This window comes from Bernardetia sp. MNP-M8 (assembly GCF_037126285.1).
In the GTDB taxonomy this organism is placed as follows: Bacteria; Bacteroidota; Bacteroidia; order Cytophagales; family Bernardetiaceae; genus Bernardetia.
On record NZ_CP147012.1, the window covers coordinates 3,280,515 to 4,203,260 of the forward strand.

Annotated in this window: 740 protein-coding genes, 6 tRNA genes, 1 other RNA gene, 1 pseudogene and 1 CRISPR repeat array (2 of these 749 running past the window's edge); of the genes and pseudogenes, 428 read left to right on the forward strand and 320 right to left on the reverse strand. The window is 31.3% G+C overall.

What is annotated here, in order from left to right; genetic code table 11:
* The 4 genes from V9L04_RS13415 to V9L04_RS13430 form a co-directional block, all read right to left on the reverse strand.
* Positions 1-936 carry the 5' portion of a sodium:solute symporter family protein gene (locus tag V9L04_RS13415; RefSeq protein WP_338790322.1) on the reverse strand. The gene continues 825 nt to the left of window position 1, outside the view, so 936 of the gene's 1,761 nt are visible here — the first part of the coding sequence; it begins with the start codon at positions 934-936; the stop codon falls past the left edge of the window.
* A gap of 117 nt (positions 937-1,053) precedes the next feature.
* Positions 1,054-1,953 (reverse strand): glycosyltransferase family A protein, encoded by a 900-nt coding sequence (locus V9L04_RS13420; RefSeq protein WP_338790323.1) that lies wholly within the window; start codon positions 1,951-1,953, stop codon positions 1,054-1,056.
* 100 nt (positions 1,954-2,053) lie between these two features.
* Positions 2,054-2,470: a hypothetical protein gene (locus V9L04_RS13425; RefSeq protein ID WP_338790324.1), complete on the reverse strand. Its 417-nt coding sequence runs from the start codon at positions 2,468-2,470 to the stop codon at positions 2,054-2,056.
* Between the two features lie 91 nt (positions 2,471-2,561).
* Positions 2,562-3,413 (reverse strand): prolyl oligopeptidase family serine peptidase, encoded by an 852-nt coding sequence (locus V9L04_RS13430; RefSeq protein WP_338790325.1) that lies wholly within the window; start codon positions 3,411-3,413, stop codon positions 2,562-2,564.
* 78 nt (positions 3,414-3,491) lie between these two features.
* On the opposite strand from V9L04_RS13430, the gene V9L04_RS13435 reads away from it, so the two are divergent.
* From V9L04_RS13435 to rpsA, 8 genes are all read left to right on the forward strand, one after another.
* On the forward strand, positions 3,492-4,982 hold the full coding sequence (locus tag V9L04_RS13435) for an aldehyde dehydrogenase family protein (RefSeq protein ID WP_338790326.1): 1,491 nt from the start codon (positions 3,492-3,494) through the stop codon (positions 4,980-4,982).
* A 128-nt stretch (positions 4,983-5,110) separates the two neighbouring features.
* Positions 5,111-5,332, forward strand: coding sequence for a hypothetical protein (locus V9L04_RS13440; protein WP_338790327.1), 222 nt, complete (start codon positions 5,111-5,113; stop codon positions 5,330-5,332).
* 28 nt (positions 5,333-5,360) lie between these two features.
* Positions 5,361-5,579 carry a hypothetical protein gene (locus V9L04_RS13445; protein ID WP_338790328.1) on the forward strand — a complete coding sequence of 73 codons (219 nt, stop codon included), beginning with the start codon at positions 5,361-5,363 and terminating at the stop codon, positions 5,577-5,579.
* Between the two features lie 2 nt (positions 5,580-5,581).
* Positions 5,582-7,363: an AAA family ATPase gene (locus V9L04_RS13450; RefSeq protein ID WP_338790329.1), complete on the forward strand. Its 1,782-nt coding sequence runs from the start codon at positions 5,582-5,584 to the stop codon at positions 7,361-7,363.
* On the forward strand, positions 7,350-7,772 hold the full coding sequence (locus V9L04_RS13455) for a hypothetical protein (RefSeq protein ID WP_338790330.1): 423 nt from the start codon (positions 7,350-7,352) through the stop codon (positions 7,770-7,772). The genes V9L04_RS13450 and V9L04_RS13455 overlap by 14 nt, the downstream gene beginning before the upstream one ends.
* Positions 7,773-7,880: 108 nt before the next feature.
* Entirely contained in the window at positions 7,881-9,155 is a 1,275-nt protein-coding gene (locus V9L04_RS13460) for a serine hydrolase (RefSeq protein ID WP_338790331.1), read from the forward strand.
* Between the two features lie 75 nt (positions 9,156-9,230).
* A complete protein-coding gene (locus tag V9L04_RS13465) occupies positions 9,231-9,752 on the forward strand; it encodes a gamma carbonic anhydrase family protein (protein WP_338790332.1) in 522 nt (173 codons plus the stop codon).
* Between the two features lie 275 nt (positions 9,753-10,027).
* Positions 10,028-11,860 carry a 30S ribosomal protein S1 gene (rpsA, locus tag V9L04_RS13470; protein ID WP_338790333.1) on the forward strand — a complete coding sequence of 611 codons (1,833 nt, stop codon included), beginning with the start codon at positions 10,028-10,030 and terminating at the stop codon, positions 11,858-11,860.
* A gap of 148 nt (positions 11,861-12,008) precedes the next feature.
* Here the strand turns inward: rpsA and V9L04_RS13475 are convergent, their stop codons facing one another.
* The gene (locus V9L04_RS13475) at positions 12,009-12,509 is read right to left on the reverse strand and encodes a hypothetical protein (RefSeq protein ID WP_338790334.1); all 501 of its coding nucleotides are present in this window, start codon (positions 12,507-12,509) and stop codon (positions 12,009-12,011) included.
* 521 nt (positions 12,510-13,030) lie between these two features.
* Between V9L04_RS13475 and V9L04_RS13480 the strand changes: the two genes are divergently transcribed.
* The 4 genes from V9L04_RS13480 to V9L04_RS13495 all read left to right on the forward strand — a co-directional run bounded on the left by V9L04_RS13480 (position 13,031) and on the right by V9L04_RS13495 (position 17,211).
* Positions 13,031-14,197 (forward strand): AMP-binding protein, encoded by a 1,167-nt coding sequence (locus V9L04_RS13480; protein ID WP_338790335.1) that lies wholly within the window; start codon positions 13,031-13,033, stop codon positions 14,195-14,197.
* An 86-nt stretch (positions 14,198-14,283) separates the two neighbouring features.
* The gene (locus V9L04_RS13485; RefSeq protein WP_338790336.1) at positions 14,284-15,279 is read left to right on the forward strand and encodes a peptidoglycan DD-metalloendopeptidase family protein; all 996 of its coding nucleotides are present in this window, start codon (positions 14,284-14,286) and stop codon (positions 15,277-15,279) included.
* 49 nt (positions 15,280-15,328) lie between these two features.
* Positions 15,329-16,627 carry a carboxypeptidase-like regulatory domain-containing protein gene (locus tag V9L04_RS13490; RefSeq protein WP_338790337.1) on the forward strand — a complete coding sequence of 433 codons (1,299 nt, stop codon included), beginning with the start codon at positions 15,329-15,331 and terminating at the stop codon, positions 16,625-16,627.
* Positions 16,628-16,695: 68 nt separating this feature from the next.
* Positions 16,696-17,211, forward strand: coding sequence for a hypothetical protein (locus V9L04_RS13495; protein ID WP_338790338.1), 516 nt, complete (start codon positions 16,696-16,698; stop codon positions 17,209-17,211).
* A gap of 68 nt (positions 17,212-17,279) precedes the next feature.
* Here V9L04_RS13495 and V9L04_RS13500 read toward each other — a convergent pair whose 3' ends face one another.
* From V9L04_RS13500 to V9L04_RS13510, 3 genes are all read right to left on the reverse strand, one after another.
* Positions 17,280-18,101: an SDR family oxidoreductase gene (locus V9L04_RS13500; RefSeq protein ID WP_338790339.1), complete on the reverse strand. Its 822-nt coding sequence runs from the start codon at positions 18,099-18,101 to the stop codon at positions 17,280-17,282.
* Between the two features lie 124 nt (positions 18,102-18,225).
* Entirely contained in the window at positions 18,226-18,798 is a 573-nt protein-coding gene (locus V9L04_RS13505; protein ID WP_338790340.1) for a TetR/AcrR family transcriptional regulator, read from the reverse strand.
* 137 nt (positions 18,799-18,935) lie between these two features.
* Positions 18,936-21,704 carry a DUF5686 and carboxypeptidase regulatory-like domain-containing protein gene (locus tag V9L04_RS13510; protein WP_338790341.1) on the reverse strand — a complete coding sequence of 923 codons (2,769 nt, stop codon included), beginning with the start codon at positions 21,702-21,704 and terminating at the stop codon, positions 18,936-18,938.
* A 248-nt stretch (positions 21,705-21,952) separates the two neighbouring features.
* On the opposite strand from V9L04_RS13510, the gene V9L04_RS13515 reads away from it, so the two are divergent.
* Positions 21,953-22,354: a hypothetical protein gene (locus tag V9L04_RS13515; RefSeq protein WP_338790342.1), complete on the forward strand. Its 402-nt coding sequence runs from the start codon at positions 21,953-21,955 to the stop codon at positions 22,352-22,354.
* A 337-nt stretch (positions 22,355-22,691) separates the two neighbouring features.
* Here V9L04_RS13515 and V9L04_RS13520 read toward each other — a convergent pair whose 3' ends face one another.
* From V9L04_RS13520 to gatB, 3 genes are all read right to left on the reverse strand, one after another.
* The gene (locus V9L04_RS13520; RefSeq protein WP_338790343.1) at positions 22,692-23,204 is read right to left on the reverse strand and encodes an alpha-ketoglutarate-dependent dioxygenase AlkB; all 513 of its coding nucleotides are present in this window, start codon (positions 23,202-23,204) and stop codon (positions 22,692-22,694) included.
* A 100-nt stretch (positions 23,205-23,304) separates the two neighbouring features.
* Positions 23,305-23,643: a hypothetical protein gene (locus tag V9L04_RS13525; RefSeq protein ID WP_338790344.1), complete on the reverse strand. Its 339-nt coding sequence runs from the start codon at positions 23,641-23,643 to the stop codon at positions 23,305-23,307.
* A gap of 19 nt (positions 23,644-23,662) precedes the next feature.
* Positions 23,663-25,165, reverse strand: a complete 1,503-nt coding sequence (gene gatB, locus V9L04_RS13530; protein WP_338790345.1) for an Asp-tRNA(Asn)/Glu-tRNA(Gln) amidotransferase subunit GatB — start codon at positions 25,163-25,165, stop codon at positions 23,663-23,665.
* A 232-nt stretch (positions 25,166-25,397) separates the two neighbouring features.
* On the opposite strand from gatB, the gene V9L04_RS13535 reads away from it, so the two are divergent.
* Together V9L04_RS13535 and hisG are read left to right on the forward strand one after the other, a co-directional pair.
* The gene (locus V9L04_RS13535) at positions 25,398-25,760 is read left to right on the forward strand and encodes a hypothetical protein (RefSeq protein ID WP_338790346.1); all 363 of its coding nucleotides are present in this window, start codon (positions 25,398-25,400) and stop codon (positions 25,758-25,760) included.
* Between the two features lie 148 nt (positions 25,761-25,908).
* Complete coding sequence (gene hisG / locus V9L04_RS13540) at positions 25,909-26,790, forward strand: ATP phosphoribosyltransferase (protein WP_338790347.1); 882 nt, start codon at positions 25,909-25,911, stop codon at positions 26,788-26,790.
* 15 nt (positions 26,791-26,805) lie between these two features.
* Here hisG and V9L04_RS13545 read toward each other — a convergent pair whose 3' ends face one another.
* From V9L04_RS13545 to V9L04_RS13555, 3 genes are all read right to left on the reverse strand, one after another.
* Positions 26,806-28,296: a SpoIIE family protein phosphatase gene (locus V9L04_RS13545; protein ID WP_338790348.1), complete on the reverse strand. Its 1,491-nt coding sequence runs from the start codon at positions 28,294-28,296 to the stop codon at positions 26,806-26,808.
* A gap of 238 nt (positions 28,297-28,534) precedes the next feature.
* Positions 28,535-29,197 carry a porin family protein gene (locus tag V9L04_RS13550; protein WP_338790349.1) on the reverse strand — a complete coding sequence of 221 codons (663 nt, stop codon included), beginning with the start codon at positions 29,195-29,197 and terminating at the stop codon, positions 28,535-28,537.
* A gap of 49 nt (positions 29,198-29,246) precedes the next feature.
* Positions 29,247-29,933: a hypothetical protein gene (locus V9L04_RS13555; RefSeq protein ID WP_338790350.1), complete on the reverse strand. Its 687-nt coding sequence runs from the start codon at positions 29,931-29,933 to the stop codon at positions 29,247-29,249.
* Positions 29,934-30,333: 400 nt separating this feature from the next.
* Here V9L04_RS13555 and V9L04_RS13560 point away from each other — a divergent pair, with 400 nt between their 5' ends.
* The 16 genes from V9L04_RS13560 (at position 30,334) to ftcD (ending at position 52,924) form a co-directional block, all read left to right on the forward strand.
* The gene (locus V9L04_RS13560) at positions 30,334-35,187 is read left to right on the forward strand and encodes a gliding motility-associated C-terminal domain-containing protein (protein ID WP_338790351.1); all 4,854 of its coding nucleotides are present in this window, start codon (positions 30,334-30,336) and stop codon (positions 35,185-35,187) included.
* Between the two features lie 104 nt (positions 35,188-35,291).
* Positions 35,292-36,401, forward strand: a complete 1,110-nt coding sequence (locus tag V9L04_RS13565) for a PorP/SprF family type IX secretion system membrane protein (protein ID WP_338790352.1) — start codon at positions 35,292-35,294, stop codon at positions 36,399-36,401.
* 444 nt (positions 36,402-36,845) lie between these two features.
* On the forward strand, positions 36,846-37,877 hold the full coding sequence (locus tag V9L04_RS13570; protein WP_338790353.1) for an ion transporter: 1,032 nt from the start codon (positions 36,846-36,848) through the stop codon (positions 37,875-37,877).
* A gap of 307 nt (positions 37,878-38,184) precedes the next feature.
* Positions 38,185-38,943: a phenylalanine 4-monooxygenase gene (gene phhA, locus V9L04_RS13575; RefSeq protein ID WP_338790354.1), complete on the forward strand. Its 759-nt coding sequence runs from the start codon at positions 38,185-38,187 to the stop codon at positions 38,941-38,943.
* A gap of 120 nt (positions 38,944-39,063) precedes the next feature.
* Positions 39,064-40,158: a 4-hydroxyphenylpyruvate dioxygenase gene (gene hppD / locus V9L04_RS13580; protein ID WP_338794202.1), complete on the forward strand. Its 1,095-nt coding sequence runs from the start codon at positions 39,064-39,066 to the stop codon at positions 40,156-40,158.
* 283 nt (positions 40,159-40,441) lie between these two features.
* Complete coding sequence (locus V9L04_RS13585) at positions 40,442-40,585, forward strand: hypothetical protein (protein WP_338790355.1); 144 nt, start codon at positions 40,442-40,444, stop codon at positions 40,583-40,585.
* 488 nt (positions 40,586-41,073) lie between these two features.
* A complete protein-coding gene (locus tag V9L04_RS13590) occupies positions 41,074-42,108 on the forward strand; it encodes a lanthionine synthetase LanC family protein (protein WP_338790356.1) in 1,035 nt (344 codons plus the stop codon).
* A gap of 453 nt (positions 42,109-42,561) precedes the next feature.
* Positions 42,562-42,789: a hypothetical protein gene (locus V9L04_RS13595; RefSeq protein ID WP_338790357.1), complete on the forward strand. Its 228-nt coding sequence runs from the start codon at positions 42,562-42,564 to the stop codon at positions 42,787-42,789.
* 187 nt (positions 42,790-42,976) lie between these two features.
* On the forward strand, positions 42,977-46,132 hold the full coding sequence (locus V9L04_RS13600; RefSeq protein ID WP_338790358.1) for a lantibiotic dehydratase: 3,156 nt from the start codon (positions 42,977-42,979) through the stop codon (positions 46,130-46,132).
* A gap of 164 nt (positions 46,133-46,296) precedes the next feature.
* Complete coding sequence (locus tag V9L04_RS13605; RefSeq protein ID WP_338790359.1) at positions 46,297-47,070, forward strand: ATP-binding cassette domain-containing protein; 774 nt, start codon at positions 46,297-46,299, stop codon at positions 47,068-47,070.
* Positions 47,071-47,274: 204 nt separating this feature from the next.
* A complete protein-coding gene (locus V9L04_RS13610) occupies positions 47,275-47,856 on the forward strand; it encodes a hypothetical protein (protein ID WP_338790360.1) in 582 nt (193 codons plus the stop codon).
* A gap of 237 nt (positions 47,857-48,093) precedes the next feature.
* Positions 48,094-48,477 (forward strand): DUF1987 domain-containing protein, encoded by a 384-nt coding sequence (locus V9L04_RS13615; protein WP_338790361.1) that lies wholly within the window; start codon positions 48,094-48,096, stop codon positions 48,475-48,477.
* A gap of 47 nt (positions 48,478-48,524) precedes the next feature.
* A complete protein-coding gene (locus V9L04_RS13620) occupies positions 48,525-48,740 on the forward strand; it encodes a hypothetical protein (RefSeq protein ID WP_338790362.1) in 216 nt (71 codons plus the stop codon).
* A gap of 243 nt (positions 48,741-48,983) precedes the next feature.
* Entirely contained in the window at positions 48,984-49,907 is a 924-nt protein-coding gene (locus V9L04_RS13625; protein ID WP_338790363.1) for a hypothetical protein, read from the forward strand.
* On the forward strand, positions 49,907-51,133 hold the full coding sequence (locus V9L04_RS13630; protein WP_338790364.1) for a hypothetical protein: 1,227 nt from the start codon (positions 49,907-49,909) through the stop codon (positions 51,131-51,133). The genes V9L04_RS13625 and V9L04_RS13630 overlap by 1 nt, the downstream gene beginning before the upstream one ends.
* 105 nt (positions 51,134-51,238) lie before the next feature.
* The gene (gene ftcD / locus V9L04_RS13635) at positions 51,239-52,924 is read left to right on the forward strand and encodes a glutamate formimidoyltransferase (protein ID WP_338790365.1); all 1,686 of its coding nucleotides are present in this window, start codon (positions 51,239-51,241) and stop codon (positions 52,922-52,924) included.
* 100 nt (positions 52,925-53,024) lie between these two features.
* On the opposite strand, the gene metF is transcribed toward ftcD, so the two are convergent.
* On the reverse strand, positions 53,025-53,981 hold the full coding sequence (gene metF, locus V9L04_RS13640) for a methylenetetrahydrofolate reductase [NAD(P)H] (protein WP_338790366.1): 957 nt from the start codon (positions 53,979-53,981) through the stop codon (positions 53,025-53,027).
* A 359-nt stretch (positions 53,982-54,340) separates the two neighbouring features.
* Between metF and cysC the strand changes: the two genes are divergently transcribed.
* Positions 54,341-54,910: an adenylyl-sulfate kinase gene (gene cysC / locus V9L04_RS13645; protein ID WP_338790367.1), complete on the forward strand. Its 570-nt coding sequence runs from the start codon at positions 54,341-54,343 to the stop codon at positions 54,908-54,910.
* A gap of 148 nt (positions 54,911-55,058) precedes the next feature.
* The gene (locus tag V9L04_RS13650) at positions 55,059-55,727 is read left to right on the forward strand and encodes a hypothetical protein (RefSeq protein ID WP_338790368.1); all 669 of its coding nucleotides are present in this window, start codon (positions 55,059-55,061) and stop codon (positions 55,725-55,727) included.
* A 113-nt stretch (positions 55,728-55,840) separates the two neighbouring features.
* Here the strand turns inward: V9L04_RS13650 and V9L04_RS13655 are convergent, their stop codons facing one another.
* Positions 55,841-56,248 carry a hypothetical protein gene (locus V9L04_RS13655; RefSeq protein ID WP_338790369.1) on the reverse strand — a complete coding sequence of 136 codons (408 nt, stop codon included), beginning with the start codon at positions 56,246-56,248 and terminating at the stop codon, positions 55,841-55,843.
* A gap of 445 nt (positions 56,249-56,693) precedes the next feature.
* On the opposite strand from V9L04_RS13655, the gene V9L04_RS13660 reads away from it, so the two are divergent.
* Together V9L04_RS13660 and V9L04_RS13665 are read left to right on the forward strand one after the other, a co-directional pair.
* Positions 56,694-58,205, forward strand: a complete 1,512-nt coding sequence (locus V9L04_RS13660) for an ATP-binding protein (protein WP_338790370.1) — start codon at positions 56,694-56,696, stop codon at positions 58,203-58,205.
* Positions 58,206-58,444: 239 nt separating this feature from the next.
* Positions 58,445-58,858 (forward strand): response regulator, encoded by a 414-nt coding sequence (locus V9L04_RS13665; RefSeq protein WP_338790371.1) that lies wholly within the window; start codon positions 58,445-58,447, stop codon positions 58,856-58,858.
* 80 nt (positions 58,859-58,938) lie between these two features.
* Here the strand turns inward: V9L04_RS13665 and V9L04_RS13670 are convergent, their stop codons facing one another.
* Positions 58,939-59,337 (reverse strand): hypothetical protein, encoded by a 399-nt coding sequence (locus V9L04_RS13670; RefSeq protein WP_338790372.1) that lies wholly within the window; start codon positions 59,335-59,337, stop codon positions 58,939-58,941.
* Between the two features lie 161 nt (positions 59,338-59,498).
* Between V9L04_RS13670 and dnaG the strand changes: the two genes are divergently transcribed.
* Both dnaG and V9L04_RS13680 read left to right on the forward strand, forming a co-directional pair.
* Complete coding sequence (dnaG, locus tag V9L04_RS13675; RefSeq protein WP_338790373.1) at positions 59,499-61,601, forward strand: DNA primase; 2,103 nt, start codon at positions 59,499-59,501, stop codon at positions 61,599-61,601.
* Positions 61,602-61,868: 267 nt separating this feature from the next.
* Entirely contained in the window at positions 61,869-62,246 is a 378-nt protein-coding gene (locus V9L04_RS13680) for a response regulator (RefSeq protein WP_338790374.1), read from the forward strand.
* Positions 62,247-62,476: 230 nt separating this feature from the next.
* On the opposite strand, the gene V9L04_RS13685 is transcribed toward V9L04_RS13680, so the two are convergent.
* Complete coding sequence (locus V9L04_RS13685) at positions 62,477-63,205, reverse strand: outer membrane beta-barrel protein (RefSeq protein ID WP_338790375.1); 729 nt, start codon at positions 63,203-63,205, stop codon at positions 62,477-62,479.
* On the reverse strand, positions 63,142-63,858 hold the full coding sequence (locus V9L04_RS13690) for an SAM-dependent methyltransferase (RefSeq protein WP_338790376.1): 717 nt from the start codon (positions 63,856-63,858) through the stop codon (positions 63,142-63,144). The genes V9L04_RS13685 and V9L04_RS13690 overlap by 64 nt, the downstream gene beginning before the upstream one ends.
* A gap of 197 nt (positions 63,859-64,055) precedes the next feature.
* Between V9L04_RS13690 and V9L04_RS13695 the strand changes: the two genes are divergently transcribed.
* Both V9L04_RS13695 and V9L04_RS13700 read left to right on the forward strand, forming a co-directional pair.
* Positions 64,056-65,264, forward strand: coding sequence for a Na/Pi symporter (locus V9L04_RS13695; protein ID WP_338790377.1), 1,209 nt, complete (start codon positions 64,056-64,058; stop codon positions 65,262-65,264).
* Positions 65,265-65,331: 67 nt separating this feature from the next.
* On the forward strand, positions 65,332-66,432 hold the full coding sequence (locus tag V9L04_RS13700) for a hypothetical protein (protein ID WP_338790378.1): 1,101 nt from the start codon (positions 65,332-65,334) through the stop codon (positions 66,430-66,432).
* Positions 66,433-66,680: 248 nt separating this feature from the next.
* Here the strand turns inward: V9L04_RS13700 and V9L04_RS13705 are convergent, their stop codons facing one another.
* Positions 66,681-68,030, reverse strand: coding sequence for a D-alanyl-D-alanine carboxypeptidase (locus V9L04_RS13705; protein WP_338790379.1), 1,350 nt, complete (start codon positions 68,028-68,030; stop codon positions 66,681-66,683).
* A 440-nt stretch (positions 68,031-68,470) separates the two neighbouring features.
* On the opposite strand from V9L04_RS13705, the gene V9L04_RS13710 reads away from it, so the two are divergent.
* The gene (locus tag V9L04_RS13710; protein ID WP_338790380.1) at positions 68,471-70,774 is read left to right on the forward strand and encodes a M1 family metallopeptidase; all 2,304 of its coding nucleotides are present in this window, start codon (positions 68,471-68,473) and stop codon (positions 70,772-70,774) included.
* A 374-nt stretch (positions 70,775-71,148) separates the two neighbouring features.
* Here the strand turns inward: V9L04_RS13710 and V9L04_RS13715 are convergent, their stop codons facing one another.
* Entirely contained in the window at positions 71,149-72,363 is a 1,215-nt protein-coding gene (locus V9L04_RS13715) for a saccharopine dehydrogenase family protein (RefSeq protein ID WP_338790381.1), read from the reverse strand.
* 331 nt (positions 72,364-72,694) lie between these two features.
* Here V9L04_RS13715 and V9L04_RS13720 point away from each other — a divergent pair, with 331 nt between their 5' ends.
* Positions 72,695-73,444 (forward strand): RDD family protein, encoded by a 750-nt coding sequence (locus V9L04_RS13720; protein WP_338790382.1) that lies wholly within the window; start codon positions 72,695-72,697, stop codon positions 73,442-73,444.
* A 74-nt stretch (positions 73,445-73,518) separates the two neighbouring features.
* Here V9L04_RS13720 and V9L04_RS13725 read toward each other — a convergent pair whose 3' ends face one another.
* From V9L04_RS13725 to V9L04_RS13765, 9 genes are all read right to left on the reverse strand, one after another.
* Positions 73,519-75,555, reverse strand: a complete 2,037-nt coding sequence (locus V9L04_RS13725) for a serine hydrolase domain-containing protein (protein ID WP_338790383.1) — start codon at positions 75,553-75,555, stop codon at positions 73,519-73,521.
* A gap of 169 nt (positions 75,556-75,724) precedes the next feature.
* Positions 75,725-76,978: an AraC family transcriptional regulator gene (locus V9L04_RS13730; protein ID WP_338790384.1), complete on the reverse strand. Its 1,254-nt coding sequence runs from the start codon at positions 76,976-76,978 to the stop codon at positions 75,725-75,727.
* 137 nt (positions 76,979-77,115) lie between these two features.
* Positions 77,116-80,979, reverse strand: coding sequence for a DNA-directed RNA polymerase subunit beta (gene rpoB, locus V9L04_RS13735; RefSeq protein ID WP_338790385.1), 3,864 nt, complete (start codon positions 80,977-80,979; stop codon positions 77,116-77,118).
* Between the two features lie 496 nt (positions 80,980-81,475).
* Positions 81,476-81,985 carry an FKBP-type peptidyl-prolyl cis-trans isomerase gene (locus V9L04_RS13740; RefSeq protein ID WP_338790386.1) on the reverse strand — a complete coding sequence of 170 codons (510 nt, stop codon included), beginning with the start codon at positions 81,983-81,985 and terminating at the stop codon, positions 81,476-81,478.
* A gap of 69 nt (positions 81,986-82,054) precedes the next feature.
* Complete coding sequence (locus V9L04_RS13745) at positions 82,055-82,546, reverse strand: FKBP-type peptidyl-prolyl cis-trans isomerase (protein WP_338790387.1); 492 nt, start codon at positions 82,544-82,546, stop codon at positions 82,055-82,057.
* 41 nt (positions 82,547-82,587) lie between these two features.
* Positions 82,588-83,982 carry an FKBP-type peptidyl-prolyl cis-trans isomerase gene (locus V9L04_RS13750; protein WP_338790388.1) on the reverse strand — a complete coding sequence of 465 codons (1,395 nt, stop codon included), beginning with the start codon at positions 83,980-83,982 and terminating at the stop codon, positions 82,588-82,590.
* A 96-nt stretch (positions 83,983-84,078) separates the two neighbouring features.
* Positions 84,079-85,023 (reverse strand): FKBP-type peptidyl-prolyl cis-trans isomerase, encoded by a 945-nt coding sequence (locus tag V9L04_RS13755; RefSeq protein WP_338790389.1) that lies wholly within the window; start codon positions 85,021-85,023, stop codon positions 84,079-84,081.
* Between the two features lie 127 nt (positions 85,024-85,150).
* Positions 85,151-86,095, reverse strand: coding sequence for an FKBP-type peptidyl-prolyl cis-trans isomerase (locus V9L04_RS13760; RefSeq protein ID WP_338790390.1), 945 nt, complete (start codon positions 86,093-86,095; stop codon positions 85,151-85,153).
* A 136-nt stretch (positions 86,096-86,231) separates the two neighbouring features.
* Complete coding sequence (locus V9L04_RS13765) at positions 86,232-87,251, reverse strand: DHH family phosphoesterase (RefSeq protein ID WP_338790391.1); 1,020 nt, start codon at positions 87,249-87,251, stop codon at positions 86,232-86,234.
* Positions 87,252-87,553: 302 nt separating this feature from the next.
* Between V9L04_RS13765 and V9L04_RS13770 the strand changes: the two genes are divergently transcribed.
* The 13 genes from V9L04_RS13770 to V9L04_RS13830 all read left to right on the forward strand — a co-directional run bounded on the left by V9L04_RS13770 (position 87,554) and on the right by V9L04_RS13830 (position 103,841).
* On the forward strand, positions 87,554-89,146 hold the full coding sequence (locus V9L04_RS13770; protein WP_338790392.1) for a GMC oxidoreductase: 1,593 nt from the start codon (positions 87,554-87,556) through the stop codon (positions 89,144-89,146).
* 435 nt (positions 89,147-89,581) lie between these two features.
* Positions 89,582-90,274, forward strand: coding sequence for a type VI secretion system tube protein TssD (gene tssD / locus V9L04_RS13775; RefSeq protein ID WP_338790393.1), 693 nt, complete (start codon positions 89,582-89,584; stop codon positions 90,272-90,274).
* 36 nt (positions 90,275-90,310) lie between these two features.
* Complete coding sequence (locus V9L04_RS13780) at positions 90,311-92,425, forward strand: hypothetical protein (protein ID WP_338790394.1); 2,115 nt, start codon at positions 90,311-90,313, stop codon at positions 92,423-92,425.
* A gap of 4 nt (positions 92,426-92,429) precedes the next feature.
* Positions 92,430-93,014 carry a hypothetical protein gene (locus tag V9L04_RS13785; RefSeq protein WP_338790395.1) on the forward strand — a complete coding sequence of 195 codons (585 nt, stop codon included), beginning with the start codon at positions 92,430-92,432 and terminating at the stop codon, positions 93,012-93,014.
* A gap of 92 nt (positions 93,015-93,106) precedes the next feature.
* Positions 93,107-93,742: a winged helix-turn-helix domain-containing protein gene (locus V9L04_RS13790; RefSeq protein WP_338790396.1), complete on the forward strand. Its 636-nt coding sequence runs from the start codon at positions 93,107-93,109 to the stop codon at positions 93,740-93,742.
* Between the two features lie 242 nt (positions 93,743-93,984).
* Positions 93,985-94,518 (forward strand): transposase, encoded by a 534-nt coding sequence (locus V9L04_RS13795; protein WP_338790397.1) that lies wholly within the window; start codon positions 93,985-93,987, stop codon positions 94,516-94,518.
* Between the two features lie 230 nt (positions 94,519-94,748).
* Positions 94,749-95,684, forward strand: coding sequence for an oxygen-dependent coproporphyrinogen oxidase (gene hemF, locus V9L04_RS13800; RefSeq protein ID WP_338790398.1), 936 nt, complete (start codon positions 94,749-94,751; stop codon positions 95,682-95,684).
* A gap of 42 nt (positions 95,685-95,726) precedes the next feature.
* A complete protein-coding gene (locus tag V9L04_RS13805; protein ID WP_338790399.1) occupies positions 95,727-96,524 on the forward strand; it encodes a M15 family metallopeptidase in 798 nt (265 codons plus the stop codon).
* A gap of 146 nt (positions 96,525-96,670) precedes the next feature.
* Positions 96,671-97,645: an SPOR domain-containing protein gene (locus tag V9L04_RS13810; protein WP_338790400.1), complete on the forward strand. Its 975-nt coding sequence runs from the start codon at positions 96,671-96,673 to the stop codon at positions 97,643-97,645.
* A 117-nt stretch (positions 97,646-97,762) separates the two neighbouring features.
* Positions 97,763-98,527 (forward strand): hypothetical protein, encoded by a 765-nt coding sequence (locus tag V9L04_RS13815; RefSeq protein ID WP_338790401.1) that lies wholly within the window; start codon positions 97,763-97,765, stop codon positions 98,525-98,527.
* Positions 98,528-98,691: 164 nt separating this feature from the next.
* The gene (locus V9L04_RS13820) at positions 98,692-101,538 is read left to right on the forward strand and encodes an outer membrane beta-barrel protein (RefSeq protein ID WP_338790402.1); all 2,847 of its coding nucleotides are present in this window, start codon (positions 98,692-98,694) and stop codon (positions 101,536-101,538) included.
* 312 nt (positions 101,539-101,850) lie between these two features.
* Complete coding sequence (locus V9L04_RS13825; RefSeq protein WP_338790403.1) at positions 101,851-103,089, forward strand: hypothetical protein; 1,239 nt, start codon at positions 101,851-101,853, stop codon at positions 103,087-103,089.
* A 269-nt stretch (positions 103,090-103,358) separates the two neighbouring features.
* A complete protein-coding gene (locus tag V9L04_RS13830) occupies positions 103,359-103,841 on the forward strand; it encodes a hypothetical protein (RefSeq protein ID WP_338790404.1) in 483 nt (160 codons plus the stop codon).
* A gap of 108 nt (positions 103,842-103,949) precedes the next feature.
* On the opposite strand, the gene V9L04_RS13835 is transcribed toward V9L04_RS13830, so the two are convergent.
* Together V9L04_RS13835 and V9L04_RS13840 are read right to left on the reverse strand one after the other, a co-directional pair.
* The gene (locus tag V9L04_RS13835; RefSeq protein ID WP_338790405.1) at positions 103,950-104,576 is read right to left on the reverse strand and encodes a thioredoxin family protein; all 627 of its coding nucleotides are present in this window, start codon (positions 104,574-104,576) and stop codon (positions 103,950-103,952) included.
* A gap of 81 nt (positions 104,577-104,657) precedes the next feature.
* The gene (locus tag V9L04_RS13840) at positions 104,658-105,203 is read right to left on the reverse strand and encodes a TlpA family protein disulfide reductase (RefSeq protein WP_338790406.1); all 546 of its coding nucleotides are present in this window, start codon (positions 105,201-105,203) and stop codon (positions 104,658-104,660) included.
* Positions 105,204-105,454: 251 nt separating this feature from the next.
* Here V9L04_RS13840 and V9L04_RS13845 point away from each other — a divergent pair, with 251 nt between their 5' ends.
* The 3 genes from V9L04_RS13845 to V9L04_RS13855 all read left to right on the forward strand — a co-directional run bounded on the left by V9L04_RS13845 (position 105,455) and on the right by V9L04_RS13855 (position 109,023).
* Entirely contained in the window at positions 105,455-106,531 is a 1,077-nt protein-coding gene (locus V9L04_RS13845; protein ID WP_338790407.1) for an OmpA family protein, read from the forward strand.
* A gap of 254 nt (positions 106,532-106,785) precedes the next feature.
* Positions 106,786-108,123, forward strand: coding sequence for a signal recognition particle protein (ffh, locus tag V9L04_RS13850; RefSeq protein ID WP_338790408.1), 1,338 nt, complete (start codon positions 106,786-106,788; stop codon positions 108,121-108,123).
* 102 nt (positions 108,124-108,225) lie between these two features.
* Entirely contained in the window at positions 108,226-109,023 is a 798-nt protein-coding gene (locus V9L04_RS13855) for a hypothetical protein (RefSeq protein WP_338790409.1), read from the forward strand.
* Between the two features lie 83 nt (positions 109,024-109,106).
* On the opposite strand, the gene V9L04_RS13860 is transcribed toward V9L04_RS13855, so the two are convergent.
* Complete coding sequence (locus V9L04_RS13860; RefSeq protein ID WP_338790410.1) at positions 109,107-109,832, reverse strand: hypothetical protein; 726 nt, start codon at positions 109,830-109,832, stop codon at positions 109,107-109,109.
* Between the two features lie 305 nt (positions 109,833-110,137).
* Here V9L04_RS13860 and V9L04_RS13865 point away from each other — a divergent pair, with 305 nt between their 5' ends.
* Positions 110,138-110,905: a TIGR00266 family protein gene (locus V9L04_RS13865; RefSeq protein WP_338790411.1), complete on the forward strand. Its 768-nt coding sequence runs from the start codon at positions 110,138-110,140 to the stop codon at positions 110,903-110,905.
* An 8-nt stretch (positions 110,906-110,913) separates the two neighbouring features.
* On the opposite strand, the gene V9L04_RS13870 is transcribed toward V9L04_RS13865, so the two are convergent.
* Entirely contained in the window at positions 110,914-111,492 is a 579-nt protein-coding gene (locus V9L04_RS13870) for a hypothetical protein (protein ID WP_338790412.1), read from the reverse strand.
* A 143-nt stretch (positions 111,493-111,635) separates the two neighbouring features.
* On the opposite strand from V9L04_RS13870, the gene V9L04_RS13875 reads away from it, so the two are divergent.
* The 3 genes from V9L04_RS13875 (at position 111,636) to V9L04_RS13885 (ending at position 113,723) form a co-directional block, all read left to right on the forward strand.
* A complete protein-coding gene (locus V9L04_RS13875; RefSeq protein ID WP_338790413.1) occupies positions 111,636-112,202 on the forward strand; it encodes a Crp/Fnr family transcriptional regulator in 567 nt (188 codons plus the stop codon).
* An 87-nt stretch (positions 112,203-112,289) separates the two neighbouring features.
* The gene (locus tag V9L04_RS13880) at positions 112,290-112,871 is read left to right on the forward strand and encodes an NAD(P)H-dependent oxidoreductase (RefSeq protein ID WP_338790414.1); all 582 of its coding nucleotides are present in this window, start codon (positions 112,290-112,292) and stop codon (positions 112,869-112,871) included.
* A gap of 258 nt (positions 112,872-113,129) precedes the next feature.
* A complete protein-coding gene (locus tag V9L04_RS13885) occupies positions 113,130-113,723 on the forward strand; it encodes a pseudouridine synthase (protein WP_338790415.1) in 594 nt (197 codons plus the stop codon).
* A gap of 53 nt (positions 113,724-113,776) precedes the next feature.
* Here V9L04_RS13885 and V9L04_RS13890 read toward each other — a convergent pair whose 3' ends face one another.
* Positions 113,777-114,463, reverse strand: coding sequence for a 4'-phosphopantetheinyl transferase superfamily protein (locus tag V9L04_RS13890; RefSeq protein ID WP_338790416.1), 687 nt, complete (start codon positions 114,461-114,463; stop codon positions 113,777-113,779).
* Positions 114,464-114,576: 113 nt separating this feature from the next.
* On the opposite strand from V9L04_RS13890, the gene V9L04_RS13895 reads away from it, so the two are divergent.
* Positions 114,577-116,379 carry a M1 family metallopeptidase gene (locus V9L04_RS13895; RefSeq protein ID WP_338790417.1) on the forward strand — a complete coding sequence of 601 codons (1,803 nt, stop codon included), beginning with the start codon at positions 114,577-114,579 and terminating at the stop codon, positions 116,377-116,379.
* A gap of 56 nt (positions 116,380-116,435) precedes the next feature.
* On the opposite strand, the gene gcvH is transcribed toward V9L04_RS13895, so the two are convergent.
* Positions 116,436-116,813 (reverse strand): glycine cleavage system protein GcvH, encoded by a 378-nt coding sequence (gene gcvH, locus V9L04_RS13900; RefSeq protein ID WP_338790418.1) that lies wholly within the window; start codon positions 116,811-116,813, stop codon positions 116,436-116,438.
* A gap of 247 nt (positions 116,814-117,060) precedes the next feature.
* The gene (locus V9L04_RS13905; protein ID WP_338790419.1) at positions 117,061-117,903 is read right to left on the reverse strand and encodes a hypothetical protein; all 843 of its coding nucleotides are present in this window, start codon (positions 117,901-117,903) and stop codon (positions 117,061-117,063) included.
* 141 nt (positions 117,904-118,044) lie between these two features.
* Between V9L04_RS13905 and prfB the strand changes: the two genes are divergently transcribed.
* Positions 118,045-119,122 (forward strand): peptide chain release factor 2 gene (gene prfB, locus V9L04_RS13910; RefSeq protein WP_338790420.1). Its coding sequence is split into 2 segments (ribosomal slippage): positions 118,045-118,098 and positions 118,100-119,122, totalling 1,077 coding nucleotides; the frame shifts between segments, so codons are not numbered across the junction.
* A 500-nt stretch (positions 119,123-119,622) separates the two neighbouring features.
* Positions 119,623-119,820, forward strand: a complete 198-nt coding sequence (locus tag V9L04_RS13915) for a hypothetical protein (protein WP_338790421.1) — start codon at positions 119,623-119,625, stop codon at positions 119,818-119,820.
* Between the two features lie 172 nt (positions 119,821-119,992).
* On the opposite strand, the gene queG is transcribed toward V9L04_RS13915, so the two are convergent.
* Positions 119,993-120,940 (reverse strand): tRNA epoxyqueuosine(34) reductase QueG, encoded by a 948-nt coding sequence (queG, locus tag V9L04_RS13920; protein WP_338790422.1) that lies wholly within the window; start codon positions 120,938-120,940, stop codon positions 119,993-119,995.
* A gap of 415 nt (positions 120,941-121,355) precedes the next feature.
* Here queG and V9L04_RS13925 point away from each other — a divergent pair, with 415 nt between their 5' ends.
* The 6 genes from V9L04_RS13925 to accC all read left to right on the forward strand — a co-directional run bounded on the left by V9L04_RS13925 (position 121,356) and on the right by accC (position 134,468).
* Entirely contained in the window at positions 121,356-121,772 is a 417-nt protein-coding gene (locus V9L04_RS13925; RefSeq protein ID WP_338790423.1) for a hypothetical protein, read from the forward strand.
* A gap of 12 nt (positions 121,773-121,784) precedes the next feature.
* Positions 121,785-130,058, forward strand: coding sequence for a gliding motility-associated C-terminal domain-containing protein (locus V9L04_RS13930; RefSeq protein WP_338790424.1), 8,274 nt, complete (start codon positions 121,785-121,787; stop codon positions 130,056-130,058).
* Between the two features lie 164 nt (positions 130,059-130,222).
* Positions 130,223-131,062, forward strand: a complete 840-nt coding sequence (gene dndC / locus V9L04_RS13935; protein ID WP_338790425.1) for a DNA phosphorothioation system sulfurtransferase DndC — start codon at positions 130,223-130,225, stop codon at positions 131,060-131,062.
* A gap of 549 nt (positions 131,063-131,611) precedes the next feature.
* Positions 131,612-132,181 carry an elongation factor P gene (gene efp, locus V9L04_RS13940; protein ID WP_338790426.1) on the forward strand — a complete coding sequence of 190 codons (570 nt, stop codon included), beginning with the start codon at positions 131,612-131,614 and terminating at the stop codon, positions 132,179-132,181.
* A 168-nt stretch (positions 132,182-132,349) separates the two neighbouring features.
* Positions 132,350-132,844 (forward strand): acetyl-CoA carboxylase biotin carboxyl carrier protein, encoded by a 495-nt coding sequence (gene accB, locus V9L04_RS13945; RefSeq protein ID WP_338794203.1) that lies wholly within the window; start codon positions 132,350-132,352, stop codon positions 132,842-132,844.
* Between the two features lie 268 nt (positions 132,845-133,112).
* Positions 133,113-134,468, forward strand: coding sequence for an acetyl-CoA carboxylase biotin carboxylase subunit (accC, locus tag V9L04_RS13950; RefSeq protein ID WP_338790427.1), 1,356 nt, complete (start codon positions 133,113-133,115; stop codon positions 134,466-134,468).
* Between the two features lie 223 nt (positions 134,469-134,691).
* Here accC and V9L04_RS13955 read toward each other — a convergent pair.
* The 4 genes and pseudogenes from V9L04_RS13955 to V9L04_RS13970 all read right to left on the reverse strand — a co-directional run.
* A pseudogene (locus V9L04_RS13955) lies at positions 134,692-134,757 on the reverse strand (hypothetical protein); the annotation flags it as partial.
* 15 nt (positions 134,758-134,772) lie between these two features.
* The gene (locus V9L04_RS13960; RefSeq protein WP_338790429.1) at positions 134,773-135,681 is read right to left on the reverse strand and encodes an IS982 family transposase; all 909 of its coding nucleotides are present in this window, start codon (positions 135,679-135,681) and stop codon (positions 134,773-134,775) included.
* Positions 135,682-135,807: 126 nt separating this feature from the next.
* Positions 135,808-136,035, reverse strand: coding sequence for a hypothetical protein (locus V9L04_RS13965; RefSeq protein ID WP_338790430.1), 228 nt, complete (start codon positions 136,033-136,035; stop codon positions 135,808-135,810).
* Between the two features lie 93 nt (positions 136,036-136,128).
* Positions 136,129-137,505: an NAD(P)/FAD-dependent oxidoreductase gene (locus V9L04_RS13970; RefSeq protein ID WP_338790431.1), complete on the reverse strand. Its 1,377-nt coding sequence runs from the start codon at positions 137,503-137,505 to the stop codon at positions 136,129-136,131.
* A 178-nt stretch (positions 137,506-137,683) separates the two neighbouring features.
* Between V9L04_RS13970 and V9L04_RS13975 the strand changes: the two genes are divergently transcribed.
* The 4 genes from V9L04_RS13975 to gatC all read left to right on the forward strand — a co-directional run bounded on the left by V9L04_RS13975 (position 137,684) and on the right by gatC (position 140,884).
* Entirely contained in the window at positions 137,684-138,298 is a 615-nt protein-coding gene (locus V9L04_RS13975) for an alpha-ketoglutarate-dependent dioxygenase AlkB (protein ID WP_338790432.1), read from the forward strand.
* Between the two features lie 53 nt (positions 138,299-138,351).
* Complete coding sequence (locus V9L04_RS13980) at positions 138,352-138,453, forward strand: hypothetical protein (protein WP_338790433.1); 102 nt, start codon at positions 138,352-138,354, stop codon at positions 138,451-138,453.
* Between the two features lie 150 nt (positions 138,454-138,603).
* Positions 138,604-140,448, forward strand: a complete 1,845-nt coding sequence (locus V9L04_RS13985; RefSeq protein WP_338790434.1) for an ATP-binding protein — start codon at positions 138,604-138,606, stop codon at positions 140,446-140,448.
* Positions 140,449-140,590: 142 nt separating this feature from the next.
* A complete protein-coding gene (gene gatC, locus V9L04_RS13990) occupies positions 140,591-140,884 on the forward strand; it encodes an Asp-tRNA(Asn)/Glu-tRNA(Gln) amidotransferase subunit GatC (RefSeq protein ID WP_338790436.1) in 294 nt (97 codons plus the stop codon).
* A gap of 85 nt (positions 140,885-140,969) precedes the next feature.
* Here the strand turns inward: gatC and V9L04_RS13995 are convergent, their stop codons facing one another.
* From V9L04_RS13995 to V9L04_RS14010, 4 genes are all read right to left on the reverse strand, one after another.
* Complete coding sequence (locus tag V9L04_RS13995) at positions 140,970-145,679, reverse strand: choice-of-anchor D domain-containing protein (RefSeq protein ID WP_338790437.1); 4,710 nt, start codon at positions 145,677-145,679, stop codon at positions 140,970-140,972.
* Between the two features lie 69 nt (positions 145,680-145,748).
* Positions 145,749-146,915, reverse strand: coding sequence for a tail fiber domain-containing protein (locus tag V9L04_RS14000; protein ID WP_338790438.1), 1,167 nt, complete (start codon positions 146,913-146,915; stop codon positions 145,749-145,751).
* A gap of 344 nt (positions 146,916-147,259) precedes the next feature.
* On the reverse strand, positions 147,260-147,478 hold the full coding sequence (locus tag V9L04_RS14005) for a hypothetical protein (RefSeq protein ID WP_338790439.1): 219 nt from the start codon (positions 147,476-147,478) through the stop codon (positions 147,260-147,262).
* A 90-nt stretch (positions 147,479-147,568) separates the two neighbouring features.
* Positions 147,569-152,191 carry a choice-of-anchor D domain-containing protein gene (locus V9L04_RS14010; protein WP_338790441.1) on the reverse strand — a complete coding sequence of 1,541 codons (4,623 nt, stop codon included), beginning with the start codon at positions 152,189-152,191 and terminating at the stop codon, positions 147,569-147,571.
* A 400-nt stretch (positions 152,192-152,591) separates the two neighbouring features.
* Here V9L04_RS14010 and V9L04_RS14015 point away from each other — a divergent pair, with 400 nt between their 5' ends.
* The 4 genes from V9L04_RS14015 (at position 152,592) to V9L04_RS14030 (ending at position 155,387) form a co-directional block, all read left to right on the forward strand.
* Entirely contained in the window at positions 152,592-153,047 is a 456-nt protein-coding gene (locus V9L04_RS14015) for a GNAT family N-acetyltransferase (RefSeq protein ID WP_338790442.1), read from the forward strand.
* Between the two features lie 140 nt (positions 153,048-153,187).
* A complete protein-coding gene (locus tag V9L04_RS14020) occupies positions 153,188-154,363 on the forward strand; it encodes an amidohydrolase (RefSeq protein WP_338790443.1) in 1,176 nt (391 codons plus the stop codon).
* A gap of 92 nt (positions 154,364-154,455) precedes the next feature.
* The gene (gene xrtF, locus V9L04_RS14025) at positions 154,456-154,971 is read left to right on the forward strand and encodes an exosortase family protein XrtF (protein ID WP_338790445.1); all 516 of its coding nucleotides are present in this window, start codon (positions 154,456-154,458) and stop codon (positions 154,969-154,971) included.
* A 5-nt stretch (positions 154,972-154,976) separates the two neighbouring features.
* Positions 154,977-155,387: a hypothetical protein gene (locus tag V9L04_RS14030; protein ID WP_338790446.1), complete on the forward strand. Its 411-nt coding sequence runs from the start codon at positions 154,977-154,979 to the stop codon at positions 155,385-155,387.
* A gap of 160 nt (positions 155,388-155,547) precedes the next feature.
* On the opposite strand, the gene V9L04_RS14035 is transcribed toward V9L04_RS14030, so the two are convergent.
* Together V9L04_RS14035 and V9L04_RS14040 are read right to left on the reverse strand one after the other, a co-directional pair.
* Positions 155,548-157,023 (reverse strand): BatD family protein, encoded by a 1,476-nt coding sequence (locus tag V9L04_RS14035; protein ID WP_338790447.1) that lies wholly within the window; start codon positions 157,021-157,023, stop codon positions 155,548-155,550.
* A 431-nt stretch (positions 157,024-157,454) separates the two neighbouring features.
* The gene (locus tag V9L04_RS14040; protein ID WP_338790448.1) at positions 157,455-159,617 is read right to left on the reverse strand and encodes a hypothetical protein; all 2,163 of its coding nucleotides are present in this window, start codon (positions 159,615-159,617) and stop codon (positions 157,455-157,457) included.
* A gap of 351 nt (positions 159,618-159,968) precedes the next feature.
* On the opposite strand from V9L04_RS14040, the gene V9L04_RS14045 reads away from it, so the two are divergent.
* Both V9L04_RS14045 and V9L04_RS14050 read left to right on the forward strand, forming a co-directional pair.
* Positions 159,969-160,469, forward strand: coding sequence for a thioredoxin family protein (locus tag V9L04_RS14045; protein WP_338790449.1), 501 nt, complete (start codon positions 159,969-159,971; stop codon positions 160,467-160,469).
* A 157-nt stretch (positions 160,470-160,626) separates the two neighbouring features.
* Positions 160,627-161,451: a hypothetical protein gene (locus V9L04_RS14050; RefSeq protein ID WP_338790450.1), complete on the forward strand. Its 825-nt coding sequence runs from the start codon at positions 160,627-160,629 to the stop codon at positions 161,449-161,451.
* Positions 161,452-161,459: 8 nt separating this feature from the next.
* Here V9L04_RS14050 and V9L04_RS14055 read toward each other — a convergent pair whose 3' ends face one another.
* Together V9L04_RS14055 and V9L04_RS14060 are read right to left on the reverse strand one after the other, a co-directional pair.
* Positions 161,460-162,035, reverse strand: coding sequence for a TetR/AcrR family transcriptional regulator (locus V9L04_RS14055; RefSeq protein WP_338790451.1), 576 nt, complete (start codon positions 162,033-162,035; stop codon positions 161,460-161,462).
* A gap of 142 nt (positions 162,036-162,177) precedes the next feature.
* Entirely contained in the window at positions 162,178-163,455 is a 1,278-nt protein-coding gene (locus V9L04_RS14060; protein ID WP_338790452.1) for a hypothetical protein, read from the reverse strand.
* A gap of 320 nt (positions 163,456-163,775) precedes the next feature.
* Between V9L04_RS14060 and V9L04_RS14065 the strand changes: the two genes are divergently transcribed.
* Entirely contained in the window at positions 163,776-164,528 is a 753-nt protein-coding gene (locus V9L04_RS14065; protein ID WP_338790453.1) for a glucose 1-dehydrogenase, read from the forward strand.
* A gap of 55 nt (positions 164,529-164,583) precedes the next feature.
* Here the strand turns inward: V9L04_RS14065 and V9L04_RS14070 are convergent, their stop codons facing one another.
* Positions 164,584-165,744 (reverse strand): metallophosphoesterase, encoded by a 1,161-nt coding sequence (locus tag V9L04_RS14070; protein ID WP_338790454.1) that lies wholly within the window; start codon positions 165,742-165,744, stop codon positions 164,584-164,586.
* A gap of 231 nt (positions 165,745-165,975) precedes the next feature.
* Here V9L04_RS14070 and V9L04_RS14075 point away from each other — a divergent pair, with 231 nt between their 5' ends.
* Both V9L04_RS14075 and V9L04_RS14080 read left to right on the forward strand, forming a co-directional pair.
* Positions 165,976-167,664 (forward strand): AMP-binding protein, encoded by a 1,689-nt coding sequence (locus V9L04_RS14075; RefSeq protein WP_338790455.1) that lies wholly within the window; start codon positions 165,976-165,978, stop codon positions 167,662-167,664.
* 152 nt (positions 167,665-167,816) lie between these two features.
* Positions 167,817-168,614: an energy transducer TonB gene (locus V9L04_RS14080; RefSeq protein ID WP_338790456.1), complete on the forward strand. Its 798-nt coding sequence runs from the start codon at positions 167,817-167,819 to the stop codon at positions 168,612-168,614.
* Positions 168,615-168,672: 58 nt separating this feature from the next.
* Here the strand turns inward: V9L04_RS14080 and V9L04_RS14085 are convergent, their stop codons facing one another.
* On the reverse strand, positions 168,673-169,416 hold the full coding sequence (locus V9L04_RS14085) for a DUF4184 family protein (RefSeq protein ID WP_338790457.1): 744 nt from the start codon (positions 169,414-169,416) through the stop codon (positions 168,673-168,675).
* A gap of 126 nt (positions 169,417-169,542) precedes the next feature.
* On the opposite strand from V9L04_RS14085, the gene V9L04_RS14090 reads away from it, so the two are divergent.
* The 3 genes from V9L04_RS14090 to V9L04_RS14100 are packed head-to-tail and all read left to right on the forward strand — an operon-like array spanning position 169,543 to position 173,748.
* Positions 169,543-170,586 carry a DUF1186 domain-containing protein gene (locus tag V9L04_RS14090; protein ID WP_338790458.1) on the forward strand — a complete coding sequence of 348 codons (1,044 nt, stop codon included), beginning with the start codon at positions 169,543-169,545 and terminating at the stop codon, positions 170,584-170,586.
* A gap of 51 nt (positions 170,587-170,637) precedes the next feature.
* Positions 170,638-172,419, forward strand: coding sequence for a hypothetical protein (locus V9L04_RS14095; protein ID WP_338790459.1), 1,782 nt, complete (start codon positions 170,638-170,640; stop codon positions 172,417-172,419).
* 36 nt (positions 172,420-172,455) lie between these two features.
* Entirely contained in the window at positions 172,456-173,748 is a 1,293-nt protein-coding gene (locus V9L04_RS14100; protein ID WP_338790460.1) for a TRAP transporter large permease subunit, read from the forward strand.
* Positions 173,749-174,049: 301 nt separating this feature from the next.
* Here V9L04_RS14100 and V9L04_RS14105 read toward each other — a convergent pair whose 3' ends face one another.
* Positions 174,050-174,661, reverse strand: a complete 612-nt coding sequence (locus V9L04_RS14105) for a 50S ribosomal protein L25 (protein ID WP_338790461.1) — start codon at positions 174,659-174,661, stop codon at positions 174,050-174,052.
* 194 nt (positions 174,662-174,855) lie between these two features.
* On the opposite strand from V9L04_RS14105, the gene V9L04_RS14110 reads away from it, so the two are divergent.
* Both V9L04_RS14110 and V9L04_RS14115 read left to right on the forward strand, forming a co-directional pair.
* Positions 174,856-175,719 carry a metallophosphoesterase gene (locus V9L04_RS14110; protein ID WP_338790462.1) on the forward strand — a complete coding sequence of 288 codons (864 nt, stop codon included), beginning with the start codon at positions 174,856-174,858 and terminating at the stop codon, positions 175,717-175,719.
* A 138-nt stretch (positions 175,720-175,857) separates the two neighbouring features.
* A complete protein-coding gene (locus tag V9L04_RS14115) occupies positions 175,858-177,945 on the forward strand; it encodes a peptidylprolyl isomerase (protein ID WP_338790463.1) in 2,088 nt (695 codons plus the stop codon).
* 282 nt (positions 177,946-178,227) lie between these two features.
* Here V9L04_RS14115 and V9L04_RS14120 read toward each other — a convergent pair whose 3' ends face one another.
* Together V9L04_RS14120 and V9L04_RS14125 are read right to left on the reverse strand one after the other, a co-directional pair.
* Positions 178,228-180,291, reverse strand: coding sequence for a M48 family metallopeptidase (locus V9L04_RS14120; protein WP_338790464.1), 2,064 nt, complete (start codon positions 180,289-180,291; stop codon positions 178,228-178,230).
* A gap of 473 nt (positions 180,292-180,764) precedes the next feature.
* Positions 180,765-182,003 (reverse strand): Glu/Leu/Phe/Val dehydrogenase dimerization domain-containing protein, encoded by a 1,239-nt coding sequence (locus V9L04_RS14125; protein ID WP_338790465.1) that lies wholly within the window; start codon positions 182,001-182,003, stop codon positions 180,765-180,767.
* A 255-nt stretch (positions 182,004-182,258) separates the two neighbouring features.
* Between V9L04_RS14125 and V9L04_RS14130 the strand changes: the two genes are divergently transcribed.
* The 4 genes from V9L04_RS14130 to V9L04_RS14145 all read left to right on the forward strand — a co-directional run bounded on the left by V9L04_RS14130 (position 182,259) and on the right by V9L04_RS14145 (position 186,356).
* Positions 182,259-183,170 (forward strand): FkbM family methyltransferase, encoded by a 912-nt coding sequence (locus V9L04_RS14130; protein ID WP_338790466.1) that lies wholly within the window; start codon positions 182,259-182,261, stop codon positions 183,168-183,170.
* A 342-nt stretch (positions 183,171-183,512) separates the two neighbouring features.
* The gene (sufC, locus tag V9L04_RS14135) at positions 183,513-184,289 is read left to right on the forward strand and encodes a Fe-S cluster assembly ATPase SufC (protein ID WP_338790467.1); all 777 of its coding nucleotides are present in this window, start codon (positions 183,513-183,515) and stop codon (positions 184,287-184,289) included.
* A gap of 143 nt (positions 184,290-184,432) precedes the next feature.
* The gene (gene sufD / locus V9L04_RS14140) at positions 184,433-185,779 is read left to right on the forward strand and encodes a Fe-S cluster assembly protein SufD (RefSeq protein ID WP_338790468.1); all 1,347 of its coding nucleotides are present in this window, start codon (positions 184,433-184,435) and stop codon (positions 185,777-185,779) included.
* Positions 185,780-185,879: 100 nt separating this feature from the next.
* A complete protein-coding gene (locus tag V9L04_RS14145) occupies positions 185,880-186,356 on the forward strand; it encodes a hypothetical protein (protein WP_338790469.1) in 477 nt (158 codons plus the stop codon).
* Between the two features lie 133 nt (positions 186,357-186,489).
* Here V9L04_RS14145 and V9L04_RS14150 read toward each other — a convergent pair whose 3' ends face one another.
* Positions 186,490-187,911 (reverse strand): metallophosphoesterase, encoded by a 1,422-nt coding sequence (locus V9L04_RS14150; RefSeq protein WP_338790470.1) that lies wholly within the window; start codon positions 187,909-187,911, stop codon positions 186,490-186,492.
* 199 nt (positions 187,912-188,110) lie between these two features.
* Here V9L04_RS14150 and V9L04_RS14155 point away from each other — a divergent pair, with 199 nt between their 5' ends.
* The 8 genes from V9L04_RS14155 (at position 188,111) to V9L04_RS14190 (ending at position 195,454) form a co-directional block, all read left to right on the forward strand.
* Positions 188,111-188,785, forward strand: a complete 675-nt coding sequence (locus V9L04_RS14155) for a YceD family protein (protein ID WP_338790471.1) — start codon at positions 188,111-188,113, stop codon at positions 188,783-188,785.
* Positions 188,786-188,962: 177 nt separating this feature from the next.
* Entirely contained in the window at positions 188,963-189,175 is a 213-nt protein-coding gene (gene rpmF / locus V9L04_RS14160; RefSeq protein ID WP_338790473.1) for a 50S ribosomal protein L32, read from the forward strand.
* Between the two features lie 126 nt (positions 189,176-189,301).
* A complete protein-coding gene (locus V9L04_RS14165) occupies positions 189,302-190,204 on the forward strand; it encodes a histone deacetylase (RefSeq protein ID WP_338790474.1) in 903 nt (300 codons plus the stop codon).
* 364 nt (positions 190,205-190,568) lie between these two features.
* Entirely contained in the window at positions 190,569-191,264 is a 696-nt protein-coding gene (locus tag V9L04_RS14170) for a CoA transferase subunit A (protein WP_338790475.1), read from the forward strand.
* Positions 191,265-191,358: 94 nt separating this feature from the next.
* Complete coding sequence (locus tag V9L04_RS14175) at positions 191,359-192,015, forward strand: 3-oxoacid CoA-transferase subunit B (protein ID WP_338794204.1); 657 nt, start codon at positions 191,359-191,361, stop codon at positions 192,013-192,015.
* 66 nt (positions 192,016-192,081) lie between these two features.
* Entirely contained in the window at positions 192,082-193,314 is a 1,233-nt protein-coding gene (locus V9L04_RS14180) for a leucine-rich repeat domain-containing protein (protein ID WP_338790476.1), read from the forward strand.
* A 77-nt stretch (positions 193,315-193,391) separates the two neighbouring features.
* The gene (locus V9L04_RS14185; RefSeq protein ID WP_338790477.1) at positions 193,392-194,903 is read left to right on the forward strand and encodes a GDSL-type esterase/lipase family protein; all 1,512 of its coding nucleotides are present in this window, start codon (positions 193,392-193,394) and stop codon (positions 194,901-194,903) included.
* A 173-nt stretch (positions 194,904-195,076) separates the two neighbouring features.
* The gene (locus tag V9L04_RS14190; protein ID WP_338790478.1) at positions 195,077-195,454 is read left to right on the forward strand and encodes a transposase; all 378 of its coding nucleotides are present in this window, start codon (positions 195,077-195,079) and stop codon (positions 195,452-195,454) included.
* Between the two features lie 25 nt (positions 195,455-195,479).
* On the opposite strand, the gene V9L04_RS14195 is transcribed toward V9L04_RS14190, so the two are convergent.
* Complete coding sequence (locus tag V9L04_RS14195; RefSeq protein WP_338790480.1) at positions 195,480-195,953, reverse strand: hypothetical protein; 474 nt, start codon at positions 195,951-195,953, stop codon at positions 195,480-195,482.
* A 557-nt stretch (positions 195,954-196,510) separates the two neighbouring features.
* Positions 196,511-196,966, reverse strand: coding sequence for a GNAT family N-acetyltransferase (locus V9L04_RS14200; RefSeq protein WP_338790483.1), 456 nt, complete (start codon positions 196,964-196,966; stop codon positions 196,511-196,513).
* 114 nt (positions 196,967-197,080) lie between these two features.
* Here V9L04_RS14200 and V9L04_RS14205 point away from each other — a divergent pair, with 114 nt between their 5' ends.
* Entirely contained in the window at positions 197,081-199,036 is a 1,956-nt protein-coding gene (locus tag V9L04_RS14205) for a PDZ domain-containing protein (RefSeq protein WP_338790485.1), read from the forward strand.
* Between the two features lie 161 nt (positions 199,037-199,197).
* A complete protein-coding gene (locus V9L04_RS14210; protein WP_338790487.1) occupies positions 199,198-199,698 on the forward strand; it encodes a pyridoxamine 5'-phosphate oxidase family protein in 501 nt (166 codons plus the stop codon).
* A gap of 277 nt (positions 199,699-199,975) precedes the next feature.
* Here the strand turns inward: V9L04_RS14210 and V9L04_RS14215 are convergent, their stop codons facing one another.
* The gene (locus V9L04_RS14215) at positions 199,976-202,150 is read right to left on the reverse strand and encodes a tetratricopeptide repeat-containing sensor histidine kinase (protein WP_338790489.1); all 2,175 of its coding nucleotides are present in this window, start codon (positions 202,148-202,150) and stop codon (positions 199,976-199,978) included.
* A gap of 652 nt (positions 202,151-202,802) precedes the next feature.
* Here V9L04_RS14215 and sprA point away from each other — a divergent pair.
* Positions 202,803-210,203, forward strand: coding sequence for a cell surface protein SprA (gene sprA, locus V9L04_RS14220; protein ID WP_338790491.1), 7,401 nt, complete (start codon positions 202,803-202,805; stop codon positions 210,201-210,203).
* Positions 210,204-210,285: 82 nt separating this feature from the next.
* On the opposite strand, the gene V9L04_RS14225 is transcribed toward sprA, so the two are convergent.
* The 10 genes from V9L04_RS14225 to nadC form a co-directional block, all read right to left on the reverse strand.
* Positions 210,286-211,194 (reverse strand): IS982 family transposase, encoded by a 909-nt coding sequence (locus V9L04_RS14225; protein WP_338790494.1) that lies wholly within the window; start codon positions 211,192-211,194, stop codon positions 210,286-210,288.
* 480 nt (positions 211,195-211,674) lie between these two features.
* A complete protein-coding gene (locus V9L04_RS14230; RefSeq protein ID WP_338790496.1) occupies positions 211,675-211,992 on the reverse strand; it encodes a hypothetical protein in 318 nt (105 codons plus the stop codon).
* Positions 211,993-212,126: 134 nt separating this feature from the next.
* On the reverse strand, positions 212,127-216,329 hold the full coding sequence (locus tag V9L04_RS14235; RefSeq protein WP_338790498.1) for a DUF445 family protein: 4,203 nt from the start codon (positions 216,327-216,329) through the stop codon (positions 212,127-212,129).
* Positions 216,330-216,519: 190 nt separating this feature from the next.
* The gene (locus tag V9L04_RS14240; protein ID WP_338790500.1) at positions 216,520-216,909 is read right to left on the reverse strand and encodes a hypothetical protein; all 390 of its coding nucleotides are present in this window, start codon (positions 216,907-216,909) and stop codon (positions 216,520-216,522) included.
* Positions 216,910-217,024: 115 nt separating this feature from the next.
* Positions 217,025-217,627, reverse strand: coding sequence for a hypothetical protein (locus tag V9L04_RS14245; RefSeq protein WP_338790502.1), 603 nt, complete (start codon positions 217,625-217,627; stop codon positions 217,025-217,027).
* 114 nt (positions 217,628-217,741) lie between these two features.
* Positions 217,742-219,001, reverse strand: coding sequence for a tryptophan synthase subunit beta (gene trpB, locus V9L04_RS14250; protein ID WP_338790505.1), 1,260 nt, complete (start codon positions 218,999-219,001; stop codon positions 217,742-217,744).
* A 220-nt stretch (positions 219,002-219,221) separates the two neighbouring features.
* Positions 219,222-219,830, reverse strand: a complete 609-nt coding sequence (locus V9L04_RS14255; RefSeq protein ID WP_338790507.1) for a phosphoribosylglycinamide formyltransferase — start codon at positions 219,828-219,830, stop codon at positions 219,222-219,224.
* A 308-nt stretch (positions 219,831-220,138) separates the two neighbouring features.
* Positions 220,139-220,215, reverse strand: a tRNA-Asp gene (locus tag V9L04_RS14260).
* Positions 220,216-220,290: 75 nt separating this feature from the next.
* A tRNA-Asp gene (locus V9L04_RS14265) sits at positions 220,291-220,364 on the reverse strand.
* Between the two features lie 336 nt (positions 220,365-220,700).
* Complete coding sequence (nadC, locus tag V9L04_RS14270; protein ID WP_338790509.1) at positions 220,701-221,588, reverse strand: carboxylating nicotinate-nucleotide diphosphorylase; 888 nt, start codon at positions 221,586-221,588, stop codon at positions 220,701-220,703.
* 340 nt (positions 221,589-221,928) lie between these two features.
* Here nadC and V9L04_RS14275 point away from each other — a divergent pair, with 340 nt between their 5' ends.
* Both V9L04_RS14275 and V9L04_RS14280 read left to right on the forward strand, forming a co-directional pair.
* Positions 221,929-222,744, forward strand: coding sequence for a hypothetical protein (locus tag V9L04_RS14275; protein WP_338790512.1), 816 nt, complete (start codon positions 221,929-221,931; stop codon positions 222,742-222,744).
* Between the two features lie 353 nt (positions 222,745-223,097).
* Positions 223,098-223,727, forward strand: coding sequence for a hypothetical protein (locus tag V9L04_RS14280; RefSeq protein ID WP_338790514.1), 630 nt, complete (start codon positions 223,098-223,100; stop codon positions 223,725-223,727).
* Between the two features lie 259 nt (positions 223,728-223,986).
* Here the strand turns inward: V9L04_RS14280 and bioA are convergent, their stop codons facing one another.
* On the reverse strand, positions 223,987-225,252 hold the full coding sequence (gene bioA / locus V9L04_RS14285) for an adenosylmethionine--8-amino-7-oxononanoate transaminase (RefSeq protein ID WP_338790516.1): 1,266 nt from the start codon (positions 225,250-225,252) through the stop codon (positions 223,987-223,989).
* Between the two features lie 142 nt (positions 225,253-225,394).
* On the opposite strand from bioA, the gene V9L04_RS14290 reads away from it, so the two are divergent.
* Together V9L04_RS14290 and V9L04_RS14295 are read left to right on the forward strand one after the other, a co-directional pair.
* On the forward strand, positions 225,395-226,105 hold the full coding sequence (locus V9L04_RS14290) for a leucine-rich repeat domain-containing protein (RefSeq protein WP_338790518.1): 711 nt from the start codon (positions 225,395-225,397) through the stop codon (positions 226,103-226,105).
* An 83-nt stretch (positions 226,106-226,188) separates the two neighbouring features.
* On the forward strand, positions 226,189-226,590 hold the full coding sequence (locus V9L04_RS14295; RefSeq protein ID WP_338790519.1) for a hypothetical protein: 402 nt from the start codon (positions 226,189-226,191) through the stop codon (positions 226,588-226,590).
* Here the strand turns inward: V9L04_RS14295 and V9L04_RS14300 are convergent.
* Positions 226,573-226,797, reverse strand: coding sequence for a hypothetical protein (locus tag V9L04_RS14300; RefSeq protein WP_338790520.1), 225 nt, complete (start codon positions 226,795-226,797; stop codon positions 226,573-226,575). The genes V9L04_RS14295 and V9L04_RS14300 overlap by 18 nt on opposite strands.
* A gap of 128 nt (positions 226,798-226,925) precedes the next feature.
* Between V9L04_RS14300 and rpsL the strand changes: the two genes are divergently transcribed.
* From rpsL to ppk2, 7 genes are all read left to right on the forward strand, one after another.
* Complete coding sequence (gene rpsL / locus V9L04_RS14305; RefSeq protein WP_338790521.1) at positions 226,926-227,333, forward strand: 30S ribosomal protein S12; 408 nt, start codon at positions 226,926-226,928, stop codon at positions 227,331-227,333.
* A gap of 147 nt (positions 227,334-227,480) precedes the next feature.
* Positions 227,481-227,963, forward strand: coding sequence for a 30S ribosomal protein S7 (rpsG, locus tag V9L04_RS14310; RefSeq protein ID WP_338790522.1), 483 nt, complete (start codon positions 227,481-227,483; stop codon positions 227,961-227,963).
* Between the two features lie 404 nt (positions 227,964-228,367).
* The gene (gene fusA / locus V9L04_RS14315; RefSeq protein ID WP_338790524.1) at positions 228,368-230,518 is read left to right on the forward strand and encodes an elongation factor G; all 2,151 of its coding nucleotides are present in this window, start codon (positions 228,368-228,370) and stop codon (positions 230,516-230,518) included.
* A gap of 332 nt (positions 230,519-230,850) precedes the next feature.
* Complete coding sequence (gene rpsJ, locus V9L04_RS14320; RefSeq protein ID WP_338790525.1) at positions 230,851-231,156, forward strand: 30S ribosomal protein S10; 306 nt, start codon at positions 230,851-230,853, stop codon at positions 231,154-231,156.
* A 141-nt stretch (positions 231,157-231,297) separates the two neighbouring features.
* The gene (locus tag V9L04_RS14325; RefSeq protein ID WP_338790526.1) at positions 231,298-231,987 is read left to right on the forward strand and encodes a hypothetical protein; all 690 of its coding nucleotides are present in this window, start codon (positions 231,298-231,300) and stop codon (positions 231,985-231,987) included.
* 51 nt (positions 231,988-232,038) lie between these two features.
* Positions 232,039-232,944, forward strand: a complete 906-nt coding sequence (locus V9L04_RS14330) for an ADP-ribosylglycohydrolase family protein (protein WP_338790527.1) — start codon at positions 232,039-232,041, stop codon at positions 232,942-232,944.
* Between the two features lie 98 nt (positions 232,945-233,042).
* Positions 233,043-233,840 carry a polyphosphate kinase 2 gene (ppk2, locus tag V9L04_RS14335; RefSeq protein WP_338790528.1) on the forward strand — a complete coding sequence of 266 codons (798 nt, stop codon included), beginning with the start codon at positions 233,043-233,045 and terminating at the stop codon, positions 233,838-233,840.
* 98 nt (positions 233,841-233,938) lie between these two features.
* Here the strand turns inward: ppk2 and V9L04_RS14340 are convergent, their stop codons facing one another.
* A complete protein-coding gene (locus tag V9L04_RS14340) occupies positions 233,939-235,228 on the reverse strand; it encodes a hypothetical protein (protein WP_338790529.1) in 1,290 nt (429 codons plus the stop codon).
* A gap of 136 nt (positions 235,229-235,364) precedes the next feature.
* Here V9L04_RS14340 and V9L04_RS14345 point away from each other — a divergent pair, with 136 nt between their 5' ends.
* Both V9L04_RS14345 and V9L04_RS14350 read left to right on the forward strand, forming a co-directional pair.
* Positions 235,365-237,287, forward strand: coding sequence for an ATP-dependent DNA helicase RecQ (locus tag V9L04_RS14345; RefSeq protein ID WP_338790530.1), 1,923 nt, complete (start codon positions 235,365-235,367; stop codon positions 237,285-237,287).
* A 23-nt stretch (positions 237,288-237,310) separates the two neighbouring features.
* Positions 237,311-237,928, forward strand: a complete 618-nt coding sequence (locus tag V9L04_RS14350; protein ID WP_338790531.1) for a hypothetical protein — start codon at positions 237,311-237,313, stop codon at positions 237,926-237,928.
* A gap of 71 nt (positions 237,929-237,999) precedes the next feature.
* On the opposite strand, the gene V9L04_RS14355 is transcribed toward V9L04_RS14350, so the two are convergent.
* Positions 238,000-239,532 (reverse strand): hypothetical protein, encoded by a 1,533-nt coding sequence (locus V9L04_RS14355; protein ID WP_338790532.1) that lies wholly within the window; start codon positions 239,530-239,532, stop codon positions 238,000-238,002.
* A gap of 560 nt (positions 239,533-240,092) precedes the next feature.
* On the opposite strand from V9L04_RS14355, the gene V9L04_RS14360 reads away from it, so the two are divergent.
* The 5 genes from V9L04_RS14360 (at position 240,093) to mnmE (ending at position 247,630) form a co-directional block, all read left to right on the forward strand.
* On the forward strand, positions 240,093-242,183 hold the full coding sequence (locus V9L04_RS14360) for an endonuclease (RefSeq protein WP_338790533.1): 2,091 nt from the start codon (positions 240,093-240,095) through the stop codon (positions 242,181-242,183).
* 185 nt (positions 242,184-242,368) lie between these two features.
* Positions 242,369-242,911: a hypothetical protein gene (locus tag V9L04_RS14365; RefSeq protein WP_338790534.1), complete on the forward strand. Its 543-nt coding sequence runs from the start codon at positions 242,369-242,371 to the stop codon at positions 242,909-242,911.
* Between the two features lie 55 nt (positions 242,912-242,966).
* Entirely contained in the window at positions 242,967-244,193 is a 1,227-nt protein-coding gene (locus tag V9L04_RS14370) for a hypothetical protein (protein WP_338790535.1), read from the forward strand.
* A 217-nt stretch (positions 244,194-244,410) separates the two neighbouring features.
* Positions 244,411-245,646 carry an AAA family ATPase gene (locus V9L04_RS14375; protein ID WP_338790536.1) on the forward strand — a complete coding sequence of 412 codons (1,236 nt, stop codon included), beginning with the start codon at positions 244,411-244,413 and terminating at the stop codon, positions 245,644-245,646.
* 550 nt (positions 245,647-246,196) lie between these two features.
* The gene (mnmE, locus tag V9L04_RS14380) at positions 246,197-247,630 is read left to right on the forward strand and encodes a tRNA uridine-5-carboxymethylaminomethyl(34) synthesis GTPase MnmE (protein WP_338790537.1); all 1,434 of its coding nucleotides are present in this window, start codon (positions 246,197-246,199) and stop codon (positions 247,628-247,630) included.
* Between the two features lie 77 nt (positions 247,631-247,707).
* On the opposite strand, the gene V9L04_RS14385 is transcribed toward mnmE, so the two are convergent.
* The 4 genes from V9L04_RS14385 to V9L04_RS14400 all read right to left on the reverse strand — a co-directional run bounded on the left by V9L04_RS14385 (position 247,708) and on the right by V9L04_RS14400 (position 257,217).
* Entirely contained in the window at positions 247,708-248,748 is a 1,041-nt protein-coding gene (locus V9L04_RS14385; protein WP_338790538.1) for an endonuclease/exonuclease/phosphatase family protein, read from the reverse strand.
* A gap of 251 nt (positions 248,749-248,999) precedes the next feature.
* A complete protein-coding gene (locus tag V9L04_RS14390) occupies positions 249,000-249,878 on the reverse strand; it encodes a hypothetical protein (RefSeq protein ID WP_338790539.1) in 879 nt (292 codons plus the stop codon).
* A 12-nt stretch (positions 249,879-249,890) separates the two neighbouring features.
* Complete coding sequence (locus tag V9L04_RS14395; protein WP_338790540.1) at positions 249,891-250,823, reverse strand: tetratricopeptide repeat protein; 933 nt, start codon at positions 250,821-250,823, stop codon at positions 249,891-249,893.
* Positions 250,824-251,193: 370 nt separating this feature from the next.
* The gene (locus V9L04_RS14400; RefSeq protein ID WP_338790541.1) at positions 251,194-257,217 is read right to left on the reverse strand and encodes an FG-GAP-like repeat-containing protein; all 6,024 of its coding nucleotides are present in this window, start codon (positions 257,215-257,217) and stop codon (positions 251,194-251,196) included.
* A gap of 582 nt (positions 257,218-257,799) precedes the next feature.
* Between V9L04_RS14400 and V9L04_RS14405 the strand changes: the two genes are divergently transcribed.
* Positions 257,800-259,503, forward strand: coding sequence for a DUF4139 domain-containing protein (locus tag V9L04_RS14405; protein ID WP_338790542.1), 1,704 nt, complete (start codon positions 257,800-257,802; stop codon positions 259,501-259,503).
* A 101-nt stretch (positions 259,504-259,604) separates the two neighbouring features.
* Here V9L04_RS14405 and V9L04_RS14410 read toward each other — a convergent pair whose 3' ends face one another.
* Positions 259,605-262,826, reverse strand: coding sequence for an S-layer homology domain-containing protein (locus V9L04_RS14410; protein WP_338790543.1), 3,222 nt, complete (start codon positions 262,824-262,826; stop codon positions 259,605-259,607).
* Positions 262,827-263,301: 475 nt separating this feature from the next.
* On the opposite strand from V9L04_RS14410, the gene V9L04_RS14415 reads away from it, so the two are divergent.
* The 3 genes from V9L04_RS14415 (at position 263,302) to atpC (ending at position 267,172) form a co-directional block, all read left to right on the forward strand.
* A complete protein-coding gene (locus V9L04_RS14415) occupies positions 263,302-265,014 on the forward strand; it encodes a DUF4139 domain-containing protein (RefSeq protein ID WP_338790544.1) in 1,713 nt (570 codons plus the stop codon).
* 292 nt (positions 265,015-265,306) lie between these two features.
* Positions 265,307-266,809 carry a F0F1 ATP synthase subunit beta gene (atpD, locus tag V9L04_RS14420; protein WP_338790545.1) on the forward strand — a complete coding sequence of 501 codons (1,503 nt, stop codon included), beginning with the start codon at positions 265,307-265,309 and terminating at the stop codon, positions 266,807-266,809.
* A 93-nt stretch (positions 266,810-266,902) separates the two neighbouring features.
* Positions 266,903-267,172 (forward strand): ATP synthase F1 subunit epsilon, encoded by a 270-nt coding sequence (gene atpC / locus V9L04_RS14425; protein ID WP_338790546.1) that lies wholly within the window; start codon positions 266,903-266,905, stop codon positions 267,170-267,172.
* A gap of 114 nt (positions 267,173-267,286) precedes the next feature.
* Here the strand turns inward: atpC and V9L04_RS14430 are convergent, their stop codons facing one another.
* The 7 genes from V9L04_RS14430 to scpA form a co-directional block, all read right to left on the reverse strand.
* Complete coding sequence (locus V9L04_RS14430; RefSeq protein ID WP_338790547.1) at positions 267,287-268,051, reverse strand: DUF1835 domain-containing protein; 765 nt, start codon at positions 268,049-268,051, stop codon at positions 267,287-267,289.
* A gap of 18 nt (positions 268,052-268,069) precedes the next feature.
* A complete protein-coding gene (locus V9L04_RS14435) occupies positions 268,070-269,458 on the reverse strand; it encodes a hypothetical protein (RefSeq protein ID WP_338790548.1) in 1,389 nt (462 codons plus the stop codon).
* Entirely contained in the window at positions 269,459-269,650 is a 192-nt protein-coding gene (locus V9L04_RS14440) for a hypothetical protein (RefSeq protein WP_338790549.1), read from the reverse strand. It lies immediately after the preceding gene.
* A gap of 56 nt (positions 269,651-269,706) precedes the next feature.
* Positions 269,707-270,096, reverse strand: a complete 390-nt coding sequence (locus V9L04_RS14445) for a hypothetical protein (RefSeq protein ID WP_338790550.1) — start codon at positions 270,094-270,096, stop codon at positions 269,707-269,709.
* Between the two features lie 133 nt (positions 270,097-270,229).
* A complete protein-coding gene (locus V9L04_RS14450; RefSeq protein WP_338790551.1) occupies positions 270,230-270,691 on the reverse strand; it encodes a hypothetical protein in 462 nt (153 codons plus the stop codon).
* Between the two features lie 6 nt (positions 270,692-270,697).
* Entirely contained in the window at positions 270,698-270,829 is a 132-nt protein-coding gene (locus V9L04_RS14455) for a hypothetical protein (protein ID WP_338790552.1), read from the reverse strand.
* The gene (scpA, locus tag V9L04_RS14460; RefSeq protein ID WP_338790553.1) at positions 270,826-273,006 is read right to left on the reverse strand and encodes a methylmalonyl-CoA mutase; all 2,181 of its coding nucleotides are present in this window, start codon (positions 273,004-273,006) and stop codon (positions 270,826-270,828) included. The genes V9L04_RS14455 and scpA overlap by 4 nt, the downstream gene beginning before the upstream one ends.
* Positions 273,007-273,388: 382 nt before the next feature.
* Between scpA and V9L04_RS14465 the strand changes: the two genes are divergently transcribed.
* From V9L04_RS14465 to V9L04_RS14480, 4 genes are all read left to right on the forward strand, one after another.
* Positions 273,389-273,820, forward strand: a complete 432-nt coding sequence (locus V9L04_RS14465) for a response regulator (RefSeq protein WP_338790554.1) — start codon at positions 273,389-273,391, stop codon at positions 273,818-273,820.
* Positions 273,821-273,950: 130 nt separating this feature from the next.
* Positions 273,951-274,514, forward strand: a complete 564-nt coding sequence (locus V9L04_RS14470; protein WP_338790555.1) for a MerC domain-containing protein — start codon at positions 273,951-273,953, stop codon at positions 274,512-274,514.
* Between the two features lie 256 nt (positions 274,515-274,770).
* Positions 274,771-274,843 (forward strand) — tRNA-Gly (locus V9L04_RS14475).
* Between the two features lie 209 nt (positions 274,844-275,052).
* Positions 275,053-275,505 carry an HNH endonuclease signature motif containing protein gene (locus V9L04_RS14480; protein ID WP_338790556.1) on the forward strand — a complete coding sequence of 151 codons (453 nt, stop codon included), beginning with the start codon at positions 275,053-275,055 and terminating at the stop codon, positions 275,503-275,505.
* A 443-nt stretch (positions 275,506-275,948) separates the two neighbouring features.
* Here the strand turns inward: V9L04_RS14480 and V9L04_RS14485 are convergent, their stop codons facing one another.
* Both V9L04_RS14485 and V9L04_RS14490 read right to left on the reverse strand, forming a co-directional pair.
* Complete coding sequence (locus V9L04_RS14485; RefSeq protein WP_338790557.1) at positions 275,949-276,839, reverse strand: carboxypeptidase-like regulatory domain-containing protein; 891 nt, start codon at positions 276,837-276,839, stop codon at positions 275,949-275,951.
* A gap of 18 nt (positions 276,840-276,857) precedes the next feature.
* Positions 276,858-277,769, reverse strand: a complete 912-nt coding sequence (locus tag V9L04_RS14490) for a hypothetical protein (RefSeq protein ID WP_338790558.1) — start codon at positions 277,767-277,769, stop codon at positions 276,858-276,860.
* A 257-nt stretch (positions 277,770-278,026) separates the two neighbouring features.
* Between V9L04_RS14490 and cysS the strand changes: the two genes are divergently transcribed.
* Positions 278,027-279,550, forward strand: coding sequence for a cysteine--tRNA ligase (cysS, locus tag V9L04_RS14495; RefSeq protein WP_338790559.1), 1,524 nt, complete (start codon positions 278,027-278,029; stop codon positions 279,548-279,550).
* 230 nt (positions 279,551-279,780) lie between these two features.
* Here cysS and V9L04_RS14500 read toward each other — a convergent pair whose 3' ends face one another.
* On the reverse strand, positions 279,781-281,904 hold the full coding sequence (locus V9L04_RS14500) for an OmpA family protein (protein WP_338790560.1): 2,124 nt from the start codon (positions 281,902-281,904) through the stop codon (positions 279,781-279,783).
* A 120-nt stretch (positions 281,905-282,024) separates the two neighbouring features.
* Between V9L04_RS14500 and V9L04_RS14505 the strand changes: the two genes are divergently transcribed.
* Positions 282,025-282,651 carry a class I SAM-dependent methyltransferase gene (locus V9L04_RS14505; protein ID WP_338790561.1) on the forward strand — a complete coding sequence of 209 codons (627 nt, stop codon included), beginning with the start codon at positions 282,025-282,027 and terminating at the stop codon, positions 282,649-282,651.
* A 41-nt stretch (positions 282,652-282,692) separates the two neighbouring features.
* Here V9L04_RS14505 and V9L04_RS14510 read toward each other — a convergent pair whose 3' ends face one another.
* Positions 282,693-283,886: a hypothetical protein gene (locus tag V9L04_RS14510; RefSeq protein ID WP_338790562.1), complete on the reverse strand. Its 1,194-nt coding sequence runs from the start codon at positions 283,884-283,886 to the stop codon at positions 282,693-282,695.
* A gap of 150 nt (positions 283,887-284,036) precedes the next feature.
* Here V9L04_RS14510 and V9L04_RS14515 point away from each other — a divergent pair, with 150 nt between their 5' ends.
* A complete protein-coding gene (locus tag V9L04_RS14515; protein WP_338790563.1) occupies positions 284,037-284,714 on the forward strand; it encodes a hypothetical protein in 678 nt (225 codons plus the stop codon).
* A 254-nt stretch (positions 284,715-284,968) separates the two neighbouring features.
* Here the strand turns inward: V9L04_RS14515 and V9L04_RS14520 are convergent, their stop codons facing one another.
* Positions 284,969-292,150: a choice-of-anchor D domain-containing protein gene (locus V9L04_RS14520; protein ID WP_338790564.1), complete on the reverse strand. Its 7,182-nt coding sequence runs from the start codon at positions 292,148-292,150 to the stop codon at positions 284,969-284,971.
* Between the two features lie 395 nt (positions 292,151-292,545).
* Entirely contained in the window at positions 292,546-298,158 is a 5,613-nt protein-coding gene (locus tag V9L04_RS14525; protein WP_338790565.1) for a choice-of-anchor D domain-containing protein, read from the reverse strand.
* A 373-nt stretch (positions 298,159-298,531) separates the two neighbouring features.
* Here V9L04_RS14525 and alr point away from each other — a divergent pair, with 373 nt between their 5' ends.
* From alr to V9L04_RS14540, 3 genes are all read left to right on the forward strand, one after another.
* Positions 298,532-299,692 (forward strand): alanine racemase, encoded by a 1,161-nt coding sequence (gene alr / locus V9L04_RS14530; protein WP_338790566.1) that lies wholly within the window; start codon positions 298,532-298,534, stop codon positions 299,690-299,692.
* A gap of 104 nt (positions 299,693-299,796) precedes the next feature.
* Positions 299,797-302,169 carry a TonB-dependent receptor gene (locus tag V9L04_RS14535; protein ID WP_338790567.1) on the forward strand — a complete coding sequence of 791 codons (2,373 nt, stop codon included), beginning with the start codon at positions 299,797-299,799 and terminating at the stop codon, positions 302,167-302,169.
* Between the two features lie 85 nt (positions 302,170-302,254).
* Positions 302,255-303,862 carry a SpoIIE family protein phosphatase gene (locus V9L04_RS14540; RefSeq protein ID WP_338790568.1) on the forward strand — a complete coding sequence of 536 codons (1,608 nt, stop codon included), beginning with the start codon at positions 302,255-302,257 and terminating at the stop codon, positions 303,860-303,862.
* A 19-nt stretch (positions 303,863-303,881) separates the two neighbouring features.
* Here V9L04_RS14540 and V9L04_RS14545 read toward each other — a convergent pair whose 3' ends face one another.
* The gene (locus V9L04_RS14545; protein WP_338790569.1) at positions 303,882-305,714 is read right to left on the reverse strand and encodes a tetratricopeptide repeat protein; all 1,833 of its coding nucleotides are present in this window, start codon (positions 305,712-305,714) and stop codon (positions 303,882-303,884) included.
* A gap of 222 nt (positions 305,715-305,936) precedes the next feature.
* On the opposite strand from V9L04_RS14545, the gene thrA reads away from it, so the two are divergent.
* The 13 genes from thrA (at position 305,937) to V9L04_RS14610 (ending at position 319,916) form a co-directional block, all read left to right on the forward strand.
* Positions 305,937-308,477 carry a bifunctional aspartate kinase/homoserine dehydrogenase I gene (gene thrA, locus V9L04_RS14550; RefSeq protein ID WP_338790570.1) on the forward strand — a complete coding sequence of 847 codons (2,541 nt, stop codon included), beginning with the start codon at positions 305,937-305,939 and terminating at the stop codon, positions 308,475-308,477.
* Positions 308,478-308,576: 99 nt separating this feature from the next.
* A complete protein-coding gene (locus V9L04_RS14555; protein ID WP_338790571.1) occupies positions 308,577-308,834 on the forward strand; it encodes a hypothetical protein in 258 nt (85 codons plus the stop codon).
* 22 nt (positions 308,835-308,856) lie between these two features.
* Positions 308,857-309,273, forward strand: a complete 417-nt coding sequence (locus V9L04_RS14560) for a type II toxin-antitoxin system VapC family toxin (RefSeq protein ID WP_338790572.1) — start codon at positions 308,857-308,859, stop codon at positions 309,271-309,273.
* 36 nt (positions 309,274-309,309) lie between these two features.
* Entirely contained in the window at positions 309,310-310,239 is a 930-nt protein-coding gene (locus V9L04_RS14565) for a homoserine kinase (RefSeq protein WP_338790573.1), read from the forward strand.
* 242 nt (positions 310,240-310,481) lie between these two features.
* Positions 310,482-311,321 (forward strand): hypothetical protein, encoded by an 840-nt coding sequence (locus V9L04_RS14570; RefSeq protein ID WP_338790574.1) that lies wholly within the window; start codon positions 310,482-310,484, stop codon positions 311,319-311,321.
* 6 nt (positions 311,322-311,327) lie between these two features.
* Positions 311,328-312,125 (forward strand): hypothetical protein, encoded by a 798-nt coding sequence (locus tag V9L04_RS14575; protein WP_338790575.1) that lies wholly within the window; start codon positions 311,328-311,330, stop codon positions 312,123-312,125.
* Between the two features lie 259 nt (positions 312,126-312,384).
* Positions 312,385-313,317 (forward strand): gliding motility protein GldN, encoded by a 933-nt coding sequence (gene gldN, locus V9L04_RS14580; RefSeq protein ID WP_338790576.1) that lies wholly within the window; start codon positions 312,385-312,387, stop codon positions 313,315-313,317.
* 213 nt (positions 313,318-313,530) lie between these two features.
* Positions 313,531-314,037: a hypothetical protein gene (locus V9L04_RS14585; RefSeq protein ID WP_338790577.1), complete on the forward strand. Its 507-nt coding sequence runs from the start codon at positions 313,531-313,533 to the stop codon at positions 314,035-314,037.
* Between the two features lie 398 nt (positions 314,038-314,435).
* On the forward strand, positions 314,436-314,852 hold the full coding sequence (locus V9L04_RS14590) for a hypothetical protein (RefSeq protein WP_338790578.1): 417 nt from the start codon (positions 314,436-314,438) through the stop codon (positions 314,850-314,852).
* 122 nt (positions 314,853-314,974) lie between these two features.
* Complete coding sequence (locus V9L04_RS14595; protein WP_338790579.1) at positions 314,975-315,511, forward strand: DinB family protein; 537 nt, start codon at positions 314,975-314,977, stop codon at positions 315,509-315,511.
* A gap of 131 nt (positions 315,512-315,642) precedes the next feature.
* Positions 315,643-316,773, forward strand: a complete 1,131-nt coding sequence (locus V9L04_RS14600) for a TlpA disulfide reductase family protein (protein WP_338790580.1) — start codon at positions 315,643-315,645, stop codon at positions 316,771-316,773.
* A gap of 150 nt (positions 316,774-316,923) precedes the next feature.
* On the forward strand, positions 316,924-318,036 hold the full coding sequence (locus V9L04_RS14605; RefSeq protein ID WP_338790581.1) for an FAD-dependent oxidoreductase: 1,113 nt from the start codon (positions 316,924-316,926) through the stop codon (positions 318,034-318,036).
* Between the two features lie 308 nt (positions 318,037-318,344).
* On the forward strand, positions 318,345-319,916 hold the full coding sequence (locus V9L04_RS14610) for an OmpA family protein (protein WP_338790582.1): 1,572 nt from the start codon (positions 318,345-318,347) through the stop codon (positions 319,914-319,916).
* 107 nt (positions 319,917-320,023) lie between these two features.
* On the opposite strand, the gene V9L04_RS14615 is transcribed toward V9L04_RS14610, so the two are convergent.
* Positions 320,024-320,683: a porin family protein gene (locus tag V9L04_RS14615; protein ID WP_338790583.1), complete on the reverse strand. Its 660-nt coding sequence runs from the start codon at positions 320,681-320,683 to the stop codon at positions 320,024-320,026.
* Positions 320,684-320,856: 173 nt separating this feature from the next.
* On the reverse strand, positions 320,857-323,808 hold the full coding sequence (locus V9L04_RS14620; RefSeq protein WP_338790584.1) for a S8/S53 family peptidase: 2,952 nt from the start codon (positions 323,806-323,808) through the stop codon (positions 320,857-320,859).
* 429 nt (positions 323,809-324,237) lie between these two features.
* Here V9L04_RS14620 and V9L04_RS14625 point away from each other — a divergent pair, with 429 nt between their 5' ends.
* From V9L04_RS14625 to V9L04_RS14635, 3 genes are all read left to right on the forward strand, one after another.
* On the forward strand, positions 324,238-325,857 hold the full coding sequence (locus V9L04_RS14625) for a polyamine aminopropyltransferase (RefSeq protein WP_338790585.1): 1,620 nt from the start codon (positions 324,238-324,240) through the stop codon (positions 325,855-325,857).
* Positions 325,858-326,002: 145 nt separating this feature from the next.
* Complete coding sequence (locus tag V9L04_RS14630) at positions 326,003-327,343, forward strand: MATE family efflux transporter (RefSeq protein ID WP_338790586.1); 1,341 nt, start codon at positions 326,003-326,005, stop codon at positions 327,341-327,343.
* 161 nt (positions 327,344-327,504) lie between these two features.
* The gene (locus V9L04_RS14635) at positions 327,505-329,739 is read left to right on the forward strand and encodes a cation:proton antiporter (RefSeq protein ID WP_338790587.1); all 2,235 of its coding nucleotides are present in this window, start codon (positions 327,505-327,507) and stop codon (positions 329,737-329,739) included.
* Between the two features lie 17 nt (positions 329,740-329,756).
* On the opposite strand, the gene V9L04_RS14640 is transcribed toward V9L04_RS14635, so the two are convergent.
* Positions 329,757-330,533, reverse strand: coding sequence for a CPBP family intramembrane glutamic endopeptidase (locus V9L04_RS14640; RefSeq protein WP_338790588.1), 777 nt, complete (start codon positions 330,531-330,533; stop codon positions 329,757-329,759).
* Between the two features lie 428 nt (positions 330,534-330,961).
* Between V9L04_RS14640 and V9L04_RS14645 the strand changes: the two genes are divergently transcribed.
* The 6 genes from V9L04_RS14645 (at position 330,962) to V9L04_RS14670 (ending at position 336,823) form a co-directional block, all read left to right on the forward strand.
* Positions 330,962-331,339, forward strand: coding sequence for a BlaI/MecI/CopY family transcriptional regulator (locus V9L04_RS14645; protein ID WP_338790589.1), 378 nt, complete (start codon positions 330,962-330,964; stop codon positions 331,337-331,339).
* 129 nt (positions 331,340-331,468) lie between these two features.
* Positions 331,469-333,091, forward strand: coding sequence for a M56 family metallopeptidase (locus tag V9L04_RS14650; protein ID WP_338790590.1), 1,623 nt, complete (start codon positions 331,469-331,471; stop codon positions 333,089-333,091).
* 321 nt (positions 333,092-333,412) lie between these two features.
* Positions 333,413-334,063 (forward strand): ABC transporter ATP-binding protein, encoded by a 651-nt coding sequence (locus V9L04_RS14655; RefSeq protein ID WP_338790591.1) that lies wholly within the window; start codon positions 333,413-333,415, stop codon positions 334,061-334,063.
* 143 nt (positions 334,064-334,206) lie between these two features.
* Entirely contained in the window at positions 334,207-335,232 is a 1,026-nt protein-coding gene (locus V9L04_RS14660) for a rhodanese-related sulfurtransferase (protein WP_338790592.1), read from the forward strand.
* Positions 335,233-335,583: 351 nt separating this feature from the next.
* Positions 335,584-336,312, forward strand: a complete 729-nt coding sequence (locus V9L04_RS14665; protein ID WP_338790593.1) for an ABC transporter permease — start codon at positions 335,584-335,586, stop codon at positions 336,310-336,312.
* 64 nt (positions 336,313-336,376) lie between these two features.
* Complete coding sequence (locus tag V9L04_RS14670) at positions 336,377-336,823, forward strand: hypothetical protein (protein ID WP_338790594.1); 447 nt, start codon at positions 336,377-336,379, stop codon at positions 336,821-336,823.
* A 105-nt stretch (positions 336,824-336,928) separates the two neighbouring features.
* Here V9L04_RS14670 and V9L04_RS14675 read toward each other — a convergent pair whose 3' ends face one another.
* A complete protein-coding gene (locus V9L04_RS14675; RefSeq protein ID WP_338790595.1) occupies positions 336,929-337,813 on the reverse strand; it encodes a methyltransferase domain-containing protein in 885 nt (294 codons plus the stop codon).
* A 428-nt stretch (positions 337,814-338,241) separates the two neighbouring features.
* Here V9L04_RS14675 and V9L04_RS14680 point away from each other — a divergent pair, with 428 nt between their 5' ends.
* The 3 genes from V9L04_RS14680 to typA all read left to right on the forward strand — a co-directional run bounded on the left by V9L04_RS14680 (position 338,242) and on the right by typA (position 342,613).
* A complete protein-coding gene (locus V9L04_RS14680; RefSeq protein WP_338790597.1) occupies positions 338,242-339,408 on the forward strand; it encodes an aminotransferase class I/II-fold pyridoxal phosphate-dependent enzyme in 1,167 nt (388 codons plus the stop codon).
* A 102-nt stretch (positions 339,409-339,510) separates the two neighbouring features.
* On the forward strand, positions 339,511-340,344 hold the full coding sequence (locus tag V9L04_RS14685) for a hypothetical protein (protein WP_338790598.1): 834 nt from the start codon (positions 339,511-339,513) through the stop codon (positions 340,342-340,344).
* A 451-nt stretch (positions 340,345-340,795) separates the two neighbouring features.
* Positions 340,796-342,613: a translational GTPase TypA gene (gene typA / locus V9L04_RS14690; protein WP_338794205.1), complete on the forward strand. Its 1,818-nt coding sequence runs from the start codon at positions 340,796-340,798 to the stop codon at positions 342,611-342,613.
* 330 nt (positions 342,614-342,943) lie between these two features.
* Here typA and V9L04_RS14695 read toward each other — a convergent pair whose 3' ends face one another.
* Positions 342,944-345,982 carry a hypothetical protein gene (locus tag V9L04_RS14695; protein ID WP_338790599.1) on the reverse strand — a complete coding sequence of 1,013 codons (3,039 nt, stop codon included), beginning with the start codon at positions 345,980-345,982 and terminating at the stop codon, positions 342,944-342,946.
* Positions 345,983-346,480: 498 nt separating this feature from the next.
* Here V9L04_RS14695 and V9L04_RS14700 point away from each other — a divergent pair, with 498 nt between their 5' ends.
* Complete coding sequence (locus tag V9L04_RS14700; RefSeq protein WP_338790600.1) at positions 346,481-349,156, forward strand: DNA gyrase/topoisomerase IV subunit A; 2,676 nt, start codon at positions 346,481-346,483, stop codon at positions 349,154-349,156.
* Between the two features lie 145 nt (positions 349,157-349,301).
* Here V9L04_RS14700 and V9L04_RS14705 read toward each other — a convergent pair whose 3' ends face one another.
* From V9L04_RS14705 to V9L04_RS14715, 3 genes are all read right to left on the reverse strand, one after another.
* Positions 349,302-351,224 (reverse strand): T9SS type A sorting domain-containing protein, encoded by a 1,923-nt coding sequence (locus V9L04_RS14705; RefSeq protein WP_338790601.1) that lies wholly within the window; start codon positions 351,222-351,224, stop codon positions 349,302-349,304.
* A gap of 777 nt (positions 351,225-352,001) precedes the next feature.
* A complete protein-coding gene (locus V9L04_RS14710; protein ID WP_338790602.1) occupies positions 352,002-353,918 on the reverse strand; it encodes a T9SS type A sorting domain-containing protein in 1,917 nt (638 codons plus the stop codon).
* A gap of 601 nt (positions 353,919-354,519) precedes the next feature.
* Entirely contained in the window at positions 354,520-355,299 is a 780-nt protein-coding gene (locus V9L04_RS14715) for a lipocalin family protein (RefSeq protein WP_338790603.1), read from the reverse strand.
* A gap of 270 nt (positions 355,300-355,569) precedes the next feature.
* Between V9L04_RS14715 and V9L04_RS14720 the strand changes: the two genes are divergently transcribed.
* On the forward strand, positions 355,570-356,109 hold the full coding sequence (locus V9L04_RS14720; RefSeq protein WP_338790604.1) for a hypothetical protein: 540 nt from the start codon (positions 355,570-355,572) through the stop codon (positions 356,107-356,109).
* Between the two features lie 33 nt (positions 356,110-356,142).
* Here V9L04_RS14720 and V9L04_RS14725 read toward each other — a convergent pair whose 3' ends face one another.
* Together V9L04_RS14725 and V9L04_RS14730 are read right to left on the reverse strand one after the other, a co-directional pair.
* Positions 356,143-356,835: a CPBP family intramembrane glutamic endopeptidase gene (locus tag V9L04_RS14725; protein WP_338790605.1), complete on the reverse strand. Its 693-nt coding sequence runs from the start codon at positions 356,833-356,835 to the stop codon at positions 356,143-356,145.
* Positions 356,836-357,027: 192 nt separating this feature from the next.
* Positions 357,028-358,209, reverse strand: coding sequence for a metallophosphoesterase (locus tag V9L04_RS14730; RefSeq protein WP_338790606.1), 1,182 nt, complete (start codon positions 358,207-358,209; stop codon positions 357,028-357,030).
* Between the two features lie 222 nt (positions 358,210-358,431).
* Here V9L04_RS14730 and V9L04_RS14735 point away from each other — a divergent pair, with 222 nt between their 5' ends.
* The 6 genes from V9L04_RS14735 (at position 358,432) to V9L04_RS14760 (ending at position 362,517) form a co-directional block, all read left to right on the forward strand.
* On the forward strand, positions 358,432-359,256 hold the full coding sequence (locus tag V9L04_RS14735; RefSeq protein ID WP_338790607.1) for a histidine kinase: 825 nt from the start codon (positions 358,432-358,434) through the stop codon (positions 359,254-359,256).
* A 53-nt stretch (positions 359,257-359,309) separates the two neighbouring features.
* Complete coding sequence (locus V9L04_RS14740) at positions 359,310-360,002, forward strand: LytTR family DNA-binding domain-containing protein (RefSeq protein ID WP_338790608.1); 693 nt, start codon at positions 359,310-359,312, stop codon at positions 360,000-360,002.
* A gap of 370 nt (positions 360,003-360,372) precedes the next feature.
* Positions 360,373-360,444: transfer RNA gene (locus tag V9L04_RS14745), tRNA-Glu, on the forward strand.
* Between the two features lie 80 nt (positions 360,445-360,524).
* Positions 360,525-360,596 (forward strand) — tRNA-Glu (locus tag V9L04_RS14750).
* Between the two features lie 145 nt (positions 360,597-360,741).
* On the forward strand, positions 360,742-361,572 hold the full coding sequence (locus V9L04_RS14755) for a carboxypeptidase-like regulatory domain-containing protein (protein WP_338790609.1): 831 nt from the start codon (positions 360,742-360,744) through the stop codon (positions 361,570-361,572).
* A gap of 399 nt (positions 361,573-361,971) precedes the next feature.
* Entirely contained in the window at positions 361,972-362,517 is a 546-nt protein-coding gene (locus V9L04_RS14760) for an RNA 2'-phosphotransferase (RefSeq protein WP_338790610.1), read from the forward strand.
* Between the two features lie 16 nt (positions 362,518-362,533).
* On the opposite strand, the gene V9L04_RS14765 is transcribed toward V9L04_RS14760, so the two are convergent.
* The gene (locus V9L04_RS14765) at positions 362,534-363,253 is read right to left on the reverse strand and encodes a hypothetical protein (RefSeq protein ID WP_338790612.1); all 720 of its coding nucleotides are present in this window, start codon (positions 363,251-363,253) and stop codon (positions 362,534-362,536) included.
* 167 nt (positions 363,254-363,420) lie between these two features.
* On the opposite strand from V9L04_RS14765, the gene V9L04_RS14770 reads away from it, so the two are divergent.
* From V9L04_RS14770 to V9L04_RS14785, 4 genes are all read left to right on the forward strand, one after another.
* On the forward strand, positions 363,421-363,888 hold the full coding sequence (locus V9L04_RS14770; RefSeq protein WP_338790614.1) for a hypothetical protein: 468 nt from the start codon (positions 363,421-363,423) through the stop codon (positions 363,886-363,888).
* A gap of 145 nt (positions 363,889-364,033) precedes the next feature.
* On the forward strand, positions 364,034-365,215 hold the full coding sequence (locus V9L04_RS14775; protein ID WP_338790615.1) for an FtsW/RodA/SpoVE family cell cycle protein: 1,182 nt from the start codon (positions 364,034-364,036) through the stop codon (positions 365,213-365,215).
* Positions 365,216-365,238: 23 nt separating this feature from the next.
* Positions 365,239-365,973: a diphthine--ammonia ligase gene (locus V9L04_RS14780; RefSeq protein ID WP_338790616.1), complete on the forward strand. Its 735-nt coding sequence runs from the start codon at positions 365,239-365,241 to the stop codon at positions 365,971-365,973.
* A gap of 163 nt (positions 365,974-366,136) precedes the next feature.
* Positions 366,137-366,628 (forward strand): SRPBCC family protein, encoded by a 492-nt coding sequence (locus V9L04_RS14785; protein WP_338790617.1) that lies wholly within the window; start codon positions 366,137-366,139, stop codon positions 366,626-366,628.
* A 121-nt stretch (positions 366,629-366,749) separates the two neighbouring features.
* Here V9L04_RS14785 and V9L04_RS14790 read toward each other — a convergent pair whose 3' ends face one another.
* The 3 genes from V9L04_RS14790 to V9L04_RS14800 all read right to left on the reverse strand — a co-directional run bounded on the left by V9L04_RS14790 (position 366,750) and on the right by V9L04_RS14800 (position 369,086).
* Complete coding sequence (locus V9L04_RS14790; protein ID WP_338790619.1) at positions 366,750-368,051, reverse strand: adenylosuccinate synthase; 1,302 nt, start codon at positions 368,049-368,051, stop codon at positions 366,750-366,752.
* A 114-nt stretch (positions 368,052-368,165) separates the two neighbouring features.
* Entirely contained in the window at positions 368,166-368,504 is a 339-nt protein-coding gene (locus tag V9L04_RS14795) for an STAS domain-containing protein (RefSeq protein ID WP_338790620.1), read from the reverse strand.
* Between the two features lie 54 nt (positions 368,505-368,558).
* The gene (locus V9L04_RS14800; protein ID WP_338790621.1) at positions 368,559-369,086 is read right to left on the reverse strand and encodes a transcriptional repressor; all 528 of its coding nucleotides are present in this window, start codon (positions 369,084-369,086) and stop codon (positions 368,559-368,561) included.
* 356 nt (positions 369,087-369,442) lie between these two features.
* Between V9L04_RS14800 and gldA the strand changes: the two genes are divergently transcribed.
* The 3 genes from gldA to V9L04_RS14815 are packed head-to-tail and all read left to right on the forward strand — an operon-like array spanning position 369,443 to position 375,059.
* Positions 369,443-370,378 carry a gliding motility-associated ABC transporter ATP-binding subunit GldA gene (gene gldA, locus V9L04_RS14805; RefSeq protein WP_338790622.1) on the forward strand — a complete coding sequence of 312 codons (936 nt, stop codon included), beginning with the start codon at positions 369,443-369,445 and terminating at the stop codon, positions 370,376-370,378.
* 34 nt (positions 370,379-370,412) lie between these two features.
* Positions 370,413-370,664 (forward strand): MafI family immunity protein, encoded by a 252-nt coding sequence (locus V9L04_RS14810; RefSeq protein ID WP_338790623.1) that lies wholly within the window; start codon positions 370,413-370,415, stop codon positions 370,662-370,664.
* A 54-nt stretch (positions 370,665-370,718) separates the two neighbouring features.
* The gene (locus V9L04_RS14815; protein WP_338790624.1) at positions 370,719-375,059 is read left to right on the forward strand and encodes an AAA domain-containing protein; all 4,341 of its coding nucleotides are present in this window, start codon (positions 370,719-370,721) and stop codon (positions 375,057-375,059) included.
* Positions 375,060-375,071: 12 nt separating this feature from the next.
* Here V9L04_RS14815 and V9L04_RS14820 read toward each other — a convergent pair whose 3' ends face one another.
* Positions 375,072-375,383 (reverse strand): hypothetical protein, encoded by a 312-nt coding sequence (locus V9L04_RS14820; protein WP_338790625.1) that lies wholly within the window; start codon positions 375,381-375,383, stop codon positions 375,072-375,074.
* A 59-nt stretch (positions 375,384-375,442) separates the two neighbouring features.
* Positions 375,443-375,790, reverse strand: coding sequence for a hypothetical protein (locus V9L04_RS14825; protein WP_338790626.1), 348 nt, complete (start codon positions 375,788-375,790; stop codon positions 375,443-375,445).
* A gap of 240 nt (positions 375,791-376,030) precedes the next feature.
* Here V9L04_RS14825 and rnpA point away from each other — a divergent pair, with 240 nt between their 5' ends.
* The 3 genes from rnpA (at position 376,031) to V9L04_RS14840 (ending at position 379,316) form a co-directional block, all read left to right on the forward strand.
* On the forward strand, positions 376,031-376,390 hold the full coding sequence (gene rnpA, locus V9L04_RS14830; protein WP_338794206.1) for a ribonuclease P protein component: 360 nt from the start codon (positions 376,031-376,033) through the stop codon (positions 376,388-376,390).
* Between the two features lie 146 nt (positions 376,391-376,536).
* Complete coding sequence (locus tag V9L04_RS14835) at positions 376,537-378,819, forward strand: amino acid permease (protein WP_338790627.1); 2,283 nt, start codon at positions 376,537-376,539, stop codon at positions 378,817-378,819.
* A gap of 2 nt (positions 378,820-378,821) precedes the next feature.
* Positions 378,822-379,316, forward strand: coding sequence for a TRAP transporter small permease subunit (locus V9L04_RS14840; RefSeq protein WP_338790628.1), 495 nt, complete (start codon positions 378,822-378,824; stop codon positions 379,314-379,316).
* A 97-nt stretch (positions 379,317-379,413) separates the two neighbouring features.
* Here V9L04_RS14840 and V9L04_RS14845 read toward each other — a convergent pair whose 3' ends face one another.
* Positions 379,414-379,872, reverse strand: a complete 459-nt coding sequence (locus tag V9L04_RS14845) for a GatB/YqeY domain-containing protein (protein WP_338790630.1) — start codon at positions 379,870-379,872, stop codon at positions 379,414-379,416.
* Positions 379,873-380,159: 287 nt separating this feature from the next.
* Between V9L04_RS14845 and V9L04_RS14850 the strand changes: the two genes are divergently transcribed.
* Entirely contained in the window at positions 380,160-380,567 is a 408-nt protein-coding gene (locus V9L04_RS14850; protein WP_338790631.1) for a hypothetical protein, read from the forward strand.
* A 118-nt stretch (positions 380,568-380,685) separates the two neighbouring features.
* Positions 380,686-382,794 (forward strand): DUF3352 domain-containing protein, encoded by a 2,109-nt coding sequence (locus V9L04_RS14855; protein ID WP_338790632.1) that lies wholly within the window; start codon positions 380,686-380,688, stop codon positions 382,792-382,794.
* 43 nt (positions 382,795-382,837) lie between these two features.
* Here V9L04_RS14855 and V9L04_RS14860 read toward each other — a convergent pair whose 3' ends face one another.
* On the reverse strand, positions 382,838-384,244 hold the full coding sequence (locus tag V9L04_RS14860; RefSeq protein ID WP_338790633.1) for a hypothetical protein: 1,407 nt from the start codon (positions 384,242-384,244) through the stop codon (positions 382,838-382,840).
* A gap of 221 nt (positions 384,245-384,465) precedes the next feature.
* Here V9L04_RS14860 and V9L04_RS14865 point away from each other — a divergent pair, with 221 nt between their 5' ends.
* Positions 384,466-384,846 carry a thioredoxin family protein gene (locus V9L04_RS14865; RefSeq protein WP_338790634.1) on the forward strand — a complete coding sequence of 127 codons (381 nt, stop codon included), beginning with the start codon at positions 384,466-384,468 and terminating at the stop codon, positions 384,844-384,846.
* A gap of 804 nt (positions 384,847-385,650) precedes the next feature.
* On the opposite strand, the gene V9L04_RS14870 is transcribed toward V9L04_RS14865, so the two are convergent.
* Together V9L04_RS14870 and V9L04_RS14875 are read right to left on the reverse strand one after the other, a co-directional pair.
* A complete protein-coding gene (locus tag V9L04_RS14870) occupies positions 385,651-386,694 on the reverse strand; it encodes an IS630 family transposase (RefSeq protein WP_338790635.1) in 1,044 nt (347 codons plus the stop codon).
* Between the two features lie 486 nt (positions 386,695-387,180).
* The gene (locus V9L04_RS14875; protein WP_338790636.1) at positions 387,181-387,342 is read right to left on the reverse strand and encodes a hypothetical protein; all 162 of its coding nucleotides are present in this window, start codon (positions 387,340-387,342) and stop codon (positions 387,181-387,183) included.
* 1,233 nt (positions 387,343-388,575) lie between these two features.
* Here V9L04_RS14875 and miaB point away from each other — a divergent pair.
* Positions 388,576-390,069, forward strand: a complete 1,494-nt coding sequence (miaB, locus tag V9L04_RS14880; RefSeq protein ID WP_338790637.1) for a tRNA (N6-isopentenyl adenosine(37)-C2)-methylthiotransferase MiaB — start codon at positions 388,576-388,578, stop codon at positions 390,067-390,069.
* A gap of 293 nt (positions 390,070-390,362) precedes the next feature.
* Here the strand turns inward: miaB and V9L04_RS14885 are convergent, their stop codons facing one another.
* On the reverse strand, positions 390,363-391,688 hold the full coding sequence (locus V9L04_RS14885; protein WP_338790638.1) for a hypothetical protein: 1,326 nt from the start codon (positions 391,686-391,688) through the stop codon (positions 390,363-390,365).
* A gap of 356 nt (positions 391,689-392,044) precedes the next feature.
* Here V9L04_RS14885 and V9L04_RS14890 point away from each other — a divergent pair, with 356 nt between their 5' ends.
* Positions 392,045-392,821 (forward strand): lipoprotein signal peptidase, encoded by a 777-nt coding sequence (locus V9L04_RS14890; protein ID WP_338790639.1) that lies wholly within the window; start codon positions 392,045-392,047, stop codon positions 392,819-392,821.
* Between the two features lie 174 nt (positions 392,822-392,995).
* On the opposite strand, the gene V9L04_RS14895 is transcribed toward V9L04_RS14890, so the two are convergent.
* Positions 392,996-394,372 (reverse strand): alkaline phosphatase D family protein, encoded by a 1,377-nt coding sequence (locus tag V9L04_RS14895; protein ID WP_338790640.1) that lies wholly within the window; start codon positions 394,370-394,372, stop codon positions 392,996-392,998.
* Positions 394,373-394,521: 149 nt separating this feature from the next.
* Positions 394,522-395,964 carry a PAS domain-containing protein gene (locus V9L04_RS14900; RefSeq protein ID WP_338790641.1) on the reverse strand — a complete coding sequence of 481 codons (1,443 nt, stop codon included), beginning with the start codon at positions 395,962-395,964 and terminating at the stop codon, positions 394,522-394,524.
* A 475-nt stretch (positions 395,965-396,439) separates the two neighbouring features.
* On the opposite strand from V9L04_RS14900, the gene secA reads away from it, so the two are divergent.
* Both secA and V9L04_RS14910 read left to right on the forward strand, forming a co-directional pair.
* Complete coding sequence (gene secA, locus V9L04_RS14905; RefSeq protein WP_338790642.1) at positions 396,440-399,856, forward strand: preprotein translocase subunit SecA; 3,417 nt, start codon at positions 396,440-396,442, stop codon at positions 399,854-399,856.
* A 118-nt stretch (positions 399,857-399,974) separates the two neighbouring features.
* Complete coding sequence (locus V9L04_RS14910) at positions 399,975-400,583, forward strand: macro domain-containing protein (RefSeq protein WP_338790643.1); 609 nt, start codon at positions 399,975-399,977, stop codon at positions 400,581-400,583.
* A 1,059-nt stretch (positions 400,584-401,642) separates the two neighbouring features.
* On the opposite strand, the gene V9L04_RS14915 is transcribed toward V9L04_RS14910, so the two are convergent.
* The 7 genes from V9L04_RS14915 to V9L04_RS14945 all read right to left on the reverse strand — a co-directional run bounded on the left by V9L04_RS14915 (position 401,643) and on the right by V9L04_RS14945 (position 411,715).
* Complete coding sequence (locus V9L04_RS14915) at positions 401,643-402,746, reverse strand: SMP-30/gluconolactonase/LRE family protein (RefSeq protein WP_338790644.1); 1,104 nt, start codon at positions 402,744-402,746, stop codon at positions 401,643-401,645.
* A gap of 83 nt (positions 402,747-402,829) precedes the next feature.
* Positions 402,830-403,405, reverse strand: a complete 576-nt coding sequence (locus tag V9L04_RS14920) for a Crp/Fnr family transcriptional regulator (protein WP_338790645.1) — start codon at positions 403,403-403,405, stop codon at positions 402,830-402,832.
* A 142-nt stretch (positions 403,406-403,547) separates the two neighbouring features.
* A complete protein-coding gene (locus V9L04_RS14925; protein WP_338790646.1) occupies positions 403,548-407,108 on the reverse strand; it encodes an efflux RND transporter permease subunit in 3,561 nt (1,186 codons plus the stop codon).
* A gap of 91 nt (positions 407,109-407,199) precedes the next feature.
* Complete coding sequence (locus V9L04_RS14930; protein WP_338790647.1) at positions 407,200-408,363, reverse strand: efflux RND transporter periplasmic adaptor subunit; 1,164 nt, start codon at positions 408,361-408,363, stop codon at positions 407,200-407,202.
* Between the two features lie 160 nt (positions 408,364-408,523).
* Positions 408,524-409,924 (reverse strand): TolC family protein, encoded by a 1,401-nt coding sequence (locus tag V9L04_RS14935; RefSeq protein ID WP_338790648.1) that lies wholly within the window; start codon positions 409,922-409,924, stop codon positions 408,524-408,526.
* A gap of 69 nt (positions 409,925-409,993) precedes the next feature.
* Complete coding sequence (locus V9L04_RS14940) at positions 409,994-410,677, reverse strand: TetR/AcrR family transcriptional regulator (RefSeq protein ID WP_338790649.1); 684 nt, start codon at positions 410,675-410,677, stop codon at positions 409,994-409,996.
* A 294-nt stretch (positions 410,678-410,971) separates the two neighbouring features.
* Complete coding sequence (locus tag V9L04_RS14945) at positions 410,972-411,715, reverse strand: hypothetical protein (protein WP_338790650.1); 744 nt, start codon at positions 411,713-411,715, stop codon at positions 410,972-410,974.
* Positions 411,716-411,953: 238 nt separating this feature from the next.
* Here V9L04_RS14945 and V9L04_RS14950 point away from each other — a divergent pair, with 238 nt between their 5' ends.
* The gene (locus V9L04_RS14950; RefSeq protein WP_338790163.1) at positions 411,954-413,045 is read left to right on the forward strand and encodes a transposase; all 1,092 of its coding nucleotides are present in this window, start codon (positions 411,954-411,956) and stop codon (positions 413,043-413,045) included.
* Positions 413,046-413,078: 33 nt separating this feature from the next.
* On the opposite strand, the gene V9L04_RS14955 is transcribed toward V9L04_RS14950, so the two are convergent.
* From V9L04_RS14955 to V9L04_RS14970, 4 genes are all read right to left on the reverse strand, one after another.
* Positions 413,079-414,944: an AAA family ATPase gene (locus V9L04_RS14955; RefSeq protein ID WP_338790651.1), complete on the reverse strand. Its 1,866-nt coding sequence runs from the start codon at positions 414,942-414,944 to the stop codon at positions 413,079-413,081.
* Positions 414,945-415,139: 195 nt separating this feature from the next.
* Positions 415,140-415,784 (reverse strand): HmuY family protein, encoded by a 645-nt coding sequence (locus V9L04_RS14960; protein WP_338790652.1) that lies wholly within the window; start codon positions 415,782-415,784, stop codon positions 415,140-415,142.
* Positions 415,785-415,898: 114 nt separating this feature from the next.
* Positions 415,899-416,360 (reverse strand): DoxX family protein, encoded by a 462-nt coding sequence (locus tag V9L04_RS14965; protein ID WP_338790653.1) that lies wholly within the window; start codon positions 416,358-416,360, stop codon positions 415,899-415,901.
* Positions 416,361-416,423: 63 nt separating this feature from the next.
* A complete protein-coding gene (locus tag V9L04_RS14970) occupies positions 416,424-418,604 on the reverse strand; it encodes a TonB-dependent receptor (protein WP_338790654.1) in 2,181 nt (726 codons plus the stop codon).
* A gap of 317 nt (positions 418,605-418,921) precedes the next feature.
* On the opposite strand from V9L04_RS14970, the gene V9L04_RS14975 reads away from it, so the two are divergent.
* From V9L04_RS14975 to V9L04_RS14985, 3 genes are all read left to right on the forward strand, one after another.
* A complete protein-coding gene (locus V9L04_RS14975; RefSeq protein ID WP_338790655.1) occupies positions 418,922-419,845 on the forward strand; it encodes a DUF6607 family protein in 924 nt (307 codons plus the stop codon).
* Between the two features lie 486 nt (positions 419,846-420,331).
* Positions 420,332-420,889 carry a SiaB family protein kinase gene (locus V9L04_RS14980; protein ID WP_338790656.1) on the forward strand — a complete coding sequence of 186 codons (558 nt, stop codon included), beginning with the start codon at positions 420,332-420,334 and terminating at the stop codon, positions 420,887-420,889.
* A 24-nt stretch (positions 420,890-420,913) separates the two neighbouring features.
* Positions 420,914-421,291: a DUF1987 domain-containing protein gene (locus V9L04_RS14985; RefSeq protein ID WP_338790657.1), complete on the forward strand. Its 378-nt coding sequence runs from the start codon at positions 420,914-420,916 to the stop codon at positions 421,289-421,291.
* Between the two features lie 440 nt (positions 421,292-421,731).
* Here V9L04_RS14985 and V9L04_RS14990 read toward each other — a convergent pair whose 3' ends face one another.
* From V9L04_RS14990 to V9L04_RS15010, 5 genes are all read right to left on the reverse strand, one after another.
* Positions 421,732-423,063, reverse strand: coding sequence for a hypothetical protein (locus V9L04_RS14990; protein ID WP_338790658.1), 1,332 nt, complete (start codon positions 423,061-423,063; stop codon positions 421,732-421,734).
* 227 nt (positions 423,064-423,290) lie between these two features.
* Entirely contained in the window at positions 423,291-424,562 is a 1,272-nt protein-coding gene (locus tag V9L04_RS14995; protein WP_338790659.1) for a hypothetical protein, read from the reverse strand.
* Positions 424,563-424,931: 369 nt separating this feature from the next.
* A complete protein-coding gene (locus tag V9L04_RS15000) occupies positions 424,932-425,624 on the reverse strand; it encodes an ABC transporter ATP-binding protein (protein ID WP_338790660.1) in 693 nt (230 codons plus the stop codon).
* Positions 425,625-425,756: 132 nt separating this feature from the next.
* Complete coding sequence (locus V9L04_RS15005) at positions 425,757-426,614, reverse strand: glycerophosphodiester phosphodiesterase family protein (RefSeq protein WP_338790661.1); 858 nt, start codon at positions 426,612-426,614, stop codon at positions 425,757-425,759.
* Positions 426,615-426,654: 40 nt separating this feature from the next.
* Positions 426,655-427,212: a hypothetical protein gene (locus V9L04_RS15010; RefSeq protein WP_338790662.1), complete on the reverse strand. Its 558-nt coding sequence runs from the start codon at positions 427,210-427,212 to the stop codon at positions 426,655-426,657.
* 594 nt (positions 427,213-427,806) lie between these two features.
* Between V9L04_RS15010 and V9L04_RS15015 the strand changes: the two genes are divergently transcribed.
* Positions 427,807-429,225: an NADP-dependent isocitrate dehydrogenase gene (locus V9L04_RS15015; RefSeq protein ID WP_338794207.1), complete on the forward strand. Its 1,419-nt coding sequence runs from the start codon at positions 427,807-427,809 to the stop codon at positions 429,223-429,225.
* Between the two features lie 145 nt (positions 429,226-429,370).
* On the opposite strand, the gene V9L04_RS15020 is transcribed toward V9L04_RS15015, so the two are convergent.
* The 3 genes from V9L04_RS15020 to V9L04_RS15030 form a co-directional block, all read right to left on the reverse strand.
* Positions 429,371-429,805: a hypothetical protein gene (locus tag V9L04_RS15020; protein WP_338790664.1), complete on the reverse strand. Its 435-nt coding sequence runs from the start codon at positions 429,803-429,805 to the stop codon at positions 429,371-429,373.
* A gap of 48 nt (positions 429,806-429,853) precedes the next feature.
* Entirely contained in the window at positions 429,854-430,930 is a 1,077-nt protein-coding gene (prfA, locus tag V9L04_RS15025) for a peptide chain release factor 1 (RefSeq protein WP_338790665.1), read from the reverse strand.
* A gap of 172 nt (positions 430,931-431,102) precedes the next feature.
* Positions 431,103-431,450 carry a hypothetical protein gene (locus tag V9L04_RS15030; protein ID WP_338790666.1) on the reverse strand — a complete coding sequence of 116 codons (348 nt, stop codon included), beginning with the start codon at positions 431,448-431,450 and terminating at the stop codon, positions 431,103-431,105.
* Positions 431,451-431,536: 86 nt separating this feature from the next.
* Here V9L04_RS15030 and V9L04_RS15035 point away from each other — a divergent pair, with 86 nt between their 5' ends.
* From V9L04_RS15035 to V9L04_RS15080, 10 genes are all read left to right on the forward strand, one after another.
* Positions 431,537-431,953, forward strand: a complete 417-nt coding sequence (locus tag V9L04_RS15035) for a hypothetical protein (RefSeq protein WP_338790667.1) — start codon at positions 431,537-431,539, stop codon at positions 431,951-431,953.
* 124 nt (positions 431,954-432,077) lie between these two features.
* Positions 432,078-433,850 carry an aspartate--tRNA ligase gene (gene aspS / locus V9L04_RS15040; RefSeq protein ID WP_338790668.1) on the forward strand — a complete coding sequence of 591 codons (1,773 nt, stop codon included), beginning with the start codon at positions 432,078-432,080 and terminating at the stop codon, positions 433,848-433,850.
* Between the two features lie 137 nt (positions 433,851-433,987).
* Positions 433,988-434,557: a Uma2 family endonuclease gene (locus V9L04_RS15045; RefSeq protein ID WP_338790669.1), complete on the forward strand. Its 570-nt coding sequence runs from the start codon at positions 433,988-433,990 to the stop codon at positions 434,555-434,557.
* Between the two features lie 154 nt (positions 434,558-434,711).
* Positions 434,712-435,602, forward strand: coding sequence for a neutral zinc metallopeptidase (locus V9L04_RS15050; RefSeq protein ID WP_338790670.1), 891 nt, complete (start codon positions 434,712-434,714; stop codon positions 435,600-435,602).
* Positions 435,603-435,764: 162 nt separating this feature from the next.
* Positions 435,765-436,694, forward strand: coding sequence for a PfkB family carbohydrate kinase (locus V9L04_RS15055; RefSeq protein WP_338790671.1), 930 nt, complete (start codon positions 435,765-435,767; stop codon positions 436,692-436,694).
* A gap of 148 nt (positions 436,695-436,842) precedes the next feature.
* Complete coding sequence (locus V9L04_RS15060; RefSeq protein ID WP_338790672.1) at positions 436,843-437,406, forward strand: hypothetical protein; 564 nt, start codon at positions 436,843-436,845, stop codon at positions 437,404-437,406.
* A 220-nt stretch (positions 437,407-437,626) separates the two neighbouring features.
* The gene (locus V9L04_RS15065; protein ID WP_338790673.1) at positions 437,627-439,066 is read left to right on the forward strand and encodes a hypothetical protein; all 1,440 of its coding nucleotides are present in this window, start codon (positions 437,627-437,629) and stop codon (positions 439,064-439,066) included.
* A 130-nt stretch (positions 439,067-439,196) separates the two neighbouring features.
* Positions 439,197-439,595 carry a hypothetical protein gene (locus V9L04_RS15070; RefSeq protein ID WP_338790674.1) on the forward strand — a complete coding sequence of 133 codons (399 nt, stop codon included), beginning with the start codon at positions 439,197-439,199 and terminating at the stop codon, positions 439,593-439,595.
* A gap of 140 nt (positions 439,596-439,735) precedes the next feature.
* Positions 439,736-441,028: an FtsX-like permease family protein gene (locus V9L04_RS15075; protein WP_338790675.1), complete on the forward strand. Its 1,293-nt coding sequence runs from the start codon at positions 439,736-439,738 to the stop codon at positions 441,026-441,028.
* Positions 441,029-441,049: 21 nt separating this feature from the next.
* The gene (locus tag V9L04_RS15080) at positions 441,050-441,517 is read left to right on the forward strand and encodes an HAD domain-containing protein (RefSeq protein ID WP_338790676.1); all 468 of its coding nucleotides are present in this window, start codon (positions 441,050-441,052) and stop codon (positions 441,515-441,517) included.
* A gap of 7 nt (positions 441,518-441,524) precedes the next feature.
* Here V9L04_RS15080 and V9L04_RS15085 read toward each other — a convergent pair whose 3' ends face one another.
* The 4 genes from V9L04_RS15085 to V9L04_RS15100 are packed head-to-tail and all read right to left on the reverse strand — an operon-like array spanning position 441,525 to position 444,308.
* Complete coding sequence (locus tag V9L04_RS15085) at positions 441,525-442,169, reverse strand: hypothetical protein (protein ID WP_338790677.1); 645 nt, start codon at positions 442,167-442,169, stop codon at positions 441,525-441,527.
* 12 nt (positions 442,170-442,181) lie between these two features.
* Positions 442,182-443,618, reverse strand: coding sequence for a pyridoxal-dependent decarboxylase (locus V9L04_RS15090; RefSeq protein WP_338790678.1), 1,437 nt, complete (start codon positions 443,616-443,618; stop codon positions 442,182-442,184).
* Positions 443,581-443,988, reverse strand: coding sequence for a hypothetical protein (locus V9L04_RS15095; RefSeq protein WP_338790679.1), 408 nt, complete (start codon positions 443,986-443,988; stop codon positions 443,581-443,583). The genes V9L04_RS15090 and V9L04_RS15095 overlap by 38 nt, the downstream gene beginning before the upstream one ends.
* A 44-nt stretch (positions 443,989-444,032) precedes the next feature.
* Complete coding sequence (locus tag V9L04_RS15100) at positions 444,033-444,308, reverse strand: hypothetical protein (RefSeq protein ID WP_338790680.1); 276 nt, start codon at positions 444,306-444,308, stop codon at positions 444,033-444,035.
* A 330-nt stretch (positions 444,309-444,638) separates the two neighbouring features.
* Between V9L04_RS15100 and V9L04_RS15105 the strand changes: the two genes are divergently transcribed.
* Positions 444,639-445,445 (forward strand): hypothetical protein, encoded by an 807-nt coding sequence (locus V9L04_RS15105; RefSeq protein WP_338790681.1) that lies wholly within the window; start codon positions 444,639-444,641, stop codon positions 445,443-445,445.
* 125 nt (positions 445,446-445,570) lie between these two features.
* Here V9L04_RS15105 and V9L04_RS15110 read toward each other — a convergent pair whose 3' ends face one another.
* Complete coding sequence (locus V9L04_RS15110; protein WP_338790682.1) at positions 445,571-447,742, reverse strand: S9 family peptidase; 2,172 nt, start codon at positions 447,740-447,742, stop codon at positions 445,571-445,573.
* A 433-nt stretch (positions 447,743-448,175) separates the two neighbouring features.
* Positions 448,176-448,616, reverse strand: a complete 441-nt coding sequence (locus V9L04_RS15115) for a GNAT family N-acetyltransferase (protein WP_338790683.1) — start codon at positions 448,614-448,616, stop codon at positions 448,176-448,178.
* Between the two features lie 287 nt (positions 448,617-448,903).
* Here V9L04_RS15115 and frr point away from each other — a divergent pair, with 287 nt between their 5' ends.
* Complete coding sequence (frr, locus tag V9L04_RS15120; RefSeq protein WP_338790684.1) at positions 448,904-449,461, forward strand: ribosome recycling factor; 558 nt, start codon at positions 448,904-448,906, stop codon at positions 449,459-449,461.
* A gap of 193 nt (positions 449,462-449,654) precedes the next feature.
* The gene (locus V9L04_RS15125; protein WP_338790685.1) at positions 449,655-450,080 is read left to right on the forward strand and encodes a DUF1801 domain-containing protein; all 426 of its coding nucleotides are present in this window, start codon (positions 449,655-449,657) and stop codon (positions 450,078-450,080) included.
* Here the strand turns inward: V9L04_RS15125 and folB are convergent.
* Positions 450,077-450,451, reverse strand: coding sequence for a dihydroneopterin aldolase (gene folB / locus V9L04_RS15130; protein ID WP_338790686.1), 375 nt, complete (start codon positions 450,449-450,451; stop codon positions 450,077-450,079). The genes V9L04_RS15125 and folB overlap by 4 nt on opposite strands.
* Before the next feature lie 399 nt (positions 450,452-450,850).
* Between folB and V9L04_RS15135 the strand changes: the two genes are divergently transcribed.
* The 3 genes from V9L04_RS15135 to V9L04_RS15145 all read left to right on the forward strand — a co-directional run bounded on the left by V9L04_RS15135 (position 450,851) and on the right by V9L04_RS15145 (position 455,307).
* Positions 450,851-454,108 carry a WG repeat-containing protein gene (locus tag V9L04_RS15135; protein ID WP_338790687.1) on the forward strand — a complete coding sequence of 1,086 codons (3,258 nt, stop codon included), beginning with the start codon at positions 450,851-450,853 and terminating at the stop codon, positions 454,106-454,108.
* Positions 454,109-454,225: 117 nt separating this feature from the next.
* Entirely contained in the window at positions 454,226-454,798 is a 573-nt protein-coding gene (locus V9L04_RS15140; RefSeq protein WP_338790688.1) for a TetR/AcrR family transcriptional regulator, read from the forward strand.
* Between the two features lie 62 nt (positions 454,799-454,860).
* Positions 454,861-455,307 (forward strand): hypothetical protein, encoded by a 447-nt coding sequence (locus tag V9L04_RS15145; protein ID WP_338790689.1) that lies wholly within the window; start codon positions 454,861-454,863, stop codon positions 455,305-455,307.
* Positions 455,308-455,409: 102 nt separating this feature from the next.
* Here the strand turns inward: V9L04_RS15145 and V9L04_RS15150 are convergent, their stop codons facing one another.
* From V9L04_RS15150 to V9L04_RS15165, 4 genes are all read right to left on the reverse strand, one after another.
* The gene (locus V9L04_RS15150) at positions 455,410-455,943 is read right to left on the reverse strand and encodes a lipocalin family protein (RefSeq protein WP_338790691.1); all 534 of its coding nucleotides are present in this window, start codon (positions 455,941-455,943) and stop codon (positions 455,410-455,412) included.
* A 157-nt stretch (positions 455,944-456,100) separates the two neighbouring features.
* Positions 456,101-458,596, reverse strand: a complete 2,496-nt coding sequence (gene topA, locus V9L04_RS15155; protein WP_338790692.1) for a type I DNA topoisomerase — start codon at positions 458,594-458,596, stop codon at positions 456,101-456,103.
* A gap of 637 nt (positions 458,597-459,233) precedes the next feature.
* Positions 459,234-459,815 carry a hypothetical protein gene (locus tag V9L04_RS15160; protein WP_338790693.1) on the reverse strand — a complete coding sequence of 194 codons (582 nt, stop codon included), beginning with the start codon at positions 459,813-459,815 and terminating at the stop codon, positions 459,234-459,236.
* Between the two features lie 325 nt (positions 459,816-460,140).
* Complete coding sequence (locus V9L04_RS15165) at positions 460,141-460,467, reverse strand: protein-tyrosine-phosphatase (protein WP_338790694.1); 327 nt, start codon at positions 460,465-460,467, stop codon at positions 460,141-460,143.
* A 62-nt stretch (positions 460,468-460,529) separates the two neighbouring features.
* Here V9L04_RS15165 and V9L04_RS15170 point away from each other — a divergent pair, with 62 nt between their 5' ends.
* Together V9L04_RS15170 and V9L04_RS15175 are read left to right on the forward strand one after the other, a co-directional pair.
* Complete coding sequence (locus V9L04_RS15170; RefSeq protein WP_338790695.1) at positions 460,530-460,763, forward strand: hypothetical protein; 234 nt, start codon at positions 460,530-460,532, stop codon at positions 460,761-460,763.
* A 325-nt stretch (positions 460,764-461,088) separates the two neighbouring features.
* A complete protein-coding gene (locus V9L04_RS15175; protein WP_338790696.1) occupies positions 461,089-462,492 on the forward strand; it encodes a response regulator in 1,404 nt (467 codons plus the stop codon).
* Between the two features lie 88 nt (positions 462,493-462,580).
* Here V9L04_RS15175 and V9L04_RS15180 read toward each other — a convergent pair whose 3' ends face one another.
* From V9L04_RS15180 to V9L04_RS15195, 4 genes are all read right to left on the reverse strand, one after another.
* A complete protein-coding gene (locus V9L04_RS15180) occupies positions 462,581-463,075 on the reverse strand; it encodes a hypothetical protein (RefSeq protein WP_338790697.1) in 495 nt (164 codons plus the stop codon).
* A gap of 153 nt (positions 463,076-463,228) precedes the next feature.
* Positions 463,229-463,474, reverse strand: a complete 246-nt coding sequence (locus tag V9L04_RS15185; protein WP_338790698.1) for a KTSC domain-containing protein — start codon at positions 463,472-463,474, stop codon at positions 463,229-463,231.
* Positions 463,475-463,543: 69 nt separating this feature from the next.
* Positions 463,544-464,500 (reverse strand): NARF domain-containing protein, encoded by a 957-nt coding sequence (locus V9L04_RS15190; RefSeq protein WP_338790699.1) that lies wholly within the window; start codon positions 464,498-464,500, stop codon positions 463,544-463,546.
* Between the two features lie 58 nt (positions 464,501-464,558).
* Complete coding sequence (locus V9L04_RS15195; protein ID WP_338790700.1) at positions 464,559-465,302, reverse strand: CRISPR-associated endonuclease Cas6; 744 nt, start codon at positions 465,300-465,302, stop codon at positions 464,559-464,561.
* A 180-nt stretch (positions 465,303-465,482) separates the two neighbouring features.
* Positions 465,483-466,297: direct repeats of the CRISPR family, unit length 24 nt; unit sequence TTCTATTTTTAGTTAGGACTGCGA.
* A gap of 191 nt (positions 466,298-466,488) precedes the next feature.
* Here V9L04_RS15195 and V9L04_RS15200 point away from each other — a divergent pair.
* From V9L04_RS15200 to csm5, 5 genes are read left to right on the forward strand one after another with little or no spacing between them, the layout of a single operon-like run.
* Positions 466,489-468,237 (forward strand): hypothetical protein, encoded by a 1,749-nt coding sequence (locus V9L04_RS15200; protein ID WP_338790701.1) that lies wholly within the window; start codon positions 466,489-466,491, stop codon positions 468,235-468,237.
* Between the two features lie 6 nt (positions 468,238-468,243).
* Entirely contained in the window at positions 468,244-468,687 is a 444-nt protein-coding gene (gene csm2, locus V9L04_RS15205) for a type III-A CRISPR-associated protein Csm2 (RefSeq protein WP_338790702.1), read from the forward strand.
* On the forward strand, positions 468,687-469,541 hold the full coding sequence (gene csm3, locus V9L04_RS15210) for a type III-A CRISPR-associated RAMP protein Csm3 (protein WP_338790703.1): 855 nt from the start codon (positions 468,687-468,689) through the stop codon (positions 469,539-469,541). Before csm2 ends, csm3 begins: the two co-directional genes overlap by 1 nt.
* A gap of 45 nt (positions 469,542-469,586) precedes the next feature.
* On the forward strand, positions 469,587-470,654 hold the full coding sequence (csm4, locus tag V9L04_RS15215) for a type III-A CRISPR-associated RAMP protein Csm4 (protein WP_338790704.1): 1,068 nt from the start codon (positions 469,587-469,589) through the stop codon (positions 470,652-470,654).
* 3 nt (positions 470,655-470,657) lie between these two features.
* Entirely contained in the window at positions 470,658-471,836 is a 1,179-nt protein-coding gene (gene csm5 / locus V9L04_RS15220; protein ID WP_338790705.1) for a type III-A CRISPR-associated RAMP protein Csm5, read from the forward strand.
* Between the two features lie 49 nt (positions 471,837-471,885).
* Here the strand turns inward: csm5 and V9L04_RS15225 are convergent, their stop codons facing one another.
* Together V9L04_RS15225 and V9L04_RS15230 are read right to left on the reverse strand one after the other, a co-directional pair.
* The gene (locus V9L04_RS15225; protein ID WP_338790706.1) at positions 471,886-475,281 is read right to left on the reverse strand and encodes a SpoIIE family protein phosphatase; all 3,396 of its coding nucleotides are present in this window, start codon (positions 475,279-475,281) and stop codon (positions 471,886-471,888) included.
* Positions 475,282-475,485: 204 nt separating this feature from the next.
* Positions 475,486-478,863, reverse strand: coding sequence for a SpoIIE family protein phosphatase (locus tag V9L04_RS15230; RefSeq protein ID WP_338790707.1), 3,378 nt, complete (start codon positions 478,861-478,863; stop codon positions 475,486-475,488).
* Positions 478,864-479,260: 397 nt separating this feature from the next.
* Here V9L04_RS15230 and V9L04_RS15235 point away from each other — a divergent pair, with 397 nt between their 5' ends.
* The 13 genes from V9L04_RS15235 to V9L04_RS15295 all read left to right on the forward strand — a co-directional run bounded on the left by V9L04_RS15235 (position 479,261) and on the right by V9L04_RS15295 (position 491,348).
* On the forward strand, positions 479,261-481,732 hold the full coding sequence (locus tag V9L04_RS15235) for a TonB-dependent receptor (RefSeq protein WP_338790708.1): 2,472 nt from the start codon (positions 479,261-479,263) through the stop codon (positions 481,730-481,732).
* 22 nt (positions 481,733-481,754) lie between these two features.
* Positions 481,755-482,630: a DUF4249 domain-containing protein gene (locus V9L04_RS15240; protein ID WP_338790709.1), complete on the forward strand. Its 876-nt coding sequence runs from the start codon at positions 481,755-481,757 to the stop codon at positions 482,628-482,630.
* A 200-nt stretch (positions 482,631-482,830) separates the two neighbouring features.
* Positions 482,831-483,274 carry a hypothetical protein gene (locus tag V9L04_RS15245; protein WP_338790710.1) on the forward strand — a complete coding sequence of 148 codons (444 nt, stop codon included), beginning with the start codon at positions 482,831-482,833 and terminating at the stop codon, positions 483,272-483,274.
* A gap of 50 nt (positions 483,275-483,324) precedes the next feature.
* A complete protein-coding gene (locus V9L04_RS15250) occupies positions 483,325-483,525 on the forward strand; it encodes a helix-turn-helix transcriptional regulator (RefSeq protein WP_338794208.1) in 201 nt (66 codons plus the stop codon).
* Between the two features lie 121 nt (positions 483,526-483,646).
* Positions 483,647-484,036, forward strand: coding sequence for a hypothetical protein (locus V9L04_RS15255; RefSeq protein ID WP_338790711.1), 390 nt, complete (start codon positions 483,647-483,649; stop codon positions 484,034-484,036).
* Positions 484,037-484,053: 17 nt separating this feature from the next.
* Positions 484,054-484,950 (forward strand): TIGR01777 family oxidoreductase, encoded by an 897-nt coding sequence (locus tag V9L04_RS15260; RefSeq protein ID WP_338790712.1) that lies wholly within the window; start codon positions 484,054-484,056, stop codon positions 484,948-484,950.
* Between the two features lie 99 nt (positions 484,951-485,049).
* A complete protein-coding gene (locus tag V9L04_RS15265; protein ID WP_338790713.1) occupies positions 485,050-485,502 on the forward strand; it encodes a pyridoxamine 5'-phosphate oxidase family protein in 453 nt (150 codons plus the stop codon).
* Between the two features lie 4 nt (positions 485,503-485,506).
* The gene (locus tag V9L04_RS15270) at positions 485,507-486,352 is read left to right on the forward strand and encodes an alpha/beta fold hydrolase (protein ID WP_338790714.1); all 846 of its coding nucleotides are present in this window, start codon (positions 485,507-485,509) and stop codon (positions 486,350-486,352) included.
* Between the two features lie 338 nt (positions 486,353-486,690).
* Positions 486,691-486,999, forward strand: coding sequence for a divalent-cation tolerance protein CutA (cutA, locus tag V9L04_RS15275; protein ID WP_338790715.1), 309 nt, complete (start codon positions 486,691-486,693; stop codon positions 486,997-486,999).
* Between the two features lie 212 nt (positions 487,000-487,211).
* Positions 487,212-488,300, forward strand: a complete 1,089-nt coding sequence (gene porQ / locus V9L04_RS15280; RefSeq protein ID WP_338790716.1) for a type IX secretion system protein PorQ — start codon at positions 487,212-487,214, stop codon at positions 488,298-488,300.
* Positions 488,301-488,444: 144 nt separating this feature from the next.
* A complete protein-coding gene (locus tag V9L04_RS15285) occupies positions 488,445-489,320 on the forward strand; it encodes a DUF58 domain-containing protein (RefSeq protein ID WP_338790717.1) in 876 nt (291 codons plus the stop codon).
* A 322-nt stretch (positions 489,321-489,642) separates the two neighbouring features.
* A tRNA-Thr gene (locus V9L04_RS15290) sits at positions 489,643-489,715 on the forward strand.
* Between the two features lie 220 nt (positions 489,716-489,935).
* Positions 489,936-491,348: a choice-of-anchor Q domain-containing protein gene (locus tag V9L04_RS15295; RefSeq protein ID WP_338790718.1), complete on the forward strand. Its 1,413-nt coding sequence runs from the start codon at positions 489,936-489,938 to the stop codon at positions 491,346-491,348.
* Between the two features lie 92 nt (positions 491,349-491,440).
* Here the strand turns inward: V9L04_RS15295 and def are convergent, their stop codons facing one another.
* From def to V9L04_RS15310, 3 genes are all read right to left on the reverse strand, one after another.
* Positions 491,441-491,992, reverse strand: coding sequence for a peptide deformylase (gene def / locus V9L04_RS15300; protein WP_338790719.1), 552 nt, complete (start codon positions 491,990-491,992; stop codon positions 491,441-491,443).
* Between the two features lie 75 nt (positions 491,993-492,067).
* Complete coding sequence (locus V9L04_RS15305) at positions 492,068-492,916, reverse strand: hypothetical protein (protein ID WP_338790720.1); 849 nt, start codon at positions 492,914-492,916, stop codon at positions 492,068-492,070.
* A 34-nt stretch (positions 492,917-492,950) separates the two neighbouring features.
* Positions 492,951-493,076 carry a hypothetical protein gene (locus V9L04_RS15310; RefSeq protein WP_338790721.1) on the reverse strand — a complete coding sequence of 42 codons (126 nt, stop codon included), beginning with the start codon at positions 493,074-493,076 and terminating at the stop codon, positions 492,951-492,953.
* Positions 493,077-493,258: 182 nt separating this feature from the next.
* On the opposite strand from V9L04_RS15310, the gene uvrA reads away from it, so the two are divergent.
* From uvrA to V9L04_RS15345, 7 genes are all read left to right on the forward strand, one after another.
* Positions 493,259-496,186 carry an excinuclease ABC subunit UvrA gene (gene uvrA, locus V9L04_RS15315; protein ID WP_338790723.1) on the forward strand — a complete coding sequence of 976 codons (2,928 nt, stop codon included), beginning with the start codon at positions 493,259-493,261 and terminating at the stop codon, positions 496,184-496,186.
* 19 nt (positions 496,187-496,205) lie between these two features.
* Positions 496,206-496,838 carry a hypothetical protein gene (locus V9L04_RS15320; protein ID WP_338790725.1) on the forward strand — a complete coding sequence of 211 codons (633 nt, stop codon included), beginning with the start codon at positions 496,206-496,208 and terminating at the stop codon, positions 496,836-496,838.
* 28 nt (positions 496,839-496,866) lie between these two features.
* A complete protein-coding gene (locus tag V9L04_RS15325) occupies positions 496,867-497,658 on the forward strand; it encodes an SH3 domain-containing protein (protein ID WP_338790727.1) in 792 nt (263 codons plus the stop codon).
* Between the two features lie 113 nt (positions 497,659-497,771).
* Positions 497,772-498,779 (forward strand): Smr/MutS family protein, encoded by a 1,008-nt coding sequence (locus tag V9L04_RS15330; RefSeq protein ID WP_338790729.1) that lies wholly within the window; start codon positions 497,772-497,774, stop codon positions 498,777-498,779.
* A 132-nt stretch (positions 498,780-498,911) separates the two neighbouring features.
* Positions 498,912-499,334, forward strand: a complete 423-nt coding sequence (rbfA, locus tag V9L04_RS15335) for a 30S ribosome-binding factor RbfA (protein ID WP_338790731.1) — start codon at positions 498,912-498,914, stop codon at positions 499,332-499,334.
* A 290-nt stretch (positions 499,335-499,624) separates the two neighbouring features.
* Positions 499,625-501,454 carry a GNAT family N-acyltransferase gene (locus tag V9L04_RS15340; protein WP_338790732.1) on the forward strand — a complete coding sequence of 610 codons (1,830 nt, stop codon included), beginning with the start codon at positions 499,625-499,627 and terminating at the stop codon, positions 501,452-501,454.
* Between the two features lie 191 nt (positions 501,455-501,645).
* The gene (locus tag V9L04_RS15345) at positions 501,646-501,984 is read left to right on the forward strand and encodes a hypothetical protein (protein WP_338790733.1); all 339 of its coding nucleotides are present in this window, start codon (positions 501,646-501,648) and stop codon (positions 501,982-501,984) included.
* A 45-nt stretch (positions 501,985-502,029) separates the two neighbouring features.
* Here the strand turns inward: V9L04_RS15345 and V9L04_RS15350 are convergent, their stop codons facing one another.
* The 6 genes from V9L04_RS15350 to V9L04_RS15375 all read right to left on the reverse strand — a co-directional run bounded on the left by V9L04_RS15350 (position 502,030) and on the right by V9L04_RS15375 (position 506,624).
* Positions 502,030-503,016: a DUF302 domain-containing protein gene (locus V9L04_RS15350; protein ID WP_338790734.1), complete on the reverse strand. Its 987-nt coding sequence runs from the start codon at positions 503,014-503,016 to the stop codon at positions 502,030-502,032.
* A 141-nt stretch (positions 503,017-503,157) separates the two neighbouring features.
* Complete coding sequence (locus V9L04_RS15355) at positions 503,158-503,883, reverse strand: beta-ketoacyl-ACP reductase (RefSeq protein ID WP_338790735.1); 726 nt, start codon at positions 503,881-503,883, stop codon at positions 503,158-503,160.
* A 92-nt stretch (positions 503,884-503,975) separates the two neighbouring features.
* Positions 503,976-504,299 (reverse strand): hypothetical protein, encoded by a 324-nt coding sequence (locus V9L04_RS15360; RefSeq protein ID WP_338790737.1) that lies wholly within the window; start codon positions 504,297-504,299, stop codon positions 503,976-503,978.
* Between the two features lie 14 nt (positions 504,300-504,313).
* Positions 504,314-505,453: an N-acetyl-alpha-D-glucosaminyl L-malate synthase BshA gene (bshA, locus tag V9L04_RS15365; protein ID WP_338790739.1), complete on the reverse strand. Its 1,140-nt coding sequence runs from the start codon at positions 505,451-505,453 to the stop codon at positions 504,314-504,316.
* 78 nt (positions 505,454-505,531) lie between these two features.
* Positions 505,532-505,921, reverse strand: a complete 390-nt coding sequence (ytxJ, locus tag V9L04_RS15370) for a bacillithiol system redox-active protein YtxJ (RefSeq protein ID WP_338790740.1) — start codon at positions 505,919-505,921, stop codon at positions 505,532-505,534.
* Between the two features lie 202 nt (positions 505,922-506,123).
* Positions 506,124-506,624 (reverse strand): hypothetical protein, encoded by a 501-nt coding sequence (locus tag V9L04_RS15375; RefSeq protein WP_338790741.1) that lies wholly within the window; start codon positions 506,622-506,624, stop codon positions 506,124-506,126.
* Between the two features lie 213 nt (positions 506,625-506,837).
* On the opposite strand from V9L04_RS15375, the gene V9L04_RS15380 reads away from it, so the two are divergent.
* Positions 506,838-508,277 (forward strand): hypothetical protein, encoded by a 1,440-nt coding sequence (locus tag V9L04_RS15380; RefSeq protein ID WP_338790742.1) that lies wholly within the window; start codon positions 506,838-506,840, stop codon positions 508,275-508,277.
* A gap of 68 nt (positions 508,278-508,345) precedes the next feature.
* Here the strand turns inward: V9L04_RS15380 and V9L04_RS15385 are convergent, their stop codons facing one another.
* On the reverse strand, positions 508,346-509,308 hold the full coding sequence (locus tag V9L04_RS15385) for an MBL fold metallo-hydrolase (protein ID WP_338790743.1): 963 nt from the start codon (positions 509,306-509,308) through the stop codon (positions 508,346-508,348).
* Positions 509,309-509,430: 122 nt separating this feature from the next.
* On the opposite strand from V9L04_RS15385, the gene V9L04_RS15390 reads away from it, so the two are divergent.
* Complete coding sequence (locus V9L04_RS15390; protein ID WP_338790744.1) at positions 509,431-509,757, forward strand: hypothetical protein; 327 nt, start codon at positions 509,431-509,433, stop codon at positions 509,755-509,757.
* Positions 509,758-509,848: 91 nt separating this feature from the next.
* The gene (locus V9L04_RS15395) at positions 509,849-510,628 is read left to right on the forward strand and encodes a hypothetical protein (protein WP_338790745.1); all 780 of its coding nucleotides are present in this window, start codon (positions 509,849-509,851) and stop codon (positions 510,626-510,628) included.
* A gap of 184 nt (positions 510,629-510,812) precedes the next feature.
* Here V9L04_RS15395 and V9L04_RS15400 read toward each other — a convergent pair whose 3' ends face one another.
* From V9L04_RS15400 to V9L04_RS15410, 3 genes are all read right to left on the reverse strand, one after another.
* Positions 510,813-512,909, reverse strand: coding sequence for an OmpA family protein (locus V9L04_RS15400; protein ID WP_338790746.1), 2,097 nt, complete (start codon positions 512,907-512,909; stop codon positions 510,813-510,815).
* A gap of 126 nt (positions 512,910-513,035) precedes the next feature.
* A complete protein-coding gene (dapF, locus tag V9L04_RS15405; protein ID WP_338790747.1) occupies positions 513,036-513,920 on the reverse strand; it encodes a diaminopimelate epimerase in 885 nt (294 codons plus the stop codon).
* Between the two features lie 211 nt (positions 513,921-514,131).
* Positions 514,132-515,397, reverse strand: coding sequence for a pitrilysin family protein (locus tag V9L04_RS15410; protein WP_338790748.1), 1,266 nt, complete (start codon positions 515,395-515,397; stop codon positions 514,132-514,134).
* Positions 515,398-515,763: 366 nt separating this feature from the next.
* On the opposite strand from V9L04_RS15410, the gene V9L04_RS15415 reads away from it, so the two are divergent.
* Positions 515,764-517,278, forward strand: coding sequence for a toxin-antitoxin system YwqK family antitoxin (locus V9L04_RS15415; RefSeq protein ID WP_338790749.1), 1,515 nt, complete (start codon positions 515,764-515,766; stop codon positions 517,276-517,278).
* Positions 517,279-517,362: 84 nt separating this feature from the next.
* Here V9L04_RS15415 and msrB read toward each other — a convergent pair whose 3' ends face one another.
* Entirely contained in the window at positions 517,363-517,932 is a 570-nt protein-coding gene (gene msrB / locus V9L04_RS15420) for a peptide-methionine (R)-S-oxide reductase MsrB (RefSeq protein WP_338790750.1), read from the reverse strand.
* Positions 517,933-518,091: 159 nt separating this feature from the next.
* On the opposite strand from msrB, the gene V9L04_RS15425 reads away from it, so the two are divergent.
* The gene (locus tag V9L04_RS15425; protein WP_338790751.1) at positions 518,092-518,808 is read left to right on the forward strand and encodes a DUF4349 domain-containing protein; all 717 of its coding nucleotides are present in this window, start codon (positions 518,092-518,094) and stop codon (positions 518,806-518,808) included.
* A 152-nt stretch (positions 518,809-518,960) separates the two neighbouring features.
* Here the strand turns inward: V9L04_RS15425 and V9L04_RS15430 are convergent, their stop codons facing one another.
* Both V9L04_RS15430 and V9L04_RS15435 read right to left on the reverse strand, forming a co-directional pair.
* On the reverse strand, positions 518,961-519,737 hold the full coding sequence (locus V9L04_RS15430; protein ID WP_338790752.1) for an MBL fold metallo-hydrolase: 777 nt from the start codon (positions 519,735-519,737) through the stop codon (positions 518,961-518,963).
* Between the two features lie 55 nt (positions 519,738-519,792).
* Entirely contained in the window at positions 519,793-522,225 is a 2,433-nt protein-coding gene (locus V9L04_RS15435; protein WP_338790753.1) for a prolyl oligopeptidase family serine peptidase, read from the reverse strand.
* A gap of 117 nt (positions 522,226-522,342) precedes the next feature.
* Between V9L04_RS15435 and V9L04_RS15440 the strand changes: the two genes are divergently transcribed.
* The 3 genes from V9L04_RS15440 to V9L04_RS15450 all read left to right on the forward strand — a co-directional run bounded on the left by V9L04_RS15440 (position 522,343) and on the right by V9L04_RS15450 (position 525,468).
* Positions 522,343-523,185 carry a hypothetical protein gene (locus V9L04_RS15440; RefSeq protein ID WP_338790754.1) on the forward strand — a complete coding sequence of 281 codons (843 nt, stop codon included), beginning with the start codon at positions 522,343-522,345 and terminating at the stop codon, positions 523,183-523,185.
* A 300-nt stretch (positions 523,186-523,485) separates the two neighbouring features.
* Entirely contained in the window at positions 523,486-523,986 is a 501-nt protein-coding gene (gene tnpA / locus V9L04_RS15445) for an IS200/IS605 family transposase (protein WP_338790755.1), read from the forward strand.
* A gap of 60 nt (positions 523,987-524,046) precedes the next feature.
* Complete coding sequence (locus V9L04_RS15450) at positions 524,047-525,468, forward strand: serine hydrolase (protein ID WP_338790756.1); 1,422 nt, start codon at positions 524,047-524,049, stop codon at positions 525,466-525,468.
* 104 nt (positions 525,469-525,572) lie between these two features.
* On the opposite strand, the gene V9L04_RS15455 is transcribed toward V9L04_RS15450, so the two are convergent.
* Positions 525,573-526,133, reverse strand: a complete 561-nt coding sequence (locus tag V9L04_RS15455; protein WP_338790757.1) for a hypothetical protein — start codon at positions 526,131-526,133, stop codon at positions 525,573-525,575.
* A gap of 40 nt (positions 526,134-526,173) precedes the next feature.
* Positions 526,174-527,508, reverse strand: coding sequence for a DEAD/DEAH box helicase (locus V9L04_RS15460; protein ID WP_338790758.1), 1,335 nt, complete (start codon positions 527,506-527,508; stop codon positions 526,174-526,176).
* Positions 527,509-527,602: 94 nt separating this feature from the next.
* Here V9L04_RS15460 and V9L04_RS15465 point away from each other — a divergent pair, with 94 nt between their 5' ends.
* The gene (locus V9L04_RS15465) at positions 527,603-528,184 is read left to right on the forward strand and encodes a pyridoxal 5'-phosphate synthase (protein ID WP_338790759.1); all 582 of its coding nucleotides are present in this window, start codon (positions 527,603-527,605) and stop codon (positions 528,182-528,184) included.
* Positions 528,185-528,195: 11 nt separating this feature from the next.
* On the forward strand, positions 528,196-529,587 hold the full coding sequence (locus tag V9L04_RS15470) for a tetratricopeptide repeat protein (protein WP_338790760.1): 1,392 nt from the start codon (positions 528,196-528,198) through the stop codon (positions 529,585-529,587).
* 23 nt (positions 529,588-529,610) lie between these two features.
* Here the strand turns inward: V9L04_RS15470 and V9L04_RS15475 are convergent, their stop codons facing one another.
* From V9L04_RS15475 to V9L04_RS15515, 9 genes are all read right to left on the reverse strand, one after another.
* The gene (locus V9L04_RS15475; protein WP_338790761.1) at positions 529,611-530,003 is read right to left on the reverse strand and encodes a hypothetical protein; all 393 of its coding nucleotides are present in this window, start codon (positions 530,001-530,003) and stop codon (positions 529,611-529,613) included.
* A 79-nt stretch (positions 530,004-530,082) separates the two neighbouring features.
* Entirely contained in the window at positions 530,083-531,045 is a 963-nt protein-coding gene (locus tag V9L04_RS15480; RefSeq protein ID WP_338790762.1) for a hypothetical protein, read from the reverse strand.
* Positions 531,046-531,062: 17 nt separating this feature from the next.
* A complete protein-coding gene (locus tag V9L04_RS15485) occupies positions 531,063-531,935 on the reverse strand; it encodes a hypothetical protein (protein WP_338790763.1) in 873 nt (290 codons plus the stop codon).
* Between the two features lie 13 nt (positions 531,936-531,948).
* The gene (radA, locus tag V9L04_RS15490) at positions 531,949-533,334 is read right to left on the reverse strand and encodes a DNA repair protein RadA (RefSeq protein ID WP_338790764.1); all 1,386 of its coding nucleotides are present in this window, start codon (positions 533,332-533,334) and stop codon (positions 531,949-531,951) included.
* 237 nt (positions 533,335-533,571) lie between these two features.
* Positions 533,572-534,465: a geranylgeranylglycerol-phosphate geranylgeranyltransferase gene (locus V9L04_RS15495; RefSeq protein ID WP_338790765.1), complete on the reverse strand. Its 894-nt coding sequence runs from the start codon at positions 534,463-534,465 to the stop codon at positions 533,572-533,574.
* 298 nt (positions 534,466-534,763) lie between these two features.
* On the reverse strand, positions 534,764-535,039 hold the full coding sequence (locus tag V9L04_RS15500) for a NifU family protein (RefSeq protein WP_338790766.1): 276 nt from the start codon (positions 535,037-535,039) through the stop codon (positions 534,764-534,766).
* Positions 535,040-535,166: 127 nt separating this feature from the next.
* Complete coding sequence (locus V9L04_RS15505) at positions 535,167-536,285, reverse strand: Mrp/NBP35 family ATP-binding protein (protein WP_338794209.1); 1,119 nt, start codon at positions 536,283-536,285, stop codon at positions 535,167-535,169.
* A gap of 113 nt (positions 536,286-536,398) precedes the next feature.
* Positions 536,399-537,079 carry a hypothetical protein gene (locus V9L04_RS15510; RefSeq protein WP_338790767.1) on the reverse strand — a complete coding sequence of 227 codons (681 nt, stop codon included), beginning with the start codon at positions 537,077-537,079 and terminating at the stop codon, positions 536,399-536,401.
* A 75-nt stretch (positions 537,080-537,154) separates the two neighbouring features.
* Complete coding sequence (locus tag V9L04_RS15515) at positions 537,155-537,742, reverse strand: sigma-70 family RNA polymerase sigma factor (RefSeq protein ID WP_338790768.1); 588 nt, start codon at positions 537,740-537,742, stop codon at positions 537,155-537,157.
* Positions 537,743-538,010: 268 nt separating this feature from the next.
* Here V9L04_RS15515 and V9L04_RS15520 point away from each other — a divergent pair, with 268 nt between their 5' ends.
* Both V9L04_RS15520 and V9L04_RS15525 read left to right on the forward strand, forming a co-directional pair.
* Positions 538,011-540,425 carry a TonB-dependent receptor gene (locus tag V9L04_RS15520; protein WP_338790769.1) on the forward strand — a complete coding sequence of 805 codons (2,415 nt, stop codon included), beginning with the start codon at positions 538,011-538,013 and terminating at the stop codon, positions 540,423-540,425.
* 41 nt (positions 540,426-540,466) lie between these two features.
* Entirely contained in the window at positions 540,467-540,916 is a 450-nt protein-coding gene (locus tag V9L04_RS15525) for a hypothetical protein (RefSeq protein ID WP_338790770.1), read from the forward strand.
* Here the strand turns inward: V9L04_RS15525 and V9L04_RS15530 are convergent, their stop codons facing one another.
* Positions 540,917-541,861, reverse strand: coding sequence for a hydrogen peroxide-inducible genes activator (locus V9L04_RS15530; RefSeq protein ID WP_338790771.1), 945 nt, complete (start codon positions 541,859-541,861; stop codon positions 540,917-540,919).
* A gap of 38 nt (positions 541,862-541,899) precedes the next feature.
* A complete protein-coding gene (gene pbpC, locus V9L04_RS15535) occupies positions 541,900-544,368 on the reverse strand; it encodes a penicillin-binding protein 1C (protein ID WP_338790772.1) in 2,469 nt (822 codons plus the stop codon).
* A 133-nt stretch (positions 544,369-544,501) separates the two neighbouring features.
* Here pbpC and V9L04_RS15540 point away from each other — a divergent pair, with 133 nt between their 5' ends.
* The 5 genes from V9L04_RS15540 (at position 544,502) to V9L04_RS15560 (ending at position 550,123) form a co-directional block, all read left to right on the forward strand.
* Positions 544,502-545,638, forward strand: a complete 1,137-nt coding sequence (locus V9L04_RS15540) for a methylated-DNA--[protein]-cysteine S-methyltransferase (protein ID WP_338790773.1) — start codon at positions 544,502-544,504, stop codon at positions 545,636-545,638.
* A 105-nt stretch (positions 545,639-545,743) separates the two neighbouring features.
* A complete protein-coding gene (locus tag V9L04_RS15545; RefSeq protein WP_338790774.1) occupies positions 545,744-546,892 on the forward strand; it encodes a serine hydrolase domain-containing protein in 1,149 nt (382 codons plus the stop codon).
* A gap of 102 nt (positions 546,893-546,994) precedes the next feature.
* The gene (locus V9L04_RS15550) at positions 546,995-547,609 is read left to right on the forward strand and encodes a 3'-5' exonuclease (RefSeq protein ID WP_338790775.1); all 615 of its coding nucleotides are present in this window, start codon (positions 546,995-546,997) and stop codon (positions 547,607-547,609) included.
* Between the two features lie 238 nt (positions 547,610-547,847).
* A complete protein-coding gene (locus V9L04_RS15555; RefSeq protein WP_338790776.1) occupies positions 547,848-548,711 on the forward strand; it encodes a hydroxymethylglutaryl-CoA lyase in 864 nt (287 codons plus the stop codon).
* Between the two features lie 155 nt (positions 548,712-548,866).
* A complete protein-coding gene (locus tag V9L04_RS15560; RefSeq protein WP_338790777.1) occupies positions 548,867-550,123 on the forward strand; it encodes an NAD(P)/FAD-dependent oxidoreductase in 1,257 nt (418 codons plus the stop codon).
* Between the two features lie 51 nt (positions 550,124-550,174).
* Here V9L04_RS15560 and V9L04_RS15565 read toward each other — a convergent pair whose 3' ends face one another.
* Complete coding sequence (locus V9L04_RS15565; RefSeq protein ID WP_338790778.1) at positions 550,175-552,046, reverse strand: D-alanine--D-alanine ligase; 1,872 nt, start codon at positions 552,044-552,046, stop codon at positions 550,175-550,177.
* A 293-nt stretch (positions 552,047-552,339) separates the two neighbouring features.
* Positions 552,340-554,043 carry a GAF domain-containing protein gene (locus V9L04_RS15570; RefSeq protein ID WP_338790779.1) on the reverse strand — a complete coding sequence of 568 codons (1,704 nt, stop codon included), beginning with the start codon at positions 554,041-554,043 and terminating at the stop codon, positions 552,340-552,342.
* Positions 554,044-554,243: 200 nt separating this feature from the next.
* Between V9L04_RS15570 and V9L04_RS15575 the strand changes: the two genes are divergently transcribed.
* Positions 554,244-555,746 (forward strand): PAS domain S-box protein, encoded by a 1,503-nt coding sequence (locus V9L04_RS15575; RefSeq protein ID WP_338790780.1) that lies wholly within the window; start codon positions 554,244-554,246, stop codon positions 555,744-555,746.
* Positions 555,733-556,143, forward strand: coding sequence for a response regulator (locus tag V9L04_RS15580; RefSeq protein ID WP_338790781.1), 411 nt, complete (start codon positions 555,733-555,735; stop codon positions 556,141-556,143). Before V9L04_RS15575 ends, V9L04_RS15580 begins: the two co-directional genes overlap by 14 nt.
* 11 nt (positions 556,144-556,154) lie before the next feature.
* Here the strand turns inward: V9L04_RS15580 and V9L04_RS15585 are convergent, their stop codons facing one another.
* From V9L04_RS15585 to V9L04_RS15605, 5 genes are all read right to left on the reverse strand, one after another.
* Positions 556,155-557,132: a radical SAM protein gene (locus tag V9L04_RS15585; RefSeq protein WP_338790782.1), complete on the reverse strand. Its 978-nt coding sequence runs from the start codon at positions 557,130-557,132 to the stop codon at positions 556,155-556,157.
* 76 nt (positions 557,133-557,208) lie between these two features.
* The gene (locus V9L04_RS15590; RefSeq protein ID WP_338790783.1) at positions 557,209-557,754 is read right to left on the reverse strand and encodes a hypothetical protein; all 546 of its coding nucleotides are present in this window, start codon (positions 557,752-557,754) and stop codon (positions 557,209-557,211) included.
* A gap of 51 nt (positions 557,755-557,805) precedes the next feature.
* The gene (locus V9L04_RS15595) at positions 557,806-558,855 is read right to left on the reverse strand and encodes a hypothetical protein (protein ID WP_338790784.1); all 1,050 of its coding nucleotides are present in this window, start codon (positions 558,853-558,855) and stop codon (positions 557,806-557,808) included.
* Positions 558,856-559,142: 287 nt separating this feature from the next.
* Complete coding sequence (gene recF, locus V9L04_RS15600; protein ID WP_338790785.1) at positions 559,143-560,354, reverse strand: DNA replication and repair protein RecF; 1,212 nt, start codon at positions 560,352-560,354, stop codon at positions 559,143-559,145.
* 48 nt (positions 560,355-560,402) lie between these two features.
* A complete protein-coding gene (locus tag V9L04_RS15605; RefSeq protein WP_338790786.1) occupies positions 560,403-560,759 on the reverse strand; it encodes a four helix bundle protein in 357 nt (118 codons plus the stop codon).
* Between the two features lie 74 nt (positions 560,760-560,833).
* Between V9L04_RS15605 and V9L04_RS15610 the strand changes: the two genes are divergently transcribed.
* Both V9L04_RS15610 and V9L04_RS15615 read left to right on the forward strand, forming a co-directional pair.
* Positions 560,834-561,505: an O-methyltransferase gene (locus V9L04_RS15610; protein ID WP_338790787.1), complete on the forward strand. Its 672-nt coding sequence runs from the start codon at positions 560,834-560,836 to the stop codon at positions 561,503-561,505.
* A 126-nt stretch (positions 561,506-561,631) separates the two neighbouring features.
* The gene (locus tag V9L04_RS15615) at positions 561,632-563,542 is read left to right on the forward strand and encodes a hypothetical protein (RefSeq protein WP_338790788.1); all 1,911 of its coding nucleotides are present in this window, start codon (positions 561,632-561,634) and stop codon (positions 563,540-563,542) included.
* Between the two features lie 58 nt (positions 563,543-563,600).
* On the opposite strand, the gene V9L04_RS15620 is transcribed toward V9L04_RS15615, so the two are convergent.
* The 4 genes from V9L04_RS15620 to V9L04_RS15635 form a co-directional block, all read right to left on the reverse strand.
* The gene (locus V9L04_RS15620) at positions 563,601-564,125 is read right to left on the reverse strand and encodes a hypothetical protein (RefSeq protein ID WP_338790789.1); all 525 of its coding nucleotides are present in this window, start codon (positions 564,123-564,125) and stop codon (positions 563,601-563,603) included.
* Positions 564,126-564,144: 19 nt separating this feature from the next.
* Positions 564,145-565,290 (reverse strand): methionine aminotransferase, encoded by a 1,146-nt coding sequence (locus V9L04_RS15625; RefSeq protein WP_338790790.1) that lies wholly within the window; start codon positions 565,288-565,290, stop codon positions 564,145-564,147.
* A 188-nt stretch (positions 565,291-565,478) separates the two neighbouring features.
* Entirely contained in the window at positions 565,479-565,823 is a 345-nt protein-coding gene (locus tag V9L04_RS15630) for a hypothetical protein (protein WP_338790791.1), read from the reverse strand.
* 133 nt (positions 565,824-565,956) lie between these two features.
* Positions 565,957-566,802, reverse strand: coding sequence for a M28 family peptidase (locus tag V9L04_RS15635; RefSeq protein WP_338790792.1), 846 nt, complete (start codon positions 566,800-566,802; stop codon positions 565,957-565,959).
* 99 nt (positions 566,803-566,901) lie between these two features.
* Here V9L04_RS15635 and V9L04_RS15640 point away from each other — a divergent pair, with 99 nt between their 5' ends.
* Entirely contained in the window at positions 566,902-567,387 is a 486-nt protein-coding gene (locus V9L04_RS15640) for a hypothetical protein (protein WP_338790793.1), read from the forward strand.
* Here the strand turns inward: V9L04_RS15640 and V9L04_RS15645 are convergent.
* Positions 567,384-568,475 carry a transposase gene (locus tag V9L04_RS15645; RefSeq protein ID WP_338790163.1) on the reverse strand — a complete coding sequence of 364 codons (1,092 nt, stop codon included), beginning with the start codon at positions 568,473-568,475 and terminating at the stop codon, positions 567,384-567,386. The genes V9L04_RS15640 and V9L04_RS15645 overlap by 4 nt on opposite strands.
* 78 nt (positions 568,476-568,553) lie before the next feature.
* Between V9L04_RS15645 and V9L04_RS15650 the strand changes: the two genes are divergently transcribed.
* The 11 genes from V9L04_RS15650 (at position 568,554) to V9L04_RS15700 (ending at position 578,124) form a co-directional block, all read left to right on the forward strand.
* Positions 568,554-568,796 (forward strand): hypothetical protein, encoded by a 243-nt coding sequence (locus tag V9L04_RS15650; protein WP_338790794.1) that lies wholly within the window; start codon positions 568,554-568,556, stop codon positions 568,794-568,796.
* A gap of 169 nt (positions 568,797-568,965) precedes the next feature.
* A complete protein-coding gene (locus V9L04_RS15655; protein ID WP_338790795.1) occupies positions 568,966-569,235 on the forward strand; it encodes a hypothetical protein in 270 nt (89 codons plus the stop codon).
* Between the two features lie 305 nt (positions 569,236-569,540).
* Complete coding sequence (ccoS, locus tag V9L04_RS15660; RefSeq protein ID WP_338790796.1) at positions 569,541-569,720, forward strand: cbb3-type cytochrome oxidase assembly protein CcoS; 180 nt, start codon at positions 569,541-569,543, stop codon at positions 569,718-569,720.
* Between the two features lie 117 nt (positions 569,721-569,837).
* On the forward strand, positions 569,838-572,033 hold the full coding sequence (ccoN, locus tag V9L04_RS15665) for a cytochrome-c oxidase, cbb3-type subunit I (protein WP_338790797.1): 2,196 nt from the start codon (positions 569,838-569,840) through the stop codon (positions 572,031-572,033).
* A 110-nt stretch (positions 572,034-572,143) separates the two neighbouring features.
* Complete coding sequence (locus V9L04_RS15670; RefSeq protein ID WP_338790798.1) at positions 572,144-572,368, forward strand: cbb3-type cytochrome c oxidase subunit 3; 225 nt, start codon at positions 572,144-572,146, stop codon at positions 572,366-572,368.
* The gene (locus V9L04_RS15675; RefSeq protein ID WP_338790799.1) at positions 572,349-573,251 is read left to right on the forward strand and encodes a cbb3-type cytochrome c oxidase N-terminal domain-containing protein; all 903 of its coding nucleotides are present in this window, start codon (positions 572,349-572,351) and stop codon (positions 573,249-573,251) included. The genes V9L04_RS15670 and V9L04_RS15675 overlap by 20 nt, the downstream gene beginning before the upstream one ends.
* A 68-nt stretch (positions 573,252-573,319) precedes the next feature.
* On the forward strand, positions 573,320-574,777 hold the full coding sequence (gene ccoG, locus V9L04_RS15680) for a cytochrome c oxidase accessory protein CcoG (protein WP_338790800.1): 1,458 nt from the start codon (positions 573,320-573,322) through the stop codon (positions 574,775-574,777).
* 13 nt (positions 574,778-574,790) lie between these two features.
* Positions 574,791-575,279: a FixH family protein gene (locus tag V9L04_RS15685; RefSeq protein WP_338790801.1), complete on the forward strand. Its 489-nt coding sequence runs from the start codon at positions 574,791-574,793 to the stop codon at positions 575,277-575,279.
* A gap of 41 nt (positions 575,280-575,320) precedes the next feature.
* Entirely contained in the window at positions 575,321-576,586 is a 1,266-nt protein-coding gene (gene hemA, locus V9L04_RS15690; protein WP_338790802.1) for a glutamyl-tRNA reductase, read from the forward strand.
* 74 nt (positions 576,587-576,660) lie between these two features.
* Positions 576,661-577,332 carry a sulfite exporter TauE/SafE family protein gene (locus tag V9L04_RS15695; protein ID WP_338790803.1) on the forward strand — a complete coding sequence of 224 codons (672 nt, stop codon included), beginning with the start codon at positions 576,661-576,663 and terminating at the stop codon, positions 577,330-577,332.
* Between the two features lie 75 nt (positions 577,333-577,407).
* Complete coding sequence (locus V9L04_RS15700; protein ID WP_338790804.1) at positions 577,408-578,124, forward strand: Crp/Fnr family transcriptional regulator; 717 nt, start codon at positions 577,408-577,410, stop codon at positions 578,122-578,124.
* A gap of 18 nt (positions 578,125-578,142) precedes the next feature.
* Here the strand turns inward: V9L04_RS15700 and V9L04_RS15705 are convergent, their stop codons facing one another.
* Positions 578,143-579,633 (reverse strand): redoxin domain-containing protein, encoded by a 1,491-nt coding sequence (locus V9L04_RS15705; protein WP_338790805.1) that lies wholly within the window; start codon positions 579,631-579,633, stop codon positions 578,143-578,145.
* A 166-nt stretch (positions 579,634-579,799) separates the two neighbouring features.
* Between V9L04_RS15705 and V9L04_RS15710 the strand changes: the two genes are divergently transcribed.
* A complete protein-coding gene (locus V9L04_RS15710) occupies positions 579,800-580,759 on the forward strand; it encodes a cation diffusion facilitator family transporter (RefSeq protein ID WP_338790806.1) in 960 nt (319 codons plus the stop codon).
* Between the two features lie 357 nt (positions 580,760-581,116).
* Here the strand turns inward: V9L04_RS15710 and V9L04_RS15715 are convergent, their stop codons facing one another.
* The 7 genes from V9L04_RS15715 to V9L04_RS15745 all read right to left on the reverse strand — a co-directional run bounded on the left by V9L04_RS15715 (position 581,117) and on the right by V9L04_RS15745 (position 587,859).
* Positions 581,117-581,311 carry a histone H1 gene (locus V9L04_RS15715; protein WP_338790807.1) on the reverse strand — a complete coding sequence of 65 codons (195 nt, stop codon included), beginning with the start codon at positions 581,309-581,311 and terminating at the stop codon, positions 581,117-581,119.
* Between the two features lie 327 nt (positions 581,312-581,638).
* Positions 581,639-582,883 (reverse strand): pyridoxal phosphate-dependent aminotransferase family protein, encoded by a 1,245-nt coding sequence (locus V9L04_RS15720; protein ID WP_338790808.1) that lies wholly within the window; start codon positions 582,881-582,883, stop codon positions 581,639-581,641.
* 551 nt (positions 582,884-583,434) lie between these two features.
* The gene (locus tag V9L04_RS15725; RefSeq protein ID WP_338790809.1) at positions 583,435-583,563 is read right to left on the reverse strand and encodes a hypothetical protein; all 129 of its coding nucleotides are present in this window, start codon (positions 583,561-583,563) and stop codon (positions 583,435-583,437) included.
* A gap of 437 nt (positions 583,564-584,000) precedes the next feature.
* On the reverse strand, positions 584,001-584,765 hold the full coding sequence (locus V9L04_RS15730) for a CPBP family intramembrane glutamic endopeptidase (RefSeq protein ID WP_338790810.1): 765 nt from the start codon (positions 584,763-584,765) through the stop codon (positions 584,001-584,003).
* A 140-nt stretch (positions 584,766-584,905) separates the two neighbouring features.
* Entirely contained in the window at positions 584,906-585,919 is a 1,014-nt protein-coding gene (locus tag V9L04_RS15735) for an IS110 family transposase (RefSeq protein ID WP_338790811.1), read from the reverse strand.
* Between the two features lie 396 nt (positions 585,920-586,315).
* Complete coding sequence (trpS, locus tag V9L04_RS15740) at positions 586,316-587,287, reverse strand: tryptophan--tRNA ligase (RefSeq protein WP_338790812.1); 972 nt, start codon at positions 587,285-587,287, stop codon at positions 586,316-586,318.
* Between the two features lie 185 nt (positions 587,288-587,472).
* Positions 587,473-587,859: a DUF2306 domain-containing protein gene (locus V9L04_RS15745; RefSeq protein WP_338790813.1), complete on the reverse strand. Its 387-nt coding sequence runs from the start codon at positions 587,857-587,859 to the stop codon at positions 587,473-587,475.
* Between the two features lie 191 nt (positions 587,860-588,050).
* Between V9L04_RS15745 and V9L04_RS15750 the strand changes: the two genes are divergently transcribed.
* Positions 588,051-589,277 carry an ABC transporter substrate-binding protein gene (locus tag V9L04_RS15750; RefSeq protein ID WP_338790814.1) on the forward strand — a complete coding sequence of 409 codons (1,227 nt, stop codon included), beginning with the start codon at positions 588,051-588,053 and terminating at the stop codon, positions 589,275-589,277.
* A gap of 273 nt (positions 589,278-589,550) precedes the next feature.
* Positions 589,551-590,543 (forward strand): acyl-ACP desaturase, encoded by a 993-nt coding sequence (locus V9L04_RS15755; RefSeq protein ID WP_338790815.1) that lies wholly within the window; start codon positions 589,551-589,553, stop codon positions 590,541-590,543.
* A 72-nt stretch (positions 590,544-590,615) separates the two neighbouring features.
* Here V9L04_RS15755 and V9L04_RS15760 read toward each other — a convergent pair whose 3' ends face one another.
* On the reverse strand, positions 590,616-591,380 hold the full coding sequence (locus V9L04_RS15760) for a toxin-antitoxin system YwqK family antitoxin (RefSeq protein ID WP_338790816.1): 765 nt from the start codon (positions 591,378-591,380) through the stop codon (positions 590,616-590,618).
* A 289-nt stretch (positions 591,381-591,669) separates the two neighbouring features.
* On the opposite strand from V9L04_RS15760, the gene V9L04_RS15765 reads away from it, so the two are divergent.
* The 3 genes from V9L04_RS15765 to miaA all read left to right on the forward strand — a co-directional run bounded on the left by V9L04_RS15765 (position 591,670) and on the right by miaA (position 599,807).
* Complete coding sequence (locus V9L04_RS15765; protein ID WP_338790817.1) at positions 591,670-595,005, forward strand: two-component regulator propeller domain-containing protein; 3,336 nt, start codon at positions 591,670-591,672, stop codon at positions 595,003-595,005.
* Positions 595,006-595,302: 297 nt separating this feature from the next.
* Positions 595,303-598,761 carry a PAS domain S-box protein gene (locus V9L04_RS15770; RefSeq protein ID WP_338790818.1) on the forward strand — a complete coding sequence of 1,153 codons (3,459 nt, stop codon included), beginning with the start codon at positions 595,303-595,305 and terminating at the stop codon, positions 598,759-598,761.
* 38 nt (positions 598,762-598,799) lie between these two features.
* On the forward strand, positions 598,800-599,807 hold the full coding sequence (miaA, locus tag V9L04_RS15775) for a tRNA (adenosine(37)-N6)-dimethylallyltransferase MiaA (RefSeq protein WP_338790819.1): 1,008 nt from the start codon (positions 598,800-598,802) through the stop codon (positions 599,805-599,807).
* A gap of 74 nt (positions 599,808-599,881) precedes the next feature.
* Here miaA and rnpB read toward each other — a convergent pair.
* Positions 599,882-600,385, reverse strand: an RNA gene (rnpB, locus tag V9L04_RS15780) — RNase P RNA component class A.
* 342 nt (positions 600,386-600,727) lie between these two features.
* Between rnpB and V9L04_RS15785 the strand changes: the two genes are divergently transcribed.
* Positions 600,728-601,279 carry a hypothetical protein gene (locus V9L04_RS15785; protein WP_338790820.1) on the forward strand — a complete coding sequence of 184 codons (552 nt, stop codon included), beginning with the start codon at positions 600,728-600,730 and terminating at the stop codon, positions 601,277-601,279.
* A 71-nt stretch (positions 601,280-601,350) separates the two neighbouring features.
* Here the strand turns inward: V9L04_RS15785 and V9L04_RS15790 are convergent, their stop codons facing one another.
* Positions 601,351-601,548, reverse strand: coding sequence for a hypothetical protein (locus tag V9L04_RS15790; protein WP_338790821.1), 198 nt, complete (start codon positions 601,546-601,548; stop codon positions 601,351-601,353).
* Between the two features lie 238 nt (positions 601,549-601,786).
* Between V9L04_RS15790 and V9L04_RS15795 the strand changes: the two genes are divergently transcribed.
* The 8 genes from V9L04_RS15795 (at position 601,787) to V9L04_RS15830 (ending at position 611,953) form a co-directional block, all read left to right on the forward strand.
* Positions 601,787-602,698 carry a hypothetical protein gene (locus V9L04_RS15795; protein ID WP_338790822.1) on the forward strand — a complete coding sequence of 304 codons (912 nt, stop codon included), beginning with the start codon at positions 601,787-601,789 and terminating at the stop codon, positions 602,696-602,698.
* 187 nt (positions 602,699-602,885) lie between these two features.
* Positions 602,886-606,221, forward strand: a complete 3,336-nt coding sequence (gyrB, locus tag V9L04_RS15800) for a DNA topoisomerase (ATP-hydrolyzing) subunit B (RefSeq protein ID WP_338790823.1) — start codon at positions 602,886-602,888, stop codon at positions 606,219-606,221.
* 463 nt (positions 606,222-606,684) lie between these two features.
* A complete protein-coding gene (locus tag V9L04_RS15805; RefSeq protein ID WP_338790824.1) occupies positions 606,685-606,876 on the forward strand; it encodes a hypothetical protein in 192 nt (63 codons plus the stop codon).
* A 138-nt stretch (positions 606,877-607,014) separates the two neighbouring features.
* A complete protein-coding gene (locus V9L04_RS15810; protein WP_338790825.1) occupies positions 607,015-607,200 on the forward strand; it encodes a CsbD family protein in 186 nt (61 codons plus the stop codon).
* A 192-nt stretch (positions 607,201-607,392) separates the two neighbouring features.
* Positions 607,393-607,551, forward strand: a complete 159-nt coding sequence (locus V9L04_RS15815; RefSeq protein ID WP_338790826.1) for a lmo0937 family membrane protein — start codon at positions 607,393-607,395, stop codon at positions 607,549-607,551.
* Between the two features lie 331 nt (positions 607,552-607,882).
* On the forward strand, positions 607,883-609,310 hold the full coding sequence (locus tag V9L04_RS15820; protein WP_338790827.1) for an HTTM domain-containing protein: 1,428 nt from the start codon (positions 607,883-607,885) through the stop codon (positions 609,308-609,310).
* A gap of 167 nt (positions 609,311-609,477) precedes the next feature.
* The gene (gene dapA / locus V9L04_RS15825) at positions 609,478-610,368 is read left to right on the forward strand and encodes a 4-hydroxy-tetrahydrodipicolinate synthase (protein ID WP_338790828.1); all 891 of its coding nucleotides are present in this window, start codon (positions 609,478-609,480) and stop codon (positions 610,366-610,368) included.
* 721 nt (positions 610,369-611,089) lie between these two features.
* Entirely contained in the window at positions 611,090-611,953 is an 864-nt protein-coding gene (locus tag V9L04_RS15830; RefSeq protein ID WP_338790829.1) for a murein L,D-transpeptidase catalytic domain family protein, read from the forward strand.
* Between the two features lie 153 nt (positions 611,954-612,106).
* On the opposite strand, the gene V9L04_RS15835 is transcribed toward V9L04_RS15830, so the two are convergent.
* From V9L04_RS15835 to V9L04_RS15850, 4 genes are all read right to left on the reverse strand, one after another.
* On the reverse strand, positions 612,107-612,988 hold the full coding sequence (locus V9L04_RS15835; protein WP_338790830.1) for a UDP-2,3-diacylglucosamine diphosphatase: 882 nt from the start codon (positions 612,986-612,988) through the stop codon (positions 612,107-612,109).
* A 139-nt stretch (positions 612,989-613,127) separates the two neighbouring features.
* Positions 613,128-613,508 carry a 50S ribosomal protein L19 gene (gene rplS, locus V9L04_RS15840; protein WP_338790831.1) on the reverse strand — a complete coding sequence of 127 codons (381 nt, stop codon included), beginning with the start codon at positions 613,506-613,508 and terminating at the stop codon, positions 613,128-613,130.
* A gap of 349 nt (positions 613,509-613,857) precedes the next feature.
* The gene (locus tag V9L04_RS15845; RefSeq protein ID WP_338790832.1) at positions 613,858-614,388 is read right to left on the reverse strand and encodes a DUF2452 domain-containing protein; all 531 of its coding nucleotides are present in this window, start codon (positions 614,386-614,388) and stop codon (positions 613,858-613,860) included.
* 135 nt (positions 614,389-614,523) lie between these two features.
* Positions 614,524-614,937, reverse strand: a complete 414-nt coding sequence (locus V9L04_RS15850; RefSeq protein ID WP_338790833.1) for a hypothetical protein — start codon at positions 614,935-614,937, stop codon at positions 614,524-614,526.
* A 208-nt stretch (positions 614,938-615,145) separates the two neighbouring features.
* On the opposite strand from V9L04_RS15850, the gene V9L04_RS15855 reads away from it, so the two are divergent.
* Together V9L04_RS15855 and V9L04_RS15860 are read left to right on the forward strand one after the other, a co-directional pair.
* A complete protein-coding gene (locus V9L04_RS15855; RefSeq protein WP_338790834.1) occupies positions 615,146-616,324 on the forward strand; it encodes a 5-(carboxyamino)imidazole ribonucleotide synthase in 1,179 nt (392 codons plus the stop codon).
* A gap of 216 nt (positions 616,325-616,540) precedes the next feature.
* Entirely contained in the window at positions 616,541-617,167 is a 627-nt protein-coding gene (locus V9L04_RS15860) for a C40 family peptidase (protein ID WP_338790835.1), read from the forward strand.
* A gap of 113 nt (positions 617,168-617,280) precedes the next feature.
* Here V9L04_RS15860 and V9L04_RS15865 read toward each other — a convergent pair whose 3' ends face one another.
* From V9L04_RS15865 to V9L04_RS15890, 6 genes are all read right to left on the reverse strand, one after another.
* The gene (locus tag V9L04_RS15865) at positions 617,281-617,673 is read right to left on the reverse strand and encodes an HIT family protein (RefSeq protein ID WP_338790836.1); all 393 of its coding nucleotides are present in this window, start codon (positions 617,671-617,673) and stop codon (positions 617,281-617,283) included.
* An 88-nt stretch (positions 617,674-617,761) separates the two neighbouring features.
* Positions 617,762-618,238: a transcription elongation factor GreA gene (gene greA, locus V9L04_RS15870; RefSeq protein ID WP_338790837.1), complete on the reverse strand. Its 477-nt coding sequence runs from the start codon at positions 618,236-618,238 to the stop codon at positions 617,762-617,764.
* Positions 618,239-618,460: 222 nt separating this feature from the next.
* Positions 618,461-619,288, reverse strand: coding sequence for a hypothetical protein (locus V9L04_RS15875; RefSeq protein ID WP_338790838.1), 828 nt, complete (start codon positions 619,286-619,288; stop codon positions 618,461-618,463).
* Positions 619,289-619,657: 369 nt separating this feature from the next.
* On the reverse strand, positions 619,658-620,914 hold the full coding sequence (locus tag V9L04_RS15880; RefSeq protein WP_338790839.1) for an ABC transporter permease: 1,257 nt from the start codon (positions 620,912-620,914) through the stop codon (positions 619,658-619,660).
* Between the two features lie 128 nt (positions 620,915-621,042).
* Positions 621,043-621,762, reverse strand: a complete 720-nt coding sequence (locus V9L04_RS15885; protein ID WP_338790840.1) for a glycosyltransferase family 2 protein — start codon at positions 621,760-621,762, stop codon at positions 621,043-621,045.
* 249 nt (positions 621,763-622,011) lie between these two features.
* Complete coding sequence (locus tag V9L04_RS15890; RefSeq protein WP_338790841.1) at positions 622,012-622,770, reverse strand: RDD family protein; 759 nt, start codon at positions 622,768-622,770, stop codon at positions 622,012-622,014.
* Between the two features lie 166 nt (positions 622,771-622,936).
* Between V9L04_RS15890 and V9L04_RS15895 the strand changes: the two genes are divergently transcribed.
* Positions 622,937-624,790 carry a stage II sporulation protein M gene (locus V9L04_RS15895; protein WP_338790842.1) on the forward strand — a complete coding sequence of 618 codons (1,854 nt, stop codon included), beginning with the start codon at positions 622,937-622,939 and terminating at the stop codon, positions 624,788-624,790.
* 113 nt (positions 624,791-624,903) lie between these two features.
* Here the strand turns inward: V9L04_RS15895 and V9L04_RS15900 are convergent, their stop codons facing one another.
* The gene (locus V9L04_RS15900) at positions 624,904-625,608 is read right to left on the reverse strand and encodes an SDR family oxidoreductase (RefSeq protein ID WP_338790843.1); all 705 of its coding nucleotides are present in this window, start codon (positions 625,606-625,608) and stop codon (positions 624,904-624,906) included.
* Between the two features lie 158 nt (positions 625,609-625,766).
* Complete coding sequence (locus V9L04_RS15905; protein ID WP_338790844.1) at positions 625,767-627,812, reverse strand: OstA-like protein; 2,046 nt, start codon at positions 627,810-627,812, stop codon at positions 625,767-625,769.
* 272 nt (positions 627,813-628,084) lie between these two features.
* Here V9L04_RS15905 and V9L04_RS15910 point away from each other — a divergent pair, with 272 nt between their 5' ends.
* From V9L04_RS15910 to V9L04_RS15930, 5 genes are all read left to right on the forward strand, one after another.
* On the forward strand, positions 628,085-628,363 hold the full coding sequence (locus V9L04_RS15910) for a hypothetical protein (RefSeq protein WP_338790845.1): 279 nt from the start codon (positions 628,085-628,087) through the stop codon (positions 628,361-628,363).
* Between the two features lie 518 nt (positions 628,364-628,881).
* Positions 628,882-629,919 carry a PorP/SprF family type IX secretion system membrane protein gene (locus V9L04_RS15915; RefSeq protein ID WP_338790846.1) on the forward strand — a complete coding sequence of 346 codons (1,038 nt, stop codon included), beginning with the start codon at positions 628,882-628,884 and terminating at the stop codon, positions 629,917-629,919.
* Positions 629,920-630,066: 147 nt separating this feature from the next.
* Positions 630,067-631,038: a hypothetical protein gene (locus V9L04_RS15920; protein WP_338790847.1), complete on the forward strand. Its 972-nt coding sequence runs from the start codon at positions 630,067-630,069 to the stop codon at positions 631,036-631,038.
* Positions 631,039-631,154: 116 nt separating this feature from the next.
* Positions 631,155-631,424 carry a hypothetical protein gene (locus V9L04_RS15925; protein ID WP_338790848.1) on the forward strand — a complete coding sequence of 90 codons (270 nt, stop codon included), beginning with the start codon at positions 631,155-631,157 and terminating at the stop codon, positions 631,422-631,424.
* Positions 631,425-631,458: 34 nt separating this feature from the next.
* Complete coding sequence (locus tag V9L04_RS15930; RefSeq protein ID WP_338790849.1) at positions 631,459-632,403, forward strand: mechanosensitive ion channel; 945 nt, start codon at positions 631,459-631,461, stop codon at positions 632,401-632,403.
* Between the two features lie 123 nt (positions 632,404-632,526).
* Here the strand turns inward: V9L04_RS15930 and hisB are convergent, their stop codons facing one another.
* Positions 632,527-633,672 (reverse strand): bifunctional histidinol-phosphatase/imidazoleglycerol-phosphate dehydratase HisB, encoded by a 1,146-nt coding sequence (gene hisB / locus V9L04_RS15935; protein WP_338790850.1) that lies wholly within the window; start codon positions 633,670-633,672, stop codon positions 632,527-632,529.
* A gap of 271 nt (positions 633,673-633,943) precedes the next feature.
* On the opposite strand from hisB, the gene V9L04_RS15940 reads away from it, so the two are divergent.
* Together V9L04_RS15940 and V9L04_RS15945 are read left to right on the forward strand one after the other, a co-directional pair.
* Entirely contained in the window at positions 633,944-635,140 is a 1,197-nt protein-coding gene (locus tag V9L04_RS15940; protein WP_338790851.1) for an imelysin family protein, read from the forward strand.
* Positions 635,141-635,416: 276 nt separating this feature from the next.
* Positions 635,417-636,805: a di-heme oxidoredictase family protein gene (locus tag V9L04_RS15945; RefSeq protein ID WP_338790852.1), complete on the forward strand. Its 1,389-nt coding sequence runs from the start codon at positions 635,417-635,419 to the stop codon at positions 636,803-636,805.
* Positions 636,806-636,898: 93 nt separating this feature from the next.
* Here V9L04_RS15945 and V9L04_RS15950 read toward each other — a convergent pair whose 3' ends face one another.
* Complete coding sequence (locus V9L04_RS15950; RefSeq protein ID WP_338790853.1) at positions 636,899-638,764, reverse strand: von Willebrand factor type A domain-containing protein; 1,866 nt, start codon at positions 638,762-638,764, stop codon at positions 636,899-636,901.
* A 286-nt stretch (positions 638,765-639,050) separates the two neighbouring features.
* On the opposite strand from V9L04_RS15950, the gene fbp reads away from it, so the two are divergent.
* Complete coding sequence (gene fbp, locus V9L04_RS15955; RefSeq protein WP_338790855.1) at positions 639,051-640,034, forward strand: class 1 fructose-bisphosphatase; 984 nt, start codon at positions 639,051-639,053, stop codon at positions 640,032-640,034.
* Positions 640,035-640,358: 324 nt separating this feature from the next.
* A complete protein-coding gene (locus V9L04_RS15960; RefSeq protein WP_338790856.1) occupies positions 640,359-642,770 on the forward strand; it encodes a DUF2339 domain-containing protein in 2,412 nt (803 codons plus the stop codon).
* A 96-nt stretch (positions 642,771-642,866) separates the two neighbouring features.
* On the opposite strand, the gene V9L04_RS15965 is transcribed toward V9L04_RS15960, so the two are convergent.
* Positions 642,867-643,298, reverse strand: a complete 432-nt coding sequence (locus V9L04_RS15965; protein ID WP_338790857.1) for a hypothetical protein — start codon at positions 643,296-643,298, stop codon at positions 642,867-642,869.
* A gap of 212 nt (positions 643,299-643,510) precedes the next feature.
* Here V9L04_RS15965 and V9L04_RS15970 point away from each other — a divergent pair, with 212 nt between their 5' ends.
* Both V9L04_RS15970 and V9L04_RS15975 read left to right on the forward strand, forming a co-directional pair.
* Entirely contained in the window at positions 643,511-643,711 is a 201-nt protein-coding gene (locus V9L04_RS15970; protein WP_338790858.1) for a hypothetical protein, read from the forward strand.
* A gap of 10 nt (positions 643,712-643,721) precedes the next feature.
* On the forward strand, positions 643,722-644,132 hold the full coding sequence (locus tag V9L04_RS15975) for a type II toxin-antitoxin system death-on-curing family toxin (protein ID WP_338790859.1): 411 nt from the start codon (positions 643,722-643,724) through the stop codon (positions 644,130-644,132).
* 63 nt (positions 644,133-644,195) lie between these two features.
* Here V9L04_RS15975 and V9L04_RS15980 read toward each other — a convergent pair whose 3' ends face one another.
* Positions 644,196-645,575: a dipeptidase gene (locus tag V9L04_RS15980; protein WP_338790860.1), complete on the reverse strand. Its 1,380-nt coding sequence runs from the start codon at positions 645,573-645,575 to the stop codon at positions 644,196-644,198.
* Between the two features lie 296 nt (positions 645,576-645,871).
* Here V9L04_RS15980 and V9L04_RS15985 point away from each other — a divergent pair, with 296 nt between their 5' ends.
* The gene (locus tag V9L04_RS15985) at positions 645,872-646,849 is read left to right on the forward strand and encodes a calcium/sodium antiporter (protein ID WP_338790861.1); all 978 of its coding nucleotides are present in this window, start codon (positions 645,872-645,874) and stop codon (positions 646,847-646,849) included.
* A gap of 114 nt (positions 646,850-646,963) precedes the next feature.
* Here the strand turns inward: V9L04_RS15985 and rfbC are convergent, their stop codons facing one another.
* Entirely contained in the window at positions 646,964-647,506 is a 543-nt protein-coding gene (gene rfbC, locus V9L04_RS15990) for a dTDP-4-dehydrorhamnose 3,5-epimerase (RefSeq protein WP_338790862.1), read from the reverse strand.
* A 97-nt stretch (positions 647,507-647,603) separates the two neighbouring features.
* Between rfbC and V9L04_RS15995 the strand changes: the two genes are divergently transcribed.
* From V9L04_RS15995 to V9L04_RS16005, 3 genes are all read left to right on the forward strand, one after another.
* On the forward strand, positions 647,604-648,656 hold the full coding sequence (locus V9L04_RS15995) for a M48 family metallopeptidase (RefSeq protein WP_338790863.1): 1,053 nt from the start codon (positions 647,604-647,606) through the stop codon (positions 648,654-648,656).
* Between the two features lie 370 nt (positions 648,657-649,026).
* On the forward strand, positions 649,027-650,370 hold the full coding sequence (locus V9L04_RS16000) for an efflux RND transporter periplasmic adaptor subunit (protein WP_338790864.1): 1,344 nt from the start codon (positions 649,027-649,029) through the stop codon (positions 650,368-650,370).
* Positions 650,371-650,487: 117 nt separating this feature from the next.
* Positions 650,488-651,129 (forward strand): class I SAM-dependent methyltransferase, encoded by a 642-nt coding sequence (locus V9L04_RS16005; RefSeq protein WP_338790866.1) that lies wholly within the window; start codon positions 650,488-650,490, stop codon positions 651,127-651,129.
* Between the two features lie 405 nt (positions 651,130-651,534).
* Here V9L04_RS16005 and V9L04_RS16010 read toward each other — a convergent pair whose 3' ends face one another.
* Positions 651,535-652,608 (reverse strand): ferredoxin--NADP reductase, encoded by a 1,074-nt coding sequence (locus tag V9L04_RS16010; RefSeq protein WP_338790867.1) that lies wholly within the window; start codon positions 652,606-652,608, stop codon positions 651,535-651,537.
* Positions 652,609-652,820: 212 nt separating this feature from the next.
* On the opposite strand from V9L04_RS16010, the gene V9L04_RS16015 reads away from it, so the two are divergent.
* The 3 genes from V9L04_RS16015 to V9L04_RS16025 all read left to right on the forward strand — a co-directional run bounded on the left by V9L04_RS16015 (position 652,821) and on the right by V9L04_RS16025 (position 658,666).
* Entirely contained in the window at positions 652,821-655,346 is a 2,526-nt protein-coding gene (locus V9L04_RS16015; protein ID WP_338790868.1) for a response regulator, read from the forward strand.
* A 259-nt stretch (positions 655,347-655,605) separates the two neighbouring features.
* Complete coding sequence (ettA, locus tag V9L04_RS16020; protein ID WP_338790869.1) at positions 655,606-657,291, forward strand: energy-dependent translational throttle protein EttA; 1,686 nt, start codon at positions 655,606-655,608, stop codon at positions 657,289-657,291.
* A 145-nt stretch (positions 657,292-657,436) separates the two neighbouring features.
* Positions 657,437-658,666, forward strand: a complete 1,230-nt coding sequence (locus tag V9L04_RS16025) for a DUF3667 domain-containing protein (protein WP_338790870.1) — start codon at positions 657,437-657,439, stop codon at positions 658,664-658,666.
* 7 nt (positions 658,667-658,673) lie between these two features.
* Here the strand turns inward: V9L04_RS16025 and V9L04_RS16030 are convergent, their stop codons facing one another.
* The gene (locus V9L04_RS16030; protein WP_338790871.1) at positions 658,674-659,039 is read right to left on the reverse strand and encodes a tetratricopeptide repeat protein; all 366 of its coding nucleotides are present in this window, start codon (positions 659,037-659,039) and stop codon (positions 658,674-658,676) included.
* Positions 659,040-659,131: 92 nt separating this feature from the next.
* Between V9L04_RS16030 and V9L04_RS16035 the strand changes: the two genes are divergently transcribed.
* The 10 genes from V9L04_RS16035 to V9L04_RS16080 all read left to right on the forward strand — a co-directional run bounded on the left by V9L04_RS16035 (position 659,132) and on the right by V9L04_RS16080 (position 668,071).
* Complete coding sequence (locus tag V9L04_RS16035; RefSeq protein ID WP_338790872.1) at positions 659,132-659,536, forward strand: hypothetical protein; 405 nt, start codon at positions 659,132-659,134, stop codon at positions 659,534-659,536.
* Between the two features lie 29 nt (positions 659,537-659,565).
* Positions 659,566-660,159, forward strand: a complete 594-nt coding sequence (locus V9L04_RS16040; RefSeq protein ID WP_338790873.1) for a DUF1415 domain-containing protein — start codon at positions 659,566-659,568, stop codon at positions 660,157-660,159.
* A gap of 69 nt (positions 660,160-660,228) precedes the next feature.
* A complete protein-coding gene (gene rodA, locus V9L04_RS16045) occupies positions 660,229-661,761 on the forward strand; it encodes a rod shape-determining protein RodA (protein WP_338790874.1) in 1,533 nt (510 codons plus the stop codon).
* A 202-nt stretch (positions 661,762-661,963) separates the two neighbouring features.
* Complete coding sequence (locus V9L04_RS16050; RefSeq protein WP_338790875.1) at positions 661,964-662,743, forward strand: glycosyltransferase family 2 protein; 780 nt, start codon at positions 661,964-661,966, stop codon at positions 662,741-662,743.
* 12 nt (positions 662,744-662,755) lie between these two features.
* The gene (locus V9L04_RS16055; protein ID WP_338790876.1) at positions 662,756-663,454 is read left to right on the forward strand and encodes a hypothetical protein; all 699 of its coding nucleotides are present in this window, start codon (positions 662,756-662,758) and stop codon (positions 663,452-663,454) included.
* 3 nt (positions 663,455-663,457) lie between these two features.
* Positions 663,458-664,213, forward strand: coding sequence for a hypothetical protein (locus V9L04_RS16060; RefSeq protein ID WP_338790877.1), 756 nt, complete (start codon positions 663,458-663,460; stop codon positions 664,211-664,213).
* A 6-nt stretch (positions 664,214-664,219) separates the two neighbouring features.
* Positions 664,220-664,882 carry a hypothetical protein gene (locus V9L04_RS16065; protein ID WP_338790878.1) on the forward strand — a complete coding sequence of 221 codons (663 nt, stop codon included), beginning with the start codon at positions 664,220-664,222 and terminating at the stop codon, positions 664,880-664,882.
* Positions 664,883-664,909: 27 nt separating this feature from the next.
* Positions 664,910-665,611 carry a hypothetical protein gene (locus V9L04_RS16070; protein WP_338790879.1) on the forward strand — a complete coding sequence of 234 codons (702 nt, stop codon included), beginning with the start codon at positions 664,910-664,912 and terminating at the stop codon, positions 665,609-665,611.
* Positions 665,612-665,620: 9 nt separating this feature from the next.
* Positions 665,621-666,250, forward strand: a complete 630-nt coding sequence (locus V9L04_RS16075; protein ID WP_338790880.1) for a hypothetical protein — start codon at positions 665,621-665,623, stop codon at positions 666,248-666,250.
* Between the two features lie 114 nt (positions 666,251-666,364).
* Complete coding sequence (locus tag V9L04_RS16080) at positions 666,365-668,071, forward strand: carboxyl transferase domain-containing protein (RefSeq protein WP_338790881.1); 1,707 nt, start codon at positions 666,365-666,367, stop codon at positions 668,069-668,071.
* Between the two features lie 367 nt (positions 668,072-668,438).
* On the opposite strand, the gene V9L04_RS16085 is transcribed toward V9L04_RS16080, so the two are convergent.
* On the reverse strand, positions 668,439-670,685 hold the full coding sequence (locus tag V9L04_RS16085; protein ID WP_338790882.1) for a DUF5916 domain-containing protein: 2,247 nt from the start codon (positions 670,683-670,685) through the stop codon (positions 668,439-668,441).
* A 480-nt stretch (positions 670,686-671,165) separates the two neighbouring features.
* On the opposite strand from V9L04_RS16085, the gene V9L04_RS16090 reads away from it, so the two are divergent.
* From V9L04_RS16090 to V9L04_RS16100, 3 genes are all read left to right on the forward strand, one after another.
* Positions 671,166-671,630, forward strand: coding sequence for a hypothetical protein (locus V9L04_RS16090; protein WP_338790883.1), 465 nt, complete (start codon positions 671,166-671,168; stop codon positions 671,628-671,630).
* Between the two features lie 101 nt (positions 671,631-671,731).
* A complete protein-coding gene (locus tag V9L04_RS16095; protein ID WP_338790884.1) occupies positions 671,732-672,187 on the forward strand; it encodes a hypothetical protein in 456 nt (151 codons plus the stop codon).
* A 209-nt stretch (positions 672,188-672,396) separates the two neighbouring features.
* A complete protein-coding gene (locus tag V9L04_RS16100; RefSeq protein WP_338790885.1) occupies positions 672,397-672,846 on the forward strand; it encodes a hypothetical protein in 450 nt (149 codons plus the stop codon).
* A gap of 75 nt (positions 672,847-672,921) precedes the next feature.
* On the opposite strand, the gene V9L04_RS16105 is transcribed toward V9L04_RS16100, so the two are convergent.
* The 7 genes from V9L04_RS16105 to V9L04_RS16135 form a co-directional block, all read right to left on the reverse strand.
* Positions 672,922-674,139, reverse strand: coding sequence for an NAD(P)/FAD-dependent oxidoreductase (locus V9L04_RS16105; protein WP_338790886.1), 1,218 nt, complete (start codon positions 674,137-674,139; stop codon positions 672,922-672,924).
* 16 nt (positions 674,140-674,155) lie between these two features.
* Entirely contained in the window at positions 674,156-674,941 is a 786-nt protein-coding gene (locus V9L04_RS16110; RefSeq protein ID WP_338790887.1) for a hypothetical protein, read from the reverse strand.
* A gap of 18 nt (positions 674,942-674,959) precedes the next feature.
* On the reverse strand, positions 674,960-675,724 hold the full coding sequence (locus tag V9L04_RS16115) for a hypothetical protein (protein ID WP_338790888.1): 765 nt from the start codon (positions 675,722-675,724) through the stop codon (positions 674,960-674,962).
* An 18-nt stretch (positions 675,725-675,742) separates the two neighbouring features.
* Positions 675,743-676,504 carry a hypothetical protein gene (locus tag V9L04_RS16120; protein ID WP_338790889.1) on the reverse strand — a complete coding sequence of 254 codons (762 nt, stop codon included), beginning with the start codon at positions 676,502-676,504 and terminating at the stop codon, positions 675,743-675,745.
* Positions 676,505-676,562: 58 nt separating this feature from the next.
* On the reverse strand, positions 676,563-677,747 hold the full coding sequence (locus tag V9L04_RS16125; RefSeq protein ID WP_338790890.1) for a hypothetical protein: 1,185 nt from the start codon (positions 677,745-677,747) through the stop codon (positions 676,563-676,565).
* Positions 677,748-677,795: 48 nt separating this feature from the next.
* Entirely contained in the window at positions 677,796-679,010 is a 1,215-nt protein-coding gene (gene lhgO / locus V9L04_RS16130; protein ID WP_338790891.1) for an L-2-hydroxyglutarate oxidase, read from the reverse strand.
* 106 nt (positions 679,011-679,116) lie between these two features.
* Positions 679,117-679,323 (reverse strand): hypothetical protein, encoded by a 207-nt coding sequence (locus tag V9L04_RS16135; protein ID WP_338790892.1) that lies wholly within the window; start codon positions 679,321-679,323, stop codon positions 679,117-679,119.
* Positions 679,324-679,494: 171 nt separating this feature from the next.
* Here V9L04_RS16135 and V9L04_RS16140 point away from each other — a divergent pair, with 171 nt between their 5' ends.
* From V9L04_RS16140 to V9L04_RS16160, 5 genes are all read left to right on the forward strand, one after another.
* Positions 679,495-679,956 carry a thiol-disulfide oxidoreductase DCC family protein gene (locus V9L04_RS16140; protein ID WP_338790893.1) on the forward strand — a complete coding sequence of 154 codons (462 nt, stop codon included), beginning with the start codon at positions 679,495-679,497 and terminating at the stop codon, positions 679,954-679,956.
* A 165-nt stretch (positions 679,957-680,121) separates the two neighbouring features.
* Positions 680,122-681,498: a UDP-N-acetylmuramoyl-L-alanine--D-glutamate ligase gene (gene murD, locus V9L04_RS16145; protein WP_338790894.1), complete on the forward strand. Its 1,377-nt coding sequence runs from the start codon at positions 680,122-680,124 to the stop codon at positions 681,496-681,498.
* Between the two features lie 208 nt (positions 681,499-681,706).
* Entirely contained in the window at positions 681,707-682,540 is an 834-nt protein-coding gene (locus V9L04_RS16150; RefSeq protein ID WP_338790895.1) for a hypothetical protein, read from the forward strand.
* 101 nt (positions 682,541-682,641) lie between these two features.
* A complete protein-coding gene (locus V9L04_RS16155) occupies positions 682,642-683,520 on the forward strand; it encodes a hypothetical protein (RefSeq protein WP_338790896.1) in 879 nt (292 codons plus the stop codon).
* Positions 683,521-683,531: 11 nt separating this feature from the next.
* Entirely contained in the window at positions 683,532-684,317 is a 786-nt protein-coding gene (locus V9L04_RS16160) for a TIGR02757 family protein (protein WP_338790897.1), read from the forward strand.
* A 67-nt stretch (positions 684,318-684,384) separates the two neighbouring features.
* Here the strand turns inward: V9L04_RS16160 and V9L04_RS16165 are convergent, their stop codons facing one another.
* Entirely contained in the window at positions 684,385-685,155 is a 771-nt protein-coding gene (locus V9L04_RS16165; protein WP_338790898.1) for a porin family protein, read from the reverse strand.
* Between the two features lie 37 nt (positions 685,156-685,192).
* Positions 685,193-685,918 (reverse strand): bifunctional demethylmenaquinone methyltransferase/2-methoxy-6-polyprenyl-1,4-benzoquinol methylase UbiE, encoded by a 726-nt coding sequence (ubiE, locus tag V9L04_RS16170; protein ID WP_338790899.1) that lies wholly within the window; start codon positions 685,916-685,918, stop codon positions 685,193-685,195.
* A 396-nt stretch (positions 685,919-686,314) separates the two neighbouring features.
* Here ubiE and V9L04_RS16175 point away from each other — a divergent pair, with 396 nt between their 5' ends.
* Both V9L04_RS16175 and V9L04_RS16180 read left to right on the forward strand, forming a co-directional pair.
* Complete coding sequence (locus tag V9L04_RS16175; RefSeq protein WP_338790900.1) at positions 686,315-690,262, forward strand: two-component regulator propeller domain-containing protein; 3,948 nt, start codon at positions 686,315-686,317, stop codon at positions 690,260-690,262.
* 503 nt (positions 690,263-690,765) lie between these two features.
* Positions 690,766-694,275: a GMC oxidoreductase gene (locus V9L04_RS16180; protein WP_338790901.1), complete on the forward strand. Its 3,510-nt coding sequence runs from the start codon at positions 690,766-690,768 to the stop codon at positions 694,273-694,275.
* 277 nt (positions 694,276-694,552) lie between these two features.
* On the opposite strand, the gene V9L04_RS16185 is transcribed toward V9L04_RS16180, so the two are convergent.
* The 7 genes from V9L04_RS16185 to V9L04_RS16215 all read right to left on the reverse strand — a co-directional run bounded on the left by V9L04_RS16185 (position 694,553) and on the right by V9L04_RS16215 (position 701,240).
* Entirely contained in the window at positions 694,553-695,623 is a 1,071-nt protein-coding gene (locus V9L04_RS16185) for an aminopeptidase (protein ID WP_338790902.1), read from the reverse strand.
* Entirely contained in the window at positions 695,610-696,245 is a 636-nt protein-coding gene (locus V9L04_RS16190) for a hypothetical protein (protein ID WP_338790903.1), read from the reverse strand. Before V9L04_RS16190 ends, V9L04_RS16185 begins: the two co-directional genes overlap by 14 nt.
* Complete coding sequence (locus V9L04_RS16195; RefSeq protein ID WP_338790904.1) at positions 696,242-697,711, reverse strand: AAA family ATPase; 1,470 nt, start codon at positions 697,709-697,711, stop codon at positions 696,242-696,244. The genes V9L04_RS16190 and V9L04_RS16195 overlap by 4 nt, the downstream gene beginning before the upstream one ends.
* A gap of 344 nt (positions 697,712-698,055) precedes the next feature.
* A complete protein-coding gene (locus V9L04_RS16200; protein ID WP_338790905.1) occupies positions 698,056-698,466 on the reverse strand; it encodes an STAS/SEC14 domain-containing protein in 411 nt (136 codons plus the stop codon).
* Between the two features lie 125 nt (positions 698,467-698,591).
* Positions 698,592-699,413 carry a 3-methyl-2-oxobutanoate hydroxymethyltransferase gene (gene panB, locus V9L04_RS16205; RefSeq protein ID WP_338790906.1) on the reverse strand — a complete coding sequence of 274 codons (822 nt, stop codon included), beginning with the start codon at positions 699,411-699,413 and terminating at the stop codon, positions 698,592-698,594.
* Positions 699,414-699,575: 162 nt separating this feature from the next.
* Positions 699,576-700,601 (reverse strand): thiamine-phosphate kinase, encoded by a 1,026-nt coding sequence (thiL, locus tag V9L04_RS16210; RefSeq protein WP_338790907.1) that lies wholly within the window; start codon positions 700,599-700,601, stop codon positions 699,576-699,578.
* Positions 700,602-700,733: 132 nt separating this feature from the next.
* The gene (locus V9L04_RS16215; RefSeq protein WP_338790908.1) at positions 700,734-701,240 is read right to left on the reverse strand and encodes a GNAT family N-acetyltransferase; all 507 of its coding nucleotides are present in this window, start codon (positions 701,238-701,240) and stop codon (positions 700,734-700,736) included.
* A gap of 554 nt (positions 701,241-701,794) precedes the next feature.
* Between V9L04_RS16215 and V9L04_RS16220 the strand changes: the two genes are divergently transcribed.
* The gene (locus V9L04_RS16220; protein ID WP_338790909.1) at positions 701,795-702,412 is read left to right on the forward strand and encodes a transposase; all 618 of its coding nucleotides are present in this window, start codon (positions 701,795-701,797) and stop codon (positions 702,410-702,412) included.
* A 180-nt stretch (positions 702,413-702,592) separates the two neighbouring features.
* Here the strand turns inward: V9L04_RS16220 and thrS are convergent, their stop codons facing one another.
* The 4 genes from thrS to V9L04_RS16240 form a co-directional block, all read right to left on the reverse strand.
* Positions 702,593-704,536 (reverse strand): threonine--tRNA ligase, encoded by a 1,944-nt coding sequence (gene thrS, locus V9L04_RS16225; protein ID WP_338790910.1) that lies wholly within the window; start codon positions 704,534-704,536, stop codon positions 702,593-702,595.
* Between the two features lie 260 nt (positions 704,537-704,796).
* A complete protein-coding gene (locus V9L04_RS16230) occupies positions 704,797-705,711 on the reverse strand; it encodes a class I SAM-dependent methyltransferase (protein WP_338790911.1) in 915 nt (304 codons plus the stop codon).
* A 540-nt stretch (positions 705,712-706,251) separates the two neighbouring features.
* Positions 706,252-707,280 (reverse strand): hypothetical protein, encoded by a 1,029-nt coding sequence (locus V9L04_RS16235; protein WP_338790912.1) that lies wholly within the window; start codon positions 707,278-707,280, stop codon positions 706,252-706,254.
* Between the two features lie 42 nt (positions 707,281-707,322).
* Entirely contained in the window at positions 707,323-708,903 is a 1,581-nt protein-coding gene (locus V9L04_RS16240; protein ID WP_338790913.1) for a DUF4173 domain-containing protein, read from the reverse strand.
* A 253-nt stretch (positions 708,904-709,156) separates the two neighbouring features.
* Between V9L04_RS16240 and V9L04_RS16245 the strand changes: the two genes are divergently transcribed.
* From V9L04_RS16245 to V9L04_RS16285, 9 genes are all read left to right on the forward strand, one after another.
* A complete protein-coding gene (locus V9L04_RS16245; protein ID WP_338790914.1) occupies positions 709,157-710,608 on the forward strand; it encodes an amidase in 1,452 nt (483 codons plus the stop codon).
* Between the two features lie 46 nt (positions 710,609-710,654).
* The gene (locus V9L04_RS16250; RefSeq protein ID WP_338790915.1) at positions 710,655-710,969 is read left to right on the forward strand and encodes a hypothetical protein; all 315 of its coding nucleotides are present in this window, start codon (positions 710,655-710,657) and stop codon (positions 710,967-710,969) included.
* Between the two features lie 6 nt (positions 710,970-710,975).
* Entirely contained in the window at positions 710,976-711,455 is a 480-nt protein-coding gene (locus tag V9L04_RS16255) for a CYTH domain-containing protein (RefSeq protein WP_338790916.1), read from the forward strand.
* 364 nt (positions 711,456-711,819) lie between these two features.
* A complete protein-coding gene (locus tag V9L04_RS16260; protein ID WP_338794210.1) occupies positions 711,820-712,398 on the forward strand; it encodes a sigma-70 family RNA polymerase sigma factor in 579 nt (192 codons plus the stop codon).
* A complete protein-coding gene (locus V9L04_RS16265) occupies positions 712,379-713,806 on the forward strand; it encodes an outer membrane beta-barrel protein (RefSeq protein ID WP_338790917.1) in 1,428 nt (475 codons plus the stop codon). Before V9L04_RS16260 ends, V9L04_RS16265 begins: the two co-directional genes overlap by 20 nt.
* Before the next feature lie 175 nt (positions 713,807-713,981).
* A complete protein-coding gene (locus tag V9L04_RS16270; protein WP_338790918.1) occupies positions 713,982-714,701 on the forward strand; it encodes a lysophospholipid acyltransferase family protein in 720 nt (239 codons plus the stop codon).
* Between the two features lie 150 nt (positions 714,702-714,851).
* On the forward strand, positions 714,852-715,493 hold the full coding sequence (locus V9L04_RS16275; RefSeq protein WP_338790919.1) for a hypothetical protein: 642 nt from the start codon (positions 714,852-714,854) through the stop codon (positions 715,491-715,493).
* Between the two features lie 131 nt (positions 715,494-715,624).
* Positions 715,625-716,392 (forward strand): 3-hydroxybutyrate dehydrogenase, encoded by a 768-nt coding sequence (locus V9L04_RS16280; RefSeq protein WP_338790920.1) that lies wholly within the window; start codon positions 715,625-715,627, stop codon positions 716,390-716,392.
* Positions 716,393-716,467: 75 nt separating this feature from the next.
* Positions 716,468-717,295, forward strand: coding sequence for a hypothetical protein (locus tag V9L04_RS16285; protein ID WP_338790921.1), 828 nt, complete (start codon positions 716,468-716,470; stop codon positions 717,293-717,295).
* Between the two features lies 1 nt (position 717,296).
* Here V9L04_RS16285 and V9L04_RS16290 read toward each other — a convergent pair whose 3' ends face one another.
* Positions 717,297-718,604: a glycosyltransferase family 4 protein gene (locus tag V9L04_RS16290; protein ID WP_338790922.1), complete on the reverse strand. Its 1,308-nt coding sequence runs from the start codon at positions 718,602-718,604 to the stop codon at positions 717,297-717,299.
* A gap of 1,116 nt (positions 718,605-719,720) precedes the next feature.
* On the opposite strand from V9L04_RS16290, the gene gcvP reads away from it, so the two are divergent.
* The 4 genes from gcvP (at position 719,721) to V9L04_RS16310 (ending at position 727,161) form a co-directional block, all read left to right on the forward strand.
* A complete protein-coding gene (gene gcvP / locus V9L04_RS16295; RefSeq protein ID WP_338790923.1) occupies positions 719,721-722,645 on the forward strand; it encodes an aminomethyl-transferring glycine dehydrogenase in 2,925 nt (974 codons plus the stop codon).
* A gap of 121 nt (positions 722,646-722,766) precedes the next feature.
* Positions 722,767-724,347: a hypothetical protein gene (locus V9L04_RS16300; RefSeq protein WP_338790924.1), complete on the forward strand. Its 1,581-nt coding sequence runs from the start codon at positions 722,767-722,769 to the stop codon at positions 724,345-724,347.
* Positions 724,340-726,025: a hypothetical protein gene (locus V9L04_RS16305; RefSeq protein ID WP_338790925.1), complete on the forward strand. Its 1,686-nt coding sequence runs from the start codon at positions 724,340-724,342 to the stop codon at positions 726,023-726,025. Before V9L04_RS16300 ends, V9L04_RS16305 begins: the two co-directional genes overlap by 8 nt.
* 266 nt (positions 726,026-726,291) lie before the next feature.
* On the forward strand, positions 726,292-727,161 hold the full coding sequence (locus V9L04_RS16310) for a cation diffusion facilitator family transporter (protein ID WP_338790926.1): 870 nt from the start codon (positions 726,292-726,294) through the stop codon (positions 727,159-727,161).
* 495 nt (positions 727,162-727,656) lie between these two features.
* On the opposite strand, the gene V9L04_RS16315 is transcribed toward V9L04_RS16310, so the two are convergent.
* Together V9L04_RS16315 and V9L04_RS16320 are read right to left on the reverse strand one after the other, a co-directional pair.
* Positions 727,657-728,136: a protease complex subunit PrcB family protein gene (locus V9L04_RS16315; RefSeq protein ID WP_338790927.1), complete on the reverse strand. Its 480-nt coding sequence runs from the start codon at positions 728,134-728,136 to the stop codon at positions 727,657-727,659.
* A 69-nt stretch (positions 728,137-728,205) separates the two neighbouring features.
* The gene (locus tag V9L04_RS16320) at positions 728,206-729,210 is read right to left on the reverse strand and encodes a bifunctional ADP-heptose synthase (RefSeq protein WP_338790928.1); all 1,005 of its coding nucleotides are present in this window, start codon (positions 729,208-729,210) and stop codon (positions 728,206-728,208) included.
* A gap of 252 nt (positions 729,211-729,462) precedes the next feature.
* Between V9L04_RS16320 and V9L04_RS16325 the strand changes: the two genes are divergently transcribed.
* Positions 729,463-731,250, forward strand: a complete 1,788-nt coding sequence (locus tag V9L04_RS16325) for an ATP-binding protein (protein ID WP_338790929.1) — start codon at positions 729,463-729,465, stop codon at positions 731,248-731,250.
* Positions 731,251-731,402: 152 nt separating this feature from the next.
* Here V9L04_RS16325 and V9L04_RS16330 read toward each other — a convergent pair whose 3' ends face one another.
* Entirely contained in the window at positions 731,403-733,985 is a 2,583-nt protein-coding gene (locus tag V9L04_RS16330) for a tetratricopeptide repeat protein (protein WP_338790930.1), read from the reverse strand.
* A gap of 354 nt (positions 733,986-734,339) precedes the next feature.
* On the opposite strand from V9L04_RS16330, the gene lepA reads away from it, so the two are divergent.
* Positions 734,340-736,136: a translation elongation factor 4 gene (gene lepA / locus V9L04_RS16335; RefSeq protein ID WP_338790931.1), complete on the forward strand. Its 1,797-nt coding sequence runs from the start codon at positions 734,340-734,342 to the stop codon at positions 736,134-736,136.
* A gap of 97 nt (positions 736,137-736,233) precedes the next feature.
* Here lepA and V9L04_RS16340 read toward each other — a convergent pair whose 3' ends face one another.
* Positions 736,234-736,974 (reverse strand): hypothetical protein, encoded by a 741-nt coding sequence (locus V9L04_RS16340; protein WP_338790932.1) that lies wholly within the window; start codon positions 736,972-736,974, stop codon positions 736,234-736,236.
* Between the two features lie 137 nt (positions 736,975-737,111).
* Between V9L04_RS16340 and V9L04_RS16345 the strand changes: the two genes are divergently transcribed.
* Positions 737,112-738,707, forward strand: coding sequence for a S8 family serine peptidase (locus V9L04_RS16345; RefSeq protein WP_338790933.1), 1,596 nt, complete (start codon positions 737,112-737,114; stop codon positions 738,705-738,707).
* A 34-nt stretch (positions 738,708-738,741) separates the two neighbouring features.
* On the opposite strand, the gene V9L04_RS16350 is transcribed toward V9L04_RS16345, so the two are convergent.
* The 3 genes from V9L04_RS16350 to V9L04_RS16360 form a co-directional block, all read right to left on the reverse strand.
* The gene (locus tag V9L04_RS16350) at positions 738,742-739,746 is read right to left on the reverse strand and encodes an archaemetzincin (protein WP_338790934.1); all 1,005 of its coding nucleotides are present in this window, start codon (positions 739,744-739,746) and stop codon (positions 738,742-738,744) included.
* Positions 739,747-739,851: 105 nt separating this feature from the next.
* The gene (locus V9L04_RS16355) at positions 739,852-741,048 is read right to left on the reverse strand and encodes a glucosaminidase domain-containing protein (protein ID WP_338790935.1); all 1,197 of its coding nucleotides are present in this window, start codon (positions 741,046-741,048) and stop codon (positions 739,852-739,854) included.
* 397 nt (positions 741,049-741,445) lie between these two features.
* Positions 741,446-742,549, reverse strand: a complete 1,104-nt coding sequence (locus V9L04_RS16360) for a tetratricopeptide repeat protein (protein WP_338790936.1) — start codon at positions 742,547-742,549, stop codon at positions 741,446-741,448.
* Between the two features lie 113 nt (positions 742,550-742,662).
* On the opposite strand from V9L04_RS16360, the gene V9L04_RS16365 reads away from it, so the two are divergent.
* From V9L04_RS16365 to V9L04_RS16415, 11 genes are all read left to right on the forward strand, one after another.
* Positions 742,663-743,148 (forward strand): hypothetical protein, encoded by a 486-nt coding sequence (locus V9L04_RS16365; protein ID WP_338790937.1) that lies wholly within the window; start codon positions 742,663-742,665, stop codon positions 743,146-743,148.
* 236 nt (positions 743,149-743,384) lie between these two features.
* Complete coding sequence (locus tag V9L04_RS16370; RefSeq protein ID WP_338790938.1) at positions 743,385-745,205, forward strand: ABC transporter ATP-binding protein; 1,821 nt, start codon at positions 743,385-743,387, stop codon at positions 745,203-745,205.
* Between the two features lie 129 nt (positions 745,206-745,334).
* Positions 745,335-746,036 (forward strand): type VI secretion system tube protein TssD, encoded by a 702-nt coding sequence (gene tssD, locus V9L04_RS16375; RefSeq protein WP_338790939.1) that lies wholly within the window; start codon positions 745,335-745,337, stop codon positions 746,034-746,036.
* Positions 746,037-746,081: 45 nt separating this feature from the next.
* On the forward strand, positions 746,082-748,199 hold the full coding sequence (locus tag V9L04_RS16380; RefSeq protein WP_338790940.1) for a hypothetical protein: 2,118 nt from the start codon (positions 746,082-746,084) through the stop codon (positions 748,197-748,199).
* 11 nt (positions 748,200-748,210) lie between these two features.
* Entirely contained in the window at positions 748,211-749,044 is an 834-nt protein-coding gene (locus tag V9L04_RS16385) for a hypothetical protein (protein WP_338790941.1), read from the forward strand.
* Positions 749,045-749,168: 124 nt separating this feature from the next.
* A complete protein-coding gene (locus V9L04_RS16390) occupies positions 749,169-749,870 on the forward strand; it encodes a hypothetical protein (protein WP_338790942.1) in 702 nt (233 codons plus the stop codon).
* A gap of 7 nt (positions 749,871-749,877) precedes the next feature.
* The gene (locus V9L04_RS16395; protein WP_338790943.1) at positions 749,878-750,576 is read left to right on the forward strand and encodes a hypothetical protein; all 699 of its coding nucleotides are present in this window, start codon (positions 749,878-749,880) and stop codon (positions 750,574-750,576) included.
* Positions 750,577-750,608: 32 nt separating this feature from the next.
* The gene (locus V9L04_RS16400; protein ID WP_338790944.1) at positions 750,609-750,734 is read left to right on the forward strand and encodes a hypothetical protein; all 126 of its coding nucleotides are present in this window, start codon (positions 750,609-750,611) and stop codon (positions 750,732-750,734) included.
* 7 nt (positions 750,735-750,741) lie between these two features.
* Positions 750,742-751,407, forward strand: a complete 666-nt coding sequence (locus V9L04_RS16405; protein ID WP_338790945.1) for a hypothetical protein — start codon at positions 750,742-750,744, stop codon at positions 751,405-751,407.
* Positions 751,408-751,430: 23 nt separating this feature from the next.
* Positions 751,431-751,556, forward strand: a complete 126-nt coding sequence (locus V9L04_RS16410) for a hypothetical protein (RefSeq protein WP_338790946.1) — start codon at positions 751,431-751,433, stop codon at positions 751,554-751,556.
* Between the two features lie 3 nt (positions 751,557-751,559).
* Positions 751,560-751,862 carry a hypothetical protein gene (locus tag V9L04_RS16415; RefSeq protein ID WP_338790947.1) on the forward strand — a complete coding sequence of 101 codons (303 nt, stop codon included), beginning with the start codon at positions 751,560-751,562 and terminating at the stop codon, positions 751,860-751,862.
* A 15-nt stretch (positions 751,863-751,877) separates the two neighbouring features.
* Here V9L04_RS16415 and V9L04_RS16420 read toward each other — a convergent pair whose 3' ends face one another.
* Positions 751,878-753,251: a hypothetical protein gene (locus tag V9L04_RS16420; protein WP_338790948.1), complete on the reverse strand. Its 1,374-nt coding sequence runs from the start codon at positions 753,249-753,251 to the stop codon at positions 751,878-751,880.
* Between the two features lie 138 nt (positions 753,252-753,389).
* Between V9L04_RS16420 and V9L04_RS16425 the strand changes: the two genes are divergently transcribed.
* The 4 genes from V9L04_RS16425 (at position 753,390) to V9L04_RS16440 (ending at position 758,319) form a co-directional block, all read left to right on the forward strand.
* Positions 753,390-753,755, forward strand: coding sequence for a hypothetical protein (locus V9L04_RS16425; RefSeq protein ID WP_338790949.1), 366 nt, complete (start codon positions 753,390-753,392; stop codon positions 753,753-753,755).
* Between the two features lie 152 nt (positions 753,756-753,907).
* Positions 753,908-754,477, forward strand: a complete 570-nt coding sequence (locus tag V9L04_RS16430) for a hypothetical protein (protein WP_338790950.1) — start codon at positions 753,908-753,910, stop codon at positions 754,475-754,477.
* A gap of 192 nt (positions 754,478-754,669) precedes the next feature.
* On the forward strand, positions 754,670-755,923 hold the full coding sequence (locus V9L04_RS16435) for an ABC transporter permease (protein WP_338790951.1): 1,254 nt from the start codon (positions 754,670-754,672) through the stop codon (positions 755,921-755,923).
* Positions 755,924-756,114: 191 nt separating this feature from the next.
* Positions 756,115-758,319 (forward strand): S46 family peptidase, encoded by a 2,205-nt coding sequence (locus V9L04_RS16440; RefSeq protein WP_338790952.1) that lies wholly within the window; start codon positions 756,115-756,117, stop codon positions 758,317-758,319.
* Positions 758,320-758,464: 145 nt separating this feature from the next.
* On the opposite strand, the gene V9L04_RS16445 is transcribed toward V9L04_RS16440, so the two are convergent.
* Positions 758,465-760,063 (reverse strand): DUF5723 family protein, encoded by a 1,599-nt coding sequence (locus V9L04_RS16445; protein WP_338790953.1) that lies wholly within the window; start codon positions 760,061-760,063, stop codon positions 758,465-758,467.
* A gap of 235 nt (positions 760,064-760,298) precedes the next feature.
* On the opposite strand from V9L04_RS16445, the gene V9L04_RS16450 reads away from it, so the two are divergent.
* Positions 760,299-761,522: an anhydro-N-acetylmuramic acid kinase gene (locus tag V9L04_RS16450; protein WP_338790954.1), complete on the forward strand. Its 1,224-nt coding sequence runs from the start codon at positions 760,299-760,301 to the stop codon at positions 761,520-761,522.
* Here the strand turns inward: V9L04_RS16450 and V9L04_RS16455 are convergent.
* Complete coding sequence (locus tag V9L04_RS16455) at positions 761,480-761,725, reverse strand: hypothetical protein (RefSeq protein ID WP_338790955.1); 246 nt, start codon at positions 761,723-761,725, stop codon at positions 761,480-761,482. The genes V9L04_RS16450 and V9L04_RS16455 overlap by 43 nt on opposite strands.
* A 716-nt stretch (positions 761,726-762,441) precedes the next feature.
* On the opposite strand from V9L04_RS16455, the gene V9L04_RS16460 reads away from it, so the two are divergent.
* Together V9L04_RS16460 and V9L04_RS16465 are read left to right on the forward strand one after the other, a co-directional pair.
* The gene (locus V9L04_RS16460; RefSeq protein WP_338790956.1) at positions 762,442-764,373 is read left to right on the forward strand and encodes a DNA topoisomerase IV subunit B; all 1,932 of its coding nucleotides are present in this window, start codon (positions 762,442-762,444) and stop codon (positions 764,371-764,373) included.
* Between the two features lie 140 nt (positions 764,374-764,513).
* Entirely contained in the window at positions 764,514-765,284 is a 771-nt protein-coding gene (locus tag V9L04_RS16465) for an enoyl-CoA hydratase-related protein (RefSeq protein ID WP_338790957.1), read from the forward strand.
* Between the two features lie 97 nt (positions 765,285-765,381).
* On the opposite strand, the gene V9L04_RS16470 is transcribed toward V9L04_RS16465, so the two are convergent.
* The 6 genes from V9L04_RS16470 to V9L04_RS16495 all read right to left on the reverse strand — a co-directional run bounded on the left by V9L04_RS16470 (position 765,382) and on the right by V9L04_RS16495 (position 773,898).
* Complete coding sequence (locus V9L04_RS16470; RefSeq protein ID WP_338790958.1) at positions 765,382-767,589, reverse strand: carotenoid oxygenase family protein; 2,208 nt, start codon at positions 767,587-767,589, stop codon at positions 765,382-765,384.
* 174 nt (positions 767,590-767,763) lie between these two features.
* Positions 767,764-769,947 carry a glutamine synthetase III gene (locus V9L04_RS16475; RefSeq protein WP_338790959.1) on the reverse strand — a complete coding sequence of 728 codons (2,184 nt, stop codon included), beginning with the start codon at positions 769,945-769,947 and terminating at the stop codon, positions 767,764-767,766.
* Between the two features lie 196 nt (positions 769,948-770,143).
* Positions 770,144-770,911, reverse strand: coding sequence for a hypothetical protein (locus V9L04_RS16480; protein ID WP_338790960.1), 768 nt, complete (start codon positions 770,909-770,911; stop codon positions 770,144-770,146).
* A gap of 17 nt (positions 770,912-770,928) precedes the next feature.
* Entirely contained in the window at positions 770,929-771,672 is a 744-nt protein-coding gene (locus V9L04_RS16485) for a hypothetical protein (protein WP_338790961.1), read from the reverse strand.
* A gap of 156 nt (positions 771,673-771,828) precedes the next feature.
* Positions 771,829-773,229: a class II fumarate hydratase gene (gene fumC, locus V9L04_RS16490; protein WP_338790962.1), complete on the reverse strand. Its 1,401-nt coding sequence runs from the start codon at positions 773,227-773,229 to the stop codon at positions 771,829-771,831.
* A 129-nt stretch (positions 773,230-773,358) separates the two neighbouring features.
* A complete protein-coding gene (locus V9L04_RS16495) occupies positions 773,359-773,898 on the reverse strand; it encodes a hypothetical protein (RefSeq protein ID WP_338790963.1) in 540 nt (179 codons plus the stop codon).
* A 210-nt stretch (positions 773,899-774,108) separates the two neighbouring features.
* Between V9L04_RS16495 and V9L04_RS16500 the strand changes: the two genes are divergently transcribed.
* Positions 774,109-774,957 carry a M23 family metallopeptidase gene (locus V9L04_RS16500; RefSeq protein ID WP_338790964.1) on the forward strand — a complete coding sequence of 283 codons (849 nt, stop codon included), beginning with the start codon at positions 774,109-774,111 and terminating at the stop codon, positions 774,955-774,957.
* Between the two features lie 245 nt (positions 774,958-775,202).
* Here the strand turns inward: V9L04_RS16500 and V9L04_RS16505 are convergent, their stop codons facing one another.
* The 3 genes from V9L04_RS16505 to V9L04_RS16515 all read right to left on the reverse strand — a co-directional run bounded on the left by V9L04_RS16505 (position 775,203) and on the right by V9L04_RS16515 (position 789,481).
* Complete coding sequence (locus tag V9L04_RS16505) at positions 775,203-785,894, reverse strand: T9SS type A sorting domain-containing protein (RefSeq protein WP_338790965.1); 10,692 nt, start codon at positions 785,892-785,894, stop codon at positions 775,203-775,205.
* Between the two features lie 359 nt (positions 785,895-786,253).
* The gene (locus tag V9L04_RS16510; RefSeq protein WP_338790966.1) at positions 786,254-787,264 is read right to left on the reverse strand and encodes a hypothetical protein; all 1,011 of its coding nucleotides are present in this window, start codon (positions 787,262-787,264) and stop codon (positions 786,254-786,256) included.
* A gap of 45 nt (positions 787,265-787,309) precedes the next feature.
* Positions 787,310-789,481 (reverse strand): hypothetical protein, encoded by a 2,172-nt coding sequence (locus V9L04_RS16515; protein WP_338790967.1) that lies wholly within the window; start codon positions 789,479-789,481, stop codon positions 787,310-787,312.
* Between the two features lie 423 nt (positions 789,482-789,904).
* Between V9L04_RS16515 and V9L04_RS16520 the strand changes: the two genes are divergently transcribed.
* The 6 genes from V9L04_RS16520 to V9L04_RS16545 all read left to right on the forward strand — a co-directional run bounded on the left by V9L04_RS16520 (position 789,905) and on the right by V9L04_RS16545 (position 796,511).
* Positions 789,905-790,864 carry an AEC family transporter gene (locus tag V9L04_RS16520; RefSeq protein ID WP_338790968.1) on the forward strand — a complete coding sequence of 320 codons (960 nt, stop codon included), beginning with the start codon at positions 789,905-789,907 and terminating at the stop codon, positions 790,862-790,864.
* A gap of 375 nt (positions 790,865-791,239) precedes the next feature.
* The gene (locus V9L04_RS16525) at positions 791,240-792,640 is read left to right on the forward strand and encodes a tetratricopeptide repeat protein (protein WP_338790969.1); all 1,401 of its coding nucleotides are present in this window, start codon (positions 791,240-791,242) and stop codon (positions 792,638-792,640) included.
* Between the two features lie 390 nt (positions 792,641-793,030).
* On the forward strand, positions 793,031-793,726 hold the full coding sequence (gene purQ / locus V9L04_RS16530; protein WP_338790970.1) for a phosphoribosylformylglycinamidine synthase subunit PurQ: 696 nt from the start codon (positions 793,031-793,033) through the stop codon (positions 793,724-793,726).
* A gap of 10 nt (positions 793,727-793,736) precedes the next feature.
* Entirely contained in the window at positions 793,737-794,183 is a 447-nt protein-coding gene (locus V9L04_RS16535) for an SRPBCC domain-containing protein (protein ID WP_338790971.1), read from the forward strand.
* Between the two features lie 59 nt (positions 794,184-794,242).
* Complete coding sequence (locus V9L04_RS16540) at positions 794,243-795,433, forward strand: methylmalonyl-CoA mutase family protein (RefSeq protein ID WP_338790972.1); 1,191 nt, start codon at positions 794,243-794,245, stop codon at positions 795,431-795,433.
* 265 nt (positions 795,434-795,698) lie between these two features.
* Positions 795,699-796,511 carry a CRISPR-associated endoribonuclease Cas6 gene (locus tag V9L04_RS16545; protein WP_338790973.1) on the forward strand — a complete coding sequence of 271 codons (813 nt, stop codon included), beginning with the start codon at positions 795,699-795,701 and terminating at the stop codon, positions 796,509-796,511.
* Positions 796,512-796,627: 116 nt separating this feature from the next.
* Here V9L04_RS16545 and V9L04_RS16550 read toward each other — a convergent pair whose 3' ends face one another.
* The 5 genes from V9L04_RS16550 to V9L04_RS16570 all read right to left on the reverse strand — a co-directional run bounded on the left by V9L04_RS16550 (position 796,628) and on the right by V9L04_RS16570 (position 800,565).
* Positions 796,628-797,230, reverse strand: a complete 603-nt coding sequence (locus V9L04_RS16550; RefSeq protein ID WP_338790974.1) for an NAD(P)H-dependent oxidoreductase — start codon at positions 797,228-797,230, stop codon at positions 796,628-796,630.
* Positions 797,231-797,257: 27 nt separating this feature from the next.
* Entirely contained in the window at positions 797,258-798,034 is a 777-nt protein-coding gene (locus tag V9L04_RS16555) for a nuclear transport factor 2 family protein (RefSeq protein WP_338790975.1), read from the reverse strand.
* 209 nt (positions 798,035-798,243) lie between these two features.
* Positions 798,244-799,113, reverse strand: coding sequence for a helix-turn-helix domain-containing protein (locus V9L04_RS16560; protein ID WP_338790976.1), 870 nt, complete (start codon positions 799,111-799,113; stop codon positions 798,244-798,246).
* Positions 799,114-799,199: 86 nt separating this feature from the next.
* Positions 799,200-799,586: an ester cyclase gene (locus V9L04_RS16565; protein WP_338790977.1), complete on the reverse strand. Its 387-nt coding sequence runs from the start codon at positions 799,584-799,586 to the stop codon at positions 799,200-799,202.
* A 145-nt stretch (positions 799,587-799,731) separates the two neighbouring features.
* Positions 799,732-800,565, reverse strand: a complete 834-nt coding sequence (locus V9L04_RS16570; RefSeq protein WP_338790978.1) for a hypothetical protein — start codon at positions 800,563-800,565, stop codon at positions 799,732-799,734.
* Positions 800,566-800,857: 292 nt separating this feature from the next.
* Here V9L04_RS16570 and V9L04_RS16575 point away from each other — a divergent pair, with 292 nt between their 5' ends.
* The gene (locus tag V9L04_RS16575) at positions 800,858-802,474 is read left to right on the forward strand and encodes a hypothetical protein (protein WP_338790979.1); all 1,617 of its coding nucleotides are present in this window, start codon (positions 800,858-800,860) and stop codon (positions 802,472-802,474) included.
* Between the two features lie 13 nt (positions 802,475-802,487).
* On the opposite strand, the gene V9L04_RS16580 is transcribed toward V9L04_RS16575, so the two are convergent.
* The 7 genes from V9L04_RS16580 to V9L04_RS16610 form a co-directional block, all read right to left on the reverse strand.
* Positions 802,488-803,696 carry an esterase-like activity of phytase family protein gene (locus V9L04_RS16580; protein WP_338790980.1) on the reverse strand — a complete coding sequence of 403 codons (1,209 nt, stop codon included), beginning with the start codon at positions 803,694-803,696 and terminating at the stop codon, positions 802,488-802,490.
* 80 nt (positions 803,697-803,776) lie between these two features.
* A complete protein-coding gene (gene rimM / locus V9L04_RS16585; RefSeq protein WP_338790981.1) occupies positions 803,777-804,334 on the reverse strand; it encodes a ribosome maturation factor RimM in 558 nt (185 codons plus the stop codon).
* A gap of 171 nt (positions 804,335-804,505) precedes the next feature.
* Positions 804,506-804,979 carry a MarR family transcriptional regulator gene (locus tag V9L04_RS16590; RefSeq protein WP_338790982.1) on the reverse strand — a complete coding sequence of 158 codons (474 nt, stop codon included), beginning with the start codon at positions 804,977-804,979 and terminating at the stop codon, positions 804,506-804,508.
* A gap of 112 nt (positions 804,980-805,091) precedes the next feature.
* Positions 805,092-805,673, reverse strand: coding sequence for a hypothetical protein (locus V9L04_RS16595; protein ID WP_338790983.1), 582 nt, complete (start codon positions 805,671-805,673; stop codon positions 805,092-805,094).
* Positions 805,674-805,778: 105 nt separating this feature from the next.
* Positions 805,779-807,317, reverse strand: a complete 1,539-nt coding sequence (locus V9L04_RS16600) for an AAA family ATPase (protein WP_338790984.1) — start codon at positions 807,315-807,317, stop codon at positions 805,779-805,781.
* Positions 807,318-807,437: 120 nt separating this feature from the next.
* The gene (locus V9L04_RS16605; RefSeq protein ID WP_338790985.1) at positions 807,438-808,166 is read right to left on the reverse strand and encodes an SDR family NAD(P)-dependent oxidoreductase; all 729 of its coding nucleotides are present in this window, start codon (positions 808,164-808,166) and stop codon (positions 807,438-807,440) included.
* A 114-nt stretch (positions 808,167-808,280) separates the two neighbouring features.
* Positions 808,281-808,859: a Crp/Fnr family transcriptional regulator gene (locus V9L04_RS16610; RefSeq protein ID WP_338790986.1), complete on the reverse strand. Its 579-nt coding sequence runs from the start codon at positions 808,857-808,859 to the stop codon at positions 808,281-808,283.
* Between the two features lie 137 nt (positions 808,860-808,996).
* On the opposite strand from V9L04_RS16610, the gene V9L04_RS16615 reads away from it, so the two are divergent.
* The 4 genes from V9L04_RS16615 to V9L04_RS16630 all read left to right on the forward strand — a co-directional run bounded on the left by V9L04_RS16615 (position 808,997) and on the right by V9L04_RS16630 (position 812,660).
* Positions 808,997-809,269, forward strand: a complete 273-nt coding sequence (locus V9L04_RS16615) for a hypothetical protein (protein ID WP_338790987.1) — start codon at positions 808,997-808,999, stop codon at positions 809,267-809,269.
* A 2-nt stretch (positions 809,270-809,271) separates the two neighbouring features.
* Positions 809,272-809,721 carry a type II toxin-antitoxin system VapC family toxin gene (locus tag V9L04_RS16620; protein ID WP_338790988.1) on the forward strand — a complete coding sequence of 150 codons (450 nt, stop codon included), beginning with the start codon at positions 809,272-809,274 and terminating at the stop codon, positions 809,719-809,721.
* A 25-nt stretch (positions 809,722-809,746) separates the two neighbouring features.
* Positions 809,747-810,973 carry an NAD(P)/FAD-dependent oxidoreductase gene (locus V9L04_RS16625; protein ID WP_338790989.1) on the forward strand — a complete coding sequence of 409 codons (1,227 nt, stop codon included), beginning with the start codon at positions 809,747-809,749 and terminating at the stop codon, positions 810,971-810,973.
* A gap of 154 nt (positions 810,974-811,127) precedes the next feature.
* Positions 811,128-812,660 carry a GH3 auxin-responsive promoter family protein gene (locus V9L04_RS16630; protein ID WP_338790990.1) on the forward strand — a complete coding sequence of 511 codons (1,533 nt, stop codon included), beginning with the start codon at positions 811,128-811,130 and terminating at the stop codon, positions 812,658-812,660.
* Positions 812,661-812,982: 322 nt separating this feature from the next.
* Here the strand turns inward: V9L04_RS16630 and V9L04_RS16635 are convergent, their stop codons facing one another.
* The 4 genes from V9L04_RS16635 to ade all read right to left on the reverse strand — a co-directional run bounded on the left by V9L04_RS16635 (position 812,983) and on the right by ade (position 817,443).
* The gene (locus tag V9L04_RS16635; protein ID WP_338790991.1) at positions 812,983-813,924 is read right to left on the reverse strand and encodes a hypothetical protein; all 942 of its coding nucleotides are present in this window, start codon (positions 813,922-813,924) and stop codon (positions 812,983-812,985) included.
* Positions 813,925-814,171: 247 nt separating this feature from the next.
* A complete protein-coding gene (locus V9L04_RS16640; RefSeq protein WP_338790992.1) occupies positions 814,172-815,251 on the reverse strand; it encodes a mannose-1-phosphate guanylyltransferase in 1,080 nt (359 codons plus the stop codon).
* Between the two features lie 55 nt (positions 815,252-815,306).
* Positions 815,307-815,681 carry a GxxExxY protein gene (locus V9L04_RS16645; protein ID WP_338790993.1) on the reverse strand — a complete coding sequence of 125 codons (375 nt, stop codon included), beginning with the start codon at positions 815,679-815,681 and terminating at the stop codon, positions 815,307-815,309.
* Between the two features lie 58 nt (positions 815,682-815,739).
* Positions 815,740-817,443 carry an adenine deaminase gene (gene ade, locus V9L04_RS16650; RefSeq protein WP_338790994.1) on the reverse strand — a complete coding sequence of 568 codons (1,704 nt, stop codon included), beginning with the start codon at positions 817,441-817,443 and terminating at the stop codon, positions 815,740-815,742.
* Positions 817,444-817,641: 198 nt separating this feature from the next.
* Between ade and V9L04_RS16655 the strand changes: the two genes are divergently transcribed.
* From V9L04_RS16655 to V9L04_RS16665, 3 genes are all read left to right on the forward strand, one after another.
* On the forward strand, positions 817,642-817,836 hold the full coding sequence (locus tag V9L04_RS16655; RefSeq protein ID WP_338790995.1) for a hypothetical protein: 195 nt from the start codon (positions 817,642-817,644) through the stop codon (positions 817,834-817,836).
* A 38-nt stretch (positions 817,837-817,874) separates the two neighbouring features.
* Positions 817,875-818,033 (forward strand): hypothetical protein, encoded by a 159-nt coding sequence (locus V9L04_RS16660; RefSeq protein WP_338790996.1) that lies wholly within the window; start codon positions 817,875-817,877, stop codon positions 818,031-818,033.
* A 466-nt stretch (positions 818,034-818,499) separates the two neighbouring features.
* Positions 818,500-819,846 carry a hypothetical protein gene (locus tag V9L04_RS16665; protein WP_338790997.1) on the forward strand — a complete coding sequence of 449 codons (1,347 nt, stop codon included), beginning with the start codon at positions 818,500-818,502 and terminating at the stop codon, positions 819,844-819,846.
* 125 nt (positions 819,847-819,971) lie between these two features.
* Here V9L04_RS16665 and V9L04_RS16670 read toward each other — a convergent pair whose 3' ends face one another.
* Entirely contained in the window at positions 819,972-820,649 is a 678-nt protein-coding gene (locus tag V9L04_RS16670; protein ID WP_338790998.1) for a hypothetical protein, read from the reverse strand.
* Positions 820,650-821,001: 352 nt separating this feature from the next.
* Here V9L04_RS16670 and V9L04_RS16675 point away from each other — a divergent pair, with 352 nt between their 5' ends.
* From V9L04_RS16675 to V9L04_RS16695, 5 genes are all read left to right on the forward strand, one after another.
* Positions 821,002-821,559 carry a cob(I)yrinic acid a,c-diamide adenosyltransferase gene (locus V9L04_RS16675; RefSeq protein ID WP_338790999.1) on the forward strand — a complete coding sequence of 186 codons (558 nt, stop codon included), beginning with the start codon at positions 821,002-821,004 and terminating at the stop codon, positions 821,557-821,559.
* A gap of 259 nt (positions 821,560-821,818) precedes the next feature.
* Entirely contained in the window at positions 821,819-821,947 is a 129-nt protein-coding gene (locus V9L04_RS16680) for a hypothetical protein (RefSeq protein WP_338791000.1), read from the forward strand.
* A gap of 140 nt (positions 821,948-822,087) precedes the next feature.
* The gene (locus tag V9L04_RS16685; protein WP_338791001.1) at positions 822,088-822,513 is read left to right on the forward strand and encodes a hypothetical protein; all 426 of its coding nucleotides are present in this window, start codon (positions 822,088-822,090) and stop codon (positions 822,511-822,513) included.
* An 84-nt stretch (positions 822,514-822,597) separates the two neighbouring features.
* Positions 822,598-823,122, forward strand: a complete 525-nt coding sequence (locus V9L04_RS16690) for a shikimate kinase (protein WP_338791002.1) — start codon at positions 822,598-822,600, stop codon at positions 823,120-823,122.
* A complete protein-coding gene (locus V9L04_RS16695) occupies positions 823,123-823,851 on the forward strand; it encodes a phytanoyl-CoA dioxygenase family protein (protein ID WP_338791003.1) in 729 nt (242 codons plus the stop codon). It begins immediately after the preceding gene.
* 4 nt (positions 823,852-823,855) lie between these two features.
* Here V9L04_RS16695 and V9L04_RS16700 read toward each other — a convergent pair whose 3' ends face one another.
* Positions 823,856-824,878, reverse strand: coding sequence for a hypothetical protein (locus V9L04_RS16700; RefSeq protein WP_338791004.1), 1,023 nt, complete (start codon positions 824,876-824,878; stop codon positions 823,856-823,858).
* Between the two features lie 96 nt (positions 824,879-824,974).
* Here V9L04_RS16700 and ruvC point away from each other — a divergent pair, with 96 nt between their 5' ends.
* Positions 824,975-825,529, forward strand: a complete 555-nt coding sequence (gene ruvC / locus V9L04_RS16705; protein WP_338791005.1) for a crossover junction endodeoxyribonuclease RuvC — start codon at positions 824,975-824,977, stop codon at positions 825,527-825,529.
* A 151-nt stretch (positions 825,530-825,680) separates the two neighbouring features.
* Here ruvC and V9L04_RS16710 read toward each other — a convergent pair whose 3' ends face one another.
* Complete coding sequence (locus tag V9L04_RS16710) at positions 825,681-827,054, reverse strand: NAD-dependent succinate-semialdehyde dehydrogenase (RefSeq protein ID WP_338791006.1); 1,374 nt, start codon at positions 827,052-827,054, stop codon at positions 825,681-825,683.
* A gap of 283 nt (positions 827,055-827,337) precedes the next feature.
* On the opposite strand from V9L04_RS16710, the gene V9L04_RS16715 reads away from it, so the two are divergent.
* From V9L04_RS16715 to V9L04_RS16725, 3 genes are all read left to right on the forward strand, one after another.
* Positions 827,338-827,925 (forward strand): HAD family hydrolase, encoded by a 588-nt coding sequence (locus V9L04_RS16715; RefSeq protein ID WP_338791007.1) that lies wholly within the window; start codon positions 827,338-827,340, stop codon positions 827,923-827,925.
* A gap of 277 nt (positions 827,926-828,202) precedes the next feature.
* On the forward strand, positions 828,203-831,586 hold the full coding sequence (locus V9L04_RS16720) for a SpoIIE family protein phosphatase (protein ID WP_338791008.1): 3,384 nt from the start codon (positions 828,203-828,205) through the stop codon (positions 831,584-831,586).
* Positions 831,587-831,970: 384 nt separating this feature from the next.
* Entirely contained in the window at positions 831,971-832,603 is a 633-nt protein-coding gene (locus V9L04_RS16725; RefSeq protein ID WP_338791009.1) for a cytochrome C oxidase subunit III, read from the forward strand.
* Positions 832,604-832,685: 82 nt separating this feature from the next.
* Here the strand turns inward: V9L04_RS16725 and V9L04_RS16730 are convergent, their stop codons facing one another.
* A complete protein-coding gene (locus tag V9L04_RS16730) occupies positions 832,686-833,216 on the reverse strand; it encodes a DUF1569 domain-containing protein (RefSeq protein ID WP_338791010.1) in 531 nt (176 codons plus the stop codon).
* A gap of 248 nt (positions 833,217-833,464) precedes the next feature.
* Here V9L04_RS16730 and V9L04_RS16735 point away from each other — a divergent pair, with 248 nt between their 5' ends.
* Positions 833,465-834,871 (forward strand): arginine decarboxylase, encoded by a 1,407-nt coding sequence (locus V9L04_RS16735; RefSeq protein WP_338791011.1) that lies wholly within the window; start codon positions 833,465-833,467, stop codon positions 834,869-834,871.
* A gap of 264 nt (positions 834,872-835,135) precedes the next feature.
* On the forward strand, positions 835,136-836,290 hold the full coding sequence (locus V9L04_RS16740; protein ID WP_338791012.1) for an MBL fold metallo-hydrolase: 1,155 nt from the start codon (positions 835,136-835,138) through the stop codon (positions 836,288-836,290).
* Between the two features lie 197 nt (positions 836,291-836,487).
* Here the strand turns inward: V9L04_RS16740 and V9L04_RS16745 are convergent, their stop codons facing one another.
* Positions 836,488-837,096: a nucleoside 2-deoxyribosyltransferase domain-containing protein gene (locus V9L04_RS16745; protein ID WP_338791013.1), complete on the reverse strand. Its 609-nt coding sequence runs from the start codon at positions 837,094-837,096 to the stop codon at positions 836,488-836,490.
* A 195-nt stretch (positions 837,097-837,291) separates the two neighbouring features.
* On the opposite strand from V9L04_RS16745, the gene V9L04_RS16750 reads away from it, so the two are divergent.
* The 3 genes from V9L04_RS16750 (at position 837,292) to V9L04_RS16760 (ending at position 839,352) form a co-directional block, all read left to right on the forward strand.
* Positions 837,292-838,020 carry a DUF4129 domain-containing protein gene (locus V9L04_RS16750; RefSeq protein ID WP_338791014.1) on the forward strand — a complete coding sequence of 243 codons (729 nt, stop codon included), beginning with the start codon at positions 837,292-837,294 and terminating at the stop codon, positions 838,018-838,020.
* 20 nt (positions 838,021-838,040) lie between these two features.
* Positions 838,041-838,631: a Crp/Fnr family transcriptional regulator gene (locus V9L04_RS16755; protein WP_338791015.1), complete on the forward strand. Its 591-nt coding sequence runs from the start codon at positions 838,041-838,043 to the stop codon at positions 838,629-838,631.
* Positions 838,632-838,728: 97 nt separating this feature from the next.
* Positions 838,729-839,352 (forward strand): hypothetical protein, encoded by a 624-nt coding sequence (locus V9L04_RS16760; RefSeq protein WP_338791016.1) that lies wholly within the window; start codon positions 838,729-838,731, stop codon positions 839,350-839,352.
* 84 nt (positions 839,353-839,436) lie between these two features.
* Here the strand turns inward: V9L04_RS16760 and V9L04_RS16765 are convergent, their stop codons facing one another.
* Both V9L04_RS16765 and V9L04_RS16770 read right to left on the reverse strand, forming a co-directional pair.
* Complete coding sequence (locus tag V9L04_RS16765) at positions 839,437-840,360, reverse strand: DUF2911 domain-containing protein (protein ID WP_338791017.1); 924 nt, start codon at positions 840,358-840,360, stop codon at positions 839,437-839,439.
* A gap of 178 nt (positions 840,361-840,538) precedes the next feature.
* Positions 840,539-841,045: a DCC1-like thiol-disulfide oxidoreductase family protein gene (locus tag V9L04_RS16770; protein WP_338791018.1), complete on the reverse strand. Its 507-nt coding sequence runs from the start codon at positions 841,043-841,045 to the stop codon at positions 840,539-840,541.
* A 149-nt stretch (positions 841,046-841,194) separates the two neighbouring features.
* Here V9L04_RS16770 and V9L04_RS16775 point away from each other — a divergent pair, with 149 nt between their 5' ends.
* The gene (locus V9L04_RS16775; RefSeq protein ID WP_338791019.1) at positions 841,195-842,253 is read left to right on the forward strand and encodes an NAD(P)-dependent alcohol dehydrogenase; all 1,059 of its coding nucleotides are present in this window, start codon (positions 841,195-841,197) and stop codon (positions 842,251-842,253) included.
* A 69-nt stretch (positions 842,254-842,322) separates the two neighbouring features.
* Here V9L04_RS16775 and meaB read toward each other — a convergent pair whose 3' ends face one another.
* Positions 842,323-843,339, reverse strand: a complete 1,017-nt coding sequence (gene meaB / locus V9L04_RS16780) for a methylmalonyl Co-A mutase-associated GTPase MeaB (RefSeq protein WP_338791020.1) — start codon at positions 843,337-843,339, stop codon at positions 842,323-842,325.
* A gap of 320 nt (positions 843,340-843,659) precedes the next feature.
* Here meaB and V9L04_RS16785 point away from each other — a divergent pair, with 320 nt between their 5' ends.
* On the forward strand, positions 843,660-844,877 hold the full coding sequence (locus V9L04_RS16785; protein ID WP_338791021.1) for a CHASE2 domain-containing protein: 1,218 nt from the start codon (positions 843,660-843,662) through the stop codon (positions 844,875-844,877).
* Between the two features lie 364 nt (positions 844,878-845,241).
* Positions 845,242-846,207 (forward strand): hypothetical protein, encoded by a 966-nt coding sequence (locus V9L04_RS16790; RefSeq protein WP_338791022.1) that lies wholly within the window; start codon positions 845,242-845,244, stop codon positions 846,205-846,207.
* A gap of 93 nt (positions 846,208-846,300) precedes the next feature.
* On the opposite strand, the gene V9L04_RS16795 is transcribed toward V9L04_RS16790, so the two are convergent.
* Both V9L04_RS16795 and V9L04_RS16800 read right to left on the reverse strand, forming a co-directional pair.
* A complete protein-coding gene (locus V9L04_RS16795) occupies positions 846,301-848,229 on the reverse strand; it encodes a peptidase M61 (protein ID WP_338791023.1) in 1,929 nt (642 codons plus the stop codon).
* Positions 848,230-848,343: 114 nt separating this feature from the next.
* A complete protein-coding gene (locus V9L04_RS16800) occupies positions 848,344-848,727 on the reverse strand; it encodes a DUF2809 domain-containing protein (protein ID WP_338791024.1) in 384 nt (127 codons plus the stop codon).
* Positions 848,728-848,845: 118 nt separating this feature from the next.
* Here V9L04_RS16800 and V9L04_RS16805 point away from each other — a divergent pair, with 118 nt between their 5' ends.
* From V9L04_RS16805 to V9L04_RS16820, 4 genes are all read left to right on the forward strand, one after another.
* The gene (locus tag V9L04_RS16805) at positions 848,846-849,271 is read left to right on the forward strand and encodes a hotdog fold thioesterase (protein ID WP_338791025.1); all 426 of its coding nucleotides are present in this window, start codon (positions 848,846-848,848) and stop codon (positions 849,269-849,271) included.
* Between the two features lie 108 nt (positions 849,272-849,379).
* Entirely contained in the window at positions 849,380-851,353 is a 1,974-nt protein-coding gene (locus tag V9L04_RS16810; protein WP_338791026.1) for an amidophosphoribosyltransferase, read from the forward strand.
* Between the two features lie 63 nt (positions 851,354-851,416).
* Positions 851,417-852,049 (forward strand): hypothetical protein, encoded by a 633-nt coding sequence (locus V9L04_RS16815; RefSeq protein ID WP_338791027.1) that lies wholly within the window; start codon positions 851,417-851,419, stop codon positions 852,047-852,049.
* Between the two features lie 22 nt (positions 852,050-852,071).
* Positions 852,072-853,013 carry a ChaN family lipoprotein gene (locus tag V9L04_RS16820; RefSeq protein WP_338791028.1) on the forward strand — a complete coding sequence of 314 codons (942 nt, stop codon included), beginning with the start codon at positions 852,072-852,074 and terminating at the stop codon, positions 853,011-853,013.
* A 105-nt stretch (positions 853,014-853,118) separates the two neighbouring features.
* On the opposite strand, the gene V9L04_RS16825 is transcribed toward V9L04_RS16820, so the two are convergent.
* The gene (locus V9L04_RS16825) at positions 853,119-854,198 is read right to left on the reverse strand and encodes a trypsin-like peptidase domain-containing protein (RefSeq protein ID WP_338791029.1); all 1,080 of its coding nucleotides are present in this window, start codon (positions 854,196-854,198) and stop codon (positions 853,119-853,121) included.
* Positions 854,199-854,361: 163 nt separating this feature from the next.
* Between V9L04_RS16825 and rlmF the strand changes: the two genes are divergently transcribed.
* Positions 854,362-855,246, forward strand: a complete 885-nt coding sequence (gene rlmF / locus V9L04_RS16830) for a 23S rRNA (adenine(1618)-N(6))-methyltransferase RlmF (RefSeq protein ID WP_338791030.1) — start codon at positions 854,362-854,364, stop codon at positions 855,244-855,246.
* 130 nt (positions 855,247-855,376) lie between these two features.
* Positions 855,377-855,565 (forward strand): hypothetical protein, encoded by a 189-nt coding sequence (locus tag V9L04_RS16835; RefSeq protein ID WP_338791031.1) that lies wholly within the window; start codon positions 855,377-855,379, stop codon positions 855,563-855,565.
* A gap of 45 nt (positions 855,566-855,610) precedes the next feature.
* On the opposite strand, the gene V9L04_RS16840 is transcribed toward V9L04_RS16835, so the two are convergent.
* Positions 855,611-856,432, reverse strand: a complete 822-nt coding sequence (locus V9L04_RS16840; protein ID WP_338791032.1) for a UbiA family prenyltransferase — start codon at positions 856,430-856,432, stop codon at positions 855,611-855,613.
* A gap of 92 nt (positions 856,433-856,524) precedes the next feature.
* Positions 856,525-857,145, reverse strand: a complete 621-nt coding sequence (locus V9L04_RS16845; protein ID WP_338791033.1) for an energy transducer TonB — start codon at positions 857,143-857,145, stop codon at positions 856,525-856,527.
* A gap of 281 nt (positions 857,146-857,426) precedes the next feature.
* Here V9L04_RS16845 and V9L04_RS16850 point away from each other — a divergent pair, with 281 nt between their 5' ends.
* The 5 genes from V9L04_RS16850 (at position 857,427) to V9L04_RS16870 (ending at position 862,000) form a co-directional block, all read left to right on the forward strand.
* Entirely contained in the window at positions 857,427-858,026 is a 600-nt protein-coding gene (locus V9L04_RS16850) for a hypothetical protein (protein ID WP_338791034.1), read from the forward strand.
* A 240-nt stretch (positions 858,027-858,266) separates the two neighbouring features.
* A complete protein-coding gene (locus V9L04_RS16855) occupies positions 858,267-859,586 on the forward strand; it encodes an SPOR domain-containing protein (protein ID WP_338791035.1) in 1,320 nt (439 codons plus the stop codon).
* Positions 859,587-859,719: 133 nt separating this feature from the next.
* Positions 859,720-860,397: a MotA/TolQ/ExbB proton channel family protein gene (locus V9L04_RS16860; RefSeq protein WP_338791036.1), complete on the forward strand. Its 678-nt coding sequence runs from the start codon at positions 859,720-859,722 to the stop codon at positions 860,395-860,397.
* Positions 860,398-860,454: 57 nt separating this feature from the next.
* A complete protein-coding gene (locus V9L04_RS16865; protein ID WP_338791037.1) occupies positions 860,455-860,844 on the forward strand; it encodes a biopolymer transporter ExbD in 390 nt (129 codons plus the stop codon).
* A gap of 94 nt (positions 860,845-860,938) precedes the next feature.
* Positions 860,939-862,000 carry a DUF952 domain-containing protein gene (locus tag V9L04_RS16870; RefSeq protein ID WP_338791038.1) on the forward strand — a complete coding sequence of 354 codons (1,062 nt, stop codon included), beginning with the start codon at positions 860,939-860,941 and terminating at the stop codon, positions 861,998-862,000.
* A gap of 80 nt (positions 862,001-862,080) precedes the next feature.
* On the opposite strand, the gene V9L04_RS16875 is transcribed toward V9L04_RS16870, so the two are convergent.
* From V9L04_RS16875 to V9L04_RS16905, 7 genes are all read right to left on the reverse strand, one after another.
* The gene (locus V9L04_RS16875) at positions 862,081-863,157 is read right to left on the reverse strand and encodes a PhoH family protein (RefSeq protein WP_338791039.1); all 1,077 of its coding nucleotides are present in this window, start codon (positions 863,155-863,157) and stop codon (positions 862,081-862,083) included.
* A gap of 160 nt (positions 863,158-863,317) precedes the next feature.
* The gene (locus tag V9L04_RS16880) at positions 863,318-863,896 is read right to left on the reverse strand and encodes a hypothetical protein (protein ID WP_338791040.1); all 579 of its coding nucleotides are present in this window, start codon (positions 863,894-863,896) and stop codon (positions 863,318-863,320) included.
* A gap of 141 nt (positions 863,897-864,037) precedes the next feature.
* Positions 864,038-865,003 carry a UDP-glucuronic acid decarboxylase family protein gene (locus V9L04_RS16885; protein ID WP_338791041.1) on the reverse strand — a complete coding sequence of 322 codons (966 nt, stop codon included), beginning with the start codon at positions 865,001-865,003 and terminating at the stop codon, positions 864,038-864,040.
* A gap of 350 nt (positions 865,004-865,353) precedes the next feature.
* Positions 865,354-866,736, reverse strand: a complete 1,383-nt coding sequence (locus V9L04_RS16890; RefSeq protein WP_338791042.1) for a hypothetical protein — start codon at positions 866,734-866,736, stop codon at positions 865,354-865,356.
* Between the two features lie 262 nt (positions 866,737-866,998).
* Complete coding sequence (locus V9L04_RS16895; protein WP_338791043.1) at positions 866,999-867,964, reverse strand: mevalonate kinase; 966 nt, start codon at positions 867,962-867,964, stop codon at positions 866,999-867,001.
* Between the two features lie 127 nt (positions 867,965-868,091).
* The gene (locus tag V9L04_RS16900) at positions 868,092-869,201 is read right to left on the reverse strand and encodes a diphosphomevalonate decarboxylase (protein WP_338791044.1); all 1,110 of its coding nucleotides are present in this window, start codon (positions 869,199-869,201) and stop codon (positions 868,092-868,094) included.
* A 143-nt stretch (positions 869,202-869,344) separates the two neighbouring features.
* Positions 869,345-871,207, reverse strand: a complete 1,863-nt coding sequence (locus tag V9L04_RS16905) for an ABC transporter ATP-binding protein (protein WP_338791045.1) — start codon at positions 871,205-871,207, stop codon at positions 869,345-869,347.
* A gap of 229 nt (positions 871,208-871,436) precedes the next feature.
* On the opposite strand from V9L04_RS16905, the gene V9L04_RS16910 reads away from it, so the two are divergent.
* The 23 genes from V9L04_RS16910 to V9L04_RS17020 all read left to right on the forward strand — a co-directional run bounded on the left by V9L04_RS16910 (position 871,437) and on the right by V9L04_RS17020 (position 896,232).
* Complete coding sequence (locus V9L04_RS16910; RefSeq protein ID WP_338791046.1) at positions 871,437-872,717, forward strand: ABC transporter ATP-binding protein; 1,281 nt, start codon at positions 871,437-871,439, stop codon at positions 872,715-872,717.
* A gap of 1 nt (position 872,718) precedes the next feature.
* Positions 872,719-873,777 carry an Ldh family oxidoreductase gene (locus V9L04_RS16915; RefSeq protein ID WP_338791047.1) on the forward strand — a complete coding sequence of 353 codons (1,059 nt, stop codon included), beginning with the start codon at positions 872,719-872,721 and terminating at the stop codon, positions 873,775-873,777.
* Entirely contained in the window at positions 873,774-874,481 is a 708-nt protein-coding gene (locus V9L04_RS16920; RefSeq protein ID WP_338791048.1) for an acylneuraminate cytidylyltransferase family protein, read from the forward strand. Before V9L04_RS16915 ends, V9L04_RS16920 begins: the two co-directional genes overlap by 4 nt.
* A gap of 22 nt (positions 874,482-874,503) precedes the next feature.
* Positions 874,504-875,379 (forward strand): hypothetical protein, encoded by an 876-nt coding sequence (locus V9L04_RS16925; RefSeq protein WP_338791049.1) that lies wholly within the window; start codon positions 874,504-874,506, stop codon positions 875,377-875,379.
* Between the two features lie 6 nt (positions 875,380-875,385).
* Positions 875,386-876,909 (forward strand): MBOAT family O-acyltransferase, encoded by a 1,524-nt coding sequence (locus tag V9L04_RS16930; RefSeq protein WP_338791050.1) that lies wholly within the window; start codon positions 875,386-875,388, stop codon positions 876,907-876,909.
* 14 nt (positions 876,910-876,923) lie between these two features.
* On the forward strand, positions 876,924-877,991 hold the full coding sequence (locus tag V9L04_RS16935) for a hypothetical protein (RefSeq protein WP_338791051.1): 1,068 nt from the start codon (positions 876,924-876,926) through the stop codon (positions 877,989-877,991).
* A gap of 59 nt (positions 877,992-878,050) precedes the next feature.
* A complete protein-coding gene (locus tag V9L04_RS16940) occupies positions 878,051-879,277 on the forward strand; it encodes an alcohol dehydrogenase catalytic domain-containing protein (protein WP_338791052.1) in 1,227 nt (408 codons plus the stop codon).
* Positions 879,278-879,281: 4 nt separating this feature from the next.
* Positions 879,282-881,126, forward strand: coding sequence for a methyltransferase, TIGR04325 family (locus V9L04_RS16945; RefSeq protein ID WP_338791053.1), 1,845 nt, complete (start codon positions 879,282-879,284; stop codon positions 881,124-881,126).
* A 4-nt stretch (positions 881,127-881,130) separates the two neighbouring features.
* On the forward strand, positions 881,131-882,156 hold the full coding sequence (locus tag V9L04_RS16950) for a hypothetical protein (protein WP_338791054.1): 1,026 nt from the start codon (positions 881,131-881,133) through the stop codon (positions 882,154-882,156).
* A 41-nt stretch (positions 882,157-882,197) separates the two neighbouring features.
* Positions 882,198-882,575 carry an FdtA/QdtA family cupin domain-containing protein gene (locus V9L04_RS16955; RefSeq protein ID WP_338791055.1) on the forward strand — a complete coding sequence of 126 codons (378 nt, stop codon included), beginning with the start codon at positions 882,198-882,200 and terminating at the stop codon, positions 882,573-882,575.
* Between the two features lie 86 nt (positions 882,576-882,661).
* Positions 882,662-883,768 carry a DegT/DnrJ/EryC1/StrS family aminotransferase gene (locus tag V9L04_RS16960; protein ID WP_338791056.1) on the forward strand — a complete coding sequence of 369 codons (1,107 nt, stop codon included), beginning with the start codon at positions 882,662-882,664 and terminating at the stop codon, positions 883,766-883,768.
* A 38-nt stretch (positions 883,769-883,806) separates the two neighbouring features.
* Complete coding sequence (locus V9L04_RS16965; protein ID WP_338791057.1) at positions 883,807-884,652, forward strand: glycosyltransferase family 2 protein; 846 nt, start codon at positions 883,807-883,809, stop codon at positions 884,650-884,652.
* Between the two features lie 72 nt (positions 884,653-884,724).
* Entirely contained in the window at positions 884,725-885,864 is a 1,140-nt protein-coding gene (locus tag V9L04_RS16970) for a glycosyltransferase (RefSeq protein WP_338791058.1), read from the forward strand.
* Between the two features lie 7 nt (positions 885,865-885,871).
* A complete protein-coding gene (locus V9L04_RS16975) occupies positions 885,872-886,741 on the forward strand; it encodes an NAD-dependent epimerase/dehydratase family protein (protein WP_338791059.1) in 870 nt (289 codons plus the stop codon).
* Between the two features lie 82 nt (positions 886,742-886,823).
* A complete protein-coding gene (locus V9L04_RS16980) occupies positions 886,824-887,597 on the forward strand; it encodes a methyltransferase domain-containing protein (protein ID WP_338791060.1) in 774 nt (257 codons plus the stop codon).
* Positions 887,597-888,655 (forward strand): glycosyltransferase family 2 protein, encoded by a 1,059-nt coding sequence (locus V9L04_RS16985; RefSeq protein WP_338791061.1) that lies wholly within the window; start codon positions 887,597-887,599, stop codon positions 888,653-888,655. Before V9L04_RS16980 ends, V9L04_RS16985 begins: the two co-directional genes overlap by 1 nt.
* Positions 888,656-888,662: 7 nt before the next feature.
* The gene (locus V9L04_RS16990) at positions 888,663-889,781 is read left to right on the forward strand and encodes a DegT/DnrJ/EryC1/StrS family aminotransferase (RefSeq protein WP_338791062.1); all 1,119 of its coding nucleotides are present in this window, start codon (positions 888,663-888,665) and stop codon (positions 889,779-889,781) included.
* A gap of 100 nt (positions 889,782-889,881) precedes the next feature.
* Positions 889,882-890,952, forward strand: coding sequence for a glycosyltransferase family 9 protein (locus V9L04_RS16995; protein WP_338791063.1), 1,071 nt, complete (start codon positions 889,882-889,884; stop codon positions 890,950-890,952).
* A 174-nt stretch (positions 890,953-891,126) separates the two neighbouring features.
* Complete coding sequence (locus V9L04_RS17000; RefSeq protein WP_338791064.1) at positions 891,127-892,131, forward strand: bifunctional phosphoglucose/phosphomannose isomerase; 1,005 nt, start codon at positions 891,127-891,129, stop codon at positions 892,129-892,131.
* A gap of 87 nt (positions 892,132-892,218) precedes the next feature.
* Positions 892,219-892,914, forward strand: coding sequence for a lipoyl(octanoyl) transferase LipB (lipB, locus tag V9L04_RS17005; protein WP_338791065.1), 696 nt, complete (start codon positions 892,219-892,221; stop codon positions 892,912-892,914).
* Between the two features lie 104 nt (positions 892,915-893,018).
* On the forward strand, positions 893,019-893,633 hold the full coding sequence (locus tag V9L04_RS17010; protein ID WP_338791066.1) for an aminodeoxychorismate/anthranilate synthase component II: 615 nt from the start codon (positions 893,019-893,021) through the stop codon (positions 893,631-893,633).
* A gap of 500 nt (positions 893,634-894,133) precedes the next feature.
* A complete protein-coding gene (gene ychF / locus V9L04_RS17015; RefSeq protein WP_338791068.1) occupies positions 894,134-895,231 on the forward strand; it encodes a redox-regulated ATPase YchF in 1,098 nt (365 codons plus the stop codon).
* 170 nt (positions 895,232-895,401) lie between these two features.
* Positions 895,402-896,232 (forward strand): tetratricopeptide repeat protein, encoded by an 831-nt coding sequence (locus V9L04_RS17020; RefSeq protein WP_338791070.1) that lies wholly within the window; start codon positions 895,402-895,404, stop codon positions 896,230-896,232.
* On the opposite strand, the gene V9L04_RS17025 is transcribed toward V9L04_RS17020, so the two are convergent.
* The 9 genes from V9L04_RS17025 to V9L04_RS17065 all read right to left on the reverse strand — a co-directional run bounded on the left by V9L04_RS17025 (position 896,233) and on the right by V9L04_RS17065 (position 905,757).
* On the reverse strand, positions 896,233-896,703 hold the full coding sequence (locus V9L04_RS17025; protein ID WP_338791072.1) for an N-acetyltransferase: 471 nt from the start codon (positions 896,701-896,703) through the stop codon (positions 896,233-896,235). It lies immediately after the preceding gene.
* A gap of 10 nt (positions 896,704-896,713) precedes the next feature.
* Positions 896,714-897,661, reverse strand: coding sequence for an MBL fold metallo-hydrolase (locus tag V9L04_RS17030; protein WP_338791074.1), 948 nt, complete (start codon positions 897,659-897,661; stop codon positions 896,714-896,716).
* Between the two features lie 159 nt (positions 897,662-897,820).
* Positions 897,821-899,194 (reverse strand): hypothetical protein, encoded by a 1,374-nt coding sequence (locus V9L04_RS17035; protein WP_338791076.1) that lies wholly within the window; start codon positions 899,192-899,194, stop codon positions 897,821-897,823.
* 113 nt (positions 899,195-899,307) lie between these two features.
* Positions 899,308-900,180, reverse strand: coding sequence for a nucleoside phosphorylase (locus V9L04_RS17040; RefSeq protein ID WP_338791078.1), 873 nt, complete (start codon positions 900,178-900,180; stop codon positions 899,308-899,310).
* Positions 900,181-900,303: 123 nt separating this feature from the next.
* Positions 900,304-900,831, reverse strand: coding sequence for a hypothetical protein (locus tag V9L04_RS17045; RefSeq protein ID WP_338791080.1), 528 nt, complete (start codon positions 900,829-900,831; stop codon positions 900,304-900,306).
* Between the two features lie 26 nt (positions 900,832-900,857).
* Positions 900,858-902,243, reverse strand: coding sequence for a caspase family protein (locus tag V9L04_RS17050; RefSeq protein ID WP_338791082.1), 1,386 nt, complete (start codon positions 902,241-902,243; stop codon positions 900,858-900,860).
* A gap of 235 nt (positions 902,244-902,478) precedes the next feature.
* Positions 902,479-903,471 carry a CPBP family intramembrane glutamic endopeptidase gene (locus V9L04_RS17055; RefSeq protein ID WP_338791084.1) on the reverse strand — a complete coding sequence of 331 codons (993 nt, stop codon included), beginning with the start codon at positions 903,469-903,471 and terminating at the stop codon, positions 902,479-902,481.
* 95 nt (positions 903,472-903,566) lie between these two features.
* Complete coding sequence (locus tag V9L04_RS17060) at positions 903,567-904,478, reverse strand: succinylglutamate desuccinylase/aspartoacylase family protein (RefSeq protein ID WP_338791085.1); 912 nt, start codon at positions 904,476-904,478, stop codon at positions 903,567-903,569.
* Between the two features lie 157 nt (positions 904,479-904,635).
* Positions 904,636-905,757, reverse strand: a complete 1,122-nt coding sequence (locus V9L04_RS17065) for a phosphodiester glycosidase family protein (protein WP_338791086.1) — start codon at positions 905,755-905,757, stop codon at positions 904,636-904,638.
* Between the two features lie 133 nt (positions 905,758-905,890).
* Here V9L04_RS17065 and rsmH point away from each other — a divergent pair, with 133 nt between their 5' ends.
* The 3 genes from rsmH to V9L04_RS17080 all read left to right on the forward strand — a co-directional run bounded on the left by rsmH (position 905,891) and on the right by V9L04_RS17080 (position 909,118).
* Positions 905,891-906,823, forward strand: coding sequence for a 16S rRNA (cytosine(1402)-N(4))-methyltransferase RsmH (rsmH, locus tag V9L04_RS17070; protein WP_338791087.1), 933 nt, complete (start codon positions 905,891-905,893; stop codon positions 906,821-906,823).
* Positions 906,824-906,889: 66 nt separating this feature from the next.
* The gene (hutH, locus tag V9L04_RS17075; RefSeq protein WP_338791088.1) at positions 906,890-908,389 is read left to right on the forward strand and encodes a histidine ammonia-lyase; all 1,500 of its coding nucleotides are present in this window, start codon (positions 906,890-906,892) and stop codon (positions 908,387-908,389) included.
* Positions 908,390-908,398: 9 nt separating this feature from the next.
* Complete coding sequence (locus V9L04_RS17080) at positions 908,399-909,118, forward strand: hypothetical protein (protein WP_338791090.1); 720 nt, start codon at positions 908,399-908,401, stop codon at positions 909,116-909,118.
* A 90-nt stretch (positions 909,119-909,208) separates the two neighbouring features.
* Here V9L04_RS17080 and V9L04_RS17085 read toward each other — a convergent pair whose 3' ends face one another.
* From V9L04_RS17085 to V9L04_RS17130, 10 genes are all read right to left on the reverse strand, one after another.
* Positions 909,209-909,502, reverse strand: coding sequence for a hypothetical protein (locus tag V9L04_RS17085; protein WP_338791091.1), 294 nt, complete (start codon positions 909,500-909,502; stop codon positions 909,209-909,211).
* A 402-nt stretch (positions 909,503-909,904) separates the two neighbouring features.
* Positions 909,905-911,185, reverse strand: coding sequence for an argininosuccinate lyase (argH, locus tag V9L04_RS17090; protein WP_338791093.1), 1,281 nt, complete (start codon positions 911,183-911,185; stop codon positions 909,905-909,907).
* A 135-nt stretch (positions 911,186-911,320) separates the two neighbouring features.
* Positions 911,321-912,403: a M20 family metallo-hydrolase gene (locus V9L04_RS17095; protein WP_338791095.1), complete on the reverse strand. Its 1,083-nt coding sequence runs from the start codon at positions 912,401-912,403 to the stop codon at positions 911,321-911,323.
* A gap of 85 nt (positions 912,404-912,488) precedes the next feature.
* On the reverse strand, positions 912,489-913,268 hold the full coding sequence (argB, locus tag V9L04_RS17100; RefSeq protein WP_338791096.1) for an acetylglutamate kinase: 780 nt from the start codon (positions 913,266-913,268) through the stop codon (positions 912,489-912,491).
* A 148-nt stretch (positions 913,269-913,416) separates the two neighbouring features.
* The gene (locus V9L04_RS17105) at positions 913,417-914,427 is read right to left on the reverse strand and encodes an N-acetylornithine carbamoyltransferase (protein ID WP_338791097.1); all 1,011 of its coding nucleotides are present in this window, start codon (positions 914,425-914,427) and stop codon (positions 913,417-913,419) included.
* 95 nt (positions 914,428-914,522) lie between these two features.
* Complete coding sequence (locus V9L04_RS17110) at positions 914,523-915,653, reverse strand: aminotransferase class III-fold pyridoxal phosphate-dependent enzyme (protein ID WP_338791098.1); 1,131 nt, start codon at positions 915,651-915,653, stop codon at positions 914,523-914,525.
* Between the two features lie 113 nt (positions 915,654-915,766).
* On the reverse strand, positions 915,767-916,819 hold the full coding sequence (argC, locus tag V9L04_RS17115; RefSeq protein WP_338791099.1) for an N-acetyl-gamma-glutamyl-phosphate reductase: 1,053 nt from the start codon (positions 916,817-916,819) through the stop codon (positions 915,767-915,769).
* Positions 916,809-918,071, reverse strand: coding sequence for an argininosuccinate synthase domain-containing protein (locus V9L04_RS17120; protein WP_338794212.1), 1,263 nt, complete (start codon positions 918,069-918,071; stop codon positions 916,809-916,811). The genes argC and V9L04_RS17120 overlap by 11 nt, the downstream gene beginning before the upstream one ends.
* Before the next feature lie 19 nt (positions 918,072-918,090).
* A complete protein-coding gene (locus tag V9L04_RS17125) occupies positions 918,091-918,786 on the reverse strand; it encodes a GNAT family N-acetyltransferase (RefSeq protein ID WP_338791101.1) in 696 nt (231 codons plus the stop codon).
* Positions 918,787-919,206: 420 nt separating this feature from the next.
* A complete protein-coding gene (locus V9L04_RS17130) occupies positions 919,207-919,830 on the reverse strand; it encodes a hypothetical protein (RefSeq protein WP_338791103.1) in 624 nt (207 codons plus the stop codon).
* 151 nt (positions 919,831-919,981) lie between these two features.
* Between V9L04_RS17130 and V9L04_RS17135 the strand changes: the two genes are divergently transcribed.
* Positions 919,982-920,812 (forward strand): Sir2 family NAD-dependent protein deacetylase, encoded by an 831-nt coding sequence (locus V9L04_RS17135; RefSeq protein ID WP_338791105.1) that lies wholly within the window; start codon positions 919,982-919,984, stop codon positions 920,810-920,812.
* 353 nt (positions 920,813-921,165) lie between these two features.
* On the opposite strand, the gene V9L04_RS17140 is transcribed toward V9L04_RS17135, so the two are convergent.
* Positions 921,166-921,708: a nucleoside 2-deoxyribosyltransferase domain-containing protein gene (locus V9L04_RS17140; protein ID WP_338791107.1), complete on the reverse strand. Its 543-nt coding sequence runs from the start codon at positions 921,706-921,708 to the stop codon at positions 921,166-921,168.
* Complete coding sequence (locus V9L04_RS17145) at positions 921,692-922,090, reverse strand: group III truncated hemoglobin (RefSeq protein WP_338791108.1); 399 nt, start codon at positions 922,088-922,090, stop codon at positions 921,692-921,694. Before V9L04_RS17145 ends, V9L04_RS17140 begins: the two co-directional genes overlap by 17 nt.
* 178 nt (positions 922,091-922,268) lie before the next feature.
* On the opposite strand from V9L04_RS17145, the gene V9L04_RS17150 reads away from it, so the two are divergent.
* A protein-coding gene (locus V9L04_RS17150) for an acyltransferase (RefSeq protein ID WP_338791109.1) crosses the window boundary here: on the forward strand, positions 922,269-922,746 show its beginning. The gene runs 602 nt beyond the window's last position; the window shows 478 of its 1,080 coding nt (coding positions 1-478); it begins with the start codon at positions 922,269-922,271; its stop codon lies beyond the right edge, outside the window.

Here is a 922,746-nt window from a genome sequence, read left to right on the forward strand (position 1 = left end):
CCACACCCAAGGGCGCAGACCATAATGTGCAAGCTGAAAAAACAAGGTTGCTTTAAAAGCGTGTTCTTCATCTTTAGCAGACATCATACGTTGAGCCACATATCCACCTCCCCCTGGTTCTGCCCCTGGATACCAACTTGCCCACCATTGAATGCCTATATAAGCAAAAAAAGTAGCCAAACTAATACTAAGCATTTGAAATCCATTTTTTACTAATTCTGTATTACTAGAATCTTCAATTTGAGGGAAAAAATTAAGTGTATTTGCTGGTAACTTTTCTATCAAACCAGATACTCCCCCAATTTTTGGACTATCCAACACTAAATAAGTAAGAACAACACAACCTGTCATTGCCAAAACAAACTGCAAAACATCAGTAATAGCAACACCCAAAAGTCCCGAAAGACTGGAATAAATAACTACAATAACCATTGCAGCAGCTACATAATAAATAGTCTGATTTGCAGGAATATCAAAAAACACTTGCAAAAGAGCTGCAAGTGCCACATTTACCCAAGCAATAATGACAGCATTAAAAAAAAGCCCTAAATAAACAGCACGAAAACCACGTAAAAATTTAGCAGCTTTTCCAGAGTAACGCAATTCTATTAGCTCCAAATCTGTAATTACCTTTGCTTTTCTCCACAAACGAGCAAAAAGAAAAGTAGTAAGCATTCCTCCAATTAGTCCGTTCCACCAAAGCCAGTTTCCACTAATTCCATTTTTTACTACTAATTCTGTAACCAAAAGAGGCGTATCGGCTGCAAACGTAGTAGCTACCATAGAAGTACCTGCCACCCACCAAGGAAGATTGCGACCACCTAGAAAAAAGTCTTCGGTTGAGCCACTTGCTTTTTTGGTGTAATAAATTCCGATTCCTAAAGTAAGAAGTAGAAAAGAAAAGATGATGAGCCAGTCGGCAAGTTCAAGTATCATGACAAATTGAGAATGGATAATTTAGAAGGAAAATCTTTTTTATAAAAATAATCTGAAAGATACGGATTTTAAACAAACCAAACCTATAAGGTTTTGAAAACCTTATAGGTTTAAAGATTACTTCAATTTCTCAATAAAACTTTTCCCTACCAAAATCTTCATTCCTAAAATTAGTGTATTTTTATTATAACCTAAATAAGACACCATTTTTTTCCAAAAATAAAAGGCTTGTTTTCTGTTTTTATCGATATAGGAATGAACAGCACAAAACTGATAGGAATGACCTTTTAAAATAATCAGTTCAGCATCTGAAAGGGATACTTCATTTTCTAAAAAAGTAGTGGCTTCTAATCTTGCTGAAATAACTTTTTGATTATCTGCCATCGAACGATTGGGGTGGTCGTTTACCGTAATTGTTGTTTTATCAATTACATAAATCGGAATGTTGTGAGCAAATAGATTTCTAAACAAAAAAATCCAATCTTCACAAATATTAAATTCAGTTGGAAATGGTTTTAAGCCTTCCTTAGTTTCAATCAATTTTCTATCAAAACAAACTAAAGTACCAAAATAAGAACCTTCTAAAATCAATTTATAATCATAAAAACCTTCCTTTAAGTGTGAAATGTGAGAAGGAAATATTTTACCTTCATTCTCAAACTCAAATTTTGTTGCCAAAAACTGTGCTTTTGGATTTGCTTTTATTGCTTCATAAAGCGTCTGCAAATGATGAGGCTGCATAAAATCATCCGAATCAAAGAAGAGAATATAATTTCCTTTAGCTTTTGAGATACCAAAATTTCGTGCTGCCGAACGCTCTTCATTTTCTTTTTGAAAGTATCTCAAACGGCTTTCAAATTTAGTAGAATTTTCCTCTAAGAAAGTTTTTTCAATGATTTCTTTTGTATTGTCTGTACTTCCATCATCTACTACAATAACTTCATAAGAAACAGTTTTGTTTTCTACTTCCGAGTCAAAAACCTGATTAAAAATAGAATCTAAAGTAGCTACAATCAAATTTACACGATTGTAGGTGGGAATTATGACGGAGAAAAAAGGAGTTTTGATAAAATTGAAAATTAGAATTGAAAATAATAGCTTAACATATCACAACTTGCTAAAGTGAGAGTAAAATTAAAACTAAAATCAGAGGAACAAAAATTAAACCTCCTACAAGTAATAAAACACCAAGTAAAATTTCTCCAAATGCAAGAGCAATAATTCCTCCTATAAGTCCTCCCAAAATAAGTAAAACTGAAATTAAAATGGTAGCAAAGAAACCATCTCCATCAGATTTTATTTTTTTTGCCTGTTTTTTCTGTGCTTTTTTGATTTTCTTCTTGACAAGTTTTAAAGCTAATCTCTCTTTGAAATTGAGCTTTTTCTGTTTTTTTATACTAGTTTTTTCTGATTTTTTTACAATTTGATTTATAGTAATTTCTTTTTGAGTTGAAGTTTTAGAATCGCTTTCACTTGCAAAAGTAGAAAGCGAGAAAAAGAAAAATAGAAGAGTAATAAAGTAGGTGGTTTTCATAATTTTGTGGTTTTTGAATAACATCATAATCTGTATTTGACCTTTTAGATGTTGCTTTTTATGAAAACGTTGCTTCGTACAATTATAATGATTACTCTCCGTTGTTGGTATTCTCACCAACGACACAATTAAAAAGCCATTTCCACATGCTTTCATCTTCATAAGCAGATTTCCAACTTCCGTGTCTTACTTTTTCGTATTCTGTATAATAAATGTCTTTGTTTCCTGTTTTCTTCACTGCTTCTACCATGTTTCGGCTGCGTTGTGGTTTTACGGTTTGGTCTAATGCTCCATGAAAAACCCAAATAGGCATATATTTTAAAGAATCTGCTGTTTTTTCGTCTGCACCTCCACAAATAGGTACAATAGCTGCAAACTTTTGAGGGAAACGTGCAGCCAAATCCCACGTTCCATATCCTCCCATCGAAAGTCCTGTAAGGTAAATTCTATTCGAATCTATTGGTAGTTCTTTCTCTAACTCTTCCAAAAGCTCAACTGTCAAGTTCATATACTTACTCATTTCTTTTGGTTGATTGTGTGAATCTGCCGACCAATCTACTTCTACCCATTTATTCTTCTTTTCACATTGAGGAACAAGCACAAAACATTCATAATCTTTTCTATTTTTTTCTTGCAATGCCCAAGCTCCTATATGTTTGACAGTAAGCGAACTATCGCCACGTTCTCCTGCACCATGAAGGAATAAAACTAAAGGATATTTCTTTGTAGAATCATAATTTTTGGGAAAAAGCAAACGATAAGCCATCGAATCTGTTTCATTTGTAGAATTATTATGCATGACGAACAACTTATGTTCAAAAAGTTCGTATCTTAGTAGTTGAGGCTCTGTTTGTTGTCCAAAAACTGGAACTGACAAACTAAGCACAAACACACACAATAACAGACACAAAGAAGCACTAAAAGAATACATTTTATTTTTCATAAAGGAAATTATTATAAACCCTAAGGGTTTTGAGAAACCATTAGTTTTTAGAAACTACTTAGACAACCAAAATTAATTATGAGCGAAATTCAAGCCGATTCCGTTTCTTTTGCAGGTCAAGACTCAAATTCAGGCGCAAAAGATAATTCAAAAGAAGATTTTAAAAAACAAATAGACGAAATTTTTGAAGCACAACAAAATAATCGTTGGGCAGTTTCAAAAACAACATCAAAAGAGCGTATTGAAAAACTAAAACGTTTGCAAGATGCACTCTTCAATTATCGTTCAGCTTTTCATCATTCTCTTCGTCAAGATTTTGGAAAGCCAGAAGCAGAAACCGATTTATCAGAAATTTATCCTACATCAAACGAAATAAAACACGCTATTTCGAATCTTGAAAAATGGATGAAAGACGAATCTGTAAGCACGCCTGTGGCTCTTTTAGGTTCAAAATCCTATATTCGTTACGAAGCAAAAGGTGTTTGTTTGATTATTGCACCTTGGAATTACCCAGTAAATTTAATCTTAATTCCTCTTATTTCTGCCATTGCAGCAGGAAACTGTGTAATTTTGAAACCTTCTGAATATACGCCAAATACGAATGCGATTATGGCACAACTTATCAAAGAAGTTTTTGCAGAAAATGAAGTAGCCTTTATAGAAGGTGAAGTAGAAGTATCAAAATATTTGACTCAACAGCCATTTGACCATATTTTCTTTACAGGAAGTACAGCCGTAGGAAAAACAATTATGAAGGCTGCAGCAGAAAATTTGACTTCTGTAACCCTTGAACTTGGTGGAAAATCACCCGTTATTGTTGATGAAACAGCAAATATTAAAGAGGCAGCCAAAAAAATTGTTTGGGGTAAATTCTTAAATGCAGGTCAGACTTGTATTGCTCCTGATTATGTGTTGGTTCATGAAGACATCGAACACGAACTTATCCAACAAATGCTCAAATATTTAAGTGAATTTTACGGACAATCTTCTGGCGAACGTTTGGATTCTCCAGATTATGCACGCATTATCAATGAAAAACAATATAAAACACTTGTTGAGCTTATCGGAAAAGCAAAAGGGCAGGGTGCAGTTATTCATACAGGAGGAACGGTTGTAGAAGAGCAGCGTTATATTGCTCCAACAATTATGTCAGAAGTTCCTTTGGATTCGGAAGTAATGCAACAGGAAATTTTTGGTCCTATTATGCCAGTTATTCGATATAAATATCTGAATGACGCACTAGATTTAATCAATAAAAAAGATAAGCCATTAGCGTTGTATCTTTTCTCACAAGAGCGCAAAACGATTGATAATGTGCTTGCTTCTACTTCTTCGGGTGGAGTTTGTATTAATGATACTGTTATTCATTATTTCCAACATAATTTACCTTTTGGTGGTGTCAATCATAGTGGAATTGGAAAAGCGCATGGTATTTTTGGATTTAGATCTTTCTCTAATGAACGTGCTGTTTTGGAACAACCAACTCGTTTTAGCGCACCTCAACTGATGTACCCTCCTTACAAATCAGAAGTTCAATCACTTATTGATTTTACTGTAAAGTGGATTTAATATAGTTTTAAGGTCGTTGGTGAAAATACCAACAATGGCAAAATATTTTTATAAAAACCTATTCTTTCTTTTTTGAGAGAATAGGTTTTTTTGTATATTTAAAAAAAATAAATTTTAAAAGACTTTTAATGGAAAATTTACAAAAAACAGTTTACTTTTCTACAAGAGAAGGACTTCAAGCAATAACTCATATAGATTATGCAATAGATGCAGTAACTAAAAAGCGTGATATTTTCATAGAAGAAAATACAGATAAAATAGCAAAGGTAATAGAAGAAAATATTACTACAGAAATTTACAATAATACTATACTAATTATTATCCTTAAGTTATCTTATTATCCTAAATAATTATACATTTAAAATAAAAAACATCTACATGGAAAAATTATTAAAAACTGTCTATTTTACTGGAATAGGAGCTATTTCGCAAATAGATGAGGTAATAAAGAAAGCTACTGATAAACGTGATGAATTTATAGAACTGAATTCAGATGAAATTGCTAAAGTAATACAAGAAGATATTATACCTGTAACATACCATCAAAATCAATCACATACTTATATAACGATAAAGTTATCTTATTACCCTAAATAATTATGCGTTTAAAAAAAATTGAAATTATAGATTTTAAATCTGTAAAAAGGGAAACCATTGATGTTAATTCAAATCAACTTTGTTTTGTAGGAAAAAATGAAAGTGGTAAGTCAAGTTTAATTCTTGCAACGAGTTATTTGAATATTTTAGATACGGAATTTACTACAAATCTATTAAATAAAAGTTCTGAAAGATACCCTGAAGGTTTTCCTATGGTAATCGGTTTGTTTGAACTATCAAAAACAGATTTTACTACTTTAAAGAATATACTTAAAAGCCATTTTTCTGAAAAAGAACTCAAATTTCCTGCTGGAAGTTCAGATAATTGTTTGTTGCAATTAAAAAGATGGGGAAATGGATTGAATAATATATCTATCAAAATTATTCAGAAAGATTCATTTGGTCTAGAATTATCAAAGATGATAACTGATAAAGCTAAGTTTTACGATGAATTTTTTACCAAATTATATCCTACAATTACTTATTTTGAAAAAGAAGATTTACTGATTGAACCTTCAACAGTAGAAGATTTAATAGGAGAAGATAGGCAATTTGAAACTTTTAGAAGACTATTAATAATTGGAGGTTGTAAAGATTTTGAGTACTTGAATAGTTCTGATACTTCTTTCGTTACTACATATATTTCTAAAATAGAAACGAAGCTCAATGCAATTTTCAAAAAACATTATAAACAAGACGGTAGTATTATTATAAAAATAGTTACTACATTTAATAATAAGTTAGATTTAATTATACAAGATAGTTCTAAAAATAGTTATTCGATAAAAGAAAGAAGTCCTGGATTTCAATACTATTTTGCATTTTTAATCAATAAATTATATAATAAGCATATAAGCAAAAGTAAAAACTCAATTTTACTACTAGACGAACCTGGAAATAGTTTACACCCAAAAGGAGCTAAAGATTTATTAAAGTCTTTTGATGAAATAGCAGAAAATTCTCAAATATTTTATACTACACATAATCCATTTTTAGTAATTAGAAACTGCTTAGATTCTTTAATTTTCGTAGATAAATCTGAAACACTTGGTAGTCAAATAAAGAAAAAACCATTTCTTAATAAATATCAAGTTCTACGAAAAGAACTAGGTATTATGCTCAATGATAGTTTTCTAATTGGAGATATTAATTTAGTTGTAGAAGGAAATACAGAAAAATTAGCTTTTCATCGCCTTTTTCAAGACACAAAGTTTAGAGATTTAGAATGGATGAATATTTATAATGCTGATGGAGTGACAAATATTCCACAAGCTATAAACTATCTTGGAAAAAATAATCTCAAACTTTCTGGTATTGTTATTTTAGATAGCGATGCAGAAGCAGAGAACATAAAAAAGAACAAATCCTACAAGAAAAATATCGCAGAGGCTGATTGGGAAGAAATAGAAATAAATAGTGTTTTTAGTGATAAAAAGGATAGAACGTTTGAGGATTTATTTCCTCAAGAAATATATATCCAAGCATTTAATAAATATTGTCATTCTTTAAGTGGGTTAGAAGTTTTTGAGAAAAAATATCAAGATTTCAAATCTATTGAGCCTTTGGAAACTCCTATTGTCAATCATGTTAATCAACACTATAAGACATTTTTATCTTCCTCTAGTAAATCAACAATTACTAAACAAGATGTAATTAGACATTTGCTAGACATAGTAGATACTCTTTCTGAAAACGAACAAAAAAAAGTGTTAGAAAATGCTTTTAAACTATGCGAAAAAATAAAAACAGCTTTCATTAAAATAGAAAAACATGTCAATAACTAAACATAAGATTTTTGAAATAGAAATTGAAGAGGTGGATAACCTTTCTTTATCAGAAAATGCAATAAATGCTATAAATGATTTCTTAAGTGAACCCAATTACATTTATGTAAATCATTCTATAACTGTTTTAACTAAAGATGAAGAACATTATGAGCAAATTAAAACTAAATGTAAATATTTGGTTTTAAGTCTTATATATAAAGACTTGAATGCAACATCACTTGATATAAAAAAATCTTCTACAAAAGTAAAAAATGTGGTACGTAAACAAATTGAAGTTGGAGAAGACATGGAAGAGCCAAATATTGAAACAGAAATAGATAGAGAGATAAGAGTAATGAATGTTAATACTGGAGCAGATACAGATAATTTTGAAGAAGAAGGCTTTATAGAAGGACAACCAATGTAAACTAAAAACCTATTCCTTCCTCTTGAGAGAATAGGTTTTTTGCTTTTAAAGCAATTTATCTAAATTTGCTTTCAAGTATTCAAATAAAATCCAAACTTATCTACTCTAATGTTGCAAAAAACAGTATATCTTATCTTCGTTATTGTATTTTTATTTTCCTGTAAATCAAATACAGAAAAAAAAGAAATTGTATCCAGTCCAAGTGAAGAAACTACAAATTATGATAAAATCGATAGTTTGGCAAGTCGTTATCTTGATTTAGGGCGTTTTAGTGGTACACTATTGATTGCTCAAAATGACTCTATCATCTTTAATAAAAGCTATGGTTTGGCAGATTATGTCACTATAAAAGAATTTACAGACAGTACAGCTTTCAAAATTGGGCATCTTTCTGAGCTTTTTACAGAGGCTATTATTAGAGATATGATAAATCAAAATTTGATACAATCAAATGAAAAAATAGCTACATATATTCCTCAAATAAAACAGAATTTTACAGTCGAAGAGTTATTAAATCATAAATCAAACCTTCAAACAATTGCTCAAATACAAGAAGTAAATCCGAATAAAACCTATTCGTTAATTGATTATGTAAATCTATCAAATAATGAAAATGATAAAGCAGCAGAAATTCAATCTGAACTAGATTATAATATTTTAGGATTGGTTATTGAAAAAGTCACGAACAAAACATTTTCAGAGGTTTTGGAACAGTATGCTCAAAAATGGAATTTGGAAAGCACTTATTTTCATAAAACAGATACAACTCATCTTGCAATCGGTTATTTATTTTATAATTATCGAAACCAAGGGTTAAAAATAACCCCATCACCAAAGTATCAAGATAGTATGGCTTTTAGTAGTAGAGGAATAAAAGCAACAGTAAAAGATGTTTTTAAGTTTGTAAATAATTTTGAAAATCAAAGTTTGGATAAAGAAGGGTATTTAATGAATGATGGCTTTAGTTATTCACTCAAAAAAGATAATGATAAAAAACGAACAGTTCTTATTTTGAGTAATCGTAAGCATCCAGTTGCTAGAGAAATGTCTGAAAGTATAGAAAAAATATTGAATAATGAAGAATATGAGCTTCCTTTACTTCGTCAAGAAATAGCTATTAACCCAGATTTATTGAAAGAATATGAAGGCGTGTATGCAATGAATTCAACTATGAACTTGACTTTTGTAGCTGAAAATGATAGTTTGTTTGTACTGATGGGAGAAAATAAAGTGGAGCTAAAACCACAATCTGAAAATCAGTTTTTTATGTTTGAAAGTGATGCTTCTATTCGCTTTGAGAGAGATGAGAATAATAAAGTTGCAAAAGCTGTTTTACTAGATGGCTTTTTGGAAGGAAATACAATTTTGAAAGTTAAGGGATAGTTTGCTAATTTGAAATTAAATGTATTCTTAAAACAACCTTCTAAGTAAATTCAAATCTTTAAAACTCTAAAAAATATGGCTTTAATTCTTCCTGTTCGTGGTTTTTCTCCAAAATTTGGCAAAGATTGTTTTCTTGCTCCCAATGCAACTATTGTAGGAGAAGTAGAAATGGGTGATAATTGTAGTGTTTGGTTTAGTGCTGTTATTCGTGGCGATGTAAATTATATCAAAATTGGTCATCATACCAATATTCAAGACAATGCCACTATTCATGGAACTTATCAAACTGCTCCGACAACTATCGGAAATTATGTAAGTATTGGACATAATGCTATCGTTCATGGCTGTACTATTGAAGATAATGTTTTGATAGGAATGGGTGCAAGATTGATGGATGGTGTAATTGTCAGAACGGGAAGTATCGTAGCAGCAGGTGCAGTCGTTTTGGAAGGAACAGAAATTGAAAGTGGATTTATTTATGCTGGAGTGCCTGCAAAAAAAGTAAAACCAATTGGCGAAAGAGGAGAAATGTTAGAACGAATTGCTACCAATTATATAAAATATTCTAGCTGGTTTATGGAAAATAAAGAAGAATAAAACAAACAAAATTTCCTTTTCCTATCAAAAGTTCTTATCTTTGTAACTCATTTTCAAACAGATATGTAAAATTCTGTAAATCAATAACTTACTTTGTTTTATTCTGAGTTTTATTTCTTTTTTAAATGAATTTTATTCAAATTATTTTATCACAGTTAATTAAACACCTTATAAGCATAATTTCTTTTAATTGATTTTATTACCAGTTAAAAAAAATGCTATAAAGGCAGGCACTACGACAAGCCTGAAAGTAATTGTCTTTTTTATTTTATTATATGAGTAATTCAAACACTTCAGCAGGCGAAATCAATTGGGAAGAATTAGAGTCTAACAAAACAGGCTTTGGTGCTGGCTATAAAGATTCACGTCAACAAGAACTTGCAGACCTTTACGAAGAAACACTTACTGAGTTTTCAGAAAATGAACTTGTTACAGGTACAATTGTAGGCGTTACAGATCGTGAAGCTATCGTAAATATCGGTCATAAATCAGACGGACTTGTATCTCTTTCAGAATTTAGAGATTTACCAGAACTTAAAGCTGGTGACCAAGTAACTGTTTATGTAGAGAAACAAGAAGACGCAAACGGACAAATTTTACTTTCTCGTCGTAAAGCAATGGCTCTTCAGGCGTGGAAAAAAATTGAGCAATCGCATCAAGGAGATGAAGTTATCGAAGGAATTATCAAACGCCGTACAAAAGGTGGTTTGATTGCAGATATTTTTGGTATTGAAGCATTTTTACCAGGTTCACAAATTGACGTTAAGCCAATTCGTGATTTTGATGTATATGTGGATAAGAAAATGGAATTGAAAGTTGTCAAAATCAATTATGCAAATGACAACGTAGTAGTTTCTCATAAAGTTCTTATTGAGAAAGATCTTGAAAAACAACGTTTACAAATTCTTGACAACCTTGAAAGAGGACAAGTATTGGAAGGTGTGGTTAAAAATATCACTAACTTCGGTGCTTTTGTTGATTTGGGTGGCGTAGATGGATTACTTCACATTACTGATATTTCTTGGGGACGTATTTCTCATCCAAATGAAGTATTAGAACTTGACCAAAAACTTAATGTTGTTGTTCTTGATTTTGATGAAGACAAAAAACGTATTTCATTAGGTATGAAACAACTTCAAGAGCATCCTTGGGATTCGCTTGAAGCTACTTTAGAAGTAGGTACAAAAGTAAACGGACGTATTGTGAATGTTGCTGATTATGGTGCATTCTTAGAAATCAAACCAGGTGTAGAAGGTTTGATTCACGTTTCAGAAATGTCTTGGTCGCAACACTTGCGTAATCCACAAGAATTCTTGAGTATCAATGATACAGTAGATGCAGTTATCTTGACTATTGACCGTGAAGAGCGCAAAATGTCATTAGGTATCAAACAACTTACTGAAGATCCTTGGACGAAAGAAGAAGTTAAAACTAAATATGCTTCTGGTGAGCGTCATACAGGTACAGTTCGTAACCTTACTAACTACGGTTTATTCTTAGAGTTAGAAGAAGGAATTGATGGACTTGTTCATATTTCTGACCTTTCTTGGACTCGTAAATTCAAACACCCATCTGAATTTATCAAAGTAAACGAAAAATTAGAAGTTCAAGTATTAGAACTTGATACAGAACAACGTCGTTTGGCTCTTAGTCATAAACACATGGAAGAAAATCCTTGGGATACTTTCGAAACTATCTTTACACCAAACAGTGTACATAAAGGTACTTTAGTGAACAAAAATGACAAAGGTGCAAATATCGAACTTCCTTACGGTGTACAAGGATTTGCTTCTACAAAACACCTTACTTTGGAAGAAACAGGTAAAACTGCTGAGGTTGGAAACAACATCGACTTCAAAGTAGTAGAGTTTTCTAAAGACGAGCAACGTATTATTCTTTCTCACGTAGCTACATACCGTAGTGGAAAAGAAGAAACTGCAGCTCCTGCAAAGAAAGCAAAAGCTCCAAAAGGAGAAGCTAGTAAAGAAACAGCTTCAAAATCTAAAGACATGAAAAACTCTAAAGATTTGGAAACTACTAGTTCATTAGGAGACAATTCTGCACTTTCTCAATTGAAAGATGACATGAAAAATGACGAAGGTAAATAATCTATTCTTATTTGAATAGAATTGTTTCTTCAACTATAAAAACCCTTATTTCAATAAAGAAATAAGGGTTTTTGTGTTTTAGGATTTGTTGAATTTATGACAATCAATTCTGAGAAGCCCTTGTCGGTGTCTCACGATGATACAAAGCCTATGAAAGCACATTCTGAAAATAACGTTTAAGCCACGTATTAGAAGCCTTATTTTGCCATTGAGACTCTAACTGTTCTTTTATTTGAACCAAATTATCAAAAATAATTGTATCAGAAGTGATTTTTTGATCAATAACTAGTTCTTTAAGTTTAGAAAGAGAGGTAATGCTTATTTTATCTTCTTTATCAAAATAAGCTACTTTGGTTCTATCAAAAAGTGAAATTTTAAACTCGTCTTCAATAGCTTTCATAAGTGCTACAGATTTGTCAATAGAACATCCTGTTGCTTTTGTAAGTTCTTCGTTTACTGCCAAAATTAAAAAACGCTTATGACGAATTTCGAAAGACGAAACTAAAGAGTTACCATGGGCTTGCCAATTTTCAATAAAATTTGTTAAAACATTCGTAATTGCCACAACTTCACTATCTGTAAGTTCTCTATCAGACTGATAAATCCAAATACGAGAATAAGAAGGCATTTTTTCAAAAGAAAGAAACATAATAATATTATTTTATCACTATTTTATTATAAAAAAATAGTTTGAATTAATTTAAAAGATTAAAGTTTTTATAATGTAGATAATCCTATTTTAGTAAAAAATTATAGAAGCAATATAGAAATAAAATAAAAAAAATGTTTCAAATTAATTATAAATAGAAAATAGCCATTAAAATAGTTGATTTATTAGAATAATAACACAACTCTACAAAGTTATGTATTTTATTAGAAAGTTGCAAGATTAAAGAGGCTGCTTTTGTTTTATGTTTATAACATATTGATTTCAAGTAAGTTCAAATATTCACTATTTTTCTATTACCAATTACTATAATAATTTAATCAATATTACCTACATAGCAAGGTTTATGTATATACTGTTAAACTATGTTTATTTGTACTTCCTTTAACAAACTACGCTCATTTAAAGTTATATAATTGAGTTCATTTTTTTAACTTACTAAATTCAGACCTTAATAAAACAATTTAGGCAAAACAATTCTATCACTATTTTTATAACTCATTATGTCAGAATCTCTATTAAAAAATACTACTATTACTCATTCTCAATCTAGTCTATATTTTCCCCTTGAAGTTTGTAAAGGAGAAATAGGCAAAAAAGTTTCAATTTCAGAGCTTTCTCAAACAGTTTTGTGTAGTTCTTATAACCAACTTGTAATTAGCTTTTGTATGGAATGGCAGAGCAATAAAAATGAATTTATAGTTCATACATCAGGCTCAACAGGCATTCCAAAACCAATTACTCTTACTAGAAAACAAATGCAAAATAGTGTTTTGGCAACAGCTAAAGCATTGAATTTGAAGCAAGATGAGCGTTTTCTGATATGCTTAAACACAGAATATATTGCAGGAAAAATGATGCTAGTTCGGGGAATGGAATTAGATGCAGAAATGATAATAGTTCCTCCCAAACGTAACCCTTTAGAAGATTTTGATGAAAAAATGTGGTTTGATTTTGCTGCTTTTGTTCCCATGCAATTACAAACTATTTTAGACGAAACACCTGAGAAAATTGCGATTTTGCGTCAGATGAAGGCAATTATTATTGGTGGTGCGCCTGTTTCATATTCTCTTCTCAAAAAAATTCGTTCTATAAAAGCTCTCAACCGAGTTCCAATTTATTCTACTTATGGAATGAGCGAAACTGTTACTCATATTGCATTGAAAAGGCTTAATGGAAAAGGAAAAAAGGAAATTTCGGATACCTACAAAACACTTCCAAATGTAAATATAAAAACGGATCAGCGTGGTTGTTTAGTTATTTCTGCGCCTCACACTTTGGGAAAAGAAATCACAACAAACGATTTGGTAGATATAAAAAATGACAATGAGTTTGAGTGGCTTGGGCGTGCAGATTTTGCTATCAATACAGGAGGTGTAAAAGTTTTTCCAGAAAAAATAGAAGGTTTTATTGAAAGAGCTTTTTATGAATTAGATTTACAAAAACGCTTCTTTATTTCTTCTATACCTGATGAAACATTAGGCGAAAAAGTGATTTTGATTATTGAAGGGTTACCATTTGATAAAAATTTTGAAAATGACCTTTTACAGCATCTCAAAACAAATCTGCCTGCTTATCATACTCCCAAACAATGTTTTTATATTTCTAATTTTGCTATGACACAGACAAGTAAAATAGATAGAAAAGAATGTCTGAATTTAATTTTTTAATAAAACTTAAAATAGAAATATAACTAAACTACTTTTATTTTTTTGTAATTTTCGTTTCAAAATTATAATACCTAAATTTTATCTGTATGAAGTTACTTTCGTTTTTTGCGCTCTGTTTTGTGTATCTTTTTACACTTTCAAATTCATTTGCTCAAACCAATAACGACTTTAAAGAAACAGAGAGTTATGAAAAAGTAGCACAAAATTTTGATAATTATTTCAATAATTTTGATTATGATAGCATTTTTGAGATGTTTTCTTATGGAATGAAAAAAGCAATGCCTTTGGAAGAAACTAGATTATTTTTGAAAAATTCATACCAACAAACAGGAAAAATAATAAAAAGAGAGTTCTCTAGGTATGAAAAAGGGAGTTATGCTGTCTATAAAACGAAATTTGAAAAAGGAACAGCAGCATTAAATATTTCGGTAGATAATCAATGCAAAATAAATGGATTGTTTATTAAACCCTATGAAGAAATTACTGAAATACCTACACCTGAACGTAATCAGACTAAACTCATCTTGCCTTTTGAGGGAAAATGGACAGTTACTTGGGGAGGAGATACAGAAAAGCAAAACTATCATGTAGAAAGCCAATCACAGAAGAATGCGTTTGATTTTTTGATTATGAAAAATGGAAAAACCTATACAACAAATGCAGAAAAGAATGAAGATTATTATGCTTTTGGACAAGAAATTTTTGCACCTTGTGATGGAGAAATTGTTTTGTCAGTAGATGGAATAAAAGATAATAAGGTAGGAGAAGTCAATAATCAGTTTATTACAGGAAATACAGTGATTCTGAAAACAGAAAACAATGAATATTTATTTTTTGCTCATCTCAAACAGAATTCTATAAAAGTAAAGGAAGGACAAAAAGTAAAACAAGGTGATGGGTTAGCACTTTGTGGAAATTCTGGTCATTCTACTGAACCTCATTTACATTTTCACATTCAAAATACGGAAAACTCAAATCAAGCAACAGGAATAAAATGTTATTTCGATAAAATTATTGTTGATGGAAAAGAAAAAACAGATTATTCTCCAATTCAAAATGAAGTAATCGAATACTCTAAATAGAAATAATTATTTTTGTATTTATCTCAAAAAAATACAGACTCATTATAAAATGAAAAGAGCAAAAATCGTATTATTATTTACTTCATTTCTTTTAGTTTTATTATTTGGATTTGAAGTTTTAGGGCAAACAAATTTTCTTATAAAAGGAAAAGTTATCGATTCAGAAACCAAAGAACTCTTACCTTTTGCTTCCATTGGAATTGAAGGAACAAGTGTAGGAACGGCAAGTAATTCGGCTGGAATCTTTGAATTTCGCCTCAATCCTACTTGGAAGGATAAGTTTATTGTTTGTTCTTTTGTAGGTTATCAGCCTTTAAAGATAAAAGTTTCAGAAGCATATCAGTATTCTAAAAGTAATCAATTAGTTTTAGAATTAAAATCTAGTGAATCTCTCAAAACAGTTACGATTAGTTCAAAAAGAATTCCTAAGGTAGAAAAAATAATGAAACAGGTCATAAAAAATCTACCTGAAAATTATCCACAAACTCCTTATAATGTAGATTTTTTTTATAGAGAATATCTAAAAGATTCGACAGCTTATGTTCGTTTGGTAGAAGCTGCACTTCATGTATATGACAAACGAGCGTATGTTCCTATTATCTATAACTACAAAAGTGCTCCTACTATTTTGAACCTAGAAGAAGATTATTTTGCACAAGTAAAAGAGAGAAGAGCATCTTATGATTATTCAAAATCAAAGATAAATAATTTTTTTATTGATGTAGAATACGGCACAAAATATAATTGGATAAGAAAAAATCAATTCATTTTTGATAAAATGATGTACGAAAAATTTGACTATGAACTAGTAAATCTAACTTCAATAGGCAAAAAAACAGTTTATGAAATCTCTTTTTCTTATAATGGAACAATTGACCGATTTAGAAAACTTAAAGGAAAACTCTTTGTAAATGACGAAGATTATGCTGTTCTCCAACTTCATTTTTCCTATCTTCCTGTTGGTGCAATGGGGGGCTATAATGCAAAAGAACGTTATGGATATAATATTTATTTAGAGAACGAAGAGCATTTTTATTTCAAGAAATACGATGAAAAATATTTGGTAAGTTATCAATCGTTGCGCTCCATCGAAAAATATTATGAGAGTCAAGAAGCCTTTGAAGAATCTGTTTCTGAATATTTTGTCGAACAACTTACAGTAAATGTAAATCAAAAAAATCCGACTCCACAAGATTTGCAAGACGATTCGAAGCTAAAAGAAATTGATTATAATACTGCTTTTTGGGAAAGTTATAATGTGTTAGCAGATTCTCCTCTAAATATAAAAATCAAAGCTGATTTGGAAAAAAGACAGTCTTTAGAAAAGCAATTTGAATTGAAAAAATAATTATTTTTTGGATAAAGTTTTGTATTTTGTATAACAAAAAATTATTGAGTCCAAAAATTATTACTTGTATGAATATTCTACCCTACGAAAATCTGACTTATAAAACTCATTTATCTAAAGATGAAATTCTAAAAAGAGTGAGAAATGAAACAGAGCCTAAACAATGGATTCGAATGACAGGTATTTTTTCAAGTGGAAATCATAAGGCTTATGAGGGAGTTGTAAATGAAAATTCTTTCAAAATAAGTCGTATTATTAGTTACCGAAATTCATTTTTGCCACGAATAGAAGGGAAAATTGAAGAAAATAAAGAAAGTACACTTATTCATATCAAAATGAGATTACACACTTTTGTAATTGTTTTTCTTGCTATCTGGCTTTCTTTCATGTTTGTAGCTACTCTATTTTTGATTCCTATTTTTAGGCAAGAAATGGAAAACCAATCTATATTTAATTTGGCTTCTTTCACTCCTTTTCTGATGATACTAATTATTTCTGTAGTGACAGTTTTGGCATTTCATTATGAAGGAAATAAGTCTAAAATATTTTTTGAGAATATTTTTGAAGTAGAAAAAGAAGATTAGAAATGAAAAAAACCATTATAAAGTTTTCAGCTTCATAATGGCATTTCTAAACTAATTTTTATAAAAAATTATCCTAACATATTTGTACGAATCATTTCTCTAAAATCTTCATACGGTTGATTTTGTCTCGCACCCCAAAGCTGTTGAGCATCATTTCCTAAGACATAACGAAGTTGTTTTTTGCCGTCTGTTGCTGCATCAAAAATTCCTTCTGCCATTTGTTCGGCTGTCGAATAGGTATCTGAACGTTCTGTTCCTTCAAAATTTTTCATCATTCTAGTAATTGTTTTTTGATAAGCTGCGTCATTTTCACTCTCAAACATATCCAAAGAACGCCCTGCAAAATCAGTTTTTACTCCACCCGGTTCAATGATTTTTAATTCAATTCCTAAAGGATTGAGTTCATATTGTAAACCTTCTGTCAAGCCTTCAACTGCCCATTTTGTAGCATGATAAATTGAAAACATTGGCAAAGTAATAAGCCCACCAATAGAAGAAACATTCATAAAAAGACCATTTTTGTTTTCTCTAAAGTGAGGCAAAAAAGCACGAATTACATCAATCAAACCAAATAAATTGACATCAAATTGTCTTTTAATTTGCTCATCTGAAGCACTTTCCAAAACACCAGCCGTTCCATATCCTGCATTGTTCAAGACTACATCTATTTTTCCGAAAGTTGCAATAGAATCTTTAACTGCTTTTTCTATACTATTTTTGTCCTGAACATCTAAAGCAAATTTTTTGAGATTGGCGGTTTCTGTAAGTGCGTCAGATGTATTACGCATTGTAGCTGCTACATTCCAGCCTTTGTTTGCAAAATATTCGGCTGTTGCTTTTCCAATTCCTGAAGATGCACCTGTAATGAAAATTGTTTTTTGAGTTGCCATAATTGTATTGAATTTGAATTGAAATTAATTTATAAGTGAAAAAAAAGTCATTTTTGGTTTTAAAAATAGACTATTTATTGAAATAGCCTAATTTATGTTTTTCTATATTTTTTATATCTTTTTCTTATTTTCTGATTCCGTGCCAATAGATTTCAAAGCTTTCTTCTATTAGTTTTGGTGTGTAATCCAGCTTTTTTTGAGTAATTTGAAGACCAATGTGATTAGCCATTCCTTGAAATACACTTATCAATAATTCAATATCTAAATCTTTGATGTCTGATGAATCAATTCCTTTTTGAAAAAATGATTTTGTCTTTTTCATAAATGAATCTGAAATACTTTTATTCGAATCATCTAAGATATTAGAACTTGCACATTGACTCATAAAATGTATTTCTATCTGATTATGAACCAAATAATGTAAATAATTTTGCCAAACAAGCTGCATTCCGTCCTTGATAGAATACTCTTCAATATTCTCTGGAAGAAGTTCTGCACTTACTCTACTTTTGATTTTTTTATAGAGTTGATTAATAAGTTCTTTCTTGTTTTTGAAATAAATATAAAGCGTTCCGTGTGCTAAATCTGCTTCTTTTGCAATATCGGAAATACGCAAACCTGCTAACCCTACTTTTTGAGTAAGTTGCAAAACAACTTCATAAATACGCTCTTCTTTTTCTATGGATTTTATTTTCATAACTTGATTGTGTTACAAATATAAATGACTTTTTTGTCATTTTAAAATTTAACCTAAAATTTTTATACTCTTTTTTAGTTTTTAACCTTTACTAAGACTAAGACAAATCTAGTAAAATCAATTTTCTAAATCTTAAATCAGATGCCTATACTAAAACGAATACCAATTTTTTTAATAGAATTAGGTCTACTTTCTAGTGTTCTGTCTTGTTTTAGAGAAGAATTCAGAGCAAACACAAAATCAGTTCGGACAACTTTAAAAATATTTTCAAAACCAATGCTTAATTCTGTATAATGTTTTGCAGCAGGTGTATAAAGGTAATTCGAACTAGCTACCAATTGCCAACCTAATTTTTTCATAAATCCTATTCGGTGCAATAAATAACCATTAAAATGCTGTTCGGCATGAACTTCTACAAATGGCTTAGTTGTGCTATATTCATAAAAAGGCAACAATAAAAACTGACGCAAATTGTTTTTTGCTACAAAAATAGGCGAAGTAGAAAAATGAAAATTATCTACAAAAGAAGTATAGTTATTCCACAAAAATGCTCCAGTTTGAATATCATAATTGATTGTACCTAAAATTCCTAAATTCATTCCATCACTAATATTCAAGACTAATTTTCCAAAATCTGCTTTACTTTGTGCTATGTTTTTTATGGCTTGTGTGTAAGTAAGTGCCAGCAAAGGATATTTACTAGATAAACTAATTCGTTCTTTAGGACGTAAAATATACTTTTCACCAATCAGATATTCAAAACGAGCTTTTATCAAAACGGCATTATGAAGTTCGAAAAAAACCGATTCACCTTTATAATCAATAGGCAAATTAGATGTGAAAGTTATATCTTTTCGGTCTACAAGTGAAGATGCTTTTGTATTATTTTCTAAAGGAATGCGCCTTTCAAAACTTCCTTGCAAGCGAAAAAATGCACCTTGAAAAATACGTTGTCCTGCTCCGATTTGAAAATAATTTTTCTGATAAATCTTCATTAAATTTTGTTCTCTGAGCTGTGTATAAACTCCATTTACAAAATATGGAATAGCATTTGGTTCAAATTGTTCTACAAAAGCTCCCCCTTCTATAAAAATATATCTATCGTTTATTCGATTAAAAAGATGAGAAATTTCTCCTTTGGCTAAAAATTTCTTGCTTCCAAAACCATATCTAGCATCTGCACCTAGTTTGGTCTGACTCAAATCTTTTTCTCTATTTTTTATTCTATCTACTCCAAAATTAAGTGCCAGTCCTTCTACTGTATTAGATTGAATGACATTCAAAACAGAAGGAAATTTATAAGTCAATTCTTTTTTACGAATTTTGTAAGAATAGCCTACTAACAAATCTTTAAACTTAAATTTATTGCTTTGTCTGTCCATTGAATCTAAATAAGAAGGTTGGTTGTGTGCTTCTTCTATGCTATCACTTCTATGATAATGGTTTGCTTCTTTCGTTGTAAGGGGAACAGGACGCACTTTTTTCCAATATGATGTAGTTTTTTGAGTAGAACTATCTAACAAAATAGATAATTCGTTGCTAAAAAAATCCTCCTCAGCTTTAACCTGTTTTGTTGATAATTCTTTATTTTTTATTTTTTCTTCTAGTTTATCTAATGATACAGTATCGATAATGGAAATTTGTTGTTCATTCTGCTTTTGGTTCTGTTTTGTCCCCTGTTTTTCAGTAATTCTATTTTTATAAAATGAATCTTTGTCTAACTCATCTATATCTTTTTCTAATTGTGCAGAAGTAAAGTTTGGATTTAGATGGTAATTAAAAAAACTGCCTGTATAATTTCCCTTTCCTATCGCTTCAACACTAAACAAATTAATCTTATAATTAAACAAAAAAGATTGAGAAGAACACATCCATAATTTATCTGTTATAGGTAAAAAAAGTTGTTTTATCGCAAGTGTGTCAATAATTTCTATTCCTGCTTGACGACTAATTTTCAAATCCACACTATGGATTCTCCAAGTGCTATCTTGAATGTAAATATCTCCAAAAAATAGAGGTTGTCCTGTGTGTTTGGGTACGACTTTTATCTTATGAACTTTGACTTTTTTATCAGTTGTTATATTTTCTGTAAACTCTGCTTCATATACATAATCGTAATAATTAAAGGCATTTTTTGCAATAGGAGAAATAAATTTTCTGTCTCCAATAGGAAGTGATAGAGAATTTTGATACAAATCAAAAATCAGAAAAAACGAACTATTCCAAGCAAAACCTCTGCTATCGCCATTTGCACGAGAAGAAATAATTATTTCTTTTTGATAATTGGGAGCTAAGAAATAATATTTGGACACTAATTCTGAAAAGTAAATTACTTTATCTGTTTGCCATTCTTGTTTTAGTTGCTTTACTTGTCTAGTAGAAAATAATTTAGGAATATGAAAAGTATCTAATTGCTGTACATTTTTTATGTAAATATCACAAGAAAAAGCCTGTGCTTGATTTCTATAAAATTCTCTTTTTTGCTGTGCTGCTTGAATGATAGAATAAGCTTTATTTATTCCTTTTTTGTTGTCTTTATTTGAATCAATCACTATAGTTTCTAAAAGCATTGTCAAATGCTTCATTTGTATATTCAGCTCTATTTTTTCATCTTTTTGTACATTTTCTTTTGTAACAATTACTTCCTTAATTTGGGTTTGGTAACTGATAGAACGAAATACAATTTGATAAGTACCTTCATTTAGATGTAGAAAATAATTTCCTTCTTGGTTAGTGATAGTTCCATAGGATGTTCCTTCTTGATAAATGGTTATAAAAGGTAAATTTTTGCCTTCTGTACTAGTTACTTTTCCGAAAATTTGCACAGCTTTGGTATCAGGAGAAAGTAAAAAACAGGTAAAAAAAAGAAATAAAGCAAAGAAAAAATGTGCTTTTTGAGAATTCATCTTAGAAAGAAATTAGAAAAAAATAAACAGAGTTAGTTAAAAAACTAATAGATATATCATAAAGAAGAATTGGAGGAGAATTGTTTTTTAATCAGAAATACTTAAAGACCAGTAATACCATACAATCAATCATATTTTATTTTTTTTTCCAAAAAACAATAACAAATCAAATCTGTTAGTTACTGTAATTTAAACCGATTAATAATTTTTAACATTTTTTTATTTAATAACTATTAAAAGCTAAAAACATGATAGTAAAACAAACGCAATTTTTTGTCCTTAGTTATTTTCCTGAAACAGAACTTTTAGAATTAGAGTGGTTGGCAGCAACTGCTAATATGACCGTTGAAGAGTTTCAAGAACATGTTCGTTTAGAAAATGAAGTCCTATTAAAACACAGACCAAAGAAAATATTAGCAAAAACGCTTGACATGCAACACACAATATCTCCTGATGAGCAAGAAAAGCACAATGATATAATACTACCTACCTTTAAAGCGATTGAACTTGAAAAACTAGCTATAATAATAAGCAAAGATTTATTTACTCAGGTTTCCATTAGTCAGATAATAGATGACGATACTACTGCTGGTTACCAATCAAATTATTTTGAAGATACTGCTTCTGCAATGGAGTGGCTTAATAAGTAATTTTTATAGAAATAAAAACAAATTGGAGTTGTTAGGGAAATATAAAACAATTTTTTGCTCTTTAAAAGCATTTAAACTAAGAAAACACCTAAAAAAAGTATTCGTGATTTTTATTACAAATACTTTTTGGTTCTTCCGACTTTTTAGCGAAACATTGTGTGTTCAGTTCCTCAGAACTGAAAAAAACGCTTCCTCAGAAGCGTGATATTGCTTAAATCACGCTTCTGAGGAAGCGTTTCGTTCGTTTTTGAGAAGGGTGTAACCCTCAGCGAAGCTAAAACGAACGCACACCCTTTTATAATTTCGCTAAATTTTCTGAAGAGCCTACTTTTTTTAGTTACCTTAATTTTCTAAAAGTCAGACTCATACGAGGATTTTCTGTATTTGACTTTGGAATGGAATGCTGCCAATTATTTTGAGTTTCTTGATTCATATAAAAAAGACTTCCAGAAGGCAGTTCAAATTCCTTGAAAATAGTTTTGTTTTCTATGTTTCTAAACTTCAAAATTCTAGTTTCTCCTAAAGAAATAATTGCAATCCCTGTATTTTCGGCTAAAATATCAATTTGGTCAGAATGATAACCCATTTTTGACAGTCCATTTTCATAATAATTTATCAAACAATTATTTGTCTCAAAATTCAATTCTATTTTTATATTCTGACGAATTTTTTCCAAAAAACTAGGAAATTCTTGAAAAGGATAGCTCATCTGAGAATAATTATAAGCCTTTCCAAAACTTGCTGTTTTGCGTGCTTTCATTCGGTTATCCCAAATTATAGAAATATTAATCAATTCAAATAGACTTTGTGGATTTTGTATGAAGTTTGGTTTTAGGAGGATGTCATTCATTAGAGTTTAATTTTTATAAAAAAAAGGTTCAGAAATTACTTCAAAATAAAGTAGTTTCTGAACCATTAAGTTCATTTTCTAAAAGATATAAAAGTAAATCTTATAGATTTGCATCTAAAATAGTATCGTCTTTGATATAGGTTTCATCATCATTTGTTTTCCAATTTTTCTCTAAGATTCTATAAAATCCCCAACATGCTAAAACTCCAAAGGGAATAGCAATTAAGCCAATTAGATTTTCATCTACACTTTCAATATTGTAGTAAGATGATAAGAAAAGATCAGAAACTACAAAAATAATAAATGCTCCTACCACAGTGCCTACATAATAGGAAAGTACGCCCAAGACAGCAAAAAGCCATTTGTTCTTTTCTCTTTCTTTAGCAAGTTTGAAAAAAGCTCTTCCTATAGACCATATTAGGAATAAACCAATTATCATAGTATTATAAATTAAAGTTTTACTTCATCTTTTCTAATTCCTGTTCTATCAAAGCACTTGCAACTTTTGGGTCGGCTTTTCCTTTCGATTTTTTCATTACTTGTCCCATAAACATTCCTAGCAAACCAACTTTTCCACCGTTATATTCAGCTACTTTATCAGGAAATTGAGCCAAAACTTCTTTCACGATAGGCAAAATAGAATCTTCATCACTACTCTGAATCATATCCAATTCTTTCGCTTTTTCTTCTGGCGATTTGGTAGTGTCTTCTATTAGTGCAGGAAAAAGTTTTTGAGCAGCTAAGGCAAAACTTACTTTGTTCGAATCTACAAGTTCGATAAGCTGTGCCATTTTATCTGTATTTATTTTTGAAGCAAAATCAGAAAAAGAGATTTTATTTTCATTCAAATACGATTTTACAATATTGGTAATCCAGTTGGAAGCAGCTTTGTAATTTTTTGTTTTTTGACATAATTCATCAAAATATAAAGCTGTTTCTTTATCATCAATCAAAATATTTGTGTCATATTCTGAAAGTTCATAGTCTTTCATAAAACGTGCTTTTAGTTCACGAGGAAGTGCAGGAAGTGAGGCTTTCACTGTCTGTAAATATTCCTCTGTAACTACTAATGGCTGCAAATCTGGCTCTGGAAAATAACGATAGTCATTCAACGTCTCTTTTGCACGAAGGCTGTATGTATTTCCTGTATTGGCATCAAACATACGTGTTTCTCCATAAATTTCGCCTGTTGTAGCTGGGTCTTCATAAAACTCTACTTGACGAATTACTTCAAAATCAATTGCTCTTTGTACGTTTCTAAACGAGTTCATGTTTTTTACTTCTACTCGTGTACGATAGGCTTCTTCTCCTTTAAGTCGTACCGAAATATTGGCATCACAACGCATCGAACCCTCTTCCATGTTTCCATCACAAATTTCTAAGTAACGCAAAAGACGACGCACTTCTTGCAAATAATAATAGGCTTCTTCACTAGAACGCAAACAAGGCTCAGAAACAATCTCAATCAAAGGAACTCCTGCACGGTTCAAATCGACAAGCGTGTCGACTTCGGCAGCCAAGTGCATTGATTTTCCTGCATCTTCTTCCATGTGAATGCGTGTCAGTTCTAGGCTTTTTTCTTCGCCACTTGGAAGTGTAATCGGAATAAAACCACCTCTACAAATTGGCGTTTTGTCTTGTGTAATCTGATAGCCTTTTGGCAAATCGGGATAAAAATAATTTTTTCTATCAAAAATATTGTATTCTGTAATATCACAACCACAAGCAACGCCCATTTTGATAGCGTATTCCAATACTTTTTTGTTGCATTTTGGAAGCGTACCGGGGTGAGCGAGCGTAATTACACTTACATTTGTGTTTGGCAAGCTGCCATATTCATTGGGGTCAGAAGAATAGGCTTTTGTTTGGGTAAGAAGTTGAGCATGGACTTCAAGACCAATTACAATTTCGTATTTTTCTAATGCTTTATCTAGCTTTTCTTGTAATTCTTGTGCTGTCATTTGTAGAGAACGTATATTTTCAGTTATTTTTATAGCAAAAGTAAGATGCAAAGATAGTTTTTTTCTTTGTAAAAGTTTTGAGTTTTGGAAAAACTACTTTTTAGTAATTTATTACAGTTAAGGATTTGTAGCTAAACTTATTGCCAGCGTTCTTTTGGATTTCCGAAAAGCTATTTACAAATGTTGATAATATATCTTTATTTCCAAATCAAAAATAAATTAATCAAAAATAATGAAATACCTACTTATTTTACCTCTAGCAATTTTACTTTTTGTAAGTTGTGTAGATAATTCGAAAACATCAAATCAAACGGACTCTGAAACAGCAGAAAATGATACTGAAAATTTTCCCACTTTTCAAATTTATGGAGAACTATTACCAGTAGATTGTTTGAATGGTGAAAATTCAATTACAGAAAAATATGGATTTCGAATGGAGAGAATTTCGGGTTGTAACGTAGGAGTTTTTCAGGCTATAATAGCCAACATAAATAATAAAGTAGTATTAGAAAAAATGAACATAAAATATGGCAAGAATTGGCAAGCTAAGTTTGAGAAAGAGACAGGATATAAATTATGGATTCCTCTTGATTAATCTTTTTTAAAAAGGCATTATTTTACTTCTGACTTTATTTTTTTGTAAGTTTGCTTTTTTTTAAGATAGAAAAATAAGTAAAATTTCAAGGAAAACCACCAATAATTAAAATAGAATTACTCACTAGAACACAGAAAAATAAATATCTATGTCGCCTAATAATACAGAAAACTCAAATCGTTTGAAAATAGCGATACAAAAATCGGGTCGTTTGAGTGAAAAATCACTTGCTCTACTTAAAGAATGTGGAATTCAAATCACAACAAGCCCGAATGCGTTGCGTGCAGAAGCATCTAATTTTCCCTTAGAAATTCTTTTCTTAAGAGATGATGATATTCCAGAATATGTACAAGATGGCGTTGCTGATGTTGGAATCATTGGCGAAAATGTAATGCTTGAAAAAGGTAAAAAATTGGAGATTGTGGACCGATTAGGTTTTGCAAAATGTCGTTTGTCTTTGGCTGTGCCTAGAGGAACAACTTATGATGATGTTTCTTTTTTTGATGGAAAACGTATTGCTACTTCGTATCCAAAAATCTTGGGTGATTATTTTAAAGAAAAAAATGTAAATGCTGAAATCCACATGATTAGTGGTTCGGTAGAAATTGCGCCTAGTATTGGTCTTTCAGAAGGAGTTTGTGATATTGTAAGCTCTGGAAGTACACTTTTGAGCAATGGACTAAAAGAAGTAGAAACGGTTTTGAAGTCAGAAGCTGTTTTGGTAGCAAATCCAGATTTTAATGGCGAAAAACGCAAGAATTTTGAGAAACTTTTATTTAGAATGCAATCTGTAAGACGTTCACACAAAAATAAATATATTCTTTTAAATGCGCCAAAATCAAAATTGGATGCCATTATTTCAGTTTTACCTGGTTTAAAAAGTCCTACTATTATGCCTTTGGCTGATGATAATTGGGTTTCTGTTCATACTGTTATTAATGAAGATGACTTTTGGGAAAAAATTGATGCACTACAAGGAGCAGGTGCAGAAGGAATATTAGTTATTCCTATCGAAAAAATGATTGTGTAAAAACTAAATTCTAGTTCAAGCTTCGACGTTTGAACTAGAATCTATTTTTATTCCTACAATGGTAACATCATCAGTTTGTTTGGTAAAGTCGCACCATTCCATAAATGTCATTTTCAAGCGTGTTCGTTGTTTTGACATGGGAAGTTGGTGTATTTTTAAAAATAATTCTCTCAAATTTTTACTATAAAATTTTCTATTTTCATTTCCTCCAAACTGGTCTTGAAAACCATCTGTGTACATATAAACTATTGTAGGTACAGAAATATCTATTTGGTGATCAGTAAATCTATTACCTATTTTGGACTTGAAATTTGAGTTACCAATACTCATTTTGTCGCCTTGAATGGTTTTCATTTCTCCGTTCTGAATATATGTAATTGGATTTCTAGCTCCTGCAAAATGTAATTTCTTTGTTTCATAATTAATTGTTGAAATAGAAATATCCATTCCATCTTTTATATTATGGACACTTCCACTAAAAAGAGTAGAAAAATAAACTTGTAAGGCATCTAAAATCAAAGCAGGTTCTGTAATTCCTTTTTCTAACACAATATTATTCAAAAGACTTTCTCCTATCATTGTTAGCATTGCCCCTGGAACGCCATGACCTGTACAGTCTGCTACTACGATTATTTTATTTTTGGCTTTTCCTTTTGCCCAATAAAAATCTCCTGAAACAATATCTTTAGGGCTATAAAAAACCATTACATTTTTTTCTCCAAACAGATTATCTAAATCAGAAAAAGAAGGTAAAACAGCTTCTTGAATTCGAAGAGCATATCTGATGCTATCAGTAGTATGTTTATTAGCATTTTCTAATTGCTCTGACTGTATTTGTAATTCTTCTGTTTGTTGAGCAAGTTCATTATTAAAAGACATAACCTTTTGACTTTGCTCTTTTAATTTACTATTTAACTGAATTAAATCCTTTGAAGATTCATTAGATACATAACTATAATACATCGTAACAATGATTACTATTACAGAAACACTACTAATATTCAAAATTTCAAAAACAAATACTTCTATTTCATTAAGGGGAGCTATTGGGTTTTCATAGTTAGTATAAGTCGCCAAAGCGATATAAAAAACTACACAAGTTACATTGATAATATGAGCAGCAATAGCATTGCTTTTGGAAATAACCAAAGCTGACAGAATAGGAATAAAGAAGTAAATATGAAAGTTAGGTGTCCATCCTAATAAAAAAATAGCAAAAGTAGCATGAACAAGTATCTCTAAACTCGCTAAAATAAGTAGAAGAGTAGGGTTTCTTGATGAGCTACGATTAAAGTAAAAAATGCAGGCAAAAGTTAGAATACTTCCTATATTTAGATACATCATAAAATGAGAATCAAATAGGAAAAAAAGAATAAAAAATACAATATGAGCTAAAAAACCTAATACGCCTGCCGTAGAGACAACAGCAAAGTCTTTGTGTTCTTCGATAGTTAAATCTAAATGATGAGGAACGTCAAATAAAACAGAAAGAGGATTTAATGACATAGACAATAATAAGTATAAAAAGAAGTCAAATAAAAAGGGAATTGACTATTTTATCAGTTGAAATAGTGAAAGTATAAGGTATTGTAAGTGAGTGTTTTAATAAAGATAGTGAAAAAAAAATCAAATAAAATGTTCTTTTTGAGATTTTATGTGAAGCTAAAATAGCCATCTTGAATTTATACAATAAAAAAAGAGTTTGATTTCTCAAACTCTTTCGGAATGCAAAAAATAATATCTTTTAGAAAAAGAAACCAATATCTAAAGAGAAATAATGTAATAAAGCTCTAGGTTGAATTTGAGCATCTTCATCCTTTTTATTAAAACGAGTAAGTCCATTATGATAACTTAGTCCGAAATCTAGTGTTCCGACAGATTCAATATCATATTCTACACCTGCACCTACCAAAAAATCTACACTTAATGGCTGATAAAAATCACTTGTTTTACGGCTTTCATCAGAAACGCTACCAAGTTTTGTAGTAGTTTTTGAAGAAACATTTAACCCAAGTTGTCCTCCAAAAAGCCCACGAATACGTAATCCCTCAGCAATATCTCCAGAACGCATTTTAAGAGCTAAAGGAACTTCTACAGCTGTGACTTTTGAAGTAGTGGTAATATCAAATCCTTTAACTTTAGTTTCATATCCTTTTGATACGATAAGTACTCCAGTATGAAAGGCTGCACGTTCAGAAAAATTAAAATCTAACATCAAACCACCCGAAAAACCAAGTTTTGAGCTTTTTTCAAGTCCATCAATAGATTTTTTGTCTTCGTCAGTTATTCGTGCATACGAAATAATAGGATTAAATTTTAAACCCAAACGAACAGGAGATTGAGCTAATGCTTTAGAAGAAAAGCCAATAAGAATAAAAAATAGGGCTAAAAAAGTTAGTTTTCTCATAAAAATTAAAGAGTAAATATGATAAAAATTGGATATTAAAAGTTCAAAATTACATAAAAAAACGTTTCACATCTTGTTTTATCAATTCAAAAGTAGAAATTGTCTTTTCAGAAAGTGTTATTATTTCAGAAGAAGAAACAGATGGTAAAGATAAACTTGGCAAAGCTAAGGTAGCTGAATTATTCAAAAATTTATCTTTCTGCTTTTCTATACGATGACGAATGTCTATAAGTTGTTCGTTGAGAGTTTCTAAAAGGAGTTCTGTTTGTGCTAAAGTTTGTTTTTGTTTTTCTTCAAAAGATTCTTTTAGAGCTTTTGTTTCAAAATTTTGCGACGTTTGGGCTACTTGCTTACGTACTTTATCACGTAAAGAGGATACAGAAAGTGTAGTAAATAAAGCAAATTGTGTTTCTAGCTTTTGCATAAAATCTTCCATAAAAATCAAGAAATCTTCTATAAAAAATGGATTTTCTTCTATAATTGGAAGCATCAAATCATCTAAGAAACTAGCAATTTCTACAATCAAGACTTGTAACTGTTGTTTTTGAGCTTCAAATTTATCTAATGTGATTTCTTTTTTGTCTTGTAATTGAGATTGAAAAGATTGAAGTGTTTGTAATTTTGATTGAAGTGAATATTGAAAATTATTTAACATAGACTTGGAAATAGAACTAACAAATGAAGAATTAGTATTTACTTGTTCATCACTTTGAAAATTATTTTGAGAATCATACATAAAACGGAGTATTTTTAAATAAATGAATTTCTTTTTTTGTGTCTGTGTTCTTTTTTATTTCTATTACTTACAGCAAATTTACTGACCTTTTATCAATTTTGAAGCATTTTAAGTTCTATTGACCTATCAAATAAGCAGAAAATATATACCAAAATCAAAATAAAGAGCAAATAAATTGTACTACTTTTCTGTTTTACAACTAGAAAACTGTAATTTTGTAGCTACAATTTCCGTTATACACATGTTACAAAGCTAATTTAAAATCAAGTAGCCATTTTGAGTGATGTAGAATCATTCTGTTTTACATCAAAAATTATCTTGCTTTTCAATTTTAGAAATTCTACGAAAAAATAACGTTCTATTTTTTATTTCTATAAATAAGACGTTTCTATCATACATTATGAATTCAATACAAATACTAAAACATCATTTCCCTAAAAGTTTACTCCTTAAAAATAAATTTTCTAATCTGCATACAGTTTGGCAATTTCTGTTCTTAGGTCTTTTTATAGTAGGAATAACAGCTTTTACATCTCCTTTGCTAGATAAAAAAGCCAAAAACTTTATTTTTGCTTCAAAAGTAGAAAACTCTTTTGCTCAAAATAAGGCTGTTCAGAATTATTTTCCCACTTCTTTTTCAAATTCTTTTCTTACCCCACTTTCTAAGGCAGAAATATATCGTTTGATGTGTTTGCCTGATGATTCTTTAGCATTAGTAGAGCTTTATAATGCTACTGATGGTGCAAACTGGACAAATCCGTGGACACTTACAGACCCTTGGACTACTTGGGCTGGTGTAGTATTGAACGCAAATGATAGTTGTGTCTTAGAACTAAATTTGAGTAATCGAAATATAATAGGACAGATTCCTGCATCTATGTTTGGAGGAGATAAATTGAATCAAATCAACCGAATTGATTTATCGAATAATCAATTAACAGGTTCTATTCAAACAGGGTTTGGTACTTTGCTTACTTTACAAGAATTAAATTTAGGAAATAATGATTTTACAGGAGAAATTCCTGCTTCATTAAGTGATTTGTTATTATTACAACGATTAGACTTGAGTTTCAACTCCTTGACTGGTAATTTCCCGACAGGATTGACTGATATTGGAACACTTTCAGCACTTACTTTTATTAGTATTGATTCTAACTCTATTGAAAATGTGCCTACTTTTTCAGCAATTCGACCTATTACACTCAATTTTTCGAATAATAGATTAAAACTAAATAGTCTTGTTCCGAATAATAAACCTCAATATACTTTTACTTATTCTCCACAAGATAGTATAGGAAGTTTTAAAATTATTAATGTTCCACAAGGAGGTACTTTTAAAGATACAGTTTCAGTCAATCAAATAAATGGAACAACTACTTACCGTTGGTTTCGTGCAACAAATTTAATAAATCAACAAAGCGATGATAGTGTTTTGGTCGTAACTAATGCAAATGTAGCCGACCATGAAGGAATTTATACAGCCGAAGTAAAACATACAACAGACGCAACAAATGTAACTCTTAATGTAACACTTAATAGAAAACGTTTTTTTGTAAATGTAATTGAATGCCCTTCTAATAATACGATTATTACGCCAGATACAACTATTTGTGAAGGTCAGAGTTTGCCTACTTTGGTAGGTTCGGATGCAGAGCAAGGAGAAGTTTCGTTTTTCTCTTATCAATGGCAACAGGCTTTAAACGGAGATACAACAAACTGGACAAATGCAAATAATGGCAACGTTCCAAATTATGCCCTCAATAATGCAGGTATTACTATCGCAGACACAGCTTATTTTAGAAGAATTGTTATTCCTGCTGCTAATCAAGGGTGTAGTAATGATACAAGCGCAAAAGTAAGAGTAGTTACTTTACCTAATATTACTACAAATACACTTTTTCCATCGATTCAAAATGTTTGTTTGGGAGTTGTTCCGACTGATATTTATGGAACTACATCAGATTCTTCAGCTACAAGTCTGCTTCGTTATCGTTATCAAGTTTCTTTAGATTCAGGATTGACTTGGATTGATAGCCTTCAAACTCAAAATTTTGCTTTTGCAGATACATTACAAAGTGCCGATACAGTTCAGTTTAGAAGAATTGTTACAGGAGCATGTGCGCCTGATACAAGTAATGTAATTACACTTAATTCGATTCCTAGGGTAGTTGCAGATTCTATTTTTGAAAGTCAGACAATTTGTATAGGTACTCGTCCTGATACAATTAGAGGAGATACTCCAACAGGAGGAGATAGAACTTATAAATATATATGGCAAATAGCGACACGATTAGATACAGCCGATTGGTTGGGTGTAGATTCGACAAGAAATCGTTTTGTTCCACCTATTGCCAATGATACTTTTTATGTTCGAAGGATAGTTCGAAGTGCCTGTTTTGCTGATACTAGTAATATTGTCGATATTTTTATTTCTCCAGATTTAGGAAATGATACTTCTGCTATTACAGCTACACGAACACGTATTTGTGTAGGAGATGCAATTCCTGTCATAAATGGAACTGCTCCAGTAGCACCAACAGGGTTTAGATATTTGTGGGAAGTTTCTTTAGATTCTACTGTTTGGACGAGTGTAGATTCAGTTCAAAATTATATACCAAGAGATTCACTGCTTTTTGATACTATTTTTATGCAAATACCTGATAGCTTTTTAGTAAGGCGTTCGGTAGTTGATAGTTGTAGAGCTTATCCAAGTAATGTTGTAAAATTATTTATGATAAAGCCTATAGATAGTGCTACTAATTTAATTTCTTATGACAGTACAGGTTTTTGTCAAACCGATACTACTTTTAATTGGGTAATTGATGTAACAGAACCAACAGGAGGAACAGGTAATTATAAATATCAATGGCAAGTTTCTTTTGATAGTATAAGATGGGCAGATAGAGATGATTCTATTCGTATTTCTGCTTTTGATTTGACAGAGTCTACTTACTTTAGACGTTTGGTAATTGATAGTTGTAGTACAGACACAAGTAATGTAGCCTTTATTCCTGTAGTTAATTCTTTTGGATTGAATGAAATTAGCGTTCCATTTACAGATATTTGTACAGCAGATTCTGCTACCATTACTATTTCAGGTACAGACCCAGAAAGTACAGGTGAGTACAGTTATTTTTATCAACAATCTAGGGATACAATAGCGTGGTTTAGTAGTTCTACTTTTACATTCAGTACAGGTAGTTTTACTCAAACACATACATTTGTGCCTGACACACTTTTTGGAGGTTCAAACTATTTTAGAAGGGTTGTTTTAGGAGGTTGTAAAGTGGATACCAGTAACCGAGTTTTTGTTAATGTAGTTTCTGCAATTCGAAATAACTCTATTTCAGAAAGCTTTAGTGGGCAATCACTTTGTGAAGGAGATACAGCTTGGATAATTAGTGCTACTCAGCCAAGAGGAGGAACTGGCAGATATAGTTATCAATGGCAAGTCTCTTTTGATAGTTTGGCATGGGCAAATAGAGATGATTCTCTGAATATTTCTAACTTTCCTTTAACAGAACCTACTTATTTCAGGCGTTTGGTAATCGATAGTTGTAATACAGATACTAGTAATGTTGTCTTTATTCCCGTACGAAAACCATTTGGAATTAATCAAATTACAGATACTTTTCGAGAAATTTGTGTTGGAGATTCTACCAAGATAACAATTACAGGAACAAATCCTGAAAATACAGGTAATTATAGCTATTTTTATGAGCAATCAAGAGATACTATTGCTTGGTTTAGTAGTGGAACTTTTACATTTAGTACAGGTACATTTACTCAATCTCAAACTTTTGTGCCTGATACATTATATGGGGGAGCAAATTACTTCCGAAGAGTTGTCTTAGGAGGTTGTCAGCCAGATACGAGTAATAGACTTTTTATAAACATAGTTTTGAATGCAAGAAATAATTTTCTTTTCGGAAATCAAACTATCTGTCAGGGAGATACAGCTGCAATCATTACAGCAACAAATCCCATTGCAGGAGAAGCAGGAAATATAGAGATATCTTGGCAGATTTCTACAGATAGTGCCAGTTGGATTCCTGTCGATACAGATACTATAACAGCCTATCAACCTGATATATTACAACAAACTACTTATGTTCGAAGGAGTGTTCGTTCAGGAAGATGTCCACCTAGTTTTAGTAATGTTATTACTATAAAAGTAATTCAATTCATAGAAAATAATAGAATATCATCACCTCAAACTACAGTCTGTGAAGGATTTGCAGCCGATACGTTACGAGGAACTTTTCCAACTCAAGGAGGAAATGATAGTACAGCTTATAGATTCTTTTGGCAATCAAGAAAACTAAATGATTCGACAGCTCTTTGGCGAACTGTTGGAGGTGACCAAAATTATTTTACAGGCAGAATCAATTTTGATACAGAATATCGTCGTATTGCTCGTGTTTCTTGTTTTGCAGATACTTCAAATGTTATTTCTCTCAGAATTAATCCTACCATTAAAAATAATGTTATTGATGCTGGTTTTGTAGATTGTAGTTTGGATACTTTGGGTAGGCTTACTGGAACGGTTCTCTTGGATACACTTAATGATATTGGACAGTTTCGTTATCAATGGCAAAACTCAAGAAATAGAATTAATTGGACAGATATTGCTAATACAAATACAGCTAGTTATCTGCCTACCCCAATTGATACCACTACATTTTATAGAAGGTTAGTAATTAATAATTGTTTTACAGATAGTAGTAATATTGCTGAAATTACAATCCGTCCAGCTCCGATTTTGGAAATTACTCCAGATACAACTATTAATATTGGTTATGATGTGCAGTTATTTGTTAATGGTGCAATAAATTATGTTTGGACACCAGACCCAACGCTAACAGGTGATTCTACTTCTACACCAACCGTAAACCCAACTATCAGTACGATGTACACAGTAAGGGCAGAAAATATCTATGGTTGCTTTACGTATGATAGTGTTTTTGTAACAGTAATAGGAACACCAAAAGTCAGAACAGTGGATGTAATTACACCAGATGGAAATGGACTCAACGATCAACTTTATATAGAAGAGATTGAACGTTATCCAGGTAACGAACTGGTAATTATCAATCGTTGGGGACAAGAAGTATTCCGTAAAAAAGGATACAGAAATGATTGGGAAGGAACAAATGAAACAGGAGGAGTACTCCCAGCAGGAACATATTTTTATATTATAAAATTTGACTCTGTCAAAACCATTTTAAAAGGTTCTTTTGAAATTATTAGATAATGAATGATAAACCTAGTTTATATATCAACATTTAAACTAGGTTTTAAAACAAAAAAAAGCCGTTGTTTGCGAACACTCAAACAATATAATTCGACTCTTATTTTATGAAACAGATAGTACAAACATCTTCAAAATCTATTTTACATCTCTTATTAAATTTCTTTTTGAGTATTTCATTAGGAATTATGATTTTAGGAATAAATAGTTTTTCAAGTCAATCTTTAGCTCAACAAGTACCAGTGTATAGTCAGTATTTTTCACATCCTTTTGTGCAAAATCCAGCTTGGACAGGACGATCTGATTATAGTTCAGTTTTCTTGACCTATCGCTCTCAATGGGCAGGTTTTGAAGATGCTCCCAAAACAGTTCTATTAACAATAGATTTACCTTTTTATGAATATCGTTCTGGCTTAGGTTTTTTTATTCAACAAGATGAGATAAAGAGTACAAGTCGTACAAAAGCAATGGTTTCGTATGGTTATCACGTTTTAGGGCAATATGAAAACAGTTCGAAGTTATCTTTTGGTTTGATGGGAGGACTTGTTTATAATCAAATTAATTTTGATGATTGGTATATTAGACATCCAACAGACCCTGTTTTACTTAACAATACAGGTAATTATGTAGGTTTTGAGGTTGGTTTTGGTGCAAGCTATACATTTAAAAAATATTTAGAAATTGGACTTTCTGTTCCTCAATTATTAAATCCTGCTTTTAGTCCTGAAGATGAAACAGATGATAATATTCGACTTCAAAATCATTTTATGTTATCTCTTCGTGGAATGATTCCTGCTGGGGCTGGAGAGTTTCGTCCAATGGCTGTTGTTAGGCAAGTGCCTAATGTTCCTATTCAATATGAAGGTGGCTTACAATATATGTATGATAATACTTTTTGGGTAAGTGGTGCATACCGTAGCAATTATGCAATTAATGTTGGAGCAGGCGTAAATTATGGGCGTTTTAGCTTTGGTTATGTTAGAGATTTTCCAATTGGAGATATAGTAGGAGCATTTGGAAGTACAAATGAACTGATGTTAGGATATAAATTTAATGAGCTTCCAACGGCAGATTATGAAGGAAAACGAGGCTATGGACGGGGACTTATTCGGAAGAAAAAATACCATCCTTCTCGTCCAGGACCTTTGATGAAAAAATATCCTAAGCAACCTAAAAAGAAAAAGCCAAAAGCAAAAGGAAAATATCGTAGGTTCTAATAATCTAAAAAACTTTATGAATGAGAGTAAAATTATAATCTTATTTATAAAGTTTTTTTTATGAAATCAAGTATTCCATCACAACAATAAATCTATTTTCAATTTTCTACTAAAAATACTTTGTATTACCAAAATGAAAGTGTAAATTAGGTTAGCTTTTCGACAAAAGCTGAAATTAATAGATATAAAAAACCTAATGTTATTTTTGTTGTTAGTATAAAACTACTTCAGTTTGTTTTTAATCAAAAACTGTTTAAATAACTTGATCAACCATTTATTATAAAAAATAAATTATCGAAACAATTCTATCCTATCCGTATAAATCTAGTGTTTTTATTCGTTATCTCTTTTGAGACTAGTAAAGTAAGTTGAGCAAAATGACCTACACAAACTAAGAAATAAAGAAAAAATAGTATGAGATTTATATAAAATATATACGTATTTATGGAGTCTTCGACACTCAAAGAAAAAAAAGTTATCCAAACTAAACCACCACTAACAAAAATAAAAAAGAAAACCTCAAGTAGGTTTTCAAGAGGAAGGCGATTTGCCAAAAGTAAATGGCGTATGCGTCTTGACCGTCTGTTTTTTAAATCAAATACTATAGAAGGAAAAGTATTCGACACAGCTCTTTTGGCTCTTATCGTACTCAGTTTGATTGTTGTGATGATGCAAAGTGTATCTGAAATAGACCAACAATACGGAACTTATCTCTTAGCTATTGAAATGAGTGTTACGACACTTTTTGCTATTGAATATTTACTTCGGGTAGCTACTTCGCACCGTCCTATGCGTTATATTCTTAGTTTTTATGGAATTATTGATTTATTAGCCTTTGTGCCTGCTGTTTTTTCTTGGACATTTGCAGGAAGTAATTTTTTCCTTCTTCTTCGTGTAACTCGTATTATTAGTATTTTTAAAGTATTGGATATGAACCAGTACACAGGAGAAGCACAAATTCTTAGTCAGGCTCTGCGTGCTAGTCGTCATAAAATAACCGTTTTTGTAATTTTTGTAGCTACTAATGTTGTATTGTTAGGCTTTATTATGTTTTTAGTAGAGGGAAGAGATAATCCAGGTTTTTCAAGTATTCCCAAAAGTATTTACTGGGCAATTGTAACCCTTACCACGGTAGGTTATGGAGATATTGCCCCCCAAAGCGCACTAGGAAGAGCAATTGCAGCCGTTGTCATGGTACTTGGTTATGGTGTACTTGCTGTTCCAACAGGAATTGTATCAGCCGAAATTGCTACCCAAGTAACTCACAAATCTGATGAAGATGAATTTGGAGAAGAAGAAAGAGAGTTAAAAGAAGAACTAGAAAATGAAAAGCGAAAAACGCATTTAGCTCAAACTCAAAAAGAAAATGCTAAACAGGCATCTGAAAGTATAATTGAAGAATGTTCTCATTGTGGCGCAGAACATCATACAGAGTTGGCTAGTTTTTGTTATAAATGTGGAAACGAATTAATTTAAGTTTCTATATTCATAAAAAATAAATTTTACAAGGCATTTTTCTATTTTGAAGAATGCTTTTTTGTTTGAAATGGATGGCATTTAAAATATGTTTTTGCTGTTTTTTTAGTAGATTGTAAACAGATAATTTATTTTTGACTACTCTTAATATAAGTTGGTTAGTATTCTATTTTAAGATTTTTTCAGTATCTATTATTTAAAGTAGTAAAATAAAAATCTAAAAATTCCGTATTTTTGAAATATTAGCGTAATAAAACAATAACACACACACTAATTAAATAACACAAACCTATTAACCACCAAAACAATGACACAACAAGAACGTAGAGATAAACAACTTTCTCATCAACATTACGATAAATATACAGAAGAGAATCATCAAGTATGGCAAATTTTGTATGAAAGACAAATAAAAGTATTACCCAATCGTGCTGATGAAGCTTATTTTGAAGGAATGGAAGCCATAGGTTTTGAGCCTAATAAAATTCCTAATTTTGAAGAAGTAAATGAACATTTGAAAGCTATCACTGGGTGGAGTTTAGTGGTTGTTCCAGGTCTTATTGACAATGAGCCATTTTTTAACTACCTCAAAAACAAACAATTTCCTGCTACTACTTGGCTTCGTACAATGGAAGAATTGGATTATTTGGAAGAACCAGACATGTTTCATGATGTTTTTGCTCATGTTCCTATTCTAACAAATAAAAACTTTTGTCGTTTCTTAGAAGAACTTAGTCGAATGGCTCTCAAACATCTAGGAAATGCAGATTCTATTGAATTTATTTCACGTATTTATTGGTACACCGTAGAGTTTGGACTCATAAACAATAATGGTAGTTTAAAGATTTATGGAGCAGGTATTCTATCTTCGGCAGGAGAGTCTGTTTATTCTTTAGAAAGTGATATTCCAAAGAGAGTTCCATATAATGTAAATGAAATTTTGCATACTCCTTATATCAAAGATCGTTTTCAAGAAAAATATTTTGTTATTAATTCTTATAAAGAACTTTTTGATTCTCTTCCAGAAATTGAAGAAACATTAGATAATATGCTCGTTTCTAAATAACTATAAATTATTAATGTTGAATTATAAATGAATAAAAATTTTTATTAATTTGCCATTAAACCACTAAATCAATACAGGTGTCGGTGTTGCTATCGATGACTTTTAACACAAAAAATTATGATACAAGAAGATATTTTGCCATTAAAAGGCACAGACCATATAGAATTTTATGTAGGAAATGCAAAACAAGCAGCCTATTATTATCAAGCAGCTTTTGGCTTTGAAGTAGTTGCCTATGCAGGACAAGAAACAGGCGTTCGTGACCGTTCATCTTATGTTTTGCAGCAAGGAAAAATCCGTTTTGTTCTTACTTCGCCAATGACTAGCGACTCACCTATTGCAGAACACATCAGAAAACATGGCGATGGTGTAAAAGTATTAGCTCTTTGGGTAGATGATGCTGAAAAATCATATTATGATACAATGAGTAGAGGTGCAAAATCAGCCTTAGAGCCTACTCGTTTATCAGACGAACATGGAGAAGTTGTTGTTTCAGGAATTCATACCTACGGAGAAACAATTCATAAATTTGTAGAAAGAGGAAATTACAAAGGCGCATTTATGCCAGGTTACAAGCCTAAAAAATCATTTTTTAAGGTAAAATCAACAGGATTGAAATTTATTGATCATTGTGTTGGAAATGTAGAGCTTGGAAAAATGAATGAATGGGTAGAGTTTTACGAGAAAGTAATGGGATTCAATCTACTCGTAACTTTCGATGATAAAGATATTTCTACTGAATATACAGCTTTGATGTCAAAGGTAGTTTCAAATGGAAATGGCTATGTCAAATTTCCAATCAATGAGCCTGCTGATGGACGTAAAAAGTCACAAATAGAAGAATATATTGAGTTTTATGAAGGTGCAGGAGTTCAGCATATTGCCATTGCAACAGACGATATTTTGGAAACTATTGAGGATTTGCGTAGCCGTGGAGTAGATTTCCTTTATGTTCCAGATAATTATTATGAAGACCTTGCAGAAAGAGTCGGTGATATTAAGGAAGATATGGAAGAACTCAAAAAACTAAATATTTTAGTAGATAGAGATGATGAAGGTTATTTATTGCAAATCTTTACTAAACCAACAGGCGACCGTCCAACTGTTTTCTTTGAAATTATTCAACGCCAAGGAGCAAAATCATTTGGAAAAGGAAATTTTAAAGCTCTTTTTGAAGCTATAGAAAGAGAACAAGAATTGAGAGGTAACTTGTAACTATATGATGATTTTAACATTTTAATTGAAAAAGCCTATAATTCAAAATTATAGGCTTTTTTTGTACCATTTAAGTGTTTTTTTTGCTAAAAATTAAACTTTGATGTTAGTATAGAGTAATGTTTTTTTGTATAAAGATAAAAAAAATTTGCATTAACAAATAAAGATACTATATTTGTGTATTGATTATATGGTACAATACTGATGTAAGCATATACAGGGAAATTCCGAAAATCCTTATTAATAAAGTAGGAAAACAACATCAATTTTATTTTTCAAAAATATGAAAACGAACAAAAAATTAAAACTTAGCACTAAAAAAATCACTATTTTGAGTAGTGAGCAGCAAACTCTGATAAAAGGAGGAAATATTGTAGAACAACCAACTGGAGGACACTCTCGTAAAGATTGTATCTTAACAAGATAAGTTTTTAAAGCATCTGATAAATAAAGGAGTATTCCGAAAATCCTTATAAATAGAGTAGGAAAACAACATCAATTTTATTTCTTCATAAATTATGAAAACGAACAAAAAATTAAAACTTAACACTAAAAAAGTAGTGATTTTGTCTAATGAGCAGCAAGATTCTGTACAAGGTGGAACAAAAACAGATGTCTCAAAATTAGGATGTGGTAATGAAACTGCAGTTACTTGTATACAAACTAGAGACTGCCCATCTTTCGTATGCCCAACAGTACTATGCTACTCACAAGTTCCACCTCCACCTCCTTATTCGTGTGTATAATATTAGTTTAACTATTTTATCTTTTTAGCATTATAAAACGGAACTTCAATAAAGTTCCGTTTTCTTTTACCTAACTATTTTACCTGTGTTATACTTATTTTCAGACTTGCAAGTTGACTTTTATAAACAGTTTAGTTACCTGACAAATTTAGGTAGTCTAAGCCTGATAGTGAATTTTGATAGTACAAAAACTGAAGAGCTATTAGCTAAGTTTTATGAACAAATAGAAGAAGTTCCTTATATCCAACCTAATATTTATGGCTTATCTAGTTTAGGAATTTTGCTTAATTATCTAGCTAAAGTAGACGAAAATCGTTTCATAGAATACGAAGAAGAGTTTGTCGCAGATTTTTCTGATGTAATTTTAGAAGCTAGTCAAGCTATGGCTGACAGATTGGAATATGATACCTTTACAGGTTTAGTATGTACACTTAATTTTTTCGTACTTACTAAGCAAACAGAAAATGTTTTGAAAGTAATGGATATGCTTCAAAAAGTTGCTCAGGAACTTTATGAAAAAAATGAATTAAATAATTTAGGCATTTCTCATGGAGTATCTGGAATTATTGCTGTAATGGCTAAAGCTCTGATTTTTTTAGAACAAAGAAAAATCTCAGAGGATAAGATTAAAAAATATAAAAATACTCTACAACTCATTACAAATCATGTCATAAATCAAAAGGAAGCCATTGGAAAATTTTGTTTTGCTTCTATGATTGGAGGAACTAGTAGCCGTTTGGCTTGGTGTTATGGTGACCTTTCTGTTTGTGTTGCGCTTACTTGGGCTGCATTAATCTTACCAAATAAGTCAGAAATTGATGAAGTAATCAAACAGACAATAAATAATGCTATTACTATAAAAGATGACGATAGACTTTTTAATAAGAATGAAGAAACAAATGAATATGACTTAGCATTATGTCACGGAGTTTCTGGAGTATATTTAGTTTTTAAAAGGTTGTACGAATTTTATCCTAGTGAAGAGTTGGCAGAAGAGATTAAAAGGCTAAAAAAAGAATTAGATAAAGAAATGGAAAAAGGTGTGAAGAATATTACATTTCCTGTATTAATAAATTTAGAGCCTCTAACTTTTAAGTGGAATAATCACTTGTTCTTTTTAGAAGGTTTATCTGGATTTTTAGCTGCTTATCATGATGACGAGCTTGTAAAAGGCTGGGATGCTCCTCTTTTAACTGATTTTTAAATTATATTTTGCTTGTTTATATGAAGTTGTTTTAAAATGAAAAAGTATTTTGGATACCCTAGAATATAAAAAGTCATTTTGAGTAATTTCATTATAAATCGATTTTAAAGCTATTCAAAAAAAGAAAGCCAAATTATTTGTAAAAGAAAGTTTTAAAGCTCTTTTAGAAGTAATAGAAATAGAGTAAGAATTAAAAGTAAATCTATAATTATTTTGATAATTAAATTAAAAGAAACATAATATCATTATGAGTTTTTTATGCTTTTAGAATAAAATTTATGTGTTTTTACAGGTTTTGTTATGATTATGTCGTGATTTTTTTATGAAAAAATGAATAAAAAATTTGCATTGGTGGACAAAGCTACTATATTTGTGTTTCAAGTGTATGGTACAATACTAATACAAGAAAGCACAGGAGTATTCCGAAAATCCTTAAAATAGAGTAGGAACACAATGTCAATTTTACTTTTAAAAAACATGAAAGCAAACAAAAAATTAAAACTCAATACTAAAAAAGTAGTCATTTTATCTAATGATCAGCAAAATGCTGTTCAAGGTGGAGGAGGTACTATGCCATCAATCCAAAATATATGTGTTTATACTGAATTGTGTGGTGCTTCAGTTAAAAATCCATGTATTCCTGCGACTGAATATAATTCATGCCGTTGTCCAGAGATGTAATTCTTTGTGTTATTTTTTTTAAAACGGAACTTCATGGAAGTTCCGTTTTCTTTTTTATAATTATTCTATTTATTTTTATTACACTTATTGTCAGATTTACGCATTCATTTTTATCAAAAATTTAGCTTAGGGTCGTATTCTTTTAACTGATTTTTAAATTATACTTTACTTATTACTTATATAGCAAATGGATTATTTTTTCTTACGTAGCCCTTTATCTCCTCTTTTTTCAGAAAACCCAGCAGATGAGTTGGCTATTTTTTTATCTTCTCCTGACTTTCAAGATACAGTTCAGCAATATGAAGAAGGAAAACTAAAAGACAAAAAAGTAGAAAAGTTTTTACTTTCTAAAGCAAAATATGACTTGCGTTCTCGTTTTAGATGTACTCCTTTTGGAACTTTTGCAGGGATTTTAGCAGGCAAGCTTTCTTCAAATAATCAAGGTTTCGTTCACCAAGGAATAAAAAAATATCATTTGTCTTTAGATATGTCTGTTTTGGGAGCATGGATAGATAAACTGCATCAGATAACGGAATTTTTAGAAGTCCTTACTTTTTACCCAAACAATACACTTTATCAGTTTGGAGAAGATAAACGCTATATAGAATCTTATTTTGAAGGAGAAAAAGCTAGAAAGTATGCCATTTCAAATATAGAATGGAATGAGTATTTGGAGAAAATTATAGCATTTGCAAAAGAAGGTAAAAAAATAACAGAAATAGCAGAACAGTTAGTAGACGAAGATATTTCCTTAGAAGAAGCAAAAGAATTTATCTTAGAAATTATAGAAGCTCAAATTCTTGTTTCAGATATAGCTTTAAAAATTACTGGTGAACCTTTTGAAGATATTTTGAGAAGCAAGTTAGGGTTTTATTTAGAAAATAATCCTCAATTAGAAAATATAGAAAAATATAGTTTCATAAAAGAATCATTTCATCTTCTGTCAGAACTAAAAGAATATTATCAGAAAAACCATCCCAAAAGTGCTGAGCTATTTGATTTTTCAGAAAAAATCAAAAGTCTTGAAATTCCTTTCAAATTAAGTTCTTTATTTCAGATGGATACTGTTTTGAAGTTTGAAAATCCATCTCTTCATCATTCTATTAAAGAAGAAGTAGAAAAAGCAATTGATTTGCTAAAATATATTTATTCTTATCAAGAAATTTCTACACTAACCTCTTTTAAAGAAGCATTTTCTACTCGTTATGAATCAGCAGAAGTTCCTTTAATGCAAGTACTTGACCCAGAAATTGGTTTAGGTTTTCCCTTAAGAAGTCAAGCAAATAATGATAATGCACCTTTATTGAAAGGAATGCCATTAAATGGAGGTAGAAATAGCCAAAACCCTTCTCTTCAACAAACAAGATGGACACAGTTTTTACAGAAAAAATTTATAGAAGCTCTTCAAAATAAGTCTTCTGTAATTGAGCTTACTAATAAAGAATTAAAAGATGAAATAGGCTATATTCCTGAAAAGTATAGAAAATCCAAAAAGAATAAAAATGATACTACCAAAAGTAAAGAAGATAATAATATACCCTTCTCATACTCTTCTATGATTACTGTTTTAGCTTCCTCCTCTGAGGCAATTGAGGAAGAAAATTATAAAATAATTCATAAGGGAACAAATGGTTCTTCTGCTGTTACTCTACTAGGGCGTTTTTGTCATGCAGACGCTCAAACAAATGAGTATGTATTGGATTGTATCCAACAAGAAGAAGAATTATCAGACAAGATTTTTGCCGAAATTGTACATCTTCCAGAAGCTAGAGTAGGAAATGTTATCGCTCGTCCACAACTAAGAAAATATGAAATTCCGATTGGGGTAAGAACAGCCGAAAATGCAAATTCTGTTACCTTAGATGATATTAGAGTTTCGGTAAGTGAGGGAAAAATAAAATTGCGTTCTCTCAAATATGATAAAGAAATTATTCCTAGAATGAGTAATGCTCATAATTATAGCATGACAGAAATTCCAGCGTATCATTTTTTATCTACATTACAAAACCAAAATGTCATAAGTGGACTTCAATTTAGTTGGCAACACTTAAATAATGAACCGTATTTGCCTAGAGTAGAATATGAGAAAGTTATTTTGAGTCCTCAAAAATGGGTTGTTTCTCTCAAAGAAACTAAAATAGATAAAAAAATAAATACAGAACAGGCTTTAGAAAAGTTGAGAAATTACTTCCAAGATAGAGATATTCCTAAACGTCTTACATTTGGACAAGGAGATAATATTTTACCTTTATTTACTGATGATGATATTAATCTAACTCTATTTTGGCAAGAATTAAAAAAGATGCAACGTATATCTGTTCAGGAAATGCTTTATAATGAAGATAATTTATTTATTAAAGATGAAGAAGGAAATGGTTACACCAATGAATTTATTATTCCTCATTTATCTCCTTTGGTAAAATCTGAACAAGAAAGTCAAAGTAATACTGCTACAAATTTAGATTCTACGTTACAAAGGGAATATACTATCGGTTCTGAATGGATTTATTTCAAAATTTACTGTGGTGTCAGTATAGCTGATGAATTATTAATACAAAAATTATTTCCTTTAGCCTCGCAGCTATTACAAGATAATACAATTACAGAATGGTTTTTTATTCGTTATGCTGATCCAGACCACCATTTGCGTATTCGTTTTAAAGGAACAAATGATTTTTATAAAACTGTTATTGAAAAGCTACACGAAAATCTCAATGAACTTGTAGACAATAAATCTGTGTGGAAAATTCAAATAGATACTTATCAAAGAGAAATAGAGAGATATGGTTCGAAGAATATGGCAAACAGTGAATTGCTGTTTCATAAAGAAAGTCAGCTAATTTGCTCTATTTTACAGAATATAAATGAAGATGATGACTTGCGTTGGAAATTGGCATTTTTGGGAGTAGACAATTTACTTACCAATTTTGATTTAGAAATAGGACAGAAAAAACACTTGATGGAAATATTATCAGAAAGTTTTCATAAAGAATTTGGCTTAGAAAACATCAATGACACTAAGATTCTTTCTAAAAGTTACAGAGAAAAACGCCAAACTATTGAAGAAATTATAGAAAACCCTGCTATCTATTCAGAATACAAAGAATTACTGACTCATTATTCTTTATCTATAAAAGAAAATGTAGATAAGGTACTTCAACTCGCTAAAAATAATGAACTAGAAATGAGTTTACCTAATTTGGTAGCCAGTTATATACACATGTTTTTGAACAGATATTTTAGAGCCAATCAAAGAAAACACGAATGTATAATCTATTATATGTTATTTCAACATTATCGTTCTGCTGAAGCAAAAAATAAAGCTAGTGTTTTAGCTGATTAAAAGTAGATTGAGATGAATAAAGAAATAAAAATTGGTTTAGTTTTGTATAGAATTAAACAAATCTAATTCATTGGCTGTTTTCCGATTAGTTTGTTATCTAGTAAGATTCTAAAATAAATAGGTTTAAAAAACACCAATTCATCTTCATTTAATCAATATAAACAGTGATTACAGTAAAAAACATAAAAAAAGCCTTTAACGGAAAAGAAATTTTGAAAGGAATTAGTGCTGAATTCAAACAAGGCGTTACTAACTTAATAATTGGCTCAAGTGGAACAGGAAAAAGTGTACTCTTAAAGTGTACAGTAGGACTAATAAAACCAGATGAAGGTTCAATTTTTTATGACGGAAAAAATTTATATGAATCTGACCGAGAAGAGCAAAGAGCTATACGAGAACAAATAGGAATGCTTTTTCAAGGCAGTGCCCTTTTTGATTCCATGACAGTAGAACAAAATGTGCGCTTTCCTTTAGATATGCGTAGTAAAGGAATGAGTGATGCTGACAAATTAGAACGTGTAAATTTCTGTCTGAAAAGAGTTGGCTTAGAAGGCTCAAACGATAAAAAACCTGCTGAAATTAGTGGAGGAATGATGAAGCGTGTAGGAATTGCACGAGCAATTGTTATGAATCCAAAATACCTTTTTTGTGACGAACCTAACTCAGGACTAGATCCACAAACTTCTATCATGATTGATAATTTGATTTTAGAAATCACAGAAGAATATAATATGACAACCATTGTAGTAACTCACGATATGAATTCAGTTATGGAAATTGGTAAAAACATTGTCTTTTTGAGTGAAGGGCATAAAGAATGGGAAGGAACAAAAGAACAAATTGTACACTCAGATGTAAAATCTTTAAATGATTTTGTATTCTCAAACTCGTTAATGGTAGCCTACAAAAAAAGTGAAGAAGAGAGAGCAAATCGATAAAAATAGAAACTCTAAAAAATGACTTGATAAGAGTAAAATCTGCCTCTAAAATAATAAACTACTTTAAAATTAGTTTTCTTAGTAACTTTTCAAAACTTTTAGCTCAAATTTTGTATTTTAGAAGATAGAAAGCCATAGTTAGTATAAAACGTAATAGTTGGACTAAAAAAAACTTTTATAATTTAAAGTAATAGAAATATGTTAATGAAAATCTTACTCATTTGGGCAGTAATTACTGGAGCAACTTACCTTGTAAGTGCCATTGCTTCAGAAGTAAAGCAGTGGGCGACTCGTCGTGCATTGCGTCATGTGAGTCCAAAGGAAATTGCTCAGCTCATCAAAGAAAATGAGGGGAAAATTACAGCACAAGAATTACATCAACGTACTGCAATTCCTTATTGGGTGGCACAGCTCGTCCTGACAGAACTCACAGAACAAAAACTTTTAGAAGAAAAGTACGAAAAAAACAGGTTTGGAAGACGTGTCAAACAATTTGCACTTTCCGTATTTCCTACCGAACAAAATCTACGTTTTCAGTTACAAGGATTGAGTTCTACAACACAATTAAAAGCAAATGATCCTTTGTCAGATGCTGATGTGATTCGTCATGCTGTAGATGCAAAGGGAGATATTACAGCTACACGCCTTTGTTTGAAAGCAAGTGTAACCATAGAAGAAGCTGCAAAAAAACTTGATCAGTTGCACACAAAAGGTGTTTTTGATATACAAACAAGTGATGAAGGAGGATTTTTTTATAGCCTTAATGATAAAAGTTTATTAAGTTAAATTAGTAGAAGAAAACCAAAATAAACAATCAAATAGATTGATTTTGATTATTTGATTTTAATTATTTTTTTTCTAAATTTAGAATTGTATTTTACAAAACAATTTTGTGTTATGTTCTATTACATAATTATTTTTTGTAAATTGGTTCTATCAACTAGTTAATTAGATTATTTCTTATAACTTGTTTCTATGAAATACTAGACATTTTATCACACTTGCTAACTTATCATAAAGTACATGAATCCACCTATTTTTTATATAGAAGGAAAAAAATATATTCCAGAAGTTCGTTTTGATTCTACAAAGGGACTTTTAGAGTTTTCGGGGCAATGTTATCACGAATATACAGAAGAATTTTTTGCTCCTATTTATAAATGGGCGAGTGAGTATTTAGAAGAACCTGCTCGTACGATTACACTAGAGTTCAAGATGAATTATTATAATACAGTTTGTTCTCGTTGTTTTTTAGAGTTTTTAGAGATGTTTGAAGACTATGCACTCAATCAAGGTGGACAAGTTACAGTAAACTGGTATTATAAATCAAATGACTATGATATGATGGAAAGTGGAGAAGATTATCAAGATGATTTAGAGCTAGATATCAATCTTATTTCCCATTAATTTAGTATATATATTTTTTAATCTTTATTTTTTTAATTTATTATTTTATGAAAAAATCCGTCGGAATTATAGTATTAGTTATTGGTATTTTACTTGCAGCTTTTGGTTTTTATCAAAGTGAAGCCTCTTCAAAAACACTCTTAAAAATTGCAAATACAGAAATCAAGACTGAAAAAAATGCGCCAAGTACAAATCCTCTTATTATTGGAGGTGCAGTTGTAGGTCTTATTGGGGTTGTAGTAATTATTGTTGCTAAAAAGTAATTTTTATACATTCACATTTCAGAGTCTGATTTTTTATAGAAAAAATCAGACTTTTTTTATTTAATTTATAGTATTTTTTTATAAAATGCTATAATTATTCTAATCCTATTTATGATTTTTATAGTTAAAATTTATATAATTGAGAGTGAATAGGTGTAATTTTTGTAAATTTACGGATATAGATAGTATCAAAGCTTCTTTTAGAAAAATAAAGTAAAAAATAAAGCATATATAAAAAACACTATGAAGTTCAACATAACTTATATTATTTTTGTGGGAATATTTCTGTCTATATTCTCTCAAATTTCATTTGCCCAAACCGATTCTCTTTCCGAAAATCTTCCAAATCAATTAACAACAGATACAAAACCTATTATTTTACTCAATGGAGATAAAAAAAATAGAGACGTAGCCACTCAATCAACTTCAGATGGTGAGGCCATGCTATTTTTAGATTTGAAAAAAAATGGTTCTACTTCTAAAAAAAGAAACAAGAAAAATAAAGAGCCAAAAGGCTATTACTACGGATTAGAAACAAAACGTATTTTTAGAAAGTATGAACAAGGACGCAAGACTATTGTAGAAACATTTTATTATCTTAAAGATTTTAGAAACCCTGATCCTTTGGTAGATATTTATTATGTCTTTGATATAAAATCTGAAAAAATAAAAACACTTCCTCGTATAAATGCTGAAAATCATCTCGTTTTACACGGTCCTTATGAGCGAAAAGAAAATGGAAAAATGGTCGAAAGTGGAATTTATTATGCAGGTACAAAACACGGACGTTGGGAAAACTATCATTCTAGTGGTGTCCTGACAAATAAAGAGATTTATTATAAAGGTTTTCCAAAAAATACAAAGTTTGTCTATTATGACAAGCAGAAAACAAAAATAAAAGAAATAATTCCGATGGAAAGTAATTACATTGACGGACACTATATTGCTTTTTATGAAAGTGGAGCAATTAAAGAAGAGGGTAATTATCAATATGGAAGACGTGTGAAACGTTGGATGAGTTATTATGATGGAAAAGCAAAGAATGCAAAAGGACAACGTCATATAGAAACGCAATATACAGAAGACCCTTTTGATAAAACTACAAAACCTTATACACTTAGAGAGTGGGACGAAAAAGGAAAATACATACAAGACAATAGAAATTAATGAAAATCATCTATTCTAAACTATTCTTTAGTAGTTTATTGCTATCAATTTTATTTCCTTTTTTTGGTTTTGCACAATTAGATAACAGTTCTTTTTACCCTAAAAAAGAACTGTATTCTTTTTCAGATTCTGCTTCAAAAGTAAATAAAAACTCAAATCAAAGACAGCTAAATCTTGAAATAGATTATTTTGGTTTTTTTCGTAATAGAGAGTTTTTTGAAACTATTGCAGACGGCTATACACTTTTTGGCTCACACTTTTTGAGTAAATTATCTTATTCTGCTGATACAACCCTCAAAATTTCGGGAGGTATATTTTTACGAAAAGATTTTGGAAGTGCAGCTAATAATAGCCGTTTTAATCAAATACAACCTTATTTTCAGTTCTTATATAAAAAAAATAAACATCAATTTGTTTTTGGAAACTTAGAAGGAAATCTACAACATAATTTAATAGAGCCATTATTCAATTTTGAGAATATAATAAACAGAAGACTTGAAAATGGAGTGCAATATAAATATGTATCCAAAAATACGTTGTTAGCTACATGGATAGATTGGGTAACAATGATTTATCCTTACTCAGATTTTGATGAAGAATTACATTTTGGATTGAATATAGAACGAAATATAATTACTTCTAAAAATAAAAAAAAGTGGAAAAGTACAATTCCAATTCAGCTTACAGCTATTCATAAAGGAGGACAAATCAATACAACAGATAATCCTTTGGTAACTATTTTTAATGCTGCAATTGGCAACAAAACAACTTATTATTTTCAAGATAGTAATGGAAACAATAGTTCTTATTTGAAATATATAAGAACCCATCTTTATAGTGTATTTTTTATAGATAACTCCTCTGTTCCTAATTTTGCTTTTAAAAATGGGATGGGTATGTATGCTAATTTAGAGTTGGCTACACAAAAACATCAACTTATGTTGTCTTACTGGCGAGGACAGGATTTTACATCTCCCTTAGGTGGAGATATTTATAGCTCTGTAAGTCGGATTTATGCGCCAAATACAGAAAATGAACCCTTGAGAAATTTGTTAATTTTACGTGTTCTGACAAACTTTTCTCTTCCAAATATTGCAAAAGATGATGCAAAGATAGTTTTTCGTGCCACTCCATTTTATAATTTAGGGACGAATGAACTGAATTTTAGCACAGGTTTATATGCTATCTTTAACACTAATTTTTTATTGAAGAGCTTTAAGAAATAGAGATATTTATTTTTTTAGAAAAAGGATTTATTAACCTTCAAATATTTTTATACCTTTAAAATTTAAAATCGTATTTGTCATTTTATCATCAAGAAAACCAAACACATGAAACAATTAATTGAATGCGTTCCTAACTTTTCAGAAGGGCGTAATATGGATATTATCAATCAGATTACTAAAGAAATTGAAAGTGTAGAAGGCGTTTCACTTTTAGATGTCGACCCAGGAAAGGCAACCAACAGAACCGTTGTAACTTTTGTAGGCGAGCCAGAACCTGTTTTGGAAGCTGCTTTTTTAGCTATGAAAAAGGCGAAAGAACTCATAGATATGAGCAAACACACAGGCGAACACCCTCGTTTTGGTGCAACAGATGTTTGTCCACTTATTCCGATTGCTAATATTTCGATGGAAGAAACAGCAAAATTAGCACACAAATTAGCTGAGAGAGTAGGAAAAGAGCTAGATTATCCTGTTTATTTGTATGAAAATGCAGCTACAAAAAAAGAGCGTAAAAACTTAGCTTTTGTAAGACAAGGAGAATATGAAGGACTAAAAGAACGAATCAAAACAGAAACTCCAGACTTTGGAAAAGCTGAATTTAGACCAAAAACAGGTGCAACAGCAATAAGCGCAAGAGACTTTTTAATTGCTGTTAATTTTAATTTAAATACTACTTCTTCAAGACGTGCAAACTCTGTAGCCTTTGATGTACGTGAAGCTGGAAGAGTATTGAGAGAAGGAAATCCAATTACAGGAAAGATAAAAGAAGACAAAAAAGGCGAACCACTACGACAAGAAGGAACATGTAAAGGAACAAAAGGAATTGGTTGGTTTATCGAAGAATATGGAATTGCACAAGTTTCTATGAATATTACTGATGTAAAAGCAACTCCTTTACATATTGCTTTTGAAGAAACACGAAAAAGTGCAGAATCTCGTGGAATGCGTGTAACAGGAACAGAAATAGTAGGTTTAGTTCCATTAAAAATGATGACTTCGGCAGGTAGATATTTCTTAGAACAGCAAGAGCGTTCGACAGGAGTTTCGGAAGAAGAATTGATAAAAATTGCTATCAAATCAATGGGTTTAGATGATTTGAAGCCATTTTATCCACAAGAAAAAATTATTGAATACAAAATTGCTGATGCTACAAAAACGCCTTTACTTCAAAAAAACTTAACAGAGTTTGCAGAAGAAACAGCTTCTGAATCGCCAGCACCAGGGGGAGGTTCTATTTCAGCTTATGTAGGAAGTTTGGGAGCAGCTTTAGGAACGATGGTAGCCAATCTTTCTTCACATAAAAGAGGTTGGGACAGTCGTTGGAAAGAGTTTTCAGATTTAGCAGAACAAGGACAAATTTATAAAAATCAACTTTTGGCTTTAGTGGATGAAGATACTCATGCTTTTAATGGAATTATGAATGCTTTTGGTTTACCAAAAGAAACTGAAACGGATATTGCTGCAAGAAAAAAAGCTATTTCGGATGCTACAAAAAATGCGATTGAAGTTCCGTTGAGAATGATGGAAATTTGCGCTTCTATGTTTGACTGGTTAGAAAAATTAGCCAAAACAGGAAACCCAAATTCGGCTTCTGATACAGGTGTAGGTGCAATTTGTGTACGTGCTGCATTGCGTGGAGCTTACTTGAATGTAAAGATTAATACTGCTTCCTTTGATGATGCAACCTTTATTGAAGAAACTTTAGAAAAAGCAAAAACCTACCACAAAACAGCAAAAAAAGGTGAAAAAGAAGTTTTGAAATTGGTTAAGAATGCAATTAAGGAAATGTAAATTTTATAGAAATTCTTTTAAAGGAATTTTTTATTAATCAAAAGACCATTTCAAATTTGTTTTTGAAATGGTCTTTTTTGTATTTCTTATCTAAATCAATTTAAAATAATTGTGCTGCAATTTTTTCAGTTGCTCCCGAACGCCCCATTGTATAATAATGCAGACATGGTACACCTTTTTCCATAAGTTCTTTTGATTGCTGAACAGCCCATTCTATCCCTACTTCTACAACAGCTTTGTTATCTTTACAAGCAGAAATAGCAGCTACTAAATCATCTGGAATATCAATATGAAAAATACGAGGCAAAACACTAAGTTGTTTTTGTGTGGTAAAAGGCTTCAAACCTGGAATAATTGGAACATTAATACCTGCCTCTTTACATTTTTCTACAAATGCAAAATATTTTGCATTATCAAAAAACATTTGAGTAACAATATATTCTGCTCCTGCATCTACCTTAGCTTTCAAATATGCCATGTCACTATTTAAGTTTGGCGATTCAAAGTGTTTTTCAGGATAACCAGCTACACCAATACAAAAATTTGTTGGAATTGGGTGATGCAAATCATCATCGATATAATTTCCTTCATTCATATTTACAATCTGCCCAATTAAATCAACAGCATAATTATGTCCATCTTTTTCTGGAATGAAAGAACCTTCTGATTTGACAGCGTCTCCACGAAGAGCAAGTACATTTTCAATTCCTAAAAAAGACAAGTCTATAAGAGCATTTTCAGTTTCTTCTTTTGAAAAGCCTCCACAAATAATATGAGGAACAGCATCTACTTGATAACGATTCATAATAGCTGCACAAATACCAACTGTCCCAGGACGTTTACGAGTTACTTTTTTCTCCAAAAGTCCTTCACCACGTGTTTTATATACATATTCTTCTCTATGATAAGTAACATCAACGAATGGAGGGTTAAATTCCATTAAAGGGTTCATAGCATCAAAAATAGATTGAATGCTTTCTCCTTTTAGAGGTGGAATAAGTTCGAATGAAAAAAGGGTTTTACCTTTATTTGCGTTTAAATGTTCTATGACTTTCAATGCTATTCTGTTTTAGAGTAAGACGATAAAGAAAATAAACCAAATAATAGTAATTTTTATGGCTTAATTTTATTTTAAATACTGTGTAAAATGCGTTTGTTTTGTATCTAATGGATTACAAATATACAACTTACAACTTATTTAATTAAATTTGATTTGGTAGAATTGTTAAATTTGCGTTTTGAAGAGAGTGTTAAAACAAAAAGTTTTAAAAGATGGGTTTTAATTAAATTTTTACTCTTTAGAAAAAACATATTGATGATATTCTTAGGTCTTTTAATCGAAGTGATACCAACAATATCATAATTTGTATGTATTTCTTTTAATTTTGATTTCTAAAATCTTACTTTTTAATTTCTATGAAGCCTTGTGTTATTTGGTTTATTGGTCTTTCAGGTTCTGGCAAAACAACACTTTCAGATGCTCTTTTTGAAGAATTACATACTAGGTATCCTTCTACTTTACTCAAAAAACTAGATGGTGATTTGCTCAGAAATGGACTCAACAGTAACTTAGGTTTTTCTTTAGTAGATAGAAATGAAAATATTCGTCGTTCGGCAGAGGTAGCCAAACTTTTCTATGAGAGTGGTTTTGTTGTATTGGCTTCTTTTATTACTCCGACTCATCAAAATCAAAAATTGCTTACTGATATTTTTCAAAAAAGTAAAGTTTTTCAAGATTCTCAGAGTACTATTAATTTGTTCAAAGTTTTTATTGATTGTCCTTTGGAAACTTGTGAACAAAGAGATGTAAAAGGACTTTACAAAAAAGCACGCACAGGAGAAATAAAGGAGTTTACAGGAATTAGTAGTCCTTTTGAAAAACCATTACCAAATCAAGTAGATATAATCATCGATAGTAGTAAATTTACGATAAAAGAAAGTATAGGATTTATTTTGGATAAATTAGAAGAAAAAAGTTATTTGTAAAAACTGTTGCCTACAATGTCAATAAAAAGCCATATAATGCTAGAAATTTTAAAAAAAAATGTTACTTTGTGAAAGCATTCAATAAAATCTTTAGAAAAGTTTTTTATTGAGTTTTTACTTTCAATTTTTGTATAAAAATACTGTGATTATGAGTTTGCTTAAAAACCTTATTAATAAATTTCAACAGCTTTTTAGTGGTTCGGCTGCTCCAAGTCCAGATTCAAGTAGAGCTATCCAAGCAAGACAACAACTTTTTGTGGCTATTTTAGAAGCCTGTGAGGATGGTGTCATTACAAATGATGAAATGTCTGATGTTAGAGCCTTACAATCTAAACTAGGAATGTCTGACTCAGAACTTAATAGCATTAAAATTCAAGTTTTACAAAATCTTATAGATAGAGTAATGGAAGATAATATTGTTACTGAAGAGGAGATGGATTTTATAGAACAAATAGAAATTGACCTTCAACTGGGTGTTGCTGATTCTTTAAAAATAAAAGGAGATATTGAAAGAGTAAGGAGAATGTATAAGCGTTCAAACTCTGTGGGTGGAGATGAATTTGATGATGAAGATTTTTTTGATGATGATTATGAAGACGACTATGAAGACGATTATGATGATACAGAATATGACGAAGATGCAATTGATATTGGCGATGCTGCTGCAATAGCTACTGCTGTGGGTGCAGGAGCAATTTTGGCTAATCAACTTAATGAAGATAGCGAATTAGAAGATGATCCGATTGACGAACAAGAAATAGAAGAAGAAAATGAAGAAAATACAGATGAGGTAGAAACATTTTCTGATGAATCTTAAAAAAATATAGTCAAAAAAATAAACACAGTTTTTTAATAGAAAGTAGAAAAGAATTATTATGAATTTTAAGCAATAATTTTCTACTTTCTTTTTCTACTTTCTATTGTGTATTCTTATTTTCTCTCTGATGCAACTTCATCAAGATAAAATTCAGCTTCGTCTCTAGTAGCAAATTTTATAATTGGATGTTTAGCTCTCTGTGTCGAACGGTGGATTTGATAATCAGCAAGATCATCAGCAGAAGCAAGTTGGGCTGTTACTAAAAGCCCTTGTTCAACAAGATAAACCTGTATTTCTTGATGTAGATTTTCTACTTCCTTAGACATACTTCCCATCAAACGAATATCTGCAAAAATAGTGAAATGAGGTTTCATAAAACTAGCAGCCTTCTTCCAATCAGGAAAGAAATCTTTTACTTTATCTCTATTCATCCATCTGCCAATTACTTTAATGTATGCTCTATTTTTGTCAGTATCTACATAAATTTCGTAGTTTTCATTTCTTGCTATTTCTGTTTTCATTTTCTGATTGTTGAGTAAATATCTAAATAAATAATTTAAAAGGAGAAGCTAATCTAAAACCTAAAATATAAACTTGTCTTGATAATCAGATAATTCTTTAGTAAACTCAACAAAAGTAGTGAATATTTAGATTAAAATGCTATTTTGTTATGTTTTTGTTTGTTTTTTTTAAACAAAAACAAAGGGTTGTGTAATGTTTGCGAAGTTGTGTTTTTTTTTTATTTAGATATTTTTTCTTTCAAAGAATAACTATTTGTACTAATTTTTGGTTTCAAGAAAAATACTTTTTAATTCATATTTTAAGCTGTTTTTTGATAGAGAATCAAATTTAATTCGGCTTATTTTTTGTAATCACAATTTTGTAAATTTATTTAGAAGTTTACTACTTCATAAATTATACTTCCCTCCCTTCAACTTCCTCTTTACCCTTACTTTTTTGTAACTTATGATTTCAGCACCTTTACCTACTAATGAGAATGAACGTTTAGAAGCTCTTTTACGCTATGAGGTAATGGACACTGAATCTGAAAAGGAGTTTGACGATTTGGTAAAATTAGCCTCACAAATCTGTGAATCAGAAATTTCTTTAGTTTCCTTGATAGATTCAGAACGTCAATGGTTCAAAGCAAAGGTAGGATTAGATGCTCTAGAAACACATAGAGATATGGCTTTTTGTGCTCATGCTATCTTACAAGACGATATTTTTGAAGTAGAAAATGCACTTGAAGACGAACGCTTTCATGACAATCCACTTGTAGCTGATAAGGATGGATTAAATATTCGCTTTTATGCAGGAATGCCCCTCAAAAATCCAGAAGGACTAAATCTAGGAACGCTCTGTGTTATTGATAATAAACCTAAAAAACTAACAGAAGCTCAAAAATTTGCCTTAACAACATTAGGACGCCAAGTTGTTACACAATTAGAATTACGCCTAAAATTTAGAGATTTACAAGAAGAAATGAAAAAGGTGCAAGCTGCACAAAGACAACTTATCGAAACGGAAAAAATGGCTACTTTAGGACAGCTTGCTGCCAATGTAGCGCATGAAATAAATACACCTCTAGGAGCAATTCGTTCTTCAGCTGATAATTCAGTTGTTACAATGGATGGACTTTTACCTCGTCTTACTGGGTTTTTACAAGGATTATCTCCTGAGAAATCGCTTATTTTTAATAATTTGATCAAGTATTCAGCAAATGCCAAAAATAATTTTTCTTCTAGAGAAAAACGAGCAATAAAATATAGATTGATAGAAGAGTTTGAAAAATTACAAATTGATGAGGCAGATACAATAGCTAATTTTATAGTAGAATTAGAAGTATATAATAATCCAGAACTTTATAAACCTTTATTAGAAACAGAAGATCCTTGTTATACTTTTAAAGTAGCACACCAATTATCAAGAATTGCCAAGAATAACAAGACAATAAAACTAGCTACTGATAAGGCTTCTAAAATTATTTTTGCTCTTAAAAACTTTTCTCGTCAAGACAAAACAGGAGAGAAAGCAATAATAAATATTAATCGTGGTATTGAAGATACAATCGTTCTTTATGAAAATCAATTCAAGCGTGGAATAGACTTACAGCTTCGTTTAGAAGAAATTCCTGAATTTATGGGATACCCAGACGAGCTAGTACAAGTTTGGACAAATCTTATTTATAATGCCATTCAAGTAATGGAAAGCAAAGGAGAACTAAATATTACTACAAAGTTAGTCACAGATTCATATAACAAAAAGGTAGTTGTCTCCGTAACAGATACAGGAGCTGGTATACCAATAGATATACAAGATAAAATATTTGATGCTTTCTTTACAACCAAACGAGAAGGTGAAGGAAGTGGATTGGGGCTAGATATTACCAAAAAAATTGTAGAAAAACACAGTGGTAAGATTTGGTTCGAAACTCAAATAGGTAAGGGAACTACTTTTTTTGTAGAATTACCTCTATAAGTAAAACTTAACAGTTTCTATTTTTATTGAAGAACTGTTTATTTCAAAACAAATTAATTCGATAAAATATTAATCAATTGACAAATAGTCAAGAAGTTGTATTTTCTGAATTTTATGAAGAAAGTGTCATTTATATCATTTTACTACGATGTAATTTACTTTTGGTAAGAAATAAAGATAATTTAACTAACTTTGAAAACCACTATTATAATTATAAACGTATTCAAAATTTTTATCTTATGGCGAAAGCAAAAAAAACAAAAGCAATTTTATGTGTAGATGATGACCATATTATTCTAGGAAGTCTCAAAATTCAATTAATGCAAGAGTTTAATGATGATTTTATCATTGAAACAGCAGAGAGTGGAGATGAAGCATTAGAAATTCTAGATTTTCTCACAGAAAGAAACATCAATACATTAGTTGTAATTACCGACTGGCTGATGCCTGAAATGAAAGGAGATGAACTGTTGGTTGAAATAAACAAACAGTTTCCAAATGTAGCTAAAATCATGCTTTCTGGTCAAGCTGAGGATGAAGCTATTCAAAATGCTTTTAAAGAAGGAAATATGCACTTTTTCTTATCCAAACCTTGGGATAAAAAAGAACTTATTGATAAGATTTATCAATCTGTTGAAGTGATTAGTAAATAATTTTTTTTCTTTTATAGAAGAAAAGACAGTTTGATAAAACAATTTTATAAAGTTGGTTTATCAAACTTTTTATATTGTTATTAATTTTGATTCTGTATCCATTCAAAAGCTTCTTCTTTTGAATTGAAAATCATAGGAAATAAGCCTTCATTTTCCTGTAATTTTTTTTGTATAGCTTGAGCAGATAATTTTCCAAAAATAGAAGTTGGGAAAATAGCAATAGGATTAGTAATACCCATAGGAATGATTTTCTGTATAAATTCTGAAATAATCCATTCTTGGTCTTCTTGTGCTATTACTCCAGCATCAGTCAGATCACTAATGAAGATATTTGCTTTCTTTGCTTGTATGGCTTCATTTACCTTTTCCATATTTTGCCTAAAAAGTTTACTTGGAGTAAAGCCTTTTGATTTGTAATATATACAGTTGTATTGCTCATAATATTCTAAAAGAAAATAGTTGTCTTCTAAAAGTACCATAAAGAGATTATAGATTAAAATAATAGTTGAAAAAATACAATTTCTAACCTAGCTAATCTGTAAAATGTTTTGTTAATTTTAGTTAGTTAATAACTATTTCTGCACTTCACAGCAATTTTAGATTTTTAGTTATACTAATTACTTTTTCGTAATTTTGTAGTATGTCTATTCCCTCTCACATCATCGACCAAATAAGAGAAAATGCCCACATTGAAGAAGTAGTGGGTGATTTTGTTACGCTCAAAAAACAAGGTTCTAGTTTTAAAGCATGTTGTCCTTTTCACCAAGAAAAAACACCTTCGTTTGTTGTTACACCAAGTAAAGGTATTTTTAAATGTTTTGGCTGTGGAAAAGGTGGTGATAGTATTACCTTTGTGATGGAGCATGAAAACCTGAGTTATCCTGAGGCTTTAAAGTTTCTTGCAGGAAAATATAGTATCGAAATTCCTGAAGAAAGCGAACGTAGTGACGAAGCCAAACAAGAACAACAACACCGAGAAAGTCTTTTAATTGTTCTTGCTTTTGCACAAAAATTCTATACTGAAAATCTTAAAAATACTGACGAAGGCAAATCTGTTGGAGGAAGTTATTTCAAAGAACGTGGATTTATCCAAAAAACACAAGAAAAATTTGAGTTAGGATATGCTTTTGATCAATGGGATTCTATCCTAAAAGCTGCTACTGAAAAAGGATATAGTAGCCAGTTTTTAGAAGATACAGGACTAGTAATAAAGAAAGAGGATAGACATTATGACCGTTTTCGTGGGCGTGTAATGTTTCCAATTCATAATGTTTCGGGTAGAACAATCGGTTTTGGAGCAAGAGCCTTAAAAAAAGACCAACAACCCAAGTATCTGAATAGTCCAGAAACAGAAATTTATCAAAAAAGCCATGTTCTTTATGGAATTTTTCAAGCAAAAAATTCTATTCGTAGAGAAGAAAATTGTTATTTGGTAGAAGGTTATACTGATGTAATTGGATTGCATCAAGCAGGAATTGAGAATGTAGTGGCAAGTTCGGGAACATCACTTACAGATGGACAGATAAACCTTCTAAAACGTTTTACAGACCGTGTAACACTGCTTTTTGATGGAGATAAAGCTGGTTTAAAGGCTGCTATTCGTGGAATTGATATTATTTTAGAACAAGGATTAGATGTTCAAGCTGTCGTTTTGCCAGAAGGACACGACCCTGATACATTTGTTACAGAACAAGGAGGAGAAAAAACTAAAAATTATTTGGAATCCAAAGCGCAGAATTTTTTGCGTTTTAAATATCAAGTTTTAGTACCTGATAAGGATGACCCAATGGCAAGGGCGAGTGCATTAAAAGAGCTTTGCCAAACGATTGCTGTAGTTCCTGATGTTTTCAAGCGTTCGTTATTGACAAAAGAATTGGCACATTGGATGGAAATAAGTGAGCAAGACGTAATCTTGGAAACCAATAAATTCATTCATAAAAGAGCAGCGCAAAAACTAAAGGAACAAGAAAGAGATAAAAACAGACAACACAGAGAAAGACATCAGAATAGAACTAGTCAGACCAATACCCAAAATAATTCTTCTGATGAGTTTGGCTATTTTCCACCTTCTGAATATGGACAAGCAGAGCACGAACAAGGTTTTCAAAATGAATCAAATTATTATGAAGAGTTTGGAGGACAAGCCATTGATTTATCCGAATTAGAAGCTGCATTAAATCCTCAACAAAAAAAAGAACAGCAAAATACAGCTTTTTTTCGTCAGTATGAAGACGAAATCACACGCCTGATGATTCGTTATGGACATCAAACTATTGCAGGAGGAGAGTATATTTGTGACTATATTTTGGAAGAGATAAGTGAAATTCCATCACTAAATCCTTCTTATGCACAGCTTCGTATTATTTATGAAAATGCACGAATTAATGACATCAAAATTTCGTATCAAGAATTATTAACCGATTTTATTCAGAATGATGAAAAATTAATACAAATTGTTACAGGATTTTTGACTGATTCTTCTCAGATTAGTCCAAATTGGGAAAAACGCATGCAACTTGTTATTCCAAATGAAGAAAAACAACTAGCTACTATTATCCCTCAAACTATTTTACATCTGAAAAGAGTTTTTCTAAAAGGAATTTTGAATGAAAACTTACGAAAAATAAAAAAAGCAAATAATCAAAGTCAGGAAGAAATAGAAAAATTACTACTTATTTATCAAGAACTTAAAACACAAGAAATACAAATTTCGAATGAATTAGGTATTGTAATTCATAAATAAGCAAATTTTCAAAAAAAACACTTTATTATGCTCATTTAATGAGAATAATAGAATAAAAAATTTTGCATTTTGCTAAAAGTAGTGTAGATTTGAGAACAAACAAATCAATTATTGATTTTGAGTTAAAAAAAAACATAAAAAAATACAATTATATAAAAAATGAGAAAATAATTAGTAGCCAGTTAGTATGGTATTTGAATGCCTATAATTAATTATTATTATTTTCTAATTTTCATTTACCATTTTTATCATTCGAATATATTTATTATGGGTTCTAAAAAAATACTTATTGCAGAAGACAGTTCTGTAATTCAAAACATTACTCGCAAAGTATTGCAATTTCAAAATTATGAAATTGAAACAGCAAAAGACGGTTTACAAGTGTTGGAAGCAATGGCAATGGGAGATTTTGATGCGATATTAATGGACATCAATATGCCAAAAATGGACGGAATGGAATGTGCTAAAAAAATTCGTGCTATGAGTGACCCTAAAAAAGCTAAAATTCCAATTATTGCAATTACTGGAAATGCTCGTAATTATACTGCAAAAGATTTTAGTGCAGTAGGAATCAATGATTATATGCAAAAACCTGTAAATTTCGATGATTTGGTTGAAAAACTTTCTTCTTATTTAGAAAAATAAGCTAGAAAATAAATTAAAAGAAATTCTATTCCAAAATCCAATTTTATTTCGGTAAAATTAAAAACCTTTATTATTCTATTTTTGTAGAACGATGAAGGTTTTTGCGCTTATGAATAATCTTATTACAGTGTAACATAAGTTTATTTGAGTTTTACTATCGTTGTTGGCAACACCGAAAATGGCAGAATTATAAATTGAACATGGTTTAACCCTGTTTTATCTTAGTAGTATTATTTCATCTTTACAGGAAAACTATATGCCAAACGAAGTGAAAAAACAGAATTTCTGACAGGAAATCCAAATCTATCTAAAAAGACACTATTTCTTCCCCAGTAATGTCGGAATTCTGTAGAAAACCAACGCCAACTCCCAGTTTCATATCTAAAACCAAAACCAACTAGCCAGCCTACATCAAAGTCATGTGTTGCCCAACGCAAATCATAACTAGGATTTTTGTCATACTGAGCTTTCCAAAGATATGCTCCTGAAAGTGCTGCCGAAACTTGATAATTCCAGTAATTTCCTTCGAAAATATAAGAAAATGAATATTGATTTTCTATATAATGAAGCCTCAAAGAAGTTGTATTTGCTCGTACTTCCCCTACATCTCCTCCTATTTGGCTGTATAAAAGTTGAGGACGAATACGCCAATTATCTTTCAATTGTATTTCTAAAAACCCTCCTGCACCGTATGCCAACCGACGAAAATTTTCGATATTGCGTATTCTTGAATAATTTCCCTGTGTAAGAAAACCTGCTGAAATTAATTGGGCTTGAGCAGAGTTTGAAACTAGAGAGAATAACAAAGAAAAAATAATCAAAAACGTACTTCTCCACAGAAAAAAAATGGGTTTGGATTCTTCTGTTTCTCTCTTAAATCTGTGGTTCAAATCATTCAGACAGCATACAAAACAAAAATTGTCGGTATTTTGTGTAAATCGGGTATTTCTTTTTTCCATTCTGCAACCGTTTTTGTTTTGATAAATTGATTTTCAGAAGTAATATTTGAAGCAACACAAATTTTTGTTTTCGGATTCAAGACCTTCAAAATATCTGTCAGTAAAGAATTATTTCTATAAGGCGTTTCCATAAAAATCTGTGAACGCTTTAGTTTCTGACTTTCAGACTCTAAACTCTTAATTTCATTTTTGCGTTTGGTTGCATCAATAGAAAGATAACCATGGAAAGCAAAATTTTGTCCATTAAAGCCTGAAGCCATTAGTGCAAGCAAAATTGATGATGCGCCCACAAGAGGAACAACTTCAATATTATTTTTATGTGCATACTCAACAGCCAATGCACCTGGGTCTGCAATTCCAGGGCAACCTGCTTCTGACATAATTCCTACTTTTGTAGGTTCGTTATTTTTATCATTCTTAGGGATTTGTTTGAAGTAATTTTCTAATTCAGTTTTTGTTGTTTTTTTATCTAACTGAAAAAAGATTAAATCATCTATTACAACTCCTAATTTGAGCGCAGAAATAAAACGTCTTGCTGTTCGTAAATTTTCTACTAAAAAATATTTTGTTTGCCCAATAATCATTGGTATTTCTTGTGAAAGACTTTCTTTATTTCCTTCTTCTAACCAAATTGGAATTAAATATATTTTCATTTTATATGCTAATTGCTATTGAAAAATAATAAAATAACACAAAGATAAACTAAACTTAACAAATCGTTCACTTACTAAATATCAAGAGTGGCTAAATGAAACACTAACTTTGCAGTCAATTAGAGAATACCTATTTATACATTTAATTAGGGTAATCAAAAAGTAAATTCAATAAAACGAACAATACTCAATTCATCTTGAACCTACCTCTGCAAAATCCTCTTCCTGTAAGAAACGAAAATAAAACAAATCTTTCAAAGATACTACTTCGCATTTTATATGCAGTATTGATTGTTTGTTTGTTTTTGGTTTCGATTGATATGTTGATGAGTGCTTTTCGTTTGTTTGGAAAAGAGGTAGCAAATACTATTTTTTCAGTTTCGGCGCATCCTTTTGTTGGAATTTTTATAGGACTCCTAATCACTGCCATTCTGCAAAGTAGTTCTACTGTTACAGCAATGGTGGTAGCAGCCGTAGCAGCAGGCGCACTGACTATCGAAACAGCTACTCCTATCATTATGGGAGCAAATGTAGGAACAACTATTACGAGTGCTATTGTTGCTTTGGGACATATTTCAAAAAAGAAAGAACTCAGAAAAGCGTTTGCAGCAGCTAGTTTACATGATTTTTTTAATGTCTTGACTGCTCTGATTCTTTTTCCATTAGAATATTATACTCATTTTTTATCTGATTTGGCTAAGTATGTAACTGAACTACTTCCTTTTTCAGCTAATTCTGGAAATTTTATTCCTCCTATCATTTCTATTCCTTCCAATTTTGTGGTTAGTCAATTACACGATTATCCAATCTTAATTTTGATTTTTGCTATTCTGTGTTTGTTTTTGGCTATTCGATTATTTATTAATCTTTTAAAAGAACAAATGATAGGAAAACAAAGACAACAAATGCACGAACTTTTTTTTGGAAGCACTTGGAAATCTTTTGTATGGGGATTTATCACTACAGCAGCTATTCAGTCTAGTTCTGTAACAACTTCATTGGTTGTTCCTCTGGTAGCTACTCGTAAAGTAAATATTCAAAAAGCATTTCCTTTTATTGTAGGAGCAAACATCGGAACAACACTCACAACACTTTTAGCAGCCCTTTTTAAGTCAGAAGCAGCCGTTACGATTGCGTTAGTTCATATTTTATTTAATCTTATTGGTGCTATTATTTTTTTAGTGATTCCTTTTATGCGTAGAATTCCAATTTTTCTTTCACAACGTCTAGGAATGGCTGCTATGAATAATCGAAGTAGTGCTTTGGCTTATTTGTTAGTTGTGTTTTTTGTTCTTCCTTTTGGCATGATTTATAGTTCTTTCCAACAGAATGACTTAGATTTGCAGAAAGTAAGCACAACAGAGACAAAACAAGACTCTTCCTTGATTCAAGAAAAAAAAAAGTGAGCTTAAGAGAACAAATTTTGATAAATTAATATACTATACTAGTCTATAAAAATAACTAAGTACAAAAATGGATTTTCATATCATATTTATGATTTTGGGTTTTAGTTTTGCAGCCTATTCGGTGGTGGGTAATGATGTAATTCAAACATTAGGAACATTTATAAGCTCCAATGGAAAAACGCCTTGGTATCTGCTGTGGGCTTATACAGGATTTATTTTGATAAGTGTGCTTTTTTATGGTTGGTACTCTGGACAGGGAGTAGCCTATGGAAGACTTAATAAAATTCCTTTTCCTGAAGTATTGCAATGGTGGCATGTCTTGCCTCCTTTAGTTTTACTAATTATTACTCGTTTTGGTATTCCTGTCAGTACGACTTTTTTAGTGCTGAGTGTTTTTGCGACTAAAAATATTGGAAGCATGGTTACCAAATCTGCTTTGGGTTACTTAGTTGCTTTTGGAGCAGCTATTTTTGTTTACTTCTTGATAAGTCGTTTTTTTGAAGAGAATTTTATTAGAAAGGAAATAAAGAAGAATGAAAAGAGAATCTGGACTGTTTTACAATGGATTTCGACTGGGTTTTTGTGGTCGCAATGGTTGATTCAAGATTTAGCCAATATTTATGTTTATCTCCCTCGTGGAAATGACCTTTCTACTACTGCTTTTGTCTTGTCAATGCTTATGTTATTGGCTCTATTGGGTTATATTTTTTATAGTCGTGGTGGCAAAATTCAGAAAATTGTGACAACCAAAACTAATACTACCGATATTCGTTCGGCTACTATTATTGACCTTATTTATGGAATTGTTTTGTTTGTTTTCAAAGAAATGAGCGATATTCCAATGAGTACAACATGGGTTTTTGTTGGTCTTTTGGCTGGACGTGAACTAATGCTCAATCTTCGTATAAATATGCAAGCTGCTTTTGAAGCTCGCCTAAAACAAGAAAAGAAAAAAGCTAGAAAGAAAGGCTTCAAAGAGAGTTCTGAAGGTATATTAGATACAGGTGTTTTTACTGATGATAATCAAGATATTTTGAACCATCCTCTTTATCCACGTTATTCAGATACACTAGCAATTTTGAGAATGATAGGTTCTGATTTATTGAAAGTATTTGCAGGTTTACTTGTCAGTTTGATTTTGGTTTGGCTCATCAGTTTTGTTAGATAGATAAACTGATAAGCTATATTTCCATAAATTAGAATTCAGAACTTCTAATTTATGGAAAATCCTTTTTTGATGTTTTAAAGTTACTTTAGCAAAAAACACTTTAGGTTTAATGAACATTATCACGGTTAATTTATTAATGTTCATTTTTCCATAGCGACAGGTTTGCAAATCTGTCGCTATGGAAAAATAAGAGTGTTTTGATTTCCCCTAACTAATTTATTATTAGACCTTTAGATAAGTGATGACGTTTAATACAACTTATGGATAGTTGTCAAAATTTCTTCCATTTTATTTCCTATAGTTCTTGAAGATTCTCTATGATGATTATTTTGAAATGAAAAACAGAATTTGCGACCACTTTTAGTAATCAAAAAGCCACTCAAACAATGGTTATTACTTATTGTACCTGTTTTTCCATATAAAAATGGTTTTGCATTTCTTGAAAATTCGTATCTACGTCTTAATGTTCCTGCTTCTCCTCCAATAGCAAGTGTTTCAAATAATTTTTCTTCTCCCATATCCTTACGAATAGATTTAAGCATTTCTACAAAATTACGAGGTGTAAAAAGGTTATAACGAGAAAGACCAGAACCATCAACCCAACGAGGACGATTATAAAATTTATTAAAATAATTTTCATCCAAATATTCAATCACTTTTTGTGTAGAAAGTGTTCCAAAAAGCTCTGCCGAACACATAAGAAGAGTCTGTTCTGCCAAAAAATTGTCGCTTTGTTGCATCATTCGTTTATACATTTCATCACTTTTTGCTGTATAAAATGTAGATGTATTTTCAGGCATTGGATAATCCAAATGGGTAATCTCTAAACCTAATTTATCTTTTAGAAGCAGTGTCATAAGTTCTGGTGTAGCATGAAAAGGGATAGATTTTCCATTCTTATAATACAAATCTCCAATATTATATTCAAAAGAATTGATACCCAAATCTCTTTCTACCCTAAAATTGTTAGTGTTTATATCACTATTTTCTTTTATCAAATTCTTAAAAATAGATGGATAGACTTCAATTTCACATGAAGGGTCAGCCTCAAAATAGACTGCATTTCCATACATAGGCAAAACCGATTTTTCTACGCCATACGTCGTTCGATAATCTTCCCATGCCCAACCATCGCCAAAAGGTTCATCTTTATAGTTAGTAGTAGAAAAGTAGAGTTTTTTTGTTTTAGATTTTAATAATAGAAAATCAATTACAGCAGAATTTCCAAAAATGGGATGCAAAAAAGTAGGATCGCCTGTTCCCCAAAATATAAGAGAATCTCCTTTTTCAAAATAACTTAACGAAGGCAAACGTTCGCTCAAAATTTTGGTTGCTGCAAAAAGAGAAGCTATTTTTACGTTAGATGCTGGTGTAAAATACTTATCAGCATTATATTCAAAAATGTATTTCGAACTATCTAAGTCATATAAAACAAAACCATGAAAACTGTCTTTAAAACAATCTTCACCAAATACTTCGATTAAATTACCTATATAATCAGTGTTTTTCTTTTGAGCAGTAGCTGAAAAATTAATAAAACAACAACTAGCAACTAAAAAAAAGAGTAATTTTCTTGAAAAAATAAACGTAATTGTCATAAATAATTTTTAAAAAGTGTAGATAAAATTTGGTTGTAGTAGTAATCTTGAAATAAAAAAAGAGAGTAAAATGTATCCTTATCTAATTCCAAACGCAGAATCAAAAAGTATTGTTCAAACGTTGTTCCTACTTTATTAGTTTAACAAAGTTTTAAAACTAGGAACTAGGTTTTTTATATTAAAAAATAAGTTCTTATAGCATAATCTCACTTTTCCTCTTAACAATAAAGTGATATTTATTCAAAAAAACGAATTGACAACTCAAGCAAATTAAAATATTATAACATATCAAAATACCTTTAATTACTATAAAATAGTTATGAATTACTTAAATTTGAAAAAATCTCTTTTCTATATATCTTTTTTAGCATTTATAGACTTAATCAAACTATTTCATTTACCAATTTTTCTCAATGAATATTAAATACAATTATTCAAATATGCTACTTTTTATAGTAGGCATGTTTATTTGTTTTGCTTCTCAAAATGCCTTTGCACAGCGAGATAAAAATATAAATCGTTCTTATTTCAAACAACTTGATCAAGAACTTCCTACACCAAATGTTTATCGTGCAGGTTCTGGCGCACCAGGGCATGAGTATTGGCAACAAAAAGTAGATTACAAAATTCAACTTACTTTAGACGACGAAAAACAGCGCATTACAGGTCAAGAAACAATTACGTATCATAACAATTCGCCAAACGAACTTTCTTATTTTTGGGTACAGTTAGACCAAAACATGAGAGCAAAAGATTCTGATACCTACAAAACTTCTACAGGAACGCTAAACGAAAAGACAACTTTACAAGGAATCGCTTACGTAACAGGAAATTCTGATTTTGAAGGTGGTTTCAATATTGAAGGCGTGATGACAACAGATGGTACAAAACTCCCTTTCACTATCAATAGAACAATGATGAGAGTTGATTTGCCAACGCCATTGAAGGCAAATGAGAAATATTCTTTTCAAATAAAATGGAATTATAATATTCAAGATCAATTAAAATATGGTGGCAGAAGTGGATATGAGTATTTTGAAGGTGATAAAAACTATTTGTATGAGATTGCTCAATTTTTCCCAAGAATGGCTGTTTATGACGATGTAAATGGTTGGTTACACAAACAATTTTTAGGACGTGGAGAGTTTGCGCTAGAGTTTGGAGATTATGAAGTAGAAATGACTGTTCCTGCTGACCACATTTTGGGAGCAACAGGCGTTTTACAGAATCCTGATGAAGTTTTGACACCTGCACAAAAAGAACGTTGGGCAAAAGCTCAAACTTCTGATATTCCTGTCGTAATTGTTACACAAGATGAAGCAACCAAAGCAGAAAAAAACAAAGCAAAAGAAACAAAGACTTGGAAATTCAAAGCTGAAAATGTACGTGATTTTGCCTTTGCAAGCTCTAGAAAATTTATTTGGGATGCTATGGCAGTAAAAATGCCAAATGGTAAGACAGTTATGGCAATGTCATATTATCCAAAAGAAGGAAATCCACTTTGGGGACAATATTCAACAGAAGTAGTAGCCCACACATTAGAAGTGTATTCAAAACATACAATTGATTATCCTTATCCTGTTGCTATTTCGGTTCATGGACCTGTTTGGGGAATGGAATATCCAATGATTTGTTTTAATGGTGGAAGACCAGAAACAGATGGAACATATTCTGAACGTATCAAATATTCAATGATTTCGGTAATTATTCATGAAGTAGGACATAACTTTTTCCCTATGATTATCAATTCTGATGAGCGTCATTGGACTTGGATGGATGAAGGATTAAATACATTTATGCAATTTATTACGGAAGAAGAATGGCAACGTGATTACCCTTCAAGACGTGGAAATGCAAAAGATATTGTAGATTATATGAAAGGGGAAAAAGCTGGCATTATGCCAATCATGACAGATTCGGAAGAGATTTTACAGTTTGGAAACAACGCTTATGGAAAACCAGCAACAGCTCTTAATATTTTGAGAGAAACGGTTATGGGAAGAGAGCTTTTTGATTATGCTTTTAAAGAATATGCACAACGTTGGGCGTTTAAACATCCAAAACCTGCTGATTTTTTCCGTACTATGGAAGATGCTTCTGGAACTGATTTAGATTGGTTTTGGTGGGGTTGGTTCTATACGACTGATAATGTAGATATTTCTATTGAAAATGTAATGTTCTTTGAGCCAAATTCTGCAAATGCTGAAATAGCAAAAGCAACTAAGAAAGAACAAGAAAGCATTACATCACAACGCAACAAAACAGCTCTAAAAACAACTCGTTTGGAGCGTCGTCCACAGCTTAAAGATTTCTACAATTCTTATAATGGGGGAGTAACAGAAGCTGAAGCAAAGAAAAACTATGAAAGTTATATGAGTAGCTTAACAGATGAAGAGCGTACTTTTATCAAAGACAACCCTTATTTTTATCAAATAGATTTTAAAAATATAGGTGGACTTGTAATGCCTGTAATTATTGAATTTACTTATGCTGATGGAAGCAAAGAAATGCAAAAAATTCCTGCTGAAGTTTGGAGAAAAGATAATGCTATGTTTAGCAAAGTCTTTATGACTAAGAAAAAAGTAGTTTCTTTCCGTTTAGATCCAAATTTGGAAACAGCTGATACAGATGTTTATAATAATTCATATCCTCGTCAGGAAGTTCCTACTCGTTTTGAACTTTATAGAAGAGATAACAATTATTCTTCTCCAAATCCGATGCAAATGCAAAAGAAGAAAAAATAATAGTATCTGATAAATTAAATTTTTAGAAATAAAAAAACTCATTCTATATTTTTTATAGAATGAGTTTTTTTAAGCATCTAAATTTAATATTAATACAGAATGTAAACAGGGTTAAAATCCTGTTTAATTGATAATTATGTTATTGTTGGTGTCCCCACTGACAATATTAAAAACACAAACAAATTTTTGTTACACGGTATTAATACAGTTAATAAGTTACCTTATATTGTGCATTCAGTTCCTCAGAACTGAATGTTTCGCTTCCTCAGAAGCGTGATTTATTTGCTTGAATCACGCTTCTAAGGAAGCGTTTCGTCCAACTCTGAGGAGTTGAACACACAAAATAAACATTAAATTACTTTTGTTACATGGTATTAATCATTAAACTCTACAAAGTCACTTGATTTCTCATGCCATTGTAAGCCATATTTGTTCAAATCTTCCATAAATGGATCTGGATTAAACTCTTCTACATTCCAAACACCAGCTTTCATCCATTTTCCTTCCAACATCATTTTTGCACCTATCATTGCAGGTACACCAGTTGTATAAGAAACAGCTTGCGCTCCCACTTCTTTATATGTTTTGGCATGGTCACAGTTATTATAAATGAAGAAATAAGCAGGCTTTCCGTCTTTAGTTCCTCTGATATGACATCCAATAGAAGTTTGTCCTTCATAATTTTCTCCCAAAGAAGAAGGCTCTGGCAAAACTGCTTTCAAAAACTGAAGAGGAACAATTTTTTGTCCTTGATATTCTACTTCATCAATTCTTGTCATGCCTACATTTTCCAAAACTCTCAAATGAGTAATATATTCATCTGAAAAAGTCATCCAAAATCTAGCTCTTTTTAAAGAAGGGAAGTTTTTAGTAAGTGATTCTAATTCTTCGTGATATAATAAAAATGATTTTTTTGGTCCTACCTCTGGATAATTAATCATTCTATTGATTTCTAACGGCTCAGTTTCTGTCCAGTCACCATTTTCCCAATATTTTCCTCGTTGAGTAATTTCACGAATATTAATTTCAGGATTAAAATTGGTTGCAAATGCTTTTCCATGACTTCCTGCATTACAATCTACAATATCCAAATATTCCATTCCATCTTTATCAAAATGATACTTTGCTGCGTGTGCTGTAAAAACGCCAGTTACCCCTGGGTCAAAGCCACAGCCTAAAAGAGCCATAATTCCAGCTTCTTCAAAGCGTTTTTTGTATGCCCATTGCCAACTATATTCAAATTTTGCTTCATCTATTGGTTCATAGTTAGCAGTATCTAAATAATGTGTTTTTGTTTCCAAACAAGCATCCATAATTGGTAAGTCTTGATAAGGAAGAGCTACATTAATAACTAATTTTGGTTCAAATTTTTTGATAAGTGTAACCAGTTCTTCAACATTATCGGCATTTACTTTTGCTGTCTGAATATCTCTTCCTGTTAGTTCTTTTACTTCTTTTGCAGCAGCCTCTACTTTTGGAAGCGTACGACTTGCAAGCATAATTTCTGAAAAAACATCAGGTAACATTGCACATTTTTTGACAACAACATTACCAACTCCACCAGCACCAATAATCAATACTTTACTCATAATAATTTCTTTTTTTAGATGTGAATTTGTGTTTTGAATTTCTTTTGAGAATAATGATTCAAAGATATTAAATAAATTTTGAAGTCAGAAGTCAGATTTTAGAAGTAAATCCAAAATGTATTATGTCTAGGTCAAAAAATAAAGTTAAATTTTTCAGTATTTAGTTTTTATAAGAATCTGAAAAGAACTTTTTAAGGATAATTTTAGTATTTTAGAATAAGAAATCAAAGTTAAAGTAAAATACGAGTAATCTTTACAACACAAAGCGAAACTCTAACGTATTACTTATATAAGCCCTACAAACTAGCACTTCCTAAAAGATTTATAAATCATGCATATTCATCAATTACACCCTGAAAAACACGAGAAATTCTTAACTCAAGCACGTATTGATCCAATTACGGGCGATACTTTGGAAGCTGGCGACAAAATTGTGCTTTGTGCTGAGTGTAAATCTGCTTTTCATTCGGATAGTTGGACATATTTAGGCAATCGCCATTGTAATCAAACACGCACACTTCCTGCTATTCCTCAAAGCACTTCACTAGGACATTTCAAAAAACGTTCGGCTGAATATTATAGCCGAGTAAATTCAAACTTTAAAATTCATGAAAATTTACAAAGTGTAGTGAGTGCAGGACACCGTTTAGGAAGTGTTTTGATAGATTTAGCTTTAGTTTGGCTTGTTCAATATATGCTTTCTTACACACTTTCTCCTTTGCTTTGGACTTACTTTTTATTAAGAGATTTTTCATATAAAGGACGTTCTTTAAGTTTAGGAAAAAACTTAATGAATATTGAAGTAGTAGAAGAAAGAAATGAAAACAGACTAAGTTGGTGGCAATCTGTGCTTCGAAATGCACCTATCGGAATTCCTCAATTAGCAGGTGTTTTTGGTGCGTACGCTTATAATTTAAGTTATAGTTTTGGAAATTCTTTCAGAGTAGCTGATAATTTAGTTTCTGCTATTTTTACCATTATTTTGATTATTGATGTAATTCTTCTCTTTGGAAATAATAAACGAATTATGGATAGAGCAATGGATTTGAAAAGTATTTTTAGAACTAGAGAAAATAACTAGAAAAGTATAAACATATAGGACTTTATCAAAATAAAACTCAGCACTAGTTTTATTTTGATAAAGTCTTACTTTAATTAATCTTCCTTTTTAAATAAAATAGTTGCTCTTGCGCTATATACTTTACAGGCAATAATTTCTAATTTTTCATTTCTGATAAATTCTACTTTACGAAAAAACCACTGATTACTTGTAAATATATTCTGTTGAAAAGGCATTAATTCTATATCTTTATTTCTATTATGGGTAGCTACAAGTTTATTGTCTTTTACTCTAAAAATATAACTTGTTCCTAATTCTTCACTATAATATCTGCCAGTATATTCTTCTACATCTACATTTGATTTATCAAATGACTTCAAAAATACTTTTTTTCCATTATACTCAAAGTCAGAAATAGTCAGTTTTAAGTAAAAATCTTTTTCAGTTTCTTTTTTGTGAAATGAGAGCTTATAATTTCCCATCATAAACTCATTTTTAGATATAGGATATAATTCTGTTTTTTGATTGTTATCAGATGTTTCTACAAATAATGTATCTGAGTTAGAAGTAATTGTAAAAAATAATCCTGCAATAATTTCATAATTACCTTGATATGATTTTAAAATTTCATTTTTGATATTTATTGTTTCTTTTACTTCTGTTATTTTGGGAGCAGTTAACTCATTTTTTAAATAATAGTCTACAATTTTATAGGCTATACTTAGTGGATTAAATGTTTCTGAGTTACCTGCAATAGCTAAAGTGAAATTTTGGCTAGGAATACGAAGTAAATAAGAACGATAACCTGCATCACCTCCACCGTGAAAAATTACTTCTAACCCTTTGTAATTTTTGATTTCTTGTCCAAGTGCATACGATATTTCTTCCCCATTGTTGAGTTTACTTTTTGTCTGCATTTTATCAAAAATAGCTGTATTTCCTACAATTCCTTTTTCAAAATTTAATGCCCACAAACTCAAATCTTCTACAGTTGTGCAAAGTCCAGTCGAACCAACAATAGAATAATTGAGCAGACTTTTTTGATAACCACTTCCGAAAGGAGAATATGAGTACACTCTATTTTTTATTATTCTTTCTGCATCATCTAAGAAAAAAGAATTTTTCATATTCAAAGGTGTAAATATCTTTTCTTTTGTAAATGCTGAAAAAGATTTTCCTGAAACTCTTTCTACTACTTTTGCTAGTAACATAAATGCAGAGTTACAATATTCATACTGAGAACCTACTTCAAAGTTGATTTCCTTTTGACGAGTAACTATTTTAAAAGCATCCTCATTTGTAACTACATCTACAAAACCCACACCTGCTAGGTAAAGTAAGTCGCTTTGTTCTCTTATTCCACTGGTATGATTGGCAAGGTTTCTCAGCGTTATTGTTTTGCCAAAAGTGTTGAGATGTTCAAGTTCTGGAATGTATTTTTTTATATCGTCGTCTAAAGATAGTTTTCCTTCTGCTTCTAAAAGTAAAATTGAAAATGCTGTAAATTGCTTAGAAACCGAAGCCACCGAAAATATAGAAGTTGGACTAATTGGAATATTATACTCTAAATTTGCCATTCCAAACCCTTTTTGATACATCGTTTTGCCATCTTTTGTAACCGAAACTGCAACTCCTGGAGTATCAGAATTATCATAAATAGATAAAAGCTCATCTATTTTTTCGTTTGGAGTTATTGCTTTGGGTTTTATTGTTTTTACAAAAAGTTCGTATTTTCCAGCCTCAGCATTTTTTTCTAACATTTCTACTTCTAAGGTATAGTGTCCTGCTTTTGTAGAAGTAAGTAGAATAATTTCAGTTCCAAATTTTCCATTCGGACTATCAAAACTTTCTATTTTATTATTTTCAGAATCATAAGTTGTAATAATTACGTCTGCATTTTGCTGTTCTAATTTGAGAATAAGAAATTGATTTTCTTTCAATTGTATTTTACAATGATGCTTCTGATTTGCTGAAATATCGTTTTTTAGTGTTGACTTTTCTGTGAAAATATAGTTTTTAATGTCTTTTTTTTGCTGTGCTTTTGCTTGTGAAAGTGATAGTAAAAAGAAGCTACAAAAGACAATTAAAAGAAGAAGTGTTCTTTTGATAAAAGATAATTTTTGTGAGTTCATAATTTTTTAAAATTTTATTTGGGTGTGATAAAAAAGTTATGAGACAAAATTGAGGATAAAATCAAATGGGTGCGACCGACTAAAAAAAGTCGTACTCTTTTTATAAAAAAATGAGTACGACTTTTTGCATTTTATAAAGTACAACTTTTTTAAAGCTACCTTTAGATGCTTAAAAAGGAGTTTTTCGATATAATGAAGGAGTTGTCTTTGTGTATTTTTTAAAAGCTGTATTGAACGAAGATTTTGAATTAAATCCGACTTGATAGAGAATTTCTAAGATAGTTACTTGTTTTTTGGTTGGGTCTTTTAGAATGGATTTTGCTTTTGCGATTCGATATTCATTGATAAAATCAAAAAAATGTTGGTTGATATGATGATTAATTAAAACTGATAAATCACGAACAGGAATGTGAGTTTGTTCTGCCAATTCTTGAATAGTTAAGGAAGGTTCAAGATAAGGTTCGTGTTCAGTCATATATTCTCTTAGCTTCTGAATTTGGTTATTTATTTCAAGGTTATTTTGTTTTGAGTTTTCAGTAATTGAAGTTGAGTTATTTTTTACTTCATTCTCATTTTTACGTCCTATTTTATCTTGAATTTGATTTTGTTCTTCTAAAGCAATAATTTCATTTTCTTCTAATTTGTCTACTTGTTCTATTTTTTTTTCTTGAATTAATTGCCTTGTAGATTTTAAATTCAAATCAATTTTTCTGAAAAGCGTAGGATAATAAAGAGCTTTAAAAACAAAACTACAAAGCACTATAAGTGCGATAATACTTACAAGAATATTAATCCAAAGAAAAAACTTGCTATATTCTGTATAACTCAAAATATCTTTTATTACCACAAAAAAATGAGCTAAACTAAAAGTTAGAAGTAATTGAAAAAGCCATCTATAAGTCAGATTATCAGATTGTGTGTAATTTTCAAGGTAGATTTTTTTAAATTTCATTAAAAGAAAGAACATCAAAATAATATAAAATAGCCATTGAATTTCGCCAAAGACAGAGAAAAAATAGCTTATTGAAGAGTTATTATTTTGTAAAAAAAATATCTTTTGTTCTGTTGCTTTTAGATAAAAGGTAGGAATAGAAATAAGATGAATAAACAGAAAAGGAATACTATGAACTAAATATTTGGGTCGCCATTTAAAATTACTATCTAAAGCAGAACAGAAATAGAGGTAAAATAAAGGCATTTCTAATAAGAATAATGTTCTACGTAAAAACTCTATTTTAGGGTAGGCTTGCAAATAGTTATAAATCACAAAGCCACTAATATTGATGGCTGTCAGTATTGTAAAAAGACCAAAAAAGAAATTACCTAATTTGTTTTCCGTCTTGACCGTAAATAAAAATATAGCCAAAAGCAGAGAAACAAATATAAAAAGTGTAGCAGAAGTATGTATTATCTTTAATTCCATAAGAGGTTAGTAGCATTTCTTTAAAAGTAATTCAAAGAAAGCAAAAATTCCCTTCTACTCCGAAAAGTAAAAGGGAATTTTTTATTTATATAGAAATTTGCCGTCGTTGGTATTTCCACCAATGACAAATTAAATTATTAGTCTAATGTAATTTCAAGAGCAAGACCACGAAGTTCGTGAATCAATACGTTGAAAGACTCTGGGATGTTTGGCTCTGGCATGTTATCACCTTTTACGATACATTCGTACGCTTTAGCACGTCCAAGAACATCATCTGACTTAATTGTCAAGATTTCTCTCAAGATGTGTGAAGCTCCAAATGCCTCTAATGCCCAAACTTCCATCTCTCCAAAACGCTGACCACCAAACTGAGCTTTACCACCCAAAGGCTGTTGCGTAATGAGTGAGTAAGGTCCGATAGAACGAGCATGCATCTTATCATCAACTAAGTGACCTAGTTTAAGCATGTACATAATTCCTACCGTAACAGTTTGCTCAAATTTTTCTCCAGTACGTCCATCAAAAACTTCCATCTTACACCATTCGGGTAAGCCTGCTTCTTTGATTTCTGCTGCTACTTCTTCTTCAGTTGCTCCGTCAAAGATTGGTGTAGCATATTTTTTACCCATTTTAAGACCTGCATGTCCCAAGATAGTTTCATAAATCTGTCCCAAGTTCATACGAGAAGGTACACCTAGAGGATTCAAGACAATATCAACAGGAACACCATTAGCAAGGAAAGGCATATCTTCTTCACGAACGATACGAGCCACAACTCCTTTATTACCATGACGACCTGCCATCTTATCACCTACTTTGAGTTTACGTTTCTTAGCAACATATACTTTTGCAAGTTTAACAATTCCTGCAGGAAGTTCATCTCCAACTTCTAGCGCAAAACGCTGACGTTTGAACTCTGCTGTAATTTCATTACGTTTTTGGTTATAATTTTTTACAAGTTCTGCCAAAAGTTCATTAGTTTCTTCATCTTCTGTAAAATCTTTCAAGATTACATCAGCAATAAAGTTTACTTCTTCTGGAACGTTATAGTTACTCTCATCACGGTATGCGTTTTTGCTTGGGAAGAATGCTTGCTCAATATTTTGTGGATTGAAACCTGAATCTTTTGCCAAAACTACATCACCGTATTTATGAACAATTCCTTGAGAAGTTTTATTTTCTAAAAGATCTGCCATTTTGCTTATCATCTGCGAACGCATTCCAACAAGGTCACGACTATATTCTTTCTTCAAAACATCCACCTGTTTACGTACTTTTGCACGCATATCTTTATCCTTTTTAGGACGAGAGAAAAGCTGTGTATTGATTACAACACCTTGAAGCGAAGCAGAAGCACGCATAGAAGCATCTTTTACATCACCTGCTTTGTCTCCAAAGATAGCACGAAGAAGTTTTTCTTCTGGTGTAGGGTCTGTTTCTCCCTTAGGAGTAATTTTACCTACCAAAATATCTTGTTCTTTTACTTTTGCACCAATACGGATAATACCGTTTTCGTCCAAATCTTTAACTGCATCTTCGCTTACATTCGGAATTTCAGAAGTTAATTCTTCTTCTCCTCGTTTTGTGTCACGAACTTCAAGCTCAAACTGATCAATGTGGATTGAAGTATAAATATCATCTCTTACTACTTTTTCAGAAATAACAATTGCATCCTCAAAGTTATAACCCTGCCAAGGCATGAAAGCAACCATAAGGTTACGACCAAGTGCAAGTTCTCCTTTTTCAGTTGCATATCCTTCACAAAGAACATCTCCTTTTTTTACTTTTTCGCCTTTCAATACAATAGGACGTAAGTTGATACAAGTATCTTGGTTAGTTCTACGGAATTTAGTAAGGGTATAAGTTGTAAACTCGTTATCAAAGTTTACTAATTTTTGTTCTTTTGTCCAATTATATTTTACTACAATTTTCTTAGCATCTACATAGTCAATTACTCCATCATCTTCTGCTACAACTAATGCTCTAGAGTCCATTGCAACACGTCTTTCAAGACCTGTACCTACAATTGGTGCTTGCGGACGCAAAAGAGGAACGGCTTGACGCTGCATATTCGAACCCATCAAGGCACGGTTGGCATCATCATGTTCTAAGAATGGAATAAGAGAGGCTGCAACCGAAACGATTTGATTTGGTGCAACATCCATGTATGTTATATTTTCTGGAGATTCCAAAGGAAAATCTCCCTCTAAACGACATTTTACAAGGTCAGATGTAAATTTGTTTTTACTATCTAATGTTGCATTTGCCTGTGCAATAATTTGCTCATCTTCTTCTTCTGCTGTTAAGAATTTAACTTCGTTAGTTGCTTTCTGATTCTTAACAATACGATAAGGAGTTTCGATAAAGCCCATACCGTTTACAGTTGCGTGAACACAAAGTGAAGAGATAAGACCAATATTTGGACCCTCTGGAGTTTCGATAGTACACAAACGACCATAGTGCGTATAGTGAACGTCACGAACCTCAAAACCTGCACGTTCACGAGAAAGACCACCAGGTCCTAAGGCAGACATTCTACGTTTGTGCGTAATCTCTGCTAATGGATTGGTTTGATCCATAAACTGTGAAAGCTGATTTGTTCCAAAGAATGAATTAATAACCGACGATAAAGTACGGGCATTAATCAAATCAACTGGCTTAAAGTCTTCATTATCACGAACGTTCATACGTTCTTTGATAGTACGAGCCATACGAGCCAAACCAACACCAAACTGGCTATAAAGTTGCTCTCCTACAGTACGTACACGACGATTTGAAAGGTGGTCAATATCATCCACAACTGCTCTTGAGTTAATAAGAGTAATAAGGTGTCTAATGATACGGATGATGTCTTCTTTTGTCAAGACACGAACACTCATTTCTAAATCTAGACCTAGTTTTCTATTGATTCTATAACGACCAACTTCTCCTAAGTCATAACGCTTTTCACTAAAGAAAAGACTTTGAATTACATCACGAGCTGTTTGTTCGTCTGGTGCTTCTGTGTTACGAAGCTGACGGTAAATTTGCTCAACTGCTTCTTTTTCTGAGTTTGAATTATCTTTTTGTAATGTATTATAGACAATTGCAAAATCATTAATATTAATATCTTCTCTATGAAGAATAATTGCTTCTGTATTTGAATCGATGATAGTTTGGATATGCTCCTCTTCAATTTCAGAATCACGCTCCAAAAGTACCTCGTTACGAGTAATACTTACAACTTCTCCTGTATCTTCATCTACAAAGTCTTCTGTCCAAGTACGAAGAACACGAGCAGCTAATTTTCTACCTACCACTTTCTGAATATTTGCTTTAGTAGCTTTTACTTCTTCAGAAAGACCGAAAAGTTCCAAAATTTCTCTATCTGTCCCATATCCGATAGCACGTAAAAGAGTAGTAACAGGAAACTTTTTCTTACGGTCAATGTAAGCATACATGATATTGTTTACATCTGTCGCAAATTCAATCCAAGAACCTTTGAATGGAATAATACGTGCTGAATATAATTTTGTACCATTAGTATGTTTACTTTGAGCAAAGAAAACGCCTGGTGAACGGTGAAGCTGAGAAACGATAACACGTTCTGCACCATTAATAACAAAAGAGCCACGCTCAGTCATTACAGGCACATTTCCTAAAAATACTTCTTGTTCGATTGTTTCGAAATCTTCGTTGTCTTCGTCGTTACAAAGTAAACGTAGCTTTGCTTTTAAAGGCACTGCATAAGTAAGACCTCTATCAACACATTCTTGTACAGAATATTTTGGTGGGTCTATGATATAGTCGACAAATTCCAAAACAAAGTTATCTCTTGAATCAGAAATTGGGAAGTTCTCCATAAATACTTTATAGAGTCCGTCTGCTGTTCTTTTTTCAGGAGGAGTACCTAGTTGGAAGAAATCTTGAAACGACTTTACCTGTACATCTAGGAAGTGTGGGTATTCTAAAATGGAGGTCGTTTTGCGAAAGTTTATTCTGCCGTGTTTTAATGTAGCCAAGGCTCGTATAGGTTTGAGTGAACGAAATGGAATGCTTTATTCTTTATCAATTACAAATTAGAAATTTACGTCTTATAAGTAGATGTAAATTAGTTAATGCTAATTTGTTGGTATAATGCTTTATAGCTATTTATTACTGCTTCTAAATAATCGTTTTTTATCTTTTCTTATTTGTCTAAACTTATTAAAGTCAGAAAAATCCCTAAAATTAGGTAAAGAGTTATTTTAAAATTAGCTCTCTATTAAATTTTACGGTTTTATTCTTAATTAAAAAATTGTGAATTGAAGTAATTTCAAATAATTTGGAATACTTTTTATAATTCTAAATAAAATGCAGATAAAAACAAGAAAAATGCTATATTTTGGATATGTAATTATAATTTTGTTTTGATTTAGAACCAAAACTATACATTTGTAGCCAAAATATCCTGCAAATATAAGAATTATTTTATCATTTTCAAAAATAATTTTGTATTTATTCTTACAAAACAACAACTTAAAGTTGTTCTAACTCAATATCAAAAATTAGAGTGGAAAGCGTTGGAATTATTTCTCTTCCTTCCTGAGTTGTTCTTCCAGCCTCTCCATAAGCATAGCGAGATGGAATAAAAAAACGTGTTTTTTCCTTTAATTTCATTTGCTTGACTGCCTCTTCAAATCCTATTACTACCGAACTAGCACCAATAGTAAACTCTAAAGGGTTATTGGTTTCATAAGAGCTATCAAACTGTCTTCCATAAAGAACTTTTCCTACGTAATTTACTACTACTGATGCTCCATTATTTGGCGTAGCTGTGCCTTCTCCTTCTTCCAAGACAATATAATAAATCCCTAAATCTGTTTTTTCGGCTGTAAGGTTGTTTTCAGTTAAATATTGCTGAATAATTTGGTCTTCTCGCTCTGCCTGTACAGTTGCGTCTATTAGAGGTTCTATTTTATCTTTATTACAAGATGAAAATAGAAATGAAATAGATAAAAGCAGGAAAATATATTTTGATGATTTCATTTTTTAGCTGATTTTTTACTAAAATGGATAATTATTATTATTGCTGTTCGAAGAAGGATTTTTTTATTATTAATTGAATACTTCGATTCTAAAAACTAATATAGCATAGGGTGGAATATCTGAACCTGCTCCTCTAGCTCCATATCCTAAATGGGAAGGAAGGTATAATGTTCCCTTTCCTCCTTTTCCAATGAGAGGTACACCTTCATTCCAACCATCTATAACACCACCTCCAACGGTAAAAGTAAATGGTTGTCTACCAAAAGAAGAATCAAATATAGCTCCTGATAATAGTTTTCCTTCATAGTTTACTGTAACTCTTTCTCCGTTTTGAATAGGTGTTCCCTGTTCATCAAGAACATAATACAAACCTGATTGTGTTTTTTGAGGAGTAATATTATTTTCAGTAAAATAAACTTGAAGAATACTATCTTGTACTAATGGATTTGATGGATTATTAGTTAGTGTTTCATTATTTTCATCTTTTTTACAAGAAGAAAATAAAGCACCTCCAATGAAAAGCAATAAAAGGCTTATTGTAATATACTTTGATAATTTCATTTTGGTAATAATTAGTTTTTAATGATTTTGTTTTTTAGTTTTTAATTTTCTAGGATTTCTATTTTATAGATAAGCATTGCATCAGGTTCTAATTGTTCGCCTACTTCTTCTTTTCCGTAAGCTAGTTTGGAAGGAATATACAAATAACCTATTCCCCCTTTCCCAATAATAGGAATTCCTTCTTCCCAACCTTTTATAAAATTTCCTTTTCCAATAGTAATTTCATATATTTTTTCTGAATCATGAGAAGAATCAAGATTTTCATCTGTCATAAGAAAAGTTTCTTCATAACGAATTTTCACTTTTTCTCCTTTTTTTATTGGTGTTCCTTGCTTTTCAATTCTATAAAAAAGTCCAGATACTGTTTTTTTATAATCGGTAATGTCGTTGAGTTTTAGATATACATTTTCGATATAATCTTCTTGATTATCATCGATATAATAAGTGTTTGGTTTTTTTTGAGAAGTAGTTTCTTCTTCTTGTTCATTTTCATAATCTTGATTATTATCCAAATCTTCATCTAGCACTTCTACTTCAAAAATGAGCATTGTATTTGGTGGAATTGCTCCTTGAGAACCTTGTACACCATATCCCAAATTAGAAGGAATATATAAAGTCCCTTTTCCACCTTTTCCAATAAGTGGGATTCCTTCATCCCAACCTTGTATTACTTGTCCTATTCCAATAGCTACTTCAATAGGCTCACCTCTGTCGTATGAAGAATCAAATTTTTCTCCTGTTTTTAGTAGTGTTCCTTTATAATGAGCTTTTATTTTATCTCCTGTTTCGATGTCTGTTCTGCCTTGTTTATCTATTGTATATAAAAGTCCAGATTCTGTTTTTTTATAATTTGTAATTCCTTTTTCTACAAAATACGTTTTTTCAATGTATTCAACTTGTATTTTGGAAATACTGTCTAATTTATATTCATTTTCTTTTACTTTTCTTGAAAAATCTTTCTCCCTCTTTTCCTGTATTTTTATTTTAGTGTCCTCATATTCTTGAGTAGTATAGTCTTTGATAATACGAATTTCTTGACGAATCCAACTCCCCTCTTTTATAAAGTCAGGGTGTGGTTGTTCTTCTGAAAAAATAGAATCAGCATGTACAAAAACGGTCAGACTATCACCTATTTTCCCTTTTCTGATAACTTCTACCATAGACATTTCTCTAATTGCCTTATCATTCAAATCTATAAAAAGAGGAGTATCTTCTGTATATGAATCTCTTAAAAGAGAGTCTGTAGAATTAAATATTTTCATCTGTATTTGAAAAATACTAGAATCTGTAAGAATTTTTCCTTTTCCTACTTTTCTAATTCTATAACGCATTCCTTTATGCTCTTGCATTCCTGTTTCAAATTGAGCTGAAACAGAAAATGTAATAAGCAAAAAAAGACAATTAAATATAGATGTATAAAAGAGAGATAATTTCATTATGACATTTGGTTTTAGGAAATTAGGATTGGAAATTAGAGAATGAGAAGTTTTTTTGTTACTCTAATTTCCAACCTCTATTACCTAATTTTTTTATTAATCTAATACTTCAACTCTAAAAACAAGTGTAGCATTTGGTGGAATATCACTTCCTGCACCACGCTCACCATAAGCCAAATGAGAAGGAATATATAGAGTGCCTTTTCCACCTGTTCCGATAAGAGGAATGCCTTCATCCCAACCTTGAATAACTCGTCCTACACCAATAGGAAACTCAATTGGATCATTTCTATCAAAGGAAGAATCAAATTTTTGACCTGATAATAGAGTTCCTTCATAATGAACTTTTATAGTTTTTCCTTTTTGGATAGGTGTTCCTTGCTGATTGATTACATAATAAAGACCTGATTCAGTCTTTTGAAAATTTGTAATTCCTTTTTCTACAAAATAGGTATTTTCTAAATAGTCCATTTGATTTTGCACTTTTGATTTTTCGTCCATTTTTTGTTGTTTTTGTAGTTCTTCTTGTTTTTTAGCCATTTCTTCCATGTATTTTTGTTGCATGGCTTCTAATTTTGCAGCATATTGTTGAGCTGTATAATTTGTCAGAATTTTTATTTCGTGTCTTAAAGAACTTCCTTTAGGAATAAAAATAGGGCGTATCTGACCATTTTGAAATACAGAATCAGAATGAATAAACAAAGTCAGGCTATCTCCAATTTTGCCTTCATTCATCATAATTTCTACAATAGGAATTTGTCTAGTCGTGCTGTCACGTAAATCTAAAATAAGAGGAAAGTCTTCGTTTTTTGTACTTCTAAGCAATGAGTCAGTACTATTATAAATACTCATACTTAACTCTACAATACTAGAATCTGTAATTGAAAGAGCTTTTTTACGCTCTTTTTTGGTAGTCTGTAATTGATAACGAATACCTTTAAATTCTTTTTCGTGTTTATTTTTGTCTTTATTATTTTGTGCATTTATAGAAAAAGAAATGCAACTTATTAAAATAATTAGAATAAAACGATATAAAAACATAAAATTTATTGTCAAGTAATAAAAGATTGATTTTTTATAAAGAAGTTGTGCTAAAAAGATATACATCTTCTTAACACAACTTTAAAGAGTATCTGATAAATAGCTTTTTGAAATTAGAGAGTTGGAATTATTTTCCAGCTTTAGTTACTTCTTCTAGCACTTCTACTCTGAAAACAAGCATTTCGTTTGGTCCAATTGCACCACCAGCACCTCTTGGTCCATAAGCCAAGTTTGAAGGAATATATAAATATCCTTTTCCACCACGACCAATAAGAGGAATACCTTCATCCCACGCTTGGATTACTTGTCCTTGTCCGATAGGAAACTCAAATGCTTCTCCTCTATCAAAAGAAGAGTCAAATTTTTCGCCAGTCATAAGCAGTGTTCCTTCATAATTTACTTTTACTTTATCACCTGCTTCAATATCTGTTTTGCCTTGTTTATCTACTTTATAGAAAAGACCTGATTCTGTTTTCTTGAAATCAGTAATGCCTTTTTCAGGTAAATATGTATTTTCGATATATTCTACTTGTTCTACTGAAATTTTTGCTGATTCTGCTTGTGCTTCAGCTTGCTTTTTCATTTGTTCTTCCATGTATTTTTGCTGCATTTCTTTTTGTTCTGCAACATATTCTGTTTGTGTAAGATGCTTTACTAATTTGATTTCTTGACGAATAGAACTTCCTTCTGCTATAAAAGGAGGACGAGGTTGTCCTTGTACAAAAATAGAATCTGAATGGATAAACATAGTAACACTATCTCCAACTCTACCTTTTTCCATTAATATTTTTACAATACCCATTTTTGTATTGTTTGAATCACTCAAATCTATCATTAAAGGAAAATCTTCTGTGTATGTATCACGAAGTAAAGAATCTGTACTATTATAGATTTTCATAGAGATTTGAACTACGCTAGAGTCACTAAGTTCCTGTCCTTCTCCACGCTGACGAAGCATATAACGAATTCCGTCAAGTTCTTTTTCTTTATTAAGTGAGTCTGAATTACAAGACCACATTGTAGCACCAATAAGAGTAAATAGTATAGAACGATATAAAAAAAGAGATTTCATTTTTTGTTTGTTAGATAAAATAACTAGAATAAATAATAATATTGAAATAGAGTACATTGAAACTAGCCTACAAAGGTCTAATATAAAAGCCAAAGTAGAAAAGATTTATGGAAAATTAATTTTAAATATAGGATAATTAATGTGTAGTTGTAAGTTCTGAACGATGCTCTTCGATAAGTTTCTCAAAATAAGTTACTACTTTATCGACAGGTTCTGTACTTCTTCCTCCTGCTGCATTGTGATGACCACCACCTCCAAAATAAGTACGAGCAAAATCGGCTACTGAAAATGTTCCGACAGAACGAAAAGACATTCTGACTTCATTGCCATAATCAATCAAAATTGCAGCAAATTCAATTCCTTCAATAGAAAGAGCATAGTTTACAATGCCTTCTGTATCACCCGACTGAGGATTGTATTTGCGAGTGTCTTTTTGTTTTAAGACAAAGTAAGCTGTTTTCAAATCCTGTCTGACAGTCAAACAACTGGAAAGCGCATGTCCTAAAAGACGAATTCTATTCTCGGTATTGCTATCATAAATCATACGTTGAACATACGAAGAATCTAAACCCATATCTATCAAATCAGCTGCAATACGGTGTATTTTTCCTGTTGTATTAGGGTGTTTGAAAGAAGCTGTATCCGTCATAATACCTGCATACAAACATTGAGCTATCGGAATATCGATCAAATGTCTATCATTCATCAATAGAATAAGGTCATAAACTAATTCTGCCGTTGCTGCTGCTGTAATATCCCACAATTCAAAATGAGCAAAATCAGATTTACCTCTATGATGATCGACCATCAAAATAGGTGTATCAGGATTTTTTTCTATAAAAGAATCTAAAGGAGCTGTTCGATTAGGACTAGAAAAATCCAAACAACAAATCAAAGTAGATTCATCAATTAATGTCTCAATTTTTTGATGTGTTGCTTCTGAATAGACAACTACTTTATCATTGTCAGACATCCAATTCAGAAAATCAGGATATTCAGTAGGCGAAATAACTGTAGCTTGATGATTTTTCTTTTGTAAATAAAGAGATAAAGCCAAACAAGAACCTAAAGCATCAGCATCAGGGCGTTGATGTGGAAAGATGACCACTTTTTGAGGAGTGCTTAAAAGTTCTGCTAGACCTGCTAAATTTTGCATTCAAATACGCTTAGTTAATAAATTTTGAAAATCAAGATAGTCTTTAATTTCTTACAAACTATGTTATGTTAAAATTAAAGGAATCTAATTTTCATTAGAAAAACGTTACAAAGATACCAAAACTTTTGAGTTATTGATTTTTGTTTAGATAGAAATTAGAATAAATTATTTTTCAAATCACAAATGTACCCTATTAATCCTTTTCTACAAATAATGCTATTTTATGATTTTTGAGAACAAGATAAGGTTTTAAAAGTTAGGTCTGCATACTATATCTTATTACAAAGATAATTTTTTAAACTATGAAATCCAGTAAATCTAACCGAAGAGAGTTTCTTAAACTCTTAACCTATTCTACACTCGGAGTAGCCACAACACCTATGTTGGCAAGTTGTGCTACTCTTTTTTCTACAAAAATGAAAAATAACGGATTCAAAAAAGCCATTGTTATTGGTAGTGGTTATGGTGGTGCAGTAGCTGCATTGCGCCTAACTCAAAAAAATATTCCTACTTTACTTATAGAAATGGGGCAAGAATGGAAACTAACACCCAAACACGATACATTTTGTAAAATGATTACGGCAGACAAACGCTCAAGCTGGAGAAGTTCTACACCTCATGCACCTATTACTATTCCTTTTTTTATCAAAAAATATGCAGGCGTTTTAGATAAAGAAAAGCATCCTAATATGGATGTTTTCTTAGGACGTGGATTAGGAGGAGGTTCTTTGGTAAATGGAGGAATTGCTATTACACCAGATAAAAATTACTTTGAAAAAATACTTCCTTCTGTAAATAGCGAAGAAATGTTTGATAAATATTTTCCTTTAGCTAATAAGGCTTTGCGTGTCAATACTATCGAAGCTGATTTTTTTGAAGAAACTCCTTATTATCAGTTTTCAAGAATAGCTAGAGAAGATGCAAAAAAGGCAGGTTATCAAACCAAATTTTTTCCTAATGTATATGATTTTGAATACATGAAAAAAGAAGCCAAAGGAGAAGTTTATAAATCAGCTCTAAACGGAGAAGTTATCTATGGAAATAATGCAGGAAAATGGACATTAGACAGAACCTATATTGCTCAAGCACAAGAAACAAAAAACTTGGAAATCCGAACTTTATGCCAAGTAACCAACATAGAACAGCTTGAAAATGGACATTATAAAATTCTGATTACCAAACTCAACACTAAAGGAGAGCCTATTGCTCAGGAAACTTATACCTGTCAGTATTTATTTTTGGGTGCAGGAAGCATGGGAACTTCCAAACTCCTTATGAAATCGAAACATGAAGGAGGATTATCAAAGCTCAATGAAAAAGTAGGGCAAGAATGGGGAAGTAATGGAAATATAATGACAGGAAGAAATTTTGTAAATGCAACAGGAAGAAAACAATCTACTATTCCTGTTTTGGGAATAGATGGTTGGAACGATCCTGAAAACCCTATTTTTGCCGAAATTGCTCCTTTGCCTATGAATCTTGAAACTTGGACAACGCTTTATCTTGCCATTACTCAAAATCCAGAAAGAGGCTATTTTGCATATAATGAAATTACAAAAGAAGTTCAATTAATTTGGAATAAAAATCAAAATGATCCAGCAAAACAGGCAGCTAAAAAATTTATTGATAGAATGAACAAAGCGAATGGAGGCATAAGGTCTCATTTATTGTTTAATAATGGTTATGGAGATGATTTTTGTTATCATCCTTTAGGTGGTTGTGTATTGGGAAAGGCAACTGATAATTATGGCAGAATAGAAAACTATAAAAATTTGTATGCCATAGATGGTTCTCTTATTCCTGGAAGTGTGGGTGTGAATCCGTTTGTAACCATAACAGCATTGGCAGAACGAAATATGGACTATATTTTGAAAGAAGATTTTTTAAATGAATAAATTAATTTTATTTGTCATAGATTTACTAGTCTGTGTAAATGGTAAAATAAGCTGTTTCGTTCAATTCAAAAATACTATCCATTTGTACTAGAGAGCATGAAATACTTAAATAATGCATAATTTGAGTTACTTATAAGCGAGAGTACAAGACTTTAAAAGCCTTCAAAGCTATAAATTTGAAGGCTTTTTTTAGGTTTCTATTTGTTTTTTGTCTGCACATATCTTTTCTTATCTGTGATCAATGTGTGTCTTACTCTAATAAATATTAATATAGTATTTTTTCTAGGTCTTACTCTTAATTTATTCTCTGAGCCAATAAAAAATGTTTCTAATATTAAAAAATAGCATTAATGTAATTTTTTATTGCTTTAGTAAATTATTAACTCTACTTTTACAGAAAAATACAACTTTTAGTTTTCTTAATACCATTGAAAAATGAGCTTAATAGCCAAGTTATACGTAGAAGATAAAGAAATCAATATCTTAGATTTTAAATTTCGTTTTACTCGTTCGACCGACGAACACGGCAAACCCATGGGAAAGCCTAGAGGAACAATTTTTGAAATTATCTTCGAAACTACATCAGAGCAAAGTTTCATGGAGTGGTCAGTTTCTAGTGACATGATGAAAAACGTCAAAATAGTAGTTTCTCCTGTTACAGCAGCAAGTAAAAGTCGTATCATAGAACTCTATGATGTGTGTTGTGTGTTTTTCAAAAATAACTTCAATGCTCAAAATGGAGAACCGATGACTACGCTTATTCATCTCACACCTGCGATTATGATAGACGATGGGTATAAGATTTTAGACCATTATTGGAAGAAAACAGATTTGAGTGCGAATAACGTAACTCCTACTGTTATCAAACAGGAGCAGGAAATGGAAATCATAGACATGTACTATGAAGACAAAGATGGAAATAAACTTCAAAGTTTATTTTATGGAGATGTTACTCTAATAATTCAAACCAAAAATGGTGCAGGTAAAAAAATTACTCTCAACTTGAATGATAAGAATCATGATTTCATTCACGATGGTAAAGAACTAGAGAATGACCTTTTGGAAAATATTTCTATTACAAGTGACATTACAAGAATTAAAGTAAAAGTCACTCCCCCACGTTCTTAATTACTTAACCTAATCATTACTTAAAACTATAAATTTATGTTTCAAATCTTTGAAGTCGGCAATGAGAGCAACTCATTTATAAATAATCCACTACAACTATCTAAATCTCCTCATATTGTTTCTTTTTATCGCTCACAAATTCAAGCTGAAAAGAAGAGCAGTAGTTATGGTAGTAATGATACTTCCTACAATGGTGAGTTTGGCTTTGACCGTTTTGATGACTCGGTGGTAGCTGATGGAATGATGAAACATTACGAAATACTAAAAGAAGTAGAGAGTGATGAGAAAACCTATAAAAAAGACCACTCTTATCTCTGTCCTTATCTTTCTCTTTGGCCCCCCAATGTAGAGGGAAACAAAAAAAATACTAAAAACAAAGCAAAAATATATGTTGCTTTAGAGAAGAGTACCGAATTCAAAAAAGAAAATGCCACACAGGTAACAATAGACTTTGAAAGTGAGGACGATAAAAGTGTTGTTATCAATGGTAAAAAAACTGCTTCTCTTTCGCTCAAATTAGACGACAAACATACTAACCTACCCTACATAGAAGTAGAATGTATTGCTGAGTTTGATAAGGAAATCGCTGTACTAGCAAAAGTATCGAATGTAGTGATAGGAAAGATGATACTTTATCCTAACAAAGAACGCTATAAAGCTCTTATTCAGCCTGTCTATGTAAGTTTGGGTACTACTACAAGCACCTCAAAGCTAGAAGTACCTACTTCTTCTATCAGTGACATAGACGAAGTAGCATTACTAGATTGTGCTAATAATCATTCACTCAACCAAGCCTATATCTACGCTGAAATAGCTTCAAAAACACATAAAATAGAGCTAAAAAAATCAGAACTGACAGATTTCCTAGAAACACGAGCCGATAACTCCAAAACTTATCTCTATAAAGATGGAAAAAAGAGAAGTGACTTTAACAAAAAGGTAAAAGAACTCTATACAGCTATTTTGGCAGGAGGAAATATAGCCAAAGAGCGAGTGAGAAAAGACGAGGTATATCAATCTAGTGGAGTACAACAAGCCATACTAAATTTTAGAGTAGAACTAAAGAGTCATTTTAATCATAATTTTACAGATGCGAATAGAGTAAAGAAAGCACAAAAACTTTCTGAAAAAACAGAGTTAAATAACTTTTGGATGCGTTCTGATGTAAATGATAGTGTGACTGGAAGTGGAGCGTATGATATGTTTTTAGCAAAAGAAAAATCTATGTTAGCTACACTAAAGAAAGAGGGAATTTCAGATCTTGACAAACCACATCAAACCATAGCTATTCCTACAGACCGAGTACATGTTTTCTATTTTGGAGGCATAGAAGCTTCTTATGCTGAACCTATAGGTGCTGTTAATAAATTAGTACCAGGGTACACAGGAGTAGGAGGAGGTATATCGTATATTTTTGAAATGGGTTTTAAGATGCCTGATGCTATTCTTCATGAAATAGCTCACGGACTAGGGCTTGGTCATACCTTTGAGGAAAAAATAGAGTACAACGATAAAAAAGGGGTGCGTACTGACTTTTTTGTAAATATAGACCTTGACATAACGGAGCAACAACAAAAGAGTTATGAAGGTTTTAAAGAAAATGATAAAAAGATGTTTGAAGCCATAGAAGACTGGCGCAAAGAGTATAAGCAAGAAAATGGAATTGATCTTCCTATAGAAGATGCATATCTCTCTTATGCTAAATATAAAACTCTAAGCTTTTCCTACCAGAGTATAGTAAAAGAAGGCGAAAAAATAGATGCAACACCTTCTTATGATGATTACCTGCTTTTCAAAGACTTTATTGCTAACCTTCAACTTACGATACTTAGTGAAGCAGACATTTCTAACCTAACACTTGATTCATCTTTTCTATCTTATTCCAAAAAGTTAGCACTAATACAAGACATGGATAAAAGACTTTCGGAACATCCACAAGAGATTAAAGATTTGAAGAAAGAACTTAAAAAAGCACCAGAACGAGAAGTAAATGTTATTGTTCATCCTCAAAGCGATACAATGGAAAATTATATGGATTATGATTTTGATGATACGGGCAACAAGCAGAATTTTGAACGGAAGAGTTTCTATAAAGAACAATGGGAAATAATGCGTAAAATAGGTTCAAAATTTTTTACTCTATTAAAATAATATTATGAGAAATATAATTTATATAGTTGTTTTCTTGCTGATTAATAGTTGTAAAAGTATTTACATTTCTCCTTCTAATTATGATTATTATGATTATTATGATGATTTTTATTCTAATTATTATATGTTAATGGTAGATAAGAAGAACGATAAAGTAAACTTTCTGTTTGCAAACACAAAACATCACCATAACCAATATAGTGTTATATGGTTTGATGGAATAAATAGAAACTATCGTATTGATGGAAGTGTAGATATCAAAGTCAATAATATTACTACTGTCATAGGAAACTCTTTTGATTGGTGTGAAATTTCTGAAGAAGAAGTTACTGAGCTCCTTTTCTTCTCTAGAGATGAAAAATACATGAGATTTTTGAAGGCATTAGAAGATATTATCTATTTTCCTTGTGATATACATCATTTTAAAGACGACATTCCTGTCGTACCGTATATCATGAAAAGAACGAAAAAAATAAATTACAAGAGAATTGATAAGGACTATCATGGTTTTGTTGAGCTATTAGCACAAGGAAAAATTAGAGAAGCACAAGAGCTTTCTAAAACTATAGATGTATATAAAGATGAATAAAAATATAATTTATGTCTTTGTGTTCTTACTTATTGTTATACTCATCCGTAATTAGATTTCAAAAATATCTAAATTTTGATTATTTTTAGCTTATGAATTTTCAACTTAGTATTTCTGAACGAGATATTTTAAAAGATTATCGTAAAAGTTCTTCAGGAAATAAGGACTATATTCGTTGTACTGTTCTTTTAGGTCTTGACCAAGGTAAGTCAGCAAAGGATTTGTCAGAGCTTTTAGGTGTTGATTTAAGTAGTGTTTATAATTATGTAAAAAGTTATAATTCCTGTGGTCTTTCTAGTTTTATTTCTTCTAATTATTTAGGTTTTTGGGGTAAGTTGGATAGTTTTGATTTGGCAGATTTAGATAAAGAACTTCGTTCTCACTTGCATAAAAACTGCCAGTCTATTGCTTATTGGATAAAAGAAAATTTAGGTATTGATTACGCTACTAAAAGTCTTCCTAGTTTGATGAAACGTCTAGGTTTTTCTTATAAAAAGACAAAAACAGTTCCTGCTAAAGCTGATAAAGAACTTCAAACTCACTTTATAGAAGATATAGAGGCTTTGATAGAGCGTTTAGATTCAGAAAATGCTGTTCTACTCTACGCAGATGCTGTTCATCCTCAATGGAATACCCGAAGTAATTATGCTTGGATTCCAACAGGAGAGGAAAGAGAAATTAAAAGTAGTAGTGGTAGAAAGCCCCCGTTCAACGTAGTATTCCAATAGCCAAACAAAAAAAATGAATGTTGGGCGTAGTCTGCGACTACGACCTATCAGTTTGGCAAATCTTCAGATTTGCGAGGGTAAGGTATTTTTGTAATTACTTGACAACATAAATCTGAAGTTTTATATAACTGATAGGTCTTAGTTACAAACTAAGCCCAATAACTAAGTAAATATTTTGTATTTGCTTTACAGTTTATGGTTTACTTTTTCTACAAAAAACGGTATCTTTCCAATAAAAAAATATGAGCGAAAGAGCATACAGTATCAATAATCCTGATGGTATTTATTTTGTTACTTTTTCTGTTGTAAACTGGATAGATATTTTTGTTCGGCAACGATACAAGGATATTATTGTGGAAAGTTTGAAATATTGCCAAGCCAATAAAGGGTTAGAGGTTTTTGGTTGGTGCTTAATGAGTAGCCATATTCATTTGATTATACGAGCAAAAGAGGGATATAATTTGTCTGATATTTTGCGTGATTTTAAAAAATTTACTTCTTCTCGTCTTATAAAATCTATTTCAGATAGAGATGAGCCAGAGAGCAGACGAGAATGGATGTTGTGGATGTTCGAACGAGCAGCCAAGAAAAATAGTAGAAATACAAACTATCAACTTTGGCAACAAAACAATCACGCAGAAGAGCTTTTTAGTGATAAGTTTTTGCATCAAAAGCTAAATTATATCCATAATAATCCTGTTGTTGAGGGTATTATAGAAGAAGCAGACCAGTATTTATACAGTAGTGCCAAAAACTACCAAGATCAAAAGGGTTGATAGAAGTGATTTTTATTTGATTGTAATTACTTGACAACGCAAGTCATAGACTAAGCTGAACTTCATACCTCAACTTCATACACCCAAAAAAATAGAGTTTCAAAAATGAAGCTCTATTTTTTTTGTCTAGGTATTTTATTTTTCACCCTGCTGCTGCTTTTAAGATGATATTAAAATTAATTCTTATTTTTGCATAAAATAAAATTGATACATTTCAAAAGACAAATAACTTGAATAGCTTAGATACAACTACACAACTCTCAAACGATTTTACGCAGCATAAAACTCAAATCTCTACTTGGTTTCAAGGTTTGCAAAGCAGAATCTGTCAAGCACTAGAAGAAACTGATGGAAAATCAAGTTTTCAAATTGATACTTGGGAGCGAAAAGGTGGTGGAGGTGGAAAATCTCGTGTTATCGAAAATGGAAATTTAATTGAAAAAGGAGGTGTTAATTTTTCGGCAGTCTTTGGTGAATCTCCAGCCCAAATGCTAAAACTTATGAAATTAGAACCTGCTGATTTTTTTGCAACAGGTGTTTCTATTGTTTTGCATCCAAAAAATCCACTTGTTCCGATTATTCATATGAATGTTCGTTATTTTGAAATGAGCAATGGAATCTATTGGTTTGGTGGTGGCATTGACCTTACTCCTCATTATGTTTTTGATGAAGATGCAAAATTCTTTCATCATTCTTTAAAGACAGCTTGCGACAAACATCATAAAAGTTATTACCCAGAATTTAAGAAAAAAGCAGATGATTATTTTTATATTCCTCACCGTAAAGAAACACGAGGTATTGGAGGAATATTTTTTGACCATTTGAAAGAACAAGAGGATATTACAAAACAAGACCGTTGGGATTTTGTACGAGAAATAGGAGAAGCATTTGCACCAATTTATACTCAAATAGCCAATAAAAATAAAACTCTTCCTTTCACAAAAGAACAAACAGAATGGCAGCGCATACGACGAGGACGTTATGTAGAATTTAATTTAGTCTATGACAGAGGAACAAAATTTGGCTTAGAAACCGATGGAAGAACCGAGTCAATTTTGATGAGTTTGCCACCAGAAGCAAATTGGCAATATGCACATGAACCACAAAAAGGAAGCGAAGAAGAGCGAACGTTATCACTTTTGAAAAAGGGAATTGATTGGGTTTAATAATCAGTAATTATCATTTTTCTTCATCATAAAAAAAATCAAATGAAAAATATATCCTATCTAATTCTGTCAATTTTACTAATTTCACTATTTTTTAGTTGTACAAATCAAGAGTCTAAAAAATTGCAAGCCAGTGAAGAAATAGAAAAAGTACGTCAGGATTCTATCAGAAAAATAGAAGCACAAAGAGCCGAATTTGTAGAAGATTCTTTAAAAAGAATAGAACTTCAAAAGGAGCTTCAAGCAAGAGCAGAAGCTGAAAAGCAAGCCTATTTTGAAAAATTAGAAGATTCTGCAATGGTCGAACTTATCAACTATGATTCTAGCTTAGTTTTAGATATTCGATATGCGACAGAAAATAATTTCATGAAACAAAAAGTCTATCCTTGTCCGAAAGCACTTTTGAGAAAAGTAGCAGCCGAAGCACTTTTTGAGGCACATCAAAAATTTAAAGAACAAGGTTATAGAATCAAAATTTATGATGGATACCGTCCTTTGTCTGTGCAATGGATTTTGTGGAATACCACAACAAATAAAAATTATGTTGCCAATCCTAAAAAAGGTTCAAATCATAATAAAGGCTGTGCTGTCGATATGACGTTGATAGATGCAGATGGAAACGAGCTGAATATGGGAACAGGATATGATTTTTTTGGAAAAGAAGCACATCATACTTTTACTGATTTTCCTGCTGAAACAAAAAATGAAATTTTGAAAAATAGAATGATATTAAAAACGATTATGGAAAGTGTAGGTTTTAAATCTATTTCGAATGAGTGGTGGCATTATGATTTTAAGATAAAATATCCTGTTTCAGATACGCCTTTGCCGTGTGAATAATAGGTCAATGCTATTTATTCATAAGCCTTTTTTTGCTACTTTGTCGAAACAATGGATATTCTTAAAAGAAAAAGCACACTTTTTGAATTATAGGAATTATTAATTTACCAAAATCCAAATCTAAAAAACTTTTTATTTTTATAATTATGATAAAAAAATATTGTTATACAAAAACAGTTTTTCTTCTCAGCTTACTCTGTTTTGTATTTTCCCTCTCAGCTTCAGCACAACAAGTCACTATTCCAGAAGAAGTTTGTATGAATGGTTTTGAGCAGCAACTTTATGCGCTCATTGATACGTATCGTGGCGAGAACGAAGCTCATAAAATAGAAGTTTCTAAAAAACTTACTTTTGTAGCCAAACTGCATGCAAGAGATTTGTATCACAACCGAATAGATAAAGATTCATGTAGTATGCAAAGTTGGTCTGATAAAGGCTTTTGGAATGCGTGTTGTTTTAGTGAAAGAGATAACTCAAAACAATCGTGTATGTGGGACAAACCAAAAGAAATCACAGGATATGGAGGAAAAGCGTATGAAGTAATTTATAATGGAGGAAGTGAACCCAAACGAATTATGGAACTTTGGAAAGGAAGTTCTTTTTATTCGGATATTCTAAAAAACTCAGGTCGTTATGCTGATAAAGATTGGGCTGCTGTAGGCATTGGACAGTATAAAAATGTAACTGTAGTTTGGTTTGGAGAAGTAGAAGACGAAGATAAAGATGTGCAAAATTGTACTGGTGCAGAGCCTGAATATGATTTGAAAAATGGAACATTATCAACTTCTACTCAAGTTGCTGATAATGGAAGCAATGAGGTAACTACACTTACAGGAGATAACGAAAATACAGATGCTGATGCAGGAAGTACAAGCTCAAATACGGGATTAGAAAGTGGGAAATTTTATCTGATTTATGGAAGTTATTCTACACAAGAATATGCTGATGCTGCTGTCAGACAATTGAGTGGACAGTTTCCACAAGCAAGAGTTATCACTACAAATGATAGCGACCGTTACAGAATTGCGCTTTATGAATACACTACCAAAGAAGAAGCACGAGATGCTCAAAACAAATTAGATTATACGTATGTAGGTGCTTGGGTACTTGCAGCAGAATAATTTTAGAAATTTCTTTTTTCAGAAAAGCCTATTTGATTTTTATTAAATCAGATAGGCTTTTTTTATGCTTTTCAAAATAATAAAAACCACAACTAAACAAATAGCGTAAATACAAAAATGAAAAATATCTTAACACTTACTGAAAAACAAACTCATTTCTTAGACGAAAATCGTCAAGATCCAATTACAGGAGATGGTTTTGAAATAGGCGATGAAATAGTTTTTTGTGCTGAATGTAAATCTGCTTTCTTAAGAGAGAGTTGGGAATATATGGGAAATAAGCATTGTAATCAAATACAAACACTTAATCAAATTCCTAAAGCTAAAAAGCTAGAAATTAGAAAAATAGTAGAAAGTACATGTCATGTTCCTAAAATGACAGAAATTGCTTTTTCTTGGATGATAGATACACTTGTTTGGTTAATAATCAATGTTTTGGTTTGGCAATTCTCAAAAGACTATTTCGAAAATACATCAGTATTTTATAAAATAGTTGCCATACTTACACTCTTACTAAAAGATAATAATTTGATAGTTACAAGTTTGGGTAAATTTTCTAGAGGAATAAGTATTGTATATCTCAAAAATCATAAAAAAGTAAGCCCACTTTTATTTCCTTTGCACCATGTTATTTCTTCCATTTCACTTGCTTTAGTATTATTTGTCAATCATGTAGAACTTGTTGTGAGCCTTGCTCCAGTTCTTTTTTGTATTTGTTTGTCGGATATACTATTTCAATTTGATAAAACTAGAAGAATAATAGACTATATTTTGGGAACTGCTACAAGACAAGACAATGATACAGAAGAAATTGGTGTTTTTTTTCAAGAAGGAGGAACTTCTGTATGGAATGGCTATCAAGATCCTACTTCACTTGAATAATTTCAAAATTATTATTTATGTTTTTTAATAGAAAATGTAAATAAATTGAATTGTATTAACATTTTTAAACAATTAATAATTAAACCTTTTTTTCTAAAAAGTGTCTAATTAAATATTTCAAATTATTCTCTGTTGTTTAAACTTTTATTTTAATACTCTTTCTGATGAAATCTATTTTTTCCTTTCCCATTTTTATTCTTTCTTGTTTTTTTATTCTTTCGTTTTCTAATTTTGCTTTTGCTCAAAATTATAATTTACAGGGAATTGTTTTAGAAAAAGAAACCTCTGAGCCTCTTATTTCTGCAAATATTGTAATGCGTTTTGCCAGTGATACTTCAAAATTTGTTTTTGCAACAACAGATTTTGAAGGAAAATTTTCATTCAAAAATCTTACTCAGCAAAATTATATTCTTCAGATTAGTTATGTAGGCTATCAAAATTATTCTCAAAATATTATTTTATCAAAGCCAAGTACAGTTTTAGAGCCTATTTTGATAGAAGAAAGTACACTTTTAGCCGTAACTGTTGAGGGAAGGCAAACCATTTCGGAGCAAATAGGTGATACAACACAATATAATGCTTCTGCTTTCAAGACTGAAAAAAATGCAGATGCTGAAACTCTTTTGAAAAAAATGCCTACTATCACTACCGAAAATGGACAAATACAAGCACAAGGAGAAGCAGTAGGGAAAGTTTTGGTAGATGGAAAAGAGTTTTTTGGTAATGATGCTAATTTGGCTTTAAAAAGTTTGCCAGCCGAAATTATAGAAAAAATACAAGTTTTTGACCAAGAAAGCGACCAAGCACGATTTTCTGGAGTAAGTGATGGAAATACTGTAAAAACTATAAATATTGTTACCAAAAAAGATAGCCGAAATGGGCAATTTGGAAAAATTTATGCAGGTTATGGAACAGATGAACGTTATTTTGCAGGAGGAAATATTAATTTTTTTAATGGAAAACAACGTATTTCTGTTATCGGAATTACAAATAATGTAAGTCAGCAAAATTTTTCTACACAAGATTTATTGGGAGTTGTGGGTTCAACAGGTAATACAAGAGGTAGAGGACGCAGAAATAGAGGAAATCCTAGTGATGTAAATAATTTTTTGGTAGGTGGACAAAATGGAATTACAAAAACTAGCAGTATAGGAATTAATTATTCTGATGAATGGGGAAAGAAAATTCAACTTTCAGGGAGCTATTTTTTCAACTGGAGCGACAATAGTGCAACAACAAACCTAACGAGAGATTTTTTCTTACAAGATGATGCAAATGGAGCAGCTCAAAATCAATTTTATAACGAAAATCAAATTAGTGGTAGTGATAATCAAAATCATCGTTTTGCGCTTCGTTTTGAATACAAAATTGATTCAGTAAATGAACTTATTCTGACACCAAGATTAAATATTCAAAATTACAAAAGCAATAGCCTTACTGATGCTCAAACACTTTTAGATGATGACTTTCTTTTAAACAGAACTGTAAATAATTTTAATAATAATTCAACAGCCTTTAATTTTGAAAATGATGCTCTCTTTCGTCATCGTTTCAAAAAACGTGGTCGTACTCTTTCTGTAAAATTAAATACACAAGCTAATTTACAAGACGGACAAAATAGCCTTTTAGCAAATGTAGAAACATTGAAAAGTTCTGATACACTCAATCAAGAAACTTTTAATACTAAAAATGATATTCTTTGGGCAACTGAAGTAGAATACACAGAGTCTCTTTCAGAAAAATCTAGTTTACAAATTGAGTATGAATACTCAAATAATCAAATAGAAAACGAAACAGAAACCTTTGATATTTTTTCAGAATTAAATCAGGGCAGAATATTGAATAATCAACTTTCTTCTACTATTGAGAGTGATTATCTGTATCATAAAGCAGGTTTAGGTTATAGTTACCGTACCAAAAAACTCAATATTAATACTAGTTTTAATTATCAAAATGCAACTCTAAATGGAGGGCAGACTTTTCCTTTCGAAACTAACTTTAAAAGAAATTTTCAAAATATTTTACCTAGAGTAGTCATTCGTTATGAAATTTCGGATAACAGTAACTTGCGTTTGATTTATCGTTCTTCTACTCGTAATCCTCAAATTACACAGCTTCAAGAAGTGCTTGATAATAGCAATCCTTTACAACTTTCTATTGGTAATGAAGACCTAAATCAACAAGTAGAAAATCGTTATATTGCTCGTTATTCGTATAATAACCCTGATAAACGTATTAACTTCTTTACTTTTGCATATCTAAGACAAACAAATGACTATATCACAAACTCTACTTGGATAGCACAACAGGATTCAGTAACTGTAGAAGGAGTTTTATTGAATGAAGGTGTTCAGCTTACTCGCCCAGTCAATGTAGATGGTTATTTGACAGGACGTTTGAATGCAATGATTGGCATTCCATTTTGGAAACTTAATTTTAATCTCAATAATCAGTTTGGTTACAATAGAATTCCTACTGTCATTAATGGAGAAAAAAATATTGCGAATAATTATAGCTTTACAGAAGGACTGACAATTAGCAGCAATATTAATGAAAAAATAGACTTCGGAATTACTTATAATTTAGGTTATAATATCGTAGAAAATACAATTCAACCACAAGCAGACAATAATTATCTGACACATACTTTAGAGTTTAGAAATTTATTTCTATTCAAAAAAGGATTTTTATGGCAAAATGATTTAACTTATCAGAGTTATAATGGTCTTTCAGATAGTTTCAATCAAGATTATTTATTGTGGAGTATGAGTGTAGGAAAACGTTTTATGAAAGATGAAAGAGCAGAATTAAAACTAACTGTTTTCGATTTGTTAAATCAAAATAATAGTATTTCTAGAAATGTTACCGAAACTTATGTTGAAGATATACAAACGCAGGTTTTAAATCGTTATTTTATGGTAAGCTTTACCTATATGATTCGTAATTTCAAGACTGCCAAAGCAAAAGAAATGGAACAGGAAAAACGTGGAAGAGGCAAAGGAAGAAATTAACTTGATTATTACCCTAAGAGCCTTTTTAAGATTCTTAGGATTGAATAAAGGTTTCACCGTTATTTTTATATAACAGTCTTCCAAACCGTTGAATTTCATAAAATACTGTTTTTGATGTTCAGACTAGAAGTCTAAACTACCTTAATACAAACCGTGATAAGGTTTAATAAACTACTCTTTATCCTTTTATTTTTAGTAATTTTGGCATACTTTTAGGGAATTTATAACTAAATCTTATAATAAAAATATCCTATAAAAATAGCTTTCTATAAAACTCATTATTTATATGAGATTATTACCTAATTTAATAAAATGATAAATAGCACTACATTTCTTCGTCCTACTTTTTTCTATAAAATAATATTAAGTAGCATTTTTTTACTTTCTTCTTTGTTTCTTTCCACAAATGTACACGCTCAATTCAATTTCAAAAAAGATTCTACTAATAGAATTACAATAAACAAAGGGAGTCATTATACCAAAACGCCATTTGTTACTCTTCAAATAGCAGCTTTTGATGTTACACAAATGCAAATCAGTAATCGTCAAGATTTTATTGATGCTCATTGGATTCCTTATCAACCAACAGTTTATGGTTGGAAACTTATTCCAGAAGATGGCGATCAAAAAGTATATGTTCGTTTCAAAGATGCTAAAGCAAACATGATGGCAATTGTAACAGCAGATATTCATTTGGATATGACAGCACCAAAAAATCCTAAAATCAAAATTGATGTAGAAGGAGAGGCTATTAAAGATTCGACTCAACTAGTAAAGCTCTTTGTAAGCGCAGAAGAACCAGACAAACGTTATTATGTAATGGTTTCGAATCATCGTTCTTTTTATCGTCAGCGTTGGCAGCTTATTACACCAGAAATTGAAGATTGGCAGTTAGGAAGTAAATTAGATGGTGTAAAAATTGTTTTTGCTAAATTTAGAGACCGTTCAGGTAATATTTCGGATGTAGTTTCTGATAAAGTAGTTTTAGATACACAAGGTCCTGTTCGTCCATCAATTACTATAAATAATGGCGAACCTGCACTTACCAAGCAAGCTGCTGAAGTTCAACTTACTCTGACAGCAGGAGGAGCTACTGAAATGATGGTTTCTGATAATGAATCTTTTGAAGGACAAGAATGGCAGCCCATCAAAAAGTATTTAAAATGGAAACTCTCAGAAGGTGATGGTGAGAAAAAACTCTATGCAAGATTTAGAGACAATGCAAAAAATGAAACAGAAGTGGTTTCTGCAACTATAGATGTAGATTCTACACCTCCTTCTGATATGACAATTATTATAAATGGAGGAGACCAAACCTCAAGACATATTGACGGAGTGGTTGAGCTTGCTATAAAAGCAACAGATGCAAAGTATATGATGATTTCGAATAGTGATAATTTTAGAGCAGGACGTTGGTTGCCTTATGAAGAATTAGTCAGTGATTGGCGTTTGATTGGTGAAAATGGAAAGAAGTCTGTCTATATAAAATTTAAAGATGATGCTGGAAATGAGTCCGAAGTAATTAGTGATGAAATTGTTTTGATTCGATAATCGTCTTGCTAAAGTATTTTAAAGTCCTTGTATAATTGATTTATACAAGGATTTTTTTATAAAAGTATTTTACAAGGATGATTAATTTGTTTATAGTTTTTTGTGTATATGCTAAACAAATAGTATATTTGTGAAATGAAAAGGGTGTAATATAATCATATAAACTCATAAAATTAAACAAAAATAATTTGTATCTAATTCATTGTATGTTTTAGATATCTTAGAAGGCTTGACTACTAGAAATAAACCATTTACTTAAATCTTTTAAGATGAAAATTACTATCGAAGAAAATCAGCATTATAAATTATATATAAGCTCTACAAAGAATAGAATCTATTTTAGTATGGTAGGAAAGTTACAAGACGAAAATCAAATTCCTTGTTTTATTGAAGATTGGAAAAGAGCTATTGCTCAAGTAACAACTAACTTTACTGTTCTTTCTGATATTAGGCTAATAGATTTACAAGGCAAGAAAATAGAAAAATTGCATGAAAAAGTACAATCTTTTCTTACTGAAAACGGACTTTTAGAAACAGCTGAAGTAATGCCTATGAATGATATAGCAGATTTACAAGCCAACCAAATGGTAGAACGTTCTGGAATGCCAACTACAAAATTTAGAAGTATAGAAGAAGCAGAAAATTATTTGGATACAATAGTAGCCTCATTTAATAAATCAAAATCAGAAGAAAAAAGAAATGATGCTTGTCAAACTAAAAATAAAGATAACCGAAAATCTGATTTTAGATAACAAACTTTAAATTATTAATCATTAAAAAATCCTTGTATAAGATAAATTACACAAGGATTTTACTTTTTATTGAATAAAAAATTTAGCTATTAGTATCTCAATAAAAAATTATTTTTTCCATTTGATTGAACAACCAACAGCTTTAGCTTCTTTTTTAGTTACTTTTTTACCAGCTAAAAGTGCATCTACTGCATCTACTACGTATGTTTCTGTAACTTCGTCAGCACTTTTTGCATTGTCATCAATAGCACCAATATATTCTACTTTTAATTTTCCGTCGTTTTTGCTCAATACATAAACATGAGGTGTTTTTGTTGCTCCGTATGCTTTTGCAATACTTTGGTCTTCATCAGAAAGATAAACAAATGGAAACTCTTTTTCTGCTGCACGCTCTATCATCATCTCAAAGTTGTCATCTGGTTGTGTCAATACATTTGGATTAATAGCAACTACAGGATAGCCTTTTTCTGCAAACTGATTGTGCAAAGAAATCAAACGGTCTTCATATAATTTTGCATACGGACAATGATTGCATGTAAAAGTAACAATATAGCCTTTGGCATCTTCCATTCCAGCAAGAGAAATCATTTCGCCATCGATATTTTTGAGATTAAAGTCAGTTGCTTCATCGCCAACAGTATAACCATTTTCGTCAGTTGCAGCAGTAAATAAAAATGCAATAGCAAACACTGCCACTAGCATAGAAAGAGAAGTAAAAATTTTGTTGTAGTTCATAATTTTGAGAGTTTTAAGGATTTTTGAAAAGAACAGATTAATAAAAATAAATTGAAGTAATATAGGTAATAATTAATTTTCTTATAACGCCAAAAGTGAATCAATCGTATGATATAGTTCTTCTTGATTGTAATCACCTTCGTGAAAATGATAAATATTTTTTGTTTTGTTGTAAAAAAGAGTGGCAGGAATAGAACCAGACCAATCTTTATCTATTTCAGGCATCCAGTTATCATAATCCATAGATGTAATTAAATACTTATCCATAGCATAATCTGAAAAGTTTTTTCGTTCAAAAAATGGAAGTACTCGTTTTTCCAATTGGTCATCAAAATCCATGCTGATAAGTTTCATTGAAATTTTATCATTCGAATTATTATATTTTTTGTGTGCAGCATTAAAATAAGGAAGTTCACGCACACAAGGAGCGCACCAAGTAGCCCAAAAATTGATTACAAAGAGCGAATCATCATCTTTTTGTGTAAGTTCAATAAGCTCATTTTTGTCTATTGGAGTAACTATTTGAGTGTTTTTGATAAAATCTTTATCTGATTTTATGATAAATGAAAAACAAATTAGACTTACTAAAATAGCTGAAAATGAATATATAAAATTTCGTTTTTTCATAGTTTAGTTTTTAATAATAGCTGTGATAACACTTTGATTATAACAAAGATACACCTTTATATAAGTAAAAAAAGTTTGTACAATTTAAAAATTAGTTATAAAATCCTATCGTTTTATAATTATTATTAAATTTATTGAACCAAAATTGACCCAAAAATTGCTTAAAAATTGTGTATTAAGAATAATCGTTTCTAAAACTTCGATTGTAATTCTTTTTCAAGTTCGTTCTATTACTATTACATTTATTTTTTATGAAAAATCTAAGAAAAGAACTTTCTATCAAAAACTTATTTATTGCTTTAATCTGTATTTCTTTTTCTTCTTGTAAGAATGAAAATATAGCCTCTCAAAATTCAGAAAAAATACTTCAGGCTAGTGAATCAAATCCTGTCTCAGATAATGTAAAGTCAAGTAAGGTCAATTCTTTTTCTCCTTCTGAATTGCCTAAAAATTTGCTTTTGGGAGAAGGAGAAGGACTTTCTAGTGTGATTGAGTACAGCTATGAAAATCATCAGGGTGCTTGGTCGCCAGAAACATTGGTACTTCGTAATCAAGAAGACTTTAAAAACTATCTTACAGATAACAAAGGACAGTCAAGTTGTTGGTATTTTGGAGATAGTTATAATCCAAACAAAACTGTTCCTCAATGGGCAATTATCGAAATCAAAAAAACTATTTCTATCAATTATTTAGGAGTCTTGAGTAGTGAATATTATTCTTCAGAAAGCTACTCAGATAGACATGTAAAGGATAGTGAAATTTGGGTTTCCAGTACAGATAAAAACCAAGATAGTTTTAAAAAAATTCTTCCAATTACTCTTCATAAAGATAAATTCTATGAAGTTTTCAGAATTGAGCCACAAGAAAATGTCAAATACATAAAGTATAAGATAAATTCTAATTATGGACATAAAACAGAGACAGCTATTGCTCCTTTGGCTGCTTTTTATGATGAAACTCCAAACAAAACAACTCAAGAAAAAATAACAAGTGGAAAAGCTGATTTTTATTCGATTTTCTTTGGATTGAATAGTGATTTTGTTCGTTCAGAAAGTAACCCTGTTCTAGCTCAAATCAAAGATTATTTGACAACTAATCCGACTAAAAACATAGAAATATTGGTTCATAATGATAAGTTAGAAAACGAAAAAGCAAATCAAGAGCTTACTCAAAAACGTGCTGATGCTTTAAAAGCAAAACTAAAAGATTTAGGAATTGATGAAAAACGAATCACAGCAAAAGGAATGGCTGCCACAAAGCCAGTTGCCTCAAATGAAAATGAATACGACCGTTCGAAAAATAGACGTGTAGAAATAATTTTTAAATAGATTCTTGATTTAAGAAATGAAAAAATATTTTAATTTACCATACAGCTAAAAATCAATTTTTTTAGCTGTATAGATTTCTGTAAAGCACCTTCTACAACTTTTCTCTAATATCTTGTTTATTCCTTGTTTTTATTTACCTTTGTGTGTTTAATACTTTTTTGCGATAACTATCTAGTTCAAGCGTCGACGTTTGAACTAGATAAGAAAAATAAGAAATTCCATTTTCATAGAAAAAATACAACCGATTTTCATATATGTTAGATAATTTAACAGCCCGATTAGATAAAGCCATGAAATCGCTGAAAGGCGAAGGAAAAATTACAGAAGTAAACGTAGCAACGACCATCAAAGAAATTCGTCGTGCTTTAGTTGATGCCGATGTAGATTATAAAGTAGCCAAAACAGTTACAGACGAAATCAAAGATGAAGCTTATGGACGTGAAGTTCTTATTGCTGTAAAACCAGGGGAACTTTTTACTAAAATTGTCTATGATAAACTGACAGCTTTGATGGGTGGAGAAAAGAAAGAAATGAATCTTTCTGGTAATCCTTCTATTATTTTGGTGGCTGGTCTGAATGGTGCTGGTAAAACGACATTTACTGCAAAATTAGCTAATCATCTTAAAAAACAAGGTCGTCAAGTTCTTTTGGCAGCTTGTGATATTTACCGTCCTGCTGCCATTGAGCAGTTGAAAACTTTAGCTGAGCAAATCGATGTTGAGGTTTATGCAGAACCTGAAAATAAAAATCCTGTTGAGATAGCTCAAAATGCTATCAAACACGGTAAAAGCATAGGAAAGAAAATTATTATTGTCGATACGGCTGGTCGTTTGGCAATTGATGAAGCATTGATGAGTGAGATTTCAGAAATGAAAAATGTTCTGAATCCTACCGAAACTTTGTTTGTTGTTGATGCAATGACAGGTCAGGATGCTGTTACGACTGCAAAAATATTCAACGACCGTATCAATTATGATGGTGTAGTTCTTACAAAATTAGATGGTGACTCTCGTGGTGGTGCTGCCCTTTCTATTCGTAGAGTAGTTGATAAACCAATTAAGTTTATCGGTACGAGTGAAAAAATGGACGGAATAGATGCTTTCTATCCTGACCGTATGGCACAACGTATTTTGGGAATGGGTGACGTTCTTTCACTTGTTGATCGTATGCAACAAGCGTATGATGAAGATGAAGCACGTCGTATCAACAAAAAAATCCGTAAAAACCAATTTGATTTCAACGATTTTATTTCTCAAATCGAACAAATCAAGAAGATGGGTAATATCAAAGACTTGGTAGGAATGTTACCAGGTATTGGGTCAAAACTTAAAGATTTTGAAATTGATGATGATGCCTTCCGTCCTATCGAAGCAATCATTAATTCAATGACTGTACACGAACGCTCAAACCCAGATGTTTTAGATGGAAGTCGTCGTCGTCGTTTGGCTGCTGGTAGTGGACGTACTATTCAAGAAGTAAACAACCTTATCAAACAGTTTGGTGAAATGCGTAAAATGATGCGTAAAATGAACCAATTCCAAGGCGCAGGTGGAAGTAAAAAATTAGCCAAAATGATGAAAGGCAAAAGATAATTATTAATGATTAATTAGTTGCTAATTATTAATTTTAAAAAGCGTTTTAGATTTATTTCTAAGACGCTTTTTTATTAAAAAACATCCAAAAATCAAATTCTTATGAAATTTATTTATAGTATTATGTCACTTTTTATTTTGATATCTTATGATTCATTTGGTCAAAATATTACAAGGATAGAAGGTTATACCTATCAAGTAGAACAAAATCAAGTAACTAGCGACACTACTTTATGTGCTGTAAAATGGTATGATGGTAAAAAAGTACTAAAAGAAGAACGTTATTGGATAGGAGAAGAAGGAAGAAATATTGAAAGAATAACATACACAAAAAACGAGGATATTCAGAAAAAAGAATACATCCTCAATGATAGCACTCATTTTCAAAGCAGTGAGTTTGAAAGAGATGAAAAAGGAGAACTATCAAGGCAAATACTCTCTTACAATGGTAATACTCAAATAATTAATCAAGAAAATAAATATAACAAAGAAGAAAAACTTATAGAATCAATTGGTAGATTTGAAAATGCTCCAAAAAAAGTAGCTGATGAATTTACGACCTACAGTAAATATAAATATGATGAAAAAGGAAACTTGATCGAACTTAATCAATCTACAAAAAATGAAAAAATAACACTCATAACATATAAATATGATAACAATAATAACTTAGTAGAGGAAATATCTCTAAATTACAAGAATAATGAAAAGTTCAAAACTACTTATCTTTATGATAAAGATAATCAAGTCATAAAAAAGGATGTTTATCAAAATGATGAATGGGATTTTACTACAGAAACAATTTGGGAACATGGTATTATTAGATCTCAAACAACTTATTACGCTCCTTATCTAAAAGAAGAATACAATGAAGTCACTTTTTTTAAGAATAGTAATTAATAAAAAAAACTACTCAATTTCATATTTATACAAAATTGAGTAGTTTTTCTATTAAAACAATTTAGAGATTTCTAAATTACTTCTTAGTAAGTTGTAACATTTTTACCTTGATAATTATTCCATTTCTCATGGATATGGTTATAATCATCTTCATCACGTGGTTTTGCTCCGATGACAACACCACCATTTTTGATACCTTCCTTATAAACTTCTGCGTGTTCTTCAGGAATTCCCGAGCCTACTAATGCTCCCAAAAGTCCTCCAGTAAGACCACCAGCACCAGCACCAGCCAAAGAAGCCAAAACAGGACCAGCAGCTACCAAGCCAAGACCGATTCCGGGAAGAGCAACAGCAGTTACTAATCCTACTACTGCGCCTAACACACCACCAATGGCTGAGCCAGTTCCTGCTCCTTCCATAGCTTTATTTCCAAGTTCAGTATCTGTATTTTTGAAATGTCTATCACGAGTTTTGTCTGACATCAATACATTAATGTCTTTGTCTTCATAGCCACGTTCACGTAATGTATGATAAGCTCTTTCAGCATGTTCAGGTTCATTGAAAAGTCCTGTCATCATTCCTCCTTCACGGTATTTGCGAGTGCTATACGTGTTTGTAGTGTCAAGAGGATCGGTGTTTCTGTAATTGTCCATAGGAATAAATTGATAAAGTTTAAAAAATAAATTAAAAATGATAACTAAGTTATCAAAAAATAAAGAGTAAAAAATAACATAAAATATGAATGACTCTTCGCTTAAAAGAACACCCATTTTGAAATAATGTTTTGATAAAGAATTATTATTTATCATTTTGTTTAATGTAAATTGATTTTTTGACAAATAAATAGCTGATTTTAATAAACAATATCATAATTTAATATTATGGAATTAGAATTTATTTTAAATTAAAAAGTATATAAATAGATGTAAAATTTGTATGATATTTTTTAATTAAAAAATCTGTTTTTAGGAATCATATTCTATAAATTTTTACTTATTTTTTATTGAGGAACAAGTATTTATTTTTTATAATTTGTAATTCATTTACAAAATCCGTATTTTTTGATATAAATTAATCTTTAGTATTTTTCCAAACTAAAAACATTCCCTGTCTTATGAAATCACACGAAATAGATTATAAAATTATCGGAAACGATATTCAGATTGTAGAAGTTGAGCTAGACCCAAATGAAACAGTTATTGCAGAAGCTGGCGCAATGCTTTATATGGAAGAAAATATAAGTTTCGAAACTAAAATGGGTGATGGTTCAGAACCTGAGCAAGGAATTTTTGGAAAACTTATGTCAGCAGGTGCAAGAATGATAACTGGTGAGTCTCTTTTTATGACACACTTTACACAACGAGGAAGTGGAAAAGGAAAAGTTGCTTTTGCTGCGCCTTACCCAGGGACGGTTACACCTGTTCAGCTTGCTTCTTGTAATAATCGTACGCTGATTGTTCAGAAAGATAGTTTTCTTTGTGCTGCCTTAGGTGCAAAAATTTCAGTTCATCTCAATCGTCGTTTTGGTTCTGGCTTTTTTGGTGGCGAAGGATTTATTATGCAAAAATTGCAAGGCGACGGAATGGTATTTTTTCACGCTGGAGGAACAGTTATCGAAAAAGAACTTAAAGGAAATACATTGAAAGTCGATACAGGTTGTATTGTAGCTTTTGAAGAGGGGATTACAATGGACATCAAAAAAGCAGGAGATTTAAAATCTATGTTTTTTGGTGGCGAAGGTCTGTTTTTGGCTACACTTAGTGGAACTGGTAAAGTTTGGTTACAATCGATGCCACTTTCAAAACTCGTTCAGGCACTTTCACCAATGAGTAAAGCTGTTTCGAAAACAACTTCTTTAGGTGGAATGTTGGGAGGTGATTAATATAAGAATTATATTTTTTGATACAATCTAGTCAAGTAATCCTTGTTTTTAATTAATTCAGTAATCTTTCCTTCAAAAGTATTTATGTTTTTTAAGTTGGGAAAGCTAAGTTTGGCTCTTGCAATCGAAATTGAGCAAATTAAATTTGGATAGTTATAAATAAGGATTAATTGTTTTATTGTATCAGTTTCTATCTTTTTTAATCCAAATTTTTCTGCTGTTCTTTCATTGATAATATAAGTAGTTCCTTTTATTACTACATCTTCTAAAAATTGAGCATCTTTAGTTTCATATTCTGAAATTAGATTGAGAAGTCCTTCTAAATAGTGTTTTAGAATAAAATTTGAACGTTCTCTGCCTGTTAGTTTTCTATCGATGACAAAAAAATAATCGAATAAGCTACCTCCGTGTACAAGAATGATTTTCTTTTTCTCTCGTTCTGCAACAAATAATGAAGAATAATAAATAAGTTGATTATTTTCTTTCAAAGAGGGAATATCGAAAAAAGGAGCTATAATAGAAAATGTAATTGCTATTGGAAAAAAAATAAAAAGAATTAGATTCAAATAGAGTAATATACAACCCATAGTTAGGTTTACAAGTAAAGACAATACTATTATTTTTGCTGTTATGCTATTTTTTTCTTTCTGAGATTTTGAATAATAAGGATGCTTCAAAACAGGATTATTTAATAAGTAAAGTTTGATAGTTTAAATTTACAACATGTATCATGATAAAAAAATATCTTCAAATATTTGAAGTTCTTTCAGAAACAGAAATTGATGATTTTGTAAAAAATACCACTCCAAAAAAACTCAATAAATCAGATTTTTTTATTCGTGAAGGAGAAATTTGTAAGGAGATAGCCTTTATTAAGTCTGGAACTTTTCGGTCTTTCTACACTTCAAACAAAGGAGAAGAATTTACATATTGTATTATGTTTCCTAATAATTTAATGGCTGCTTATTCTTCTTTAATCACAGGAGAAACAACCTCTGAAAATATGCAAGCAATTACAGAAGCTGAATTATTAACTATTCCTAAAACTAAAGTAGATGATTTAACTCAAAAAAGTACCAACTGGCTCAAAGTCTTCAAAATTATAGCTGAACAACAGTATATTGAATTAGAAAAAAGAGTTTTCCAACTTCAAAAAGACAATGCAGTTCAGCGTTATAGAGATTTAATTGAAAAACAGCCTCAATATATTCAACAAATTCCATTGCAATATTTGGCTTCTTATTTAGGAATAACACAAAGACATTTGAGCCGAATTCGTAAGGAAATTGTTTTTTAGACATTTGTCCTATATCCTCATAAACCTCTTTTTTACCTTTGTTTAATCGCAAAAACTAATATAAATATCACTAAAAAGATTAAACAAATGAAAAAGAAAATTCTAATTATCAATGGACATCCAAATAAAGATTCCTTTAATTTTGGAATTGCTCAAGCCTACAAAGAAGGAGCAGAAAGCTCTCAGGCAGAAATAAAAGAAATTGTTGTTTCAGAGTTAAATTTTAATCCAAATCTAAAATATGGATACCAAAAAAGAACAGAATTAGAACCTGATTTAGTAGAATCTTGGGAGAAAATAAAATGGGCAGACCATTTAGTTTGGATTCATCCTGTTTGGTGGGGAGGTTTACCTGCTATTTTGAAAGGATTTATTGACAGGCTTTTTTTACCTACTTTTGCTTTTCAATATAGAGACAATTCTGTCTTTTGGGACAAACTTTTAAAAGGAAAAACAGCACATATTATTACTACATTAGACCAACCAAGTTGGTACTACAAATTCATAAATGGACAGCCAAGTACAAAACAACTCAAAAAGAACACCTTAGAATTTTGTGGTATCAAGCCTGTAAAAGTAACCTATATCGGAGTTGTACGAAACTCTACCCAAGCGCAAAGAGAAAAATGGCTAACTAAAGTAAAAATATTAGGTAACAAACAAAAATAATACAACTCATATCGTTAAGACTTTCGCAAATTCAAACCATTACTAAATTTTATTTTGTGCAAATGCTATTTTTTCCATAGCGTTGGGTTTGCAAACCCAACGCTATGGAAAAAACAAAATACTATTTTGTTTAGAAATGAATTTGCGAAAGTCCTAATCGTTAAAAACACTTTTATTTTAGAAAAATAGAAGTGTTTTTTGTTTCTGAAAATGCGTACTTTGTAAAAAAACAATTCAAAAATTATATACAAGAAAAATATGCGTTATTTCATTATTTACAAACCTTACGGAATGATTTGTCAGTTTTCAAAAGAAGGTGATAAAGCAACTTTGGCAGATTTAGCTTTTGATTTTCCAAAAGATGTTTATCCACTTGGAAGGCTAGATACAGACAGCGAAGGATTATTAATTCTGACCAATGATAAAAAACTAAATCATAAATTGTTAAATCCTGATTTTGCTCATGAGCGCACTTATTATGTACAAGTAGATGGACAAATTCATAAAGAGGCATTGAAGCAGTTAGAAGAAGGTGTTGTTATTCGCATCAAGAAAAAGGATTATTTTACGAGTCCTGCAAAGGCAAAATCTATTGAAGAACCAACTCTTCCACCACGTAATCCTCCAGTTCGTTATCGTGCTTCGATTCCTACATCTTGGATTTCACTTACACTTACAGAAGGAAAAAATAGACAAGTAAGACACATGACAGCAGCCGTAAAATTCCCCACTTTGCGTTTGGTGCGTTATGCCATTGAAAATATTGAATTAGGAGAAATGCAGTCTGGCGATATTGTAGAGCTTTCTGGAACAGAACTTTATACAAAATTGGGAATGAAGGTTAGGGAATAATTGTAAATGATAAGTTGTAAATTGAAATTCAGTACAACAAAATTTTGTTTAATTTATAGCCAAACGACTACAAATTCTTTTTCTTTATTGGTAAAATTATGATGAAATAAAGGCAGCCATTTATTTGAAATTAAATCATTTTTAATTCTTCCAAGAAGCTGACTTTTATTATTATTTATCAAATAATCATTTTCTAATTTTACGTTTAAGTCTTCTTTAAAAAAAAGTCCTTCAATATCTGCATATTTATAAAGTGCTTCTTTTGAAGACCAAAAAAGAGTTTGTTCTTTCAATGTTTGTGCTTTTTCCTGTTCTGTTTTACTCATAACACGATGAAAAACTCGGCTAATTTTTGGTGTAAGCGATTGAATATCAATTCCTACTTCATTATTTTGGTCGATAATGGCAGCGCAAAAAGGAAAATCATGAGAAATGGAAAGTTTTAATTTTGTGTTACCTTTCAAAAAAGGCTTTCCTGTTTGTGTTTTTTCTAAAAAAGTGTATTCAAAATCCATTTGTTCTACTAGATTTTTTAGCAAAAGTCGAACAGCTAAACGCTCAAGTTTTTTCTCATTCTGTTTCGTTTGTAATCTCTCATTTGAGCTTTTATCTGAATATTTACTATTGATATATTCTAAATCTTCTTTTGGTAATTGATTTTCAAAAAACAGACTATTTTCTGTAATTTGCCAAAGTGCAACCAAACGATTTTCGGATTTTTCTAAAACTTGTAAAGGCATTTTTAAAAATTATAAGTGATAAATTGCAAACGATAAGTTATGCTCCTTTTTATAAAAAATTCACCGTTGTTGGTGTCTGACCAGCGACAAAATAACCACTAATTAATCAAAAAATGAAAAAAATAATTTACGTGTTATATTTACTATTTTTTGCAGTATTATTTGTTTTACAAAGTAAGTGTAGTTTTGTTTTTGCTCAACATGCAAAGATGACTTTTTCTCATCAAGATTCCTTGCGAGGAGCTTTGAGAAAAGAGCGAGCTTATGATGTAAAATATTACGATTTGAATGTAAAAGTTGATATTAAAAATCAATCTATTTCAGGATTTAATAAAATAACATTCCAAAACCTTGATTTAGATTCAGTCTTACAATTAGACTTATTCGAAAATTTTGAAATTGATTCTATTGTCTATTATAATCAACATACGACTCAAAGTTTTATTAATCCTACTCAAACTCTACGAAATAAAAGAGAAGGAAAAGTTATTTGGGTAGAACTTCCTACCGAAATTAGAAATAGCCTAAATACTTCAAAAAAGAACAAAACTAATGAAACTATAAGTGTTTATTATCATGGAAAACCTCAGAATGCTGTTAATCCTCCTTGGGATGGTGGTTTTACATGGAATAAAAAAGCAAATGAAAAACCTTGGGTAACAGTTAGTTGTCAAGGATTGGGAGCTAGTAGTTGGTTTCCTTTGAAAGATCATTTGAGCGATGAGCCTGATAGCGTTCGTATTTATACAGAAGTTCCAAACGATTTATTTTGTGTTTCGAATGGTGATTTAATTTCTATTAATAAAGAAACAACAGACAAAAATTACATTGGTTACGAATGGAAAACTTCTTATCCAATTGCTTCTTACAATATGACTTTGAATATTGGCGATTATGTTCATTTTGAAGATACATATATCTCTAAAACAAAGCTAACAAATCCTATAAATAACCAAGATTCTTTAAAACCTATACAACTAGACTATTATGTTATTAAGGGAAATGAGAAAAAGGCAAAGCCTTATTTTGAGAGTCAGGTAAAGCCAATGTTAGAAGCCTTTGAATATTTTTTTGGAGAATATCCTTTCGAAAAAGATGGTTATGCGCTTGTAGAAACGCCTTACTGGGGAATGGAACATCAATCTTGTGTAGCTTATGGAAATAATTACAAACTTAATCCGTATGGTTTCGATTTTATAATTATTCACGAATCAGGACATGAATTTTTTGGAAATAGTGTCAGTGCAAACGATAATGCAGAACTTTGGATACACGAATCATTTACAACTTATTCGGAAGCTCTTTTTGTAGAATATTTTCAAGGAAAAGAAAAGGCAATTGATTATTTATTGACTCAAAAACCTAAAATTTTGAATCAAGATGTCATTCTTGCGCCTTTGGATGTAAACTATAACGACTGGCTAGGTGCAGATATGTATTACAAAGGAAGTTGGATGCTGCATTCTTTGCGTTCTGTGATTGATAATGATGGATTATGGTTTGCTACAGTTAAAGAATTTTATCAGACCTACAAACATTCACACATAAATACACAGCAAGTTATCAATTTTTTCAATCAAAAAACAGGTAGAAATTTAACTCCTATTTTTAATTATTATCTAACTAATAAAGAGATTCCTGTTTTGGAATATGAGATTTTGGAAGAAGATGATAACATCTTTTTATCTTATAAATGGAAAGGAAATCAATCAGAAAATACTGAAAACACAGATTTTAATATGCCTGTTGAAGTATTTTTGAATGGAGAAAAAGAGGCAATTAAATTAAATGCTATAACACGCATTCAAAAACTAGATATTTCGGACAAAATCAATAAAAAAGATAGAAAGAAAATAGAGGACATTGAAATGACAATTAATGTAAGGAAATATTTAGCTTCTGCTATTAAAAAATAATTAGATAAAAATTAGACAGGGTTAAAACCCTGTCCAATTCAAAAAATACAATTTGATTAACTAACTAAAGTTGTATAATCAGCAGCTGACATAAGCTGAGCTACATCATCAACATTATTGACTTTAATTTTTATCATCCAACCACCAGCATAAGGATCTGAGTTTACTGTTTCTGGAGAATCTTCTAATTCAGCATTTACTTCTGTTACTGTTCCTGTAATTGGCATGTATAAATCAGAAACCGTTTTTACAGCTTCAACAGAACCAAAAACTTCGCCTGCTTCTACTTCATCGCCTTCTGTTGTGATGTCTACATAAACGATATCACCAAGTTCCGATTGTGCAAATTCTGTAATTCCAACAGTTGCAATATCGCCTTCTAAGCGAATCCATTCGTGTTCTTTAGTGTATTTTAATTCTTCTGGAAAAGTCATAATGATTGATTTGTGTTGTTGGTCTAAATTTCAAATAAAGCGTACAACAACGGCAAGAAAAAATATAAAAATAAGTTACAATCCATTACTAAGATTTAGCTAGATTGTTTATGAGTCAAATATACAAAAATAGAATAGGCAAAAATAAAATTTACGAATCTTTTGTTAAAATAAATTTGATTTGCAAAGTGAAATTATTAATCTAAATTTTTTCTTTTGAATCTTACAAAATATAACTCTTTGCTAATCAGGATAATCTCAGCAAAGGATTTTCCCTCAACTGCCAAAAAAAGTTTGTGTTTGTATATGTTTCAGGGAATGAAAGTAATTCAATTAGAGTTTCTTTATTTCTGTCTGAAATAGAAGTCAAAAACTTTTTAATGAGTGTAGTTTGTAATTCTGTTTTTATTTTGAGTCCATTTTTATCCTTTATTTCAATTATTGATTTGTCATCTGATTTGTAAGTCACAACTACTTTTTCTATGTGTTTATAACTAATAAAACTTTTCTGTTTTTTTTCTGAAAAATAGATAATCAGCTCATTTTCTCCTACACCTAGCATCGCTTTATCTGTATTAGAAGAATATACCAAATTGATATAATAACGAGCCAAAAGCAATAAAATAGGCGAACTCACAAGTCCAACAAGTCCTACCGAAACACCAAAATAAAACATAAAGACAACATACATAATCATTGCTAAAAAAAGAATAAAACCAGTACCTTCTCTTTCATTATAGACTATAATATTATTTTTTATAGATTCATATTCACTTGTCCAATATCCATTTTTTGTTTGTTTAATAAACTTTTTGAATGATTTTGCACCTTCTAATGGAATAAAAACGGTTTCTTGTTTTGCTTTTGCAAGAACAAGACTTTGCCCAAAAGTTGGTTTTTTGATGGTTCTATTTTGATCACAATGTTTTTTGTCTAAATAAAGCCACGTATCTTTTAAAAAAGCTGATTTGCAGCTTGCACAAAAAACTACTTCATCACCTTCTTCTATCAAATCTCCTGTAATCGGGTCTTGACGGTTTTCTTTTAAAAAATCGGAATGTAAAACGGCATCTATTTTATGAATGTGCATAAATTTATCTTTTATATTTCTTTTTTCATAAAAACTGTTTTTGACTCAATATAGTTTTATAGTTGTCAAACTCTCTGTTAGTCTTTACCTTTGTAAAAATAAAAACAATTTATTCATTTTTTCAGTCGTTTTAATTTATTTATGACTCCAGACCAATTACGTGCCTTGCAAAATCGAACAGAAGATTTGCGAGGCTATCTTTGACTACGAAACCAAAAAAGCCGAAATCGAAGAAGAACAAGCCCAAACTTTCAAGTCCGATTTTTGGAATGACCCAGAAGAAGCCGAAAAGCTGCTAAAAAATATTAAAGCTAAAAAAATATGGACAGATAGATTTGAAAAACTTTATACTCAACTTGGAGATTTAGAGGTTTTATATGAATTCTATCAAGCCGAAGAAGCTACAGAAACTGAAGTTAATAAGGAAGCTAAAAAAGTAACAAAAACTTTAGAAGACTTAGAATTTCAGAAAATGTTAAGTGGCGAAGAAGACAAACTAGATGCTATATTGGAAATAAATTCGGGTGCAGGAGGAACAGAAAGCCAAGACTGGTCTGAAATGCTGCTTAGAATGTACAGAATGTGGGCAGAAAAAAACGATTACAAATACCAACTTCTTGACCTTGTGAATGGAGATGTTGCAGGAATAAAATCAGTTACTATTCGTATTAGTGGCGATTTTGCGTATGGCTATCTCAAGTCTGAAAATGGTGTTCACCGTTTGGTGCGTATTTCTCCATTTAATTCAGCTGGAAAACGTCAGACTTCTTTTGCTTCTGTTTATGTGTATCCGTTGGTAGATGATTCTATCGAAATTGAAATCAATCCTGCTGATATCGAAAGGCAAACTTTCCGTTCGGGTGGCGCAGGTGGACAGAATGTAAATAAAGTAGAAACTGCTGTTCGTTTGAAGCACATTCCGACAGGAATTGTAGCCGAATGTCAGCAAGAGCGTTCTCAGCTTCAAAATGGAGAATTAGCTATGGAAATGCTTAAAGCAAAACTCTATCAAATAGAAATAGAAAAACGTAATGCAGCCAGAGATGAAATAGAAAGTTCTAAAAAGAAAATTGATTTTGGGTCACAGATTCGCAATTATGTTTTGCATCCTTATAAACTTATTAAAGATGTTCGCACAGGTTATGAAAGAACAGACATACAAGCTGTTTTAGATGGTGATTTGACCGAATATATGAAAGCATTTTTGATGGAGAATTAATATATCTTTCAATTTGATTTCAAAAGCCTATTATTTATTATGAAAATAATGGGCTTTTTTATTGTCTAATTTTAAATAGAGGTTTAAAAATCGCCACAATTTTTGAAATTTTTGCAAATGGCTTATTATGTGGAGTTTAGATTTGCTTTTTCATTAAAAAAAACGTATTTTGGGTACATATCAAAAGTTACAGGAAAAAATAGGTTTAACATAATTTATTCAATTTTTAACTTGAATTATCACTATTTCACTAAACCTAAACTACTGGTTTTACGTTCTTAATTGCGATTACATTAGTTATCAAGTTAAGAGTCAAGAGTTTTCTGAAAAAATAATTTGAGTTAATGTGAGTTCATAAGGTTTTGTAAACAAACCTCAAAATAAACTTATTTAATTTTTCACTCAAATTTTTACTTAAAACTTACTAAGATAAGAATAAAGCAACTTTTGATAGCTACACACACAAATAATAAACACTCACTATTAAATTTTTTTCGCTTATGTTAGAGTATCAAAAAATGATTATTCAGAAAGTTAGTTTTTCTAAAATACTTTTTGAAAAAGAATTACGCAAAACAATAGCTCTTCTTACTTCAAATGAGGTTTTTGAACTTCGTAACTGGGCTATTTCTCAATTCGGACAGCTGTATTATGATATTTTACTACGTTGTTTTGCCAGTTCAAGAGTAGTAGCTTAAAAAGCTATTTCTATCATTTTAGTCAAATTTTTTAATACATATACTTAGCCAAAAACTATTTGCTACATTTTAATCTATAAAACTTGATAAACCAAGTTCATATATAAGTTTAACCGACAAAAATTATTTTTATAACTTTTCTATATAAAATAGGAAAGTTATTTTTTTGTAACTACTTTTTTACAAATTCTATATTTCGTTTTAAGCCTTCAAATTTGGTTCTTTTTATAGCACTACCTATAAATAATTCGTCAAAAAGCTCGTTTGTAAGTTCGTGCCAATCTTTTTTTGTCATTTCTTGTAACAATTCAGGGGGCAAAAAATCATTTTCGTTATGAGGAATTTGAGCTGATTTTCGCTTATTCCACGGACAGACATCTTGACAAATATCACAACCAAAAATCCAATCTTCAAATTTTCCTTGCATCTCTGATGGAATTTTGTCTTTTAGTTCTATTGTAAAATATGAAATACATTTACTTCCATCAATTTGATAGGGATTTTCTATTGAAAGTGCATCAGTCGGACAAGCATCTAAACAGAGGGTACAATTTCCACAGCGATCTTTTGTAGGATTGTCGTATTCTAATTCTATATCTAAAACTAAGGTTGCCAAAAAAAAGAAACTACCCGTTTTGGGATGAATAGCGTTTGTATGTTTTCCTTGCCACGTAATTCCACTTTTTTTTGCCCAAACTTTTTCCATAATAGGAGCAGAATCTACAAAAGCACGTCCATTAAAATCTCCAAATTCATCTTTTAAATGATTGATAAGATGTTTTAATTTCTTTTTAATGACTTTATGATAATCTCTCCCATACGCATATTTTGAAATTTTGTAATTATTTTCTTGCTCTAATAACACGGGTGGATAATAGTTGTAAGCAAATGTAAGAACCGATTTTGCATTATCAACCAAAAGACGAGGATCAAGACGAATATCAAAGTAATTTTCTATCCATTGCATCTGTCCGTTTTTACCTTGTGTAAGCCATTTTTCCAAATCTTTTGCTTCTTTTTCTAAAAATGTAGCTTTACTGATTCCACAATGCAAAAAACCAGCTTCAAAAGCTAAATTTTTAAAATTTTCTGTTTTTTGATGTAATGATATTGGATTCATAAAAGGAAGAAAAAAAATAAAATAAGAATAATAAAAAAATTAAAAATAGTTATTCCAAAAAAAGCAAAGGTAGAAAAGGTAGCTAGAAACACAAATAAATAATTTGTATTAATTTGAGTAAAATTTTTTCAAAGCTCCTTTCGATAAAAAACAGATAATTAGATTAATTACATTTAAAACTGTATATTTTCAAGTATTTAGAAGTTTATTTTGAAAAAAATATTCTTTGCAGTGATTCATATTGTATTAATCTTTTGTTAAAGAATACTATTATACGTAAATTTAGACCAAAATAATTTTCAACCATCTAACAAAAGACTTGTTTTTGAGTCTTTAGGTTTTCTGAAAGGAGAATTTTCTTCTTATTTAGAATGTATCTAATATCAACTCAAAATATGGTTTTAATTAAAAATCAATGAAAAGTACCTCCTCTTTCTACAAGATAATTTTTCTTTTTATTATCTTTTTATTACCCCTTAATTCTTTATTAGCACAAAATGCAGATTCAAAAGAATTGCCAAAGGCGTATATTACAAATGAACTTTATGTTATGCTAGATGGAGATTCTCCTCTAGATGCAAAAGTATTTGAAGCTGATATTTTAAAGTTACATCTAACTACAATAGAACAAGCTAATCGTTTTTTTAGTTTTTTTAATGATTCTAGTGTAACTTTTCAAACTAATATTATTACTCAAAAAGTAATTGTTACTCTCATTTCTGATAGCGAAAAGCAAAATTGGAACTTGGAAAACTGGGGAGAGTATCTCAAAAAGAAAATATATAATCAACGAAAACAACTTGGCTACTTTATAGACTTTACCAAAAAATAACCAGCTAAAACAATGAAAAAGTATTTTTACCTACTTTACGCTGCCTTAATGACAGCATTTTTTTATACTACCTCCTCTTGGAATTCTATATATGCACAAGGGACAGAATGTGGAACAGCAACTCCTTTCTGTAGTAACTCAGGAATAAGCTATCCTGCTGGTCTTACTCCTGGTGCAGGTCCTGGTGGAGGAACACAAGCTCCTTTGGGTCCAGACTATGATTGTTTGTCAGATACGCCCAGTCCTGCCTGGCTTTATCTACAAATAGGAAGTGTCGGAGCTATTGATTTGCAAATAGGAAGAACTCCTGCTAGAGATATAGATTTTATAATTTGGGGGCCATTTGCTCCAGGTACTACTCCTGCTCAAGCTTGTGATCAAATATTTGCACGTACTGCTTCCATTGCAGATTGCAGTTATGCTGGAACTACAGTTATAGAAACTCCCAGTATTGTTTCTACTGCTGTAGGACAAATATTTATATTGATGGTTACTAATTATAGTAATCAACCTACTGAGCTTACTATTACTCAAACAGGTGGATCAGGTACAACAGATTGTTCTATTATTTTAGATGACTGTGAAGTAAATCTAGGAGAAGATATTAATCTTTGTGAATCAGAACCTCTTCCTACACTTGATGCTGTTCGTCCTTCTCATGATGCAGATACACGCTACGAATGGTTTATAGATGGAGTTTCTCAAGGAGCAGCTACTTCTACTTCTACTTTCACAGTACAAGCACTTACTCCTTCACTTACTCCTCATGTATATAAAGTAGTTGTAACAAGTGTAGCGACTGGTGAAACGGGATGTGATGAAAATGAAGATGAGATAAATGTAACTATTAAACCTGAGCCTATAACTGACTTAACAGTCTTCCCAAATGATAGTATACTTTGCTCAAGCGCAGGAGCTTTTGTTAGAATAGTAGGTTCTCAATTAGATATTGATTATCAAATTCTTAGAAATGGAACTCCTTTTGGAGGACTAATGACAGGTACAGGAGGCACAATACAACTTCCTCTTACAGGACTTCCTGTAGGAATTTCTACGATTCAAGTTCAGGCAGGTTATATAGATGAGCCTTTTTGTACTGTTTTGCTAGACGAACAAGCTGAGTTAGAAGTATTAGGTGATATTCAAATTGATTTGGGAGATGATAGAATAATATGTGAAAATACTTCTGTAGATTTAGATGGAACAGATGCTTCTCACCCAGCTAATGCAACCTACCAGTGGAAACGAAGTACAGATGGAGGAATAACTTATATAGATATTCCATTAGCTACCAATGTAACTTATACAGCATCTGAGACACTGCCTATTCCACAGACTCCTTTTGAAGTTTTTTATAAATTAGAATTACGTGTTCCTGCAAGTAGTTGTGTGTATGAAGACGAAATAAAAGTAACCTTTGAACCTTTACCTATTACAAATCTTATTGTAGAAACAGATTCAATTTGTAATACAGGAGAGGGAACAGTGACAATAGTAAACCCAGAAGTAGGAACAAGATATACCTATCAACTTTATGAAAATAATGCAGGTATAATAGGCGCACCTATTGGAACAGCAGAGTCTTCATTAACAGGAAACCCTATTGTTTTTACTACTCCTACCATAAGCACCACTACAATGTATTTTATTGTAGTACAAAATACAGTATCAGAAGGAGAATGTAAAGTAGTTTTAGATATAGCACCTGAAATCATTGTGCATCCACTTCCAACAGCCGAATTTAGTGGAGGAACAAATCTTTGTCAAGGAGAGGATGTTGAACTTACCATAACAATGACAGGAACACAGCCTTTTACGATTGTTTACCAAAGAGATAGCGAACCAGATGTTACAGTTACTGGGATTAATGCAGATACCTATTCTTTTATTACAAATGAAGCAGGAGTTTATACTGTAAATCTTGTACAAGATGCTTTTTGTGAGAATTTGGATAATCCAATAACAACAACAGTAAATATAAATCCTAATCCTATTTTTACATTAGGAAACGATACTACACTTTGTGATACAGAAGCTCCTTTAGTTTTGGAAGCACACAACACAGCTGATTTTGATAACCCAAGTTATCAATGGTTCAGAGATGGCTTAGAATTAATAGGACAAACCTCAAGTACACTCACAACTACTGTTAGTTCGGTTGGTTTAGTGCCTACTACGTATGAATATACATTGAAGGTAACTAATAATGAAACCCCAAACACAACAAATTGTGATAGCTCTGATGTTATGCTGGTTACATTTTTTCCAGTTCCAGAAGCAGAAATTAGTTTTGCAGGTTCTACATTTACCAATACATTACAGTTTTGTGATTCAGAAGGACAGCAAGTATTAAGTGGCATTACACCTGACCATACAAGTTTTCCAAATATTACCTATGAATGGATAGATTTAGGAACAGGGATAGTAGTAGGTACAGCTCCAACACTTACAGTTGATAACTTTAGTGCAACTACAAATTATCAACTTACAGTATCAAATGGAGAAACCACTTCATGTGCAAGAGTAGCAACAGCCACAGTTCAATTTATAGAAAATCCTATTGCAGAGATTTCTCATAATGGAACAGCCGTTTCAAGTGGTGGAAGTTTAGACTTCTGTTTTGATGATGGAGCACAGGTTTTAGATGGTGTTCATCCAAGTCATGCAGGTTTGAATATTACTTATGAATGGACAGATATTACAAACGGCATTTCACTAGGAAATACTCCTCAAATATCTATTTCTAACCCAACCAATACTTTTGCTTCTATTGATTACCAATTAATAGTAAATGACGAATCAAATGCAGTCTTTTGTGAAAATACAGCTACTATAACAGTTAATTTTTATCCAAATCCAGAAGCTGAAATTAGTTTTAATGGAAATATTGAAACAGGAAATACCTTGCAGTTTTGTAATGTGGAAGGAGTTCAAACCCTTAGTGGAGTAACTCCAGACCATGCAGGTTTTGCAAATATTACTTATGAATGGAAAGATGTTGCTACCAATACCGTTGTTGGAACAGCTTCAACCTTAGATGTTTCTAATTTTGGAACAACTACCACGTATGAACTTTTAGTAACAAATGGCTTAACGCTTTCTTGTGAACGAACAGCACAGATAACAATTCAATTTATAGAAAATCCTATTGCAGAGATTTCTCACAATGGAACAGCCGTTTCAAGTGGTGGAAGTTTAGATTTTTGTTTTGATGATGGATCGCAGGTTTTAGATGGTGTTCATCCAAGTCATGCAGGTCTAGGCACAGTTACTTATGAATGGACAGATATTACAAATGGTATTTCACTAGGAAATACTCCTCAAATATCTATTTCCAACCCAACCAATACTTTTGCTTCTATTGATTATCAATTAATAGTCAAAAATGAATCAAATGCAGTCTTTTGTGAAAATACAGCTACCATAACAGTTAATTTTTATCCAAATCCAGAAGCTGAAATTAGTTTTAATGGAAATATTGAGACAGGAAATACCTTGCAGTTTTGTAATGTAGAAGGAGTTCAAACCCTTAGTGGAGTAACGCCAGACCATGCAGGTTTTGCAGATATTACTTATGAATGGAAAGATGTAGGAACAGGTGCAATTGTAGGAACAAGTTCAACCTTAGATGTTTCTAATTTTGGAACAACTACCACGTATGAACTTTTAGTAACAAATGGCTTAACACTTTCTTGTGAACGAACAGCACAGATAACGATTCAATTTATAGAAAATCCTATTGCAGAGATTTCTCACAATGGAACAGCCGTTTCAAGTGGTGGAAGTTTAGACTTCTGTTTTGATGAGGGAGTGCAGATTTTGAGTGGTGTTCATCCAAGTCATGCAGGTTTGAATATTACTTATGAATGGACAAACCTGACTACAGGAGCATTTGCAGGAAATACAGCACAAATATCAGTTACTAGTCCAAGCAATACAACTCAATCTGTTGAGTATCAATTAATAGTAAATGATGAGTCAAATACGTTATTTTGTGAGAGTACAACTACCATAACTATCAATTTCTTAGCAAATCCTATTGCAGAAATACAGTTTGGAGGAACAACTGCTCCTGATAACTTAGCTTTTTGTGATTCGGAAGGCGCAAGAACACTAGAAGGTGCTTTGCCTTCTCATGCCGATTTTGGTTCTGTTTCGTATGTATGGACACAAGTAGGTGTTGGTGTGGTAAGCACTACAAGCACACTTGTTACACCTGCATCAAACTTCTCTAGTTCAGCTACCTATGTCTTAGAAGTTATCAGTAATGATAATCCAAATCTGTGTAGTAGAACTGATGAAATTACAATAGAGTTTTTCCCTTCTCCAGATACAGAAATTAAATTTGAAGGCAGTGTAGTTACTGATTTAGGTTTTTGTACAAGTGAAGGAGCACAAACTCTTTTTGCTCCTGCATCTCCTTTCTATACGTATGAATGGTTTGTGAGTAGTGCTTCTGCTCCTACCTTGATTCCTCTGGGAACAGGGCAAAGTCAAGTTGTAAATAATTTTGCTCTTCAAGGAGGAGATACAAATGAAGCAATTTATACGCTTATTGTTACAGATACGAGGGCAACTTGTCCAGCACAAAGCTCTGTAAATGTTAGCTTTTATGCTGAACCTGAAGTGGATGAATCTACATTGATTGTTTCTGCTTCTCCAGTTACACATTGTGCAACAGGAACTTCTACCATTTCGGTTATTAATGCAGAAAGAGATGTAGAATATCAATTATTTAGAGAAGGGGTAGCTGTAACAGGAGCAATCCAAACTCCAACTGTTGATTTGGCTACAATTACCTTTACGGGATTACCTGAAAGCACTACACTTACAACAGGAGAAGACAAGTTTATTTACTCTGTACAAGCTACACGAATAGGAGATTTTGGAAGACGTTGTACACAAATGTTAGCTGATACGGCAACAGTTACTGTCTATCCAGAACCAACAGCTACTGTAAGTGGAACAGCAACTGTTTGTGCTGATAGCCCTACTGATGTTACTTTTACAATTACAGGAAATTTCCCTGCAACACTTACTTATCAAGTAACTGATACATTTGGTATTGTACGAGTAGAGACTGAAATTATAGGAGCAGTAGGAAGTCCAAGTCCTCAAACATTTGTAATAAATACGAATACAAATACTTATCAAGTTCTTTCAATTACAGATAAAAATTGTAGTGGAACAGTTACAACAGATGAAGTAGTAATTACAACAGTACATCCTCCAAAAGTAAATTGGGTTGCTTCAACTACAGCTTTTTGTATTGATGAAGCTGCAACTTTTGAAGTAGTGGGAGGAATTAATCACCAATATTTTATCAATGGTTTGCCTGTTTCTACTTCAAATCCATATATTATTCAACCTAATACACTTGACGCAGGAACATATCAAATCTATGCTAAAGGCTTTGCCACTGCAAATGGTTGTTCTTCTAATAGTGATACCGTTACTTTTGTTGTTCATCCTCTTCCTGTTGTTGATTTGGGAGTAGATAGAATAAAATGTGTTGATGATGTTGTGCCTTTAGTAGCAACTCAAGATGGTTCGTTTATCTATGATTGGAGACGTATAAAGGGTGATGGTGATATTATTACAGTAGGAAATGGAAATGATTCTCTATATGTTTCTCTTCAAGGAACATATTTTGTGATTGTTACTAATCTTGAGACAGGTTGTAGTGACTCTAGTAATATTGTTTCTGTTACCAATTATGATACGCTTGATGTAGATTTAGGAGCAGATGTATTTGTTTGTAACCCTTCAAGTTTGCCATATCGTTTGGTAGGTTCTGATATTTCTCATCAAAATGGAACGACCTATGAATGGTACAAAGAAAATGACCCTACAATTATAGGAACAGATTCTGTATATGATGCAACAGAAGAAGGTATTTATACAGTAACTGCCATTGATCCAAGAGGATGTGAAGCAAGAGATACAATTCGTGTAAACTTTACAGCCGACCCAGATTTTCAAATTTTAGGACACGATAATTATTTCTGTGGTGTGCAAGATACATTGCGAATAGAAGCTACAAACCTTCGTAACATGCTTATCGATTGGCAGGGAGCTGGAATTGTAAGTTTAAGTGATTCTAACCGAAGAGCTATCGTTAATGTAAGTGGAATTTATACAGTAACAGTAACAGACACCAGTACAATAGCTAATTGTTCTGTAACCAAATCTGTAGAAGTATTTGTTCGTCCTAAAATTGAGTTGCCTTTATCAAATACATCTAATGGAACGGATACGACAACTATTTGTCAAGGAGATTCGCTTATTTTAGATGCTTTTGACCCAACTCATGATGATGATTATCAATATGTTTGGACATGGTTAGAAAGCAATCAAGTAATTGCTACAACTTCAAAAATCAAAGTTACGTATCAAACAACTGAAAGTTTTGCTTCACAGCGTTTTGAGATAAAAGTAACTGATCCAAATGGAGGTTGTTTTTCTACTGATACTGTAAATGTTCGTTTTAGAAGAAAACCAATTGCACAAATAAATACAAGTGATTCGGTTATTTGTATAGGAGAAAGTGTAGTTTTAGAAGGAGGAGAAAGTTTTGGAAATCGTTTTGAATGGATAAAACTTCCTGAAACAACTTCTTTTGCAACAACTACAAACGTAACTGTAACACCTCAAGAAGTAGGCGAACATATCTATATTTTGAAAACGTATTTCAACTCTTCTACTGAGTGTGGTGGCGTAAGTGATACAATCAAAATTCGTGTAAATCGTAAAGCTGTGGCAAATATAGAAGAAGAAGAAATTCGTTTGTGTGAAAACGAGCAACTTGAAATCAATGGTTTCTTGCCTGATAATCCTGCTCTGACAAGATATATTTGGACACACGAAGAAAGTAATGTGCTTCTTTCAAGAGATTCTGTCTTGAACATTTCTTTTGAAGACATTCAACCAGCTTCTTACGAGCCTTTCCATGTTGTTTTGACAGTTTATGATTCACTTACAGGTTGTGATTCTACAGATAGAGTTTTGGTTAAGTTTAATCGTGCATCTGATATTACGATTGATTCTACTTACAAAACGGAAGTTTGTATGGGAGATTTTGTTACACTTAAAGCAAGAGGCGCAACTTCTTATCTTTGGAGTACAGGAGAAACCACTCAAACTATTACTGTACAATTAGATTCAATTGGTTTCCATACTTTCACAGTAACAGGTGGATATTTGAATGAATGTCAAAATACAGGAGATACAGCAATCATTTTTGTAAATCCATTACCAACTATTAGAGCGCATAGTGTAGATACAGTCAGTATTTGTGCTGATGATTCAATCACACTTTATCCTTCTGGTGGTAAGAGTTATGTTTGGCTCAACGACCCAACTGCTTTTGATACAATCACAGTTAGTCCGAAAGTTCCGACAGATTATATTGTAATGGGAACAGACTCAAATGGCTGTCAGAATATTGATACAGTTCACGTTTATGTAAGTCCGACTTTTGAGTTGCCAGAATTATTACAAGTTTGTGAAAGCGAAAGTGTAATGATTGGAGATACACTCAACTTTTTAGATTCTGCTACTGAGGCTCGTGCTACTTATTTCTGGACTCCAACAGGAGATACAACACCATTTATAAATGTAGCCAAATCAGGAATATACAGCGTAGAAGTAAAAATAGATGATTGTGTGTTTACAAGAACAACAGAAGTACAGGTCAAAGAGAAACCAATTTTAGAATTAGTTTCTGATACAACGCTTTGTTTTGAGTTGGGAGAAGAAGACCGTTTTGAAAGAGGACAAACGCATATTCTACGTTCTAAACTTCTAAATAGGGATTCTACAACTACCTATTTATATGTTTGGACAGATTCAACAGGACAGTTTTTAGGAAACAAAGATTCTTTAGAAATTGAAGCAGGTGGAAATTATCGTTTGCGTGTCATTGCTCGTTATTCAACAGAGTGTGAAACAAATGATAGCACTTTTGTAACTGAACTTTGTCAGCCACGCATTTTCATTCCTGAAGCATTTACACCAAATAGCGATAACTTGAATGATAATTTTGAGATTTTTGGTAAGCATATCAAAAACTTCGAAATGCAAATCTTCAATCGTTGGAGTGAGGTAATTTATGAAGTACGTGCCGATGATATTTCAGACCTAGAACCTCAAGATTTTTGGGATGGAACTCACAAAGGTAAAGATGTACCAACAGGAGCATACGTTTGGATTATTCGTTATACAGATCCTTTTAGTGGTTCTACCAAACAAATCCAGAAAACAGGTTCATTTATGATTGTTAGATAATAATTATATAAACCTATAAAGCAAAAAGCCTATTCAGTCCTGAGGATTGAATAGGCTTTTTTGTATTGTTTAAAATGTGGCTTTAATACTATATATTTACACCCTAAAAAAAAATTCCAAAGTAATACAGAAAAATACCTTACAGTTTTAAATTTATATATATTATGTTTTTTGATATTTATTATTTAGAGAATGAGATTATAGATCAGTATCTATACGATGAAAATTTGGATAGACCTTGGATAATAGGTTTTAGTGGTGGAAAAGATAGCACAATGTTGTTACAGGTAGTTTGGAATGCTTTGAAGAAGTTAGATCCTATTTTACTTACTCGTCAAATTCATGTTGTTTGTAACGATACTTTAGTAGAAAACCCAAGAATAGTAAAATTTGTCAATAAGACATTAAACAAAATACAAAAAGCTACTAACGAACAGTCTTTACCAATTTCTGTTCATCAAACTATTCCAAAACTAGAAGATACTTTTTGGATAAAATTAATAGGGTTAGGTTATCCTGCACCAAACCGATTTTATCGTTGGTGTACAGAACGGTTGAAAATAGACCCCACAACTCGTTTTATTTTAGATAAAGTTGGAGAAAAGGGAGAAGCAATCATTTTACTAGGAACTAGAAGTGCTGAGAGTTCAAATCGTGCATCATCAATGAAGAAGCATGAAGTTAAAGGACAACGTTTACGTAAGCATCAACTGCCAAATACACATGTTTATGCACCTATAAAAGATGTAAAAACTATAGAACTTTGGCAATACCTAAATCAAGTACCACCACCATGGGGAGGTGTTCATAAAGAGTTAGTTACTTTGTACAGAAATGCAAATGCTGGAGATTGTCCTTTAGTCATAGATAAAACTACCCCTAGGCTGCTGAAAGCAATAAAACATTTACATTTTTTTTACCCACCTTCCAATTGGTACGGTCAAGACATAAAACAATATCCTTCCACTTATCAATACCTTGTAAAGAAACAATTAAACGAGTAATTGCCTTAAAATCAAGGTTATAGCCATTTAAAAAGCGTTCAATACGACGTAAGGAGGAGCTGCATTCTACATTCCGTTCAAAAGCCGTAGCAATTTGAATCAATCCTCCTAAGCCTACTTTTATAACAGCTATTACAAAAAGACCTATAAATTGAACTCGTGCAAGATGAAACTCTGTCAAATGAGAAGATAAAACAGTAACTAATTTTGTAACTTTGCCACTAGAAGCATACTTTGCTTTTGCCATAATTGAGAAAATTTTGTGAGAAAAATTTTGTAAGAAACTCAATTATGGTTTTTTTTTATCTTTTTGCAAAATCTTTTGTCAGAGGACTGAGAAAAATTTCATACCTTTTACTATTTTAACCATGTTCTTATTTCATTTTATCTACACCTATATTTAAAATAGTTTTCAAAACTCATTTTTTTATCTCATAATTACCAAACTCTCAACTACTTTTCTTAATTTTGCACTTTATAAATTTTTAGTTTGTCTTTACTATCTTCTTTTACTAAAAATGTAGCTAAAGAAGATTTATTAAAAAAATTATGGCAAGTACTTCAGATATTAGAAATGGTCTTTGTATTGAATTCAATAATGGACTTTATATTATAACAGAATTTTTACACGTAAAACCAGGTAAAGGTCCTGCATTTGTGCGTACCAAAATGAGAAATGTAGTTACAGGACGTGTACTTGATAATACTTTTTCGGCAGGACACAAAATAACTACTGTACGTGTTGAGCGTCGTCCTTATCAGTATTTGTATCAAGATGAAAATAGTTTTCACTTTATGCACAAAGATACCTATGAGCAAACATTTGTTGCTGCTGATATGATAGAACGTTCAGAATTTTTGAAAGAAGGAATGATTGTAGAAATGATGGTACATGCCGAAACAGAAGAAATTTTGACGTGTGAAGTACCAGGTTATGTTGAGCTTTTGGTTACTTACAGCGAACCAGGGGTAAAAGGCGACACAGCTACCAATGCTACAAAACCAGCTACTTTAGAAACAGGAGCAGAAATTCAAGTTCCTTTGTTTATTGGCGAAGGCGACTTAATAAAGATAAACACAGCAGAGCGTTCTTATATGGAACGTATTCGTAATAAATAAGCCTAGCAAACGAATCAATAAATGGTTTTTGAAAGTATTTTGTCAAGATACTTCTCAAAAACCGTTTTTTATTTCTATTTTTAGGACATTAAACCAAGAATGAATAAAAAAGTAATCATTCTGACCTAACACGATTTTACTCACACTAAAAAGCCATATTTTATGAGCATGAAACCAAAAGAACTTCAAGAACTTATCGAATTTATCAATCAAACTGGTCTTGAAGAAGTAAATATTGAAACTGATAAATTTAAAGTTAGTGTAAAAAGAAGTGCAGCTCATACTATTTCTGCACAACCTGTTCAACAATATACACAGCAAGTTGCGCCACCTGTTCAACAAGCTGTTGCACAACAAACTCCTACAACTACACCACAAGTAGAAGCAAAAAAAGAAGAAACTAAACCAGCAGATACAGGAAATTATATCACTGTAAAATCACCAATGATAGGTACTTTCTATCGCTCTGCTAATCCTGAAACACCTGCTTTTGTAAATGTAGGTGATTCTATTAAAGAAGGTGGAACAATTTGTATTATTGAAGCAATGAAATTATTTAATGAAATTGAATCTGATGTTTCAGGTAAAATTGTAAAAGTTTTGGTAGAAAATGCTACTCCAGTAGAGTATGACCAACCTTTATTCTTAATTGAACCAAACTAATTTTTAGTGATAAGTTATAAGTTGTTAGTGATAAATGAATGCAAATACATTTTTTATCATCAAATTATTAGTTTATAATTAAATATTCACAATTTATAAGTATCACAGAAAATCATTTTAATTTTTTCATTCATAAAAAGTATTCAGTAAGTTGTGAGTTATCGTACTATCATTTTATCAAAAAACCTTAAAGTAAATTTAACTGAAACTGATAACTGATAACTGGTAACTGGTAACTGGTAACTGTTTACTGGTAACTGATTAAAGCGTGAAACTTTTTAACAAAATATTAATTGCCAATAGAGGAGAAATTGCACTTCGCATTATCCGAACTTGTAAAGAATTAGGAATCAAAACGGTTGCCGTTTATTCGCTTGCTGATAAAGAAAGTTTGCACGTTCGTTTTGCTGATGAAGCTGTTTGTATTGGGGCTGCTCCAAGTAGAGATTCTTATCTCAAAATTCCTCATATCATTGCTGCTGCTGAAATCACAAATGCAGATGCTATTCATCCTGGCTATGGATTTTTATCTGAAAATGCTGAATTTTCAGCTATCTGTGCCGAACACGATATAAAATTTATCGGAGCAAGTGCAGACATGATAAACCGAATGGGCGACAAAGCAACTGCTAAAGCAACTGTAAAAGCTGCTGGTGTTCCTACTGTTCCAGGTTCTGAAGGACTTCTAAAATCCATCGAACAAGGGGTTAAAGAAGCAAAAGAAGTAGGCTATCCTGTCATCATCAAGGCTACTGCTGGTGGTGGAGGAAAAGGAATGCGTATCATCAATGACGAATCTGAGTTTCAGAAAGCATGGGATTCTGCTACACAAGAAGCCGAAGCTGCATTTGGAAATGGGGCTATGTATTTAGAAAAATTTGTAGTAGAACCAAAACACGTAGAAATACAAATTTTTGGAGATGGAAAAGGTGATGCTTGTCATTTATCAGAAAGAGATTGTTCTATCCAACGTCGTCATCAAAAACTGGTAGAAGAAACTCCTTCACCTATTATGACACAGGAATTGCGTGATGCAATGGGAGATGCTGCCATTGCCATTGCAAAAGCTATCAACTATGAAGGTGCAGGAACAGTAGAGTTTTTAGTAGATAAATACAAAAATTTCTATTTTATGGAGATGAACACTCGTATTCAGGTAGAACATCCTATTACAGAAGAAGTTACAGGATTTGATTTGGTAAAAGAACAAATTAAAATAGCTGCAGGAATGCCTCTTTCAGGTAGAAATTATTATCCAAAATTATTCAGTATCGAATGTAGAATTAATGCAGAAGACCCAACAAAAGGCTTCCGTCCTTCACCAGGTAAAATTACACATTTGCATATTCCAGGTGGTCATGGTATTCGTGTAGATTCTCATGTCTATGCAGGTTATACAATTCCTCCTCACTACGATTCTATGATTGCAAAACTTATTTCTGTCGGACAGACAAGAGAAGAAGCTATCGTAAGAATGAAACGAGCTTTACAAGAATTTGTAATCGAAGGAATAAAAACAACAATTCCATTTCATTTGAAATTGATGGATGATCCAAAATTCAAAGAAGGAGATTTTACAACCAAATTCTTAGAAAGTTTTGACTTCACTTCAATAGCAGAGTAATCATAATGTCACTGTTGGAAAAAGCAATAATGGCAAGAAAATAGTATTTTACAAAAAAGACTTTAACTGATTAATTCGGTTAAAGTCTTTTTTTATATAATATGTTGAACTAGTTAAGTTATTCTACTTTTTTATTGATCAGAACGCCTCCTTCTTTTCTTTTCCAAATACGAACAAAATAATATACAGCCGTACTGATAAAAGAACCAAAAAAGAGAGCCAAAACCCAAATTATTTTTTCAGTTTCATCTACATTTTCATCTCTTACTATATCAATGATGTAATAAATAACGTGAACTCGGTATTATTTAGGTACAAATATTCTAGGTTTTTCTGGGTAGAAATGATAAGCTACTATTGTAGCTGCCATATGCGTAAATGCGTTTATAGGCTTCCTATGTCTAGAATGTTCTACGTCAAAAACGGAAATTAAAATATCATTTACAGATTCAATAATGGCTCTTTTTCTAAGTGTGTATTTTTCTTTCAATGTGATGAGTTGATTCTTCATATTTTTTTTTGTTTTAGTTATCATTTTAAGTCCCTTTTCATAGAGTTGTTCCCAAAGTTTTGTCAAATATCCTTTATCACCAAAGCAATTTCCTTTCAAATTTTTCAATAAATTTTTGAGTAGATTGTGGTTATTATCAGCCTTATTTGCTGCTGTAATTTCAAAAGCCATTACCTCTCCTAAATGATTGATGACTAAGTGAAGTTTAAATCCAAAAAACCACCCCATTGACCCTTTTCCTCGTTTTGCAATGTCTTTGAACACTTTATGAGAGTGAATACGACGATTATCAGAAACAACTATTTTCTTAGAATCAATGAAGTAAGTACCTGTTTCTTCACTTTTAGCACACAGGAGTTTGGCGAGTACATACATAGGTAAACTTACCCTTTCTATTAATTCTAAAAATCGGTTATAGGAGCAAAGTTTAGGAAAATAAGGGACTAAATCGTTACACACAAAACGTTGATAATAGTATTGAAAATTCTTATAACCTGAGTAATTATAATATACTAAAATAGTCATTATTTCACTAGCTGATAACTGGGGAACACGAGTAGGAGAAGGGGTGAAAGTGGAACTGCTTTTTGTTCCCACCCATTTACTAGATACATAAGATTGAGCTTGTAAACAGAACTCATCTACTAAATAAAAAATACCGATTAGGTGGTCTTCGTCGAATTTTATAGTTTTGTCAAACATAAGGCTAAAGAGGTTAAAGTTGAGTAGAGCTATTCAAAAATAACCTTTTTTAGCCTTTTTTGACAAAAATAACTGAAATAAGTAAACAAAACACTGAAAGTCAATTAGTTAAAAACCGAGTTCACATTAAATAGTGATTCCCAAATCAGCTAAGGAAGCTAATAAAATCAAGATAAAAAATGTAAAAAATCCTCCTATAAATAACTCAGGAAAACCATCAGGTGGATTTTGCTGGCTAGAAGCTGTCGCAATAACAGTAATGAAAGTTCCCATAAAAGCAATTATAGCCAAAATAGTTACTATCAGAGGAGAAAATGTAAAAATGCCTAACCAAATCTTTTTGCTTTTGCTCATTAAAGTTTTTTGTTAAAATAAAGTAGTAAGACAAACGAACTGTTTGTTTTTAGGATATTATACGCAGAATTTTAATAAAAAGTTAGAGTATAATCATTTATGCAGTTTATCTACAATCTGCTCCCAATCCAAATTTTCCCAGTTTGTTTCAATGCCTTCTTTTTTCATAATTTCATTCATAATTTGCTCTTGTTTTTTACCAGTAGCAAGTGCATACGAATACGGTAAATGACTAAAAGTAACCATTGTATATTGTGGAATCCAACGACTAGGAAACTTTTCATGTAACTTAGCTTCAATCTTTTTTCTCAACAAAAATTCTGGATCAGCCACTCTATCACGCATTTCTATAAAATTCTGAATCGCCAAATCTGCAATAGCATTTGCATTTGGAATACGTTCATCTTGAAAATCTGAAAATAAATCTTTCCAGTTGATAGAATCGTTCTCTTCAAGCTGTTTTTCCATAAACTCATTGAAATAAAAACAGTCTTCAAAACCCGAATTCATTCCTTGTCCATAAAAAGGAACAATTGCATGAGAAGCGTCACCAATCAAACAAACATTTCCTTCATACGCCCAAGGCGAACAACGAATTGTAACCAAAGAAGACGTAGGATTTTGCTTAAAATCATCTAGTAAAGTTGGCATAAGCGGGATTGTATCAGCAAAATGAGTTTCAAAAAACGCCATTATTTCTTTATCTGTATTGAGCTTTTCGAAGGCTTCTTTATTTCCTTTATCACTTTCAAAAGGCAAGAAAAGTGTACAAGTAAAACTTCCATCCGTATTAGGCAGTGCAATCAACATAAAACTATGGCGAGGCCAAATATGTAATGCGTCAGGTGCTAATTTATGACTTCCATCTTCATTGGCAGGAATATGAAGTTCTTTATAACCGTGAGGAAGATAGTATTGTGTATAATTGAAAAGAGGCATTCTTTGCATGTGTCCACGTACAGATGAAAAAGCACCATCTGCACCAATAATAACATCAGATTTTATGGTTTGTCTTTCATTATTTTTTCCATCTTCTTCATTTTCAAAAGTTGCTTTTGCTTCTTTTATATCTACATCTTCACAACGCTGATTAAAATTGAATTTTACACCATGTTCTTTTTCAGCTACATCCATCAAAACTTCATTCAAGATTGCTCTTGAAACTGAATAAATAGCTTGATTTTCTTTTCCATACGGCTGAAAAGTTAGTTCTCCATCTGTCGCATGCATCATTCGCCCACGCATAGGAAGTGCAACATCTTTGATTCTTTTTTCGATTCCTGCTTCTTTTAAAGCTCTCCAACCTCTATCACTTAAAGCCAAATTGATAGAACGCCCACCAACAGCACCAATTTTACGATAATCTGGACGACGCTCAAAAACTTCTACTTGCAGTCCTTTTTTTGCTAAAAAAATAGAAAGCAAAGAACCTACTAAACCAGCACCTACTAAAGTCACTTTTGAAGACATGTATTTTATGTGTTTTTTAGTTTTAGAAAATAATTCACAATTTAAGGAAAGATTAGTTGAAAAGTTAGTCTATGATTTAGTTTCTACTATTATTTTAACGCACTTGTTTTGTTTTTAAGAAACAATTTCATTTTCTAAAAAGATATACAATATCAAAAATGAACTAAAAAATTAAATTATGGACTTATTCAATCAATCTTTATTTCAAAACAAATTACCTTTCATTTTACCTCAAAAAAAAGGCTATTCGTATTTTTTTGATGAAAATAAAAAAACATTTATCATCACTATTCCGAATGGAAAATTGATTTTTGTGCCGAATTTTTTTGATGAGAATTTGAATAATGAATTGATGGATTATTTTTTAGAAAATGACTATAATCTAAACTGGAATAAGATAGATTGGAGAGAGTTTGAGAAAGAAAAACTACAAGAAATACATTTTAAGAATATAAATTGGACACACGACCAAATTAAAATTTTTGGAAAGTTACTTTTTGAACCTCGTTTTTCGGCTTGGTATGGAGATGAAGAGGCTGCTTATTCTTATTCTGGTCTAAAATTAAAACCTAATCCTTGGAATGAAAAATTACTATTTATAAAATCAAAAATTGAAAAGTTGATAACTTTAGAAGAAACTAAAAAAATAAAATTCAATAGTGTTTTGTTAAATTGGTATAGAGATGGACAAGATTCAATGGGTTGGCACAGTGATAATGAAAAAGAATTAGGTCAAAATCCTGTTATCGCTTCGGTTAATTTTGGTGTTCCTCGTCGCTTTTTATTGCGATAAATAACAAGTCTCATAAATTAGAGTTTTATTTAACTAATGGTTCGCTCTTGATTATGGCAGGACAAATTCAGCATTTTTGGCAACATGCTGTTCCTAAAGAATCTAAAATCAATGAGCATAGAATTAATTTGACTTTTAGAAAAATCAAGATGTAATTAAACTCAAAAAAGTTCTATAAATTATAACTTAAATTATAAAAATTTTCCAAACAGTTTTGCATATTTGTTACTAAAGTCCTATATTTAATAAATAGTTATTTATCTTACAATCGACTATTTGATTTATTATACCTTTTTGTCTATTTAATGAGAAATTATTTAACTCTTTCAATTTCTTTCTCGTTTGTTATCTCCTTTATTTTCATAATTCAATTTCTGTTTTTTATCCAAAACTATTCTTTTGCACAAGATGAATATACCAAAGATGGAAAAAAAGTGAGTGTTGAAGAGTATCTTTCTATGTCTAAAGAAAGAGAAAGTCAAGAAGACTATAGAGGAGCAAGTGATTATCTCAATAAAGCTGCACTCATAAAATGGGAGGCAAAAGAGCTACGTCCTGCCATTAATTATTTTCATCAGTCATTAGATTTTAATAGAAAGGTAAATAATAAAAGTGGAATGTATGGAATTTATAGCAATTTGGCTATGATTTATGCTGACTTGTCAAAATATGATTCTTCACTTTATTTCTTTCAAAAAACATTAGAAGGAAGGCGTAAAAACTCTGAAAATATAACTATTATTTCTTCACTCATTAATATTTCTGTTGTCTTAAATAACCTACAAAGATATGATGATTCAGCTAAGTTTTTGAAAGAAGCCCTAGAAATAGCACAAGAAGCAAATGATATAGCTCAGATGAGAAGTTGTTATGGAATGCTTGCAGAAACTTATGAAAAGGCAGGTAATGATGAACAAAAGACCTATTATTTTAATCTCTATAAAAGTTTTAATGAACTTTTACAAAAACGAAAAATAGAGAAAGTCGAAACTGATTTGGATAAAGAAAAATTAAAAGCAGAAGTTTTAGCCCTCCAAAAGGAAAAATTAGATTTAGAATTGATTAATCAAGGTTTAGAACTACGCCAAAAAACGGAGATAGTTGAAAGTCAGCAAGATAGTTTAGGTATACTTACCAATAAATACACAAAACAAGAGCTTGCTATTGAGCTTACAAGAGAAAAAGTGAATGCTGAACGTGCTGAAACAATACAACGTATTCAGGAACAAAAAGCAATTACACGAATAGCTGTTTTGATAGCCTTTTTTATTTTGATAGTTAGTGGTCTTTTGTTTTACTTTTATATTCGTACACGCCAAAAAAATAAATATTTGGCAGAGCAGAGGAATCAATTACAAGAACAAGCTATTTTGTTGGAAGAACAACAAGAACGACTAGAAAGTCAAAAGTCAATTTTGGAAAAACAAAGAGATAAATTGAAGGCAAGTAACGGAGTGAAGGATAAATTATTTTCTATTATTTCTCATGACCTACGAACGCCTTTTACATCTGTGAATGGGTATTTGACACTCATTAAGTATGGAGCTTTAAATTTAGAAGAAGTAACAACACTGGCAACAGAAGTCAAGATTTCTGTCGACCACCATTTAGAAACACTTAATAATGTTTTGGAATGGTCAAAGGCACAAATGCAAGGTTTGAGACCAACACCAGAAAAAATTAATTTGAATAAAATAGCTCAAAATCAGAAAAAATTCTTTAAATCTCTTGCAGAAAGTAAAGAAATAGAGATTATAAATGAAGTAGACACAAAAGCTAAAGTATTTGCTGACCCCAATCAGCTTGATATTATTTTGAGAAATCTAGTAGGAAATGCACTCAAATTTACTTCTAAACAAGGAAAAGTTAGTATTTCATCTATGATAAAAAATGATCTAGTAATTGTTTCTGTAACTGATACAGGAATAGGAATGAGCAAAGAAAATCTAAATAAACTCTTTAAGAAAGACAAACATTTTACCACACAAGGCACTAATAATGAAGCTGGAACAGGTTTAGGACTACTTTTATGTAAAGACTTTATAGAAGCCAATGGAGGACAAATAATTGTAGAAAGCGAAGAAGGAAAAGGAACAAGTTTTATATTTGACTTACCTCTTGCCGAACAATTACAAGAAATAAAAAGCTAACAATTGGAAAATGCGAGCATTAAAAGATAGGAATTTCAAATACAGTAACTTTATTTAGAAAAAACTATGAAAAATTCGTAATTTTGTTTGATAATTAAGTGGTTCATTATTCACTACAATATCAACTAATTCGCTAGAAAAAATGAAAGTAACTGTAGATAAAAAATTAATTGAGGATATTTCACATCTCTCTCGTTTAGAATTTTCAGAAGATGACAAAACTGCTATGGCAGATGATTTAAACGAAATTTTGGGTTGGGTTGAACAGCTTAATGAAATTGATACTGAAAATACATTGCCACTTACACATATTTCAGAAGAAGTAAACGTAATGAGAAATGATGAAATAGCAAATGTTCTTTCACATGATAAAGCACTCAAAAATGCTCCTAAAAAAGATTCAGATTATTTCAGAACACCAAAAGTTATAGAATAAGAACATTTTTGTCTTCTTGATTCAAATTTCATAAAAAAGGCTGTCTGGTTTAGACAGCCTTTTTTTATATTAAATTGAATAGTGCTTATTCTTTAACAATACGTACAGTAGTTGTTTTTTCAGAATCCGAAACTTGAAGTAAATACAAACCAGAAGCCTGTTTTTCTAAATCAATTGTGCCTTCTAAAAATGCTCCTTCTTTTGTTTTGCTCTCCTCAAAGATGATTCTGCCTGTGGCATCAAACAAACGAATGGTGTAATTTCCTTCTCTGTTTGTCCTCAAGCTATATGAAAAACGATTTGGAGTTGGATTTGGATACACCATTAGCTTTTCATTCTCAAAGAAATCTTGACTTGCTTCTGTTTTGAATAAAAGCACAAAACGTTTTACTTCATTTCCTTTTGTTGCTTCAAACTTATAATCGCCTTCTGCTTTTAAGTTATGTAACGAATCCGTCAATGAATCATACAAATAAAGCTCGTGTTTTGAATGGAAATATTTCATACTGCGAAGCGTAATTTCATACTCTCCATCTGTCAGAATATTCATCGCTAAAGGTAAACTTTGGTCGGAATCAAAACGTCCTAATCCATTGATAGCAAAATATTCCGTTTCTGCTGTTTCTGTATTTTCATTGTATGAATAAAGCGTAGGGCTTGCACTATTCATTTTGTGAAGTTTGGCTGCATCATATTTGCCATCAAAGTTAGGAGTTGCCCCTGATTCAAAATAAATTGTGGTTTCATCCAAAGAATTTCCTTTCTTGAGAGCAATTCTAATCAATCCTTCTTTCAGATTTTCAGTTTCTGTCGTCTTATAGAAACGAGTATCCGTACTCAAACGAACCCCATTATTCATATTGACAGTTCCTCCACCTAGAGTTCTGACAAAGAAACCTTGCATAGAAGCAATTTCTTTTTTACCTCCATTGTTCGAAACGCCATTGACATATTCTGCAAAAATCCCTTGATACTGATTAACTGGAATATCAATATAAACAGCATCTTCAACTCCTGTAGAAGCTAGCAAAACTAACTCCCAATCAATAGGAGATGGATATGGATTTCCAACCAAATTATAACCTTCTTGGCTAAATCCTCCTCCACTATTTGTAACAGAAATAGATTGACTTCCATTATTCAATGTTCCATTCAAATCTACCGTTACACCTGTTGAAATATTGGCTTGATAACCTCTAGTTACAGTCAAATTAGCTGTGGTAGGAACTTTGTAATTAGAAATAAATGGATTGAAATAAGCACTTGATGTTGCACCTGCATTACTTTCTTCATACTGGAAGAAAGTAGGGAAAGGACGAACAAAGGCAGGTTCGGGAGCTGTATTGTAAGCTGTCGTCAGAACTAGACTCATATCATCGCCAAACTGGGAAACAGTTGCATCAGAAAAAGGAGAACTAAATAAATGATACCCTCTTCCATCTGTGCCTCCTAAATCTGAAACAGCAGGTAAGTAGCGTTCCATAATGACAGTTCCTACAACTGTATTTGTAGGAGAATCATTGATTACTAAAGCCGTTTGAGTTGCAGAAGAAAGCAAGGCAAAATCAGTTGTTGAACCTGTAACTTCCATTTCGCCAGTAGATTCTAAATGTAAAACCTCTACAATACTCATATCGCCTGTAATAGTCAGTTTATTTCCATTTTCTACTAAAATCTGATTGATGTTTACATTTTTATAATCTGTAAAATCAGAAGTAAAAGTGAGGTTTTTATCTACGATTACATTTTCAGGATAATTTCTATTTCCTGTCGGTTTTATGGTATCATTTGCTATCGCTGCATCAACTGCTTGTTGGATAGTAGGGTAAAAAATACCTGTACGTACCAAAAGCACATCACCTCCAGAAGTATTACTTCCTTCTACTGCAAAATCATAAGCAGCTTCATCACAATCATTGTTATTTATTGTAATGGTTGCTGTTCTTGTTCCTGTTCCAGAAGGCGTAAAAGTAACATCAAAAGTAGCTGTTCCCCCTGCACTAACGGTTGCTGGAATACTACTTACTACAAAATCAGCTGTATTTGTTCCACTGGAGACAATAGAAGTAATAGTCAAAGTCTCTGTTCCAGTATTTTCAATCGTATAAGTAATAGTTCTTGATGTGACTGTGTTTCCAAAATCTGTATCATCAGAAACATTGGGGGTTACATCGCCATCTACAATAGAAACTGCATTTCCTTGCACATCGATTTCTCTAGTGCTGTTTACAGTAACTGTTTGTGTTGCTGTTTGAGTATTTCCATTACCATCATCTGCTGTCCAAGTTACGGTTGTGTTTCCAATAGGGAAAGTAGCAGGAGCATCATTTGTGAAGGTAGGTGTTCCACAATTATCACTTCCTGTTGGTGTGCCTAAAGCAACTCCAGAAGCTGTACAAAGTCCTGTATCTGTGTTTACAGTCACATTTATTGGTGCTGTAATCGTTGGATTTGTAACATCATCAAGAATTACATTTTGGTCTGCTGTCGATGTATTTCCATTCCCATCATCAAATGTCCAAGTTACAACTGTTGTTCCTTGTGCTGTGATTGGAAATGTTGTTCCTGTTGTTCCTATTACTGTTCCAACACAGTTATCTGTAGTTGTGGGTGCAGTTGGAGTAGACGAACATTCAGCAGTAATATCTGCTAATGTCGGCACTACTGGTGCTGTAACATCATCAAGAATTACATTTTGGTCTGCTGTCGATGTATTTCCATTCCCATCATCAAATGTCCAAGTTACAACTGTTGTTCCTTGGGCTGTAATTGGAAATACTGTTCCTGTTGTTCCTGTTACTGTTCCTGCACAATTATCTGTTGTTGTTGGTGCAGTTGGAGTAGACGAACATTCAGCAGTAACATCTGCTAATGTCGGCACTACTGGTGCTGTAACATCATCAAGAATTATATTTTGGTCTGCTGTCGATGTATTTCCATTACCATCATCAAATGTCCAAGTTACAACCGTTGTTCCTTGGGCAGTAATTGGAAATACTGTTCCTGTTGTTCCTGTAATTGTTCCTGCACAATTATCTGTTGTTGTTGGTGCAGTTGGGGTTACACTACATTCGGCTGTAACATCTGCTAATGTCGGCACTACTGGTGCTGTAACATCATCAAGAATTACATTTTGATCAGCAGTTACTGAATTGCCATTACCATCGTTAAATGTCCAAGTTACAACCGTTGTTCCTTGGGCAGTAATTGGAAATACTGTTCCTGTTGTTCCTATTACTGTTCCTACACAATTATCTGTTGTTGTTGGTGCAGTTGGGGTTACACTACATTCGGCTGTAACATCTGCTAATGTCGGCACTACTGGTGCTGTAACATCATCAAGAATTACATTTTGATCAGCAGTTACTGAATTGCCATTACCATCGTTAAATGTCCAAGTTACAACCGTTGTTCCTTGTGCCGTGATTGGAAATACTGTTCCTGTTGTTCCTGTAACTGTTCCTGCACAATTATCTGTTGTTGTTGGTGCAGTTGGGGTTACACTACATTCAGCAGTAACATCTGCTAAAGTTGGAATGACTGGATTTGTACCATCTGCTGTTCCTGTTCCACGAATAGAAAAATTATATGGATTTTCGTCTGTATCATTATTATCAATACTAATAGTTGCATTTCGAACGCCTATTGCAGAAGGGTCAAAAGTAACCGTAAAGGTTTCACTTCCACCTACTGCTACAGTTGTTGGAAGAGTCCCCAATGTAAAATTACCTGCATTTGCTCCTCCAATAGTAATTCCTGTAATATTCAAAACGGATGTCCCTGTATTTTGAATGGTAAAGGTTTTGACAATCGTATTTGTGCCACACTCTAAAACACTTCCAAAATTAGTGTCATCAGTTAGACTTGGCGTTACATCATCATCTACAATATCAGTTCCATTACCTTGTAGATTGATTTCTGGATTTAATGAGTTTAATGGGTTTAACACGTCTGAAAATGTCCAATAACGCTGTAAATCGTTACTTAGATATCCAAAAGAACGTGTTGGCATTGCAACTGGTATTGTATTTACGGTCTGCCAGTTTGCTGGAAGTATTCCTGTAGTAGATCGCCAAAGTTGCATTTGAGTTAAGTCTTTTCCGTTATCTAAACCTGAAAGCCAGTTGAAAGTAATCGTACGAGACACATTGTTATCACTACTCAATAACCAATGCACAGCAATACCTTCATTTGTTCCATTAAAAATAATTCCTTGTGTGTTGCCAGTATAACGTGTAAGCGAAACATTACCTAGATTAGCTCCTGCATCCAGCGATACACCTAAAAACTCTGTCAAAGTTCCTGTTCCAATAAGGCGAGGACTCATAATGGCAGTACCTATTATTCGATTTGCATTAGTTTCAATAGGATTAAGGGCAGTTGTTGTAAAAGTTACAGGAGCAACTTCACTGATAAGTTGTCCATTTGTCAAGGTCAAACTATTACTTAGTGTTACTCCATTTTGGAGTACGACGTTGTTTGCCGAGTTATTAACTACTAGCTCAAATAATTGTAAGGCAGTAGTTCCAAGAACATTTTGTGTTACTCCCCCTTCAAAGGACACAAGGGAATTGTTATTTCCTGTAAATGTTCCATTATTTAAGAGGTCATTCCGTAGTGTAAGCGTTCCATCAAGTGTTACCGAAGAGGTAGGTGTTAGGTTAGCAAAGTTTCCTCCTCTAATAAACGTACCTGCTCTCACTCTAACTTGGGCATCATTGTTCCGTGTATTTTGTCCTAAAACCACTTGAGAAGATAGCCCTAAAAGAAGCAATAAAATATATTTTTTTATCATAACATTGTTATTTTACGTAGTTCCAAAAAGAATTTTAACTAGCTAAAGGGATGATATATAAAAATCCTATCATTCCTTTTCTGCAAGTTGTTTCTTTATCTTATTGATTTCTTCTTGAAGTGTTTTGAGTGCTTTGACTTCTGATTCTAATGCTTCTATCTTAGTAGCTTGCTGCTCAATGATTGCTTGTTGTTCTTTTACTGCATTGATAAGCATGTAGTTCAATGCCGAAGCATCATAAGACAAGATATTTTCTCCAGTTAGACCACTGTTGTCATTAGAAGTCGTACTACCTTCTTTGTAATCAGCATCATTAGGGTTTTTCTTATCAGACTTGTAAACAACTTCCTCTACCATATAAGGAGCAATTTGTTGAATATCTTGGGCAATAACGCCAACAAATTCTTTTTCAAGATCATCTTTTATTGCAAACTCTTTTATATACTTAAATTTTACTGGGTTGATTGCCAAAATCTTAGAAAGACCATCTGTATAAGGAATAATGTCTTTTTTAAGTCTTCTGTCAGAAAAAGCAGCCCAAGTTCCACCACCCGTTTTATCTGCAGTACCATTAACAGAAAGAGTGGCTGTAGGATCTTCTGTGCCAATACCTACATCTCCATTTCTTTCAAAGGTCATAATAGTAGATGGAGCAACACAAGCTGTACGTAGGTAAAGGTTGTTAATAAGACCCTCATGTTCAAAAGCAAAACCACAGTAGCTAGTAGGATTGGTAGTATAAAGTGGTACGTTTTCTTCAAAAACAAGTCTTCCAGACTCTACGTTATTAAAACTTCCTAAATTACTTCCTATTTTAAAGGTGGGTTCTGCTCCTGTTACTACTAAGTCCATAGTACTACTTAAATTATCTCCCACTACCATATTTCCTCTTGTGTATATATTATCAGTAATTGAGCTAGGGTTGTTTGTACTTCCTTGAACAAAAAAATCAGCATCAGCTCCACCTGCACCAAGTTGTGTCCATGTTCCACTAAAAAACCAAAATGAATCTGTTGTAGTATCATATACCAAAAGACCTTCTGCAGGTGTAGCAATGGCATTTCGCTGTGCCGTAGTCATTCGGGGGATTAAAACTCCCTTGTTAGTTGATTTTACATCTAACATAGACGACGCATCTGCATCTGTGTTATCAGTATTGATGGCTACACCTTGAGAAAATGACTGCGTACTAAGTAGAGTAAGCAGCAAAACGAATAATAGATTATATTTTATCATAGAGTTTAAAAATTTGAGTGTGTTTTAATTATTCAGATGGAAAAACACAGGTATTGAGAAAAAATAAAGAGTTAATTATTGAATTGAATTGGTCAAAAAAGTATTTAATTTTTGATTGTAGAAAAAAATAATGAATTGTTTAAAGCAGCACTTGCGATTTATTAACTTAACAATGAAAGTACGAAGAATGATAAAAATTGTACTAAAACGAGATGTTGATTTTTTGTTGATTGCTTATAAAACAATAAATTAATTATATAAATTCTTTAAAAAAACATATAAAAAATCTCTATTTAGTAATTATTACAACTAAATAGAGATTTAAAGAGACAATGTGAAATAGTTTACTTCATTTCATTTTCTTCCTCTTGATTGTCTTTATTTCTAAAATCATAGACTTTTTTAGCTCCATAAGCTGCGCCTGCTGCCAAAAGTAGTGAAAGACCTCCATCTATAGGTGCGCCTAATGCATTAGGTGGATCAATAGGAAAACCTCCACCTTGAGCAAACAAATAGTCTACAATAAAAAATCCAATAAGGAGTAATACAATTTTTTTGAACATAATAAATAGTATTTTAATAGATGATGTTTTAGGTAAGATAAATAGCCGTAATAATACAATTAATACGGCTATTAATATCAATAATAGTGCTTATTCTTTAACAATACGTACAGTAGTTGTTTTTTCAGAATCCGAAACTTGAAGTAAATACAAGCCAGAAGCCTGTTTTTCTAAATCAATTGTGCCTTCTAAAAATGCTCCTTCTTTTGTTTTTCTTTCTTCCAAGATGATTCTGCCTGTGGCATCAAACAAACGAATGGTGTAATTTCCTTCTTTATTTGTTCTCAAGCTATATGAAAAACGATTTGGGGTGGGATTTGGATACACCATTAGCTTTTCATTCTCAAAGAAATCTTGACTTGCTTCTGTTTTGAATAAAAGCACAAAACGTTTTACTTCATTTCCTTTTGTTGCTAAAAACTTATAATCGCCTTCTGCTTTTAAGTTATGTAACGAATCTGTCAAGGAATCATACAAATAAAGCTCGTGTTTTGAATGGAAATATTTCATACTGCGAAGCGTAATTTCATACTCTCCATCTGTCAGAATATTCATGGCTAAAGGTAAACTTTGGTCGGAATCAAAACGTCCTAATCCATTGATAGCAAAATATTCCGTTTCTGCTGTTTCTGTATTTTCATTGTATGAATAAAGTGTAGGACTTGCACTATTCATTTTGTGAAGTTTGGCTGCATCATATTTGCCATCAAAGTTAGGAGTTGCCCCTGATTCAAAATAAATTGTGGTTTCATCCAAAGAATTTCCTTTCTTGAGAGCAATTCTAATCAATCCTTCTTTCAGATTTTCTGTTTCAGTCGTCTTATAGAAACGAGTATCCGTACTCAAACGAACACCATTATTCATATTGACAGTTCCTCCACCTAGAGTTCTGACAAAGAAACCTTGCATAGGAGCAATTTCTTTTTTACCTCCATTGTTCGAAACGCCATTGACATATTCTGCAAAAATTCCTTCGTATTGATTGACTGGAATATCAATATAAACAGCATCTTCAACTCCTGTAGAAGCTAGCAAAACTAACTCCCAATCAATTGGAGAGGGATACGGATTTCCAACCAAATTATAACCTTCTTGGCTAAATCCTCCTCCACTATTTGTAACAGAAATAGATTGACTTCCATTATTCAATGTTCCATTCAAATCTACGGTTACACCTGTTGAAATATTGGCTTGATAACCTCTAGTTACAGTCAAATTAGCTGTGGTAGGAACTTTGTAATTGGAAATAAATGGATTGAAATAAGCACTTGATGTTGCACCTGCATTACTTTCTTCATACTGGAAGAAAGTAGGGAAAGGACGAACAAAGGCAGGCTCTGGAGCTGTATTGTAAGCTGTCGTCAGAACTAGACTCATATCATCGCCAAACTGGGAAACAGTTGCATCAGAAAAAGGAGAACTAAATAAATGATATCCTCTTCCATCTGTGCCTCCTAAATCTGAAACAGCAGGTAAGTAGCGTTCCATAATGACAGTTCCTACAACTGTATTTGTAGGAGAATCATTGATTACTAAAGCCGTTTGAGTTGCAGAAGAAAGCAAGGCAAAATCAGTTGTTGAACCTGTAACTTCCATTTCGCCAGTAGATTCTAAATGTAAAACCTCTACAATACTCATATCACCTGTAATAGTCAGTTTATTTCCATTTTCTACAAGAATCTGATTGATGTTTACATTTTTATAATCTGTAAAATCAGAAGTAAAAGTGAGATTTTTATCTACGATTACATTTTCAGGATAATTTCTATTTCCTGTCGGTTTTATGGTATCATTTGCTATCGCTGCATCAACTGCCCATTGAATGGTTGAATAATAAATGCCTGTACGAACTAAAAGTACATCACCAGATGAATTATTAGCTCCTTCTACTACAAAATCATAAGCAGCTTCATCACAATCGTTATTATTTATAGTAATAGTTGCTGTATTTGTTCCTGTTGAAATGGCGGTAAAAGTAACATCAAAAGTAGCACTTCCACCTGCTGAAACAGAAGTAGGAATAGAACTGACTGTAAAATCAGTTGTATTACTTGAAGTGATTGAAGAAATCGTAATTGCTTCTGTTCCAGTATTCTCAATCGTATAAGTAATAGTTCTTGAGATAGCTGTATTGCCAAAATCTGTATCATCAGAAACATTGGGGGTTACATCGCCATCTACAATAGAAACTGCATTTCCTAAAACATTGATTTCTCTTGTGCTAATTACAGTAACGGTTTGTGTTGCTGTTTGAGTATTTCCATTACCATCATCTGCTGTCCAAGTGACTGTGGTTACTCCAATAGGGAAAGTAGCAGGAGCATCATTTGTGAAGGTAGGTGTTCCACAATTATCACTTCCTGTTGGTGTGCCTAAAGCAACTCCAGAAGCTGTACAAAGTCCTGTATCTGTGTTTACAGTCACATTTATTGGTGCTGTAATTGTTGGATTTGTAACATCATCAAGAATTACATTTTGGTCTGCTGTCGATGTATTTCCATTACCATCATCAAATGTCCAAGTTACAACCGTTGTTCCTTGGGCAGTAATTGGAAATACTGTTCCTGTTGTTCCTGTTACTGTTCCTGCACAATTATCTGTTGTTGTTGGTGCAGTTGGGGTTACACTACATTCAGCAGTAACATCTGCTAATGTCGGCACTACTGGTGCTGTAACATCATCAAGAATTACATTTTGGTCTGCTGTCGATGTATTTCCATTCCCATCATCAAATGTCCAAGTTACAACTGTTGTTCCTTGGGCTGTAATTGGAAATACTGTTCCTGTTGTTCCTGTTACTGTTCCTGCACAATTATCTGTTGTTGTTGGTGCAGTTGGAGTAGACGAACATTCAGCAGTAACATCTGCTAATGTCGGCACTACTGGTGCTGTAACATCATCAAGAATTACATTTTGATCAGCAGTTACTGAATTGCCATTACCATCGTTAAATGTCCAAGTTACAACCGTTGTTCCTTGTGCCGTGATTGGAAATACTGTTCCTGTTGTTCCTGTAATTGTTCCAACACAGTTATCTGTAGTTGTGGGTGCAATTGGAGTAGACGAACATTCAGCAGTAACATCTGCTAATGTCGGCACTACTGGTGCTGTAACATCATCAAGAATTACATTTTGATCAGCTGTGACACTATTGCCATTACCATCGTTAAATGTCCAAGTTACAACCGTTGTTCCTTGGGCTGTAATTGGAAATACTGTTCCTGTTGTTCCTGTAACTGTTCCTGCACAATTATCAGTTGTGGTTGGTGCTGTTGGAGTTGAAGTACACTCTTCATTGATATCAGCTAAAACTGGAATTACTGGATCAGTAGTATCATCAATAATTACATTTTGGTCGGCTGTAACAGAATTGCCATTTCCATCATTAAATGTCCAAGTTACTACTGTTGTGCCTTGTGCTGTGATGGGAAATGTTGTCCCTGTCGTTCCTGTGATTGTTCCTGCACAATTATCTGTTGTGGTTGGTGCTGTTGGAGTTGAAGTACACTCTTCATTGATATCAGCTAAAACTGGAATTACTGGATCAGTAGTATCATCAATAATTACATTTTGGTCGGCTGTAACAGAATTGCCATTTCCATCATCAAATGTCCAAGTTACTACTGTTGTGCCTTGTGCTGTGATGGGAAATGTTGTCCCTGTCGTTCCTGTGATTGTTCCTGCACAATTATCAGTTGTGGTTGGTGCTGTTGGAGTTGAAGTACATTCTTCATTGATATCAGCCAAAACTGGAATTACTGGGTCAATATTATCTGCTGTACCATTTCCATTAATAGCAAAGGTATAAGCATTTTCATCTGAATCGTCGTTAGTTACTGTAACTAAAGCTACTCTATTTCCTATTGCAGAAGGATTGAAAGTAACTGTAAAAGTTTGTGTTCCTGTTGTAGCTGCTACCGTTGCAGGGAAAGCAGGAAGCCCACTTAAAGTAAAATCAGCAGCATTTGTGCCTGTAACAGTAATATTACTTACTGTTAAGGCTGCTCCACCTGTATTTTGAATAGTGTATGTCTTAGCAAGACTATTCGTTCCACATTCAGCTACATCTCCAAAATCTGTATCATTGGTTAGACTTGTAGTTCCTGCACCACTTACAATATTATTTCCATTTCCTTGTAGATTGATTTCTGGGGATGTACTTACTAAATCATAAAATACAGTAGCATTGATATTCCTCACAGTAAGAGTAAGACCAAAGGGATAAGATTTCCCCACTCCTTCATAAATAGTCATATCTGCATTACTAGCTAACACATTTCCTACTGCTGTTCCATCTGTATATGATGTTCCTCCTCCAAAAGTATTTGTTATGTAAAAACTATAACGTTGCCCTGCAGGTATAGTAATATTGATAGGTATAGGTAATTGAGTAGGAATGTTATTTCCTGCTGATGTTATCCCTGTTGCACTTCCTAGAAGAGTCCATGCTGCTGCATTAGTTTCAAAACCAACATGAGTACCGACTTTATAATAAATTTCATAATCGGCTGTAGTTCCTGGGTATAAATTTGCAGCAAAACAACGAATGGTAATTGCATTGGTTGCTTCCACATCAAACATAGCCCCTCTCTGACCATTGTTGGTATTATATGGTGTGGCAAAATTATTTGAAGATGGACATTGTGCATAAGATAAAGAAGGTAATCCTATTAATAAGGATATAAATAGTAAAAGGTAATTTAGATTCTTCATAGATTTTGTATTTAAAAGTTAGATTAGACAGATATGTCTTACAATTAATTAACAATGAAAATACAAAGAGCAGTAGAAATTGTACTAAAACGAGATGTTGATTTTTTGTTGATTGCTTATAAAACAACAAATTAATTATACATATTCTTTAAAATATGACACAAAAATCATCTACTATCATCCAAACAACTTTTCAAAATCTGATTTTCAATAAAAATTACATAGCTTTGAAATGTAGATATTTTTGTAGTTCTATTTCAGTTTGATTATCAATTTTTCTAAAGTGTTAAGGGATTGGATACATAATTTTACTTGAAAAAAAGCCTTTTTTTGCCTACCTTTATGTTTTTCGAAATGATTTAGAAATCTAGATCAACTTTTTAAACCAAAACCCTACTCAATGTCTATTTCAATAAAAAAGCTCACTCCAAGTTCTACTTTTGATACTTCTCTTTTAGAAGAAATAAATGAATTTCTTTTTAAACATTTAGAACAATATGGCGATCCAAAAGCTGATATCAGAAAGGCTATGGATTATTCACTATCAAAAGAAACTGGAAAAGGAGGATATATTTTTTATGCAGTTGAAAATGAAGAAGGCAAAGAAAAAATTGTTGGTGCAACTGTCATCAATGAAACAGGCATGAAAGATTATATTCCAGAAAATATCTTAGTTTATATTGCTGTTGATGGTTCGCAGCGTGGAAAGGGAATTGGTAAAAAAATAATGCAAGAAGCAATGAACAGTGTAAATGGCTCAGTTGCTCTTCATGTAGAACCTGATAATCCAGCCAAAAAACTCTATGAAAAACTAGGATTTACAAATAAGTATTTAGAGATGCGTTGGCAACAATAAATTTAGAAGTTAGATTGCTGAAGTTAGAAGTGAAGACAGAATAAAAATCAAATCTTGTATTTTCATTCTCTTGATTTTCCTCTTCTTCTCTGTGGTTAAAATGTATTTCAATTCTCACTTCTAAACTCTAAATTCTAATTTTGTTACCTACTCGCCAACAACTTCATAAAATAGCCGAACTTTCCAATCAAGAATACAAAACAGCTAAGTTTGTAGTTGATTTTCTTACAACTTGTAATCCGACCTCTATCCATCAAAATATAGGAAATACAGGAATTATAGCAATTTGGGAAAGTGAAAATTTTGATACAACTAAACACAAAACGATTGCTTTTCGTGCCGAATTGGATGCTTTACCTATTCCAGAACCAAATAATTTTGATTATAAATCAGAACATCAAGGAGTTTCGCATAAATGTGGACACGATGGACACATGACTATTTTGCTAGGAGTTGCTCAGTATCTGAAAGAAAATTTTGATACACTAATTCAGCAAAAAAATAAAAGAATAATCTTACTTTTTCAGCCCGCCGAAGAAACAGGAGAAGGAGCTTTACAAATGCTTGAAGATAAGCAACTACAAAAACTACATTTCAAAATTGATTATTTCTTTGCTCTTCACAATATTCCTTCTTACGAAAAAAAACTAATTGTTTGTAGAGAAAAAACCTTTGCAGCAGCTTCTACAGGAATAATTGTAGAATTTGAAGGCTTGATTTCACATGCAGCCGAACCTCAGAATGGAAAAAACCCTGCTTTAGCATTAAGCGAACTAACTACTTTTCTTTATTTTTTATCAGAGAATATTATCAAAGAAAAAGAAAATAAAGATTTTGTGTTGGTAACTGTTGTAGATGCTATTTTAGGAGAAACCTCAAGAAAATCATTGGATGATATTGCCTTTGGTGTTTCGCCTGCAAAGGCTCGTGTTTGTGCTACTCTTCGCAGTTATTTAGATGAAGACTTACAGCTTCTTTCTCAGAAAACAGAACAAAAAGCCCAAGAATTAGCTAATAAGCATGATTTAAAACTCAAAATCAGTTATTCAGAGAAATTTGCAGCTACTACCAATACACCAAAAAGCGTAGAGCTTATTAAAAAAGCAGCTAAAAAACTAGATTTAAAGTATCAAAACAAAGAAAAACCATTTAGTTGGTCTGAAGATTTCGGACAATTTACGCAGCATTTTGAAGGAGCTATGTTTGGATTAGGTTCTGGAACGAATACACCAGAACTTCATCATTCAAATTATGATTTTCCTGATGATATTACTCAAACTGGAATAGATATGTTTGTAGAATTAATCCAAAGTTAGAGGTATAAAATGTAATAGCCTATTTTTTGTCTTCTGAATTTAATTTAATTTCGTACATTTCAATTTCAAAATTATATACTTTAAAAATTGACATGAAAAATCCTGTTGTTCGATTTGTGATTTTATTTGTAGCTATTTATGGAAGTTGGTATTTATTGTATGAACTTTGGCTGGCAGAAAACACTCCAATTGATACAATTTTGATAGAATGGGTAGGACAAAGCAGCACAAAACTATTAACATGGTTGGGATTTGAAGCCTCTTATCAGTCAATGGCTCACACGGTTTATCTCAATTCTTTGGCTTGTGTTTCAGTAGGTGCGCCCTGCAATGGACTGGCTCTTTTTGCTCTTTTTGCTTCTTTTATTTTGGCTACTCCTGTTTCTGTGAAGCCCAAACTTTTATTTATTCCTTTGGGAATTGTCGTTATTTTTCTTCTCAATGTAATTCGTATTTCTGCTCTTACTCTCAACTTCAAATATTATCCTGAAAGTGTAGATTTTAATCATCATTATGTATTTACGTTTATTGTGTATGGTATTACTTTTTGGATTTGGATGATTTGGGTAAATAAATTTATGATTCCAAGTTTGAAAACAAAATCTTAATTCCATTGCAAAAAAAACTGTTTTACCTTTTACGTATTTTTGGAATAATTCTGCTTTTTTTAGGATGGTTTTTTTTAGGAATGAGCCGTATGAAATTAGCAAGTTTTATTTCTGATACTTTCTCTTATCTTCCTTATATTTCTGTTTTGGATACAGGAATAGTAAGTTTATTGTTTGTTCTTCTCAATGGATGGATTATTTGGTTGGCTTTTCTTTCTGTTCCAATTGTCAAAAAAACCATGATTATTCATTGTTTGATTTATATACTTGTTGTCACCCTAACGCTAATTTATAAATTCTTTGAGACAAAATTTTTATTTAATCTATCTGAAAATTTACTTCGGTTTTATTTTTCTCCTCTTATTCCTCTCTTTTGTACTCTAGTTTTTTATATTTCAAAGAAATTAGAGTCTTAAAAAAAAAGTTCTCTGACAATTTTTGTACTATGTCGTTGGTGTACTCACCGACGATCATCAATATTCTGCAAAAATTGTCAAACAACCAAAAGAAATCATTCACAGAAAAATACTAACTTTTTCCTGTGAATGAATCTTGTTTCTTTGTCGTTTCCGTTTTCTATTCCTCTTTATCTAAGTCTCTTTGACGTATTTTTTTACCTACCAAAATGCTTAATCCTAATACTAAGACGAGTAAAATAGCTATTCCATTGATTCCATATTTTTCCCATGTTATTTCATTTTTACTTCTCAAACTATTACTCTCTTCATTAATTCTATCATAAAAAGAACCTAAATCAGCATTTCCAATAGAAGCATTTTTTCTACTTTCTCCTGTTACACTCAATGTTATATTTGACGAAAGTGTGTCATAATTGCCCTTTTTGGTATTGAAGAATATATAACTAAAATAATCCTTCATTGGATAAAGCCCTGGTTCATTTGGAATGATATAATAATTAAAATCCTTCGTGCCATAAACAGCATTATTATTTCTTCGTAGCATTTCAGAAATAGTAGGTTCATAAAAATCAAAATTTGCTGTCTTTGGAAGCTGTGGTTTTTCGATAACAGACAAATTACCTTCTCCTTCAATTCTAAATTGATACTGTACACTTTGTCCTGTTTTCAAGTCTTTACTTCCTACTTGTTCCTTTAAGATATAATTTCCTACTGGCACTTGGTCTTTGAGTGGGTGTGGAGGTAATTCTTTAACAGTAATGGAAATAGGTTCACTATAATAGGTTTTGATATTCTCTTTCATCTGATTAAAAATACTTTGGGAATTGACAGCAACATCATATTTTACCATTTTGAAAGGAATAGCAGGAATAGATATTTTTTGAGGACTTAAAGAATAAAAAACAGCTTGATACACTTTATACTGGCGATAATCTTTACCTCTTATTTTGACCATTTCTGGGACAGGCTGAATAATATTAAAATTCTCTTCAAGGGCATTCTTTGGTCTTATTTGTTTTAATATTTCGGCTTTCTGTTCTCCTAATTCATAAAAATTAAGCGTTGCACGATTTGAAACGGCTACATAAAAAGACATAGTAATTGTAAATCCTTCTCCTGTATATGGGTTTTGTTTGTTTGTTGTGATAGCAAAAAAAGCATCATCTTTTACTGAAATATATTCTGTATTTTCAGTTTTGCCCCAAAAGCTATCAAATGGATTTGTAGTGGTAGACTTGCCTTTTACATCAATGCTTGCACCTGCATGGCGTACTTTTTCACCATTAACAGTCATATCAAAAGGACGTAAAAAATACGTTCCCTGCCTAGAAGCTCGGTAGCGTTGTGTAACAGCTTGGGTTTTGGAAACCTGACCATTTACAAAGTTTATTGACTGTGAAGTATATATTTCAGCTTTATCCATTCCATTTATTTTAGGAAATTCAGAGTATTTTTTTAATTCTCCATCTTTTACTGTGACTGTAACTTCAAAATCTTCATTCAAACCAATGGTTGTAGTTCCTACTTGAAGGGTTATTTCTTGGCAAAAAGCTGTTTGGGGAGCTATAATTACCACAAAAATTACAAACCAAAATATTTTCCAATTCAATCTGTTGATAATCAATTTATTCATAGTTACTTTATTAATTATTTTATTTATACTGCTCTTCTAATAATAGAAAAATTATATCTCCTTTACTAAAACAAGCATTTTCTTATTTTTCAAATGTAAAACAGGGTTGAAACCCTGTTTTACATTTATAATTCTGCCATTGTCAGTGTCCTCACCGACGATAGTAAAACACAAGCAAACTTTTCTGAACACTTACAAATTTTACTAAAATAGTATGTTTTTATTTTATACAGATTAGAACATCTTTTATTCTATGCAATTTGAGTTAAGTAATTACAAATAACTCTTTTTTTTATGGAAAAAGAAAGTTTGTAGATTTAGAATTTAGAAATATTATAATCTATAAAAAAACACCTATTAGAAGAAAAAATCTAACAGGTGTTTTCTTAATTGTTTTCTTCTATATTCTAGTAATGATACTAAAGATATTTTTAGCGAATTCCCAAATTTTGGTGCATTTCTAAAATAAAGTAACGCACAACAGCACGAATAGCATCTTTTTGAGAATCAGAAGAAACATTATGTTTTCTTAAAAAATCATCTGAAAAAGATTTATCTCTATTAACAGTCATATAACCCGTACAGACGGCATTCTCTAACTTGTTAGTGCTTGGTTTACATATTACTCTAAAAAAGTCTGTTTTGCTTTGTTTCCAGCCGTAAGTCTGATATTTTGCTCCAAAAATAGTAACATTATATCCTTCTACATCTCCAGACTCACTTCCTCCTTTTACCATTTTTTCTACTTCAAGATTTGTACTATATGCGTTATTGGACTTATTATTTTTAATAGATTTTATTTCCATCAAAAAACGATCTGAATCTCCAAAACGCTTTACTTCATAAAAATACTGAGTGCGAGTTTTGCTCACATCAACAATTCCTGTAAACCAACTTTCACTATTACCTTTCAAGCCGACTGCCCATTCTCTTCCCTCAGGTGCAAGCCAAGAATATCTAGGAACAGTTTTATTGAGTTCTTCAATCTGTTTGATGGTAGGAGAGTTTCCATAAATATCTTCTAAAACTTTTACTTTAGCACGCTTCAAAAGAGCATTTTTGCGTATTTCTTGTTTGACAGGTTTTCTTGACCAACGATTTTTTGGAGCAGCAGGTTCTGGGTCTAAATCATCTCTCTTAGACAAGTTTTCTATAAATTTTCTACCTTCTTCTAAATTATAAAAAGTTACGTTTTCTAAACGTTCTTTTTCATATTCATAAACTAAGTCTTCTTGTACAAGACCTTTTAAGTCTAATCGTTGTTGAATAAGACTATCCAAATAAGGCTTTGCTAATGGTTCAAAAAATTTATCCTTTTCTAAAGCATTCTTAAAACTATAAAGTTCAGAAGGAGTATCTGCTTTATCAAAAATATCATCTACTTGCTCCAAAAGAGTTTGTTTGTACTTTTCTACATTTGCAGGTGTCAAAAACTCTATATTTTCAGGTGTAGTAATAGCATTTTTTATTGCAACTAAAGGACGAATATCACCTTGATAATGCTGATAATATTGAGGCATTTCTAAAGGAATATCAATAAACATTGGACGTTCGGTAGTAAGTTTTCCAAGTCCTGTAAGAGTTTCTAACTGTGTTGAAATTTCTTTATATTCATCGATAGCATTATCCATATAAGGAAACTGTTCTTCACTAAAATTTTGATTTTTAAGGGCGTATAGTTTACGAAAAGCAATGACATGCTCTTTTCCTTCTTGCACAAGGGCTAATAAATAAGTAGCCTTTAACTGATGTTCTTTATTGGCAAATTTAGGAACTACGAAGTTACGGAGTAGTCTTTCAGTTTCTTCTTTTACCTCTTGAGGCTTTTCTGCTTGATGAACAAGGTAATTAGCATACTCTAATTTGGCAAGTTCACTCTCATCCTCTGCAAAACGCTTCATTACTTGATGTGCTTTATTTTTCTGATAAGCAAAAGGCATCTCATTTATAAAATCACTACGACGATTTCTGAAAAATTGCCATTTTGCTTTCATGTAATTTACATTTTGGCTGTATCTTGCGCTATCTGTACTAGCAGCTTTATCTAAAAACTGCATACCTGTTGTATAGTCAATCTCAAACTCTAAGAAGTAACGTCCTAACAAAAACTGACTTTCTGCACTTGCTTCTGTTTTGGTAGCTTCTTTATACGTATCAAAAATATCCATCAGATAAAGATCTGTATTGTCTTGGTAATACATGTGCAAATCCATACTATCAGCTACTACATCTAACCATTTTCTAGCTGCATCTAAATTTCTAGGAATATCTTCATTTCCAGTCATATAAATTTCAAAAAGCTCTCTAGCAGCAGGAACTTTCTGTGTCGAACTTGTAGCCATAGCTTGAGAATACCATTTTACAGCATTTTTGTAGTCTCTATACTCTCCACTTGTAAACATATCGCCCTTAAAAGCATTTGCAATTTTGAGCATAGCAGTAGAGTTTCCTGCTTTTGCTTGTTTTTTATAGACCTTATAAGTCTCTTTAGAAATAGTTTGGGGAGCAGAACCACAACTTGTCATCAAAAAAGATACTAGAAAAACTGAGAAAAAGAGCAGTAAAAGAGTTATATTTTTTTTTATATTTTTCATGAGAACTGACATAATAATATTTAGGGATAGGAAAAAATGAGCTAAAAAGAGCAGCTAAATTTGATTAAAAAATTAGGTAAAATTAATTTTAGAGTGCTAATTTAAGGCTTTTAGTGTAAAAAAAGACATATTTTCTTAAATTTATTCCAAATCAACTTATTGAGAGGTTAAAAAATAAAATTTGGCTTCGCATTTGTTTTAAATGAAGAAAAGTAGGTTTTATATTTCTATAACTTTTCAAATACAGTTTTGTTATTTTGAATATTAAGCTACTTGATGTGTACTTAAACAAACTGCTCATATTCTCATAATTATCCCTACATTATTTCATTTTTATCTAACAATAATCTCATGAAAAAAATAACTTTATTTGCTGCTCTTATTTTTTGTTTTTTTGCCGTAAGTGGCTTTGTCTTTTTTTCTAAAAATGAAGTAAAAGAGGAAATAACAACACTAGAAACAACTAAAAAATCTAAGATTGAATGGCTTACTTTTGAAGAAGCTATGGAAAAATCAGCGCAAGACAAAAAACCTGTTTTTATAGATGTTTATACAGACTGGTGTGGTTGGTGTAAAAAAATGGACAAAAACACATTCCAAACTGATGAAGTAGTAGAATATGTAGCCAATAATTATCATGCTGTCAAATTAGATGCTGAAAGTGAAGATGCAACTTCATTTGACGGACAAAAACTAACTTATAGACAACTTTCTGGTGGAGTTTTCAAAATCACAGGTTATCCTTCTATTGTTTTGATAAATAATAAAAAAGAAGTTGCTGTTGCCCCTGGTTATAGAGAAAAAGACAACTTCATAGAAATGCTTGAGAAATTTAAGGCAGAAACAAAATAGTATTTATACTAAAATAAAATCTAAACAGTTTTCTATTAAATTTTATTCATAAATCAAGTAATTATGAGCATAATTTAGAAAACTGTTTTTTTTTGATTAATTTGGCATACACATTTGTTAATTCCTCTTGTCATTTAATTTTTATTTATACAGATGTATGAAAAAAACAATATTTTTCTGTTTGTCTAGCTTCTTAGCTATTTTACTTTCTTTTTTATCTATTAATTTTATTCTTGCCCAAGATAATACCAAGGACAACACCAAGAAAGAATTAGTAATAAAAGGAGTTTATCATGGAACAAATCTATATATCCAAAATTCTTCTACTTCGGATACTGAATATTGTGTAAAAGAAATCTTTGTTAATAATAAAGCCGTAAAGTTTCCTGCAACAACAGCCTTTGATATTAATATGTCCTTTCTAAAAATTAATGATGAGGTAGTAGTCAGGATAATTCATACAGCAAGTTGTACTCCAAAAGTTCTCAATCCACAAGCCATTAAAGATAGGCTTCCATTTCGCTTTTCTTCCATACATGTAGATATGAATACAATGGTTTGGGTAACAAAAGGAGAGAAAAAATTTGGACAGTTTTTTATTCAGATAAAAAATAATCGTACTTGGATAGTCGAAAAGGTAATTAGCTGTAAAGGAAGCGCACAACAAAATGTATATACATTGCCTCTTACACATCGTGGAGGAGAAAATATTTATAGGATAAAATACTTAGATGTAACAGGTAAGTATTATTATTCACCTGAAATTAAATTTGTGTCTGAAGGAGAACAACAAATTAGCTTTTATCCCAAAAGTGTAACAAGCCGTATTACTTTTTCTCGTTCTACTAATTATCAAATATTAGATAATAATGGAAAATTGGTTTTGGAAGGAGACGGACTTACAGTAGATTGTTCCAATTTAACTTTGGGTGCTTATTATTTGCTTTTTGAAGGACAAGAAGAGCGTTTTTTTAAGAAGTAATTACAATTTTATAGAACCGATAATCCTACTTTAATAGTTTCTCTTAATTCTTCTTTGTTTGGGTTTGTCTTTCCTACTACTTTCAAACCACTATAAAACATAAATAAAAAAGAAGCAATAGATTGTACATTTTTTTGAGGCTCTATTTCTCCATTTGCTATTCCTTTATTGAGATACTCTACAAAAAAACCTTCAAACTCTTTTTTATTCTGTATAGCAATTTCTAATATATTATCATTATTGGGAATAAGTTCGCTCATGCAATTAATAACAAAACAGCCTTTCTCCTGAACATTTTTTTCTCCTAGAATGGCTAGTAAAAATAAGTTTTTTAACCCTTCTTTTACTGACGATTGATTATTTAAAAAAGATTGTATAGCTTCTTTGTTCTGATTTCTATAACTCTCCAATGCCTTATTAAATAATTCTTCTTTTCCTCCAAATGTATCATAAAGACTGGCTCTATTTATTTTTAAATGATTAACTAAATCTTGAATAGAAGTAGCATGAAAACCTTGTTTCCAAAACAAATTGGTTGCCTTAGTTAGTATTTCTTGTTCTTCAAATTGTTTTTTTCGTGCCATAATATATACTTAATTAATCTCTATCCTTTATTTAATTCTTTCTATTCTATACAAAAACGTTCCTATAGTAGTAGTATATAGGAACGTTAAATCAATTCAAAAGTTTTTCATTTACTAGAAAGTAGATATATACTTCAATTTTTTATTTTGTTTTGATGCTACTCAAGAGTTTTAAACTTTGTGGGCTTTGATAATCATATTGATACAATCCATCTTTTCCTATCAGCATTAAAATATTTTGATGAGCAATTACATCATATCCATTGATTGATTCATCAGAAGCTATTTGTTCTACATTTGATGGATTGGTGACATCAAAAACTTTCAAGCCAGCATCTCCATCACACACAAAAAGCATTTTGTTTGTATAATTTGAATTTACACCTAAACCATATGGATTTGTCATGGCTTCTGTATTTATTAAAGAAGGATGTGATAAATCAGAAATGTCTATTAGATGAAGTTCGTTTACACCATTTCTGCAATTTGTGCCATCTCTAAGTGTTACATAGGCTGTATTTCCCGAAACTACAACAGGGTCACAACTTGTAATATGCTCATACGTAGAGATAAATTTAGGCTGACTAGGCTCATATAAGTCATAAATGTGCATTCCTCGTTGTGAACCAATAAATAAGTTAGCTCCATACGGAAAAAGTGTTTCTATTCCCCATCCTAATTTTATCTCACTTTTCATTTCTGGAGAAACAGGATTCAGAATAGAATATGACTTTAGATTATCTCCATTGAGTGTATAAAGATGATTTTGAGTAATAGCAAAACGAGCCATCGAACCTGCAATGCCCGAGTTTAAACCTTCACGATGTTGATCATATTCTAAATACTCATTATTATCATTACAGTTGTAATTGGCAACAACTTCTGTTTCTTTCCAATCTACTACAATTCCATAATTAGGGTCTGCATAACCATTATTTCCAAAAATTTGATTTGAAAATGTATTTTCTATTCTTTTGATAAGTTGAGGACTTGTAACTGTATTAATATTGATAACCAATAAATCTGTATAACTATCAGCATACAAAGTATTACCAGCAATAGCAATATCTACATTTCCAATAATATTTAAGAAACCAACCTGAATAGGTAAAGAAGGATTAGAATTATCAATAACATGAATACCTTTATTTATTTCATTGACAAATAAATAATCATTATAAAAATATATTTTGCCTACTTTATCTAAAGAACGGGGACTTTGAAGTTCCACAGGAACACTTCTAAACTCATCATAACTCATAAAAATAGGTTCGTAAGCAGTATAAGAATAGCTACAGTCGTCTCGCTCACAACTAGATAAGAAAAAAACAGAAAAAATAGCAATAAAAAAATAAAGACTAGAGAGACTGTATTTAGGAATGTAAGAGGGTATTCTATATAAAGTAAATTTGTGATACATAGCTTTAGAGGGAAATTATTAGATATAGATTAATGGTAGTATTAATGTGTGTTTAATCAGAATTTTGGGGAAATTCACAAGGGTAAAAAGAAATTTTTTTAAAATATTCTTTCTATTTGTCTTTACGCAAACTTTTACTAAAATGCTGCATCAATAAAGTAGATTAACTAAGAAAATAGAAACTAAAATTAAAATTTTCTATGTTAAGAAAGTCTAAAAATACAGAAAACAAAAACCTTATTTTGGAACGAACGTTCTGAAATTATATCTCACATTAAAATTGTTTTTATTTTTTATTTAATTTTCAAATCAAAAAAGTTATGAGTAACTCATTGTCAGGAAAAATAGCAGTTGTTACAGGTGGAAATAGTGGAATTGGTTATGCCACAGCAGAAGAATTCTTGAAACAAGGTGCAAAAGTAGTCATCACAGGTAGAAATGCTGAAAAAGTAGAAAAAGCTGCAAAGGAGTTAGGTGTAGAGGGAATTGTAGCTGACCAAGCCAACCTTTCTCATCTTGATTCTTTGGTAGAAAAGGTAAAAGAATTACATGGCAAAGTAGATATTTTATTTGTCAATGCAGGCGTTTTTATTCCTTCTTATCTAGGACAAATTACAGAAGAAGTATATGATAATCAAATGGACATCAACTTCAAAGGAGCTGTTTTTACACTTCAAAAATTTTTACCTATTTTGAGTGAAGGTGCATCTGTTATTAATCTTTCTTCTGTAAATGCATATACAGGAATGCCGTCTACTATCATCTATGCAGCTACAAAAGCTGCTCTCAATTCTTTCACAAGAACAGCAGCAGCAGAATTAGCTTCTAAGAATATTCGTGTCAATGCTATAAATCCTGGTGTTACTGAAACTCCTATTTTCAATAAAACAGGAATGAATGACGAACAGGTAGCTGGTTTTAAGGCTTCAGTAGTAGATGGGATTCCACTCAAAAGAATTGGTACTTCAGAAGGAGTTGCCAAATTAGTTACCTTTTTAGCTTCTGATGATGCTTCTTATATTACAGGTTCTGAATATAATATTGATGGTGGAATGACTCTTATCGGTGCGTAAAAGTTTGAAGGTATTTGTTTAGGCAGATTAGACAAATACCTTCTATTTTTAGAAATTACCATTTATCAGAATACAAAACTTCTCCATTCTGATTGTAATAATAAACGATTACACTTCCATTTTTCAGATAATCTAAGCGAGCAAAGCCATAGTTAGAATAAGCAAAAAAAGCATTCTTGTCTTTTTTATAGTTTCTACTTACAAATGTCTTCTTCGAACCTGCACCACTATTGATTTGTCGCCAATTTTTTTTCGGACTTTTTTCATTGAATCTATGATATTGAAGCGTGTGTTCGTGTCCACAAACATAAACTAAATTCGGATGTTCCTCAAAAATTGAAGATAGTTTTTTTTTCATATCTTGATATCTAGGATTCGAAATATCTTGTTCTGAAAAACCTGCTTTTCGCATCAAAACATAAGCTGTACCCAAAATAGGTAAAGGAATATACAGATTTTTCTTCAAATCTACCAAAGGAAAAAGATGAGGACGCAAAGGAAATTTACCCCCATGCGAACTCTCACTTTCTAACAAATGATGTGCTGCAACAATTACTTTTTTATTCTTATTTTGAGAAATAATACTATCCAAACGAGTATAAATCTCTTCATTTGTTTCTAATTCACAGTCAGATAATTTATTTTTCTGAATTAAATACTGTGTATCTAAACAAATCAAAACTACACTGTCTGACAATTCAAGAACTGATGGCGTACTACAACCATTTTTTGGTAAATAATTATATCCTTTTTGAGTGATATAATTTTGCTCTTCTATTACAAAGGCTTGTTTTTTATTTATTCCCCAATCGTGATTTCCTGATACAAAAATGATATTTTTTTTGTTGTGATTTTCTATAATTTTGAGTTGAGAATCAATATGTTTTTCAGCTTCTTTTCTTTCTTCAAGTAATTTTGGATTTCCTTTTATTTCATTCTTAGGAATTAATCCATAAGGATAAATATTATCTCCCAAAAAAATCAAGGCAGAAGAAGGATTTTGAGCTAATTCTTTTTTTAGAGATAAAAAAATAGGCGTAAGTGAATCGCTATTTCCTGCATCTCCTAACAAAAAAACAGTTTTATCAATTTCATTTTTAGTATAATCAATAGAAAAATCAGAAATAGGTAAAAGGTTAGAAGCACTTTTACAAGAAAAAAGAAAACTACACAGAAAGTAGAAAAAGTAAAGACGAAAGTTGGGTTTTAAAAACAAGAAGATTTTATTAGTTTAGTAAATTGAAAAATTGAAAACAGTTAAATCTATATATTTCAATTTTGTTTTAAATATTTTTTGAATAAAAAAGCCTGATTTTAAATTTTCATTAAGAATTTAATCGAAAAGCGTACTATTCATTTGCTTTTTGTCAAAAAAATAAGAATATTGTTTGTATAATCGTAACCACGACTTAAAATAACCCACAACAAAAAAATAAATTATCGCATTATGGAAGCAATTTGGAAACAGCATTATCCAAAAGGAGTCAGAAAAGATATTAATCCAGACCAGTATAATTCATTGATAGAATTAATTGAAGAAAGTATAGAAAAATATGGAGATAAAATAGCCTATATTCACATGGGTGTAGAAATGACTTTTAAACAAATTGGTAATTATTCAGCTAATTTTGCAGCTTTTTTGCAAAATGAAACTAATCTAAAAAAAGGAGATAGAATTGCGATACAGATGCCAAATGTAATGCAATATCCAATTGCGCTTTTTGGTGCTATTCGTGCAGGTTTGGTTGTTGTCAATACAAATCCACTTTATACAGTTCGTGAAATGGAACATCAATTTACGGATGCTGATGTAAAGGCTGTGGTTGTTTTGGCAAATTTTGCTGATAGCATTGAAAAAGTATTACCTCATACAAATATCGAAACAGTTATTGTAACAGAAGTAGGTGATATGATGGGCATTTTTAAGCGTTCGCTTACTAACTTTGTAGTAAAACGTGTCAAAAAAATGGTTCCTTCTTATAGCCTTCCTCGTGCAATTCCTTTCCGTTATGCACTTGCAAAAGGTAGAAAATATCCATTTACACCTATAAAAGTAAAGAGTTCGGACAACGCATTTATTCAATACACGGGAGGAACAACAGGCGTAGCAAAAGGTGCAGAACTGACACACAGAAATGTAATTGCAAATGCTGAGCAGATAAAAGAATGGATGAAACCACTTGCTAGAGAAGGGCAAGAGGTAGTTTTGACTCCTCTTCCAATGTATCATATTTTTTCTCTGACTGTAAACACATTTATTTTCTTTGCATATGGTTGTAGCAATGTTTTGATTACAAATCCTAGAGATTTGCCTGCCTTGATTAAAGAAATGGCTACTCATAAGATTACAATTATGACAGGTGTAAATACACTTTTCAATGGACTTGCAAACCACCCAGATATTAATACTGTTGATTTTACACGACTTAAAGTAGCTGTTGCTGGTGCAACTGCTGTACAGAGTGCAGTAGCCAAAAAATGGAAAGAAGTTACAGGAAACTCTTTGGTAGAAGGTTTTGGTCTTACAGAATGTTCGCCTGTTGTGAGTTGTAATCCTGTTATTGGAGGAGTACAAATTGGAACAATCGGAATGCCTCTTCCAAGTACAGAAATAAAACTTATTGATGATGAGGGTAATGATGTAGAAGGATTTAACAACCCAGGGGAGCTTTGTGTAAAAGGACCTCAAGTAATGAAAGGATATTGGCAAAAACCTGACGAAACTTCTAATTGTTTGAGTGCAGATGGTTGGCTCAAAACGGGAGATGTAGCAGTTTTACAAGAAGATGGTTTCCTCAAAATTGTGGATAGAAAGAAAGATATGATTTTGGTTTCTGGTTTCAATGTTTATCCAAATGAAGTTGAAGATACGATTGCAATGTATCCTAAAGTGATGGAAGTAGCTGCAATCGGAATTGAAAATGAGAAATCTGGAGAAGCTGTAAAAGTATTTATTGTCAAGAAAGATGATTCGCTTACAGAAGATGAAATCAAAAAATACTGCAAAGAAAATATGACAGGTTATAAAGTTCCTAAATATTATGAATTTAGAGAAGAGTTGCCAAAATCAAATGTAGGAAAAATATTGCGTCGTGTTTTGAAAGATGCAGAAAAAGAAAAAGCAGCAAATGTCTAATCTTAACAGTATCATATTATAATTTTGAAGAGCGATGCAAATCTATTTTGTGTCGCTTTTTTTATAAAAATAATTATTAATTCAAGTAAGAAAATATTAATTATTTTTTTTATTTTTGTCAAAATAACTCATATATATTTATACTTACAACAATGAAATTATTAATTATAACATTTTTAAGTATCTTGTTTTTGTTTACAAATACTAATTTAGCATTTTCTCAATGGAATGATACCTCTGTGGACACTATTTTTTATTCTTATGAAGCAGGAGAAATTACACTTCGTTCAGAAGCTGATTATTATAGAGTAATAGAAAAAATCCAAAAAGATTGGGAATATAGAGAATATTATATGAATGATGTTTTGAAGTATAAAGGCACCTATTCTGATAAAAAGCTTTCAAAACCAAAAGGTTCTGTTTACAAATACGATGAAAAGGGAGTTTTAAGAGAAGAATACAAATTAAATAAAGATAATACTAAAGAGTATGTACAAATTTATTCGAAAGAAGGAAAGCCTCTTTTGGAAAATGGAAGTGCTTTTGTTACAAGTGATGATGGAAAAGAAGGAACATTATATAAAGATTACAAAGTTGTGGAAAACTATACAGTCAATGAAGAGGGTAAAAAAATATATCTTAGAACAGCAGGAGAATCAGCCATGAATAAAACTGAAATAGAAAAATTTTACATACACATTTCTAATACAATGAATTATCCTTTAGAAGCTAGAAGAAAAGGAATACAAGGACGAGTATTTGTACAATTGATTATTGATGAAACAGGGAAGGTACAAGACACAAAAGTTTTAAAAGGAATTGGAGGAGGCTGTGATGAAGAAGCATTAAAAGCTGTAGAAAATTATACCGAATGGAAGGCTGCTACAAATCATACAGGAGAAAAAGTAGCTGTTAAAATTAATATTCCAATTGTTTTTCGCTTAGATTAAATAATTTAATACTCCATAAAAATAAGCACTGTCTCAAATAACGAAGGTTTTTAACTAGTTATTTGAGATTTTTTGTAGTGTAAAACTCTTCAAAAGTTCCCACCAAAATCAAAGAAAGTAGCATTAAAGAAATTCCACTCACAATAAAATTACCTACATGAAAACTCTCTTGAAAGTAATACAGAAAAATAAGTCGAATAGAAAACAGAAACACAAAACAACACAAAACAGAAAGCCAATAGTTGAAGGAAATAGGATAAATATTTTTTGTGTTTTGAGGTAATTTATAAATCCATAAAGCAATACAAATCCCACCTAAGAGCGTACTCAAATGCTGTAAAATCTTAAAAACAGGAATAGAATAGAAAATAGTTTTTGTTTGTAAAACAGAAAAAAGTTCTACAAAAAATCCATAATGATGGGTAAATCCATCCCAAAAAAGATGAGAAAAAGCTCCCAAAAGCAAAGAGGAAATCACAACTAGAAAATGCTTTTTGAAATAATCTATAAAGTCAAAACCTAAGCAATCATTAAAACGAGTTTGCAGAAAAAAAGGAAGGTTTTTGAAAAGTGATTTTTTTACAAGCAAATGAAATACAAAACAGAGAGCAATCCCCAAAGGTAAATCAAACCAAAAAACACCAAAAAGAGTATGCGAAAAATCACTACGCACCCTCAAACGCAAAAAATATTCAAAATCAGGTGTTGTACTTCCAATAATAAGAGCCGTCAGAGAAAAATAACGTTTCCCAACAAAACCGAAAGGTAAAATGATTGCAGGGTGTGAAAATGTGAAGGGCATTTATAAATTTATTTTTCGTAATTAATTTTGAAATTTATAAATTTACTTGCTTTATGCAAATAACTATTGGTTAGAAATCAATATATTTATCTACGATTAATGAAATTTAAAGAAAGTATCTCAATTATGCCATACCCTACCTACAATCACCCTTTTACATCTGAACTTATAAACCATAAAGATGAACTTCCAAAAGAAAAAATAGATGAGGGATTAGCTCTTCCTCGTCAAACTTTTATTGAAGATTTAGAAAATTTTATAACTGATTTACAAACTAGAAGAAATGACTACTATCAAGATAATGATTATAATTTGAATTTTCTCATTTATGCGTTGGGCTTTTTATATGTTTTGGAAGCAAAGCAAAGTTTTCCTAAAATTATTGAAGTTTTGGAAGAAGATGAGCAATTTATAGACTACTGGTTCGGACAATTTGTAGAGCCAAGTTATGTGACATTTCTAGCTTATCCTATATTTAAAGATGATTTTGAGACACTATTAGAAATTATAGAACACAACAATCATAATTATTTAGTAAAAAGTGGATTAATAAATATTCCTGCTCAAGTAGCTATTAATGAAACCAAAAGAAGAAAAGAAGCTATTGGTTTTTATGAAAAATTGATAGATTTTGTTTTAAAACAAGACAGGGAAAACCCATTTTTAGAAGGATTTGAAGTAGATGCCTTAATACATTCAGTTTTCTTAATAGAAGGAACAGAGTTAAGAGAAAAAGTTTTGAAACTTCACAATGAAAAATTGACTGATGAAGAAATATGGGATAAAAAATCAACGTTTAAAGAATTTCAGAATTTTGATTATTCTATAAGAAGCGACAAAAAAATAAATCTAGATCTTACTCCCTACGAAATATTTGACAGGTTACTAATAGGCTTTTTTACTTATCCATTGAATGAAGAAGAGCAAGAAAAAGTGAAGAAAGATTTTAGAGAGTCAGCAGCAAATAATGGATTTGTACTAGATGAAGATGATCAAATAATAGAAACAGATCAGCCTCGTAGTAGTTACGACCCAAAAACCAATAAACCTTTATACGGACGCAACGACAAAGTAACAGTCAAATATGAAGACGGAAAAGTAGTAGAAAATGTAAAATACAAAAAAGTAGAAAAAGATATAAAAGAAGGTAAGTGTGAAATAGTAGATTAAATTTACTTTAGAAAAAAAATCAAATTCAAAAAAAACTAATCAATATATAAAATGAAATTTTCATCAAAAGCAAAATCTTCTTTAACCGAAAAAAGAGCTAAAGAAGTAGAAGAACTAAATATTACAGAAGAACCAATTTATACATTCTCTGTAACCCCTCAAATAAAAAGAGATTTAGTAAAAGCACGTATGTATGTGGAGAAAAATAATAAAAAAGGTATATTTGAAATAAAACAATACATAAAAAAATACCCTCATGTAAATACTTTTTATAACTATCTATCAAATATGTATCGTTTGCAAGACAGAAAAGAAGAGGAATACGAAATCTTAAAACTAACCATTAAGAAATTTCCTACTTATGTTTTTGCGAATTTGAGTTTGATGAATTATTATCTCTCTGAAGAAAATATAGAAAAATTGGATGATATGTTTAATGGAATAGATAATATTCAAGATTTTTTTCCAAACAAAACAGTATTTCATGATTCAGAAATAACAGCTTTTTATTCTACTTATCTACATTATTTAGCCTATAAACAAGAAGAAGAAAAAATAAAAGAAGTATGGAATATGTTAGAAATACTAGCTACTGAGTATGATGGTATTGAATACAAATTACCTACAATCAAATCCATATATTCTTATACTCTTATGAATACAAAAATGTTAGGAATTACTAAAAGAGTAGATAGTATGATAAGTATAAAACCTACAAATACAAGCTCTGTAAAAGAAAATGATAACGCATCTCAACCTACATTCAATCACGAAGAAATAAATCAACTTTACATAGTTGATATTGAAGAACTCACAAAAGAGAAAATTGATATGTTTTTAAGTCTTCCTAAAAAGACATTTATTGAAGATTTGGAGATGGTTTTGGAGGATATTCAGACAAGAAAAAAATATTTTTATAAAGGCGATGTAAATTATTCTTTGCCTTATTATGTACTCACTTTATTATCTGTCTTAGAAGCAAAAGAGAGCGTAAATAAAATGCTTAATATTTTTAGACAGGATAAACGCTTTATTGAGTTTTGGTTTGGCTTTTATTTAGAACCTTCTTATATAGGACTTATTTTTTATAAATTTTTTAGAGATGATTTTGAAGGTATTTTTGAGTTTGTAAGAGAAAAAAATAATGAATATGGAGCTAGAGCAGGCTTAATTAATATTCCTGCACAAGTTGCACTTGATCAACCCACTAGAAGAAAAGAAGTAGTAGATTTTTATGAAACTCTAGCTGATTTTTTTATTGATAACAAAAACGATAAAGAAATAATAGACCACAACGCAATAGAATATTTAACACATGGAATAAAAACTATTGAAGGAAAAGAACTACGTGAAAAAGTTCTTGAATTGGATAAAGCAGGGTTGGTAAATGATTTTTTAGATGGAATAGATGATATTTTAGAAGAAATTGATGCACCTTTTTATTCTACTATGCAAAGTGAAAAAATAGACATTACTATGTCTGTTTATGAGATATTTGAAAAGCTAAAACAACAAAAAGAGTTCTTTCTACCAAATACAGAAGAGGAAGAAGAAAGAGCAAAAGAGCATCGTAAGAAAATAATGGAAAAAATAGAACCAAATAGTAGGGGGATTGAAGGGTTGAAAGAACTATTATCAGGCGTAGGTAAAAATGAAGACAATGATAGCCGTGAAGTAAAATCTGCTTCTTCTAATCCTTATCTAAACAAACCAACTATCTACCAAAGAAATGACAAAGTAACAGTCAAATATCAAAATGGAAAAGTAATAGAAAATACCAAATATAAAAAAGTAGAAAAAGATGTAAAAGCTGGTAAGTGTGTTATTGTCTAATTTAGATTTCAGAAAAAATAAATTCCAAATTTTAATATGCTCGTCTTACTTCTTTTTGCTTGTCTTTTTATTTTGCTTCTAAAAGGCTATCCTGTTTCATTTACTTTGGGAGGAGTGGCTGTTTTGTTTGGAGTTTATCTTTTTGGCTGGGATTTTTTCAATCTACTTCCTCTTCGCATCTATGGAACAATGACAAATTTTGTCTTGATTTCTGTGCCTTTATTTGTTTATATGGGCGTGATGCTTGAAAAATCAGGAATTGCAGAACGGCTTTTAGAAACAATGGCTTTGCTTTTGGGGCGTTTGCGTGGTGGACTTGCTATTGCTGTTGTGATTGTGGGTGCGCTGTTGGCTGCTTCTACTGGCGTTGTCGGTGCAACTGTCGTAACAATGGGACTTTTAAGCCTTCCCACAATGCTAAAACGAGGCTATAAACCCGAACTTGCAACAGGAACGATAGCTAGTGCAGGAACTTTAGGGCAAATTATTCCTCCAAGTGTTGTGCTTGTTTTGCTGGGAAGTGTAATGAATGTTTCGGTGGGTGATTTATTTATTGGTGCAATTGTACCAAGTGTTTTGTTGGTGGCTTTGTACATTTTATATATCTTTTTTACTGCGTGGAAAAACCCAAAATCTGCTCCTGCTATTTCGAAAGAAGAACTAAAAGAATTTAATGACAAACTCACTTTTGGGTTACTTTTTAAGGCTTTTGTGTTGCCAATGGTATTGATTTTATCGGTTTTGGGTTCTATTTTTTCTGGAATTGCCTCGCCTACCGAAGCTGCTGGTGTGGGCGCACTCGTTGCAACTATTTTGACGGCTTTTGAAGGGAAATTAAATCTCAGAATCATTAAAGAAGTCAATAAAGAAACGATGTATCTTACCTGTATGGTTTTTATTATTTTGGTGGGAGCAACTGCTTTTGGACTTGTTTTTCGTGGAATGGGAGGCGATAAAATTCTGATAGATTTGATTGAAAGTTCGAATCTTAGTCCGTATGGATTCTTAGTATTAGTAATGATTTTGGTTTTTATAGCAGGATTTTTTATTGATTTTATAGAAATTGTCTTTATTTTTATGCCTGTCGTAACACCTATTTTTGCAGCCTACGGAATGGATTTGGTTTGGATTGCCATTTTGGTTTCGATGAACCTTCAAACTTCTTTTCTTACTCCCCCTTTTGGTTTTTCATTGTTTTACCTCAAAGGTGTTGCGCCACCAGAAATCAAAACAGGACATTTGTATCGTGGAATTATTCCCTTTATTATCATTCAACTTTTTTTGATGACTTTAATTATTTTATTTCCTCAATTAGTGAGGTTGTTTTGAAAATGTGGAAACATAAAAAAACGAAAATAAGAGTCTGTTCAAATAGATATAATGAATACTCTTTTTTCCGATATGGATTACTAGAAATCAAAAAAATACTCAATAATCCAATGAGTAAAGAAACTAAATTCAATCAGAAAATTAAAGTTTTGTCAATGGAGTGAGGAAATTTTTGTAAGGTCATTTTTAGTAAATTTCATTTTATAGAAAAGATGAAGATAAAAAAAATCCATTAGAAAATAATTTTTCTAATGGATTTCTATATAAACAAATTTCTTTTGCATTTAAGCAAGTAAAGTAATTATGCTTCTTCTTCCGTTTCTTCTTCTGCACTAGTGTCCATACCACCACCTGTACGAAGTGTACGAGGAATAGTAACAGTTGCAATAGAAACTAAAGGACTATTCATAATTTCATACGGACGTTCTCCGATTTCAGAAAGTTTGATAGATTTTCCTAAGTCTAATTTTGCTACATTTACTTCAATAGTATCTGGAAGGTTAGCTGGCAATGCTTTAACTTTAAGTTTACGCATTTTCAAAACCATACGACCACCTTTTTGCTCACCTACAGAACGACCAATAAGTTTTACAGGAACGTCGATTTTTACAGGCTTATCTTCTTTCATTGCAAGAAAATCAACGTGCATCATTACATCACTTACTGGGTGAGTTTGATAATCTTGAACGATAGCATTATAAATGTCACCTTCGATATTCAACTCAACTGTATGTACTTTTGATGTATAAATCAAGTCACGGAATAAGATATTTGGCACATAAAAGTGTTTGTTATCTCCTCCTGTTCCGTACAATACACAAGGAACATAGCCTTCTAAACGCAATAAATGAGCAGCTTTTGCTCCCATTTGATTTTCTTTTCGGTAATAACCGATGATTTCTAAAGATTTCATTTTTTGTATAAATTAAATTGCCTAAAGACGATTGCCGACCGTCTCATAAAAATAAAGATGCAAAGTTCCTCTTTTTTTGTCAGATAACCAAACTTTAACAAGCGAGAATTTTAGAATAAAAAACGAAATTTGAACTTTTATCAAATCATAATTGTAAAATTTTCTACTAACTTATCATTCAAATCAATACAATTATGAAAATTGCTTTATTTGCAGACCTTCATGGAAGAATTTTGCTTTCCTTTAAACTCATAAAAAGACTAGAAAGAGAACGAAATATAAAAATAGACCTAATTCTTCAATGTGGAGATTTAGGAGCTTTTCCCAATCCGTCCAAATTAGACAAAGCTACATTACGACACGCAAGAAGAGAACCTTCTGAACTCGGTTTTTATCATCATTTTACCAAAAAAAATAAAAAGGTAGAACAAGTTTTAGATAAGGTAGAAGCTACCATGTATGCTGTAAGGGGAAATCATGAAGATCATGAGTTTTTAAATAACTTAGAGGAAAAATCTGTTGAGTCATCTTTTCCTATCGATATTTATGAAAAAATTAGAGTCTGTAAAACAGGTCATTTACAAACCTTTCAAAAAGATACTACAGAATTAAATTGGATAGGAATTGGAAGAGTTGGGAGCAGAAAAATATCACAAAAACAGCAAGAAAAATATATTCAACCCTATGAGATGGATGCTCTGAATAAATTACATTCTCAAAAATCCAAAAAACAAATTGATTTGCTCATTTCTCATGATAGTGCTTTGCATTTTACAACAAAAGATTTTGGAATGCAACAAATAAGAGATTTTCTGACAAGACATAAACCTTTATATCATTTTTTTGGACACACAGGTCAGCCTTTTTCACTTGTAGAAGATGAAAATAATTTTACACAGTCTTGTAAAATAAAAGAGTTAGAGTTTGAAAATGATGGTTCGCTTGCCAAAAACTCATTTGTAGTGTTGGATTGGAAAACAAACACAGATTTTGATTTAGAAGTAATTTCAGATAAATGGATTAAAGAATATACTAATCATAGTTGGGAGTATTTGTAATTTGATTAGATTCTGAATCATTCTGACAAACAAAATTTATTAAATGAGGAAATAATTAGTAAATTAGGCAAAGATAATTTTTTGCTTGTTGTAGCTATTTTGAATTTCTCCTATTTTTTATTTCCTATTTCTAGTTGTATGAAATTTCTGTCTTCCTTTATTTTTTCAAATTCATTTTTCTTTATATTACTTTTTAGCTTTTTATTAGGTACAGCCTGTACGCCTGATAAAATGGAAGAACCTCCAAAAGATTTGGAAAAGTTTATTAAACGTAATGTTTTTCATTCTGATACACTACTTCAAAAAATATATGATGCTGCTAACCGAAGAGATGCCGAAACGGTAGCTACATTTTTATCTCATCCACAAGAAAAATATAGAAAACATGCTGCTCTTACTTTTGCTTCTCTGCAAGATAGTAGCTTTCTGATGCCTTTATTGGAATTATTAAATGATGAAAAATCGTCTGTTCGCCAAGCTGCTGCCACATCAATTGGACAGTTTTGGGCAACAAGTAGTGAAACCTTATTGCTAGAAAAGACCACTCAACTACAAGCGAGTGGAAACTATGATGTAAATGTTCAGCAGCGACTTTTGGAAGCTATTGGAAAAAGTGCAACCCAAAAAGGATTGCAGTTTTTAGCTCTTAAAAATTATGAAAATGATACTCTTAGAGTAGGACAAGCTATCGGAATTTATCGTGCAGCAACCAAACCAAAAGTAAACGAGCGAGTAATTTCAGATTCAGCTACACTTTTAATGCTTGATTTCCTAACTCCTCCTAAGCAAAATTATACAGTTCGTTTGATGGCTTCTGCTTATTTTGCTCGCCTTGGCGATAAAATAATTCCTAAAACAGAAGCTGATTCTATTCAAGAAAAAAAACAAAGTGATTTCTTTGAAATACTAAAAAATAAGGCTGATAATGATTCTCAACTTTTTGTGCGTTCGAATGCTACTCAAGCTCTAGGAGCAATAAAAACAAAAGAAAATGAAGATTTCTTAATTAAAATCTTAAATAAAACAGCTGAAAATTATCTAGTTAAAATATCAGCTATTCGTGCACTTGGGCAGTTTGATGATTCTCCAAAAATCAAAAAAGCAATTGGAAATTATATCAATGCTAAAAATCCAAATCTTCAAATTGTAGCTTCCGAAACCCTCAAAAACTTGGCTCGTCTGACAGACTATAAACTATATTTGGAATGGATAGAAAAAACAAATAATTATAGAACTCGTGCAAACCTTTTTGCAGGAGCAATCAAAACTGAAAGAAAGGAAAATATAGCTTCTCAAAAAGCAATTTCTGTGTTGGACTCTTCTCAAAATGTCTATGAAAAAATGGTTTTGTTGCAAGCTCTTTCTGAAAATCTTCAAAATATGGATTTGATTTTGGACACACTTCAAACCACACAAAATCACCTCTTAAGAACAGCAGCAACTGAAGCTATTTTTAATGTTTCTACAAAGTTTTTGTCAAATTCTGCTCAAAATATTTCTTCAAAACAAAAAGAACAATTAAGCAAAGGTTTTGAATTTGCTATCAAGTCAGGCGATGTAGGAGCAATGGCATTGGCCGCTAATGCATTAATGAATGAAGATTTTAAGAAAATATACAAGTACAAAACGAGTTCTCTAACCAAACTGCTTACAGAAGCAAGAAAAAAATTAGAACTACCCAAAGAAATTGAAACCTATCAAGAAATCAGTAAAACAATAGAGTTCTATACAGGTAAAACAGCTCAAAGTCCACCACCTCCACCTACCAAAGAAATTGATTGGAAACTCATAAATACTTTGAATGCTAGAAATTCGATTATTTTGAATACAAATAAAGGAGAAATAATAGTTTCTCTTTTTACAGAAGAAGCCCCTGCAACAGTAGCCAGTTTTGTAACTCTAGCAGGAACAGGATTTTTTAATCAAAAGAAATTTCATAGAGTTGTTCCTAATTTTGTAGTACAGGGTGCAGACCCAAGAGGTGACGGTTGGGGAGGTATAGATTATACTATTCGCTCTGAATTTTCAACTTTCTATTATGATGATGAAGGATATTTGGGAATGGCTTCGGCAGGAAAAGATACAGAAAGTTGTCAGTTTTTTATTACACATTCACCTACTCCACATTTAGATGGACGTTATACCATTTTTGGAAAAGTAATAAACGGAATGGATGTAGTACATCAACTAGAAGTAGGAGATTATATTGAAATGGTTAGTTTTTGAGTTGAATCCAAGAAAATCAAAAAAAGCAAAACAAAAAAAGCAATTATAAAGGCTGTAATTGCTTTTTTTGAGAATTTGTTCTAGAAAATTGTTTAAGAATGGGGATTATAGGTGTATTTGTTGGTGTCGCTACGCTAAAACACCAACAAAGGCTGTGTTATTTTTCCATAGAACTGGGTTTGCAAACCCAGTTCTATGGAAAAATGAAATTCTGTCCCTGTTCTGTCGCACACAGAACATATTTTTTCTATTCTTAAACAACTTCTAATTTTTATTTGAAAACTAAGCTGCTAATGACAATTGTCTTTCCAATAGATTTTTCTTATTTAAGAATAAAGACTGATTGAAAAGTTCATAATAAAAACTGTAGGCAGCAAAAAGAAGTCCTAGAGGAGTTTCATAATAATGATTATGGTCAAAATAAATCCATTCTTGAGACAGATAATCTTCTAATTGTTTTTTGTTTTGAGCTGTGTAAACATCTAAAAGGTGAGGTTCTTTTTCTACAATTTCTTTCAAACGAGAACGCATTTTTCGCTCTTCAAAACGAAGTTGTGCCATGTGTTCTTCAATTTCATGAATTTCTAATTGCTGACCAATAAATTGTGATTTTTCTAAAAGAGCTTTATGAAGTAATTCATCAGCTTTCTTTATTTCATTTCTTTCAAAATAATTTTCATACAATTCTTTCAAAACTGTATCATTATTATTTGCTTGAGCTTTTTTATAGAAATAAATAAAAGCATTTTCTTCATTTTGTTGAATTAGCTTTTTGTTGGCTTGCGCTTCATCTTGCAATTCTTGTAAAATAAGTGGTGCATGTTTGACTGGATATTTTATTCCTTCAAAATCAAAAGTTTTGAGCTTGATTTGCTTATCAATAATAGCTTCCAAAATCAGGCAATCATTTTCTAATCCTTGTTGTTTTCGGATAAGCTCTGTATTTTTTTCATTGAAAATATCTTCTAACTCTGTATTTTCAGTAATCAGGACTTTTGAAGAATTCGAATTGATTCGATCAATAATTCTTTCCATATTAAATTCTGAAATATCTTTTGAGTTATAAAAATCGTTGTAACGCTCATCAAAAGAATACTTTTGTTTGTAGGCAGAATATTCTTCTTTGAAATTTTCTAAAGAAAGTAGTTTTGGTGTCTGAGAAAATTTTACATCTGCAAAAATATCTTTTGTAAACTTATCTTGCCATTTCTGAGCATTCTCAAAAATACTCCATGCTGTATCTAAAGAAGGTTCTGCATCAAAACCCAAATCTTCTAAATGCTGTACTCTATCGACTGTACTTGGATGCGATTCCCATTGATTTTCAATAACTACCTTACTTCTATCAAATTTATTCAAACTCTCCTTCGTAACAACAGGCAAATTATTTTCTATATCAAGATGACTTTCTTTAGCCAAATAATTCATTAAATAATGATGTTGAGGATAAATATTTTCAGCTATTTCTTCTTTGGCGATTTGTTCTTGATAAAAATTGATTAAAGATTGAAGTGCGTCACTAGCCAATTGAAGACGTAAAAGTGAATCTATCAAAGGTTTTGAACCGACCACAGATGCAGCAATTTGATCAGCTTCAAACTCCATTTCTCTAGAAAGTTCCATATAACGAACATTGACAATGCCGTACATTTTTTGAAGAATCCATTGAATTCCTGTAATAATTGTGATTCCTATCCAAGCACAAATCGCAAAACCCCACCAAAAATTTGCCCAGCGTTGTACTAAATTGCTATACGAAGTATTGTCATAAAGCATATTATAAATTACTTTATTTACATTATAAACATAACTTCCTACTTTTAATGTTTTCTGACTAAAATGTCCGAATTCGTGAGCCAAAACAGCTTTAAGTTCAGTTTCAGTTACTGCATTGATTAATCCTAGACCAATTTGTAGATTCTTTTTGGTAGGAAAAAACATACTCCAAAAGCTAGAATCGTAAAAAACAGCAGCATTTACATCTCTAGTCAGATAAACTTTTTTAGGAAAATCGGTGCCTACTTCTCTAGTCAGTTCTCTAATTAAAGCAAAAAGACGAGGTTCTTCATTTTCTTTAATTTCTATCATATCCGAACGATCAACTTTGACACGTTTGAAAATAAATTTTATTAAGAAAAAGAAAACCAAACCTCCAATACTAGCCAATCCTATTCCTAGAAATAACGTAAAAAAAGAAGGCCGCATAGCAACAACTCCTATTCCTGCAAATCCAAAACCTATAGTAAGGGCAAAAGAAAGGGAAATAAGTAACAAATAAATAAATAAAAAGAAACCAATTGCCAAAAGTGTTTGCTTGGCTTTGTGTTCGACCTCTATAGTTTTCATAATGTATAAATAGACTGTAAAATAAGAAGAGTGGAAGTGATGATGATAAATGTAAGTGCGTATATTTTTACAAATATAATTATCTATTTCAGATAAACTTACTTACATCAAATAATAGTTCGAAAAATTAGATAAAAAAAGCCTTAGTAATTTCAAAATTACTAAGGCTTTAATTCAACTTTTTCATTTTTGCACAGACTGGGGGAAGTCTGTGATACGTAACTTGCTATTGTTGGTGTTCCAACCATAGCCGTAAGGTTAAAATTCTTATTTTAACTCTGTTCCGATAGGAACTTCATATTGGTAGAATTTATGATATTTAAAGATGAAATGCTACCATTATGAAATTCCTACGGAGTAAATGAGGATGTAGCTTTCTCTTTTTTCTACCAATATACAACTCCTAAAGGAGTAAATAATTCTACTTCATTTATAGACTTACGGCTATAGTGTTCCAACCAATAACATAATATTTAAACTAATTGCTCTAAGGCAATCTCAAAAGAAGTTTCTACTAATCCTGTCTTATTTTTGTTTCTTGAATGTGTTTTTTCAAGTGCATTTTTGATGATAGTTGAAGTATCTTCAAAGATTCCTTCATCAGACATATCTACATCATCGTTGCTCATAAGGTAAGCAAAAACACGAGCCATTCCACAGTTTGCGATAAAATCTGGAATAATTGCTACATTTTTATCAGCATATTCTAATGTTTTACCTAAGAAAATTTCTTTGTCAGCAAAAGGAACATTTGCACCACAAGAAACTACTTCCAAACCACCTTTTATCATTCTTTCAATTTGAGATTGTTGAACCAATCTTGATGCAGCAGCAGGAATAAATATTTCTACACCAAAATCCCAAATTTTTTGTTCTGCTTCTTCGAAAGAAAGCATATTTGTTGCGTTGAGCTGATTTCCGTTTTTATCTAAGAATAATTGCTTGATTTCTTCAAAAGAAAAACCTTCTTCTTTCAGAAGTGCGCCTTCTTTATCCAAAATACCAACAATTTTTACTCCTTTTTGAGCTAAATAAAAAGCTGCTGCACTTGCTACATTTCCCCAACCTTGAATGATTGCTCGTTTTCCTTTATAATCTGCTTCTCCTTTGCCCCAAATATCATAAAAATGAAAAACTCCACAAGCTACACCATAACCTGTTATCATATCAGCAACAGTGTATTTTCTTTGCAGAGAAGGTGTGTAATCTTCGTTTTCCAAAACTTTGACTACACCATAACGAAGTTGTCCGATACGGTTAATTTTTTGTGGTTCTGTTGGCTGAAAGTGTCCTGTAAAAACCCCTTCTTGTGGATGCCAAATACCACAATCTTCTGTAATCGGAATTACTTCATGGATTTCATCGACATTCATATCACCACCTGTTCCATAATAATTTTTCAAAAGTGGTGCTACTGCTTTGTACCAACGATTCAACACTTCTTGCTTACGTGGGTCTTTTGGATCAAAATTGATTCCTGATTTTGCGCCACCAATAGCAGGTCCTGAAACACTAAATTTGATTTCCATGGTTTTGGCAAGTGACTCTACTTCACGCTTGTCTAATCCGACACGCATACGTGTTCCTCCACCTGCTGCACCTCCACGAAGTGAGTTAATGACTACCCAACCCACAGCTTCAGTGTGTTGATCGTGCCATTCAAAAACGATTTCTGGATTTTTGTTCTCAAATTTCTCTAGTAATTCTCTCATAAAATTTTGTGTGTTGTAAATTTAAAAAGGTCTTTTCTACTCTTTAGTAGTAAATAGATTTTCAAAAATACGAATTTTAGTGGGAAAGAAAATATTAAAAAATATTTTGAGTTTAGCCACAATAATCTAAAAAAATAATAAGAAAGACCTATATTTGAAAAAATTAAGTATTAAAATTATTCTAATTACTTGTTCTGTTTGTTTATGTCTATAAAACAACTACTTCTTAAATATTTACCTTTTAAGATGCAAATCATGAAGCATTTTGCAACTTCTTATGATTTAAAAAACAATCATTTTCTAAGTCAGTTTTTGTCCAAACTTCATTATTATTACCCTCCTAAGATGCCTATAACTACTAATTTTGGTATCTCTCCTAACTTAAAATTAGTAGTTGAACCCTCATCTACAGTTAGTTCTGTATATTTATTTGGGACTCCAATGCAATATGATGGAGAAAGAGGTCCTCTTTATCTGTCTTTGTTATTAATGAACAATAAAAAATACTATTTAGATATAGGTTCTCACTATGGTTATTTTAGCTTCTTTTTGAGAACACATTTATCTGAAGATAAAATAATTCATTACTTTGAACCTAATGAATTGCTTTACTCATTCACAGAAAATGCCATTCAAAGTAATAATTTGAAAAATATTTATGGTCATAAGTTTGGAGTAGGAAAAGAATCTGGAGAAACCATATTTTATATCAATCACACTGATAGTTCTTGTTCTAGTTTAAATGATAATTACTCTGATAAACACCAGTTAGAACAGGTTAAGATAAACGTAATTTCACTAAATAATTTTGTTGAGCAAAGTGATATTAATGCATTTGACTGTGTCATCAAAATTGATGTGGAAAATGCTGAATACTTGATTGAAAAAGGAGCAACAAACGTATTCAAAAAAGTAGATTATCTAATTATGGAGGTATTAGGTCCTGCAATAAATGATAAGTTTATTTCACACATGGTAAATGAATATGGTTTTTATGCTTATTATATAAATGATTTTCAGTTAGAATACTGTCCTGATAAAGAGGAAAGTTATATCTATAGTTCTCCTCAATATAATTGGTTATTTACTAGGAGAAAACCAAATGAACTAAAACAAATCGTCAAAAATAGTCATTTTAGAATAAAGGATGATTATAATCAAAAATAACTTAAATATGAGTAATCATTTACTCTTGCAAATCTAGTGAGTATAGAATATTTTTCAATTCTTAATGCTACACAAGATCTTGTTATGATAAGTAAATTTGCAGATAATATTTTTATAAAAATGATATTTTGAAGAATTTTTTAAATTATGAATAACCATTAAACAATTTATTCACGCAAATTAAATCACAAAAATTGCTTTTGCTTCAATTCTTTACGAACTTTGCACCCAAATTCTAGTTAGTTTGTAATTAGTCTAAATAATTAATTTCTATTTAGAAAATACTTTAGACTTCCTTACTTGATAAATTAACGTTTTTCATAAAAAAGAAAATACTCAAAAATGCTCAATATAAACGACTTACAAGCTAGTATAGATACAGGAACTGGCGACAAAGAAATTCTTAAAGGACTTAATCTTGAAGTAAAAGCTGGCGAAGTTCATGCTATTATGGGACCAAACGGTTCAGGAAAAAGTACACTTGCTTCTGTTTTGGCAGGAAGAGAAGAATACGAAGTAACAGGGGGAAGTATCACATTTGAAGGAAAAGACCTTTTAGATCTTGCGCCAGAAGAGCGTGCAGGAGAGGGAATATTTTTAGCTTTTCAATATCCTATCGAAATCCCAGGAGTAAGCAATGCTACTTTTATGAAAACGGCTGTAAACGAAATTCGTAAATACAAAGGAAAAGAAGAATTAGACGCAGTTTCATTTTTGAAATTGATGAAATCAAAAGCTGCTGAAATGGAATTAGATTCTTCACTTTTGACAAGAGCTTTGAATGAAGGTTTTTCGGGTGGAGAGAAGAAAAAGAATGAGATTTTCCAAATGGCAATGTTAGAGCCAAAATTAGCTATCTTGGATGAAACAGATTCAGGACTTGATATTGATGCGCTTAAGATTGTTGCAAATGGCGTTAATCGTTTCAAAAATAAAGATAATGCAGTTATTGTAGTAACTCACTATCAACGACTTTTAGATTATATCGTTCCAGATTTTGTTCACGTTTTATATCAAGGTCGTATCGTAAAATCGGGTACAAAAGAACTCGCTTTGGAGTTGGAAGCAAAAGGCTATGATTGGATAAAGGAAGAAGTTAATTCAGTTACCAGTAAGTAGTAATCAATTACCAGTATTCAGAATTTTACCTCGTTGACGGTTTCATTTGAACCTCAACAACGGTTGATTTAACAAACTTCAAATTTTCCTGCCGTTGTTGGTGTTTTAGCGAAGCAATACCAACAACAAAAAAACCACCATTTATGACAACTACTTTAGACGATATAAAATCTACTTTTTTAGCTCCTTTTGAAGAGTTGGCTGAAAAAGTAAGTGAAAGTAATGAGACAGATAAATTTTCTGTAACCAAAAAGTCAGCTTTAGAAGCTATCGAAAACAATGCTTTTCCGACAACAAGAAACGAAGAATGGAAATTTACAGATATAAAATCCATTCTTTCTAATAAATTTGAATTACAAAGTGAAAATAGTTCTTTAAATTCTGATTTAGATTTGAATGAATTAAACTATTATTTGAATGGTAATAAAGATTTAGACTCTCATGTTCTTGTTTTTATTAATGGACATTTTTCTGAGAAACATTCTAATATAAAAGAAACTAAAGATAAAATTTCTATAAAATCGCTTTCAAATACTGAAACTTCTAGTTCTGCTTTTGAGAAATTTCTTGATAAGTTTCCAAGTACATCTGATAAGGATTCGGTTAGTATTTTTTCTGATATCAATGCAGCTTTTGCTACTGATGGTTACGTTATTGAAATTGCTAACAATCAAGAATTAGAGCTTCCTGTTTTTGTTTATTTTGTAAATGATGCAAGTCAGAAAAATACACTTTCACAGGTCAGAAATTATATTTCTGTGGGAGAAAATAGCCGTTGTACAGTTGTAGAAAACTATATTACAAAAGGCGAAAATCCAAATTTGACAAATGTTTTGACTTCTGTAAATGTAGAGAAATATGGAAATGTAAAGCATTACAAAATACAAGCAGACGCAAAAAGTCAGTTTCAAATAGGCAGCACACATGCTAAGCAAGCTGATAATAGTAGTTTTACAAATACTACAATTTCTTTGGCAGGAAAATTAATCCGTAATGATTTGAGAATTGTTTCTGGAGAACATTGTGAGTCGTTTATGAACGGACTTTATTTGTTGAATGAAAAAACACACGTTGATAATCATACTGTTATTGACCACACAAGACCAAATTCGTACAGTAACGAAACTTACAAAGGCGTTTTGGATGGCAAATCAAGAGCTGTTTTTAACGGAAAAATATTTGTTCGTCAGGCTGCACAAAAAACAAATGCTTTTCAGTCAAATAAAAATGTTTTGCTTTCTGATGATGCTATTTTGAATACAAAACCACAACTTGAAATCTGGGCAGATGATGTAAAATGTTCGCATGGCGCAACAACTGGAAAACTAGATCAAGAAGCGTTATTTTATTTGCAAGCTAGAGGCATTCCGAAACAAAAAGCAAAATCATTATTATTACAAGCCTTTGCTGAAGAGGTTTTGGATAGTATCGAAATTGATGTGTTGAAAGAATTTTTGACAAATGAAATTGAGAATCGTTTGAGTGTATAGATATTTCAAATTTTGATTAAAACTTAAGAATTTTAAATAAATTCTTAGGTTTTTTTGCGATTAAATTTTAAATTATACTTCAATTTTATAAAACAAAATTATGAAGTCAAAAATTTCTAAAAGAAAAATATTTTTAATTTCTATATTCTCAATAGATACATTTCTTTTCTGTATAATCAGTATTATTCTGTTAGCTCTTATTTATTTTACAGATGCAGATGGAAATACAAAAAATATTCTTCCTTTATCTTTACTGCTTTTTATAATGGCTGTTGGTTGGGTTATAGTATTACATTTTTATACTTTATCACTACTAAAAAAAATATTTAATATAATTGAAAGTCAAGGATTTACTATTTATGAGCTTGATTTTAACTCTCCTCCAAAAATAATGATTAAGAAAAATGAAGAAGAGTTTTTCTTAGCCTTAACTTCCATAAGCATTAGAGGAACTTATATTATTGTAGACCAAAAATATGATAAGGATTCATCTTCTATCATAGAAAAGAAAACACTCCACACTCGTTATGATTCTATCAAAAAACTAAATACTATTTTGAAAGAGATGACAGAATAGACAAATACTTTTTGTGCAAAAAGATAGTTTACAAAACAGAAATGGAGTGATTTTATAAAATACTTTTCAAAAAAGCCTAAGAATTTGTAAATTAATTCTTAGGCTTTTTTTGTAAACTAAAATTTTGTGTTTTCTAACTTCTCACACTAGAACGCAAGTAAGCATGACGAATCGCTACTTCTTTTTCAATTACTTGGCAAAAACTAGCAAAAGGTTCGTGTTCATTGTCTATGAGCTTAGAAACTGTATTGAAAAACTCTGAATGTTCTTCATTTTCATATTTAGCTTCTGCTACCGAAACTTCATATTTGCCTTCATTATACATACGAAGCGAAAGACAATCCAAATTATCATCTACTAGTACGACTGCACCACCATGAAAGGCTTGCTGCTCAACTGTATCGACAACCCAACCTCCATCATTGTATACTTTTACAGCTTGTGGAAATCCTCCAAATGTCATCATTTTTTCAAAAGGTTTGTGAGTATGTCCAAAAATAAAGCTCAAATAAGGAGGGATTTGTCCCATTTCATCTTTCATTTGTGATAACACAGGCTTTTCAATAAAATCGGTTAATCCTGCTTTTGTTTTGTCGTCTAATACTTTATGAGGCACTCCACGTTCAGAGTTTGCAATTTTTTCAAAGACTTCTCCCAAAATCCATTTTAATGCTCCTTCTGTTGCTATTTCTTTGATTTTGTTTTTCTGCCAACGTTCTGCAATACTTTCAGATAGATTATCAGTTAGCTTTCGGACTTCTTTTGGGTCTTGCATTTTGTTATAAATTGCTTCAATATCTTTTCCTACTTCTCCAGAACGACCCATTGTCGACCAAAAAAAATCTATCCAAGCAAAATTTTCAGCTTCGATATCCCACATATCTTGAGGACGCAAACGGTCAGGAAAAATCATTGTTTTTAGGTCTGACATAAGCGTATAAAGCGATTCTATATAATGCCCGTGTGAAAAAATTACGCCTTTACTTTTATTTTCATTGGTTACAATATAACTTGGATAGATAGTCGAAACACAAACACATGCCTCTTTCAAATGTGGTTGTCTGTGCATAATTCCATTCATAAAATAATCAGGAATGGGATTTGGGTTATACATTTTGGTAGTGTGCCAAGGAATAGGCAAATAACTATCTGGTGCTAACGTTTCAATATAATTAATATATTGGGTTTCTCTAGCTTTTTCCCACAAATGATGGTCATGATTTCCAGGTAGAAAATGCAATTCTGTATCAAAAACCCACTCTTCTTGAGCTTTATCAGCAGGAAAAATTAGTTTGATAAACTGTTCGAAAGCCATTGCTGTTTCATTTGTATTGGAAAGAGCAAGTTCCATTATATCTCCATTCAAAATGAGTTTTGGCTTTTTTGTACCTTTTGGATTGGTTTCAGAAATAATTTTATCCATACATTTTACCCATTCTGCAAGCGTTGGACTGGGTTTTTGTGGGTCAATTCGAAAGCTATTTGGATTGACATAAGTCATCAAACTTGAAGCAGCACCTAAATGTAGGTCAGAAACACAAACATAATTTATCATTGTAATAAGGTAGTTAAGTAATTGAATGCTAATTTTATTTTCCTTGTAAAATCCAAAAATAAAATGAGTTTTGCAAGATTTTGAGTGAAGTCATTTCTTATAGATTTTTTTCGATAAAAATTAGATTTTTAATGAAAAAATACTTGTTTTTTGATAGAAAGCCGTATCTTTGTGGTCTTAATCAAAAAGTTAAAATCAAGTGAAAGACTTACGCACTTTCGAAATTGACATTATTGCGCTCAAATTAGGTTCGCATTCTTTTACATTCAAATTAGACAATGAATTCTTTGCTTATGTCAAGGAGCATCTAAATGGATTTATTGAAAAAGGAGATTGTAATGCAGAAGTCATTCTCGAAAAAAACGAACAACTTATTCGTGCTACTTTAATTATTGACGGTACTGTAGAGCTGGTCTGTGACCGTTCTTTAGACGAGTTTGATTATGAAGTAGATGTCGAAGATACAATTCTCTATAAATATAGTGAGGAAGAGCGAGAACTTACTGAAGAGATTGTTTTGATAACTCGTAGAACACCAAGCATTAATGTAGGTGAGCTTTTGTATGAGTTTTTGATGTTGGATATTCCAATGAAGAAGTTGCACCCTCGTTTTTGGGAGGAAGAAGATGGATATTCGGATGATGATTCAGATGAATATACAGAAAGTGGAGATTTGGATAATTTGGATGACGAAGAGTCAGACAAAAAAGCAAAAAAAATCAATTTCATTTACTCTTCTGAAACAGATAAAAAATCAGAGGACAAATCAGGAGATAAAAAGGATAGTAAGAATAAAACTACACCTTCTTCTGAAGACGAAAAAATAGACCCACGTTGGAGTATTTTGAAAAACTTAAAGAATAATCAAAATTAGATTTTTGATGTTTTTCAAGATATAGAAACAGGTCTTTAAAAATATTGTTGAACCTTAAATAGAAAGATATAGATGAGAAAAAAAGTGAAAATAGAGAGAAAACTAGCTTTTAATTCTGTTTTTACACAAAAAATTTTCATCTTTGCAGTCTTTCTTTAAAAATTTAGTAAAAATCTTATGGCACATCCTAAAAGTCGAATTTCTACAACACGCCGTGATAAGCGTCGTACGCACCACAAATGTGAGGCTAAATCAATCTCTATTTGTCCAACTACAGGCGAGGCGCATTTGATGCACCGTGCTTATTATCACGAAGGTAATCTTTATCTTAAAGGTAAAATGATTGCAGAATTTGCAAAAGAAGTAGTAGTAGATGAAGACGAAGATTAATATCTAGTCCTTATTTTATTATCTCAAGAAGCTAACCTTATTTTTTATTGAAACAAAACAATAGAAAATAAGGTTTTTTTGTGGATTCTAGTTTTTTAAAATTACTTACCATTTCTTTAAATTAAAATGCTCAAAATTGCTTTTGCTCCTATTTATGCACATCCATTACCTCAAAGTCATCGTTTTCCAATGGAAAAGTATAATTTGTTACCCAAACTACTTCTTGAGGAAGGAACTATAATCCAAGAAAATTTTTTTGAAGCAATCCCTATTTCAGAAGAAAAAATTCTCAGAGCACATACTTTAGAGTATTGGAACAAATTAAAAAATGTTTCTATAACACGAAAAGAAGAACGATTGATTGGTTTTCCAATCTCTAAAAGGCTAATCAGGAGAGAAATTACAATTGCAGGAGGAACAATCCAAAATACAGAATTTGCCTTGAAATATGGTATTAGTATGAACATTGCAGGAGGAACACATCATTCTTTTACCGAACATGGAGAAGGTTTTTGTCTTCTAAATGATATTGCCTTAGGGGCATATCATTTGATGGACGAGCATAATTTTGATAAAATTTTGGTGGTAGATTTGGATGTGCATCAAGGAAATGGAACAGCAGAAATTTTTGAGAATGAAAAAAGAGTTTTTACTTTTAGTATGCATGGGGCAAAAAATTATCCTTACAAAAAAGAAAAATCAGACTTAGACATTGAGCTAGAAGATGGGACAGATGATAAAACCTATTTAAAAATTTTAAAAGAAACTTTACCCAAACTTATCGAAGAACAAGAACCTCAATTTATATTTTTTCAATCAGGTGTAGATATACTTGAAACTGATAAATTAGGGCGTTTGGGAATGACTTTACAAGGCTGCCGAGAACGAGATTTGTTTGTTTTTGAGCAGTGTAAAAAGAACACTATTCCTGTGTGTGTCAGTATGGGAGGAGGATATTCACCAAATATTACTGATATTGTAGAAGCTCATGCAAATACATATAGATTGGCTCAAGAAATTTATTTTTAACAAAGTAGAGCTTTCAAAAAGCTATTCGCTTAGGAACAATTACGAATTAAAAATTACGAATTACGAATTTAATGCATTGATTTTCAGTAAGTTATTTGTTGTAAAATAGTTGTTTATTTAATTTCTATTAGTTATCAAATTTTATGTCGTTATTTCTTTGGTATACTATATCTGACCGATTTATCAATTCTAAATCTCAATAAGTTTGAATACAGGATTTAGTTTTGTGCTAATTTTCTACTAAAACAAAATGAAACAATTTTATTTTGAAAACTGCTCTTATTTTTCAAACTTTGGATAAAATATAATCTTTTTACTCAGATTATAAAAAAGTTACAAACAAACACGTAAATAAACATTAAAAATGAATAAAGTCTATCCCAACGCAGAGGCTGCCCTTGAAGGCATTGAAGACAACATGACACTTATGTTAGGTGGTTTTGGTCTTTGTGGAATTCCTGAAAATTCTATTACTGCCCTTGTTAAAAGTGGCGTAAAAGGTCTTACTTGTATCTCAAATAATGCAGGTGTAGATGATTTTGGTATTGGACTTATGCTCCAAAAACGCCAAGTAAAGAAAATGATTTCTTCGTATGTAGGAGAAAATGCCGAATTTGAAAGACAACTTCTATCAGGCGAATTAGAAGTAGATTTAATCCCACAAGGAACTCTAGCCGAAAGATGCCGAGCTGGTGGCGCAGGAATTCCTGCATTTTTTACGCCAGCAGGATTTGGAACAGAAGTAGCCGAAGGCAAAGAAACTAGAGAATACAATGGTAAAATGTATGTTTTGGAGGAAGCTCTTTATGCAGATTTTGCTTTTGTAAAAGCGTGGAAAGGTGACAAGCAAGGAAACCTTATTTTCAAAGGAACAGCCAGAAATTTTAATCCAATGATGGCAATGGCTGGAAAAATTACGGTTGTAGAAGTAGAAGAATTGGTAGAAAATGGAGAATTAGACCCTAATTTTATCCATACCCCAGGAATTTTTGTACAACGCATTTTTGAAGGAAAGAATTATGAAAAACGTATTGAAAAGCGTACAGTTAATGAAAAATGATGAATTGAGAATGGTAAATTATGAAAGAATTACTATTCTAGTATCATTTATAAATTAGTTTCTCAATTATCAATTTTCAACTATCAATTAAAATATTATGTTAGATAAATTTGGAATCGCAAAACGCATTGCACAAGAGTTGCAAGATGGTTTTTATGTCAATTTAGGAATCGGAATTCCTACTCTAGTTTCTAATTATGTACCAAAAGGAATTGATGTAGTTCTTCAATCTGAAAATGGGCTTTTAGGAATGGGACCTTATCCAACCGAAGAAAATGTTGATGCAGACCTTATCAATGCAGGAAAAGAAACGGTTACAACACTTGCAGGTTCTTCAATTTTTGATTCTTCTATGAGCTTTGCCATGATTCGTGGTGGACATGTCGATTTGACTGTTTTGGGAGCTATGGAAGTTTCTGAAAATGGAGATATTGCCAACTGGAAAATTCCTAAAGTAATGGTAAAAGGAATGGGGGGGGCAATGGATTTGGTAGCTTCTGCTCAAAATATCATTGTTGCTATGATGCACACCAACAAAAAAGGAGAATCAAAAATCTTGAAAAAATGTAGCTTGCCTATTACAGGATTAAATTGTGTCAAAAAAATTGTTACTAATTTGGCTGTTTTGGATGTTACAGAGGAAGGGTTTGTTTTGCGTGAACGTGCGCCAAATGTAAGTGTAGAAGAAATTAAGGCTGCAACAGAAGGGAAATTGATTATTCCTGATAATGTGCCTGAAATGAAGATATAATTAGTATTAAACCTATAAGGTTTTCAGAACCTTATAGGTTTATTTAATAAACTACTCAAAAAATCCATGAAAAATATTCTTATACTAATTTTTGTTGCTTTATTCTTATTGCAAGGTTGTTATATACCAAACTCTAATAATAGTGAAAGTCAATTAGTAGATAAAAATTACGAAGAAAATATAAATGAAGAACGTGAAAATAAAGGTAGTACAAAAGTAAAAATTTCAAGTACAGAAAAAACAATACAAGAAAAATATAACTCTATACAGGATAGACTTATTCTCCCTTCTTTTAAAAGTCAATTATCTTGGCACACAGATGGAGACAAAACAGGTAGACACCATTATATGAAACCATCTTCTTATGATATGATGCCTAATGAAAATATTGCTCATAAAAGTATTGAAGAAGCATTGAAAAATCCTTTGGAAGTTGTTTACTTATTTTTAAGTAATCAAAAAATGAGAAAGTTACCAAAGGAGATTGTTCAGCTCCAAAATGTGGAACGTATTGAGTTCATGGAGGAAAGTTTTCAAGACCTAAGTAATGATTTTGAACTTTTAGCTCAGTTGCCTAAACTAAAATATTTAGGGTTTAATGGGTGTGATTTGAGGTCTTTCCCTTCTACAATTTCTAAACTTAGAAACTTAGAAGTCCTCACTTTCCATAGGAGTAATCTACCTTCTTTACCAAATGAGATTTGTAATTTAGAAAACTTACTTGATCTATACTTATATAATAATCGCACTTTCTCAAAACTTCCTGATAGCATAGGCAAACTCAAAAATTTAGAAGTTTTAGGAGTAGCAGGGACAAGTTTAAAAACATTTCCAGAATCTATCGGTGATTGTGATAGGCTTCTTCATATCACTGCCAATGCTTGTAAACTAGAAAAATTACCAAACTCTTTTGGAAATTTAAAAAATCTATTCTTTATCAATTTTGGATATAATAAAATAAAAGAATTACCCGAAACTTTTGGTAATTTGAAAAGACTTAGAATAGCTTGGTTAGGGCATAATAAATTAAAATCTTTACCTGAAAATTTTAGTAAACTAGATAATTTGATTACCTGCAGTTTGACAGGGAATAAGTTTACAGAGTTTCCTATGCAGCTTTTAGAGCTTAAAAATCTCTTGGGAATCACTCTTAATGAAAATCAATTTAACTACATTCCTTTGGAAGTTGCAGAGATGAAATACGTCGACCAAATTCTTTTTGATTCTGTCGATATTCGTCAAAGTAATTTAGACAGTATTGCTGTTTTGAATCCAAACATAAGATTGTGGAAACAATAGTATATTTTAATGAGCTAAATTACTACATTTGCTATACGAACATATACCTCTGATAAGTTTAAAAGAAAGAAAATTCAATGAAAGAAAAATCAGTCGAACCATTACGCCCTCTTGTGCTTCTTTTTTATATTACTTGTATTTCGCTCGTAATAATGGTGCTTTCGCCTGTCGAAATTCCTATGAGTGAGAGTTTTACAATGAATGTTTTTACGCTTGATGATTTAAGTCCACTTCCTGATACAACCAAAAAGGAACTTGATTTTATTGCAGATATTCAGAGTAAAGTAGAAAATGCAGAAACTGTTCTTGTCGATACATTAGATTTTTCAGATGAAGACTCATTAAATTATGTCCAAGTAGAAGATACTGTTTTGCAAGAAGAGCGTTATGAGCCAGTTGTTCCTGCTCGTCAGGCAATAGAATTTCCACCCAACAATCCTGATGCGCTCAATGCTTTTTTTGCTTCTTTGCAATCTCTTTCTAAAAAGCCTAATCTGATTCGAATTCTTCATTATGGAGATTCACAGATTGAAGGCGACCGTATTAGTTCCTATTTAAGAGAACGTTTTCAACATCGTTTTGGAGGTTGTGGTGTGGGACTTGTTCCTGTGTATGTACGTGGAAATGTACGTGCTACACTTTTTACTAGTTATTCTCCCAATTGGACAAAATATGCTTATATAGACCAAAAGAAAAATCCTCGTCATAATAAATTAGGACTTCTGACAGAATACGATCGTTTTACAAATCCTACTGCTCATGACGATTCTCTGCATTCAGAAATGAAACACGCTTGGGTTCGTTTTACTGATCCAAAACTAGGACACAAAAAAGCGACAACTATTGAAAATGTAAAATTTATTTATCGTTCTCCATCTGCACCTTTGGCTTTTCAACTCAACTTGAATGGAGATGAAGTAATTGATAAATTAGACCTTCCAACAAATGAAAATTTGGCTATTCATAAAGTTCCTTTAAAAACTAATTTTAATAAAATACAGGTTCATTTGGGAAGTAAAGGAAATCCTGAAATTTTGGGAGTTGCTTTTGATTGTAATACAGGGGTTGCTTTGGATAATGTTTCTATTCGTGGAAGTTCGGGTTTTGAGATTCCTCGCATGAATCGTGATTTTATGAAGCAACAAGTAGAAGCTCTTCAAGTAAAGTTGATTGTTGTACAGTTTGGTGTCAACATTAGTGGAGAAGGGAATTATAGTCTTTCATATTATGAAAGAATGTTTTATCGTCAGTATAATTATTTAAAATCTTTGCATCCTGATGCTTGTGTTTTGGTGGTAAGTGTTTCGGATAGAGCCAGAAAAAAAGGAACTCATTTTGAATCATATCCAAGTGTAGAAGTAATCAGACAAGCTCAAAAGAATGCAGCTATGAAAGCAGGATGTGCATTTTGGGATTTGCGTGATGCTATGGGAGGTCAAAATTCGATGAGTTCTTGGGTAAATAATAAACCTTCATTAGCTCAAAGTGATTATACACATTTTAATGCAAGAGGCGCAAAACTAGTAGGCGAAATGCTTTACAATGCTCTCAATAATGCCTATGATGATTATAAAAAGCAAGTTCAGTAAAAAGTAGGAACAAATCGTATTGCGAAACAAAAAACATTTATACATTCCTATTTTTTGAGTTTGATAATTGACTGAACCTACTTTCCAGTAGCCTTTTGCTCCTCTAAAAGTAGGATTTCTAATTTCATATTTTAACCGTAAACGAGGCTTGAAGCCGTCGTTTAGGAGAGGTAATGGCTTTTGAAATTACAGCAGCAAATAAGGCTGATAATAACCACAATCTACTCAAAAATTTATTAAAAAATTTGAAAGGAAATTGCTTTGGTGATAAAGGGTATTTGACAAAACTTTGGGAACAACTCTATGAAAAGGGACTTAAAATGATAACTAAAACAAAAAAAAATATGAAGAATCAACTCATCACATTGAAAGAAAAATACACACTTAGAAAAAGAGCCATTATTGAATCTGTAAATGATATTTTAATTTCCGTTTTTGACGTAGAACATTCTAGACATAGGAAGCCTATAAACGCATTTACGCATATGGCAGCTACAATAGTAGCTTATCATTTCTACCCAGAAAAACCTAGAATATTTGTACCTAAATAATACCGAGTTCACGTTAAATAATAAATCACTCTCTATCCTTCAAATATTTAAGCAAATCCACCAAATGCTGTTCAGCATGACTACGCATAAATAATTCAAAATACCATAAAGCTTCCTCTACATTTGTATTTTCAAAATACCATTTTACTTTCAACATATCTATAATTATATCTGTCAAATCATCAATGGCATCTCCTATTGCTAGATTACTTTCTTTCCATGTTTCATTTATTTCTATCGTAGTGCTATACCAACCCAAATTTGGAAAGTTACTCTCTACAATTTTTCTTGTTTCTTTGTAATCAAAATTAGGTGGTTCAATTTCATTATCATCTTTATCATCTTCTTCCAGTTGAGAAGAATTACTATTTAGATAATGAGCATAAATTTCTACCAATAATTTTTTGAGTTCAAGAATTTTATCTTCACATTCTACTTTTGGATTTGTTCCAAATTCTGTAAGTCTATTGATTAAATTTGTAAGGTTATTTAGATTCATTTTTGTAAAAACTAAATTGGTAGAAAAAAAATAAATAAAGGAAAATGGAAAGGCTTCAAATCACAATACGAACAAGCGCATTATTTGTATTTGGCTGACTACCTTTCAGGAATAAAGGGATAACTAAATATACCTATTTTCGTATCTAATAATTTTACAGTTGTGCCAAAATTCAATAAAACAAGTCAAGAAAATGAAAGAGTTATTTAGATATATATACAAGAATAAAGTTGTTTCTGTACTCTTTAAGTTATTTGTTGTAGTTTTTTTATTGTATGCAATTTGTGTAATCTTATTATATACGATAGGAAATCAAATTCCAGATATATTATGTGTAGGATTACTGTATATTGGATTTTACTCTTCTTTCGCAGTTGCAGGTTTTCTACTATTACTAATTATAGCTGTAATTTTCAGAATAGTTCGATATAAAATAGTTAAAAAACCGTGTGGTGGATTGCCTGAACATAGAATGTTAGATATTGAATAATTTTCATAAAAACTTTGTCAGTAGTTTTTCGGTAATCCGAAATAACTCTGACAATAGTTTAAAAACACTACAATTCATACGAAAAATGAATTACATCAGCAGCTTTTCCACCTGTCTTTTTATAAAAATCAATGGCATGTTCATCTTCCAAATCTGCTTGTACAAAAAGTTCTTTATAGCCTAAATTTTTAGAATATTCTTTCAGGTTTTCCATTAACTTCGTTCCAATTCCTTTTCGTTGAAAATTTGGATGCACGCCCAAATCGTATAGATACATTTCAGAACTAGCATAATAAACGGAAGGCAAAATATATGCTTTCAATCCTCCAATTACTTTAGTTTTTTCTTTTTCTACCAAAATAGCGACAAAGAAAACCATACTTTCATTGTCTAAAAGGCTTTGTAAATGTGTATCATTTGGCAAAGCAAAATTTTTCATTTCAAATACGACTTCAAAAATTTGGATGAGTTCTTTCAGTAAAGGTAAATCTTGATTTGTGAGTTTTTGATAATTGATGCTCATAGAATTTGTATTTTTTTAGAATTGTAAACTGATTTTCAAAACGGTATCTTTGTAATTTAATTCTTAGTTCAAACGTCGACGCTTGAACCAGACATATAATACAAACCCAAAAACATGTCTTTACATTCCCTCAAAAAAAACAAAAAACAGTTTTTCTTAGCTGTTTTTTTACTTTTTAGTTTGAATATCTCGTGCATTCAAGCGCAAGATAAAATTAATAACACTACAAAAGTAGCTTATCATTTTGATTTTTCTAATCGTGTGCATCACGAAGCAAAAGTTACTTTGTCTATTCCTAAAGTTCCAAAAGAAGAGTTTTTAAAATTGCGTATGAGTAGAAGTTCGGCAGGACGTTATGCGCTTCATGAGTTTGCTAAAAATGTCTATTCTGTAAACGCTTTTGATGCAAAAGGAAATAAATTAGAGGTAACTCGTGTTTCGCCTTATCAATGGAATGTAATGAAACCGACTGATAATATGAAAGTTGAATATACACTTTTTGCAGATTATGCAGATGGTACTTATTCAGGAATTAATACCATTCAAGCACATTTAAATGCTCCTGCTACATATTTATTGGTTGATAATTTTTATAATGAAAACTTTGATAAAGATGCTTCTATCAGAAGAGCTAAGGAAAATAGATCAGCTAAGACAATACAAGTTACTTTCTCATTGCCTCAAAACAACAATTTTCAAGATAAAAATACTGATAAATGGACAGTTGCAACACAGTTACCACAAATCAATGATTCTACTTTTTCTGCACCCAATTATTATTATTTGTTAGATTCTCCTGTTTTGATAGGAAATTTATTTTGGAGTGAATGGAAAGAAGACAATCAAAACTTTAGAGTTGCCTTAAATAAAACAGGCACAGAAACAACAGACCAAGAAGCAAATGAATTTGTAGAAAATATCAAGAAAATTGTAAGAGAAGAAATTGCTCTTTTTGACGAAGCTCCTACTTTTGATTATGGAACGTATACTTTCTTGTTGAATTACCAGCCAACAGCGCATGGCGATGGAATGGAACACCGAAATTCTACCATCATTACTGAATCTGAAAAATTAGATTTTCAACATTTGTTTACAGTTGCTCACGAGTTTATTCATGCTTGGAACATCGAACGTTTAAGACCACAATCATTAGAACCTTTTGATTTTTCTAGTACAAATATGTCTTCTGAACTTTGGTTTGGAGAAGGTTTTACGACTTATTACACCTATGTAGTTATGCGTCGTGCTGGTCTTGTCGATGATGCTCTGTTTGCAGATTTAATGAACGGACAATTAAATTATGTTTTGAATTCACCAGGTCATAATTTTCATTCTCCTGCACAGATGAGCCAACAAGCAGCTTTTGCTGATGCAGCAACGGCAAATGATCCACTTTCTCATCATAATACATTTATTTCTTATTATCCGTATGGCGCAGTCATTGGTTTGGCTTTAGATATGGAAATGAGAAAACGTTTTGATAAAGGACTTGATGAGTATATGCAGGCAATGTGGAAACAGTTTGGAAAACCTGAAAAGCCTTATACTATGGCAGACCTTCAAAATATGCTCTATGAAGTAACAAAAGACAAAGAATTCTCAGAGCAGTTTTTCAAAAAACATATTTTGGGACACGAATTACCAAATTATAATGAGCTTTTAGCTACTGTTGCTATAGACAATCAACTCAATCAAAAAGGTAAAATGTGGTTTGGAAAATTAGGACTTGACATCATTGATGAAGATAAAAAAGACTCAAAAAAAGCAGTCATTTCAAATTATATGCTTTTTGATTCTCCGTTTTATAATGCAGGATTAGAAAAAGGCGATATTTTGATAAGTATCAATGACAAAATGATTACTTCAATAAATGATTATAGAGAAGTTATTCCTACTTTAGAAGAAGGAAAAAAGGCGACTGTTACCTTTGAAAGATTTGGTAAAAAACATGTGGTAGAAGTTTTGCCTACTCAAATTCCTTATCGTTCACTTGTATATTTGAATGCAGATAATACCAACTCCAAACAAATAGAAGAACGTACAAAATGGCTTTCTACCAAGCAGAAGTAAAAATGATAATTTGCCATAAATTAGGATTTTCAAATCTTACTTTATACTAAAATAGCACTTCTAAACAAACATTATTGGTACAAAAAAAGTTAGAGATTTAGATGGTACAATTGTACTATCTTATTTTTCTAACTTTTATTTTTTACCTCAATTTTAAGATTATGAGTGTCAATAATTTGTATAACAACGAAGCAAAAGCAAAAATTAAAGAACTCGCAAAGTCAATTGATTTTGCCATGTTAGCAACAGATTTGAAATCTGAACCTTTTCATACTATTCCTATGAGTACAAAAAAAGTAGATGACAATGGTTCTATTTGGTTTTTGAGTGGACAAGATAGCGACCACAATGCAGACATCAGAAAGGAAGGACGAGCGCAACTTATTTATTCACAACCAAAAAATATGGAATTTATGACCGTTTATGGTCAGGCTGTCATTACAAAAGATAAAGCAATTTTGAAAGAATTGTATCAATCTACTGACGATAATTGGTTTGATGGAGTAGATGACCCAAATTTGACAGCTATCGAAATCAGACCTCAAGAAGCACATTATTGGGATACCAAACACGGAAAACTTGTTTCGATTTTAAAAATGGGTGTGGGTGCAGTTACTGGAAATGAACCTGATTTGAGTGAAGAAGGAGATTTGAAAGTATAATTTTGAAAATAAACTTTTGAGATTTTGATGGTAAAAAATGACTATTTTATTTTTTTACTACCATATTGTGTAACAAAAGTTTATTTGTGTTTTGAGATTATTTTATTCCTAGCAGACACTTTAACTTCCCTGAGGGCTAAAACCGTTCAAAAGTGTCAGATAGTTTAGCTCTTTTAACTGTCAGACACTTCTAAAAGTGTTTGACAGTTAGTTTTCATTGATAAAACTTGTCATCAAAAATATTTTTTAAATATTGCAAAACTTATGTTACACTGTATTAAGCAAAAACAAAAATCTCGTTTAAATCATTTCCTTTTTTAGAATTTACACTCACCTTATTTTGATTTGGAATATAAACCGAAAAAGTAGTTTGTACAAAAGGAGTAGAGTTACAAAAAACACTTCCTTCTAATTTATTAACAGCTTTTTTGACAAGATAAAGTCCTAAACCACTTCCTATTGAACGTTCCGAAGAGCGAACAAACATATTAAAAATAGAACTCAATAAATCAGCAGATATTCCTTCTCCATTATCACTTACTTCTATCAAAACTTGTTCTTTTTCTACTTTAATAAATAATTCTACAATAGGTTTAGTATTCATATTATAATAAATAAGAGAATTTCGAAGTAGATTAATTATAATCAAACGCAGCCATTTTTTATCTGTAATAAATGGCGCATGGGTTTCAATTGTTGCTTTTATAGATATTCCATTAGGTGCATAATCATAAGCAGCTGTTTTTGCTTCCTCTACAAATAAGTACAAATCATCTATCTCTGTAAAATAAGATTCTTCTTCTATAAGGTCATGAAGTTGCATCAACCTTCGAAGCATAGTATCCATTTGCTTTAAGGTTGCATCAAATAATTCTATGTAGGTATGAACTTCGTAAATAGATTGCATATTCTCATCATTTTCTAACCCTTTTGTAGACATCTTTAAAAGATTATTTAATCCTTCCAAACGCACTAAAGGCGCACGTAAATCATGTGAAGCTCTATACATAAAACTATCTAATTCGTGTCTTACATCAGCTAAGTTTTCTATACTTCTTTCTAATTCTTGTGTCCTTTTTTCTACTTTATCATTAAGTTTTAAATTAAGAGCAGCAATTTTTTCTTTTTGGGTAATAAGTTGAGTGTTTTGGTCTGCTGTTTCTTTATTTTTTTCAAGTAATTTTTTATTGAGTTGCTTTTTTTGTTGATTTTGATATAATAAGAGTGTGAGGAAAAATATGGCTGCAAAAAGCCCTATTGTAGTTGTCCAAATTGTTATTTGTTTGTTTTTATTCTCTTGTTCCAATATTTTTACTTGTGTTAGTGCTTGTCCATTCTCAAAAGCTGATTGTACGGCTGCTAAATTAATAGCTATTTCACGGTGTGTAATAGAATCAAGAATTGACTTTGCTTGTCGTTCTAAATAAAGAGCTGTTTGAAAACTATCTTTTTTTACAAATAATTTAGCTTGTTCCTCATAAATAGAAGCAATTGTTTTATGTAAGTTATTTTTTGAAGCAATCTTATAAGCATTATCTAAGTACACACTAGATTGAGAAATATTTTCTTTCTCTCTATATATTCTTCCTAACAAAACCAAAGCATTAGCTGCACTCCCCCAGTTTTTATATTGGCTACTCAAACGAACATCTTCTTCTAATAAAAGAATAGCCTGCTCATAATTTTTCTTTTTATAAAAAATTTCGCCAATATTTCCAGAAGCCAAAGCCAAGGCAATTGTATCTTGTGTCTGTTTAGCGACTTGTTTGGCAATATTATAATAATAAAGTGAAGAGTCTAATTTTTGGATTTCTCTATACGCCACCCCCAAATTATTAGCTATATAGCGTTGTTCCCACACAAAATTATTTTTGATAGCATAATTATATCCGTAGTTATAATTTTTTATAGCTTCCTGATAATTTTCCACCTGAAAATAAATATCTCCAATTGTATAGAGCAAAACTACTTTATTTACTTTATCATCTATCTTTGTAAAAATCTGTGAAGCATCTAAGGCATAAATAATAGCTTGTTCTTCCAAACCAAGTCGAATATAATTACTAGCCAAAAACTTGGCTGAAAAAGCTCTTTCTTTGAGTAAATTATTATCTTTGGCTAGTTTATATGCTCTCAGATTTCGCTCTAATGAAAGTCCTCGCTTTCCAATGTTTTCATAAAAATCTCCTTCTAGCCAATGACTATAGATTTTTATAGCCATTGGGGTTGTTTCCTTTATTTTTTCTTGTAAGGAATTGATTCTTTTTTGATTTAACTTTTCATTTCCTTCACTGATTAAATCAGAGAGCTTTTCGTATGGTGTTATATCTTTTGGCGAAGAAAGAAAAATCAACTGTGTTTTGTTCCACTCTTCATCTGCTGTCTCTGATTGAGCAAATAAAAAGGGGAATATAATAAACCAAAAAAATAGCAATAGAAGCCATTTTTTCATAGTAACCTCAAAAAAATTGGAATAAAAAAAATAAGTGGAATAATACGTTGTATTTTAAGCTCTACAAGTTACTAATTTAAGAAACAATTACTTATTTTCATAAGAATAATTATTTATCTTTTTGAATATTACCTCTTATTACTTATTTCTGTATCTGGTCTAATTGGAATAAATAAAAATTACATTTAACTCTTCAAAATTAGAGAACAATTTTGAAATCTCTATTTTTTTGAGAATATTTGTATTCTCTTTCCTTGATTTCTTTTGATAACATCTAAAAAAGATATGTATAAGTTCAGAATAACTACCCCATAAATACAAAAATTATCCCTTCAAGAAGTATATCAAAGCCTGTTAATTCCTCTATGAAAAAAATCTACTTTTCTATTTAATTATTTTAGTTGCTCTTCATAAATACATTGGTCTAATATTATCTAGCTACCAAAATTTGAATTTAGTTTGTTTTAAATTCTAAAATGCTAATTTTGTAATTGGCTTATTATTTATCAATGCCTTTTATTCTGAAAGTTGTTGGTGTACTCACTGATGATGGATTTGAAAAATATGATTAAATAGAAATTCTATTTCAAACTATAAAATTGAATAGAATCAATACGATAAAATACGATAACTCTTTTAGATACAATTACTTATGCAGCGAACCCATTTCGCCCAATCCGTTTATAGTTTGCGTTCTGCAAATTTTATATATTTTCGTTTTCTTATTCATAGTATAACATTGCTATTTATTTTTGGTGGTATTTCTGTTTTTTACTCCTCTGTAAATAGTGTTTTTGCCCAAGATACGACGGTAGTAAATAATATAGATTCACTTCTATTTTATGACCAACAAATAAAATCAAGCACTACCGAAGGAGAAACTCAAAATCCGATGTTAGAGCCTGATTTGTCATCGCCACTTTTACAACTTCCAGACCCAAGAAGTCTTGATGCTGTCTACCGATTAGATGATACAGGAGAATTTTATGATGTTTTACGTCGTGATGGACCTAATTCTTACACACCTTTGGGTAGAATTTCAGTCGAAGATTACACAAAGCTCAAAACCTATTACGATGACGTAGCTTATTATAAAGAAAAAATACAAGAAGAAAGCAATGAACAAGCAGCCGAAACCAGTAAAGTTCCCAAAATTGAAGTGGCTTTACCTTCTGGTTTGGGAAGAGTTTTGGGAGGAGATAAAATTGAAATCCAGCCAACAGGTTCAGTTCTTTTAGATTTTGGAGGAAAATGGCAAAGAATCGATAATCCACAAATTCCTGTTCGCCAGCAACGCAATGGAGGAATTAATTTTGACCAACGTATTCAGTTTTCAATTTTAGGAAAGCTAGGCGAAAAAATGCAACTCAATGCAAACTTTGATACAAAAGCAGCTTTTCAATTCGAAAATCGTTTTAATCAAGGATATACAGGTTATGAGGAAGATATTGTTCAGCAAGTTCAGTTTGGAAATGTGAGTTTGAATACTACCAATACACTTATTACAGGAAGTCAGAATCTAATGGGTGTAACTACTCGTCTTCGTTTTGGTAGATTATGGCTCAATACACTTATTGCAAATCAAAGAGGAGTTTCTGAAAGTATTACCATTAGAAATGGGGCGCAGGGAAAAGAATTCGAAATTCGTGCAGACCAATATGAAGCTAATCAACACTTTTTCTTAGGACAATTTTTTAGAGATAACTATGAAGAGGCTTTGCGTGCTGTTCCAAGTGTTGTTTCAGGAGTCAATATTACTCGTGTTGAGGTATATGTAACCAATCGAAATAATGATACACAAACACTGCGAAACATTATTGGTTTTATGGATTTGGGAGAAGGTGCGCCATACAGAGAACGATTTAATGGAATAGGAGGAGCAGCTAGAAATGGTGCAAATAATTTGTTTCAACAAGTAAAAGACCTTACAAGAACACCAGACCAATTAACACAAATCTTAGAAAGTGGTGCTTTCAATCTTGAAAACGGAACAGATTATTCTTTCCTTCGCTCAGCAAGAAAATTAAGCAATAATGAGTTTACTTTCCACCCACAATTAGGTTATATTTCATTACAACAACCCCTTAGAAATGATGAAATTTTGGCTGTTGCATACGAATACACCTACAATGGACAAGTTTTCAAAGTGGGAGAAATGACAGAAGACTACCAAAATAGAGATGCAAATGCAGCTATTTTTATGAAATTATTAAGTCCTCCAACCATCAGAACTGATTTGCCTTTGTGGGATTTAATGATGAAAAATATTTATTCCTTACAAGCCACACAATTACGTCCAGAAAACTTTCAACTTCAAGTTATCTATCGTGATGACATTACAGGAATTGATAATCCAAGTTTACATGAAGGTTTAAGAACTGAAGATGTTCCCTTAGTTCAATTGACCAATATGGATAGATTGAATCCAAATCTTGACCCACAAGTAGATGGAAATTTTGATTTTTTAGAAAATATTACTGTTCAGTCTGACCAAGCAAGAATTATTTTTCCAGTTGTTGAGCCATTTGGAGATAAACTTCTTACTTATTTCGACCCTATTTCTGAAGTGCAATTCATTGATAAATATGTCTTTAATGAACTTTATGACGGTACACAAGCTGATGCCGTTTTGTATGCCAATAAGAGTAAATATTTCTTGAAAGGTTCGTACCAAAGTGCAGGAGGAAATGAAGTTGTTTTACCAGGAATTAATATTTCGGAAGGCTCTGTTATGGTTCGGGCAGGTTCGGTTATGCTTTCAGAAGGCGCAGACTATACTGTTGATTATCAGTTTGGTAGAGTTCGTATTTTGAATGAAGGAGTGTTGGCTTCTGGAAAAGATATTACCATTCAGTATGAAAGAGCCGATTTATTTAGTGTTCAGCAGCGAAATATTATGGGGCTTGATGCCGAATATATTTTGAATAAAGATGTTAAATTTTCAGCTACACTTCTTCATTTGAATGAAAGACCAATTATCACTCGTGTTACAACAGGTTTAGAACCTGTCAGAAATACAATGATAGGTGCAACAGCAAGTATTCAGAAAGAATCTGGGTTTTTGACAAGAATGATAGATGCAATTCCAGGGCTTGATACAAAAGAAAAATCGACGATTACTTTTAGAGGAGAATATGCACAACTTATCCCAGGAGAAAATAATGTTATTAAGCGAAATGGAGGAGAAGCAGCTTCCTATGTAGATGATTTTGAAAGTAGTGAAATTCCGTATGACCTTACTCGTCAGCCTGTTACGTGGAAGTTGGGAAGTACACCAAGACTTTTCCGTCCAGAAACAGGTTTTGATGGTCTCAATTATTCTTATAAAAGAGCTAAGCTCTCATGGCATACAGTAGATGTAACAGCATTTTTTACAGGTGGTTTGGCAAGCCAAGTTCCTGATAATATTACTGACCAAGACAAGGAAAACCATTATGTTCGTCAAGTTGAATTTAATGAAATTTTCCAGCAGCGTGATAATCAGCAAATCAATCCACCCGAAATTACTTTTGATTTGGCTTATTATCCTTCTTATCCAGGACAGTATAATTATAATCCAGAACTAAATGTAGATGGAACACTTCGCAATCCAAAAGAAAACTTTGCAGCCATCTCCAAAGGAATTACTTACAATGTCGATTTTGATAATATAAATATTCAATATATCGAATTTTGGTTAATGGATCCATTTATTCAAGGTCAGAATGGACGAGTAGAAACGCCAGACGGTGCAGGAGTTTCGAATACAACAGGAGGAAAATTTTATATCAACTTAGGAAATATCTCAGAAGATGTAATTCCTGACAGAAGACACGGTTTTGAAAACGGTTTGCCTGTCACTGATGCAGATTTGAATGATGTAGAAGAAACCATTTGGGGAAAAGTAACCAATCAACAATATTTGACAGATGCTTTCTCAGCAGAAGATGGAGCAAGAGCTAAACAAGATGTTGGACTTGACGGACTTAGCGATGAAGAGGAACGTTTTCAATTTAGAGATTACTTAGCAGCCGTTCAACCTCGTTTGAGTGCAGCAGCTTTTCAGCGTTTACAAGCCGATCCATCAAAAGATAATTTTAGGTATTATTTGGGAGGAGACCAAGATGATGCCAATAGAAAAATTCTAGGACGTTATTTTGATTTTAATGGAACAGAAGGAAATTCGCCTGAAAATGCAGGTACAGCTTCTTCGACAACATTACCAGACAATGAAGATTTGAATAGAGATAATACACTTTCAGACTTAGATGGGTATTATCAATATGAGGTAGATTTGAGACCCAATCAATTAGAAAATAACAAATATGTAGTTGATGAGGTAACTGTTGAGCGAAATGGCGATAGAGTGAAATGGTATCAATTCCGTATTCCGATTCGTGAATTTGATGATAAAATTGGAAGTATTGATGGCTTTAAGTCTATTCGTTTTATTCGTTTGTTTATGACAGATTGGGAACAACCTGTGGTGATGCGTATGGCACATTTTCAGTTTGTAGGAGCGCAATGGAGACCTTATTTTGCGTCATTGCAAGATGAAGGTTTAGCTCGTCCTGTTGAGCCTTACGACCCTCAGTTTATTATTTCTACTGTTAATATTGAAGAAAATGGAAGTGATGCAGGAGCAAATTCGAATGGAATTTCATATTCTGTTCCTCCGAATTTTCAGCGTGATACTGACCCAACTTCAATTACCCAAGCTCGTCTGAATGAACAATCTTTACAACTTTGTGTAGAAGATTTACAAGATGGAGATAGCCGTGCAGCCTATAAAAATATTATTTATGACTTTGTTTTTTATAAGCGTTTGAAAATGTTTTTGCACGCAAATAGTGCAACAGCAAATGACGGAGAAGTTACAGCATTTTTACGTTTGGGAACAGATTTTAAAGAAAATTACTATGAAATTGAAGTTCCTTTAAAAATGTCAGCAGCAGGTTCTTCTCTTCCAAATCAAATTTGGTTACAAGAAAATGAAATTGATTTGCCTTTTGATGCACTTTACGATACCAAAACAGAACGTAATGCAAGTGGACTTAGTGTAAGAGTTCCGTATGAGCGAATTTTTGAAAAGTATAAACTTAGGGTTGTAGGTAATCCAGATTTGAGTAGTGTTCAGCTTATTATGATAGGAATTCGAAATCCAAAAACAGCAGACGAACAGCCAAAATCAGTTTGTGTGTGGGCAAATGAACTCCGTGTAACCGATTTTAATAAAGAAGGGGGTTGGGCTACAAACTTACAACTACAAACACAATTAGCAGATTTTGCCACTGTAAATGCAGCACTACGATACAGTACGCCATTTTTTGGAGGCATTCAAGACCGAATTTCTGATCGTTCAAGAGAAACAAATTTATTTTATGATGTTTCGGCTGCTACACAATTAGATAAAATATTTTTGAATCGTTTGGGAATTGCACTTCCTTTATTTGTAGGTTTCGAACAGACACGAGTAACACCACTTTTCAATCCTCTTGATCCAGATATTCGATTAGAACGTTCTTTAGAAACTTCTTTTGATAATGAAAATGCAAGACGAGATTATAGAAATTTAGTCCAAGATAGACTCACAAGGCGAAGTATAAACTTAACTAATATTCGAAAACAGAGAGTAAATCCAGATGCAAAAGAAGATTTTTGGGATATCGAAAACTTTGCTGCTTCAGTTTCTTATACCGATTCGAAACGAACAAATATCAGACTAGCAACCGATGAACTACGAGAAACCAAAGTAGGCTTAGTCTATAATTATGGATTTGATGTAAAACCATTTGAGCCATTTAAGAAAAATGAATTATTAAATGCTCCTTATCTTAAATTTATCAGGGATTTTAATTTCAATTATTTACCAAATAATATTACAGTTGCAGGACAGGTAAACAGACGTTTTGCCAAAACTCAATATCGAAATGCTCAACTGACAACAGATGGAGTTTTACCATTCTTTCAAAAGTCATTTTTCTTTGATAGAAATTATACGGTTCAATGGAATTTCACCAAAAGTTTGTTAGCAGATTATAATGCGACAGCTTCGGCAATTATTGATGAGCCAGCAGGCGAACTCAATACACAAGAAAAACGAGATTCTGTTTGGTCAAATATTCAATCTTTGGGTAGAATGAAGTATTTTACACAAGCTACCACACTGAATTATCGTATTCCTTTAGATAAATTTCCTGCAATAGATTTCTTGAATGCAGATGTTCGTCGTTCTTCCAATTATACATGGACAGCAAATGCTGTTGGTATAGCTGATACACTTGGAAATATGGCAAGGAGTAGCAATCAGTTTTTGATAAATGGACAAATTGATATGCAGAAATTGTATAATAAAAGTCCGTATTTGAGAGAAGTAACTGCTCCAAAACGACAAGGCAGAGATAATCAAAATAATGCTACTTCTCGTCCGACCGAATCGCCAAAACAAAAGCGTTTGGAATATAGAATTAAGAAATTTAGAGATAAAAAAGAACGAAAAAATAAAATTCGTAATATCAAACTAGATAGATTGGTAGATTCTGTTTTTATTGATTCTGTAATGATTGCTCAAATAGATTCTTCAAAGCAAGAAAAAATCAATGAAAAATATGATAGAAAAGTTGCCAAACTAGACAAAAAGCAGCTTCGTATTCAAGAAAAGCTAAAGGCTGAAATGGAAAAGCAAAAAGGCAAAAAAGGAAGTTCTTCTGGTGGTGGAGTTGGAGAAGGTGCAGTAAAAGCACTTTTATCTGTCAAACGAATAACAATTAATTATTCTGTCAATGGAAATACCATGCTTCCAAATCTTTTGACTACACCAAAATATTTTGGATTAGACCAAAATTTTGCTGCCCCTGGTGTGCCGTTTGTTTTGGGAAGTCAGAGCCGAGATAATATTTTGGATATGGCAAATAATGGTTATCTATCAAGGTCACAATCACAAACAAATCCGATTGTTCAAGACCAAGCCAAAACGCTAAGTATTCGTATGGATATTGAACCGTTGAAAGATTTTCAGTTACAGATAGAAGGACAACGAACACAAGGTGCAAATTATTCGGAAGTGCTGCGTTACGATCCTTTTAGTGATGATTATGTTTCTGAAACTGCTGTAAGAACTGGTAACTATAATATTTCATATTTTAGTTTATCAACTGCTTTTTCAAAAGATGATGAGTTTGGAAACTCTCCTTTGTTTGATGACTTTATAGCCAATAGAGCGACTGTAAAAAGTGCTTTAGATGCCGAAAATCAAGCAGGAGACTATGATATTGGTTCGCAAGATGTTTTGATTCCTGCCTTTTTATCAGCCTATTCAGGTAGAAATACGACTTCAGAATTTCCAAAAATTCCATTACCAAATTGGCGTTTGACATACAATGGCTTGACTAATTTGGGGATTTTCAAAGACCGTTTCCGTTCTATTAGCATTACTCATGGTTATCAATCTACGTACGCAGTTGGAAGTTATACATCTTCACTTTTGTATGATTTCTCCTATCTGAATTTGGGAATAACGGAATACAATGTTCCTTTGGCAGACCTAATTGACCCAGAAACTGGAAATTTACAACCTGTTTTTGTTGTCAATCAAGTGAGTATTAGTGAGCGTTTTAGTCCACTTATCGGAATTAATATTCGTACAAATAATGACATTACGTTCCGTTTCAATTTCAATAAAGACCGTACACTTTCATTAAACCTTTCAAACTCTCAACTTGCTGAGCAGAAAAATAATGATTTTGTTTTTGATGTTGGTTTTGTCAGAAAAGGCGTAAAAATTCCATTCACCGATGTAGTTTTGAAAAATGATTTGACTTTCCGTTGTGCTGTTACGCTTAGAGATACAAAAGTGATTCAGCGCAAAATAGATACTGACGGAACACAAGACAGCGATTTTACAGGTGGAAATTTCAATTTACAGCTCAAACCAACACTTGCCTATATGGTAAACAAGCGTGTAAATTTGACTGCTTATTTTGATAGAGCAATTAATAAACCACGTCTTAGTAATTCCTTTCCAAGATATAATACAGCGTTTGGTGTGCAGGTAAGGTTTAATTTGGCGCAGTAGAATATTTCCAAACCTATAAGGTTTTCAGAAACCTTATAGGTTTATTTGCTATTTATTTTTTATTTTTAACGTGAACTCGGTATTATTTAGGTACAAATATTCTAGGTTTTTCTGGGTAGAAATGATAAGCTACTATTGTAGCTGCCATATGCGTAAATGCGTTTATAGGCTTCCTATGTCTAGAATGTTCTACGTCAAAAACGGAAATTAAAATATCATTTACAGATTCAATAATGGCTCTTTTTCTAAGTGTGTATTTTTCTTTCAATGTGATGAGTTGATTCTTCATATTTTTTTTTGTTTTAGTTATCATTTTAAGTCCCTTTTCATAGAGTTGTTCCCAAAGTTTTGTCAAATATCCTTTATCACCAAAGCAATTTCCTTTCAAATTTTTTAATAAATTTTTGAGTAGATTGTGGTTATTATCAGCCTTATTTGCTGCTGTAATTTCAAAAGCCATTACCTCTCCTAAATGATTGATGACTAAGTGAAGTTTAAATCCAAAAAACCACCCCATTGACCCTTTTCCTCGTTTTGCAATGTCTTTGAACACTTTATGAGAGTGAATACGACGATTATCAGAAATAACTATTTTCTTAGAATCAATGAAGTAAGTACCTGTTTCTTCACTTTTAGCACACAGGAGTTTGGCTAGTACATACATAGGTAAACTTACCCTTTCTATTAATTCTAAAAATCGGTTATAGGAGCAAAGTTTAGGAAAATAAGGGACTAAATCGTTACACACAAAACGTTGATAATAGTATTGAAAATTCTTATAACCTGAGTAATTATAATATACTAAAATAGTCATTATTTCACTAGCTGATAACTGGGGAAGACGAGTAGGAGAAGGGGTGAAAGTGGAACTGCTTTTTGTTCCCACCCATTTACTAGATACATAAGATTGAGCTTGTAAACAGAACTCATCTACTAAATAAAAAATACCGATTAGGTGGTCTTCGTCGAATTTTATAGTTTTGTCAAACATAAGGCTAAAGAGGTTAAAGTTGAGTAGAGCTATTCAAAAATAACCTTTTTTAGCCTTTTTTGACAAAAATAACTGAAATAAGTAAATAAAACACTGAAAGTCAATTAGTTAAAATCCGAGTTCACGTTATTTATGAAGTGGATTTCTCCATAAACCATTCCCATAGAAACATCAGCATGTTCAAGTTTAGTTGTGCCAATTAGTTCATTATTCAGTTTAACAAAATACATAGTAAATTTGCTTAAATATTTGAAAGGTAAAGAGTGATTTAATATCTTTTGCTGAATATTTATTCGCCATTATCGGTGTTTTAGCAAAGCGACACCGACAATATAAACCAAAAAAAGTCTATAAAAACGATAATGAAAAGTTAATTGAAATAAATAGATTCTGTGCCGTTATAAGTAGTTCTGTGTAAATGTTCTTGTTGGTGTCGCTACGCTAAAACACCAACAAGGGCAGGAATATTTCGTTTTTAGTTTATCTATCTTCTTTGTGTCCAGTGATTTCAATAAGCTGTCCATCTGTAAACTTTGCGTAGAACTCATACCAGTCTTTACCAACATCACCATAAAAGTTAAGTATTCCGTGGAAGTAAACCTTTTTTTCTTCTATTTCTTTCTCTTGCGTCCAACCTGCTTTTATCAAAAATAATTTCCCATCATCGGTAATTTCATAAACTGCTAGTAGAGAATCTAAATCTTTTGTTTGCCAATCAATTTCATTGCTATTGAAATGCTTTCTTTCCTCTTCAGAAATTGGTAATTTATCAGTATTTATTTTTAAAGTATCAAACATTCCCATAAACTCTATTTTATTTAGATGATTTAAATATATTAAAATAAAAACTTAAATCTAATAAAACAATACAAATATCAAAATATTTATAAGGTCAAAGGCAAACCTTTTGACTTACAAATAATATGTTTTCTTTATTTCTCCACATAATCCAATCCAAGTTCTAAAAGAAAATCCAACGTAAAACCAAACACCATCCCAAAACCAAAACCATACTGAACAAGTCTGTCAAAATATTTCTTAGCAAAAGAATTAAATAAGGCTTCTATTTCTTTTGGTGGCATCTGCGAAACTTCGGCAATAACAATGTCTTTTATCGGAATAGAAGCTAAAATATGAGGTAACTCTTCTTGTAAAGCCTCCAAACCTGCATTCAATAAAAGCTCAACTACAAAATCTTTGCTTTCGTTTGGAATATTTTTGAGTGTTGGAAGAAGATTTTTTTGGATAAAATGAGATAATGCTTCCTCAAAAAGCTGTTTGTTTTTGGGTTCGTCTAGCTGTTTTTGAATAGCTTTTGCAAGGTCTTGTTCCAAAATCTGCCAATCTACAAACTCATCAGCAGGAATTTTCTTTATTCTTTCAAATAAAAGTGCTATTACTCTTCGTCCTTGTGCATCTAGCGCAGCCGAATTTAAAATTTGTTTACTGACTTTTTCAATAGTTTGTTTTAGAGCTGGCTTATTGATTCTTTGCCATAAAGCTGTATTCGAACTCAAATTATTTTCTTGATTTTCGAAGCTATTTTTTTGTAAGATAGATTCAATTACACCAATAATAAGTTCATTTGGCTTTTCTTGTAACTGTGTTCTATGAGAAAAATAATGCGTTCTGAGATGTTTTCCTGCTAGTTTTAATTCGGTTTGAAGCAAGTTTTGTAAATCTTCTAGCGAATGAATATCAGTAACAGAAATGAAGGTCGAAACTTTAGTTTGAAAAAGAGTATTCAAAAGCTGATTAGTCAAATCTCTCACAGCTTTTTGAGTCGTTTCATTTCCTAAAAGATTAGAAACCGTCTTTTCTAAGTACGAATTATTGAGTTTTATGCCCACTTCTCCTAAAGAAACTTCTCCAATTCGTTCTACCTCATTATGAACCAAACGGTTTACACTTTCAATTTCTTTTAATAAAAATTTCGGAATTCCTTCTGTAGCAAGTTCTTTCGCTGTTTTTTTGATTGCTTTTTTATAAATAAAAGCTGCTTTTTGCTCAGAATAGGCTTTTTCATACACTTGATTTGCCACTTCTTCACTATTGGAAGTGAGCCATTCTGCCCCTGTTTCTATCATTTTTTGAATAATAAAATCTATATTATTTGTCAGAAGACTAAGCAACGAACCATCAAATAATTGACCTATTTTTTTCTCATCAGCAATTTCTGTCGAAATATGTTTATCAATAAATTCAAATACTTTTGCTTGCGTTTTGGTGTCTTGAAGCTGCTCAACTAAATAATCTGAAAGTTTTGTTTCTAAATTACGAGTTTGTTTTTTACTCAAATAACTCTGAATAGTTCTTTCAGTTGCTTTTTCTGCAAACTCTGAATTAAGCTGTTTTATTAAATAATTGATTTGCTCGTCGCTATCTATTTTTTCAAAAAACGAATCCATTTCTAAGCTAATCCAGTTTTTTATTTTGTCGTACAAAACTGTTCTGACAGATTGTGGCAGCGCATCGCCTAATGTTTCGTGACTTTTCAAATAGCTTTCAATTTGCTCAAAAGCTGTTTCTGAAACCAAACTAGAAAGCGAATCATCTTGAATATATTTTAAAACGGTACTTTCGAAAGAAGAAGTATCAATGTCTTCTAAGGTAAATTTCTGATAAGGCTGAATTCCTTTTTTTAGTAAAGATGATAGTTTACTTTCTGAGTTTTTTTGATTTGTGTTAGCTGTATCTTGTTCTTTAGTGAAATTTTCTACTAATTTCCATCCTAAAGCTGCCCCTTTTTGAGCAATAAATGCCTTATAGTCTTCTGTATATTCATAAATTTTGGAATAATTATCAGACTGAATCCAATTTTTTGCACCTTCCAAAATTTTATCTTTGCTTGTATCAAATGAAGTTCTCAAACCTTCCTCATTCATTAGCTTATCGCCTACAAAATTTCCCATGTTTATAGCAAAGCGTTCTCTATTTTTAATAACAATACCAGGGGTAAGAGGAATGGGAACTTTTTTGCCAGTAAGAGGGAAAAATTTCTTTTGATATGGCTTAAAAATCATTTGCAACGCAATCCAGTTTGTTCCCAAACCAGTCGCACCATACGCCAACGCAGGAACAGTATATTTTAATGCTAAATGATTAATTTCAGGCATCGCAGCCAAAGCCCCCCCAGCAATTCCACCCCAAAGTGCACCCAAAGCTGTAATGGGTTTGAGTTCTTTTCCCATAAATTTTTCTACCATTGTTCGGATAGTTTCGGGCGATTGTTGGCTCAAATTAAGCTGAACAACCTCTTCTATTCTTCCTTCAACAAGTGTATCCAAATTTTGGACTAAAAATTTATGTAGCGTTTTTGATAAATCTTCCGAGATACTAGGGAATTTTTTGAGAGAAGCCAAATAGTTTTTGACCTCATCATTTTCTATGTTTTTCAGAAACTCTATAGTATATGAATCTGCTCTTTCTGTAAGTGCAATGGCTAATTCTTCGATTTGGTCTGCCGAAATAAGACGACTAATTGGTTGCTCATTTACTCTTGTCGAAATATGTTGTGAAAGAAATTCAGCTATCTCTTGATAATGATTTTGAGACTTTTCTACTGCCCACTTTTCAAAATTGATAGCTAGTTTTTTGCGCTGTTCGGCTGCAATAAGTTCATTTAAAGGTGTTTCTAAAATTTTATCTACTCTTTTTGTGAGTTCATTGGTCAGACGCTGAGAAAATTTAGGATTAAAAATAAGAGTCTGAACAGAATCTTTTCTAAATTTATTCAGATTAGCCAGTAAAAATGGAATTAGCTTTTCGGTAGGAATAAATTCTCCAATTTCTTTTTCTAAAAATAGATTTGCTAGTGGCATTACATCCATACGATTGAGTGCATCGCCCACATTTTTACGTAAAATTTTGGTCAGAGAAACAACTGTATTTTGGGTTTTGAGTCCTGATACAATTTCGCCTATACTTTTGCTTTCCAAATATTCGACAACTTGCTGGGTAAGTTCTTTTGCGACCTGCTCAGGATTACGACGGTAAGAGTCAATAATTCCAGTTACTTTTCCAATAATATCAGTCGATTGGCTAATACTTCCCACAAAAACTTTTACAAGCCAGTTTTTGAAGCCCGATTCTACATTATTTGTAAAAGTTTGGTCAATCAAAATTTCTAATTCTCTTTGGCGAGAATAGAGCCAACCAATGACTTTTACCAAAATGGCAGGAAACTGATGAGCAAAGAATTTTTCTAAAGTTACCTTTGTAGTTGCATCTAATAGTTCAAAAATCGTTTTCTCTTCCTTTTCTAATGTATTTATCAAGAAATCAGAAAAAACATCAATAATTTTTATTCCTTCTTCGGTTTCTAAAATGGCTTGCAAACGCTGTAAAATTTCTTTTACCAAATGCTGTGCTTTTTCTTCTCCTAAAATATCTAGTAAGCGTTTTTTAGAAATTCGTTCAGCTAGATTAGTAACTAGTTCTTCAATTTCTAATTCTTCAAAAGTCTGATTGATAAGATTTTCTATTGGTTTTTTGTGCTGTGCTTCTAATAAAAGATGTAAATCGGCAGTCAAAAAATGCAATTCATCTTTAATCGTTTTTTGTAAATCTTGATGAATAAAAGACGAAATAGATTCATTTCCAATCTCATCTGAAAAATCACGCACCAATTTTTCTAAACTTCTCCATTCCGAAACACCAGCCATCAATTCGCTGACAATATTTTTACTTACACTTTGCCATTGCTCGTCTGAAATAGCATCGCCTAAAGTCGTTTCTTTTGAAAGATGAAGTAAAAAAGGTTCTAACATTTGAGGCAAATTACTTTTTGCTTGTTCTCTAATTACGTTTGTTGTTTCCTTAAACTTAGGAATGTCTTGCAGCGTAAAATTTTCAGAAACAGAACTTGCTAGTTTGGTTTCAATATAGGTTTGAACTGTTTTTTGAAGTGCTTTTTTAAATTCTTCGTTTTCTACTTGTGGCAGCAGCGTTTTATGATTCAAAATATCACGTTCGACGAGTTTACTGATATTCAATACAAATTCGTGATGCGTTTTTAGGAAAATTCCTCCCAAACCAAAACGTTTTCTAAAAAGCATCTGAATTGCCAAATCGTTTGTGATATATCCCACAAATGCGCCTGTGAGTGCTTTTGCTGCGTAAGTAAGTCCGACCATATAAATGTATCAAACCTATAAGGTTTTTAAAAACCTTATAGGTTTAGGTTAAAAAATTATTTTAATATAATAAGAACGTAAAAAATAGATTTGTGTTTTTTTTGAATGAAAATGATGTCATTGGTGGGGACACCAACAACGGCGAGAGAAAGTTATGTCGCTCATGAGCATACAAGCAACAGTGGATTATTTATGAAAATAAATCATCTTTATTAGCTTCTATATGTTCTTTTGTAAATTCTGTAACAATTATCTTATCAGGCTCATCATTCATACCCACAAAATAGACTTCTAATTTTTCGCCTAAATTATAAATTTTATCATCCATATAATCAGAATATTTTCCAAAACGTATATTTTTTATAGCTGGTAATCTAAGCAAAGCAGGAAATTCTTTTCCAATATCCAAAAAAACACCAAAGGGAGCTTTTATAAAAATAGTTCCTGTAAAAGAATCGTATTCTTGAAGTTCATTTTTAATTTTATCCCAAAGAATTTGTTTTTCTTCTTTAGTATAATTTTCTACTCTTGCATAGACTTCTTTTGCTAGTTCTTCGTCTATTTTCCATTGATTACTCATAATATTTTATTTTACCCAAAATTTACTCAAAAAAAAACTCTCTACATAATTTTTTGATTTTGTAGAGGTTTAAATAGAAATTATGGTAATCAATAAAAATAAACTGTCTTTAACTCTATTCCTTATCAATTTTTTTGATAATCTTTATATTCGGATTGATAGCCGAAATTGAAACTTGCTTTTCTCCTTCCAAAACATAAAATAAATAAGAACTGTTTTGCCCAACTACATAAAGTTCTTTTACCATATCATTCGTAAAAGTAACACTATAATTTGCTTCAATATCTTGTGTTTGTATTCTCTTACTTATTTTTTGCCCTCGCCCTACTCCCAATCCTATAAACATACAGAATACAAACATAAATATAAAAGGTATTCCTTTGTTTTCTTTTATTGAATCAATTCCTTTATCAGCTTTTTCTATATTACCTGTTAAATTATACCATTTTTTTAGTCTATATTTTTGATGAAACTTTGGTAGAAACTTTGTTACATAGAAATAGGAAAATACAATTACAACAATAAATACAGAAAATAATAACAAACTGTTAGTAAGAATATTTATAGGACTCAAAAGAATATCCGAAATATCCGAATAACTTAGAATATCTACATCCAAAAAACGAAAGTAAATCACATCACTAATTATTCCCAAAACAATCAGATAAATATAACCAAGTGATAAGTATTCTTGTAAAGTAAGTTTTTCTTTTAGCATAATTTTTAGATTTTAAAATGAATTTTGAAACTTAAAATTAAATATAAAAACCCTAATTCCCTGTATTAATAAAACAGAAAATTAGGGTTTATTTATCAAAACAAGAAAATAACCTTACTTATCCAAATACTTCGCATACGTACTCAAATCTTTATCTCCTCTACCTGAAAGATTAATAATGACTACTTTTTTATCAAAATCTTTATCGTCTTCTTTCAAATTATTTAAGACTGCTAAGGCATGAGCTGATTCTATGGCTGGAATAATTCCTTCTAAGAGAGCTAATTCTTTGCCTGCTTGCATCGCTTCATCATCTGTAACGGCATAAAACTTTGCTCGCTTGCTATCTGCCAGATGTGCGTGTAACGCTCCAATACCTGGATAATCCAAGCCTGCCGAAATAGAATAAGGTTCTACTACTTGTCCGTCTAAGGTTTGCATCAAAAGTGTTTTGCTTCCATGAAGAACTCCTAATGTTCCACAAGCTATTGTTGCAGCCGTTTCTCCACTAGAAATTCCCATTCCTGCTGCTTCTGCTCCGATAAGTTGAACGTCTTTTTCGGCAATATAATGATAAAATGCACCTGCTGCGTTGCTTCCACCACCTACACAAGCAATGACATAATCTGGATTGGGTGTTCCTTCTTTTTCTGTAAGTTGATTTCTCATCTCTTCACTAATCACAGACTGAAACCAAGCCACCATTTCAGGATATGGATGAGGACCAACAACAGAACCAATAATATAATGTGTATCTACTGGATTATTTATCCAATAACGCATTGCTTCATTTGTTGCATCTTTCAATGTTTTGCTACCTGAAAGAGCTGGACGAACTTCTGCACCCAACATTTTCATTCGTGCTACGTTGGGTTGCTGTCTTTCAATATCTATTTCGCCCATAAAAACGATACATTCCATTCCCATTAGAGCGCAAACCGTTGCTGTTGCTACTCCATGTTGTCCTGCACCTGTTTCTGCTACGATTTTATTTTTACCTAATTTTTTAGCTAAAAGAACTTGTCCGACAGTATTATTTACCTTGTGTGCGCCTGTGTGATTGAGGTCTTCACGTTTTAAATAGATTTTTGCGCCATATTTTTCTGACAAACGTTTAGCAAGGTATAAAGGTGTAGGTCTGCCTACATAGTCTCTTAATAGGTATTGAAATTCCTTCTTAAATTCTTCATCAGATTGTAGAGCATAATAGGCTTTCTGAATTTCTTCGATATTTGGATATAACATTTCTGGAATATATGCGCCTCCAAATTTCCCATAATATCCACGCTCATCAGCTATTTTGGAGCGTAAGATGGTTTTTTCTATATTTTTATTTTCTGTGTTTTTTATGCTAGATTCTGCTTGATTTATCATTATTGCGTATATTCTTGGGGAGAAAGTAGGTTGATTTTAAAATAAATTGATTGTCTTCCTAAATCGTTTTCTATTAAATTTTGTCAATCTTGACCTAAATTTACAAACTATTCTTTACTTTATTTTCTTCTATAAGCAATCTGTTATCAATTTATGTTTGGAGGACACTGATAATTATTTCTTATGATACATTTTTTTGCAAAAATAATGAAGGTAGGAATTATTCTTCTTCTGTAATCTCTTCTTCCTGATTTCTTTTCTGACGAATTTCTTCGACCAATTCTTCTATAATAAGAGGATAATAAAGATGTTCTAATGCATGGATTTTGTGAGCAAGTATTTCGGCTGTGTCTTTGGGTTCTATTTGTACTTTTTCTTGAAAAATAATTTGCCCTTCATCGTACTCTTCATTTACCATGTGAATCGTAATTCCCGATTGTGTTTCCTTATTTTCTATAACAGCTCTATGTACATTATCTCCATACATTCCCTTTCCTCCATATTTTGGCAAAAGAGCAGGGTGAATATTAACTATTTGGTTTGGAAAAGCCTGTACAAAACTAGAAGGGATGAGCCACATAAAACCAGCCAACACAATTAAATCAATTTCTTTACACTCTAAAAATTGAAGTACACTTCCTGTTTTATAAAGTTCATTTTTTTCAAAAACAGCAACTTCTACGCCTAATCGTTTTGCTCTTTCGATAACAAAAGCATTTGCATTATTGGACAAAACCACAAAAGACACGTCTTTTTGTAATTTAAAGTGTTCGATAATTTTTGCAGCATTTGAGCCATTACCTGAAGCAAAAATAGCAATTTGAATCATAAAAATTAAAAGTGCAAGCTAGTATAAAGTATAAACAATACGAAGTAAAGTTATTTAATAAATTTGAGAAGTCGTTTTATATTAGTGAGCTGAAAATAATGAGCCAAACTATAAAATAGAACCAAGCAATGAGTGTGTCTTATTGGTTACGGATAGAATTAGTTTTTGTTTGATTTTGAAACTACAAAACTATAAAAAAAACTTGTATTTTATGATTATTATTTGACTGAATAACGTATTGATGAAAAAACTAAAAAAAAGAACAAAAAAAAGTCTTGTAGAAAACTCCACAAGACTTTTTTAATAAATGGCGGTCTGGACGGGACTCGAACCCGCGACCCCATGCGTGACAGGCATGTATTCTAACCAACTGAACTACCAAACCATTTTTTGACTTTACTTTTTAAAGAAATTCTAAAAAAAATAAAAAAGTAACTAGTTAAAAACTATTCTGAATTAGCGGTCTGGACGGGACTCGAACCCGCGACCCCATGCGTGACAGGCATGTATTCTAACCAACTGAACTACCAAACCGTTTGTGTTTGCTTTTCAGAATATCTCTTGTTTTTAATTAGAGTTCAAATATACGAACTTGAATTTTAAAAAAAAAGTTCATTTGAAATTAAATTAAAAAATGTTTTTATTAGTTTGTTTTGTATTCTTCTTTTAAGAATTGTCAAAAACACCTCGTTCTTTTCCCGAAGTGCGATGCAAAGGTAAGACAGTATTTTTGATTTTACAAGCGATTTACATAAAAAAAAGTATTTTTTTAATGAATTGAGAATGGTTTTAATCAAAGATGTTGATAATCAATAATTTATAAATTGATATTTTTTTGTTTTTTTTTTAATCTCAAGTTGAAATTACATTTTAAATTGCTTTCAAACTCATATCTAGACTTTGATAAGAATGTGTGAGTGCACCAACAGATATAGAATCTACTCCTGTTTTTGAAATTTCTCTTACTGTTTCTAAAGTAATTCCACCAGAAGCTTCACTCATTATTTTTTTGTTGGAAGTTGCATTAAAATCATTTATTAATGAAACAGCTTCTTTCATCATTTCATTAGACATGTTATCTAACATCAAAAAATCAATTGGTTTATCTTTTTTACTAACTTCTAAAACCTGTTTTACTTCTTCTAAATTTCTTGTTTCGATTTCTATTTTTAAGTCTTTATTATTGATTTTACAATAATTTTGAGCTGATTGTATTGCTTTTTCAATTCCTCCTGCATAATCTACATGATTATCTTTGAGCATTATCATATCAAAAAGTCCGTACCGGTGGTTTGTTCCTCCTCCAATTTTAACAGCCCATTTTTCAGTAATTCTAGAATTAGGAGTAGTTTTGCGAGTATCTAAAATTTTGGTTTGACTGCCTTTTACTGCTTCCACAAATTGATTAGTTAATGTAGCAATTCCACTCATTCTCTGCATACAATTTAAAACTAATCGTTCTGCTGTTAAGATAGATTGGGCATTTCCTTCTACAATAAAAGCAATATCTCCATGGTTTATTTTGTCTCCATCATTTAAGAATATATTTAATTTTAGATTTTTGTCTACTTTAGCAAAAATAAGTTTTGCCAGTTCTATTCCTGCTAAAATTCCATTACCTTTGATAAGCAAGTGGGCTTTTTTTTGTGCTGTGGAAGGAACAGAAGAAAGTGTAGAGTGGTCGCCATCTGCGATGTCTTCTTTTAGAGCAAGTGTTATAAATTGATCTAGAGATTCTGGAGTAAGATAATTGTACACTGTATTTATGTTTTTTTGGAGAAAGAAATTTTATAAAAATAGCTTCGTGTATTTTATACACAAATAAAGCTATTTTTCATGACATAATCAAAAGTAGGTAAGAATTAATTTTATGAATCCAATAATTTGTTGATAATCAATTGTTTTGACCCCATAGTTTATTGCGATTTTTCTGTAAAATATTTTCTTTAAAAGAAAAATTCACAAAAAAATAAAATCATTTTAGGTTTTTATTCGTTTAATAAATACGATTTTGTTTTAAAGAAATTCGTTAGTTTTACTGTTTACTAATTTATGTTTTAAGTATTCAGATTATTTTATAGTATTTAATTTTACGCTCATGAAAACATTTATATTTTCTTCTCTTGCTAAATTTACAACATCTAAAAAAATTATCGGCACACTTGCTTGTTGTGTATTTTTAGGGTTAGGAGGAAATTCTGTGTTTGCTCAAAATAATCTACATATAAAACTCCCTTATGATCCTCATGATAATCCTGTGATTTGGGCGCAATTGCAAAAAACTCCTTTAGATTCTTTGTTATGGCAAAAATATGTACACAAACAATGGACAGATATGCCTTTGAAGCAGCGTTTGCAAGTAAAACTATGGATTCAAGAAATGTGGTTAAATAAATTGAATGGAAACACAAATGAATTGATAGCAAGTACAACACAAACAAAGCCTGAAAAGAGCAAAAAAGAAAAAACAGAAATTAAAAAGACAGACAACACGACTGCTACTCAAGTTACAAAGGTTGAAAAAACAATAGCAGAAGAAAAAGATGAATCTATTTCTAAAGAAATAACAACTTCTACCAAGTCACTTAGTAAGTCTCAAAAAATAAATGAGTTGCTTGCAAAGCCAGAAGTAAAAAGTTTTATAAAAGATTTAGAAGAATCATTTTTGGCAGAATCTACAGAAATGGAAGAATTAAAAGAAAATCTATATGAAAATTTCTTTATTTTAGAAGCTGTCTTGGCAGATGAATTTGAAGTATTGGGAGCTGATTATGTTTTTTATAAACAAAAATACCCAAAAGGAAATTATAGTGAGTCTCGTTGGATGATGGAAAAAGAACAGGAACTCAAAGAGCTTAAAACTCAAAAACTTGAAGAAGTCAAGCAGGCTTTCTTAGAACGACAAATCAATTAGACTACACCAAAACAGCATAAATAGTACAATTTCTTATTAGAATAAGTAGATTTTTAATTTATTTTTTAATAAAAAACCTGATTAATTAATTGTTTTTCAGGTATTTATGTAATTTTTGGTTTATTACATAAAAATAATGCAAATGTGTAAAATAGAGTAGCAAAATAGAATTCTGTGTCAAATAGTTTGTTTGCTAACTTTTCTCTCTATTTTCTGACATGGGGATTTTCAGTCCTTTATTGTTTTATCAAAAACATTCTGTACTTTTATAGTTGTATAGACAATTGTTCTGCATTTGACTGTATAAACAAATTAATCTATCCTAAATCTATTACTTTTTATATTTTACCACTATGCCTATACTTAATTCTACCTTAGACCCTAATTTGAATGCTTTTTCAAAGTTTATGTTTTCTTTCACATTTTTAGTTTTGCTTTTTTTAGTTGGAGCAGTAGATGCCCAAAATGTAGAGAAAGACCCAATGAATAAACCAGATGTTTGGCAAAAACTTCAACATAATCCTAACGACCAAGTTCTTTGGGAAATGTATATAGGAAAAAAAATACAAGATTTTACAGACGAAGATAATGATAAAGTGGCTACTTGGCAAGAACAATTAATGGTTTTGCAGTCTGAACACGCAGATGTAATCATTACTTCAAAAGCAGATACAGATGCTGCTGACGAGGAAATATTAAGAGATATGCAAGTAAGTGATTGGAAAAATTTGGAAGAGGTAGTGATGAGTACAGGTTCGGAAATACAAGAAATGCGTCAGAATGTGGATGCTAATTTTGCTCTTTTAGAAGATTTATATGCAGAGTCTTTTGAAGAACAAGGATTAAAATATGTTGCTTATAATGAAGTGCATCCAGATGGAAAATATTCAAAAACAGCTTGGGTAGAAGCACAAGAAGCAAAACTACGTGAGGCTAAAATGGTGGAGTTACAAGCTCTACGCAAACAAATTAAAAAGAACTAATTATTTTGTTTACACTTATTTGATTTCTTATTGATTTAGTAATTTTTGAAACAAAAACAGTTAATAAATAGTAGTAGTAGTGCATATTAAAGTTGAAAAACTTAATTTTGCATACCTACTAACAAAAGAGTAATAAAAGTATTGTATTAATTTTTAATTAATTACTTCAGATACTGCTTATTTTTAAGTTAGTGATAGGTAAATTTGGTGATTCAAAAACATCGGTAATCTTTTACCGATGTTTTTTTTTGTTCAAATTTTATACTTCCAAAAACCTCAAAATCTCTTCATAAACTATATCTAATTCTTGGTCTGTAATAATATAAGGGGGAATTATATAGATAACATTTCCTAAAGGACGAAGCAAAATATTTCTATCTAAGAAGTAATTATAAATATTTTTGCGCCATTCATTAAAATAAGAAGTTTGTTCTTCTGTTTTGAGTTCTAAAGCGAAAATTGTCCCACACGTTCGAACTTCTAAAACTCTGCTTTTCAATTTTTTATTAGAATTTATTTGTTTTGCAAAGTGAAGGTGTTTTTCTGCAATTCGTTTTCTATTTTTAAAGCACTCATCAGTCAATAAAATCTCTAAACTAGCATTTGCAGCAGCACAAGCAATCGGATTTCCTGTATAAGAATGACCGTGAAAAAAAGTTTTTAAAATATCGTTATCATAAAAAGGTTGTGCAACTTCTTTGGTGCAAAGCGTAACAGCCAAAGGTAAAAAACCTCCAGTAATTCCTTTGGAAAGACAAATTAAATCAGGTTTTTCTTCTAAATATTCAGAGGCAAAAAGATGGTCTGTTCTGCCAAAACCTGTCATTATTTCATCAGCAATACAAAATGTATTTTTATTGTGAGCTAATTTTATAAGCTCGTCCAAATGTTTGGGAGAATAGGTTTGCATTCCTCCTGCTCCTTGAATAATTGGCTCAAAAATAAAAGCAGCCACTTCTTCACTTTCCAAAATCTGTGTAAATCTTTCTTTTACTTCTGACCAGTTTTTTTGTGTGGGGCGTGGAATAAATTCTACATCAAAAAGCAAAGGATTGAAAGGCGCATTAAACGGTGTTCTGTCACAAACAGCCATTGCTCCAAAAGTATCTCCATGATAAGCTCCTTCTATAGCAATTATTTTGGTTCTGTTTGCATTCTTATTTCTATTATGAAAGTGTTGCAAACAAATTTTTAAAGCGACTTCAATAGCCGTTGAGCCATCATCTGAAAAGAAAACTTTATTCATTGAAGGTAACAAGTCTATCAAACTTTGAGCTAGTTTTTCGGCTGGCTGGTGCGTAAAACCTGCAAAAATAACGTGTTCTAAACTATGCGCTTGCTCTGAAATAGCAGTTGCAATTTTTTTGTTTGCGTGTCCGTGAATATTTACCCACCACGAAGAAACAGCATCAAGAATTTTGCGCTCATCTTTTGTATAAATATAAATTCCATCTGCTTTTACAATCTCTAAAGGGTCGTAGCCTTCGGCAAGTGGCGTGAAAGGATGCCAAATATTTTCAGTCATTGAATTAGTAATTTTTGTTTTTATACAAAACTACTCATACTGTTTTAGAAATGCGATATAAATTTGGAATCAAATTGTACGATTTAAAATTTTAGACTATCTTTAATCTGATTTTTAGATTGAAAAATAAGTCGTTTATAAAATGGATAAGGTTAAAAAGCTTATTGAAGCAAACTTAGATAATAAAAGTCAAGAATTAAATCTCACTTGCTGTAATCTTACAGGTAGGGAGAAAGTATTAGAAGCTTTAAAATATTTAGAACACTTGAAGAGTCTTAATTTGAATAATAATCAGATTTCAGATATTTCATTTCTTAAAGAATTAAAACAAGTAAAAAGCATTTATTTAAGCAATAATCAGATTGTGGATATTTCAGTTTTAAAAAAATCAAATCAAGTACAAAATTTAGTTTTAAGTAGAAATCAAATTTCAGATATTTCAGTTTTAAAAGAGTTAAATCAATTACAAAGTCTTGACTTAGGTAAAAATCCAACTTTAAATATTTTTGTTCTAGAAGAGCTAAAAAAACTACAAGATCTTAACTTACAAAGCAACCAAATTTCAGATATATCATTTTTAAAGGAACTAAATCAATTACAAGAACTTTACTTAGATGAAAATCAAATCTCGGACATTTCAGCTTTAAAAGAGCTAAGACAATTACAGTATTTATATCTACAAAAAAATCAAATTTCACATATTTCTCTAGATGTTATTAATCAACTGTTTAAATTGAAAGAACTAAATTTGAGTAGAAACCCAATAAAAAATATTCCAAGGAAAGTATTTGATAAAGAGGAAAATGTACTTGAAGAAATAAAAGATTACTTAAGGTTTATAGAGGAAATATAGATTTTTATAAAAAAATAGAAATGAGTCTTACAAGATCAATTAAAATAAAGCTACTTACAAATCATTCTTGTTTATCCAAATTTATGAAAGATTTTTCTGAAAATGTTTGGACAATGAAAAGTTGGAATAACACATATGTTTCTACTCCTTTAAATGATAACGGGATGTTTGACTATCAAGAGTTCGAGACAATTCAAGAAGTATTTGAAATTTTGGATGAAAGTGAAAAAAATAAGCAAACAACAGCTTTATCTGTCTATCATCCAATAACTCAAGAAGATTTTGGATTACATATCAATTTTATAGATTATAAATACAGTTCTCAAAATAGTTACGAGTTAAATTTTGTTTTTGCAGCAGAAAAGCGATTAAAAGATTCTCCAAGACACACAGACTTTAGTTATTATTTGAATGAGTTACTTCCAAAATTGGAGGAAATAGATTGTGTTATGTATGAAATAGAATGCTCAGATTTTGGTTTCTAAACTAAGGTTTGTAAATACTTGCAAATCAATAAAAATACTCTTACCTTTGCAGTTCTGAAAAAAACCATAGTTGATTGTAAATGAGGATAGAATTGTATCAAATTCACTACTCAAAAAACTACAACTATCTTTTTCAGACGTTGCTAAACTTATTTTAAATTTTATTCTAGCACGCTGCTTAAATTCCTCACCTACGATATAGTTCATATTTTTATAAATATAGATAATACTAGGCTTAGGAGTGTTTGAAGAACAGACTGGCAGAGTTTCAGTTTTGTTCCAATAGACTTTTAGAGAAGAACAGTATTTAAGTGGTCTAAACATTTGTTTCAGAAATGCCTACTATTCAACAATTAGTTCGCAAGGGACGCAAAGAAATCATTAAAAAATCGAAATCTCCAGCGTTGGACTCTTGTCCTCAAAAACGTGGAGTTTGTACTCGTGTTTATACGACTACACCAAAGAAACCAAACTCAGCAATGCGTAAAGTTTCTAAAGTTCGTTTGTCTAATGGTATCGAAGTTATTGCATACATCCCAGGCGAAGGACACAATCTTCAAGAACACTCAATCGTACTTGTACGTGGTGGTCGTGTAAAAGACTTACCAGGTGTTCGTTATCATATCGTTCGTGGTGCTTTAGATACCTCTGGAGTTCAAGGTCGTAAGCAATCACGCTCAAAATATGGTGCAAAACGCCCTAAACCAGGTGCTGCACCAGAGCCAACTAAAAAGAAAAAATAATTTGAGTAATCAATAATTGAAAGAGATATTTGAAATTAGAAATATACTGTATTTCGGTTTTAATTTATCACTTATCATTTATCACTTATAATTATTATTTCAGATTGTTTCCTTTTTTAAAATTTTATAAAAACCTTGAGATAACTCATGAGAAAGCATAAACCAAAAAAGCGAGATATTCTTCCTGACCCAAAATTTGGCGATACAGTAGTAACTAAGTTTGTAAATAACTTAATGTACTCTGGAAAGAAGAGTTTAGCTTATGATATTTTCTATGGCGCATTGGAGCGTATAGAAGAAAAAATGAAAAAAGAAGATCCATCTGTAAATGGATTAGAAATTTTCAAAAAAGCATTGACTAATGTAACACCAGGTGTTGAAGTTAAAAGTCGTCGTGTAGGTGGAGCAACATTCCAAGTACCGACAGAAGTTCGTCCAGAGCGTAAAATGTCTTTGGGTATGAAATGGCTTATCAATTTCTCTCGTCGTCGTAACGAACGCAACATGACTGACCGTTTGGCTGCCGAATTTATGGCTGCTGCAAAAGGTGAAGGTGCTGCTGTTAAACGTAAAGACGATACACACCGTATGGCAGAAGCGAACAAAGCGTTCTCTCACTTCCGTTTCTAAACTAACTGATACTTTTGAAGTATCATTTGTTTATAACAAAATGGAATTAAAGCCATTTACAAATGGTTTGGATAATTACGAATTAAAAATTAAAAATTACGACTTTATTATGATTGATGGTTGGTATTTTTGTCTTTTAATGAGATTACGAAACATTATATTTTGTATATCTGAATTAGACTAATTTATCTAAACTAAATCTTAATCCGTAATTTTTAATTCATAATTCGTAATTTTTTATAACCATTTGTTAATCAACTACATCAAGCCTTTAGAATAGTGATAATTGAAATAAATTTCGTACTTTTGTGCGAGCTTATTCAAACAGACTTATTTATTCTCACTTGATATAGCAATACTACTAATAAATAGAAGTTTTCTATCTCATTATACATTTAGTTACAATGTCTAAAAAAGACCTAAAATTCCGTCGAAATATTGGCATCATGGCTCACATTGATGCTGGAAAAACAACCACTACAGAGCGTATTCTCTACTACACAGGTATTAGCCACAAAATTGGTGAAGTACATGATGGAGCTGCGACTATGGACTGGATGGAGCAAGAGCAAGAGCGTGGTATCACTATTACGTCGGCTGCTACAACAACAAGCTGGAAATACCCTACTGACGATAAAAGTTTGGATATTGATGGTTTGACAAATTCGTATCAAATTAACATCATCGATACTCCTGGTCACGTTGATTTTACTGTAGAAGTAGAACGTTCACTTAGAGTTTTGGATGGTGCAGTTGCTCTTTTCTGTGCAGTTTCTGGGGTTGAGCCTCAATCTGAAACTGTTTGGAGACAAGCAGATAAATATGGTGTTCCACGTATCTGTTTTGTAAACAAAATGGATAGAGCTGGTGCAGACTTTTTCAATGCTATTAAAGATATCAAAGCTACTTTAGGTGCAAATGCAGTTCCTCTTCAAATTCCGATTGGAGCAGAAGACAAATTTGTAGGCGTAGTAGATTTGATCGAAAAACGTGCTATCGTTTGGGAAGACGAAACTCAAGGTATGTCTTTCCACACTATTGATATTCCTGAAGATATGAAAGCTGATGTTGAAGAATATCGCAACAATCTTTTGGAAGAAGTAGCTGTAATGGATGAGGATTTATTCATGAAATATGATGAAGATCCAGATTCAATTACTCCTGACGAAATCCGTAGAGCAGTGCGTAAAGCTGTAATGGCAATGACGATTTTCCCTGTATTCTGTGGTAGTGCTTTCAAAAATAAAGGTGTTCAGGCTGTTCTTGATGCTGCGTGTGCTTATCTTCCTTCTCCTCTTGATTTGCCACCAGTTACTGGTACAAATCCTGATACAGGAAAAGAAGAAGTACGTCAGCCAAATGAAGATGAGCCTTTTACAGCACTTGCATTTAAGATTGCTACTGACCCTTTTGTAGGTCGTCTTTGTTTTATGCGTGTTTATGCAGGTTCTTTGGACGCAGGTTCTTATATCTTGAATAACCGTACAGGCAAAAAAGAGCGTATTTCTCGTTTGATGCAAATGCACTCTAACAAACAAAATCCTATTGATAGAGTAGGTGCTGGTGATATTTGTGCAGGTGTTGGTTTCAAAGAAATCAAAACTGGTGATACACTTACAGCAGAAAAAAATCCATTAGTTTTGGAAGAACTTACGTTCCCAGAGCCAGTAATTGGATATGCTATTGAGCCTAAGAAACAAGCTGACCAAGACAAACTTTCTTTAGCTATTACCAAACTTGTTGAGGAAGACCCTACTCTTCGTGTAAATACAGACGAAGAAACAGGACAAACTATCATCAGAGGAATGGGCGAGCTTCACCTTGAGATTATCATGGACAGAATGAAGCGTGAGTTTAAAGTAGAAGTAAATCAAGGTGCTCCACAGGTTGCTTATAAAGAGGCGTTCACTAACAATGTTGAACACCGTGAAGTTTATAAAAAGCAGTCAGGTGGTAAAGGTAAATTTGCTGATGTTCAGTTTGAAATCGGACCAGCAGAAGATCCAGAAAACCAAAAAGAAGGCGTTCTTGAATTCGTTGATGAGATTAAAGGTGGTGTAATTCCTAAAGAATTCGTTCCTGCAATCAAGAAAGGATTTGAGGAAGCAATGAAAAATGGTGTACTTGCAGGCTTCCCAGTTGTGGGTATGCGTGTACGTGTATTCTTTGGTTCATTCCACAGTGTCGATTCAGATGCTATTTCTTTTGAAATGGCAGCTCGTATGGGTTATAAAGAAGCTGGTAAAAGAGCAGGTGCAAAAATTCTTGAGCCAATCATGGACGTAGAAGTTGTTTGTCCTGAAGAATTTACTGGTTCTGTAATCGGTGACTTGAACCGTCGTCGTGGTATGCCTAAAGGTCAGCAAATGAAAGGTACTGGCGTTGTAATCAAAGCAGACGTTCCATTGTCGGAACTGTTTGGTTATGTTACTTCACTTCGTACAATCACTTCTGGTCGTGGTGCTGCTTCACTTACGTTCTCTCACTATTCAGAAGTGCCAAATAACGTTGCAGAAAAAGTTATTGCAGATGTTAAAGGCATGAAAGCTAACTAAAGAATAATTACGAATTAAAAATTACGAATTACGAATATAAATATTGATTACCAATTAATTAAAAGTTGAAAGGTAAAAGGTTATTTAATTGGTATTCCTAATCCATTTTAATTTGGAATCTATATATTTACTATTTCAGTAAAGATTTGGTTTAGACTTTAAAGCAATTACGAATTATCAATTAGAAATGAAACTACTAATTTGTATTCATTTTTAATTGATAATTAGCTTCGCTCCTTTTGCAGGTCGTAATTGAATAAGGTTTGAATAATGAAAAATAACTTTATTTTTATACAAGTCTTTCAAAACAAAACGATTAAACTCCTACGAGTATGTCACAAAAAATTAGAATCAAATTAAAATCTTACGACCATAATTTGGTTGATAAGTCAGCTGAGAAAATTGTTAAGGCTGTTAAGAATACAGGTGCAGTGGTTAGTGGTCCAATTCCATTGCCTACTAAAAAAGAAAAATTTACTGTACTTCGTTCTCCTCACGTAAACAAGAAAGCTCGTGAGCAGTTCCAACTTTGTACTTACAAACGCCTTATCGACATTCATTCTAGCAGCCCAAAGACGGTTGACGCTTTGATGAAATTAGAATTAGCTTCTGGTGTTGATGTAGAGATCAAGGTTTAATACTGAGGTGTAATTTTGATAATGTTGTCGTCGGTGGAGACATCAACAACAGCATAAAAATTATAGATTTTATAAAAAAGCATTTTCTTACTAAATTTAGGTTTGGTTGGGAAATGCTTTTTTTGCATATGAAATAGAATTATGGGTAAACAAGAAAATATAAATAGAATTTACGAAGTTTTTGAAAAATATACGCTTAATGGAAAGTTAGATGCTTGCCCTTGTGGCTGTATTTCTGAAAAGGATGAAAATAAACTGTATGCAAGGAATTTAAAAAAACTCACAGAAGATGATTTAGCTTATTATGCAAGAAAAGCAATAACTACTTGGGGAAATATATTTGACTACAAACACTTTTTACCTAGAGTTTTAGAAATTTATAGTCAAAAAGGAAATTCTGGTTTGATAGATTTGGGAGCGATTTATAATAAATTAGAATATGGAAATTGGAGAGAATGGGAAGAAGGAGAGCAAATCATTATAATGAATTTTGTAAAGAGTTGTTGGATAGAATCTGTAAATCAAAAATTAAATAATGACATATATTCGGATCTAACTGATTTTTCATGTTTTTTTAGTCAACAAGAACTCATAGAGTTATGGAATTACCCAACTAATAAAATTGCATTAAGAAATTTTGTAAATTATTTTTATCATAATGGAAATTATTTTATTAGAAAGCATTGTGAAACAGAATTAGCACATCTTTTAAGCAAGCCCAATTTAATAAAAGAATTAGAAAAAGAGTTTTTTAGAATAGAATCAAAAGATGAAGAATATTCTAGTGAAATATCGGTTGTTTTACAATTGATAGAAAGTATAGGCAATTAATTTAAGAGTTAGGAAATACTTTTTGTTTCAACAATTTTAACATTACAATCAATGACAAAATCTGAAAGATTCGAAGGATGTATAATTGGGGGAGCAATTGGAGATGCTTTTGGAAGTGGGTATGAGAATCAATTTAAAGAAAAAGAAGATGTTATTTATTTTTATGGAAAACCAGAAGTTAAAGAGCCTAAATGGAGAATAACTGACGATACACAATTAACTTTGGCAACTATCGAAACTATGACTGCAAATGAAAAGCTAACACCTGAACTATTAGCAAAGCAGTTTCTCAAGTATTATAAGCAAAGAAAAATAAGAGGAATTGGGGCAAGCACTTTGAAAGCATTAAGAGAATTAGAAGTTGGAGGGCATTGGAGTCAAGTAGGACGAAGAGGAGAATATGCAGCAGGAAATGGAGCAGCTATGAGAATAGCACCCATTGCATTCAAAGAAAATGTTACAAATCTTGAAATTAGAGATCTTTGTATAATCACTCACAACAACGATGAAGCATATATTGGAGCAAAGAGTGTGATAATTGCCATTAGAGAAATACTAAATGGAAATTGGATAGGAGAGACAAATTTGATTGAGTTGATAATAGAGCAAATTCCAGATACAAGAGTTAGAGACAGATTAATCGAAATCAATGGAATAAAGAATCTTAAAGAAATTGGGCAAATTGGTAACAGTGGATATGTCGTAGATTCAGTTCCTTTAGCTATCGCAGCTGCAAATAAAGTTCAAGAAATTGGAATTGAAGAAATGTATTTGCAACTAATTGAAATTGGAGGAGACACAGATACAAATTGCTCAATTGCTGGACAAATTGCAGGTACACTAATTGGGATAAATGGAATGCCTAAAAAATTGATAAATAACTTAAAACAGTTGAATGAATATGAATGGATTGAAACGACAATCAATAAATTAATAAAAAAAGAAAATTGGGTCTGATAATCTATAAAAAATAAATTATAAACTACAAGAAACTAGTTGCTGTTAATATCAATAATCTTTAGTAAATTACCAATACACTACTAAAAAACAGAACGATGGAACACAAATCAAATGTCAATTATAACAAAGAGCTTATAAGATTACAAAGAGAACTGGTCAAACTTCAATTTTGGGTAAAAGAAAAAGGCTTAAAAGTAGCCATTATTTTTGAAGGAAGAGATGCAGCAGGAAAAGGAGGCGCAATAAAAAGAATTTCGCAAACGCTAAATCCTCGTTTTTGTAAGGTAATAGCATTAGACAAACCCAATGACAGAGAAGTTACACAATGGTATTTTCAACGATATGTTTCTCACTTGCCAGCAGCAGGAGAAATTGCTTTATTTGATAGGAGTTGGTATAACCGTGCAGGAGTAGAACGTGTGATGGGTTTTTGTACAGAGGAAGAATACCAAGAGTTTTTGCGTTCTTGTCCAGAATTTGAAAATATGCTGATTCGTTCAGGTATTATTTTGATAAAATATTGGTTTTCAGTCAGTGCAGAAAAACAAAAAGAACGTTTTGAAGAACGAACTGAAACACCTAGAAAAAGATGGAAACTAAGTGGAATGGATTTGAAGGGCAGAGAAAAATGGCACGAATACTCAAAAGCAAAAGATATAATGTTTGCTCACACAGACACAAAAATGTCTCCTTGGAATGTTATCGATTCTGATCATAAAAAATCTGCTCGTCTGAATTGTATCAGTCATATTTTGAGTCAGATAGAATATGAAGACGTTTTGCCAAAAGCTGTTCCGATTCCAGATATTGATGAAACAAGTAATTATGTAAGAACGCCGATTGATGAACAGAAATTTGTTCCTAAGATTTATGTTAAGGGGAGTTTTGAATAAATTGTTTTCAGGTTTAAAAACAATATCGAAACAAAATATCTTTACTTTATTTGTATTTTATCCTTAGAAATATCTAGCTATTTCTAAGGGTATAAAACTTACTCTCTAATAATTATGTAATTACTATATAAAGAATAGTATCCAGTTAATTCAAGTTTTCTAGTAGATTTTTTTGATTCTTCCTCTAATGTATAAGACTTTTTCAGATTTCCTTGTTTATCATATATTTGCAAATGTTCTAAATATTCTTGCAAATTGTTGCCTATGTTATTTTCATGAGTAGACAAAATTACATCTCCGTTTTTCTCATTTATGTGAATTCTTCTTATTTGCGTATGAATTGGAAGTTCTACAAAAGAAGTAGCTAGTTCTTCTAAAGCAGGCTCGTTACCTGTCAAATCTGAAAGTTGTGTTTTGATTGCATAAACATTATTATTTATATCTGCGATCTCTATTTTTTTTAGCTTTCTCAGCCCTTCTAAATAATAAAATGAATTAGATACTCTACTTATATTATATACATTCACACTTTTCTCATTGTTCCTCTTTAGCTGATATAGCCTTCTTTCAGGTAAATAATTGTCTAACACTTTTGATGAAGCATCATCATATCGAACAATAACTTCTACATAATAGTAAGACAAAGTAATATAATTAACCTCTTTCACTTGTGTCCATAAATTCTGATAGCCATCTAGTTTATAGTTTCTTATGGGAGCAGTTTCACTAGCTTTTATAATACTAGTGTTTCTTGTATTTCCTACTTCGGACACTGTATTTAATGTAGATGAATTTAGGTGTTCTATTGTATAAGGTATATATAATGATCTTCCTGTTACAAGAGCCAAGAGTTCATTTTTATCGCTATTAAATATTGTTTCAGAATATTGTTTATCTGTAAGATCTTTCAATATCTGCCTGTTGGATAAACTTACCCACAAAACTCTATCATCTCTTGTAATTAATATAGCTGTTTCATTTTTTTTTATGTAAGTAAAATCCTTTATATCTATATAGTTTGCTATACCATAATCATCAAGGATTGTAAAAATATTTTTTTGCTCAAAAGTGAACTTATCTACTTCTATGACCTTACGAGAATCTAGAAGATAAATTGAGTTTACTCCTTCATAAATAGAACTTATATGTTTTAGACTATCTCCGTTATTAGCTTTTCTAAAAAGGTCATAAGTAATTGTCCCATCTTCTGCAAAATGAGCTATGTCACTAGACCCAGAAGCATTATCCTCATTATTATAAGTTGAGTTAACAATCGCTAAAACTCCTCTTTCATAAGTAGTCAGTTCCTCTTCTATATCTTGTTTCTCACAACTAAAGAATATAATGCTAAAGACAAGAAGTAGAACAAATTTGCAATAAATATTCATATAGATTTTTTTATAAATTTTAATTTTTACAAATTTAAGAAAAAATAGTTTCCAACTACTTACTAAGAGGGGAAGAACAATGTATTTTTGTAATTTTAGGTAAAAACTAACTCACCAAGTAAGAAAAAATATAAAAATGCCCACTCTACCACAACAAATTCTAAAAAAATATTGGGGTTATGATGCTTTTCGTGCTATGCAGGAAGAAATTATCGATTCTGTTATGGAGGGAAAAGACACGCTTGCACTTTTGCCGACAGGTGGAGGAAAATCGATTTGTTTTCAAGTTCCTGCGATGGCTTTGGAAGGGGTTTGTATTGTTGTTACGCCACTTATTGCGCTGATGAAAGACCAAGTAGAACAGCTTTCTAGACGTGGAATTTCTGCAAAAGCGATTTATTCAGGAATGTCAAAGCGAGAAATTGATATTACACTAGATAATTGTGTCTATAATAAAAATGTAAAATTCCTCTATCTTTCTCCTGAAAGGCTCAAAACAGATTTATTTCAACAGCGAGTAGCAAGAATGAATGTTTGTCTTTTGGCGATTGATGAGGCGCATTGTATTTCTCAATGGGGCTATAATTTTCGTCCTGCTTATTTGGAAATTGCAGCCATTAGAGAGCGAATTCCAAATGTTCCTTGTATTGCCCTTACAGCTACTGCTACTTTACAAGTTCGTCAAGATATTCAAGATAAATTAGAATTTAAAGAAAATAGCAAGGTCTTTACAAAGAGTTTTGCTAGAGAAAACTTATCGTATTCGGCTTTTTTGGAAGAAAACAAGAACCAAAAAATGCTTCAAATCTTGAATAATGTAAAAGGAACAGGAATTATTTATGTCAGAAATAGAAAAAAATGCAAAGAAATTGCTCTTTGGTTGCGTAGCCAAAAAATTTCTGCCGATTTTTATCATGCAGGACTTACACACGCACAACGAAATCACGTACAAGAATCTTGGATAAATGGCAAAATTCGTGTCATTGCAGCTACAAATGCTTTCGGAATGGGAATCGATAAACCAGATGTCAGAACAGTTATTCATACCGATTTGCCAGACTCATTAGAAGCCTATTATCAAGAAGCAGGACGAGCAGGAAGAGATGAAAAAAAAGCGTATGCCATTGCACTTTTTGATAAAAATGACTTAATAAATTTAGAAAAAAGAACAAAACAAGCGCATCCAGAAAAAGAAATTATTAAAAAAGTCTATCAAGCCTTAGCCAATTATTTCAAAATTGCTGTGGGAAGTTTTCCAATGGAAAGTTTTGATTTTGATATGGATGAATTTTTTCGTCGTTTTTCTATTCCCTACATAGAAACCTATAATTCTATCAAAATTTTGGAAGAACAAGGTTTTTTGCAGCTTTCGGAGAGTTTTTATACACCTTCCAAAATTTGGATAAAGGTAGATAATGCCACGCTTTATAACTTTCAAATTGCAAATCAAAAATCAGATACAGTTATTAAAGCAATTTTGAGAGCCTATGGAGGAGCTTTTCAGCAGTTTATTTCTATTTCTGAACAAAATTTAGCTAAGTTTTTGAATATGTCAAAAATGGACGTTACGGCACAACTCAATTATTTAGCCCAGCAAAATATTATTGATTATCAACCTCAAAAAGATGTTCCTCAGCTTTCTTTTCTGACTGCTCGCCACAATGCAAATGATTTGCCTTTAGATTTGGAGCTTTTGGAAACACGAAAAAAGGAAGCTCTGCAAAAAGCCTATTCAGTTATTAATTATGTTAGCAATGACATGCGCTGTCGAACACAAATTTTACTTCATTATTTTGGAGAAAAAACTGATGAAATTTGTGGGGTTTGTGATAATTGTATCCAAAATAAAAAGGCTTTAAATTTTTCAAATCAAAATCAGAAAAGCGAAGATTTAAAGACACAGATTTTAGAAAAAATAGCTACTGATTCAGTTCCTATTTACAAACTAACAAATCATTTTTTGAATATTGATGGAAAAGTGCTAGGAAAGACAATTCAAGAAATGGTAGCTGTTGGAACAATTGGATATGATAAAGTGGGAAATTTGGTTAGGAAATAAAGTTTTACAAAATAAATTTAATTATGAAAAAAATAGCCTACATAATTTTAGCCTTTGCTTTTTTATGGTCTTGTGTTTCAATAAAAAATAGTGAAACTTTAAAAACGTATAAACTTAAATTTAGAGGAAAAGCCTACGATTATGGCAAAGTTATCATTGGTATTAGTGAAAAGGAAACTAATATTAATGAGAAAATCTATCGTCCTCTTTATATAAATAGAATTTTTGACAAAAAAATAGAACCTTTTGGTTTTGTAAGAAATGTAGGAGATACTGTTTTTTTTCGTGCAAATTTATTTGGTTCAGAAGATTCTATTTATTTTCTTTATCATAATCATTTGATATCAAGAGAAGAGATGATTGAAGATAAAATACTTTTCATAACTAACTCAAATTCTTTAGGAAAAACTAATAAAATATTTAGCCTAACAGAATTATTCATGCGAGAAGCTGATATTATTTTAAAGAAAGTAGAGATGCTAAAAGGAGATTCTATTTATAGTTTTTCTGTAAGACCTCATACACTCTCTTCTGATTATCTGATTGTAAATTCTATAAAATATTCAAAGAAAAAAGGAATAGTAGAAGTGGGTTTTGAAACGTCTTATGGTGATGAGTGCTTTGTAAAAACTTCAAAATAGCCTTCTATATTTCTCTAATTATCATTTCTGTTCTGTTTATCCTGCTTTGGCAACAAAACAGAAAATAAAACTTAAACTATCTTCTTACAAAGGTTCAAAATCAACTCTTCCATTCTTTCATAACAACCAAACTCTGTAAAATTATAATTTTCTTTTGGTAGTTCTAATTTATTCTCTTCCAAAAAAGTAATATTAAAGTCATTTTGAGCCAATTTTATTAAATATAAAACAAATTGACGCAAACGCTCATCTTTCGAATCTTTTAAATGACGCTGATAATAATTTCTAAAATTATTTGATTCTGAAATAAAATCTTCCATTCCAGTATAAAACAAAAACAATAATTTTATCCAAATTCGGATGATATTATAGCCTGTTTTATCTTTTGTAATTGGTTCGTCGGGAAGTTGTAAGAGTAGATTTTTTCTATAAAAATTAGGTGTGAATTTCTTTACTAGTTTTGGGTCTTTGTCTTCTAAAATCAAAAATAAATAGGCTTCACGCAATCTCCACGAAGATTTGTCCCATTTATCAAGCCTTTCAAATTGTGGCGTTTCAACAACTTCTAATAAAATAAGAGCAGCTTGCTTGTAACCGTGTTTGGGTTCGTTTATTTTTAAAAGTGTATCAAAATAAAGCTCTTGAATCTTAAATTTATTAAAGGCTTGATACGTTGTGAGTTTGGTTGCCTTTTTTATTAATTGTAAGGCTTGTGAAAATTCTCCTGCATAACGATATGTATAAATTTGGGCAATCAAAAGTTCTAAATTGCGTGTGGGCGTATTTAGATGAGGATAAGTCTGAAAATGTTCTTGCCAATCGTTTGTGTTTTTTTGCAAATCTTCTAGTTTGGGTTGGCTTTGTAAAAGACGAGTATTTCTGAAGCGAAAACCATATAATTTAGCAAGTGGATGTGTGTTTTTTTCGTTTTGCTCAGATTTTTTATAATATTTTTCAGTTAGTTTTTCGGCTGCGTATGCTTCTGCTTCCCATTCAGAATATTGTCCGATAAAAAATTTGGTTTTAGCCTGCATCACTTCCCAATAGCTTTTTAGATTATCCAAAAAAATCATTTCTTCTCTCAACTCTTGGGCTTCCAACGTATATTTTTCGGTTTCATTGGCAAATCCTTTTAAGGCATAAATAGTACGAAGTTTACGTACACATTCCCATTCTGTTTCTATCAAATGATATTCTTTTGCCTTTTGGCGAACTCTTTCAATTATTTTTTCGGCATTATGATAGACATTTTGAATGAGTAATTTATCTGCAATAATCAAATACTGATTTGCTAAAAACTTGGTTTCTTCTTGATTAAAAATATCTTTTCGCTTGCTTTTTCGTATCTTTTTTTCAACCTCCAAATCACTAGAAAGCAGAAGCTCAAAAAGTTTGTTGATTAAATTTCTTTTGAGCATCAGATAACGCTTATCAGAAGGCGAAGTTTCATATAAAAAATGAGAAGCCTCTTCATCACTTTGAATAATTCCTTTTGAAACAGCATCAAAGAGTTTTCTCATTTTGGAGTCTCTAGGCAAAACTTGGTCTAAAGATTTGAGAGGATATTTGGAAAGAATAAAAGCGAGTTCAAGGAGTAAATCCATTTTTTTTTAATTTCTAGATTGCTTGTAGAGATACAAATATTATCAAAGTAGAGTTGATTTTAGGGCAAAATTAATGAATATGAATTCTGAATTAATCAAAAAATACAAAATTAAATAGTTGTTAATGTTAAAATCGCTTTACTATTATGTTGTTTTTTATCAAAATTGAAAAATAATAATATGCGATTTAATTAACAATTTGTTCACACAAAATTCAGTAATTATTTTCTATACTAATTAAAAAAAAAGTTACTTGAAGTCTTTTGAGTGTATTTTAAGCTATTTTTTACTTTACAAAGTTCGCATTAACTTCTTAGTAATCAACCCTTTTACTATGAACAAATTAATAACAAAACTTTACGAATTTATCTCATACCTCTAATAAAATATTCTAATTCTTACATAAAAATCACTTTACTATCTTAACTGTTTTTTGATTGCAAGCGCAAAGCAAAGGGACTAGTTTTGGGAATATTAGAATTACAAAAAACATTTTCATAATTCTTATATCCCTTTTACTATAAAAATTTATTTACAAAGTTCCCTTTCCCTTTTCAAAAATGACTAAGAATTTACACTTTCAATTTATCTCTGTTTTATTAATTTTTATTGGCTTTACTTTTTCTGTACAAGCACAAACACCACCTCCTTCTAATCTATCTGGTTCTGCTTTAAGAACTTGGTACAAACAAAATTATCATGATGGAAAACACAATACTTTAGGCTATTCTACAGCAAGAAGATATATGTACAACAATATTGATAATAAAAATAACTCAATTACCTGTGTTTATTCAGGTTTTGTACAGCCTTGGACGTATGGAGGAACAGGCACAAACCCAATGCCTATCAACTGTGAACATACAGTGCCTCAAAGTTTCTTTGGAAAAGCCGAACCAATGGTTTCAGATATTCATCATTTGTTTCCTACTTATGTAGATTGGAATGGTACACGCTCAAATTATCCGTTTGCAGAAATAAATGATTCTCAAACTGAAAAATGGATGTATAATTCTTCACAACAAACTTCTGTTCCCAACTCAAATATCAATGCGTATAGCGAATATGCAAATCAAACATTTGAGCCTCGTGAAGACCAAAAAGGAAATACTGCTCGTGCAATTTTCTATTTTTATACCATGTATCCAACACAAGCAGGTTCAATGAGTCAAGTTGCAGATATTAACGTTTTGTATCAATGGCATTTGTCTGACCCAGTTGATGCTGCTGAAATAGACAGAAATAATAAAATCGAACAATATCAAGGCGACCGTAATCCATATATTGATTATCCTCAAACAGTAGCAATTGCTTGGAGTTTATCTGGTGGTGGAACAGGTGGAGGAGACACAGGTGGAGATACTGGAGGTGGAACGCCACCAACAGGGTCAGAACTGTTTATCTCTGAATATATTGAAGGTTCTTCTAACAATAAAGGTTTAGAAATCTATAATCCAACTTCTTCTTCGGTTAGTCTTTCTTCTTATTCTATTCAAAAACAATCAAATGGTTCTGGAAGCTGGGGTTCTCAACTTTCATTAAGTGGTAGTTTGGCAGCAGGTCAGACGTATGTAATCGTTTATTCTTCGGCTTCTTCAACACTTAAAGCAAAAGCTGATTTAGTGACTTCTTCTAGTGCAGTTACTTTTAATGGAAATGATGCTGTTGCACTCTTTAAAAATAATTCTTTGATTGATGGTGTTGGTGTTTTTAATAGTTCGGCTACTTTTGGAGCGAATGTTACTTTGGTTAGAAAGCCTACTATAACAACTGGAAATACAACATATACAACTTCTGAATGGACTTCATATTCACAAGATACATTTACTTACACAGGAAATCATACAGTAAGTGGTGGCTCAACTGGAGGAGGAGATACAGGAGGTGGAAATACTTCTGCTCCTACAGGTTACTGTTCATCAAAAGGAAACAGTGTTGCCGATGAATGGATTCAACGAGTAGTTTTTGGTTCAATCAATAATACTTCGGGTTCGAATGGTGGATACAGAGATTATACAAATCTTAGCACAACAGTAAGCAAAGGAAGTAGTCAAACAATTACTATTTATCCTGCTTGGGCTGGAACGATTTATAATGAGGCGTATACAGTCTTTATTGACTGGAACAGAGATGGCGATTTTAATGATAGCAATGAAACAGTTTATTCTCGTTCGGCTGGAAATGCTTCCTCTGTAAGTGGAACAATTAGTGTTCCTTCAACAGCTTCAACTGGAACTACTCGTATGCGTGTTGCGATGAAATACAATGCAAATTCTTCTTCTTGTGAAACATTTAGTTATGGCGAAGTAGAAGATTATCATATCAATATTACAGGAACGGCAAAAATTTCTGCTGGTAACAATAATGATAAAAAAAATGAAGAAACGACAATTCAAAATACAGTAAATGAATTTAAAATCTTCCCAAACCCAACTACACAAGATGCAAAACTCCAAGTATCTGTTATTGAATCTCAAGATGTAGTAGTTCGTATATTTAATAATCAAGGAAAAGAAGTTTCATTCCAAACTGTTTTTGTAAATGGAAATGAAGAAATTACACTTCCTACCAATCGCTTGAAAACAGGACTTTATATTGTGGAAATTACAGGAAAAGATTTTCGTTTCACAAATAGAGTGGTTAAAAATTAAGTAATAGCAATTAATTTTAGTGGATTATAAACGCCTTACTTTTTTGAAGTGAGGCGTTTTTCTTGTGCTATTATTTTTATTGAAATTTTTTTTCAAAAAATAAGGTTTGAATTTCTGCTAACAGTCTCTTATCTTGCCTTATTATTTTAGATCTATTTCATACAACAAATTTTAATTTCTTTTTTGTGGGTCAGCGTACTACTATTATTACTATTTTGAGTGTCTTTGGGCTTACACTCTTTCTTATTTTTCTTTTTTTGATACAAAAAGCTGCTTGGCAACAAGAAAATGAGGCTTTAAATGCAGAATTAGATAGCCTTAGAACCAGTAGTCAAAATTTGGCTTTGGAGTTTGAGGAAAAAGTAGAACAAAGACGCATTTCAGATTCACTGATGCACCGAAAAGTATACGATAATTATTTTGATGCCTACGATGCTCAAAATTTTAGATTGTATGCACTCTATAAAGATTCGGAAAGAAGATATGGTTCTTCGTCTAACTTGGCTCGTGCTTTTAATATTGAAAATTCAGAATCAATAAAAAGTAATAGAGTTTTGGGTGAAATGTGGTATATTGTTCCTATCAAGGGCGTGCATTTTGTAGAAAAAAAACAAACTTGGACAAGCATTGCCAAAAAATATTATCACAATTTAAACGATTCTAGCCTACTCAAAACGTTTAATAAGGAACTGAAGCCCAATCGTTTTGTAATTGTGCCTTTTAATTAACTAAATAGAGTTTTGAGACTGTTTATACGTAATTTTTAATTTTTAATTGGTTCTAATGGATACGATTTATACCGATAATCAAATTATTTTTATCTCTTCTCTTGTTCCTGCTTATGCAGTTATTGGAGTAGGTTTTTTTTGTGTCTTTATAGGACTTATATTTTTTAGGAAAATATATAAAAAAATACGTTTTTTTTGGTTGATTTTTGGTCTTACTTTAATGGCTTTAGGAGTAATGGATTTGAAAGTGGGCAAAACAAAGAAAGTAATAATAGACAAAGAACAGTCAGCACTCATAGTTTTGGAACGCAAATATTTTGGTGAAGAAGTCAAGACATCAATTCCTTTCGATAACTTTAGTCATATTGAAGTGATGCGTGATTGGACAATCCGACAAGGAAAACTATTTTCTAGAGAAGAACTTACGCTCAGTATTTCGCTAGTCCGTTGGGGATTGCAACCCATTGAATTAGGAATTTATAGTGAAAAAACGGTTTTGAAAGATTTAGTGAACAAACTTCGAACAACTGTTTCCTTTCCTGTCCATTTGGTTAGCAATCCAGAAGATAAAAGTTATGCAAATTTTTCTAGGCAGTTTCTCAATGCTGATAATGTCGAAATTGCTTATGCATACCCACTCATGGAAATCTCTTTATTGCCAGATTCTGTGCAAATAACAGAGCCTACTTATGATCTTCCACGTCCTATAAATATCAGTATTGTTAGACAAGGAAACGATGATATGGCTATTTGGAACAACACCTATAATGTCTTTTGGATTGCTTTGGTAGGTATTCTGACTTTTGGAGGTTTATTTTTATTACAAAATTGGGTACTTCCCAAAAAAGGATTTGGAATTGCCTTTGCTCTTTTTTACTCCTCTTTTATAATTGCTGGTGTTGTTTGGATAGGTTTTGTTTTGTCAGCCTCATTTAGTAAAACACAGATTGAGTTTAGGGAAAGCAATATTTCATATTCTACTCGTCTTTTTGGGATAAAAGCCTTCGAACAAATAACGCCTAAAGCAGATATCAATGAGCTTTTGCCTATCATGAATTCAGTCAATCCAACTGATGGACAACTAACCATGGTGACAGCACAAGGTTTGGTTTTGATAATGAGTAATATTGTTGAACCTATAGATGCTGTAAATACACTTTTCAAAAAAGCACAAGGCGCACCCATGGATTACCGTATCTTGATTGATATAGAATCATTAACAATGGGAGAACGATTACTATTAGAAAAAGAAATGAGAAGATACTTGACAGGAGAAAAATAATATATTCACCTATAATTTCAAAATCCATTAGAATATCAGTTTTTAGAAATTAGATTGAATCAGTTTTAGATGAAAAACAGTTTTTTTTACATTTGCAAAATTTAGTTTATATTTGTCTTTGATAGATTATTAATTTTAATATTCAAAGATACAGAAAAGTGATTGTATTAGCATTTGCTTGAACTCATTATTTATTTACTATTTATTTTGATAGATTATGGAAAGAATACACATCAAGAATTTTAAACAGATTAAAGAAGCAGACCTTTATTTGCGTAAGTTTAATGTCATTGTAGGCGAACATACTTGTGGGAAAAGTACACTTATGAAAGTAGCTTATTTTATGCATCACTTACAAGACGAAATTATAAACGAAGTTTCTGCTAATGCACCACAGATTTTTAGACACAATTTCTTTGGACGTATGAAACAAGCTGTCCGAATTGCTTTTGTTCATCATTTTGGTTCTACAAGACACTTAGCAGATTTTACAATTGATTATTATACACCTTCTGGCGAGTTAGTTTGTTTTTATATCAATGATAATAATGATTTAGATTTATTTTTTGTAGATGATTTTGGAGATAAAATATTAGATAACTCTTTTGCTGCTGTTGAAGAATTAGTAGAACTCAAAAATAAAGGTTTAGATAGCACTTCGACAGAATGGCAAGAAGTTTTAGATGCGCTCAGAGCTAGATTAAATATTGTTTTTGGAGATAATACACAAGAACTTTATATTCCAAATAATAGAAGTGTTTGGTTTGCTATCGGAAATCGTGTTCAAACGCTTTTTGATGAAATGGAACAAACACTTAAAAGCAAAGGATTTTTACGTTTCGATTCCGAACACGAACTTTTTCATTTGCGTTTTGTACAGCATATCAAAAATAATGTACTTCCTGTTTTTAAAAGAAATGCAACGCTAAAAGATGTATTTTTTGATGTTATGAAATTTAGTACAGATGCAAATCTGACAATAGATTCGACAAGCACACAAATTGCTCAGCTTCTTCAAGGAACATATCAGACAGATACTTTTGGAGAAAAAATATTTTATGAGCTTCCTGAAAAATACGTATATCTTCAAAACGCTTCAACGCATCAACAAGAACTTATCCGTATGATTCAAGATTTGTTTTTGGCTGCTCTTCGTCAGAAACCTGTTTTGCGCTTTATCGAACACCCTGAAGCACAAGTACGAACAGATTTACATGAAACTCTTACTGAGTTTTTGGTTTGGTTTGCTACTTCTCATCCTGAAAATCAACTTGTTTTCTCTACACATTCTTCTCAAATGGTAGATACACTCAACAAAATTGTAGGAAAAGGAAAACTTCTCAAAAGTGAAGATGTAAATGTTTTGACATTAGATGATGGAAATCTAGTTACACTTTCGAACCAAGAAACTGGAAAAGTAGAAGATACTTTGACAGAAAAATATTTAGTATAAGTGTAGAAGATCAAGGCTTTCTTATAAAAACAGAAAAATGCCGTTGTTGGTGTTTTAGCGATAGCGACACCAACAACCACAAAATCCTTTTAAAATAGTTTTGAAAGGATTTTTAGTTTTTATGGAACACAGATTTTACGGATTATACAAGATTAATAAACATTATCACGGTTAATTTAGTAATGTTCATTTTTCCATAGCGACAGGTTTGCAAACCTGTCGCTATGGAAAAATAAGAGTGTTTTGTTTTTCTATAACTAATTGATTATTAGACCTGTAAATAACCGTGATAACGTTTAATACAGATTTTTTTAATAATTTATCAACAAGCCTTTGTTGGAATTTTAATAAAAACAGGATTAAAACCCTGTCCAATTTATAATTCATAGCCTATTTTTGAAAATACATCTTTATAAAAAAACACAAAAGGTTGTTTTTTAATTGAACAGGGTTTCAACCCTGTTTAGTAATGTGAATTTTTCAAAGTGTAAATTTATTCATTTTACATTCCCTAACATAACGATACCAACAAATATTTCTACTTCTATTTATGAAATTCACTGATTTTTCTGATACTATTATTGCTCTTTCTACACCTGCTGGACGTGGTGCAATTGCGCTTGTTCGTCTTTCTGGGGCTGATGCTATTTTGCATACACAGACATTTTTTAAGGGTAAAAATCTAGTAGAACAAAAAACGCATACCGTTCATTTTGGAACAATTAGAAATCCTGAAAATGAAATTTTGGATGAGGTAGTAGTAACTATTTTTAAAGCTCCTAATTCGTTTACGAAAGAAAATGTAGTCGAAATTTCTTGTCATGGTTCTCCTTTTATTGTCAAACGAATTGTTCAGAATTTTTTAGATAATTCGCCTGTTCGTTATGCAAAAGCAGGAGAGTTTACACAAAGAGCTTTTTTGAATGGTCGTTTTGATTTGGCACAAGCTGAAGCTGTTGCTGATTTGATTGCAGCAGATTCGGCAGCATCACATAAAGTAGCTATTTCTCAACTTCGTGGTGGTTTTTCTTCTCAAATAAAAGAACTTCGCCAGCAACTTCTTGATTTTGTTTCTTTGATAGAGTTAGAATTAGATTTTGGCGAAGAAGATGTAGAGTTTGCCGAGCGTGAAAAATTGACAGCCTTAGTAAAAACAATTCAGACAGTTATAGAACAGCTTTTAAGTTCTTTTGAGCTTGGAAATGCTATTAAAAATGGAGTTCCGACTGTTATAGCAGGAAAACCAAATGCAGGAAAATCTACACTTTTAAATGCTCTCTTGAATGAAGAAAAGGCTATCGTTTCAGAAATTGCAGGAACGACAAGAGATTTTATAGAAGATGAAATAAGTATTGAAGGAATTGCATTTCGTTTTATAGACACAGCAGGATTGCGTTATACAGACGATAAAGTAGAATCGATTGGAGTAGAGCGAGCAAGAAAAAAAATGAGTGAGGCATCGCTAATTTTGTATGTAATTGATTTGTCTGAATTGTTTAATGGAAATATTACAAAAGAAGAGTTTTTTACAGAAATAAAGGAAATTGAGCAGCTGAATATCAATACACTTTTTGTTTTGAATAAAGCTGATTTTTGGTCTAAAATTGAAGAAGAAAATAACTTTGAGTGGTACAACAAACTCAAGGAATGGATAGAAAAATCAGCTACTATTTTTACACAAGCCAACAATACAACAGACAAAGAAGATATTGAAAAGCTAAAAATAAAAATTTTGGAAGTCATTCAAGCTGATAGTTTCCATGCAGGCGATACGCTCGTTACCAATACACGCCATTACGAAAGTCTGAAAGGTGCAAGTTTTGCATTAAAAGATGTTTTGAATGCCTTAGAAATGGGTTTCTCAGGCGATTTGCTTTCTTTAGATTTGCGAACAGCCTTAGAACATCTAGGAGCAATTACTGGCGAAGTTTCAAACGATGAAATTTTAGGAAATATATTTGGTAAGTTCTGTATAGGAAAGTAAGAGCATGAAAAAAACGATTTGAGAAAAGTATAAATTCTCAAATCGCTTTTTAGAATATAGAACATGATTAGCAAATCTTATTCAATAAGAAACTTTCCATAAAGAGGAAAATGGTCGGAGTCAAAACTTTCTAATCGTTCAAACTCTACAACTGAAATTTTTTCAGTAACATAAAAATGGTCTAAAGGCCATCTCAAAAAATAAGAAGTTGCATCAAAAGTATTATATAATCCTCTACCAATTCTGACATCTTTCAGTTTTGTGTTATCTTCTCCAAACAAACGTTCTGTTCTGCCCCAAGCCAAATCATTAAAATCTCCTCCTACTAACGACGGATAGTTATCTTTCTTTACTAAATCTGCTATTCTAAGCAATTCTTTTTCTTCTTTTTTATTCTCCTCTATCATTTTCATTTCTCCTACATTATCAGGGTATTTGTCGCTTGGCATAGGAGCTACTGGATGTACTCCATAAAACTTAAAAACTTTTCCTGATGGCAGTGTTACAAGTGCATGAAAAGAAGGAACTTTAGAAAGATTCAAATATTTTATTTCAGAATCTTTCAATGGAAATTTTGAATAAAGAGCCATTCCATAGGCATTATCTAATGGTATCTTCATCGTATGAGGGTATTCTTTTTCCAAACTTTGTAGTTCTTTTACCCACCAATCATCTACTTCCATAGCCAATATCATATCTGGGTCTGCTTTTTCTATTATTTCTAAAAACTTAGAAGAGTTTTTGTTAGTAATAAGGACATTTCCCAAAAGTATTCCTACTGTATTTTTTTCATCAACAGATATAGTTTCTACACTTGGAACTTCCTTAGACCACAATAGATAGGGAGCCATTACACTAAGTTGAATCAAAACTGCTGAAATAAGTCCTGTAAGTAAAAGAATAGTAGGTTTGTTCCAACGAAGTTTTATAATGACAAAATAGATAAGTATGATAATAGATAAAATAAACTGTATCATTCTAGGAAAGTCCAATACCTTTAAATACCACCTTGGAATATCATAGATTAAAGATAAAATGCTAGAAATAATAATGAGTACGCTAAGCACAATAGCTATGTAAAATGCTCCTTTTCTGAGGTTACTGTATGTTTTGTTCATATTTTCTGTAAAGAAGATTAAAAAATAAAGGCAAATTGGAATGAAACCAAGTATCTCTAAAAAAACTTTTTTACAAAAAATAGTGAATAGGTAAAAAGTAATTTAGATTCTGAAGTTTGCCCTATAAAGTCATAAAACATACACACTACCCATAATGTTGTTGATTTTATTTTTTACAAAAAAAAATGACTTGAGAAAAATATAACTTCTCAAGTCGTTTTTATTTATTATTACTATTTATCGTTCTCTTTTTATTCTGGTAATAATGTAAATTTTGTTTTTTTGTTGGCATTCATTACTCCTTTTGCTTCTAAAGACATAATTCCATTATACGAAATCCATCTTCCCTTATCTATCGAAAATTCAGCAATTGCTTGATGATTAAATCTCATCATTGTATCTTTTTTTCCATCACTTTCAAAAAAACTAGGAGAATTAAAAATGCCATTTACATATTCTTCTACGTTATATTTTAGCACTGCAATCCTTTCTCCATCTATCATTTTTATATCTACTAAAGTAACTTCGTTTATCTTATAAGCACTATCACACTCAAAATTTTGATCATTGGTAATAAAATTCACATCAAGTTTCCAAGTATCTCCTATACTTACAGGTTTATTGGGCAATTCAAATAAAACAGAGATTAAATTCTTTTGTCGGCTTTGAAGCCAAAAACTATGAATTTCTCCTGTTTCAAGTACAGAGCCACGTAATACAACACCTTTATTCATCGCACTCATCATTCTAAGAATAGTCTTTGTTCCTCTGATCGTATCATTTTCAATTTCTGAATCAGATTCTCTATTATACATTTTCATCTGAATGTCTATAACTCCTTTTTGTTTTTTATGTAAAGTTGTGATATAATCCATATCAGCTACTACCTTATTTAATTGATTAAATAATTTTTGTGATTCTGACAATCCTTCTTTCTTATTAGAAGAAAGAGAATTGAAAAGACTTCCAAAATCCATTTCCATATAAGAACTATCCATTTCTTTCATAGCTGTCTTATAACTGAGTTCTTCATTTTCTTGAATTTTCCATCTCAAATCAACACTTTCTTTGTCTTGAGCAAAAGCTGTAATTGGTATGAGAGTAAGTAATACTATTAAGATATTTTTCATTTTTCTTAAAGTTTAATTGCAGTATTTAATTAATAATTGATTGACTTCTTTTCCATAATTTTTTTCAAAATTTAATGATTTGGCTTTATTCAAATATTCACACCCCTTCTCCATATCTTTTTCATCAATGGCAATTATTGCAAGGTTACGATATGCGTATGAGTTAGTAGGCTTGATAGCTAAGGATTTACTAATAATCTCTTTTGCTTCTTCACTATTGCCCATATTATGCTTATTCAACCCATAATTATTTAAAAATAAAGCATCTTTATCATTATAAATTACTTGAAAAACTGAATCAGCTTCTTCATATTTTTTCAACATGGAATAGCAATAAGCTAAATTCATTTCATTCTGAGCTTTTGGATTTAATGCTTTCACTTTTATCAAATCTTTCAATGCACATTCAAAATCTTGTGAAGCAAAACATACCTCAAGTCTTTTCTGATAATACCACCAATTATTAGTTTCGATTTCGATAGCTTTATCAAAGTTATTTTTAGCTTCTTCAAATTTGCTTTGGCTATAAAGAAGTTGTCCTTTATTAAAATAACCACTTGCCATTTGAGCAAACTCTTTAATTGCTCTATCATAATAGAAATGAGCACTATCAACTTGTTTTAAAGAAACATAACAATTAGCAAGATTTACTAATGCCATACCTAGTTCTGGTGCATCTGTAGTTGCAATTTCTAAAAAAAGTGGTTTTGCTTGTAAAATATCTTTCATCTCTGCATAGGTATTAGCGATCCAAAATTTTACTGCTATAGAAGGATTTTTCTTATACTCTTTCTGAAACTTCTTTAATGCTTTGTCATACTCTTTGTTAGCAAAATAGCTTTGACCTTCTTGCATAGTTTTGCTTGCCTGTTGTGCTTTAGCCGAAAAAGCAAATAAACAGATAAACAGTAACAACATATAGAAAACGAAATTATATTTTTTCATTTTATGAAATAGAGTTTGATAGGTTTTGACTTCATTATAAAAAACAAAAATACTATTTAAATTCTACTTTCCATTTTTTAATAAATGAAAACACCTTTTTAACCTGTAAGAATATCTATTTGAAACTGAACCAAGCGTTTTGAAATCCTTTTTAATGAGTTCTATCAAATCCTCTTCAAACTCTTTATTTTCAATATAAGCACAATTCATTTTTACAAATTCAACTATTTTTCATAAACCTGCCCTGCTGACGATATATAAATCAGAGTAAATTTAATCAAAAGGGAAATAGAGATAAAATGTCTATAAAAAAACCTTCACTCAAAGAGCAAAGGTTTTGTATAACTACTTTATATTTAAAACAAACCATCTATTGAATAATAATTGATTTTGAATAGGTAGCGCCCTTTTGATTGAAGTGAATGAGATACATTCCTTTCGGTTGATTGGTAAGATTTATTTTCAACTCATTTTTTCCTTTTTGAAAGGTTTGAGAGCTTACTTTTCTACCAATTCCATCAAAAACAGTTACTTGTGTATCTGCTACTAAAGCAGTTCCAAAACGTACATTCACTATTCCTGTACTCGGATTTGGATAAACACTGAATGTATCTTGTTCAAACTCATTTTGATTTGCTTTTACTTTTGTTGCAATTCTAGTAGCAGGATTAGGACAGAATGATACTTTGTAACTCCCTGCATTTCCATTTGGTGTATAAATAGCTACATCAGCAATCAACTCTTCACTTGCATCTATGCTTTGTTGTGTTATTTCTACATTGTTATGGAAATATTTTATTACACTGGCTACTCTCTCTACACGTAATTTATCTCCTACTTGATAGTCAATAATTACCCCAGAAGAAGGCGTGTATCCTGCAATTGCCTTTCCATTTGCAAGTACATACCATCTGTATTTAATAGAACTGAAATAAGGAGTTGTATTTTGAGTCGTTAATCCAAACATATAAGATATATTTTGAGCCACTGTATTTTCTACAAATCCGTCTTGATTTGCAGCCAAGGTATTGGTTGTATGTACTCCTGCATCCCAAGCAGTAGTGCCTGTGGTTTTGTTTACTGTTGCCCCACTTGTTGTTACATCTGCTTCCACTACAAAATCAACAGGGTAACTCAGTACTACATTTTTTGTAATACTACTAAATGCTCCACTTGCTGTAACTGTATAATATCCAGCAGGTTGGTTGCTCAGTGTATTAGTGGTACTTACTGTTGCATTTGCAGCATTTTTCCATATATAGGTAGTAGCAAACGTTCCTCCTGTCACTGTAGCAGTAGCTGAGCCAGTAGAAACTCCACAATCCAATAAAGGAGCTGAAATACTTAGATCTAAAGCACAATTGATAAATAAAACTTTAGGAAGTGTGGTATTTGCTGTGTATAAACCAGCATCTACGACTAAATCTTGTGTTGTTACGCTTGTGCTAGTATAAAATACAGAGCCATTTTTACTATATCGTATTTCTGTACCTACTCGTTCAATTTTGAATCCATCTCCTGTTTGATAGCTTCCAAAATCCCCTTTATTAACTCCTTTTTCAACTACATATACTTTTCCACTAGAAGTAGTGTAGATCGCATATTCTATAGAATTAAATGCAGTTCCATTCTCTTTTTTGGACAGTCCAATCAAAGAAGAAGTAGTTGCATTATCTACATTGAATACAATTCCCCCATTTCCGATTACTTTCTGAGTAGAGTTTGCATTAGTGTTCCATCCTGTTGTGCTTGTATGGTCTAATTGTCCATTTGCATTTAGGGCTAGATTTGTTAGGTTTGTCCACGTTAGAGGTGCGCCAATGAGATAAGAAGCGTTATAGGTGATTCCATCTTTGGTCAATTCTAATTGGTAAGTTCCTGCACTGAGTCCAGTAATATTTGCTGTATTAGCTCCGTTTGACCATACATAAGTTGCACCTGTTGCTGTAATATCAATAGTACCAGCAGTTCCTCCAGTTCCACAGTCGATTCCTGTAACGGCTGCTGTATAGGTTTGACTTCCACCTGTTGCTCCACAAAATGAAACTTGTACTTCTCCTGTACTGCCTGAATTAATAGCTACATCAGCGACTAATGTTTCAGTAGCATTAATAGTATATTGGTGTACTACAGTTCCATTTTTATAGAATTTCATTTGACTTCCTTCTCTTGCTACTGTAAATACATCTCCTTTTTGGTAGGCTACTGCTGTACCAGGATTTTTATTATAGCTTGGAACTGCATTAGAGTTTCCTACAAAGTACCACGCATAATCAATAGAAGTATAAGAGGCAGCTGTATTTGGTTTTGCTAAACCTATCATATAAGAACTTGTATTGCTGGTGATAGTATTACTTACCCAACCATTGGCAGTAGCAGCTAATTGTTGTGTCGAAGCAGAGTTTGCTCCACTTGTCCAGCCTGTAGCATTTGTTTTTGTAAGAACATTACCTGCACTACTTACGTTTGCTTGGTTCTCAAAATCTACTTCATATCCGATAGCTACGTGTTTTGTACGAGTTCCATACACACCTGTTGTTGTTACTGAATAAATGCCTGTGTTTTTATTTGAAATACTTGCTGTATTTTCTCCACTAGACCAAGCATAAGTAGTAGCAAGTGCTTCACCAAGTAGAGTTGCTGTTGCAGCACCAGCTCCATCGGTAGGACAAGTATTAGAAGTAAATGAGGTAATTTCTAAAGCAATAGGACAACTTGTAAACTGAACTTGAGGAATACGTCCATTGGGTGTGTACATAGTGGCATCAGCAATTAAATCACCTGCTGCAACGCCTCCAACTGTTCTAAATGGAGTGCCATTTTTAGAATATACAAGGGTTGTTCCTGTACGCTCTATTCTGAAAATATCGCCATTTTGATAGGTGCCAAAAGTACCTCCAACACCATATACAACACCATTTTCATAAACCACGATACTTCCAGCATTTGTAAGATAAATAGCATAACGAATACTAGCATATCCGACAGCTCCTTTGTAGTAAGAGAGTCCGATCATATAGTTATAAGCATCTTTTTCTTCTGCTGTAAAGGCAATTCCTCCATTAGCAATTATTTTTTCTTCAGAAAAGGCTTTGCTTGTCCAGCCAGTTGTAGCTGTAGATTTAGTAAGTCTTTTATCTACTAGAGTAAACTCAGTCAAATCTGTCCACGTTAAATCATAGCCTACTTCATAAGTAGCTGTATAATCTGTTCCTCCATCAGTAATAGTAACTTCATACTCCCCTGCTGAAAGTCCAGTACGGTTTTGAGTAGTAACTCCACCATCTGACCAAGCATACGTTTGGCTACCACTAAACTCAGAAACATCTAAATCAATTGCTCCTGTACTTCCTCCTGAACAACTTATGCTTGTAATAGTGGCAGCAAGTAATGGAAGTGTAAGGGTAGTTTCTGCTTCTCCAGTACCAGTTATTTCAAATGTATTTGTTCCTGCACAATCATTATAGGAATAGACTCTAAAGAAATACTGTGTACTAGGATCTAATCCTGTAACTACAATATTTGGATTCGTGGAAGTACCTGCATAAATTACCTGTTCTCCTGCATCATTCCAACTCAAATCTGCTGTTGGAAGAGTTGCTGAATTAGTAGGAGCTGTAAAACCATTCGTACTATTTATTTTAATGACATAACCTGTTGATCCTCCTGTTGGTGCATCATAACTTACAACATCTAATGTACTAACTGTTGGGTTATTTCCTGCTAATAGATTGGTTACTTGAGCTGTGGGAGCAGAACAGGCAGAAAGCGTAGTAAAACTAATCTCATTTCCATAAGCAGTTCCTTCACTATTGATAGCATACGAACGAACGAAAATAGTAGTAGCAGAAGGCAAGCCTGTTATATTTTGATTGAAAACCCCTGTACCTGTTCCTATTTGTACTTTATTGTTTGAAGTAGTAGGTGTTGTACTTGTTCCCCAAACTATTCCTCTTTCTGTTACAGTTGCACCTCCATCAGAAGTTACATTTCCTCCTAAATCGGCTGTGGTAGCTGTTACGTTTGATTGAGCTGTTGTGGTTACTGTAGGAGGGGTATTTATGATAGCAGGACTTATATTTATCTCGTCAATAGTTACTGCTGCATAAATACTACCACTATGTGTAATCCGTACTTCATCTATATTATTAAAATTAGGATTACTTGTTAAGTCAAATAATGACCATATGTTATTTGCTATATTTGAATTTGTAAGAGTAGCACCTGCTACACTAAGTCCATCTCTGTATGCTATAATAGTCAAATCAGAATTAGCATCACTATTTGGACGAAGATAAACACTATTAAGTTTAAACTCACTACCATCATTGCTTTTAAAAATTCCATTTGTTAATTCGTCAGTAGTACCTGAACGAGTTAGATTAATAACTTGATCTCCCAAACCTCCTGGATTAGGTCCTCCACCTGCAGCTAAATTTATAGTTACAGGTCCACTTGAATTTACCTCAAAAGTCCAACATTCTACAGTAGCAGATGCAGTTCCAACTGGAGCACTACCAATTAGATTTCCTGATGGTGATGAGTCAAAATCATATACTCCTGGACTAGGTGCACAAAAAGCTGTAAGTGTAGTAAAACTAATCTGATTTCCATACGAAGTTCCTTCGCTATTGATTGCATAAGCACGAACAAAAACAGTAGTAGCAGAAGGTAACCCCGTTACATTTTGATTGAAAACACCTGTTCCAGTTCCTATTTGTACTTTATTATTTGAAGTAGTAGGTGTTGTACTTGTTCCCCACACAATTCCTCTTTCTGTTACTGTTGCACCTCCATCAGAAGTTACATTTCCTCCTAAATCGGCTGTGGTAGCTGTTACGTTGGCTTGAGCTGTTGTGGTTACTGTAGGGGGATTATTTACAAGTATAGCCCGAAAATTCAAAGTGGTTGGTTGATTTCTTAAAGAAACTGTAATTTCACTTTCAGTGTCTATTACAGCACCTGCATCTATATGAATATACAAATCTATACCAGTAGGTAGATTACTTGCAGGATTAATGGTAAGTTGAGTTGCCCCTAATAATGTAGTAGAAGTAATATCAATAGCTTCAACAACACTATTGTCATTTACTCTTCTAATTTCTATATTTCCAGTACCTAAAGTTACTGTTTCATTAAAGTTGAGTACCAAATCTGCATTTTCTGGAAAGTCTGTTGCTCCGTCGGTAGGTGTGCTTGAAGATAGAGCTGGGGGAGAGTTTGTATTTTGAAAAATAGCAGCTTGACCATCCGTTCCTTTTACGGGGTCATAAACATCTATATCCCAATCACCATCGTAATCAAATGTAAGAAATTCAGTAGCATTAGCTATGCTTAGACTGATAGTTGTTCCTGTTTGTTCACTAAAACTCCCTCCTCCATCATTTCTAATTAAATGCCAAGTAGATGCTCCAGTATTAACAGCTAAAAAATCCATATCTCCATCAACATCATAGTCTATGGGAAAACTTGTACGAAAATCACCAAGCTCAAATAAAGTATTTGAAAAATTAAGAGGAGATGTTCCTCCTGCTGTGAGTTCTGTAAAAGTTCCCCCACCATCATTACGAAAAATAGCAGCTTGACCATCTGTTCCTTTTACAGGATCATAAATATCTGTATCTCCATCACCATCGTAATCAAATGTAAGAAATTCAGTAGCATTGGCTATGCTTAGACTGATAGTTGTTCCTGTTTGTTCACTAAAGCTCCCTCCTCCGTCGTTCCTAATTAAATGCCAAGTAGATGCTCCAGTATTAACAGCTAAAAAATCCATATCTCCATCAACATCATAGTCTATGGGAAAACTTGTACGAAAATCACCAAGCTCAAATAAAGTATTTGAAAAATTAAGAGGAGATGTTCCTCCTGCTGTGAGTTCTGTAAAAGTTCCCCCACCATCATTACGAAAAATAGCAGCTTGACCATCTGTTCCTTTTACAGGGTCATAAATATCCGTATCTCCATCACCATCGTAATCAAATGTAAGAAATTCAGTAGCATTAGCTATGCTTAGACTGATGGTTGTTCCTGTTTGTTCACTAAAGCTTCCACCTCCGTCGTTCCTAATTAAATGCCAAGTAGATGCTCCAGTATTAACAACTAAAAAATCCATATCTCCATCAACATCATAGTCTATGGGAAAACTTGTACGAAAATCACCAAGCTCAAATAAAGTATTTGAAAAATTAAGAGGAGATGTTCCTCCTGCTGTGAGTTCTGTATATTGAGCTTGAATACTTTGAGTAAAGAAAATAAAGCAAGAAATAAATAGAATAAATTTGTATACTAGATTCTTTTTAATCTTTTCCTTTTCGGGTAAATAATAACTTGCAATGCTAAAAATTACTTTTTGCTTTGCTTTTACAGCTTCAAAAAATAAAGGTTGTTTCATGATATTTAAAGAGGTTTTATGTGAAAGAAACTAAAAAAAAATATTTGTATGAACAAAGAGGGTGCTTAATTCTCCTGTATTCCAAATTGTTTCTAGTAATTTTGTGTTAGAATAAGTAAAAGTGCAAAATTCCAAAAACTTGTAGTAATCTTATTAGTTTCATATTTAAAAATAGGATTTATAAGTGATAGAAAATGAATTACTTAGTTGCCATGGTTAAGAAGCTAACAACTGTTTATAATTTAAGTAAAAAAAAGTGTTTTTCTAATTTTTTTTACTATCAATTCAACATAAAATCAATATTTCTTTTTTTAGTGATAAAAAAACTTTTTTTTAAAATATGAAAGTAAAATTTCAGTGATTTTGAATTTTATATAGGTTTTTGATTTTTTTTATAAAAACTGATTTATTATCACCAAATTTTATTTTTTATAAAATTATTTATGGAATAGAGAGAGCTATTTCATCTAATTGATAGAAAACCCAAAAAGAATAAGGTTGTATTTACCAATTTATTTAATCTTATTGTTTTTATTTTAATAGAGCTTTTGTTAAAATCATTAATCAAACTACTACTTTCTTATGAAAAACTCCAAATTATGTCTATCCCTCATTCTAGTTGCATCAATTTATTTTCTCAGTTTACAAACAAATTTTGTATTCTCTCAAAACCTAAATTCTCAACCTGTAACCAGCAAAATTGAAGCTGTAACTGCATTTAGAAGCAGAGCGCAAATTACACGCTTGGCAAAAGCAAATCTAAAAGCAGGAAAAAACGAAATTATTTTTACAGGACTTTCCCCCAAACTTATCGAAAGTAGCTTTCAGCTTTCAGCTAATTCTAGTCAAGTAACTATTTTTTCGGTTCAGCCAACTATAACGAGTCGTAGAAATCCACAGGCATGGAAAATATCTGAAAAAATTAGAGATTCACTCCAAAATGCAAGAACTTATCAAAAAGAGCTTTCTGATAACTTACAAATTTTACAAAATGAAGAAAAGTTGTTAGTAAGTAATCAAAAAATCAGTAGCCAAACACGTCCACTTACTCCTACTGAACTAGCTGCAATGGCAGATTTTGTTAGAAAAAGAATTTCGACAGTTCGCAAAGAAATCAGAGAAACAAATCAAGAACAAGCTGAAAATAACTTGCTTATAAGCCGTCTGCAAAGTGATTTGTCTCGTATGCTAAATCAAAGTACCAATTCTAGTTTTGATTTGTCAGTTGATATTCCTTCAGGAGAAGTAATTGTGAGTTTGGAAGCTAAATCTGCTGTCAGTGTAGAGTTTATGTTACAATATTTAGTTACACATGTTTCTTGGAATCCAATTTATGATTTGAGAGCAAAAGAGGTGGGAGAGCCGATGGAAATTTCCTATAGAGCACACGTAAGCCAAACCACAGGAATTGATTGGAAAGATATAAACTTGACTTTATCGACAGCCGACCCAACTCAAAGCACCCAAACACCTGAATTTTATGCTCAACATTTGAAAATTTATCAGCCTGTTGCAGTATTTAAAGATCAAAAAGCACAATATGCAAGAGCAGAAAAAGCAGCAGCAGCAGATGCAGCTTGGGGAGATGGTGGAGGTTATAATGATGATATTGAAGTAGAAGAATCAGCCTCTATTGCAGATTACACAACAGTTAAAGAAACGGCTTTAGCTTCCGAATTTGAAATTAGTTTGCCTTATACCATTCTTTCTGATGGAAGAAAACAACTTGTAGAAGTTTCGAAAATGGAAGTAGCAACCGATTACCAATATACTGTCTTTGCAGGAAAAAATAAAGAAGGTTTCTTAATGGCAAATCTTTCAGACTGGCAGCAATATCAACTTGTTTCAGGCGATGTAAATATTTATTTTGAGAATAAATTTGTAGGCAAAACGTATCTTGATACTCAAAATTCAGGCGATACATTAGCTGTTTCTTTAGGAAAAGATAGCCGAATTGTAGCTGAAAGAATTACACTCAAAGATAAAAACAAAAGAAAATTCATAGGTTCAAATGTAAGAGAATCTAAAGCCTTTGAAATTATTGTGAAAAATAATTTGAGTCGCAAAGTAAATGTGAAAATCATTGACCAAATTCCTCTTTCTATGGATAGTCGAATTGAAGTAGAAACAGAAAATATAAGTGGTGGAGAGCTAAATTCTAGAACTGGTCAAGTCATTTGGAATACTGAAATTCCTGCTTCTGATTCTAAGAAATTCAAATTGGAATATACTATCAAATATCCAAAAGGAAAACAACTGGATACAAATTTTGTGGAAACGAATTAAATAAAACTCTAGTTTTTTATGATTTGTGAAAAATCAAAAAAGTCATTCTATTAGTTTAGAATGACTTTTTTGATTAAAAAGAATTGCTAAACTATCTTCAATTAACTTTTAACAATTTTCTTTGTATGTGTAATTCCATCTACTGAAACTTTGACAATATAAATTCCCGAAGTAAGGGTAGAAACATCTACTTTTCTAGAACTATCTAAAGTTCCTTGTTTTACTACTTTACCTAAAGCAACTTCATAAATTACATATTCAATTGGATTCTTGGAAAATATATTAAAACGTAATTCATTCTGAACAGGATTCGGATAAACAGTAACTTCAAAATTCTTATTGTCTTGTGTAATAGCAGCTATTTTAGAAACTGGATTGCTTGGTACAACAATATAAAAGTTATACAATTCGGGCGCACGATTCAAATAACGCAAGGCTTGATACATAACCACAACAGCATTTGCACGGGTACTACTCCAATTTGGACGGTAATAATTTTTATCAGAATGATTAGCTACAAAACGATTTCCAACAGCATTACTAATTGATGTAGTTGCCCAAGCAGGAATATCAGCTTTATCTGTAAATAAATTTAGCATAGAAGAAGTTCCTCCACTTAATCCTAATCCATTAGAGATAGATAGGTTTACTTGCATCTTAGTTATTTTGTCATTAGGTAAGAATGTTCCATCTGGATAGCCTGATAAATAACCAGCACGAGCTGCTTTCAAGATATTTTGTTCTGCCCAGTGTCCACTAATATCTGTAAAACTACGGTTTGCAATAGTAGGATTACTAGAAATTGGGGGATTGATTACCTTTACAATCATAGTGGCAAATTCTGCACGAGTAAGGAAATTATCAGGTTTGAATGTTCCATCAGAATAACCAGCCATAAATGCATTATTTATCATATAACGAATTTCATTTTCTGCCCAGTTTCCAACTACGTCAGCAGGAATAGGTATAGTTTTGAATACATCACTTGTAAATATTCCTCTTCCATGGGTTGCTACAGCTACTGTTCTGTCAGATTCTTTATAAACGAGCATATCACAACGTACATTGGCTAATCCAGCACTGCTCAATCCCCAAGTAAGATTAGCAGATTTGAAATTATCCGAAGACCAAACCCCTGTTTCAGTTGCCAAAAGAACTTCATTTGTATTGTTTGGATTGTACAATGCCCAACGTACAGGAAAATCAGGAAGGTTTGCTTCTTTATTTACCCAAGAAGTTCCTCCATTTGTAGTTTCAAAAACAGATGCTACACCATAGTTAGATAAAGTAATCAAGATTTCATTATCAGAAGTTCCTAGTTCTATACACGAAATATATCCAAAAGGAATATTTGATTTAGAAATAGTAAGTATGGTAGGGCTATTTGTATGTGCATTATCAATACGAATGACTTTACCAGCATCGTCAGCTACAAAAATACGATTATCTGTATAAGGAGAAACCTTTATAGCTGATATTTGAGTTCCTGCAAGAGCATTAACAGCAACATTTGTAAGTGTTATAGTATTAATCGCATTAGTCAAATTATTTATTCTCATATACTGATTTGAACCTGATGCCGAATAGAGAATATTCGTATTGTCATCATAATCAGTAGGATTTATAAATCTACCTGAATTATTTCCTACTACAAAATTGAAAGAAGAACCTGCATCTTTAGAAATACTATAATTGTTATTAGTAAAGGAAGTAATTTGAAAGCTAGGATTATCTTTATCAATGTGTGGAAAACCACCATCTCCTCCACTTGCAGTTACTCCTCCACTAATTCCTGAGCTATTTATCTTGATAGTTCCGTTATCTTGCGCTCCAGCTAACATATAATTCGAATTTGCAACACTACTTGTAGCTATTCCATAGAATTGAGTTACATTATAGCCATTATTACGAGTAGCAAATGTAGGGTTTGTATTCCAAATATTAGATGAATAAGAAACTCCTCCATCGTGTCCGAAAAGAGCTACATTGGAATCTTGTGGACGGAAAGTAATTGTATGTTGATCTGCATGAACAAAAGGTTTATTACAGCCCCCTGTCCAGTAAGATATTAACTGCCAAGTAGAACCTGCATCTGTAGTTCTGTGTAAATCAATTCCTCCCACTATTACACTATTTGGGTTAGTAGGGTGTACTACCAAACTCAAATCATACCAAGCCTGTCCTCTAGTAAAATCATTTGTTCCTATCTGACAATTCTGTTCTAAATAAGAAGGAATAGTAACATTTGACCAAGAACTTCCTCCATCAGTAGATTTTCTAAACCAAGCTACACTATTATTACTCCCACTTGCTACAGCATAGATTACATTATTATCAGAAGGTGCAACAGCAAGTTCTATACGTTGTCCACCTGTTGCAGGAGTAACAATTGTCCAATCCTGACCAAAATTAGTAGATTTACGAACAATACCTGTACTAAAAATTCCTGTTGCAGCATATACAGTTCCATTTGATGTAATTTCTATATCAGAAGCATTTCCACTAACTAGGAATGACCAAGAACTTCCTTTATCTTGTGATCTAAAAACACCTGTTCGTGTAGCTACAAATACAGAGCCTCCAGGCGTAATAGCAATCTTTTGAATATAGTGAAAGTTAGAATTATTTGTACTTGCTAATTGATTCCAAGTTTGTCCTCCATCAGAAGTTTTCCAAATGCCAGCTCCACGTACAGCATCAACATTAAAAAAACCTTCTCCCGTTCCTGCATACATAATTTGTGTATTAGAAGGGTCATAAGCAATAGAAGTTACTGCTAAATTTGCCCAAAAATCATTTATATTTTGCCATTGAGAAGTAGCATTTGTAATATCATTATTATACCACAATCCTCCAGAAACAGCACCAGCCCACACTTTTTTGCGATTTCCATCATTTGGGTCAAACATAATAGTACGTGTTCTGCCACCAATATTGTTAGGTCCTCTTTCTGTCCATGTTGTTCCTGCAATGGCTTTAGCCAAACGACGAGTACGAGACATTTCTTGTACTTCTTTAAATACTTGTATTCTTCGTTGAGAAGGAACATAACCCAATGCTGGATCTTTTGTCATTTCAAAATCTCTTAACATTGCTTCCTTAGGACGATCTTGTTTAGGAAGTGCTTTGCGTTGTTCTACACTCATTTTAAGATAAGCTGATAAACGTTGAGCTTCTTGTTTTTGAGCATTATCATCCGTTGCTTCAATGCCATTTTTAGTGAAAATAGAGAAGGCAGAGGATTTTTTTAAAAAAGAAAAGCCCATTCCAATTAATAAAACAATTAAAACTAAAGCAAAGGTAATTTTCACTTTCGTGTTCATATAATTTTTTTGTCTAAAAATAAAGGGATAAAATTTAGTATGAAATGTAATGGGAGTAAAATTTAGTTAATTAACTAATCTATCTCAAAGATAATAATTTTACAACTATTAACAACTTTATTTTTGTATTTTACTGAGTGATTTTTGTTATTTCTTTGTTAAATTTGTTTTTTAAAAATGCTATATTTTCTGTAAAAATGTTTTTTTACTATCATAACTTTAAGTTTATAACTCAAAAAATGAAAGTTTTTCAATAAAATGTATTGCTTATTGAATTTATTGTTATGCAAGGCGAGTATTTTTGTTTAAGTTATCTGACTTAAGTAACAAGTAATTTTTTAAAAAAAATAATAGTAATGGTTACTGTGATTCTGATTTATCTCTCTCCAAAAAATGACACAATAAAATAGACTAATTGAGGTTATTTTACTAAATTATCTCAAAAACTACTTATTCATTCTCTAAAAATAGAATTATGAAAAACCACAACTTACTTTTAGTATCACTATCAATTCTCTGCTATTTCTTTTTTTTACAGCATAACTTTGCTTTTTCTCAAAGCCTAAATTCCCAATCTGTAACTAGTAAAATTGAATCTGTAACCGTTTTTAGAACAAGAGCGCAAATTACACGCCTCGCAAAAGCAAACTTAAAAGAAGGAAAAAATGAAATTATCTTTACAGGACTTTCTCCTAAACTTATAGAAAATAGTTTTCAGCTTTTGGCAAATTCTAATCAAGTAACTATTTTTTCTGTTCAACCAACCATAACAAGCCGAAGAAATCCGAAAGCGTGGGCAATTTCTCAAAAGATAAGAGATTCATTACAAGAAGCTCGTTTAATAAAAAAAGAACTTTCAGACGATTTACAGATTTTACAAAATGAGGAAATTTTATTAATTGATAATCAAAAAATCAGTAGTCAAACACGCCCACTTACGCCTACTGAACTTGCAGAAATGGCAGATTTTATACGAAAAAGAATTTCGACAGTTCGTAAAGAAATCAGACAGAATAATCAAATGCAAGCTGAAAATAATTTGCTTATTAGTCGTCTGCAAAGCGATTTGTCTCGCATGCTTAACAAAAGCACAAACTCTAGTTTTGATTTATCAGTTGATATTCCTTCTGGGGAAGTGATTGTGAGTTTGGAAGCAAAATCTGCTGTACTTGTAGAATTTATGATGCAATATTTAGTTAAAAATGTTTCTTGGAATCCAATTTATGATTTGAGAGCAAAGGAAGTAGGCGAGCCAATGGAAATTTCATATAGAGCGCACGTAAGCCAAACTACAGGAATTGATTGGAAAGATATAAATCTGACTTTATCGACAGCAGACCCAACACAAAGCACCGAAACGCCTGAATTTTATGCACAACATTTGAAAATTTTTGTTCCACAAGAAATATATAACGAAGAGGTGCAACTAACAGAAGAAGAAATTGCAATGGGTTTTACAAGTGATGATTATGGAGGAGGAGATGACTGGGGAAGTGGTGGCGATTGGGGAGGAGAAGACGAAAAATCTGAATCTATTGCAGATTATACCAAAACAAAAGAAACAGCTCTAGCTTCCGAGTTCGAAATTAGTTTGCCTTATACCATTCTTTCCGACGGAAGAAAACAACTTGTAGAAGTTTCAAAAATGGAAGTGGAAACAGATTATCAATATACTGTTTTTTCAGGAAAAAATAAAGAAGGTTTTTTGATGGCAAACCTTTCAGATTGGCAGCAATATCAACTTGTTTCTGGTGATGTAAATATTTATTTTGAAAACAAATTTGTAGGTAAAACTTATTTGGATACGCAAAATTCGGGTGATACTTTAGCCGTTTCATTAGGAAAAGATAGCCGTATTGTAGCTGAAAGAATTACGCTAAAAGATAAAAACAAACGTAAATTTATAGGCTCAAATGTGAGAGAATCAAAAGTCTTTGAAATTGTAGTGAAAAATAATTTGAGTCGCAAAGTAAATGTGAAAGTCATTGACCAAATTCCTCTTTCTATGGATAGTAGAATTGAAGTAGAAACCGAAAATCTAAGTGGTGGAGAGCTAACTACTACAACTGGAAAAGTAATTTGGAATACTGAAATTCCTCCTTCTGATTCTAAGAAATTCAAATTAGAATATACTATCAAATATCCAAAAGGAAAACAATTGGATACTAATTATGTGGAAACGAATTAAGATATTCTATAATTATAATTAGAAGTTCAATTTTCTAGAAGATTACTCAAGGTCTAAAATCAGTATTTTTTATCAAAAACTTTTGAGATACGAATAATAAATACTACTTTTGCAGTTAAATTAAATACGCTTCTATATCTTTATAGTTAAGAAGCTATCAAGAAAAAACTAAAACGTTTAATTGATTTAATCATCATAACGAATGGATTACGCTATTTTGAATTATTTGCTTAGTTTGTAATTCTCAATTAGCTTCGCTGAATATTCATTTCGTAATTCGTAATTAATAAATATGGCAACAACAGGCAAAATCGTTCAAGTAATTGGTCCCGTAGTGGACGTGAGTTTCGTAGATGGTAGTTTACCTCATATCTTAGACGCTCTTCAAGTAACAAAAGAAGACGGTACACTCGTTGTACTAGAATGTCAACAACACTTAGGCGAAGACCGTGTACGTACTATCTCTATGGAAGGTACTGAAGGTCTTAGACGTGGGATGAGCGTTACAAATACAGGTCAGCCAATTTCTATGCCTGTTGGAGAAGATATAAAAGGACGTTTATTTAACGTAGTTGGAGAAGCTATTGATGGTATTGCTCAACCAAAAGGCGAACAACGTCTTCCTATTCACCGTGATCCTCCTGCTTTTGAAAATCTGTCTACTTCAACAGAAGTTCTTTTTACAGGTATCAAAGTAATTGACCTTTTAGAGCCATACTCAAAAGGTGGTAAAATTGGTCTTTTTGGTGGTGCTGGTGTAGGTAAAACAGTTCTTATTCAAGAGCTTATAAATAACATTGCAAAGGCTTATGCTGGTCTTTCTGTATTTGCAGGTGTAGGTGAGCGTACTCGTGAAGGAAATGACCTTCTTCGTGAGATGTTAGAATCTGGTATTGTAGATTATGGTAAAGACTTTTTGCACTCTATGGAAGAAGGCGGATGGGATTTATCTCTTGTAGATCAAGAGAAAATGAAAGATTCTAAAGCTACTTTCGTTTTTGGTCAGATGAATGAGCCTCCTGGGGCAAGAGCTAGAGTTGCTTTGTCAGGTCTTACACTTGCAGAGTATTACCGTGATGGCGACGGACAAGGAAAAGGACGTGATATTCTTTTCTTTATCGATAACATTTTCCGTTTTACTCAAGCAGGTTCAGAAGTATCAGCACTTTTAGGTCGTATGCCTTCTGCTGTAGGTTACCAACCAACACTTGCAACTGAAATGGGTGTAATGCAAGAGCGTATTACTTCTACTAAGCGTGGTTCAATTACATCTGTACAGGCTGTTTATGTACCTGCAGATGACTTGACTGACCCAGCTCCAGCAACAACTTTCTCTCACTTGGATGCTACAACTGTACTTTCTCGTAAGATTTCAGAGCTTGGTATCTATCCTGCCGTAGATCCTTTGGATTCTACTTCTCGTATTTTGAGTGCAGAAATTGTAGGTGATGAGCATTATGATACAGCACAACGTGTGAAGAACATGCTTCAACGTTACAACGAACTTCAAGATATCATTGCTATCTTGGGTATGGATGAGCTTTCTGAAGAAGATAAATTAGTTGTAACTCGTGCTAGACGTGTTCAGCGTTTCTTATCTCAGCCATTCCACGTAGCAGAGCAGTTTACAGGTCTTCAAGGACAGCTTGTTGATATCAAAGACACAATTCGTGGCTTTAATATGATTATGGATGGCGAACTTGACCAATATCCTGAAAAAGCATTCCTACTTAAAGGAACAATCGAACAAGTAATCGAAGCTGGTGAGAAACTTCTTAAAGAAGCAAACGCTTAAAAATAAAGTTAGAAGTTAGATTTTAGAAGTTAGAATTTAATTAAACTTCAGAAATCTAACTTCTAAATTCTAAAATCTAAATTAGTATAAATTATGTTTTTGGAAATTATTACTCCAGACGATAAAGTATTTTCAGGACAAGCAACAGGTGTGTTAGTTCCAGGTTCGGAAGCAAAAGGTTCTTTCGAAGTATTGGACAATCACGCTGCTCTTGTTAGTTCTTTGCAAGAAGGAAAGGTAAGAATACGTACCCAAGAAGGAAAAGAAGTTTTCTATACTATTAGTGGTGGCGTAATTGAAGTGCTTAATAACCACGTTATTATCTTGGCAGAGTCTAGTCAATTAGATCAATTTGCTAAGTAAATAATTTGTCATTAAAATAAAATTCTAAAAAACCGTTTTATTCATTTTTTGAGTAGAACGGTTTTTTTGTTGATAAAAACAATAAAAGAATTGAAAATCTTAGCAAAATTCTTTTTAAAGAAAGAAAGATTTCACCTCATCAAAAAGCCGTTTTACCTGTAAATCTCCAAAACCATAAATAGATTCTCTTTTCGAAAATTCTCTAAAAACAGGCGCAAATTCTTCACTTTTGAGGTCTTTCATTATCTGAATGAGTGATGCTTTGGGTCTTCCTAATTTCTCTTCACTTGTTGGAAAGCGTTGAAGATGTGCATCTATGGCAGGAAGCATAAAAGCATAATTTTCGCCCAGTTCTTTAGCTATTTGCACTAATTTTTTGGTGTCGTTATTTTTGTAATGTTCCCAAAGAAGAGCAATTTTATGTAGCTCATTCTGACCAATAGACAAACGATTTTCATAAATAGAAATCAATTCAGATTCATTCAAGCCACCAAAACCGTACTGCGTATGTTCTTTCGGACGAACTAAAAAAATAGAATTTTTATGATTGTTTTTATTGAGAAGAAAAGCCACAAACCAAAAATTTACTTGGCAAAACAAATCATCTTCAAACCATAGATTAATATCTGCATTGCTAGGAATAGTCTGTATTTTCTCAAACTCAGAAACCGTTTTTTCAAAATAATCTTCTTTGCTATATCCTGCATAAGTGCTACTAATAAATCTAGCTCTCGTTTCATAAAACTCTTCCAAACTCTCTCCTTCTACATTTCCATCGACCAAAGCCTCTCTAGCAACAATTATTTTGTCTTCAATAGTTTTTGGAAATTGTTCTTTTAATGCACTGCCGTTTAGAATGTGGTAGTTTTGAGAATTCATTTTTTTGAGGGTTTAATTCTATTTTCCATTTTCTAACAAATAAAAATAACTTTTCAGTCCATACGAATATCTATTTGGGTGTGAACCGAGTGTTTTAAAATCTTTTTTAATGAGTTGAATTAAATCTTCCTTAAAATCTCGTTTCTCAATGTAAGCACAATTTAGTTTTACATATTGAATACCTGCCGAATTTGGAAAATCTTGTAGTGCTTTTTCTAAATCTGGATTAGAATAGGTGTTTTTTTCTGCTAATCCCATAAAATAGCTTATTGCAAATCGTTCATCTTTATACTCATTCCATCCTTTTTTATCTGTTTCTTCCGAAACTTTTTCATTTATAGTTGCTTCCAAATAGGCGTAAATATTTAGTAATTCGATGTCTTTTAAGGAATCTGAAAAAATCATCAATTCGTTTTTTCTGGAATCAAAAAACTCTTTTTCGTCTATTACTTTATTTAAAAATGCTATTCTAAGTAATTCGGAAGTAATTTTTCCATTTTTAATAAATCTATTTCCAGCAGTAATAAATTTAGAAGTATTAAAAATCTGCTTTATAGAATCTATATTATTCTTCTCTTCATATATTTTTTTAATAGAATAATAAGCCGATAAATCTGTATAAATTTCACTTGTTTTTCCAAAGGTTGTGCCTATTAATTCTAAATCTTTTTCTATAAAAAAAGTTTGTGTAAGCGAATTCCACCAGTCTACTTCCCAGTTGGCATCTAAAGCTATTAATTTGTAAGCACTTTCTTCATTTTTTTCTTTTGTTTTGGATAGTAGTTCCGACCTATTTTTGATTTGGTCTGTTCTGCCATGAATAAGATAAATAGCTTTATCAATGCCTGTATTACTTCCTTTTTCAATAGCTGCCTTCCAATGCTTTATTGATTGGTCTGATTCGCTAGTATTCAAATAACATTCAGACAACCACAAATCAATTCTAAAATCATTATCTACCTCCTTTTTATATGCCAAATAATAAGGAATTGCTTCTTTATACAGTCCCTTTCTGTGTAGTTGCATTGCATATTCAAGCGAAAAATTGAGTTCATTTGGCTTTAGTTCAATCGCTTTTTTATGCAATTCAAAAGACTTTTCTTCATCAATGTTATATAAAGCCGTTCCAATCAGATACATTTTGTATTCATCTGTCGCCTGACTAACAAGCTCTTCAACACACTTTTTACAATCTGTTTCTAAAAGACATGTTGAGAAAAAGGTTGTAAAAGAATCTGATAATTCTTTTTCTGCTTTATCTATTTTGTCTTTACTGTTTTTTAAAGTTTGAGCTTGACAAGCAAAAGAAAGCAAAGATAGAAGTAGTAAGATGGTAATTTTCATATAAGTATTTTTGTGTTCTTTTAGAGAATCTCCGTTTAGAATGTGGTAGTTTTTGGGGTTCATTTAATTCAAATCATTTAAAAGGTTTTCAAAAGAATCTTCATCAGCTAATTTCCCTTGCATATTTTTGATATTCTGCATAGAAAAATGGTATTCAGAAATAAATAAATTTACATCAAATTTTTCTTTGATTGTTTTTACATACTTCAAAGCAGGGTTTGAATATTCTACCAACTCATAAATCATTTTTTCCAAAGAATTAAATAATTCTTCTTGTTTTATTTCCTGTATGACTCTGAATAGTTTGTCTTTTATTTGTTCAACGTTTTACCAATTCTAAAATCCCCATCTTTATTATCATAATTGTAATATTTCCCCCAAATATCTTTATATTCCAATTGAAAGAAAAAATTTCTTGATGAATCATATTTACAATCATATTGATATTTATCAAATAGGGGAGTGTAAGAGATTATTTCCCATGTTATATTATTATTGAGATTTTTTGGAACAGTTTGATTATTAGTATGATAATAATTAAATAACATACTTACTACTTTTTGTCCTTGTTTTTCATAAGCTCTATCAGCTAAGGATAAAAAAATGATTCCACTTAAAGACAGAGAAATAAGAAGTCTTGAAAACACCTTTAATTTTTTAAGAGTAGAATATAAGACTAGAGCAATAGTTAAACAATGCATCCATAATCCTATGTTTGGTAAAAGATAAAATAACAATAGCGATGTTAGTATGGATATTAATTTGATTGTTATTGATTTATTCATTTTTAGATATAAGATGAAAAATATTTATACTGTGATTCATCATCGTACTCTAATCCAATTCTAGTTCCTTTTCAAGTACCCAATCAGAATGAGCAAGAATTTCCAATTGCATAATTTGATTATGCTCTTCTTTATCAAAAAAGGAAAGAGAACCATCTCGCTTAAAGAAAAATTTAAAATCTTCATTTACTTCAATAGTTTCAGTTTCTGTCAACTCATTTCCGTTTTCCAAAATCCTACCTTTAAAGTGAAACCAACCTCCATAAAGATGTTTTCCTATTTCAATTTTACATATGTGGTGCAGTTCAGAACCTTTTTTATAATCTATTCCTAGTTGAATCATCAGATTAAGGACTTCTTTTGGATAAATATTTTCTCTATTGACTAGAAAGTTTCTGCAACCATGACAATTACAAGAGAAAAGGTTACTGAATTGAATATTATCATAGACTTCTTTAGTTCTATCAAAATCTACTTCAAAAATCTGATTTTTGTAAGTTATTGTTTTCATTTCGTGTTATTTATAAAAAACTAGCCGTTGTTTGTGTCCCCACAAACGACACCATTTTTCTTTTTCAAAGCATTCATCCTGCCTTTCATCATAAAAATCATATAAATCACTCGCCAATCCTACCCAAGCATTTCTCATTCCTCCAAAAGCTCATCCAAAATCTTCAAAGCAGCCTTTGCAATCACAGTTCCGGGTCCAAAAACAGCCGAAACACCTTTTTCATACAAAAAGTCATAGTCTTTCGGAGGAATCACACCCCCAGCCACAACCATAATATCATCTCTACCTATCTTTTTGAGTTCGTCAATAAGGGAAGGAACGAGCGTTTTGTGTCCAGCAGCAAGCGAAGACGCACCTACAATATGCACATCATTTTCGGCAGCTTGTTTGGCTACTTCTTCAGGCGTTTGGAAAAGAGGACTTATATCCACATCAAAACCCAAATCTGCAAAACTGGTAGCAATTACTTTCGCCCCTCTATCGTGTCCATCTTGTCCCATTTTGGCAATCAAAATACGTGGGCGACGACCTTCAATCTCTGCAAACTCATCAGAGCGTTTTTGAGCGAGTGCAAAATCACTGTTTCCTTTCCCATTCTCGTTTCCTTTGTCCATTTCATTGGAGTACATTCCTGCAATAAGTTTGGTTTGTGCTTGATAACGACCAAAAACACTTTCCATTGCTTGCGAAATTTCGCCTAAAGTAGCTCGTTCTCGTGCAGCATCTACAGCAAGTTCTAACAGATTTCCTGTTTTGTTTTGTGCTGCGTCTGTCAGTTTTTGAAGGGCAATTTTGACTTTTTCATCATTGCGTTTTTCTTTTACTTCTTTCAATCGTCTGAGTTGAGATTCTCTCACAGCCACATTATCGACATCCAAAACATCAATTTCTACTTTGTCTTCTTCATTTTCATCAACTATATATTTATTTACACCCACAATCGTATCTTTTTGTCCGTCAATACGTGCTTGTTTTCGTGCAGCAGCTTCTTCAATTCGTAATTTTGGAATTCCTGCCTCAATCGCCTTTGTCATTCCTCCTAAAGATTCCACTTCTTCAATCAGTTCCCAAGCACGATTTGCAAGCTCATAAGTTAAGTTTTCTACATAATCCGAACCTGCAAAAGGGTCAATGGCTTTTGTAATATCAGTATTATTTTGAATAAATAATTGCGTATTACGAGCAATACGAGCCGAAAAATCAGTAGGAAGTGCAATAGCTTCATCCAAAGAATTAGTGTGTAAAGACTGCGTACCACCAAAAACAGCAGCCAAAGCCTCAATCGTTGTACGAGTTACATTATTAAAAGGATCTTGTTCTGTCAAAGACCAACCCGAAGTTTGGCAATGCGTTCTGAGAGCCATTGATTTTTCACTTTTCGGATTAAATTCTTTTATCATATTTGCCCAAAGCCAACGCCCTGCACGCATTTTGGCAACTTCCATAAACGTATTCATTCCAATTGCCCAAAAGAACGACAAACGAGGCGCAAATCCATCAATATCTAATCCTGCTTCAATTCCTTTTTTGACATATTCTAAGCCATCAGCAAGCGTGTAAGCAAGCTCAATGTCAGCCGTCGCACCTGCTTCTTGCATGTGATAACCACTAATACTGATAGAATTAAATTTTGGCATTTTATCGGCTGTATATCTAAAAATATCGGCAATAATTCGCATACTCGGCTCTGGTGGATAAATATATGTATTACGCACCATAAATTCTTTCAAAATATCATTCTGAATCGTTCCACTCAGTTTTTCTGTCGCAACACCTTGTTCTTCTGCTGCCACAATATAAAATGCCATAATCGGCAAAACTGCTCCATTCATTGTCATCGAAACCGACATTTCATCAAGAGGAATTTTATCAAATAAAATCTTCATATCCTCAACACTATCAATTGCTACCCCTGCCTTTCCTACATCTCCCACTACACGAGGATGGTCAGAATCATAACCTCTATGCGTTGCAAGGTCAAAAGCCACAGAAAGACCTTTTTGTCCTGCTGCCAAATTGCGACGATAAAAAGCATTTGATTCTTCTGCCGTCGAAAAACCTGCATATTGCCTAACCGTCCAAGGACGAACAGCGTACATAGTCGGATAAGGACCACGTAAAAAAGGTGCAATACCAGCCTGATAATTCAAATGAGGAAGCGAAGCAGAATCTTCTTTTGTGTAAAATGGCTTTACAGCAATTTTTTCAGGTGTTTCCCAAACAGGAAATTCTTTTGGAAGTTCTTGTGTATTTTGTTCTGCTTTTTTTGCAGCTCTATTTTTGAGGTCTTGAAGAGTAATGTTTTTAAAATCCATATATTTATAATTGGCAGTTTTTAGCTGATTTATTGTGCTGAAGCGCATTTCAAAATTAACCTAATTTTGCTTTGCTTTGAAATTTATTTCTTACTAAGAATCTATAATTAGACATTTGTAATAGGAATTAAAATTATATTGTTCAAAGTTTGTTTAACAAATTAGGTTTTCTTATTTTGGTCTATTCTAATTTTTACTTAAAATTGAAAAAAAAATAGCGATTTAAAAAATCTATTGTCTTATATCAAATTTATTTCAAAAATAATCCTATTTTCATTCAAAAAATGGTTGAAAAATCCGTATTATTGTGTTAAAATGATAATTGGATATAAAAATACTACTCAAACAAATAGTTCCATTCAAGATAGACATTGACTTACTTATGGCAAACTCAACTCAAAATACAGACAAAATCAGCTTAGTTATGCTTGTAGATGACAACGATACTGATAATTTTATTAGTAAACGCATCATCGAACTTACAGGCTTTGCAAACGAAGTAGTTACAAAAAATTCAGGAAAAAGTGCATTAGAATATTTAAAAGAAAATAAAGACGATGAGTCAAAACTTCCAGATTTAATATTTTTGGATATAAACATGCCTATCGTTGATGGTTTTATTTTCCTGTATGAATTTGGTCAAATGCCAAAGTCTGTACACAAGAAATGTCGTATTTCAGTGCTTTCTAGCTCTGACAATAAGCGTGATATTGATAGAATTGTAGGAAACGAATATGTAATTAAATTTACTACAAAACCTCTAACAGAAGATGCCCTAAATGCTGTAAAAGATGTTTGGTTGAAGCAAAAATAAATTTATTAAGACTAATTTCTTTAAATTTTTACTTTTTGTAAAACTTTTATTCAGTTTTTAGCGTTTTGTTTTTGCAACTGAGTTGCATTTACTATATTTGCATATAAAATAATCTGCAAGAAATTACGCTATGAAAAAATATTTGTATTTAAGCAAAATAAAAAATATCAATTCCGACTTTATAGGAGCAGTGAGTGCCTTTTTGTGCATAATTCATTGTGCTATTGTACCTATTCTAATGGGAGTTCACTCTATTTATTATGCAGGAGATGTGTTAGCTTCTACTTCGCATACTGAACATTCTCATTCTTCTTTAGAATTTTTTAGTCTTTTCGAAGGTTCGCATTGGCATTCTTTAGATTATTTTTTCATTCTGATTACGCTGATAGCTGTTTTTTTTGCTACTCGTAAAAGTTTCGTTTCTTGGATTAAAGTAGGTCTCTGGAGTTGTGCAAGTCTTTTTATAGTTTCTATTTTGTTAGAAGAATATGTTATTGGAATAGAATATTTAGCTTATTTAGCTTCTGCCTTGCTTATTGTTTTTCATGTTTTGAATCAACGTTTAGGAAAAAAGATAAAAACTAACACAATGAAAAACAATGAACTAAATTTTGAGATGGGTAGTTTTGAGAGTGTACAATTACCAACAGAAACTCAACCTAAACAAACAAATAGAGTTAGTTGTGTTTGCTAAACAGAAGTTAATTATGTTTTGAAGAAAATAAATAAAAAAACTTTTCTTGTTAAGCTATTGAAAATCAATCATTAAGAAATAATTAAGGAATTATTTATAAAAAAAGTTAGTTTAGCTATTGAATATTAAAAAAACAGTAGTATCTTTGCATCACAATTAAGGGAAAGAAGGTCTGATAAATAGCTCATTTTGTAATTGAAAAAGTAAATCATCAAAACGAGTCAAAAGTCAAAAAAAAATCTTCGAGTACTAACAAGCGAAAGTAGCTCAGTTGGTAGAGCGCAACCTTGCCAAGGTTGAGGTCGCGAGTTCGAGCCTCGTCTTTCGCTCAATTTTTACGGACTTTACATGGAGAATCAATTCTTTGGTTTTAATCAAAAATTAAACTTCAAATAAAATTTGTAAAAATGAGTGAGAATTTAATCTTTAAAAGTAAAGGTTAAATCATAATATGCTGGAATGGTGGAACTGGTAGACACGCAGGACTTAAACAGTAATTTGTTTCTTGAAATTTATGTTCTCATACAAATCAATAAATATGAGTTGGCTTATAGAAGATAGAATTGATGAAAATCATTTTCGTGAAGTTTGCAAAAATGCTAAATCTATGGCACAAGCAGCTTCTCAACTAGGACTTCATTTTAATTCATTTAAAAAGAGAGCTTTAGAGCTTGAATGTTATAAACCAAATAAAGCAGGTATCGGTATAAGAAAAAATGCACCTAAAATTCCTATTGAAGATATAATATTTAATAATAAACATACTCAATATCAATCTTATAAATTAAAATTAAGGTTAATTGAGGAAGAATATAAAAAAAATATTTGTGAATCTTGTGGAATTGAAGAGTGGAATGGTAAATCTATTCAAATGGAATTACATCACGTAGATGGAAATAGAGTTAATCATAATATTTCTAATTTGCAAATCTTATGTCCTAATTGCCATAGTCAAACAGATAATTTCAGAGCTAAAAACAAATCAAATTGAGTGCCTCTAGAGAAATTTAGAGAGTAGAACTTCTCAAATTCGGGGAAACCTTATTTTTAATTTTTTATTAAAAATGGCAATCCCGAGCCAAGCTTTAATCTTATAAAGGATTATTGAAGGTGTAGAGACTTAACGGGAAGTACCTAAACTTTGTAAACTAAATTAGTTTATTTTATGAAATAAGGTAAAGAGAAAGTCCAGACCACAAAATATTTTAGATTCTTAGTAGTAAGATTTAAAAATATGCAACGAAAGTTGTAGACGGTACGAAAATCCTGTGCCTTAATCGGCGTGTGGGTTCGATTCCCACTTCTAGTACAAAAATCGACAAAAAAGCATATCTTAACTGATATGCTTTTTTTTTGTAAAATTTTAAAAACGAATAAAAATAAGGTCAGACCGATAGGTCAGTTTAATAATCATCACTCATTAAATTCAACTATCTAAAAAATATATCCTAAAGTCAGATTGATTTCTTTAAAATCTTGTGTTGTTTGGCGATAAGAAATGGCTGTATTTAGTCTTAGCTTTTTGTAATAAATTGACTTACTTAGATTTGCTTCCCACGCCCAGTAGTCTTTCCAGTAGAATGATTTTGCTGAAATATTTCCTATATATTTGATATTTTTTGATAACCCTAAATGGATTCCATAATTATCGGTTTTGATGTTTTCTATTCCTGTTTTAGAAAATGTTTGATGACTAATTCCGTATGAAATGCCAGTTTTGATGAATTTTAAGTAACTGCTACTTTTAAAAAGATGTGTAGTAATTCTATTTTCTATTTCTGATTTATAAAAAGTAGTTTGTTGAAATTTATAATAGATAGTTCTTTTAAATAGCTTAGTTTTTAGTTGTCCATAAAAGTCTGAGTTGTGTTCAAAATTGCTACTATATCCTCCATCTAATCCAACTCCACGTTTTAGAAAAGAATAATCCCAAAACTTACTAAGTGAAATACCATAAGGATTATAAAAAATACCACTCCAATAATTTATTTTTAGAGGGTAATAAGGTATTCTACAAACTGCATCTTCTAAAATTACTTTAGATTGAAGGATAATAGTTTGAGTAGTCTCTGAAGCTATTATTTCTAAGGAACGACAACCTATACATCTAAAGACTAAAATATCATTTTCATCTTCTACCTCAATTTCAAAATTTCCATCAATGTCTGCCATAGTGCCTCTAGTAGTCCCCTTGATTTGAATAGTCGTACCAGGTGAAGTTTGTCCAATACTATCAATAAACACTTTACCACTCATCCTAATCTGCCCAAAAACAGAACAAGAAACAGAAAAAAGAAAGAGTATAAAAAGTATAGATTTTTTCATAGTTTTTTAAGGTTTAGATTAGAAAATGTAGCCTAAAGCGAGATTGATTTCTTTAAAGTCTTGTGTGGTTTGGCGATATTGAATATCTGTAGTGAATGTTAATCTCTTTTTATATCTTGGTTTATAACGAAAATCTTTATGCAGACGAATATCCCACGCCCAGTAGTCTTGCCAATAGAGAGATTTAAAGTAAAGATTACCTACATATTTTATATATTTTGCAATTCCTATATTCGCACCCCAGTTTTTTTTCAAGCTATTTTCTATACCTTTTCTTTCAAACTGTTGATAGCCTATTCCGTACATAATACCAAAATATTTGAATCCTGTACTGCTTTCTAGAAGATGTGTAGTTATTTTATTTTCAGTTTCTGATTTATTGACAGTTGTTTGTTGAAAAGTATAATAAATATGCTGTCCCAGTAGGTCTGTTCCTGCACTACCATAAAAATCTATATTACCTTTAAAATTAGTGCTATATCCTGCTCTGAATAAAAAATATTTTCTGTTCTCTTGTTCTTTATTTGAGTAGAAACCTTTGCTTATCATAATTCCATAAGGATTATAAAAAATTCCACTCCAATAATTTATCTCTAAAGGTTCTACATAGACAACTATCACACGTAAAGTACATACATTTCCTGATTCTAATGTAACTATCGAATCATTTATAATTTTATTTGCAATAAATTTTTGAGCATCACGCCCAGCAGAAGAAAATATAAGAGAATCATTTTTGTTCTTTACTTCTATCTCAAAACTTCCAGTATTAGTAGTAGTTGAATAGGTAGAATCAGAGTTTTTAATAGCTACTGGACGTAAAATAGGTCTTCCTCGTGCATCGATAATTTTTCCCTTCACACTAACCTGCCCAAAAACAGAATAAGAAATCAACAGAAGAAAGAGCATAAAAAGTATAGATTTTTTCATAGATTTTTGGCTTGTAATTGTCTGACACTTTGAAGTGTCTTGATAATTTTTTTGTTAAGATTTACTAATAGTTTTCCTAGATTACGCAACTTTAACCTCAAAACGCTGCAAAATTATTCCTAAAATGGAATTTTTTTGTTACTACTTGTTGTTTTTTGATAACTTTGTTATTGCTTTATAGTAATTCAGACTTCCTAGTCTGAATACAATATTTTTCGAACAGACTGGGAAGTCTGTTTTACTTAATACTTTAGTCAATGAATCCTGAAAAAGACCTTCTCATCTATAATACGCTTACTCGCAAACGAGAAAAATTTGAACCTTTAAATGCACCTTTTGTCGGAATGTATGTCTGTGGTCCTACGGTTTATAATGATGTACATTTGGGAAACTGTCGTACATTTACGTTTTTCGATGTCGTTTATAGATATTTGAGTTATTTGGGATACAAAGTGAGATACGTGCGAAATATTACTGATGTAGGTCATTTGACTGGCGATAGCGATGAAGGCGATGATAAAATCTCTAAACAAGCTCGTTTGGAACAAATTGAGCCGATGGAAGTCGTTCAGCGTTACACGAATGGTTTTCATGATGTGATGTTGGAGTTGGGAAATATTCCACCAAGCATCGAACCTACTGCAACAGGACATTTATTAGAACAGATTGAAATGGTTCAGAAAATCTTGAAAAATGGATTTGCGTATGAATCTAATGGTTCTGTTTATTTTGATGTAGTGAAGTATAACGAATCCCACAATTATGGGAAACTCTCTGGTAGAAATATCGAAGAGCAACTAGAAGGACAAGGAACACGAAAATTAGACGGACAAGAAGAAAAGAAAAATAGTGTGGACTTTGCTATTTGGAAAAATGCAGACCCTTCGCATTTGATGCAATGGGACACACAATGGGGAAAAGGGTTTCCAGGGTGGCATTTGGAGTGTTCTGTAATGAGTACAAAATATTTGGGCGATGAGTTTGATATTCACGGTGGAGGAATGGATTTGCAGTTTCCTCATCACGAATGTGAAATTGCACAAGCTGTTGCCACAACAGGAAAAGAGCCAGTAAAATATTGGTTACATTCGAATATGCTGACCATGAATGGAACAAAAATGTCAAAGTCTTTGGGAAATGTAATTATGCCAGATGAGCTTTTTACAGGAAATTCAGAGCTTTTGACAGAATCCTATTCGCCTATGGTTTTTCGCTTTTTTATGTTTCAAACGCATTATCGTAGTACGATGGATATTACAGATGATGCTTTGAAAGCAGCCAAAAAAGGCTATTTTAAGTTAATGAATGGAATCAAGAATGCTAAAAACTTAGAATATCCATCTGAATCAGAATTAAACTCAGAATTAAGCATAGAGGAAAAACAGGAAAGTGATATTCAAAAATCTATAACTTCTGTTTTTAGAGGAATCAATGATGATTTTAATACAGCCAAATCTATTGCAGCTTTATTTAATCTTGTCAAGAAAATAAATATGCTTCATGCAGGACAGCTTGATTTTTCTCAAATCTCTAAGGAGTCTTTTGATAAACTGAAAAGTACATTGATTGATTTTACAGAACAAGTTTTGGGGATAAAAGAAGAGTTGCCACAAGGCGAAAAAATGCTCAAAGAAATGATAGCTACTTTAGTGGAAATGTATAAAGAAGCCAAAGAAGCTAGAAACTACGAAAAAGTAGATTATTTGAGAAGCAAAGCTAAAGAAATCGGTATTGTCTTTAAAGATATGAAAGATAGAATTGATTGGGCTTATGAGGAGTAGAATTCAATTATGAATTGTCAATTACGACCTGTTAAAGCAGCGTAGCTAATTACGAATTAAAAATGACGTAAAAAACGGCTTCAAAATATTCATGTTTTGAAGCCGTTTTTTATGAAATACTGGAAATATGTAGGTTAAAGGCTTGCCTTTGACAGATTGATAGGTATTTCTAATTTCTTACTTTACAAGTCAAAGGCAAGCCTTTTGACCTACAAATACGTTATGCAATTTTATTTCCCCACCAATTCAATTTCTACTCTTCTACCATAAAAGTCTTCTCCGTAAGGATTATTCGTATCTATCCCAAAAGAACCTTCTACAATACGACTTTCAGAAATTCCTGCATCTAAAAGCAGTTTTTTGACGGCTTCTGTTCTTTGTTTTGATAGTTTTTGATTGAAGGCTGCACTTCCTTTCGAATCTGTAAAACCATAAATACGAACACTTAGATTTGTATCATTTTTCAAAACGGCAATCAAAGGAGCAATTTTTTCTTTGTCTTTCGGAACGATTGTAGAAGAACCTGTTTTAAAGAAAATTTCTACTTTCTTTATTCCAATTACTTCGCTTGTCGTTGGAGTTTTTTGCTCTTTATTCATTACTATAACAGTATCATTTCTAGTATTAATCAAATCAACTTTTTCGTTTTGTTTCTGATTTGCTAAAAGTTCTAATTGTGTTTGAAGAGTAGATAGTTGATTAGTTATTTTTGCTAAATCTTCATTTTGAGTAGAATTTAAAGTTTGATTTTCTGCTTGGTTTTCCAACTGATTTTCTAAAGCTGCCATTCGCTGTTGCGTATACAAAAACTGCAATTCCATCAATTTATACATTTCATCATTTGATTTTCCAGTAGTTTGAGTTTCTACTGTTTTGATAGAATCAAGTTTGTTTTGAAGGTTTTGCATTTCTAATTTTGCGAGTTCTTGCGCTTCTTCGTCGGCTTTTAGCTGTGCTTTGGTCTTTTTTACTTTCTTGCTATCTTCAATTTCCTTCAAACGACTTTCCAGTTCTTGAATCGTTTTTTCTTGTTTTGTTGTATCTGAATTTGTAATTTCAGAAGTCAACTTTTGATAATTAGAACCATTCACCATCTGTCCGTTTTGAGGAACAACTACTACATTGGTAACTGTGCTATCACTTCCCGATTTAGTTGTCGTTACATTGACATTGATATCAAGTTTGAGTGTCTGAACAGGATTAGGGTTTTGATATGGATATTGTGAATTCTGATTGTAATTGTACGGATTTTGATTTTGTCCGTTTTGATTTTGGTTATATGGATTTTGATTGTTTTGTGTTTGATTTGTTTCTACTTGTATTTCAGAATTTTTGCTATAATCTGGAATTCCATCAACGGTTACCGTTTTTAAAGAATCTGGATTTAGTTCAAAAATACTTTTTGGTTTGTTGGCAGCATATAACGCAGGCGCACGAAAAGCATGTTTTTTTGGAGAAAACGACCAACTAATTCCGAAAGAAGTAAAAATAAAAGCATCATTTTTCAAAAATCCTTGATTTGTATTTCCTCTACTTCCTTGTCCGTTATTGTAATTGGCAGGATTGGCAACATAACCTTGTTCTGCACTTTCATACGATGAGCGAAAATCTCCACTTACATCATCTAAAAAATCACTTGTTAGAGAATAATTAACAACAGACTGCACATGCAAACTAAGACGATTTAGAAGGCGAAGTTTCAAACCCACACCAACAGGAACATTTAAAGAATAGGGCGAATAACTGGTTGAACTTTCTGTATTAAAATCAGAAAGGCGAGTTTCGAAGTTTCCATCTTGTTGAATAATTTGTCCATTTCCAGTATTTCCTCCACTATTTTCGGGAGCATTACGAATCGTATTATCTGACCAATAGTAATAAGGAGATTTTACATCTTGAGAATTTTGATAATACAAATCTCCATAGTTTTCAAAATACGTTCCCCCTATTCCAGCCATCAAATAAGGCGATAAAAACGCATTTTCTCCCAAAAGCCAACCATTATCCGTATAAAAAGTGAAGATATAAGCAGCCGAATAAATTTTGGTTTGTACATTTAGAGAACGCTCCAAAATTCCTGTGTTTCTATCGTTTGCTGTAAATTCTCCATAGGTTAGTTGCAGACGATTTGAAAGTGTTTTGTTAGGCGTATTTTCGATGCTCAGACCAAAAGAAAATTGATTAAAATCGGTAGCGAACATTTCTTTTTGTTGCCAAAACTTTTCATTCAAATCTCCACGATAGGTCATATTTCCTGTTTGTAAACCAACACGCCAATTAAAATTGTTTTGTTGAGAAAATGCAAACGGAATAAATAAGAAAATTGAAAGAATTAGGAAGTATATTTTTTTCATTGTAATTTGTATATATTTATAGCAACCGTCAACGAGGCTTTGCCGTCGTTGAGGTAAAATAATTTTATAAACTAACCTTGTTGACGGCAACACCTCAACGACGGTTGTAAAGTATTCAAAATGAATTGCACTTTATGTCAAACGCTTTTAAAAAATAAAGCAGACGATTTTTATTTTATTTGTGATACGTGTGGTTCATATTTAAAAGACCAAAAGTTTTACTTAGATAATCTTCAAGAAATAGGAATTTATGAAAAACATAAAAATGATGTAAACGATATTCGTTATCAAAATTTCACTTCGCCTATCACAAATTTGATTTTATCAAATTTTACTTCAAATCATTTAGGTTTAGATTATGGTTGTGGTACAGCTCCTGTAATTTCCAAATTATTGAAAGATAAAGGCTACCAAGTTGAACTCTATGACCCTTATTTTCATCCAAACGAAAATTATCAAAACTATCACTACGATTATATTTTCAGTTGTGAAGTTTTCGAACATTTTTATAATCCAAAACAAGAAATAGAAAAACTTTTATCTATTTTGAGTCCAAAAGGGCAATTATTAATAATGACACTTATTTATGATTCTGAAACAGATGCAGATTTTAAAGATTGGTATTACAGAAAAGACCCAACACACGTTTTTATTTATACAAAAAAGACAATTCAATTTATTGCTCAAAATTATAATTTGAAATTTGAGATACAGAATAATAGATTGATAGTTTTTGAAAAAATATGAAACTGTCGTTGAGGTCAAGACCGTCAACGAGGGCAATGATTTTACTTTTCAAGATCAATCCAAAAACGAAATTCAGCACTAAAGCCAACAAACGGACGTATGTAAACTTGGTCAGCTAAAGAATTTCCTCTTGATGAATCTTCCAAAAATGTTGCACCTGCATTGAAGCGAATAAAACGAAAAACTCTATATCCCAATCCTAAATAAGTTGGACGTTTGAAAATAGGACCTGAAATTTCTTGTCCTGCATCGTCTTCAAAATTATTCCAAAAGAAACCTGCTGAAATCGAACTTCTACTCCAAAACTCTCCTGCAAACCCTTTTTTACCCAATGGTAAAGACAAACCTGCATAAGGCGAAGTTCCGAAAGTGCTATTTTCAGAATTTGTTCCTGTCAGATGAACACCTCCATAACCTACATTTAAAGGAATTTCGGTACGAGTTTTTTCGGTTGGATAATCATCCATAAATTTACGGTCTTGTAAGACTAATAAATCTACATTCAAAACTTGTCCTAGTTCACTGGCTAAAAGTTGTTTTAACTCTGTCATCAATTTTTCTCTATAATCTGCACGAGAATCTTTTTTCTTTCTTTTGGAGAAAATAAATTTCCCTTTTTTGAGGTTGGCTTTATTGATTTGGTCAATTTTAGAAACTACTAAATCTGAAAATCCTTCAAATTGTAATTGGCTTCTATTTCTGTATAGAGAAAGTCCTTTTCTAGCAATTTCATTTAAGTTTCTGACAAGTTGTGCCGTTCCTCCGATTACTCTAGCTCGTTTTCTTTCAACAGTAAATGATTGTTCTGTATAAGCAAAAAGATTATTATATAGGTCTTGGCGAAGGTTTTCTCTTTCCATATCCGTAATTCGTCTGTAATAATCAATCTGTAAATCGTATTTTGAAGAACCACGCAGTTTGTAGTTTACAGGAACAGTAAAAGTACCAATAGATGAATAAGGAGGACGCACCCAAGTAGCAACAAATAAAGGTTTGGGTTCGTCTTTTCGATTACTTTTATCATCTAAAATTGTGATTTCTACCAAAACAGTTTCTGGCTGTGCTGCTCCACTAATCATTAAATTTTCTTGTGCAGGGAGATTTTGACTATTATTAAAAGATGATTTTTCATATTCAAAAACGGCTGTTGCATATTGTGCCTTTACATCATTTTTTGAAAAGATAAGAAGAGAAAAAATAAGGAAATTAGAAAGGAAAAGTAAATTTTTTTGCATTATGTGATTTGAAAAATGGAAATAGATTTTTTTTAAATAAACTAAAAATATCTTAAAACTCCAACTTAAACGATAATATTTAAAATTAGTTTGATTTTTGTAGGTGTATGTTTTTAAGTCAATTTTTTATTCAAAAATTTATACAATCTAATGAAAAAATTTAATACAATCATTTTTAGTTTTGCTTTTCTGTTTTTTATGGGAGCTGGTTTTTCTGTTGTAGCGCAAAATGTAAGTGAAAAAGCTATCAAAGTAGAAAAGAAAAAAACGTTGAATGGTTTTGAAATTCAATTTGATGGAATTTCTGGAGATGCTGAAAAAGCTCTTGAAATTGCTCTTGAAAAATGGTTAGACACTCAAAAAATTAAATACAAAGAAAAAAAAGGTAATTACCACGCAGAAGAAGTAGTCGTAAAACAATTTTCTGACAAAACTTCTGATTTGCATATTTTTATGGAAGAGAAAAAAGGCAAGATTACCTTGCAAGTTGTCCAGACTTTAGGATATGATATGGCTGTGAGTAGTAAAGACCAGCCACAAGAAGCACAAAATATTCGTTCTTGGCTAGAAAATATGGTTAAAGAAGTTCGTTTAGAACAGATTAACCTTCAAATTGCTGCACTACAAGATAACTTAAAAGATGCTGAAAAAGAGGTTGAAAAAAATAAAAAGACAGATGAGAGCTTAAAAAACAGCATTGAAGATTATAAAAAGAAAATTGCAGATGCTGAAAATGACATTGAAAAAAATGCAGCAGAGCAAAAAGAAAATGAGCAAAAAAGAGAAGAACTCAAAAAGAAAATTGCTGAATTGGAGAATATGAAATAAATAATAGCGATTAACGATTAGTTTTTAATGGTTAATTAAATACAAAATGCCTTTACTTTTTTATGAGTAAAGGCATTTTTGGTTTTTAGAATTTGATTAATAAATATTATCATGGTTAATTTAGTAATGTTCATTTTTCCATAGCGACAGGTTTGCAAACCTGTCGCTATGGAAAAATAAGAGTGTTTTGCTTTTTTCTAACTAATTGATTATTAGACCTGTAAATAACCGTGATAACGTTTATTCAAATAAATTTACTCTTCTATCACAAACTTACGGAAAGTAATTCCGTCTTTAGTTTGAATTTGCAGGTAATAAATTCCTCCAGCCAAATTATTAGTCTTTGCTTTATAACGAGTAGAAGAAATTTGTTCTGTTTTTACATTAATTATTCTTCCTATTGCATCAATCAAAATAAATTTAGAGTCTCCATTTGGAGTATTCGTTCCAAAATCTATAAAGAAAGAACCATTATTTGGATTGGGAAAAAGGACTAAATCTTGTAATTCTTTCGGCTCTTCTATTCCTGTTGTTATATCTGTAAATATAATAATTTCAGAAACTGAGCTACAGCCTGATTCTGTCAAGACAAGTAAGCTGTATTCGCCTGTTTGTGTAGGAGTATAAGAACTTTCAAACCCATTTTCAATTGGATTTCCATCTTTTAACCACTGATAGGTTACTGTTTCTTGGCTATTAATTGTACTTTCCAATACTTTTTCATTGATTAATAAAATACTAACTTCTGGATTTGGAAGGGTTGTAATTTCTATTTTATTTGAAAGAGCTGTACATCCATTAGCTGTCAATACCTCGGCTGTATATGTTCCTGCTTGGGTGACTATATAGGTTTTTTCATTGGCAAAAGCTAGAACGATTCCATCTTTTCTCCAACGAATCTGATTATTTGCTGTAAAATCTGCATTGATTGTTAGTTTGATACCAAAAGGTTGTTCTTGACAGAATACAGTTTGTAAAGGTTGTTTTATTTCAAAACTTAAGCCTGACTGACATTCTATATTTAGGCTAACAGAACGACGTTTCAAGGTTAAATCTGCTAAATTAGGATTTGTAATCAAAGCTGTATAAATTCCTCTATCCGTATTTTGGACTTGATTTAATGTGAAATTTTGAAGTGTAGAAATAGGATTTCCATCTTTCAACCATTGATATATATTTCCGTTTCCTTGTGTTTGAATGGTAAAGAAAACAGAAGAATTGGGAAGAGCTAAAATATCCATTTCCTCATTAATAGGAGCTTGAGGCGCATAATCAAATACATTAAAGTTAGAGTTTGCAAAAGGTAATAAATCATCAAATTCTAATTCATTCTCAGCTACTCTTAATTCTTTCAAATTATTGAGTTGTAACAAGCCTATATCAAGTGAATTTAGATTATTTATATTTATCTCAAAAGTTACTAAAGAATTGAGATTTTCTATTCCTGTAGGAAGAACACTAATAAAATTTTGATTAGCATAAAGCTGAATTAGTTTTGCAAGATTTGTAATTGAATTTGGTAATTCTTTAAGGTCATTATCACTTATATTCAAGACCAAAAGTTCACTCAAATTTCCTATTGTCTCTGGAATTGCAGCAAAATTATTTTCGTTGAGGTATAAGTTTCTCACTTTTGCTAAACTTCCAATTTCGTCAGGCAATTCATCCAAATTATTTCTTGACAACCAAAGAGCTTGAAGATTTATTAGATTACCAAAAGAAGCAGGAACAGCACCTTCAAAGTTGTTTTTATCTAAGTCTAAATAAGTCAGTGTTGTCATATTTCCAATAGTTGAAGGTATTTGTCCCTCTAAATCGTTATCAAAAAAGCTCAAATAACGAAGTTCTGAAAATAATTCAGCATCAAAAACATCAGGCAATGTTCCTATCATATTACGAGAAGACAAATCAAGTTCAGTCAGTTTATTTCCTGAAAGTGTTACGCCTTCCCATGTAGCGACAGGGTTTGTCAAATTCCATTTTCTATTCCAAGTTGTGTTTCCACCTGTTTCATTAAAAATGGCTACTAAGGCAAGTGAATCAGTTTCATTTAAAAATCCTTCAACAATTAGTTTAATTGAATGACGTTCTAAAGTAAGCTGATTAGATACTGAATTTTTTATTGTACAAAAATATACTCCTGCATCTGAAGGAATTGCATTTGTGATGGTAAATGTTTCAGCGTTTGCTCCATTTATAGGGGTTTGGTCTTTATACCATTGATAAAAAGTAAAATCTCCTTCTGTAGCAGAATTGAAAGTAATAGACTCTCCTTCTGAAATAATTTCTGTAGTAGGAGAATAAATTTTGGCTTGTGGCGAATAGGTGAAATTTGGAATCTGACCAACAAAGTTTTCTGATGAACCAAAACTAAGTCTATTTCCTTGTATTTTGAGAGAAAAACTAGGAGCATTGATTTGAGATAAACCAAGAATAGAAGTTGGAAGTGTTCCTACCAAATTATTATTTGATAAATCAATTGAAATTATTTGTCCACAACCTATTTCTATACCATTCCAAGTAGAAACTGGCGTAGTCAAATCCCAACTAGTAACCCAATTTTGTCCACCTGTTTGATTATAAATATCTACCAAAATAAGTGAATCAGAAGGAGAAACAAAGAATTGCTCTATAATCGTAACTACTTGCTCATCAGTTGCTGTATTTCCTGCCGAATCTATGGCAGTCCAAATTACAGTTGTTTCTCCAAGAGGAAATAATGCAGGTGCATCATTGAAAATTCTAACCAAACAGTTATCCGAAACGATAGGGTTTCCAATATCTAATCCTGTGCTATCAGCCGTACAAGTATATAAATCGGCATTTATTGAGATAGAAGAAGGAGCTTCAATACTAGGAATTTTGTTATCTACTACTGTAATAGTAAATGTATTTGGACTTGCTGTATTTCCATTTTCATCGCTTGCTGTCCAAGTAATAGTTGTGATTCCTGTATTAAATTCAACATTTTCTAATGAATTTAGACTACCCAATGTAGCACCGCTCAATAAATAATTATAGGCAGAAACTCTACAGTTATCGCTTGCTGTTCCATTCGGAATTTGCTGTGTCGTAGATGTAGTTTGATTAGTATAGAAACAATCTGTTGGATTAGTATTTCTAGTGAAGTCTTGCATAGCTACCAAGCTAGGTGCTTGTGTATCGTTTATGCCTTCTGCTTGAATGTTAAAGTTATAAGGGTTTTCATCAATGTCATTATTCTCTATATTAACGAGAGCTATTTGACTTCCTGTAACTGAAGGATTAAAAACTACATCAAAAGAGTAGCTTTGGGTAGGAGCAAGAACAATAGGGTTAGAAGGAAAATCAGTAGGCAAATTAGATAATGTAAAGTCTCCAGTAGAAGTATTTAAAGTTATATTATCTATCGTTAAATCCGTTGAACCAATACTCTCAATAGTATAGGTACGAGTAGAAGAAGCACTTCCACAAGTTAGGGTAGTAGGGAAAATAGTATGGTCGCTTGGGTCTGGTGTAATATCTCCATCTGCGATGGTAGTTCCGTTTCCTGTTAGATTTATTTCTTGTCCTACTACTCCCTGTCCTTGTATGTCAAAACTATATGTTCCGTCTTCACAGTCATTACTACTTATTACTATAGTATTGGTGTATGAATCTATGGTAAGTGGGGTAAATCTAACATCAAAAGTTTGGGAACTTCCTGCTGAAATAGTAAAAGGAGAAATAACATCTGTTTCAAAACCCAAAACTGTGTTTAGAAAGCCAATAGAAGAAATATTCAAATCTTCTGTTCCTGTATTTTGAATGTTATAAGTTACTGTTTTTGTAGAAGAAATCCCTACATCTCCAAAGTCTGTATCATCACTTGGACTAGGAGTAACATCATTATTTGAGATTGTGATATTATTACCTTGTACATTTATTTCGACAGGGTCAATGACAGTTACTGTGAAAGTATTAGAAGGATCATTATTTATATTTGTTCCATCACTTACTGTATAGATTACAGTTGTTACTCCTAGATTAAATACTTGGTTAGTTAAATCATTTACTGTTTGTCCATTAATAAAATAATTATAAATAAGTGTTCCGTTACAATTATCTGTTGCTGATACATTTTGAATTGGACTAGAAGCAATATCATTATCAAATGTACAACTAGATGTATTTACACTTACAGTTTGGTTTGCTGGATTAATTACAGTAGGTACTTCTGTGTCATCTAACCCTTCTGCTATTACTTGAAAAGTATAAGGTTCTTCATCAGGGTCATTAGTGCTTATCTGTATCATTGCCGTTTGTGTACCTATATTTTCTGGGTCAAATGTTACTACAAAAGTTGCCTCACTTCCACTTATAATGGAAGATATAGAAGAAGTTACTGCAAACTGTATATTATCTGTTGTTATACTACTAATTGTCAAATCTGCATTTCCATCATTTCGTATTACAAATGTTTTATCAAGGGAATTATTGCTACATTCTTCTACACTTCCAAAATCTGTATTTCCTCCACTCATAGCACTACTGCCATTTATTACTTCTGTATCAGAGTCTTGCTCTTTTACAAAAATATCTGGTTTTAGTCCTGTACCTTGAATATCAAATGTGTAAGAAGGCGTTTCACAATTATCTGTATTTATGATAACAGTCGCATTACGAGTTCCAAAGTTGGTAGGTGTGAAAGTAATTATAAAATCTTCACTATCAGAATTAGCTATAGAGGTAGGAGTAGAACTTATTGCAAAATCTCCTGCATTTGTTCCACTAATAGCAATAGAAGTAATATTTAATGGTGTGCCTCCATCATTAATAATAGTATATGTTTTTGCTAAATTAGTAGAAATACTTCCAAAGTCTGTATCATCGGTAGTAGAAGGTGAAGTATCTCCATTTACTATATCTGTACTATTTCCTTGTACATTTATTTCTGAATAATTAGGAATATATTTTTTGAGTGTTCCTGTATTATCTATATTATCTTGATAGGCAATATGTAAAACTCCATTTGTATTAAAATCAATTACAGGAGAGCTAGTTGATGTTCCTGTGTTAATAGCAAGGTTTGTCCAGTCTGAGCCATTATATTTTTTTACACGAACATCATTTGTAGAACCTACATTTTCTATAAGAGTTAAATAGGGGGTTGCTTCTAAATCTACTAGCAGATTTCCGACAATAGAATTTAAAGTAGGTAAAGAAGAACCAATTTCAATCCATACTCCTTCATAAAATGCCACTTTTGTAGCTCCTGATTCATTGTAAGCTACATAAATATAGTTGTTTTTATCAATACTTATACTTTGCATGGTTGATGTTTGTGAAGAAAAACCTGGACTTCCTATGTATCCCCAACCTCCATCTCCATTGTATTCTCTTACAGAAGTTTTTAATCCATTATTGAAATCTCTAAATGCAATAACAGGGTTTCCATTATTATTTATAGCTAGACTAATAAAATTTGCTTGTCCATCCGAAGCATCTCCACCTATATTTTCCCACTGTTGGTCATCATATTTAACTACTTGTGCTTTTATGCTATTATCTTGATAGGCTAGGAATAAATCTTCTTCTTTGTCTAATGCAAGTTGTAACGAACTAGAACTAGAGCTAATAAAAGCACCTCCATCACTTATATTTGTCCAAGTAGTTCCATCAAATTCCATTACAATTACTTCTGCTACAGAATTATTATAAGCCACATAAATAGTTCCCTCTCTAGTGATAACCATACTTTGATTAATAGCAATATCAGAAGAAATTTCTGTTCCTGCTACGTCTAGCCAGTTAGTGCCATTGTATTTTCTGACACTTGTTGTTCCACTTGCATTTTGAAAAGCTACATAGGGACTTCCATCTTGTGCTATTTTCAAGTCATAAAAAGGAGTAGTGCTAGTAGAAAAACTCTGTTCTGCTTCTATCCAGTCGTAATTGGGATAAGTACCTGTGTTTCCTGTTCCTTGTACTTGGAACATAAAAGGATTTGTATCTTCATCATTACTATAAATAGCTACTGTAGCTCTTTGTTGAGCTGCTTCAGTAGGTGTGTAAGAAATTGTGAATGTTGCCTGTGCCACACCATCAATAACAGATATAGTAGGCTGACTTGTAACTTCAAAGTAAGTATCTCCAGATATTTCTACATTTCCACTTAACTCAAGAGCTGAGCCTCTAATATTTTCTATTGTAAATGTTTTTGTAATTGTATTACATCTATTTATTGTTCCAAAATCTACTGTTGATGAGCCACTTGAAATAATACCTACATCATCAGAAATTCTTATTTGTGGAGTAGCTATTGCTTTTATATTGAAGGAATAAGTGTTAGTTATTCCTCCGTCATTGCTTTCTATGGTTACAATAGCTGTTTGCTCTCCATAATTTCCGTTAATAGGGGTAAACTCTATATCTAGAGACAGAAAATTGCTACAACTAGCAAGAATATCTATGGGAGGAGTAGATATAGTGGGAGAAGTAAGAATAAACTGCCCTGTTCCTCCATCATTAATAGTAATATTATTAATAGTTAAATCATTTACACCCAAATTTTGAATAGTATAATATCCAAATGCTATTCCATTTACTGTCCCAAAATCTGTATAGCTTTCTTCAATAGGCGTATTTCCCTCTGGTATATACAGACTATTACCTGAAAGAAATAATTTAGGGCTACTGTTAGGAGTTATTCCAGTTATGATAGAATTTCCTGTTACCCAGTTTGAGGTTGTTCCACTTAATGCAAAGTTAGTTAATATTCCTTCTCTATTATTAGCCGAGTAATCTATAAGATTATCTACTGCTGGTGTTATGCTGTTATCTCCTTCTGGTGTTCCTTGATTAAAAGTATAATATGCTATTAAGAAAGATTCTGAAAGAGGATCAATCTCATTATTTATGTTAGAATAAATAGCATCACAAGAGCGTGATATATCCCAAATGCGTAGTTCATCTAATTCTCCTTCAAATGAATCTAAAGGATCAACAGCAGAATCATCTTTTCCTAAAAAAAATGTATTTGAAGTTTGTACAAAATCATTAAATGTAATTTCTCTATCAGATTGTGGGATTCCATCTACCCAAAGGGTAAATTCATAGACTGAAGAGCCTTTTTTTGTAATTGATATATGATGCCAATTGCCATCTGCAATAACATTATTACTTTCTATGAAATAAGAGCCTTCTCCATCAATTTCCATAGCAAGACCTAACTTTCCCTCATCAGTAGTATGTATATTAAATACTCCTTCTTTAGACATAATAGTCTGTTCTGTACCACTTGTTTTTACCCAAAACTCAATTGTAAGAAAACTACTAAAAGCTGTAGGGATAGAGAAATCACTATGCATCTCTACAAAATCATCTGTTCCATCAAAATTTAAGGCATTACTTTGAGCTGTTAGATTGTTTGATATAAATAGAACAAACAAAAAAAGTAAGAGAATAATTTTTTTCATAGAAGTAAATGGATAAATAGTGGTAACTTGTTGATTATGAGTGTTTATATTTTTCAGATTTAACTAAAAATTAGTACGCAAAGATACAAATTTTTAGCTTAAAAAATAGGATGCACATTGTTATAAAAATGCCTTTAGAAGAATAAAATTAGATTTTAGAATTAAAAAATGAGGTTTTGTGGAGCTTTATGAATTTAGTTACAATTAAAGTTATTGTTGAGCACACCGACAAGAGCTGTTCATGTGTATTTGTACTTTTTTTTGTTTCTACTAATGATAAAAGCACTTTTTATATTTTGAAACTAAAATCATATAGAAGCGATTTTTTTTATAAAAAAACTCCTTCACTAATTTTTAGTAAAGGAGTTTTTGAATGAATTTTTATCTAACTATTTTTATTCAACAATAATCTGTTTTGAATAGGTAGCTCCATTTTGATTGAAATGAATAAGATACATTCCTTTTGCTTGGTTGTTTAGATTCATTTTAAAATCTTGCTTTCCTTTTTCAAAAGTCTGTGTCTTTATTTTTCTACCAATTCCATCAAAGATAGTTACTTCAATGTTTTTGGTAAGAGTTATGCCAAAATGTATGTTGAATGTTCCATTATTTGGGTTAGGATAAACACTAAAATTGTCTGAGAGACTATCTATATAAGTATACTTTTTTGCTGTTTTATTAGCGATTCTACCTGTTGGAGAGTCACAAAAAGATACTGCATAACTTCCTGCATTTCCATTTCCAGTATGAATAGCAACATCAGCAATAAGTATTTCATTAGGGTCTGCATTCTCTTGATAAACTTCTACTTGATTATGGAAATATTTCACAACATTTCCAATACGTTCTACACGTAATTTATCTCCCTTTTCATAATTAACAACTACACCTGAAGAAGGTGTGTAACCTGCAACTGCGCTTCCATGAGATAATAAATACCATCTGTATTTAATAGAAGTATAGTAAGGATTTGTATTAGCTGGAGTTAATCCAAACATATAATTTGTATTTTCAGAAGCTGTATTGACTACAAAACCATCTTGATTAGCTAATAAAGTATTGGTGGTATGAATACCTGAAGACCAAGCATTAGTAGAACTTGTTTTTACTACTTCTGAACCACTATTAGTTGCTTCTGCTTCTATTTCAAAATCAATGACGTAGCTCAAAAGAACTAGTTTTTCCATACTACTAAATGAGCCATTTGCTGTTACAGTATAATAACCTAATGGTTGATTACTAAGTGTATTTGTTGTGCTAACAATAACATCATCTGAATTTTTCCATATATATGAGGTTGTAAAATTTCCTCCTGTTAAACTTATTGTTGCAGAACCTACAGAAACACCACAATCTACTAAGGGAGCTGAAATACTTACATCTAAAGCACAATTGATAAATAAAACTGCTGGTAGGGTTGTCCCTGTTGTTTGTAAAGAAACATCTACTAACAAATCATCTGTAAGTACATTTGTACTTGTACGAAAGATTACACCGTTTTTGCTGTATTGTATAGTTGTGCCTACTCGCTCTATTTTGAATCCATCTCTTGCTTGATAGTTTCCAAAAGAACCTCTATTAATTCCTTTTTCAAACACATATACTGTACCTGTGGCAGTTAGATAAATAGCATAATCTATAGAGTTAAAACCTGTTCCACTCTCTTTTTTAGACAAACCAATGGCAGAATTAATAAGATTGTCTACTTTGAAAACAATGCCACCATTACCAATTACTTTTTTGGTAGAATTTGCACTTGTATTCCAACCTGAGCTAGTATGATCTAATTGTCCATTGGCGTTTAATGTTAAGTTGCTTAGGTTTGTCCAAGTTAAAGGTGCACCAATTAGATAAGAAGAATAAGAGACAATTCCATTTTTAGTTAATTCTAATTGATAAGTGCCTGCATTTAGTCCAGTAATATCTTGTGTCGTTTCACCATTTGACCATAAATAAGTTGCGCCTGTTGCTGTAATATTGATATCACCTGCACTTCCTGCATTTGTACAATCAATTCCTGTGACTGTTGCTGTATAAGTTGGATTTCCACCTGTTGAACCACAAAAGGATGCTTGTACTTGTCCTGTATTTCCTGAATAAATGGCAACATCAGCTATCAAAACTTCATTTGTATTGATAGGGTACTGATGAACCACAATGCCATTTTTATAAAATTTCATTGTACTTCCTTCTCTAGCAACACTAAATACATCTCCTTTTTGGTAAGCTATGGCTGCTCCTCTTTGTCCATTATAACTTGGAATGGCATCAGAATTTCCTACAAAATACCATGCATAATCAATAGAAGTATAACTGGCAATTGCATTTGGTCTAGCCAAACCAATCATATAAGAACCTGTATTGGTAGTGATTGTATTACTGACCCAACCATCTACTCCATTAGCAAGTTGTTGTGTAGAAGCAGAGGTTGTACCACTTGTCCATCCTGTAGCATTTGTTTTGGTTAAGACATTTCCTGATACACTTACATTTGCTTGATTTTCAAAATCAATTTGATAGCCAATAGCTACATGTTTAGTACGTGTTCCGTAATCTGTTCCTGTTATTGTAACTGAATAAATACCTGTATTTTTATTTGAGATATTTGCAGTCGTTTCTCCACTTGACCAAAGATAAGTAGTAGGAAGAGTTTCTCCTAGTAAAGCAGTTGTAGCTGCTCCCAAACCATCAGTAGGACAATTGTTAGATGTAAAAGAACTAATTTCCAAAGTAATAGGACAACTTGTAAACTGAATTTGAGGAATTTTACCACTTTCTGTATACATCGTTACATCAGCCATTAACTCTCCTGCTACTGCATCATTAATGGTACGGAAAGGAGTTCCATTTTTAGAATATTGAATCATTGTTCCTAATCGTTCTATTCTAAGAATATCTCCATTTTGGTAAGTACCAAAACCTCCACGAAGTATTCCTTTTTCATAAACAGCTATACCACCTGCATTTGTTAAATAAAGAGCATAACGAATACTAGTAAATCCAACAGCTCCTTGATAATAAGAAAGACCAACCATATAAGCTGTATTATTTTCTTCTGCTGTAAATATAATTCCTCCGTCTGTAATTATCTTTTCTTCTGAAAAAGCTTTACTTGTCCACCCATTAGTAGCTGTAGATTTGGTAAGTTTCTCTTCTGTATCAACAGAAAAATCAGTCAAGTTTATCCAGTTCAGGTCATAACCTACTTCATAAGTACCTGTATAGGTAGCTGTTCCATCAGTAATTGTAACAGTATATTCGCCTACTGACAAATTAAATATATCTTGTGTAGTTGCTCCTGTACTCCATAGATAAGTAGGGCTTCCACTTCCTCCAGTTACTGTTAAGTCAATTATACCTGTAGAACCTCCTGCACAGCTTACTGGGGTAATAGCAGCTGTGAAAGTAGGAGGAGTAACACTCGTTCCTTGCACTGCAAAATCATAAACTGCTTCATCAGTATCATCATTATTGATAGTAATAGTAGCATTTCTAGTTCCTAAAGCAGAAGGCGCAAAAGTAATATCAAAGGTAATATTATTTCCTGCTGTAATAAGAGTATTAGGAGTAAAGCTACTCACTACAAATTCAGTGTTATTTATACCACTTACACCAATAGAAGAAATAGTTAAGTCTGCATTTCCTGTATTTTGGATAGTGTATGTTTTTATTACAGAGCTGCCATTTGACACAGTACCAAAATCAGTATTATTATTTACATCTGTAGAAGTTGTTCCACTTATGATATTATTTCCATTTCCTACTAGATTGATTTCTGGTGTAGCCATAACAAAACGCTTTACAGTAGTTCTACCTCCGTTTTCTATATCATAATATGCAACATAAGGTTCACCTAAAATAGGATGAAAAGCCAAACTTTGGTAACTAGATCGTCCGTCTGAAAAGCCTCTAATATTTCCTATAGCTTGCCAATTTGTGCCATCAAATCGTATTAATGCAGTTTTTTGTCCATTTCCGTTATTTCCTCCATCACTATAAGCAACATAGGGTTCATTCGAAATAGGATGAAAAGCTAAACTTTGATTTCTTGAATAATTTGCTACAAATGCTACATTTCCTACTGCTTGCCAGTTTGTACCATCAAAACGCATTATAGCAGTTCTTTGATTGTTTCCACTACTATAAGCTACATAAGGTTCATTCGAAATAGGATGAAAAGCTAAGCTTTCATAGTCTGCTCTTTCTGCTGAAAACCCAGCAGTCCCTACTAGTTGCCAGTTTGTACCATCAAAATGCATTACAGTAATTTTACTTCCATTTCCTCCATCTTTATAAGCCACATAAGGTTGATTTGAAGTAGGATGAAAAGCTAAACTGTGGTAGGTAGAGAATCCTGCTGAAAACCCTGTATTTCCTACTACTTGCCAGTCTGTGCCATCAAAACGCATTACAGTAGCCTTACCCCCATTTTCATTATTACTATAGGCGACATAAGGCTCATTTGAAATAGGGTGAAAAGCTAAACTTTGATAGCTAGACGATCCTGCTGAAAATCCTGTACTACTTCCTACAGCTTGCCAATTCATACCATCAAAACGCATTACAGTAGTTTTATATCCATTTGACTCATCACTATAAGCGACATAAGGTTCATTTGAAGTTGGATGAAAAGCTAAACTTTGGAACTCTGATCTTCCTGCTGAAAATCCTTTATTTCCTATACTAGTCCAGTTTACTCCATCAAAACGCATCACCGTAGTCTTTCTACCATGTGCATCATCACTATAAGTAACATAAGGTTCATTTGAAACTGGATTAAAGACTATATCTTGATGGAATCCAATTCCTTCTGCTAATCCTTTATTATTTAATTCTAGCCATTCAGTATCATCAAAATTTATTAATGTGTTTTTATTTGAATTTGCAAAATCGCAATACGAAATATAGGGTTTATTTGAAGTAGGATGAAAAGCAAAATCTAGATAGATTGCACTAGCTGATGGAGCACTCCCTACCATTTGCCAACTTGTGCCATCAAAACGCATTAAAATAGCCCCATTCATATTTTCATAATTACTATATGCAACATAAGGCTCATTTGAAACAGGATGGAATGCTAGGCTTTGAAACTCTGCCTTATCTATTGAAAATCCAGCAGTTCCTACTAATTGCCAGTTTGTACCATCAAAGCGCATCACAGTAGTTTTGCGTCCATTTTGAGAATCACTATAAGCAATATAAGGTTCGTTTGTAGTAGGATTAAAAGCCAAACTTTGATAGATACCTGTTGGTACTACACTCCCAACCATTTGCCAACTAGTACCATCAAAACGCATTATAACAGTTCCATTCCCAACGAAATTTCCAGTTCCATCATCATATTCTCCACTATCATTGTAAGTAACATAAGGTTCTCCCGAAATAGGATGAAAAGCTAAATCTTGATGATAGGTATATCCTAATGAGAATCCAGCAGTTCCTACTAATTGCCAGTTTGTACCATCAAAACGCATTACAGTAGTCTTGTATCCATTTGCGCCATCTTGATAAGCTACATAAGGTTCGCCAGAAATAGGATGAAAGCCTATTTTTTGATATAATCCATTTGATCCAGCAGAACCTATACTTCCTACTAATTGCCAACTAGTACCATCAAAACGCATTACAGTATTTTCAGCAAAATTCACCTCATCACTATATACTACATAAGGCTCACCCGAAGTAGGATGAATAGCCATGTCATGGTAGCGTATTCGCCCAGCTGAAAAACCAGAGTTACCTACTAATCTCCAATTTGTACCATCAAAACGAGCTACAGTTATTTTATAACCCTTACTTCCATCATGATATGCTACATAAGGTTCGCCAGAAATAGGATGCATTGCTAGATTCTGTCTAATAGAATTTGCTTTTAAATAACCAATATCCCCAACATCTTCCCATTGAGCTAATAAAGAATTTGTATTGAAGAAGAAAGTAATAAAGAATAAAAAACTTAAAACAAGCATGGTTTTTTTACTCAAAAGTGGTAGAAGAATGTGCTTCATTAGAATTGAAAGGAAAGGTGAAAATAAAATAAAAGAAGATCTAAATCTATAATTATACTGATAGTTAGATTTTTATACGGCTGCAAAGGTAAAGCAGAGTTTTTAATAAAACAAAATAATTGTAGTTATTTCTTGTTTTATTACATAAGTGACTTTAAATTTTAATAGAGGTAATTTTATTTTTGGAGCAAAATGTAATTTCATTGTGTCTTAAAACTATTTTTATATATAATAAATTAGTGGTTATAAGATTAGTAAAATAGGAATTAGATAAATTATCTTTTACTTTTTTTGATTTAAACAATTAAGAAACCTAACTTTGGAAAGTAACTCAAATACATAATAAAAGCACAAAAAAAATAGCTAAAAACAAATGTTCGCAACCTCACAAATAGAAATCAGCAAATCAGCCCTTCAAAATAACTATGATTTTTTAAGAAAATTAATAGGAGAAAAAACAATACTTTCTTCTGTAGTAAAAGGAAATGCCTACGGACACGGATTAGAAAATTTTATTCCTTTAGCAGAATCGTGTGGAATCAATCATTTCTCTGTTTTTTCAGCAGATGAAGCATTTTATGTCCAGAAGTTAAAAAAAGACGATTCAGAAATTATGATTATGGGAATGATAGGAAATGAAGAACTAGAATGGGCAATTCAGACAGGTGTAGAGGTCTATATGTTTGATTTGGAAAGACTTCAAGCAGGATTGAATATTGCTCAAAAAACACAAATTCCTATCAAAATTCATTTAGAAATGGAAACAGGAATGAACCGTTTGGGTATTGCAAAAAAAGATATTCCCAAAGTATTTGAGCTACTTACAAAATACAAAAATTGTTTTGTATTGGAAGGAATTTGTACACATTATGCAGGTGCTGAGAGTATTGCCAATTATGTACGAGTAAAATCACAAATTATCAATTATAAAAAAATTGTAAAGCGTTTCAAACGAAAAGAAAATCCTGATTTTATTCCCAAAAAATACCATACAGCCTGTTCTGCTGCTACAATTGCCTATCCACAAACACAAATGGATATGGTAAGAATTGGTATTTTACAGTATGGTTTTTTTCCTACTCAAGAAACACTTATTCAATACTTGAAAGATAACAAAACTCATACTGACCCACTAAAGAGGGTTCTGTGTTGGAAAAGTAAAATAATGACAATCAAAGATGTAGAAGCAGGGGAGTTTATAGGATATGGTACATCATTTTTAGCTTCTCAGAAAATGAAAATAGCAATTGTTCCTGTGGGATATGCACACGGATATAGTCGCAGTCTGAGTAATATGGGAAGGGTTCTGATTCGTGGTGAGCGCATGGCTGTGGTAGGAGTAGTAAATATGAACTTGATGATTATTGATTTAGAAAAAATGCAAGGCGCAGAAATAGGTGACGAAGTAGTTTTGATAGGGAAGCAAGGAGAACAAGAAATTAGTGTAGCTAGTTTTGGAGAGATGAGTAACCAACTTAATTACGAATTACTTACTCGTTTGCCTGTGAATATTCCTCGTAAAGTGGTAGAGTAAGTATTTTTGCGTTATAAATGCAACTCTGTTGCATAAAATGCTTATCTTTCCTTATCTTTGCAGAAGTAAAAATTCTCTTCCCTTATTTTTTCCTCTTTTTAATCATGCAAAGTCAACTCTTAAAAATAGTTTTATCTCTATTTTTTATCTTTTTATTTCTTTCTACAAATGTATTTTCTCAAAACTGTAATCTATCTGTAACAGGTTTTATTATTGATGAAAATACGAATAAGCCTTTAGAATTTGTCAATGTCTATAACAAAGAAACGCTAAAAGGAACAGCAAGTAATGAAAAAGGATATTTTGAATTAAAGAATATTTGTAAAGGCAAACATCATTTTGTTTTTAGTCATGTAAGTGGAGAAAATCACAGTATTTTTTTGAATGTAGATAAAGATACAGTTTTATATGTAGAGATTCATGCGCTCAATACAGTTTTGGAAAGTGTTGTAATTAGTGAAAAAACAAGTATTTCTACTCAAAATATCCAAACTCTCAATCATCAACATATTTCAGATAACTCAAATCAAAATCTTTCCAATATGTTGGAAGAAGTTTCTGGAGTCAGCACTATTAAAAATGGAAATGGAATCTCAAAACCAGTAGTGCATGGACTTTATGGAAACCGTCTGACCATCCTAAACAATGGAATTACACAAAGTGGACAGCAATGGGGAAATGACCATGCGCCCGAAATTGACCCTTTGGTAGCCAACAAAATCAGAGTTGTAAAAGGAGTAAGTAGTTTAGAATATCAAGGTTCGAATCTAGGAAGTGTGATTTTGGTAGAACCTGCAAAAATAGAACGAGAACCACATTTGCACGGAAATACAAGTTATTTTTTTGAAACTAATGGAAGAGGACATGGAATAAACTTACAACTAGAACAATACAATTCATTAATAGCTTGGAAAATAAATGGAACACTCAAAAAAAATGGAGACAAAAAAACAGCTGATTATTTTCTAAACAATACAGGAAATCAAGAGGCAAATATTGCTATTCAATTAGAAAAACAGTTTACAGAAAATTTCTTTACAGATATTTATTTTAGTTCTTTCAACACAGAACTGGGTGTTTTGCGTGGTTCGCATGTCGGAAATCTGACTGACTTACAAAATGCTTTTGAGCAAAAGCAGCCCTTTTTTACAGAATCAACTTTTAGTTATGATATTGATGCACCAAAACAAAAAGTAAATCACCATTTATTCAAAATCCATTCAAAAAAGTATTTTAATTCTAAAAATAAGAATATAGAAGAACAATTTCTAGATTTTACTTTTGCTACTCAACTCAATATCAGAAAAGAATTCGATGTCCGTAGAAGTGGACGCTCAGAAGTCCCTGCACTAAACCTAAAACAATATTCTTATTTTTTAGAAACAAAATATCAAAAAGAATTTGAAAATAATCTGATATTCAAAGTAGGAGTTCAATCTACTATTACAGATAATACCAACGACCCAGAAACAGGAATTTTGCCTCTTATTCCAGATTATTTGAGTTATGAAACAGGTGTTTTTACTGTCTTGACAAAAAAAGTAAATCGCTGGTTTTTAGAAACAGGTTTACGTTATCAAAACACAATTCAAAATGCTGTTACGATTAGTAATTCTGTGCCTAGAAAAATTATTCGTTTTGATAATAACTTTACTAATTTTAGCTCTTCTTTGGGAATAAATTATCAGTTGAGTGATGCTATTCAAGTTTCATATAATATTGGTTATGCAACTCGCAATCCTGCTGTCAATGAACTTTTTAGTAATGGACTTCATCAAGGCGTAAGTGGTATAGAAGAAGGAAATCCAAATCTAAAAACGGAAAAATCTATTAAAAATACGCTTTCGCTAAGTGGAAAAATTAAAGAAAAATTATCCTTCGAAACACTAATTTATTATCAAAATATCAACGATTATATTTATTTGAATCCAGAAAAAGAAATCCGTTTGACAATTCGTGGAGCTTTTCCTGTCTTTAAATACAAACAAACAAATGCCCAAATTTATGGCTTAGATGTTTCTACTCGTTATCAGTTTTCTAAGTCGTTAGATTTGAAAGCAAGTTATAGTTTTATAAAAGGAGATGATGTATCAAATAATTTACCTCTTATCAATATGCCTTCAAATAATTTACAGGCAAGTTTGCGTTATCAGATTCAGAAACCAATTTCTATTGGAAGTAAGGAAACAAAACGTCCTAAAAAACTTACAAATACACAATTTGAAATCACAAATCGATATGTTTTTTATCAAAAAAATCTTTTAGAAGAACAAGATTTTACACTTCCTCCCAAAGCCTATAATTTGGTAGGTTTGAGAGTTTCCACTACTATTCAAGGACAAAAAACTCAATTGCGTATTTTTGGAAAAGTAGATAATTTATTTAATGTTGCTTATAGAGATTACCTAAACAGACAGCGTTATTTTGCTGATGATTTGGGAATAAATGTTGTTTTGGGTGTAAAATTGGATTTTTGAAAGATAGCGAATCGTAGAAAAAATTTGTTTAAAAATAAAAAATAGTTATTTTAGATAAAAAACTAACTACTTTTTTTAAAAACACATGAAATCATCTCTAGATAATTCAGAACTTATTTATGACACAGAAGAAATTTCAGAGGCTTTATATCTCAAAAGGTATTTAATAAAAGTACAAACTAAAGCTGATAAAATATCAGATAAGTTTGTGATGATATTTTTTGTAGTTGGAATTTTTTTAGCTCCTATCTATCAAACATGGCTTTTTAGTTTCATTACAGGAGGTGCTGCTTTGGGTATTTATTTAGTTGCTCGTTTTTTATTGAGTAATAAATTTTATGCTCGCATGCTTATTAGTATTGTTTATGCTGTTTTTATGTTGCAGTTTATTGGACAGATGCATGGCATGGCAGAAACTCATTTTTTCTTTTTTGTAAATGCAGCCTTACTTATTATTTATCAAGATTGGCGCATCATGATTCCTTATGCTATCCTTACTGTTGGACATCATAGTATTTTGGCTATTTTGCAAGTAGCTTACGGAATGGAAAATCTTGCTTATTATTTTATTAGTTATAGTGGAATAAAAATCACTGGAGAAACAGTACCTTATGTAACAGTTTTTCAACTTGTTTTTCATTTTACAATTGTTTCTATTATGGCTGTTGTATGTGGTTGGTGGGCAATTATTTTTAGACAGAATAGTATTTTCCTGATAAAAAACAAAATGGAAGTACAGGATAAAAATAAACGTTTACTAGTTACTGAAGAAGAATTACGACAGAATATTGAGGAACTAGAAGCAATACAAAACAAGCTAAGCCTAATAAATAGGGAAATGACTTACAGTATGGAAGCTTTGGAGGATAAAAATAGAATTATAGAAGAAAAAAACAGCAACATAGAAGAAAAAAGTAAAAGTATTACAGCGAGTATCAATTATGCTAAACGTATTCAAGAAGCTATGCTTCCTAAGATAGGAAAAATTAAAGAAAGTTTGCCCAACTCATTTGTGCTTTTTAAGCCTAAAGATATTGTAAGTGGAGATTTTTACTATTTTCACAAAGTAGAATCAAAAATTATTATTGCTGCTATTGATTGTACTGGACATGGCGTTCCAGGTGCGTTTGTGTCTTTGATAGGAAATGAGTTGTTAAATGCAATCTTAGATAAAGATATTTTTACTCCTTCTGAGATTCTTACACATTTAAACCAAAAAATAGACAAAGCTCTTCAGCAAACTGATCTTTCTATTCGTTCTACAAGAGATGGAATGGATGCAGCCATTTGTTTGATAGATTCTGAGAATAATATACTAGAATATGCAGGAGCAAAAAATCCTTTAGTGTATGTTCAAAATAATGAAATGCATGTTGTAAAAGGAGATAGAACTTCAGTAGGAGGGAATTTAGCTAAAAAGCAACAAAAACAGTTTACTAATCATACTATTTCTATTGATTCTACTACCTCTTTTTATATTTATTCGGATGGCTTTCAAGACCAGTTTGGAGGAGAAGAAGATGTAAAATATAACACAACCAGATTTAAACAAACCCTTTTAGATATTTCTACTTATCCCTTTTCTGAGCAAAAAGAAGTGCTGACAACTATTTTTGAAGACTGGAGAGAACAACAAGACAGGGAGCAGATGGACGATGTTTTAGTAATGGGATTTGAAGTTAGTCCTTCTTAAATCTAGCAAACTATACTAACTACTTCATTTCTTTTCTTTTTTCCAATTCCCAACGGTCAAGAGGTGTTTTTTCTTCAATAGCTTCTTTAATTGCCCAAATAATACGGTCAAGGTCTTTTATTTCTTTGTTACAGATTTGTAAGTAAAACTCTATTTCACTAGTATCTTTGGAGAGTTCAATAATCTGCATAATTCCTAAAAGACGAGCTACAGGCGCACGTAATTTGTGAGCATTGATAAACGCATATTCTTCTAACATTTTATTTTTTTCTAGCACTTCTTGATTACGTTGCTTGACAACATCTTCCAAATTATCATTCATAGCAAGAACTTCTTCATGAGAACATTTTAATTCTTCTGATTGCCTCATCAATTCTTCCGATTGTTCATGTAAAATATGATTTTGTTGTATTACTTCGGATTGAGATTCTGAAAGTTTATGGTTTGTATTTTTTAGTTCTATACTATATTTTTTGTTTATCCAGTATGCTCTTGTTATGACAATAAAAATAATTAGTAAAGAGACTAATCCGATCAAAAAATACTTTCTGTTTTGTTGTTCTTTTTCAATTTCAGTAAGGTATTTTAGTTTTTGCAATTCATTTTCTTTTTCCTGCAATAACATCCGTTGATTTACCTCAGACTCATAAATGTTTTGTTGTAATTCCTTATTATAGGTAGCTTTATAAATCGAAATATATTTTTGAGAATGATAATTAGCTTTTTTATAATCTTTTAAAAACATGTAGGTATAAGAAAATAATTCGTGCATAGTCATGCGATTAATAAAATCATCATTACTTTCTATAGATATTTTTTTCTCTACCTCTTTTACATAATTGTGTGCTTTTAAAGTATCTTTTAGTTGTAAATGAGTTTTGGCTTTTAATAATAATAAATTACGATAGGCTTGAGGTTTGGAGTCAATAAGTAAAGAATCTAGTATTTTTATTTTTTCTAAAGCCTTCTGAGGTTCTTCTATTTCCAAAAACAGATTTACATATTCCAAATGATATTCTATTGCCATGTTTAATGATGTTTTGAGAGCCAAAGGGGTATTTTTATCTAAAATAAGAAGGGCTTTTTTTGTATTTCCTGTCCTGTAATAGCATTCAGCAATATTTAATGGAATGATAGAAGCTGTTGTTTTGTCTTCTCTATGTCTATTAGCTTCATTAAAAAATGGTAACGCTTTTTCATACATATACATCTGTAAATACGTATGTCCAATGTTATTGGCAATGCTAGAGAGTGCTTTTTTATCCTTTATTTCATGAGCAATTTCCCGAGCTTCCAAAAGTAATTGAGTAGCATCTAGATAGTTTCCTTTATCCATTAATAAAAAAGAAATAGCTTCTAGGTTTTTAATTTTTCCATACTTGTAATCTAATCTTTTACTTTCTTGTAGGGCTTTTTGAAAAAATAATAATGCAGAATCTTTATTATAAACTCTATTTTTATAAATAAAACCTTTCAGACGTAAAACCTCTATTTTGGTTTCATTATTCTTCATTATCTCTGCCAAATCAAGAGCCTTATCTATATAAAAAAAAGCACTATCTTTATTTGCTTTCTCATAAAAAATAGTAGCTGTCAAATGGTATGCTTTTAATAAATACTCTTTGTTTTTTTGTTTTTGACTTTCTGATAGAAGTTTTTTAGTGAAAAAAGATTGTTTTTCTAAATCTTTATTTTTATAAGATTGTGCCGAATCATAATAAGTAGATAAGTCTTGAGCAGAAGTAGAAAAAATACTAAATGCAGATACACAGAAAACTAGGAATATTATTTTGTTATAAAATAATACTCTTCCAAAAAAACATTTTTGTGTAAAAAAACGAGTTTGCTTCAAGGTGTAATAAAGTATAGTAATTAGCCTATCAATTTACAAAAAAAGTGAGAAATAGTAAAACTATTTAACTTATTTCGACAGAGAAAGAAATTCTAAGGATAGAATACCATTTTTTTTAATTCAATTACACTATCAAAAAATTAAATTGTAAATTTGACACTATTTTCAAAACTTACTCTCTCGTTTTTGGTGGTTACGCCAAATAACACAAATATATCTTAAATGCTCGTCTTGAAATTCGGAGGAACAAGTGTTTCCTCAAAATCCAATCTTGAAAAAATAGCTGCTATTCTTTCTTCAAAAACTGAAAATTTTATTGTTGTGGTTTCTGCTTTTTCAGGAATTACCAATAAACTAGAACAAATTGCGAGTCTTTCTTTAGAAGCAAAACATACCGTTTTATTAGAAGAGTTTAGAAATTTTCATTTTGAATTTATAAAAGAGCTTGTCAGCGAATCACATCAAATTGACCTTTTTGTAGAAGTGCAACAAAAATGCAATCAATTAGAATCAATTTGTGAAAGTGTAGGAACTTTGAAAGAACTCTCTGACCGAACACGAGCAACTATTTTGAGTTTTGGTGAAGCACTTTCTTCTATCATTGTTCAAAAATATCTTTCTGTTAATTTAAAGAATCCTATCAAGGTTGATTTATTAGATAGCAAAAAATTAATTTCAACTATTACAAACGAATCAAAAGATTATCTAAATGCAATTTTAGATTTAGACAAAACAACAAGAAATATTCTTGCCGTTATTGGTAAATCTGATAACTCTGCCATTGTTAGTGTCCCCACCGACGACATAAAAAACAATAAAAATTATATTGCAGCAGGTTTTGTAGCTCACAATCAAAAAGGTGAAACGGTTACTTTAGGGCGTGGAGGTTCAGATTTTTCGGCTTCTATTTATGCAAATGCTGTTGATGCGACATTTTTGGAGATTTGGAGTGATGTTAACGGAATGCAAACAGCAAATCCTAGAAAAGTACAAGCAACGCATTCTTTACAAAAATTGAGTTATGCAGAGGCTTTCGAAATGGCTTATTTTGGGGCAAAAGTTTTGTATCCACCTTCTATTTTGCCAGTAATGGACAAAAATATTCCATTGTATTTGAAAAATACATTTTTTCCAGAGCAAGAGGGAACATTTATCAGTAGCGAAAACCAACTCACGGACAACAAAATTCAAGGTATTTGTTCGCTAGATGAAATTGCAATTATTACTGTTTCAGGAGTTGGATTAGCCAAACAAAAAGGAAGTGCAAGACGAGTTTTTCAGATTTTGGAAGAAGCAAATATCAATATTATTCTGATTACGCAAAGCTGTTCTGAACAAAGTATTGGAATTGGAATCAACCAGTCTGAACTCGCAACTGCTCAAAATGCTCTTAATTCTGCTTTCGAAAAAGATATTAAAAGAGGCTTAATGAATGAAGTAAAAGCAATAGAAAATCAATGTATTGTGGCTCTTGTGGGCGATAATATGAAAAATGCGATTGGTTTGGCTGGAAAGATTTTTGGAGCAATAGGCGAAAATGGAATCAATGTGACAGCAATAGCACAAGGAGCATCGGAGCGAAATATCTCTATTGTAATTGATAAAAAAGATGAAGAAAAAGCATTGAACGTAATTCATGAAAAATTCTTTGCTTCGGCAGTCAAAAATGTTCACGTTTTTATTGCAGGAATTGGTAATGTAGGAACAGAATTTATAAATATTCTATTTGCTCAAAAACAAAAACTAATTGAAGAATATCAAATCAACCTCAAAATAATAGGTGTTGCAAATAGTAAGCAACTGCTTTTCAATCATTCTTCCGAAACGTTTGAAAGAGTAGAAGAACTTACAAAAGAAGAAGTTTTGAAGTTCAAGCAAAAGAAGGAAAATAAAAATGCAAAAAAATATTCTTCGCTCAATGAATATTTTGAAATTATCAAAGAATTGAATCTTAGAAATAGCGTTTTTATTGATAATACGGCTTCTGATATTGTGAGTGAAGGCTATGAATTTTTACTAAAAAACAGTATTTCGGTAGTCACTTGTAACAAAATTGCTTGTAGTAGTGAATACTCAAAATATTTAAAACTAAACAAATTAGCGAAAGAAAGAAATATTCATTTCAAATATGAAACTTCTGTAGGTGCAGCTCTTCCAATCTTGAAAACGATTTATGACCTCCGAATTAGTGGCGACAAAATCAATCAAATTGAAGCCGTAATTTCGGGAAGTCTGAATTTTATTTTTAATAATTATAATGCAGAAAACAAATTTGCTGACGTTGTTCTGCAAGCAAAAGAAGAAGGTTATACCGAACCAAATCCATTAATTGACCTTTCTGGATTAGATGTAATGCGAAAAATCTTGATTCTTTCAAGAGAATCAGGACTTAATAAAGAACTTTCAGATATTACTTTTAATAGCTTTTTACCAGATGAGTGTACCAACTCAAAAAGCGTAGAAGAACTCTTCGAAAATCTCAAAAAACACGAAAATCATTTTAAAACGCTCTATCAAAATGCCCACAAAAACGGCAATAAATTAAAGGTTGTTGCCAAAATGCAAAAGGGAAATTTATCAGTTGCATTACAAGAAATTCCGTCGAATAGTCCATTTTATAATTTGGAAGGAAAAGACAATGTTGTGGCAATAAATACAAATCGTTATGTTGATGAGCCTTTAGTAATCAAGGGCGCAGGAGCAGGAGCAGCCGTAACAGCAAGTGGTGTTTTTGCTGATTTGATGTTTATAATGAACAATTAAATAAATTTAGAACTTAAATTATTTGACTACTCAAAAAGCAAAACGATTAAGAGATTTGAAACGTTATATTAGAAAAATATCAACCTAAAAAATAAAATTATGAATACAATAAAAGAAGAAACACAAATAAAATCTATTTCAGAAACTAAATTAGAATTGATAGAATGGATTTTGGCTTTAAATAATGTAGAAGTTATTAATTATCTCATCAAGCAAAGAGAAGAAATAGAGGAAGCAGAAAAGCAAAACCGTTTTCTTGAACTTTTTGGTGCGTGGGAGTCCGAACAAACTGGCGATGAATTAGTAAAAGAAATTTATGACGCTAGAATGGACACACCTAGAGAAATAGAACTTTAATACACAACCTAAACCTACGATTATGAAAAAATATCTTTTAGATACGAATATTTGTATTTATTATCTCAAAAAGCAATTTGATTTAGACAAAAAAATAATAGAAGTTGGTTTTAAAAACTGTTATGTTTCTGAAATTACTTTAGCTGAACTATTATTTGGTGTTGAGAATGGAGAAGAGCAACACAAGGAAAGAAACCAAAATAAATACAATGAATTTGAAGAACTCTTTGAAAAAAGAATAATTCCGATTAGAGAGGCTTTTGAGCATTATGCTATTCAAAGAGCAAAGCTAAGAAAAACAGGAAAACAAATAGGCGATTTTGATACGCTAATCGCATCAACTGCACTTGTACATGAAATGATTTTAGTTACTCGCAACGTAAAGCACTTTGAAAGAATTGAAGGGTTAGAAATTGAAAACTGGATTGATGTAGATTAAAGGCTTGCCTTTAACACAATATATTTTGCATAAAAAATGAAAAAAATAACAGCCTTTGCACCAGCCACAATAGCCAATTTTAATGTTGGTTTTGATATTTTGGGACTTTCTTTGGGAAATATGGGCGATGAAATTACGCTCACTCCAAACGGAACAACAGAAAATAAAATCCTTCAAATCATAAATGGCGATAATCTGCCAAAAGAAGCCGATAAAAACTGTTCTTCTGTCGTCATCAGAAAGATGCAAGAAGCACAAAATAGCTTTATTGGTGTCGATATTATTCTCAAAAAAGGCTTTTCTTCGGGAAGTGGTTTGGGTTCTAGTAGTGCCAGTAGTGCAGCAGCAGCTTTTGGTTATAATCAGCTTATCGGAAAACCATATTCCAATAAAGAACTCGTTGTTTTTGCTGCCGAAGGCGAACGTGTAGCCTGTGGAAGCGCACATGTAGATAACGTTGCACCTTCGCTTTTGGGTGGAATTATTCTTTCAAAAGGAAACAGACAAAGCGATATTTTACAGCTTCCTGTTTTGGAAAATCTATATGCTGTTACGCTTTATCCACACGTAAAACTCAATACGTCTGATTCTCGTAAGATTTTAAAATCTACACTTTCAGTAGCTACTTTTAGCCAGCAGGTCGGACTTATGGGTGCTTTTGTGGTTAGTTTGTATGAAAAAGATTATGATTTGTTTTCTGATTCGTTACAAGATTTGGTCATTGAACCTATGCGTAGCCTTTTGATTCCAAAATTCAAAGAAATGAAATACGCAGCTTTAGAAAATAAGGCGTTAGCTTTCGGGATTTCGGGTTCAGGTCCTTCTGTTTTTGCAATGGCAAAGGGAAAAGAAAGTGCAGAAGTTATCAAAAATGCCTTAGAAAAAGTCTATCAAAATGTAGATATTTCGATTCAGACATATATAAACCCTGTTTGTGAAGGAAATGGTGCTAGGATAATTTTGTAAAACAGACTTCCTAGTCTGTTATATTCTATTATAAATTTTTCACACAGACTGGGAAGTCTGTGATACTTTTATTATTAAAACAAACAAAAATAATTTTTCATAAGCATAAAAATAGTTACATCGGTAACTAAAGAGAAACGATTTTGAGCATAAAAAGTAACCATAAGAAGTGATTTAACGTATTTTAAAGAGTATATCATAAAGAAAGATAGCCATAAAAAATTACTAAAACTCTACTGCTTATGTTTCATGACCACCTTTTAAATAAAAGGCAACACGCCGATTTCTTATCCGAAAACAGAATCGACCCTATCACAGGCGATAAAATCCAAGTAGGCGACCGAATAGTTATTTGTGCTGCCTGTAAATCTGCTTTTTTGGAAGAAAGCTGGAATTATTTACGCCAACAACACTGCGACCAATACGGAACACTCAATAAAATTCCTAAAAGAGAAAAAATTTATTTTAATGAAGAGCCACTTATTTTATTACCTTTTGATGTAAGGGAAAGTGATTCTTTTTCGGATGATTTTACCTACAAGATTTTACAAAACTCTACCAGTGCTTTTATGGCTTTGTTGCCCTTGATTTTGATTATTTTTGCGTGGATTGTTGTTCCCTCTTTTGGTAGTGAGGGTTTTCAGATGCTATTCAATATTTTTATTATGCCTCTTGGTGTGGTTGTTTTTTATACCGTTACTACCACACTTTCTTCGCAACCAACAACTATTTTGGGAAATATAATGATGCGAAAAAATCAGTATTTTATTCAGAATGTTCGTCAGAATTATAAAAAAGGAAATTATTTTGGTATTCATCTCAAAAACAAAAATATTGTTTCTAAGACAGAATTAGGAGAAAAAACAATTCCATTTTCAAGTATTCAGAAGTTTGTCTATAGTTATTATCCTGATAGAATGATGAAAAAACATGGTTATTTGGTTTTACAACTTCGTGTTACGACACAGAAAGAAACCATAAATTATGAATCTATTTTTAGAGAAAATGAAGCAGAAAAATTGAACGTTTTTTTGAATAGATTGCCTCAAAACCTAAAAATTTTTAGTAGAAAATCATTATAGCCAAAAATGCATCACTCTCACCAACTAGAAAAACAAACTCACAATGATTTTTTATTACAACAAAGAGTCGATCCAATTACAGGCGAACTTATCAAAGCAGGACATAAAATAGTTATTTGTTCGGCTTGTAAGTCTGCTTTTTTTGAAGAAAGTTGGGAGTATTTGGGTGGAAAACATTGTAATCAAGAAAAGACGCTTATTCAAATTCCTATCAATCAAACCCTTTGGTTGAAAGCAAAACCATTGCAGTTTTTACCCTTTGATTTTGTGGGGTTTGATAAGGGATTTCATTATCAAGATGTTGTCTTTGGTTTTATAGGTTTGATTACAATTGGGTTTTTTGGAATTTCAATAATGCTTTGCTTAATGGCTTTAGGAAAAGAAGAATTTAAGATATTTTTTATCTTATTTCCAATATTTGCATTTGCGTTTTTTTTATTTTTGAGTAGTGAAAAAAACATTAAAAAACTACCTCCCTCAATCTACAAACATATTCTTAATATTCATAAGGAACACAAATTAGCCATAGACATTAAAAAACAAATACTTATTTTTAGAAACGATTTTAAAGAATTGGAACTTCCATTAGATACAATTTCAAAATTTCAATACTCTTTCAAATATGTAGATGGAGATACTTCAAGATATAAAGATATGTGTAATTTGAACCTAACTTTAGGATTCAGTAAAAATGGAATCTATAAAGAAAGAAAAATAAATGCACAGCTTAGAAAGTTGTATTTTTATAAATGGGAAGAGTTTTTGCAAAAACTCCCTGATAGAATAAATATTTATACGCAATGAAATTAAACCAAACTGTTTGTCGAATAAAAATACACATTCACCTAAAAAAACAGCATTCTTATCGAAAAAAACTTTAAATTCGATGCAATTTTGAAATACATTCAGCGTTAGATAAAAAAAGAAAGCCATTAAAAGTAGCATCTTTATTGACAAAGACTAAGTGAAATTAGTAAAATAGTTAATTCAAATAGCTAACTTTAACCTTTCAAAATAAGAATTATTTTATCATCTCTATAAATTTAGAATCACTTTTATAACTATGAAGAAACAAAACACAAATTTATTAAACTTTCTTACGAAGGGAATTATCGGAATGGCAGCACTTATTTGTGGTGTTACTTTTTCGGCAAATGCTCAAGAGTTCGGAATGGAGTATGCTCAAGATGGATACAACCACAACTCAATCCGTCCTTTGCACGAATCGCATATTATGTATAAAAAGACACTTTGGTTCAGAATGTCTTTAAAAGAAAAGCAAAACTTGCCTTTCTTTGCGATGGAAAATCAAATTACAAAAGTAATTATTGACGCTGTAAAATTAGGAATTATTCGTCCTTACAAAAATGATTCTTTGCGTACTCGTATGTCTCAAGAAGAATTTTTAGAAAATCTTACTATTCCTTCAGAAGAAGTTCAACTTACAGAAGAAGAAATTGCGATGGGCTTTACACAAGACGACCTTGGTGGTTTTGGTGGTGGAGGAGATGATTGGGGTTCTGGTGGTGACTGGGGTGGCGACGGTGGAGGCTCTGCTGAAGCTGAAACAGTAGCTAACGAGTTCTATCCTAAACAACTTCACTTATTAGAAATTAAAGAAGATTTATTGTTTGATAATAAGCACTCTCGTATGAAGCATGATATTCAAGCAATTACAATCATTATTCCTGCTGAAATGAATCCTTCAACAGGTTTAGAGAAAAAATTAGCTGCATTTTCGTACAAAGAATTGGTTCAAAACCTTTTCCGTGATAACTCACAAGCAATTTGGTACAATGAGCGTAACAATCGTCATCACAGAAATTTGGAAGAAGCATTTGATTTGCGTTTATTCAATGCTCGTGTTATCAAATATGACAATGCTAGAGATAACATGATTGTTGATATTTATGAAGACCAACGTTCTGCACTTATCGCAGCTCAACAATACGAACATCAATTAGTAGAATATGAAAGTAACCTTTGGGAAAACTAAAAGTTGATTTCTATTCTATCATAAAAGCCTTTCTTACACAATTGTAGGAAAGGTTTTTTTTATGTAATAAATTTCAATATTTTTTTGATTATTAAATAATTTTAACTTATATTTACAAACGAGGATGACAATATTTTATTTATTTATCACAAACAAATAAAATATTTTTTATGTATTATTTAACCAAATTTATTTATCAAAAATATTTAAAAAATGAACACTAATTTTAATTTAACATCTTTATTTGTTGCTTTAGTATTTGTAGTAGGTTTTACTTCTTGTGGAAGTAAAGAAGCAAAAGTACCAGAAGCAGGTGAAAAACTAATGGCATCAGCTTGGAAATATGATGTAAATGCAAATCTCAAAAAAGGTTCAGAAAATACTGAAGATGCAACAGGTGTAAGCTCAGATATTCAGTTGAAAGGAGATGTTGGTGCAATGGCAGACTTTATTGCTGAAACACTTACTTTTGGAAGAGACAAATCAGATAAAATGAAATTATCTTATCAAAAGAAAGTAGGTGAAGGACTTTTATCTTCTTCAGTTTTAGGGTATTGGACAATGTCAGAAGACGGCAAAACACTTACCATGAGGGAGTGGGACAAAAATGCAGGAAAAGAAAAAGACCCTGTAAATTATACTATTGTTGAACTTACAGATGACAAACTTGTTTTGATGAAAGAAGGTGAAGACACTAAGAAAATCTATAAGAAAAAATAAGAAAAAAAATCATTAAAAAAACATTAAATAATAGATACTTAAAAAATGGTTTTACTTTTGATAAAGTAAAATCATTTTTTATCTAAACATTTCTAACGTTTTATTGCTTTTTATAATAAACATTATCACGGTTAATTTAGTAATGTTCATTTTTCCATAGCGACAGGTTTGCAAACCTGTCGCTATGGAAAAATAAGAGTGTTTTGCTTTTCTCTAACTAATTGATTATTAGACCTGTAAATAACCGTGATAACGTTTAATGTCTTTGATTTTATAGCATTTTTGCAAATAAATTTTGTATTAGGATATTATTTGAAAAATTACTGACTTTGCTTATAAAAAATATCAAAGAAGATATTTATTTTTTAACCTAACTTTTTAAACTAAATTTTTTCAAAATGAACACCAATTATTATTCATTACTTATCGCATTTTTATTTTTTGTAACTGGTTTTGTAGCTTGTAAAGGCAAGGAGAACAAAGATTCAGCAGATACTTCAAAGACATTTACAACTGAACAACTTATGGATGTTCGTTGGAAAGCAACTTCTGGTGTAGAAGGAGGCGAAGAATTAAATTTTGCTAAGGATGCTCAAAAAAATGAGTTATCTTATCAAAGAATTTACGGCGAAGGAACAGCAGCCAAAACAGTAACAGGATACTGGAAATTAGAAGATGGAAACAAACTTATTTTAGAAGATTGGGACGAATCTACTCAAGCTGTAAAAACTGCTGAAACTTATACCATCGAATCTATTACAGATACACAACTGGTTTTATCAGGTAATGGAGGAACAAGAACTTATACTAAATAATTTCTCTATAATTGTCATTTCATTTCAAGACTTTTATCTAAAAACTACGTTTCTTTGTAAGCGTAGTTTTTTTATGTGCTTACAGCTTCTCCTTTAAACCTTTTAATTAATCTAACTAAATAATGATTCCATTTCCAAGTTCAAGCGAATACGCTTCTTTTTATGCTAATTATATACGGCTTATTGGTGAGTATATCGCCAAAAATGAAGTCGAAAATATTGTAGAAATCCTCTCAGTACAGGGAGAAGAAACCAAAAAGACTTTTTCTAAATTCTCAGAACAAGAATCTCTTTTTAGATATGAAAAAGAAAAATGGAGTATCAAAGAACTTTTAGGACACATGATAGATACTGAACAAATTATGTCGTATCGTGCTTTATCTTTTTATCGTGGAGAAAAACAATCTTTAGCAGGTTTTAATGAAAATGAATATGTGAGAGAAGCCCATTTTGATACAATTCCTTTTTCAGATTTGTTGGAACGCTATGAAATTGTACGTAAATCCTCAGTTGCTCTTTTCAAAAGTTTTGATGCTGCACAGACAGCAAGGATAGGAGAAGCAAATCATAATGAAATGTCTGTTCGTGCGCTTGTGTATATGATTGCAGGACATGAAATTCATCATCTACAGATTTTAGAAGAACGTTATAAAGCTTAAAACTAAGCTATATCAAATATTTAGTAAACATAAAACTAGAGTAGTATTTTAACAAAAAGACTCTTTTTTCTGTTTTACTATTTCATTCTGTTACTCATTATTCATTTTCGTTATTTAATTAATTTTTTTTTATGAAAAAAACTATCCATTTTTCGTTTGCATTTTTTGTGCTTCTATCCTTTATTTTTTCAAGTTGTGATTCTAAGAAAAAAACAGCTACCAATGAGTATTTAGTAGAAGGAAGTATTAATAATTTATCTCAAGATATGAAATTGGTTGTTTCTGATATTAGTACAAAAGATATTGTTCCTCTATATGAAGTGGGGGTCAAGAAAAATGATAAATTCAAACTAAAAGGGGAAATTACTGAACCAACACCTTTTTACCTCACTTTAATTAGAGAATCTGATAGTACATTTTCGCCTTCCGATAATTTAGTAGTGTTTTTTGAGCCTTCACACATGGAAATTCAAGCTGATGCAGGCAAACTGTCAGAAGCAAAAGTTACAGGTTCTCGTTCACACTCTCATTTTGAGATGTATAGAAAAGGAACAATTGGATATGAAAAAAGCATGAAAGAATTAACCGCAAAGGCAATGAGTAGCTCACAAACTGGCGATACAGCAACGTATCAGGCTGCCATGTCAGAATATGAAACACAATATGAAGAATGGAAAAATTATAACAAAAAATTTATTGCAGAAGATTCTATCGAATATGCTGTACGTTCATTTCTAGCTGTTAATTATATGTTGGAGGAAGATTATGCAACAGAATTAGAAACATTGATACAGGGAAAAAATTCTACTTGGACAAATCAAATTAAATCATTTGTTAATCAAGTCAAAAAAATATCAATAGGACAAAATGCTCCCAATATTGCTACACTTCAAAATGTAAAAAGTGAATCAATTTCTTTGGATAGCTTAGAAAACAAACCTACTATTCTTTATTTTTGGGCTTCTTTCGAACCAAAAGCTGCTTCACAAGTACAACAATTTGGACTTTTGAATGCTTCTAAGATGAAAGAAGAATATCAGTTTATTGGTATTTCTTTAGATTCAGATATTGATGCTTGGAAACAAACTATCAAAGAGTTACCTCAAAATCATATACAACTTATCGATATTTCTGCTGACCAAAATGCAGCTGTTACCTATCATTTGACAAGTTTACCTTTATTTGTTGTGTTGGATGAAAATAAGAAAATGATTTATAAAGCAAATTCGATAGAAAAATTGAATTCTTTTCTAATGAAATAAATCCAAAATATAAGTACACTTCAAAATAGTAGAAATTTGTCTGATACATTTTTATAGTGTCAGACATTTTTTATTAAAAAAATGAAGTTATATCTATCTTCATATCATAAAAACTACTTACTAATAAGTTACAAGAAATAGTATTTAAAAATGAAAAACGAATTTGATTATTTAATTATTGGACAAGGCTTGGCTGGTTCTATTTTAGCATATACTCTTCTTGAAAAAGGAAAAAAGGTAATGGTTTTGGATGAGCCTAAACTACAAAATTGTTCGAAAATAGCAGCAGGAATTTGTAATCCCATTACAGGAAGAAATCTTGTCAGGACGTGGAAGAGCAAAGAGTTATTTACTTTTCTGAATGATTTTTATCCAAAATTAGAAAAACAATTCAACCAAAAATTCTTTTTCCAAACACCTATTTATCGTCCTTTTCAAACTTTAGAACAACAACAAGATTGGTCAGCACAAGAAGATAAAGCGACTGAAGAAGTAATTTATCCTAAAAATCGTTTTCTTGAAAAAGATGTAAATGACCCTTTAGGTGGACTTTTAATAAAAAATGGAGGACATCTCAGAACAGATGTTTTTTTGGAAGTCATTAAAAAATATTTGATAGCAAAAAATGCCTATCAAGAAAGGTTATTTGATTTTGATGAATTAATATTAAATAAGGATAGTGAAAATGAAAAAGTAGCTTATCAAGATATTAAAGCTAATCATATTATTTTTTGTAGAGGGGCAGCTGATAAAACAAATCCATTTTTTAAAAAACTACCTATTCTACCAGCAAAAGGCGAAATTTTGCACATTAATTTTGATAAAGATGAAAAAACAATTAAAAAATTGAACAAAATTATTCTTAATAAAGGCTGTTGGCTTGTTCCTTATCATAATTATTTGAACGGCAAAGCAATAGAGACTTTTACAACAACTTTTCGTACAGGTTCTACTTATAATCACGATGATTGGACATTAGAATCTACTCAAGAAGCTAAAGATGAGATTGAAACCAAACTTCAAGCTGTTTTGAATCTGTCCTATAAAATTACAAAACAAGAAGCAGGCATTCGCCCATCCACACGCACACGCTATCCACTCATGGGAACACATAAAGATTACCCTCAAATGAGTATTTTTAATGGTTTTGGTGCAAAAGGAGTTTCCATGATTCCTTATTTTGCTAGTGAGTTTGCTGAATATTTATTTACTGGAAAAGAATTGGATAAAATACTTAGAATTAATAAATGGTTGTTGAAATAGAAATTTAGAAGTGTTAAATTAGGAACGAATCTTGAATATTTTATCACAAAATATAAATACCCCAACTAAATACATTGTTTCAAAAGTTGTAATTCTTGTTGTGTGTTCACCTCCTCAGAGTTGAACGAAACGCTTTTTCAGAAGCGTGATGCTGGCGAATAAATCACGCTTCTGAGGAAGCAAAACATTCGTTTTTGGGAAAACGAATGCACAGAAATACTTGAATATTATATGATAAAACTTTTGAAACGCTATACTAAATTATGTTGTTCCTTGTCTATGGTGACAAAAACAACCAAATAAAATCTATGAAACAAAATAGTTTATTTTTAACCTTATTTTTACTCCTTTTCTCAATTGCTTCATTTGCTCAAAACACAGAAACAGCAGAAGTAATAGAAAAAGTAGAGTTTAGAAACATTAGTAAAGACAGAGCAGGTTTTCCAGAAGGACAAATTAACTCTATCGCCATTGATGGTAATGATACAAAATGGATAGCTACCGAAAATGGTTTGGTTGCTTTTTATGCTGATTCTACTGTCCGAACATTTAATAGAGCAGATAAATATGACTCTTTGATAGACAAAGTGAGTTCTATTCGTTTTGATAAAAAAGGAACGATTTGGCTTGGTACTTTTTCGAATGATATTGTAAGTGTTGTCAATTTAGATGCGTATGGAGAGTACATTTGGCATACTGAAATACCGACTTTTAGTAATAAGAGTTTTTATATTAATGCAATTGATGTAGATTCGAAGGGAGGAAAATGGATTGCTACTGCACAAGGTGGACTTTGGCATATTGCAGCAAATAATAAAAAGACAATTTATAATAGAGAAATTGAGCCAAATATTCCTAGTGATGCAATTAATGCTGTAACAGTAGATAATAATGATGTTGTTTGGGTAGGAACAAGTGCAGGAATGTTCAATATTCAAAATGGAAAATTTAAGGATGCTTTTGATGTAACTAATGATGGCTATGGCTATGACAATGTTCTACATATTGATTTAAAACCTGATGGGAATTTGTGTGTAACAGCTCTTAATCGTAAAGGAAAGCAGTTTTTGGTATGTAATCAAGAAATGTTTCAAATGTCCAAGAGGGTTACAAAGTCTAAGTTTTTTAGATTTAATGATGTTTTGGTTACACCAAATGAAAATGTTTGGATAGCAGGTGTCAAAGGAGTTATTAAATTTGCTAAAGAAGAAGACCCTATTTTTTATGATCAAGACTCTGGTTTGGTTGTAAGTGCTGTAACAGCATTAGCTTATGATATTAATGGTGATATTTGGCTAGGAACTCCACAGGAAGGATTATTTAAAATGCAATTCAAAAAAATAGAAATTCCGAAAGAAGCTGAAATTGAACCTATAAAAGAAGAAGTAAAAGAAGTAATTGCTCTAGTAGAAGTAAAAAAAGAACCTGAAATAAAAGTAGAAAAGGAAATAGTAAAACCAACTATCGAACTTCCTAAAATAGAAGTTCCAAAAATTATTTTTAATCAAAAAGAGATTAAGAAAGGAGAAGCTATTAGCTTAGAAAATATCGAATTTAATATTAAAAGTTATTCTCTTAATAATGCAGAAGGTGTACAGGCTTTAGTTGATTTTATGAAGGAAAATCCAAAAGTAAGAATAGAAATTGCAGGACATACTGATAAAGATCCTCACCCTGCACATCCAAGTTATGCCAGAATAGCGAAACAGCAATTAGACTTATCTCGCCAGCGTGTAGAAACTGTATATAGATATTTAACAGATAGAGGAATTGACCCTTCACGAATAGAAAAGAGAGCTTATGGAGGAATAAAACCTCTTGTCAATTCTAATTCTGGAGTAAATAGAAGAGTAGAAATGAAAATTCTAGATGTAGAATAATTTTGTTATAAATTTTTTAATAAAAAATTCTTCATAATTATATCGTTTACTGATTAATTATGAAGAGTTTTTTATTATTTTCTTTCTGTTTTCCTAAATTGACTGATTTAGTTTAAAGGAAAAGTAAGACCTAAGTTTACAGATAATACTCCATTACGACCTGTAACATTATCGTTATCAAAAACGTTTGAAAGACCTAAGTTATAACGAACATCTGGAACTAACCACATTTTTTCTCCTACTTTTAGGTGAAGACCTGCACCGAAAGCTGCACCAAAGTCTGTACCTTTATAACCATCTTTTACATCATTGTAATCTCCGTCTTCAACTTTGTTATTTGCACCAAGTAAAAATCCTAAATAAGGACCAGCAAATAATTCTGGACGAATATTCATCTCACTACTTCCCATATAATAATTGAAAAGAAGTGTTGTTCTTAAATAATCTAATTTTGTGGTATATTCCCCTGTAGGTACTCCCAAAAGGCTTCCATCATATTTTGCACCCATAGAAGCATAATCGGCTTCTAAAGATAAACCAACAGATTCGGCTACGCTATAATTTAATACCAAACCTAAATTAAAAGCTGTTCTGCTATCAAAATCTTTTACATCTTCACCTCTAAAGTTGGCTATATTTACGCCCCCTTTTATTCCTAAAGAAGTAGTAGTTTGTGCATAAGAAGAAAAACTGGTTGAGAAGCTAATAGTTGCCACAAGAAGAAGGGCAAAGAAAAATTTTGAAAATGATTTAGTGATTGTTTTCATAAAAAAAATAAGGTTAAAAAAATTGAATAAATAAAAAAATGATTCAGGTATAAGAACGGCTATATTATATTTTTGTTTCAGTTTTTAGAAATTAAGTATTTTATAAACACAAAAAAACACCTCATTTTGATTTTAAATGAGGTGTTTGTGCTTGATTATCAGCGTTTAATAAATTATTTAATAATCAAGGTTTTTGTTCCTACAGTTATTCCATTATTAAATCTCAAAATATATTGTCCTGCTGGAAGAGCTTCCACTTTTAGTGTAGTTTGTTCTTTAGTAAGAGTCGTTTGAAGAACTTGTTGCCCTAAAATATTCAATAGTGTAAATTCAATAGGTTGATTACTATTTAAAGCACTAACGTCAATATTTACTTCATTAGATGTAGGATTTGGGAATACACGAATAGCTCTTGTAAGCTCATTTTCATACTCAATTCCTACTGGCTGCACCTCTTGTACTGCAATAGAAGGTGTATATAGTTCGTTTGCTTTTGTGATAGCTTCTTGGATAGTAGATTCATTATTTCCTGCTGCTAATACTAAAGCAATAACAATTCTTTCTCCTGCTGGAATTGTATAAGGACCTGCTGAAATAGTTGCACTTATATCTGTCCCCGTTGTAACTCCAATGCTTTTATTAGAAGAACCTAATAAAGCTCTTCGTTTTTCTTGGTCTGTAAATCCATCAAAGACTCCATAAGGTGTTCCTGTATATGCAGGGTCATTAGAGATTAATGAATAAGTAGCACCAGTAGCAAATAGATCTAATACTCCTACTCCTACAAGAGGAATATTTGGATTTTTTGCAGAAATAATGGCAGCATTTAGGTTGTCTTTCCAAACAGCTTGATTGTCACCTGATTCATCTCCACCTCCAATATCCCAGTCTCCATATAGACCAGCATAGAAATTACGAATATCTTGACTTGTGGTGTTTTGAAAAACATATTCTACTATTATGAAATTTTCTGCTCCTGCTGTATTCCAAACTTGTACACTTTGAGTTGTATTTATAGAAAGTTTTGAGCTTCCTGCACCATTATCATTAAATGTGGTTTGCCAAACTGATTTTTCAGGTTCATTTTCATCTGTTGGTAAAGCTACAATTGGTGTAATAACTCTAAAATCTTCATCATAAACATCATCAACAGAACGTACTGCATTTGATAATTTATTTCCAGAGCTAAACATCAGACCTAATTCGTAGAGCATATCAATTCCTTGATATACAAAACCATTTCCAATTTGAGTTGGAGCATCTTTTGTTTTGTCATGCCATCCAATTGTGCCTTTACTATCTACTGATGTAGTAATATTATTTTCCTCAACAGTAACAAATGCAGGATTGACTACAAAAGACACAAATTCTTGTGTTTCATATCCATCTTGAGTATAAGTAATGCGAAGAGTAACAACACCAGAATTTTCTAAAGTAGGACTAATCTGTACTTTGATTTGATCTTGTGTAATTACAGATTGATTTGTATTCATTACACCCTCATAAATAATATCACCTTCTATTATAGATAAAGTATTGTCGATAGTTTCAATTCTGATTTTAAAATCAGATTCACTAGGAGCTAAATAACTAAAAAATTCAGCATTAAAAACAGCGATATCTCCAGCATAAGGTATTTTTCCATCACTAGCTCTTACTAAATCAAAGTTTTTCATACGTACAGCCACAGGAAATTCTGTTAATGCACGCTGCATATTCAAACGACCCTGTCCTACTTTTCCTTGATATTTTGGAGGAAAACGGCTATCAAGAGGATCAGAGGTAATACGTAAAAGTTCTCCTATCTGAACAGGAGTAAGTTCGGGACGATGCGACCAAGTAAGTGCTGCTGCCCCTGCTACAATAGGAGCTGCGAAAGAAGTTCCAGATGTACTTTGATATTGTCCATTGTTTGCCTCATTATGAACAGTTGTATAAATATTACTACCAGGTGCAAGAATATCTACACTATAATCATAATTACTGAAATTTGATATATCGTCTATTGCAGTAGTAGAACCTACTGACAGAACTCCATTATAACTAGCTGGAAATTGAGCTAAATTTTGTCCATCATTACCTGCAGCTACTATTATTAGACATCCATAATCCTCAATTACACTTTTTATAATGTCTGATGCAATCTGACTATAAGTATTTCCACCCCACGAACAGTTAATAATCTTTACACCTGTTTCTGCCATATAAACAATTCCTTTGTATCCTTCGTATATTGTTAATCCATCTACTTCATCATCAGGAGTATGTTTTGTCGCTACAATTTTTACATTAAAACCAGTACCTGCAACACCTAAGTTATTATCAGTAGAAGCTGCTGCACAACCTGCTACCGAAATTCCATGGTCTATACCTGCTGTAAAAAGTTGAGGATTATTATCTTGCACAAAGTTAAAGTTAGCTGGAGCAGTTGAACCAGTAAAATCCCACCCATAATGATTGTCAATATATCCGTCATTATCATTATCTATTCCATCAATAGGATCATTCTGATTGTAATATACTTTGTCTTTTAAATCTGGATGATTAAAATCAAATCCTGAATCCACAATACCCACTAAAACGGTAGAATCTCCTTTTGTAATATCCCATGCTTCAAAAGCTTTAATTCGAAACAGATAGTTTTGCTGAGCAATATTAGCATCATTAGGTGTATAATACATCTTGTTAACAGGAATAGGCTCTGCTGTTTGAATCATTCCTGTTGCCATTAGCTTATCAATCATTTCAAAAATATTAACTTCTTCTTTTAAGTTGACTTGATAAATCAAGGAAATATCTACTCCAGAAATGTTTTTATTAGCTTTAGTTTTGGTAAGTTGTTTTCTATGTTCTGTTTGTGGGAAAAGCTGGTTTACATTAGCACTTGCTCTTTGATTAATAAGCCTAGAAAGTGCATTACTGCTCTGAAATGCTGTTCTGTATTCAGGTTTTAATGTAAACCAAACACGGTTTGCTTCAATATCATTTTCTGTAATTCCTTTTGGAAGTTTATAGTTAGATTTAGTAGAGAACTGGGCATAAGCTGTTTGGATAAATACATTCGAAGAGAACATAAATAAACCAAGTAAGCAAAATCCCAAATAATTATGTATTATACTACGCATTGTGTATTAATTTGAAGTGATATATATTATAAATAGATTGTGTTATTTTTGGCTCTTAATAGACTTTGAACTGATACCAATAAAAAGTTGATTAATATTTTTACAGAGTAAAATGTGGCAGGTACAAGACTTATTTATTATCAGTACAATATTGAAATATTAGATAAGGAGGCTTATTTTTAATAGTTTTGAAATCAACATTTTAAGTTGTTTCGTCTAATATATTGAAATAATTTTACAAAGATATTAACTTTAGAACTTCAATAATAATAATATTTGAATTTTTTTAAGATAAAATTAAATTATCACTGTTTTTTTTGAGAATTAACTTTTTGTTTTTGAAGAAAGCTAAAAATGATTTTTTAGAAACTAATTTATTTTTCAGACCTTTGAATACTTTTGCTGTTTCGTTTGATACATAAATTACCAATGGATAAAAATAAACCTCGTATTTCTTCGTTTTCATTTGCTTCTTTTTGGACTCCTTCTCGCACGCTCAAAGTAGCTCTTTTTGCCACAGGGCTTTCAGGAATTGTAGCCGAATATATTTTATCTACTTTGGCTACTTATTTTTTGGGTGATTCTGTCAAACAGTTTACACTTATTGTTTCGGTAATGCTTTTTTCGATGGGCTTAGGAAGCAGATTAAGCCAATTTTTTAAGAAGAATCTTATCGAACTCTTTATTGCTTGTGAGCTAATATTATCTTTGTTGGTTTCCTTTTGTTCGTTGCTTACCTACGGAATTGCTTCTGTGAGTGAATGGATAGGGTTTGTAATTTATACTTTAAGTATTTTGATAGGTCTTTTGATTGGTTTTGAAATTCCTTTAGTTACTCGTATCAATGAAAATTATGAAGAATTGCGTTTTAATATTTCCTCAGTGATGGAGAAGGATTATTATGGTTCTTTGTTAGGAGGAGTATTTTTTGCCTTTATTGGATTGCCTTTTATTGGTCTGACTTATACGCCTTTTATTTTAGGAATCATTAATTTTTTGGTAGGTGTTTTAGTTCTTTTTACTTTAAAGCCTCTTTTTTCAGGAGGCTGGCAGGCAAATTTAAAAGTAATAAGTTTGGTTGTTTTGGGTGTTATCATTTTTGGATTAGTGGGTGCAAAACCTGTCGTTATGTATGGCGAGCAAAAACGCTATAAGGATAAAATTGTATATGACGAACAAAGCCGTTATCAAAAAATAGTAATGACTCAGTACAAAAATGATTATTGGTTATACTTAAATTCTCATCTTCAATTTAGTACATTTGATGAATGGTTATATCACGAACCACTTGTACATCCAGTTATGCAACTTGCTACACAATCTGGAACAGATCAGAAACAAGAAGGAAAATTAGATGTATTGATTTTGGGTGGAGGAGATGGCTGTGCTGCAAGAGAAGTTTTGAAATATGACAATGTCAATAGTATTACCTTGGTAGATTTAGACCCTTCCATGACAAAATTAGGAAAAGAAAATCCTGTTCTTAAAAAAGTAAACAAAAACTCTCTAAATAACGAGCGTGTAAAAGTCTATAACAATGATGCCTTTAATTTTTTAGCTGATAGTATGGTTTTTTATGATGTCATGATTGTAGATTTTCCAGACCCAAAGACAATTGAAGTAAATCGTCTTTATACATTAGAGTTCTATCAACTTTGCTATCAACATCTGCGACTACAAGGAACAATTATCACACAAGCAGGAAGTCCTTATTATGCAGCAAAGGCTTTTGATTGTATCGACAAAACAATGCAAGCAGCAGGATTTAAAACTCTTCCCATGCATAATCAAGTGCTGACAATGGGAGAATGGGGTTGGATTGTTGGAGCTAAAACTATGAGCAGTAATGAGCTAAAAAAGGAAATGCAAAACCTTCAAATCAAAAATATAGATACAAAATGGCTCAATCATGATGCTATGCTACAAATTACTTCTTTTGGTAAACAATGGAAAATAGGGGAAAAAGAAATGAATGAGTTAGAAATAAATACGATTCATAATCCTGTTTTGTATCGTTATTATCACGAGGGAAATTGGTATGTATATTAAAAAAATAAAATCACAGCAATAATTCATTAAAAAGCATTACGAATGAACTAATTTTGTAAATGTTGTTTTGACCTATTGTAATTCTTTTCTCTCCTTGTCGTTTGTGGTACTTGAATGTAGCCATAACAAAACTACCTTGCTTTCTATGAAAAATTATCTTTTCTACTTCAAAAAACATATTCGTCTGTCTTCACCAATCGTTTTAGGACAAATCACAACGGTTTTGATTGCACTCTCAGATACGATTATGGTAGGAAACTATGATACTGTTGCACTTGCTTCCTCAGCTTTTGCAAATAGTGCCATTTTTACTTTTGCGACCTTTGGAATTGGTCTCACTTATGGTCTGAAGCCTCCTGTTGCTAATGCGTATGCAGCTAAAAACTTTCCTCTTTGTGCCAAATATTTGCAAAATGGAATGGTGCTTTATGCACTTGTAAGCACACTCATGTGGTTGGGTTTTGAAATGGCAGTTCCATTTTTGGATTATCTTGATCAACCTCCTTCAGTAGTAGTTTTGGCAATTCCATATTATCGTTTGGTAGCACTTTCTATTATTCCTTGGTTTTTGTTTTTGGCTCTACAACAATTTTCAGAAGCTCTTACGAAGACAAAAGTACCCATGACTGTCAATATTCTTTCCTGTATAGTCAATATCATACTCAATTATCTTCTTATTTTTGGAAAATTTGGCTTTCCAGAACTTGGGCTTGTTGGAGCAGGAGTAGCAACACTTGTTTCTCGTGTTTTACTTTTATTAGTAATGCTAATTATATTTTTTGCTTTGCCTTTTTTTAGACAATTTATTGATTTTACATTTTCGATTTCAGTCTTTTCAAAAGAAATTTTCAAGAAATTATTAAATATTGGAGTTCCTATTGGTCTGCAAATGGTTTTTGAAAGTGGCGCATTTGGTGTAGCTGCAATTATGGCAGGCTGGATTAGTAAAGAAGCTCTAGCAGCGCATCAAATTGCGCTTAATATTGCATTTACAACATTTATGGTGGCTGTCGGAATTTCTCAGGGAACAACTGTTGCTATAGCAAATTTAGTAGGAAAAAATAATCTAAGTGAAATCAAAATCACAGGAAGAAGTGCTGTTTATTTGATTGTCATTTTTATGGCAGCCATGGCAGGACTAATATTTTTATTTAATGGACAAATTCCACTTTGGTACATCAATGAAGCTGAACCCAATGCTGCACAGATTGTAGAAATAACGATGCAACTTCTTATCATTGTAGCTGTTTTTCAGATGACAGACGGAATACAAGTAGTTTCAGCAGGAAACCTTAGAGGATTAGAAGATATTAAAGTTCCGACAGCCATTAGTCTTTTTGCTTATTGGGTAGTCGGAATTGGTGGTGGATATATTTTAGCTTTTCCTCTTGAAATGGGTGTTACTGGCATTTGGTGGGGATTATGTCTAGGACTTATTACTTCTTCTATCTTGCTTACTTGGCGTTTTGAGAGGAAAAAGTTTTAGATGATTTTTATCTAAAAAATACTACAAAGCGTAATTTTTCATTATTGAAAAATTACGCTTTTTTTCTGAAAAAAAAATAGAAATTTATCTCAGTTTTTAAACTTAAATTTACTCATAAATAGCTATCTTGAGTTCTACCATTTTTACTTTACAAAACGAATATGGAGCATATTTTCGAAGCTACATTGCCTCTGACAAATCCTGTTTTGAAGTTTTTGATTCTTCTTTTGGTAATGCTTTTTGTTCCTATTTTATTTAGTAGAATTAAAATTCCTCCTTTACTTGGGCTTATCATCGCAGGTGCATTTTTAGGTCAAAATGGAACACATCTTTTAGAAAGAGATAGCAGCATTATTCTTTCTGGAACGGCAGGACTTCTTTATATTATGTTTTTGGCAGGATTAGAAATTGACCTTAAAGAATTCAAAAAAAATAGTCAGAAAAGCATTATTTTTGGTCTTTTTACCTTTCTTATTCCTATGATTTTAGGGTTTTTGTCTTCTTTTTATATTCTTCATTTCTCTGTTCTTACATCTGTTTTGCTTGCTAGTATGTTTGCTTCTCACACACTTATCGCTTATCCAATGGTCAGTAAGTTGGGAGTAAGTAAAAATAGAGCTGTTACGATTACCATTGGTGGAACACTCATTACTGATACGCTTGCTTTACTGGTTTTGGCTGTTATTGTAGGGATGACGAAAGGAAATGTAAATACTACTTTTTGGATAAAATTAGTAATCTCTTTGGTTATTTTTGGAATAATTGTCCTCTATATTTTTCCACTAATTGCTCGTTCATTTTTCAAACGCTTTCACGATAATGTTTCTCAGTATATTTTTGTTTTGTTCATTGTTTTTCTAGGAGCTTTTTTGTCAGAGTTAGCTGGAATTGAACCAATTATAGGAGCTTTTCTTTCAGGCATTTCATTAAACAGACTTATTCCTTCCACTTCTCCCTTGATGAACCGAATTGAATTTGTAGGAAATGCCATTTTTATTCCTTTTTTCCTAATTGGTGTCGGAATGCTCATTGATTACAGAGTTTTTTTTAAAGATTTTGAAACAATAAAAGTGGGAATCATTATGATAATTGTAGCTACTTTATCCAAATATCTAGCTGCCTATTTGACTCAAAAAACTTACAAATTTACATTGGATGAACGAAGAGTAATTTTTGGATTGAGTAATGCACAAGCTGCAGCCACTTTAGCAGCCGTTTTGGTAGGTTATAATATTGAAATAGGCAAAACAGTAACAGGTGAAACCATTCGTTTACTCAATGAAAATGTACTGAATGGAACAATTTTGATGATTTTGGTAACTTGTACAATTGCTTCTTTTATTGCACAGAAAGGAGCTAAAAATATAGCCTTAGCTGAAAAAGAACAGACGCATAAAAAGGAAAAAACACCTAATCAAATCTTGAAAAAAGTAGCGTTACAGCAAGAAAGAATTTTGATTCCTGTTAGCAATATCGATACAACTGATGAACTTATTAATTTGAGTGTTTCGATTAAATCAACTCAAAATAAAAAAAATCTCTATGCTTTAAGTATAATCACAGATTCGAATTTAATACATGCTGATGATACAGATAATGCAAATAAAACAGCCAATAAAGTTCTTCAAAAAGCAAGTGTTGCAGCCTCAGCAACAGATACTTTTTTGCATGAAATTTTGAGATATGATATAAATGTTGTCAATGGAATTTCTAGTGTCATCAAAGAAAATAGAATAACAGATTTGATTTTGGGGTTGCACCATAAAGGAGGAGTTTCAGATTCTTTTTTGGGAAATTTGACAGAAGGAATTCTCAAAACTTCTAACACGACAACTTTTATTTATAAACCTTTTCAACCATTTTCTACACTCAAACGTCACATAATCATTATTCCAAAAAATGCAGAAAAAGAAATTGGTTTTGCTTTTTGGATTACCAAACTATGGAATTTAGCCAAAAACACACATTCAAAACTCGTTTTTTATGCGCCTTTATCAGTTCTTAGCTTTATAGAAAGACTTCATAAAGATAGTTCTACCTTTAATATAGAAAATATAGAAAGTAATTTTATAGAATTTTCTGACTGGGATAATTTTAAAGAATTAAAGAAAAAACTACACAAAAATGATAATCTTATCTTAGTGTTGAGTCGAAAAAATAAACTTTCCTATCAACCCCAAATGGATACTATTACTTCTCTTCTCAATAAAGAATTCAAAAATTATAACTTTATTTTGATTTATCCTATGCAAGGAGAAATTATTCATACTGACAATTCAGCAATGAAGAATACCTCTGTTTTAGGCACTTTTATCGAACCTGCTCAAACACTACAGACAATTCAAGCCTTAAATAAAATAGGAAAAAAGAGTGCAAAATGGTTTAAGAAAAAATAAAGAAATAACTATTTCTTTCAAAACAATCTCTTTTTATTTACTTCAAAATGATTTCGTTTTTTAGCAATTCTGATTGTCCAAATAATAGAAACTATAATAGTAATAAATCTAAAAATATTGCTATCTATTCCACCAAGAGCATTGTTATTCGTTATTTCAAAAATTCCCCAATACCAATTCATAAGTAAATGTAGAAAAATAACAAGCCACAAATTATAATTCCATTCAGCAAAAAGCCATGCAAACCAAAGTCCTCCCATCGAAGTAACTACCATTACGCCCAAAGTATCCAAAAAATTATTGCCTTGCCAAAGGTGTCCAAATCCAAAAATAAAAGCACTTGCAAAGGCAGCAGGAATAAACCCCCATTCCAAACGACGAAATAAAAGTCCAAACAAAAAAGCACGAAATAAAAGCTCTTCACTAAAAGCAGGTAAAACAGAACTAGACAGAAGTTTTGAAAAAGTAAAGTTTTGAGGTATAAAATTGCCTATCAAAAAATATCCAATAACCATAGGAAGTGTACACAAAAAAGCAATTCCAAATCCTTTCAAAAAACCTTTATTCAAACCAAGTTCGTTAGTTAATTTTTTTCCAAACCAAATCGAACAGACAATCAAAACAATTCCAATTTCCCAACTATAGACATAAAATAATCTTTGCCACAACTCATCTATATTTTCAATAGAAAATTCAGTCAGTTTTGTAATAAAAGCTCTACCATAATTAGCTATCACAAAAATCAAAATGATAAAGAAACTTTCTTTGTGAAGATAGCGTGATTGTGATTTCATTTCCTTATAAATTAGGATTCTTGGGGTGAATTTTAATTCTCTTGATAAGAATTAAAACTAAAATAAGCATTTTTGAGTAAAAAACTTTTTTTTATTGTCTATCTAATTATTTATCATTTTTGGATAAAACTGAAAGCCTATAAATAAACTGTTCTCTGACAGCTTTTGCACTATGTCGTTGGTGTCCCCATCGATAAGTATCAATATTCAAAATTCAAATAAAATCAATAAAGTGCAAAAATTGTCAAACAACCAAATAAACTTTCAGGGTTTTTATTTTAAAAGAATAACTAATTTTTTAGTTGAATGATTTGCTTCTTTAGTTTTAATGCTGTATGTTTGTATCAACTAATTTATTAGTTGTTAAATCTCTATTTTTAATTTATCTCTCTGTTGTTGTTTTCACCAATGACACAATCCAATCAATCATGCAAGAATTGACAAAAGCCGAAGAAAAAATTATGCAACTTCTTTGGGATGCAGAAAAAGCATTTGTAAAAGAACTAATAGAAAAAATTGAAGGCAAAAAACCAAGTTATACAACTGTTTCGACAATTATCCGAATTTTGGAAACTAAAAAGTTTGTTGGACATAAAGCCTACGGAAATACACATCAATATTTTCCATTGGTAAGCCGAGAAGAGTATGCAAAATTTGCAACTAGAAGTGTCCTAGATAGATATTTTGACGGATCATTCAAAAAACTCGTTTCCTTTTTTGCAAAAAAAGAAGAAATTGATATAGAAGAGCTAGACGACATCATGAAAATGATGGAAAAAGAAGAAGAGAAGAAAAAGGATAATTAACACTTGCTAAGGTTTGAATTACCAAACCATTATCAACATTAAAATACGATAACAATCTCCCTAGCAATCGTCTCTAATCAGACGTTGATAATGGGAAATATAACACCATTAATAATTTACCATTTCACAATGAAACTACTATTTTTTGATTATCTGTTACAATGCAGTTTGTTTTTGGTTCTGCTGTATATTCCTTATTTTCTTTTTCTAAAAAATGAAACATTCTTTAGTTTGAACAGAAAATATTTAGTTTTTGCATTATTGCTGACACTCATTTTGCCGTTCTTTCCTTTGAATATCTCCAATTTCTTAGGTCTGTTTTTCCAAAGCTCAGAAACGCTAACTGTTCCTGAAATTGATATTTTTTTAGCTTATGGAGATGCGATAAATAACGCAAATATGGAAAACTCAAAAAGTATTTTTTCAGAACCATCTACTTGGATTCTTTTAATTTATATGTTAGGAGTTACAGTGATTTTTATTAGAATTCTTTTAGGGTTGTCAATGATTTTGAAGCTCTATTTTATAGGACAAAAAACTAAAAAAGAGCATTTTACCCTCATTGAAACCAAATCAGAAACTGAGCCTTTTTCTTTCTTTAATTGGGTTTTTATCTCTGCAACTAATGATTTTTCAGCAGCAGAACAAGCTGAAATTATAGCACACGAAAAAGCACATGTCAGACAAAAACACGCTTTAGATTTACTTTTGATTGAATTTTTAGGAATGTTATTGTGGTTCAATCCACTTATTTATTTCTACAAAAAAGCATTGAGAGATACACACGAATATTTGGCTGATAAAGAGACAATTACTCATTTTTCTGATAAAAAACAGTATCTCAATTTACTTATCAATCAACATTTTGTGGGTAGAAATCTGCCTTTTGTTACCAAATTTCATCAATACTCACTACTTAAAAAGCGTGTAATTATGATTACTAAATCGCCTTCTCACAAAATTGCAAAGCTCAAAATTATGCTTGCTGTTCCTGCTCTTTTCTTGTGTGTTTTTATGACCAGTTGTTTGAAAGAATACGTGGAAATTTCAGAGCGTTCAGAGGTTTCTTCTAATGATTTTGCAGCAGCTTTTCCGAAAGAGTATGAAGTAGGAAAATCGTATAAAATCCGTAAGACTACTACTATGGAATTAGATTTAGAAAAAGACAATGATTACATGTTACGTCTTTTTCCTGCTGATGATTTTGAGGGGGTAGAAATTAAAATGTTTGATGAAAAAGGAGAACAAATTGTTACTAATTTTATAGCTGAAAAGTATTTTAGAGGTTTCACTTTCAGAAATACGACAACAGCAAAATACAGACTAGAAATTACAGTTCCAGAAAATAAAAAGAATATTTCTTTGGCAATGGCTTCTCGTAAGTTTGAGGAAAAAGAAAGTTTAGTTAAAGCAGATGAGGATGGATTTATGAAAGTAAAAACATATAACATCACAAAAAATAAAGATGAATATACAATGGTTTTATCTGCTGGAACAATGTATAGATTTGATATACAAAGTGAAGAGGAAATCAATATGAAAATAGTTTCAGAAGCAGGAAAAGAACATTTTAATTATACACCTAGATTAGATTTAGAGTATAAATCTATGTGGATGATGGGAGATCAGGATACAGGAATCTATTATTTAAAAATAGACAAGAAAGGTTCAAAACCAGCTACTATTGATTTAAAATTTAAGACAAGAAAACAACAAGAAGAAGAGGAAAATGCCAAAAAAGGTAATGATTAAATCCTAACTTCCCAATTTGTACGTAATATTAAAAACAAGGCATTTTTTTGAATAAAAAGCCAAAATTATTGTCCATTTACCTAGATTAAACATTTTTTAATCTCTACAAAATCTATTACGTATATTTCAGGAAGTTAGGGATTAAAAAACTGTGTCCGAAAAACACGAGTTATTTAAGGGGAATGAAAAAAGCTCAAATATTTTTGTTTGAGTTTTTTTGCATTTCTGTAAGGAAAATGACTTGCCTTTCCTACAACTAAACTAACAAACTAAAAAATCAATTTCCTATCTTTGCAAAACAAAAACTAGAAAAACAAATCTATGCTCATCGCCAAAAATATAGTCAAAAAATACGGTTCATTAGAAGTCTTGCAAGGAATTGATTTATCGATTGCCAAAAAAGAAGTTGTAGCTATTACAGGTTCTTCAGGTGCAGGAAAGTCTACACTTTTACATATTTTGGGAACATTAGATGCACCAGACAAAGGAGAAATAATCATTAATGGAATAGAAGTGCAGAAACTAAAATCGAATAAATTAGCTACTTTTCGTAACCAGCAAATCGGTTTTATTTTTCAATTTCATAATCTTTTACCAGAATTTTCAGCTTTAGAAAATGTGTGTATGCCTGCTTTTATTGGTAAAAAAAATGTCAAAGAAGCTGAAAAAAGAGCTTCTGAATTGTTAGACCGTTTTGGAATATTAGATAGAAAAGACCACAAACCTTCCGAGCTTTCAGGTGGAGAACAGCAGCGTGTAGCTGTTGCAAGAGCGTTGATAAATTCTCCAGCCTTAGTTTTTGCTGACGAACCAAGTGGAAATTTAGACAGTAAGAATGCAGATGAGTTACACAAACTTTTTTTTACGTTAAGAGAAGAATTTAGCCAAACTTTTGTCATCGTTACACACAATCCAGAACTGGCAAAAATGGCAGATAGAGAGATTGTTTTGCAAAAAGGTTTGGTGGTTTGATTTCAAGTATTTTGAGCAAATGCAGTTAAAATTTTCTATACTTTTTCGTATCTTTGCAAATCAAATTTTGTATAACAGACTTCCTAGTCTGTTTGAAAGTAAAAATAATTATTTTACCACTTAGCTGAAACTAAGAAATAGGTATGAAAACAACTCAAGAAAACTTAGCAATCAATAACGTCGAAAATCCTCATTTTCCGTATCGTGTCCTCTTGTATTACTGTTTTACTCCCATCGAAAATCCAGAAAAATTTAAAGAAGAACATCATCTTTTTTGTATAAAACTAGGACTTCTAGGAAGAATTATAGTAGCTGATGAAGGCTTGAACGGAACAGTTTGTGGAACTCCAGAAGCATGTCAAAAATACATTGATGCTTTAGAAAATGATGTTCGTTTTAAAGATATTGATTTCAAAATTGATGCATCAGAAACGAATACATTTAGTAAAATAAATGTTCGATTGAAAAAAGAAATCGTTCACGCAGGTATTCCACACATAAAACCGTATCACGGAACAGGAACTCATCTTTCTCCACAAGAATTCAAAAATCTTAAAGATATGGAAGATGTTGTTATTCTTGATGTGCGTTCGGATTATGAACATAATTTGGGACACTTCAAAAATGCTGTTACCTTAGATATTGAGAACTTTAGAGACTTTCCTGAGAAAGTAAAAGAACTAGAAAAGTACAAGGATAAAAAAGTTTTGACTTACTGTACAGGTGGAATAAAATGTGAAAAAGCTACTGCTTTGCTCATGAAGGAAGGTTTTAAAGATGTATATCAACTTCATGGAGGAATCATCAAATATGGAAAAGAAGTAGGAGGAGAAGATTTTGAAGGAAAATGCTATGTTTTTGATGAGCGTGTAGCTGTTGATGTCAATGAAGTAAATCCGACTTTGGTAAGCACCTGTTATGTTTGTAAAGAACGAAGTGATTATATGGTAAACTGTGCCAATCCAAAATGTAACCGACATACAACGATTTGTAAGCCTTGTTTAGAAAAAATGGATGGTGCATGTAGTGACGAATGTAAAAATCACCCAGAAAAACGTACTTACGAACCAGAAGGAAAAGGAATGTACAAGAAAAATCTTAACGGTTACAATCCTTATATCGGTTGGAACGTTGATAAAGTAATAGATAAAAACGAAAAGGAAAAATAATAAAATCAGAATTAATAAACATTATCACGGTTAATTTAGTAATGTTCATTTTTCCATAGCGACAGGTTTGCAAACCTGTCGCTATGGAAAAATAAGAGTATTTTACTTTTCTCTAACTAATTGATTATTAGACCTGTAAATAACCGTGATAACGTTTAATAGTAGAATATTTAAACTGTTTTGATTTAAAAACGTTTTATGCTTTGTTTGAGAAATTGTAAGTCTGTTTTTACTTAGTTTCTCAAATGAAGCATTTTTTTATAAATTTGTATCGAAATCAACTAATTTCTAGCGCAAGATTTTATCTTGTGTTTATCATTTTGCAAACATTTTTTCAACTAACTATCCTACATGAAAAGTATTGGTAAGTATATGATTTTTTTGAGCCGAACGGTTACAGATATGGAGCCTTGGCACGTTTACGTTCGTCTTTTTGTAGATGAATGTATGCGAATTGGTATTAGTTCTGTCTATATTGTCACAATTATTTCAACCTTTATTGGTGCTGTAACGGCTGTTCAGACAGCTTATAACCTTGTTAGTCCTCTTATTCCTAAATCGCTTATCGGTACAATTGTTCGTGATATGACTGTTTTAGAGCTTGCTCCTACCATTACGGCTATCGTTTTTGCTGGAAAAGTAGGTTCGAATATCGCTGGTGGATTAGGTACAATGCGTATTACAGAGCAAATTGATGCTATTGAAGTAATGGGAATCAATGCAACTTCTTATTTAGTTTTTCCTAAAATTTTGGCTGGACTAGTAACTTATCCTTTACTTGTTATTTTGGCTGCTTTTTTAGCTATTACAGGGGGATATTTGGCTGCAACACTTACAGGACAAGTAACATCAGTAGAGTATGTATACGGAATTCGTTTAGATTTTATTGAATTTAATGTTGCTTTTATGCTTGTCAAATCTGTAGTTTTTGCCTTTTTGGTAACTTCAATTTCGGCTTATATGGGATATTATACACGAGGTGGCGCACTAGAAGTAGGAGAGTCAAGTACGAAAGCAGTAACAACAAGTTGTATCGCTATTTTATTAGCTGATTATTTACTGGCTCAAATGCTTGTTTGATTTTTGTGAAAACATTACTCTTGTTCATTTATAACTTATCACTTACCATTTATCACTATATACATTGGCTGATCAAAATCTTACTCCTAAAAAATCTATTCGTCCACAGATTCCAAATGCACTTCTTGTAGATACAATGAGTGGCGAAGAGCGTTTCCAAAATGCTACTTTACGTCCTATCCTGAAACTTCAAAATAAGGTTTTACTTGCCATTTTTAAAGATTATATCATAGAAAAAGAAACTAAAAAGGGAGATAAACCAAAAACTGAAGCAGAAAATAAAAGAAGCTATTCAAGACTTTCAGCAACCAAACAGCGAGAATATATCGATGTGGTTTTTCAGAAAGATATAAAATTTAAAAGTCAGTTATTAGGAATGATAATCGGACATTTTGATTTGGAAGAATATAATCTTTATGCTCAAAATAAAACAGGAACAGACAGAAGAATCATAAATCTACTCAAAGAACGTATTTTTAATGGTTTGGCAGAACTTCCACAGGAGTTTTAACATTACTTGCACTAAAATACCAAAATAAAATAATGTGCTATATGTTTTTTATCAAAAAATCCTTTTCATTTTGATATGAAAAGGATTTTAGTGTTTTACTGATAACTAAACTTCAATTCTTCCAGCTATTTTTTTCTTAGAAAACGGCTTTCTTACTTTTAGTGAAAATGTATGAGGAAGTTTATCGTAAGGAGGTTTGAAACGAAACTTTCCTTTTTCTATTTCCTTTAGATTTGGAAAACAGTTATAAACACTATATTCATATTCATTAAAAAACTCTAGTTGTAAACCTTGTGAAAGCAGCGAATTTATAATTTCACTAATAGAGTGATTCCAAGAATAAGAAACTTGTTTTTGTTTGTGTCTGTCGCCTGTATAAGATTGCTCTACTTCTTCTATAATCGAAGATTCATTAAAGTAGGAATATTGTAGCGCAAAATTATTTCCCCATTCATACATATAAATAACTGGATGAAATTCTACCATATAGAAAAAACCACCTTCTTTGATATAACTAGCCACTATTTCAGCCCATTTATTCAAATCTGGAAGCCAACCAATTGCACCATAAGAAGTAAAAACAATATCAAATTCGCCTTGTAAATTATCTTTTAATGAATAAACATCAGAAACTACAAAGTTGGCAGGAGTTTCTATTTCTTGACTCAATTCGCCAGCCAGTTCTATGGAAGCATCAGACATATCCATTCCTGTCACCTCTGCACCCATATTTGCCCAAGAAAGTGTATCCATTCCAAAATGACATTGAAGGTGCAAAAGTGATTTTCCTTTTACATCACCTACTTCATTTATTTCGATAGCATTCAATGAATTTCTATCTTTTTTAAACTGTGCTACATTATAAAAATTAGAATCTCGGTGGGCTTCTGTAAGTGAATTCCACATCTTTTTATTGGCTTCTAGGTAATCACTAGGCTCTTTTTCTTGTTCTTTTTTATAGTCTTCGTATTCTTTATCTCTTTCGTTCATTATTTTTGAGTTTTATAGGAATAGGATAAATTTGTGGCTCTTCTGACAATTTAGCAAAATTATAAAAGGGTGTGCGTTCGTTTTAGCTTCGCTGAGGGTTACACCGTTCTCAAAAACGAATGAAATGCTTCCTCAGAAGCGTGATTTAAGCAATATCACGCTTCTGAGGAAGCGTTTTTTTCAGTTCTGAGGAACTGAACACACAATGTTTCGCTAAAAAGTCGGAAGAGCCAAATTTGTTATGCATCTTTGTTTGATTTGGTAGCTCAATTTAGTAATAAATTTCGAAAAAGAGAATAGAACTTTATTTTTGTTGCTCTCAAATTTCTAATATAAAATTCGTTTTGACAAACATTTTCGTAAATTTGAATCTAATAAATAAAATCTAAAGACTACTTCTTTACCTTAACTTTCAGTTTTAAAATATCATGAAAAAATCAACGCAATGTGTTCATAGTGGAACTTATTTCGACGAAAAAAGTGGTGGTGTAAATACTCCTATTTTTACCTCAACAGCTTACACTTATAATGATGAAGGCGCAATTCCTTATCCTCGTTATTTCAATACAATAAATCAAGAAGTTGTTGCTCAAAAAATTGCTGCGTTAGAACGTGGAGAAGCTGCTCTTATTTTTTCTTCTGGAATGGCTGCCACGATGTCGGCACTTTTGGGAGTTTTACAGGCTGGTGACCATTTGATTTTACAAAATGATATTTATGGAGGAACGCATTATGCTGTTCGTGAGCAGCTTTCAAAACTAGGGATTGAATCTACTTTTGTAGAAGGACGAAAATTAGAAGATTTTGCAACGGCAATTAAGCCAAACTCAAAGGCTCTTTTTATCGAAACGCCTTCAAATCCATTGCTTTCACTAGTTGATATTGCAGAAATGGCAAATTTTGCAAAAGAAAATAATCTGATTTCATTTATTGATAATACCTTCGGAACTCCAATTTTTCAAAATCCATTGCGATTAGGAATTGATATTGTTATCCATAGCGCAACAAAATACCTAGCAGGACATAGCGACCTTTCTTGTGGTGCAGTCGTTACTTCTCAAAAACTGATTGAAAAAATTCATCATGTAGCCTTTAATTTTGGTGGAAATTTGGATGCTATGGCAACCTCACTTTTAGAAAGAAGTATCAAAACATTAGCGATTCGTGTCAAGACACAAGCTCAAAATGCTCAAAAAATAGCTGAAGCATTACAGAAGTTGCCACAAGTGAAAAATGTGTTTTACCCAGGATTACCTACTCATCCAGACCACGAACTAGCTAAAAAACAAATGAAAGGTGGTTTTGGGGCAATGCTTTCTTTTGAATTAGACACAGATAAAGAAGGAAGAGCAAAATTTGTTCGTCATTTAGAATTGGTTTGTAAAGCTGTTAGTTTGGGAGGAGTAGAAAGTACGCTTACAGAGCCTGTCTTGACTTCACATGCAAAAGTACCTGTTGAAATGCGTGAAAAAATGGGTATTACTGAGAATTTATATCGCCTTTCTGTCGGAATTGAAGATGCAGATGATTTGATTGAAGACCTTACAAATGCTATTCAGACGTTGGAAGTTTCTAAATTGATGGAGAGTAATTAAAGAAGTAGAGTAGTGCAGACTTCCTAGTCTGCACAAAATAGCTTTTATTTTACTTTTACACAGACTAAGAAGTCTGTGATACATAAATCAATTAGAATCTCAATGATAAAATATATTATTTTGACTCTTCTGTTTTTGCTCAAAATATCTTTTCTTTTTGGGCAAAATGAAGATTCACTTTTTCATGTCATTACTAAAAAACATGAGAATACTCCTTATTATACGATTATAAAAGGCGACCTAAATACTCACATTAAGGATGAATACAAGAAAGATATAGTATATAGTTATGAATTTATCCAACGAAAGCATAAAAATAAAATTTTTGTGTTTCTTATATTATCTTCATATGGACTTAATAAGTATTATAGATATTATTCTTCTAAAAATAAAACAGATAAGCACTTTTCTATTATTGATAAAAATGAGGATAGATATTGGCACAATATTGAACTAATGGATTTGAATAATGATAATATACGAGAAATAGCTATCTATTATGAACATAGTTATCCTTGTAATTACAAAGAAATATACAATTTTTCTGTTGATTCTATTGCTCCTGCTATTCTACAAAGACCTTATGATGGTGGAGTATTGGTTTGTATTGATACTACTAAAAATCTTTATTTTAACATAGAAAGAATGAATGGACGTGGCATGTGGGATTCAGAATTATTTGTTATCAATAAAGATTTTTCAAAAGGAAACGTTTTAGCGAAAGCTAGTTGGGACGATGCTTTTTGTAGTTATTGTTTTGATATATATGTAAAACAAAAAGAACGATTCCCTTTTATGACTTATTTTTCTAGCAATTCTAAATCGGTAATAAATAATTTTCATCCTCATGTAGACCATTGGAATTCAAAAGAAAATATAGAATTTATGAAAAATGCCTACCTCAAAATGATTGAAGAGTTTGGTATTGAATATTGATAAAACTATCCCTTTAAAGATGCAAAACAGTTGTAGAAAATAAATAAATAGTAGAATAGTCATTTTTTGATAAAAAAAATGAAATTATTTTCTAACCTAATAAAATTCTATCAAATCATAGAAATACCAATTAAATTAAAAGTAGAATAAAATAAAATAGATATCTAAGAAGTAAAAAACAATAAAACCAAATCTTTAATTTTGTTTAAAAATATTTAAAAGGCAGATTAGTAATGAATTATTAATCTGACAAGTTGTTGTTTTCTGAAATAAATTATGTAATTTTGCACCACTAAGAAAAAAAACAATTCATAACTCACTATGAATCAATAGAATAAATAAAAACAGCGAATTAAGCATTTTTAGTTTTTTCTGAAAAATTGATTTAGAATTTGTTAAATAATTATAAAAATACTCTCAAGCCTTTTACATTAGTTTTTACTACCTTATGATTCAGTCTATTAGAAATATCGCTATTATTGCTCACGTTGACCACGGCAAGACTACTCTTGTCGATAAAATGCTCGTTACTGGAAATTTGTTTAAAGAACACGAACGTCCAGGTGAACTTATCATGGATAACAACGACATTGAGCGTGAACGTGGAATTACAATCTTAGCAAAAAACGTTTCTATTGACTACAAAGGAACAAAAATTAATATCATCGACACACCTGGTCACGCCGATTTTGGTGGTGAAGTAGAACGTGTTCTAAACATGGCTGATGGTGTACTTTTGTTAGTAGATGCGTTTGAAGGTGCTATGCCTCAAACTCGTTTTGTACTTCAAAAAGCAATCAACTTAGGTTTGAAGCCTATCGTAGTTGTTAATAAAGTAGATAAATTAAACTGTAAGCCAAACGAAGTTCAGGATCAAGTATTTGATTTGATGTTCTCTTTAGGTGCATCAGAAGACCAATTAGACTTCCCTACTATCTTTGGGTCTGCCAAAAATAACTGGATGAGTACAGATTGGGAACAACCAACAGACAGTATCGTTCCACTTTTAGATGCGATTATCGAAACAATTCCTGCTCCAGAAATTGAAGAAGGAACTACTCAACTTCAAATTACTTCTCTAGATTACTCTACATATATCGGTCGTATTGCAGTTGGTCGTCTGGTTCGTGGAATGCTGAAAGTAAACCAAACTGTTTCTCTTATGAAACGTGATGGAACAATTAAAAAGAATAAAGTAAAAGAACTTTATGTTTTTGAAGGATTAGGAAAACGTAAGGTAGAAGAAATACAAGCAGGAGATATTTGTGCAATTGTAGGACTAGAAGATTTCGAAATTGGTGATACAGTTGCAGATAGAGATGAGCCAGAAGCATTGCCTCCAATTTCTATTGATGAGCCTACAATGTCAATGGTATTTACTATCAATAACTCTCCTTTTTATGGTAAAGAAGGTAAATTTGTTACTTCTCGTCACCTTAAAGAGCGTTTGGAAAAAGAATTAGAAAAAAATCTTGCTTTGCGTGTTGAGCCAACACAATCAGCAGATTCATTCAATGTATTTGGTCGTGGTGTTCTTCATTTGTCTGTTTTGATTGAGACAATGCGTCGTGAAGGATATGAATTACAAGTAGGTCAGCCTCAAGTAATTATCAAAGAAATTGATGGTAAAAAATGTGAACCGATAGAAGAGCTTACGATTGACCTTCCTGAAAATCTTTCTGGAAAGGCTATCGAACTTGTTACGCAGCGTAAAGGGGATTTGTTAGAAATGAATCCGAAAGATGACCGTGTTATCTTAAAATTTGAAATGCCTTCTCGTGGAATTATTGGTCTTCGTAACCAACTTCTTACGGCAACAGCAGGAGAGGCAATTATGTATCACCGTTTCAAAGCATTTGAGCCTTTCAAAGGAGAAATCAAAGGTCGTCAGAGTGGTTCTCTTATTTCTATGGAATTAGGAAATGCAATTCCTTACAGTATCAATAAATTACAGGACAGAGGTATTTTCTTTGTTGATCAGAATGAAGCTATTTACGAAGGGCAAGTAATTGGAGAGCATACTCGTGGTAGCGATTTGGTTGTGAACGTAACAAAAGCAAAACAACTTACAAACATGCGAGCTTCAGGTTCAGACAATAAAAACAAAATTGCTCCTCCTATAAAATTCTCTTTAGAAGAAGCATTAGAATATATTCAAGCTGATGAGTATGTAGAACTTACTCCTGAATCTCTTCGTATTCGTAAAATTTATTTGAACGAAGGAGAGAGAAAACGTAATTCAAAAGTTTTTACTAATGTTATAAGCTAAAAGCATCAAAAGTCTAAAATGAGTTATGTTTTATCATTAAATAGTGATAGAAATAAACGATTTTAAATAGGATAGCTACTTGTTTTCAATAAAATCTTATTCTTTATATTTCTATTTTTAATAAAAAAATATAAAAAGAATGAAATTATTGCAACAAATGGCTTCCTTCTTCCGTAAGAAGGAAGATTAAGTTTTATATCTGTAAAGGGGATATAGAGTAAATTAAAGGTAACCACAGTTGTGGTTGCCTTTTCTTATTTATAGGGGTTTTGGTGTTTTTAGTCTTTACAAGAAAAAAAAATGTCTTAAAAAAAACTATTTAATATTTTACTAACTCACATACTTTCTAAATGCAGAAATCACTTGAAAAATGAAAAATGCAAGTATAACTTTATAGAAGTAGTCAAAGAAATATGCCCCAAATACAATACATTTATTATCTATAAATATCCTTGATAGCGAATGTGTAGGGTCTAATAACTGAGGTAATGCATTGATATTGCACCAGTATTCAGATAATGTAATATACCAACTTTGTATGCTAAACAGATTAGGGCAATATGATAACTTGTTGGAAACCCCAGTAATAATTAGACAATAAAAAAATATCGTGATAGGAATCATAAGACGAACTGGCTTAAACCAACTTCGCCCAAAGTCATTAGTCCATCCAGATAACAGTATAATTTTATCTTGTAAATCATGATACCATTTATATTGAAATCTATTAATAACTTCCCTTTTATGAGCCTCCATTTCAACTGATTTAAATTTCAATGAAGCAATTTTATCGCCTTGTCGCTCAAGAACAAATCGTATTTGTCTATATATTTCTCTTGTTTGAGTATCATTCGTTAAGGTGTATCGATACTCCATTTGTTTTAAAACAGAGTTAATTTTTTCATATACTTCTTTTTGCTCATCAACAGTAAGAGTTAATTTAGCAAATAACAACGAAATCTCATTTACTAGTTGATTGGGTTCTTTTTCAGATTTAGACCTTGTTTCTAGGCTTTCACTTAAGATACCCACCAAATTTAGACGAACATATTCATTATAGTGGTTTTGTATTTTATTAATTACCCTTAATATTCTCACTATTTCTCTCTTTGTCAATTGAGATTCCTCATCAACAGAATTTTTCCTTCTTTTTAGCCTTAGCCAATCTACTTTTTCTTTGGCTGGTAAGTCAGTAATTCTTGTAATCAACTCTTTTTCAAGATTTTGTAATTCCTTTTGTGGAATAGGACTACTAGGTGTATTTATATGAAGTACATTATAAAGATTCTCAATTTTCTCATAAACATCTTCATAAGTTTTTCTATCGTTAAACCAATACCATGTCTGATACGTATCCTCCCGTTCTGATATTGGAGGTAATGTATTAAAAATATTAAAATGACTTAAAGTGTCATATAATAACATAATAATATTTTCACGATTCATCTGTAAATCTCTTAACCAGATTAAAGTATTTCTAATTCTCTTATATAGTTCTATATCTTGATTATCTATTTTGTCAAACCATTTTATAATAGAATCTATATCCTCTTGTACTAATGACTTATAGTAACCTTCGGTCATTGTTGATAGATCATTGAAATAGCTTGAAATTTTATTCAGTTGTCTATATACCTCTTGCTTAACACCATTTTCTGTAGATTTTTCTAATATGACTAACCAAGATAAGATATTACTTACTTGTTTATACGCTTGTAACTTCTCTTCTTTATTTAAATAGTACTCAATTTCTCTAAACCATTTTAAAATATCGTTCAAATTTTTATAGTGTTGACTATCATAAAAAGAAGGTTGTAATATCTCAAGTTTTTCTAACCAGTTTAAAACATCATTTAGCTTATTATAAGCTCTTGGTCTTTCGATAGGATCTTTACTACTTTCTTTTAAATCTTTAAATGTAGTAAAGAATATATGTAGTTTCTTGAAAACTTCTATATTCTGAACACCTATTTTGAGCCATAATAACATTTTAACAATAGGGCTTATATTTTCATAATTACCTAAAAAGTCGTCAAATTCATCAATCCCTTCTATTGTTTCATTTATTTTTTGATAGGCTTCTATTTTTTGAGAATCATCTGATATGTTTTCTAATTTTTTAAAATGCTCAATGCAGTCATTTACTTTTTGATAAATTTTAAATTTTTGAAAACTATCTGAGGATGTTATTAGCTGACTATGATTAAACCATTTGACATTAACAGTAATAATGTCAATCAATACAGAATGATCAATTACAATATTCTTAAAGTCATTAAAAGAAAAATTAAAAAAATGAGTTTTTCCTAAGTTAGAATATCTAATAATCAAATCTGATTCTGAATCTAAAGACTTGGTAGAGTTAAAGGAGATATTAGCGTAATTTGAAAAGTTATTAAATAACAGGGATTGAAATTCTGAGCTATTAAAAATTACATTTGTATTATGATTTTCCCCTGTTAGAGTAACATTACCTATACGACAAGAATTGAAATGAAAAATACCCTCTAATTCTTTTGAAAACTTGATTATAAGTTTTTTAATTATTGCTCTATGACCTGTCAAAATAAACTTATTACTAAATTTTGAATCAGAAATTTCTACCTTTTTTAAAAAATGGTTACTTACTTGTAATAAGCATCCAACCTCTTTTTTAAATTCAGTTTCTGAGATATACATCTCTGAAATAAGAGGGTTTGAAATTAGTAGTTTTTTATTAAAAATATTACTATTTATATAAAGAGTTTTTGTTTTACATCCTGATAAAAATGTATGCCCATTAAACTCTGAGTCATTCAAAGATATATTTGCTCTTATATCAGTAAAATGAGTTTGTGCATTAATAATACTCTCATTTTTTATATTTAGATTAGAAGCCTTAAGTGTTGTTAAATCAAATGCTAGATTTACTGTTGATTCATCTATCAAAAATTCGCCATTTTTTAGACTAAGTTTTATGCAATTTAGCTTATAAATACTTGTTTTCTTTGTGATATGTATCCCTTTGTGAAGATTAAGAGATTCTAAACTCAATACACCTTCAAATTTTGTATTCTCAAATTTTATAGAGTAGTTATTGGAATCCCACTCACCTTGTGTAATTATATTAGATTTCCAAGATTTTATGTGTACACTTTTTTTAAATGTACAATCAACAAATCTAATGCTACAATTAGAATTACAAGTTATGTTTTCAAACTCAACATAATCTGTAAATATACAACCTGCTATTATTATATTATTTTCTATGCAGCTATAATAAGGTCTGATATTACCTTTAATTTCTACATTATATATTTCTACTGTTTCACCCTCTTCATCTTTTTCAAAGCAAAGAATTTCAAAAGTTTTAGAAGTTATTGAGTTCATTAGTTAGTGAATAATTGAAAGTAATATAGATAAAATTTACGCTTCTCTAACAAACTGATGATTTCCCTGCTGTTACTCGTAAAAAAAGCTCTTGCTCCCCTGCCGTCGTTCGTAAGATTGCTATCGCTTGGCTCTGCCGAGTGACTTATATGTATTCGGCATCCTGCCGTGGTTTTCGTATTTGAAATTCAAATATACTAAAATTCCCAAATCTACATTTTAGTTTTTCCATACTACAAGAGTTATAAATCTTAGGATTAGAAAAAATACAGACCAACTCATTTTTTTTCGTAATTTTGAATTTACAAATTCTAATAAAAATATTTTTGCTAAATAATTTAGCATTTGTCAAAATAATACGTATTTTTGTAAGCCTAAATCATTCTAAAACGATTTATGAATTTTTTGACTAATATTTTTAGCAAAAAAATGCTTTGCTTCTACTAAAACAAAACTTGCCGTTGTTGGGAGACACCAACAACATCAAAATAAAAATATATGAGCGCAGACAATACAAACGGACAAGACCACCACGAAGAAGAAGAGGAAATATTACAAGAACACCATGAAGAATTTACGTCCTTAAATGGAGAGGGAATTTCTGATGTTCTTCCTGTTTCGGGTCTGTATCAAAACTGGTTTTTAGATTATGCTTCGTATGTAATCTTGGAACGTGCTGTTCCTCGCATCGAAGACGGTTTAAAACCTGTACAGCGAAGACTTATGCACGCCATGAACGAAATGCATGATGGTCGTTATCATAAAGTGGCAAATATTATTGGTCAGACGATGCAGTATCACCCACATGGAGATACATCCATTGGCGATGCACTTGTGAACATGGGACAAAAAGATTTGCTTGTTGATGCTCAAGGAAACTGGGGAGATGTTCGTACTGGCGACGGTGCAGCAGCTTCTCGTTATATTGAGGCTCGTTTGTCTAAGTTTGCGACCGATGTTTTGTTTAATCCTCAAACAACGGATTGGCAGCTTACTTATGATGGAAGAAAACGTGAACCGATGGCTTTGCCTGTAAAATTTCCGTTGCTTTTGGCGCAAGGTGTTGAAGGTATTGCAGTTGGTCTTTCTACCAAAATTCTTCCTCATAATTTCAACGAACTCATAGATGCTTCTATTGATGCGTTGAGAGATAAAAAAATAAATCTCTATCCCGATTTCCCAACAGGAGGATTTATTGATATAGAGCATTACAACGGAGGAAAGCGTGGTGGAAAAGTTCGTGTACGTGCTAGAATGGAACAATTTGATAAAACAACCTTAGTTATTCGTGATATTCCTTTTGGTACGACAACAACAAGTTTGATTGATTCTATCTTGAAAGCAAATAATAAAGGAAAGGTCAAAATCAAGCAAGTAATTGATAATACAGCAGCCGAAATAGAGATTTTGGTAAAACTTGCCCCTGGGGTTTCGCCAGATGTTACGATGAGTGCGCTTTATGCTTTTACAGATTGTGAAGTTTCTATATCGCCAAATGCGTGTGTAATTATTGCAGACAAACCTCATTTTATTGATGTCAATGAAATGCTCAAAACGTGTGCAGATTTTACAAGAGAGTTATTAAAAAGAGAGCTAGAAATTAGAGAAGCCGAATTATTAGAAAAAATATTTTTCTCTTCTTTGGAACGTCTTTTTATCGATGAAAAAATCTATAACCGAATCGAAGATGCCGAAACGTGGGAAATCGTTATTCAAACTATTCATGAAGGTTTAGAACCTTATAAAGAACAGTTATATAGAGAAATTACTGATGATGATGTTATAAAACTAACAGAAATTAAAATTAAAAGAATTTCTAAATACGACACTTCAAAGGCTGATGATCTGCGTTTGAAAATGGAAACAGAACTGAAAGAAGTTCGCCATAACTTAGAAAATATTACTCCTTATTCGATTGATTACTACAAAGAATTAAAGAAAAAATACGGAAAAGGAAGAGAACGTAAAACTCAAGTTTCTTCTTTTGATAATATCGAAGCAAGTGTAGTAGCTGCCAACAATGCAAAATTATATGTCAATAAAAAAGAAGGTTTTATCGGAATTGGACTCAAAAAAGATGAGTTTGTTTGTGAATGTTCTGATTTAGATGATGTTATTATTTTCAGAGAAGACGGAGTAATGCAAGTTGTAAAAGTAGCTGATAAAGTCTTTGTAGGTAAAAATATCATTCATGTCGACGTTTATAGAAAAGGTGATGAGAGAATGGTTTATAATATGTCGTATTTAGATGGAAAAACAGGAACAAGTTATGTAAAACGTTTCCAAGTTTTGGGGGTAACTCGTGAAAGAGAATACAATCTTGCAAGCGACCATAAACTATCTAAAGTTCATTATTTTTCTGCTAATCCGAATGGAGAAGCTGAAGTAGTGAATATTCTTTTATCAAATGCTTGTAAAGCAAAAAACAAAAACTTTGACTTTAATTTTGCCGAATTAGAAATAAAAGGACGTGGTGTAAAAGGAAATCAGCTTACAAAATATCCTGTTCGTAGAATCAAATTAGCCAAAGAAGGAGAATCTACACTAGGTGCTTTAGAGATTTATTACGACAAAGTAACAGGAACACTCAACAAAGACGAAATAGGAGAAAAATTAGGTGAGTTTGATAATGAAGATACTATTTTGGTTATTTTCAAAGATGGAAGTTACGAACAAACTAATTTTGAACTTACCAATCGTTATGATGTAAAACGAGTTTTGGCGATTCAAAAATTCAATCCAAAGGCTGTTATTTCGGCTGTTTATTATGATGGAAAATCTAAAACGCATTTTATAAAACGTTTTAGAATCGAAACCACAACAGTTGGAAAAGAATTTGACTTTATTCCAGAGCATCAGAAATCAGAAGTTTTGGCTGTTCATTTTGAAAATGAAGAAAATAAGAATTCTCAGAGTAATCTAAAGGTCGAAATATTCTACCAACAAAACCGTAAAAAATTCAAAATCTCTTATCTACTTCATACTTTAGAAGATATAAAAGGTTGGAGAGCATTAGGACGAAAATTAGAAGAACCAGCCATTTATAAAGCAAATTTTGTACTTCCAGAACCCACAGCGACAGAATCTTTATTTGATCCAACTGTAAAAGGAGATATAAAGAAGGGAGATACTGAAAGTGGAAAAGATGAGAAAAATGATTCTCTTTTTGGATAATCTGTCCACAAAAAACTTTGTCAGTAGTTTTTTGGTAATCGAAACAACTCTGACAATAGATTTATAAAGCCAAAAAATCCCAATAACTTAAAAAGCTATTGGGATTTTTGATATAGATAAATCAAATCTATTTGTTATTCAACGATTATTTAGAATAAATCATTGTTTGAGTTACACGCTCTTTTCCATTACGAATTTCAGCGATATAAAGACCTGTTTTTACTCTAGCTTGGTTTACATTCCAAGTATATTGGTGTGTTCCAACTCCGTAAGAAGACAAATCAACTGTTTCAACTACACGTCCAACTGCATCATAGATAGTAAGCATTGCAGCAGAAGAGTTTTTCAATTCAAAGCTAATTGTAGTTTGAGTGTTGAAAGGATTTGGGAAAGAAGGCATTAATTTGATAGATTCTACACTATTTTCTTTAATAGGGTCTTTCACATCATTGTTTCCTAATGTATGTAAAACACCATCTACAACAGCAATACTTGTAACTAAAGACTTGCTAAAGTTTCCATTTTCAGCTTGGATAGCAACACTATAAACACCTTCTGGAAGAGTTTTATTAACAGTAGCTTTAAACTGTCCGTTGTTTTGGCTACTTTGATTAAATTCTAATACTACTGCTTTTTGTGATTTTACATCATTTGAAGTAAGAGTCATTACACCAGTTACTTTTGTTCCTTGTGTATTGATTCCTTGTTCGTTTAAAAGAGAGATATTCAAATTGATAGCTTCTCCAACATTGTAGTAATACTTTTTATCATTCAAATCACTTGTCATACGAAGTGTTACGCCTTCATTTGCAGTAACTAAAGCTACAAAAGCACTTTTAGATTCAATAGAATATGTTCCTACTTGTGGGTTTTCTATTTTTAGGGTAGTTGCAAAACCACCTAACATATCACCTGCTTTTTCAGAAGTACGTAAAGTAGTAGGGTTTATTTTGTTTCCGTTTGGAGCAATAATTACAAATTCTTCATTTGCCGTTAAGTGATGAATATCTAACATTGTTTCTGTTACACCTACTTCTACCATAAAGTTACGGCTTGTTTTTTCAGAGCTAAGAATCTGAACTCTGCTTTCAACAACTGCAGTTGGGTTTGTAGTAGGTTCGTTGTCTATTGGTTTAGCTCCTACTTTAGAAAGAGAATAAGGAAGGTTATTCTTTACAGTAGCCCACATATATCTTCCTTCGTGTACTTCGCTGTGGTCAAGGTTTGTTGTAGAGTTTCCGTTTCCACTAAGTAAAGTTATAGAGTTAGGACGTTTTGTGCTATAATAAGGAACTACACCGTCATTTCCACCAGTGCTACTTCCCCCACCATTCCAGCTAAGATATACACCTGGTACCCAAAGGATTCCACCATAACCCCAAGCACCTACTGTACGAAACTTAGCGTTTGAGTAATTTGAGTTGTTAGCCGTTTGTGTACGGAAATAACTAGCATAACCTGTTTGCATACAATTAGTAGCATCGTTTACTTGACCAAAAACACCTGACAACCAAGAAACCCAGCCACTTTGAGCTAAATCTGCTAAAGGAGTTCCATTATGAGGAGAGCTAAGTGTAATAGCACGTTCTACTTTGTTTGTTGCGCCATAGTGTACCAATGCAGCATCTGTATCTAAGCCACCTTTACTGTGTGCTACTACTACTACTTTATTTACACCAAAACGATTTGTAATTGTGCCTAACATATTGTTGAAAAGTTGTCCGTTTTCCCACATATTTTTGTCTGGATGTACAGAAACAAATGCTGTGCGATAACCATCTGCGTATGCTTTAGAATACATATCATTTCCTTCCCACCATGTACTAGCACGAGAAGAATAACCATGAATAAAAACGATTACAGGAGAACCTGCTCTAAGGTTTGAAGGAGTTGCACCATAATAGATGTTACCTGCATCACTTTCGCCACTTCCTAAAATATCGCCAGATACGCTAGTCATCTGTGTAGGAACAACAAGATTTGTTTCCTGAATTTGTTGGGCAACTGCTCCAAAGCTAAGAAGTAAGAAAACGAAAAAGGCTACAATAGATTGAAAAATTCTGTTCATAATAAAGGGATATTAATTGTTTGTGTGTTAAAATTTATAATTTATCTTTTAAATCAAATTTAGTGACTTATTGTGTAGATAAATTACACTAAAAGTTAATTCATTGAATTAACAAGTATATGTTTTTTTATAATTATCATAATATGACTATCGGTCATTTAATGAGCGATAATATAGTATGCTTGCATAACTATAACACAAAGTAAATATATAACTTTCTGATTTGCAAGTCTTTACTGAAAATATTTTTTCTATAATTTGATAGTAAAGCTATCATTTTTCTAAAAAAAATACAATTTACTTCCTTTACTATTTTTCATCAACATGGTACTGCTGTGGCTGAAAAATGCCATAAAACATACAGAGGCTATTTTTATTGAAAACTCACAATTTTTAATTAGTGATATTAATCAAATTGATTTTCTTTAAAAAATACAATAAAAAAAGTGAAAATTTTTTTTGTTTTTGTGAAAATTCCAAATAAAAAATGGCTTTTTTATATTTTTGCAGTAAATTAAAGTCAAAAACAAATCATGTGCATCTAGGAAAGATTGTCAAACAATTGTTGAAGACTAGCTGATTTTGTATTATAACTGGGGTAATAATCTGATTTTTAAAGAAATTCTTGGCTCTTCCGACAATTTAGCGAAATTATAAAATGGGGTTTGTTCGTCTTCTATTCTTAAACAGGTCGGAATCAGAATTCTAAAAATAACACCATAAAAAAAACAGAAAGTGGAAATGCTTTCTGTTTTTTTAAAAATTTTATTTTTTCGGTTATTTAGAATAAATCATTGTTTGAGTTACACGCTCATTTCCAGTACGAATTTCAGCGATATACAGTCCATTTTTAACTTTGTTTTGATTTACATTCCATACATATTGGTGTTTTCCGATTCCATAAGAAGACAAATCAACTTTTTCAATTACACGACCGACTGCATCATAGATAGTAAGCATTGCAGCAGAAGAGTTTTTTAATTCAAAACTAATTGTAGTTTGAGTGTTGAAAGGATTTGGAAAAGAAGGCATTAATTTAATAGATTCTATTTTATTCTCGTTAATAGGATTTGTTGCATCTGCCAATGTATGTAAAACACCATCTACAACAGCAATACTTGTAACTAAAGACTTGCTAAAGTTTCCGTTTTCAGCTTGAATAGAAATACTATAAATACCTTCATTTAATTTATCATTTACAGTAGCTCTAAATTGTCCATTTTTTTGGCTACTTTGATTAAATTCTAATACAACTGCTTTTTGTGTCTTTACATCATTTGAAGTAAGTGTCATTGTTCCTGTTACTTTTGCACCTTGTGTATTGATTCCTAACTCATTCAAAAGAGAAATATTCAAGTTGATTGTTTCTCCAACATTGTAGTAATACTTTTTATCATTCAAATCACTTGTCATACGAAGACCAACGCCTTCACTTGCAGTAACTAAAGCTACAAAAGCACTTTTAGATTCAATAGAATATGTTCCTACTTGAGGGTTTTCTATCTTAATTGTTGTAGCAAAGCCACCTAACAAATCATTTGCTTTTTCAGAAATACGTAGCACTTTAGGATTTACTTTTTCGCCATTTGGAGCTGTTATTACAAATTCTTCATTTTCATTTAAAGAATGAATGTCTAACATCGTTTCTGTTACACCTTCTTCTACCATAAAATTACGACTTGTTTTTTCAGAGCTAAGAATTTGCACCCTACTTTCAACAACTGCATTTGGATTAGTAAGTATCTCAGTATCTATTGGTTTAGCTTCTACTTTAGAAAGAGAATAAGGCAAATTACTTTTAATAGTACTCCACATAGAATAACCTTGTTGTACTTCAAGATGATTGTAATTTGTTCTCCAGTTTCCAAATCCACTAAGTAAAGTTGTCGAATTTGGACGCTTTGAACTTTTATAAGTAACAACACCATCATTTCCACCTGTAAATGCACTACCACCATTTAGGTCAAGATACGCACCTGGAACTGCAAGAAGAATACCATATCCCCAAGCACCTACTGTACGAAATTTTGCTTTAGAGTAATTTGGGTTATTAGCTGTCTGAGAACGAAAATAACTAGCATAACCTGTTTGAAGACAGTTAGTAGCATCATTTACTTGCCCAAAAACACTTGATAACCAAGAAACCCAGTTACTTTGAGCCAAATCCGCTAAAGGAGTTCCAAAATGAGGAGTGCTAAGCGTAATTACACGTTCTACTTTTGTATGTGCGCCATAATGTACTACTGCTGCATCTGTATCCAAACCACCTTTACTATGTGCTACCACTACTACTTTATTTACACCAAGATTATTTGTAATTGTGCCAAGCATGTTACTAAAAAGCTGACCATTTACCCACATATCTTTATCAGGATGTACAGAAACGAATGCTGTACGATAGCCATCATTAAATGCTTTTGTGTACATATCATTTAAAATCCACCATGAACTAGCACGAGAAAAATAACCATGAATGAAAACGATTACAGGAGAACCTGCTCTAAGATTAGATGGAGTTGCACCATAATAAATGTTACCTGCATCACTTATGCCACTTCCCAAAAGACTTCCAGAAACACTAGTCATTTGTGTAGGTGCAACAAGATTGTTTTCTTGAATTTGCTGAGCAACTGCTCCAAAACTAAGAAGTAAGAAAACGAAAAATGTAACGAGAGATTTTAAAATTTTTTTCATAATAAAGGGAATATTAATTGTTTGTGTATAAAATTTGAAACTTACTCTAGTTTGTTTTAATACTTACTGAATAAGTTACATTAGAGGTTAATTAATTGAATTAATGAGTATAGTTATTTTTTAAAATTATATACCTTGATTATCATTCATTTATTTAAACTCAATATAGTATGCGTGCATAACTATAACACAAATAAAGTGTATAACTTTCTGATTTGCAAGTGTTTAGTAATAATTTTTTTTGTGCTTGTTAATAGTAAAGCTATCTTTTTTATAAAAAAAATACAATTTAGGAAGTTGATTTTTTTAATCAACATTGTATTAACGCAACTCAAAAGCACTAATAAAACATACAAGAGAAGGTTTTATGAAAAAATAGGCTATTTTTAGTTAATTTAATTAATTGCATTGAATTTTCTTTAAAAAGTGCAATAAAAAAATGTAGTTTATTTTTATTTTTTTCAATTATTTAAAATAAAAAAAGGGTGTTTTCTATCTTTACGATAGAAAACACCCTTTTTTAAGGCAATATGTAATTAATTATTTGGTAAGGAAAATATCTTTTAAATATGATTTCATTTCGCCCATTTACTTCAAGTGCTTAAGGTACAAGTGCAAACTTATAAATCACTTCTGAATTTCCTTCATTTCTGCCTAAAATCATAGTGGTTGGAGTCAATTCTATAATACGTGCATTGTTAGGAAAAACATCTACTCTGAAAAATTTCAGATAACGGTCATTGGCAACAAACTCCCATCTTCCTTTTGTATCTAGTTCTCCATTTCTTATTGTTCCACCATCAAAAACACAGTTATAGGTAGTTGTTCCTTCATTTTGTGTTTCTCTAAAGAAAGTAAGCGTGTTATCTTTTTCATGATTTTTAATCAATTCCGCACCATCAGCACCTAATTTAATAGAAGTAAATTTCCATTTTTTTGATACTTGTCCTGTTAGAAGATCAATTTTTGGAGTTGGACGTATCTCAAAGTTTAAGACTTGAATAAGTATAGCTTCTCCTCCTTCATTGGCTACTCTCAAACTCACATCATATCTACCTGGGTTGTCAAAAGGATGAGAAAGAGAAATTAGAGTAGAATCATCATTAAAGATAATTTCTTGTGAATTAGTAACTAACGTACCATTGATTTTCCACTCTACTGTTTTTAGGTAACCTCCAGTTTTGTTAGCTTGTAGAACTACAGCTTCATCTGTATAAAATATTTTGTCGGCTGGTGCTAAATCTTTCCAAGATATAACAGGACGATCAGGAAGGTTTTCAGGTTGAGGATCATCTTTTTTATCACCACAAGAAACCAAAATAAAACTAAATAGAGAAAAGACTAAAAAATAAAGGAAAGAGCGATTTGAAATATTTGACATAGCTTAGATATAGATAAATTAATTTTATAAAATTGGTATAAATAATAACGGAATTAGTTTCAAAAATTCCTGAAAAATAAACATTGGTTAGTAATTAGACTATTTTTTGAGTTAAATTGCTGCATCAATTACTAAAAATGATGCTTATATAAATTATTTTTGGCAAAAATCGTCATTTTTTTTCTATTTTGCTCTATAATTTTAGTTTTTCAGTTCTTTACTTTATTAAAAAGACTTTTTTATTCAGGATACCTAGTCATAATTAACTTAATGGATACATTCGAACATATTTTAAACAGTTGTAGTACAAAGGAAAAATTAGCCTATCTTCAGTTAGTCATTTTTATTGCCTTTAGTGACCATCATTTATCTGATGATGAGGTCGTTTTTTTGGAAAGAATAACACAAATAGCAAAGCTATCAGAAGAAGAGCAACAGCTATTAGCTTCTTATTCTCGTCACCCAGCAAATATAGATATACAACTTTGTACCCAAAATATTGCTAGAAGTCCATTGAGAGAAATTTTACTGATTGATTTAATGGTTATTGCTCGTTCAGATGATGAAGTAGCCACTGAAGAGCGTAGTGCCATTACTCAAATTGCTGTTCTTTTGGGAGTTCCATTAGATGAGGTAATTAGACTCACTAATTCTGTAAATAAATTTAGTAATTCAGAAGCAAGAGCACCTCAAGACTGGATTAATCAAAGTATGATTTCTATTTTGTACAAAGATAACACACCTACAAAATCAAAAAAAATAAGCATGACTGAAAAAATAAAAAAATTTTTGGGAATATTAAAAGGATAGCTTGTAAAAGAACCTTTTTTTAGAATTAGATAACTAACTAGTGATTTTGATCAAATACAAAGCCCACTTATAAAAAATATCATCTTTATTCAGATAAATAAGGGTCAGCCCTATTGTGTCATAAAATCCGTGAGCAAAAACAAGTAAAGCAAGATTTTTTTTATTTCGATAAAATGTAAAAAAGAAAATACTACTTGATAATCCAACGGCAACTATTCCAGCTATTCCTTGATAATTATGAGAAACTCCAAAATAGATAGAAAGAATAATTGCTGAAATAATCCAAGCTCTATCTGTATTTCCTAAAAATTCAGCTAAGTGCTTCATATAATACCCACTAAATAAAAATTCTTCTCCAAATGCAGCAAAAACCCACATGATTATAAAAAGGATAAAGAAACTTGTAAAGTTCCCTCTTATTTCTTCCACAGAACTCAAATCAATCTTTCCAAAAGAAATTTCTAAAAATGGCTGAATACAAACATCAACTATTATTAGTGTTATCAGTGCCAATAACAAGCCTCTCAAAACAGTTTGAAGATTGATTTTTTTAGCAAAACCAAATTTTGCCCAATTCCAATTACTACCCCAAAGAAGAAATAAGGCAACAGATAAACCAAAGAAGTAGCCGAAATTCCTATCAAAATAAGACAGTATCGGTGCTATAATCATTACAAAAACAACTATGTATGGCTTTGAGAGAAATTTAAAGAGTCTATTTTTCATTTTTGTTTTTTTATGGTAAAAAATCTATTTCGTGTTTTTTATCAATTATTAAACGTTATAATGGTTATTTACAAGTTTGAAAATCAGCAAGTTATCTAAAAACAAAGCAGTCTTATTTTTCCATAGCGACAGGTTTGCAAACCTGTCGCTATGGAAAAATGAACATTACTAAATTAACCATGCTAATGTTTATTATATTTCCCTTTTTTCTCCATCAGCTAAGACTCTGTAATAGATATTTTCTTCAATTAGTAATCCTTCTGATTCGTGATAGGGAAAGTTTTTATGATAATCTTTAGGATGTTTTACATCAATGCCAATTACTTTTCCATTGAACTTTCTGTTTACTTCAGATTGAAGTGTGTGTCCTACCACAACTGATTTTGCATTAAATTTATCAAGTCCTTTTTCTACTTCTTCTTGGGTTAAATCATCTTTGTAATATACTCTATACCAACAAATTCCTGTTTTGGTAGAGTTTAAAAACTGTTCAATAGTTTTTTCTCTTTCGGGATAATAGGCTCTGTAATAATTATTTCTAACAATTTGATTTATTTCATCCAAACTTATTTCATAGTTTGCCAAATCTGGATGAATGCCCCCGTGAACAAAAAGATTTCCATTGATGATTTCCAATGTATTTTTACTTGACATCCATTTTCCAATAAAAGAATCCTGATTGTATAATTCGTGAAGTTGTTTGCCTAAAATATTTGAAGCTGCAAAATATTTGGGTGCTGCATCTCTATAAAAACCTTGCATATTTTTCAGTTCGTGATTTCCTAAAATAAAATGCACACCCCCACCTTGTTTTTTAGCATCTTGTTCTAGTTTGTAGATAAACCAAAGTACTTGAGTAACCGACCAACCTCTATCTACAAAATCGCCTACCAAAACCAAATGACCTTTTTTAAAAATCCAATTCAGTTTTTTATCAATGACTTTATTAGCAATGAGAAAATCACGAAAGGTTTTATAACCTCCTTCAATATCTGAAATGGCTAAAATAGGCTGATTGTCATCATAACTTGTTGGTGGAATATCAATTTCTGGATTAATTTCAATTTCAAAATAAGTAGAATCAATCTGAAAATAAGAATTTATCAAAATTTTTCCTGTGGTAGAATGTTCCTTTTGCTCCAAATAAAATCCATCATTTTTATTCCCTCTGATATGATTTACTTGTAGTGTACTATTGTTTTTATAGAAAACATACGGACCTTCTTTGTCTATAACCATCATTAAAGGATGGTCATCATAATGTAGAGATGCACCGATATTTAGACCAACTACGATAGCAATAGCTGATAAAACCAAGATGGTAAGACTAATATGTTTCAAATATCTAAATAAGTTCTTTTTTAGTGTATTCATTGTTGCTTAAAATTTGAGATTTATAAAAAAAATTAGACAAATCTAAAAGTCTTCAAATTATGCTTCAATTAATTGGGATAGACACATACTTGTGAGTGATATAAAATCAAAACATGTATATAAAATCCTTTTATCACTCGTTTGAGTTAGTTGAACATCGCTAAATGGTTGTTTATCAACTTATTTGTAATAGACATTCTATGCGCTTAATTTTGTAGGATGATGATAAAACTAAGTAGAAAAAAATGGATTGTAATCACAACTTTGGCAAGTGTATTGGCACTTTTTCCAATAGTGGTAACTGCCTTCGAATTAATCAGTACAGAAAAAGATTCTGTCATTTTTTTAGAAAATTATCCTACTTCGGTTACAATTCTGATTTTATTGTATTATGTATTTCTAGTTTTGCTGGGGATTTATTGGTTTGTCAGACAACTCATTGCCTTTTTTAGCTTAAAAAATGAAAAAGAGAAAAACGAATTACTGCATCTGAAAAGTCAAGTAAGTCCACACTTTTTTTTCAATATGCTCAATAATTTATATGGTTTGGTAGAAAAAGATAGTAAAAAAGCGAAAGAGTTGATTTTGAAACTTTCGGATATGATGCGATATAGCATTTATGAAGGCGAAAAAGAATCTGTTAGTTTGGAAGAAGAAATTGATTTCTTGGAAAATTATATTGAGTTGCACAAAATGCGTTACCACAAGAAAATAAATGTAAAATTGAATTCTCAAATTGATGAAAATTATAAAATAATGCCTTTGTTATTCATTATTTTACTAGAAAACTCGTTCAAACATGGAGTTGAAAATCTAAGAGAAAATGCTTTTGTTACTATTGATGTTTTGGCTTCTGAGGATAAAATACGATTTAGAATAGAAAATAACTTTGACAATTCAGATTTTTCAGACAAAAAAGAACATACTGGAATAGGCTTGAAAAACCTCAGACGACGCTTAGAATTAGGTTATAAAAACAAATATGATTTATCTTTTTCTACAACTGAAAATATCTATAAAGTAGAATTGACCTTAAATAAAATTTAAAATTTAAATTTAAACTTTGCCGTTGTCAGTGTCTCACCGACGACCTACAAATTATGATTAAATATCTAATTATTGATGATGAATATATTGCTCACGATATTATAAAAGATTATTGTGATTTGTTGCCAACCATGCAACTTATGAAGAACTGTTATGATGCTTTGGAAGCCTTTGATTATTTGAGCAAACATGATGTAGATTTAATCTTCCTAGATTTGAATATGCCAAAACTTAAAGGTTTTGATTTTCTAAAGACTTTGACCAAATCGCCAAAAGTAATTGTAACTACGGCTTACAAAGAATATGCGCTTGAAGGCTATGAGCTTAATATTTCAGATTATTTACTCAAACCATTTGGCTTCGAACGTTTTTTAAAGGCTGTCAACAAAACGTTTAGTCAGTCTGCCAGTTTTGCTACAAATGTGCCTACAAATACAGTTTCAAATCGCATTTTTTTTCAGAGCAACAAAAAATACATTCAAGTAGAAATAGATAAAATTCAATATTTGGAGGCTTCTGGAAATTACACCAACATACATACTACAGAAGAAACTATCAGTATTCGTGATAAAATATCAAATCTAGTAGAAATTTTACCAAAAGAAGAATTTTTACAAGTCCATAAATCATTTGCAGTTTCCCCAAAACACATCAAAAGTATTGAAGGAAATCAAATTTTCATTTCTGACAATTGCATTCCGATTGGTAAGATGTATAAAATGAATATTGTGCAGTTGCTCAAATAAATTTAGCTAATCTCAGAGATACCAATAAAAACACTGAAAAAATAAATAATTAATAAATTTTGAATTTTTTCAGAAAAAAAAGAGTTTAGTATTTATGATAATTAAAATAAGGTTTTAATCTTGTTAGTCTTTGAAAATCAATAATTTATCTATCGTTTTTTTTAAAACATAAATGATAAAAAGGCTTTTTAGATAGCTAGGGAAAGAAAAAAGATAAGATTTTTCAGAAAAAAAATGAAATTCTATTTGCAGATACAAAAAAAAGGCGTACCTTTGCATCGCATTAAGGGAAAAGAAACACACAAAAATGCTTCAAAAATACCTTAAAAAGCAAAACAAATAAGTTGTTAAAAGAACAATTTTAAAAAATGCTCCGTTCGTCTAGCGGTTAGGACGCCAGGTTTTCATCCTGGTAGCAGGGGTTCGATTCCCCTACGGAGTACAACATCATAACCTTGTAGTAAATCATAATAGATTAATTTTTGGTTATAAAGTTAAAGTAGAAATTTTAGAGTGAAAAATGCTCCGTTCGTCTAGCGGTTAGGACGCCAGGTTTTCATCCTGGTAGCAGGGGTTCGATTCCCCTACGGAGTACAAAAAGCCAATTCAATATTTGAATTGGCTTTTTTTATGTTCTTTTTTATTTTAGATTTCTGATAATTGCAGCATTTAGAGGTTTTATTTCGTGTTTCTTAAAACATAATTCAATAAGAAAAACTCAATAAAATTTAATTAAGCTATGAAAATACAAATACCTCAACCTTGCCATGAAAATTGGAATGAGATGAGTCCACAGCAAAAAGGACGTTTTTGTGGCTCTTGTCAGAAAGTTGTAATTGATTTTACCACAATGAGTGATTCTGAAATAGTGAATCACTTCAAAAATTATAAAGGAAATACTTGTGGTCGTTTTTATGATACTCAATTAAATACAAATCTTGTCAGTTTAAAACCTCAAAAATCTAGTTTTTGGTCAAGACTTATTGCTGCTAGTTTTACGCTATTTTTCTTCTCTTCTCAAAGCTACTCTCAAAATACTAATCTAAAGACGGAAGTAATTGAGTCAAATCAATCTGATAAAAATGAAGATGATTTCAAGGAAACTTCTACAAATGATTATTTCCAAATCAAAGGAAGAGTAATAGATGCTAGTAAAAATTCCATATCTGATGCTTTAGTTTCTATACATGGAACAAATCATTCAACAATTACTGATAAACATGGAAATTTTAAATTTAATATAACAAAAGCAGAAATTCAGAATCAAGACAGCACAGTTTTACAAGTACAAAAATTTGGTTATACTACTTTGTCTTTACAAATTGATTTTGATATAGAAAATACAATACATTCTTATTTAGAACTACTTTTGGAAGAAGCTGTCGTTCTTGAAGAAGACGGTATAAAACAAACAAGAATCTCAGTAATGGGAAAGCCAAGTGCAATCTTTGTAGAAGAATGTGATTCTTTACCAAAGAACAATAATTCTTTTGATAAAAAAGCTGAAATAAAAGTAATTGAGAAAAAAAGCATTTGGAAGCATTTCAAAAATGTTTTTTTTAAAAGGTAGAAAACCTATCGTTTACCCACAAGTCTGAAACGTGCTTGAAATAGGTAAAAGAGCTGTATTTCTGTTTCAGTTCGCCATTATCAACGTCTTGTTATCTTCGATAACTGACGCTTGCTAAGGCAAAATGAAACACCACTATTAAGTTTTTCCCTTGGCAAGCGTGCATTTTCGAAGAAAATGGACGTTGTCAATGGGGAATACGACGAAAAAGCAATGAATGAATACATTTTTTGCTTTTAAAAAACATGTGGGTAAACGATAGGGTAGAAAACCTATTATATTTTTTTAATTCAGTTCAGCATCATAAATCAAAATAGAATGTGTTTTTAAGAACTTTTTGAAGAGAAAATAATGTTGATAAGAAAATTAGTTTAATTAAAAATCAACAAACTCTAAATTATGGATGCTTCAAAAGTAAAACAGCGCAGTAAATTTTTATCTCTACTTCTTCGTCATCAACCCGAATTATTAAAGCTACAATTAGAAGAAGGAGGCTGGACAAACACAAAAATACTATTAGAAAAAATCAATACACATAAAAAAAGTCAGAGTATGACTTTTGAAGAATTGGAATATGTTGTTCTAAATAATGACAAACAAAGATTTGGTTTCAATGAAGACAAAACCAAGATACGAGCAAATCAGGGACATTCTACACAAGTAGAAATGAATTATCAACCCACAAGTCCACCTCCAGTTCTCTATCACGGAACAGCTACAAAAAATGTAGATTCTATTTTAAAAAATGGAATTCTAAAAGGAAATAGGCAATATGTTCATCTTTCAGCAGATCAAGAAACAGCACAAAAAGTGGGTGCAAGACACGGAAAGCCCTTCATTTTTAAAATAGAAACGTTCAAAATGATAGAAGAAGGAATAAAGTTTTATAAAGCTGAAAATGGTGTTTGGTTAATAGACTTTGTCCCAAACAAATTTTTAAAGTAATCTTTATTTTATCAGTTTAGTAAACTGCTTTTGCTATGTTATCCCAACCATTTTGCTGAAAAAGTATTATTTTTCTTCCATTTTCAGGCAAATCAATGATAAGCAAATGATAATTATCTTTCAAAGACATTCTATATCCATAGGCTCTTTGTCCATTTCTTATTCCAAATTGTGAAATGGTAGGCAAAAATTTGTCTAATTGATGTACCTCAAAATTAGGCTTATCAGAAGAAGCAAAAACATAATTTTTGACTTCTTCCAATTGATTAGTATTTACAAATTGCTTTCTATAAAAATCATATATACGTTCGATAGGTTGCATTCTGAACGCAGAAATAGTAGAATCAGCTCTATTTTCTCTCATATAAGCAATTTTATTTTTAGCAACAGCAATCGAACTATTTATACCATAATTTATATCACTAATTTCTTTCAAACGTGTTGGAGTTGCAAAATAAGCCACAGCAGCTTTGTAAGTTCGGTATGTGCTTGGCTTTAAATCTTGTAAAATAGTAATGCGTTCTAAGAACTCATTTTCAGTTAAATGTGTGCTAGAATCGATTTTATATTTATCAAAACGTTCTTTTATTTCCTCTAAAGTATAATATGTATATTCAGGAGCAGTTTCTTTAGTAACAATTTGTGCTTTTAGATCAGCCAGAATAAAGAAATTAGTCAAAACAAATAAACTCAATATAAGCACTAAACGTAATTTTATTTTTTTTGTAGTTTTCATAATTTAAAGATAGTTTTGTAGATACTCTGCAATGTTTTTGTTGTAAGTAAGTTATAAATTTAAGCTAAGCCAATAGTATAACAAATTTTAATTCTGTAAAATAGATAGCAATAACTTCTTACTCAATAATCAAATTATTCAAATTTCATTCTCAATTTATACAATTTATGAAAAATTTAATTTTAGTTCTTTTAATTTTGTCGTCTTTTAGTTGTGCAAATACTAAAAACGGCAATTCTAATCAAGATTCAACTACCAAGCTAAAACAGAGTACACCCATGAATTACAAAGAGTTAGCAAAACAAAAGTTTCAAATTACTGACAAAACTGAACAAGTATTTGAATGTATAGAAAATGAAGACAAAACTTTTTCACTTTGTAAAGTAATTAAAGAAGGCACAACTATGCAACCTAGAAATTCAATTCAATTCGCTGTTTATGATATGAAGACAAATGAAATGGTCTATGAAGGAGGTGTAGATGGTGGCAGTGTTGAGTGGTACGATAGCCAACGTTTGGAAATCTATCAACAACCAGGAATTCCTATGGAAGGAATGACTAGAGAGGATATGATACAAATTTATGATGTTGTAGAAAAAACACAAAAACGAAAAAGTGAAGTTGAGAAAAAGTAAAAAATCAACTTTATGTCTTTTTATCTTTGGAAACAAATAATTCTTGATACTTTAAGAAAATAGCTTTAAATTCGTTTTGTGATAGAATAAAGAAAAAATACTTCAAAAGATTTTCAAACGCTTATACTAAAGTGTTTTATATACTATGGAAATAAATACAGTTAGTAAAAAAATATTTACAGGCGACAAAATCATTTGGGGAGTTGTTTTCCTTTTGGTTATTATCAGTGTTTTGGTAGTTTATAGTGCTACTGGAGCAATTGCCTTTAAAAGAATGGATGGAAATACAGAGTATTACCTCTTTAAACATGGCGTTCTTTTATTTATGGCTCTAATTATTATGTGGGTGTGTCATCGGATAGATTACCGTTATTATTCTCGGCTTTCTCGTCTAGCTTTGCTTATTTCTGTGCCTCTTTTGATTCTGACGTGGCTTTTCGGAACTACAATCAATGAAGCAAGTCGTGTAATTACAATACCTTTCATCAATCAATCTTTTCAAACTTCAGATTTTGCTACCCTTGCCTTGATTGCCAATGTAGCCAGTATGCTCTCTAAACGCCAACAGAGTATTAGAGAATTTCAGCGTTCGACGTTGCCAATTATTTTTTGGTCTGGACTTATCTGTGGTTTGATTGCTCTGTCAAACTTTTCTTCGGCTGTTTTGCTTTTTGCTACTTGTCTTTTGATTATGTTTATCGGACGTGTGCCTGTTCGTTATTTGGTAATGACTATCATAATTGGTGCAGTCGTCGGAATGGTTGCCTTGAAGTTAGGGCAACGCTCTGGAACAGCAGTTTCTCGTATGAAGGCATTTTTTGATACTGAACAAGTTACTTTTCAAGAAGAACAATCGTATATAGCTGTTGCAACTGGAGGTTTTGTAGGAAAAGGCGTCGGAAATAGTCAGCAAAGGAATTTTCTTCCACACCCTTATTCTGATTTTATTTATGCCATCATTATTGAAGAATACGGACTTCTTGGTGGAGTAATCGTTTTAGGTTTGTATCTCATTTTACTCTATCGGGGAATGGTAGCCATGGCAAAATCTGAGCGAGCCTTTGGAGGACTTTTATCGGCAGGGTTGAGTTTTAGTTTGGTAGTTCAGGCACTTGTACACATGGGAGTAGTAGTCGGACTTGTACCTGTTACAGGACTTCCTTTGCCCCTTTTGAGTATGGGTGGAACATCTTTATTTTTTACAGGAATTTCTTTAGGAATTATATTAAGTGTAAGTAGAGGAGAATTAGAACAAGCTGAAAAAGAAGTTATTTCTCCTGCCACTACTGGAAATAATTACCGTAGAATTGTTCATACTATTGAATAAAGTATAATTTTTATAACCAAACCATGTCAGAAAAGAAAAATAGTCTTCCTAAAGCTGCTTTTTTTTGGAGTGGTGGAAAAGATTCTGCCTATTGTCTTCAAAAGGTTCTACAAGAAAAAAAATATGAAGTAGTTTATCTTATCACTACACTTAGTTTGCAATATAAAAGAATTACGATGCACGGTGTAAAAGAAGAATTACTAGAAAAACAAGCCGAAAAAATCGGAATTCCTTTATTAAAATTCTTTCTATCAGAGGGAACAAATAACGAATATGAGGAAAAAATGAACGAAGTTCTGAATCAATTGAAAAAAGAAGGAATAGAAACAGTTGTGTTTGGAGATATTTTTTTAGAAGATTTGAGAGAATATAGACAAAACCAACTTAAAGAAACTGGAATAAAAGCAGTTTTTCCTCTTTGGAAAATGGATACCACTTTTTTAGTAAATGATTTTATCAACCAAGGTTTTGAGTCAGTTACGTGCTGTGTTAGTGATGCTTTTTTAGATGAATCTTTTGTAGGAGAAAAAATTAATACAGCATTTTTACAAAAACTTCCCAAACAAGTAGATGCCTGTGGCGAAAATGGAGAGTTTCATTCATTTTGTACTTCTGCACCTTATTTTTCTGAAAAAATAGAAATTAAAGTAGGCGAAAAATTATACAAACCTCTTTCTATAAAAACAAATTCAAATTGCGATTTGCCAAGTGAGAATCAAGTAAAGGGATTTTGGTTTGCTGAATTAGAATTAGTTTAGCAATCTATTAAAAACAGGGTTAAAACCATGTTCAATTCAAAAACACTGTTTTTATTCTTTCAAAAATTTATTGTAAATTATCAATTGGACAGGTTGAGGTAATATTCCTAATCAAAAAATGACCAGAAAAGTGATTGATATTTTACATTAAAACAAAAAATCAATGCCAATTATAAAAATAACTACCTTCATTGAAAGCAGTATTGAAATTGTCTTTGATTTATCAAGAAGTATAGATTTACATAAAATTTCTACAGAAAAGACAAAAGAAGAAGCCATTGCAGGCATCACAACTGGACTAATTAGTTTAGACGAATGGGTAACTTGGCAAGCCAGACACTTTGGTATTTATCAAAAACTGACTTCAAAAATCACAGCTTTTGAAAGACCTAATTCTTTTACAGATGAAATGGTAAAGGGAACTTTCAAATCTTTCAAACACCAACATATTTTTAAAGAAACAGAAAATAGAGTTGAAATGATAGATATTTTTGAATACAAATCACCTTTCGGAATCTTTGGAAAATTAGCTGATACTATTTTTTTGGAAAGCTATATGACAAATTTGTTGAAAGAAAGAAATCAAATTATCAAAGAATTTGCAGAATCTGATAAATGGAAAATGGTTTTAGAGGAAAATTCATATAAACCATAAAACCCACAATTTTAATCGTGGGTTTTTATCAGTCAAAAAACTTTGTCAGTAGTTTGCCTAAGCAAACTCTGACAATAGTTAATACTGTATCTGACGAAGTTTAAAAAACTATTTAAAAATTCTAAACTACCTGCAATTCATTTCTCATAAGAGTTGCTGTACGTTCAGGTCCAAAAGAAACAAGTGTAATTGGTGCGCCTACATTTTCTTCTATAAACTGAATATACGTTTGTAGGTTTTTAGGAAGCTGCTCAAAAGAAGTGATTCCTTCTGCAATATCTTCCCAACCTTCAAATGTTTTGTAAATTGGTTCTATGTTTTGTGTTACAATATCATGGGGAAGTCGGTCTGTAATTGTTCCATCTTCCAATTTGTAATGTGTACATACTTTTATTTCATCAAAAGGCGTAAGAACGTCTGTTTTCATCATAAAAAGTTGTGTAACTCCATTTATCATAACAGCATAATTCAAGGCAGGCAAATCTAACCAACCACAACGACGTGGTCTTCCTGTTGTTGCACCAAATTCACTTCCAAATTTTCGAAGAGCCTCTCCTGTTTCGTCTTCCAGCTCAGTTGGAAAAGGACCACTTCCTACTCGTGTACAATAGGCTTTAAAGATACCAAAAACTTCTTTTACTTTACTTGGTGCAACTCCCAAACCTGTACATGCTCCAGCCGAAACGGTATTTGAACTTGTAACGAAAGGATAAGAACCAAAATCAATGTCTAAAAGTGTTCCTTGTGCGCCTTCTGCCAATACTTTTTTGTTTGCCTTGATAGCATCATCGATAAAGTATTCGCTTTCAATCATCTTGAATTCTTTTAAAAATTCGATAGCAGCAAAAAACTCTTGTTCTATTTGAGCAAAATCAGCAGGCAAAACACTTTCGTTTGAGTCATTATTCAAATCTCCTAATCTTTCCAAATGTTTTGTTTTAGTAGTTTCATAACGCTCTTCAAAATTAGGATATAAAGTATCTCCCAAACGAAGTCCAGAACGACCAATTTTATCTTGATATGTAGGACTGATTCCTTTTAGTGTAGAACCAATTTTATTATTTCCTTTTGCTTTTTCTTGAGCAGCATCCAAAATTCGATGTGTAGGCAAAATAAGTTGTGCCTTTTTAGAGAAAAACAATGATTTTTTTACATCAACACCCAGTTTTTGGAGTGCTTCAATTTCTCTTTTTAAGATTACGGCATCCAAAACAACACCATTTCCTACTACATTTTGAATAGTAGGACGAAAGATGCCTGATGGAATTTGATGTAAAACGTGTTTTAGTCCATCAAAAAAAAGTGTATGTCCAGCATTTGGCCCTCCTTGAAAGCGAGCTACAACATCATATTTAGGAGCTAAAAAATCGACAATTTTTCCTTTGCCTTCGTCGCCCCATTGTAAGCCGAGTAGAATATCCATTTTGTTTATTTATAATTGAATGTTACTCACCAAAAAATGAGCAACAGAACAGTTAGCTTTTTTATACATTAAAAAACTCTTTTACAGAAAAGTAAAAGAGTTCGTTTTTATTGATTAGTCAAATAATTTTACAGCTTCTTCTTCTGTTTTTGCAACAGAAAAAATGTTGTTAAGTTTTGTAATAACGAGCAGTTTTTTTGCTTGGTCAGATGGCTTTAAAAGCACTAAGTCGCCACCTGCATTTCTAAAACGAGTAAGCAAACGAATAAGGAAACTCAGTCCTGTACTGTTCATATAACCCACCTTCGAAATATCAATGACACAAGAAGTAACTTTTTCTTCAATTTGGTCTTTGACAACTTCTAATACTTCGTTTTCCTTGTTTGCTCCTAACAAATCGCCTTCTAATTCTAAAAAAAGAACATTGTCTTTGAGCTTATGTGTAAAATTCATTTTTTGATAAATTAATGAAAAATGTATGATTAAGATATATTTAATTCTTTTTCTCTAGTTGATTTTTTGCGTTTGACTATTCTCAGTTTCTTTAAGAGATTCTTTTTCTTTTTGATCTTTTTCGTGTTGTGTTTTGGCTTGACAATCAGCACAGACACCATAAAGGTTTAAAGAATGGTGCATCACTTTAAAATTCAAAAGTTCGCCCACCATAGTTTGAATATTATGAATACGAGGGTCACAAAATTCAATTACTTTATGACAATCTGTACAAATTAAATGGTCATGCTGACGGTAGCCATAACATTTTTCATATTGTGCCATGTTTTTGCCAAACTGATGTTTACTAACCAAATCACAATCTACCAGCAAATCTAATGTATTATAGACTGTCGCACGACTAACTCTATAATTTTTATTTTTCATACTAATATAAAGCGATTCTACATCAAAATGACCTCCTCGTGTATAAATTTCTTCCAAAATAGCAAAACGCTCAGGTGTTTTGCGTAATGATTTATTTTCTAAATAAGCTGTAAATATCTTCTTAACTTCGTTATAAATTTCTTCGTTGAGTGGCATAAATTTAAAATTGTCTATAATAAATAAAAAATCTTGTTGAGGGCTTAATAAAGTCTAATTAATATTCTTTGTAAATATAAGGTAGCACTGCTATTTTAAATAGATTTGCTCTTCTTATCTGTTATTGATTCTAGTTTCCCCTAATTTTTATACAAATATAAAAAAATAAAGGCAGAAATAAGACCTACACTATTCAATTTCTTATCTAATCCTAAATATGTTTTGGATTAGGATTTTTAGTAATTTGAATCAAATACCTCATAATTTATAAATTAATGATAAAAAGATACGTAAATTTGAGTTTGTAGAATTATTCATTTTTCTACTTATAAAATCTGACTTTTAACTTTGTATATATGTTATCCATAAAAAACCTCACAAAAATTTACGGTTCACAAGCTGCCGTTGATAACCTTTCTTTTGAAGCCAAAAAAGGAGAAATTTTGGGTTTTCTAGGACCAAATGGAGCAGGAAAATCAACAACTATGAAAATTGCAACCTGTTATATGGCTGCAAGTAGTGGAAATATAGAAGTTTGTGGAATTGATGTAGCTCAAAATCCAAAAGCTGTTAGAAAGAAAATAGGTTATTTGCCTGAGCATAATCCGTTATACTTGGATATGTACGTGAAGGAATATTTGGCTTTTATGGGCAAATTTTATGACTCTGAAATATTAAAAGGAGGAAATGTTCTTAAAAATAGAATTGAAGAAGTAATCCAATTAGTAAAACTAGAACGAGAATCTCACAAACAGCTTCGTCAGCTTTCGAAAGGCTATCGTCAGCGTGTTGGGTTAGCGCAAGCATTACTTCACAACCCAGAAGTTTTGATTTTGGATGAACCCACGACAGGGTTAGACCCAAATCAGATTGTAGAAATTCGTCAAGTAATAAAGAGTATTAGCGCAGAAAAAACGATTATTTTCTCAACACATATTATGCAAGAAGTACAAGCTCTTTGTGATAGGGTTGTGATTATTAATAAAGGCAAAAAAGTCTTGGATACTTCGATTGCTAAACTGAATGATAAGCTAAAAACAGAACTTAATCAAAACGAATATGTCGTAAATTTAGAAACTGAAAGACAAATTCCAGAAGAAGATTGGAAACAAATTGGAGGGGTTGTGAAAGTAGAAATAAATCAAATTGAGCCTACAAAAGTCAAATTATTTACTCAACATGATTTGAGAAAAGAAATATTTTTATATTCTGCTAGTCAGAATTGGATTCTTTTAGAAATGCAGCAGCAAACACAGTCTTTAGAAAATGTTTTTCATCAGCTTACTAAATAAAATTTATAGAATGATTTTGTCAAGAGAAAATAAAATGAAAACTCTAATAACTTCAATAATAAGCCAAGCTGCAAATTTAGAATTACCCAATCAGAATATAATTGATGCAAAAGAACTTGTAGAGTATAATGAAAGTGGAATAGCTTTAGAAGTGATTATAACTCAAATCTACGAATATGAAATAAAAATCAATAAATCACTTTATGAAGATATTGAAAAATTAGCAAAGAAATTTAAAATGGAAGAAGAGCATTATTTATTTTTAGTAGAATTGATTACAGATTAAATTGTATTACATACTCTCTGCCGTTGTTGGTGTCGCACCAACGACATAAAACCTATGCAAAAACACAAACTTTTAGAAATCTATCAACGCAGACTGACCAATCTTTCGGGAAAAAACCGTTCGCTTTGGCTTCCTAAAATCTACAAAAATTCATTTTTAGATATAAATGAATTAGATTTTTTGTTGAATAAACCTGCCTTTTCAGTTGTTGAAAGTTTGCTAGCAAATAAAAAAACTATTCCTCTTTGTCAGCTTTCAGATGCTAGAGATTCAAAAAACAATCAAATTAGCCGACAATTAAAGGGAATTGAACGAAAGACAACGTCTATTTTTGAGGAAAGTGGTGCATTCGATTTATATGTTGGTTTTCCGTTTATTGAAGGAAAATTGCACGATGATACAGTTGTGCGTTGTCCACTTTTATTTTTTCCTGTCACCTTGGAAATCAAAAACAGAAAATGGCAAATTACACAGCGAACTGATGCAGGAGTTAGTTTTAATAAGGCTCTTTTATTGGCGTATTCTCATTTTAATGAAAGTGAAATTTCAGAATCTATTTTAGAAGAAAATTTCGAAGAGTTTCCGAATAACGCATTAGAATTTCTAACCCAATTATATAATTATTTAGAAAAAAGTGAGCTAGAAATTAATTTTAATCAAGAAACGTTTGCTCAAAAACTCCTGCCTTTTTTCTCTCAAACCAAACAAGATGCTACAAATCTTTTCGAAACTGGTAAATTGAAACTCGTTTCTCAAGCTGTTTTGGGACTTTTTCCTCAAGCTGGTTCGTATTTGTATCAAGATTATGAAAAATTGATAAATGATGAAAAAACGCCACAATTGGAAGATTTTTTTCATGGCGATTTTACTAAGTTTAATGATGTATTTGATGGTTCTGGGAGTTTCAGAGAAACTGAATATCAAGATGAGATTTTAAAAAATAATACAAATCAAAAAGAAATTACAGAAGAAGAAATTTTTGCTCCCTTTGCACTTGATGCCTCACAAGAACAGGTTTTGAAGGCTGTCAAAAATAATAATTCGTTTGTGGTTCAAGGTCCTCCTGGGACTGGAAAATCTCAACTTATTTGTAATTTGGTAAGTGATTTTGTAGCACAAGGAAAAAAAGTATTGGTTGTTTGTCAGAAAAGAGCAGCCTTAGATGTGGTTCAAAATCGGTTGAATGAAATTGAAATTTCGCCTTTTATAGCCCTTGTACACGATTTTAAACAAGATAGAAAAATTATTTATGAGCAAATTCAAAATCATATTCAGAATTTAGAATTATATGAAAAGCAAAATAAAAGTCTGAATGCCATTCATTTAGAACGCAATTTTCTGAAAATTAGTAGAGAAATTGATAGTCTTACCAACGAATTTGAAGAATATAGAACAGTTTTTTTTGATGAAAAAAACTGTGGAAAATCAATCAAAGAATTATATCTAAATGCTGATTTAAAGAAAGAATATACAGAATTATCACAGGTTTCTAGTTTTGTTTTTGATGATGAATTTGATTCTAGTTTTGATAATGAGCCGTCGTTGAGAGTTCGCCGTCAACGAGGTATTTCTGTATCAAAATTTAAGAAAAATCTAAAAAACTACATTCGTCTTCAAAATAATTACGAGAATCCAAGCTACATTTTATCAGAGAGACAAAGTTTTGCAGGTTTTGATGAAGAAAATAAAAAAGAAATTTTAGCTCTTTTTACAGAAATTCCAAATTTCAAAAAAAGTATTGAATCAAAATTTTCGACGCTCTTAGGCAAACCGATTTCTTACGACCAAGCCAAAAAATGGACTGAAAAAGTTCCTCAATGGAAACAAGCTGTTAAGGAGTTACAAGACAAAAATTTATGGCAAATTTTTAAAGAAAGTCGTTATTATGAGTTTGAACAACCTGAATGGCTCAATGAATATATAGAAATTTCTCAAAAAGAAAATATTGCTGCTTCGTATGCAAATGCAGAAAAAAAATGGCTTTCTCAAAAAGAAAAAGATTTATTGAGTTATTTTTCTGATGGTGGAATGGAAAAGTTTTTGGAACAAAGAACTCTAAAGGAAGCTAATTTTTTAGTGCAAGAATACAAAAAACAAAAGCAGTCTTTTTTGAGAAAAGTTTGGAAACGAATGGCTGCACCAAAAGCCGAAAAATTCACAAAAGAACTATTAGAAAAGTATAGACGAAAAGATGAGATAAAAAATATTGATTGGCTACTCAAAAAAATATCAAAACGCAATAGTTTCGAACTCAAAATGATTGCGATGCAGGCTGTTGAATGGGTTTCTGAACCTCCTTCATCTATCGGACTCAAAAAAAATGAGCTTAAAAATTGGTTTATTTCGCACCGAAAAGCCTTAGCTTTGAAGTTACTTTTAGTGGAACTCATAGAATACAGTCGTATTTTCTTAGAAAAAGATATTACACATCAAGATTTGAATTTGTTTTTAGAAGAATTTGTAAATCTGCTAACTGAAACAGACACAGAAGAAAAAAGATGGAATCAGTATTTGACAGAAAGTCAGATTAATTTATTATTAAATATAAATAATTCTGAAATTCAAAGTGAAAAGTTATTTGAAATAAAAACAGTTATAGATTCAGATTTTAATAAGTTAGTAGAGTTAGATACTTTAAAAGCTAATTTTTCAAAAGCAGAATTAAAGACGATTGAAGAATTAAAGAAATATTTTTCTGAAAATGAGCTGTTAAATGAAACAGAAATTTTGAACTTATTTGATAATTCTGTTCAAATCAGTTGGATAAACGAACTTGAAAATCATTTTCCTATCTTGAAAACAGTTGGTTCTCAAAATTGGAAGGAAAATGAAGAGCGTTTGAAAACTTTAGTTGCTCAAAAACAACAAATTAGTGCTGATATTTTGCGTTTAAAAATCAAAGAAAAAACTTATAAAGACATAGAATTTAATCGTTTGGGAAACCGAACAACATATAGAGATTTAGAGCATCAAGTCAAGAAAAAACGGAGTATTTGGGCATTACGTAAACTTCTATCTAATTATTCAGATGAAATTTTTAGGCTTTTGCCTTGTTGGTTGGCTTCTCCAGAAACGGTGTCAGCTATTTTTCCATTGATTCAAAATTTTGACTTAGTAATTTTTGATGAAGCTTCTCAATGTTTTGCTGAAAAAGGAATTCCTGCACTTTATCGTGGCAAACAAAGTATTATTGCTGGTGATGAAAAACAACTTCCTCCACACGATTTGTATCAACCACGTTGGGAAGAAGATTTGGATAAAATTGATTTTGATTCAGAAATATTTGAAAGTCAAAGTGATAAAGAAATCAATGAGGAAATAGATGAAATTCAAGAAATCCAAAACTATGAAAATACGAAACTAGCCCTAGAAGTAGATTCACTTTTAGATTTGGGTAAAAATTATCTTCCTTCTTTTGAATTGAATGGACATTATCGCAGTCGTTTTGCCGAACTGATAGCCTTTTCGAATTATCATTTTTATGGAAATCGTCTGAAAGTTGTGCCTGATTTGGGGATTATCGAAGAATATCAAGATTCTACACCCATAGAATATTTGAAAGTAAACGGAACTTGGCATCAAAATCAGAATCAAGAAGAAGCTGAAAGGGTAGTAGAATTAGTCAAAAATTTGATAAAAAATGAAGAAACTCAGAATCAGTTTAAATCAAAATCTATCGGAATAATTACGTTTAATTCAAAACAACAAAATCTTATTCGTGATTTACTAGAGGAAAATTTGGAAACAATTCCAGAGGATTTATTTATAAAAAACATCGAAAATGTACAGGGAGATGAGCGTGATTTGATTATTTTCTCGGTCGGTTATGCCCCAAATATGGCTGGAAAATTCCGTTTGAGCTTTGGTTCATTAAGTCAAGCAGGAGGCGAAAATCGTCTGAATGTAGCCATTAGTAGAGCAAGAGAAAAAATTTATGTAGTAAGTAGTATTTTTCCTCATCAGCTACCCGTTTTGGAAACGCATAGCTTGGGCGCACAACTGTTGAAAAAATATTTATCTTTTGCACATTCTATTTCAGAAGGAAAAAGTTGGCATCAAATCAATTTTGAAGATAATATAGAAACTCCATCAAATAAAATTACTCAAAAAATAGAACAGAGTTATTTTGCAAATCTGAAAAATACAATAATTTCAACCAATCAAAATTCAGATATTGAATTTTCTCAAAATACATTCTCAGTAATGGATTTGGTAATGCTATCTAAAAATAATACTCAAAATAAAGAAATACTAGCAGCAATTTATACTGATGATGAACGTTATTTTGCTTCTTATTCAGCTAAAGAATTTCATGTTTATATGCCTATGCTTTTAGAGAAAAAAGGTTGGAAAGTGAAGTTTTTTTGGTCTAAGGATTATTTTTTGGGAAATTAATATAAAATTTAACTATTTACTTATTTTATCAATTATATTAAGTTGTGGAATTTGTAAATCAGATTCAAAAGAGATAGTAAAAAGTTTAAGGCGAGGATATTTTCTTAAAATATTTTTACCATTCCAGTAGTTCTTAGCTTCGTACATGCTATATATGTATAAATTTCTCATGTAATACACAACATAAAATTTATTAGAATAACTTAGTCGTAAATGACTTTTAAACACAGACATATCTACATCTTGTTTCTCTAAGAAATCTATAATTCCATTAATTTCATGTTGTACAAAATTTTCACTATAGGAATAATGTTTAAAGTGCATTGAGGCATCTGCATTTAACATCTTTGTATTTATTGTTCTTACAAACATAGAGTCCAAATCTAAATTAAACTACTCATTCCTATAATTTGGTCGCTAATATCTAAAGACTTTTTATATACATAAATCTGATTAGAAAATATATTATCATTAAAATAAATACTATCATTCCAACACATTAAATTAAATGTTGTTCTTCCTTCCATATAAACCTGTATATCAAATACATGTATATTCTTATATAGATAATCTTCTTTGTAAGAACTTATTGTATCTAATTTTTTTCTTCTAGTGTAATCTAAAGTAAAATTATTTACTTTTTCTTCACAAGAAATAGCCTTATTGTTTTCTTGATGTAATGAATGACAGCTAATAATTATAAAAATAAATATAATATAAAATATTTTCATCGTTGTTCTTTTAAGATTATAAATCTAATAGAGTTTTAAACCTCAATATAGTAAAAGCTATTTACTCCTCTGAATATTATTTTTGTCCAAACTATCCTCTTATTTCAGTAAATTTGTCTGTTTAAAGACTAGCTCATAGTTATTTTTGTTCAATAAATTTCTATACTTTTAAAATAATAAAATCTGGAAACTTCAAAAAATACTTTCACAAAACAAGAACGTCTCTCTTCTGTCAAAGATATCGAAACACTTTTTAAAAAAGGCAAATCATTGTTTGTCTTTCCTTTAAAAGTTGTTTTTATTCCCAAAAAAGTAGAAGACAAAAAAGAGGAAAACAACCAAAAAAATACTCTCCCTGCTCGTCTATTGATTTCAGTTTCGAAGCGAAATTTTAAAAAAGCTGTCGATAGAAATCGTATCAAAAGGCAAATTAGAGAAGGATACAGACTTCAAAAATCTGAATTTGATTTGTCGCATGTAGATACATTTGCTTTTATTTGTATTGCTAAAGAACATATTGATTCAAAGTTTTTACACAAACGTATTAAAAAATTATTACAGATGTTGGAAAATGAAGGTAAAAGTAGAGTTAATAGCTAGTTTGATTGGTTATTGTTTGCATGTTAGTAATTCTTTTCAGAGTATTGTATCAAAAAGCCAGTTATATTGAAGTATCTTTAAAGAAAAGTACTTGATATTTCGTTATCCTATTCTAAAAACTAACTGTTCAATAACACATAAATTAAATGTCTAAGAAAACACCTCTTTCTCTTTCTTCTTCTGGACAAGATTCACAGCAACTTGTAAAAGGACAAGGATTTGGAACTGCACCTGTATTTTTTACTGCTATTTCTACTATTTTGGGGGCAGTCATGTTCTTGCGTTTTGGGTATGCTGTTGGAAATGTTGGACTTTTGGGTTCTATCGGAATTATTATTTTAGGACATATTGTAACTATTCCAACAGCCATGGCAATTGCCGAAATTGCAACCAATCAAAAAGTAGAAGGAGGAGGAGAATATTATATTGTCTCTCGTTCCTTCGGACTAAATATTGGCGCAACTATCGGAATTGCGCTTTATCTTTCACAAGCAATTAGTGTAGCTTTTTATATTATTGCTTTTGCTCAAGCCTTTCAGCCTGTTTTAGAATATCTTCGAACACTTCCGTATGTTATCGACAATGGGCTTTTATTTTTTGTAGAAGATAGATTGATTAGTCTTCCTGCACTTTTGTTACTTATTTTAATGGTTTCTACAAAAGGTGCTGATTTGGGCGTAAAGGCTCTTTATTTTGTTGTTGCTCTGCTTTTTATTTCTTTGATTATGTTTTTTGTAGGAACTACAAATTACGTTTATGATTATAATTCAGTCGGTTTGAGTGATTCAATTGCCAATCCAGATTCTTTCTTTAAAGTATTTGCTATTTGTTTTCCAGCGTTTACAGGAATGACGGCAGGCGTAGGCTTGTCAGGTGATTTGAAAAGCCCACGTAAATCAATTCCCCTCGGTACTCTTTCAGCTACTTTTGCAGGAATGTTTATCTATTTCTTTATCGTTTATAAATTATATGTTTCAGCAACTCCACAAGAACTTCATACAGACCAACTTATAATGGAAAAAATTGCCCTTTGGGGTCCAATGATTTTGGTAGGTTTGGCTGCTGCAACAGCCTCTTCAGCTTTAGGGTCAATTTTGGTTGCTCCCAGAACACTCCAAGCCTTAGCTAATGATGATGCGTTTCCTTCTCAAAAAATGAACAATTGGTTAGCAAAAGGAAAAGGTAAAAAAGCTGAACCTTTTAATGCTACCTTGATTACTTCTGCTTTTGCACTTATTTTTGTTATTGCTGGTGATGTTAATGCTGTGGCTGAAATTATCTCTATGTTTTTTATGGTAACGTATGGTACTATTTGTTCAATTTCGTTCTTAGAGCATTTATCTGGCGATACTTCTTACCGTCCTACTTTTCGTTCAAAATGGTATATTTCACTTCTTGGTGCATTAGCTTGTATTTTTATGATGTTTAGTATGAATCCTACTTATGCTTTTATTTCTTTGATTTCAATGGTAGTTCTACACATTGTGATGAGCCAATATCGTAAGAAAAGCACAGGAATTGTTTATCTATTTCAAGGAGCTATTTTCCAAGTCAATAGAGAATTACGAGTATTTTTGCAAAAACGTGAAGATGAAAAAACAACACAATGGAATCCTGCTATTGTTTGTCTTTCGCAAGATTTTTTCCGTCGTCAGAGTGCTTTTAATATGCTGCGTTGGCTTTCGCATCGTTATGGATTCGGAACATATATCCATTATATTCAAGGGTTTTTATCAAAAGATACTAATATTATCGCTAAAGAAACCAAAAAGGATATTATCCAAATGGCTTCCAAAACTAAAAGTAATGTCTATATAGATACACTTGTAAGTCCCTCGCTTACTTCTTCGATTGCACAAGTATTGCAATTACCTGGGGTTTCAGGACTTGAAAATAATATGTTTTTATTAGAGTTTAGTAAAAATAATCCTGAAAACCTGAAAGGAATTATTGATAATTACCCACTTATCAAAGCCACTTCCTTTGATGTATGTGTATTAGCTACCTCCGAAAGAAATTTTGGATTCAAGAAAAGTATAAATATTTGGATTACTCGTCATAGTTTCCAAAATGCAAACTTGATGATTCTTTTGGCGTATGTAATTGTGGGGCATAGAGATTGGAAAGATGCAGATATAAAACTATTTGCTGTCTATGCTGATGCAGAAATTGAAACTGAAAGAGTAAAACTCATCGAACTTATTAAATCAGGTCGTTTGCCTATTTCAGCTACAAATGTAGAATTGATTGCACAACGAGGAAAAAGTATGAAACAAATCATTAATGAAAAATCAAAATCGGCTGACCTTACTATGATTGGACTCAATGACAAACAGGTAAAAGAAGAGGGAGAAGCTATTTTTAAAGGTTATGATACCATTTCAGATATTTTATTTGTAAATAGTCATAATCAGAAAATTATTGAATAAAAATGATATTAGTAAAAGCAATAGATAATCTTATCGATAAAATAGGCGAATTAACACAATGGTTGGCTTCTATTTTGGTGATTTTGGTTTGTGTAGACGTAATTTTACGTTATACAATTGGTTTTAGTAGTGCTTTTTTATCAGAACTAGAATGGCATATTTTTTCATTTTTCTTTCTAGTGGGTGCTGCTTATACACTTAAAGACGACAAACATGTGCGTGTAGATGTTTTTTATGCTCGTTTTTCTGAAAAGAAAAAGGCTTTAGTGAATCTTTTTGGGACACTTATTTTTCTGATTCCTTTTTGTGTTGTAGTCATAAAAGGTGGAATTCCTTATACAGAATTTGCTTTCAGACTTTCAGAAGGTTCGCCAGATCCTGGGGGATTGCCTGCTCGTTTTATTGTAAAAAGCTTTATCGTTATTGGCTTTGGACTTCTTTTTTTACAAGCTATTAGTTTAGTTTTGAAGAGTTTTTTTATCATAATCAAAAAATAAAACCCACAAATCAGTTTGTGGGTTAAATAATTATAGTAAATGAATTACGTTTGTAAAATTGTAATAAATTGTATTCATTCCGTAATCCGTAATCGATTTACTTATTAATCAATTCTTTCACTACTTTAGCAATTGTTTGTTTTTCAGCTTCTGTGCCTAATTCTTTAATGGCTGCACCCATTACTTGTCCCATTTGTTGAGGAGTAACTTCGCCCATTCCAGCCAAAATTTTCTCTACTCTTATTTTTACTTCATCTTCTGAAAGCATTTGAGGTAAGAATTTTTCAATAACTTCTAACTCTGCTTTTTCAGTTTCGGCAAGTTCTGTACGTCCTTCTTGCTCATAAAGAGCTAAAGATTCACGTCTTTGTTTGGCTTGTTTTAATAAAATATCTAATTCTTGTTGTTCTGAAAGAGATTCTGAGGTGCTTCCTTTTTCAGTTTGAGCCAATAAAATAGCTGATTTGATAGCACGAAGAGCCGTTAATTTTGTTGTTTCTTTTGCACGCATAGCGACTTTCATTTCGCTTTCTACTTTTTCTTTTAAAGTTGTCATTTTATGGGTTAATTAAATTATAAAAAATAAACTGAATCACACTTTAAAGTTAATTCAAATTAATAAACACGAATTTAATCAAAATCAATCCCTAATGACAGTTTATTTTTAAATTAGATAAAAAGACTTCAATTTCAAACTTATATTATATTTGGTTTAGGATAGGTTTTTGATTGTGTTTAAATTTTAAAAATTAAGTTTTTAAGAATAAAATTTGTATTTATATTTAATTCACTGTAAGCAGCATTATATGTCTGTAAAAAACAATTTAATATCCCCTCAATTTTATGGAAAAGAAACTACTAGAAAATCAATTTTGTACTTACTATTATGATAATACAAATAAATTTCTCACTCAGTTATGGACAAATGAAAGTGATGATATGACAGAAGATGATTACAAAAAAGAAATGCGAAACTACTTAGGTTTTGTTCAAAAACATGTTGTATCTCATGCTTTGATTAATCTTCAAGAGTTCAATTTTACTATTGTCCCTCAAGTTCAAGTTTGGGTAGATGAAAATATAGCTATTCACGCAAATAAAATCGTACAAAAAATTGCTTTTGTTTTACCACAAGATTTAATGGTAGAGTTATCGGTCGAACAAGTAATGACAGAAAATGAAGGTAAAAATTATAAAGCATTAAATTATTTCGATAATGAGAAAGTTGCCAAAAAATGGTTGTTAGATTAATTATTGAAAATTAGTAGTAAAAAAAGTAGAGTTTGGTTATTAATTCTTTAAAACAAATTTGATTTTTGTATTTTTATACAACTAGAATTTATCAATCAATCGCTATTTTTTTTTAATTATGGATACTTTTAAAATATTTTTTCGTCGTTTTTTATATGTACTTGGTTTTTTTGCCATTCTCATTTTAGGTCTTTTACTATTTTGGATGTACAAAGGGATTCCTATTATTTCTCTTGATCCCTTTAGTTATGTGCCTTCAAGTGCAATGTATATTTTAGAAACTGACGAACCTGTTGATAGTTGGGAAGAGATTAGTAGTTCTCAGCTTTGGAAACATCTACAAACGCAACCTTATTTTGGCGAACTTACAAAAGATGCAGCTTCATTAGACACAATGATTCATCAAAATAGAGAAGTTTTTGACTTTCTTGGTAAAAGAAAAGTTTTGGTTTCTTCACACATTCACAAACAAGGAGATTATGATTTTTTATTTATTGTTGATTTGAAGCGAGAAATTCCATCATTTTTAGAAAAAAATATTGGAACATTTATGAGTAGTGTTGAAGATTCTTCTAAATACGAATACAAAGGAAATCGTATTTATTTAATAAAAAATACATCAGATAATTCTCAATGGGCAATTTCTATTCGCCAACATCTGCTTTTATGTTCTCAAACTCCTGCCTTGATTGAAGCTGCTTTAGATGAGCGAGAAAATCCAAATAATTTTGAAAATAACCGTCGTTTTAAAAAAGTTGTTTCAAAAACTTCCTCTAGAAATTTAGGAAACTTATTTATCAACTATGATTTGGCAGATGAATTTTTTGGTCTTTATATGGACGAATCAAATGAATATCTGAATGATATTTCAGAAGCTCTGTTTTTCTCTGGGCTAAATTTAGATTTGGAACAAATAGGCGACGATGACGATGAAAATGCTTCTACACTAGTTAGGATGATAGGAACGACAGTAATTAATGATTCTGTGCCTTCTCATGTACGTGCGTTGTTGCGTTCTGGAAGTAGTGATATTACGGCTGCTCGGGTTGTTCCACAGCGTTCTGCATTTTATTTTAGTGTCAATTTTGATGATTTTTTGAGCTATTATGATAAGTTTACTGAGGTTTTGCAGCGAGATGAAGAAGCCTATCAAGAATATCAAAATCAAATTAGAACTGTCGAAAGACTTTTAGATATTAGCGTTCGGGACAATTTTTTCTCTTGGATTGGTTCAGAAATGGCAGTTATTCAGAGTGAAGCAACAGAGTCGATTGATAAAAATGATGAATATGCACTTGTTTTGAAGGCAAAATCTATTTCGGAAGCAACAGCTCAATTAGAGTTTATTGGAGAAAAAATTCGTAAACGCACACCTGTAAAAGTGGTAGTTTCCGAACACAAAGGACACAAAATAAGCATGCTTGCTGTAAAGGGATTCTTCAAATTGGTAATGGGAAAATATTTTGAAAAAATTGATAAACCCTATTTTACTTTTATTGAAGATTATGTCATTTTTAGTAATAGTCCTAAAACACTCAAAAACTTGATTGATGATTATGAAATGGGACTTACTTTGGCAAAATCACCTTCTTTTCAAAATTTCTTTAAAGAATTTGAAGCTGATAATTCAAACTTTTTTGCTTACATAAATATGCCTGTTGCTCTCAAAACTCTAAAGCGTTCGATGAGTCCAGAAACTTGGAAGACAGTTCAACAAAATGCAAATTATGTGATTTCTCAACCACACTGGGGTTTTCAGCTTCGTAGAGATGAAACCAATTTTTATGATACTCGCTTAGTTACGGTTTATGAAAATCCTGAAAATGTTAGAAATGATTATAAACTAGCACAAGAAAACCGTAAAAAACTGCTAGAACAACTCAATAGCAAGAATATTTTAGAAAAAGTGTTTGGAACAGAAGAAAAAATAGACCTTTTCGAACAGCTCCAAACTATTCCAGAATCTGAATTGATTGAATTAGATAAAGATAATGCTGAGCGTCGTTTGATTGTCAGAAGTCAAGAAGATACTCGTTACGAATATGAAGTAAAAGGAAGTATAAAAGATGGAGTTTATCGTGAATTTAAAGCTGGAAAACTTATTATTGAAGGTTATTATAAGAATGATAAGCGAGATGGAAAATGGCGTTTCTATGATAAAAATGGCAAGATAAAAGAACGAAAACGCTACAAAGAAGGAGAAGAAACTAAGTTTTCTTTATTTTGATAAAAACAAAAAATGGCAATTTTTACGAATTGCCGTTTTTTTATCATTTCACTTCTATAACTTCAACTTGATAGGTCAGTTTTGATAATTCTTCTTCTTTTACTTTTGGAACAGCCATAGTTGTACTCAAAATACGTATTTGATTGCGTTTGAGCTTAGAAGTAGAACCCGAAACACCATATCTGACTTCTGTTCCTAATAATTTTTTAGCAGAATTAAACCAACTAAATTGAAATTTGAGAAGAGAAATAGACGCATTTCCTGTATTTTCGATTTCTAAAGTGATGCGATGAAATCCATTTCCAAGTATACCCTCTGAAAAGTTGCTTTGTCTTTCTCTAAGCTGAATATCTGTATTTTGAGGTCGTTTTTGCGCCCAAGTTACTGGGATTTTTGGTGAAGGTTCATAAGTTAGTGCTTCATTTAACTCCTCTTGCTCTATCACCGAAGACGAGATTACTACTTTTGCAATATTTGGAGCTATTGTTTTTTCATATTTCATAACTTGAAATGGAATCAAATCATCTTTTCGTAATGTCAAATCTGACTCCTTTACCACCTCTTCATAGGTTGTTCTGATTATTTCTCCTTTATCATCAAAGAGTTCTAATTTTATTTTTAACTGATTAATTTCAGCATTTTTGACTAAAAAATCACCAATTAGTTCTACTTTATAACTCTCATTATATTTTGTAACAAGCGCACTTTCTGTCTGCCATTCTAAGTTTTTTAGTTTTGGGTCTGTAATTTCTATAGGGATTTCATATTCATTTGCATTAAAATCTATATTTTTATTTGGAGGATAATCTGATGCTACTTTTTTTATTTCTTCATCAATATTTATATTTATTTCTTCAGTTGATTCTGCAACAGGAAATTCTTCTTGTTTGACTCTATTAGGAGAATTGAGAAAAAAGAAAGCTAAAATGCCAAATACAATAATTAAAGGAAGAATTATAAATAGATTTCTCTCAATATAAGATTTTCTTTTAGTAACTATTTGAGTGTTTATTTTTCGTGGCTTGCGCTTCAAATCCGAAATTATCTTGAGCGATTGGTTATGACTAGGATTTTGATTCAAACAAATTTTGCTATATGAAATAGCAGCTTCTTTGTCTTTTTTATCAGCATATTCTCTAAAACGCTCAAAATGTGCCTGCGCCAAAGTAGCTGTTGTATCTATCGAATTATAATCCAAAACATTGGCTTGCTCAAGCTCTGCAATGGCATCATCATAATTTTGATGTGATAAAAAACCACGTCCACGCAACAAATGAGCTTTGTAGGTTTCTTGCACAGCCTGCCAATCTGCATCTGAAAGACCAATTTGAGCAGCTATTTCTTGTTGGTCATTTTTAGAAAGAGGTTTATCTTGTCGTTTTTGCTGAACAGCTAACAATTTTTCTATAAACTCTCTTTGTCTTTGTTGGTCATTGTCTTTGTTGGTCATTATTCATCTGTAAATTTATAGTTGGTGATTAGCTATCTTGAATATTGATTTCCTGTTTTTTTAATTTTGATATTTTAGGACTTATAAGGTACAAAATAATTCCCTTTTGCTGAAAAAAAGACAGTAAAATTTATCAAAACAAAATACACTGTTTTTCCGTGTTACTTCATACACAAACATATCAACATTTATTCATATAAGATAAAAATACGTTACTCATTATGGATTATTTAGATAAAGACTATTTAGAAAAATCTCTTTCTTACCAAGAGTACAGAACACTTGGACAAGAACTTTTAGAAAAAGCAACCACCACAAACAGAGATAATCGTCCAGAAATTTTGGAATATACAAATACAAATATGTATCGTATGAACAGGCTTGACAAGACAACAAAAGTAAACGAGAATGTCAAAAATGCTTTAGCTACTATTTCATCAAATGAAAAATATTATTGGATCGTTTTGACAGAGAGTTGGTGTGGAGATGCTGCTCAAATTGTACCTGTTATGAATAAAATTGCAGAAGAAGCAGGCGAAAAACTAGAAATTCGTTTTCCCCCTGTCCTTGCTCGGTTTTTTGTGGCTATCGCTCGTTTTTAACGAGTGATTTATATGTATTCGGCTGTAGCCGTGGTTTTTGTATTTGTTGTTCTAGCAGCACATAAACTGTGAAAAAACACCTATTTAGCTGCAACATTATATTTTTTAATACAAATATACGGCAGGAATGCCGAATACATATAAGTCACTTGGCAAAGCCAAGCTTTTAGGTTTGTAGTAGATAAAATAGATGTAATTTCTTATCTTGTATTTAAGAATTCATCTAGTAGGAAGAGAACCTATAGCCGAGCAGCAGCAGAGAGGTAGTTTTTTATAGATATTGTGATTAGATTTTTATTCTTTAATATTAGTGTTTTTTGAGAATGTAAAACCTAATTTTAAAATTGATTAATTATGAATATTTCGCTAATCTCTTTCATCGTTTGCCTTCTTTTTACCTTTTCATTCCAAATAAAAGCACAAGATACACTTTGTTATGAAGAAATAAATAGACTTCATTTTGATAGTTTATATTTATCTTTTAATGTCGCACCTTCTTACACTAATAACTATCTTTTTTATGTAGAAAGAAAGGGAGGTAGTATTTGTATAGTAAAACATAATGGACAAGATATATACAAGAGTAGTTTAATGAAAATAGAATACAATTTCTATACTGTAGGTTCTTGTAAAAATGGTAACCCCTTCATTTTACTATACGATAGTCATATAAAAGATAGAAAAGGTAAAAGTCATATAATTACATTTGATTCTTTATTAAATAAGGATAAAGAATATAGTATAGCAAAAATAAATATGTATAAATATAATGAAGAAGTATACAGATCTATCAAATATTTATACTCAATAGAAATTGGTTTTCGAAAATTGGACGTGAAAATTAGGTGCTAAAAGTGTTTCTAGCTCATCTTTATAATCAACGATATATTCAAAAAATGCAAGGACGTTAGTCCTAAATTTTTCAAATGTATTGTAGTATTCATAATCAATTATTTTCTTTCTCATCAACTTCCAAAGTCTTTCAATTAAGTTTAAATTAGGCGAGTAGGCAGGCAAGTAAATGAGTTCTATTTTAGAGCCATATACCCAGTCTTGCACCAAATAAGATTTGAAATAGGAGGCTTGGTCTAAGACCATATACACCTTGCTTTTATCTAAATAGGCTGCTTCTACTTTATCTAAAAATTCTCTTACACTCTCTGAATCAACTGTTTCTGATTCACTAATGAGTATATCGCTTGGATTTTGAATGTTTACTGTACCTGTCAAATTTATGCGCTTTCTACCACTACTACTTTTAATTTCTCTTTCCTCTCCTGTTGGAATCCAAGCATAATTACTTCGGGTATTCCATTGAGGATGAACAGCATCTGCGTAGAGTAGAACAGCATTTTCTGAATCTAAACGCTCTATCAAAGCCTCTATATCTTCTATAAAGTGAGTTTGAAGTTCTTTATCAGCTTTAGCAGGAACTGTTTTTGTCTTTTTATAAGAAAAACCTAGACGTTTCATCAAACTAGGAAGACTTTTAATAGCGTAATCAATACCTAAATTTTCTTTTATCCAATAAGCAATAGACTGGCAGTTTTTATGCAAGTGAGAACGAAGTTCTTTATCTAAAGCTGCCAAATCAAAACTATCCAACTTACCCCAAAAACCTAAATAATTAGAAGAAATAAAACCAGAAAGACCACAGGAATTATAACTTTTTACATAATTATAAAAACTACTTAAATCAACACCTAAAAGCTCTGACAACTCTTTTGCTGACTTACCTTGGTCAAGACCTAAAAGAACAGTACAACGAATATAGTCCTTCTTTCCTGAAGAACTTTTACGATAATCTTTTAAAATATCTCGTTCAGAAATACTAAGTTGAAAATTCATAAGCTAAAAATAATCAAAATTTAGATATTTTTGAAATCTAATTACGGATGAGTATAGATACACTACAAGATAGTATTATATTAAATCCTTCCTTTTATGGAGGATTCATAATTAAATTCAACAAAACAACATTTTCTAATGATCTAGTATCATACCCATACGATTATGATTTTTATAATTCTGAATTTGTATCAATAAGAGGTTTGATAGGTAGAATAGAAGAAAAAAGAGTGTATTATTATAAAGAGGAAATTACGTTGGACGGTATAAAGAAAGGTCTTATAAATAAAAAAAAATATTTATAAAAAATGGCTTTGTTTCTCAACTAGATAACGGAGATATTGTATTTTTTAAGTTTTGTGATTGAGTAATTTTTTGCTCAGACTAATATATCTTGAAGAGGTTGGTAAAACTGTTTGGTATATGTTTAAAGAAATGAAGTCTTTTAATCTTAGCAAAGAACTTGTAGTAGATGTATTGAAGTACTCAAACAAGAAACCAGAAGTATTTAAAAATGTGGAAGTAGAAATGAAGAAACCACAAAATATAATCTCCTGCATTAAAAACATTATCACTTCCCAACTCTATAAAAAAGGCATTTTCCTTCAAATCTGAAATACGTGAAACTGAATTGGCTTGTGGGAGCATTCCACCACCATTTCCAAAAATTTGAATGTTATTTGGATTGATAGTAGAAGGATTCAGACCTGCTGTTTGAAGGTCTTGAAAAGTAACTTTATGTACTCCATTTTTTTTCTATTTTTCAACTTCAAAATTTGTCCCTCTGAAAGAACTGAATTTTGAGCGAAACCACTAAAAGCAAAGAAAAAAGTAAGAAGAAGAAAAAAGGAATACTGAATATATTTTGATGTATGAAGATTCATAGAACTTATTTTTTATATAAATTAGTAGAGCTGGAAGTATTTTGAGCTATATGATGCTGATTATCAAGTTTTTGATTGATAAAATAGTTTGTAAAGTTACGATTTTTTGGAATACTTCTTTTCTTAAACAAAAAGACACCTCAATTTTTTTGAAGTGCCTTTTTTATCCTCGTTGACGATTTCATTTGAATCTCAACGACGGTGGAAAATTTTACTTTTTAGAGCAACCGTCAACGAGGCGTTGCCGTCGTTGAGGATTTTTGAATATGTAAAAATCTATTTGCCATTGTTATCTCCTACTCTAACACTTCCTCCAATATTTCCAAAGTTAGAGGTGTTTATTACGTTTTTGCTATTAACAATTCTTGTCTGAACATTCGAATTTGTAGTAGGCTGATGTTCTGCTAAAAGAGCCTTGAATTTTTCTATTTCTGTTTTTAAAGCTGAAATTTCTATTTCTTCATCTTCAATAGCATTTTCTAAAACAACTTCTAATTTTGTAGCTGCTTTTTCATCTTTTGCATTCTCTTCTACAGCTTAAATAGCTGTTTTCTGATTTTTTTGCTTAAATAAACCTCCTAAGTAAGAGAAAATTTCTTTTGAATCTGTTCTTATTTTTCTATTATTATTTTACAACATAAAATCAGTATAAGTTTTTATTATAGAGTATTCAAATAAAAATAGATGACTCAAAGAAAATTAGCCAAAAAAAGCAAAGCCCTAACTAATTTTACGTGTTTTTGATAGGGTTGGAATAAAAAAACTTTGACAGTCCTTTCAGAAGGCTGTCAATAGTTCAAAATATACGTTTACATTTTAACTATTGTCAGATTTATTTTGGATTACCAAAAAATTACTAACAAAGTTTTATAAACTTGACTAGAATTTTATTCCAAAAAATAAAAACTAATTCATTAACTTTGTAAGTTGATAGAAAAAACAAAAATCCAAATTTTAAATAAACGAATTTGGATAAATACATAAAGAAAAATTCAAAATGAATAAATTAATTGCTGATATTGATATAGTTGGCGAAAAAAACGCAAGTGAAGCTATACACGAACCTTGCGAAACTGTCAAAAAAACAGCCAACAACGCCAAAGAAGGAGAGCGAAAACTCTACATCGAAAGTTATGGTTGTCAAATGAATTTTGCTGATAGCGAAATCGTGGCTGCCGTAATGCAAGAACACGGTTTTGGAACAACCGATTCGGCAGAAGATGCTGATTTGATTTTCCTAAACACCTGTTCTATTCGTGAAAAAGCCGAACAAACCGTTCGCAAACGCTTAGTTCATATCAACGGACTCAAAAAACGTAAGCCTGAAATGATGGTTGGTGTTTTGGGTTGTATGGCAGAGCGTTTGAAACACAAATTTTTAGACGAAGAGAAAATTGTAGATTTAGTGGCTGGGCCCGATGCCTATCGTGATTTGCCAAAACTGGTCGGTTCGGTAGATGACGGACAAAAAGCTGTCAATGTACTTCTTTCAAGAGAAGAAACCTATGCTGACATTTCGCCTATTCGTTTGAATAGTAATGGAATTTCTGCTTTTGTTTCGATTATGCGTGGTTGTGATAATGTTTGTAGTTTCTGTGTTGTGCCATTTACTCGTGGTCGTGAGCGCAGCCGTCCTGCTGATTCGATTGTACAAGAAATTAAAGATTTGGTAGCTCAAGGTTATAAAGAAGTTACTTTATTAGGACAAAATGTAGATTCATACAAATGGACAAATGTTCCAAGAACGATAAGAGCCGAAAATTTTGAAGCCGAAACAGGAGAAAAAGTAAGAAATGAAAACTTTGCTACACTTTTAGAAATGGTTGCTCAAATTGACCCAAATCTAAGAGTTCGTTTTACGACTTCGCACCCAAAAGATATGACGGATGATGTTTTGCATGTAATGGCGAAGTATGAAAATATTTGTAAATATATTCACTTGCCTGTTCAGAGTGGAAATAGTAGAGTTTTGAAACTCATGAATCGTACTTACACTCGTGAATGGTATATTGACAGAGTAGATGCAATTCGTAGGATTTTGGGAGAAGATTGTGCCATTAGTTCGGATATGATTTCAGGTTTTTGTACTGAAACAGAAGAAGAACACCAAGAAACATTGACTTTGATGGACTATGTAAATTACGATTATTCGTATATGTTTTTCTATTCTGAACGCCCTGGAACATTGGCAGCAAAGAAATATTTGGATGACATTCCGATGGACGTAAAGAAAAAACGCCTAAGTGAAATCATCGAACTTCAATCAAAGCATTCATTGGCTCGTAATCAAAGATTGATAGGCAGAACACATAAAGTTTTGGTAGAAGGAGAATCAAAACGCTCTGATAAAGATTTGCAAGGCAGAACGACAGACAATAAAGTAATCGTTTTTCCTAGAGAAAATTATGAAAAAGGACAGTATGTAAATGTACATGTCAATGATTGTACTTCGGCTACGTTGTTTGGAAAAGCTGTTGAATTGGCAAATTAAAATTTGCTTTATTCTATCATAGAACAAAACCCTAAAAATCTAATTTTTAGGGTTTTGTGTTTTAGAAATTTAACCAAAAACGAATAAAACTGCTTGTTGAATTATTTTTTTGAGTAAAATCGTCGGTGAGATACCGACAATGGCGAGGTATTTATGGTTTTTTTTGCTGTTGTTGGTGTCTCACCAACGACCTCTACATTCTCAGATAACCATAAATATTATTTTACAAACTAACTAAAAACCCTCAAAATCCGATTTCTATAATCAAATTTTGAGGGTTTTTTATTGACTTTTTACTTTACAAATTCCCAAGCAAAATTAGTTCCTTTGTGTTCGACAACAATTTTGTTTACAGCACCAGATGAATAATCGACTGTTCCTTCATATTTATTTTCTTCTTTCTGATTGAGCAAAACGGAATTAACTTTTAGTCCATTTGTTATATGTTTCTCAATGCGATAACGGAGTGTTGTTGCAAGGGAAGTAGAAGTATTTTCAGGATACCAACCACGAATTATATCCACAAAAGCAACCAAGTTTTCATTTTTTTCAGTTTTAACAGTAAGTTGAACAAAATTATTCACTATTTGTGCGCTTTCAACTTGTAGTTTTGTTTCCAAATCATTCTCTAAAAAGCGTTGAGCGAGTAGTTTTTTATTTGTTTCATTCACGTCAGGAAATTGTATTCCTGCTTGTTGTGTGTATGTAATAGTTACTTCATTTCCATTTTCAAGAAGCATTTTTCCTTCGTAATTATTCTGTTCTGCTTTTTCAAAACTTAACTTTTCTATTGTTTTAACGCCATATTTTTTTCTCATTACATATTGAAAGTAGCTTGAAACTGCTGCTTTATCTTGCTTTGGAAACACACCTGTTTGTGGATCAAGAGTTAAAGGAAGTTCGCTTCCATTGTCAGTCGTAACAATGACATCAAATCCATTTCCTACAGTAGGAATAAGTTTTACTTTTTCAGTAGGAATCCCCATTGATCGGATTAGATAACGCTTCGTACTAGATTCTAAAATTTCTTTCCAAACAGGTTTTAAAAGACCTATTTTATCTTTTCCAACTCGCACAAAAATAGTTGCTGTTGGCATTGCAGCATCTTCAAAAGTAGTTTTGGCTAGATAAACCCACTCATCATCAGTAATAGAAGGTGTTTTTTCTAAATGAATAGTTTGTTTTATATCTCCCCAATGCTTTTTTTCTAGTTGTAAGTCAGTTATTTTCTGTTTGAATGCTTTTTCAATTTCAGACTCTAAAAATACTCTTATCTGCTCTTCATCTGATGGTGTTTTATCTTTTGGAATAAATTTTTGAACTGAACTTCCTTTAGTCAAAACAAGTGTATCTCCTTTAAAATCAAATTGATAACTATCAGCAATTCCATAAGCCATTACTTTTAATGTATTTTCATTAATTTCATAGTCTCTTTCAGTAATGTTATCAAAAGTTATTTTTTCATCTGTAACTTGAAGTGTACTTTTGTAATCTGAACGCACCCATTCGCCCTCTAATTTAGAAGAACTAGAACAGCTACTCAAAAAAACGAGCCCTACAAAACTTCCTGTATAAAATAGTTTTGATAGAAAATAAGGATATGTATGTTTAAATTTCATGATAGATTTTATTTTGAATAAACTATTTTTTTATTTTGAATAAACTATTTTTTTATTTTACATACGAAGTGTATGTTACAAGGCTGCAAAAGTAAGAAATTTTTGACTTTTTAGACAGATTAGTCATTTTGAAATGCTGTAAAAAAGTTTTTTTAGAGATTCTTTCTTTATTTTTTCAGTATTTTTTAGCTTTTTTATAAGAATTAATAACTCTAGTCGCTAAAACTTGTTAAGTCTTACTAATTAAACGCTTCATTTTTAATAAATTTGTAGTTACGTTTTGCAAATCTGATTGTGTAGCCTATCAATTAGATTTTAATACACGCCAAATTACTTTTTGATTTTCTAAAAATTACATGAAATACCTACCTTATTTTCTTATTGCGCTAGGCGTAATTCTTATTGACCAAGCTCTCAAATTATATATTCATTCTACACTTTCTCTAGGTGAAGACATTCTGATTTTTGGCGACTGGTTCAAACTTCATTATACACTCAACCCTGGAATGGCATTTGGTATTACGTTGGGTTCTGATTATGGAAAACTTATTCTGACTGTATTTAGAATTTTTGCAGGAATAGGAATTGCTTATGTGATGGCTCGTGCTGCATTGCGTGATGCTCCAAAAGGCTTTGTTTTTAGTATGGCTCTTATTTTAGGAGGAGCATTTGGAAATATTGTAGATTCTACTTTTTATGGTGTTTTTATAGAAGGAAATGCTGTTGCTATGTACGGAAATGAACCAAGTTTTTATCCTTGGTTTCATGGGCAAGTAATCGATATGTTTTATTTTGATATTGCTTCAGGTTATTTTCCTGATAATTTGCCTTTTGTTGGTGGCGACCATTACTCATTTTTTCCAATTTTTAATATCGCTGATGCAGCTATTTTTATAGGAGTTTGTATTATCTTGATTTGGCAAAAACGTTTCTTTCCAAAAGAAGAAGTGGTTGAAATAGAAGTGGAAAAATCTTTAGAAGATGAAATTAGAACAGACAACTCAAGTAATACAGAAAATACAGAAGAAGATAAAATATCTGATACATCTGATGAAGATACAACTATCTTTGTAGCAGGAGAAAATGATTTAAAAGAAGATAAAATAAATGAAGACTTTAAAAAAGAGAATTAGTCTTTAAATCAAAGAAAAAACTGTTTTGAATATAATTTATTTGAACAAAAAAATCCTGTAAAATCGTTTACGTTTTACAGGATTTTTGATTTTTACTTAATTATTTGGTGATGTTACAAACTGCCACCATGCCCTTGTTAGTATTTTAGCGAAGCGACACAAACAATCAAATAATTATTTCTTTGCTCGTTTTAGTTCGTCTTCTTTGATGGTAAGTGAATACAAATCTTTTCCATCTTTGTCTTTATAAGTAATTGTCAGGATACGTTCTTTACGTTTTCCATCAATTTCAATGACTGCGTAATTGTGTTTTCCTACAATAAATGACTCTTTAATGGCTGTCGGATTTTCGTCTTCTTTTGGTGTGGCAGAACCTGCTGTAATGGAAGAAGAAGTAATATCATACAAAGGATAATCATTTTCACGTTCCATTTTAGTAATTACACTATGATGACGGTCACCTGTCAGGAAAATTACACCTTCAATATTTTGTTTTTGAATGGCATCCAATACTTTCTGACGTTCTTCTTTGTAGGTTGCATAGTTTTCAAAGATTGCACTTTCATTTAAAACCTGTCCACCAGCTACCACAAATTTAAAAGGAGCTTTACTAGAAACTAAAGACTCAATAAGCCACTGCACCTGTTTTTCGCCAAAATAACTTTTATTTTCAGCTTCATAATCTTGTGCTTGTCTGAAAGTACGATTATCTAACATAAAAAACTGTGCATCTCCCCACGTAAAAGTGCTTACTACATTATTTGCCCCTTCTATAATACTTGTATTTTGGCTGTGCCAAAAAAGTTGAAAGGCTTCTGTAGTAATATCTTTATTGGCAAATGTATAGTCAGAATCATTAGGGCCAAAATCGTGGTCATCCCAAGTAGCATAATTATGAATACCTGCTAAAAGAGGTTGCATTTCTGGAAGCGAACGAGTATGTGTATAACGGTGCATAATTCCCGAACGACTGCCCCAGTCTGGGTCACGTAAATAAGTATTATCTCCACCCCAAACCATAAAATCAACATTTTCTTTATAAAGAGAAGTGAAAATTTCATACTCACTTCCATATCCTTTTCCAGGACGGTCAGCTTCAGGTTCGTTTACATACACACAAGAGCCAAAAGCAAATTTAATTTTTGGTGGGTCAGTTCGGTATTGCCAAAGTAGTTGAGTTTGGCATTTCAAATCATACTCAAAAGGAACTTCTTTATCATTTATGAATACTTTATATTCATATTTTGTAGAATGCTCAAGATTTCTCAAAACTGGTTTTGCAACAAAAGCTGTTAGAGAGTTCGTTTGGATAGGTTCTGTAAATTGGAAGGGTGCATCTGAAATAGCTTTTTCTGTTGCTAGATTTAATTTTGGACGATAAGCAATATGTACTTTTGCAGCTTTTTTGGTTTGTACCCAAAGACCAATTTCACTCATTTCAGAATACCCAACCATAGGACCTGACTGTACAAATTCAGTTTTTAAAGCACTTTTAACCTCTTCTTGAGCAAAAGAGGATGTAGAAAAGATAATTGCAAATACGATTGACAAATAAGTTAAAGAAAACAGCTTTCTATGAGATATGTTTTGACAAAAGTTCATTAGATAAGGGATTTGTTATAACAGATAATTATTTTCTGTAAAAATACGCATCTTTTTAAAAAAGAATGATTAATTTCTTATTAATGATAGTTGGTTTCTTACTCTTCATTGGTAACAGCTACTATTTTTTGAATGATTTTGTCAAGTAATTCGACTTCATGTTGTAAGTAACTTAAATAAAGTAATTTGTTTTCTTGATTACTTTCCATTTTCATCAAATTCATTAATCCCAAAATAGTTGCAACAGGTCTTCTAACTTCGTGAGACTGTTGCCAAGCTATTTCTTTCAAACGCTCATTTTGCTTTTGTATTCTAATCTCTTTTCGCTTTTGATCCGTAATATCTGTTACAGCAAGCACAAATGTTTCTATTTGATTATCTTCATTCTGTATGGGAGATATTTTTGTTAAGTATACTTGCTCTTTATAATCTACTTCATACGAAACGGTAAGACCTCGCCAAATTTTGGGAATAGCTTCTTGTAATTTACGATATAACTGAGGAAGAAGCATTTCACTTGCATGTTTGCCAAAAAAGTTCCTTGGATTAATATCATACATCTTATAGCCTTGTCCTCCTGTATATAGAACAATCATATTTTTATCTATTAATGAAATAGAACCATCAGGAAAATTTTGTGCAAGAATATCTAAATCATGTTGTAGTTTTTTGGCTTGAGAAGTTATATTTTTATATTTTGTTATGTCTTCTAAATTATGAGAAATTCCAATAATATCGGTATTTTTATCATAGACAGGAAGTAATCTAAACTGCCACCAATTTTCTCCTTCATGTTTCTCCACTTCAATAGTTTCTCCAGCTAATACTCTTTCATAATATTGCTTAAATTCGTCTTGAAATACTGGTAATATAAAATCTAGCAAAAAATCTCCTTTTTTTGGTTCTTTTCCAAAAACGATTTTACATATATTTTTTGTAACTTGATTTGTATGAATAATTCTTAAATCTTTACCAATAAAACTTTTTGAATAATTACTACTCTCATAAAGAGAATCAAGCATGTTGAGGGTATATTCTTGTACTTGGATAGCCTCTGTTGCTGCTAAATGAGTTTTAAGTTGCTCAATAACTAAATCGGCAAGAGATTGGAGAATTTCTTTTTCTTTAGTAGTAAGTACACGAGGTGTTTTATCCAAAATACAAATTGTACCTAAATTATACTTTCCTTCAACTTTTAAAGGAACAGCAGCATAAAAGCGCAACCCAAACTCTCCACGCACCAAAGAGTGATTTAAGGTAGCTGGATTTTTGATGGCATTTTGTATTTCATAAAATTCATCTGAAAAAATAGCTGAGCTACAGAGTCCTTTTTCTTTTGGAATTTCTTGTATATCTAATCCTTCAATTGATTTAAACCAAATTCTATCTTTATCGACTAAAGAAATAATAGAAATAGGAACATTAAATAGTTGAACGGCAAGTTTAGTAATTCTGTCAAATGCACTATCAGCAGGAGTATCTAATATTTGATATTTATTCAGAATATTCAAACGTTCTTGTTCCGATGTTTTATCGAACATACGAATAATTTTAGAGAACGTAATTACGTAAGTATTGAGATTCAACAAACAAAATCAATTTTTTGTTTTCCTTTATTTAGCTGATTATAATTTTTTTGTAAAAGACATTTTATTGAAAATACTTATAATTGCTTTACAGGGACATTTAATAGCGTCTTTTTTTAAGAAAAATAACTAGGTTATTAGAGAAAATTCACTTGAATTGATACTTCTTTCAAAATTGCAAATTCCCTTTCAGATTCGTAACTTTGTATGTTATTATAAATCAATAGATTCTGCCATTTTGTCGGTCTTAGTTTATCATTTACCCTTTTTTATTCATTTTAAATAAAAAATGAGTAAAATTTGGACAAAAAAACGCCTTTGCTTAATTTTTGACTTAGATAGAAAAGCATCTGCAAAACAGCAAAACACAAAAGAGCTATTTAACAGCAGCTATATTAATAAGCAATCAATACGAACTATATAAAATATTATGTTTAACTCAATTACAAATGTGGTCGCAAAAGTATTCGGTACAAAATCGGAACGAGATCGCAAAAAACTCATTCCTTACGTAGAACAAGTAAACCAAGAATACAAACAACTTCATGGATTGACAGACGATCAGTTAAGAGCTAAAACTCGTGATGTAAGAGCAGAAATAAATGAACACGTATCAAAAATAGATATAGAAATTGCAGAATTTAAAAAGCAAATTGCAGATGACCCAGAAATGGACATCAATGCAAAAGAAAAAATATTTGTACAAATAGATAAATTAGAAAAAGATAGAAATGTTAAGTTAGATGAAGTATTAGATAAAGTTTTGCCAACTGTTTTTGCTATCGTAAAGGATACAGCTAGACGTTTTACAGAAAATAAGAAAATTACGGTAAAAGCAACTGACCACGACCGTAGAATTATACAAAAAAGACAACAAGAAGGACGTTATAATAACGAAATTGAAATTACAGGAGAAGGAGATAATGCAACCGTTACATGGCACAACAAATGGACAGCCATGGGGCAAGAAATTGAGTGGAATATGGTTCATTACGATGTCCAAATTATGGGTGGTGTGGTGCTTTATGAAGGCAGAATTTCGGAAATGGCAACTGGAGAAGGTAAAACATTAGTGGCTACTCTTCCAGCTTTCTTGCGTGCTTTGTCAGGAAAAGGAGTTCATGTAATTACAGTAAATGATTATCTTGCAAAACGAGATTCTGAATGGGTTGCACCTATTTTTGAGTTTCATGAAATGATGGTTGATTGTATCGACAAACATCAGCCAAACACTGAAGCAAGAAGAAGAGCTTACGCAGCAGATATCACTTATGGTACAAATAACGAATTTGGTTTTGATTATTTGCGTGATAATATGGCTCGTGAAACTGAAGAACTTGTTCAACGTGGACATTACTTTGCCATGATTGATGAGGTAGACTCTGTGTTGATTGATGATGCTCGTACGCCTCTTATTATTTCTGGTCCTGTTCAAGATGCAGGAACACAAGAATATGATATTTTCAAACCTCGTATTGAGAAATTAGTTGGACTTCAACGTAAGTTAGCTCAAGATTTCTTGCAAGATGCTAAACAAAAAATAAAAGCAGGAAATGAGAAAGAAGGTGGCTTATCGCTTTTTAGAGCCTTTAGAGGTCTTCCTGAATATAAACCTTTGATTAAGTTTTTGAGTGAATCAGGAATGAAAGCGTTACTTCAAAAAACGGAAAACGAATATTTAGCAGATAATGCTCGTCGTATGCCTGAAGCTGATGAACCTTTATATTTCTTTGTGGAGAAAAAACAAAATAAGGTTCAGCTTACAGAAAAAGGAACTCAAGCCATTACAAGAGATGGAGAAGACCCTCGTTTCTTTATTCTTCCTGATGTTGCTACAAAAATTGCTCGTATAGACAATGATAAAGACCTCACAGATAAAGAAAAGCTAGAAACCAAAGAGAGATTACTTACTGATTACTCTATCAAAACATCACGTATTCATACTGTAACACAACTTTTGAAAGCATATACACTTTTTGAAAAAGATGTGGATTATGTAGTGATGGAAGATAAAGTAAAAATTGTAGATGAAAAAACAGGGCGTATTATGGATGGTCGTCGTTATTCTGACGGTCTGCATCAAGCCTTAGAAGCAAAAGAAAGTGTAGAAATTGAAGATGCAACACAAACCTACGCAACGGTTACACTTCAAAATTATTTCCGTATGTACTACCGTCTTTCTGGTATGACAGGTACAGCCGAAACAGAGGCAACAGAGTTTTGGGAAATCTATAAACTTGATGTTGTGATTGTTCCTACCAACCGTCCTATCCAAAGAGATGACAGACAGGATAAAATTTTCCGTTCAGTTCGTGAAAAATATAATGCTGTAGCTGATGAAATTCAGCATTCTGTACAACAAGGAAGACCTGTTCTTGTAGGTACAACTTCAGTAGAAAATTCGGAAATTTTGAGTAGAATGCTTCAAATGCGTAAGATTCCACATGAAGTTCTGAATGCAAAACAACACCAAAAAGAATCTGAAATTGTTGCAAAAGCAGGTATTTCAGGAAATGTTACGATTGCAACTAACATGGCAGGACGTGGAACGGATATTAAACTTTCTCCAGAGTCTAAAAAAGCAGGTGGACTAGCTATTATTGGAACAGAGCGTCATGATTCTCGTCGTGTTGATAGACAGTTACGTGGTCGTGCTGGTCGTCAGGGTGATGTTGGTATCTCGCAGTTTTTTGTTTCTTTGGAAGATCCATTGATGCGTATGTTTGGTTCTGACAGAATTGCCAAAATTATGGATAGATTGGGATTAGAAGAAGGTGAAGTAATTCAGCATTCTATGATTACCAAATCTATTGAAAATGCACAGCGTAAAGTAGAAGAAAATCACTTTGGCTCTCGTAAAAACCTTCTTGAGTATGATGATGTAATGAATCAACAAAGAGAAGTTATTTACAAACGTCGTCGTAATGCTCTTTTTGGTGAGCGTTTGGAATTAGATATTATGCTTATTTTTGCAAAAGTATCAGATCAATTAGTACAGATTTATAAAGGAGATTTTGAATCATTCCATTTAGAAGTATTTTCTCTTTTAGGAATCCAGACAGAAATTACAAAATCTGAATTCCAATCTCTAAATGATCAAACTCTTTCTCAACGTCTTTATGAAGAAGCCTATAATGCGTATCGTCAGAAAAATAAAGATATTGCAGCAAAGGTAGTTCCTACTTTAGAAAACATATTTGCAGAACGTGGAGGAAATGCAAGAGATATAATTATTCCTATTACTGACCAACGTAGAATGGTTCAGATGCCTGTCAATATTGAGGAAACAATTGAGAAAAAAGGTGCAAATCTTGTTGCTACTTTAGAACAAACAATGGTACTTTCTATCATTGATAATCTTTGGAAAGAACATTTGAGAAACATGGATGATTTGAGACAGCAAGTACAAATGGCTCGTTTCGAACAAAAAGATCCATTGGTTATCTATAAAATGGAAGCCTTCCAATTATTTAGGTCACTTTTAGATGAAATCAACCAAGAAATTACGTCTTTCCTTTCTCGTGCAAAACTTCATGAACCTGATCCAGAAGAATTACAAGCTCTTCAAAATGCTCAACGTCGTCAGTTAGAAATGCAGATGCGTAGAGAACAAGAAGCGAAACAACAGATGGCTGTAAATCGTGCAGAAGAAGTTGATACAACAAGCGACAATCAAAGAGCCCACGGAACGCAGCAAAATATAGCTCCTACTGCTCCAAGAACAGTTTCACAAGAACCTGGAAGAAACGATGTTGTTACAGTTCGTTATAAAAATGGACAAGTAAAACAAGGTAAATATAAAAGTGTAATGAGTGATGTACGCAATGGAGAATGCGTAATAATTTAATGTAGAATACGCTTTAGCGTATTTTGTATTTATACTCTAACATTTACATTTTAAATATAAAAAAGCAACTTCAATAAATGGAGTTGCTTTTTTAGTAACTAATTTATCTTTTAATTCTATGAAAAAACTAATTCTAATTGACCCAAATCCTGTTCTTTGTAACGAATGGAAAAAATCATTCGAAAGTTATGAAGAAGTAGAAATTATAAATGGATATTTTGAAGTGTTAGAAGAATTTGATTGTATGGTTAGTGCTGCCAATTCGTTTGGTCTAATGGATGGAGGAGTAGATTATGCTATAATAAAATATTTTGGACAAGATTTAGAAAAACGAGTTCAGCAAAGAATCATAAAAGAATATAGAGGCGAACAACCTGTTGGAACATCAATGATTGTGGAAACTAATCACAATAAACATCCATTTATTGCTCATACACCTACAATGAGAGTTCCACTAACTATTTCTAGAACTGATAATGTTTATAAAGCCATGTTTGCACTACTTTTGAGTGTTCATCAGCATAACAACAATAAAGAAAATAACATTAAAATAAATACAATAGCTTGTTGTGGATTAGGAACAGCCACAGGAAAAGTTCCAGAAGAAGAAGCTGCTAGACAAATGCAACTTGCTTACAAAAACTTTAAAAATCCTCCTTCAAGAATAGACTGGAATTATGCTTCCGAGCGTCAGAAAGAAATTATTTTTGGAGGGAATTTGTTTTGAAAATTTACCTATAAATAGCTGATTGAGTATGAATATTTTAAAAAAACTACGCACTTTAGAAAATCTACTATTATTGTTATTCACAATAATTTTAATTTTAGCTTCCACATATATTTTACCAGTAATTGGTATAATGCTTGGCTATGCAAACTCTGGAATAGTCTATCTTTTTACTTCGCTTTTAGGAGTAGGGTTAAGTATTGGCATTATATTCACCTTTGATTTGTGTGTTCTCTTTTTTTTGGTTTCTCTGAAGTATGTTACAAAATTCAAACTCATAAATTATTTCATTCTAATCTATATAAGTTTTTTGTTGAGTAATCTTCCTATCCTTCTGAAGCTTTCTGAGCAGCAGTATGGGAGCTTAGTCTTTTGTCTTAAAATTATTATCCTATCTATCTCTTATACAACAATCATTTATACAGAAAAATCATCTTAATATTATGAGCAAAAAACAATAAAGAGCAAAATATCTTTATTAAATTAAATTATGGAAAAGCACGAATATATCTTACACAAATTAAATGAAGTTCAGAAAGCCTCAAATAAGAAGGGTACTAGCATAAGGGGTTATCGTCGGATAGCAAAATTTATGATTATACTTAATCATTATATAGAGAAAGAAAGCTGCAAAACTTGTTCGGATATACAAGATGAACTACACAGTAAAATAGCACCAATTTACAGTAGTCCCACTTCAAATTGGCATTGGTCTAATTTTGCTGCTATATTTAATATTTATCATGATAACGCTTCACATTTAATAAAAGGACATAACTTTTATCGGAAAAAGAGATACATATATTGGGTATCTCTTGCCCTTATTCCAGTTGATATAATAATGATAATACTGTTTTTTATGAGTTATGCACCTCCAGTATTTCTAGTTTCATTACTTTTTTATTATACTGCTTCATACATCGAAAGCAAGTACATAAAGATATTTAATAGAAAGTGTTTTGAATAAATGATTTATTTATAGAAATAGTCAAACAAAAAAGCCTAGTCATCTAAAAAAAATAAATAGACTTTCATTTTAACTATGAAAACTATTTATCACTATTTAGGTAACTTAAATTTCCCAATATGATTTACCAAATCTCCTCCCAAATATAAATAACCATTATGTTCTTCAACAGAACTTGCTTCTGAGACTTTTTCGCCCGTTGTATCATAAAACACACTCAGAATTTTGCCTTCTTCACTTATATTCATCACAATTCCAAAAGGCTCTTGTTTGGGTTGAAGCCATAAAGGAACACCATAAAGCATTTTTTTCTTTCCTGTATAAGGATGCAAATTATCTAAAAGCTCATTTCGTTTGGTTGTAAATCCTAACCAAAACGAACCATCTTTTCGTCTTGCAATTCCGTTAGGAAATCCTATCAAATTATCTATAAAAATATCTATTGTTCCTTGTTTTTCTCCTTTCAACCAATAACGGACTATTCTGTATTTGGCTAAATCAGCCATCAATACAAAATCATTATCTTTTGAAAGAGCTACTCCATTTCCAAAAAAAGCTCCATCTATTAATGTTTGGACTGTTTTAGTTTTAGGATTGTAGGAATATAATCCTCCATCAGGTTGCATTTCTAATATGATCTTACGAACATTACGAGGCGAAAAATGTGTTTTAGAAGAGGTATTGGAAAAATAAATAATTCCGTCATCAGCAATATCTACATCATTGGGAATCAAAAAAGGCTCTCCTTTTTCATTTTTAGAAGCCAAAACAGTTATTTTACCTTCTTTATCGACACTAATTAAACCTCTTTCTATATCACAAGCTATCAAATTTTCATTTTTATCAAAGTGCAAGCCCGTAATCCAAGAATTTGTTTTACAAAAAATGGCTACTTTTCCAGTAGTATCTATTTTTAGAATTGCACCATCAGAAAAGTCTGTTTTTTTGCGATGTACGCCACAATATAAATTCCCTTCTTTATCAACTGCAATATCTTCTGAGCCATACCAACCGTCTAAATCTATCCATTGAGTAGATTGTAAAATTTCATTTTTGGCAAGTTTTCCTTCAAAATCAGGAACTTTGGCAGGTTTCCAAGCATTGGGGTTTAGAGAACAGGCTTGAAAAATAAAATTGACTAAAAAGAGTAATAATAGTACAACAGGGAGGCTAAAAATAATTTTTTTCTTGTTCATAATACAAATGATTTAAAGTTGAATGAAGTAAATAATAGAATTACAAACTTCTCTCTTTAAATTTTCATTTGCATTGACATTTGTTAAGTAATGAGAAACTGACCCCTAATTCGGCTTAACGATTCGGCTTCAATTCCTAAATAGCTGGCTAATTGTTTTTGAGGAACACGTTGAATAATTTTTTGATGATAGGTATTTATAAACTCCAAATATCTTTCTTTAGCTGTTTGGGTTTGAAAATTATAGGTTCTGTTTTTTATACACAAATAATTTTGTTCTGCTAACATGCGTCCAATTTTTTCAAATTTAGGATTTTGCTCATATAAATCAATCAGTTTTTTATATGAAATAGCATATACCTCTGTGGCTTCAATGGTTTCCAAATATTCAGTAGAAGGTTTTTGAGTAATTAGACTTTCAAATGTGGAAATGAATTGTCCATCACAAGCAAAATAAGTAGATATTTCTTTTCCTTTATTTAAGTGAAAAACACGCAGAAGCCCACTTCTAATAAAGTAAATATATTTTGAAACTTGTCCTGATTGAACAAGTAATTGTTTTGTGTCAAACTTTTGATTTTGAATGATAGCCTGTAATAGATTCCATTCTGATTCATTTATTTTGAAGTATTGATTTAAGTAGGTACGAAGCTCTTCCATATTATTATGTTTATTGAGATTTTGAATACAATAGGTTTGATAGTTATTCGAATTTAGAAAAAAAAGTAGCCTTAACACAAACAAAGCCTATCCATTTCTAAAAATGAATAGGCTTTTAAATTTTATAGAAAATCAATTATTCTTAATCCTCTTTTCGTTCTGCAATAACGGTAGATTTTGCGCTTGGACTAATCTTTTCAGAAAGTTGGTCAGCCATCAAATACATTGCAGGCACAACTACAAGTGTAAGGAAAGTTGCGAATACCAAACCGAAGATAACAGCCCACGCCATTGGTCCCCAAAAAGTTGCATTATCGCCTCCCATATAAAAATCAGGATTAAAATTCGCATAGAGTTTTGCAAAATCTATGTTCATACCTGTTGCTAATGGAATAAGTCCCAAAACAGTTGTAATTGCTGTCAGAAGTACAGGGCGAAGACGAGTATAACCTGCTTTAATGATACATTCCAAAAATTCAGCAGCAGGCAAATGTTCTTCTTCATCAAGTCCTAGTTCTTCTTTTCGTTTTGCACGAACTTGGTCGGTATAATCAATCAGTACAATCGCATTATTTACAACAACACCAGCCAATGAAATAATACCGATTCCTGTCATGATGATAATGAAATCCATTTGGAAAATTACCAAACCTAACATTACACCTGTCATACTAAAGAGTACAGAACCCATAATAATAAATGGCTTGATGATAGAGTTGAACTGAGAAACCAAGATAAGCGAAATAGCAGAAACGGCAATTAGCATCGCTTTTGCCAAAAATGCCATTGATTTGGCTTGCTCTTCTTGCTCTCCTGTAAGTTTAATGCTATACCCTTCTGGTAATTTATGACTTTTGATAAGCAATTTGATTTGTGCTACAATTTCATTTGCATTATATCCTTCCACAACTCCAGAACTTACAGCTACCATACGGTCAAGGTCTTTACGACGAACCGAGCCATACGACGAACTATAATCAATCTTAGCAATCGCAGAAATTGGAATTTGATGATATGTACCACGATTATCTCTAAACGTAATTACCTGATTCATCAGAGCTGAAATATTATAACGGTATTTGTCTTGTAAGCGAAGTTGAATAGGAAAATCATCATCACCATCTTTGTATTTCGAAATTTCTTTTCCAAAAATAGCTGTTCTGAGTGTCATAGCTACTTGGCTTGTAGAAAGTCCGAACAAACGAGCTTTTTCTCTATCAATAGTAAGAATAAGTTCAGGTTTTCCAGTTTCAGCTTCAACAACAAGATTGTCAAGTCCTTGGATGCCTGCATCTTCAATCATTTGTTTTACTTTTTCGGCTTCTTTTACCAAAACATCATATTCTACTCCCGAAATTTCGATATTTACAGGTTTTCCAACTGGAGGACCCTCACGGTTTTTGTCCGTTTTGATTTTTACCCCTGGAATTGTTTTCATTTCAGTAGAAAGTTCCTTCATAATATCCGAAGTACTAATTCCTTTTCTGTATTGGAATTCATAAAAAGCAACTGCAATACGTGCTTTATGAGGTGTTGCACCACTTCTACCAAAGTTATCTTGAGGGTCACCCGATTCTTCACCTACATTTACACCAATTGATTTAATTATTTCATCATAAGGAGCAAGAACTTTATAGGCTTTCTTTTCAATTGTTTCAGCAAACTCATTTGTTGTTTTGATGTCTGTTCCCAAAGGAGCTTCTACATACATATAAACAAAAAGAGGGTCACTACTAGGAAATAGACTTGTTTGAAGCCCTACATTTCCTACCAAAACAAAACTGAAGACTAATAAAAGAAACATTCCTATAGTAAGAAGATAAGGACGAGAACCTTTCAAAAGATAACGCAATATTTTCATATACCAATCTTCCAAACGAGTCAATAGTTTGTTTTGAAACCAGTTTGAAGCAGGTGTGAGCAAATAAATATTTAAGAAAATAATTATTCCAAACGTACTCAGTAGATTAGGAATAGTGTAAGAAAGTCTAAACCCTTCTGTTTTGATAGTAAATGCAGCAGCACCTGTGTCAGCAGAAAAAGAACCTGTATAGGCTACCACATATCCAATAGCAGCCAAAACCATCGTGATAATTCCTACAATCAGCCATGTCTTGACTCCTTTTTTGCTCACTCCTTCTACTTTCATAAAGTAAGCCGAGAAAACAGGGTTAATAACTAATCCTACAAAAAGAGAAGAAGATAAAACAACAATAAGTGTAATTGGCATGTATTTCAAAAACTCTCCCATAATTCCACCCCAAAAAGCAAGAGGAACAAAGGCTGCTAATGTTGTAGCTGTAGAGCTAATGATTGGCCAAGCTACTTCACTCACACCCATAACAGCAGCTTTTTTAGCAGAATAACCTTCTTCCATAAATCTGAAAGTATTCTCAATTACTACAATGGCATTATCTACAAGCATTCCGAGAGCCAAAATAAGCGCAAACAAAACAACAATATTGATACTAATTCCTACTAGATTCAGAATCATAAAGGAAATAAGCATTGATAGTGGAATGGCAACACCTACTAAAAGCGCATTGCGAAGTCCCATAAAAAAAAGTAATACCACAACTACCAAAATAACACCTGAAATAATGTTGTTTTGAAGGTTGGCAATCTGCATTTCCATATTTTCAGACTGGTCGTTTACAATCGTAACATCTAATGTAGATGGAAAATGAGAACCTTGTGCTTTTTTCAAAATTTCTTTGATTTCATAAGCAGCATCAATTAAGTTTTCGCCACTACGCTTTTTTACTTTTAAAGAAATTACTGGAAGACTTCCTTTTTCTTCAAAATTATTTCCTGTTGCAAGACGAGCATAACTAGAGCGTTCAACATACGAATCTTTTACTTCTGCAACTTCCTTCAAATAAATAGGTTCATTATTCTCAGATTTTACAATAATTCCATTCAGCTGACTTACATCTTTAAACTCACCAACTACACGAAGAGAACGACGATAACCTTCCGTCAGAACATCGCCACCCGAAGCCGTTAGGTTTTCAGAAATAATAGCATTTTCTATATCTTGAAAAGACACTTTACGAGCAGCCATTTTATAAATATCTGCATTGATTTGAACTTCTCTATCTCTATCACCTGTAATTACAGCTTCTGAAACTTGAGAGAGTTCTTCTAATTCGTCTTGTAAGTATTCTGCGTATTCTTTGAGCTTTGCTTGTTCGAAATCTCCTGAGAGATTGATTTCCATAATCGGAATTTCAGAAAAATCTACTTCCAAAACATTTGGATCTTGGTCTAAATCTTTAGGCAAATCCTTTTTAGCTTTATCAACAGCATCTTTTACATCAAGAACGGCATCCGAAACTTCTACATCTTCATTAAATTCAATAATGACAGCCGAAGCATCTTGAACCGAAGTAGAAGAAATTTTCTTTACTCCTTTTAGAGATTTTAATTCTTTTTCTATCGGACGAGTAATAAGGTTTTCTATATCAATAGGAGAGTTACCTGGATAAACTGTCTGGACGTAAACCGTCGGCATAACAATTTCTGGAAACTGCTCTTTGGGCATAACAATGTATGAGAAAATCCCTGCTACTACAAAAAGGATAGTGATAATAAATACACTTGTAGAGTTTTTGAGAGAGAACTTCGACAAGCCAAAAATTTCGAATTTTGGGTCTTGCTGAGGTTCTGTTTTTTTATTTAAGTCTGGTTTTGTTTCGCTCATTGTTTTTGGTTGTTAATGAGTTTGAATTTTATTTGATTAACCGTCGTTGAGACTCAAATGAAGCCGTCAACGAGGTTACATTTTTTTATTTTTATGATTTAATGAAACGAACATTTTCTCCGTCCACTACTTCATTATATCCTTTGATGATTACTTGGTCATTGGCAGAAAGTCCTTCAGTTACAACAGTTGAACCTTCATACGACATTCCTGTTTTTACGACTACTTTTTTAGCTACTTTTTTTCCAGCTTCCTCTTTAACAACATATAAAAATTTGCTTCCATCTGTTCCAATCTGAATCAAATTAGTAGGAACTGTAATTGCTCCTTCTGCTTGAAAATCATTGATTTTTACTGTTCCAACAAGATTTGGTTTGATAGCTCCATTTTTATTTGGAAGGTCAATCTGAACTTTAAAAGTACGGTTTGCAGTATTGATTGTTTGTCCTACAAAAGTTACTTTTTGTTCCATTTCTGTTCCTAAAGCACTAAAGAAGATTTTTACTTTATCACCTTTTTTGACAGCAGAAAGATAATTTTCAGAAACATCAGCTACAAGCTGCACATCAGAAACATTGATAACACGAGCAATTGGCATAGCAGGATTTGCTAGTTCACCTTGTTTTGCATAGACTTCATCAATCGTTCCCGAAATAGGAGATGTAACTACACTTTTACGCATCTGTTGTTTGAGTGTTGCAATGCTGTTTTCCAAACTTTCTTTTTGATTTTGAGATTGTAGGTATTCGATTTCTGAACCTATTTTTTGTTCCCAAAGGCGTTTTCTTTTCTCATAAACTGTTGTAGCAAGTGAAAGTTGTGTTTCAAGTTCTGCTACTTGTTTGTTGAAAGTTCCTGCATCAAGGGTTGCAATTACTTGTCCTGCCGAAACTCTATCGCCTTCTTTTACTTTCAAAGACATAATTGTTGCTGGCATTTCAGGCAAAATAGTGACATTTTTATCAGACTCTACTGTTCCCTGTACTTCAATATAATGGTTGAAAGTTTCAGATTTTACTGGCATTGATTCTACCAATTTTGAAGGATTTTCTTTTTTTGCTGCTTCTCCTAGTGCATCTTCAAGTTGAGCAATTTCGCCTTGAAGTTCCATTAGTTCACTACGTTTTTTCTCTAAAGCAGCCTTTTTTTCTTCAGGCGTTTTTGGTTCTTTTTCTCCACAAGAAGAAAGGAAAGAAAGAGAGAGAATAGCTACAAAGAAAAATAGGTAACTGATTTTATTAGAATATTTTTTCATTGAATTATGAATTAAAAATTACGGTTTTTTATTTTTGATATATTGTAAAATAAAATAGTTGTAGGTTAAAGGCTTGCCTTTGACTTATTTGTATTTTATAATTTGCTAGAAGATGTCTTGTTTCTGTCAAAGGCAAGCCTTTGACCTACTGTATTTTTGATTACTCTTTAGTGGTAACTGTATATAAAGTTCCTTGTGATTTTTGCAAGTCTATTTTGGCAACCATTGCATCATATAAAGCTGAATAGTAATTGGTTTGAGCTTCTTTGTATGCTGTTTCAGCTTCTACAACTTCCAAATTTGAACCTACACCCTCTTCATATTTGATTTTGGTTACTCTAAAAATCTCTTGAGCCAATTCCATATTTTCTTCTTGAAATTTGAGTTTGTCAATGCTGTTTTGTAGAGTAATACTTGATTGAGAAACTTGTAAATCTACTATTCTTGAAAAATCACGCATTTGATTTTCTGTTTTCAACAATCTAAATTTTTCTTGCTGAATTAGATAATGCTTTTGGAAAGAATCAAAAACAGGAATATTCAAACTAAGTCCGAAAGAACCATTTGCTACCCATCTATCGCTTGAAAAAGGAATCAAATCTTTTGCTTCTGGCGAACCCATATTTGCACCATAATTAGCAAAAAAGGCTAAAGTAGGCAAGTAACGAGCTTTGTATTCTCTGATTTGAAGTAAATTAAGATCTTTTTGAGTTTGGAGTAACGAAAATTCAATGCGCTGTTCTGGATTAATTTGAGCCACTAAAGCCTCTGAGGCATCGATTTCTAATTTTTCTAATGAACCACTAACAGTCAGTTTGTCTTCTTGTTGTAATCCCATTTGAAATTTTAGAAGCATATCACTAAGTTCTATCAAACGCTCAAAATTCTGAATCTCCATTTTAATATTATTTGAAGAAACTTTCAACCTGTCAGCATCAATTTTTTCAGCAAAACCATTTTCATACAATGCCTTTGTTTGTTGATAAACTGTATCTAGTCGGTTATAATTTTGCTTTAAAAGCTCTAAACGTTCTCTATTGATAAGAAGAGTATAATAGGCTTTACTGACCGATTCTGCAATGTCAATTTTAGATTGGATAATTTGTTTTTTAGAAAGCTCTGTATAAGTAGCAGCAGCCTTCAAACCTAAAATATATGAACCACTAAAAACAAGCTGTTGGAGTTCTATTTTTGATTGTCCTACATATTGAGGTTGAAATTCAACACCTACAAACTCTCCTTCTGGAGCTTGTGGATTCAGAATTTGAGCAGGTAGAAAGTTTACAGGTACTTTGTAGTTATCTACTAAAGAGAGGGAAGCTTCTAGCTGGGGCAAGCCTTGCGCTCTTACTTCTCCTACTTTTGCTTTAGCAATTTGATTGTCTAATTGTGCATTTTTTACTTCCACACGGTTTTCGATGGCATATTCTATACATTGTTCTAGTGTATAGTTTTCCAAGTCTTTGGTAGAAGTGGTTTGTGTATTTCCTTGTGCCTTTAACTGACTTCCAAAAAGAAGTAAGAAAAATAAGACAGAAAATAAAGTTAAAAATCGATGCATTATAATTAAGTAGTTTTTGAAAAAATAATTGAATTGAAAATAATGAAATGTTGTCTTTAATTACGCTGTTTATTTATTAAATTCTATTTGGGCAATTGCTTCTGTTAGTACCTGATGTCCTTCAAGAGTTACAAGCCCATATAAAAAATGCCTAAAAACTTGGAACTGAACTTCACCAATATTATGTGATTTTGGAGAAAATATTTGAGGATTAAAGATAGCTTCTACTTGTGCCATTCGCATTCTTGCAATTACCTCTGGTTCGATATCAGCTCTATATAATCCTTCTTTTATTCCTCTTTCCATATTTTCTTGAATGCCTTTAATAATTTTTTCTTCTTTGTGTCTTAAAAACATTTTCCACGCCTTTGGATAACTACGTTGCAAATCCAAAATTAAGGAAGGATGAAAATTGAGAAAAAACTTTCTATTGTATTCCATAATTTTCAAAACTTCTGCAATCGCATTTTCAGCGTGTTGAGATACTTCTTGTTTATTACAAAATTCATTTTCAAGCTGATGTTCAGCACATAAATAAACTAATTCTGCTTTATCTTGAATATATTGATAGACTGTTTTTTTAGACATGGCAAGTTTGTTTGCAATATCGTCCATTGTTACGCTACGAAGTCCGTATGTCCAAAAAAGCTCTTGCGCTCCCTCAACAATATGTTGTTTAATCGCTTTAAATTCTTCGGAAATGGTTTTTTTTGCATTTTCTTCTTGCTCGTTATGTGAGTTGGATATATCCATTTGTTATTTCACTTCTTATTTATTTTGTTAGTTTGAATAGTCTTAAAATTCTATTCTTGAGTTTACACTTGCAAAACTACGGAAACTATTTCTATTATGAAAGTTTCCTGAGTTTTCAGAGTTACTAACGTTTCTTAATCTTTTAAGTTTAAGTTTTTAGTGTGAAATTGTGTTAAAAAAATATTAACAAAAGTCGTCGGTGGAGATACTGATAATTAGGGTTTTTATACCACCGAACAGTTCGCTTAAAGCGAACCGTTCGGTACGGTACAAAGTTCGGTAAATCGGTAGAAACTAATCCAACAAACCTAATTCTTTGGCGATGTCGTGGGTAAGTTTGGAGAGAGGGCGAAGGTGGAAATATTTTATCGTACTATCTGTAATAAGTTCCTTCATCTCTCTTTCATTATTAAAAATTGTTCCTTCAAATTCTTTGTAAAGATTTTCTATATATGAATCTGAATAAGTGAGATTTTTTTGGATTATTTTTAAGACATATTCCTTATGTTTTTGGTAATGCTTTTCAAGATTGAAAGCCTCAATATTTGTTTGAAATCTATGCTTTTGTATATCAGTCAATAAAGATAGATTGAGTTTAATATCAAAACTATCTATATTATAGTAGAAATCAGGCTTCAAAATAATAAGTTCAAAGTAAATTTTCTCAAATGGAAATGTATCATCATAAGGGTTTACTTTTACATCTGTGTCACTTTTTCCTGTTAAGCCATTGCAAGTAATACAGGAAGGAATAAGATTATAAAACGAAATACATAGAAAAGGATATTTTTTTTTGGGATAAAAATGGTCTAGTTGATAATTTGAGCGAGTTTGATTTATATTATAAATGAAATTGCGATTGCAATACGGACAAACATTGATTCCTAAATCTTCTATAATATGATGTCCTTTATAGGAATTTCCGTCTAAAGTATATTTGTCATTATAACTTAAATAATTATAATAACTTTTTTTTAGAATTTCTTTACTCTTATTTCTTTCAATGGCTATTGTTTTTAATTCATGTGGTTTAGCCAAAATAAGCCTTTTAAAATCCCATGTGTTACCGAAAGCCTTTTTGATTTCAACATCAAATTTTGCTTTTTTCTTTTCTGTAAAATAATTAGAAATTGCTTGATAGTGTTTTTCTGCAATCTCTTCTAAATTTGGATGTTGTATTTGTTACAGTACTGGACATGAGTTAAATTTTTGACAAAGAAAGGACAGAAAGAGTTAATTTAGAAGTGTGAAAACCAAAAAGCTCTATTCCGTCCTGTTGAACAAATATACAAAGGAATTTTCAGATATTCCTATTCATCATGTTCATACTACTTTGTTGCTTATTAGCTGTATTCTGATAAAAGAAACAGTTAATTTAAACAAGTTAAAAAACCAAGTAGGTATTTTTTTAAATTCTCCTACTGTTCAAATTAATTCTCATTATAAGCGTCTTACTCGCTATTTTTTGGATGTTTATGTCCAAAAAACACTTTGGAAGTTGATTTTAGTTTTTAGTATAGGTTCTTTTTTAAATAGGAAGAAGGTAAAAAAAGAAATTTTCTATCTAGCTATGGATGGTAGTGTTTGGCAGTTAGGCGAATATACGTATCACGTTTTGGTATTAAGTGTTATTTATAGAAAAATGGCTATTCCTATTTTTTGGATAAATTTAGAACGAAAAGGCAGTTCTACTTTGGCTCATCGTAAAAGTTTATTAGCATCAGCTTTACTGTTATATCCTTTTTTGAAAAGATTTACAATTTTAGCTGATAGAGAATACAAAGGTAGAGTTTGGTTTAGGTATTTAGAAGAACAAGGATATACTTATATTATTCGGCTTTGTAAAGGAGATTATCAATTAGAGGTTAAAAAGTACCACAGTTTGCTTAAAAAAGCTAAATTAGGCAAATTAGTAAGTCAAGAATTTGAAACTGACTTTGCAAAAAAACTAAAAATAGTTATTTCTTATAATGGGCAAGCAGCAAAAGAAAGTGAAAAATTTGTCATTTTATTAACCAACAAATATCGTTTAACAAAAGAAAAGATTAGTGCTATCTATTATTTAAGATGGAAAATAGAGTGTTTATTTAAACATTTGAAAACAAATGGATTTCATTTAGAGGAGGTAGGAATGGTAAATCCAAGAAAAATTCGTGTTTTAATGGCATTAGTAATTGCATCTTTTTTACTCTGTATCTTAGAAGGAGTAAAAACAAAACAGAGAGTAAAAAAAGACAATGAATCTTTTTATGAATCTGTATTTAGAATGGGGTACGGAAAAGTAGTATTTTACGCTACTTCCATAGACCAAATAATAAAAAAAATAGTTCAATTATCGAAAAACTACAAAATTCAAAATACAACCTAAATTAAACCATGTCCAGTACTGTATGTATTTGTATCATTCTTCTAAATCTTTAAGCATTTTACGCAGTAGAGTTATTTTTTCATTTTGCTGTTTTCCTTTTAGTTGCTTTTCATATAATTTCTTTTGTAGTTGCCTTTGTAAAATTGGCTCTCCTATCAAGTCAATATATTTCTGTGCTATTTCATTACTATTGACAACATCATTTGGTTTATCATTTATAAAATCAATAACTTTTGATATTTTCTCTTTAGCAAATTCTCCCATTAGTCCCCCATTCTTCTCTAAGAAAAAAGAATTAGCAAAAAGCATATGAATATTCTGTCCAAAAGTTTGTTCTTGGAAAGAGTTTTTCTCTACAATACATTTTCCTTCTGCATCTTCTCCATTTTCTAATTTTTCGCCTTCTTTACCTTTACGTAAAAAAATAACATTCTCTTTCGGCAAATCAGAAACCAAAAAAGGAGAGTGAGAAGTAAGAATAAGCTGGATTTGTTTGTTTGGGAATATCTTTGGCAGCGTTTCAAGCAAGATTTTTAAATACTGCTTTTGCCATTGTGGATGTAGACCTAGTTCGCCTTCGTCTATGAAAAAAATAAAATTACAAGATAATACATAACTTCTTCCTGCTTCCACTGAATAACATCTACCAAAAAATGAAAGCAGTATTTGTTCTCCTTGGCTAAGATGCAAGAAATGACCATTTTTAACCCATCTAAAAGAGAAAATATTTAAGCCTAAATTGATTAAATCTATAGTTTCTGAAAGAGACAAAAATAAATGGGGTGATTTGTCTTCAATAATAAATGCAGTATCTAAGCTTTGTATATGTTTTACAATCTTTTGAAGCACATCATAGTTTTCTTTTTTGAGAAGTGAAGATTCTTCATTACTGTTCATAGTAGAATCATTGAATATATCATTCAGTAAATCTTCAGTATTTGCATTTTTAGTCATTTTATGTAGTAGTTTTTCCTTTATTTCTTCAAAAGACAGACTTAAATGAACTGTTTGTACTTTTGAATTTTCTACAGCATATAACCTAGTTATTAGAACAGCCCAAAAAACATCATAAATAGATTGAATAAAAGAAGGTATACTGCTGAACCTACGATAGGTGTGATTATCTATATCCTTATGAGAAAAAGGTGTAGGGAAATTGTTGTCTTTTGCTATTACAGCGTACGCATATCTACCATAAGTTCCTACTAACGTCATAGCTACTTGATTTGGAATATTAATAGGAAATTTATCTGTTTTACTTAATGACTGATTAATAAATGACGCAAATATTATTTGTCTTTTATATTCTTCTAAATAGTATTCGTCCATTTTATCTCTATGTATAATTGGAAGAGATTCGCTATGAATATAATTTGAAGTAGATATGTCTTTAACACCATAGTCATTTCCAAAATCAGTTATAACACAATCGTTACGTAGTTCGGAATGATAGAACAATGTTAATTTACCAATTGAGTCACTTAAATTAAGTACATTATCTATTATTCTGTCTTTAGTGTATGTGTTTTTTAAGTCACGAGATATTTTTTTGAGGTCATGATATATTTGTATATTAAAGTTTTCTCTTGTTACCATTACAAAACTTTTTCTGTTATTATCATGTGCAATGAGTAGTCTAATAAAATCCAAAACCGAACTCTTCCCAGCTCCATTTTCTCCCACAATAGCCGTAACATTTGTTATTCCATCGCCAAAAAAACCATTATAAAAATCTCTTTTACTTTCTTTCTCTGTTATATTATCCGTCAAAGTTCCCTCAATGACTTTTCCATTTTCTTCTTTTGTAGGCTTAAACTCAAACTCATACAAAGGACTAAAATTAAATCCTTGTCGGTAAATATTTTTATAATCTTCAATCCAAAGATAAAGGAGTTCCATAGTAGTTTTTTGAGTAAGAAGTAGCGTTTTAGGAATAGAAAACAAGATACAAAACTAAATGCTATACTCAAACCTATAAGGTTTTGAAAATCTTATAGGTTTAAACCAAAAAAAACCTACTTCTACAAGAAATAGGTTTTGTCTATATTCAAAATGAAAAAATCAAAGATTTGATTTTTAAAGATTTACATTTTCTTAGAACTTTTTAGAACCATCGGTTTGCACTACATAACGCAATGTATAATGTCTTGAATCTTCCATAGGTACAGTAGTTGGGTCAGCAGGAGCATCTTTGTAATAACTTACAATTTCTACTTTTGCATATTTTTCGTCAGCAGTACGGATAACCAAAACTTTTCCTGCAATCGGACTGATAATATGTGTTGTTGGGTCGTAATTGTACCAACCTTTTCCAGAACCTGTTGTGATTGCCAAATCAGTTTCAGAATTATCCTGTTTGAATGTTTGGTTTTCAGGAATTTCTTGTAATTCAGTAAAAAGACCATCAAAAATATATGCGCCTCCTTTTCCTGTTCGGATTGCGCCACCGTTTACAATAATTGTAGAACCTCTAAAACCAATATCCCATTTTGTAGAAGCACTATCTGAGTTGGCAATAATTTTATTTTCACGCAAACTGAAAAGAGTGAAATTTCCAGTTGTACCTGTTGGCATTCCTGTTGTTGGGTCAATCTGAATTGGGTCTGCAATAATATTACTTGCTGTTTCTACTGTCAAAGGTTCTGGAGTTGGGTCTTCATTATCATCATCCTTACAAGACGAAAAAATAAAAAGACAAGTTGCTAAAAGCAAGATTACGTTTAAAGAAAGATTTTTCATGGCTTATTAAAATTTGAGTTGATTGAATTAAGTAAAACAGACATCTCTGTCTGTCTGTTTGAATTTGAAATTTATTTATTTTTCACAGACAGGGATGTCTGTGGTACGGAAGGGTTAGGGTTTTATCCACAAAAGAGGTTTTAATTTTTTGTATTCTTTAGCGATTAATAAAATATTGATTACCAAAAAACCACCTGTTTGGAAGAGTTCGGCTGTATCATCAGGTTCAAGAAAAAGATGAAATAAGAAAATATGTAACGTAATCGGAATGAGCATCAGCGCACCGACAAAACTCATATATTGGCTCAAAATCATCAACCCAAAAACGATTTCACAGATTCCTAAAAGCTGCCAAAAATAACCCGTTTGTTTCATTCCAAAAATGTAGTTTTTGATTACTAATATATTTGGTTTTTCTGTAAGTTTTTGACTGCCTTCTTTCTCAATTTGAGTAATCATTTGAGTAGGCTCTGGCAATGGTTTTGCAAATTTTTGATAGCCACCATAGAGCATTATTCCTCCCAAAATGAAGCGAATAGTTATGAAAAAGATATTTTTGATAGTTTTTGAGTTCATTTTTTGTTTTTAATTTAAACCTATAAGGTTTTCAAAAACCTTATAGGTTTGTAAGTTGTAAATTTATTTTTTTTGAATTAAAAACTGCATTCTTACCCACAACAAACGCCCTGCAAGTGTTGGAATAAAACTTTCGTCTTTATAATTGAATAGATTATCTGCCCCGATTTGCAGATTGAGTTTTTGTTTTAAAAATTGTTTTCCTGTTGAAATATTAACTGTTGTATAGCCGTCGACGTATTCATTTGGCGCATCTAAAATCAAATTTCCATTTCGGTCACCAAAACCGTATTTGCTTCTATAAATGGCTCTGATATTTGCCGAAAAACCATGTTTTGAATTTTGATAAAATAATTTTGCATTTGCCATGTGGTTGCTTCTTCCCATCAGTCCACCATAATCTGATTTTGAAAGACGCTTTGTTTCTAATGTTTCAGGGTTTCTAGCAAAATAATTTCCGTTTTTTATTTCCTCCAAAACCGTTTTGTCTTTGGCTTCTAAGTATTGATAACCTGCCGAAAAAGTAAGAGAAGAACTAGAGTTTGAAGAAGGAGAAAGAATTGAATAATTCAGTTCTGTTTCCATTCCTTGCGTAAAAATGCTATTGAGATTTGTATAGCTAAATAAATTCTGTCCATTTGTTTTGCGAGCCACCACTTGGGTTTCTATCAAATTATCGACATCATTTCTGAAAAAATTAGCTTTCAAAAGTAATTTTGCTGTTGGCGTATATTTTATTCCAAGATTATAAGAAACAGAACTTTCAGCTTTTATTTCTTGAATATCATCAGGATTTAATACAACTTCTGCTATTTGCCCTGCTTGCTGTAAATCTGCAACGCCTTGTTTTATTTCTTCTGTTCCAAAAACAGAATAACCCACCACATTATTTGTAAAATTGAGATAAAGTTGTCTAAAATCAGGTGTTTTGAAACCCATTCCTGCCGAAGCTGTCAGACGAATTTTGGGCGAAATTTGATAATAAGAGGCTATTTTCGGACTTAATTGATTACCATAAATAGAATGTGAATCAAATCTAGCTCCCAACGTAATATTAGATTTATCACTAATAAAAAACTCATGTTGAGCAAAAATATAGTTGGTTTGAAGGCGTTTTTTATCGGTGTAACGAGTAGAACTTACCGATTCATTGACGCTTCCAATTCCTGCCGTAAGAAAATGCTTTTCATTGAAGGAATAAACACTTTGAAATTCTGGACGGAAAAAAGTTTGGTCAAAAAATGTTTCATCATAGACAGAATTATCATTCTCATAAAGAAGTTTTGAATCTGTTTTGTACTTTGAATAATAAAATCTAAAATAGGTGCGCCATTTTTGTGTAATTCTCCAATCCAAATTGGTCAAGACATTGTAATCATTAACTTTTCCATCACCCGAAACTTGTTCCTCTCCTACTTCTGTGCTTGCACCAAATCTTGATTTTTGATTTTCTTCAAAATACCTTCCCGAAACAGAAAGATTTATTTTATCTGTAAAACGATAAGAAATTTTACTTTGAAAAGTGTAATTATCAAATGGTTCAACAGTTTTTCCATAACTATTTGGTGTAAAATCATATCCATTACTTCCATAGCGATTAGCAAAAGCTGTAATGGCTAATTTGTCTTTTTTGGTCTGAAAGGAAAGAGTCAAATCGCTGGTTTGATTTGTTCCATAACGAGCCGAAATGCTCCCTTCTGTACCTTTCGGATTTTTTGTGATTATATTAATAACTCCTGCCAACGCCTCTGAGCCATACAAACTAGAACTTGCTCCTTTAATGATTTCGATGCGTTCGATATTTCCTACTGCAATGCGTGAAAGCTCCAAAGTTCCTGCTGTTCGTCCGATGATTGGTTCGCCATCAATCAAAATAAGTGTATAATCTGGGTCAAAACCTTGCAATTGAATTCCTTGTCCGTGTTCTTGAATAAGTGTAAGTCCTGTTTGTTCTTGCAAAACATCACTCAATCGCAAACTTCCCATTTGTGAGATTTGTTCTTTATCAATGATTGTCATGGGAATAGGAATTTCTGAAAGCAGTTTTTCACTACGAGTAGCTGTTATGACAACCTGCTCCAAGTCTTCTGTTTTGATGTTTTCCTCATTGTTTTTTGCATTATTTTCTAAAGTATCTGCCTCTATTTTTAACTGCTTTTTATTATTTTTTTGAGCATACAAATTATGTGTAAAAAATGTTAAAATAATTAAATATAAAAGAATGTAAAGAGTAAATTTTTTCATGGCTATTGAAAAATATCAGTAGTAGTTTATAGTTGTGAAAACATATCAGTAAGATTTGTTTTTTCTAGCAAACCTGAGCAAAATAGGATAAAGTCTTGGTATACAGAACTGTAATTGCCTTTAAAGACTTTTAGAGCACTTTTGATGATGCAAAATTAAAGCTATTTAGACTAATTCCAAATAAAAAACGAAAAATTTAGTAAAATAATTTTTATTTAATCTAAATAAGGATAAATTTGCATCATCAAACAGCAACTAATAGGGTTTGTTTGTATACTTAATCAGGTTTATTTATTTTATTTAAAAAAAATACTTTTATGAAAAAGAAATCTCTCTTTTCGACGGTTCTGTTTTTATGCTTATTTGCTTGTGGTCTTTTAGGAATGGCATTTATTTCTCCTTCTGATAATGACCCAAATCCGAAGGACAAACAGGCTATCAAATCTATGTGTGGATGTTATGAAATAAGTTTTGACTTTGCTGAAACGTTTGCATCAGATACAAACTACCAGTTTCATGACAATTATACGGCAAGTGCTTTGGAGTGGGTTGAGCTAGTGGAAGAAACACCTACTTTTGTATCGATGCAACATCTTTTGATTGCCAATGATACTATGATTATTAAGCATTGGCGACAAGATTGGAGCTATGAAAATACAGATTTTTATATGTATGATAAGGATAATCAGTGGAAATTTGTCAAAAAACCAAAGTCAGAAGTAGCTGGACAATGGACACAGAAAGTATTTCAGGTAGATGACAGTCCACGTTATGAAGGTTCTGCAAGTTGGGTGCATGTAGATGGTCGTCAGTATTGGGAAAACACGACGGATAGTCCACTTCCTAGAAGAGAATATACAAAGCGCAAAGATTATAATGTAATGACTCGTACTAATCGCCATGAAATTACAAATGAAGGCTGGTTGCACGAGCAAGATAATGACAAAGTTTTGCGTCAAGATGATAAAGCAGATTTTAAGATTGCTAGTGAAAAAGGAATCAATATCTATAAAAAAGTAGATGATTCTCGTTGTAAATCTGCTCAAGGTTGGTGGAAAGAAAACAAAGATTTTTGGGCTGTTGCTAGAGCAGAATGGAATGCTGTTTTTGCTAAAAATAAAGACTTAAAACTAAAAGGTGTGGTTGATAAAAAACCATTATTTATGCATCTTTTCCCTTTAGAAAAAACACAGACAGACAAGATAAAGCCTATCATTTCAGAGTTTGTAGAAAAGAGATAACATCAAACAATTACGCTACTCATAGTATTTATAAAACCTATTTCATTTGATGGAATAGGTTTTTATGTTTTTGAATGTTTTTTGACTAAACAATGAATAGGCGAGTATTTTACTTTTTCTTTTGAATAAAAATATGTACTTTAAAACCTAGTTATCAAAAAGATAGCAAGATTTGATGAATTTTGAGTAAAATTAAATAAATCAAAAAAAAAACTGATATATAGATTTTATTTCTGTTAATTTTTGTTTAGTTTCGCTATTGATAATCTAACTTTCATTGTATGAATTATATAGTGATAGGTCTTATAATGAGTATATATAGTGTTTTGTCGAAAAAATATTGAATTTTATCAGATTTATTGACATCTTTGATAAAAGATAGAGTATTTGATACTATATTAAAGTATATTTGAATTATGTAGAGTAAAATCAGGTTAATTTTTGCTTTTACTTTGTTTTTAAAAAATTATATTTAATTTCAAGCGTATGGATAACGATTTCGTCATATATGATTTTTACGACCAGATGCGTAAACATCAAACGTTACTAGCTTTTCAAGGAGTAGTTTCTCAAGATTTGCTCTCTCGTTTGGCGAGTAGTTTAAAGCGCAAGAGTTCGCAAGAAGACCCTAATATTGGACGCAAAATATTTGCAATTTTCATTGAGCTTTCTCAAAATGTCAGTCTTCATTCTATAGAAAAATCATACTCTATAAAAGAAGATAAACCTATTGGTGTAGGTTATCTTTTGGTAAGTGAAGCTGATGATCATTTTTTAATTTCTTCCTCTAATCTAATCGAAAATTCTATACTAGACCACGTAATGGAACGTTGTCAATATATTAATTCTTTAGATGATGATGAATTAAAAACGTATTATAAAGAACAACGTCGTGCACCTCAACGTGCGAACAAACCAGGCGCTAACATTGGTTTAATCGATATGGTTCGCAAATCCAATAACCCTTTAATTGGAGAAGCTTATCCTCATCCTGATTATCCAAGCCAGTCATTTTTAACTATTACTGTCAGATTAGATAAATAAACTTTAAAAAAAATATAAATTCGTATGGAAAACTTCCAAATCGAAGGTGAAAACTACATCCCTACTGTTAATTTTAATCCTGAAGAAGGAGTTTTAGAAATCTCTGGTGAATCATACCATGAATACACTATTGAATTTTTTCAACCTATTTTTGAATGGCTCAATAAATATCTAGAAGAAGAGGGTAGAACTTTTACATTCAATTTTAGAATGACGTATTTTAATACCTCTTCTTCTCGTCGTTTCTTAGAGATTTTTGACTTACTTGAAGACTATAATAAGTCTAAGGGTGGCAATGTTACTGTCAATTGGTACTATGAGAAAGATGATGTTGATATGCTTGAAAGTGGAGAAGAGTATGCCGAAGATGTTGATATAGGTTTTAATCTGATTGCTTATTAAAAGCAGGTTTTAGCTAATAACTAAAAACTGATTCTTATTTATTTCATTTCAGAGACTTTTTAGTAAGTATTAAAAAAATTAGCCTCCTAGAATTTAATTTTCTAAGAAGGCTAATTTTGTTATTTTTCTTTTTGAAAAGCTCTTTATGAATTTGGATGAAAATAGGTGTTTTTATCTACTATTAGAGAAAATAATATATTTTCAGTGAGACAGTAACAACAGCAAAAAAGAAGCATTTTACAATACACCTATCTCTATTGTTGGTATCTCACTGACAATTTTCAACTCCATTCAAAAATTACTTGATAAATGAAATGGCATTGATAATCAGTTAATATAACTTTAAGTTATCTGAAAATATGTGTGTTCAGTTCGGAGCACGACATAGTCCTCAGCGAAGCTAAACGATTTCAAGCAGTACATTTTTTATTGTACGCTTTTTATTGTACGCTAATTACAAGTTCTACTCGTGGTGATTTTGGGGGAAGTTGTGTTAGAATCAAATTTTCTTTTTCTTGATTATTTTCTTTTTGATTCTCATTTATAGGTAGAGACTCTTTCAAAACAGCATCGTCAAGTTTTTCGCTCATTCCATAGACGATATAATGAAATTTACTTTTGTCATCTACTCGTCTTTTTAAGTATTTGAAAACCTGTTTTGTACGCTTTGCTGACATATAAAGACGTTTTTGTGCGTCGTTATCTAAACTATTTTCCTTTTTGCTTTCCTTATTATCTGAATAGGTTCTTCCAAAAATTTCTATTATTAAATTGGCATCATTATTTAGAAATAGAGCAATCTCTTTTAATTTGTTTTTCTGTTCTCTAGTTAGTTTTTTAGCATTTTTGCCATCAAAAAGGACAAAATGAGTTATAATTGTTTTTTTATTTTCTTTTTCAATAGTTGATATGCTGCTTGCTTGTGAATAATAGGTATTTCCTGTACTTTGCTTTGCATAAAGTTTATCTATATATTCCCAAGATCCATGAGAAAAACTCTCTTCTATTTTATCAAAAATAGGTTTGAATTTATCCATCGGATTTAACTGCGAAGAGACATATTGGGTAGGAAGAATTGGCTCAACTTCCTTTACCGTAATTTTTTCTAAACTATCAAGAGCTTCTATGCTTCCTTTATTGATTGTATAATCTACCAATTCTTTCAATACCTCAAATCTATCTCTGTCGTAGTTGTGAAAAGCTGCTGAATCATAATAACTGAGTAGTTGCTGAGAGCGAGTTTCAAAAAAGTTGTGTTGTCCTATCTGTGTATCTAAAAGTAAAATAGGTTCGAAAACAATCTCACGATTAAGTTCATAAATAAATGTTTGTGGAGGAATAAAGATAACGATTACATAAGGGCGAAAATCTTTTACTTGAACACTAATTTCGTAACGCTCATCAGGAAGTAGAAATATAAAATAGTTTCCAGTTAAGGTATCAGGTGAGAAAACTCTCAATTGTTCTTCTTGTGTACGAAGGTTTTTGACAGTTAGATTTATTTCTAGTTTTTCTTTTTTAGTATTATTTTTTGCTTGAGGATTTTTGTAATGATATGCAAATAATTTTCCTTTTACAATAGTAGAAGTAGGAGCAAGAAGATGCGTATTTAAAGTAGTTGTAGGAGAATCAAAATCTTGTGCAAAGGAATTATTTACTCCTATACTAACTATACTAATTAGTAAAATAGACAAAAAAACAATCAAAGTTTTGTCTTTGCTCTTAGATAGATAAAATGAATTTGTAGTGTGTTGTTTTTTTTGTTTTCTCATTTTTTTATTTCTCATCTCTTCTTTCTGCGTGCTAATTTATAGAACTAAATAATTTTATTTGTTTCTCAAAAATATCTTTTAACTATTTTCGCTTAAAATTCATCTTGATATAGGAGAAATATAGCAATTTATAAAAAATAAACAAAAACCGAACCTCTCATACTAATAAAATGAGAAATTCGGTTAATCTATTTTTTTTGACGACAAAATAAATTCTAGTTTACTATCTATTTTCCGTCAGCAGATACTTTTAAGATAAGCATATCTACATTTTTTGTGTCCATATTTTCATTGGTATAACCAGCTAAAATAAAGCTTCCATCGTCTGCAATTGCTCCAGCTTTGGCTACTTGATCTTTTTCTCCTCCTAATGTTCTTGTCCAAATTTCTGTTCCTTTTGAGTCTAATTTATTAATCATTATCTCATTAGAAAGAACACTTACATTATTACCATATTCATCAGCTTTATAAATGTCAGTATAACCAATCAGAATAATTTCAGAATTATCAGTAACCAAAATATCGAAGGCTTCATCTGTACTTAATCCACCAAAGTTTTTATCCCAAAGTTTTTTTCCATTTTTATCAGCACAAACAATCCAAGCATCGTGACTTCCTTCTGCATAAGTATACGAATAACCAGCAATTAAGATATTTCCAGAAGGCATTACTTTTACTACATTTGCCATTTCATTATCTCCACCACCGTATGTTTTTTCCCATTTCTTATTTCCATTTTTATCTACGTGGATTAAAAGCATATCCCATTTTGTCATCATTTCTCCCTCTACATGACCAGCAATCAAATATCCACCTTCTGTTTTGGCTAAAGAGTGTCCTTGTTCGCTACTTTTTCCTCCAAAACTTTTTTTCCAAATCGTTTCTCCTTTATCATCAATTTCTAAAAGCATAATATCGCTTTTTCCTGTTTCAATAGGAATACTATTCATCAAAATCATATAATTTCCTTCATCAGTAGCAACAATACTATAAATTTCGTCTATGCTTTGATTAGAGCCAAATGTTTTGTCCCAAATACGAATTCCTTTTGAATCTGTACGAACTATCCAACCATCTTTTATATCCGAACCAGCACCATACGAATCTGAATAACCTGCAAAAATAAAACCTCCATCAGATGTTTCTAAACCTGCATATCCTTCTTCGCTTTCTTCTGCGCCATAGTTTTTATTCCAAATAATATTTCCACTTGCATCTACTTTTATTGCACTCATATTCATATCACCAGCACCATACGAATCTGTACGCCCTAAAAGTATAAAATTTCCATCCTTACATTTGATTATACTATTTGCAGCATCAAAACCTTTGTCTCCTACTGATTTGTAAGCAAGTTTGTTGGTTTTATTGTAGGAGTCTATTTCTAATGTAGTAGTAACAGGATCAATATTTTTTGTAGGATTTAAGAAAGGAGCAGAAAATGAAACAGTAGAACTGATAGATAAGGCTGCTGCAATACAGAAAGTTAAGATTTTCATACGCTAAGGCTATATTTTATTTTATAGATAAAGTTAAAGGCAAATGGTAAAGGCGATGTTGTATTTAGACTCTAAATTATGATGCTATTTGATTAACTAAGCAAAAAGTCTTAAAAAAATAGTCATTCATTGTTTGTATTCGCACTTATTTAGCAATTTTGCAATAAGTGTGCCTACTTCTAAGGCAAAATAATACAAAATATGCCATAAATACAGAGGAAGAATTAAATATAGTCTTATTTTGTTGATAAATCTTTTTAAAAGATAATTTATTAGTTAAATTATTCAATAAAATAGATTTTGAAAAACTTTAAAAGTCTTTTAAATCATTTCCAACACTTTTACAATTTCTTTTTCTACTGTAATTTATTACTTATTTAAGTTGATTTTCTGTTGTGTTGGTGTTTCTATATTTCCATCTCTTAGACGGATTACTCGTTCTGTTTTTGCAGCAATATCATCTTCATGAGTTACAATGACGATAGTTTTGCCACTTTCATGTACTTGTTTGAAAAGTTCCATTACTTCATAAGAGGTAGTTGTGTCTAATGCTCCTGTTGGTTCATCTGCCAAAATTACTTTTGGGTCTGTAATTAAAGCTCTAGCAATAGCAACACGCTGTTTTTGTCCCCCTGAAAGTTCAGAAGGCAAATGATGCGCCCATTGACGTAGCCCAACACGTTCTAAGTATTCTTCTGCCAGAATCTGTCTTTCTTTACGTCCTACTTGTTGATAATAAAGTGGTAGAGCCACATTTTCGGCTGCTGTTTTGAAAGAAAGTAAATTAAAAGATTGAAAAACAAAACCTAAAAATTTATTACGATAAATGGCTGCTTGTTTTTCAGAAAGATTTTTTATTAATACTTTATCTAACCAATATTCTCCTTTATCATAGTTATCTAGCATTCCCAAAATATTTAGTAGCGTAGATTTTCCAGAACCTGAAGAACCCATTATCGAAACAAGTTCGCCTTCATTGATAGTCATATCAATTCCTTTTAAAACATGCATACTTTGGGCTGTCGTATGGTAGGATTTGTGAATGTTTTGTAGAGAAAGCATAGTTTAATTATCAGTAGCTATTTATCAGTAAAAATATAACCAAGTTTAATGATTTTTTTTCTCTTCTCTATTCATTTGAATCATTTTTAACGAAAAATTTGATTTTATTTCTATTTTTCATCATTATTTTTATTATTTCAAGACTTTAAGTAAATGCTTGACTTTATCAGTCTGAATATAATCTACTCCTTTATTGATAGCTTCTATATTTTTATTATTCGAATGTGTGTTAAGAGTAGCCACTAAAAAACCTTCTTGATGAGCTTGCTCTACATTTTCTTTGGTTAAGTTATCTGTTTGAACGGTAATTCCTCTTAAATTATATTTTCTAGCTTTTTCCATAGCTATTTCAAAATCTTCATAAGCAAAAATTTGATAATTGGGACGTTCTTTTTGTAAAGATTCTATCAAATCGGTTCTTTTTAGTTCTATATATACTTTATTCAAATTAAGATTACGTTTTTGTTCATATTTTTCTAGCAAAGAAATAAGTGCTGTATTGAGTTGATTATAATAAACTGGAGAAGTAGAAGAACTAAAACTTTTAATATCTAAAGAAAAGACATAGTTTTCAAGGTTAGGTAGATGTTCGAAAATATCTTCCAAGCGAATGACTCTGTATTTTGTATAAGGTGCAGAACTTGTATACTGAGCATCTTTTATTTCGTTCCAGTTTTGCTCATGGATTTTTCCTTTTTTATTGGTTTTGATATCTAATTCTTCATCATGAAAAGCTACCAAAACGCCATCTTTTGTCATTTGTACATCAATTTCTACTCCATCACTTCCTAAAGTTAAGGCATACATAATTGATTCATAACTATTCATTGGATAAACCTGCCCAATGCCCATTCCTCCGTGTCCAATTACTTTAATGTCTCTTTCAGATAAATTAATGTTAATATCTTCTTGTTTACAAGAACTAAAAGAGAAAATAAAAAATAGAACCAAAGTTAATATTTGAAATGATTGTAGTAATAATTTTTTCATGACTTAAAATAGATTTAGAATAATAGTTTGAAAAATGAGCTTAAAAAGCATAACCAAGTGCAAGTCCTCCCCAATGTTGATAATCTGTATTGAATTCAAGAATAGGTGTGTAAGCAATTCTGAACATTAAACCACCTTTATTTTTTTGATAGCGATAGCCCAATATAAAATGAGTGTGATTTCGTATATCTCGTTTGGGTTGAAAGTCTGACGAACTAGCTCTCACAAAAGAAGTGATTGTTTGTCCTGCTCCAACTTCTAGCTTATGATTTTTTCCATATAAAAAATGAATAGCCACAGGTACAATAATTTCAGGATTGAATGTATCTGTATAATCATTAAGATAATATGTACTTGCACCTAAGCGAAAAGCAAAAGCAATTTTTGAAGTTTGATTATTAGAAAAAGTACGAGGTGAAAAATAAATATATTCATAGTTAATAGAACCATATCCTCCAGCACCAGCACCCTCTATATAAATTGTGTTTTTTGAATTGTTTTTATAATCTGATTGAGAAAATACTTCAACAGAATTATTGAAAAAAAATAAGATAGAAAAACACACAAAACTAAACAGTTTAAAAAATGGACTTTTCATCGTTTGTTATAGTTTAATATATTTATTTATACGTTTTTCCTAAATTATAGTTGTAGGTACAATATTTTATTAACGTTTATTCTATGTGTATTAAATTATCTAAAAATAACGTCTTTTTTAAAACATTTTATTGATAATAATTTACCTGTATGAAAAATTTGTTTGTGGTAAAGAAATTCAAGGAATTATTTTGTGTTCTTGAATTTATACGATTTATAGAAAATAATTTCCTGTTTTACATTTAAAAAAGGAAATGAATATACTACCTCAGATAGGATGAATTCATAAGAAAATCCTGTCAAATTGTTAAACCTTTTAAAAAATTTGCTTAAACAAAACTATTGTGCTACTTTTGTGTTAGTAAGTAATACTATCAATATTGTTAATTAAACAATCATTAATAAAATTAATTGGTAGTTGTGAATAACCAATAAATAATCATTTTCTCGTTTAACAAATTTTTAAAATACTTCTCTTATGCTAGTATCCAACGGAAATTACACAGACACACAAGACACAACATTTGCACAGAAACCTACTCACAAGAAAACTTTAGTTACTGTTGCTAAAGGCGATGGAATAGGCGAAGAAATTATGAATGCAACGCTTTCAATTTTGGAAGCAGCTAAGGCGAGAATAGATTTTGAAGAAGTAGAAATAGGTGAAAAAGTATACAAAAATGGACATTCAGCAGGAATAACACCTGAAACTTGGAAATCTTTACGCAAAACGAAAGTATTTTTGAAAGCTCCAATTACTACTCCTCAAGGTGGTGGTTTCAAAAGTTTGAATGTTACGATACGCAAAACTTTGGGACTTTATTCAAATGTTCGTCCTTGTGTTTCGTATAATCCTTATGTACAGACGAAGCATCCCAAAATGGATACTGTTATTATAAGAGAAAATGAAGAAGATTTGTATGCAGGAATCGAACACCAACAGACTGACGAAGTAACACAATGTTTGAAACTGATTACAAGTGTAGGAACAGAAAAAATTATCCGTTATGCTTTCGAATATGCAAAAGTATATAATCGTAAGAAAGTTACTTGTTTTTCGAAGGATAATATCATGAAAATTACTGATGGACTTTTCCACAAGACATTTGATAGAATAGGCGCAGAATATCCAGAAATAGAAAAAGAACATTGGATTGTGGATATAGGGGCTGCCAAATTAGCAACAAAACCAGAACAGTTTGATGTAATTGTAATGCCAAACTTGTATGGTGATATTCTTTCTGATGTAGCTGCTGAGATTACAGGTTCGGTAGGTCTTGCAGGTTCGGCAAATATAGGTGATGATTTTGCTATGTTTGAAGCCATTCACGGTTCTGCGCCTGATATTGCAGGAAAAGGAATTGCAAATCCATCAGGTCTTTTATTAGGAGCTGTTCAAATGTTAGTTTATATCGGACAAGCTGATATTGCTGAAAAAGTGCAAAATGCGTGGCTCAAAACAATTGAAGATGGCATTCATACAGGAGATATTTACAACCCAGAAACTAGTACGAAAAAAGTAGGCACAAAAGAATTTGGAGAAGCTGTCATCGAAAGATTGGGACAAAAACCTACTACTTTAAAGCCTGTTGAGTACGGAAGAGGAAAATCGATAAATATTAATCTTGAGCCTACCAAAATAGCTAAAAAAGAACTTGTAGGAGTAGATATTTTCTTGCATTGGAACGACACAGCAGACCCAACAGGGAAAAAACGCAATGCAAATACATTGGGAGATTCACTTTCTAAAGCTGCATTAGAAAGCAACACACATCTAGAACTGCAAATGATTACAAATAGAGGAGTAAAAGTGTATCCAAATGGATTCCCTGAAACTTTCTGTACAGATCATTGGCGTTGTCGCTTCCAAACACAAAATGAAGAAGCTATTGATTACAAAGAAGTCTTGAAATTGATGAATAAATTAAATCAAGAAGGATTTGATATTATCAAAACAGAAAACCTTTGTACGTTTGATGGTGTTCGTTCTTATTCTTTAGGACAAGGACAATAATATAGGAGCAATTACGAATTAAAAATTACGAATTTAATTCATTGATTACCAGCTAACTGAATGTTTGAAAATAGTAGTTTATTTAGTTCTTATTTCATAAACATAAAAAAGGAATTTGATTGAGTTCAAATTCCTTTTTTTCTTTCTAAGATTGTGCAGTATTCTCATCTTGCAATTTAAACCACTTGAAGAGAATCCAAATGTATTTGCTTTCAAATACTTCTACATAAACCTCATTATCATTAGCAACAAAGAACCCATTAGCAGAATTTACATCAGATATAAAATAAAATTTATGTTTTATCCTGACCTTATACTCACACATTTTTTTGTCTTTATTGTTTTCTCTGCTTCCAATGACTTTATAACCAAGTTCGTCTTCAAAATATGATTTTATAATTTGAAAATCCGAATTAGAAAGGTTTGATTGAGATGAAAGATGTATATTTTTATAGTATTCTCCTGCAAAAGTACGTCTATTTTTGGCTACTTCTAAAGGTAAACTACCTTTGCCAATCAGAAAATAAGTTCCAACTTGAATTAGGAAAATAGATAAAATAACAAGCAATAACTTTTTCATTTTATTCGTATTTAATTCTAAAATCTAAATTCAGACTTCTAAATTAGTTTACTCTCCACTCGCAGCAGCCGACAAACGTTCTGCATTCTCAGCCAATTTCAATTCTTCGATAAAAGAACCAATATCTCCATCCATTACGTTAGGCAAATTAAAGACACTAAAGTTTATTCTATGGTCGGTTACACGTCCTTGTGAGTAGTTGTATGTACGAATTTTGTCTGAACGGTCACCACGTCCTACCATTGAGCGACGAGTTTCTGAAGTTTCAGCATTTTGCTTTTGTAGTTCCATATCATATAAACGAGCTTTCAATACTTTCAAAGCCTGTTCAAAGTTTTGAATTTGTGAACGTCCATCTTGACATTCTACTACTAATCCTGATGGAAGGTGAGTCAAACGAATAGCCGATTCTGTCTTATTTACGTGCTGTCCACCTGCTCCTGATGCTCTAAACGTATCTTTTTTGACATCGCCCATATCAAGATTGATTTCTACGGCATCTGTTTCTGGCAAAACAGCAACTGATGCAGCCGAAGTATGAACACGTCCTTGACTTTCTGTATCTGGAACACGCTGAACACGATGAACGCCTGATTCGTATTTAAGTTTTCCGTAGGCTTCATTTCCAGTAACAGAAACAATAATTTCTTTATAACCACCTGCTGTGGCTTCACTAAATGAGATAATATCCCAAGTCCATTTCTGAACCTCAGCAAAACGCTGATACATTCTATACAAATCTCCTGCAAAAATACCAGCTTCATCTCCTCCTGCACCTGCACGGATTTCAAGAATGGCATTTTTATCATCATCTGGGTCTTTAGGAATAAGTAGGGTCTTGATTTCGTTTTCTATTTTTTCCTGTTTTGGCTCTAGCTCTTCAAGCTCCTGTTTTGCCATTTCTCTAAAATCCTCATCTTTTTCTTCTCTCAAAACAGATTTTGCGCCTTCGATATTGCTTAGTATTTTCTCATATTCTTCATATTTCAAATCAATTTTTTCTAAGTCTTTGTATTCTTTACTTAGTTTTGCATAATTGTCCATGTCGTTCATCAAGTCAGGATTCATCATTTCCTCACGAACATCATGAAAACGTTTTCTAATTTCTTCTAATTTATCTACCATATTGATTTAATTCTTGAATGTAAGGGCGTATATTTTTTAAGTAAATGTAAAATCACTTTTTGAAAATTGAGTACAAATATACAATAATAATTTGAGTATTTTTTTGTGAAATCAGGAAACATTATTACGACTTACAGATAAAAATGCAATGTATATTTATAACAATTTATTCTTACTTAAAATAATCAATCATTTCTTGAGCCATTATAACAGTAAGTCCTTCTGGATGCCCTAAACGATTATCTCTTATCAAATTTGATAAAATATTGATAACTTTCTTTTCTAATGAAGCATTATGTTCAACTAGTTCTTCATTAATATAAAGTCTTCTAGGTATATTTAGATTTGGTGGTGGAGTATATTCTTCTTTTTCAAGCATCTCAAGACCTTCATCTGTGGGAAACATATTTACTTTTATTTCTTGTCCTTCTCTGTCAAATAAAGTCAACATTAAACTACAAGGTTGGGGAGGAACCCAAAAGTGGATTTTTTCAATATCATTATAAGAAGGTAAGTTCATGTTTTTATTTGAAAATATGTAGTTAAAATTTTATATATTTGGTTTTGCAATTTAAGTAAAAACGATAACTAATTAATTTTAATTATATGAAAACAATAATCCTATCTCTATTTTTTACTAGTATTATTTTTAGTTTCAGTTCTTTTTTTATTAAAAAAAATAAACTAGATGAAACTATATCTAAGCCTTGTGCCATTTTTGTCATGCCAACGATTGAAATGATAGAAGAGTTACAAAAAACAGATGCTGATAATTATGATGTTATCTTAAATGAAAACATGTCTTATTTAGATTTAACAAGAGAATATTTAACTTCTCAAGAAATTTCTATAGTAGATACAGAAGCACAAGGAAATTTGAAATTTCAGAGTTCTAAAAATGAAGTTTTTGAGTTAGATTTATCTCAAAATGCTTGGCAAGTTATTTTATTTAATGGAACTGATGAGCCTATCAAAATAAATCCCACAGATTACGAAACAGAGATTAAAAAATACATGAAGTAATAAAAAAATTTTACCTTTGCAGAATATACAAATATAGTGTACACTTTAGTATGCAATTATTTTGTTCCGTACCTTTTAAGGTGCGTAAAAAAAGATATAAAATTAAAGCCTTAAAAATAGATTTATGTTAAGAACGCATACTTGTGGAGAACTTCGCCTTTCAGACGTAGAAAAGAATGAAGAAATAATCCTTTGTGGTTGGGTACGTCGTATTCGTGATAAAGGAAAATTACTTTGGATTGACCTTCGTGATAGATACGGAATTACGCAGCTTTTTTTAGAAGAAGACAGCACAGACCCAAAACTTCTAGAACTTGTTAGAGAGAAAATGGGTAGAGAATGTGTCATCAAGGCAACAGGAAAGCTAATTGAACGCACTTCTAAAAACTTAGATATTCCGACAGGAGAAGTAGAATTGAAAGTTACGAGCCTTGAGATTCTGAATGAATCTAAAACGCCTCCTTTTTTAGTAGAAGATGATACAGACGGAGGAGATGAGCTGCGTATGAAATATCGTTATTTGGATTTACGTCGTCCAAAACTTCAAAATAATATGATGCTTCGCCACAAAATGGCACAAGCAATGCGTAGATATTTGGATGCAAAAGATTTTATGGAAATCGAAACGCCATTTTTGATAAAATCTACTCCTGAAGGCGCACGAGATTTTGTAGTTCCTAGTCGTATGCACCCAGGGGAATTTTATGCCTTGCCACAAAGTCCACAGACATTTAAGCAGATTTTGATGGTTTCGGGTTATGATAAATATTTCCAAATTGTTCGTTGTTTTAGAGATGAAGATTTGAGAGCAGACCGTCAGCCAGAGTTTACTCAAATTGACTGCGAAATGTCGTTTGTTTCCCAAGAAGATATTTTGAATAATTTTGAAGGACTTTTGAAATATCTTTTTAAAGAACTCAAAGGAATCAATATCGAAAATGATTTCCCTAGAATGACGTATGATGAAGCGATGAAAACGTATGGAAACGACAAGCCAGATATTCGTTTTGAAATGAAGTTTAAGGAAATGAACGATGTTACAAAAGGAAAAGATTTTAAAGTTTTTGATGATGCTGAATTAGTCGTAGGAATAAATGCGACAGGCTGTGCAGATTATTCTCGTAAGCAACTAGATGCCCTTACAAATTTTGTAAAAAAACCACAAATTGGTGCAACAGGACTTATTTATTTGAAAGTTAATGCTGATGGAACATTAAAATCTTCAGTAGATAAATTTTTCAATGAAGAGGATTTGAAGAAATGGGCAAACCTTTTTGATGCAAAAGCAGGAGATTTAATTTTAGTTTTGGCAGGAAATGCAGACAAAACTAGAAAAGCTATGAGCGAATTGCGTTTAGAAATGGGCAATCAATTAGGACTCCGTAAAGCTGACGATTACAAACCTCTTTGGGTTCTTGATTTTCCTTTATTAGAATGGGGAGAAGAAGAAAATCGTTGGTTTGCGATGCACCACCCTTTTACGTCTCCTAAAAAAGAAGATTTAGAAAAATTAAATACAAATCCTGCTGATGTTCGTGCAGATGCGTATGATTTGGTTTTGAATGGTGTTGAGATTGGTGGTGGTTCTATTCGTATTTACGATAGAGCTTTACAGGAAAAAATGTTGGCATTTTTAGGTTTTTCAGATGAAGAAGCAAAGGCTCAATTTGGTTTCTTAATGGACGCTTTCGAATATGGTGCGCCTCCTCACGGTGGAATTGCACTTGGTTTTGACCGTCTTTGTGCACTCTTTGGTGGTGAGCAGAGTATTAGAGATTTTATCGCTTTCCCTAAAAATAACGCAGGAAAAGATTTGATGATTGATGCACCTGCTCCAATTGATGAAAAACAACTTAATGAACTAGAAATTAAAGTTGATTTGAAAGCTAAGGTTTAAGTGGTGGATATTTATTTTCTGTTTCAAGCGTCGACGCTTGAAACAGAAGCCTAAAAACTGTTTGATAATTCTTTATTATTGAACAGTTTTTTTGTATTTTTATAAAAGAACAAAATAGCACTATAAAACTCAAGAAAATGACAATCTCAAAAAGAAGAATAAGTGTAGAAGAATATATGATGATTGATGCCAATACGGATGAAAAAATAGAATATCTGAATGGAGAAATTCGTGCAATGGCAGGGACAACTCTTGAACATCAAATTATTATCAAAAACCTTATTCGTTTACTTGATATGTGCCTTCGTGAAAAAGGATGCACATTAGTAACTGGTGATATGAAATTACACACACCAGACTGCGAAAAGGCTTTTTTATATCCTGATATTCATATTTATTGTGGCGAAATTGAGAAAGAAAAAATGCTTTATGGCGCATATTCACTCAAAGAACCCAAAATTATTATAGAAGTTCTTTCTGATTTTACAAGTAATTATGACAAAGGAGATAAGTTTGAATGTTACAAAAAAATAAAATCACTTGAAAAATATATTATGATAGAAAGTAGCCTTGATACAAAAGAACCTGCCGTTTATGTTCGTACTTTGGAAAGTGAAACAAAATATACAGAAGAAATGCTCAATATGGATGCTATTTTGGAGATTTTGGACTGTGAAGTGAGTGTAAAGGATATTTATGAAATGTAATGATATTTTTTATACAAAAAATCACTCATAAAAGAAACTCATTTTTGAAAGTCCAATAAAAAACGAGAGTTTTAAACACAATTTTCTTATTTTAGAGTTATCAATATTAATAAATCAATTTTATTCAATTTTTTAATCTTAAATTTTTTTAATTATGCGTTGGAAAGGAAGACAAGGAAGTGGTAATGTAGAAGACCGTCGTGGAAGTGGTGGTTCTAGTTTTGGTGGAATGGGTGGTGGAGTAGGTAAAGCTGGTCTAGGTATTGGTGGTGTTATCATTGTTATCATTGTGATGCTTTTGGGAGGAGACCCTTCAGCTATTTTGGGAGGAGCTTCTGATGGAGGTGCTGTACAGACTGAAAATAGAGTAAGTACAAGTGATGAAAATGGACAACCAACTGACGATATGGGACAGTTTGCATCTGTTGTTCTGAAAGATACAGAAGATGTTTGGAATAAAATTTTTCAAGAAGAACTCAATGCTGATTATCCAGAACCTAAATTAGTTCTTTTTAGTGGAGTAACAAATACTGATTGTGGAACAGGTCAATCTGCAACAGGTCCTTTTTATTGTCCAGCCGACCAAGATATTTATATTGACCTTACCTTTTTCGAAGAATTACAAAATCGTTTTGGTGCAGGAGGAGATTTTGCAGCAGCCTATGTAATTGCTCACGAAGTAGGACATCATATCCAAAAACAACTTGGTGCTAGTGATTATGTAAATGATCATAGAGGAAGAGTTTCCAAAACTAAACAAAATGAACTTTCTGTCAGGTTAGAACTACAAGCCGATTTTTATGCAGGAGTTTGGGCGCATTATGCTGACAAATGGAAAGGCATTTTGGAAGAAGGTGATATAGAAGAAGCTATGAATGCTGCCAATGCCATTGGAGACGACCGTTTGCAGAAACAATCACAAGGTTATACTGTTCCAGAATCTTTCACTCATGGCACGTCTGCACAGCGTAAAAAATGGTTTATGAAAGGCTATCAAACAGGAGATATTCGTCAAGATGATACTTTTAAAACAAATGATTTGTAGGCTATCTTTAGTATGATTTGGATCTACTTCTAAATCAAACTTCTAAAATCTAAATTTATTCGTAAATTTGTACTTTAATTTTTTTAGAAATAATTGAATTTAGAATTACGAAACATTAGTATTTATTCATAATTCACAATTCATAATTCACAATTTGTATATATGAGTTTATTAGTAGTCGGTTCGGTTGCCTTTGATGCCATCGAAACTCCTTTTGGTAGTACAGACAAAATTATTGGTGGTGCAGCCACGTTTATTAGCCTTTGCGCTTCTTATTTTACTAAACCTATTAATTTGGTAGCTGTAGTAGGTGGCGATTTTCCAAAAGACAAAATCAAAATGTTAGAGTCGCATGGCGTAAATACCGAAGGACTACAAATTAAAGAAGATGAGAAATCATTTTTTTGGAAAGGAAAGTATAACAACGACATGAATTCTAGAGATACACTTATCACAGAATTGAATGTTTTAGAAAACTTTGATCCAATCATCCCAGAATCGTATCAAGATTGTGAGTATTTAATGTTGGGTAATCTTGCGCCACAAGTTCAGCGTACAGTTATCGAAAGATTGAAAAAACGTCCTAAACTTATTGTTATGGATACAATGAATTTTTGGATGGATGTAGCTTTAGAAGAATTGAAAAAAACATTAAAACTTGTTGATGTTCTTTCGATTAACGACGAAGAAGCAAGACAATTATCAGGAGAATATTCGCTTGTAAAGGCTGCTCGCAAGATTCATGCAATGGGACCTAAATATGTAATAATTAAAAAAGGAGAACATGGCGCACTTCTTTTTGAGTTAACTAAAGAGGATGATAAAATTTATTATGCTCCAGCTCTGCCTTTAGAAGAAGTATTTGACCCAACTGGTGCAGGAGATACTTTTGCAGCAGGTTTTATTGGTTATATGGCACAACAAGGAACAATTGATTTCCAAACAATGTCAAAAGCAGTAATTAAAGGTTCGGCAATGGCTTCTTTTTGTGTAGAAAAATTTGGAACAGAGCGTTTGGAAAATCTTTCTTCAAAAGAAATTGCACAACGTGAACGTAAATTTGCTGATTTGATAGGAACTGTGTTTGTATAGTCATTTGCTTGTCTGCAAATAAAAGATTAGTTTGGTAAATCAAATTTTCCTTTTTATTGGAAAGTTTGATTTATCATTATTAAAAAAAAGTAATTAAGCTAAAACTAAAAGTATAAAATTAGTGAACAAAATTATAAAATATCGCTTTTTGCTCTTCTCAATTTCATTAGTTTTTCTAATGAGTTTGTTTGGCTGTACAACTACAAAACCTACTTCCTCTTCAACATCTGTTTATAATGAAGATTTAGGGGCATTTAGAATAGCTTTAGCAACTTATAAAGCACCTACAAAGGAAATTACAAAAGTAGAAAATACCGAAACTACAAATACATCAAATCAAACCAATGGCACACCACCTACTTCTGATGCAATGGCAGTAGATGCAATGCTTTCTCGTTTGGCTGAAAAAAATTCTGATCTCAAATCTTTACCTGGTTATCGTATTCAACTTTATACAGGTTCGGATAGCGATAAAGCAAACGCAGTAAAAAATAAAGCAAGTTATACACTTTCTAGACATGGTCTTAGAGCAGAATCTGTTTATGAACAACCTTTATTTAAAATAAAGGCAGGATATTTCATTAGTCAGTTAGAAGCACAAAGACAACTTGTAGCTATAAAAGATGATTTTCCAGAAGCTATTTTAGTTCCTGACAAAATTAGTTTATCCGTCTTAAGAGCAAGATATCAAGGCTCAAAAGAGGAAGAATAACCAAAAATTGTATTAACAAAGTACAAATTTTACTTTTTTTGAAAAAAAAAGACCTAAAAGTTGCTATAAAATTGTAGTTTTTCTTAATTTTAAGGGAAAAACGATATAGTAGATGTTTAAAATACATCTTTGACTAATAAAATCCCTTAAATTTTTCAGCGTTACTTTTCAAGCTACACTAAAAAGCAGTACCCCTAAAACGTACATTCAAGAAACTATTATGGCAAAACTCACAAATATAATAAAGCAATTATCTGAAAAAGATTACCAAGCAATACATGATTCATTAGTTGTCAGTAATGCTGATAAATCTGCTTTTTTACTTAAAGCCTTACGAGAAAGAAGTCTTGCAGATGGAAAAGTAATGGAAGAGCTAGATGTAAATACGAATGCGTATTATACACTGCGTTCTCGTCTGAACCAAAAAATAGAAGAGTATTTACTTCAGCAAATGGAAAGTCCTCGTACTGATTTGCTCAAAAAAGTAGCTAATATTAATGAAGTTCTATTTACAAAAAAGAAAACGATTTCTATTGCTACTATCAAAAAATTGGAAAAGGAATTACTAGACTATGATCTTTCCAACGAACTTACTCTTGTTTACAAGGCTCTCAAAAAACTTCACGTTCATACTCAAGAACATTACGAATATTCTCAACTCTATAACAAACATGTAGCTTACATGTTAGCTATTGATAGAGCAGAGGATATTTTGTCAGACTATTTCAAAAAATTTGGAGTATATTCCATGACAGGTGATGAAGTAGAACGTTTAGGACTTACTTTACTTAAAAACGAGATTGAAAATGTAGCTCGTCTTTATGAATCACATCGTCTATTTGTTTATCAAAGTTGTATTAATATTTTTCATAGGTTATTTGTTGAAGGTGATGAAGGCATTACTGATGATGAAGAACCAATTGAAGATATTTTGATAAAAGTAAATAAGATATTTGCTACTTACGAAAAAGATACAATTTATTATCACTTCCGTTTATTATTCGAATTTTTGCGTTTGGAATACTACAATTACTATAAAGTATATCGTAAAGCAGAAAAATATTATGAAGATGTAAACGAAGCAATAGGTGATTTATTGACAAATTATAGCTGGTATACGTATCCTTCACAGTTTTTACATACAAAAATTGAACGCTGTATTCGTGCAGGCGAACAGGCATATATGCATGCAGAAAATGAAATGTTGTTTACTGATTATGAAGCAGATGAAGATGACATGCCAAAATATATTGAATATATTACCTATCGTGCTATCTCTTGTCATTATGCTGATAAGTATGAAGAGGCTTCTCGTTGGTTAAATAATCTTTTAAATAACGTAAATTTAAAAAAATACCCATATGCTCAATTAGAAATAAAGTCTATCTTGGCTTTAGAGTATGCAATCATGAAAGAGTATGACTTATTTAATCAACTTATAAGTAGTATTCAGCGTCAAATTAGATTAATGGGAAAAGAACATTGCGAACATGTTATTAGCTTTGTAAAAATTCTGAAAACGGCTGTTAATGATACAAAACGCAATAAACAACATAAAATTCGTGCGATTTTCAATAAAATGAAAGACCACGACAGAACACATTTTTCTCCTACAAAATATATTTTGTTTGATGAAAAACTGATGGCTCTGATTTGCTAAATCAACAATGTTGCATAATCAATAAAAAAATATGTTTTTTTTCTATTTGACCAAATAGCCTTTTGTTTTATCAAATTAGTTGTTATATTTCACACATTATTTTCCCTATATAAAACTAATTTTTATTCGTATGGCTGGCTCTTATCAAGTAAATCATGTAGAAGATTCAAAAGGCAATTACATCAAAGTAGAAATGAAAGGCTTTTTGGTATTAGAAAAATATCAACCTTGTTGGTTAGAAGTATTAGATTTGATAGAAAAATATCAAACCAATAAACTTTTAGTAGATATGAGTCAGAGCAAAGTAATTGCAGAAGAGAACAGAGATTGGCTCAAAGAAAATTATTTTCCGAAGGCTTATGAAGTTTCAAACACTAAGTTTTTTAAAGTAGCTCGTATTGTAGCAGAAGATATTTATAATCAAATGTCTTTGAAGCAATTAGATACAATGAGAAATGAAGGCGATTATTCTGAAGAATCTAAAAATTTCAAAACAGAAGATGAAGCTCTCAACTGGTTACTTGCCTAAACTTTACATATCATCAAGTAAACAAACCTACTTTTAAACCTTATAAAATTTCCTTATACTTTAATAAGATAATTTTATAAGGTTTTTTAATTACAGAATATCGAATAAAATTCATTTTGATTTGAATTAGAATAATTTTTATGAATACAGCTCTTTTTATTGCTCGTCGCTATTTTTTTGCCAAGAAAAAACGAAATTTTATTAATCTTTTGACTTTTATGTCTATGATTGGTGTGGCTATCGGAACAGCAGCACTTATTATTGTACTTTCAGTCTTCAATGGATTAGAAGATTTAACACGAAAACTACATACAGCCTATAATGCTGAACTAAAAATTTCTGCTAAAGAAGGAAAATCATTTGTTTTGAGTGATTCTCTAATGCAGACCATTAAAAGCATAGAAGGAGTTAAAACTGTTACAGAAGTAATTGAAGATAATGCGCTCATTCAATATAAAGGCACACGAATGGCTGTCCATTTGAAAGGTGTAAGTGATAATTTTTCAGAACAGTATCAACTCAAAGACCAAATTATTGATGGAAAATTTAAAATAAAAGAAGGAAATTTAGATTTTGCTCTTTTAGGATATGGAGTTTACACCATGCTTTCTGTCGCTATGAATGATGAAATTACGCCCTTGCAAGTGTGGTATCCCAAAAAAGGAGTGAAAAATATTTCGCCAACCAATCCATTAAATGCCTTTAATCAAGAGGCAATTATGACAGGTGGAGTTCTTTTTATCGAACAGCAATTTGACCAAAATCATGTTATTGTTCCTCTTTCTTTTGCCCAAAAATTGACAGATTATAATAAAAGACGAACTTCTTTAGAAATCAAAGTGAAAGAGGGTTTTTCAATCAATAAAGTTCAAAGAGAATTAAAACGAGAATTAGAAGATAAGTCTGGACTTTTAGTAAAAGATGCCAAAATAGAAACTGATGGAAAGTTTAAAGGAAAATTTTTGGTAGAAAATGCCGAACAACAGCAGGCAAGTATCTTGAGAGCTTTTAAGATTGAACGTTTTTTTGCCTACATTGCTTTTTCGTTTGTACTTGCGCTTGCAAGTTTTAATATTTTCTTTTCTTTGGCGATGCTTGCTGTAGAAAAACGTTATGATATTTCACTTCTCTTTTCTATTGGAGCTTCAAAATCAATGATACGAAGGCTTTTTTATTTTGAAGGCTCTATCATTGCTTTTATTGGAGCAGTAGTCGGAATTTTTTTAAGCATTTCAATGGTTTTGGCACAACAGCAATGGGGTTTTGTTCCTTTGGGAAGTGGAAATTCGATTGTGGAATCTTATCCCGTTGAGTTAGAGTATTTAGATGTTATTTGGGTGTGTGTTACAGTGATTGTAGTTACTATTTTAGCTTCTTTTGTTCCTGCTCGCAATGCTTCACACACTTCTATTACAGCAAATTTATTGAAGTAATATTTTGTATAAGCAATTGTTATGAAAAACGTAATTATTTTAGATTTAGATGGTGTTTTGATTACAACTCCTACTTGGAAAGCCGATGAAATGGATTTTGATGGTTATTCTGTATTCAATAAAAAATGTGTGGAAAATTTTAATAAACTAACCGAAGACTTAGAATGTGAATTATGGCTTTCCTCAACAAGAAGAATGAATAAAACGCTACAAGAATTTAGAGAAATATTCATTAATCGTAATATAAAGACAGAAATAAAAGGATTTTTGCCAAATGGAGATTATCAAATTTCAAGACGGAAAGAAATAGAAGCCTTTCTATCACATGAGCCAATAAATAACTTTCTGATTTTAGATGATGATTCTAGTTTGCATAATTTGGAAGAAAAATATAAGAAATATTGGGTTCAAACAAGTCTACTTGTAGGTTTCAATTCAGAAAAACTAAAACAAGCACAAGAAATTATTAAGACTTTATGGAAAGATTAAGTCTAGTCTATCTACAATCCTCTATGATTTTATCATCAAAAATAACTTTTCCATTTTCATCCAAAAAACCTGTCTGTATAACTTGCTGACAAAAAAGACTATCTGTTAGATTTGTATTTTCTGTATTTGATTCAAATTCTCTGTATCTTTTGCCTTTAGTTATTTCCAAAAGTGTTATTTCAAGACCTCTTTTAGTTTTTGATAAATTTACTGTGCTTGTTTGATAACTTAAATCTACTTCTTCAAAAATATTAAAATTTTCATTTAAAAGAATTGGTTTGTCATCTATCAAATTTCCTTTTTTATTGAAAGTAACAAATGTAGGGTACAAAATATCTCCAGCTTTGTAAGCTAAAAACGTAAAATAATTAGACGTATCAGGTAAAATTCCCAAAACAGCAATCAAATCATTACCCTTATCCATTGATTCTATATTCATTTTCAATAATTTATCTAAACCAATCAATTTTGCAGATTTTTCTTCTTGATAAACATCTAAAAAAATAGGTAATTCTAAAATTTGAGTTTTAGAAATTAATTCTCTGAGCTTTCGTTCTTTATCAAAATCATCGACTTCATTTTTTTGATGGAATTGAAAACTTAGAAGAATAAAACCTACGAAAAATAGTAAATAGAAATTTCGTTTTTTCATAAAGTAGAATGATTAAAATGATAAAATAATCTGATTCATTTCCTCAAAAACCAAGTCTATATCTTCTTTTTTTGTTCTCCAATTTACAAAAGAAGCTCTAATTCCTTTTCTGCCTTCATAAAAAGTTGGAGTCATAAATACTTTTCCTGTATCATTTAGCTTTTTTAAAAAAAGTGTAACTTCTTCTTGATTATCTTCATTACTATTTTTCTTTAAGGAAAAACAAATATTATTCAAATGAATTGGTGCTAATAATTCAAAATCATTGCTTTTAGTAATTTTCTGACCAAAATAGTTTGCCAAATCAATACAATTCTCTACAATATCTCTGTACCCTTCTTTTCCATACGCCATAAGTGTAAACCAAGCAGGAAGAGCTTTCAAACGCCTAGAGTTTTCAGGCAATACATTGAGATAACTAAAATTCTCAAATGGGTTTCCTAAATAAGGTGCATTCGAATTTTGGAATGTTTCAGTTTGTAAAATACTATATTCTCTTTTTACTAAAAAAATAGCACTCTCATAAGGAACATTTAGCCATTTATGACAGTCTATAGTAATGCTATCTGCATTTTCCCAACCTTTTACCAAATGTTTTGTCTTCTCCGAACAAGCTGCAAAACCACCAAACGCAGCATCAATATGCCACCAAAAATTATATTTAGTTTTTAGTTTTGATATTGCTTCAAAATCATCAAAATCTACAGTGTTTACTGTTCCTCCACTTGAAAGCAAAATAAAAGGTTTTCCATGTAGAGATTCAATAACTTTTTCTAAATCTGAAATTGAAATGGCTTCTCTATTTCCCTCTAGTGTTTTGATAGAAATAATTTTTGTGCTTCCCATTCCTAATAAAGAAATTGCTTTTATGGCAGATGAATGTGGAGTAGCTGATAAAACTGCAATTTCTTCTTTAATTCCTTCCTTTGCTATATCTTTTGGTGAATTATTTCCTTGACTATCTTTGTAGTTTTTGCCTATCCATTGTCTTGCTACTGCCAAACACGTAAAGTTAGACATGGTTGCACCTGTTACAAAACCACCTAAAAATTCTTTTGGAAGCTCAAATAAATCTAATAATAAATTGATAGTTTCTAACTCAATATTTGCAGAAATATCTCCATTTCCATTTGTAGCTTGTGTATTTTGGTCGTAGATGCTTGCCAACCAATCGCCTACAAGAGATGCAGGCGTAGAGCCTCCTGTTACATATCCCCAAAATCTTGAACCTGAAGAAGCTACCATAGTAGATTCAAATCGTTGATTAAATAATTCTAAGGTTTGCATTGTTCCTAAACCTTGCTGATTAAGATGTAGTTGATCTGTTGAGTCAAACTTACTAGAAGTTGCTCTCTCATTGATGTTTTTTAGATAATCTGTTCCTTGAGAAGCCACTTTTTGTAGAATTGATTCAATGTTTTCTGAATCTGACTGTAAGATATTGTTCATGGTTTGAATTTGATAAATTAATAGTGTTTTCCTGTTCTTGTATTTCTTTTTTAGAATTTTCATTTAGATAAATTCCACCTGCAATAATCATAATACAAGTCAAGATAGCAGTTATGATATTTCTTCCAAAGTGTCCAAATAAATGACTGTATGAATATTTTCCTAAAAAAAATAACCAACGAATTGCAGCTCCTATTGAATTGAAGAAAATTCTAAAAATTAATTCTATTAGGATTTTAAATATGCCCTCTATCAAACCTACAATTATATCTCCTACCATGTTTTTGTTATTTGGGAATGGAAATATTTTTTCTAACGAGAAAAATAGAATGTAGTTTTCAATGAAAAGCAAAAAACTTCTATTTTGCATACAACAAAGCAGGAATTTTTGTAATTAAAGAGAAGCTTCATTTTTCATAAATTGAAATTTGTCTTTGTGATTATACTAATCTCCTGCTCTTGTTTTTCATTTATAGAAATTTTATTAAACAACAAAAAACCTCCACCACCTAGTAACATAAGCCAAACTAAAAGGGCGACTAAAATATTTTTAAGTTTTTGATTTCTTAAACGACTAAAAGAAATACTTCCAAAGAAAAATATCCATCGAACAGACGCTCCAATGACATTGAAAAGGATTTGAAAAATTACTTCAAAAGCATCTGAGAACATTTCTTCTATATCTTCCATGTATTTTGAGTTTTAATGTAGATATAAGACTTTCACAATTTAAAGAAACAACAAAATCAAGTTTGATTCTATCAATGATTTATAAAAGTTTTAAGATAAATATTTTGTTTAACGAGAAAAATGGACTCTTGTTTTCAACAGAAAAAAACTGCCTTGTAGAAAGTGTTATTACTACTTACTAATGAAGCCTATGAGTACGCCCAAGTTATAAAACAGTCTAAAATGATATCAAAAGACGATAAAATATAATAAAAATGTGACTTCAATCTAAATTAAAGATTATATTCATCAAATAAACAATAATCATTTTCTTACCATAATCTAATTTAGATGAACCATAAAAATAAACACCGAATTAAAAATAATCAGACAAAAACTATCTTTTTATTATTGACTTTGTATTTGGTGACTGGAGTTTCTTTTACAGAGGCTACTACCAATACTATCTACCAAGAAAAAAATGATACTATCAAGTATTCTACGCCTAATAGTACAATACCTCTAGATTCTACCAAAAAACATGTTACTGATATTTTGTATCTTCTTAAAGATGATAAGAATGATATAGCTCATCTTATTATACAAATGGATACTATGGTTAGACTTGGTCTCATAAGACCTTTTAAAAATATCTCCTTATTAGAGAGAACAACAACAGAAGATTATAGAAATGCTTGGGGAAAATTAAAATTATCTCATGAAAAGATTAAAGAGAATGAAAAATTGATAGCTCAACAAATTGGAGTGGAAATGAAAATTCCTTTAGTTGTAGACGAAAATCAAGTGTTATCTCTTTGCAATAATTTTATTACTCATAATCATATACCTTATGCAGGTGTAGCTATCTCTTTTTATATAAAACCAGATTTTTCTAAATCTGGAAAAAGAGAGTATCTTTACACTTTGAGTACAGTTGAAATATATACAAATGTTATCGAATATAATTCCTTATTAATAAACTGGGAGGATAAATTCAAACATAACGATTTTGATTTGGAGCTTTATGGTTACATTCATCCCACTACAGATGAAGAAATCATATATACTAAAAAGAAGAGCTTATTGCCTCTAAAAAAACATCTCAATATGACTAAAGGCATAGAGGATTTAATTATAATTCCTAATTTAACTAAGTAGAAATGTTAGGTTTTGTTGACTTATATTCTCACAAGGAAGTATATTTTTAGATGAAAAAAACAACCTCCTATCTTACAAGTAAGCAAAATAGGAGGTTGGTTTATAAAGTTGAATATTTTAATTATTTACTCTGCTTTACCGACCAAATCCAACATAAAAGCATATTCTAAAGCCGTTTCTTTGATGGCTTCAAAACGCCCAGAAGCTCCACCATGTCCAGCATCCATATTAGTTTTGAAATAAAGCTTGTTTTTATCTGTTTTGAATTCACGAAGTTTTGCGACCCATTTTGCAGGTTCCCAGTACTGAACTTGCGAGTCATGCAAACCTGTTGTAACCAACATATTTGGATAATTTTGAGCAACTACATTGTCATACGGCGAATAAGTCATCATATAATCATAATATTCCTTGTTTTTAGGATTTCCCCATTCGTCAAACTCGTTTGTTGTGAGTGGAATAGACTCATCTAACATTGTAGTAACAACATCAACAAAAGGAACGGCTGCCAAAACTCCTTTGTAAAGTTCTGGGCGCATATTAGCAACTGCACCCACCAAAAGACCACCAGCACTTCCACCAGCAGCAAACGTAGTTTCAGGACTTCCAAAACCTTCGCTTTGTAAAAATTCTGTACAAGCAATAAAATCTTCAAAAGTATTTTTCTTTTTTAGCAGTTTTCCGTCTTCATACCATTGTCTTCCCATTTCTTCTCCACCACGAATATGTACAATCGCATACACAAAACCACGTTCTAAAAGACTCAATCTTGAAACACTAAAATAAGCGTCCATTGATGCGCCATACGAACCATAACCATAGACAACTAACGGATTTTTTCCATCTTTCTTTGTTCCTTTTTTATAGACTAACGAAATAGGAATTTTTGTTCCATCTTTTGCTGTTGCATAAACACGCTCCGAAACAAACTCATTAGTTTCATATCCTCCGACAACTTCTTGTTGTTTTTTGAGTGTTTTTTCTTTGGTTTCCATATCATAATCATACACTGAGTTTGGAGTAGTCATGGAAGTATAGCCAAAACGAAGTGTTTTTGTATCAAACTCAAAGTTTTGAGAAGTATAAGCCATGTATGCAGGGTCTTCAAATTCCATATAATGTTCAGTATTATCTTTTTGATTTCTAACACGAAGTTGTAAAAGTCCTTCATTGCGCTCACTCAAAACCATAAAATCATTGAAAACTTCAATATCTTCTAACAAAACATCTTGGCGATGAGCAATTACTTCTTCCCACTTGCTCTTATCGTTTTGCTGACCTACTTTTACTTTCATCAAACGAAAATTTTGAGCTTCCCAGTTTGTAACTACGTAAAAATGGTCGTCTTGATGCTCTACACTATATTCGTGCTTTGCTTCTCGTTTCAAAAATACAGTTGGTTTTGCTGTTGGCTTATCAGCATCAATTAAATGAACTTCTGTATTTAGGGTGCTGCTCAGATAAATCATTACATATTTTTTGGATTTTGATTTTCCAATATATGTATAGTACGATTCGTCTTTTTCTTCATAAATTAGTTTGTCAGTTTCAGGATTTGTTCCCAATGTATGACTCCAAACTTGATGCGAACGCAATGTTTCAGGATCTTTTTTTACATAAAAAAGAGTTTTGCTATCATTTGCCCAAACTATTGAAGGTTCTACATTTCGAATAGTTTCTGCTAATATCTCTCCTGTTGCTAGGTTTTTGAAACGAACAGTATATTGTCTTCTTCCTGTTGTGTCTTCTGCAAAAGCCATCATATTCTCGCCTGTACTGACACTAATTTTGCCTGAATAAAAATCATTTCCTTCAGCACGCTCGTTTCCATTCAATAAAATTTCTTCTTTTGCATCTAAAGTTTCTTTCTTACGTCCATAAATTGGATACTCCTTTCCTTCTTCATAACGAGTGTAATACCAATAATTTTGATATTTATAAGGAACAGAAGCATCATCTTCTTTTATTCTTCCTCTAATTTCTTTATAAATTTTTGTTTGCAACTCGTCTGTATGTGCCAATGATTTTGTTACATAGTCATTTTCTGCATTCAGATAAGCAAGCATTTCAGGTTTTGTACGGCTATCATCACGAAGCCAGTAATAATTGTCGATGCGTGTAAATCCGTGTTCTTCTAATTTTTGAGGAACTTTTTGAGCCATTGGAGGCGTAAGTGTGTCTGTAATTGTCATAGTTTCAGTTGAATTATCTTTTTTAGAATTTTCTCCACAACTAAAAAGAAGTGAAGAACCTATAACTGCCGTAGTAAAGCAGAGTTTTGAAAAGTTTGTTTGCATTGTGTTTTTGAGTAGTTAAAGTTGGAATGGTATTTTTTACTTTGGGAAAGCAAGATATGACAAATTAGTGTTTTTTTGGGTAGTGTTATGTTTTGAGCGATAATTTAAATGTTTTTTTGACAATTTTTGCACCTTATTGATTTTATTCGAATTTTGATGCTCGTTGGTGGAGAGCATAGCCCTAAGGTTAAAAATTTATTTGTCTTTCTGTTTCCTTAGGAACTACATATTGGTAGATTTCAAGATTTTTAATACAAAATGCGACCAATATACAACCAATATACAACTCCTACGGAGTACATGAATTTTAATTTTTTTATTTTTATCTACCAATATGAAACTCCTAACGGAGTAGAAGAAAAAAATATTAATAGCCTTACAGCTATGGTGTCTCAATTAGCTACGCTTGTCGCACTACAAAAATGCTCAGAAATTATGAATTCAATTTTTTCTCTACTTTCATATGAGGAATACCAACTTCGGTGAATTCTTTTCCTTGTTTTTGATAGTTCATACTTTCATAAAATCCCATTGCTGTTTGTCTTACATTTGCTTCAATGAGTTGATAGTCTTTTGATTGAGCAAAATTTTCTGCAAATTCAATCAGTTCTTTTCCAATTCCTCTTCCTTGCCAATCTTCTGCAACTACTACCTGTCGCATTTTGAGTTTTGTAGAAGATAAAGGAACAAACATAGCAGCACCAATTATTTTTTGGGTTTCGTCATAGACTGCAATATGATAACTATTGTTTTCTAACTCTAACTCCTCTGAAGAGAAACGCATTCCTAAAGGTTGACGCAAAACTAACTCTCTCAAATGAACAGTATCCCAATAATCTTTTGAATTGTGTTCGATAACTCTAAATTCTAACATAAAAAATAAGGCAAAAGTGAAAAAATAAAACTAAAAATAAGATATAAGCAAGTTGAAGTTATCTAAAAAGTAAAACTTCTATTTAATAGAATCAATATTTGTCAAACAAGATAGACTTTTTCTAGCATTATTTTATAATTGATTGAACAGAAAAATAATTACAAAACTAATTTTTCTCAAAATAGTTAGTATGTTTTTAGAGTAATTTAGTAGTTTTGGTATTTAATTTACTAAAAATTCAATCTGAATATAAATTTTATTCAAAATCATTCAAATCAATAGAAATTATGCAAGAGGAAATCAATATGTATCTTGATGATGCAAAAGAACAAATGGACAAAGCTGTTAAACATACTATTTCAGAGTTTAGTAAAATTCGTGCAGGCAAGCCAACAGCTTCTATGTTTGATGGTGTTATGGTAGATTATTATGGAGCTCAAACACCACTTGCTCAGGTAGCAAATATTTCTATTCCTGATGTAAAAACAGTAATGATTAAGCCTTGGGAAAAAAGCATGGTAGCCGAAATTACTCGTGCTATTCGTGATAGTAATTTAGGTTTTAATCCAATGGGAGAAGCTGATTTGGTTCGTATCAATGTACCAGCTCTTTCAGGAGAACGCCGTCAGGAACTTGTAAAGCGTGCCAAAAACGAAGCAGAAGAAGGTAAAATAGGAATTCGTAATGTTCGTAAGAATACAAATAATGCACTACGTGCTATCGACGGTGCGCCAGAAGACATGATAAAAGGAGCAGAAAACAGAGTCCAAACACTTACTGATGATTATACTAAAAAAATTGATGAACTTTTAGAAGCTAAAGAAAAAGATATTACAACAGTTTAAGATTAATTACGAATTAAAAAATACGAATGTAAATTATTGACTATTAATAAATTAGTAATTCAAAAATAGTAGTTTATTTAATTTGTGTTCTTTGGTAAAGAGTTAGATTTTAGAAATTATTTTTCTGAAATTATAAAACTTAAAAAGCCTTTTCTAAATTTGTTTGGAAAAGGCTTTTTGATAATAAACAAAAATGCAAACATCAGAAGCAGTAAGCGAATATATTTTCAAACAAGAAAAGTATCAAAACGAACTTTTTTATTTGCGTAAACTCATTTTTAGAGAATTTCCAACTATAAAGGAATCTATAAAATGGAGAATGCCTTTCTATGATTATCAAAAAAAGCCATTGCTTTATCTTCGCCCTACAAAAGAAAATCTAATCATTGGTTTTATGGATGGAATACATTTGGAAGATAAAGAAAATTTCTTTGCTCAGCAATCTCTTTCTCTCAAGCGTATTCGTCACGTTTATTTTCCCAAAACAATGTATGAAAATATAGAAAGTTTAACTGATGCAGAAATAGAAGTTCAAGACCAAAAAAATAAAGATTTTGAAAATGATTTTTGTAAAATGCTTCACAAAGCAGCTCTTTTTATTGATAAAAAGAAGAGTTAGACTTTTGATTGTTTTTTTCTATTTCTTTCTAAAGTAACCTTTGACCATTTACAAACACCTCCAATTGGTGCATTATATTTGTGAACAACTACTTTTGCGTTATCTACTTTCGGAATTTCCTCTAATATTCCATTTAGGATATTTCCTGCTAAGTGTTCTAAAAGTTTTGCTGGTGTATTTACTTCTCGTTCTACAATTCTGTATAGATGTCCATAATCTACTGTATCTTTTACATTATCACTTTTTGAGGCTTTTTCTAAGTCTGCTTCTACTTCGACATCAATTCGATAGCGATTTCCAATAATTTGTTCTTCTTTAAGCACGCCATGTTTGGCAAAAAACTCTAATTCTTCTAAGGCTATTTTTCCCATTTTGATTGAATCTATTATTTGTAAAATGATTTTGAATAAAAAAAGTGTAGCTACAAAGAACTACACTTTATTGTTTTCTAACAAAATTTTGAAGGACGAAATTTTTTTATTTCACTACAAAACGCTTCGTAATCATTCCTTACTACAAAGGTACAGCTTTATAGTCTAAAAGTAAGAAGATAAATGTACTATTTTGCTTTGAATGTAGGAATAAAAACACAAACTATCATTAAATAAAAAAAGTAAAAAAGGATTTTGATTTGTTTCTTTGCTCAAACTACTATAAATTAGTTTTATGAAATCCTAAATTTGACTTACCTTGCTTTTTTTTCTATTCTACTTATAGTTTTGTATAGTTTCAAAATGGGAAAATTGTTTTAAGCCTAACCACTACTTTGCATGAATATTTATCTAATTCGTCTTTCTTCTGTCTGCCAACTGATTACGGCTTTGACTTTATTTACTTTCTGTTTTTCTAATAATGTATATAGTCAAGATTTAGTACCTTTTCATCAAAGTAACGACGATGGAGAAACACAAAAATATGGCTACAAAGACAAAAAAACAGGAATGATTCTTATTCCTGCTCATTATACTCAAGCAATAGATTTTGAGCAAATCAAGAATGCAGAAAATCAACCTATCAAAGTAGCTAGAGTTCAGAAAAATGGTCGTTGGGGATATATTACCGAAGATGGAGAACAGTTTGTGCCAATTATTTATCAAGAATTAGGAGCATTTAAGCAAGGAAGAGCAGTGGCTCGTTTAGAAGGAAGAGCTGGCTTTATTGATGTTCAGAATGTCTCTATTGTACCTTTTGAATATTCGTATGCTTATCCTTTTAAAGATGGAATGGCAAGAGTTCAAAAAAATAATCGGGTTGGTTTTGTAGATATAGAAGGAAACTTAGTAATTGATTTGATATATGATGATGCCTATAACTTTTCAGAAGACTTAGCCTATGTCAGAAAAAATGGAAAATATGGCTTTATTAATAAAAAAGGTGAAGAGATTATTCCATTTGTTTATGAAAATGCAAAAGACTTTGAAAAAGGAACAGCATTAGTTCAAAAAAATAACCTGTGGGGCAAAATAGACAAAGAAGGAAAAGAAGTAGTGAAGATAATTTATAAAGATATTCCCTTTTTTTATGAAGGAGTGGCAGAAGTCAGAACAGAAGAAAGCTCAAAAAATAATACGAATAAGTGGGGCTATATCAACGAAAAAGGTGAAACCATTGTAGATTTTATTTATGATGAAGCAAAGTATTTTTCAGAAGGATTAGGAGCAGTAAGAAAAGACAAAGAATGGTTTTTTATTGACAAAAAAGGAAATCAAGTTTTAAAGTCTTCTTATCCAATTTATGAGCCTTTCATTGATGGATTAGCTAAAGTTCATCAAGACAATCTATTTGGATTAATGGACAAAGAAGGAAAATTAGTTACTCCTATTATTTATCAAGAAATAGATGATTTTGAAAATGGCATTGCACACGTTAAAAAGAATGACCATTGGGGCGTAATTAACAAGCAAGGAGAACTTATCGTGCCTTTAGAATATGATGAAATTCATTTTATCACAGAAAATTTAGCTTGGATAAGAAAGTTAAATAAATATGGTTTTATGGGAGAAAATGGAAAAATTATCGCTCCAACTCAGTATGATGAAGTAGATATTTTTTATAAAAACAACCTTATTTTGGTCAAGAAAAACAAACATTGGGGAGCAATCAGTCCGACTGGAAAGATTTTGCAACCACCTGTTTTTGATAAGATAGACAAACTAAGCAATGATTATCTAAAAGTATATCAAGATGGGAAAACAGGTTTAATGGATTCGAAAGGCAAAATTACTGTTCCTGTTACCTATGACGAAATAGGAAAGTTTTTTAGAGGAGATGCAGTAGCTCGTATCAATGGAAATTTTGGTATAATAAAACGAGAAGGAAAACCCCTGACCAAGTTCAGATGGGATTATATTTACTCCTATTCAGATGGTTTTTTATTAGCCAAATATCATGATGGAACATACACTTACATCAATGAAAAAGGAAAAAAAATGAAGAAAAAGTATGAAGATGCAAAACCTTTTTCTTCGGGATTTGCAGCCGTTAAGCAAGATGGTAAGTGGGGATTTATTGATAAAAAAGGAAAGTGGTTGATAGAGCCAAAATATAAAATGGTAGAATCGTTTCAAAATGGACTTGCATTGGCTCAAGAATATGAAAAAGAAGAGAAGTCAAAATATGGATATTTATCAGCAGATGGAAATTGGCTTATTCCACCAAAATTTGAAGAAGCCTATTCTTTTTCTGAAGGTTTTGCAGCCGTCAAGCAAGATGGAAAATGGGGATATATTTCAATCAGTGGAAGTCCATTTATAGAATTTAATTATGATGGTGCATTGCCATTTTTAGATGAACAAGGTTGGGTCAAATATGGTGACGACTGGCAATCTATTGATAAATTTGGAAATCGTTATTTGCAAGTGGCTTCAGCTTCTGATATTTTTATTGATATGGATGAAATACCTTTTATGTGGACAGAAGATGAAACAAACGGAAAAATGGGACTTCATGTTGAAAATGAAAATGTAATGCCTTTTGCGTATGACAAAATAAGCTCAACAGTAGGAAGAAATAGAATTTTTTTAGAAAGAGGAGAACAGTGGAATTATCTCAATAGCAAAAATGAAATCATCGAATACAATTTTGATGATGTTGATTATATGCTAATGGCAAATAATGCTATCTTGAAACGAGTAAAAAAAGAAGGAAAATATGGCTATTTTAATACAAAGACTGAAACGATTGTCATTCCAATAAAATATGATAATGCAGAATCATTTTTTTATATTTACCCTCAAAGTTCGGGTTTTGGAGAAGATGTAGAGCCTCTTGCTGGTTATGCAAAGGTAGAAAAAAATGGCAAATGGGGAATTATTGATATGGAAGGAAAAATGCTTGTTCCCATAATTTATGACCAAATTGATAACTTCTCAGAAGGATTTGCAAAAGTTACTTTGAATGGAAAAAATGGATATGTCAGTACGGATGCAAAAATTATTTTACCTATTGAATTTGAGCAAGCTGGTAATTTTAAAAATGGCAGAGCTGAGGTAAAGAAAAAAGGAAAATGGGGAATTATTAATCATAAAGGAGAAGAAATTGTACCTATCAGTTATGACCAAATTCGTTTTACTAATAATGATAATATTATAATTGTCTCAGAAAATATAAATGGAATAATGAGTTATAGCTTCTTAGATTTGCGTACAAATGGAAATCAAAAAATAAATACAAATCGTTATTCTTCTGTTAGTTCAGTCTTTATCAGTGGACTTTTGGAAGTAGCCAAAAATGGTAAAAAAGGATTTGTAAATGAAGATGCAGAAGAAGTAATCAGTACAGAATATGATGATGTAGGCACGACAGAAGAAAGTCCTATTGCTGTAAGAAAAGGAAATAAATGGGGGTATGTAGATAAAGCAGGAAAAATAATTATTCCTCTTATTTATGATGCAGCAGAAGCCTTCGGAACAACTCAGCAAGCTCTAGTAGAAAAAGATGGTGAACGTTATTACATAAATAAAAGTGGAAGAAAAGAAAAGCAAAAAAACGAACTAGACTTCTTTGATGAAAGCAATGGAGATTGGTAAAATAAGCCATTTGATATTTTAGTGTAACTACGCCAACAAAAACAATTAAAATTATTCTTAGAACAACTTCTCTTAAAATCCATTATCAAAGAAATTTGATAACATAATTTGTAAGTAATGAATAAAACTCAACAACCTTGGATTGAAAAAGGGTACAAAGTATTTGCTTATGAAGGACCTCAAGGATTGAAAATTGAACGATTGTCAAAAGATATTGGTAAAAATAAATCTTCTTTTTATCATCATTTTGCAGATTCAGAACTATTTATAAGTGTTTTGCTAGATTATCATGTGCTTCAAGCCAAGATTATGGCAGAAAAAGAAGCTAACTGCTTATCATTAGAAGAGCTAATTGAGATTATAGTAGAGCATAAAACAGACCTTCTTTTTAATCGACAATTACGTATCCACAGGCAGAATGAGGATTTTGAAAAATGCTTCATTAAAACTAATCAAATGACAATACCTGCAATACTGGGAGTTTGGACTGAAATACTTGATCTAAAAAGCAACTCTCATTTATCTGAACTAATGCTCAAACTAAGTCTTGAAAACTTTTATCTCCAAATTACAGATGAAACATTAAATCATGATTGGTTGAATAATTATTTCAACGAATTAAAGCTATTAGTAAGAGAGTTTAAAAGAACAAATAGAGTAACCATTCCCAAATTAGACGGTAGTGTCTAAAAGTCAAGTGATTCTATTTCTAAATTTGTGTTATAAATCATTTATTTAAACACAAATTTAGTATGAAAACATCACACAATAGCAAAATACGTTCTCAAAAATTTCATAAGTTTTGGTTAAAAGTAACAGCGATAGTTGTAGGCTCTTTTGCTCCAATTTTCTTTTTAGGAACGATGGATTCTACTTCTGAACCAGCTCGCCTAACATTAGATATATTAAGTTGGTCAATGGATGGATCAATAACTTATCAATCTGCTGATATTCATTTTTTGTCAGCACTTACAGGAGGTTTTCTTTTGGGTTGGGGAGTAATGATTTGGTGTCTGTCTATATGGGTTTATGACAAAGCACCTGAAGAGGTAAGAAAGACAATAGTTGTAAGTCTTTTGTCTTGGTTTGTTTTAGATAGTTCAGGTTCTATTGCTTCTGGAAATATTTCAAATGCTTTTTTTAATAGTATAGTCTTGTTACTGGCTGTAGGACCTTTGTGGTTTTCTACAAAAGAGTAAATATTTCAATCTTTAAAATTAAAACCATCCTCAAAACTTAAAAGTAAGTTTTGAAGATGGTTTTTAAGTATCTAATAAACTATAGTAAAAGAAAAAGATTACTTATTTTTCTAATATATATCTACCTGATACCTTTGCAACAGCAGTACCACCTTGTTGTTGCTGTCTTTGCGTAAATTCAATATCTATTACCATTCTATTTGCTGTCAATTCGATAATAGTGTTGCTTCCAACTTGTCTTCCTGATAATTCGCTTTCATTAAATATCAACTCATTTCCTTCTTTTTTCCAAGTTCCTGTACCAAAAAAGTTTTGATAATCTATTATTACTGCCAAATCTTCCCCATCCTCAATATCTGGAGCTATTTTGATAGAATAATCTCCTTCTGTTGTGTATGTATTATTCGCATTGAAAGTAAGACGTAAATCAGTGTCGACAGCTTCTGCCACAGTAGCATTATTTAGCACTGGACCTGCGTCATAAGTTATGGTAGTCACACTATTATATTTAAGACTTACCAAGTTCCAAGTTCCTACAACACCTAAATTATCTTCAGACTCTTCTTCTTCGTCTCCACAAGAAGTCAAAAATACAGCTGAAATAATTAATAAAAATAACCAGTTTAATTTTAACATTTTTAATGTAAGTTATATAGTAAAAATAATTAATTGCAAATGTACTATTTTTTAAATTAAAATGCAATTAAAAAAAAGCATAAAAAAACACCTTCAAAAACTTTAAAATAGTTTGCAAAGGTGAGTTGTGATTTAGTTGTAGAGTTATTTTATCAAATTAATCTGTTTTCTTTTTGGTACTTGTCTTTTTCACAGTAGTTTTTTTAGCTGTCGTTTTCTTTGCTGGTGTAGCTTTTTTAGCTGCTGGCTTTTTAGCTGTTGTTTTCTTTGTGGTGGCTTTTTTTGCAGGAGCTTTTTTAGTAGTTGTAGCTGTTTTTTTAGCATATCTACCTTTTTTCTCTGGTGCAGCTTCGGCAAGTTCTAAGCATTTTTCTAGCGTCAAATCAACAGGTTCAATGTCTAAGTCTTTAGGGATTTTGACATTCTGCTTTCCAACAGCGATATATGCTCCCCAACGTCCATTCAGAACACGCACTTCTTCGTTTTCAGGAAAAACTTTAATTATTTTCTTAGCATCTTTTTCTCGTTTTTCCTTAATGAGTTCAATAGCTCGTTCTTCATTTATTGTAAGTGGGTCTTCTTCCTTAGGAATGGAAACAAATTTACTATCATGACGAATATAAGGACCAAAACGACCAATAGCAGCAACTACTTTTTTATTCTCAAACATTCCTACATCACGAGGAAGTTTAAATAATTCAAGGGCATCTTCTAGTGTTATTTTATCTAAATACTGTCCTTTAAGAAGAGACGCAAATTCAGATTTTTGTTCTTTATCTTCTGGGTCTAATGGTAATTTTTCTACTATTGCACCATAACGTCCCATTCTTGCTTGTATTACTCTTCCTGTTTTTGGATCTTTTCCTAACTCTCTAGCTGTACTGGCATATTCTCCATCTTCTGCTACCTTTATTACTTGTGGGTGAAACTGTCCATAAAAAGATTTTAGCATCTTTTCCCACTCTAAACTTCCATCAGCAATTTTGTCAAATTCAGCTTCTACTTGTGCTGTAAAAGTTAAATCAACAATATCTGGAAAGTTTCCTACCAAAAAATCATTGACAACCATTCCCATATTAGTCGGAAATAGTTTGTTTTTTTCTGCTCCTGTATTTTCAGTTTTGGTTTTACTTGTAATTTTATTGTTTTTTAAAGTCAAAACAGAATATTCTCTTATTGTTCCATCTCTAGCTTCTTTAACTACATATTCTCGTTTTTGAATAGTCGAAATAGTTGGGGCATAAGTAGAAGGACGACCAATTCCCTTTTCCTCTAATTCCTTTACAAGGGATGCTTCTGTATAACGAGCTTTCGGACGAGTAAAACGTTCGGTAGCTGTCATGAGTTCTAAATCTAATTCTTGTCCTACTTTCAAAGGAGGCAAAACTCCTTTTGTTTCACTGTTTTCATCATCATCGTCATCATCTTTTGACTCTAAATAAACTTTCAAAAACCCTTCAAATATAATTATTTCGCCTGTTGCTTTGAGTGTATCATTTAGCTTTTTACCATCTTTTGTAATTCCTATTGTTACAAGTGTTCTTTCTAATTTAGCATCCGACATTTGAGAAGCAATAGCACGTTTCCAAATAAGTTCATAAAGTCGTTGCTGTTGATTGTCAGAAACGGGATTACGATTAGCAAAATTAGTTGGTTTGATAGCCTCGTGAGCTTCTTGTGCCGAACTTGATTTTGTTTTATAAGTACGGTTTTTAGCATATTCTTTTCCGTACGAAGCTATTATTTCATTAGCTGCATTTTGACGAGACTCTTCTGAAAGGTTAACAGAATCAGTACGCATATATGAAATATGACCTGCTTCATACAATCTTTGAGCAACCATCATTGTTTGAGAAACCGAAAAACCTAATTTTCTACTGGCTTCTTGTTGTAGAGTTGAGGTTGTAAAAGGAGCAGCAGGTGACTTTTTAGCTGGTTTCTTCTCTAAATTATCAATTTTAAAACTTGCAGCTACACAACTTTCTAAAAACTCTTGTGCTTTTGTTTTTTCATCTAAACGTTTTGATAATTCTGCATTTAATTTTTTTGCGTCTTCTACATCAAAAGTAGCATCTACTTTATAGAATCCTTTTGCATTAAATTCATCTATTTCTCGCTCTCTTTCTACTACAACACGAACAGCTGCCGACTGTACACGCCCTGCTGAAAGACCATATTTTACCTTTTTCCAAAGAACTGGAGAAAGTTCAAAACCTACTAATCTATCCAAAATACGTCTTGCCTGTTGTGCATTTACCAAATCATCATCAATAGTTCTTGGGTTCTGAATAGCATTTAAGATAGCCGTCTTTGTAATTTCTCTAAAAATAATACGTTTTATATTTTTCTCATCCAGATTCAAGGCTTCTTTTAAGTGCCAAGAAATAGCCTCTCCTTCTCGGTCATCATCCGTTGCGAGCCATACAGTTTCTACACCTTTTGCAAGTTTTCGAAGCGAGCGAATGACTTCTTCTTTGTCTTTTGAAATAACATAAGTAGGAGCAAAATTATTTTCGACATCAATGGCATCATTAGATTTAACTAAATCCCGAACGTGTCCGAAACTTGAAGTAACCGTAAAGTCTTTTCCAAGATAATTTTCAATGGTTTTTGCTTTGGCAGGAGATTCTACAATGACGAGATTTTTTGACATATTTTTTTTATAAATTTTGGCTATGCTAGATGATTTGGTAAACTCAATTCGTATAAACCAATACGAAATGATACCAGTTTTAATCGCTATTTTAACTATATAGAAAAGGGAGAATATAAAAGGCTAACGCATAAATGCAAAAAAATGTTAGAACATTTTAGATTTATACAATGGCAAAGTTACCTATTTTTTGATATTTGCCTAATTTGTGTGGTTATTTTTCTGCAATTAACTCTATCCATTCACAATTTATGCGAAATATTTTATCATTCTGAAAGATGTAAATTATATCGTCATTTTCATTAGGTTTACTGTTTAGCATAAACCCATCCTTAGTATCACGTATAGTTTTTGGTGAAAATGCAATTACACTCAATGTATTTTCATCTTCTGGAAATTCTGAATTATCCCCATTAAATGACTCAATAAAATTTATATTATGGTGAACAAATCTTAATCGTTCAAATTCGTTTTTATGAATCCAATCTCCTTTTGATTTGATAAATTTAATTTGTACACTATTATCAACTTCTAAAATACTTAAAGAGGTTCTTTTTTAAATCTTATATTGCTAGTAAAAACCAATACAAAAACCACGGCTACAAGCCGAATACATATAAATCACTCGTTAAAGATGCTACTCCCAATGGGAAAAGTCATCAAAATTAAGTTCACAATTTACACTATCTATTTTATAAAATAAGTAACAATCAATATATTTTTTATCTAAGTTTGGTTTACAGAATTTCAGGAAGCGACGGTTCACTTTTGTATTTTCTAAATTACAATGAATAGATGAACCTTCTATATAGTTCAATTTATACAAAAAAAGTGAATCTCCTTTTAAAGTATAAAAGGAACTCCTACAACTCTTATCATTACTTTCAACGTTATAATTAAACTCCTGACAAAACACATTTATGCTAGATATATTATCTTTTGGATCTATCAAATAAGATGCATCACCATAACATTCATCTGTTTGTGAAATTATAGATGACAAAGAATAGCTCACAAGACTGTCCAATGGTACAAAAAAATCAACCACCTCATAATCTATTGGAATAGAATGAGATTTTCCTAGTTTTGCCAATCGCTTGTTTTCTCTTATAAACTGTATTTCTTTCAAATTAAATTTCTCAACCAAAATACCTTTTACATGAGTTTTTGTATCATAAAACTGATTTTTCGTATAACTCTTGTATGTAATTGCGAACATTATTATAAATAAAAATATAGTGTGTTTTGTTTTTGACATATTAGAATAATATTTTATTTCAGTATATAAAGCCCCTGCTGTTGCTCGCAAAACCACAAATGCCGTCGCTTGGCTTTGCCGAGTGAGTTATATTTATATGTATTCGGCTTGTAGCCGTGTATTTGCATTTCTATAACTAGCCCAAATCTAAGATTTAAAAGTCAAAATCAAAAAAAATGTACAACTTAAAATAGCAAATACAAAAACTATGATTGTAAGCCGAATGTAATTCACTTATTTGAAAAGGAGCAAGAATCATTGTATGACTAGCGCAGCTATACTCCATTTATAAAAAAGAATTTATTTTTTCAGTCAGAATTTCGATAAGTTCTTCATCCATAAATTCGTATTCATCTGGAATATTCAAAACTTCAATTGTCGGAATTTCTAAGTGAGAATAGATTTTCTTGATTTTTTGTTTGTGGTCATTTTCCATTACCAAAATCAAATCTGCCCAAATTATATCATTTTCGGTAATTTTTCGATTACTTTTCGGACTTACACCCACAGAACGAATATCAAAACGCTCATCATTTTTAAAAATAAATTCGGCTGTTCGGCTGCGTTTTTTGTTTTTACCACAGACAACTAAAAATTTTGGTCTTTCTTGCATTGAGTATTTTTTCTTATTTTAGAATTGTTTTTTTGAAATTCAGTTTTTATCAAATCTATTTTATGAAAAATCCATTAAAAATGAATTGTCCTTATTGTAAGGAAAGTGTTTCGCCTAGCTTATCTAATATTTCATATAATTATCCTTCTCATGGAGGAGATTATGAATGGATAGAAACAGGAGGGAATGCAACTTGCCCAAACTGTAACAAAATATCAGAAGTTAGAGTTCAAATTGATTTAGAAACAGGTAAAATTTGGGAAATAGTAAAAGTTTATCCCCCAAAAAAAGCCTAATTTTTACTTTTTTGATGATTAGCCACCAAAGTAGAACCAAAGCATTTTAAATAAATAACTTCTATTTACTTTCATTCATAGAAGCAAACTCTGTTTTTGTCTAAAAAGTGACGGTTAAGCAAAATTGTAGTTCAATACGGTTGTATTATTGCAAAGAATGATGTAAAATTGTAAAGGTGTTTATAAAATTGTATATTTAGGATTGTTTTTACAGATTCCATTTTTTAAAGAGTTTGTTTATTGAAAATAGAAAGTTTATATTTAGTATATAAATACGTTTAAAGCAAAAAGACAAATTTCAACTTAATCAACTAAAAAAAGACGCATGTCTGAGCAACTATCTCGCATTCAGGTACTTATTGTAGATGATGTTCCGAGTAATTTATTTACTCTTCGTGCATTATTGGAAGAACATTTTGAAGAAATTGAAATTGTAGAGGCAAATTCGGGTATTGAAGCCTTAGAGGTTTTGATGCGTGAGTCGATTGACCTTATCATTTTGGATATTCAAATGCCTGAAATGGATGGTTTTCAAACGGCAAAACTGATTCGTAGCCGTAAAAAGACCAGAAATATTCCTATTGTTTTTCTTACAGCAGCCTACAAATCTGAAGAGTTCAAAGAAAAAGGTTTTTCATTAGGAGCAACTGATTATCTTACCAAACCAATTGATGACTATCAGCTTACTAGCCGTATAAATGCTTATTTGAGTATCATTAAGCTAGAAAAAAATCATAAATCAGAATTAGAACGCCGAGTAGAAGAAAGAACTTCTGAACTCAAAAAAGCTCTTTCTCAGATAAAAGAAACTAATTTTAAATTAGAAACAACACTTAGCAAACTCAAAAATGCTCAAAAGCAAGTCATTGCACAAGAAAAATTAGCCTCTCTAGGAGAGTTGACAGCAGGAATTGCACATGAAATAAAAAATCCATTGAATTTTATCATTAATTTTTCAGAGCTTTCAAAGGAAATGATTGTCGAACTCAATGATACTTTTGCTAACGTTGGAAAAGATATTGTTGAGGGAAGTTTGAAAGATATTACGCCAGATGATGTAGACAATATTAAAGATATTTTGCAGAATCTGAATGAAAACTCAGAAAAAATCCATGAACATGGAAAACGTGCTGATAGCATCATTAATAATATGTTGATGCACTCACAAGACCGAAAAGGAGTTTATCAAGATACACACATCAATACGATGTTGCAGGAATATATTAGCTTGGCTTACCATAGCACAATTAATAATTACAAAGGTTTTGCTGCCAAAATAGAAACAAACCTTGATGCAAACGTAGAAAATGTAAAGATTATTCCACAAGATTTGGGGCGTGTGTTTTTGAATGTTGTTAGTAATTCGTTGTATGCTCTCTATAATAAAAAGCGAAAATTAGGAGAAAATTTTGAGCCTATGCTTACTGTCCGAACTATTAATCATGACGATAATGTTGAGATTATCTTTAGAGATAACGGAACAGGAATTCCACAAGAAATGATGGACAAAATTTTTAATCCATTCTTTACAACCAAACCTGCAGGAGAAGGAACAGGTTTAGGGCTTTCTATCTGTTATGATATTGTCAGAAATATTCATAAAGGAGAAATTCAAGTAGATTCGAAAGAAGGAGAATACACAGATTTTAGCATTTTCTTACCAAAACATGTTGATACAGAAGAAAATGAAAACGGAGAAAATGAAAAAGTGGCTAATGATAAATGGTAAGTAAATGAACTGCCAACGAAAAATCCTTTACTTTTCTAAATAAAGTAAAGGATTTTTTATTTTGCACTAAGAAGTATTAAAAGTATTTCTACATATCACGAGTAGTTGTATCTGTACTTATTGGTTCATCATTCTTTTGATCATCTGTATTCTCATTTTGATTTGAAGAATTATCTCTACTATCTTCTTTTTCGTTTCTTAATTCATTGTTTTTCTGTCTAACTACTTCTGTAATGAAGTATTTTGTGTCTCCACGCCAAGCAAAAGTACGGTATCTTTCTACATACGAAATTCTGATACGTTCACCTGTAAGGGCTGCATCTTTTAGGTCTTCAATAACTTTAGTTTCATCTTCTTCAACTGAAAATTCAAATTTTTCTATTGTATTTCCTTGGTCATTTAGATTCATTTCACCTTCCCATGTTTTGAAAATGTATCCTCTTTGACTTATTTTTATTACTACACCTGCTCTGTCGCCTGTACTAAACGAACCGAAATAATAAAAACTGCCTACTCCAAAGAAAAGAAGCAAAACAACTGCTATTGATGATAAAGATATAAGTTTGACTCTACTAATTGCCATAGTGATATAAAATTAAAATTGGATTTGGTGCTTTACTTATTTTTTAGACAAACGTTTTTGATAGGAATAAGTTTTTTATCTGTATAAAAAATCTCATTATCAACGGCTGATTACAGACAGCTCAGAAATATAACAAGAAAACAAGAAAGAGTTTTACCATTTAAAATTTCTACGGTTTACTTTTGAATCTCCATACACTCCAATAATTTCACTTCGCATAAACTGACCAATAGAATCAGCCTCTAAAAGTTCTTCAAAAACTTCTTTTTCTACTTCATAATACGCATAAATATTTCCTGTATTCGAAAATTCAGCATACAAAATTTGTTCTTCTTCATCGTAAGCTACTGCATTGAGCATAGAAGAATCTACGGCAATACGTTCTATTTTATTTGACATTGTTTTTTTTGTTTTGAATTAGTTTTAAAAAGGTAAATCTTCATTTGTATCGTTAAAGGAAAAATTTTATCAATCTAGCATTAATTTCTTATAGCGAAGAAGTGCTAAAAGTTGAATGTAAAGGGTTGTACGAGTACTTGCAAAATTACTCTTTTCACTATCTGCATCTACTCTCAAAGCTCCAAAATAGAAACAAACTTTATTTTTTGCATTTTTAATATATTCCTCTATTATAGCTTTATCGCTTGAGAAGGAATTATTTTCATTATTTATTAATAATGTATCATATGTATCTGCTTCTGTTTTTCTTTCTTTATATTCCTCTTCTGTTAATATAAGAATATTGTTTTTGTTAAAATCATATTTATCAAAAAAATCACTTATAAAACCTGCATCTTTTCCTACTTTTACAAGTGCAACTATTTTTGCTCTATTGATAAGTTGAAATTCTTCTCTTTGGTTTTCGATAATAGCTTTCATTTCTTCCTTACTAGTATTCGCAACTTTAGCAAGTGTTTCTATAATTTCGTTCTCTATTTGAGAAGCTAATTCTTCACTATCCTCTTTTGCTTTTTTGTGAGTATCTGTTATAATTTTGTTTATTTCCATTTTTACTTTTTCTATCTCACTTGCTAATATTTTACTAACCTTTGTTTTATAAGTTGTGAAGAAAATAATAATTGCACCTCCTGTAACTCCTGCTAATAACATAAGTAAAATAAGTACATAAGTATTATCTCTTTTTACTTCTGCTTGAAAATCTTTAGCTTCTGATGCCCAAAATTTATTTTCTGATTCTATTCGTTTTTCAAAACCACCTCCTTCAAACATATATTTCCAAGCTCTATCTCTATGAATTAATGAGTCAATCAAACTATTTTTAGTTTTAATTTGATTTTTTAGGGTAGATATTTCTTTCTTTATCTCATCATAATCCTTCTTTATTTCCTTATTACTTTGTCCATAAGCAACCGAAAAAAAAAAGCTAAAAAACAAAACAAAAATTCCAAAAATATATTTTTTCATAAGAAAAGAGTTTTTTACCTCAACGACGGCAAAGCCTCGTTGACGGTTAATTTATTTTTTATTTCTTCAAAAATTTTATCATTCCAAAACCTCTACTAGAACCTTTACCAAGTCCGATGTAGTTGGGTAAAAAAAGATTGGTTTGAAAGGTCAGACTAAAAGCTGTTAGTTTTGTAGTCTTGTAGGACATGGTATAATGTGGCTGCAACTCTTGGATTTCTAACTCAAAACGGTTTTCCAAATTCCATTCTATTCCTTTGGCAAAACTAAGCAAATGACTAGATAAAATACGTTCTAAAAGTTCAATTCTTTTTTTGAGGGAAGAGGTATTTTGATACACTTCATAGTTTTCGTGATTGAGAGCCAACCAGTTTTGAATAGAATAGGTATAATTTTGTTTTTCGCCTTGATAGACTTCCAAATTATATTCCTTCAAATCAAGACGAGCTATTTTTAATGGAAAAGTAGAATTTCCCATTTCTACTTCCCAATCTGTATCCTCAAAAAGCTTGTGAATTTCATTTACAGCATCTCCCAAACAAATAATTGCAGCCTTGCCATACAAACGCTTGTATTGAATAAGTGGATAACGGTATAAATACCTGTTTTTTGTATCGTCGGTGGAGACACCGACAACGGCTGGAGTAAGGACACCGACAAGGGCAGGTTGATTAGGCAAATGATGATGAAAAAGTACATTTTCAATACCTACCTTACGAGCAACAGCACCACGAAAAGCACCTATTTTTTCAAAGGAAATAGGCAAAGCAAAATCCATACGGAGATAACGGAGTGATTTCAAGATAGAATAAAAGAGTAATTAAAAAATCAGAAAGCTAAATCTAATAATTTTTTATCAAACAAACACTTGTTTTTTTATTTTTTATTACACATCTTGTAAGTACATTAGACACACTAGCAAAAGTAAGAAAACTAATTGCGTGCTATCTAATGCGTTCTTTGACATTAAAAACAAATTATATTCTATTTTTAGTTAGGACTGCGACTTTCTTGAAGACTCATCCATTCTTCGCTTTCTTGTTGTAGGATACCCTTCTATTTTTAGTTAGGACTGCGACTTTCAAACTCTATATTTTGCGAGTGTTTGCTCATTTGTAGGACACCATTCTATTTTTAGTTAGGACTGCGATGTTGATTGAGTTGTACCTTCAGGCAATTCACGTTTGTAAGACACCATTCCAATTTTAGTAAGGACTGCGACTAAAAGCGTACAAAACGTATGTTCCCCCGTCTTGAGGTAAGACACCATTCTATTTTTAGTTAGGACTGCGACGTTTTGGTTTAATAACTGTTGGGTGTACTCATACATGTAGGACACCATTCTATTTTTAGTTAGGACTGCGACTGTTAAAGGATATATTTCTGTCATAACTAATGGTTGTAGGACACCATTCTATTTTTAGTTAGGACTGCGACTTTATACCACACACAATTATGTACCTAGTTCCTAATTTGTAGGACACCATTCTATTTTTAGTTAGGACTGCGACTAAAAAGACATTAATAGTTAAAATCATTCTCGTTTAGTAGGACACCCTTCTATTTTTAGTTAGGACTGCGACTTTCATGTAATGAAAGTAAAACGTTTTACCTTGAACGTAGGACATCATTCTATTTTTAGTTAGGACTGCGACAACTCAGGGATATGATTAATGTCGATAATTTTCATATGATATGACACCCTTCTATTTTTAGTAAGGACTGCGACTCTTCTTCTGTTTCAGCTTGATAGACTGTATTTGTAAGACACCATTCCAATTTTAGTGAGGATTTAAAGCCTAAGAAATTTGTTTTCTTAGGCTTTTTTTATGCGTTTTTCTGAATTATAAGGTTTGTTTGGGGAATAGGTAAAAACCCTAATTTTTAAATTTTAGGGTTTTTCTTTTATAGAAAAAATTGCACCTTTAATTTTTAAATTCTATATTGTTTTTTTTTAACACAATCATTTTTATATTACATTTAATTGCATGTCTTTATTCATAGAAAATAAAGTAAAATTAACTGCCTACTTGAAGGAAAAAGTCCAAAATATTCCTTCTAATTTTGATGGCTTTATTCTGAAAGGAGATGTGTCTGGTATTCAAGATTTTATTTTTACTATCAAATCAAGAGGAGCAGCCAAAACGCTAAAATCAAGGTCGTTTTTTGTGCAAGTAATGACTTGGATTTGCTTAGAGAAAATCAAAAAAGAACTTCATCTAACTGATGAAAAAGACATCGTAGAAATGGATGGAGGAGGAACATTTTTTCTTTTTATTCCAAAAGATAAATTTGATGAAAAGAAATGGGAGGAGGAAATTGTAAAAAAAGTCCAAGATGAACTCAAATATGAAGAAATTTATTTGGTTTTGGCGTATGAAAGAGTAGAGAAAAAAGAGGATATAGTTAATGCAATAGAAGGAATTAATAGTAAAAAACTCAATCTTTCTCGTTATCGTAAAAATGATTTGTTAGAAACCATTTTTGAGCCGTATTCACAAGACAAAATTTTGCATTTTCAACAGGAAACTATCAAAGATTTTACTAAAAAATTATCTGATGCAAAAAGCTATAAGTTTATAAAAGAGAAACCTAATACCGTAAAGTGTTTTGAGGAAAAACAAATTACACTCTTTGAATATACGTATGAATTGAATGCTGCTAACGGAGAAAAAAGTTTTGAAGGACGAGCTATCAACAAACTTCCTCAATGGGATAACAGATTAAAGTTAGCTTTTTCTGATTTGATTGATAAAGTTTTGCAAGAAAGGCAAGAAGATGAAAAAGATGAGTTACAAGAAGATATTAAGGAAGGTAATATTATTGATTTTGATTTTATTGCTAAAATGGCTGCTGACCGAAGAGGAACAGAAAAACTAGCTATCTTAAAATTAGATATTGATAATCTAGGAATTGCATTTAAAGGAAAAGATTTAAAAGAAATAAAAGAACTTTCTAGCTGCTTAAACTGGTTTTTTGATAACTTTTTATTGACTTTACTAGAACAACCCTTTTGCACACAAAAAAATATAGAACTAACTTATAAAGATGTTATCTACAATATTTATGCAGGTGGCGATGATTGTTTTTTGGTGGGAGCGTGGGACGCAATTTTTGAATTTACGCAGCTTTTACAAAAAGAATTTACAGATTTTGCTTGTTTTTTAAGCAAACAAGAACATTTAAAACTAGAAAACAAACTCACTATTTCGGCAGGAATTGTAGTTGTACACGCTAAATTTCCAGTTATTCGTTTTGCCGAGCTTGCCGAAGAAGCACTGAGCGAAGCCAAAAAACAGACAGACCAAAATGGAAAAATTACTAAAAATGCTATTTCTGTTTTTGGAGAAGTGATTAGTTGGAAAGAGTTTGAAGAAGCAAAGAAAGTAAAAGAAATTCTCATTAAACTTTCTGAAATTCTAAAAGAATCTAATAGCATTCGTAGCCTTTTAGAACGCATCAAAAACAGTATTATAGGATATGAAAGTTTGCAAGAGAAAATCAAAAATGGCAAAGTTTCTATTCAATCCGTTTGGCGATTTAATTATTACTTGCGTTATATCCGTTCAAATAATTTGAAAGGAGAAGACAAACAAAAGGTAACAGAACTTACAGATAAATTAGTTGAATGTTACCAAAAAAATCTTATCAATGCTATTTCTGGAAAGGAATATGCAAAAGCAGCTATTTTTCCGATAGCTGCACGTTGGACAGAATTTCTCACACGTAAAAACTAAAAGATTATGGGTAAAACTAGAAACGACGAAAAAAAAAGTATACAAGATTGTGTTAATGAAGCTAAAGAATTATTCACAAAAAAAGAAAAAACTTCTTGTTCTGATTTATTAAAAATGTCTCAAGTAGATGATTTGGACAATTTATTTGAATCTATTAAGAGTTTAGTAAGAAAGTTCGGTAGTAGTATAAAAACAGCACAGATTAGAAACATTTACTCAAAGGTACAGGCTGCTAAAACAGTTACAGCTTTAAAATTACTTCGTCCAAAATTAGCGTATATAGCAGCAAGACAAACGAATACGGAAGCTAAAGCATTGGTTTTGTTCTGTGAGGAATTAATTGCCCAAATCGCTAAAGATAATAACGAACAACTAGAAAGTTTCAAAATGTTTTTTGAGTCTTTAGTTGCTTATCATAAATTTTACGAAACTCTTAAAGAAGAAAAATAATGAATGAAGAAAATGAAAATCGTATTTCTTTAGTAGGCAAACTCATAATTAGAGGTGAAATAGTAGCCAAAACAGGTTTGCATATTGGAGGTTCAAAATCTAGTCTTGATATTGGAGGAATTGATATGAACGTTATCAAAACACCAAAAGGAGTTCCTTATATTCCAGGAAGTTCACTTAAAGGAAAAATGCGCTCTCTTCTAGGAAAAGTTGAAGGTAGCACAGAAGTAAAATATGATTCTAAATCATTACAACAAATTTTTGGTATAGGTGGAGAGAATACAAATACTTCTGAAACAACTTATACTCGCTTATTAATAAGAGACTGTTATTTGCATGAAAAAAAGTTTCATGAAGACTTTACTGAACAAGGTGCTGTCATGGAAATGGAATATAGTGATGCAAAGTGGGAAAATGTTATTGTTCGTACTAAAGGTTCAGCAGAACATCCTCGTCAGTTAGAGCGAGTTCCAGCAGGAGCAAGGTTTAGTTTTGAAATGGTTTATAGTATTCTTTCTGACAAAAATAATATTTATGTCAATGAAGAAGACGCAAATAGTGAAGAAAATAAATCAACAAATAAAGAAGATAAAAAGATATTAGAAGTTCATCTAAGTAAAATTATTTTAGCTTTAAAGCTTTTGAAAGATGACTATATTGGTGGAAGTGGCTCTCGTGGATATGGGCAAATTATTTTCGATGATTTGAAAGTTGAGCAAAAAATGATAGACGAACATAAAATGAATTATGAAAGTATTTCATTTGAGAAAGACCCAACTGTAAAAATGTTTTCTGATAATCTTAAAGCACTTAATGAAGTGAAAGAAAACAAACAGAATAATCAAGCAAAGTAAAATGAGAATTTTTATTAAATCTTAGTTTTATAAATTAAAAATTCAATGCAAACCATAATCTTAAAATGCAAGCCAAATGCACAGTTTCATTTTGGTAGAATTACTTTAGGCGAAGATGCTACTAATTTAGATGATACTTCGGATTATCTTCATTCAGATACGCTTTTTTCGGCTCTTATCAATACGGCTGCTATGTTGTATGATAAAAAAGAAGTTAATGAGTTTGTTGAAGAATTTAAAAATGGAAATCTGATTATTTCATCGGCTTTTTATTGTTTGGAAATAGGCGAAAAATGGATTTACTTTTTACCAAAACCTGTAACATGTAGCATTTTAGAACTTCCAGAGTCAGAACACCAATTCCACAAAAAATATAAAAAAGTAGCCTTTATTTCTCAAACCGTTTGGCAAAAAGGAATTGAACCCAAAGACTGGAATAAAGAATGTGTTTTTATACAAGACCATTTTTTGATTCATAAAGACGAACTACAAGAATACAAGACAGAAGAGATAGAAAAACTACATATTTTTTCAAAAATCTCATTACCAAAAGTAAAAGTAAGCACTCAAGACCCAAAAAACAGACTTTATAATCAAACCAATATTAGCATAGCTGATAACAAGCCTTTCAAAGTTGGTAAAGAAAAAGTGTTTCCAAACATTCATTTTTACTTTTTGGTAAAATCGAAAGATGAAGAAGCCAATTACTATAAAAGACTTAAACTGATTTTAGAAATTTTAGCAGATACAGGAATTGGTGGAGAGCGTTCGGTAGGTTGTGGAAAACTAGAGGGAATTGAAATCAGAGAGAATAATTTTACTGTTGAAGAAGTAGATAAGAATGGTTTTGGTGCGATTTCATTAGTCATTCCTAAAGAAAAAGAGTTTGAAACGGTTCAGTATTACGACCTTATCACACGAGGAGGACGAGTTATTGGCAAACTTCCAAATGAAGAACTAGAACGTCTAAAAAGAATAAAAATGCTCAAAGAAGGTGCTGTTTTGCAAACTGAAATACTGGGAGCAGCTTCATGTATTTCTCCTAACGATGATATTTATTTACGAAACGGACTTTGTTTCTCTCTACCACTTCACAAAAATTATTTTATCTAAATTATGAATCTGAAAACAAATAACATTTATACTATCAAACTGACCACCATTACACCTGTTTCGATTGGAGATGGTGGAGTTTTGTCGCCACTTTCAGATTATATTTATGATAATGGCGAAATTTGTTTGATAAATCATAAGAAGTTTGAAGAAAAAATAGAAGAAATTTATAATGCAGGAAATGAAGAAATAATTACGGAATATGTAAATGTTATAAAGCAAGATACAGATAAGGATAAAACAAAAACATTGAGGTCTTTTATTGTTGATAATTTAGGAGTAGAGAACTGGAAAGAAGAACTATGTTTTTCTAACACTATGAAAAGTAATAATCGTTCCAATCCTAGAGATATTAAAACCTGTTTAAGAAATAATCAAGAGCCATATATATCAGGAAGTACTTTGAAAGGAGCTATAAAGGGAGCTTTATTATGTGAATGGTTAGAAAGTGATATTGAAGGCAAGGAAGAAATGAAAGTTTTTGCAGATTCATTAGATATTGTTTACCATAAAAAAAGTATAGAGAGAAAATATACTCAACTTGAATTAAATCTATATGAAAATATTGAGAATACAGATACTTATATGGATTTCTCTCTATTCAAAGTAACTGACACCATACCTTTTTCTAAATTTGTATTATCTGTTTATAATACTCATAGAGTGTCAATCAAAAAGGATAAAAAAAGTGGAATTCCGATTACTTTTCAAACAATTAATAAGAATCAATCAAGTAGATTTGATATATGTATAGATAAACTGACAGATATTAAAAATGAACATTTAACTTTTTTACAAAAAGATGATGCAATAAAAATATTATTTCAGAAAATTAATTTCTTTTCTTACAGATTGATGTATGAAGATGCAGGATTTATAAGAGAACATAACAGTAGTAGATTTAGAGAACATATTTTCTTTTTAGAAAGTCATTTAGAAGAGTTAGAAACTCTTTCTAAAAAACCATCTTCCACATGTTATATAAGAATTGGTAGTGGAAAAGGCTATTTAAATAATTCTATTGGTATACCTCTACTAATAAATCACTTTGATGAGTTTGAAAAGATAGTAAGAGCATACTATAAAGACGCTGACCCACAAAAATTTCCAAGTACATTTACTGTTACTAATGATGAATCTCAACTCCCACTAGGTTGGGTAAAACTAGAATTAATAGACTAGAAAAAACCTATCCATTATTAGTTTCTTTCTACACTTGTTTTTTCTCAAGCTACACCCTAAAACCAATCACCAGTATATCATCAATTTGTTTTTCATGTCCATTAAATTGCCATTCTCTAAGTTCTTTTTTCAATTCTCTTTTTTGTTGTTTTGCAGGCAAAGTAGAAATATCTTTGAGGAAGTTTTGAAATCGTTTAGACATATATTTTGTTCCTTGTGGACCTCCAAATTGGTCTTGGAAACCATCAGAATACATATAAAAAATACTATCTTCTTTTATTTCAATAATGTGTTCTTTGAAAGGCTCTTGTTTTATATTGAATCCTCCAATGGGGTAACGATCACCTCTGATTCGAACTATTTGATTATCGTAGATATGTAAAAGTGGATTTTTTGCTCCTGCAAAAGTTAATGTTTTAGTGTTTTTGTCTATCGAACAAATAGACATGTCCATTCCATCTCTATTTCTATTTTTGTTTTGATTGAGATAGCGACGTACACTTTCATTGAGAGTATCTAATATTTTGGCAGGCGATGTAATGCCTTGAATTTTGACAGTTTCATAGAGTAAATTATTTCCAATTACTGACATAAATGCTCCTGGAACTCCGTGTCCTGTACAATCTACAGCAGCAATTATGACTTTATTTTCTTTTTCTGTTACCCAATAAAAATCTCCAGAAACAATATCACGAGGTTTGTAGAAGACAAAACAATCTGAAAAATACTTACAAACATCTTCTTCAGAAGGCATCATTGCATCTTGAATACGCTTTGCATACGTAATACTTGCTGTAATATTATTATTTTTTTCTTGAATGTTAGTATAAGCTTCTTCTAATTTTTGTTGTTGTGTTTCTAGTTCATTATTTTTTTCTAAAATCTCATCTTTTTGTTTAACTACTTCAATAGTTCTTTTATTTACTATATTTTCCAATTCTGTTTTACTTCTTTTTAAGGAAGCTGTATAAAAACGAACTGTCCAAAAACTCAGTCCAAAAATAAGGAAAACAACCCCTATTTTTACCCCTAATGTTTGCCACCAATGAGGATGAATCTGAAAAGCAAAACTAGAAATTTCTCCCCATTGTTCATCTTTTCCTACTCTTGAACGTACTTCAAAAATATATTTACCAGCAGATAGATTTGAATAATTAGCCTCTGTTTTTTGTGTTGGAGCAAGCCATTCTTTATCACTACCTACTAATTGCCATTGATATTCAATATCTTGAGGACTAGACAAATTTGCTGTGTAAAAACTAAAATTGATTTTGTTTTGCTCTGCCTCTAATTCTAAATTTTGAGGTAAATTATTCCACGCAGAAAGTGATTTATACTGTTTTATGTAGGTAGAGTCTTTCCAATTAGTTTGTTCTAAAAACAAATTGAGTTCACTTATAAAAGTATGAGGAGCAATATATTTTTTTTCATCGCTAAAGTTACAACGACTAATTCCCTTTATATGTCCAAGCCAAATATTCCCTTTTAGGTCTTCATGAATAGCCTTTCCATTAGTTTCTTCAGCAAAGAGTCCATCTTCTTTTGTATATTTTTCTATATTTATAATTTCTCCGTTTGGCTTCAAATAAAGTTTATTTAGTCCTCGCTGTGTTCCAATCCAAAACTCATTGAGTTTGTCTTTTACAGGCAAAATAGAATAAACTAAATTGGAAGAAAGCCCTTGAGCAGTCTGATAGATTTGAAATTTTTCGCCATCAAAACGATTTAAGCCACCTGTATAGGCCACTATCCAAACCACATCTCTTGAGTCTACATGAAGCTGTAAAAGAAGATTATCTCCTAGTCCTTCCTTTTTTGAATAACGTTTGAAATGTGTTTCTGAAGTTCCCTTTCCGTCCCATTTTATGAGTCCGTTGAAAGTGGCAAGCCAATAATTTCCTTTTGAATCTTTGGCAATATCCATAACTGAATTGGCATCTGTTATTTCTTTTGTAAAGCGATATTTCACTTTTTTAGTAACCAAATCATAACCTACCAAACCAGTTGTCTGCATACAAATCCAAAGAATATTATCAATCTTGACAAGATTTCTGATATAAGTCTCTTCATCTAAGCCAAAACGTCTATTTACATTTTGAACTGCAAATGTTTTTGTATATTTATTTTCTGTAATTTTTAAAATTCCTACTGCACTAGCAGCATACATAGTATCTTGGTAATTCCAAAATGCAGATATTCTACCGTATTTACTATTTGCTTCCAAGACTGTCGAAACTTTATCTATTTTGTCTTCTTCTATAAGTGTAATCCCAGAGCGATAACTTCCTACCCAAACTCTATTTTGTTTGTCACTCAGAACAGAAAAAATAACATTTCCTTCTAATCCTTCTTGAGGTGTGAAATTAGTAAATCTATCTTTGGGAAGCCGAATAAGTCCTTCTCCATGTGCAGCTACCCAAACTGTTCCGTAAAAGTCTTCAAATAAAACACCACTTTCTGCCAAAATTCCTTCTAAGCCATTGTCTTTACTATATGATTTGAGAAATTTTATTTTATTGAGATTATTTTTTTCAAAAACAAATACTTTATTTATTAAATGAGCAGAAATATATAGTTTATTATCAGTTGCTAGTAAAACTTGCCATTCAGAAACAGGTGAAAAACCATCAGGAATTAGATGTTTAGGAAACCTTACTTCTTGGGCATTTTTTGTTTTATTATTGTAGAAAAATAATTTGCTTTCTTCATTAGATTTGTCAGAAGACCAAATCCAATGATTATCCTGATAATCTTGATGAGCTAAAATAAGTATTCTTGTATTTAAACTATCAGAAATAGATTTTGGGTATTCTTTTTTTTCAAATTCTTGCCCATTAAAAACAAAAATATCTTTTCCATAAGTAATATAAGTCTGAAATTTCTTACTATTTTTTAGAGAAATGAGGGATAAATCTGTTCGTTGAAACCCTATTTGATTATACTTTCTAAATGTTTTTTGGTTGTTGGGTTTCCAATAAAGTATATTTTTAATGTCTTCTCCTCCTCCAAAAGCTAATACCCAAACATTATTCCATTCATCTATCGCAACCCTTCCACCTACAGAGAGTTTGTCTTCTAATTCAGGATAGGAAGTAAAGGCTTTTCCATCATAATTTGAAATGCTTCTATTTTGAGAAAGAATCCATATACTAGAATCAGGAGCAGCAGCAATGGCACTAATCAAATTACTATTTAATCCATCTTTTTCATCAAAAACTCTGTATTTATCTTGTTCTAAAAGCCCAATTCCTCCTCCGTTTGTTCCTACCCAAATTCTACCTTTCAAATCTTCTACAACTGCCTGAGAAGTAGGTATTTCAGATTGAGGTAAACCATGTTTTATCCCATAATTTCTGAAAAAATACTGTTGTGCATAGACAGAAGAGCAGCATAGCAATACACTATGTACTAGCACAACAAAAAGTAGAGAATGAAAATATTTCATAAAAGTTAAGGGGAGCTATAAATAACAAATTATAGCAAAACTAGATTTTATATAAATTGGATGTAAGAAAATAAATTTCCAATAAATGAGTTTCTCAAGATGTTTATAATAGAATGATTTATCTAGCATATTGTTTGAGATATAGTTAAACAAAATTAACCATTTTTAATCGCTTGCGAAATTTCATTCCATTATTTATATTTTCTATATTTTAAATCCAATAACTAGAACGTCATCTATCTGATGCTCATTTCCAGAGTCTTTCCATTCCTTAAACTCTGTGGCAATTGCTATGTTTTGTTTTTTGATAGGTAATGAGGAAATACTTTTGAGATACTCTTGAAAACGCCTAGACATGTATTTTCGCTTTTCCAAGCCTCCAAACTGGTCTTGAAAGCCATCTGAATAGATATAAAAAACACTATCTTCTCGTGGAATAATTGTATGTTCTTTAAAAGGTTTTTGTCCGTGCTTATCAAAACCACCAACTGGAAAACGGTCTCCTTTTATGATTTCAGCCTGATTATCATGAACATGAAGAAGTGGATTTTTTGCGCCTGCAAAAGTCAGGATATTCGTTTCTTTATCTATGACACAAATTGACATATCCATTCCATCACGATTGTTGGTTTTAGCTTGATTGAGATGGCGACGAACATTTTCATTGAGTGCATCCAAAATTTTGGCAGGAGAAAGAATACGTTTACTCTCAACAATTTCATACAAAAGATTACTTCCAATGACCGACATAAATGCCCCAGGAACGCCATGTCCTGTGCAATCTACAGCAGCAATAACAATCTTATTTTCTACTTCTGCGAGCCAATAAAAATCTCCAGAAACAATATCACGAGGTTGATAAAAGACAAAAGAGTCTTCTAAAATTGTTTTTACACGCTCATCGGATGGTAGCATAGCATCTTGAATTCGCTTTGCATAATTGATACTTGCTGTAATATTTTTGTTTTTTTCTTGAATATTGTCATACGCATCAGCTAGTTTGAGCTGTTGTGCTTCTAACTCTTGATTTTTATCTAAAATCTCATTGTTTCTGTTGACTACTTCTACCGTTCTTTCTTCTACTAAACGAGAAAGACGTTTTCTGCTTGCTTCCAAACTGCTTGTACGCCAATTTATTAAGCCAAATACAATTCCTACTACCAGCAATAAGCCTAAAATTCGTGCTGTCCAAGTTTGATACCAGTAGGGTTCTATTTTAAATTCAAAAGTAGCTTCTTCTCCCCATTCTCCGTCCTCTCCAAGTCTAGAACGAACATGAAAAATATATTTTTTGGCAGGAAGATTCGAATAAGTAGCTTCTGTTTTATCAGTTGGAATGAGCCAATCTTTATTCAGTCCTTCTAACCACCATTGATATTGAATAGCTTTAGGATTAGAAAAATCAGTAGAATAAAAATCAAAATTGAGTGTGTTTTGTTCTGCGCTCAATGTTAAGTTTTGAGGTAGATTATTCCATGCTGAGATTGAATCAAAATAGTCTATGTAAGCAGAGTCACTCCAAGAAGTTTGATTTAAAGATAAATTGACTTCACTAATAAATGTTTTTGGAAGAACTACTTTTTTGTCTTGTGAAAAATCACATTTTGTAACTCCGTTGAGATGTCCAACCCAAATATTTCCTTTACTGTCTTCAAAAATGGCTTTCGAATTGGATTCATCTCCAAAAAAACCTTCTTCTTTTCCATACTTTTCTACTCGCATTAGCTTTCCATCACTTCTGAAATAGGCTTTATTTAGTCCTAATTGTGTTCCTATCCAAAACTGATCTAATTTGTTTTTTATAGGAAGAATGGAATAAATAATATCTGATGAAAGTCCTTGAGGAGTTTGATAGATTTGAAATGTTTTTCCATCAAAGCGATTTAGTCCACCTGAATAAGCAATAATCCAAATAATATCTTTTTTATCGATGTAGAGTTGTAGAAGTAAATTATCTCCTAATCCATCTTGTGTTGTAAAACGTTGAAAGTTTGATTTTTGTGTCCCTTTTCCATCCCATTTTACTAATCCTGCAAAGGTAGCAAACCAATAATTTCCTTTTGAATCTTGCTTAGTATCCATTACACTAGTTCCTCCTAGCTCATTTTGACCAAATGTATATTTTAGACTGTCGTCTTTCAAATCATATCCGACCACTCCAGAACCTTGCGTTCCGACCCAAATAATACTGTCTATTTCCACAATACTTCTAGCAAAAGTACCTGCTGGAAAGCCAAATTTCTGATTAATAAGATTAGCTATAAACGTATTTTTTTTAGTATCTTCTTTAATTTCCAAAACACCTGCACCAGTAGCAGCATAAGTAGTAGAATCCATTTGTAAAAAACCAGACATTCTAGCAAAACCACTCAAAACAGGAATAATGGTTTTTAAATTGTTATTTTCATATAGTGTAACTCCTCCTGCCGAACTTCCCAACCAAATTCTATTTTTAGTATCTTCATGCACTGAAAAAATAATTTCTCCTTGTAATCCATCTTTTGCTGTATAGTTGGTAAATTTTTCTCTAGGCAATTGTACAATTCCTTTTCCACGAGTCCCAACCCAAACAACTCCATATTTGTCTTCGAAAATAGTACCACTACCACCCATAATTCCTGTAAAACCATTGACTGCCCCATAGCTATTGAGAAAATTATGATTTTTATCAAAAACAAAAATTGTATTAATAGGGTGTGCCACTACATAAACCTTATCATCAGAAGCCACAAAAACTTGCCACGCTATATTGGGAGCTAGACCTGCTTGGATTCTGTTTTGAGGAAATTTTATTTTATCATATTCTCTTTTTTTTGTATCAAAAAATAATAAATCATTTAGTCCAGTTGTAATATCAGTTGTCCAAATCCAATGATTTTTATTATGGTCTTTGTGTGTTAAAAATAAATTTTTATTTCGAAAAAGTGAATCACTAGCTACTGTTTTGGGATATATTACTTCTTCAAATTTTTTTCCATTAAAGACATAACATTTTCCTTTGTGAGTCAAGTAGGTTTCAAAATCAGATGTATGAGTTAGAAATAAAGCAGGTGCTGGAAGATTTCCCAAATTAGGTTGTTTGTATTCTCTAAATATTTTTTCATCTTTTGGTTTCCAATAAAGAGTATTATTTATTCCTACACCTCCTCCATTAGCCATTACCCATACATTTTGCCATTTATCTATAGATAAAGTTCCACCTAAAGACATTGTCCCATTTAGTTCTGGAAAGGATGTAAAATTTATGCCATCATATTTTGAGATATTTTTATTTTGAGACAGAATCCAGATATTTCCTTTAGTATCTTCTACTATACTACTAATTAAGTTGCTATTTAAACCATCTTTTATTCCAAAAACTCTATACTTGTTTTGTTCTAAGAGTGCAAGCCCTCCTCCATTTGTGCCTATCCAAATTCTATCTCTTGAATCTGTTATTCCTGCTTGAGGAGTTGGAAGTTCGGATTGTGGAAGACCGTGTTCTAAGCCATAAGTCCTAAATAAATATTGTTGAGCGAACAAATTAGAAGAGAGCCAAAAGCAACAACTAATTAGAAGAAGAAATATATACAAATTTTTCATAGAATCATTTTTTAGCATCAAGACTGTTTTCCTATATTTTATGATGTTGCTTTTCTTTAGGATTATTTTTAAGAATATAAATGAAGTCATAAGCAAATTACTATTTTCAAGGCAGATATACAATATAAATGATTAGGATTTGCTTTTTTTTAAGATTGATAGATTTTTCTTGATATATCTCCAAATTTATCTTAAAAATTCAATCAGTAATTTTACATTTGTTGCTGCAATAAAACAATTTCTTACGTAGGGTAAAAGTAAGTTTGTAAATAGGAGATAAATTATACCAAAATGTCTCAATTTTTCTCTTTTACAGTATGATTAACCTTAATACATAAGCTAAAAGCTCATTTGGTTGCTTCTAATCCATTTTAGAAATTATTTTCAATTCAATTTTATGTCATCAAAATCAATCTTGAAAGAATTTTTCCTTTCATTGTGCCTTTCTTTTCAAACAGTAAAAAAAACGTCTTTTCTAATTCTTTTACTAGTAGCTTGCTTTTTTAGTATTCCTGTTTTTTCTCAAACTCCAACTACCAATTCTACCACAAAAAAGCATACAATTAGTGGTTTTGTTAGAGAAGTTGAAAGCTCTGAAACACTTATCGGAGTAAGTATTTATAACCCAAAAACAAAACAAGGAACAGTTACAAATAGCTATGGTTTTTATTCACTTACATTACAAGAAGATACTGTTTCTTTGATTTATTCCTACATTGGTTATGAAGCACAAGCGCATCAAATTATTTTAGATAAAGATATTAATCTTGATATTTCTTTAGATTTTGACGAAGCTCTTGAAGCTGTTGTTATTGTTGCTGATAAAGATTCTGAACCAATTAGCGAGCAAGTACAGATGAGCCAAGTTAGTATTCCTGTCGAACAAATCAAAGATATTCCTGCACTTTTAGGAGAAAAAGATGTCATCAAAGCTCTCCAACTTTTACCTGGAGTTCAAGGTGGTACAGAAGGTAGTTCAGGACTTTATGTGCGAGGAGGAAATAATGACCAAAATTTAATTCTTTTAGATGAAGCTCCTGTTTATAACGCTTCACATTTATTTGGATTCTTTTCTGTTTTTAATGGGGATGCAATTAAGCAAGTCGAACTCACAAAAGGTGGTTTTCCTGCTCGTTATGGTGGGCGTTTGTCGTCTGTTTTGGATATGCGTTTGAAGGAAGGAAACAAAAATAAAGTTTCTGGAGAAGGTGGAATTGGTCTTATTTCTTCAAGGTTACTTTTGGAAGTTCCTGTAGTAAAAGACAAATCTTCTTTTATTATTTCTGGAAGAAGAACTTATATTGATATTTTGACACGCCCACTTATGCCCAAAGACTTTACAGTAGGTTATTACTTTTATGATTTGAATGCTAAATTTAATTACGATTTTAGTAGAAAAGACAAGCTATTTGTTTCAGGCTATTTTGGTAGAGATAAATTCTATGCAAGAGATAATTATAGTTCCAATAATCAAAATGAGAGCTTTGAGTCAGGTATAAATTGGGGAAATGCAACGACAACAGTTCGTTGGAATCACTTATACAACAACAAATTATTTAGTAATATTTCTTTGATTTTCAGTGATTATAAGTTTCAAATTTTTAGTGAAGACAATTACGACAATGAGAATTATTATTTAAAATATACTTCAAATATTCGTGATTATAGCCTAAAATACGATTGGACATATTATCCTTCTCCAAGTCATACAGTTCGTTTTGGAATGCAAAGTACGCTACATCGTTTTACACCAAGTGCATTTGTGATTAAAGAACCTGATTTCGAATATGATCCTTCTAGAAATACGAAATATGATGTTATCGAATCGGCTATTTATGTAGAAGATGATTGGCAAATAACTGATAAGTTTAGAGTAAACGCTGGTTTAAGATTGAGTAATTTGTTAGATGTCAGTACCAAAAATAAAGACGAAGAAAACAAAAGTTATCATGGAATTGAACCACGAATAGCAGCAGCTTATCGACTTACATCTACACTTGCTTTGAAGGGTTCTTATGCACTAATGAATCAGTATATTCATCAACTTTCAAATACAGGAATCGGACTTCCAACAGATTTATGGGTGCCTTCAACAGCAAGAGTACAGCCTCAACAATCTCAACAAGTTGCAGCAGGAATAGCTAAAGATTTTAAAGAAACAGGGCTTACTCTTTCGGTAGAATCGTATTATAAAATTTCCAAAGATGTAATTGGCTACAAAGAAGGCGCAAATTTTCTTCTTATAGACGATCCTTATAGTTCTGAATCTTTTGATTGGCAAGATGCTATCACTCGTGGAAAAGGGCGTGCTTATGGATTAGAAATCTTGTTACAAAAAAAGAAAGGTAAATTTACAGGTTGGGTAGGATATACACTTGCCAAAACAGAACAGCAATTTGATGATTTGAATAATTCTAAGTGGTTTTCTCCTCGTTTTGATATTCGTCATGATTTTTCTATTACAGGAAGTTATAAAATCAATGATAAAATTAATCTTTCTGCTAACTGGGTTTTTCGTACTGGTGCGCCTGTTACGATGCCTAAAAATTCGTTTAATCCTTTTACTCACTCTCCTAATGTTGAAGGTGTAAATAATTATAATTTTATTAGTTCAGTAGCTAATTATGGAGAAAAGAATAGTTTCAGAATGCAAAATTATAATCGTTTGGATATAGCTGCACAATTCAAAAAAGAAAAAAAATGGGGTGTCAGAACGTGGGAAGTCGGTGTTTATAATGCGTATAGTCGTATGAATCCATTTTTCTATATACTCAATAGTCAAAATGAGGCTGGAGAAAATGTAGAAACTGTGCAAAAAGTTGCTCTCTTTCCTATTATTCCTTCTATTACTTATAATTTTAAATTCTAAAAATCTTAATTCTAAATTTATTGTGAAAAATATCATAAAATCAATTTTATTTATCTTAATCAGCCTTTTTTTACTTCCAAGTTGTGGTGATTTTTTGGAAGATGTCGATGTGAAAGGTGATAATGAAATTGCCGTCGTAGGATTTATTTCTCCAGATGATTCGCTTGTTCAGGTTGCCCTTTATAGAGCTATTGGAATTGGACAAGAAAGAAATGAAGAGGAAGGAGAAGACTATATTCAAAATGCTGTAGTTCGTATTTCAGATGGTCAAAATAGCTATGTAATGAATTATGGGAAAAATCCTTATGGCTTTGAGGATTTGGGAAATGGTTATTTTAACTATTCTTTTGAGAAACCTCAATTTACTTATCAAATCGAAAATTCTATATTGAATGTAAGTGAAGGAAAAACATACACTTTAGAAATAGAAACTGATAAAGGCGAAAAATTGAGTGCAAAGTGTACTGTTCCTGTTGGAAAAGTAACTCCTATTGTGAATCTAACAAAATTCAATGAGCAAGAATATAATTATGAAGCTCAATGGGAAGATAATTTCAATACAACAAATTATTACAGACTGGAAGCCTATCAACCTTCTGGTGGAACTGGACAAACTAGAACTTTGTATTTTGAGAACAATTATTTTAAAAGCCAAGAAGGACGCAACACTATAACCTATAAACCAGAAGATAAAATTTATTTTTATGACTATCCTTATGTTACAACTTACTTGATGAAAACAGATGAAAATTATTATCGTTATCACAAATCAGTAGAAGATGCTTATAATAATGAAGGAAACCCATTTGGTGAACCAATTATTATTCATTCAAATATCAAAAATGGAATTGGTTGTTTTGGAGCTTATATTATTGCTAAAGTAATTACAAGAAACTAATAATTTCTTTTTTCATCTTATAAAAACCGTTTAAAAATCTTTGAATGAAGAGTTTTGAACGGTTTTTTTATGATTTACTCAATAGAAACAATTCTAAAATGTAAAATAAATTTTACAAAAAGACAACTAAAATTTACTTTTTGACGTTATAACTTTACAATTCAGATTTTAATTATTTCTAAACTCAAACTACCTTAATTATGAACATCACTCAAATTTGTGAAAACGAACAAAAATCAGCGAACAATTTTAAACTTTTGCCTCATTCTTTCAAAAATATTGGCTTTGCTGGTCTTATTCTTTCTGTTTTAGCCGTATTGTTTTTTCGTTTTGTAATGATTGATGCTACTACTTTACTTTCTGTTTCATCAAAATTAGTTCTTGTCTCTATGTTACTAATTTCTATTTCTAAAGAAAAAATAGAAGATGAAATGATAAGTGAATTGAGAGTAAAATCGTATTCTTTTGCTTTTGTGATGGGCGTGGGTTATGCTTTAGCTATGCCTCTAATAGATTTTTTAGTGGATTCTGTTATTCAAATGAAACAAAGTGATTATACAGATATGAGTTCTGGAATCGTGCTTTGGTTCATGTTATTTGTTCAAATAGCTTACTTTCAATTGCTCAAAAAACTTCAATCTTAAATTACTTATTCTAAATTTCTAAGAAAATGGAATTACAAATAGATGCAGCCATGAAAAACACACTAAAAGTAGAACGGGCAATTTTGAATATTACACAGGAAGAACTCGCTCAAAAAATAGGAGTTTCTAGACAAACAATAAGTTCGATAGAAAAAAATAAATATGTTCCTTCTACTGTTTTAGCTTTAAAATTGTCTCAATTATTCGAAAAATCAGTCAATGAAATCTTTGTATTAGATGAAGATGATTAAACTAAAAAAATCCGTCAAAAACAAACTTTCAAAACTTTCAATTTTATTTGAAAGTTTGTTTTTTTTGTGTATATTTGTTTCAATTAGATTATAAAATCAGCAAATAATTGAATCAACTTTTATGAAAACTAAAAATATATTTTGGCTACTAGCAGGAATTCTGAATTTATTTACAGCATTACTTCACACATTTGGAGGGCAAGTAGGATTAATAAATCCTTTACTCTCAAGTAATTTGGATAATCAAGTTCAGACTGAATTTCTTGGTGTTTGGCATATGATAACTTTGTTTTTATTTTTTACTTCTGCTGTTTTTATAAAGAATTATTTTGCACCCAAAGAAGAATGTAGAGTAATAATTCAGTTTATTAGTTATGTCTATTTTTTGTTTTCTATTTCTTTTATTGCAGTAAGTTTTATGAATCAACTACTTGCTCCTCAATGGACTTTATTATTACCTATCGGGATTTTGGGATTAATTGGAGTCAAAAAATATAAGTTAGCTCACTAAAAATCAATTTAAAAAAAATGGGAAACGAATCATTATATAAAAAAATAGTTTTGGCAGGAGGGACTGGTTTTGTAGGTAAATATTTACAAAAGAAGTTTTCAGAATTAGGCTATGAAGTGATAATTATTGCAAGAAATACATCTGTAAATTGGAAAAATCCAGATGAAATAACAGAAGCATTAGAACATGCTGAAATGCTAGTAAATCTAGCAGGAAAATCTGTCGATTGTCGCTACAATGAAAAAAATAAAAATGAGATTCTGCTTTCAAGAACAGAAACGACCAAAATTTTAGGAGAAGCTATCAAGAATTGTAAATTTCCACCTAAAATATGGTTTAATTCTAGCACAGCTACTATTTACAGGCACGCAGAAGATAGAGCCATGACAGAAAAAGAAGGAGAAATAGGAACAGGTTTTTCGGTCGGAATTGCAACAGCTTGGGAAAAAGAATTTTTTTCTTTTGGATTAGAAAGAACAAGAAAAATTGCGCTCCGAATGGCAATTATCTTGGGTAAAGATGGAGGTGTAATTCCTGCTTATAAAAATATAGTCCGTTTTGGTTTGGGAGGAAAACAAGGAAATGGAAATCAGATGTTTAGTTGGCTACATATTCACGATTTATATAGAATAATTTTATTTTTACAAGAAAATGAAAATTTAGAAGGTGTTTTTAATTGCTCTTCTCCGAATCCTGTAAAAAATACAGAGTTAATGAGAATTTTTAGAGAAAAAATGAAAATACCTTTCGGAATGCCGACACCAAAACTTTTGTTAGAAATTGGAGCTTTTTTCATTCGAACAGAAACCGAATTACTTTTGAAAAGCCGTTGGGTAATTCCTCAAAGATTACAAGATGAAGGTTTTAAGTTTGATTATCCAAATTTAGGAAAGGCTATTGAGCAAACTGTTTGATGATTTGTACCATTATTTTTTTAATAAAAAGAACATAAATAAAATGTTTTCAGTATAATGAATGACTAATCATGACTTCCAATAAAATCAACTTTCATTATGCTTACTTCAGAAATAAAAAACTATATAGACAAAAGTGTTCTTTGTTGGCTTGCAACGGCTGATAAAGATAACATGCCTAATGTTTCTCCCAAAGAGATATTTACTTTCTATAAAGACAATTATATCATCATTGCAAATATTGCCTCTCCTCAGAGTGTCGTTAATATTGTGCAAAATCCAAATGTATGTGTTAGTTTTATTGATGTTTTCGTTCAGAAAGGATTTCAAATAAAAGGAAAGGCAAGTATTATCAAAAAATCAGATGTAGAATTTGAAGAATTAGAAAGACCTTTAATTGAAATGACAAAAGGAAAGTATCCTTTTTCTACAGTTATAAAAATCAAACTAGAGAAGATAAAGAAAATAATTGCTCCTAGTTATATAGTTTTTCCTGAAACTACCGAAAAAGAACAGATAGAAAATGCAAAGAAACTCTACAATTCAAAATAAAAGTATGCAAAAACTCAAAAAAATATTCCTCTGGTTAGTCGGAATCTTGGCTAGTTTGTATCTACTGCTTTGCATTTCAGTTTATTTTTTTCAAGAAAAGCTATTGTTTTTCCCTAGCAAATTAGAAAAAAACTATGTCTTTGATTTTAAAAATAAACATGAAGAGATAACAATTCCCACAAACGATAATATTCATCTTCATGGAGTTTTATTTCATTCCAAAAATGTGGAAAATTCTATATCTGAAACGAAAAAACTTGTTTTTTATCTTCATGGAAATGTAGGTGCTGTTAGTTCTTGGAAAAGTGTTGCTGATGTTTATACAGGCTTAGGCTATGATTTATTTATCTTAGATTATAGAGGATATGGAAAAAGTGAAGGCGAGATACACAGTCAAGAACAGTTTTTTAGTGATGTACAGACAGCTTACAACTTTGTCAGAAAAGAAAAAAAGTATGATGAAAAAAATATAGTTGTTGTTGGTTATTCTGTCGGAACGGCTTCGGCTGCCCTGCTTGCTAGTCAGAATAATCCAAAAGCTCTTATTCTACAAGCTCCTTATTTTAGTATAACTGATATGACACAACGAACTTATCCTTTTTTGCCGACTTTTTTATTAAAATATGAATTCAGAACGGCTGAGTTTCTCTCAAAAACGAATGTTCCTACCACTATTTTTCATGGCACAAACGACAGAGTAATTCCGTATGAGTCTTTAGAAATGATAAAAGAATATTTAGTTAAAAATAATAAATTAGATAATTTCAATTTTATTACTTTACAGAATCAAGGACATGGAGCAATTCATCGTAATCCTGTTTTTTTAAGAAAAATAAAGGAAATTTTATAAAAATATGAATTTATTAGACCTAAAACAATCTTGATTATTTATGCTTTATAGCTTATCAAATAAAGATTATCACGGTTATTTTGTATAACAGTCTTCTAAACTTTGAATAGATAAAATGCTGCTTTTTGTGTTGAGATTTACAACTATAATGTCCTCACCAACGATTTACCACCCATGTCTAGTACTGTATAACTGATGTTACGCAAAAGGCTGCTCTGTGTGCCACAGAGCAGGGTTGAAAAAAACTAAATCCGTGTTCTGTGGCACACAGAACACTAAACTGCGTAACATCAGTACATAAAATATATATTTTTAAATAAAATAATTCTGATACTATTTTGCCAAAACTCTTATTTTTTTATGTTCCTTGTAAAGATGAAAACGAAACTTTACATTTATCCAAACTACTTTTAGATAACAAATTAGTAGCCTGTACGAATTCAATGCCTATAAAAAGTTGTTATTTTTGGCAGGGAAATATGAAAAATGACAACGAACAAGTTTTGATTGCTAAAACATTGCCTGAAAAAATAAAACAGGTGAGTAATTTTTTAGAGCAACATCATTCTTATGACGTGGCATGTATTGCTTGTTGGGAAATAGAAGTAAATGAGAATTATTTTGAATGGGCAAAGAATCAACTTTAAAATTGATTTTTAAAATTATATATTTTTAGGGTATGTTTTTTTATAAAAACGAGTAAATTTGTAAAGATTATAAATTTGCAATTAAAAATAATCTCTTATTCAAGCATTCTGCTTGGAAACTCTTTTTGCATGCAAAATGCACACAAAAAGATAAAGCCTGAGATAAAATCTTGTGCTAGAATTCTTCTTTTTATCAAGCCATTCCCTAAGAAATGTATAAATTCTTTTCTAATAAATCATTATTTCTAAATTCTTTCCTCGTTTTATTCTTTCTTCTATTTATTCAGAACTTGGCTTTTGCACAAATTGGAGGAAAAACATCTTTAGAATTTATTAATCTTCCTACACATGCACGAGTAATTGGCTTGGGAGGAGCAAATATCACATCTCAAGATACTGGAGACCAACAAGATATAAATATGCACATCGAAAATCCTGCACTCCTTACTGAGCAAACACATGACCGATTGTCATTGGCTTATTATGGATATTCAGCAGGAATTAGTAATGTAAATCTAGCTTATGGACATGATTTTAAAAAATTAGGACGTTTTTCAAATCTTGCTTTTTCATTTCAATATCTTGATTATGGAAACATTGAAAGCTATGATGCTTTGGGAAACTCTTTGGGAGAAATAAATGCTAGTGAATATAGTTTTGGAGTGAGTCATTCTCAAAAATTTGATGCCTTTCGGGTTGGTGGAACTTTGAAAATTGCAGGTTCGCAGCTTGCTGGATTCAATGCAACAGGCGTTTATGTGGATTTGGGAGGAACACTAACACACCCAGACAAAGATTTGCGTTTTGGATTAGTTATGAATAACTTAGGTTTTCTGATTAGTAATTATTCACCTACTTCAGAATATGAAATGCCTATGAATATTCTTTTGGGAGCTTCTTTAAAACCTGAAAAAATGCCTGTTCGTTTCTCATTGACATTACAACAGCTTTTTAGAAAAAATATTGTTTATAATGACCCTGCAAGAAGTACAACTTTAGATGCAAATGGACAAGTAGTGGTAGAAGAAACGAGTGTTATTGATAAAACACTTCGAAGAGTTGTTTTGGGAGCAGAAGTTATTTTTAGTAAGAATTTTAATGTTCGTGCAGGATATAATTTTTTGCGTCGTCGTGAGTTAGTCGTAACAGCTAGACCTGCTTTTGTAGGTTTTTCATTTGGTGGAGTTTTGCGTGTTCGTTCATTTGAATTTGCATATTCCCGTTCTTTGGCACATATTGCAGGAGGAACAAATAACTTTACACTTACATTGGATACGAAAAAGTTATTTCGAAAAAATTAGAATTTATTTGAAATTAAAATCATATTTTATTTACTCCTTTAGGAGTTTCATATTGGTAGAAAAAGAAAGTGTACAAAATGCATTTTACTCCGTAGGAGTTTAATATCGGTAGCGTTTGTATTTTTATCAATTCAAAAAAATAATATGTTAAAAGATATAATTAGTAAACTTCGCAAATACGAGGTTTTGATTCGCAAAGCAGTCAATACAAGTATGCAGGGTGAAAGTCATTCTGTTTTTAAAGGTTCAGGATTAGAATTTGATGATGTTCGTCAGTACAATTATGGCGACGATGTTCGTACTATCAATTGGAATATCTCGGCAAAAGGACATGGCGCATATATCAATACTTACAAAGAGGAAAAAGAACAAAACGTTTTTTTTGTGCTTGATGTTAGTGCTTCTCAGCGTGTAGGAGCGCAAGGACTGCAAAAACTGGATATTGGAAAAGAAATTTGTGGCGTTTTAACCATTTCTGCTTTGCGTGAACAAAGTTCGGTAGGACTTCTTTGTTTTAGTGATAAAAGAGAGCGTTATGTACGTCCAGATAAAGGAAACCGACAAGCAGCCCAGATTTTGAAGGTGATTTTTGATTTGAATCCTACTTCTGACCAAACCAACCTCACTAAAGCCATTACGATGGCAATGAATATCATTAAACGAAAAAGTGTAATGATTTTGGTTTCAGATTTTATTGATGAAAATTATGAAGCTGCGCTAAAAGGAGTTGCCAAACAGCACGATTTGATTTGTATTCATTTGGGCGACCCAAGAGAACAAGATTTGCCACAACTCGGTATCGTTCAGATTTATGATAAAGAATCTGGAAAATCAGTTTGGGTAAATACTTCATCAAAAGAATATCGTCAGCATTTTGAGAAACAGTTTACACAAAAAAGAGAAGAGTTAGAAAACCTTTGTAAACGCTATGGAGCAGATTATTTGTATTTGAGTACACACGATGATTATGTTCCTAAGTTGATAAAGCTTTTCAAACTGAGAAAGACGAGAAGAAAATAAATTAATTAGAGTCTATTAAATCAGTTTTTTTATCACTATAAATTTTTTTTGAATAAAAAAAGCAAGGTAAATTTCTGAAAATCAATAAATTATTAAGTTATATTAAAAAAAGATGAAATTTTTTGTGAATTTTATTTGCAGAATTAAAAAAGTAGTCTTACCTTTGCATTGCATTAAGGGAAACAAAGCAACAAAATAATCAAAAAAAGATAAAAATTGTTGCAAAAGAGTTTTAAAAAATAATATTTAACAATAAAATAAATTCTAATTTTATTTGTAAATTAAAAAATAAAAAACTACCTTTGTGTTACCAAAAACAAAAGCCTTCTTAGCTCAGCTGGTAGAGCAATTGATTTGTAATCAATAGGTCAACGGTTCGATCCCGTTAGAAGGCTCAATATAGTATTTCAAATGAAAGTTAGAAATATTGAAGTGCTAAAAAAGTGTAAGAGTGATAAATTGCACAAAATATTAAATCCCAATTCAGACTAAATTTATTTAGATTGAATTGGGATTTTTTTTGCCTTTTAACATTTTAGCTAAACTATTCTAGTTCTTATATTTTGTACCTTTATCGCTCAACAGAAACAATCCAAATAAGCTATTAAAGAAAGAATGAATCATAAAGTAAAATCATTTCCAAAAAAAAATATTCTCTATTTTATATTTTTTAGTGTTTTATCTATTTCTCTTTTTTCATGTGAGCCAAAAGATGAAATGATTAGTACAGATAAGAGCAATAGAATCAGTTTTTCGCCTGATACTGTATTTTTTGATACACTTTATACAGGTTTCGAATCGCCTGTACAGCGTGCTAGTATCAAAAATTTTAATAAAGAAGCTCTGAATATTTCACGTCTGTATCTTCAAACTGGAGAAAACTCACCTTTTCGTTTGACTATAAATGGAATTAAGAGACAAGAAGCAACAGATATTTTTCTGAGAGGAAATGATAGTTTACGTATCTTTTTAGATATTATTCCTCCTACATTGAATACTGATGGAATTACCAAATTAGAAGATTTTTTGGTGGTGGAAAGTAATGGAAATATTGAAAAACTGCCTTTGATTGTGTGGTTACAAGATGGGATTTTATTAGAAGATTCTGTTTTGGATTGTCAGACTGTTTGGAGTGGAAAAAAGCCATATATTGTTAAAGGCAATGTGTTGGTAGACGAGAATTGTAAACTAACCATAGAAGCAGGTGTAAAAGTGGTTTTTCTGACAGATGCTGCTCTTTTGGTAGCTGGTTCTTTGGAAATAAATGGAAATTCAACTGAAAATGTAAAGCTAGGAAGTTTTAGAAATGATGGAGCATTTGAAAATGCGTTAGGACAATGGTTTGGAATCTTGTTTGGAGAAAATAGTAAAAATAATAGAATTTCTTATGCCATGATAGAAAATGCCAAAACAGGAATACGTTTTGGAACGCCTGATAATGATACAATTCCAGATTTGGTTATTGAAAATACGATTATCAGAAATATGGCTGACGCTGGTGTTTTTTGTTTGAATTCTGATGTATTGATTCAAAATACACTTATTCATAATTGTTTGAATCGAACTTTTTCAGCAGGAGCAGGAGGAAATTATTATTTTTATAATAATACGTTTGCCAATTTTGGATTTAATTTTTTTAGAGAAGAACCTTCTTTTGAGCTTTCAAATACCTTAGCATTTGTAGATACAACAGGAAATGAACAAATTATCAGAGAAGATTTAAAAGCCTATTTTATAAATAACATTATTTGGGGAAGTATAGACGAGGAATTGATTTTATTTGCTTCTCCTCAAGCAGGCTTTCAAACATTTTGGAATGCTAATCTTCTGAAAACTAAACTTGTAGATGCATCATTACCAAATATTTTAAATCAAGATCCAAAATTTGAAGATGCTTTTAATGGAAAGTATGGGTTAGATTCGCTCAGTCCTGCCATAAATGCTGGTCTTGATATTGGCTTAGAGATAGATTTGGAAGGCAAAGCCAGAGATTCTAATCCTGATATTGGGGCTTTTGAGAAAGAATAGTTTTAGAATTACGAATTTTATTTTTTAAAAGACTTTTTCATTATCGAACGGTTCGTTTTGAGCGAACCGTTCGGTAAAAAATTGCAAAGAAACTACTTTTTAGGCAATGTAACTCTATAATCAGCAGCTATTTTTCCTTTGCTAATTTTATCTAATTTTCCTTTCAAAAGTTGTTTTCGAAGTGGAGAAAGATAATCAGTAAACAACACACCTTCAATGTGGTCGTATTCGTGCTGAATAATTCGGGCAGCAATTCCATCAAAAGATTCCTCATGAAGCTCCCAATTTTCATCATAATAACGAATTTTGATATTTGGTTTACGAGAAACTTCACCTCTAATCTGTGGAATAGATAAACAACCTTCTTCAAAAGTCCATTCTTCACCTTCTTCTTCCAAAATTTCAGCATTGATAAATACTTTTTTGAAGCCGTCTAGTTCTTCATCCATTGCACCACCATCGACAACAAAAATACGTTTTCCAAGACCAATTTGAGGACCTGCCAAGCCTACACCACTTGCCGAATACATCGTTTCGAACATATCATTTGCGAGTTCTTTTACATCAATAGAACCATCTTGTTTTATATCAGTTGCTTTTTTACGAAGCACAGTATGACCATATACGTATATCGGACGAATCATAATTTCAGATTTTGTTTTTTGAGAATGAAAATAATGACAAAGGTACGGAAAATAAGATTTTTTTGTAAGAAATAATTAATGCAATTGACCATACGGATGCCATATTCCATAGAAATCTTTTATACCTTCTAATCCTGTTTTTATATTTACGTTTGAAACTTTAGCCTCAAACTCTTCTATAAAGTCTTTTTCATTAGTGTTTAAGTGAACTGAGACAATATTTGCTATTTTACTAAAAAACTCTACTACTTTCTCCCTATTTCTATTAAAATCATATTCGCTAATAGTAAAACTAGTAGAATAGTTTTTCCCTTTCAAACGAATTGTAGGAGGAGTGGAAATAGACGAAATATACTCTCCATTTTTCAACATTTGAGTATGTTCAAAACCATTGTGGTATATAAATTCAATTTGCTTTATATCAGAAATAGCAATCCTCTTTTTTCTACCAAATCCTTTTTTGATATAAATAGCTGTTTCTTTTACTTCAATTCCCTTTGTTTGAAAAGCATTAAAAATAAAAGGAATACTTATTAGCAAACCCACAACTCCCCACAGCAAAGGCATTTGTATAAAACTAAGTACTAAGGAAATAGAAATAATAAAACTAATAATTCCTGTCGGAACGGCTACAATTAAAGCTGTATTTCCTCCATAACTTTCAGCCGAAAAAATAACCTGTTCTAGTTTCTTTAATCTTTTGACAAACTTAAAATCCTGTTTAGCAGGAATTTGACTTAACGTTTCAGTTTGATTACAATGCTTTTCTCCTAAATACTTCCAACTTCCTTCTAAAAAAGCAGACTTACAACTTGCACAAATAACAACTTTATCGCCTTCTTTTATCAAATCCCCAGTAATTGGGTCTTGACGACTTTCTTGTAAAATAGGACTGTTTGAAAGAATTGTAATTGAATTTGTCATATTTTTATTAAAAAGTAATTTATGAAAGTTATATTTATGTGATTAACTCTATCAATATATTCAATGAAAATGTATTTAGAAGAATTATCGTTTTTTTTCGTTCAAAATTGGTAGCTATATCTTTTTCATTTCCAGTAAAATTTTCTTCAAGTGATTTCATAATTTTTATACAGTTAGTTCTATTGATTACAAAAGTAAATTTATAACCTTTCTTTCAAATTAACGAAAAACCTACCCTCACAAACCCAAATCTTGCTAAAATTCTAACCAAAAGGCTATAAATTTGTTACCTTTGTTTAGCGTAAAAAATAATATAGAAATTTACTTCCCTAGAATATAATTATGGCATCAGCTACTCCCAAAAAAAACAAAAGTAAGACGACAAAACAATCAAAAAGCAAAACAGAACAAACTAAAACAGTTGTAGATTCTATTCATTCGAATGGAAATCATCCTAACACAACCGATTTTATAGAGATTTTTGGAGCAAGAGAGCATAATTTGAAAGATATTGATATTTCTTTTCCTCGTCAGCAACTCATTGTCATTACTGGGATTAGTGGAAGTGGAAAATCGTCGCTTGCCTTTGATACCATTTATGCAGAGGGGCAGCGTCGTTATATGGAGAGTTTTTCGGCGTATGCACGTTCTTTTTTGGGAAACTTGGAGCGTCCAGATGTGGATAAAATTAATGGCTTGAGTCCAGTAATTAGCATCGAACAAAAAACGACTTCCAAAAATCCACGCTCAACGGTAGGAACGACAACAGAAATTTACGATTTTATGCGCTTGCTTTATGCTCGTGCAGGTATTGCCTATTCGTACAATACAGGTGAACGAATGATTCGCCAAACAGAAGAACAGATTTTAGAGATAATTTTTGAAGATTATAAAGATAAAAAATTGGTGCTTCTTGCGCCAGTTGTAAAAGGACGTAAAGGACATTATAGAGAGCTTTTTGTACAGCTTCGTAAAAGTGGTTATACAAAAGTTAGAATTGATGGAGAAATAATGGAACTTGTTCCCAAAATGCAAACTGACCGTTACAAAACGCACGATATTGAGGTAGTTGTGGACAGAATTATTGTTACCAAAGATGATGAAAAGCGAATCATGGCATCACTCAAAACGGCTATGAAAGTAGGTAATGGAATTGTGATGGTTCAAGAACATGAGAGTACGAAAGCTCGTTTTTTCTCTCGTTTTTTGATGTGTCCCACTACAGGAATTGCGTATGACGAACCAGCACCAAATATTTTTTCGTTCAATTCGCCTTATGGAATGTGTCAGACCTGTAATGGTTTGGGCAAAATCGAACAGCTTACTGAAGAGTCTATTATTCCAGATGAAACATTAAGTATTAGTAGAGGAGCGATTGCGCCTTTGGGAGAATACCGTGATACGTATTTTTTTAAGAAATTGGCTGCCTTTATGAAAAGTCAAAAGGTAAATATTACGACTATTTGGAAAGAAATTGATAAGAAAATCCAACAAAAAATACTTTATGGTTCGAAAGAAATTGTAAAAGTAAAAGCCAAGTCTTCTGACAGAACATGGAACAGTGAATTTGAAGGTGTCATCGATTATTTAGAAAAATATCAATTAGAAAGTGGAAGTTCGAAACAACAATCAAGTTTACAAGATTATTTGACCATTACAGTTTGTCCAGATTGTGATGGAGCAAGGCTCAAAAAAGAATCTTTATATTTCAAAATTGCAGACAAAAATATATCTGAATTAGCTCAAAAAGACATCAATCAGTTAGGAGAATTTTTTGAAAACATTGAAAGCCGTTTGGAAGCAAGACAAAATATTATTGCTGCCGAAATCTTGAAAGAAATTAGAAAACGAATCGGATTTTTGTTGGATGTGGGTTTGGATTATCTAACCCTTGATCGACCTGTAAGAACGCTTTCAGGTGGAGAAGCACAACGTATTCGTTTGGCAACTCAAATCGGAACTCAACTTGTCGGAGTTTTGTATATTTTGGATGAGCCAAGTATAGGACTTCATTCAAGAGATAATGTAAAACTGATAAAGGCGTTACAAGATTTGCGTGATTTGGGAAATACAGTAATTGTTGTCGAACATGATAAAGATATGATGTTGGCAGCCGATTATTTGATAGACATAGGACCAGGTGCAGGAAGACATGGAGGACGAGTGGTAGAAGCAGGAACGCCAACCGAATTTTTGAAGGGAAATAGCACAACAGCGCAATATCTAAATAATCAAAAACGCATAGAAGTTCCGACAGAACGCAGAAAAGGAAACGACAAAGAGCTGGTTTTGAAAGGTGCGATAGGAAATAATTTGAGAAATGTTACAGCACATTTTCCATTGGGCAAACTGATTTGTATTACAGGCGTTTCAGGTTCTGGAAAATCTACATTGATTCATGACACGCTTTATCCAATTCTGAACAAACATATTTACAGAGGAGTCAAAACGCCTTTAGAGTATAAAGAAATTGAAGGTTTAAAGAATATTGATAAGGTTATTGAAGTCGATCAGTCTCCTATTGGTCGTACTCCTCGCTCAAATCCTGCTACTTATACAGGTGTTTTTACAGATATTCGTGCTTTGTTTACACAGCTTCCAGAGGCAAAAGTTAGAGGTTACAAACCAGGGAGATTTTCGTTTAATGTAAAAGGTGGACGTTGTGAAGAGTGTGAAGGTGCAGGACGCAAACTTATAGAAATGGACTTTTTGCCAGATGTTCATGTAGAATGTCCGATGTGTAAAGGAAAACGCTACAACAGAGAAACTTTAGAAATTCGTTTTAAAGGAAAATCTATTGCCGATGTTTTAGATATGAGTGTAGAAGAAGCATCAGAGTTTTTTGCTAATCAGCCTAATATTTTACGCAGAATCAAAACGCTCAATGATGTTGGTTTGGGTTATATTACTTTAGGACAACATGCCACAACTCTTTCAGGTGGAGAAGCACAACGAGTAAAACTTTCAAGCGAACTTTCGAAAAAAGACACAGGAAAAACGTTTTATATTCTTGATGAACCTACAACAGGTTTGCACTTTAAAGATGTTCAGTTTTTACTAGATGTTTTGGATAAATTGGTAGGAAAAGGAAATACTGTTTTGGTCATCGAACACAACTTAGATGTAATTAAGGTAGCTGATTGGATTATAGATTTAGGTTTAGAAGGAGGCGCAGCAGGTGGACAGATTCTAGTAGAAGGAACTCCTGAAAAAGTAGCCAAAAATAAGAAAAGTTATACAGCTAAGTTTTTGAGAGAGGAATTGAAGTAGGTTTTTAAACTAAAAAAATATGATACGCATTGCTCTATTTTTATTGGTGTGCTTTATTGTGTCTTGTCAAACTGAAAATAATTCTTCTGTCATAGAAAACGATTCAAAAGACAGTGTTATAGTCAGTAACGAAAAATTGAAACCTAAAAAGAATAAATGGGAGGTTTCTGGTGTAATTTACAAGAGTGATGATTTTGAAATTGTAGGAGATACCACAATTGACAAGGATAAAATCTACTTTCATAAATTAAAATTCAATCCTTTCATTTGGTTTGAAGATTTTGAAGTTTCAAAAAAATACAAAGCAAATCAAGCAGCAATTAATTATAAAAGTAATCTGATTGCTAGGCAATATAAAACAATGCTAACCCAAGGTTATAAAAGTGAAGGGACTAATTTTGCAGGGCATTATTCACTAATTACTTGGGGGTGTGGTGCGCCTTGTGTTCATGGAGCGATAGTAGATGTTATTGATGGAAACGTATATGATTTACCACACAGTTCTATTGGTTATGACTTTAGAAAGAATAGTAGAATGTTAATTGTTAATCCTACAGATTCGTCTGGTTTTTATTCTCATTTTGAGCCAGCTATCTTTATATGGAATGAAAAAAAACACCAACTTGATGAACTAAAGCCGAGGGAAAAATGATTAAAATGACGAGAAAAATCAATTTACTATGAAATCGAATCTATTATTTTATATCTTTCTATTTTTTTCTTTTTTATATAGTTCTGCTCTAGTAGCAAACTCTATTTGTTTTGTTACTGCTGAAAATGGATTGATTATTAGAGAAAATCCCAGTATCTCCTCAAAAGTATTAGGAAAGTTTGAGTTTGGAACACGTATTCATTTATCAGACGAAACAGAGCAGTATGTTGATACACTTCTTATTGCAGGAAAACAAAGAATAGGATATTGGGTAAAAATTTCTACTCACACATTTTCATGTTATGCAACAGAAGACCAAAAAGAAGGATTTGTATTCAATATCTTTTTGGATGATGAACAAACTTTTGTAGCTAAAATACAAGAAGGCTTTTCAAAATTTACTCAACTCAAAGATTATCAATTAGATACAGAAAATGATATATTTTGCTTAAAAGGTGATTTTTTGGGTGATAAAATTACTGATACAGCCATTCTACTAAAAAGAAAAGAGCAAAATCAGGAAGGATATTACGACAAAAATATAGTTATTCTAAATTATAATGCAACTTCAAAAGAACCAAAAGTTACTTTTTTGAGTAAAGAAGATGGTTATGAATGGGTCGGAGTTTTTGTAAAAATAAATGCTGGAACTCCTCTTTGGTCTAATTATGATGAAGATTGGATAGATTTTGACAAAGTTCTAGAAAAAGATAAAGTACTCTTAACTTACGACTGTTTTTTGCTTCATGCAGCAGAGGCTTGTGGAGGAAATTTTACTTTTTGGAAAGACAATAAATTTAATTATTTGCAACAAGAGTAACTTTGAATTAACTAGCTAAATACTTCAAAAAACTCTCCTCTTGCTTACCAAACTCAAAAGCTGTATTTTTACACAAAAAATAATACGATAATTCAAAATAGAATCAATAAAAAATGAAAATAGGCGATAAAGTGCGTATGCTTTCGGGAACAGAAGAAGGTGTTATCACAAAAATATTACAACACGGACAAGTAGAAATTGAAATAGAAGAAGGTTTTCGTTTGCCTGTTATGGCTGCTGAAGTGGTTTTAATCCACAAACAAGAAGAAAAATATTTTGGTAAAAAATTGCCTGTTTCAGTCGTGGAAGAAGAGAAAAAGCCACTTTTCAAACCCACCAAAAAAGTGAAAAAGTCTACTGTCGGGGAAGGAATTTATCTTGCCTTTACTGATTTTAATGATAAATTATTAAATGTTTATTTGGTAAATAATATGGCTTATTCTATGCTCGTTACAGTAAGTGAGCAGCTGGAAAATGGTCATGAAAAACATCTTTTTTCAGAACAAATAGATAAAAAAGATGCGCCAAGAGTTCATAGACTAAGTAGAGAAGAATTTAATAATTGGAAACCTCTCATTATTAGAGCTATATTTTTCAAAGAAGGAAATTTTGAACCTAAACAAACCCTATTTTTTCAAATGGGTTTTAATAATTCTTTTTTCAGAATCAAACGAACAGCACCAGTTTTGGAAGCAGAATCCTATCTTTTTAGAGTAGAAGGACGAGAAATTCAGCCTGATTTGCCAGTTGAAAAACCACAAGTTATTGATGTAAATAGTCTTAGAGAACGAATTATAGAAAATAGCTCAAAAGTTTCTCCTTACAAAACAGAAGCTCCACCCTCTGAAATTGATTTGCATATCGAAGAATTATCGCCAGACCATTACGATGTAATGACAAATGAGGCAATTATTACGATGCAATTAGAGCATTTTGAAATTTATTTGGATAAAGCATTGGCAGCCAATATGGAATCAATTATTTTTATTCATGGAATAGGAGTTGGAAAATTAAGACAAGAAATTCATAGAAGACTTAGTCAGCATCCACACGTAAAATATTATCAAGATGCATATAAAGATAAGTTTGGCTACGGAGCTACAAAAGCAGTTTTTAGATAGTAGCTTACGCTTTAGCGTGAGTAAATTGTACCGAATGCTTTAGCTTTCGCAAATAAAAAACGAACTTTTCGATACGTTAATTAGTTACTTTTAAGTAAATCAATCAAAAAATTATAACGAAAAAATAGTAGTATGCACAACGAAACACAACGACAAAAACAAGTTTCAAAAATTATACAAAAAGATTTAGGCGAAATTTTTCAACTTCAAAATATAGGTAAAGATTCTTTAGTTACAATTACGGCTGTAAAATCTGCTCCTGATTTAGGGCTTTGCAGAATTTATGTCAGTGTTTTTCCTCCTGTAAAACAATATGCAGTAATGGAAGAAATTGAGAAAAAAAGTGGCTTAATTCGTAGCGAAATAGGAAAACGTGTTAGACATCAATTTAGACAAGTTCCTAATTTAGAATTTTTTGTTGATAAAACAGAAGAAGAGGCTGCTGAAATAGAACAACTTATCGATAGCTTGGATATTCCACCAGCTCCAGATGAAGATGACGAAAACTATGGTGACTACAAAGACGAAGGAAGACTAAGCGCAGACGATTTTTAAATGTAAAATTTTGTAGCTTACTCTTTAAAGTGAGTAAAATATAACGAATGCTTTAGCTTTCGAAGAAAATATCCATTTCAAAAAACTAAAATTTAGTTGAGGAATGGATATTTTTAGCTTTATACTACATTAACATTACTTTTGAGATTTTTTAGTCTTGATTTTAGACTATTCTAAATTGACTTTCTTATATTGTGGACACTATTAAAAACCACCAAATTATGCTTACTTATTTTGATTAAACTAAGGTAATTCTTTGAAATCAAAAATAACTTAACAACTATTCAACTATGGAAAATATAGAAAAATCAGAAAACATCAATTCTAACTTAGACGTAGATTTGCATAATGAAATAAAAGATTTAATTGGTAAAGAAGACTTTATCGAAGCTACAAAACTCAATAAATACCACATCGAACTGTTTGCAGGTTTGCTAATGCGTACCTTGAAATTACAGCAAGCAAATGACCTTTATAAAGCTATTGCCAACAACGAAGGACTAGATTTCTTGAAGTCCTTTTTTGAGTTTTTGAATATAAAAACGATTGTTAACGAACAAGAATTAGAGCGTTTTCCAAAAGAAGGTGCATTTATTACAGTTTCTAATCATCCTTTTGGAGTGATTGACGGACTTTTATTGATGCGTTATTTGGTAGAACAAAATAAAGATTTTAAGGTAATGGGAAATTTTCTATTAATGAAAATTGAACGTCTAGCTCCTTACGTAATTCCTGTAAACCCTTTAGAAAATCATCAAGATGCTTACTCTAGTATGGCTGGAATGAAGGCTGCCCTTACTCAACTTCGTGAAGGAAAACCTTTGGGTATTTTTCCTGCTGGTGAGGTTTCTAGTTATCAACCAGAATTAAAAACAATTTCTGACCGTCAGTGGCAAACTCCTGCTATCAAGCTCATCAAAAAAGCAAAAGTTCCTATTGTTCCCATTTATTTTCAAGGAAGTAATAGTCGTATTTTTCATTTGATAGGAAAACTACATCCACTTTTAAGAACAGCTTCTATTCCTCGTGAAATGTTTAATAAAAAAGGCGAAGAAGTAAGAATAAGAATTGGACATCCTATTTCTGTAAAAAGCCAAGAAGATTTTGATGATATAGAACGTTTTGGACGTTTTTTAAGAGCCAAAACTTATGCTTTGGGTTCGACAATGGAAGTGAAAAAATTCTATTATCCTTCCTTTACTTTTCCTTCCAAACCTCAAGAAATTGTAAAAGAAAATTCAAAAGATAAAATAATAAAGGAAGTAGAGAAGCTCAAGGAAGCTGACAAGTTACTTTTTGTGCAGCAAAACTATGAAGGTTATGTAGCCAATTCAAATCAAATTCCGACTATTTTGAGTGAAATTGGAAGACTTCGTGAAATTACTTTTAGAGAAGTAGGGGAAGGAACAAATAAAAAAACGGATTTAGATGAATTTGATTTGTACTATCATCATTTATTTATTTGGGATAAAGATGAGCAAAAAATTGTAGGTGCATATCGTGTAGGCAGAGGCGACAAAATTATGCGTCGTTTTGGTAAAAAGGGTTTTTATTTGGAAAGTCTTTTCAAAATGGATGATGAGTTTACGCCTTATTTAGAGAAATCGTTAGAACTTGGTCGCTCATTTATTACAAAAGAATATCAACAAAAACGATTGCCTTTATTCTTACTTTGGAAAGGAATTTTGTTTTTCTTGCTCCAAAATCCTCAATATCGTTATTTAGTAGGCCCTGTCAGTATTAGTAGCAATTATACAGAAGCATCAAGAACCCTAATTGTAGAGTTTATTCAGCGTTATTTTTATGATGAAAAATTATCAAAATTAGTAGCTCCACGAAAAGAATTCAAGCCAAAATTAGATTTATTAGATACAGATGCACTCTTTGAAGGTGCACATGATTTGGCTCAATTAGACAAACTCTTGTGGGATTTAGAACCAAATCGTCATTCTGTGCCTGTTTTACTCAAAAAATATATTCAACTTAATGCAAAGATTATTTCTTTCAATCTTGATCCAAAATTTAATAATGCGCTTGATGGTCTGATGGTTTTGGATATTAATGAAGTTCCAGAAGAAACGATTAAAAATTTGAATAAGGAAATGGAACTGCCTTCTTAATATTATAATTAGCAACTTAGTTCAAGTTTCAATGCTTGAACTAAGAGCATTTAAAAGATAATAGAAATAATATGAGTTTTATAGAGTGGGTTATTTAAAAAAAAATAGAACTTGATGAGTTCAGGAAAGCATTTTCTAATATATTAAAGCCACAAAAAATAGATTTTATTTCAAAAAATGAATTTTATGATTTGTTATACGAAAAAAATCCTAATCTATCATCTGATAATATAGAGTTAATAATTTTTGGTATAGAAGTTTTCCAAAATGATAATCAAACTCATATCAATCTTGATACAATGATTGATTATGAAAATAGTCAAATACTTAGGTATGCTATAAAATTAGCTAGATATATAAATTCAGATATAGTTATGGGAGACTATATATATGTGGGACATTCTTTGTTGATAAAACCTACTGGTGAAGTATTTGGTGTTATAGAAGACCAAAGCATTGAACAAGATAGGATAACATTTTATCCTAATTCTATACATAAAGCAGACTTAAATAAATATTTTTTCCATTAACTTAGTTCAAGTATCGACACTTGAACTAAGTTAGTAAAAAATTTATTACTTCAAAATCTCACCACTAATCATTTCCAAAACCTCATCAATTTTATTTGTCAGTTCTTGATTATCAATACCATGACGATTTGCTAAAAATGAACCTTTAAAATAACTTACCTGTGTTTTTCCATTTTCATCTTCCCATAAAAGAATTTTCATAGGTAAATCCAAACCCATAGTAGAATTCAATGCCATTAACTGACTTCCTACTTGTGGCTTCCCAAAGATAAACAAACGAGTAGAACGAAGCTGCAAACCTGCATTTGTGGCTGCTTTATCGTGTTCTATTTTTGCAATCAGTTTAAACTCTTTTTCTTTGAGTAATTTCTCTAGTTTTTGACTTGCTTTATCTACTGATAAAGTGCTTTCTTTTGTCTGTAAATCAGCTAAATTACTTTCTAATTTCAATTTGTGTAATTGTGGTTCTTCTATATCTGAGATAGTAATTTTATCTAAAATTGCATTCATTTTTTCTTCTAATTTTGGAAGCGTAATTTCATAGCGATTCATCAGAATTGAAGCATTATTATAAATTACTTTTGTTGTTCCCTTATCATCATAAACGAGTATTTTCATTGGTAAATCTATTGCAACAGCTTGACTTTGTTGCATTAGCTGTGTTCCTGCTTTTGGGTTACCAAAAATAATCAAACGATTTTCAGAAAGTTCCATTTCTACACCTTTTGCAGCTTCCGAATGGTTTACTTCTGCAATAATTTTGAGGTTTTCATTTGCTTCAATTGCTGACTTGATAGAATTATAAACTTCATCTACACTTTTAGAGTATTTCTTTTGAACAAAAGGCATTTGCATAGTAGCCGTTTCTGATTCATCAACTTCAATGTTAATTGATGTGGTATCAATGTTTTCAAGAGAATCTAAAGCCGAAATTTCAGAATCTGTTTTTTTACTTTGGTTATCATTACAGGACGAAAAAAGTAAAATAGAAGAAGCGCAAATAGGAATAAAATAACTGAAAATAGGTTTCATGATTTTTATTTTTTTAGTTGGAAGGTTTTGAAAATACAACTGAATATAGAATAGAACTACATGCAACCGTCAACGAGGCTTTGCCGTCGTTGAGGTATTTGAAATTAACTGGTAACTACATTACTGATTACTGGTAACTGTTTAAAGAATTCCTCCTCCATCTACATGCAAGACAGAACCATTAACAAAACTAGCTTCTTCTGAGGCTAAATACAAATACGCATTTGCGACATCTTCAGGCTTTCCTGCACGACGAACAGGAATAGAAGCAATAATTTTTTCTTGAAATTCTTGTGGAATAGAAGCTGTCATTTCAGTTTGAATATAACCTGGTGCAATGGCATTGACTGTAATTCCATCTTTTCCTACTTCTCTAGCAAGGCTTTTTGTAAAACCAATTACGCCAGCTTTTGCAGCCGAATAATTTGTTTGTCCAAAATTCCCATAGACACCAGCAATAGAAGAAGCATTGATTATTCTTCCCTGTTTTTGGGCTTTCATGTGTGGAACGACTGCTTTTGCACAGTTATAAACACCTGTAAGATTGACATTAATAACATCATCCCAAAGATTGTCTGTCATTTTCAAAAATGAAGAATCTCTAAGTATCCCTGCATTATTTACCAAAATATCTATTCTACCAAAATCAGAAATTACTTGCTGAGTTGCTTTTTCTAATCCTTCTCTATCAATCGTATTGACTTTATAGAATTTTCCGTTTAAAGAATCAGCCGTTTTTTGTCCTTCCTCGTCCAAATCCCAAATTACGATTTTTGCACCTGCTTTGTGGAACGTTTCGGCAACAGCTTTTCCAATTCCTTTTGCGCCGCCTGTGATGAGAGCGACTTTATCTTTTAATGAAAACATGTTTTTTATTTAGTTTGTGTGTAGATTATTATGAGTTATTTTTTGAAACCAAAATCCGTAAAAATTTTGATGTATTGGTGTGTCATGATTATCTATTTATTAAAATCAATGTCATCAAATATAAAAAGGAAGTAGGAAAATAGTATTAAAATCAAAAGTAGGATAATTGCTAAAACAATAGCCCACTTTTTCCAATTAGATGAAGATAGAAAAAATAAACTAATTGCCATCAAAGCATTGATTAAAATTAATAAAAGTCCTCCTATAAATACTACTATAAAAAATGCCTCATTGTCTAAGGTATAAATACAGAGACCAATGAAGATAAGAATAAAGTTTGTTATCAAAACAGGTATCCAACCATTTGATTTTTTGGTTTCTACTTCTTTATCTTCTCTATCTAAAATTTCCACCATGAATAAATACAAAATTATACAGCCACTCCCTTCACTTTCTCAACAGCTTTATGATACACTTCTTCGTACAAAGGCAAAATATTTGAAAGTTCAAATTCTTTTGCTCTTTTGAGTGCATTTTCTTTAAAAGTAGGTAAATTAGCGTCATCTAAGATAACTAAAGCATTTTTTGCCATATCTTCTACATCGCCCACATTACTCATAAAACCACTCACACCTTGTACATTCAGCTCTACAAGTCCACCTGCATTACTTGAAATGACAGGTACTTCACATGCCATTGCTTCTAAAGCTGCTAAACCAAAACTTTCTGTTTCTGAAGGCATCACAAATAAATCAGCTACCGACAAAACTTCTTCGATGGCTTCAATTTCTCCCAAAAAACGAACATCATCCGAGAGTCCTAACTGTTTTACAAGTTCTTCCATTGGACTTCTTTCAGGACCTTCTCCAACAAGTAGTAATTTTGCTTCAATCTGTTTTCTGATTTTAGCAAAAACTTTTATAACATCATCAATACGTTTTACTTTTCTAAAATTAGAAGTATGAACCACTAACTTTTCTCCATTCGGACAAATAGCTGTTTTGAAATGGTCTTTTTTCTGTCTTTTAAAACGTTCTAAATCAATAAAATTGGGAATAACATCAATATCTTTTGTAACCTTAAATGTATCATACGTTTGCTGACGAAGACTATCCGAAACTGCTGTAACGCCATCCGATTCATTGATGCTAAATGTCACAACAGGCGCATAACTAGGGTCTTTTCCAACAAGGGTAATATCTGTTCCATGCAAAGTTGTAACAACTGGAATTTGGATTCCTTCTGTTTTCAAAATTTGCTTTGCCATATAGGCAGACGAGGCATGAGGAATGGCATAATGCACATGCAAAAGGTCAAGTTTTTCACACTTAACTACATTTACCATCTTACTGGCAAGTGCAAGCTCATAGGGAGGATATTTGAAAAGTGGATATGTTCTGATATCGACTTTATGATAAAAAATGTTGCCACTCAAAAGGGCAAGGCGTGAAGGTTGGTCGTAAGTGATAAAATGAACTTGATGCCCTGCTTCTGCAAGTGCTTTTCCTAGTTCTGTAGCTACTACACCACTTCCACCATAAGTAGGATAACAGACGATTCCTATTTTCATGAATTTTAATGAGTTTGTAAAAAGTAAGAATGAGTTTGATTAAAATTTGTATTATCTTTTCCCTAAATTATTAAATATCTAAATCTGTGCTTTTCCCACCAAATCATCAAAATAAATAGCTGAATGAGAAGCATTGTAAGTACATTTTCCATTTTCTACTAATAGAACTTGAGGTGATTCGTGATTGATATTCAATTCTTCTGCAATCATATTTGAAATATTTCTATACTGAATTAAATCTAAATAATAAGGCTGTACATTTCCCATTTTTTCTTGATTCCATTGACGTTCGAAGCGAGAAAGAGCCATGGAACTAATAGAGCAGCGTGTACTGTGTTTGAAAATAAGAACAGGAGTTGTACTTGAATCTTTAATGATTTCTTGCAGTTTTTCAGGAGTTTCTAATTTATTCCAGTTCATGATAGGTTCGTTGAATAGTTTGGAAATGAATTTTGTGACTAAATTCATTGTTTTTTGATTAAAAGTGTAGTTAAAATTTGTATTCAAAACGTGTCTTTGCTTATAAAGTTTAGAGTTTTTTTTTGAAAAATCGTAATTCTAGTCATTCTTTGTGTTTTTTTAATATTCTATAGCTCAGAAATTATTTTTTGACATAAAAAAAGGCAAACCAGAATTTTGGTTTGCCTTTTTGCAGTTATTTACGTGTAAGTTACTCTTCAATTTTTTTGAAATCATGAATAGAAGTCAGTCCATCTGCTGTAACTTTAAATATTATTTCATTGAGTAATTGATCTTTTTCATCTTGATAAAAGAAATATCCTTGTCTTCCTCGTACATCTGAATCGTTTATGGCAATTCCTGCTACTTGTATCGAATTTACAGTTTGCTCAGGAATTCTTAGCGCAACACCTTCATAAGAATTTATATCTACTAATTGTAGTTTGAGGGTAATAGAACTATCAGGTGGAGAAAGTTTGTAAGTAAAGATTATCTCGTCAGCAACACTACCTGCTGAAACAGTTGCAGTATCTTTAAATACTAAATCACTACCAAAATCAATCTCTCCTGCATATTTTCCGATTATCAAAGATTTGTAATCTGGTTTTGGTGTTTCTGTTTCACTGTCTCCACAAGCACTAAAAATAAATAATGAAGTAGTGATGAATAAAATAAATTGATACTTGATACTATATTTTGATTGAGTATTCATATAATGACGTTATTGATGATTTTTGAGTTTGATTTTTATAAGATGCAAAATTAAGCATTAAATACTTTTAAACAAGACCCTTTTTTTTAAGAAAATGCTGCATTGACTGAAATTTATTTTATTTTTTTCCATAACTCTTCCAAAAAATAGCAAAATAATTAGTAATTTGTTTTTACCAAAATTTACCAAATTATCATTAATCAATTTTTACTTATGGCTACTCATTCAGAAAAAAATAGAAGAGAGAAAGAAGAACTAGAAAAACGAATATTAGAACAGCTCAAAAAACAAGTTTTTGATAAAGATGAACAACTCAAAAGCCATCAAGACGATACATCTGTCAGAGAAGCTACCAAAGAAGCCTTAGCAGAAATGACTTCTCTAGAAAAAGAAGATGTAGAAAAAATCTATCAAAAAATAAAAAGAGATGAGCTAGAAAAAATTGCAAGAGAACAACTTTCAAAGAAAACAAAAAGAAATACATTTTATCTAATCGCTTTTGCGCTTGGATTAATTAGTATTTCGGTAGCCTATTATTTATTTCGTCCTAAGCCTGTTGAGCCTGTTTTGTTTTCGTATACAGAAGACTTTGAAACAGAATCAAGTATTTTTGTAAATGAAGAAAGTTATAATTATAAAAAAAATATCGAAAATGGAGAGTTTATTTATGAAAGCAATATTGATGAATGGTGTTATTGGAATAGCAGTCCAGTCATAAAATTTCCAGAAAACTACACTATTACAACCAAGAGTAATTGGAAAAGTGGGTCGTATGCAATGTATGGAATTAACCTAATCAATAATAATGAAAACTACATGATTTTTTCTCTTAGTAAAGAAGGAAAAGCAAATGTATCAGTGCGCTATTATGATAAATTCACAGATAATGATTGGAATTACAAAGTCTTTACAGATAAATCAAATGCTCATATACAACGTATTGAAATAAAGGCAGGCAATTACGAATATTATATTGATGATAAATTTATCCGAAAAGGAAAATTAGCACCTTTTCAATTTAATTATATTGGATTTAGGCTTTGCGACCACCAAACTATTGGTTTTGAAGAAATTAGTATCAAAAATGATGATACAGGAGAATATATTTTAAATGAATCATTTGAAAATCCGACGACGACTACTTTTTCAGATTGGGATGTGGATAGCAAATTTAGTTATACCTTTGAAAATAAAGAAGGCAAATTTATTATGAATCATAATGAAGAGGAGTTTTGTCATCGTACAGAAGCCTTTTTACCAACTGTTAGGCAAGATAAAAAATGGGAACTAAGTACAGATGTAACTTGGAAAGAGGGGCAGCCAAAAGATTTTGGTGTTTTATTTATTTCTGGAGATGGAGAAATAGGCGAGTTTATGATAACAAATGCAGGAAAAGCTGTTTTTAAACTCGTCGCACAAGATAATAAAGTAACTTATGCGACAAAGTATGTTCCAACAGGATTTGTCAGTAAAGGAAAAGAAACTTATCGTTTATCTATAAAATCATTAGGAAATAAACAGTTAGAATTTTTTGTCAATGATAAAAAAGTATTGAAGGAAGAAATGCTTTTTTCTAAAATTGAAAAAATAGGACTGATAACTTGTGGAACTCAAATAGTTGAGTTTGATAATGTAAAATATGAAGAAAAATAAATAGTTTTTAATCAGAAAAATCAAAATAGCTAAACCTCATACGATTGAAGTTTAGCTATTTTATTGTTTCAACTTTTTTGATGTTGTGCTGGAAGTAAAGAGCTTTCAGAAACCCAAATTTTGACATTCGAAATTTCATTTTGTATTAATTCTTGATTAAAAAACTCAATAATTTCAGTATCTGAGTAACGCAAACTAAAGTGAATCAATACAAAAATTATATTTGAATTAGCTTTAATAATTGATTTTAAATTTTGCCAATGGCTATGTCCTCTTTCTGCTGCATACTCAAAATGCTCATCTGTAAGAAAAGTGCATTCTGTAAAAATGACAGGATAGTTCAATAAAAAAGAATTTTCCTCAAAGACTTTTTCAGTTGTATCTCCCAAAAAAGCAAATTTGGGTTCATACATCCATTCTTCTACTTCTTCTGTTTTTTTCTTTTCTGCTAAAAACTTTCCAAACTTTCGCATTTCATTTTTTGCTAAATATTCCCACTTTATTATTTCATATTCAGCTTTTAAGCGACGGTTTTTTTCAGAAAAAGCATAACCAACACAATCAATACGATGAAAACATTCTGCGATTTCTACTTTATAATTGTCATGTTTTCCAAAGAAAATAGTATCATTTTTTTCTATTCCTTTAATAGAACAGTTTCCTCTCAGTTCTGGATTATAGGGCGCAGAATGATTTAGTTCTCGTCTTACCAAAATATATTTTTCTAAATAAGAAACTGATGATTTTGGTAAATAAATTTCAACGTTTCTTTTGCTAGACAAATATTCAATATCTGCAATATGATCGTTGTGTGTATGCGTAACAAAAACGTGTTTTGATTGGTTTCCTTCTGCTAAAGCTGCATCTAAACAAATATCAAGTTGAGGAATATAAAAAAAAGTTTTGTCACCACTTCTTGAGTAGCCTTTTATTTTCCAATGTGTATTTGGAATTTGCCATTCTAGCCATTGCCGAAAAGGATGCTTATTTTTTAGTTTCTCAATTGTAAAATTAGTAGTTGTAGTATCCATTGTTTCCATTATTTATCTTGGTAAGTATTGTTCAATCTAACAGAATTTTATTTATTTTTAGTTCAGAGAAAATTAATTTATCAAAAAATATTCTTAAACAACTTCTTATAAAAAATACTATTATGAAAAATTCAACTAAAGTGATAATCGGTGTTATTGTGCTTTTTATGCTTATTTTCGGAATTATGGTTTCGAAGTTAAATAAAAGCAACACAGAAAGTATTCTAAATCAAGAAGGAAATGGAACAATAAAATTGATTAGAGAAGCAAGAGAAGGACGAAAAGTGAGCTATCAGATAATAGAACTAGAAAATGGAGATACTTTCAAGATAAATAGTTCTTTGATAGAGAAGATACACATTGGAGATTCTGTCTACAAAAAGAAAGGCGAACTATTTTATACTGTTGTTGATGCCAAAACAAAAAACACACTTAAAATAAATCTTTAGAAAATAGCAATTATTTAAATAATAGTTTGAAATTGATTTTGAAGTAAGAATGATATTTGCTATTTTAGATAGAGAACCAAATAATTATCTAATGAAATTGTCAAATTCTTCGAATAACAAAACCAACTATCTATCTCCAGATTGGATTACGCAAGGTCTTATCGATTTTGAATATAAGAAATATATGCTTTTAGCATACTTGCAATACACAAAAAAACAATTTGATGAAGTAAAATTATATCCTACTTTTTCAGAACTGCTTTTTCATTATAATAATCTACTTCAAATAAAAGAAAACAAACAGCTCTTATCAGACAAATTTCCTAAAAAACTTTCCAAAGCAGATTTTGAGAAATTAAAATTAACTTATACTTCTATTTTGAAAGATGATGACATGATGCAAGAAATAGAAAGCGTAGTTGAGTTTGCTTTACCAAAAATCAATGCTAGTGTAAATGAAGGAAAACAGATTTATGATTGGATAAATCAGCATTTAGAGATTGTTCCTGTCGGAATTACGCCTATTTATTTTAGAGAAGGATATTTATTTTTAGGAGTAAATGAAAATCAGAATAAAGAAAAACTAAATAATATAGTTCAGATTTATAAATATAAAATTACACTTTTCGAAAAAACAGACACCAAGGAAATTTTGAGAGGATTGAACTTGCAACATATAGATACACTTCTAAAAAGTAAGTTTGAAACTTATGAAAACCTGAAAATAAATCTTATTAGAAACAATAGAAACTTACCAAATCCCGCTACCTTTTTGATGCAGAGTTCTGTTGTTTGCTCATTTGAAAATTCTATCTTTCCAATTGCAAAGCGTCGTTTGGTGGAGTATTTGGCTGTTTTGGAGAAAAGATAATATTTTAATTTTATTAAATAACTCAAGTTGTGAATTATGAGTATTTCAGACTTCCTAGTCTGAATAAGTAGCATTTTCTTAAAAAGCTATTTTTACCTTTACACAGACTGGGAAGTCTGTGATACGCAAATTGAGTTAAATAAAAAATGGTTCAAATGTTTGTGTTTGAACCATTTTTCTTTTCTTACTTAACCACTTCCACCGTAGTACGACGGTTTAGTTGATGTTCTTCTTCATTTTTAGCATTTGGTATTTTCAAACGATTTTCGCCATACCCTACTGCTTTTATTTTATTTTTAGAAATTCCTTTTGCAATAATATAGTTTACAGCAGAATTTGCACGACGTTGAGAAAGATTCTGATTATATCTATTAGACCCCCTTGAATCGGTATGAGAACCCATTGTAAGTTTAGCATCTGGATACATAGCCAAGTATTCTTTCAAGAAAACTACAAAGTTATCTAGTTTTTCTTTTGCTTCTGGCGTAAGTCTATCTTTATCCAATTCATACAAAATCTCAATCTCTGGTGGCAACATATCTTTTCCTTCCCCTCCACCTGTTACGAAAAAGTCTTTTGTCAAGACAAAAGCAGTATCAAAATAAACAAGTGTGTACATTTGAGTTAGTTTAGTCTCATCCAAACCACGACCAACAGTAGAAAAAGCGTTATCATTTTTTGGTAAATATCCTGCTGCATTTACATCTATATCATATACTTTTCCAATAACAAGGGAAGTATCAAATAAGAATTTTCCTTTGTCATCTGTTGAAACTTTTACGATATTATTATTTCCTAAGTTTAAATCCATTTCTACACCTGAAAGAAATTCACGAGTATTTTCTACTTTATCAATTCCTTCTACTGTTCCACGAAGCACATAACGTACTTCACGAATATCCAAAGAATCTAAATGAAAGCGATAAATGTCATCATTCGTTTCTGTTATTGTGCTGTCCATTCCATTTTTATTATCACGTTTTGAGGTAAAATAACCTCCTTTGTCTTCTTTTTCTGTAAAAGTAAGTCCAAAATCATCGCCTGCACTATTTATTGGCGCACCTACATTACGAACTTTCTTAATCATAGAAGTAGTATCTGTATCTGAAGGATTTTTCATTTCTTCTTGCACAAAAATATCCAAACCACCTAAACCACCTTGCCCATCAGAAGCAAAAAAGAAACGCCCTGTTTCATCAATATAAGGGAACATTTCATTTCCTTCTGTATTAATATCGTCTCCCAAACGCTGAACATTTGACCATGTTTTGTCTCTGTCGTTATAACTTGCTGTATAAATATCTAAGCCTCCTTTGCTAGAAGCACGATTAGAAGAAAAATAAAGTGTCTGTCCATCTTTAGAAATATGTGGTGTTCCGTCCCAGTAGCTACTATTTACATAGGTCAATGCTTTTGGTTCTGACCAAACTCCATTGCTCAAAGAAGATGTATAAAGACTTACTTCTTTGTCAGATTCTCCTCTTTTATCACCATTTCCACTACGAGCAAAAATAACAGTATTTCCATCAGGCGAAAAAGTGGCTGATGCATCATGAGTTCCTGCTTTATTAAAAACATCTCCTCCCCAAATTTTTACTGTTCCCACACAAGCATTGGTTGTGTCAGAAATATCGTTTTCAGTTTCGAAACTGTACAAATCATAAAAACCTTGTCCTGTTCCTTCATAAGTAGCTTCTTTTCTTCTATCTGATGAAAAAACAAGTTTGTTCATCCATTTTGTAGGTGCAAAATCAGAGCTTTCTGTGTTTATTCCATCACAAGGAACAACTGTTACATATTTATTACCTTCTATAATCTGATTGATATTTTCTAGGTTTTCAATCTCTGTTTGAGCTAAAGTTTTGAGCTTTTGGTTGATGCCTAACTTTACATAATCTTCAAACTGTACTTTTGCAGCATCATACATTTTATTGACTTTAAATGCTTCGGCTGTGTAATAGCGAAGTGTATCACGGTCGCCTGCTGTTAGTTTGTCTGTTCCTGCTTCTTTGGTTTTGTTATAATAAGGAAGAGCCATTTGCAAACGGTTCGAACGGCGATAGGCTTCTGCAATCTTATAATTTACCTCGGCAGCTTTGGCTGGATTTTTAGATAAATAAGACTGATAAAGCGTAATTGCTTTATTGTATGCTGCTCTATCAAATTCGGATTCTGCTTTTTGATACACAGATGAGCAACCTGTAAAAAATGCAAAAAGTAAACCCAAAGCTAGAAATAGCTTGATAGAATTACCTTTTTGAGATTGGTTTTTGAGATTCATAGTAGAATAATTACGAATTACGAATTAAAAATTACGAATGTAATACGTTGAAATGGTATTAATTTAATTTTATATTCTTTATTTAATTTTTGTTTATTGTTATTATGATAGCTTGGAAGCTATCAGCTATAGATTTCCTTCAAAAACTGCTGTTGCAGCTCCTATCAGAAAAATATTTGTAAAATGATGTTCGGAATTTATAGTAGAATAATCAAAACGCACTTTCAGATTTCCTCCTAAAGTTTTGATATTGACTAAATTGGTATTCAAGTTTTTTTCATATAAAGAGTAGGCAATGGCACAAGCTGTTACACCTGTTCCACAAGAGAGCGTTTCGTCTTCTACGCCACGTTCATAAGTTCTTACAAAAATGCTATTTTTTTCTGAATTATTTGCATTCCTTGCAACAAAATTAACATTTGTACCTTCTTTTTTGAATCTTTCATTATACCGAACCTTTTTTCCTTCTTCTACAACAGCGTAATTTTCTAAGCCATTTTGTATTTTTTCGTTATCTATTTTTGGTAAAAAACTCACATAATGAGGCGAACCTGTATTTAAAAAGTAGGTATTTTCAGCAGAGTCAGCATTTATTTCTATTTGTGAAACATCGCTCATTTGGAGTTCTACTTGTGTAACAATTTCGTGTTCTTGATTTTCTACACTTGCTATTTTTGCAAAATGAAGTCCATCAAAAGCCATAAAAGTAGTTTCTTTTTCTTCAAAAACCCCCAAACGGTACGCAAAAGCAACAGCACAACGTCCACCATTTCCACACATAGAGCTTGTGTTTCCATCAGAATTGAAATAAACCATTATGAAATCGCCTTCAACGGATTTATCTTTTGGGTTTTCTATTAGGATAAGTCCGTCAGCACCAATTCCAAAACGACGATGACAGAGCTTTTCGATAAAATGATTGTCTTTTTTTTGCTCTTCAGAAAAAGAATTATCACGATTATCAATCATAATAAAATCGTTTCCTGTTCCTTGATATTTATAAAATTTCATTTTTTTTATATTTATGTCGTTGGTGGGGACACCAACAACGGCAGGTAGTGCATTCAGTTCCTCAGAACTGAATGTTTCGCTTCCTCAGAAGCGTGATTTATTTGTTTGAATCACGCTTCTGAGGAAGCGTTTCGTTCAACTCTAGGGAGTTGAACATACAAAAAACATTAAACTGGTCAGAACTTCAGTACAGACTTTTACTTAATCGAATTTAACCAATGCAAACTTCTGTCAAATCTACTAAATATTTCTGTGCTACTTTCTGGACATCTTCTATTGTTACCTTTCTTAGTTTGGTAACATAGTCATTATAATAATTTTCATCCAAATTATACAAATGAATGTCTTGCATTTTGTCCATCACTGCAAAAGCTGTTGAGAGCGAACCTAGAAAATTTCCACTCATATAATTTTTAACATTTTCTAGTTCTTCTTCTGTAACAGGTTCATTTTTCAATTTTTCAATTTCCTTATAGATTTCAGAAACTGCATCTTGATAAATTTCTTTTTTTACATCGGTTCCGATAACGAAATACGAACCATTTTTCATAGCTGCATTTCTTGATGAAATTCCATACGTATAACCTTTATCTTCTCTAATATTTTGCATCAATCTTGAGCCAAAATAACCTCCCAAAATCATATTCATAACTTTGAAAGCAGCATAATCTGGATGTTTTTGATTAAAAAGAAGTCTTCCTATTCGAATAGAAGTTTGTACACTTCCTTCTATTTCTTTATAGATTTTTGTAACCGAATTGGCTGGATTTTGTAATAATTCTTTCTCTTTTTTATGAGTATCAACGTTGAAACTTTCAATAAAATCAGTTATCAATTTTTCCGAATCTGTATCAATATCTCCTACTAAATAGGCTTCAAAAGGATTTGATTTTATATTGTTTTCATAAAAATCAATTATATCTTGTCTTTGAATAGCTCTGATACTTTCCTCACTTGAAGAAGCTGAATAGGGATGGTTTTCTTTAAAAAGAACCTCTTTAATTTTGACTGTTGCTAAGTAGGCTGTTCTTTCCTCTTGAATTTTGAGATTTTGAATCGAACGGTTTTTCAAGTTGTCTAATTCTGACTGAGGAAAATTAGGTTCTTGTAAAATTTCTTTTAATAAAGGTAAAAGCTGCTCTAAATGCTTTTCTAGTGTATAAAAAGAAACAATCGTAAAATCATTTCCTGAATCTATATTAATAGAAGCTCCATAAAATGAAATTTTGTCAGCAATTTGTTTTCCTGTATGGTGGTGTGTTCCTTCTAAAAGCATTTTTGCCATAAAAGAAGCAATGCCCACTTTATTTTCCTCACATCTTCCTGCCTCAAAAGCAATCTGAAAACCCAAAACAGGTTGGTTTTTGGTAATTAATTGATGAAATGAAACACCATTTTTTAATTTTTGAGTATTAATTTTTGGAAGTTTGTGAGCTTTAATAAGCTGAAAATCAGGAGCTATTTTACGGTCAAGCATAGATAGAGTTTAGTAAAATGATGTTGTTGGTGTCTCACCAACAACAGCGTGTAATTTCGTTCAAGAAAATTGTCTGAGACTTCTAAAAGAATCTAACAAACCATATTTATATTTTTAATCTTTGTATTTGAATAAGCGAAAATAGCCATTTTTTATTCAATCTTCTATAAGAATCTCAAAATCATTTTTTTGTTTGTCTTATATTGGTATATTTTTGGAATATATAGTAAATGAAAATCTGTTTTAAGAAAAAATAATGCTTTTGACAGAATTTTGACTGCAATAAGACTTCTAATCAAGCGTTTTGATTGTGACTGAGAGTTTTCAACTCCCATTTCTTTAAAAGCAGAATATTTTTATAAAAAAATGAAAAATAAAATAATGACGAATAAAACAATCTATTTTTTAGCCTTTTTGATTCTATACAATCTTCCTTTTTGTGTTTTTGGTCAGCTTTCAGCTTCTACTCAAACGGCTGAAAACGAACGCTTGAAATCTGCTAATCAGAGTGGACGAAGAGTAGCTCGCACATATTACGATATGGATAATACTATCTTAAAAGCAGAATATTATTTTATTGGAAGCGACAGCACAAATGTAGATGGAGAATACAAACTTTTTCATGTTACAGGAGAGTTAAAGTCTCTTGCAAATTTTAAAGCAGGCGAAATACAAGGAAGAGCTATCGAATATTATCCAAATGGAAAAGAAAAATTAGTTGGTTCATATAAAGAAGGAAAAAAAGAGGGTGTCTTTAAAGAATATTATTTTGAAGGTGGTTTGATGGCAGAATATGAATGTAAAGATGATAAGAGAAATGGAAATGCAAAGGTCTTTAATGAAAAACAAATTATTGTACAAGAAGCAAACTATAAAAATGACCACTTAAATGGAATTGTAAAAACATTTTACCCTGATGGTAAACTGAAAGCAGAAACGCCTTTTGAATTGGATAAAATAAATGGTTTTGTAGAGGAGTTTTATCCTGATGGACAAGTTAAAAGAACAATTACTTTCAAAGACAACAAACCCAACGGAGAAGAAAAAACATTTTATCAAAACGGAGTTTTACGTACAATTACAACCTATTTGGATGGAGAAATGAGTGGCGATTTTAAAAGCTATTACGACAATGGAATTTTGGAATTAGAAACCATAAATATTCATGGTAAAAAGAATGGCTATTTTAGAAGATATACAAGAGATAGCATTTTGGTACAGGATGCAATTTATAAAAATGGTCAGTTAAATGGTGATAACATTCTTTATTATGACAACGGAAAACTAAAACAAGAAGTAAAATATCGCTCTGGACAACAGCTTTCTTCCAAAATTTACAGAGAAAATGGAAATCTTGCAAAAGAAATTGATTTTGGAAAAACATTAAAGGATAGAAAAGAAACTCATTATTATGCCAATGGAAATAAAGAAAAACAACTTGAGTTTAATGATGATAAAAAGGCTGGAGAATGGAAATATTTTTATCCAAATGGTGATAAAAAAGTAGAAGAAAATTATAATAATGATAAACTACATGGCAAACGTGAAACTTACTTTTCAAATGGCAAAACACATCTCAAAGAAGAGTATGCTTTTGGACACAAAAACGGAATTACAAAAGAATATAACTCAAAAGGAGATTTAGTTTCTGAAACTGAATACAAATTAAGTAAAAAATGGGGTGTTGCTACTTATTACCACTCAAATGGAAAGGTTTCAGCAGAAGGGAATTTTTATAAAGACATTAAAAATGGAAAATGGTATTACTACGATGAAGACGAAAGATTGAATAGAAGAGAAATTCATAGAAAAGGAAAAGTTTCTTCTGCAAAGACTTATAAAAAAGGAAAACCTCGTAAAAAATCGCCTTTCAAAAGATAAAACAGTCTTCAAATTATGAAGTAAAAAAAGCATTTTGAAATCAATCAAAATGCTTTTTTGTTTTTATAGGAATTAGTATAAAAATTATTCTTTTTCAAAGTCTAACGAAATTGAATTAATACAATAACGCATTCCTGTTGGTTTAGGACCATCGTTAAAAACATGTCCGAGGTGTGAACCACAGTTGTTACAAACTACTTCTGTACGAACCATTCCATGAGAACGGTCTGCAATTTCTTTTACATTTCCTTGAATAGTAGTATAAAAACTTGGCCAGCCACTTCCTGATTCAAATTTGGTTTTCGAATCAAATAGTTTTTCGTGACAAGCTGCACAGGTATAAACTCCTTTTTCGTGATGGTCATAAAACTCTCCTGTAAATGCTCGTTCTGTTCCTTTTTGACGCAAAACTCGGTATTCATTGTCTGTTAGTTCTTCTTTCCATTCGTTTTCGCTTTTCTTTACTTTGTAATCTGACATAGAGGTATCTTTTTGGTTTAATTTATTTATGTTTAAATTTTCAAGATTTTCATTATTCTCTACTTTTTTATTAGCAGTATTGTTTTGGGAACTATCTGAAATACCCAAAAATGCGACTAATCCTAAGCCACAAACAACAGCTAATATTGGCAATATTATAGTTTTTGTATTCATAACCAGTAAACGAAATAGCTTAACACTTTGTTTATTAAGGAATTATAAAAAAATGACTGAATAAATAGAAATCTTGAATACTTTTTATGCAAAAACAGAGTTTTGGGCATCATGGAATAAAATTATTTAATCAACTTATTCCATTAAAATTTTTGTTTTATGACTAACTTAATCTTCAAGAAAATTGTATTGATTTTACTAGTATTCTCAAGTTTTATTTTATTTAGTTCTTGTCGTCCTGCTAAAAAATATGCTGCAATAACTCAAGACAAAGGAAATTATTCCAATTCTTCGGCTAGTTTAGAGAAAATTAATCTTGATAAAATTCAGAAAAATCCTAAAACACCAAAGGAAAAAAGAAAAATACTTTACTCAGCAAATTTGAATCTCATTTCTGCTCTTCCTGATAGCATAAATCCACAATTAGAACGCATTACGGAAAAATATGATGGTTATGTAGGGCGTTTGAGTACAACCGAAACAACTATCCGAATAAAGAGTGAATATTTTGAAACTGTTGTGAAAGAAATTGAAAAATTAGGAAAAGTTACACGTAAAAATATTTATGGTAATGATGTAACAGAACAGTACTGGGATGCTCAAATTCGTTTGGATAATGCTTTAGAAACTAGAAAACGCTATTTAGAACTCTTAAAAATGGCTCAAAATGTAGAAGAAGCTATTTTAGTAGAACGAGAACTGGCAAGAATTACCCAAGACATAGACCTTTTGAAAGGACAAATTAATAAATTAGATAATTTGGAAGAGTTTGCTACCATTACTATTTCTATTAAAGAAAAGAAAAAACTAGGTCTTTTGGGATATGTAGGCGTGGGTTTGTATAAAGGTGTAAAATGGTTTTTTGTTAGAAATTAAATGATGAAAACTAAATTAAAAGCCTTATTTAGTACAGCGTAACATAAGTTTTTTTGTGTTTTACTATCGTCGGTGGGGACGACAATGGCAGAATTATAAATTGAACAGGGTTTTAACCCTGTTTTACTAAATCATAAATAAGGTTTTATACATCACAATTTTATCTGCAAACCATCATGTGCCAATTCAATATTTGGAGGTAATTCTCCAGAAACTTCTTTATGAAGTCCCATTTTATGGCTAATGTGTGTCAAATATGCTTTTTCAGGATTTATTTTTTGGATAACTTCTACAGCTTCATCTAGGGTATAATGAGAAATGTGCTTTTCTTTTTGTAATGCTCCCAAGACTAAAATCTTTGTTCCTTTTACCTTCTCTAATTCTTTATCTGAAATAAAATTTACATCAGTGATGTAGGTAAAATCTTTAATTCTGAATCCAAAAACAGGCAGTTTGTAATGCAAAACTTCAATAGGAGTTATTTTTATTCCTTCTACTTCAAAAGGTTTATTTTCAATGATATGAGTTTCTACTTGTGGAATACCTGGATATTTGAAGTCTGCAAAAATATAAGCAAACTCTCTTTTTAACTGTTCTAAAACAGCTTCTCTTGCATAAATCGGCATATCTTTTTGTTGAGAAAAATTAAACGAACGCACCTCATCCATTCCTGCTGTGTGGTCTTTGTGTTGATGGGTATAAAGAACAGCATCTAGTTTTGTAATTCGCTCACGAAGACATTGCTGCCTAAAATCTGCCCCTGTATCCACAATAAAACTTTTTTCTTCGCCTTCATTATTCTCTACCTCAATATGAATAGAGACACGCAAACGCTTATCTCTATAATCTAAAGATTTACAAACCTTGCAATCACACGCAATAACAGGAACACCTTGCGATGTTCCTGTTCCTAAAAATGTTACTTTCATTTTATTTTATATTTTTTCTAATTAAATTTTTTATAGAAATCTTAGAAGATGACTTCTACTCTTTAGGCTGTCCTATTGTTCTATCAAAGAGTTGATAAATGCGTTTGTATTCGTCTGCCCAACTCGTTGGATATACAAAACCATGTCCTTCAATCGGATAAACAGCAAGTTCCCAATTTTCTTTTTTGAGTTCAATAAGTCGTTGTGCTAAACGGACTACATCTTGAAACTGAACATTTGTATCTATCATTCCATGACAAATCAATAAATCGCCTTCTAAGCCATCAGCAAAATAAATAGGCGAAGAACGAACATACGCCAAACTATCTTCTAAAGGAGTATTCAAAATATTTGCTGTATATCCATGATTATAGTGCGCCCAATCTGTAACCGAACGAAGTGCAGCACCCGAACGGAAAACTTTTGGTTCTTTAAACATTGCCATCATCGTCATAAAACCACCATACGAACCACCATAGATTCCAATTCTGTCTTTATCGATACCATGATTTTTGACTAAATAATCTGCGCCAGCTACATAATCTACCAGTTCTTTATCTCCCATGTGGCGATAAATTGCTGTTCTCCAATCTCTTCCATAGCCTTGACTTCCTCTGTAATCAATATCAATAACAGTGTAACCTTGTTCTCTCAAAAGATTATGAAACATATATTCTCTATAATACGAACTCCAACCATAATGAACGTTTTGCAAATAACCTGCGCCATGAACAAACATTACGGCAGCTTTATTTTTCACGTTTGATTCTGGTTCATAAATTCGTGCAGGAACTTCTGCGCCATCTAGTGTTTTGAAAGTGATAATTTTGGGTTCGTACCAAGACTGTTTTTTAAACTCCTCAGTTACAGAATTTGTAATTTGACGTTGCGTTGAATTAGTTTTATTCTCAAAAACGACTAATTCCCAAGGCTTATTTGAATAGGAATAACGAGCAATCCAATAATTTTCATCAGGTGATAAAACCAATTCTTCATACACTCCTTTTTGAGAAGTAATTTTTTCTAAATTATTCTTTTTACCTAGTTTGTATAGATGATATTCGTGGAAATTTTCTTTGTTTGCACGAATATAAAATGTTTTATTATCTCCTTTGCTTTTTTGTGAGAGCCAAACATCAGTTACTTCAAAGTTTCCATTTGTGAGCTGATTTTGTTCTTTTGTTTTGAAATTATAGGTATAAAGATGTGAAAAGCCTGTTTTTTCAGATTGAAAATAAACTGTTTCATCATCTTGCCAGCCTAGTGTTCCTGTTGCAGCATGCCAGTTACTAATTCCTTCTCCACCTATCCACGCATCATCATGTTGATGGTCAATGAGTTTTAATTTTTCGTTTTCACTTGTCAAATCCATTCCTACAACCCAACGGTCTTTTGAATCATCTGCACGAACTACAAAAACTCCTTTTTTTCCATTTGGCGACCATTTTGTTTCCAAAATCCATACTTTTCTTGCTGTATTTCTTTTTATATCTCTTCCATATTCTGTATAATAAGCAGGATTTTCCATTATTTTTGGCAACATAGATAAATCAATTTTATCATTTGCTATTGCATATCTATCATATACATGAAGTGAAAAATCAGCATCTTCATTTCCTACTTTTGAGCGAGCAGAAAGATTTTCAGTATAACCGAGTTCATTTATATAATTTGGAACTTCAGTAGCTTTTGAAGAATATTCTCCCAAGACGTAAATCACAAAACGTCCGTCATTACTAATCTGAACCGAAGAAACATATTTTCCATTGAGTGGAATGGCAGTCAAGCGATACGGTTTGGGTTGTGTTTTTTTGATAGAATCTTCTAAATTATTTATTCTTACAATTTCTAATAAATCTTTTTGCTGTTGATTGAGCCATTTATCGGCTTCTGAAAGCGATTTCTCAGCTTTTTTATCTGAATCTACAAAAGAAGTAAGTTGTTGTGTTTGTCCAATTTGCTGTCCTTGTAGCCAAAAATAGAACAAATCATTTCCTTTTTGATAAACAATAGCACTATCATTTCTTGTAAAAGTTGGATTGGTTTCATTTTCTAATGTGTTGGTAAGTCTTTTTGAGCTTCCATTCTGAACGTCTTGCAAATACAAATCGCCATCAACAGAAACTATTTTTGAAGTTCTGATTTTATTATAATTTCCAAAGTCATTATTTTGTCCAAAAACATAACTTTGAGGATTTAGATTAAAGTCATTTTCAGCAATTTTTAATGGTGTTCCAATTGGATTTCCATTCGAAATGCTTTGTTTGTACCACGTTGGCAAAGGTTCTAAAGATGATTTTTTAGAAAAATAAATTTCTTTTCCATCGTACGACCAACGACCATTTTGAGGCAAAACACCAACAAAGTTATCACCTTGCATAATTTGGTCGATTCTGTCTAAGGCTTGTTCTTGGCTTTTGACTTCTTGAGAAAAAGAAAGTGTAGTTATTGAAAATAATAAAATTGAGAATAGAAGTTTTAGTTTCATTTGATGCTGTATAATTTTGTATTTGATTCTGTTTGAAATGGGAAATTAGTGAAAATTTTATTTGTTCTAAGAAATAGATGTTGTAAATTGAAGACTTTATACAAAAAAAGAAATTAAATGGCAGATAGAGATTTAGATATAACAAAATTTTCTTACTTTTCTTATAGAAAATTAAAAAAAACTCTTGGAGAGTTTGATGCAGTAGTTGAATGCAATGAACTTGCTATTAGAGAATTTATTGAACAAGCTAGAAAAGAAGATTCAAAAGATTATATCAAACAGCTTTCTCTAAAACATTCTGTTGTAGTAGATAGAGTGGATTTAGATAAATTTAGCTCAAGAATAAGACAATATTATGTTACATCTGTTTTTCAACAATCAGAACAATTTTTACAAGATTTTAAAAAGGAGTGGAAACAATATTTTCCAAATCAACAATGGCAAACAGCTAATACAGGAGAAACCAAACTAGATAATGTTTTAATGAATCTCTCTTATATTGATATTTCTATCGAATTAATAGAAATATATGACTATTACAGACTCGTAAGAAATTACATGGCACATACAGACAGAGATTTACAAGAAGTAGTAAGTAAACACAGTAAAGTAAAAAATAATAATAATAAATTTTTAGAAGGTTTAAGTTTATTTCAAGAACCTAACAGTTTAGACAAAATTAATTACTCAGACTTTTTAATTCTTACAGGAATAGTAAAACATATTGCTTATTTAATTTCAACAGAATCTAAGCCTAATAACGAAGAAATAGCACTAATTTTGTTTCAAAAAATGAAAAATGAGGATAAAGGAAGGGCTTACAAGGGAATAAAAAAACTAAAGAATAATAGTGATAGGTTTGAGAAGGCTATCAAAAATTATATTAAAACAAATTTTGGAAGATTTAGTAGTAAAGATTTAGAACTTATATGTGAACAGTTAAAAAGTCTACTAGCATAAAGGTAGTGCGTCCCCTCCACGAATTTTTCTACTTATCAAAATTAGTGAAGGTGAAGTTGTTGGTTCGATTCCAACAGTAGATACTAAAATTCAAAGTTGCAGCGCAACACAATATTTGTAGAACATAAAACAGGTAGTTTATTAAAGTTGCAGAGCAACGTAATATTAATATTCTGTGTTCAAAATAATACAATTATATTACGTTGCTCTGCAACTTTTTAAATACAAAATCGATAACTTTTCTACAAATATTGCGTTGCTCTGCAACTATTTTTTCAAAATGTAAATGCTAAAAGTAATATGGCAAACGTATATTCTCAACTATACATTCAAATTGTATTTGCTGTGAAAGGTAGAAATAGTTTGATAAAAGAGAGTTTTAGAGATGAGTTACAAAAATATATGACAGGGGTTGTAAGAGAAAAAGGACATAAATTATTAGCTATTTATTGTATGCCTGACCACACTCATTTATTAATTGGATTGAAACCAGATTTATCAATTTCAGAATTAGTCCAACAAGTAAAAACGAGTTCGAACAAATTTATAAAAGAAAAGAAGTTTCTAAAAACAAAATTTGAATGGCAAAAAGGGTATGGTGCATTTTCTTACTCTAAATCTGCATTAGATACTGTTGTAAAATATGTATTAAATCAACCAAAACATCATAAAAAAAGAACTTTTAAGGAAGAGTATTTATTGCTGTTGAAAAAATTTGAAATTGAATACAATGAAAAATATCTGTTTGAATGGATAGAAGATGTTGATCAAAACAACCCCAGTTCTCATGCAACCTATTGAATTATACACTTGTCTTTAGATAAAATCATAAATTATTTAAAACTCTCGTAAAACAAAACTATGTATAAATCAATTCTTCTGTTAGTTATTTTTGCTTTTTTTCAAACTGCTTGTAAAAATACAGATTCAAAAAATAACGATACCACTATTCTAAAAAAAGAAGATATTTATCATTCTCAGATAGATTCATTAATGAAAGTATCTTATGAGCGTGGTATTTTTAATGGTAATATTTTGGTAGTTAAAAACAATGAAATTCTTTATCAGAATGAATTTGGATATATAGATGCTTCTAAAACAACCAAACTCAACCAAAACTCTGTATTTAATATTGGTTCTATTGCAAAGGAATTTAATGCTGTTGCTATAATGATGTTAAAGGAACAAGGAAAGCTAAGTTTGGATGATAAAGTCTCAAAATTTGACTTAGGCTTACCAAAATGGGCAGAAACGGTTACTATTCGTCATTTGCTACAATATACAAGTGGTCTACCAAGAATAAATTGGAAGACTATCAAAAATGACCAAGATATTCTTAATGATTTGAAAAACCTTGAAAAATTGAATTTTGAAGCAGGAACAGATTATTTTTATAACAATAATAATGTCTTTCTTCAAAGAAGAATTGTTGAAAAAGTATCAGGGATGAGTTTTAATGACTTTGTAAAGAAAAATATACTTGTTCCAACTGAGATGAATAATTCTATTATCGACCCTAACTCTCAAAATCCTCAATTTGTGAATGCTTTTAGTAATGAGCAGGTAGATGATGCACCTATGGACATTGAATTTACAGGCTGGGTTTGCCCTACAATAAATGACATGCAAAAATGGATAGTTAATTTACACTCAGAAAAATTAATTAGTAAAGAATCTCTAATTACATTGTCAGAAGCATATTCAGAAAATAGTCAGTCAGCTTTAGGAAATGCAATGGTTGAGAATAATGATGTAGTAATTCATAGACATCATGGCTCATCTTCCAACTATGAAGCATTTACTCATTACAACAAAAAAGAGAGTTTAATTGTCATTTTGATGACAAATAATAAGAATTCTAGATTACAAGAAATTACTCAAGCAGTCGAAAATATTTCAAAAGGAGAAAATTTTGAAATTCCTAAAAAATCAATTTATTTGGCTATACGTCAGAAAAGTTATGAAAATGTAGAAGAAGGAATTAAATTATACAATGATTTAAAAAAGAAAGATTTTGAAACCTATAATTTCTCTGATGAAAGTGAGCTGAATCAACTAGGCTATAAATTAATTGAGAAAGAACAAATAGAAGATGCTATAAAAATATTTCAACTACTTATTTCTGAATTTCCAAACTCATCGAATCCGTATGATAGTATGGGAGAAGCCTATTATCTCAATGGAAATACTGATTTGGCTCTTCTCAACTACAAAAAATCATTAGAATTAAATCCTAAGAATTCGAATGCAGAAAAAATGATTGAGAAGATTGAAGAGAAGTAGAAAAAAAATAAAACTTGATTTTTCATTAACTTGGATAACTTTAAAGTTTCCTCAGTTGTCGCTCTGTTAGAAATGAGCGACAACTAGGGAAGCGAATTATCATTTTATTTTACACTTACAATTTGCCCACACTTAATTTCATAGTTATTAACTTTATAAATTAGTTTTTCTTTTTGTAATTCAAATCCAGCTCTTACTGTACCCTTTACTCCTTTATTGGAAATTACAACCATATAAAAAAGATGTGAGGCATTTGGGGAAATATTTGTAACTAATTTGGTTGGTTTATCAATATTTTTGTCTAAAAAAGATTTTAAATCCAAACCATAGTTTGACAAGGATTCTTTTTCAAATGTCATTTCTTCCATTGGTAAATACAAATTGAATTTCACATCTGGTGAAGATGGAACAATGAATGAATCAGCTGAAAAGTTCATTTTGACTTCTAGGTTACTATCTGTATTATTGGTTATACAAGTCCAAAATATTACGAAAGTATATTTTTTCCCATTTGAAGCTGTATATTTTTGTCCACCTTTTGGATAACTATTCTGAATCGTAATACCTTTATTAATAGAATCATTATAATTAAATTCGGTATGAAATGTTTGCCCCATTATCTTAAAGGGCAATAAAAGGATTATAAAGGCGATTAGTATTTTCATTAGTCTATTTTTTTTAAGATAAAAGAGTGGCTCTAAAAAACTAAACCACCGAAACTCTAACCTTTTTCTTCTTCAATTTCACATTATTTACTTTTGGTAAAAGACTATTTAATGTAGATTTTTTCACAGAAACAAAAGCACAATCATTTTTGAGTTCAATGATTCCTAATTGGTCTTTTTCAATGTTTCCTTGTTTGAAAAATAATCCTGCTATGTCACCTTTCGAAATTTTATCTTTTCTTCCTCCAGAAATATATAAAGTAAGCCATTCAGAAGGATTTGGAAGTTGCTGTTCTGTTAGGCTTTGATTCGGCAAATTCAATTCTTCAATAAAATCAGGTACATCTTCATACTCGTAATGCAAAACATACGCTGTTCCTTTGCTGTTCATACGAGCCGTTCTTCCGTTTCGGTGCGTAAATTCTTCGTTTCTTTGAGGTAAATGATAATGAATAATAAAATTGAGTTCTGGAACATCGATTCCTCGTGCTGCCAAATCGGTGGCTAATAAAATTCTGTGTGTTCCGTTTCTAAATTTTATCAACGCTCGTTCTCTGTCCACTTGCTCCATTCCACCAAAGAAAGCACCGTGAGAGATATTATTTTCTGTCAAAAAATTACTTATTCTTTCAATAGAATCTTTATAATTACAAAAAATAATGCCGTTTTCATTTCCAATATGTGCCAAAAGCTCTAAAAGTGTTTCTAATTTATCTTTTGAGGGAGAAGTAACTAATTTAATTTTTAAGTCGCTACTCTTTCTATTTCCTCCTTTTCCATCTCTGAGGTAATCAATTGTAAGAGGATTTTTTAGTCCTACAAAACTTGGAATTTCTACGCCTTGAGTGGCAGAAGTGAGTATTTTTTTCTCAATTTTTGGCAAAATATTCAAAATTTCTTTCATTTCGCCTTCAAATCCAATTTCTAATGATTTATCAAACTCATCTAAAACTAATGTTTTGATAAATTTTGTTTCAAAGGCTTCTCTTCTCAAATGGTCGGCTACTCTCCCCATTGTTCCTATCAAAACGGCTGGGCGATGTTTTATTTCTAGTCTATCTTTCGACCCTGCACGTCCTCCATAAACAGCATTTACTTTAAAGCCTGTTCCCATTTCACGCATTACTTGTTCTATCTGAATGGCAAGTTCTCTTGATGGAACAACAATAAGAGCCTGTATTTCTTCTATTCTTTCATCTAATCCATTAATAATAGGCAATAAAAAAGCAATTGTTTTTCCTGTTCCTGTTGGAGAAAGTAAAATAATTTCGTCAGAAGAATGAATAGCAAGTTTTGCTTCTTCTTGCATTTCATTGAGTTTCTCTATTCCTAATTTTGATAAAATAGCTTTTTGATTTTTGATAGAATTTGACATAAAATTAGATAAAGATGAATACTATTTTTGAGATTTGTATTACTTTTATAAGTAACAATACAAAGTTACGAATAAGTATCTAATATATTTCTCTATGAAAAACTCTCCCACACCTATAGAACTATTTAAAAAATGGTTTAGTGAAAAAGAAAAACTCTCAAAATTAAGTGTGCCTACGGCAGTTTGTTTGTCTACAATCGGTTTAGATGGCTTTCCAAATTCACGATTTGTTTCTCTTAAAGAAGTAATAGAAGAGAGTTTTATTATAACCACTTCATTTGATTCTAGGAAAGGAGCAGAAATAGAAGTTAATAACAAAGTTGCTCTGACTTTTTGGTGGACAGAAACTCAAAGACAAGTCAGAATACAAGGAATTGCTACCAAAATAGATAAAGAATTAGCTCAAAAATATTTTTATGAAAGAGATTTAGATTCTCAAATTGTATCTTTAATTTGCCAACAGGGAAAAGAAACAGATGATATTAAGGCTCTTGAAAAAGAAATTATTCAAATGAGTTTAACAAATCCCAAAATTGAAATGCCAAAAAACTGGGGTGGTTATTCCATTAAACCAATCAGAATAGAATTTATGGAATTCAAAAAGACACGTTTTCATGATAGAAAACTTTACGAAATGAGAAATAATGAATGGACTTTAAAACAACTTCAACCTTAAAAAAAGAAAAAATGAAACTATTCGGATTTGAATTTGGCAATACATCAAAAAAAGAAAAATCTATCAAAGAAGAGAACCAAAAAATTCCTTTTGAGCAAAAAAGAGGCAAGTTTCCTGTCATTACAGAAGCAGATAAAGAATGGGTAGAAATGAGTTTCAAATCATTTATTGAGGCTTACGGACTTCCTAAAAAAGAAAATGCACAAGTTTTGTTTGATAAAAATTTCTTTCCAAAATCATTTAGTGCTGAAAAACTAACTGTTCCAAATCTTATAGAAGACTTATCAAGTTTATTAGAATTGGATGCTAATAAGATTGATTTTGTTTTGGAAAAAGATATTTCAGATGCTTATGGAATCCCTTATTCAGCAGAAAATATCAATAGTTCTGAAACGATGATTACAGAAGATGGCTATATTATTTGTATTCCGAATGAGCTTACTAAGCGACCAAATGGTCTTTTACTTAGCCTTATCAAAGAGTTTATCAGAATACGTTTGATAGAAGGTAATTCGGGAATTGAGCAAGAAGATGATTTATATTCAGAGTTATTTGTCTATTTAACAGGGATTTACTTTGGTTTTGGAGTTATTTTCTGTCAGAGTATTATTAGTGGAGGTTACTCAACAGATGGTATGTGGGAGACAAAATGGAGCTATGTTTCGCCGATGCCAAAGGAAGTAATGACCTACTCGTTGGCTCTTTATTGTGGTTTGGTAGAAGAAGAAAATTTTGAGTGGAAGGAAAGTCTGCACCCATCTATTAAGCTACAATTTGAGAAAGCAATAGAGTTTTTGGCAAAATATCCTTCTTCTTTGCTCAATCCAACAGAACTAAAAGCAATACGTTTGATTGAAAAATCTTATCAAGAGTACGAAAAAAACAAATTTGATTTTTCTATTTCTCTTTTACAAGAATCTCTAACACTAACTAATGATTCGATTACACAAATAGACATTTATAATAGTATTGGTTATTTTCAGATGAGAAATGGAGACTTTGAAAAAAGTATAATCAATTTTGAGAAAGCTATCGAATTAGAACCTAGATTTGGAAATGCAAACGATAATTTGGCGTATGTTTATGTTAAGTTGGGGCAGTTGGAAAAAGCAAAGCATTACCTTGAAGAAGCCATTGCAACTGAAAATAATGAATTGCCTTATCATTATAGAAATGTAGCTTTATATTATGCTGCAAAAGCAGAAACCAAGAAAGCAGAAGAATATTTTGATATGGCTTTTAGAGAAGCAGAATTACCAGTAGATTTATTAGAATTTGATTATGCTCTTTTTCTATTCAATCAAAATAAAGAAGAAGAAGCAATGAAATATTTGAAAATAGCTATTGAGAAAAATGAACCAGAAGCTATAAAAAAAATGAAAGACCTTAATAATCTTTCATAATCTTAAAATAGTTTGATTATATATTACTCACTTAGCCAATTTTTAGCTTCTTCAATGGTCTTAAAATGCTTAAGTTGTAGAGTAGGAACAATGTCTTCTTCATTGTGAGCCTTTTCCATTGTAACCTTTGCAAAAATATCTACAGGTACTACAAAAGCTACTCTTTGTAATCCTAAAGACTTCATTTTGGGAAACCAAGTAGTTTTGATATAATCCTCATTTCCTCTTGCATAGATTTTCATTTGACGTAAATCTATTAAAGCTTTTTTGAGTTGATAATGCTCTACCATTTCATATTCGTACTCCAATACATTTACAAATTCGGTATGCTGAACAAAATTAAAAAAAGTAGCATGGAAAGCTCCAAGTGCTTCATCATAAATTACAGTTGCTTGTTTACTAGCTAAATTCTTCATAAAAATAGAGTTGGTATTTAAAGGGAAAATAAGAAAAAAATGATACCTAATATACTATAATGCTATGAAAAAAGCAATTTTACCACCCAGTGTGAAACAAATTTGTAGCACCTTTTAGTCCACATTTATGAATTTTATGATACATAGCTCCTATTTTCGAACGAATTGTTTTTCCATCTTCTAACATTGCCCAAGAATCAATCACAGCTTCCATTCCGTACGCTTCTGGTGCGAGCAGATTTGTAGTGGTAAGAAGTGGATAAGCTCTAGCGACATTCAAATGTCTTTTGAAATAAGTGTGAGAAGTACAGGCAATCGAAACAGCATCACGCATTCGGTTATCTTCATTTATAAAAAGGGCTGCATACGAATCCATAAGTCCGTTATGTCCATTAAAAGCAATCAAATCAGCTTCACCAAAGGCTTTTATTTTTGTTGAATCGTTGTCGTCCAATTCTAAAATCTCTTTCTTTTTTCCTGCCAAAGAAGCAAAGTAATCCGTCAAACATTCGTGCATTTTGTCGCCACGATAGGCATCAGCAACTAAAAAAACAGTAGCTCCATTTGGATATTTTTTCTTAAAAATGACACGTTCTAAAACTATCGAATCTACATCTAATTGATTACTCAAAAGCGTCCATTCTTTCAATCGTTTGAAATGTGTTTTGATGCCATAACCTGCTCCCCAATATAGATTTGTCCTTAAATTTTGTCCATCTCCTAGCGATTTATTGACAGGAACAATTCCTTGATTTTCATTATCACAAAGAGGTACAAAAATATGTACAAATAAAGGCTCATTGTTCTTTACTTTTTGAGCAAGTACATTTTTGATGCTATCTCTGCTCAATTCTACATAAGGAGGAATTTTTCTTGTATCTACTTTTGGAAAATCATCAGAAGTTAAATCAGTAGAATCAATTTCACTTTGAACAATTTTTAAAGAATCATTTGAATCGTCTTTGCTCTCGCTATTTTGTGCATTGCAGGAAGTGAAGGTTAGTAAGAATGCTATGAGGTAGAGGGAAATGTTTTTTTGCATAATTTTATATGATTAGTTTATCTGTTAGGTTTTTCTAAGTTTACAGATATTTTCTTTCTATTGAAACTATTGTAATTTTCTACACTAGTATTTGTAAAGAAATCTTTTTCAGTATTTAATTTTGAAATTGATAGATGAGCAGTTTTTTTATCTATTGTTACTGTATGAAACTGCTCGTTTTGTATATAAATAGTATCTCTGATAATCCAGTTTTTTCCTTCTAGGAGATTATATGCTTTTGTATTAGCAATTTTAAATTTAGTAGAAGTTATTTTTTGAGGTTGGATTCTCCAAATATCTCCTCCATCTCCACTTAAATCCCAAAGAATAAAACTAGAAATAGGTTTACATCTTTTTTTAGAAAAATTGATGATATGTATTGCCTGTTTATAATCATAGACATCAGAAAAAGCAACTGAAAAAATCGCATCATTTTCGTAAAACTTTGCAATAGGTTTTATATAACGAATCTGCTCAAAATTACTTTTATCTTCAAAAAGAGTATAAAGCCAATTAAATTTTTCTCTATCTAAATAATAATGGTATGGAAAGTTACCTTCTAAGTATTTTTCTAAACTATCAGGTTTCAATGAAAATTCTTTTGAAGGTAAATTTTTCATTTCTTTAAAAAACGTACAAGAATCTGAATTATAAATAACTTTAACAGGAGTATTTTTTTCAGAATGAATATTATCTTCTTGAGAAAACCCATTAGCATCTAAAGGAAGAGGAGGGTCTTGTTCCATTTCTCCATAATAATTTCTAGAATCATCTTCATAACGAATCAAAGAATCATCAGTTGCATCATCACTAAATTCAACTAATTTTTTTTCTGATTTTTCAGAGCAAGATAATAATGCTATCAAAAATAATAAAATGTATTTATTCATTATTTTGTAATTTTTAAAAAACCAATTTAATCACATCTTCAAGAGTTTTGGCAATTTTTACTTCTATATCAAATTTCTTCAAATCTAATCCTTTGATATTGTATTTTGAAACTACAATCTGACGAAAACCTAACTTTGCAGCTTCCGAAATGCGTTGTTCGATGCGCTGGACGGCTCTAATTTCTCCTCCCAAACCTACCTCAGCAGCAAAACAAATATCCGAACTAACAGGCGAATTTTCCAACGAAGAAATAAGCGACGTACAGACAGCCAAATCAATAGAAGGATCTTCAATCTTAAAACCACCAGCAATATTCAAGAAAACATCTTGTGTTCCTAACCTAAAACCTCCACGTTTTTCCAAAACAGCCAAAAGCATATTCAAGCGTTTGGCATCAAAACCTGTACTGCTTCGTTGTGGCGTTCCATAAGCTGCAATACTGACGAGCGACTGCACCTCAATCAAAAGTGGGCGATTTCCTTCCATTGTCGTACCGATAGTAATTCCTCCAATTACTTCATCTCGCTGCGACATCAAAATCTCTGATGGATTGCTTACTTCACGAAGTCCTGTTGAGCGCATTTCATAAATCCCAAGCTCGGAAGTAGAACCAAAACGGTTTTTGATAGTACGCAAAATACGATAAGACATGTGTCTGTCGCCTTCAAATTGCAACACTGTATCAACCATGTGTTCCAAAACTTTAGGTCCTGCAAGTGAACCTTCTTTTGTAATATGTCCAATCAAAAATACGGGTGTGCCTGTTTCTTTAGCAAAACGCAACAGTTCGGCAGCACATTCACGCACTTGTGAAACACTACCTGCTGACGACTCAATATGTGCCGTATGAAGCGTTTGAATAGAATCGATAATCAAAACATCGGGTTTTGATTGTTCTATCTGAATAAAAATATTTTGTGTATTCGTTTCGTTCAATATCAAGCAGTTTTCTGAATAAGCATCCAAACGTTCAGCACGAAGTTTTATTTGCTGTTCGCTTTCCTCTCCCGAAACATATAAAACAGTATGGTCTTTCAAAGCCAAAGCAACTTGTAACATCAACGTAGATTTTCCAATCCCTGGTTCGCCACCAATCAAAACTAAAGAACCTTGTACTAATCCACTTCCCAAAACTCGGTTGAGTTCTCCGTCGTGGGTTGATATTCTAGCAAAATCTGTTTTTTCTATTTCAGAAAGTTTTTTTGGTTTGTTAGATGCTCGTCTTCCGTTATCGCTTTGCCATAGTTTTTTTACATCTGTTTTGTCTGCTCCTTTATCGATTACTTCTTCTACATAGGTATTCCATTCTTCACAGGCAGAACATTTCCCCATCCATTTGGCAGACTCGTGTCCACATTCTTGACAAAAATAAGCTGTTTTTACTTTTTTCTTAGCCATACAAGTATAGTTTTGATTAGCTGATTTGCTAATAAATTTAGAATTTAGTTTTTTAATAGTGTAAATTTAGCTAAAATAATTAGTTTTTGCTATACTTTTAATGAGAAATACTGGAACTGATGGGTTAAGGAATTATAGGATTAGCTTCGCTGAACTGTCGGTTGATAGGATTTTTAATACAGATAAAATACGAATACGGCAACTTCTCGCCATTGTCGGTGTCTCACCGATGATTCTTTAATAAACCATCATTCCCAAAATTCCGATGAGCATCATAATTTTACAAAAAAGACTAAGTTTTTTGTAGTTTTTAGTAGAGGAATTGAATTTCTTATTGTTCAGTAAAAAAATAAAATTTCCTACCAAGACAATCATTGTCAATTGATGCAAAAAGCGAAAAGAAGTATTAAGCGTAAAAAAAGGAACTACTAATAAGGAAAGAATCAGAAGAGAGGAAAGAAGGATAAGCAAAACTTTACTTTTTCTTTTGCCTAAATGAATCACAGAAGTAAGACTGTTTTGAGAAAAATCTCCTTCAAAATCTTCAAAATCTTTGATTACTTCTCTAAGCATAGAAAGCAAGAATGCCCAAATTGAAAAAAGCCAAATTGTGATAGGAATAGAATCAAAAGAATAAAGCAAACCTACCAAAACAATCGAAAAAGCTGTCAGAAATGAAACTAAAACAGGTTTCAAAACTCCTAGCTGTTTGCTGTACTTAGCATAAAAAATAAGTAAAAGACAACTAAAAAGAACTGAAAAACCAATTTGGAAGGAGATTATAAAACTTGAAAATAAGGCTACTCCAAAAAATAAACTGCTTAAAAAATAGAATAGATAAAGGTTTTTTTCTGTAAATGAACTTCGAAGAGGAGAGTTAACTAAATCTATTTTTCTATCAAATATATCATTCAAAATATAGCCTGCTGCTGCACTCAAAACGGTAGCCAAAACAAGCAAATAAAAATTAGAACAGAAAGTAAAATCTATTTTTTTTAATAAATTTGAAATACAAAGTGAAGTGTCTAATAAAAAAACACTTGTTAGTGTTTGGGTAAGAGCAAGAAGAAATAAATTGAGAGGACGTAAAGAGGAATAGAGTTGAAATACAAAACTGCAAAAAGATTTCATAAGTTATAAAGATTTGAAACTTGTGAGGGAAGCAAAACTTCCCCCTCAAGGCTTTCAACCAGCTATGAAAAAGCTTAGAAATTTTCTTATACCAAGTACAAGTGTATTTCTATTACCAAATGTATGATTTGATAGGCATAATTGCAAGCTATTTCTTAAAATTTGGTTAAAAAACTGAAATTATTTTTTATTTCGGTGTCTATTTCTTAAAAAAAAGACTTTTTATAGTGATTTTTTAAGAATTGATACTAAACCTTTTTTGAGTAAGTTCTATTCTAATTTACTTATCTTTTTAAGTTTAGACGGCTACGTTTTTTTCTTTTGTATCAGTCAAGTTGATTGCAACAACACTTTTTATTTCTTCCACATGACTCAAAATGGCTTGTTCGATGCCTGTTTTGAGAGTAATAGGAGAAATAGAACATGACCCACAAGCTCCAATCATTTCTACTTTAACTATTCCGTCTTCTGTAATTTCTACTACTTTTACATCTCCTCCATCTGCTTTTAAATAAGGACGAATGGTATCTAAGGCTATTTCTACTCTTTTTTCTAAATTATTTTCTAGGCTCATAACTGCTTTATTTTATAATGATTTGATGAATAATTTGCATTCAAATATAATCAATTTTTAGGGATTTTCTTATCATAATTTCTAACTGTCAATAATTAAACTTTTATTGACAGTTAGAAATCATATCTTATTTTATAGAAACTGCTTCTGTTGGATTTTGTTGTGCATTTCTTACAGCTACACTTTGCGCTAGTTTTTGAGCAATATCCTTAAATGTTTCTGTAACAAGTTGAGATTGATTATCAAGGTTGTCTTGGGCTGCTAACGGAATTCCTTCATCACCAGCTTCACGAATAGATTGTACCAAAGGAACTTCTCCCAAAAATGGAACATCATTTCGTTTGGCTAATACTTTTCCTCCATTTTCTCCAAAAAGATAATATTTGTTTTCAGGAAGTTCGGCAGGTGTGAAATATGCCATATTTTCAACAATTCCCAAAATAGGAACATTGATTTTTGGTTGTGTAAACATCGCCACTCCTTTTTGAGCATCTGCTAAAGCCACTCGTTGAGGTGTCGTCACGATTACTGCTCCTGTTACTGGAACAGTCTGAACCAAAGTAAGGTGAATATCACTCGTCCCTGGAGGAAGGTCAATAAACAAATAATCTAGTTCGCCCCAATCAGTGTCAGACAAAAATTGTTTAAATGCAGAACTCGCCATAGGTCCACGCCACACAATAGCATCATCAGGAGGAGCAAGAAAACCGATAGATAATAACTTTACGCCATGTTTTTCGAAAGGTAAGATAATATAACGCTCGCCTTCTTGACGAACCCCAGGGCGTGCTGTTTCACAATCAAACATGGTAGGGATAGAAGGACCAAAAATATCGGCATCTATTAAACCTACTTTTGCGCCTGTTTGAGCAAGAGCAACAGCCAAATTTGAAGCAACCGTAGACTTACCTACGCCACCTTTTCCAGAAGCAACAGCAATTATATTTTTTACTTCAGGAAGTATTTTTCCTGTTCTGATACTGGTAACATTCGATGTCATTTCGATCTGACAACGAACCGATTCATCATATTTTTGATGAATTGCTTTTTCACAGTTGTTGCGAATGAGTTCTTTTAGAGGACAAGCAGGAGTAGTCAAAACGACTGTAAAATGTACTGTCGTTTTGTTTACTTCTTGTTCTATTGATATATTTTTTATCATTCCTAAGGTAACCAAATCTTTTTTCAAATCTGGATCATCTACCGTAGAAAGAGCTTCTAAAATTCCTTCTTTTGTAATTTGTATAGACATTATATATTTTTTGTAAATCTTTTTTTAGCTGTTAAATAATGAATTACAAAAGTACGAAATTATCTAAATACATCTTACTCTGTTTGAGTTCAATAAAAGTTAAGTTCTTAAATAGCCACCACAATACGCTGTGAAAGGTGCTGACCTTGCAGTGTTCCAGATTTCCATTTTGGGAATGAAGCCAATACTTTTCTAGCTTCTTGTTCACAACCTTGTGCTTCTATATCAGTGATTTGTCCTTCACTACTGACTACAAAAGCAATATATTTTGTGTGTTTTTCAGAAGAAGTAGTTAGTTTACACGAATTTTCTTTATTCATCTCACTTTTCAAGACTTGAGCCACTTGTTCTAAAGACGCATTTTCAGGACTTGCATTTTCTTCTAAAATAGTTGTTGTAACAGCAGTTCCATTTTTGGGAGTTGGTAAATCTATTTTTTGAGAAAGAGAAGCTGTCAGGCGTTCGGCAGTTTCTAAATCTTTATTTGTGATAGAATAGGCTAAATCTGTTTTGTTTTCTGTTTGATTGCTAATTTCGGCTAGTTCTGTATTTGATTCATTTTGAGCTAAAAATAAACCCATTCCAATTACAAAAAGCAAACAAATAGAAGCTGCAATAGAGAAATAAGGATTAGAAAAAGACATAAAAACTGTTTTTGTCTTTTCACTAGATGTACTGCTAGAATTATTATTTTCTACTGCATTCAAAAGAGCATCAAAATCTTGATAGGATTTTATTTTCTCTGATGAAATAGGTTTTTGATTGAAATTTATATCTTGATTTTTCATAATTTTTATTTTTATAACCGTCGTTGAGGTTCAAATGCAACCGTCAACGAGGATTTATCATTAACTGATAACTGTTTACTGATAACTGGAAACTGATTCTTTTATTTTTTCTAATATTCTATATGTTCTCATTTTGGCTGCACTTTCTGTTGTTTCTAAGATAAAGGCAATTTCTTTGAATGATTTGTCTTCAAAAAAGCGAAGCTCTATCATCTGCATATCTTTTGTTTTGAGTTTTTCTAATACTTTTTTTAGTTGGTCTATTCGTTCTTGTTGTCTTTCATCAGCTAATTCTTCTGAAAAGTTAGTTAGTTTTTTTGCTGTTTCTTCTTCTAATGAATAGACAGGCATTTTTTTCTGTTTTCTATAATATTTCAAAAATTCATTGGAAGCAATTCTATACAACCATGCTGAAAATGGAACTCCTTTATATTCAAATTTCTGAATATTTTGGAGTGCTTTTATAAAAGTCTGAGAAGTCAAATCAGCAGCTAGAGCTTCATCATTAGCTTTTCGATATAAAAAACGAAAAATAGCTTCATAGTTTGCCTCATAAAGGAATCTAAAGTTTTTAGAGTCTTTTTGGGCTGCTAAAATTTGTTCTTCTTCGCTTTTATCCGTTTTAGAATCTTGCAATGAAATATGTAGTTGAGATTGTGTCAAATGAAAATTTTGTGAATAGAATTTTACTTTAAAACAAAATTGAAAAGTTAAAAATAGCTGTTTCGAAAACTCTATGTGCTACTTTATTTACTCTTTACAAATAAAACCGTATTTTAGTCAAAAAGTAACATTTTTATATTGATTTTTTATAAATTTCTCTCAAAATTACAAAATAAACTCAAATTTAGGAGGTGGATTACTAGTTTGCTTTATAGTATATTCGTTTTACTTCACTGTTTTATTTATTTGCTTAACCTTTTTCAATCTTATGAAAAATAATAGTTTTACTTCTTTATTTGTTTTGCTTCTTTACGTGTTGTGTGCTTCAAATATTTTTGCTCAAACTACAGATAGTTTAGACAATCAAGAAAATATATCTACTCCACTTCATCTAACCAAAGAAAAATTAACAGAAGCAGATCTGAATAAAACTACTTTTACAGAAGAGACACGCTTAGTTTCGGTAAGTCGTTCGGCAAAGGAACTCAAAGATATTCCCTCAACAGTATATGTAGTTACAAAAGAGGAAATTATGGAAAATGGATATATTACTCTTGTAGATGTATTGAAAACAGTTCCTTGGATAAAAGTTTCTCAACCTGGTTCTGGAGTTTTGGGTGAAATGTTTTTTATGCGTGGACAAATAGGAAATGAGTATACCAAAGTATTGATAAATAATGTTCCCATTCAGCCTGCTGTAAATGGTGCGCTTGCTATTGGAGCGCAACTTCCAATAGCTCAAGCCGAACGCATAGAGATTGTTTATGGACCTGCTTCAGCTGTGTATGGTGGTGATGCTGTGGCTGGTGTTATTAATATTATTACTCAAACTTCTGAAAAGTCTGCTTATGCACAAGCCAATGCTTATTTTGGAACAGATAATTATAGACATGTTGATTTTTTGGCAGGAGGAAAGGCTGGAAGAGATAGAAATGTTTTGCAATACAGTATTTATGGAAACCTTACTAAAAGAGATGATTTGGCTTTAGATGAAGATTCAGATGCTTTTAATCCGTTTAATACTTTTCTAAATGCTTTTACTAGCCCAAGTGATTTACAGACAAGACGGTTACTTAGAGATTTGGCGACCAACCAGCCAGATTCTTTTTTGACACTCTTAGAAGAAAAAGCTGGGCTTACTTCTTATGTCGGAACTCCTACTAAAGCAACAGTTAATCAATTGCCAGAACAAAGCTATTTGATAGGAGTAAAATTTAATTATAGAAAACTGCAAGTTACGATAGATGAAATGTACAGCCGAAGGCATAGCGTTTTGGGACGTACTCCTGCTTTTTTCTCGTATGCCAATCCAGAAACCTATATGGCAGAAACCCTTCGTAGAACACACGTTTCTTATCAAACAAGCAATAAAAAGTCATCTTTTTTAATAAATGCTTCTTATTTGTATTATAGATTGGACGCAAATAGTTCTTTTGGTACAAATTATAATATTGGTCGTTCGGTAGGTCGCTCATATAGGTATGAAGGTTCGGATGATGTTTTTTTGGAAAGTATTTATACTAGAAAAATAAATCCACATTTTGAGTTAACAGGAGGTTTTTCTGTTACTACTTCTTTCAATCTGCCTGTGACAAATGATTTGGAGAAACCTTTTGATATAAATCTTTATGATGAGGCTGTAAATGGAAATCTTGAACCTGATCCTATATTAGGAAATTTTGGGTATAATGGAAATACCTTTTTTAATGGAGGTGTATTTCTTCAAGCCTATTATACAAAAAATAAATGGGTAGGTGTTTTTGGGTTAAGAGCAGATACTCGTAGTGCAGTAGATGCTGATACTACAGCTAACTCTTCTTTAAATCCTAGAATAGCTTTGTTGTATAAGGCAACTCCAAAATTATCATTCAGGATTTCTGGAGCAACAGCTTTTCGTGCGCCACCTCCTTCTACTCAGTTTACTTCACTTGCTTTAGTAGATATTGAGACAGATTCAATTATTTATCAACAAGTTCCAAATCCTAATTTGAATCCAGAAACCTCTGTTACAATAGAAACAGGAATTCGGTATTTTCCAAGTAAAAATATTACTTTAGATATAGTAGGTTATTTTACAGGAACAAGAAGTCCAATTGTTGGGCGTTTTCGTCCAATAGATAAACAAATATATCCATTAGCTTCTTCCTTATCAGGAAACTCTAATGGAACAGCACGAGAATTTATAAATAGTGAAGATAGTCGTTCAGCTATTTATGGAATACAAGGAATTTTGAAGATAAAGAATATCATTGAACGTATTCATTTAGATACTGATTTGTTTTTTAGTTATACGCAAGGAAGTGAAGTTTTGCCAGATGACGGAGGTACAATAAATGATTATCGAATGCAGCCTGATTTTATGGGGCAGTTACGTGTCTCTTTTCGTCCCTCTCCAAAATGGTATATTAACTTTCAAAACGTACTGATGAGTAGTTGGTACAGACGAAATACTTTTAATATAGAACAGTATGAAGAAGAAAGAGCTAAAACAGATGGATATTATACACTTGATATGCTAGTTCGTCATTACTTCAACAAGAATGTAAGTGCCTACTTTAGAGTAAATAATGTCTTTGATACTGAGTATGGAGGTATAGATGCCACAGGTTTGGACATAGATGCTAATTTTAACCCTCAACTGTTAACAAATATACAAGCAGGTGTGAGTTTTAGAATTAATTAATATTTCATTTCTTAATTTATCAAATCGTATTATAAAATACAATGAAAAAAATAATTTATATAGATATGGACGGCGTTCTCTGTGATTATCAGAGTGCATTTGATAAAGCACTCCAACAGAATCCAAAAAATGCTTTTCCTCAAAGTCAATTTGATTTTTATAGAAAACTTCAGCCCATTGAAAATGCCATTGAGACAGTACACTTGTTATTGCAAAAAGAAGATTTTGATATTTATATTCTGACTGCACCTTCTATTTATAACCCTTTGTCTTATACCGAAAAGCGAATGTGGATAGAAGATTATTTTGGGATAGAAATGGTAGAAAGGTTAATTATTTCTCCTAATAAAGCACTTTTGAAAGGAGATTATTTGATAGATGATATAAAAGAAGGAAGAGGACAAGAAAATTTTGAAGGAAAACTAATTCATTTTGGTTCAGAAGAATTTTCTAATTGGAAAGCCGTTTTAGATTATTTTAATGAAATTTAATTATTTCCAATTAACATGCAATACTTCTTTTTTTAAAGATGTTTTCATTTCGTCTGGAATAAATTTCAAAATCTCATTTTCTAAAGAAAGCAATAATTTTTCTTTGATAAAATGGCGATAAGTTACCAAACCAATTTCACGAACAGGTGCAGGGCTTTTAAAATGACGAATATTTTGCATTTGTTTTTCTGTCATATCAGCTAAGGCAAGACTGGGAATAATTGTAATTCCGTTATTGATTTCTACAATTTTTTTGAGTGTTTCGATACTTGCTGCTGCAAAATCTAATTGATGTACTTCTTTTTCTTTGTTTTTAAGTTCACACAAATTAATTACTTGTGAGCGCAAACAATGTCCTTCCTCCAAAAGCCACAACCGATTTACATCAATATCTTCTGCCAAAAGATATTTTTTATCCATAAATTGTTCATTTTTAGAAGCATACACCACAAACTGCTCATAAAAAAGAGGTTTTTCTATCAACATTTTGTTTTCTAATGGCGTTGCCAAAATTCCTGCATCAATTTCATTTCGTTCTAATCGTTGTACAATTTCCTCAGTTGTTAGTTCGCTAATCTGAACTTTTACCAAAGGATAATTTTTGAGAAAAGAAGGTAAAAACAAAGGCAGAAGATAAGGCGCAAGTGTCGGAATAATACCAATTCGAAGTTCTCCACTTACTTTATCTTGCTCTTCGTTCACAAGTTCTTTTATCTTTTGAGCTTCTTGTAGTGTTATTTTGGCTTGTAAAATAATTTTCTCCCCTATATCTGTCGGAACAACAGGTTGTTTGCTTCTATCAAAAATCTTGATTTCTAGTTCTTCTTCTAGCTTTTTTATCATCATACTGAGCGTTGCTTGTGTTACAAAACAGGCTTCAGCAGCTTTCACAAAATGACGGTATTTGTCAATGGCAATGATATATTCTAGCTGTTGTAGATTCATAAATTAAATTCTTTTATAAAATTATCTAATTCTAATTATTAAAAACTCCTTTTCAAAACAACATAAATATCTGTATTTCTGCCTTTGTTATCAGTACAAGAAATCTTTGTTTTATTATGAGTTTTTCCTTTTTTGTTATTTTTATTTTGTGTTGCTTCAAACTCAAAAGGACTAAAAAAAACTCTTTCGTTAGGTTTACTTTCCTTAAAAAATTTATCATTGATATACCAAAAAACACTACTAATATCTGATGCTGTTCTGCATTCTAATAAAAGCTGTGTCGAATCATCATCTAAAATATATTCTCTGTTTTCAAAAAGTGAAATAATTTGAGGTGAGTTTTTATCTTTAAAAATATGCGTACAATTCGGATTGTGAGGTGGAACACTACGAATTGGTAAATTTCTGTTTAAATAATAAGAAGTAAGCTCTGGTTTTATGTTGGGGAAATATTCAGTTCTGTATTCTGAATTATCTTTTGGAAGACAAAAAGAACAATAGGTTATTTTAGTATTTTCTTGATTCTTTCCTTCCTCTTTACTCACAAAAACCTTTTTCAAATGCTTGCATTCATCACTTTGAGAAATCGTCGGAATATAAAAATCATTCAATAAACTCTCACAAAAATCAGCAGGAACTTTACCCGTTTCACTGCAAACCATTCTTTGTTTTAATGTTTTTGGTGGTTTTATAGATTCATTGGTTGCTGCATAATCTACACTTCCAAAAAGCTGAAATAAAAGTGGCGTTGCAACTTGAGCCCCTGTCAGATATTCAGAACTCTGTCCATTAAAATTTCCAATCCAAACGCCTATTGTATAATGTGCATTGTAGCCAATACTCCACGCATCTCTACGACCATACGAAGTACCTGTTTTCCAAGAAATTTTTGGGACATTTTTACTGTTTTGATAATCAGAAGGAAAATCTGGACGTTCTACTTTTGTAAGAATATCCGAAACCATATAAGCAGATTCTTCTGAAATAAGTTGAAATGAAAAATTATCTTCTGCAATAGAATGACTTTTTTTATTTGTTTTTTTGTCTTTTTTATCACTATTTTTCTTTAAATAATGAGGTTTTTCAAAAACTCCTTTTGTAGAATAAGCTGAAAAAAGTCCGACCATTTCCTCCAAAGAAACTCCACAACCCCCTAAAGCCAAGGAAAGACCAAGTTTGTGTCTATCGGCTTCAATCTGAGAAAAACCTGCATCAGAAAGTTTCTGAACCATTTTAAAAACACTCAATTCTTTTAGTGTATTTACAGCAGGAACATTCAACGAATACGCCAGCGCAACTTCTACACTCACTTCTCCATTAAAATTCTTATCAAAATTTTCAGGTGTGTAACCGTCATAATCAATCGGAACATCTAAGAGTTTTCGTTTTGGAGTCAAAAAACCCTCATCGAATGCCATTCCGTAAATAAGAGGTTTTAATGTACTCCCTGGTGAACGATATGCCTGTACGCCATCCACTTGCCCATTGTGCAAAGAATCTGAAAAATCTTGTGAACCGATATAAGCACGAATTTCTTTTGTCTGATTATCGACAACCAAAATAGCCGAATTATAAATACCTAATTTTCCTAATCTACGAGTATAATTTTGAGTAATCTGTTCTACTTTTTGCTGAATGGTTCGGTCTAAAGTAGTTTCTAAAATATTCTGATTTGGATATTTTGAATGTAGAAAGAAAGAAAAATGAGGAGCTTCTCGGCTCATTTTTCTAAAATTAATATCTAAAGGTTCTTCTAAAGCATCATTTATATTTTCAGTTTTAAATAAATTATCGTTCTTAAAACGTTTTAACCATTTGTTTCGCTCTTTAATGATTTTTTGAACTGTAATCCAATAATCTTTATCCGAATTGGTAGAAAATCCTAACGTTGTCGGACGATTTGGAACAATAGTAAGAGCTGTAATTTGTGCCAAACTTAACTTTTCAGGTTCTTGTCCAAAATAGAGAAGAGAAGCCGATTTTACACCTTCAATATTTCCACCATACGGAATTAGATTAAGATAAAGTTGTAAGATTTCGTCTTTTGAAAGATTTAATTCTAACTGAAAAGCTCTAAATGTTTCGATGATTTTATTAAAATACGTTCTTGATTTTGGATTTAGTAATCGCACAACTTGCATTGTAATTGTAGAAGCTCCAGAAGTTCGTCTTCCAGTCCAAATATTTCTAGCTGCTGCACGCCCAACAGAAAACGGATTTACACCAAAATGATAATAAAACCAACGGTCTTCTTTATATAAAATAGTTTCTTTCAACGTTGGACTGATTTCATCTAATTCAGTTTGAAAACGCCATTTGTCGTCTTTGCTCAAAAAACCATATACAATTTCTCCTTTCCTGTCCAAAATAAGTTGAGAATAGGAAATATCTAATTTAAAAGGAAAGAAATAATTGCATGTGAAAAATAGAATTACGGTTGAGAGTAATCCGATTATACCTATTTTTAAAGTTAATTTGAAGAGTTTTTTGAGGAATTGTTTTATCATATTTTTGAGAGAGAAACGAATAAAATAAAATACTCGTCCATTTTTCGGTTGCGCTACTGATTTGATTTTTAGACCTTTGAACAAAAGTTTTATTAAAAATACGGATTTTTTTCATTTTCTATTTTATAAAAAAATGCAAATTACAGACTCAAAACAAATAGCAACCTATTACAAAGCCTTAGTAGAGAAAAATGAGAATTTTGTAGGAATTTTCTATGTTGGTGTAAAGACGACTTCTATTTTTTGTATTGCCAATTGCCGAGCCAGAAAACCAAAGTTAGAAAATGTAATTTTTTATACCACTTTTAAAGAGGCTTTGAGCGAAGGTTTTCGTCCTTGCAAAATCTGTAAACCTACTCAAAATGCAAATCAAGCTCCTAAAGAAGTAGAAAAAGCTATTCAATTGGTTAAAGAAAATCCAAAAGAAAAAATATCAGATTATCGTTTGCAAGAAAATGATATTAGTGCAAAAGTAGTTCGTAATTGGTTTAAAAAAAATTATGGAATGACTTTTCACGCCTATCAACGTATGTACAGAATAAATACAGCTTTTCAAGAATTACAAAATGGAAAACAAACCACCGAAACAGCTTTCGAAATTGGTTACGAATCGTTAAGTGGTTTTGGTTATACTTTTAAAAAAATTATGGGAACATCACCAAAGAACAGTCAAAAAAATACTCAAATAATGAGTAAAAAGAAAGAAGACAAAACAGAATTAAAATCAACTGTTTTGATAAGCAGATTGACAACTCCTTTGGGAGCAATGTTTGTTTGTGCAACGGAAAATGGAATTTGTTTACTAGAATTTGCAGACCGAAAAATGTTAGAAACAGAATTTGCAGATATTCAAAAACGATTAAATGCTGTTATCTTGACAGGAGAAAACAAACATATTACTCAAGCAAAAAAAGAATTAGAAGAATATTTTGAAGGAAAACGAACCATTTTTGAAGTAAATTTAGAACCCATCGGAACAGATTTTCAAAAAACAGTTTGGGAAGGTTTGCATCAAATTGAATACGGAAAAACCCGTTCGTATCAAGAGCAATCTGAACATTTAGGAAATCCGAAAGCTATTCGTGCTGTTGCTTCAGCAAATGGAATGAACAAAATATCGATTATTATTCCTTGTCATCGTGTGATTGGAAAAGATGGAAAACTGACAGGCTATGGAGGAGGGTTAGAACGCAAAAAATGGCTTTTGATGCACGAAAATAAATACAATCCGAATAAGGAAGGAAATGAAAAAGAACTGCGTTTGTTTTGACAGTTTTTTTTATAAAAAAAATTAAAGAACTTTTCTTAGATTGCTTTCCATCTTATAAAATTTTAATTTAGAGATATTAAATCTAATAAAATAATTTTTTTTAAAATGCTCAAATATATTTATATTCTATTAATTGCTCCATTGATTTTTACAGGTTGTGTCAAATCAAATCAACCTACTCAAGTTAAAGATAATACTAATTTATCAAAAATAGTTGATAGTGGTGCAAAAGAAATGCTTAAGCAGCCACTAATTAACTCTGCATCTATTGCTATTTTTTATAAAGAAAAAGAATATATTGGACATTACGGAGAGCTAGAAAAAGGCAAAAATAACAAACCTAGCAATTCAACAATATATGAGATTGGTTCTCTAAGTAAAGTCCTCACAGGTACGCTTGTAGCCAATGCTGTGTTAGAAGAAAAAATTGATATTGAAGATAATATTACTAAATATTTAGATGGAGAATACCCTAATCTAAGTTATTCAAATCAGCCTATAAAAGTAAAAAATCTACTGACTCATACAAGTAGACTTCCTAATATGCTTCCTTTAGAGTTAAATCCCATATTAGATAATTTTTTAGATTATGACACTCCATTAAAAATCAATGAAGTATTGAAAGAGTATAATAAAACTAAATTTTTGAATGATTTACATACCATCAAAATAGATGCTCAATTGGGAAAGAAATATTCATATTCAAGTGCAGGAACAGAGCTTACAGCGCATATTTTAGAACAGATTTATAAGACAGATTATGAAAATATATTAACTAATTTCCTCTCCAAAGAAATAGGGATGACTAATACAAAAGTTAATCTTAATGAAGAAGACTCAAAAGAATTGGCAGTAGGTTATCATGTAGATAACCCAAAAGCCACCCTTCCTATGGGAAAACTACCTTGGGGAGCTGGTGGAGGTATAAAATCTACGATTCCTGATATGATGAGTTTCATAAAGTACCAACTCAAAAATAATATGGTTGTAGAAGAATCACATAAGACATTATATAAAGCTGATTCAACTACTGAAATAGCTTATTTTTGGAGAGCAGATTTAGCAGATACTAAACTAGGAAAATATTATTTTCATCATGGAGGCGTACCAAGGTCTCAATGCTACATTTTTATTATTCCAAAGCATAATTTAGGTGCTTTTATAATTACGAATCAAAGCGGTACACAAACAGCAAAAATAATGGCAACAACGTTAGATAAAATATTTGAGGAATTATTAGAAATAAAAAATTAAAAGATATTTTTAGTTTAAATTCATTCCTATCATATTAGCAATTTGTTAAAAAATAAAGCTATTTTTGTAATTATCTTCTTAAAAACAATATCAGAAATTAGCATGGATTTTATAACAATAGACTTCGAAACTGCCAATTCGTATAGAAATAGTGCCTGTGAAATAGGACTTACCTTTGTTAAAGAGAGCCAAATTGTAGAAACAAAATCGTGGTTGATTCGTCCAAAAATCAATCAATTTGATCCAATGAATGTTTCTATTCACGGAATTACGGCTGCTGACGTTTGGGAACAACCTCGTTTTGACCAGCTTTGGAAATCGGATTTGAAAGATTTATTAGAAAATCAGTTTTTGATAGCACATAATGCTAGTTTTGACTTTTCGGTTCTTCGAAAAACATTAGACCATTACAACTTGCCTTATCCTGATTTGTCGTATTCGTGTAGTTATCTGTTTGCCAAAAAGATTTGGACAGAGATGCCTCGTTATGATTTGAAGACCCTTTGTAACCAAAATGAAATTTATTTTCGTCATCACAGAGCAGGTTCTGATGCCGATGCAACAGCACAATTAGCTATAAAAGGTTTTGAGAAAATGAATGTTACTTGTCAAAAAACATTTTCCGAAAAACTAGAAATTACGGTTGGAAAACTTTTTAAAGGTGGATATATTCCTTCTACCAACCACAAAAAAACGAAGAGAAAAAGAACATACTAGTTGGACAAAATTAAATACACATGAACTAGAGGAAAATTTGTGGAAGTCGTCAGTGAGACACTGACAATGGCAAAAAAGGAGGCTTATAAAATTAAATAATAAGAAAAAATAGTTAGACAGACTTTATAGATTATTCAAAATTATAATATCATCTGATTTTTTTGTATTTTTGGGTATAAAACGGCTATTAAAAAGTCGTCTAAACGATACACACATACCACCAATAAATACACTAAAAATGCTCAAAATTATTGAATGTCCTCGTGATGCGATGCAAGGCTTATCGCATTTTATAGATACAGATATTAAAATAAATTATCTCAATTCGCTTCTCAAAGTGGGTTTTGATACACTTGATTTTGGAAGTTTTGTTTCTGAAAAAGCAATTCCTCAAATGAGAGATACAGCAGAGGTTTTAGAAAATCTTGATTTATCAACTACAAATACAAAACTGCTTGCTGTCATTGCAGGCTATGGAGGATTGAAGCGTGCTATTGAGTTTGAAAAAATAGATTATTTAGGCTTTCCTCTGTCTATTTCTGAAACTTTCCAAATTAGAAATACCAAAAAAACGATTGAAGAAGCTCTTGGCGTAGTAAGTGAAGCACAAAATTTGTGTCTAAAAAATGACAAAAAGTTAGTGGTTTATTTGTCAATGGCTTTTGGAAACCCTTATAAAGAAGCATACAATCCAGAAATTGTAGGCGAGTTTATGAAAAAACTAGATGAGATGGAAATCAAAATTATTCAGCTCTCAGATACAATTGGCTCTTCTACTAAAGAAAATATTATTCCTTTATTCGAATCACTGACTAAAGAATTTCCTCATATAGAAATTGGTTCTCATTTTCACTCTCCTCTTCGAACTGCTAGTGAAAAAATTGAAGCTGCGTATCAAGCAGGTTGTAGACGTTTTGATGGTGCAATGCTTGGTTTTGGAGGTTGTCCAATGGCAAAAGATGAACTAACAGGAAATATTCCTACTGAATCTATTTTGGCGTTTGCAAATATGAACGAACTAGAAACAGGTTTGGATATGGTCAAATTTAGTGAATCATTAAATCAAGCTAAACAAGTCTTTGATGAAAAAGTAATTGTTTGAACAACGAAATGACATTATTTTTCAACTAATTCTAAACAAGAAACTGTATTTTTGATTCATTAAAACATATCACAGACTTACTAATCTGTGAAAAAAATAAACTGATTAAAAAGGCTATTTAACAGACAGGGATGTCTGTTTTACATTAATACATTATGACCGACGTACTTATCATTGGAGGAGGAATTGCAGGACTTACGGCTGCTAGAAAATTACATAGAAGAGGACTTTCTGTCAAAATCATCGAAGCAACAGATAGAGTAGGTGGCAGAGTAAAAACTGATATCGTAAATGGCTTTCGTTTGGATAGAGGTTTTCAAGTTCTTCTGACAGCTTATCCAGAAGCACAAAAGGCATTAAGTTACTCAAAACTTCAACTCAGAACTATTGATGCAGGTGCGCTTTTGCATACTGATAAAGGAGTTTTTGAGTTTGCAGATCCATTTAGAAATCCATCCAAAACGCTTTCTACACTAGCTAATCCGATAGGAACGTGGGCAGACAAATTGCGTATGCTTTTGGTGAAAACGGAAATCAATGGAAAGGATTTGCATGAGATTTTTACGCAACCCGAAACTACAACCTATCAAGCTCTTAGAGAAAATTATCATTTTAAAAGCTCGTTGATAGAACAGTTTTTAAATCCATTTTTGGCAGGAATATTTTTAGAAAAAGACTTAGAAACTTCTAACCGAATGTTTGATTTTGTCTTTCAAATGTTTTCGAATGGAAAAGGAGCAGTTCCAGCTTTGGGAATGGAAGAAATTCCTCGTCAGTTGGCTAGTGTTTTGCCAAATGATGCCATTATTACTAATGAAAGAGTAGTTTCAATTCATAAAAATGTAGCCACTACAGAAAGTGGAAATGAGTTTGAAGCAAAAACTATCTTGATAGCAACGGATAATAATGAGTTTGCACAATCGTACCGAGCAAATACTACAGAAAATGAAAACACAAGAGGAACAACAAATCTATATTTCTCAATGGACAAATCAATTGTAAAACGTCCTATTTTGTGTCTAAATTCTTTAGAAAACCGACTAGTAAATAATTTTGTAATGATGAGTGATATTTCTTCGGATTATGCGCCGATTGATAAATCACTACTTTCAGTTTCGATTGTTACAGATGATGAAAATAAAGACTTCACAGAAGAAGAGTTGGTAGAAAAGGCAAGAAGAGAACTAAGTTTGTGGTACGGAACGCACGCCTACGAGTGGGATTTTTTAAGGTCGTATTCTATCTCTGATGCTCTTCCAAATCAAAACTCTGTAAAACACACGCCTTCTATGGAAGATTTGAAAATACATGATGGTTTGTACCGTTGTGGCGATTATCTTTTGAATGGTTCTTTGAATGCTGCAATGCGTTCTGGGCGTTTGGTGGCGAATTTGATTGGAGATGAGATTTAGATTGATTTAAACCTATAAGGTTTTTGGAAACCTTATAGGTTTTTTGTTTATCTAATCCACCACAGCCATTCCAATTTCATAAAGTTGTCTTTTGATTTTACTTTTGGGAGCATTTTCATTATTCTCACTTTTAGGAAGCCAAATTGCATCATTTGTTGTGTCATTGATGTCTTCTAAAGTAATTTTTTGAGAAGTAGAAACAAAATCTTTTACAAAGAAATCAGTTAGTTCTTTTGCCTTTTCGATGGTGTGAGAAATGGCAGGATGAAGCTCAGCATCTAGGTTTTGAATTACTTCTTCTACATTCGGTTTCAAAAGAAAAGAAACAGGCAATTTATAAATACTTACATTTTCGTTTTCTTCTTTTATGAATACACAAAAAGGATTTTGTTTTCCTTCTGATGCTACGATATTGTATTCTTTTCGTGCTTCTTCAAAAGTAGTTGCATCAAAAAATATAGCTACTTTTTCTTTTTTATGGTAATCAGAATCTAAAAGTTCGCTTTCTAGTTTTTTGAATAAAGTTCTGAAAAAATAAGGTCTTTTGGCTGTATGAACTCTACAATTAAGAGATTGATAGACCAAATAAGTCATAAAATCCGTAGGTGAAAAACCAATTTCGGCAGCTTGACGGAAAATAAGCGATGTAGGCGACATCCCTGGAAGTGTATTTATGTCGATGAGTTCAATGGTATTTTCATCTGTATAGAAGCCATCAATTCTTGCACAAGCGTCAAACTTAAAGGTTTGAAAAATCTCTTTACATTTTTCTTGAATTTCTATAATTTTGTCTGTCGGAATATCTATCGGAATGCGTTTTTGACTTGCATTAGGTAAATATTTTGCCTCAAAATCATAGACTTTTGTTAATGTTATTATTTCTGTCGGAGGAAGTGCAATAGCTTCTAAATTTTCATTTTGAATAACTCCACAAGAAAATTCTTTTCCTGATAAATGTTGTTCAAACAAAACCATATCTTCACTTTCAAAAGAAAAAAGCAAAGCATCTTCTTCAGAATAAGAAAAGAAATCATTTAGTTTTGCAATCAGTTTTATTGGAGAATAAATAATTTGTTCACCCAAATTTCCACCTAAAAGAGATTTTTCTTCAAAAATAACGGGCAGACCAATTCCTTTTTCTAGGCTCATTAGTCCGTTTACATATTCTTTTCGCTGTAGTTCTGTTAATTCTGTCCACTCCTCTTTTGAAATCTGACGAGCAAAAAGAGAAGTATTGACGGCTTTTGTGAAGGCTTCCAAATTATCAACTTTCAGAATAGAAACTCCAATCGAAGAACCTTGATAAGGAGCTTTTATGACGAGAGGTAAGCCCAATTTTGATTTTAACTCTTCAAAAAGTGTACTTCTATCACATTTTGACCATTCGTCTTTTCGCATCATGTGATACTTTCGACTACTTCCTAAACTCAATTTTTCATTTACGACTTGTTGCAAATGCTTGTCAATAGAAAAAGAAGAAGAAAAAATTCCACAACCCGAATACGGAATCTGTAACCACTCAAAAAGTCCTTGCAACATGCCATCTTCGGCAAATGTTCCGTGCAACATCAAAAGAGCAAAATCTATATGTTCAGACAAATTCTCAGTAGGAATTGGTGTTCCCACTTCTTCCATTATTTTTCTATGCTTTTCCTTGGTCAAATCTTCAAGCGTTTCGATATAGACAGGTGAAAACTCATCGTACTCTTCTGGAATAGATTCTTGAGTAGGATAAAAATGAGAAATGGCTTTGTGTTCGAACTGAACAGGATTTATTTTGATAAACTTTCCTAAGCTATCTACCAAAATATAAACAGGCTCAAAAAGTGAACGATTGAGGGTTTGGGAAACCGTTTTTGCTCCTGAAAATGAAATTTCACGTTCACGAGAAACCCCACCAAAAAAAACACCTATCTTTATCATAAGTAGTGAGTTGTTGTATTAAAAAAAGTATATTCTTTTGTATGTAGAAACTAGTACGACAAACATAATGAATGCTAAAAAATAAACTTAAATTTTTAGTAATTTATAAAAACAGGGTTAAAACCCTGTCCAATTGAAAAAATACCTTGTGAATTATAAATTGAACAGGGTTTTAACCCTGTTTAGTAATGCAATGAATTTTTAAAAAATGTAAAATAAATTTACAATTTCTAAATTATAAAACAAAGGTAGATTAATCGTTACTTTATTTTATGAAATTTTGAAAATCAATTTTACTCTTCCAAATTATCAGTCTGTTTGAGTTCTTTTTCAGCCTGTAATTCTTGTATTACCTTTCGTAATTCTCGTTCTTTTTCTTCTGCTTCTTGAAGCATTGTATTGATTATTCTTTCTTTGCGTTCCATCTCTTCTTGTGTGGCTTGTAGTTCTTCTACATTTTGGCGCATTTCTTCTTCTTGTGCTGAAACAGCCTCTCGTTGCATTTGAGACTCCTCCAAAAGTTTGCGAGTCCGAGTTGTATTTTGCACAGAAATTATGGAAGAGGTAATATTTTCACATACTTTTTCTACAAAATCTATTTCATATTTTTTGAGTGTTTTGAAAGCTGCTAATTCCAAAATACCAATATTTTCTTCTGAAATGGTAAGAGGAACAAATAATAAAGAGACAGGTTTTGCACTTCCTAATGCTGAGCCAATATATAAATAGTCATTTGGTAGATTTTCTAAATAAAGTGTTCTGTTTTCTTGATAGGTTTCTCCTACTAATCCTTCTCCTATTTGTATGGTGTTTTTACGATTTTTATGTGAATCATAGGCAAACCAAGCTTTTAATTCTAATTCGTTTTTTGAATGAATATCTTGATTTAATAAATACAAACTAGCTTGTGAAATATTCAGATATTTTACGAGTTCGCTTACAAAAATCTGTGTTAGCTCATCAATATCTTCATTAAAATCTCTCAAGATTTTTGCAAAATGTGCTTCTCCAGTAACTGCCCAATTTAATTGTTCATCTTTTTCAGCAATCATTTTAAGACTATCACGCATGTTGATAAATGCTTGTCCGACTTCTCCATTTTCATTAAAAGGAATGACTTTAGTGTCAAATTTTTCACTTCCAACATCTTTAGCAAATATTTTTAAACGTTCCATATCTTGTGCTAAATGATTGAGAGCTGCTTCTATAGGCGTAACTTCATCGTTTTCATGCGTTTTGATTTGATTAGACAAATTTCCTTTTGCAATCTGACGAAGAGAATGTTTAATGATATGAAGGCGAAGTAATAATTTATGATTGATAGAATAGGCAAGCCAAATACAAACTAAAGTCAAGACAATCATCCAAGCTGGCAAAACAATAACCCAAAGATTTTGAGTGTGAAAACTAATAGCTGCTTTTGCTCTGTCTATTTCTTCATTTTGAATATTTATAATGAGTTCTAAAACGGCACGTACATCATCAGTCAGAAGCTCTAATTGATCAACTTGACGCACTCTTTCTGTCTTAGAATCTTCTTTCAAGTCTGCATTTCTAGCAAAATATTTTTGTTCTACATTATTTTGTTCTTTTCTCAGACGATTTGCCTTTGTACGTACATCATAAACAAGTGAAATAACTGCCTCATTACGCCATTGGTCAGTATAATTGCTTAGGGCTGCTAGTGCAACTTCACAATCTTTCCAAACTGTTTCTCTCTCAGTTCGGTATTCTTCTTCGCTGGTGGCTAAATAAATAGCTGTTAGGCTTGTGCTACTGCTAATACAGTCTTCAATTACCTTTGAATAATATTGAGTAGGAGCAGTATTGTCTATAATATGATTATATTGAGAAATAACTTGATTGTCTATATACCACCACGTTCCGATAAGTGTAATTGTTGCCAAGACACCCATCAAAGTTATGCCCATTGTGATTTTGCCACGAAAATTTTGTGGAGATAAATAGAGCCAAATAATATTTTGTTTCTTTGCCATCAAAAAAATCTTTGAGTTTTATCCTAATTTCTTATTGCCTTTCTGTTTTTAAAAATATAGGGTAAGATAGTTTTTTTTATTGAGTTTTAAAGGGATTTTTTTAAAATTTTGTTAGATTTAGATAATTAGAATAAATTCTGAACTTGAAATTTTCTATTTTAGAAGTAAGAAGACTACAATTTTACTAATGTTATAGCACTATGAAATTAACTACTGACCAACTAATTGCTAAGATAGCCAATCAAGAAAAAGAAGTAAAGAACTATAAAGAAGTTTTGCATCAAATCAAAACGGCTGCTCAAATGGGAATTTGGGAGGTAGATTTGGAAAAACATACAATGAAATGGAGTGATGTTACCAAGCAAATACATGGAGTAGAAGTAGATTATGAGCCTACAATAGAGGAGGGTATTCATTTTTATCCAGAAGGAAAAAACCGTCAGGTAATTACAGAGGTTTTTAAAGAAGCAATAGAAAAAGGAATCAATTATGATTTGGAATTGCAAATTTTGACAGCAACAGGAAACCTAAAATGGGTCAGGCTAATAGGAATTAGTGAAATTAAGAATGGAAAATGTGAAAAGTTATATGGACTTATTCAAGATATTGATCAAGCTGTAAAATATAGATTAGAATTAGAACAACAAAAAAAACTTTTTAGACAAACTTTTGAGTTTGCCCCTAACGGAATGGCTCTTGTTGGCTTAGATGGAAATTGGACACAAGTAAATCAACAAGTTTGTATAATGCTAGGATATACTAAAGAAGAATTATCCAAACTTACTTTTCAAGATATTACACATCCAGATGATTTGGATTTGGATTTGAAACTTTTGGAAGAACTTTTAGCTGGAAAAAGAGAAAGTTATCAGATGGAAAAACGTTATTTTCATAAATCAGGTAATTTAGTATGGGCTTTATTGAGTGTTTCGCTGATGAAAGATAAGGAAGGTAATCCAGTACATTTTGTTTCTCAATTAACTGACATTACAGACAAGAAGCTTTTGTTAGAAACGACACTTGAGCAAAATGATCGATTACTTAATTTTGCGCATATTGTATCCCATAATCTTCGTTCACATACCAGTAATTTTTCGATGCTTCTTTCCATGATGAAAATGGAAAACCCAAAATTAGTAGAAAACGAATTTTTTCCTTTTTTGCTTCAGTCCTCAAGTAGTTTGCAAGAAACATTGTCTTATCTGACTGATATTGTAGTAATGCAAAATGAAGTTAAAGATAATACAAAGGCATTAAATCTTTATAAATATGTAGAAAAAGCACATTTTGCAATACAGAGTTTAGTTTCTTCTAGCAATGCAGAGATTCATAATGAAGTAGATAAAGATATATTTGTAGATGCAATTCCTGCTTATTTAGAGAGTATTATTCTAAATTTTTTCACTAATTCTATAAAATACTGTTCTAATAAAAGAAATCCTATTATTTTTATTACTTCTGAAATAGATCCTTCTTACGTGGTTTTTTCTATAAAAGATAACGGACTAGGAATAGATTTGGAAAAACATGGAAAAAAACTTTTTGGGATGTATAAAACTTTTCATGAGAAAGAAGATTCTCGTGGAATAGGATTGTTCATTACCAAAAACCAAATCGAAGCTCTTGGTGGAAAAGTAGAAGTTGAAAGTCAAGTAAATCAAGGAACAACATTTAAAATTTATTTAAAACATGGCAAAATTTAAACACATCTGTATCATAGATGATGACCCTATTTATACATTTACTACTCGCAAAATAATGGAGTTAGGAAATTTCTCTAATTATATTGAAGTCTTTAAAAATGGAAAAGAAGCCTTAGAAGCTCTAAAGCCTAGAGTAGAGGCACATCAGAATGTTCCTGAGGTAATATTTCTAGATTTGAATATGCCCATTATGGATGGATGGCAATTTTTAGACGAGTTTACTATGCCAAATACTAAACAAATTACAATTTATATTGTGTCTTCTTCTATCGACCCTGCTGATTTAAAAAAGGCAAAACAGTATTCATTGGTAACAAATTATATAATAAAGCCAATTACATCTGAAAAACTCAAAGAGCTTTTTGATGATATGAAGAATAATAATAGTTATGAATAAGAGGGAAGTATTTATAATAAATTCTTCCACGTTCCTTTCATAAAATTATACTTGAGTGTGCTAGGCAAAGCCTTCCAAAAAAAACGGTTTATTTCCACAGCAAAAGAAGGTTGCATATAACAATTAATAGTACAACCTTCACACTCAGGTAGTTTTCCTTCTTCTGAAATAAGACTTTTTATTTTATCAGAATGATATAATTCATACAAACTATCATTGATTTCAAACTCTTCTTTTCCCAAATGATAACAAGGCAAAACCAATTTATTTTCTGGCGAAATAACGAGTGTAGAACTAGCAGCCTTACAAATCGGCTTTTCAATCTTGTTTCCTCCTTCCAAACGCAAATCTATAAAAGCCTCATTGAGATAGACTAATTTCTTCTTAGAGAATTGTAATAGCTTTTGTAAATATTCTTTGTTCAAATTTCCCAATGTATCCACAGAATTGTATTCAAATACAGGATTAAGAATCAAAACTAATTTATTTTTCAAAGTAATAGTTTCATAGATTTTTTCTATTTCTCCAAAATTTCCTTCAAAGACAGTACACAAAATATCTGGTCGCTCTCCCAAACTTTTAGCTATTTCTATCGATTCCATTATTTTATCAAAACACTTTACACCACGCATTTTGTCGTGAGTTTCGGCATCGGCTGCATCTAAGGAAAAATGCAACATATCTATTTTTCCTTTTAATTTTTCAGCTAGTTTTGGATAACGGATTCCGTTTGTGGTAACTGTCGTAATGAACTTTTTCTTTTTAGCAATATCTAAAAAAATGTCTAGTTCTGGGTGTAAGAGAGGTTCTCCTCCTGTAAAATCAATTACTTTTACGCCTAGTTTTTTTAAGTCAGATAGATTTTTTTCTACGTTTTCTACTTTTACAAAAGGCGATGGTTTTTCCCAAATATCACAAAAACTACACGTTGCATTGCAGCGATAAGTTAGGTAATAATTACATAAGATGGGGTGGGGGATGAGGCGCATAAAATCAGTAAGTAGTTTTGTATAAGTGCCAGTAAAATAGCAGGTTATATGCAATTATATCTTGTTGGATGCAGTTTTATATTTTCTGACTGAATATTTTTCTGATAGCTTCTTTTATATCTTTAGCGAAAAATTCTTTTTTATCTATAATATTATAATCAATCCAAATTTCATCTTCTTTATTTACAAGTAAATCAATATAGGTTTTTTCATATGTCCCAAGATAAAGGTATTCGTCATCTGAATATATTTTTTCTGCCCAAAGAATTTCGACTTCTATCCCAGCACGATATGATTGGAATTTAAACTGTTTGCCTTTTAAAAAGCTAGGGTTTTGTTTTGCATATAAAAAAAGGTTTTCATCTGGAAGTTTGATTTTGTGAGAACTTAATAATGTATCTATTTTCCAGTCAATAAACTCTTCCTTATTAATAATGTTGGCAAAGATAAAATCCTTTATATTTAATTCTGAATTACGATTATTATAATTGAACACTAGTAGAAATCGATAGTGTTCTTCACCAATTAACTCCTCAAGCTCAACGCATCTATAAACCCAATCTTCAAATTGTGAAAGACTGGTATCGCCATCTAGAAATTTGTAGAGTTTTTCAATCAACATTAAATGTATTTTTCTTTGTGTAAAACAGGGTTATATATATCTTTGATTTTTCTAATCATTTTTTGGTTTTGGAATACTGATAGAAGGAAGTTTTTCTCCCATTCTCTTTGCAAGTTGATAATGTGACCAATTCTCTATTTCCTGTTCTCCATATATTATCATTCTGACTATTGTGTCCTTCACATCCATGTCACCTACATACGCTCGTTCATGTTCAGGAATATTTTCATAAGCCTCTTTTAGTTGTTCTCTTAAATCATTAGTGGGGTTCACAGTGTATTGTTGATGTATTTTTATACATACTTCAATAGTTGAAGGCTTTCCTTCCAGTTTTCTGATGGTGTCTTTTATTTCAAGTAGTTTTTCTGATATTCTCGTAGTGTACTGTTTTTTCTCTACTTTGAAGTTTCCTAATCCCAAAATATTTACTTGTACTCCATCTGGTAGTTCAGATAATAACTTCTCTTCCAAAATCATTTGTTCAAGCTGAACCAATGATACTTCAAAAGATTTTTCAAGTCGGTTTACTATTATAGATTCTTCATTATAAATATCTAATCTTATTAAATGATATTTGCCTTCTTTATCTTTTAGGAACAGATTAGTTCCCTTTCCTATTACCTTTTCAGGAAAAGGGTCGTCAATAATTCTTTTATTTTCCTTATAAATTTTACCTTTCCCACTCTCACCAATTATAATGTTGTTTTCCCTTTTTTCTGAATAACTATACAGGTTATCTAAGTTTGGGTTTAGGTATTTGATAACTGACCATACATAATCAATAAATGATTCTTTGTTGTGTATCCAAACACCATCATTTATACTCCAGCTACCAAGACCATGAATTGATATGTTTTCTCCGTTAGGAATACTAACTGAAACCCAACCTCTCTTTACATCCTTTTTAAAGTGTTCAAAGTCTTCAAAGTTCCAGCATTCCACACGTCCGTCTTCGTACACTTCTAAATCAACAAAAAAATGAGTCCCATTTCTAATGATACTAGGTATTGACACTCCTCTAATGACTTTTGTTCGGTAAACTTTTGGAAGGTTAAAATCCATTTTATTTTTTCTAATTTTTCTAAAAGGGTTAAATTTCATTCACTTAAAGTTTTTGATAAATTGCATTTGCTTCTTTCCTATCTATCCTAATTAAAATGTCTAATAAAATCAGCAATTCCCAATGTAAAGTAAATTAGCAATAAAACGTCTTTCTAGGATTCAAAAATTTGAAAAAGTAGCTTTAAACTCTCTTAAATGTTGATTTTTTTAGCAAAAAAATGACTAAATCATAGTTTTGAGATTGAATTCGTGTTACATTGGGAATTACTGTAATAAAATACAATTTAACTACTTTAACTACAATTTCAAAAAAGGACATAAATTCATCACTCATCATTTACAACACTCCCATCTTTCACTTCAAAAAAAGCAATCGGTCTGCCAAAAGAATCTAATAACTTTCGTGTTCGTTCGGGTCTTGCATCGGTAACGAATACTTGTCCGAAGTTGGATTTTGAGAGTAGTTTTAATAGGTTTTCAATTCTGCTTTCATCTAATTTATCAAAAATATCATCTAAAAGTAAAATTGGTTTTATCTGTGTTTGATTATAAATAATAGAAAAAGTAGCTAGTTTGAGTGCAATTACAAATGATTTTTGCTGTCCTTGAGAACCATAATGTTTCAATGTTTTTTTTCTTAGTAAAAATTTATAATCGTCTCTGTGCGTTCCTTTTTCTGTGCGTTGTAAAATCAAATCTTTCAATAAATTCCCTTTAAAAATGCTTTCAAAACTAGGTGTTTCTTTTTTAGGTCGTTTTGATTTTTTAGGTTCTGTTTCATCTGTTTCTTGATTTTCGTTTTCTATTTCTTCCTCTTGTTCTTTTATAACTCCTTCTTTCTCATTGCCTTCTAAGTGCGAACGATAATTTATTTTCATTTCTTCATCTGCTAAAGCTGCATAAATTTCTGAGAAAATAGGCATAAAGTCAGTCATAAATTCAGTTCTAAAACGATGAATTTCTTTAAAAACAGGCAAAAGTTGTTCATCGTAAATTTCCAAAACATCTTTCTTTAAAAACTTCTCTTGCTGGTCTGCATCTTTCAAAAGTTGATTTCGTTGTCTTAAAATCTGTTTTTGTTTTATAAGAAGTCCAATATAATTTTTATGAATCTGTGAAATAATGGTATCAAAAAAATTGCGTCTTAGTTCGCTACTTTCTCGTATCAAATCGGTGTCATTTGGGGCAAGCAAAACACAAGGAAAATTCCCTACGTGTTCACTTATTTTTGGATAAGGCTTGTTATTTAATTTTATGACTTTTGCTTTTCCCTTTTCTACAATACACTGAACCGTATTTTTTCTTCCTTCTTTTTCAAATGTTCCTTTCAATGAAAAAAAAGTCTTTCCATGTTGTAAATGCTGAGTATCTGTATAACTAAACGCACCACGACCAATACAGAGATAATAAATTCCATCTAAAAGGTTTGTTTTTCCACTTCCATTTTTGCCAACAAGACAATTTATATTTTCTTCAAAATTAGATTTTGTATCTTCGTGATTTCGGAAATGAGTGAGGCTTAGTTGTTTTATCCACATGGAATAGTGATTAGTTATTAATGTTTAGTGATTAATGAAAGCCAATATTTATTTAATTTTTCCTTTCATTGTTTTAATACTACTTGTAATGATTTTTAAAATTTCTATTGCGTCATTATTTAGACTTTTAAATTGTTCTTCTTTTATGTAATTTGTTTCTTTTAAAAGCTCTAACCAGTAAATTGTTTCATTAATTTCTTTTTGTGAAATAGATAGTTTATGTATAAAATCTAAATTACTTTGAGCAAATTCAGCTTCTCGTATATTTGCTCCTACTGATGTTCCACTTCTTAAAATTTGTTTGGATAAAACATACTCTTTGTGTTGGTCAGCTAAATATTTGTATAAATTTACGATACGAACTGCAAAATGAAAACTTTTTTGTTTTAAAATACCCTTATTCATAACTTTAATTTTTATTACAAAAATAGTAAAACAATTAATACCAAAAGGCAATTTATCACTAATCACTAATAAAAATGGATTTTTTACCACCAGAACTACTACAAGATTTAGAAAACTATGCTTTGGCACATTCTCAAGATGAACTGCCAGTTTTAAAAGAATTAGACCGTCAAACACATTTGAGAGCCAACAAACCTCGTATGCTTTCTGGACACCTACAAGGAAATTTCCTTCAAATGATTTCACGATTAATGCAGCCCAAACGCATTCTTGAAATTGGAACATATACAGGTTATTCAGCCATTTGTTTGGCGCAAGGACTTTCAGAAAATGGTGTTTTGCATACCATTGATAATAATGTAGAACAAGAAAGTATTACAAGAGAATTTGTAAAAAAAGCTGGTTTGGAAGATAAAATTAAACTTCACTTGGGAAATGCTGCTGATATTATTCCGACTATTTTGACAGAAAAAGAGGAATGGGATATGGTTTTTATTGATGCAGACAAATCAAATTATGGTCTTTATTATGATTTAGTTTTTGATAAAGTCAGAAAGGGAGGAATTATAATTGCTGATAATGTGCTTTGGAGTGGAAAAGTTTTGATAGACCCCAAAGAACTCAAGAAAAACGATAAAGATACACCAGCTTTGATAGAATACAATCAAAAAAACAAAGAAGATAATCGTACTTTTAGCATGCTGTTGCCTTTGCGTGATGGACTTATGATGGCAATTAAAGAATAGATTCTTAATTGTGGTGTTTATGTCTTTTTTATAAGGTTTTGCGTATATTTCCGTTATAAAACTATAAAATTCTGAAAAGTTAAAGCAGAAGGAAAGTAAAATTATCTATAACACCTATCAAAATATATGAACTATTTTTTTTATACTAAAAGCCATTTTGTTAGTTCAAAATTGTTTCTTACAGCATTTTTAGTAATTTTTTATACACTTATTTCAGCAGTTTTTGCTCAATCAGAAGAACAAAATAATATAGGTGAAAATGAAATAAGTGTAATGGAGTTTGTTTTTGAAAAACAAAAATCACCTACACTTGAAGATGATAATTTTCCAAAAGAAGCTCTAAAAATATTGTCTAAACATGAAAAAACAACTGTTTATAAGCTAAAGTATGATGTAGAAATTGCCCTCAATTCTGAAAAAGAAGATAATTATACAATTACGTTTATTTCTAAAGAAGTAACTGGAGGAATGTATCGTAATTTTTCGATAGCTGATTATTTACTTCCCGAGCAAATAAGTTTTGATGTCACTTGGGGGCATAAAGTCAAAAACGGAAAAATAGATGATAAAACAATAAAAAAGGAGTTTTCTAAAGTAGAATTCGATATTAATCACAAAGTAAGTGTTGATGTTGCTTTTCCTACAACAGAAGAATTTACTCCAATTTTAATAGAAAGTATAATTTTTCATTATGGAGAATTGCAGCAAAGAGGACTTCGTTCTCGTGTGAAACTGATAGATGAATATTATAACGAATCACAGAAAATAGAAGGCTTTTTGAAAGATTTGACGACTATTCAGAAAGAAAGAGAAAACACCAAAGGAATTGAATCAACCTCAAAAAAAGAACTAGAAGCAAAAGAAAAGTTAGTTCCTATCGAAAATGCGATTGTTAAACTAGATGCTTATGCAAGCGAACTTATTACTGAAGAAGAAGACCCTGTAAAACTTCGTCAGCAACTGAGTAACCTCAAGACTTCTTACACACAAACTCGCTCTCTGCTTTTTGCTACAACAGCTCAATCTGAAAAAGCCTGTCAAGATGATTATAAACAAGCAAAACAGTATTTGGAAAATGGAAAAGCAAATTCGGCACAACTAACCTTTACTGCTGTTTTGGCAAAATGTCCTACTCATGTTCCTTCTTTAATTCGTAGAGCGCAATTATTTTATCAAGAAGGAAATTTTGACAATGCTCGTCAAGACCTTTCACATCTTCCAAAAGGGAATGAACTCACCTTGGCATTAGAAACTGAAAGCGATTTGCAAACAGCTATAGAAAGTGTTTATTTTGATTTATTTGCATTTTTTATACGAAAAGGAGATTATGCTTCCAAAAATCTAGAATTTGATGAAGCCTTTAGTTTTTTCTCTCAAGCAGAAGAAATTTGTAAGCAAAATCCATTTTTACCAAATTGTACAGACCAGCTCGCTCCACGATTAGACAACGCAAAAAAAGACCAATTAGAATATTTAGATGCACAGATTAGAAATGCTTTGTATGAAAATAATTTGTCAGAAGCTGTTAGTTTTGTTGTCAAATCAAAAAGCATAATAGGAAAAGAAGAGCCACAAGGTGAATTAAAAAAACATACAGAGCTGCTCACACAAAAATTAGAAAAGAGAACAAATGATGCCATAACTATCCAAAACTGGGAAGAAGCCTTAGAAGCTCTAGAACTAAATGTAGGATTGAAAACAGGACTTACTTATGCCGATTCTAGTTTGTTTTGGAAGGAAGTAGGACAAAAAATACAGACACAAGAAGAAAAAGATGTATTGATTTATGCAACAGCTCGTTATTCTCAACTCAATTTATCACTCACTAACTTACTCTTAAAACGCCTTACCCAAACTGATATTTCCAAAAATGAATGGCAACAGCTTGGTCAGGACATTGGAAAAAAAGACTATTATCTTCAACCAACTGCAAATCCTGAAGAAATCATTACAAGATATGTTTTGTTAGACCCAGCACTCAATAAAAATTTTCAAAAGGGATACTTTCAAGTTTGGAAGGAATTGGGGAAAGAGTAATTTTATGTTGTTGGTGTCGCTTCGCTAAAACACCAACAACGGCTACTAAACTGTTTTATTATTCAGCAACTTGATTTAGATTGCCTTTATTATTTTCTAGTATTAAAGGCATTCCTTCCTTTATACCATAAGGAGAAGCTAAATACATTTCTAAATTAGTTCCTCTATTGAAAAAATTATCAGTTATTTTTACTTTTCCATCAAAATAAACATCAAAAAAATCACAGTATCCATTAAACACACAATTATCAATCTTGAATTCATTTGGGGCAATATTATGTCCTCCACAATCAAATGTAGAGTGTTTGGAAATTATGGTGTTTTTCATATTAAATCCTCCACAAAAATAAGTTGCATGACAGTATAGCTCGTCTATTCTACAGTTTATAAAAGTTATAGATTTTTCTAAACATATACAGACAGCATTAAATAATTTTATTTCACAATTTTCAAATACTAATTCTGTATCAAAATCAAAAAAATTATTATCAATAGAGTCTAACAAGCTCAAATCAATATTTCCTAACTTTTGATCTTTAAACTCTAACTTTTTATATTTTGTCCACTCCTTAATTTCTATCATGATTTATAATTTTTAAATGCTAAAGCTTACTCAATTTTTCCACAGCTTTTTCCAATGTTTCATTATTCTTAGCAAAACAAAGACGTAGAATTTTAGCTGAATTATTATTTTCATTTTGATAGAAAGGAGAAATTGGAATACTTGCAACGCCAATTTTTTCAGTTAGCCAAACAGCAAAATCAGTATCTTTTTGGTCAGAAATTTTAGAATAATCAACGAGTTGAAAATAAGTTCCTTGTGTGGGTGTAAAAGTAAAGTTAGTTTGAACTAAAAGTTTACATAAATAATCTCTTTTTTCTTGATAGAAATCAGCTAAATGAATATAATTTTCTTCATTTTTTAAAAATTCAGCTAATGCCACTTGAATTGGTGTAACAGTGCTAAAAGTAATATATTGATGAATTTTGCGAAGCTCGGCAGTTAGTTTTTGTGGTGCAATTACATAGCCCACTTTCCAACCTGTTGCATGAAAAGTTTTGCCAAACGAAAAGACAGCAAACGAACGCTCTTTCAAGTTTGGATAAGAAAGAACACTTTGATGTTTTTGATTATCAAAAATAAGGTGTTCATAAACCTCATCACTAATTACTAAAATCCGACTTCCTTCTAAAAGTGAATCTAAAGTTTCTAAATCTTCTGTTGTCCACGTTGTTCCTGTTGGATTGTGTGGCGTATTGAAAATAATCAAACGAGTTTTTGGCGAAATAAGGCGTTTGAGTTGTTCAAAATCAGGTCTAAAACTAGGTGCAGATAAAGAAATATGCCTTACAATTCCTCCTTGAAGCTCAATAGCTGGGACATATAAATCATAAGCAGGTTCAAAAATAATCACTTCATCATTTTCTCTTACTGTGGCAGCAATGGCAGCAAAAATCCCTTCTGATGCACCCGAAACAACTGTAATTTCTGTATCAGGATTAGAAGAAATACCATACATTTTCTCTATTTTTTGAGCAATTTGTTCACGTAGAGGCATAAAACCAGCCATTGGAGCATACTGATTAAAATTATTATTCATAGCTTTTGTGACTTCCTTGACTAAGTTTTCATTGACTCTAAAATCTGGAAAACCTTGTGAAAGATTAATTGCATTATGCTTTTGAGCAAGCGCAGACATAACTGTAAAAATAGTTGTGCCTACCTTTGGAAGTTTGGTTGTAATCAATTAGTAATAAGTATTTTAAAGTGGTTTAAAATAAGAATATTGTAAGGAAAAATAGTAATGAATCTTGTTGAACACAAATTAAACAAGCCATATTCAAGGGCAAATATACCGTAAAAAATAAAACTGTCAAGACATTTTTGACATATCAGGTGATTTGATTGTACATAAACAATTATTTGATAAAATAACTAGTGCCAATCATGAGAGCAGAATCTACATTGTTTTGCTGTATCAGTTCTAGCAACTTCATTACATTTTGGACAAAGATTTAAGTCTGAGTTATGATTTTTTACTATTCTTTCTACCATTTCTTTGTAAAACTCTTCTTTGGTTTTAGTTTCAAAAATAGCATCAAGAGCTTCTTCTATTTTTGGAGTAAGTCCTAATTTATACTTTATAAATTTTACTTTATAATTATTTGTTGGATATTCTTTATACAGAAGATAATCACAAATCAACCTTTCTTCATCTGTCATAAAATTCCTACAATACCTAAGAACATATTTAGTTAGATATTTATTTTGGTCGTGCATTTTTATTGAAGTTTGTACTTTTGGTAAAGTTGTATAACAGACTTCCTAGTCTGTTTTTAAAAATGTGTATTTCCAACAGACTAGGAAGTCTGTTATACATTATGAAAAATTACTTCTCATTCTAAAGAGTGAGTTACATTTTGAGTAATGTTTCCCAAATCAAATCTGAAACTCTTCGCATACTTTCTTCATTCAAATGTTTACTCAAATCACTTGGTTTGTGATAATGTTGAAAAATAGGAGCTTGATTTATAATTTCCATTAGTGTCATAATACTTGCACCAGTATCTTGTGCTTCATAATACTGATAAGAAATTTCCATATCTTTTTGAGAAATACACGTAATGGTAAAAGCATCTTGAAGTTTTGCATGTCTAAAACTCACATGATCAGCCGTATTGGTAACAATTTTATCAAAACGTTTTGTGAAAATACCATTTTGTTTTGCAGTTTTTTCTAATGTTTCTAATACCTTTCCTGTTTTCTCAGTATCATCCAAATTCCAAAGTGCAAGTTTGTCTCCTTGTCCTAACATTTCAAGATTTATAAGTCCGATTATTTTTCCTTTTCGTATTTCTTGTCTTCCAAATTCCATTACATAAGCTCTTGAACCTAAAAGTTGTCTTTCCTCTTCATCAAAAATAAAAACTCGTATATCAAAAGCTAGATTTTCTAAAAAAGAAGAGTTTTGTTTTAGCTCGTTTTTTATTCTCATCAAAATATCCAAACAGACAGCTATCGAAGTAGCATTATCATTTGCACCACCCGAATTAGGAACGACATCAAAATGAGAACTTATTCCAATATAAGGTTTGTCTGAATTATCGTCTTCATTTGTCTTGATGATTATATTTTTTCCTGTCTTGTAGTGATGAATTTGATACTTTATTTCATTTTCTTCTAAAAAATTGATGATAAAATCATAACGCTGCTCATCAGTTTTATTTTCTAGGTTTTGAACGGTTTTTAGGAGGTTCATTGTTTTAGTATGTTTTAGATTATTTTTTTGCAATATACTTTATATGACTTATTTTGATTATTTTTCTGCAAATTAGATAACCAACAAATCAATTTATTTATGAAAAAGTTAGTATCAATTTTTCTTATGTTAGCTGTATATTCTTTGAGTTATGCTCAAACGAAAAGCTCACTTTATATAAACGTTGAAGATTGTAGAACAAAAAAACAGAGTTATGTTTCCCCCAATTTTAGTTTGTATAAAGATAATGTATTGATTAGAAAAGTAAATCTAAAAAATCAAAATAGCCGAATTTTCACAGATTTAGAGAATGGAGAGTACAAATTAGAATACTATACACTATTTGGTTCTGACACTCTAACCATAAATATTTCTGAAAATAATAATAATCAAGTAATTAATTTGTGTGTAGATTATTTGGATTATGCAGCTCAAAATCACAAACCAATTATAGACAAACTAAAAAATGAAGAATCTTATTCTATTTTAGTAGAATCCAGTGGTTGTTTTCATAATAATGAAGAGAAAATTATTATTACCAAAAAAGGTAATGACTACTACAGTACTGGACATGGTTTAATTTAGGTTGTATTTTGAATTTTGTAGTTTTTCGATAATTGAACTATTTTTTTTATTATTTGGTCTATGGAAGTAGCGTAAAATACTACTTTTCCGTACCCCATTCTAAATACAGATTCATAAAAAGATTCATTGTCTTTTTTTACTCTCTGTTTTGTTTTTACTCCTTCTAAGATACAGAGTAAAAAAGATGCAATTACTAATGCCATTAAAACACGAATTTTTCTTGGATTTACCATTCCTACCTCCTCTAAATGAAATCCATTTGTTTTCAAATGTTTAAATAAACACTCTATTTTCCATCTTAAATAATAGATAGCACTAATCTTTTCTTTTGTTAAACGATATTTGTTGGTTAATAAAATGACAAATTTTTCACTTTCTTTTGCTGCTTGCCCATTATAAGAAATAACTATTTTTAGTTTTTTTGCAAAGTCAGTTTCAAATTCTTGACTTACTAATTTGCCTAATTTAGCTTTTTTAAGCAAACTGTGGTACTTTTTAACCTCTAATTGATAATCTCCTTTACAAAGCCGAATAATATAAGTATATCCTTGTTCTTCTAAATACCTAAACCAAACTCTACCTTTGTATTCTCTATCAGCTAAAATTGTAAATCTTTTCAAAAAAGGATATAACAGTAAAGCTGATGCTAATAAACTTTTACGATGAGCCAAAGTAGAACTGCCTTTTCGTTCTAAATTTATCCAAAAAATAGGAATAGCCATTTTTCTATAAATAACACTTAATACCAAAACGTGATACGTATATTCGCCTAACTGCCAAACACTACCATCCATAGCTAGATAGAAAATTTCTTTTTTTACCTTCTTCCTATTTAAAAAAGAACCTATACTAAAAACTAAAATCAACTTCCAAAGTGTTTTTTGGACATAAACATCCAAAAAATAGCGAGTAAGACGCTTATAATGAGAATTAATTTGAACAGTAGGAGAATTTAAAAAAATACCTACTTGGTTTTTTAACTTGTTTAAATTAACTGTTTCTTTTATCAGAATACAGCTAATAAGCAACAAAGTAGTATGAACATGATGAATAGGAATATCTGAAAATTCCTTTGTATATTTGTTCAACAGGACGGAATAGAGCTTTTTGGTTTTCACACTTCTAAATTAACTCTTTCTGTCCTTTCTTTGTCAAAAATTTAACTCATGTCCAGTACTGTAAATGACTACTACCTCAAATATAAAAAAAGAAAGAAGAAGCTAAAAGAGAAAGAACTTATTGCGATTAGGCATTTTGAAATTGAGATGACAATAATCCCTCAAATCTATTTTTGTACAACAGTCGATGCATATACACTTACATATAATGATGAAGAAACTGTATTTATAGATAGAGGATGTGAATGGAAAGGTTTTTATTATTTAAAACAAGAGCTAAATTTAGAATAATCTTAAAACCTGCCAAAAATCATCTTTTCTATTGAAGCCTGTTCTATTTCTAGGCGTTTGAGTGCCGTAAATTTGTAGTATAGAAAATCAAAAAAGAGTATTCAAAATTAATTTACTCTTATGATTTTCAATTATTCAATTCAAAATTACACTCAAAATTATATACAAGATGAAAATTACAATCGTTTCTTTATTCGCAAAATCTTCTAACCAAGTAACTAAAAAAGCAAGCAAAATTGTTGGTGTCTTTTTCTTTATGCTAACAATGCTATTTTCTAATTCTACTTTCGCCCAATCTGCAAGTGGTAAGGCAACTATTACATTAGAGGAAATCGGACTTCTTTCACTTGGTGCAATAACTGTTTTTATAGGTGTATTGCTTGTTATGGCTGCTTTCACGATTTATAGCAATAGCCGTACAATGTTCAACAAAAAATAAAAACTAGCACACACTCACTAACTTTTCTCAAAACACCTTTCAGAATAAAGGAAGGTGTTTTTTTATGCTTTGTAATACTAGCGCAAGGTTTTACCTTGTGTCTATCATTTCAGCAACCATGGGCTTACAAAAACACAATCACAAGATAGAATCTTGCGCTAGAATATAAAAAATCAAAACCTGTCAAAAGTCATATTTACTACTGAACACTCTCCTATTTCTAGGTACTTAGGTAGTCTAAATTTGTAGTATAGAAAATCAGAAAGAAAGCATTTATCAGTTTCTATTCTCAAAAAATAAAAAATATGCAGGTTTTAATTGTTCTAGTTGTATGTAGTTTAATTGTCGCTCTTGGTTTTTTGGCTGCCTTTTTTTGGTCGGTCAAAGACAATCAATATGACGATACTTATACACCAAGTATGCGAATTTTATTTGATGACAATGAAATTGCTCAAAAGGCAGATTCAAAAGAAATTCAAAAATAGAATCTTTAACAAAAATATATCAATTGTACAGGTTTTAACCCTGTCTGATAGATAAAAATAGAAATTCAATCAGGAACAAAATCTAAAATTCTATATATCAATTCACATAAATAATCTATGGAAAATCAAACCTCCAATCCAATTACACCTGAAAGCCCTCCTCAAAAAAAAGGAAAATGGGAAGGCTTACAACTAGAGCATTTTTCTTATGATAATACTATCGTAAGAAATTTCGCTTATGCAACCACTTTTTGGGGACTTGTCGGAATGCTGGTCGGTCTACTGGCAGCACTTCAAATGTCGCATCCAATGTTCAATTTCACTGAATATTTTACATTTGGGCGTGTTCGTTCTGTTCATACCAACGCTGTTATTTTTGCTTTTGTAGGAAATGGAATTTTTACAGGAGTTTATTACTCGCTTCAACGACTTTGTAAAGCTCGTATGTTTAGTGATTTTTTGAGTAAACTTCACTTTTGGGCGTGGCAACTTATTATCGTTTTTGCTGCTCTTAGTTTGTTTATGGGATATACAACCACTAAAGAATATGCAGAATTAGAATGGCCTTTAGATATTGCAATTGCAGTAGTTTGGGTTATTTTTGGTATTAATATGATGGGAACAATCATCAAGCGTAGAGAGCAACATTTGTATGTAGCGATTTGGTTTTACATTGCTACTTTCGTTACCGTTGCTGTTTTACACATTGTAAATTCAATGGCTCTTCCTGTTTCATTTACTAAAAGTTATTCATTGTATGCAGGCGTACAGGATGCGCTTGTTCAGTGGTGGTATGGTCATAATGCTGTTGCATTTTTCTTGACAACTCCGTATTTAGGCTTGATGTATTATTTTGTTCCAAAGGCTGCTAATCGTCCTGTTTATTCGTATCGTCTTTCAATTATTCACTATTGGGCATTGATTTTTATTTATATCTGGGCGGGTCCTCACCACTTGCTTTATACAGCTTTACCAGATTGGGCGCAATGGTTAGGAACTGTTTTTTCATTGATGCTGATTGCTCCATCTTGGGGTGGAATGCTCAACGGACTTCTTACTTTGCGTGGTGCTTGGGATAAAGTTCGTGAAAATCCTGTATTGAAGTTTATGGTTGTTGCCTTGACATCTTACGGTATGGCTACATTTGAAGGTCCAATGCTTTCTTTCAAAAATGTAAATGCAATTAGTCATTATACAGACTGGACAATCGCTCACGTACACGTAGGTGCATTAGGTTGGAATGGATTCTTGACTTTTGGAATGCTGTATTGGCTTATGCCTCGTCTTTTCAGTACAAAGTTATTCTCTACCAAATTGGCAAATGTTCATTTTTGGATAGGTACTTTAGGAATTTTATTCTATGTAATTCCGATTTACTGGGCAGGCTGGACACAAAGTTTAATGTGGAAAGAATTTACTCCTGCTGGCTTCTTGAAATATGAGTTTTTAGAAACAGTTACACAGATTTTGCCAATGTATTATATGCGTGCATTTGGTGGTACTTTATATATCATTGGTGCATTGATTATGGTTTATAATATCTTCAAGACTATTAAACAAGGAAGATTTGTACCAGAAGAAAAAGCATCTGCACCAGCTATCAAAGTTCAGGAAAAAGAAAAAGGTGGACACTGGCACTCTTGGATTGAAAAACGTCCATTACAACTTTTATTTTGGAGTACAATCGCTATTCTTATTGGGGGAATTATCGAATTTGTGCCTACATTCTTGATTCGCTCAAATGTTCCTACCATTGCAGCCGTCAAACCTTATACACCTTTAGAGCTTGAAGGACGTGATTTGTATATCCGTGAGAACTGTGCCGTTTGTCACTCTCAAATGATACGACCTTTTAGAGATGAAACCGAACGTTATGGAGATTATTCTAAAGCAGGAGAATTTGTTTATGACCGTCCGTTCTTATGGGGTTCGAAACGAACAGGACCCGATTTGCAGCGTGAAGGTGGAAAAATGCCTGATTCGTGGCACTTCAATCACATGTACGACCCACAATCTACGTCTCCCGGTTCGATTATGCCTCCTTATTATTGGCTGATCGAAAATCAATTAAATACTTCTTTGACAGAACGAAAAATTGAAGCGATGCAAAGTTTGGGTGTTCCTTATCCAAAAGGATTTGAGAAACAAGTACATGAAGATATGGCAAAACAAGCTAAAGGCATTCAAGAGAATTTAGCCAAAGATAATATTGAAGTCAAAGCAGACCGAGAAATTATTGCACTCATTGCCTATCTACAACGATTAGGTACAGATGTGAAAAAGGTTGACCCTCAATATTTGCCTAAAAAATAATTTAAAAACCCTCGTTGACGGCTGCATTTTGAGCCTCAACGACGGTTAATTTCATCTATTTTAAATAACTGTCAACGAGCTTAAAAGCGTCGTTGAGGATAAAAAAAATTATGTATAAAGACGTAGCTAGAGCCATCGAAGGCATTGATATTTATCCAATGATAGGAGTAATTATTTTCTTTTCTGTCTTTGTGATAATGATTGTCAATGTGTATTCAGCCAAAAAATCAAATGTAGCACATTGGGAAAAATTGCCCTTAGAAGATGCTACTGAAAATACTTATTCTAATTCATTTACTCAAAATACAATCAAAAATGAAACAGAAATTATATAATGTTTTAAATCTAAGAGAAAAGAAAAAAGCAGTTCTTCTACTGATTTTTACTCTTTTTCTCTCTCAAAGTAGTTTTGCTTTATCTATTGCAGAACCTACAAAATTATCTACTGATTTTACTCCTTTAGAATTAGGTGTTTTGATACTTGTAGCACTTACTTTTTTTGTAGTGATTTTGGTACTTATTGCCAGCCTTTCTATTTATAATCATAGTATTTCTGTTTTGAAACAAGATAGAATTGCTAGAGGAGAAGAAGAAAGTATTCCAGAAAATAGTTCTTTCCAAGAGTGGTTTTGGAAGAAGTTTAATGCTGCCAAACCTGAAAGAGCTGTTTTGATGCACCACGATTACGATGGTATCGAAGAATTAGATAATGACCTTCCACCTTGGTGGAAATATGGTTTTTATCTATGTATCATAGCAGGAATTATTTATTTGTATGTCTATGCCAACGGAATTGCTCCCGATTCGACACAAGAATATCAAGTAGCTGTAGCAGAAGGAAATGTTTTGAAAGCACAATATTTAGCCGACATGGCAAATTCTATTAATGAAGAAAATGTAACTCTAGCCGATGTAGCAGGAGTAACAAAAGGAAAAACCCTTTTTGCAAAAAAATGTAAAACCTGTCATGGCGCAAATGCAGAAGGACTTTCAGGGCCTAACTTAACAGATGAATATTGGCTTCATGGAGGCGATATAAAATCAGTTTTCAAAACTGTAAAATACGGAGTTCCTGCAAAAGGAATGATTTCTTGGAAAGACCAATTATCTCCTCAAGAAATGCAAGAAGTGGCTAGTTTTATTTTGTCTTTGAAAGGAACGAATCCTCCAAATGCAAAAGACCCACAAGGAGAAAAATATGAGCCGATAAAAGAGTAAATCAGCAAAAAAAGATCCTAAGGATTTCAAAACCCTTAGGGTCTAAATAAAGATAAAATACCAAAGCTATGAAACCAGAACAACCAACCAAAAAGAAGAGGTATAAAGTTAGCGATTACGATAAAGACGAATTTAGGGATAGTATTTCTACCATAGATTCTTCTGGTAAGCGTGCTTGGATTTACCCAAAATCTCCAAGTGGGAGGTATCATTTTTATCGAAAAATTGTAGCTGCTTTTTTATTAGTATTTTTATTTGGTGCGCCTTTTATCAAAATAAATGGAAATCCATTATTACTTTTTGATGTGCTTTCAAGGCGTTTTGTGATTTTGGGACAGCTTTTTACACCCCAAGACTTTCACTTGTTTGTTTTGGGAATGTTATTGTTTGTTGTTTTTGTAGTGATTTTTACAGTAGTTTTTGGTAGAGTTTTTTGTGGTTGGGTGTGTCCTCAAACAATTTTTATGGAAATGGTTTTTCGTAAAATTGAATATTTCATTGAAGGAGATGCAGCAGCACAAAAAAAACTCAACAAACAAGAATGGGACACCGAAAAAATTGGAAAAAAGACTGCCAAACATCTGATTTTCTTAGGAATTTCATTTTTGATAAGTCATACTTTTTTGGCGTATATCGTTGGTGTAGATAGGCTTTGGGTTTTGTTTGAAGATACACCTACTACTCACATGTCTTTATTTATTGCTTTGATTGTCTTTACATTTTTGTTCTATGGTGTTTTTGCTTTTTTGAGAGAGCAGGTTTGTACTACAATTTGTCCGTATGGTCGTTTGCAAGGTGTTTTATTAGATAATGATTCGATTGTTGTGGCGTATGATGATGTGCGTGGCGAACCAAGAGGAAAAGGAAAACGAGAAAGTGACCCAATAGAACGAGCAGCAGACCCAAGGGGAGATTGTGTAGATTGTCATTTGTGCGTAGATGTATGTCCCACAGGAATTGACATCCGAAATGGAACACAGCTAGAATGTATAAATTGTACGGCGTGCATTGATGCGTGTGATTCGATTATGACAAAATTTGATTTGCCTACTGGGCTTGTTCGTTATGCTTCAAGAAATGAAATTGAGAAAAAACAAAAATTTAAGTTTACAACTCGCATGACAGCTTATTCGGTTGTCTTGATGTTGCTAATGATTGCAATGGTCGGACTTTTGGCAGTTCGAACACAAGTAGAAACGATTGTTTTGAGAGCGCAAGGAACAACGTATCAAACCACTGAAAAAGGAGATATTCGAAATATGTTTACGCTTCTTTTAATCAATAAAACAAGTGATACACTAAATATTAATGTAAAATTAGAAGAGGAAAACGGAACTATCCAAATGATTGGAACAGACAAATATATTTTGCTTCCAGAACAAACTGTCAAAGAAGTAATCTTGATAGATTTTCCAAAAGATAAATTACCTCCAAAGCGTTCAGATATTCATTTACAAATATTTTCTAATGGAGAACAAATAGAAACTGTAAATACTAAATTCTTATCGCCTTTTGTTGCTAATTAAAACCTAAAAAACTATGAATACTTTAACATCACTTTGGTCAAAGTTTAATTGGGGAACAGGTATTTTTCTGTTCTACTCTGCTTTTGTAATTTTTATGTTGTCGCTTGTTGTTATGTCAATGCAACAGAAAATTGAACTCGTAACAGAAAATTATTATACAAAAGGAGTAGATTTTCAAAGTCAAATAAACGAGCAATCCAATGTGGCTGCACTCGTAGAAAAACCAACCATAAAACAATTAGAAAATGGAAATGTAGAAATAAAATTTCCTGCTTCTGAAAATTTGGAATCAAAAATAAATGGTGAAATTTCTTTTTTTCGTCCTTCTGATAAAGATTTGGATTTTACTGTTCCTATTCAATTAGAAAAAACAAAAAATCAAATCATTACTCAAAAAATAGAACACGGACTTTGGAAAGTAAAATTATCATGGACACAACAAGACAAAACAGGAAATGATAAAAAATTCTTTCAAGAAACGACTTTGGTAGCGTCGAATTAAAGTATAACAGACTTCCTAGTCTGTTCAAAAAAGATACAATTATGAAAAACTCATTTTACACTTTTTATATTACTCACAGAGAGGCAAATGTGCCAATTAGAGAACGTTTTTCTTTATCCGAACGAGAAACCGAAACGCTTCTACTTGCCCTACAAAGTTCAGAATCTATAAAAGAAGTTTTTGTACTTTCTACTTGTAATCGTACCGAAATTTATTGTTATGGACAAGAAGATTCTCTGTCTATCATAAAGGAAAAATTTGCTCAATTAAAATCTGTTTCTAGTGAAGAATTGATGGAAATGGGTTTCAAATCAAATAGTAATTCGAAGGAAATAATAAAGCGTTTTTTTGAAATTAGTGTGGGAGCAGATTCTCAAATTGTAGGTGATTGGCAAATTACACATCAAGTCAAACAAGCCTATCAGCTTGCTTACGAGTTAGGAACAATTGGAACATATTTTCACAAACTGATAAATCATGTTTTGCAAACAAGTAAAAAAATTACTACACAGACTGTTTTTCGAAGTGGTGCTGCATCCGTTTCTTTTGCTACGGCTGATTTAGTGAGAAAACTTTTGAAGGATAAACACAACATTCAAAGAAATGAAGCGATACAAATTTTGGTAGTTGGAGTCGGAAAAATTGGTGCTGATACGGTTCGTCATTTGCGAAAAATGGGAATTAAAAATGTCAAGATTACAAATCGAACTATTGGAAAATCAGCTATGCTTGCTACTGAAAATGCGTATGAAATAGTAGAATTTTCAACTGTTTTTCAAGAAGCTCAAAAGGCAGATATTGTTATAAGTTCAGTTTCTCAACCCAATTTTTTCAATATTTCAAATATTGATGTAAAAAAAATACGTCCTAATCAGTGTTTTATAGATTTATCTATGCCGAGAAGTATTGAAAGCAAACTCAATAATTTTATTAAAATATATACGATTGATGATTTGAAAGAACAAACAAAAGCTGTAAAAAAAGAAAGAATAGCAGCTTTACCTTTGGTTTATGAAATTTTAGAAAAAGGAGTGGAAGATTTTGAAAAATGGAATGAACAACATAAATATATTCTTCTCTTACAACCTTACAAAATGGCTTTAGAAGAAGTCAAAAATAATATTTCAAATAAATATAGTGCTGAATTAGATGATAAAAACAAACATTTAATGATGCAAATGCTAACCGATTTTGAAGAGAAAGCAATGCGTATTCCTGTGGTGAATCTAAAAACACAACTCAATAATTCATCAAATATTGACAATCAAAAACCATTTTTAGATATACTTCAACAATTATTTTCATAAAGTATCACAGACTTCCAATCTGTGTAAAAATATCTTTTCCTACAGACTAGTAAGTCTGTCATACATAAACAAATATGTTTTTTCCAGCTTTACTTCTCGGTCTTACAGGTAGTTTGCATTGTGTGGGAATGTGCGCTCCTCTCACATTTGCATTTATGCAGGGCAAAAATTTTGTTCAAAAACTTTTCTTTTATCAGTTAGGCAGAATTCTGATGTACGCCATTTTAGGAATGGGAGTTGGTTTTGTCGGACAGGCTTTGTTTTTTTCAAATTGGCAAAGTTATGCTGCTTTTCTGTTGGGTGGTACACTGATTTTGGCAGGTCTTTTTAGTTTTAATTTGGATAGAATAACCAATAAAATTTCTGTTTTGAAATGGATTTCTTTAAAAATAACGCCTTTGATAGGAAATTATCTGTTTGATGAAAAACCCTATAAATTATTTTTTGCAGGACTTTTAAATGGTCTGTTGCCTTGTGGTTTGGTTTATTTTGCACTTTTGGGAGCAGTTGCAGCAGGAACAAGCCTTGAAGGTGGAATTTTTATGACAGGTTTTGGGCTTGGAACACTTCCTTTACTTCTTACTTCTTTATTTTTTTCAAAATATTTCTCTCAAAAAATAAATACAAAAAACATTATTTTTCAAAAATTAAAAATTATTTATCCCTATGCTTTTATACTTATGGGTATTTGGTTTTTGGGAATGGGAATAATTTCTTGGCAAAATGGTGTGGCTGATTGTCATTAGCTTGATTTTGATTAGATTGTTGTTTAATTTTATAAAAAATACAATCAGTAAAGAAAAAGTATTATACTATCCACCATGAAAAAGAAAAAAGTTGAATTCCCAAAATGTGAAACTTGCCCAAAACGAGCTGCTTCGGTTTTTTGTGATTTATCAGAAGAAGAAGTTGCAAATATGTCAGCTACAAAAGGGTGTAATTTTTATAAACGAGGTCAAAATTTATTTTATGAAGGTTCTCGTGCTATTGGTGTACATTGTATTTATGAAGGAAAAGTAAAACTGACCAAATTAGGAATTGATGGAAAAGAACAGATTGTCAAAATAGCTTCAGATGGAGAGGTATTGGGATATAATTCTTTACTTAGTCAAATGCCTTATAATGTTTCAGCAGAGGCACTAGATGATGCTGTAGTATGTTTTTTACCTACTTCGACTTTTTCAGAACTCATCGACGATAATAAGAATTTTCCTCGTAAGATGATGCAACTGATGGCAAAAGATACGCAAGATATGGAGCAACGTCTTACAAATTGGATGCAAAAATCAGTTAGAGAACGTCTTGCAGAGGTTCTTTTATTGCTTCATAATCGCTACCCAGATAAAGATAAAAATCAAACCATTGATGTTCGTTTGAGCCGAGAAGAAATTGCAAATCTCGTCGGAACTGCCACAGAAAGTGCCATTCGTTATCTTTCTGAACTCAACACTGATAAAATTATAGAATTAAAAGGAAAGGAAATAATTATTTTAGATAGAGAAAAACTTGTCAAGATAGCCAATATTGATATAGTTTAACTCTTAATCAAAATTGTTTTAATCATTCAAAAAATAGCTAATATCTTCTAAGAGTCCAATGTCAGAAGGTAATTTTGTGTCAGAATATACCAATTTGCCTTTTTTATCGATTAGAAAAGCTGATGGCAAGCCATTCAAGTTATACCCTAATGTATCAGAAAAATAACAAGTGAGAGAAGTTATATTTAGTTCTTTAAACCTAGTCTCTAAATTTTTATTGTTTGAAGAAACAGTAGAACTTAATTTTGCTGTCTGAATCCAAAGGAACACAATTTGATTTGATTTATTTTCAGTTTGATTTTTTATTTGATTATTTAAGTATTCAAAACCTTTTAAATAATTTTCTATAAAATCACTTTCTAAAGAGCCAAAAAACAAATAAACAATTTTGCCTCTAAAATCAGATAATTTTACAGTTGCACCAGTTGCATCTGGTAAAGAAAAGTTGGGTGCAAGTTTTCCTATTTTCATCTTCTGACTATTTTCAATAAACTCTTTTAGAACTGAAGCTGATTTGTCGTCTTTATGAATGGAAAGATATTTCTTATAGTATTTTTTATAGAGTTTTTCGTTGCCTTGTTTGGCTAATTCTATAATCAAAATGGACTGTGCGTGTGCTTGTACGCTTCCAAGGAGTTCTTTTTCTGTAATCTCAAATAAAAGAGGGTAATACAAATCCGAATAGGCTTTTAGAGAAGTTTCTTGGTGAGATTTGATATAACGAAATTCTAAATAATTTCTCAAAAAACGTAAATAAGCAGGCTGATTTAGAGCTGATGGACTTTGAATAATTGTTTCTTCAAAAAAAGAGTAATATTCGTCAGACAGAATTTTTGGTGTTTGTTCATTCAAAAAAGCGTGTAAAACAGAATATTCAGCTAAATGATTTGCATTTTCATACGCAATTCGCTGTTCCATTGCCAAAATAAAATCGTCAGAAAGAGGTTTTTTTCCTATGGTTTCTTCTAAAAGCTTGAATTGATTTTTACGTAACTTCTCTACTTCGCTTTTAAAATTTTTTTCATTCGAATTTTTATATTTCTTTGGATACAGCGTATTTTTAGAACTATTGCCAAATTCTATTTCCCATTTTTGTAGAAAGTTATTTTCGGCTGCACCCAAGCCAGAAAATTTTGTTCCATAAGGCAAAGCACCTAATTCTACTTGCATATTTAAACTATCACCTACATGAAGATAAATTTGTCCTTGTTTGTCTTTACATTTCCATAAAAGCCAAGTTGATTTTTTGAGAGGAATTATAAAATTAAATTCTCCTTTTTCATTTGTTGTAACAAGGTGTCTTTTGGGTTGAAAAGTCAAGTATTGATATTGATATTCTATAATTATTTCATACGAAGACGCAGGAAGCATTTTTCCTTCTAAAATAGTAGAAAATTGAGCAAAACTTTCAAAAGAAAAACTAAATGAAAATAAAAAGCACAAGACTAGAATAATTTTTTTTGCAATAGGGCTTTTAAAAATATAAATTAAACGTAAAAAAATAGTCATTAATAAAGAATTATGAGAAATAGTGTACTATCAAAACTAAAATTAAATAATTATCAAAATTAAGCCAAATTCTATTGATATAATACACATGCAACAAAATTGCGCTGCTTATTTTTTAATTTTGAAAGTCTAGTTTATATTTATTGCATTTTTTAAACTTCAATTTATGTCACATTCACACGACCATAATCATACAGGACATAGGCACGAACACGCTCCCCAAAGTCTAGAAAATATCAATTCAGCTTTTTACATTGGTATTGCTCTCAATATTGTTTTTACAGCTATCGAATTTATTTATGGTTATTCTACTGATTCTTTAGCTCTTTTGTCAGATGCCACTCATAATCTAAGTGATGTAGGAAGTCTTATTTTAGCTCTTGTTGGGATGAAACTTGCCAAAAAAACAGCTACTCTAAGCTATACCTATGGTTTTAAAAAGGCTTCTTTATTAGCTTCTCTTATCAATTCTGTTTTGCTTGTGGCTGTTGCTGGAGGAATTATTTATGAAGCAATTCACCGTTTTACTAATCCTTCTCCTTTAACAGGAAATACTATTATTGTTGTCTCTGCAATTGGAGTTGTGATAAACACAGTTTCTGCATTTTTATTTTTTAAAGGACAAAAAGATGATATTAATGTAAAAGGAGCTTTTTTACATTTGCTTGTCGATGCGCTTGTTTCAGTAGGTGTAGTGATTGCAGGAACGATTATTTATTTTACAGATTGGACAATTATTGACCCTATTATTAGCTGCGTTATTGCAATTGTTGTTTTGGTTTCGACATGGAATTTGTTTAATGAAAGTGTGCGTTTGGTTTTAGATGGCGTTCCGAGCAGCATAAAAATAGAAGATATAAAGGAGTCTCTTTTAGAAATAGAAGAAATAGATAAAGTTCATCACATGCATGTTTGGGCATTGAGCAGTACCGAAAATGCAATGACTGTGCATGTTGTTTTAAAAAAATATGCCTTAGATGCTGCAAATAGCAATGCCGAAACTCCTCTTCAACGTTGGGAACGTCTTAAATTGATTATTCGTCATAAACTTCTGCATCATTCTGTTCATCATGCGACTTTAGAACTTGATGCTGATGATAGTTTGGCAGATGAGAAAGTGCATTAAGGAATGATGATCTGCCAAAGCAGCTAAAGCTAATTATTGATAAATAAATAATTGGGCAGAATTAATAACAAAACCCACGATTTTAATCGTGGGAAAAGAGGAGCAGAAAGGTGGAAAATATCCTCCAACTATCCCATAACTAAAGTTATGGGTTTCATTCTTTCTGCCATTGTCGGTGTCCCCACTGGCGATAGTAAAACACAAATAAACTTATGTTACACTGTATTTTAAATTTAAAAGCAGTAGTTTATTTAATTCTTATTCTTAATAAGGTTTGGAAAAGCAAAAAACCATTTCTATAAAAATAGAAATGGTTTTTATTATAACAGTTGTAAAGAATTATCTTTAAAGTAAAAATTACTTCTTAGCAGCTTCAGTACGTTTGTTTTTAGTTTCCTGTACTTCTGTACGGATTTCTTGTGCTATTTTTTTGAGGTCTTGCATTCCTTTACGGATACGAGTTCCTGCTGCTTGATTTTCTTTATCGTAAAATTTAGAAAAATCTTCTTTAAGTTGTGTGATTAAGTCTTCGACTTCTTGATAACGACCCATAGTGAAAAGTAAATTGAAGGTTATAAATTAAATTTAAAAAAATGCTTTTAAAAGCAAAAAAGGTATAAGACAAAATGCCTGTATAGCTCTATTATGCCCTATTTGAATGACAATATACTAACAAAACTATCAAAAACAGCGTTTTGAGCCGTTTTTTTTAGACTTTCTTATATATTTTTTTCAATAGTGAAATTATATTTTTTCTTCTATTGATAGAAAAACTTCTTAACAATCTGAAAAACAATTAGTTAGTGTTATTTGTCAAGTAAGTATTTAATTTTTAAAAAACACCAACAAATAGAATATAACATAGCTATACGGATTTAATTAGATAGCAGCACTAATTTCATTGTTTGCATAAACTCCATTTTTGAGCTTATCCGAAACTGCTTTAAATGCTTCAATGGTTTGTTTTACATCTTCTAATGTATGCGCTGCTGTTGGAATAAGACGCAACATAATTACATCTTTAGGAACAACTGGATAAATTACAACCGAACAGAAAATAAAGTAATTTTCACGAAGGTCAATGATAAGATTTCCTGCTTCATTATTGCCACCACTCAAAAATACAGGTGTAACAGGTGAATCTGTCTCGCCAATATTAAAGCCATTTTCACGCAAACCATCTTGAAGCGCACGCACTACTTTCCAAAGATTAGCTTTTAGTTCTGGCATAGTACGAAGCATTTCCAAACGTTTCATGTTGCCAACAACAAGAGGCATTGGTAATGTCTTTGCATAAATCTGTGAACGCATGTTGTAACGTAAATAATTAATTACGTCTTCAGGACCTGAAACGAAAGCTCCAATACTTGCCATAGATTTGGCAAATGTAGAGAAATAAATATCAATTTCGTCTTGAACGCCTTGTGCTTCTCCCGTTCCGATTCCTGTTTCTCCCATTGTACCGAAGCCATGAGCATCGTCAACAAGCATACGAAAATTATATTTTTTTCTAAGCTCAACAATTTCTTTTAGTTTACCTTGGTCGCCAAGCATTCCAAATACTCCTTCTGTAATTACTAAAATAGCTCCTCCTGTATTCTCTACATATTTAGTAGCTCTTTCTAATTGTTTTTCACAGTTTTCGATATTATTGTGAGGAAAAACATAACGTTTTGCAAGGCTCATTCTGAGTCCATCAAGAATACAAGCATGTGATTCAGAATCATAAACTACAACATCTTTACGATCAAGAAGTGCATCTACAACAGACATAATCCCTTGATAGCCATAATTCAATATAAAAGTATCTTCTTTTTGTACAAAATCCGAAAGCTGAGATTCAAATTCTTCTATTGTATTTGAGTTTCCAGACATCATACGTGAACCCATCGGATAGGCAAGTCCCCAATCTTTAGTAGCTTCTGTATCTGCCTTACGAACCTCTGGGTGGTTAGCAAGTCCTAAGTAATTATTCAAACTCCATGTCAATACTTCTTTTCCTCTAAATCTCATGCGAGGCTTCAATTCGCCTTCCAATTTTGGAAACGCAAAATAGCCATGTGCAATAGAAGAAAATTGACCTAAAGGGCCACGATTTGTTTTTAATTTTTCGAATAAATCCACGTTATATCTTTTAGTTAATGGTTGATGTAGCGGCTTTTTAATCAATATTTAATTACTGATTTATAAATCAATATATTCTTTCAAATTGATTTTTTTATAATTTTATTAATCATAAAACTATTTTTTACTTATATATGAAGATACGAATAAAAGCAGGAAGTAAAAAAGCAAGATTACCTATTTTTTATTAAAAGCCGAAAAAATAATACGCAAATATAGTGCGAAAAGGGCAATTTTGGAAATACAGAGCTATTCTAAGCCATTTTTGTTCGAAATTTCTCTTAAATTAACTCAGAATTTAAAAAAATAGAAATACCGTTATTAGTGTTTTATCGATAGCAACTTGTTGTTGGTCTTAGACTTGTATTTTCAAGTAAATACAAAACTACTTACACTCGCAGATTTGAAGACTAAGCAGAATAAGGACTGGGGAGAGCCATTTTATAGATAGCTGAGCTATAGTTGGAGTGATGCTTCTAATCTGTTGACATTTTTACAAAAAAAGTAAGTTCTACCAAGGAAGAACTTACTTAACAGTTAAATAATTACTACTACTTTTTTGTGCTTTTTGAAGGCTTCAACGAAGGAGTATTACCAGGAGTATTTTTATTATCTCTTTGACGTCTATCAGGCTTTCCTGTCGATATAGCAACTCTTTTTGGTCCAGGTTTAAGTCCCATAATTAAATAGTTTGGTTATCATTAAAGAATAAATTTATGTAAGTGTAAACGTAATTAAACACTCATTATCATAAAAGTTTTTTTCGATAAAAAGTTCCATCAATAAAACTTTTCTCATCAAATCTATTAAAAAATGGCTCTAGCTCAGCTCTAGCCATAATTTCATACATAAACTTCCTAACCATCACTCGTAAAAAAAATAGCTCTCGCTTGCTTCCTAGCAAGTGATTTATATGTGGCTTGTAGCCGTGTATTTGTATTTCTAAACTAGCATAAATCTAATATTTTAAAGTCAAAATCAAAAGAACTTTACAAATTAAAATGGCAAATACAAAAACCACGGCTACAAGCCGAATACATATGAAGCACTCGTTAAAAACGAGCGATAGCCACAAAGATACTTTTTGTTAAAACAAGTATTCATAAATTTGAAAATTTTATTTTTTACTAGTAAAGATAGTTAATTTATTTTCCCAAGTTAAAATCATATAAATCCAAACAGGAATACAACAAGCAAAAACGATGTATGTTCCTGTACTTCCAAATTCGATAAGTATATCAATCCAAGCGTGCAGAGTTACGACCACAAAAAGGGATTTTGTTTTTTCGATAGCTTTTCCCAAAATAACACTAATAATAAAACTGCCTAAGCCAAAAGCTAAAATTTTAACGATAATCATATACCATTCTCCAGAAGAAGTACGAACGAAAATATGCCAAAACTCCCATAAAACAGCAATGATTAAATATTTTGGTAGTGGTTTTACATTCTTCAAACTGTCTTGTAAAAAACCTCTCCAGCCAATTTCTTCTCCCAAAATAGAAATAAAACCTACAATAGATAACACTAAAGGCGCAACATGAACAGGAAAAGGAAGTCCTTCTATTCCCACAGTGCAAAGTCCAAACACAGGCAGGAAATAAAAAATAAGGGATTTTATCCAAGAAGTTCCTCCTAGAGAAACCGTTTTTTCAATGCTTTTTCTAAACAAAAAATAACATACTAAAGCCGAAATTCCGACTCCCCACATGATGAACCATTGTTTGGCAAAACCTATCATTTTCCAGTCTATCCAACTGTCTGTATTAAAGTGTCGCCACCAAAAAAAAGGAAACGAAATGGCACACGCCAAAACATAATAAACTGCAATCGCTTTCCAATTTATTTTTGAAGAATCAGGAGAAATAAGTATATTTTTCATAGATTGAAATTAAGTTTTACAGTACTGGACATGAGTTAAATTTTTCATAGAACTCAGCAGTAGCTCGCACAATCCTTGTTCGGCTGAGTCTTCCAAAAAACAGTGAAAAATAGCTCTCGAAAACTATGGTAAAACCAAGCCTATCCTTTAGAAAAATTGTTAAAATTTATTCCGTTTCTATCATATAGCGTTTTGTTTTTTACACAGGCAAAAATGCGTTGTATAATTTTATTTCGTAAGGCATTAATAACACTCATTTTATTCTTGCCTTCTGCTACTTTTCTTAGGTAATACTCTCTCATCTCCCCCTCTACTTTCATAGCAGATAAAGCGCACATGTGCAAGGCTGTTTTGAGGGTTTTATTAGCCATTTTTGATACTCTTGCCCTGCCTTTAAATTTCCCAGAAGAGTTTTCAAAAGGCACAACACCACAATAAGAAGCGAGTTGTTTGGCAGTATCAAATTTGGTAAAACCATCAGTAGCTACCAGTAACTGAATCGCTGTTACTTTTCCAACACCTACTACAGAAGTGGTGAGCCGATAGAGTTCTTTCAATTCAGCATCCTCTTGAATAATTTGATGCATCTGCTTTTCTATTTCTTCTATGCGAAGGCTAAAGTGTTCCAACGTTGTTTTAGAGCTTTCCTCTAGAAGCTGCTGAATAGACGCTTTGCTAAATTGGCTCTGCTCACCAACGTAAGTTTCTAGCTCCTGTCTGTGAGTAACTAGCTTTTTTCGTAGTGTCTGCAAGGTTTTTAGGGTTTCTAGTTCTTGAGTAGGAGGAATATATAAGTTCGCTTTGTCTTGAAAACGAAAGGCATAAGCTCCGATATTTTCAGCATCAGCTTTGTCATTTTTAAGCTTTTTGACACCCATAGAACGTTTAATTTGAATGGCATTTTCTACCCAAATGGCACAATTAAATTCCATCAAAGCAATGACAAGCCAGTTGATATACATTCCTGTATGTTCCATACAAAACAAACTTTTCTCTAGCTCATAAAGGTCTTGAAAAGAAAAAAGATAGGTCTGTATTGCGTTCAAATTGTTCTCAATGCGTTTATGATTTACTACTTCTCCTTCTTGAAGAATAGCAATATCTAAATGTTCTTTGCTCACATCAATGCCTATAAAATTTTGGTAAGTTTGCATAAATAAGTTAATTTAGAGTTACCTAATTTAAAAAGTGATTCATCGTATTCAATCAGACTTAAAACCTTATCTAATGAGTTTATTTTTAGGTCAATAAAAATACTCCGAAAACTATTTGAGTTTGAGATTGAATAAAGGTAGGAAGAGGCTGTTTCGAGAGATAGATTTTTATAGTCTGGCTCGGCTATAGGTTCTCTTCCTACTAGATGAATTCTTAAATACAAGATAAGAAATTACATCTATTTTATCTACTACAAACCTAAAGGCTTGCTTCTTAGCAAGTGAGCAATATGTATTCGGCTTGTAGCCGTGGTTTTTGTATTTGGTATTTTAAGTTGTACATTTTTTTGATTTTCGTTAAAAAATCAAAGCCATTTAATTTACCAGCATCTAACTTTACGCAAACCCCAACTGCTTCCTTACTTTCTGTAAAACTTCAAAAGCTACTTTTCGTGCTTTTTCTTCACCTATTTTGAGTTTATTATCTAGTTCTTTTTCATCTGCCATTAGTTTATCAAAAGTAATTCTTTCGTTCTTATATTTATCTAAGATAAGTTCTAAAAGAGCCTTTTTTGCATGTCCATAGCCATAATTTCCACCTGCATAATTTTGTTTCATTGTCTTCAAATCACTTTCAGAAGCTAATAATTTATACAAAGAAAAGACATTACAAGTTTCGGTATCCTTTGGTTCTTCTAAAGGTGTACTGTCTGTTACGATAGACATAACTTGCTTTTTGAGCTGCTTTTCAGGTAAGAAAATATCGACAATATTTCCATACGATTTACTCATTTTTCGCCCATCAGTCCCCGGAATTGTCATTATTTGTTCATCTACTTTCACTTCTGGCATCACAAAAATTTCTCCGTACTTATTATTAAAAGCTGAAGCAATATCTCTAGTAATTTCTAAATGTTGAATTTGGTCTTTTCCAACAGGAACAAACTCAGCATCATACATCAAAATATCAGCAGCCATCAAAACAGGATACGTAAAAAGACCTGCATTTACATCTGAAAGAGAATCTGATTTATCTTTGAACGAATGTGCATTGGCAAGCATTGGAAAAGGGGTAAAACACGATAAATGCCACGCAAGTTCGGTTACTTCTGGGATTCTTGACTGACGATAGAACGTATTTTTTTCTATATCAAAACCAAAAGCCAGCCACGCAGCAGCAACAGCATTTGTATTTTGAATTCTCGTTTCGGCATCTTTTACCGTTGTGAGAGAGTGCAAGTCAGCAATAAAAAAATAAGAATCATTACCTGCTTTTTTTGAAAGCTCAATAGCTGGTAAGATTGCGCCCAAAAGATTTCCTAAATGTGGACGACCAGAAGACTGAATACCTGTGAGAATACGGGACATATTGAATTGTGAATGATGAATTGTGAAGGATGAATGGAATAAAATAAAACCAAACACTATTTTTCGTTTTTCTGTCGTTGTTGGCGTTGCCACCAACAACAATAGTTTACCTTACTTCAAAATTGAAAAAAAAGTTTCAAAAAGCCTAATTATTTACTTTTAAGAAAAATAAAAAGGATTTTTGCCTATCCAAAAAATACACCATACAAATATCTACCAGGTGAAAAAGTAAAAGCTCCTGCAATAATGAGCGCACCAAAATATAGTAAAATCATTTTTCGTTTGTGGGATTTTACATCTCCTTTTTTAATGGCAAAATAAGCCGTTGGAACAGTATAAAGAACGACAAAACTAAAAATATGAATCCACCCAAAATGATTGAAAACTGTAAATCCAATCGTTGCAGGCATAAAAAGAGTAATAATTGCTGTAAAAAGCATCAAAATCATATATATTCTTCCAAAAATTTTATGAATTTGTGTCCCTTTTTTGATGAGTAAAAGAACTGTTCCGATAAAAAAACTAGGCACTACGGTAGCCAAATGAAGATACATGAGTTGTAAATAATCCATAAGTAAGTAAGTTAGATTTGAGAAAAAAAATCAAAAGTATAAAATTTTATAATTACTATGTTACTTTTTCTAATCACTAAATTTTCCGTTATTTGAGCTTTCTAGCTAATAAAAGACATTAAAAAATTCTGTATCAGATGGATAAGTGATTTATTATCCCACATAAAATTTCAAAAAAATATTTCTAAATAATGAAAACTAACTCTTTATCTTCTTCATTTTTATCTTTCTTATCAAAATCGCCATTAGTAGCATCAATACTTTTTCTATTCTTTTTTTCTTGTAGTTCTGATAAAATGACAGATAGAGAAAAAGAAGATGAGTCAATTATTGAATGGCAAAGCACACAGACTCCTACTGATTCTCTTTCTCTTGCTCATGCAACTCAATTTCGTTCTTATGTATATCCAAATTTCAGAACTTTAGAAGTTTATGATAAAAATAAAAATTTACAACAGCGTTATCTATTGTACAAAGGAGAAACAAAACCAAAAACAAATTTTGAATATGATGTTGCTCTTCAAATTCCTTTAAAACGTATCGTGTCACGTTCCACAAAGTATGCGACTTTTATATCACTTTTAGAAAATGTAGATAATTTGGTAGGTTTTGTAGGTTCTCAGTATGTTTCGGATGAGCAAATTAGAAAAGGTTTGGATGCAGGAAAAATCAAAGAAGTTGGAAACGATGATGGTTCAGGAGTAAATTTTGAAGGTTTGCTTAGTTTAGAACCAGATGCCATTTTTACCTATGATGCCAGTTTGTATGGAGGAACAAGCGATACACAGCAAAAAATGAAAGAATTGGGTTTGCCTATGATTATTTGTAATGAAACTTTAGAAAGCTCGCCACTTGCACAAGCTGAATGGATAAAATTCTTTGGTATTTTGTTTGAAAAAGAAGAAAAAGCAACCGAAATTTTCAATCAAGTAAAAAGCAATTATGATTCTCTAAAAAACCTGACAGCCAATCTAAAAGAAGACCAAAAACCAACACTTTTTTTTAATGCATGGTATAATGAAACTTGGTTTATGCCAAATGGAGATAGTTATGTAGCACAGTTTGCCAAAGATGCAGGAGCAATTTATTTATGGAATGACTTGGAAGGAACAGGTGCTTCTCCTTTAGCCATAGAGTCGGTTTATGAAAAAGCTCAGCAGGCAGATTATTGGTTTCATGCCAGTGATTGGAAGAATATGAATCAGCTTATAAGTTCGGACAGACGTTTTGTATCTTTCAAGTCAGTCAAAAATAAAAAAATATTTAATCATAATAAAAGACAACTAAAAAGTGGTGGAAATGACTATTTTGAGAGTGGAGTAGCTTTTCCAAACAAAATTTTGGAAGACTTTATCAAAATTTTGCATCCAGAATTAATCAAAAATAAAGAGCTTTATTTTTATGAAAATTTGAAGTAAATTGGATAAAATACAAATTATCTAGCTATTAAAAAATAAAAATAATTTTGTTTTTTAATAATCTAAAAGTCGGTTTTTTGTGTAAAAACTGTCAAAAATCAGTAAGTAAAGCGACTTTTGATAGTGTTTTGCGCTTATTAAATTTGTATCTTGCAAGCCAAAATAAACACCACACACAAATACACACAATTAAATAAATAATTTATCGGTTCAATTCTATGCTAATAATAAGCAATAGATTTCATAAAAAAACTGATACAAAAAAAATAGTTTATGAGTAATATTCTAACCCTTTCCCCTTCTCGTTTAGAAGTCATGCGCCATTTAGAAGGCTACGTGGATCAAATGACAAGTAAATTTTTACGTCCTATTGATGTAAACTGGCAGCCTTCCGATTTATTGCCTGATGCTTCTAAACTAGATTTTTTTGATAAAGTAAAAGATCTTCAAGAACGTGCTAGAGAACTATCTTATGATTTTTGGATTGTTTTGATAGGCGATATGATAACAGAGGAAGCTCTTCCAACTTACGAATCTTGGTTGATGGATGTAGAAGGTGTACATCAAGGCGACAAAGAAAATCCGTGGTCAAAATGGGTAAGAGGCTGGACTGCAGAAGAAAATCGTCATGGAGATTTGCTCAATAAATACCTTTATTTATCAGGACGAGTAAACATGAAGCAGGTAGAAATTTCTACTCAACACTTAATTGCTGATGGTTTTGATATCGGAACTGCAACAGACCCTTATCGTAATTTTGTTTATACTTCATTTCAAGAATTAGCTACTAACATTTCACACAAACGAGTAGCTCAACTGGCAGGAACACATGATAATTCAGATTTAGAGAAAATGTGTAGTATGGTAGCTGCCGACGAATACCGTCATGCGTATGCGTATATGTCATTTGTAGAAAAGATTTTGGAAGTTGATCCAAATGAAATGCTTTTTGCTTTTGAAGATATGATGCGTAAAAAAATTGTGATGCCTGCTCATTATTTGAGAGAAATTGGTGGAAAAGTAGGCGAAACCTTCAAGCATTTTTCTGATTGCGCTCAACGTTTGGGTGTTTATACAGCAGAAGATTATGTTGATATTATGGAAGTGCTAATCAAGAAATGGAATATCGAAAACTTGAAAGACCTTAATGAAACAGGCGAAAAAGCAAGAGATTATATTATGAAACTTCCTGCTAGACTTTTACGTGTAGCTGAAAGAATGAAAACAGACACAAGTGCAGGATATAAATTTAAGTGGATAGATTAAAATCAATTATTAGTGATAAATGGTTAATTATAAATGAATGCAAGTAGTCCATTTATAATTAACCATTCACAATTATTCATTACTTTCTTCTTCAAATTCTAGTTCTTTAATAGGTAGTTTGTTTTTCTTGGCAGTTTTTCGTTTTCCTCTTTTATAATAAAACCACTCGCCAGTTACTTTTCCCTCTTTATATTGACCTTCATATTTGGGTTTTCCTTCTTCATCATAGTGAATCCAATATCCAGTTTTTTTTCCTTCTTTATATACTCCTCTACTCATTACAATCCCGTTTTGATCATAGTATGTCCAAGAACCTTGTTTTTGTCCATCTTTGTATGTTCCTGATTGAATTGCACTTCCATCAGTAAAATATTCTTCTACTAACCCGTCTAATTGTCCTTTTGTATAAAAAACTCGTCTTGCAAGAGTTCCATCTTCATAAAAAGTTAGCCAAAGACCTTCATACGCACCATCACGATAAATACCTGTACGTTTTACTTGTCCATTTGGATAATAAAAAAAAGCTGAATCTTGTAACATTCCGTTTATCCATATTTCTTTTCGCTCTAGCTTTCCATCTGGTGAATAATACTTTGATGTTCCATTAAGTTTATTGTATTGGTAGTTCTCAAAAGCCATTGTTGTTCCATCTGGATAATATAAGAACCAATATCCTTCTTTATTTCCTTTTACTTCTTTTCCCTCAGCTTTTAGTATTCCACTTTTATAAAACTCTTGCTTTTTTGATTGTGCAACAGAATTTTGTATAAAGCTAAATAATAAAAAAGCAAGTAAATACAGAGTTAAATATACATTTGAATAATACTTATTTTTCATATAATTTTGTTTAGATACTTATAGATAAAAGAGTTCTATCATCAAACCCAATTATCATACTACTTTTTTTGCTCTTGGTAAGACAAGCTACATAAATTTAAAATAAAAAAAGCAAAATAATCAAATCTCTTTTATGAATTCAATCAAACAAAGATTTTAGCTGTTTTTATATCTATTTTTAAGATTTAACTTCAATGTGGGTTTGATAAATCAAAAAAAATGTTATTTTTGTGCTACTTACTATCAGATTATTTGCTCAAAATTGCACATTCTTTAGACTACTTTCCCCTTGAAAAAATTACGAGAAAAATTACCAATTATCTCTTTTCTTAAAATTTACTTTCATCTTTTTACTGAGAATTTCTTTTCAAAATCTTTAGTAAAAGGCTTAGTCTTGATTTTGTTTCTCTGTGTTTCACCTATTGTTAATGCACAAAAGCAAAACAAACACATTCCTTTTGATCCTAACAAACAACTCTCCCAATTCTTAATAGACGTTTGGGATAGTGAAAAAGGATTGCCTTCTGGAACACTTCTACAACTCATCCAAACAAAAGATGGTTATTTATGGATAGGAAGTTATGATGGACTTTTGCGTTTTGATGGAAATAGTTTTGACTTATACACCAAAAATACAAACGACGTTTTTAAGACAAATAATATTACTCGTTTGGCAGAAAGCCAAGACAGTACACTATGGATAGGAACACAAGGAAGTGGACTGGTCAGTTACAAAAATGGAGTTTTTAAATCACATGGTTTAGAAAAACAATACATTGAAGCAATTCATATTTTAGATAATAGTGATTCAGTTTATATTGGTACTCGTTCAAGTGGTTTGTTAGTTTATGATATAAAAAAAGAAAAAATTTTACCTCTTTTTTCAAAAGAATTGTCTTCTGAATCCATTTATGATATTTTAGAATATCCTAGAGGTAAATTTTGGTTAGCTACAAGGAACCAAGGCGTGCTAATTTTGGAAAATAACCAATTACTAAAAGTAGCTTCTGAATTAGAAAATACCCGTACATTAAAATTATATTTAGACAGTAAGAAAAGAGTTTGGGCAGGAACATATCAAGGAATTTTAAGGTATAAAAATGATAAATTTATCAGACAATTTCCAAAACTAGCTGAAGAGCGAATTCATGATATGAGGTTTGATCCAGCAGGTAATTTTTGGATTGTTACTCGTAATAATATTTATCGTCATAATGTTCTGACAGAGGAATTAGAACTTCTTACCACCGATACAGGAGAAGCATTTGATGATGTGCGTTCAGTTTGGTTAGATCAAGAAGATGATTTATGGATTCCCACAGCTAGACACGGACTGTGTCGTTTGCGTGATGGAAAATTTATTAATTATACTGTTCGTGAAGGACTTGCTTATCCTTCTGTAAACTCGGTTGGTGTTTATAATAATACAGATGTTTTGGTCGGGACAAGTAACGGAACAATTCATCGAATAAATTCTAATCAAAATAAAGTGTTTGATTATCCATTAAAAACAAATATTACTGGACAAGAAATATTCAATATCCGTCAAGATAGCGAAGGAATCGTTTGGATAGTTACTTATGACGGTCTATTAAGGAAAGATATTAATGGAAACGAAAAATTATTTACTACAAAAGATGGGCTTCCAACTAATATTTTGCGACTTACCTATCAAGATTCAAAAGGTCGTTTTTGGATAGGAACACGAGGAGAAGGATTGGTAGAGTACAAAAAAGACAAGAAAACGGGTCAAGATAGTTTTTCAAAAATTGGTTTAGAAAGAGGTTTTACTCCTGACTTTGTGATGGCAATAACAGAAGATAATAATGGAAATCTTTTAGTAGGAACAAATAATGGAGGATTAGCTGTAGAAAATGGAAATAAATTTGATTTGTTCTCTACTGAAAATGGATTGCCTACTAATCTTATCTTTAATATTTATTGTGATAAACAGAATATAGTTTGGTTGGCTACTAATGCTGGTTTGGTGCGTTGGAAAGATGAAAAAGCATTTGTTTTTGATGGCTCAAACGGTTTGCCAAACGAAACTATTTTTGATATTGTAGAAGATGAGAAAGGATATTTTTGGTTTTCTTCTAATAGAGGAGTGCTACGCATAAATAAAAATGAACTCAATTCTTTAGCCAATGGAGAAGATATAGACTTAAACTGGACACAATACGACAAAAATGATGGTATGCGTTCCGAACAATGTAAGGGGGCAACGCAATCAATTATTTCTCCTCAAGGAATAATTTGGATTCCTACTAACAATGGTATTTTACACATCAATCCTAATTTTTTACCTATTAATTCTCGTCGTCCTCCTGTATATGTACAGAAAGTTTTTTTAGATGATGAGTTTTTTTTAGAACCTTTAAAAGTAATTGTAAAACCTGAGCAACAGCGTGTCATTATTGATTTTACAGCTCTTAGTTTTCGTGCGCCTGAAAAAGTAAAGTTCAAATACCGATTAGAAGGCTTTGATAAAGAGTGGGTAGTAGCAAAAAATAATAAAAGAGAAGCAATTTATACCAATCTTCCTAACGGAACATACAATTTTCAAGTGATTGCAGCTAATAATGATGGCGTTTGGAACAATGAGGGTGCAAGTGTAAAAGTTGTTGTTAGACCTCATATTTATGAAACACCTTGGTTTATTGGATTGATAGTTCTCTTAGCAGGAGGAGGTATTTGGGGAGTAGTAGCTGCAAGAACAAAGAGAATCAAGATGAAAGCTGAAGAGTTAGAAAGGATTGTTAAATTACGTACTGCCGAACTTCGATCTAGTAATGAAGAACTGATTACTCAGCAGCAAGTAGTAGATGAAAGAAATCTTCTTATCGAAAAACAAAATCATAATATCATTTCTAGTATTAATTATGCCAAACGTATTCAATTAGCAATGCTTCCTACGCTAGAACAAGTGGAAGAACTTTTACCTGAATCTTTTATATTATTTTTGCCTAGAGATATAGTTTCAGGAGATTTTTATTGGATAGAAAAACAAAGCGAAAAAATAGTTATAGCTACTGTGGATTGTACAGGACATGGTGTACCAGGAGCATTTATGTCTTTGATAGGAAATGATTTACTCAATAAAGTAATTCAAGACTATTCTATTACACAACCTAGTCTTATTCTTAATGTTCTTAATGAAGAAATAAGTAATATCTTAAGACAACGAGAAACAGATAATCGTGATGGAATGGATATGAATATTTGGACATGGAATCAGAAAGCTCATACAGTAGAATTTGCTGGGGCTAAAAACCCATTGATTTATATCAAAAACGGAGAGTTACACGAAATAAAGGCTGATAAACTTTCGATAGGTGGGAATTATTCTGATAAGGAAAGCATAAAATATACAAATCACACTATCAAAATTGACTCTCCGACTGTATTATATACATTTTCTGATGGTTATCAAGACCAATTTGGAGGAGAACAAGATAGAAAGTTTATGAAAGGTAAATTGAAAAAACTATTATTAGAAATTTATCAGCTACCTATGAAAGAGCAATATCAAATCTTAAAAGATACATTTGAAGAATGGAAAGGTAATTACTCACAAGTCGATGATGTTTTGATTATAGGAGTTAAAATAGATGTAGACATTTAGTACAGTGTAACATAAGGTTATTTGTGTTTCACCATCCTCGGGGAGGAAACTGACAATGGCAGAATTATAAATTGAACACGGTTTTAATCCTGTTTTACAGACTGTATTTAGATTATGAGTTGCGCAAAACCTATGTTTCACTCTAATCACAGTACACAAAAGTTAGTTTTCAAACTTATCTTGAAATCAAAAAAAAAGAGTTATTTTAAATAAAAATCACAGAAGTGTTTTTTTTTTCATAAATTAAAGACAAATATTGGATAACCGTATTTTTTTTATCTGTAAAGCTGGTCGTTGATGCCTCATACAAGCCCCTTTTTTAAACTATCTACAGAAGCTCTCTGTGTGCTAGATATACATAATCGTATCCTGCACGCCAATACTGCTATGGAAAAACTTGCTCAAAGAGAAGAAAAATTCTTAATTGGAGAAAGTTTTATAGAAGAAATAGAAAAAAGAATTGAAGGACAGAATAAAATAGGTATTAAAGAATTGATTACTAGATTAATAAATCAACTTGACAAAACACGTATCCAAATAAATGAAAAAATAATTGAATCGTATAGCTTCATAAATAATATAAACAATAGAGAAGAATACAAAATTTCTACAATTTCTACAAAAGAAAATTACGTTTATATATCCATTGCTCATACATCAACTACTATTAACCCTGATTTAGTAGAAACATTTATTGAAACAAGAGCCATACAGACAAAGCAGTTGAATACTATCCTAGCAACTGTTCCTGATGGTATTTTTGTTATCAATGAAAAGGGAATTATATCTTTGGTTAATCCTGCTGCTGAGAATATTTTTGGTTACAAAGAAGAAGAATTACTTGGCAAATCAATAGAATTACTTTTGTCTAACCAACCTATACCCGAACGTTTTACGCAGCTAGTAACAGAGTCTTCTTCTGATTTGAAGGTCATTCATAATATAGAATTAATTGCAAAACACAAAAATCAAACTGAATTTCCTTTAAGTGTTTCGTTAAACGAAACTCATTTTGAAAATGGAAAAACGGTTTATATTGCTTTAGTGAGAAACCTTACAAAATCAAAAGAAGTACAGAATAAATTACGTGATAGTCAAACCTTTGGAGAATCAATCTTTCAATCAGCCAAAATTGGATTAGCTGTTATTAATGAATGGGGCTATTTTGTAAATGTAAATAGACAATATGCACTCATGACTGGCTATAATCCAGAAGAATTAATTGGTCAAGTATATTCTATAATTGTACCTGATTTCGAAACAGAAGATAGCATTAATACTATAAAAAAAGCTCGCAGAGGAAACACTACTGCAAAACGTTTTTGGAAGCTAAAGCAAAAAAAGGGTGCATTGATTGACATCGAATTATATATTAATGATTTTTATAATCGTAATAAAGAACAGTTTTTTATTCTTTCTTCAAAAGACATTACTGAAGAGAAAAGTATTGAAAAAGATTTAAGGAATACAAAAGAATTATTAGAAGGCATTTTTCAGTCTTTAGATAATGTATTTTGGTCGTATGATGTCAAAAAAGATAAATTACTTACTATTTCTGCTGCTGTGGAAAAAATTTATGATATTTCACAAGCAGAATTAAAAGATGATCCAAATGCGTGGCTAAAAAAGGTACATCCAAAGGACATAAAACTTGTCAATGAATCTCGTAAAAAAGCAAGAGAAGGACAAAGTATATCTTATGAATATCGCATCATAGACAGAAAAGGAAACACGAAATGGATTCAGACAGATGTAAAAGTAACAGTAGATAAAGAGGGAAATCCTATTCGCATTGAAGGAGTAGATACAGAAGTGACACAACGCATTCTTGCTAACCACGAGTTAGACAATACGAAAAGAATGTTACAATTCATTTTAGATTCACTTCCTGATGGAGTCGTCTTTACTAATCCAAATCTAGAAATAGAATGGGTAAATCCTGCTATAAAAAATCTTTTAGATTATGATAAAGAGGAATATACAGGAAAAGTTTTTTCAAGCCTATTTGAAGAAGAGAGCTTTTTTCTAATTTCTGACCATTTTGACATAATGGAAAAAATGTCTGTTTTCGAAATTGCTCTGAAGTCTAAAAATGGAAAGTTAATTTATTCAGAAACTATTTCTACACCTGTTTATGACTCTAGCAAAAGCATAATTGGCTATCTGTATGTAATCAGAGATATTAGTGAACGAAGAGTATTTGAGCAGGAAAAAGCACAGATTATGCGTTCTCTAGCACAGTTCAAACGAACACTAGATGTTACCAAAGATAGTGTTTTTATGTTTGATGCTACTACGCATTTGTTTATTTATGCTAATAAAGGAGCGACAGAAGCTGTTGGGTATTCGTTTGGAGAACTTCGTTCCATGAAGCTCATTGACCTTATGAGTGATATTAATCCTGAAGATTTTCAACAACTTACTTCTTATGTTGTAAATAATACGAATCATCAAATCAACTTAGATACAACCTTTTTACATAAAAGTGGAGGCAAATTTCCTGTTGCTCTTTTATTGCAATATGTAGATTTAGATGATGGAGAAAATCGCTTTGTAGCTATTGTAAGAGATATTAGTGAGCGAAAAATTACAGAACAATTGCTAAAAGAAAGCGAACTCAAATTTCGTTCTACCTTCGAACAAGCAGGGATTGGAATTGCTCATATCGGAATAGATTTGTCGTGGGCAGCTTTCAATGTTCATTTTTGTAAAATGACTGGCTATTCTCAAAATGAACTTAGCATCAAAAAATTGAGGGAAATAACACATCCAAAAGATTTGCCAAGAGATATTATGCAGCTTCGTCGTGTTCTGAATGAAAAAAGTGAAGGGTATTCTATGCGAACACGTTATATTCATAAAAATGGAGATACCATTTGGCTCAATCTGTCGCTTTCAGTGGTAAAAGATGACGATAAAAAACCTGCATTTATTGTAATGTTTATTGAAAATATTTCCGACCAAGTAGAAGCTGAAGAAATGTTGCGTCAAACTTTAGAAGAACTAAAAGTAAGTAACTATGAATTAGATCAGTTTGTCTATAAAGCCTCACATGATTTGCGTTCTCCTCTTACATCCATTTTAGGTCTGTTAAATATTGCCGAAATTGACAAAGAAAATGCACTTTCTCATATCAGAATGATTAGAGGAAGAATTCATAAACTTGACGAATTTGTACAATCTATCATTAATTATTCTCAGACAAGTAATTTGGAAACTAATTATGAACCTTTGCGAATAGAATATTTGATTCATAAAAATATTGCTGATTTAGATTTTTTACCTTATGCAAATGAAATAAAATTCAAAATTAAATCAAGTCAAAAAGGAGCTGTTTATACTGATAATTTAAGACTAAATGTAATTTTGAGAAACTTACTCTCAAATGCAATTAAGTTTGTAGACAGAACCAAAAAAAGGTCAGTTATTATAGTAGAAACTGCTTTGAGAGAAGACAAAAAGTTTGTTTTGAAAATTACTGATAATGGCGTAGGCATAGATAAAGCCTATCAAGAACGTATTTTTGATATGTTTTATCGTGGAAATGAAACCTCTGATGGAAATGGTTTGGGACTTTATATTGTTCGTCAGGCTGTTGAAAAACTAAAGGGAGAACTCAAATTTGCTAGTCAGCTTGGAAAAGGTTCTACTTTTATGGTAATTTTGCCTAGTTTCGAACCAAAAACTAAAGATGAATTAGAAAAATTATTTATTCCTGCTGAGTTGGATAATAGTAAGGAAAACAGAAATAATTAAATATAATTTGTACTTTAGTGTGAAAAATATAAATCAAATTGAAAAAAATACTTGTAATTGCAGGAGCAACAGCTGTAGGAAAAACAGCTTTATGTACAGAATTAGCAGCTTACTTTGATACAGAAGTTATATCAGCTGATTCAAGACAGTTTTATAAAGAAATGAGCATCGGAACAGCAAAACCTACACGTGAGGAGATGACTTTCATTTCAGAAACAGGAACTTCTAGGCTAATCAAACATCATTTTATAGATTCTCATTCTATTCAAAATCCTTTATCAGCAGGGCAATTTGAAAAAGAAGCCTTATCTGTTATTAATAATTTATTCAAAGCTAGAAACAAAGAAAATGACATCCTTATTCTGACAGGAGGTTCTGGACTTTTCGTTCAAGCTATTTGTGATGGATTTGATGAAATACCAACCATCGAAACAACATTCAGAGAAGAGTTAAATCAAGAATTGAAACAAAATGGACTAGATAGTTTAGTTTCAGAATTGAAAGAAAAAGATTTAGAATACGCATCAGAAGCAGACTTAAATAATCCTCAACGAGTAATTAGAGCATTAGAAATAATTAGAAGCACAGGCTGCAACTATTCAGAGTTCAGAAAAAAAAATGCACAAAACCAAGAAAAAGTAAGAACAGAGAGATTGCAAAAATTAGGCTTTGATTTCATCAAGGTTATGTTAGACCGACCTAGAGAAGAACTTTACGAACGAATAAATAAAAGAGTCTTGCTCATGATTGAGAACGGATTGGTAGAAGAGGTAAAATCATTGAAAGAATACGCTCATCTTGCACCCTTAAAAACAGTAGGGTATCAAGAAATTTTTGAATATCTTACTACTGATAATTTTGAAAAAAAAGAAGAAATAAACTTAGAAACAGCTATTTCAACTATTCAACAAAACACAAGACGATTTGCTAAAAGACAATTGACATGGTTTCGTAAAGATAAAGAATATGTTTGGTTCGATATTTCACAACCAAACTACAAACAAAAATTAATTAATTTCATTAAAAGTCAATTGACTAAAGGTTGATTAATTATAATAGTTATAAAAAAGTCAGTATATCGAATCTTGATTCAAAATACTGACTTTAATGTAAAATAAATTGTAAAAATAGGTCTATAAGCCGAGTCCTGTCCAGTTTGAGCCTTTATTTTTAATTTACATTTAAAATAAAAAACAAACCTGTCCTATCATTTATCTATGCTGCATTTCACAAAACAGCTTTAACGACCTACCCGTCTGCTCCAGCGAGCAACTTTTTTGTATTTATTCTCATAATTAAATAAGAATAAAAACATTCGCAGACTTATTTGGTCTTTCAGCACATGGGGTTTATTCGCCCAAAAAAGTTGCCTTTTCTGTCGGTGCGCTCTTACCACACCTTTTCACCCTTTCCTTTCCACTCATTTTTTCAAAAAAGTAAAAAGGTGGTTATTTTCTGTAACACTTTCCGTCTATACTTACAACTTCTTTTAACTTGGTATAGCCTTCCCGTTAGGAAGCATGTTGCTCTGTGCTGCTCAGACTTTCCTCTTCCATTTTTCTGATTTTCTTACTTTAAAAAGTTACCAAATAAGAAATATGAAAGCGATAAGATGACCTATTAAGTTAATAATATTAAGACTTTTCCTAAATAATCTAAAATTTAGTAGAAAAAGTAACAAAAAATTCATTAAATTCGTTTCAAATTACACTATCGTTTAGCAAATATCAAAATATTTTGTCAATTTTACAGCATTATTTTTTGATAAAAGCAAAAAACTAACAAAAAAGAAATTTTTTTAAAGTGTAAAGCAAGTTTTAAACAAATTTAGATACAAATTATTCCCTCCCTTATTATATTAGTTGTGTCTAATTTTTATTACAAACTTTCTCTATAATCTCTATAAATAACTAGTTTCTAATTTTTATTTTGCTTTAAATTTTTTCCCCTTAATAATTATATAATAATGCATTCATTTAAGACAATACATAAAGAAGAGTACGCTTCAAAAAAACAAATTTTTGATGATGCTCATACTGCCTATAAAAAAAGGTTAGATACAAAATCTGTAGAGATTCCTATTCATAATACGGTTCTTTTTGAAGTACCTTTCGCTAGAATTAGTTATATCCCAAAAGATAAAACAAATAAAGAAGCTATCAAAGATGGTATTCTAGCTCTAAAATGGAGAGGTGACATAACTGACGAGCAATACAAGGAAGTTATGAACAAATTACTTGAGTTTAGTTATCTCTATGGTATTACAGGTTTATTGATTGATGCTATGGAATTGGGCTATGTCAGTATGTTCGCTCGTGCTTGGTTGATGTTAGACTGGATTCCTCGTATGCAAAAACAAGAAATAGAATCAGCTAAGTTGGCTATTTTACGTACCAATGCCCCTATGCACAAAGTAGGAATTGACTATGTTGTTAGTTATTTACAGCAAATGTTGCCTTATGAGTGTAGATTTTATATGAGCAAAGAAAATGCTATCAACTGGATTTTTAGAAAATAAAATCAAGTGTATTGGTTATTATAAGACACGTTTTTTGTATAAATAATTTATGCAAAAAGCGTGTTTTGTTTTTACATTAAATGTACAGGAAGATAATATATAGCAGCACTCTCCTTTTGAGAAGCAGGTAAGTCGCTTTCAGTAGAAGGTTCTTCTGAATTCTCTTTTTTTGAAGGCTTTTTTGGACTACTTTTTAAATCAGAAACTACTTTTTTTGAAGAAGAGAATGAAGGTAAAAAAGAAAACAGATTAATTTTAAGTGTGTGCATTTTTTTATAGTATGAAAATTTTGTAAGACAGGATTTTTTATTTTAACTAATACAAAATTAAGTCCATCAAATTATATAAAAACTTGAATATCAGAGCTTTTATCACTTGTATAAGTCTTGAGTGCATGTTTCTCAAAATTTAATTTAAAGCGATTATTTAGTAGCTTATTGTAATTTTTGCGTACTTATTAGCTAGTAATTTGCATAAAACACAAAATGATTAGATATTTAGGGTACAATGATAAAATTAAAATATCCACGCCAACGTATTTTTATAGCTTTTTTGATTTACACCTTACTCTCCTTTGCTGTGGCTACACTCAGTTTTTGGCTTTTTAGACGTGTCGAATCAATAAATCTGTTGGCTGATAAAGTTCATGAACTACATATCCATATTCGAAATTTATCAAAATTAAGAAGCGATTTTTTATTAAATGAACCACTCAATGAAGAGTTTTATAAAACAGGACACAGTCGTTTTTTGAAAGAGTATATTGTCAATCAATCACAAATCTTAGGTTCAATAAATTCCATCAAAACATCTCCTCAAGCCAAAAAGTGGAATATGACTAAGAATTTGGATTCCCTGCAATATGAAGTCAAGCTCAGTACAGATATGATGAAAGAATTAGCACGCAAGATAAGATTAAGAGGATATAAAGATTATGGTTTGGAAGGCGTAATGAGAGAGTATATACGCTTATTAGAAGTTCAACCTCACATAGACAAAGTTTTAGTTTTACAGCTTCGTAGACATGAAAAAGATTTTATAAATAGATTAGATAGCATTTCATTAAATAAATGGAAAAAAAATTTTGAAACACTTACCGAAAACATTGTTAGCAACACCTATGAATTAGAACAAAAATATAAATATCTTGCCTACCTAAATGCCTATAAAGATGCTTTTCAGCATTTTGTAGAAGTAGATTATGATATTGGTTACCGACAAGAAACGGGATTTACAGCCCAGACTAATCTAAAAGACCAAAAAATTTTGAGACGTATCGATAAATTAGATGCTTACTCACAAAATAAAAAAGATTCAATTTTAACTCAACTTCGTTTTATTACAGTAGTTTTAGTTACAACTTCTGTTATTGCTTCCATGCTGCTCAGTTTAGCTTTTCCATATATTATGAAAATTTAAAAAAAGAACAATTACTCTTTTGATGCAATGTCTATTATAATTGTAATAGATGCGTTTTTTGTGTATATTTGTATAATAATTTTTGGAATGAAATATGCCTTTTATCTAGTAAGGATTTTAGTTAAGACAGATAAAAACGTATTAAATCAAAAAAGTAAAAACGCAAAAACAATTAGTAATAATTAAAATGGCAGAAAATAATAAAGAGGAAAACGCAATAGTAGAAACAGATGTAGAAAATACAGTTTCTCCTATTCCAGAAGATAACTCAGAAAATAATGATAGAGGTAATTATGGCGCAGATAATATTCAAGTTCTTGAAGGATTAGAAGCCGTACGTAAACGCCCAGCCATGTATATTGGCGATGTAGGTATAAAAGGATTGCATCACTTGATTTGGGAAGTTGTAGATAACTCTATCGATGAAGCTCTTGCTGGACATTGTGATACGATACATGTAACCATAAATGAAGGAAATACAATCACAGTTAGAGATAATGGTCGTGGTATTCCTACTGATATACATACAAAAGAAAATCGTTCTGCTTTAGAAGTTGTAATGACAGTACTTCACGCAGGAGGTAAATTTGATAAAGATACTTATAAAGTTTCTGGTGGTCTTCATGGTGTAGGTGTTTCCTGTGTAAATGCTTTATCAGATGATTTGAGAGTAGAAGTACACAGAAATGGGAAGATTTTTGAGCAAGAATATTCTTGTGGCGCACCTAAATACTCGGTGCGTGAAATAGGAACGACTGATGTATCAGGAACTCAAGTTACTTTTCATCCTGATGCAAGCATTTTTACACATTCAGTTTTTAAATATGAAACCGTTGCTAATCGTCTTCGTGAGCTGTCTTATTTGAATGCAGGTGTAAAAATTACCCTTTCAGATGTAAGAGAAGAGTTTGGTGAAAAAGATGAAAAAGGAAATTTTGTAACCGAAACATTTTTATCAGAAGGTGGACTACGTGAGTTTGTAGAATATTTAGACAAAAGCCGTACTGCCATTATTCCAAATGCAATTTATGTAGAAGGAGACAAAAATGATGTTCCAGTTCAGGTAGCTATTCTTTACAATACTTCTTACTCTGAAAATGTATTTTCTTATGTAAATAATATTAATACAATAGAAGGAGGAACACATATTACAGGTTTTTATCGTGCCTTGACAAGAACTTTGAAAAGTTATGCTGATAAAAATGGCTTAACAGACAAAAAAGTAGAACTTTCAGGAAGTGATTTTAGAGAAGGAATGACTGCTGTAATTTCTGTAAAAGTAATGGAGCCTCAATTTGAGGGACAAACAAAAACAAAATTAGGAAATTCTGAAGTATCAGGTGCAGTAGAAACATGTGTAGCTGACGCACTTTATAGTTATTTAGAAGAAAATCCGAAAGAAGCTAAGATCATTATTCAAAAAGTTACTTTAGCTGCACAAGCTAGAATGGCTGCACGAAAGGCTCGTGAAATGGTTCAGCGTAAAACAGCTCTTAGTGGAACAGGACTTCCAGGGAAATTAGCCGATTGTTCGGAAAAAGACCCAGAAAAGTGTGAAATTTATCTCGTAGAGGGAGATTCAGCAGGTGGTTGTTTTGTTGGTACAACAGAAGTAGCTCTAACAGATGGTAGAAATTTGAGCTTTATAGAACTCATCAAAGAAGCCTCACAAGGAAAACAAAATTACTGTTATACTATTCTTAAAGATGGTTCGATAGGTATTGAAAAAATCTTATATCCTCGTAGAACTAAACAAAAAGCAAATTTAGTTCAAGTTACTTTAGACAATGGAGAGAAAATTAAATGTACGCCAGACCATAAGTTTATGCTTCGAAATGGTGAGTATGTAGAAGCAAAAGATTTAAAAAATGGTTTTTCTTTAATGCCTCTCTATAAAAAAATGTCTAAAATAGGAGGAAGAATTACTATAGAAGGTTATGAAATGGTAACTAATCCAAAAAATAGTAAGTGGATTTTTACTCATATGTTAGCTGATCAATATAATTTGAGGAATAATTTAGATGCATTGGAAGATGGTGATACTAGACATCATGTTGATTTCAATAAGCTAAATAATAATCCATCTAATATTAAAAGATTTTCTAAAGAGGAACACTTAATTATTCATCAACAGCATTTAGAAAAAACACTTCATAGACCAGATGTAATAGAAAAATGTAGGCAACTTAAAAAAGAACCTGCTTTTCGTATAAAAATGAGTGAGAGAATGCAAGAACCTCAAACTCGTAAAATACTTTCCGAACAAGCGAAAGCTCAATGGAATGATGAGCAATATATGGAAATGATGAGGGAAAAACTTCTAATTCCAAATGGTAAAGCTCCTAAAAATGTAGAGCGTTTGAATCAAATGCAACAAGAATATTGGAGTAAAGAAGAAAATAAAAATAAGCAATCTCAAACTACAAAAAGTTATTTTGAAGAAAATCCTCAAAAAAGAGAAGAACTTTCTAAAATAGCTAAGGAACAATGGAATGATGAAGAATTATTGTTGTGGAGAAGCGAAACTACTAAACAACAATGGACGGAAGAATTTAGAGAATCTCGTTCAAAGGCATATAATCAGACATATTTTGATGGTACCATTGCTTTAATGAAGGAAGTTTTGGAAAAACATGGCTCTTTAGAAAATTTTGATAAAATCAAAAGAAGTGACTATCCGAAGAAGAAAAATGTATTGAAAGTAAATAATTTTTCAGAACGTTTTTTTAATGGGGATAATCAAAAAGTTTTAGAAGCTGTTGAAAATTACAATCACAAAGTAATAAGTGTAGAGTTTTTGGAAGAAACTCAAGATGTATTTGATATTGAAGTTCCGAATACTCACAATTTTGCTTTAGCTTCTGGGGTTTTTGTTCATAATAGTGCCAAACAAGGAAGAGACAGACAATCACAAGCAATTTTGCCTTTACGTGGTAAAATCTTGAATGTCGAAAAAGCACAAGAACATCGTATTTATGATAATGAAGAGATAAAAAATATTATTACAGCATTGGGTATTCGTTTTGGAGAAAATGAGAATGGCGAAAAATACCTAAACCTTGATAAACTTCGCTATCACAAAATCGTAATCATGACCGATGCAGACGTTGATGGTAGCCATATTAGAACACTTATTTTGACACTTTTCTTCCGTTATATGAAAGATTTGGTTGAAAAAGGGTATGTTTATATTGCTCAACCTCCTCTGTATCTTATCAAGAAAGGTAAGCAGCAAGTTTATTGTTGGGATGAACCTCAACGTGAACAAGCGATGAGAGAACTCGGTGGCTCAAGTGGAAATATGAATGGAGTAGGCGTACAGCGTTACAAAGGTTTGGGAGAGATGAACCCAGAGCAACTTTGGGAAACAACAATGAACCCAGAAACGAGAAGTATGAAGCGTGTAGATGTAGAGTCTGCTGCTGCTGCAGATCAACTTTTCTCTATGCTTATGGGAGATGAGGTTGCTCCACGTAGAGAGTTTATTGAGAAAAATGCTCGTTATGCTCGTGTAGATACTTGATAAAATCGTCAAAATTATTTTTGACAATCTTATATTAAAAAAGCCATAAAAATATTTTTTAATTATTTTTATGGCTTTTTTGTGCTTATATACCTCAAAAATAAGGTTTTTAAAAAATAGACAAATTATTTCTATTTTTTTTCATGTTTTGTGTAACCTTTCTTCATCAATCAGAGTATATATAAGCAGACACACACTTTAAATAGTTCTCACTTTAATTTAATTAAAGTCATTTTTTTAGAAAAGGAAACTATCATTTTTTTTATATTCCTTCTCAAACTATTCTACTAAATAAAGTATTTATTCTTATTTTTTTAAAACTTATTTTAAGAATACTGTCAAAAATCAAAAAAAACAGAAAACATTTATCAAAAACTCTATTAAGTAAATTAGTAAATCAACAATTTCTAATTTCCATTTTTTTACCTAGTCTTGTTACATATAGACATAAATTTTACAAATCATGAATTTTAAAGCAATAATTAGCATTTTTCTTATCCTTTTAGGTATTATTGGATTAGTAATAGGTGTCTTCGGTATTTTCGGACAAAACCTTTCTAGTCAAAATCCTTGGATTTTTGCCGTACTTGGTTTTATCTTTTTCCTTTCTGGAATGGGACTTTTCAAAACCACAAGTGGAAAAGTAGAAGGATAAAAAAAAATACATTTTTTAAAACAAAAAAAAATAAAAAATGTTAATACAACAACGTTATTAGAGTATAAATCTAATTCATTCAACGAGCAATTTATTTTTTAATCTCAATTTTTTAATCTTTATTTAATCTTTATTATTATGGACAAGCTAGAATATCAAGGAACTTGGAACGAAGTAAAAGGTCGTTTAAAAAAATCATACGGTTCACTTACCGATGATGACTTAACATACGCAGAAGGTCAAGAAGACCAAATGTTAGGCAAAATTCAACAAAAACTTGGTAAGACAAGAGATGAAGTAGTCAAGATGATTAAATCTCTCTAGTCAATCAAAAATATAAAAAATCATTTTTATAAAATTAGAAAGAAAATGAATGATGCAGAAGCTACGGTGGTCTGATAAGTACGTTTTCTTTCTAATTTCTATACCTTTCCGACCAAAAAATACTATTCAATTTTCAGAGAAGACAACCAAATCTTCCATTTTTTAATCTCAATTTTTTAAACTTTATTTATTATGGGTAATTTATTATATATCATCGCTGTTGTTCTTGTTATTATATGGGCTGTTAGTTTCTTTACTGGAACTTATACAGGTGGAATTATACACGTTCTTTTAGTTGTTGCTATTATTGCAGTTTTACTTCGTGTTATTCGTGGTGGAAAAATTATATAGTTTGACTACTAAAAATTGATTTCCTTTCTATTTAATTTTATCATACATTTTATTGCGCTAAGTACATGAAAAGTTTAGAATTCATTTTCTATACAATGGTAGTTATCATATTTATTGCTTGGTGCTTAGGATTTTTTTGGTACGATTTAGATAAATCAATCCACATGTTACCAGTAATAGCCTTGTTAGCTTTATCATTTAAAAAATACAGAAAAAAAAGCTTTTAACTCAAGATATATTACGAAACACAAAGCCTTTACAAATCAATTTAATTGATTTGTAAAGGCTTCTTTTTTTATTCAAAAAAAAGGAATTAGTGTATATTTGTGCTATGAATACAACTACTAAACCCAATAAAATAGATAAAATAAAGAGTTTCCTTAATCATCCTATTGATATTGCTCCTTTAATTTATGCAAGAATTATTTTAGGACTTTTGATGACTATTGAACTCTGTGGAGGAGCTTTATCACCTTATGGAAGAACTCTTATAACTGGAGATTATCATTTTTCATATTCTTTTGCTCCTTTTATAAAACCTTGGTCAGAACCAATATTGATGTACATTCATTTTGGAGTAAATTTTATTTTGGGTTTGATGGTAGTTTTTGGGTTTAAATATCGTTTTGCCTGTATTGCCATGTTTTTTTCGGCTACCTCTATTTTTTTGATGGAAAAAACATTGTATATTAATCATGTTTATTTATACTGCATACTATTTTCAGTTTTTGCTTTTCTTCCTGCCAACCGAGCTTTTTCAGTAGATGCACATCGAAATCCTCAACTAAAGTCTTCTGAAATACCTGCTTGGACAGTCTATTGCATTATTTTTCAGCTCAGTATTGTTTATATTTATGCAGGAATTGCAAAGTTAAATATTGATTGGCTTCATGCTCAACCCATGCAAATTTGGTTGGCTGCCAAAAAAGACCATCCTGTTCCTTATTTAGGAATTTTACTGGCTCACAAATATCATGCTTTTTTGGTTGCTTATGGTGGAATTGTTTTTGATTTGCTGGTTGTTCCTCTGATGCTTTGGAAAAAAACGAGAAAGGTAACTTTTATTTTAGCTATCTTTTTTCATGCTATTAATGCGCTCACATTCGGAATTGGTACTTTTCCTTGGTTTTCTATTGCTGCAACAGCTCTATTCTTTCCTCCTTCTGTTTTTCGAAATTGGTGGATTTTCAAGTATTTTGATAAACAACTTCCAAAAAAGAATACCCACTTTTTTCAGTATTCAGATAAATCAAAGTTATATCAAAATTTTGTTTATTCCTTCTTTATTTTATTTTTTGTTGTACAATTTTTTCTTCCTTGGAGAGCTTTTTTTTATGGAGAAGACCCAAGTTGGACAGAACAAGGACATTTTTTTTCTTGGAGAATGATGTTACGAACAAAAAGAGGAATTACAACTTTTAAAGTAAGCGATGCAAAATCAGACAAAAAAGAAATTGCCTATCCTAGTGTGCATTTGTCGTACAGGCAACTTCGAAAAATGGAAAAAGACCCAGATATGATTCTTCAATATGTTCATTTTTTAGAAAAAATTTATAAAGAAGAAAAAGGTTATATAGAACCAATTATAAAAGTAGAATCAGAAATGTCATTGAATGGAAGAAAAAAACAGTCTTTTATTGATTCAAGTGTAGATTTGACAAAAGAAAAACGAAGTTGGAGACTCTATAATTGGGTAACTCCACTTACAGAAACAGAATACATAGAAAAAGAAGATAAAAACGAAGACCCAAACGATTAAATTTTACTTTTTTTGAGAGAAAGCCTATTTTTAAAATCACTATTATCATTTAACTTTGTAAACATTAGTGAATATATTTTTAAACCCTAAGGGTTTTGAAAACCCTTAGGGTTTCGAAACTAAATTGTTGTCGGTGTATTATTGACAACTTTTATATACAAAAAGCTATGAATAATTTATTTAGAGGAACAGGAATTGCCCTTGTTACTCCTTTTGATGAAAATAAAAATGTAGATTTTGATGCACTCAAAAACCTACTTGTACATACACAAGATCACGTAGAGTTTTGGGTTATTCATGGAACAACTGGCGAAGCTGCTACTACCACACGCCAAGAAAAACGAGAAATATTTGATTTTATAGCTGAAAATAACCCAAATAAGTTGCCTTTAGTCTACGGATTGGCTTGGAATGATACAAGACAACTTATAGAACTGATTGGCAAATCTAATTTAGAAGGCGTGTCTGCAATTCTTTCGGCTTCCCCTTCATATAACAAGCCAACTCAAGAAGGAATTTATAGACATTATATGGAAATGGCTGATGCAAGTCCGAAGCCAATTATTTTGTATAATGTGCCAAGCCGAACAGCATCAAATATTGAAGCCAAAACTACTCTAAGACTTGCTCAACACCCTAATATTATTGGCACAAAAGAGGCTTCTGGAGATATGACACAATGTATCGAAATTTTGAGAAATAAGCCAAAAGATTTCATGGTATTTTCGGGAGACGATGCACTTACACTGCCTTTAATTTCTCTTGGAGCAGATGGTGTAATTGGTGTAATTCCGAATGCTTATCCAAAAGAGTTTGGAAGCCTTACTCGTGCTGCTCTGAAAGGTGATTTTGAAAAGGCAAATGAATATTTACATCAACTTTTTCCTCTTTTCGAACATTTATTTGTAGAAAGTAATCCTGTTGGAATCAAGGAAATTTTATCTTTGATGGGAATTATGAAGCCTGATGTAAGACTTCCTCTGTTAAATGCTTCAAAAGAATTAAGCAATAAATTTGATCAAGAAATGAAGAAAATACAGAAACTTCAAATAGCTTAAAAAACTATTTTGATAATCAATGCTTGCTTTAGTGAGTGTTTTTTGTATATATAATAGTATTACTTAAAAGTAAAACTATTTGTAAAGAATACAAAAAATTTAAATTAATTAAAACAATTCTTGGTATAATACTGTTATATATATGTAACGTTACTCAAAAGAGAGTTACTTTACAAATTCATTTTTGTAAATTGATTTATTCAATCTAGGAAAATGGAATGTTTTGGAAGAAACCGTTTTTTGATGTTTTTTCAAATTCGTAGAGGCTAATTGCAATTGTGTTTTATATAATTTTGTGTCAATTTTTAGAATTATGAAGTTAAAATTTCAGAGTTCTAACAAAATCATAAAATTAGCTTATAGTATAAAGTCAATTGTGAAAAGGGATTTCAACGCTTATTTCTGAAATTAAACAAATAAGTAGCATTTCTATCGACATGCCTTTACATCTAAGACTTTAGATTCTTTTATTGTAATTAATAGATAAGTATTTTACTTGTAGAAAATTACAACAATAACTATCCTATTAAAAGAATCAGAATTTATGAATTAGTTTTATTAAATTTGAGAAAGTTTGATATTCGTAAATTCAACTGAAAAAATATCCTTACGTAATGTAAAACTTTAGTTTTTATGTAATTTGTAGATTTCTCTTTTGAGTAACATAAAAATCATAAAAGCTAATAAAATAATCATTCATTAACTTAAACAGAAATCCTGAATGCAAAGAATCGTATTGAGCGGCAGTATTGCCGTACTCGTACTTCTCTTTTTCGGATTTTCTAAATTTTTTGCAACTGCTTCGGCTACGAACAGTTCGCTAGAAAGTGCATCGAAAGTAGATGCTTTTCCGTCAAAAGAACCTAAAACTATTGAGAATACTTCTATCGCTTTTGAAAATCATATCAAAGATATGTATCAGAAGTTGAAATTGAAAAAGGCAGAATTAGATTATCCTGCTTTCAAAACAGCGTATGTGGGTTATCTTAACCTTCAAGCTAAAGGAGAACTCAAAAAAGAAATATTGACAATCTTAGATTTTACAAAATCTTCTCGCTTTGAGCGTATGTGGATTATTGATATGGAAAACCAAAAATTAGTCCGTAGAGAATTAGTAGCTCATGGCAAAAATTCTGGACACGATATGGTTACGTCATTTTCCAATAAACTGCATTCTAATCAAAGTAGTATGGGATTTTATGTAACTGACTCACCTTACATTGGTAAAAATGGAATTTCTATGCTTATCAATGGAATGGATAAAGGCTATAACTGCCAAGCGAGAAATCGTGCTGTAGTTATGCACGGAGCAAATTATGTAAACCCAAGAACTATGAATCGTAATGGAAGATTAGGAAGAAGTTTTGGTTGTCCTGCTGTAGAAATGCACAAGGCACAAGAAATTATAGATTATGTCAAAAGTGGTTCTTGTCTATTTATTTATTTCAAAGATAAAAAATATTTGAATACAAGTAAATGGCTTAATTTAGACAAAGCAACAACTTTTTTTGCTGAAAATATACAGCATAACGCAGTAGACGTACCGAGTACGGCAAGCGTAACAACAGAAAATACAAATGGATAATTCTTAATGTAGATTTATGATTTTGAGATAGATAAAAAAATAACTGAACGGCTAACTACTTAGTAACTTATTTTCTATTCAAAATTACTAAAATCCATTAATTGAAAAGATAAATTAAGTTTTATCGAAGACGAAAATCACTTGAAAGCTGATTTAATCAATAATCCATTTTGTATCTGCTTCAAAGCAGCAACGCTTAAAAGTCGCAACATGGCTGGTATTTTCAACTTCGAAAACTAGATAGGTGAAATGGTTCATCCATTCGCCTGTATTAAAATAATAGCTTTTATCATTAGGTTCAGTTTGTGAATCGGTGGTAGAAGCTATTGTTTTTTTGTCCATTTCAATCATAAGAGGCAAATGACGATGCCCAAAAACATAATAATCTTGTGGATTTTTTTGATGAATTTCATTACAATAATTCCAAATCCATTCTTTTTCTTTGCCTTTATAGCTTTCTATTTCTTTAGGTTTTTTATTAGTTGGTTTTTTAGAAGGTTTACGGCTATTTGACCAAAAATGAGCCAAACCAATTCCGATATTTGGGTGCAACCATTCAAAAAAGAAACGACATATAGGATTTTTAAATAATGCTTTTTTCATAAACTTGTAGGAATAATCTCCATTTCCTAATCCATCTCCATGTCCTAAAGTTATTTTTTTATTATTCCAAACTACTTGTTGAGGCTCATGATAAACTTTTACTCCCAGTTCTTTCTCAAAATAGCCAAACATCCATAAATCGTGGTTTCCTGTAAAAAATACCACATCAATTCCACTATCCGTGATTTCAGCTATTTTACCCTGTAAACGTACAAAACCTTTAGGAATGGTTTTGTTATATTCGTACCAAAAATCAAAAATATCTCCCAATAAAATAATAAGTTCGGCATTCTTACGAGCCATTTCTAACCAACGAAGTATTTTTTTTTCTCTTTCTAAAGAATCTAAACCAGCTTCATCTTTAGAATATCCTAAGTGAAAATCAGAAGCAATATAAATTTTTTTTGATGGGGAAAGGTTTATGTTTTGCATAAATCACAAAAGTAGTTTTTTATAACTGGTTCAAGTGTCGACGCTTGAACCAGTTAAATAAAAAAGAAAACCAACACTAAAAAAATAGAGTTGGTTTCTTGAAATGATTTTTCTATAAGCTAATTTTACAAAATGTAAATTAAGCCTGTGAAGCAGTATAATTACCACGACGCTCTTTGATACGAGCAGCTTTACCCATACGACCACGTAAGTAATAAATTCTTGCTCTACGTACTTTACCACGACGAACCATATCAACTCCTTCTACATTTGGAGAAAGAAGTGGGAAGATACGCTCAACACCAACACCATTAGAAACTTTACGTACTGTAAAAGATTCTCCGTTTGTGTTAGGGTTTTTACGTTGGATAACTACACCTTGGTATTGCTGAATACGCTCTTTATCGCCCTCTTTGATACGAACTCTTACGTTCACTGTATCACCAGCACGAAATTGAGGAAATTTTTTGCGAGCTTCTGCATTAGAAGCTTCTACCATCTGAATAAATTGATTTCTCATTAGAAACAAATTGGGTAAGTTTGAAATAAAGAGTTTGATAGACAATTAAATTCCTCAAAGTATATTTCACAACTTGGGTTAAAAATAATTTTAGTCTTGAATGATATTAATAATCATTTAATAAAATTATTTGTTGCTGGTGAGACACCAGTAACAGTTTTTATTAAAGACAGTCCAAAGCTAAATTTTATTAGCAAATTTTATTTTTATTAGTGGAGACACCAATAATGACAAATAAAATAAGATAAGGGAAAATGTTGGAGGCTGTGCGCTTCAAAACGAACCACAAAGGTAGAACTTTTTATTTGTCTTTGCAAAATTAATAAGTAGAAGATTGTTTTTAACTGCCCTAAATGTCAATATTATTTTCATCTTCTGTATTCTCTCTAATTACTTTCCAAGTTCGGTCTGCTAATAATAAAACTTCTGCCATAAAAGTAAGTTTTGAGCTTCGTCCCCATTGGTCTGGAGCAATCATAGAAAGAACTTTTTCGCCTGTTTTAGAGCGTTCATAAAGGAAATAGGTATGATTTACAAGTGGCTCAAAACCCATATCAGCATTATAAATCTCTAATGAGATATGTGTTCTTGATTGAATTTCTTTTGCCTGTTGTGCCAAAAGGTTGATTTGTTCTCTAATTTGGTCAAGTTGCATTTCAGTTTGTTGTTCCATGGCAGCAAGTGCCTTACTTTTCATAATTCCTTTTTCGGTCGGAACAATGATAGCACCTCCAACTGTATGTGCATAAGGTAAAAGCCCTGGATTGGTCGCTATTTTATCGGCATCAATTGGATTGACAAAGTTTTCGAATTGTTGTTTTTGTTTCTCATCAAAGAAAAGATTTTCTTTTTTGTGTTCTGATTTTTCTTTGTCGCTCATACGTACAGTATTCAAAATAAATAGTGGTTAATTTTTATCTTTATGCAGATGTTATATTGTTTAATCTTTTACTATCAAAAATCAAACAAAACTCTAAAATCTAACTTTCTGAATCCTTTTTTTGTTTGGAATTTCTTAATCTATTTGTGTAGTAGCTAACCAATTTTCAACCTCTTGTATTTCTGTAAAGAATTTTACTTTAATTTTTGTTTTTCTGTTTGCCATCACAACAGCATCTTCAAACACACTCGTTTCAAAACCCATTTTTTCTACTAAGAAAGCGTGTTTTTGTAGACCATACTCCTCTGCATCAGGATACCACATATGTTCAATATACATGAGCGTTTCTTCAGGAGGAAGATTTATTTTTGTAAAATCATCTACCCACATCAAAACTTGATTTTTTCGCATAAACTTTAAACCTGTTTTGTAAGCAGATAGAGCTTCTTCTGTCAGAACAGTTCCACGCCAATGGCAACGTAAATATTTTTTTTCATTCTCAAAATGAATTTCTACGTGAGAATCTGTATAAATGATTGAATTTTCCATAGTTGCAATTGATTTTAAACTAGTTATTTTTAAATGGCTATTTTCTTGTTCTTTATCATTTTTATAAGGACTACTTTTTCTATTAAATAATCAGTAGTTTTGAACTGTAAAATTACACAACTCTACTCAATTTAAAACGATGTGAAACTGTAAAATTATGTAGAGATAATGTAGAGTTTTTAAAAAATGTCTTATAATTAAATTAGTTATGCAACAGAAAAAAGTAGGAATTTTAGGAGGTGGACAACTTGGCAGAATGTTGATTTCGCCAGCCATTGATTTAGACATTGAATTACATTTTTTAGAAAATGATTCAGATGCACCTTGTTCGACTGTTTCAAGAAATTTTCATAAAGGAAATATTATAGACTACCAAGATGTTTTAGATTTTGGTAGAAAAATGGACATTATTTCCATAGAAATTGAAAAAGTTTCGGCTGATGCGCTTGAGCAGTTAGAAAAAGAAGGTAAAAAAGTTTTTCCTCAATCAGCTATTATTCGTTTGATTCAAGATAAAAGATTGCAAAAACAATTTTATAAGGATAATCAAATTCCTACTTCTGATTTTGTTTTGATTGACGATAAAGAAGAATTGATAAATTATTTAAGTAAAAATCAAGACAAATTTCCTATTGTTCAAAAATTAGGAAAAGATGGCTATGATGGAAAAGGTGTTCAGATTCTGAAAAACCTAGAAGATGCAAAGCAAAATGGTTTTGATGCTCCGTCGCTTTTAGAAGAAAAAGTCGATATTGAGAAAGAAATTTCAGTAATTGTGGCAAGAAATGAAAAAGGCGAAATAGCTGTTTTTGATGCTGTCGAAATGGTTGTAAATGAAAAATATAATTTGCTAGATTATTTGTTAGCACCTGCAAATATTACAGAAAGCCAAAAAGAAGAATCTGTTCGCTTGGCTAGAGAAGTTATTGAAAAACTAGGTAATAAAGAAGGTATAGATGGAATGGTTGGTCTTTTGGCTGTTGAATTATTTATTCCAAAAAATAATGACCAACAAGGAGCTATTTTAGTTAATGAAGTTGCGCCACGCCCTCATAATAGTGGACATCATACTATAGAAGCCTCTACTACTTCACAATATGCTCAACATTTACGCTCAATTATGAATCTTCCTTTAGGAAAAACGACGCTTCGAAGCTCGGCAGCAATCCTTAATTTGATAGGAGAAGAAAATCATACAGGGAAGCCATTCTATGAAGGATTAGATAAATTACTGGATTTGGAAAATGTATATCCTCATATCTATGGAAAAAAAATAACAAAACCAGCACGAAAAATGGGACATATTACCATTTTGGGAAATGATATTGAATCATTAAAGGAAAAAATTGATAAAGTCAAAGGCAGTATTCGTGTGATTACTAGATAAACCAAATTTGATTTTAGGTTTCAAGAAAATATCAATTAAATTAATAAAATTATATTTCTTAGTGTTAAAGTTATGTTTTATTTGGAATGATTCTAATAAACACTGTTTTTGGCAAGGTAATTGAATTATTTATAGTATATTTTATACAAAACAAAGTTTACTTATTTTACTACTACTATTAATTTTGTTTTGAATACTCACTAAAAATATTTTCCTATGACTACTATTCGCAATTATATTTTATCGTCTTTATTACTTGTTTCAGTTTTTGGCTGTGCAGCTTTTTCTCAAAATGAGAATGTAAACAAGAATGAAGGAAAGGTTTTTTCAGTTTCTGATGCTTCTGCTATTGGAGAAGGTAAAATTACAGAAAAAAGGGTAGAGAAAGATAACAGCAAGGAAAAAGAAGATACTAACTCAGAGAGAAACGAGTTTGTAGCTTCTGTTTTAGAAACAGCTACTGCTTTGGAAGGTGTTCCTTATGTTTATGCAGGCAAGTCACCAAAAGGTTTTGACTGTTCAGGATTTGTTTATTATGTATTCAAAAATCATGATATTGCTCTTCCTGCTTCTTCAAGAATGTACGACAATGTAGGTAAAACAATTACGTTAGAAAATGCAAAAGAAGGAGATATTATTTGTTTTACAGGAACAGACCCAAGCATTGATCGTACGGGACACGTTGGAATTGTAGTAGAAAACAATCCAGATGAGCCTATAAAGTTTATTCATGCTACTTCTGGAAAAAAATATTCAGTAGCATATAGTACACTTTCAAAAGATGGAAGTGGTCATTATGCTAAACGTTTCCGTTCTATCCGTAGAGTTTCTCCAAAAAACTAGAAAATTATCTAGCTTATTCTTATAAGCTCATCAATAATACATAAAAAAATGCCTTATTCCATTAATTTGAAGTAAGGCATTTTTTGTGTCAAATATTGAAATTGATTATGTAATTATGCCAAATTCTGACGAATCTTTTCTGCTGTATTTTGAAAATCTTCTTGACTAAATTCTGGTCGTTTTTTTGAAAAATCTAAATCTGAAATTTCATTAATTGGAACTAAATGAACATGTGTATGTGGAACTTCTAAACCAATAACAGCAACTCCAATACGATTACAAGAAATAGATTTTTTCATTGCTAGAGCAACTTTTTTCGAAAAAAGCATTAATTCAGAAAGTTCTGAATCGGCTAGATCAAAAATATAATCGTTTTCTTTTTTTGGAACACACAAAACGTGTCCTTCTTTCAAGGGACGAACATCTAAAAAAGCAAGATGTTTTTCGTCTTCCAAAATTTTATAAGAAGGAATTTCTCCGTTGATGATTTTTGTGAAAATAGACATAAGTTAAGTTATAGGTTGTAAGTGGTAAATTGTAAGTTCATTGTGAATTCATTTATCACTTATAACTCACAACTTATCACCTATGTTTTTATCGTGTAATTTCTAGAATTTCAAATTTCATTTTTCCTCTTGGAGCATCTATCTCTGCTGTTTCGCCTACTTTTTTACCTAAAAGTCCTTTTCCGATAGGAGATAAAACAGAAATTTTGTTTTGTTTTAAGTCTGATTCTTCTTCTGCTACAAGAGTATATTGTAAAACTAGTTTTTTATTAGCCGAATTTCTAATTTTTACTTTTGAAAGAATAGAAACTTTTGAAATATCAATTTGAGACTCGTCAAGAATACGAGCATTACTAATTGTTGTTTCTAGTTTTGATATTTTCATTTCTAGCATTCCTTGTGCATCTTTTGCTGCATCATATTCTGCATTTTCTCTCAAGTCTCCTTTGTCTCTAGCTTCTGAAATTTCTTCAGCAATATTTGCTCTTCCTTTTGTTTTAAGATATAAAAGTTCTTGTTGTAATTCGTCGTATTTTTCTTTTGTAAAATATGATATGTTTGCCATAATTCTGAAATGTTATAAGTTATTGTTGTCAAATTGTATGATGTACTTCCTTTTATAGTTGTAAAGGAATTTTTATCAAAAAAAAGAACACACCAAATCTATGAGAAGTTTGGCGTGAACCTTTTATGATTATACGTATTTTGCTAATTTCTATTTTAATTTTCTGTAATTACAAAGATACAAAAAACACATTGAAATTGATGTAATTTACTACTTAGGTAATTACATTTTTTTTGGGTCATCTGTCTTTGTTTTTTCCTTATTATTTATAGTTGATTTGGGTTGATTGAGTTGTATTTTCTCTACAGTTACAATTTTTCCTTTTTCATTTTTGTCCAATCTCCAACTTAATGTTCCATCAGACAAACGAATAAGTTTAGCTACACCCAAAATTTCTAATGTATTACGGTCTTTTACTTGTAGAGTGGCTGTATCAGCTTCTACTGTACCAGAAAGTGAATAGTTATATTGACAATCTACTCCGTAACAATGTGTTCCTAAAACTTCTTTCCCAACTTGATTGAGTTGAATCAATACTTTTTTACCATCAAAGTTCCATTCCCAATCTCCTTTAAAATCAGCATATTTAGGTTGATTATTTTGCATCAACACTATTTCTTCAAGCTGTTTTGTCATTGGCTTAAAGGTAAGGTTAATGATAGAAGGCTTTGCCGAATAGTTTACAAACTGTACAGTTAGAGAATCAGATGTTTTGTTCTGAAACTCAAACACCCAATAATAGGCATTGCCAGCTTCATTACTCAAAACTAACGTATGGTTTGTTTCTATAAAAAAGCCTTTTAAGCTATCTAAACCTAATAAATTTCGTGCATCATATTTTCCATTTTTTTCAAATGAGATTTGTTGAGCACCTTGTTTGAATAACTTAGAGGTAATTTTGGAAGAAACACTTGTATCTTGTTCTGTCATTCTTTCCAAATACCATTTTGTGCCTTTTAGTGTGGAAAGGGAGGTAGCCCAAACATATCCATTACAAAAAAATAAAAGACCAATTAAAGATAAAAAGAATAAATATTTTGTAGTTTTCATTTAGTAAAAAATAAAGGTAAAATTTAGTGTGCTAATATATTTGTGAGTATAACTTTAAAATTATTTTAAGAACCTATCAAACAAAAAAGTTTGAGATGATAGTTCCCACAAAAATATTGTTTTTTATGTAGGATAAAAAATAAGTGTAAATAATTAATTATTGGTTGTAAGTGAATATTTATAACAAAATAATTATATTTTATTAATTATAAAAAAATTATAAAACATTTTATTTTATATACTACAAATCCTAACTCTATCAACCACTTATTATAGTTCAACTGTAATAAGGCATATTTTTGTTAAAAAAGCAAAACAACAGAAGGTAAATTTATTATTTATAGTCAACCATTTATAATTTGTTTTGTTTTATTCGTAACGCAAAGACTCAATAGGATCTAAATTAGAAGCTTTATAAGCAGGATAAACTCCAGCAGCTAATCCAACAAAAATACAAATAATGATTCCGACAATCATCCAAAGCCAAGGAATAACAAACTGAGCATCTGCACTTCCTATAAGTTTGGCGACTCCATTACCTAATCCAATACCCAAAAAAATGCCAAATAATCCACCCAGTAAGCAAATAACGATTGCTTCAATTAAAAATTGCCTTCTTATCTGTTTGGCAGAAGCTCCAATTGCTTTTCTGATTCCGATTTCTCGTGTTCGTTCTGTCACCGAAACAAGCATAATATTCATTAGTCCAATAGATGCCCCTAGTAAGGTTAAGAATCCTATTCCAGCTCCTCCCAAACGCAATATTCCTGTAGTTTCTCCTAAAGAAGAAGACAGCGATTCACTACTAGAAACTTCAAAAGAGGAATTTTGAGTAAGTTTGTCTCCTCTAATTATTCTCATAAGTCCTGTAGCTTCTCCCATGAGTGCTTCTGTTTGAGCAGGATTTTTTACACCAATTGTGATGGTGTAGGAAAGTTGTCTGTCATTTCCCAAAATATTTGCCATAGGTAGAGGAATCAAAACACTTCTATCTGTACTTGAAGAGCTTCCTATTCCTCCTTCTTCTTCCAAAAGACCAATAACTGTAAAGCCATATCCTTTTACTAAAATACGCTTTCCGATAGGTGAGTTTCCTTTAAAAAGAGTTTCATTTATTTCTTTTCCGATAATGGCAAATTGACTTCCTCGTTGAATGTCTATTGAAGTAAAATTTCTACCTTCCTTAATCTCAAATCCATTTACTAAGTTATAGTTTTCATCAATACCAACAACTGAAGAGTTTGGGTTTGTTTTTTCGGATTGATATTTTACTTCTGTTCCAAAACTTACTCTTGTATAAATAGTAACGGCATCTTCTGAACTTACACTTTCACTAAAACGTTTTTCAAATGCCATTACTTCATTATATTTCAATGGACTTTCTATTTTTTCTACTACGCCACGACGACGAGAGCGCATGCTATTATTTTTATCTTTTACATCAAAAGAATTAGCTCCCAAATCTGAGAGACCAGCAGTAATATTTTGTTCGATAGCATCAATAGCTGTCAAAATACCTACTAGAGCAGTAATTCCGATAGCAATAAGAGAAATTGTAAGAAGAGAACGCAACCAATTATCACGAGTAGCACGTAGAGCTTCGGCAGTATTTTGAGCTAAATTCATAAATTATTCAAAACTATTTTTTGGTAGATACTACTATTACTAAGAGATTATTCTATTAGTTTGAATAAATTGGATTTATTACAAAAATTTGGGAAATTTGATTTTTTATAAGGAGATTAATAACAGATTTATTTGATTAAATTATATTTTAAGATGCAATAAATAGCTCTAAATCCATCTTTCCAGTTTATTTTTTTTCCTTCTTTATAAGTTCTTCTATGGTAAGAGATAGCTACTTCATAAATTCTTATTCCATATAATTTAGAGATTTTAGCAGTTATTTCAGGTTCAAAACCAAAACTATTTTCTTCTAATTTTATAGATTGAATCATTTTAGTATTAAAAATTTTATAACAGGTTTCCATATCTGTTAAGTTGAGATTAGTAAACAGATTCGATAAAAAAGTTAAAAATTTATTCCCTAGTGTGTGCCAACAGAAAACAAACCCTTTAGATTTATCATTCATAAATCTAGAACCATATACTACATCTGCAAAATCATCAATGATAGGTTGTAACAAAATATTATATTCCTGTGGAGCATATTCTAGGTCAGCATCTTGAATAATTAGATATTCGCCTGCTGCTTTATGTATTCCTGTTCGTAAGGCTGCACCTTTGCCTTTATTGATATTGTGGACAAAATAAGAAATAGACAAATCAGGATTTTCTGTAGTATATTTTTTTACTGCTAGTTCAGTATTGTCAGTCGAACAGTCATTTACTATAATTATTTCTTTTTGAATATTATTTATCAAAATTACATCCTTAACTTTATTCAGTAATGCTATAATTGTTCTTTCTTCATTATAGGTAGGGATAATTATAGAAAGGGTGTTTATGTGCATAAAGTTAATTAAGAGGTGTTTTATGTGGATATTACTATAACAATGGTTGCTTTTCCTTATTTTTGAATTGGCAAAGGAAGACTAAAAAAATAAATTTACATTTTTAGCTATCTATAAAAACAGAATTTTAATCCTGTTTATTAATGCGTGAATTTTTCAAAGTATAAATTTATTCATTTTATATTCCAAAGAGATGTTGCCGTTGTTGAGGAAAAAAATAGAGTAGTAGATGATTTTTGAGACAGTTTACTACCTTGTCAAAACAATATAATCCTGTAATACAGTATGTAAAAACTGTTTAGTTTGTTGTGGACTTGAAAATTTTTCTTGTGGAACATCTAGTTTTTGGGCAGCTAAAAGAGCTGTTTTTTGAAGTAATTTATAGGTTTCTTTTTGTTTTGGAAAACGACTTGCACGATTTAGAATTGTTTTGATGGCAAGCATATCCTCCTCTGAAAACACTGTAACACGCTCATAAGTAGGTTCATAGTTTCTAAAAGAACGAATATTAAGTAATTCTTTCATATTTACATGTTGAGTAGATTTTACTTTAATAACTGTTGTTCCTGCCAAAATATCTCCCAAACGCTGTCCTTTTTCAGTTCCTGTAACCAACAAAACAGCTAAAGCACCTGAGGAAAAAACTATATCTACCATTCTGAATGCCCAACGCATAAAGTAATCGGAAAGAGAAGGAATATCACCATTTAGCTTTACTACACGAATTCCCATTGCTCGTTTGCCAATACTTTGTCCATTAAAAATAATTTCACAAAAGAGCGAATAAAAAAGCCATATAGGTAAAATAATCAGAAAACTAAAAAAAGTGTATGCTTTTTCCGACCAACCAACAACATAAAGTAACCAACTAAATAATAGATACAAGACAATATTTACTAGAATAAGAATAGCCAAATCTATAACCCAAGCAATGATACGCTGAACGGTAGAAGGTAATTCGTATTCAATAGTTACGTTTTGAGAAGTGCGAATAGAAATGGTTTTCATATATTTACAGAGTATTTTTTTATTATCTAACCTTATATTTTAAATTTCTTAGAACAAATAAAAGTTTTAGCTTACAAATTAGTAAAATAATTAGTATTTTGTAGTTTATTATATAAAAAATGATGACAAAATAATTGGCAGAGCAATTTTATAAAATTCATAAAAAATGAGAGAAAATACTTTTATAGAACAAAATAAGGAAAAATGGCAAGACTTTGAGCAATTACTCAAAGAAAAACAACGTAATCCAGACAAACTTAGTGAATCTTTTGTCGAAATTACAGATGACCTTTCTTATGCACGTACATTTTACCCTAATCGTTCGGTGCGTTTATATCTCAACGGAATTGCTCAACAAATATTTAGAGATGTTTATAAAAATAAACGGGTTAGGTGGCAAAAACTCCTAGATTTTTGGACAACTGATTTGCCTGCCACCATGTATATGATTCGAAAAGACCTTTTAGTTGCTTTTCTTATTTTCTTTGGTGCTTTACTGATTGGTATTTTTTCTACTGTACAAGACCCTGATTTTGTAAATGTTATTTTAGGAGAAAGTTATGTGCAAATGACAGAGGAGAATATTGCCAATGGAGACCCAATGGCTGTTTATAAAGGGAGTGATGAGATAAGTATGTTTTTTCGGATTACGTTTAATAATTTGAGAGTTGCTTTTATGAGTTTTGTTATGGGCGCACTCTTTTGTATAGGAAGTATTTTTGTATCTATTTATAATGGAATAATGGTAGGGTCTTTTCAATATTTTTTCTATGAAAAGGATGTTTTGATAGATTCCATGTTTGCGATTTGGTTACACGGAACACTTGAAATTTCATCGATTGTTATTGCTACAGCAGCAGGAATTACGATGGGAAAAGGGCTGCTTTTTCCAGGTACACTCAGTAGATTAGAATCTTTTCAGATTAGTGCAAGACGTGGAATGAAAGTAATGGTAGGACTCGTTCCTGTGATTATTTTGGCTGGATTTATTGAGAGTTTTCTGACTCGTTATACTGATATGCCATTGATTATTCGTGGAACACTTATTTTGGTTTCGCTTCTTTTTATGGTAGGTTATTTTGTGATTTATCCATATATTTTGGTAAAGACTAAAAAAATAACATTACCTGTTCAGAAACTTCCCGAAACAAGTGAAGACAGTGAATTTGAGCTTTTTCAGATACGAACATTAGGTAATATTCTGACAGAGTCAATGATGATTCATAGAAGACATTTTGTTCCTATTTTTAATCTATGTGTTGTGATGTTATTTCCTTTGGCTATTATGATGTATCTTTTAGTTTTTAAAGATATTTCAAATTTTGATTTTCCTCGTGATTTGGAATATAAGATGGAGAAATATTATTTATTAATCGTAACAGGAAATTATATTCAAAGTATTCCCTTCGTGATAGCACATACATTAATTTGGACACTTGGCATTACCTTTCCTTATTATTTTTTCTCTGAAACGGTCACTCAGGAATCTAGAAAGATAGAGTGGTCTGTTAAAGGTTTTGGTAATTTTCTGCTCAAAAATGGTTACAAATCATTTTTAGCTGTTCTTTTGGTAAAAGTTATTATTTTTTCTAGTCCGTACATGATTTTTGTTGCTTTACTAGTTACGCCACTATTACTTTTTTGGTTATTTACTTGGACGACCCAAACAAATAATCCTTTTAAAGCCTTCGGAAAAGCAGTAAAACTATTTTTCTTTCAACCAATCGATAGTTTTATGATGATGGCAATTACTCTTTTGGTAGGCTCTGTTTATTATGTTCTTATCAATTCTCCTTTGAGTGGTTTCTTTATTGGAGTTTTGGAGATGCACTTTTTGGAAGGTGAAACGTTTGCCCTCAAGATTGTACAAGTATTTTATTTTGCTAGTCTGATTACAGGTATGTTTCTCATTGTTCCTTTATTTATTTATTCTATCGGAATGCAGTATTTTAGTGTGATGGAACGTGCTGAAAATACCACACTCAAACAACGTATTGAAGCCATCAAAGTAGAGGAATAGAACATTATATGTCGTCGGTGGGACACCGACAACAGCAAAAAAACAAAAACACCTTCAAATTTATAAGATTTGAAGGTGTTTTTAGTATTTATAATCTCTATCTATTTATCTCTTTACTTAGGATTTGTAGCCCAAACTGTGGCATCAGTAATAAAACCAACATCATTCATAGAAAGTAAAGATACGATAGTATGAGCAATTTCAGTTCCTTGTAGTTTGCTCTCATTTTCTTTGTCTTGTGTAGCTCCTACTTTATCAAAAAAGGGTGTCACCACTTCACTAGGATTTACTTGCATTACTCTGACGTTGTGTTTACGAAGTTCTGCACGCCAACATTCTGTCATGGCAGCCAATGCAAATTTACTAGAACAGTAAGCTGTTCCATTTGCAAAACCTTTTTGAGAAGCTGTAGAAGCAATATTTATAATATTTCCAGTATTTTCTTTTTGGAAATGTTTGGCAGCTTCCTTTCCTACCATAAAAGCACCTTTTACATTTACTTCCCAAACTTTAGTAAAATCTTTTACTGAAGTATCTACCAATGCACCAAAACTACCAATTCCTGCATTATTTATAACTACATTAATTCCTCCCATTTCTTGAAGTGCTTTTTCGAATAAGTTTTTGACATCAACTTCATTCGAAATATCAGCAGTTGTTCCTTTTATTCCTAATTCTGAAATAGCTTTTTGTACGTCTTTTGCGTTTCTAGCACAGATAAAAACATCTGCTCCTTGTTCTTTTAGAAGTTTAGCTGTTGCATAACCTATTCCTGTACTTCCACCTGTCAAAATTACTTTTGCGTCTTTGATTTGCATAAAAAATGAGTATGATTAATTTTTTGATAAATTGATTTAAAGTTTAACATGTAATCAAAGAACTACTAGATAATATTGTTTTAAATTTTAGAATAAACTAACATTTTTGAAAAAAATCAAAACAATAAAGAAGAAATAAAAATTCATATCTAATCACTTTAAAACTCATATATTTCTTTCCAAGGTTGTATAGGATTACGATTTGGTATTGGTTCACCTGTTTCTTCATCTACTTTTAATTTTATTTTTTGTCCTGTCGTAATTTTTTTAATCTTAAATTTGGGTAACTCTTGAGTATAATAAAAAGGCTGGTTGGGTTTATAAATTTCTGTATCCATATTATAAAATGGAACAACTACATAACCATAGAGCTTAAACTCTTCTGGCAAATCCTTTTTATTTTCAGGATATACGTACAAGAAAAACTCATTTTCTAGATTTCTTATTGGTAATTTGGGATTATAATAAGTTAATTTTGTCTTATCTTCGCTCAAATATATCCCAAAAAAATCACCATCTATAATTCTTTTTCCATCTATATTTTTTACTTTATAGGTGTTTTTGGCAGCATCTTCTGTACTTCTGCCTTGCATAATCATTTTATAAGTAGGCTTTTCTTCAATACGCCAGTTAAAATTATTTAGTTCAGAGTTTTTCTTAGTAATAAGCTGAGGAGGAATTACTTGCCCTTCGGGTTGCTGTAAAAATAGGATTTCTTCTAGCTCGTTATCTGCAATAAATTTCATAATAATATTACTACATTTTATGTAATTCATTCCTTTTAAGGTAGCCTCTTCTTCTTTTTTTTCTTCTATCATAAAATAAATGCTCTCACCATTTCCATTTACATTTACTCTTTTTATATAGCCACTATCAAAAACGGCAAGCAAATCCCGACCTTTTATTTGATTAAATTGTCCGAATACATCAGCCGAAATAACAAAAGCTTTATCGGTAATTGTCATAGAATCTACAGTATTATCTCTCAGTTTTGCTTTTATTTTTGTACCTGAAAGTTGATTTGCAGTATTCCATAAAACAGGGTCATAATCAAAATAAATAATAGAATCTTCTAAGTCATAATTTAAAGAATCACAAATTCCCTGTAAATCTTGCTTATAAATCTTGACATTTCTGTAGGCATAAAAACGCTGTTCAGCTGCTACGCTATCATTCATTGCAATTAATGTATCAGCAGCAATATAGAGGGTATCCTTTTTGAAAGGTTTTACCAAAAGAGCATCTCCATAGGCATCTAAACGGCTTTTTATCCCATCATAGTAGGCTTCATCTCCAAAAATAGTGACATTTTCTTTTTTGTAATAGAGCTGTACATTCTCTTTAAAAACACCTTTTTCTGTCAAATTATCATAATCGATAAAATTAGCAGAAATAATATAATCTCGGTTTTCGATGCGAGTAGCTACATTCGAACCTTCTGCTGTTTTCAAAATTCCTGTTTGAGCATTTATTTGAGTTCCTTTTACAGCATTGATAGTTCCATCTTTATTGATGATTTTTCCCTCTGAATCAAAAAAGATTGTTTTTGTAACTGTATTATAAGCTACCGAATCAGCTATAAGTTGTTGGTCTGGACTAAGTGCTTGTACATTTCCACGAAAAGTAGCAATTCTAGAATTTGTGTTATAATAGCCTCTATCACTCGTCAGTCTTGAAGTTTTGTCTGTAACTACTCCTCCTTCAAAATAAGCTGCTGTTTTTGTTTTGAGGTTATAATTTAATTTTCGTGTTCGAACTGTTTTTTCTTGGTCTTGCAAAACTACATTTCCTCTTACTTTGGCTAATTTTGTATACCCATCATAATAAAGTGTATCGCCAGTAAGAGTAAGGCTGTCCTGTTCTACAAAACGAATATTTCCAAATGCTTCAATTTGATTTCTGTCAATATATTGAAAAACACTATCGGCATACATGATTGTGTTTTTCTGTTTAAACTGAACTTGTCCACGTTCATCTTTTTTCAGAATACGTATTTTTTCACCATTTGGCAATACATCGCCTTCCAAAACTCCAGCTTTCAAAAGTTCTACCCTTGATATTGTTTGGGTTGTATCTTCAATAGTTTCTAAAGTAGGTTTTTTTTCTATGGTTTTGTTAGTTGCTTTTTGAGCAAAAGAAGAATGCGAAAAGAACGCTGATGAAGATAACAAGAAAATGAAAAATGTAACAAATAAAAATCTCATAAATTCCTTTTTTTGAACGACTAGAAATGCTTTGAATTAATTTGCAAAGTTAGTCTATTTTAATTCTATGTTGCATAAATTGATTTAGAAAAAATGGTATTTTGTATTTACTTAATCTTTGCTAAAGCTATTTAACGGATTTTTTCAGGTATTTCTTATTCTAAAAGAATCAACTACACTATGAATTACAGTCACTTTTTCTAAACTTTACTTTCTAACAGTCCGTACTTGTAAGAGAAAAAATACTCTTAACAAAACATTAAACGACTCTTATGAATAATTTTAACGACGAAAATAATGGGTATTTACTTTTTTGCAAGCGATGGAATATAGAAGATGTCAAAAAAGTAGAAAGCATGTATCACTTAGAAGATTTAAAAGCATTTTTGCCTGATGAACCTAGTGAACAAGACAAAATAGCATTAAATAGTGTTTTGGGAGCTAGTTTTGATAATTTTTATGGATATATGGACTATCAAAAATCAACCAATACCTTCGAACTTATCATGCAATGGCGTGAAAAAACAGGTAAGTATGTAAAACAGGGTTAAAACCCTGTTCAATTCATAATTCTGCCATTATCGGTGTCCCCACCGACGATAGCAAAATACAAACAAACTTATATTACGCTGTATTCAACCTATAGATTAAATCTAGACTTTTTAGTCTGCATCCACACACATACACTCATCTTATACTAACTTCAATTCTGTAAATATTACACCCTAGAAATAAAATACTCTATTTGAAGGAGCTGATAGCTGTGAAATGCCATCTATTGTAGCCATGTTAAAAAGCAAATTTTACTAACTATAATTTCTAAAAATATAAAATAAAACTAATGTTTTAGGTGTTTTTTTGAATTATAATCTGTTTAATGTCGCAATTTTAACGTTTAAGAAGCGTTATTTTTTTATAATAAAGATAAAAAATGTTACCTTGCATGAGGTTTATTCAATTAACTAAAATAAAATTTAGTTTTCGTTTTATCTACTATTATATTTTTGATAAGACTATTGATTATATCACTACCAGCTATAAAAATTTCAATCATATTTATATTACGACAATGAATTTAGGTTTATTCAAAAATTTTTTATGTGTAATTGTTCTATTTGCTTGCTTTGGACTTTATCATAAAACTACTGCACAAGATTTACAGTTTTCACAATTTCATAATGCACCTCTTTATCTCAATCCAGCTTTTGCAGGAATGCACCAAGGAGGAAGAATGACACTTAACTATCGCAATCAATGGCCTAGCTTAGATGTCAATTATATTACCTATGCAGGTGGCTTTGATTATTATTTCCCAAATATTCGCTCTTCTATTGGTGTAATTGCCAAAGTAGACGAGCAAAGTACAGGTACAACTCCTTATAAAAGTACAGATGTTTCGCTTATTTATGCGTACATGATTCCTTTAAGTGACAGGCTTACTGTCCAGCCAGCCCTTCAAGTAGGATATGTGCAAAAAAGTGCAGGATTTATCGGACTTACTTTTCCAGACCAATTTAGTGATAAAGGATTTTTAGGAACACCAACAGGAGAAAGTTTTGCTCGTAATCAACTTGGATATGTAGATATTGCAACAGGAGCAGTTCTTTTTGGTCAGAATTTTTGGGTAGGAGTTTCTGCCAATCATATAAATAGTCCTCCTGATAGTTTTATTGGAGATGAAAACCGTTTGCCTATCAAACTATCTTTTCATGGTGGATACAAAATAGACTTTGCAAATCGTTACGACAATCGTAGTAAAAGTATTACTCCTACCTTTATGTACAAAAAACAAGGTTCTTTTCAACAGTTGAGCCTTGGCGCACATGGAGAGTATGAACCACTTTTGTATGGACTTTGGTACAGAGGTTTTCCTATCGAACAATCAGTTAATAATTTTCCAAAACATGATGCTGTTGTAGCTATGTTGGGAGTGAAATTTGGTGGCTGGGCATTGGCTTATAGTTATGATTGGTCTATTTCAGAAGTTGCAGGAGCTAGAGCAAATTCACATGAAATTTCTTTAGTATTTAGCTTTGGTGGAAAAGACGATGTAGCTTGTCCCAATCCTTTTTCTGAACCTCGTTATAAAGGCGCACGTTATCGTTAGAAAAATATTCTATGTTAAATAGAAATCAAAATTTGTAAAGAAATTAAAAATCAGACAGTTGTTATATTGTCTGATTTTTCTTTTTTATAGATTCTTAGCTCAAACATTTTCACTATTTTAATTTTATATTCTAAATACTGTTCAAATTTGAAAGCTGACCAATTTCATGTTTTATTGATTCTTATTTCCTGCATTGTTGCATATTTGATTCCTTTCGAACTTTTTTTATTTAGTTATATTATTTTGGGTGCTTTACATTATCTGACTGAACTTGCTTGGTTACATGAAAAAAAATATTTCACTTCATCTGCCAAAATAGAACTAATTATCATTTTTATATGTGCTGTAGGAGTTTCGCTAAGTTACATTTGCTATCGTTTAGAATTTGACCTAAGTTCTGTAATTCCTTTTTGGAATTCAAAATCAGCTACTCATTTTATTTTTTTAGCCTTTATAATGGCATTTTCTGCTATTTTTCTTAAAAAGAGGAAAGAAAAAATAGTTCTTCTTCTTTTATCTATTCTGGGAATTTATCTATTTCGAAATCAATTTTATTATTTATTTCTTATCGGACTTCTTCTTCCTACACTTATTCATGTCTTTATTTTTACAGGAATATTTATGCTTGTAGGAATTAAGAAAAACCCTACTTTTTGGACAAAGATTTGTTTTATTACTTTTATTGTCTGTGCAATCAGTTTTGCTATTGTTCCAGCTTCTTTGCCTGTTTTGTCTGAAAAAGTGAAGTCTAATTATTTTTTGAGTGGTTTTGATATGCTCAATAAAGTATTTATTGCTCTTTTTGATGGTACTGTTTTTAATGAGGCTAACAAACAATTGATTTTTGAATCTACTTTATCTATCAAAATTCAGCGTTTTGTTGCCTTTGCTTATACCTATCATTATCTCAATTGGTTTTCGAAAGTACATATAATTGCTTGGCATAAAGTAAATAAATTACGTCTTAGTTTAGCTATTTTGCTTTGGATTATGGCTCTAGGAATTTATTTTTATGATTTCAAAACAGGAATACTGACGCTTTATTTTCTAAGTACACTTCATGTTTTGATGGAGTTTCCATTGAATATGCAATCTTTTCAAATTTTGATTCAAAAATAATTCTTCGTATTTTATATAAGTAATTTAGCCAATTTGTTTCTGATTTATATCTTTGCCTTTCAATTCTTTAAGGCTTTCTTTCTCCTATTTTTACTTACAAAATTAAACCAACTGTTATGAAAATTAATTTACTCAAAAAATATAGTTTATTTTCAATTATATTTGTGTCTTTACTTGTTTTTTCAAGTTGTGGTGCTTCAAAACGCTCTAGCTGCCCTACTTATAGAGATTCTGATCCAAAAGTTATTTTTGGAGAAATAACATTGAAAGAAAGAATGGATCAACAAGAAAAAGACCTTCAAGTGAAGTCAGATAAACAGCGAAGAAAAGAAGCCAAACAACAAATTAAACGCTCAAAGAAAGCAAGTAGAAAACGTAAAAAATAATTAAGATAATAGCTAATAATTCTCAATAATTTTAATGGAAGAATTAGATAATCAACTAGACTTATTACACAAAGGTTATAAAGCCTTATCTTCAAAACTACTTGGATGGTTTGAAACTTTAATTTCAATGTTGCCTAATTTTTTCTTGGCAATACTTGTGCTAATTGTATTTTATTTCTTAGCAAAAGCTATTAAGGTGGGTATCAACCGTGCTCTTTCTCGTTGGGTAGACAACACAAACATATTAGACCTTGCTACTCAAGTTATCTTTTATGTTATCATGATTGTAGGTACTTTTGTTGCATTGGGAGTTCTGAACCTAGATAAGACAGTTACTTCTTTACTTGCAGGTGCTGGTGTTATTGGTCTTGCTCTGAGTTTTGCCTTTCAAGATTTGGCTACTAATTTTATTTCAGGGATTTTTATTGCTGTTCAAAAACCTTTACAAATAGGAGACCTTATTCAGACTAATGATTACATCGGATATGTAAAAAAAATAGGTTTGAGAGCCATTGATATAGAAAATTTTGATGGACAGTACGTAATTATTCCTTCAAAAGAGGTTTTTCAAAATCCTTTATTAAATTATAATCGACTCAATAATCGTAGAGTAAATGTTCCTGTTGGAGTATCTTATGGAGACGATATAGAAGTTGTAGAAAAACTCCTTTATGAAACCATTCGTGATTTAGATATTACAAAGAATGATTTTAGTGATGTACGTATAGATTTTGATGGTTTTGGAGATAGTTCTGTTAATTTTATTGTTCGATTTTGGATAAATAGATGCGACCAACCTTCTTATCATAAGGCTTATACTAGAGCTGGAATTGCCATTAAAAAAGCATTTGATGCCAATGATATTACAATTCCTTTTCCAATTCGTACTTTAGATTTTGGAATAAAAGGAGGTGAAAAACTCAATCAACAGCTTGCCATTTTGGAAACATTAGACAAAATAGAAAAGAAAAATCATTAAGTGTTCAGTTTCATAAGTTTTTTTTATGAATTTTGATTATGCTTTTGTACACAAAAAACGGGTTCAAACATCCTTGCCTGAACCCGTTTAGTAAAATAATAATTCTGTGTATTTGCTTTAATCTTATAAAACGCCTTTTGTAGAAGGCAATTCAGACGAACCTGTATGTGTTTTTGCCATTTTAAGAGCTTTTGCAAAGGCTTTAAAAATTGCTTCAATTTTGTGGTGTTCGTTTGCACCGTCCATTGGTTCAGCTTTGATATTTATGTTTGATTTTGAGGTATCGCTAAGCGATTTAAAAAAGTGCATAAACATTTCGGTAGGCATATCGCCAATTTTTTCTCGCTTGAAATCTGCATCCCAAACCAACCAAGGTCTTCCTCCAAAATCAAGTGCTACCTGTGCCAAAACTTCATCCATTGGTAAACAAAAGCCATAACGCTCAATACCTCGTTTATTTCCAAAGGCTTTTAAAAGAGCTTCTCCAAGTGCGAGAGCTGTATCTTCGATAGTGTGATGTTCGTCGATATGTAAATCTCCTTTTGTTTGGATTTTCAAATCTACTTCTCCGTGTCTTGCAATTTGTTCTAGCATGTGGTCAAAAAAAGCAATTCCTGTATTTATTTCTGCTTTTCCTGTTCCATCCAAATCTATTTCTATGTCGATGTCAGTTTCTTTGGTTGTGCGTTTTACCTTTCCGATTCTAGAACCAAATTTAGATTGTGGTGTAGAAAGAAAATCTTTGATTTCTGTCCAATCATCACTTACCAAGACACAAATAGAAGCCAGTTCAGGATTTTTTAAACTAATTGCTTTGTCATTTTCTGCAATCAAAATTCCTTTACAACCTAAGTTTTTAGCTAATTGTATATCACTAAATCTGTCTCCAATAACAAAAGAGTTTTGAATATCAAAGTCAGGGTTGTTTAAATAGTGTTTTACTAATCCAATTTCAGGTTTACGGTTTGGTGATTTTTCGTGAGGAAATGTTTTGTCAATCAAAATTTCATCAAAAATGATTCCTTCATTTTCTAAGATATTGAGCATTTTATTGTGTGCAGGATGAAAAGTATGTTCTGGAAAACTTACTGTTCCTAAGCCATCTTGATTAGTTACCATTACCAATTCATATTCTTTGCTGGCTGCAAGTTCATATAAATTTCTCAAAACGGCTGGTAAAAACTCTAATTTATCTAGTGAGTCGATTTGTTCGTCGGCTGGTTCTTTTATGATTGTTCCGTCACGATCAATGAAAAGTATTTTTTTCATGGTTTTTCTTTGTGTTATTACTCAAACAATTTAGTGTATGGTAGGAATTTTTTAAAATAGAATATAGCTTTCCTTTATTGGACAGGGTTTCAACCCTGTTTTGGATTTTTACAAAAATAACAGAATTTTTCCACAAAATTGTTTAGACTTATTCTAAATAATTCTTGTTTTTTTAAAAATAGAATTATACATTTGCAACTCTATTGAGAATTAGTCTAAATAAGTATAGTGATTTAGTTCTTATCATTTTATTAAAAAAATATTCATAGCCATGAAAAAATCAACAACCTCTTTTCTCTTACTTTTAGTTTTACTTTGTAGCACTTTTTTAGTTTCTTCTTGTAAAGATGATGAAGATGAAGAGCAGGATTCAGAATTAAAATTAGATGAAAATCAAGTAAATAGTTTTCTTTCTAATTATTCAAATATTGTTTATGCTTCTTATGAAGATAGTTATAATACAGCAAAATTATTAGATGATGCCATTAAAGCATTTACTCAAAGTCCTTCTCAAGCTACTTTAGAGGCAGCAAAAACAGCTTGGATAGCAGCAAGAGAGCCTTATGGACAAACAGAATCTTATCGTTTTTATGGTGGTCCAATTGATGGTGATGAAGGTGTAGAAGGTTTTATCAATGCTTGGCCTCTTGATGAATCGTATATTGATTATGTAGAAGGTAACGCAACAACAGGAATAATCAATAATCCAACAGATTTTCCTACTATTGATAAGCAAACTTTGATGGATGCAAACGAACAAGATGGAGAAACAAACATCAGTACAGGATACCACGCTATTGAATTTTTGCTTTGGGGACAAGATGTTACTTTAGGTGCAGGTGGTGGAGACCGTGCTTTCACAGATTATACAACAGCAGAAAATGCAGAGCGTAGAAAAACATATCTTTTGACTGCTTCTAGTCTTCTTTTAGACCATTTACAAACTGTTTTGAATGAGTGGACTCCTAATACAGCAGGAAATTACAGAGCTTCTTTTGAAAATAGTTCGAATCCAAAATCTCGTTTATTAGACGTTTTGGTAGGAATTTCTTCGCTTAGTAAAGGTGAGCTTGCAGGAGAGCGTATTTTTGTAGCTTTAGATGAGCCAGATAGAGAAAATGAGCATTCTTGTTTTAGCGACAATACAGATAGAGATGTTGTAAATAATGCGCTTGCTGTTGATAATGTGTATTTTGGTAGATACAAAAGAACAGATGGATCAACTATTTCAGGAACAAGTATTTCAGATATTTTTGAGCTTGCCGATACAGAAAAAACAGCCGCTTTAGATGCCAAAATGAACGAAACAATAGTAAATGTAAATGCCATTCAGAATCCATTTGAAACTGAAATGGTAGAAGCAGACGGACGTGCAAGACTTCAAGCATGTGTTACTTCTCTAACAGAACAAGCTGACATGATTTTAGAACTTGCTTCTTTGTATGGAATTAATATCGTTTTAGAATAATCATTTTAATTATTAGGAATATAAAATGAATAAATTTACACTTTGAAAAATTCACTTAATAAACAGGGTTAAAACCCTGTTCAATTAAAAAACTACCTTTTGTGATTTTTTACAAAGATGTGTTTTCAAAAATAGACTATGAATTATAAATTGTACAGGGTTTTAACCCTGTTTTTATAGATAGCTTCTGATACTTTTGTAATCAATTTAAACCCTAAGAGTCTTCAAGACGCTTAGGGTTTGTGAGTAAAAATCTCAATCTAATTTTATAAAAATATGCGTTCTTACTTATTACTTTCTCTATCTTTTATTTTACTTTTTTCTTCTTGTAAAAATGAAGAAACCGAACCTCTTTTTGAAGAAAACGAAATTTATGCAGGAGGAAATGCTACTACTTTTGACCAATCTCAAAATGCTTTTGGACATGCTGCAAACAAACTTACAACTGAAGAAAATGGAAAATTTGTTACAGGAAATTCGTTTTTTAAAGCAAATTGGGTAGCTGCTCCTTCTTCTACGATCGGGCTTGATGGTTTGGGTGGTTTCTTTAGCGCACGCTCTTGTTCGGGTTGTCATGCCTTTGATGGACGTGGAAATTTACCTCAAAATCAAGGTGATGATATTGTTGCCTTAGTGATAAAATTGAGTGTCAGAAATGGAGTAACGTATGAAAATGAGCCAACTTATGGTGGACAGTTATCTAGTCAGGCTATTTTTGGAATGGAAGCAGAAGGAAATATTTCTATTTCACACCAAACTATTACTGGAAGTTTTGCAGATGGAACAAGTTATACTTTAGAGAAACCTATTTATAATTTCGAAAGAATGAATTATGGAAATGTTCACCCAAATGTAGTTGTTTCTCCTCGTCTTGCACCACATATTGCAGGTTTAGGACTTTTAGAAGCTGTTTCAGAACAAACTCTTCTTTCTTTTGCTGATGAAAATGATGCAAATAATGATGGAATTTCTGGGAAACCAAACTATGTTTTGGAAGCTGAAACAGGACAAATAAAAATCGGTCGTTTTGGTTTGAAATCAAATCAAGTTTCTTTAAGAGAGCAAGTAGCTGGAGCATTTAATGGAGATATGGGAATTACGTCTTCTATTCACCCAATAGAAAACTGTACGGATGCACAACAAAATTGTAAAGAGGCCATTTCGGGAAGTACAGATGAAGAAATGGAAATTAGTGAATCAAAACTAGCAAAAGTAGTTTTGTATTGCCAGACACTTGCTGTTCCTGCTCGTCGTGATGCTGATAATGAACAAGTTTTGAGAGGGAAACAGATTTTTTCCAATCTAAATTGTAACAAATGTCATATTCCAAAAATGAAAACAGATTTTCATGAAATTCAAGCTCTTTCTAATCAAACCATTTATCCTTATACAGATTTGCTTTTACACGATATGGGAGATGAGTTAGCAGATAATCGTCCAGATTTTGAGGCAAATGGAAACGAATGGCGAACAGCTCCTTTGTGGGGTTTGGGAATGGTTCAGCGTGTAAATCCACGAGCTACTTTTATGCATGATGGACGAGCTAACACAATAGAAGAAGCAATTTTATGGCATAATGGAGAAGCAAAAAACAGTCAAGAAGCCTATAAAAGTTTATCAAAAAATGAAAGAACTGATTTACTCGCTTTTTTGAATTCTTTATGATTTAATTTGTCTTTTATTCTAAAAACTTTGTCAGAGTTTGTTTTGTCAAACTCTGACAAAGTTTAAATAAGTCTAATAAAACTATAAACTAGTCTATTTTTTCAATGATTCAGCCGTTTTGACAAGGCGAATAAATTCTCCTTTGTACCCTTCTTCGTCATTAGTTTTTGCGTTGGGAGCATTTTCCAAAATCCATTTATACAAATCAGAATCTTTTTCTTTTTTGTATTTCGAATCAGTCAGAATCATTCCAAACATCGCAACAGCATTTGTCCAAACAAAATTTTCAGAGTTATCTGTTTTAATTTCATTCATAATAACTTCTTCAAATTTTACACTTTTATCTCCGTCAGGTTCTTTGTAACGAAACTTTACAGTCATCAGTTCTTGACTTCCTGCTGCCTCCGAAACTTCTGAAGTTTGGTATTTTAAGTTCTGTTCTTTTCCGTCTGTTTTAGGCAGAAAATCAGATTTTACACCAACAGGAATAATTTCATAAAGAGCTGTTACTGTATGACCTACGCCTATTTCTCCAGCATCTTTTGTGTCGTCGTCGAAGTCTTCTTCATTCAAAAGACGATTTTCATAACCCACCAAACGGTACGCAGCTACATAATTTGGGTTAAATTCAATTTGAATCTTGACATCTTTAGCCAGTGTAAAAAGTGTTCCTGAAAATTCGGTAACAAGCATCTTTCTAGCTTCTTGAAAGTCATCAATGTAGCCATAATTTCCGTTTCCTTTATCTGCTAATGTTTCAAGTTTTGAATCTTTGTAATTTCCCATTCCAAAACCCAAACAAGTCAGAAAAACACCACTTTCACGCTCTTTTTCTATCAATCTTTGCATATCGCCATCAGAAGAAGCTCCTACATTAAAATCACCATCAGTACACAAAATGACACGATTTGTCCCATCCTTGATAAAATTCTCCTTCGCAATTTTGTAAGCTAATTCTATTCCCTGTCCTCCTGCTGTACTTCCTCCAGCACTAAGTTGGTCTAAGGCTGCAATAATTTCTTGTTTTTTAGTTCCAGAAGTAGAAGGCAAAACTACACCTGCTGCACCTGCATAAACTACAATGGCTACTCTGTCATTTTCTCGTAATTCTTTTACCAGTTCTGTAAGTCCTTTTTTGAGCAAAGGCAATTTATTTGCAGAACTCATAGAACCCGAAACATCAAGCAGAAAAACAATATTACTATTTGGTAAATTATCTTTTTTGATTTTTTTTGCTTGTAAGCCTACCAAAACAAGTTTGTGGTCTTCATTCCAAGCACAATTTCCATATTCTGTCGTAACTCCAAAAGGATGTTCATTTGTAGGTTCTTGATAGTCATAATTGAAATAATTTATCATTTCTTCTACTCTAACGGCATCTTGTGGAGGCATTTGTCCATCATTCAAAAAACGACGTACATTAGAATAAGAAGCCTTATCTACATCAATCGAAAATGTAGAAAGTGGATTTTGAGAAACAGAACTAAATCCGTTTTCTTCTTTTGATGAATAACTTTCAGTAGTAGGTTCTTGATAAGAAGAATTAGAATAACTGTATGAATAATTTGAACTTGTGCTACTACTGCTATGTTTATTTTTTTTACGTCTCTTTCTTCCTCCAGACCTTCCAGAATAACCTGTAACTACGACTTCTTCCAGTCCTGCATCTTCTACTAGAGTTACATCAATGACAGATTTTTGTCCAATCCTAATTTCTTGTGTTTGAAATCCAACAAAACTAAAAACCAAAACATCACTTCCTTCAGGAACAGTAATAGAATATTTTCCTTCCATGTCACTTTGCGTTCCATGTTGTGTTCCTTTTATTTGAACCGTTGCACCAGGTAAAGCACCATCAGCACTTGTAACTGTTCCTGTGATAGTGCGCTGCGAAAAAGCAATATCTGAAATAAAATAGCTTCCCAAAAATAAGAGAATTGTAAATACGTACTTGTACATCTTCATAATAAAAATAAATTAGTGAGTAAAAATGATTTTTTATAAAATTATATTTTGTAGAAAGGGTAATTTTTGATGTGATTCTTTCCCTATTCGTAAAAAAACTTAAAAACGTTGCAAAGTAATTATAAAGAATCTTGTGAGTAGGATTGTAAAACCTTTAGAAATGGCTAATTTTGTTTTATAAAATAATATTAATTAGCTCTTCATTTTGATTATAGATGCTACTTTGCTGATTAATCCATAAAAATAGTTTACATTTTAAAATAGTCCTTCATAAAAAGATATGAGTCAAAAAACAACTTTACGCCAATTTTTGAAAGATAATGAAGCAAATCTTCCTGCTCCACTTTCTGAATTAGACCATTTATTACATTCGATTGCTCGTACAGCAAAAACTGTTCATAGCCATGTTTCTCGTGCTGCCATCACAGATTTGTATGGAACAGCAGGTTCTAGTAACGTACAAGGCGAAGAACAGCAAAAATTGGATGTTCTTGCAAACACCCTTTTTATTACTACATTTAGAGAAAGTAATCTGGTTTGTGTAGTGGGTTCGGAAGAAGAAGAAGAAATTATTTTGACCGATAATAATGATGCTGAATATGTTGTGGCAATGGATCCCTTAGACGGCTCGTCAAATATTGATGTAAATGTTTCTATTGGAACTATTTTTTCGGTCTTTAAGCGCAAATCTCCAAAAGGAACAAAGCCAAAAGTAGAAGATGTTTTGCAAAAAGGAACTGAACAGCTTATTGGTGGCTATGTATTGTATGGAACAGCTACAGCTTTAGTTTTTACAACAGGAAATGGCGTTCATATTTTTACCTACGACCCAAAAGGAGGCGAGTTTTTGCTTACTCACAACAATTTAACTATTCCTAAAGACAGTAAAACCTATTCTTGTAATGAAGGAGGTTTTTTAGGTTTTACGGAAGGTGTAAAAAAATACATTGATTTTTGCAAAGAAGGTGGAGAATACAAAGCTCGTTACATCGGTTCTTTGGTAGCAGATTTTCATAGAAATATGCTAAAAGGCGGTATTTTTATCTATCCAAGTACAGAAAAAACACCAAAAGGAAAATTAAGATTGTTGTATGAATGTAATCCATTAGCTTTTATTGCCGAACAAGCAGGTGGAAAAGCGTATGATGGACGTGTGCGTATAATGGATATTGAGCCAGATTCTTTACATCAACGAACTACCTATTATGTGGGTTCTGCAAATATGGTCGATAAGGCTTTGGAGCTTATTGAGGCGAATGAGTAATTAAGTTATTTTGTAGGTTAAAGGTTTGCCTTTAAGTAGATTTAAAAGTCAGTTTTTTAAAATGCTATGAATACTATTTTGTGTTCATAGCATTTTTTATGTCTTGCCATTTTATTTTAAAAGTCAGTTTTAGAAAATATTTGTCGTCTTTAAATCGATAACTGACGTAAAGTATAAAATAGTCAGATGCAATTTGTATCTAAAAGGCTTATTTTTTCTTGTTGCTGCTTGGGTTCTCACAGATAACAGTAGGAAAAATATAACATATTCAAAAAAAATACGTATTTTTCTAAAATAAGGAATTACCAAATACCTACCTTACTTATGAATAAAAAACAACAAATAAATGAACTCTTCCGAAAACTTTCCATTGTAGAGTCAAAACAATCTGTTTTTGATAGAGAAATTAGAAAGTTACGTGTAGAAATTGAAGGTCTGCAAAATGAAACTTCTTTTGAAAAAGATACAACGAAAGAATCAAGAGAAGTAGAAGATCCAATTTTAAGACAAAAACCCATCTTTAGAGATATTCCTTCTGACTTTCCTTCTGAATCTGAAAATGAGAAGAAAGAAGAAAATAGAGAGTTAAAAAGAAGAAAAACACCTGTTTTTGAAGCACCAACTCAACCTCAGCAAACAAAAGTTCATCAAAAATCAAGTATCGAAAAATTCATTGGTGAAAATGTAATTTATATAGTTGGGGTTTTGATTATTGTTTTGGGGGTTGGTATTGGAGTAAAATATGCCATCGATAATGATATGATTAGTCCACTTACTAGAATCATTTTAGGGTATTTGGTAGGAGCTGGTCTTTTAGGTTTTGCTATTCGTTTGAAGGCAAAATATGAGAAGTTTAGTGCTGGACTACTTAGTGGTGCAATGGCAATTTTCTACTTTGTTACCTTTATGGGATATGATTTTTATAATCTTTTTCCTAAAGAAATGGCGTTTGGTCTGATGGTCGCTTTTACGGTCTTTACAGTGGTGGCTTCTCTCAATTATGACAGACAAATTATTGCTCATATCGGACTTGTGGGGGCTTATGCAGTTCCGTTTTTGCTTAGTGATGGGTCTGGAAAAGTGATGATTTTGTTTAGTTATATGGCAATTATCAACTTAGGAATTTTAGCTATTTCTATCAAAAAATACTGGAAGTCTCTTTATATAAATGCTTTTACGCTTACTTGGCTTGTCGTTTTGGCTTGGTATGGATCAAAATACAATCAAGAAGAACACTTTAGTTTGACATTGATTTTCTCTACTCTCTTTTTTCTCATCTTCTACATTTCGTTTTTGGCATATAAAATCAAGAAAAAGGAAATTTTCAATGTTGGAGATGTTATTTTGATGCTCATCAACTCATTTATTTTTTATGGAGTTGGCTTTGCAACACTTTCAACAAATGTTCAGACAGAAAATTTAGTAGGTTTATTTACACTCGGACAGGCAATTATTCATTTTGGAGTGAGTGTAGTTTTATATAAAAATAAACTGGCTGATAGAAATTTATTCTACTTAGCTTCTGGGTTAGTTTTGGTTTTTATTACTATTGCTGTTCCTGTTCAGTTGGATGGAAATTGGGTAACTCTTATTTGGTCGTTACAAGCTGCACTGCTGTTTTGGATTGGACGAACAAAAAAAGTCGGTGTTTATGAATCGCTTTCTTTTCCTCTAATGGCTTTGGCTGCTTTTAGTATGATTCAAGACTGGGGAATGGCTATTGATGCTTCAACAGGTATTTATGATTATGAAACAAATAAATCTATCATAAATGAAATTACGCCAATTTTCAATGTAATTTTCTTGACTTCCATTATTTTTGCAGCTTCATTTTTCTTTATTGACTGGCTCAATAAGAGTGATAAATATGTTTCTACTTTACAAGAAAAAGCTAATGGATTTTTGGGTTTTGTTACTGTTGTCATCACTACAACATTGCTCTTTGCTCTTTATCTACCTTTAGTTGTCGAAATTTCTATTTATTTTAATCAACTTCTTGAAGCTTCAAGAATTGAAGTAATAGCAGAAGGTGGATATCCTAATACTTTTTATGATTATGATTTAAGAAGTTATCAAAGAGTTTGGATTCTAAATTATACACTTCTTTTCTTTATTGGTTTAGGTTTTTATTGTATCCAAAAAGTAGAAACTCAAATGTCAGTCATTCTCTATTATTTAGCTTCTGCTCTTTTACTGTTTATTTTTATGAGCGCAGGGTTATACGAATTGAGTGAACTCAGAGATAGTTATATTTCACAAAGTTTAGCTAAATACTATGAGGTAGGTAGCTTTAATTTAATAGTTCGTTATATTTCTTTTTCACTTGTTATCGGTCTTTTATTTATCCTTTTCAGACTTGCAAAACAAGAGTTTTTGAAATTTGATTTTATTCCCTTCTTCGATTTTATTCTTCACGTTTCAGCTTTATGGCTATTGAGTGCCGAACTTATTCATATTCTTAGCCTAACTAGCAATGCAGATGCTTACAAACTTGGTTTGAGTATTTTGTGGGGAACTTATTCGCTTTTTGTAGTCGTTTTGGGAATTTTGAAAAAGAAAAAATATTTGCGTGTTGGTGGTTTAGTTTGGTTTGGAATTACGTTTGTCAAACTCTTCTTCTACGACATTGCAGCTTTATCAACAATTTCTAAAGTAATTGTCTTTTTATCTTTAGGAACACTTCTTTTGATAATCTCATTCTTATATAATAAATATAAAGACAAGATTGAGGGATAAATAATAATAAGTGTCATAAATTAAAAACAGCTTGTATTCTCTAGTTTTGTTGAGAGTACAAGCTGTTTTTATATAAGTTGAAATTGAGAGTGAAATTTATTTTTCTTCAAAAACAAAATATTCTGTATTATCATTTTCGTTTTGATGTAGCGTAATAACAAAAGTATGTTTACCTGATTCCTTGATTGGATATTCCCCTACTCCACACCAAAGACCACTGCTAATGCCAAAACTTTTCAACTCCTCTTCAAACTTTCGGGTTATTTTTGCAGAAAGAGGACTCATATATTCAAAATACTGCGTAGCCATATAATCTGATATTTCACCATTTTTCAAAGAAGTGATTTGAATTTTATCAATAGTGATGTCGGTTAAGTCATAACCTGTTTTGTTTTCAATTCTGATTTCTAAAGGTTCGACAGTATCTTCATCCCCACAAGAAAAAGCTGAAAAGCATAACATTATTCCTAGTAAAAAAAGATAAGTAAAGGATTTTAGATTAAAATGAAGTGTTTTTTGAGTTTTCATAATAAATAAAATTTTGAGTTTAATAAAAATTAAATTAGAGAGTCATTTTTACTATTACTCTAATAATGCAAATTTTGCTGCAATAAAATATAAAAAATCTAAAATTTAACATTTTAGTTTATTTATCATGTAGAACAATGAACTCAGAACTTTATTTTCTATAAATTCGTTTTATAAAAAAAATAAATTATTCTACTCAAAAAAATAGAACTATGACCATTGAAGAGAGAAAAAGTGAAATTATAAATCAAATTGAAAATCTTTCAGAAGAACAACTTACTACTTTTGAGAAATTTTTCTATGGATTAGTAGCTCAAGAAGAAACAAGTGAAGAGGAAAGGGAAGAAAAAATAAAATCAATTATAAAAAATGATTTTTCTCGTTTTAAAGAAACTTTTAAAGCCTTGTCTTAAACAAAACTAAATGAAAAAACTAGAATTATTAAGGAAAAAAGATGTCATTCTGATAAATAGACTTACTTCTGATGATGTAGGAGGAAAATTCGTTCCACCTTCTAATTTTTTACACGAATCTAATTTAAATTATCTTATAGAAATAGTTGAAGCAGAAGTTTTTGGTAGTGAAATGTACCCTGAAATTCATCATAAAGCAGGACTTTATATGTACAATATTATCTCAAATCATATTTTTCAAGATGGTAATAAAAGAGCAGGTTTAGAAAGTGCTTTACTTTTTCTACAACTCAATGATTATGACTTGAAACAAGAAGTAACAAATGAAATTCTAACAAGTTTTACTCTATCTGTCGCAGCAGCAGAAAAGACATTAGAAGAAGTACAAAAGTGGTTTGAAGAGAATATAGAAACTAAATAGCATAAAAGACGAACTACAAAATAAATTGCAGTTCGTCTTTTCTATATAAAATTCTTCTAAATATTAAACCAATTCAGGTTTATAAATTTCAGCATAACGGAAGAAGAAATGAGGAATTGTATTTATTCCTTTATAATAATTGAAAAGTCCGTAATGTTCGTTTGGCGAGTGAATGGCATCAGAATCTAAGCCAAATCCCATCAAAATACTATCAATTCCAAGTTCAGATTTGAACATCGCAACAATTGGAATACTTCCACCACCACGCATCGGAATTGGGTCTTTGCCAAACGTTTGTTTATAGGCATAACTTGCAGCTTGATATGCCTGTGAATCGGTTGGTGTCACAACTGGCTCACCTCCATGATGAGGTTTTACGACAACACTAACTGAAGGAGGAGCAATTTTTTCAAAATGCTTCTTGAAAAGTTTAGTTATTGTTGCAGAATCTTGATTAGGAACTAAGCGCATAGAGATTTTTGCATACGCTTTCGAAGCAATAACTGTTTTTGCGCCTTCGCCTGTATAACCTCCCCAAATTCCGTTTACATCTAAAGTTGGACGGATAGAAGCACGCTCTAAAGTAGAATATCCTTTTTCACCTTCTACATCTTTAAGTCCAATAGATTTTTTATATTCTTCTAAAGAAAAAGGAGCTTTTGCCATTTGAGCACGTTCTTCTTTCGAAAGTTCTGCTACATCATCATAAAAATTCTCTACTGTAATTCTGCCTTCTTCATCTTTCAAAGAAGCAATCATATCACAAAGAACATTGATAGGATTTGGAACAGCACCACCATAAAGACCAGAGTGTAAATCACGATTAGGTCCTGTAACTTCTACTTCTACATACGAAAGACCACGCAAACCAACTGTTACAGAAGGAATATCATTGGCAATCATTCCAGTATCAGAAATCAAAATTACATCAGTAGCTAATTTTTCTTTATTATTTGCGACAAAAATTCCTAAGTTGTCTGAACCTACTTCTTCTTCACCTTCTATCATAAACTTGACATTACAAGGCAAAGAATCAGTTTTCATCATGGCTTCAAATGCCTTGATGTGCATATACATTTGTCCTTTGTCGTCGCACGCACCACGAGCATAAATTTTTTCATCTCTAACAGTTGGCTCAAACGGAGGCGTTTCCCAAAGCTCTAATGGGTCTGGTGGCTGAACATCATAATGTCCGTATACCAAAACAGTAGGTAAAGAAGAATCAATCATCTTTTCTCCATAAACAATTGGATAACCTGCTGTCTGACAAAGTTCTACTTTATCAGCTCCTGCTTCTTCTAGTTTTGTTTTTATAAATTCTCCAGCTCTGAAAACGTCTTCTTTGTATTTTTTGTCTGCACTTACAGAAGGGATACGAAGTAAGTCTTTAAGCTCTTCTAAGAAGCGTTCTTTATTTTTTTCTATATAATCGTGTGTATTCATTAATAAGGGTATGTTTATATAAGTTTATTGAATGAGTTTTACTAATATTTTTGATGCAAATTTAGTAAAAATAAAAATTCTTCAACGAAGTTCGAATATACGGCTTTTTCTTCAAAAAAAGAACCTTCATCTATTCAAAAGGTAGGATAGTCTAAAAAACAAATGTTTTTAATTCCTTTGGTTCGTCGTTTGTTCTTTACTCAAAAAATAAAAGACTGTTTGAATAAAAAGTTACAAAAATTTGAAACAGTTTAGCAAAACAATCAAAATCATTCCATTCCAATACTCATTTCATAATGAATTATCTCATTTTTATAGTTAGTGTTATTGTTCTTGTTAAGGGAGCAGACTGGGTTACTGACGGAGCTTCATCAATCGCCAAACGCTTTAATATCTCTGACCTTATTATTGGTCTGACAGTAGTTTCGATTGGTACTTCTGCTCCCGAGCTGGTCGTAAATCTTTTTGCTTCTAGTAGTGGAAGCTCTGAACTTGCAATTGGAAATGTTTTGGGAAGTAATATTTTTAATACATTAGCTATTTTAGGAATTTGTGCCATGATTTCGCCTGTTTTTGTCAAGCGTGCAACTGTTCAGATAGAAATTCCTTTAGGACTTTTGGCAGCTTTGGTATTGGGTGTTTTGGCAAATGATATGCTTATTGATGGTTCTAGTAATTCTATTCTAACCAGAAGTGATGGAATTATTTTGCTCTTTTTCTTTGTGGTTTTTATGTATTATACATTTTTTTCAGCACAGAAAGATAAAAAATTATCTGTTGAAGAAGCTGAAGACATACAAAAATTACCTTTAGGATTGTCTATATTGATGCTCTTAGGTGGTTTTGCAGGACTTATTGGAGGAGGGAAGTTTATGGTAGATGCAGCTATCGAAATTGCACAATCTTGGGGAGTAAGTGAAGGAATTATCGGACTTACCGTGGTGGCAGCAGGAACTTCTTTTCCCGAACTAGTCGTGTCAATCATGGCAGCACGAAAAGGGAGTGCAGATATGGCAATTGGTAATGTAGTAGGTTCAAATGTCTTTAATATTTTCTTTGTTTTGGGTATTAGTGCGACTGTTAGACCTATTCCATTTAATCCCAATACAAGCAATTTAGATGTTGTAGTTACAGCTTTAGGTTGTTTGATGGTTGTTGCTTTTGTCTTTATGGGAGAAGGACGAAAAATAAGTAGAGGTGAAGGTTCAATTCTTACACTTGGCTATGTAGTCTATATTGCTTATTTAATTTATCAACAAATTGGATTAGCATAACTTCGAACTACGCCAAAAAGGGTTTTTTTAGATAAGAGTTTCGCAAAAACAAAATTTTAGATAGAGAATAAATTTTGTTTTTGCAATTCAACAAGATTTTAACCTTGTTTATGCTTAATATTCCACGTCATCAAATAGAGGTAAATTTTTATCCTTTTCAGAAAGAATAATTTTATCCAAATCCATTTGCCATTCTATTCCTATTTTTGGGTCATTATAATACATTCCTGTATCTGCTTGTGGCTCGTAAAAAGCATCACATTTATAAAAAAACTCAGCATAATCACTCAAAACCAAAAAACCGTGTGCAAATCCTTTTGGTATGAAAAGCTGTTTTTTGTTTGTTCCAGAAAGATTTATACTCAAACTTTTGCCATAAGTAGCTGATTCTTTTCTCAAATCAACAATTACATCTTGTACCTCTCCAACAATTACTCTAACTAACTTAGACTGTCCGAAAGGAGATTTTTGAAAATGTAATCCTCTCATTACTCCCTTCGTAGAACCAGATTGGTTATCTTGCACAAAAGTAGGTTTTAGACCTGTGTGTTTCTCAAAATTATTAAGATTAAAACTCTCAAAAAAATAACCTCTATGGTCTTCAAAAAGGCGTGGTTCGAAAATCCAAACACCTTCAAAATCTGTTTTGTTATACATATAAATTAATTATGAATTAAACGAAGTAATACAAAATAACGTATTAATTTTATGAATTGCATAATTTTATCACTACTCTTTTCAAATTTTATAAAAAATGACCACACAAAAAACAATTTTATATCAGATTTCTTCTCGTGCTTGGGAACATCCAGCCGATCGTGCAGCCCTAAATTCACTCAAAAAAGTACCTGGATTGGATAAACTTCTCAGTATGCTTTTCGGAGCAACTTCTGAGCGTTCGCTTCGTCTTATGTATTTGGCTTCTGCTGTTAGAGTTTCTGATAAGCAGTTTGCAAGAGTAAAAGTACTGTTTGATGAGGTTTGCAAAACGTTTGATATAGAAAAAAAACCAGAGGTTTATGTTTCTCAAAGTGAAGTGCTGAATGCTTTTGCTGTGGGAATGGATAGCCCTTTTATCGTTTTGAATTCAGCTTTAGTAGAACGATTTGATGATGAGGAACTGACAGAAGTTTTGGGACACGAATTGGGTCATATTATGAGTGGACATATGTTGTATCGTACTCTTTTTATACTTCTTCAACAAATGTCTAGGTCTGTTATAAAACTTCCTATTCCTGATTGGATTTTCTCAGGTGTCTATTATGCACTACAAGAATGGAGTAGGAAAAGTGAGCTTAGTGCAGATAGAGCAGGTCTTTTGGCTACTCAAAATCCTGATGCTTCATTGCGTGTGTCGATGAAACTGGCAGGAGGAGATTTTGAGCAAATGGATGTTGCAGCCTTTTTAGAGCAAGCTGAAGAATATCATAAGATGGATAATGTGGGAGATAATATTTTTAAGTTTTTTAATATAATTGGACAATCTCATCCTTTTGCGTCTACTCGTGCTTTAGAAATTGTAAACTGGGTGCGTTCGGGAGATTATGATGCAACTTTACAAGGAAATTACCCAAGAAGAACAGATGCTGAAAAAAATGCGTCTGTTTGGGAAGATGTAAAAGAAGCTTCACAAGGTTATGCAAGTGATTTTAAGGAAGCAACACAATCGACTAGAAATACAGCACAATCTACACAGTTTAATGAACAGTTTAGGCAAACAGCTCAAAATGTATCTGAAAAAATGGATGAGACTACCAAAAAAGCAAAAGATTTTTTTGATGATTTTTTCAAGCCAAAAAATTATTAATCTATTAAAGGTTATCACGGTTAGTTTAGTAACATTGATTTTTCCGTAGCGACAGGTTTGCAAACCTGTCACTACGGAAAAATAAGACTGTTTTGCTTTTCTATAACTTGCTAATTATTAGACCTGTAAATAACCGTGATAACGTTTATTATGAATTACAAACAAAAATAGAAGTTTTCTAAACTATTGATAGCACTTCACTAAGAGCTATCAATAGTTTAAAATAAAAAATATATGACTTAAAATTAAATTTAGTGTAAGTTTTGATTGAGTTGAACAACTTACTTGACTGAACTGTTAAATCACTCTATTTGAATAATTAATTTTACTCTTATATTTTTAATTCATACTTCTAACTTTGTATTATCATATGTCTAATAAAAAACTTTTTATAATCATTGGTGCTGTTGTTTTGCTTGTTATCTTAGGTGTTGCAGGAAAAAAGCTAGGCTGGTTTGGTGCAAAAGATGGAATTGAAGTAGAGTTTGCTCCTGTTAAGCGTATTCAGATTGTAGAAAGAGTTAGCGCATCAGGCAAAATTTATCCAGAAGTAGAAGTCAAATTATCGCCAGATGTATCAGGGGAAATCACAGAATTATTAGTAAAAGAAGGAGATTCTGTAAAAGAAGGACAATTACTTTTGAAAATACGTCCTGATACGTATCAAACAGCTGTGGATAGAACACGTGCTTCTTTAGGCTCACAAGGTGCAAATATCGAACAAGCCAATGCCAGATTACAACAAGCTAAAGCACAATATTTTAGAGCCAAAGCAGATTTTGGAAGGCAACAAAAACTGTATGATGATAAAATTATTTCTTTACAAGATTTTCAAGCTGCTGAATCTACTTTTAAAGTAGCAGAAGCAGAATTGCAAGCTGCCGAAAAAACAGTGGAAAGCGCACGTTATTCTCTCCAAAGTGCTAGGGCAACATTAGAAGAAGCCCAAGCAAATTTATCTCTAACTAATATTTTTGCTCCTCAAAGTGGAATTATTTCTTCACTCAATGTAGAACAAGGTGAACGTGTAGTAGGAACTGTACAAATGACAGGAACAGAGCTTTTACGCATTGCAGAATTTAAAAATATGGAAGTGAGAGTTAATGTCAATGAAAATGATATTATAAGAATTGAAATGAATGATACAGCCTATGTTGAAGTGGATGCTTATCCAGACCAAAAATTTATAGGAATCGTTACTTCAATTGCAAAGAGTGCAAATAATTTACAGACTGTTACAGCTGATGCTGTTACAGAGTTTGAAGTCAAGATACGAATGAGTAGAGAGTCATACAAAGAATTATTAGTAAAAAGAAAGTTTCCTTTTCTCCCAGGTATGACGGCAAGTGTTGAAGTTATTACTAATCGCAAAAATGGTGCATTGGCTGTTCCGTTGGCTGCCGTTACAGTTAGAAATGAAAATCAAAATAATGAAAAAGAGGAAGATGCTCCAAGAGGAAAACCTAAAAAAGAAACTACTCAAAATGCAAAAGTAGAAGAAGATAAAATGAAAGAAGTGATTTTTGTGAGAGATGGCGACAATAAAGTCAAGATGATACAAGTAAAAACTGGAATAAGTGATTTTGACAATATAGAAATTTTGAGTGGAGTGGAAGAAGGACAAGAAGTAGTAGTTGCACCTTACAATGCAATTTCAAAAACTTTAGAAGATGAAAGTAATGTCAAAATTGCAAAAGACAAAAAAGCGAAGTAACTTGTAGGTTATTAATGTGAAACTTGCTTAGTAATTTATATCGCAAGTTTTGTGTTAAATTAAAATTTATTACTGCTTGATACCAAATAGCCTATTTTTTTACTTCATAATGCAATTATGACTTTAGCTAACATTAATTTTTATAGAAATATTCAGATAGAAAAATTTAAGGAACTCGCAGGAGTTACAGGTTTTGATACAGGAGTAGATATTGACCAAATTTATCCTCAAATAAAAGATGCAAAAGCAATTGCAGAACTAGGAGTAGGATATGGAAGAGCCGTCCAACAGCTTTTAGAACGTGGTTTTGAAGGTAAAATCTATGGTGTCGAAAGAGTAGAGTCTTTTGTAACTTATATGGAAAAAGAGTATAAAAATGAAAAATTGTTTATGCTTCATCAAGACATAGAAGAGTTAGAGCTACCTGAGAAAGTAGATGCTGTTTTGTGGCTTTGGTCTGGAATATTGGAGCAAAACCTTGAACAACAACGAGATTCTATCTGTAAAATTAGAAAATACCTCAAAACAGGAGGTAAACTATTTATTGAAGCTCCTCAAGACAAAATTAAGTTTGTCGGAATGAAAATCAATAAACATTATATCCGTGTAGAAATGGATTGGGGAACACTTGATGCCTATATGCCTTATGAGGAAGATATGCACCTCATAAAAGAATCATGTCACTACAAATCGTTAGAAATGATTAAATATCAATCTGTTACAGGATTAGATAGAGTATTTTATGTTTTTGAGAATTAAATAATTGATTTTGAAAAAGAAAAACTCTCTAAAAAAATTAGAGAGTTTGGTTCTTCCGATAATTTAGCGAAATTACAAAAGGGTGTGCGTTAGTTTTAGCTTCGCTGAGGGTTACACCGTTCTCAAAAACTAACGAAAACTTCCTCAAGCAATATTACGCTTCTGAGGAAGCGTTTTTTCAGTTCTGAGGAACTGAACACACAATGTTTCACTTAATAATTCACCATTTATAATTCATAACTGATGTTAAGCAGTCAAAAAACGAGACCCATAACTTTACTTATGGGAAAAACATTTACTACTATTCTGTGCCTGTTTTACCACGATTAAAATCGTGGGTTTCGTTATTTATGCAAGAAATTTGCAGAAATTTTATTGTTATGTAATATCAGTTCGTAATTAATTTTAAGCATCCATATCTACCTTTACATCATCTGTAAGTGGGTGGGCTTGACAAGTCAGAATATAACCTTCAATAATTTCGGCTTCGCTAAGAGCTTCATTGGAATCCATCGTGACTTTTCCAGACAGACAAAGCCCACGACAAGCCGTACAAAGTCCACTCTGACATGAGTAAGGCATATCAATTTCATCATCTAAAGCAGCTTCTAAAATTGTCTTTTTGGCATCGACAGCAATTTCAGTTTCTTCACCATTCAAAATAACTTTTACTGTTTTTCTTCCATCAGGAACGATTGCTCCATTTTCATCATCAGAATTAACAGGTGCAAAAAAGTTTTCTTTATGAACCGTATCACTAGGTACATTCAATTCTGATAAAGTTTCTTCTATAGTATCCATCATTCCTTCAGGACCACATAAGTAAAAAATTCTATCTTTTATTGTTGGTAATTTTTCTAAAGTTGTTTTAATGAACTCTTTTGTAACTCTACCTTCAAAATGATTTTCTTTAGTTGATAAATCTGTTTTAGGCTGTGTTAAAGAATAAATCAAATTAAATCTATCTCCATGTTTTTGTTTGAGTTTGTCTAATTGATTTTTGAAAATAGTGCTTTCTTCATCTCTACACGTATAAATTAAGGAAACAATACTATTTTGCTCATAACTTAAAGCCACTTTTAGCATCGACATCAATGGCGTAATTCCACTTCCACCCCCAAAAAGAACAATATGACGTTTATTATCTGGATGTGTTCTCAAAACAAAATTACCCATTGGTTCCATAATTTCTAGTTTTTCTCCAGCTTTCAATGTATCATTCAAAAGATTTGAAACTACACCACCCTCTACTCGTTTTACAGTCACGGCAAGCGTACTATCTAAGTGAGGAGCAGAACAAAGCGAGTAAGCACGACGATATTTTTTACCATTGGCATCTTTAACAATTAGTGTCAAAAACTGCCCTGCATAATAAGGAATCTTTCTAAAAAGAGGTTGTTTGAGATGTATAGTAATTGTGTCAGGTGTTTCTTTGACAATTTCTTTTATTTTTAGTGTTTGATAGCGATTAGATGACATAAAACAAATTATATTTATTAGTTGGGTGTAAATTGTATATGAATTGGCTAAGTTTTTCTTTAAGGACAAATAATTAAATTAGTTGTATTTTTTTTCAAAATAGCTTGTTAGACTATCCAATAATTTCTTAAATTGATGCAAAGTGCAAAGATAGTCATTCAAATAAATTTAAGATAGACTTAAAGGCTAAAAAAAGCAAAAACCGATTTTATATGATAAATGTTGAAATTTTATCTCCTACTACTACTATTACTCCATCTTCTAGTTTTTCTGTGCCTTCTCAAATACAGGCACAAACTCTATTTTCATTTCTCAAATCAGCAAATAGTTGTATTTCTTTTAATGCACTCTATGATTCTATTTTCGAACATCTAAATAAAGTCTTTGAAATAGATTTTAGTATTGTAATTGTATCTTATCAAATTATTTATTCGAAAAAATATTCAAAAAATACGCCTTTTCTGAGTGAAGAAGAAATAAATATGTTAGAAAAAGAAAGCAAACTACAAAAGCTAGTTTTTACAAAAAATGAAAACAATCATTATTTTCTATATATTCCAATTCAAAAGTCTAATCAATTATTGAATATTTTTGTTTGTCTTTCTCAAGATAGTTATCAAAATATAGATAATCAGACTATTAGTTTTTTAGATTGTTTCTATCAAATGATTTTGTCGGCTTTAGTGCGCTTAGACAAACAAGAAAATGATATAAAATTCAAGACCATTTTTGAATCTTTTCAAGATATTTATTTTCAAGCTACTCCAAATGGAATAATAACAAGCATTAGTCCGTCCGTAAAAGCAATATTAGAATATGATCCAAAAGAACTTGTTAATAAAGCGATTCATTCCTTTCTTATTTCAAAAGAGAAACTTGAAAATCTTCTTTTTATATTGAAAGAACGTAAAAAAATAAAAAATTATGAAATACATGTCTTATCAAAACTAGGTCATTCGAAAACGCTACTCTGTAACTTTCAAGTATTAGAAGACAAGACAAATAAAAATATATTGGCAATAGAAGGCATTGCACGAGAAATTAATGAAAGTAAAAAAGTAAGCCAAGAAGTACAAAAAACCAAACAGAATATAGAGCGAATTTTGGAAAGCAAAAAGCAATTTTTAGCTGATATGGGACATGAAATAAGAACTCCCATGAATGGAATTATTGGAATGATTGATTTGCTTCGTACAACTCAGCTCAATGAAGAACAAAATAATTATTTAGATACAATTGAAGCCTCTTCAAATGATTTATTAACCATTTTGAATAATGTATTAGATTTATCAAAGATGGAAGCCAATAAAATGCTTCTAAAACCAGAAGTATTTGAGTTAAAATCAGTATTAGAACAATTTTTATTACTTTTTACCAAGGAAATTAGGCAAAAATCATTACAGCTTTCTGTCAAAATTACAGATAAAACGCCAAAAAAAATTATCGCTGATAAAAGTCGATTATTGCAAATTTTTGGTTCTTTAATTTCAAATGCTATTAAATATAATGTTCAGAATGGAAAAATTTCTATTTCATTAGATACTCTTAAAGAAGAAGACGGAAAACTACTTTTGAGAGGCGAAGTAAAAGATACAGGAATCGGAATTTCGGAAGAAAATCAAGAGTTTTTATTTGATTCATTTTCTAAACTACAACATCATTATCAAAAAATAGTAAGTGGAACAGGACTAGGACTAACAATAGCCAAACATCTTGCAGAAATAATGGGAGGAACTATGCAAGTTTGGTCAAAGGAAAAAGAAGGAAGTACATTTTATTTCTCTTTTGAAGCTCTAAGAAGTACAGAAAATAACAGAGAAGACGAATTGATAAGTGAAAATAATTCTGAAATTCAAAGTGAGTTAGCAAGTCAAAAAACAACTACTCAAATACAATTAGATTGGGAAAATTCATTTATTAATAATCCTTTGATTTTAGTAGTCGATGACAATACAACAAATCTAACAGTAGCCAAAAAAATACTAGAAAAATCGGGTTGTCAGATAATTACGGCAGTAAATGGCAAGGAAGCAATTCATAAAATAAAAAATAATCAATTTGAACTCGTCTATATGGATATTCAGATGCCTGAAATGGATGGTGTAACAGCTACTCGTTTTATAAAAAGGCTCAAAATTTCTGTTCCTCCTATTATTGCCTTAACAGCTTTTACAGTTGCAGACGAAAAAGAACGTTTTATTAGTGCAGGAATGGATGATTATTTGCCCAAGCCTGTAAAAGCAGAAACACTTATTCAAAAAACAAGACAATGGATAGATATTAAGTTTCATAATTTGGATGATGAAAACTCAAAAGAGAATAGAGCAAAAAAGAGTCAAGAATCTATAAATAAAGCTAATCTAGCGAGTCAATCTTCGACAGAATCTTTAAAATATCTGCCTATTGTAAATACACAAACAGCTCAACAGCTTCAAAAATGGGGCGGACAGGAACTAGTGGACGAATCCTACGAACTTTTCGAAACTGAAACAACAGGGCTTTTGATTGAGGCAATTATGGCATTTAATAAAAATGATAGACAAACCTTAAAACTCCATGTTCATACCATAAAAGGAAGTGCTGCTACTTTGGGAATTGATAGAATGGCAACTATAGCCACTGAAATTGATGCAATGCTAAAAGATGATATTGACGCAGATGTAGCCGAACAAATGCAAGCCTTCGAACATTCTTTTGAAGAATATAGATTGAATTATCGTATTATTTTGAATTTGTGATTGTATTAAAATTATTTCAGCTAACAGAAATTAAATGGCTATCAATAATGAAATAGATAGTATTCTACTATGAGTGCTTTCACATTTATCTATATTTTCAAAGCCTATTAATTCTACGAATCTTTAAGAAAAATCAGTTGCAAAAAACCTTTACATAAATTTTATTCTTTCAAATCACACTTTTTTCCCTAAATTAGTGTAAAAATAGAATTACGTACAACAGACTTCCTAGTCTGTTCAAAAAACATAAAATTTATATATGAGTACAGTTGATAATAAAGTTATATTTTCGATGGCAGGAGTGAGTAAAACGTATCCTCCTCAAAAACAAGTATTAAAAGATATTTATCTTTCATTTTTTTATGGTGCTAAAATCGGTGTAATTGGTCTGAATGGTGCAGGTAAATCTACCATTCTCAAAATTATTGCAGGTTTGGAAACAGAATATCAAGGAGAAGTTGTTTTTTCACCTGGTTATTCGGTGGGTTATTTGGAACAAGAACCAAAACTTGACCCAACCAAAACAGTAAAAGATATTGTACAAGAAGGCGCACAAGAAACAGTTGATTTACTCAAAGAATTTGAAGAGATAAATTTAAAATTTGGTGACCCAGAAATTTTGGACGACCCAGATAAAATGGACAAACTCATCGAAAAACAAGCAAAAGTTCAAGAAAAACTAGATGCTTTAGATGCTTGGAGTTTGGACACAAAATTAGAAAAAGCAATGGATGCACTTCGCACACCTCCAGAAGATGCCATTATTGGTAATCTTTCGGGTGGAGAAAAAAGACGTGTTGCCCTTTGTCGTTTGCTTTTGAAAGAACCTGATGTTTTGCTTTTAGATGAGCCTACCAACCACTTGGACGCAGAATCTGTACACTGGCTTGAGCATCATTTGAGAGAATATAAGGGAACAGTAATTATTGTTACTCACGACCGTTATTTCTTGGATAATGTAACTGAATGGATTTTGGAATTGGATAATGGAAAAGGTATTCCGTGGAAAGCAAACTATTCAGATTGGTTGGATCAGAAGCAGAAAAAAATGTCTGAAAATGAAAAAACTGCTTCTCGTTACCAAAAAGCTCTTCAAAAAGAGTTGGAATGGTCAAGAATGAATTCAAAAGGCAAACAAGCAAAATCTAAAGCTCGTATGTCTTCGTATGACAAAATGATGAGTGAAGACCAATCTCAAAAAGAAGAAAAACTAGAAATTTTTATTCCTGCAAGTGAGCGTTTGGGAGATGTGGTTATTGAAGCAAATGAGGTTTCAAAAGCATTTGGAGATAAATTATTATTTGAAAATCTTAATTTCTCATTACCTAAAGGTGGAATTGTAGGAGTAATTGGACCAAATGGAGCAGGAAAAACAACCCTCTTCAAAATGATTATGGGAACTGAAAATCCTGATGGAGGAACATTCAAAGTCGGAGAAACTGTACAAATAGGTTACGCAGACCAAGAACACATCCATATAGACAATGAAAAAACAATCTTCGAAACCATCACAGGAGGAAGCGAACTGATGATGTTAGGAGGAAAAGAAACAAATTCTCGTGCCTATGTTAGTCGCTTTAATTTCGGAGGTTCAGACCAACAGAAAAAACTAAAAGAGCTTTCAGGTGGAGAAAGAAATCGTGTACATTTAGCCTTGACATTAAAAGAAGGTGCAAACTTACTTTTACTAGATGAGCCTACCAATGATTTGGATGTAAAAACTCTGCGTGCCTTAGAGGAAGGTTTGGATAATTTTGCAGGTTGTGCCGTTGTTATTTCTCACGACAGATGGTTCTTGGATAGAGTAGCAACACATATCTTGGCCTTTGAAGGCGATTCGCAAGTGCGTTTTTATGAAGGAAACTTTAGTGAGTATATGGAAGACCGTCAGAAAAGATTAGGCGATGAAATTCCTAAGCGTTTGAAATATAAGAAATTAGTTTAAAATAACAACAGGTTATTAACTTTTCAACCCTAAGGGTCTTTAGCGACCCTTAGGGTTTTTACGTAAAAATAAATTTAACATTTTCAAGACTTTTTACGTACTAGGTAATACCAACTACTAAAACTACTTTTCATTAAATTACTTTATGCCTACTCAACTTCCTACCAAAACGGTTTGTCTTAATTGTGATTACGAGGTTAAAACAGAAAATAAATATTGTCCGAATTGTGGACAAGAAAATGCTGATAAACGTATTTCTTTATACCTTTTATTGAAAGATGCTATTGCAACAGCTTTTAATTTTGAGTCAAGAGTATTCAAAACCATTCCTTATTTTCTTTTCTACCCAGGAAAACTAACCAATGAGTTTTTAAATGGAAAACGAGTGCGTTATATGCACCCTTTTAAAATTTATTTGCTTTCTAGTTTGCTTTTTTTCTTTGTCGTTATCAAATTATTTACGCCAAGTATTGAAAAAGCTATAAGAGATATTAGTACTACAAATGAAGAGAATCCAGATAGTGAAATTACCTCAAATGACTCTGCTATCACAAGCAATAAAATAGATCCACTCAAGGATTTAGAAACAGGATGGAATAATTATGAATCAAATGATAGTATTTCAGAAGATTCTCTAGTAAATACATTATCAAGTCAATTTGCTAAAAAACAAATAGTTATAAGAGATTCGTTATCTAAAGTAATTGCTGCAATTAGGGAAGGAAAGATAAATGACTCTACTATAAATATAGATTCTTTAGAGAATTTAGTCCAAGATAGTGCAGTTTTGGCAGAAACGATTATGCTTTTTGACAATAAAGTTAAGGAGAAACAAGGCAAACTTCATAGGTTTTTTCGTTTGATACAAGATAGAAGAATGACTGCTGAATCATTATTAGACTCTATAAATATAGTTGCAGTTGGAGATAACAAAAAAAATGTTATAAATATGCAATTTGCTGAACAATTGCTAAAGATTGGCAGAAATGATCCTGCTATATTTTTGGCAAATATTATCAATAATATTGGTACACTTATGTTTTTTACGCTGCCTTTATTAGCATTTTGTTTTATGCCTTTTTATATAAGACGAAAAAAATATTATATAGACCATCTTATTTTTACGCTTCATTTACAAGGGTTTACATTTATAATTCTGACACTTGCAGCATTATTCTTTCATTGGAATTTTTGGATAATTAGCTTGCTTATGTTCTTAGGACTGGTAATTTATGTTTGGCTTGCTTTTAAGAATGTATACAAACAAGGGTTTATCAAAACAACTATTAAAGCATGTATTATTTCTATGCTTTATGCAACTATACTTATGTTTATGCTTTCTATTAATTTATTGTATTCTTTCTTTATGTTTTAATTTTATATCAAAACTCGTCTTCAAATTCCATCAAAAAAAGCTCATGCGCCGATTTTAATTCTTGAAGTGATTTTAAAGTTACTTTATCAATTTCTATATTTTGCTCTTGAGCTTTGTGAATTGTTGTTTTACAAACTTCAATACCTTTTAAATACATTTGATTTGCCTTTTCATAGTTGCCTAAATTGGTATATAATTCGGCTGCATGATAATAGGTAGGAACATACTCAGCGTGATTTTGAAGTAAATTTTCATAATAACTTACGGCTTTTTGGGTATCTGTTTTGAGGTATTCGGTTGCAACTGCATATAATAAAAATGTATCGTTGGGTTCTTTTTCTAAGAATTTTAATAGCTGTTCTATGCGTTCCATATTTGTTTATGAATAGTTGTAAAATTATTTTTTTGATTACAAATTTAGTAATTTTGCAATATATATTTTTGACAAAAACTAAAGAAAGTATAATGCAAAGAGAAAAAGATTATTTAAAGAAAAAAATAGACAAACTTGCTGTAGTATTAGCAGAACTTTTAGCTAAAGTAACCAAAACAGAGGTTGCTTTCACAAAAGAAGAGTTTGCAGCCGAGTTTGATAAAGTTTTAAACGAAGAATCAAATCTCACTATTGCTATGGTTTTAGAAATGAAAGCTGAGGTTTTTTTACAAGTCTTGAGAGACGAATATGAATTTAATCCAAATCAACTCCATATTTTAGCAGATTTATTATATCAATATTCCTTAAATTTTGAAGAGAATGGAGAAAATTTGAATAGTAAAATAGTTGCTCTCTATGAAAGTTGTATTGATGAGGGAATTGCACTTTCATTAGATAAGTATAAATTGATAGATTTCTTGAAAAATAAAATGTAGCATACTCTTCAGAGTGTGAAAAAAATGATATGAATAAAATAGACATACAAAAAAACACCAAAAAGTGGTTTGAAGAATGGATTTTGAAATTAAATCTTTGCCCTTTTGCTCATTCTGTTTATGCAAAAAAGGAAATTCGTTTTGAGATAGAAGAAAGTGATAGTTTTGAAAAATGCATACAGAAAGCTGTTTCTGAAATTGAACTTTTACAAGATAATGATAATGAACAAAGTCAAAATTACATAGACACAACACTTTTAGTTTTTCCAAATATTTTTTTTAACCTTTTTGAAAAGATAAATAACGAAGAAAATACGCTGTTCAACGACTTTCTAGACTTTGTTGCTGTATTGGATTTATATTTGGAGCAAAATAACTTAGAAGAAAAATTTCAACTTGTAGCTTTTCATCCCAATTATATTTTTGCAGGGGAAGATATAAATTCAAAAAGTCATTTTACTAATCGCAGTCCTTACCCAATTTTACATATTTTGAGAGAAGAAAGTGTAGAAAATGCAATTATAAATTATAATCAAGTAGAAGCTATACCTCAAAAAAATATAGAAAAATTAGAAAAAATGAAAGATACTGACTTTGAATGGTTAAAATTTTTTTCTTCATAGTTTTCGAAATCCTTAGGGTGTAAATAAACATTCAACTTATCACTAATAGTTAATCATTAATCACTAAAAATGTACGGTTCTTCTTCCTCTTCTCGTTCGCCTTTCTCTCAGTTAGACTGGATGACAATTTTATTGTTTTTTGGACTTCTAACTTGGGGTTGGATTAGTATTTATGCAGCCATTTACGACGCTGAAAAAACCTATACCATTACTCAATTTTTATTTAAGACCAATGCAGGAAAACAAATCGTTTGGATTGGACTAGCAACAATGTTGGCTTTGGTTTTGATGCTTTTAGATGTTCGGCTTTTCGCTTCTGTTTCCCCCTTTTTTTATATTGGAACAATGGCTTTACTGGTCGGAGTTTTACTTTTTGGAAGAGAAGTAGCAGGGTCAAAGTCGTGGTTTGATTTTGGAGGAATTCGCTTTCAACCTGCCGAACTCGCCAAAGTAGGAACAGCTCTGATGATAGCCTTTTTCTTAGGAAATAAACGGGTGAGTGCCGAAAAATGGAAATATATTGGTGTTTTGATGGTCATTATTGGCATTCCTGCCGTTCTTACAATTTTGCAAGGAGATACAGGTTCTGCAATGGTTTTTGCTAGTTTTTTCATCGTTTTTTATCGTGAAGGGTTGCCTTCTTTTATTATGGTGGCTGGTCTTTCTGCTATTTTACTTCTGGTGGCTACACTTGTTATGCTCTCCGATTTGTGGGGATTGATGCAGCGAATTATTGTCATTGGAGGAACAGTTTTACTCTGTATTCAGCTCATAGATTTTTTTAGAAGGCGAGCAGAAGACCGTCCAAAATGGTTTGTTTTTGCAATAGAAATCGGCTTGAATGTTATTCTTTTAACTATTCCTTGGTGGCTTCCTGTTCAAGAGTATCAGTCAGAAGATATTGCTCTTATCAAATCTGAATCTTTCAAACAAAATTTGATGTGGCTAAGTGGTGTTTTTGCTGTTTGGTTATTTATTAAAGGAATTTTTTCAATTACAATAGACAAAAAATACAAACCGATTTGGCTTGTGGGATTTATCGTAATTGCTGCTGTAGCAATTGTAGGAGGACTAGACTTTTTTGTAAAAGATGTTTTGAAAGAATATCAGCGCAAAAGATTAGAAGTTTTAGTCGATCCAACACAAGGAAAACAAGATTTTGGCTGGCAAGTCTATAACTCAAAAAGTGCCATCAGTTCAGGAGGACTAACAGGAAAAGGATTTTTAGAAGGCACACACACAAAACTTAATTATGTACCTGACCAAAGTACCGATTTTATTTATTGTACCATCGGAGAAGAACAAGGCTGGGTAGGAAGTTTTGGTGTTTTAGTGTTGTTTGTTTTGCTATTTTTCAGACTTATTCACGTTGCAGAACGGCAAAAATCAAAGTTTTCTAGGGTGTATGCGTATGGTGTAGTTTCAATTTTGTTTTATCACTTTGTAGTAAATATCGGAATGACAATCGGACTTTTTCCTGTAATTGGTATTCCTTTGCCATTCTTTAGTTATGGAGGTTCGTCGCTATGGGGTTTTACGCTATTACTCTTTATTTTGGTAAAACTAGATATGCACCGTAAAATTGAAGTCAAAATTGATTAAATCAGTTATCAGTCATCAGTCATCAGTTAATTTCAAATACTATTTTTCAGATTGATTGTAAGAAGGTATTTTCAGTCTCTTGTCTTTTCTCTTTATTTCTCTGTGGTTCAAAATGTATTTTTATTCCTCTGTGTTCTCTGCGAACTCTGTGTTTAAAATGTATTCCGTATTTCATTTATAATTTACCATTTATAATTTACCATTGTTAAAAATATCTATAATTACCGTCGTCCGAAATGCAAAAGAACTTTTCCTTCGAACGCTTGAATCTGTCAAAAATCAAACGTACAAAAACATAGAATACGTAGTTGTTGATGGAAACTCTACGGACGGAACAAAAGAAATTATTGAAGAAAATCAAGAATTTATTACCACTTGGATTAGCGAAAAAGACAAAAGCCTTTATGATGCAATGAATAAAGGTCTGAAACTTAGCACAGGAGATTTTGTGTGGTTTCTACACGCAGGAGATACAATTCCAACTCCTCAAACTTTAGAAAATGCGATAAATGATGTTTTGAATAAGGAAACAGACTTTCAAAAAATAGACTTCATTTATGGAAAAGTAAAGATTAAACATTTAGATAATACCTTCACAGATTATCATAAAATTGCTCCCACAGAAAAACAATTAGCAAAAAAAGGATACAAAAATTTCTTAGAAGGAATGGTAATTTGTCATCAAGCAATGCTCGTTCGTAGAGAAATTGCACCTTTGTACGACCTTGATTTTAGATTAGCTGGAGATATAGATTGGTCTATTCGTCTTTTTAAAGAAATAGAAAAACGCAAAACGAATAAACAGGAAATTAGAGTAAAACAAACTGAAATAATAATTGCTCATTTTTTGGCAGGAGGAATTTCCACTTCACAAAAGAAAAAATCATTACAAGAACGTTTCAAAATCTTTCAAAAACATATTGGTTTTTTAGGTGCAGTTTGGCAGCATTTTATTATTTTTGGAAAGCGACTTTTTAAATAAACTTTATTTTATATGTCACAAACCTCAAATAAATTTTCCTCTGTTATTGGATTCCTTTTATTAGTTGGAATTATAGGCTTTACTGTTTTTATAAATTTCTTTGTTGATAAATCCATTAATCAACAGAATAATAAAGAGAATAGTGCATTTGAATATATAGTCTTAGAAGAGAGAGATTTGATTTCTCTTTGGAAGCTAAAAGACTTAGACACTAATCCATTGACTATTGATCCAAAGAAACCAATATCACATATAGGTATTAATGAGAGTTTTAAATTTGAGCAGTATGATTCATTAATAAGTAGTGAAATGTTTAAGAAAATACCTGATTCACTAAAACATCTATCAGAAATATTTAATGAAGGTAATCAGCAGAAAGCTATTATAAATTATGGTACATTAAGTTTGAAACATGATTCCAAAGGTAACTACATAGGAACACCTGAAAGTATCAAAATAAAGAATTATGATATTAATTTTATAGATTCTACTCAACTAATGGAAATAGGAAAAACGTTATTAAAGTATCAGATTGATAATATTTCTACTCCTACTTCAGAACAATTTACAAAAATTGATTTGAAAGATGGTAGAAAATTATTCTTAATCAGAAAAGCTATAAAAATACAAGATGATTACTACAGAAACATACTAGGGAATGCAATATATTTGAATGACAGTACAAGAATAATTTATCCATCACACAAATAAAATATGCGACAAAGTCTAAAAAATAAACTCTCTACTTTCATTGGAATCATTTTACTTCTTTTAGTAATAGGTTTTACTGTTTTTATAAATTTCTTTGTTGAAGAATCGACAGAAGAAATAAAAGAGGTGGAGAATGTAGTTTTTGAGCAAGAAGCAGTATTAGAAGATACTTTAGTAAATTTTAAAGACAGGTATTTTACAGAAGCTGAGTTATCTGATTTGTGGAAACTAGAAAATATACACACAGATTCTATAGTAACAAATGAAATAGAAAACCGAACATACATGAAAATTTATAAAGAATTAGGATTTACAAAACTTAATCCTTTTAGAGATTCTGCATTAATTGAAATACTCGGCGAGTCTGAAATGCGTGAATTATTTATAGATGTTTCATCAAAATATACAATTTACAACGGAATAATTTCATTCAAACACGTAGAACAAGATGATGCTAGTTTATCTAATACAGATTCTTTTATTGAATATTTCGAATATTTTTCAATAGAATATACAAAAGCTAGTGATTTCGAACCAGCAATGAGAGAAATTGCTCACTTAATTGTAAAATATCAAATTGAATCTATTACTACATTGCCAGAAGCAGGTAATTTTACCAAAATTGAATTCAAAGGTGGAGGAGCTTTATTTTTAGTAAAGGAAAATGCAGAAATAATAGATAATTCTTATAAGAACACAATCAACAAAGCACGTTATTTAAATGATAGTACACAAATAGTCTTACCTTCTGATTATTAAAATGTTATGTCACAAAGCCCAACAACAAGTAAATTTTCGTCTTTTATTGGAATAGTTCTCTTACTCATAATTATAGTTTTCACTGTTTTTATAAGTTTTTCAGAGAAAATATCAATAGAAGAATTAGTAAAAGTTACGACAGATGAGCAAATAGATGAAATACCCTTGCACAAAGATTTTACTAAAATAGAAATAGAACGACTTTGGCAATTAGAAGGAGTTGAATCCAAAAAGGTAGTTATACCAAACAAAGAAAAGGAACTGTATATGTCAGTTAATAAAAGACGAAAACGTTTTGGTTTTGCTTTTTTACCTGATGTGAGTGAATATGAAAGAGATTTTCTTTCAAAAGATAGTTCATATATTCATTACGGAATATTGAAATTTAATAGAAATGAAAGAATGAAAATAGAAACCTTCGAACTTCTATATTATGATATGAATTCTGTTGCCTCACATGTGGGTCATTTGATTACAAATTTTCAGATAAGTTCTATATATATCTTGCCAGAAAATAATTATTTCACCTGTATTAATTTGAAAGATAGTTCAAAAGTGTTTTTAATAAAGGACAATAAGACAATAGAAAACACTTATTACAAGGAGTTTATAAAAGAAGCCAAGTTTCTAAATGATAGTACAAAATTATATTTGCCTAAAGTAGAATGAAGTTATTATTCTAAATGAATACTCAATATGCCACAGAACCCAACATCAAATAAATTTTCATCAATCGTAGGTTTTCTTTTACTGATTGGAGTTATTGGTTTTACTGTTTTTATAAATTTCTTTGTAGAAAAGCCTGTTGAAGAAATAAAAGAGGAAGAAGAAATAATAGAAACAGCAGAACCAGAATTTAGTATTTTAGATTCTGCTGACTTAGCTGATTTGTGGAAGCTAGAAAAATTACAAACAGATTCTATAAACTTTCATTATGAGAAGCTAAGAAAGCATATTCAAATCAATAAAAACTTTGGTTATATAACTACTGAACTTATTAATAACTCCAACAACTTAGAACCTAATACGAAAAGACGTTTACAAGAAGCATACAATAACTTCGACCAAGGTAAGGTTATTATCAATTATGGAATGTTAGATTTTGAATATTCTTACCCTACAAGCTATACTACTAAACTTGAAGAGTTCGATATCAAAGAATCTGACTCTAGTTATTATTATCAGCTTAAAGAGATTGGAGTGTTATTTTTAAAGTATCAGATAAAATCTATTTTTACCGAATCAAAGGCAGGAGATTTTACTAAAATTGAATTAAAAGATGGAAGACAGTTATTTTTGATAAGACAAAATGCAGAAATAAAAACGGAATATTCCCAAAAACTTATCGAACGAGCAGAGTATCTGAATGATAGTACAAAAGTAATTTATCCTTATTAAAAATAGAATATGCCACAAAATCAATTTACAAGTAAAATTTCTGCTTTTATTGGGTTTACTCTACTTCTTTTGATAGTAGGTTTTACTATTCTTGTAAATCTTTTTCCTATAAAAACGAAAGAAGAGATATTGCAAAGTAAAACCTTAAAACCATTTACTCAAGATGAATTGGCTGATTTATGGGAGTTGGATAGCATACAAACTAGTATAACTTATCCAGTTGAGGGAGAACAAAAATGCACAATTCGTACCACCAACAATTACTACTTAGGAATCTTAAAGTTTCAAATAGATATTGATAAGAATGTGAGCGAGCCATTAATGATAATTGAAGAATCTGAAATTCTGTATTCCAAAAATGAAAAAGATTCAATATTCTTAAACAGAATAGGACATTTATTTATGAAATATCAAATAAAAAATATTGTTTCTAACTCTTACTATGGCGATTTTACAGCAATTCATTTAATTGATGGAAGGATAATCATTTTGATGGAAAAAAAAATAGAAACAGAAGATAAGTATTATGAAAAAATCATTGAAAAAGCAGATTTCGTAAATGAGACCACAAAAGTAATTTCGCCATTAGAAGCCACAAAAATCTATAAAGAGATTTATGTTAATTTGGAAGTAAATTAATGGTTGATTATTCTAATCAAAACTTTCTATTGTAAAATAGCAAATAAATCGTTTTTTTTGTAGAACCTAAAAAAGAAAACACAGAAAAGTAAAACCTAGCACACACTACAAACTATGGCAGAATCAAAAAGTCCTGATAAAACTAGCACTCATAGCAGCCCTTCAAAATCTGAAAAGGAAAATGTACAGCTCAATATTAATGAAGATGCAAACAAACAGCTTGTTTTTCAACTTCAAGCAAAGCTAGACAAAGTAAAATTAGGAGGAGGACAAAAAAAAATAGACAAACACAAATCTAAAGGAAAACTAACAGCTAGAGAACGAATCAACTACCTTTTAGATAAAGACCAAGAAGGAAACACCACTTATTTTAATGAAATCGGAGCTTTTGTAGGTGATGATATGTACAATGAGTGGGGAGGTTGTCCATCTGGTGGCGTAGTTACTGGTTTGGGACATGTAAGTGGACGACTTTGTGTAATTGTGGCAAATGATGCCACTGTAAAGGCTGGAGCATGGTTTCCAATTACAGGAAAAAAGAATTTGAGAGCGCAAGAAATAGCGATGGAAAACCGAATTCCTATTATTTATTTGGTGGACAGCGCAGGAATATTTTTACCATTGCAAGACGAAATTTTTGCAGATAAAGAGCATTTTGGTAGAGTTTTTAGAAATAATGCTCACATGTCAGCCGAAGGAATTGTACAAGTTTCTGCTATTATGGGAAGTTGTGTGGCAGGTGGCGCATATTTGCCAATCATGTCCGATGAGGCTTTAATTGTTGAGGGAACTGGTTCAGTATTTTTAGCAGGTCCTTATCTTGTAAAATCTGCCATAGGCGAAGATATAGACCAAGAAACACTAGGTGGAGCTTCTACACATTGCGAAATTTCGGGAGTAACTGATAATAAATATCCAAATGATGAAGCATGTTTGGATGCTATTCGAAGTATTATAGATAAAATTGGAGAGCCTGATAGTGCAGGTTTTAATCGTTCAGAACCAAAACTTCCTACCAAAAACATGGAGGAAATTTACAGACTTTTACCTGCTGACCGTACCAAGCCGTATGATATGCGAGATATTATCGAAAGAATTGTAGATGATTCTGACTTTGAAGAATATAAAAAGGAGTATGGCAAAACTATTTTGTGTGGACATGCAAGAATAGATGGTTGGTCAGTTGGAATAGTAGCCAATCAGAGAACGATTTTGAAGAGTGGTAAAAAAGAAATGCAAATGGGTGGAGTTGTTTACTCAGATTCTGCTGATAAAGCTGCCCGTTTCATAATGACGTGTAACCAAAAGAAAATTCCACTTTTGTTTTTACATGATGTTACTGGATTTATGGTAGGAAGTCGTTCCGAACATGGAGGAATTATTAAAGATGGTGCAAAACTAGTTAGTGCAATGGCAAATAGTGTTGTTCCAAAATTTACTATTGTAGTTGGTAATTCGTATGGTGCAGGAAATTATGCCATGTGTGGAAAAGCGTATGACCCTCGTTTGATGTTAGCTTATCCGACAGCTAAAATTGCTGTTATGAGTGGTGCTTCGGCTGCAAAAACACTTTTACAGATAAAAGTAGGTTCTGAAAAGGCACAGGGAAGAGAAGTTTCTAAGGAAGATGAAGAAAAATTACTAGCAGAAATAACAGAGAAATACGAAAAACAAACAACTCCGTATTATGCTGCTGCACGCCTTTGGATTGATGCTATTATTGATCCATTAGAAACTCGTCAGATTATTTCGATGGGAATTGAGGCTGCTAATCAAGCACCAATTACGAAGCGTTATAATGTAGGCGCAATTCAAACCTAGAATTTTTAGTTATCAGTGAACATTAATCAGTTACTAGTTAAATGCAAAAGCCAATCATTTTTATAAAACGATTGGCTTTTTTGTTTAATTCAAGTGTCCTCAATTGAATTTTAAAACTAAAAAGATAGTTCAAAAAGAGTATAAAGTCATATATTTTATTTTCATGCGTTTGCCCTATAACAAGATAGTATTTTTCGTTGAGTTTAGATTTTTTACTAAAAAAATCTGTGGTTTATCTGTATAATCCGTAAAATCTGTGTTCCATAAAATAGTAGGTTAGATTATTCTAAGGAATTGGAATTAAATAACATATTCATTTCGAAGTAACAAAACGCTAATATTTAGTGTATTACATTCGTAATTGTTCCTAAAGATTAAACCAATAAGAAATCTTTGCTACAATAGCACGGTTTTTCGAACCAAAACTTTCAGGTAAATAATTTTCTGAATAGACTAAGAAAAAGTCCGAAACAGGTTTGAAACGCCATTGAAAACGGGCATTCAAATTGACATTATCAGCTTGTGTATTATATTGTAAAAAAGTAGTTAGGAAAAGACTGCGAGTAAATGAAACATCTAAACGAGGACTAATAATCCAAAAATTAGCATCATTATAAGGCTCAGGCAAATCAATAATATTATGGTCAAAACTAACAGCTATTTGTCCATAAGGCTGAAAACGGTAGCGAATCGTTCCATCAACATTAAAACGAGTTCCTGTAAAATATGTGCTATGTGATGCTGAAGTAGAAAGATTAAAACGCTTACGAGAGTCAGAACTAAAATAAACATACGCTCCTGTATTTGTAAATTCTTGTCCTTCTTCAAATTGTTTTCCTCCAGAGTTAGTAGGGTCAAAGGAAAAGAATAAATATGTATAATCATTGAAAACACCTGCTCCAAATTCACTAGTATTAAATAAAGTAGCATTGTATTCTAAAGAAATATTTCTGTCTGTCATTTTCCAATTCAAATCAGTATAAGTATTGAAATAAGCATAAAAATTATGACGCTGTATTTTTCCTTTTTTAGGATAAATATTATAGCCTGCCCAATCTTCAAAACGCCAAAGACCTTTTCGAAGCACATAACCAATATCATTAATATCATAATTTTCTCCTACCAATTCGTGATTCCAAGCAGCATAAAATTTGCGAGTATTGTAGGCAAAAAAAGCAGCATGAGCAAATGTTCCTTTTGTTTCATTGGGCAAAAAAGCATGATGATAAAATACTTTTCCTCTCCACTTGCTGTCCTTTGATTGCATATTATAATCAATTCCTGCCATTCTTGTATAAGGCTTGTCAGAAGTTTCGTTCCCAGTTTCCTGACGATTAACAAAAATCCCTGCAATATTCGAACGAGAGAAAATCTGTCTTTGAAAAGCAGCTACTGTGTAGTTATTACCAATAATTCCTTTTTCTTTATCTTGTCCTGTTTGAATATTTAAAAGACCTACACGCCAATCTTTATTAACTTTTCCACTCAAACGTGCGCCATATAAAATAGGATTCTGAACATTTTGATTAATAGTAGTATCATAAGCAATTCCAACACGACGAGAGAAAAAAGGTCGCATTCTACTAAAACCAAAATTGGCAAACAAATCACTATTTTCTAAAAAAAACTGTCTTCGTTCTGGAAAAAATATCTCAAAACGACTCAAATTAGTAACCTGCTGATCGACTTCTACTTGCGAAAAATCAGGGTTTACAGTCAAATCCAAATTTAGAGAAGGAGTAACAGCAATTTTTGCATCTCCCCCAATATTTCCTTTGGTTTTGTAAGGAGTATTATTGATGTTGTCTTTTGCAGCCGAACCTGCTAAATAAGGAATAATAGAAATATTTGAACCTGCTTTTTTTAAGTTTTCATCAAATATAAGTTCGCCTGTAAAAGCCAATGAAACCGTCGAAAACTGAATTGGAACAGGAATCCAAGCCGAAATTTCATTTCTATACGCATCATTACGAGCAAAATTTACTTTCCATTTTGATTTGTCTTTTGGATAACGAAGTGTCTTGAAAGGAATTGCAATTTCACATGTCCAAGAACCATCAGGCAAGTCTGAAACAGCACTATACCATTTATTATCCCAATTAGAAGCATCTCTATCGCCCTCAAAAATAAGTCCTTCCAATTGCGCTCCAACAGGTGAAACTGTAAAATAAACACCATTCAAGCCATCTCCAAAAGGGTCAAGATTAACAGAAAAATTGTCATTTTGTCCCCAATCATAATCTCTTCGCATGGAAGAAATAATGTATTTTTTTTGGGGATTCCCTTTACAAATTGCAGCGACATACAAATAATTTTCATCGTATGCCACTCGCACTTCAGTCTGAGAAAGAGCAAGTAACGTATCAGTAGGGAAATTCTGAACAAAACCTGTTGCTACTTCAGAAACTTGCCAAATTTCTTCATCTAATGCACCATCTACACGGATAGCAGTTGTTTTTCTAACTGAAAGGCGATAAGGAGAAGTGGCAAGTGAATCTATATTTTTTTCATTTATGATACTTTCTGTTTGATTAGGAGTAGTTTGACAAAAAATAGAAAAGTGAAAACAATAAAAACAGAAAGTAAGAAAGACAGAAGAATAAAAGTGTTTCATTAAAAGTAAAATTGAAGTTGTGAACTATGATTGACTAATCAAATTAAACAAAAATACTTGCTAATAACTTTGTTACTTGTTAAGAAATTCAAAAATCAGATTTCTTTAAGAGAATTTAATACAATTCAAACGAAGTTTTGAGCAGCTAATAAAAATAAATTTAATTTTTTTAAACCTTTTCAAATAAGATACGTTTTAAATACTGAACTTAAATAAAAAGAAATTTTTGCTTTATTTTTAAAAAGCATAAGTTTTTAGCTCAACAAATCAACTTATATTGTATCATTTTTTCATATACACATTTTTTTTTATGATTTGTTTAATAAAATTATTAAATTTACCCCATAATTATTTCAGTTTTTAAACAATTTTTTGATAAAACTGTATAATACACAAAGACAAAACTGAAAATCGAAACCAAAAAAAAACGATTTTTAATTATTATTTTTAACCTTATTTTTTCAACAACTATTTTTTATTATGAATACTAAATTATCTGTATTTTTATTTGCCCTTCTATTGTCTTCAACAACACTTTTTACAGCTTGTTCTCCTTCTGAAAGAAAAGAAGCTCAAGCAGAAGTAAACGAAGAAATGACTGAAATGAACAACGAAATCAATGAAGCTAGTGCTGAATTTAAGCAAGAGCGCATGGAGTGGAAAAACGAATGGAACACTAAAATGGCTACTTGGGATGCTCGTTTGGCAGAATTAGATGCTAAAATTGAAGCAAAAGGCGATAAAGCATCTGCAGAGCTTAAGCAAGAGCGTGAAGAGCTTCGTAACGAATATGCAGAATTTAAGACAAATATGGAGCAAGCTGAAAATAAAACAGAAGCTGAATGGGCTGAGTTTAAAGCTGACGTAAATAAAACAGCTGATAAAATTGCTTCTGATGTAGATAACTTTTTTGCTCGTATCGATGTAGATGGCGACGGCAAATAATCCAAGGCTAAATAGACTTTTCAAACATCTGTTTCTAACAAGAAACAGATGTTTATTTTTACAACTTATTTAATTTTTTTAAACTCAACTGTATTTTTATTATGAACACTAAATTATCTGTATTTTTATTAGCATTATTAGTTTCTTCTTCTTCTCTATTTTATTCTTGTCAGTCTGCAACTGAAAAGAAAGATGATGCTGCTGAAGAAGTAGTAGAAGCAAAAGAAGAACTTGCTGAAGCAAATGTTGAATATGCTAAAGCAAAACAAGAATGGCAAAACGAAATGAATGTGAAAATGGCTGAATGGGATGCTCGTTTGGTAGAATTAGACAAAAAAATTGAAGAAAAAGGAGATGATGTTTCTGCTGAAATGAAAGAAGAACGCAGAGAATTGGATAACAATTATGAAGCATTTAAAGCTGATGTAAATCAAGCTGAAAACAAAACAGAAGCTGAATGGGATCAATTTAAAGCTGACGTAAACAAAACGGCTGACCAAATCGGTGAAAACGTTAGTAATTTCTTTGACCGTTTAGATGGAAAAAAAGATAACTAATAAGCAATTTTTAGGATACTATTTGAAAGACCTGTTTTCTTTAAAAAGAAGACAGGTCTTTTTTTATAAATTAATTTGTGATAAATTAAGATTATTTTTACTACATTTGATTCAAAATTAATCTAAAATACAGAATAGATAAGTTTCTACTATTTTTGTATCAAAACTATTATTTTTATTACTAGCATTTTTTACAAAAAACTTTTATTATGACTACTAAATTCTCTGTATTTTTATTTGCAGCTCTTCTTTTTTCTTCTACACTTTTTTATTCTTGTACTCCTGCTGAAAAAGCAACAGCAGAAGAAGATGCTACGGAAATGGTAGATGATGCACAAGCAGAAGTGAACGAAGTGAATGCTGAATTGGCACAAGAGCGTATGGAATTGAAAAATGAGTGGAATGCAAAAATGGAAAAAATGGATGCTCGTTTGGCAGAAGTAGACGCTAAAATGGAAGCTGAAGGCGATAAAGTTTCAGCAGAAGTAAAAGAAAGACGTGAAGCACTTCGTAAAGATTACGCAGATTTTAAAGCAAATTTAGAAAATGCTGAAAACAAAACTGAAGCTGAATGGGAACAGTTCAAAACAGAAATGAAAGCAGCATCAGATAAAGCAGACCAAGAAGTAGATTACTTCTTTGCTCAATTAGGCATGTAGTTTTTATAATATTTATAAATTCAGAAAAGCTATTTCTTTCCAAAAGGAATAGCTTTTTTGTTCGATTCTTTCTTATTAAAATTCTTTTCCGTGAGTCAGACTAACTACTTTACGAGCCAAAGAAGGAATATATTTGAATGTATTTATCAAAAGTTCACTAGATTGTCGTCCCCCAAAAAAACGCTGAACGGTTCTGCCTGCCTTTAATCTCAACTGAAACTGACTATTCCAACGTTTTTGGTAGTGTTTTTTCAAAGTATTAAAATCTATTTGATTATCAAAGTATTGGATGAGTAAATCACTCAAAATTTTTGAACTATGAAGAGCCATTGCCATTCCATTTCCACACAAAGGCGTTATCATTCCTGCCGAATCTCCACACATCAAAACATCATCTTCAATTAATTTTTTTGGAGAAAAAGAAACTTGATTGATTATTTCGGGCTTATCATACAAAAACTCAGCTTCTTTCAATATTTTACTCAAAAATGGATTTTCTGTAAAAAGCTGTTTTTCAATTTCTTCTACCTTCTTAAAATCTGTAATGTTGTCTTTATGAGAAAGGTAACAGAAACAAAATTTGTCATCTTCAATTCTTGAAATCCCACAGTAGCCACGCCAAAAATTATGCAATGCAATTACATTATCAGGCATTAAATTGGTTTTTAAATGATATTTTACACCAATATAAGGGAAATTTTTACTTGAAAAGTCTCTTTGTAGTTTGTTGTCTAAGTTGCTTCGTTTGCCATAAGAACCAATTATAATCTGACTTTCAATAGTTCCATTTGAAGTTTCAATCAAGAATTTGTTTTCAGAGCTGTTATTCTCATTGGTATTCTCCAATTCCCAATTCCCAATTTCCCTTCCCTTATTTACGTCTTTTACAAAAACTCCTTCCCAAATATCCACGCCTTCTTTTTTCGCAATTTTTGATAATTCATAATCTAATGTATAACGGCTAATTCCGAAACCACCCAAAGGCAAATCTAATTCTAGTTTGTTTCCAGAAGGCGAAGAAAGCCAAAATTTGTCTAAAGCAACTGCACCAAAATCAAAGGGATTTACGCCTAAAGATTTTACATATTCTAGGGCTTCATTTGAAATATATTCTCCACAAACTTTATGAAATGGATAGGTGTTTTTTTCTATTAAAATTACTTTTATTCCTGCTCTAGCTAACCGAATACTACACGCTAACCCAGCCAAACCACCTCCAATGATGGCGATTTGAGTGGAGACAGATTTATTTTCTTTTGTTTGAGTTGTTTTTTTTTGCTTAATTTTTATCATTTTATGAAATTATAGTTTACAAACCCAAATCTAATCTATCGTTTTGAGGTGTAACAAAAGGAATATTTTGAGTCGTATTTTCAATGCTATTTAGAGCCGAATATTTTTTTAGAATATTAGTTTCTAGTTCAATTCGTTTTATTTCGTGTTCTGAAACAAAAACTGTATGGGTTTCTCCATTTTTTGTTGTGATAATTAAATCATAAAAATTTTCTCCTTTATTAAATAAAATAGAGTTAGCAAGACTAGAAAAGAATTTTGCTTTTTCTGTATTTATAGATTCGATATTTTGAGTAGGAATAACTACTTGATTTTTTTTATCTTTATTGATTATGAAATATCCAGAATCTAAGATAAGCGTTTTTTGTTTGTACATTTTTTTTCCTGCACCTATTCCCAATAAAACAGCACCTAAACCAAAAAGAAAAAAGTCCATATCAAGAAGATACGTTGAATAAGATATAATTCCCCCTATCAAAGCGAAAAAACCAGTATAAATACTAGTTGCTTCCGACTGTTTTACTGTTGTGAACTGATAAAAAGCAAGTTTATCAAGTCTTTCATTTCTTGATTCTCTATCAATTTTTACGGCTTCTTGTTTTGGTATTTCTCTTAAAGTATGTGTTTGATTACAATGTTTTCTATCCATATACGACCACGAATCAGCTAAAAAAGCAGACTTACAACTTGCACAAATTACAATTTCATCTCCTTCTTGCAGAATATCGCCAGTAATGGGGTCAATTCGTTCTTGTTTTAGGAAATCTTGGTGTTTTTCTTTTTGTAGGATGTGAGTGGTCATTTTTTATGCTAATGTGTTTTATTCAGCTATTTCTATTGATTTTGAATTAACGGAAAGAAAAGAAAGAGAGTTTTTATGGAATTTTTGTAGAAGATTGGTTTCTTTTGAGATGCGTTCTAGTTCTTTGTGTTCAAGTAGAAAATTATATTTTATTTCGTGCTTGTCTGTGATTTCTAATGTATAGGCTTGATTTTTTGAAGAGAATAAACCTTTGATTGCATTCATAAATGTATGTCTTTTAGATTTATATACTTTGACCTCTTTAATCTCTTCAATTTTTAAGCTATTTTCTGAGTTCTTTTTTTTATCAAAAAAGAGGATATGATTCGTTATTTCTAATTTGTTTTTATAAGAAGATTTAAAATAAAAAATAGCTGTCATAATTATAACAGACCAATTTGTTATTTGCATAGCCTCAGTACGATTAGAAAAAAAGGAAAAATAATAAAGTATAGCGCAAAATATACCAGTTATCAGAAAATAAGGTGTAGCAGAAAAAATAGCTTCTCCATATCTTGAAGCCACTTTTATTTCATTTAAATCAATCAAATAAGGTCTTTCAATCCTAACAACTTCACTTATAGGAACTTCTTTTAATGTAAGGCTTTGCTCACAATGCTTGTCATTCATATACTCCCAAGAATCCACCAAAAAAGCAGATTTACAACTCGCACAAATCACAATCTCATCTCCTTCTTGAAGAATATCTCCAGTAATTGGGTCGATTCTATTTTGTTCTAAGAAATCGCTGTGTTTTTCTTTTTCTAAGGTGTGGATAATCATTTTTTATGATAATATATCTTATTCAGTTATTTCTTTGACTTTTGAATTAACGGAAAGAAAAGGAAGAGAGTTTTTATTGAATTTTTGTAGAAGATTGGTTTCTTTTGAGATGCGTTCTAGTTCTTTCTTTTGAAGAAGTAATTTATATACTGATTTATTTTTAGCTGTGATTTTTATTGTGTAAAGAGAGTTTTTTTGCGAAAAAATGTCTCTTATTATATTGTCACTCCAATGTCGTTTAGATTTATATAGTTCTATATTTTTAATTTCTTCAACTTTTAGTTTATTCTCTTCGTTTTCTTTCAAATCAAAAAACAGAGTATTATCTTTTATTTTAAAAATATTCTTGTAAAATGATTTTTTAGAGCCAAAATGAACATAATAATAACAAATACACATAACTAGAAATGCACTATAACTAACATGTATAAGGGAGTAATGGTCAAGTAGAAAGCAAACAAGATAGCCTAAGAGGAAATAAGGAAAGATAGTTGTACGAGCTTCTTGACGATTCGGAAATATTTTCACATCTTTTAAATCAATCAAATAAGGTCTTTCAATCCTAACAACTTCATTTATAGGAATCTCCTTTAATGCAATACTTTGCCCACAATGCTTGTCATTCATATACTCCCAAGAATCCACCAAAAAAGCAGACTTGCAACTTGCACAAATCACAATCCTATCTCCTTCTTGAAGAATATCTCCTGTAATTGGGTCAATTCGTTCTTGTTTAAGGAAATCTTGGTGTTTTTCTTTTTGTAGGGTGTGGATTGTCATTTTTTACTTGTTCTTTTGTTTTTTGAACAGACTAGGAAGTCTGTTATACTTATTCAAGTTAATAATATTCTCCCAAATATTCTATCAATCTTTTTTTTGAGTGTGGAAGCCCTGCATCTCTCATCATGAGACTAAAATTTGCAAAAGATATATCTTCTCCCCAACCTTTTGAATTTGCAATGGCTCTTAGTGCGATTCTTTCATTTTTTTCTAAGTCGTTTACGTCAGTTTCTTTGATAGGAGTTGTTCTGTTTCTATTCAAAATATCCAAAACAAATCCAGTTGTTTCGGTGGCTTGATACATATTCAATTTTTCCAAAACTTGACAAAAAGCTAAAAGTATTTTCTGTTCTTCATCTTCATTTTGTGCATAACCAGAAAGCATTCCACTTGCATAACCGTTTATATTTCCGTCGTTAAATGGAATTTCGTTTATTTTTCTTAGTTCCTCATTTGAAGTAATTGAATCAATCAAAATTTCGATAATTTGATTTGTTAGAGGATATTTCACTAGTGCAATCGCTGCCGAGGTTTTTAAAAGAACAGAAGTAGAGTCTAAATACTTTTCTAAAAAAGAAATATCTATAACTGGTTCTGTATTTTTGGAAAGCAAACCAATCGCTAAAATACAATTTGCAATATCGTTTTCATGTGTCAGAACAGGAATTTGTCTTTTTATAAGTTCTATCGATGCTGTTCCTTTTTCGGCAAACCAAGCCAACGCATAGATAGCTGCGTTTATTAATTTTCTGTTTTCAATATTGTTGTTTTTAGGTGTTTTTTCTATTATTTCCCATAAAATAGGAATTCGTTCTTCTACAAAACTATAACAATCCAAAAGAGCCAAATAACTATATCCATAATCTTTACTATTCTGGATTTCTTGTTCAGACATGGTTGAGTGTGCATGTTTGAGTTCTGCCTTTATTTGTCGTGGATTTATTCCTTCTAACAAATACGAATTTTCGTAACCTAAAGCCAAATGAACAACATAATAAATAAGTTTGTGTCTCTCTTCAATATATTCACTCTCAATAAGTTCGAATAAAAATGGAATTGCGTAAGGAGTAGCCTCATAACGTGTTCCCTGATGAAAAATGTTTCCATAAAGAACCCAAAGAGCATTTTTACGAAGTTCTTTATCAGAAAATGTCAAGCTACGTATAGTATCAGGTACATCAGCAGCCGAGCCATAAGCATGTTGCAGTTTAGCCCAAGGAATTGTGTCTATTTTTTCTAGCATTTTATTAAAATTTAAAAGTCGTTGAACAATTTTTTTGATAAAAACTTTCTAAACTCTCTCTAATGCCATTTCAGAAATTGTTTTTCCAATAGAAAGTGAAGACGTAGCTGCTGGAGAAGGTGCATTGACAACATTAATGACACCTTGCTTTTCCAAAATCTTAAAGTCGTCTAAAAGCCCTCCATCTTTATCACAGGCTTGCGCTCGCACACCTGCGTCAGCAGTAATCAAATCTTGTTTTTCTACTTCTGGAATAAGTTCTTGTAAGGCTTTTGTAAAAGCATTTTTAGAATAAGAACGATGAATTTCTCCCAAACCTGTTTTCCAATATTTGAAGGCTACTTTTTGAAAACCTCTGAAAGTCAGAGTTTCTAATAGTTCAGAAATTGAAATATCTGTTTTTTTGTATCCTTCTCGTTTATATGCCAAAACAGCATTTGGTCCTGCTTCTACTTCGCCATTTATCATGCGTGTAAAATGAACACCCAAAAATGGGAAATTTGGATCTGGAACAGGGTAAATTAAGTTTTTGACTAAATGTTTTTTCTCTGGAACAAGTTTGTAATATTCTCCTCTAAACGGAATGATTTTGATAGGTGCATCAGGCATTGTCATTTTGGTGACTTTGTCTGAATACAGACCTGCACAATTTATTACTAAACCTGTTTGATACTCTGAATTTGAAGTAATTACTTTTGCTAAAGTGATATTCCCATTCGTTTCATCATTGAGTTTTATATCTTCTACTTTTTCGGAAAGATGAATATGTCCTCCTAGTTCCTCTATTTTTTGTGCTAATTTCTGACAAACCGTTTTATAATCAATAATTCCTGTTTGTGGAACAAAAATTCCTGCGACTCCTTTTACATGGGGTTCATAATCAGCAATTTCTTCTTTTTTTATGTTTATTAGTCCAGTCAAACCATTTTCCAAACCTCTATCATAAATAGTTTTGAGTGCTGGCAATTCTTCGTCTTTTGTGGCTACGATTATTTTACCACATTTATCAAAGGCAATATTTTCTTTCTCACAAAAATCTAAAAGCATTTCATAGCCACGAATACAATTTATAGCTTTCAAACTATTAGGTTTATAATAAATGCCAGAGTGAATAACACCACTATTGTTTCCAGTTTGATGTTTCGCAATAGAATTTTCTTTTTCTATTAAAAGTAGTTTGATGGAAGGACGAGCCAAAAGAAGTTGATACGCTGTCGCAAGTCCGACAATTCCACCTCCAACAATGAGTATATCGTATTTCATTTTTTATATATAATTTTGTCGTCGGTGGAAACACCGACAACGGCAAAGTGATTGATTTTTATGATGAATTCTAGGATAAAGACGAAAAAAAATAATGTACGAGTTTTTATTGAATTTCCTTATCCAAATGATATTTTCTTCTAATATCATTGATTAAATGTAGTTTTTGCATGACAAAACTTTTTGGATGAACAGCAGAAAATAAAGTTTGCCATTCTTCAAAACGTTCTTTTTCAGCTTCTTCGAATAGTTTTGGACTAATTTTTTTTGATTGTAAGAATTTTTCGAATTCTTCTCTTAGAGATTCTTCCATGATGTATGTATTCCTATTCTCAATGAATTATCAAGGCAATATAATAGTTTGTGTATCAAATCATTATTAAAAACTATGATTTTAGCAGTGATAAACAAAACAACAATTATCTTTGTTTTACGTAAAATTAAATTACAAATTTGCACTTAATTAAAATCAAATTCAAACAAAATGGAAACTCTCATTCAAGACTCAACACTAAAAAAAGTAAATTTTCAAGAAGTAGCTAAAGATAAAGTAGTCATTTTATTTGATGGTGTCTGTAATCTTTGTAATGGTGCAATTAATTTTGTTATCGATAAAGATACTAACAATAATTTTTATTTTGCTTCTCTACAGTCAGAGTTTGGACAGGCTCTTTTAGCGCATTTTGGTAGAAATACAAGTGATTTTGATTCGATGATTGTTTATGAAAATGGAAAAATAAAAACCAAATCTACAGCAGCTTTACGTATTACAGCAGGACTTTCAGGAGGTTGGAAGTTGTTTAGCATCTTCAAAATTATACCTGCTTTTTTAAGAAATGGAATTTATAATTTAGTGGCTAAAAATAGATATAAATGGTTTGGTCAGAAAAATGAATGTAGAATCCCTACGCCCGAACTGAAAGCTAAATTTATAGAAAAATTATAATTCATTTATCAATTAGTTTCATATCTCCACCTACTAGAATTTTGTTTTAGAAGAAATTTTTATGTAAATTTTAAATTAAAATTATGAATATTCGAATTTGTAATTCAAATTTGTAGTTTCTACTAAAAAAATATTTTATTCCTTTTACTTCTAGCTTTTACGATTATGAAACAAAAAAATGTAGTTATTCTTGGTGGTGGAGAAAGTGGTATAGGCGCAGCTCGCCTTGCAGCCGAAAAGGGGTATAATGTTTTTCTTTCTGAGAAAAATAAACTTTCGGACGAAAATAGATATGAGCTACAACATCATAAGATTTTTTATGAAGAAGGACAGCATACCGAGTCGATAGTTTTGGGAGCAGATTTAATTATCAAAAGTCCAGGGATTCCTGAAAATGCACCTATTATGGAAGCTATTCGATTAGAACATATTGATGTAGTTTCTGAAATAGAGTTTGCTTCTCGTTTTGTTTCTGGCAAAATAATAGCCATTACAGGAACAAATGGCAAAACCACAACCACACTTCTTACCTACCATTTACTCAAAAGTGCTGGACTTAGTGTTTGTTTGGCTGGAAATATAGGAAAAAGTTTTGCTCGTGAAGCCATTGAAGATAATTATGAATATTATGTTATTGAAGTAAGTAGCTTTCAATTAGATGATATTGATGAGTTTCGTCCTCATGTAGCTGTTTTGCTCAATATTACACCTGACCATTTGGATAGATATGATTATCAGATGGAAAATTATGTGAATGCAAAATTTAAAATCAATGAAAATCAGAGTAACAAAGACTTTTTTATTTATAACGAAGAAGATATAGAATCTCTCAAGCACATTCGTTTTCATCGTCTTGCAGGGAGAATGCTTCCTATTAATATTTCTAAACAAAAAGAATATTTATCGCTACAAAATAAAATAAGAATTTCGGCTACACCTGCCCAAATGTTAGATATTCCTATTTCAGATTTGCCACTCAAGGGAGCGCATAATTTTCTAAATATAGCAGCAGCAGGAATGGTAGCACAAATTATTGGTCTTTCAGATAAGCAAATTATGAAAGGTTTAAAGTCGTTTGTCAATGCACCTCACAGACTAGAAAAAATCAAAACAATAAAAGGAGTTACATTTATAAATGACTCAAAGGCAACCAATGTAGATGCTGTTTCTTATGCTCTTGAGAGTTTTGATAAACCTCTTATTTGGATTGTTGGAGGAGTAGATAAAGGAAATGAATATGAACTTATTGAAGAGTCTGTTAGAAAGAATGTGCGTGCAATGGTTTGTTTGGGAAAAGATAATAATAAACTAACTACCTTTTTTAAAGGAAAAGTAAGTGAAATTAGAGAAACCAAGAGTATGAAAAAGGCAATCGAAACAGCTTTTAGTTTGGCTGAAAGTGAAGATATAGTTTTGCTTTCTCCTGCCTGTGCTAGTTTTGATTTATTCAAAAATTATGAAGATAGAGGTGACCAGTTTCGTCGTTATGTACAAGAATTAGCACTCAATACAAGAGAAAGACAAGAACCTGAGAATGTGTAAAATCTACAAGTCGCTTTAAAGTCTATTTTGTTTTAACAAATAGACAAAAAGCTGATACGAAAAATAAAAAATAACTTTTTAACAAATGTTTACGTTAATGGACTTATCCATTTGAGTTTTTTTAATAAAATATATACTTTTATAAAAAGTGTAAAGCTCTTTTTTAATTTTAATGTATTTCACAATTTAACAACTTTATTTTTTAATTATGACAACAGAAGAATTTTATAGTGATGAAACAGCAGCCCTTCATGTAAATGATGATTTTGCAAAAGTACGCCAACAAGGCTATAGTGTAGAACTAGGAGATACTATTTCTAAAGGTTGGGATTTTATGAAGCCTCAACTAGGTTCTCTTATTGGTTTCTTAGTAATAGCAGTGATTATTGTGGTCATACTAAGTATGATATTAGGATTAATTCCATATATAGGAAGCATTCTGAATGGTGCTATTAATGCTATCGTTTTGGCAGGTTTTTATTATTTCTTCATTAAACTCTACCAAGATAAATATGCTACTTTTTCTGATTTCTTTGAAAGTTTTCAGGATGCTGTACCTCTTGGACTTTCAGGTTTGTTAATTAGCTTATTCACTTATGTTCCTTTTATATTATTGGGTTTAATAGGTTTTTTTGCTTTTGACTTAGCGAATGTTAATTTTTCAGATCCTAATGAAATAATTCAAATGATGCAAGGAGGAACAATGAGTATTTTGTTTCTTATCGCTATAATACCTATGGTTATTATTTCTACATTATATACATTTACTGCTGTTATTATTGCTACTAATAAATCTGGAGCTTGGGATGCTATGGAATCAAGTCGAAAGTTAGTTATGGCTAATTTTGGTGGAGTATTTGGATTTATATGGGTTTTGGGATTGATTAACGCAGCAGGAGCCTTACTTTGTGGCTTAGGACTTTTTGTTACTGTTCCACTTACCTATGCTTCTATTTTTATTCTTTATACAAAACTGGTAGAAAAAAATGGAGCAGGAGAATTTTTCTATGGAGATGAAAAAGCTCCTTTAGACGCTATTTAATGTCTTATTGTTCTAATATAAATTAACTAAAAAAAGTCTTCCTCGTTATGTAGTAAGACTTTTTTTGATTTTTACTATTCCTCTATTTATTATCGATATTTATGGAAAATCAAGACAACGAAACTTTTTATACAGAAGATGATCTTCTACAAAATAAGACAGGACTTACTCCCACTGACGAATTTGCTACCATTCGTATGGAAGGGTATAGTGTAGAGTTTTCAGATACATTTAGCCGTTCTTGGGATTTTATGAAACCTCACTTGGGGCAATTATTAGCTTATACTTTATTATGTTTTTTTTCTTATCTCACTTTATCTTTTATAGTTCCACAAATTGCAGGTTATATGGGAACACTTGGTTATTTGGTGGGAGCAATCGTTAATTTGACAATGATATCAGCTCTTTTGGCTGGTTTTTATTCTTATTATCAGAAAATATATGAAAATGATAAGGTTTCATTTCAAAATTTATTTGATGGTTTTCAACATATCAAAGAACTAGCTTTATATCAAATTTTAGTTGTGGTTATTTTAGTAATTCCATTTTTAATTATTTTTTTTATAGCTCAAAAGTTGGGAGTTAATGACACAGTTGATATTTTTGATACAAATACGTATGAAACTTTCACGATAGGTTTTTATGCGTTTTTTGTGATTCCATCTTGTCTTATTTTTACACTTTATATTTTTACTCCTATTTTGATTGTAGTGGCAAGAATGAATTTTTGGTCTGCTATGGAAACAAGTCGTAAATTAGTAATGGCAAACTTTATAGGTATCTTGGGTTTTGTGGTAGGTTTTGCTTTGCTTAATCTTTTAGGTTTACTTTTTTTAGGATTAGGATTAACCATTACTCTCCCTCTGACTTTTGCAGCTACTTTTATTCTCTATACCAAACTCATTGAAAAAAATGGAGGAGGAACTAATTTTGGTGGAGATTTTTATGCTGATGAAAATGCTCCCTTAGATGCTTTTTAAAAAACTAGAATATGATAAAATTAAACTCAAAGAATTTCCAAAAGACAAAAGACTTTTTAGAAGAAAAATATGAAAAATACAACCACATTGATTTTATAGAGAATGATCCTATCCAAATTCCTCATCGATTTACAAAGAAACAAGACATTGAAATTTCGGCACTCTTTGCAGCCGTTTTAGCTTGGGGATTGCGAAAGACAATTATCAATAAATGTAATTTGATAATGGAATTAATGGATAATTCGCCTCACGATTTTATCCTAAATCATAAAGCGACAGATTTGAATAATATAGGTTTCCAAGAGTTTAAGCACCGTACTTTTAACTCTACAGATTTACTTTATTTCTTAGATTTTTTACAGCGATTTTATCAAGAAAATGATTCTTTAGAAATTCTTTTTTCTTCAAAAGAAACTCAAAAAGAAAATATAGCTCACTTTCACAATACGTTTTTTGATATAGAGTATGCTCCACAAAGGACAAAAAAACACATCAGTACACCTGAGAGGAAATCAGCTTGTAAGAGGTTGAATATGTACTTGCGTTGGCTTGTCAGAAAAGATGATAAAGGAGTAGATTTTGGAATTTGGGAGAATATTTCACCTTCTGTTTTGATTTGTCCATTAGACATTCACGTAGAAAGGGAAAGCAAAAAGCTAGGACTCTTGGAGAGAAATATTTCTGATTGGAAAGCAGCTGAAGAACTTACCCAAAATTTGAGGTTATTTGATGCAAATGACCCTGTAAAATACGATTTTGCTCTTTTTGGCTTGGGCGTGGAAAGCAAAAGGAAATAAAAAAACTCTAACAGAATTATAAAATAGTTTCTGTTAGAGTAATTAAAGGAATGACTATGTTAATTAGTTATTCAAAATGAAATAACAATGATATTTTGTGTGTAGTCATTCTATCAATATTTTTATAATAAACACTTTGATTACGAAGATTCATATTTGCAATACCGTGCGAAAAACGGATTTCGGGTGCAAATTTGAAAAAACTAAAGTAATGATCCCAACCCAAACCATAGGTAACTTCTAAGTTATAATCTTCCATTCCAAAGGCTTCTTGGTTATTACGCTGCTTTCTTCCTCCTACTTTTATACTTGGAACAATTCCACCTACCATATACATACGGTTGTTGTTTCTTCGTATTGATTTGTATTTCATTAGGATAGGAAAATCAAAGAATACACTTTCTACGGGAACTTTAGTATCTACATATTTTCCACTTGAGCGTTCAAGTTGTTTATGAGTAATACTGTATTCGTATAAACCTACTGTTGGTGTAAAACGAAAATTCCATTGGTCAGCCAAAGGAATATCTATAATCATCCCAACAGCAAAATTACTAAAACTACGTTGAGGTAATAAAGCAATAGTTGTATCTGTATTGTCTGTAAAATAGTCAGAATAATTTATTCTCATAGTAGCATAATGCAATCCCAAAATAAAACCATAGTGTAACGGTTTTGAATCATAATCAGGAATGTTGAGGCTTTTATCTTTTAGCTTTTTGTCCTGATTAACAGGCTTTTTCTTGTTCATAACTTGAGCTGAAACAGAAAAAGTAATTCCAAAAAATAATAAAACAAAGAGAACTGAAAATAAAGTGTTTTTTTGTCTGATTTTCATAGTTAAAAGTAAAGAATAGAATAACAAAAAGAAAAATTTATTTCTTTCCGTAATAAATCGAACTTATTCCAAAAGTAAGTGCTTCATCTCGTGTAAAAACAAAACCTACCTTTTCCATAATTTGAAGAAAATCTTGTCCGTACGGAAATGCAGCAACAGATTCAGGCAAATAGGTATAGGCTGAAGTATCCTTAGAAATCGTTTTTCCGATTCTTGGAAGTATCTGTGCTGAATAAAATGAGTAGAATTGTTTTATAGGAAATGCTTCTGGTTGTGAAAATTCTAGTACAACAAGTGAACCACCTTTTTTCAAAACTCGGTAAATATCTCTCAATCCTTGTTCCAAATTTTCGAAGTTCCTTACTCCAAAAGAAACGGTAACAGCATCAAAAGTATTGTCTGGAAATGGTAATTTTTCAGAATCTCCAACTTTTAAGTCGATAATATCTTGAAGTCCTAATTTTTCTATTTTTTCTCTTCCATAAGACAGCATTCCTGTAGAAATATCTACACCCACTATTTTCTTAGGTTTGAGTTTTTTATAGGCTTCAATGGCAAAATCACCTGTTCCTGTTGCTACATCAAGCATCAGTTGAGGGCGTTCGGATTTGAGGTATGAAATGGCTTTTTTTCTCCAAATAATATCTATTCCACCACTTAGTATTCGATTGAGTAAATCGTAGTTATTCGATATATTATCGAACATTTGTGCTACTTGGTCTTTTTTAGAAGCTGTTTGGTCTTTATAAGGAATAACTGTCATAATCTTTGTGTTATATTTGTTAAAAGAGTTTGCAAAGTTAAGTAATTCTTTAGTCAATTACGACCTGCTAGAGCAGTGAAGCTAATTACAAATTATATTATTTATGAATGACTGAGGTTTAATCCAATTTATCAGAAAATAATCGTATTTTGTCCTGTCTAAGGAATATAAAATGAATAAATTCACCCATTAATAAACAGGGTTAAAACCCTGTCCAATTTATAATTCATAGCCTATTTTTGAAAACATATCTTTGTGAAAAATCACAAAAGGTAGTTTTTTAATTGAACAGGATTTTAATTCTGTTTTTATAGATAGCTAAAAATGTAAATTTATTTTTTTAGTCTTTCTAAGCTAGGTTATTAGTTTCAAAAAAAACAATCCATTCTATTAAAAGTGTCTTTTACTTCTAACAAAAAAATATCTTATTTTTCTCTCAATTTACAATTTGTAAAGGGTTTTTGTTTGTGGTTTTTATTCTGTTTTCTTTTTTTCTTCCTGTCTTTTGTTTGCATTATTTCTTCCCAAGCTCAGTCATTTCTTTCTTCTTCCAAAAAAATCACGCAGTATAGCCAAAATACGTGGCAAAAAAGAGATGGACTTCCTCAAAACAGCATTACTTCAATTACTCAATCTGATGATGGTTATTTGTGGATAGGAACACACAATGGACTTGTCAAGTTTGATGGTAGAGAATTTAAAGTTTTTTCTGCACCTACCGATTTGAAAAACAACGTAAATACTGGAATTCCAGATAATTTTATTTCGGTAGTACAGAATACAGAACAAGATGGTTTATGGATTGGAACAAATGGAGAAGGGCTTTCTAATTATAACTTTCTAACATTTAAGAATTTTAATACTCAAAAAGATTTAATCAATAATACTATTCTATGTTTGGAAGAGTGGGAACAAAGTATTTGGATAGGAACACCAAAAGGACTTAGCCGTTATCGTAGAAATGTATTTAGGAATTATACACAAAAAGATGGTTTTTTAAATGTAAAAGTAAATACACTTTTAAAGGATACAAAAAATAGACATAATACGCTTTGGATTGGAACAGATGAAGGACTTGCCAAGTTTGATTTAGATTCTGGAAAAGTTATTCCGATTTCTATTCCTTTGCCTGATTTGCAGATTTTGACACTAGAAAGCGATGCCGAAAATAATCTTTATATAGGAACTGCGAATGGTCTTTTTTATTGGAATGTAGAAACAAATGCGCTCAGAAATTTTAATATTTTATCAGAAAACGAAGTAACAAAACAAACAAACACTTATTCTGATAAAAATCAGCTTATTAAAAGTGCCACTATCAATACTCTACTTATCGATAGATTAGGTTCACTTTGGATAGGAACAAATAGCCGAGGACTTTTGCGTTACATTCCTAGTTTAGAAAAATTTGAAGCCTTAACTACAAAAGAAGAACTGGCAAGTAACAGCATTACAGCACTTTTTGAAGATAAAGAGGGTAGTTTGTGGGTCGGCATGAACAGAGGTGGACTTTTGCGATTGAATGATAGCAAGTTTACTCCTTATTCTACTTTAGAAGGACTTTCTGATAATTTGACCAATTGTGTTTTTGCTTATTCTGATACTGAAAATACTACTAATAAACAAATTTGGGTAGGAACACAGAGTGATGGAATTTCTATTATAAATCAAGCTAATACATTTTCTTATCTGACAATCAAAAATGGTTTGCCACACAATCATGTCAGAAGTATTACAGCTACAAAAAATGAATTAAATCAACCTCTTTTTTGGATAGGAACGTATGGAGGAGGAATAGCAAAATACAACGCTGAAAATAAACAAATAACTACTTTCGATACAAAAAATGGATTGGTAGGAAATTTTGTAAGAGCAATTAGAGTAAGTCAGAAAAAATCCAAAACACTTTTAATTGCCACAACACAAGGATTAAGTATTTTTGATGATACTAGATTAGGTACAAATAAAATTACAAATTATACTACTTCAAATGGATTGGCTTCTGATAATCTGACTTGTGTTTTGGAAACTCACGACGGACAAATTTTAATAGGAACAGAAGACAACGGTATTTTATTGATAGAAAATCCATATTCAGATACCAAAGGAAACATAACACCTTCATTTTTTTCATTTACTACACAAGATGGGTTGGCTGATAACTTGGTTTTGAGTTTGTATCAAGACCCTTTGGATAATACGATTTATATAGGAACTAAAAATGGAATTTCTACTTATGATAATGGAAAAATAACTACTCCAAAATCGACAAGTCATTGGTCTAGTGATGCTATTCATTCTATTTTAAAAGTAAGTTCGACGTGGTGGTTTACAAGTAATGATGGCGTTTGGACAGTTTCGAATGATAATTTTACAAATTGGATTACACAAAAAACAGATAATCTAAAAATTACTTCATTCGATGAAAATGACGGACTTCGAAGCAGTGATTGTGCATCACTTTCATATCCTAACATCACAACTGACCAAAATGGAAATATTTGGATTCCGACAGCACAAGGCATTTCTTCTTTTAATTATACTACTCTACATAGTCTTTTACCCAAACCAAACGTAATTGTAGAAGGTGTTTTTGATGAAAATGGAAAAAATTGGAGTTTGAAAGAAACAGATGCAAATGGGAAAGTAGTTTTTCCTTCTGAACTAAATAATTTAGAAATTCATTTTGATGCACTTACTTTTGTGTCACCTCAAAAAGTAACTTATAAATTCAAGCTAGAAGGATATGATGAAGAATGGCGATTTACAGATAAAAGAACTGTTTTTTATGGCGATTTGCCTCCCAAGAAATATATTTTTCAAGTAAAAGCTGCTAATAGTGATGGTGTTTGGAATGAAGAAGGAACAAGTTTTTCATTTAGAATACAACCAAAACTAACTCAAATTATTTGGTTTTGGCTGGCATTAGTTGTTCTTATTCTTGTTGTTGCTTATTTTATTTATAAGTGGAGAGCAGGAATAATTGAAAATCAACGCAGAAAATTAGAAGAACTTGTAGAAAGTCGTACAGAAGCATTATTAGTTAAAACAAGAGAAACACAAAACCAAGCCTCAGAATTAGAAGTCATTGATAGAATTGTAGCAAGTGTAAATCAGCAAGTTACCTTTGAAAATGTTTTAGAGACGCTTTTAGAACAAGCTCTAACACTGGTAAAAGATACCGATAAAGGTTATTTTCTGTATTATCAAGAAGATTATTTCCATGTAGCTGTTCCACATGGCTATACGCACCGTTTGCCCGAAAAACTATCTTTTGATAGAGTAATTAATTATTTCAAATGGGGAGTTCCGTTGGCTCGCTATTTTTATAAAGTGTATCCAACAGATAGAGAATATTTACTTGCTCCTTATCTTCCTCGTTTTTCGCTTGTTATTCCAATTTTGATAGGAAATTTTCCAGAAGCAATATTAGTTTTTGATTTTGAAAAAGAACGTTCTTTTTCGCTTACAGAATCTCGTCAGTTGCAGCGTTTTACCGAACATGCTGTTTCTTCTTTCCTGAAAGCAAGAGCTTACAGAGAAGTTCATTTGCAAAAAGAGGCCTTACAAGATACTGTAGGACATCTTTCAGATAGTATTCAATATGCTTTCAGAATTCAGCAAGCAATTTTGAAAAAACCAATTGAAATAAAATCTCATTTTGAAGATGCTTTTGTTTTTTATCGTCCTCGTGATGTAGTGAGTGGAGATTTTTATTGGTTTTATGAAAATAAAGAAACAGGTATTATTACTTTTGCCGTCATTGATTGTACTGGACATGGCGTTCCAGGGGCATTTATGACAGTAATGACAAACTCTATTCTGAATCAGATTATTAGAGAAAGTCATATTGAAGACCCAGCTCAAATTCTTACTCTTTTAGATAAAAGATTAGAAGAAACCTTTTCAAACGATTCTAAACGAAAAGATGGAATGGACATCGGAATTTTTAGTGTCGATAAATCTAAGAAAGTGCTCAAGTATGCTGCTGCAAAACTAGATTTGTGTTTTATTAGAGATAATGAAATTCATCAAATAAAAGCTACTCGTTATCCAATTGGAAATATGGGAACGAAAAAAGTACAAGAAAAGAATTTTCAAACTCATTCTATTGAATATCAAAAGGGGGATGTTTTTTATCTTTATACAGATGGTTTCCCAGACCAGTTTGGAGGAGAAGAAAATCGTAAATTTATGAGTCGTCGTTTTAGAGAGTTTTTATTAGAATATCATTATTTATCAGCAGCAGAACAAGAAGAAAAACTACAAGCAGCTTTAGAAATGTGGCGTGGAAATCTAAAACAAACAGATGATATTTTGGTAGTGGGTGTGAGAATAGAATAGTTATTTGAATTAAAATATTTACACCTATTTATTGCTTAGGAATGTAGAAAAAATAAATTTACATTTTTAGCTATCTATAAAAACCCTGTCCAATTTATAATTCATAGCCTATTTTTGAAAACATATCTTTGTAAAAAATTATAAAAAGTAGTTTTTTAATTGAACAGGGTTTTAACCCTGTTTATTAATGCGAATTTAATTTATTGATTACCAGTTAATTGAATGTTTGAAAATAGTAATTTATTTAATTCTTGTTCCTTAGTCAAAGTCTATAATATGCTTTTTAAAACTTGTAAAAGTTCTACTAAAAAAAGTGTTTTTTTTGATAAATTATTTAAAAATGTAAGTTGTTGATAATCAATAATTTATTTTATTCCTACTTAGCTTCTCTGAATAAATATTTCATAATTTATAATTTGTCTTTCTTCAATCCTATGTATTTTTCATTTTTTTAACTAGATTAGGGAACAAAATAATTTCACTCTAAATCTTACTTAATTTTTATGAAAAATCGTCGCTTATCCAAGCCTATCGAAAAAATGCTTCCTCATTATGATGTGGTTGTGATTGGTTCTGGTTATGGAGGTTCAATTACTGCCTCTCGTCTTTCTCGTGCAGGAAAAAAAGTCTGTTTGTTAGAGAGAGGAAAAGAATATCTCACAGGAGAATTCCCAGATACACAAACAGAAGCTGCTTCTGCTATGCAGTTCAATCTAAACAATAAAAGAATAGGTTCTCAATCTGCTCTTTATGATTTTTGGATAGATGATGATATAAATGTTTTTAAAGGTTGTGGACTAGGTGGTACTTCGCTTGTCAATGCAAACGTTTCTATTCGTCCAGAAAAATGGGTTCTCAAAGAAAAAGTATTTCCTAAGATACTACAAGATGAATCAGAAAACCCTCAGAGCGATTTAGAAGAAGGCTATCGTTTAGCCTATCAAATGCTAAAACCAAATCCATATCCTGATACTTTTCCTAAACTAGACAAGTTAGAAGCACATCGAAAGTCTGCAAAGGCGATGAATCAGCCTTTTTATAAAACAGATATTAATGTAAATTTTGATATTGATGGAGAAAATCATGTTGGCGTAGAACAAAAACCTTGTAATCTCTGTGGAGATTGTGTTTCGGGTTGTAATGTAGGTGCAAAAAATACGACTATGATGAATTATTTGCCCGATGCTGTAAACTTTGGAGCAGATATTTTTGTCGAATGTTCGGTTTCTCATTTAGAAAAAAATGGAGAGCAATGGATTGTACATTTCGAACTCTTGGGAGCGCAACGCACAAAATTTGATGCTCCTGAAATGTATGTAACAGCAGATACAGTTGTTTTGTCGGCAGGAACACTTGGTTCTACTGAAATTATGCTTCGTTCTAGAGATAAAGGATTAGAGGTTTCAAACAAATTAGGCTTCCATTTTTCTGGAAATGGCGATGTTTTGGGTTTTGGATATAATACAAATGAAAAAATAAACGGAATTGGAAGAGGACAACATTTAGATAAAGACAATCCTGTTGGACCTTGTATTACTTCTGTAATTGACCTTAGAAAAACAGAAAATAAAGAAGAGGGAATGATTTTGGAAGAAGGTTCTGCGCCTTCGCCAATGGCAAAGATTTTTCCTGAGTTTATGATAACAATGGCTAGTCTTGCAGGAAAAGATGAAAATAAAGAAGGATTTGTAAGTGAAGTAATAGAGAAAAAAAGAGAATTAGAAAGTGTAGTACGAGGTGCTTATAAAGGAGCAACTCAAAATACACAAACTTATCTCATCATGACACATGATAAAAGTGCAGGTGTGCTGACTTTGAAAGATAACCGTTTGCAAATTTCGTGGTCAGGTGTTGGAAATGAAGAGATATTCAAAAAAGCCAGCGACCATATTGGAGAAGCTACTAAGGCTCTCAATGGCACAAGTGTTCCGAATCCTACTTGGACAAAATTATTTAATAAAGATTTAGTAACTGTTCATCCTTTAGGTGGTTGTATTATGGGTGAAGATACTCGTGAAGGTGTTGTCAATCATAAAGGACAAGTTTTTTGTACAAAAGCAGAAGAAGATGCTGTTTATGAAAATCTTTATATTGCTGATGGTTCGATTGTTCCTCGTTCGTTGGGGGCAAATCCACTCTTGACAATTTCAGCACTTTCAGAGCGTATTTGTAAAATTATGGCTAGAGAAAAAGGGTGGGAAATCAATTACGATTTGCCTTCAAAAGCTCCTATCTTGAAAGAATTAGAAGAAATGCCTATCGGAATTCAGTTTACTGAAACCATGAAAGGATTTATTAATGAAAAAACAGCTGAAGAACCAAAATGTAAAAGTGAAGAAGAGTTTGAGAGAGAATATAATTTTGGTAAATCTAAAAATCAAGAATTCAAAATTACGCTGACAGTTATTTGTGAAGATTTGGAAAAAATGCTACACAACAAAGAGCATTTGTCTAGAATGGTCGGAACAGTAGAAGCTCCATCACTTTCAGCAGACCCACTTTTGATTAGCGAAGGAAGTTTTCAACTCTTTGTAGAATATGAAGGTGAAATGGAAACCAAAAGAATGGTTTATAAAGCAAAATTATTCAATCCAAGTGGAGAAAGCTACAACTTTGAAGGTTATAAAACCATACGAGGAGACAAAGGTTTTGATATGTGGAGTGACACAACAACACTTTACACTACTATTTATGCAGATATAGAAAGTGTAAAAGAAGAACTGTTAGATAAAGATAAAGACTACATTAAATCACAAGGAATTATTCATGTTCATTTGACTGATTTTATCAAACAAATGACAACTATGAAAGCTCTTCATGCTGATACAAATACTGAAAAACTAAAAGCTCTGTATAGTTTTGGAAAATACTTTGCAGGAAATCTTTATGATACGTATGGAGGTGTTTTTGCTAGAGATTCACCGTTCAATCCTAGTGCGCCACCACGAAAAAAACGACCTTTACGTGCGCCTGAACCACAAATTTATCCAGTTACCACTTCTGATGGTGTGGCTTTGCGACTTACTCGTTACGATGGAAGAAACAAGGAAGTATTAGAGATGGGAGTCAATAAAGGTTCGGTAATGCTTGCTCATGGATTTAGTGTTTCAGGACTTATCTTTGAAATTGATACGCCTGATACAAATTTGGTAGAATATCTTTGCGCTCATGGCTACGATGTTTGGGTAATGGAATATCGTACAAGTATTGCGCTTCCGTCTGCAAAAGACCAAGCTACAGCTGACGATATTGCACTCAAAGATTTTCCTGCTTGTGTAGATAAAGTATTAGAGGTTACTGGCGAAAAAGACATTCAACTCTTTACGCACTGTGTTGGCGCAGTTACTGGTGTTATGGCAATGCTGGCAGGATTGAAAGGAGTTCGTTCAATGGTTTGTTTTCAAGTAGCTACTGATATTATTGGAGGCGAACAAATCAAACTCAAAGCTGCTGCACACGTTCCGACGCTTCTCAAAAAATTTGGAGTTAAGACGATGACTGCCTACACAGATTCAAATTCGGGTTGGTTAGATAAAGCCTTAAATACAGCTGTAAAAGCCTATTCTAGTGTTTTGGGTTCGGATACGAATGACCCAATTGCCAACCGAGTTACATTTATGTTTTCTACACTCTACGAAAAAGAAAATATTGATGAGAAAACATTTGATTCTTTCCACGAGATGTTTGGAGTAACAAATCTGACTACCTATGAGCAACTTACTCTCATGTCAAGAGAAAAAGAATTGAGAAATGCTGAAGGAGAAGATGTGTATTTACCTCACGCAAAAGACCGTTTAAATATTCCGATGTGTTTTGTTCATGGAGAAAAGAATGAAGTTTTTGTTCCAGAAGCAACTGAAAGAACCTACAACCGTTTAAAAGCTCTCAATCCAGAACAGCATTACGAGCGTCATGTAATAGAAGGTTACGGACACCAAGATTGTGTTATCGGAAAAAATGCCGATAGAGATGTTTGGCATTTTGTAGTAGAATTTTTGGATAAGAATAATTGACTTTTATTCTATTTTTTAAATCCTCGTTGACGGCTTCATTTGAGTCTCAACGACGGTTTATTTTGCTATTTTTTAACCGTCAACAAGGCGTTGCCGTCGTTGAGAGTGAAAAATAAAAATAGTAGGATACAGAATTGATTTTTAGTAAATAACAAATCACATAAAAAAACTCAAGTCGTTTTGGTTTGAGTTTTTTTATGCAATTGTTTGATAATTTTTCAAAATCTTGTTATACCAAACCAACTTCATTAAAATAAATTTCGTATATTTATTGGTTCTATAAAGACGGATATTTTTCACTAAAGTATTTCAAAAATGCTTTCAAATCTTGATTAAACTGTCCTTTATAAATGGTTTTCAATGTATCTTGACTGGAATTATACCTTCTCACACTCATAAAATTAGTATTATTGAGTTCTCTTTCTTGAAAACGTTTTGCCCAGTTTTTATTTGACAATGAAACTGTATCTATTTTTGATTTGATTAGATTAAAATGATTTTGTTTAGCTATTTCATTTTGTATATCTGAAAGACTGTTTTCCATTCCATAGCGATAAACTGAATCTAAGGAAGTAGAAGCCAAAAGCATAAAGTTTCTATATTTTTTAGAATCTTGAAGTGAAAAAATATAATCATTTAATTCTTTTGAATCTTTACCATATTTTTTTTCTAAAAATAGTTTTGCACCTTCTTCTCCTATAAAATTAGCGAGATTTTCATTAAAATTTACACTGTCTTTTACATAAAGTGTGGCGTGGGTAAGTTCGTGTAAAATAAGTTCTACCAAATCGCCTTCATCTCTTTCTAAATTGTTGGAAAGCAAAACATCTTCAAACCAGCCTAGAGTCGACCAAGCTGAAACAGAACGAATATTTGTATCAAATTTAACTCCTTCTTCGCCTTCATTTTTCAATCTATCTCTTTCCTTTTTAGCTTTCTCTAAATCAAAATAACCTTTATAAGAGAATTTTCCTACTATCGGAAATTTCCATTCATAGGCTTCTAATTTATAGGGATAAGAAGCTGAAACATTCCATAAAATATTTTCTCCCTTTTGGTCGTATATTTTGGTGTAATTTTGAGAAAATTTCATTCCCAGTTTTTCCATTCCAAATTTTCTAGCTTCTTCAATAATTTTTATTTTTGCTTTTAGAGAATCTGGAAAATTTACATCTTTTTTTAGTTCTTCAAACGAACGAGCATTATTCATGACTTCTAATTGTCCGTTAAGCTGCAAAAGTCCGTAAGCAACAAGTTCTCTTTGCCAAATTGCTAAGGCAGAAAGAAGCAAGAGAAAAATGCCTGTGTATTTTAGTAGTTTTTTTTTGTTGATTTTAAAGCGTTTCATCTTTGATTTTTATTAAATCTTGCAGACTGATTTTTTTTGTGTACTTCTTATTTTTATTCTGTACAACAAAACTTACCTTATGTAAATTCTTTTTTTGATAAATGATTTTTTCAAATTCTTTGTACTCTATTCGTATTTCTTCTTTGTAACGTGTTGTGTTTTTCTTACCTTTTCTAGCAACTTTCAAACAAAATAAAAAGTATCTGGGGACAAATTCTATTTTTTCTCCCTCAAAAACTTCTATCATTTTACATAAATATTCCAAAAACAGAAAACTATTTTCAAATTGTAATTCATAATCATTTGCACTAAAATCAAATGATTTAAGTTCACAAAACAAGACGTTTATTTTACCTTCTAACTCACAAATCAAAATTGCATCACACCCTTTATTTACTCCTTTTATTTGACATTCTTCACTCAAAAACTGATTTCGAATATTTAAAACACGAGCGTCAAGCGTAAAAACTAAAGCATCTTTTGGAAGATTTTCAATAGTCAGTTTAGTGAGTTTTGCTGTTTCTTGATTTTCTTCTATGTCAATATAATCAATTATTTTTTCAGAAGATAAGGTAACGATTGTTTGATTAATAAGACTTTCTATTTTTTTGATTTGATTCATTCTGCTATCGTTTGTTTATTAGTTTTACTTTCTACAATCGCATCAGCGAGAGATTCGGTAATAGCATTTATTTTATCAATTTGCTCATCAAAAGTAGTCATAACCATTCCATATTCATCGAATTCTACTTTGTCTACTGTACAACCTTCTAGTTTTTCATCATAACGAGCAATGTAAGCACGAATATCATCACGTTTCAAAATTTCGTTTTCTTTATAGCCTAACTCTTCTAAAAGTTCTTTTTTATTCTCTATTTCTTGTGAAAACATCAAACAATTATTGAGTTCTTTTATGATATAATCGCTGTGTGTCGTTATCCAAACCTTAATTCCTGCATTGACAAGTTTAGCAAACAAACGAGCCATTTTGATTTGATTTTCTGGATGTAAATTCAATTCTGGTTCGTCAATCATCAATAAATCACCTTTTTGAGCTTTGTGTTTTAGCCAAAAATGCAAGTGCATCAACGAACGCACCGACGTAGAAGCCATATAGGCAGGAATTTTTTGAGTAGAATTTTTATCTTTATTATCTTTTATCAAAACCTCATCGCCCGAAACTTCATACGTTACTCCCAAAAGATTCTCAATTTCTTTTAATAATTCGGGATGTTCTTTGGCGAGAAAACTTTCCGTTTTGATGACTTGGCGTGTCAAATCTCTAGCGAAATCAATTAGTTTTTCGATGGGTTGTGGAAAGCGTGAACTTTCTTTATCCAATAAACTTAAATCTCTTGTAGTTCTTAATTTTTCTAATAAATGACTTCTATTTTTGTCTAATTCTTTATAAAATAATTCTATGCTATCTCTTTGAGCTGGAAGGAGGAAAGTAGGAAAATTGGGTCTTCTAAGAGCAAAACCAGTAATAAGTATATCTATCGCTCTATTGACTAGCATTTCTCTAAAAGATATTTCTTCTTTTGTTATTTCACCTTGTTCCATAAAAAAATCAGAAGCAGCATTTATTTTAAACTTTAAATCTGTACTATAATCTATGTGTATAGTTAATCCTTCTTGTGAAATTACAGTTTCATATTTATCATCGAATGATGATTTTGAATAAATTTTATTGTCAAAATTGAGTGTATGTTGATATTCTTTTACTTCATTATTAAAATTTGCATATGAGTTTTCAAACAGAGAATCATTTGAAGCAAAGACAGACTTCATATTATTCTGTATAATGTTCATGTACTTCTTACCAATATGTTCTAAAGAATTTTTGTCTATCGTAAAACTATATCTTTTGCTTTCTTTTATTGCACCTTTTATTTTTTCTATATCATATAGACTCATATCTTGAATGAAATCAGAGCTTGATTCTAATGTTATACTAGCTATTACTCCCCAAACCCCATACGTCAAATACGTTTTCCCCGTATTATTTTTTCCACAGATAACGGTTAGATTACCCATTTCTAATTGGGCTTCTTTTATTGTTCCTAAATTTTTAAATTCGAATTGCATAGTTATGATATTATTTGATGTCGCTTTACTAAAACACTAATGGCATTTTAGAAATAGAAAATGATAAATTAAACATATTTGAATTGTGATTTATTGGGTATTAAGTAGTAAGACATTATTAGCAAGTGATTTTTATGATTACTATGATAATTACAGGATAATACAATAAAATTTAAATAAGTATTAAAAAGATATTATTATTTAGCTTCGCTAAACTTCATTTGTATTTATCTTGTATTTCATCTTAAAAATCAGGTAAATCACTCGCTAATCAGTTATATGTATTATTAATTTTGTACGACTACTTACACTCATAATTTACCATTCACAATTTACAATTATTTTTACACTGTTTTTAGCCATTCTATAGCTTCTTGCAAATTAGAAAAAAAACGAATTGTATATTTACTTTTATCCATTTTATCGGCTATTTTTTTGACTGTAATTTGATTAAATATACTTTTTGATGCAATAACAGCAGAAGTTCTGTATCCATGTTCGTAAATTCTAGGAAACCACACTTTGTCTAACCAATCTTGATTTTTTGGACTTACAGCTTCTGATTTCAAATTATTAGCAATCATTTTGCTGCTTTTGTGTTTTATCAATAACTCTAAAAAAAAATCACACGCATCTACAAATTCTTCATGGGAAACATGACCAAACCATTCAAACTGAATTGCATTTATATCCTGATGATAATAAATTTTGCATTTAGGTTTATCATATTCAAGTGTAATTTTTTCGTCAAGCATATTTTTGTTTAATTTGAGTTGTTTTTCCTAAAAATAGAAATTTAACAGAACTCTTTTTAAGCAAAAAACGCTTAATTATTACAATCAAGCGTTTTTTATGAATTTAGCCTTTAAAGAAAATACATTTAATAACTTTCATCTTTACTAGGAAAATTCTCACTTTTTACATCCTTGATATATTCCTCAACAGCCTTTTGCATAATATCATTCAAATCAGCATAACGACGCAAGAAACGAGGATTGAACTCTTTTGTAATTCCCAGTAAATCATGAGAAACCAAAACTTGTCCATCCACTCCACCACCAGCACCAATTCCGATAATCGGAATATCAATTGCTTTTGATACTTTTTCAGCAAGTTTGGAAGGGATTTTTTCTACCACAATAGCAAAACAACCACATTCTTGTAAAATTTTGGCATCTTCAATAAGTTTTGCAGCTTCTGTTTCTTCTTTTGCACGAACGGTATACGTTCCAAACTTATAAATAGATTGAGGAGTAAGTCCTAAATGCCCCATCACAGGAACACCAGCAGAAAGCACACGTATAACAGACTCTTTAATTTCTTCTCCACCTTCCATCTTGACAGCATGTGCGCCCGATTCTTTCATAATTCGGATAGCAGAATCAAGAGCTTGACGAGAATTTCCTTGATATGAACCAAAAGGAATATCAACCACCACAAGCGCACGTTTTACACCACGCACCACACTAGAAGCATGATAAATCATTTGGTCAAGCGTGATTGGAAGAGTTGTTTCGTGTCCTGCCATAACATTTGAAGCAGAATCGCCAACTAACAAAACATCAATATTAGCAGCATCAAGAATTTGAGCCATCGAAAAATCGTATGCTGTAAGCATAGAGATTTTTTCGTTTTTATTTTTCATTTCCTGCAACGAGTGCGTAGTGATACGTTTGGCTGAGGAAGAATTAGCAACAGACATGTAAATAAATTTAGAAGGATGAATTTAGAAGTAGTACAAATATATATATATTGTATTTATTTATAGGGCAAAAAAAGATTTGCCTTTTCCTAAACAATTATCTTTTTAGTATAAAAAATAAAAATACTGATTAATTCACAATTAACCATTAATAATTCACAATTAAAAATGATTCCAACCTTGTGCTTTTATATCCATTAGTTGCTCTGAATTCATAACTACTTTTACACCTTTTTCAGCTTCATGAATATAACCAATCAAATGAACATCGACTATTTTTTCAATTTTTTCTAAATCTTCTTGTTTGATGGTAAATAAAAGTTCGTAGTCTTCGCCACCATTCAAAGCACATGTTAGAGGACTAAGTTTTAGCTCTTCTGCTGCTATTACGGCTGTTTCTTCAAAAATAGGAATGTTTTTTTCGTACAACATAGCTCCTACTTTCGACTGACGACAAATATGGTGAATTTCAGAAGCCAAACCATCCGAAATATCCATCATGGAAGTAGGCAAAACTCCCTTTTCTTCTAACTCATAAATAATATCCATACGAGCTTTTGGTTTGAGCTGTCTTTCAATGACATGTTCTGCGTTATCTAGTTTAGGTTGAGCTTCTGGCGCATCCATAAAAACTCTTTTTTCTCTTTCCAAAATCTGTAAGCCAACAAAAGCAGCTCCCAAATCGCCTGTAACACACAAAACATCGCCTTTCTTTGCTGTATTTCGATAAACAATTTTTTCTGGACTAGCTTGTCCAAGCGCAGTAATTGAAATAACTAAACCTTTTGGAGAAGAAGTTGTATCACCTCCTACCAAATCAATTCCATAATCTTCACAAGCAAACTTTACACCTTCATAAAATTCATCAACTGCCTCAACTGAGAAGCGATTGCTCAGTGCAAGACTAACCGTAATTTGATGAGGAATACCATTCATGGCAGCAATATCTGAGACATTTACGGAAACAGCTTTATAGCCCAAATGCTTCAAAGGAGTGTAAGACAAGTCAAAATGAATTCCTTCAACAAGCATATCCGTCGAAACTAAAAGTTGTTTGCCATTTTCAATTTCTATAACAGCTGCATCGTCTGCAATTCCTTTTTTGGAAGTGTTTTTTTGAAGTGGAAAATTGGAAGCTATACGTTCGATAAGTCCAAATTCGCCAAGTTTATTTATTTCTGTACGCAATTTTTATTCGTTTTTAAGTTTTTCTAGTTAGAATTAGAGTACAAAAATAGGGAATATTGAGGGAAAAAGATAGTAGGAAAGTAGAGAAGACAGAATTATATTTTATGCTTATTTTTTTGAGTTTGAATAAAATTAACTGAGATCTAATTTCCAATTTAATAATGAATCAGTTTCTCCAATAATACTAAAGTTATTTTTTTCAAGAACTTTGCAAGATGCTGTATTTATTTTGTCTGTTGAGGCAAGAATGAATTTTACTTTTGGTTGTGTCTTTGTCCATTCAATAATTCCTTTCACAATTTCGGTCATAAATCCTTTATTTTGAAATTCTTTATATGTTCCATAACCAATCTCTATTTCTCCCTCCTTATTTGGTTCGCCTACGATACATAAATCGCCTACCATTTTATTTTCAGCTATTGAAATGGCAGTCCAGAGTGTTGAATATAAATAATTTTTACTTTTATTGGCTACATTTGGAAGAATAGTTTGTTCAAGTGCTTCTTTCAATTCTGGGGATATTGTCCTTGAATTTGGTTTCAAGTCTAGTTCTTCTTCCAATGAATTATTACAATTTATATACTTTATCAACTGATTATAAGTTAATGGTTTTAAAATAAGTCGTTGAGTGGTTATCATTTCTTTTTTTAGGAGACTTTGTTCTGTTTGTGCTGTTTTTTTAGTGGTTTTTAAAAGACTTACAAAGATAAGGTGTAAGGATTTAAAAAAACATACTGATTTGAATTTATGATAAATTACCATTTTTTCTATTCGGATTGATCTTCATTATTTTTATTCTAAATCCCAAAGATTTTGGTAAATTTATACTTATTTCTAATAAAGCAAATCGCAGTAGCGTACCTTTTAAGGTGCGAATCTGTATCGTAGGCTTTAGCCTTCGGAAGAAAAAATGATCTTTTTTTATTATATTTTGTCTTATTTTCATTTTAAAGGCTAAATCCAGTGTTTCATAAGTTATCTGCTATTTTATTTTGTTCCTCAACAAGGTTTTAAAAAACTTGTTTATGTCAAAATTCTATCAATAAAGCAACTATCAGATACTTCTGAACTATAGCCCTCAATAAAGTTAAAGTGCCTGATAGTAATAAAATAATCTCAAAATACAGATAAACTTTTGAAATACGGTACTAAAATATTTAGTGTATTATCCCATCCTAAAGAGTAAGTTACATATGCAACATCGCAATTTACCTCATATTTATCCAAGAGGAGCTACCTTTTTCATTACATTTTGCCTGTATAATGCCCTTCCAAATAAAGTAGTAAAAGAAATACAAGAAGAGTATGATTTAAAGATAAATAAAATTAAAAAAGAACAGAATTCTAAAGATGAAAGAAACACATCTCTTTATAAGTTAGGAAAAAAATATTTTGCAGATTATGATATTCTATTAGAACGTTATTCAAGAGATGATGATTTCTTAAAAAACACGAAAGTAGCTCAAATAATTATCAATAAAATGAAAGAATATGATGGGAAAAGATATGATTTATTAGCATATTGTGTGATGTCTAATCATGTACATGTATTATTTTGTACAGCAGATTATGAAAATGAAACAGTAAGCAAAACGATGCAACTCATAAAAGGAGGCTCTGCTTATGAAAGCAATCAAATTTTGAAACGAGAAGGGAATTTTTGGCAGAAAGAAAGCTACGACCATTATATAAGAAATGACAACGAACTCAAGAACATAGTTCATTATATTCTAGAGAATCCTGTAAAAGCAGCAATTGTAAAAGAATGGAAACAATACCCATTTTCATATCTAAAAGATGAATTAATGTAGCGTACCTTTTAAGGTGCGAATCTGTAGCGTAGGCTTTAGCCTTCGTAATATTTTTAATTTTACCCGAAGGCTAAAGCCTACGGTACAATTTTACTCACTCTAAAGAGTAAGCTACAAAAAAACCTGTTAGATTTTCTTTTTGAAAATCTAACAGGTTTACATAATTTGTAATTGAATTATTTACTCAGCCAGTTCAGCATCAACAGCACTAACAAAATGCTTCATAAACTCTTCAATATTCATCGAACCCAAATCGCCTTCGCCTTTCTTACGAACCGAAACGGTATTTGATTCAACTTCTTTTTCACCTACTAAAAGCATATAGGGCGTTTTGGCAACTTCTGCATCACGAATTTTGCGACCGATTTTCTCGTTGCGCTCATCTACACTACCACGAATATCATTTTGACGTAATTTTTGTACAATTTCTTTTGCATAATCATTGAAACGCTCCGAAATTGGCAAAACAACAAGCTGGTCAGGAGAAAGCCAAAGAGGGAAATTTCCTGCTGTACTTTCAATCAAAATAGCTACAAAACGTTCAATAGAGCCAAAAGGCGCACGGTGAATCATAACTGGACGGTGTGGCTTATTATCCGAACCGATATATTCTAATTCAAAACGCTCTGGAAGGTTGTAATCTACTTGAATTGTTCCTAATTGCCATTTTCTACCGATTGCATCACGAACCATAAAGTCTAGTTTAGGTCCATAAAATGCAGCTTCTCCGTATTCAATGACAGTTTTTAAGCCTTTTTCTTCGGCAGCTTCTTTTATTTGAGCTTCTGCTAAATCCCAATTTTCATCAGAACCTACATATTTCGTTTTATTTTCTGGGTCACGAAGTGAAACCTGTGCCGAATAATCTGTGAAACCGAATACTTTAAATACATAAAGTACCAAATCGATAACACTTTTAAATTCGTCTTTTACTTGGTCTGGCATACAGAAAATATGTGCATCATCTTGTGTAAATCCACGTACACGAGTAAGTCCGTGCAATTCTCCACTCTGCTCATAACGATAAACTGTTCCAAATTCTGCCAAACGCAACGGTAAGTCACGATACGAACGTGGTTTTGTCTTATAAATTTCACAGTGATGAGGACAGTTCATTGGTTTCAAGAAAAACTCTTCATCTTCCGAAGGTGTTTTGATAGGCTGAAAAGCATCCTCGCCATATTTTTCATAATGTCCAGAAGTAATATAGAGATTTTTGTGTCCAATGTGAGGTGTAACAACAGGGTCATAACCACGTTTTACTTGTTCTTTTCTTAAAAACTGCTCTAAACGCTCTCTAAGCATTGTACCTTTAGGCAACCACAAAGGAAGACCCAAACCAACACGTTCAGAAAAAGTAAACAATTCTAGTTCTTTTCCTAATTTACGGTGGTCTCTTTTCTTAGCTTCTTCTACTTGCGTTAAATATTCTTTTAATTCTTTTTCTTTTGGAAATGTAATTCCGTAGATACGTGTGAGCTGCTGACGGTTTTCATCGCCACGCCAATATGCACCAGCTACATTCAAAAGTTTTACGGCTTTTATGCCAGAAGTATTTGGAATGTGAGGTCCACGGCACAAATCTGTAAAATTACCTTGTGTATAGAAAGTGATTTTGCCATCTTCTAAGGCTTCAATCATTTCTAATTTATATGGATCTGATTTTTCTGTGAAATAAGAAATTGCATCAGCTTTCGAAACTTCTTTTCTTACAAATTCGTTTTTTTGTTTGGCAAGTTCTTTCATCTTCGCTTCGATTTTGGGCAAATCATCAGAAGAAAAAGTTTTTTCACCAAAATCAACATCATAATAAAAACCGTTTTCGATAGGAGGACCGATAGCAAATTTTACATTTTCGTAAAGAGCTTCTAAGGCTTCGGCTAAAAGGTGGGCAGAAGAATGCCAAAACGCCATTTTTCCGTTGTCGTCATTCCATGTGAGGAGTTTTAAAGCTGTTGTTTCTGGCAATGCTCGGGTAGAATCCCACACTTCGCCATTTACTTCGGCTGCCAGCACATTACGTGCGAGTCCTTCACTGATACTTTGTGCTACCTCAAAGGCATTTGTGCCTTGTGGATACTTTCGGATACTTCCGTCTGGAAGAGTTACATTAATTTCGCTCATAAAAATTGGTTAGTTGTCGCTTACAAACGCAACAACATTAGGGTTAGAAATAAATCAAAGCTACAATTCCTTGATTTTTTTATTTTAAACCGTCGTTGAGACTCAAATGCAGCTCTCAACGAGGATTTGATTACAAATATCTATAAAATAAATGTAGAATTATCTTTCAATCTTGCTATTTTTCAGAAAATTATCAAATTTAAGAAAGTGTCATATATATACAGAGTCAAAATTCTAAAACTGATCAAATTTATAAAGTATTATTGCTTTTCAATCCAAAAACTACCTCCAAAGTGCTTATAACAAAGAGGCATTTCTTTAAAGCTATCTGCATATAATCGATGCAAATAATCTGGAAAAAGTATAATTTTATACTTTTCATTATACATTAGAAAGGCTTTTAATATATAGTTTTCATTCCAGTTACGTCCTTCAAAAACCCACTTTTTGTGGTATTCAAAGGGGTAAAAGATATCATGAATATGAATAAAAACACCTGACTTTAGTGCAGGTAAAACTTCAAATAATAGATAATTGACATCACTTCCTGTTTTGGATACATGTGTACTATCAATAAATAGAATATCCCCAGCTTCTAGTTCTTCAAAAACGCTTAAAGGAATATTTTGTACTATATCTTTCTTGATTATACAGTTTTGTTTATCTTTTTGAGTTAAGAGACTATCTAATCTTTCTGTATCAGGGTCTATAAAAGTAAGATGAATTGAATTATCAAAAAATAGTTGATTAACATCCAAAATTGATGCAGAAGAAAATCCAGATCCCACTTCAATAATTTTTTTGGGTTTTATATGACGCATCATACCATATAAAATGATTCCATCTGTATAATGATAGAAGTTATTTTCAAAATAGTATCGTATCCCTTCTTTTTGATAGGGTTCAAATGGCATTTCAGGATATAAAGCAGATATTTTTTTAAGAAGCTCTAGCTGTTCTGGTGTATTTAGGTCAATACCTGCTATTCCATCTTTATATTGGTTTTTCCATATTTCATCTTGCTTTTCCTCTGCTTCTTTTACCAAAACTATTGGAGAATAATAATGACCTGCTGGCACAAACGCATTATTGTTGTAATGTTCTACTTGTTTATGGAGAGTTTTAATATAAGGTAGCTTATTTACTATATTTTTTATATATTGTTTAAATGCCATTTTGTTCTAATGAATTAATTTAATACAAAAAAAACGAACTTTGAAAATATTCATGAATTTTGTGAAGTGAAAAGTTAATTAAACGATTATTTTGTTAAAAAACAATATCGGATAACTGCAATACATATACTCTTTTTTTAAAATAAAATGTAAAGTAAATTTACAAAAGTCTTATTAATTATATTTTTGAAACTCTAAAATAACTTTACTTGCTTGATAAGCAGACTATTAATAATTGTAAATAATATAAACATGCAAGTTAATTAATGCTACAAAACCTTATAGATATATTTAACAATCTACCACTACTCTTATATTTAAGTCTTTTACAAACTGAAGTATCAATAAAGTTTTATGATTGATAAGTTTATCTTTGGACAAAGTTAATGGAAAAAACTTTCTTCTAATGAAGGCTAAGGTCTTTAGTACTTTTTATTCACACTCCAAAGAGTATACTACAAATATCTAAAAATAAATGTAGAATGATAGGAATATTTTATTCTTACTCTATTTTAATTAAAGCAAATGATTGGAATAAAATTATTTTTCAATGAATTTAAAAGAATTTAGAAATTCATTCATAGAATCATTTTCATCTTTCAGAGGAATGGTAACAACCTGAATTGCTATTTGTGATTTTCCTTTAAGAAGTATTCTCTGTTTAATCATCATCTTTCCTTCTTTTAAACTTTCTTTGGTTTCAATTCCACTAATTCCACTAACAGATATTTCTTTTTTACTTATCAGAGTAGATTGTCTTCCATTAAGACCTGCTCTAATAATACTTAAATAATATTCATCTAAATCAAAACCAACATTTTGTGTGATATCTTGTGAATATGTGAGGGTGCTAACCATATAAGCAATATTTTCATCATTTTCTAATTTTGGTTGATAGCCTTCTAAAACAATTCTTACATCACCATATTCAGTAACTGCTTCCGTTTCTTTTATCTCTGTAGGGTTATTAAATTTAATAGTATATATTTTTTCAGCATTTTCAGTCTGTACTTCTGCTTTTGGATTAGGCTGTGTATTAATCAGCTCAAACGAATCAAAAAACGCATTAATGCCTAGGTTGAAATTTTTTTCTTCCTTTGTATTTATGGTAAGAATATAAACTCTATTATCAACTAAATACATTCTAGTTCTAGAAAACATACCTGTTTGAATATCTTTAAATCGGAACTCTCTTCCTGTATATCCTAATACTTTTTGGTTCAAAAGTCCTATTAATTCAACCTTTTTGGAATTGAGAGCCATGGAATTAAAGGTAGCAAAAAAATTATAGGTATTCTCTGTACTGATTATATCAGTAAACTCTTTTGGGTAATCTATATAGCTTACATTATATGAAATATTATCATCTAGTTTGGGTTCTGATATAAATACATATTGAGTTGTTTCTCCTTCCAAAGTAGTAAAAGGTTCTTCTTTTAGGGTAGGTTTCGTAGGAAAAGAAATTTTAAACCTTCCTTTTTTATCCTCAAATTTATTTACTTCTTTTTTGACTTGATTACATGAAAACAAGACAAAAATACAGACTAACAGGTTTAAATATACTTTCATTTTTTTGTTTGGTTTTTAAACTTATAGGTAGCTTAAAAAAAACTATTTCTCTTCTAACAAACTCACCGTTTTTGCATCAGCATAATTCCAAGAAGCCCAAGAGTATTTTTTTTGTTCTTGCAGATACGTTTCAATACGTTCATCTAAATATGTTCCATAAGTATTTACATTAGGCGAATTACGATAAGAAGAAATACCTCTTTTATCAGTTTCAAAATATTGTCTATTTTCCCTTAAAATCGGCAAAGTTTGGTCTGAGCGACTGAGCATAAATCCTAAATCAATTTTAGCTTTGCTTTCTACTGTTTTACATTTTTCAATATTATATTTGACAATCAACATATCCCAATTTATACAAGCCATAAAAACGAGCATTGCATAAGTTGCCCAACTATTTACTCTCCATAAATAAAAACTTGATTTGTGTTCCTTAATTTTTACAAATAAAGAATACAAACCATAGGTCGTCAAAGCCAAAAAGAGCAAAACACCAATTCTTTTGTAAGCCAATCCATGTTCAATGATGTAATAGTACGTTCGGATAACTACAGAAATTACTAAAATGGTATTTTGGAAAATCCAAACATAAGCTAACTTTTTAAGTAATTCGTTTTTGAGGTAGAAATTTAGATTTTTACGAAAAAAATACATCAAAATACTCATAGAAAGTAAAATACTGATTATTAACATATACGTTCCCTCATGAACTAATTCTGCTAGATTTCCAGCTTCATCAACCTCAAAATTCAGCCATAAAAATTGAATATCAATACCATTTACAACTAATAATAAAAGATTTACCATTGCAATCAAGAGTATTCCAGTTTGATATTCTTGTTTCAAATCCATAATTTTAAAAGTAGTATTTTTTTGTGTTTCCAGTAATTCCATTTCCATTACTCGTCTTTCTCTGCTCAACTCTCTTCTTAGTACATCTGTTTTCATACTTTCCCATAGAGCAACTATAAGAGTAGTTTCACGTTTGACAAGACTTACCAAAATTATAACAGCTCCAAGAAGTAGAAACAGAATTTTCAAAAAAGAAAAATCAACAAACAAATTACTCAAGATATCAAATAATTGATTGCCTAAATTATTCGTCATTTTGTTAAAAACTGGATTAGCTATCTTAAAAATCATAAAAAATATACTAAAAGCAATTAAAGGAATAATCAGAAGACGAAGTTTGCGAATAGAGGATTTTGGAATAGTAGCAGGAGCTTTAATAAAATTGATTTGCTCTAAAAAAGAATGATGTATAGACACAAGAGCCACTAAACTACTCCAAAAAGCAGAACTAAGTAAACGAAGATTTCCTTGTTGGAAAAAACCTAACATCAAACAAAAAGATACAATATGAGCAATTTTACTGATTATAGAATTATGAATAAGTACCATAATTCCTGTAACGAAAGTGAAACCAATAGCTATTCTAACAGTTTGATATTTAAAACTCTTCCTATGAAACAACAAGAAAGTTCCTATCAATAGATTTGAAAATATAAATAGATTCAAACCCAACATTTCATTCCAAAAAAGAGCATTAAAAATCACTAAAAGAAGTAGCATTAAAGCACTTTTTAGAGTTTTTATTTCCACGATACTTTTTATATTACTTTTCATATAATGAGAATTTTAATAGCTGTATTTTTTTAGATAGAAGTGAGATAATACAAAATTACATGAAATTTGGAGGTAGTCCCACAAATGTAAGTTTATTTACACTATTTTTATGTTTTACTCATCAAAAAGAAAGTAAGAAGTCTGTATAGAGTGTAATGTTAAACAAACGAGAATAAGGGTTAATTACTAAGTAAAACAAAAAACTAAAAAATCACTTTATACTTATGGCTGACAAAGAACAAAATTTACTACCATGAAAGACTACAACTTTACTCGTCCAATAGATAAAGATACTCATGAATTTTCTGATGCAACTTCGCTTTTAAAAGATTTTGAAAACGGAAAAACTACTTCACTTAATTTGGTAGAAAAATCGTTGCGAAACATTGCAGACAATCATGAAAGGCTAAATGCAATGATTCAACTTTTTGCAAAAGAAGCCTTAGAAGAAGCAAAAAAAAGCACAGAAAAAGATAATTCTACAACACAAAAACGAGGGAAATTAGAAGGAATTCCTATTTCACTCAAAGAGCCTATAGGTTTAGAAGGACAAGAAGTAACAGGAGGCTCAATGCGAATGCCAGCCAAAATAGCTGAAAAAGATGCTTTAGTAGTTCAACGACTAAAAAAAGAAGGTGCAATTATTATTGCTCGCACTAACACACCTGAGTTTAGTTTTGGACACGAAACAAGAAGTCCACGTTTTGGAGTTACAAATAATCCGTATGTAGAAGGATATATCCCTGGAGGTTCTTCAGGGGGAGAAAGTGCCTTGATTGCTTCTGGTGGGTCGGTTATCGGAATTGGAACAGATGTCGGTGGTTCTATTCGTTATCCTGCTCATTGTTGTGGTTTGGTAGGATTTAAACCTTCTGGAAGAGCTGTGAGTAAAAAAGGAATTTTTCCATTTATAGAAAGAGAAGATTTTTTCTTAAATGACTGGTTGGCAGTAGGACCAATTACACACTCTGTTAGAGATGCAAAACTAGTTTATGAAGTAATTGCTGATAAAATCCCAACAGATAGCAAAGATTTAAGTAATGCAGAGCTTATCATAAGTACAGATTTTGATACAGAAATAAGAAGCGAAACAATAAAAGAGGTTTTGATTAAGGCAAAACAAAGTCTTCTGAACGAAGGTTTACAACCTAAAAATATAACTATTGAAAACATCGGAAAAATTCATTGGAATTTTGGTAAAATGATGATAAAGGCAATGAAACTAGGTTTGAAAGATTGGTTGAGAAATGATAAAGATGTTGGTATTTCTGTTTTTGTGGAATCTTTACGCAGAGTAATTGGAGAAAAAACCGTTTCAGGTGAGATTTATTCCGTACTTTTGGCTTCTAAATTTTTAGAACCTTCGGATAAAGAATTGAATAAAATGATTCAATTTTATCAAAAAGAAAAAGAGAATTTATACAAAAAAATAGGGCAACGAGGAGTTTTGCTTCTTCCAACTTCTGGAGATATTGCACTCAAACATCAGCAGACAATGCAAATAGATATGTCGCCACTTGTTCCAAATATCTTTTCACCCATGATTTTTACTAATGTTATGGATTTGCCTTCTATTACTATTCCTGCCTGGAAATATAGAGATAGAAAAACAGGTTTGCCCACTTCGGTAATGCTTTGCTGTCTGCCAAATAGTGAAAACTTACTTTTTGAAGCTGCATCAAAACTGGAAAGCATTTTGAACTAAATTTTAATTCTCTTACTAAAACAAAATAATTAATACAGTCTATCTAATGTTACAATTTTTCAGATATATAGCAAATTCTAAAATTTTAGTTGTGATTCTTCCTTCTATTATATTTGTAGGCTTGTTTGTCTTTTTAAAATTTTTCTTTGTTCTTTTTTCTGACCGTCATCAGCTTAAAGTTTCTACTCCTTCTGAAAAAATTGTTTCTACTATTCGTAAAAATATCGGAAAAAAAGATTCTTCTAAAAACAAAGTTGAAAAAGATACGCTAGTAAAAAAAGATAATTATTACGACCAAAAAGGAACTTATCGCACCCAAGCTATAAAAAAAGATACAACACTGAGGAAACCAAATAAATAATTTTTTATGGGCAAAGAAATAGAAAGAAAGTTTTTAGTAAATCATAAAAAGTGGAAAGATAGTGAGAAAAAAGTAGGGCAATTTTTCCGACAAGGTTATTTATTGACAGACCCAAACAAAACAATCAGAGTAAGACAAACAACTGAAAAAGCCTTTCTGACAATCAAGGGATTATCAATTGGTGCTACACGTCCTGAATATGAATATGAGATTCCACTTCATGATGCGAAAGAATTATTAGATAATTTTTCAATTTCTGAATTATCAAAGATTAGATATGAAATCTTGTACGAAAATAAAATTTGGGAAGTTGATGAATTTCTTGGAGATAATTCTGGACTTATAGTCGCAGAAATTGAATTGGAAAGTGAAGATGAAAAATTTAGCATTCCGTCTTGGGTTGATGTAGAAGTTACAGGAGAAGACAAATACTACAATTCCAATCTAACTATTGAGCCTTATAAGAATTGGAGAAATAAAGTTTAAGCTGGTTATAAAAAAAGGATTTTATTTAGTCATAACATTTGAAAAAATCGCTAACCTTGATATTTTTTCTCAACAACAGCAACGTCTCGTTGACAGTTTAAAAATGAGAAAACCACCTGTCGTTGAGGCTTCGCTATCAATAAGGTTAAAAAAAATAGCACAAAATTTCAATCTTCAAAATTGTTACAATCTCTATTCAAAAGGCTTTTTTAAAGAACATTAATACAAAATTTCAAAAAAAACGAGAAAAAGATAAAAACTTTTGAATTTTTTGCTACACCTTTGCAGCACTTCCAAACTTACTTGCGTAAGGACTTTGAAAGCAACTTAAATATTACCCTAAGAACACATTAACTACTAATTGTTGGTGAAAGCCATAGAGCTAACAGATATTGAACTTCGCCTAATAGAAGGCTGCCGAAATAAACACGCAAAAAGTCAAGAAATGTTATACAAGCATTTTTATGGGTATGCGATGTCGGTATCGCTACGTTATTGCAAAAGCAAAGACGAAGCGAGTGAGGTGTTAAATGACAGCTTTATGAAAGTATTTACAAAAGTAAATCAATATGACAACAAAAAGTCGTTTAGAGGTTGGCTTAGAAGGATAATCATTAATACAGCAATTGATTTTTATCGCAAAAATGAAAAACATACCAATCATTTAGATGTAGAATATGCTGATAGAGAAGAAGATTCGACAGGCGATGTAATAGACCAAATGAGTGCAGATGAAATTTATGAACTTGTACAATCTTTACCAGATGTTTATCGAATTACCTTCAACCTCTATGAAATTGAAGGCTATTCACATGAAGAAATTGGAGAACAAATGGGAATTCCAGCAGGAACTTCTCGTTCAAACTTGTCAAGAGCAAAACAAAAATTACGCTTACTAATAAAAGAGCATTTCGGAAAAAAGTATGAAGCATATATACGATAACCAAAACGGGAATCACAAATCATCGGAGGAGCGTTTTACAGAACGGTTTAAGGAGGTGGCACAGAGTTATGAGCCTACTTTTCAACCTGCTGATTGGTCGGCTATGCAATCAAAATTGGCTGCTCATAATGAAAAAGACCGTAAAGCAGTAGTATTTAGACGCTTAGCAGTTTTTGCAACTATGGGAGCAGCAGCAGTAATCTTGTTATTTGGAGGGTATCAATTTTTAGATAATTCAGCAAATAAAATTTCGAATAGAGGAATAGCTTTTCAAGAAAATTCTATCAAAAATCAAACTTCTACTAATCAAAAATCAATTAATAATAATTCTACGGATGATAAAACACTTACACAAAGTAATTTAGAAGAAAATAATAATCATAATAAAGATATAGCTAGTAATTTGAGTGGTAGTTCAAATACAGATTCAGCCAAAAATAAAAAGACTACTAATTTCACTAAAACAAAATCATATTCTAATTCAAAAACAAAATTAGAAACAAACAATCAAATAGCTTTTAATCATTCTTTAGATAATTCAGAAGAAAAGATAGTTATCACAAATAGTTTATTAACTGATAATGAAGCAAGTAAAGAAGTAGAATCAAATCAAGTGCTTAGTGCATTAAAATTGGAAAAGGCTACTTTTGATTTATTTGCTGATGTTAAACCAAATGAAGTAGTATTACCAGTATTAGAAATTGATGAAATGCTTATTGCTTCTAATCAGAATGAAGAATTAATTAGAAAAAATCCAGTAGCAAGTGCTATCGGAAAATGGAGAATTGGAGCTGCTCTTATGGCAATGACAAACATCTATAAAAGCAATGATAAACAGCGTATGAATTATGCAAATGGATATGGTGTAATGGCTGATTATCAAGTTGCTAAACGATTTAATATTTCGGCAGGAGCACTTTATATGAAAAAGCAAATTGATATAGAAGAATCTCTTTCTATACCAAATATTACAAATTACTTTAACCCAAATGATAACGCTTGGGTAAAGAAAAACAAGACAAAAATTAATTGGCAATTAATAGATTTACCTATACATTTGCGTTACAATGCTATTGAAACAACTAGAAATAAATGGTTTGTATCAGCAGGTACTTCAAATTATTTCTTTTTAAAAGAACGTTACGAATCAGATTATACCGTTTCTTATCAAGATATTTATGACCCACGACTTACTCGCTCACAGGAAATAGTAAGACAAAGGGAAACACAATCAGCTTTACAGCTTTTTGCAACCATTAATGTTTCTGCAGGAATTGAAACCTCCTTAGGAAAACATTTAACGCTACAAGTTGAACCGTATTGGAGGTTTCCAGTACGCTCACTTGGTTCGGAAGGGGTATTTGTTCAGACAGGTGGATTACTTACACGCATTAACTTTGCATTGTAACAATCAACGTTACTGAATAAATATTATCATAAATTGGCAATCTTCTTTGAGGATTGTCAATTTTTTTTTGCGTTAATTTGTGATTACTTTTAATAAGAGTATTTTAGATTTTACTAATTACAGTATTGATTGCTATTCACTGGTAATTGATTACTGGTAACTGATAACTGAAAAAATGAATTTATATACTATTTGGTGCATTTTCTGGTTTATGCTTGTTTTTTTATCTTTATATCCTTTTTTATGGCTCTCAACACAACGTAAAGAATGGCATCACTGGAACGGATTCTTATATAGAATTTGGGCAAAGGTTTTATACTTTGGAATAGGAATAAAAATGAAAACAGAATGGGAATTTGAGCCAAATCCGAAGCAAAACTATATTTATGTATCTAATCACACATCTTATATGGATATTGCTGCTATGGTAATGACTGTGCCTAAGTTTAGTGTTTTTATGGGAAAGGCATCGCTCAGTAAAACTCCTTTGTTTGGTTACATCTTTAAAAAGATTCATATTCCCGTCAGTCGTGGAAAAGGAACAAGTCGTTTTGAAGCCTTTGAGCAAGTAAAAGAAGCTTTAGCTGAAGGCAAAAATGTTTTGATTTATCCAGAGGGAGGAATTATTGGCGATAAGCAGCCTGAACTAAATCCTTTTAAAGATGGTGCTTTTCGTGCAGCTATTCAAACAGGTATTCCTTTAGTTCCTGTAACAATTCTTTATAATTGGATAATTTTTCCTGATAAACAGCCTTTCAAATTTACTCGTCATCATTGTAAAATGATTTATCATAAACCGATAATAACTACAAATCTAACAGAAAAAGATATCGAAGATTTGAAAAATAAAACCTTTCAACTTATTGACTCCACAATAAAAAAGTATACAACTTAACTTACGCTTTAGAGTAAAAAATTAAAGACAACATAATTGGAATTACAAATTATCACAGTACAATGATACTATATTTGTAATTGACTGCGCCGATCTAAAGGTTAGCTTTGCTGCTTTAGCAAGTCGTAATTTATAATTCGTAATTGATTCATGGACATTATCTCAGCTCAAACTTTTTTTGTAAAACAACTCATCCCATTTTTTAGAGAATGGGGATTTGAGTATATAGATGTTTATAGTCAATTCAGGAAAACAGATAAAATAGGTTTTCAAAACGTAATTTTGTCTATTTCACAGTATGAGACTGAAATTTGGATTGAAGTAACTTTAGGAATTAGAAAAGATGAAGTAGAACGTATTACTCAACCTTTTTTGTCTAACCCTACTGATTTTCAAAATCAAACAACTACTATTTCAGTTTCTGTGGGAAAATTAAATCAAAACCCTTACTTTAGATACAAAGCCGAAAACGAAGAAGATTTAGAAGTGTGTGCTGAAGAACTTATAAAATTTATGAGTGAAGAAGGAATGATTTTTTTAGAAGAAAAAAATTCAATGCAAGAATTAGATTTAGCCTTTAATAGAATTCCTAAACGTCCAATTTTATATATTTATAATCAGCACCATCGCTTTTTTAAAGGAATTGTTTTAGCCAAGATTACTAACAATCCAAGATATGAAGAGTTAGTAGAGCTTTATTACCGTTCTTTGGTTATTCAAAAGGCAAACGAAACTATTCAAGCTAATTTCAAACGTTTAGTCAATTTTTTAGTTCATTACTCTGTAAATTGATTGGTTAAATTTGTCGTTGGTGAGGACACCAACAACGACAAAATATAATAAATTTACCAGAATTTTATTTTTTAACTTAATAAACAGCCGTTGTCGGTGTCTCTACCGATGACTTATTCATAACATTTTTTATGGCAACAGTACTCATTACAGGAAGCACAAGTGGAATCGGTTTAGGAATTGCAGAACATTTTGCAAAAGCAGGATATAATGTAGTTTTTAATGGTTTGGAAGATAACGGTGCAGAAATAGCAGCCAATGTAGCAAAAGAACATGGTATACAAACTATGTTTTCTAATGCAAACATGCTTGACCCAGAGCAAATCAAACAAATGATAGATGAAGCGAAACAAAAATTTGGAACTATCGATGTTTTGATAAATAATGCAGGTATTCAATATGTTGCGCCTATTGATGAATTTCCTGCTGCAAAATGGAATGCTATTATTGGTATCAATTTAAGTTCTGCTTTTCATACTTCACAAGCTGTTTGGGCAGACATGAAAAAACAAAAATTTGGTAGAATTATCAATATTGCTTCTGCACATGGGCTTCGTGCATCTGAATTCAAATCAGCTTATGTAGCTGCCAAACACGGTATTGTCGGACTTACAAAAGTATTAGGTTTGGAAGGTGCGCCATATAATATTACTGCAAATGCTATCTGTCCAGGGTATGTCAAAACACCTTTAGTAGAAAAACAGATTGCAGACCAAGCCAAAACACATGGAATGAGCGAAGATGAAGTAGTAGAAAAAGTAATGCTCAAAAAACAAGCTGTTAAAGATTTTGTGTCAATTGATGCTCTTGCAGGAATGGCTTTATTTTTAGCTTCAAAAGAAGCAAGTACATTTACAGGAACAGCAATTCCTATTGATGGAGGTTGGACAGCACAATAATTAAAAAAAAAGACCAAAATAATAAAGGGAATAGACAAGAAATGTTTGTTCCCTTTAATTTTATAGAAATTCTTTATGATACCATTAGAAGAAAAATACTGGAAGAGTTTTAGCAGCCCTTATGGAGATTCGTCAGAATTACCAGCACTTTTGAAAAAATTAGATAGTAATTATACTGAAGAATTATCAAATGAAATATTTTGGGAATATATTTATCATCAAAATACGCTATATCAATCTACTATTGCTTCTTTTCCTTATCTCTTTAAAATAATTACGAAAGAAGAAAACAAATCCATACGTTTGGATGGCTATATTTCATTAGGAGTCATAATTGCAGAGTTGGATGAGAATGAAGTATCTCTCAACAATATAATAGAAGATAATTCATATAAATTAGATAATCAAACGAAAGAAGTTTTATATATCTCTTTTCAAAAGAGTTATAAGGAATTTAAAAATTTGCTACCTAAACTTATTAATGAGGCTAAAAATCTATCAGAAGATGAAAAACGCTATTTTTTGGCAGTAATAGCTTTATATAAGGGGAATTCTCTTATAGCAAAAATGTTTATCTTGTTTAATGGTAATGATGAATACATGAGTATTTGTCCAAATTGTAACTCTGAACTTTATCTTTGGAATGAAGAAAACAGATTAAATGGATATATAGAAGATCCTGTTTTTAATAAAATTCAAACTCCTTTTGAAATTATTCCCAAAAGTATAGACCGAAAAAAAGCAACCATTCAGTCTGATAATTATCAAGAGTGGATGATTGCTTATATAGATTTACTGGAAATAGATTCTTTAAAAGAGATTATAACTTTTTTATTTGGAGATACAATCTGTCCAACTTGTAAAGTTAAATATTCTATTTTTCCTTCTGTTTGTAATGCTTAAATTATGATTCTATCAAGACAGCTCTTTTAGTTCTTGAGTTTGAGTTATTTTGTTGCATAGAAACTGCTTTTATTTTATCTCTTTGCTCTTGTAGCTGCCTAGCTTCTACTTTAGAGCGCATTTTTCTAAAACGGTTTTTTGCATGAATATCTCTCACAGATTCTTCTACTCTTACTTTATCGATTACTTCTGTATATTTCTTGATAATAATCTGTTGATCAAATTTGGTTTCGGCAAGCCAACGACTATTTACTCCCATTTCTTCTAGTTTTCCTTTTTCCAGACAAATCATTCTTTGCATTTTGTCAGCTAAGTCATACGCATTTTTTACTTCACATAAATAACCATTAAAATTATGAATAACTGTTTCTCTGCACCCTGGAACATCAGTTGTAATTATTGGTTTACCAAGGCAAGCAGCTTCTAAAAGCGTACGTGGAGTTCCTTCTCTATAGGAAGGCAAAACGATACAATCAGCATTTGAGATAAGAGGACGTACATCTCCAGTAGTACCAAGATACTTCAGAATCCCTTCTTTTTCCCATTCTTTGATTTGCTTTTCAGGAACACCTAATCCTTTTGTTTCGTCTATCTTACCTAAAAGTTGAAAACGAGCATTAATTCCCTTACTTCTCATAAGTTTGATAGCATCTGCATACTCTGCAATTCCTTTGTCATATAATACTCTAGCAATTAAAAGAAAAGTAAATTCTTTTGTGTTTTTTTCTTTTGGAATAGATAAGGTAGGTGTATTAGGCACAAAATGCGTAGTATCTATACCTGACCCAGGTAAAAGACGGGCAATAGATTCATTAATGAGATTCTTACTAACAAAAAGCTCTCTATCATCTTTATTCTGAAAAAATACAATTTTAGGAAAGCGAAATGTAAAACGATACAGATATTGAGCAATTTTAGAAGAAATACCTTCTCTTAAAAATACAGTTCCTAATCCTGTTACATTATTGATAGAGGGGATTTTTAAAATCTCAGCTGCCATTGTACCATAAATATTTGGTTTTATGGTATAATGCAAAACTACATCAAGTTTGTGTTTTTTGTAAGCAGTTACCAATCTTTTGACAAGCAAAGCATCATTAATTGGATTTGTGCCTTTACATTCCATAGGCACAGGCTCAAACTTACACCCCATTTCTTCCAATGGTTTTCTATATCCATCGTCTGGAGCGATGGCAATTACTTCATGGTTTTGCAAAAAGGCTTTTATCAAACCTGCTCTAAAGTTATAAATGTTCCAAGAAGAATTGACTACAATTCCTATTTTCATCTTATGTTGGTTATTTCGCATTCAAATAAATCTCGTAAATTTCTTAAAGAATCTCTCATCAAATGAGTTAAGAGCTGCTTTAAAAGGGAGGAGTAGAGTTTAATTCATATAAAAGAGGTATGCGTAAATTAAAAAATTACCAGTTAAATAAATATGTCTGATTTGACTAATTGTAAAAGTAGAAAAAAGTATTAATAATCATGTTGATACTTTGTTGAGACAACAAAAACATCTATATAATTACGTTGTATTTTCGAATTTCTACCTTCAATAATTTTCTTTCAAAAAATCAAATTAGAAGCTAATTTATCTAAAGTATAAGCAAACGCAAGACCAAATTTAAAAAAATCTTAAAACGCTTTTCGTTTTACACTACTCTTGTATGTTTTTGTCCGTAAAAAAATAGTTGTTAATACCTTATATTCTGTATTAGGATACAGACATCAAAGTCATTTTTTTAAAATAAAGGAATGACTCAAAATATCTATCAAATATGTATTCTGATACAAAAATCTTTAAAAAAATAGAGAATAAAAAATATATATCTAAACTTTCTTTAAACCTTAACTATTTGCTCATCAAAGAATTACCTCTAAAAAAAATAGAGCTGTCTTAGGTGCTAAAAATAATGATAACTAAAAAAAAATACTCAAAATAGTTATAATTCCATCTTTTTGTATTTCAAAAACAGTATTACTTTAAGTATTAGTTTTTTCTTATAATTCTAAGTAAAATCAATAAAAACATATTGTTCAGATTTGGCTTAATTCTCAGACATCTCATAAACGCTTTCAAAACAAAATAGTTATACATTTTTTTAAAACTAAAATTTTTATTTTTTTTTAATGAAGTTGTCTAAATTAACTATTTAAGTAAAAAAAGCTCAAATAGATAAATTATAGCAAACAGTCTTTCTTTTTTATTTTCACTCTAATTTTGATTCAAACATAAGTCTAAGGATATTTGTAGTAGCATATCAGAATGATATATTTTGTAACTTTACACTATCAAAAATGAGTTCGGAATTTACTCTATAGTCTATCTCAATTCATTAGAAAGTTTATCAAAAACTACTGCATTTTTATATTAGGTCTTTTCATATTAAGTCTTTTCATCTAGCTTACCTTTAGTATACCAATGAAAATCAATATCTTCAACCAAACCACCTTTGAGAGTCGCCACAACGGAAATCTTGATGATTCTGTTACTGAAATGCTCAAAAAAGTAAACGCTTCTTCTATCGAACAGCTTATTTCAGAAACTGTTCCTGCTGATATTCGTCTTAAAAAAACTTTAAATCTACCTTCTGCACTTACAGAAAGTGATTTTATTCATAGCCTTCAAAAAATTGCTTCAAAAAATAAAGTATTTCGTTCTTTTATAGGAATGGGATATTATGAAACGCTTGTGCCAAATGTAATTCTAAGAAATATCTTAGAAAATCCAGCTTGGTACACAGCTTATACACCTTATCAAGCCGAAATTGCACAAGGACGTTTAGAAGCTCTTATCAATTTCCAAACGATGGTCATTGACCTTACAGGAATGGAAATTGCAAATGCTTCTCTTTTAGATGAAGCAACAGCAGCAGCAGAAGCAATGCGCCTTTTGGATGCTACAAAAGCAAAATCTAAGAAAAAAGCAATGAAGTTTTTTGTTTCTGACAAATGCCATCCTCAAACACTTTCTCTTTTAGTAGGACGTGCTGAGCCTTTAGGTATTGAATTAGAAATTGGAGATATTACAAAACTAGATGTTACTGATGAGAATTTATTTGGACTCTTGATTCAATATCCAAATACAGAGGGACATATCAAAAATATAAATTCATTTATTGCTTCGGCAAAAGAAAATGAAGTTTCGGTGGCTGTTGCTTCTGACCTTTTGGCTCTTACAATGCTTACTCCTCCAGGGGAAATGGGTGCAGATGTAGTCTTTGGTTCAGCGCAACGTTTGGGCGTTCCAATGGGTTATGGGGGACCTCACGCTGCATTTTTTGCGATTAATGATAAAGACAAACGTTTTATTCCAGGTCGTGTAATTGGTCTTTCGAAAGATGCTGAGGGAAACCCTGCTTACAGAATGGCTCTTCAAACTCGTGAGCAACATATCAAAAGAGAAAAAGCAACTTCAAATATATGTACAGCACAAGTTTTACTTTCTGTAATGGCAAGTATGTATGGCGTTTATCATGGCGCAGAAGGATTAAAGAATATTGCTCACAGAATTCACGGTTTTGCTAAAATTACCCATAAAGTTGTTGAGAAATTGGGGTATGAAGTGGTTTATAATCAATATTTTGATACACTTAAAATCAATACCACAAGCGAACAAGCACGTATTATTAAAGAATTAGCAGAGAAAAATGAAATAAATCTCCGTTATTTTGAAAATGGAAATATAGGAATTTCGTTTGGCGAGCGTTCAGAATATGAAGACCTTGAAACCTTGTCAGCTATTTTTGCTAAAGCTGCTCACAAAGATTCTTTCAAAGAAGAAATAAAAGAATTTGCTCAAAACTTAGAACTAGACTGGGAAGATGCAGTCATCAGAAAATCTGATTTTATGACACATCCTGTTTTTTCTTTGTATCATACCGAACACGAAATGTTGCGTTACATGAAGCGTTTGGAAAACAAAGATTTATCTTTAGTTCATTCGATGATTTCTTTGGGTTCTTGTACTATGAAACTCAATGCAACAACAGAAATGATTCCTGTTACGTGGTCAGAGTTTGGACAAATTCATCCTTTTGCGCCTCTCAATCAAGCAGAAGGATATAAAGAACTTACTGATAATTTACGCACTTGGTTATGTGAGATTACAGGTTTTGATGATGTTTCTTTACAACCTAACTCAGGAGCGCAAGGCGAATATGCAGGTCTTATGGCAATTCGTGGCTATCACGTAGCAAAAGGAGATACACATAGAAATGTTGCTATTATTCCTTCTTCGGCTCACGGAACAAACCCAGCGAGTGCAGTTTTGGCAGGAATGAAAGTTGTCATTACAAAATGTGATGAGAATGGAAATATTGATGTAACTGACTTAAAAGACAAAGTAGAAAAAAATAAAGAAAATTTATCGTGTTTGATGGTAACCTATCCTTCGACACACGGAGTTTTTGAAGAGTCTATCATAGAAATTTGTGATATTATCCATCAAAATGGTGGTCGTGTTTATATGGATGGCGCAAACATGAACGCACAAGTTGGTTTGACTTCTCCTGCTAATATCGGTGCAGATGTTTGTCACTTGAACTTACACAAAACGTTTTGTATTCCTCACGGTGGTGGAGGTCCTGGAATGGGTCCAATCGGTGTAGTCAAAGATTTAGCTCCTTATTTGCCTTCTCACCCAGTAGTTGAGATTCGTGGAAAAATTGGAGAAAATGGCGCAAGTCATCCTATTTCGGCAGCTCCTTATGGAAGTGCTTCTATTTTGCTTATTTCGTATGCGTATATCGCAATGATGGGAGGCGACGGACTCAAAAGAGCAACAGAAAGAGCTATTTTGAATGCAAATTATGTCAAATCTTTATTGGAAGAACACTATCCAATTTTGTATGTAGGTAAAAATGGTCGTTGCGCTCACGAGTTTATTTTGGATTGTAGAGAATTTAAAAAGACAGTCGGAATTGAAGTTGTCGATATTGCTAAACGTTTGATGGATTATGGTTTCCACGCTCCAACAGTTTCTTTCCCAGTTGCTGGAACGCTTATGATTGAGCCAACTGAAAGCGAAACAAAAGAAGAACTAGACCGTTTTGCACAAGCAATGATTCAGATTCGCAAAGAAATTCAAGAAATTGAAGATAGAGATTCTGATGCAACTGATAATGTCTTGAAAAATGCTCCTCACACAGCAGGAAGACTTTTGGCGAATGAGTGGAATTTCCCTTATTCTCGTCAGAAAGCAGTTTATCCATTAGAATGGGTAAAAGAACGCAAGTTTTGGGTTTCGGTTAGTCGCATAGATGATGCGTATGGCGATAGAAATCTAGTTTGTAGTTGTATTCCTGTTGAAGAATATGAAGAGAGAGAATTGGCAGAAGTGAAGTAGAATAATTTGTGTCGTTGGTGGGAACACCAACAACGGCAAGATATATAATTATGAAAACCTACTGAATTTTCTTTTTTGGAAATTTGGTAGGTTTTTTTATGTGTAATTTATAACTTACAGTATGAATACAAACATTTTTAATCAATATACATTAGACTATATTCTTTCTGTAAAAAGGAATTCTAAAAAAGAAGATATATTTAGTCTTAGCAGAAATTTACATCATATTTTAATAAATGTAGATTTTTCTAAAACAGAAATAGTCGATATATGGAATCATTTTTTCATACAAATGGAACAAGATCTTTCATTTTTTCGGGTGAAAGATGCAATCAAATCATACAGTAGACAAGATGAAAGATGTATAAGTTTACTAGATTATGTAATAAACAATGAAATTGAGAATAAAGATGATTTAATAATTTCTATATTATTAGGCTTATATGAATATAATAAAGATTTAGTATATCAAAGAATTATCTCATTATTGCAAGAACCTAATGACAGCCATTTAGGTTTACATACTTTAGCATTAATGAATTATACCTCTAAAGTTCAATTTGATTATACTTTTAGTTTGATAACAAATTTCAAATCTGTTAACAACAATAGTGTTTTATCTGTCACTCTTTTTTTAATTAAAAATTTAAATAATAAATACATACTTGATTATCAAACAGAAAAAGCTTGGGAACTTATAAATCATTATTCTAATTCTGATTCACAAGTTCAAAATTACATATTGAATATTCTTTACAATGTAAAAGGATATGAAGATAAAAAGCTAGAAATATTACTGTCAATGGATTTTAGAAAAATAGAAACATATCACAGTTTAAACTTCTTACTAGATGATTTTAAAAATGTAGATTACTTTTTTGCAGTATTAAAAAAAGCTATGATAGACTTAAAAGATGATTTTACACCTAAACTATTTCACTCAATAAGCACCTTTCAAAGATCAGAACCAAAAGCATTTTCAAAAGGACTTATACAATTACTAATTGATGAATTAGGTGTGATACGTTTTTTAGCTAATAAAGTTTTAAGCTATTTACAATCTCACAACAAGTTTAATTTCTCAACAGATTTATTACAATACTCAGAACGAGAACAAGAGTGGTTAATAGCATCATTGAGTGGGATGTTTACATATCCGAAAGATACTTTACATTTATTGTTACCTTTAAGAAATAGTAAGTATTCATACATTAAAGATTTATTGAAAGCTAAGATTGAAGTTTTAATAAATGATTATAGTGATAGTATAATCAGTATAATGGAAAATGAGCTTGATTTGAATAATACTAATGATGGCTTCTATTTAGAAGAATTCAAAGCAATTGAACAAGAAAATCAAAACTCCTTTTTAAAGAAAATTAAAGTAAAAGAAATAATTTCAAGTCATAGTCATGCTAGATTATACAATCTATTTAATTCAAAAAATGATAATAAAATGGCAAAAGAAATGGAGGAAGGTAAAAAACAACATGAGGAAAATTCATTTTTAAAATACTTTCCTACTGTGGTACTAGCAAGAGGAAACTCATACAAATTTGCAGAAAATGGACGAGATAAGTTCGTACCTTTAGGTAAAATATCTGCTAGTATGACTTTTCCAAGAAGTATGTTTCTTAATAATGATAAGTATGAATATGATGCTAATAATGAAATTAACCAAAACTGGAAAGTAGATGAGTAATTTAAACAAATTAATAGTTCAAGAATATTTAGAAAGTTTAAAGGAAGACACAGAATTAGATGCTCTGTTTCCTACTCTTCTAACCTTGATGGGATTTAGGGTGATTGCTAATCCAAAAGATTCAAAAGGTCAACCTCAATATGGAAAAGATGTTATAGCTATTGGTAAAAATGAAAGTGGAGTAAAGTGTAAATATTATTTTGAAGTCAAAGGAGGAGGTGATCGTAATATAACTAATTCAGTTTTAACTAAAGAAGATGGAGTTATAGAATCATTAAAAGAAGCAAAATATGCAATATTTAATGATTTTACTGATGGGAATTTTGCTAACCTTCCTGCTATTGTAGTTTTAGTACATAATGGAGAAGTAAGACGTAATGTTAGACTAACATTTGATGGCTTTATATTTAGGGAGTTTAAAGATGGAGAGTTTGAGCATTGGGATATAACTAAACTTACTGAAATGTTTAGTCAATATATGTTTAATGAATATTTACTAACAGACGAAAAAAGTTTAAAGCTATTCAAAAAAACATTGATATTATTAGATGTTCCAGAATATGATTTTACTGATTTTAAACAACTTATAGATATACAAATTGATAAATACACTGATATTCGTGAAAATAGAGTTTTAAAGAAGTTTTTAGCTACTATGAATTTACTAGCAAATATGATTTTTCATTATTCTAAAGAAAACAATAATTTAAACCCTGCTAAAGATTGTGTGAGCTATATTATATTGAAACTTTGGGCTTGGATTTTAAAAAATAAATTAAGCAAAAAGAAACCTGTACTGAAAGAATTTGATAAAATACTGAAAATCCAATATCATGTCTTAAAGGAATATTTTAATAAAACACTACCCTTTGCATTAGAAGAAAACGGTTTATATGGTGAAGGAGGTTTTTATGAAGAGGTAGGATATCCTATTCGCCTTTTTGATTATATTAATTATTTGACTTATTATTTTAAAATAGCACCCAAGTTTGATGATGAGTTCAGTTTAAAAAACTCTAAAAACACTTTGATAAAACTTATAAGTAATAATTTAGAAGGATTAAGACCCTTGTTAGATAATCATTCAATCGCTATTCACAATACATTAAATTACCTTGTTGAAAATAATGAAAACGAACTATTTACTGAAGAAGAAGTAGCTTTTGTGCCAGATTTTTTGAACACTATATACGCTAGTTTATGTATTACCCAAAATCTAAGGAAACGATTTCCAGAATTAAATAATAACATAGAAGTCGTAATAGAGGCTATCGCTACAAGAGAAAAACCTCATAATTATTCTGATAAGTCATCCTTATTAATAACAATGTTATTTGAGTATTTAGTCGTTTTTGCAAGTAAAAACTTATATAATATGTACTCTTCGTTTTTTAAGAATAAAGATATTAATCTTCAAGTATTTTACCCAGATTATGAAAATAACGACATCGAACAGATTCTTTTTGAAAGGGAGATACTTGAAGAGGGTGGAGTAGAAACAAGTGTATTATTAGACGAAAATTTTGAAGATTTTTGTATAAAAATAAAAAATAAGCCTGTCGAAAACATTAAATATATTACTGATGAGGTAGGTTATGACTTTCTTAGAAGTCTAGCTCATTTATATTACAAAACTCCGATTTTTGTAGAGGAGTGGAGAAAATACTTGAAAGAGTAAAAATTCAAACACAACTTTTCAATTTACTTTAAAAAGCTCCAAAACAGAATTAGCAAAAAATAATAATGATAAAAGAAATAGTAATAGAAAATTTCAAATCTATAAAACACTTAGATATTCGCTTACGTCCAATTAATATTTTGATTGGTGCTAATGGTGTAGGAAAAAGTAATAATGTCCTCGTTTTAAAAACTGGTTGGATAAATTGATTATTGAACTACAAAAATCTTAAACCACACTTGTATTTAACCTCTCCAAAAAAAACTATGAACAATGAACAGATTGCAATAAAAGCGACTTACTTTAGTATTATTGGCAACACTAGTTTAGCTTTAATTAAAGGACTAGCAGGTTTTTTTGGAAACTCGTATGCGCTAATTGCTGATGCCATTGAATCTACAACCGATATTTTTGCTTCTTTATTAGTTTTATTTGGACTTAAATATGCACAAAAACCAGCCGATAAAAATCATCCGTATGGTCATGGAAGAATAGAACCTTTGATTACTTTTGCTGTGGTTGTATTTCTTATCATTTCGGCATCCATAATTGCTCATGAGAGCATTCAGAATATTCAAACGCCACACAAAACGCCTGAATCTTGGACTTTAATCGTTTTGGGAATAATTATTTTATGGAAAGAAACTTCTTTTCAAATTGTGATTAAGAAAAGTAAAGAAACAAATAGTTCATCTCTAAAAGCAGATGCTTGGCATCATAGAAGCGACGCTATTACCTCCGTAATGGCATTTATAGGAATTTCAATTGCAATTATTTTTGGAGAAGGATACGAAACAGCAGATGATTGGGCTGCTTTACTGGCTTCTAGTTTTATTCTCTACAATAGCTATTTAATCTTTAGACCTGCACTAGGTGAGATTATGGACGAACATGTATATGATAGTTTAATCTTAGAAATTAGAGAAAAATCTATGCAAGTAGCAGGAATAGAAGGAACAGAAAAATGTTTTGTGCGAAAAGCAGGTATGAAATATCACATTGATTTGCATGCTAGAGTAAATGGAAACATTTCAGTACGAGAAGGACATGCATTAGCTCATAATTTAAAAGATTATCTAAAAGAAAATATTGAAAATTTAGAACATATACTCATTCATATTGAACCAAATGATTGATATACTTAATCAAAAATGGTTTTCGAAAAAATAAAACTGTCAGACACTTTAACTTCGTTGAGGGCTAAAGCCGTTCATAAGTGTCAGTACAGTTCAAAAAACAAATTATCTGACACCTTTGAGGTGTACTGATAAATTTGATTTTTGAAAACCAAAAACGTATGAGTATAAAAAACGTTATCACGGTTATTTACAGGTCTAATAATCAATTAGTTAGAGAAAAGAAAAACACTCTTATTTTTCCATAGCGACAGGTTTGCAAACCTGTCGCTATGGAAGAATGAACATTACTAAATTAACCGTGATAATGTTTAATAAAGAAGTTTAAATTTTTTGTAAAAAAAAACATTTCCTTAAAAATATAATTTTTAAAAAACTATACTTCCAAGGAAATGAAATAAGGAAATGAAAAGGTATGAAATTTTACATAATGCGAATAATGTGAGCAAAAGTAAAATGATTGATATACAAATAAACGTTGTAAATTATCACAAATTATTTTTTAAAATCATTTACTTTCAAATCTATTTTCTCAAAGACAATTTCTTTATCTGTCTTTTTTATAGTTACGGCATGCAGAGGATAAGTAAGTGCCATTGTAAGCATAGCATCTTTTGCTGGATTCATTTCTTTATAGAAAACAGTTATTTTGTCATTTGCTTCGATGATTTTTTCGATTTCTATATCAAAACCACCTGTGTTTTTTATTCCAGACATAACCATTAGAAGTGTGTTTTCTTTCAAATTTACTTCTAAGAGTTCTTTTGGCATATCATTGCCATTAGCTACCTCAAAACTTTTCAAATCAGTTTGTGCTTGAACTAATTTAGTTCCTGCTGTTTCGCTTCCAAAAGTCATTGTTTTTAAGACTGTTTCGAAGGGAATTGATTCATTTTCTTGTTTGTCTTTACTAGATTTACAAGATAAAAAAGTTGAGATTAAAATTGATAAGACAGATAAAAAAATAAGTTTCATAAGATAATTACGAATTAAAAATGAAAAAAAATAGTTGATATTCAGATACCAAAACAACACATAAATAGACTAAAAGGTTACTTTTTTCTTAGCCTCCTGTTTGAAAAGTGATTTATCTATTGGAACAACTCCTAAGGATTCACAAACCAATCCACCACCCAAATTAGCTAATTCGGCTACTGTTTTTAGAGGTAGTTTTAGAGCCATGCAAAGTCCTGCAATGCTTACCACAGTATCACCAGCACCCGAAACATCAGAAATTTCTCGTTTGTGGGCAGCAATTTTATGATTTTCAGATGAGTTGGCAATATAAACACCATATTCAGAAAGTGTAATCAAAACTGATTTGAGTTGCATTTTTTGTGCAAGTTCTTGAACAGCAAGAGCTATTTCACTTTTACTTAAATTATTTAAATCGGTGTTTTTTACATTAATGTCCTTTCCTAAACCTTCTTGAAGTTCTTTCAAATTGGGCTTAAAAAGTGTAGCATTTTTATAGTGCCAAAAGTTACGTTTTTTAGGGTCAATGACAGTAGGAATATCTTTTTGATTGGCAAAATCAATTAGTTCTGAAATTACTCTTTCAGTCAGGACACCTTTATCATAATCTTCAAAAATGATAACATCAGCTTCAAGAGCCAATTCTTTTACTTTATTGATTAACTCTTCGCTTTCATTTTCTGAAATAGGATTTGTAGTTTCTGAATCAATACGAAGAAGATGCTGTGAACCTGCCAAAATACGATGTTTAATAGTAGTCGGACGGGCTTGACTGTGAATAATGCCACGAACATCAATGTTTTGCTGCTCAAACATTTCAATGAGATTTTCGCTTTCTTTATCATTACCCACAACTGAACACATAATCGTTTTTGCTCCTAAAGATTTGAGATTCAAAGCTACATTTGCAGCTCCTCCAAGTCTACTTTCTCTATCTTTCAAACTAACAACAGGAACAGGGGCTTCTGGCGAAATGCGTTCTACTTTTCCCCATAAATAGGAATCTATCATTACATCTCCAATAACGAGAGCTGTAAGGGTATTAAAATTTTCAAAAATGGAATCCAATGACATGTGGCAATAAATAATTAAGTTTCCTTATTGTTTTTATATTTGTTTGATGTTTTTGTTTTTAATCAAACTGATTTGGCAAAGGTCGTAATTATTCAAGTAAATTAATAAAGAATTAGTTAGATAAAAATTATAAATTTGTATTTCCTTTCAATTTTGTAACTGTTTTTTACAGCTAAGTTTTTAAGAATTCCTAAAAAAACGTATATTTAAATACAGCTTAACTTACTCACTCATATCTATTATCTTATTGATTTGCCAGATTCTTCCATTCATATTGATTATTTTGAGGCATTAGCCAAACTTACTCGTAGCCAAAAAGCTGAACTAAAAGACTTTTCGGAAGCTGTAGAGGAAGTAATTCAGACTGCTATTAATATATTAAAAGTAGCTAGTATAAATCTGTGGCTAGTAGATAAGGAACAAAATAAAATAAAATGTGTAGCTCATTCGCAACAGGACAAGACGATAGCTTCGAATAACAATTTGGACAATGAAATAATGCCTATGTACTTTCAAACTATGAAAGAAGGCGAGTTAATTGTTTCAGACGATGTTTATAAAGATGGTCGCTTAAATGAACTAAGAGAAGTCTATTTTCAGCCTAATTCGATTACCTCAATTATTGATATGCCTATTTATATTGAAGGCGAATTAAAAGCGATTCTGTGTGGTAACCATACTGGAAAACCACGTAAATGGCAGATTAGAGAACAACAATTCATGTTAGCTATTGGAAATATCATTGCCCTGCTTTTAGAAATTTGGGAACACAAGCAAACTGAACAGCGTCTTATTCATAATGATAATCTACTCAGAGGAATCAACTCTTGTATCTTTCAACTTTTTACAAACCCTGATTTTGAAGATGGACTAGATACTACAGTTTCGACAATTGGAAAGGCGACAAAGACAGATAGAGTGTTTATTTTTCAAAATTTTTTAAATGATAATAAAGAACAATGTTGTAAAATTATTCATGAGTGGACAAGCCAACCTCAATATAAACAGATTCATAAAAGTGAATGGAAAAATGTGAACTATAGAATAACAGGTTTAGAGCGTTGGAAAAATCAACTAGAAGAAGGAAAAGGAATTAAAAATATAGCTGACAAACTTACTCCTTTAGATGAATATTTTTTGTGGAGCAAGCATGCAAAATCTACACTTATTGTTCCTATTTTTATCAATGAAAAAGAATTTTGGGGTTTTATAGGACTAGAAGACTGTTCTGGAAAGCATATTTGGACACTTACAGAAGAGAGTTTTATTTTTAATCTCGCTATTACCATTGGAGGAATACTGACGACTCAGCACGTTGAAAACTTACTAAAAGAAAAAAATGAACAACTCAAGAAGACTAATGATGAATTAGACCAATTTGTATATAGTGTTTCTCATGACCTGCGTGCGCCTCTGACCTCTGTAATGGGACTTTTACACCTTCTCAAAACAGATATTGCAAGTGTTGCTAACACTCAAATGTACCTTCAACTAATTTCCAAAAGTATTACACGATTAGATAATTATATTCGTGAAGTGTTGAGTATTTCAAGAAATAGTCGTACAAGAGTAGAGCGTGAAGAAATTGATTTTGAAGAAATTATAGAAGAGATAAAAGAAGATTTAGCTTATTTAGATGAATTTAAGGAGGTAAGAATAGAATTAGATATAAATCTACAAACAAAAGAAACTACTTTTAAGAATGATAAAATTCGTATTAAAGCTATTTTTGATAATCTTATCTCCAATGCAATCCGTTATCATAATCCCTATCAGGAAGATAATTTTGTGAAAATAACGATTCACATAAATGAAGAAAAAGCTGAAATAACTGTCCAAGACAATGGCTTAGGAATTAGCAAAAAACATATAGGGCATATTTTTGATATGTTTTATAGAGCCAACGACCAAAAAATGGGTTCAGGATTAGGACTTTATATTGTTAAAGAAACAATTTTGAAACTCAAAGGTACGATGGAAATTGATTCTATACCAAATGTAGGAACTACTTTTACAATTGTTTTGCCAAATAGAAAGTGATTTTTAACTTCTAAAATCTCGTTTGACGGCTGCATTTGAGCCTCAACGACGGTTGATTTTGCTTTATTTTTGAACCGTCAACGAGACTTCGTCGTCGTTGAGGATAAAAATAGGCTTTTTTTATTCTTTTTGTAGTCTTGGGGTGTTTTTTCTTATTGGAGTTGGTTTAGTTTACTTTCTATGATTTGAAGATTATATTGAAATTCAGCATAGTTTGGGAATCTATTTGTAAGCTCTAAATAAACTTCTTTAGCTCCTAAATAATTAGCTTTAGCTCTCTTAATGTCATTTTTACTTTCAAAATAAAAACCTTTTTTTATAAACGAAATAGCGAAACCATTTTTGAAATTAACATTTTCAGGAAAGTCATTATTAAGTTCTTCAATTAACATAAAATATTTATTGAAACATATTAGAGAGATTTGTGAATTTTTTAGTTGTTGATGTACTTCACCTAGCTTAGAGTAAGAAATAGCAAGTCCATTTTTAAAATTTACACTATTAGGAAAATCATTATATAATTGTTTTAACAATTTATTTTGTGTTTCAAAAAATAGTAAAGAAAATTGTAAATTATCTAATTTCTGATTTATCTGACCTAACTTTTCAAAAGACACTGCAAGTCCATTTTTAAAATCTACGTTATTAGGGAAGTCATTATATAGTTGTTTAAATAAAGAAGTTTGATTATCAAAAAAGACTAATGCTTTTCTTAGATTTCCTAATTCTTGATTTACTTGTCCTAAAAATTGACATGAAATAGCAAATGCTTTTTTTAAGTTTATATCATCAGGAAAGTCCTTATACATTTGTGAAGTAAAATCATTATGTAGGCTAAAAAACACTAGTGCGAGAATTAGACTACCTAGTTCTTTATACACCTTTCCTAACATACAATATGAAATAGCTAGTCCATTTTTGAAGTAAATGTTATTAGGAAAATCATTATAAAGTTGTGCTAGTAGTTCAGTTTGTCTCTCAAAAAAATATAATGCCTTTTCTAGTTTTCCTAATTTTTCATGTATTGTTCCTACCTTAGAGTAGGAAGTTGCAAGTTCATATTTAAATTCAGAGTTATTAATATCTCTTTTTGTAAGTATAGTTGATAAATATTGACATTTTTCATATACTTCAAGAGCTTTAATCAATTTACCTTGTTCTGTATAAAAATCTCCAATTCTTTCATATAAAAGAGCTTTCTCATAATTATCTTCTATATAATTCATAATTGATTCAGTATACCTAATATAAAGTGAAGTATATTTATAATTTTCTTTGTGATAATTAAAATTTGTTTCTGGGTTTAGTTTATCAACTAAACTAATCATCATCCCCTCACAATCCCCATCTAGTCTCTCCTCATTCTTATACCTAACTATCTCAGCTAAAAGCGCATGTATTTCAAAGGCTTTTTGATTACGATTTATTAATCCTCTTTCATTGAGCTGGGTAGAAAGTTCTTGCCAATGGTCTTCGGTCTCGCCTAATAGCGTTTTCCATGTTTGTTTGGTAATCGGCTGGTTTGGCAGAACGCTGTATATAGTGAGTAATTTTAGTTCTTCTTCTGTAAGATTTTCTAAAGGAAATAATTGAAGCAAATACTCAAAAATATCTTTTATTTTTTCTTGCGTGTGTGTAGTGGTAAGATTTGTTTTTTCATCAATATTCAATCCTTTTTCGGCTAGTTTTTGATTGGTTTCTTCAAACGTCCAGTCTTTTCGTTTTATATTTTTGGCTACTAATTCTATTGCCAAAGGGTGCAGAGCCAAACGATTTACGAGGCGTTGAATTTGTGTTTTTTCTTTTTGATGTAGAGTTTCGATAGCTTTTCCATAATAGACACAAAAAATAGCGATAGCATCATTTGGAGTAGCTTGTAGCAGTTCGAAGGAATACATAAAATCAATTTTCTGACGAGAAGTAGTCAGTATTTCCCAATCTGATTGTATCAAATCTTTGAGTAAATGAGAGGTTTCAGAAGCATCATCAATGAGTAAAAGTTTTTTTCCTTCCAAATTAGAAAGCGTATTTTTTATAATCTCAAAGACTTTTTCATTGCGATTTGGTGTTTGATAGGGAATAGAATTGATTTTTTCTGCAATTTCTAAATTATCTAAAAGTGTATAATCATTGAACGTATCATAAACAGTTGATTTTCCTTCCAAAAACAACGCAAAATCATATTCTTTATAATTTTCTAATAAAAAGGCTTTTGAAAGTGCTGATTTTCCTATTCCACCAATTCCATTAATACTGATTAGTGAAATATTTTTTTGAGTAGCAATTTTTTCTTTTAGTTCTGCTAATTCTTTTTTGCGTCCTTCAAATGCTTCGTTATAGGGTAATTTTGTAAGAAAACGCTTAATTTTCTTTTCTCCATATTGATAATAATAATTATCTCCAATATGTATTTTATCAGCTGTAATAACATTTCCAATCACTACATTTTTTGAATTTTCAACAAAAATAGAGCTTAGTTTATCAAAATTTGTAGCGAAATGACTTTCATTTATTAGAGAACTATGAAGGTTTTGTAAGGCTTCAAATTCTATTTCTTTATTTGGATTTTCGTTTGCAAACTCTCTAATTCGTTTTATTTGAATTTCAAGCTGTTCAATTCGCTTTTTAAGGTCAAATTTATAAGGAGCATAAAATGTAATCGCATCTTCACTACGATAAAAAGTAAGTTTTTCGACTAGCTCTTCAAGAAGTTGATTTATTTTTTCGGATTTCATATGGTAATGAAGTTGTAGTTTTTTGTAACCGTCATTGAGGCTTCGCCGTCAAACGAGGTTTTTAGTGTCAAAACAAGATACAAATAAAAATAAAAAAAGCAGAATTTAGTCCTTGTTGACGGCAACGCCTCAACGATGGTTAGTAAATAAGTTGCTTTAAAACATTCCCCTTAATCAAGCTATTTCAATTCTCAATCTTTATTTGTATTTTTGTTAATTAATTTAAGCTCAAAATGTAGTTATAATTGTCAGACACTTTCAAAGATTTCAGACAATTGTAAAAAGAGAAATAAAATAATAAAAGACTTCTAGCCCAGTAATTATATAAAGGGAATAATCTATATAGAACAACGTATGAAAAACATCAGAAATTTTTGCATTATTGCACACATTGACCACGGAAAAAGTACGCTTGCCGATCGTCTTCTCCAAACCACAAATACTATTACCGAACGCCAAATGCAGGCGCAAGTTTTGGATGATATGGATTTGGAACGTGAGCGTGGAATTACGATAAAAAGCCATGCTATTCAGATGAATTATATAGACCCTGAAACGAAAGAAGAATATACTTTAAACTTGATTGACACCCCCGGTCACGTAGATTTTTCTTATGAAGTTTCTCGTTCAATTGCTGCTTGTGAAGGTGCTTTACTTATTGTAGATGCAGCGCAAGGTATTGAGGCTCAGACAATTTCAAATCTTTATTTGGCTTTGGGAAATGATTTGACAATTATTCCTGTCATGAACAAAATTGACTTGCCAAGCGCACAGCCAGAAGTTGTGGCAGATGAAATAATGAATTTGATTGACTGTGAGCGTGAGGATATTATTTCTGCTTCAGCAAAAGAAGGAATCGGAATTACAGACATTTTAGATGCGATTGTAAAACGCATTCCTGCGCCAGTTGGAAATCCTGATGAAGAACTTCAAGCACTTATTTTTGATTCTGAATACAATACGTACAGAGGAATTGAGGTAATTTTTAGAGTGATGAACGGCACAATCAAAAAAGGCGATAAAGTAAAATTTATGGCGACAGGAAAAGAATATGAAGCTGATGAAATTGGTATTTTAGGATTAGAGCAAAAGCCACAAAAGGAAATAAAAGCTGGAAATGTAGGCTACCTTATTTCTGGTATCAAACAAGCCAAAGAGGTAAAAGTAGGAGATACAATCACACATATTGCCAAGCCGTGTAAAAAAATGATTGAGGGTTTTGAAAATGTAAAACCAATGGTTTTTGCAGGAATTTACCCAGTAGATACAACAGAGTTTGAAGAGCTTCGTGCCTCTATGGAAAAACTTCAACTCAATGATTCGGCTCTTATTTGGGAACCTGAAACTTCGGCTGCCTTAGGTTTTGGTTTCCGTTGTGGATTCTTAGGAATGCTTCACATGGAAATTGTACAAGAGCGTTTGGAAAGAGAGTTCGATATGACAGTTATTATGACTGTTCCTTCTGTTCGTTTTCAAGTTACAACTAAAAAAGAAGGTGTTTTCAATGTCAGTGCACCTTCTGAAATGCCAGATCCAGGATTTTTGGAGAAAGTAGAAGAGCCATTTATTAGAGCTTCCATTATCACAAAATCGGATTATATCGGACAGGTTATTAAAATTTGTATGGATAATCGTGGAATTTTGATTAATCAATCCTACTTGACACCTGATCGTGTAGAGATGACTTTTGAGATGCCACTTGCCGAAATTGTATTTGATTTTTATGATAGATTAAAAACAGTTTCTCGTGGTTATGCTTCCTTTGATTATGAGTTGATTGGTCTTCGTCAGTCGAATATGGTGAAGCTAGATGTAATGCTCAATGGAGAACCTGTTGATGCACTTTCTGCTATCGTACACCGAGATAAGGCATACGAGTGGGGAAAACGTCTGTGTGAAAATTTAAAAACATTACTTCCTCGTCAGCAGTTTGAAATTGCTATTCAGGCAGCTATTGGAGCAAAAGTAATTGCTAGAGAAACCATTTCAGCACTTCGTAAAAACGTAATTGCAAAATGTTATGGTGGAGATATTTCTCGTAAAAGAAAACTTTTGGATAAGCAGAAAAAAGGTAAAAAACGTATGCGTCAGATTGGTTCAGTAGAAGTTCCTCAAGAAGCATTTATGGCTGTTTTGAAAATTAATAACTAATCTTTTAGTTACCAGTAATCAGTGAAATAGTTACCAGTTTATTTCAATTTTACTAAAAAAAAAGCAATTTCAAAATAATGAAATTGCTTTTTCCTATTTATCTTTTCTTTACTAATCGTATTCCTAGTAATTGATCAAACCACGAATAATTTTTTTCTATATTCTGTTTGATATAAAAAAAATTTGTAATAATAACTGCTAATCCTATAAAGAATAGAGAAAACTCGCCAAATTCATTATGTAAAGCCTTTGCAATTAAAAATACAAGTGCAAAAAGACCATTCATTACCCAATAAAGTAAATTTCTACCTAATGTTTGCCCAACTGTGGCAGGGAGGTTTGTAGTTACATCTATAAAATATATTTCCTGAGCTGCTTTTCCAATACTTGTATTTATTAAAATACTATCTCTAAAAGTAAATAATACAAAACCAAGTAGAAAGTAAAGATAAGGATTACTTATTGATTGACCTTTAAAACTTATTGTAACTATTGCAGCTAGAGAAATACAAAAAAGTATCAGAACAAGTATATCAATAAAAAATGCTGAACTACGTTGGTCAGAACTTACAAAAACAAAAGGTAATTCGATAGGTTTTTGAAGTTTTAATTTTTTAGATTTTGGAAAAATAGGTAATGTTGAACGTTGGTCACAATGTTTATTTCCCATATATGCCCAAGAGTCTTTCAAAAAAGCAGATTTACAGACACTACAAAATACCACTTCATCTCCTTCTGAAAAGCTATCACCTGTAACAGGATCGTTTCTATCTTCCAATAAAAAATGTTGATGACTTTCTTCTCTAATCTGATAAGAATTAACTGACCTAAAACGCATTTTGGAACAAATTGTGAAGTAATAAAGTAATGATTAATTTTTAGGGATGAATTGAAAATTTTATTGTTTCAATACATCCATTTTCTGCCAAATTACATGTTTCTGACTATCTAATAGCTATCTTTCTAATTTTTTCTATGAAAATATACAACTATCCATTCTTAACTGCACTAATCTTCTTCTTATTTACGCAGATTAGCTCTAGCAGTTCTGTTTTTGCTCAAAATTTTTCTTCTAATAATTCTGATAAGATAAAATACTGGGTATTTTTTTCTGAAAAAGACACAACCAACTACAATTATACGGCTGCAATTTCTGCCAAAACCATTGAAAATAGAACGCTGCAAAATCTTCCTGTAAGGCAATATAGTGATATTTCGGTTTCTGAAAAATTTATACAAAAAGTAGAAAATTTTGTAACCGACAAACCAATCATAAAATCAAAATGGCTCAATGCAATTTCTATTTATCTAAATGAAGATGAAGCAAAAAGAGTTCAAAACCTTCCTTTTGTCACCCATCTGCAAGCACTGACTACAAAATGGAAACCTTTATCTTATACAACCAAACAAAAAAGAGAAATGGGAAAAGCTATGGAACAACTAGAACTTTCTGTTTTTCAAAAAGAAAATTTGACAGGAAAAGGAGTTGTTATTGGTGTTATTGATGCAGGTTTTTATGGAAGTGATAAAAGTAATTATTTAAAACACCTAGACAATAGTCGTATTTTGGGAATGCGTGATTTTGTGAATCCAAAACAGAAAGACCTTTTTAGAGAGAAAGAAACTTCTGATGATGCACATGGAAAAACAGTTTTGGAAATGATAGGAGGATACAACGATGATAAAGATGATTTGAGACAAGTGGGTGCAGCTTCAGAAGCTCAATTTTATCTAGCAAGAACTGACCACGGAGTAACTGAAACACGCTCAGAAGAAGATTTTTGGGTGGCTGCTATGGAATGGATGGATAGCTCAGGCGTAAAACTTATCAATACTTCGCTAGGTTATTCGGTTGGCTTTGATGATGATAAAGATAACTATGACATAGAACAAATGGATGGCAAAACGAGTGTTGTCAGTAAGGCTGTAAATATGGCTTTCAATGAAAAAGGTATTTTGATTGTCGTCTCAGCAGGAAATGAAGGTTGGGATACTTGGAAAATCGTATCTACACCAGGGGATAGTCCATTTGCACTTTCTATTGGAGCAACAAATGGAGCAGGTCTGAAAATGGGTTATAGTAGTATAGGAGCAGAATTTGTTGAGTTTTTGAAGCCAAATGTTGCTTGTTATTCGCTCACAGGAACATCTTTTTCTGCACCAAATATCACAGGATTTGCAGCTTGTTTATGGCAAAAAAATCCAAAGGCAACCAACAAAGAAATTTTTGAAACCATAGAAAAATCAGCTTCTTTATATCCTTTTGGTAATAATTTTATAGGATATGGAATTCCAAAAGCATCAAATGCAATCAAAATTTTGGAAGGAAAAACGATAAAGCCAACTATCAAGAAAGTAGAAGAAAAAACAAATTCTTTTAAGTTTGATTTGAAAGCTGGACAACGTTATGTTGTTTTTCATAAGCAAGACAAGCGTATTGCAATAGAACAAGACTCTGAAAAAGCTGCTAGTAAAAAAGACATCAAAATCACTATCAAAAGACCTAAAGATACCAATTTTAGTACAATCTATATAGAGGATATAGGTGGTTTTGAAGTAGAATGGAAATAGAATAAAAATAAATTTAGAGTTTCTAATTCTACATTTATTCTTCTAATCTCTTTATCATTAAAGCTGATTTTCTATAATAATTACTTGTTTCTAGCTGCTGTTGGTTTTTCCAAAAAGCAGCTAGATTTTCGTATCGTTTTGATAAAGGAAGGTTAAGATTTGAGATAATTTTGGCATCACAAACTGGACAAAAATAAGAAGGATGTCCGTCTATTTCTGTCAGGTTATTTGCGCCTTGCATTGCACAACGATAAAAAACACAATGTTGAAGTGAAAAAATATGACCAATTTCATGTACTGCTGTTTTGCATGTTCGTTTTAAAGCCAAATTAAAAATATCAATATCATCTTTCATTGCTTCTACATCTCCAAAACGAGCCATCGACCAAACTCCTACTCGGTTATATAGTCTTGCTTGTCCGAAAACAAAACTCCATTTTTTATTTGGATACAAATCATTTGTAGTAAAACTCACTAGCAAAACTCCATCCTCAGGTAAGTTTTTTTCTAAAGAGTCCAAAATAAAACCTGTTTTTACTTGAAAACCATTTCTACTATGAACTCTCCAATTTGTAGTATCTAAGTTTGTAGAATCAAGCTTTTTCTGTGCTAACCTTTCAATGGGTAACTCATAAAAAATAGATAAAAAACGTTCTACTGAATCCATCAAACGAAGTTGTGTTTTATCAAAATTTCCATAGAGTTGGAGATAGATTTTTCTTCTTTGTTCTGTTGCTCGTATAGGCGAAATATTTGTATTTTTATTCCAGTATTCTGTAAAAGTTTGCCCTCTTTCTTTATTTCTTTCTAGCCATTCTCCCGACTTTGGTTCTTCTATATAAAATTGATTTTTTTGTAAAACAAATTCCATAGAATCAGCTAAGTTATTCAATCCTTGACTTGGAAAAGGTTTGGGTTTGGGCGTACAAGCAACAAAAAGGCAAATTGAAATAAGGAGATACAAAATACTTTTTTTCATAGGAATAATAAATGCTTGATAAAATAATACTTGAGGTAACAAAGTTACTTCATATTTCATTTTCCAAAGCTATAAAAACAAAAAGAGCGATACAAACTGCATCGCTTTTTTTCAGCTATCTTCCAAAACCCGATCACTCGGTTGTCTTTAACATCTCAAATTACTTTAATGGTCTAAAAGGTGTAATTGATACCTTTTTATAATCTTCTTCAAAAGTTCTCCGTAGAGTGGTGAAGTGGCATAACCTACTCCTCCAGTTCGTTCTGAACCAATTTTGTCAGCCCAGTCTTCATAATTTTTCCCTTTTGTAAAGAGTGGTGCATATCTTTTGTTAGTAGATAAAAATTCAGAATGTCCTCTGAATGATTGCCAAGCACTACCGTATTGCGTAAAATAATCTTGTACTTTACATTCATACAAAACATTTCCTTTTTTGATAAATGGCTTTTGAGTAAGTATAATATCCTGATTCATGGATGCTTCTTCGGCTGTAAAATATTCTGTAGTAATCGTTTTTTCGCCTGTTCTATTTTTATCTTTTATGCCAAAATAATTATTATGAATTACTCTTGAACCATACGCCGTTTCTAAAGCAGATTGAGCTAATTTTATCGAAACAGGAACATTGTATTTTACTTGTTCCATAAGTGCCGTTTCTATTTTGCGAAGATGAATTGTATCTGCAAAATAAGTCAAAACATGAGCAGGCGCACCTAAGTTTTTCAAAACCATTTCCATAAACATGCGACTAATATCTCTATTCATTACTAAAAGAATGCTATCATTGAGCTGGTCAAGACGAGAAACTTTATTCTCAATAAGTGCCTTTGTAATGCGAATTTGCTTTTGTATCATAAATTCTTCCATCATATTTTCACTTTTGGCAAGGCTTGCCAAATTATCATAATCAGCTACCGAGTGAACAAAGATAGGAAGACCGTTTTTTGTGTCTTCTTTTAACGATTTTTCATCCTTTAAATTAGATGAAGTAAGTTTTACAAGCTCCATAGTAGCAGATTCTTCATTTTGATTTGAGGAAGGAAAAATACTGGCAGAAGCAGAAGTCATTATACTTTTTTCATCCATTTCCCATAATTCAAAAGGTGTTTCTTGTCCTATCTGTACCCACAAATTTTTGATATACGTATTTTGAGTTTCTCCCCAGCTTCCATAAAGAGCAACCATTCCCAAAAATAAAGCAGCTACAACAAGCATATACTTTTCTATAACAAAAGAAATAGTATACTCAAAATATCTCTTCCCTACCATAAGTTTGATAGGAATTTCTATATTTCTATGGTTTCTTATCTTGTCCAAGCTAATGGAAATAGGTAAGAATTTATTGGTTAATTTATTTTTCATTGTATTTTTCATCTATTGGCTATAAAGTAGTAGAGATTTATCTATATAAGTTCTGTTTGATTGCACATAATTAAATCTTAATGAATACTATTTATGCTAATTTTATTTGTAATTAAATTGAATGTTCAAAATTATTTTCAATAAAATCTACTTTTGTTAGCTAATTGATTTAATTGTGCTATTATTTTTAGCAAAGTTAAGTAATGTAGCAAACATTTCCAATAGTTAAGGGAAAAATAAACTAAAAATTTGAGCAATTTGTCTAAATGCTTAAAAACCAATAGCATAGCGATAAATGAGGACGTATTTTATTTTTTCGCAAAAAATGAACATAAAAATACCTGTAATTCTGAACAACTACAGGTATTTATTTTTTTGAAATTTTTTCTTAAAATCCTTAATTTCTAGCTAACCATTTTTTAAGTTCCATGACCTTTTCAGGATTCTCTTCTATCCATTTAGCAGCCTTTTCATTTGAAATCTGACTAATCCAATAACAAAAAGTATCTATATGTTCGCTTTCTCCAAGCTGATTTAAGAAAGGAGCATAAAGTGTCCACCAAATATTCTCTTTTTTATCTTTTGCATCTAAAAAGCTAAAGAAGGTTTGTGTGTTATCTCTAAAAATTTCTTCTTCTGTTTTAGGTGTATCTTTCATAATTACTACTTTTTCAGTAGTTGTGGTATCTTCGTTTTCCATTTCTTCTTTTACTATTTTTTCTATTTCCTCTTTACTGGGTTTCATAAAATTTGAAGCCTGTGCTAGTGACATAACCATTTCAATAGCTGCAAATTCGTCATCTTTTCCACCAATACTGATTGTGATTTCATTGTTGTCTCCTTTTTTTATGTTAGCCAAAAGTTGTTTTTGCAAAACCTCAAATGCTTTTTCTGACCTTGCTGAATTAGGTTCTAAAAGTAAAAAATAATTAAGAGCCATCATACTAGGTATTTTTCTACCTTTATCGTATTCTATAAAACCAAGCATCAAATGACTACTTGAATGTTCTGGATTTGCTCCAATAGCCTGAATTAGATTGTCTTCTGCCTTGTCTAGCTTTCCAACTTTATAGTAATTTAGAGCTAGATTGTAATGCAATAAATAATTTTTAGGATTTTCTTTGATTACTTTCTCAAAAAATGAAATGGATTTATCTGTTTTTCCCATCATATCTAATGATGAACCTTTTATTATATAAGCAGGAACGGTACTTTTAGATTTTGATTTAATGACTTTATCACTATATTTGACACACATTTTATAATCCTCTTTATGAAAATAAGTCAATGCCATTTCATAATAAATAACTGAAGAATTAGGCATCAATTTGAGTGCTTCTTCATACTTTTCTAATGCTTTTTCGTATTTTCCTGCATCATGAAAAGCAACTCCTTCTTGTAGAAGTTGGTTTGCATCTTGAGCAAAAGAACTAGAAAAATTAGCACAAAATAAAATTAGAAAGACTATAAAAAAAAGTGGTTTTTTTGATAATAATTTCATAGCAAAGTAAAATTTAAGATTAAAAGTAAGTAAAAATTATTTTGAATTGTAAATAGTTAAAACAACAATATTCTATTTTTATTGTAGATTTTTGGTAATTTAAAAAAAATAAAATGAAGTATTACAATTTAGTTGCAGAGTGCAAAGGTTATGAATCGGCTCACGAATTTTGTGCTTATTTTAGAGAAAATGTTCCTGTTTTGTCTAATGGAACACGAATAGCAAGCGAAGCAAATGCAATGCGTAGAGGAGATGGATATTGGATAGCTTGTGTTTCTTTTGAAGGGCTTTTTTCCTTTGATAGTGAAGAAGAATTAGAATATGCTCAAAAAAATGCTGTTTCTGCTACTGTAAACTCTAATTTTTTGGAAGAAGCTGTTTCAGAAATTTTTTCTTTGCTTTCAGTTGCACCTTCTTATATGGCTGCTGCTTTTGGAGTGGATGCTATTGATGCTTTTTCTCAAATGGCAATTGAAGAAATTATTTTGCAAAATGCTTCTTTTGGGTATCTTTTTTTGAATGATACAGCGTGGGAACGTTTGGGCGAACCAAAAGGATTTGAAGTTTTTTCAGAAGGGTATTATTGGAATCCCAATTAGATTTATATGTAACTAAACAATTGATTCTAAGGAAAGTAACATTATTACACGTTTAAAGCATTTTTATTTATTAGAAAGAATAGCTATTTTTAGGTAATCAAAACAAATTTAGAAGTCAGAATTTAAAATTCAGAAGTAGTAAAATTCTTTTTTCATAAATCAAACTTCTTGTTTCAAGCATTTTAAGAATTGTATTTCCATTTCTTACCTCAACAATCTAAATTCTTACTTTATTTATGCCTGATAATCCTAATTTAATTGAAATAAATAATTTATCTGTTATCTTCAAGGGAGAAAATGGACACCATAAGGCTGTACAAAACGTAAATCTCAAGCTAAAAAAAGGAGAAACGGTAGGTATTGTAGGAGAATCAGGTTCTGGAAAAACAGTTACTTCTCTTTCCATGATGCGTCTTTTACCTGATGCTCCATATTGTCAGACAGAGGGTGAAATTTTATTTAATTCAAGAGAATATGGAGAAGTAGATTTACTCAAAATACCGTTTGATAGACTTCGACAACTTAGAGGAAATGAGATTTCTATGATTTTTCAAGAACCCATGACTTCTCTAAATCCTGTTTTTACCTGTGGAAATCAAGTAGTAGAATCTATAATTAGGCATGAAGAAATTACTATAAAAGCTGCAAAACAGCGAGTTATTCAACTTTTCGAAAAGGTTCATCTAAGTAACCCAGAGCGTATTTACAACGCTTATCCCCACGAAATTTCTGGAGGACAAAAACAGCGTGTAATGATAGCGATGGCACTAGCCTGTAATCCGTTATTACTTATTGCAGACGAACCCACCACAGCACTTGATGTAACTGTGCAGGCTGCTATTTTGGAGATTTTGAAAGATCTCAGAGAAACTGAAGATATGTCAGTGGTCTTTATTACACACGATTTGGGTGTTGTGGCAGAGTTTGCCGACCGAATTATTGTCATGTATCAAGGTAAAATAGTGGAAGAAGGTGCTGTTTGGGACATTTTTTCAAACCCTCAACATCCTTATACAAAAGGTCTTTTGGCATGTCGTCCTCGTTTAGATTTGAAATTACGTGTTTTGCCCGTCGTTTCAGATTTTATGGCTACTGATGAGCATGGAAATATTTCAGAAATTACAGAAGCAAAATTTCAATCTGTTGGTCAGGCTTTGATGTTAAACTTTCAAAGTGAAGCCGAACTACGAAAACACCATGAAAAGTTAGTACAACAAACTCCTTTATTACAAATTAAAAATCTTACCAAAGAATTTGTAAAAACAAAAGGATTTTTTTCAAATAAAAAAGAAATAGTAAGAGCTGTAAATGATGTTTCCTTTGATGTTTATCCAGGAGAAATTTTAGGTTTAGTAGGAGAATCAGGGTGTGGAAAATCTACATTAGGAAGAAGTCTTTTAAGATTGGTAGAACCTACTTCTGGAGAAGTAATTTTTGAAGGCAAAAACATATTAGATTTGAATCAGAAAGAAATGCGTGCTATCCGAAAGGATATGCAAATTGTATTTCAAGACCCTTATGGTTCATTAAACCCTAGAATGACTATTGGAGAAATTATCATGGAACCCATGAGAATTCACTCTATTATGAGCAATGATAAGGAAAGAAGAGCGTATGTAATCGAACTTTTAGAGACTGTAAATCTGAATGCATATCATTTTAATCGTTATCCTCATGAGTTTTCGGGTGGACAGCGTCAGCGTATTTGTATTGCTCGTGCGCTTGCCTTACAACCTAAATTTATCATTTGTGATGAGTCAGTTTCTGCACTAGATGTTTCGGTACAAGCACAGGTTTTGAATCTTTTAAATGAATTGAAAGAAAAATTTAATCTTACTTATATTTTTATCTCTCATGATTTGGCTGTTGTTAAGTTTATTGCTGACCGTATTTTGGTAATGAAGGATGGACAAATTGTAGAAACAGGTTTTTCAGAAGATATTTACGACAAACCAAAACGAACGTATACAAGAGAATTAATAAAAGCTATTCCTAGAGGAGATTTGGATACTATCAGAAGAATTATGCTCAAAAGAAAACTGCAAAAGTCTAGTTAAAAACAATTAAATAGAACTATTCCAATAACCACCTATATATTTATAATAATTTTTGGTGATAATAAGCAAAAAAGATGTACATTTGAAAAAAAACACAAATAACTCTTTTTTTTAACTTTATTACATCAAATGAGTCTAGTTGCAAAAATGTATGTAGAAGATAAGGAAATTAATATCCTTGACTTCAAATTTCGTTTTACCCGTTCTACTGACGAACACGGAAAACCGATGGGAAAACCTAGAGGAACTATTTTTGAAATTATCTTCGAAACAACTGCTGACCAAAGTTTTATGTCGTGGTCTATTGCCACTGATATGACTAAACACGTCAAAATTGTAGTTTCTCCAGTTACAGCAATGAGTAAAAGTCGTATCATAGAACTTTATGATGTTCATTGTGTGCATTTTAGGAATAACTTTAATGCCAAAAGTGGTGAACCCATGACAACGCTTATTCATCTTACACCTGCAATTATGGTAGATGATGGCTATAAATTGCTAGACCATTACTGGAAAAAAACAGATTTGAGTACTGAAAATGTTACACCTACCATTATTGAGAGAGACAAAGAATTAGAAATTATTGATATATATTATGAAGATAAGCAAGGAAACAAAATAGAACATATCTATTTAGGAGATGTTGTACTAGTTTTGAAAACCAAAAATGGAGAAGGTAAAAACCTAGATATTGACCTGCAAGACCAAGATCATACGTACATCCATAATGGAGAAAAGCTAGAAGATGGTATATTAACGGATATATCTATTGTGGGAGATACCACTAAAGTAGAACTCAAAGTTATTCCTCTTCTTCTAAGCAAAGATTAATCTCACCTTATTTACCTTAATTATTCAATATTAATTTTACTTTTTATGCCTGTAGTATATGAATCTGGAAACGCTAGTAACTCAGCACATTTTAAACCTTTAGCAGCAGGAGATCCTCCTTTTGTAGTTTCTTTTTATCGCTCTAAAGACCACGCAAATACTGAATTTGGAGAACAAAAGTACGGTGCTGCTGACCCACTATACAGAGGAGAATTTGGATTTGATTTCTTTGATAAACAAGTAATTGCTGAAGGACTTTCGCAACACTATAAAGTACTTTCTGGTATAGAACGAGAAAAAGACGAAGGAAAAAAAACAAAAAAAGAAACTTTTACTGGAAGTTATGCCTATTTGTGTCCTTACTTATCTATTTGGCCTCCCAATGTAGATGGAAATACGGAGGAGAAAAATAAAAAACACATAGTAACACTTTATGCTCGTTTGGAGAAGAGTAGTGAATACAATAATGTCAAAAATCTACCTGATAATTTAGATGTTAAGTTTGTGAGTACCGATGACCAAATAATTACTGTTAAAGGTAAAGTAGATGATAGAAAACCAGAGTATATTGTCAATTTGAAATTAGAAGAAACACTTGTACCTATAACAATAGAGTGTAAGAAACCTTTTGGAGAAGAGAAAGAAGTCGCTATTTTGGCAAAAACAAGATATAAAAAAGAGGGTTCGATGGATATTGTAGGAAAGGTAGTTTTATACCCAAATGCTATTCGGTATAAGACTATTATTCAGCCTGTAAAAGTAAAACTAGATAGGAAAGTAGATCTTAAAATTGATGATATTCCACATATTCCAATGATGGAGAAATTATTAAAAGCCTTCAATACACTTTCGTTTAACCAAGCCTATATGCATGCCAAGCTTGCAGAAAAAACGAAAGTCATTACCTTGAAGAGAAAAGAACTTGCAGATCTAGATATTTTCACTACAGCTTACATAGATGGAAAGGTAGACTCCACACAGACAGCGATGGATTATGATGAGAAAGAAGATACTTACAATGAGGTGGTGGAAAGTGGTTATGCAGCACTAATAGCTCAATCTGCTAATGGCGATAAAGTAGATAAGGCAAAACTAGAAAGAGATCGCAATGAAAAAGCACTTGCTCTAGTAGAAAAGTTCAAAAAACGATGTAATCTCCAAGAAGTCCCCTCTGATGGACTACAAGACCTCTCTCAATTCAAAGCACTAAAAAGAGCGCGTCGTAAAAATAAAGTCACCGATGCTTGGAACCACCCCAAAGTGCAAAAGGCACTTAGAGAGTATGAGCAAGCGCAAGCTGCATGGGAGAACAACAAGACCGAAAAAGCTAAGCTGGACAAGACACATAAGATACATATCTTCTATACAGAAGATATTTATAGTGGGATGCAGGAACGTACCAAAAATGTTTTTGCTTACGGGCCGTCTGATACAGGCGTCTGTCACGTATTTGAGATTGCCTTAAATAACACAGCTATTATTCCTACTCTCATTCACGAAATAGGACACAGCCTGGGGCTGGGTCATCCTTTTGATGAAAAGGCACGTAAACCACTAGAGCTTCGTCAGCCAAACATAGTTTACAAAAAAGATATAGGAGAGAAGATAAAAAAACTTAAAAAAGATATTGAAGATAAAGAAGATGCACTCAAACAAGCAAAGAAATATCAAAGAGCGATAGATTCGGGAGAGCTATCGGTTGATGATATACTGTCGCTCAAAGCACTACAATTTCAGTACTACTTAATCAACCGCTTCTACACCAGATTAGCTGATAACATAAATAATGGGTCAACAGGTTTTGCCTTCATTGAACCCATCTATGAAGCCATGAAACTAGAAAACGAAGCTACCACTACAGAAGGTACTATCATGACACTAGCACAAAAAAGGCAAGAAATTACTAAAATGGAAGGAGAACTACAACGACTGGAAGGGATTTTAGAGAAAGGGATTTTAGATGGCAAGCCTATACCCGAATTGGAGATACTTCCCGCACTACAAAAACAAACTGAGACGCTAGAAAACTATATGGACTACAACAATAAAGAAAAAACCAATGAGGTGGATACGAATGTAGAGCGAAAGGTGTTCTACAAATGGGAGTGGGACAAATTGCGTGAAACAGGTGATAGTATGAACTATTTTGAAGCACAACACTAAACATAAGACTTATGAAGATAACATATATCGCTACTTTTTTGGTAGTACTGTCCTTGTGGAGTTGTAGTAGCATCAAAAAAGAATACTATGCCTATGAGGATAAATCAACTAATTCGTACTGTACTTTTGAGGTGCATCGTCAAAAGAAAAACCCTTATTTACAGCGAGTTTATTATCGAGCTGTATCTGATTATTATCACGGAAAGTATAAAGGTGCATATGATTGGATGTCGCTGTTGAATGACAATCAGGACACACCGTTTCATACCAATGATATACGTGGACGTGACATATTGTATTTCTATATGGAATGTTATGATTTAGACATTGCTTATAAAGAAGACTCTACACTCAGTAGATTCATAAGCCTTAACGCACTTTTTTCTGTAGACTTTATAGAAGCTTTTACAGGCAAAGCATTTAATTATTGTTCACCAAGACGCTTAGACGAAAATGGTGCATATGATAAACGAATTTACAGCGAACCTAGCGAATTTACAGGAATGACTTATGTATCATATTTCAGAGAAAGTAGTGATAGTCTCAGCCTTGTATGGACACCAGATAGAAAAAAGGAGTTCCTCAAAGAGCCTTGCTTTCAGGAAATCACTATTGACTGGTTTCCTCCCTACCTCAAACGTGTCGATAAGATTGATTACGAGAAATTTGATCTTCCCATCAAGAAGAAATACCTTCAATATCCTAAAAAAGGTTCTCGTGTTACAAATGAAAAAGATAGAGAAAAGCTACAAAAGCAAGAAAGAAAAAGGTTAAAGCGCAGAGATAAAGAAAAGAGACGAAAAGCAAAAAAACAGGAACAGTCATCCAAAAAAACAGAGAATTAAACTCATCTCTTTAGATCCGTAATAGTTGTATCTTATGTATAGAAGCTCTAAGTTGGGAGTGGGACAGGACAAATTGTGTGAAACAGGTGATAGTAAGAACTATTTTTTAGAAGACAATTAAACTATGAAAAAAGCACCTTTATACATATTATTACTTCTTTTGTTTTGCTCTTCTTGTAGCAAAAAAATGTATTATGCCTATGAAGATGAGCATAGCTATTGTACTATAGAAGCCACTCCTAAGCAAAAACTTTGGTGGATGTTCGGAAGAAGATTTGACCAAGTAATATATAGAGCTGGTTCAAAGGAACATTATGATACTACGGAAGTAAGTAATAAATATTTGAGTTGGGAAGATAGGTATAGTAAGAAAAAGGATAATATGTATATATACATAAAAAACAGTAATTATAATATTGAAAAAAAAGTGTATATAGATATATCTTTCGATTTTTTTTATATACAAAGAAATTATGTATATAGATATGACTTTTGCTTACCTTCGCATGATAATAGTGCTAACTATGCTACTTATACTAACGCTAAAGATAGCTTAATAGTGGATTATATTCGCTATGATTTAGATACACAGTATTGTTTTTCTCATCAAGGTATTGATTGGTTTCCTCCTTATTTTGTGCGAGTAAAAAAAATAGACTATGCTAAATTCAATGTTCCTGAAGTAAAGTACAAGTATTTAAAAAATCCTGAACATCGTAATGCTCCTTTTTATGATGATAAATGGGAAGATGAACAGAAGAAAAAAGAAAAGAAGGAGGAAAAAAGAAAAGAGAGAGAGACTAAGAGGAGGAGGAAACAAGAATAAATTTATTATGAAAACAATAGTCTTACTATTTCTACTGCTTGTAGTAAGTGCTTGCAGTAGAGGTACATACTATGCTTATGAAGATGAACATAGCTACTGTACAATAGAGCTTAAATCTGAAAGAAATTTTCTAAAATATATTCCACCTTATATAATTTATAGAGCAACCTCAGACTTGCATTATGATACTACTGTACTAGAAAATACATACGTATCAGATACAGATAGATATAAAAAGAAAAAGAATGTCTCATTTTTATTTATAGAAAATGAAAACAGTCACAGAGACAGTTTAGCACTTATAGGAAGCTTTTTCATGATGTACTATATTCCACAAAATATCACTCATCGTTTTCGATTTTGCACTTCTATCAATAAAGATGGTAGTATGACAACAACAAAATATGTACTGTATAAAATTCAAGGTGATTCTTTAATTGCTTTTACTTCGAGTGATTTTGAATTGGAAGATTTAAATAAAGAACATTGTTTTGAACGTAAAGGTATTGATTGGTTTCCTCCTTATCTGATTAAAACAAATAAAATAGAATATGAGAAATTTAAAATCAAAGATGTAAAGAAAAAATTTTTAAGAAATCCCCAACTCCGAAACGCTCCTTTTTATGATTCAGAATGGGAGAAGAAACGTAAAAAACAAGAGAAAAAAGCGAAGAAGAAAGCTGAAAGCAAGAAGAAAAAGAATTAGCTACTCAACAATCAAATACTAAAGAAAACTACATGGATTACAATACACTAAATGGCAAAGTGGATAGTAGTGTGGAGCGAAAAGTATTTTATAAATGGCAATGGGATACAATTAGAAAAATAGGGGTAGATAACACTTACCTTGAAGAACAAAAATAAATAAAATATGAAAATAATAGAGTTCCTTCTACTACTACTGGCATTAAGTGCTTGTAGTAGAAGTACATACTATGCTTACGAAGATGAACAGAGTTACTGTACAATAGAGCTTACCCCTAAAAGACGGTTTCTCAATTCTCATCCTGATTATGTTATTTATCGTGCTATCTCTAAACAACATTATGATACTGTTGGAGTTGTCGATAAATATGTGCAAGAAAGTGAGCGATATAATACAAAAAAAAATGTTGTCTATTTATATATCCAAAATGATAATTTAGGCAATGATAGCACAATATATATTGAAGGCTTTTTTACAATGTTTTATATACCTAGCAATACTATTAATCGATTTCAGTTTTGTACATCTATCCACGAACCAACAGGCAGCACCAATTGGAGGTACACTTATTTTGCAAAAAGAATTGATTCACTGGTTCTTATCGAAACAACAGATTTAGATGAAGACCATTGCTTTAAGCGAACAGGAGTTGACTGGTTTCCTCCTTATTTGGTTGAAGTAAATAAAATAGAGTATGAGAAGTTTCAAGTAAAAAATATAAGTAAAAAATATTTGCATTATCCCAACAGAAAATCTACACCTTTTTATGATTCAGAATGGGAGAAGAAACGTAAAAAACGAGAGGAAAAAGCAAAGAAGAAAAAGAATTAGTTTATCCAACAATCACGTACTAAATGGACTACAATACCTTAAATGGTAAAGTAGATAGAAGTGTAGAACGTAAAATATTCTATAAGTTTCAGTGGGATAAAATGATTGAAACAGGTGATAGTAAGAACTATTTTTTAGAAGACAATTAAACTATGAAAAAAGCACCTTTATACATATTATTACTTCTTTTGTTTTGCTCTTCTTGTAGCAAAAAAATGTATTATGCTTATGAAGATGAGAAAAGCTACTGCACCATAGAAGCTATACCAAAACGTAAACTTTGGTGGTTATTTGGTAATCGTTTTGATCAAGTTATCTATAGAGCTGCTTCTAAGGAACATTATGATACTACAAAAGAAGTAAAAGAGCCTATACATTGGAGAAAAAGAAACGATGCAAAAAAAGATAATATATATATATATAGGCTGTTCAATCAAGGTCAAAAAGTTCCCTAATTTTTTGACCTTGATTTAAGCAACATTTTTCATTATTTTTTTCAACTTTAACTCTTTGCATTTTATGTTTTCTAACGCATTTTGAGTTTCTTCTATTGAAAAAGCTCTTCCAAAAGTAGCTATTGTAAAAATAAATTCAGTTAAACCACTTCTGCTGTTGGGATTTATTTTAGTTTTAAATTTTCCAAAATAACTCTCAATAATATCAGAACTACAAAGAATAAATTCCTCCTTCAAACTCTTACTTTTGTTTTCTAAATTATTCAAATATAATTTAGCGTTCTCCATAAAAACTTTTGCTTTTGGGTTTAATTTGTCTCCTGCTTGAGACTCAATAAGTAGCAATTTATTAAGAATATTTTTCTTTTGTAAAACTCCAAATCCTGTAGTTTTAAGCTCTTGACAAACCATTTTAAATACTTTTTCTACCTGTATTAGTCCTTTTATAAACTCCTCTTTTTCTTTCAAAAAAAGAACTTGTTCTTGAACACATGAGGGTAAATTGTCCCAATTTTGTACTATTTTTTTTGCCCAATTAACACAAGGAAAGATATTTGCAAAACGCATTTTTACCCTCATAGAAGGAGGCATATACTGACTATTATCTTTACTTAAATTCCATTTTTGTCGTAATTGACCGACAAGGTTACTAAATAATTTGAAATCAGCATCTTGATGATAAAGTCGCTTTAAATGATTAGCTAAAATATGAGTACAATCCTCTATATGGGTATAATTCAATGATTTATAAGCCTTTTTTAAGTTAGTACCTTCATCACTAACAATATATTTTATTTTTGTTTCAGAGGCTATTTTACTTAATTCTTTCGCTATTTGTTCGCCTCTCCATTCGTTACCAATTTCTACTGCCAAAACTTCCATATCACTATGAGATAAACTTCGGTTTTTAGGAATAGCATCTACTGAAACACCTAGTAGCAAAAGTATTTTTTCACTACCAAAACTAATACTTTCATCCACATAGACCACATACTCGCTACTTTGGTTTTCTGTGTGTTCAAGACGATAAGCTCCACATTTGCATAACCAATTACGGATACTGCTATGACTTGGTAATTTGCCTTGTAAACCAAAACAAAGATGTAAGCAAACTAACGTATGACGACAACTGCGTAAACTCATACCACCATATTTATATAGTTCTAGTACAAAATTGACTACCTGTAAGCTATACTGGTGTCTTTTTGCTTTTTTAGTAGACAAGTTTAATTTGCCTTGTAATTTTTCTGCTTGATATTTTTTTTTCCAAGAATCTCGGCTATCTAAGAGTTCTTTAATACGACTTTTTAAATAGTCGTTTTCTTTTCTGCGTGCCATAGCTTTGGATTTCCAGTTTTTTATCCTATATTCATACTGTCGTTTAGACATATTCCTCGGTATTTTTTGTTGTGTAGTAACTCAAAAATACGAGGAATTTTTTTTATAGTTTGTACAGCCTAATATATATATATCAAGAATGATGGTTATGATTTATATTCTAAACTAGGCATAGAACCTAATTTTGAAATGTATTATATAGAGCGAAATAGTTTTTATAGATATACTTTTTGTAATGCTGCCAATAATGATATTGCTTATTATGCTGTTTATAATGTGATTGAAGATAGTTTATTAGTCCGTAATATTTATTCTTTAGAAAAGGAATTTTGCTTTGTAGAACAGGGTATTGACTGGTTTCCTCCTTATTTTGTAAGAGTGAAAAAGATAAACTATGCTAAATTTAATGTTCCAGAAGTAAAACACAAGTATCTTAGAGACCCATTGCATCCTAATTCTCCTCGCTATGATAAAAAATGGGAAGACAAACAAAAAAAGAAAGCTAAAAAGGAGGAAAGACGAAAAGAAAGAGAGCAAAGTAAAAATAGTGGATAAGGCGCAAAATATTTTATAAGTTTCAGTGGGAAATTATGCAGGAAGAAACTCAAAATTATTACAATTAAACTATGAGAAAAATATATATTCTTTTTCTTACTCTACTTTGCATAGCCTGTCAACACAAAAATACTAAGGTACTCACTAAAAATATGCCTTCGCCTCCGTCTTATAACCTAGAAGAACAGAAAGATATTTCTCTTTTTGTGAAACGTTTTTATATAAATAAAAAAGAACAAATCATTAAAAAACAAGAAAGAATAGAACTAACTGATACTATTCTAACTTACTCAGAGTATGCTCTAAATACCTCTTCTTTATCTATGTACTACAGAAAAAATAATGACATAGGTTCAGAACATATCGAATTAATAAATGGGTATCCAATAGGAAACTATGAAGTAGCTTATGGCAAACAAATAGTTAGAATAGTACCCTATCAAAACAAGCAGTTAGAAGGTTTTTTAGAAGTTTATACTACTAATGATAGTTTATTATATAAGAGCATTTTTTTGAAAGGCGAAGGATATTGGAAAGACTATTACTATAAACAAGGCACAATAAAGGAAGAAGGTTTGATAAGAAATAATTATAAATATGAGACATGGAAGTATTATAACAAGACAGGAGAAGTAGATAGTATCAAAGTATATTCTCTTCAAGATGCAGTAGATATTCGGTATCCATATTGTCTTTTTAATAAAAATGAGCCTTGTTTTTAGCTTGAAAGATCAGAAATAAAAAATATTGAATGTGAAAGTATAAATCATATTTTCAAGCAACAGTTTTCTCTTTCATAGAGAGATTTGCAAAACATTTATTCAAAGTTGTAATATTGCCACAGTAAACGCTACATATCTAGTATGTATTTTTGTGTTTAAAATAATAATCTATATTATTTAGTATAAATATTTATGAACTTCTCTCTGTGGTTAGAAAGTCTTTCAATGGCATTGGGAGCATTGAAAAGTAATTTGTTACGAACTCTGCTTTCTCTTTTAGGTGTAACAATTGGCATTTTTGCCATTATTGGTGTGCTTACTTTTGTGGATGCTTTAGAAAAAGGAATTAAAGGCAGTTTGTCTTTTTTGGGAGAAAGTGTTATTTATGTACAAAAAATGCCTTGGATTTTTGCTTCAGATTATCCGTGGTGGAAATATATAAATCGTCCAGATCCAAGTATGGATGAGTTTCGGTTCTTAGAAAAAAATCTAACACAAGCACAAGCTGTTTCTGTCTTTGCTATTCGTTCAGGTTTTACAGCTAAATACAAAAAAAATAGTCTTTCGGGTTTAGTGGTTCAAGGAATTACGTTTCAACATAATATTGTAAGTGATATTCCTATTGAATATGGTCGTTATTTTACGCAAATTGAAGTAGATAGAGCTGTTGAAGTGGTTATTTTGGGAAATACAGTTGCAAAAGATTTGTTTGGAAATGAAAACGTAGAAAGTGCTATTGATAAAATAATTAAACTAAAGGGCAGAAAGTTTAGAGTTATAGGAATTCTCAAAAAACAAGGTGATAATCTACTAGATGCTCCCAGTAATGATAATATTACCCTAATGCCTTATTATACACTAACCAAAATGATTCCTGAAGGAAAAACAGGAATAAAACCCTCTATTTCTATAAAAGGATTTGATGACGATAAAGATTTACAGAATGTAGAAGGAGAAATTACAGGACTTTTACGAATAAAACGAGGATTACGACCCAAACAAGAAGAAAACTTTGCTTTAAATAGACCAGAACAGTTTGCCGTTTTCTTAGATGGTGTAATTGGCATTCTTACGCTTGCAGGTTGGGCTATTGGTTTCTTTTCAATTTTAGTAGGAGGTTTTGGAATTGCAAATATTATGTTTGTTTCTGTAAAAGAACGCACCTCTCTTATTGGCGTTCAGAAAGCCTTAGGAGCAAAAAAAGGATTTATTCTATGGCAATTTTTATTAGAAGCCATTTTACTCTGTATTATTGGAGGAATTGGAGGACTTATTTTGGTTTCTTTTCTTTCTTTGTTTTCTAGTGATACTTTCATAATTTCTCTATCTATCAAAAATATGATTTTGGGAGTCAGTGTAGCTACTATAATCGGAATCATTGCTGGAATTATCCCTGCTATTTTGGCTGCTCGTTTAGATCCTGTTGAAGCCATGCGCTCAGTTTAGGGTTAATTATAAACAAAAAAAGACTTTTCTACCAAGAATTTTAAGGTTTATTGAACCTATGCTAAAAGTAATAGCATTTTTTTTTTACCTTTGTAAATTATTCATATTCAAAACTACTGATTTCTTTTTTAGTAAAAAATCAAATACATAATTTATATTCATTCCCTTATCTTAAAAATTAAACACACATAATGTACAAACCTAATTTAAAAATTAGTCTACAAATTTCCACTTTCATTTTAGCATTTGTTATGCTGGCAGGTTATACTCGTGCTGATGAAGGTATGTGGTTGCCTATGCTTGTAAAACGCTTGAATGAAGCTGATATGAAAGCAAATGGACTAAAATTGACAGCCGAAGAAATTTATAGTGTAAATAATTCAAGTCTAAAAGATGCTATTTTTGGATTGGGTTATGGTGATCCTTCTTGGAACTTCTGTACTTCAGAAGCAATCTCTTCAAAAGGACTTTTGCTTACAAATCATCACTGTGCTTTTGATATGATTCAGAATCATAGTACAGTAGATAATGATTATTTGACAGATGGTTTTTGGGCAAAATCTCTTGCTGAAGAACTTCCAAACCCAGGAATTACAGCTTCTGTTTTAGTAAAAATGGAAGATGTAACAGAACGTGTAAAAAAAGCTCTTGATGGACTTAGTTTAGATGACCAAGCTCAAAAATTAGAAGAAATCAAAGCTGAAATTATTGCAGAACATACAAAAGACACACATTATAAAGGATACATCAAAGACTTTTTCTATGGAAATGAGTATTATCTTTTTGTGTCAGAAGTATTTTTAGATGTTCGTTTGGTAGGTGCGCCTCCTTCATCAATTGGAAAGTTTGGTGGTGATACAGATAACTGGATGTGGCCTCGTCACACAGGTGATTTTTCTTTACTTCGTGTGTATGCTGGTAAAGATGGAAAACCTGCTGAATATTCTACTGAAAATGTTCCTTTGCAACCAAAACATTCTTTACCTGTCTCTATGAAAGGAGTAGAACAAGGTGATTTTGCTATGGTATTTGGTTTCCCAGGTAGTACACAGCGTTTCAAAACTTCTTATGGTCTTGATGTGGATTATGCTGTTACAAACCCAGCTCGTATAAAATTACGTGAAAGCAGACTTTCACTCATGAAAGAGCAAATGGACGTAGATGCAGCTACACGTATTGCCTATGCTTCAAAATATGCTTCAATCAGTAATTATTACAAATATTTTATCGGACAAAATGCAGGATTAAAACGTCTCAAAACTATCGATAAAAAACGTAAAGAAGAAAAAGAATATCAAACTTGGGCAGATGCTTCTGGTAATGAGGCCTATAGCACAGCTCTTTCTCGTTTAGATAAAGCATATAGTAGTGCTGTTGATTATTCGCTTTGGTCAGCTTATTGGCAGGAAGCTTTCTTCGGAAGTGAAATCATTGAGTTTGGAGCAAGTTTTCTTCAATTACAAAGAACTCTAGCAACAGGAGTAAATGAAGAAAATCAAGAACAAGTAGATGAAATGATTGCAAAATTGAAAGAAGCAACAAAAGAACATTTCAAAGAATACAATGCAACTGTGGATAAAAATGTTACTGGAGCTTTATTGGGAATGTTTTATAAAGATATAGACAAAAAATATCACCCAGAAATATTTGCAAGAATAGCTGGCGAAAATGGAGAAGACTTCAATAAATATGCTAATGTGATTTTTGAAAACTCTGCTTTTGCAACAGAAGAAAAAACAATGAAGTTTTTGGAAAATCCAAATGGAGAAGTTTTGGAAAAAGATCCAGTTATGCAGCTTATTACTTCAGTGGTAGAAACATATTATACAAAGGTAAGACCACAACTAATGGTTTCAAATGAAGAGATTGCTTCTGCTATGAAAGATTATGTAGCTGGTCTTTTGGTTAAAAATAAAGACAAAACATATTACCCTGATGCAAATTCATCTCTTCGTCTTTCTTATGGAAATGTAAAAGATTATTCTCCAAAAGATGGAGTAAAATATCAGTATTTTACAACATTAGAAGGAGTTGCTGAAAAGTATGTCCCTAATGATGATGAGTTTGATGCTCCTAAAGCTCTATTAGAAATGCAAATGTCTAAAGAATATGGAAAATATGCAGATAAAGATGGAACACTTCATGTTGGTTTTATTACAAACAATGACATCACAGGAGGAAACTCTGGAAGTCCTGTAATTAATGGAAATGGAGAACTTATCGGTCTTGCTTTTGATGGAAACTGGGAAGCCATGACAGGTGATTTAGTTTTTGATGAGCAGTATAAACGTTGTATCAATGTAGATATTCGTTATGTACTTTTTTGTATTGATAAATTAGCTGGTGCTTCTCGTCTTATTGATGAAATGAATCTAGTTACTAAAAAAAGTAAATAAATGAGCTTAGATTTTTTCCTAAATCTTTTTTAGATTTACTTATTTACAAAAAAAGACGATGCTAATTTTGGCATCGTCTTTTTTGTTTTCTAGCATTATAAAATGCTATCTAATTTTCAATTGGGTTAAAAATACTTGCTTAGTTTTAAAACTTAAAACGTAGAAAGCCGAGTGCAAATGAAATATTGTTTCCACCACCTTCTATATCTCCAATAAAGGATGAAATATCTTGTGTACTAAATCCTGCCTCATAATGTCCTCTTCGTGCATGATAGGTTAAGCCAAAAGGAATATTAAGATTAAAATCTTGATTTCCTCCTGTACTTAGTCCTGAAGAAATTGTCAGTAATTTGTTTATACGAAGATCGCCACCAATAGCATATAAATTACTCGCTAAACTACCAGGAGCATCTATATTAAGAGGTACAACTACATCAAAGCCTAAATGAGCTGTTTTGAAAAATTCATAACTTCCTCCTACACGCAACATAGCAGGCAATTCATCATCAAATTTTTCGCTGCCTTCCCAAGATAAAGCAGAACCTTCTCCTCCAAGTTGAAATGTTTCAGGAGAGTAGGCAATAAAATTGTAGTTATCAAAACCTGTTCCTTGTGTTTGTGCTAAGATTCCGTCAGTAATATTATATACATTTCCTGTCCAAGACATTTTTCCATAATTAATAAGAGAAGCACCTAGATATAAATTTCTTTTAATAACTATATTAAGACCTAAATCAATTCCGTAACCATTGCCAATAGGTTTGGGTAAAGCAAAACGAGCAAAACCATTTTTAGGTTGATAGCCAACATTAGTTGGGCTAGGAATATCAAAACCTTCTATCGGAAAAGAAGGCGATAAAGCAATGGTTTCACCAATAAAGACATTATTTTGTGACTCCAAATCTATAAGTGTAATACCACTAATATAACGTACTCCCAAACCAGCAAACACTTGGACATTATAACTATCCACTATTTTTTTTCCGTACGCAAAGTTATACTCTCTTGTCCAAAGCATCTGAATAGTAGAATTATTCATAACTTCACCATAGGTTTGTGATTCGCTTTCTGGACGAAAACCAAAAACAACTTGATCTCTTATATCTTGAGATAAATCTTGGCTATTGGAAATAGTTTGTCCATTTGATAGCAAAAGATTCGTAAAATAAGAAGCATTTTGCCCCAAAAATAAAATTTCACTAAGCGTAGAATTAGTTTTACTATAAAAATCTAATCGATCACGGATGCTAAATGCAAAACCACCTAGTTTTTCAGAACTAACATGCATTCCAAATAAAGTAGCATTGATAGTAGTTGAAAGAGAAGCATCGGGCAAATCTTTTGCAGCTTTTTGTTTCTCAGCATAAGTAAGTTGATAGTTGTTTCCATTATTAAAAGCTTTAGGAAAATAGCTCTTCAAAATCTGACTAAATGTTACGTTTTCTGTATAAAAACCAATATTCCCCTCTAAAAAGCCAAATGTAATTTTGGGATCTCTAAAACTTTTACGAATAGCTAAATTAGCAGGATTAACGCCAATAGCTTGATAGTCAGTTGCAAAAGTAGTAGCTACTCCTCCTCGTCCTGTTACTCCATAGGAAGTGAGTTCTTGTCCAAAAAGAGTTGTATTTGCCAGAAAAAATAAAATAAGTATAAAAAATACTTGTTTTACTACAACTGTATGGAATAAATTATTAAAATTTAAAATTTTAGAAAATCTTTGTAGTAGATAAGTTGATTTCATTTATTTGTTGATTAAAATCTTTAACTAAAATCCTAAATGCTATATTAAGATTGATAGACAGAAGTACAGATAAAAGATATTAAGACAGAAAATAGCATCTTGTTTTGCAATTAGTACCAAAAATTACTTAGATTCTCTCAAACAAACAACTTTATTGAAATTTTAATTTTTTATTTTAGAATATACTATAATTTTACTGTCATTAAATAGACTTATTCCTATGTCAAAACTAATTATGAAAAATATTTATCATAGTATCGGACTTATGTCTGGTACTTCATTAGATGGACTTGATATTGCACTTTGCCAGTTTGAAAATCAGATAAAAAATAACCTTTCCTTATGGAACTACAAAATTATCAAAACAGAATTTATAGAATATGACCAAATTTGGAAACAAAAATTACAAAATGCACATCTTCTCTCAGCCTTAGAACTTAAAAGATTAGAAACAGAATGGACACATTTTTTAATAGAAAATATAAATAAATTTGTTTTGCAAAGTGAGGGTTTTGATTTGTCTTCTTTAGATTGTATTTCTTCACACGGACATACTATTTTTCATCAGCCATTGATAAAGAATGATAGAAGAAATCAAGTGAGTGAAGAATTTGGTTTTACATTTCAAATAGGAAATGGAGCTATGTTAGCAGCAAAAACTGGTTTCACAATAGTCTGTGATTTTCGCCAAACAGATGTTGCTTTAGGTGGACAAGGTGCGCCACTTGTTCCGATAGGTGATGAGCTTCTTTTTTCTGATTATGATTTTTGTCTGAATTTGGGAGGAATAGCAAATGTTTCTTTTAATAAGAATAGCAATGAGCATGAAAAGAGTATAAATTCTCGTTTTGCTTTCGATATCTGTCCTTGTAATATGGTGCTAAATTATCTTTCGAACAAAATAGGTTTTGAGTATGATAAAGGAGGAAATTTAGCAAAAGAAGGAAAAATCAATGAAAAAGCACTTCAAAAGTTAAATGCGTTAGATTTTTATAAAGAGGATTATCCTAAATCTTTGGGTAGAGAGTGGGTAGAAGAGTTTGTCTTTCCTTTATTAGAATCACAAATTTCAAATACAAACAAAATAGAAGAGATAATAATTAAAGATTTATTACATACTTGTACCTATCATTCAGCTTTCCAAATTGCAGAAAGCATCAAAAAAATTGAGTTAAACAGCCTATCAAAATCAAAAAAGAAAGTATTGATTACAGGAGGAGGAGCTTATAATGATTTATTAATCAGTTATTTGGAGCAATTATTACCAAAAATTGAAATAGTGAAAGGAGATAAAACACTTATCGCTTACAAAGAAGCTCTAATTTTTGCCTTTTTGGGAGTTTTGAGGTTGAGAGAAGAAACAAATACATTAGCCTCAGTTACAGGAGCAACAAAAAATAGTTGTGGAGGAAGTATTTATTTAGGAGAATCAGAACTACCTATGCTTTCTGGAGTATGAATAACAGGCTGAGAAACAGTTTGAATCATATAGTTTTTCGGTTCAGAATTTTTGGTATGAATAAGTTTATCAGAAGAATTTTCAGTTTCTTGTCTTTCTTGTACCTTCATAAAAAGAGCAAAAATAAACAAAGGTAATATTACAAGAGCTGACCATTGCAAAGCTGTAAGTTTGAATTTTCTTTTGATATTAGAATGATTCATTATAATTATTTTTTGTGTTAGTTGTGTATTTTGTTTTAACAATCAACAGTTTTAAAATCTTTTTTGTTAAAAATTACTCAAAAAAATAGATTTCAAGCAAAATAATAATCAATAAGTTTTATTTGTGTGGTAGGTTGTTAATACAAATTTAAGTGTTTTATTTGAGAATAAAAATTACATTGTGTTTTTTGAGTGGTTTTTCGGTCAAATTAATTTTCTGACTGATGAAATTTTTAATTTAGGTTTGAATCTATTACTCTAAGCACGAAATTTTTTATGAAAAGTAGTTGTCTTAAATTGGTTTTCTACATAAAAGGTCATCACGGTTATTTTTGTATAACAGTCTGGAAGACTGTTGAATTTGATAAAATACTGTTTCTGATGTTCAGACTGGAAGTCTGAACTACCTTAATATAAACCGTGATAAGTTCTATGGAATAAAAATTATAAGACCATTTTTATTTGAATTTGTTTTTGTATAGACAAGTAGAATCAGTCTAAAACTTATTACTAAATAAATTAAATTTGCTTTTTGCTAAATTAATTAGCATTTTTGTAAAGGAATTTAAGAATATTTTTTTTAAATCTGATTTTACTCAAAAATTAATCATCTTTGCAAAGTATTTGATTTATTAAGTAAAAAAGAGATTTTATTCTCTTCTAACAAGAATAAATATAACAAACTAAAGATAAAATATAGAAATTTATATATAAATATGGCTCAAAATACACCTTCTACTGGAAATTCGACTTATAATGAAGACAGTATACGTTCACTAGATTGGCGTGAACACATTCGTCTTCGCCCAGGTATGTATATCGGAAAATTGGGTGATGGTTCGGCACAAGATGATGGAATCTATGTTCTTGTAAAAGAAGTAGTCGATAACTGTATTGACGAATTTGTGATGGGACATGGAAAGCGCATCGAAATCAAAATTGAAGATCATAGAGTTTCAGTTCGTGATTTTGGGCGTGGAATTCCACTCGGAAAAGTCATTGATTGTGTCTCCAAAATTAATACAGGTGCAAAATATGATTCAGAAGCATTTAAAAAATCTGTTGGTCTGAATGGGGTTGGTACAAAGGCTGTCAATGCCCTTTCTACGCATTTTAGTGTAAAATCTACCCGAGAAGGAAAGTCAAAAGTGGCTGAATTTCATCAAGGAGTTTTGAAAAATGATTTGCCTATTGTAGATGAAGATGCAAAAAATGGAACATTTGTAGTTTTTGAACCTGATAATTCTATTTTCAAAAATTATCGTTTTATTCCTGAATATTTGGAAGAACAAATTTGGAATTATGCCTTTCTGAATGCAGGATTGACAATAAACTATAACGGCAAAAATTTCTATTCTAACAAAGGTTTGTATGACCTTTTGATGAGAAAAGTAAATGAAGAGTCATTACGTTATCCAATTATTCATTTAAAAGGAGAAGACATTGAAGTTGCCTTTAGTCATACCAACGATTATGGAGAAGATTATTATTCGTTTGTAAACGGACAATATACTACACAAGGAGGAACGCATTTAGCAGCTTTTAGAGAGGCGATGGTAAAGACAATTCGTGATTTTTATGGTAAAAGTTTTGATGCGTCAGATATTCGTCAGTCAATAGCTGGTGCAATTGCAATAAAAGTTCAAGAACCTGTTTTTGAATCTCAAACTAAGACAAAATTAGGCTCTCAAAATATTTCTCCAGATTCAAATTCACCTAGTGTACGTCATTTCATTAATGATTTTCTTAGAAAAGAACTAGATAATTATCTACATAAAAATCCAACGGTTGCAGATGCTATTTTGAAGCGAATTTTGCAATCTGAAAGAGAACGCAAAGAAATTTCAGGTATTAAGAAAATTGCTAATGAAAGAGCAAAGAAAGCAAGTGTTCACAATAAAAAATTGCGTGATTGTCGTGTTCATTTTGACGACAACAAAGGCGATGAGGAAATAAAAAGACAGACAACTATTTTTATTACCGAGGGAGATTCGGCAAGTGGAAGTCTTACCAAGGCTAGAAATGTACAAACACAAGCTGTTTTTTCACTTCGTGGAAAGCCATTGAATTGTTTTAGTCAAACCAAAAAAGTAGTTTATGAAAATGAAGAATTTAATCTTCTTTTCCACGCTTTAAATATTGAAGATGGATTAGATGGACTTCGTTTTAATAGAATTGTTTTAGCAACGGATGCCGATATTGATGGAATGCACATTCGACTACTTATGATGACTTTCTTTTTACATTTCTTCCCTGATTTAGTAAAAAAAGGACATTTACATATTTTAGAAACACCATTATTTAGAGTTCGAAATAAAAAGGAAACTATCTATTGTTATTCAGAAGAAGAAAAACAAACGGCTATAAATAAATTAGGCAAACAAGCCGAAATTACACGATTCAAAGGTTTGGGAGAGATTTCACCTGACGAATTTGGACAGTTTATAGATGAAAATATGAGACTCCAGCCTGTAATTTTGAATAAATCGACTTCTATTTCAGATCTTCTGACTTATTATATGGGCAAAAATACTCGTGAACGTCAAGAGTTTATTATCGATAACTTGAAAGTAGAAAAAGATGCAGTCGAAGATGAAGAGGGAAATAAAATTGAAGTTATTGTTCAAGGTGATTTAGAAACTGTTTAAATTTTCTGTAATTCATAATATCAAACCCTAAGGGACTTCGAAGACCCTTAGGGTTTTTGATGCAATCTTTTTGATTAAACTAAAATTCATTTTATCTTTAATCCTTCAATAATTTCAAAAACACACATATTTCAAAAAAAATGTACACCAACTACGAAGTCAAAAACCGAATTGCTTTTATTACACTCAATCGTCCAGAAAAAAGAAATGCCTTTAGTGATGAATTGGTAGAAGAACTAAAAACCAACTTTTCGAAAGCTGAAAATGACTCAACTGTAAAAGTTATAGTTTTGAAGGCAAATGGTGATGTTTTTTGTGCAGGTGCAGATTTGGGGTATTTACAGACACTCCAAACAAATTCTTATCAAGAAAATTTAGGTGACTCTTCTTCTTTGAAAGATTTGTATGAGCAGATTTATATGCTTTCAAAACCTACTGTTGCACAAGTACAAGGTCATGCACTGGCTGGTGGTTGTGGTTTGGTGTCAGTTTGTGATTTTGTTTTTTCTGTTCCGAAGGCAAAATATGGCTATACAGAAGTAAAAATCGGTTTTGTTCCTGCGATTGTGATGTATTTTCTGATTCGCAAAATTGGAGAAGCTCGTGCAAGACATTTACTCATTTCTGGAAATCTTATCAAAGCCGAAAAAGCCGAGCAGTATGGAATTGTTACCGAAATTGTAGAAGCTGAAGACTTAGAACAAACCGTTTTAGATTTTTGTCAGAATATCTGTGATACAAATTCTGCGCAAGCGATGGCACTTACAAAACAAGCTATTTTGGATGTACAGGAAAAAACGATTCCAGATGCGCTTCGTTATGCTGCCGAACTTAATGCAAAAGCAAGAATGACAGAAGATTGTAAAAAAGGAATTGGTGCTTTTTTGAATAAAGAAAAAATTAGTTGGTAAATCATTATGTAGCATACTCTTTAGAGTGTGAAATTGTAATATAAAACAAAAAGGAATTTGATAAAATCTATCAAATTTCTTTTTTATTGAATTTATTTTACTCAAAAAAAGGAAAAACATGTTCATTCATAAATTTGTGTAATTCTTTTCTTTTTTTCTTTGAACTTAACTTTTCTATTTGACTTTGATAATCTCGTCTTAGATTTACTTGATAATCAGATTTTCGTTTTTCTAAATAAGGAATCCAAGCAGAATGTAAAGTAAAAAAATAGATAAGTGAAGGGTGATGTAAAATACAAATAGCTCCTTTTTTCAGATTAGCAGCATCAAAAATCCAAATTTCACGTTCATAATTTGTATCTGGTTTTTGTCCTTTGCCATTTACCATCATACAAAAAATATAGCCATCAATAGAAGGTGATATTGATTTGTCAGAATTTGCTTTTGTTTCTTTGCGAGGTATAAATTGTAAAGAACGAATTTCATAGTTTTTAGGGAATTCATAAAAATCTATTATTTCCATCTTTTCAGTATCCAAACAAGTAAGCGTTGCAGGAATTTCTTGTAAGGTATAATTTTCTATGTCTTTTAAAGGAACAATTCTATTTGGATAATTTTTATAAGAATTATAGACAAAACGGGTAAGTCGGCGATGTTCTATTCCAGAACATTGCCAATAAATATGTTGTATTTTGGAATGAGGAACAGACTCAGAAATAATATCTCTATGGGTATATAAACCTACTCCCCAAGTATGTGCGCCTACTTTTTGAGGTTGTTCTGTATCTTTTTCTTGTTTGATATTTCCAATATTGTGATAGAGTTCTTTTTTGATAAATTTTTCATTTTCTACATCAATCACAAACTTTCCCATTCTTGCTATATCCATTTCTCCAACAGCTAAAATACCTGCTGTTCCTTCTTCAATAGGAGTATCTTTTGGAAAGTTTACAATTTTATCATAATAACGAACCCATTCAGACAAGCATGCCCCTGCATTATTTGCAGTATAAAAGGTTATTTGTCCATTTGGATTTTCATAATTAGTTGTGAAATGTATGGTTTCAAGTGGAATGTGAAATTGTTTTACTTTTACAGTATCAATATCTTCTGTCAAATCTTGCCTTCTGACAATATACATTTTGGTATAAGGAAGTTGTTTGCTGGCGACAAGTTCACGCAATATTTTATTAAAATTTGGATTTTGAGGAAATGGATTATTCATCAGAACATCCAATCCTACCTTAAAAGAAGCATCAATCAATAAAATATAATCTTTACTTAGACTAGTTTGGTGCATACATTGAAGAATATTAATAGGTGTTCCGTCTTCTTGTGTAAGTTTCCAAGTGTGTATTGCTTCATCTCCTTCCCATTTCATAAGGTATAAAATCGGTTCTGTTGTTGTTTTTAAATTTGTTAGATTTTTGAATCTATTTTTAATCCAAGTGGAAGTCTTTTGAACAAAGCTAATTTCGTCATCTATATTTACTCTACTTTGGTTATAATCAGCTTTGCTATGAAGTTTAGTAAAATAACTATAAATTTCATTTTTTGAAACTTCATTTGCTCTCAAAACAGCATGTTTAAAATGATTTTTGATAGATGTTCTTTTTTGAATCAAGCCTTCACCAATCCGAATTAGGGAAGCTACATTTTTCGAACCTTTTACATAATTGACTGTAAATATTTCTTTTGTAATTGGGTCAAAACTAGGATGTGCGCTAGTTTGATGAATAGGGAAAATCCAATCTATAAAAGGAACATTTTTGGCTTGCCATTGCTCATTTGTACCAATAGGAGTAATGACTTTTAATGTATTTATATCAATTTCAAAAGGTCGTCCCAAATCTGAAGTGGCAAGCATTCTAATACAATCGTCATTTTTTGTTTTGAAAGGTGTAAGAGCTGTACTTAATAAATTTCTTGCACCTAATTCGAAGGAAATACGAGAAATACCCATATTTGAGAAGCCATATTTTTTATTTCGTGCCGAACCTTGTTTTGAAGCTATATCAGCATAATAGGAAGGAGGTTTTAACAAACGAGATTTGAGATTTACTTTTCCTGTTTTATCAAAATCAAAACGAAAAACCATACTATCTCCATTCAGAATAGGACTTCCATATTCTGAATTTGCTTTTCCATCAGAAGTAGTTTTTGGATAGGGCAGACCATTAGAGTTTACTGAACCAACAGAAGAATTGACAAATATATGTCCAAAAATATCAGTAGGAATGTTTCCTTCTTTGACTAAAAGTTCGATATCTAATTCTTCTCTACTTGCAGAAACTAATGGTTGCATAAATGATGTAAGGTATATAGATAGTTGTTTAAAATTTTTATTTTTAAAATAGAAATAAAAATGTAAAATTCGGACTATTTTCGAATAAAAAAAAGGAATTTGATATTTTTTATCAAATTCCTTTTTTTGTCTCTTACTCTGAATGTAGATATTTAAAAACACATAAACAAAGAGTTACCTCACAAACAAAAGTTCACGATATTTAGGAAGTTGCCACATTTCATCATCGACAAACTGCTCTAATTTATCAGTTTCATAACGAATTTTATCAAAATAAGGCTTTATTTTGTTGCAATAAGCATCTGCTCCTTCTGTTGGCTCTAGTAGGTTTGCTTTCTTGCGTTCGTTTATCATTTCTTTAACGAGGTTGGTAGCTTTATTGACATGTTTAGCAATTCTACGAGCTGTATCAGTTATCATTTCCAAATCATCATCCAAACCAATTTTTTGCATTTTATGGATTGTTTCGGTAAGTTCTCCCAAATATTTCATAGCAGAAGGAATAACATGATTTATTGTCAAGTCGCCTATCAAACGAGATTCAATCTGAACTTGGTGCAAGTAATTTTCTAAATGAATTTCTTGACGTGCTTCAATTTCTTGTTCTGTCAAGATAGCATTATCTGTAAATAATTTTCTTCCTTTTTTAGTAAGATTAGCTGTAAGAGCTTCCGGAGTCGTTCTTAAATTAGAAAGACCTCGTTTTTTAGCTTCTTCTGCCCACTCATCACTATAATTATTGCCTTCAAAACGAATTGCTTTTGATTCTTTGATATAACGACGAAGAACATTAACGATAGCTAATTCTCTTTTTTCTCCATTTGCTTCTGCTTTTTCTACTTCATCATGGAATTTTACAAGTTGATCAGCAACTGCCGTATTCAAAACCATCATAGGAAGTGAACAGTTGGCAGTAGAACCAACAGCACGGAATTCGAATTTATTTCCTGTAAAAGCAAAAGGTGAAGTACGATTTCTGTCTGTATTGTCTAACAAAATTGGTGGAATTTTATCAATTCCTAACTTGATATACATATTGTCTCCTTTACCAACTTCTACTTTTGCATTTTCTTCTAATTCGTTCAATACTTTATCAAGTTGTGAACCTACAAAAACAGAAATAATTGCTGGAGGTGCTTCATTTGCACCCAAACGATAATCATTTGAGTCAGAAGCAATACTTGCACGAAGCAAATCGGCATGTTCGTGAACAGCTTTAATTGTATTTACAAAGAAGGCTAAAAACTGTAAATTTTCTTTTGGCTTATTAGAAGGAGCTAATAAATTCTTACCTGTATCTGTACTTAAAGCCCAGTTGTTGTGTTTTCCACTTCCATTTACACCTTGAAATGGCTTTTCATGGAAAAGAACTTTCAAGTTATGACGTTCTGCCACTCTGCTCATTACATCCATCAAAACCATGTTGTGATCGACAGCTACGTTTACTTCCTCAAATTGTGGCGCACATTCAAACTGTGCAGGTGCAACTTCATTATGACGAGTAGTAATTGGAATACCTAATTTCAATGATTCAATTTCGAAGTCTTGCATAAATGCTTTTACTCTTGAAGGAATCGAACCAAAATAATGATCATCTAACTGTTGACCACGAGCTGGTGCATGACTCAAAACAGTACGACCACCCAACATTAAATCATGACGAGCATAGAATAGTGCTTTATCCACTACAAAAAATTCTTGCTCAACACCCAAAGTAATTGTAACCTTGTTTACATTTCTATCAAAAAGACGACAAACATTAGTGGCAGCACGATTCAGTAAGTCAATAGAACGAATCAAAGGTGTTTTGTGGTCTAGTGCCTCGCCTGTATAAGATACAAAAAGCGAAGGAATACAAAGTGTTTTTCCTCCTCCACTCTCTACAATAAAAGCAGGAGAAGAAGGATCCCAAGCTGTATAACCACGAGCTTCGAAAGTTACACGAAGTCCACCACTAGGAAAAGAAGAAGCATCAGGTTCTTGCTGAACAAGTGTAGAACCTTTAAATTCTTCTAAAGGAGTTCCTTCTGCATTCGGACGGAAAAAAGAATCATGTTTTTCTGCACTTGTGCCACGCAATGGCTGAAACCAGTGCGTATAATGCGTAACACCATTTTCGATTGCCCATGCTTTCATTCCAGAAGCTACAGCATCAGCAAGACGAGTGTCTATTTTTTGACTTTTTTCGACGGCTGTTTTTAGGTTTTTGTATGTTGTAGAAGACAAATAGCGTTGCATTGCTTTGTCATTAAAAACATTTACTCCAAAGTAATCAGAGATACGATTAGATGGTGGAGTTACTTTTACTTCTGGGCGATTTTTGGCATCTTTTAATGCTTCAAAACGAATATGTGACATAAATAGAAATTTTGAGAGAATAAGGTGTTAAATTAAAACTATTGTTGAATTGGTTTTTTGTATCAATTCTATAAATAAAGTTGATTTTCTGAAAAAATGACCTTTAAATATAAGGCAAATATAAATAAAGTTTATCAATTTATAATTAATGCCCTCAAATATTAACCCTTTAATTCTATTTATGTTTTATATTTTTTTAAATCCATTCTATTGGCGCAGCAATATTTTTATATGCAATGTAGTTTTGAAGAGAAGAATCAATTTTAAAAACTACTTTTGTTTTCTTTGAAAGCTCAGATATTAATTTTATAAATCCTTGTTGCTCATTAAAATCAATATAATTTATAGAAATAAATATTGGTTCTAAAACTGTCTCAGGCAAATCATCTCCTATAATATGGAAATTAGAATGAAGGTTGTCGTTATTTTCGCTAATTTTTTTTACTAAAAATATAATTTGTGTAATATTCTTATAAGGAATATCATCTTTTAAATCCCAACCTTTTACTAGTCTTAATTCAGAATATCCTATAATTATTTCATTTAAGGAAAAAAATGAAGATGATAAATATATTAATGTTATTAGTATGGCAAACACAATACAAATGTATTTAAAGTAGCCACTAAATAAAAAATCCAATGTATAGACAGATAAAATCGCTAAAATGATAGCTATAATTATACTAGACTTAGGTTCTTTTTCTTTTATTTTAAAATAGTTTGGTGCATCATAATTTAATACTAAAGTTTTATTTTTAGGAATAACTGTTAAAGTCTGATTTTGCTCACAATGTCTGTTTCCTATATACTCCCAACTTTCTTTCAAAAAAGCAGATTTACAAGAAGCACAAAAAACAACTTTATCATTTTCTTTTATCAAATCCCCTGTAATTGGGTCTTTTCGTTCTTGATTGAGAAAATCAAAGTGTTCTTGAAGTGTTAGTGTATGTATATTATATTTCATAATTTGAAACAGTGTACTTAAAGCCATTCTATTTTTACAGGAATATCTTTTCCTTTGATTGCATTTTTATAACGAGAATCTATTTTCAAAACAACTTGTGTATAACGAGATAAATAGTTTGCAAAATATAATAACTCTTCGTTTTTGTGAAACTCAAGATACTTTTTCTCTAATGGTATTTTTGTACTAGTACCATTAGTTTGTTTTATGTAAATATAACTTGATGTAGATTTTGAGTGATTGCAGTTAATAGTTATGTATTTTATTTCTCTGTACTCTATTTTTATTTCACTTATTATTTTCTTTATGCTCAAATAGGAACTGTATAAATTTATCTTAGTAGTAGGCATAACTAGAATTCCTATGGTAACAGGAATAAGAAAAGCAATGAGACCAATTACAAGCAGAGCTAACGAATCATCTGAACTAATAGAAACAAAGCTAAAAGCTACTATTTCAAGTATCAAGACACCTAAAAACTTTGTGAAAATATCTTCTTTAGGAACTAGAGCTAGAAAAGTTAGTAAACCTATTTTAAGCTCCAAGTTACTCTGTTTTGGAATAATTTCTAAGGTTTGATTTTGCTCACAATGTCTATTTCCCAAATACTCCCAACTCTCCTTCAAAAAAGCAGATTTACAAGAACTACAAATCACGACTTCATCATTTTCCTTTATCAGATCGCCTGTAATTGGGTCTTTGCGTTCTTGATTGAGAAAATCAAAGTAATTTTGAGTAGATAATTTGTGAATATGTATCATTTTTTTTGATAAATAAAGCAGAATAAAAAAAAGAGTGCAGACTATAATTTACGTAAAAATAATTATTTAGGTTAAAGTATTTTTTATCAAAAAATAACCCACACACGCCATAAAAAACGTATGTGGGAATTGTATATATCTTTTTATATTAAAAAATTACTTCAAAGAACCTGTCATTTCAGCAGGAACAACCCACTTATCAAATTCTTCTGAAGTTAAATATTCTAATTCGACAGCAGCCTGACGAAGAGTTTTGTTTTCTTGATGCGCTTTTTTAGCAATTTTGGCAGATTTTTCGTAACCAATATGCGTATTGAGAGCAGTAACAAGCATTAATGAATTTTCTAAATGTTGTTGAATAATTTCATTGTTTGGCTTGATACCAGCAGCACAATTATCTGTGAAAGAAACACAAGCATCACCAATCAAACGAGCAGATTGAAGTACATTTGCAGCAATCAGAGGTTTAAAGACATTGAGTTCGAAGTGTCCGTTTGAACCACCCACCGAAACGGCAACGTCATTTCCCATTACTTGAGCGCAAACCATTGTCAATGCTTCTGGCTGTGTAGGATTTACTTTCCCAGGCATAATAGAAGAGCCTGGTTCGTTGTCTGGAATAATAATTTCTCCAATTCCACAACGAGGTCCCGAACTGAGCATACGAATATCATTTGCAATTTTCATAAGCGAAACAGCAGTGCGTTTCAATGCTCCTGAAAGCTCCACCATTGCATCGTGAGCAGCTAATGCCTCAAATTTATTTGGTGCTGTTACGAAAGGCAAACCTGTAAGATTTGCAATTTTTTGAGCCACCAAAACATCATATCCTTTTGGTGTATTTAGTCCAGTTCCTACGGCAGTTCCTCCTAAAGCTAATTCTTTTACCATTTCTAGCGCATTTTTGATGCAACGCAAAGAATTATTTAACTGCTGAACATAGCCAGAAAATTCTTGTCCTAATGTAAGTGGAGTAGCATCCATAAAGTGAGTACGACCTGTTTTTACGATGTCTTTAAACTCTTCTACTTTGCTTTGAAGTGCATCACGTAATTTCTCAATTCCTTTAATGGTATTTTCTGTTACCAATTTATAGGCTGCAATGTGCATTGCTGTAGGAAAAGTGTCGTTTGAAGACTGTGATTTGTTTACATCATCATTTGGATGCAATGCTTTTTTCTCATCTGTCAGTGTACCACCCTGTAAAACATGTCCACGATAAGCAACTACTTCGTTTACGTTCATATTTGACTGCGTTCCTGAACCTGTTTGCCAAATTACTAAAGGAAATTCTTTATCTAATTTTCCTTCCAAAATTTCATCACAGGCTTTTCCGATAAGGTCACTTTTTTCTTTCGCCAAAACACCTAGTTCTGTGTTGGCTTGTGCAGCAGCTTTTTTGAGATATGCAAAGGCATAAATAATTTCTTTTGGCATAGAAGCTTCATCACCTATTTTGAAATTGTTACGACTACGCTCTGTTTGTGCACCCCAGTATTTGTCGGCAGGAACTTTTACCTCCCCCATTGTATCACGCTCAATACGAAAATCTGACATATATTTTTTTATTATTAAGTCGTCGGTGAGCACACCGACAACGGCAAGTGAAGAATTAAAATGATAGTAAAATTACTCACTTTGTTTTGGCATTGCAAATTTTGAGATTCGTTTTGAACAGATTTGAAATTAATCTTCTATAAAAGGCTCTTCATATTGGTAGCAAACTATATTTCCTAACTTATGATTGATTTCAATTCCGATAGATTTAGCGATACGAATAATATTGGATAATTGTTCACGTTTTATTATATTTTCTTCTTCCAATGGAATACCTTCTTCAAATACTGTTGTTTCAGAACTTGTTCCGTCAAGCTCTATAGCTTCATATTTACGCCTAAGTTTTCCATTTTTATAATAGACAAAATCAAATGAGTAATCAGAGTCTCCCCATGAGGCATGAAGTAAATCATACTTTTTCCCTAGTTGTTTTAGTATCTCTGTTATACCAGTACATTTCCATAGGTTATAATACCAATTATCCATAATGTGAACCCATTCTTTGTCCCTCGTTATGCGAAGATAACACTCTGTTTCTTTTTCAAAATCTCTTTTTTCAATGTTTTTAAGCTCCAATAATTTTAGAATTTCTATATCTGATAAATGATTTAGACCTTTTATAAAAATAAAAAATGGACTGTGAAAACTACCTGTGTATTTATCTATCATTTTAGTATAATTTATTTGATGCAAATTTCGAAAGTGTTCAATGGAACAAATCATATCTAAAAAATAGCTAAATCTAGTACAATCAGACTAATAATTTATGTATTTTTTATATAGTCCTCAAAAAATACGTATTTTTGTGATTCATTTCCGATTATTATTTATCAAATAATGGTCTTATCTAACATTCAATCACTAATCACTAACAAGACTTTGAATCAGAAAAAAACATTTTGGCAATGGTTTACGCATCATTATTTGATGGTATTTCGTGATGAAGAAAATTTTGAAAAACTAAGAACTATTCGTTTCAACTTTGCAAAAGTTGTGGTTATTTTGACTGGTTTTGTTTTGCTTATTTTTATACCTTCTTATTTTTTAGCAAAAGCCATTACTGATTATCAAATTTCTACTTCTGAAAATCCACAAGCTAGACTTTTTAAACTAATGGAAAAGTCGGATTCTTTAGAAGCCATTGTGGCAGGACAAAATGAATATTATGAAAATCTAAGGCAAATTTTGGGTGGAAATATTCCAAAAGATGAAATTTCAGAAGATTCTACTGAAAGTACTATCAATACACAAGATTTGGATTTAGAGCAAATAGATTCTATTGATTTAGCTTTCAGAAAACAATTTGAAAAAGAAGATTCTAAAACAAAAGGATTACGAACTTCAAAAAGTGAGCTACAACAAGTTTTATTTTTCTCTCCTATTTCAGGAATAGTAACTAACCAATATAATTCAGCTAGTTCGCATTTTGGAGTTGATGTAGTTGCACCAAAAAATGAAGTTATTAAAGCTGCTGCTGACGGAACAGTTATTTTGTCGTCTTGGACACAAGATTCTGGACATACATTAGCTATTCAACATAAACATCAATTGGTTTCTTTTTACAAACATAATTCTGTTTTACTCAAAAAAGTAGGTGAGATAGTAAAAGCTGGAGATCCAGTTGCTGTTATTGGAAACTCTGGCGAACTTACAGATGGTCCACATTTGCATTTTGAGCTTTGGTATGAAGGAAATCCTGTTAATCCACAAGATTTTATTTCTTTTTAATTTCGTTTGATTCGTTAGTAGGATACTGACAACGATAAAAAAGAATCGTCGGTAAGGAGACCGACAATAGTAAAACACAAATAAACTTATGTTACACTGTATTCAATTGAAAACAGCTAAATTCTATTTTTTATAAATCTATCCTTGTTTATAAAAATTTCAGAACTATTTTTATCAATAAAAAACAAAAGCCTTTTATCATTTTTTGATAAAAGGCTTTTGTTATAAATACTATGTTTTGGAGATTACTCTACTACAAATTTCTTTGTAATGGATTCTGTTGCAGTGACAAAACGCAAGAGATATGCTCCTGCTGGTAATACTCGCATAGGAGTAATTACTATGTCTGCTCCTCCTTTTTGTACATCTTGTTGGTGAACAATTCTACCAGTCATATCTACAATTTGAATTTGTGCGTCTATAGTAAGTTTTCCATCTAGATTTAGATAAAAACGAGCACCACCATTTGGATTTGGATATAGACTAACTTCTCCTTTTATTCCACTTATTACTTTTTCAAATAATACGCTTCTTACAGGAGAATATTCAAAAGACCCATTTTTATCAACTTGTTGTAAGCGATAGTATGAAAGTCCTGTGAATGGTTCTGCATCCCAGAATTGATAATTAAAAGTTCCTTCTAATCCAGTTCCTTTTGCGTCTACACGTCCCAAAGAGCTGAATGAATTACCATCTTGACTACACTCTACCATAAAGTGAGAATTGTTTTGTTCATTAATAGTCTCCCAAGTTACTTTTACAGATTCTCCTTCTAGTTTGGCATCAAATGCAAGTAAATCTAATGGTAACGGATTAAAATTAGTAATTGAACCCAAAGTAAATGGACTAAAATTGCTAATTTTGGCTTGACTAACAACCACACCTTGTGCCGAAGCATTTGTATGTCCTCCATTAAGTTTGTTTTGCCATATTGGAGTTGGATCATCCCAACGCAATACTAAAAGTCCTTCTGGCTGATAAGCTACACTTCTAGCAGCTTCCCAACTTAAATAAACAAAGGCTTCATCGGCAGCACCTTCATTATTTATCAACCAATATTCTACATTACTAACCACTTGGATTGAAGGTTCTTTCAAATTTACATCATATCCATCAAGGGTAGGTAAGCGAGGTCCTACATAGCGAGCTTCAAAGACAGCAGCATTATTATTTCTTTCACTCAATCCAGCAGGAGCATAACTAATACCATTTCCGATTGGGAATATAAAAGCATCTTCTCCAATTTTCTGAACTTTACCTACCACGTGACTTGCATTGCTAGGACCATCTGCTGATAAAGGAGCAGCAGCAGAAGTAGAGACCCATCCTCCAACAGAATATGTGCTTGAGCCATCTATAGAAGCATTTCTTTCAAAAATCATCATTCTTGTACTATTTGTTCCTAATGCCACATCGTCAGGAATAAATAAACCAGTATTGAAGATAGTTTTGCCATCTTCTTTAATAGTAATATCATCCATCATACGGAAACTACCACCAGTTGAACTTGCTTCTAACTCAAAGAATTTTTGAGCATTTGTTGTGATGCGTTGTTCGGTTGTACCATTTAATACCACTCTTCCTTGCTGAGAATTAAAAGAACCTGTTGGCTGACATGTCCAGTTTCCTCTCAAATTAATTTGATGATTAGAAGCTGTTACCTCAAGATTATTTCGGTTTTGTATCAAGAGATTTCCATATATATCTGTTGTTCCTAATAGCTCTTTAGTAACTGTTCCAGATGCTGCTGCATTAGTTAGGGTTACATTTCCATAGTTAGGTTCTGCAGAAATATTATTTCCTGTTACTCCTGAATTATAGATAACTGTACTTTTTGTTGGTTGTAAATGACTTAAATTAGTATTTACTCTAGGATAAAGTGTTGGGAATAGGGTTGCTTGCGTAGCAGTTCCTAGCACAAGCTCTGACCCATCTCTTACTAATAAATTATTGGCAATATTTAGAGCATTTCCAATAATTTGAATACCTGTATCTTCAAAACGAACTCTATAATCTACTGTAAGCGTTCTAGTTACTGTAAGCGTTGTATTGGTAGCAATTACTGGAGTAGGTACAATTATTTTAGGAATATTTGCACCTGCTGAACCATATCCAGAAGCTAAGAATAAATTACCATAAATAGGCTCACTAGAAACAAATTGAAAAGGAGCTGTTGTTCTACGAGACTGATAACGCACCGTAGAATTATTATCTAAATTGATTCTAGCTCTTTCATAATTTGTAGGAAAAACGGTTTGGATACTTCCGTTATTTAATCCTATATAAAGGTTTGCACCGTTTTCCATTGTAATAATTCCTGTTGCCACACTTCCAGTAACTTGGTTTCTATTATCTTCAAAACGACTTCCTGTTCTTATCGTAAAATTATTACGAATACGAGTAGCAGCTTGCAGAATCTTACGAGCTGTAAATTCATTTCCTGATTGAATAATCAAGTTATAATATGAATCTGTCCCTGTCGCAATTCCATTTAAGCCTGCACCTCTTACATTTTGATTTTGACCACTTCCTGTATTGTAAATAACAGTTGTTAAGTCATTTAACACAATTGTTCCAAATGTAAGTGGGAATTGAGTTGCAATGTCTGTTCCTCCATTTGTTCCTAAAGTAAGCATACTTTCTCCTAGAGGAGCATCACTATTCATTGTAACAGATTTTGGAGCAAGCCCTCTAATTTGATTTCCTTCATCAATTAAATGGTTTCTTGGATTTATAAGAAGGTTTCCATTTATATCTGCTGTAAGACCTGCATTTGTTCCTGCTGGGTCTGGTCGGAAACGTTTTTCTATTAATTCAGCATCTATAGAGTTTGGAGCTGTTAGAGTAAGGTTTCCATAAATAGGTTCATTAGACATAAACTGAGGAACATCTGCATTGTAGATTGTTTCGTGGTCGTTAGCATCTAAAGAAATATTTGCTCTGATGAAAGTGTCTGGGAAGTTAGTACCACTTGTCTGATTTCCAATAATCATTTTAGAGTTTGCTTCTCCTGTAAAAGTACCTGTTGCATTACCTGTGATTTGGAAACCATCATCTATAAAGTGATTAAATGATTCTACAAGTGCATCTGCTGCAATAGTCATTTCTCCAGCACTAGCTCCATTATGTTGTGTGACTGTTTTGAGTATTGGGTTTGCTATATCTGAACCTGTTGATCTCAAAATGATACTTCCATACGTAATTCCTCCTGCTACTTCTTGGTCTGCATTTGCATTGAAAATCACTGTAGAGTTTGTACTCAAACTAACTTTTGCATCACTAAATACACCATTTCCAAAAGTACCATCTCCTGTTGTGAATTTAGGGAAAGTAGTTGCTATATCTGCTGTTACTACTGGGGGAACGGTTACATTAAGAGGAACATTTGTTGCTGTATAAGTACGTTCGCTTGCTGTCTGATTTGTACCCAAAATTAAGGTTACATTATTTCCTGTACTCAAAATGTTATTAGCTTGGTTATGGCTATTTCCTCTAAGTTGGTAACCCATATCATAAACCGTCTGTTCATTTCCTATAAAGAAAGCTCCTTCAATAGTAGCTTCTCCTGTAAAACGTTTTACATTGTTTCCATTTGAAGTATTATTACTAATTATTCTTAGAGTTCCATACGTAAAATCTGTTCCTCCTGCTATCATTTGCTCATCAGGACAACGATATTCTACAATAGATGCTTGTGTACTTGCATTTACAGGAAATGAATTATCATCTACTAAACCATCTGTAGCTCCCTTAGATAAGATTATATTAGCAGGAAGATAACAAGTAGGAAATACAGTCGCATCATTATTATCTCCTAAACGTAACAATGTGTTATGAGACATATATACATTTCCTGTAGCATTACCTCTAATTTGGAATCCATCATCTTCAAAATACCCTCCTACAATATGGAAGTTATTGAGAATAGATATAGTAGTATTTATCTCTGTTCTTCTATTCCAAGGTTTTTCATTGGTTAAGTTATAAAAAGGACTTGTACTACAAGTGCTACCTACTGAAGTACATTCTGTACAAGCAGCTCCTGTTTCTACATCTGCTATTGTAATATCAGCATCAGTATTTCCATCAAAAGTTACTGTTCCTGTACCTGCTATAAAGCGAGCTTGTGGAAGGCTTACAGCATTATTGGTTATTATCCAATCATGTTCTAATCTAATATTTTTATCAGTTGCAAATACATCTCCATAGCTGATAGTAATATTTGCTCTTCCTCCTCCTTCTACACGCATAGAGTCTGAGAGAGTCCAGTCATCAAAAGGAGCATTAAATATAACAGGACCAAAAAATCTAGATCCGTTTGATAGAAGGGTTTTTGCTTGTCCTACATTTGTTCCTTTAAACTCAAATGTACCTGGGAAGTCATTCCAATCTCTATCTGATGCAAAATCTGCAAAAATGAGGTTTCCAAAAACTTGCACAGTATGTAAATTATCTCCTATTAATCTTCCTCTATTTGCATCAGAAGCAGACCAAGTCATATTTTTACAATAGGAAAAGAAATTGTCAATATTTACAGTTTCTGTACCTGCTCCTGCAAAAGAGTTATCATCAAAAATTACGTTGTCATTGGCAGTAGGGATACAATAAGAAGGTGCTCCACCAGAACCAACTAATGACCAGTGATTATCAGCATTTAAGTCATTCCAATTACCACTGTAATTTCCATTATCACTTTCTACCCAATAAAAAGTGCGTGAAGGTTGATTATTAATGAAGGTAATGTTTGAGTTATTACCAATATCAGAAACAATAGCAGGGTCTGCCTCTACTACATTTCCACCCACATTATTTATATCTTGAATAAATGTATATAAAAATCCATTTAATCCTGTATGTGCATTTTGGAAATCTATATTTGCTTGTACTCCTGTTAGGTTTGAGCGAATGTTTATCCAACCTGCACAACCTTCTCTAGCACGTACAAAACCTGTAACTGCTGTAACCCCATTGTTTGGAGCTGTTCCATCACTATTTGGGAAGTTCACAACATCAAAACGAGAAAGATTTAGATTATCAATTGTCAAATCGTTTTCAAAAGTAAGAACATTATTTTCTCCTACCTCCATATCTCTAATAACAGAAACATCTGGATTTTCAAAATCTATACGACTGTCATTTCCTGTAATGAATCTAGTGCCTAATGGAGCAGGTCCAAAGTCTAATCCTCTACGGAATCTTACTTGTGTTGTGGCATTCCCTCCTGCTGCTTCTCCAAATTCTACTTGAGCATGAAACTCTGGACGGGCTTGAAAATCGATATAAGCTTGTTGTGCTGCTGTTGAAGCAATGAATAATGTGCTTATAAAACGAGCTATTGTAGTCTGATTACCATTGAAAACAACCACATTTCGCCCTCCCAAGAAATTAACTGGCGCACGGAATATATTTGTTCTATCATTATTACCTGCTGTAAATCTTGCTATTCCTACTGTTGAGAAAGTAAGTGGAGCTGTAGCCAAAAACTCATTATCTTCGTGCAAACGAACAGCATTACCGTCATTAGTCGTACTTGCTATCGTAACAGCTTGTTGGAACTGATTATCTCCATACCAATCTATTCGTGTATTTTGTCCGAAAGTAACTGTTCCTGTGTAAAAATTAACTAACGGAGCAGCATTAGTTACTCCTCTGAAATCTACTAAAGCATTATCAGGAAAGAGAATATTACCATACGTTTTTGGAGCATCTCCATTCATATTAAAAGTGAGATTATTCTGTAAAGCAGTAACATCTCTAAAAGTAATTCGATTCAAGTTGTTTTCTATATTAGAAGAATTTACATTTATTGTATTTCCTGTAGTAGCATTATCAATGAATAGATTAGGAATTGTTTTGGCTGCTTCTCCCATTTCTAAATCGATATCTCCAACACCAGTAATATGAAGTTCGGAGGTTGCAGTAGAACTCAAAACGAAATTAGCTGTATTTCCTCTAAAATCTACAGCAAGTCCACCGTTTCTAGTTGCATTGGCTACCGAACCATTTAAGTTTAATTCTCTAGTAGGGTCTCCTACGCCATTAGCTATAGCAAATACATCTATAATTCTAGCTGTTAGCTGATGATTTGCTGGGCTTGTAGTGAATGTTCCGTCTACTAAGTTGAAGGTTTGATTAGTTGCAAAATCATCTGCTAGTTGCCAAATGCCTGTACCTAATGTGTTATCATAAAAAATAACATTTCCATTAAATACTTGTCCATCAGAGGTAATTATATTTGTGCCAGTGTTAGTATTTCTAAAGAAGGTTTCACCTGCAAATGTAAAATTGATATCATTTATAAAAGTCAATGAACCTCCAATTTGAATATTAAATATAGGACTTCCTGTAAGGATAGGAACTCCTGTTGCTCCTGTCCAAGTCATATCTCTTGCTTGTGCATTTACATCTATATTTACAATTTGGCTTCCTGCTCCAAATGAATTAGCATCAAAGAATACATCATCATTTAATGTTGGAGGACATTCTCCAGTTTGTCCACCAGAAGTAAGTGACCAGTTGTTGGGATCATTCCAATTTCCAAGAGCAAAAGCTGTTGGGCTTGCTCCTGTTGCTGCTGATGGATTTCCATTGTGTACCCAATATAAGGTTCTTAAAGTAATAGTTGAGAAATCTATTCCTGTATTGTTTCCTCCATCTGTACCACTATCAACCATTACTACTGTACCAATATTATTAATATCTGTAACGGTTGTGTTTTCCCAACTTTGAGCAAGATTAAAATCTACTGTTGCAGCATTTCCTGCTATAGAAGAGCGAATAATAATTGGGGTAAGACAGTCTGCAATAGCTACAAAGTTTCCTGTTACATTACTATCTGCATTTGGGCTAAATTCAAATATAGTTGAATTTGCCAAAGTAACATTAGTAAAGCTATTTGGAGGACCTGAGGTATTTTGAAGTGAAAATAAACTTCCTACTCCTAGTGTAACATCTCCTTGAAAACGCTTTCGTCCCGTACCAGTAAAACGAATACCAGCTCCTGCTGTCCCTGCAACAGTAAATGTATTCTCAAATTGGTCATTACCTATAAAATTAGCTTGTGAATTGACTGCGAAACTTACAGCTTCCTCAAAGATGCTACGATCAACATTGGCTGTTCCTCCATCGAAAGTTGCATTTATACCATTATTAAATGCTAGAGCTTCTGAGTATGTTTTTGGGGAAGTTCCTGTTAAATTGAAAAGAACATTATTATCTTGTAAATCAATACTTCTAAATGTAATTCTATCAGTTCCATTTTCTGAGTTTATGGTTACATTATTATTTTGAGTAACAATAATATCAGGCATTTCTTTAGATTCTGAACCTGTATAACCTTCTACGTTTCCTCCACCACTTGTTAGACTAAAAAAGCTATTTGCTCCTGGATTTATAAAGTTGAAGTTAGCATCATTTCTAAAATCAAAGGTAAGTCCTGTTGCTCGTAATGTAATTTCAGAGTCTCCAATATTCAATGAGCCATCTGCTCCATTTGCATCTAAAATACGAATCTGTATAGGATTACTGTTTGTTATAATATCTCCATTTTCAAGTGTTAGCCTTCCAAAAGGAACTTCTTGAGTAAGATTGAAAGCAGACGACAAAGACCAACTAGCTGTTGCTGCCACTATCATTTCTTTATTTTGATTGAAAAAAGCTCTTTGAAAACGTTTTCCATCTGTGTTTTCATTAGGAATTCCCCAATCGATAGTATTGTTAGTGGTTGCAGGCACAACTACAGGAGTAGTCAGTGCATTTGTAGCAGCAAAGTAAATATCTCTAATTTCGTTGGGGTTTGTTCCTCCTGTACCTACAGTCATTCCATTTACAAAAGTAAGGTTTCCTCCAACTGTAAGGTCAGTGTCTTCTCCAATAGATTGTAAAAAAGGGTCGTTAGTAGTACCTGTCCAGTCCATATTTCTACAAAAAGCATCATTATCCATATCAACAATTTGTCCTGTTGCTGAAAATGAATTAGCATCAAAAAATACATTGTCATAGATAGTAGGAGGACATTCGCCTGTCACGCCACCACTTGTCAAAGACCAGTTGGCTGCATTATACCAATTAGTTGTACTTCCTGCACCTGCTACACTATGTACCCAATATAAATCTCTACTGACAGAATTTCCTGTTACGTTAGTATTATTTGCAAGTGTTCCATTTGCAACATTTATTGGTTGTGCTGTGGCATTGATATTTTGAACGGTTGCTCCCACTAAAAATAAAGCATTTGTAAGTTGTAAACTTGCTTGGTTTGGAGGGTTATTCGAAGTAAGTGTAATAGGAGTAGCACAAGAACCCAATACATTTATATTTCCAGAAACAGTATTATTAGTGATAGAACTAAATGCAAATGTAGTTCCATTGTTCATATTTATATCAGAAAAGGAATTAGAATTTCCTACTCCTGAGTTATTAAATGTAGCTGTTGAATTATCTCCTAATGTAAAAGCTCCTATAAAAGTAGTGTTTTTGTTTCCTCCTGCTACAAATGTACTAGCTGTACCAGTAGTCAAGGTTGCTCCAAATCTACTATCATTAGCAGTATTGAACCTAACTGTTTTATTATTTCCAAAGGAAAAATCACCATTAATATCATAACCTCCAGCAAAATTATTCGCTCCATTTATACCAAGAGTTACGTTTCCATTTATTATATTTCCTAAATTAGTATTAGCCCCAGTAATTGTTCCACTTACATTATTTCCAAGCGTAATATTATTGTATACTTTAGGAGAAGTTCCATTTATGTTTAATTGTCCTCCATTATTAGCAGTAGTAATATTTCCAAATGTAATTGTATTTACATCAGAACCTGTATTTATTGTTCTGACTCCTGCACCTATATAATTAAGGTTAGAAATTGTCTTTGCTAAAATACCTGTTTCTATTGTAGTGGTATTACTAGATATATTTATTGTACTTGTTCCAGAATTTAGACTGAAATTAGTATCATTTCTATAATCTAAAACTATAGTAGAAGCACTTGTAAGAGTAATCGTTGAAGCTCCTAGATTAAGATTTCTAGTGGGTACAAGAATATTATTTGTAGAAAATGTACCAGCAGTTACGTTTTCATCATTTGTATCTAGTGTTCCAGAGTTTAATAATAATTGATTCCTAACTAAGAAAGCATCTTGTAGTGTCCATTCTCCTGCTGCTCCAGTTTGGAAACGAGTTCTATTAAGTCCTTTTCCATTCATTATTATGTTTTGAGAGGTTGCTGAAGAAAATATCATCAAACCTTCAAAAGTAGGAGCGTTACCTGTTTGATTCATTGCTGCTGCAAAAGTCAATGAACCTGTTAGAATAAATTGTCTAGCTGCTGCACCTGTAAGAGTAGGCGTATTGGTTACTCCTGTCCAGTCAAGGTCTTTAGAGGTTGCATCAATATCTATAGTTACTATTTGTCCTGCTGTTGTAAAAGAAGCTGCATCAAAAAACACATCATCTATTGAAGTAGGAATACATTCTCCCCCTGTTCCTCCACTAGCTAAAGACCAATGAATAGGGTCACTCCAATTACCAGTTCCTCCTACCCAAAATAATGTACGTCCAGTCGTTGTGTTATCTGTAAAGTTTCCTGTTACTACTACACTAATACTATTGACTGTTACATTTGCTCCAGTAGAATTAATTGCACTTACATCGACACCACTCCAAGTTTGTGGATTTGCAAAATTAACTGGTGCAGTAAATGCACCAGTTGCTGAAAGAGTTACAGGATTAGAACAATTTCCATTTGGTGTAAATGTGCCTGAAACTGTTGCTGTACCTCCAGTTGAAGAGGAAAATCTAAATGTAGAACCTGTTTCAACAGTAACATTACCAAAGGCAGCTAAATTTCCATTCGAAAAGTTAGTCGTTGTGGTAGCATTTGCTGTAAAATCGCCTAAAAAAGTATAAGAACTAGCACCAGCAAAGTCAACAGTTCTTGTAGCAGCTATATTTGTTGTTCCATTTACAGTAAGAGGGTTGGCAGCAGTAAAAGTAACACCAGCAACATCATAATTAAAATTTCGAACAGGAGCAGCAACATTTAAAGAAACTGTTCCTCCTGCAAGACCAGAAGCACCATCAAAATTTACATCATCAGTTGCTGTTGGAACACATTCTCCTCCTGTTCCTCCACTTGTCAAAGACCATCTTGCTGTGTTGTTCCAGTTTCCTGTACCACCTACCCAAAATAAATTCCTATTGGTAGTATTATCTGTAATTCCAGTGCTTGTTGTGATTGTTCCACTTTGGAGTGTTACACTTCCTGTTGCATTTATGTTTGTAATATTGGTGTTTGACCAAGTAGAAGCTGCTGTAAAAATAACAGGGGCAGCTCCACCAGTAGAATTAATTGTGTTTTGAGCAGAACAAATGCTATTTGAGGTAAATATTCCTGTAATTGTAGTAGTTGCATCAGGAGTAAAACTAAAGGTAGAACCATTTCCAATATCTATATTAGCATTAAAATCTACATCTCCTGTAGTGGTAAAACGAGTTTGAGAGGCTGCAATAGCTGTGTAAGCACCTGTAAAAGTATAGGTATTTGTTCCCCCAAAAGTAATGGCTTGAATAGAAGAATTAGCAGAAGTTCCACTAATAACAAGGCTATTTGTTCCATCAAATGAAAACGCATTTCCATCAAATGAAAAATTATTTGCTAGTGCAGCTATATCTAAAGTTACAGTATAGCCTGCTGCTCCTGAATTGACATCAAAGAAAACATTATCTGCTGCTGTTGGAGCATTTGTTTGAAAAGTTGCACCTCCTGAGGTAGTCGCCCAGTGTGTTGCAAAATCGCTCCAGTTTCCAGAACCTCCCACCCAGTAAAAATCAGCTGCATTTGCTTGAAACGAGAAGAACAGAAAAAAAAACAGAAAAAAAATATTTTTTCCTCCTCTCTTTAAAAATTGTAAAGATTTTGTATTGATATTTTGCATAACTTTTTGATTTTGATACTTGAAATAGCGATAGAATGTGTTGTACTGGTTTTTCTTAACTAAAATATAAATTCTTATAAATTACTATGAGTATAGTAATACTAAAAACAGTAAGTTTAGTTTAACGATATTACTATAGAGTTTATAATCTCGCTTCAATCATAAACAAAGATAACTATTTTAAATTACTTTCGGGTGTTCTTTGTTTGAGGATAAAAATGATTTTATGTAGATTTTAATCTTAAAAATCTAAATAGTCATAAGGGAATAATTATATAACTTATAAATAAGGCAATATCATACTTTTCGGCTATTTTTTTATTTTTTTTAGAACTTTTTCACTTTTAATTGACTATTTTTTACAAACAAGGACAGCCAAATAAATCTATCTCTTTATTCCATAGATAAATAATAGTATTTTCATCTGTCAATAAAACTAAAGCTCTAGAAGGTGTATCTAACTCATTATTAAAAGGAAAACTATCAGCAAATACAAAGTAAATATTTGTTGTTCCTTTAAGACGAGCAAACGTTTTTGATAAGTGTGAGCTACTAGGACAGTCAAAGCAGTGGGTAGGCGTAATTTCGTTTTTAATTAAACTGTCTACCTTCATATTGTTCTCATAAATCAAATCTATCTGAAAGGGACTTCCAAATAAAATGGTATCTGATAAGTTTATATTTCTAGTATCAAATGAGTATTCAAAGTATTCAGTACAATCGGCGAGTAAAATACCCAAATCTTTAATTCTTGTCGTCTTTCTTTCCTTATTGGTATAATAATAAATAACAGGCTTTTCTTTCCCTCTATAAATTGAATCTAATAGTTGAGGATAAAATTTGACTTTGTCATACTCTTCTGGTTTGATAAGGTTATAATCTATATTGATATTCTCTAGTAATTTTGTTTCTGTTGTAACAGCGTCATTTTTATTGCCATAATTTGGAAAAGCAAGCACTCCAATTTGAGATTTACTAGAGCGAAAAATTGGAAATATAGCATTGTCTACTACTAACTTTGAAGAACTTACATTTTTTAACTGCGTAATAAATTTTTGATTATTTTCACTAAGTTGATTGGTTTTGAGAATCTCATTGAGATAGTTTATACGTATGCTGTCAGTAGGAAAATGTAATTTCCAGTATTTTTCACAGTCTGTAAAATCCTGTTGAATAGTTGTGTCTTTTACTGTATTTTTTTTATTTGAATCTAGTACAGCACTAGATTTTTTAGTTTCATCTCCTATTTTGTGAAATGGTGTAGTGTCTTTTTTATTTTCTGCTACATTTTTACTAGCATTATTTATAGTATCGCTTTGACAAGAATATAGTAAAAAAGTACATAAAATGCAAAATTTATAAAAAAACATATCTATACATTTTGGAGGAATGATGGCAATAAGAAATTAGCAAAATTACTTAACAAAAACCTGTGTAGTATCTTTTAAATTTTCAAGAACAATATCACTTCTTCGGATTGTTCCATCAGCCTCTTTGTAGTTTTTGCGATAAAATCTATATTTTTCTACACGATGACGAGCATTTTCAGGAGGCATAAAATCAATCGTTTTTTCTTCTAAGTTTATTTTTCCTTTCCAAGTAGTAAAACGATCTTGAGGAATTGAATAAGTAAAAATGTACTCTCCATTTTCTTGTCTCACTGCCAAAATTTCTATTCTACTATTTTTGAGTTTATTTAATTCAGTATGAAAAACTAGACCTGCATATTTTCCAATAAGTTGCTCTGGATTTTCTATTTTATCACTAATAAATTCTTTTTCTGTTTGTGCAGAATCTGTACTGGAAAATGAAAGAGGAGAATTGGGAATATTAATAGCTAAAATGATAGCAACAGCCAAGACAGCAAATAAAATTCCTGCAATCAGAAAAATACCTACTCCTTTTGGTTTACTAATCTTAATTTTACGATTATCTAAAAGAATTTCTATATCTGATTTTGAATAATGTAGTTTGTCTCCCACCCCTAAAATTTCTTGAAAAGATTGCTGTGAAAGCATTTTTCCTTTTAATCTATCTTGAAGTTCAAAATCCAAAATTTCTTCTCTAGTTTGTAATTTTAGGTTTCTCTGACGGAAAAAAATACTTAATTCTTTCTCTGAAAAACCATTTTGTTCGGCTACTGCCAAAAGTTGAGGATAATATTCATTTGGAAAAAAGCGTCCTACTTTTCTTCTGTCTACATGGGTTTCTAAAAGCTCACGAAGTGGCAAAACACGAATTGCTGCTGCTTGTAAACGCTGTTCGAATTCAGTTTCACTAATATCTAATTCTCTTGCCTTAATGCGTAAACTTTTCATTTGTTCAGTCGAAAGTAGCTCATCTTTAGCAAGTTCTTGTGCTTGTCCTAACAAAATTTCTAAAGAAGGTAACACTTCCAAACCGTTTTGCTTAACTACTTTATCAACTGTTTCTTGATTCCAGTTTTGAGAATTGACATAAGAATTCCATATTTTTTTGGGTAGAAAATATTGGTATACTAAAAATTGAGGAATAGCCTCTTTTATTAATGTTTCTTCTACTAAAATAGGTTCATCTTTCTCTTGTTTGTCTAAATAATTTTTTATACCTCTCAAAACATAACGACTAGCTTCATCATCTGTAAGGGTATGAATGGTAAAATGCCTATGAATAAGTAATGCTTTTAGTTCAGAGTGCAAAAGCAAATCTCCTATCAAATAAATTTCTGAATCAGTCGGAGTATATTCGACTACTTTTTCGGCAAGTTCTCGGTCTTGAATACGTAACAACTGAACTTCTTGAGATGTTATTGTAGCTGTTGCGCTTGTGCCATTAGATAGCCTAACGGTAATAAAACTCTGTTTTTCTTCTCTAATTTTGTCTATCCATTCTTCGGCTCTGTGTGAATGTAAAGCCACTTCTTCATCTAAATCTACTCCTGTTGGAACTTGTCTCATGGCTTTTTGTAAGACAAATTTTACAAGTTCTCTTTCAAAATCCCAATCTGAGACATCTTGTAATCTCTTAGTTGTAAAACCTGAGTTGGCATCATCTCCTATTTGAGTAAGCATAATACGCTCTCCAAAACTTTCAATAAAGGTTAAAGAAGATTTTGAGGCTTGTAACTTTAGATTTTTTCCTTCCACCAATGAATCAATATATAACTGATGGGGAAGAATATGAAATCCTTTTTTTAAAAAATAAGAATTAAATTTATCAATTAATTTTTCTGAAAAAGCTGGAGAAAAAACACAAAGAAGAGGAATTACACCTTGAAAATTAGGAGCTAGACGTTCGAATTCTAGCTTGATATTTTCTACAATACTATCAAAAAGTCTTTCATAAGGATGTGAAGCACCCAACCAATCAAATGTTTTATTTTTTTCTATTCCATAAGCAGGATGGCGAAGCGCATTTACAGAAGCATCCAAACTCTCATAATATTTTTTTGATATAGGTTTGATTTGAGTATCTATTTCGAAAAAAAGATCTATACGTTCCTTTCCTTCATAAGGAATAGAAAGTAAGTTTTGAGAATTATAAAAGGCTGCACTACAATATTCTTCAGTAATTAAAAGACAAATTGTAGAAGTAGAATGCGTATCCATGAAAGTTGATAGAGAAGTTGAGCAGAAAATTATAGTATAACATAGAGAACAATCAAGCAAAGCTACAAAAAAAGCAGTTTTGATAAAGAATTATTTAAGAATTAAATAAAAACAAGCTATTACACTGTTTAATAATTTTTACAATGTTTTTGTGTGTTCAACTCCCCAGAGTTGAACGAAACGCTTCCTAAGAAGCGTGATTCAAGCAAATAAATCATGCTTCTCAGAAAGCGAAACATTCAGTTATGAGCAACTGAATGCACAACAAAAAATAAGGTTGAGTATATTTTTCCCTTAACATTGATTTACAGTATCATTAAAAAAATATACATTCTTAAAACAATTTCATCATTAATGATGTCATTTAGACATCATCTACTTATAAAAACGATTTACTATTTTAACGCTCTCAAAAAATATATATTGGAAAATTTACTCTTAATTTTTGCTTGTTTAGGTTTAGGTTTTATCTTCAAACAAATTTCTATCTTTCCAAAAGATACACACAAAGGAATAAACACATATATTATTTGGGTTGCTTTGCCTTGTCTTGCACTTGTTTATATTCCAAAATTAGAACTTTCAATGTCCTTGATTTGGCTCGCCTTAATGGCTTGGGTCGTTTTTGGACTAAGTATTTTGTTCTTCAAAGTAATGGCGAAAATTTTTAAATGGAGTAGGCAAACAGAAGGGTGTTTGGTTTTGGCTTGTGGACTTTGTAATACTTCTTTTGTAGGTTTTCCTCTATTAGAGTTTTTATACAACTCAAAAGAACCTTTACAGTATGCTATCGTTTGTGACCAAGCTGGGTCTTTTTTGGTTGTGGCTACTGTCGGTTTGATTGTGGCTATGAGTTATGGAGGAGACAAACCGACAGGAAAAATCATCTTGAAAAAATTATTTTATTTTCCTCCATTTTTAGCCTTTTTAGTGGCTCTAGTAATTCTTCCTTTTGGGGGAATAGAACAATTTTTTTCTTATTTTTTATCAGAAACAAATGGTTTTCAGCAGTTAGGAATAATTTTGGAAAATGTATTGATAAAATTAGCTACTCCTTTGGTTATTTTGGCTCTCTTTTCTGTAGGACTTCAAATAGAGTTTTCAAAAGAAAATTTCAGATTTCTTAATCCTTTCTTTTTTGGTCTTTTATATAAACTTTTTTTAGCTCCTTTAGCTATTTATTTTTTATATTTGATTGTCTTTGAAGAAAAAAATATAGCTTTTGATGTGGGAGTTTTGGAAGCTGCAATGGCTCCTATGGTAACAGGTGTTTTGTTGGCACAAGAATATCAGCTCAATCCAAAATTAGGAGGATTCTTGCTTGCTATTGGAATTCCACTTTCTATTGCAACAGTTTATTTGTGGTATCTGTTTTTGGGGTAAATAATTCAATTTTTGTACTATAAGTATTTCAAAATTCCTGATTTGCAAAACTTAGCAAATCTGTGATAAACAATTTGAGTTAATTACTGATTTTGATGAAGTTGTTTCATAGAATCTTTTTTCAAAATATGGTTTACAAAATCTAGTTTTTCTGAAAATTAAACTTTTGTTAAATAATTTCGTTCTTTTTACTAGTTAGAGCTAAAAATAGCTTTTGAAAGCGATTAAATTCTCTTTGATTGCGAATTATACGATTTTAGTTTTTTATAATCCATCTTTTTTGTAAATTGAGTAATTGTAAGTAGTTTTACTAAACTAAACAATTCATATTTTAGCGACACTGATATATCCATTCCATAATTTTTAATTGATTTAATGATAAGCAACTCAAGAAGAGAAGAACCAAGCATTTCGATAACAGAATTTGAACGTTTAATGGAAGAAGGACGAAGTTTTTTCTTTGAAATTGATACGTATGAATTTCTATTAGAACATTATCGGAAGACAGGAAATATTGAAAGGTTATTTTCAGTTTGTGATATTGCACGTTCTCAGCATCCTTTTTCGGTTAATTTTATTGTCGAAGAAGCAAGAGCGCATATTATCAACAATGACTTTGATAAGGCTCAATCTACTATTGAAGAAGCCGAAGCTTTGCAACCCTCGGAAATAGAGGTGCAATTAACAAAAGCTTGGATTCTACAAGAGTGTTTTAAGTTTGATGAAGCTGCTGAAATTTATCAAAACATTCTGCCTTTTACAGATGAAAAGGAAAAAGATGAGGTGTTATATCAAATAGCAAGTTGTTATCAAGCCAAAAATGATCTCAAAACAGCTATTAAATATTATAAAGAAACTCTACGTCAAAATAAAGGACACAAAGAAGCATTGTATGAACTTGCTTTTTGTTACGATGAGTTAGATGATTTGGAGGGAAGTATTGTTTTCTATAAACAATTTATTGATAATGACCCTTACTCTGCCGAAGCGTGGTATAATCTGGCTCTTATTCAAACTCGTTTATCATTATATAGAGATGCTATTGTGTCGTATGATTATGCCTCACTTATCGAAGACGGATTTTCTTCTGCATTTTTTAATAAAGGAAACTGTCACATGAATTTAGGACAGTATCAAGAAGCATTAGATTGTTTTATTCAAACTTCAAAATTAGAACGCCCAACTGCTGAACTGTATACACATATTGGTGCAGCCTATCAAAAATTAAATAAATTTGCTGAGGCTCTTAATTTTTATAGAAAGGCATTGGATTTTGACCAAGAATATGAAATGGCTGCTTTTGGTATAGGTGAATGCATGGAAGAGCAAGAACGTTGGAAAGAAGCTGTACATTTTTATCAAAAATCCCTTCGAAATAATAAAAATTTAGGTAATGCATGGTTTGGAAAAGCTCGTTGTGAATACCAACTTGGAAATATGATTTCGTGTATGGAAGCATACGACCATGCTTCAAGAATATTGAGTGAAAATGTAGATGTTTGGCTCTCTTGGTCACATGTTTATTATAAAGAAGAATGGTTTGATAAAGCCATTGCTATTACCGAAGAAGCACTAGAAATTATTCCAGATTCTGCCGAGCTTTTATATCGATATGTTGCTTATTTGATGGGAGGAGGGAAATATAAAGCTGCTGTTATGGCTCTTGAAAATGCTATTTTGATAGCACCAGAAGATAAAAATTATATTTTAGAATTTTTTACAGACTTGAACACACAAAAAGCCATCTATCAAATAATTGAACAATTAGAAAATTAATTAACAACTGATTTAAGTGTCCATGCTTAAATCAGTTGTTTGAAAAATATAAAAACGAAGGGATTTGATGAATCAAATCCCTTTCTTTTTTCGAAAAAGTAAAAACGCATTGGCAATCCTTGATAAAATATGTATTTTTGTAATTATAAAAAATATATTTCAAAATGTAAGTAATTGAGCAAAGTTATTTATATGCAAATGGAATCTGTCTGACACCTCAAAGGTGTCTTGACAGTTTATACTTCCACTTTCTAATTCTTTTCTTAGATGTATTTTATTTTGCTCAGTTACTTATTTTTTTAATTAGCTACGCTGACTTTCAGTTCTCTGTGTTCCTTTGCGAACTCTGTGTTTAAAAAACGAAATTATACCATTTTATCCATTTATTCTATGAAATTCGGAGTTATTGTTTTCCCTGGGTCTAATTGCGACCACGACGTATATTCTGTTCTTAAAGATACTTTCAAACAAGAAACTGTTAAACTTTGGCACAAAAGTACAGATTTAGAAGGCTGTGATTTTATTGTCGTTCCAGGTGGTTTTTCATATGGAGATTATTTGCGTTCGGGTGCGATTGCTCGTTTTTCACCAATTATGAATGAAGTGATAAAACATGCCGAAAAAGGTGGTTATGTTTTAGGTATTTGCAATGGATTTCAGATTCTTACAGAAGCTCATTTATTACCAGGTGCATTACTTCGAAATAATAATCAAAAATTTAACTGTAAGAATATATTTCTTCAAGCTACTTCTCAAAATAGTTTGATTACTCAAAATACAGACCCAGCAAAAGCCTATAAAATTCCGATTGCTCATGCAGAAGGTCGTTACTATGCTTCTGATGCAGATTTGAATAGTTTGATTGTTAATGATCAAATTTTGTTTCGTTATTGTGATAGTGAAGCTAGAGTTACAGATGATAGCTGCCCAAATGGCTCAGCAATGAATATTGCAGGAATTTGTAATAAGGAAAGAAATGTTTTTGGAATGATGCCACATCCAGAGCGTGCTGCCGATGAAATTTTGGGAAATACGGATGGAAGAGTAATTTTTGAATCTATCTTGCAGCTTGTTGGTCAAGTTTAATACTTTTAAAATGTCTGAAAAATTACCTCAAGTCTATACAGAAATTATAATAAATGCTTCTAAAGAAAAAGTTTGGAATGTACTTTTAGACTTTCCAAATTATCCAACTTGGAATAATTTTATCAAAAAAATAGAAGGCAATTCAAATTTAGGAGGAAAAATAGAAGCTAAAATGTTTCCTCCTGCTGGTTTGCCTATTACTTTTGATGGTACAATTTGTCGAAACACTCCAAACAAAACATTAGCTTGGAATGGATATATGATTGCTCGTTGGCTTTTCGAACCAACACATATATTTGAAATAGAAGAAAAAACTGAAAATCAAATCCTTTTCATTCATAGAGAAGAATATAAAGGTTTTATAATTCCATTTATAAAATTTATGTTGCCTACTTTGGTGGGAAAAGGATTTGAGGTAATGAATAAAGATTTGAAAAAGTTTGTAGAGGCAAATTAAGAGAAATTGAGTATTTTGTATTCATAAATCACTAATCATTGAAAAACTAATCATTAAGTATGTTTGTAGATAATTTTGAAAATCAAAGTAAAGAAAAATCAGAATCAATAAAAAAGCGATGGCTTGAGACAGCTACTAAGTTTTTAAAGGGAAAACCCTATCAAGATTTGGAGTGGGAATTTTCAGAAGACATTTCTATTGAGCCATATTATACAAAAGATGAAGAGAATCATTCTGATTTATCCTATTTACAGATTCTTCAAAATAATCAACTAGCTTTAAATGAACCTGTTTCTCAGCCTCGTTTTTGGTATAATCAGCCTTTTATAAAGCTACATAGTTTAGAAAAAGAAGAGCTAGAGAAAATAAATAAAGAGGTTCGCCAAGTTTTGATGAGTGGCGCAGAAGGAGTTTGTTTTGACTTGAAAAGTATAGAGCTTGCTGATATTGATAAGAAAAAAATAGAATATTTACTTTTTGAAGTGGCTTTGCCCTATTGTGCTGTGAGTTTTCAGGTAGATATAGAAAATGAAAATGAATTACAAAGTTTTTTAGAAAAATATATTGATTATGTAAAGGAAAGAGGTTTTGAAATACATCTTTTGACTGGAGGAGTTTTATATCAAAACTCATCCAAGAAAAATAATCAATTCTCTACTACTTTTTTAGAATCAGTTTCTCAAACAAATACTGCTTTTCGTTCTATTACATTGCAATTGAATAATTCGAAAGATGAAGCCCAAAATATTGCTGATATTCTTTTTGAAGTTAAGAAATTAGTAGAAAATTCAAACAAAAATATTTTACAAAATATTCAATTTGTAGTAGAAGCAACTGATAGTTTTTTCATTACAATTGCCAAAATACGTGCTTTGAATTGGCTTTTGATTCAAATGTATGACTTGTATCAAGTGGATACTAAACCATATATTCATTCAATTACTTCACAAGGTACTGACGAAAAGAGCTTAGAAGACGAAAATTGGAATTTAATTAGAAATACTACACAAGCATTTTCTTGTATTTTGGGAGGAACAAATGCTTTGAGTGTAGTCTCACATCAAAATCAAGAGAATACAAAATCTAAAGCATGGGCAAATCGTATTGCTCGTAATGTTTCTGTCATGTTACGTGAAGAATCTTTTGTAGACGCAACTGCAGATCCAATCTCAGGTTCATATTATTGTGAACAAATGACAGATAAATTAATTGCATCTGCGTGGAAAAAATTTCAAGAAATGATAAATTAAATAAATGAAGTTAATTATTTTGTGTTATTTTTGTAAACACAAGATTTATATGAAGACTTTGTTTAATTATTTTTTTGTAAATATCTGTTTAATTACATTTTTGCTAAACAGTTTTTGTTTTAATAACTATAATTGTAGTATAATATTAAATTAGTAATTGAAATATACATTTTTATAAAACAAAAAGGGTTATATACTGTTTCGTAATAGACTTACTTTATAGTTACTTATTTTTTATTTCAACCATTTTTTAAACTGTTGAATTTTGAGAGTTCGAATAATATTTGATTTACGGAATAGAGGCGCAGTTTTGCCCTTCTATCACCAGCACCTTTTTTCAGGATTTATTAAAGATTTACTTACAGATACTTCTTTTGGAGTAGATGATAATTTGTTTTATAATTTTTCTGGATTAAAAGGTCAAACACGAGTGAGCCGAAAAGGCTTACATTACTGTTCCCGAAAAGTTACATTGGTTTTGTCTGCGCTTCGTACTGAAGTGATTGATGAGCTTTTGGATAGTCTTTTTAGTAGAGAACACATACAGATTGGAGAGTTAGAATTAGCTCCTGAAGCAGTAGAACAAGAACTCATGCCAGAGCAACGAGAGATGACAAAATACATTTGTATTTCTCCGTTGGTGGTTTCTAGTCCTCGTTTTCATAGAGATACAAAAGAATTTATCGTACCAAGTATGGACAAATTTTCTGATCTTCTTTATGATTCTACACTTACTCGTATGGAAGAGTCTGGACATTATACCGATGCCGAAATGGCAGAATTTTATAAGTTTCAGCTTGTTCCTGACCGTCGTTATTTAGAAAAAATACAGCAAGAAGAAAAGAAGTTTGCTCGTATTTATCCACTTGAAGGACAAGGAAGTGAAGTAGAGGTAAGAGGATATACGTTCCCTTTTGTGCTTTATGCACACCCACAAGTACAAAATTTTATTTGTAATTGTGGCTTAGGAGAGTATACTGATTATGGCTTTGGAATGTTAGATTTTGCACATAGCGACCCTACTCAACGTACACAACCTTATGGAAAATATGGTGTAGCAGAAGAGAGTAAGAAGTAAAACTGCTTTTCTAATTTATAAACATCTTTTTCTATGAAAGAAAATTACATAAAAAACCACCTTTAAAATCTTTTGATTTTTGAAGGTGGGTTTATTTGCTAGTTGAAAAATTTATTTTATATACTTCTTATTATTTTATCAAACTCTACTCTTTCTTTAGGTTTTTTGATAGGCTGAAAAGAATCTTCAGGATTGCGATAACCAACAGCCACACCAAACAAGGCAGTATAATTTCCATTTGGATTAATAAGAGCATCATATTTATCAGGTTCAATTCCTTCCATTGGAGTTGCATCAATTTCCATTGTTGCACATGCTCCCAAAAATATTCCTAATGATAAATAAACTTGTTTTTGAAACCAGTTTTTTACAAAAACATCTCCTAGAGGTTTTACAACGGTATTAAAATAATTGACAGCCCCTTCTACTAAATGTTCAGTAATCTGTTTCTCAAACAAATCAATATTATCTATCGAACTAAAGACTACTAGAGTATCACAATCTTTGATTCTATCTGCATTGAAAAAAGAGGCTTCTGCTAATTTGGCTTTCATTTCTGTATCGTGAACAAAAGTAAATTGCCAAGGCTGACCATTAATTGAGGAAGGACTTAAATGCAGAATTTGTTTCAATTCTTCCATTTTTTTGCTATCAATTTTTTTACTGTTGTCATACAATTTTGTTGCATAACGGTTTTGAGCTGCATCTAAAAATTTCATTTGTTAGCTTTTATTTAGTTGTGAATATTAAAATTTGCCATTTGTGTTTTTATGTTCTTCTGCTGGAGCAATCGTTTCGATTACATCCCAATGTTCAGCAATTTTACCATTTTCTACTCTGAATAAATCATAGAACGAAGTAGCTTTATCAGCAAATGAACCTTCACTTACTACCAAAATAAAATTTCCTTCACCCAAAACTCGGTGTACTTTGTTATATTTCATTGTAATTCCTTGAGAAGCCATATATTCTAATGCTTTTCCAAGACCAGAAAGACCGTCTGCAATTTGTGGATTGTGTTGGATATAATTATCTCCATCAAAATATCCTGTTAGTTTTTCCATTTTTCCATTAACCAAAATATCTTCTACAAAATTTTTGACTACCCTTTTATTTTCATTGGTCTTGTCTAAATCATTGATTTCTGTTGTACCATCAATCATAGAATGCCCACTTGGGTTATTGGATTCAGGTTTTACTTGTAAATTATCCCAATGTTCTACAATTTTATCATCTTCAAATCTGAATATATCAAAACCTACTTTTGGGCCAAAAAAATTATAATCTGTGTGAGTAAATACAAAATCTCCATCTTGAAAAGCACGAATTGTATTTAATTTTGCTGAATTAGCTGGAAGTTGAGCCAATAAAGCTCCAAAACCTGCTAGTCCGTCAGCAATACTCAAATTGTGTTGAATATATTTATTTGGATTGATGTAACTAACAGGTTCTTGTGCTCCTGTTTCGATACTTTTTAATAAAGCAACAGCTTTTTTCTTATTTGAAATTTCTGTAGTGTTCATATTTTCTGCTTTTTTAGTTTGTGAAGTAATACTATTTTGTGAGTTACAAGATAATAATCCAAGGGTTAAAATTAAAGATGTGATTGATAATAACTTTTTCATTGTATTGAGATTTGAGTTTTAAATTGACAATACAAAGTTGAGGCTATTCAACAAAAAAATAATGATACAGAAAGTCCTTTAGATGATACTTTTGTTCCAACTAGAAATTAAGGATTGAAAAACTCTCTAAATTCGATGGGAGTAGTATCAGCATGTTTACGAAAATACTTGATAAAATTAGTAGATTCTTCAAAGCCTAATGTAAATCCTATCTCTTTTACACTTTCGTTGGTATGTGCTAAAAGTCGTTTGGCTTCTAGCATAATTTTTTCATCAATAATTTGCTTAGGTGTTTTACCTAATGTTTTTGAGGTAGCTTGATTGAGTCTTTTTTGTGTAATATTTATCTGAGTAGCATAATAATTTACCAATTTTTCTTCTTGAAACTTTTCTTCTAATAGATTTTTGAAAAGCATTATATAATCTAAATCTAATCCTGTTTTGACTTTGGTAAATCCTTGTTTTTGCCTTTCTCGTTCAGAAATTAGTAATAAATTACGTAAATAATTCCGAAGAATATCAGCTTGATACTCATCATTTGGGTTGTTTGATTCTGCTTGCATCTGTTCAAAAAAAGTAGCGAATATAGATTCCATATGGGGAATATGAATGGTAGGAATAGAAAATAAATCATTAAATAAGATAGTACTTCTTAAAAATGTTGTATCTATTTCTGTTTTGCAGAAAAAAACATCTGTAAACAAAATTCCTTTTCCATCAGAATCATCTTTATTATCAAAACGTTGTACCATATTTTTATTCAAAAAAACAATAGTATGAGGTTCTATTTTTATAGGATTAAAGTCAACTAAATGTGTTGGTGTTCCTTTTTGAAACCACAATATTTGATAAAACTCTGTTCTATGAGTAGATGTCAGTTTTTCACCATCAGATTTAAAAAGTTGATTCATTTCTACTACTTCAAGTTCTTGTGGTAGTCCCTCTTTAAAATTATATTTCTGAATATCTTTTTTCACTATATTGTATTTTTGGATATGATTAATTTTTAAATGTTCAAGTATAAACAATACTTTCACAATTATCTATACTTGAATATTTTTTATTAATACATCGTATTCGGATTAGCTGACTTTTCAGGAATTTTTTGGATAGCATCCCAATGTTCGCATATTTTGCCATTTTTATCAAATCTAAAAAAGTCCATTGTTATATACTCATTTTGAACGTCTTTTTCTAGCCAAGTCTGATGAGTATGTAAAGCAACTAAATCTCCCTCAGCAATACATCTAACAAATTCAATGGATTTATCAGGATATTCAATTTGCATCCTTTCAAAATAATCAATAAACCCTTGTGTTCCATCAGCAACATCTGGATTGTGTTGAATATATTCTTTTCCAATATATGTTTCTATTGCTTTTTTAGGGTTTCCTTCATAAGCAGTTTTATAGAATGCGATTGCATTTTCTTTATTTTTTTGCAGGTTCATGGGCGTAATTTTTAAATTATTTATAAATCAAGATGACTACAATATCTTAAAAATAAGCTAAAACAGGAAAAAAGGCGTAAAAAAACACCTTCAATATCTGTGTTGAAAATTGAAGGTATTTTGTATTTATCAAGATGTTTTTTTGTTATTGTTTTTTACGCAGATTTATAATTCCTCCAAAAACAATATTGAGTTGAGAAAAAAAGAATGTTTGCTCAGCTTTATCAGATTTTGAATAAGTTGTTTCTACATCTGGTAAATTGATATATCCTCCTTTAAATTCAGATTGAATAAAGAATTTATTAAAAAAAGCAACTCTAGCACCTATCACACCACCAATTCCATATCCTGCTACATGAAAATCATCGTGTCGCTGTTGTCCTAATAAAGTTGTATTTGTTCTTGGGTATAAAAAGCCAACTCCTAGACCTTTATTAAGACTAATTTTGATTTTATTAAAATCAAAAAGTAAACTAGAATGCCTTATTTCAACATTTACATAATTTAGACCATCTGTGTGTTCAAATTGTAAAAAATCATCTTTCAATTTTATATCATTATGAAAATAATCAGCATCATAATTTGATGAAGTATCGTGAATGTAACCATTGATATCCACAATCTGATTTTGTTGCATTACATATTTCATGTGATCTATTCCAAATGAAACATCCCAGTTTTCTGTCAGATAATATCCTATACGAAAGTTGTATTGAGGAATCGTAATTTTGTTTAGCTTGAAATAGGGATCAACTGCAAATTTGGATTGTCTATCTTTAGCAATTACGTCTTTTAAGGTAAAATCATAGTTTTTACCTTTAAAATGAATATCTGATTTGGTGTACCAACCTCTATTATATCCCCAATAAAAATACAATCTTCCTTTAGAAATTTGTTTAGGAATTGGAGGTGTAACAGTTTGAGCAGAGCATAAATAGGAAATAAGCGTAAAGAAAACAACTAAAAGTATAGCTTTCATTTTTTGTAAGTAATAATATTAAGTAATAGTTTTTTAAGTGTGCTTTAATTTATTTGAATGTGTTTTACACTAAGAAATAAACTAAAGTAGATTATAGGGCTGCAAAGGTAACTATACTTTTATTAAGACTAAATACAGAAACTAAATACAAAGAGTTTATTATGTTTTTTTGTGGATAATGAAAATAATACAAAATGAATTTTAAGAATAAATTTGTTAAAAAATGCGCCTAGATAGATTTTTTGTGTACTTTTGGTACTTAGTACTTACATTTTTTAATAGACTTAAGAGTTTGAAAAATACTGCCTTTATTACTACTTTAAGAAACCCTTTTTTAATTTGGGTTTTTAGTTTACTTCTTCATAGCATTTTATTATTGCTTGTATATTTTGTTTTTTGGGCTTCTTATAGCGAACCTACTTTAAACTTCTTATATCATTTTTCTCATCAAGTCAGTAAAGACAATTCTGTTTTTACTTTTTTTTCTTGGTTTTTGATAGTTAGTTTAGGTTTTAGTTTCTCGGCTGTTTTTGCTCAATTTTTTACATCTATTTCTGATTTTAATCAAAAAATTAGAGTGTTGGTTCTTTATATTTTGGTCTTTTTTGTCGCTTTTATTCCTATGCTTTTATGGTTAGATAGGCATGTTGTGGCAACTATTTGTGTGCTTTCAGGAGTAAGTCTCTTAGTAATTAATTATAAAAAAAATACGTCTTTTTATATTAATAGTTTTGTTGGAACATTGCTCTGTTTGGTTGGACTTTTTTGGTCTGTCAAAGGATTTGGGTGGGCAATGGCTGCAAGTATTCCATTTTCACTTTGGTATCTTAAAAAGGAAAATTTCAAAAATCAGTTGCCTCAAGTTGTGATTTTGGTTTCACTAGTTATGTTGGCTTTAGTTTGGGATTTGATTCAAAGTCAAATTGAACAAAATGAAGTTATTCATTTTTCAGCAGAAAAAATAGAAAAAAATGTTCCTCAATGGCTTTTAGATGAACATTTGATAGAAGTAAATTGGACAAAAAATGATTTTCGTTTGTGGTTAAGTGGTTTTAGAGGCTTTGGAGAATTGAGTTGGGAAAATAAAACAACAAATCACCATTTTTCAGAAGAAGCTATTCAAGAAATTACTGAATTTTTGTTGCACTATGATTCTGTTGTTCCTGTTGAAGGTAATCCAATTTTAGAGTTACGATATGTAATTTTACAAATTGCGTTACTTATTTTTTGGTTTTTGTTTTTAGCAAATTATAATCTTTCTCGCTATCGTTTGATAACCTATTGGGTGGTTATTTTTCTGATTTGGGTGTGGACAGAATATATTAGTTTAGATACAGAAAATGGATTTTTATTAGCTCTATGTGCCTATGGAGGGCTTTTACCTTTAATTGGTGCAAACAGATTTAAAGATATTGTTTCTTTCAAAATTCATCAAAAAATTATTTTCATAGGAATAATTATTCTGATTGTGATTGAACTTAGTGGAAGTTTGGCAATTTATATTTCGGAAAGTCTGGCTACTCGCAAAAATTATGTAGAAGCAAAAGCCGTTTTGGAAAATATTTATAAGAGTTATTTTTCCGACCAAAAAACATATATTGACTGGAATGCACACTTAAATGATAAAACATCGCTTCCTTTTTCTACTTCAGTTACCTCAAAATTTGATAAAGAACAACTTCAAAATAATTTAGTAATTCCGATTCAACATCTAAAAAATGAAGAAAATCTGAATCAAAATAATACTCTCAATTCTTCGAATTTATATTTTATCTTGCCTTCCAAAACTAGTAAATCACAAACAGATATGCTTATGCTTTATTTTAGCGAACATCAAAACAAACTTGTAGAATGGCAATCGGTTTGGAAAACAGAAGAAATTGAAGTTTGGAAATTGATTGTTTTTTAAAATTCTTTTTGCTCTATTCCAAAATCTCAAATACTAAAAACTGTGTCTTCTGCTTAGGGCTAAAATTATTATCTGATACAAAAACGATTGTTTTATTGCCATTTGCAAGCATTTTTCCTAATGTCATTCCTTCAATATTATCTACATGATTGAGGTTCATTTTTGATAAATCGGAAATTAGTGTTTTCTTTAGAGGAATATAATCTTTATTTGGAATCAGGTTTTTGAGACTTTCTATATCTTTAGAATCAGTTGCATTCTTTGTTTCTACCAAAAATAATTTTACAACAGTTCCTCCATCTGCTTGATAACCTTGAGAATAAGAACGTTCTAAAACTAAAAATTGTGTATTATTTTTATCTGTTTTCCATTCTAAAATTTCTACAATTCCATTGAGTCCGTAGGCTGTTTGTGGAATTGGTTCTTTAGCAACAGGTTCAGCCAAATAAACAAATTCCTGCTCAAAATTTGAGGTTTTTCTGTCTAAACCTATCAAACGAATTGGAAATATACCTTCTGTGTTTTTTGTCATTTCGCCATCTTGTTGTAAAGCAGTTTCGGAGAGAAACCAAATTTTGTTTTCATTATCCGAAAAAGTCATAGATTCGATGGCTGCATTGTGATACCAACCTTTATTTTGAGTGGTGTCTATAAAATGCTTGGGTAGTTTAAATTTTCTAATTTGATTGCCATTTGTATCCATTTCGGCAATAAAAGGAACTATATTTCGCTCTCTATCGCCTTCACTACTCCAAAAAAGTGTACTTGATTTACTAGAAAAACAAATGCTTTCTGGGTCAGCTATTTTTGTACCTTCATTTTTTTTAGGATAAAATTTTCCGTTTTCTTGTTTGAGAAAGTTTACAGAATATATTTTTAGTTCTTCAAAGCTATCTTTTGTATAATTCAATTTGGCTGTATAAAAACGCAAAAGTCCATTCTCATCAAATAAATCATCAGAAAGTAAATAATAACTATCTGTTGAATTGTCGTAATCAATTGCTGAAAGTCCACCAACAGTCATTTTTTGTTTATTTTCTCCAAATTTTTCTTCAAAAGGAATAATTTTTTCTCCAATAAAACGAAGTGCAAAAGGATCTTTTTGTTCTGTTTGGGTAGATGTAGGCTTTTGACTTTGGCAATTTATAAATAGAAAAGCAATACAAAAAGCTAAAACATACAAACTTAAAAGATTTGTTTTTTGAGGTTCAATTGTCTTCATAGTTATTTGTTGTTGGTGTCGCTGTCGCTAAAACACCAACAACGGCAGTTTTTATAATTTTAGAAAAGACTCATGTTTATTTAATCTTCTTTTTCCTCTTCCTCATTATCATCACTCAAATAAACATCTAGCAAACCTTCTGGAAGTTGCATCAAAATAGATTTGTTTTCTCTATCAAATTCTTTTATCAATTCTTTTTTTAGAGGAATCAATACTTCTTTTTCTTTAAAGTTAATGACTAATAAATCATTTTGAGGAAGATTGTAAATTGTCTCTATTTTGCCAATTTCCCCTTTTTCTGTATCAGAAACCATAAAACCGATAATTTCGTGATAGAAAAATTCATCCTCTTCTAATTTTGGAACAAACTCATCAGGCAAGAATAGTTTTAGTTTTCTAAACTCTTCAGCTTGTTCGACACTATCTACTCCTTCTAATTTGATAAGCACTTTTTGCCCGACTTGTGGACGCAGATTTTCTACAAAAAAAGGAACTAATTGTCCTTTTTGTTCGACCAAGATAGATTCAATGTCAAGATATAAATCAATATTATCAGTATCCCAAAAGGCTTGAATATCGCCTTTGAGTCCGTGAGGTTTGATGAGTGAACCGAGTTCGAAACAGTTGTCTTTATTCATATACAAATTTAGAATTTAGAAGGTAGATTTTAGAAGTATGTAAATACACTACTTTAGTAAAAATGATTGACAAAAATACGACTTCATTTATTAATAAACGAAAAATTTATATTCACATTATCAAATCCATTGATTCTAACTTCTGAAATCTAAATTCTAACTTTATTTCATTTATTGATGACTGTTAACTGAATCTTCTTCTCTGAGTTTGTCTAAAAGTGCACTCAAAAGTCCTGCTTCTGCATCTGAAAGATTAAGGTAATTAGGTTTGTCTATAGGTTCTTCATTGTCTATCTGTTTCAAAAGTTCCAAACCTGATTCTGTAATAGAAATATTTACTTCTCTTCTATCTACTTCTCCTCGCCATTTATTGATATATTCTTTTGTAATTAATTTATCCATAATACGTGTCGTATTCGAATTTTTATCAATCATTCGGTCAGTAATATCTTTTGCACATAATGGAGTAGGGTGTGAACCACGCAAAATTCGAAGTACATTATACTGTTCTTGCGAAATTCCATAACATTTTAGCTTGCCTACTACTTTACCACGCAACCAACTTGCCGTAAACATAATATTTAACATCGCTTTATGTTGGTCAGATTTGAATTTGTTTGTTTTTAATGCCTCTTCGATTTTCATTAATTAGTTGAAAAAGTAAATGATTATTTTATGATGATTAACTGACTTCTCAATTATTGTACCTACAACTACTTTTTAATAGGTTATGTTTGAATATTGTTTCTTAATTGAATTAGATTTGTATGGAAATAGTATATTTGCCCTTTTCCCGACAAGGCTCACCTCCTTCTTTGCTTCTGTTTTGTTTTGTGCATTTTTTTATTTCTTCAATTTTTCTCTTAGAAAGAGGAGTTTTTGAATTGATTTGATAGATGATGAGTTCTGGTTTTAATTTGAGATAAATGTCAAAAATAAGTTCTTGGTTTTTTTCTATTTCAAATTTAAAATCTAAACGTTCTGAATAATAACTTTCTATATTTGCTTTATATTTACCTTTAGGAATTTCCATTTCAAAACCTCCATTTAATTCTACATCTATTATTGTTTCAAAATTGCCGTCTAAATTTATTATCTGTAACACATAAAATTCTCCCTGCCCATTTTTATTTGAAACAACACCATTTATTTTACTTTTTATAGCGTCTTTCCTTTCTATTTTTACTCTACTTGTGTCGTCTTTATGGTCAAATGAAAAAGTATATTCATACTTGAATTCTGAATCTTTATCTTTTTTATAAAAATGACTTTTTTTATTACAAGAATTGAAAGCGATAAAAATTAGAAGTAAAAGGAACGTGATTTTATAGATTTTCATCAGAATATATTTTTGAAATAACTACTAAAAGCAAAAATCTCTTCCTCATTTTTCAATAAGAAAGAGATTTCTGACAAAAATAGTTTTTTTACTAGACTTCCAAACCTATTCCTTCAAATTCTTATAATAATATTTCAGTTTTTCTAGTTTTAATTGAATATCATTGAGTTGATTGATAGAATCATTTAAGTTTGCTTTTACGATGGGGGCAAGACGAGCATCTACAAACAAATTTTGGTCTAATTCGTACCATTCTTTTGGTTTTTCAGTATCTAGTTTTGCTAAATTTTCATTTACATAAGCCAAAAGTTCCTCTAGTTTTTCATTCCAATATTTTTCTATAAGCTGATGAGGTTTTCTGTAAATAATTTCATCTTTTTCTACCTTATGCGTGCGTAAACCCAAGGCTAAAAGTTGAGCATTATGGAATAAATGAATTTGATGCTGTACAGGTGGTTTTTTTGCTTTTACTTTATAGGTCAATTTAAAAGCGTCATCATAGACATTTATTGTACTTTCTTCTTGTGTCAATCTATCAAAATCAGCTCGTTTGATGTATTTTCCATCCATTGACGTTTCCAAATTCATTACTTGATAGAATTCTTGTTCGACTGGATAGAGTTCTTCTCGTGTTGTGATGTGTTTTACTTTTGTTTCCTTTTCAATTTCGGTTTCTAATTCTTTTATTTCTTGTCTCAATCCAGTCAGATTTAGCGAAATAGAATAACCATGTTTGCGTATCACTTCTGAAACCAAATGACGCACTTTATCCAACTGCTCAGGTTGATTCCAAACACAATGCGTAATTAAGAAACAATCCATTAGATTGACTTTTTTGCGTCCATTTAAAAAAGCACACGTTTTGAGAAGGCGAATTACTTTTTTCCATCTTCTATCCGAAACAAAATATACATTTCCAATCTGATTATCGGTATCATCAAGTTGTTTTTTGACAAGCTGAATAGTATTCAAAACTTCTGTTGGCAGTTCTATTTCATCAATTTCTTTGCTCCAAAGCTCATTTTCTTCTGCTGTAATCTTAAGTTCATCAGAAACTGTATCTTCATAAACATTATCTGAAGAAGTCAGCATTTGCAGAAAATTACCACTTTCTTTTATTTCAGAAATTAGATAACGCACCAAAAATCTATCCCAAAGAGCTTCTAAACCTTCATTTTTGGGTGGAAGTTCGTTTGATGCTGCAATAAGTCCTTTTAGTTCTACTTTTACTTCTTCTTCTCCATTTCTATAAATTTTCTCATTCAAAACGGTCAAAAGTGCATTCTGAATAGAAGGACTTGCCTTCCAAATTTCATCTAAAAAAACAACTGTTGCCCCTGGTAAATACTTGTCTGTCAAGCGTTCATATTTATCCTCATCTTTTAACTTTTTGATAGAAACAGGACCAAAAACCTCATCAGGCGTACTAAAACGGTTCATTAAATACTCAAAAGATTGTCCTGCTGTAAAGGCAAATTTTAGCTTACGTGCAATCAAACTTTTGGCTACCCCTGGTGCGCCAAGCATAAACAAACTCTCGCCTGCAACGGCTGTCAGTAAAGCTAATTGTATGGGTTCTTGTCGTTCGTAAAGATTTTTATTGAGAGCAGAAAGTAAGTTTTTGATTCGTTCTTTGCGTTGCATTGAGAGTGGTTTTTTTGTCGTTGGTGAGACACCAACAACGGCGATATAATAGTATTTTGAAATAAAACAGGCTAACTTTTTATTTAGGAATAAGGTTTTGAGAATTTTATTTATACATGATTATTTCCCTCTCATTATTCTATCAGCCAAAAATGGACTAATTCTATTGATGATTTTTAATAATTTTACTTTTCCGATTTCGACTTCAAATTTATCTTTTTTGAAGGTTTTTATAAATTCTTTTGCTAATTGCTGAGGCGTAATTTTGCCTGTTCCTCTACCTTTTGTCATTTCTGTATCTACCAAAGGAGGAATAATTTCAAAAACTTTTGTGTTTTGAAGTTGGTAACGTAAAGATTTCGAAAAAATATGAATGGCTGCCTTTGTAGCACAATAAACAGGAGCTGTCATTTTAGGAATTAAACCCAAACCTGAAGAAACATTAACAATAGCTGCATTTTGATTGATTTCTAAAATCGGTAAAAGCAAAGAAATAAGTTTTAGAGGAGCTAAAAGGTTTACATTTATTTCATTTTCTAGTTTTGGAATAATGTGTTTTTCTTCCAAAAAATGATAATTATATTGAATACCAGCATTATTAATTAAAATATTCAAATCTTTATGTTCCTGCTCAATAAATAAAATGAGATTTTCAATGTCATCTTCCTTTGAAATATCTGCACAGAAAGGAATTATTCTTTTGTCTTTTTGAGCAAGAGCTTTTAGTTTTTCTTTATTTCTACCAACTGCAATAATTTGATTGTCATAATCAAGAAATTGATAAAGTAGAGCTTCGCCAATTCCTGCTGTTGCACCTGTGATAAGTATTTTGTTCGATTCTAATTTCATAATAAAGGAGAAAAAAATGATTAATATTTATTTAAACTAATACCACAAATTTCTACTTTACTTTTATCAAAATCATTTACCTATGTAAATAAACAAGCTGTCAAGTCTGATAAATTACTCTTTTCTTGATCTAATACGACTTAATTGCGTAGGTGTGATTCCCAAATAAGAAGCAATATGATATTGAGCAATTTGATTTTCTAATCCTTTATGTTCTTCCAAAAAAATCTGATAACGTTGTTTTGCTTCAAGAGTTACCAATTCAATTTCTCTTTTTTCTTTATTTACAAAAAACTGTTCTGCTAAAAGGCGAGACAAACGTTCTATTTTGTGATAATCATCATAAAGTCTTATAACACTTTCAAAACTAGCAACCCATAGTACACAATCTGTCAGACATTGAATATCAATTGAGTTTTGTTTTTGACTAACCAAGGAAGAATAAGCTCCAACAAATTGATTAGATGTAAAAAAAGTTTTGTTGTATTCTTCGCCTTTTTCATTGCTATAAAAAGCTCTCAAAATACCTGTTTCTACAAAGGCAACTTGTTTACTGTATTCTCCTTTTTTGGCAAAAAAATGTTTGTTACTCATCTTCTCTTTTTCAAATAAAGATGTAAAAAGTTCTAATTCTGTTTCAGAAAAATTGACAATGGAACACAAAAATTGAGTGAAAGATATAGGTTTTTTCATCATTATGACTTTAGTAGATTGCAAAGGCAAAGTAAAAAATATTTTTCTGAATGAGATTTCGTAAATTTGTGAATATTTTGTGCTACATAGATACTATTTATCTTGAAAAGTAAGTACCAAATTAAAAAAAAATAATTATGAAAAAATTAGAGGAATTAAAATATGACACAATCAAAATGATTATGTTGGTAAGAGATTTTGAATTTTTAAATAAAGTTAATGCTCAACTCAAATCTTATTCTGCACCTAAGTTTATGGAAGGAGTGCGTCCTATCCGAGAAAATATTAGCTTTGAACAGATTTTAGAAGAACAAAATTATAAACCTATTTCTTATCAAGCATTCAGAAAACAAGCCGAACCTTTGGGAAATGAGCCAATAGATGAATTATTGAATTTATTATCTGCTTAAAAATGAATTACTTACTAGACACAAATATTTTACTAATTTATACTAGAAATTCTGAATTTTCTCAAGAGATAGAAAACGAATATAACCTTTTCAATCCTTTGAATAATTTAGCTATTTCAGTTGTTACTTTAGGTGAAATAAAAGCGATTGCTAAGAAGCAAGGGTATGGAAGTTCGAAAATGAAAATTTTAGAAAGGTTGCTTTCAAATCTTCCTGTAATAGATATAAATATAAAGGAAATCATAGAAAGATATGCAGAAATAGATGCTTACAGTCAAGGTAAACTACAGAAAACCAAATTTTCAGCTAGAAATATGGGTAAAAATGACTTGTGGATTGCTGCCACAAGTAGTTTTTATGAATTAACTTTATTGACTACAGATAATGATTTTAGACATTTAGATAAAAGTTATTTAAAACTAGAAGAAATAGATATAAAAAAATATCGATAGCTTTTGGAAGGATAAAAAGCATAAAATGAAAAATAAAAGAGTCATAATTATTGGTGGTGGTGCAGGTGGATTTTTTGCAGCCATTAATTTAAAAGAAAAAAATCCAAACTATAATGTTTCTATTTTAGAACAAACCAATACGTTACTCAAAAAAGTAAAGATTTCGGGTGGTGGGCGTTGTAATGTTACGCATTCTTGTTTTGAGCCTGAAGAACTGACTAAAAATTATCCACGAGGAGAAAAAGAACTTTTAGGCGCATTTTATCAATTTCAACCTCAAGATATGATAGAATGGCTCAAAAAAAGAGGTGTAAAAACCAAAACGGAAGCAGACGGACGTATGTTTCCTGTTTCAGATGATTCTCAAACGATTATTGATTGTTTTTTGAGAGAAACTAAAAAACTAAATATTGATATTCAAAGAGGATGTGCCGTTGAAAAATTAATTCCTCCAACTGATTCAGTTAATCAAAAATGGCAAATTCAGATAAAAAACAAAGCTAATTTAGAAGCCGATGCACTTATTATAGCAACTGGAAGTCAACCAAAATCTTGGAAAATGCTTACAAATTTGGGACATTCTATTTCAAATCCTGTTCCGTCGCTTTTTACAATGGACGTTAAAAATGATGCTCGTTTGAAAGATTTGGCAGGAGTTTCGGTAAGTAATGGGACAGTTTGGGCAAAAGATACAAAACTTGCTACTGAAAATGGTGCTGTTTTGGTTACGCATTGGGGACTTTCTGCGCCTGCTGTTTTGCGTCTTTCTGCGTGGGGAGCGAGAGAACTAGCCAACAAAAATTATAAATTTGAAATGGGTGTAAATTGGATAGAAGATACACCAAAAAACACGCTCAAAACTTTGAAAGCACACCGAGAAGAATGGCGTAAAAAACAAATTGGAACAATTTCGCCCTTTGAAATTCCGAATCGGCTTTGGAAAAAACTCGTCGAAGCTGCACAAATAGACCTCACTACGAACTGGGCATCCCTTTCAAATAATCAATTACAAAACCTTTCAAACGAACTCACACAAGGAATATTTCATGTAACTGGAAAAAGCACTTATAAAGATGAATTCGTAACTTGTGGAGGAATTGCTTTATCAGAAGTTGATTTTAAGACAATGGAAAGTAAAGTTTTGCCTAATTTATATTTTACTGGCGAAGTCTTAGATATTGATGCCATTACAGGAGGATTCAATTTCCAAGCTGCATGGACAACAGCTTGGATTGCAGCACAAAACATTTAATTAAATTATGGATGTTGAAAGAATATCTATGCAACTTGTTATTTTTTGTAATAAAAGTTAAACAAAAATATATGCCTTACTCTTTAGATTGAGTAAAGTATGCAGAAATACATTTTTTAAACTCGTTCTATTTTTACTCAAATTATATAATTATATGAAAAACATTGTCAATTGGATAGGAACAAAGATATTTTCTACTCGTTTGGAGAGTATAGAAAATTTCAAAAAGAACCCTTTTGAGGTTCAAGAAAGAGTATTTAAGTATCTGATTGAATCTGGAAAAGATACCGTTTGGGGAAAAGAACACGATTATTTTTCTATCAAAAATCAAGGACAATTTGCAGAGCGCATTCCTGTTTCTAGCTATGAAGAATTTTACCCCTACATAGAAAGAAGTTTGAAAGGCGAACAAAATTTGCTTTGGAACAAACCGATTATCGGCTTTTCAAAATCTTCTGGAACGACCAATGCACGCAGCAAATATATTCCTGTTTCGGAAGAAGGATTAGACAAAAATCACTATGCAGCAGGAAAAGATTTGATTGCTCTGTATGCAAATAACAACCCAGAAACAGGATTTTTCTCTGGAAAAGGATTGGGAGTGGGAGGAAGTATGCAGCCCAATCCAGTTACAGGAGAGAAAAATTGTGGTGATGTTTCTGCTCTGATTATGAACCATTTACCTTCTTGGGCAGAATATCTCAGAACGCCTAGTTTGGAGATTGCACTGATGGAAAATTGGGAAGAAAAAATGGAAGCAATGGCAAGAGCTAGTTCAAAAGATAATGTAACAAGTATTCAGGGCGTTCCGACATGGACACTCTTTTTGATTAAGAAAATATTAGAAATTACAGGCAAAAACTCAATTTTAGAGGTTTGGCCTAACTTAGAATGCTTTTTTCACGGCGCAGTTTCCTTTACGCCTTATCGTCAGCTTTTCAAAGAACTTATTCCTTCTGAGCAAATGAATTATATGGAAGTTTATAATGCTTCCGAAGGATTTTTTGCGCTACAAGACCAAAAAAATAGCGAAGATTTGTTATTGCTTTTAGATTATGGAATTTATTATGAATTTATTCCGATGGAAGAATGGGACAAAGAAAACCCAAAAACAATAACATTGCAAGACGTAAAATTGAATGAAAAATATGCGATGATTATTTCTACTAATTCGGGGCTTTGGCGATATAATATTGGTGATGTGGTAAAATTTACGTCATTAAGCCCATTTAGAATACGTATTGCAGGACGAACAAAACATTTTATTAATGCTTTTGGGGAAGAAGTAGTAGTAGAAAATGCTGATATTGCCCTTGCCTATGCGTGTCAAAAAACAGGTGCAAAACTAAAAGATTATACAGCAGCACCGATTTATATAAAAGATGAAGGAGAAGGAAATCACAAACAAGGAGGGCACGAATGGATTATCGAATTTGAAAAACAGCCAGAAAACAAAACTCTTTTTGTGGAATCTTTAGACGAAAAACTAAGAGAAATAAATTCGGATTATGATGCTAAAAGACATGCAAATATCGCTTTAGTGATGCCAACCGTTCATTTTGCAGAGCCAAATACGTTTTACAAATGGCTACAATCAAAAGGAAAACTAGGAGGACAGCATAAAGTTCCACGTCTTTCGAATGATAGAGAATATGTAGATGCGATTTTGGAAGTGATGGAGAAGTAAAAAATAAAAACTTTGTCAGTAGTTGTTTTGGTAATCCAAAATAACTCTGACAATAGTTGTCTAAAAATCTTATTTGGATATATATTTTTATTGCTAATTTCTTAGATTTGTTATTTGTAGAACAGCAAAATACAAATACACGGCTGGAAGCCGAATACATATTGCTCACTCGGCAGAGCCAAGCCTTTAGGTTTGTAGTAGATAAAATATGAAGTATTGTTAATATTTTACTATTTTTTATTCTTTGCTATTTTTACCTTTAAACATAAGTATCTATTACAGGATGGAATAAGTAGTAGTAGATTATTAGTTACATATAAATTTACTTTCCTAATCTGATTTTAATACCATAGTGTGGTAATTTTTCTAATCCCCAGTATTCTCGAATGAAGTAGATAGCAAATGGCAATTTTACTGAAATGCCAAAACCTTCTTCAACTTCAGTAAAAATACCTACTAGCTTTATACAAGGTTTTCCTTTAGTATCAATATGTATTTCCCACAAACCACATCCACTCATTCCACGCTGTATGGGTTTATTTTTTCGTTGGTGAGAAAACAAATCGTAGCCTTTTTTGAATTCACTAAAAAAAATATGATTAGTAAATCCTTCTTCAATTAACTTCTTAGATACATTATTTTTTAAGTACTCTGTTTGACAATACGGATTAGCATTAAGTATTTTTTCTCCATCTTTAACTTTTGGATTATATTTATTAGTAATTACCTTAGTTTGTGATGCAGGAAAACCATATAAAATATAGTAATCACTTATTTCACCTTTATTATATTGTTCTAGTATTCGTTGCTTTGGATAATGACTGATATCTGAAAGAGATAAGAATGATTTATGAGATTTTAGACTTTCTATCAAAGCTTGTGATGTGATTTTTATAATAGCTAAATCAATTTTATATCTTTCATAAGTTGATTTATCTATTCCAAGCATATTTTGATTCTTAAGACTAAAGATAACACTTTCAGATCTAAAACCTCCAACTCTAAAATCTTTAGCTGTAAAATTTTCCACTCCAACCCAAAAATCATCAATCCCTTCTCCAACAAATCCATTTTTTTCAATAAAATTATGTGAAGCAGTAATTATAAAATAGTTATCTTCAAACTGAAATAGAACTCCACTTCCATGTCCTCTTAGTTTGTTTTCATAGGTGTACTTAAATATTTGAACTGTGCTTTTAGATATATTCAGCCACATATCAAGAAGTAATTCATCATGAAAATTTTGTGTAGTTGTTAATTTCATTTTATATGTAAATGGTGCTTCTTGAGTTGATAAATATTTATAATCAAAAATAAGATTGCCATCGCTTGGCGTTGCCGAGCGATTACTTATATATTCAGCTTTCAGCCGTGGTTTTTGTATTTTGCTGTTCTAAAACAACCAAAAATATAAAAAATTATGCCCTTAACGAAAAACCTAAACTTCAGAAGAAACAAATCTTTGAAATTTAGGCGTTTGAAAGCTGAATAGTATTGACTTTTCTGATTATCTAAGTGTACTTTTCCTTCTTTGTTTTCTTGACTGTTTCCAAAAATTCTTTGATGCGTTGTTCTTGGTCTTTATGGCAAACCAAAAGAACACCATCGTAATCTGCTACAATAAAATTATCTAATCCTTGTACAACAGCCAAACGGTCTTTTGAAATTTTGATAATAGAATTTTTGGTGTCATAAGCCATTACATCTCCTGTAATTACATTTTTGTTTTTATCTTTTTTGGCTTGTTCGTGTAATGATTTCCACGTTCCCAAATCAGACCAACCACAATCACATTGAACGACATAGACATTATCAGCTTTTTCCATTATTCCATAGTCAATCGAAATCCCATGGAATTGTGAATAGGCTTTTTCTAAAGATTTAGCTTCATTTTTAGTATAAAAATCGCTTTTCATATCTTCAAAGGCTTCCGAAATATCACTCAAATAAGTATCAAAGGCTTGTGCAATCGTTTGTGCATTCCAAATAAAAATACCTGCATTCCATACAAAATCACCACTTTCTAAAAATGATTTTGCCATTTCTAAATTAGGTTTTTCAGTAAACAGACGTACTTTTTTCAGATTTCCTTTTTGATTCTCTTCACTCTGGATATAACCATATCCTGTATCTGGGCGTGTTGGTTTGATTCCCAAAGTGATAATTTTATCGCTATACTTAGCTGCATCAATTGCAATAGTAAGTTTATCAATAAAACTATACGTATCCAAAATTACGTGGTCAGAAGGCGTAACAATAATATTAGCTTCTGGATTTTTGGATTTGATTTTATAAGAAGCATAGGCGATACAAGGTGCAGTATTGCGCAAAAAAGGCTCTAATAAAATTTGCTCATCTGAAAAGTTAGGTAACTGTTCTTTTACCAAGTCTTTGTAGTCTTGATTGGTAACAATGTACATATTTTCAGGCTTACAAACAGGCTCAAAACGCTTGACTGTCTGTTGTAAAAGTGATTTTCCAGTTCCTAAAATATCCTGAAACTGTTTTGGGTAATTACGGCGACTGAAAGGCCAAAAACGGCTTCCAATTCCACCTGCCATAATGATAAGATGTGTATTTTTATCTTGCATATTTTTTTATTTGGTCTAACACAGAGTTACAGAGAAACACAGAGATAGTTATTTTTTAAATTATCCATCTATGAATGCCGTTTTTTAGTAGAACCGTATTGAAATTAATAAGTAATCCTACCTTAGAATTAGTCAGTTTCATATATGTATTTAATTGAGCTTTGTGTATTGGATGTATTTCACTAACAGATTTAAGTTCAACAATCACTTTGTCTTCAATTATGAAATCAGCTCTAAAAGCGCACTCCATCTCAACTTGTTTATAAATTAGTGGAATAGCTTTTTGCCTTTCTACCTTTAAGTTTGTTGTAGATATGAGCTGATAAAATAAACATTCTTCATAAGCCGATTCTAGTAAACCAGCTCCTAAATCTTTATGAACTTCGATAGCGCAGCCAATTATTTTACTTGTAATTTGATTGATTTCCATAATTGTATTTTCTCTGTGGTTCTCCTTATCTCTGTGTTGTTAAAAATGTATTTATAAATTAAACTTCCCAACCCTTCACAAACTCAAATTTTCCTCCATCAAAAAGTCCTTTATCACTTAATTTTAATGATGGAATCACTAAAAGAGCCATAAAAGAAAGTGTCATGAAAGGAGCATGTAGTTTTTTTGTAGTTTTTGGGTTAGTCATTAAAGTTTTTGCAAATGTATCAATTTGAGCGTATTTTTTACCTACAAGTTCACCATTTTCTAAAGACATAATTCCTGCAACTGGAAGAGGTAAAACTTGATTTTCGTTTTCATCTTCTTTTCCACTTGTTGCTGACACTCCTCCTTTTTCTCTAATTACTAAGTTTACGGCTTTCATCAAATCTTCATCTGTAACTCCTACAGCTACGATATTATGCGAATCATGTGCGACACAAGAAGCAATTGCACCACGTTCTAAACCAAAGTTTTTGATAAAAGAAATTGCAATCGGAGCATCAGAAGTATAACGATTGATAACAGCCATTTTTAAAATATCTTTTTCAATATTTGAAATTAAATTCCCGTTAGTATCTGTCAAATCATCAATTTCTACAAAAACAGGATTTGTAATTAGTTGTCCGTCCAATGCCTCAATGACTGGGATTTTTGTTGCAGTATCATTTCCTACTACTTTGCTTCTCTTTATTTCAAAATCAGATGCTTTCTTTGGTTTTACATCAAACTGATTGATAGCTTTTGTTTCTACATCTTTGATAAATGATTTACCATTTTCGGCTACTTTTTCGCCATTGATATAAGTTTCTAAAATTTCAAAGTTTTCTAAATCTTTTACAATAATAAAATCTGCTTTATCACCTTCTCTTAATTGTCCAACTTCAAGGTTATAATGTTCAATCGGATTGATACAAGCAGCTTGGAGAACTTTAAACTTATCGATGCCTAACTTTATAGCTCGTCTGACAAGTAAATTAATATGTCCTTCAATAAGATCGTCTGGATGTTTGTCGTCCGAACAAAACATCATGTTTTCATAATGTTCTGGTAATAAATCAATCAAAGCATCAAAATTTTTGGCTGCACTTCCTTCTCTAATAATAATTTTCATTCCATGTTGTAGCTTATCTAGTGCTTCTTCTGCTGTAAAACACTCGTGGTCGGTACTAATTCCTGCTTCTATATATTTTTTTGCTTCTTCTCCTCGTAATCCTGGTGCATGTCCATCTGTAGGTTTTCCGTACTTTTGGGCTGCAGCAATTTTTGCCATTACTTCAGGGTCTCTTGCTAGAGCAGCAGGATAATTCATCATTTCGGACAAATATTTGATGTGTGGTTGGCTCATTAGTTTTTCAATGTCTTCTACCGAAATAGTTGCTCCTGCTGTTTCAAAACTTGTTGCAGGAACGCATGAGGGCGCACCAAAAAAGAAATTAAAGGGAACTTTGTTTCCATCATTTACCATAAATTCTACACCTTCCATTCCCATTACATTGGCAATTTCGTGAGGATCTGAAACGGTTGCAACTGTTCCATGAACGACTGCCATTTTTGCAAACTTAGAAGGAACAAGCATCGAACTTTCAATATGAATATGAGAATCTATGAAACCACAGAGCGCATAATTTTTTATTTCATTATTTGAATCTTTAGTTTTTTCTAGTTTTTTTACGGAATGAATTTTGCCCTCTTTAATCGTGAGTTGTGCAGGGAAAATGCTTTTTTCTGCAATATTTACGAGATTTGTACGTATTATCATAAAACGGATTATTAAAATAAGTAGGAAACTGTTTTTTTAGAAACTTTGTGTAATTTTACGCTTGTATAAGTCTTAAAATAAGTCATTGGAAGTTCAAAGATAACTTATTCTATCAAAATTATTTTTTGCATTTTATTAAAAGGCTACTTTCATTTATTTTAATATCAAACAATTAACGTCATTCAAAATAGAATTCAAATGAAAAATATATTCTCAAAATTTACTTCAAAAGCATTATTTTTAGCTCTACTTTTTACTCTTTCTTTTGGATTGCAAGGTTGTATTCATTCTCCTCAACAGGCTTGGACACCAACAAAACGCAAAAACATGAAAGATAAACAACCTCGTTCTCCAAAACAGGAACAGCGTTTGAGAACAGTAAGAGCGTGGTAAAAACCAATGCAAATTATTATTATTAAAATCAATAAAAAATGAATTCTATCAAAAAAACTATTTTTTCAAGAAAAAGAATAGCTATCTGTCTATTGACTATTTTTTCTACTGCCATTATGAGCAGTTGTGTACACGCTCCAAAACAGGCTTGGACACCAAAATATAAAAGTTATAAGGCTTCTAAAAAGAAAAGATAATTTATAAGAAATAACATCTTAACGTTACGATTAATTTATAAAAAAACAGAAATCTATAAAAATGAGATTTAAAAAAATAAAATGTTTTAAAATAAAATTCCTTTATCTTCTTTATTTTATGATTTTACCTTCTTTTATGATGATTACTACTACTTCTTGTAGTTCGCAGAAAGGACATACTTTAAAGAAGAAAAAACTCAAAAGAGGTCGACGAATTCCTTGTCCTGTAAAAGATTGTTAGTTTGCTCTAGTCTTATCAGTCTGCCCTTATAATTCAAAAAACAACAGATTTAGTCTTCCATTCTTTTACTAGAGGGAGACTTTTTTTCTGAAAGTTTCTAATAAAAAAATACTTATTCGTTTTGGATAATGATTTTATTTGTATCTTTTAGTTAAAATTCATAAAATTGTTCTAATCATAATTTAGGTTAAAGCCTAGATTATATATACTACATAAATCTCTATAATGAAAAAATCCCTATCTCTACTTTTATTTTTTGTGTTTGGAATGGTTTATACAGTTTCTGCACAAGATAGTGTTGCCCTAATTTTAAAAGCTATCGACGAACTCCGTTCGCAACAACGCCAACTCCAACAACAAAATCAAGACTTTGTACGTCGTTATCAAACTCTTTCTAATCAACGCCAACAAGATAGCATTAAAGTTTTGGCTCTTACAGATTCTCTGAAAAATCGCTCTACCCAAATTAATTTACTTTCTTCTGATTTAGGTCTTTATAAAGAAACAGTTGAAAAAAATGATGCTATTGTAAAAGGTGTTTCTCGTCGTGTAGAACTAACAGATGAAGCTCGTTATAAGATGGTTAGAACTAATCTGATTCATTCTGCTGAGTTTTTTGAAGTTCTTAATGACCGTTTGAACACGCTTTATGCAATCAATCAAGTAGAAAGTTATCGTACAATGCTCAATAGCTTAAATAATCCTGCTGATGAAACACTTGGTTTTTCGTATAATGATAAAGTGATGCAGCTTATGGAAAAAAAGCTGATAAGTAAAAGAGATAAAGGAGGCTCAAAAATTCTCAATATTGCTAATATGCTTTTGCAAGATCCTGTTGTGAGCAATATTGCTTCTGCTACACCTGTTATTAATATTGCTACTTCTGTTTTGGGTTTTGTATCTGGAATTGCTGCCCAAAGAAAGGATATTGATGAAAGTGATGTTCAAGAGTTTAAAAATGAACTAGAAAAATATACAGCTTATTATGCAAAGCTAAATTTAGTAAATGCTCGTTTTGCAAATAATATTGATAATTATCAGGTTCAGACTACAAATTTACACGATAAATTAACAGAATACGTAAATCTTCAAGCTAAAGGTTTAAAATTTAATGTTCAACTCAAAGAACCTGAAGGTAATGCTACAAATGGAGAATATCTATTGACTGTTTTTAGAACATATAACAAAACTTCTGTGACAGCTTATTTTGATAAATTAGAAAACGAATTTGCTAGAGGTGGAAAAGTTGATTATTCTAAATTAATGTCAAAATATCCTCATATTATGGAAGCAAATAAAAAGATTGAAGACGTAATTTATCTTTATAAAGAGTTTGATTATCTGTATGGACAATATATTTCTATGATAGATGAAAATAGTAGAAATACAATCGTCATTTTAGAAGGAGCAGTTTCCCAAAATTTGAGTAGTGAGCCTGCAAAAGTAAAAACTCAAATTGACATCTTGAAGAACAAAAAAGGAGAAGCTGTTACAGGAATTCGTCGTGCTGTAAACCTTCCTCGTTTGAAAGACATTGTAAATACTTTGGATAGTTATTATCCAGCACTATAAAGAATGGTCAATTGTGAAGGGTAAATTGTTAATGAATTACACTTTACACATAATTCTACATAAAAAAATCTACCCAAATTTAATTTAGGTAGATTTTTTTGTGATTTATATTTTACGAATTCTATTTATTTTCTTGAAAGAAAAGCAAAAGAAACGTAAAGTTGAGCACTTGACATATTTAATTTTTGTTCTTGATTATTTCCATAATCAAATTTAGGAGTAGCAGATAGATAACGAACACCTACACGAAAAGCACTACCACTATCGTAATTAGTAATTTTCAGACCTCCACTTATAGAATAAGCAAAAGCTGCTGCAGTAGTTGCTTCTGTTGTAGCAATATTAGCACCTAAAGCCTGATACTCTACTTCTGGACTTCTAGCAATCATTACACCTCCTAATGCACGAAACTCAGGAGCTACTACTGGAGTTATAGGAAAAGAAAGTTCTATACCACCCATCAAGTTACCATATACCCAAGGTTGTGCATCTTCAACGCCTCCAAGGTTTACACCTCCAAAACTGACATCTTTAGCTTCCTTATTATACGGATTAACTTGAGCATCTAAAGAGTATGCAAAACCAATCAAAGGAGAAAAATAATATGCTCCTTCAAATCCTAAACCACCACCAAACTTAGCTTGGTCTTTAAAATCTTCACTTAAAGGAAAATTTCCATACAATGTAAATGCTCCATAGCTTACTGATTCTTCAGGTGTGTTATCTTGAGCAAAAGAAGTAGATGTGCCAACAAAAAATAAAATAGCAGCTACAAATAGAGATTGAAATAGTTTGTTTGTCATAATTAATAAAGAGTTAAAAAAGTAATTGATAAAAAATGATTCATTTTTGATTTAATAGAAAAAATAATGCCTTAAGGCATAAAAAAATTGTTTCTACAAAACGAATGCAATGATAACACTTTTTTTTAAATAAAGTTTTAGACTAAAAGTTAAAAAATGACTTATAGTCATATTTTTTCAGTTAAAGCGTTGATAATCAGTGTTAAATAGTGTAAAATAATTTTCGATAAGTATTAATTTTTTTTTGATTTAGATAAGTGAAATATTTAAGCAAGACAAATTAGATTTTTTACTAAACATAGTCTGTGTATATTTGGTATTGAATAAAACCTAAAAACAAAAACTTAACACAATGAAAATATACACTAAAACAGGCGACAAAGGAACAACTTCACTCATTAGTGGTAGAAGAGTATCAAAGGCAAATCTTAGAATTGAATCCTATGGAACTGTTGATGAACTCAACTCATATATTGGAATGCTTCGTGACCAAAAAGAACTAGAGCATAGAAAAGAAATTTTGATAGAAATTCAAGATCGTTTGTTTACGATTGGTTCATTGCTTGCATCTGACCCAAAAAAAGTTTCTCATATTCCCATTCCTCAAATAGATGAAACTGACATAACAGACTTAGAAGTAGCAATTGATGTGATGAATGAAGAATTACCACCCATGACTCATTTTATTTTACCAGGTGGACATCCTGCTGTTTCTTTTTGTCATTTGGCAAGAACAGTTTGTAGACGGGCAGAACGTCGTTGTACTGAATTAAATAATCAAGAGGAAGAAGGAGTTGATCAAATAATTATTCGTTATCTCAATCGTCTTTCAGATTATATTTTTGTCTTGTCAAGAATGACTTCTCACGAAGTAAATGCTGATGAAATTGCTTGGAAGCCGAGAGTTTAGAAAAGTGATTAATGGTTAGTTAAGTAATCAGAGATAATTAGCGAGGGATTTTTATAATGACTATGATAGTACTGGACATGGGTGGTAAAATCGTCGGTGGGAACATGGAAAATGGCGATTGTTTTACTAAAAAGTACTTTTTTTGCCATTGTTGGTGTCCTGACCAACAACACTATTTCCCATATCCAGTACTTTAATTTTGTCTTACTAACCACTTACTTTTTATTTTGGTATTATATTCAGTATTGGAAAATAGAAAATGAAGCAGTTAATTTGGAAGGATTACAAAAGTGATAGTCCAATAATTATCCTTATTTATACAAAAGAATTAGGATTAACAGAATATGCAAAACGAAATAGTGAAAAATTAAGAATCAAAAATCCATAATTGTTTTTTCTGCTTTTACAAAAAATCTATTATTTCTCCTTCTTTTTTTTTAGTTTTGATTATCTGTACTTAAAATTTATCAAATAGATTATTTTTACTGTATTTTTGATAAAAATTAATGATTGTCTGTATCAAAACTTATGAAACGTATTCTTATTTCACTATCTGATTCTGAAAAAGAAAAAAAAGAAGAAAAATTATTAAAATGGCTGGAAGAGGAAAACATCCAAACCGAAGCCTTAGACGATTATGTCCAAACGGAAGTAGAAGAAAAATTAAAAACTAAGCAAGAACAAACAGAACAAAAAGTAAAAAAGACAAGTAAAAAAATGCGTTTGGTAGCTGTTGTTTCCTTGGGAGTAATTTTAGTGTTGGGAGGACTTGCATTTTTTCAGATGTTAGAAACAGATAGGCAAAAAGAACTTTTAAAAGAATCTCAGAAGGAATCTAAATTACATAGACAGGTAGTTCAGCAGCTTCAAGATTCGATTATAGCTCGTGAAATGAGACATAAGGCAGTTATTAGTAGTCAGTCATCAGATAGTACAGTTACCAGTAATCAGTAAATACAGTTGATAGTTTTTATAAAAAACACTTATTCTCCATTGTTGGTATTTTAGCATAGCGACACCAATAATAAAAATGCTAAAATGAAAAACTTTCTTATTTATTTGATTGGAATGCCAGCTTCTGGCAAATCTACCTTCGGAAAAATCATCGCAGAAAAACTAGGCTACACATTTTTAGATTTAGATTCTTTGATAGAATACAGAAATAATGCTACCATTCCACAAATCTTTGAAAAGAAAGGAGAAAGTTTTTTCAGACAAGAAGAAAAAAAAGCTCTTCAAACGACCTTTAATTTAGATAAGACGATTGTTTCTACAGGTGGAGGAACACCTTGTTTCTTTGATAATTTGGAACAAATGAAACAACATGGAATTGTTTGTTTTCTAAATACAGAAATAGAAATTTTGGCAAAACGAACTTTTGAAACACAACGAAAACAGCAAGATAATCGTCCACTTTTCAAAGAAGCTGATTCTTTTGAAAAGCTGTATAAATTAATTTCTCAAAAATGGGAAGACAGAAAAGAGTTTTATGGACAAGCTCATTTTGAGATAAAAAATAATGACTTTGAAGAGTTTTTAGAAAAACTGGAAGAAAATAGTTGAATGGAAAATACAAAAACATATATAAAAGAACTCTCGGAGAATGGATTTACAGTTCTTCCAACTATTTACTCCTCTGATGAAATAGAAAAAATAACGGCTTTTATTGATAAAATAGATACATCAAGAAGTACAGTCAGAAAATCAGTAGATTTATTTGCTATTCGTCAGTTTTTAAAGGAAAGTCCAGAAGTTAGTAATTTGATTTTTACAAAAAAACTCAAATCAATTCTTCAAGAATTAGGAGGAAACGATTTTTTTGTAATAAAGAGTATTTACTTTGACAAACCCCAAAATTCGAATTGGTATGTTCCTTATCATCAAGATTTGACTATTTCAGTAGATGAAAAACTAGAATTAGAAGAATTCAATTATTGGACAGTCAAACAAAATCAATTTGCTGTTCAGCCTCCTTTACAGATTCTAGAAAATATAATTACAATTCGTATTCATCTTGATAAAACGGACGAGAATAATGGAGCATTGAGAGTTATTCCAAAATCTCATCTTAAAAAAATATACAAGCCTCAAAATATAGATTGGTATGTAGAAACAGAAACAATTTGTGATGTTGAGAAAGGAGGAATAATGATAATGAAACCTTTGCTTCTACACAGTTCGAAAAGAACAACAAATGACAAAAAAAGAAGAGTGATTCACATAGAGTTTTCGAATCAAGAATTACCAAAAGAGCTAAATTGGTCAGAAAAAATGACTTTAGATAATTTCTAAGACACTACTCATTTTTCCTTTTAGCATTCTTCAAAAGCAAAAACGAACCTACCAAAACAGGCAAGCCAATATTTATAATCCAAAGTAAAAACGTAATGGTTACTACTTTTTCTTCTCCTAAAGTACCAAAAAAATAAAGTGCTGTTGCTTCTCTTACGCTAAGTCCAACTAAAAAACCACCCACAGGTAAAACGGATTTTGCTGCAAATAAAAGACTAGAACCAACAATTATTTTTTCAGTAGAAAGTGAAAAATTGGCAGCCTTGAAAATTAAAATCATTTGAAGCGAAAAAACACCATAACGAAGTAAAGCAAAAAAAGTAGTTTTTAAAATATCTTTTTGAGAATACTGACTGGCAAAATAGAGGTTTTTTTGTAGCCAAATTATAACTTTCTCTGCGAATTTTAATTGTCTGACAATTTTATTTTTCCTTGCTCTGCCGTTTTTGGTGTCCTCACCGACGACTATTAAATTTGCCGTTGTTGGTGTCCTCACCAACGACCATTTATTATAAAAACACAACCCAACAAAATAAAGTAAAATCCAAAAAGCAAAAAACAAAAAAGTAAGATAATTACCTAACTCAAAAAACTGACTTATTCCAAAAATACCTCCCAGCATAGTAACCCAAAACTGCAAACCTCCATTTATAACCAAAGCACCAGCCGAGTCAAAACGATTTTTCTTCGGTAGATTTTTTGCTCGTCCTAGAAAGTTTCCTAATGGTAAAAAAGTGGCTAGTGATAAACCTATCCAAACACTTTCTAAAGATTGAAGTAAATTAATTTTTGCTAATGATTTTGTCAGAATTTGCCATTTTTTAGCCTCTAAAATCCAATTTATTAACATTAACACAAAAATAATAAACAAAGTTGCTCTATTTTTTTGCAATTCGTTCCATAAATCGGTTATTTGTGAAAAAAAAGATTGATGATTTTTGATTTGAGAATATAAATAAAACCAAGCTAAAGCCATCAATACAATATTGAAGAATTTTAGAAGATTCTTTTGAGTATTTTTTTTCATTAAATAATTTTGAAAGTAGAAATCAATCAACGCACAAAAAACGCACTACTTTTAATTTACATTCAAAAATCACACTTAGAAAGTGTTATCTACTTTATGAAACCAACTTCTTTTGATCAAATTATATTAGGAATAGACCCTGGAACTGTTGTTTTAGGATATGGTGTTTTAGGAATTAAAGACGATAAAATGTATTTGATTCAGTTTGGAGTCATAAAGTTAGCACAGTGGAAAGATCATTATGTAAGACTACAAAAAATTTATGATAGAGTAAGTACAATAATTGAAGAGTTCAGACCTCAACAAATGGCTTTAGAAGCTCCTTTTTTTGGTAAAAATGTTCAGTCTATGCTCAAATTAGGTAGAGCGCAGGGTGTTTGTATGGCTGCTGCACTTTCTCGTGGCGTTTCGGTAGAAGAATATGCTCCCCGAAAAGTAAAACAAGCTGTTACAGGAAAAGGAACTGCATCAAAAGAACAAGTTGCTAGTATGTTGCAAACGTTACTTTCTTTTGATGAAATTCCAGACCTCTTAGATGCTACTGATGCCGTTGGTGTAGCTGTTTGTCATTATTTTCAGCAAAATGCACTACTTCCAAAAAGTACCTCGTGGTCTGCTTTCTTAGAAGAAAATCCTGATAGAGTGAAATAAATTTAGAAGTCTGAGGTTAGAGGTCAGAAGTAATAAAATGAAGTTGAAAGTATGAAATTATAAGTCAGAAGTAAATACAAAATGGCAATTCAGAAATGATAAAGCCATCCTGTATTTAACTGATTACTGGTAACTGTTCACTGATAACTGACTACGCTATCCAAACTGTTTTTATGTTTACAAATTCGTGAATGCCATTTGTAGCTAATTCTCTTCCATAACCTGATTTTTTGATTCCTCCAAAAGGCAAACGAGGATCAGATTTTACCATGCCATTGATAAACACACTTCCTGATTCTATTTGAGAAGCTATTTTTGTAGCTTTTTTCATGTCTTTTGTCCAAAGAGAAGAACCTAATCCAAATTCTGAATCATTGGCAAGCTCTATCGCATGGGTTTCATTTTCTGCCTTTATTACAGAAGCAATAGGTCCAAAAAGTTCATCATCAAAAGCTGGCATTCCTTCTTTTACATCTACTAAAATGGTAGGTTCATAGAAAGCTTTGTCTCTCTTTCCTCCCAAAATTATCTTTGCACCTTTCTCTACTGATTTCTGTACTTGTTCTGCTAATTCTTTTGCTAAATCTTCTCTCGCTTGGCAACCTACATCTGTGTTTTCATCCATTGGGTCGCCCATTTTTAGTGTTGCCATTTCATTTTTGAACTCTTCTACAAACTCCTCATAAACTTCTTTGACAATAATAAAACGCTTAGCAGCAATACAACTTTGTCCTGAGTTTTGAGTACGTGCTTTTACAGCCGTTTTGGCAGCCGTTTTTATATCTGCATCAGCTAAGACAATAAAAGGGTCACTTCCTCCCAATTCTAAAACTGTCTTTTTGATATTCTTTCCTGCAATTTCAGCAACTGACGAACCTGCCCCTTCACTTCCTGTAAGTGTAGCTGCTTTTACATGGTTGTTTTCCAAAACTTGTTTGACTTGCTTTCCACTAATTAAGAAATTTTGAAATACATTTTTAGGAAAACCTGCTTCTAAAAAAAGAGATTCCATTGCTTCTCCACAGCCAAAAGAATTTGAAGAATGTTTCAAAACCCCTACATTTCCAGCCATAAGCGAAGGAACAGCAAAACGAAATACTTGCCAAAATGGAAAATTCCAAGGCATCACAGCCAAAATAACACCGAGTGGATCATAACGTACATAAGCCTCTGAACCATCTGATTTTTTGGCAACAGGAGCTAAAAATTCTTCTGCTTTTTCTGCATAAAAATCACAAAGCCAAGCACATTTTTCGACTTCTGATTTAGCTTGAGTAATTGGTTTTCCCATTTCTTTTGTCATAAGAGTAGCCAATTCTTGTTCTTTTTCCTTCAAGAGAAGAGAAAGTTTGCGAAATAATTCAGAACGCTCAGCAAAACCTGTTTTTTTCCAATCTTGAAAAGCATCTTCAGAATTCTGTAGCTTTTCTGTAATTTCAGATTCAGAAAGAAGTGTATAAGTTTTTAAGACTTCGTTTGTGGCTGGATTTATTGTTTGGACTGTATTTTTACTTTTATCTGGCATAATTGGATTCTTTTTTTAAAAATAAAGTTGAAAAAATGACTAATTTTAGTACAGTACAGAGGATTTACAATATCTTTTGTGCGTTCAACTCCTCAGAACTGAATCCACAACAATATATAATAAAACTTTTGAAACAGTGTGCTGATTTTAGTCTATAAAATTTTCATATAAAATCTATAATACTCTTAAAAGGTTTAGATATTTTTGAAAAATTAAAAGTAGCTCAGAACTTTTGCAATCAAATTTATTGTTCTGTTTCTATTTTACTCAAAACTTTCCAATCATGATGACTCACAAAAATTCAAATAAAACCCTTCTCATTCTTGATATAGACGAAACATTGGTTTTTGGTTCTACACAAAAATTAGATAGACCTTTTGATTTTACAGTTTTTAATTATTTTATTTATCAAAGACCTTATTTGAAAGAATTTTTTGAGAGAATAAAAGACCATTTTCTAATTGCACTTTGGTCTTCTGCTGACGATGAATATGTAGAAGAAATTGCTAAAAAGATTATTCCAAAAGATATAGAACTAGAATTTGTTTGGGCTAGAAGTCGATGTACTTACAAAAGAAATTTTAATGCTATTTTTGATGATTATCAAGATTATTCGGCTTCTGATAGTTCGCATTATCATTTTGTCAAACCTCTAAAAAAACTCAAGAAAAAAGGTTATAAATTAGAACGTATCTTGATTGTCGATGATACACCTCATAAAGCAAAAGAAAATTATGGTAATGTAATTTATCCCAAAGAATATAGAGGAGAGGAAGATGACAATGAGCTACTTTTACTTGCTGATTACTTACTAACTTTAAAGGATAAAATGAGCATTAGAAGAATTGAAAAGAGAGGTTGGAAGAAATGAATAAATGATGAGTTTTAAAAAATATTTTTAACGTGTAATTTTTTTAAATAATAATAGTTGATTAATCCATAATTGAGTTTACTAACAAAACCTTATTGAAATGGAAAATGAAAATAAATACTTAGTGTTTAGTTTTTTTAAGTAATTTTTAAGGCTATTGGTTTACTAATTTTTTGAAAAAACTCAAGTATTTCATTATCTTGATTTATATTTTATCCTATTTGTATAATTTACTAATAAAGTCCAATTCATTTGTTACTTACTGTTCGTTGAAATTATGAAAGAATATTACCCCTCAAAAAAGTCTTTATCTGTTTTATTCTTTACTTTCTTTGTCATATTTTTATTTTTTGACTCAATAGCTCAAAATACTGAAATAGGTTCTCCACCACTGCAAAATTTTGCTCCTACAGAATATAATGCAGCTCCTGAAATACGCTCTATGATGAAAAGTAGTAGAGGTTTTATTTATGCAGCATCAAATAGTAGAGATATCTTGGAGTATGATGGAAATAGTTGGAAGAAAATATTTACACCCTGTAATTATGTATATAGCATGGTTGAAGGTGAAAACGGAAATATTCATATTGCTGATGGCTTGGTGCGTTGTGCGGGCTACTTGAGACCTCAATATCCAACAGGAAAATGGGAATTTATTCCGTTGCATCCTGAAAATTTAGCTGATTCAGTTTGGAATAGAGTTAGAACAAGTAGTGTAGGAAAAATTGATAATCAAATTTATTATACATTTGATGGTACATCAAAGCAAATAGGAAAACATATTATATTCAAATTTGATAAAGGAGTTGTAAAAGAACATATTCGTATAAATAGAGATGATATAAAAGACACTTTTTTTACAAATAAAGGTTTTTTATTTTTTAATGGCAAACAATTATTTCATAAGCAAGTCTCCAACAATAAAAATGATTTTTCTTATGATTCTTTAAAGAACACCTCTTTTTTTGAGGGAAAGGATATTTATAAAATTAAAGATTTTTCAGAAAATGAGTTACTTATTTTTGGCATAGGCAATGATGTGACAATTTATAATTTAGAAACAGCTCAGATTACTCCTTTTGGTGACCAAAAAAGCCAAACTGTTTTTAGAAATGCTCAGCTTCTTACAGCCACACAAATTGTGAATGGAGATTGGATTTTTGGAAGTATTCAAAATGGTGTGATTCATACAGATAATAAAGGAAATATAATACAAATTATCTCTACAAAAGAAGGATTGATAGATAATATTGTAATGTCTTTTGCCCAAGATAACCAAAATCAACTTTGGACAGGATTTTATAATGGTATTGCAAAAATAGATGTCGCTTCTCCTGTTAATTATTGGGCAGAAAATAAAGGTATCAGTGGAAGTTCGATATATGACATTAGACGATTTGAAAATACCATTTTTGCAGGAACAGTTGCAAAACTTGTTTATCTTCAAAAAAATGGAAATTGGAAGACGATAGAAGGAACATCCATAGAAAATAGGTTACTCAAAACACTTCTTTTAGCTGATGGAAAAGAACATTTATTCTTATCGTCTTTTGATGGAATCTATGAAATTAAGAAAAAAAATAATTTGGAATGGGAGGCGATATCTATTTTAAAAATTCCTCAAGGTGGATTGCGTATTAGCGAAATGACTAATTATAAACATAACCCTAACAGAATTTATTTTTCACAATTAGGAAGAGAGGGAATAAATTATATAGATTATCAGCCTAATGCTATTCTCAAAGAAACAAAAAAAAATGATTTTTTAAAAAATACAAACATTCATATTCGTTCTTTAGAAAAAAACGAGTTTTGGGGAGTTGAAGCACAAAACAGACATAGAGTAGCAAAAATAAATATAGAGAATTCTAAAATTACATTTTACGATTTAGATTCAGGAGGTTATACCATTATTGATGGTAACGTATATGTTCAAAAACAAGGAAATGACAGCATTTTTCAAATAACAAAAGAAGATAAATTAGAATATGACAAACAAATAACTCAATTTTTGAGACCTTACTTAAATCGACCTGTTGAAATAGAACAAGTTGGTGAAAATATGCTTTGGGTATATGATCCTCAAAACTTTTTTGTGAATATCTATACTAAACAAGGAGAAAGTTATATAAGAAATAGTAAACTAGAACAAATAGTAGGAAAATATTTTGTTCGTTCTCTTTATCAAGATGAGAACAACAAAAACATAATTTGGATAGGAACTTCTAGTGGTATTTTAAACATTGATTTAAGTAAATTGAAAGAGTCAAATCAAGAAGCAATATTCAATACACTGATTCGTCAGGTAAAGATAGGAAATGATTCGCTTATTTTTGACGGAAATTTTTTCACTTCTAAAAAATTAGATAATGATTCCATTTTATATGAAATTAGCGAAATACAGAGTGAAAAAGATATTCTAAAAATTGACAATGCCAATAATTCTATTCTTTTTAAAGTAGCAGGATTATTTTTTATAGAAGAAAAAAGAACACAATACAGTTATTTTTTAGAAGGCTTAGACGAAAAATGGTCAGATTGGACAACTCTAAACATAAAAGAATACAACAACCTAAGAGAAGGTGAATATATTTTTTATGCAAAATCTAAAAATTATTTGGGAGAAGAAAGTGAAAAAGTTTCTTACCAATTCAAAGTTTTTCCACCTTGGCATCGTACCACAACAGCTTATGTTTTCTATCTTTTATTTGGAGTAGGAATTATTTTTGGCTCAACTCGTTTTTATACACATCGCTTACGCAAACAAAATGAACAATTAGAAAATATAGTTGCAGAAAGAACAGATGAACTTTCTCAAAAAAATACAGAACTTTCCACCCAAAATGAAGAAATTATTCAGCAGAGAGATCAGTTAGACATTAAAAATCAGAAAATTGAAGAGCAAAATAAAAATATTGTATCTAGTATAAATTATGCAAAGCGTATCCAAACGGCACTTTTGCCAATAGAAAAACGTATTAAACAAGAAATACCTAATCATTTTATTTTCTACAAACCTCGTGATATTGTTAGTGGTGATTTTTACTGGATAGAAAAAAGTGAAGACAAAGTAATTATTGCTGTGGCAGATTGTACAGGTCATGGCGTACCAGGGGCATTTATGTCTATGCTCGGAAGTAGTGGACTTACAGATGCTGTTTTTCAACAAAATCTTACTGAGCCTGATTTAATTCTTACTCATTTACACAACTATATTTTTTCTGCTTTGAAACAAAATCAGTCTGATAACAGGGATGGAATGGATGTTTGTATTGTAGTTTGGGATAAAGCAAAAAATCACATTCAATATGCAGGTGCAATGAATCCACTTTATTATGTTCAGAATGAAGAACTTTTGCAAATAAAAGCAGATAAAATTCCTGTAGGAGGAACAATGGCAAAAGAAAGAATTTATACTCCTCATACAATAAATCTACATGTTCCTACTACTATTTATCTAGCTTCTGACGGTTATCAAGACCAGTTTGGGGGAAAAGAGGGTAGGAAATTTATGACAAAAAAATTTAGAGAGCTTTTATTAGAAATTTCGCATTTACCAATAAAAGAACAAGAAAATCGTATTTCTCAAGTCTTTGATCGTTGGAAAGGAAAAATACATCAAATTGATGATGTTTTAGTAATGGGAATCAGATTCGAATAAATTTTTATTTTTTGATAAGCAACCAAAACTAAATGTATGTATCTGTGTTTAAGAAGCTAAGAGCGTGAAAGAGCATAAATCAATTGAAAAATTTAGTAAAATAAAGTAAAATAGTAAAAAGGTACTAGCTTATTTTTGTTTATATTCTTAAACTCCCTAAAAATCAGGTTGTTTACTTCGCTTTTTTTATATAAAAATTGTATCTTCGTAATAAATACAATCTAACCAAAAGGTTCAACAGTTTATTAATTACTTATTCATTCCCATATAATAAAACACAAAAAAAAGGATAAGAGAATAATAAGAATATATTTTTAATTTTAGAAATAATTTTGATATGTCTATTGCTATCTATTTTTTGTAATAAAACACAGACAGAATTTTATGCAAAAACAAGAACAAACCAATATTAGAGAGAAAAAAACAACTCTTGAAAAAATGGAACAACAGCATCCTTATGTCATGATGATGTATTTGGGTGTCATGGGAATATTTATGGCTTTTACACTCTTGATGTTATTATTTTTTAATGAATCTTTAATAAAAGCTGTTACTCATCCTATTGAGTTTCCCTACGCTTTTTTTATCAGTACAATAGCTATTGTCAGCAGTAGTTTTTTCTTAGAAAAAGCACGTCAGCAGTTTTATAAAGATGATTTTAAGAAATTAAGAAACAATCTTTTGGCTGTCTTTGGCTTAGGAATCGTTTTTTTATCCCTACAAATTATTGGAGGTTACGAGCTACACCAAAACAAGATTTATTTAGAAGGCAAAACAGCAGGTGCATATCTTTATATAATTTCAGCTTTTCACATGGTTCACCTTATGGGAGGACTTATTTATTTAGCAATTCTTCTCAATCAATATATAAATAAAGTTGATGATGGTGTTCAGATTTTGATTACGGTTACTAATCCTTATGAAAAAATAAAGCTACAACTCCTTACTATTTATTGGCATTTTATGGATGTGCTTTGGGTAGCTATCTTTGTAGGATTTTTGATAGCATTGATATAAATAAAAAACAGGATACTTAATGAAGAATAATTTCTAAATTAAGTATCTTTTTTTTTACAATTGATTTTTTTAAAAACTTCAATCAAAACTTTGATTCAATTTCTTTTTGTTGTCTAAGATGATGTTTCCAATGAATTAAGTCAAAAGTAAGCCAATCTTTTGCTGTCAGCATTCCAAAAATAGGATGTTTTGTGCCAAAATTAGGCTGTGTTTGACTTTCCATTCTCTCAGTTAGCTCTGTCAAATAAGTTGAGTAATTTTCTAGTTCTTTTTCAAAAAATGCTTTGGATTGAAATTCTGGTTGTGGCATTCCGTCAGGCATTTTTACTTTTTTACTATGAGAAATATAACCTCTACCCAAAATAAAACTCCCTTCAGAGGTTAGCTCAGCCTGTTCTACTCCTTTTTCTTGATTTATACAATTTGTGATTTTGCCATTTATCCAATGACGAGACGCTGAATAGAGGTGATTGTAAAGCTGTCCCATTGACCAGCTTCCATCATCAAAAGTTTTTTCAAAATCTTCCTCTTTATAGTTTTGAAGTGAATTGTAGTAGTGTTCAACTACATCTGAAAGTTCTTTTCCTAGCTGAGAAACTGTTTTTGTACTCATAACAGAATAAAATAAATTGGTAAAATAGTGCTGAAATAGGATTTGAAGATATATTTTTGTCTCTTTTTCTACAAGTTAAATAATTTTGCAATAACTTTACAGCCTATTTAAAGTTCTGTTCATATAAATAAATGTAAATTTGTAACAGAATTTTAGATTATCTACACACAACTTCTATTTTCAATCATTTTTTATATGTAAAAATTTACATATCTTTTTTATTTAATTTACTCCCTCAAAAAACTCTGATGGTAAAACGCACTTCTCAACAACGTTATATTGACCTTATCAAACAAACTTTTTATTTTGATACGCCAGATTTTACAGTTTCGAATGATGAACTTAATTTTTATGGTGTAGAACTTATGCCAATTATTGAAAAATATGGAACGCCTTTGCGCCTTACTTATTTGCCAAAAATTAGTGAAAATATACGAAGGGCGAGAAGTCATTTTGGTGAAGCGATGAAAAAATTGAATTACGATGCTGAGTATGTGTATTGTTATTGTACAAAATCTTCGCATTTTAATTTTATAATGGAAGAAGTTTTGAAAACAGGTGCACATCTTGAAACTTCTTCTACTTTTGATATTGCTATCATTAAAAAACTGCATCAAAAAGGACTTTTTAATAAAGATAAATATGTAGTCTGTAATGGTTTTAAGAGAGAAACGTATACCAACGAAATAAAATCGCTGTGGCAAGATGGTTTTGAAAACTGTATTGCTGTTTTAGATAATAGAAAGGAAATAACAGCGTATGAAGAGTTGGATATAGAACAAATGCAAATCGGACTTCGCATTGCAACAGAAGAAGAGCCTAATTTTTCGTTTTATACTTCTCGTTTGGGCATTCGTTATAAAGATGTTGTAGAGTTTTATAAAAAACATGTAGCTACCAATCCAAAATTCAAACTTACTTTATTACACTTTTTTGTAAATTCTGGTATTCGTGATACGGTTTATTTTTGGAGTGAATTTAATAAGTTTGTTCGTGCCTATTGTGATTTGAAAAAAATCTGTCCAGAACTTCATATTTTGGATATTGGTGGTGGTTTGCCTATCAAAAACTCACTTGGTTTTGAGTTTGATTACGAATATATGACAGAAGCCATTGTAGCAAATATTCAAGAAGTTTGTGAGCAAGAAGGTGTTCCTGTTCCTACTATTTTTTCTGAGTTTGGAAGTTTTACGGTAGGCGAAAGTGGAGGAATGATTTTTTCTGTAATGGCTCAAAAACAACAAAACGATCGTGAACTTTGGTATATGATTGATGGCTCATTTATTACACATTTACCCGATACGTGGGGAATGGGTTACCGTTTTATCACAATGGCAATCAATAATTGGGACAAGGAATATCAGCAGGTTCATGTGGGTGGAATTACCTGTGATAGTATGGATTATTACGATTCAGAATCGCATGTTTCGAAATTGATGTTGCCAAAATTTACACGAGGAACAGAGCAATACATTGGTTTTTTCCATACAGGAGCATACCAAGAAAGTTTGGGAGGTTATGGAGGAATTCAGCATTGTTTGATTCCAAATGCTCAACACGTAATCATTGACAGAGATGCACAAGGAAATGTAACCACCGAATTATTCAATAAAGAACAAACAGCAGAACAGGTTTTGAATATTTTGGGGTATTGATAAAATTGTATAATAAAACTTTTACTCGTGTTCTGTGACTTACAGAACACGATTTTTTCATTTTCAAAAAAATTCATAGCTTTTCAAAAATTTTATTTTACTAGTTACTCAGTTACTTAGAATTGACTAAAACCCTTCTAAGACAGGGTTTCAATCGTTTTGAAAATAGTAAAACCTCTCAGTGAAGCTAAAATAAACTTACCAAGTATGCAGCATAAAATTTATGAAATGCTGTATTATTTAAAACATAAAAGTATTCTCTTTATGAATTATTTTAAAATCCTTTTTTTATTTGTTATTTCAATTCTAAATATTTCTTGTTCAGAAGCAAAAGTCCAAACTGAAATAACAAAACAAAATAAAAGTAACAAAATAGTACAATCAGATTTTAGTCAAAAAAAAATAACAGATAATCTATATGTTTTAAAAGCACCTAGCTATAATACTAATGTAGGTGTATTTATTGGTGTAAAGGAATTACTTTTGATAGATCCAATGACAGGAATGAATAATCAAAAAGATTTACTCAAAGCAATAAGAGAACTTTCTGACAAACCCATCAAGTATGTATTGAACACGCATAGCCATCAAGACCATAGTGGAGCAAATTCTTTTTTTATGGAACTGGGGGCAACAATTATTTCCCAAGAAAATAGTAAATATTCGAAAGCAGTTTATGATGTTACTTTTAAGAATACTTATACAGTAAAAATGGAAAGTGAAACAGTAGAATTATATCATGTTAAAGCACATACTTTTGATGATGTTTTGATTTACTTTAAGAACAATAATACAGTATTTATGGGAGATACTTATATGACTAATTCTTTCCCACATTTTTATTATGGTGGTGGAAGCAAGGGGCATTTAGATATTATTGATAAAGCATTATCTTTAGGAGATGAAAGTACCACTATAGTTGCTGCCCACGGTAAATTATCATCTAATAAAAAAGAACTTAGTGTTTATAAAAGTAATTCTATAAAATGGATTAATAGAATAAAAGAACTTAATGATGCAGGTAAAACTTCTGAGCAGATTGCTAATGATAAACAAATCAAAGAACTAAGTTTGGTTTTTAATGATGGAAATAATATATCAACTCAGCGATTATCACAAACAATTAAGAAAACAGTTTCTGTCAATTTAGTTGCTAATACTATTATTCCTGTAACCACTCTTAGAAGTTATGAAGGTAGCTATCAGTATGAAAATGGTCAAATAGATGAAGTTATATATCAAGAAGGTAAATTGTTTTTACGAAGCGAAGGCAATTATATATATGAGATTGTATCTCTTTCAGAAACAAATTTTCACTTGAAAGGACAAACGCTTAATCAATCCCTAATTTTTGATAATGTTCACAAACAATTTATATTTTTTAATGGAAAGGAAGAGCTAGTAGCAAATAAAAAATAATACTTAAAGTCTATTTAAGAGTAACTTTTTGAAGATATTCGTATAGAAGTAAAACATTAATTTATTTTTTATATTCAATCAAAAGTGCTTTTAGAAAAGAATTTATACCTGTCATGTATTTTCAAGTTATGTATAAAATTTAAAAAGTTATTTTTCAACTTTAATAGTTCAAGACTACTGACAATTTCTTTTAAAATCTAATACTCCCACTTTCCACCAATCAGCGCAGTAGCAATTTCTTCAACAAAAGAATCAGCAACAAGCCTACTTTTGTCTTCTGTTTTTAAAAAGTGCCATTTTATTCCGTGAATATCAGCTATTTTTTTTGCCCATTTTATACTATCTGCATCTTCTGGACTTCCTACAATAAATTTTCTTTTGATAGGGTTTTTGACATATTCTTGCAAAAAATATCCAAATTCTAAACGACTTGTAGGCGCAATATTGGCATCAAAAATTCCTGATTTTTCTTTTGTCCAATAAGCAGGTAACCAAAAAGCTGTAATATCACAGAGTTGTAAATATTGAAGTTCCCATGTTATTTGTTTGTCTCTGACAGCTTCTAGTTCTGTTTTAGGGTTTTTATTATCAATATCTGCCCATTTTCCTGTTTCGGGCTCAGGTGAAACGACAATCATACTTGGGTTTAGTCGTTTGTCTTCTAGAAGTTTTTGGATTACTTTTCTTCTCCAACCTGTTTTTAAATTTTCTTCAGAAGGCGTTGCACCAGCCAAAAAAACACCTAGTTTGGGAAAAATAGTATCATGATTTCTTGAAAATAAAGTTCGGATAGGTTCGTGTTGCATCACAAAAAGAGATTGAATATAAAAGCTATTTTTTTTCTAAGATAGAAAATAATTGAATTAAGAACGTCAAAATAATCATTAAATTTTTATTTTTTTGTATATTTACCAACTCTGTTTTAACTCTACACTTACATTATATGTAAAGTTTCAAATAGATGAAAGAATAAAAAGACAGTATAATTTTATAATAATTCTATGAAGACTACTTTTAAAAAAGCTATTTTTTATTTGCTGATTGCAATCACTTTTTCAGTTGGTTTGCATTCTTCTATTTCGTATGCTCAAGATAAAACTACACAGCAAGAAACAGAAATAAAAGAGTTTGATAACAAAAAATGGAATGAGTTAAGAGATGGAATCAAATATGCCAAAGAAATAGAGGAGAAAAAGGAAGAATATAAAGAACCTGCCTCTAAATGGCCTGAATTAGATTGGAGTTTTTTGGCAGGCTTAAAGTATGTACTTATTGGTTTGGTTGTGGCTTTGTTGGCTTTAGCTTTAGTTTGGTTTTTTACAAAAGGAGTTTTGTTTGGGAATAAGAAAACAAAGTTAGAAGAAGAACAAGCTGCATTTTTGACAGAAGAAAACCTAGAAAAAGTAGAGTTTGGTTATTTAGAACAAGCCTTAGAAAAAGCATTATTACAACGCAATTTCCGTATGGCAATCCGTATTCATTATTTATGGCTTTTAAAAGTCTTATATGAAAAGGAACTTATCAATTGGAAAAAAGACAAAACTAATCATGCTTATATTTCAGAATTGTCCAATAAAGCATCACAAGAATCAGCTACAAGTTTTAGAAAGCTAACTCTTTGGTATGAAAAAGCATGGTATGGAGAATCTAAAATTGATGAAAAAGATTTTAGTATGGTAGAGACTTATTTTATTAATTTTAGAAAATCGCATCAAGATAAAGCTGCATAATTTTTCTCTTTTTTGTGTTTATGAATAGTATTATTTTAGAAGAAGTTCTCCAAACAATTGATAAACAATATTCAGTTCTTTCAAAGGAATGTAAAATTGATATATCTGATGTTTCGAAACTAGTAGTGCTTGAAAAACAGCAATTATTAATTAGTGAAGGAGAGTTAGAAAATAATATATATTTTATTATAAAGGGCTGTGCTAGAGCTTTTTATTTAAAAGATGGTAAAGATATTACAGATTGGTTTGCCTTCGAAAATGATTTCTTATGCTCTATTAATAGTTTCTTTTTATCTATTCCAAGTCCTCATTTTATAGAAACATTAGAGCCAAGTATTTTACTTCGAATTTCTAAATCTGATACAGAAAAATTATCTCAAAATCATCATAGTTTCGAAACACTAGCCAAAAATGTTGTTATCAAAACCATGTTGCAGTTACAAGAAAGAATTGTAGGTATTCAATTTGAAACAGCACAACAGAAATACGAAAATTTATTGAAAATCTTACCCTCTATTACACAAAGAGTTGCCCTAACTCACATTGCTTCCTACTTAGGAATTACTTTAGAAACACTTAGTCGAATTCGGAATCCTAGAAATACGAATTAATTTTTGGCGAACACCGAATTTGATATAAATCAAATGTTTTCTTATTCTACTTCTAGATATTTGTATTTCTAATTTATTATTACAAATACAACTAATTATGAAAAAGATAACTAACAGTCAAATTCATTACGGTTCAGGTATTATTCTGTCTCTTTTTATAGGACTTCATCTATTCAACCATTTTTGCAGTATTTTTGGAGCAGAATTTCATATTTCTGTTATGAATTCATTGCGAATTATATATCGGAATGTTTTTATAGAAACACTTTTATTATTTGCTGTCTGTATTCAAATTATATCGGGAAGTAAATTGATTAGGAGACTTACAAAAAAATATCATCTAAATTTTGAAACTCTCTCACTTTGGTCTGGACTCTATTTAGCAATTTTTCTTTTGATTCATGTTAGTGCTGTTTTTATAGGACGGTTTGTATTCGAACTAGACACTAATTTTTATTTTGGAGTGGCAGGAATTAATATATTTCCTATCAATCTTTTTTTTGTTCCTTATTATGGATTGGCTATAATGGCTTTTTTTGCTCATATCTCAGCTATTCATGGTAAGAAAATGAAGTCTAATATATTAGGCTTTACTCCTCAAAAGCAGGCAATAGTAATTTTGATTATTGGTTTTGTTTTTTCTATTCTTCTATTTTATGGTTTTACAAATCATTTTAAAGGAGTTGTAATTCCTTCTGAGTTTGTTGATGTTTTAAGGTAGCAATAATTTACAATTGATGAAAAAATAAAAAACACCTTTTTCAAGAGAGAAAAAGGTGTTTTTTGTTAAAAATAAAATCTAAAATTATTTATTCTTAGTTGATTTGCTGTTTTTAGGAAGTTGTTGAGAATAAGTTTTGATAAATTGTTCCATTTGTGGCTTTAGGCGTTTGTAGAAATTTGTATTTTCTTTTTCACCCATTGCTATAGATTTTTTTACTAAATCAATTGCTCCTTGTGTGTTACTTGAAACGCCTCCTGTTTTGTTTCCAGCCATCATCAAACGAGCCTTTATCCAATTATTGTAAAAATGGTCTTTCAGAGAAATAGATTTATTAATCCAGTCCATTGCTTTTTCTGTATTTTGTTTATTGTCTAAATAATATTCAGCAGATTGTGCATAAGTGTACCACAAATTATCAGCTTGCTTTAATGTATTTTCAATATTTGAAACCATTTTAGAAACAGGATCTGCATCTACAACAAAAGAAATTCTAGTATTTGACCACCAAAGAGAAACTTTGCCCTGACGATCTTCCAGAGCTTCAATTGTAAAGAGCATACGTTCATTAATAATAGGAGAAACCATAGGAGTTACTGTAAAACGAACTACATCTTCTTTCTCGTCATATTCGCCTGCACCCCACTGTTCAGAATTTTTATTGATGATAACTGTCCATTCTTTCTCATTTGGAATAGTAAAAAGAGAATATGTTCCTGCTGGTACTTTCGTTCCATCAATAGAAACTTCATCTGAAAAAGTAATATTTGTAGCCTTATTTGCACCTGTACGCCATATTTCTCCGTAAGGAACAAGACCACCCCATACTTCACGCTGACGCATAGCAGGAGAAGAATAATCAATAGTAATATCTGTAAGACCAACAGTTTGTTTTACCATAGCAGAAGGACTTGGTTGTGGCATGGTAAGTTGAGCAAAAACAGAGGAAGTAAAAAATAATGCCGTAAAAGACATCAAAACCAAACTAAGCGTTGAAATTTTTAACATGAAAAATTGTAGTAACGATGAATAAAATAAAAATAACTGCCACATAATTTTGAAAATGAATTTATGAATTACGTGCAGTTGATAAATAAAACGTTTATAGTTCTTTATCTTGATGAATGCAAAGATAACCTAGACTACTATTTGTAGAAAATTTTGTTAGGAAGAGTAAGCTAAATTTCTATCTTTTTCTACCCAATCTCAAAACCAAACTTCCTCCAACAAGCGCACCTACACCAGCCCAAATCCAAAGAGAAGGACGAATTTTTCTAGGATTTTCTCCTAAAAAGAAATGGGAAATATCATATAGAAAAGGACGATTATCAGCTACTTTTATATAAAGCCAATCTGTTAGTTCTTTAAAATTAGGATTTTTTTGATACCAACTTATAGGTAAATCGGTTGCTCCTCCTAGTTCTAAACTTTTGAAAGCAGCTTCTGCTCCTGAATATACTTTTCCGTTTGGAGTAATTAAGCGAACAGCTTTTTTGAATAATTTTGTATCTAAATCGGGAAAATCTTTGGCTGATTCTTGATAAGGACGTAAATCAATAGTTGATTCATTGACAATCATTTGCCATTTGGTAATCCAGTATTTGCAAAAACCACATTCTGCATCCCAAATCAAGATGGTTTTTTGTGGAGCATAAGAAGTTGAAAGATTATTTTTACTAGGAATAGAAGTCATTTTTTTGAATTTTGATATGATAATAATGCCTTGATTCTAACTAATTTAGTTCTCATAGTAGTATTATTTTATTTAAATCAGAACATTAAACATATCAAATTGTTCAGTAATCGTACTATTCAAAAAACAAATAAAACTATTATAATTATATGTCAAATAACGTAAAAGCATTTGGAACAGAAGCTGCTGATAAGCCTTTAAAACAAATGACCATTGAACGCAGAGAAGTAACTGCAAAAGATATTGAAATTGATATTTTGTATTGTGGTGTTTGTCATTCTGATTTGCACACAGCTAGAAATGATTGGGGTGGAACAGTTTATTCTGCTGTACCTGGTCATGAGATTGTAGGAAAAGTGACTAAAGTTGGAAGTGATGTCACCAAACTTAAAGTAGGCGATTATGCTGCTGTGGGTTGCATGGTTGATTCGTGTCAGACATGTGATAGTTGTAAGCAAGATTTAGAACAATATTGTCAGAAAGGTTTTACAGGAACATACAACGGAAAAGACAAGCATCTAGGAGGACATACTTTTGGAGGATATTCTGAAAAAGTAGTTGTAGATGAAAACTTTGTTTTGAAAGTTCCTGAAAATCTTGATTTAGCTGCTGTTGCACCTTTACTTTGTGCAGGTGTTACTACATGGTCTCCTTTGGTTCATTGGAATGTAAAAGAAGGAAGCAAAGTTGCTGTTATTGGTTTGGGTGGACTCGGACACATGGCAATCAAATTAGCTAAAGGAATGGGTGCAGAAGTTACACTTTTTTCTCGTTCGCCAAGTAAAGAAAAAGATGCTAAAGAATTAGGTGCTGATACTGTTATTATCTCAACAGACGAAAAACAAATGAAATCGGTAAGAGGAAAGTTTGATTTAATTATTGATACAGTTCCTTATGAACATGATTTGAATCCTTATATTTCGACGCTTACAATTAATGGAACTTTAGTTTTGGTTGGTTTTATAGGCGAGTTAGATTCTATGATTCAAACACCAGCTATGATAATGGGAAGACGTTCTATTGCAGGTTCTGTAATCGGTGGAATCAAAGAAACACAAGAAATGCTAGATTTTTGTGGAGAGCATAATATTGTTTCAGAAATTGAAATGATTAATATGCAAGACATTAATGATGCCTACGAACGAATGCTAAAAAGTGATGTTCGTTATCGTTTTGTCATTGACATGAAATCTTTGAAGGATAATTAATAATTGTATAAATTAATTATACTTGAATGGTTAATTGTAAATCAATGATATTTGCAATTAACCATTTTTCTATTTGTAATAATTGTTCAAAAGCTCTCTTGCTACTTCGACAGCATTTCTAGAGCCATTAGCAACTTGTTTTTCTAAATCTTCTATTTGTTTCTTTATTAATTCATTTGCATAAAAATCTCTTTTTAATCGCTCTTCAATAGTTTGATGTAGCCATTGTTTGTTCTGCTGACTACGATTTATTTTAAAGAACCCATTTGAAGTTGTTTGTTTTACAAAGTCTTCAATGTTTTTCCAAATATTCTCTATTCCTTCATTTTCTAAAGCCGAACAAATTTCTACTGGAACTGTCCATTTGGCATCATTAGGTGGGAAAAGATGCAAAGCGTGTTTATATTGTGATTTGGCTCGTGTAGCTGCATTTTTATTTTCTTTATCAGCTTTTGTAATGACGAGCATATCAGCCATTTCCATAATTCCACGTTTTATTCCCTGTAACTCGTCGCCTGCACCTGCAAGCATAAGCAAAAGAAAAAAATCAACCATTCCTTTTACAATTGTTTCAGACTGTCCAACTCCAACAGTTTCTATCAAAATGACATCAAAGCCTGCTGCCTCACATAAAAGCATTGTTTCTCTCGTTTTTTGACTAACTCCACCTAAAGAACTACGAGCTGGGGAAGGACGAATATAAGCGTTTTTATGATTAGAGAGTTTTTCCATTCTTGTTTTATCTCCCAAAATACTTCCTCCCGAACGCTGGCTACTTGGGTCAATGGCAAGAACAGCAATTTTTTTATTTTTATTTTCTAGTTCAGTTGCTAAATCTGCCAAATAAAGTCCAAAAGTTTCAATAAATGTGCTTTTTCCAACCCCAGGAACTCCAGTAATTCCTACACGAATAGAATTTCCTGTATAAGGCATAAGTCTGTCAATAATCTGTGTAGCAAGTTCATTATCACTTTCTAACTGACTTTCTATAAGTGTAATAGCTCTACTCAAAATAAAAGGATTATGAGCCAAAATTCCATCAATATATTCTTGGGATGTTAAACGTGAACGTCTGTTTTTTGCCATAAAAATAAAAAATGTGAAATTAAATAACGTTGATAAGATGTGGATTGACTTTTTGTTTTGTCGTTTGATATAAGCAATTCATAGAAAAGCTAAACAAAAATGAGAAAAATACAAGTCTTGATTTTAGATTCTTATCAAAAAAATGTTATTTTAGTTAAAAATAAAAATTTAATTTCTACTTATATCAAAAAATACTTCACAACGTACAAACGTATTTAAAATAATTTGTATCTTTGTAGGAATAGAAATGAGTTTTTGTTTTATCAGTATCTATCAAAAATCGATATTCATTCTATTATTTACAACTTATCTATTTACTAATGCGTTTTTTACGAAAAATATTCAATCTTGCTACAATTACAGGAACAATCGCCATTTTTGCGTTTATGCTTCTGCTTCAAACAGTAGCCGTAAATTTTGATTTTCTCAATATTTTCGAACAGACGATTAATAACTTCAAAATCTCTGATGTTTATTTTTCTCAAATAAGAGATAATGAGAAGATAGAAATAGATACAAATATAGTTATTGTAAATATTGGTTATCTACCTAGAGCAGGATTAGGAGCGCAAATAGAAGTTATTTCAAGATATAAACCGAAAATAATTGGACTAGATGCTCTTTTGACAGGAGCAAGAAAGCCTGAGCAAGATTCTACTTTAGAAGCCTTTTTAAAAATTGCAAGCGAAAGATGTCCTATTGTTTTTGCTTCAAAACTAGAAAAGCCAAACGAAGAAAGTAAAAGTTTTGATAGTTTAGGACTTCCTCACCAACCATTTCAAAAGTATATACAAACAGGTTATGTAAATGTTGTTACAGATGAAGATACAAAGTTTGAAACAGCTCGTATTGTTTCTCCAAAAGAAAAAGTAAAAGATTCAACAATTTATAGTTTTGCAACCAAACTCATACAACTTTCTTATCCTGATAAAGCCGAAAAACTTTTGGAAAGGAATAATGAAGTAGAAACGATTTATTATCGTGGAAATTGGCAAAAGTTTATGGTCATTGACCCAATGGATGTTTTAGATGAAAATTTTGATCCTTCTTTCTTTAAAGACAAAATTGTCATTATGGGCTATATGGGTTCTACTTTCATAGAAGATGATGGTGTAGATGATAGATATTACACACCACTGAATGTACGACCTGTCGGAAGGGCAGCAACGGATATGTATGGAATTATGATTCATGCAAATATGCTTTCGATGATTTTACACGAAAATTATATTGATGTAATTCCTTCTTATTTAGCGATTATTATTTCTGTTTTGATGTGTTTTTTTAACGTTGTATTATTTACCTATATCTATTTTCATAGAAAATTAGGAACTTGGTATGATGTCATCACAAAAGGTGTTCAGCTTGTAGAAGTTATTATCTTTGTATTTATTTTTATCTGGACATTGGCTACTTATAATCTTATGTTAGAAATAACTGTTGGAGTTTTGGCAGTAGTTTTATCTGGAGATGTCTTAGAAGTATTTTTAGCTATATTGGCTAATATGTATCCTAAATCTACTCGTGCCTATGAATAAAAAATAAGTGAAAAATAAGAAAGAGAAAAACATTAATTTGACTGTGCTACAACTAAAAATAACTAAAATCTGTATCCAGTAATAAAAACAGAAAATTAGGATAAAAATTACATGTTTTTACATCTTTTTATCAAGTTTTCACGTAAAACAAGTATATAATTATTTTTTGTTCAATTTTTGTAGAAGCATATTTAATAGTTATCTGACAACCTTTGATCAAAAAAATAGTTATACTTAACAAAGCACATACTGAAAAACGAGTTTGAATAAACGATGTCTTTCAAAGCTATTCAAAACTATATTAAATTTAAAGTATTCAAAAAATACATTAATCAAATACTTATCTCAATTAAATTTTAAAACTATGAAAACAAAATCACTATTTCTAGTAGCTCTTATGTTACTTATCGGTGGAACTACAATGGCACAAAATTATGCCTTTCGTGTTCTGACGGCAAAAGGAAACAATACAGCTTCTAAAAACGCAATCCGTGTAGGCTCTAAACTGAATGATACTGACGTTATCGTTATGGAAGAAGGTGGATATTTAGGTCTTTTACATACCAATGGACAAACGGTTGAGCTTCGCACAAAAGGAACATATAAAGTAAACGAACTTGCAAGTAACTTGAAAGCAAGTAATAATTCTAGTCTTACTTCTCGTTATGCAAACTATGTAGTTTCTGAACTTACTTCTTCTGCTGAAGAAGCTAGTGGTGAAAATCGTTATAAGCACATGGGAAAAACAGGTGCTGTAGAGCGTGGAGATAAAAAAGCTATTACTATTATTCAAGAGAGTAAAGTAAACCTGCTAGGTGATAAGTTAGAAATTGAATGGTTTGTTTACGAAGACTTAGCTAAGGTTAGTCCTAAGGATGTAAGAGAATACCGTGTTGTTCTTACTGATTTACGTAACAATGAACTTTATTCAGAAGTAACTAAAGAAACTTCTTATGTAATTGATTTTTCTCGTCCTGAATTGAAAGACCAAACTGCTATTCTTTACAGAGTAGAAGTTGCTGATGAGGATAAAAAAGATAAATCAATTAAGTCTCGTGACCAAGTTATCAAGAAGGAAAATAATAGCGATGCTAAGAAAGAAATCCGTGAGCAATTAGACCAAATTGGTGATGATACTGCTCTAGGACACCTTATCAAAGCTCAATACTTGGAAGAAACGGGTTATTATGCAGAAGCTGCAATGGCTTATAAGGCTGCAATGGCTTTAGCTCCTGAAGTAGAAACATACAAAATTCTTTATGACAGTTTCACAGAACGTAATGAGATGAGTGAAAAAGCTATTTTAGGAAAAACATCTCTAAATGACTAATAATTGTATTCAGTATTAGAAATTTATATACCAAAAAGGGTCTTTACTTAATTGTAAAGACCTTTTTTGTTTTTTATTAAAAATAGTTGAGATTTATAATTCCCATTTTTCCCAAGCCTTCAAGAGTTGGATTTGTTTTTCGTTTTTGTCTTGAGCTTCTTCAAAACCAAAATCTTGTTCTTGTTCTACAAATACAGGTTTAGATTTTAAAAGACATTTTTTCATTTTATTTTTCTTGCCTTTCTTTCTATTTACCAAAATCTTCATTACCTCGTCTTCTTTGTAACTTGCTTCTGAAATCAAAGTTAAGAAATTAGTAGCATCTACTTTTTGGCTATTTACTTCCAAAATGACATCTCCTTCTTTAAACATTTCTCCAAACTTATTTGCTCCTTCTAAACTAAGAACACTTACTTCTTTGGTTTGTGGATCGACAACTAAACCAATGTTTCCAAAGTTAAATACTTCTTCTGTTCCTTCACCAGTCGTATTGATTCCAATAGTTTTTAGATATTTAGTGTAAGGTAATTCTTTGCTTCCCTCTACATAATCAGCAAAAAAAGTGCGAATTTCAGGATAAGTAATCTCAGCAATTACATCAAAAAGTTTGTCATCTTCAAAAGGTTTGTCTGTTCCATATTTTTTAGATAAATCTTGCATTAAGTTCATCAAACCGTATTTTCCATCAGATAATTCTCTCAATCGAACATCTAACATCCAGCCAATTAAAGCACCTTTTTCATAGACATTTCCATATTGGTCAGCATGTTCATCTAAGCAGCCCAAACTCATTTCTGTAAAAGGAACATCAGAATATTTATTATTCGCTTCACTTACTTTATCACGCATCTTACCCAAAAATTCTTCTAAAGGAATAAGTCCTTGTTGTAACAAAACATGGTTTGCAAAATATTCAGTAACTCCTTCGTAAAGCCATAAATGTTTTGACATTTCAGGATTGATAAAATCAAAATAATGAATTTGTTCTGAGTGAATAGAAAGAGGAGTCAGAATATGAAAAAATTCGTGAGCTGCAATTTCTACAACTGTGTTTGCAAGACGAGAAGCTGGCATATTAGGCAAGAAATAAAGAGAAGAATAAGAATGTTCTAATGCTCCATACGAACCCGAATTACTAAAACCATCAAAAATATAAATTAAGAACGCATATTTTTTGATAGGCAATGTTCCACCTAAATAATTTTTTTGTGCTTCTAATGATTTCTGAACTTCTTTAGCTACTTCTTTTGCCTTTACTGTTCCCTTTTCGTGAAAAACAGAAACCAAAATTTCAGCTCCTCCTACCTCAAAAGTAACTGTATCAGGAACAGAATATAACATCGGAGAATCTGCCAAAAGATGATAATCTGAAACTAAATAAAGGTCATTTTTCTTTGTAGAGTTGATAGATACTAAAGGTGTAGAGCCATAAAATTTTTCAGGTTTGATAACATCTATCAAAAATGAGTTGCGTTTTAATCCTTCCAAATAACCAAAACAACCGTGTGTATTGATTACAAAAACCTCATCTTCAATATCTGTTCCCCCTGGTTCGAATACTTTATTTTTTTCTTGTGAGTCAAAAGTATCATCTACTAAATACGTAATTTTATAGATGTTTTTAGCAGGAAAACGCCATTCGTTTTCATTAGGATGAGTAAAACCGATTTCATTGCCTTCTTTATCAAATACTTTAAAATCACTCAAAAATCGTCCAAAATCATAAATATGATATGTCCCAGGAACAATTTTGGGCATAAAAAAAGAAATAGAATCTTCTTTTGGAGGGTCTGTAGGTTCGACAGCAGGTCGGAACTTATCTAAGTTTGTAATTAAAAGTTCGACAGGAACTTTGTCATTTTTTACTTTTGTGAGGTCAAGTTGGTACGAATATACTATTTCTAAAGGATCGTAGAGTTGAACATCGAATGTTGTTCCTTGCTGTGCAAAGGTGGACTGAGCAGAAAAGCCAAATACACAAAGTAAAAAGATAAATTTAGAACTAAATGAAAAAATATTCATAAGATAAAATTAAGAGAGTAAAAATATAAAAGAAATGATTTTTAAATAAAAATTCATGTATATATAAGTAGCAATTTGAATGACAAGTAAAGATTTTACAAGGTTCTGTTTTGATTATTTATGATTTTTAGAATAAAACTGTATTTCCAAAATGTAACCTGTCATTGCTCCAAATGTATAACTGATTATATCATTCCATTGAAAATTATTTCCTAAAATCAATCTACTCGCTTTATAACTTCTAATAAAATTAATCCAATCTGCTTGATAGAGTTGTAGAAATTCGATGCCACAACAAAACAAAAGAGTAAGTATAAAAATTTTGTAAGATTGAGCTTTTATAAATAGAAATCCAAAAATCAAGAAAAATAAAACAGCATAAAGATAATCTCCAAAATAGTCAGTTATAAAACTAGAAATAAATTCAGTTCTGGAAACCAAGCCAATTGTAATAGTAAGGACAATTGATAAGAAATAAATTTTTCGGTTTCTTGTCATTTTTAATAGGTTGAAATTTATAAATCAAAATTACTTCAAATTATTCTAAACTATTTCAATAAATTTGAATTTTAAAGCAAAGGGAATTATTATTTTTAAATCAAAACCAAATCATAAAATGAGTATCAAAATAAAACCAGTAGAACAAATCAATGAAGGACAAAAAAATACAATGGTTAGTTTTTTAGGCATTGAAATTACAGATGTTACAGAAACATCAATCAGTGGAAAAATGCCTATTGATGAGCGTCATATACAAATTATGGGAGTGTTACATGGTGGAGGTTCTGTTGTTCTTGCCGAAACCTTGGGAAGTATTGCTGCCAATATGAGCGTTGATACAGAAAAATATGCTTGTATGGGATTAGAAATAAATGCAAATCATATCCGACCTGTTCCAAAGGGAAAATGGGTATATGGAACAGCAATAGCCTTGCATGTAGGGAAAAAAACACACGTTTGGGAAATCAAAATGACTAATGAAGAAGGCAAACTGACTTGTATCAGTAGAATAACCATGGCTGTTGTTGAGCGTTTTCATTAAGGTTTTTTTTAAGACTTTTAGTGATTTTATGGCTATCTTTGTATAATAATTGAACTATTAATCGAATTCAGAATACATAATTCATTCCCACCTTTTCTTTCTTCTATTATGAGCGAATCTCTCAAACATGAATGTGGAGTAGCATTCTTACGCCTTCGAAAACCACTTGGATATTATATAGAAAAATATGGAACACCTGCTTACCCAGTCAATAAAATGTTTTTATTGATGGAAAAACAACACAACCGAGGACAAGACGGTGCAGGACTAGCGAGCATCAAAATTGATATGAAAAAAGGTCATCAGTATATTGATAGACTTCGTTCGATAGAAGAACAACCCATTAATCATATCTTTAGTAAAGTAGGTAAAAAATTTACTAAGGCTCAAAAAGAAGGTAAAAAATATTACAATGCTAAATGGGTAAAAGAAAATATTCCCTTTGCAGGTGAGTTATTTATAGGTCATTTGCGTTATGCAACTTATGGCGCAAATGATGTTCGTTTTTGTCACCCTCTTTTGAGAAGTAGCAACTGGAGAAGCCGAAATCTACTTTTAGCAGGAAATTTTAATATGACAAATGCCGAAGAATTATTTAATCATTTGGCACAATTAGGACAATTTCCACAAGAACAAGGTGATACAATAACAGCCTTAGAAAAAATTGGGCATTTTTTGGATAGAGAAAATCAACATTATTATGCTCAATATCAGCAAGAAGAAAGAGCAAAATTAGCTTTTGATGTAAGTCTGAATGGAAAAAATGATAACCAAAACTATGAAACTCATGAGCAAAATCAAACGCTTACAAATGAAGAAATCATAGAAAAAGTAGAAAAAAATATTGATTGGAAAAAAATATTAGAGCGTTCTTGCAACGATTTTGATGGTGGATATGTCATGGTAGGGATGGCAGGTCATGGAGATGCTTTTGTGGCTCGTGACCCTGCAAGTATTCGTCCAGCCTATTATTATATCAATGATGAGATTATTGTAGCTGCTTCTGAAAAACCTGCAATCAAAACAGCTTTTAATTGTGAGTATTCGGAAATACAAGAGCTTGAAGGAGGTCATGCATTGGTTGTAGACAAAGAAGCAAATTATGAAATAATCAAGTTTCAAGAACCACTACCGAAAAAGTCGTGTAGTTTTGAAAGAATTTATTTTTCAAGAGGAACAGATCCAGAGATTTATAACGAACGAAAAATGTTAGGTCGTCAGTTGCATCATCAAGTTTTGGAAGCAATTGATTACGATTTAGAAAATTCTATTTTTTCTTATATTCCTAATACTGCCGAAACTGCGTTTTTGGGTTTGGTAAAAGGAGTAGAAAAACATTTGATAGCACAGCGAGAAAAAACATTAAATACTGATGAATCTTTGTCACAGCAAGAATTAGTGAAAATTATGTCCTTCCGTCCTAGAGTTGAAAAACTGGTAATTAAAGATTCTAAAATGCGAACTTTCATTACTGGAGATGCTCAACGAGATGATATGGTAGCACATGTTTATGATACCACTTATGAGATTGTCAGAAAAGGAATCGATACACTTGTTGTCATCGATGATTCGATTGTTAGAGGAACAACATTAGAAAAAAGTATCTTGACAATGTTGGATAAATTAGAACCTAAGAAAATTGTTATTGTTTCTTCTGCTCCTCAAATTCGTTTTCCTGACTGTTATGGAATTGATATGTCTAGGCAACACGAATTTGTTGTTTTTCGTGCATTATTGGCTCTCTTGGAACAACATCATTTGAAATATATGCTTGACGATGTTTATGAAAAATGTTTGAAATCAAAGAAATTACCTTTAGAAAAAGTAGTTAATCATGTCAAAGAATTATATGATATGTTTGAGTACGAACAAGTTTCAGATAAGGTAGCCGAAATTATTTCAAAGAATATCAAAGCAGAAGTAAAAGTAGTTTATCAAACAGTAGAAAATTTACATAAAGCCTGTCCAAATCATTCTGGAGATTGGTATTTTACAGGAAATTATCCTACACAAGGAGGAAATAGAGTAGCTAATCAAGCCTTTATTAACTTCATGGAAGGAAAGAAAACAAGAGCTTATTAAAAAAAGAAACCTATAAGGCTTTCAAAACCTTATAGGTTTGAATATCTAAAACCTATAAAAAAAATGAAAAAAATAATCTTAGCTATTGCATTATCATTTTTCTGTTCCGTTTCTTTTGCACAAGTAGAAGGCGTAGAAGTAGAAAAACCAAAAGAAGAAAAAAAGGAAGAGAAAAAAGAAGAAAGTAAAGATGATGACGATGATGAGGAAAAAATGAAGCTTATCGATCGTTTTTACTTTGGTGGAAACTTAGGAGCTAGTTTTGGAACAATTACCAATATAAATATAGCTCCAATGATAGGGTATAGATTGACACCAAGATTTTCAGTAGGTGTTGGAGGAACATATCAATATTGGAGTGACAAACGTTTTATACCTACTTATACGCAGAGTATTTATGGAGGAAGTGTGTTTTCTCGTTATATGATTGCAGAAGACTTTTTGGGTGCAGGCAATTTGTTTGCTCATGCAGAATATGAAACACTATTTGCAAAACAACCTTACCAAGATCCAAACACAGGAATAATTTCAGAAAAAACAAAATCTTTCCCTTCTTTTTTAATTGGTGGTGGTTTGGCTATTCCGATAGGTAGTCGCTCTGCTTTTACTATTTCGGCATTATATAATCCTTTTTATGATGAATTTAATTCTTTATATGCTAGTCCTTTACAGATTCGTGTAGGAGGCTTTTTCTAAACAAATGAATATTCAGAGTTACATGAAAAAATACGCTTTTTTATTTTTAGTAGTATTATTTTTTATGGCTTTCCAAACTGATAAACCAGCCTATCAAATTTTTGATAAGGAAGGAAAAAAATCTTCTTATAAAGCTATTTTAGAAAAAGCACAAGAAGTTGATATTGTTCTTTTTGGAGAAAGCCATAATAATCCTATTGTTCACTGGCTACAAATTGAATTAACAAAGAATTTATATAAAAATCTATCTGAAAATCAAAGTGAGTCAAAAAGTAAAAATAAATCTAAAAATAATTTACTTTTAGGTGCAGAAATGTTTGAAGCTGATAATCAAACTATTTTAGATGAATATCTAAATGACATTATTACAGAAAAAAACTTTGAAGCTGAAGCTAGATTATGGAATAATTATAAAACAGATTATAAGCCTTTGGTAGAATTTGCAAAAGGAAATAATCTTGTTTTTGTGGCTACAAATATTCCTCGTCGGTATGCTTCTTTGGTTTCTAAGAAGGGTTTGGCTAGTTTGGATTCTCTTTCTGAAGATGCAAAACGCTTTATGATGCCTTTGCCTGTTGAAGTGGATTTGAAATTACCTGCTTACGCAAATATGCTCAAAATGATGGGAGTTCATTCGACTGATGATGGAAAAGTAAACGAAAGTTTTGCAAATTTTGCCTATGCACAAGCCGTAAAAGATGCAACAATGGCATATCGTATTAACGAATATTATAAAAGAGAAGCTAAAAATATAGAAAATACAAATTCTGTTTTTCTACATTTTAATGGTTCTTATCATTCTGATAATTATGAAAGTATTGTTTATTATCTCAAAAAATACAATCCAAGTTTGAAAATAATGACCATTACGGCAGCCGACCAAAAAGAATTGGATTCTTTAGAAAAAACAGGAGTAGCTGATTTTGCGATTGTTACGCCTCTTTCTATGACTAAGACGTATTAGAGTAATTAATTTATAGGAATTTATTTTTTCTTAACGACGGTTAAAAAATAGAGTAATCTAACCGTCGTTGAGACTTTGCCGTCAACGAGGTTTTATAAAATCTCTCTACCACTCTTCTTGTCTTCTCCAAGTTGCACCATATTCATTTACTAAAACATTATCAAAATAATCAGCTTTTTCTAAGAGGTTTTTTACCAAATCTACAGCAGTTTGTAGTTTAAGGTATTGTCCAAAAATTGAAAAAGAAAGAATTATATCTTGTCCGTTTACACTAAAACGAAGACCTTTTAAAGAATGATTTTGCTCTAATAGAAAAGAATAGGTGTCGCCAATATTATCTTTTGGAAGGTTACACAAAAAAGCATCGCCAAAAATATATCCACTTTCGGGGTTGTAAGAAAGATGAATTGTGGCACTTCCCTCTACCATTTCCCAACGATTTGCACCAGCACGAGCCAAAATCGCATTTTTACCCAGTTTTGTAATTAATTCTTCTATCAAATGAGCAATTCCGACAGGCGTAAAAAGTTCTTTTGTAAAATCAATAAGTTTTGAGCCACAAGAAGGACAGTAGGAATTTTGAATTTTAGGAAGCAAAATAACATTTGTACAAGAACCACAACGAACAGCTTTTTCTCTACCAAAATTCTCAAAATCGTTTAAAGTTTCCTCTAAATAGTTGGAAGGCAGTGCAAAACCTAAATCAGTTCCTTCTCTATGAATAAATGTGTTTACACCAATTACTTTACCCAAACTATCTACTAAAGGGCCTCCACTATTTCCGGGGTTGATGGCTGCATCTACTTGAATATAATTTATGCCATTGTGTAAGCGTTTTGCCTTTGAAATTATGCCTTGAGTAGTTGTATATTTAAGACCATAAGGATGTCCGATAGCTACAATTTGTTCGCCATCTCTAAGACTCTCTTGTGAATACTCAATAGTAGGCATATCCAAGTTAGGGGCAATCAAAAAAGCTAAATCCAGACGAGTATCTGTAAAACAAACATCTGCAAGCTGTTTAGGAACATTTTTTCCACTAATAGAAACCTCTGAACAACCTTCTACAACGTGGTAGTTGGTAACAATAATATTATGATTTCTAAGGTAAAAACCTGTTCCAGAGCCTTTTGGTGTAGCAATCTGAATGACTACTTCTTTATAAATTTCAATAGTTTGATACATAAATTAACATAGAGAATTGACAAAAAATGCTTTTTTAGATTAGAAAGTAGTTAAAGATAGATATATATAGATAAGTTACTCAAAAATAACGTTCTTTTTTGTACTTGTTCTATAATTGTTCTATAAATTTGCGTAAAAACATCATTTAAACAAAAAAAATACTTTGCATCCAAAAAATATCCATAATTCATTTTATAATTTTAAAGAACTTATAAAAAGTAATCCAATTTTAAAAGAGTTCGTGTTTATAAATCAGCACAAAATAGAAACAATTGATTTTGCGAATCAAAAGGCAGTTTTAGAATTGAATAAATCACTTTTATCACATCATCACAACGTAAAAAATTGGAATATTCCAGAAGGTTATTTGTGTCCACCCATCCCTAGCCGAGCTGATTATTTGTATTATTTAAATGATTTACTACAAGCAGAAGGAAGTAAAAAAGCTATAAAAGGACTTGATATTGGCGTTGGTGCAAACTGTATTTATCCAATCTTGGCGAGTCAGTTATTTAATTGGAAAATGGTAGGTGTAGATATTGATAAAACAGCCATCCAATCAGCTATAAAAAATGTAGAAACTTCGAAAAAGCTAAAAGAAAATATAGAAATTCGTCACCAAGAATCGAATGCAAATATTTTTAAAGGGATAATTAAAGAAAGTGAATATTTTGATTTTACAATCTGTAATCCTCCTTTTCATGCATCAGAAAAAGATGCTAATTCGGCAGCTTTACGCAAAATTAAAAACTTAAAAGATACTACTGAGTCTGCTCAGGGGACTATTAAACTCAATTTTGGAGGACAATCAAATGAACTTTGGTGTAATGGAGGTGAAGCACTTTTTATAAAACGAATGATAAAACAGAGTGTAGAATTTAAAAAACAAGTAAATTGGTTTACTACATTAGTTTCAAAAAATGGAAATTTGAAAGCTATTTACAAGCAATTAGATAAAGCAAAAGCAAAATACAAAACTATAAACATGGAACAAGGAAATAAAAAAACTAGGTTTGTAGCGTGGCGATTTCCTAATTCAGAAGCCTAATATATTATTTATAAAAAATAAATAGAAATAATTGCATAATATAAAGAATAGTTTGAAACTTTTTTTACGTTTGAACGTATGACTAATTAAAGATAGATTTTAATGTTTTACAGATAAATCCCCTTATAGTATGAAACGTTCAAATAAAAATTATATACTACTCATTGTTTTTGGTGTTTTACTTATGAGTTTTAGCTTTATTTCTCAACATTATACTCATATACCTGATATAGTAGATGGAATGTTGAAAGGAACTTCTATTGGATTATTACTCTTAGGGCTTGGATTTTTATCGAAACAACATATTGAGCAAATTTAATTTTGGATTTTCCTCATTTGTTTTATGTTTATGCAAGTGAGGGTTTTATATAAAAAATAAAATCAAAAATTCTATTACAAAAAGTCCATCTATAAAGCCTGTAAAATACCATTCTGAACGTTTATTCGAACTAAAAAGAATTAGAAAAGCAGTAAGAATATAAACTATTCCAAAATGAAGAAAATAGTTTATATGGAAACTACAAATTAAAATAGCACAGACAATAAGTAAAAAAAGAGCTAAAATTTTGCTCCTTTGAGGACTCAATAAGCTAACTAAAGTATTCAAACCCACTTTTTTATCTCCTTCTTTATCTCTAATATCGAAAGGAATCGTTATTGCCAAAGTAAAAAGTAATCGTTCGAAAAATAAGGCTATTGTTTGAGGAGTTTGGATAATCAAGTCTTCGTGTAACATTGGAAAAATAACAGTAGCACTAGCCCACACATAAGCAATTAAGAATATTTTTAGATAAGGAATATTTCTCCAAGCAGGAATCGATAAGTAGTTTTTTGGAGTAGAATCTTCTGTCTTGTTGTCATTTTTACCATTTATTTCTTCGTCTATAATTTTTTCTGATGGAAGTTCAATATGAATAGGAACAGTATAAAAAATTGAAATTATAGCCAAATGAACCAAAAACCAAAACTGATTGAGTGTTAGAAAAAAAGGAGCAGGAATAAGTAAAATCAAACTTAAAAAGAAAATAATCTTTAGGATATTTCTTTTCTTATAAATAAACTCAAATTTTTCAGAAGCCGTTCCCTTAGTATAAAACACACATAAATTATAAGTAACTAGTGTTCCAAAAAAGAGAATCCAAAGAGGAGCAGCTTCGAAAGCAATGCCAGCTGTTTCGAAAAGCAAAAGGTAGGTACTTAACCCCATAAGAGCTGCACCTACCGATATCCAAAAATTTCCAAAAACGAGCCAACGAAAGAAGTTAATAATGTTTTTTTTTAAAACTGAACAGGAATAACAACACGCTGCTCAACGGCTCTTCCATGATATAAAGCTGGTTTCCAGCCTTCTGTATATTCTTCTATCAAACGGATTGCTTCATTATCCAAAGTAGGACTAACACTTGAAAGTACCGAAATATCAGCTAAAGAACCGTCTTCTTGTACAAAAAACTGAACATAAATAGTTCCTGTTTCATGTGTTGGATTATTTTGATTTGTACTAAGATAACGATATAAGTTTTCTGTTCCACCATAGGGAGTTGCGGAGCGTTCAATATAAGTATTTTCTTTTCTTCTATTTTTATTGCAACCTCGTCTTTTAATTATAATTCGTGTTTCTGTATAATTTGGGTCAATCATTTCACAACCAAATGTTTTTTCTTCTTGTGAATTAATTCCCCAAACTGTCAGACCAATTCCCATAACAATACTTCCAATTAGTAAAGGTTTGTGATACCGATTCAGAAAAGCATAATAATCTTGTAGCCAAAAAGGAGGATGGTCTTCTAGTTTTTGAGTCAGACTCTTACTGTTTTTGAAAACCATATAAGTAATAGAAGCCAGCGTAGTGCCAAGCCAAAAAAGTCCGAATATTGTAAATATAATAAGCATTGCCATAATTATAGAGTGTTTTTTAGATAAAATGATTTAGTAAACTTGTTATTTATAAAGTAGATGTTGAATTTTACTATTTTCCATAGATTTATTTTATATTTTTTCTAAATCGTTCAATAATTTACAAAATCTTGAGCATTCTTCAAATAATTTGGATTCTAAAAAATCGTAAAAAATATAATAATACAATTACCAAAACTACTTTCCTTCAAAATCGTTAGTAGTTTCTTATTGATTTGTTAAATTTACTTTCAAAAACGATTTTCTCCCAAATAAGTTAAGCTATGAAACAATTTTCTCATTATTTAACAGCATTTTTTAGCATTATATTTTTTGTCTTTAGTATTTCTTCGTGTATTCCTCCTGATGTAAAAGGAACTGCTGACACACAATTTTTTGATTTGAAAGGATTTTTAGACAATCAAATTACTTCCTTAGAAAAATTAGAAGAAAAAGGAATTACAATTACTAAAAAAACAATTCTTCAAGGACAAAAAACTGAACAAACACTCAAAAAAATAGATTGGAAAGACGAATTTGCTTTTTTTTACTCCTCTGATATAAATACTCCACAACTTCGTGATAGATATAAAATGGAGAAAAGTCTTCAAAAATGGACATTCAAAACAGATGAAGAAAACTTAATAGTTAAAGAAATGCAGATTACATTTAATGATAATCATAATGAAGAAGGAGAAATTTCTTTTAAAAATGTAAAAGAAATTTTAATTATTCAAAAAGATAAAAATAATATTTATGAAAACGATAGAATACTTACTATCAAAGCAAAAGAAGGTATTTTAGAAAGTTACTCTATTAAAGGTTCAGAAGATGTCATTTTGAATGAAAAACAAGAGTTTTTGGTGGAAGGAATAATAAAATAGAGAAAAAATATCCTTTCTTGCTACAAACTCACGAAAAAAATCGCTAAATCTGTAAATTTTATAGACAAAAGTTATTTTTTTTGGTTATTTGTTTTTACCTTTTCATATAAATCCGTAAATTTTGAGTTAAATAGTTTTTCAAAGCCTTTTATCAAAAGAATATTAAAACTATTTTATCAAATAAATACTCATTTTTTCAACTTGTTTTTTTAAGCAATTTCAAATAAAATTATAGGCAGCATGCTCGAAAAATATATCAAACAATTATTAAACGAGAACGATGAAGTCGTTGTTCCAAAACTCGGTACTTTCGTAGCAGGTTATGCAGGCTCTGAAATTTCTGGTATTCGAGTTGCACCACCTAGCAAAAAAATTCATTTTTATGAAAAACTAAAAAGTGATAAAAATGAACTTTTGCGTAAACGTGTAACTGAAGCTGAAGGAATCAGTATTTTTGATTTTCAATCAGAATTAGAAAAAATGACTACCAGAATAGAAGATGAACTTCGGAATTCAGGTAGTTCGACCATAAATCATCTAGGAACAATAAAGAAAAAGCCTGATGGTTCATTAGAATTTGAGCAAGATGATGAAAATCTTTTGGATGATGCTTTTGGATTGCCATCGCTTGAAAGAAAACCACTTAACAAGCGAGAGGGTAAAGAAGAAAGCACAGAAAATAAAGATGTTGCAGCTACCAATCCGCCTGTTTTTGATAGAGATGCTCAAAAAGAAAAAATTAATGAAGATTCTGATATAACAAAAGATGCAGCTCTTTATGCTACTTTGGGAGATAGGTTTGCTAAAGACCCTGTAGAAGAAGAAGCTCGTCTGAAAAAGGAAAAAGAAGATTTTATAAAATCTACTTCGCATGTAGAAAATCCTCCTGTCAAGAAAGAAACTGTTCCTCCTGTTATTAATGTAGAAGATGATGAGGAAGAAGAAGAAGAGGAAGAAAAAAGCTCGTCTTTGGTTATATGGCTTATAGCTATTCCAATTTTGTTTGCCTTTGCTTTCTTACTTTATATCTATACTGATTCGGGTGCAATGGCAAGTGTAAAAGCTCTTTTGGGACAAAAACCTGCGACTACAATTGTTACAAATGATACTAATACTGATCCTGTAACAGAAGTTGATAATTCAGCTGAGACAGCAGATAATACTAATTCGACAGACGCAACAGACAACACCAATAACACAGATGGTTCAAGTGATAATGTCGCTGATAACACCAATAATGCAACTGATAATACAGCCAATAATGGTAAAGACCCAGCAACTGAATATACAGGAAATTCGGAAACTCAACCAGAAGATATAATTAATGACCCTAAAAATCGTTTCTATATTGTAATTGGTAGTTTTGCTGAAATAGAAAATGCTCGCCGACTTCGCAAAGATTTGCAAGGAAGTGGAGTATCTGATTCTAAAATTGTAATGTATCCAAAACGTGGTATGTATCGTGTAACTGTAGGCGATCAAGCTTCGCAGCGAGAAGCCTATAATCAAAGAAATACATTAGGAAATACATATCCTGATATGTGGGTTCTTAATTATTAAATCTAACTTATAAAGTCAGAATTGAAAGTATTATTTCAATTCTGACTACTTCTATTTTAATCAAATGGTTCTATAAAAAGCACTCTATAAGTATTTAAAAAGTTATCTTCCTATCCATTAATTAATTTCAACTGTGAATATTCCCCTTATTCTACTTCAAGCTACTATAGAAACTCCTCCTCCTGCAAGCGTAAATTACTTAGAAGTGTTTATGACAGGTGGAATTGTTAGTTATACCCTTATTGCTCTTTCTATTTTATTATTCTACTTTTTCTTAGAAAGAGTATGGACATTTTTTAAGCTCACTAGAGAGAATCCAAAAGATTTGTTAGACCGTATTAAACAACTGCTTATTAGTAGAGGAATGGATAGTGCACAAGAAGCATTACGTAAATCTTCTTCGTCTTATTCTATTATTTTGAGAGAAAGTCTTGAAATAATGACTTATGTAAAGTCAGACCAACTCAAAGAACGTATAGATGAAGTAGCTCAACGAGAACTTACCAAACTAGAAAGAAAAGTAGGTTATATTTCCTTGGTGGCAGGTGCTGCGCCAATGGTAGGCTTTTTGGGTACAGTTGTCGGAATGATTCAGGCCTTTTCAGAGCTTGCTAATCAAGATGGTGCCACAAGTGCAAAAGTTTTGGCAGAAGGAATCTATCAAGCAATGGGAACTACAATGGGTGGACTTGTAGTAGGTCTTTTTGCCTATATTATGTATAATTATTTAATAGCAAAAATTCATAAAGTAACGGGTAGGATGAATACACTCATTCATGATTTTATATTGATGTTGCAACAGAGAAGCTAATTTCTTTACGATTAACGATTTTAAAAACCCAAAAACAATCCTAAACGAAAGAATGTCATGCCAAAATCTCAACTTAAATTTGATCCTAGCTTTAATATGTCTTCTATGACAGACATTGTATTTCTGTTATTGATTTTTTTTATGCTGACTTCTAATTTTGTAACGCCTTCAGCAGTAGAAGTAAATGTTCCGACAAGTAATTCAGGTGGTGCAGTAATGCCAAAACTTACAATTACTATTTCAGAAGAAGGAAAATTTTATGTCAATAAACAAGAAGTAGCTATCGAACAAATGAAGGATGAACTCAAATCTATTCTTCCAAATACAGGTGATAAAGAAGTTGTTCTACACGCTGAAAATACTACTCCAATTCAAAAAATTATTCAAGTTATGGATATCGGACACGAATTAGGAATAAAAGTGCAGTTAGCTGTTGAAAAAGAATAAATTTTATTCATCAACAAATAAATTTAGAAATCCGATTTCAAAAATTAGAGTTGAATAACAGTATAATTAAAAACATAATTCGTAATTGAATAAAATGGCAATACCTCCTAATTATATTAATGAAAGTAAACACTTGATGCGTGTTCGTCCAGAACAGTTAGATATACTGTGGAAACAAGGATGGCGACATTTTGGAACGCATTTTTATAGATACAGTTGGGCATTGTATGATGATGTGCTTTGTATGGTTGTTCCTTTGCGTGTGGAGTTAGAAGGATATAAGCATAGCAAACGTTTCAAGAAAATTCTATCCAAAAATAAGCATTTCAGAACTGTCATTGAACCAATTGCACTTACGACAGAGCATCATGTTCTTTTTAATAAACACAAACAGAAATTCTCACATACTATTCCACAAGATATTTATGTTTTTCTGTCTCGCCAACCAGACAAAATTCCTAATCCGACCTATCAGATAAATGTTTATGATACAGAAAAGGAAGGAAAAACAAGTCCAACTGACAAAGGAAGAGGAAAATTAATTGCTTGTAGTTTCTTTGATATTGGAGAGGAAGCTATTTCGTCGGTTTATGGAATGTACGACCCAGATTATTATAGCAATAGCTTAGGAACTTATACAATGTTGATGGAAATAGAATATGCTAAAGAACATCAAAAAAGCTATTATTACCATGGATATAGCTATGATTTGCCTTCTATGTATGATTACAAAAAACATTTTCCTAACATTCAAGCATACGATTGGGAACGCTGGCAAGAACCTAAAAATATATTTACAAATCCACTTCCAAAGCGTTTTTATCATTTAGTAAAACTCTCAGATTGGGATTTAGACCATTATCAGGATACACAGATTCGTCCTCCAGGAGAGTTTATTCATTGTTCGTATGCTGAACAGGTAGCACGTTCTGCCAATAAATATTTTTCAGAGGAAGAATCGGTTTTGGTTTTGCATATTGCGCCTGAGCGTGTTCATTCGCTGATAAAAGATGAGTATGCACCTGATGGATTACTGTTTCCTCATATTTATGGCTATATTCCAAGAATGGCAATTTTTAGAATGAGTGAAATTAGTAAAAATAAAAATGGGGTTTTTGAGTTTGATAAAACGATTGATGATGAATTTTATGAATAGATTTGATTTGGATGACAAATAAAAAAAGAGCCTTATTATTGAAAATAAAGCTCTTTGATATTTAATGTAGAATAACAAAATTACTCTTCTTCTGAGTTATCCTGACGTTTTAATTTATCAAAAGCATTTTCTCTTCCCTCTTGTTTTTTGGCTCTGCTCTCTCTACTTTCTTTGATAATTGCTTCTCTTCGTTCTTCCGATTTTTGTGCTATTTGGTCTTCCAAAGATTCGTAAGCACTAATAATATGACGCACAAGTTTATGACGCACCACATCTTTTCCTGAAAGCTCCACTACTGCAACTCCATCAATATCTCTAAGAATTTTGACAGTCTGTGCAAGTCCAGAAGTAACATTTCTAGGTAAATCTACCTGTGTCATATCCCCTGTAATTATCATCTTTGAATCTAATCCCAAACGAGTAAGAAACATTTTGAGCTGCATTGTTGTCGTATTTTGTGCTTCATCTAGAAGTACAAAGGCATTTGAAAGTGTACGACCACGCATATAAGCAATTGGAGCAATTTCAATAACATTTGTATCCTGATAAAATTTGAGCTTTTCAGGCGCAATCATATCAGCCAAAGCATCATAAATAGGACGCAAATAAGGGTCAATTTTTTCCTTCATATCCCCAGGTAAAAAGCCTAGACTTTCACCAGCTTCAACGGCAGGACGAGTAATAATTATTTTCTTGACCTGTTTGTTTTTTAAAGCCCGAACAGCCAAAGCCACAGCAATATAGGTTTTTCCTGTTCCTGCTGGACCAAGTGCAAAAACGACATCATTATGTGATGCAGCTTCTACAAGCTCTCTTTGATTGGGTGTTTTTGCTCTAATTGGTGTTCCCTGTATACCATAAACTAAGTTTTCATCTTTTTGGCGTGCTTGTGAAATCATATCAGCATCTTGCTCAATATAACTTCTTACATCTTCAACAGAAACAGAACCATAACGATTATAATGCTCCAAGAGAAGATTTATAATTTCGTTAATATGCAAAAGTTCGGGGCGATTACCTTGTATGCGAAGTTCGTTTCCACGAGCCACTATCTTACTATTGGGAAAAGAGAGTGATATTTCTTTGATATTTCTGTTTTCTACACCCAAAAAATCGACTAAAGAAATATCTTTTAAAGGTATTATTTTTTCTACCAAATTAAAATAAAATTAGAAGTTAGAAGTATGAATTCAGAAGTAATACTATAAAATTAGAAATTAGCATTCTGAATGAATTGAAATTGTAATAAACTTAGAACTCAAATATAAGGTATTTAGTTCTAAAATTTATACTCTAAAACTTAAATTTATTTTGTCTTTATTCATCATATACTCCTAGTGTCATTGGATCAGTTACAATAACATTGCTAACATTAAGGTTTCTATCAGCAATACTTATTCTGTATCTTAAAACATCTCCTTTCTCAACAGGCGAAAAACTGGTATAAATAACATTAATAGAATATCTAAGGTCGCCTTCCAAAGCTGTTTCTTTATCTAATGTATTCAGAACGGGAAAACGAGAGTTTAGATTAAAATTTTGAGAGGCAAAAGTTACAGGTTCGAATTCTCCATTTTCATTCAAACGCTCTACATCAGCAAAAAAATTATGTCTAAAAAGATTAACACTTCCATCTGGATTTCTTTCAGAAAATGGAGGTAAAGTATCTGACGAACTTAGCCCTAAATCGCCATCACCATCTTGAAAAAACAAAGTAATTATGACAGAATCTGTATTTGCTCTCGCTTTACTCTGTAAGTTCTCTAGGTTTACAAAAGTAATTTGAGGAGTATTAGGGTAATCTGGTTCTGCAAAACAACCTGTCAGACAAAGTAAGCCTATAAATAATACAGAATTAAGAGTTGAGAATTGAGAATTAAAAAATAATTTTTTCATATAATAATTGTCTATATATTTTCTAGCTAAAAAAATGATTCTTTCGCACTCTAATAGAGAATACTATATAGACGACGAAAGAATCAAAACTGATGTTGCATTAAAAATGTTAGATTAATTTCTAATCCATTTCTGTAAAAATTATGCTTTTACTGAATTATCAGCAGCTTTTTTATCTAAAATTTCTTTAAAGAATTTATAGGTTCTTTTAAGTCCTTCTGCACGGTCAATTTTTGGAGTCCAACCTAAGATATTTTTAGCTTTTGTAATATCTGGACAACGCTGTTTTGGGTCGTCTACTGGAAGGTCTTGATAAACTACTTTTTGAGAAGTTCCTGTAAGTTTGATAATCTCTTCTGCAAAATCAGACATAGAAATTTCGCTTGGGTTTCCGATATTCATTGGCAAATGATAATCACTCAAAAGAAGTTGATAAATTCCTTCTACCAAATCATCTACATAACAAAAAGAACGAGTTTGAGAACCATCTCCAAAAATTGTTAAATCTTCTCCTTCAATGGCTTGGCGCATAAAAGTAGGCAAAACACGTCCATCATCCAATCGCATACGAGGGCCATACGTATTAAAAATACGAATCATACGAGTTTCTACTGCGTGTGCATTGTGGTATGCCATTGTAATTGATTCTAAAAAGCGTTTTGCTTCATCATACACTCCACGAGGACCAACAGAATTTACATTTCCCCAATATTCTTCTGTTTGAGGGTGTACTTCTGGGTCGCCATAGATTTCTGAAGTAGAAGCCACCAAAATTCTAGCTTTTTTTGCTTTAGCAAGTCCTAATAAATTATGTGTCCCCAATGCACCAACCTTTAAAGTTTGAATAGGCATTTTGAGATAATCAATTGGAGAAGCTGGAGAAGCAAAATGTAAAATATAATCTAAATCATCAGGAACATGTACAAAAGTAGTAATGTCGTGATGATAAAATTTGAAATTAGGAAGCTCAAAAAGATGTTCGATATTTTTGATATTTCCTGTCAAAAGGTTATCCATTCCGATAACATAATAACCTTCTGCAATAAAACGGTCGCAAAGATGAGAACCCAAGAAACCTGCTGCACCTGCAATAAGTATTTTTTTCATTCGTAAAATTAAAGTCTATTTTTTCGTAAAAGATGAGTATAGACAAATTTAAGGAAAATCTAGGGAAGTTTTTATTTACTTTATATTGATGCTTAACCTTTTTCTTATTTTCTGCATAGATTTTTTCAAATCTACTAAATGTTCTAAAAAACTCAGTCTCTTCTTCTTCGTCCATGTCATCGCAATAACACAAAGAAAATATGTCTAAATAAATTGGTGCTACTATTTCTGTTATAATATCATATTCTTTTTTAGTCATTAATTCTTTGTTTAAAATCTGTACATGTCAGAATTGTTGGTGATAGATAAAAGCTGGCTGAAATCAAACACCAATAACAGAATTTGAATGGTTATTTCTTGAAAAGGATTCTTTTAGGCACATGTAAACACATAGTAGGAAGGTCAAAATATTCTTTATCAAACCATGTTCCTACTGGGTTTCTGACCCATTCAAAATAATCTGCAAGTGCCAAACTTGTTCCTTCATCAGAAACTTCGGATGCAGATTCCATAAAGGTTATTGGTCTGCTTTGGCTTCCATCAGAATTTGGTAATAAACTATACCATGTCCAAAGATACCTTCCTTGTGGATATTGAGGTGTAGGAGGAAAGAGAGCCGAAATTATATTTACAGTTTCATTTGGACATAATACAGGGTTATCAATTATTGTTGCATGGATTGTTCCTTGTACGGCTGGAATACTTGCCCAAGTTGGGGGTTGTTGTCCTAAGCCAATATTTCTACAATTTACTACTACAGGTTCTGGATAACCTCTTGTAAAATAAACATTTTCATTAAAAATATAACCATCTCTTGATAAGGCTGGGGGATTGGTCATATCTGCTGGAGGACGACCATATAGCATGGCAACTTGTGTTCCGAATCCTGCCTCTGGATTATATTGTTGCGACATCATCGTACATTGTGTTCTGTCTCTATGTTCTTGATATTCTTCGTCTGACTTCCATTGGTAGAGAACACAAGTTGGTAAAGGCATACTTTTAGAGTCTACAGGAGTCATTATAGTGGTCATTGAAAAAGAATGATTCCACTCTATCAGTTTATAATTGAACGGATTACCATTATTAAATCCTTGAATAGAAGGGGTATTCCAAATAGAAGTATCTGGATTACTAACAGCTTCAAATTTTGAGAAATAAGTAAATGAGAAGTTCTGAAAAAAGGCAAGTTGTTTTGGGTCACCCGTTGTTGAGGTTGGAGGGGGTGTTCCAAACATCATTCGAAAGGGTAGTTTAGTTTTATTATCAAACCATATCCATGTTGCTGCATTCGAATTTTTTACAGGTTGTTTCCACCAATCTACTTCTTGAGCTTCCATCCAATTCAAATAACTTGTTTTGAAATAAGTAGCATTTTCCTCTAGCCAGTTTCTTGTAGGTAATGTCCATCCTGTATCTTTTAGAGAAGTCCATGTTATTCCTTTGTCTGTAGAGAGAGTAGTTTCTAAAGGAGTAATTTTGTACCACCAAGTACCATATTCTAATCCTGTTACTTGAACAGATAATATCTCATTTTCAATAAATGTAATGGAAGCAATACATAATTGAAAAAAAGGATTTGTAAGTTGGTTTGAATCTGTTGGGGGAGCATAAGGGTGTAAAATTGCTGTGCATGTCCAACTGCTAGGTAATAGGGGTTGATTTGTTTCCTCATTTGAGCTAAATTCTATTGCTTTTAGAACAGGAAATGTTCCGTATGCCACTTTTGTCATTTTTTTAATTTTAAATTGTTATCCTAATAATTAAATAGTTTAAGGCTATTTTTTGGTTAAAGATACTTAAAATTATCCAATTAAATAAAGTGTTTTGATAGTGATTATGATAGGCTTACTTTTTAATTTCCTCTATAAATGAATGTTTGAACAAACTTTTTCCAGCCTTTTGTAAATGATTAAAAGCTGATAAAGTTGAAATTTAAACTATTTAGTAGTTTTTTGTTTTTTTCTGTAATGAAATTATGCAAAATAATTACTCTCAAATCTCATAAACCACCCTAACTTGATACTGCGAAAAATGATGTTTTACTTTATCAAAATCTTTTGCAAAACCTAAAATAAAGCCTCCACCCCCTGCACCACAGAGTTTTAAGTAATAATCATTAGTTTGTAAACCATGTTTCCAAAGTGGACGGTACAAAGATGGAATCATAGGTTGGAAATTTTTGTATTGAAAATGAGATAAATCACTCAAATTTTTAAACATACCTTCCAAATCATTGGCTAAAAAAGTTTCTATACAAGCGTTATTCAAGGGAATAAATTGATTCTGACACGCATCTGCAAAGTCTTTGTTTTTACATTTTTCTAAAAAAAGATTTACTAAAGGCTCAGTTCTGCGTGGTCTGCCTGTATTTAATAAAAAAACTGCGCCTCTTGTATCATCATTTTTATCTTTACTTGCTTCAAAATCTGGAATTTGAGTTACTTCAATATGTTTTTTGCTTTTTATGAGCAAAGGCATATTCAAATAACAAATCAAGGGGTCAAAACCAGAACTAGAACCGTGAAAATGACTTTCCATTCTAGCAAAAACCTTTTTTAAATTACTAATTTCTTCTGTCGTCGGAACTCCATTTGCAATTGGTAATTTTTTGCGTGCATAACGCTGATACATCGCAGCCGTCAAAGAGCCTGAACTGCCCACACCAAAACCTTGTGGAATGGTAGATTCGAAGAAAAGACCTTGTTCTAAATCAAAATCTAAGGACGTAAAATCAAAGGCAATCGGAAAATCGTCTTCTTTCACGAGTTCTTTGAGATAATCAGCAAAAGTTCGAAGCTCATTATTAGATTGTATAATCTTAGAAGAAACTTGAGTAACATTTTTAAATATTAATCTTCCTTGAAATAAATCGTAAGGAAGAGCAAGTCCCATCGCTTCGTGAATGATGCCGTACTCGCCAAAAAGGAGTATTTTTGAGTTAAAAAAAGGAGATTTCACTATAAATTTAGAATTTAGATTTCAGAATTTAGAATTAAATACAATTCTATTATTCGTGTATAATTTTTTTATGATTTTGTAAGATGAGATAAATAAAAACAAAACTATATTTGAAATTAACTGGTAACTATTTACTGATTACTGGTAACTGATCAATAAGGTATTTTCCTTCAAAGCAAAAAGGTTTTAATTCATTTTCAATAAAAGTCAAACATTCTTTTTCAAACTTTTTAGGATACAAAACGTGTACATTTGCACCTGCATCAAGCGTAAAACAGATAGGAATATTTTTTTCTTGACGGTATTTCTGAATTTTTTTGATAATTGTTAGTGTTCCTGTTTCCATCAAAATAAAAGGAGGAGAGCTACACATCATGAGTGCGTGTAAGACAAAAGCCTCATTTTCTACAACTTCAATAAATGTTTCTGTATCGCCTTTTTCTAAAGCAAGAATGAGTTTTTTTAGATTTGAATGTGCTAAGTTATAGCGAGTTTGTGCAAAAGGATTGTTTTCCATAAGCGCATGACCTGCACGACTAGAAACACTTTTTTCTTCTGCTGAAACAATCAGAATTGTATCTTGATAATTTTGAAAAATAGCATGAATTGGTAGAGAATACGGACTAGCAAACAAATCAGACGTATTTTGTATACTGTCTGTTTGTCCCCATGTGGTGATAGGGATATTTGAATAAACAGAACGAGCAGCACTTCCAGAACCCAAACGAGCCAAATAAGAGGCTTTTTGATAAAACTCTTCTTCGTTTTGAAGTGTATTTAAGAGGTTTTTTTCCAAATCACACAAACACAAGGCTAAAGCTGCCATACTAGAAGCTGATGAGGCAATTCCAGCTGAATGAGGAAACGAATTTTGAGAGTAAATTTTGAGATGAACAAAACCTAAAAAGGGTTGAGTAGGCAAAAGACTTTCTAAAAACTTGCGTATTTTTTGTTCAAATTTTCCATTTTTTTCGTTTTCAAACCAAAACTCTAAAGAAATTTCTGATTTTGATTCCCCTTCTTTTTTAGTTACAAATTCTAATCTTGTTTCTGTAAAAGCATTCGTAAGTGTAAAACTTAAGGAAGGGTTGTTGGGAAGTTGTACGCCATGTTTGCCCCAATATTTTATGAGAGCAATATTTGAAGGACTTTTATGAGTGATTGTTCCTTTTTTTTCTTCTTTTGATAGAAGAGAAGTTTCCTTAAAAAAATCGTTGTCTGTTACAGAAAAATTCATGAATAGAAAGTTAAGTGTTGTTGGTGTCGCTTTGCTAAAACACCAACAACGGCGAAGTAAGCGAAAATCCATAAATCAAAAGCACAAAGTTACTTATCAAAATGGATAAATACTTTTTTTTGAGAAATGTTTTGAGGAAATTTCTATTTATAGCCCTCTGCCTGTAAATTAAATAGTTCAGCATATTTCCCATCTTTTTCTAAAAGTTCGGTATGTGACCCAATTTCTAAAAGTCCTCCATTTTGTAAGACCAAAATTCTGTCAGCCATTCTTACTGTAGAAAAACGATGTGAAATCAGAACTGCTGTTTTTCCTTCAATTAGCTCTGCAAAACGCTCAAAAACTTCGTGTTCGGCTCGGGCATCTAATGCTGCTGTTGGCTCATCCAAAATATAGAGTTGTGCATCTCGCATATAAGCACGTCCTAAAGCTACTTTTTGCCACTCTCCACCTGAAAGCGAGACACCACCATTAAACTTTCTACCTAACATTTGCTCATACTTTTCAGGTAGCTTTTCTACTACATCATTTGCTAGACTTTTTGTGGCAGCTTCAGTAATTAATGTTTTGTTTTCTCGTTCTTCAATATTTCCAACAGCAATATTTTCAGAGGCACTTAATTCAAATTTGACAAAATCTTGAAAAATGACACCTATCAAATTTCGTAATTGTGTGGGATTATATTCTCTCAAATCGTGTCCATCTAACAAAATTCGTCCTTCTGTTGGGTCGTAAAGTCGTGCTAAAAGTTTTACTAAGGTTGTTTTTCCTGCACCATTTTCTCCTACCAACGCTAATTTTTCGCCTTTGTGAAGCGTAAAAGAAAGATTTTTGATGGCATAACGTTCTTGATTTTGATATTTGAAACCCACATTTTCAAAAACAAACCCTTCTTTTATTGGATTTGGAACTTGTCTTTGTGTTTCTGTAACAGGAATTAAAGGTTCTAATTCTAAAAATTCAAATAAATCTTTGAGATAAAGTGCACTTTGAGCAATACTAGAAAAACGTCCCATTATTTGTTGCAACATAAAACGAAGTCTTTCAAATGAGCCAGCCAAGAAAGTCAAATCTCCTAAAGAAATAACTTTTGTAATTGTTTCGATAATGATGAGAACATAAGCTACGTAATAAGAAGCTGTACCAATAAGTGAAAACAAACTTCCCCAAAAAGCTCTTTTTTGAGTTAATGATTTGTTTTCAGTGTAATAATTATCTGAAAGAAATTTGAAACGATTTGCCAAAAAATCAGATAAGCCAAACACTTTGAGTTCTTTGGCAGAAAAATCACTTGCACCAATATAACGCAGATAATCTAATTCTCTTCGCTCAGGAGTCCAGCTTAAAGATAATGAGTAAGCACGTTCGTTGAAATGTGTTTCTCCCAAAAAAGCAGGAACTAAAGCCAAAATTAGAATCAAAATAAGCCAGCCATTGAAAGCTACTAAGCCAATAGCTAATGAAACAAGTGTAATAATATCTTGTCCTTGAGATAAAACTTGTGACATCAGAATTACACGTCCCGAAGTCTGCTGCCTTGCTCGTTCTAGTTTATCATAAAAGGTCGCATCTTCAAACTGCTCTAAATCTAGTTTTGAAGCGTGTCTAATAAGCTGAACAGAAGTATAGTTTGCTACCAAATCACCTAAAAGATTATCAGTAAGCGTAATTATTCTACTCAATATCTCAGAAAAAATAGTAAGTCCTAATTCTATTCCAACCAAAATCCAAAGGTATTTTGTATTTTCAGAAATAAGCTCAAAAGCAGTATCAGAATTAATGAGTCGTACAATTTCATCAACAATCAATTTGCCAACATAGAGTGTAACAAGTGGAATAATTGCTTTGAAAACTCTAAGAATTAGGGTTGTGAAGGCAAAACGTGGACTTGTCTTCCAAATGAGTTTGAAAAAGCGAGGTAAATAGTTGAGTGCCTTTGCTTGGTCTTTTATGGTCAGTTTTTCTGCTTCTTCTTTGCGTTTTCGGTTTCCGTCACCTTTTGCCATTTTTATCTTTTCTATTTAATTTGAAGTTTTTATTTGATTCTAGTATGTATTGCTATTCAATTACAAAGTTAAGGTAAAATAGTTTTCATACCTGTTTCTCAATCTTTATTTAAGAGAGAAAATTTGTAAACTTGAATTTTTTACAGACTTTTTATCAAAAAATACTATATTTGTCTTTTGTATCCTTATTCAATTATTTTTTATTTCATAATTTACTGACCCTTTCTGAATGAGTAATATTGTTATTAAAGCTACCGATATAAGCAAACAGTACCGTTTGGGGCTTGTAGGAAGTGGAACGCTTAGAGATGATGCAGCTCGTTTTTGGGCAAAGATAAGAGGAAAAGAAGACCCTACCCTGAAGATAGGACAAACCAATGACCGTACACAAAAATCTAATTCAGATTATGTGTGGGCATTGAAAGATATTAATTTTGAAGTACAGCAAGGCGAAATACTTGGAATTATTGGGAAAAATGGTGCAGGAAAATCAACTCTTCTCAAAATCTTATCAAAAATAACTGCTCCCACAACTGGAAGTATAAAAATAAAAGGTAGAATTGCTAGTCTTTTAGAAGTAGGTACAGGTTTTCATGGAGAACTTACAGGTAGAGAAAATATTTATCTCAATGGTGCTGTCTTAGGCATGTCCAGAAGAGAAGTTACTCGTAAATTAGATGAAATAGTAGATTTTGCAGGTGTAGAAAAGTACATGGATACTCCTGTAAAGCGTTATTCTTCTGGTATGACTGTCCGTTTAGGATTTGCTGTAGCTGCTCACTTAGACCCTGATATTTTGGTAGTAGATGAGGTACTGGCTGTTGGAGATGCAGAGTTTCAGAAAAAAGCTATTGGAAAGATGCAAGATGTTTCTAATCAAGAAGGTAGAACTATTCTTTTTGTTAGCCATAATATGAATTCTATTAATACACTTTGTACTAAAGCTATGTTATTAGAACAAGGTACTATAAAGCATATAGGAGATACACAGAAAATGGTAGATTATTATTTAGAGATAAATAATGAAGCTACAAAAAAATCAGAAGTGATTTTAGAAGTGAAAAAATCAAAACCTTTTGGATTTACTAAGATAAGCATACTCAATGCTGATAAGGCATTGCAACAAGATTTTCAGTTTGGAGATGAGGTTTATGTTAATATAGAATTTGAAATACTTGAAACTCTTCCTAATTTCTACTTAGCTTTGAAATTACAAAATGAAAAAGGAATAGAAGTATATTTCAATGATACTAGAGATATTATAGATGGTTTCCCTTCTTCTTTACCCATCGGAAAGCACTCATTTCTGGTTCGAATACCTTCTGTTTTTGTCCCTAATACGTATTATATTACAGTTGCTGCTGTATTAGTAGCTAATTTAGAACATTTAGATAGACGAGAAACTATATGTAGTTTTAAGTTATATGATACAAGGTCAATTCGAAGTATGCAAAGACCTGGAATTGTTAGAATAGACACAGAATGGCAAAAAAGTATAAAAATTGAATAGAATGGAATCATTTATAACATTTGAAAACATTAGAAGATATATTCTGCTTGTACTAGAGAAAATAAAAGTAGATACTCTATCAGCAGATAGTTGTGCAGAATCTTTAGCAGAAGCATCATTAAAAGGTATAGATTCTCATGGTATTCGATTATTGCCTCATTATGTTGATGCTGTACTAAACGGACGAATTGTAACAGAGGCAGATATTAAGATAGAATGTACTACGCCTTGTATTGCAAAAATGGATGCTAAACATAGTTTTGCTTATGGAAGTGGAGTTAGAGCAATTGATAAAGCAATAGACATGGCACATCTATATGGTGTTGGAATAGTTGGAGTTTCAAACTCAAATCACATGGGAGGTTTATTTCACTATGCTAATCGTGCTGCTCAAAAAGACATGGTTGGATTGGTTATGACCAGTACAACTCCCAAGATGAGTACGCCAAACAGTAAAAAATCTTTTTTTGGCACTAATCCTATTTGTGTATCTGCTCCTATGATGGATGAAGAACCTTTTTGTTTTGATGCAGCAACAACAATACTTACTGGTAATAAAATCAAGCATTATAAGAGCTTAAACCAAGAACTCCCTTTAGATGCAGCAACTAATATTGAAGGTAAAAATACAATTGACCCTAATCTAGCATATTATCTCAAGGGAATTGGCGATTATAAAGGATTTGGTTTGGCAATGATTGTCGATATATTTTCAAGTTTTTTAAATAATATGCCTTTTGCAAGTGATGTCTCTTCTATGTATGAGAGTTCTCCTTCAGATAAGAGGTATCTAGGACATTTTTTTATGGCACTCAATATTAGTGCTTTTGATTCTACAGAGGTCTTTAAGCAAAATTTGCAAAAACTGTGTGAGCAAATTAGAAATTCTGAAAGAGTCGATGCAATGATACCTGTTTATGTACCAGGCGATAAAGAAAAACAAACAAAAGAACAACGGTTAATGACAGGCATTCCTGTAAGCTCTCAATTAACGAAGCAATTTGTTGATATTGCTCAAAAATTAAATATTTCTACACAACTTTTAAATAGTTTATTATGAATGTACTTGCTATAATACCAGCACGTGGTGGTTCAAAAGGAATACCAAGAAAAAATATAGAATTACTAGGAGGTAAGCCTCTTGTTGCTCATACTATTTCTCATGCACAAAATGCTTCAGAAATAGATAATCTTGTCGTAACATCTGATGACAAAGAAATAAGAGATGTTGCTGCTTCTTTTGGTGCTCCAGTTGTGGATAGACCAGACGAGTTTGCTCATGATAAAACTTTACAAGAAGTAGATAAGTTATTGATTTGGACTACAAAAGAGTTTGAAAAAAATACAAATGTAAATTATGACATAATCGTTTTATTATATCCTACTGCTCCTCTTAGAGACATAGAATCTATAAATAAAGCTGTAAGGTTAGTAAAATCAGGAGAGTATGATTCTGTGCTATCTGTTTATCATGATACTCGTTATCTATGGAAAAAAACAGGAGATAATGATGATGAAACAGTAATACCATCTAACTATGACCCTTGTAATAGAATGCCACGTCAGAAAGAAATGTGGAATCAATGGGCTGAAAATAAAGCTATTTATGTTATGCGAAAAGATGTTTTGTTTGAAAAAACGTGTCGTATGGGAGATAAAATAGGAATGGTAGAAATGGAAAAGTGGCGTTCAGTAGATATAGATACTCCAGTAGATTTACTTATGGCACGCTCTCTATATGACACACAAATAAAGAATAAATAAAAGTTAAATCTAATACTCTAAGATGAAAATTGCTATTGCTCTATTATTATACAATCGTCCAAGTCATTGTCAAGAAGTAATTGAAAGTCTTGTGGAAAATAATGTTGACGATGTCTATGCTTTTTTGGATTTTTCTGAAAAACAAGAAGTCAAAGAAAATCAACAAAAAATCACATCACTAATAGACCAGCATTCAGATAAATTAAATATAACTCTCTATAAGCACAAAGAGCCTAAAGGGCTTAAAAAGTCTGTAATTTATGCCTTAGATACTTTATTTGAGAGAGGATATGATGGCGTTATTTTACTTGAAGATGATTGTGTACTTAGAGATGGAGCTTATAAGTTTTTTAAAGAAACACTCATAAGTCAGAAGGATAATAAAAATGTACGTTCTGTCTGTGGTTACCTTCCTCCTAATACTCCTTTTCAAGTTTCTGAAAGTAGTGATTTACTCTTAATGTCTAGATTCTCTACATGGGGATGGGCAACTTGGGCTGATAGATGGAGTGATTATGAAATAGAGGTTGGTAAGGTGCTTGAAAAATTTGAACAAGCTAAAATAGATATAAAACTAATTGCTCCTGATTTACATCGTTTGGCTAACTCTGAAAAATATATAAACGGACTTGTTGATGTATGGAGTATTCCTTGGTCATTAGTACATTATCTCACAGGTACAACAGTCATTTATCCAAGGCAAACACTCATTGATAATATTGGATTAGATGGCTCTGGAAGAAATTGTGTGTATTCTGAAGATTACACACACACAAATAATGAATCAAGTAAGTTTACACTTAATAAAAATGTATTACCTCAATATAATGTTATTAATGAAAGTTTATTGAAAAATTTTATGTTAGAAAAAAGCTATCAAATTTATCCTAATTTTTAAAATAGAATGCTCTTTAATTCTTGGGAGTTTGTATTATTTTTCCCAACTATTGTATTTCTTTTCTTTATTCTACCTCATCGTTATAGATGGATATTGCTTCTTACTGGAAGCTATATTTTTTATATGGCTTGGAAGGTAGAGTATATCTTATTATTAATACTTTCTACATTAATAGACTATTTTTGCTCTACCCAAATTAGTAAGCGAGAGAGTAAAAAAGAAAGGAAACCATTTCTTTATTTGAGTTTATTATCTAATCTAGGAATTTTATTTAGCTTCAAATATTTCAATTTTTTTGCTACTACCATAAATCAAACTTTTGATTTCATAACAGGGAATACTATTTTCCCTCTATTGCATGTCTTACTTCCTATGGGTATTTCTTTTTATACCTTTCAAACATTAAGTTATTCTATTGATGTATATAATGGAAAAATAAAAGCTGAAAAGCACCTCGGTATTTTTGCATTATTTGTTACTTTTTTCCCCCAATTAGTGGCAGGTCCTATTGAGAGAGCAAGTCATTTGTTACCTCAATTTAGAGTAAATCATTTATTTGATTATACTAGAGTAAAGTATGGGTTACAATTAATGGCTTGGGGGTTTTTCAAAAAACTTGTCATTGCAGATAGGTTATCGATGGTAGTCAATACAGTGTATAATGACCCATCCAATTTTTCAGGATTAAGTATATGGATAGCATCTGTTTTTTTTGCTTTCCAAATCTATTGTGATTTTTCTGCCTATTCAGATATAGCTATTGGAGCTGCTCAAGTAATGGGTTATGATTTGATGAAAAACTTTGATAGACCTTATTTTTCTAAATCTATTTCGGAGTTTTGGAAAAGATGGCATATTTCCCTCTCTACTTGGTTTAAGGATTACGTTTATATCCCTTTGGGTGGAAACAGAACAATAAAATGGCGTTGGTATTATAATCTTTTTATTACCTTTTTGATTAGTGGAGTTTGGCATGGCGCAAACTGGACTTTTATTTTTTGGGGAGCATTACATGGCTTTTATTTAATTTTTGCGTTATTTATAGCACCTATAAGTCAAATTTTTTATAAAAAATTTAGGATAGATAAAACAAGTAATTTATACAAACTAGTAAATGTTAGTATTACATTTCTATTAGTTTTATTAGCTTGGGTATTTTTTAGAGCTAATACAATACAGGACGCTTTCTTGTTGATAAAAAATAGCTTCTCATCAAATATAATTATTCAATTTAAAGATATTATTTGGACATTCAAATCAGTAATTTTAAATCAAAATGATATTACTTGGCAGAATCATATAAAGATAAACAATGAATATTTGAAGATGTCAGTATATGATTTTACAATTTCTATACTAGCTATATTGACAATGGAGTTTATTCATTTTTTACAGATAAAATATTCTTTACGAACTACCATCAGCAATTTACATTGGCTTGTAAGATGGTTTTTATATTATCTTTTGTTGTTAGCCATCTTATTTTTTGGAGTTTTTTCAGAGTCTCAATTTATATATTTTCAATTCTAAAAAGTAAAGAATCAATGAAAATCTTTTCAAAATTATTTTATTTTATTCCATTCCTCATTTTTGTATTATCTGTCAATGTCATTGTAGATCCTGCATTGTTGTTTAGTACAGGGGAGGTAGAAAAAGAAATTGCACAAGAATTAATAAAGGGAAATAATATTAGTAGCATTTATAATTATGATGAGCGTAAGGTGCAAATAAATCTCATCAATCAAATGACTAAAACACCTGATGTACTAGCCATAGGTAGTAGTAGGGTAATGCAAATAAGGAATTATTTTTTTGAAGATTCTTATTTTATAAATAGTGGATTAAGTGGAGCTACGATAGAAGATATTTATGGTGTTATTGCTCTCTATGAGCAAAATGATAAATTACCTAAGAAAATAATCTTGGGACTAGACCCATGGATATTAAATTCAAATAATGATGAAGTAAGATGGTTGCCTTTGAAATCTTATTATATAGAATTGTCTCAAAAATTAGAAATAGAAGTTACAACAACTCAAACAACAAAGAATATTTTGAAAGCCTATACTGACAAATTAAAAGAAGCATTTTCTTTTAATTACTTTCAAGAATCAGTAAAAATGATGTCTCAAAATAAAAATAATTCATATTATGAGGTTTCATTGGATAGTATAAATGAAATCGCAGATACAAAACTTGCAGATGGCTCAAGGTTGTATAATGCAAAACAATTTTTTAGAGAAAGTGAAGAAGTAGAAAAAAAAGCTCAATCATTCATACAAAACGATAAAATACGATTTTTAAATGACTTTGATGAAGTTTCTAATAAAAATCAAGAGTTAGTTTTAAAACTTATTGAATACCTCAAACAAAAAAATATAGAAGTAACTTTGCTTCTTCATCCTTATCACCCAATTGTTTGGGATTATTTTGTCAAAAACAAAAAATATAAAAATGTAATTGAAGCAGAAAAAGTATTTATTACTATCGGAAAAAAGACCAATACAGAATTAGTAGGCAGTTATGACCCAAATCAGATAAATATGAAAACACCAGATTTTTATGATGCTTATCATCTTCGCCCTACTGCAATGCAAAGGTTATTAGAATAAGGTACTAATTTTGCTTACTATAAAAACTCTTTAATTTAAGTTCAATTCAACTTTCAAAAATGGAAAACAACCAACTCTACACTACCTATACAGATTCTACCCATACTAAACTACATACAAAAATTCGCACTACTTCGACACCTAGTTTAGAAGAAGGAGAAATATTGGTTGAAATATGTTATGTACCTATGCACGGTAGTTTTTGGTTGGCTTCTCACCCTAATCTACTACACCCTAGAAAAGAAGAATTTTTAGAAAAAGATTACTTTGTCTTTGGTAATGGGGGAGTAGGAAAGGTTATAGAGACAAATGGAAAGCAAAGCAAAGTAGAAAAGGGAGATTATGTTGCTATTTTAGGTCATGCTCCTTGTACTCATTATGATTGTTATTCTTGTACTGTGTTGCATAGATATACAGAATGTGATTATAACGAATCTACAATAATTGGTCATGGAAAGCACTCTAATGACGGTACATTTGCTAAATATGCTGTTCTACCTGCTTATTCTTGGGAATTGTGTTATAAACATTATGAAAATCCTTCAGAAGAAGAATTGAAAGCATTTATGTTTAGTTTTTTGGTAGCAGACGTGAGAAATGCTATGACACGTCATCCTGATACATTGCGTATGCGTAGAATGCTTTTATTTGGTGCTGGTTATTCAGGACATTTAGCAGCTTATTTGCATCAACACTCTTGTCCAGAATCAAAGATTGTAGTAATAGATACAAACAAAAAAAGAGCTGCATCTGTTGTTGCTCTGAATCCAGATGCCATAACAAGTTATGTTATCTCTCCCCAAACGGCAGAATTAATGAATCGTCAAGACTGCTCAAAAGAAGAACCTCTCATACAAAGTGAAATTCAATCTATAAGAGAAACTGCTCGTAAACATTTTAAAAATAGAAATGCCAATTTCTTGATGGATTGTACATCTGGAAATTCTACAATGCTTTGGGATAATGCTAAACTATTATCTCCCAACACACATTGTATTCCTTTTGGTTTTGGCTCTAAGGATATTGTGATTGATAAATCTCTTATACAAGCTTCAGGATTGAATATACTTATGTCAAGAGGTGTAGGAAACTTAAGAAATAGAAGAGAAACTATCGAATTGATAAAAGCAGGGGCTAGTAAATTTATCAATTCTTCTTTAATTGCTCATTCAAAAGTTTTGGGAGGTTTAGAGGAAGCTGTAAGTTTTGTTGATGCTTATCAAAATCCACCTTTACCTCTAGACCAAATACCTCATGCATATATAGATTTCAAACTAAATAATTAAATAAATGGCAGTTGATATTTATAAGGAAATACAAAATCCTAAGTTGGTCAAAAAACTCAAAAGAGAATACTGGGAAGGAAACAACTATTATGGATTGGGCAATATCTTGAAAAAATATGCAGGTTTGCCTTATTGGATACCTTTAAATTTTAGAATACAACATGGAATAAAATTTTTTAGTGTAACTTCAGAAGATAATGTAAAAGAACAGCTTTCTTTTTATCTTCCTAAAGGAGATTCATCTCTATTTTTAATGTATTCTGATAAGGAAAAAGAATTTGTTAAATCTTATTTGGGAAATAAAGACCAAAATATAAAAAATATAGGTGCGCCTATAATTTATTTAGACCCATTTTTAGAGAAGGTAAAAAAAGAAAATCCTATCATTGAAAAAAAGGGAACTGTTGCATTTCCTTCAAAAGGCACTCATTTTTCTAATGTAGTTACAGATTATACAGCATATGCAGACATGCTAGATAATCTTCCAGAAAAGTATAAACCAATAAAAGTATGTATGTATTATCTAGATATAGAAAGAGGAAAAGATAAGCCATTTAGAGAAAAGGGTTTTGAAGTAGTTCAGAATGGTAAATTGCTCTCACAAGACTTTTTGCAAAATTTTTATTTGAATACACTATCTTGTGAATATGCTACTTCGAACGATTTATTATCTTCTCCTGTGTATTATTCTATTTATTTTGGATTAAAATTTTTTGAGTTTGGCCCTAATGTTAAATATGAAAATTTGGAAGAGGATTGGCACAGTGCCTATGCAAAAGAACGAGAAGAATCTAAAAAATTAGCTCCTTATAGGTTTCCGATAGAAGATGTTGAGAATATTGATAGACAGCGACAAATAGCCAATAAAGAGTTGGGAGTAAAGCATAAAATGTCTAAATCAGAGCTACGTAAATTTATACTTTCTCAATTAGATTATCAATTTATAAGAAAAATATTTAAACCAAATAATAAACAGAAGACAGGCATGATAAAAAGAATAATAAAGTTATTTCTACCACCCATTTTTATCAAAGTCTATAGAAAATTTCTTCCACCTACTTCCAATCCTATTAAAATAAAAGAAAATATTGATAATAAAGCTATTGTTGGATGGTCAGGTAAGTATAATTCTTGGAAAGAAGCTCAAAGTGAATGTAGTGGATACGACAACTCAATTATAATAGATAAGGTTCTTAAATCTACTTTGTTAGTCAAAAATGGAATGGCTGCTTATGAGCGAGATTCTGTAACATTCGATAAAATTGAGTATAACTGGTCTTTAATTACAACATTACTTTATATAGCTGCAAGTAATCAAAATGAGTTATCTTTGATAGATTTTGGAGGAGCATTAGGTAGTTCCTATTTTCAAAATAGAAGATTTCTTGATATTTTGAAACTAGAGTGGAACATAGTAGAACAAAGCCACTTTGTAGAAAAAGGTAGAGAATATATCACTGATGATACTTTGTCATTTTTTTATTCTATAGAAGAATGCTTAGATAAAAAAAAACCTTCTGTTTTGATAGTATCTAGTGTAATACAATATTTAGAAAATCCGTATCTATGGATAGACAAAATTTTATCTTATAATTTTGAGTACATAATTTTTGATAGAACAGCTTTTGTAGCAGATACTTCTGAAAGGTTAACTGTTCAGCAAGTACATGAACCGATTTATGAAGCATCTTATCCAACATGGTTTTTTAATGAAGAAAAATTTTTACAACAATTTTCTGAAAAATATGAATTAGTAACTAGTTACAAACAATTAATAGAAGGAACTATTAATTTTGAAGATAATAAAAAAGGATATTGGAATGGGTTCTGGTTTAAAAAAATAAAATAAATATATGTATTATTTTACTCTTTATTTTGATAAAAATTATTTATCTCGTGCGCTTGCTCTTATTCATTCATTAAAAAAACAAAAAGTAGAGTTCAAACTATTTGTACTTGCTTTAGATGATTTTGTTTTTGATTTCTTTTGTCAGAATTATACTGATTGTGTAGTTCCTATCAAATTAAGTGAATTAGAAGAGCATGATAAAAAACTCTTTGATATAAAAGAGACAAGAAGTAAAGTAGAGTATTATTTTACGATGACCCCTTGCATAACTCGTTATGTATTAGATAAGTTTGAGTTTGTGGATATGATTACTTACTTAGATGCTGATATTTATTTCTATGAAAGTCCTGCTGAAATTTTCAAAGAAATGAAAGATAATTCTATAGTTGTTGTTTCACATCATTTTTCTGAAAAAAACAAATGGTTGGAAGTCCACGGAAAATACAATGTAGTATTCAATACATTTAAAAGAGATGAAGAAGGTTTAAAAGTTCTAGACTGGTGGAGAGAGAAATGTATAGAATGGTGTTACGATAAAGTAGATGAAGAAAAAAGCCGTTTTGCTGACCAAAGATATCTAGATTATTTTTCTACTCTATCAGATAAAGTATATATTTGTGAAAATAAAGGCGTGAATTTGGCAGGATTCAACGTAGATAATAGTGAAATTACTACAAAAAAAGGAAAGTTTTATGTAGATGGAAACCCTCTTGTTTTTTATCATTTTCATAGATTGAGAGCTTTAAATAAGTATTTGTATATGCCTTATGAAAAAGGAAAGTGGGGGCAAATGTATCTCAAAAAACCTTTGACTACTATTTATATTAAATATATAAAAGTTTTAAAGAAATATGAATCTAAGTATGCAATTGAATATCAAAATAGCTCAAGATATAAAGGAGAATTTCCTATTAAACAAACTATAATTACAGACTATCCTTTGTTTGTTTCTAAGATAATGAGTAGAGTGTTGCATCTTGAAAAACAATATGCTTTTTATGGTAGAGTTTATAATTTTTTATTTAGATAGAAACATTTTTCATAAAACGTACTACATAATTTAGAACTCTAATGGCTAAAATAATTGATCTTAAAACCTATACAGACAAAAGAGGTAACTTAACAGTAATAGAAAAAGTAATACCTTTTGATATAAAAAGAATTTTTTATATTTATGGAGTAGATGACTCTGTAAGAGGAGGACATAGACATCATAAGACTATACAAGCTGCTATATGTTTGGTGGGTAGCTGTGTGATTTGGAATGATGATGGCGAAAATCAAGAGACATTTGAGTTAGACTCTCCTCACAAATGTTTGCTTTTAGATCCTAAAGACTGGCATAAAATGTATAAGTTTACACCAGATGCCATATTAATGGTATTAGCCTCTGAGCAGTATGATGCTGATGATTATATATTTGAAGCCTATACCGATAAACAGACATAAACCTTTATTACACTCTTTTGTTGGTGTATAACCAAACTAGCTAATAACACAGAATAACTTTTTCCAAAATAATTAATTATTTTTTTATGATTGCCTACGAAAATTTAAGTCAATTAAACAAATCATTTTTTGATAAATACAAGCAAAAATTTGGTGAAGTAGTAGAAAAAGGATGGTTTGTTTTAGGTAATGAGGTAAAAGAATTTGAAAAGGAATTTGCTCATTATTCTCAATCTGAATATTGTATTGGAGTTGCCAATGGTTTAGATGCACTTACATTATCGCTTTCTGCAATAGCTGAAAAATATCAGTTTGCAAAAGACAAAGAAGATATAGAAATAATTGTTCCTTCAAATACTTATATTGCTACTATTCTTTCTATTTTACACAATGGTTTTACACCTGTTTTGGTTGAACCTAATTTAGAAACCTATAATATAGATCCTCATAAAATAGAAGAAGCTATTACTTCAAGGACAAAAGGTATTATGGTGGTTCATTTGTATGGAAAGGTATGTCAAATGGATAAAATAGAAGAAATTGCAAAAAAAAATGAGCTTTTCATTATAGAAGATGCTGCTCAAGCACATGGAGCAAAATTTAAAGATAAAAAAGCAGGAAGTTTTGGTATAGCTAATGGTTTTAGTTTTTATCCTACCAAGAATTTGGGTGCTTTGGGAGATGCAGGAGGGGTTACTACCAATGATGAGAGTCTCAATACTATAATTCGGTCACTACGTAATTATGGTTCAGATATAAAATATCATAATGAAAGAGTAGGACAGAATTCTCGTTTAGATGAGTTACAGGCTGCTTTTCTGCGTATCAAATTACAAGAATTAGATAAAATAAATAATCATAAAAGAAAATTAGCTCAAATTTATTTAGAGAATTTGAAATCAGATTTTATACTTCCTCAAGTAGACAAAAATTTTTATGATGTATATCATATTTTTGCTGTTCGACATCAACATAGAGATAAACTCAAAGAGTTTTTATTAAAAAATAATGTAGGTACAGAAATTCATTATCCAATTCCTCCAATAGAGCAAAAAGCTTTAACAAATGTGGTAGCAAAAGCTGAATTTTCTATTGCAAAACTTATTCACTCAACAATTATTAGTCTTCCTATTTCTTATTTTCATACGGAAGATGATATATATCAAGTAATTGAAGTAATGAATAAATTTTAAATTCATAAAGTAAACTTATTTTTTGCTAGATAATATCTATGGTAAATCTCCCCAAAATATCCATTATTACACCCTCTTATAATCAAGATCATTGCATTGAAGAATGTATTTTGTCTGTTATAAATCAAGATTATTCAAATATAGAATTTATTATTATTGATGGGAAAAGCACAGATAATTCGGTAGAGATTATAAAAAAATATGCTGATCAAATAACATATTGGGTAAGTGAATCAGATAAGGGTATTTATGATGCCATGAACAAAGGCATTGAAAAAGCAACTGGAGATTGGTTATATTTCTTAGGTACAGATGATAAATTACAAAAAGGTGTTATATCACAAATATTTTGTTATGAAAATTTAGAAGAATGCAATTTTTTGTATGGTGAAGTAGAATCAAAAAATACTACATTTGTTCATCGTGGTACTGTTGATTATGCCAATCTATTTGAAAGAAATTTGTGCCATCAAGTAATATTTTATCATAAAAATTTATTCGAAAATCTAGGTAATTATAATAAAAAGTACAAATTATATGCAGATTGGGATTTTAATATTAGATGTTTTACATACAAACATATAAAACCGAAATATGTCGACAAAATAGTTTGTACCTATTCAGGGGAAGGTATTTCTTCTCATACTATTGATGAAGTATTTAAGAAAGAAAAACTTCCTAAGTATATTAATAAGTTTCTTGTAAAAGTCTCAACACCAGATGTAGAAAAATATAAATATCATATACTTGATGCTATTAGACAAAAAGGCTTTCCTTACAATATAAAAACTATTATATTATACTTGTATAGAAAACCTAATTTATTAGCCTTAAAAAGTTTATATTACCTTTTACTAGAAAAATTTGAATCCTCATCTCAATAAAATAGCAAACTAATCTATTTGATTTAACGCTTTGAAAAACGTAGTTTTTTATAATTGCAAAAATATTATTATATGTCTAATATTGCTATCCTATCTCCAAACAAAACAGCTATTAGTGAAACATTCATTAAGAACCATAAAGAAAACTTAAAAGGAAATATCTCTTATTTTTATGGAGGAGCGATTCCTAATTTTATAGATGATGAATATGCTATAATAAATTTTGCAACAAAACCATCATTTACTGACAGGTTAAAAAGAGTATTACCTGCTTTTATATACGATAGAGTTCCAAAAAGAGAATATGACCCAAAAGAATTTTTTGCTAATGCTTTAAAAGAAAAAAAAATAGAAGTAGTCTTGGCTGAATTTGGAACAACAGCAGCAGAAATATATCCTATTTGTAGGCAACTTGATATTCCTTTAGTAATTTTTTTCTTCGGTTTTGATATTTTTAGATATAAAGAACAAGAATACCATAAGCAAAATTATGAAAATATGCTTCAATATGCTTCTTCATCTTTAGTGGTTTCTAAAAGCATGATTCCTGTTCTTAAAAAGTTTGGTGCAGATGAGAATAAAATAATTTATAATCCAGCTTCTGCACACGAAGATTTTTTTAAACTCAAACCCACTTTTGAGCAAAATAATTTTATTTCTATTACTCGTTTTGTAGATAAAAAAGCACCTTACTATACTATTTTAGCATTTGCAGAAGTTTTAAAACAAATGCCAAATACTAAACTAAATATTATAGGAGATGGTCTTTTAAAAGAAACCTGTGAAAATCTAGTCAATTATTTAGAGATACAAGACAAAGTAATTTTTCATGGTGCAGTTGAAAAAGACACGTACATGAATCTCATGGAAAATTCAATCGCTTATGTTCAGCATTCTATTCAAGCTCTTTCAGGAGATAGTGAAGGAACTCCTGTTGCTATTATGGAAGCTCAATCGGCTGGTTTGCCTGTTATTTCTACTTATCATTCAGGGATTCCTGAAATTGTAATCCATGAAAAAACAGGGTTTCTTACAGAAGAACATAATGTAAAACAGATGGCTAATTACCTTTTAGAAATTCTGAAAGATAAAGAAAAAGCAAAAAAAATGGGACAAGCAGGGAGAACTAGAATAAAAGATAACTTCTCAAATGAGAAACATATAGATATATTACAGACTGCTTTAGAGCAAGCCATCAAACAGAAAAATTAAAAAATTCATGAGCAAGAAAAAAATTCTTATCATAGGCTACGGATTTGTAGGACAAAATATATACAAAAAATTAGATAAAAATCTATTTGATGTTACTGTTTTGTCACCTCATATTGAAGACAAACCTGAAATAGGATTTGTTAGAGCTAAGTTACAAGACCTTTCTAGCATAAAAGATTTAGATTTAGAAAATATTATTATCGTTCATACTGCTCATGTAGGTTATCCATTACACGACCAAGATACTCTTTATAGAGAGGTAGAAGAAAATCTAAGTCCTTTTCTTTTATTACTTGATTTGGCAAAAGATAAGAAAAATTGTAGAATTATTTATATTTCTTCTGGAGGAGCAATTTATGGTAAACCTCAGCAATTACCTGTTACAGAAAATCATCCTCTACAACCTATTTCTTTTTATGGATTATGTAAAAAATATATGGAAGAAGCTCTACATTTATATTCTATTCAGTATAACATAGAGTATGATATTGTTCGTCCATCTAATATTTATGATTTTAATTGGAAAACAGGTAAAAAACAAGGCTTAATTAGTGCATTGGTAAAATCAATCGAAGAAAAAGAAGCATTTTATTTGTGGGGAGATGGAAGTGCTAAAAAAGATTATATTCATGTAGAGTGTTTTTCTGAAGCTATAATGCAAATTGCTACTACTCAAGCTAGTAATTCAGTATTCAATGTAAGTGCTAATAAAAGCTATAGCACAAAAGAAATTATAAGTATTGTAGAAAAAAAATATGGACAGAAAATAAATATAATACAGAAAGAAGTAAAAAATCAAGATATTTCTGAGATACGACTAGACAACACAAAAATTAAAAATCATATACAATATAATCTAAGAACAGATATTTTTTAATTGTGTAGATAATTATAGTTCCTTTTCCAAAATACTATACTATATTTGAAACTTAATAATCAAACATATTAGCTACAAAAAAATGTTACAGACTCTTTATAGAAAACTTATTCCAGAAGCTCTAAGAAAAAAAGTATATCAATGGAGAACTTCTAGTCAAGAAACTGCACCAAAGTATGATTGTCCAATATGTAAAAGTGAAGAAATTGTTTTTAATGATTTTGGAAGTCCTGCACGAAAAAATGTAATGTGTACACAATGTGGTTCATTAGAAAGAAACAGAGCATTATGGCTTTTTCTAAATGACAAAACGAATATTTTTACTGAAAATATTACTTTATTACATGTTGCTCCAGAGAAAATATTTTTTGATAAATTTAAACAACAGCAGAATATAAATTATATCTATGGAGATAAGTTTGAAAAAGGATTTGAAAATATCTATCCTGAAGGAACTCGCTCATTAGATATAACTGATTTAAAAGATTTTGAAGATAATTCTATCGATGCTGTTATATGTAGCCATGTACTAGAACACGTACCCGACGATGCAAAAGCTATGAAGCAATTTCTTAGAGTATTAAAACCTAGTGCATGGGCAGTTCTTTTAGTTCCTATTGATTATAATAGAGAAACAACGTACGAAGATTGGAGCATTACATCAGAAGAGGAACGAAAAAAACACTTTGGTCAAGAAGATCATGTACGTTGGTATGGCAGAGATTATCCAAAAAAATTAGAAGAAGCTGGCTTTGAAGTAATTATTTATGATACTGAAACAGAAGTATCACCTGAAATACGAGAAAAATATAGACTTGCAACTGAAAAAATATATTTCTGTGTAAAACCTAACTAATGAATCCTTTAGTATCTATTATAACTCCGTTATTTAATCGCCAAGAACTTATCAAGGCAACAGCTAAATCTGTCTTAGAACAACAATATGCAAATTGGGAATGGATTATTGTTGATGACGGCTCAACAGACAACTCTTTACAAGTAGTAAAAGAATATCAAAAAAATGATGATAGAATAAAAGTTTATCAAAGAAATCGTCTACCTAAAGGAGCTTCCACTTGTAGGAATATAGCAACAGAAAATGCTGAAGGGGAATATATTATATTTTTAGATTCTGATGATTGTTTGTTGCCTCATTGTTTGAAACAACGTACTCAAGTAGCTCTTGAGAATCCAACTATGGATTTTTGGGTATTTCAAAACTTGATTAAGGACGAGTCTGATACTACTTCTATAAAACTATGGAATATTATTACAGAAGAAGAAACATTTCCTCGTTTTTTAAAGCATGATGCGCTTTGGGTTACAGGTTCTCCCTTATATAATCGTAATTTTATAAAATTATATCCTTTTGATGAGAGTTTACCTTCTTGGCAAGATTATGAATTGCATGTCAGAATTTTATTGGATAAACCCAAATTTGAAATATTTTATCAATTGCCTCCAGATCTAATTGTCTTTACTCATACAGAGAAAGACCGAATTAGTATAAAATTAAAAAGTATGGAACACCTAAAAATTCATACAAAAATATTAGAAGGTTTTTGGAATGTTTTATGCAAAACTAAAGAGTGTGAAAAATATCAAAGTATATTTCTAAAACGTTTTTTTGGACAAGCAGAATATCTTTGGGAGGTGGTAGAAAATCGTTCAGAAGCCAAAAAAGCTCTCAGAATAATAAAAAAGTATAATCTGACTTCTAGTTTTACATATAAAAGAATACAAATTTATTACCTATTAAAATATTGGTTACACTTTGGTAAAATGCCTGCTTTCATCAGAGATAGTCTGCGTAAATTTACTTTTAAAAAAGTTTTGCCTAAAGAACTACAACAGAAGTTTCGTGTTTTTATAGGAAAAATAGACTATAATCCAGAAGATTATCCACAAATATAATATTGGAATGCTTCCCTACGAAAACCTAAACCACTCCAACCAATCTTTTTTTAAAGAATATCAAAAGAAATTCAATCAAATTTTAGAAAAAGGATATTTTATTTTGGGAAATGAAGTCGCAGAATTTGAAAAAGAATTTGCTACTTACTGCGAGACTGATTTTTGTATTGGTGTGGGAAATGGATTAGATGCACTTACAATTATCTTAAAAGCACTAGCTGAAAAATATGCTTTTTCTAAAGAAAAGGATGAAGTAGAAATAATTGTTCCCTCAAATACCTATATCGCTACTATTTTAGCTATTCTTCAAAACGGTTTCAAACCTGTTTTGGTAGAGCCTGATATAAACACATATAATATAAATCCATCAGAAATTGAAAAAGCAATAACTCCGAAAACCAAAGTGATAATAGTAGTTCACTTGTATGGAAAACTCTGTCAAATGGACAAAATACAACAGATTGCTAAAAAATATAATTTGCTTATTGTAGAAGATGCTGCTCAAGCCCATGGTGCAAGTCTTAAAATTAATTCTGAGAATAAAAAGGCAGGAAGTTTTGGAATTGCAAATGGTTTTAGTTTTTATCCAACCAAAAATCTAGGGGCATTAGGTGATGGAGGTGCAATTACTACAAATGATTTAGAGTTAAACGAATTATTTCGTTTGCTTCGAAATTACGGTTCAAACCGAAAATACTATAATGAAAAAATTGGTTTTAATTCTCGTTTAGATGAACTTCAAGCAGCTTTTTTACGAATCAAACTTCAAAAGCTAGATGAAATAAATAATCACAAACGAAAACTAGCCAAAATCTATTTAGAAAATCTGAAATCTGATTTTATTCTTCCAGTTGTAGAACCAAACTATTACGATGTCTATCATATCTTTGCTATTCGTCATCCCAAAAGAGATAAATTAAAAACCTTTTTACTCAAAAATGAAATTGGTACAGAAATTCATTATCCAGTTCCACCAGCCGAACAAAAAGCACTAGAAGGGGTTTTAGATAAAACTTATTTTCCAATTGCTAAACAGATTCATCAAACTATTCTGAGCCTTCCAATTTCGTATTTTCATACTGAAAATGATGTTCTGAGAGTTATTGAAGTGATGAATAAGTTTTAAAATTTGATTTTGATATATATTGCCTTCAGGTAAGTCAAATTTCATTTCCAAAGTGTCAGAAATATACTTAAATTTGCAGAAAAACAAACGAAAATAACCATTGAAAAAAATACTCATTCTTCGTTTTTCTTCTATTGGAGATATTGTCTTGACTACACCAGTCATTCGTTCTCTCAAAATGCAATTTTCTTCTGTGCATAATGAAGATTTAGAGTTGCATTATGCTACCAAAGCGAGTTTTGAAACTGTTTTGAAATACAATCCTTATTTAGACAAAATTCATTTACTTCAAAAACAGCAGTCACTTTCTGATTTTATTTCTCTTCTCAAAAAAGAAAATTTTGATGTAATTATTGATTTACATAAAAACCTCAGAACCAGTATTATAAAGTTTAGATTAGATGCAAAATCTTATACTTTCGAAAAACTAAATTTTGAAAAGTGGTTGTATGTCAATCTGAAAAAAAACAAAATGCCTAATCGTCATATTGTCGAAAGATATATGGATACACTTAAGGATTTAGGAATTTCTTTAGAAGAAGATGAAAAACAAAGCGATAACAAAATAAATAAAGAAGTAAAAGGATTAGATTATTTTTTAGGACAAGAAGACCATTTTGAATTAAATTGGTTACCCAAATCACATCAAGAAGGATATATTGCTTTTGCAATTGGAGGAGCGCATAACACCAAAAAACTTCCTTTAAAGAGAATGATTGAGCTTTGTGATAAAATAAATAAGCCTATTGTTCTGTTGGGAGGAAAGGAAGATGCTGAAAACGGACAAGCAATTTTTGATTTTTTTGAGAAAGATAGAGATACCTTCGACTCGCAAGAAGCAATTGAAAAATTAGGAAAAAAAACACGTATTTTTGATGGATGTGGTAAACTTACACTAGGACAATCTGCTTCTTTACTTAAACAATCAAGAGTAGTTTTTTCGCATGATACTGGTCTTATGCATATTGCAGCAGCTTTTAAGAAAAAAATATATTCTATTTGGGGAAATACTACACCTGCTTTGGGGATGTATCCCTACAAAACACAATTTGTTGTTTTTGAGAATAATAAAATTAATTGTCGCCCCTGTTCAAAAATTGGTTTTAAAGCCTGTCCTAAAGGTCATTTTAAGTGTATGAATGATATAGTATTTGATTTTTGGATTCAATAAAAGTTATTGACTTTTTGCCAAAAATATCAAGTTTATAATTCAAAATTCCTTATTTTTACATTTTTGTTTTTGTTCCGAATTATGACTGATGGAACATATTGAATTAAAATAGCAGAAAGTGAAAAATACCTAAAAATAGATAATACAACTAATAAAATAAATAAAAATATAATTATGATGAATGAATTAATTTCTAGTTTTCCTAAACAGTTGGAAGATGCATATTCAGCTTTTCAAAAACTTTCCCTTTCTTCTTTCGAAAAATCAGATAGAAAAATATCTAATATAGTAGTAGTAGGTTTGGGAGGTTCTGGAATTGGAGGTAATTTGGTACAAACTATCACTCGTAGTTTATTAAAAATACCTTACCAAGTTTGTAAAACGTATAATTTGCCAAGTTATATCAACGAAAACACACTTTTTATTGCTTCATCATTTTCTGGAAATACAGAAGAAACTTTAGCTTCTTTGGAAGAAGCACAGCGAAAAGGAGCATATATAGCTTGTCTTACTTCAGGAGGAAAAATAGAGCAAATAGCTAATGAAAAAGGATTTGATTTAGTTCCTTTAAAATCTCTAGCAGCTTGTCCAAGAGCTCATTTGCCTTATTCTGCTACTTCTTTGTTGTTGCTTTTACATCATTACAGACTTATTGATATAGATTTTGGAACAGAAATTAAAGAGACTGTAAATAGCCTAAATCAAAAAAATGATACTATAAAAACAGATGCAAAAGAAATAGCTATTTCTCTGAAAGGCAAGTTTCCAATTTTATATGCAGATGCAATTTTAGAACCGATGCTCATTCGTTTTCAACAACAAATTAATGAAAATGCAAAGCAACTTTGTCATGTGGCTGTTTTTCCAGAAATGAATCATAATGAACTAGTAGGCTGGCATTTACCAAAAGAAATTTTATCAAAAACACATATTCTACTTTTTCATTCAGATTATGATCACGAAAGAGTGAGCAAAAGAATGGAAATTTGTGAAACTATTTTTAATAAACACACAAATTCTATTACCCATATTTCAGCAAAAGGAAATTCATTTTTAGAGCAAGTATTTTATTTAATTTATCTTACTGATTGGGTTTCATATTATTTAGCAGAAGAAAATGGAGTTGATCCTTTTCCAGTAGAAGTAATTAATTATTTAAAATCTTCTTTACAAGAATAGTAGCTTATGATTTAGCCTGAGAAATATGTACCGTACACTTTAGTGTGCGAAAAACTATTACCTTTTAAGAAGTGAAAAAATAAAAACATGCAAACAGTTTTATTCGAACATTTAGGAACTCTTTCTTATCAAAAAGCATGGGATTATCAACAAGAAGTTTTTGATAGAATTTTTGACGTAAAAAAACAGAATCGTCAACTAAAAGAAGAACAAACTCCTACACCTAATTATCTTCTTTTTTGTCAGCATAACCCTGTTTTTACAATGGGAAAGGCTGGTTCTTTAGATAATTTATTGCTTTCTGAAAAAGAACTAAATCAAAAAGGAATTGAATACTTTGAGATAAATAGAGGTGGAGATGTGACTTTTCATGGGCTTGAACAGCTTATTGGATATCCTATTTTAGACTTAATGAACTTCAAACAAGATTTGCATTGGTATTTTAGAGAATTAGAGGAAGTCATTATTCAGACAATGCAAACCTATAATTTAGATGCAGGTAGAGTAGAAGGACTTACAGGTGTCTGGATAGATCCTAATTCAGAAAATCCAAGAAAAATATGTGCTATTGGCATTCGTGCAAGCAGGTGGATAACTATGCACGGTTTTGCACTCAATGTAAATACAGATTTATCTTATTTTGATTTGATAATTCCCTGTGGGATAAAAGATAAAGAGGTTACTTCTTTAGAAAAAGAAGTAGGAAAAAAAATAAACATGCAGGAAGTAGAGCAGAGAGTAAAACAACAGTTTGAAAAAAGATTTAATGTAAAAATTGTGTAAGAATTACGAATTACGAATTACGAATTACGAATTTTACTCATTAAAAAACAATGTTATTTATACTAACTATCAAAGAAACGAAGTTTCGTACTGATAACTGATAAATGATTCTACTACTAGATAATTTTGATTCTTTTACTTATAATTTATGGGATTATGTACAGCGTTTGGGAGTTGAGTGTAAAGTTTTTAGAAATGATACACCTTTAAAAGAACTTCAAGAACATAATTTTACAGGAATTATACTTTCCCCTGGGTTTGGGAAACCTAAAGAAGCAGGAAATATGATGGACGTAATTGATTATTACCATCAAAAATTACCTATTTTGGGAGTTTGCTTAGGACATCAAGCATTAGGAATTTATTTTGGTGCAAAGCTAATCTATGCAGAAAAACCAATGCATGGCAAAGTCTCAACTATTAAATGCAAAGTAAATCAAAAAACGGATTTACTTTTCCAAAATATGCCTTCAAAAATAGAGGTTGTTCGTTATCATTCTTTACTAATAGATTTAGAAAAAAATAATACATTACTATATCCCACAGCTTACACAGAAAAGAACGAGTTAATGGCATTTTCTCATATAACACTTCCCATAAAAGCAATTCAATTTCATCCAGAAGCTGCTCTGACAGAATACGGTTTACAAATGTTAGAAAATTGGCTTTCTCTAACCAAAACCAAAAAAATAATCAAAGAAGAAGTGAGTATAAAATGAAATATTTAATTGATAAAGTAAAGCCAAAAGAAGCCAAACGAATTTATGAAATAATAGATTATTTTTTAATAAACTTTATCACGGTTTGTATTAAGGTAACTTAGACTAGAAGTCTGAACATCAAAAAATAACCGTGATAACCTTTAATAATAATGGAATTTAACAATTTGATAAGAGAATATATTGCGTATGAAGCCTACTTTTTTAACCACAAAATTAACAGAAAATTAAGAGAATGAAAATACAACTACTTGTAAGTTAAAATTGCCTTGTTCATATAAAATATAGTTTTTTATCAAAAAAAATCTGTATTAATCTGTAAGATATGTGTTCCATAAAAATAGTAGGATACAGTAGAAAAACAAAAAGGTTTTTAAATATTTTTTTCTCCACTCAAAACTGATTTCAAAAACTTTCGTAACAATCCAAACTTTCGTACCTTTGCGCTTTCAAATTCTAAAAAAATAGGTATTTATTTATATAAACAAGAAAAATAGATTATGGGATTACGTTGTGGAATCGTTGGTTTGCCAAATGTTGGGAAATCTACTCTTTTTAATGCTTTATCTTCAGCAAAGGCAGAATCAGCCAATTATCCATTTTGTACGATTGAGCCAAATGTAGGTATCGTTACTGTTCCAGATGAGCGTATTGCAGTTTTGGAAGACTTGATTACACCACAGCGAACTGTTCCAGCAATTATCGAATTTGTGGATATTGCAGGTCTTGTACGTGGCGCAAGTAAGGGCGAAGGGCTAGGAAATCAGTTTTTGGCAAATATCAGAGAAGTAGATGCGATTGCTCATGTAATTCGTTGTTTTGAAGATGATAATATTATTCACGTTGATGGAAAAATAAATCCTGTTTCAGATAAAGAAACGATTGATATTGAATTGCAATTAAAAGATTTAGAAACTGTCGAAAAACGTCTTGTTCGCATTGGAAAAGCTGCTCGTACTGGTGACAAAACAGCAAAAAAAGAATTTGAGGCTTTCGAAAAAGTAAGATTACATTTAGAACAAGGAAAAAATCTTCGTTCTTTAGTTTTAGAAAAAGACGAAAACGAAATTGTAGAAGAAGCATTTTTGCTTACTCGCAAACCTGTAATTTATGTAGCCAATGTAGATGAAAAATCTATTCATACAGGAAATGCACTTGTAGACCAGCTCAAAGAATCTGTAAAAGATGAAAATGCAGAAGTAGTTATGGTTTGTGCTTCTATCGAATCTCAGATTGCAGAATTGGAAGACCAAGAAGAAAAAGATATGTTTTTGGAAGAATATGCGCTTAAAGAATCTGGTCTTAACAAACTTATTCGTAGTGCATACTCTATTTTAAACCTAATTACTTATTTCACAGCAGGTGTAAAAGAAGTTAGAGCGTGGACAATCGAAAGAGGTTGGAAAGCTCCAAAGGCTGCAAGTGTTATTCATACTGATTTTGAGCGTGGCTTTATCCGTGCAGAAGTAATCAAATTAGAGGATTATACAAAATACAGAACTGAAGTGGCATTGAAAGAAGCAGGAAAGTTAGCCGTAGAAGGAAAAGAATATGTAGTAGAAGATGGTGATGTAATGCATTTTAGGTTTAATGTATAATAAGAATTGATAGAAAACTCTATCTTCAAAAAACTACTTTCTTATTAAAAAGAGAGTAGTTTTTTTTTATTCTAATTTTAAAAACTCAAAAAGGCAACTTTTTTGCATTGTTTAGAGTAAAAATAAATATAATCCTATCTTAAAGTTATTTTAATTATTTGTTTACCCTAATGAAGTCAAAAAAAACATCGGATATTACAGACTCTGCTGATGAAAGTGAAATTTCAGCCAAACAAAACAACATATCAATAAACAATAAAAAACTAGTCGGTTCTTTTACTAGAGGAATTTACTTTCTTCTTATTTTGAGTGGCTTTTTGTTTATGGCATCTTCTTGCAAACCTTCTGTAAAAAAATATACAGAAAATGCACGTCAGTTGATGTTAGAAGGAAAGTTTGAAGAAGCAATTCCTATCTTAAATACAGCTATCAAAAAAAACTCTAGTAGTCATGAAGCCTACAATTTGCGTGGTGCTGCTTATTTAGAACTTGATAGATTTGAAAAAGCAAAAGAAGATTTAGATAAAGCTATTAAACTTCATAAAAAAGACTATCGATATTTTTATAATCGTGCAAAAGCAAAAAAAGTCCTTAAAGAATACGAAGCTGCTGTCGAAGATTATAATAAAGCAATTGCTCTCAACGAGCATGTAGCAGATATGTATTTAGAAAGAGGAGAACTCTTTTTAACTTTACACAAAGGAAATGAATCTATAAAAGATTTAGACAAGGCTGTGATGCTCAATGCTTCTGAAAAGATGGCTTACTTCAATAGGGCAGAAGCACATTATTTACTTCACGAACTTAAAGAAGCAATTATAGATTTAGAAAAATGTGTTCGTTTGGATGAGCAGTTTGGAAAAGGACATTACCGTTTGGCTCAAATTGCCTTAGAAATAAATCAAAATAGGGCAAACAGAGATATTTGTCTGCATCTTAAATCGGCTATTAGTGGAGGTTGCCCAGAAGCTGAAACATTGATAAATAAGGTTTGTAGATAATCACAGATTCATCCTCATTTGATACAAATCAAATCCTTTTGCCCAAAAATCTTTTTCAGTTTTCTCTACTTCAAAACCCACTTTTTGATAAAATTTATACGCTAATTGACTTGTTCTGACAACAATAAGTTTGATTTTTTTACTCTGAATATGATTTATTCTATGTAAAAGAAGTTTTTTTCCAATTCCTTGTCCTTGAAAATTTGGATGAATAATATCCCACGAAATACGAGCTAATGGAATCGTTTCATCAGGAAAATAATTAATTCCACCACAACCAATAATTTGATTTGTGGTTTTGTTTTCTATTACAAAATAATCTTCTTTATATTTTTCTAAATACTCTATAAAATCTTCTTGTTCTGATTCTTCAAAGTAAGTGGGAATATTTAATTTGATTAATTCTATAAGTTTTTCTTTATCAGATTCTTTATAATTTCTGATAATATTTTCTACATTTTTGTTTTGCATTGTAGTTGTTTTACGTTTTCGTCTGATTAAAAGCATCTAAACATTCATCTATCAAAAGTTGTATATTATGGTTGTATTTACGAGAATGATGTACAGGATTTACCTTTTTTACTTGCGCTCTGCGTGCTACCAATCCTGAATTTTTAGCAGTGCTATGATGATTTTTCAAAGCAAGTGCTTTGTCTTCTTCCAAATAATAACTTTCAATAAATAATTCATCAGCTTTTTGAAAAAGGTGTACAATTTTTTCAAAATTCTCTTCTGAAGCTAAATGATCCATCACATATCCCAATTTGTAACCTGCTTCTACAAAAATATAAGAAAACAACTCTTTGGCTAGATAATTAGAATTCTCTATTTGAATATTTTTTTCAGGCAAATTCTGTTCAAAGGCTTCTTTCAACTCTTTTACCCACTTACCAGCCTTAAATGGAAAGTCTTGAATTTTTGTTTTAGGATGAGTTTCAAATAAATAGGCTATTGAAGGTATACTGTGATTTAGTGAGGTAAATTTAACTTCAAATACATCATTTTTGTAAATGATTTCATCTTTGATAGTTTCAATCAACTTAATATCCCAAGACGGAGGAGTAATTTCGAAAATAGTAATGGCATTATCTAAACCTATTTCTCTAATTTCATATTTTACAGCATTAGGTTCGATTAAATTCCATGTGTAGCCCAAAAGTTTTGCTTGTACATTTTTGGCTATTCCTTCTGGTCCACAAATAGTAACAGTACGTTGAATACCTAACTGATGTCTAAAAATGGTATCAAAATTACAAAAATGGTCAATATGCGTATGACTAATGAAAATAGCGTTTACCTTTAAACAATCTGCAACACTAAGCTGACTAGCCTGCCCACAATCACAGAGATAAACCCAACTATGATTAGGAACAGTAAGCATAAGACAAATATCTTCATTGGGTAAATTTTTGAGTGTGCCTTCTATCATTATTGTTTGCTTTTAATGTGTTTAATTATTGATTTGAGCTTCAAACAAAAATATCTGTATCAAAAGTTCCTTAGTTTTGTTTAAGTGAGAGTTTAGTAGCTATTATTAGAGTTATTTTGGATTACAAACAAACTACTGATTTTTAAAAGATTACTATAGTCAATTATAGATATTTAATTCACTATGATAGGCTTTTACTTCTTCGTTCATCAAATCCCATTGCCATTTCCAAAAAGTTGTTCCTTCTGAAAAAGTATTGTATATAATTTCTTGTGTTATTTCGTCATTATAGCCATTATAATCCATAATGTTTTCAGTAGTTGAACGTTTAAAATATATTTCAGAATTTAATCTTATTTTATCTGCTTTTTCTTGTCTGAGTTGTAGTAATTCTTTGTTAAGTTCATTCCGTAATTCTCCTAATGTTTTACCAAAATTCCCAACTTTGATATTGTCTTTATAGAGCTTATTCTTATCTAGGTAAGTCCTTAATTGCATTTCTCTAGCTTCTATTCTTTTTAGTCGCTCTTTATACATATTTGTATTGTTCCATGGATGATGTAGTCCTAGTGCATGTCCTAATTCGTGTACAAAGGAAATATATCCACCTCCTACAGCACTAGGATTCATCATAATATAATTACTATTTCTTGGGTAAACTTTTGCGTGTCCAAGTTCCATACCTTGTTGTTGCATGGAACTCATCAAAAATAGTATTCCATCGTAAGGTTTGTTTTTCTCAACATACTCTTTGTAAATTTCGTCATCAAATCCTTTGTTATATCTTGGAATACTTTGTTTTCCTTCCTTATCTGTAAATACAAAAAGTAATTTTTTTTCTCTATATTTCTCTACATCTACTATAAAATCTTCAGTTTCATCAAATACGATATTAATTAATGCCTGATTAAAATACTTACTCTTGAATTTTTCCTTTAATTTATTCATCCATTCTAGAGTCATTTGATTGAATACTTTTTCATTATAAGTATTATCTCTCTCATTTCCTTTTAGCCTTAAAAACTTGATTTTTAATGTATTCAAATTATGATTAGCATAGAAACACACTTTGCCTACTACAATTTTATCTTGATTTATTATTTCTACAGTGGTATTTACAGTTAATGGTTTATTACATTCTATACTTACTTCTTTATTTTGTGCTTCAGATAAAGGAAATTTATTAGGGATAAATTTAATACCATCAACAGATTTAAACTCAATACTATCAGTATTAATATCTTCGTTTGTTTCCACTTCAATCCTCAATTTTACGCCCATCTGATTAGGAAACATACTTATCCAAGGAATTAAATATTCTTGGTTTGTTAAAGTTGTTGGTTGATAAACTTTTTTCAATTCTTCATAGCTCAAACAAGTTTTTTTATAATCTTTTCGCATCCAATCAAATCCAAATTCCCCATCATAACTATTCAATCTACGTAAATGAACAACATATCCTGTAGAATTTTCTTTACAAGACTGACAATTTATACACATTAAAAACAATAAAATATATAATATGGTTTTCATAAATCTATTTTTTATGTGCTAAAACTCCACTATGTCGTCGGTGGGACACCAACAACGGCAGGTTATAGCCGTTGTCGGTGTCTCACCGACGACCATCAAAGACAATTTCTTATTTATAAACTGATAATTCTTTCCAACGTATAATCAATCAAATTATTAACTTCTTCTTGTGGATTTTCTGAAAACTCATGCGTGATTCGATTGGCAAGAATGGCATTAAGAGAAAGCATTTTGTGTCCTAAAAGTCTGCCCATAGCATAATACCCTGCTGTTTCCATTTCCATATTGGTAAGTGGAAAATCTTCAATTTTATTTCTGATTTTATCTAAATAATTATCTGTTTTGGGTTTTAATCTCACTTCTCGTCCTTGTGGTGCATAAAATCCAGGGCAAGTAAGTGTATTTCCTTTTATCATCTTCACAGTTGTAGTGCTTTTTGTAAAATGATTTACCAAACTTTCATCTGCTGAAACTATATACGGATTAAAATCAACTTTTGCATTTTCTTTAATCTGTTGAGAAATTTCTTGTTCTTTTTGACTTTGTTCTAATCTATAAAACTGCATTAAAGTGTCCATTCCTATAGCATTTTGAGAAGCTAAAAGTGTTCCTACAGGAATGCTTTCTTGCAAAGAACCCGAAGTTCCAACTCTAATAATGGTAAGCGAAGTCAGTTTCTTTTTTATTTCTCTTGTTTTGAAATCTACATTGACAAGTGCATCTAATTCTGTCATCAAAACTTCTACATTATCTGTTCCCATTCCTGTCGAAATTACAGAAATTCGTTTTCCTTTATACGTTCCTGTATGTGTAACAAATTCTCTCTTATGAATTTTGACTTCTATAGAATCAAAAAACTGACTTACAAAAGGCACACGTTCAGGGTCACCTACTGTAATAATTGTGTCTGCTAATTGTTCAGGTTGAAGGTTGAGGTGATAAATAGAATTATCAGGATTGATGACGAGTTCGGAAGATGGAATCATAGCTTTTAGTTTAGTTATTAAAAAGTAAAATTACTAATTTATGATAAACGAAATGAAAAAATAGCATAAAAAAGCCTTTTCATTTTCAGAAAAGGCTTTTTGTAGATAAAAATGGAATTTAATTTATTCTTTTTTCGGAACAATAGATTGAATTAGCTTAATAATCGTGTTTTCAGACTTTAAATCTATATAAAACATATCTTCTTTTTTATCTTCCTCTTTTTTTGGATTTTTGAGAAGGGAATGCTTTGCAACTGCTTTTGCACAAGGATTATCTGAAAAGACAATGTCTAAAGTATCTTTTTTTGCCTTTAAACGCATGGCATACTTTGGCATCATCATACACTTTTTTTCTATATCAGAAATATAATTTGTCGTATCTAGAAGGGTGTTTTTAAGACTATCTGATTGTTCTTTGGAAGTATAAACTTTGGCGTATGCTTCATAATCACACAAATAGATTTTACTTGTATCTTGTTCTATGGGATTAGTGGGCGTGTCTTGTATTAAAAAAAGTTCTACTTCTTCTGATTCATTGATTACTTTTTGCATAGCATGTAATTCTTTTTCTTTGCAACTACTCAAAATAAATAAAGATAATCCGAAAGTAAAAATGGCTATATAAAAAAACATTTTTTGAGGAAAATTCATAAGTGCTAAATTTAATTTGGGGATGATTATCTTTTACTGATTTTGGTGTAATAAACTGGATTTTGAGTAGTACAGTTTCTACAACCTGTATCTGTTTTATTGACTGTATTAGCGTGAGATTTTTTCAAAATATTTTCCCAAGAAGGTTCTTGTGTTTTAAGATAGCTAATTTCTTCGTGAAAAGCCTGTAAAAAACTAAGTGTAAAAAATCCTCCATTCACACTATTTGACCAAGAAACTTGTCCAGCACTAGAAGAAGTAACAATTAGATTTCCTTTTGTAGCCAAAAATAATTTTTGTAGTTTTTCTATATGAGGTGTTTGATACGAACGACCAGCCAAAAAGCTCGTTTCAGTCATTTTATTGATTCCAATATCAGAGTTACAACAATCTGTAATGACAATATTTAAGCGTGCGCCCTTTTTATCTAAGAGATTATAAACAGAGGAAACAGAAAGGGTTGTTTCTGCTGTGAGTTTGGTATAAGGTGAAGCACGAATATCCATTTGAGGATAGGCATCAGTTTGGTCAGACCAACGAAAACCGTGTCCACTATAATAAAAAACAACAATATCATTACTGCCTGGGTTGAGTCCATTCAAAACCTGCATCGCATTTGTTTTGGTAAAACTGCTTCCTTTGACTTCATATTTTCTAAAATCAACTTTCAAAGCACTTGCAATATCTTCAAATTCTTTGGTTATATTTCGGCTATCCGTTTCGCAGCTTGCTCCAATATCTCCAATACTACTATTGACAAGCATTACCAAGTGCATTTTTGCTGCTCCATAATTTGCTTCTTGATTTTGCTGTTGAGTCGTATTGTTATCATAATGCTCTTGCGCTACATGGCTATCAAGCTCATTATCACGCATGTTTTGAAAAGCTAAATATTCTTTTTCATTATCCCAATAAAATTGATGTAAATACTCATCTGTAAGTTCAGAAACTTTTAATTCTTTATATGAATCAACTCGTTTGAGAGATTCTTCGCTAAAATTTGGGTCGTCGGTTACAAATGGTTTTTCTCCTTTCGTGTTTTTATCCCAAACCCATACAAAATGATCAGGGTTATAAGATTGTTGATTTACTCTTGATCCAGAATTTTTGGTGATAAACTTTGGATTTTTACCCTGCATAACAAAATAGTTATAGCCATCTTCTTGACCAGAGTTAGAAGTATAATCTATATTGACAACATTATAAACGTCATTAAAGGTATAAGCTACACGCATATAAGCATCTTCCTCATTAAAATAAACTAAGAAGCCTTTGTATTTTACTCCTGATGCTGAGAACTGAATTTCATATAAGGATTGAGAAAAAACGGGAACAGAGAGAGTTAGAAAAAACGAAAATAAAAGTATTCTCCAAATATAGGAGGTTTTGATAGATTTTTTATGATTTTCCATAGGTAAAATATAGATAAGTAAAGAAGTTGGTTTTCAAAAGTACACAGATGTACAAGTTCAAAAAGAAAGCCAAAACTTTTAACTTTCATTTATAATTGAAAGTTAGTTTTATATCTGTAGCTATGCTATCAAATTAAATAAAAAAGACATTTCTACAAAAGATAATAAAATTACTTCTTGTAGAAATGTCAGTGTATTGTTGATTATCTAAAATTAAGAAAGGCTTACTTTTGCTTTACCATGATTTTTTGCCTTCTACTACTTCCTCCACTTTTTTATTCATCTGTTTTTGGATAAACTTTAAAATACCAACACAAAGCAAAATACTCAAAATACCTAGTGGAATCATTGTAGCAAAATCGTTTGTTTCCATTGCTGGAGCATTGAGCATTTCTTTATCAACAAATAAAAACAGAATCAAAGTAAGTCCATTATTGAGAATATGCGCCCAAATTGGAACAGTAATATTATTAGTGTAGATATATAAGTAGCCAAATAAAGCACCTAAGAGCATACGAGGAATAAAACCATAAAATTGAAAGTGAATAGCACTAAAAATAATGGCTGTTATCCAAATGGCTGCGTGTTTGTTTTTGGTAAGATTCTGAAAGAGAGGTTGTACTACTCCTCTAAAAAATACTTCTTCGGTGAGTCCTGCCAAAATAGCAACTACTATAAAACCTAAAATTGCTTGCATAGGCGAAGCAAAATCAGTCATAAAAAGAGTTAGTGTTTGTGCAGCATCTTCTTTTTCTCTCATCCATGTTTCTAAGCCTTTTAAGGCTTCAGGAAATTCTACTGCTCCATTTAATGCCCCTGTTACCCAAACAGCAGGAAAAGCAACAATAGCAAGCACAACTACCACTAAGAAAATAAAAGCAGGAGTTTTGTATCTTCTTAGAAAAGGCTCTTCTAAAAATTGTTGAGCCAAATCAGGATTTATGACATGAACTGTTCCATTGTTTGGATTAGCTTGATTAAACTTATAGACGTATTTAGTAAAAAATAAAGCAGCTCCCAAAAAACTGAAAATCTGTGTAAAGCCTTGCAAAATCAAAATAGGTGTGCGAAGTTCTGGGTGTGCACTCATATTTTGCATCTGATTTGTAAATTCTATAATAGGAATGTCATAAACTATTGCAATCAAAAACATTCCAATAAGTTGGGAAGCAAATAAAGCTAAAACAGTAATGACCAAAAGCAAGAGAAGCGAAAATATATATTTCATAGAGGTATTTTTAAAGAAAAAAGTTGTAATTTTTCTAGTAAATCAGTAGTATTTTTATCTTCAAAATTACTATAATTAAGAAGAAAATTGAATTTTTATTTCACAACAAAAAAACCATCATTACCTTCATCTTGATATAAAGGCATCAAAATATAGCCTTTATAAGGTGAGCGAATTTCTTTTCCATCTTGATGTGCTAATAATTGCCCTTCTTCGATACTATCAAAATTACCAAAACCTTCTAACATCTTAAATGTCGAATTTTCTGGTATTTTATGGATATATTCACAGTTTAGATAATTCGGAACGCCTGTTCTGATAGTTTCTCCTAAAGTATGTTCTAAATTTGGAATAGGCTGAGTAGTCATTTGAAGAGCTTGCATGATACGCCAAACTCCTAAGGTAAGGTTATTTGCAGAATTCTCTTTTCCTATTGTTCCTCCTTCAAAAGCAAAAGTTTCATAATTCCATTGTTCCATATAAGTCATGGCAGTTCCTTGTAATTTTTTATCTAATCCAAGAATAACAGGAATTTCTAAAAGTTGAGCAAGTTTGTCATCTGTTGTTGTGGTTCTGACTACAAACGCTCCATTTGGTGCAGAAGTAGTATGCAAATCTATCAAAATACGTCTTTTATAAGTATCGTGAGGAATGACACGCAAAACTTCAATAAGTTGGCGCAATTCTTCATATTCTGAAATTTCTGAATCAGGTGGAATATTATCGATCAAATCATTGAGCCAAATTCTGTTCAAATCAGTTTGTAAATAGCGTTTTTTTTCTTTTAGTGCTTGCAAGTTTCCACCAATAGCTACAAAATGTCCATTAAAAAGTCGCTTATCTAAATGGGAAGCAAGATATTCTAAGGCATTATAACCTGCTTGTTCGTTTCCGTGTAAACCACCAATACAAACCAAAAGTGTTTGATTATCTCCTCCAGAGATATTTCCAATGATACGCTTAAAAAGTGTTGATGTGTGGGTGGTTTCCTGTGATTGTTGAGTCATCTATCTTGTTAAAAAGGTCAGGGAAAATTTCAATAAAACCCTAAACTTCCCAATATGTTTTTGAAGAAGTTTAGGGTAAATAGTATAGTACGCAGAATAATGCGTAAAGATACAAAAAACTAATTTTTATTAAATCAGTAAATATCAAGTTATTTGCTTATTTTTTTCTAACTCCCAATACGTTAGGAATTTCCCAAAAATGATGATTATTATCATTCAAATTAAAATTAGTTTCATAGCTTCCTTGTTTTGAAATTACACTATCGCCATACTTTATAAAAAATGAAGTTTCTGGTCCTCCTTCCAAATACATGATTTTTTTGATATTGAGTTCTGATTTTAAAAGCATATCATTGTAAGTCTGAACATTATAGGGCGAACGAGTATGAATAAAAAGAACATTTGAATTCATATCTTCTGCCAAAACAACCATACTCCAATAACGCTTTTGATTTCCCCAACGGTTTTTTTGTCGGCAATCTACCAAACGCAAATTCTGAATCAGCGTATTATAGTTTTTGATAGTTTTTTGCCAGTTTCCACACGAATTATCCATATCAATGATTTGAAATTCAGGTAAATTTTCACCTTTTTTGCTGTTTTTTGCGTCTTCTTTTAAGTTAAAAGCTGCAATAGAGTTATACTTTTCTGTAAAATTAGGATTATTTACAAACTCAAAATCTTTCATATAACCTGCGCTCATTCCGTCCATTTGGAACATAGAAGCATTAAAGGCAGCAATCAATTTCTCAGCTTTTGCCCATTTGGGAGCTGTTTTAGTTCCTTTTTTCTCAAATGACTTTTCAGAAATTTTTTCTAATGAAGAAATCAAATCTAACTTAAAAAATTTCATATCGATTCTCAAAACAGAAATCTTACTATCTGCAATATTTGACTTTATGGGAGCATCAAATTCAGCATATTCCAAGCCTTCTTCAAAAACTTTCCAAACTATCTTTGTTTCTACTTTTCTAGGCGTAAAAGTCGGAATTACTTCTTTAGGTTCTTGGTAATTAGAATCGCCATAAATCCAACCTGCTTTTTCTCCGTCATAGTAAGGGGCATTTTTATCTTCTTTGTTTGAGTCCGTTTTAGTAGAATCCAAGTCAATAATTTTACTTGTAGGAATTAGTATAGAATCTGATTGATTATTCGAATTTTCTTTTTGCTTTTCAGTTTGGGAAGAACTCACTGTACAAGAAAAACAAATCATTATAGAAATAAATACTAAAACAAATAACCTTATCTTTGTAGCTAAAATCAAAATAAAATGTTGCATAATGTAGCTTACTCTTTAGAGTGAGAAATAATGTATCGTAAATTTTAGTTTGCGACCAAATGAGTTTTTGTTCTCAAAACGGAATGGGCATTTTTATATTGTATGAAATTTTTGTAAAAAATATAGCAAATAAATGGAATCTACTTATCACAATCCTGTCATGCTTTCTGAATGTATAGAAGCATTGGATATAAAAGAAAATGGAATTTATGTCGACCTTACTTTTGGAGGAGGAGGACACAGCCGAGCAATTTTAGAAAAACTAACTACAGGACGACTCTATGCCTTTGACCAAGATTCGGATGCACAAGCACAAGCACAAGAATTAGCCAAAACAGCAAATACACTTGAAAATCCTTCTCGTTTTGTTTTTTTGAAGGCTAATTTTAGATACTTAGCTAAATATTTGAGAATGTATAAAGTAGAAAGTGTAGACGGGATTTTGGCAGATTTAGGGATTTCTTCGCACCAAATAGACGAGCCAACAAGAGGGTTTTCTACTCGTTTTGATGCTGATTTGGATATGCGAATGGATACTTCGACGAGCCAAACAGCAAGAGATATTTTGAATGAATACGGAGAATCTGAATTACACAAACTTTTTGGAATCTATGGAGAAATAAAAAATGCTAAAACTTTAGCTAAAACAATCGTAGCCTCAAGAATTAATAAACCTATTGAAACGACGACTGAATTTAAATCCATTTTAGAACGTATTGCCCCTAAAAGACAAGAGTTTAAATACTATGCACAAGCATTTCAGGCATTGCGTATTGAAGTCAATCAAGAAATGGAATCTTTAGAAGATATGCTCCTTCAATGTGCTGAAGTTTTGAAAAAAGATGGACGTTTGGTTGCTATGTCGTATCATTCTTTAGAAGACCGACCTTTGAAAAAAATTATCCAAATGGGAAAATTGCATGGCGAAGTTGAAAAGGATTTTTATGGAAACATTCTAAAACCTTTTGAAGCCATAAATAGAAAACCAATTACTGCATCAAAAGAAGAAATTGAGCAAAATCCTAGAGCTAGAAGTGCAAAACTCAGAATTGCTAAAAAGCTGTAATTCAAAAAATAATTAAATTAGAACCTAATCTTTGTAGGAAAACACAAACAAAAATAATTTTACTTTATGCTTCATAAAATATCAAATCAAACTATTTCTATTCAAGAAATTTATCAAATTGCTAAATCTCATACAAAAATAGAGCTTTCAGAAGAAAGCAAGGCACAGATACAAAAAGCACAAGCTTATCTAGAAAATCTTATCACACAGAGCGAAGAAGCCGTTTATGGTGTCAATACTGGTTTTGGGTATTTGTGTAACTACAAAATTCCTAGAGAGCAGATTAGTGAATTACAAGAAAATCTAGTGATGTCGCACGCTTGTGGAATGGGCGATGAAGTGCCTACTTTTATCGTTCGTTTAATGTTACTTCTCAAAATTCAATCACTTTCTTACGGACATTCAGGCGTTCAGCTTCAAACGGTGCAACGACTTGTTGATTTTTATAATGAAGATATTTTGCCTGTTGTTTATGAATTGGGTTCTTTGGGTGCATCTGGCGATTTAGCTCCTTTGGCTCATCTTGCCTTGCCTGTAATTGGAATGGGAGTAGTTCAGATAAAAGATGAAAATGGAGTTTATCAAAAATATCAAGCAGAAGAAATTTTAAAACAAAAAAACTGGAATCCAATAAAATTAAAGGCAAAAGAAGGTTTGGCAATGCTCAACGGAACACAGTTTATGAGTGCGTATGGGGTTGCATGTATGGTAGAGGGTCAAAAACTTAATAGTATTGGTGATACAATTGGCGCACTTTCAGCAGATGCATTTTTATGTCGTTCTGAGCCTTTTGATGAACTAACACACAAAATCCGTCCCCACAAAGGACAAATTGCCACAGCAAAAACAATTAGAGAACTCTTGGAAGGAAGTGAAATAATGTTGCAACCCAAAGCACATGTTCAAGATCCTTATTCTTTCCGTTGTATGCCACAAGTGCAAGGCGCAAGTAAAGATGCTTTCAATTATATCAATTCTGTTTTTGAGTGTGAGATTAATTCGGTTACAGACAATCCAAATGTTTTTCCTGAAGAAGACAAAATTCTTTCAGGGGGGAATTTTCATGGACAGCCACTAGCTATTTCTTTAGATTTTGCAGCAATTGCACTAGCAGAACTGGGAAGTATTTCGGAACGAAGAACCTATTTATTGATGGCAGGAGAGCGAAATTTGCCTCCTTTTTTGGTGCGTGATTCGGGTTTGCATTCGGGAATGATGATAGCACAATATACAGCAGCTTCGATAGTCAGTCAGAACAAGCAACTTTGTACGCCTGCAAGCGTTGATAGTATTATTTCCTCAAAAGGACAAGAAGACCATGTTAGCATGGGAGCAAATGCAGCAACGAAACTCTATAAAATTCTTCAAAATGTAAAACGAATTTTGGGAATCGAACTCATGGCAGCAGCCCAAGCGATAGAATTTAGAAGACCTCTGAAGACATCAGATAAACTAGAAGAATTTTTATCAAGGTATAGAAATTATGTAGAACCTCTACAAAAAGATAGAATTCTGCACGATGATATGATAAAAAGCGTAGTTTTTATAGAAGAAACTGAAATTTAAAATCAAAAAATGATTCATTCTCACAGACTTACAAGCAAAAACAAAAGACACAAAAGTTTTTTAGAAGAAGAGCGTAAAGACCCCATTACTGGAGATAAACTTATCGAAGGAAATGAAATCGTACTTTGTGGAGCTTGTAAGTCTGCTTTTTTGTTGGATTCGTGGAATTATATGGCTCATAGTCATTGTAATCAACCTTTTACATTAAAGGAAATTCCAATGAAACAGCATGTGGTAAAAGAAGTGAAGATAGAAGTAGAAAAGAAATATAAACTCATTCTTAAAGATGATAATGAATTTTTAAGAGCTTTTTTAGTTCTTCCTAATCTATTCTTTTCAATTCCTATATTTCTCATGTCTATGATTCAAACTAATTTTTTAAGTCAATTTTTGAGTCTTTTTTTTATAGCTCTTATTTTGATGTCTCTGTTTGCATATTTACTCGTTCAAAAAAACAAAATCATTTTTGATAAAATAAAATTCATAGTATCTCTACCTTTTAATAGCAAAATAGTCTATTTGTCAGAAGTAGAAAAGTTAGATTTTTTTGCTTCTGATAAAAATAAAGACATCCTTTTTTTAGTGATTTTTTTTGAAAATGGACGAACTAAAAGAATGAAAATAATGAGAAATAAAAAAACTATTTCAGAACTAAAAGGACTACAAGAATATTTTGAAGAAAATAATTTGAGTAATAAAATTTCTGTTTTCATTGATAAGTTGATCTGAAGAAAAATCTAATAGAAACTTTGTCAGTAGTTGTTTGGTAGTCCAAATAACTCTGACAACAGTTTGAAAAAAGATAAAAGTTTTTTCTAATTATACCACATAAACATATAATGATTTCCATACAGTTTGAGCAGGTTCTTTATATTCCCATCTCATTCCTTTTTTAGCAAAATAATCAGCTATTTTTTGTGCCTCTTCTTCTGAGGTTGCTTCCCAACAAATCCATGTTTTAGGTTTTCCAAGTTCTCTTTTCATAGCGACTGGATTTGCTGTTACTCCAATACACATATTTTTATATTTCTTTTTCCAAAATAAAAGTACACGTTCTTTGCGATAGTCTGCTTCACGTTCGATAGCTTTTGCGATTCTTTGTAGCTTGCTCATACTTCTAGATATTTAAGATTGATATTATTTTGTAGTTAAGATAAAGAGGTTGGTTAGACAAACTGTCTTTCTTTATCCTCTTTCTATACTACAAAGATAGAAGCGTAGAACGTAAAGGATTTGAGGTGTAAATTATTTTTTGAAAATAAATGAAAATTATATTCAAAGTGCTTGAGCATCAAATATATATCTAAATAATCAGTGAGAACATTTAATAAAGTAGTCAGAAAATTTTTACGACTTTTGAGGATATTAAAAAGAAAGCACAAAGTAAAATACTTAAGTAATTGAGCAGAATTACATATAACAAAACCCACGATTAAAATCGTGGGAAAATGGGTTTCATTTATCTGTGTTATATTTTTTGCGTCTGAAATTTTTGATTAAAAAATAGAAAAAAAACTAAAATGCTTCATCAAATTTTGACTTGATTTCCTTCAAACAAAGATTTCCGATACTTCCCTCGTGTGTGTGACGTACAGTTTTTTCAGGATTAAAATTTCCTTCTAAAATCTGCTTTCCTAATTGCTGATAAGATTCTCTAAAACTCATTCCATTCAAAACCAGTTTGTTGAGTTCTTCAACGCTATACACATAATCGTAGAGCGAATTATCCATTATGTTTTCATGAACAATGATATTTTCTAGCATAAAATGACAAACAATTAAATTTTCTTTTGTCGTTTCGATGGCTTCCATTACACTTCCTTTCAAAAGTTGAAAATCTCTATGATAACCACTAGGTAAATTATTGGTAATCATAATCAGCTTGGCAGGAAGATTTTGAATTTTGTTACTTTTCCCTCTCAAAAGCTCAAAAACATCAGGGTTTTGTTTGTGAGGCATAATACTAGAACCTGTTGTTAGTTCTTTTGGAAAACTTAGAAAGCCAAAGTTTTGACTATTGTACAAACAAACATCCATAGCAAATTTTGAGAGCGTTCCAGCCAAAGATGCCAAAGCAAAAGCCACCGTTTTTTCTAATTTCCCTCTACTCATTTGTGCTGCAATAACGTTGTAATTGAGCGTTGAAAAACCTAGTAAATCCGTTGTCATTTGTCTATCAATAGGAAAAGAACTTCCATAACCAGCAGCTGAACCAAGTGGATTTTGATCAGTAATTTTATAAGCAGCATTGAGCAAAATCACATCACTAATCAACGTTTCGGCATACGCACCAAACCACAAACCAAAAGAAGAAGGCATCGCAATTTGTAAATGGGTATAACCTGGTATGAGAATATCCTTATGTTTTTCACTCAGCTTTAAAAGCAAATCAAAAAGATTTTTAGTCAATTCTTTGATTTCCTTCAATTCATCTTTCATGTACAAATGCAAATCGACAAGAACTTGGTCGTTACGAGAACGAGCTGTGTGAATTTTTTTACCTGCTTCTCCAATTTTTTGAGTAAGTTGAAATTCTATTTTAGAATGAACATCTTCAAAATTATCTTCAATTACAAAAGTTTCTTCTTCAATTTCTGTTTGAATTTCTTGTAACCCTTTTTCAATATCTTGCAATTCTTGTTCTGTCAGAATTCCAATTTTGTGTAGCATTTTGGCATGTGCCATATTTCCCAAAACGTCGTATTTGGCGAGTTTCATGTCCAAAACTCTATCGTTTCCGACGGTATAAGTTTCGATTAAATTGTTGATTGAATAGCCTTTATCCCAAAGTTTCATAATGTTTTTTTTATAATTATGTCGTTGGTGGGGACACCAACAACGGCTAGATTTATATTTTAAGAATAAACGACCTTTTTAATCTGTTGCTTAATTGATAACCAATAACTTAAAATCGTAATTCGTAATTGTTCCTTAGATAATTTTTGACAAAAGTTGAATATAAATTTCAATGGCTTCATTTATTTCATCAATAAAAATAAATTCGTCTGCACTATGCGAACGCAAAGAATCTCCTGCACCCATTTTCAAAGAAGGACAAGACAAAACAGCTTGGTCGGAAAGTGTTGGCGAACCGTAAGTAGTTCTACCTAAATCAATTCCAGCCTGTACAATTGGATGAGAAATATCAATACCCGAAGAATTGAGATTAAAAGAACGTGCGACCAACTTACTTTTTGTATTTTGATTCAAAAATTCAAAAATTTCTCTGTTTGTATAAAGTTCATTAAAACGAACATCCACCACAAAATGACACGACGCAGGTACGACATTGTGCTGCTCTCCTGCATTAATTTGTGTTACACTTATTTTGACTTTTCCTAGAAGTGGCGATATTTTCGGAAATTCATAATTTTTTAGATAAAAAATATCTTCTAAGGCTTCATAAATAGCATTTTTTGTATTTTCGTGTGCTGCATGTCCTGCAATTCCTTGAGCATATCCATCAATGACTAGTAATCCTTTTTCAGCGATGGCAAGTTGCATGTGTGTAGGTTCACCAACAATAGCAAAGTCAATTTTTGGTAATTCTTTCAAAAGTCCACACAAACCATTTTTTCCAGAACTTTCTTCTTCGCCTGTTGCTGCAATGAGCAAATTATAGTTTAGATTTGGCTCTTTATAGAAATGAACAAAAGTAGCCAGCAAAGAAACCAAAGAACCACCTGCATCATTACTTCCCAAACCAAATAATTTTCCATCTTCGATAGTCGGTTCAAAAGGATTTCTTGTATAGCCTTTGTTTGGTTTTACGGTGTCGTGGTGTGAATTGAGTAAAATAGTAGGCTTGTTTTCATCAAAATGTAGATTGGTTGCCCAAACATTATTATTACTTCGTTTAAAATCAATTTCATATTTTTTTAAATAATCAGAAATTAAAATGGCTGTTTCATCTTCTTCACTAGAAAATGACTGCGTAGAAATTAGATTTTGAAGTAATTGTATGGCTTCTTTTTGAAGGTTTTTTATGTTAGTTTTAGTAGTTGAGTTTTTCATTTTTTTAGTCAAATTGTGAGTTATAAGTATTTCAGACTTCCCAGTCTGAATAAATTTAGTTTTTGCGAACAGACTGGGAAGTCTGTTATACATGAATTTCAGTATGTGGCAAATCTGTATTTTTGATAAAATCAATATTGCTAATAATTACTTTTTGAACACCTTTTTGAAGTGCATAAAAACAGTTATCTAACTTCGGAATCATTCCTTGATAAATAATTTCTTGCTTTTTAAGTTCTTCATATTCTTGGAATTTTAGCATAGAAATAATTGAATTTTCATCTTCTGTATCTCTCAAAACACCTTTTTTCTCAAAACAATAAATTAAAGTCGTTTCATAATTTTGACTCAATGCAACGGCAAGACTTGAAGCAATAGTATCAGCATTAGTATTTAATAAAGTTCCTTTTTTATCGTGAGTAATCGCAGAAAAAACAGGAATTGTATTTTTTTGAAGTAAAAAGTCAATTATTTCTGTATTTATTCTTTCAATATCTCCCACAAAACCATAATCAATATTCTTTACAGGACGTTTTTTTGCCAAAATCGTATTTGCATCTGCACCTGATAATCCTAGTGCATTACAATTTTTACTTTGAAGATTTGCTACAATTTTTTTATTTATAAGTCCTGCGTAGACCATAGTGACGACTTCTAATTCTTCTTTTGAAGTAATACGTCTTCCTTCTACCAATTTCGAAACAATTCCTAATTTTTGACTGATTTGTGTAGCTATTTTTCCACCTCCATGAATCAAAATTTTTGGAACAGAAAGAGCAGCAAATTTTTCTAAAAAAGTATCTAATTCGTTTGGATTATCGATACAATTCCCTCCTATTTTGACGATATAAAGTTGTTTTTTCATAGTTTTAGTAGTGCGTTGAGTTTAGCTACGCTGAGGACTACGTCGTTCTCAGAACTGAATGTAACGCTTCCTCAGAAGCGTGATATTTAAGATAAATCACGCTTTTGAGAAAGCGTAATAGTTCGTTTGTGAGCAAACGAACACACAATTAATACGGAATAGTATAACCAAATTTTTGTTCCAAAATGTTAAATAACACTGTTTGAGCAGCATAAACTCTATTGTGTGCTTGTTCCAAAACAACAGAGTTTTGACTATCAATCACTTCATCAGCAACCACAACATTTCGACGAACAGGCAAACAGTGCATAAATTTAGCGTTATTAGTCAGTTTCATTTTTGCTTCATCGACTATCCAATGTTCTAAATTTTGCCCTATTTTGCCATAATTTCCATTTTCATCAGAAAAAGAAGACCAATTTTTCGCATAAATAAAATCAGCATCTTTGAAGGCTTCTTCTTGATTGTGAGTAACAGAAACTCCTTTTGCAAAATCTTCACTAAGCTCAAAACCTTTCGGACAAGCAATAACCAATTCTGAATCTGTATTTTTGACCCAATCGACAAACGAATTTGGAACAGCTTGTGGCAATGCTTTTGGGTGAGGAGTCCACGACAAAACTACTTTTGGTTTTTTGATACCATTTAATTTTGTATTTGATTTCTCTCTAAATTCTTCAATCGTCAAAACGTCTGCAAAAGATTGTAAAGGATGAGCTGTTGCACTTTCTAAAGAAATAACAGGAACGAGCGCATGTTTTATAAATTTTTGGAGGACTTTTTCTTCATAATCGCTTTTTCTATCAGTCAAAGAAGCAAAAGTACGAACTCCAATAATATCACAATATTGCGAAATTACACCTGCTGCTTCTTTGATATGCTCTTGTGAATTTTGATTCATAATTGTTCCATCTTCCATTTCAATCGCCCAACCATCTTGCTGAACATTCATAATCATGACATTCATTCCCAAGTTCATGGCTGCTTTTTGAGTACTCAAACGAGTTCGCAAACTTGGATTAAAGAAAAGTAAGCCTAGCGTTTTTCCCTTTCCAAAATCAGCATGAGAAAGAGGGTTTTTTTTGAAATTTTGGGCTGTATTTAGCCAGTCTTGCAAATTTGGAACATCTGCAAAAGAAGTGAAGTTTAGATTTTTCATTGTGATTTATTATGTCTTTATTGGAAGTAAATTTAGATTTAAAAAGAAATTCATATTACCAAACAGGGTTAAAACCCTGTTTTACTAGAAAAGAATTAAGATAAAATTTTATGCAAAGCCTTTATAAAAGGTTTGAATTCAGCGTAAGAAATAGACAAAGGTGGCAAGACACGCAAAACATTTGGATTAGAAGATGAGCCTGTAAAAATATGATGTTCATAAAGTAGTTTTTGGCGTAACTCTTTAATAGGAAATGGCATTTCAATTCCTAACATCAAACCTCTTCCTTTGACTTTTTGAACAGAAGGAACTTTCGATAAATCTTCCATTACCTTTTTACTAACTTCATTTACATTTTCTAGTAAATTATCACTTTCTAGAACTTCCAAAACTGCCATACTTGCAGCACAAGCCAAATGGTTTCCACCAAAAGTAGTTCCCAACATGCCCTGATGTGCTTCAATAGTTGGGTTTATCAAAACTCCACCAATAGGAAAACCATTGCCCATTCCTTTTGCCATCGTAATCAAGTCAGGTTGAATATTTGCCCACTGATGAGTAAAAAACTTCCCACTTCTGCCAAAACCACTCTGAATTTCATCAAGAATTAATAAAGAATTGTGTTTTTTACACTCACCTTGCAAAAATTGAAGATAGCTTTCTGTCGCCATATCCAAACCTCCCACACCTTGTATTCCTTCCAAAATAATGGCACAAACATCTTTTTGAGAAAGAGCTTCTACTAATTGTTTTTCATCATTTAATTCTACCCATTTTACTTCAAAATTATTCTCATTAAGAGGAGCAGAAAGTTTAGAGTTATCGGTAACATTCAAAGCTGCTGCCGTTCTGCCATGAAAGCTATTTTTGAAAGCAATTACTTTTTTCTTTTTGGTATGAAAAGAGGCTAATTTTAGTGCGTTTTCAGTAGCTTCTGCGCCACTATTGCACAAAAAAAGTTTATAATCTGGATAACCACTTTGCTCAGTTAGTCTTTTAGCTAATTCATTTTGAATTGGAATATCTATCGAATTTGAATAAAAACCAATTTGAGAAAGCTGTTCAGAAATGCGTTTGACATAATGTGGGTGAGAATGACCAATAGAAATAACGCCATGACCACCGTAAAAATCAAGGTATTTTTCGCCTTCATCTGTATAAATGAAAGTTCCTTTTGCTGAAGTTGGAGAAAGGGAATATTTTGGATAAACGTCGAATAAATTCATGTTTTTATATATTTTAATCCTCGTTGACAGCAAAGCCTCAACGACGGTTTATTTTTACTATTTTAACCGTCAACGAGCTTAAAAGCGTCCTTGAGGGAAGGGATAAAAATGTTTTAAAAGTAATTAGCCTTGAAAGCAAGTCCCGTTTTTTGAGGAAAATCAAATTGTAAATTCATATTTTCAATGGCTTGTCCTGCTGCACCTTTCAATAGATTATCGATACAAGAAGTAATAAGAATTTTATTGTCAATTTTTTGAATATGCAAAAGACAATAATTTGTATTTACAACCTGCTTCAAATCAATGGGCTTTTCACTAATTTTGACAAAAGGAGCATTTTTGTAGAAATTTTGATAGATAGAAATAATTTCTTTTTCAGACGTATTTTCATCTAAAGTAACATACATACTTGCAAAAATTCCTCTTGTAAAATTTCCTCTTAGTGGAATAAAATTAATTATTCCTTCAAAATTTTGAGATATATCTTTCAAACTTTGCTCAATTTCCCCCAAATGTTGATGAGAAAAAGGTTTGTAAATAGAAACATTCTCATTTCTCCAACTAAAATGAGTAGTGTCTAAAAGTGATTGTCCTGCACCTGTTGAACCTGTCAGCGCATGAACATGCCATTCTTTTATAGTTGGAAAATGTTTTGTTAAAGGCAAAGTTCCTAATTCAATCGCTGTTGCAAAACATCCAGGATTAGCGATATAGTTACTTTCTTTTATTTTTTGAGAATAAATTTCAGGCAAACCATAAACAAATTCTAATTCTTTTTCCTCATTTTTTTCCAAATCTTTTTCTTCGTCTTTTATAGTTTTTACTTTAAGAATTTTGTCTTTATTCAATCTAAAATCATTACTCAAATCTATAATTTTAGTGTCTTCTGAAAACTGATTTTCTAACAAAAAACGAGTAGAATTTCCATGTCCCAAACACAAAAAGACAATATCAATTTGAGGATTTACTTTTTGAGAAAAAACTAAATCAGAGTGAAATAAATCTGTATGAATTTCGCTGATTTTTTTGTCAGAATGAGAATGACTATATATAAAATCAATTTCTGTATGTGGATGATTGATAAGACAACGCAAAAGTTCGCCAGCTACATAACCACTTCCTCCAACAATTCCGACTTTAATTTTTTTGATTGTTTTATTTTCCATTTTTTTGTTGTTTTTGCTGTGCTTTATTTTGAGCTTTGGTTTGAACCTTATTTTGTACTTGATTAAAAATTTGAAGCGAATTTCCTAGAATTTTTGTAAATCCTTTCACATCATCTCCAGACCAATTTTTGTTCATTTCTCCATACTCTCCAAAATCCGATTTCATTAAGTCGAAATCTGACTCAATTCCTTCAATTACAAAACGATAAGGAGCTAACTCAACAAACACTTTTCCTGTAACATTCTTTTGAGAATCCTCTAAAAATGTTTCGATATTTCGCATAACTGGCTCAAAATATTGCGATTCGTGAATAAACATTCCGTACCAATTACTTAGCTGTTCTTTCCAATACATTTGCCATTTTGAAAGCGTGTGTTTTTCTAAAGTATGATGTGCTTTTATGATAATACTTGCTGCTGCTGCCTCAAAACCAACTCTTCCTTTTATTCCAATAATCGTATCTCCTACGTGCGTATCTCTTCCGATTGCATATTTATTTGCTATATCTTCTAGTGTTTGAATGACTTTTACAGGGTTCATTTTTTTATTATTGATACCACAAATTTCTCCGTTTTCGAATTCTAAAGTAACTGTTTCATTTCCATTATTTACAAGCTGACTTGGGTAGGCTTCTTCTGGAAGTGGTTTGTGAGAAGTGAGCGTTTCTGCACCTCCTACGCTTGTTCCCCAAAGTCCTTTATTGATAGAATATTTTGCTTTTTCCCAATCTAATTCAACGCCATGCGATTTTAGATAAGCCACTTCTTGTTCTCTTGAAAGTTTTTGCTCTCTAATCGGTGTCAAAATTTCTATTTGAGGAGCAATTAATTGAAAAACTAAATCAAAACGCACTTGGTCGTTTCCTGCGCCTGTGCTTCCGTGTGCAATATAATCGGCTTCTATTTTGGTCGCATAGTTTGCTAATGCAATGGCTTGATAGGTTCTTTCTGCACTTACTGACAATGGATAGGTATTATTCCGAAGTACGTTTCCAAAGATTAAATACTTAATAATTTTGTCATAATATTCTTTGGTTACTTCTAAAGTTGTGTGATGAAACGAGCCTAAATCGATAGCTTTTTGTTCGATAGCTTGAAGTTCTTCTTCTGAAAAACCTCCTGTATTTACGATTGCTGTATGTACTTCAAGATTTTTTTCGTGAATTAAATATTTGATACAATAAGAAGTATCTAAACCTCCACTAAAAGCAAGAAGGACTTTATTAGATTTGCTTGATTTATTTTGAGACATGGTTGTAGAAAATTTGAGGTTATTTTGATTTGTTTTCATGATAGATTACATCTTTAAGTCTTGGAAATATGCTGATTTTGCGTTGTAGACGAAGGCTACGAAGTTTGAGAAAACGGACAAAATTTTCCCATTTTTGTCGTTTTTCTTCAGGTTTTGAAGGAGCTTTGTAAGTAGCCAAATCGCACATCATACCTGTACAGAGGCATAATTTTCGTTCATTGCGTTGCAAAATATCGTAATTGACACAACTTTGACAGCCTTTCCAAAATGCGTCATCTTGTGTGAGTTCGGAAAAAGTAACAGGTTTGTAGCCTAAATCAGAATTGATTTTCATGACAGCTAGACTTGTCGTAATTCCAAATAGTTTTGCATCAGGATATTTTTTCTTAGAGAGTTCAAAAATTGCCTTTTTGATAGATTTGGCTAAACCTGTTTTTCGATAATCTGGATGAACAATCAAACCCGAATTGACAACATATTTTTGGTCTTGCCACGTTTCGATATAACAGAAACCGACTACTTTTTTGTCTGTTTCTTGCCCTGTTTGATTGTCAAAAGCTATAATTGCTTTTCCTTCTTGCATTTTTTGCTGAATATAAATTGGGTCACGTTTGGCAATTCCTGTTCCTCGGGCTTTGGCTGCTTCCTCAATCATTTGACATAGCAAAGAACCATACTGCTGATGGCTTGCATCAGCAACTACTATTGATACCATAAAATAGAAAGAATATAGAATAGAGAGTATGCTAAACTACCCAACAAAAAAATGGGTATAACAAAACTGTATTCTTATTGAAATAAAAAGAGAAAGAAAATGAATGAGATTTTATAAATACGATAATACGGACGAGGGAACGACAAAACACGTAGTTCTGTCAAAACTATATAGACGCACCAAGGCGAAAACGTCGTGAACGTTTTATGTTAGTAGAGCTGATTGAGATTTGCTCTTGTGAAGGATAATATGTGCAATAGTTTTTTGTCATTGATAAGACAATATTACAGTATTTTTTTATAAATTCAAAATTCTGTAAATGTATTTATTTTGTTTTAACTCTTTTTTAAGGCTTAAATACAAAACCCCTAAGAGCTTTGAGAAGCCTTAGCATTTGAATCAATTTTATCAAAACTATATTTAAAAACCTTTTTTTGTTAGTTCTATATTCTTAGCGTCAAGTTCGAATTCAAAAGGCACAGTTTCATTATCTAGTGTACCCGTTAGAGTCGCACTTTTGATAGAGAGTTTGAGATTTTTTCCATCAAATTTTACATCTACCATCGTAACTTCTTTTGAGATAAACGGCTGATTTTTTCCTTCTGTATCTACAACTGTTACTGTAATCAAATTTTTAGCTTCTACTATATTATCTCTAACTTGCTCATGATTTGTCAAGGTATATTGTTTATCCATCGTTTCTACTACTGACTCATCGTTGATATCAATTTTAAATGATGGTTCGTTTTGATAACGAAGGTAAAAGGTAAGCAAAGTTTGATACTGTTTTCCTTCATGTTTAGATAAAAAAACTGATAAATTTTTGCCTTTATCTTCTATTTTCGGTTCTGAACCTATTTTATAAGAAAAAGTATAATTTCCTTCTATATTATTCGTGCTTTCAGTACTTTCACAAGAAGTTTTAGTATTTTGATAAGAGTCATTTTCACTACCAGAAGCTGTTGTATCTTTGGGTTTACAACTCAACAAAGAAACACACATTAGAAAAACAAAACATAAATAACTAGATTTAAAAAATTGCATAGAATTAAAAGTTAAAATAAATTAGAGTAGTTTTGCTATAGATTTGAAAAACTAAATTTGGTAAACTCATGTAGCTAAATTACATTACCTTTATTTAAAAAGCTCATTTAAAACAATTTATTTTTTCTTAAAAAAAATAATGCCACAAAAAATGGAAATAAAAATCTTACAAACTATCACAAATTGGCTCAAAGAAGCTAATGCCATCGTCATTACAGCAGGCGCAGGAATGGGTGTAGATTCTGGATTGGCAGATTATCGTGGAAAAGAGGGAGGACAATGGGGAAAAGTAGAAACTGAAACTAAAAAAACAGTTTTTGAAACCGTTAATCCTGCTGCATTTTTAGAAAACCCTGCTTATAGTTGGGATTTGTTTGGGAAACGAATGGAAGAATACGAAAATACGCAGCCACATCAAGGCTTTTATATTTTGAAAAAATGGACTCAAAAATTTGATTTAGACTATTTTGTCATTACTTCAAATATTGATTCTCACTTTCAAAAAGCTGGTTTTGAGGAAGAAAAAATTAGAGAATTACATGGTTCGTTGGCTTATTTTCAAAGCAGTGATAACAAACTATCTGATAAAATTTGGAAAAATGAATTGACAGGAAAGCAAATTCAATTAGGAACTTATGATAATCGTTTTCCGATGTGTCCTCATTCGAAAGTTATGGCTCGCCCAAATGTCTATATGTTTAGAGATGATACGTTTGTAAATACTCGTACAAAAGCACAAGAAGAAAATTTCCAAAAATTCTTAGATAAAAACAAAGGAAAAAATATAGTTGTTTTTGAGATTGGTTCAGGTCCTCATGTACAGGCTGTCAGAATGAAAACACGCTTTTTGAAAACTAATTATGATGCAAAAATTGTACGTATTAATCCAAAAGATTTCAAGATAAAAGCTCCTCATATTGGAATTGATACAGGTGCTTTAAAGGCTTTGAATGAAATTGACTTATTCGTAGAAGGGGAATAAAAAAAACAGTAAAATTTTTCAATTATTTTAATGAAAATAAAAACTTATTTTCATTGTGGTCGTTATTATATCAGATTTGCAAATCACATCAACCTGTATGATGAAAAATAGAGGAGCAGTAGCCGAAAAGCTCATAGAGTAGGCACATTTTTATCTGTTATTTTAAATTCATTTCATTATTATGGCTAATAAACCAAGCACTCCGAAAACTGAAAAAGGCAAACAAACACCTTCTAAGCCTGTACCAGCTAAAAAAACTGAGAAAGCAGCTCCTAAAAAGGATAAAAAATAATCCCTTCATTTAAGGAAAATGAAAAAGACTTAGACCTAAAGAGGTTTAAGTCTTTTTTAATTTAACCTAATACAGCTTGAATTTCTTTTATTAATTCTTCTAGATTTTCTACTTGTTTCACTCCAAATCGCTGACAAACAATATCTACATTTCCTTTTCGCCAATAACCTATCGGACAACAAACAATTATATTATTATTTCTAGCAAAAAGTCCTAATTCTAACAAACTAATAGGAGCTTTTGAAGTAGGTGCAAAATAAAAAACAATCAAATCAGCTAGTTCTAAAGCATCTAATTCCCAAGTTACTTGTTCATTGAAATGAGTATTTTCAATAGTTTGTTCCCAAGAACTATCCCAGTCTTTTCTGCGTGGATTAAAAAAACAAAGATTTTGATTTTCTTTGAAAGAAGAAATAATTTCTTGTTGCCAATCAATAGCATTTCCCATGTCTATACTTCCTGCTAAGAAAATACTTTTTTGATTTTGAGAGAGTTTGATTTTTTGAGGTGGATAGATTACATTCATAGGTGTTAAAAAATAGAGTTGTATGAAACATTTTAGGTTATGCAGAATGGAAGCATTTACTCTAACTTTTTTTTCCATTCATATATTCCAGTTTTGACTGAAAAGTATAGGCAATAATTGACGCTCTTTGTTTGGCTTCTTCAGCTTTATTTCCCTCAAAAAGCTCATCAACAGTTTCTTTAAATAAAGCAAGCCAGTTTTCAAAATGAGTTGCATCAATAGGAAGAGAAATATGTTTTTCAAATGGATTCCCTTTATAACCTCCTTCTCCAAACAAAATTCCATTCCAAAAACGATACATAGTTGGCAAATGAGTTTCCCAATGTACACCAGCAAAATCATTAAAAATAGGCGACAAAATCAAACTTTGATTTACTTTATCATAAAACGTATCGACAAGTAATTTTATATCTTTTTCGTTCTGGATGTCATTTTTAGGTGTTTGTTGTATTGGTTTCATAAGTTTTGATTGAGTTTGGCTAATTGGTAGCAATTTGTATAAAATTTTTGAGATTAAAAATGTCAAATGTCATTATTTGTGTCACTTATTAACGATTCAGATTTTTAAAGAAACTCATCATTTTTTTTATATTTTTGTGGGAATAAAATAAATTTACTTTGCTCTAAAAAAGAAAACATTGACAACTCCCACTACTCCACCTAGTCGTCGCATAGGATATTTAGATAGTATTAGAGGAATGGCTGCTTTAGCTGTAGTTATTTTTCATGCAAATGCGTGGCTTGATTTTACCAAAGACCCTAATTTTAATAGTAGTATTCCTACTCACATATTAAATATAATTTTCAACGGACACAATGCTGTCTGTTTATTTTTTGTGCTAAGTGGCTTTGTCTTGTCATTGAAATATGTCAAAAAAGGAGCGCAAGAAGTATCTTATGTAGAGTTTATACTAAAAAGAGCTTTCAGACTTTACCCTGCCTATTGGTTTGTTTTGATACTTGCAGCTTTATATACAAAAAGTGATTTTTCGCTTTTCATAAAAGAATTACCAATGCTTATCACTGGTAATCAGACACTAATTCCTCCTGCTTGGTCATTGATAGTAGAAATGAAAATGTCACTTATTTTCCTGTTTTTGTTGGTTTTGGCTGTTC

Coding starts and splice junctions, on each gene's coding strand:
- V9L04_RS13425 (WP_338790324.1), bottom strand. CDS start 2,470: ATGAAAACCACCTACTTTATTACTCTTCTATTTTTCTTTTTCTCGCTT.
- V9L04_RS13430 (WP_338790325.1), bottom strand. CDS start 3,413: ATGAAAAATAAAATGTATTCTTTTAGTGCTTCTTTGTGTCTGTTATTG.
- V9L04_RS13435 (WP_338790326.1), top strand. CDS start 3,492: ATGAGCGAAATTCAAGCCGATTCCGTTTCTTTTGCAGGTCAAGACTCA.
- V9L04_RS13440 (WP_338790327.1), top strand. CDS start 5,111: ATGGAAAATTTACAAAAAACAGTTTACTTTTCTACAAGAGAAGGACTT.
- V9L04_RS13445 (WP_338790328.1), top strand. CDS start 5,361: ATGGAAAAATTATTAAAAACTGTCTATTTTACTGGAATAGGAGCTATT.
- V9L04_RS13450 (WP_338790329.1), top strand. CDS start 5,582: ATGCGTTTAAAAAAAATTGAAATTATAGATTTTAAATCTGTAAAAAGG.
- V9L04_RS13455 (WP_338790330.1), top strand. CDS start 7,350: ATGTCAATAACTAAACATAAGATTTTTGAAATAGAAATTGAAGAGGTG.
- V9L04_RS13460 (WP_338790331.1), top strand. CDS start 7,881: ATGTTGCAAAAAACAGTATATCTTATCTTCGTTATTGTATTTTTATTT.
- V9L04_RS13465 (WP_338790332.1), top strand. CDS start 9,231: ATGGCTTTAATTCTTCCTGTTCGTGGTTTTTCTCCAAAATTTGGCAAA.
- rpsA (WP_338790333.1), top strand. CDS start 10,028: ATGAGTAATTCAAACACTTCAGCAGGCGAAATCAATTGGGAAGAATTA.
- V9L04_RS13475 (WP_338790334.1), bottom strand. CDS start 12,509: ATGTTTCTTTCTTTTGAAAAAATGCCTTCTTATTCTCGTATTTGGATT.
- V9L04_RS13480 (WP_338790335.1), top strand. CDS start 13,031: ATGTCAGAATCTCTATTAAAAAATACTACTATTACTCATTCTCAATCT.
- V9L04_RS13485 (WP_338790336.1), top strand. CDS start 14,284: ATGAAGTTACTTTCGTTTTTTGCGCTCTGTTTTGTGTATCTTTTTACA.
- V9L04_RS13490 (WP_338790337.1), top strand. CDS start 15,329: ATGAAAAGAGCAAAAATCGTATTATTATTTACTTCATTTCTTTTAGTT.
- V9L04_RS13495 (WP_338790338.1), top strand. CDS start 16,696: ATGAATATTCTACCCTACGAAAATCTGACTTATAAAACTCATTTATCT.
- V9L04_RS13500 (WP_338790339.1), bottom strand. CDS start 18,101: ATGGCAACTCAAAAAACAATTTTCATTACAGGTGCATCTTCAGGAATT.
- V9L04_RS13505 (WP_338790340.1), bottom strand. CDS start 18,798: ATGAAAATAAAATCCATAGAAAAAGAAGAGCGTATTTATGAAGTTGTT.
- V9L04_RS13510 (WP_338790341.1), bottom strand. CDS start 21,704: ATGAATTCTCAAAAAGCACATTTTTTCTTTGCTTTATTTCTTTTTTTT.
- V9L04_RS13515 (WP_338790342.1), top strand. CDS start 21,953: ATGATAGTAAAACAAACGCAATTTTTTGTCCTTAGTTATTTTCCTGAA.
- V9L04_RS13520 (WP_338790343.1), bottom strand. CDS start 23,204: ATGAATGACATCCTCCTAAAACCAAACTTCATACAAAATCCACAAAGT.
- V9L04_RS13525 (WP_338790344.1), bottom strand. CDS start 23,643: ATGATAATTGGTTTATTCCTAATATGGTCTATAGGAAGAGCTTTTTTC.
- gatB (WP_338790345.1), bottom strand. CDS start 25,165: ATGACAGCACAAGAATTACAAGAAAAGCTAGATAAAGCATTAGAAAAA.
- V9L04_RS13535 (WP_338790346.1), top strand. CDS start 25,398: ATGAAATACCTACTTATTTTACCTCTAGCAATTTTACTTTTTGTAAGT.
- hisG (WP_338790347.1), top strand. CDS start 25,909: ATGTCGCCTAATAATACAGAAAACTCAAATCGTTTGAAAATAGCGATA.
- V9L04_RS13545 (WP_338790348.1), bottom strand. CDS start 28,296: ATGTCATTAAATCCTCTTTCTGTTTTATTTGACGTTCCTCATCATTTA.
- V9L04_RS13550 (WP_338790349.1), bottom strand. CDS start 29,197: ATGAGAAAACTAACTTTTTTAGCCCTATTTTTTATTCTTATTGGCTTT.
- V9L04_RS13555 (WP_338790350.1), bottom strand. CDS start 29,933: ATGTATGATTCTCAAAATAATTTTCAAAGTGATGAACAAGTAAATACT.
- V9L04_RS13560 (WP_338790351.1), top strand. CDS start 30,334: ATGAATTCAATACAAATACTAAAACATCATTTCCCTAAAAGTTTACTC.
- V9L04_RS13565 (WP_338790352.1), top strand. CDS start 35,292: ATGAAACAGATAGTACAAACATCTTCAAAATCTATTTTACATCTCTTA.
- V9L04_RS13570 (WP_338790353.1), top strand. CDS start 36,846: ATGGAGTCTTCGACACTCAAAGAAAAAAAAGTTATCCAAACTAAACCA.
- phhA (WP_338790354.1), top strand. CDS start 38,185: ATGACACAACAAGAACGTAGAGATAAACAACTTTCTCATCAACATTAC.
- V9L04_RS13585 (WP_338790355.1), top strand. CDS start 40,442: ATGAAAACGAACAAAAAATTAAAACTTAGCACTAAAAAAATCACTATT.
- V9L04_RS13595 (WP_338790357.1), top strand. CDS start 42,562: ATGTCAATTTTACTTTTAAAAAACATGAAAGCAAACAAAAAATTAAAA.
- V9L04_RS13600 (WP_338790358.1), top strand. CDS start 42,977: ATGGATTATTTTTTCTTACGTAGCCCTTTATCTCCTCTTTTTTCAGAA.
- V9L04_RS13610 (WP_338790360.1), top strand. CDS start 47,275: ATGAAAATCTTACTCATTTGGGCAGTAATTACTGGAGCAACTTACCTT.
- V9L04_RS13615 (WP_338790361.1), top strand. CDS start 48,094: ATGAATCCACCTATTTTTTATATAGAAGGAAAAAAATATATTCCAGAA.
- V9L04_RS13620 (WP_338790362.1), top strand. CDS start 48,525: ATGAAAAAATCCGTCGGAATTATAGTATTAGTTATTGGTATTTTACTT.
- V9L04_RS13625 (WP_338790363.1), top strand. CDS start 48,984: ATGAAGTTCAACATAACTTATATTATTTTTGTGGGAATATTTCTGTCT.
- V9L04_RS13630 (WP_338790364.1), top strand. CDS start 49,907: ATGAAAATCATCTATTCTAAACTATTCTTTAGTAGTTTATTGCTATCA.
- ftcD (WP_338790365.1), top strand. CDS start 51,239: ATGAAACAATTAATTGAATGCGTTCCTAACTTTTCAGAAGGGCGTAAT.
- cysC (WP_338790367.1), top strand. CDS start 54,341: ATGAAGCCTTGTGTTATTTGGTTTATTGGTCTTTCAGGTTCTGGCAAA.
- V9L04_RS13650 (WP_338790368.1), top strand. CDS start 55,059: ATGAGTTTGCTTAAAAACCTTATTAATAAATTTCAACAGCTTTTTAGT.
- V9L04_RS13655 (WP_338790369.1), bottom strand. CDS start 56,248: ATGAAAACAGAAATAGCAAGAAATGAAAACTACGAAATTTATGTAGAT.
- V9L04_RS13660 (WP_338790370.1), top strand. CDS start 56,694: ATGATTTCAGCACCTTTACCTACTAATGAGAATGAACGTTTAGAAGCT.
- V9L04_RS13665 (WP_338790371.1), top strand. CDS start 58,445: ATGGCGAAAGCAAAAAAAACAAAAGCAATTTTATGTGTAGATGATGAC.
- V9L04_RS13670 (WP_338790372.1), bottom strand. CDS start 59,337: ATGGTACTTTTAGAAGACAACTATTTTCTTTTAGAATATTATGAGCAA.
- dnaG (WP_338790373.1), top strand. CDS start 59,499: ATGTCTATTCCCTCTCACATCATCGACCAAATAAGAGAAAATGCCCAC.
- V9L04_RS13680 (WP_338790374.1), top strand. CDS start 61,869: ATGGGTTCTAAAAAAATACTTATTGCAGAAGACAGTTCTGTAATTCAA.
- V9L04_RS13685 (WP_338790375.1), bottom strand. CDS start 63,205: ATGGAAAAAAGAAATACCCGATTTACACAAAATACCGACAATTTTTGT.
- V9L04_RS13690 (WP_338790376.1), bottom strand. CDS start 63,858: ATGAAAATATATTTAATTCCAATTTGGTTAGAAGAAGGAAATAAAGAA.
- V9L04_RS13700 (WP_338790378.1), top strand. CDS start 65,332: ATGGATTTTCATATCATATTTATGATTTTGGGTTTTAGTTTTGCAGCC.
- V9L04_RS13705 (WP_338790379.1), bottom strand. CDS start 68,030: ATGACAATTACGTTTATTTTTTCAAGAAAATTACTCTTTTTTTTAGTT.
- V9L04_RS13710 (WP_338790380.1), top strand. CDS start 68,471: ATGCTACTTTTTATAGTAGGCATGTTTATTTGTTTTGCTTCTCAAAAT.
- V9L04_RS13715 (WP_338790381.1), bottom strand. CDS start 72,363: ATGAGTAAAGTATTGATTATTGGTGCTGGTGGAGTTGGTAATGTTGTT.
- V9L04_RS13720 (WP_338790382.1), top strand. CDS start 72,695: ATGCATATTCATCAATTACACCCTGAAAAACACGAGAAATTCTTAACT.
- V9L04_RS13725 (WP_338790383.1), bottom strand. CDS start 75,555: ATGAACTCACAAAAATTATCTTTTATCAAAAGAACACTTCTTCTTTTA.
- V9L04_RS13730 (WP_338790384.1), bottom strand. CDS start 76,978: ATGGAATTAAAGATAATACATACTTCTGCTACACTTTTTATATTTGTT.
- V9L04_RS13740 (WP_338790386.1), bottom strand. CDS start 81,985: ATGAAATCATCAAAATATATTTTCCTGCTTTTATCTATTTCATTTCTA.
- V9L04_RS13745 (WP_338790387.1), bottom strand. CDS start 82,546: ATGAAATTATCAAAGTATATTACAATAAGCCTTTTATTGCTTTTCATT.
- V9L04_RS13750 (WP_338790388.1), bottom strand. CDS start 83,982: ATGAAATTATCTCTCTTTTATACATCTATATTTAATTGTCTTTTTTTG.
- V9L04_RS13755 (WP_338790389.1), bottom strand. CDS start 85,023: ATGTTTTTATATCGTTTTATTCTAATTATTTTAATAAGTTGCATTTCT.
- V9L04_RS13760 (WP_338790390.1), bottom strand. CDS start 86,095: ATGAAATCTCTTTTTTTATATCGTTCTATACTATTTACTCTTATTGGT.
- V9L04_RS13765 (WP_338790391.1), bottom strand. CDS start 87,251: ATGCAAAATTTAGCAGGTCTAGCAGAACTTTTAAGCACTCCTCAAAAA.
- V9L04_RS13770 (WP_338790392.1), top strand. CDS start 87,554: ATGAAATCCAGTAAATCTAACCGAAGAGAGTTTCTTAAACTCTTAACC.
- tssD (WP_338790393.1), top strand. CDS start 89,582: ATGAGCTTAATAGCCAAGTTATACGTAGAAGATAAAGAAATCAATATC.
- V9L04_RS13780 (WP_338790394.1), top strand. CDS start 90,311: ATGTTTCAAATCTTTGAAGTCGGCAATGAGAGCAACTCATTTATAAAT.
- V9L04_RS13785 (WP_338790395.1), top strand. CDS start 92,430: ATGAGAAATATAATTTATATAGTTGTTTTCTTGCTGATTAATAGTTGT.
- V9L04_RS13790 (WP_338790396.1), top strand. CDS start 93,107: ATGAATTTTCAACTTAGTATTTCTGAACGAGATATTTTAAAAGATTAT.
- V9L04_RS13795 (WP_338790397.1), top strand. CDS start 93,985: ATGAGCGAAAGAGCATACAGTATCAATAATCCTGATGGTATTTATTTT.
- V9L04_RS13805 (WP_338790399.1), top strand. CDS start 95,727: ATGAAAAATATATCCTATCTAATTCTGTCAATTTTACTAATTTCACTA.
- V9L04_RS13810 (WP_338790400.1), top strand. CDS start 96,671: ATGATAAAAAAATATTGTTATACAAAAACAGTTTTTCTTCTCAGCTTA.
- V9L04_RS13815 (WP_338790401.1), top strand. CDS start 97,763: ATGAAAAATATCTTAACACTTACTGAAAAACAAACTCATTTCTTAGAC.
- V9L04_RS13820 (WP_338790402.1), top strand. CDS start 98,692: ATGAAATCTATTTTTTCCTTTCCCATTTTTATTCTTTCTTGTTTTTTT.
- V9L04_RS13825 (WP_338790403.1), top strand. CDS start 101,851: ATGATAAATAGCACTACATTTCTTCGTCCTACTTTTTTCTATAAAATA.
- V9L04_RS13830 (WP_338790404.1), top strand. CDS start 103,359: ATGAAAATTACTATCGAAGAAAATCAGCATTATAAATTATATATAAGC.
- V9L04_RS13835 (WP_338790405.1), bottom strand. CDS start 104,576: ATGAACTACAACAAAATTTTTACTTCTCTTTCTATGCTAGTGGCAGTG.
- V9L04_RS13840 (WP_338790406.1), bottom strand. CDS start 105,203: ATGAAAAAACGAAATTTTATATATTCATTTTCAGCTATTTTAGTAAGT.
- V9L04_RS13845 (WP_338790407.1), top strand. CDS start 105,455: ATGAAAAATCTAAGAAAAGAACTTTCTATCAAAAACTTATTTATTGCT.
- ffh (WP_338790408.1), top strand. CDS start 106,786: ATGTTAGATAATTTAACAGCCCGATTAGATAAAGCCATGAAATCGCTG.
- V9L04_RS13855 (WP_338790409.1), top strand. CDS start 108,226: ATGAAATTTATTTATAGTATTATGTCACTTTTTATTTTGATATCTTAT.
- V9L04_RS13860 (WP_338790410.1), bottom strand. CDS start 109,832: ATGATAAATAATAATTCTTTATCAAAACATTATTTCAAAATGGGTGTT.
- V9L04_RS13865 (WP_338790411.1), top strand. CDS start 110,138: ATGAAATCACACGAAATAGATTATAAAATTATCGGAAACGATATTCAG.
- V9L04_RS13870 (WP_338790412.1), bottom strand. CDS start 111,492: ATGGGTTGTATATTACTCTATTTGAATCTAATTCTTTTTATTTTTTTT.
- V9L04_RS13875 (WP_338790413.1), top strand. CDS start 111,636: ATGATAAAAAAATATCTTCAAATATTTGAAGTTCTTTCAGAAACAGAA.
- V9L04_RS13880 (WP_338790414.1), top strand. CDS start 112,290: ATGAAAAAGAAAATTCTAATTATCAATGGACATCCAAATAAAGATTCC.
- V9L04_RS13885 (WP_338790415.1), top strand. CDS start 113,130: ATGCGTTATTTCATTATTTACAAACCTTACGGAATGATTTGTCAGTTT.
- V9L04_RS13890 (WP_338790416.1), bottom strand. CDS start 114,463: ATGCCTTTACAAGTTTTAGAAAAATCCGAAAATCGTTTGGTTGCACTT.
- V9L04_RS13895 (WP_338790417.1), top strand. CDS start 114,577: ATGAAAAAAATAATTTACGTGTTATATTTACTATTTTTTGCAGTATTA.
- gcvH (WP_338790418.1), bottom strand. CDS start 116,813: ATGACTTTTCCAGAAGAATTAAAATACACTAAAGAACACGAATGGATT.
- V9L04_RS13905 (WP_338790419.1), bottom strand. CDS start 117,903: ATGCACATTCATAAAATAGATGCCGTTTTACATTCCGATTTTTTAAAA.
- V9L04_RS13915 (WP_338790421.1), top strand. CDS start 119,623: ATGTTAGAGTATCAAAAAATGATTATTCAGAAAGTTAGTTTTTCTAAA.
- queG (WP_338790422.1), bottom strand. CDS start 120,940: ATGAATCCAATATCATTACATCAAAAAACAGAAAATTTTAAAAATTTA.
- V9L04_RS13925 (WP_338790423.1), top strand. CDS start 121,356: ATGAAAAGTACCTCCTCTTTCTACAAGATAATTTTTCTTTTTATTATC.
- V9L04_RS13930 (WP_338790424.1), top strand. CDS start 121,785: ATGAAAAAGTATTTTTACCTACTTTACGCTGCCTTAATGACAGCATTT.
- dndC (WP_338790425.1), top strand. CDS start 130,223: ATGTTTTTTGATATTTATTATTTAGAGAATGAGATTATAGATCAGTAT.
- efp (WP_338790426.1), top strand. CDS start 131,612: ATGGCAAGTACTTCAGATATTAGAAATGGTCTTTGTATTGAATTCAAT.
- accB (WP_338794203.1), top strand. CDS start 132,350: ATGAAACCAAAAGAACTTCAAGAACTTATCGAATTTATCAATCAAACT.
- V9L04_RS13960 (WP_338790429.1), bottom strand. CDS start 135,681: ATGTTTGACAAAACTATAAAATTCGACGAAGACCACCTAATCGGTATT.
- V9L04_RS13965 (WP_338790430.1), bottom strand. CDS start 136,035: ATGAGCAAAAGCAAAAAGATTTGGTTAGGCATTTTTACATTTTCTCCT.
- V9L04_RS13970 (WP_338790431.1), bottom strand. CDS start 137,505: ATGTCTTCAAAAGTGACTTTAGTAGGTGCTGGTTTAGTAGGTTCTTTG.
- V9L04_RS13975 (WP_338790432.1), top strand. CDS start 137,684: ATGGACTTATTCAATCAATCTTTATTTCAAAACAAATTACCTTTCATT.
- V9L04_RS13980 (WP_338790433.1), top strand. CDS start 138,352: ATGGCAGGACAAATTCAGCATTTTTGGCAACATGCTGTTCCTAAAGAA.
- V9L04_RS13985 (WP_338790434.1), top strand. CDS start 138,604: ATGAGAAATTATTTAACTCTTTCAATTTCTTTCTCGTTTGTTATCTCC.
- gatC (WP_338790436.1), top strand. CDS start 140,591: ATGAAAGTAACTGTAGATAAAAAATTAATTGAGGATATTTCACATCTC.
- V9L04_RS13995 (WP_338790437.1), bottom strand. CDS start 145,679: ATGATAAAAAAATATATTTTATTGCTTCTTTTAGGGCTATCTTCTCAA.
- V9L04_RS14000 (WP_338790438.1), bottom strand. CDS start 146,915: ATGATAAAATATAATCTATTATTCGTTTTGCTGCTTACTCTACTTAGT.
- V9L04_RS14005 (WP_338790439.1), bottom strand. CDS start 147,478: ATGTTCAAAAAAATTGTATTACTCCTTATTGGATTTTTTATTGTAGAC.
- V9L04_RS14010 (WP_338790441.1), bottom strand. CDS start 152,191: ATGAAGAATCTAAATTACCTTTTACTATTTATATCCTTATTAATAGGA.
- V9L04_RS14015 (WP_338790442.1), top strand. CDS start 152,592: ATGTCTATTTCAATAAAAAAGCTCACTCCAAGTTCTACTTTTGATACT.
- xrtF (WP_338790445.1), top strand. CDS start 154,456: ATGAAAAATCCTGTTGTTCGATTTGTGATTTTATTTGTAGCTATTTAT.
- V9L04_RS14035 (WP_338790447.1), bottom strand. CDS start 157,023: ATGAATAAATTGATTATCAACAGATTGAATTGGAAAATATTTTGGTTT.
- V9L04_RS14040 (WP_338790448.1), bottom strand. CDS start 159,617: ATGAAAAATATAAAAAAAAATATAACTCTTTTACTGCTCTTTTTCTCA.
- V9L04_RS14045 (WP_338790449.1), top strand. CDS start 159,969: ATGAAAAAAATAACTTTATTTGCTGCTCTTATTTTTTGTTTTTTTGCC.
- V9L04_RS14050 (WP_338790450.1), top strand. CDS start 160,627: ATGAAAAAAACAATATTTTTCTGTTTGTCTAGCTTCTTAGCTATTTTA.
- V9L04_RS14055 (WP_338790451.1), bottom strand. CDS start 162,035: ATGGCACGAAAAAAACAATTTGAAGAACAAGAAATACTAACTAAGGCA.
- V9L04_RS14060 (WP_338790452.1), bottom strand. CDS start 163,455: ATGTATCACAAATTTACTTTATATAGAATACCCTCTTACATTCCTAAA.
- V9L04_RS14065 (WP_338790453.1), top strand. CDS start 163,776: ATGAGTAACTCATTGTCAGGAAAAATAGCAGTTGTTACAGGTGGAAAT.
- V9L04_RS14075 (WP_338790455.1), top strand. CDS start 165,976: ATGGAAGCAATTTGGAAACAGCATTATCCAAAAGGAGTCAGAAAAGAT.
- V9L04_RS14080 (WP_338790456.1), top strand. CDS start 167,817: ATGAAATTATTAATTATAACATTTTTAAGTATCTTGTTTTTGTTTACA.
- V9L04_RS14085 (WP_338790457.1), bottom strand. CDS start 169,416: ATGCCCTTCACATTTTCACACCCTGCAATCATTTTACCTTTCGGTTTT.
- V9L04_RS14090 (WP_338790458.1), top strand. CDS start 169,543: ATGCCATACCCTACCTACAATCACCCTTTTACATCTGAACTTATAAAC.
- V9L04_RS14095 (WP_338790459.1), top strand. CDS start 170,638: ATGAAATTTTCATCAAAAGCAAAATCTTCTTTAACCGAAAAAAGAGCT.
- V9L04_RS14100 (WP_338790460.1), top strand. CDS start 172,456: ATGCTCGTCTTACTTCTTTTTGCTTGTCTTTTTATTTTGCTTCTAAAA.
- V9L04_RS14105 (WP_338790461.1), bottom strand. CDS start 174,661: ATGAAATCTTTAGAAATCATCGGTTATTACCGAAAAGAAAATCAAATG.
- V9L04_RS14110 (WP_338790462.1), top strand. CDS start 174,856: ATGAAAATTGCTTTATTTGCAGACCTTCATGGAAGAATTTTGCTTTCC.
- V9L04_RS14115 (WP_338790463.1), top strand. CDS start 175,858: ATGAAATTTCTGTCTTCCTTTATTTTTTCAAATTCATTTTTCTTTATA.
- V9L04_RS14120 (WP_338790464.1), bottom strand. CDS start 180,291: ATGAAAACTATAGAGGTCGAACACAAAGCCAAGCAAACACTTTTGGCA.
- V9L04_RS14125 (WP_338790465.1), bottom strand. CDS start 182,003: ATGAGAGAATTACTAGAGAAATTTGAGAACAAAAATCCAGAAATCGTT.
- V9L04_RS14130 (WP_338790466.1), top strand. CDS start 182,259: ATGAAGCATTTTGCAACTTCTTATGATTTAAAAAACAATCATTTTCTA.
- sufC (WP_338790467.1), top strand. CDS start 183,513: ATGCTCAATATAAACGACTTACAAGCTAGTATAGATACAGGAACTGGC.
- sufD (WP_338790468.1), top strand. CDS start 184,433: ATGACAACTACTTTAGACGATATAAAATCTACTTTTTTAGCTCCTTTT.
- V9L04_RS14145 (WP_338790469.1), top strand. CDS start 185,880: ATGAAGTCAAAAATTTCTAAAAGAAAAATATTTTTAATTTCTATATTC.
- V9L04_RS14150 (WP_338790470.1), bottom strand. CDS start 187,911: ATGATAAATTATGTTTGTGTTTCTGACCTACATTTAGGTGCTGCTTCA.
- rpmF (WP_338790473.1), top strand. CDS start 188,963: ATGGCACATCCTAAAAGTCGAATTTCTACAACACGCCGTGATAAGCGT.
- V9L04_RS14165 (WP_338790474.1), top strand. CDS start 189,302: ATGCTCAAAATTGCTTTTGCTCCTATTTATGCACATCCATTACCTCAA.
- V9L04_RS14170 (WP_338790475.1), top strand. CDS start 190,569: ATGAATAAAGTCTATCCCAACGCAGAGGCTGCCCTTGAAGGCATTGAA.
- V9L04_RS14180 (WP_338790476.1), top strand. CDS start 192,082: ATGAAAAATATTCTTATACTAATTTTTGTTGCTTTATTCTTATTGCAA.
- V9L04_RS14185 (WP_338790477.1), top strand. CDS start 193,392: ATGAAAGAAAAATCAGTCGAACCATTACGCCCTCTTGTGCTTCTTTTT.
- V9L04_RS14190 (WP_338790478.1), top strand. CDS start 195,077: ATGGCTTTTGAAATTACAGCAGCAAATAAGGCTGATAATAACCACAAT.
- V9L04_RS14195 (WP_338790480.1), bottom strand. CDS start 195,953: ATGAATCTAAATAACCTTACAAATTTAATCAATAGACTTACAGAATTT.
- V9L04_RS14200 (WP_338790483.1), bottom strand. CDS start 196,966: ATGAGCATCAATTATCAAAAACTCACAAATCAAGATTTACCTTTACTG.
- V9L04_RS14205 (WP_338790485.1), top strand. CDS start 197,081: ATGTCTTTACATTCCCTCAAAAAAAACAAAAAACAGTTTTTCTTAGCT.
- V9L04_RS14210 (WP_338790487.1), top strand. CDS start 199,198: ATGAGTGTCAATAATTTGTATAACAACGAAGCAAAAGCAAAAATTAAA.
- V9L04_RS14215 (WP_338790489.1), bottom strand. CDS start 202,150: ATGAAAAAATGGCTTCTATTGCTATTTTTTTGGTTTATTATATTCCCC.
- sprA (WP_338790491.1), top strand. CDS start 202,803: ATGCAGCGAACCCATTTCGCCCAATCCGTTTATAGTTTGCGTTCTGCA.
- V9L04_RS14225 (WP_338790494.1), bottom strand. CDS start 211,194: ATGTTTGACAAAACTATAAAATTCGACGAAGACCACCTAATCGGTATT.
- V9L04_RS14230 (WP_338790496.1), bottom strand. CDS start 211,992: ATGTTTGATACTTTAAAAATAAATACTGATAAATTACCAATTTCTGAA.
- V9L04_RS14235 (WP_338790498.1), bottom strand. CDS start 216,329: ATGGTCGGACTTACTTACGCAGCAAAAGCACTCACAGGCGCATTTGTG.
- V9L04_RS14240 (WP_338790500.1), bottom strand. CDS start 216,909: ATGAGTAATCAATGGAAAATAGACGAAGAACTAGCAAAAGAAGTCTAT.
- V9L04_RS14245 (WP_338790502.1), bottom strand. CDS start 217,627: ATGCTAAAAGAAAAACTTACTTTACAAGAATACTTATCACTTGGTTAT.
- trpB (WP_338790505.1), bottom strand. CDS start 219,001: ATGATAAATCAAGCAGAATCTAGCATAAAAAACACAGAAAATAAAAAT.
- V9L04_RS14255 (WP_338790507.1), bottom strand. CDS start 219,830: ATGATTCAAATTGCTATTTTTGCTTCAGGTAATGGCTCAAATGCTGCA.
- V9L04_RS14275 (WP_338790512.1), top strand. CDS start 221,929: ATGAAAACATTTATATTTTCTTCTCTTGCTAAATTTACAACATCTAAA.
- V9L04_RS14280 (WP_338790514.1), top strand. CDS start 223,098: ATGCCTATACTTAATTCTACCTTAGACCCTAATTTGAATGCTTTTTCA.
- bioA (WP_338790516.1), bottom strand. CDS start 225,252: ATGACTGAAAATATTTGGCATCCTTTCACGCCACTTGCCGAAGGCTAC.
- V9L04_RS14290 (WP_338790518.1), top strand. CDS start 225,395: ATGGATAAGGTTAAAAAGCTTATTGAAGCAAACTTAGATAATAAAAGT.
- V9L04_RS14295 (WP_338790519.1), top strand. CDS start 226,189: ATGAAAGATTTTTCTGAAAATGTTTGGACAATGAAAAGTTGGAATAAC.
- V9L04_RS14300 (WP_338790520.1), bottom strand. CDS start 226,797: ATGAACTATATCGTAGGTGAGGAATTTAAGCAGCGTGCTAGAATAAAA.
- rpsL (WP_338790521.1), top strand. CDS start 226,926: ATGCCTACTATTCAACAATTAGTTCGCAAGGGACGCAAAGAAATCATT.
- rpsG (WP_338790522.1), top strand. CDS start 227,481: ATGAGAAAGCATAAACCAAAAAAGCGAGATATTCTTCCTGACCCAAAA.
- fusA (WP_338790524.1), top strand. CDS start 228,368: ATGTCTAAAAAAGACCTAAAATTCCGTCGAAATATTGGCATCATGGCT.
- rpsJ (WP_338790525.1), top strand. CDS start 230,851: ATGTCACAAAAAATTAGAATCAAATTAAAATCTTACGACCATAATTTG.
- V9L04_RS14325 (WP_338790526.1), top strand. CDS start 231,298: ATGGGTAAACAAGAAAATATAAATAGAATTTACGAAGTTTTTGAAAAA.
- V9L04_RS14330 (WP_338790527.1), top strand. CDS start 232,039: ATGACAAAATCTGAAAGATTCGAAGGATGTATAATTGGGGGAGCAATT.
- ppk2 (WP_338790528.1), top strand. CDS start 233,043: ATGGAACACAAATCAAATGTCAATTATAACAAAGAGCTTATAAGATTA.
- V9L04_RS14340 (WP_338790529.1), bottom strand. CDS start 235,228: ATGAATATTTATTGCAAATTTGTTCTACTTCTTGTCTTTAGCATTATA.
- V9L04_RS14345 (WP_338790530.1), top strand. CDS start 235,365: ATGCCCACTCTACCACAACAAATTCTAAAAAAATATTGGGGTTATGAT.
- V9L04_RS14350 (WP_338790531.1), top strand. CDS start 237,311: ATGAAAAAAATAGCCTACATAATTTTAGCCTTTGCTTTTTTATGGTCT.
- V9L04_RS14355 (WP_338790532.1), bottom strand. CDS start 239,532: ATGGATTTACTCCTTGAACTCGCTTTTATTCTTTCCAAATATCCTCTC.
- V9L04_RS14360 (WP_338790533.1), top strand. CDS start 240,093: ATGACTAAGAATTTACACTTTCAATTTATCTCTGTTTTATTAATTTTT.
- V9L04_RS14370 (WP_338790535.1), top strand. CDS start 242,967: ATGGATACGATTTATACCGATAATCAAATTATTTTTATCTCTTCTCTT.
- V9L04_RS14375 (WP_338790536.1), top strand. CDS start 244,411: ATGGAAAGAATACACATCAAGAATTTTAAACAGATTAAAGAAGCAGAC.
- mnmE (WP_338790537.1), top strand. CDS start 246,197: ATGAAATTCACTGATTTTTCTGATACTATTATTGCTCTTTCTACACCT.
- V9L04_RS14385 (WP_338790538.1), bottom strand. CDS start 248,748: ATGAACAAAACATACAGTAACCTCAGAAAAGGAGCATTTTACATAGCT.
- V9L04_RS14390 (WP_338790539.1), bottom strand. CDS start 249,878: ATGAAAAATATCTTAATAGTATTACTTACTCTCATACCAATTACAGCT.
- V9L04_RS14395 (WP_338790540.1), bottom strand. CDS start 250,823: ATGAAAAAATATAATTTCGTTTTCTATATGTTGTTACTGTTTATCTGT.
- V9L04_RS14400 (WP_338790541.1), bottom strand. CDS start 257,217: ATGAAACAACCTTTATTTTTTGAAGCTGTAAAAGCAAAGCAAAAAGTA.
- V9L04_RS14405 (WP_338790542.1), top strand. CDS start 257,800: ATGAAAAACTCCAAATTATGTCTATCCCTCATTCTAGTTGCATCAATT.
- V9L04_RS14410 (WP_338790543.1), bottom strand. CDS start 262,826: ATGAACACGAAAGTGAAAATTACCTTTGCTTTAGTTTTAATTGTTTTA.
- V9L04_RS14415 (WP_338790544.1), top strand. CDS start 263,302: ATGAAAAACCACAACTTACTTTTAGTATCACTATCAATTCTCTGCTAT.
- atpD (WP_338790545.1), top strand. CDS start 265,307: ATGGCAACAACAGGCAAAATCGTTCAAGTAATTGGTCCCGTAGTGGAC.
- atpC (WP_338790546.1), top strand. CDS start 266,903: ATGTTTTTGGAAATTATTACTCCAGACGATAAAGTATTTTCAGGACAA.
- V9L04_RS14430 (WP_338790547.1), bottom strand. CDS start 268,051: ATGAATTCTCAAAACTACCACATTCTAAACGGCAGTGCATTAAAAGAA.
- V9L04_RS14435 (WP_338790548.1), bottom strand. CDS start 269,458: ATGAACCCCAAAAACTACCACATTCTAAACGGAGATTCTCTAAAAGAA.
- V9L04_RS14445 (WP_338790550.1), bottom strand. CDS start 270,096: ATGCATTGTTTAACTATTGCTCTAGTCTTATATTCTACTCTTAAAAAA.
- V9L04_RS14450 (WP_338790551.1), bottom strand. CDS start 270,691: ATGAAAACAATAACTTACAAAAATCAGATTTTTGAAGTAGATTTTGAT.
- V9L04_RS14455 (WP_338790552.1), bottom strand. CDS start 270,829: ATGAGAAATGCTTGGGTAGGATTGGCGAGTGATTTATATGATTTTTAT.
- scpA (WP_338790553.1), bottom strand. CDS start 273,006: ATGGATTTTAAAAACATTACTCTTCAAGACCTCAAAAATAGAGCTGCA.
- V9L04_RS14465 (WP_338790554.1), top strand. CDS start 273,389: ATGGCAAACTCAACTCAAAATACAGACAAAATCAGCTTAGTTATGCTT.
- V9L04_RS14470 (WP_338790555.1), top strand. CDS start 273,951: ATGAAAAAATATTTGTATTTAAGCAAAATAAAAAATATCAATTCCGAC.
- V9L04_RS14480 (WP_338790556.1), top strand. CDS start 275,053: ATGAGTTGGCTTATAGAAGATAGAATTGATGAAAATCATTTTCGTGAA.
- V9L04_RS14485 (WP_338790557.1), bottom strand. CDS start 276,839: ATGAAAAAATCTATACTTTTTATACTCTTTCTTTTTTCTGTTTCTTGT.
- V9L04_RS14490 (WP_338790558.1), bottom strand. CDS start 277,769: ATGAAAAAATCTATACTTTTTATGCTCTTTCTTCTGTTGATTTCTTAT.
- cysS (WP_338790559.1), top strand. CDS start 278,027: ATGAATCCTGAAAAAGACCTTCTCATCTATAATACGCTTACTCGCAAA.
- V9L04_RS14500 (WP_338790560.1), bottom strand. CDS start 281,904: ATGAAAAAAATATACTTCCTAATTCTTTCAATTTTCTTATTTATTCCG.
- V9L04_RS14505 (WP_338790561.1), top strand. CDS start 282,025: ATGAATTGCACTTTATGTCAAACGCTTTTAAAAAATAAAGCAGACGAT.
- V9L04_RS14510 (WP_338790562.1), bottom strand. CDS start 283,886: ATGCAAAAAAATTTACTTTTCCTTTCTAATTTCCTTATTTTTTCTCTT.
- V9L04_RS14515 (WP_338790563.1), top strand. CDS start 284,037: ATGAAAAAATTTAATACAATCATTTTTAGTTTTGCTTTTCTGTTTTTT.
- V9L04_RS14520 (WP_338790564.1), bottom strand. CDS start 292,150: ATGAAAAAAATTATTCTCTTACTTTTTTTGTTTGTTCTATTTATATCA.
- V9L04_RS14525 (WP_338790565.1), bottom strand. CDS start 298,158: ATGAAGCACATTCTTCTACCACTTTTGAGTAAAAAAACCATGCTTGTT.
- alr (WP_338790566.1), top strand. CDS start 298,532: ATGTTCGCAACCTCACAAATAGAAATCAGCAAATCAGCCCTTCAAAAT.
- V9L04_RS14535 (WP_338790567.1), top strand. CDS start 299,797: ATGCAAAGTCAACTCTTAAAAATAGTTTTATCTCTATTTTTTATCTTT.
- V9L04_RS14540 (WP_338790568.1), top strand. CDS start 302,255: ATGAAATCATCTCTAGATAATTCAGAACTTATTTATGACACAGAAGAA.
- thrA (WP_338790570.1), top strand. CDS start 305,937: ATGCTCGTCTTGAAATTCGGAGGAACAAGTGTTTCCTCAAAATCCAAT.
- V9L04_RS14555 (WP_338790571.1), top strand. CDS start 308,577: ATGAATACAATAAAAGAAGAAACACAAATAAAATCTATTTCAGAAACT.
- V9L04_RS14560 (WP_338790572.1), top strand. CDS start 308,857: ATGAAAAAATATCTTTTAGATACGAATATTTGTATTTATTATCTCAAA.
- V9L04_RS14565 (WP_338790573.1), top strand. CDS start 309,310: ATGAAAAAAATAACAGCCTTTGCACCAGCCACAATAGCCAATTTTAAT.
- V9L04_RS14570 (WP_338790574.1), top strand. CDS start 310,482: ATGTTTCATGACCACCTTTTAAATAAAAGGCAACACGCCGATTTCTTA.
- V9L04_RS14575 (WP_338790575.1), top strand. CDS start 311,328: ATGCATCACTCTCACCAACTAGAAAAACAAACTCACAATGATTTTTTA.
- gldN (WP_338790576.1), top strand. CDS start 312,385: ATGAAGAAACAAAACACAAATTTATTAAACTTTCTTACGAAGGGAATT.
- V9L04_RS14585 (WP_338790577.1), top strand. CDS start 313,531: ATGAACACTAATTTTAATTTAACATCTTTATTTGTTGCTTTAGTATTT.
- V9L04_RS14590 (WP_338790578.1), top strand. CDS start 314,436: ATGAACACCAATTATTATTCATTACTTATCGCATTTTTATTTTTTGTA.
- V9L04_RS14595 (WP_338790579.1), top strand. CDS start 314,975: ATGATTCCATTTCCAAGTTCAAGCGAATACGCTTCTTTTTATGCTAAT.
- V9L04_RS14600 (WP_338790580.1), top strand. CDS start 315,643: ATGAAAAAAACTATCCATTTTTCGTTTGCATTTTTTGTGCTTCTATCC.
- V9L04_RS14605 (WP_338790581.1), top strand. CDS start 316,924: ATGAAAAACGAATTTGATTATTTAATTATTGGACAAGGCTTGGCTGGT.
- V9L04_RS14610 (WP_338790582.1), top strand. CDS start 318,345: ATGAAACAAAATAGTTTATTTTTAACCTTATTTTTACTCCTTTTCTCA.
- V9L04_RS14615 (WP_338790583.1), bottom strand. CDS start 320,683: ATGAAAACAATCACTAAATCATTTTCAAAATTTTTCTTTGCCCTTCTT.
- V9L04_RS14620 (WP_338790584.1), bottom strand. CDS start 323,808: ATGCGTAGTATAATACATAATTATTTGGGATTTTGCTTACTTGGTTTA.
- V9L04_RS14625 (WP_338790585.1), top strand. CDS start 324,238: ATGGATAAAAATAAACCTCGTATTTCTTCGTTTTCATTTGCTTCTTTT.
- V9L04_RS14630 (WP_338790586.1), top strand. CDS start 326,003: ATGAAAAATTATCTTTTCTACTTCAAAAAACATATTCGTCTGTCTTCA.
- V9L04_RS14635 (WP_338790587.1), top strand. CDS start 327,505: ATGGAGCATATTTTCGAAGCTACATTGCCTCTGACAAATCCTGTTTTG.
- V9L04_RS14640 (WP_338790588.1), bottom strand. CDS start 330,533: ATGAAATCACAATCACGCTATCTTCACAAAGAAAGTTTCTTTATCATT.
- V9L04_RS14645 (WP_338790589.1), top strand. CDS start 330,962: ATGCAAGAATTGACAAAAGCCGAAGAAAAAATTATGCAACTTCTTTGG.
- V9L04_RS14650 (WP_338790590.1), top strand. CDS start 331,469: ATGAAACTACTATTTTTTGATTATCTGTTACAATGCAGTTTGTTTTTG.
- V9L04_RS14655 (WP_338790591.1), top strand. CDS start 333,413: ATGCTCATCGCCAAAAATATAGTCAAAAAATACGGTTCATTAGAAGTC.
- V9L04_RS14660 (WP_338790592.1), top strand. CDS start 334,207: ATGAAAACAACTCAAGAAAACTTAGCAATCAATAACGTCGAAAATCCT.
- V9L04_RS14665 (WP_338790593.1), top strand. CDS start 335,584: ATGAAAAGTATTGGTAAGTATATGATTTTTTTGAGCCGAACGGTTACA.
- V9L04_RS14675 (WP_338790595.1), bottom strand. CDS start 337,813: ATGAACGAAAGAGATAAAGAATACGAAGACTATAAAAAAGAACAAGAA.
- V9L04_RS14680 (WP_338790597.1), top strand. CDS start 338,242: ATGAAAAAATCAACGCAATGTGTTCATAGTGGAACTTATTTCGACGAA.
- V9L04_RS14685 (WP_338790598.1), top strand. CDS start 339,511: ATGATAAAATATATTATTTTGACTCTTCTGTTTTTGCTCAAAATATCT.
- V9L04_RS14695 (WP_338790599.1), bottom strand. CDS start 345,982: ATGAACTCAATAACTTCTAAAACTTTTGAAATTCTTTGCTTTGAAAAA.
- V9L04_RS14700 (WP_338790600.1), top strand. CDS start 346,481: ATGAGCGCAGACAATACAAACGGACAAGACCACCACGAAGAAGAAGAG.
- V9L04_RS14705 (WP_338790601.1), bottom strand. CDS start 351,224: ATGAACAGAATTTTTCAATCTATTGTAGCCTTTTTCGTTTTCTTACTT.
- V9L04_RS14710 (WP_338790602.1), bottom strand. CDS start 353,918: ATGAAAAAAATTTTAAAATCTCTCGTTACATTTTTCGTTTTCTTACTT.
- V9L04_RS14715 (WP_338790603.1), bottom strand. CDS start 355,299: ATGTCAAATATTTCAAATCGCTCTTTCCTTTATTTTTTAGTCTTTTCT.
- V9L04_RS14720 (WP_338790604.1), top strand. CDS start 355,570: ATGGATACATTCGAACATATTTTAAACAGTTGTAGTACAAAGGAAAAA.
- V9L04_RS14725 (WP_338790605.1), bottom strand. CDS start 356,835: ATGAAAAATAGACTCTTTAAATTTCTCTCAAAGCCATACATAGTTGTT.
- V9L04_RS14730 (WP_338790606.1), bottom strand. CDS start 358,209: ATGAATACACTAAAAAAGAACTTATTTAGATATTTGAAACATATTAGT.
- V9L04_RS14735 (WP_338790607.1), top strand. CDS start 358,432: ATGATAAAACTAAGTAGAAAAAAATGGATTGTAATCACAACTTTGGCA.
- V9L04_RS14740 (WP_338790608.1), top strand. CDS start 359,310: ATGATTAAATATCTAATTATTGATGATGAATATATTGCTCACGATATT.
- V9L04_RS14755 (WP_338790609.1), top strand. CDS start 360,742: ATGAAAATACAAATACCTCAACCTTGCCATGAAAATTGGAATGAGATG.
- V9L04_RS14760 (WP_338790610.1), top strand. CDS start 361,972: ATGGATGCTTCAAAAGTAAAACAGCGCAGTAAATTTTTATCTCTACTT.
- V9L04_RS14765 (WP_338790612.1), bottom strand. CDS start 363,253: ATGAAAACTACAAAAAAAATAAAATTACGTTTAGTGCTTATATTGAGT.
- V9L04_RS14770 (WP_338790614.1), top strand. CDS start 363,421: ATGAAAAATTTAATTTTAGTTCTTTTAATTTTGTCGTCTTTTAGTTGT.
- V9L04_RS14775 (WP_338790615.1), top strand. CDS start 364,034: ATGGAAATAAATACAGTTAGTAAAAAAATATTTACAGGCGACAAAATC.
- V9L04_RS14780 (WP_338790616.1), top strand. CDS start 365,239: ATGTCAGAAAAGAAAAATAGTCTTCCTAAAGCTGCTTTTTTTTGGAGT.
- V9L04_RS14785 (WP_338790617.1), top strand. CDS start 366,137: ATGCCAATTATAAAAATAACTACCTTCATTGAAAGCAGTATTGAAATT.
- V9L04_RS14790 (WP_338790619.1), bottom strand. CDS start 368,051: ATGGATATTCTACTCGGCTTACAATGGGGCGACGAAGGCAAAGGAAAA.
- V9L04_RS14795 (WP_338790620.1), bottom strand. CDS start 368,504: ATGAATTTTACACATAAGCTCAAAGACAATGTTCTTTTTTTAGAATTA.
- V9L04_RS14800 (WP_338790621.1), bottom strand. CDS start 369,086: ATGCCACTCAACGAAGAAATTTATAACGAAGTTAAGAAGATATTTACA.
- gldA (WP_338790622.1), top strand. CDS start 369,443: ATGTTATCCATAAAAAACCTCACAAAAATTTACGGTTCACAAGCTGCC.
- V9L04_RS14810 (WP_338790623.1), top strand. CDS start 370,413: ATGAAAACTCTAATAACTTCAATAATAAGCCAAGCTGCAAATTTAGAA.
- V9L04_RS14815 (WP_338790624.1), top strand. CDS start 370,719: ATGCAAAAACACAAACTTTTAGAAATCTATCAACGCAGACTGACCAAT.
- V9L04_RS14820 (WP_338790625.1), bottom strand. CDS start 375,383: ATGCACTTTAAACATTATTCCTATAGTGAAAATTTTGTACAACATGAA.
- V9L04_RS14825 (WP_338790626.1), bottom strand. CDS start 375,790: ATGAAAATATTTTATATTATATTTATTTTTATAATTATTAGCTGTCAT.
- V9L04_RS14835 (WP_338790627.1), top strand. CDS start 376,537: ATGTCTAAGAAAACACCTCTTTCTCTTTCTTCTTCTGGACAAGATTCA.
- V9L04_RS14840 (WP_338790628.1), top strand. CDS start 378,822: ATGATATTAGTAAAAGCAATAGATAATCTTATCGATAAAATAGGCGAA.
- V9L04_RS14845 (WP_338790630.1), bottom strand. CDS start 379,872: ATGACAACTTTAAAAGAAAAAGTAGAAAGCGAAATGAAAGTCGCTATG.
- V9L04_RS14850 (WP_338790631.1), top strand. CDS start 380,160: ATGGAAAAGAAACTACTAGAAAATCAATTTTGTACTTACTATTATGAT.
- V9L04_RS14855 (WP_338790632.1), top strand. CDS start 380,686: ATGGATACTTTTAAAATATTTTTTCGTCGTTTTTTATATGTACTTGGT.
- V9L04_RS14860 (WP_338790633.1), bottom strand. CDS start 384,244: ATGACCAACAAAGACAATGACCAACAAAGACAAAGAGAGTTTATAGAA.
- V9L04_RS14865 (WP_338790634.1), top strand. CDS start 384,466: ATGGATTATTTAGATAAAGACTATTTAGAAAAATCTCTTTCTTACCAA.
- V9L04_RS14870 (WP_338790635.1), bottom strand. CDS start 386,694: ATGAATTTTCAACTTAGTATTTCTGAACGAGATATTTTAAAAGATTAT.
- V9L04_RS14875 (WP_338790636.1), bottom strand. CDS start 387,342: ATGCTCCCACAAGCCAATTCAGTTTCACGTATTTCAGATTTGAAGGAA.
- miaB (WP_338790637.1), top strand. CDS start 388,576: ATGAATAAATTAATTGCTGATATTGATATAGTTGGCGAAAAAAACGCA.
- V9L04_RS14885 (WP_338790638.1), bottom strand. CDS start 391,688: ATGAAATTTAAACATACATATCCTTATTTTCTATCAAAACTATTTTAT.
- V9L04_RS14890 (WP_338790639.1), top strand. CDS start 392,045: ATGAAATACCTACCTTATTTTCTTATTGCGCTAGGCGTAATTCTTATT.
- V9L04_RS14900 (WP_338790641.1), bottom strand. CDS start 395,964: ATGTTCGATAAAACATCGGAACAAGAACGTTTGAATATTCTGAATAAA.
- secA (WP_338790642.1), top strand. CDS start 396,440: ATGTTTAACTCAATTACAAATGTGGTCGCAAAAGTATTCGGTACAAAA.
- V9L04_RS14910 (WP_338790643.1), top strand. CDS start 399,975: ATGAAAAAACTAATTCTAATTGACCCAAATCCTGTTCTTTGTAACGAA.
- V9L04_RS14915 (WP_338790644.1), bottom strand. CDS start 402,746: ATGAACAAGAAAAAAATTATTTTTAGCCTCCCTGTTGTACTATTATTA.
- V9L04_RS14920 (WP_338790645.1), bottom strand. CDS start 403,405: ATGGAAGAGCTTCGTACCTACTTAAATCAATACTTCAAAATAAATGAA.
- V9L04_RS14925 (WP_338790646.1), bottom strand. CDS start 407,108: ATGAGCGAAACAAAACCAGACTTAAATAAAAAAACAGAACCTCAGCAA.
- V9L04_RS14930 (WP_338790647.1), bottom strand. CDS start 408,363: ATGAAAAAATATTCTAATAAAATCAGTTACCTATTTTTCTTTGTAGCT.
- V9L04_RS14935 (WP_338790648.1), bottom strand. CDS start 409,924: ATGCATCGATTTTTAACTTTATTTTCTGTCTTATTTTTCTTACTTCTT.
- V9L04_RS14940 (WP_338790649.1), bottom strand. CDS start 410,677: ATGGATATATCCAACTCACATAACGAGCAAGAAGAAAATGCAAAAAAA.
- V9L04_RS14955 (WP_338790651.1), bottom strand. CDS start 414,944: ATGGAACTCCTTTATCTTTGGATTGAAGATTATAAAAATATTTACCGA.
- V9L04_RS14960 (WP_338790652.1), bottom strand. CDS start 415,784: ATGAAAAATCTTTCTTTAAACGTAATCTTGCTTTTAGCAACTTGTCTT.
- V9L04_RS14965 (WP_338790653.1), bottom strand. CDS start 416,360: ATGAACTCAAAAACTATCAAAAATATCTTTTTCATAACTATTCGCTTC.
- V9L04_RS14970 (WP_338790654.1), bottom strand. CDS start 418,604: ATGAAAAAATTTACTCTTTACATTCTTTTATATTTAATTATTTTAACA.
- V9L04_RS14975 (WP_338790655.1), top strand. CDS start 418,922: ATGAAAAAGAAATCTCTCTTTTCGACGGTTCTGTTTTTATGCTTATTT.
- V9L04_RS14980 (WP_338790656.1), top strand. CDS start 420,332: ATGGATAACGATTTCGTCATATATGATTTTTACGACCAGATGCGTAAA.
- V9L04_RS14985 (WP_338790657.1), top strand. CDS start 420,914: ATGGAAAACTTCCAAATCGAAGGTGAAAACTACATCCCTACTGTTAAT.
- V9L04_RS14990 (WP_338790658.1), bottom strand. CDS start 423,063: ATGAGAAAACAAAAAAAACAACACACTACAAATTCATTTTATCTATCT.
- V9L04_RS14995 (WP_338790659.1), bottom strand. CDS start 424,562: ATGAAAATCTTAACTTTCTGTATTGCAGCAGCCTTATCTATCAGTTCT.
- V9L04_RS15000 (WP_338790660.1), bottom strand. CDS start 425,624: ATGCTTTCTCTACAAAACATTCACAAATCCTACCATACGACAGCCCAA.
- V9L04_RS15005 (WP_338790661.1), bottom strand. CDS start 426,614: ATGAAAAAATTATTACTACAATCATTTCAAATATTAACTTTGGTTCTA.
- V9L04_RS15010 (WP_338790662.1), bottom strand. CDS start 427,212: ATGAAAAGTCCATTTTTTAAACTGTTTAGTTTTGTGTGTTTTTCTATC.
- V9L04_RS15015 (WP_338794207.1), top strand. CDS start 427,807: ATGAATGCAACGCTTTCAATTTTGGAAGCAGCTAAGGCGAGAATAGAT.
- V9L04_RS15020 (WP_338790664.1), bottom strand. CDS start 429,805: ATGAAAAAGTTATTGCTTGTTATTTTATCTATTTTCCTAATTCAAGTT.
- prfA (WP_338790665.1), bottom strand. CDS start 430,930: ATGGTAGATAAATTAGAAGAAATTAGAAAACGTTTTCATGATGTTCGT.
- V9L04_RS15030 (WP_338790666.1), bottom strand. CDS start 431,450: ATGAACTTACCTTCTTATAATGATATTGAAAAAATCCACTTTTGGGTT.
- V9L04_RS15035 (WP_338790667.1), top strand. CDS start 431,537: ATGAAAACAATAATCCTATCTCTATTTTTTACTAGTATTATTTTTAGT.
- aspS (WP_338790668.1), top strand. CDS start 432,078: ATGTTAAGAACGCATACTTGTGGAGAACTTCGCCTTTCAGACGTAGAA.
- V9L04_RS15045 (WP_338790669.1), top strand. CDS start 433,988: ATGACAATCTCAAAAAGAAGAATAAGTGTAGAAGAATATATGATGATT.
- V9L04_RS15050 (WP_338790670.1), top strand. CDS start 434,712: ATGCGTTGGAAAGGAAGACAAGGAAGTGGTAATGTAGAAGACCGTCGT.
- V9L04_RS15055 (WP_338790671.1), top strand. CDS start 435,765: ATGAGTTTATTAGTAGTCGGTTCGGTTGCCTTTGATGCCATCGAAACT.
- V9L04_RS15065 (WP_338790673.1), top strand. CDS start 437,627: ATGGCAAAACTCACAAATATAATAAAGCAATTATCTGAAAAAGATTAC.
- V9L04_RS15070 (WP_338790674.1), top strand. CDS start 439,197: ATGGCTGGCTCTTATCAAGTAAATCATGTAGAAGATTCAAAAGGCAAT.
- V9L04_RS15075 (WP_338790675.1), top strand. CDS start 439,736: ATGAATACAGCTCTTTTTATTGCTCGTCGCTATTTTTTTGCCAAGAAA.
- V9L04_RS15080 (WP_338790676.1), top strand. CDS start 441,050: ATGAAAAACGTAATTATTTTAGATTTAGATGGTGTTTTGATTACAACT.
- V9L04_RS15085 (WP_338790677.1), bottom strand. CDS start 442,169: ATGAAAAAACGAAATTTCTATTTACTATTTTTCGTAGGTTTTATTCTT.
- V9L04_RS15090 (WP_338790678.1), bottom strand. CDS start 443,618: ATGAACAATATCTTACAGTCAGATTCAGAAAACATTGAATCAATTCTA.
- V9L04_RS15095 (WP_338790679.1), bottom strand. CDS start 443,988: ATGCAAAATAGAAGTTTTTTGCTTTTCATTGAAAACTACATTCTATTT.
- V9L04_RS15100 (WP_338790680.1), bottom strand. CDS start 444,308: ATGGAAGATATAGAAGAAATGTTCTCAGATGCTTTTGAAGTAATTTTT.
- V9L04_RS15105 (WP_338790681.1), top strand. CDS start 444,639: ATGAACCATAAAAATAAACACCGAATTAAAAATAATCAGACAAAAACT.
- V9L04_RS15110 (WP_338790682.1), bottom strand. CDS start 447,742: ATGCAAACAAACTTTTCAAAACTCTGCTTTACTACGGCAGTTATAGGT.
- V9L04_RS15115 (WP_338790683.1), bottom strand. CDS start 448,616: ATGTTAGAATTTAGAGTTATCGAACACAATTCAAAAGATTATTGGGAT.
- frr (WP_338790684.1), top strand. CDS start 448,904: ATGCAAGAGGAAATCAATATGTATCTTGATGATGCAAAAGAACAAATG.
- V9L04_RS15125 (WP_338790685.1), top strand. CDS start 449,655: ATGCAAACATCAGAAGCAGTAAGCGAATATATTTTCAAACAAGAAAAG.
- folB (WP_338790686.1), bottom strand. CDS start 450,451: ATGGGAAAAATAGCCTTAGAAGAATTAGAGTTTTTTGCCAAACATGGC.
- V9L04_RS15135 (WP_338790687.1), top strand. CDS start 450,851: ATGAATATTTATCTAATTCGTCTTTCTTCTGTCTGCCAACTGATTACG.
- V9L04_RS15140 (WP_338790688.1), top strand. CDS start 454,226: ATGAATAAAACTCAACAACCTTGGATTGAAAAAGGGTACAAAGTATTT.
- V9L04_RS15145 (WP_338790689.1), top strand. CDS start 454,861: ATGAAAACATCACACAATAGCAAAATACGTTCTCAAAAATTTCATAAG.
- V9L04_RS15150 (WP_338790691.1), bottom strand. CDS start 455,943: ATGTTAAAATTAAACTGGTTATTTTTATTAATTATTTCAGCTGTATTT.
- topA (WP_338790692.1), bottom strand. CDS start 458,596: ATGTCAAAAAATCTCGTCATTGTAGAATCTCCTGCCAAAGCAAAAACC.
- V9L04_RS15160 (WP_338790693.1), bottom strand. CDS start 459,815: ATGTTCGCAATTACATACAAGAGTTATACGAAAAATCAGTTTTATGAT.
- V9L04_RS15165 (WP_338790694.1), bottom strand. CDS start 460,467: ATGCAAGAAAGACCAAAATTTTTAGTTGTCTGTGGTAAAAACAAAAAA.
- V9L04_RS15170 (WP_338790695.1), top strand. CDS start 460,530: ATGAAAAATCCATTAAAAATGAATTGTCCTTATTGTAAGGAAAGTGTT.
- V9L04_RS15175 (WP_338790696.1), top strand. CDS start 461,089: ATGTCTGAGCAACTATCTCGCATTCAGGTACTTATTGTAGATGATGTT.
- V9L04_RS15180 (WP_338790697.1), bottom strand. CDS start 463,075: ATGGCAATTAGTAGAGTCAAACTTATATCTTTATCATCAATAGCAGTT.
- V9L04_RS15185 (WP_338790698.1), bottom strand. CDS start 463,474: ATGTCAAATAAAATAGAACGTATTGCCGTAGATTCTTCTATGCTCAAT.
- V9L04_RS15190 (WP_338790699.1), bottom strand. CDS start 464,500: ATGAAAAAATATATTTTTGGAATTTTTGTTTTGTTTTTTAGCTTTTTT.
- V9L04_RS15200 (WP_338790701.1), top strand. CDS start 466,489: ATGTCTTTATTCATAGAAAATAAAGTAAAATTAACTGCCTACTTGAAG.
- csm2 (WP_338790702.1), top strand. CDS start 468,244: ATGGGTAAAACTAGAAACGACGAAAAAAAAAGTATACAAGATTGTGTT.
- csm3 (WP_338790703.1), top strand. CDS start 468,687: ATGAATGAAGAAAATGAAAATCGTATTTCTTTAGTAGGCAAACTCATA.
- csm4 (WP_338790704.1), top strand. CDS start 469,587: ATGCAAACCATAATCTTAAAATGCAAGCCAAATGCACAGTTTCATTTT.
- csm5 (WP_338790705.1), top strand. CDS start 470,658: ATGAATCTGAAAACAAATAACATTTATACTATCAAACTGACCACCATT.
- V9L04_RS15225 (WP_338790706.1), bottom strand. CDS start 475,281: ATGAAATATTTTCATTCTCTACTTTTTGTTGTGCTAGTACATAGTGTA.
- V9L04_RS15230 (WP_338790707.1), bottom strand. CDS start 478,863: ATGAAAAATTTGTATATATTTCTTCTTCTAATTAGTTGTTGCTTTTGG.
- V9L04_RS15235 (WP_338790708.1), top strand. CDS start 479,261: ATGTCATCAAAATCAATCTTGAAAGAATTTTTCCTTTCATTGTGCCTT.
- V9L04_RS15245 (WP_338790710.1), top strand. CDS start 482,831: ATGAACATCACTCAAATTTGTGAAAACGAACAAAAATCAGCGAACAAT.
- V9L04_RS15250 (WP_338794208.1), top strand. CDS start 483,325: ATGAAAAACACACTAAAAGTAGAACGGGCAATTTTGAATATTACACAG.
- V9L04_RS15255 (WP_338790711.1), top strand. CDS start 483,647: ATGAAAACTAAAAATATATTTTGGCTACTAGCAGGAATTCTGAATTTA.
- V9L04_RS15260 (WP_338790712.1), top strand. CDS start 484,054: ATGGGAAACGAATCATTATATAAAAAAATAGTTTTGGCAGGAGGGACT.
- V9L04_RS15265 (WP_338790713.1), top strand. CDS start 485,050: ATGCTTACTTCAGAAATAAAAAACTATATAGACAAAAGTGTTCTTTGT.
- V9L04_RS15270 (WP_338790714.1), top strand. CDS start 485,507: ATGCAAAAACTCAAAAAAATATTCCTCTGGTTAGTCGGAATCTTGGCT.
- porQ (WP_338790716.1), top strand. CDS start 487,212: ATGTATAAATTCTTTTCTAATAAATCATTATTTCTAAATTCTTTCCTC.
- V9L04_RS15285 (WP_338790717.1), top strand. CDS start 488,445: ATGTTAAAAGATATAATTAGTAAACTTCGCAAATACGAGGTTTTGATT.
- V9L04_RS15295 (WP_338790718.1), top strand. CDS start 489,936: ATGAATCATAAAGTAAAATCATTTCCAAAAAAAAATATTCTCTATTTT.
- def (WP_338790719.1), bottom strand. CDS start 491,992: ATGATTCGTCCGATATACGTATATGGTCATACTGTGCTTCGTAAAAAA.
- V9L04_RS15305 (WP_338790720.1), bottom strand. CDS start 492,916: ATGACAAATTCAATTACAATTCTTTCAAACAGTCCTATTTTACAAGAA.
- V9L04_RS15310 (WP_338790721.1), bottom strand. CDS start 493,076: ATGAAATCACTTGAAGAAAATTTTACTGGAAATGAAAAAGATATAGCT.
- uvrA (WP_338790723.1), top strand. CDS start 493,259: ATGGCATCAGCTACTCCCAAAAAAAACAAAAGTAAGACGACAAAACAA.
- V9L04_RS15320 (WP_338790725.1), top strand. CDS start 496,206: ATGATACGCATTGCTCTATTTTTATTGGTGTGCTTTATTGTGTCTTGT.
- V9L04_RS15325 (WP_338790727.1), top strand. CDS start 496,867: ATGAAATCGAATCTATTATTTTATATCTTTCTATTTTTTTCTTTTTTA.
- V9L04_RS15330 (WP_338790729.1), top strand. CDS start 497,772: ATGAAAATAGGCGATAAAGTGCGTATGCTTTCGGGAACAGAAGAAGGT.
- rbfA (WP_338790731.1), top strand. CDS start 498,912: ATGCACAACGAAACACAACGACAAAAACAAGTTTCAAAAATTATACAA.
- V9L04_RS15340 (WP_338790732.1), top strand. CDS start 499,625: ATGGAAAATATAGAAAAATCAGAAAACATCAATTCTAACTTAGACGTA.
- V9L04_RS15350 (WP_338790734.1), bottom strand. CDS start 503,016: ATGAAACCTATTTTCAGTTATTTTATTCCTATTTGCGCTTCTTCTATT.
- V9L04_RS15355 (WP_338790735.1), bottom strand. CDS start 503,883: ATGTTTTCATTAAAAGATAAAGTCGCTCTCATCACAGGCGGCGCAAAA.
- V9L04_RS15360 (WP_338790737.1), bottom strand. CDS start 504,299: ATGGTGGAAATTTTAGATAGAGAAGATAAAGAAGTAGAAACCAAAAAA.
- bshA (WP_338790739.1), bottom strand. CDS start 505,453: ATGAAAATAGGAATCGTCTGTTATCCTACTTATGGTGGAAGTGGTGTA.
- ytxJ (WP_338790740.1), bottom strand. CDS start 505,921: ATGAATTTAGTCACAAAATTCATTTCCAAACTATTCAACGAACCTATC.
- V9L04_RS15375 (WP_338790741.1), bottom strand. CDS start 506,624: ATGAATACTCAATCAAAATATAGTATCAAGTATCAATTTATTTTATTC.
- V9L04_RS15380 (WP_338790742.1), top strand. CDS start 506,838: ATGGCTACTCATTCAGAAAAAAATAGAAGAGAGAAAGAAGAACTAGAA.
- V9L04_RS15385 (WP_338790743.1), bottom strand. CDS start 509,308: ATGGATACTACAACTACTAATTTTACAATTGAGAAACTAAAAAATAAG.
- V9L04_RS15390 (WP_338790744.1), top strand. CDS start 509,431: ATGAAAAATTCAACTAAAGTGATAATCGGTGTTATTGTGCTTTTTATG.
- V9L04_RS15395 (WP_338790745.1), top strand. CDS start 509,849: ATGAAATTGTCAAATTCTTCGAATAACAAAACCAACTATCTATCTCCA.
- V9L04_RS15400 (WP_338790746.1), bottom strand. CDS start 512,909: ATGAATCTCAAAAACCAATCTCAAAAAGGTAATTCTATCAAGCTATTT.
- dapF (WP_338790747.1), bottom strand. CDS start 513,920: ATGAAATTTTATAAATATCAAGGAACAGGAAACGATTTTATTATGATT.
- V9L04_RS15410 (WP_338790748.1), bottom strand. CDS start 515,397: ATGCTTGACCGTAAAATAGCTCCTGATTTTCAGCTTATTAAAGCTCAC.
- V9L04_RS15415 (WP_338790749.1), top strand. CDS start 515,764: ATGAAAAATAAAATAATGACGAATAAAACAATCTATTTTTTAGCCTTT.
- msrB (WP_338790750.1), bottom strand. CDS start 517,932: ATGAATACAAAAACTATAATATTGCCAATATTAGCTGTTGTTTGTGGC.
- V9L04_RS15425 (WP_338790751.1), top strand. CDS start 518,092: ATGACTAACTTAATCTTCAAGAAAATTGTATTGATTTTACTAGTATTC.
- V9L04_RS15430 (WP_338790752.1), bottom strand. CDS start 519,737: ATGAAAGTAACATTTTTAGGAACAGGAACATCGCAAGGTGTTCCTGTT.
- V9L04_RS15435 (WP_338790753.1), bottom strand. CDS start 522,225: ATGAAACTAAAACTTCTATTCTCAATTTTATTATTTTCAATAACTACA.
- V9L04_RS15440 (WP_338790754.1), top strand. CDS start 522,343: ATGGCAGATAGAGATTTAGATATAACAAAATTTTCTTACTTTTCTTAT.
- tnpA (WP_338790755.1), top strand. CDS start 523,486: ATGGCAAACGTATATTCTCAACTATACATTCAAATTGTATTTGCTGTG.
- V9L04_RS15450 (WP_338790756.1), top strand. CDS start 524,047: ATGTATAAATCAATTCTTCTGTTAGTTATTTTTGCTTTTTTTCAAACT.
- V9L04_RS15455 (WP_338790757.1), bottom strand. CDS start 526,133: ATGAAAATACTAATCGCCTTTATAATCCTTTTATTGCCCTTTAAGATA.
- V9L04_RS15460 (WP_338790758.1), bottom strand. CDS start 527,508: ATGTCAAATTCTATCAAAAATCAAAAAGCTATTTTATCAAAATTAGGA.
- V9L04_RS15465 (WP_338790759.1), top strand. CDS start 527,603: ATGAAAAACTCTCCCACACCTATAGAACTATTTAAAAAATGGTTTAGT.
- V9L04_RS15470 (WP_338790760.1), top strand. CDS start 528,196: ATGAAACTATTCGGATTTGAATTTGGCAATACATCAAAAAAAGAAAAA.
- V9L04_RS15475 (WP_338790761.1), bottom strand. CDS start 530,003: ATGAAGAATTTAGCTAGTAAACAAGCAACTGTAATTTATGATGAAGCA.
- V9L04_RS15480 (WP_338790762.1), bottom strand. CDS start 531,045: ATGCAAAAAAACATTTCCCTCTACCTCATAGCATTCTTACTAACCTTC.
- V9L04_RS15485 (WP_338790763.1), bottom strand. CDS start 531,935: ATGAATAAATACATTTTATTATTTTTGATAGCATTATTATCTTGCTCT.
- radA (WP_338790764.1), bottom strand. CDS start 533,334: ATGGCTAAGAAAAAAGTAAAAACAGCTTATTTTTGTCAAGAATGTGGA.
- V9L04_RS15495 (WP_338790765.1), bottom strand. CDS start 534,465: ATGAAATCTTTTTGCAGTTTTGTATTTCAACTCTATTCCTCTTTACGT.
- V9L04_RS15500 (WP_338790766.1), bottom strand. CDS start 535,039: ATGAGCCTAGAAAATAATTTAGAAAAAAGAGTAGAAATAGCCTTAGAT.
- V9L04_RS15510 (WP_338790767.1), bottom strand. CDS start 537,079: ATGAAAAATCAAGATATAAATTTCAATCAAAAACCTATTTCATCAGAG.
- V9L04_RS15520 (WP_338790769.1), top strand. CDS start 538,011: ATGAAAAATAATAGTTTTACTTCTTTATTTGTTTTGCTTCTTTACGTG.
- V9L04_RS15525 (WP_338790770.1), top strand. CDS start 540,467: ATGAAAAAAATAATTTATATAGATATGGACGGCGTTCTCTGTGATTAT.
- V9L04_RS15530 (WP_338790771.1), bottom strand. CDS start 541,861: ATGAATCTACAACAGCTAGAATATATCATTGCCATTGACAAATACCGT.
- pbpC (WP_338790772.1), bottom strand. CDS start 544,368: ATGATAAAACAATTCCTCAAAAAACTCTTCAAATTAACTTTAAAAATA.
- V9L04_RS15540 (WP_338790773.1), top strand. CDS start 544,502: ATGCAAATTACAGACTCAAAACAAATAGCAACCTATTACAAAGCCTTA.
- V9L04_RS15545 (WP_338790774.1), top strand. CDS start 545,744: ATGCTCAAATATATTTATATTCTATTAATTGCTCCATTGATTTTTACA.
- V9L04_RS15550 (WP_338790775.1), top strand. CDS start 546,995: ATGGATTTTATAACAATAGACTTCGAAACTGCCAATTCGTATAGAAAT.
- V9L04_RS15555 (WP_338790776.1), top strand. CDS start 547,848: ATGCTCAAAATTATTGAATGTCCTCGTGATGCGATGCAAGGCTTATCG.
- V9L04_RS15560 (WP_338790777.1), top strand. CDS start 548,867: ATGACCGACGTACTTATCATTGGAGGAGGAATTGCAGGACTTACGGCT.
- V9L04_RS15565 (WP_338790778.1), bottom strand. CDS start 552,046: ATGATAAAGATAGGTGTTTTTTTTGGTGGGGTTTCTCGTGAACGTGAA.
- V9L04_RS15570 (WP_338790779.1), bottom strand. CDS start 554,043: ATGGCAAAGAAACAAAATATTATTTGGCTCTATTTATCTCCACAAAAT.
- V9L04_RS15575 (WP_338790780.1), top strand. CDS start 554,244: ATGAAATTAACTACTGACCAACTAATTGCTAAGATAGCCAATCAAGAA.
- V9L04_RS15580 (WP_338790781.1), top strand. CDS start 555,733: ATGGCAAAATTTAAACACATCTGTATCATAGATGATGACCCTATTTAT.
- V9L04_RS15585 (WP_338790782.1), bottom strand. CDS start 557,132: ATGCGCCTCATCCCCCACCCCATCTTATGTAATTATTACCTAACTTAT.
- V9L04_RS15590 (WP_338790783.1), bottom strand. CDS start 557,754: ATGTTGATTGAAAAACTCTACAAATTTCTAGATGGCGATACCAGTCTT.
- V9L04_RS15595 (WP_338790784.1), bottom strand. CDS start 558,855: ATGAAATTTAACCCTTTTAGAAAAATTAGAAAAAATAAAATGGATTTT.
- recF (WP_338790785.1), bottom strand. CDS start 560,354: ATGTGGATAAAACAACTAAGCCTCACTCATTTCCGAAATCACGAAGAT.
- V9L04_RS15605 (WP_338790786.1), bottom strand. CDS start 560,759: ATGAATAAGGGTATTTTAAAACAAAAAAGTTTTCATTTTGCAGTTCGT.
- V9L04_RS15610 (WP_338790787.1), top strand. CDS start 560,834: ATGGATTTTTTACCACCAGAACTACTACAAGATTTAGAAAACTATGCT.
- V9L04_RS15615 (WP_338790788.1), top strand. CDS start 561,632: ATGAACTATTTTTTTTATACTAAAAGCCATTTTGTTAGTTCAAAATTG.
- V9L04_RS15620 (WP_338790789.1), bottom strand. CDS start 564,125: ATGATAGAAATTAAGGAGTGGACAAAATATAAAAAGTTAGAGTTTAAA.
- V9L04_RS15630 (WP_338790791.1), bottom strand. CDS start 565,823: ATGCACGACCAAAATAAATATCTAACTAAATATGTTCTTAGGTATTGT.
- V9L04_RS15635 (WP_338790792.1), bottom strand. CDS start 566,802: ATGAACCTCCTAAAAACCGTTCAAAACCTAGAAAATAAAACTGATGAG.
- V9L04_RS15640 (WP_338790793.1), top strand. CDS start 566,902: ATGAAAAAGTTAGTATCAATTTTTCTTATGTTAGCTGTATATTCTTTG.
- V9L04_RS15650 (WP_338790794.1), top strand. CDS start 568,554: ATGTCCAGTACTGTAAATGACTACTACCTCAAATATAAAAAAAGAAAG.
- V9L04_RS15655 (WP_338790795.1), top strand. CDS start 568,966: ATGAAAATTACAATCGTTTCTTTATTCGCAAAATCTTCTAACCAAGTA.
- ccoS (WP_338790796.1), top strand. CDS start 569,541: ATGCAGGTTTTAATTGTTCTAGTTGTATGTAGTTTAATTGTCGCTCTT.
- ccoN (WP_338790797.1), top strand. CDS start 569,838: ATGGAAAATCAAACCTCCAATCCAATTACACCTGAAAGCCCTCCTCAA.
- V9L04_RS15670 (WP_338790798.1), top strand. CDS start 572,144: ATGTATAAAGACGTAGCTAGAGCCATCGAAGGCATTGATATTTATCCA.
- V9L04_RS15675 (WP_338790799.1), top strand. CDS start 572,349: ATGAAACAGAAATTATATAATGTTTTAAATCTAAGAGAAAAGAAAAAA.
- ccoG (WP_338790800.1), top strand. CDS start 573,320: ATGAAACCAGAACAACCAACCAAAAAGAAGAGGTATAAAGTTAGCGAT.
- V9L04_RS15685 (WP_338790801.1), top strand. CDS start 574,791: ATGAATACTTTAACATCACTTTGGTCAAAGTTTAATTGGGGAACAGGT.
- hemA (WP_338790802.1), top strand. CDS start 575,321: ATGAAAAACTCATTTTACACTTTTTATATTACTCACAGAGAGGCAAAT.
- V9L04_RS15695 (WP_338790803.1), top strand. CDS start 576,661: ATGTTTTTTCCAGCTTTACTTCTCGGTCTTACAGGTAGTTTGCATTGT.
- V9L04_RS15700 (WP_338790804.1), top strand. CDS start 577,408: ATGAAAAAGAAAAAAGTTGAATTCCCAAAATGTGAAACTTGCCCAAAA.
- V9L04_RS15705 (WP_338790805.1), bottom strand. CDS start 579,633: ATGACTATTTTTTTACGTTTAATTTATATTTTTAAAAGCCCTATTGCA.
- V9L04_RS15710 (WP_338790806.1), top strand. CDS start 579,800: ATGTCACATTCACACGACCATAATCATACAGGACATAGGCACGAACAC.
- V9L04_RS15715 (WP_338790807.1), bottom strand. CDS start 581,311: ATGGGTCGTTATCAAGAAGTCGAAGACTTAATCACACAACTTAAAGAA.
- V9L04_RS15725 (WP_338790809.1), bottom strand. CDS start 583,563: ATGGGACTTAAACCTGGACCAAAAAGAGTTGCTATATCGACAGGAAAG.
- V9L04_RS15730 (WP_338790810.1), bottom strand. CDS start 584,765: ATGAAAAATATACTTATTTCTCCTGATTCTTCAAAAATAAATTGGAAA.
- V9L04_RS15735 (WP_338790811.1), bottom strand. CDS start 585,919: ATGCAAACTTACCAAAATTTTATAGGCATTGATGTGAGCAAAGAACAT.
- trpS (WP_338790812.1), bottom strand. CDS start 587,287: ATGTCCCGTATTCTCACAGGTATTCAGTCTTCTGGTCGTCCACATTTA.
- V9L04_RS15745 (WP_338790813.1), bottom strand. CDS start 587,859: ATGGATTATTTACAACTCATGTATCTTCATTTGGCTACCGTAGTGCCT.
- V9L04_RS15750 (WP_338790814.1), top strand. CDS start 588,051: ATGAAAACTAACTCTTTATCTTCTTCATTTTTATCTTTCTTATCAAAA.
- V9L04_RS15755 (WP_338790815.1), top strand. CDS start 589,551: ATGAGTAATATTCTAACCCTTTCCCCTTCTCGTTTAGAAGTCATGCGC.
- V9L04_RS15760 (WP_338790816.1), bottom strand. CDS start 591,380: ATGAAAAATAAGTATTATTCAAATGTATATTTAACTCTGTATTTACTT.
- V9L04_RS15770 (WP_338790818.1), top strand. CDS start 595,303: ATGCCTCATACAAGCCCCTTTTTTAAACTATCTACAGAAGCTCTCTGT.
- V9L04_RS15785 (WP_338790820.1), top strand. CDS start 600,728: ATGCATTCATTTAAGACAATACATAAAGAAGAGTACGCTTCAAAAAAA.
- V9L04_RS15790 (WP_338790821.1), bottom strand. CDS start 601,548: ATGCACACACTTAAAATTAATCTGTTTTCTTTTTTACCTTCATTCTCT.
- V9L04_RS15795 (WP_338790822.1), top strand. CDS start 601,787: ATGATAAAATTAAAATATCCACGCCAACGTATTTTTATAGCTTTTTTG.
- gyrB (WP_338790823.1), top strand. CDS start 602,886: ATGGCAGAAAATAATAAAGAGGAAAACGCAATAGTAGAAACAGATGTA.
- V9L04_RS15805 (WP_338790824.1), top strand. CDS start 606,685: ATGAATTTTAAAGCAATAATTAGCATTTTTCTTATCCTTTTAGGTATT.
- V9L04_RS15810 (WP_338790825.1), top strand. CDS start 607,015: ATGGACAAGCTAGAATATCAAGGAACTTGGAACGAAGTAAAAGGTCGT.
- V9L04_RS15815 (WP_338790826.1), top strand. CDS start 607,393: ATGGGTAATTTATTATATATCATCGCTGTTGTTCTTGTTATTATATGG.
- V9L04_RS15820 (WP_338790827.1), top strand. CDS start 607,883: ATGAATACAACTACTAAACCCAATAAAATAGATAAAATAAAGAGTTTC.
- dapA (WP_338790828.1), top strand. CDS start 609,478: ATGAATAATTTATTTAGAGGAACAGGAATTGCCCTTGTTACTCCTTTT.
- V9L04_RS15830 (WP_338790829.1), top strand. CDS start 611,090: ATGCAAAGAATCGTATTGAGCGGCAGTATTGCCGTACTCGTACTTCTC.
- V9L04_RS15835 (WP_338790830.1), bottom strand. CDS start 612,988: ATGCAAAACATAAACCTTTCCCCATCAAAAAAAATTTATATTGCTTCT.
- rplS (WP_338790831.1), bottom strand. CDS start 613,508: ATGAGAAATCAATTTATTCAGATGGTAGAAGCTTCTAATGCAGAAGCT.
- V9L04_RS15845 (WP_338790832.1), bottom strand. CDS start 614,388: ATGAGCGACAAAGAAAAATCAGAACACAAAAAAGAAAATCTTTTCTTT.
- V9L04_RS15850 (WP_338790833.1), bottom strand. CDS start 614,937: ATGGAAAATTCAATCATTTATACAGATTCTCACGTAGAAATTCATTTT.
- V9L04_RS15855 (WP_338790834.1), top strand. CDS start 615,146: ATGCAACAGAAAAAAGTAGGAATTTTAGGAGGTGGACAACTTGGCAGA.
- V9L04_RS15860 (WP_338790835.1), top strand. CDS start 616,541: ATGACTACTATTCGCAATTATATTTTATCGTCTTTATTACTTGTTTCA.
- V9L04_RS15865 (WP_338790836.1), bottom strand. CDS start 617,673: ATGTCTATTTTCACAAAAATCATCAACGGAGAAATTCCTTCTTATAAA.
- greA (WP_338790837.1), bottom strand. CDS start 618,238: ATGGCAAACATATCATATTTTACAAAAGAAAAATACGACGAATTACAA.
- V9L04_RS15875 (WP_338790838.1), bottom strand. CDS start 619,288: ATGAAAACTACAAAATATTTATTCTTTTTATCTTTAATTGGTCTTTTA.
- V9L04_RS15880 (WP_338790839.1), bottom strand. CDS start 620,914: ATGAATTTAGCTCAAAATACTGCCGAAGCTCTACGTGCTACTCGTGAT.
- V9L04_RS15885 (WP_338790840.1), bottom strand. CDS start 621,762: ATGCACATAAACACCCTTTCTATAATTATCCCTACCTATAATGAAGAA.
- V9L04_RS15890 (WP_338790841.1), bottom strand. CDS start 622,770: ATGAAAACCATTTCTATTCGCACTTCTCAAAACGTAACTATTGAATAC.
- V9L04_RS15895 (WP_338790842.1), top strand. CDS start 622,937: ATGAGAGAAAATACTTTTATAGAACAAAATAAGGAAAAATGGCAAGAC.
- V9L04_RS15900 (WP_338790843.1), bottom strand. CDS start 625,608: ATGCAAATCAAAGACGCAAAAGTAATTTTGACAGGTGGAAGTACAGGA.
- V9L04_RS15905 (WP_338790844.1), bottom strand. CDS start 627,812: ATGAGATTTTTATTTGTTACATTTTTCATTTTCTTGTTATCTTCATCA.
- V9L04_RS15910 (WP_338790845.1), top strand. CDS start 628,085: ATGAATAATTTTAACGACGAAAATAATGGGTATTTACTTTTTTGCAAG.
- V9L04_RS15915 (WP_338790846.1), top strand. CDS start 628,882: ATGAATTTAGGTTTATTCAAAAATTTTTTATGTGTAATTGTTCTATTT.
- V9L04_RS15925 (WP_338790848.1), top strand. CDS start 631,155: ATGAAAATTAATTTACTCAAAAAATATAGTTTATTTTCAATTATATTT.
- V9L04_RS15930 (WP_338790849.1), top strand. CDS start 631,459: ATGGAAGAATTAGATAATCAACTAGACTTATTACACAAAGGTTATAAA.
- hisB (WP_338790850.1), bottom strand. CDS start 633,672: ATGAAAAAAATACTTTTCATTGATCGTGACGGAACAATCATAAAAGAA.
- V9L04_RS15940 (WP_338790851.1), top strand. CDS start 633,944: ATGAAAAAATCAACAACCTCTTTTCTCTTACTTTTAGTTTTACTTTGT.
- V9L04_RS15945 (WP_338790852.1), top strand. CDS start 635,417: ATGCGTTCTTACTTATTACTTTCTCTATCTTTTATTTTACTTTTTTCT.
- V9L04_RS15950 (WP_338790853.1), bottom strand. CDS start 638,764: ATGTACAAGTACGTATTTACAATTCTCTTATTTTTGGGAAGCTATTTT.
- fbp (WP_338790855.1), top strand. CDS start 639,051: ATGAGTCAAAAAACAACTTTACGCCAATTTTTGAAAGATAATGAAGCA.
- V9L04_RS15960 (WP_338790856.1), top strand. CDS start 640,359: ATGAATAAAAAACAACAAATAAATGAACTCTTCCGAAAACTTTCCATT.
- V9L04_RS15965 (WP_338790857.1), bottom strand. CDS start 643,298: ATGAAAACTCAAAAAACACTTCATTTTAATCTAAAATCCTTTACTTAT.
- V9L04_RS15970 (WP_338790858.1), top strand. CDS start 643,511: ATGACCATTGAAGAGAGAAAAAGTGAAATTATAAATCAAATTGAAAAT.
- V9L04_RS15975 (WP_338790859.1), top strand. CDS start 643,722: ATGAAAAAACTAGAATTATTAAGGAAAAAAGATGTCATTCTGATAAAT.
- V9L04_RS15980 (WP_338790860.1), bottom strand. CDS start 645,575: ATGAATACACACGATTATATAGAAAAAAATAAAGAACGCTTCTTAGAA.
- V9L04_RS15985 (WP_338790861.1), top strand. CDS start 645,872: ATGAATTATCTCATTTTTATAGTTAGTGTTATTGTTCTTGTTAAGGGA.
- rfbC (WP_338790862.1), bottom strand. CDS start 647,506: ATGTATAACAAAACAGATTTTGAAGGTGTTTGGATTTTCGAACCACGC.
- V9L04_RS15995 (WP_338790863.1), top strand. CDS start 647,604: ATGACCACACAAAAAACAATTTTATATCAGATTTCTTCTCGTGCTTGG.
- V9L04_RS16000 (WP_338790864.1), top strand. CDS start 649,027: ATGTCTAATAAAAAACTTTTTATAATCATTGGTGCTGTTGTTTTGCTT.
- V9L04_RS16005 (WP_338790866.1), top strand. CDS start 650,488: ATGACTTTAGCTAACATTAATTTTTATAGAAATATTCAGATAGAAAAA.
- V9L04_RS16010 (WP_338790867.1), bottom strand. CDS start 652,608: ATGTCATCTAATCGCTATCAAACACTAAAAATAAAAGAAATTGTCAAA.
- V9L04_RS16015 (WP_338790868.1), top strand. CDS start 652,821: ATGATAAATGTTGAAATTTTATCTCCTACTACTACTATTACTCCATCT.
- ettA (WP_338790869.1), top strand. CDS start 655,606: ATGAGTACAGTTGATAATAAAGTTATATTTTCGATGGCAGGAGTGAGT.
- V9L04_RS16025 (WP_338790870.1), top strand. CDS start 657,437: ATGCCTACTCAACTTCCTACCAAAACGGTTTGTCTTAATTGTGATTAC.
- V9L04_RS16030 (WP_338790871.1), bottom strand. CDS start 659,039: ATGGAACGCATAGAACAGCTATTAAAATTCTTAGAAAAAGAACCCAAC.
- V9L04_RS16035 (WP_338790872.1), top strand. CDS start 659,132: ATGCAAAGAGAAAAAGATTATTTAAAGAAAAAAATAGACAAACTTGCT.
- V9L04_RS16040 (WP_338790873.1), top strand. CDS start 659,566: ATGAATAAAATAGACATACAAAAAAACACCAAAAAGTGGTTTGAAGAA.
- rodA (WP_338790874.1), top strand. CDS start 660,229: ATGTACGGTTCTTCTTCCTCTTCTCGTTCGCCTTTCTCTCAGTTAGAC.
- V9L04_RS16055 (WP_338790876.1), top strand. CDS start 662,756: ATGTCACAAACCTCAAATAAATTTTCCTCTGTTATTGGATTCCTTTTA.
- V9L04_RS16060 (WP_338790877.1), top strand. CDS start 663,458: ATGCGACAAAGTCTAAAAAATAAACTCTCTACTTTCATTGGAATCATT.
- V9L04_RS16065 (WP_338790878.1), top strand. CDS start 664,220: ATGTCACAAAGCCCAACAACAAGTAAATTTTCGTCTTTTATTGGAATA.
- V9L04_RS16070 (WP_338790879.1), top strand. CDS start 664,910: ATGCCACAGAACCCAACATCAAATAAATTTTCATCAATCGTAGGTTTT.
- V9L04_RS16075 (WP_338790880.1), top strand. CDS start 665,621: ATGCCACAAAATCAATTTACAAGTAAAATTTCTGCTTTTATTGGGTTT.
- V9L04_RS16080 (WP_338790881.1), top strand. CDS start 666,365: ATGGCAGAATCAAAAAGTCCTGATAAAACTAGCACTCATAGCAGCCCT.
- V9L04_RS16085 (WP_338790882.1), bottom strand. CDS start 670,685: ATGAAACACTTTTATTCTTCTGTCTTTCTTACTTTCTGTTTTTATTGT.
- V9L04_RS16090 (WP_338790883.1), top strand. CDS start 671,166: ATGAATACTAAATTATCTGTATTTTTATTTGCCCTTCTATTGTCTTCA.
- V9L04_RS16095 (WP_338790884.1), top strand. CDS start 671,732: ATGAACACTAAATTATCTGTATTTTTATTAGCATTATTAGTTTCTTCT.
- V9L04_RS16100 (WP_338790885.1), top strand. CDS start 672,397: ATGACTACTAAATTCTCTGTATTTTTATTTGCAGCTCTTCTTTTTTCT.
- V9L04_RS16105 (WP_338790886.1), bottom strand. CDS start 674,139: ATGATAAAAATTAAGCAAAAAAAAACAACTCAAACAAAAGAAAATAAA.
- V9L04_RS16110 (WP_338790887.1), bottom strand. CDS start 674,941: ATGACCACTCACATCCTACAAAAAGAAAAACACCAAGATTTCCTAAAA.
- V9L04_RS16115 (WP_338790888.1), bottom strand. CDS start 675,724: ATGATTATCCACACCTTAGAAAAAGAAAAACACAGCGATTTCTTAGAA.
- V9L04_RS16120 (WP_338790889.1), bottom strand. CDS start 676,504: ATGACAATCCACACCCTACAAAAAGAAAAACACCAAGATTTCCTTAAA.
- V9L04_RS16125 (WP_338790890.1), bottom strand. CDS start 677,747: ATGCTAGAAAAAATAGACACAATTCCTTGGGCTAAACTGCAACATGCT.
- lhgO (WP_338790891.1), bottom strand. CDS start 679,010: ATGAAATACGATATACTCATTGTTGGAGGTGGAATTGTCGGACTTGCG.
- V9L04_RS16135 (WP_338790892.1), bottom strand. CDS start 679,323: ATGGAAGAATCTCTAAGAGAAGAATTCGAAAAATTCTTACAATCAAAA.
- V9L04_RS16140 (WP_338790893.1), top strand. CDS start 679,495: ATGGAAACTCTCATTCAAGACTCAACACTAAAAAAAGTAAATTTTCAA.
- murD (WP_338790894.1), top strand. CDS start 680,122: ATGAAACAAAAAAATGTAGTTATTCTTGGTGGTGGAGAAAGTGGTATA.
- V9L04_RS16150 (WP_338790895.1), top strand. CDS start 681,707: ATGACAACAGAAGAATTTTATAGTGATGAAACAGCAGCCCTTCATGTA.
- V9L04_RS16155 (WP_338790896.1), top strand. CDS start 682,642: ATGGAAAATCAAGACAACGAAACTTTTTATACAGAAGATGATCTTCTA.
- V9L04_RS16160 (WP_338790897.1), top strand. CDS start 683,532: ATGATAAAATTAAACTCAAAGAATTTCCAAAAGACAAAAGACTTTTTA.
- V9L04_RS16165 (WP_338790898.1), bottom strand. CDS start 685,155: ATGAAAATCAGACAAAAAAACACTTTATTTTCAGTTCTCTTTGTTTTA.
- ubiE (WP_338790899.1), bottom strand. CDS start 685,918: ATGACAGTTATTCCTTATAAAGACCAAACAGCTTCTAAAAAAGACCAA.
- V9L04_RS16180 (WP_338790901.1), top strand. CDS start 690,766: ATGAAAAATCGTCGCTTATCCAAGCCTATCGAAAAAATGCTTCCTCAT.
- V9L04_RS16185 (WP_338790902.1), bottom strand. CDS start 695,623: ATGAAACGCTTTAAAATCAACAAAAAAAAACTACTAAAATACACAGGC.
- V9L04_RS16190 (WP_338790903.1), bottom strand. CDS start 696,245: ATGAATCAAATCAAAAAAATAGAAAGTCTTATTAATCAAACAATCGTT.
- V9L04_RS16195 (WP_338790904.1), bottom strand. CDS start 697,711: ATGCAATTCGAATTTAAAAATTTAGGAACAATAAAAGAAGCCCAATTA.
- V9L04_RS16200 (WP_338790905.1), bottom strand. CDS start 698,466: ATGCTTGACGAAAAAATTACACTTGAATATGATAAACCTAAATGCAAA.
- panB (WP_338790906.1), bottom strand. CDS start 699,413: ATGTCTGTTGCTAATTCTTCCTCAGCCAAACGTATCACTACGCACTCG.
- V9L04_RS16215 (WP_338790908.1), bottom strand. CDS start 701,240: ATGATAACCACTCAACGACTTATTTTAAAACCATTAACTTATAATCAG.
- V9L04_RS16220 (WP_338790909.1), top strand. CDS start 701,795: ATGCAACATCGCAATTTACCTCATATTTATCCAAGAGGAGCTACCTTT.
- thrS (WP_338790910.1), bottom strand. CDS start 704,536: ATGAGCGAAATTAATGTAACTCTTCCAGACGGAAGTATCCGAAAGTAT.
- V9L04_RS16230 (WP_338790911.1), bottom strand. CDS start 705,711: ATGGCATTTAAACAATATATAAAAAATATAGTAAATAAGCTACCTTAT.
- V9L04_RS16235 (WP_338790912.1), bottom strand. CDS start 707,280: ATGAAAGTATATTTAAACCTGTTAGTCTGTATTTTTGTCTTGTTTTCA.
- V9L04_RS16240 (WP_338790913.1), bottom strand. CDS start 708,903: ATGAAAAGTAATATAAAAAGTATCGTGGAAATAAAAACTCTAAAAAGT.
- V9L04_RS16245 (WP_338790914.1), top strand. CDS start 709,157: ATGAAAGACTACAACTTTACTCGTCCAATAGATAAAGATACTCATGAA.
- V9L04_RS16250 (WP_338790915.1), top strand. CDS start 710,655: ATGTTACAATTTTTCAGATATATAGCAAATTCTAAAATTTTAGTTGTG.
- V9L04_RS16255 (WP_338790916.1), top strand. CDS start 710,976: ATGGGCAAAGAAATAGAAAGAAAGTTTTTAGTAAATCATAAAAAGTGG.
- V9L04_RS16265 (WP_338790917.1), top strand. CDS start 712,379: ATGAAGCATATATACGATAACCAAAACGGGAATCACAAATCATCGGAG.
- V9L04_RS16270 (WP_338790918.1), top strand. CDS start 713,982: ATGAATTTATATACTATTTGGTGCATTTTCTGGTTTATGCTTGTTTTT.
- V9L04_RS16275 (WP_338790919.1), top strand. CDS start 714,852: ATGGACATTATCTCAGCTCAAACTTTTTTTGTAAAACAACTCATCCCA.
- V9L04_RS16280 (WP_338790920.1), top strand. CDS start 715,625: ATGGCAACAGTACTCATTACAGGAAGCACAAGTGGAATCGGTTTAGGA.
- V9L04_RS16285 (WP_338790921.1), top strand. CDS start 716,468: ATGATACCATTAGAAGAAAAATACTGGAAGAGTTTTAGCAGCCCTTAT.
- V9L04_RS16290 (WP_338790922.1), bottom strand. CDS start 718,604: ATGCGAAATAACCAACATAAGATGAAAATAGGAATTGTAGTCAATTCT.
- gcvP (WP_338790923.1), top strand. CDS start 719,721: ATGAAAATCAATATCTTCAACCAAACCACCTTTGAGAGTCGCCACAAC.
- V9L04_RS16300 (WP_338790924.1), top strand. CDS start 722,767: ATGAATACAAACATTTTTAATCAATATACATTAGACTATATTCTTTCT.
- V9L04_RS16305 (WP_338790925.1), top strand. CDS start 724,340: ATGAGTAATTTAAACAAATTAATAGTTCAAGAATATTTAGAAAGTTTA.
- V9L04_RS16310 (WP_338790926.1), top strand. CDS start 726,292: ATGAACAATGAACAGATTGCAATAAAAGCGACTTACTTTAGTATTATT.
- V9L04_RS16315 (WP_338790927.1), bottom strand. CDS start 728,136: ATGAAACTTATTTTTTTATCTGTCTTATCAATTTTAATCTCAACTTTT.
- V9L04_RS16320 (WP_338790928.1), bottom strand. CDS start 729,210: ATGTCATTGGATTCCATTTTTGAAAATTTTAATACCCTTACAGCTCTC.
- V9L04_RS16330 (WP_338790930.1), bottom strand. CDS start 733,985: ATGAAATCCGAAAAAATAAATCAACTTCTTGAAGAGCTAGTCGAAAAA.
- lepA (WP_338790931.1), top strand. CDS start 734,340: ATGAAAAACATCAGAAATTTTTGCATTATTGCACACATTGACCACGGA.
- V9L04_RS16340 (WP_338790932.1), bottom strand. CDS start 736,974: ATGCGTTTTAGGTCAGTTAATTCTTATCAGATTAGAGAAGAAAGTCAT.
- V9L04_RS16345 (WP_338790933.1), top strand. CDS start 737,112: ATGAAAATATACAACTATCCATTCTTAACTGCACTAATCTTCTTCTTA.
- V9L04_RS16350 (WP_338790934.1), bottom strand. CDS start 739,746: ATGAAATATGAAGTAACTTTGTTACCTCAAGTATTATTTTATCAAGCA.
- V9L04_RS16355 (WP_338790935.1), bottom strand. CDS start 741,048: ATGAAAAATAAATTAACCAATAAATTCTTACCTATTTCCATTAGCTTG.
- V9L04_RS16360 (WP_338790936.1), bottom strand. CDS start 742,549: ATGAAATTATTATCAAAAAAACCACTTTTTTTTATAGTCTTTCTAATT.
- V9L04_RS16365 (WP_338790937.1), top strand. CDS start 742,663: ATGAAGTATTACAATTTAGTTGCAGAGTGCAAAGGTTATGAATCGGCT.
- V9L04_RS16370 (WP_338790938.1), top strand. CDS start 743,385: ATGCCTGATAATCCTAATTTAATTGAAATAAATAATTTATCTGTTATC.
- tssD (WP_338790939.1), top strand. CDS start 745,335: ATGAGTCTAGTTGCAAAAATGTATGTAGAAGATAAGGAAATTAATATC.
- V9L04_RS16380 (WP_338790940.1), top strand. CDS start 746,082: ATGCCTGTAGTATATGAATCTGGAAACGCTAGTAACTCAGCACATTTT.
- V9L04_RS16385 (WP_338790941.1), top strand. CDS start 748,211: ATGAAGATAACATATATCGCTACTTTTTTGGTAGTACTGTCCTTGTGG.
- V9L04_RS16390 (WP_338790942.1), top strand. CDS start 749,169: ATGAAAAAAGCACCTTTATACATATTATTACTTCTTTTGTTTTGCTCT.
- V9L04_RS16395 (WP_338790943.1), top strand. CDS start 749,878: ATGAAAACAATAGTCTTACTATTTCTACTGCTTGTAGTAAGTGCTTGC.
- V9L04_RS16400 (WP_338790944.1), top strand. CDS start 750,609: ATGGATTACAATACACTAAATGGCAAAGTGGATAGTAGTGTGGAGCGA.
- V9L04_RS16405 (WP_338790945.1), top strand. CDS start 750,742: ATGAAAATAATAGAGTTCCTTCTACTACTACTGGCATTAAGTGCTTGT.
- V9L04_RS16410 (WP_338790946.1), top strand. CDS start 751,431: ATGGACTACAATACCTTAAATGGTAAAGTAGATAGAAGTGTAGAACGT.
- V9L04_RS16415 (WP_338790947.1), top strand. CDS start 751,560: ATGAAAAAAGCACCTTTATACATATTATTACTTCTTTTGTTTTGCTCT.
- V9L04_RS16420 (WP_338790948.1), bottom strand. CDS start 753,251: ATGTCTAAACGACAGTATGAATATAGGATAAAAAACTGGAAATCCAAA.
- V9L04_RS16425 (WP_338790949.1), top strand. CDS start 753,390: ATGTATTATATAGAGCGAAATAGTTTTTATAGATATACTTTTTGTAAT.
- V9L04_RS16430 (WP_338790950.1), top strand. CDS start 753,908: ATGCCTTCGCCTCCGTCTTATAACCTAGAAGAACAGAAAGATATTTCT.
- V9L04_RS16435 (WP_338790951.1), top strand. CDS start 754,670: ATGAACTTCTCTCTGTGGTTAGAAAGTCTTTCAATGGCATTGGGAGCA.
- V9L04_RS16440 (WP_338790952.1), top strand. CDS start 756,115: ATGTACAAACCTAATTTAAAAATTAGTCTACAAATTTCCACTTTCATT.
- V9L04_RS16445 (WP_338790953.1), bottom strand. CDS start 760,063: ATGAAATCAACTTATCTACTACAAAGATTTTCTAAAATTTTAAATTTT.
- V9L04_RS16450 (WP_338790954.1), top strand. CDS start 760,299: ATGAAAAATATTTATCATAGTATCGGACTTATGTCTGGTACTTCATTA.
- V9L04_RS16455 (WP_338790955.1), bottom strand. CDS start 761,725: ATGAATCATTCTAATATCAAAAGAAAATTCAAACTTACAGCTTTGCAA.
- V9L04_RS16460 (WP_338790956.1), top strand. CDS start 762,442: ATGGCTCAAAATACACCTTCTACTGGAAATTCGACTTATAATGAAGAC.
- V9L04_RS16465 (WP_338790957.1), top strand. CDS start 764,514: ATGTACACCAACTACGAAGTCAAAAACCGAATTGCTTTTATTACACTC.
- V9L04_RS16470 (WP_338790958.1), bottom strand. CDS start 767,589: ATGCAACCATTAGTTTCTGCAAGTAGAGAAGAATTAGATATCGAACTT.
- V9L04_RS16475 (WP_338790959.1), bottom strand. CDS start 769,947: ATGTCACATATTCGTTTTGAAGCATTAAAAGATGCCAAAAATCGCCCA.
- V9L04_RS16480 (WP_338790960.1), bottom strand. CDS start 770,911: ATGAAATATAATATACATACACTAACACTTCAAGAACACTTTGATTTT.
- V9L04_RS16485 (WP_338790961.1), bottom strand. CDS start 771,672: ATGATACATATTCACAAATTATCTACTCAAAATTACTTTGATTTTCTC.
- fumC (WP_338790962.1), bottom strand. CDS start 773,229: ATGTCAGATTTTCGTATTGAGCGTGATACAATGGGGGAGGTAAAAGTT.
- V9L04_RS16495 (WP_338790963.1), bottom strand. CDS start 773,898: ATGATAGATAAATACACAGGTAGTTTTCACAGTCCATTTTTTATTTTT.
- V9L04_RS16505 (WP_338790965.1), bottom strand. CDS start 785,894: ATGCAAAATATCAATACAAAATCTTTACAATTTTTAAAGAGAGGAGGA.
- V9L04_RS16510 (WP_338790966.1), bottom strand. CDS start 787,264: ATGTTTTTTTATAAATTTTGCATTTTATGTACTTTTTTACTATATTCT.
- V9L04_RS16515 (WP_338790967.1), bottom strand. CDS start 789,481: ATGGATACGCATTCTACTTCTACAATTTGTCTTTTAATTACTGAAGAA.
- V9L04_RS16525 (WP_338790969.1), top strand. CDS start 791,240: ATGATAAGCAACTCAAGAAGAGAAGAACCAAGCATTTCGATAACAGAA.
- purQ (WP_338790970.1), top strand. CDS start 793,031: ATGAAATTCGGAGTTATTGTTTTCCCTGGGTCTAATTGCGACCACGAC.
- V9L04_RS16535 (WP_338790971.1), top strand. CDS start 793,737: ATGTCTGAAAAATTACCTCAAGTCTATACAGAAATTATAATAAATGCT.
- V9L04_RS16540 (WP_338790972.1), top strand. CDS start 794,243: ATGTTTGTAGATAATTTTGAAAATCAAAGTAAAGAAAAATCAGAATCA.
- V9L04_RS16550 (WP_338790974.1), bottom strand. CDS start 797,230: ATGAAATTTTTAGATGCAGCTCAAAACCGTTATGCAACAAAATTGTAT.
- V9L04_RS16555 (WP_338790975.1), bottom strand. CDS start 798,034: ATGAACACTACAGAAATTTCAAATAAGAAAAAAGCTGTTGCTTTATTA.
- V9L04_RS16565 (WP_338790977.1), bottom strand. CDS start 799,586: ATGAACCTGCAAAAAAATAAAGAAAATGCAATCGCATTCTATAAAACT.
- V9L04_RS16570 (WP_338790978.1), bottom strand. CDS start 800,565: ATGAAAGCTATACTTTTAGTTGTTTTCTTTACGCTTATTTCCTATTTA.
- V9L04_RS16580 (WP_338790980.1), bottom strand. CDS start 803,696: ATGAAGACAATTGAACCTCAAAAAACAAATCTTTTAAGTTTGTATGTT.
- rimM (WP_338790981.1), bottom strand. CDS start 804,334: ATGAATAAAGACAACTGTTTCGAACTCGGTTCACTCATCAAACCTCAC.
- V9L04_RS16590 (WP_338790982.1), bottom strand. CDS start 804,979: ATGAAAATCGAAGAGGCATTAAAAACAAACAAATTCAAATCTGACCAA.
- V9L04_RS16595 (WP_338790983.1), bottom strand. CDS start 805,673: ATGAAAATCTATAAAATCACGTTCCTTTTACTTCTAATTTTTATCGCT.
- V9L04_RS16600 (WP_338790984.1), bottom strand. CDS start 807,317: ATGCAACGCAAAGAACGAATCAAAAACTTACTTTCTGCTCTCAATAAA.
- V9L04_RS16605 (WP_338790985.1), bottom strand. CDS start 808,166: ATGAAATTAGAATCGAACAAAATACTTATCACAGGTGCAACAGCAGGA.
- V9L04_RS16610 (WP_338790986.1), bottom strand. CDS start 808,859: ATGAAAAAACCTATATCTTTCACTCAATTTTTGTGTTCCATTGTCAAT.
- V9L04_RS16615 (WP_338790987.1), top strand. CDS start 808,997: ATGAAAAAATTAGAGGAATTAAAATATGACACAATCAAAATGATTATG.
- V9L04_RS16620 (WP_338790988.1), top strand. CDS start 809,272: ATGAATTACTTACTAGACACAAATATTTTACTAATTTATACTAGAAAT.
- V9L04_RS16625 (WP_338790989.1), top strand. CDS start 809,747: ATGAAAAATAAAAGAGTCATAATTATTGGTGGTGGTGCAGGTGGATTT.
- V9L04_RS16630 (WP_338790990.1), top strand. CDS start 811,128: ATGAAAAACATTGTCAATTGGATAGGAACAAAGATATTTTCTACTCGT.
- V9L04_RS16635 (WP_338790991.1), bottom strand. CDS start 813,924: ATGAAATTAACAACTACACAAAATTTTCATGATGAATTACTTCTTGAT.
- V9L04_RS16640 (WP_338790992.1), bottom strand. CDS start 815,251: ATGCAAGATAAAAATACACATCTTATCATTATGGCAGGTGGAATTGGA.
- V9L04_RS16645 (WP_338790993.1), bottom strand. CDS start 815,681: ATGGAAATCAATCAAATTACAAGTAAAATAATTGGCTGCGCTATCGAA.
- ade (WP_338790994.1), bottom strand. CDS start 817,443: ATGATAATACGTACAAATCTCGTAAATATTGCAGAAAAAAGCATTTTC.
- V9L04_RS16655 (WP_338790995.1), top strand. CDS start 817,642: ATGAAAAATATATTCTCAAAATTTACTTCAAAAGCATTATTTTTAGCT.
- V9L04_RS16660 (WP_338790996.1), top strand. CDS start 817,875: ATGAATTCTATCAAAAAAACTATTTTTTCAAGAAAAAGAATAGCTATC.
- V9L04_RS16665 (WP_338790997.1), top strand. CDS start 818,500: ATGAAAAAATCCCTATCTCTACTTTTATTTTTTGTGTTTGGAATGGTT.
- V9L04_RS16670 (WP_338790998.1), bottom strand. CDS start 820,649: ATGACAAACAAACTATTTCAATCTCTATTTGTAGCTGCTATTTTATTT.
- V9L04_RS16675 (WP_338790999.1), top strand. CDS start 821,002: ATGAAAATATACACTAAAACAGGCGACAAAGGAACAACTTCACTCATT.
- V9L04_RS16680 (WP_338791000.1), top strand. CDS start 821,819: ATGAAGCAGTTAATTTGGAAGGATTACAAAAGTGATAGTCCAATAATT.
- V9L04_RS16685 (WP_338791001.1), top strand. CDS start 822,088: ATGAAACGTATTCTTATTTCACTATCTGATTCTGAAAAAGAAAAAAAA.
- V9L04_RS16690 (WP_338791002.1), top strand. CDS start 822,598: ATGAAAAACTTTCTTATTTATTTGATTGGAATGCCAGCTTCTGGCAAA.
- V9L04_RS16695 (WP_338791003.1), top strand. CDS start 823,123: ATGGAAAATACAAAAACATATATAAAAGAACTCTCGGAGAATGGATTT.
- V9L04_RS16700 (WP_338791004.1), bottom strand. CDS start 824,878: ATGAAAAAAAATACTCAAAAGAATCTTCTAAAATTCTTCAATATTGTA.
- ruvC (WP_338791005.1), top strand. CDS start 824,975: ATGAAACCAACTTCTTTTGATCAAATTATATTAGGAATAGACCCTGGA.
- V9L04_RS16710 (WP_338791006.1), bottom strand. CDS start 827,054: ATGCCAGATAAAAGTAAAAATACAGTCCAAACAATAAATCCAGCCACA.
- V9L04_RS16715 (WP_338791007.1), top strand. CDS start 827,338: ATGATGACTCACAAAAATTCAAATAAAACCCTTCTCATTCTTGATATA.
- V9L04_RS16720 (WP_338791008.1), top strand. CDS start 828,203: ATGAAAGAATATTACCCCTCAAAAAAGTCTTTATCTGTTTTATTCTTT.
- V9L04_RS16725 (WP_338791009.1), top strand. CDS start 831,971: ATGCAAAAACAAGAACAAACCAATATTAGAGAGAAAAAAACAACTCTT.
- V9L04_RS16730 (WP_338791010.1), bottom strand. CDS start 833,216: ATGAGTACAAAAACAGTTTCTCAGCTAGGAAAAGAACTTTCAGATGTA.
- V9L04_RS16735 (WP_338791011.1), top strand. CDS start 833,465: ATGGTAAAACGCACTTCTCAACAACGTTATATTGACCTTATCAAACAA.
- V9L04_RS16740 (WP_338791012.1), top strand. CDS start 835,136: ATGAATTATTTTAAAATCCTTTTTTTATTTGTTATTTCAATTCTAAAT.
- V9L04_RS16745 (WP_338791013.1), bottom strand. CDS start 837,096: ATGCAACACGAACCTATCCGAACTTTATTTTCAAGAAATCATGATACT.
- V9L04_RS16750 (WP_338791014.1), top strand. CDS start 837,292: ATGAAGACTACTTTTAAAAAAGCTATTTTTTATTTGCTGATTGCAATC.
- V9L04_RS16755 (WP_338791015.1), top strand. CDS start 838,041: ATGAATAGTATTATTTTAGAAGAAGTTCTCCAAACAATTGATAAACAA.
- V9L04_RS16760 (WP_338791016.1), top strand. CDS start 838,729: ATGAAAAAGATAACTAACAGTCAAATTCATTACGGTTCAGGTATTATT.
- V9L04_RS16765 (WP_338791017.1), bottom strand. CDS start 840,360: ATGTTAAAAATTTCAACGCTTAGTTTGGTTTTGATGTCTTTTACGGCA.
- V9L04_RS16770 (WP_338791018.1), bottom strand. CDS start 841,045: ATGACTTCTATTCCTAGTAAAAATAATCTTTCAACTTCTTATGCTCCA.
- V9L04_RS16775 (WP_338791019.1), top strand. CDS start 841,195: ATGTCAAATAACGTAAAAGCATTTGGAACAGAAGCTGCTGATAAGCCT.
- meaB (WP_338791020.1), bottom strand. CDS start 843,339: ATGGCAAAAAACAGACGTTCACGTTTAACATCCCAAGAATATATTGAT.
- V9L04_RS16785 (WP_338791021.1), top strand. CDS start 843,660: ATGCGTTTTTTACGAAAAATATTCAATCTTGCTACAATTACAGGAACA.
- V9L04_RS16790 (WP_338791022.1), top strand. CDS start 845,242: ATGAAAACAAAATCACTATTTCTAGTAGCTCTTATGTTACTTATCGGT.
- V9L04_RS16795 (WP_338791023.1), bottom strand. CDS start 848,229: ATGAATATTTTTTCATTTAGTTCTAAATTTATCTTTTTACTTTGTGTA.
- V9L04_RS16800 (WP_338791024.1), bottom strand. CDS start 848,727: ATGACAAGAAACCGAAAAATTTATTTCTTATCAATTGTCCTTACTATT.
- V9L04_RS16805 (WP_338791025.1), top strand. CDS start 848,846: ATGAGTATCAAAATAAAACCAGTAGAACAAATCAATGAAGGACAAAAA.
- V9L04_RS16810 (WP_338791026.1), top strand. CDS start 849,380: ATGAGCGAATCTCTCAAACATGAATGTGGAGTAGCATTCTTACGCCTT.
- V9L04_RS16815 (WP_338791027.1), top strand. CDS start 851,417: ATGAAAAAAATAATCTTAGCTATTGCATTATCATTTTTCTGTTCCGTT.
- V9L04_RS16820 (WP_338791028.1), top strand. CDS start 852,072: ATGAAAAAATACGCTTTTTTATTTTTAGTAGTATTATTTTTTATGGCT.
- V9L04_RS16825 (WP_338791029.1), bottom strand. CDS start 854,198: ATGTATCAAACTATTGAAATTTATAAAGAAGTAGTCATTCAGATTGCT.
- V9L04_RS16835 (WP_338791031.1), top strand. CDS start 855,377: ATGAAACGTTCAAATAAAAATTATATACTACTCATTGTTTTTGGTGTT.
- V9L04_RS16845 (WP_338791033.1), bottom strand. CDS start 857,145: ATGGCAATGCTTATTATATTTACAATATTCGGACTTTTTTGGCTTGGC.
- V9L04_RS16850 (WP_338791034.1), top strand. CDS start 857,427: ATGAAACAATTTTCTCATTATTTAACAGCATTTTTTAGCATTATATTT.
- V9L04_RS16855 (WP_338791035.1), top strand. CDS start 858,267: ATGCTCGAAAAATATATCAAACAATTATTAAACGAGAACGATGAAGTC.
- V9L04_RS16865 (WP_338791037.1), top strand. CDS start 860,455: ATGCCAAAATCTCAACTTAAATTTGATCCTAGCTTTAATATGTCTTCT.
- V9L04_RS16870 (WP_338791038.1), top strand. CDS start 860,939: ATGGCAATACCTCCTAATTATATTAATGAAAGTAAACACTTGATGCGT.
- V9L04_RS16880 (WP_338791040.1), bottom strand. CDS start 863,896: ATGAAAAAATTATTTTTTAATTCTCAATTCTCAACTCTTAATTCTGTA.
- V9L04_RS16885 (WP_338791041.1), bottom strand. CDS start 865,003: ATGAAAAAAATACTTATTGCAGGTGCAGCAGGTTTCTTGGGTTCTCAT.
- V9L04_RS16890 (WP_338791042.1), bottom strand. CDS start 866,736: ATGACAAAAGTGGCATACGGAACATTTCCTGTTCTAAAAGCAATAGAA.
- V9L04_RS16900 (WP_338791044.1), bottom strand. CDS start 869,201: ATGAATTTTTCTGTAACAGACAACGATTTTTTTAAGGAAACTTCTCTT.
- V9L04_RS16905 (WP_338791045.1), bottom strand. CDS start 871,207: ATGGCAAAAGGTGACGGAAACCGAAAACGCAAAGAAGAAGCAGAAAAA.
- V9L04_RS16910 (WP_338791046.1), top strand. CDS start 871,437: ATGAGTAATATTGTTATTAAAGCTACCGATATAAGCAAACAGTACCGT.
- V9L04_RS16915 (WP_338791047.1), top strand. CDS start 872,719: ATGGAATCATTTATAACATTTGAAAACATTAGAAGATATATTCTGCTT.
- V9L04_RS16920 (WP_338791048.1), top strand. CDS start 873,774: ATGAATGTACTTGCTATAATACCAGCACGTGGTGGTTCAAAAGGAATA.
- V9L04_RS16925 (WP_338791049.1), top strand. CDS start 874,504: ATGAAAATTGCTATTGCTCTATTATTATACAATCGTCCAAGTCATTGT.
- V9L04_RS16930 (WP_338791050.1), top strand. CDS start 875,386: ATGCTCTTTAATTCTTGGGAGTTTGTATTATTTTTCCCAACTATTGTA.
- V9L04_RS16935 (WP_338791051.1), top strand. CDS start 876,924: ATGAAAATCTTTTCAAAATTATTTTATTTTATTCCATTCCTCATTTTT.
- V9L04_RS16940 (WP_338791052.1), top strand. CDS start 878,051: ATGGAAAACAACCAACTCTACACTACCTATACAGATTCTACCCATACT.
- V9L04_RS16945 (WP_338791053.1), top strand. CDS start 879,282: ATGGCAGTTGATATTTATAAGGAAATACAAAATCCTAAGTTGGTCAAA.
- V9L04_RS16950 (WP_338791054.1), top strand. CDS start 881,131: ATGTATTATTTTACTCTTTATTTTGATAAAAATTATTTATCTCGTGCG.
- V9L04_RS16955 (WP_338791055.1), top strand. CDS start 882,198: ATGGCTAAAATAATTGATCTTAAAACCTATACAGACAAAAGAGGTAAC.
- V9L04_RS16960 (WP_338791056.1), top strand. CDS start 882,662: ATGATTGCCTACGAAAATTTAAGTCAATTAAACAAATCATTTTTTGAT.
- V9L04_RS16965 (WP_338791057.1), top strand. CDS start 883,807: ATGGTAAATCTCCCCAAAATATCCATTATTACACCCTCTTATAATCAA.
- V9L04_RS16970 (WP_338791058.1), top strand. CDS start 884,725: ATGTCTAATATTGCTATCCTATCTCCAAACAAAACAGCTATTAGTGAA.
- V9L04_RS16975 (WP_338791059.1), top strand. CDS start 885,872: ATGAGCAAGAAAAAAATTCTTATCATAGGCTACGGATTTGTAGGACAA.
- V9L04_RS16980 (WP_338791060.1), top strand. CDS start 886,824: ATGTTACAGACTCTTTATAGAAAACTTATTCCAGAAGCTCTAAGAAAA.
- V9L04_RS16985 (WP_338791061.1), top strand. CDS start 887,597: ATGAATCCTTTAGTATCTATTATAACTCCGTTATTTAATCGCCAAGAA.
- V9L04_RS16990 (WP_338791062.1), top strand. CDS start 888,663: ATGCTTCCCTACGAAAACCTAAACCACTCCAACCAATCTTTTTTTAAA.
- V9L04_RS17000 (WP_338791064.1), top strand. CDS start 891,127: ATGATGAATGAATTAATTTCTAGTTTTCCTAAACAGTTGGAAGATGCA.
- lipB (WP_338791065.1), top strand. CDS start 892,219: ATGCAAACAGTTTTATTCGAACATTTAGGAACTCTTTCTTATCAAAAA.
- V9L04_RS17010 (WP_338791066.1), top strand. CDS start 893,019: ATGATTCTACTACTAGATAATTTTGATTCTTTTACTTATAATTTATGG.
- ychF (WP_338791068.1), top strand. CDS start 894,134: ATGGGATTACGTTGTGGAATCGTTGGTTTGCCAAATGTTGGGAAATCT.
- V9L04_RS17020 (WP_338791070.1), top strand. CDS start 895,402: ATGAAGTCAAAAAAAACATCGGATATTACAGACTCTGCTGATGAAAGT.
- V9L04_RS17025 (WP_338791072.1), bottom strand. CDS start 896,703: ATGCAAAACAAAAATGTAGAAAATATTATCAGAAATTATAAAGAATCT.
- V9L04_RS17030 (WP_338791074.1), bottom strand. CDS start 897,661: ATGATAGAAGGCACACTCAAAAATTTACCCAATGAAGATATTTGTCTT.
- V9L04_RS17035 (WP_338791076.1), bottom strand. CDS start 899,194: ATGAAAACCATATTATATATTTTATTGTTTTTAATGTGTATAAATTGT.
- V9L04_RS17040 (WP_338791078.1), bottom strand. CDS start 900,180: ATGATTCCATCTTCCGAACTCGTCATCAATCCTGATAATTCTATTTAT.
- V9L04_RS17045 (WP_338791080.1), bottom strand. CDS start 900,831: ATGAATTTTCCTCAAAAAATGTTTTTTTATATAGCCATTTTTACTTTC.
- V9L04_RS17050 (WP_338791082.1), bottom strand. CDS start 902,243: ATGGAAAATCATAAAAAATCTATCAAAACCTCCTATATTTGGAGAATA.
- V9L04_RS17055 (WP_338791084.1), bottom strand. CDS start 903,471: ATGAAATATATATTTTCGCTTCTCTTGCTTTTGGTCATTACTGTTTTA.
- V9L04_RS17060 (WP_338791085.1), bottom strand. CDS start 904,478: ATGACTCAACAATCACAGGAAACCACCCACACATCAACACTTTTTAAG.
- V9L04_RS17065 (WP_338791086.1), bottom strand. CDS start 905,757: ATGCAACATTTTATTTTGATTTTAGCTACAAAGATAAGGTTATTTGTT.
- rsmH (WP_338791087.1), top strand. CDS start 905,891: ATGGAATCTACTTATCACAATCCTGTCATGCTTTCTGAATGTATAGAA.
- hutH (WP_338791088.1), top strand. CDS start 906,890: ATGCTTCATAAAATATCAAATCAAACTATTTCTATTCAAGAAATTTAT.
- V9L04_RS17080 (WP_338791090.1), top strand. CDS start 908,399: ATGATTCATTCTCACAGACTTACAAGCAAAAACAAAAGACACAAAAGT.
- V9L04_RS17085 (WP_338791091.1), bottom strand. CDS start 909,502: ATGAGCAAGCTACAAAGAATCGCAAAAGCTATCGAACGTGAAGCAGAC.
- argH (WP_338791093.1), bottom strand. CDS start 911,185: ATGAAACTTTGGGATAAAGGCTATTCAATCAACAATTTAATCGAAACT.
- V9L04_RS17095 (WP_338791095.1), bottom strand. CDS start 912,403: ATGAAAAACTCAACTACTAAAACTAACATAAAAAACCTTCAAAAAGAA.
- argB (WP_338791096.1), bottom strand. CDS start 913,268: ATGAAAAAACAACTTTATATCGTCAAAATAGGAGGGAATTGTATCGAT.
- V9L04_RS17105 (WP_338791097.1), bottom strand. CDS start 914,427: ATGAAAAATCTAAACTTCACTTCTTTTGCAGATGTTCCAAATTTGCAA.
- V9L04_RS17110 (WP_338791098.1), bottom strand. CDS start 915,653: ATGAATTTATTCGACGTTTATCCAAAATATTCCCTTTCTCCAACTTCA.
- argC (WP_338791099.1), bottom strand. CDS start 916,819: ATGGAAAATAAAACAATCAAAAAAATTAAAGTCGGAATTGTTGGAGGA.
- V9L04_RS17120 (WP_338794212.1), bottom strand. CDS start 918,071: ATGTCTCAAAATAAATCAAGCAAATCTAATAAAGTCCTTCTTGCTTTT.
- V9L04_RS17125 (WP_338791101.1), bottom strand. CDS start 918,786: ATGGTATCAATAGTAGTTGCTGATGCAAGCCATCAGCAGTATGGTTCT.
- V9L04_RS17130 (WP_338791103.1), bottom strand. CDS start 919,830: ATGCAATTTTTTAAATCTAGTTATTTATGTTTTGTTTTTCTAATGTGT.
- V9L04_RS17135 (WP_338791105.1), top strand. CDS start 919,982: ATGGAAATAAAAATCTTACAAACTATCACAAATTGGCTCAAAGAAGCT.
- V9L04_RS17140 (WP_338791107.1), bottom strand. CDS start 921,708: ATGGAAAAAAAAGTTAGAGTAAATGCTTCCATTCTGCATAACCTAAAA.
- V9L04_RS17145 (WP_338791108.1), bottom strand. CDS start 922,090: ATGAAACCAATACAACAAACACCTAAAAATGACATCCAGAACGAAAAA.